We start from the raw sequence: 802,176 nt of genomic DNA, 5'->3' as shown, positions 1-802,176 counted from the left end.
GATACTTTGTTATTACTACCCTTCGGGGCGGCTAATAATGAGGTTAACCAGGTATTTTTAGACTGAATATATAGGTTTAAAAAAGCAAACCCGGGGAACTGAAACATCTAAGTACCCGGAGGAAAGGAAATCAATAGATACTCCCCTAGTAGCGGCGAGCGAACGGGGACCAGCCGAGCTGTGAGTGTGAATAGAATGGTCTGGAAAGGCCAACCATAGTGGGTGACAGTCCCGTATATGAAGCACGATCAGACGTATTAAGTAGGGCGGAACACGTGAAATTCTGTCTGAACATCGGAGGACCACCTTCGAAGGCTAAGTACTCCTTACTGACCGATAGTGAACCAGTACCGTGAGGGAAAGGTGAAAAGCACCCCGACGAGGGGAGTGAAACAGTTCCTGAAACCGAACGCCTACAATCAGTTGGAGGGCCCTTGAGGCCTGACAGCGTACCTTTTGTATAATGGGTCATCGACTTGGTCTCACTAGCAAGCTTAAGCCGTTAGGTGTAGGCGCAGCGAAAGCGAGTCTTAATAGGGCGAATGAGTTAGTGGGATCAGACCCGAAACCGAGTGATCTAGGCATGACCAGGTTGAAGGTGCAGTAACATGCACTGGAGGACCGAACCCACACCTGTTGAAAAAGGTCGGGATGAGTTGTGCCTAGGGGTGAAAGGCCAATCAAACTCGGAGATAGCTGGTTCTCTGCGAAATCTATTTAGGTAGAGCGTCATCCGAATACCCTCGGGGGTAGAGCACTGGATGGGTAATGGGGCCCCACAGGCTTACTGATCCTAACCAAACTCCGAATACCGAGGAGTACTAGATGGCAGACACACAGCGGGTGCTAACGTCCGTTGTGAAAAGGGAAACAACCCTGACCTACAGCTAAGGCCCCTAATTCATGGCTAAGTGGGAAAGCAGGTGGGACGACCAAAACAACCAGGAGGTTGGCTTAGAAGCAGCCATCCTTTAAAGATAGCGTAACAGCTCACTGGTCTAATTAAGTTGTCCTGCGGCGAAGATGTAACGGGGCTCAAGCCATGAGCCGAAGCTTAGGATGCATTTATTGCATGGTAGCAGAGCGTAGTGTGACATAACTCCGATCCTCTTTTGTGCCTTCGGGTACAGCGGAGGATAAGGAGTTTTCTGTGAAGCCCGGGCGTGAGCCATCGGGTGGAGAGATCACTAGTGAGAATGATGACATGAGTAGCGACAAACAGGGTGAGAGACCCTGTCGCCGAAAGTCCAAGGGTTCCTGCTTAAAGTTAATCTGAGCAGGGTAAGCCGACCCCTAAGGCGAGGCCGAAAGGCGTAGTCGATGGGAATCAGGTTAATATTCCTGAGCCAGATGGTAGTGACGGATCTCGAGGGTAGTTCATCCTTATTGGATTGAATGGGCTGCTTAGAGGTTCCTGGAAATAGCTCCATCATCAGATCGTACCCTAAACCGACACAGGTGGACTGGTAGAGAATACCAAGGCGCTTGAGAGAACTATGTTGAAGGAACTCGGCAAAATACCTCCGTAAGTTCGCGAGAAGGAGGCCCAGTTTCTACGCAAGTAAAGACTGGGGGCACAAACCAGGGGGTGGCGACTGTTTACTAAAAACACAGGGCTCTGCGAAGTCGCAAGACGACGTATAGGGTCTGACGCCTGCCCGGTGCCTGAAGGTTAAAAGGAGGAGTGCAAGCTCCGAATTGAAGCCCAGGTAAACGGCGGCCGTAACTATAACGGTCCTAAGGTAGCGAAATTCCTTGTCGGGTAAGTTCCGACCTGCACGAATGGCGTAACGACTTCCCCGCTGTCTCCAACATAGACTCAGCGAAATTGAATTACCTGTCAAGATGCAGGTTTCCCGCGGTTAGACGGAAAGACCCCGTGCACCTTTACTACAGCTTCACACTGATATCAGACATGTCATGTGCAGGATAGGTGGTGGGCTTTGAAGCAGGAACGCCAGTTTCTGTGGAGCCTCCCTTGAGATACCACCCTTTACCTGTTTGATATCTAACCGCGGTCCCTTATCGGGATCCGGGACCCTGTGTGGTGGGTAGTTTGACTGGGGCGGTCGCCTCCCAAACAGTAACGGAGGCGCGCGAAGGTTGGCTCAGAGCGGTCGGAAATCGCTCGTTGAGTGCAATGGCAGAAGCCAGCCTGACTGCGAGACTGACAAGTCGAGCAGAGTCGAAAGACGGCCATAGTGATCCGGTGGTCCCGAGTGGAAGGGCCATCGCTCAACGGATAAAAGGTACGCCGGGGATAACAGGCTGATGGTGCCCAAGAGTCCATATCGACGGCACCGTTTGGCACCTCGATGTCGGCTCATCTCATCCTGGGGCTGGAGCAGGTCCCAAGGGTATGGCTGTTCGCCATTTAAAGAGGTACGTGAGCTGGGTTTAGAACGTCGTGAGACAGTTCGGTCCCTATCTTCCGTGGGTGTAGGATACTTGAGAGGAGTTGCCCCTAGTACGAGAGGACCGGGGTGAACGATCCACTGGTGTACCAGTTGTTCCGCCAGGAGCAGTGCTGGGTAGCTATGATCGGAAAGGATAACCGCTGAAGGCATCTAAGCGGGAAGCCCCCCTCAAAACAAGGTATCCCTGAGGACCGTAGTAGACTACTACGTCGATAGGTCGGAGATGTAAGCGCGGTAACGCGTTCAGTTGACCGATACTAATTGTCCGATAGGCTTGATTTGATCCAGTAGAAGACAGGTTCGCCTGAAAACTACTAGAACATCAGCAAAAGCATACACATACACATTAGCTTTACTGACTTGGATGGCGTTGAAAAACGCCAGTGTTCCTTTCTTGGTTTGGTGGTCATAGCACGAGTGAAACACCCGATCCCATCCCGAACTCGGCCGTTAAGCACCGTTGCGCTGATGGTACTGCGTCTTAAGACGTGGGAGAGTAAGTCACTGCCAAACCTAGTAAGGAACACTATAATCTCTCTAACGATGATCCTCATCTCAATACATCGACATGAGGATGCGCATTGGCGCGGGATGGAGCAGCCCGGTAGCTCGTCAGGCTCATAACCTGAAGGTCGTAGGTTCAAATCCTACTCCCGCAACCAAATAAATAAGGTCCATGAGCGTTAAACTGCTCAGGGCCTTTTTTGTTGTGTCCGGCGAGTGTCCGGAACTACTAAAATCGCCATTGCGGTCACCAAAATGCCAACTACACACGTACAATCTTTTATGACCACCTGGACAGCCACTCGGCAGGATACCCGCAGGTTCCTATCCCGGAAAAAATCGCGAAAAAGGTTGGTTCATTCTGGTGCGTTAGAACCGCATCCCCGGGCCGTGCGGAAATCACGTCGTCAACAGAGTTCAGCACTAACGGAGGAGAGGCCGCTGGGGAGGACTTCAATGCCGTTATTGCTTAATCTCGCCGAATTTGCATGTTCGTATCAAACTCGTTGCACAGAAGCGGGGCGGTGGATTGTTTGAGCAAATTAAAGGACTTAAAGATGATACGCGGGCTTGGGTAGCTACAGGCAATCTCGCTGTCGCTGCCGCAATTGGTAGCGTCACTTACACGCATTATTCGCTCTGGTTCATCAAGCGACAGACAAACTTCACGCCCGATCTCATGTCAGGGATTATAGCGGCCTTTATAGTATTGCCGCTGATCCGTGGAAATTTTCTGCATTCGAAGCGCCTTGATCCACCAACTGTTCTGAGCCTCGTGCTATTATTCTACCTCATTTCTATGTTCGCCAAGATGGGGTTTTAGGGCACGTCATTGGCCGGAATCTTCACTGAGAGCCCGACCTTCATCCTTATGTTGTTCATTGGGCTGGCAGCCAACTTTAATCCCCATCGCTACGGCGAAATCGCGTTACTCGCGGCAATCGTAATCGGGGGCTACGCCATCTCCAAGGTTAGTGCGGTCATGGGTTTCAACGACTGGCTTTTTGTTATCCTGATCGCTGCTGGCACACTGCTTACCCTGGACCTCTCCAAGCTCTGGTTGAAGCCGTAGCCACCCAGCGTCCTCGCGTACAATCCGCGACGCCGACACTCAGCTCTGGGCTAGAAAAGTCCTGTCGCCTTCGAGCGGAAGGTGGCTTAAACGAGCACCTGGGGCGGCACGAAACCGTGACAGGTCCAGTACGTCCGGCTTCCGCTTTTGCTCCGGAATGTTGAGGATTGTAAAGAAAGAAGGAGAGAGACGTCTATTGAAGTGGTCCTGCTTTTTAGGACAGGTTTGCGGCTTGGCTAAGGTGCATCTGGTGTGTGTTCATGCCGCTTTTCGTGTCTCCGCTTGGCCGAAGTATGCGATGTCCGTTGTTCGCTTATCAAGGGCGGTGTGAGGGCGCTCCGAGTTGTAGAACCCAATCCAGTTATCGATGATCCGTTTTGCTTGGAAGCCGTCGGTGATTTCATGCAGGTAAACGGCCTCCTGTTTCAGCGACCGCCACAACCGTTAGATGAAGATGTTGTCGAGATAGCGGCCCCGCCCATCCATTGATATTTTGATGTCAGCTTTGGTCAAAGTCGTGATCCAGCCCGCGCCTGTGTATTGGCTGCCCTGATCCGTATTCATTATCTCTGGCTTGCCATATCGGGCGATTGCCTCCTTCAACGCCTCAATACAAAAGCTGGCATCCAACGTATTGGAAAACCGCCAGGTCAAAACCTTGCGGGTCGCCCAATCCATAATCGCCACCAGATACAGAAAGCCGTTCTTGACGGGGATGTAGGTGATGTCGCTGCACCAAACCTGATTGGGCCGCGTGATTGCGAGCTTCCTCAGCAGGTATGGATAAATGCGGTGCTGTGGGTGCTTCTTGCTGGTGTTCGGCCCCTTGTAGATAGTCTGCAACCCCATGATGTTCATCAGGCGACGCACACGGTGCCGTCTGGCTGAGAAGCCAGACTGAGGAAGGTAGGCTGCAATCTGGCGACTTCCGAAGAACGGGTATTTCGTGAACACCCTATCAATCTCATGCATCAGCTTAAGCGTCTCTGCATTCACCCCAACTGGTGTGTAATAGATCGACGAACGGCTAATCTTGAGCAGTTTACACTGGCGCGTCAGGCTCAGTTTGTGTTGTCTTTGCGGATCATCTCGCGGCGTTTTAATGGGCTCACCGCTTCAGCCCTTGTGACAAAAAATCATTCTCCACCGCCAACTGACCAATCTTAGCGTGCAGCTCCTTGATCTCGCCGTCCTTATTCTCAGCCTTTTTAACCTTGTCGGAGAAAACGCCTGCCATGCCTTCGATCGCCTGACGTTTCCATGTGCTCACCTGCGTTGGGTGGAGCTGGCGCTTGGCCGCAATCTCCTGAACCGTCTTGTCACCGCGCAGCGCCTCAAGCGCCACAGCAGCTTTAAACTGGTCTGAAAAGTTCCGTCGCTTTGTCATTCTCGTATCCATTCGTTCGGGTTGGATACATCTTAGCACGCTGTCCGAATTTGCCGGACCACTTCACAATTACTTGCGCGCAATCTTAATATCGTACACACCGATTTTGTAGATAGATTATTAAGGGATACTGATCGTCTTGAAAACTCTGATAAGCATGAATGGACGGTTCTTGTGCCGTCCACAGTCAGGGGTTGACCGTACTGCAACTGAACTGGGATTAAAGCTTGCTGCGGAGTTAGGTCCATCGACTTTTCGTGTGTTGGTGCCCGCAGCTAAAGCTAATTCCAAGTTGGTGGTTGACCATCCCCTCTATAAGTTTTCACGACCAGCTGGTCGATTTCTTGGCAGCGGGTATATCTGGGAGCAGATTGCTTTACCCTTGGCGACCCGCGGCAGCTGGTTGCTAAGCTGCTGCAATATGGGCCCAGTCGCTAAAAAAAACCAGTTGGTGATAATTCACGATGCCCAGGTTAGGGAGTTTCCGAAATCCTACTCGTGGTCGTTCAGGACGGCTTATCGACTATTGCAACCTTTACTTGCCCGAAGAGCTAAGATCCTTGTTACAGTCTCAACTCATTCAAAGAGGATGTTGCGTAAATACAGAATTGTGGGTGCATCGGATGTCTCGGTCGTTCCAAATGGATGTGACCATATTGATGAGTTAACTCCAGATATGGATTACCTTTCTAAGGTGGGCTTAAAGGACCGAAAGTACTTTCTGTGCTTGGCTGGTGCTGGGGAGCATAAGAACTTAAATTTAGCCATTGAAGCATTCTCAAAAGTGAAGGATTATTCAGTCTCGCTAGCAATAGCAGGCGGTGGCTTATCACGCAGTCAATTAAATCACTGCGCATCTTTTAAAGGCCGGATCAAGGTACTCGGAAGGGTCACAGATGAAGAATTGGTTGCTTTGTATGAGAAGTGTACCTGTTTCGTGTTTCCTTCAAAAACAGAAGGCTTCGGACTTCCGCCACTTGAAGCAATGCGTCGTGGCGCAATAGTGGTCTGCTCTCGCGGAGGGGCACTGCCGGAAACCTGTGGTGCAGGCGCAATCTATGTCGACAGCCTTGATCCGGAGAAGTGGGCAGATACTCTAATGCTACTGTTAGAAGACGCATCCATCCGGGATGCGCAAACAACGCTGGGATTCAAAAACTCAGAGCGTTTCAAGTGGGACGAATCCGCGCGAAAGATCTGTAATCTAGTTGAAGAGCGGATAAAGTGATGGATAATAAAGGTTTATCAGGTGCCATAAATCGTAAGGTTGCGATCGTTGTAGCAACGCTTGGACGAGACAGAGAGGTTGGTCGTTTACTCGAATCACTAGAGAGTCAGTCTTTTCAGAACTTTGAAGTAATCATTGTTGACCAGAACAATGATCGGAGATTGAAGGGCGAGATTGATAAGTATCGCGATCGCTTAACTATCCAGCATATTTCTGTCCCTGAGATCAGGGGATTGTCACGAGCGCGAAATATAGGGTGGCGAGCTTGTAGTGCTGAAATCTATCTGTTTGCAGATGATGACTGTTGGTATCCGAGCGACTTTCTAGAGAAGGCACTGAAGGCTTTTGCCAGAGAGCAGCCACACATTCTATCGGGCCGTGCCGCAGACGAAACTGAACGGTCAATCAACGGTCGATTTCTAGACAATAGTACTTGGGTGGACGCCGAAACGGTCTGGATCACACAGATTGAATGGGTAGTCTTCGTACGTAGAGAAGTGCTGCAAGCGATAGACGGCTACGATGAATCTCTTGGGGTCGGGGAGCTTGATGGCTCATGCGAGGGTCCTGATCTTTCGCTCAGAGCTTTTGAGTCTGGTTTCAATCAATTTTACGATCCAGATATTTTTGGCCATCATCTAGAAATTTTAGTGTCCGACCCAACGAAAGCCGATTTTGCGAAGGCATACCTTTATGGTCGTGGAATGGGGGCTGTGCTTCGAAAGCATAAATACGGCACGCTTTCTCTTCTTAATTGGATATTAAGGCCTGTAGCAAAGGCGGTTCTCTCACTTTTATGCCTTCGGCCAAGATTTGCTTTGCTGGCGCTGTATACAGCGATCGGTAGGCTCCGCGGATATTTTCGTTGGTAATGGCGTAGTTTGGTAATTTTAAAGGTGGATTATGAAAGTTCCGTTCTGGATGAGCCCGATAGTCATCACGGTTGGGTGGATACTCTTTATTTTGGCCTCTTATCAGGTCGATGAGACTATGTATCGTTCACTGATGCGAACACCAAAGAATATTAGTTGGGATTCCACACTCTCCGCAATCTTGATGACTGCTCTTTTTGGGTTCGGCGCCTTCGTTGCGTTGCTTACTTCTAGAAAGAGGCCTAAGGCCGAAACAGCACTCTGTGAGAACCTAGAATTCCTAGCAAATCAACAAGTTCTAAAGCTCGTTATTTTTATCTACATTTTGACAATGTTTGCGTATCTATTGGCGTTTGGGTCTACGTTCTCATTTTCTGTTCTTCAGCGTTTCTTTCTAGGTATTCCAACTAAAGATCGACTTGGGTTGTCTATATCTGGTATTACTACAATGACACAATTCGGAATATTTGTTATCTCGTACTCAGCCTTGCTGCTGTTTTCTCCGATATCATTGAGTATTCAGGTTAGGCGTATCCTTAAAGTTATGCTGTGTAGCCTTATCCTTTTTTCAAGCTATCGTGGTCTTCTATGGTCAGAGCGCTTGGGGCTTATTGAGTTGATTGTTCCTGTAGCGATTTTATTTGCATCATTCCGAGTTCGCTCTAGTCTCAGATTAGCGATTGCACCATTTATTGGAGCCGTTTTTGTTATCGCGCTTTTTGGCGCGTTCGAATACTTTCGTTCGTGGAATTATTATCAACATTATTTTGACAATATTGTGCAGTTTTCAGCTTTGCGGTTCATGTCTTATTATCTTTCGTCTCTTAACAACTTTGCGTTTCTGACCGAGTATTTTGAACCATATTGGCAGCCGATGACTTCTCTTGCGTTTATCTACAAGCTGCCGATACCTGGAAATCCGCTTGTTGAGATATTTAATGCACGGTTCTCAACCGATTTGGTGAATGGTCTTGAGCGCTACTCTCACCCCGAGTTTAATCTTTTCGGTGCTGTAGGGTTTATTTATCTCGATTTTGGCGTTCTGGGAGGGGGGCTGGTACTATCCGTATTCGGGTACATAAGTGGAAAACTTTACTGCTCGTACTGCCGACATGCAGTTTTAGGTCTTTTAGTATATCCCATTTGGATGATTGGGATGCTGGATTTTGGGCGTATACTGTATTGGCCAAGTTCTCGAGCCTTCCCTGTATGGGTTTGCATTTTCCTTATTTTAACAGTTCGTGCGAGGCTAATTCTGAAGGGAGAGAGAAAGAGCTAATCGCCCAGATTCTATTTGATGGTAATAGATTTTGGGCGTGTGTTGAAAGCGTTGAAAGCTGTGACGCTTGCGCGACGGTGGGTGGCGATAAAAATTCTGAAGAGATATTTAAAGACGAGCTAAAGGTAATCTTCAAACTTAGTTTCGGCGCGCTATGAAGGTAACTAAACGAGTGAAAATATCACTAATAATTTGCTCGGACCAGGTTGATTGACGGATCGGTGTGATGTTCGCATGCAGAGGCATGATCATGAACCACAAGAAGCTGTACCGGCTTTATACGGAAGAGAAGCTGGGCGTCAGGCGATGAAAGAGCCGAAGGCGAGCGCGAGGATCGGGGACGCGAATGCCTGTGGCCGTTAAACCAGGCCAACGTCGGTCACTGGACCTTCTGTCTGAGACATTTGGTGTGTTTCGAAAGTTTCGCATCTTGGCAGTGAATGATGACTGCTGCCGCGAGAACCTGCGCCTAATGGCCGATACCAGCATATCGGGTGCGCGGGTTGCCCGTGAACTGGATGCGCTAGTGCGCGCCTATGGAAAGTCCGCTTGCACAGCCAGCGACAATGGGACGGGCCTCACAAGCCGGGCAATTCTGAAATGGGCCAATGATAACGTTGTTGAATGGCACTACATTGATGCTGCAAAGCCGCAACGGAACGGCTTCATCGAGCCATTTAACGGCAGCTTCCGAGATGAATTTCTGAACAAAGAATGGTTTGACAGCATGGACGACGCCCGCCGGAAGCTGGCGCTTTGAGGATACGATCACAACAACGTCAGAATACACGCATCACTAGAAAATCAAACACCCGCCCAAGTGCGCCGAGCGCTTGAGTAAATTAAGGGGTCCGCGCACGACGCGCTTGCTTAAATCGACGACGAAGAATATGAAACCCGACCCTTAAACTCTCGTTATGAATTAGGGATCTGAGGTGCCCCTAGTTCCCTAGACGCTTGCCTTATTCATTTTCTGTTGTTTCGTTTCGTAGTCAACCGGTGGCAGCATGCCGTTGTTGGTGTGCTTGCGTGTCGGGTTGTAAAACATCTCGACGTAGTCGAACACGTCCTGCATTGCGGCATCGCGTGTCAGGTATGTTTGGAAACTTATAGGTAACTTTAGCTCTTTAGCAAAGTTCAGGCGGAGCTAAAGTTACCTATAAGTTTCTAAACATATCTCAAGCGGTAGGTTTTGGTTCGTCTGTTTCCAAGTCCTTAATGCGCTTCGCAGGGTTGCCCACATAGAGACCATTTGGTTCTGTGGATTTCGTAACAACCGATCCGGCTCCTACTACACAGCCTTCTCCAATACGCACTCCCGGCAAAATGACAACATGTGCGCCAATCCAGCAACCCCTTCCGACTATGACAGGGAGGTCGATATCTTGACCCCGTATACGGCGCGGAATTGTAGCATTTATTGGATGTGTTCGGGTTAAGATAATGGAGTTAGGCCCAAGTCGAGTGTCTTTTCCGATTGTAATTCCCGCATGATCATCAAGCAATGTATTCGGTCCTAGATGAGCACCATCTTCCAAAGTTACGTTGTTAATTACTGGAGCTGATCCGGGCATAACTGCACAGTTTTCACCTATGGTCCATCCAAGGTAAACCAAAATAGAGTGCCTAATGCTAGTAGGGCAAAACGTTGATTTCTGAATGGCAACTAGAGTGAGGGTTGCATATTTCTTGAAAAGCATGATCCTACCTCAGTGTCCTTAGCTTTCTAATTATAAACTCCTCGCCCCCTTCGGGGCATCCAACCATTCGCCACAGAGTTGCCGATAAGAGCAAGCAAATAGTCATTGAGATGCCTGAATAGGCCGTTAAGCTTATATTTCCAACCCCCCAGAACCCTGCATTTTGGAGTAATGGAAGACCTAAAAAGTGAAGTGTGAGAAACAATACGATAAAGCTAGTGAGAGGTAGTAGATATAGAAAAATTCTGCGAAATGAGGTGTGGGTTAGTTTTCCAGCGGCAAACAGGGCCCAAAGGCAAACAATTGAAGTAGCGAGTAAATTTGCGTAGAGAACGCCAATCGCACCATTGATATACATTCCTATCAGAAGTAGCGGTGCTTTGACCCCAAGTTCAACTGCCATGCGAATAGTAATAAACCGGGTTTTTTTTAGCGCAAATGCGAGTGGACTGAGGAATCCAGATGGTATTGATATAAGCATGGAAAGAGACCAAAGTGAAAGGTAAGTCGACATCGACACCCACTTTTCGCTCAATAATACTCTTATCAAGATTTCAGAGTTGGTAATAAGAATTAGATAGATCGGCGTAAGTAGGTATGCGGACGCAATTAGTCCCTTAAAGTATGAGTGACCGACTTTTTCGATTGGTAAAGGACTTAGCACTGATAAGAAAATGCGGGAGAATGGTGCAGCGATTGCCTGATGTGGAATGGCACTTATATCTTGAGCCAGCGAGAACTTCCCGAAGGTCGACGTTGGCAAATATGTTGTTAATAATATCTTGCTCAACTGTGTATTGAGAGCTGAAATAAGCTGTGCAAAACTTATCCATCCGATCGCAGAGCCGAATTGCGACCATCTCTTCAGCGTTAGTTTGGGTGAATAGGGTGCGAAGTAGTAGGAGCCGCAAAACATGAAAAATGGTGATAGTACCGTGACTGCGGCGATGGCCCAATAACTTTGAGTGGAATAGGCAATGAAAACTGCTAAGCACGCAGACACTGCCTTTGAAAATATTTCAATTTTCGCATCTCGGCTAAAGTCGATAGATTTTTGATATACGATTAAGCGAGGGCTTAAGACACTGCGGAATGCGGGTCCGAGCGCCAGTACTAAAGTAAGCGCGAGCAATCGACTATCTTTGTGTATGTAGGTTATCACAAAACTCAGCGCGAACATAGCGACGAGAATCAAGCCTGCTCGTATTAGTGAAATTGTAAAGCCCGTGTTTAACATACTGCGGCTAATTCGTCGGCTTGACAGCAATACTGCACCAACCGGTATTTCAGTCATCGCTTCGACCACCAGTAGGATGGCCATAACTTGAGCGACCAAGCCAAAGTCTGCTGGTTCTAGTGTTCTCGACAAGAAAATTAGTACAATCATATCGATTGCGCGGCTAGCTATCTTGCTAACACCATAGATGCTCCCCGCCCGTGCTGCAGAAAGTCGCACTGGTTTGTTCATTTCAGTCAGCTCTCAATGTATTTATATTACCAGATTTTCGGGTGCTGGATTTGTATCTCTTCACCTTTTCTTGTTCAAGAATAGTCGAAACATAGTTTGAAAACTTATTCCGAAACTCAAAAGGCGAGAACGGCTCGGCAAAGCTACTTGTTTCTTTGATTTGAAAATTTTTCTCGTTCTGCTCAAAATAGTTAAGCGCTTTCGCTAGGGAATCTGGCGTTGCTTCCTCGAAAAGAACACCAGTCATATCGTGTGTAACTGTATCGAGTGCACCCCCACGGCCTAATGCTATCACCGGCCGGCCTGACGCAATCACTTCAACGGGGACAATCCCAAAATCTTCGACACCGGGAAATATGAGTGCACGACAACGCGAGTAATAATCTTTAAGGGTTGCAAACGAGACGCGCCCTAAAAATGTAATATTGGGGCCGGCAGCCGCCTCTAGTTCCTTACGTTCGGAACCTTCCCCAATAACCACTAAGCGACGTCCAGATTTTGTGAAGGCCTCCACCGCGATGTCTGGTCTCTTATAGCTGGCGAGTTCGCCCGCATAAAGATAGAAGTCTGATACTTGGACAGGTCTGCTTTGCGCAAATGCATCCACATCCACTGGCGGATATATAACCGTTGCATCTCGCCGCCAAAATTTTTTGATACGCTCAGCCACGAAGGACGAGTTGGCTATGAAATGATCGACACGAGCGGCTGAGGTCGTATCCCAGATGCGCATTTTGTGTGCGATGTGAGGCATGATTAGTTTTGTCAAACGCCCCGCTTGATCTCGATAAACGTGGTACTGATCCCATATGTACCGCATTGGTGAATGAACGTAACAAATATGCTGGGCATCTGGCCGTACAATGATGCCTTTGGCAGGCCCAGCCTCAAAAGAGATTACTAGGTCGTAATCTGTCAAGTCTAAAGCCTCTAAAGCCTTGGGCATTAACGGCAGGTACTTTTGGTAATGTTTGCGAGCTCCAGGTAGCTTTGCTATAAATGTCTCAGTAATATTGTGTGCGCGAAGAGTTTCCGAAAGGTTTTCTGGGATGGCTACATGGGTGAAAATATCTGCGTTGGGGTATAGTTTGCAGACTTCTTCAAGTACTTTTTCACCGCCCCTCATGCCTACGAGCCAATAGTGAACCAAAGCAACTTTCATGACTAATATCCTTACTTAAATGGGTCGAACGGCATCCTTAACCGAAGGGACTGATACACAAGTTGTGCGTATGCTAAAAGTCCTTTTGCCATCGCGATCACTGAACTAGGCCGGCTGAGTCCTCTAACATACTTTTTGCCAGGGCTTCTTCACATCATATGAAGAAATACTCACTATCGCTATTGCGCAAATTGCGTTTCCGAACCAAGTCTTGCTTGGGCCGAGTTGCTTGAGAACTCAATACTAGATTTAAAGCCGATTGAATTAAATAAAAAGGCAGTAAGAACTGTATTCATTCAGTTAAGCGCGTCGCAACAGCTTTACGCACTGCGGCAGAGAGATCATGTGCCCGCGCTTCTGAACCGGATTGAGCGTAGATACGAAACTCTGGTGCGTTTCCAGATGGGCGTAGGTGCGCGACGTCACCGCTCTCAAAGTTCACCCGTAAACCATCTGTCAGATCTACGCTTGAGATGCGTCCGAACGGCGCAAAAAAGGCTTCGCGCTTGCCTGCGTCATCTATCAACCCTGCGAGAAACACACCTGCCTTGGCGCGATCAATCTCTTGCAATCTTTGCGCTGCTGTAAAGCACTGCGGCAGGTCTGCCACGAGGTCTGCCAAGCTTTTGCTTTGCTGTTTCGCTGCAAATAAAGGCGAGATGATCGGCAACATGCAATCACGTGTTGGCAGCGCGGCCAATGGGCCTGCGAGCGTGGCATCGAAGCCTATGAGAAAGCCCCCGTTGGCTTCAAATCCGATGCAAGCGTCTGCGGGCGCCTTGGCTTTTTCCATTTCAGCAATCACAAAAGGTGAGCCAATGCGGGTCAAAAATACCGTTTTAAACTCAGGGCAGCGGCGCACCATGTCATTCGATGAGACCGGTGTGATGACAGTCTTAGCGCCCAAAACTTTTGCGGTTAAAACGCCAAGCACATCGCCTGGAATGACTTTGCCCGTCGCGTCACTGAGCAGCGGGCGGTCTGCGTCACCATCGGTTGAGGCCACAGCATCAAGTCTGTGTTTTTGTGCCCATGTGATCAGGTTTGTACGGGTGATGTCATCAACGGCTTCTGTATCTACCGGAATGAATGTGTCGGAATGTCCCAAGGGGATCACCGTTGCGCCGAGCTGTGCCAATATGGTTTCCATCGTGTCGCGTGCGACGGAGGAATGGCGATACACGCCGATGCGCAAGTCTTTCAGCGCCTGAGCACCGAAAGCATCGACATAACGTTTTACGTAAAGTGTTTCTGCCTCAGGCAGCGCGCTCTGAGTGCCAGTGCCTCCACACCGTTTTTTGCGCGCAGCATAGGCTGCCGAAATTTTTCGCTCGTCGTCTTTCGAGATCTCACCCTGTGGGACATAGAATTTCAAACCATTACGATCCGAAGGAATGTGACTGCCGGTGACCATGATTGCAGCGGCACCGGCGTCCATGGATGCAAGGGCCAAAGCTGGCGTGCCAACAGCTCCGCAATCGACGACATTGACGCCAGCACTGAGGGCTGTACGAGAAATCATTTGAGCGATGTCAGGTGATGAAGGGCGTAAATCTTGGCCTATGAAAAGTATGTCGCACGCTGGAACGGTTGTCAAAAACGCGTTTACGTAATCTGCAACGACGTCTTCGGTCAGATCAATGACAAGGCCGCGCAAGCCGCTGGTGCCAAAAGAGGGAGCCATAAGGGGTGCCTTTCATCAGGGATTAACGTTTCCGTTGCCCTAACATCAGTATGCACAAATCCAAATCGCAAAGTCGTGATACGCGATGTTTTTTGCACAAAATGCAATTTCTTCTCTTTCATAACGGATCGAAGCATAAACCATCTCTGGTCCGTATATTTGCGACGAAATACTGGAATTTAACGCTTATTTTGAGCAATTTGGACCTATCAAATACCAATTTCGCGCCAAATAAGACAGCCCTAACTACGAAAGTTTGGGCTCGAAACTCTTGCGCTATTTGTATAGGCGTACCACGTGGAAAAACTGTTGTTAACTGACACTCTGTGAGACAACCTACTATAGGATAATTTTAATTATGACCTTGGCACACATTACCCCGGTGATTTTATGCGGTGGATCTGGAACGCGACTTTGGCCTTTATCCCGTAAGAGCTATCCTAAGCAATTTGTCCCACTCGTTGGCGAGCAAACTTTGTTTCAAGCGTCCGCGCAACGTCTTAGCGGCGCGTCTTCAAAGCTGAGCTTTACGGCTCCTACGGTGTTAACCGGCTCTGACTTTCGGTTTATTGTGACCGAGCAACTTGCCGAAATCGGTATCGACCCTGGCGCTATTTTAATCGAGCCAGAAGGCCGTAACACTGCCCCTGCCATTCTGGCCGCAGCCTTACATTTGTCCGCAGGTGATCCTGAGGCAATCATGCTTGTTGCACCGTCTGATCATGTGGTGCCTGACGCTGAGGCCTTTCATGCTGCGATTGAAAAAGGCCTTGCTGCGGTTGAAGCAGGCAAGCTTGTCACCTTTGGGATTAAGCCGACCCACGCAGAAACCGCTTATGGTTACCTTGAAATGGCCACGCAGCCTGATGCCTCTGGCGCGCCTGTCGACCTTAAACAATTCTTTGAAAAACCAGACACAAGCCGCGCAAACGAGATGGTTGAAGCTGGAACTTTCATGTGGAATGCAGGGATTTTCCTGTTCAAAGCTAAAGATATCGTTTCGTCCTTTGTGGCGCACGCCCCAAATCTGACCAAACCAGTTGCAGCCGCTGTTGACGGGGCACAGGTAGACTTGGGATTTTTGCGACTTGACCCTGATGCTTGGGCGCAGGCTGAGGATATCTCTATTGACTACGCTGTGATGGAACGTGCGGGCAATTTGGCGGTCGTGCCATTTGATGGTGGCTGGTCGGATTTGGGCGGTTGGGACGCTGTGTGGCGTGAACTTGGGCCGGACACCGATGGCATTGTGACCTCAGGAGATGCGACAGCGATCGAATGCACCAACAGCTTATTGCGTTCTGAGAATGAAAATTTGGAGGTCGTCGGCATTGGCCTCAACAACATTATGGCAATTGCAACCAATGATGCTGTGCTTGTGGCTGACATGTCGCGCGCGCAAGACGTCAAGAAAGCTGTTGCGGCGCTCAAAGTCAAAGGGTCCGCGCAAGCGACGACATTCCCGAAGGATCACCGTCCATGGGGGTGGTTCGAAAGCCTTGTGGTCGGCAGCCGCTTCCAGGTGAAGCGCATCCATGTACACCCGGGTGCAGCATTGTCCTTGCAAAGCCATTTCCACCGTTCTGAGCATTGGATCGTTGTTGAAGGCACGGCACGTGTGACTATTGATGAGGACGTGCGCTTGGTGACAGAAAACCAATCCGTCTACTTGCCTCTGGGCTGCGTCCACCGGATGGAAAACCCAGGCAAAGTGCCAATGGTTTTGATCGAAGTACAAACCGGATCATATTTGGGTGAGGATGACATTATCCGCTATGAAGATGTGTATGCACGCGGCCAAGGCGCTAAAGGGTAAATACATGAAAATCGCAGTTACTGGCGCCTGCGAGGCGAACTGCTAAACGAAGAATGGTTCGACAGCCTAGATGCCGCACGCAAAAAGTTAGCCCTCTGGCGATACGATGACAACCAAGTCAGGCCACACTCATCGCTGGACAATCAAACACCCGCTGAAGCGCGGCGCGCGCTTGAGCAATTTGAGGGCTCCGCGCACGCCGCGCTTGCCCAAACTGAAACCGAGGAATATGAAATCCAGACCCGCAAACTCTCGTTATGAATGAGGGAGCCTCGGGGGGCAGGTCACCGAAGGCTCTAGTGTGGACCAAAATGGAGTAAAGCCTGAGACCGCCGCTATTCACATTCTGGTTGCACGTCGAAGAATCCGTCTTGCAGCCATTTTGCGTTAGCGAGATCCTCGTTAAAATCTGATGCTTCACTGGTGATATTGTTGAACTCTACTGCCACTTTACCGTCCGGAGTTACTTCGATCGCTTGACCCTGTTCGGGGATCGTAACTAGGCGGTTGCCATTGGGTAGCAATTGGTGTTTTCCACGGTAGACGCTTTTGAATGACGCTTCGAGCCCAGGCAATGCGTCTGTTACTTCCATAGTTGCGGGATCCACAGTCATAATTCTCGAACGGGGCCTGAAACGGCTGTTGTCATAGATTGAGATCCGCCCATCGGGTTCAAAATCGGGATCATGCTGCTTCAGCCAAGGTCCATTTTTTGTCCATTTCAACTCTCCTTCTGGCGAGATGATCGCGATAAGATCCAACTCGCGAATGGATAGCATCAAATCTCCTGCCTCGAATTGTGGAAAAGCTGGTGCTAGTTCAGGTAGAAGTTCTTCGACATCGTTCGGGTGGAAAATATCTCGCGGTTTTTGATCGTCTGGTACAAAAGGAAAATCAGGAAACATGGAGAATGCAAGCGCCGAGTCGCGGTTGCGTGCTATCACGTCCCTCGTAAAACTGATCCGCTTGATATCCTCGCCAGTATCTGGGTCGAACTTGAGAATGTCTTGAACTTGTCCATAGGCTGAGCGTTCGCCAAACCAAGTCCAGATACCGCCGTCAGCTGCCGGTGCGAAGGAGTGGTGATAGAAACCTTCTCTTACCCAGATAGCATCGCCGCAAGGATTAACGCGGGCGACAAGCCCAACCCTATCAAAACTGATAATCACGGAACCATCGGCCAAGATTTCCATAGCGTGCGGCGCATTCTGGCGGTGCCGAGGCAGGTCCGAAAACGACATTGCGTCGATAGGCCATGTATGCACTTGCTCTCCTGAGCCGTCGTGGAGCTGAACCGAATAGTGGCCAAGCTCTAAATCCCAACCGAGGATCGCATAAAACCCCTCGCCGATAGCAGCGTCTGCATCATGGACCGTTACTGGAGCTCTTGCTGCACCAGCCGGTGCCAGTCTACGGCGACCCTCGCCGATTACTTCACCATGCTGCAACAATGATTGTGCGATTTTTGCCACCTGAACAACCTGTTGGTAAGGGAAGATTTTGTACTGCGCGACAAATAATCCCGCGGCGAAGCAAGCGATGGCTAGCAAAGACAACCCTGAGAAAAATGAAACGTTGCTTTTTTCTTCACACATGTTTTTGGTCCATTATATAAGCCAGCCGACAGTCCATCATCTTCCCTTTCATGCAAAGTGAAAATCACCACCCAAAAAATTGTGGGGCTAAAGATTTTCCATTTGAAAAGTTTGTGCAAACTGGTAGTTGTCGCTAAAATGCAACACGATAACCCTGTAAATTATGAGCTAAAATCCGTGAAAATTGTTAACCTCAGTATTTTCGCCATCTTATTTCCCTTTGCTGCGCATGCCTATGTTGGTCCAGGTGCTGGTCTAGGCGCCATAGCTGTAACAATCGCAGTTTTACTGGGGCTAGTGCTTCTGTTGGTTGGTTTTGTTTGGTTTCCGTTAAAGCGGATGCTCCGTAAGCGTAACGGCAAATCTGAGAGCAATAGCACTTTGGAGGACTGATTTAATGTCCTTAGCTGCGCTTACGGTTGCGATAACATCGGTAATTTGTTTCGCGGTCGTGCTAGTGCGCTCTCGTATCCTAGTAGTTGCCCGGCAAATAACCAGCACATCAACAGCCGGTGTGACGGCAATGTTGGATAACAACCTGAATGACGATGCTAAAGAATACATCGTGCGAGACGCTGGCGTACAACTTATCAAATTGGCAGGGGAGATCGGCTGGCGGATCTTATTAGCGCTCCTGGCAGTAGGCGTGCCGGTGGTTGCAGCCGCAGTTTTGGGGCTGGTGCCGCATAAGGATAGCATGGGGGTCCTGATGCGTGCCGATTTCATCGTAGTGGCATCGGTTCTAGCGATCGGCCTTGGGCTTTTTTTGCGCCGGCATCAAAGCGCGGAAGCAGAAGAAACAGGAGGCAATGAAACAAGCTCATACGGCAGCGGCGACAGACTAATGCATGCGTTGGCTTTCTCTGGCCCCAGAGTAAAGAAAACGCTTGCGCGCGTCGATGACAGTCTGTTCGCGGGACGGATTTCAAAAACACCGAAAGCGCCGCCAATCTTTATCACCTCACTAGCCCGTGGTGGGACAACGGCCCTCCTTAACGCCCTACACGACATGCCCGAAGTGGCGACCCATCGCTATGCGGACATGCCGTTTTTGAGCGCGCCAATGCTTTGGTCCCGACTGGCTAGCCAGCGTCGCCACATCGTTGAACGCGAGCGTAGCCACCGGGACGGCATAAAGATCGGGTTGCAGAGCCCAGAGGCTTTCGACGAAGTTTTTTGGATGTTGCATTGGCCGGAAAAGTATCACGAAACCCGGATTGATTTATGGCTAAGCGGCGACTTCAAAGTTGAGGCGCAGGAATTTTTTAACAAACACTTTAATAAGATGGCTCAAATTAGACGCCCAAGAAGTCGTGGCACGGTGCGCTATCTGTCCAAAAATAACGCTAATATCGCGCGGCTCTCGTTACTGCCGAAAATTTTCCCCGACTGCCAAATCGTCGTGCCTCTGCGGGAGCCATCAGCGCACGCCGCATCGCTTTACCGACAGCACAAGAATTTTGCGAAATTGCATGCTGAAGACGATTTTTCTAAACGATATATGGGTGATATCGGACATTTCGAGTTTGGCGCGTTGCACCGTCCAATTGCCTTCAGCCATAATTTTCTGACGGGACGAGATCTAGAGCAGCCAGATTACTGGCTGGCTTACTGGATCACGTGTTTTGAGCATATCGCTGATCATATCGATAGCCTGATTCTATTGAAACAAGACGATCTCCGCGAAAAGCCTGAGCAAACGATGGAATGCTTGCTAGCTAGCCTAGGCCTTAGCAATACTGCATCAAAGCAATGGGACGGCTACTTCCGTAGGGAGCCAGACGCTGCAAGGGACGACCTGTTTGACAAAGCACTGCTCGCGCGCGCACGGACAGTTTACGAACACCTAGGTTCTTTGGCCTTACGGTAGAGGGCTCACTAGTCCTTGGCAAAATCAAGTACGTAATCTGCGCGTTGGTTCGCACGCTGGGGCGAATCCGGTGACGGCATTGCAAGATCGAGACCTGCAAACCCTGCGTTACGGACGAATTCCGCAAGGATGCGGTGCGGTTCGCGCTGACCAATGGGTTAACGCGCAAACAGGTTGCTGACGATCTTCTCGCTCGGGCTCTTCGTTGTCTTTCTCATCGTCCACTCCTCAGTGGTTACGATGAGCAACAAACCCTCTCTTAGCAAATCGCTCTATTTGGACCCATAGGCGCTGACGTCAGATACTTCGAGCTTGTGTGCTCTGACAGTGCTCCTTTCTAAAAAAGGCTTGGGTGTTGAACCTTCGTAACTATAACTGCTAAAGGAGCGGCCTAGCTTAAAGTGAGAGGCATTCGTGTCCAAACGTATTTCGATTGTAGTCCCGTGTTATAACGAGTGTATCCCGTCACGGCCTTTGAGACAGAGCGACAGAGACATTGCCTGCGCAGCGGCATTGTAATGTGTCATAACGTCACCGATCGTTTCCTCAGCAGCTTTCTGATCGGTAAACTGCGCATCACCTGTTTCGCCCCATACCAATGGAAGCCATTCTGAAGGTGGGATCATCTCCGGGCAAGCAAGGACGCCGGTTACATAACCATCGAGCTCACTGAGTGTCATTGGCATGTTCAACGGAAAGAACAGCGTTCCGGCATCGGGCGACCACAGACCCTTCCTCTTGAGGTCATGCCGCCACGCATAAATCTGCTGCCGGGTCACCTCATGGCGCTGCGCCACCTGTGTCACCGTGGCCCTGCCGACCCCGACCGACATGACAATCTCGAGCTTGTCCTCGTCGCGCCAAAAGCGGCGCCGCTCCAGCCCAAGAATTTCACCACGCATCGCAGACCCCGCATAAGACACGTCGTTTAACACGTGTCTTAAACCAAGGCGCCGAGCTCAGGCAGGCGGTGACAATGGCGTGGTTACGTAAGTTCTACTGATGCACCCCGTTAAAAAGGGGGAGATTACCGTGACATTTTCTTGTGTTGTATGCCCCTTCGGCTGTAACGCTGCCAAGTTCTTGCTCCGGTGGGATTTGGTTGAGCAGGTCTGGCAGAATGGGCGCATCCCTGATACTGCTAATCGTGATCTCGATGGCACCGATCTCCAGTACTTTCTCATCAATCTCGATATGTATCTGGCGCCACAGGCTGCGTTTAGGACCGCCGTGCTTGCGGGTATTTCACTCGCCTTCCCCTTAAGCCTTGATTCCCGTGCTGTCGATAAGCAGGTGCAATGGTCCTGCTGAACCCTTGTATGGGATCGCGACGGACAATGCCTTCTCACGGCGACACAGGGTGCTGAAGTCTGGGATAGACCAGTCCAATCCGACAAGCTTGAGAAGGCTCGCAACAAATCCTGTCGTCTGCCTCAATGGCAATCCAAACAACACTTTGAAGGTCAGGCAGGCTTGTCGCGCCGCATCGCTGTAGACTTGTTGGCGTCCCCGCCGCCCTGAAGGTGCAGCATCCCACAGCATCGCAGGATCAAACCAGATCGAAAGCGATCCCCGCTTCTTCAGTGAAAGGTTATACTCTGCCCAGTTCCGGGTCTTGTATTTCGCAGGTGCCTAACTGCTCATTTCCGCCAGCTATAACGCTGGATTCACACTGTGAATCCTACAGAGCCCGATTTGTGAAACAAGGCCGGTAGCCCCCAAACGAGCAGATCGATATCCGTTAGAATATATAAACTACCCTAACGTATATAATTGTGAGACTTTCTGTGTTAGCCATGATTCTGAAACAAACGAATTTTCGATAGAATTTGGTAAAATGAAGGATTAAAATATGGCAAAGCCCCATGTCGGCGACAAGATCGTTGGAAAAATCGACAATGGTTTGGAGCTGACAACCTTCGAGACGTGGATGTCCGGGGTGAATGCGCCACTTGAAGATGGTCCGGACTGGGTTGACCCGCTTGCGAGCGTGTTGGCTGCGGAAGGAAAAAATGGCCTGTTCAAAAGCGGCAGGGCTGGCTCGAACGGTGAAGCTGTTGACGGATATTACACGCTGAACATGTGGGGATTGTCCAAAACACTTCTTTCGCTCGGCAGTACCAGCGAAACGACGGAGTCCAGCCGGAAACACGTGATCGCGGAAGGGTCACTTGCTGATGCTGACGGGACATTTGATTATTCGGTTGAACTCGGAAATCGGGGTCAACAGAATATGGGCGATATCAGCTCGCAGGTGACCCAAATCATCACCGGCGGCGGCGGTAATGACATCATTGACGGAGGCGCGGGTGACGACATCATCGCGGGCAATAGCGGCGCTGATACGATCAATGCCGGAGCCGGGCAGGATTTTGTCAAGGGTGGTGTAGGATCCGACCTGATCAATGGTGGTGACGGAAGCGACTATCTGGTTGGCGATCATTCGGATAGTAACGAGTATCAAACCCTGGCCGATCGTATTGGCGGCGACACCTGGAATGACACCATCAATGGTGGTTCCGGGAACGACTTTGTCTTTGGCAACCAGGGTAATGACGAGCTGAACGGTGATGAAGGCGACGACGTCATAGAGGGCGGCAGTGGCAACGACACCATGGATGGCGGAACCGGTGATGACTTGTTCACATTCGAAGGTGGTTTCGGGGTGGATACCGTTGATGGCGGTGCCGACAATGACACGCTGGATCTGTCGCAGGTCCAGGCGGATATGACCGTTGGTGGTACGAATATCTGGGGCACGTCTGACCGATCTGCGACAGATGATGCCGGGAACACGGTGACCTTCAACGGTATCGAATCCATTGTCACTGGTGGCGGCGATGACGACTACCAAGGCGGCTATGTGCGCCATGAGATCAACAGCATTGACATGGGTTCGGGCGACGACCTGTTCAATCTCGCAACTTTTGACGGCATTAGCCTAGATATCGACGCAGGTGCGGGTGATGACACGGTTTGGATTGGCGGACGGATGGGCACCGGCTTTGCGGGGCTGATGAATGGCCATGTCGACGGCGGCGGCGGCGACGACGTGCTGGTGATGGAAGGCGAGTTGGATGATCTGACATTCTCGAAAACGCAGGTGACCGACGGTGTGAATACTGTGACATTCAGTGGCGTCGAGACGATCCGCTCTGGTCGTGGCGATGATACCTTTGAAAGTTACATTCACCGCGATGTCACCTCGATCCTGATGGGCGACGGTAATGACACCTATAACGGTCTGACGATGTTGGGTCAGAGGTTGCATATCGACGCTGGTAAGGGCGACGACCTTGTCCAGATCGGCGGCCACCCGGGGTCTGGCGGGACAGGCGTCTTCGATGGTCATGCCGATGGTGGCGCGGGCGTTGACACATTGCAGCTTGGCCTGATGGCACGTGGGGAGCATGGCGACGCCCTGAGCCTGACGATCAATGCCGATGGAACCAGCGGCACTGTTGGCTATCTGGACGGTGAAGCTGTTGAAGCCACATTTAGCAACTTTGAGACCTATGCTTTCTCGAGCAACCGGGCCAACCCGGTCAACAACCAATACGTTGACGCAACCGCCACAAGCGTTGGGCTGATGCTGGACACTGCGAACGGCAATGACATCGTCCTTGGCGGTAGCGGCGACGACACCATTCTGGGTGGTTCCGGCGATGACGCGCTTAATGGCGGCGCTGGCAATAACGTCATCGATGGTGGCGAAGGCGTTGATACGATTGAATTGGCCGGGTCGGTGGCGAACTATACGTTCGAGACTTTTTCGCATATCCGTATAGACGACACCGAGACCGGTCTGGGTGGCAACAACAAGGCGTCTAACTTTGAGCGTCTGGCCTTTGACGAGGGCGAGTTCGCCTGGCAGCGTGGCAACAACGCTAACAACAATCTGACGGCAAGTGACGACTCGGGCGCGATCATGGTTGGTCTGCATGGGTCGGACACGATGACCGGCGGTGACGGTGACGATGTGCTGATTGGCGACAACGGTGCCAACTTTACCTGGAAGAACGGCAATGACGTTCTAAACGGGGGCGCCGGTAACGACCTGTTGTTCGGCAATGGCGGCGATGACGCGCTTAACGGCGGCGCTGGCGATGACGCGCTTAATGGCGGCGCTGGCAATAACGTCATCGATGGTGGCGAAGGCGTTGATACGATTGAATTGGCCGGGTCGGTGGCGAACTATACGTTCGAGACTTTTTCGCATATCCGTATAGACGACACCGAGACCGGTCTGGGTGGCAACAACAAGGCGTCTAACTTTGAGCGTCTGGCCTTTGACGAGGGCGAGTTCGCCTGGCAGCGTGGCAACAACGCTAACAACAATCTGACGGCAAGTGACGACTCGGGCGCGATCATGGTTGGTCTGCATGGGTCGGACACGATGACCGGCGGTGACGGTGACGATGTGCTGATTGGCGACAACGGTGCTAACTTTACCTGGAAGAACGGCAATGACGTTCTGAACGGGGGCGCCGGTAACGACCTGTTGTTCGGCAATGGCGGCGATGACACGTTCGTCTTTGAGGACGGATTTGGCCATGACATCATTGGCGACTTTGAACACGGCGTTGATGTCATTAATGTTGCTGGTGTCACCAACTCGCGGGAAGCGCGCGTAGTGGAAGAGGATGGCAACACGATCATCAGCCTCGGTGATGAAAGCATTACGATCCAGGATTTCGACTTCTCCGAACATTATGGCACAATCAACGAGTTCCTTACAGGCGACAGTTTCGAATTCTAAGGTTCTGTGTGTACGATCTAAAAAGGGCGGCGGACAAACCTTCCGCCCTTTTTGTGCAGCTGCGCAAGGTCAGCTTAGATGAATGGATGGTAATTGGCTGATCATGGGCACGTTACCGTCGTTCGCCAGCGTTCAACTCGGGCTCCTACAAACAACATTATCCAAGCATGATCGATATGTTATGCCGCGCATCCGCGAGGCCGTTTGCCTTCCCGAAACGCGCGTGGAAGCATTAGGTGTAGATTGACGGGCGTGGCAAATGAGTAACAGTCGCTAAGGGCGGAAAGATGACATTCGCTGTGGGCGGCAAGCATGAAGCCAAAGGTTTTCATTAGCTTCACTTCGACCGAAAGTCATCAATGTGGTTTTGGTACCAAGAATAGGTGCTTTCGATCCCTTCCGGCAGCGCGATGCTCGCTGTCCAGCCCAGTCTGTGCAAGCGCTCGCTGTTCATCAGCTTTCGGGGCGTTCCGTCTGGTTTACTCTTATCGAACTCGATGTCACCTTCAAAGCCAATCACTTCACGAACGAGCTCTGCCAGTTCCCTGATGGATATGTCGGTGCCGAACCCCACGTTGATATGGGACAGCATCTCCTTGGTTTCTCGCTCGTAAGTTTCATTTGGAAGGTCCATAACGAAGAGGCTCGCCTCAGCCATGTCATCGACATGCAGGAATTCTCGAAGTGGTTTTCCCGTTCCCCAGATCACGACACTATTTAGGCCGTTGAGCTTTGCCTCATGAAACCTGCGGATCATCGCTGGCAGGACATGGCTTTTCTCCGGGTGAAAGTTATCCCCTGGGCCATAAAGGTTTGTTGGCATGACTGATCTGTAGTCACGGCCGTGCTGCCGATTAAAGCTTTCGCACAGCTTAATCCCAGCAATCTTGGCAATCGCGTACGGCTCGTTTGTCGGTTCGAGGACACCGGTAAGAAGTGCGCTTTCGGACATCGGTTGTTCGACATCACGTGGATAAATGCAGGATGACCCAAGAAAGAGCAGTTTTTGTACATTAGCTGCATGAGCTTGCCCGATCACGTTGGTTTGAATCAGCAAGTTGTCATAGATGAAATCGGCTGGGTATGTGTTATTCGCCATGATGCCGCCGACACGCGCGGCTGCGAGTATCACAGCGTCCGGACTTTCGGACTGCATGAACTCCCGCACCGCAGCTTGATCACACAGGTCGAGCTCACTGCTCGTCCTCGTAATGATCTCGTCGTTGCCGCGAGCTTCGAGTTTTCGCAGAATAGCTCCTCCGACCATTCCGCGATGACCCGCAAGAAAAATCCTCATCTGGTTATCCTTCCAGGCTGACTGAAAGCTCGAGACCATGAGACTTCAATAGCGCGTGTCTATGAGCTGCTCTCAGGTCATCGGCCACCATCTCTGCGCACATCTCCTGAGCGGTAATCTCGGGCTCCCAGCCAAGAACTTTCTTCGCCTTGGCAGGATTGCCCAAAAGTGTTTCGACTTCAGCAGGGCGGAAGTAGCGCGGGTCGATCCTCATGACCACATCGCCAGCCGTGAGCATCGGCGCCTTGTCTCCCGTAATTTTCGCAACAGTCGCGATCTCATCAACACCAGTGCCGCTGAACTCCAGATCGACGCCGAGCTCCGATGCAGTCCACTGGATGAAATCACGGACTGAATATTGTACGCCAGTTGCAATGACAAAGTCTTCGGGTCTGTCCTGCTGCAACATCATCCATTGCATTCGGACATAGTCTTTCGCATGGCCCCAGTCCCGCAAGCTATCGATGTTGCCCATGTAAAGGCAATCTTCCAAACCCATGGCAATATTTGCTAGGCCTCGGGTGATTTTACGGGTTACGAAAGTCTCGCCCCTGCGCGGACTTTCATGATTAAACAGGATGCCGTTGCAGGCGAACATGTCATAGGCTTCACGGTAGTTCACGCAGATCCAGTAGGCATACATCTTCGCGACCGCATATGGAGACCGCGGGTGAAAGGGTGTCGTCTCGGTCTGGGGTGTCTCTTGTACAAGCCCGTATAGTTCGGACGTGGAGGCTTGGTAGAAGCGCGTCTTTTTATCCAGGCCGAGAAAACGAACAGCTTCGAGTAGGCGCAGGGTTCCCATTGCGTCGACATCGGCTGTGTATTCAGGAGCTTCAAAACTCACTGCTACATGTGATTGAGCGCCAAGATTATAAATCTCGTCAGGCTGCACTTCGCTGATGATGCGGGTAAGGTTCGAAGAGTCTGTGAGGTCACCGTAGTGCAGGTGGAAACTGGAGTTGTCGTTGTGGGGGTCCTCATAGATGTGGTCGATACGACTTGTGTTGAAAGAAGACGCCCGCCGCTTGATCCCGTGAACTTCATAGCCTTTCTCGAGCAGAAGCTCTGCCAAGTAAGACCCATCTTGGCCCGTGATGCCTGTGATAATAGCTTTTTTCACTCTAACGATTCCTAAATTTTCCAATGATGGCTGCCAAAAAATTTGCCGGCGGAGCTGAATCATCATGCTCTTGAAAGTCAAGGCAGGTAGCCCTCACTCGCGCCGAGTTTGTGGAACAGTTGGCCTTTTCAGTAAAATACATCAGCATGTAGCGGATCTACGAAAGCGATTTGATAGAAGGCCTTGCGGTTTCTCAGAGTTTTCGCACCTCATGCCATCGCCCAGATCACGGCCCCGAAACAGGTCACGGCCCCGAAACAGGTCTTCTACATTTCGACATGTTGATAACATACATCTATCATCACCGCCAAGTGGATGATTTTGCCGATCTTCTCCGCGTGTTGGAGTACTCTAAGCTTGCGTTGAGTGTCGCGTTCGTCATGAATACTTCCTCCATCCCAAATCAGGGAAATTATAGGAAGTGTTCCGAGAGCCCGTGCATATCTACAATGGTAATTGTCTGATCATGGGCACCACACCGTCGTTCGCCAGCGTCCAACTCCCGCTCCCGCAACCAAATACATAGACTTAACAGTTGCTTATAAGCCGCCTTAACGGGCGGCTTTTTGCGTTCAAATCTTCCGGAAGCACTACGAAAGCAAGACGGTGCGAAGTGCTGTGTAGAGAGGCTTGGCGCTGGAGGCGGCAAGATCTTTAGGGGTAGTGCCAGTAATATAGATATTGCTCAGCACGAACGGACGCCCATGTTGATCAGGTTTTGACCGCTGATCCGATATAAATTGTTGACCCTGTAGCGGCCGGTTTCCATATACCATGCCCGAAGGGCAGGAGGGTAATGGTTGGCGATTATGCTGGACGCCTGATCAAACGACGCGGGAGATAAGGCGCGCCCATACGAGCTAGGCCCATGAAACCCGAAGGTTGTTGTCGGCGACACGCAGGCGTTGGACAGCCCTATGAACATTGTGCAGGTCGAAAAGCAGATGTTCCCGCGGATTTGCACTGGACGGTTTTCGCGGCGGAGTTGTTCTATTTGGCGTAGTCTGTCCCGTAAGAGCCCGCCGCGATCGTTGCCGACGATCAAAGGCGCAGATTGAAAGCTGACCTCAGTTTGTGCTTGACTTGTTTGGGGAAACGTTGTGGCGAATAGTGTTGCCGCCAGTATTGTAATTTTTCCAATTCGCGCCACTGGGCGGAAGCGTATCGTACGTTGAAAGACCCTCATGTTCCACTCCAAAATCGAGAGTGAGCTTTGATCATTCAGCACAGTATATATCTATTAATTACATGGCCTATCTGCTCACACTACTTTCGCAGCCTTGCTCTGAAAAAAGGGTCTCGAAGCTGGTGAATTTATCCAACGCTTCGTCCTTTCTATTGTCCGGAGACCCTGAGGCGTTTGCTACATGACCAAGCGTACTAAGAGCTCTAGCGCCAAGCCACGCCTCTTCCGAATGGTTTGGGTGTCCAAAGGTATATAATGGGGTCTATTACGCGTCCTCACCCGTTGTTTTGGTGAAGACTGGTTTGATTGGGGGGAATGCCTGACGTGACGGGGTGCATGTCACTCACGAGGCGGCCAACGTGCGGATGGATGCTTTGTGTCCGTGGGTAGACTAACAACATTTGCAGACATGCCCAAAAAGAAAAAAGTCAAACCTGAAGGTCTAGTCGCGAGTTTAGATGTCCTTACAGGGAGTTCAGAATTATCAGCTAAGGTACGACGTTACTTTACCGTTGGACCTGCCCGCCTGTTGGGGCACTGATAGGTGCCGAACATGCCGGTTATTTCAACAGCCCGTTTGGTTCTTGGGTGCGCCAAGCTGTGGCGTTATGTGGGCGATTGTAATCGCGCTTCTGTAGCCTGTTACGCTCCGCCGGCCGATTATTCCCTTAAAGTTGCTTTGCAACTTGTGAATTGCTGACCTTCGTAACCAATTGCTTGCCAGATCAAAACGTCAATTCCCATCAGCGCGATGAGCGGCTTAAAGGTCGTTGGGTTCTTGAGGTGGACTGCCGCCTGATCAATCTGGCATGGGAACGGGCGTGGATGTTTCCAAGGAGTGAGGTGATAAAAGGCAGCCGCCACGAAAGAAGCGATCATCATAGATGGACAGTCCGATGACCGCACCAAACTGGGTTTGGCCCGTGGCCCAGGCGATCAGGAGTATTATTCCAATCACCGCAAGTCTGACGTCTGCGACGTGCAAGTCCACAATACGTCTGCTGCGGGAATAAGTTGGGTAGGGGTCGGAATGGCTCGTGTGGCGAAGTTAGGATGAAAAATGGGTTTTGGGCATGTGCCGTGGCGTTAGGAGTTTTTTGAAACCGGTTTGACGCGTCCGGCGCAACTAATAGTACCTATATCAAAAGGGCTGTTTGATGCGTATGATACCTGCAAATACGGCTGGGTTCCAGGCTCTAGCCCCGATGGAGGCGTTTGCCGCAGGTTCCGTAACCGACACGCCACCCACAGGACGGTGACAACTGAAGCCTTCGCGGACGGGCTGGTCTTTGGTCTTGCGACCCAAGCGTGCGTGATACCACCACAATCGAGCAATGATGTTAACGCGATGATTAATGCGGTGCATGAACTGGCTTACGATTGCCGTTACGCCGATGCGCGGGCCGTGTTGAATCGTTGGGATGTGGGCGGCTGCATGGTACTGTCGTCCGGGACAGGCCAGTCCCGGACGACAAAATTCGCCAAACATGCCCAAACTCTGCTGTCTGCCGCTCCGGCAAACCAAACAGCAATTTGAGTGTCAGACAGGCCTGAATCGTGGCTTCGCTATAGGCTTGCTTCGTACTGGCCGGCCAGACGGAACAGCCTCCCACACCGCCTTAGAGCCGAACTGGATCGACTTCTACCCGCGCTGTTTCAAGGGAAGTTTATACTCTACCAAATTTCAGGTCTTGTACTTCGCGGGTGTCCAGCTGCTCATCAACGCTAGCTAGAACTCTGAATTCAAACAGTTAATTCTTGCTAGATGCGTGCTGTGCAACAAAGTCTTGGATACAAAATTTTCACTGGGTAAGATAAAGAGGCTGACCTGCTGAAGTGGCAGATCAGCCTTTGCTATCAAAATTTACACACTCACACTACCAGATAAGTATCACTATGATACTATATATTATTTTTATGCAACATATTTTTTTTGTGATATGCAAAGCGCAGTTGCATTAAACTTTTAAACGGAGAGTATATTTAAAATGAGTTCCCTGCTAAAGAATATTGCTCAACTGCAAATCCTTCTTGCGGAGATGGAGCTAGAGGTGGGTATCAGAGACATTGGCGCTATCGAAAAGTCTGTCCTGAGTTCTGTCGCTGACTTAGCTGGTGATGCAAGGTTAGTTAGTACAAAGGAAATTTTGGAGCATCCGTTGAACGACTTTTACTCTCGCCCATCTCTGTTTCGTGCGCTGAAAAATCTTGAGAGCTTGGGCCAAATCGCAAAGGGTGGCGAGAAGCGTGGCTTGTACACGCTTGTAGGCGTTGGTGAATGAATGGAGCAAAAGCTCTTCCCGGCGTGAAAGATGCTTTCCACAACTTCGTGTTGGTGAACATCCTCTACGTTGTTTCTTGCGCACTTACGCTTGGCTTTGTGTTTCCTCTCCAAAGCATGCTTTTGGGCTCCTCACTACTCGACATTGGCTTATTGTATTTGCCGCATGGCGTGAGGGTTTTGGCTTTCTATTTTTTTGGCTGGCAGGCGATCTTTTACTTACTACCGGCAAGCTACTTATTTTTAGCGCTTTCGAATTCTGCAGGTACTGATCTCGACATTATGACGCCAGTCGTGAGCATGATTGCGTGCTATTTGGGGTATAAAGCCGCCACATTTATACCACTCTTTAGAAATAGAGCGCTGTCGCCCGGTTTGTGGAAGTTTTTGATATTTTCCGGAGCGAGTTCTTCACTAGCGAACGGCATTGCGTTGAGTTTTTTGCAACATCAAGGCGCTGAACTCTTAAGTGTAATAGGGTACATGATTGGTGATGTATTCGGGCTTTGCGCCTGTTTTGTTATTCTGATGTATTTGTTCAGGTTTGCTAGACTGCTTGCCAAGGCGCACGATGCTTAATGTCACTTTGTCTAGTTCCATTGTTTGGTCGTGAATATCTGCTGCCCGACTGTATTTTTCTGCCTAACGATAAACATCTCAGCGCCCCTACTTATCTGGGATAAGCACACGCACTCGACTCCTGGAGCCAAAGACGCAACCGTCATGCATTAGTATCAAGTGTAGGTGTGCATGGCACAGTCTGGCCTAATGATGCCCCTGCATTGATGCCTACATTAAAGATTGATGCCTACATTAAAGTATGTGGCCTTATCATCTTGATCTAGGATGAATTGGTGCCGTTGGTGAAGCATTGCCTCATTAGCAGTGCGTTTTGGCCGATGAGGGTCGAAGTAGTCAGTTGCGTTTCGTTTTGCGAGTACTAGCGTATGATGCTCAGTAAGGGGGAACGCGTCCTTTATAGAAAGGCAAAGTTCGTGCTCAGTTGTGATACGCTGAGCGCATAGTTCACAGGAGACACATCCAGCCTCGCGGTTTCTGTAGCGGTCTCAGACAGAATTGGTCCTGCTTTTTGACCAGTATTTAGCCTAGTAAAGGTGCAACATGTTTTGAGGTCAGGCTCCTAAACTCATTAATTCTGGTTTGGCTGCTTAAGCCTAATCTGGGGGCAAGATGCCGGGGGACGAGTAAGATCTCTCAGTGCTATAATAGTCCAACCATTTGCGGATAATTGCCTTCATTTCGGAGCCCCTCTCTATGACAAGCCCGTGAACGCATTCGTGCTGAAGAGATCACCAAAACCGCTTGATCATGCGGTTGTCGATCAAGTGAACTTTGCCGTCCCTGCTTGGTCATCGCCTCCTTTAATATTCTAATGCAAAACTCCGCATCCATGCTGTTTTATGGCCGAAAACCTATAAAAAAAGACGGTTTAAAAATCGCCACTGCGTTGTGGGACGGACGCGATGACGAGGTGGGCGACGCTATTATGCGTCACCCTGCCAAAAGTCTGCACAGAGAGCTGGAGGTGCTTAATGCCGCCTTTGAGAATTTCGAGGATAGCCCCACACGTCCAGCGCGCTGCCTAAAACAAAGTTAAAGCCGGCCGGTTGTGACAGGGACACGTAGCGGCTAAACAACGCCGTCGCCATCAAAAAACGAGCAAACGCTAACAGCTATTTCATCCACATTTCTAGTCTCAAAGGCATGGGGCGTATGTACGATGAACTCATTGATATTCCCGCGTTTCTATTAGATTTTCAAAAAATTCTACACGGTGTAAGCATGACCTTGGTCCGTGTGACACAAATGGTTAGACCGCGCAAAGTAAGTATTGATCAGCACGAACGAACGCCCATGTTGATCAGGTTTTGACCGCTGATCCGATACATATTGTTTACCCTGTAGCGGCCGGTTTCCATATACCATTCCCGAAGGGCAGGGGGGTAATGGTCGGCGATTATGCTGGACGCCTGATCAAAAGTCGCGGGAGATAAGGCGCGCCCATGCGAGCTTGGACCATGAAACCCGAAGGTTGTTGTCGGCAACACGCAGGTGTTGGGCAGCCCTATGTACATTGTACAGGTCGAAAAGCAGATGTTCCCACGGATTTGGACTGGACGGCTTTCGCGGCTCAGTCGCGTCAGTTGGCGCAATCTTTCGAGCAAAAGGCCGCCGCGATCGTTGCCGACGATCAAGGGCTCAGATTGAAAGCTGACCTCAGTTTGTGCCTGGCTTGTTTGGGGAAACGTTGTGGCGAATAGTGTTGCCGCCAGCAGTGTAATTTTCCCAATTCGCGCCACTGGGCGAAAGCGTATCGTACGTTGAAAGACCCTCATGTTCCACTCCAAAATCGAGAGTGATCTTTGACCACTCAGCGCCCCCACGCTTGGGACGGGTTTGGCAGGGTGGGCGTTAAAGAGAGGTTATTTCGCAGTAAGAGATTTTTTACGATTAAAGAGGTGTTTTAGAGAAAGTTAACTCGAGGTTATGAATCATTTTACAAAAAACCCGCCAAAACAGGGTTTTCAGAAAGCGGTGAGTTGGACTGGTCGTATTGGTCGTCGAGATTGTGAACGTTGTGCCGCCACCGCAACCACCGCCAACCACCAGAAGGCTTAAAGCTGCCGCAGCTGGTGCGACGTTCGTGATTGCTTGATCGCCGAAGATCAAATCAAGGCATTGATCTGCGTTTGTGTTTTCAGGATCATCACAATCAATTTCCTGATTGGTTGTTTCAGCGGCGATTGCTTCCTAGGCGAAAGCTGCGTTGCTGAGGCACAAGACGGTGGATGCGGAGAGTGTGAAGGTGCGTAACTTTGACAACTTCTGGGATAATTTGGTTTCTGCCTATTGCACTAAAACAGTAAAAACCGTGGTTGGCGCAATTATGGTTACCTAGGTTCTTTGGATATTCAAAATTTCCATTTTGTTTGGTCTCTGACACGAGCTTCCAGAATTAAGATTTTAACGGATGAGGGACAGTTTGTGGTACCGGACGCCTTGCAGCAACGGCTTGACCCACATCTCTCCGGTAAAATTGGCTGCTGGAGCTATGGCAAAAAATCGCTTGTTTATCAGAGTGGTTTTCTCGCGGGTGCGGACGGGTTGTTGCATGACCTCGAGTAGCGCGGTGCAATCGCTGTGCTCCTTTCCAAAGCAAACCGCAAAACCCAGCGTCACTATGGCGTGGAGGTCTACAAGTGGCAGCACACGTTAGAGAATTGCCGCGCGAAGATCAAAGAATTCAGAGTGATAGTCGCAAGATAGTAGAAAAAGATTGCAGTTACGTCGCGTATTGGAGCCGCGTAGCCGCCATACGCACTCCTGCAAATCGTGAAAAAATCATCAAGATATACCCTTATGTCAACATTTATACTCTTTCGTATAGAAAATTTGTACTAAAGGGTATCATTTTGATTGTTCTCTTGTTAACTGAGATTCTTAGTAGGGCGAATACACAAATTCGCTAATGAAACGTTAAACTATGCGGCCACTTTAGTGGGTCCGTACATTGAGAGACTGCCCGATGAGCGACCAGGATTTTCATTCCTTCAAAGAAGGTGTCGTTATCGCGCCTTTTACGCGGAAAAAAGCACACTATGAGTTATGGGGTAAACGTACGCTAGATTTGGCTTTTGCTCTTGTTTTGCTCCCTATCTTGCTGCCGGTGATTGCGCTGCTTTGGCTTGTGGTGCGTTCCGGCGGATCTAGGGGTTTTTTCGGCCATCGCCGTGTAGGGCGAAATGGTAAGATCTTTTCGTGCTACAAGATCCAAACGATGGTTGCCGACGCAGAAGGCAGGCTTACAGCTTACTTGGAGAGCAATCCCCAGGCTGCACAAGAATGGGCGGACACTCAAAAGTTGACGAATGATCCCCGCATAACAAAAGTCGGTAAATTTTTACGCAAAACCAGTCTAGATGAGTTGCCGCAAATCTGGAACGTACTGGCGGGCGACATGAGCTTCGTTGGGCCACGCCCTGTTACGGCCGTGGAAATCGAGAGGTACGGGGTCCATCGGGATACGTACCTGGAACTTAAGCCGGGAATAACTGGCGTCTGGCAGGTTGAGGGGCGCAGTAGTGGCGACTATTTTGAGCGAGTACAGATGGATCGGAAATACGCCGCAACTATTGGCATTTTTTCGGACATATTACTTATCGCTAAAACAGTCACGGTCATGATCCAACCAACAGGTAGGTGACCTTCGCCAATAGAGCAGCAAGATAAATCTGTTCATAATAATTGCAGATCGTCCCAATTTAGGCACGCACACTGATACGACAAACAAAACTTGCCAACACTTGGCTTAACGATGGGGCGAACATGAAAAAGAGAGTAACAAAAGCAATCTTTCCTGTTGCTGGACTGGGAACTCGTTTTCTGCCAGCAACTAAGTCTGTCCCAAAGGAAATCATGACGCTGGTCGACCGACCGTTGATCCAATACGCGATTGACGAGGCACGCGCCGCCGGCATCAAGGAATTCATTTTTGTTACGTCGCGGGGCAAGGGTGCTCTCGAAGACTACTTTGATCACGCCCCCCAGTTAGAACAAGAGCTGCGGAAAAAGGGCAAAGATCAACTGCTACAAACGCTCAAAGATACCAACATGGACAGTGGGGCGATTGCTTATATTCGCCAGCACAAGGCTATGGGGTTGGGTCACGCCGTTTGGTGTGCTCGTCGTTTGGTCGGGAACGAGCCTTTTGCAGTTATCTTGCCGGATGACGTCATTGCAGCCGAAAAACCGTGTCTGCAGCAGATGGTCGAAGCGCACGAAGAAACGGGTGGCTGTATGGTTGCTGCGATGGAAGTGCCTCACGACAAAGCTTCGGCCTATGGTGTACTCGACATCAAAGAAGACATGGGCAACATGGTCTCAGTCAAAGGGATGGTTGAAAAACCGCCTGCAGACCAAGCACCGTCGAACCTGGCTGTGATTGGCCGCTATATTTTGACACCGAAAATTATGCAGAACCTCAACCAGATCAAAGCAGGTTCTGGTGGCGAGGTGCAGCTGACCGATGCGATTGCTCAAGAGATCGAGCATGAACGCGAAGTGTTCGGATATCGGTTCCGTGGCCAGCGGTTTGACTGCGGCTCTAAGGCTGGCTTCTTGCAAGCAACCGTTTCGTTTGGTCTTGCTCGCGAAGAGCTGCGCGATGAGTTTGGCCAATACCTTGACGAAATGGTGTCGATGCGCGCCGCTGTGGAATAGAGTAAACCCAATGACAAACATCCTTGTAACCGGTGGTGCAGGCTATATCGGTTCTCATGCATGCAAGGCGCTTGCTGCAGCTGGCTATACCCCCATCACATTTGATAATTTGGTAACTGGCTGGCAGGACGCGGTAAAGTTTGGCCCGTTCGAGCAAGGTGATCTTTTGGATCGCGCTGCGCTGGATCAGGTGTTCGCCGCCTATCAACCCGAGGCCGTTATGCACTTTGCTGCCCTTTCCCAAGTGGGCGAAAGCATGGTGCATCCAGGCAAATACTGGCGTAACAATGTCGTCGGTTCTTTGACCTTGATCGAAGCTGCCGTTGCTGCGGGCTGTAATCGGTTTGTCTTTAGCTCAACATGCGCGACCTATGGGGATCAGGACAACGTACTGCTTGACGAAAATTGCCCTCAAGATCCGATAAACGCGTATGGCGCGTCCAAACGCGCGATCGAGGACATCCTAGCCAACTATGCTGAGAGCGACGGTCTAGAGAGCGTTATTTTCCGTTATTTCAATGTCGCTGGTGCCGATCCTGACGGTGACGTCGGCGAGTTTCACCAACCGGAAACTCACCTCATCCCTCTTATGCTGGATGCGATTGATGGCAAGCGAGATGCCTTGACGATTTTTGGTACAGATTATGACACGCCAGATGGGACGTGCATCCGCGACTACGTCCATATCTGTGACTTGGTCGATGCGCATGTGCTGGGGATCAAGTGGCTCGAAGAGGGCAAAGGCAATCAGATTTTCAACCTCGGTACGGGAACAGGATTCTCGGTTCGAGAAGTTATCGATGCCTCGGCAAATGTGACCAACCGTGTCGTCCCCGTCGCAGAGGGTGGCCGGCGTCCGGGTGATTGCACCAAGCTGGTATCCGGCAGTGAACGCGCGAGCCGCGATCTCGGGTGGCAACCGTCGCGATCTGATATGAAGACGATGATAGCTGATGCATGGCGCTGGCATCAGTCGGGGCATTACGATCGCTAGCCGGAGCATTGACGACGCCCCGACATTGCCTGAGCTGCTGGACCAGATGCCGCCGGATGAGGACATCGGGAGCGTCACAGCAGATGAGCTCTAAGGTGCACGCAAGTGTCATGACGCCATTACAGCCTGAGACCCCCACGCAGTCATATCGCCGCGCAAATATGCAAATATGTGGCCGCCGAGTATAGCTGGTGGCAGGGCGCGAAATGAAGCGGCGCGCTCTTCAAAGTGCTAGAGGCGCGCCTTGTGGCGACGATCGAATGGATGTCACCGCCAAAGTCGCGTAGAGACAGGATTACATTGTGTGCCACCCTCCGGTCAGTGCCTCTCTGTGAGTGACTTTGATCGAAAGGTTGCGAAGATCCAAATCCGGGTGTTGTTCTCAAACGGTCTCACAGCTCTTGGCATCCCCCGTACTGTGGTCGTAGCCTGAATCCGTCCAAGGTAATGTGATGTCCGAACTAAAGCCGATTGGTGAAACAAAGTAGCTGACACCTATAATACTGAACGTTGAAAATGGGGGGGGCCGCATGACCTCCCATTAGGATTAATATGCCGGGGCAGTGCCGCTATCGATTGCGAATCACAGTGCAATTTCGGACCACGTTTGGCGCCCGTCACGGGTACGGGTTTCGTTCAGTTGTGTGCGGGCGTCGATCAGGTCCCCCATGACGATCATGCCCTGCGCCATGTAGGACCGCTCAAGATTGTTGTTTGCCGATACGCGAACTGGTGTTTCTTCCCTGCTGCTATTCCTACACTATTTGTGGACACCCACTGTATTTACTAAAAAAAACAAAAGGCCCCGCAATGCGAGGCCTTCCAGAACGCGCCGTGATGGCTGGATTAGTTTGTTGTGCTGGTCGTGCTGGTTGTGCTCCCGCCGCCCGCCGCCACGGCTGCTACGGCTGCGGCACCGAGGAGTGGTGCGACGAGCGGGACGAAGTTGGTGATTTGATCGCCGCCGAGGGGCAACAGCAAGCACTCAGCTTCGTCAGCGTTGTCTGGGTTATCGCAGTCTATTGCTTGTTCAATGGGGGGTTGACCCTCAACGACCAACTCTTGGGCAAAAGCCGGTGAGGTAACAAGAAGGGCAGCCAACGCGGAAATTACAATCGTTCGAAACATCGTGGGTTCTCCATAAAAATCTTGAGCCAGAGGATATCACACTAACTAGCCCAACGAAAGAGATGTCCTTCGTTGGCAATCAACAAATTGTATTACTTTGCCGCAGGTCAGTTCGCCTACTTTCGAGTCGCTATGGCAATGGTATTGCGTTATGATAAAAATAGCTAAACTTACGGTCAATAAGTATCAATTTTATGCAATTTACCCAACATGCGGACGGTGCAACAGGTGCCGCCCATACACAAAATGTAATTCCTCAGGACGAGGATGTCATCGACCTCGGATCTCTGCTTTCAACGCTTTGGCGCGGTAAGTATTGGATCGCGCTGGTCACGGCGATTGCGATATTAATCGGCGGATATTATTCTTACGCGGTCGCTGTCCCTAAATATCGCTCAACCGCGGTGGTAATTCTCGAGACAGACCAGCAGCAGTTGTTGGATCTTCAGTCGGTGGTTGGCGGGCTGTCAGGCGACACGTCCGAGGTGAATTCCGAAGTCGAAGTCCTGCGCGCGCGGTCATTGATGGGTAAGGTCGTGGATCTGCTCGATCTGGTCAATGATCCGGAATTCAACGACAACCTGAGGGAACCATCGGATCTTTACGCCTTGCAGGTAGGCATTAAGGACGTGTTTGGGTTAACCCCGCCAGTAGTTCCTTTGCACGATGAGGAACTAGCTAAGCGCACTCGTGATAGTGTTATATCGAAATTACTTGCTGTAATGACCGTGCGCAATGTACCGCAAAGCCTCGTGTTCCAGGTCACGGTAGAGACGGAAAGCGCACGCAAATCTGCGCTGATCGCGGATACTGTCGTAGAACTTTATATTCTCAACCAGATTGAGGTGAAGTTTGAGGCGACAGAAACGGCCACTCTTTGGCTGAGCGAACGGGTCGCCGAATTACAGGTAACCCTCGAAGGAGCAGAGGCGGAAGTGTCGAATTTCAGCGCCACGACTGACCTTGTGTCTGTCGAAGCGTTGCAAGCTTTAGAGCGTCAAATCAAGGAGTTGCGCGATCGCGTTGAATTGATGGCGATCAGTCGTGAGGCCTTGGTCAGTAAAGTCGATACGCTTGAGGTCGCTGAAACAAGTGCCGATCAGGCAGCTCTGGTCGATGATGCTCAGTTAATGCGCCTGCTGCCCCTTGTGCAAGACGACGAGAGTTTCCAGCAGGCGTTTGATAGCCGCCTTGCCTTGGTCAAGGCACGGCTTCAAGCAGATCTAGGCCGTTTGGATCAACAGCTCAGCGCGCTGCGGGCCTCTGAAAAGGCCCTTGTCACTGATTTGGAACAGCAAAGCGATGATCTGATCTCGCTCCAGCAGTTGACCCGAGAGGCCGAGGCGACCCGAGTTCTTTACCAATACTTTCTGACCAGATTTAACGAAACGTCGGCGCAGCAGGGCATCCAGCAGGCTGATAGCCGGATTCTGTCCGACGCAGTGGTGCCAGACGCACCTTCCGAGCCGCGTAAGTCCTTGATCCTCGCGATGTCGGGCATGCTTGGGTTGATGCTGGGCGTCGGCGCGATCTTGATGCGTGAGGCACGAAACAACGGGTTTCGGACAGCCGGCGATCTTGAGCGGGCGACGGGTTACACTGTCTTGGGCCAGATCCCTCTCATTCCGGCCAAGACGCGCCGCGATGTTCTCCGATACCTGACGGATAAACCCATGTCCGCCGCCGCGGAAGCCTATCGCAATATGCGCACCTCGCTGATGTTGTCCCATATCGACAATCCTCCCAAAGTGATCATGCTGACGTCGGCTGTGCCCGGCGAAGGCAAGACGACCAATTCAATTGCCTTGGCGCAAAACCTCTTGGGTCTCGGAAAGAAGGTTCTTCTGGTGGAGGGTGACATCCGCCGCAGGACGTTGAACGAGTATTTTGAGAATGTACCGGAGCACGGACTTGTATCCGTAATGAGTGGTGACAAAACCTTGTCGAACGCTGTGTTCCAAAGTGAAGGATTCGGCGCCGACATCCTAGCTGGCGGAAATGCGATCACGAATGCGGCTGATCTGTTCTCTTCGGAGGCGTTTAAGGTATTCATCGCTTCGGCCCGCGACACCTATGACGCCGTCATCATCGACACCCCACCGATCCTTGTCGTGCCCGACGCACGCATCATAGCCGAGCAAGCGGATGCAGTGATTTTCAACCTGCATTGGGACAAAACCTCAAAGTCTCAACTCGAAGAAAGCCTGCGCCTGTTCCACAACTCCGGTCAACGCATCACCGGACTGGCCTTGAGCAAGATCAGTGAGAAGGGAATGAATAGATATGGGTATGGGGGCAGGTATGGCGCGTATTCGGGGTACGGATCGACCTATTACGCGAATTGAGGCTTCGACCTACTTCGAGCGAAGCCCGTCAAGACTCTGCTCACGGAACCAATCGTAATTTTGCTTGATACCGTCTTTGATCGGTATCGCCGCAGCCCAACCATAACGGGACAGGCGGCTGATATTCATCAGCTTACATGGTGCTACGTCCGGTTTAGTGGCGTCATACTCAAATGCTCTGTGATGGCCGGTCACGTCCGCAAAAAATCCGTGCCAATTCGCAGATCATCAGGTCGCCCCCGGAGCCAAAATTGATGTGGCTTAGTGTTGGGTCGGTTTGGAGCTAATAAACATCGTCATCTGGATGCAGAACGTACCGTCGTCATATGAAGTTTGTCACCAAATCTGCTTGAGCAAAGGAGGCTCTAGGTTCGTTGAGTGATTGATTATACAATTTTTTGATGGCGCGTGCCGGCTCCGCCGCACAATAGAAGGGGTATAAATTTCATGATTTTGAATTCCTAAATCGAGATTAGTTCGCTAAATTCGCCGCGCTAAATATGGTAGGCAAGATCTGTGAAATGGCGCGGTTCCACCGGGTGATCGGCTGCTGGGCAACAAAGACCACATCGTTGGGGCGAAGTTCGAAATTGGTCATGAGCGAGAAATTCGCCGCATTGCGTGCATCGAGGTGCCAAGCGGTAATCGCGCCAAAATCACGAGGATCGTCAGAGGCGCGCAGCACGTAGATTTGTGACACGTCGCTCGTCTCATTGGCCAAACCACCCGCGTTATCGAAGACAGCGTCCGCCAGATTCGCTGTCGTTGCAAATGGCAGTGCAAAACGAACCTGGTTGCCGACTTCACCCGCCAAATAGACATAATCTCTCTTACCGGCGCCAAGTTCACGCCGCAGCTGATAGTTTTCGCGGGCTTCGTTTAATTGCCCCCGACGGATCGCGACTTCGGCTGTCAGTTCGTTCAAAGCCGCCGCACGGGCGGCCCGGCGGGCTTGGTTCAAAGTGATCTGCTGTTCGAAATAGGTCTGGGCTTGGTCGAGCTCAAAAGTGGTATCTACGAAGATGGCGTCGCCATCGAGGAGACGAATGTTCAACAGATCGGCACGTGCATAAAGTGTCGTGACCGGAATTTGATAGAGCGTGCCATCCCGGTAGATCCGCACGGTCGCAAGATCCTGATCAGGAACCGTAACGCTGCCCATGGTCGCCAAAGCGTCGCCAAGCAGGACAGGCTGCAAACCAATACGCAACACGCCTGGCTGTCCCACGGCGCCGCCTACGGACACACGGCGTGAATTGAATTCGGAGATCTCGAGGCTGAAGGTCGGGTCAAACTGGTTCTCGACGAGACGCTGGAACAGCGCATCCTCGGCCTCTTCAATCGTCAGGCCAGCGATACGCACGCGCCCGACGTTGGGAATATTGACCGAACCGTCGTCTTGAACAGTATAGCCCTGACGTGAGTTTTGCGCGGCCAGAAGGCCAGAGAGTTCTTCAACAGTGGACCCATTGCTGGGCGTCGACAGCAAGACAACATCGCCAACGCCGATGGTATAGGGTCCGGGTATTGCGGCGGGCGGTTCGCGCAGGATCAGGGTGTCGGGGCGTGTTGCAGGCTGAAAGGTCGGCGTGGGAAGTGCGCCAGCACCACGCTGCGTTGACCCCATACCTGCGGTTTGCGAAAAGATCGCTGGCAAGGTACGCGGCTGATACAGTGAGCGGTTCGCCTGCACCACGGTTTCAGCGGTTATGCGCACGACGCGAACATTCGTGCCATCGCCAATTCCGGCTTCTACATCTGCAGATCGATAAACCGTGTCACATCCTGACATGCCCACAATTGCTAGTGCTACGCAAATCTGTTTCAGCATTTAATACTCCTTCACCGGGGAACGGTACGGATCGAAACTTGTCCGACTTCGGGACCCGCCCATTGGCGAGACAATAGAATTGCACCTGAGGTTTGGTTCACCCAATAGAAATTAAGAAACTGTTGGTCAAGGCTACGACAGTTTTCGGTCATCAGGATTGTATTGGTTGGGCCGTCCAATAGCGTAATTTCTTTGACGCCTTCATTTTCGATTAGGCACCGATAGGTGCGGCTGATGGCGTTGTCGTTGCCGTCAAGGTAGGTATGAAAACGGTCAGACCACCCGCCTTGCATCCCGCCCACCAGCGCCAATGGCTGGCTAAGTTCAGACGCCAAAAGCCCCTCGCCGACGCCGCGCGTGCTGTGCAACATACCCGACTGCAAAATGATATGCGCGCCGTCCGCTGTCAGCCAATAGGCAAAGGCTGCATCTTGACGTTCCAGTAAAAGGTTCGCGCTGGTTTTTTGTTCGATAAAACCGACCTGGAGCGTTGGCGCTTTTGCACGCAATAGATGTAAAAATCGTGGCGAGAATTCTTTCTGCTGGCCACGAAAGGATTGCAGCGCCACCGAAGCCGGATCCGCGAAATCTGGGGCATTGCTACACGCGCCCAGGGCCAAACAGAGTGTCAACGCACGCCAAATCATCGGAACACCCGCCCCCAACCGTCGCTTAAGCTGTCCGCGCGGTAATCGCGCGTAACGCCGTATAAGCGGTTCGCCACATTCAAACGCGCACCACCGTCGCGCTGGACAGGCTTGATCGTGCGCGTCACCGTTTCACGCGAAGGTTCACCCGTGAACCACGAGTTCGGCACCGAGAACCGGATGCCTTTGTCAAACGACCCCTCGCCGAAATCATCAAACGACACATCCGTCAGGGTGAAATAGGCGCCAATCTTAAAGCCATTGTTGAATTCGCGATCCACGCCAAACGTCGCTCCCCAGTCGCCTGCAAGATAGCGACCCGCATCAACTTGCCCCACGAACCCGTTGCCAAAATCATAGTAGGCCGAGGCATGGCCGGTCACGACATCATAGTCTTGCAGGCCAAAGAGCATGTCAAAATCGCGCTGGACGACGTAGTTCAATTCGGCCCCAAGGGCGAGGTTGCTGTCCACGGGATACCAAAGGATTTCGCCGGAAACGCCTGCATACATATCCTCTAGGTAGCCCGCCGTAACACGCCCGAAATAATTGGGCGCGGGGCGGAACATGTACTCGGCTGTCAAGCGGTTGATCTCAAAATCAGATTCAATCGCGTAGAGGGCGGCATCGGAGCGGACCCTTTGAATGACAGAGTTCGACTGCCGCGTTGCATCGTCGATGGAACTATATAAAGGGTAGCGAAACACGCCGTCAAAGCTCAGCCCTGGAGACGGCTGATAGCCGATTGTCAGTTGCGGGCCCGCGTCAAAGCGCACGGGCTGATCAGGATCAAAGAACGAGAGCGCGGTGTAGCTGGTCAAGCCATAGGAGAACTTCGGGAATGCGCCATCTAGCTCGTCGCCACGGCCTATGTTGGTCGGGGCGTCAACAATCTGACTGCGGGCTTGTGACAACCACGCGCCGTCGTAATCGGTTTGCAACGTCTCCAGATCCGTGCGTCGCAGCGTGACTAGGCTGTTGGGAATGCCAAAGGGCTGCACTATGATTTCAAAGGTGCTGATCGAGGCAGGCAAGACATTCGCCATCACCCGTGCCGTGCGGCCAATCGCCTGCGCCTCGACGTCAAAGCGCCGGTTCTGAATGCGCACGATCGCCGTTGAACCCGCGGTCGAGAAGCCCTCAAGGGCGATGCCTTCGTTGTTCAGCAGCGACTTTAACAGTTCCTCTGCGCGCCCTTGGGTGGTTGGATCGTCCAGCCCCCAACTGGCAAGCACCGCGTCATTGCGTGGCGGAATCGGCAAAGGCGCTTCTTCGAGTCCGCCCGGGGAACGGCGCTCCGCGGGATCGAACGTATAGGAGTATTGCAGGCCAACCGTGGCGCCGCCAATGACAAAAGCCCGCAGTGCTCCACCGTTTGGGTAGGCGTAGTTCAGGCCAACATTGAACGGGGAATCGATGTCGATAATGCCACGCCCGACTTCGTTTTCATGAGCATCGCTGGAATACTCCAACTGGAAGCTTAGGCGGTCAGTGGCTTGGTATTCGATACCGCCGAAAAACGCCGCGTCGCCACGGAACCAGGAGCCGAAGTCAAGTTGACCCGTAGCGGCGATACCACCGGAACTGGCATTGGGCCTGTCAGCAAAGTGGTCCGAAAGGATGGCGAGCGGATTGTCGAATGCTCCGCGCTGCGCCATGCGACCCCAGCCAATTCCGCCCGTTGCGATGAACCTCTCACCGAAGTGCTTTGTCGCGACGATGTACTCACTTGATAAAATGCCCGTGCCGCCAAAGTCACGAAGCCCGAACGCCACCGCAGGCCGGTCCTCGGTCTCATCGAAAATCTGATAATTAAGGTCAAAACTACGGTCAAAGAGGTCGGGATTACCAATTTCACGGGTCCCGAAATACCCCCTATTAATACTGTACCTAAAGACGCCAAACACACGGGGGAGCACTTGGAACGTCATCGTGTTCCGCGAGATATCCCCAAACCGATTCGTCGTCAGCGCGACATGACCGTCGTCTAGAACCTCGGCTGTGGGCATGTCGATCAGGCCGGGCGTGCCGAGGGTCGAAAGGGTATTCGCATAAGCAGCTGGACACGCAAACGCCAAACTAGATATCGCAAGTAATGGCGCAAAAAAACGAGTCATGACCGTCCCAGTTAATATAGGGTAGCCTTTAGTCGCCCTTGAAAGAACCTGCAACTTTTGCAAGTCTCAAAACACCTGTTTATGAGCGCGGTCGTTGCGGCTTTGCATCAGATATGACGCTGGGAGTTTCATGTTTAAAAGCTTTTTCAAACAGCAACGATCAAGGACGCAAATGCCTCCGATCGCGCCGAGACAGAACCTTCGTATCATTGGCGATATCCACGGACGGGCCGATCTGATGGACAAAGCCCTGAATGCGGCTTCGAATGCTCAGACCATCCTCGTTGGCGATTACGTCGATCGTGGCGAAAACAGCGCAGCAGTCCTGCGCCACCTGTGCGACCGCGCCGATCTGATCTGCCTGATGGGCAACCATGAAGATATGCTTCTGCGGTTCCTCGATGACCCGACCCAGCACGGCGCACGCTGGCTTCGTTACGGCGGGCTTCAAACGCTAGCGAGTTTCGGCGTCGCGGGGGCATCCGAGACAAGCTCTACCAAATCACTGGAGATCGCGCGGGATCAGTTGGAAACCGCCATGGGAGTGGAGCTGCTTCAGTGGCTCCGCTCCCTGCCTTCAGTCTGGCAGTCAGGCAATGTCGGCGTCGTTCACGCTGGGGCTGATCCGGCGACGGCATTGCAAGATCAGGACCTGCAAACACTGCGCTGGGGCCATCCGGATTTTGCCACAACAGACCGTATCGACGGAACCTGGGTAGTCCACGGACACACTATCGTCGAACAGCCATTGATCCGCGGCGGCACCATTAACGTTGACACCGGCGCATATGCGACTGGCCGGCTCAGCCAAGCACTGATCACTCAAGGCGGCGTGTCCTTCGAGACATTTATTTGAAACATGAAGTCCCCGTCGGAATCACTCCGCTCTGGGCACTGTCAGGGTGAATTAGGCTGATAGAGGCTGGGCGGTTTTGCAGCTTCTTTTTATGAATAAAAGCAACCCTCTCAGGTACTTTCATAGCAGCCGGAAAATCATCTTTCTTGCCGCGATGATGTACGTCCGTTGCCCACTTTTATCGTAAAACGTTGAAGATCTACTGCACGAGTGCGGTATCGATATCAGCTACAAAACTGTGTGCTGTTGGTGGCATAGGTTTGGCCCAATGTTCGCGGCTGAGCTGGGGTTGTGATCTCGGTTCGATAGGGTCCCTGACGATTCTGAGCGTAGGATCGGACTGGATCGGGTTTGCGCCTCTGAATCCAAGACAAAGATTTAGCTCTGAAACCTCAAGGTGATCCAACAGTAACGTAACACCGTAGTTTATACGATGCTTCTGAACTCCCTGTCAGGACATCTAAACTTTGCGGCTGGACCTTCGGGTCTGGCCTTTTTCTTTTTGAAGCGTCCGCAAATCGTGTTGGGCTGACGATGAACACAAAGCAGCGGCCTCATTCGTGATTTGCGCCCTGTCGCATCACGCATTGTTTCCCCAATGAAAACAGTCGCTTGGAAAGTGATAGTTTAGGGCGCGTAACAGGCCCAATTGCATCCATTTAGATACTTAACCTATTCGAAGGAGTCTTGGCTTAGGGCGGGAGTGCTGTTTTATTCTCTGACCAAGAGGAGAAAGCGCGCACAAGCTCATTAGGAGGCAAAAATGTCCGATTATACGATAAGGTTATATCCATTATCTCAAATGCCCGGCGTTGCAAGCAGTGGCTTAATGGGCGCGTATGATACTGGCGGGACAGCAACTTTTTCAGACGACGGAGTTTCCGTCACAATTACTGATGACGATAGTGTTTTCGAAGATTTTGGAGGTCAGAATTTCGCAGAGACTGGGGCGAATGCGGTCTTGACCGATGCGGTTACATTGGATGGGACTACTTACTCCGCAGGGACTCAAATCAATGCCATCGGCCAAGTTGAAGTTATAAACGACACATCAGGTGACGCAGGGTTTGCACAGCTTGTTGGCTTTGGAGGCTCCGCCCTCGGTGCAATATATTTAGCCTACCCATTCCCTGTCTCGGATGGGGATAGTTTAACTTTTATTGCGACGGACAATAACAATAGGGTATCGCCAGACAAGTTCGGCGATACCCAAGGCTACGCCTATTCCGAATTTGACGGAGCGCCGGACCAAGGCAGCTCGCAACCGCCCCTGGTTAGCACCCCACCAGTACCAGACGGCAGCCACTCTACGACCGAAATAATTGTAAGCGGAGCCGACGTTGCAAAAAGTCCAGTCGTAAACGCCAATTCTTCTGCTGGCTATCAAGGCCAAGGCCAAATCACTGTTAATGCGCAGAGTGTTTTCCAAGATGACGACATCGTTGTCCTGAAGGTCAACCAGGTCGATGCCAATGGCGAGATCAGTCCGACGAGCAATACGGGTCTGGCTGATGTGACCGTCTATGATAGCTACGCAGACTACTTGGCTGGCACGGTAAAATATAACTATGCGCCTCAAAACCCTGGTCAAACCGCAAATGTTCAAACCAGTCTCAGTGGTTTGGGCGACGGTTATGTGAACTTTACGTCCGCAAATATCATGCAACCGCAGAACGGCGGTCCGAGCTTCGACCAACTTTTTGTAGCGCCCAATAGTGGAATTGGAACTTCTGGCTCTGGTACATTTTCCACCAAGGAACAGTTCGATTTCAACTCTGACGGGGATTTTGATGACTTTCTGGAGGACGGAAACACGAATTTCCTCGTGGGCAACTATGCAAGTCCGCCAGTCTGCTTCACCCGTGGCACCCTGATCAAGACCAATCAAGGCGAGCGCCCGATTGAAGAGCTTGCTGCTGGCGACATGGTACTGACGATGGACCACGGGTATCAGCCCATACGCTGGATCGGGTCGTCCAAACGAGCAGCTACAGGCGATCTTGCCCCCATCCTGATCCGCAAGGGTGCTCTCGGGAATGACCGTGACCTACGTGTCAGCCCACAGCACCGTATGCTCCTGCAAGGCTGGCAGGCAGAGATGCTCTTTGGTGAACTTGAAGTGCTGGCCACAGCCAAGTCTCTGGTGAATGACCACTCTATCCTGCGTGACGAAGGGGGGGACGTGGAGTATTTCCACATGCTGTTTGATACCCACGAGATTATCTACGCTCAAGGCTGCGCTTCTGAGAGCTTCCACCCGGGCCAACAGGGCTGGACAGCCTTGGATCAAGCCACACGGGATGAGATCCTCACGCTCTTCCCACAGCTTGCTGACGGCACCCTCAACGACTACGGCCCCGCCGCCCGCATGAGCCTCAAGCATAAAGAGGGCAAGCTGCTTGGCGCGTATATGGCTGGGAGCTGTTAGCGTTTAGCCTGAAATTGATGAGACGTCTCAGTTTGCTCAGGCCTCGTCTATGCCAGTTTTGATCGATTCTTAATCCATGCGGTGATGCAGCATCTTCACCAAGTTCAAGCGCCTCGGCTTGCATTTGAAGGATGAAGAGACCGTCATCAGTCGCGAAGCCGCCTTGCAACATCTGGGTGCGGGATGCTGGGCCGTCATCACTGCTGCTTTGGATCCGTTGTGTGATCCTCACGAGCACATAACGCGGTTGAAAGATAGCCGTCGTTAGGCGTGCTTGGCGTTTGTATTTCTTGGTCTATCCAGCCTCAACTTTACAGACAGTAAGCAGCATATTTTTCGCGAAAAGGAATCATCGGTTTCTGGCCGTGGATTGCCCCTTGAGATCTGTAATTCGCAACCAGCGTTCGGCACTACGACTGGGCTTTCCAGATGTTAAGAAGTTGTTTTCTTGTGTAGAAAGTATCGTCAGGGGAATTTTCTTGCCTAACGTCTCGTTTTTCACTACCAATTAGTGGAAACGTTTCCATTGGGAGGTGGGAGTTGGTTCAATCGGCCACAATAAAAGACGTCGCACAACGTGCGGGTTGCGGTGTAGCTACTGTAAGCCGGGTGCTGAACCAGACGGGCCCTGCCAGCCCCAAGATGCGCGAAAAGGTCATGGTGGCGGTAAAAGAGCTTGATTTTCACTTCAGTGAGGTCGGCCGATCTCTGCAAAGCAGCACAACCCGCACGATCGGTTGCGTGGTGCCATCCATCGAAAACCCTGTGTACGCCGATGCGGTGCAAGGCGCACAAGAGGTGTGTCTCGATGCTGGCTATCAAATGCTGTTGATCTGCACGAACTACAACGCCGAGATGGAAACCCATGCTATTCGGACGCTCATCTCTAAACAAGTCGATGGAATTATTCTGACCGTTGGTGATGTTAACAATAGTGAAGGGCTGGATTTGCTACGATCGCGGAAGGTGCCCTATAGCTTGCTGTACAACACGGCTCCCGAAGGACAAAACAGCTGGGCGGTGGATGACCATGCAGCGGCCGCAAAAGTGGCGAGCGTCTTTCATGATAACAAACACAAACACACAGGCTTCCTCGGGCTGGATTTTCTGAGTTCGGATCGTGCACGCCAGCGTTTCGAGGGCTTTGCCGAAGGCTGTGCCTCTCACAACATGACGCCGCCTGCTTTGCTTGAAGTCGATGACGACGTTGACGATCTGACGCTCCGACTGGAGGCTTTTCTAAAGCAGCATCCGAACATTACAGGCATCTTTGCATCAAACGACTATCGCGCCTTGGCGACCATTCGCAGCGCGCGCCAGTTGTCGATTGATGTGCCGCGCGATTTGTCGATCATCGGTTTTGACGGGATCAAAGTAGGTCAGATGATTGATCCGACCTTGGCGACGATTGCCACCGAACCACGCGCATTGGGGGCCGGGGCAAGTAAGACGATCCTGTCCATGATCGACGGTTCCACGCCGCCGGAACTCCCGAGTAAGGACCAAACATTCAGTTTCCGCGACGGGGGCAGTCTCACGCCTTTGGTTGCCGAAAGCGAAGACGACGGAAAGGTTGCAGCCTTTCCGTCGTCAAATGACCAAACCCACAGACAAGCAAAAATCCAACAGGAGAGATCACAATGAAATATAAACTTGGCGCAGCCCTTATTACAATAACGTTTGCCGCACCTGCATTTGCTGAAGATGCAGTGTGTTACAACTGTCCACCGCAATGGGCTGATTGGGGCTCAATGTTGGAAGCGATTGACGAAAACCTCGATATTCAGATGCCGCATGACAACAAGAACTCTGGCCAGACGCTCAGCCAGCTTTTGGCAGAGCGTGACAACCCGATCGCTGACGTTGCTTATTATGGTGTGACGACTGGTATCAAAGCCGGCAATGAGGGTGTTGCAACACCGTATTTCCCTGCGGGGTTTGATGAAATTCCTGATGGCCTGAAAGACCCAGAGGGCCGCTGGTTTGCGATCCACTATGGCACACTTGGGTTTTTTGTGAATGTCGACGCCCTTGGTGGCGCAGAAGTGCCACAGTGCTTCGCTGATCTGAAGGACCCGCAGTATCGAGGCATGGTCGGATATCTTGATCCGTCGTCGGCATTTGTTGGCTACGCGGGCGCGGTTGCCGTCAATCTCGCCTTCGGGGGCGATCTGGGCAACTTCGATCCAGCGATCAACTACTTTAACGAGTTGGCTGAAAACTCACCCATCGTTCCCAAGCAAACATCTTATGCACGCGTGGTATCCGGCGAAATTCCGATCTTGTTCGATTATGATTTCAACGCCTATCGCGGCAAGTACGAAGAAGACGGCAACTTTGAATTCGTGCTTCCGTGCGAAGGGTCGGTGCGCGTTCCTTACGTGATGAGCCTGGTGAACAACGGACCAAACCCAGAACTGGGAAAGCGGGTTCTCGATTTCATTCTGTCCGACGAAGGTCAGGCGATCTGGACGAATGCCTATTTGCAGCCAGCCCGCCCTGTTGAGCTGCCTGCTAAGGTGGCCGATAAATTCTTGCCCGCGAGCGATTACGAACGCGCCGTTGCTGTGGACTATGCCGTGATGGAGCAAGCGCAGGCTGGGTTCGGCGAACGCTATTTGGCCGAAGTCGACTAACTCAACCCTCAAAACTGTGGGGTCGTGTTCTCGGACGCGACCCCCGAGGATTTCTTATGACAAATCGGACCTTTGTACTGGCGTGTCTCACGCCACTGTTCATCTTTTCTCTGCTGTTTTTGGCATTGCCGCTTGGGCGGTTGTTTCTTGCATCGGGCGAAGGGGACGCAGGCTGGGCAGTCTATCTCGACATCGTACGCAAACCGCGATACCTGAACACGCTCGTTCTGACAGTGCTTGTGTCGGCTGCGACCACCATTGCGGCCCTGTCGGTATCGACCACGGCAGGCATGTTTCTTGTGCGCAACCAATTTCGGGGCCGTGGAACCGTGCTGTCGGTGCTCACTCTGCCGTTGGCGTTTCCCGGCGTTGTGATCGGCTTTCTGATCATCCTGTTGGGCGGTCGTCAGGGATTGGTGAACCAACTGACCCCGGGCCATGTGGTCTTCGCCTATTCCGCAATTGGTTTGTTCTTGGGGTATCTATATTTTTCGATCCCGCGTGTCCTGTTGACCGTCATGGCCGCTGCTGAAAAGCTTGATCCATCGCTCGAGGAAGCGGCTCGGACCATGGGCGCATCCCCTTACCGCGTCGTGATGGACGTTATTATTCCCGGATTAATGCCGTCGTTGATTGCCTCTGGTGCGATTGCCTTTGCGACCGCCATGGGTGCCTTTGGCACTGCCTTCACGCTGGCGACGAACATCGATGTTATTCCGATGGTGATCTACACCGAATTCACCTTGTCAGCCAACATTGCCATGGCTGCGGCCCTATCAATTGTGCTGGGCATCGTCACATGGATCTTGCTGCTGATCGCGCGGTCCTTGTCAGGTTCAACCGTGGCCGGAGGAGGCTGACATGTTAAAATCCAAAACAAAAATGTTGCAATTGGCGGTCACGCTGCTTGCCTGCGCGTTTCTGTTCGTTCCTATCGTCATGTCGGTTTTGGCCGGGCTGACCGCGAACTACTTTCAGGGCGTTTCATCCGGTTTGACCCTGAGATGGGTGTTCGAAGTCTGGGAGCTCTACGCAAACAGCATTTTCCTCTCTATGGGGATCGCCTTTGCCTGCCTGATCTGCACGGTGATCATCGGCGTGCCTGCGGCCTATGGTTTAGCACGCCACCCCGGCTGGATGTCCCGCATGTTGGAAGAATTCATTTCTCTGCCGCTCGCGATCCCAGGCTTGGCGCTCGCCTTGGCATTGCTGCAACTTTACGGGTCGATGCAGGGATTTCGCGCGTCATGGACGTTTATCCTTGTGGGGCACGTTCTCTACACGCTCCCGTTCATGGTACGGTCCATTCTGGCCGTACTGGCATCCATGGACCTCAAGACGCTTGAGGAAGGGGCTGCCTCACTCGGCGCATCGCCATGGCAACGGTTTCGTGACATCGTCGTGCCCAATGCAATGCCGGGTATTCTTGCGGGTGCTCTCACGGTGGTCACGCTGTCCATCGGTGAATTCAACCTGACGTGGATGCTCCATACGCCTTACCTCAAGACACTGCCTGTTGGACTTGCCGACAGCTACGCGTCAATGCGGCTCGAGATCGCTTCGGCCTACACACTCGTCTTTTTCATACTGATCGTTCCGCTTTTGATGGCCATGCAATGGGCCTCGGCGCGCGCACAAAGGATTGCACAATGACCCTACGATTGACCCACACCGCCAAGACCTATCCCGATGGGACAAAGGCGCTTTTGCCCACCGAATTATCCGTTGGCAAAGGGGAGATTGTATCGCTCCTCGGCCCATCAGGCTGTGGCAAAACCACGTTGCTGCGCATCATCGCGGGGCTTGAGACGCCGGATGCCGGCAGCGATATCTGGTTTGACGATGACAACGTTACGGCGCTCGCTGTCGAGGATCGTCAGGTCGGGATGGTGTTTCAATCCTACGCCTTGTTCCCGAACATGTCTGTGCGGGCCAACATCGGCTACGGACTGAAAATGCAAAAGTTGCCCAAGGCCGAGATCGATGCCCGCGTGACTGAAGTGCTGGAAATGTGCCAGCTTCAGCCCTTTGCGAGCCGTGCGATTACCGCATTGTCCGGTGGCCAACGCCAGCGCGTGGCGCTTGCGCGGGCGATTGCACCGCGGCCCCGGTTGTTGCTTCTGGATGAGCCGTTGTCAGCGCTAGACGCGTCCTTGCGAGAAAGCCTGCGCGATGAGTTGGCCATACTATTGCGAGAATTCGACATCACCGCGATCTTTGTGACCCACGACCAGGATGAGGCAATGGCGATCGCGGACCGCGTCGCTGTCATGTCAAATGGTCGCGTTGTGCAAAGCGGTTCGCCAGAAGAATTGTACCGTAACCCGACATCTTCCTTTGTTGCGGGCTTTGTTGGCAACGCAATGGCTCTATCCGGTAGGGCAGATGGCACCACTCTGCATTTGGAAGGCGGCACCCTGACCTTGCCATCGGATGGCGCCGGGCAAACGGTTTACGTGCGCGCAGAAGATGTCCGGATCGAAGAAAGCGGTCCGCTGCGCGGCAAAGTTGAAGCCGTGACGTTTTTGGGGACGCACTACCGTGTTGTCATATCTGGCGTTACATCCGGCGCGATCGCGTCGATCCACTCAGGTCAAATTGCGCCCAAGGTGGGAGACATTGTTAACATGTCAATCAATCCTGAAGCCCTGATGCTGTTGCCGACTGAGGCAGACGGCGCATGACGCGCATAATTCAGATCTCCGATCCACATATCGTCCCGCATGGTCAGCTGGCCTATGGTCAAGTCGATACAGCTGAGGCCCTCACCAACTGCGTTGAAACGATCAACGCCAGCCTGCCCCAGATCGGGCCAATTGATATGGTCATTGTCGCAGGAGATCTGACCGATTTCGGCACAGAAGAAGAATATCAGCGCTTTCGTAAACTCATGGAGCCGCTCAATCTGCCGTATCGTGCCGTTCCAGGAAATCATGATGATGTAGCAGTGATGCGGACCAGCTTCTCCGATCAGCCGTGGATGCCCGTCGAAGGTCCGATTAACTGGATCGAAGATTTTGACGATCTTGTGGTGATCGGTTTGGATAGCAGTGTTGAGGGCAAAGCCCATGGCCACCTTAGCGATGCCACTTTGTCATTCTTATCCACGTCGCTCGATGTGCAAGACGGTAAACCGACGATCGTAACCATACATCACCCCCCCGTTTTGACCGGCATTGAGAAAATGGACATCCAGAACTTGCGAGAGAGCACGCAACTGCAAGCGATCTTGTCTGGATACAAAGGCGAGCTGCGTCTCACCTGCGGGCATATCCACCGCAATATCGTGGCACCCTTTGGCGGCGTGATTTGCCAGATCTCCCCCGGTGTCTCCCATGCAGTGACCATGGATCTGCGGACGGGCGCGCCCAATTGCCTGACCAAAGAGCCGGGCGGTTTTTTGTTGCACGAAATGCGCGACGGCATCATGAGCCATCACATCCCGGTCGGACAATTTCCTGGCCCTTTCCTGTTCTATCCTGAAAAATAACTGATGGATGACACCAGCATCATCCTGTTTGCTCTGCACGCTGCAGGGGCCGCAGCCCTCCTGATCTGGTCAGTGCGGCTTCTGCGGACAGGGGTCGAGCGCGCGTTTTCGGTTCAACTGCGTACTTTTTTGCGCCGCTCCAATGCAAACAGGGTGCAGGCCATGATCAGCGGCGCCTTGGCGGCCCTTTGTCTGCAAAGCGCAACGGCCGTCGCTGTCTTGGTGTCGAACTTCGCGACCAAAGGGGGCGTTGGTTTGCTTGCCGGTATGGCGATCTTGCTGGGGGCTGATATCGGCTCGGCTATCGTATCGCAGATATTGTTGGTCCGTCAGGACTTTCTGATCCCGTTGCTGTTGCTGATTGGCGTCTTCTTGTTTTTGCGCAGTGCGCGCAATGAAGCCCGGCAATTTGGGCGCATGTTGATTGGGGTGGGGTTGATCTTCGTCTCGCTCGATATGATCCGTGCGGCCACCGGCCCCCTCATTGGCAGCGCAGAAACCTCCATCGTGATGAGCTACCTGGCCAACGATCTTGTGACATCCTTCATTATTGGCGCGTTGTTTGCATGGGCCGTGCATTCGTCAGTGGCCGCCGTATTGTTCTTTGTCACCCTCACAGCACAAGGTCTTTTGCCGCCCAGCGGTACGGCGGCGATGGTGTTGGGCGCTAACGCGGGCGGCGCCGTCTTGGCTTACGTACTCACACTTGGCGCTCCGTTGACCGCACGCCGCATGGTCGTTGCCAATGTGGTGCTGCGTGGTGGCGGCGCAGTGGTGGTTCTTGTGGCGTTGTCGCAAAACCAGAGTGATCTGAGCTGGCTCGGCGCTGATGCGTCCCGTCAGATCATAAACCTGCACCTGGCTTTCAACGTCGGGCTCGCAATCGTTTGTCTTCCCGTCCTCGGCGGGATCGCTTCTGCCACGATCGCGTTGACGCCGGAGCGTGACGACGCAAGCCCGCTCATGCAAAGCTCGGCCCTTGATCCGGCAACTTTGGGCCAGCCGGCGCGTGCCTTGTCTTGCGCTGCGCGTGAGATCTTGAAGATGGGCGAAGAGACGGAAACCATGCTGCGAACCTCCATCGCCCTATTCGACGTTTGGGATGCTCCCACAGCCAAGGCGATCACACAGAAAGCGGACCATGTCGGCACGCTACACACGGACATCAAAAGTTTCCTCGCACAGCTCGACCACGAACACCTGTCAGAAGTCCAACGAGACAAAGCAGGAGAGTTGGCATCCATTGCGCTCAATCTTGAAACCGCAGCGGCGGCCATCTCGCGCGGTCTTGTGGCGCAAGCCGGTGAGATTCAGGCCGAAGGTTTAGCATTTTCAGAAAGCGGTTGGTCCGATCTGATGGATTTTCATGACAGGGTCCTCAGCAATTCTCAGCTTGCGCTGAGCGTCTTGATGACGGGCGCACCGGACGCGGCCCGCCAGTTATTGCGCGCAAAAGACAAAGTGCGAAAGGCCGAAGCCAAGCTGCAAGAACGCCATCTTGCGAGGTTGCGCGATAGCATCTCTGCCAGTTTTGAAACGAGCAGGATTCACCAAGACGTTCTGCGCACGCTCAAGAGTATCAATGCCGCATTTGCCACGATTGGTCAGCCGATTGCGGCGCGATCCGGTGACCTTTTAACGTCTCGTTTGTCTACCAAATCAAAGGCAAGCACCGCATAGACCGCGCCGCTGTGGGACAAATTGAAAGCCAATACTGCAATGCAATCCGTCCAAGACATTTTTGACCGTTACCAATCCGTCCGGTCGCGCTTACCAGAAGCCACGTTCGCGCAGTGTACCAAGACGATCGGGTCTCCTATGGATATTGCGGATGACGTGGATGCGTACGTCTTCGACGCGTTCGGGGTTTTGAATGTCGGCGAAACACCAATCCCCGGTGCGGCGGCGCGTCTGGATATGTTGCGCGCGCGGGGGTGTGCTATTCGGGTCTTGTCCAACGCAGCAAGTTACAACCACCAAGGAGCCGTGGGGAAATTTCAAAATCTTGGGATTAAAGTCACCAGCGACGAGATTATCACCAGTCGGGATGCAACACTCGCAGATCTGGACAATCGGACATGGGGCTGTATCTCGGCCACGGCGGATGATTTATCCGATATCCCGTCAAAGACGCTCAGGTTGGGAGATGATCCAAGCCTATACGCACAGGCAGATGGGTTCTTGTTCTTGTCTTCTACAGGGTGGTCGCCGTCTCGCCAGGCGCTGCTCAGCAAAGCTCTGAAGGCTCGCCCACGACTCGTCGTGATCGCAAATGCAGACCTTGCCGCACCCCGCGAAACTGCGTTTTCCCAAGAACCAGGGTATTTCGGCCATCTTTTGTTAGATCAAGCGGAAGGAGACGTCCGGTTTTTCGGTAAGCCGTTTGGAGAGGTTTATGCGCTTGCCGAAGCGGGCCTTGGCGGAATCGCACCATCACGGATCGCTATGGTTGGCGACACATTGCACACCGATATTATTGGCGGTGCTGCACGTGGATGGAGCACCGTCCTTGTCACTCAAGATGGCATGTTCGCGGGCCATGACGTGCGTCACTTTTGTCATGCATCGGGGATTAACCCCGATTGGTGTGTAAAGCGTATTTGAATGCGATGCGTCCGCAAGTGCCCGTTTCAAGTTGTCAAATTTGAAGCTTAATTTTTTGCCAAGCCACGGGGAAACGCAAGAAAATCTCATGTGGAACAACGGAGCAATTTCAGTTTACTGAAAATCCGGTCTAGAGCTCTGTAACCAGTTGCTAACCTTTACAGTTTTGATCTCCGTTTCATCCCGCAACTTGATCCTTGAGCATGCCATGTCCGGTGTTGCTCGTATGAATGACCGGTTGTTCCGCCGCGCAGCGGCTTAGAGATTTACGCTGTTGCGGCAATTTCCGTGCTGCGTGCGCGCGCAGCACAAAATTTACAGGTCCACTCTGGGCTCAAAGCTGACCTTAGCTGCGCATGGAATATTTGTGGAAGCACGCCGACAAAGATCGAAAATGGTTTCGAAACAGGCGCACTGATGTTTCTCGAAAAGGGGTTTTGTGAGCTTTTCTATGGACCACTTCTTCGGTCTGAAACGTAAAAAACTTCCGCATCCTGTAAACCAAGCTGTAAACTAACAGCTGATATTCGTTATGGATATGGCCTAAGTCATTGAAAGTAAATGGAGGCGAGTACCGGAATCGAACCGGTGTACACGGATTTGCAAGACTAAGCATGCCGCTGAAAACTATAGGGAAAATGATTAGAATGCTGCCAGAAATGGGCGGAACATAGGGCGAATGTTTAGACGGTCATTTCAGATCGGCTACTTGAGGCTCGTTACTATTTTCGGGTCCTTGTCCAAGCCAAAATGTCGGAAACAAATTCAGAGAGAGCTGCTCCCCGATTGGTCTCGGAATCTAGGAAATTGAACTCCTGAGAAACTATCGCAGGTCCAGTTTTTTCGATAGAGAACTCGTAGCAACCGCCTTCTAAGTCCAAATTGCGATTGTATCGGACGACCCGCCAGAACCCCAATTCGTTTGCCTCGTCGTTGAGGACCAGCCCCCAAGAGAAGCCGCGCTCGTAGTCTGTTGAGATCCAGCGGTCATGGTCGATAAGGTTGATCTTGTATGGAAGAGGCATATGAGTTGTCTCCGTACCTTTAGCCTGTTGGCCCGATTTCTATTCGTGTTTTGTCTCTTGAACCAATTGACCGTTCGTCCCGCGTCTAAGGCTTGCCGCCATACTTGGGCCTGAAGGAAAGCCAACATGCGAACAAAGAGAGCTTCTGCGGGAATTTCGCACTTCCTATCAGGGCGTATAGTGAAATCTGGATACCTAGAGTGGAGGTCTCTTTGAGGGTAATTGAACCAGCCCTTCGCGTTATGGTTGCGTGCAGGCTGGTGTCTTGTAAAGTGCTTGTATGTTAAGATTTATATTTAGAGCAATATTTAGAAAAAAGTACCGGCCGAAATCCCGCCCGATCAAGAGATTAGCCGGAGAAAAGCTCGCCTACAATGCCGAGCGAAAAATAGCGATTTCTTCAAGGCAACCCAGTGAGCCACAAGCCCAATCATCAGAGCCCCCAGCCCATTCAAGACACTCGATTGGAGCTTTTGAGGCGGCGGCCGCACATCCAGTAAAGCCTCCGTTGGTACTGGAAGGGCCAGCCTTTATTACAGACGGCGACACTATTACGGTTCGAAAAACCCAAGTACGTCTTTACGGAATCGACGCGCCTGAGTTGGATCACCCGTATGGCAGGAAAGCAAAATGGGCCATGGTGCGTCTATGCAAAGGCCATCGCATTCGCGCTGAAATCATCGAAGAAGATGTATATGGCCGCACCGTTGCAAAGTGCTTTCTACCTGATGGTCGGGACCTTTCAGCAGAGTTGGTCAAGCAAGGACTGGCCATCGATTGGCCAAAGTTTTCTGGAGGCAAATATAGCTATTTAGAAGTCGAAGGTGTCCGTAAGAAACTTTGGCTTGCTGATGCACGCCAAAAGGGTCGCATGCATGTTTGGGAGCAGTTTGAAGCGCGAAAAAAATGCTGATAGTTACGCGAGATGACTCATGCAGGTTGCAGCATTTTGGTAAGTCAAATCACACGGAGTGGACAAAACACTCGTTTCCAGTGTTGTACCCAAACGCTACTTTTCCGATTATTGATAGGCCTTGGTGTAACTAACGTTTCAAACAAGTAGACCGCCCCTTCGCACCATGCGAGACAAATTGTAGGGCTGTTGGAGAAAGATTTTATGAAGAACTTTATTATCGGCGGGCTGCTTTGCCTTTTAGCGGCTTTGTTTTTCGGTGTTGAGCCGCTGCAGCGATTTGTCAATGAGACAACGAGCAAAGGGACTTTGCGGGGCGTTGAAACCTGTTTATCCTATTCAAGCAGTGAACTCCTCTCCACAGAAGTTGTCAGGTCAACTTGTACCTTGGCCTTTCAGAAGCCTCTTTATGGCAATGACAATGCGACAGGTAAGGCTGGGCCACGCATAGACCAACAGTTGGTCAGCTGGGGCGGGCTTCTTGAGAATAAGACGGACGACCACGTGACTACATGGATACGACTTTCAGTCGGTATCTTCGACACGGAAGGCAACGAACAAACGTTCTCCGTCGAAACACCTATTTGGATAGAGCCACTTGCCCAAACTGAATTCAAAGTGGAGTTGCCTGACGTTAATGCCGAGCAATTCGATAATCTTGAATTTTGTGAATTAGAGGACGTTGCGCGTAAGAGCTGCATGTCGTGGGGTATCACTGAAATTATGGGGCTTTCGCTATAGTCCAAATGCAATGGATAGAACGTTGCCTGCCAGCGGCAGCTTGTAGGGCTATCATAAATTGACATATGCTCTGCAAGCCGAGTGTCCCCTTACCGCTCTGACCCTACCAACGTTCACAGCCCAAAGCTGCCGTTGGTCGATCTTGCCGCGGATGGCGGCTCCCAGCCCGAAGCGGACGTGCTGCATCGACCGCACAGGCGGGAGGGAGACTTTCGTCGCGTTAACTATAAATGGCGGTGTCGTTTGCTTTATGTAGCGCACGTCCAAGTTACGGTGGGTACGATGAGTGGTTAAGTCTTGCCTTTGGCGTCCGTCTTTATTGTTTTGGCTCTGGCGCGAGCGGCCTCAAAGCCAGGACCGTTAGGCCGATTATAATTGACGGTGGCAACGTATTCATCTTCATGAGTATTCCCAAAAAAATCTTCATAAGTAACCCTAAATCCAAAAAAAAGGCGCTGAGCTTTACTAGAAATCATTCCTTTATCAATAGCGCCAGTTTGGATGGAAGAGGTATAGGTAGTGTTCGGATGGTGGATGTCCTCTCTCCCGAGGACTACCCAATCATGGCTATCGAAAGAATTGGCATCAACTGGGAAGTGACACATGCCTGCCTTTCCCTCTATCGACTTTATAAAAGCTGGACTGCGGCCAATGTTGGTTAAGTACATATCGACAGTGCCATTCTCCATTACACTTTCATCTGGCAGACCGACATTGGAAAGCGAAATGTAGGGTCTAGTTTGCAACTCACCAACTACTCGCGTGACTTCAACTGCTTCTTGCGCAGCTGAATTAGCGCTTCGAGTAAGCCTAAGCGTCCAATTCAACAGGATGGTTCCGAGAGCGACCAAAACTGTGGAAGCCCAAGAAGCCCACATCATACGCTGGGTGACTTCATTCATGCCTTGCTGGGTAGCAAGACTGTCCTTTTCGATTTGTCTGCTTGCGCGTTTTTCGGCTTCACGTGATGCGGTGACCTCATCGCTTTCGACAATAACCACGGGAAACGGGTTCGGAAAATCTATGATTTGAATTTGCTGATCGGTGGCTGGCTGTTCGGTTTTAACATCTTGCTCTTGAGCCTGCACTGATCCAGCTAAACTTAATCCAATAATTGCATAGATTTGCAGCCAAGGTCGAAAAGGCATTGTAAAAAGGTCCTTCGTTAAATTTGCCTCTGCCGACTTTATTACGCAGATTGCCTTCGTTGTCTTTAATTCATTTCGGCACACTGCTTCAGTACCAATTTAGTGCAGTATTCGAAATATTCATTTTCTAACTGCCGTACACCGCACAATGTAACAATGTCAGCTTTGCTCCATAAAAATGCTGCGACGATACGACTTTGCAGAGGTCGCTATCTGCGCATAGCTGACCTTGAAGCAGCGTGCAGCGAACGACCGCATTCCGCCCCTAGCAACTTTCCGCATAGGCCTGTTTAGAAGGTCGCACACAGTCTCAGCCGGCTGCCCTGCTGTGGTTGTGGTGCCGCAGCCCTCTATAGCCCCACATAAACGCTTAGATTGCCTCGCTGCGCCCCAGTAGCACCGCACCTCCGAAGAACATCATAATTCGTAGGAGGAGCGGGGCGGGTCACATACATACACCCCTTGTTCCTGTATACATTTAGTGGAAATCCAAAACTGTAACATTTACGGCCAAAGCCTGCGCCTTCGCGCTGAGCCGGTCCGATTGGCCTCTGTGTTTCGATGCATAATTGACCGGTTTCTCATTGAGAAATTATTCGCACTGATGAGAACGAGTCACGAACATCTACGACACGTACTGAAACAGCTGATTGTAACATTTGCAAAAATTTGGGTTTCAATTGTCTCAGATTCCGCCTGCCTGTACCTTGGTCCCCAGTTAGATTGCATGGGCGCTCCCGCACATTCAGCCGAATGGATGCGCAAGCGAACTTGGAGAACGGAACCCGCAAGGTAGACCAAAATGGCACGGACAACGATTGAAGAGAAAGCGCTGCGTTTACTGAACGCCTTTGAGTGTGCCGGAAAGTCAGTTGGGCGTGTCACTATCGATGGGAAGAAAATCGAGCTGGTTCTTGCTGGTCCGACAACAGTCGATGAGTTTGATAGGATAGATATGCGTCATGACAAAACGTGAGTTGCCCAAGCACGTATACCGCCAACGAAACGGGTTGTATTTTCAGCGACGGGGATGGAAATCCCAAAAATTTTTGGCTGAGTTTGGCACACCTGAATTCTGGACCGAATATGCGTCCATTCTTTCAGGTGAACGCCCTGTTTCTAAAATTACAGCTCGTTCCTTCAAGGCACTTATCAAGAGCTACCATCGATCAAGCAGATACACTCAGCTCAAGCCGCGCACCGCGCTGGATTATGACAAGTATCTGCGCTTCTTTGAGGATGTCATGGGGGATGCCAACCCAGTTAACATGAAGCGCAAGGATGTAATCCGATTGCGCGATTCAAACGCGGATAAGCCATACTTTGCCAACTATTCGCTGCGGGTGCTGCGGGTTCTGTTGGAACACTGTGTCGATTTAGGGTGGCGTGAAATGAATCCCGCGCGCGGTGTGTCAGAAATCAAGACGGTCAAGAAAGCGCGGTCACCTTGGCCGCAAGAGCTTCTGGATCAATACAGAATTGCCTGTCCTCTCGGAACGCGAGAACGTCTCGCTATGGAGCTGTGTGTTGGCACGGGGCAACGCATTGGCGATGTAATCGAAATGCGATGGTCAGACATTCAAGACGGTGGCTTTGCTGTTCGTCAAAACAAAACAGGAAAACAGCTCTGGATTCCGATCCTGCCAGAACTGCAAGCGGCACTGGACGCGGCAAGTCGGCACTCTGTGTTTATCCTGACCAATGAGCGGGGGACAAACCGCTGGTCTTATCGCGGTGTTGCGCAAGCGGTAAAAAAGGTCCGAGACCAGATCAACGCGCTCGATTTTGATATCCATAGCTGGCGCTACAACGCAGCATGCGAATTGGTCGAGGCTGGCTGCGGTGACGATCTTGTCGCTGCTGTAACTGGCCAAAGCGCTGCGATGGTCCAGCACTACACAAAGCAGGTCCGTCAACGCGTCAGAGCGATCCAAGCACAGCAAATGCGAACAGAACAAAAACAGAATGTTTAGACATTTGTTTAGACTCTGATTCGCTCACATCGAATAATCGGGCTAAGTCATTGATTTTGTGTGGAGGCGAGTACCGGAATCGAACCGGTGTACACGGATTTGCAATCCGCTGCGTCACCACTCCGCCAACTCGCCTCACGTGGTGTACGACCGTTGTTCTATCTTGCTGAACCCCGCGTCGCGGTGCCAGTTTAGTGCTCTGGCAAGCGAGATGAGGCTTAAGAGTTTCGAAGGTTGATGTCCAGATGCAATGACCCGTTCGTTGTTGAATAAATTGCACTTTGTGGTCCGACTCTGGCCTGCGGTATCGGGCACTGGAAAGGGCGTTCGTTTTCGCCTGAATGGGGTGGATGGTGAAAAGTTGGCAAAGCTTCGATCAAATGCCACTCAAACCAATCATGAATCGTTGCCCCTCTTGTCGAGTTGTGGCATTACGAGAAAAACGTATCTGAACGAAAGAGTTTAGCTGGTGGCAAGTTTTTCAGACCGCAGAACTATGATGGTCGACACGCAGGTCCGTCCATCGGATGTAACAAAATTCCCAATCATCGACGCGATGCTGTCGGTCCCGCGCGAGAACTATGTTCCAGCGGACCAACGCGAAGCGGCTTATGTTGGCGAAAACATGGAGCTTGGCGGAGGTCGCGTTCTGCTAGAAGCGCGAACCCTTGCTAAGATTTTGGATGCTTTGGCGCTTGAGACTGAAGATGTTGTGTTGGATCTCGGCTGTGGCCTTGGGTATTCGACTGCAGTTCTCGCCCACATGGTGCATGCCGTTGTGGCCGTCGAAGACGAAGGCCGCGCGGACGAAGCGCAGGCCGTTTTGTCAGAGAATGGCGTCGACAATGCCGCTGTGATTTCGGGTGCTCTGTCAGAAGGCTGCGCAAAAGAAGGCCCGTATGACGCTATCCTGATTCAGGGTGGGGTCGAGGCCGTGCCGGAAGCTCTGACAAATCAGCTCAAAGACGGCGGACGCATCGCAGCCATCTTTATCGATGGCGCGTTGGGTCGCGTTATGATCGGTCATTTGAACTCTGGTCGTTTGTCATGGCGCTTCTCGTTCAACGCAGCTGCGCCCGTCTTGGACGGATTTGTGAAAGAAACAGAATTCGCTCTCTGAGTAAAAGAGGCGCCCGCTGCTAGGTACTTTGAATATTGAGAATTGAGGGATACGCATGATCCACTTTAAGACTGCTGCCAGAGCTGCGCTTGTTGCTACGTATGTTTTGTGGACCCCAATTGCGACGCAAGCCGAAACACTCGCTGATGCACTTGCCTCTGCGTACACTCATTCAGGATTGATCGACAAAAACCGTGCGCTGTTGCGCGTCGCGGATGAGGATGTCGCGATCGCGGCAGCCGCTCTCAAGCCGATCATCACTTGGTCGTCGTCGATCACTTATACGGATATGGGGGGCGCGTCGCTTCTTGATGATGTCAATGTAAACCTAGATCTAAACGCTGAATTGCTGCTCTACGATTTTGGTGCTTCAGCGACGGCTGTGGAATCGCAAAAAGAACTGGTTCTGTCGACACGCGAGACATTGAAGCGGGTCGAGCAAGAGATCTTGTTTCGTGCGGTTGAGGCCTATGTAGATGTCCGTAGTTCCAGCGAAAGCCTAGCCTTGCGTCAAAGCAATGTTCGGGTCATCACCCAAGAGTTGCGCGCAGCGCGCGACCGGTTTGATGTTGGTGAAGTGACCCGTACAGATGTTGCATTGGCAGAGGCGAGACTCGCGTCTGCGCGCAGCCTTTTGGCCTCGGCTGAGGGACAGCTACAGCGTGATGTTGCTGAGTATGTCGCGGCTGTTGGGCGCAAGCCCGGGCGTCTTGCCACGCCGTCAGCAAATCTAAATCTTGCAAATTCGATCGAGCGGGCAACGGCGATTGCGTTCCGCACGCATCCCGCCATTCTCAAAGCACAGCATGACGTTTCCGCAACTGAGCTGAACATTCGTCGTGCCGAGCTTGCTATGTCACCCACGCTTCGCGGGACCGCTAGTGCCCGGATGGACGAAGATCGAAACGTAAGCGAGACTATTGGTTTGCAAGCGGGCGCTACAATCTACCGTGGGGGCGAATTGTCTGCGCGTCTGCGTCAGGCTCAGGCGCGTCGTGATGCGTCGCGTGCTGATTTGCACATCGTACGCCATCAGGTCGAGCAGGGCGTAGTTAATGCCTATTCACTGCTGGAGGTTGCCAACGCGAGCCGTCAGGCGTCTGAGCGGCAAATCCGCGCGTCTCGCGTCGCATTTCGTGGCGTCAGAGAAGAGGCGACATTGGGTGCACGTACAACGCTAGATGTTTTGAATGCAGAACAAGAGTTGCTAGACGCTGAAGCCGGTTTGATCACCGCCCAATCTGACGAAGTTCGGGCCGCCTACGGTGTTCTGTCTTCAATGGGCTTGTTGACTGCTGAACATCTTGGCCTTGCCGTGCAGGTCTATGATCCTGCCGCTTACTATAATCTTGTCAAAGATGCCCCTGCGATCAGGTCTGATCAAGGTGCCGCACTGGACCGTGTTCTGCGTTCGATCGGAAAAGAATAAGAATTTTCCTATCGGTTGTTTAGAATCGGTGGGACAGCTAAGATGCGCCTGAGGCAAAGCAGGAAATTCCAATGTCCGACCCGGTGACAAACATCGAAATCGAAGACGTGTTGTCGTCTATCCGCAGGCTCGTGTCTGAAGATGATCGTGGTGACGCGGTTGAGGCGGATGCACAGACTGACGACGAAATGGTTGCAGAGCGATTTGTTCTGACACCTGCTTTGCGCGTGGCCGAGCCTGTTGAAGATCGCGACGTTCCGGTTGAGTCTGGCGCTGGCGCTGGCGAGGCGACGGAAGACGAAAACGATCTCGAGGACGTCCGCGAAACCTTTGCCGAAGTTGTGACTGGCGAACCTGCGCCGCAGGACAGTGTTGAAGAAGCCGTGGCCGAGACTGAAGATGTCACGGAAACGGCTGATCTAGACCTGACAGACGCGGTCGACGCATTCGTTGCGGAAGAGGCAGAGCGTGCGGCAGATGCTGCCGTCACCGACATCTCTTTGGATGAAAAATTGGCAGAAGCAGCCGTATTTGTGGCACCTCGCGAGGTCACTGATCTGGAAAGCAAGATTGCGGAGCTTGAGGCGGCAGTCGGCGAGAGCGATGATGACTGGGAAACCGAAGAGCCGGCAGATGAATCCGTCACGTTGAGCCAAGAATGGGAAGACGTAGAGACGCTTTCTGACCTTGATGTGCAACCATTAACGCTCGAAACAACCAGCACTGATGAAGCCTCGGCTCAGGGTGCTGCAGTTGATGAAGACGAGCCAGATCTTGCTGCGATTTTCGGCGACGACAGTGTTATCGACGAAGACATGTTGCGCGACATGGTGTCTGATATTGTCCGTCAGGAATTGCAGGGCGTTTTAGGCGAGCGGATCACGCGCAATGTGCGCAAATTGGTCCGCCGCGAAATTCAGCGGGGTCTAGCTTCTCAAGAGTTCGAGTGAACAGTCTCTGCCATTTCGAGAACTGCATCTAGATCGAGCGTTTGCTCAACGTGATCGGCCAATGCGTCGAGCGCTAGATCTACATCTTCATCATAGTTCATATCGCTGATCTGCGCGCCCAGTTGTTCGAAAAACGAACGGCGGAACGCGTCTTGTGAAAAGAGGCCGTGCAGATAGCATCCTCTGACTTGACCGTTGGGTGATGCAGCACCTTCGCTGCGTCCTTGAACATCCAGCCATGCGCGCTTGCGATCTGGGCCCGTCGTCTCACCGATGTGGATTTCATAGCCTTCCACCTTGTCGCCTGTCAGGCGGCTCGTGCCTGTGGTCTGTGCGAGGCGTTTCTCGGGCTTCATTTCGGTGACGACGTCCAAATGTCCCAACCCTTCAAATTGACCAACTTGGCCTTCGATTCCATCTGCATCGATGATTTGGGTTCCAAGCATTTGATACCCCCCACAAATGCCAAGCACAGCACCGCCACGTCTGATGTGTGCGGCGAGGTCGATATCCCAACCCTGTGCGCGAAAATGAGCCAGATCAGCAATGGTTGATTTTGAGCCCGGGATCAGGACCAAGGTCGCATCTGCGGGCAGGGGGCGACCCGCCTCTACAATATCAACGCTGATCGATGGATCTGCCGCCAATGGATCAAGGTCGTCAAAGTTCGCGATACGATTCAGCCGTGGAGCCGCTACTTTGATGTCGCCAGTTCGAGAGGATGAGATATCCATGACATCCTCGGCCGGCAATTTCCAAGCATCAGCAAACCATGGGCACACTCCGACGGATGTCCAACCCGTTCGCTTTGCGATTTCGGCCAACCCGTCGTCGAACAGGGTGACGTCGCCTCGGAACTTGTTGATGAGAAACCCCTTGATCCGGTCTCGATCAGATTTGGGCAGTACCGCGTGCGTGCCAACCAATTGTGCGATCACGCCACCTCGATCAATGTCACCGGCAAGAACCACCGGAACGGACGCTGCTTCGGCAAAACCCATGTTGGCAATGTCACCGGCACGCAGGTTAATTTCGGCAGGGCTGCCAGCCCCTTCGACAATAACTAGGTCGTGCTGCGCAGCAAGCCGGTGAAAGCTGTCCAGAACGGCCGTCATCAATTGTGGCTTGGCCTTAGCGTAATCTCGCGCCTTGAGCGTCGCATAGCGTGCACCTTGCACGATGACTTGGGCGCCGACATCAGATTCAGGTTTAAGCAGAACAGGATTCATATCAACCATCGGTTCCAGTCCACATGCACGAGCCTGAAGCGCTTGGGCACGGCCAATCTCGCCTCCGTCGGCAGTGACGGCTGCATTGTTCGACATGTTTTGTGGTTTGAAAGGTGCTACGGACAAGCCGCGTCGCACCATGGCCCTAGCAATGCCAGCGACCAGCATCGATTTGCCGACGTTTGAGCCCGCGCCTTGTATCATGATCGCCTTGGCCATTTGGCACCTCCGGCTTAGGTTGTAGGCAGCAACAGTCCTAGGGGAAAGCCATGAACACACCAGCGCACCTGATTTTTGGCATGGCCGCATTCGCGAAGCGCGATCAACCCAAGGTCACAGCCGCCGCGTTGGCGGGGGCATTGATCCCTGACCTGTCGTTATATCTGATGGCGGGGGTATCGCTGTTCGTTCTTCAAATTGATCCCAACGTCGTGTTTGGCAAGCTCTACTTTTCCGATGCATGGCAGGCGGTGTTTCGGGTCGACAACAGTTCTGTGGTTTGGGGTGTCTTGTTGGCGATCGCACTCTGGCGCAGAACTGTGTGGGGTATTGCGCTGACGGGGGCTGCACTGCTGCACATCGGGTCGGATTTTCCGCTGCATCATGATGATGGCCGCGCGCATTTTTGGCCGCTGACATCCTGGATCTTTGAAAGCCCAGTAAGCTATTGGGATCGTGGACATCACGCGCGCATCGTCGCCCCAATCGAGATCACGCTTAGCCTGCTGTTCTGCCTCGTCTTGTTTCGACGTCTGAGATCGGTTTGGGAGCGGGCGTTGGTCGTTTCGCTCGGACTGGCCGAAGTCGCCCCCGGTTTCATCTGGTTGTTTGTCTTTGCTAGGTAATGCCGATTGGCCATAAAAAAACGCGGCCCGAGCAGAGGCCGCGTTTTAAAATTGAACTTTGGAAACGCTTAAGCGGCTTTTGCCTGCTCAGCAGCATTCCGGCGCTCGCTCTCTTCGCGTGACAGCGCAACAGAGGTACGAACACCTTTTCCAACAAAGTCCATCAATCCTTCTACGACGCGCTCGTTCGGGTCGATCCCAGCACAGGACAAAACTTCACGGCCGTCACGAGAACGCGCCCAACGAGCAATCTGCTCAGGACCGTTGCCGTATTTCTTGTCGTCTGCGATCGCATCGTCCAGAGCTGCCAAGACCACGGCTGCAAATAGTTTGCGGGCGCGGTTGCCTTGCTCGTTATTGAACGCAGTGCCGTCAACGAAATCCTTCATCTCGCATCCTTTTTTATTGCTCTTGTCTTTCTAGCGTGCCGTTGCTTATGCAGCATCTTTACCGATTCTGCGACTCTCTTTTTGCATGGCTGCCATGCGTGGGGCGCATGCCTCAGTGAACATGCCTCAGTGAACATTTAGGCCGCTTGTCATGCTATTGAGCCCAAGATATAGGGTTCAATAACCTTTCTTCAACCTTTCGCCACAGTTCGGACATATTCAACCAATGCCCAAAATCAACGGAAACGAAATCCGCCCCGGTAACGTGCTCGAACATAACGACGGGCTTTGGTCCGCCGTCAAAGTGGAGCATGTAAAGCCCGGCAAGGGCGGTGCTTTTGCGCAAGTCGAGCTAAAAAATCTTCGTACAGGATCAAAACTTAACGAACGGTTTAGATCTGCGGACAAAGTCGAAAAAGTGCGTCTCGAACAAAAGGACCAGCAGTTTCTATATGAAAATGATGGGATGCTTGTGTTTATGGACACTGAGACCTACGACCAGATCGAGTTGCCGGTAGACATCTTGGGCGATCGTCGCCCGTTCTTGCAGGACGGCATGACCGCCGTCATCGAATTCTACGAAAGCGAAGCGTTGTCAGCATCATTGCCGCAAAAGGTCATCTGCAAAGTGGTTGAGACCGAGCCGGTCGTCAAAGGCCAGACAGCGGCCAACAGCTTTAAGCCTGCGGTCTTGGACAATGGTTTAAAGGTGATGGTGCCGCCGTTCGTTGGGCAGGACGAGGATATCGTCGTGAACACTGAGACGATGGAATATTCCGAGCGCGCATAAGCGACATCATAGTTATCCTAAGAAGGGGCCGTCCAATATGGGCGGCTCTTTTGGGTTAAACCGAGCGTTCTTCTAGTGTGACGTTGATACCGTCCGAGATCATTTCATTGGCGCGATCAAAACGAAGGTACGCGAGCGCGCTTGTTCCGCTCACGGTATGGACTGTACCAACAGGTTTGCCATTGGACGTGATCTCGGCGCCTTCTGACAGTGGTTCGCTAGATGAGACCCGAGCCAACCCTTTGCGCAGTTCAGTTTTGTGCTTCATTCGGGCGACTATCTCTTGGCCAACATAGCAGCCTTTTTTGAAATCGACGCCGTTCAGGCGCTCAAACCCCATTTCTAGGATATAACTGTCAGGTCCCAGTTCGGCATCCAGCTGCGGCACCATTTGGGCAACACGCAAAGCATCCCAATCGGTTGGCATGTCTTGGGCCTCGCCATAGTCGCGCCATCCCATCGCAGGGCTACGTGGATCGGGATACGCACCGATCGGTGCGTCGCCGGTGCCTCTGGAAACGGTAATATCAAGTTCGGCAATCATGACGTCTGCGCGCAATCTGTACATTGTCAGGCGTTGCGCCAGACCGGCTGCATGGTCAGCAGCGACATCGATCCAGAGAGCATCGTCATGGTTCAGAACAAAGAAGTCGAGCATGAATTTGCCCTGTGGCGTAAGAAGGGCGGTGTAGACCAGCCCACGCTTGTTAATATCGTTGGTCACAAGGCTTTGCAGGAATGGCGTCGCGTCTGATCCTGTCAGTTCCAGAACTTTACGCATCATCGTCTTCTTTGAATTGCAATGTGTATAGGTCCGCATAAACACCGCCACGGGCCAAGAGCTCTGTATGCGTGCCTTGGTCGACGACGCGCCCTTGGTCCATGACCACAATCTTGTCGGCATCGCGGATGGTCGATAGGCGGTGGGCAATCACCAATGTTGTACGCCCCTGAGAGAGCCGTTCGAGGGCTTTCTGAACGACGGCCTCGGATTGCGCATCCAGCGCCGATGTTGCCTCGTCTAGCAACAAGATCGGAGTGTTACGCAAAAGTGCGCGAGCGATGGCTACGCGTTGGCGCTGACCGCCAGACAGGTTCGACCCCCGCGGCCCCGCAGGGCTATCGAGGCCCTTGGGCAGTTTGTCTAAGAAGTCTGTGACATGGCTTGCATCCAGCGCGGACTTCAACGTTGCATCGTCAACATCGGTTCGGCCCAGAACGATGTTCTCTAGGATGCTTTCGTCAAACAAGAGCGCGTCTTGGGTCACCACAGAAAACTTGGCTCGTACATCGCCGAGACCAATTTCTTCAAGCTTGATACCATCCAGTGTGACTGAACCAGCGTTGGGGTCCACAAGACGTGTCAGCACGTTAAAGATCGTCGATTTACCTGCGCCAGATGCCCCGACCAAGGCGGTTGTTTGACCAGCCTCGGCAACAAAGCTGGCACCACGCAAAACGGGCAGGTCGCCATAAAAGAGTTCGGTTTCTGCCAGCTCAACGCGCGGAGGAGCTGTCGGCGCTAATTTGGCTGTGACTGGCGAAGTGATCGAAGGACGCATGTCGAACAATTCGCGAATACGTTCGATCCCCGCCGCGGCATTCTGCCATAGGCCAGACAGGCCCGCGAGACGGCGTAACGGCTCGAACGCGAGCCCCATAGCAGTGAAGAACGACATGAATTCGCCGATGGATTTTTCACCATCAATGATGTCGCGGCCGCCGTATAAAAGCACAGCAAAGAAACCGATGCCTGCCATGATATCGGCCAGGCCTGGGATAAATGCGCGACCCATTGCTGATTTGACTTCGACCTCGACCCGTTTGTCGATGAGGGCGGCATAGCGACCAGATTGATAGGTCTCTAATGCATTCAGTTTGATCGGATTGATGCCATGGAACACTTCATCCAGACGCAGCGACATCTTACCCGCCACTTCGCGTGCGATCTTTGATTTGCTGCGCACATATTGTTGGGCGAGGTAGGCAGGGAGAACCATCAGAGGGGTTCCCATTACAGCGACCAAGGTCCAGCGCCAATCGACCGTTAGTGTGACGATGATCAGCGAAATCAGCGCGACTGTGTCGCGTCCAGCACCGGTAATCAGCGCAGACCAGATCTTGGCCACGCCGCTCACGTCACCTTGGACCCGTTCAATCAAATACCCAGGTGGGTTTTTTTGGTGAAAACCGGTGTCCAATGTCATTAGGTGGCTGGCCAGATCGTTTTTGATCACGGCGACACTGCGTTGTGCGACAAGGGTGATCAGAATTTTCTGCGCGACCGATGTGATGGCACGGGTAAAAAAGATACCTAAGATGACAAAGCCAACGACCCAAACAGCGCCCTCGCGTCCTTCGACAAACACGGTGTCGAACATGGGGCGTAGCATGTAGCTGAGCAGGCCCAGCATCGATCCTTCGATCGCCATCAACAAGAAGGCGATGGACATGATCCATTTGTATCGGCTGAGGTAGGTGGACCACAGCCATCTGAACAACGATCTGTTGTCGCGAGTTTGATCAGTCATCTTTGCCACCACGTGAGTGCACGAAAGCTGGCCTTGATGCGTTCGCGATCATAGTTTTGAGCGACCCAGTCGCGAAAAGGCAGCGAGGTGTCAGCCGTATCAGCGGCATAAACATCGAGCACATGCCCCATGATCCCTGCTGAGGATTTGCGAACATGTAGCGTGCGAAAGGAAAGCTCTGATCTGGCATCTTTGGTAGGGTGACCCATCACGATCATTCGGTAAAGGGCAGATCCCAGTCCGGCGCGATCAGCGCCAGATTTACAATGAATTAAAACAGGTCGTTCAGTGGTTTCTAGCGCATCGACAAGATCTAGAAGGGCCTGTTGCCGGGGGGCTTTGCGTGCGTTTAACCGGATATCGATCAATGTGATACCTTTAGCTGTGCACAGCTCTTTTTCGGCGTAGTAGTGGCCGGCTTTGCTTGCACCACGCAGGTTGATGATTGTTTTCAGCCCAAGGCGGTCAATATCAGCGCCAAATCGAGCGGCGTCACCGTGGTTTGACCGGTAGACGCCGGTGTCCAAGGTGCGGAAATTAGTCCAGAATTTGCGCAAATAAGCGTGGTCGAACAGCATATCATGCCACCACGCTTGGGATTTTCCTTCAGGCGTCGCCCACTCTTGCTCGGACTGATCGCGCATTTCGTTGCGCCATCTGCGGTATTTGGTCGAGGTGCGGCCTAGCATGTCCCTATCCTTTGCTTCGTGCCGATGTAGTGGTTGTGGTTCTATGTGGCAAGGCGCGGCAAGGATGACCCGTCGTCCGATTGTGATGTGGTCTATCACAAAACATTCTCGTCAAGCGATTGACCTCGCCAAAATGGGGCGTAGGGTTTGTTGACCCCAACGAAAGAGCGCATTGCTATGTCACTTGCCAACGGCCGCCGTTATCTCGCCATTCCGGGCCCATCTGTTATGCCAGATTCTGTCTTGCGAGCGATGCACAGGGCAGCACCGAATATCTATACGGGTGAATTGCACGATGTGACGGCATCTTTGATCCCTGATCTCAAACAGGTTGCCCGAACTGAGCATCATGCCGCGATCTATATTGGCAATGGACATGGGGTTTGGGAGGCGGCTCTCGCCAACACATTGTCGCGTGGCGACACGGTCCTGGTTTTGGCCACTGGTCGTTTTGCGCACGGGTGGGGAGAGATTGCATCCAAAATGGGCATCACTGTTGATCTGATTGAGTTCGGCCAGACGAGCGACATCGACCCACAGCTGGTCACGGAGCATTTGCGCGCGGACACCCAAGGTAAGATCAAAGCGGTTCTGTCTGTGTTTGTAGATACGTCAACCAGCGTCAAATCAGACGTCGCCGCCGTCCGAGCGGCGATCGATGCGGCAGGGCATCCCGCGCTCTTGCTCGCAGATTGCATCGCATCGTTGGGTTGCGACCGGTTCGAGATGGACGCATGGGGCGTCGATGTCATGGTCACGGCTTCGCAAAAGGGGCTAATGACGCCTCCGGGCGTTGGATTTGTGTTCTTTAATGACAAAGCGAATGCAGCGCGCGACACAGCTGACTGTGTGACGCACTATTGGAATTGGCGTCCTCGAATAGATCCAGATGAATACTATCAGTATTTTGACGGTACAGCGCCGACACATCACATCTACGGCCTGCGGGCAGCGCTCGATATGATCCATGATGAAGGATTGGAAAATGTCTGGGCGCGGCATGAAACATTTGCACGGGTGATTTGGACCGCAGTTGATGTTTGGAACCAAGATGGACCGCTCAAACTAAATGTACCGATCGAGGCGCAACGAAGTCACGCTGTCACATCGCTTGAAATCGGATCTCCTGACGGGGACCGCCTGCGCAATTGGATGGAGAACCATGCGGGTGTCACGTTAGGAATTGGGCTGGGCCGCGCACCACAAGATGCCTATTTCCGAATTGGGCATATGGGGCATGTGAACTCACATATGGTGATGGGTGTTCTCGCGACCCTGGATGCGGGGCTCAAGGCGCTGAATATCCCGCACGGGCGGGGGGCGATCGAAGCTGCCGCCACTGTTTTGGCCAATCATGCGGGTGATCAACTCTCGGAATGTGGTGCGCCTGGCAACAGCTGCTGCGGATAAGTGTTAGCTGGACCGTGCAGCGATCAAGGCCTCGGGCAAAGCAGCGGCCAGTTGATCCATTTGGCTCGGTGTTCCACAGCTGACCCGAATGCACCGATCTTGGGGTGCGACAAACGGCATCCTCACAAACAGATCTCTCGCGATGAGTTCTGCCAAGACACGCCGCGCAAAATCGCCGTCTTGACCGCAATCCACAGCGACAAAGTTTGTCGCCGAAGGAATGATGCTTAGACCATTGTCCGCGGCGATCTGTGAGATACGACCGCGTGCGGCAGCCACCTTCCCACGGATGTCTTCCAAATAGGCTGTGTCAGCGATTGCAGCTAGTGCACCGGCTTGACCGATCCGGCTCATCCCAAAATGATTGCGGATTTTGCCAAATGCGGTGATCAGATCGACTGGTCCGATGGCATGTCCAACGCGCGCGCCTGCCATGCCGTAGGCTTTGGAAAACGTGCGCATGCGGATGACATTGGGAGTGTTTGGATCGAAAGTGGGCGCCGTCCCTTCGGGGGCGAGTTCGACGTATGCCTCATCTAAGATCAGCAGGCAGTCGCTGGGGACTTTGGCGATCATCTCAAGCACAGTCTCGGCAGAATGATGCGTGCCCATTGGGTTATCGGGGTTGGCGAAATAAATCAGTTTCGCGCCAACTTCGATTGCTTTGGCGATCAACGCGGCTGGGTCCTCGTGGTCGTCGCGATAGGGCACAGCGTGGACCACGCCGCCAAATCCAGCGACATGATAGTTGAATGTGGGGTAGGCGCCTGCAGACGTTACAACGGCGTCTCCATCCGAAATGAAAAGCCGCACCAAATATCCCAAAAGCCCGTCGATCCCTTCGCCCACAACGATGTTTTCCATCGGGGTGCCGTAGGCTCTGCTAAGAGCGCTACGCAGATCGTAGTTTTCAGGATCACCGTACATCCACGTATCAGACGCCGCGGCTTGCATCGCGGCAATCACAAGGGGGCTGGGGCCAAAGCTGCTTTCATTCGCACCTAGGCGGGCGCTGAAGACCGAGCCGCGTGCGCGTTCTTGGGTTTCAGGGCCGACAAATGGAACCGTCGAAGGAAGCTTTTGTGCGAGTGGTGTGAGTTGGGGCTGGGTCATAGGCGCGAAGGTGGCCCAACTGGTCCAAGGCGGCAAGTTTGAAATCGAACAAAGTGACCCTACATGAGAATCGTTCTCAAAAAAAGGAGCATTCGAATGGAAAAGTTGACCCGCCGTGGATTTCTCGCGTCAACCGGAGCCGCGGCCGTCACGGCCCGCATCGCACCTGTCGTGGGCGTCAAGGGACGGCCCATTCTGACGCTGGTTTATGACAAATCTATGGGCATGATGCGCGCAGTAGAAAAAATCGTATTTCGCTGAAGCGGCGCAGAACCCCCGCGCCGCATCCAAAACACTAGATTTCGTTCAGACGGTCGAGCGCAGCATTGAGCTGTGCTTCTTCCTCTTCGCGCAGGGCCAAGTTGCCCTCTGCCTCGGCGATAACCTCGTCTGGGGCACTTTCGCGGAACTTTGGATTGTTCAAGCGTCCACGTAGGCCGCCCAATTCCTTGGCTAGCTTGCCTAGGTTCTTGGTCAAACGCGCCTTTTCAGCGTCAACATCGATGATGTCAGCAAGAGGCAATGCAAAGGTCGCACCTGTGGTGGCCACGGTTAGCGCACCTTTGGGCGTTTCGCTGCTCACGGTCATCGCATCAACGCGTGCGAGACGCTTGATCATCGTCTCGTTGTTCGCCCATGCGGTTTCGGCTGCGCTGTCGGCCTCGGTCTGGACCAATGGCACCTTGAGGCCTGCGGGCACGTTCATTTGCGCACGTGCGGACCGGATGCCTTCGATCAGGGAAATCACCCAATTCATTTCATCATCAGCCGCGCTGTCGACGAGACCATCTGCGGCAAAGGTTGGCCAATCCGTGACAGCCAGCATTTCGTCCCGCGTACCGGTCTCTGCCCACAGTTCTTCTGTGATGAACGGCATGATCGGGTGCAAGAACACGAGGCATTGATCGAGAATCCACGCCATCACGCGCTGGGTTTCTGCCAGTTTGTCTGCGTCGTCGCCTTGCAGCAGCGGTTTGGACAGCTCGACATACCAATCGCAAACCTTGCCCCAAACAAAGGCATAGAGCGCGTTGGCAGCGTCGTTGAACCGGTAGGCGGCGAGGGCTGCATCCACCTCTTCACGGACTTTGGCAGTCTCACCAATGATCCATTTGTTGACGGTTTGCTGTGGGATTAGATCGGCAAGCGCCACGCGTGGACCTTCGTAAACGCCATTCATTTCAGCGAAACGGCACGCGTTCCACAGTTTAGTGCCAAAGTTGCGGTAGCCCGTGAAGCGCTGCGTGTCGAGTTTGAGCGTCCCGCCAAGGCTGGCCATTGCCGCGTTGGTAAACCGCAATGCATCTGCGCCGAATTCGTCGATGATATCCAAGGGGTCGATAACGTTGCCGGTCGATTTGGACATTTTCTTGCCTTTGGCATCGCGAACGAGGCCGTGCAGGTAGATAGTGTCAAAAGGGATGCGTTCGGCGGCAGGTTTGTCATCTGTCAGCATCGCAAGCTGCATCATCATCATCCGTGCAACCCAGAAGAACAGAATGTCAGATCCGGTGACCAGATCGGAGGTTGGGAAATACTTGTCCAACTCCGGTGTCTCGTTCGGCCAACCCAACGTCCCGAGCGGCCAGAGGCCGGAAGAGAACCAAGTGTCCAGTACGTCTGGGTCACGGGTCAGTTCAACATCCGCACCTGCCTGAGCTTGGGCCGCGGCTTCGGTGACTGCGCAATACTGGTTGCCGTCCGCATCGAACCACACAGGGATCTGGTGACCCCACCATAGTTGGCGCGAGATACACCATGGTTCGATGTTTTCGAGCCAATGGAAATAGACCTTTTCCTCGCGCTCTGGGACGATCTTGACGGTTCCGTCGCGCACAGCGTCTAGCGCTGGGCCAACGATTTGATCGGTGTCGACGAACCATTGGTCAGTAAGCGCAGGTTCGATCACGACTTTGGAACGATCGCCAAAGGGCTGCATGATCTTTTTGTTTTCGACAAATGGCACGATCGTTTCGATTTCGTTGCCTTCTTCATCTTTGACCATTTCGGTGGTCATAACAGCCAGACCCTCCGCAGTGATGTCAGCGATCACAGCCTTGCGTGCTTCGAACCGATCGAGCCCGCGGTAGGCTTCTGGAACAAGGTTCATCGCGGCGATCATTGCCTCGTTGAATTTTTGCTCTCCGTTTGCAATTGCTTGGGCCACTGCGGCCTCTTCGGCGTAGGGTTTGCCGTCGGCACGCATGGCGCTACGGGTATCCATCAACGCGTACATCGGGATGCCACCACGTTTGGCCACCATGTAGTCGTTAAAGTCATGGGCACCGGTGATTTTAACCGCACCAGACCCAAAATCCTTGTCCGGATACTGGTCCGTGATGATCGGGATCAGGCGACGGTGCTCTTTTGGCCCAACAGGGATTTCACACAGCTTGCCCACGATCGGTGCATAGCGTTCATCAGACGGATGCACGGCAACGGCGCCATCCCCCAACATTGTTTCCGGACGGGTTGTCGCGATTGAGATGTAGTCACGCGTCTCGGACAGCGTGACGTTCCCATCTTCGTCTTTTTCGACGTACTCATAGGTCTGGCCACCAGCGAGTGGGTATTTGAAATGCCACATATGGCCGTCGACTTCGATATTTTCGACCTCTAGGTCGGAAATCGCAGTTTCGAAATGGGGGTCCCAGTTGACCAAGCGCTTGCCGCGATAAATCAGACCCTTTTTATACATCTCGACAAAGGTCTTGATGACAGCGTCGTGGAAATCAGGTCCTTGCGCGCCACCGGGCTGGCCCGGTGCACCGTCCATCGTAAAGGCAAGCCGCGACCAGTCCATCGATGCGCCAAGACGTTTGTCTTGGGCCACAATCGTGCCGCCAGACTCTTCTTTCCATTCCCAGATTTTCTGAGTGAAAGCCTCGCGGCCCAATTCGACACGGCCGGGGCTGCCTGCTTCTGCCAACTGACGTTCGACAACCATCTGAGTTGCGATGCCGGCGTGATCGAGACCGGGTTGCCACAGCGTATCGAACCCCTGCATCCGCTTCCAACGGATCAGAATATCCATCAAAGTGTGGTTGAACGCGTGGCCCATGTGTAGAACGCCAGTGACGTTCGGTGGTGGCAACATGATGCAGTAGGTCGATGCCTCGGGCTTAGCATTCGCGCCCGCGACAAAACATCCAGCTTTTTCCCAAGCGTCATAGAGGCGAGGTTCGGCGATAGTGGCGTCAAAATTTTTGTCGAGGGGCATGATTAAGATCCTGAGTATGTCTCAGGCTGAGATAGCGTTTTGACAGGCCAAGGGAAAGGGGGAAGCTAGCCCTGAACCAGAGGCATACGCATGCCAGCTTTGATCACGTCAGGATCATAGGCTTGGCGGGCAAACACGTCGTGGACGCGGTCGCGGAAATGCTCGAGCGGAAAGTGCTCGTAGTTGGGGTCAAAAGAGGATTGATCCCAGCGCTCGCAAAAGGTTGCACAGTCGTCAAAGTACATGTGGCCTGCGTATTGCTGACGTTTCTCAGGGTTAGCTCCGACATGTTCGCCGTAATACACCATTTGAAAGTCGCCATGCTTTTCCACAACCCAAGTGCATTGCTCGCGTACAAATGGCTTGAGAATTGTTGCCGCGTATTCGTCATGATTATAGGGGGCAAAGATATCGCCGATGTCATGCAACAGCGCTGAGACGACCCAATCGATATCGGCGCCATCCCGTTCCGCGCGGGTCGCGGATTGCAAAGAGTGGCCAAGGCGGGTGATTTGATAGCCAGATAGACCTTCGTCTAATGCCACAAGAGCAGTCAGCAAACGGTCGGCGGTACCCTTGGTGTGTTCAATCTCGTGCTTGGTCAGAAAGTCGTAATCTTCTTTGTCGCCATCTTTCATCGCGGTGAATTTAACTTGGTCCATCACTTATCTGCCTTGTCATAAAACGCGCCGGACTTTTTCGCACCCGACATCATCACTGAGGTTTGTAGCGTACGTGCCGCTGTGTAAACAGCGAGGTTTTCTTCCGCAAAGGGTGTTTGGGGCACGAGGTAGGGCTGCCAATTGCCGTCTGTGTCTGCCCCGCGGGCGAGGTGGGCATAGTCGCGTTCGCCCCCTGTTTTTTTGATCTTGGGTGTCAGGTAACGCAGAACCACTCCGATCCTGCGATCGTTCGATACATTCGGGCCGGATCCATGAATCGTAAGGCCGTGATGCAGACTGATTTCCCCTGGTTCAAGTTCGACCGCCACTCGGTCTTCTGGCGAGACGTCCACTTTGATCTCTTGGCCGCGGGACAAAAGGTTATGATCGTCAAAGCTATCTTCGTGCGGCAAGATCGGGTTCTTGTGGCTGGCTTGGACAAAATCCATGCATCCGCTCTCGCGGGTCGCCGGCGACAACGCGAGCCAAGCCGTCGTCAGGCCGTCGATTTCACCCATGCCCCAATAGGTCAAATCTTGATGCATTGTGACGACATTCTTGGTGCGGGCCTCTTTGATTAAGAGTTCTGTCGAATAGAGCATGATGTCCGGACCCAGCACCCCCTCGACGACGTCCAGAATACTGTCCATCACGCCAATCTCATGCGCGATTGGCATTACCATTTGGGCGTTGATCCGCTTGTACGTGTTCAAGGGCAAGGTCAGACCATTGTCGAGCCAGTCGGCTTCGAGCTGTTCAAGCTCAATACGCAAAGCGTTCGCAGTTTCGACGGACATCACGCGTTTTGGAAAGAGATAGCCATCGTTCCAATAGTTATCGATTTCGGTTTTGCTCAGAGTTGTCGTCATGGCGGGCCTCGTTTCTTACCGTCAAATTTGCGCATGGATAGCGGGGGTGCGTCTTGTCTGTTTACGGCGTCTAAATACGACATAGATAAACGGGATCACTGGACACTAGATCGCGGCCCGCTAGGGTGATGCTTCGAGCACGATGAGGGATTCAAACATGGACAAATTCGGCAAGAGCCAATCGGTAAAACGAATCGAAGATCTGCGGTTTTTGACAGGCAGCGGTCGCTATGTGGATGACATCACCCCAGCCGGTGCGCTGCACACGTTTGTTTTGCGCTCACCTGTCGCACATGCCGAGGTGACTGAATTGAATGTCTCTGATGCGCGAACTGCCGATGGCGTGCATCTGGTTTTGACCGCTCAGGATTTGATTGAGGGTGGCTTGAGCAAGGGAATGCGCGCCAGCCTCGTCAAGAATCTAGATGGGTCTGAGGGCGCAGATCCGCGCCGACCGCTATTGGCTGAGGCGCGCGTGCGCTTTGTCGGCGAACCGATAGCAGTGATCGTAGCCGATACGATGGAACATGCCAAAGATGCATCAGAATTGATCGTCTTTGATTTTGAAGAACTAGAGACGCACGTCAAACCCGTAGTCGGAGGTCCCGAAATCCACCCCGAAGCGCCGCAGAACATCGCATTTGATTGGGGGACCGGTGAGAAGGACGCGACCGAAGCCGCCTTTGCCGATGCGGTTCATCACGTCACGTTAGAGCTTGATGATAACCGTGTGATCGTCAATTCGATGGAGCCGCGCGGCTGTTATGCCGAAATGACCGACGGTCGCCTACATGTCAGCGTGAATGGCCAAGGTGTTTGGGGCACCAAGACAGATCTGGCCGATATTTTGGATATGGACGAGGCCGATATTCGCGTGACCAATCCCGATGTTGGCGGCGGTTTCGGGATGAAAGCCATGAACTATGCCGAGACGTTTCTTGTCGCCTTTGCAGCGCGCGCGCTGGGCCGTCCCGTCCGTTGGATGTCCGAGCGGACGGAAGCGATGCTCAGCGACAACGCCGGACGCGATCTGATCCACGTGGCCGAGCTGGCCTTTGACGCGGATCACCGCATCACTGGATACCGGATCAATACCGTCGCAAATATGGGGGCCTATAATTCGCAATACGCCCAGCCCATTCAAACGATGTTGTTCAGCCGCGTCTTGATGGGGGTCTATGATGTTCAATCTGCTTGGATGCGGACCGTGGGTGTCTACACAAACACGACCCAAGTAGATGCATACCGTGGGGCCGGACGCCCCGAAGCGATCTATGCGTTAGAACGCGCTATGGATACTGCTGCCCGCCAGCTCGGTGTTGATCCGTGGGATCTGAGAGCGAAGAACTTTATCAAGCCGAACCAGTTTCCATACAAGACCGTGACTGACGAGACCTATGACGTAGGAGACTTTGACCGCTTGTTGGGTCGGGCGGCCGTCGAGGCTGACCGCGATGGATTTGCCGCTCGCCGTGCGGCGAGTGCGGCAAAGGGCAAACTACGCGGTCTTGGCCTGTGCTATTATATCGAGAGCATTTTGGGCGACCCCTCAGAGGGGGCCGAGATTGTGTTTCTCGAAGATGGCACGGTTGAAATATATGTCGGCACGCAATCAAACGGGCAGGGGCATGAGACGGTCTACGCTCAGTTTCTAAGCGATCAAACGGGCATACCAGCTGACCGCATTGTCGTGATCCAAGGTGACAGTGACCGGATCAAACAGGGTGGCGGAACAGGTGGGTCGCGATCTGTCACAGTCCAAAACAACGCAACCTTAGCGACTGTCACTGTTATGGTTGAGGCTTTTGGCGCTTTTTTGAGCGAGACAGAAGATAATGCCGAGGTTACGTTTGACGACGAACGGTTCCGTGTCGAGGGATCTAATACTGCAACCACGATGCTAGAGGCTGCACAGATGGCGCGCGATGCTGGACGTGATGATCTGTTGAAACACGCAGCACGCGCCACGCTAGAGGCACGTAGTTATCCAAATGGGGCGCATGTCGCCGAGGTCGAGATTGATCCCGAGACAGGGCAAACACGACTAGATCGGTACACGGTCGTTGATGACTTCGGGAACCTGATCAATCCGATGCTTGCCGCGGGTCAGGTCCATGGTGGCGTGGTCCAAGGTGTGGGGCAGGCGTTGCAAGAGCACGTTGCTTATGACGCCGAAGGTCAGCTGCTCACGGCGACGTTTATGGACTATTCGATGCCACGGGCCGAAGATGTGCCTATGATTAAGTTTCATTCAGAACCCGTCCCTTCGACAAACAACATCATGGGTATGAAGGGCTGCGGCGAAGCTGGAACAGTCGGATCAATGGCTGCAACTGCTAACGCGGTTCAAGATGCGCTGTGGGATCGTGGGATCACACATGTGGACATGCCACTGACGCCGCTGCGCGTTTGGGAAATGTTGCAAGAGGCACCTGTTGCCGCTGAGTAGTTGGATTTCGCGGGTTTTTGGCCGGTTTCGCAGGTCACAAAGCACCCCACAGGTCACAAGCCGTGATCCGTCTCTTCACGTCGTCATCTTAGACGGTACGATGTCCAGCCTCTCGCCAGGCCGCGAGACGAGTGCCGGACAAACATACCGTTTGTTGCAAGAGATGGGCACCAAGGCCGGTATCACAATCTATTATGAACCGGGTATTCAATGGACCCATTGGCGGGATGCGTGGGGGGTGATGACAGGCCGCGGGATCAATCGCCAAATTCGTCGCGCCTATGGGCATCTCGCCACTCGGTATCGGCCGGGTGACCGGATCGTTTTGATTGGATATTCGCGCGGTGCATATGCGGTTCGCAGCCTTGCAGGTGTGATTGACCAAATCGGACTGGTGCGTCGTCAATTTGCCACTGTCCGTCACATCAGGCAGGTCTACCGCCACTATGAGGCAGGGGTTGATAGCCCGACGGTGCAAGAGTTTCGCACGGCGTATTGCCATCCAGAGGCTCCGATCGAAGCTGTTGCTGTTTGGGATACGGTCAAAGCGCTGGGCCTAAGGCTGCCATTTCTATGGCGCTGGACCCAGCGGCGACACAGCTTTCACAATGATGGGCTAGGGCCCAGCATTTCCCATGGGTTTCATGCGCTTGCATTAGACGAGACACGTGCGGCCTATGCGCCTGTGTTGTGGCGGTGCGCCGAAGATTGGGATGGCCGGATGGAGCAGGTGTGGTTCAGAGGTGGACACGCAGATGTCGGCGGCCAGCTGAACGGGCGGAACTGGGCGCGGCCATTGGCCAATATTCCCTTGGTGTGGATGTTGGAGAATTTGTCGATGTGTGGATTGCCGCTGCCTGCAGATTGGCGCGGGCGACATCCCATGGACCCAAATGCGCCACCCGTTGGCGCGTGGTCGGGTTGGGCCAAGCTGTTTCTGACGCGTCGCCGACGGGTTGTCGGAACAGACGTTTCAGAACGCCTACATGTTTCAGTTCACCCCGAACTTGAGGCGGATCAACATAAAACCCGACAGGCCTAGGCTACGTTTTTCAGCAGTGTTTGTGGTGCTAGCCCCAAAGCGCCGCAAACGTCTCGTGTGAGTTCGGGTTTGTTGAGCGTGTAGAAGTGCAAATGGTCAACGCCTTCGTCTAACAATTCTGAACACAGCCCGCTTGCATGGGCGACCGCCAGCAAATCGTGGCAGGAATCGCGGTTTGCGTTGTCAAACGCTTGGGCCAAAACGGCGGGAATGGACGCACCACAGGAACGCGCAAATTTTTGAACACCTGTCCAATTTTCGACCGGTAGAATTCCGGGCAGGATCGGTGCGGTGATACCAGCGGCAGCACAAGCATCGCGGAACCGTAGAAATGTTTCAGCTTCAAAAAAGAACTGAGTGATCGCAGATGTGGCACCAGCGTCGATTTTTGCTTTGAGATAATCGATGTCCGCGATGGTCGAGCGCGCCTCTGGATGTGTCTCAGGGTACGCACCCACACGGATGTCAAATTTCTCTGTCTCAGCAAGCGCCGAGATTAAATCACACGACGATTGAAACCCGTCCGCATGTGGTTGGAAGGTTGTCTCGCCTTTGGTGGCATCGCCGCGCAAGGCGACAATTTGGGTGACCCCAGCCGCGGCATAGTTGTCGGCAATTGCCATCGTCTCTTCGCGACTTGCGTTCACGCAGGTCAAATGGGCTGCGACGGACAATCCCGTTGTCTTGTGAATCGTGGCCACCGCGTCGTGTGTCCGCTCGCGGGTCGTGCCGTCAGCACCATAGGTGACAGAGACAAAGTCTGGATTGAGCGGGCCCAGTGTCTGAATGCTGTCCCAGAGCCGAAACGAGCCTTCGAGTGTCGATGGGGGAAAAAATTCAAAAGACACAGTGGGGTCAGGCATCGGTTCGCTCCTCTTTGCTGATCGGGTTGTCGCACGTGCGCGAATATGAGACAAATTCACAATCTTCACTAATTTTATGAGCCCACCTCACATATGCATATCGAATTCCGACACCTACGCACGATCCAAGCCATCTATGAAACGGGTGGATTGGCCCGTGCGGCTGACAAGTTGAACATCACGCAAAGCGCGTTGAGCCACCAGATCAAGGGGATCGAGGATCAAGCGGGCGTCGAGTTGTTCGTGCGGCGTTCCAAACCTCTCAAACTATCTGCGGCTGGGATCAAACTCTTGCGTGCTGCCGAACGTATCTTGCCCGAGGTCGCGGCGCTTGAGGCTGAGTTTGAAGGATTGCAGTCGGGCCGGTCGGGGCGCTTGCACATCGCGATTGAGTGTCACGCCTGTTTTGAGTGGCTGTTTCCTGTGCTCGAGCAATTTCGGAAGGCGTGGCCAGAGGTGGACGTCGATATTCGGCCTGGTCTGGCTTTCGGAGCATTGCCTGCTTTGCAAAAGGAACAGGTGGATTTGGTGGTCTCGTCCGATCCAGAAACATTGGATGGCGTCGATTTTACGCCGCTCTTTGATTATGAGCCGGTATTTGTGGCGTCCGCACAGCATCCGCTGGCCCAAAAAGACTATATCGAGGCCGAGGATTTTCGGGGACAAACACTGATCACCTATCCAGTGGATCGTGCTCGACTAGATATTTTTTCCCAACTGTTAACGCCAGCCAAGGTAGAGCCTGACAGCATTCGACCTGTCGAACTGACGGCGGTGATATTGCTGCTCGTGGCGTCAAACCGCGGGGTTTCTGTCCTGCCTGACTGGGTTGTGCGAGAGGTCCGGTACAATTCGGACTATGTCACGCGTCCACTGACAAAAACCGGTCTAACAAGGCGGCTCTATGCGGCAACACGAGATGACGAGACGGCCAAGCCGTTTATGGCGCATTTGATACGTTTGGCCAAAGTTGAGGCCGTCAAGCTGCAGCGTGGCGCCGAGGCATAACGTCTCTTGCGCGTGCTCTTGCTCGGGCGTATACGCCGCCTCTGACCTAAGCGATGGAGAGACCGATGGCTGGCAGCGCTAATCTGAACGTAATGATGAAGACCGCACGTGCAGCGGGGCGCGCCTTGTCCAAGGACTTCCGCGAGGTTGAGCAACTTCAGGTTTCGACCAAAGGACCTGGCGACTTTGTCTCTAAGGCAGACATGAGCGCTGAAAAGCTGATCCGCGAAGCGCTGATGGAGGCCCGCCCGTCGTATGGCTTCCTCGGGGAAGAGGGCGCTGAAATCGAAGGCGAAGATCCGACCCGCCGTTGGATTGTTGATCCCCTTGATGGCACGACAAACTTTCTACACGGTATGCCGCATTGGGCCGTCTCAATCGCGCTTGAGCACAAGGGCCAGATCGTTGCCGGTGTGATCTATGACCCGACTAAAGACGAAATGTTCTACGCTGAAAAAGGTGAGGGCGCTTGGATGAACGAAAGCCGCATCCGTGCCTCTGGCCGCAACAAGATGATCGAATGTGTTTTTGCAACTGGCCTGCCATTTGCTGGTCGCAGCGATCTTCCTGAAACACTTCAAGATTTGGCACGGATCTTGCCGGCATGCGCTGGCGTTCGCCGCTGGGGGGCTGCTGCTCTGGATTTGGCCTATGTGGCTGCGGGCCGGTATGACGGTTTTTGGGAACGCCGCTTGAATGCTTGGGATTTGGCTGCTGGCCTTGTGATCGCCAAAGAGGCGGGCTGCCTTGTTGAGCCGTTGAACCCCAACGGGAACATTCTTCAAGATGGTGAATTGGTTGTTGCCAACGAAGCGATCTTTGATCAATTTTCAAAAATCGCACGCGGCTAGTTCTGACCTCGATGAGCGGCCGCGACGTGCGGTTACTGATCCGACGGATGGTTTACGCCGTCGACCCAGGCGATATAATCCATTTCAGACGGGTTAACGCCCTCGAGCGCACCGAGGTTCACGCCAAATTCGTTTGGGTTTGAGCGTCGTTGGTGGTGGGTATAGATGCCGCATACCTTGCAAAAATAGTGCTTCGCGGTGCCAGTCCCCCATTGATACAACGAGAGGCTATCGGCGCCTTTTACAATCTGGATCCCGTCCAATGGTGCCGAGACTGCGGCGGCCCCGCGACGTCTGCAAAACGAACAATCGCATCTGCGCGCTGTGTTCAATCCATCGGACAACGTCACGGCTAACTCGACTGCACCACAGTGGCATTTTAAAACATGGCTCATTTGCGCCTCGGGATGATTGGAATGGTGGATGGTGAATAGGTCGCGTCAGGATGAGGCGGGTGACCTTCGGTGCGATCCCACCACTGACGCCCACCGCGACGCAGCCATATTGGCAGTAGGTACAAGATCCCGATCACAAATCCACCTGCATGCGCCCAGTATGCAACGCCGCCGTTGGTGGTATCGACGCTGACGCCACTGACGATCTGGAGGCCGAACCAGAGCCCCAGCATAATCCACGCGGGGATCGGAAAAATACGGATGAACACGATAAATATAATGAGGATGTCGACCTTGGCCTTTGGGAACATCAACAGATATCCGCCCATGATACCTGCGATCGCACCTGAGGCACCAACCGTTGGCACGGCGCTGCTGGGGTCTGGCAGGATTTGCGCGACATTAGCCAAGATCCCGCAGAACAGATAGAAAATCAGGAACCCGACATGGCCCAACTCGTCTTCTAGGTTGTCGCCAAAGATCCACAAGAACAACATGTTGCCGGCTAAGTGCATGAACCCGCCATGCAAAAACGTTGAGGTGACAAGGCTGATATAGTTGTCACCTGCAGTGATCTGCGCAGGGATCATAGCCCAATTCCAAAAGATTGGGTTGATGCGGGCAGGGTCCTGCATCACGCCCCAATAGCTAAGAAAAATCAGAATGTTCAGCGCTAACAAAGCGTACGTGACGTAGGGCGTGCGGCGAGACGGGTTGTGATCGCGAACTGGAAACATGGGGGCACCGTGGTCGATGCCCCCGATGTCGTCAAGTACCTGCAGTGTTGGGCGGGCTGATCTGGGCGAGCAGATCCGCGTTGCCACCTGATGCAGTTGTGTCGATACAGATATGATGTTCAGCAATCACATAGCTCGCGTCTGGCGTCGTCGTAACGAGCGGTAGGATCGCGCCAGACCGATTGGCCAGAGCACAGGCATAATCGCGCGAGATCTTTGGAGAACCCCAAAAGAGTACACCAGAAAACCCTATGAGCGTTTCGAGGGCTTTGGGTGGCAATGCCCCCGTCGCGACGACGGCCCGCCCGCCTAGTTCTTGGACTGCACGGGCTTGGTCTAGCGAGGCGTTGGAACCAGGCCCAAGGCACAAAAACGGCGCGCGCGCAGTTTCTTTCAATCGGTTGGATTCACCTGTTGGCCCGGGCAGATCCGTGATGGTTTGATGATCTGACAGAGGCGCTGCATCAATGGCGTCTTGGGCTTGCTGTTCGCTCATGCTGTCGCTCCAGCGCCCCGATGTTTGGGCAACAGGTCGTTGCAGGAACCGAGTGAGGTAGAGAGGTCCACCCGCTTTGGGTCCTGTCCCTGATAGACCCTCGCCACCAAAGGGTTGGCTGCCGACAACGGCACCAATTTGGTTGCGGTTTACGTAGATGTTCCCAGCTTTGATTTTGTCCGAGACATGCTGGACGCGGTCATCAATGCGCGTGTGCAAGCCAAACGTCAGGCCATAGCCGGTCGCATTGATGTCGGCGATCACGTCATCCAATTCGCCACTCTTGAATGTCGCAATATGCAGGACAGGGCCGAACACCTCGTGGGTCAGGTCTTGTATTCCGTTCACCTTGATCAGTGTCGGTGCAATGAAATGGCCAGTGCCTGGTGTGTCTTGTTCAGCGAGAACACGGTCCTCAGCCCGCGCCGTTTCAATGTAGGCACGAATACTGTCCGATGCAGTTTGGTCAATCACAGGGCCGACATCTGTGGATAACAGAGCGGGGTCACCAACACGTAACTCCTGCATCGCTCCTTTGATCATCGTGATCAGCGTGTCTGCGATGTCTTCTTGGACGTAGAGGCACCGCAGGGCTGAACAACGCTGTCCTGCCGACTGGAACGCGGATTGAATGATGTCGCGTGTTGCGTGTTCAGGCAGCGCTGTGCTGTCGCAGATCATTGCGTTAAGGCCGCCGGTTTCGGCAATGAACGGTGTGCCCGGTGCGAGATTCTTAGCCATTGTTGAATGAATTTTTTGTGCGGTCGCAGTAGAGCCGGTGAAAACAACTCCATTGATGCGAGGGTCTTGTGTGAGGGCCGAACCCACGCCGCCATCACCGGACATCAAACACAAGGAAGTCTTTGGCACTCCGGCTTGGTGCATGAGCATGACAGCTCTTGCGGCGATCAAGGGCGTTTGTTCGGCCGATTTGGCGATTACACCGTTCCCAGCTGCCAAGGCTGCCGAAATTTGCCCTGTGAAAATCGCGAGAGGAAAGTTCCAAGGGGAAATACAGGTGATGAGCCCGAGTGGGGGTGCTGTGCTTTCAGCGCCGCGTGCTGCGTAGTAGCGCAAGAAGTCGACTGCTTCACGTAATTCGCCAACGCAATCGGCACGGGTTTTGCCCGCCTCGCGGGTCAGTAGGTCAAAGAGTACGCCATAATCTGCCTCGAATTGATCTGCGACAGCGTTTAGAATGCGTGCTCGTTCTTGCGGCGATGCATCCCACTTACGTAGGCCTGAGAGCGCGCCGTCGATCATTTGTGGTGATGTTGCGTTGACGGTTCCAACGGGAACATTTGGATGGGTCGGATTTTCAACATGTTGCCCTAGGTCCGAGGATGGATCGCCGGCAGTATGATTGATCGCTCGGGCCTCTAGCATCGCGCTATCAATTTTATCAAGCGTCGGCTGGTCCGTTAAATCCCAACCCACCGAATTGCGACGCTCGGGTGAAAAGAGCGCGGGTCCGGTGGCCAACGGCGTTTGATGCACGACCTCAAACGGATCGGCGGCCACGATAAGTGGCGGAACAGCCTCATCTACGATTTGATTTACGAAGCTAGAGTTGGCGCCGTTCTCCAATAATCGCCGAACCAAATAAGCAAGCAGATCGCGATGTGCACCAACAGGTGCATAGATCCGACATTTGGTGCCATTGTTCGATAGAACGATATCGTGCAGCGTCTCGCCCATCCCGTGCAAGCGTTGAAACTCGAATGGTGTTGTCTCTTCAGCCATATACAAAATGGCCGCGACCGTGTGGGCATTGTGGGTTGCGAACTGAGGATAAATTCTGTCGGTCATGCCGAGCAGTTTTCGAGCATTCGCAATGTAGCTAATGTCAGTGGCTGCTTTGGACGTGAAGACGGGAAAGCCTGCCAAGCCTTCGACTTGCGCCAGCTTGACCTCTGTGTCCCAATACGCACCTTTGACGAGCCGGACCATAATCTTGCGGTCCAAACGCTGTGCCGTTTGATACAGCCAGTCGATTACGTAGCTGGCGCGCGGACCGTAGGCCTGAACAACCACACCAAACCCGTCCCATCCGGCCAGCGCGGGTTCAGCTAGTACTGTCTCGATGACATCCAGCGAAAGCGATAGGCGGTCGGCCTCTTCGGCGTCGATGTTCAAACCCATTCCCGCCGATTTAGCGAGTAGGGCAAGCGAACGGATGCGGGGCACCAGTTCGGTCATAACGCGATCGGCTTGCGCGACTTCGTAACGGGGGTGAAGTGCGGATAGCTTGACCGAAATGCCGGGATTGTCGGCGATGCGGTCATGGGTACACGCTTCGGCGATCGCGCTGATCGCCCGAGAATAGGCGATGTGATAACCGCGGGCGTCTGCATCGGTCGCCGCTGCTTCGCCGAGCATGTCGTAGCTGTAGGTGTAGCCCCGCGCCTCTTGCTTGGCGGCGCGATCCATTGCGCCTCTGATGTCTGTCCCTAGTACAAACTGCTTGCCCATTTCTCGCATCGCCCGACCGACAGCGGCTCGAATGACTGGTTCGCCCACTCGTTTGAGTGCGCCACGCAGTAATCCCGCAATTCCAGGTTTTTCGTCGTCCAAGACTGTGCCGGTGAGCAACAAAGCCCATGTCGATGCATTGACCATTGATGAAGCTGACTGCCCGAGGTGTTTGCCCCAGTCAGACGGCGCGATCTTGTCCTCGATTAATGCGTCGATGGTTTCTGCATCCGGAACACGCAGCAGTGCTTCGGCCAAACACATCAATGCGATCCCTTCGATAGTCGACAGGCCGTATTCCGCGAGAAAGACCTCCATCAATTCGGGCGAGGCGTTTCCGCGAATTTGGGTGACCATATCGGCCGCGGTCTTGCAGATCGTCAGGCGGTCATCGGATGAGAGATCGGCCAGCGTGGTGAGATGATCAATCGCTGTATTTTGGCCCATCAAACGCGCGGCATCAATCATATCGCGCAGTGCGGGCAAAGTATCACGTGGCATAGTGCTCTCCTATTCGATTTTCCTAATGTACACTTGATATGAAGGTCAAATTTGGCTTATTGGGTGATTTCATAATTCATTTTGTCTGAATTTCTCCGAAAATATGACAGAAAGGTGCTGGGATGGATTCGTTCGATCGAAAGATTCTAAATGTGCTGGCTGGCGATGGCCGGATCAGCATCACCGATTTGGCCAAGCAGATTGGCCTTTCGAAAAGCCCGACGCAGGCCCGCTTGCGTAAGCTGGAAGAGGACGGCGTCATTCTGGGCTATCGCGCCATGGTCGATCCGATCCGGCTGGGGCAGGACCATGTCGCGTTTGTCGAGGTTAAGCTGACGGATACCCGTGAGGTCGCTCTGGACGCGTTCAATCGTCGTGTCGCCGAGATTGGCGAAATTGAGCAATGCCATATGATCGCAGGGTCGTTTGACTATCTGCTCAAGGTGCGGACAACAGATATGACGAGCTACCGAATGGTGTTGGCTGAGAAGGTTTCGACCTTGCCGCATGTCTCAAGCACGTCGACATATGTGGCAATGCAGGCGGTTAAAGAACACGTGGTTTCGCCACTGTGACTTGACCCAGCGGGGTCGCGGATCACGTCGTATAACATGAAAGCACTTATCTTCTTCTTGCTCGCGGCTGGACCGACCTTGGCCCAAGCGTGCCCAGCGGTCGATCCCCAAGCGGAACGTCGTTCAGAACTATTGTCCAAAATTCAAAGCGCGCGTGGCGAAATGGATGCGCGAGTTTTTTCAGGACAGTGATGGGAAATCTGGTTGAACGCCCTTGACGCGACAGCCCAAGACATGTTGGACCGTGGAATGCGTGCGCGTGAAAGTTACGCCTTTGACGAGGCAGAGCGCGCGTTCACCGAATTAATTGTCTATTGCCCCAATTACGCAGAAGGCTGGAAGAAGCGGGCGTTTGTCCATTTTTTGCGCCAAGATTTTGATGAGGCGCTTCCAGATCTCGACAAAGCGATCGAATTGGATGCAGGGTATGTTGCGGCGATTGCGGGCAAGGCGCTGACACAAATCGGGCTGGGCGAGGCGGACGCAGCCCAGATCACACTGCGCCAGGCGCTTGCATTGAATCCGTGGCTGAGCGAGAGATCTCTGCTGACCGAGCCGTTGGGCGAAGAGATTTAAGGTTTACGCCGCAGCACAGCGCAGTATGTATGACGCCATGCGGGCGTGATGGAATGGTAGACATACCAGACTTAAAATCTGTTGGGGTGTAGCCCCGTGTGGGTTCGAGTCCCACCGCCCGCACCATACTTCTTCTTGATTTAACAAACGAATCAAGAGGTTAGCAAATGGTCGTTTTAAGCGAAGTTTTCGGTGAGTTTCTGGACCTAAAAGAGATCAATCCAAAGCCCTCAGAGCAGTCTGTAAGGCGACTCATAGAGGTAGCTGGTGATTTACCTGTGGATCAGTACGCCAGAAGCCATGCTAAGGCTTTTCTAGCGTCCTACAGTGAGCAGAAAACCAGCACCCGTAGAAGAAGGCTCCAGTGTCTTTCGTCTATCCTGAACTTTGCTTATTGGGAGTACGACATAGACAAGAGTAACCCGTTCTCAAGGGTCATTATCAAGGGTGAAGGTAAGGATGCGACCTCAAGGGAACCGTTCTCTGTGGTTGAACTCAAGAAGCTGTACAGCGCCTCTCTAGCCTATGGTCAGCTACGCTTGATACTACCTATACTTGGTGAAACTGGTTGTCGCTTGTCTGAGGTTCTTGGCCTCATGAAACAGGATGTAATCCACACTGAGGACTTACTGGTTATTAATATCAGAGAGAATGATTGCAGGGGTCTCAAGACTGAGAATAGCAAGAGGTTGCTACCTGTCGTGTCTGATAGTGCCACAAAAGCCCTACAGAAGTTACTAGAGGCTCAGAGCGACAGTCCTTACCTGTTCCCGCGTTATGCTTCTTGTGGCTACCTGAACAATACAGGGCATCAGCTACGCTCTGTAATTACCTCAAGAAGTCCTTTGACGGTAAGACCACCCACTGCCTAAGACATGGCTTCAGGGGCCGCCTGAGAGACTGCGACGTGCCTTTGGAAGCTATAGATCAGGTTGATGGATGGTCTAGTGTAGGAGGCGTAGGAACCAACTATGGTAAAGGCTACAGTCTGCCTAAACTCGCTGATTACTTGCGCAGGATAGCTATATAGGCATTATCCCAATCATCAGCAGGGTCTATGGTGATGCTAGTTGCTTCTGGAGCGCCTGTGATTATTGGGGCCATGCCGCTTTGTTGTGATTTTTAGAAGGCGGTCAATGCTTGCTAAGCAAGCCACTTCAGACGATACTTCAGTCTGCCGGCAGTCCACTTGGGGAATGTCGATGTAGGAAGTATTCATGCGGCTGATTTTACCACTTATCTTTTGCGCAAATGCAGCTTGGGCCGATTGCGAGCCAGATAAAGAACTGTTCATGGCCTGCTCCTTCCCAAACGGTAAGGCGGTTGAGGTCTGCACAAACAGTAATTTGGTCAATTACACGTTTGGCAGACCGGGCGAGCGGCCAGAACTTGCGATCTCCCTAGCGTTTCAGGACGGGGCCGAGATGGTACCGTGGAGTGGGGCAGGTCGCTCCATATGGGAAGCTATCCGCCTGACCAACAACGATGTCGTTTATGAGGTCTATGGAGGATTTGATCGACAGCTCGCTACTGATGAGACCAAGACACTCGCAGAGATATTTTTTGGCGGCATCCTGGTCGAGGACATAAACGGGAACGAATTGGCGCATCTGACTTGTGAGCCCGCGACTGTAAACTACAGCTACTGAACACAGGTGTGGCCTATCCGAGCTATGATCTAGTGTTCGTCGTCGTTGGCGGGTTGTTTGGTTGACACACAGCATAAAGTTGATCCAGCATGATTAAATACACCATAGCCACACTAGCACTCACACTCACACTGTCGTTAGCTTCGTCAGCCGTACAAGCACAGGAAACCAGCTGTGATGGCTGGATGTCGTCAGATACTGACATGAGGGCGCAATTTTGGGAGACAGCCACGTCCAATAAAGTCACTAAATGCCTCGATGATGGTGCAGACGTAAGTACAAGGAGCGAATTGGGCGCCACACCTCTTCATATTGCCGCCTTGGAGAACAGAAATCCTAGGGTCTTCACCATATTGGTAAACGCAGAGGCGGATTTAAATGCTAGAAATGCATCCGGGGAGACACCCCTTCATATTGCTGCTTGGCCAAATGACAATCCTGAAGTCTTAACGATATTGCTAGAAGCTGGTGCAAATGTAAATTCTCGTGAGGAGGTGGGTGATACCCCCCTTCACTTTGCGTTTTCGCGTCACAGTAAATCAGAAACCTTGAAAGAATTTCTGACTGTGCTGCTAGAAGCTGGTGCGACAGTGCATACTCGGAATGATTTTGGCTTCACCCCGCTACATAGTGCTGCTGCTGGGAACATAAACATAGATTCCGTGCAGCTTCTGCTAGATGCTGGAGCAGAGGTAAATGCTAGGAGTGATAATGGATTCACACCGCTTCACAGTGCTGCCCAGTTTAGCTGGAACCCTGAAATTATCAAGACTTTACTGCAGGCTGGAGCTGATGGAAGCGCTGTTAATGATGACGGTGAAACACCCTTCGACATAGCTAAAGAAAATGAAGCACTAGCAGGTACAGATGCTTACTGGGCATTGAATGACGCACAGTACAAGTAAGTCATAGTCTGGTTCAGTGCTTGTAGACTTCTGGTGGATCATCGACTTGCAAATGGTTGAACAAGATACGCTGTAGAACAATCTCATCGGGTTCGTCTGGGTAATTCCGTGAGATTTCTATCGCCTCAGAAACAACCTCAGAGCAGGATACTGGTATCGGGATGTGCTTTAGGTCATCGCTAGGACTGAGGTGCCCCTCGTTTCCTATACGCCTGCCTCGTTCATTTTCCTTTGTTCTGTTTCATAGTCAACTGGCGACAGCATGCCGTTGTTGGTGTGCTTGCGAGTCGGGTTGTAAAACATCTCGATGTAATCGAACACGTCCTGCCTTGCTGTGTCGCGCGTGGTGTACGTCCGCCGCCTGATGCGTTCCCGTTTCAGCAAGTGAAAGAAGCTCTCGGCGACTGCGTTATCATGACAATTCCCGCGCCTACTCATGCTGGCATCCAGATTGTGTTTGCTGAGAAAAGATTGCCACTCTTTGCCAGTGAATTGGGAACCTTGGTCAGAATGGATCAAGACCCTATGCTTTGGTTTGCGTCGCCAAACGGCGCTCAGCAATGCTTGTAGGGCTAGGTCGGTTGTCATGTGAGACTGCATCGACCACCCAACGACACGCCGTGAGAAAAGGTCGATGACCACAGCGAGGTACGACCAGCCTTCATGGGGCCTGATGTACGTGATATCGGTCACCCATACGCAATCAGGCGCATCCACCTCGAACTGTCGATCCAGTGTGTTGTCAGCGACGACTGCAGGCTTGCCGCCATATCGACCAGGTCGACGTTTGTATCCGATCTGCGCTGCAATGCCTGCCAAAGCTGGCCAAACGTGCCACACGGTTCTCTGAACAGGTCTCGCCAGCATCGCGCAGGTCGTCTGCAAATTTGCGATATCCATAGACCTTACCGCTATCGGTCCATGCCTGCTGGATCAGCTCCGTCTGACGTGCATCTTCACGCGCACTTAACGGTTCTTTAAGCCATGCATAGAAACCGCTGAAATGAACCATCAGCACGCGACACATTGAACGCACAGAAAACTCAGTGCGATGAGCCTCAATAAACGCGTACCTCACTGAGACGCTCGCGCGAAGTACGCGGTCGCCTTTTTTAGAATAGTGCGCTCCTCGGTGACCCGGACCAACTCACGCTTCAACCGTTTGATCTCAGCAGCCTGTTCCGCCACCTCCGATCTGACACGGGGTGACTTCGCAAACTGCGACTTCCACGTGTAAAGCGACTTGGTGCTAATCCCGAGCCGTTCCGCCACTTCGCTGACCGCATATCCACGCTCAACGATCTGCGCCACGGCGTCCCGTTTGAACTCGTCTGTAAAACGTATTCCCTTATTCATATCCGTCTCTCCTTGCTTCCAAAATTACCAGGCAAAGCGTCTACAAATCTAGGGGCACCTCAGTCTCCGGAAGAGCGTTGTCGCCTTATGTCCGAAACACGTTGTTAACAAAGACATTCTAGCGTGCATTGTACGTGTCCAAAACTGGAAGGAAATCTAGGTCTCGAAGGTGATGCATGTGGGTATGACCCCTTTTCAAGAGGGTCGGTTTGGTGCACGCTTTAGTTTAGCATTGGCGCATCTAGGTGTGTTTCCAACCGACAGACATGTTTTGTTGGGACAATAACAGGATCCAAAGACCAAAAGTAAATTTGTCTGAAGAGGTGACCGATGAAGGGTACGATTTTTGTAGAACTCGTCAAAATGGCTGAGAATGCGTTTGGCGAAGAAGTTGTTGATGAGGTGCTATCCAAAGCAGACTTGGAGAATGATGGTGCCTTTACCACTGTTGGCAATTATCCGTGCACTGAGCTTGTTAAAATCGTCGTGGCCTTTAGTGAGCATTCAGGGATCAGCGGTGACAAGCTGCAACGGATGTTCGGCCATTGGATGATGGACCACTTTGTTGAAAACTATGAAGAATTTTTTGTGGGTATGACCGACAGTTTTTCACTCCTTGAGGCTGTGGATGGTGAAATCCATGTTGAAGTTAAAAAGCTTTACCCTGATGCTGAGCTGCCGGTTTTTGACACCGAGCGCTTAAAAGACGATCAGATGAAATTGACCTATACGTCCCCGCGACCCCTTGTTGAGTTCTGCCACGGAATGGTCGAGGCCTGCCTAGAGCGTTACAGCCAGACAGCGGAAATCGAGCGTTGCCCCGTCGCCCATCAAGAAAACGCGACGGTTTTTGATATTAAACTTAACCAGTAGAATGAATTGTTAAGTTATGGACAGCTCGGATAATCCAGCAGATGATCGTGTGTCGCGAATACGATATGCGCGCGAACAAAACGCCCGCGCCGAAGCTGAGCGGTTGCTCGAGGAAAAGAGCCGTATGCTCTACCTCGCCAACCAAGAGCTAAGCGCGCATTCTGCTGGGTTGGAAGCTGCGGTTATCGAGCGCACCAAAGAACTGGAAGAAGCGCTGCGACAGGCCGAAGCTGCCGGCAAAGCCAAGAGCCGGTTTGTCGCAACTATGAGCCATGAAATCCGCACCCCTCTCGGGGGTATGTTGGGGATGATTGATCTCTTGGCGATGGACGAGAATGACGCCTCGAAACTTGAATTTCTGAGCTACGCTGCGCTTGCGGGAAAAGGGCTGAGCCGGATTGTGAATGATGTCTTGGATTTTTCCAAGATGGAGGCCGGTGTCTTCGTTATTAAAGAAGAGGGTGTCGACGTGCGCGCGTTGGTCGAGAGCGTTCGAATGCTGGCCGTATCGACGGACAAACCGGCAGACAGGACGATCGTCGCGAAAATCACAGCTGATGTACCTCACCTCTTCCTTGGTGACGGAACCCGTATTCGGCAGGTGATTTCAAACCTTGTCTCGAACGCAGTGAGATATTCAGAAGACGGCCCTGTTCTGATCAGAGCGAGTGCATCGGATCACAAAAAAGGGGCTCTGTTGCGTGTTGAGATCGAAGATTTTGGTGTGGGTATCGCTGAAGACAGCATTCCAAACATATTTAAGGATTTTTCGCAAATCTCTAATCCTCTGACTGCAGCGGCGCAGGGGTCCGGGCTTGGCCTAGCGATCTGTAAACGTATCCTCGAAGGATGTGGCGGCACCATGGGTGTTGAGAGCGTTCTAGGTAAGGGTTCGACGTTTTGGTTCGAGCTACCCGTGACTGTCATTGAGCAGTCGAAGCCGGTCAAAGATTCCGCCGGCGTGATCCCTGAACCAATTCAAAGCAGTCCTCTCGAAGGAATGCGGGTGCTGATTGCAGAAGATAACATCATCAATCAAAAGCTGCTGCTTACCTATCTGAAACGCATGGGCGTTGTTCCTGAGTTGGCTGAGAACGGTCGCATTGCGTTTGAAAAGTTTGACCCAGAAAAGTTTGACTTGGTCTTGATGGATGTCGCGATGCCAGAGATGGACGGGCTCGAGGCGACACGGCAAATTTGCCTGAAGTGGCAAGATGCCGACATGCCACCGATCTTGGCGCTGACTGCGCACGTTATGGATGCGATCCAAGACGAGGTCGAATTGGTCGGAATTGATACGGTACTGTCAAAGCCTATTCCGTTTCAGGAACTCAAACATGCGTTAGAGACGGCTCTGCGTAACCAACCTGTGAAACCCTCATTCGCAACAGCCCAAGAGAGTACGGTCGCGAACATCCAAGATGGCACGATCCTTTCAAGGATGTCGCCAACGGTTTTGGCTGAAATGAAAGAGATGTTTTCGGAAGATGTGATTTTGGATTTGACGAAGAAATTTGTCGATGACGCCGCACAACGGACTGAGATAATTGTCGACGCAATCCATCAAAATGATTCCAAAACAGCGATCGCTGAGGCGCACTCTATCAAAGGGTCGGCATTGGTTCTGGGGTTCGCGGATGTTGCAGCATACGCACGCCAGATTGAGCTAGATAAGCCCCCTGCGGCTAAAGGGCTCGAGCTTACCTCGAAAATCGAGATTGCACTGGACGAGCTTCGCCAAGCGATTTGAATTCAAGCGAGTGATCGGTGGCGCGATTCAGTAATGTGATTGGCATCGAACTGTCGTGATCGACAGCCAACTACACCCAAGGTGTAGCGTTGGGCACGGCGTCTAACATCAAATTTTTGAAATCGCTGGCTGGGATGGTAGGGTTTTCTTCTAACATATTGAAATATATATAAACTTAGGGATATGGGGTCAATGAGGAAAATGCGGAAACTTGTTTAACAACCACCATGTGCTACATTCCGGCTCCGGCGGCTGTAAGCGGTCCAATATCAAGACCCCAGTTGAGAACCGGCCAACTCCGAAAGGCATTATGACCCTATAGGTGCAGGGCCTTTGAGGATTGTTATGACCCAAGCGTCCGACAGCTGTACCTAAAAAAATGGTAGGCTGAGCATGGACGAAAACGCGTTTAACAACATCGATGAAGCAATGAGGAACGAGCAGGGGTTTGTGTCCGAGCTGGACCCCACCGCCTCCAGCTTGTGCGATAAATGTTGAAAATAGACCATTCAAGTGGGGCTGCTCAACATCTTCGATCATAGGGACGCTTCGCTCGTCAACTAATTTATTAGTTGATAGAAGTTGCAACTTTAAAAGGGGAGTAATCATTTGACGCAAGCGCTGGCCCCGATGTACTAAAGAATTAATAAACTTTGCTAAGGGATTGTATTTTTGGCGCGTAGACGTACGGAAATGCTCACGGATGTTGAGCTCGAACTCATGATAGTTCTCTGGAAAATCAAATCCGGAACGGTCAGGCATATTATGGCAGCTTTGTCCGACGGAACAGAGCGCGCTTATACATCCATTGCCACGATGATGAAAATTCTCGAGGATAAGGGATTTGCAACATCAGAACGACGGGAGCGCACATTCTATTATGCGCCCGCGATAAAGAAGAGCGACTATGAGGGCCGTTCTTTGAAAAATCTGTCGAATTCACTGTTTGGAGGAACACCGACAGCGCTTGTTGCGCGACTGGTGGATGATGGTGAACTGACGGATGAAATGATCCAAGAGATCAAACAGATCATCGACACGAGGATCGGGAAAGATGACAGCTCATGATATCGTAGGGGGGGTGGTCTGGGGCCATATGATGGTCCTTATGGCTGCGTTGATTTATGCTGTATTTGAACTTTGCTATGCCCTGACGGGCCAACGACGACACTTTCAAACGCGGAGACGGGTTGGTTACTCAGTCTGCGCAAGCGTGCTGCTTTTGCCGCTGGTTCTGCCGCTTATCATGGCCACGCCTTACGCGGTGCCGATTAATGCGACCGATGCTGTTGTTGCCCAATATCTAAAGGGCAATATCTCTATCAGCGCGATTGAGATGAACAGCATTGTTGAGTTCCGCTCATCTTGGGTGAAGGACATTGCTTCGGGGCAAAGTCTGATCGGCCAAGCCATCTTGGCCATTTTTCTGGCAGCGATGGTCATGCGGATTGGATATTTGGCGCTGAACTATAACCGGATCCGCCGTGCTATCGCGGGTGGTGTAGTTATTCGCGAAACCAAGCGGTTGAAGGTTATCGCGGCGTCTGGGATCAGTGTGCCGTTTTCGACACGGGGGCCTTGGCGTCATTATGTAGTTTTACCAAAGGAAATGATGAACGACCGAGCTGCGGTTTCTATGGCGCTAGGTCATGAATTGCAGCACGTCCGCCAAGGTGACGTGACAGCAGAGGTGCTGATGTCTTTGATGTCATTGATCTATGTGCTGAACCCCGGGTATTGGTACATGGCTGGACGGGTGCGCAAACTAGGCGAGCTTGCTTGCGATCGTGCGTATCTGGCACGGCATCTACTGGATGCGCATAGCTATGCGCTTCGGTTGTTGTCGGTTGCGAAGTCATCAAGAAAACAAGCCCGCCAACCTTCTGCTTTTGGCGTAGCCCTGACTGGGCGGCCGATGTTTTGGCGCGGGCGCAAGTCGATGATGATGTCGCGGATTTTGGAAATCGCGTATGATGTTGATCGACCAGCGCGGGAAACAAAATGGGTGGGTCTCGCCCTTTCCGCATGCCTAAGTGTTGCGATTGTTGGGGCTGCGACCTCGCTTTCTAAGCCTGCGGATTGGAGCCATGAGCGGATCATGCTGTCCACAGTCGTGAACTTAGAGCGGATCAATCAGCTGAATACCTTGGCCCAGCGTAGCTGGTAAAGAAAAGGGCGCGGCAGAAGCCTGGAGCCATTCCGTACTGTAGGACATAGACTTCTGAATCCTGTCAGCTGAAAAGCTGGCAGGTTTTTGTTTTTACGTCCATTTTCGTCGAAATCTAAGCTTTTAACGTGCAAACTCACGGGAATTTCAAACTTCCCGTGAGTGGCACCATTTTGTGTCATTAAAAATGGACGTGCCCGTAAAAAAATGGACGTGCCCGTAAATCGTGTCGGTCTGACGATGGGCACAAAGCAACTGCCTCGTTCGTGATTTGCGTCTCGCCACCTCACGCATTGGTTCCCCAATGAAAACAGTCTCTGGGAAAGTAACAGTTTAGGGCGCGTAACAGGCCCAATTATATACTTTTGGACACTTAACATATGCGTAGGAGTCGTTGGTTAACGCTGGGGCCTCTTTTATCAATATGCCCATACCATGCTGACGCCGATGTCATTGGCGCGTTGAGTACTAGAAGCTGGAGAGCTCCGTGCTTCAGAAATAGCTGGCAACTGTTAACCCTCGGCCTCTTGAAACAAGAGGCAGTATTGCTGCTGGTAGTAAGGGCATCAATCGTTCGCAACGACGCAATTGCTTCGTGACCTATGAAGGTCGCACGTCAAGCTTAACGACGCACTGCGTCAACATTTACCGCACAGGCTGGGGTATCTGCCACGCCTTCAGATCAGGAGCAGAACTATTATGAGCTATTCAAAAAAACCGCTTACAGCCCTTTCTATAGTCTTCTGCCTATCGTTTGGGGCAATCGCTTCAGCAGAGCACATACTGTTCTCCCAATACGATGGGAAGTCTACTTGGAGTAACACCTACGTCGATGTTGATATTGTTAGAGACCACATCTGGAGGGGTGGTATATTCTTTGATGCAGTGGGCCGAAGCAGTAGGCCAGCTACACCCGCGGTTCCAGGGACACCAGAGATTCCGTGGTCTTCCGATACAATCACGCGGCTCTTTATTGTTGGAGCGACTAATAGCGCAATCTCAGAGCAGATTTACTCCAAATCCAGTGCTAGTGCGACTTTCTACGATAAGCTAACGAAAAACTTGTACAACAACACAAATACTGACTCTGCCACCGGCGTTCCATCTGGGGGGCTAACCTTTGTTGAAGAGGTTGATATCACAGATCCGAATGCATCAGTATCTGATAGCGCACATGGTTATCTTGGGAAGGTAATGCAAAGTTACTCCACAGCAGCGGGGACTAGCTATTCTCCCGAGGTGGCTGGCACGGCAGCAATATCAGCAAGAGACCGAGATGACAGGCCAGCACACTTATTGGTTAAGGTGCCTAAAGATGCGGATGTTCCGACATTTATTGAGGCTTTCATGAGTCAGCAGAAAGAATGATCAATGGCTGATGGCTGTGTGCATAAGACAGGAAAGTGAGGGAACAATTTTAGGAAGTTGCGGCTTCGGAAACTGTCGCTGACTACCTGAACTCTGAATCAAGCGTGAATGCTCGAGATAAAAATAGAGGCACACCGCCTCACACGGCTGCTCAGTATAACGAAAATCCCGAAGTCATGATTATACTCCTAGCCGCTAGTACTGATGGGAACGCTGTTAATGATGAAGGTGAAACATCCTTCGACTTAGCTAAAGAATAGGACGTGTCCGTAAATTATGTTGGGCTGAAGATGAACACAAAGCAGCGGCCTCATTCGTGATTTGCGCCCTGTCGCATCACGCATTGTTTCCCCAATGAAAACAGTCGCTTGGAAAGTGATAGTTTAGGGCGCGTAACAGGCCCAATTGCATCCATTTAGATACTTAACCTATTCGAAGGAGTCTTGGCTTAGGGCGGGAGTGCTGTTTTATTCTCTGACCAAGAGGAGAAAGCGCGCACAAGCTCATTAGGAGGCAAAAATGTCCGATTATACGATAAGGTTATATCCATTATCTCAAATGCCCGGCGTTGCAAGCAGTGGCTTAATGGGCGCGTATGATACTGGCGGGACAGCAACTTTTTCAGACGACGGAGTTTCCGTCACAATTACTGATGACGATAGTGTTTTCGAAGATTTTGGAGGTCAGAATTTCGCAGAGACTGGGGCGAATGCGGTCTTGACCGATGCGGTTACATTGGATGGGACTACTTACTCCGCAGGGACTCAAATCAATGCCATCGGCCAAGTTGAAGTTATAAACGACACATCAGGTGACGCAGGGTTTGCACAGCTTGTTGGCTTTGGAGGCTCCGCCCTCGGTGCAATATATTTAGCCTACCCATTCCCTGTCTCGGATGGGGATAGTTTAACTTTTATTGCGACGGACAATAACAATAGGGTATCGCCAGACAAGTTCGGCGATACCCAAGGCTACGCCTATTCCGAATTTGACGGAGCGCCGGACCAAGGCAGCTCGCAACCGCCCCTGGTTAGCACCCCACCAGTACCAGACGGCAGCCACTCTACGACCGAAATAATTGTAAGCGGAGCCGACGTTGCAAAAAGTCCAGTCGTAAACGCCAATTCTTCTGCTGGCTATCAAGGCCAAGGCCAAATCACTGTTAATGCGCAGAGTGTTTTCCAAGATGACGACATCGTTGTCCTGAAGGTCAACCAGGTCGATGCCAATGGCGAGATCAGTCCGACGAGCAATACGGGTCTGGCTGATGTGACCGTCTATGATAGCTACGCAGACTACTTGGCTGGCACGGTAAAATATAACTATGCGCCTCAAAACCCTGGTCAAACCGCAAATGTTCAAACCAGTCTCAGTGGTTTGGGCGACGGTTATGTGAACTTTACGTCCGCAAATATCATGCAACCGCAGAACGGCGGTCCGAGCTTCGACCAACTTTTTGTAGCGCCCAATAGTGGAATTGGAACTTCTGGCTCTGGTACATTTTCCACCAAGGAACAGTTCGATTTCAACTCTGACGGGGATTTTGATGACTTTCTGGAGGACGGAAACACGAATTTCCTCGTGGGCAACTATGCAAGTCCGCCAGTCTGCTTCACCCGTGGCACCCTGATCAAGACCAATCAAGGCGAGCGCCCGATTGAAGAGCTTGCTGCTGGCGACATGGTACTGACGATGGACCACGGGTATCAGCCCATACGCTGGATCGGGTCGTCCAAACGAGCAGCTACAGGCGATCTTGCCCCCATCCTGATCCGCAAGGGTGCTCTCGGGAATGACCGTGACCTACGTGTCAGCCCACAGCACCGTATGCTCCTGCAAGGCTGGCAGGCAGAGATGCTCTTTGGTGAACTTGAAGTGCTGGCCACAGCCAAGTCTCTGGTAAATGACCACTCTATCCTGCGTGACGAAGGGGGGGATGTGGAGTATTTCCACATGCTGTTTGATACCCACGAGATTATCTACGCTGAAGGCTGCGCTTCTGAGAGCTTCCACCCGGGCCAACAGGGCTGGACAGCCTTGGATCAAGCCACACGGGATGAAATCCTCACGCTCTTCCCACAGCTTGCTGACGGCACCCTCAACGACTACGGCCCCGCCGCCCGCATGAGCCTCAAGCATAAAGAGGGCAAGCTGCTTGGCGCGTATATGGCTGGGAGCTGTTAGCCCTCGGCCTCTTGTAGCAAGCGGCAGACTTGCTTCCTGATGTAAGGGCATCAATCTTCGCAACGGCTCAACTTCTTCACACACTATGAAGGTCGCAGGTTGGCCATAAATGGCGCTCCATTTAAAATGGAGCGATCTGTCAGTCGTCTGGCGGAGCGTTTTCTATTGGAGATTGGTTGTTGCGGAGGAGGACGAAGGCACATTTAACCCTATGCTTCCCGAAGAAATCTTCAAGAGCCTGGAAAATGCGCCTGTAACAACCTTTGGTTCACCCACGCATTGTTTCCCCAATGAAAACAGTCGCTTGAAAAGTAATACTTTAGGGCGCGTAACAGACCTAATCGCATCCATTTGGGTACTTAATCTATGCGGAGGAGTATTTGGTTAACGCTGGGGTGCCGTCTTATTAATTAATACAGATCAAGACTGACAATCCTGGAGCAGAAGCGGGTCAAGGCCATGTCCGATTATACAATAAACTTATACCCCTTAGATCAAATTCCCGGAGTTTCAGCAAACTCCACATTAGCCGGACAAGCAGTTGGTCGTGCTGGAACAGTAACTTTTACGGACGTTGCAACACCCGTCACGATTACAGATGACGACGAATACGCAGAAGATATTGTCGGCAATAACCAGAACAACCCAGAAACTGGTGATTTTGCAGTCTTAACTGATACAGTCACCGTGAATGGGGCCACTTATACAGCTGGCACCAAGGTTCATGCCATCGCTCAAGTTGAAGTTACAAATGACACAACAGGCGAAACAGGCTTTGCACAGATCTTCGGCATTGGTGGATCCAGTTCAAGCCCATCCTATCTCGCATATCCATTCTCTGTTTCGGATGGGGATAGCTTAACTTTTATTGCGACGGACAACGGTATCGAAGAGCCATACAATTTTGGAGACACCCAAGGCTACGCGTATTCCGACTTCGACGCACCACCGGTACCTGACTCTACGATTGAACTCACGACAACAGCTACCGACGAAACTGGCCAGTCAGGCAGCTTTACAGACACGAATACCGGAGCCACGGTTGATTATACAATCACCGGTGCGGGTGGGGCCAGTGCCGGGGCCCATGGTATTGATGCCTCTAACGTTTGGCTCGGAAACGGTACTGAAAATCCCGAAACCCTGGACCTGAGTTTCACGACAGATGGTAGCCCCGTTCCCGTGGATGGTGTTGTCGTCAAATTTGCTTTGGGCAACACAGAAGAAGTGATCACGTTCAAGGTAAATGGCGTTGAGGTCGATCTAAACACTTTGATAGCCAGTGGGGATGTTACATTTACCCCAACAAACAATGCCTTTGTCACTACAGAAGGAGGTGTTGGGTTTAATGAAAGTGAAGCTACAAATATAGAAACCCTTACGTTTAACATCCCCATCTCGACGCTGGAAATCGTGCACCCTGGCGGAGGCAACGGCCTGTTGGTGGAATTGTTCTCTGAAACAACCGTCAACATGGACTCGCTGGACCCAGCTGGAACTCCTCCGGAATCACCTGAAGCTGGGGTCTCCATCGGTGAAGCTATCTTTCTTGGTAATTTTATGGATGCTGACATCAGTGAGGAGTTTTTCCCTGACACAGTCAACACAGCACCCTTTTTGGGGACCTTTGGATCGTCCTCGGACCCACTTTGGCAAGACGAAGTCTTGGTTACCTATGAAGACGTCAATGGCGATGGTGTGATTAATACAGACAACGCATCTCCACAATATTTACCGGATGAAGAAATTAGCTACGATTTAGGCAGTGGAACGCAGACCGCTTTGGTCGACTCGATCGTAAGTATTAACCTGACCGTTACTTATACCGATGGCTCTACTCAGTCATATACAAATGCTCTGATGTATCAGGATGACGCAGGAAACATGTTCCTGGTCAACTCTGACTGGGCTGGTACGAATCTAAACAGCGGATCGTGGCCTCAGATCCAATCTATCGACGTGACCTCTGTGACAGACGGCTATCACGGGGCGATGACACAAGACGACTTCCAGTCGTTTGTCTGCTTCACCCGTGGCACCCTGATCAAGACCGATCAAGGCGAGCGCCCGATTGAAGAGCTTGCTGCTGGCGACATGGTACTGACGATGGACCACGGGTATCAGCCTACACGCTGGATCGGGTCGTCCAAACGAGCGGCCACAGGCGATCTTGCCCCCATTTTGATCCGCAAGGGTGCTCTCGGGAATGACCGTGATCTACGCGTCAGCCCACAGCACCGTATGCTCCTGCAAGGCTGGCAGGCAGAGATGCTCTTTGGCGAACTTGAAGTGCTGGCAACAGCCAAGTCTCTGCTGAATGACCAGACAATCCTGCGTGACGAAGGGGGTGAGGTGGAGTATTTCCACATGCTGTTTGATACCCACGAGATTATCTACGCTGAAGGCTGCCCTTCTGAGAGCTTCCACCCGGGCCAACAGGGCTGGAAAGCCTTGGATCAAGCCACACGGGATGAAATCCTCACGCTCTTCCCACAGCTTGCTGACGGCAACTTCAACGACTACGGCCCCGCCGCCCGCATGAGCCTCAAGCACAAAGAGGGCAAGCTCCTTGGGTCCTATATGGCTGGGAGCGTTTAGCGCTTGATCTAAGTCAGGTCACGGCTTGTCAGAGTTTTGGCCCGAACGAACCTTAACTGGGAAAGTTCTCGAACGGCTGCTGTCAAAAATGCAAACAAAAAAGGAGTGTCCTAGACATGTCAAAAATTAAATATCTCGTCATACCGCTGGCTTTCGGAGTTTCTGGATGCCTCAGTGCTGTGAACTATGAAACCGCACCGGTCGTCGTCTCTACAGCGCAGGGTCCAGTGACTTGCCAACTTTACACGAGAGAGCAAGTTACGTGGGACCGATCTATTGGGAGACCAGAAGAGATGTCTGTTCAAGTCGCTGATGCCGTCTGTGTTAACGAAGGGCTTAAACGCTCCAGGTGATGGATCCGCACTTCCTCGTGACCAGTCCGGTCTAATGTTTCAAGCGACTGCTTTCTCAATGAAAACAGTCGCCTGAAAAGTAACAGTTTAGGGCACGTAACAGGCCTAATTGTATACTTTTGGATGCTTAACATGTTCGAAAGAGTCGTGCCTCAAAGCTGCGGGCCGCTGTATTAGTTTAGGGTATATTCGCTGTCTTTCAGAACGCAGGCTTGCTTTCGGGCCAAGAGCGAAAAATGGTGGGATAACAAATGGCAATCTATACATTCACAATTTATCAAGCCACCAGCATTACAACCGGGCCCATTACCTTGTCCGGTAATGCTGTCACGATCACTGTAGATGATCCTGATGACAGTCAAGGCATTGGTGATTTGTTGACTGATGGGAGCGGCCATGACGTCGAAACAGGGATCACTCCCAGCATTACGGCGGTAAGTGACCCTGCGTACAGCTACCTTATCGGAGACGGTCTGACCTTCAATGGGCAATGGGCAATTGATGGGCTTTCGGGAACTGGTTGGAACGCGTTGATCCTTAATGATGAGGATGGGTCTAACAATGCAAGTTTTCACGGCACGATGTGGCTTGCATCTCACCCGGATAACCCAACGGCCTTGGCCGATGCATTTATCTCGGGTTCAAATGTCGGTATTGGCAGTAGAACCGATGTTGATAGTGTGCCAGAATTAGTGCCACCAGCACCGGTTGAAACCTATACGTTTCATACATTCTCACAGAGCGATGTGGGCTTCCCCCAAACAAGCGCCTTCTCAAAAGACGGCATTGTCTTTGTTCACGACTCCACTAACCCGATTACAACAATTGCCGTTGATGATGACGATGCAGTGCTTGATGACCAGTCTACAAACGACGGACAAACTTATGATTCAAGCGAGATATTACAAAGCGTAAACGGCGATACCTCCATTTCGGGAAATGATATCGCCAGCTTTGCAAGCTACACTGTCACTGGCGATGACGGCTCCTCTTTTAAGGCATATATCATTGCCGGCTCTAACGGTACTAACATCAGGGACATCGACGGGAGCGCATTAACAGGCTTCGACACCTACATAACTTTCACCCAGCCGTTAATCGATGGGGTTGAGTATACCTACAGTGAGTACAGCCCTATTGGCCAAGTTGCTTATGCGGACCTCGCGGAGCAAGGCACATTTGACATAGTTGGCACTCCTCCGGAATCACCTGAAGCTGGGTTATCCATCAGTGAAGCTATCTTTCTTGGTAATTTTATGGATGCTGACACCAGTGAGGAGTTTTTCCCTGACACAGTCAACACAGCACCCTTTTTGGGGACCTTTGGATCGTCCTCGGACCCACTTTGGCAAGACGAAGTCTTGGTTACCTATGAAGACGTCAATGGCGATGGCGCGATTAATACAGACAACCTATCTCCACAATATTTACCGGATGAAGAAATTAGCTACGATTTAGGCAGTGGAACGCAGACCGCTTTGGTCGACTCGATCGTAAGTATTAACCTGACCGTTACTTATACCGATGGCTCCACTCAGTCATATACAAATGCTCTGATGTATCAGGATGACGCAGGAAACATGTTCCTGGTCAACTCTGACTGGGCTGGTACGAATCTAAACAGCGGATCGTGGCCTCAGATCCAATCTATCGACGTGACCTCTGTGACAGACGGCTATCACGGGGCGATGACACAAGACGACTTCCAGTCGTTTGTCTGCTTCACCCGCGGCACCCTGATCAAGACCGATCAAGGCGAGCGCCCGATTGAAGAGCTTGCTGCTGGCGACATGGTACTGACGATGGACCACGGGTATCAGCCCATACGCTGGATCGGGTCGTCCAAACGAGCAGCTACAGGCGATCTTGCCCCCATCCTGATCCGCAGGGGTGCTCTCGGAAATGACCGTGATCTACGCGTCAGCCCACAGCACCGGATGCTCCTGCAAGGCTGGCAGGCAGAACTGCTCTTTGGTGAAGTTGAAGTACTGGCGACAGCCAAGTCTCTGCTGAATGACCAGACCATCCTGCGTGACGAAGGGGGTGAGGTGGAGTATTTCCACATGCTGTTTGATACCCACGAGATTATCTACGCTGAAGGCTGCCCTTCTGAGAGCTTCCACCCGGGCCAACAGGGCTGGAAAGCCTTGGATCAAGCCACACGGGATGAAATCCTCACGCTCTTCCCACAGCTTGTTGACGGCACCCTCAACGACTACGGCCCCGCCGCCCGCATGAGCCTCAAGCATAAAGAGGGCAAGCTCCTTGGGTCCTATATGGCTGGCAGCGTTTAGCGCTCTGTCAGGCGTCTGGTGAACCCTTCGTGGTTTCATGATGTTGTTAATGAGACAATTTTCAAGTTTGGATACAGCATTCCCGTCGCAGCGTCAGAAATTAAAGAAGAACCATTTTATTGAAATGTTTAGGGGCGCTGGAGATAAAACTCCGCCTTTATATGCATTCCATACGGTACGCGCAAAAATAAGATCTTAGTTTACTGGGGCAGGTCCAAAAACGAAGCTCAATATCACGACAAGCAAGGGCCTAAACAAGTACCGGGCGGTGAGGAAAATCACCGCCCGGGTCCTATAACTCGGAATGGCTCCGCAGAAGCCTGCCGCGCCCCTAATTTATCGTCGCTCGATTATACTTTCCAAAAGCAAAGAATGCTCCAGAAAATTGCGATGCACAGCGGTGCCCAAAGCGGCATGCCGACAAGCCCAAGCCAGCCAAGGAAGATGAAAGATGTGCCGAGGCAGGTCAGGAACAAACGATCACCGCGTGTTGTCGTCAGCCCAAAGATGCCTTTGCGCTCATTACCGCCGGGGTACTTCAGTTCCAGTGCCGTTAGGATACCCATTGCGGAAAACAGACCGATAAAGACGAGGGCCGTTGGCCATGTCCATGCCATCCAAGTAAACATATCAAACTCTCCCCATCGCGAAGCCCTTCGCAATGTAATTGCGAACGAAGTAGATGACGATTGCTCCGGGGATGATCGTCAAGGTGCCAGCGGCTGCCAATAGGCCAAGCTCATAGCCAGCCGAAGATGCTGTTTTGGTCATAGTGGCTGCAATGGGCTTTGCCTCGACCGCCGTCAGCGTCTTGGCCAGCAACAATTCGACCCATGAGAACATGAAACAGAAGAAGGCTGCGACCCCGACGCCTGCTTTGATCGTTGGAATGAAGATCGACACGAAAAAGCGCGGGAAGGAATAACCGTCAACATAGGCTGTTTCGTCGAGTTCTTTTGGAACGCCGCCCATGAACCCCTCAAGGATCCAAACAGCCAGCGGGATGTTGAACAGGCAATGCGCTAAAGCGACTGCAAGATGCGTATCAAAGATGCCAACAGCGGAATAAAGCTGGAAGAACGGTAGCGCGAAAACAGCAGCCGGGGCCATGCGGTTGGTGAGGAGCCAAAAGAACAACTGCTTGTCACCCAAGAACCGATAGCGGCTAAATGCATAAGCTGCGGGCAAAGCAACAGCGACTGAGATCACCGTGTTCAGAGACACATAGATGATCGAGTTAATGTAACCCCAGTACCACGTTGGATCGGTGAAGATCGTCCGATACGCCTCCAAAGTGAAGGTTTGTGGGAATAAGGAAAAACCTGCGAGGATTTCGTTTGTTGTCTTAAAGCTCATCGCGACGAGCCAATAGATCGGCAGCATCAGGAAGACGATATAGACGATTGGGACGATGGATCGACGTTTCATCGAGCCCTCCTTTAGTTCAGATCGTCTTTGGTCATCAGCGTATAGAACAGCCAAGACACAAAGAGCGTAATTGCGAAATAGATCAACGACATTGCGGCAGCGGGGCCAAGGTCAAACTGACCAAGGGCGATTTTGACGAGGTCGATGGAAAGAAGCGTGGTGGAATTACCGGGACCGCCACCCGTAAGAACGAAGGGTTCAGTATAAATGTTAAAGCTGTCCATGAAGCGCAAAAGGATCGCGATGGTCAGGACGTTTTTCATCTTGGGGAGCTGGATAAAGCGGAAGACGCTCCAATTGCTGGCTCCGTCGATCTTCGCGGCTTGATAGTAGGCGTCTGGGATCGCAACAAGGCCAGCGTAAGACAGCAGCACAACAAGCGAGGTCCAGTGCCAGACGTCCATCGTGATGATCGTGATCCAAGCCGCAAGCGGGTTCTGGGTCATGTCATAGTTGATGCCTAACGTGTGGTTCACAAAATAGCCAAGCAAGCCGATGTCGGGCAAAGCAAAGATGTTCCACATGGCACCGACAACGTTCCAAGGGATCAACATGGGCAGCGCCATAAGGACCAAGCAGACAGGCACCCAAGGACCTTGGCGCGGCATAGAAAGCGCGATGGCGATGCCCAAGGGAACCTCGATGATTAGGATCAGGAAGGTGAACAGGAACTGACGCCCAAGCGCTGCATGGAAACGTTCAGATCTAAGGATCTGTTCGAACCACGTCAGCCCTTCCCAGAAGAACAGGTTGTTCCCAAAGGTTTCTTGGACGGAATAGTTCACCACCGTCATCATTGGGATCAACGCGTTGAACGCGACAAGGATCAAGACGGGCAGGACAAAGTACCAGCCCTTTTGGTTTTCGGTCTTCATTGACCTGCTCCTGTCGCGATCCAACAGTCTGAATAGACGCGTGTGTGGGCTGGATTGAATTGTAAATGCACTGTGTCGCCCTGCGCGGGCGAAGGTCCGTTCATGATGACCGCAACCTTTTGATCGCCAACCATCGCTTCTACAACAAGGTGCCTGCCGACGTCCGCAACTTTGCGCACTTTCGCAGGGATACCCGTGTTGCCAAGGGCGACGAATTCAGGGCGCACGCCGATTTCGATTTTACCAGTGACGTCTTTGTCGACCGTACCTTCAAGGGCCACGTTTTGGCCTTGGAAAAAGGCGCCGCCATCGCGCAGTTCGGCAGGCAAAACGTTCATGCCTGGTGAGCCGATAAAGTGGCCGACAAAGGTATGAGCAGGGCGTTCGAAAAGCTCGACTGGTGTGCCAACCTGAACAACTTCGCCTTCCTGCATTACCATGACTTGATCCGCAAAGGTCAGCGCCTCTGTCTGGTCGTGAGTCACATAAATCATCGTGGCTTTAACGCGCTGGTGCAGTTCTTTGAGCTTAGAGCGCAGCTTCCATTTTAGATGCGGGTCGATCACCGTCAGTGGTTCGTCAAACATCACGACATTCACATCGTCACGCACAAGGCCGCGCCCCATTGAAATCTTTTGCTTGTTGTCTGGCGTCAATCCAGCCGCGCGGCGGTCAAGCATATCTGTGACTTCAAGCATCTCTGCAATCTCGCGAACGCGGGTGATGATGGTGCGTTCATCCACGCCCCGGTTCTTCAGCGGAAATGACAGGTTCTGGCGAACCGTCATCGTGTCGTAGATCACTGGAAACTGGAACACCTGCGCGATGTTGCGTTGATCTGGGGTCAAAGACGTTACGTCTTTGCCATCAAACTTCACGTGACCTTCAGACGGGACCAACAAGCCCGAGATGATATTCAACAGCGTAGATTTCCCGCAACCGGAAGGTCCGAGCAGAGCATAAGCCCCACCGTCTTCCCAATCGACGTCGATCTGCTTAAGCGCATAATCGTCAGGCCCCTTTGGGTTTGGCATATAACTGTGCCGCAGTTTTTCGAGTGTGATTTTAGCCATATCCCCGCCTTACGCGACCCGGCTGCCGTCGGGCGCAAAGAAAAGGCACGCGTCAGCATCCATGTAAAATGTGTGTTTTTCCCCAATGCGATAGGGGTGTGTTCCGTGCGACAGCGACACCCAACTGCGACCATCAAGATCAAAGTGAGCAGAGCTTTCAGAGCCGCTAAGTTCAGTCACGCTAATCTTGCCAGACAGCGCGACCTTTGATGGCTCACTTGCGGTCGGTAGAATGTGGTTTGGGCGAATAGCGACGGTATAGTCACCGTCTTGCAGGTTTGCCGCGTGGTCAGTGGCATTCCAAGTTATCGTACCCATCGTCAGCTGCGTCCCAGTCTTGCGGATTGGCGCGTGGTTGATGGGTGGATTCGAGAAGACCTGCGCCGCGGTCAGCGTCGCAGGCGCTCGGTAGATTTTCGCTGTGGGCCCGAATTGCGCGACAGAGCCGTCCATCATAAGGGCTGTATTCCCACCCAAAAGCAGCGCCTCTTCCGGTTCGGAGGTCGCGTAGACAACTACGGCATTGCGACCAGAAAACAGTTCTGGAAGCATTTCGCGCAGCTCTTCGCGCAATTTGTAGTCAAGGTTCGCCAGCGGCTCATCCAAGAACACAGCTTGGCTTTCTTTCGCGATGGCCCGCGCAAGGGCGCAGCGCTGTTGCTGCCCGCCGGACAATTCGTGCGGGCGACGCTTTAGCATGGGCGCAATCTGCAAGATGACTGCGGCCTGTTGCACGCGATCTTCGATCTCGGATTTTGCCATGCCGGCCACGCGCAAGGGCGATGCGATATTCTCATAAACCGTCATATGCGGATAATTGACGAAGAACTGATGCACGAGGCTGATCCGCCGCTTCTGCGTGCTAAGCCCTGTCACATCGACGCCGTCCATTTCGACAGTGCCACTAGCGATGGGATCAAGGCCAGCCATCATCTTAATCAATGAAGTCTTACCTGCTCCAGTCTCGCCCAGCAGGACATTAAAGTGACCAGTTTCCAGCGTTAGACTGGTCGGTTTGATTTGGGTCTCACCCCGTACCACCTTAGTTATATCTTTTAGAACGAGTGCCATTCTTTACCTTCTCGTAGCTGACTGGGGCCTTTTTAAAAAGGCCCCAGTCATAGGTCAGTATTCAGCGAGAGTTTTCAGGTTGACTGACTGTTAGTTCGCGTTCCAGCGAGCAACGAGTTCGTCATAGTTAACGGTCTCACCCTGCGGCTTCTCGTTGTCCAAAGGTGGCTTTGCACCGCCATTGGCATACCAGTATTCCGCTGATTGCTCTTCGTTCAGACGCGGACCACAACCGCCGTAGACGTTTGCTCCTTCATCAGCACGCTGCATGCGGGCCATGGTGATGTCCATTTCCTCAGCCAGACGATCCATTGCCTCTTGCGGAGTAAACGCACCAGAGTTCACGTCTCCGATCTGCTGCCACCAAATCTGGGCCAGCTTCGGATAATCAGGCACGTTCACGCCAGTTGGAGACCACGCTACACGGTCAGGTGAGCGGTAGAACTCTACCAAGCCACCAAGTTTTGGGGCACGCTCTGAGAAGCTCTCGTGGTTGACCGAACTATCGCGGATGAAGGTCAGACCCACGTGGGATTTCTTCACATCAACAGTTTTGGACGTCACGAACTGAGCATAAAGCCATGCCGCTTGAGCGCGATCGGGTGGTGTGGACTTCAGGAAGGTCCAAGACCCAACATCCTGATAGCCAACCTTCTGGCCTTCTTCCCAATAGGGGCCATGCGGGCTAGGCGCCATGCGCCAAAGTGGAACGCCGTCGGCATCAACAGTGTTGTTACCTTCAGACTGCGGCTTCACCATGTCGGCTGTGAAAGCCGTGTACCAAAAGATCTGCTGGGCAACGTTGCCTTGAGACAGGGCAGGCAATGACTGGTAGAAGTCAAAGGATGCCGCACCAGGAGGCGCGTAGTTGCGCAACCATTCATCCCACTTGCGGATCGCGTAAACAGCCGCAGGGCCGTTCGCCGCACCACCGCGAGACACGCTTGCACCGGCAGGGTTACAAGACCCGGCTTCCATGCGAATGCCCCATTCGTCAATTGGGATGCCGTTTGGTTCACCTTTCGATCCAGCACCTGCCATAGATAGCCAAGCATCGGTCATACGCCAGCCAAGATCAGGCGCGCGCTTACCATAATCCATGTGGCCATAGATAGTCACACCGTCGACTTCTTGCACGTCCTCGCTAAAGAACTCAGCGATGTCTTCATAGGCCGACCAGTTCACTGGCACGCCTAGATCGTAGCCGTACTTGGCCTTGAACGCTTCCTGAAGGTCAGTGCGGTCGAACCAGTCTTTACGGAACCAGTAGAGGTTCGCAAATTGCTGGTCTGGCAGCTGGTACAAATCTCCATCTGGACCAGTCGTAAACTGCGTGCCCATGAAGTCATCAAGATCCAGCGTCGGGGACGTTGTCCCAGCCCACTCGCCCGCCATCATGTCGGTCAAGTTATAGGCAAGTTGCAAGCGTGAGTGCGTACCGATCAAGTCAGAGTCGTTCACGTAACCATCATAGAGGTTCCGCTGAGTTTGCATCTGTGTTTGCACCGCTTGGACAACTTCGCCTTCACCAAGGATTTGGTGATTAACCTTGATGCCGGTGATTTCTTCGAACGCTTTCGTCAGCACTTCGGCCTCATAGCCGTGTGTTGGAATCCCTTCTGATAGAACGTTGATTTCCATGCCAGAATAAGGTCCAGCGGCATCGATAAACCACTGCATTTCTGACATTTGCTCACCTTTGCTGAGCGTGGATGGTTGAAATTCGCTGTCGATCCAGCGTTGGGCTGCAGCTTCATCAGCATGCACTGACCCCGTACCCGCAACCACGGCACATACCGCGACTGCGGAAAGCAGATACTTACGCATCTTGTCCTCCCGTTTGTGTTTTGATTCCGGACGTCCGCCGGATGCCTTAGGTTTGCAAACGGAATTATATTCGTCAACTAAAAAATTAGTAGCAAAATAACCTATTGATATATATACAATTCAGATCACAGAGCATGCAAAAGTCAAATCGCGATTTTTCAATCTGCACCCAATTATCGGTCGCAGAATGCATGTCCATCTTATCTTAAAAGAAAGTTTAAACGACCGTTTTTTGGTGCCGTGTGTTCGGGATTAGAGACGAGACAGCAGAAAAAATAAACATGCGTTTTTACACAATAAGGTTTATCGCTTTCCTTGCGCTTCGAAAGACCATTTGATTGAACGGCCAAATGGCGACAATACTGCCGAAGAGTGACAGCGGACTTTGATCTAGGAAGCGCCAACGTCAGTTTTGTCCCGCACACTGGGAGTTCGAGCAATACTCGATATTGCACGCGCAGAGACTGTCCTGCCTGACGGGCCGCATTGCAGCGACCAAGATCGCCAGCCAAGGTCCAGTTTGGGCCGAAATCGAACACTACTTTCTAAGTCTCCAAAAGCTCTGTTCTCTAACAAACTGGCTTTTGCCTTGATCATCCGTAATTCGACCAACACGCTTTGCATACATTTCCTTGGAAAATGCGCCTGTAACAACCTTTGGTTTATCCACGCATTGTTTCCCCAATGAAAATAGTCTCTTGAAAAGTGGTAGTTTAGGGCACGCAACAGGCCCAATTACATCCATTTGGATGATTGTCCTATGCGAAGGAGGCTTTGGTTAACGCCCAAAATTTATTTATTTACAATGATATCTGATGGTTATGAAGGTCAGGGCACTTGGCGGCTGGAAACAACACTCTTCTTTACTTTAGCTCATTGGGCTCTGCCAGAGCACCGGACCGCGTGGTTTCTGTTGGAACTTTCACGTTCAATCCTTCATCCGGTGACTTGATCACAGTGAGTGAGGGTGCAGGTGGAGGGGAAGACACTCATTTTAACGATGGAGCGGGTGGTGGTGGAAGCAACATCACTGGTGACCAGATTATCTCTGGTGGAGCATTTGGCGGCATGAAGGCCAGCACCATTTCGAGGGTAGAGGTGCTTGACGCGAGCGGAAACATTGTTGGAAAAGCTTATGAATTCGTTGTGGATCAAAACAGCGATGGAGACCTAAATGATCGTGATGAAATAATTGGGTACTTTTTAGTTGGCAATTTTGTCGCCGGAGAGACTTACACAGCAAACGGTACATTCGGGGATCACGAAGCGGATGTCGCAGGAGCTCTTTATGCAGATATGGTCGTCTGCTTCACCCGCGGCACCCTGATCAAGACCGATCAAGGCGAGCGCCCGATTGAAGAGCTTGCTGCTGGCGATATGGTGCTGACGATGGACCACGGCTATCAGCCGATACGCTGGATCGGGTCGTCTAAACGAGCGGCCACAGGCGATCTTGCCCCCATCCTGATCCGCAAGGGTGCTCTCGGGAATGACCGTGATCTACGCGTCAGCCCACAGCACCGTATGCTCCTGCAAGGCTGGCAGGCAGAGATGCTCTTTGGCGAACTTGAAGTGCTGGCCACAGCCAAGTCTCTGCTGAATGACCACTCTATCCTTCGTGACGAAGGGGGGGAGGTGGAGTATTTCCACACGCTGTTTGACACCCACGAGATTATCTACGCTGAAGGCTGCCGTTCTGAGAGCTTCCACCCGGGCCAACAGGGCTGGAAAGCCTTGGATCAAGCCACACGGGATGAGATCCTCACACTCTTCCCACAGCTTGCTGACGGCAACCTCAACGACTACGGCCCCGCCGCCCGCATGAGCCTCAAGCATAAAGAGGGCAAGCTCCTTGGCGCGTATATGGCTGGGAGCTGTTAGCCCTCGGCCTCTTGTAGCAAGCGGCAGACTTGCTTCCTGATGTAAGGGCATCAATCTTCGCAACGGCTCAACTTCTTCACACACTATGAAGGTCGCAGGTTGGCCATAAATGGCGCTCCATTTAAAATGGAGCGATCTGTCAGTCGTCTGGCGGAGCGTTTTCTATTGGAGATTGGTTGTTGCGGAGGAGAACGAAGGCACATTTAACCCTATGCTTCCCGAAGAAATCTTCAAGAGCCTGGAAAATGCGCCTGTAACAACCTTTGGTTCACCCACGCATTGTTTCCCCAATGAAAACAGTCGCTTGAAAAGTAACAGTTTAGGGTGCGTAACAGGCCCAATCATATACTTTTGGACGCTTTACCTATGCGTAGGAGTCTTTGGTTAACGCTGGGTCCTCTTTTAATAATTAACACACGGGTAAACGCTTGTGAGAGCACCTGTTTTAACAAGCCTTCTGGACGAAATACTATCGAACTGGGTTACCAAACGCCGCAAATTCGCAGCGACCGAAGACACGGCCAGCAAGGTAGGACCATCATGGAACACGATGAAGATAAAGTGTGGTAGTTTATGGCGACAACATTCAATGTCATCTCTTTGGGCAACTTTGCCAGTATTGACCCGACAGAGGGCAATACTCTGTCCGAGAATGCTGACTCACTCGTAGGGCAGACTTTTGGCGGCGTGGGAGATCCGCTTGTAAACTACTTCCAAAGCTTCTCCCCAGGTTCAACCGGCTTCGGCGGCGGAAACACCGTTCAATATGACATGAACAATTCCGCGTCGAACGACGCGTTTTCGATCAATGGTGGACCGGATCAGGTCTTTGACGGCACTGCCCTTTATGCCGCGACTATCACCTATATTGATGGGACGACTGCCACAATCACGGCGGTCGTATTCCAAGATACCGCTGGTAATACCTATCTTGCGCCGGAATTTTCTGCCAACGCCGATCAGACTGCGCTAGAAGCCGCGGCCATCCGCTCGTTGAGCTTTTATGGCTTGGTTGGCAACGACTATACCGGCACAACGGCGTCCCGCCAAACGTTCAATTTCGTCACATGCTTCACCCGCAGCACCCTGATCAAGACCGATCAAGGCGAGGTTGCGATTGAAGAGCTTGCTGCTGGCGACATGGTACTGACGATGGACCACGGGTATCAGCCGATACGCTGGATCGGGTCGTCTAAACGAGCGGCCACAGGCGATCTTGCCCCCATCCTGATCCGCAAGGGTGCTCTCGGGAATGACCGTGATCTACGCGTCAGCCCACAGCACCGTATGCTCCTGCAAGGCTGGCAGGCAGAGATGCTCTTTGGTGAACTTGAAGTGCTGGCCACAGCCAAGTCTCTGCTGAATGACCAGACCATCCTGCGTGACGAAGGGGGTGAGGTAGAGTATTTCCACATGCTGTTTGATAGCCACGAGATTATTTGGGCCGAGGGCGCGCGTTCTGAGAGTTTCCACCCGGGCAAACAGGGCTGGACAGCCTTGGATCAAGCCACACGGGATGAAATCCTCACGCTCTTCCCACAGCTTGCTGACGGCAACTTCAACGACTACGGCCCCGCCGCCCGCATGAGCCTCAAGCATAAAGAGGGCAAGCTGCTTGGCGCGTATATGGCTGGGAGCGTTTAGCGCTTGATCTAAGTCAGGTCACGGCTTGTCAGAGTTTTGGCCCGAACGAACCGTAACTGGGACAGCAATCGAACAGCCGCTGTCAAAAATGCGAACAAAAAAGGAGTGTCTTGGACATGTCAAAAATCAAATATCTCGTCATACCGCTGGCTTTCGGAGTTTCTGGATGCCTCAGTGCTGTGAACTATGAAACAGCACCGGTCGTAGTCTCTACAGCGCAGGGTCCAGTGACTTGCCAACTTTACACGAGAGAGCAAGTTACGTGGGACCGATCTATTGGGAGACCAGAAGAGATGTCTGTTCAAGTCGCTGATGCCGTCTGCGTCAACGAAGGGCTTAAACGCTCCAGGTGATGGATCCGCACTTCTTCGTGACCAATCCGGTCTAATGTTTCAAGCGACTGTTTCCTCAATGAAAACAGTCGCCTGAAAAGTAACAGTTTAGAGTGCGTAACAGGCCCAATTACATCCAATTGGATACTTAACCTGTTCGAAAGAGTCGTGGCTTAGAGCTGGGTCCTCTTTTAGTCATGAATCAACGCGTAAATGTTCGTAGCAGTACCCGTTTAAACAAGTCTTCTGGGCAAAATGCTAATCAACTGGATTGCCAAACGCTCCAAATTCACAGCGACCGAACACACAGTCATCAAGGTCGACCTTTGGCAGAAATTAGAAATAGGATCAGCAGGTTGTAACCATGCCTACCTTTACTCTTTTCACGCTGTCGACTTTGCCCACGGGACAATTTAATAACTTCGAAGCGGGCAGTTCCTTCCGTTCAGACATCGAGAGCTTTTCTGGCTCAGAAATCGTCGAGTACGGCGCGGCAACAATCACAGATACAGATGGTAATCCCAATCACGGCCAAGACTATCATTTTGACCCCGATACACCTGGGCAGAGCATGGATGCAGCAGATTCCTATACAGGAATGCTGGCGGGCCAACAGATTGAGTTTGAGGAATCGTTCAGGATAACACCCAGTGACGGATCACCTTCCTTTTTGATCCATATGATAACGGCCGCCACCAATAATCAATATTACGGGTTTGTGAGTGAAGGTCAGTTTGACCCCACATTGACTTATACCGCGGTCAACGAGGGCGCTGACCCTGGATTGGTCCCTTACGCAAACCTAACGCTAAGCGTCTGCTTCACCCGTGGCACCCTGATCAAGACCGATCAAGGCGAGCGCCCGATTGAAGAGCTTGCTGCTGGCGACACGGTACTGACAATGGACCACGGGTATCAGCCCATACGCTGGATAGGGTCGTCTAAACGAGCAGCTACAGGCGATCTTGCCCCCATCCTGATCCGCAAGGGTGCTCTCGGAAATGACCGTGATCTACGCGTCAGCCCACAGCACCGGATGCTCCTGCAAGGCTGGCAGGCAGAACTGCTCTTTGGCGAACTGGAAGTGCTGGCCACAGCCAAGTCTCTGCTGAATGACCAGACCATCCTGCGTGACGAAGGGGGTGAGGTGGAGTATTTCCACATGCTTTTTGATACCCACGAGATTATCTACGCTGAAGGCTGCCGTTCTGAGAGCTTCCACCCGGGCCAACAGGGCTGGACAGCCTTGGATCAAGCCACACGGGATGAGATCCTCACGCTCTTCCCACAGCTTGCTGACGGCAACTTCAACGACTACGGCCCCGCCGCCCGCATGAGCCTCAAACATAAAGAGGGCAAGCTGCTTGGCGCGTATATGGCTGGGAGCGTTTAGCCCTCGGCCTCTTGAAACAAGCGGCAGTGTTGCTTCTGGATGTTAGGGCATCAATCTTCGCAACGACCCGACTTCTTCTCAAGCGACCCGCTCCTCTATTGGTGCCCTCTGGCCGACGCGTCAGGTTCGGGTCTCATTCAGATGGCCCAAACTGACCCCGTGGCCTTGCGCCAGGTCATGATCTTCTAATCCAAATAATCGCCTGTATCGCTCTACATGGAGGTGAGGTCGAGAAGAGGGCCCCTCTCTTCGCCGCGTGGGGCGCGAGCAGTAGGGTGGTCTTGGAGGGAAGAGTGCGGAACGACTTCCCTCTGAGCTGTCGGAGATGCCAGGGGGGAGAGTTGAGGGGGGAGTGGCGAGCGATGACCCCTCGAACGCCCGCTGCGAGGCGGCCACTGGCAGGGCGGGGTTTGGGGTGGAGCTCCGACGAACGGAAGAGCTGAGAGCAAAAGGCCTGCGGCCGGTGCGCTCAGCTCTATAGTGAGTAAAGGCTTGAGCGCATCGAAGAATGCGCTTCCCGCCAGGCACCGTTAATCATCACGCAGCGCGATTTTGGACCTTCTTCGCCGGGGCGTAATTCCGGCCGATGGATAAGCAGAAAAACTTCATCGTCCTGCGCTATGAGCGTGTTACCTATCACGCCATCGGTGCCATTGAGGCACATGGAAAGCGCCTTGGCGACGTCTCTCACGTTGACCTCGCACAAAGCCGGCAGAACCGTTTTCTCGTTGGGCAAGAGAACCTCCGCGAGATCGTCGATGATCACATCGCGCGTATGCAGCATGATAACCTTGACCTGCGTATCACATCTGCGAAGAAGCGACGCCGGCGGCGTGACTACGAAGAGCTGGAGGCAGCTAAGGAAGCCGCTGGAGACAATCCTCATGCGCTTGCTGAGGTGATCGATTGGCCTTGGGATCCCAAGAACGTGAAGCCGTTCACCGAAGGTTTGTTGTCGGCGTCGCATGTTTGGTTCCTCGGCAACAATGGTGCGATCGACCCACGGAAGGTCGAGATCTTTTGCGATTTCGTTCAGTCATATCTGGACGATGAGTTCGGCGACGAGGTGATCTATGCCCGCCTCGATCTCGATGAAAAAACACCGCACGTCGTCTTTCTGGTGGCGCCCGACCATCGAGAACGGCGAACGGGTCGCAGGATGTTGAGCCACGCACAACACAGGTTGTTTGGCCAAGAAGATATATCGCGGCTTTTCGACGACGATCCAGAGAGCGAAGTGGTTAAACGTAAGAGCTACGAACTGTTGCAAGATCGCGTCGCGAACCATGCAGCCGAAAAAGGTCTTGATCTGAGCCGCGGAACCAGGCGTGCGAGCGATGAACGAATTGCACAAATCATAGGGAGCGAAGTGCTGAAGCGCGAGAATGTCGCCCCTGCCAAGGGGCGGGAACTGGCAGCGGCCCTTACGATGGAAGCAGACCAGAAGAAAGCGGAGGCAGAGAAGCGTCTGGCAGAGGCGGAAGAGGCACGGGGAGAGGCTGATTTCCTTGTCACCAAGGCAATTACTCGGGAAGAGAAAGCGGCTGAACAAGAAGCCGCCGTAGAAGCCAAGGTACAATCGATCAAAATATGTGTCGGAGCAATCCTCGACGACGCGCTTACCTATGCGCCTGCGAGTGACAAGACTGATGAAGGGCTGACATGGGGCGAAAATGCTCCGAAAGAACCCGAGCGCCGAAGCTACTTGCGCGATGCGATCGCGCCGGCGAGAACTTGGCTGGTCAGGTTTGCAAAGAAGATCTGGGGCATATCAAAGCGGGAAGCAGATCTGGAACAGGCAGAGGCGGAACAGCGTCGCCGTGCCGCGCTGATGGCCAAACAAGAACAAGACGCCGGCCGGTCCGTGCCATACACCCTCTCCATCATAGCTGACGGCGCGTCCCTTCCAGTGAGCGTAGACTCCTTCCCAGGTGCCTGGGCAGTCTCACAGAACTCAGACATCGCTGATATTGCAGAAAAACTGAATGAGATGCCGAACCTCAAAGTCAGGGCGACTTGGCGAGCATCGGTCGATGCCGCTATGCTGTGCGATGATGCCCCAGTTCTGCGTGGGAATTTCTGGCGCGGCGCGGACCTACTCGAACATATCAGTGATCAGCGCGGCTTGGACCTTGAGACTGGCGTTCAAGACGGCAAAAAGGCGGCAGATAGCGCCGCCGCCCTCCAGCATACGGATGACCTCTCACCGATGATCAAGACGGTTTTGGTTAAGGATCGTCAACGTCAGCGGGCCCGTGGTTCATAGTGCCGAGCAAATCATGGGTTTCCACCTGTTCGTCGGCCACCTTTGTGGGAGCCTTGCGCGGGCAAGCGCCGCTTTTTTCGGTGCAGCTTCAGGGTCAACAGATTGCAGCTTGCTTGCAAGCATCTCGAGGATCGCATCACGCTCTTCGTTCGTCATGAATACTTCCCCCATCCCAAACCAGGGAATTTACGAGAAGTGTCCCGAGAGGCCGGACATCTCTAAAGAAGGTGCTCAAATACGCCCGCCAATATGTCATCGATCGCCGTCACGCTGCTCGCATCGTGACGATGTAAACAGCAGCGATAGGCTCGGCGAGACAACTCACGCCGGGCCAACACTCTCTCACGAAAGAACTATGCGAGCGCTTGAAAATGCTCGAATGCCGCCTGCTTTAATGGATTTTTCGGCAGTTTCAGTGGGCGCAAATCGGTCACCTCCCGAAGCTTTGCAACCAACTGCTTGAGGCCTTCGCCAGAAAGTTTTCCGATTTTGGAGCAATCAAACAGGGGGTCCGCCAATCTGGGATCACGCACCGTAATCGTTTCTGCTTCATTGTCATCGCCAAGTATTACTTCGATATCGAGCGTGGAGCCTTGCGCGAGATCGCACGACAGGATGACTGGAAATCCATATTGCCGTTTCCGACCGATATTCAGCTTGAAATCCGCTTTGTCGACAGCGTGTTTCAGATCATTGATGTGATTTGCGGTGTAATGGACGTTGATGATCGAACCGTGACGGTGGCCTGCAATTGCCTGGCGCTGACCATCATCTACATTCTCCCGTTTCAACATACTGGAGAACGTCTTCCGGAGAGCATAGAAGTCCTCGTCAAAATCACCAATCCCGATGTGATCGAAGATCCGACGCAGGTGCTTGCCATAGGCGCTGCTCACCTCGCCGGATTTGGAACGGCCGGCGGCTTCTGGGAACAAAAGGACGCCGTGGTCCTGTTCCAACGCTTGAAACCACTTTATAAACCCGAGATCGATCAACATTTGTGGAATCGGAACGAGGCGCTTTGCGTCCTCTGTTTTGCCAGTATTGTCTGCACCCGATGCAATCGCCAATACGTAATGACCGTCACGGAACCGGACATCGCTTCGCTTGAGCAGAAGAATTTCTGCAATCCGTGACCCGATTGTCAGAACAATGAGTGGCACCCAATAGTCAGCATCGCGAATAATAAGTTTCCCTCGCTGCCAGCGGCGATGTTCCGACGCACAGCCGCTGTAGATTGGGGAGCTTAACAACATCGAAATCCGTTCCTTTGTCCACGACATACGGATCTTTGGTTTGGTGGCGCGGACATATAGCGCGTCTTCCGGAGCAAGGGATTTTATGTGTCTTTCCATGTCACGATATGAAATTGCAACGGGCACATTTGCACCGAGATCCTCTGCCGATTTGAGCATACGATTCATCGCGTCACGATGTTTCCTCAGTGTATCGAGTGTAACGCGCGGAACGAGCCTATCAGCCAGCATGGCCTTCTTCTCGGCGTCTGAAACGTCCGCAATGGCGCGAACTTCCTCCAGAACCAGAAGATCTTCTGCATCAGCTTTCGAGATTTCTTCGGCTTTCGTAACTGTTTTTCCAGCTTGCCCATGCCGGTTCCTACCATGGCCTCTGCCCTGGGTGCGCGGCAGTCGAGACGCCCATCCCAAGAACTCTTTCTGTCTGTCTTTTGTAATTGTTGAAATGGGAACGTTACCAAGAAACTCTTCAAGCAGGCGATAGGCACCCGCCGTGACCCGTTTCATGGATGTGGTCGGGTAAAGTTCATCGGTTTTGGCTTTTGCCTGCGCCAATGAGACTGGAGCTTGAACAAAAGCATCAAAACCCTCTATAGCATTGTCCGTCAGTAAATCTCGACAGGCTGTGCGCACATCATCGCCCTCATCAACGGCAATTTTTACGTCGTTGAGGCGACGTTTGAGGGTATTCGCACGTTGACCAAGATCATTGGGCAGCGGGTCGGGAAGCTCTACAGAAATCAACGCACTGGCTTTCTGTAGAATGGTTTGCATGTCTCCCCATTGTTTGTTGCGTGCCGCTCGACGCAGTTGCCGGTTTTCCGTTTCAAGCGCCGCAACCCGTTGATCAATATCTGCATCCGACCGCGGACTCGCTTGGCTTTCTTCAGCGATCATCTCGCTCAATTCGCTACGCATAGCTTCCATCAACACCGCTTTGGTCATTTCAGGGCTCAAGTTCTTTTTGGTCACGGCGTCCACGAATTCTATCTCCTTTTTCTCGTAGACCGAGAGCAGCCTTGCGGCACGCTTCACGGCGTCGAGGGGGAGATGGGTTCGCAAGGAAAGACAGATAAATTTGTTTGGAGCGGAATTTGATGGTCCTGTTGGTAGGCGTTTGCGGAAATAGAACATCCGGCCTCTACGCATCAGGTAAGGACCGGCGTGATATTTGGATTTTTGTCTGGTTTTTCGGCGGGCTGAATCGCGCCGCTTTTGGGCGTAGCGCACAAGGCCATGTGTTACACCCTGTGTCCCAGTTTCAGAATGCTGTGACACACAGGTCGTTTCGGGCCAGGTTAAGCCATTGTTTTCTTGAGTATTTCTAAGAAAGCTGGCTGGGATGGTAGGATTCGAACCTACGGTACACTGTACCAAAAACAGTTGCCTTACCACTTGGCTACATCCCAGCAGCCCGCGCTAATTACGCAATCACGCAGGATGGTTCAAGCCCCGAAAATGTAAATTTGCTATTCTTCTGCGCCGTCGTCTCGCAAAAGATCGTCGAGTGTCCCGTCGCTGCGTTCGCCTTCAATCAAAACCTCGAGAGCGTCATCCGCTTGGGTGGTCACGCTGGTCAATTCTACCTGCGTTGAAACGGGTGCTTGGGGCTTGGCAGCTGGGGCATCGTCCCCGAGCATTTGTATGCGGTAGGTGGTGTCGGGCACTTCAATTCCCGCAGCCTCAACTGCCAGTTTGACGAGCCTCAGTGCCTCGCCCTTGGCACGCGCAAGGCTGGTTTCAGTTTGATCCACCCAGCCCGTGACGCTGAAAAATATGGCGCCATAGCCGATCCGGTCAATCCAAACGGATGGCTCGGGTGTCTTAAGCACGAAGGGCAGCGCACAAACAGTGTCGGTGGCCAGCGTGCGGACTGCCGCCAAATCAGCATCGCTTGCCACGCCGATCTCGAACAAGAACCGACGCTCGCGATTGCGCGAATAGTTGATGATCCGGCTTTTGAAAACTGTGGCGTTTGGAATGCGGATATGGTTGCCATCAAAGCTCAGAAGAATGGTCGCGCGGCTGGTCAGTCGGATGACTTTGCCAACGTCGCCGTTGATCTCAACCGCGTCATTGGGGCGAAACGGTTGGCGGATCGATAGCATGATCGACGCGATAAAGTTCTCGACCGAATCTTTGACCGCGAAACCAATAGCGAGCCCGATGATACCCGCGGCCCCTAGGATCGTGCTGAGAAGCGCGGTGGCCCCGAGAATATCGAGCGCAACGACCAAACCTCCAAGGACGAACCCGAGCCGCACGATTTGCCGAAAGATCTCGGCGATAAAGGCATTGGGGGCCAGCCGGTTCCATGGTTGCCGCAATCGCGCGATCGTAAAGCCGATCACGACAATGATGGCAAAGACGGACAGGGCAATCAGCGCAAGCGGTAGATAGGTTATCATCTGCGTCACCCGCGCCTTTAGTCGGTCAATTGCGGGATCTAGGCGTTCAACGAGGTCGGTCGTCTCCGAGACTTCGTTCTTGATTGAAACGATCCCGTCGACGCGAGACACCAGATCGTTCAGGTTTTGGATTTGAGTAGCGTCGGCGACTTGGCCTCGCAGTGTAACGACACCGGAATTTACGGATACGGTGACATCGGAATAGGCCCCAAGTTCGCTCAATATGTCCCTGATCCGCACGGCGGTTGCGGCATCAGTTTCGACTGTTTCGCCAACCGCAATGGTTGATGTCGTGTCTTGGGAATAGGCCGCCTGAGAGAGCAACAACATCAAGCAGGTCAAAAATATACGCATCGTTCAATCCAATTCTTTCGACCACACTATAGGCCGTCCGATCTGGATTGCAGCCCCTTTAGAGCGTGATGGGATTATCCTTGGCCACGCGGTCAAACGCCATCAAAGTTTGCATCAAGTGCGGCATGTCAGCGAGGGCGATCATGTTCGGGCCATCAGATGGGGCAGTGTTTGGCGCCTCGTGCGTTTCCAGAAAGACCGATGCAATCCCAAGAGCGACTGCAGAGCGCGCGAGCACAGGTGCAAATTCGCGTTGACCGCCGCTTGATCCACCCAGACCACCGGGTTGCGCGACGGCATGGGTCGCGTCCATCACAACCGGATAGCCGGTCTTGGCCATTTCGGGCAATGCCCGCATATCTGCGACCAAGGCGTTGTAGCCGAATGATACGCCGCGCTCGGTCAACATGATCTTTTCGTTGCCAGTGCTTGCGACCTTGTCCGCGACATTGGCCATGTCCCACGGGGCGAGGAATTGGCCCTTTTTTACATTAATGACCGCTCCGGTTTCGCCCGCCGCGATCAATAGGTCAGTCTGTCGGCACAGGAACGCGGGGATCTGCAACACATCCACAACAGATGCGACTGTCGCGCATTGTTCTGGCGTGTGAATGTCCGTGAGAACCGGCACGCCAAATGTCTCTTTTACCGACTGTAGTACCTTGAGACCTTGATCCATCCCGAGGCCACGCTTGCCCGAGAGCGATGTGCGGTTTGCCTTGTCGTAGCTGCCTTTGAACACAAACTGCGCGCCAGCGGCCGCACAGGCCTCTTGCATCGTGCCTGCGATCATTTGCGCGTGGTCCACGCTTTCCAACTGGCACGGCCCTGCAATCACCATGAGAGGGGCGGCGTTGCTGACGGACAAGCCGCCAAATTCGACAGTTTTCATTAGCTGGATACCTGTTCACGCAAGATAGAGGAGGTGAGCGAGAACATCAGATAGACGCCCGCAAAAATGAGAAAGGCGAGAATGGTATTCTCGAACGCCTTTGGATAAGCCGCCGCATCGGGGGCGATCGGTTCTACGTTGCGAGAGATATAAGACACCTGACGGTTCGCTTCGATCCGCGCTGTTTCCATCTGCTGTAACGCTTGCTGTACCATGACTGTCTGAAAGTTATAGTTTTCTTCGGCCACGCGCAGGCGGGTGTTGCTGTCAATGTTCGAGCCGCTGGCGCTGCCTGCATCGGTTGCTTCAGATTTGAGGCGTGAGATGATTGAACGCAGACCCGAGATTTCGCTTTCGACACCGTTCACGCGGGCTTGGTTTGGTCGGCGCGCAGCATTGAGAGATATCAGTTCGAGTTCTTTGTCGATCAACTGGCTTTCCAGCTGGGCGATTTGTTGGACCAGAGCACCAGTTTCGCCAGCAGCGTCAATCACGCCAACCTCAGACTGGATCGCGATCCATTCTTTGAGCGATTCTTCACGACGCACTTCAGCCTCTTCATAGCTGTCGCGAGCGCCAGCCATTTGGTCTTCGCGAACACGTTCGGTCAGGCCGTCGACTTCTTCCTCGGCATAGCCCAGCAGGGCCTCTGAGAAATTCATGCTGACTTGTGGGTCCGCGGCAATCACTTCCATTTTCAACAGGCCCTCGGTGGGGTCATAGCCGATTTGAACGTGGTTTTTGTACAGATCAAAGGCGTCTTCGGTCGAAGCACCCTCAGGCAAGCGTTGAATGACGTCGATGTCTGGATCCGAAAAGTGGGCTTTGAATCCAAGGTCTTGGTCCAAGCGGTTCAGCGCATCACGGGATTGCAAATAGGATTGCACACCAACCGAATCCTGTTGGGTTGCCAATCCGGTGCCTTGGAACAAACCGCCCAAACCGGGGGGGCCTGTGCCGGACTCGGCCTTTTGGATCACAAATTCGGAATAGGTCGCGTACATTGGCGTCGCGATGACATAGAAATACCAGCCAGCCACAATGGTCGGCAAAAATACGAAAAACGCGAGCCGCGAAAAGAGCATCATCACCCGTAGGCGGCGACGTTTGGCAATGTCGCGCTGGATTTTGTGAATTTCGCTGGCCCGACGTTCAGCGGGGTTTACCTCGGTCGAGGGACGATTTTGACCGGGAGCAGGGACAGTCTGCGGCAGTTGGATTTTTGGGTTGGCAGGCACGCCTGCACCTGCCGCCGGCGCCGCGTCCATTCCAGGGCCGGCACTGACAGCACTGGCCGTGTCTTCTGGTACGACAAGTTCAAGAATATTGGCCCGCTGAAACGGATCAACCCCCCGATCGCGCAGTTGTTTCACGGCGTCAAAATCAGACGTGACAGCAAGCCCGTTCTTTTGCGCGACACGGCGCGCCATTCGCAATTGACGACCAGTCAGCCCTTCTTTTCGAATGGCATCGATAGTGTTGTCAGTAGCAACCTCGGCCGCTGATGCGACTGTTCCCTGCGCCGGCTCCGGTGGCGGCGTCGACGCTGCGGGTCTAGGCGTGGATTGTGCGGCCTTTGGCGCCTCTTGAGGCACCTCAGGTGCTGCTGCACCGTCGCCCGATGCAGCATTGTCCATGCTCAGTGATCCGATTCGGCGGATACGGAATTTCTTAGCTTTGGGTTTCGTAGTCATAGAGAACTTTCGCTTCTTCCAAAGTGTCGAACATATGGATGTGTCCATCCATCAAAACGGCCGCAGAGCGGGCAAATTTTTCGAGCGTGTCAGCTTGGTGTGAGACGATGATAACGGTCGTCGTCTCAAGACGCTCTTTGAGGATTTCACCTGCCTTGCGGTTAAACTCGGCGTCGGTGGTGCGGGGCATGCCTTCGTCGATCAGGTAGATGTCAAAATCCAGCGATAACATCAGCGCAAAGGTAAAGCGCGCACGCATACCTTGGCTATAGGTGCCGACGGGCATGTCGAAATACTCTTCGATGCCAGACAACCAACGGCAGAACGCCTCGACATAGTCGGGGTCCAGACCATAGAGCCGCGCGATATAGCGGCAGTTTTCCTTGGCCGTGTGGCGATTAACCACCCCGCCCATAAAGCCCAAAGGGAAAGAAATACGGCACGCACGCGTGATTGAACCTTCGTCGGGCTTTTCCAGACCGGCCATCATATTGATCAAAGTTGTCTTGCCAGTCCCGTTCGGGGCCAAAATCCCAAGCGAATTTCCCAATTCCACGCGAAACGAAGCACGGTCAAGGATCACCTTGCGCTGTTTGCCCGTCCAAAAGGACTTGCTGACATTATTGAACTCGAGCATTTGTTTGCTCCGGCGCTGCTCGCCCTATTTGCTGGTTTGTACCAGACGTGTGTTAACAGACCCTGATAGGCTGCTTTCCCCTATTATGTCTGATTTCGGGCTGAAAATACAACGGTATTCACATTAGAGTTCGCGAGAATTGCGCAAAACAGAGCGCATTTTGCGCTCCTTTGACGGTTCTTGGCGGGGGGGACTGCTTGAACCATGCCGAAACGCGGGTCACATATGGCGCATGACGCGTGATCCAAATACCCCTGAGACGCGGTTTGATGCGGTCGCCAAATGCACGTATTGTGCAGATTGGTTTCAAAAAACTCACACTGGGCACCCCCCTCGTTCTGTTTTGTGGGCCGAGCCGGGCGCTCGGATACTAATCGCAGGTCAGGCCCCCGGTGCACGTGTTCATGCCTCGGGCAGACCGTTTACCGACCCATCCGGAGACCGATTGCGCGGCTGGATGGATGTGGATGACGCCACTTTCTATGATCGGTCAAAGATTTCGATCGTTCCGATGGCGTTCTGTTTTCCGGGATACAATGAAAAGGGTCATGATCTACCTCCGCCAAAAGAATGCGCCAAATTGTGGCGAGCCGGCATTCTAGAGGCGCTTGGACCATTTGATTTGACCTTGCTCGTTGGTGGGTATGCGCAGGACTGGCACATTGGAAAGGGTACAGTGACGGCACGCGTCGGCGCATGGCGCGACCACGCACCGCATGTTTTTCCCTTGCCTCATCCGTCGTGGCGGACCACAGGGTGGGTCAAGAAAAACCCGTGGTTCGGAGGTGAGCTTATCCCGGAACTGCGCATGCGGATAAAAGAGGTTCTTGATGACTGAAACTGCGCTTGATCTGGCTCATGCGAAAATGGAAGCCACGCCTGAAGAAGACGCTGCGCGTTTGGCCTATTTTGAGCGTCTTTCTGATAGCGAACTGTTCATTCTGCTGGCCCAAGAGGCCGAAGGTGATGATCTGAACCCCGATGTGTTTGAAGTCCAAGGCACGCAAATGGTTCTGGTGTTTGATCGAGAAGAGCGGCTCGCCGACTTTGTCGATGGCAGTGCCCCCTATGCGGCGACCTCAGGCCGTACAATCGTTGCAATGCTGCGCGGCAAAGGGGTTGGGATTGGTGTCAATTTTGGCGCGAGTTCGGCCATGATCCTGCCCGAAGATGCGATCGAATGGTTGGCGGGTACATTGGGGCATGGTCCAGCCGAGACCGAGGCCACGCCAACTGAATTCACCACGCCAGCAGGGTTGCCAGAGATTCTAGTCATGGCGCTGGACAGCAAGCTTGCGACGGCGGCTGGATTGGCGAGCGGGGCTTATTTGGCAGGCGTGACCTATGACACTGGCCAAAACAGCCACATCCTAGCATTTGTTGATGCAAAGGTGGGCGCCGAGACCGCGCTGGCCGCTGCCGTGAACGAGGCCCTTACTTTTAGTGGGATCGAAGCGGGTTCATTGGATGTGGCGTTCCTCAAGGCAACAGACCCATCGTCCGCCCAGCTCGCTCGGGTTGGTTTGCGCTTTGACCTGCCAGAACTTCACGAACCAAAGCCCATCGGTGCATCGGGCACGGACCCGAACAAGCCGCCAAAATTGCGGTAGGGACGCAGCTAGCTGATTTGACTAGTAGCCGGCCGAACGATCAACGAGGTTCGCCAATCCGTGGCCTGCTTCGTTTCGTGCAATGTTTTCGGCAATGATCCGAGACGCAGTGTCGGGGCGGGTTGTCGATGCAATGTGCGGCGTCACTGTTACGTTCGGATGGGCCCAAAACGGGTGATCCACAGGCAGCGGCTCTATGCGAAAAACGTCGAGTGTCGCATGTGTGATCTGCCCATCATCCAACGCGGCAATCAGCGCATCATCGTCAATCAACGGTCCCCGTCCCGGATTGATAACAAACGAGCCGCGTTTAAGCAGGGCAAGAGTTTCAGCGTTCAGGATATTCGTCGTGGCTGGCGTATCAGGCAGTAACCCCACGACCATATCCGCGTCTCTTAATGCGTCCTTCAATCCGTCGGGGCCGTGGAAACAGGTGATGTTTGCGTCGGTTTTGGCGTTGCGAGACCAACCGCGCACTTGAAATCCAAGTGTGACCAGAGCCTTACCGCATGCCAGCCCCAGCGCACCCAACCCCAAGATCGTGACCGCCCGAGTTTTTGCCAAAGGCGGAAAATGAGGCTGCCAGGTTCCGTCTTGCACCAGTATATGGGCGTCCATCCCCAAATGGTGACGCAGCACGTGGCCAATGACCCATTCCACCATACCTTGGGTCAGGCTGTCGTCGACCATGCGGGCAACTGGTTGCGTCAACGTTGGATTGTCGATGATCGTTTCGACACCAGCCCAAAGGCTTAGTACGCCTTTGCACCGGGCAAAGGCCGTGAAATCCTGCAATCCGCCGTTGGGCGCATAGACGACATAGTCGACGGTCTCGGGGGCATGATCGGTCGCTAGCACCACGTCTAGACCTGCGGAAGCGAAGGCGCTGCTTAACAATTCGTGGTATTCGCCCCACGCCTCTTGGCGGGTGGAAAACAGTACGTTCAACATCTAGATTACCTTGGTTTGTGGACATGCGCGCTTTGGACAAAACCAAAGGCGATCAAAAGAACCAGCATTGCGGATCCGCCATAGCTGACTAGCGGAAGGGGGACACCAACAACTGGGGCCAGCCCCATGACCATCGACATGTTTAATGCAAAGAACAAGAAGAAGGTCATCGCAACACCGAGGGTAAGCAATGATGAAAAACGATCACGGTTCGACAGAGCCGAGGCGACACAGAACACGATGATAAGAGCGTAGAGCAACAACAATGCCGCCGCACCGATAAAGCCGAATTCTTCTGCCAATGTCGTAAAGATAAAGTCGGTATGTTTCTCTGGTAAGAAATTCAGTCGCGACTGTGTGCCCTGCATAAACCCTCGTCCTGACCACCCGCCGGAACCAAAGGCGATCTTGGCCTGCGTGATGTGATAGCCTGCATCAGTCGGATCCATCGTCGGGTCGAGAAAGATGTCGATACGTCTGTATTGATAGTCTTTGAGCAACTGCCATTCAGTTCCGCGGAACTCAAAAACTGCCCAAACCGTACCAACACCGGCAGCAATCACACTGGCGAAATAGGCCCAGTGGACACCGGCCAAGAACATCACTGTGCCACCGCCCAAGGTCAAAAGAATAGCTGTTCCCAAATCAGGTTGACGCAGAACCAAGAGGGTCGGCAGAGCGATGAAAAGCAACGGAATGAGGATCCATAGTGGGTGCGATGTCTTTTTCGTCGGCAGCCAGTCATAGTAGGCGGCCAACAGCATAACCAATGTGATCTTGGTCAGCTCGGACGGTTGCAACCGCATAAAACCTAAATCGATCCAACGTTGCGCACCCATGCCGGTGGCGCCAAAGAACTCGACCGCGAGCAAAAGCAAAAGTGACACGCCATAGGCGACGCCGGCCATGTTGCGCCAGAACCAAATCGGGACCATGGCGATCACAAGCATCATGGCCATCCCGAGGCCAAAGCGTTTGACCTGTGGTTCGACCCAAGGCGTGATTGATCCTCCTGCAACAGAGTAGAGCATCAAAAAGCCCGCCCCAGCCACGGCTGTGATCAGGAATATAACAGGCCAATTCAGAAACAGAAGTTTCCGAAATCCAGTTGGCGTATAGGCGGTGTTATATTCAAGATAACTCATGACTTAGGCCCGATCGCTTTCTGTTGCGGCGTCAAAGTCACGCAGCTCCATCCGGCGACGTTGTTCGCGCACGCGCGCACGTTCGGATGATGGATAAGCCTCGAGAGGGGGCAATCCGTCGTAGAGGGCATGCAACAGAACATCGCGCCCGATGGGCGCTGCTGCGGTCGATCCGCCACCACCGTGCTCGACGACAACAGCGACCGCGTATTTTGGGTTGTCGTAGGGCGCAAAGCTCACGAACAACGCGTGGTCACGGCGCTCCCAAGGGAGATCCTCGTTGCGGGTCACGCCGCGCGCGCGTTCTTCGGCGGTGATGCGTCGAACCTGAGACGTGCCAGTCTTGCCGGCCATCCGAAAGGCGTCAGCGATGATCCGGCTGCGAAATGCGGTGCCGCGACGGTGGTTGCTGACATCATACATAGCGCTGCGCACACGGCGCAGGAGATTGTCGTTGATCCCCAGCGGCTCACCTTCGCCGGTGGGCTGCTCGATCCCGTCGATGGACTGGACGAGACGTGGCTCGACGCTGCGGCCTGTCGCAAGACGGGCGGTCATGACCGCAAGCTGCATTGGCGAAGAAAGCACATATCCCTGACCAATGGATGCGTTGACCGTGTCACCAATGCGCCAGTCGGCATCTCGAACTTCGCGCTTCCATGCTTTGTCGGGGGCAACACCCCGCCCGACGGCCGAAAGTGGTAGATCATGGCGCACACCGAGGCCGAGCCGTTTGGCCATTTCAGAGATTTTGTCGATCCCGACCCGCTGGGCAATATCGTAGTAATAGACGTCGCACGACTGCTTGAGGCTTTCGTGCAGGTTGATATTTCCGTGACCGGAACGCTTCCAGCAGTGGAATTTGACATCTGCGACTTCGAGGTGCCCGGGGCAACGCACGGTCTCTTCCGGATCGACGACCCCGGCCTCAAGAGCAGCAAGCGCGGTCACCATTTTAAAAGTCGAACCCGGTGGATAGAGGCCTTGTACAGCCTTGGCCGCTAAGGGGCGTTTTTGCTGATTGCGGGGCGTGTCGCGTTCGTTCAGTGCATCCCAATTCGCAACCGAGATGCCGCGAACAAACATGTTGGGATCGAAGGCCGGAGCCGAGGCAATGGCGCGCACATCACCTGTTTCGACATCAATCACGACCGCGCTTGCGCTGTCATTTCCTAGCCGTTGTTGGACATAGTTCTGCAGTTTCGTGTCGACGGTCAGCTGCATGTCGGCACCTGACCGGCCTTCTTCGCGGCCCAGCTCGCGCATCACGCGTCCGGCGGCATTAATCTCGATCCGCTTGATACCTGCTGCGCCACGCAGCTGGGATTCCATTTTGGATTCGACACCAGTTTTGCCGAGCTGAAAGCGCGGAATACGCAAAAGCGGATCGGGGTTTTCTAACTGTTCAAGGTCGTAGCTACTGACCGGTCCGACATACCCGACGATATGCGCCATGTCCGCACCCATAGGATACCGGCGGCTCAAACCGACCTCGGCCGTCACGCCGGGCAGGGCTGGGGCGTTTGCAGCTACGCGTGCGATGTCGTCCCATGTCAAACGGTCTGCGATCGTGACAGCGGTGTCAGCGCGGCGCGTTTCCATTTCCTGAATGGCGCGGCTGATGTCTTCGGGTGCGAGAGCCACGAGGCGGGTGAGCTCTTGGAGTACGGCGCCGATATCACCTGCGTCTTCACGCACCATGACAATACGGTAGTTCTGTTCGTTCTCGGCCAAAACACGGCCCGCTCGATCAAAGATCAGGCCCCGCGCAGGCGGGATTAGACGGATTTTGACGCGGTTTTCTTCTGCTAGAAAGCGGTACTCTGCACCTTGGTCAACTTGGATCGACTGCATGCGCCATAACAGAGTGCCCATCAGAACGGTTTGTGCCCCACCCAGAACCAACGCACGGCGCGAGATCTTGCGCGCACTTTCTGCGGTATCGCGGGGCCCGCGTCTCATAGCCGGTGACCTAGCGCATCGACCTGTCCAGGCGCTGACTTACGCACGCCCAACCCGAAATGCGAAATGCCAACCAGCACCGGATAAATCAGAATGGTCAACATCATTTGAATCATTGCCAGTCCCAAGGGTTCGGTCTGAACAACGACCGCTGCGAGCACGATACGATAGACCAGCGTCATAGCAATGATAACAGCAGCAACAGTGAGCCATTCAACGATCAAAGTTACGTTACGAAGTGCGTTCGAGCGGCTGCGCAAAATCTCGGTCCCGATCACGACGATCCCCGCCCACAGGCCGGGTGGACGCAGAAACAACAGGTCGCTCATTAGGAACACGAGGCCGACCAAAATGGTGGGCAAATAGGTCGGGCGACGCACGGCCCAAATACAAGCAAAGGCAAGCAGGAAATTTGGTGGGGCCCAACCGCGCGGGGTCGTTTCAAGTGGAAGCAAGCTGAGAAACATCAGCCCAATAGACAAGAAGAGAAAAACGGTCCGCCCGATCCAGATGCGTGTCGCGGGGTTTGGGCCTGAAAATTCAGCCATCGGTCGCCTCGGCCGTGGTCTCAGGTTCAATCGGAATAGGCTGAACTCCGGGGGCAATCAGATCGCCAGTGTTGGAAATCACTTCGTTCTCGTGGCTGCGCAACACACGCAGAAACTCGAGCCGTTCGTAGTCAGCGGCCAGACGCACTCTGAGGCGGCGATCCGTCCCAAGTGTGACCTGCCCAACCAGCAAATCCGCGGGGAACACACCGCCGTCGCCAGATGACATGACGCGGTCACCCGGCCGCACAAGGTCGGGGTTCTCCAAGAATTCAATTGGGGGCCCGATCGTATTGTCACCAGCGAGGATGGCGCGCTGGCCGGATGGATGGATGGTCACAGGAACCCGCGATGCGGTATCGGTCAGCAACATCACGCGGGCGGTATCATCGCCGACACCTGAGATGCGGCCAACCAAGCCGATTCCGTCCATTGTGGCCCAACCGTCCCGAATGCCGTCGCGCGATCCAACGTTCAGAATGACGGACTGTCGAAACGGTGACCCGCTGTCTGCCATAACCACACCGGTCACATACGTCAGCTTGGGGTCGAGGCGGACATTGTTCAAATCCAGTAGTTTGGCGTTCTCTTGTTCAAGCTGAAGAGCGGCCTCTTTCCACGCCTGCATTTGACGCAATTCACGACGCAGCTGTTGGTTCTGTTCGTAAATGCGGTTGTAGCTTTGAAAGTCCGAAATGATGTTGGCGATGCCTGTGACAGGGGCCATTGCCCATTCAAAGGATGGGACGACGCGGTCAATGACATCGGCGCGGAAACGTTCGACCCTTGGGCTGTCGATCCGCCACACTAAAAAAATGCCCAGCAGGACAAAAACCAGCAATCCCACCAGCAATCTGCGCAGTGGGCCGACATAGTCGTCAGTGGTGTTTCTGTCTCGAGCCAAGGCGAACGCCCTCGGAGATATGTTTAGCTGTCGTAATCTATGACATGCCGGAGCTGTTTTTCATACTCCAACGCTTTACCTGTGCCCAAAGCCACACAATTCAGGCTTTCGTCAGCAACTGAAATTGCAAGGCCGGTCTGCTCGCGCAGGGCCAGATCAAGCTCGCCCAAGAGCGCACCACCGCCAGTCAGCATAACGCCGCGGTCCACAATGTCTGCGGCCAGATCGGGCGGTGTCGCCTCGAGCGCGGTCATAACAGCCTCGCAGATCGCTTGGACGGGTTCGGCCAATGCTTCGGCGACTTGGGCTTGGGAAATCTCGGTTTCCTTTGGCACACCGTTCAGCAGGTCACGGCCACGAATTTGCATCGATGTGCCGCGCCCATCGTCGGGCATCCGTGCTGTTCCAATAAATGTTTTGATCCGCTCAGCGGTGCTTTCGCCCACAAGCAGGTTTTGCTGGCGACGTAGGTAGCTGATGATTGCCTCGTCCATACGGTCACCGCCGACACGAACCGAACGGGCATAAACGATGTCGCCCAACGACAAAACGGCGACTTCGGTTGTACCGCCGCCGATATCAACAACCATGTTACCGGTTGGATCTGTAATTGGCATGCCAGCACCAATCGCCGCGGCAATTGGCTCAGCGATTAGGCCTGCACGGCGCGCACCTGCGGACAAAACCGACTGGCGAATGGCTCGTTTTTCAACCGGGGTCGCGCCGTGTGGGACGCAGACAATGATCTTGGGTTTCGAAAATGTCGTACGACGGTGCACCTTGCGGATAAAGTGTTTGATCATCGCCTCAGCGGTATCAAAGTCGGCGATGACGCCTTCGCGCATTGGGCGGATTGCTTCGATGCTGCCGGGTGTACGACCAAGCATCAGCTTGGCATCCTCACCAACAGCGAGCACTTTTTTCTGACCGTCTTTGATGTGGTAGGCCACAACTGACGGCTCGGACAAAACCACGCCTTTGCCTTTCACATAGACAAGTGTGTTCGCGGTGCCGAGGTCGATCGCCATATCCGACGAAAACAAACCAGAGAAGTTAAACATGGCAGTGACCCAATCCCATTACGTGTAAGCCCGCGACTCAAGAGAGGCGCAGACCCTTGCTATATAGGCACGCAACCTCTGAGACGAAAGAGCGAGTTCACGCTCGTTCGGCGTGAATTCGCCGCGCACAGTTCCCTTTGGGCGGCGCGGCGATGTCTCAACTGACGTCTTTGTAGCTGACGCCCTTGGTGTCATAGCCGGGCTCAGCAGTGTCGCGCCGGGCAATCAAACGGTTCAGCGCGCCGATATACGCGCGTACTGACGCGACCACAGTGTCTGTGTCCGCAGACTGGCCTGTCGAGATTTTTCCGTCTTCTTCCAGACGGACACTGACGGTGGCTTGTGCGTCAGTTCCCTCGGTTACAGCGCTCACTTGGTAGAGCTGCAGGCGCGCTTCGTGATTCACCAATGCTTTGACCGCGTTAAACGCGGCGTCGACTGGGCCATCGCCAGTTTCCGTCGTTGTATGTTCGGTGCCGTTAACTTCGAGCGTCATGCTGGCCTCTTGTGGACCCTCGGTGCCACAGACAACGCGCATGGACTTGAGCTTGATCGCTTCGTCTGCGGGTTCAGACGCACCCATCAGAGCGATGAGGTCATCGTCGAATACCTCTTTCTTGCGGTCGGCGAGGTCCTTGAACCGGACAAACACGTCTTTGAGCTGGTTGTCGGACAAATCAAAGCCAAGCTCGGACATTTTGGCGCGCAACGCGGCGCGGCCTGAATGTTTGCCCAATGGCAAAGATGTTCCTGCAAGCCCAACATCGGCGGGGCGCATAATTTCAAAGGTCTCTGCGTTTTTGAGCATTCCGTCTTGGTGAATACCAGACTCGTGCGCAAAGGCGTTCTTGCCAACGATGGCTTTGTTGAATTGAACGTTGAAACCAGACACCGCCGCGACACGGCGCGAAATGTTCATGATCTTGGTCGTGTCGATGCCTGTGGCATAGGGCATGATGTCGTGCCGTACTTTGAGGGCCATCACCACTTCTTCGAGTGCGGTGTTTCCGGCCCGTTCGCCCAGACCGTTGATGGTGCATTCGATTTGACGGGCACCGCCTTCTACAGCTGCCAGACTATTCGCCGTCGCCATGCCAAGGTCGTTATGACAGTGCGTTGCAAAGATGATCTCGTCCGCGCCGGGCACTTTGTTGATCAACATGCGGATCAATGTGGCAGATTCTGCAGGTGCGGTATAGCCAACGGTGTCTGGAATGTTGATCGTCGTCGCGCCTGCCTTGATCGCGATTTCGACAACGCGGCACAGGTAATCTTCTTCTGTCCGAGTTGCATCCATGGGTGACCACTGAACGTTTTCGCACAGGTTGCGAGCATGGGTTACAGTGTCATGGATACGTTCGGCCATTTCGTCCATCGTCAGGTTCGGGATTGCACGGTGCAATTCCGAGGTGCCGATAAACGTGTGGATGCGCGGGTTGCGGGCGTGTTTCACAGCCTCCCAACACCGGTCGATATCCTTGTAGTTTGCGCGTGCAAGGCCACATATCTGAGCAGATTGAGCTTGGCGTGCGATCTCGGAGACGGCAGCAAAGTCGCCTTCGGATGCGATGGGGAAGCCGGCCTCAATAATATCAACGCCCATCTCATCAAGAAGCCCAGCAATCTCGAGCTTTTCTTCATGGGTCATAGTTGCACCCGGAGACTGTTCGCCGTCACGGAGTGTGGTGTCGAAAATCAACACTTGGTTCTTGGTCATTTTGGTAATCCTTGGAGTGTCTTAGCTATTTAATCGGGCGCTGATCAGGCTGAGCGGGTCGCGCCAGAAAGCACGCTCAGCGCAGGCTAAGTAGACCCAGTAGGGCAGCGTTTAGAGCGCGAAAAATTGTATGTGCTGCGATACTCATAAACCGCAGTATACTGATGGTTTTGCGTTTTGAAAGGTCTGGCATGTCTCTGGAAAGAAGTTTTTGGAATAATGTCAGAACGGATATGGATTTCCAGTAGAGCGAACTAAATCAACAATATGGAAAGAGCATTGGTCATTGGTGCGTCAGGCGGGATCGGAACCGCGATGATGCAGGCGCTAGAGGCGCGAGGAGCAGAGGTCGTGGGCCTATCCCGGTCAGCTGATGGTCTGGACATTACGAAAGAGACATCGGTCACCCAGACTATGGGGTCCTTGTTGGGCCCGTTTGATTTGATCTTTGTTGCGACGGGCGCACTGACGGTCAATGGCTCTGCGCCTGAGAAATCGATTGGTGCTTTGTCCGCGGATGCCTTGCGCGATCAGTTCGAGGTAAATGCAATTGGGCCGGCATTGGTCTTGCAACATGCGCTGCGGTTGCTGGCCAAAGATGGGCGCACCGTGATCGCTGTTTTGTCAGCAAGGGTCGGGTCGATTGGTGATAACAGGATCGGTGGCTGGCATGCCTATCGCGCGTCCAAGGCCGCGCTCAACCAGCTGGTCCATGGTGCTGCGATCGAACTAAAGCGGACGCACAAACAGGCCGTTTGCGTCAGTTTGCACCCCGGTACGGTCGCCACAGAGTTCACCGCCAAATACGCAGGTCGTCACACGACGGTGCCCGCGTCAGAGGCCGCCCAAAACCTATTGTCAGTTATTGATGGATTGACCCCTAGGCAATCTGGTGGGTTCTACGACTACGCAGGCGAGACTGTGCCGTGGTGAAACTGATCCTAATTCTTGGTGATCAACTGTGCGATGGATTGAGCGCGCTTGAGGCGGCGGACAAATCGCACGACGTGGTCGTTATGGCCGAAGTCGTAGACGAGACAGGCTATGTCCCGCATCACCCCAAAAAAATCGCCTTTGTTCTGGCGTCGATGCGCAAATTTGCAAAGCGATTGCGCCGTGACGGCTGGACCGTTCGGTATACGCAATTGGATGATGACGACAACGCAGGCTCGATTGTTGGTGAGCTGATGCGGGCAGCAGATGAATTGGGCGTCCATGATGTCATCGCGACAGAGCCGGGCGAATGGCGTTTGATTTCGGCCCTCGAAGATATACCATTAGAAATTTCGATCTTGCCGGATACGCGTTTCATTGCGACCCATACGGAATTCGAAGAATGGGCCGAGGGGCGCAAGGAGCTGCGGATGGAATGGTTTTACCGCGACATGCGACGCAAGACCGGTCTCTTGATGGATGGGGACAAGCCTAAGGGCGGCAAGTGGAACTATGACCATGACAACCGCAAAGCTCCTCCGAAAGAGATCGACTTTTCTGGCCCTCTGCGGTTCGAGCCGGATGATGAGGTGTCTGCCGTCCTAGACTTGGTTGAACAGCGATTTGGCCAGAACTTTGGTGATTTGCGGCCATTTTGGTTTGCGACGGATCACGAGGGCGCCCAGCAGCAGGTCGATCATTGGATTGCTGGTGGGTTGGCGCAGTTTGGGGATTATCAGGATGCGATGATCACCGATCAGCCGTTCCTGTTTCATTCGGTCGTCAGCTTCTACATCAACGTGGGACTTCTCGATCCGCTCGCAGTCTGTCGGCAGGTCGAGACGGCATACCGTGCTGGTGTCGCGCCGCTAAATGCGGCCGAGGGGTTTATCCGCCAGATCATTGGTTGGCGTGAATATATGCGTGGCATCTATGTCCTCGAAGGTCCGGACTACACGTCTCGCAACGCGCTGGGACACAGCCGCGATTTGCCAGCATTCTTTTGGGGCGGCGAGACGAATATGCGCTGTATCGAGCAGGCAGTGGGCCAAACCCAAGAACACGCCTATGCGCATCACATTCAGCGCCTCATGGTCACGGGAAACTTTGCCCTGATCGCAGGAATTGATCCAAGACAGGTGCACGAGTGGTATCTGGCGGTTTATGCAGATGCGTTTGAATGGGTTGAGGCGCCCAATGTTATTGGCATGAGCCAGTTTGCAGACGGGGGCATCGTGGCATCAAAGCCATATGTGTCCTCTGGTGCCTATATTGACAGAATGTCCAACCACTGCAAAAGCTGTAGCTACAGCGTCAAAACCAAAACAGGCGAGGGCGCGTGCCCATTCAATCTGTTGTATTGGGATTTTTTGATCCGCCACCGTGCGCGGTTTGGCAACAACCCACGAATGGGCAATATGTACCGCACGTGGGACCGGATGGCAGAGGACCGGCGCGAAACGGTCATCGCCGAAGCAGGCGCACTGTTGGAAAAATTAGATGCGGGCGAGGATATCTAGAGCTTTACCCAAGCTGCGTTTTTGGCTGAAGATTTTAAACAAGCATCGATAAACTGCATCCCCTTGATGCCGTCGTCTAGCGTTGGCGTTAGAACATGGGCTGGGACAGGATCACCGTTGGCGCGTGCGCGGATGGCGTCGGCAGCTTCGGTATAGAGCGTCGCGAACGCTTCTAGATAGCCTTCGGGATGGCCACCGGGAATTCGGACACCGGCGGACGTTCCAGCACCACCTCTGGTTAAAAGGCGTTTTTGTCCGCCCAGCTGGGTGAACCACAGGCGGTTCGGGTCTTCTTGGGACCAATCCAGCCCCCCTTTGGTGCCCGCGATACGAATACGTAGCGAATTTTCATGACCAACTGCGACTTGGGATGCCCAAATGGTGCCTCGTGCGCCTGAACTGTAGCGCATCATGATATGGGCGTTGTCGTCGACATGACGGTCGGGGACAAACGACGTTAGATCCGCAGCAAGCCATTCTGGAGTTTCCCCCGTCATAAAGGTGGCAAGCTGATAAGCATGCGTGCCAATGTCGCCGATTGCGCCGGCCCCTGCCAATGCGGGATTGGTGCGCCAACTGGCCTGTTTGTTGTCGGGATCGGGTGCTTCTGACAACCAATCTTGGACATATTCGACCTGAACGAGACGTAGTTCCCCTAACAGCCCAGACCTGATCATCTCGCGGGCTTCGCGAACCATGGGTGTGCCGGAATAGTTGTGCGTCAAAAAGAAGAGGGGGGCAGTGTCTGACACGCTATCGGCAAAGTGACGGGCATCTTTGAGCGAGGTCGAGAGCGGTTTGTCACATATCACGTGAATGCCTGCGTCGAGAAAGACGCGCGCCACATTGGTATGCATGTGGTTCGGCGTCACGATGGCGACCACATCAATACCGTCGCTCAGCTGGGCCTCGGCCTTGGCCATTTTTTTGTAGTCATTGTAGCTGCGGGTGAGCCCCAAAGCCTTGGCGGAACGTGCAGCTCTGTCTGCCGTAGACGACAGGCAGCCTGCTACCAATTCAAACTGACCGTCGATTCGCGCAGCGATGCGGTGAACGCCGCCAATAAACGCGCCTTCACCGCCGCCTACCATTCCAAGTCGCAATGGTTTGGTCATTTGATCCCCATCATGTTGCGCAGCGCGGCGCGGTCGGCCGCGCCTCCGGCAAAGTCGTCAAATGCCTTGTCGGTCAGTTGAATAATGTGATCCTTGATAAAGGGCGCACCTTCTGCGGCCCCTTGTTCAGGATGTTTCAAACAGCATTCCCATTCCAGAACAGCCCAACCGTCGTAGCCATGCTGTGCCAAGCGTGAGAAAATGCCGCGGAAATCAACCTGACCGTCACCCAAGGACCGGAACCTGCCAGCGCGATTTGTCCAGCTTTGATAACCGGAATAGACGCCTTGGCGGCCTGTCGGATTGAATTCGGCGTCTTTGACGTGAAAGGCGCAAATTCGTTCGTGGTAGATATCGATGAATTCGAGGTAATCGAGCTGCTGCAACAGGAAGTGTGACGGATCATACAGGATTTTACAGCGGGTGTGATCGTCCAGCTTGTCTAGAAACATCTCAAAGGTGATGCCGTCAAAAACGTCTTCGCCTGGATGAATTTCAAAACCAACATCAACGCCATTTTCGTCATAAACGTCCAAGATTGGACGCCACCGGCTGGCCAACTCTGTGAATGCTTCATCAATCAACCCATCAGGGCGTTGAGGCCATGGATATAGATATGGAAACGCCAAGCTGCCGGTAAACGATGCCATCGCCGTTAGACCCAGATTGCGTGACGCACGCGCGGCGAGCTTCATCTGTTCGACCGCCCATTCCTGACGGGCCTTTGGATTGCCGTGAACAGATGCTGGCGCAAACGCATCAAATTGTGCGTCATAGGCTGGGTTTACGGCAACAAGCTGGCCTTGCAAATGCGTCGACAGTTCGGTGATTTCAACGCCGCTGTTGGCACAGATACCTTTGACTTCGTCGCAATAGGTTTGGCTCGTCGCAGCCTTTTCCAGATCGAACAATGATGGGATGAACGCCGGAATTTGAACGCCGCCGTACCCAAGATCGCGGGCCCATTTTGTAATCGCTGGCAAACTGTCAAACGGCGCGGTATCACCTGCAAACTGAGCCAGAAAAATTCCTGCGCCTTTCATCGTGCCTGTCATGATCGTGTCCCTTTAGATTAAGCAAGCAACGCCTGCGCCGCGTCAGCAGACATCGGTGCAGGGCGGTCACAGGTAGTGGTCAGCGTAATTGACGCGCCAGATTCAGCGGCCTGAAGGATAGAGGTCATGACCTCAACTGCATGCAAGGCGATCGCATCAGAACAGCGATGTGGGCGATCTTGGCGGATAGCCTGACACATGTCGGCCAGCCCAGCACCGCGCCAGTTGGCTTGGTCACCATCGTTGACCACGGCAAACGGGTGAGCGACCGCTGGAGAAACTGTGCGACCTTCGGAGGTGCCAACGGACACGTCTCCTGCAAAGAAATTCGGGTCGGGCAAATAGATCGTACCTGTTTCGCCGTACAGTTCCATATGACCATGATCGTGTGATTGCACGTCCCAACTGGTCCCAAGCGTGACAACCGCACCTGATGCAAACTGCAAGAGCGCATGGATGGTCGTCGGTGTCTCGACTGGGACAGTTTCACCCAACCGTGCGCCATTGGCGATTGTCCGACTGGTTTGCGGGGTGTTGGCGATCGCTTGGACGCGGGTCACAGGACCAATCAATTGGATCAGGTTGGTCACATAGTAGGGGCCAATATCCAGAACTGGCCCAGCCCCATCCAAAAAGAAGAAATCCGGGTTCGGGTGCCAGCTTTCCATTCCGGCGCCCATCACGTGACAGGTACCCGAGGTGATCGCACCGACCGTTCCCGCATCAATCAACGTGCGGGCCTGTTGGTGGCTGCCGCCCAAGAACGTGTCAGGGGCTGATCCGATACGCAGGTTTGCGTCCTTGGCAATTTTTGCCAAGGCGGCACCTTCGGCAAGGGTCAGGATGAACGGTTTTTCCGAATAGACGTGCTTGCCAGCTTCGAGGATCCGCTTGGATACCTCAAAATGGGCGGCAGGGATCGTCAGGTTTACAATAACGTCGATGTCATCAGAACCCAGCAGCGCATCAATGCTGCGCGCATCCAGACCAAATTCGTCTGCGCGAGCCGCCGCGGCGTCTTCATTGATATCGGCGCATGCGATCACGTCGTATTCTGTGAAAAATGCAGCCATGCGCATGTAGGCTGCCGAAATGTTGCCACAGCCGATGATGCCGACTTTCATAGCATTGCTCATGATTTAGTATCCTTCGAACGAAGCGATGGCACGGGTTGCAAACCGGACAGGGTCCGACGGTTTGTCATGCTCCATCACCATAATTGTATCTGGGTTGAGTGCGCGGACTTGGGTCACGAGCGCCGCCCATGGCAGCGTGCCATGTCCGACATCTGCCCAACCGTCTTCATCAGCGTTTTCACCGTCAGGCGCGATGTCCTTGACGTGTACGGCTGTCAGTCGGTTGCCGTAGTTCGCTACGAATTCAGCGATATCGGCCCCACCGCGAGCGATCCAAGCGAGGTCACCCTCCCATGACATCGACGGTGCGGCATCCAGCATCAAGGCCATTGGGTAGGCTCCGCCGTCCATCGTTTCAAATTCGAACTCGTGGTTGTGCCAACCGAAGGAAAGGCCCGCGGCTTGAACTTTTTGGGCCACTGCTTCCAGTCGTGCGCCGAATGCGGACCAACCAGCTGCGTCTGTTGGCCGGTCTTCGGCGGCGAGGTACGGTGCAAAAATATGCTTGATGCCAAGTACTTCGCACATTGCGCGGGTATTCTCCCAATCGGCGTCAATTTGCTCGAGGCCAATGTGAGCGCTGGGCATAGCGAGACCTGCAGTCTCTAGCGCGGCACGAAATCCAACCGGATCATCATAGATGCCAAAATACCCTTCGACTTGGGTATAGCCCAGTGACGCGAGTGTCTTGAGAAAGGCGTTTTTGTCTTCAACGTCACGCGCGCTGTAGAGCTGAAAAGAAGTCATGATATTAGTCCAGTATTCGGTTAAAGGCGGTCTTCGGAGCTGGTATCAAAAAGGGATCCCTTGGCTGGATCAATTCCAATTTTGATTGTGTCACCATTGGTGACCGGTGCTTGGCCATCCATACGAAATCGGAATGAGTTCCCCTCAAATGTCGACCAAACCAGCGTGTCAGATCCCATTGGTTCGACTAGATCCACTGTGACTTCGGATTGCACTGGTGCCTTGGCTGCCAGTTCGCCGGTGACCACGTGTTCCGGGCGTATCCCAATTGTCACGGGCCGGTCGGTGACCTGCAGTGGGTTGACATATTGGTAACCTGTCATGGGCAGCACGACCCCGCCTTTCTTAAAGGTTCCGCCTTCCAATTGCCCTTCAAGGAAGTTCATCGACGGTGAGCCAATGAAGTCTGCGACGTAGAGATTTTTGGGTTTGTTGTAGATTTCGTCCGGGGAGCCAAGCTGCATGATTTTACCGCTCTTCATGACCGCAATCCGATCCGCCAATGTCATGGCTTCGACCTGATCGTGGGTGACGTAGATCATCGTATTATTCAGCTGATTGTGCAGCCGTTTGAGCTCAACCCTGAGATCCACCCGTAGCTTTGCATCAAGGTTAGACAAAGGTTCGTCGAACAGGAATACATTTACGTCGCGGACCAATGCGCGACCGATCGCGACACGCTGACGCTGACCACCGGACAATGCGCCCGGTTTCCGGTTCAACAATGGCTCAATCTGAAGGATCTCAGCAGCACGGGCAACGCGCTCTTCAATCTCTGCCTTTGGCACCTTGGCGTTTTTCAAACCGAAGCTGAGGTTCCCCTTTACGGTCATCTGCGGGTAAAGCGCGTACGATTGGAACACCATTCCAATGCCACGTTCTGAAGGTTCGGCCCAAGTGACGTTTTTGCCTTTGATGAATATCTGCCCGTCAGTCACTTCCAGCAAGCCAGCAATACAATTCAAGAGCGTAGATTTACCGCAACCCGATGATCCGAGCAGGACGAGGAACTCACCCTCTGCGATATCAAGGTTTAGGTCTTTTAGAACTTCGACAGAGCCAAAGCTGAGGTCGAGGTTTCTGATTTCAACTGAATTTGCCATGTCTATTAGCCTTTCACAGCACCGGCAGCGATGCCGCGGACGAAGAGTTTACCGGAAGCGAAGTAGATGATGAGTGGAACAAGACCTGTCAGAAGAGTCGCCGCCATATTGACGTTGTATTCCTTCACACCTTGCACCGAGTTCACAATATTATTGAGCTGAACGGTCATCGGGTACGTCTCCGGTTTGGTGTAAATCACTCCAAAGAGGAAGTCGTTCCAGATACCTGTCACCTGCAAAATCATCGCAACAACAAAGATTGGCAGCGACATCGGCAGCATGATCTGAAAATAGATTCCCCAGAACCCTGCCCCATCAACGCGGGCCGCTTTGAACAGTTCTTCAGGAACCGACGTAAAGTAGTTGCGGAACAACAAGGTAAGGATCGGCATGCCGAAGATCGTGTGCACGATCACCAGCCCCCAGACCGACCCCATCAGGCGGAAGTTGGGCGCATCGCTGTTGAAGAGCCGGATGAACGACGTAATGCCATCGCCGCTTTCCCTGAGCAGGATCACGATGGGATAGATCATCACCTGATAGGGGATGAAGGCGCCAAATATCAGGATAGTAAAAAAGACCTCGGACCCTTTGAATTTCCAATTGGCCAGCGCGTATCCGTTCACAGACGCAATCGCGATGGACAGCACTACGGATGGGACCAAGATTGCGACTGAGTTCCAGAACCCGCGGCTTAGCCCGTCACAATTCACGCCCGTACAAGCCTCTGACCATGCTTTCACCCAAGGTTCAGTTGTGATTTCAACAGGCGGCGAGAAGATGTTACCAAGGCGAATTTCTGGCATGCCCTTCAGCGACGTCACGATCATGATGTAGAGCGGCAGAAGGTAATACAGACAGACGACGAGAAGCGTGCCGTAGATGATGATATTGGTTGATGAAAAAACCCGTTTGGGCTTCGGCCCACTAGGCCCCGTCATGGCATTTACGCTTGCATCAGCCATTTTTCTTGCCTCCAAATTCGAGATAGGCCCAAGGAATTAGAACAACCAAAACGCTGAGAAGCATCATGGTGGACGCAGCAAAACCCAGCCCAAGGTTTTGAGAGAGGAACATCTTTTCAATCACGTATTTCGCGGGAACTTCGGACGCGATGCCCGGACCACCCGAGGTTTGCGCGACCACAAGGTCATACACTTTAATGATACCCGCCGAGATGATCACCAACGCTGTGACGAAAACGGGTCGCATCATTGGAATGACGATAAATAAATAAGTTTTCCAAGCCGGGATGCCCTCGACACGGGATGCCTTCCAAACGTCCTCATCGATGCCACGCATGCCAGCCAATAGCAGGACCATCACAAAGCCAGAGCCCTGCCATATACCCGCGATGAGAATGCCGTAGATTACAATCTCTGCGTTGTTGATCGGATCAAATGTAAAGCTATCCCAACCCCAGTTGCGCACCACGTTTTGAAGGCCCAAAGCCGGGTTCAAGATCCACTGCCAGACGAGCCCCGTAACAACAAAAGACAGCGCGAACGGATAAAGGATGATTGTCCGGATCGTATTTTCAAACCGGATCTTGCGGTCCAGAAGAGCCGCCAAAACAAAGCCGATTGTCAAAGACAGGATCAACGAGCAGATACCATAGATTGCCAAGTTTTCGATACTGATCAGCCAACGGTTTTCGCTCCAAAGGCGTTCATAGTTGTCCAGGCCAACCCATTTTTCTGGGGCAGGCAGAAGACGCGACTTCGTGAATGAGTGGTAGATCGTCCAGAGCGTACACCCAATAAACACGACAACTGCCGTAAACATCATTGGTATCGCTGCGATCTTGCCCGCTAAGTTTTTGAATAATCTCGAGGGACGCTTTGCCCCTGCGCCGGAATCCCCGGAGTCAGTCACCGTCATTGTGCCCCCCATTCATTTAGCAATTAGGTAGATCAAAACACCCCTACTCGCTGAGGGTGCTTAGAACAGCCATGTAAGTGGTTTGGATCGGCTTGGCCCACAGCAGCAATGTGCTGCCGGCCAAGCCGGGAGAAAGACTTAGTCAGCGTTCGCTATAATTGCAGTGTAGCGCGCCTGTGCATCTTCAACTGTGACCGACTGGTCATTCCACATTTCAACCATCAGATCTTCGATCTGACCAGCTGTGTCTGCAGAAAACGCATTCACGCCATCCGGTAGGATATTGCCTGCCGCTAAGATCGCGAGACCCTTTTTCATGCAGTCGTTTGCAGCTGAAAGATCAACATCACCGCGGATCGGCAACGAGCCTTTCTTCAGATTAAACGCAACCTGCATTTCCGGGCTGATCATCAACGCTGCAAGTTCTTTTTGAGCAGCTTCAATCGCTGGATCATCCTGCTTTGGGAAGTAGAACGCATCGCCACCAGTAGCGATAATTTCGTTCACACCCAAACCTGGCAGACATGTGTAGTCTTCGCCTGCAACCTGGTTCGCAACCTGGAATTCACCCTGCGCCCAGTCACCCATCAGTTGCGCGCCAGCTTGGCCCGTGATCACGAGGTTTGTCGCTTGGTTCCAGTCTTGTACGTTAGAACCCTCAGACAATGAACGCGCATCAGCGTAAGCTTGGAACACGGCTGTCATCTCAGGGCTTGCAGCAGCTTCGGCGTTTTTGTTAGTCAGAACGTCGACGTACAGGTCTGTGCCACCGATCGCAACTTGGATCGCACCAAATGCGAGGCTTGTCTGCCAAGATTGCTGACCCATTGCGAGTGGAATAAGACCAGCGTCGCGCAGTGCTGGTGCAGATTCGACATACTCGAACCAATCAGATGGAACGTCGACGCCAGCTTTTTCATATGCAGCGTGCGACAACCATAACCACTGTGGAGAGTGGATGTTCACGGGCACGCAGTAGACTTTACCGTCCAATGTGCAGCTTTCTAATAGATTGGAAGGGTTTACAACGTCTGCCCAGCCGCCAGCGGCTGCAACGTCGGTCAGATCCAACATCAGGCCAGCTTCGACCAGTTCCTCAGCCTGACGGCCATGGTTCAACTGAGTTGCGTGCATTGGGTCACCGCCCAAGATACGCGAGATAATGATAGGCCGAGCTGTTCCGCCTGAACCAGCAATCGCGCCGTCTATCCAAGTATGCTCAGTTGAATTGAACGCCTTTGCAAACTCAGAAACAGCCGCAGCTTCGCCGCCGGATGTCCACCAGTGTGTAACTTCAAGATCTGCGGCTGAGACAGCGCTCGCACCGCAAAGGGCTGTTGCACAAAGCAACGCTTTGGTCAATTTCATCAATTTCCTCCCAGGCGCTAGCAAGCGCCGCTTGTTTTGTTTAACGGGCACACTCAGAGCACCCTCCCATTATGTAAACGATTACATTTTCCTTTAAGCAGATAAAACGCGTGTTATAAGATTCTGCTCTTCGATCAGATCAGTCTCTATCACCGCGCTATTTGCAGGAGATGTAAACGATTACACAGATTGGACAGATTGACTCTTTTCTGTCAACACCATCGTGTATATTTTTGAAACAGGATGAAGCACAGTTGAATAAAAGATCAAAGATTCAAGATGTTGCCAAAGCTGCGGGGGTCTCTACCGCGACTGTCAGCCGTACTCTGTCGAGCCCTGACAAGGTCAGCGAGAAGACACGTGATTCTGTTTTAAAGGCTGTCCGCGCGACCAGTTACCGCGTTAACCGTGCGGCAAGAAATCTCAGAACACAGCGATCTGGTGCGATCCTGACCCTCGTGCCGTCACTTCGAAATCCGTTCTTCAGTGACATTCTTTCTGGGCTCGAGAGGGTGTTAGCAGGGGCAGACTACAACCTGTTGATCACGGACACGTCGGAGGTGCGCCCCGATAGCAATACCTTGCACAGTTATCTCGAAGGCGGGCAGGCCGACGGCTTGGTCATTCTTGACGGAAGTATCGGTGGCGCGGATCTCGAGCTTTTGAACGGAGGGCCCTACGCGGATCAGATCATCTATGCGTGTGAGTGGTTCGAAGGGACGACTGTGCCATCGGTTCGCAGTGACAATGCTCAAGGTATTGAGGCGGCGATCGACCACCTAAGTGAACTGGGCCACACAAAGATTGCGCATGTCTGCGGGCCCGCAGGCAATGTTCTGTCGGATGCACGCAAGCGCGGTTTTATGGTGTCGATGGCGAAAAAGAACCTGAGCTATCCGGTTGAGTATCTCGTTGCCGGTGATTTTAATCTCGAAGCGGGGCGGGCCGCCGCGCGTACGATTTTGAAGCTAGAGGACCCGCCAACAGGGGTCGTCTGTGCAAGCGACGAATTGGCATTTGGTCTGATTGCAGAATTGGGAGCGCATGGATTGTCCGTGCCGGATGACGTTTCGGTCGTTGGGTTCGATGACATCGAAATGGCCGAAGTCTTTGTGCCAGCTCTGACAACAATTCATCAGGATCGGATTGAGCTTGGGCGAAGAGCAGCTAAATTGTTGCTAGAAGTATTGGCCGACACACCCGCCGATGACAGTGAAACCACAGTGGTTCTGCCTGTCACATTGGTTGCGCGTAATAGTACCGCACCGTTGACTTAGTTTTCCTGAGCAGGAGCCTCGGTTTCTGTATCTGCAACACCAGATGTCAGCGCACCGTCGACCCAATCGCCAGTCGCTTCCTCACCAGTTGCGTAGCGCATGGTTCCTTCGCCTTGGCGTCGGCCATTGGTAAAGTTGCCTTCGTACACGTCTCCGTTGGTGTAGGTTGCAACGCCTAAACCGTTGATTTCACCATTGACCCAATTGCCGTTGTAAACAAAGCCATCGGCCATTGTGATCTGGCCTGCACCGTCGCGTTGACCGCCTTGGAACGTGCCTTCGTAAACCGTCCCGTTGGCATAGGTTGCGACACCTTGGCCGCTGCGCTGGCCATTCAGCCACAGGCCTTCGTATTTATAGCCATCTGCATAGGTCATGATGCCTGTGCCGTGGTTCTTGGCGTTTTTGAACTCACCATCGTAAACGACGCCGTTCGCGTAGGTTGCAATACCCTTGCCGTCGATGACGCCACCGGCCCATTGACCATCATAGGTCGATCCGTCTGGGTACGTAATCTTGCCCGTACCTTCGGCTAGATCTGCCTTGAACTGTCCGACATAGACCGATCCATCAGGATATGTGACCTCGCCAGTGCCGTCGATTTGACCTGCTACCCAGCTGCCGACATAGGCATAGCCATCTGTTCCAGTGAACGCACCTTGGCCGTGACGTTTGTCATCAGCAAACCCACCTTCGTAGATGTCGCCGTTGGCGTAGGTGACCCGACCAGAGCCCTGTCGTTGGCCCCCAACCAGATCCCCGACATAAACGTCCCCGTTTGATTGGGTCAGTGTACCAGACCCATCGATTTGGCCGCCTTTCCACGTTCCTTCGTAGACCAGACCGTCAGTCATGGTCAGTGTGCCGGTCCCGTCACGCAGCCCGTCAGCAATCTGGCCCACATAAATCGCGCCATCGGGATAGGTAATCTCGCCTGAGACATCCTTGACCCCGTTGACCCATGTCCCCTCATAGCGGTAGCCGCCAGGGCTGGTCATCGTGCCAGTGCCGTGATGCATCGCATTGCGGAACCCGCCATTGTAGCTGACGCCGTTGGCATAATTGGCCGCGCCTTGGCCCGTAATCTTGCCGTCGACCCAATCGCCTTCGTAGGTGCCCCCGTCAGCAAAGGTGATCCGGCCGAGGCCCTCAGGCTTACCTTTTGCAAACTGACCTTCGTAGACAGAGCCGTTTGGAAATACAGCTGACCCTTGGCCGACAATCTCACCGTCGACCCATTCGCCGCTGTACTCATAGCCGTTGGGCAACCGGTAGGTACCTTGGCCATGTTGCTTGCCGCCACGGAATGTGCCTTCGTAGATGCCGCCATCGTCGTATTGTTTGACCGTCACGTCCTGCGCTGCCGCCGGCAGTGCGCTCGCGATCAAACATCCAATCACCAAGATTTGCGTTCTAACAGTCATGCTCATCCCCTTTGATGGTCTTCGTTGAGACCATTCCCTAACGGCAGATTAATCGCAGAACGGCCACCCCGCAACGGCATTTCGCCCCATTCGGCTTCCCCTTGCCGTCTCATCTGCTAAATGATGCGTGAACAAGTCGCGAGGAGCAGCACAATGCCTGACCAGTTTCGCCTGACAATGGCCCAGATGAACCCGACCGTTGGGGATTTGGTTGGTAACGCAGATAAGGCATTCGCCGCGTGGCAAATGGGTGTCGATGCTGGCTCGGATATGGTTGTGTGTCCCGAGATGTTCTTGATCGGCTATCAGGCCCAAGACCTTGTGATGAAGCCTGCTTTTGTCCATTCGGCGATGGATATGGTGATGAATTTGGCCGCGCGGTGTGCGGATGGCCCTAGTTTGGGGGTTGGTGCTCCGTTTCTCGATCCTGAATCCGGTCGGCTCTACAACGCATATTGGATTCTAAAGGGCGGCAAGGTCGCCGCACGGATGCTCAAACATTTTCTGCCCAACTTTAACGTCTTTGATGAAGTGCGGTTGTTCAACCGCGGCGCCACCCAAGGTCCGTATGACGTAGGGGGGGTGCGCATTGGCAGCCCGATTTGCGAAGACGCGTGGTACGTTGATGTGTGCGAAACTATGGTTGAAAGCGGTGCCGAGATCCTCGTGATCCCGAATGGATCGCCCTATTTCCGCGACAAATTTGATATTCGTATGAACCACATGGTCAGCCGCGTGATCGAAAATGATGTACCTTTGGTGTATCTGAACATGGTCGGTGGACAGGATGATCAGGTGTTCGATGGCGGCTCGTTCGTCTTGAACCGTGGTGGCAAGCTCGCGCTGCAAATGCCAACCTTTGACGAAGCTTATGCGCATGTTGATTTCACCCGTACCTCTGACGGTTGGGAGGCCATTGAGGGTGAACGCGCCACACTGCCCGACAGTCTTGAGCAAGATTACCGTGTTTGCGTTGAGGGTTTGCGCGACTACATGGGCAAGACGGGCTTCAAGAAGGTGCTGCTGGGGCTTTCGGGCGGTATCGATAGCGCGATTGTCGCGACCATCGCGGCAGATGCGCTGGGACCAGGCAATGTGCGCTGTGTCATGCTGCCATCAGAATACACGTCCCAAGCGTCGCTGGATGATGCGGCACAATGTGCGCACAACATCGGCTGCAATCTCGATACTGTCTCGATCGCGGGTCCACGTGCGGCGGTCACGGATGCGCTTGCCCCACTCTTTGAAGGGCTCGAAGAGGGGCTGACCGAAGAGAATATTCAGTCTCGCTTGCGCGGGGTTCTCTTGATGGCTCAGTCCAACAAATTTGGTGAGATGCTACTGACGACAGGTAATAAATCTGAAGTTGCCGTTGGCTATGCGACGATCTACGGCGATATGTCGGGCGGCTACAATCCTATTAAGGACATGTATAAAACGCGCGTTTTTGACATCTGTCGCTGGCGCAATGCCAATCACCGTCCGTGGATGATGGCCCCCGCAGGAACAATGGTGCCGGTCGAGATCATCGAGAAACCGCCAACGGCCGAACTGCGAGAAGATCAAAAGGACAGCGACAGCCTGCCACCCTATGACATTCTAGACGGTATCTTGACGATGCTCGTCGACCAAGAAGCCAGCGTCGCCGATTGTGTGGCTGTCGGTTATGAACGGGAGACCGTCAAAAAGGTCGAGCATCTGATCTATATTTCGGAATACAAACGCTTCCAGTCTGCGCCGGGTCCACGGCTCACTGATAGCGCGTTCTGGCTGGACCGGCGGTATCCGATTGTAAATCGTTGGCGCGATCACAGCTAATTCGTGCTAAGGTTGGGCATGGCTGATCCTGTGACCCGACCGACCGACGCAGACGTTTTGGCATTTATCAATGCGATCGAGCACGACGGAAAACGTGCTGATGCGTTTGTTTTGCTTGACACTTTTCGCGACGTTACGGGGTGGGAACCTCGCATGTGGGGTCCGACCATCATTGGCTTTGGGGCCTATCACTAAGTCTATGACAGTGGGCACGAAGGCGACAGTCTTGCCACCGGTTTTAGCCCACGTAAGGCACGCCACTCGATCTATATCCTGCCAGGGTACTATATCCTGCCAGGGTACAAGGATTTCACCGACATCTTGGACCGTTTGGGGAAGCACAAAATGGCGCAGGCCTGTCTCTATGTGAACAAGCTCGCTGATATTGATCTGGATGTTTTATGCGAATTGATCCGCGCTGGTCTAGACAATCTTCGGACCAAGTATCCGGTGACGGCTAGCTAAACCCTAGAACCAACGCCTGATGACTTTGTAGATCAAAAACACCACAAAACTACCCAATGGGATCGATGCATGAATTGCGGAATAGTACCAAACGATCGGGTGCACTGCGCGGTCTACGCCGTGGTTTTGTAGCAGATATTGTCCGTCTTTAATCCGGCCATTCAAGGCGTCACCACCGAGAAGCACCGCGATGATCCAAAAGGCGATGAAATTACCCGCAAAGATCCACAACAATTTCTTGTCCAGATCAGTCATTGATTGATGTGCCCACTCCATACGGTCATTCTAGACATTCCGCCCCGCCTGTGAAAGAGCGGGAGCAACCCAATTTTGACGGACATTGATGCTATGACCACGACCCGTTTCGCCCCATCTCCCACAGGCTATCTGCACATTGGTAACCTGCGGGCTGCGCTGTTTAACTATGCCATCGCACGCGGGCAGGGCGGTCAGTTTGTTCTGCGTATCGACGACACTGATCCAGAACGGTCCAAGCAAGAGTATATTGATGCGATCCAAGAGGACCTGACGTGGCTCGGCCTTACATGGGACCGGATTGAATACCAATCCAAGCGCCTTGATCGCTATGATGCGGCCAAGCAGCGTCTGATCGATATGGGCCGTCTCTATGAATGTTTCGAGACGCCGGTCGAGCTGGACCTCAAGCGCAAAAAGCAGCTGAACATGGGTAAACCGCCGGTCTATGACCGCGCGGCGCTGGCGCTGTCTGACGATGAAAAGGACGCGCTACGAGCGGAGCGTGGATCGCATTGGCGGTTCAAGCTAGATCACAAGCGCATCGAATGGACAGATGGAATCATCGGAAACATCTCTATTGATGCGGCGTCGGTTAGTGATCCGGTTCTGTTCAAGAATGACGGCCAAATTCTGTATACTCTGGCCTCTGTTGTTGATGATACCGAAATGGGGATCACAAATGTCGTGCGTGGTTCTGATCACGTGACCAACACAGCGACGCAAATTCAGATGATCGAGGCACTGGGCGGCACCGTGCCATCCTTTGCACACCACTCGCTTCTGACTGGTCCCCAAGGCGAGGCGTTGTCGAAACGTTTGGGCACGTTGTCCTTGCGTGATTTGCGCGCGCGTGGCGTCGCACCCATGGCGGTTCTCAGCTTGATGGCGCGCCTTGGGTCGTCCGAACCTGTAGAGTTGCGCCAAGACGTTTCCGATGTTGTTGATGGATTTGATCTGGAAAAATTCGGTTCTGCGCCGACCAAGTTTGATGAGGCCGACCTTGATCCGCTGACAGCTCGCTTTTTGGCGGCACAACCTCTTTCGGTCGTCGCAGACCGCGTTGCAGCATTGGGCGTGCCAGATGCTTTGGCGGAACGTTTTTGGACAGTTGTCCGCGACAACATCGCCAGCCTTGATGAGATGTCAAACTGGTGGGCTGTCTTCCGCGACGGGGCGAAGCCCCAGATCGTAGAAGAAGACGCTGATTTCGTCGCACAAGCTTTGGGCCTATTAGGCGATGCACCTTACGATGACGAGACTTGGAGCGCGTGGACTTCTGCGGTAAAAGAGGCGACTGGCCGTAAAGGCAAAGGGCTGTTCATGCCACTGCGTCACGCGGTGACGGGACGTACCCGCGGGCCGGAAATGGCTGATGTGATGCCGCTTCTTCAAATCAAACCCAAGGGGTAAACCTATGTCAGAACAGGCGAAATTTTTAACTGGCAGCCTGTTCAAACATATCTCGGTCATGTCGTTGACCGCGAGCGTCGGTCTGATGGCCGTGTTCCTTGTTGATTTTGTCGACATGATTTTCATCAGCTGGCTTGGCAAAGCCGAGCTGGCGGCGGCTATCGGCTATGCCGGCGCGATCCTGTTTTTCACCAGCTCTTTTGGAATAGGGGTATCAATCGCTGCTGGTGCTCTTGTCGCACGTTCCTTGGGTGCTGGTGATGAAGACGAGGCACGCCACCGAGCAACGAATGCACTGGTGCTAGGCGTCGTATTCAGCGCGATTTTTGCAGCCCTTGTTTGGTTCAATTTACGAACACTTGCAGGGTGGATGGGTGCCATGGGCGAGACGCTGGATCTCGCTGTTTCGTACTTGCAGATCATTATTCCGTCGTTGCCATTGCTTGTTGTTGGCATGGCTGGCGGCGCAATCTTGCGTGCGCATGGGGATGCAAGCCGCGCCATGATGGCGACGATTTATGGCGGTGCGGTGAATGCGGTTTTGGATCCAATTTTGATCTTTGGGCTCGACCTTGAGCTCACGGGTGCGGCGTGGGCCAGTGTCGCCGCGCGCGCGGTGATTGGTGGCACGGCATTGATCCCGATTTTCAAACACCACGGCGGACTGGACCGACCCAAACTGCCATCAATTCTCGCTGATTTTCCTGTCGTTCTCACGATCGCGTTGCCTGCAATTCTCACACAGCTCGCCACGCCGATCGGCGCAGCTTATGTCACGCGCAGCATGGCCGAATTTGGTGAGGACGCCGTGGCCGGTATGGCCATTGTCGGTCGGATCACACCAATCGCATTTGGCGTCATCTTTGCGCTGTCCGGTGCCATCGGCCCGATCATGGGGCAGAATTTTGGCGCACAACAATACGAACGGGTCCGCCAAACATTTCGCGAGGGGCTTTTGTTCATTGCGATCATTGTTGTTGTTGTTTCGGGCGTGCTCTTTGCCCTGAGAGAGCCGATTGCCATCCTGTTCCAGCTTGATGGGATTTCGATGACCCTCGTCTTCCTCTTTGCAGGGCCGCTGTCACTGGCGTTTTTCTTTAACGGTGTGATTTTTGTCGGGAACGCTGCCTTTAACAATCTGGGCCACCCGTTCTATTCGACGATCGTCAATTGGGGTCGCAACACATTGGGCACAATTCCGTTCGTCTGGCTTGGTTCAATGTGGCTCGGGGCGCCAGGCATTTTGTACGGTCAAGCGCTAGGGGGCGTGGTGTTTGCTGGCGTGGCGTTTGTGCTGACCCGACGCGTTCTTGCCAAACAAGACGCTGTACCAGCCCAAGAGCCGTTCTCTCGTCAGGCGCGTCTGTTCCAACTGCTTCACCACCGTCGGTAACTGGGCCATGTGCCGGTCCACGAGATCCTGGTCCGAGGCACTCAGCACTTGATGATGGGGATAGATTGGTGCGGCACGATCATGCAAGATTGGCGCATCCCACCCGTCGGTTGTTTCAAAAAAAGCGTTCACTCCAACTGAGCCAAATCGATGCATGTATCCTTGGATCACAACGTTGAGGTAGGACATCAGGATGGGTGCCAGAGCTTTCGGTCTTGGGAATGAGTCTACTTGATAAACGGCGATTTCGGCGGCCTTGCTTTCGGCGCTGATCGCGTCCGAAACATCAAACCGAGAATACGCTGCTTCGCGTTCATCCAGTGCTGCTCAGTCGGCGTTTGGAACTGCGGCAATCACGCCATCAATTTCAGCACCCGAAACCGGCCGAGCTGAGAGAAAGGCGAACGGTTGAACATCCGTGTGGCGCCATTCACGCCGCCAGCCGCGCAGCGTCGCATTGCGTGCGTCTGGGTAGTCATGTGTTGAAAGGTTGACGAGGCTGCCGTATCCGAAAAAATGTGGTGTCATTCTCGAGACCTTAGAACCTGCGATGGGGTGCGGGCAAGGCTGCGCCATGCAAATCCTAGTCCCGCCAACAATGTGGCGGCAATGCCACCTAGGATAATGGCGCCAACATTGGTCCAGATGACGGTGTAGGTGCTTTCCATAATAAACGTGCTCACCGCCCAACCGCCTAATATCCCCGCAAGTAAGGCGACGATGCCAGCTGCTGCCCCGAGGATGATCGACCGCAGTGCAAAGCTTGCTAGGATGCGTTTGCGTGAGGCCCCGACAGTCTTGAGAACGGCAGCCTCAAAAGTACGGGCGGGTTCGCCCGCTGCCGCAGCGCCGATCAACACCAAGAAGCCAGTCAGCAACGTGGCCGCAGCGCCATAAGACGTGGCCGCCGCCAACCCCGCCAATACATCTGCGACCCGCTCGATCGCATCTTTGACCCGAATTGCGGTGATGTTTGGATACCTGTTCGAGACATCCCGCAAGATTGCTGCCTCATCGTTGGTTTCGGCGTAGACAGTTGCGATATGTGTATGAGGGGTGGCTTCGACGGCTGAGGGGTTAAAACTCATGATAAAGCCGATGCCTGCGGTCGAAAAATCAACTTCGCGAAAATTCGAGATCTCGGCCGTGATATCGCGTCCTAGGATATTGACGGTCAATTGGTCGCCAATATTCAAACCCATTTCTTCGGCCTCTTCTGCAGAAAAACTGACAAGCGGTGGTCCGCTGTAATCCTCGGGCCACCATGCGCCCTGTGTTACGGTCGCATCATCGGGCAGGGCCGCGTTGTAGGTCACGCCACGGTCGCCCTCGAGCACCCAATGGTCGCCTGCAACCTCTGCTGCAGGGCGTCCGTTTATCTGTGTAATGACACCGCGCATCATTGGTGCGCTGTCGATCTTGGAAACACTCTCTCTGGTTCCAAGTTGGTCGCGAAATCCGTCGATTTGATCCTTTTGGATGTCGACGAAAAAGAACGATGGCGCGAGCTGGGGGAGGTCACGCTCGATTGATCCGCGCAGGTTTCCGTCAATTTGGCCAACTGCTGCCAAAACGGCGAGGCCGAGACCCAAAGGCAATACAACTGATGATGCTTCTTCTTTGGGGCCACCAATGGCCGCGAGGGCGAGACGCAGGGAAGGCCGTCCACGAGCGCGCTGTGCAATTTTGCGCGCACACCAGCGTACCAGCCGAGCGGCCAACGCCAAGAGAACAAGCGCGGCCATGATCCCACCTGCCGTCCATAGCGTTAAATACAGTGTTTCTGAAAACCATGCGGCAAGCCCTATCAGCCCAGCAACCAGCGCGGCGGTTAAAATGATGTAGGGCCAGCGCGGCCATCCTGATCCTGCGTTTCCCGCATCACGCAATAGGGTTGCCGCGCGAATGTTTTCGGTCTTGGCCAAGGGCCACAGCGAGAAAATCGCAGCGGCGAGTGCGCCGTAGATCGCAGCCTCGATCATCGGAGCGGCATCAAATTGCAAATCTAACGGAACAGAGAGTTGTTCTTCGATGAGTGGCCCCAGTGCAAACGGGACGGCCGCGCCCAATGCCAGCCCAATGGCAATTCCTAGCAGGGTTAAGACGGTGATTTGCAATCCGTAGGTCCAAAAGATCACGCGCCGAGACGCGCCCAAGGTGCGCAGGGTCGCGATCACGCTGAACTTGGTTGCCAAGTAGGCTCGAACCGACGCGGAAACCCCTACACCGCCAACGGCGAGACCGGATAAACCGACCAGGATCAAGAATGCACCGATGCGGTCGACAAAGGCGGCAATCCGAGGGGCGCCATTGCGCGCATCTGTCCAACGCAGCCCGCTTTGAGGTAGGTCCGTTTCTGCACGCGCCTGCAATCTGCCAAGGTCGATACCTTCGGCAACAACCAGTCGATATTTTGTAGAGAACAACGTGCCTTCGCCCAACAATCCGCTGTTTGCCAAATCAACCGCCCGGACAAAAGTCCGCGGTCCCAGGGAAAAACCACCACCAGCATTGTCGGGATACGCCTTGACGACCGCCCGCAGCACAAACTCTTGTGTGCCAAGCGCGAAGGTGTCGCCAACAGACAGCTCTAAACGGTCCGCTAATATCTGTTCCATGGCGCCGCCGGGGGTGGAGGCCGCAGCAAAGATTTCTGACATCGGAATTTGAGGGTCTAGCGTAAGGCTTCCAATCAACGGATAGAGGTCATCAACGGCCTGCACCTGCGTGAGGGCCCTCTCGTCGCCGACGACGGCCAGTGACTGGAAATCAATGACCTCAGACACGGATATGGATTGGTCCTCCATCCAATCACGTTCTTCGGCGCTGGCACGACGGTAGGTAAGTTCAATCTCGGCATCGCCGCCCAAAAGATGCGCACCTTGTTGGTCGAGCCCCTTTTCGATCCCGGCGCGGACTGATCCAATTCCGGCGATCGCGGCGACACCTAGTGCGAGACACGCCAGAAAAATCCGAAAACCCGCAAGTCCACCGCGCAACTCGCGACGGGCAAACGTCCACGCCAAAAGGATGTCACGCCATAGTGTCATGCGTCGATCAAACCGTCACGCAGCCGCAAGACACGGTCGCACTTGGCAGCAAGCTCGTTTGAATGGGTCACCATCACCAAGGTCGCGCCATGCCGATCACGTAGGCCTAACAACAGATCAATGATCGTCTGGCCGGTGGCTTCGTCTAGGTTGCCAGTCGGCTCATCGGCCAGCAAGATTTTTGGACGAGGTGCCGAGGCGCGGGCGAGGGCGACGCGCTGTTGTTCGCCGCCCGACAGCTGTGCAGGGTAATGATCACCACGGTGCGACAGGCCGACGGTCTCAAGCTCGGATGCGGCGCGGTCAAATGCGTCAGAGATGCCTGCGAGTTCTAGAGGGGTCGCTACGTTTTCAAGCGCAGTCATTGTCGGAATGAGGTGGAAGGATTGGAAGACCACCCCCATATTGTCTCTACGAAACAGCGCCAGTTGGTCTTCGGTTTGATCAGTCAGATCATGACCGAGGGCGCGAATGGTGCCGGATGTGGCGCGCTCGAGCCCGCCCATCACCATAAGGAGAGACGACTTGCCAGATCCAGACGGCCCGACCAACCCTAGCGTTTCGCCTTCAGACACGTTCAAGGAAATGCCACGCAAGATATCGATGGGACCAGCATTGCCCATCAATGAAAGTGTCGCGTTTTCAAGTGATAAGACGGGGTCGGACATCACGGCACCTTGGTCTAGGGTTCCCTTTGGATATGGCGCGCGGATTGGGTTTCGCAACCTTGTTGTTGCGCTTTTCTTACTCCCTGTGGCGGCGGCTGCTGATGGCGTGACCATTGCTGTACTTGGGGACAGTTTGACGGCTGGCTATGGGTTGCCTGTTGCTGACGGATTTGTCCCGCAAATGCAGGTTTGGATGCAAAATCAAGGTGTTGAAGTGACCATCATCAATGCGGGTGTTTCAGGCGACACAACGTCAGGGGGCTTGTCGCGCGTCGATTGGACGCTGACCGAAGATGTGGATGCAATGGTCGTGGCCCTTGGTGGTAATGACTTGTTGCGCGGAATTGATCCGGCGATCAGCAAGGCGAACTTGCGAGGTATATTAGAGGCAGCAGAGGCTCGCGGTGTCGAGGTGTTGCTGATCGGTGTCGAGGCACCTGCTGGCAACTATGGCCCAGATTATGCCAGTGCTTTCAACGGCATGTATCAAACGCTTTCGGCCGAATTCGAAGTGCCGTTGGTTGAGACTTGGTTCCAAGGACTATTGGCCGCAGCGAGAACCCAAGACCGGGTTCGGAACTATATGCAACCCGACGGCATTCACCCGAATCTACAAGGTGTCGCAGAAATCGTAGCGGATTTGGGGCCAGAATTCATCGCCCTGGTGCAGAGCGTCGAATAGGGACGGCCCAAAAAAAGCGCCCCAACGAATGAACGTTGGGGCGCTGATCTCAACGTCTAAGGCGTTGATTAAGCTGATCAATCAGCAGAAGTGATGTTGATAGCGCTCTCGCGGCCGTCACGGCCAGCTTCGATATCAAAGTTCACTTTCTGGTTGTCGGCGAGACCTGTGAGGCCCGAACGCTCGACAGCAGAAATGTGGACGAAAACGTCCTTGGAGCCGCCATCGGGTGCGATAAAGCCGTAGCCTTTTGTGGTGTTGAACCATTTCACGGTGCCAGTAGCCATCGTGTTGTTTCCTTTAGATAATTCCGCTCACACAATGTAGCGGACCGGCGCGTCAGTGTCGGATCGAAGAACTGGTGCCGTAAGGAAACAGGGTCGATAGAAGTAACGTTGCCCCCCTGATATGGGGTGGAGTTCCGCATAAAGCAAGTGATTTCGATCTCGTATCAAAGTTGCGCTAAATCCCGCCAAAACTATGTAAATTACGTATTTTTGCCTCTGAATTTTGTAATTTGCGTAATTTGTTAATCTCCTTGGAACTTGGAATGTGCTGTGGCGATGGCGGAACACGAGGGTGTGACGATATGTCAAAGGGCTTGGACGTAGCGTCTGATATTGGCATGGTGCGTTAACCGGACCGTAATTTTGAAGGGCTGGACTAAATTTTCAGGGGGACGATTGTGACCAATTTAAATGTAACGCGCCGAGCCGCGATCCTTGGGGGTGTGGCAACACTGGGTGCGGGGGCGGCAATAGGCCAAACCACATTGCCAGAAGAATTTCAGCCGCGGCTTGTAAGACTACGTGACGGGTTTGCACCCGGCGAGATCCATCTTGATCCTAATCAGTTCGCGTTGTTTTGGACGTTAGAGGACCGACAAGCAATCCGTTATTCCGTTGGCGTTGGTCGGCCAGGCCTGTACGAAAGTGGTGAATTTACTGTCGGTGCCAAGAAAGAGTGGCCGAGCTGGACACCAACGCCGGACATGATCAAACGCAATCCAGCGGCCTACAAACAACACGAAAATGGTATGCCGGGTGGCCCCAACAACCCGCTTGGTGCGCGCGCGTTGTATCTGTTTCAGCCAGGACGCGGTGATACCTTTTTGCGGATCCACGGAACAAATGCACCACGCACGATTGGCACCGCAGTTTCGAATGGCTGTGCCCGTCTGACGAATGCGCATATTGGCGACCTCTACGAACGTGTGCCTCTGGGGACGCGGGTTGTGCTCTACGCTCAGGGATAATTCGATCCGAAGTAAGTCAAAAAACGCGTTCTGTTTTAGCAGAGCGCGTTTTTTTTGTGTGCGTTTTGGTGCGAGTGGGAAGTGCGTGGGGGCTTTCCCCCTGTGGTGAGGGCGATCGCGCGATATGTTGAGGTAACAGTTATGAGGGGAATGTTATGTTTAAATTTCTATTTGGGGGCAAAGGTGCCGCTACTCGCGAAACACAACACCAGACGATTGAGCGCACCTTTGGTGAGCTGAACGAGATATTGGGCGGTATGGCGGTCAAGGCCAAGGTTGGAGTGGATTTAGAGACTGGCCTGCTTGAAGTGACGCTGCCAGACCAAATGCCAGATGAGGCGTTGGCATTGCCAGCCCCGTCGGAAGAAGAGGTCGAGAGCGCATCTGAGGACGCGACCCAAGACGCAAAGAAAAGCGTTGAAAAGGCCGCCGCCTGAACCATGCCTTTCCAAGTTTGAATGACAAAAGGCGGCCTCGATTTGGGCGGCCTTTTCAATTGCTTTGGTTTTCAATTTACGAGGCTGTGTCTGTTTCAGACGGGACCTCTTCGGTCTCAATCTCTGTATCGGCCAGCTCGGACATCTCATTCTCGGCAGCATCGAGGGTCGTTTCCGGTTCTGCCGTATGCTCTTGGACTTTGTTCCAGATGTCGCGGACCTTTTCACGGGTTTGTGCGACCTGTTGGGCCAGATTGCGGGCGCGGATCGCCTCGTTCGGGACACAGTGGGTGTTGAGCGGATTGGCTGCGCGAGCGACGCCGTCGAGCCCATTTTGAAGAACGCCCCGATCTTGTAGCAATTTAAACAGGCCACGCGCGGTTTCGCCATCGACCCGCATCAAGCGACCCAGCATTTCGGGCGACGCACGGTCGTGGCATCGTGCCAGCAATTTAGCGGCGGCGAATTTTTCGGTGACGGCTGTAGGCACGGCGGCAACAGCAGGGGCCGGCATCAGCGGTGCAGCAAAGAGCGCACCAAGGCCGAGCGTAAAGGTTCTGCGTTTCATGAATATCAAGTGGGGATGGGCAGCGTTGGTTTTTCAGGGGAAGTTTGTCGTGACGACCTCAGAAATGCAAAAGGCCCACGCAAATGGTGGGCCTTTTGTACGAGATCAGAGCGGTGAGATTACCGCGCGAATTTTTTGTGTTTGATGCGCTTGGGTTCTAGGGCATCGGCACCGAGACGGCCTTTCTTGTCTTCCTCGTAGTCTTCAAAGTTGCCTTCGAACCATTCGACGTGTGCTTCGCCTTCAAATGCGAGGATGTGAGTGCAAATCCGGTCGAGGAAGAAACGGTCGTGTGAAATGACCACGGCGCAGCCAGCGAAATCGACAAGCGCGTCTTCGAGCGCACGCAGGGTTTCGACGTCGAGGTCGTTGGTCGGTTCGTCCAACAGCAGCACGTTGCCGCCAGATTTCAGCAGTTTGGCCATGTGGACGCGGTTGCGTTCACCACCCGAAAGGATGCTGAGCTTTTTCTGCTGATCGCCGCCCTTAAAGTTAAAGGCGGAGCAGTAGGCGCGGCTGTTCATTTGCGCGTCGCCCAATTGAATAATCTCGCCACCCGAGGAGATTTCCTCCCAAACTGTGGCATCGCCGTTTAGTTCGTCACGCGACTGATCGACATAAGACAGCTCGACCGTGTCACCGTATTCGACGCTGCCGGCGTCAGGCTGTTCTTGCCCTGTGAGCATTTTAAACAGCGTGGATTTACCCGCGCCGTTGGGGCCGATCACGCCGACGATGCCGCCGGGTGGCAGGGAAAACGACAGGTCTTCGATCAAGAGTTTGTCGCCCATCGCCTTTTTAAGGTTCTCGACCTCAATGACCTTGGACCCCAGACGCGGGCCATTGGGGATGATGATCTGAGCGCGGCCCATTTTCTCGCGCTCGGACTGATTGGCGAGGTCGTTGTAAGCCGAAATACGCGCTTTGGATTTTGCTTGACGGGCCTTGGCACCTTGGCGCATCCATTCAAGCTCGCGCTCGAGCGTCCTTTGCTTGGATTTGTCGTCTTTGGCTTCACGCTCAAGACGCTTGGCCTTGGCTTCGAGCCAGCTGGAATAGTTGCCTTCGTGCGGGATGCCCGAGCCACGGTCCAGTTCGAGGATCCAACCGGTGATTGCATCGAGAAAATAGCGGTCGTGAGTCACGATCAAGATCGTGCCTTTGTAATCGATGAGGTGCTGTTGCAGCCAAGCGATGGTTTCTGCGTCTAGGTGGTTGGTCGGTTCGTCCAAAAGCAGCATGTCTGGCGCTTCGAGCAGCAGCTTGCACAGAGCAACGCGGCGCGCTTCACCACCCGAAAGTGTGGCGGGCATCGCGTCGTCAGCAGGGCAGCGTAAGGCTTCCATGGAAACGTCGATTTGGGCGTCGAGATCCCACAGGTTCGCGCTGTCGATTTCGTCTTGGAGCTGCGCCATTTCATCGGCGGTCTCGTCCGAGTAATTCATCGCAAGTTCGTTGTAACGGTCGAGGATCGCCTTTTTCTCGGCGACGCCTTCCATGACGTTTTCACGCACGGTCTTGTTCTCGTCCAGCTTGGGTTCCTGCGGCAGATACCCCACGCGGGCGCCTTCGGCGGCCCATGCTTCGCCTTGAAACTCTTTGTCCTGACCGGCCATGATGCGCATCAGCGTGGATTTACCGGTGCCGTTCACACCGACGACGCCGATTTTCACACCTGGGAGAAAGTTGAGGCGGATGTTTTCAAACACCTTTTTGCCACCGGGATAGGTTTTGGACACGCCGTCCATAAAGTAGACGTATTGATAAGCAGCCATTGGGCGGACCTCTGAGAGAAACAGGAATTTGGTCGTGTGTAACGGCAGGCGTGCGAAGGAGCAATCGTGATGTGTGAATTACGCGAGATGATGGGGCGAGTGGCGCAAGCCGGGCGGCTAGACTGGATTGGCGTACGTGGGCAGCGACGTGCGCATATGGACACGTTGGGGATGGTTCAGGTCACTGATGCCGGACTAGCGGGGGATCACGGTGTAGCAGGCAAAAGGGCTGTCACGTTGGTGCAGGCAGAACATCTAGGAGTGATCGGTGCGATGTTGCGACGTGGTGCGGTAGATCCTGCCGACCTGCGGCGCAATTTGGTGGTGAGCGGGGTGAACCTTCTGGTGTTCAAGGGGGAACAGGTTCAAATCGGAGATGTGATATTAGAGGTGACCAGCCCTTGTATGCCGTGCAGTCGAATGGAAGAGACATTTGGCTATGGTGGCTACGGTGCGGTTCGGGGCATGGTGGATGGTGCGCCCGCGTTGTCCGAGGCGGTGTTGTAAAGCTGGGTCAGAACGTAGGCCCAGTTGATCGAACATTGGCTGTTTGACAATCCCCCGCCGCTTGGGGTTCATCACAGTAACCTAAATTGGAGCACATGATGACCTATATCCCTGCAGAGACGCGCTATGACACGATGTCCTATCGTCGGTGCGGCCGCTCGGGGCTGAAGTTGCCCGCAATCTCGTTGGGGCTGTGGCACAATTTTGGGTGGGACACTCCGCATCAATTGAAACGCGAGATGTGCCAGACGGCCTTTGACAACGGGATCACGCATTTCGATTTGGCAAACAACTATGGCCCCCCAGCAGGATCCGCCGAAGAAGCCTTTGGCGAGATTTTGGCAACGGATTTTGCGGGCTACCGTGATGAATTGGTGATTTCGTCCAAGGCTGGCTACCTGATGTGGGATGGCCCCTACGGCGAGATGGGCAGTCGCAAGTATTTGATTTCGTCCTGCGATGCATCGCTAAAGCGTATGGGGCTTGAGTATGTGGATATCTTTTATTCACATCGGTTCGATCCAGAGACCCCGTTAGAAGAAACCATGGGTGCGTTGGATCAGATCGTGCGGTCGGGCAAGGCGCTCTATGCGGGTATCTCGTCATATAATTCGGAAAAGACCCGCGAGGCGGCGGCGATCCTGCGGGACCTCGGCACGCCCTGTTTGATCCATCAACCAAGCTACAACATGTTGAACCGTTGGGTGGAAAAGGATGGGTTGCTTGATACCCTTGAGGACGAGGGGATCGGGTCGATTGCATTCACACCGTTGGCCCAAGGGATGCTGACGAACAAATATTTGAACGGTGTGCCCGAGGGCAGCCGCGCGACACAGGGCAAATCGCTGTTAGACGGCTTTATCAACGAACGGTCACTCGCGTCGATTGCAGCGCTAAATGATGTGGCACAGGCGAGGGGCCAGACCCTTGCGCAGATGGCGCTGGCATGGGTGTTGCGGGGTGGTCGGGTCACGACGGCGTTGATAGGCGCGTCGCGCGCCTCGCAGATTGTCGATTGTGTTGGGGCCGTTTCGAACCTTGAATTTACACAGGCAGAGTTGGACGAGATCGACGCGCGGGCCTCTGAGGAGGACATCAATTTGTGGGCTGCGTCCTCGCAGAGCGACTGATGCGGCTCGAGATGCCATATGCGGCACCTGATCAGGTGGTTGGACTGCTAGGGGGATCTTTTGATCCTCCGCACGGCGGGCATGTTCATATCACCCAAGCGGCCATGAAGCGGTTTTGTTTGGACCGCGTTTGGTGGCTGGTGTCGCCTGGCAATCCGCTAAAGGAACGTGGCCCTGCGCCATTCGCTGAACGGGTGCACGCGGGTCGCGCGCTCATGCGGCACCCGCGGGTTGCCGTCACAGATTTCGAAGCGCAAGTCGGGACACGGTACACCGCCGAGACGTTGCGCGCGTTGATTGCGCATTTCCCCAAGGTTCGGTTTGTGTGGCTGATGGGTGCTGATAATTTGGTGCAGTTTGATCAGTGGCAAGATTGGCGTTGGATCATGGAAACAGTGCCGGTGGGTGTGTTGGCACGCCCCGGTGACCGGATGGCTGCACGGACAAGCAAAGCTGCACGGATTTATGCAGGCGCACGCCTGAAGGGTCGCGAAGCACGTCTTTTGGGACAGTCACAAGCGCCTGCATGGGCGTTTCAAAACATGCCAATGCGCGATGTTTCATCTTCGGCCATTCGAGCACGGGGCGAGTGGGGCTAGCGGCGCAACCGAAGTGCTGCAAAGCCTGATGTAATGAGGACCAACAGGCCGATCGCAGTGGTCCATGTTGGGATGTCATTGAACACAAGGTAGCCGCAAATCGTGGCGGCGATCAGCTGGAAATACACCAGCGGGGCCAGTCGTGTCGCCGATGCGCGGCTGTAGGCCAAGATCAAAAGCAGATTGCCTGCCATCGAGCAGAGAGCCGAGGCCAGCCCGAGCCAGATGATTTGGGCTGTAAATGTGGGCACATGTTGCAGGCCGAGTGGCGCCATGATGAGCGTTGCGATCACCAGTTGGGTGGTCAGCAGGCCTGTAGCGGAACCTAGTGGTGCCAGCCAGCGAGATGCTGTGAGAAATGCGCCGTAGAATGCGCCAGCGCCTAATGCAAAGAGCAGTCCGGGTGACATATCAGGGCTGGGTTGCACGATGATGAGCACTCCGACAAACCCGATCAGCAGCAAAAGTGTTCGGGGCCAAGTAGCTGGTTCTCTTAGAAACCAAGCGGAGAGAGTGTAGCTGACAATCGGTCCGATAAAGAAGGCACCAAACACCGTAGGAAGGTCTTCGGTCCTGAGCGCTGTCAGAATGCAAGAAATGCCCCCTGCGATCAGCGAGGCGCGCAGCCAGATGCGCCAATCGCGGAACAACGCCCAAGTCGCGCGGCTGGCAAAGGGTGCAAAGAGGCACGCGGCAATGCCAAAGCGTGTAAACGCCAAAAAGAACGGGTGCAGTCCGTGATCGGTGGCCAACAGTTTACCGGCACTGTCCCCCAAGGGGATCAATGACATCGCGACAAGCATCAAGAATACCGGAGATTGCATGCGCCACAGCTAGCGGTTGCTGCGATAGAGTGGAAGTCGAAATACAGACCGTTCGAGGGTTGTCACGGTGGGGTCGCTAATGGATAAGTTGGCGCCATGATGGGGAGATCACGTCAAAACCTTGGACGAGTGCTGGGGCGCCGCGCTGTGCTGGGCGGGATGGTGAGCGCGGTGGCGGGGACGGCGCTGGCCAATGCGCCGGTGCGATCTTTGCGGCCTGTCGCACGATCAGGACCGATCGATCCCGCGACACACATCGCCCCCGAGGTCATGTTGTTGGATGCCGCACTGAGCGGAACAGTCGCGTTTATGCTGGCGGATGCCGAAACCGGTGAGGTCTTGGAGGCAAATGCCGAGCAGATCGCGCAACCACCTGCGAGTGTCGCCAAAGCAGTGACCGCGCTCTATGCGCTGGATCAACTGGGCGCAGAACATCGGTTCGAAACCCAAGTCATTGCGACGGGTGGTTTTGCCGACGGTGTTTGTTTGGGTGATCTGGTTTTGGTTGGCAGCGGTGATCCCACGCTGGACACGGATGCGATGGAGAGCGTCGCTCGTGATCTCAAGGCCGTTGGTCTGCGCGAGGTGCGTGGCGAATTTCAGATCTATGAAGACGCGCTGCCGTATGTGGCGACGATCGACGCCCAGCAGCCTGATTATTTGGGCTACAGCCCATCTGTATCTGGCCTGAACCTCAACTTTAACCGTGTCCATTTTGAGTGGCGGCGCGCGGGTGCGGATTACAGCGTCACAATGGATGCGCGTAGCGAGAAACACAGGCCTGATGTTGCGATGGCGCGGATGCGGGTCGAACGCCGCGAGACGCCTGTTTACGCCTATAGCGACGGTGGCCATTTTGATCAATGGAGCGTTGCACGCAGCGCGCTGGGCAATGCAGGGGCACGGTGGTTGCCTGTGCGCAAGCCGGGTCTCTACGCAGCTGATGTGTTGCGGACGTTTGCGCGTGCACAAGGTATTGCGTTGGGGACAGCTAGCGTGACACGCGCACGCCCCGAAGGGGCAGTGTTGGCACGGTTCTTGTCAGGGACTATGACCGAGCAGATGCGCGGTATGCTCAAGTTTTCGACGAACCTGACAGCAGAAGCAGCGGGATTGGCGGCCAGCCAAAGGACCGGAGCCATTGATGGGCTTTCGGCCAGTGCTTCATTGATGAACCGTTGGTGCAAAGCCGAACTGGGCATTGATGCCACGTTTGTCGATCATTCAGGGCTTGGGGATCAATCCCGGATCAGTGCCGAACAGATGGTGGCGGCCTTGGTGCGTGTGGGACCAAATGGAAATTTGCGCCCGATCCTAAAAGATATCGACATGACAGACGAAGACCGCAAGCGGATTGGGGATCATCCGGTCCAAGTCGCAGCTAAGACCGGCACGCTGAACTTTGTAAGTGCACTCGCAGGATATATTCGTGCAGTGGATGGTCGGATGCTCGCCTTTGCGTTCTTTGCCGCCGACGTCGAGCGCCGCGCCGCGATTTCACGCAGTGACCGCGAGGATCCATCAGGCGCACGTAGCTACAACAGGCGGGCGAAACGATTGCAACAGAGACTGCTGCAACGTTGGGGCGCGCTCTATACGGTCGACGTTTAGAGGGTCTTAGACGATGTGGCGCGCGCGTGCACCGCGTTCGATAGCGGCAGCGTGGAGACGGTCAATGTTGAGCTCGTACCGAATTTCTTCGAGCATACGCGCCTCGGACTGAGCGATATCGCCGTCGGCGGCTGCAACATCACACGAGATCGCATAGGCCGTTTCATTAAGTCGCTCTGGCAGGCTTTCGCGGATCAACCCAAAGAGAGCGTCGAGGCCGTCTTCTTGCTCGAGAAGGTCAAAAACTGTCTGTGCGATCTGGTTGAGTTTATCCGCATCGTACCCTGCAAAAACGGGCAGATTGTTGATAATGTTAGTGATTTTGACCAGCTCTGAGGTGCGGATGTTTTCGTCAGAGGCAGAGACCGCGATCATAAGAGCAGCGAGGCTATCTTGGGCGGACATCGAATGGGGCATGTCGGACATCTGGGGCACCTTTATCATTGTGTTATGAAAACACCTATGGGCTGAGACGGGTTCGAACAAGTGATATGGCGTGATCGGACACAGCTAATTGAAAGAAATTTGAAACCCAAAGGCGTTTTGCTGCGTATCTTTTATAGAGATAAATAAATTGGGAGGGCGTGAAGATGAGAGTTTTTGCAATTGTGGTAGCGATGTTTGGGATGATTTGGGCGACGGCAGTGCTGGCGCAGGATGCTGAAGCGGCAGAGATCGAAGCCACAATCAACGGCCAAATGGAGGCGTTTCGCGCAAAGGACGTTGATGCTGCGTTTGAATTCGCAAGTCCGATGATCCAAGGCATGTTTGGCAATTCGGCACGCTTTGGCACAATGGTCGAGCAAGGGTTTCCAACCGTTTGGAACAACGAGACGGTCCAATACCTTGAACTAAGTGATTTGGGGCCACGCTGGGTCCAGCGGGTGATCCTGCGGGATGGGATCGGTGGATTTCAGATGTATGATTACATGATGGTGCGGATGGCCGAAGGCTGGCGCATTGATGGCGTCGCCGAAGTCAAAGCCCCCGATGTGGGTGCATAATTACCCAAAATACTCGAGCTGACTTTACACCCAGCAGCCCAATCTGAAGGTTGGCGGCCCTATGAACGACAGGGCGGCGCACGGTTGCACCGTCACGGTGCTCTGAGAGGGGGTTAACTCCCGCTTGGTAAATCTCTTTTCCCGAAATGGATGCGTCCGGTTGTGGCGCAGATCGCGTGGAAAGGGATTTTGATGAACAAAGTGATTACTGACGGGCTGGTCTTGATGCCGCCTAGTTTTGCGAATGGTCTGGATGTCTGGTCGAGCGGTGATGGCACACCTGGATCTGACACCTACGCGGGTTCCGGCAATGGTGTTTATGTGCCTGCAGATCAGGATTTTGGCGCAGCACTCGAACTGCTCAAAACCAGCGCTATGCAGCGCGTCCGCTATATGGGCGAGACACCAATCCTGCCGGGCTGCTATTTGAAGGTGACCGTACGCGTCAAAGCAATCAGCGGCAATTTGCCATCAGTTCGGATTTCGACCCGACCGTCACGGGCTGACAATGGCGCTGTGGGGACTGTTACCAATCTTGGCGTATCCGTTCCACTGACAACCTATGGCGAAGTGGTCGAAGTGTCGGCCTTTGTGGGCTCGGGCAACCGTACTGTCGTTGATATGGTCTGGGGTGATCAGGTCGTTTATGCGCATATGGGGTTGGATTTGACTGGTGCGAACAACGGCGTTGTCCGCATTGACGATATCGAAATCGAAGACGTCACATCCGTGTTTCTGCGCAACATGATTTCGACCGCGGATGTGCGCGACTTTGGTGCTGTTGGCGACGGTGTGACCGACGATAGTGCGGCGTTCGAGGCCGCGGATCAGGCGGCGAATGGTCGCGAAGTATTGGTGTCGGCCGGAACCTATTTTCTGGGAAGCAATGTCACGATCAACAACCGTATCCAGTTCGAAGGAACGGTCGTTATGGCCGCCGAACATCGGTTGGCCCTGATCAAGAATTTTGAACTACCTACCTACTATGATGCGTTTGATGATGAGGAACGCGCGTTCAAGGCGGCATTTCACGCGCTGTTGTTTTTCTCGAACCACGAAAGCCTCGATCTGGGTGGGCGCCGTGTCGCACTGAGCGAGCCTGTTGATATGCAGGCAGCGGTGCCTTCTCGCACAACATTTGCCACGCGGCGGGTGATCCGAAATGGCCAGCTGCATCCGATTGATGGTCCTGCGTGGGATTCGGAAATTGTCACATCGCAAGCGACCTATGATCCGGCAAATGCACGGGTTCTGACGGGCGTCGCGAATGTTGCAAATATTCAAATGGGCAGCCTTGTCGAAGGCAACGGGGTCGGGCGCGAAATCTATGTCAGCTCGGTTGATGTTGGCCAGCAACGGGTGACGCTAAGCCAGCCGCATCTTTGATGCTGAAGGAACGCAGACTTATACCTTTACCCGGTTCAAATACCTGCTGGATTTCAGTGGGTTCGACCAGCTGACAGCGTTCCAACTGGCCGAGATTGATTTTCAGTGTGAGGGTAAGGCGAGTGGGATCATGCTTGCCAAAACAGGCGTGACGTTCCAGATCACAGATTGCAATATCAACCGACCTCTTAACCGTGGCATCACATCTGCGCATGAGGGCTGTCAGGGGCTGCAAATTGACCGGTGCCAGTTTATCTCGAACGAGCAACCAATTCCAGTTGAAGACTGGATTTCCATCGGGTTCAACACCAATGCAAATGACGCAAAAATTCGTGACAATCGGACCGTTCGGTTCGAGCACTTTGGTGTTTTGGGTGGGACCGGTAGCACAATTGTTGGCAACCACTGGTTCCACGGAGATGATGAAACTGACGGTGTCCGCAAGGGCGGCATGATCATCGCCAAGTAGAATTGCAAATCGCTGATCACTGGCAACTATGTTGATAACAACTTTATCGAGTGGACGAACGAATACGACCAAGATCCAGAATTTGGGGTTGGCCTTTCGTTTGGTGGTTTGACGATTACGGGGAACACGTTCACGTGCAATGACGTGGCAAATTAGTTCAATTGGATCGTGGTCAAACCGCATGGGGCAGGGCCGTTTATTAACGGCCTGCATGTCGTCGGCAACGTGTTTAAAACCTTGAATGGTTCGATTGATCGGATCGAACATATCGATACGACCTATGCCGGTATGAATTTTGGCCGAATGGTGAATATCGAACTCCGTGCCAACACGTTCAACGGGATCAGCGAGACGGTATCGAACCCAGCTGTGATCAAACACACCGAGGCGTCTGAGGACAATAAATGGGTGATCGACACAACTGGTCAGTTGCCGTTTTTGGGCCGGCTTGGAATGTCGAGGCAATCGTACCGTATGATCCGATCACCAACTTAGGTGGTATGCTAGTATTCGATCTTCCATCAGTCCTGCGAAATCAGGGTCTCGATCGCAGAGAGGTCGAGCTGACTTCGAGCGAGGCGGTCAAAGGAACGGTTAATATTCAGGTCAGAATGGATAACCCGATCTAGGGCTAAGTCGACGGATGGGACGGGAGTGGGGTGCAGTGATGCGCCCCGTTTTGGCTTTTGTTGGACTCCGTTGGCTGGTTGCGTTTTGCAGGCTTGAGCGCACCGAGCAGGTGCGTAAATATGATCCGGAAATAGGAGCCATCATGCCCGAGTACACAACCCACGCCGCCCAAGAAGACGCCCGCAATGAAAACCTGATGATCTGGCTAAATGGTCGCCTCGTTCCCAAGGAACAGGCGGTGGTGTCGGTCTATGACAGTGGCTTTATGTTGGGCGACGGCATGTGGGAAGGGATGCGTCTGTATAACGGGACATGGGCGTTCTTTGACACGCATATGGACCGGCTCTATGACAGCTGTAAGGCGGTTGATCTCGACATCGGTATGACGCGAGAGCAAATGCGGGATGCGATGCAACAAACAGCGGCAGCCAACGGGATGACGGGGGATGCGCATTGCCGTTTGATGGTGACACGTGGTGTCAAAGTACGCCCATTCCAACACCCGAACCTTAGCCAATCTGGACCGACGGTCGTGATCTTGATGGAGCATTCGAAACCGGTAGATGCGTTGCAGGGGCAAGGTATCCGGCTGGCAACTGTCCCGCAGGTCCGTGGGTTGCCGATGGCGCAGGATGCCAAATACAATTCCCACTCAAAGCTCAACTGCGTGATCGCCTGCTTGCAAGCACAACAGGCTGGGGCGGACGAGGGTTTGATGCTCGATCCGCATGGGTTCGTTAACACGACAAACGCCTGCAATTTCTTTGTCGTGCGACGTGGCGAGGTTTGGACGTCGACAGGTGATTATTGCATGAACGGAGTGACACGACAGAACGTGATCAACCTATGTCGGGCCAACGACATCCCTGTTTTTGAACGCAATTTTTCGTTGGTTGATGCCTATGGTGCAGACGAAGCGTTTTTGACGGGGACCTTTGGAGCGCAGACCCCCGTGGCGGAAATCGATGGAAAACCAATTGGATTTGATGGGGGGCGTGGTCCCGTTTTGACCCGAATCCGAGATCTCTACAAAGGACTGATCAACGAGGTAACACGCTAGAATTCGATCCAGGTTCCAAGTCGCAATCCGGTGCTGCGATCGCCAGTGAGCGCCTGGATCAACCCCAATTCAACAGTGAGATGATCGCCAAAAGTGTAGGCGACTGAGGGGGCAATTTTTGCGTAAAAATCAACGGTTTCACCTGTACCTGTTTATAGCTGAAAGATGGTCGCAATGTTGTCTGTTGGTCGCCAACCGTAGGTCGCGTCGAGCGTGTGAAATGTAGTCTGGTCGGTTGTGGAATAGGTGCTGTTTGTGACGATAGTGGCCCAAGCGTTGTCCCATCCGTGGCACCATGAGAAACCCAACTGTATCCGCGGGTCAGGTGCCAAATCGCCAAAGCGATATTTGAGACCCGCACCGATTGTCACCGTCAACGGATCGTTGAGAGGTGGCAGCACCGGATAGCGCGCAAAGGCATAGCCAGAGATCGCCTCGCCAGCCTCGGAGGAAAAGCTGGTAAAACCAACGGTCAGTTTTTCAGTCAGCCCATATTCGAGGTAGAGCGATGGATCAGTATGCACCGGCGCTTCCGCGTCTTGGGTGACCGCAACATTGGCGCCGAACGACAAAAACACGTCCCCCTTGCCAAGTGGCCATGGGCCCGCCTGCGTCTGTGTTGCGCACAACAGCGCCAATAGAACCAAAACGCGGGCCATCTCGGCCACCTCTTACCCCTGCTTTACTTTGCGCCAAGTTGGTTAAGGGTGCGTTAACAGGTGTTAAGGCACTGCGGTGACGGCTGAGTGAGAGTGTTTGCATCCAATTGCGCAAAATGAAGGTGCGGGGGCGAACGGCCCTTTGAGATGCGAGATTGATCATGGCAAAATCCCCAACGGTAAATCGGCCCACAGTGGCAAGCGACGGATCATTGCGCCGTTGTGCTGAGGCTATCATGTCCGCCGATGCGGCACGCTTGTTGCAGATTTGCGGAATGCTGGTGTTTGTATTGGCTGGCATCTTGGGGCTGGTCTATTTGGCGTTGGCGTCGGTTGAGCGAGAGTTTGTTGGTGACGCAAATTGGGCAAGACTGCGTACGGTCGAGCTGTTTGCAATGCTCGGTGCTGTCGGCGTGATCGTTTCCGTGGTCGCGATGACACGGAATGCTTTTGTCATCACCTTTGGAATTCTATTAATCGGGGCGCTGATTGTCCCAACCAAGGACATGGTGTCCTTTGCGCGCATTGCGATGGGTCGTGATGCAAACAATGATCGCTTTGTGGCGCAGCTGAACGATGGGTCAGAGCTTCGCGGGCGCGACTCTGATCTCGCGGATAGCATTCTGTCCAAATTAGAGGATACCCCACCGCGAAATGGTCCGACACTGCCGGGGCAAGTGCTGGACACATCACCATTGATGGAGAGCCTGTCACAAGCGGATCGCAAAATTGCAGTAAGATCCATTGTGCTTGCACTGCGAGAAGAACGGATGAAGACCAACCTTGAATGCGTTCGGTGCCGTGGTGCGTTGAACCTCTTGGTCGCGCTTGATTTGGCGCACAACGGTCGCGCACCTTTTGCAGAATATCTCTATCGGTTTGGAGCCGAGCCGGACTTCATGGAGGACATTCAGACGCTGCGGCTGCAAGAAATGGTCAGCTACAGCTACGGCGACATAAGTGGTGCCGAAATTACTGATCTAGGGTGGCGGGTGATCTGTTTGCACCGAACCGGGAACGCTTTGACCTGCGCACAAAACGCAGCGCTTGAGGAACAAGGGCTTGCGATTCTGGGGCTTTATACCGAGCTGGATGACGGGCGTGCTACCGGTCGAACAGCGCATGTTGTCCGCGCCGTAGAGATGTGCACTGACAGGTTCGAAGCTTTGCCAGCCGCGGTTTTGGATGGTGAGGCACAGACACTATCAACACCAAGCCAGTTGCGGTTTTCCATTCCTGCGGCGAGGGACATGTCGATGCGTTTTGACAGCCAGACGACTTCGGGCGATCCGTTTCTCTACTTGTTGCGCAAGGACGCGAATGGGCGCTGTGTTGTGCTTGCCCAAGATGATGATGGTGGCGAGGACTCGAATGCGGTGACCGCGTTGAATTTAGCCCCAGGCGATTATGTTGTGATTGCAACGACCTTTAGTGGCGCGCCTGAGGCGGCGATTTTGACTATCACGTCGAGTGAGGATCGTGAGGTTAAAGAGCCGGATGAGAGTGAAGCCACAGAAGAAGAAGTGGCTCCTGACGCGGTCGATAATTAACCGCTCCACTTGCCTTTGCGTTTAACGCCGCCGCGCATGCCGCCTCGGCCCATGGTGCTGCGACCACTGGATTTCTTGGCGTCGTCGACCGCTTTTTCTACCGCGTATTGGCGGGCGAGCGGGTCGTCCGAGACGGTGAGTTCGACGGTTTCGAGGCGTTTGACCTCGTCGCGCAGGCTGGCGGCTTCTTCGAACTCTAGGTTTTCGGCGGCCTTGCGCATGTCAGTGCGCAGACCCTCGAGCACGGTTTGTAGGTTGGCACCGGCGAGCGGTTTGTCGATCTGGGCTGTGACGCGGGATTGGTCGGTGTCGCCCTTGTAGAGGCCGGCTAGAATGTCCTCGACGTTCTTTTTGACCGTCGCAGGCGTGATGCCGTGCTCGATGTTATAGGCCTCTTGTTTGACACGGCGACGGTTGGTTTCGCCCATAGCACGTTCCATCGATCCGGTGATCCGGTCGGCGTACATAATGACACGGCCATCGGCGTTTCGCGCGGCCCGTCCAATGGTCTGAACCAGTGACGTCTCGGATCGCAAGAAGCCTTCTTTGTCGGCGTCCAGAATGGCGACCAAACCACATTCGGGAATATCGAGACCCTCGCGCAAAAGGTTGATCCCGATCAATACGTCAAAGGCACCGAGCCGCAGATCGCGCAGGATTTCGATCCGTTCAATCGTGTCGATGTCGCTGTGCATGTACCGGACGCGGATGCCCTGTTCGTGCATATATTCGGTTAGGTCTTCGGACATGCGTTTGGTCAGGGTGGTGACGAGGGTGCGGTAGCCGTCGGCGGCGACTTTGCGGACCTCGTCGAGCAGATCGTCGACCTGCATCTCGACAGGTCGGATTTCGATTTCGGGGTCCAAAAGGCCGGTTGGGCGAATGACCTGTTCGGCGAACACACCGCCGGTTTGTTCGATCTCCCATGCGGCTGGGGTGGCCGAGACAAAGATCGACTGAGGGCGCATTGCGTCCCATTCCTCGAACTTAAGAGGTCGGTTGTCCATGCACGACGGCAGGCGGAACCCGTGTTCGGCCAGCGTGAATTTGCGGCGATAGTCACCTTTGTACATGCCGCCGATTTGCGGAACACTGACGTGGCTTTCGTCGGCAAAGACGATCGCGTTGTCGGGGATGAATTCAAACAGGGTGGGGGGCGGCTCGCCTGGTGCGCGGCCTGTCAGGTAGCGCGAATAGTTCTCGATTCCGTTGCACACGCCCGTCGCCTCGAGCATTTCGATGTCAAAGTTACAGCGCTGCTCTAGTCGCTGAGCCTCAAGCAGTTTGCCCTCGGACACCAGTTGATCGAGCCGCATCCGCAATTCTTTTTTGATGCCGATGACCGCTTGGGTCATCGTGGGTTTAGGCGTTACATAGTGGCTGTTGGCGTAGACGCGGATTTTGTCGAATGTGCCGGTCTTCTCGCCAGTCAGCGGATCAAACTCGGTGATGCTTTCCAGCTCTTCGCCAAAGAATGACAGCTTCCATGCGCGATCTTCGAGGTGGGCAGGGAAAATCTCTAAACTGTCGCCGCGGACGCGGAACGTACCCCGTTGAAATGCGGCGTCGTTGCGTTTGTATTGCTGGGCGATCAGATCGGCGATGACTTTGCGTTGATCGTATTCCTGACCCGCGATGATATCTTGGGTCATCGCGCCGTAGGTTTCGACACTACCGATACCGTAGATGCATGACACGGACGCCACGATAATCACGTCGTCCCGTTCAAGCAGAGCGCGCGTGGCCGAGTGGCGCATGCGGTCGATCTGCTCGTTGATCTGGCTTTCTTTCTCGATGAAAGTATCCGACCGCGCAACGTAGGCCTCGGGTTGGTAGTAGTCGTAGTACGAAACAAAGTATTCGACGGCGTTGTCAGGAAAGAACCCTTTGAATTCGCCATAGAGCTGGGCGGCGAGGGTTTTGTTCGGGGCTAGGATGATCGCAGGGCGCTGGGTTTCCTCGATCACTTTGGCCATTGTAAATGTCTTGCCTGATCCGGTGACACCCAGAAGAACCTGATCGCGCTCGCCCTCGTTAACGCCGGTGGTCAGTTCTTTGATTGCAGTGGGCTGATCGCCTGCAGGTTCAAAATCCGTGTCCATGCGAAACGCGATACCGCCCTCAAGCTTGGGGCGAGTCTTCACATCAGGAGCGGGTGAATGCAGCAGCGCGTCAGACATTTGGTGATTCCTAAACAGGGAAGCGCTACATTTGATCTGTTTTTGTTCTCTTTCAACCCCGTTCGGCTCTATTGCGGCCATACCTCTTGCGGTGGGGGTCGTTTTTTCCGATAACACCGCGAACGCTGAGCATAGGATCACCGATATGAAAGCCCGTATTTTCAGACCTGCCAAAACTGCCATGTCGTCGGGAACGGCCAAGACGAAATCTTGGGTGCTGGAATTCACGCGTGACAGCGCGCGCGAAATTGATCCGCTGATGGGTTGGACGTCGTCGTCTGACACTCAGAGCCAAGTGCGCATGACCTTTGATACCAAAGAGGCGGCTGTTGAATATGCCGCGGACAATGGCATTGATGCCGCTGTGACCGAGCCCAAGCCGCGCCGCGCCAATATCCGCGCAAACGGCTATGCCGAAAATTTTGCGACCAACCGTCGTGGGGCCTGGACCCACTGACACCCAGCGGTCCCGTAGCTCAACTGGATAGAGCAGCTGACTTCTAATCAGCAGGTTCGGGGTTCGAGTCCTCGCGGGATCGCCATTTCTTATTTTGGACTAATGCCTTTGCCGGGCCGTGATTTGTTTGGGATCAAAGGTCTGGTGTCTATATGAACGCGCGCTTGCCCAATCGTTGTGGTAGTGCGGTGAGATCTCGAAAAACTCAAGTTCACAAAACCTCCCGTCTTCAATTGCTTCGAGTTCTTCGAAAAAGCCGTGGATGATCTTGATTGCGGGGTCGCAGCGGTGGTGCCAATTTTTGATCTCTGGGCGACGAAATGCCACTGCGTCATCTTCCTGAATTAAATGAAATATCACTTTCAACCCTGTGCGGGTGTCGGTTGCTACAATCGTTCCCAATGTACTCATTGGTTTCCCTTACTCGTTACTTCTGGTGCCTACCTGACCAGTCTCTTCTCAATTTTTGACACATCGTTTTTTATGCTTGTCGGCGATTTGGAGATCGCCCCAAAGCGGTCATCACAGACTTAATGTTTTGGGTCGATGAAGGATATAGCCATCCTTGTTGCCGCCACGTTCAATCTCTTTCGTCGTCGGCCTTCATCGGTATGAACTAATTTGTTTTCCAGCGGCCAAAACGTGCCCTCACAATACGGTGCTCAAACTATGAGCCTTAATGACTAATCCATCCGGATTGAAGTAACGTTAGTGATCAAAACCATTTGTGTCCATGATCCATCGAAAGCCCGAAATTTAGATCGCTTGGTTAGGTGGCTCTTGCGATTGGTGGCAGGATGGCACGCGGTCGACTGCTAGGGCATGGTTCAAGGGTAATTTCAGGAGAGGGATCTCTAACCCATTGATTTTAATGCCAATATGAGATAGTGGAGTTGCCTTGTAAGGTGTTGTAATTTAAACACGAAATGCGGACCCAATGGGCTGCGATCGATCGATATAACCGTAGAGGATGACCATCATGGCGAAATTGGCTTTTTTAGGATTGGGCGTGATGGGATACCCGATGGCGGGGCATTTGCAGGCCGCGGGCCACGAGGTCTGTGTCTACAACCGCACGACGGCCAAGGCCGAGGCTTGGGTCGCCGAGCATGGTGGCACGATGGGTGCCACGCCACGGGATGCTGCCCTAGGGGCCGAGATGGTCATGGCCTGCGTCGGCAACGATGATGATCTACGCATGGTTTGTGTTGGCGACGACGGTGCATTTGACGGCATGGAAGAGGGCGCCTTGTTTGTGGATCACACCACGGTATCGGCGGCCGTTACGTCCGACATGTATGCTGCAGCCAAGGCCGCTGGTCTGGGTTTTGTAGACGCGCCAATTTCGGGTGGTCAGGCGGGGGCCGAGAACGCCCAGTTGTCGGTGATGTGTGGTGGTGATGCGGCAGACTATGATCGGGCCGAGCCGGTGATCGACGTCTATGCCAAGCTGGTCCGCCGGATCGGTGAGAGCGGCGCAGGCCAGATGACCAAGATGTGCAACCAGATCGCCATTGCCGGACTGGTCCAAGGATTGTCAGAGGCGCTGCATTTTGCGCAAAAGGCGGGATTGGACGGGCGCACTGTGGTCGAGGTGATCTCCCAAGGGGCCGCAGGGTCTTGGCAGATGGCGAACCGCTACGAGACGATGCTGGATGACCAGTGGGAGCACGGGTTTGCCGTCGATTGGATGCGCAAGGATTTGGATATCTGTCTGTCGACAGCGGATGAAAATGGTGCGAGCTTGCCGGTTACGGCACTGGTCGATCAATTCTACAAAGATGTGCAAAAGCTGGGCGGCGGTCGTTGGGATACTTCGTCGTTGTTGAAACGACTGCAGGCTTTGGACTGATCCATGCGGTCCTTTGACGCCATCTATGACATTGCGGCCGAACGCAAAGGCGGGGCAGAGGCACTAGAGGAAAAGATCGGGGGCGGACCGTTGTCGCCGGACGAGTTGATCCTCAAACCCGGTGATCGCTGGCTTTCAACGCTGACCAACTGTGTTTTTCAGGCGGGCTTTAACTGGAAAGTTGTCGATGCCATGTGGGACGGGTTCGAAGAGGCGTTCTTTGGCTTTGATCTGGGTCGGGTGGCCATGCTGCACGACGAAATGTTCGATGCGCTGATCACAAACACCGCGATTGTGCGCCACGGGCCCAAAATTCGAGCTGTCCAAGAAAACGCTGTCTTTCTGCTGGAACTTCAGGCCGAGAGTGGTTCGGTTGGCGCCGCGATTGCGCAATGGCCGAACGATGATTTTGTCGGGTTGCTAGCGATGCTCAAGAAACGCGGCACGCGATTGGGCGGCATGACGGGGCAATACGCGATGCGATTTGCGAAGCGTGATGGATTTATCCTGAGCCGCGATGTCGTGGCGCGGCTCGTGGCCGAGGGCGTTGTGGACGGCCAACCCACCTCGAAACGGGCGCTCGCGCAGACCCAAGAGGCCTTTAACACATGGGCCGACCAGTCGGGACGGTCGTTGATCGAAATCAGCCGTGTTGTCGCGATGAGTGTCTAGAGACGCAAACAGGCCCCGCGTTTGGCAACGCGAGGCCCTTGTTCTGGATCATGTGATTTAGGCGGCTTTGTTGCTTACGTAATCCTCGAGAAGCCGTTCGTTTTTGGCCTCTTCAAGCCGCATGATGCGGTCTTCGCCCAAACGCTCGTCAAAGCGGTATTTCACAAAGTTCACCAGACCGGTGCAGAGCATCAGAATGCCGATGGCCCAGTAGCCTTTGGTCGACAGCGGCACGTCGGGCGACATGTAGAGGCTCAGCGCCAGCATCGCGAGGGCGATCACAACGCCTGCAAGGTTAAAGAGCATGATGACTGTGTTGTCGTTCTTGGTTGGATTCAGCATTGTATTATCCTTTGGTGTGTGCGGGTTAGGTGTGGTGCGGGGTTACTTTTTCTTGGACTTGAGACGGGCGAGAACATCATCGGCGGTGGTGCGGGTTGAGGGGCCAAAGCCGCTGGCGGCCATACGGTCTGCAACCGATCCACGCCCCAGATCATTGTCGATCTCGTCTAGGATCTGTGACTGTTCAAACGGGTCATCACGGCCCAAGACACTGGCGCTCAGGTCTTCGGCTTCTTCGACACTAGACGTGATGCCGATGGTCGAATTGATTCGCTTCTGCATTTGTTGTTCGCGGCGCACGGCGCAGGCTTGGATTGCGCCTTGTTTGAGGTCGATAATCCGGCGTGTATCCGCCTCGAGTGAGGACCGCAGTAGGATCACCTTTTGGTCCAGACGGTCAACCGTCTCATTGCGAATTTTCAGCTCGTTTTCCATTTGTGCGATGGCGCTTGCTGCTTCTGCGGCCAGATCTTCGCGATCTGCGTCCAGGGCCTCGGTTGCGCGGATCGTCATGTCGGCGATCCGTGCCTCAAGCGCACCTTTTTGGCGCTCTTCGCTGCGCTGACGCTGAATAAGCGAGGCGAGCGTTGCCTTGGCGGACTTAACAGACCCTTCGGCCTCGCGGATTTTCTGGTCAATCAATTCGATCGCATAGACGTCACGGACCTGCTCTTCTGCGCGGGCATTGGCGCCGGTGATCCGAGTTTTAAACGTTCCAAACATTGCCGTCTCCATTTTGTGAACACTGTTCATGAATGACAAATGGGAGGAGGTCTATCGAAGTTCAAGAAAAATATGAACAACGTTCAAAAATTCTTTGTTTCCGGTCAGTGAGTGATTGCCGTCAGAACCAGCGCAATCATGCGGCGCAGTTGGGGCAGGGGTACTCCAGCGCTTGCTGGATCAAGGCCTAGGGTGACGATGCCATGGACGGATGAAAACAACGCGCGGGTCATCAGCGCATGGTCGTCAGCCGTCATTTCAGTAAAGACAGCCTTGATCGGCCCGTCGATGATCGCAAAGAGCTGGCCCATCTCAGTCAGATACCAGTTAGGGGCGGTCGCGCCCTCGGGACGGTCGAGATCAAACAGCGCGCGCCATGCATTCTGATTGGTGTCAGCAAAGTCGAGATAGGCATGCGACATAGAGATCAACCGTTCGGTTGGGGTATCCCCGTGTGTGTTGGCGGCAATCTTGGCGCCCATCCGTTTAAAGGTACGGGCATTCACCATCAGTTTCAGATCGTGCAAGTCGCCAACAACATTGTAGATCGCACCCACTGCACAGCCAGCTTCTGTCGCCAATGCGCGCGCCTTGAGCGATCCTAGCCCACCCGCGATGATGTGCGTCTCGGCGATGTCGATCAGGGATGCACGCAAATCGGCGCGGCGTTTGTCGGTCTTGGTGCTCATGGGATGCCTTTCGTGAACTACGTTCAAGGTAGGCGGGTGAGCGGCAGATGAAAACCCCTAGAAGTCAGAAGAGGGGGCGCCACCTTCGAATGCGTTGCCGTTGGTATAGTCGCAAGGCTCGTCTCGCATTTCCAAATGCAGGCCAGGCCCCGTGTACGGATTGGCGCGCGCGAGATCCTCGTCAAAGTCGATCCCCAAGCCCGGTGCGGTGGGGGGCGTGATATAGCCCGCCTCGACTGTGATGGAGGATTTAATCAATGCATCATGGAATGGGGTTTCGATGGTTTCGGCCATCAGGATATTGGGGATAGATGCGGCGAGGTGGATGTTAGCGGCCCATTCTACCGGTCCTGCATAGAGATGCGGTGCCATCTGTGCATTATACGCCTCGGCGAGAATTGCGATCTTTTTGGTTTCCCAAATACCGCCTGAGCGCCCCAGTGCGGGTTGCAGGATGGTGGCCGCGCCCGAGCGCAAGACAGGTGCAAATTCAGCCTTGGTTGTCAGCCGCTCGCCCGTGGCCACGGGAATACCTGTGGCTGCGGCGACCTTGGCCATTTCATGGATGTTGTCCGGTGGGATCGGTTCTTCGAACCACAATGGCGAATAAGGCTCGAGAGCTTGGCCCAGACGAATGGCGCCTGCAGTTGTGAATTGGCCATGCGTGCCAAAGAGCAAATCCGCGCGGGTGCCGACGGCGTCGCGGATCGCAGCACACATGCGCACCGACAGATCAATGTCGGTCATCGCAGGCATGTGACCGCCGCGCATGGTGTAGGGGCCAGCGGGATCGAATTTCATGGCGGTGTATCCTTCGGCAACACGTGCCGCTGCGCTCTCGGCCTGCATTTCGGGGACCGTCCAAAAGGCAGCAATGTCGTGGTGAGGGAGTGGATAGAGATAAGTGTAGGCACGGATACGGTCGTTCATCTTGCCGCCGATCAGCGCATGAACGGGGCGATCACGGTCCTTACCCAAGATATCCCAACAGGCGATTTCCAATCCAGAGAACGCGCCCATGACGGTCAAATCAGGTCGTTGGGTAAAGCCGGACGAATAGACCCGTCGAAACATCAGTTCGATGTTTTCGGGGTTCTCACCTTGCATGTGGCGGGCAAAGACATCTTCGATCACCGCGCGCATGGCCTCGGGGCCGACGCTGCTGGCATAACATTCACCGTAGCCAACAATGCCAGTGTCCGTTGTGAGTTTCGGGATGATCCAATAGCGGCCACCCCAACCGGGGGCAGGGGGCGCTACGACAAAAATTTCGAGGTCTTGAAGCTTCAAACTGGGCCTCTTTTGGATCAATCGAACAGGATGACGTTGCGCTTGGCACTGCCGGTTTTTGTGTCGGCGATGGCGTCGTTGATCTGGTCGAGCGACCAGCGACCCGAGACAAGCTCGTCGAGCTTCAGGCGACCTTGTTCATAGAGGTCAACCATCCACGGGATGTCACGTTGGATGACGACATCACCCATTTTGCTGCCGACCATGCCCTGACCTGTCGCGGCCAGCATCACCGGTTCGTAGGTCGACATGTCACCGGAATGGGGCATGCCCACCATGATCACACGGCCGCCCGTCGCGAGATATTTGGGCGCGCTGTCATAAGCTGGGATCGTGCCAACAGTGACCAGAACGGCATCGGCACCGCGGCCCATCGCGTCCTTGGCGGCTTGCCACGGTTTGTCCGCAGTGGCGAGAACACCATCGGTTGCGCCAAATTCGCGGGCGATGGCCAATTTCTCTTCGCTCATATCAACGGCGACGATCCGGCGAGCGCCTGCGATCCGGGCGCCTTGGATCGCGTTAAGACCCACACCACCTGCGCCAATCACAACGACATCTTGGCCTGCGCGCAGTTGGGCCGCGTTGACCACAGCACCAACGCCGGTAATTACACCACACGCGAGCAGGGACGCAGACTCCATCGGCATGGATTCGGGGATACGGACGACTTGGGATTGCAAGACGACCACCTTTTCTGCGAATGCGCCGCTGGCCATTGCTTGGTGCAGTTTAGTGCCATCCGGCATCGACAGCGGGCCGTGGTCACCATCATAGGGTGTTTCGCATGCGACGGGTGCGCCAGATGAACAGGTCGGGCATGCACCACACGAGCGGATCAACGTCACGACCACTGGGTCGCCGATATTGAGGCCGGATACATGATCGCCAACAGCTGTCACGTGGCCCGCGGCTTCGTGCCCATAGACGGCTGGCAACGAGCCGCCCCACGCGCCAGAGGCATATGTGATATCGGAATGACAAATGGCGCAGGCTTTGAGCGTGACCTCAACTTCGGCCCCCATAGGCGCGCGCAGCTCAACAGTTTCGACAGATAGGTCTGCGCCAAAATCATGGCATACGGCGGCTTGGATAGCGGGCATTGTGGTCTCTCCAATCTCTTGTTGAATCAACCCTGCGGCGGAGGTGTCAGACTGGCAAGCGGTTTTGCGTCATCTGGACGTCGCGTGACGACCTATCTTTGCGTCATGTCGCCGTGTGACGACGCCGACCTGTAAAAACCAAGAGACATGCCACCATGATGGTCGCAGACAAAAGGAACGGTGCGCCCGGCAAGAACGGCATGCCTGGTGAGGTGAACAGCCAGAACACTTGGGTCATCACAAGCGGTGAAAAGATCAACGCGATCGAGCGCGCTGAGGCAATCAGCCCCTGCAGTTCGCCTTGCTGGTTGTCTGGCACGCGTTTGGACATCATGCCCTGCAGCGTCGGCGTCACGATCGCACCCACGGCGGACAGCGGCGTCAGGATCAGCGCAAGCGTGCCATTGGTCAAAAACGCAAGCATCGTAAAGACCATGAGGTTGAACGAAAATGCAAAGACCAACGCGCCCGCCTCACCCATTTTCGGGATAATCCAACGGATAACGAAGCCTTGCATAATGGCCATCGCGATCCCGAAGGCACCAAGCGACAGGCCAACCAATCCCGCGTCCCAGTCAAACCGCGCGCGGGTGAAATAGGCCCATATCGCGGGGTAGGCGATAAAGGCAAATTCATACAGCACAACGATGGTCAAAAGGCGTGTCAGGTCGGGCAGTTTCGAGATCGCCTTGAACGCGCCAAACGGGTTGGCACGTCGCGCCTCGAAGGGTCGGCGGATGGCGTCAGTCACAGTTTCGGGCAGGATCAATGTCCCAAGGATCAAGTTTGCAGTGGCAAGCAGGCCCGCCGCAATGAACGGCGCGCGGGGACTAACGTCGCCCAGCAGTCCGCCAATCACGGGCCCAAGGACAAAGCCTACACCAAAGGCCGCACCGACGAGGCCAAAGTTCTGGCTCTTTTCCTCAGGCTTGGAGATGTCGGCGATAAAGGCAGTGGCCGTCGCTTGGGTCGCAGAGGCGATGCCGTTGACGAATTGGATGATGAGCAGCAGCCAAATGGTCTGCGCCGTCGAGAGAACAGCGTAGTTCAGCGCCATCACAGCCAGTGACAATAGCAACACGGGGCGTCTGCCAAACCGATCAGACAATGCACCAATGGTTGGGCCAAACAGGAATTGCATCACCGCAAAGCTGGTTGTGAATATGCCACCCCAAATCGCCGCATTGCCCAGCGTGCCACCGTTCACCGATTGAATAAGGTCAGGCATCACAGGGATGATCAGCGCAATCCCCATCGCGTCGAGAAACAACGTGATCAGAATAAACAGAAAGGCACGGCGGCGGGTTTTTTGGTCCATCAAAGTGAACTAACCTGTTTAGTGTCGCTGGCCAAGTGGTTTATGCAGCTGGAATATGTCCGATATCGCGCATGAATTTGGTTAGTGTCGCGGCGTATTCTTCGGGGGCATCGACACAGGGCAAATGACCTGCGCGGCGGATCAGATGAAACTGCGATCCGGGGATCAGCTCCGTGGTTTCGCGGACCATATCGGGCGGCATTGCGCCATCTTCGGATCCTGCAATCCCCAAGGTTGGCAGGCGCAAGCCGCTGGTCGGGGTGTAGAAATCAGTACCTGCGATTGCAGCACAGGCACCCATGTAGCCCTCCTTGGGGGTGTCGGTCAGCATCTTGCGCCAGCGTGGCAGGTCCGGAGACCGCAACATATCGCGGCCAAACCACCGCTGCATGACCGCGTCAGCAATGCTGTGCAGTCCACCCGTCTTTACCGCTTCGATCCGGTCGTGCCACATAGACGCTTGGCCCGATTTGGTCGATGTATTCGACAGGACCATACCGCGGATCAGATCCAGCCGTTTGACCGCCAATCCTTGGGCCACCATGCCACCTATCGCGAGGCCCACAAATACGCAATCCTTGACGCCATTATGATCTAGCAAGGTCTCGGCATCAGCAATCATGGCTCCCATAGAATAGGGGGTAGGCGGGACATCGGATTGACCATGGCCGCGCATGTCATACCGCAGGATACGTATCCCCGATGGCAAGCGGGCGACCACTTCATCCCAGATACGCAGGTCGGTGCCCAGCGAATTGGCAAACACCACCCAAGGGCCGTCAGACCCGTCAACAACGCTGTGAATGTTCGGCGTCATTCGCCAGCTGGTCCCATCCGCATGTGCGCAATAATCTGACCGTGGTCGCTGGCCAGTTTGTTGTAAGGGGCCTCGGCATGGCTGCCATCAGTCAGGTGGTCGTTCAGGACACTGAAATACTCCATCTCTCCGATCTTGCCGTCATGGTCTGGGTGGAAATGGCGGCTCATCATGATCTGGTCGATGCTTTCAAACACACCGCCAAAGGCGGAGGTGTAGACCATGTCGCGCAAGGATTTCCGCACGAACAGTTTTTCTGCAGAATGCAGGCGGCGGCTTTCGATGTCTTCGCGAATTTGCAGGTTTTCGGCGTCGGTATAGCGTTCGTTCGACCGCTGGGCGTCATGGCGGCGCATCCAAGCGTAGTTCTTGAACGGGCTCTCGCCATTGATGATTTCGGAACTGACGGCATGTTCGCTGTCGTTGAAATCGCCCAGCACCATCACGGGATTGCCTGCTTCGATCTCGGACACGATAGCGTCGCGCAGGACCCATGCTTCGGCCATGCGGCGCAAACCGGCACGCAAAGCCCCCATAGACCGGCCAACAGCATCATACTGGGTCAGATCCGCCTCGGGGGCGTGAGGTTGGCCCGCAGGGCGCGGGAATTCGCCCAGTTTCGATTTTAGGTGGCAGTTGAACACGGTGATGACAGCGTCGCCAACAGGGACGCGCGCCTTGAGAATGGGGCGGCTGATACGTTTGATTGTATAGTGACCGCCGTCTGACCCATCGAGGTCTTGGAATGGAATGTGCAGGGGTTCGTCCAGTTCTTGGAGGACCTCGGGTTGCCCCTTGAACCCATAGCGTGACAGGATCGCGACGCCTGGCCTGCGATGCCCAGGTTTGCCGTCATTCGCGTTCGGCGCAAAGACAAGGGCGGCATCGGCGTAGGGGGTAAAGGCCAGTTTGCGAAAGATCGCCTTGCGCGCATATCGTTTTGATCGGTCGGGGATGCTTGCCTCGTTCGACAGAATGCCCAAGCGGTCGGTCTCGTCGATCAGCATGCGCAACGCGTCTTCGTCAAAGATCTCTTGGAAGCCGACGATATCAGCATCCATGGTCAGCAGTTGATCAGCGAGCCAATCTTCTTTCCATGCGTGCTCTTCGGGGGTGTATTTCTCGAACTTGTAGTATTCTTGATCGGCACCGATCAGGTTTTTGACGTTAAAGCTGGCAATCGTGAAACGGGTCATTTTGTGTCCTTGTGGTCGGAAAGAGCGCGGGAAAACATATTGGTGTCTACGTTGCCGCCAGAGGCGACGGCGATCACATCTGTGTCGTCGCTGTTGTGATGATAGAGGGCCGCGGCAAGGGCGATTGCCCCACCGGGTTCTGTGACGAGTTTGAGCCGAACGAACGCTTGGGCCATTGCGCGCAAACAGTCCTGATCAGGCACGGTGATCCCCGCGCCGCATAATCGCTGCATGATGGGAAACGTCAGATCGCCCGGGCTCTTTGTTACGATTGCGTCGCAGATCGATCCAGACTGGGTTGGATTGCTTTCTATCTGGCCACTGGCGAGGCTACGGATCACATCGTCAAACCCAATTGGCTCAACCGGTCTAACCGTCATTTCAGGCGCGTTCGCTTCTAATGCGAGAGCGATGCCTGAGGTCAAGCCACCACCGCCGCAACAGACCAGGACATCGGCCTTGGTAATCCCCAAAGCGGCAGCATCCTGCGTGATTTCCAATCCAACGGTGCCTTGGCCTGCGATGACCTGCGGCTCATCAAACGGGCGGATCAGGGTCAGGCCACGATCGGCTGCGATGCTTTGACCAATGGCGTCGCGATCTTCGTTTTCGCGATCATACAGGATGACCTCGCCGCCCAACGCGCGGGTGTTGTCGATCTTGAGTTGCGGCGCATCCTCGGGCATCACGATGACAGCAGGGACGCCGTGGCTCTTGGCAGCGAGGGCCACGCCTTGGGCATGGTTGCCAGAGGAAAACGCAATAACACCGCGTGCACGGACGTCGTCTGGCAATGCTGAAACCGCCGACCAACCGCCGCGAAATTTGAAGGATCCGGTGTGTTGTAGCGGCTCGGCTTTGACCCAGACACGGCGCCCTGCAATCTCGTCCAGAAAAGGCGAGTTCAAAAGAGGCGTGTGCCGCGCGTGACCTTTTAGCCTCTCGGCGGCGGCGTTGATCATGTCGATGTTCATTAGAACTGCTCCGTCCATGTGTGAAGTGCGCCGAGCGCTGCGGGTTCGTCCAAAAAGGGTACATGCCCCCGATCAGGGACAACAGCGGTAATCATATCAGGGCGTCGGCGCTGCATTTCGGTCAATGTCTCGGCGCTGAGAATGTCCGAGTTTTCGCCCCGCAAGGTACAAAGTGGCAGATCGGACATGGCGTCAAACAGGGGCCACAGGTCGGGCAAAGGGCCGGGATCACTGTTGAAAATCTTGCGCAAATCGGGGTCGTAGTTGATTTCCAGACGCCCGTTTTCGGCGCGGTAATGTTTGTGCGCCTCTTCCATCCAACGGCTGTGCGGCACGCCATCGAAACCGGCCATCAGGGTTGCACGGGCTTCGGCGAGCTCTTGAAATGTGCGCTGGGCTGGACGGCGGCCAATGTACTGATGGATCGTGTCGAGTCCGCTTGCCTCTAGCACGGGGCCGATGTCATTGAGCGCGACTGCGGTCAGTCGGGGCTTGGCTATGATCGCCTGCGTCATCGCGATCAGGCCGCCGCGTGAGGTGCCCAAAATCGCGGTCTTGTCGAGGCCGAGATGATCCATCAACGCCAGCGCATCGTTGGCTTCGTTTGGGATTGTATAGGTTTCGGCACCTGAAAAATCAGACTGGCCGCGACCACGATAATCCATACGGATCAATCTGTTACGGGTGAGGTGCGGCATGACATAGTCAAAGTCTGAACTGTTTCGCGTCAACCCAGACAGCATCAAGATAGGCGCGCCTTGGCCTGTGTCGTCATAGTAAATTCGGGCACCATCTGGTGCAGTGAAATGGGGCATCAGATCAGGTTCGGTACAGGCGAGAAATCGGTGAGAATGTCGTCGGGGGCTGCCCACAAACGATCAACGGGGTCGCCTGCGCGATTGACCCAAACGGTGCGAAAGCCGTAGCCGGACGCGGCAGCTGCGTCCCATCCGTTTGAAGACAAAAACATCACCTCGTCTGGGTTGGCTCCAAACTGAGCACCGACCATATCGTAGACACTGGAATGAGGTTTGAAGACGCCGACATCTTCGACAGACAATAGGGCGTCGAGACGATCGCCAATCCCAGCCGAGGCTGTTGCTGCGTCAAGCATGGCAGGTGTGCCGTTTGATAGTATGGCTGTCTGGATACCGCTTTTCTTGAGCGTTGACTGGATGTTAGGGACCTCTGGATAGGCGTCGAGTTCCCAATAGAGGTCAAGCAGTCGCTGCCGAAGTGCAGGGGTCGCGACGCCCGAAGCCTCGAGCGCCCAACCAAGACCGTCTTGGGTGATGCGCCAAAAATCTACGTGTTGCGATGCGGTGGCGCGCAGCCATGTGTACGACAATTGTTTAGAACGCCAGTCTGTGGCGACTTGGGGCCAAACATCTGCGAGCGCTCGGAATTCTGGTTCGGCGTCCGCTGCGCGAGCGGCTGCGGCGACATCAAACAGGGTGCCATAGGCATCAAAAACGCAGACTTTGATCATAGCAGCAGAGTGCGGTGGAATGACGGGTGGTGCAAGGCATTAACCTATTTGGGGACGGTGCCGTAACGATACGGAAATTCTATGTAATTTGTACAAATTACATGTTGGTTTTCTGTAATTTGCATAGAGACCGCGTGGTATGCGCACGCAGCGGCCCCCCTCCCCAAGGGCTTGTGAAAGTGAACAAAGTCCTAACGCCTAAAAGTGTCGTTCATCTTTTGGTCAGGAGTTGTTCATTACTCTCACGAAAAGTTGTGGAGGATATCGTCAGCGTCCAGCCCCAATACGGCGGTCGGGTCACTGGTCTGCATGGTCCAGATAATGGCGCACGCAATCCTGAACGCGGCGAAACCGGTCACCGCCCAAATGGGTCCCGCCATACCAGCGGGTGACAACGATGATGTGGTTGTTCAGCTCGGCCCGTTCCAGCATTCGCAAGATGATGAGACCTGCGCCGCTTTCGCCGTCATCGTTTTTCAGCGGGCCGCTTTCCAACAGGACGCCGTAGGTGTTGTGGGTCGCCTTGGTGAATTTCTTGGTCCGGCAGAGGGTCTTGATGAAATCACGGGCGGCGGCGGGCGACGTGACGGGCCCGCCGGACACCGCGTATTTTGATCCACGATCAGTCAGAACGTTTTGAAAGACCTGCATCGCGTCCGAAATCAGAGATTGTCGGACTGGGGCATGCCAAGCACGTGATAGCCGCCATCGACGCGAATGATTTCGCCCGTCGTGCAGGCACCTGCGTCCGAAGCCAGATAGACGGCTGTGCCGCCGACAGCCTCGAGCGTGGCGTTGTCACCCAAGGGTGCATTTGCGCCCGTGTGTTTGAACGTCTTGCGTGCGCCGCCAATGGCTGCACCTGCGAGCGTTTTCATCGGACCGGGTGAGATAGCGTTCACGCGGATGCCGTCAGGGCCGAGGTCATTGGCCAGATAGCGTGTCGCGCTCTCGAGGGCGGCCTTGGCCACACCCATGACGTTGTAGAACGGCGTGACGCGGTTGCTGCCTTGGTAGGTCAGGGTCAGGATCGTGCCGCCATTTGGCATCAATTTGCTGGTACGTTTAGCCACATCAATCAGCGAATAACACGAGATTGACATCGAGTTTTTAAAGTTGTCGCGGCTGGTATCAGAAATCCGGCCGGTCAGTTCGTTTTTGTCAGAATAGGCGATGGCGTGAACGACAAAGTCGATGCTGCCCCATTCGTTTTTCAGCATTTCAAAGGCTGCATCCATCGACGCATCGTTGGTCACGTCGACGTCTACCATCAACGATGACCCAACGCTCTCTGCGAGAGGGGCAACGCGTTTTCCGAATGCTTCGCCTTGGTAGGAAAAGGCCAGTTCGGCGCCAGCTTCGGACATGGCCCGTGCGATGCCCCATGCGATCGAGCGATCGTTTGCGACGCCCATGATCAAGCCGCGTTTGCCGTTCATTGAAATCGTCATGATGTTAGTCCTGATATTTGGAGAGCAGCATCGAGCCGTTGGTGCCGCCAAACCCGAACGAGTTTGTCATCAACGTATCAAGGCCTGTGTTCTCAACAGTTTCGGTCGCAATCTCGGCGGGGGCCAGTTCTGGGTCTAGCGTTTCGACGTTGATCGACGGTGCGATAAAGTCGTCTTGCAGCATCAGCAGGCAATAGATCGCCTCGGATGCACCTGTGGCGCCTTGGCTGTGGCCGGTCATGGATTTGGTCGAGGAAATCGGTGGTGTTGATCCCTCGCCAAAGACGCGGCGAACCGCCTCGACTTCGCCGACATCGCCAACTGGGGTCGATGTGCCGTGGGCGTTGATATAGCTGATCTTGCGGCCCTCAGGCAGCGTGTTCAGAGCAAGGCGCATGGCACGTTCGCCACCTTCGCCGGACGGGGCAACCATATCGGCGCCGTCGGATGTCGCGCCAAAGCCAGTGACTTCGCCATAGATTTTTGCGCCGCGTGCGAGCGCACTGTCGAGGCTTTCGAGCACGACCATCGCGCCGCCACCTGCAATGACAAAGCCGTCACGGCCTGCGTCAAAGGCGCGGGAGGCCTTGGTCGGGGTGTCGTTGTATTTCGACGACATCGCACCCATCGCATCAAAGAGGCACGAGAGTGTCCAGTCGAGCTCTTCTCCGCCACCGGCGAACATGATGTCTTGGGCGCCCAGCGCCACCTGCTGCGCGGCCATGCCGATACAGTGCAGCGAGGTCGAGCAAGCAGAGGTGATCGAAAAGTTCATGCCTTTGATCTGGAACGCGGTTGCGAGGTTCGCAGAAACAGTCGAAGACATCGTTTTTGGCACCGCGAACGGGCCGATCCGTTTGGTCGCACCCGATTTCAGAACCGTCTGGTGGGCGGCGAGCATGGCCGAGGTCGAAGGGCCGCCCGAGCCAGCAATGAGGCCGGTCATTGGGTTGACGACTTGGTCCTCGGACAGGCCAGCGTCTGCGATGGCTTGTTCCATCGAGAGATACGCATAGGCCGCGCCTGGGCCCATAAAGCGCATGCGGCGTTTGTCGATATGCTCGGCCGGATTGATCTTTAGGGTGCCCGCGATTTGGCTACGAAATCCGTGTTCAGCCATCTCTGGTGAGGCTTCGACCCCAGAGGTTCCGGATTTCAAAGCGGTGGTGACTTCGGCTGTTGAATTGCCGAGCGGAGAGATGATCCCCAGACCTGTAACGACGACGCGACGCATAGCTGCCCCCTATGGGTTGTTTTCTTGTGTTTAGGATAGCAGGGATTGGGGGGCAAGGGTTGGCATTGGCAATAGGGTGTTGCGGGCTAGGTCAAGACAGAGCAGGACGAGAGGCGCACAATGAATTTAGATTTGAATTGGGAATATGTTGCCGATACGGTGATGGGCGGTGTGTCGACCGGCGGATTGAGTGTCGAACGCTACAACGGGCGTGATGCGGTGGTGTTGCGCGGGGATGTATCGACCGAGAACAACGGCGGGTTCGTGCAGATGGCCAGTGATCTGGCAGGGGGCGCGATCTATGACGCCAGCGCGTGGGACGGCATCGAGATTGAAGTGGCGGGCAACAGCGAGGTTTATGACCTGCGTCTGCGCACCCCGCAATTGAGCCGGCCATGGCAATCGTTTCGCGCGGATTTTGTAGCAACGGGCGAGTGGCAGACGCTGAGCATCCCCTTTGCCGCATTTGAACCAAACAACACCACGGCCACGCTGGATCGGGCGCAGCTGCAACGTATAGGGATATTGGGTGTCGGGCGTGCGTTCGAGGCGGAAGTGGCGCTGGCTGGGCTGCGGTTCTACCGCGACGCGTGAAGCGGGCCGGTTCACTCTTCTTGCGCTGATCTGGCCCTAAACTTGTGGCGTGTTCGTGCTGCTTTGAGTAATGACGGGGCGTTAAATACGTTCCCACGCAAGTTTGCGCGACAGGCGTTTGCGCAGCCAGACTTTCCAATATTGCAGGCGTAGGAGCCGCCTGAACGAGCGGTCTTTGTTAACGCGGCTCGCAAGATCGACACGGCCAAATTCAATGTCTGAACTGAGGGTGTCGCAGTTTTGGTCTGCGGTTTGCGGGACAGTCACTGCATGGCGCAGGCCAAAGGTGTCGCGGGGCCAATCGGCGGGCCCCCCGATCGGTTTGGGGCCGTGCGAGAGGTACCGCGCTGCGCGCTGATTGACGCTATAGGTCGAGGCAACCTCAGAGTTGAGTAGCACACGTGCGGCGCGGATGTCTTCGGTCAAGTGGGGCCAGAGCCAGCGGCTAGGAAAAACGCGGGCGCGACGGTAACTGAATTGCAAGATGTCAAAGCGTTGGTAGGCGCGGGCGCGGTAGAGGGTGGCAAAGGCGGTGGTGAGGGTTGCGTCATCTTCGAGGATCACAGCGCCGCCGAGGTCTAGTGTGATCACCCTTTGGTAGACCGATTGGTGCGATTGGGCGCAGGCGATTTCCGGGTCCGAAAGGGGGCGCCCAAGGTGGCGTTGGACGGCTGCGTGATCGACGGCTGATTTCTGCGCCTCGGTCAGGCCAGAGCGCCCGTCGATGGCGTCTATTATTTCAAAGGGCAGATCGTGGGCTGTTAGCTGTGCGGTGATGGCCGCGCGGCGGTCGAGACGGTCAGGCAGCGAGATCACAAAAATCGGCCAGTCAGCGTTGTCTTTTTCCATCAAATCCGGCTCTCGGGGGTTGCGCGGCCCAGCATCATCAGGCCGATGATCGCAATGGGCGGCGACAGCAGCAGCGAGATTAAGAGCCAGCCATATGGGTGGCGGTCGCGGGTTCTAGCCATTGTAATTGGCACATAGACCGCGACGTAGATCAAAAGGGCGACAAGGGCGAGCACCCAGAGCGTTTCGAGGAATTGGTCCATGATCGGGTGCTTCGCCTTTTATTGGCTTTTAGCTCTCGGAGAGTGCAACTTTCATGTCGTTAACCTGATAGATTACTTCGCCATCTGCCTCTACGATGCCGTCGGCGACACCCATTGTCAGGCGGCGTGTCTGGATCGCTTTGGTAAAGTCGATTTTGTAGGTCAGCATTTTGCGGTCGGGGCGTACCATTCCGGACAGTTTCACTTCGCCCACCCCCAGCGCGTAGCCGCGACCCTGCCAGCCGCGCCAGCCTAGGTTAAAGCCTGTCAGCTGCCACAGGCCATCGAGACCAAGACAGCCGGGCATGATCGGGTTGCCGGGAAAGTGGCAGTCAAAGAACCACAGGTCTGGTGTGATATCGAATTCGGCTGTGATGTGGCCTTTGCCGTGTGCGCCGCCATCGGCTGAGACATCTGTAATCCGGTCCATCATCAGCATGGGCGGGGCTGGCAATTGGGCATTGCCCTCGCCAAATAGCTCGCCTGCGGCGCATTTCAGAAGGTCGGCTTTGTCAAAGCTGCTGGGATAGTTGGCCATAGGTTTGGCGCTCCGGTTTGTTAGGTTGCCTGTTGTGGGCATTTAGCACCGCGCGTGACGATAGGGCAATAGTGCGAGGCGTCAGGGGCCTGCGACGTTGCATACCCATTGAAACATGGGGCGTTTGCCGCCTATATGGAGTGAAGAGATAGTTTGGGACTGGTGCAATGCACGCGCAATCACAGATCAATGCTACCGAATGGCTGGCCACAGCAGGACTACGTCCGACCCGTCAACGGGTGTGTTTGGCTGATTTGTTGGTGGGCGATGGTCAGGACCGTCACGTCACCGCCGAAAGCCTGTTTGAAGCCTGTGCTGACAGTGGGGAAAAGGTGTCGCTGGCGACCGTGTACAACACGCTCAAGGCGTTTTGTGACGCGGGTCTGATGCGCGAGATCACAGTCGACGGATCCAAGAGCTATTTTGATACCAACATGAGCGATCACCCGCATTTCTATTGGGAAGACACGGCAGCCTTGTCTGATGCGCCCTCCGAGCAGCTGAAAATCATGCAGTTGCCCGATGCGCCCGAAGGGGCCGAGATTGCCAAGGTGGATGTTGTGATCCGGTTGCGTCGGACCTGAGGTCCGACACTATTTATCAATCAATTCAAAAGAGTAGCGCGCGGTCAGCGGGTTCTGTTGACGTTCCAAATCGCGCTAGCGTGTTAGCCGCGGCCCACATAGGGCATGGCGCTGGCCATGACGGTCATGAATTGCACATTCGCATCAAGCGGAAGCTCGGCCATGTGCAGAACTGATGTGGCGACGTGGTCGACGTCCATCACCGGCTCGGGCCGTGTGTTGAGGTCGGCCTGCAGGATGCCCGCGCTCATCTGGGCGGTCATGTCTGAGGCGGCGTTGCCGATGTCGATCTGACCACAGGCAATGTTATAGGGGCGTCCATCTAGCGATAGAGACTTTGTCAGTCCGGTGATCGCATGTTTGGTGGCGGTGTAGGGCGACGATCCGGGCCGCGGAACATGGGCGGAAATGCTACCATTGTTGATGATGCGCCCGCCGATGGGCGACTGGTGGCGCATTTGTTTGAATGCGGCGCGCGCGCAAAGCCATGCACCCGTCAGGTTTACGTTCACTGCCGCCAGCCAATCGTCGACGGGGATGTCGTCAATCGTGCGCCCAGCGGTAAAAATGCCTGCATTGTTGAACAGCATGTCGAGATGGCCAAAGTCATCAGCGATTTGGGCAAAGGCTGCATCGACCACGATGGGATCGGTGACGTCACAGGGGATCACGACGGCGCTGTCGTTGGCGATATCGTGCAGGGGTGCGGAGCGGCGACCGATTAGGGCCACGCGCCAGCCCGCGTCCATCAATGCCAGCGAAGTGGCGCGGCCAATGCCGCTGCCTGCGCCTGTTACAACTGCAGTTTTGGGACTTAGAACCACTGGCCAGGTTCCATCAGGCCCAAGTCCAACAGCTGTTGGCTGTGCCATTCAAACGGGGCCGAGTTGTGCCATTGGAAGGTCTCGATATCAAAGGTCGATCCGGGGTTCCGCTTGAGCGCCTTGGCTGTGCGGAATGAACAGACTGCGGCGCTGACGTTATGGTGCCACGAGCAGGCGTAGGTGTTGTATTCGGCGTCGTTGAAAGTGTGATCGGCGCCAAGTTTGAGACCTTGCTTGGATTTGAACAGCGACACGCGGTCGATGCGGCGGCTGCGTGCTGGAATATGTTCTTCGAACCGCCAACGCAGGCCGCCAAAGAAATCAAGCTGGCGGTCCAGATCGTTGTTCCATTTATCCTTGCGTGCCAATGCGTAGTAGCCGGATTTGTCGAGATGGGCGTCTTCGAGGCTGACCGCGTCGGGGTAGTCCCACAGGTTGCCCGCATAGAGATCGACCACATAGGTCATGATCGTGTCGCGCCTTTCTCCGGTATTCCACGTGATCATTTCCGACACGTTGCGGTTTTCGCAAAACGGGTGGAACAGGTATTCAGCGTTATAGCAGTAATACATCCAAATGCTTGGCGCGGCCTCGATCACAGCGTTGACGGCGGTCTCGAGCATTTGGTCTGCATGGGTGTCATGTGTGACGCGGATAATCTGTTCTTCCAGATCGGCGGGAATATCGATCTCATCGGGGACAAATGCGATGACCGATTTGAACCCTGCCATCAGGTGATGGCGCAGGGTCGTGTCGACCTCGACCCTGTCCTCGACAAAGATCATCGCGATAGGCCCTTTGGCGAGGGTTTTGCCGTTGTTGGACAAGAAAGAACTTAGGCTGTCATGGCGCATAGGGTTTGGTCTCGCAAAGCTGTGCGTAAAATCGGTTAATTCCAGGCCCATTGCAAGCGCGGGTTCAGCGGGTTAGATGCGAGGCGAAATCATCCTTGATTATTGTGTGCTGTCATGTCCGATCCTAAGAAGCTGTTTATCAAGACCTATGGCTGTCAGATGAATGTCTATGACAGTGAACGCATGGCCGAAGCGCTGGGCGGGCAGGGGTATGTCGAGACCAAGACGCCCGATGATGCGGATATGATCCTGCTGAACACCTGTCACATCCGCGAAAAGGCGGCGGAAAAGATCTATTCCGAATTGGGACGGTATCGCGGGTTCAAAGACGCCAAGCCAGATCTGAAGATCGGTGTTGCGGGCTGTGTGGCACAGGCTGAAGGCGAAGAAATCATGCGGCGCCAGCCAATGGTTGATCTGGTGGTTGGCCCGCAGAGCTATCACCGTCTACCCGAAATGGAGGATGCCGTATCGCGCGGAGAAAAAGCGCTGGATACGGATTTCCCCGAAGAGGACAAGTTCGAGCATTTGAAATCACGTCCCAAAGCGGCACGTGGGGCGACCGCATTTTTAACGGTCCAAGAAGGCTGTGACAAATTCTGCGCGTTCTGCGTCGTGCCGTATACCCGAGGGGCCGAGCTCAGCCGTCCTGCCGACCGGATCATCCGCGAAGCGCAGGATTTGGTCGAGCGCGGCGTGCGCGAGATCACGCTGTTGGGCCAAAACGTTAACGCCTATCACGGGCATGAAGGCGGATTGGCGGGGCTAATCTGGGATTTGGACAAGGTTGACGGGCTAAAACGTATCCGGTTCACCACAAGCCACCCCAACGACATGGATCAGGCGTTGATCGACGCGCATGGCACCTGTGACAAGCTGATGCCCTATCTGCATTTGCCGGTGCAATCAGGATCTGACCGCATTCTCAAAGCGATGAACCGCAAGCACACCCGCGAAGAGTATTTTGCCTTGATCGAACGTATTCGTGCGGCGCGTCCTGATTTGCTGTTGTCTGGTGATTTTATTGTCGGATTTCCGGGTGAAACGGATCAAGACTTTGAAGACACGATGGATTTGGTCCGGCGCGTGAACTTTGGCCAAGCCTATTCGTTCAAATATTCGACCCGTCCGGGTACGCCTGCTGCGGAAAAGCCGCAGATGGATGACGGGTTGGCAACAGAACGTCTGCACCGTCTGCAGGAGCTTTTGAAAGAACAGCAGGTCGCCGCCCAAGAGGGCATGGTTGGCCGTGATGTACGTGTTTTGTTTGAGAAAAAGGGGCGCGAAGCAGGGCAGTTGATCGGGAAATCAGAATACCTGCACGCGGTTCATGCCGAAGCGGACGACGCGATGATCGGCACGGTCCAAAAGGTGCATGTCATCGAGGCGCGGACCAATTCACTGCACGCGCGGCTGGTCGGCTGATGTCCAAGAGCGGGGACGATTACCGACGTCTACCGTCATGGATTGATGGCGCGCGGGCCTCGCGGCGCAACCTACCGTTTAGACCCCCTTGGGCAAAGCTGCCTGAAAGATCTGCACCTGATGTTGTCCCAAGCGGCTCTGACGAGTCGCAAGAGCCTGCAGGTTCGCAGTAAACCGATGAAATTGCTCGCGGTGAGGGGAACCCGTCAGAGTGATCGCGCATAGGTTGCTCGACCTTTGGGGGGGGATAGAGGCTAATGGCCCCATTTTTGCAGTTTGCTGGCCCGACTGGAAACAAAACGTGCCTTATCTGCCCAGTGTTTCCCCGTATTACACAATATATGGGCATTAATTCTTTTAAATTGTGCAAATGTGGCTAAAACTGGGTAGGTACTGATTAGGGTGTCGCCGCGTCGGTACAAGACGTACGGCATTGGGACGAGAAAATAGAGAGGACTGAAGGCTGTCGTTATGATGAATTTCCAAGCACTGAAACTCGCGTTGGGGGGCGTTGCTGTCGCTGTTTTAGGTCTATTGGCCTCGACGGATGCGGCGGAAGCTCAGCAGCAGCGGACAATTTTGGGCGAGCGTTACACGCCAACGATCTGGGTTGATCCCGACGGGTGTGAGCACTGGGTCATGGATGACGGCGCTGAGGGCTATATGACACCGAACGTACGTCGTGACGGTACGCCAGTTTGCCGTCGTGGCAACGTATGTGGCGTGATGCAAAGCGATCAGTTGTTCCAAACGGACAGCTACCACATCAACAATGCAGGCAAACAGGCGCTGATGAACTTCTTCCGTTCGTCGGGTGCGAGTGCCTACATCGTCACAGGTCACACAGACAGCCGCGCATCGGATGCATACAACATGCGTCTCAGCCAGAACCGTGCAAATTCGGTGGCTCGCGTAGGTCAGTCGGTTGGCGCACGTATCGTTGATGTTCGTGGTTATGGTGAGCGTCAGCCGCGCGCCGATAACCACTCTCACCAAGGCATGGCGCAGAACCGTCGTGTTGAAATCATCTGTCTGCGTTAAGGAGTAGAGCAAATGAATATCGTTAAAATCTCTGCTCTGCTGCTCTTGGGTGTGTCGGTTTCAGGCTGCGCCATGGTAGTAGCGGGTTCACTAGAAGGTGGTAACCGTACAGGCGAAGATCGTTTTGTCGACGCTGGCCGCGATGCCAAGGACCTCAGCCAGTTGGTTGCAGGTATCTGGGTCGATCCGAACGGTTGTGACCACTGGATCATCGACGACGGTGTTGAGGGCTATTTGTCCCAGCGTCTGGATGACTACGGCAAGCCAGTTTGTTCCGGTGCAGCACCAGCAGGCGTTGCAACTGGTCCGTTCCGCGCAGGTTCGGATGTTCCTGATCCGCTCTAAGCGATTGGGGCAACAGAATTCAAAGGGCCGTGGTTTTCGACTGCGGTCCTTTTTCTATGCAAGAACCACCCTATGTGACTGTTTCGTGAAATTGGTGGTTTCGCGAGGGATCACCCCTTGCACCCATCGCGTGGCTCTGGCTACGATTGACTAGACCTCTAGCGCGTTTAGGAGACTTGATTGGCTGCCACACCCCCGAATGATGCGACGCCCTTTGAACAAGATCAGGCCGTTGCAGAAGAGCTGTTGGAATTCCCTGACAATCGTTTGCTGATTGATCTGTGCGGTGAATATGACCGCAACCTGACCGACGTCGAAATCCGCACCAATGTTCAGATTTTGCGCCGTGGCAACCAGCTGGTTGTTATCGGTGACGAAGACGCACGCGCCGAGGCGATCGAAGTACTGCAGTCGCTGTATCAGCGGCTAGAGCAGGGCAAGTCGGTCGAAGCGGGCGATATTGATCGCGAGATGCGCATGGGTGGCTCGGATGCAGGCACAGGGATTCGCAGTGGCGACCAGATGGAGCTGATCCGCAGCGACCGTGTAGAGATCAAGACCCGCAAGAAGCAGGTTGAGCCGCGCACCGAGGCGCAAAAGGCCTATGTCAAATCGCTGTTTGATAACGAACTGGCGTTTGGCATTGGACCTGCTGGTACGGGCAAAACCTATCTGGCTGTGGCCGTGGGCGTGAACATGTTCATCCAAGGGCACGTGGACAAGATTATCTTGTCGCGGCCCGCTGTTGAGGCTGGTGAAAAGATCGGTTTTCTACCAGGTGATATGAAGGACAAAGTCGATCCTTATATGCAGCCGCTCTATGATGCGCTCGAGGATTTTCTGCCGGGCAAACAGACCGCCAAATTGATCGAAGAGAAAAAGATCGAGATTGCGCCGCTTGCGTTTATGCGGGGCCGGACATTGAGCCGTGCGTTTGTTGTGTTGGACGAGGCGCAAAACGCCACAACCATGCAGATGAAGATGTTTCTGACTCGTTTGGGCGAGGGGTCGCGCATGGTCATCACGGGCGACCGCAGTCAGATCGATTTGCCGCGTCACATGCCATCGGGGCTGAAAGACGCCGAGCGGTTGTTGAAGGGCGTGAAAGAGATTTCTTTCAATTACTTCACTTCAAAGGATGTTGTGAGGCATCCTCTGGTGGCTGCGATCATCGAGGCCTATGAGGCGGATCCCGACCTGTGATCGAAGTTCAGATAGACGACGCGCGATGGGTCGGGTTCGAAGCCTTGGCCTCCCGTGCGGCGGATGCGGTGTTTGATGCGGTTGGTTTGGATCGCGACGTGTGGCTGGTCAGTGTGCTGGCCTGTGACGACGCGCGGATCCAAGTGTTGAACGCAGATTTTCGTGAAAAAGACGGCGCTACCAATGTGTTATCCTGGCCTGCCCAAGATTTGGCGGCTGTGGGTGCGGGGGATAAACCTGATGCGCCAGTGCCAGATCCGATGGGCGAGAGCGAGCTGGGCGATGTCGCGATTTCCTTTGATACCTGCGCCCGAGAGGCGGCGGAAGCGGCCTGTGACTTTGACGATCACGTAGCACATCTGATGATACATGGAACGCTGCATTTGCTGGGGTATGACCATATCCGTGACGCAGATGCCACGTTGATGGAGACACTCGAGGTTCAAATCCTTGGCAAATTGGGACTTTGTGACCCATATACAGTTTAAGGGCGCGCGTTTCGCGTCAGATTTTTTGGAAAGGGACGATGGGCGACACGACAGACGGATCTTCGAGCGCGGCGCAAAGCGCGCGTACGGAAGAACAAGAAATGCCAGCGCCGCGTGGGTTTTTTACTCGCATTATTGGCGCGCTGAGCCCATCCGACACACCTGAGATAGCGGAACCCCAAGTGACGGCCCCAGTGGCGCCGGGATTGGGTATGTTGAACCTGCGTCGGATGCGGGTCGAAGACGTAGCTATCCCCAAAGCGGATATTGTCGCCGTCGAAGTCGGCATGGAGCTGGACGAGCTGGTCGGTGTCTTCCGCGAGAGCGGATTGACCCGTTTGCCGGTGTTTGACGGCACGCTGGACACACCGGTTGGATTTGCCCACCTCAAAGACTTTGCCCTGACCTATGGGTTCAACGGAAAATCAGCGGCATTTCATCTGCGCGATGTTGTGCGGCCTTTGCTGTATGTGCCGCCGTCGATGCAAATCGGGGTGTTGCTGACGAAAATGCAGGCTGACCGCATTCACATGGCGTTGGTCATTGATGAATACGGTGGCACCGACGGGTTGGTCACGATCGAGGATTTGATCGAACAGGTCATTGGCGAGATCGAAGACGAGCATGACATCGCCGAGGGCGAGTTTTGGACTGTCGAAAGCCCGGGTGTGTATTTGGCCAAGGCCAAGACCCCGCTTGAGGATTTTCAGGCCGAGATTGGCATCACCCTGACCGAGGCTGAGGACGTCGATGCCGAAGAGATCGACACTTTGGGCGGTTTGGTTTTCATGCTGTCAGGTCATGTGCCGGCACGCGGCGAGGTAATCCCGCATCCTGATGGTCCTGAATTCGAGGTGATCGAGGCGGACCCGCGCAGTATCAAACGTTTGCGTGTCAGATTGGCGGGGCATGGCTCGGCTGTGGTCGAGGACTAGCGCATGATGCCCGTCTGGCGGCTGTGTCTGATCGCGTTCGGATTGGGGCTGTTGATGGCCATTGGCCAAGCGCCGTTTTCCCAACCCGTCGCGATGGGGTTGGGGCTGGTAGGGATTTTCTATCTGTATGAACAAACAACTCTGTCCGGGCGGACAGGGGCGTTTGTGATGTGGAGCGCTGGAGCAGGATATTTTGTGCTGGGGCTGCGGTGGATCGTTGAGCCGTTCTTTGTGGATGCGGCGACGCATGGTTGGATGGCGCCGTTTGCATTGGCTGCAATGGGCGGTGGTTTAGCCCTGTTTTGGGCGCTTGCGGGTTGGGGCGCGGTTCGGCTGCGCGCCGGTACCTATGGATTAGCTGTGACGCTGACAATCGTCGAGCTGTTGCGCGCCACGATCCTAACGGGGTTTCCATGGAATAGTTTGGCCCAAGCGATGATCGACACCGGTTTTGCGGGGCTTTTGGCGTATGTCGGCCCGCATGGATTGACGTTGTTGATCTGCGTCTTGGCCGCCGAGGTGGCGCGCGGTTTGGCGGCTCGGGCCATCGTGCGCCTAGGGGTGGTTGTGGTCGCTTGCATCGCGCTTGCGTGGCCCGTGGGTCATGTCGCCGAGCCAAGCGAGACGATCGTGCGTTTGATCCAGCCCAACGCGCCGCAGGATCAAAAATGGGACACAGAGTTCGTACAGACGTTCTTTGACCGGCAGGTCGGATATACCGCTGCTGAGGGTGATGTTGATCTGACAGTTTGGCCCGAAACCAGTGTGCCGTTTCTTATGGATCAAGCGGGCGGCGCGTTTGCGCGGATCAGTGCCGCGGCGGACGGGCGTCCGGTGATTGTCGGCGCACAGCGTGCCCAAGGATCAGAGTATTTCAACGCCGCCGCCGTTTTGGGGGCCGAAGGTACGATTGATGCGATCTACGACAAACAGCATCTAGTGCCCTTTGGTGAATACATCCCGCTGCATTCGGTTTTGGGTCGGATGGGGTTGAGCGCGCTTGCCAATGTCTTGGGCGGGAATTTCAGTGCGGGCGAGGGCGCGCAATCGGTGACTATCGACGGGATTGGACGGACACTGGTTCTGATTTGCTACGAGGGGATTTTTGCCGAGGAAATCCGTTATGAGACGCGCCCTGACATGATGGTTTTGATCACCAATGATGCATGGTTTGGCGGTGGTGCTGGCCCGCTGCAACATTTGGCTCAGGCGCGGATGCGTACGATTGAGCAGGGGCTGCCGATGGTGCGGGCCGCCAACACAGGCGTGAGTGCTGTCATCGACCCCTATGGGCAGATCACTGCGCAGATCGGGCTGGATGAGGCGGGGTATCTCGATGCCGTGGTGCCGCGAGCCATTGCGCCGATGTTATATGCGCGGTTTGGGGATGTTCCCGCAATTATTGCACTGATTTGTGCGATTTTCGCCACGATACTGTGGTCGAAAGCGAAACGAGTTGACCGAAATCAAAAGGGCGCGTAGCCCGATTAGTAATTGCCACAACGGCTTCCTGACGTGGCAGAGCAGTAGAATATTGGAGCAGTTTCTATGACACGCCAGAATTACACCTTTACGTCCGAGTCCGTTTCCGAAGGCCATCCGGACAAAGTATGCGACCGCATTTCTGATGCCGTTCTCGACGCTTTTCTCGCAGAAGAGCCAGAAGCGCGCGTTGCCGCTGAAACCTTCGCTACGACTAACCGAGTTGTGATCGGGGGCGAAGTTGGCCTGTCGGATCAAGACAAGCTAAAGGATTACATGGGCCGGATCGAAGCGATCACGCGCGCCTGTATCAAAGACATCGGATATGAGCAGGACAAGTTCCACCACGAGACCGTGGAAGTGACAAACCTGTTGCATGAGCAGTCCGCGCATATTGCCCAAGGTGTTGATGCCTCTGCCGACAAAGACGAAGGTGCGGGCGACCAAGGCATCATGTTTGGTTACGCGACCAAAGAAACAGAAGTGCTGATGCCGGCACCGATCCATTACGCACACGCGATCCTGCGCCGTTTGGCTGAGGTCCGCAAAGACGGCACCGAGCCAACACTGGGCCCAGATGCCAAATCGCAGTTGTCGGTTGTCTACCGTGATGGTGTGCCAGTGGGCGCGTCGTCGATCGTTTTGTCGACCCAGCATTTGGACGAGAGCATGAGCAGCGCCGATGTGCGCGCAGTGGTCGAGCCGTATATCCGTGAAGTCCTGCCCGAAGGGTGGGTGTCTGCGGATACAGAATGGCACGTGAACCCGACGGGCAAGTTTGTCATCGGTGGTCCCGACGGCGACGCGGGCCTGACAGGCCGCAAAATCATCGTGGATACTTATGGCGGTGCAGCCCCACACGGTGGTGGCGCGTTCTCGGGCAAAGACCCGACCAAGGTTGACCGTTCGGCCGCATATGCCGCGCGCTATCTGGCGAAAAACGTGGTTGCTGCAGGTATGGCTGACAAATGCTCGATCCAGTTGTCTTATGCGATTGGTGTGGCCAAGCCATTGTCGATCTACGCAGACACATTTGGCACTGGTGAAGTGTCGCCTGCTGAAATCGAAGCAGCCGTGGCGCAGGTCATGGACCTGACACCGCGCGGCATTCGCCAGCAGTTGGGCATGAATAAACCAATCTACGCACGCACGGCGGCCTACGGTCACTTTGGCCGTGCACCGGATGCGGATGGCGGCTTCTCTTGGGAACGCACCGATCTGGTTGAGGCGCTGAAAAAGGCAGTCTGATCCCAAATCACCGGACTTAGTATTGATAAGGGCGATCCTGTTTGGATCGCCCTTTATCGTTTGGGGTGATGGGCGGTGCTGTCCTAGCGTTGGGTCGTCTCGTAGTCAGTACTTTGCCACGTTGTGGCGTCGATACGTGGTAACGGAGCGTTGCCCAGAATAGTGTCGCTGAGTTTTTCAGCCATCATGATCGTTGGCGCGTTGGTGTTGCCATTGGTCACAAAAGGCATGATCGACGCATCAACCACCCGCAATCCGGTCAACCCGTGGACTTGGCCGGTCGCATCGACGACGGCATGTTTGTCGCTCTTTGTCCCCATACGTGCCGTGCAAGACAGGTGCCATTGGCTCGTCGTGTGTGTGTTCAGCTTGGCATCCAGTTCTTCATCGGAATTGGCATCAGCGCCTGGAAAAATCTCACTGCCTTTGAGGCCATCAAAGGCGGGCTGTTCGACCAGTTCACGTACAAGACGGATACCTTTTCGCAACAGGTCGCGATCGCGTTCGTCCTGTAGGTAGTTCACGAAAATACGCGGCGGATCGGCAGGGTTGCTAGAGCGAAGTTCGATTTTTCCCCGACTGTGCGCACGCATCAATCCGACATGGATTTGAAACGCATGCTCCTGCAAGGGGGCCCATGTCTCATCGTCTACAGCAATTGGTGAAATGCAGATTTGTAGGTCCGGATATTCCACGCCGGGTCCAGATCGAATGCAGGCGACTGAATCAAAGTGATTGGATCCGCAAATGCCCTCTCGGGTCAACATCCACTGAACTCCGGCGGCTAGTTTGGAGATGCTTTTCGTCTTGGGCCAAAGAGATACGGGTTGCAGGCATTTGAATTTCAGAACGAAATCGGGATGGTCATGGAGGTTCTGGCCAACGCCGGGCAGGTCCGCTTTGACGTCGATGCCCATAGATTGCAAATGATCGGTGGGGCCAATGCCGGACAGCATCAAGAGATGCGGTGAACCGACTGCGCCAGCGCTGAGGATCACCTCTTTTCGTGCTGATGCGTCAACGATTTGGCCCTTGCCATTTTTATAGGTGACGCCGGTTGCGCGGCGACCTTCTAGGTTCAGCCGCTGGACCAGCGCTTGGGTCACAATGGTCAGGTTTGAGCGATCGCGCACTGGGTCGAGATATCCACGCGCTGCGCTCCAGCGCTCACCGTTATGGACGGTGCTGTCAAAGACGCCGAAACCTTCTTGGCCAAATCCACTAATGTCATCGGTGGCTTCATATCCGGCCTCTTCACCGGCTTTGATAAAGGCCAAAGACAATGGGTCTGTGGGATTGCCACGTTTCACATGCAATGGCCCGTCGCTGCCGCGAAAGTCGTCCGCGCCTCTGCTATAGGTTTCCAAGTGTTTGAAGTATGGCAGGACATCCGCGTAGCCCCATCCCTCACAACCGGACTGCCGCCAACCTTCGTAGTCCAGTGCATTGCCACGGATAAACACCATGCCGTTGATGGAAGAAGAACCACCGATTGTTCGGCCGCGATCGTGCTGAATTTGGCGGCCATTCAGTTCCGGCTCTGGTTCGCCTTGAAAGGCCCAATTGTGTTTGGTGCTTGTGAGGTTCGACAGTACTGCGGCTGGAATTTTCAACGTAAGTGCGTTGTTTTCGGGACCAGCCTCGAGCAACAGAACCTGAATTTCTGGATCTCTGCTTAGGCGGTTTGCCAGCACGCAACCGGCTGAACCAGCGCCAACGATGATGTAGTCAAATTCCATAGGAGTGTGTTCCATGTTGTGGTTCTTGGGGCATATCTCGGCGTCGTTTTTGATATCGCTTTGCATGATGGTAACGCCAAGACACTAGGTGTGCCAATTTACAAAATGCTTGGTGCTTCACGTGACAGTATCTGCGCCTATGCGTCCTGTCCGCTGTTGGCCAGCGATGAGGCATATGTCGAATTTTGCAAAGACAGGGTGGCACAAGGATATTGCGCGATAAAGATCCATCCCTAAGGCCAGATAGAAGATGACATCCGATTGGTTCAACGATTGACCGACAGTTTTTCTGGGCAATCTGTCCGTTGGAACCTCGATGCTGAGGGTGCTTATTTACCCGCGCAGGCCTTGCGCATGGGGCGTTTGTTAGACGGTCTTGATTGAGAGTTTTTCGAAGCTCCGATGCCGGACAGCAACCTGCTTGGGTATAAGCCATTGGCGGATGCTGTTGATATTGACGTTCTGCCCAGCGGCAACGGGATACCGGATCTACATTTGATCCATCTGGCGCTGCAAATGGGGGCATGGGACCGTACCCGTTTTGATGTGACCGGCATTGGCGGGTTTACCGGTGGCTGCGCAGCGATGGCTGTAACACGCGCGCAAGGGCTGAAGGGCGAATTGCAAAGTTGGGGCTACACTCTGACCCAAGCGGCGAGTTTACATCTGTTGCTGTCCCAAACAAATTGCGACTATTTTGAGCAAGTGGCACCGTTCGAAGCATATGAATTCGGGACCAAACAAGTTTTTCGTCCCGATGAGCATGGCCACGTATGGGCCAATGACCTGCCGGGCCTTGGTGTTGAGATGGATTGGGACATCCTCGCGCCATGGGTTTACGCAAGCCGTGAATTCCGCAATCCTTGCATGCAACTGCATCTATAACCGGAGCCTAAGATCCATGAACAACCTACAGAAATTCTACATCAAAGGCTGTTGGGTCGAACCCTGTTCGGATGCCACAATGCGGGTCCTGAACCCAGCGACCGAACAAGAAATCGGCACCATCGCCATGGGCAATCAGGCGGATGTGGACAACGCGGTTGCGGCGGCAAGTGCGGCCTTTGAGAGCTATTCGCGAACCAGAAAAGCCGAGCGATTGGCCCTGCTGCAGCGTCTTAGGGACGTGACTGAAAGGCGTTTTGAGGATTTGGCACAGGCGATTCGCATGGAGATGGGTGCGCCGATCACCATGTCGCGCGAAGCGCAGGCTGATGCGGCTGTTGGTCACCTTCAGGGCTTTATTGACGCGCTTGAGGGGATGGCAGGGCGGACGGTGTTGGCCAATGGTGACATCCTTCTGCACGAGCCCATTGGTGTGTGCGGTCTGATCACGCCGTGGAACTGGCCGATGAACCAGATCGCGCTCAAGGTCATTCCAGCGCTTGCAACAGGGTGCACTTGTGTTCTGAAGCCGTCCGAGCACACACCCGTATCCGCCATGATCTACGCCGAAATTATTGATGAGGCTGGGTTCCCTGCGGGGGTCTTTAACCTTGTCCATGGAGGCGGTCCGACCGTAGGGGCCGCTATGTCGCGCCACCAAGACATTCAGATGATGTCGTTTACTGGATCTACCCGCGCAGGCGTCTCCATCACCCGTGATGCTGCTGAAACAGTCAAACGTGTAACGCTGGAATTGGGCGGTAAATCCCCCAACCTTGTGTTCGCCGATTGCGATCTCGATGCACAAGTCACCGCGTCAGTTCAGGAATGCATGTATAACACCGGTCAATCATGTGATGCACCGACGCGCCTGTTGGTGGAACACAGCTGCTATGATGAAGCCGTGCAAATCGCCAAGCGCGCCGCAGAAGCCACGACCGTCGGGGATCCCGAGCAAGAGGGCGATCACATTGGGCCGCTGTTTGACCGCATCCAATATGACAGGGTTCAGGCGATGATCCAGCTGGGCATCGATGAAGGCGCTACGTTGCTCGCAGGTGGGTTGGGAAAACCTGATGGCTGTGACACTGGTTGGTTCGTCAAACCGACGATCTTTTCTGATGTGCGCAATGATATGCGCATCGCACAGGAAGAAATCTTTGGTCCCGTGCTCGTTATCATTCCGTTCGATGACGAAGAGCAGGCTATTCAGATTGCAAATGACACGCCCTATGGGCTGGCGGCCTATTTGCAAACGGGCGATCCATCCCGTGCTGAACGCGTCGCTGCACGTCTGCGTGCAGGGGCAATTCACATCAACGGAGGAGGGTTCAACTATGGCTCTCCGTTTGGCGGATACAAACAATCCGGCAATGGTCGCGAAGGCGGGTTGATGGGCTTGGAGGACTATCTCGAGGCCAAAACGCTGCATGGTATGGCCTAGCTAGTAGCGCATTGGCGGGCGTGGTGTTCGCACTATTGGATGCCGTGGCCAAAGGGGGCAGAATGTATGAGCATTTTGGCGCCCTTGATTTTGGCCACGGCACTGGATTTGAGCGCTACTTTGCGTCGTAGGCTTGGCTGACCGCAAAGCTGTCTTCAAACCCGTTCCAAAGCACGACTTGGCCATCCCGCACCTTGGCGCGCAGTGCAAAGGTGAAGTCGCCGATTTCTTGGCCTGATTTGGTCGTGATCCCGTTCATGTCGCCAAAGATTGCAACCGTATCACCAACAGCGAGAACATCCGTGTTTTCCCATTTGGTGGTTTGAAAGTTCTCGCTAAAGACGCCGAGGAACGCAAAGATCTCTTCTTTTCCGTCCCTAGGTCCAATCCACGGCAGGGTCGGATCTCCGGCGTTTAGCCAGACCATGTCGTCGGCCATAAGATCAGCCATCGCGCCCATGTCACCGCCTCCCATTGCGCCCATAAGGGCCATGACGGTGTCGAGGCTCGCCTGACTTTGGTCATCTGTAGATTGTGCTGTCAGGGGCGACGCGAGGGCAACACTAGTGGCCGCCGCTTTCCTAACTATCGGGGCGGACCACTTCAAAGTGGGAGGCTCAAACCATTGAATGAAAAATTGCCAAGGCCGGCTTCGTCCCGCAAAGCTCACCTTCGACCGCCACTGCAAATAGCTTGACCCCGCGCGCGCAACACGGCATCCGAGCGGCCAAGAGGACCGCGCTATGACAAAACCACCCTATATTCCCAAAGGCAAAATGGTCGACGGCCAGTTTCGCAATTTCTATGGCCGTCTCAAAGGTCATAACCTGCGCAAGAGCCAAGAGGCGTATATGGATGATCTGGGGCATTTGTCGCCCGGTCCGATTGCGTTCGAGGACAACCCAGACCGCGTGCCGCTGGATATGGAGCAGGTTGCGGGCGGGCGTGATGTCTGGCTCGAGGTTGGCTTTGGCGGGGGCGAGCATGTGGTGCATCAGGCCGCGCTGAACCCTGACGTCGTGATCATCGGGTGCGAGCCTTACATAAACGGGGTCGCTATGCTGTTGGGTAAAATCCGTGATGCGGGTGTCGAGAACCTGATGGTGCATCCGGGTGATGCGCGCGATTTGATGGACCTGTTGCCAGATGGAGCGATTGCCAAGGCGTTTTTGCTATACCCTGATCCTTGGCCGAAAAAGCGCCACCACCGCCGCCGGTTTGTCACGCCCGAGCATCTGGACCCGCTGGCACGTGTCATGAAGCAGGATGCCGAATTTCGCGTGGCGACAGATATTCCTGATTATGTCCGTCAAACGATGGAAAAAGTGCCGCGTGCTGGGTTTGAATGGTTGGGCGAGACACCCGAGGATTGGCGCGAGCCGTGGTCTGATTGGACCCGCACCAGATACGAGGCCAAAGCGATCCGTGAAGACCGCACACCGCATTATATGACGTTCCGCCGGACCTGATCGGGTGCTCGGGTGGTGCCTTGATAGCGCGCCGTTTTGCTGTTCACCGTCAGAAAACGCACAGTCGCCTGTCTGACATCGATCAAAAGCGGTGATTTTTTCCCACCTGTGGCCCAGCACCGTTTACGCCCCGAGCGTTGCGGTCTAAGACAGTGCGGCATTTATTATGAAAGAACACGCATGTCAGGCCACGGCACCCCGATCCCAATGACTTCTCACGCTTCTACGGGCCTTAATGGCACCGCGGATGTTCCAGGGGATAAATCTATCTCGCATCGGTCGCTGATTTTAGGCGCGATGAGCGTGGGCGAGACGCGGATCACAGGGTTGCTTGAAGGCGAAGACGTGTTGGACACGGGCCGTGCGATGCGGGCCTTTGGCGCCGAGGTTACGGATCACGGTGGTGGCGAGTGGAGCGTGCACGGTGTGGGCGTTGGTGGCTTTGCCGAACCAGAGAATGTGATTGATTGCGGCAACTCGGGAACGGGTGTGCGGCTGATTATGGGATCAATGGCAACATCGCCGATCACAGCGACATTTACGGGCGATGCGTCGTTGAACGGGCGGCCGATGGGGCGCGTGACCGATCCATTGGCTTTGTTCGGAACCCAAGCGGTGGGCCGCAAGCAAGGCCGGTTGCCGATGACCTTGGTCGGGGCGGCAGATCCGGTGCCTGTGCGTTACGTCGTGCCCGTGCCGTCGGCGCAGGTGAAATCGGCGGTTTTGCTGGCGGGTCTGAACGCACCGGGCAAAACGGTTGTGATCGAAAAAGAAGCGACCCGAGATCATACCGAGCGGATGCTTGCGGGATTTGGCGCTGAGATCACGGTAGAAGAGACTGACGAGGGGCGAGTTATAACGCTGACCGGTCAGCCCGAGTTGAAACCCCAGACGATCATTGTGCCGCGCGACCCAAGCTCGGCTGCGTTTCCGGTTTGTGCGGCGGTGATCACGCCGGGATCAGACGTGTTGGTGCCGAACATCGGTCTGAACCCAACCCGCGCTGGGCTGTTCTTTACGTTGCAAGATATGGGCGCGGACCTGACGTTTGAGAATATGCGCGAAGAGAGTGGCGAGCCTGTTGCCGATCTGCGCGCGCGGTTCTCGCCCGATCTCAAAGGGATCGAAGTGCCAGCTGAGCGGGCTGCGTCGATGATCGACGAATACCCTGTACTGTCTGTTGTGGCGAGCTTTGCTGAGGGCAAGACACATATGCCGGGCGTCAAAGAGTTGCGCGTCAAGGAAAGCGACCGCATTGACGCGATGGCCAAGGGCCTGCGTTTGAACGGTGTGACCGTGGACGAGGGCGATGACTGGTGGACGGTGCACGGTTTGGGGCATGGCAATGTGCCGGGTGGTGAGACATGTGCAAGCCAGTTGGATCACCGGATCGCTATGAGCTTTATGGTGATGGGCATGGCTGCGAATGCGCCGGTATCGATCGATGATGGTCAGCCGATTGCGACATCCTTCCCGATTTTCGAGCCTCTGATGGCGGCCCTTGGGGCACGCGTGGAACGCACCTGATGGGTTTTTGCGTCGCTATTGACGGGCCTGCTGCGGCAGGCAAGGGCACAGTGTCCAAGGCTGTGGCGACGCATTTTGGCTTTGCTCATTTGGATACGGGCCTGTTGTACCGTGCGGTGGGTGCCAAGGTTTTGTCGGGAATGGAGCCCGCGGCGGCGGCGCAGGCGTTGGTCCCCACAGATTTGACCGCGCGCGATTTGCGCACGCCCGAGGTGGCGCAGGCTGCAAGCCGTGTGGCGGTGGTGCCCGAGGTGCGTGCTGCCTTGGTCCAATTCCAGCAGGATTTTGCCGCGCGCGATGGTGGTGCGGTTCTAGATGGTCGCGACATTGGAACCGTGATTTGTCCAACCGCCGAGGCCAAGCTCTATGTCACAGCCAGCGCGGATGTTCGCGCCAAACGGCGGTTTGACGAATTGTTGGCCAAGGGCATGGATGTAACGTTGGTCGATGTTTTGGCCGATGTCCAAGCCCGCGACACCCGTGACCGAGAGCGGGTCGAGGCGCCATTGGTGGCTGCTGTGGATGCTGTTGTAATCGACACCTCTGATCTGTCGATTGATGCAGCGGTTGCTGCGGCAATCGCCGCGATTGAGGAGGTAAGAGCGTAGCGTCGTGTTGGGGCACAGGCTGCATTATAGCTATGCGCGGGCACGGTTTGCGTGGGATAGGTTTAGAAATCACGCCAAGTTGCGGCGCAAGTTTCGTGCTAAGCATGGCTATGATCTAAGCCTCGATCCGCCCATCACCCACAGCGACAAAATCCAGCACCGCAAACTGTTTGATCACAACCCGATCTATCCACGGCTGACGGATAAGATCGAAGCACGCGCTGTTGTGGATGAACTTTTGGGGGCGGGGTCTGCGGATCGGTATATGGTGCCACTGTTGGCCGTTGCGGATCGGTTTGAGGATCTGGATCCTGCGTTGATGCAACGCGGTGTGATCATCAAGGCAAGCCATGGCAGTGGCTGGAACCAGATCGTCAGACCTGGATCGCAGGCAGATTGAGACTCCGCACGCAAACGGGCCAAGTATTGGCTGGCACGGGTTTATGGGCTGAACCATTTTGAATGGGCCTATCGCGAGTTGACACCACGTTTGTTGGTCGAGCCGCTGCTGCCGGAACGGTCTGATAGGCGCACATTGGATTTGAAGATCTACGTCTATGACGGGATTGTCCACTATCACATGCAAGAGGACAATCGCTGCGATCCGGTCAAGTTCTCGGTCCATAGCGAGACATTCGACTATGTCGAAATGACTTGGGCCGGAATTGATCCTTATGATTTTGTGGTGCCGGACGGAATGGCCGAAATCCAAGACGTGGCGCGGGCGTTGGCCGCAGGTTTGATACTTTGAGGGTTGATTTTCTTGTGACGGAAGACAGGTGGTATCGGGTCGAACTAACGTTGCATGACGGAAGTGGAATGATCAAGTTTGGCAGCTATGAAGAAGACAAGCTTATGGGTGCGCCGTGGGTCGTACGCGGTCGATGACTGAGGTTGGGGCACGCAGGCTGCCTCATGTCAGATGGATGGTTCGCAATGTGGCGGCGCGGTTGCGAGGTGTGAAACACCGCCTGACGGGGTATCGGCGACTAAAAGTGCGGTTTCTGGCCAAGCACGGGCATCCCTTGCGGCTAGATCCCCCTGTGACACACAGCGAAAAGATGCAGCAGCGCAAGCTCTTTGATCACAATCCGGCCTATCCGCGCATGACGGACCGGATCGAGGCGCGGCGGGTGGTTGATGAGGTCTTGGGCGAGGGGGCTGCTGATCGCTACATGGTGCCGCTGTTGGCGGTTGCCGACCGGTTTGATGATCTGAACCCGGCGTTGAAAGACCAAGACATAATCATCAAGGCAAGCCACGGCTGTGGTTGGTATCAACGGGTTCCGGCGGGATCGCATTCGAAATGGGACGCGGCGAAGAGTGGTGCGCAAAAATGGTTGCGGCAGGTCTATGGCGTGCGCAGATATGAATGGGCCTACCGCGATTTGCGCCCGCGTTTGACGGTTGAGCCGCTGTTGATGGATGCTCAGGGTGAAGGGCCGGTCGACATCAAACTGTATTTCTATCACGGGGTCTGGCGCTTTGTTCTATGCGGCGATCACCGCAGCGAGGATGTGCGGTGGTCGCTGTATAACACCGACCTGACGCGCCACCCGCTGATTTCGACGGGGTATGATCCGATTGATTTTGTTATGCTGACCGCGTTTGAGGAAATGTAGGCTGTGGCGAGCAAACTGGCTGCTGGCTATGACATGATGCGGATCGATTTTCTGGTGCTTCCGGACAAATGGAATTGGGCGAGCTGACCGTGTACAACGGCAGCGGAATGATCCTGATCCAACCGCCTGGAACGGACGAGAGTTACGGCAAATACTGGACACCGGTTGCGGGGCGGTCAGGTGGACCTAGCCCTTGATCTATTGAAGAATCCCAATTATACGCGCGAGCGTTGACAGAGCGGAACAGGTCTGCGGCAGAGCAAACTTATACAGGGTCGGATTACTCCGGCCCTTTGTTTGTCCAGCCGCATGTTGCGATCTCAGACCAATTGAAACCCAAAGACCGGCGGAGACAACCGCACGGCCCGTATAAAACCAAACGTTAGGAAAACGACGCCACATGGCTAATACAATGGAAGAGTTTGAAGCACTCCTGAATGAAAGCTTCGAAATGGACACACCCGCTGAAGGGTCTGTTGTCAAAGGCAAAGTCATCGCAATCGAAGCGGGACAAGCCATCATCGACGTAGGCTACAAGATGGAAGGCCGCGTTGAGATCAAAGAATTCGCAAACCCAGGTGAAGCTCCTGAAATCGCCGTTGGCGACGAAGTTGAAGTGTTCCTGCGTCAGGTCGAAAACGCGCGTGGCGAAGCCGTCATCAGCCGCGAAATGGCCCGCCGTGAGGAAGCTTGGGATCGTCTGGAAAAAGCCTATGCAGCAGAAGAGCGCGTCGAAGGCGCAATCTTTGGCCGCGTCAAAGGCGGTTTCACTGTGGACCTTGGTGGTGCTGTTGCGTTCCTTCCAGGCTCGCAGGTTGACGTACGTCCAGTACGCGACGCTGGCCCATTGATGGGTCTCAAGCAGCCGTTCCAAATCCTGAAGATGGACCGCCGTCGTGGCAACATCGTTGTATCGCGTCGTGCGATCCTCGAAGAGTCCCGTGCAGAACAGCGCGCCGAGGTTATCGGCAACCTGACCGAAGGCCAGCAGGTCGACGGTGTGGTCAAGAACATCACCGAATACGGTGCGTTCGTTGATCTGGGCGGTGTTGACGGTCTGTTGCACGTCACAGATATGGCGTGGCGCCGTGTGAACCACCCATCTGAAATCGTCACAATCGGCGAGACAATTCAGGTGCAGGTCATCAAGATCAACAAAGAGACGCACCGCATCAGCCTCGGCATGAAGCAGTTGCAGGCCGACCCATGGGATGCGGTTGCCGCTCAGTACGCACTGGAGACAACGCACACTGGTCGCGTCACCAACATCACTGACTATGGTGCATTTGTTGAGCTCGAGCCTGGTGTTGAAGGTCTGGTTCACGTGTCCGAGATGTCTTGGACCAAAAAGAACGTACACCCAGGCAAGATCGTGTCTACTTCGCAAGAAGTCGAAGTCATGGTTCTGGAAATCGACAGCGCCAAGCGTCGTGTATCCTTGGGTCTCAAGCAGACACAGCGCAACCCATGGGAAGTCTTTGCTGAGACACACCCTGAGGGCACGGAAGTCGAAGGCGAAGTCAAAAACATCACCGAATTCGGTCTGTTTGTTGGTCTCGACGGCGACATCGACGGCATGGTTCACCTGTCCGACCTCACATGGGAAGGCCGCGGCGAAGATGTTATCGGCGACTACCGCAAGGGCGACATGGTCAATGCGAAAGTCACTGAAGTTGACGTTGAAAAAGAGCGCATCAGCCTATCGATCAAAGCCATGGACGGCGATCCCTTTGCGGACGCAGTTGGCGGCGTAAAGCGCGGTACAATCATTACTGTTGAAGTGACATCGATCGAAGACGGTGGCGTTGAAGTGGAATACGAGGGCATGAAGTCCTTTATCCGACGCAGCGACCTGTCGCGTGACCGTGCCGAGCAGCGCCCAGAGCGTTTCGGCGTTGGCGACAAGATCGACGTTCGCGTTACCAACATCGACAGCAAGACACGTCGTCTAGGTCTGTCGATCAAGGCACGCGAAATTGCAGAAGAAAAAGAAGCGGTTGAGCAGTATGGCTCGAGCGACTCTGGTGCATCCTTGGGCGATATCCTTGGTGCAGCTCTGAATGGCGACGAATAAGTCGACCTCTGCAACGTCGGGGTAGCCTGACGAAAAGAATAGGAACCCCGCTCAGAAATGGGCGGGTTTTTTTTGTTTGAGGATCAGCTGTTGGTGACAGTAATCTGCGCGGTGCGCGATCCGGTGACCACGGTTTTGGCGTTGGGGATATCGTTTGACAGGGCGCGGGCGCGGGCCTGATCAGGATCAAAGTCGTGGTCGCGCCAACGTTGGATGAGGCGGGTTTTGAGTACATCAAGTGGCACCTCGAGCATGATCGTCAGATCCCAGTGGCGGGCAAGTTTGGCCCATGGATCGGTGTCGAGAAGAAGATAGTTTCCTTCGACCAGAATGATCTGGTGGTGCGGTTCGATAATGCGGCGACCGGCTATGGCAATATCGCGGCTGCGATCAAATTCGGGGATCGCGATTTCATCCTCTTGATTGATACGTGCGAGCATGGCGTCGAGGCCCTCCACATCAAAGGTATTTGAGGCGCCCTTTGTGTCGCCCAGGCCGCGATCATCGAGTACGTGGTTGTCGAGGTGAAACCCGTCCATCGGCAGGACAATCGCCGTGTCTCCGAGGTCGTGGGCAAGGGTGTCTGCGAGCGTTGATTTGCCTGAGGCTGGCGCACCCGCAATGGCCACGATCAAACGAGAGCCTGAGGTGGCGCGGTCATGAATGCTCTTGACGAGGTCTGTTTGGCGCATCTGTGTAACCTTCTTGGTTGAGGCGATCAGTATACGAACCGTCGAAATTTGGCCACCGAATCAATAGATTGTGCTGCGGTGCGGCGGGCTGTCGCAGGACAAATTTCCAGAAATCCAACATGATAAAATCGCCAATTTGGTCGAAATCGCCCAGAATCTGTGTGATCTGCCGCGAAAAGCGACGTTGCGATGGCGGGTAATCCCTTCATGGAAAAGGCTTTTCGTCCTATAGTCAGATTTCAACAGCGGGGAAAACTCGCGTCACAAAACACTGCCAGGGGGGCTGCCGAATGATCCGTTCCGAACTTGTCCAGAAGATCGCCGATGAAAATCCGCATCTTTACCAACGGGACGTCGAAAAGATCGTCAACACCATCTTTGACGAAATCACAGAAGCCATGGCCGATGGCGACCGTGTTGAACTGCGCGGATTTGGCGCGTTTTCTGTCAAACGCCGCGATGCGAGAACGGGTCGTAACCCGCGCACTGGTGAATCTGTTCATGTCGAAGAAAAGCATGTACCATTCTTTAAGGCGGGAAAGTTGCTGCGCGATCGTTTGAACGGAAAATAGGACCCCAAAGTTATGCGGTATATTCGGTATGTGTTTCTCGCCATTTTAGCCATCTGTTTGGTGACTGTTGCTTTGGCAAATCGTGGGTTGGTAACGCTCAAGGCGATGCCTGACACCTTTGCTGGATATCTGGGGCCGAGCCCGACAGTCGAGCTACCGCTGTTTATCGTAATTTTCCTCGGCATTACGGCTGGTCTGTTGATTGGCTTTGTTTGGGAATGGCTGCGCGAGCACCGTCATCGGGCCGAAGCACGTACTCGTGGTCGCGACGTGATTCAGCTTGAGCGGGAAGTGGCCCGTCTCAAGGGTGAAAAGAACGAAGGCAAGGATGACGTTCTCGCCTTGCTCGACGATACCGCGGCCTGAACCGCTAGGAAAACGACATGACAGCTCGGGTTAAGATTTGTGGTTTGACCACCTCTGAAGGCGTTGCCGCAGCGGTTGACGCAGGTGCCGCCTATGTCGGATTAGTGTTCTTTGAAAAATCCCCACGGAGCGTCAGCATCGAAACGGCAAGGGCGCTTGCGGTTGAGGTGCCTGTTGGCGTGATGAAGGTTGCGCTGGTTGTGAACGCGGATAACGCCACGCTGGATGCAATCACCGAGGCGGTGCCACTTGATATGATTCAGCTGCATGGATCAGAAACGCCCGAGCGTGTGACCGAAGTCAAAGAGCGGTACGGCCTGCCGGTGATGAAGGCGATTGGCATCGCCGATGCCCGTGATTTGCCGCAGATTGGCACATATGGACGAGTGGCTGACCAGCTGTTGGTTGATGCAAAACCCACGCAGGATGCCGAACTGCCGGGTGGGAACGGGCTATCGTTTGACTGGACGTTGCTGGGTGGAAAACACTGGCCGTGTCCGTGGATGCTGGCCGGCGGTCTGACGCCAGAAAACGCGGCCTATGCGGCCAAGAAAACCCGCGCGCGCGAGATTGACGTGTCGTCGGGTGTCGAGAGTGCGCCGGGTGTCAAAGACGCAGACCTGATCCGCGCCTTTATCGCCGCGGTTTCCTAACGAAATCAGAACTGCGACGTTTGCGCGGTCTGTCGCGGCTTGTCCCTGTGCACGCTGCGATGTAGGCATGTCTGACCACACGGGACACCTTCGGGGAGACGCACGATGAACGATCTATTCAACAGCTTTATGACTGGCCCAGACGAGAACGGGCGCTTTGGCGATTTTGGCGGACGGTTTGTGTCCGAGACGCTGATGCCGCTGATCCTCGAATTGGAAGAGCAGTACGAGCACGCCAAGACGGATGACACGTTTTGGGACGAGATGAATGATTTATGGACGAACTACGTTGGTCGTCCGAGCCCGTTGTATCATGCCTCGCGTTTGACCGAACATTTGGGCGGCGCCAAAATTTACCTCAAGCGCGACGAACTGAACCACACTGGTGCGCACAAGATCAACAATGTGTTGGGTCAGATTATTCTGGCGCGCCGCATGGGAAAGACGCGGATCATCGCGGAAACCGGTGCGGGTCAGCACGGTGTGGCGACAGCAACTGTCTGTGCCAAGTTTGGTCTGAAATGTGTGGTCTATATGGGTGCGCATGATGTTGAGCGTCAGGCACCGAACGTGTTCCGCATGCGTCTGTTGGGCGCCGAGGTTGTGCCGGTGACCTCTGGTCGTGGTACGCTGAAGGACGCGATGAACGATGCGTTGCGCGATTGGGTGACCAACGTGCGTGATACGTTCTACTGTATTGGCACGGTTGCGGGACCACACCCGTACCCTGCAATGGTTCGTGATTTCCAAGCGATCATTGGCAAAGAGACCAAAGAGCAAATGATGGCCGCCGAGGGCCGTTTTCCGGACACGATCATCGCTGCGATTGGTGGAGGATCAAATGCGATGGGTCTGTTTTTCCCGTTCTTGGATGACAAAGATGTTGGCATCATTGGTGTTGAGGCTGGCGGCAAGGGCGTGAATGCCAAGATGGAGCATTGCGCATCTCTGACGGGCGGTCGCCCCGGCGTTTTGCATGGCAACCGCACCTATCTGTTGCAAGACGATGACGGGCAGATCCTGGAGGGCTTTAGTATTTCGGCAGGACTGGATTATCCGGGCATTGGACCAGAGCACGCTTGGCTACATGAAATTGGTCGTGCACAATATGTCAGCATCACGGACGTTGAGGCGCTTGAGGCGTTCCAGCTGTCTTGCGAGTTGGAAGGGATCATTCCCGCGCTAGAGCCGTCGCACGCATTGGCCCATGTGATGAAGATCGCGCCGACGCTGCCCAAGGATCATATCATCGTCATGAACATGTGTGGTCGTGGCGACAAAGACATCTTTACCGTCGCCAAGGCGCTGGGTATCGAGATGAACAACGGCGCATAAGCCTGCGCACATTGTGAATACGGGGCCGGTTGCAGCGACGCACTGGCCCTTTTTCGTGGCTTTGACTGGTGATGACACGGTGACGGACGCGTAACGGTGGGACGTGGACCCCGCGCTAGGGTCGCTGGCATGTGAGAGATGTCAGGGGACAGCCATGAGCAATTCCAGTGCACGGCAGGGCGATTATCGCAAACTGCATACCGCCATTTGCAAGGCGGTGAAAAAGATCAGAGATCAGTTGAACGCCGAAGGGTACCCCTTCGAAGTGTTTGAGGCGTTTCGAACGCCCGAGCGGCAGAGGTACCTCTATAAAAAGGGGCGCTTTGGCAGCACCGAGAGCAAGGTGACGTGGGTCAATTCATGGAAATCCATGCACCAGTACGGGTTGGCTGTGGATTTCGTGCTCAAGCCCAAGGGGCAGTGGAGCTGGGATGACAAGGGCGCCAATGCCAAGGGTTGGCGCCGGATGCACAAGCTGGCCAAAGAGAACGGCATGACGCCGCTTTATAGTCGTAAGACGGGCAAGTTGATCGAACAGCCGCATATTCAGTTGGTCGGGATCACCACCAGCGACATGTACAAAGGCGAACATCTGGCAGGGGGCGACCAGACATGGGCGCAGCATTTGGCCAATATGATCGCAGGTTGGAGCGGGGACATCGCACCGCCTCCGGTGCTGACGAATGTCATTTAGCGTCCGCCAGTCGACGAAGACGACCGGCCCGACGCTGTGTCTGTTGCCGCAGCCGAGACGCCCACGATCCCGGGTGTCTCGAGCGCCGAGGCAGATGCGACGTTTGAAAAGCTGAATGCGTTTGTTGCGTAATGGGAGGGCGGCTATGTCGACCACCACCGTGACGATGGCGGCCTGACAAACATGGACATCACGCAGGCAACATTGTCAGCAGAACGTGGTCGCGAGGTCACCAAAGAAGAGGTGGAGGCGCTGACCCGTGCCGAAGCCAACGCGATCTACCGCAAGAAATACTATGGTGTGGCGCGTTGTGGTGAGATGCCCGAGCGGACCGCAGCCGTGGTTTACAATGGATCGGTCCTGCACGGTGTGCGTGGGTCAGGCAAGTTCCTGCAAACCGCGTTGAATGATCTGGGCCAGCGCGCTGACGGCGCCAAGCTGGTCGTGGACGGCATCATTGGTCGCAAGACGTTGGCCGGTGTCCGGTATGTCAGCCCTGTGGCGCTGTCCGACGCATATATGAGCCAACAAGAGGCGTATCTGCGCCGGCATTCTGATTTCGACGTTTTTGGCAAAGGCTGGATGAACCGCATGGCGTCCTTGCGCAGCTTTGTCGACACATTACCAAGAGGAGCGGGTGCGAGCCCGAAAGTTGTCATGAAAATTCAAGAAAAAGACCATATCCTGTCTGGTGCAGGCGATTTGTTGGGCTCGGTATTGGGCGGTCAGGGTGCAACCGGCTTGAGCGACTTACTTGCTCCGGTGTTGGACGGTGATCCGACAACTGGGTTGGACCGTGACAATCTAAAGGCTGTTGCACGTCAGGCTGCGTTGGCGGCGATTGCGGCCAGATTTGGCATCAATACCCCGGCAATTGTGCCAACCGCTGGCGGTGAAAAGGTTCTGACGCCTGTGAACTCTGCCTTGGGGCAGGGTGTTGGCAAGCTCATGGACGGAAAGAAAACCGTGCTGGGGCTTGTGGGTGTTTTGTTGACCGTTTTGACGCCGCAAATTCCGGCGTTGGGTCCGCTCAAACCGTTTATTGACCAAGTCGCACCGATTGCGCTGCCGATTTTGTCGACACTGCTCGGGTGGGGTGCGATGGGTAAGATCGACAAAGCGATTTATGCGGCCAACGGTGTGAACTCGGCCCAGCCGTAAGATTGGTTTCCCAGTAGCGAGCCGATCTTCCTGCGGCTTGCTACTCTGGCAGCGGTGCGTCTAAGGCGTGCCGCTGTAAGACGTCTAGGGGGACGATTTCCAAAGCCCGTTGGTGGGTGGCGGACAGGCGGACGCGGGGCGCGCAGCCTTCTTCGGCCGCTTGCAAGAAGCGTGACGCGCAGAGGCACCAACCATCACCGGGATTTAGACCATCAAACCCGAACTCTGGGCGGGGTGTACTGAGATCGTTGCCAACGTATTTTGAAAAAGCCAGAAATTCCGCGGTCATGACGGCGCAGACCGTATGGCTGCCTTCGTCTGCGTTGCAGGTGTCGCACAGCCCATTGCGGAAATAGCCAGTCATTGGCGTGACAGAACAGGTGATCAGTGGATCGCCAAAAACATTCAAAGAGACGTCTGGTTTCATGGGGTCACTCTAGGCTAGCGGCGATGGATTGGAACATCGCCTCGTTTTGGGCTGCAACGCCGGACGCGCGGAATTGGCGGTCGGCGGCGGTGGTGGCGATGACGATATTGGCGTCTGTATTGATGTAGATGTATTGACCGTAAACACCACGTGCGATGACTTCGCCAGATGAAAATGTGGGTGGAATCCACCATTGATAGCCGTAGCGCGTGGCGCCCTGTGCGGTGGGCGCCGAAGGGGCAATTGATGCGGTGATCCAATCGGCAGGCACGATCTGCTGGCCCTGCCACATGCCGCCTTGGGCGATCATCTGACCAAAGCGGGCGTAGTCACGGGTGGTCAGGTTCAGACCGCCGAGGACAAAGGCCACGCCATTGCCGTCAGTTACGTAATAGGGGGCCGCCTCGAGGCCGAGCGGCGTGATGATTTTCTCGGACAAGAGATCTGGCACGTTGCGGCCTGTGGCACCGCGCGCGACCATGCCGATGACATGAGTGTCGATGCTGACGTATTGCCACGTTTCGCCAGGCGCGGCGAAGCTGTCGGTCAGGCCGGATGCGAACCCATCCATTGAGCCGCCAAGTGCGAGGATGCGGCCCATTTTATTGATGTCGCTTTTAGGGTCGAGATAATCCTCGTCAAAGGTCACGCCGGACGACATGTTCAGCACATTCCGCAGTGTCGCATCACGGTAGGCGCTGTCTGCGAGGGCGGGGGCGTATTTGGTGACGGGGTCGTCAATGCTGTCGATCGCACCCTCGTCCAAGAGGATGCCGATGAGCGTCGAGAGAAAGGATTTGGCGACCGACCATGAGATGCGCAGGTCGCCCTCGGCGGTGTCGAGGTGGTAGCTTTGATGCACAAGTGTGCCGTAATGGAGCACGACGATAGAGGTGACATTGCGGTCGTCGATCCACTGTGCGGTTTCAGGTGGCAATGTCATCTGTGCGCCTACGGGCAGAGGGGATGCGGGACCGGTAACGAGGTCCGTCGACAGAAACATCGTGTTCATGTTGCTGAAATTATTGCCGATTTTCTCGGCCTTGAAGAGACTATTGACGGCAAGAAGGCGGGTGATTTGCTCGCGTTTCCACAGACCAATGACCGCAGCGACCACAAGCAACAGGATCAGAACCCGTGGGCCCCATTTGAGAATTTTGCGCATGGTGTTCGTCCCCTTTGATCTGATCTGACCATGGGGGCAGGCGTTTGGCAACGGCTAGGGTTACTTGAACTTGTCCATCAGCTTTTGCATGGCGGAACGGGTGTCTTCGGGCTCGGGTGTTGGCTCAGGCGCAGGTTTCGATTTGGGGCGCGAGGTAGATGAGCGGGGCGGCGCCACTCGTAGGGCCACGGCATTCATGAATTTGCCGCTGTCACCACGGGCCAGTTCTGGTGCGCCATCACCGACGCCGCGTAGGACATCATCGAGCCAGCCAGCTTCGGCTTTGGCAAAGTCCCGCAGGACGTATCCGGCAACCGCGTCTTTGTGACCGGGGTGGCCAATGCCCATGCGGACGCGGTGGTATTCAGGCGTGATGTGTTGGTGGATCGAGCGGAGACCGTTGTGGCCTGCATGACCGCCAGCGGTTTTGACGCGCAGTTTACCGGGCGCAAGGTCGAGTTCGTCGTGGAACACCGTGACGTCGTCGCAGGTCAGTTTATAAAACCGCATAGCCTCGCCCACGGATTGACCCGATAGGTTCATAAACGTCTCGGGTTTGAGCAGGATCACCTTTTCCCCATCCAGCGTGCCTTCGGATACGGATCCCTGAAATTTGCCGCGCCATGGTGCGAAACCATGGTCAGATGCAATCTGGTCCATCGCCATAAAGCCGATGTTGTGACGGTTGTGGGCGTATTTCGCACCGGGATTTCCAAGGCCAACAAAGAGTTTCATGGCGTTCCTATAGCGCGAGGGGGCGGGGGGGATGCAACAAAAAACGGGACCCGAAGGCCCCGTTTTGATCTTGTCTGCAAAAGGGGAAGATTACTCTTCGCCGCCCTCTGCTTCTGGTGCATCGCCTTCTTCACCGTCTTCATCGTCGCTAGACGATGCGAGACCGGCAGGTGCCGCGATGTTGCCGATGACAAAGTCACGGTCGATCGTTGCTTTGGCGCCAGCAGGCAGTTCAATCGACGAAATGGTGATCGTGTCGCCAATTTCGAGACCTGCAATTGATGCTGTCAGTTTCTCAGGGATGTCACCCGCAGTCACAACGAGTTCGACCTCTGGACGGACAACAGACAACAGGCCGCCTTTACGGATGCCTGGGCAATCGTCTTCGCCTTCGAACTCAACAGGAATGAAGAGTGCGATTTTTGTTGTACGCTTGAGGCGCATCAGGTCGAGGTGTGTCGGAAGGTCCTTGACCACGTCGCGCTGTACCTTGCGGCAGATGACGCGGACGTCGTCGTGGCCTTCAACCTTGAGGTTGAAGAGAGTGGACAAGAAACGGCCTGCTTTAAGCTTTTTAAACAGAACGTTGTAAGGGATGTTGATCGCCAGAGGCTCTTCGCCGCCACCGTATACGATGCCTGGTACAAGACCATCGCGGCGTGCTTGGCGTGCGGCACCTTTGCCGGTGCCTGTGCGTGCTGTTACTTCGAGATCTGGAATTTCGCCGGCCATTTTTGTCGTCCTTTTGATGTGTCCCGCGGTTCTCGGTCGCTGTGCTCCGCCGCCAGACTGGCTGGAATATAAAGAGCCGCCCCTTTGGACGGCCCGTTCAAGTGCGCGCTGTTTAGACCAGAATACTCTGTTTGAAAAGGGGTGTTACGCAGGTTCCAGACGATCCGCCGCCGCACAGAATATATGCGGCGGCGGGCTGTTGCGCTATGCGGCGGCGGTGGCTTCGATTTCGAACATCAAACCGGGGACCGCAAGCCGTGTCACACCCAGCAATGACATCGGTGGGGCACATTGAATTGGGCCAAACCGCATCCCGAAAAGATCAAAATGTTTGAGTGCTTCGTCAACGTCAGTGGCGTAAATCCCCAAGCAGATCACATTAGCCAATGTCATATCGGCGCCTGCCAAGACGGCCTCGAGATTGTCGAGAGCGAGCCCCATCTGGCCGCGCATATCGTCCAGATGTTGATTGGCGCCTGCGCCGTCAATGGACGTCTGTCCAGCGCAGACCAATTGGCGCGATGTGTCAGTGATCACTTCGGCCTGATTAAAGCCGAAATTGAGGGACCAGTCCCAAGGGTTCACAGGGGTGCGTTGCATCGTCAAATTCTCCGTTTTGTGTTTGTCTGAAATGACTTTAAAACGGTATGGTGACCAATTCTGTCACCATAAGTGGTATCGTTGCAAAATGAATATTCGCCAACGCCAAGCCGCCATTGCACGCAGCCTGCGGCGCAACGGGACATCGACCATCGACACGCTGGCCCAATAGGTCGGCGCGTCGCGCAGAACCGTTTTGCGCGATATCAGTGCGCTGCGGGACGACGGTTTTGTCATTTATTCCGAAAGCGGGCGGGACGGGGGCGTTCAACTAGACCCACAATATATGCAAACAACGGCGCGGTTGTCAGTTAACGAAGTCTTTGCCCTGTTGATCAGTGTGGCGGCGATGAGGGCAGCGCAGAACCTTTCGTTTTCTGATCTGGCTGATTCAGTGCTGGCGAAAATTGAACGGTCTCTGCCCTCTGACAAAGTGCGGGACTTGCGTCGGTTTCTCGAATGTTTGCACATTGGACCGCTGTCGGAAAAACAAGATTTGTCAGACGTAAAGCAAGTCGAACCCTCGGTTTTGCCGGCGTTTGAGATGGCATTTTTAGATCAACAGTACCTGAAATTTGCCTATGTCGATGCAAAGGGTGCTGAAACCTATCGAGAGGTCGAACCCCAAGCGATGCTGGTGCTGCCTCCGCTATGGTATTTTGTTGGCTGAGATCCGAACCTCCAAGGCTTTCGCCATTTCCGGATGGACCGGATCAGCAGGCCAGAGATTGTTACGGACCGAACATTTCGCAGGCGGCACGTTCTGTTCGAAGGGGATGTCTCGCGGTATCGCGGGATTTCCCAGTGACGGGCTTTGCTTTGCCGGTGGATGGGCTTTGACACTTTGGGCTTGCTTTGAGGCGAGGCCGTTTCTAACGCTAGAGAATGAGTGTTTTGAATGCCCTGAGCGTGTCGCGCAAACCTGCTGCGGCTTTTGTCGTGATCGGCCTCTATTGGGGGACGTTCGCTGCCTTTGTCCCTGTCATCAAAGCGCGATTAGGGGCGTCTGACGCCCTGTTCGGGTCGCTGCTGTTGGGCACGGCGATTGGGCTGGTGACCGCGATGTTTTTTGCGCCGCGGATCGACAAATGGCTGACCGGACGGACGATGCAATTGTCGTCAGTGTTGGTTGCATTGGCGTTTCTCGCGCCCGGTTTGGCATCAACGCCCACGATGTTTTTCTTTGCGATGGTGTTGGCGGGGACGGCGTCTGGCCTGACGGACGTGATCATGAATGCGCGGGTGAGCGAGCTAGAAGCGCAGCATGGAAAATCCCTGATGAACGCAAATCATGCCATGTTTTCAGTAGCCTATGCCATTGCCGCGATTGTGACGGGGATCGCCCGTGAAGTTGGGTTACCGCCCATTGCGGTATTTGCGGGCATGGGCGTTTTGACTTTTGCACTGGCTGGCATGATGGTGACGCCGGTTGCTGCTGATCCTGATGACGAAGCGACGGTGACAGGATTCCCTTGGGGGCCAATCCTGTTGTGCGGTGCAATCGTTCAGATCGCGTTTATGTCCGAAGCGACCGTCGAGGCATGGTCGGCATTGCATATTGAGCGGACGTTGAATGGTGGCGCTGCCGAAGGGGCGCTGGGGCCCGCGACACTTGGGATTATGATGGCGATTGGCCGGTTTTCAGGCCAAGCGGTGTCAGAACGGCTGTCGGACTATTTGGTGATCGTATGTGCGGCTCTGCTGTCCGCGGTCGGCGCATTGATCGTGGCGGTCGCCGCCACGCCGATCATTGCCTACGTTGGATTTGGCGTGTTGGGGTTGGGCGTGTCCGTGATCGGGCCACTGGGCCTCGCCATTGTCGGGCGGCTGGTTGCGCCAAAATACCGGACCGAAGCAATTTCCAAAGCCGCGGTGATCGGGTTCTCGGGATTTTTCCTCGCCCCCATCGTGATGGGCGGAGTGTCCGAGCTGTTCGGCCTGCGGGTGGCATTTGCCTGTGTCGCGGGTCTGTTGATGCTGCTGCTGCCGCTGGTATCGGTCACGCGGCGGCGGGCGCCAGTCTAAGCCCAGCGCCCTTCGAAGTCTTTTGGAACCAACAGAATGTCGCGGTCAACTTGGTTTATGTTCTTGTGCCCGCACAGCGCCATCGTGGTGTCGAGTTCGGTGTGAATGACGCGCAACGCTTCGGACACCCCATGTTCGCCCATCGCCCCTAAACCGTAGATGTAGGCGCGCCCGATGTAGGTGCCTTTTGCTCCCATCGCCATCGCCTTGAGCACGTCCTGACCCGAACGAATGCCGCTGTCGAGATGGACTTCGACATCAGGGCCGACCGCATCAATGATGCTGGGCAACATGCGGATCGAGGACAGCGCACCATCGAGTTGGCGACCACCATGGTTGGAAACGATGATCGCATCGGCCCCAATTTTTGCAGCCATTTTGGCGTCTTCGGCGTCCAAGATGCCCTTGAGGATCAGTTTGCCGCCCCATTGTTCCTTGAGCCGCGCGACCTTGTCCCAATCCAGACGGGGGTCGAACTGTTCTTCGGTCCAAGAGCTGAGCGAGGACATGTTTTCGACGGATTTGGCGTGCCCGACAATGTTGCCAAAGGTGCGGCGCTTGGTTTGCAGCATCTCAAGACCCCAGCGCCATTTTGTAGCGAGGTTTGCAATGGTTTTTGGCGTCAACTTGGGCGGAGCAGAGAGGCCATTTTTCAGGTCTTTGTGCCGCTGACCAAGGATTTGTAGATCAAGCGTCAGGACAAGTGCCGAGCAACCGACGTCTTTGGCCCGCGCAATCATGTCCGCCACGAAATCGGCGTCACGCATGACGTAGAGTTGGAACCAAAAGGGTTTGGTCGTGTGTTCGGCGATGTCTTCGAGGCTGCAAATCGACATGGTCGATAGGGTGAACGGGACGCCAAACTTTTCGGCTGCCCGAGCGGCTTTGATTTCGCCATCAGCGCTCTGCATTCCGGTCAAACCAACAGGTGCTAGCGCGACAGGCATCGCGACATCCTCGCCTATCATCTGGGTGGCAGTGCTGCGGTCTTGCATATCGACGGCGACGCGTTGGCGCAGACGGATCTGATCAAAGTCAGAGGTGTTTTCGCGAAAGGTCTGTTCCGTCCAACTGCCGCTCTCGGCGTAGTCGTAAAACATCTTGGGCGCGCGCCGTTTATAGATGCGTTTTAGGTCGTCGATGCTGGTGATGACGGGCATATCGGCCTCTTTCGTCGAAATTGGTTAGGTTCTTTTACCAATTTCGAGAAAAAGACGCAATTGCGATTTGGGCAAGGCTGTTATGCGCGGTGCGCACCGTCGGCCAGTGTTTTGACAAAGCTGAGCACGTTGGCGGCAGGCTTGCCCTCGGCAATCTCGGATACGATGGCCGATCCAACAACGACACCATCGGCAATTTCAGCGATGCCCTGAGCCATATCCGGTGTGCGGACGCCAAAGCCCACAATGACGGGCAGGTCTGTTGCCGATTTGATGCGTGCGACTTCGGGGGCGACGTCGGATGCCTCGGGGGCGGCGGCACCTGTGATGCCTGTGATCGAGACATAATAAACAAAGCCGGACGTGTTTTGCAGAACCTTGGGCAAACGTTTGTTGTCTGTGGTCGGCGTTGCAAGGCGAATGAAGTTAAGACCTGCCGCTTGGGCCGGAATGCACAGCTCGACGTCTTCTTCTGGGGGCAGATCCACAACGATCAACCCGTCGATGCCAGCTTCTTGGGCTTCTTTTAGGAAGGTTTCGACGCCGCGCGAATAGATCGGATTGTAGTAGCCCATCAACACGATCGGGGTCTTTTCATCTGTTTTGCGCAGCTCGCGCGCAATGTTCAGCGTCTTTTCCAGGGTCATGCCCGCCTCGAGCGCGCGCTGACCGGCAAGCTGGATGGTAGAGCCGTCAGCCATCGGGTCGGTAAAGGGCAAGCCAAGCTCGATGATGTCGACGCCCGCGTCTGGCAGACCTTTGACGATTTCGAGACTGCGATCATAGTCGGGATCGCCCGCCATAACGTAAGCTACGAACGCCTTTTTACCGGCGGCGTTGAGTTCTGCGAATTTGGCGTCAATGCGTGTCATGGTCTGTCCTCATAATAGCTTTTGCGGTGTGCCTGATGTTTGCAGTGAAATCAATGCCCCGCTTGACCTCTGGGTGGGCGGGGCCGTAGATGCGGCAAATGTTTTGAAGGAGGCCGAGATGGGCTTTAAAATGGGAATTGTGGGTCTGCCGAATGTTGGCAAGTCGACCCTGTTCAACGCACTGACGAAAACCGCAGCGGCACAGGCGGCGAATTTCCCGTTTTGCACGATCGAGCCGAACGTCGGTGAGGTCGCGGTGCCGGATGCACGATTGGACAAATTGGCCGCGATTGCGTCGTCCAAACAAGTGATCCCGACGCGCATGACGTTCGTCGACATTGCAGGATTGGTCAAAGGCGCGTCGCAAGGCGAGGGGTTGGGCAACCAGTTTCTGGCCAACATCCGCGAAGTGGATGCGATTGCACATGTATTGCGGTGTTTTGAAGACGGTGATGTGACCCACGTTGAAGGTCGCGTGAACCCGGTTGAAGACGCATCCACGATTGAAACCGAATTGATGCTCGCCGATCTCGAAAGCATCGAAAAGCGGATGCAGGGCCTGGTGCGCAAGGTGCGCGGTGGCGACAAAGAGGCGGTGCAGCAAGAAGAGTTGTTGAAGAAGGCGCAAGCCGCGCTGGAAGATGGCAAACCCGCGCGGGTTGTCGAGGTTGATGACGAAGACCTTAAAGCGTGGAAAATGTTGCAGTTGTTGACGACCAAACCGGTTCTCTATGTCTGCAACGTTGGTGAGGACGAGAGCGCGACAGGCAATGCGCACTCCACAGCAGTCGCCGAAATGGCCGCCGCTGAAGGGAACTCTCATGTGATCATTTCCGCGCAGATCGAGGAAGAGATCAGCCAGCTCGAGGCTGATGAAGCCAAGATGTTCCTCTCTGAGATGGGCTTGGACGAACCTGGTTTGGACCGGTTGATCCGTGCGGGCTATGAACTGCTGCACCTTGAGACCTATTTCACGGTTGGCCCCAAAGAGGCCCGCGCATGGACCATCCGCGAGGGGACATCAGCGCCCAAGGCCGCCGGTGTTATCCATGGCGATTTTGAAAAGGGGTTCATTCGCGCCGAGACGATTGCCTATGATGAATTTGTCACGCTGGGTGGCGAGCAACCTGCCAAAGAAGCTGGCAAGATGCGCGCTGAAGGCAAAGGCTATGTCGTCCAGGATGGCGACGTTTTGCACTTCTTGTTCAACACGTAAGGCGGGGCAATGGTAAAGCTGATCATTGATACGGATCCGGGCATCGACGATGCAATGGCGATATTTTGGGCGGCGGCGTCGCCCAAGATTGATCTTGTCGGCCTTACGACAGTTTTCGGCAACGTGACGGCGCAGACCGCGACCCGCAACGCCTTGCGACTGGTCGAATGGGCAGGACTGGATTGCCCAGTGGCGCACGGCGCGGACGTTCCGCAAATTATGCCACCCTTTAAGCCAAGCGCACATGTGCATGGGCGTGAGGGCTTTGGTGACATTCCGGCAGGAGAGCCGACTGGGCGCGCGCTTGATGAAAGTGCTGCAGAATTTCTGGTGCGGATGGCTGCAGAGCATGTGGGTGAGTTGGTTGTTTGCCCGATCGGGCCGCTGACGAATATCGCAGCGGCGATGCGTCTGGATCCAGACTTCGTGGGCAACGTCAAAGAGTTCGTGATTATGGGCGGCTCTCTGGACGCTGGCGGAAATATCACGCCAGACGCTGAGGCCAATATCTACCACGATCCTCATGCAGCGGCAGATGTTTTTGCCAGCGGCGCGCGGATCAAAATGGTGGGGCTCGATGTTACGCATCAGACGCTGTGCACCGCGAGCGACTTCTCCGTCATGGCGCATGCTGCCCCTCGGTTGGGCGGTTTGCTGCAACAGATGAGCACATTTTATTTGGATTTCTACGAGACTGTCGGCAAATTTAACGGGTGCAGTCTGCATGATCCTGCTGCGGTGATTGCCTGTGTTTATCCCGAATTGTTCAAAACCCAAGGCGCCGTGTTGCGGGTTTCGGTCGAAGGTGTCGATGTTGGCCGGACCTATGCAGACGCAAGCGCTGGCTGGGCCGAGACGCAGGTTTGCGTCGGAGTTGATGCACCCGCGGTCCTGCGTCTGTTTAAGTCCGGAATATCATCGCTTGACTAATCAAGACGGCCGCAATTGGGGCCGTACTTTCGTGATTTTGTCTGTTTCGAGTTCGGCCCAGAGCGCGATGATCTGAGCGGTCTTCCAAGATTTAAGCGCGGCACGTTTGTTGTCGACAGGCCGGTTTCGCATCTCATGAACAAGTTGGCTGATGTCATGTTCAAGCCGCCGGCCAGATTTTGTTGAAAACGCGTTGAGGTCTTGGGTCTGCGATACAGCGCTGCGCAGCGCAGTACATAGGCGATCTGCGGTTAGCCCGTCTTTGTGTAGAAAGTCCCTGCACCCCTCGACCCGCGCCATTTCAGAAATCTCCGGCCGATCATCACCGGCGATCATGAGCGTCGGACAATCCGCGTTCAGGGGATGGGTTCGAATGGTTTGGACGGCGTCTAATCCGGTGCCGACGGGTAGCTGATAATCGATAAGGATGACATCAAAGGTCACCTGATCCAACGCGCGATCAAGTTCGCAAAGGCGATCTAGTTCAGCGATTTCGACCGGTTGTTCATAGTCTTGGATGAGTTTGCGAAGGCGCAGTCTGTCGAAGTCACAATAGTCAACGATTAGAACTCGGACAGGGCGCGTGAGAGCACCAAGCTGGGGTGTGTCGACATATAGTTCCACGGCGTGAGCCATCATCATGAATCTCTTTCATTACTTGATCTGATTCTACGCAACATCTCTTGCTAAGCTCTGAATGCAGAACGGTCTTGGGCAAGGCTTTTTAGGTCTCAGGCAGCGGTGGCCTGTGCCAGTGAAGAATTCAGCAGATCAAACGTCAGGTGAGTGCCGCGCTCGACCTCAGGGTCGGATCGAAGGGTGACACGTCCATCATAGTGGGCCGCATATTTTTGAATGATTGAGAGGCCTAGACCGCTCCCTTCGACTTGGTCGCGTGGCCGCAGCGTTTTGAAGAGATCAAACGCTTGGTCCTGATGATTTAGTGGGATGCCAGGTCCGTCGTCGGAAACTGTCACCGTCAGTCGACCATCGGCGCATGACGTTGACACCGCGATCCTGCCCGTTTCGGCATCATGATGTTTGATCGCGTTTGAGAGCGCGTTCAGCAATATTTGATGGAGGGGGGTCGAGTAGGTGGTCGTCGTTCGGACTGGGCCATCGAATTGCACCGAAAAACGGCCGTTGGGATCCAGCAAGTCATGGGCCGCATCCACAAGGTCAGAGATGTCGATCGAAGTGATGTCATCATCGTCGTGCCCGACCTGCGCGTAGGCCAACAGATTGGACAGCAACGCACTGAGCCGGTCCGCTCGGGTCAGAAGCATCTTGAGATTGCGCTGGCTGCTCGCGCTGAAAACTGTGTCAGGATCATCGATTGTCCAGCGAACGAGATCTTGGATCGCGCGCAGCGGCGCCCGTAGATCGTGTGCGGCGGCATAGGCGAATTTCTCGAGCTCCGTGTTAGAGCGATGTAGTTCGTTTGCTGTGGATTTTAATGCCTCTAGGGCGCCAGCGATGTGGCCCAATTCGTCGCTGCCAGAGACTTGGATCGGGTGCTTTGTGTTGCCCTGAGCGATCTTTAGCGCGGCCTCGGTGACCAACGACAAGCGGCGGCTGATCTTGCGCTTAGTGATCAGATGAATGAGCAGCGGAATGCCAATCGCCGCGCAGATCGTGGCGATGCTCGTGATATAGACGGATGGCTTTGTCGAGGTGCTGTCACTAGCAATCGCACCAATCATTTCGTCATGCACCCGTTGCTGAAGACGGCCCGTCAGCGCGGAGATTTCCGAAATGTGACTGAACTGCTGTTCAAGTTGCCGCTAGAGCGCGACTTGGGTCGTGTGAGTTGCCGTGACCTCTTGGAGGAGACGGCCCTTAGGCGAAAGCATATCGAGGCTGGTCGTGATCTGGTCGGCGATGCCCTGACGCAGAGGCGCATCAGAGAGCGAGGTGAGCTTGCGACGCCAGTCTTGCTGGGGCAGGGCGAGTGCAGACAGGACTTGAGAAATCTGATCGGGTGATGGCTGTGGCCCAATCTGGCGAGCGAGCTCGAAGTATCTGTCGGTTGCCGCGCGAAAATCAGAGAGGTTTGATGCCAAACCCCTGGATCCTTGGGATGTCTCAGGCCCCGACAGGGAAGCGGGCACCGTGACGAACAGCGCAGCCAAGTTTCGGTGGATTTGCTGATGCATTCTGTCCAGTTGAGATCACAGGTTCTGGATTGCCGCAGTAGACGCAAAGAGATCCGCCTTAGCCGCGACGATGATTTGAGCTGTCGCGTCGAAATCGATCAGAAGGTTTGTAAGCGTCGTTGGATCGTTAGTGCCAGAGGCTACCCTCAATAGGGTTTCAGCAGCTTTGCGGACCTCTAGGTAACGGGCGTCCAGCGCGGCTGCTGCGATCTCTAGCTCCTCTATGGTGCTGGCGTGGCTGAGTTGGAAAACGCCAAATGCCATCGTCGTGAACCTATGGTCGATGTCTTGGGATTGGGTCAGAAAAGGAACAGAAATGGCTGACAAATGGGTTTGACTGTTTAGGACACGGGAAAACTGCCAAATCCCCAGCGTTGTGGCTGTTGCAAGAGATAGCAGGGTCGCCAAGCCCGCAAGTCTGGGCTGGGTAACGATGCCGCCTGTCGGTGTTGTGGGGGTGTCGCGCAATGACGGCTCCTTTATGGGGGTCGTCACAAATTCGACTAAAATGTTTAAGGTAGCCTTAAGCCTTGGAGGCTGGGTCGAGGGAGGCAATTTGCCAGCACTGGACCAGATCAGACAATTCCAAACATGACCGCCAATCTGCGCAAGGAGCTTGTCTTGGTATAGTTTTTTGATCTGCGCGTTATTTTGACCTTGTTTCCCCCATCGGGTCGTCTGTATAGCGGTCAACGGAGACGTGGCCGAGTGGTCGAAGGCGCTCCCCTGCTAAGGGAGTAGGCCCGGAAGGGTCTCGAGGGTTCGAATCCCTTCGTCTCCGCCACAAGCCTAAGTTCTTAATTTTTCCATTATAAACAATGGCTTGATGGCGTCATCGAATGCGTCTTACCCACACGTCTTACCCACACGTTGTACCCACACATCACGTATCTGGAGAAGTAGTCACGACATGCTTTTGTAGAGAATCTCAAGACAGTTTCTTATGGCATTGGAATGACGGGCAATTGCTAGGCATACTGGAGCTTCAACAATCACAGCGGATCATTCTCAGGCATGGTTGCGTTGCAAGAGGTCGCTACCTGTCGTGTCTGATAGTGCCATAAAAGCCCTACAGAAGTTACTAGAGGCTCAGAGCGACAGCCCTTACCTTTTCCCCCGCTACGCTTCCTGTGGAAACCTGAACAACACAGGGGCATCAGCTACGCTCTGCCAGCACCTCAGAAAGTACTACAACGGTAAAACTGCGCACTGCCTTAGGCATAGCTTCAGAGACCGCCTGAGAGACTGTGACGTGCCTTTAGAGGCCATAGATCAGGCTGGTGGATGGTCTAGTGTAGGGGGCGTAGGCACCAACTACGGTAAAGGCTACAGTCTGCCTAAACTCGCTGAGTACCTACGCAGGATAGCTATTTAATTCTTAGTGGCCACAGTTCTGGTAATTGCTGCTCATGCAGTCTCTTGCCATGGCTTGGGCTGTTGAGATGTCTTGAGGGGTCATTCGTTTGGCTATGATATCGCGGTTTTCTGAACCTTTTTCATAACCGTTTGCACTACTGATGTTAAACCACATGTGCGCTAAGACATAATCTTGAGGGACACCCTGACCGTTGTCGTACATGACACCTAAATTGTTTTGAGCTAAAGCACCCCCCTGTTCAGCAGCCTTACGATACCAAATCGCTGCTTCTGTGTAGTCTTGAAGGACACCCTGACCGTTTTCGTACATGACACCTAAAGTGGTTTGAGCGCCAGCACTCCCCTGTTCAGCAGCCTTACGATACCAACTCACTGCTTCTGTGTAGTCTTGAGGAACACCCTGAGCTGTGTAGTACATGAACCCTAAATTGTATTGAGCTTTAGCATGCCCCTGTTCAGCAGCTTTACGATACCAACTCACTGCTTCCGCGTAGTCTTGAGGAACACCCTTACCGTTTCTGTACATGACACCTAAATTGGTTTGAGCACGAGCATCCCCCTGCCCAGCAGCCGTACGATACCAACTCAATGCTTCCGTATAGTCTCGAGTAACACCCTTACCGTTTTCGTACATGACACCTAAATTGGTTTGAGCACGAGCATGCCCCTGTTCAGCAGCCTTACGATACCAACTCACTGCTTCTGCGTCTTCTTGAGGAACACCCAAACCGTTGCCGTACATGACCCCTAAGCGAAATTGAGCGGCAGCATCCCCCTGTTCAGCTAACGGTCGCCACTCCTGAAGGGCAGTCGCATAATCACCTGCTTGAGCGGCAGCTAAACCCTTATGGAAGTCTTGCGCATGAGCAGTACCATAGTTCAAAGAACTCATAGAGAGGGCAACAACGACAGCCACAGCAGAGATGATCTTCTTCATAATATGAACCTTTGTTTGGGTTTGCTTTAGCTCACTTCAAATGAGCGACACATGTGGATCAGGGGGAGGGCAACAAACGAAGCTCTGCCTTGGGGGAGGCATCTTCCGTAACACGAGGGAGAAGGGGGGGTGCAGTGGAAGAGGTTGCGTCCGTCATCATCCGAGCATTCGTTTGTTGTTGAATCACGGTTAACACAGGAAGTCTCACAATGATAGCCTTTAGTATTGTTTTTGTATACTAACGGATATAACGCTAGTTAACACCAGTATGCTCGTTCAGGGCTATCTGCTGTAAGGATTAGCTTAGGCCGCAACGCTTAATGTAAGGGCGATAAATGATGAAGAAGATATTTTTTGCTCTGATTTGCCTAGGCTTAGGAATAATTATTACCTTTTTCGTGCAAGCTCTCTTGTTTTGGGGGCTTAATGCGCTGCTGGGTGTCTGGGGCTATGACATGATTAGTTTCCTCATATGTCTCCCTATAAGTATTGGTGTTGCTTATTACTCAGTTAAGCTCGTGAGCAATAAGCTAGGCATAGGAATAATTATTACCTTTTTCGTGCAAGCTCTCTTGTTTTGGGGGCTTAATGCGCTGCTGGGTGTCTGGGGCTATGACATGATTAGTTTCCTCATATGTCTCCCTATAAGTATTGGTGTTTCTTATTACTCAGTTAAGCTCGTGAGCAATAAGATTGATGAGCTGTTGAGTAAGTTGTTGAATTTGGTCCTGCATTACTCGAATGTACTAGTAAGACGTGTCTCTGTTCCGGTAATAGCTTTAGCAATTATATTCTCTTCTGGATTGTTTTTAGTTGTTATAATCCAACATAATTCATCCAAAAATATGGAACGCGCAGAACGTGAGTGTGTTAGGTGGTTTCGGAATAGTGACTTTGCTGGTTCTGATGCGTTTGTTTTAGACACTTATCGAAAACACGGCAGCATTGTGGTTCAGATTGGCTTTGACGGAAATGGAAGTTCATACACGATAGCGCCTTGCGTTTACGATGATGGTAATCTGACTAAGCCCGGCGCATTTGATCGAAGCTATTGGCGAAAATAGACAAGACACACAGCACAAAGTTGGTTCAGAATGATTAAACACACCATAGCCACACTAGCACTCACACTGTCGCTAGCTTCATCAGCCGTACAAGCACAGGAAGCCAACTGTGATGGCTGGGTATCGACAGATGGGGAAGTAAGAACCGTGTTCTGGGAGGTGGCAACTTCTGAAACCACCGCTGACTGCCTGAATTCTGGTTCAAGTGTGAATGCTAGGACTGAATATGGACGCACACCGCTTCACTACGCTGCTACGTTTAATCCAAACCCAGAAGTGCTGACTTTACTGCTAGACGCTGGTGCTGATGTGAATGCTATTACTGAATATGGACGCACACCGCTTCATTGGGCTAGTTCTAACAAAAACCCAGAAGTCCTTACTGTACTGCTAGCAGCTGGTGCTGACGTAAATGCTAGAATTGAAGGTGGAATGACCCCCCTTTTTGTTGCCATTTCTATCAACACTTCCCCCGAAGTCGTCGAAGTTCTATTAAATGCTGGTGCAAACGTGAATGCAAGGAACCGACAGGGATATACACCGCTACATGGAAAGCCATTTAACAGCATGGGACCGTATTTTTTCGATAACATTTCAGCTTTGAGCATGTTGCTAGATGCTGGTGCAGACATAAATGCTAGAAATGAAGATGGATGGACGCCTCTACACACCGCTGCTGAGGGTAGCGATAATCCAGCTTTGGTTACCGCATTGCTAGATGCCGGTGCTGACGGAACCGCTGTAAATGAAGACGGTAAAACCCCCTACGAGCTAGCTAAAGCAAATGAAGCACTAGCAGGTACAGATGCTTATTGGGCGCTGAATGACGCACGGTACTAGCAAGTGATAGCCTGACGCCAGCCTGTGTTACCTATTAGGTGCTGGCGTAAAAATGAGACCGCTTAAGTTTGGCCGTTAATTCACCCAAGACACTAACCTAGTAGGAAAAGGATGAACGAAATATGTTTGAGAGAACACCAGCGCAAAAACTTGGCATCGCAGGCCCATCGGCAGTCAAAAATAAAACACCATATGCCACGGTGGCCCTAATCCTCGCATGGGTAATTTTAGGCTTCGGTATCATTGGTTTTTTGAGCAACGTAGGCCAGCGCGGTTTTGAAGTCGTTGCTTTTGCATTTCTAGGCTCTGGTGTCTTCTGCTTTACTATTCTGGGGGTTCTTTCAGAAATCGCACGACTGTTAGCTAACCAACAAAAATAGAACAGACATTCATTATCGGGGTTGGTAGCAGCACAGCGTAATAGCCACCTAGAGGCCACTGTAGAGGACCTGAAGACGCGTCTGGATGAGATGAAGGCTGAGAGAGATCAGGCCATGCAAGATGCTAGGGAAGACCGGGCTAGAGTTGTGGCGCTATTGGAAGATCAGAGACCCAAATGCCTTTGAAGCAAACTACTCAGATGAAACCGCACCACGTCAAATTAACTAGTGGCAAAGACCTTCACGCTGGACACTTTGTAGCCGAGTTCAAAGAAACCATCGCGCCTTGGTTTGAGCCAGCAACAGATGCCACTGAAGCCAAGATTGATCAGCTGTTAGATGGTCTGGGATGTCTAAGTGATCGGCCCTCATCTAATGCTAAATTGCGAGTGTTGCTGTCTAGCTTCCTGCTACAGGCACAGCGCCTACAGGACCGCATAGACCGTAAGGGTGGTAGCTTACTGATAGGCTGGCCACACGATGAATCCTATTGGCGGATACGCTCTCAGGTTGGCTACAAGGTGGCTAAGAAGCTCAGAGAGGCATTAGTAGAACACGGGTGGATGGTTCACGCTGTTAAGGCCGAGAGAGACCTAATGCGCGACGATGGCAACTGCCACGGCTACCTGATCAGTGATGATGTCATCAGCAAAGGTTCTGGGCTGCAATTCCAATCTAATCGCGATCTCATCTATGCGACCAAGATCAAACACAAGGGAAAGGCCGTAAACACTAAGGTCGACAAGGCCATCGACAAGAGAACAGAGGCGTTGTGGGACATCTGGGGTAGATCACCACTGACTTATGGCGACCAAAAGATGTCAGTCGCGACACGAACCTTTGGTGATAAAGCCCTCAAAAAGGGTGGTCGGTTTTATGGCCCATGGACAACCATGCCAAAGGCCCAGCGCCTTCAATGCACCATCGATGACAGGCAAGTTGCTGAGGTGGATATAACAGCTAGTCACCCAACACTTCTTATGTCCATCTCAGGCAAAGCACCCTTCCAAGGTGAGTTTACTGATCCGTATCAAATACCAAGTCTGGATGGCATCGACAGGGGTGAGATCAAGGCTGTTATCAACTCAGCCATCGGGGCGGGTAAGCCAGTTCAAACCCAGCAAACAAGACTGACTAGGGCAGAAGGGATCGGCAAAGAACGACTAGCTGATATTCGCAAGATTATAATCCCTGCTTACAAGTGTCTGGAGGCCCTAAGAAAGAAGGATAGCAAGGACGAGTTCTACAGTGAGCATTTGGCGTGGCATGAGGTAGAGATCATGATGCGGGTGGTCGAGACGCTACAGCAGCCAATCTTTATTCTGCACGACTGTCTGATCTGTCAGAGGGATACAGCTAAGGATGTTGGGCTGGTGCTACAGAACACCTTTACCAGCTATTGTCAGGAGAACGGTTGGACACCAATCAAGCCAGCGTTCACCATTGAGTATCTTACGGAAAATACAGCGGTAGAAGACCCTTATGAAGGTGAGTTTCCATCATGATTACAGACCCTTATGAGAAAAGGCTTGCTACACTCTCTAGGTCTCCTCAGGTAGTAATCCCTCATAGTAATATTACCTAATATCTATCTTACATAAGGATACTAAAGGTATCTCTGGCTATCCTCTGATCTGTCTATTCAGGATTAGGGCCAATAGGTTGATAACCATTCAGTGATAGCTCTCTAGGCTGAAATTCCTATGCTGGCATCTGTAGCAGCAAGGGTAGTTTGATAGGGGTCGCCCTCTCTTGTTCCAACTAAACATCCTGAGCTACTCCCCATTTATTGGACAGGTTCTGGCGTAATTTAAGCTACTCTTTGCACCTAATGATCGGAGTTGGCCGTTTCATTTTGCTGCCAGTAGGTCACAGCGGCTGGTTTGTCGCTATACCTTCGGATATTTGAAGGGCCAATTCCGTCGTAAGGGCATATTCCCTTGGTCGTAGGCTAACCTCATATTCCCCTGTTACCCCAATTGGCATGATGTCGTGTGAAAGCCAGATAGCTAGCTCGATGACCTTCACAGGTGGTCTGCAATCACTGCAATTATAATTCGAGTCCAACGTTGAATATTTATAATTCTGCTGTATATTGGTTCCAACGGAGGAAACGTCGTGAAGCAGTTCATAAAATATTATCGTGTATCCACCCGGTCACAGGCTGACAGTGGCTTGGGGCTATCAGCACAACAGCGAGATATTGATCTGTATCTATCCACATACGCTGAGACACCTTGGGAGGTGCTTGCAGAGTTCACAGACGTACAGTCTGGTAAAGACGACAACAGACCTGAACTACTGAAAGCTATGGCTTTAGCTGAGGAAACAGGGGCCACTATTCTTATTGCTAAGCTCGACAGGATTAGCAGACGTGTTTCCTTCATCTCAGCCATCATGGAGCGTAAGAAGCTCAATCTTACTATCGCTACTATGCCCAACGCAGATAAGTTCCAGTTGCACATCTATGCGGCCTTAGCAGAGCAAGAACGTGAGTTTATCTCCTTGCGAACTAAGCAAGCTCTCGCACCATTGAAAGGTACAGGTAAGCTAGGTGGTAATCGTGGGAACATTGACAGAGCTAATGAAGCAGCGAGAGCATTAGCTGATAGCCATGCTGCCAAGGTCATGGACACGGTGCTCCCCCTGAAAGAAGCTGGTCGCACCCTCCAGCAGATCGCAGACACTCTGAACAAGTCAGGGGTCAAAACGGCACGAGGCGGTAAATGGCATCCTACGACCGTGAAGAACGTACTGGCTAGAAGTGAATAGCTTTTGGCCAACACCGAGGTGAACAACCGTGCCAACCATAGCATGCAACATGATCAAGGCTGGATCATCTCTTACATCAATCGCCAAGTCGCTGGGCATCTCTCGGCAAAGTGTCCACCGCATCAAAGCAGAGCTAGGGTTGTGATCTAGGCGATTAGGGTCCCCCCCAGATTATCACCAAAGATTTTGGCCGGATCGGGTTTCTACCTCGCAATCCAAGACAAAGATTTAGCTCTGAAACCTCAATTTGATCCAAGGGCAAAGTAACACCGTACTCCATATGATGTTTTTGAATTCCCTGTTGGACATCTAAACTTTGTGGCTGGGCCTTCGGGTCTGGCCTTTTTCTTTTGGACGTATCCGCAAGTCGTGTTGGCTGGACGATGAACACAAAGCAACCATTCGCGTGTTGGTCACCTCATTAGTGATTTCCACGCCGTCATCTCACGCATTGTTTCCCCAATGAAAACAGTGACCTGCAAGACAACAGTTTAGGAAGCGTAACAGGCCCAATTATATACTTTTGGATACTTAACTCGCTCGAAAGAGTCGTGGGTTAACGCTGGGCTTCTGTTTATCCGTTTGGGGGATATTTGCTCCTTTTCAGAGGGCAGGCTTGCTTTCCAGCCAAGAGCAAAAAACGGTGAGATAAAAAATGGCACTTATTGATATTATTAATGACTATACCCAGGGATCAACTGGGTCGTTTGGAACCGCAGGTGGGCAAAGCGCTTCGTGGACTGTAACGGAAGGCAATGGCACCTGGACTTTTCAAAATTATGTCGCACAGCTAGGTGGTTCGTGGTTTGCCGGTTTTAGTCATGGTGACAGTTATGGACCTGACAAAGATCAAGTGGTTGTGACGTTTGATCAGCAAGTCAATGGGGTTGTCTTGAAGCTTAGCGGCTTGAGTTACCAGGGCAACGTCATAACAGTCTCCATAGACGGCGTTGATGTGGACCTGAACACATTGATCGCAAACGGAGATGTGACTTTCACGCCAAATGGAAATGCCGTGAACGGGGCAGGGAATGTAGAGGGGCCTGGTGAAACTGGATCGGACTTTGACGCTGCAACGATTACATTCAATATCCCAGTAACTTCTGTTGGATTTCAAGATATTGCCGGTACAGATTTAGCTTTGGGCCAAGTACTTATAGATGATACGGCAACTCCTGTCGCACCAGTCTGCTTCACGCGTGGCACCCTGATCAAGACCGATCAAGGCGAGCGCCCGATTGAAGAGCTTGCTGCTGGCGACATGGTGCTGACGATGGACCACGGGTATCAGCCGATACGCTGGATCGGGTCGTCCAAACGAGCAGCAACAGGCGATCTTGCCCCCATCCTGATCCGCAAGGGTGCTCTCGGAAATGACCGTGACCTACGCGTCAGCCCACAGCACCGTATGCTCCTGCAAGGCTGGCAGGCAGAACTGCTCTTTGGCGAAGTTGAAGTGCTAGCAACAGCCAAGTCCCTGCTGAATGACCAGACCATCCTGCGTGACGAAGGGGGGGATGTGGAGTATTTCCACATGCTGTTTGACACCCACGAGATTATCTACGCTGAAGGCTGCCCTTCTGAGAGCTTCCACCCGGGCCAACAGGGCTGGAAAGCCTTGGATCAAGCCACTCGGGATGAAATCCTCACGCTCTTCCCACAGCTTGCTGAAGGCACCCTCAACGACTACGGCCCCTCTGCCCGCATGAGCCTCAAGCATAAAGAGGGCAAGCTCCTTGGGTCCTATATGGCTGGGAGCGTTTAGCGCTTGATCTAAGTCAGGTCACGGCTTGTCAGCCTTTTGGCCCGAGGACTGCGTAAGCCAAGAGTGTGGCTTAGGTCATCTGGTTGGCTCGAGTAGCTGTTGGCCAAGACCGAGACAAACAACCGTGCCAACCAAGTGTTTCTCGCAGTCACAGCCAAAGACTTGTCAGCTTGGTCAGATTTCGCTCTAGTGACCTTTGGTTTAGTAGGAGATGAAGATGCACAAAGCAGCGGTCGCAGTGTTTTTTGGTTTTGTTTCACTTTCGGGGTCTGCAAACGCCCAAGACCTTAGGGGTTGGTGCTTTCCCGCAGACGCATGTATGGGCAGACAAGTACCGATCGGTTCAGGCACTTACGAAACATGTGAAGAGACATGCACACTGACTAACCCAGTTGCAGTCCGAGACATGGAGGCGACCCTTTATGATGAAGTCTGTAACGCAAGCTGGTTGGAAATCGGCGAAACAATAACAAATCGCGTTATGTTCATAAAACAGACATCGGATCGAACCCGCATGTTTCAAGTGCGTAAATCTTGGATTGGTGAGCTTGAACGATGTAACCAATGAACGCCTCAAGGTTCGAATAAGATGTTCCTGAGAACACCATGACAGCCAACAAGGTCCTGATAGCAGTCATAGCCTTTGCCTTACTTGCGAAGACTTACGTTATCCTGACGTCTTAGGCGCACCCCATGAACACAAAGCTATCTGCGGTATCTGGCAAATGAATGGACCTCACCTGCAGTGCCTGTGGCCATAAGTTCAGTTACAACGTTGATGATTTAGTTCTCGCGACAAGTGACGACACAGAGAGCGAAGCTCGACGGGCTACGCCCTGACACCACCCATGAGATACGTCAGAGGACCGTATGCAAGGGGTGTGGTGTGAGAGTGGATAACACGTATCAGGTTGTGTAAGGGTGATGCTAAGGGTCTCTGAGAGGCTCACTGATGGCTAAGAGCTTCCGGCTACCTAGGTTCGTTTATGCCTGACTTAGGCTTGTGAGGTTATCAACTCAGCTTTGTTCGCTTGGCCCTGCACCACGCACAACTAAACACCCAGCGACTTTATCATGCAGCCCCTGCTTCTGTTTCGTCCACCCAGCCATAAAATAACCAAAAAACAGAATAAATGAAATAAGCTTTCCAAAGTGGCGTCCAGTCGCCCTCCACAAGCTAATTGGGCCTCCATCCATGCCGACTACCCGCAAGCCGAATAACCTCTTTCCCAGCGTTGCCTGATTACTCTCGCTCTCCATTCCAGCAAAGTAGAGCCAACCAATCAAAATGCTCAAGAACACCCCAACATAATCTGATACGAAAAACGCCATAACACCAGAAACAAGAGCTAAAATAACCCCATCCACAGTAGCAGCCAAAAGTCGACGCAAGAAACCAGCATAATTGTATTTCTCATCGCTATTTGGTATCTTAACCAACGAATAGACGCCTATTACTGCAACCAACAATAAATAAGACAATGCGATTAAGCCCGGCACTCCAACGTTGTTCAGCATCCAAATTCCTTAAAGATATTGGTCAATATGTTTATAGTTTTATGAGTATCATAATGATACTTTAAAAGCAATCTGAAAAACTATGGTATGCTATTAAAGGAGCGGTGCCAGACCGCGACAGGTCCAGTTCAGCTACAAAATTGCTGCCTTAATCCTAGCAGCTAGTGACGACACAACCACCCATGAGGTACGCCAGAGGGCCGTATGCAGGGGTTGTGGCGCTAGGGGTAGTAACCACTTATGTCATAACTTAGATGAGCCTGTACGGACCTCTGTGTGAGTATCGGGGCTATCGCTAACGTAATGACCAGTCGACATGGTTGATTGCTTCGCGTAGCCCTTTTAGCGCAAGGCCCTCTGAGTAGTTCCCAAACGTCTGTCCTTCCACCTCATGGCCCATAAGTCTTGCGCTTATGGTTTTTGATAGGTTTGCGTTCTCTAGCTGCGTGGCAAAGCCCCTACGGAATGAGTGAAATACATATTCGTCGCCATACCCAAGCTCTGCTTTCAGCCTGCCAAACCTTTTACCAATGGCATTTGATCTGTTGCCGTATTTGTTAAACGTAAGGCCAGATATGAGGTAGCCATCTGTACTTGTAGCAACCAATCTAGCGACGGTTTGACTGACTTGGTGGTGGATTGGGATAGTACGCCAGCCAGCTTCTGATTTAGCGTCAACAATCTCAAATCTATCGTCTGATACGTTTTCGAGCTTAAGGCTGCACAGTTCTTCAATGCGACAGCCAGTATAAGCAGCTAATGACATTAAATCCTTGAGGCTCTCGTCATGACAACCAGATAACAGTTTGTGGAAGTCCGCTGCCCTGAAAGCCTTACGCTGCGCATCAATCATAGCCTTGGTCTTCTTCTTCGGCTTTGGTGGCAGGACCTTGTAGAAGGGAGGCTCTAATCTGAGGCCCTTATGCTGTTCTAGGTAGTCCCAGTACCCCCTCGCGGCTGAAAGCATACGCCTTCTGGTGCCAGCAGATAGCTTCTGTTCGCCCCCTAAAGTAACGTTCATCCAGTCTCTGACTTTGTGGTTCGTCGCATCATGTGCATACTTGAACCTCTCCGAGAACAGCTTGATGTCTCTGCGCTGCATGTCTGTGGTCTTAGGTGCGACGTCTCTGCTGGCTAGGTATTCTTCGATGTGTTCTCGCAATAGTAGGCTTGATCCGTGAACAATACTGACCGCATCAGCTAGTGCTCCATCGTTGGTTACGAACTCACCACGGTCTTCATCCCAACTCCGAGTGTAGGCTATGTCTTCATGGATCATCTGAATGACCTCATCAGAGGTGCCTTGCCCCTTAAGCCGTTGGGCGTCTTGTCTGACTTTGGTAATGGTAGCTAGGAGTTCATCATCGGTCCCGACGTCTGTACCCCTTGCTATAGCTATCTGTTTTTTCCATTCGATGATTAGGGGAAGGACTTTGACTTCAGCGACACTCAAGGACTCCGTCCCGAGTGATTTCAGAAACCTGCGTCTGCCGATAGTTGAACGTAAATCTTTTGGGATGTTCAGATGAGCGTACCACTGTCTGCGCCGTTTTTCTAAGTGTCTTGGCATATTGGGTTCCCTGTGGGTTTACCCACACGTTTAACCCACACGTTTTGGGGATTATAGCCATATTTACATGGATATAAGTTATAACAGGCCGAATGTCAGAGTATCCCTTCGTCTCCGCCACTTACTCTGCCTTTGATTTTATCGTTTTAATTCAGAGGCTTGTGGCGACCTTAAAATTGACAACCACCCACGTTTACCACCCACGCCAGTTGCAAAAACATCTTCCCGTAGTGACATCGTAACCACCAGCCACCGCTCATCGAATCCTCTCATGAAAGCCGTAGGCGCAGATAGCTTTGTGTTCATGGGGTGCGCATAAGACGTCAGAATGACGTAGACCTTCGCAAGTAAGGCCAAGATTATGACTGCGAGAAGCACTTGGTCAGCAGGGTGGGTCGTCTCTGTCTCGGCCAACAGCTATTAGAACCAACCACATGACTTCAATTCTCGTAGATTAAGGCGTCTTCAGGCCAAAATTCAAATCATGAAAAGTGATCTTGCAAAAATATATACTAAAGTATTGATTAACTATACTAGTGGATATAGCTTCTCATCGGTCGATGGCTGCAACCATGCCTCAGCGTAACAGAACGATCTCTAATCAATTTTATTGGATAGTTTCTATGAAATATACCACAACCGCCCTGGCCCTGATCCTCGCTGCAGGGGCAGTAAATGCGCAAGACGTCACTTATCTCTCATACGGCCTCAGCTACACGTCGTATTCAGACGAAGATTTCGGAGTTTTGAACGACACCAATATCGTCGGCGAAATCGAATACCGCCTGAACCAGTTCATGTTTATGGCCGATGCGGATTTGAACCGCCTTGGTCTTGATGATGGCACAGATGCAACGTTTAACGAAATTCACTTGGGTGTTGGCTACGAAGTCGCACCAGGCGCATTGGTTTGGGCGAATTTCGGTCAGTTTGAATTTTTTGATACAACATTTAATCCCGCAGAAGTTGGTGCACAATACGATGCAGGTGCTTACGCATTAGCGCTAGCCTATCGCACGCCGGGCATTGAAGGAGAGGAATTGAGCGCTTTCGAACTGGTCGGGACATACGGTATTAATGCCAGCACCTCGGTTGGTCTTAGCGTCTTGAGAAACGATGAAGCGAATACGCAAACCGCAGCTTTGTTTGCAGACTATAGCGCCGGTGCGTTGGATGTTGGCGTCGCTTTGGGAAGCTTGGACAGCGGGGTTGGCTCTGCGCTTACGGCTTTGAACGCGGACGTGACGTATGAATTTGGCGGAAACTTTCGCGCCTTGGGTGGCCTGTCGTTCGCGAATGGTGACGGTTTAGATGCAACGGCATTGCGGATTGGCGCAGGCTATCAGGTTGCCGAAAACACTTGGCTTGACGCAAGCTATCAAACGTTCAGCTTGGATGACTTCAGCTTGGATGACGACGTTACGTTTGACGGCATCGGCGTGATGCTCAAATTTGAAATGGGTGATCGTACATTGATCACACGGCGTGCAAGTGCTGCACGGTCTGACATCTTTGATGGTCTTGGCTCAAACTTTGCTCTGACTGCCGGGCTCGCTGATTACGGGTTGTTCTAAGCTTCACAAAAACCAAGAATAATTAGGCCCGTCAGATACGCTCTGGTGGGCCTTATTATGTAAGACATTTTCCCTCTGGCGAGGGCTCGCGCGACGCCCTCACCACCCACGTTTACCACCCACGCCAGCTGCAAAAACATCTTCCCGTAATGGCATCGTAACCACCAACCACATCTTATCGAATCCTCTCGTGAAAGCCGTAGGCGCAGATAGCTTTGTGTTCATGGGGTGCGCATAAGACGTCAGAATGACGTAGACCTTCGCAAGTAAGGCCAAGATTATGACTGCGAGAAGCACTTGGTCAGCAGGGTGGGTCGTCTCTGTCTCGGCCAACAGCTATTAGAACCAACCAGATGACCTGAGACGTCTCATCAATTTCAGGCTAACAGCTCCCAGCCATATAGGACCCAAGCAGCTTGCCCTCTTTATGTTTGAGGCTCATGCGGGCGGCGGGGCCGTAGTCGTTGAGGGTGCCGTCAGCAAGCTGTGGGAAGAGTGTGAGGATCTCATCCCGTGTGGCTTGATCCAAGGCTGTCCAGCCCTGTTGGCCCGGGTGGAAGCTCTCAGAACGCGCGCCCTCGGCCCAAATAATCTCGTGGCTATCAAACAGCATGTGGAAATACTCTACCTCACCCCCTTCGTCACGCAGGATGGTCTGGTCATTCAGCAGAGACTTGGCTGTGGCCAGCACTTCAAGTTCACCAAAGAGCATCTCTGCCTGCCAGCCTTGCAGGAGCATACGGTGCTGTGGGCTGACGCGTAGGTCACGGTCATTCCCGAGGGCACCCTTGCGGATCAGAATGGGGGCGAAATCTCCAGTTGCGGGCACTTTTGATGACCCAATCCATCGGATCGGCTGATAGCCACGGTCCATCGTGAGAACCAAGTCACCGGCAACAAGGTCTTCGATGCGGCGGTCCCCGCTTACCGTTGCGATCCGAGTGCCAGAGGTGAAGCAGACAGGAGCAAAGTCTGTCCAAGCTGTTGTTCCGTCGCTGCTGACTGAACTGATCGTGTATGTCGCACCGTCGACCAGCGGAGGATTGGTCATCGCCCACAATAATGAGGAACTAAAACCGCTTGACCATAAAAATTCGCCTGGATTGTAGACGTAAGGTAAGTTGTGCACTTCCCCTGTTGCCGTGTTGGTAAAAGAATACAGGGCACCAGTCATCAAACTCCCTGCTGATGGAAACCCCAGAACGTCATTTTGGCCTATTTGGTTGCTGTAACCTTCAGGTGGGGCGGGACTATTGTCTCCAAAAGTCGCATCTGGATCTTCTACTCGGAGAACCTCAATGCTACCGGCGTCAAACGTGAATGAGCCACTCTTTGGGGCAAGAAACGTGACAACTTCGTACACTGGCATGGTTCGCTCCTTGAGGAGATTATTGGCAGGTGCCAGCCTCAGGGTAAGTGGCGCAACAACTCTAAGCCACGACACCTACGCATAGGTTAAGTATCCAATTGGATGTATTTGGGCCTGTTACGCTTCCTAAACTGTTGTCTTGCAGGTCACTGTTTTCATTGGGGAAACAATGCGTGAGATGATGGCGTGAAAATCACGAATGAGGTGGCCAACACGCGGATGGCTGCTGTGTGTTCATCGTCCGACCAACACGATTTGCGGACACGTCCAAAAGAAAAAGGCCAGACCCGAAGGCCCAGCCACAAAGTTTAGATGTCCAACAGGGAATTAAAAAACATCGTATGAAGTACGGCGTTACTTTGGCGTTGGATCACATTGAGACTTCAGAGCTAAATCTTTGTCTTGGATTGCGAGGGGGAAACCCGATCCGGCCAAAATCTTTGGTGATAATCTGGGGGGACCCTACGCCTAGATCACAACCCCAGCTCTGCTTTGATGCGGTGGACACTTTGCCGAGAGATGCCCAGAGACTTGGCTATTGATGTAAGAGATGATCCTGCCTTGATCATTTTGCTGATGACATCACGGTCGATAGAAGCCTTACGGCCAGCATACTTCTCTTTGGCATCAGGTCCTGCTTTAGCTGCTGCAATACCCTCTGCCTGTCTCTTGAGGATCATCGACCTCTCGAACTGAGCAAACGACCCCATCATCTGGAGCATCAACGTAGACATAGCATCATCAGAGCCAGAGAATGTGAGGTTCTCAGAGAGGAAGGTTACAGATGCACCCTTAGTGTTGATCTCTTTGATGATGTCCTCAAGCACGGTTGCGCACCTCGGTTTAGGCCGACAGCTACTCGAACCAACCAGATGACCTAAGCCACACTTTTGGCTTGCGCGGTCCTCGGTGCTGAAACTCAGACAAGCCGCGAAAAGTACAGAATATATCCCGATGAATATATATACTAGCTCAATGGAGCCATTCAGTCTCAGATTGAGTATGCTAAGTAACGATCTGCGATAAGCAGAGAATACCATAGCGTCTTGACCATACTTGCGAATGACACATTTTCGTATCACATTGATATTTATTAGGTTCGAATAGCATTGAAGCTGGAACCGAGATTGAGGGTGGTAGAGATGGCAGTTTTGTGGAGTTTTGGTGCTTTCAACCAAGATTACTTTGATTTTTATGATCTGGTAGAAAAGTTTACTAAAAATGGGTTAGAGAATGTTGATGATACCCTCAGTGCCACGATAAATGGCGAGACAGTTGAATACTACGTGAACGATAGTTTTTATACGCATTTTCTGACTGAGGGCGTAACTTACTCCACGGCGTTTATGTCTGAAGCCGATATCATCTATGACGGCGAAAATCTTAGTTCATTGGAAGGCACAATCAATATAATTGGAACAGTCTCGTTTGATCCGGAAATACCTGTATACGGCATTTCGGATATAAGTGTTGATCTTGGTAATTTGATGGATGCTGTTCTTACTCCATCATCTGTGGACGACCATTCAATAATAAGTGAGATGTTGAATGGGAACGATACGTTTAATTTGAGTGATGAAGCCGATTTATCTCGTGGACTCAACGGTTCCGATACGATGTATGGCTACGCTGGCAACGACGAGTTGTATGGCGATAACGACAGCGACAAACTATACGGCGATGAAGGGGATGACAAGCTGTATGGTGGTGACGGCAATGACAAGCTGTATGGTGGCAAGGGCGATGACAAGCTCGATGGTGGCGACAATAACGACAAGCTCTACGGCGGCAACAACGACGACGATCTGGATGGTGGCGCAGGGAAAGACAGGCTCTACGGCAATAATGGCCATGATGTTCTAAATGGCGATAAAGGCTTTGATTTTCTGAACGGCGGCAAAGGAAATGATGTTCTAAATGGCGGCAAGGGTAACGACCTTTTGCAAGGTGGCAAAGGTAAAGACGTAATGCTTGGTGGCACTGGTGAAGATACGTTTGTGTTTAAGAATACGTCTGAGAGTAAGTTTAAGCTCTCAAAGGCTGATGTCATTGAGGACTTCCAGCAAGGTCTGGATGTGATTGATCTCAGCGCCATTGATGCAAGTACAGTGCTAGTTGGGAACGATACGTTTAGCTTTAATGGCACCACAAAGTTTGGCTCAGGAGACGAAGGCGAAATCTACTTCAAGAAGTTCGATAAGGCTGGCACAGAGAACGACTACACGATGGCCTTTATTGATACCGATGGCGATACAGGTCGTGAGATGAGCATCAGGCTGACGGGTCTTTATGATCTCACAGCAGATGACTTCATCTTGTGAGCGTAACCTAAGTGTCTGCAGGCGCGTATTGGGCTGATGGAATAGGCTGAAGGGTTTTCCTTTCTCTTGGATTCCGAGGAGCAAACCCGATCAGGCCAAAATCTTTGGTGATAATCTGGGGGGACCCTAATCGCCTAGATCACAACCCTAGCTCTGCTTTGATGCGGTGGACACTTTGCCGAGAGATGCCCAGGGACTTGGCGATCGATGTAACTTTTTACGGGTTTCATCATATCGCAGTGCTGGTTATCTTGTGCCTTTATAACACCTTTTCGTGGAGTTTCTACGATGCGTCTTGCGGCTTCGATTTTAGTTGTTTTGTCGGTGCAAACCGCCAGCGCTGGGGAAAGTATCTATGATCGCTGTATTAGGGCAGCCGAAGAGAGGGACACTGCAACTGTGGCTGCCAGTGCAAATTTGATACGCGGTTCCATCGGTAGCATCTCACCTGAGAACCTTACCAAAGCGTCAGAATGTATATCCGCATCCGTCGGCTACCCAATGGTATTTGACCGAAATTCTAACAGCTTTATCCCGCTCTCGGGTCAACTGTTGGAGCAAACAGCAGAGTTACTGGACGCTAGAAATAGGCAACTTGTGGACGACGACATTAGAGCATCGTGCAAAGATTTATATTTCAGCAATAAAGTGTCAGCTATGACCAGCGCAGTCTGTGTTCAGGCGTTCCGCCAGTGGGGACACCCTCTGTTGGATTGAGAGTGGTAAACCCGATCATGCCAAAATCTTTGGTGAGAAACCGTAGGGTTCCATTCCCAGTTGTTAGCTTGCCTTTAAACAGCGGTAGTAACTGGCCTTACTGATCCCAAGCTGTTCCTGCACCTGAACTCTAGAAACACCAGCGTCTACCAAAGCCTTCACCTTATCCGCTTGCTTCATAGCCGTGGGCACGCGGCCTTTGTACTTGCCTTCTGCTTGCGCCCTTTTGATGCCCTCTACCTGACGTTCCTTCATCATCTCACGTTCAAACTGGCCAGTAAAGATTACTCATTATACCCCCAACGCCACCCTGATGGTCTCAAGCGGATTAATGGGTCCAGAGCCTAGGCGCGTAGGCTTCGCAACGCATTTTGTCCTAAACTATACTGTTGTCATGCGCTTCACACACCAATAACATTTAAGCTACATCTTCTTAACTGTGAAATGAGTGAAAATGCTTCGTTTTTATTGCGTAACTTCAATGGTGCTTCTTACTGCTACGGTGGCTCAAGCTGGGAACCTCGAAGAGGTGATCGACGTTCCACCGGTCGCGTCCATTGTGACGCCGGCTGAAGTATCGGATTGGACTGGATTCTATGCTGGCCTGCAGTTTGATGCAGTTGCAGGGAAAACTGAACGTGATTCTCTTTCTAGCTTCAAGGCTGATCTTGAAGGTAGCATCGTCAGTGGCTTCGTGGGATATCGTTGGGCTGTTGGCCGATACATCGTTGGCGCTGAACTGGATATTGCGCTGAACGGCGATGGTAGGATGATTTATACAGAAGGTGGCTTGGGTCCTGAACGGCCGTATGACATTAACTCAGCGCTCCGGTTCGGTGGTGAATTCGGTGGTGAGCTAGGTGGAGGTCTTGCGTACATGGGCCTTGGTTTCACGATGCTTGATGTAAAGCTCGACAGCGAATTTGATGATCAGGGGTACTATGTCGGCATTGGTTACGACTATTTTGTCACTGATAGCATTATGGTCGGTGTAGAGATTAACTACCACGACTTTGGTGAGCTGGATGGTGCATCTGATAGGGTCACTCCGATTACCTTGGGCATGAGTGCCGCGTATAAGTTCTGAAAACGGAATGACCCTCACAGCTATCCGTCGCGCAGGTTGCGAGCAAAATCTTGCCGGAATTCGTCCGTCCGTTTCAGTCCCATAGTCAATCCCCTTTGTTGCAGTAAATGCTATTAAAGGAGCGGCATCAAACCGCGACAGGTCCAAAGTGGTCATGTCAGATTAACTTTGCTTGAGCGGTGCAGGGCGGTTGCGTAGCCTTTGCCTATGACCAAACCTGCCTCTTTCAAGTATTTCAAAACCAGTCCGGAGATCATCCGCCTGGCGGTGATGCTGTACATCCGATTTCCGCTTTCGCTTCGTAATGTCGAAGATCTCCTTCATGAACGAGGTATCGATGTCAGCCATGAAACCGTCCGCTACTGGTGGAACCGTTTTGGTCCGATGTTTGCCTCCGAGATCCGCAGAAGGCGTGTTCAGCAACTCCGAGCCTTTTCAAAATGGAAGTGGCACGTAGACGAAGTATTCGTGAAGGTGAATGGCAAGCGGCATTATCTTTGGCGTGCCGTCGATCATGAGGGCGAAGTGCTCGAAGCAGTCGTAACGAAGCGCAGAAACAAAGCTGCAGCACTGAAATTCCTCAAGAAATTGATGAAGCGGCACGGCAAAGCTGAAGAAGTCGTCACAGATCGTTTCGCTCCCTATAAGGCTGCGCTTAGAGATTTGGGTGCTCTGGAAAAACAAAGTACGGGCAGGTGGCTCAACAACCGCGTTGAGAATTCGCACCTGCCGTTCCGACGACGAGAACGCGCCATGCAGCGTTTCAGGCGCATGCGAAGTTTGCAGAAATTCGCCGCTGTTCATTCCTCCGTCTACAACCACTTCAACCAGGAGAGATCTCTCACCAGCCGAGACACCTTCAAGCTGACACGCAGCGCTGCTCTTGCCGAGTGGCGCGAACTTGGCATGGAATAAAGGACAGCGTCACTGGCCTAGCAGAGACTGGTTCGAATTCGTCTGACAGCACCCACAGAGACACTTCAGCGACTGTCTGCACTTTTGCAAGTCTCGTACGCAGGCCATGTGGTGTGTTATTCAGGTTGTGGATGTGACCGGTGCACCCTTTGCAAAAACTAGGGTGTCTCAATCTGAAGTTTCCGCCTTCCAAGGTAAGCTGTGGAAGGGCATCACCGCTGGTCCGGTCGCTAGAAACGAGGCCCTGCGGGCGGCGAAATACCTTGGCTGGGCGATCTGGCGAAACTGGAGCGGATACCACCGACGAAGCCGTACCAAAACCAAGATGCGCTGTATGAAACTGCTGGGGCAACGCCTCATGGCGCGGGACTTTGACCGACAGGTCGCGGAGGTCCAGATCCGTATCGCCGTCATGAACGGCTACACCGCGCTTGGTATCCCTTTAACAGAAGTCGTGAGATGAATCCGTCCGGGGAAAGGGGAACCTCGGACATCAGAGGCTTTGTGCAACAGAGCCCTTCGGCACTAGAAAACGTATTCGAAGACTACGCCCACCCGATCTATCCCAATGTCCCGCTGTGACAGGGCAGCGGCGGTTGTGTTGAAGTCATAGCTGTAGAGCGGGCTGCTCGGTTTCACGCCGTGATAGCAGTGGAACTGGCGGCCGATCGCGTCGGTGCAGGGGCGATGTGTGATGGGGCCCTCGTAATGGCCGGAGAGGGAGAGGGTCACGCTCCAGCCGTCGTTAATCGAGATGCGGTGGTCCACGCTGAGCAAAAGCGATGCTGCGCGCGTAAGCTTCGGGGCCTTGAAGTCGCTGGTATATCCGATGACCACGGAAGTGTGATCGCCGAAGAGAAGCCCGACCTCGGTCTCAACCACTCTGCGAACGGGTTGGTAGAATGCCGTGCCCGAGGCCTCGGCGCGCACCCCGTAGGAGTCCGTGTAGCTGTAGCTGTAGTCGTATTCTGGCTCATTGCTGAAGCTCAGTCCAAGAAGCAGGAAAACTGGCCATTCCATGGCTTAGCCTTTAGGGGGAAGAGAGCAGGCCCATACGCCACTGAGCTTTATGGTCATTCGAGCAGCCCGATCGGGTTGAGCGCGGCATTGGCATCGACAAGACCATGGCCATAGACTGGGTCGACGCCCGGCACCCCGAGATCGTAGCCCGTCTGCAGGATAAGCCGCGTGCGTTCCTGGGCGGTCAGGGTCGGGAATTTCTGCACCGTCAGCGCGATGACACCGGCCACGCGCGGGGCGGCAAAGGACGTGCCTTGCGCGCCATCGATCACTGAATTCCCGTCGGCAACCATGAAATAGTTCATGGCCCCTGATCCGGCGGAAAAGGAATACCCTTCAAGGTCATCGGCCGCACTGTCATAAGAGCCGACCCAGATCGATCGGTCCAGATAGCTGTAGGAATTGGGATCGAGCGCCCCGAGCACCGGGCTGCAACTGGCAGCGGTATATCTGAGCGAGGCACCGGTCTCGGTGGTCTCACATCCGTCCGCGCCACCTCCGAAATAGGTCACGGCCCCCTCGTTGCCCGCGGCATAGACCAGCACGGCATTGGGGTTCTGGTCGCCGATACCCTGGTAGAAATAGGCCGTGAAAGCCCGAGTAAAATCGATCGATTCCGCATATGTCGCGTCATCGGAGAAATCGCCGGCCTGACCAAATGACCAGTTCACCACGTCAATCGTCGGGAAGGCATTGCTGCCCACGTAGTTGAATGTGGATTCCTCGGTCCATACATGGGTTGCCTCGGGCGCTACCGCCCAGGAGCTGTAGTAGCTTATGATCCCATGCGTGAAGCTTCCGTTCTCGAAGCCCTGCGCATTGGGGCCGAATTCGTCGATGATATTCACCTCCGCGCCAAGCCCGGTCCATCCTGCCGCATGGGCCTGTGCCAGCCCGCGCACATTGATGTTGCCGTGCGACAGGTCGATGTTGTGGCCAACGGCATTGTCTGTCGCGAAAGTCATCAAGGAACTGGCCCTGTCTGCCAGCAGGGCAGGGATATCGGTGCTGGATGGTGCGCCCTGGTTGTAATCGGCAGTGGCCCCGTTGCCGGTGATGATCGGATTGCCGCTGGCCGACAGGATCTCGTTCACGATGGTCGTCTCTGAGCTGCCCTGGACGACGGACCAGGTGATTGCCCCGGTGGACGGATCATAGGTGATGGAGAGTGAGTTGGTGGAATAGCGGTAGAGACCGTCCCCGCCGCGCAGCAGAACGATCTGAAGGTCGATTGCCGAGGGCAGGGAAAAGCCGCTCGACCTTGTGCTAACCGTGATTGTGGAGCGATCCGCCGATATTGCCGTGACGGTAAACGTCTGTCCGGCATGAGTGAAGGTATCGCCGACCACAAGCTCACCATTCACACCGCCGCCCGCGATCGTGCCGTTGCCATTGCAGGCGGACAAAACGCAAAGCGCCGCGATCATTAGACAAGCTAGACGAAAATTCGATGCCGTCTTTTTCTTTTCGCTCATGTCGACCTGCCATAAGACATTGTAAAATATATGTTTAATTTTATATTTAGTCTTGGGCTCCAAAGGGAATTTCTCAACGAACATTCCCCAAGTGGCCTGCCTACTGATTTGAAGATCGCCTAAATCCGACCTCTTGCCAAGCGTTTTTCGCCCCGACCGGCATCTGCAGTCGCGCAGGCAGCTGGAACCGGGTGGATCGTGGAATAGCCGCCTGAAAGTGGTCCACCCACTGGGATAGGAATATCCCGATTTCAGGAGGACCAGAGAATGGCTGGAAACGAGAGAAACCGGAAGATATTGTAACGAAGCTGCGGTAGATCGAGGTGCTGCACGGCCAAGGCGTGCCCATCGCGGATGCAGTTCGGCAAGTTGGCACGACACAACAGGCCTTTTATCGCTGGCGCAAATTATATGGCGGAATGGGTCGGGCGCAGTTGAAGCGTCTCAAAAAGCTGGAGAAAGAGAACCAGCATCTTAGGCGCGCTGTTTCTGACCTGACGCTGGACAAGTTGATCCTGACCGAGGCTGCAAGGGGAAACCACTGAGCCCTTCGCGTCGCCGTCGGTGCATCGATCATGTGCGGCAGACGCTTGGCGTATCTGAGCGCCGCGCCTGCCGCACATTGGGACAGTATCGCTCCACTCAACGCAAGGTTCCAACAGGCCGATCTGATGAAGAACTGCTGACTGAAGATATTATCGAGCTTGCCCGCAAGTATGGGCGCTACGGATATCGCATGGTCACGGGGCTGCTCAACAACTCGGGCTAGTATGTAAACCACAAGCGGGTTGAGCGCATCTGGCGACGTGAGGGGCTGATGGTCCCGCAGAAACAGGCAAAGAAGGGCCGCCTCTGGCTGAATGATGGCTCGTACGTCCGGCTGCAGCCTGAACGTCCGAACCATGTCTAGTCTCACGACTTCGTCCAGGACCGCACCCACGATGGTCGCGCTTGTCGCACGCTCAATATGATTGATGAGTATACCAAGGCGGCACTGATGATCCGTGTCGATCACAAGCTCAATTCCATCGACGTGGTGGACGCACTGACAGACTTGTTCATCCTGCGCGGACTGCCTGAGTTCATAAGGCCTGACAACGGTCCCGAGTTTATTGCCCAGAAGGTCAGGGACTGGATCGGAGCAGTTGGTGCGAAGACTGCATACATCGAGCCGGGATCACCCTGGGAGAACGGTTGTTGTGAGAGCTTCAACGCCAGATTTCGCGATAAGCTGCTCAACGGTGCGCTATTCTACACGCTCCGGGAGGCCCAAATCATCATTGAAAGATGGAGGAACCATTACAACACCAAGCGACCACACAGTGCATTGGGCTACCGCCCACCAGCGCCAGAGGCCATCATCCCAATGGACCAAAGGCCAATCATGCACTAACTTTCAATTTGGACCACTCAAGTGCGGCCGCTCAGACAAAGACACGGGTTTGGACCTCATGATGATCGAGAGCGATATTATCATCAGTGCTATGAACTATGTGCTTGATAAGGGGATTGGCTGCCTATCGATCCATGATTGCCTGATTGTACCAGAGGAAAGCGCGCAAGTTGCCATCGATGCCTTCCACAAAGCCTACAAAGACAAGGGCTTCAAGCCACCAAAGCTATCGGTCGGCTGGTGAGCTAAATCGTATTAGCAAACGGAATGAGTAATGCACTATAGGGGTTATTAAGAGAGATAGAGCTAAAGGTAGCTTACATAAGGATGCTAAAGGTCTCTCTGGTTAAGTTATAAACCTGTGTTAAGGTGTCACCGACATCTTGGGGGGATCAGAAACATGCCAAAGGGATACTTAGTGGCCAACATTAGGGTAAATGATGCTGAAAAGTTCCAAGCATTTTCTGGAATGGCAGCACCAGCTATCAAGAAATACGATGGCAAGGTTTTAGCAAGAGGCCCATCAGCCGATAGACACGAAGGTGAACTTAGTGGCACGGTTATGATGATTGAGTTTGAGAGTAAGCAAGCTGCTGAAAAGTTCTACTTCAGTGCCGAATATCAGGCTGCAAAAGCTGTCCGTGACACATGCTCGGACACTGACCTAATGATCATTGAGGGTGCTGATTAGTTCAGTCTGTCTTCTTCCGGAATGAATAATCCCTCATAGTAATACACCATAATAAGTAAGTTACATGAGGTTGCTTTAGGTCTCTGTGGTTATCCTCTGATATGGCTATTCAGGATTATGACCAATAGGTTGACAACCATTCAGGGATAGCTCTCTAGGCTGAAATTCCTATGTTGGCATCTGTATCAGCATGGGTAGTTTGGTAGGGGTCGCCCTCTCTTGTTCCTAGTTAGTACTGTAGCATCTAAATTTGAGTGCTTGAAACGCATTGACCAAATCATCTTGCCCACGTTAGCCGCGCGAGAAGAATTCAATACCAGAATGAGAAACATAATGTCTAAACGGTCAGTACTTGCATCGCTGTGTGCTGCGACGGTGATTTTGCATGCTTTTTATGCCATAAACTATCCGGCGGACTCATTAAGACAGGCGGCATGGTCGCTAGTCATTTTCATGTTGATCATGCTTGTGAGTGGCCGTGGATTGATTTGGAAAAAGCCAGATTGGAAACTGCTGCCTGTCCTGATTGTTGCGATGGCTCTAGTTCCAATCACTGTTATTTTTAGAAATTTTGGTCGGTTTGACATACTGGCTATTATGCATCACTGGGAATTCGGATTGGGCGGTTTCACCTTGTCGACCTTTGACAAGGAAATCGCCGACGCCGGTATTATCAGCATTGTCTTCTTCCTTGGGGTCTATTGGCTTTATTGTAGTGTGCGGAGAAGGGTGGCCGCCATTCTGATACCATTGCTTGTTATCATGGCCTACAACCCAATGTCGGTTGCGGCGTTTGAGCTCATAACACGAGAAAAGGTGGAAAGTGATCTTGTTGAACGAATTGCGACCCCGCAGCTCACGCTGCCAGCGCAAAAGATTGATGTGATCATTGTTCTTCTGGAGGGGGTAGATCGCACGTTCAGGGACCAAGATGAATACGGCGATATATACGATGGCTTGCGTCAGTTGGAAGACAACGCCCTTGTTTTCACCAATGTTCGCCAAACGACAGGGACAGGCTGGTCCATGGCAGGGCTGGTGGCGTCGCAATGCGGACTTCCACTGTTGCCGGCCGGGCTGGAAAAATCCAAATTCCACGACCGGGAAGAGTTTATTTACGCGCACAATTGTTTGTCCGATGTGCTTGCAGCTGAAGATTATGTGAACACATTTGTCGTCGGAGCCGACACAACATTCGCAGGATTAAACCATTTCCTTCGGACACATCTGTACACGCGGGTGATCGAGGACTCGACGATGCGTGAAATTTTTGACGAGGAAACGCAGGCTCGGTCGACAAGCAAAAGTTGGTGGAAAAATCACAAACCGTTTTTAGACGATACTTTGGTTTTCGAAGCGGCTCTAATGGAACATGCGTCCATTATTGAGGCCGGTTCTGCGGTAGCCATGACTGTTGAAACAGTTGGGCCCCACGGATCGACAGGCGTGCTTTCTCACGATTGTACAGATGACGGACAAGCGAGACGTGAATCCGACATTAGCAAGACCGTGAAATGCACAATCTCCAGTGCGTTGACATTTCTTGAAGGGATAGAATCTCAGCGAAGTGATCGTCCGACGTTAGTTGTGTTTATGTCCGATCATCTCAACCATGATCGTCGCGGAAATGCTTTGTGGCCTGAGCAGACCCAATCCAATACTATGATCATGATGGGTTTGGGGATCGAGAACTTTCCCGCTGGTGTTCAATATGACCGCTTGGCGTCGATGGTTGATATCTATCCGACGTTGCTGCATCTTTTGGGGCTGGCAGATCGCAATGCTCGAGCTGGCTTAGGTGTTTCTTTGCTTGGCGATCATCCAACGCTTGTTGAAGAAAAGGACATGGAACGACTCGATCTAGAACTATCGACCAATTACGATCTTCGATCGGTAATCTGGAATAGAAATGGAGTGGGTAACGCCAACCACACCAATCCGTAGGTGTCGAATTATCAATGAAAATTCAGGGCCTAAAATCTAAAAGCGTTCCCGTAGAAGTCTCCGTAAAACCACTGAAACTACCTGACCAAACGTCAAAAACTGACGTTAGCGATGTTTCCAAACGATATGAGGTGGCAGCCAGCACGATTTCGGATCGGCGGCGCATTGAACGCATGGGCAAGCTGGTTTTATCCAATTTGGATGATATGGATTTCGTACCTGTCCAGATTGAAGCCGCGAAGCCGCCTGCCGTGGTCCCGATGCCAACCACCCATTCACGGATATGTGGGGGCGGCGCACCGCTTACGTTTACACTCGACACGCCCTTCTAGGCTCCCCCCGCAGAGAAACCCCAGCTGAGATTTTTCCCTTTAGTAGCTACTGATCTTTTAGCGCAGAATTGATCCTGATCGACACTAGGGGGGTCTTAGCCATCAGGGGAGCAATTCCTTCATTTGAGGGATTTCCACTTTGGCTCTCTGGTAGCTGTGGGAACCATTCCATCATTTGATGGATTGCTTTTGCTCTCTAGTATCCCCCATTCCGACATTTGTCGGGTCGATACTTTGGACTGTCACATCAGGGTATAGTCCAGCGTTACAAATTCACCCCCTCAAAAACCTGCAATAAATCGTAACATAAGGGTTGTATCAGGTCTTATGCGTCACTATCTCAATGTTACAGATGCTAATGTGACGTATAGGGATGACCAAGATGACTAAGATCGGCTACCAGCGAGTATCAACCACAGACCAGAACACTGATCGCCAAGAGTTGGATGTGGATCGTATCTTTGAGGACAAAGCCTCTGGTAAGGATGCTGATCGCCCAGCGCTTAAAGAGATGTTGGCTTACATCCGTGGTGGTGATGAAGTTGTGGTATTCAGCATTGATCGTCTGGCCCGTAATCTGAGAGACCTTGAGGACATCATCAAAGAGATCAACGCTAAGGATGCATCTGTCACCTTCCTCTCAGAGCAACTTACTTTCTCTGGCTCTGATGATGCTATGTCTACGTTGATGCTACAGATGATGGGAAGTTTTGCTCAATTCGAACGCTCGATGATCCTCAAGAGACAGGCAGAGGGGATCGCTGTTGCAAAGGCTAAGGGTGCTTACAAAGGCCGCAAGGCTTCTATCGATCGTGATGTCATCAGCAAAATGATCAAGGCAGGATCGTCTCTTACATCGATCGCCAAGTCCCTGGGCATCTCTAGGCAAAGTGTCCACCGCATCAAAGCAGAGCTGGGGTTGTGATCATGGCTATAGGGTCCCCTCAGGTTCTGAGCATAGGATCGGACTGGATCGGGTTTGCTCCTCGGAATCCAAGACAAAGATTTAGCTCTGAAGCCTCAATGTGATCCAACGCCAAAGTAATGCCGTTTTTTATATAATGTTTTTTAATTCCCTGTTGGACATCTAAACTTTTTGGCTGGGCCTTCGGGTCTGGCCTTTTTCTTTTGGACGTGTCCGCAAATCGTGTTGGTCGGACGATGAACACACAGCAGCCATCCGCGTGTTGGCCACCTCATTCGTGATTTTCACGCCATCATCTCACGCATTGTTTCCCCAATGAAAACAGTGACCTGCAAGACAACAGTTTAGGAAGCGTAACAGGCCCAATTATATACTTTTGGGTGCTTAACCTAATCAAAGGAGACGTCGCTTAGGGCGGGAGTGCTGTTTTATTCTCTGACCAAGAGCAAAAAGCACAAGCAAGTGTAAGCCAAATCTAATCTGAAAGTGGAAAATCAATGAGAACAGGCACGTTTTTACTTTTGGACGGTAATTGGACGGGTGCTGCTGCCACCTTCAATGTAACTGGTGTAGTTACCCTAACCTCCGATGTCGGCACCGCCGTTGAGGATGGTGACTCGTTTGATGATAGCATCATAACCAAATATTTTGCCTTTAGTGCTAATTATGAATATACGATGAACGACGGCACAGTTTTTACCCCTTCCAACGCAGCAGGCAGCGCAATGATAATTGAGCTTGCTGATGGCCGCACACTGTTCTCGCTTGGAAGTTCACAATACACTTCATCAAGCGATGAAATTGCAGCAAACGGCTCGGGAGTTGCTACAGTAGCTATCCCAGCCGGGATAAATACTGGCTCAAATACTGCTCCTGATTATTATTTGGGTAGCGATCCTATCTGCTTCACCCGTGGCACCCTGATCAAGACCGATCAAGGCGAGCGTCCGATTGAAGAGCTTGCTGCTGGCGACATGGTGCTGACGATGGACCACGGGTATCAGCCCATACGCTGGATCGGGTCGTCCAAACGAGCGGCCACAGGCGATCTTGCCCCCATTTTGATCCGCAAGGGTGCTCTCGGGAATGACCGTGATCTACGCGTCAGCCCACAGCACCGTATGCTCCTGCAAGGCTGGCAGGCAGAGATGCTCTTTGGCGAACTTGAAGTGCTGGCAACAGCCAAGTCTCTGCTGAATGACCAGACAATCCTGCGTGACGAAGGGGGTGAGGTGGAGTATTTCCACATGCTGTTTGATACCCACGAGATTATCTACGCTGAAGGCTGCCCTTCTGAGAGCTTCCACCCGGGCCAACAGGGCTGGACAGCCTTGGATCAAGCCACACGGGATGAGATCCTCACGCTCTTCCCACAGCTTGCTGACGGCAACTTCAACGACTACGGCCCCGCCGCCCGCATGAGCCTCAAACATAAAGAGGGCAAGCTGCTTGGCGCGTATATGGCTGGGAGCGTTTAGCCTGAAGTTGATGAGCCGTCTCAGGCCGTCTGGTTGGTTCCAGTAGCTGTTGGCCTAAACCGAGGTGCACAACCCTACCAGCTAAGTCCTCCTCGCAGTCATAACATTGGCGCTACTGGCTAAGGCTTACGTTATCCTGACATCTTCGGCGCACCCCATGAACACAAAGCTATCTGCGCCTACGGTTCTAATGAGAGAATCCGATAAGGTGGGGCTCATTTCTGCGATGTCATTATGGGAGGGTGTTTTCGCAACTGGCGTGGGTGGTAAACGTGGGTGGTTGTCAATTTTAACGTTGCCACAAGATACTGAATGGTGCTGTCAGACGAATGCGAACCAGTCTCTACTAGGCCAGTGAGGCTGATCCTTATGCCGCGCCGAGTTGACGCCACTCGGCAAGAGCGGCGGTGCGGTTGAGCTTGAAATTGGTGCGTGAGTAGAGGTGGCGTTCCTGATTGAAATGGTTGTGAACTGAAGAATGGACGGTGGCGAATTTCTGTAAACTTCGCATGCGCCTGAACCGGAGCATGGCCCGCTCTCGTCGTCGAAATGGCAGGTGTGAATTCTCAGCGCGATTGTTTAGCCAACGGCCTGTTTCCTGTTTCGGCGCATTGCCGATGACCTTCATAGCAGCACCGTATGATCTCAGTCTGTCGGTCACAATAATCTGCGGTCGACCACACCGCTTCATTGATTTTTTTATGAATTTCAATGCTGCTTTGCGATCCCGTCGCTTTGTGACGAAGGATTCAAGCACTTCGCCCTCGTGATCCAAGGCCCGCCACAGGTAATGCGTCTCACCATTGATCTTCACGAAAACCTCGTCCAGGTGGCCACTGCCAGTTTGAATAGGCGCGCATCCGGCTTGCCCGCTTTTTGCGGATCTCGGCTGCGAACATCGGACCAAATCTGTTCCACCAGAACCGGACGGTTTCATGGCTGATCTCAATCCCACGCTCATGCAGAAGATCTTCCACGTTCCTCAGCGATAGCGGAAACCGAACATAGAGCATCACCGCCAGGCGAATGACCTCTGCGCTGGTTTTAAAATAGCGAAATGGGGAGCGTTTTGTCATCCCACGAGGCTAGGTCACCGCTCTGCCCGCCTCAAGCTAGTTTCCTCTGACAGTGCCCCGGTTTATGCCCGACGTGTGAATCAGCCATGACCGCTCAGGGCTGAAAACGGCCAATATGAGCCTCTCGCACTAACGGCAGCTTTGTGCCGTTCGTGTCGGTCAAAACATGCTAGTTTGGCCGGAACGCGGCGATGCCGCGAAGGGCAAGAATGAGCCCACGCTCACCGATGCTGCGACGGCGACGAGTGTCCGCTTTTCCTCAAACTGCGAACTGGTTTACGCAGTGATGCTCGATAGTAACTGGTTGGTCATCGAGGTCGCGTTGGCCCATGGGTAATCAGCAACGGTGTTCATACAGAGAGCAATGCCGATCAATCCAGATATGAGTGTGTCAGAGCTCACTTTGACGTCATGTCCTTCCGGATGAACCTCTCTGATCAAACCCGAAAACACCCGGAAGTGGGCCAAGGTGTCTTCGTCCATAACGAACTTACCGACATCCGCCCGCGTCACGTCGTTGGACATAAATACAAGTCGAAAATGATCGGGGTGGTCAATCCAATAGGCGAGAAAGGTTTGTGCAGCTGATTGCAGCCGTTCTCTTGCTCCAACGACCGAATTCAGCGTTGTCTCGATTTCATTTGACATCTCCGCAAGGACGTCTGCCCATAGGTATCGTAGAATATCGGTCTTGCCCTCAAAATGAGCATAGATTGTCATCGGCGCGCATCCGACCTCGTTGGCCAGACGGCGCATGGAAACCGCTCCGAAGCCTTCCGCCCGATAGATCTCAAGTGCGTGCTTCCCGATCTTTGATTGGAACTCCAGAATTTCAGACTCACTGCGGGGTGGCCTGCCAGCGGTTCTAGCCATGGTTAGGCCCTTTCAAATTTACTTTAGTACGCGTCCCAAATAATCCTTGCTTTGTCAAGATCGCATTATTATAGAACGCGTGCCATTTAATAAATGCCTACAGGGCTTACATTCTGGAGAAGTAAGATGAATAAGGTAAACCTGCTGAACTCGGTTGTTGTGATCGTTGGCGCTGGGATCGTTTTTCTGGGATTGAATATCGGCCTAGGAGGGATAAAGACACTGGGATGGCAATCGACGCGTGATTTCGTTTCGATCACGGATGCTGCAACATTCAATGCCCAAGACAGCCACATACGGTTCATTGGTGGAGTCTGGTTTGGCGTCGGTGCTTTATTCATGATTGGCGGCTTTGCAATGCGCAGTTTTCGCTCAATCCTGATTGCTCTGTCGGCCGTGATCGCGATCGCGGGTCTGTTTCGACTGAGCGGCATGAACACTGAGGTAATACTTAGCGCTGCGATTGCTCCATCACTGGCATTTGAGCTGGTTGGTTTTCCGCTGCTCGCGTGGTGGCTGATAGCGTCTGGAAAGGGCGATAAATAAGTCATCCAGGCCAATAATCAAGATTGCGGACGTTTACTCGATTAACCTAGAGGTCAGCTATGTCCGCATAGCGGCCGTCCATCCACGCGAAATGCTGCATTTTCCCGCCAATGTCCGCCTCGGGGAAGCTGCACTGCGGCGTCGAAAGCTTGCGTGAACGGCAGGTAAGGGCCGGAAGCGGTCATAGCGGCGATTGCGTCCAAGGTCCGTTTTGTCCCGCATAGCAGTCATCGAGCGTAGCAAAATGCTGCGCACCTGCTCGAATTTCCGCTTCGGGGAAGTTGCGCCACAGCATCGAGAGCTTGCGTGAACGGCAGCTTTGGGCCGGAAGCGCCAATTTGCCGGATCAGTGCGAAGGTTCACAATATCCCGCATAGCTGACTGTGTTGCGCCTCCTGCGAACCGCCCCAACGTCTTTGTGCGATACTTCAAAGCCGTGCAGAATCTGAACCGCCCCTTGTTTGCCGGAGACCCAGAAGTAAGGATACTGGGTTATGAAAAAAAACAAATGTGGAAACAGATATTCGCCAGAGGTACGCGAACGTGCTGTACGGATGGTGTTTGAGCATCAGGGCGAATTTGACAGTCAGTCTGCTGCGATCAAATCGATCGCGCCTAAGATTGGTTGTGGGCCTGATACGCTTCGGGCGTGGGTTCGACGAGCTGAGACGGACAGCGGTCGACGTGATGGTGTGACGACGGCTGAACGTGACCGGATCAAAGCCCTGGAGCGCGAGAACCGCCAGCTTCGGCAAGCCAATGAGATACTGAAGAAAGCATCAGCGTATTTTGCTCAGGCGGAGCTCGACCGCCCGTTTCGGAAGTGATCAGCTTTATCAAAGAGCATCGTGATGTCTGCGGGGTCGAGCCGATTTGTCGTGTTTTGCAGATTGCCCCTTCGACGTTCTACGCGCATCTGGCCGTCGAGGATGATCCAGACAAAGCGTCGGATCGCGCCAAACGTGATGCTGAATTGCGCGCTGAGATGAAGCGGATTTGGGACGATAACCAGTCTGTCTATGGTGCCCGTAAACTGTGGCATGCCATGCGCCGCGAAGGCTATGATTTGGCGCACTGTACGGTTGAGCGGCTCATGCGTGACATCGGTATCGAAGGTGTCCGTCGCGGCAAGAAGGTCAAAACGACTTGGGCAGACAAGGCTTTGCCGTGCCCGATGGACCGAGTGAACAGGCAGTTCCGCGCAACAATGCCCAACCAACTCTGGGTGTCAGATTTTACCTACGTCTCGACCTGGCAAGGGTTTGTCTATGTGGCATTCGTCATCGATACCTTCGCCAACAAGATCGTCGGTTGGAGGGCCTCCAGATCGCAGCAGACACAGTTTGTCTTGGACGCGCTTGAACAGGCCCTTTACGAAAGATGGCCTTCAGAGAGCCTGATCCATCACAGCGATCGGGGCAGCCAGTATCTGTCGATCAAATATACCGAACGCCTCGCTGATGCGGGCTTGGAGCCGTCTGTTGGAACAGTCGGTGACAGCTATGATAACGCGCTGGCCGAGACGATGTTTGGCCTGTTCAAAGCCGAAGTCATCCACAGATTGGAGCCATGGAAATCCGCTGACGCGGTCGAGTGGGAAACGCTCAATTGGGTCGACTGGTTCAACAATCGCCGACTGCTCGAACCCATCGGATACATCACACCAACTGAGGCAGAGGAGGCCTTCTATGCAAACATGAACACACTCGATAAAGTCGCTTGAGAAGAACTAAACAGTCTCCGGTAAAACCGGGGCGGTTCAGCAGCCTTCAGTGCTGCAATCTGACCATCATTTGTCTGTGTATCCGTGCTGACCTGTGCGTACCCAATCTTCAATGGCATCTCCTTCTCGAAACTCATCAGAGTTTTACTGGGGACCTGATCAGGATTCGATAGGGGGTACATCAATTTTGCGGACATCACGATCCAGCTTGACTAAGGTGCTTTACGCAGACCCCCTCGAACCCGAACGAAGGAAATCCGCTATGATCAGCAATCCAATTTTGTCAGGCTTTCGCGCCGACCCCTCCATCTGCCGAGTGGGATCGGATTATTACATCGCGGTGTCGACATTCGAATGGTACCCGGGCGTCGAAATCCACCATTCTACCGACCTTGTGAACTGGCGTCTGGTCGTCCGCCCGCTGAACCGTGCTGCACTCTTGGACATGCGTGGCAATCCGGACAGCTGTGGGATTTGGGCACCGTGTCTGTCGTACGCTGATGGCAAATTCTGGCTGGTGTATACGGATGTCAAACGGCTGGATGGGGACTTCAAGGACGCCCACAACTACATCACGGCCTGCGAAACAATTGACGGCGACTGGTGCGACCCGTGGTATATCAATTCGTCCGGGTTCGATCCCTCCTTGTTTCATGATGACGATGGGCGCAAATGGTTCGTCAACATGCAGTGGAACCACCGAGGCGCGGGCACGGGTGTGAATCCGGCCCATGATAGCTTCGACGGGATTTTGCTGCAGGAATGGTCGCCCGAAGCAGGCCTGACCGGCCCAATCACCAATATTTACGCAGGAACTGATCGCGGACTAACCGAAGCCCCGCACCTTTTTAAACGGGGCGGATATTACTACCTGACAACCGCCGAGGGCGGTACAGGCTATGAACACGCCGTCACCCTGTCACGGTCCCGCGACATCTCCGGACCTTACGAAGACCACCCCGATAAACACGTCATCACAACTAAACACGCGCCCGATCATCCCATTCAACGAACGGGCCACGGGCAAATGGTCGAAACTCCTGAGGGCGAAGTGTATCACACCTTCCTGATGGGCCGCCCGATGACTGGTTTAGACGGCACCGGTCAATACTGCCCGATGGGTCGCGAAACGGGGATCGAAAAATGCGTTTGGCGCGACGGTTGGCTTTACCTTGAACACGGCGACCAGACCCCGCGTGTAAGGGTGCCTGCCCCGAAAGGTATCACCACCACGCCAAATGCGCTGCAAGCCATACGCCACGATTTCGCCGACGGCACCCTTCCGCCCGAATTCCAGTGGCTGCGCACGCCAGACCCTGAGCGACTGTTTCGCGTTGAACCCGGTGCCGTCATCCTGATGGGCCGCGAAAGCTGGGGGTCATGGTTTGAACAATCGCTGCTCGCGCGGCGGCAGGAACACCATACTTACATCGCCGACACACAGGTCGAATTTGATCCTGATACCTACCAACAGGCGGCGGGTCTGCTCACCTATTACAACCGGGGTAAGTTCCATGGTCTGACCCTGACCTATGAGGGCGGCAAACGCGCCTTGCGCGTTGTGTCCTGCGCGGGCGATTGGTCCGATGGGGCACTGTCTTGGATGCCCGACATCATCCCCGTCGCTGACAGACCGGTCGAAATGCGGGTCGATGTTGATCACGCGGCGCAACAGTTCCTGTGGCGGCAAGGTGGCGACTGGCAGCCCATTGGCGCACCACTTGACGCGTCGATCATCTCCGACGAGGGGGGACGGGGCGAACACGCATCGTTCACGGGTGCCTTCGTGGGGATGCACTGTATGGATACATCCGGCCGCGCAAGCGAAGCCACGTTCACACGCTTCAACTACATCCCCGGGGGTGCGACGTAGGCCGCTTCAGAATCGATCACAGACCCACCAAAACAGGGCATAAGGACAACGACCATAAAGACCAGATCTTTTAGCCGAACGGGCCGTTCCGTTTCCGAAGTGGGCCTCGGGACCTAGGCGATCGGTGGCACTTGGACCGCACGCAGCCCTTGATGCGGGGACTACTTGTGAAGTGATGCTGAGTAGCAGACTTTCGAGAACTCCCCAAAAACCGCAAAGCGTTCCCGTAAAACGGTCTTGTCAGAAAGATACCGGTTGAGGCGGGCAGGGCGGCCTCGTAGCGTCTGAACATGACCAAACCTAACCCTTTCAAAGGCTTTGAAAGCGGCCGGGAAATCATTCGCCTGACGGTGATGTTGTACATTCGGTTTCCGCTATCTCTCCGCAAGTTTGAGGACCTGTTGCACGAAAGCGGCGTCGAAATCAGCCATGAAACGGTGCGGTACTGGTGGAATAGATTTGGCCCAATGTTCGCCGCTGAAATCCGCTGGAAACGTGTCCAACAGATGCGGTCGTATTCAAACTGGCAATCGCATTTGGACGATATTTTTGTGAAGATCAATGGCGAGCAGCATTACCTTTGACAGGCAGATGTGATCCCTCGACCAGCCTGATGATCTCTAGCTTTTCTGATGCAGGATATCTCATTCTGGGTCGCCCCCATCCCCGAGCATGCTTTTTTTGAGAAGACGCAGTTCAAGCGTCTGTTCCGCGACAACTTCCTTGAGATCCTTCGCTTCACGCCGCAGTTCCCTTACTTCATCACTGTTTGCGGCGCGCGCGGTGTCCCCAGCCAGACGCTTCTTCCCAGCTTCCATGAAGTCCTTCGACCACTTGTAGTAGATGCCCTGCGATATGCCCTCACGACGGCAGAGCTCAGCAATGCTGTCCTAGCCACGCGCAAGCATTATTCCAGCAAATTTACGCGAAGAATTGGTCGCCCGTGTGCGGCGCTATGTTACGAACCAAGATACCCGCGGTTTAATCCCATCGAAGGTCGAAGTTGGTAGCATCGGTGGCAACGGCGAGCGCAGGGCGCGGCAAGCGAACCCATACGGTCTCAGTTTTTCCTCAATACGAATAGCGGCGGATTTACAGGTTAAGGAATTGCTGATCTGCGTTGGCATTCTGAATGAAAGATCTCGCACATTTAACCAAACCTGACATTCGCTGCGTTACAACATTTGTAGACTTCGGGCTCACTGCCGTCGTTAGATCGTTTGCAGCATCCTTGGATTTGACCTCTGGTTGAAGGGCTGCTTTCGCCAGAAGGCCCTGTAGCCTTAAGACGTCAGGTTAACGTAAGCCTTAGCCATTAGCGCCAATATTATGACTGCAAGATGCACTTGGCTGGGACGGTTGTCATCTTGGTTTGGGCCAACAGCTACTAGAACCAATCAGATGACCTAAGCGGCATTCTTGGATTTTGAGGTGATGGCAAACTCTTCTTCAATGGCTCGCAGCTCGCGCTGTAGTTCTGATTCATCAGAAGAGGATATCCCAATGTGTTCCGGTTCCTTTTGCCCGTCAGAAAATATGTTTGAATTCTCACCATCGTCACAGTTGAAATATGCCGTTATTTCAGCAAGTGCTAGTTTAGCCACTCTGTGAGATCTATGTTTCTCAGGCGCTGATGGTGAGACGCGCAAAGTGACAGTTCGCTTATGAATTATGGGTTCGCCACCGTCATTAAAAGTTACCTTTGCGATAGCGATAGCTTTCACATTGCCATTTACGTCCGACACCACTTCTGTTGAAAGAATGTTCACGTGCATTTTCAACCCCAAACTCTGGTAACAATGTTCATCTAACTTTAATCTCCTAAAGCGGCTTTCTCTTTTTAGCATCAATACAATATATCGTATTGACTTCTTACGATTGTGGCGTATCTGGTGTGCAAGTCAACGCCGATGATTCGTTAATCTATGACTCCTACGCATAGGTTAAGTATCCAATTGGATGTATTTGGGCCTGTTACGCTTCCTAAACTGTTGTCTTGCAGGTCACTGTTTTCATTGGGGAAACAATGCGTGAGATGATGGCGTGAAAATCACGAATGAGGTGGCCAACACGCGGATGGCTGCTGTGTGTTCATCGTCCGACCAACACGATTTGCGGACACGTCCAAAAGAAAAAGGCCAGACCCGAAGGCCCAGCCAAAAAGTTTAGATGTCCAACAGGGAATTAAAAAACATTATATAAAAAACGGCATTACTTTGGCGTTGGATCACATTGAGGCTTCAGAGCTAAATCTTTGTCTTGGATTCCGAGGAGCAAACCCGATCCAGTCCGATCCTATGCTCAGAACCTGAGGGGACCCTATAGCCATGATCACAACCCCAGCTCTGCTTTGATGCGGTGGACACTTTGCCTAGAGATGCCCAGGGACTTGGCGATCGATGTAAGAGACGATCCTGCCTTGATCATTTTGCTGATGACATCACGGTCGATAGAAGCCTTACGGCCAGCATACTTCTCTTTGGCATCAGGTCCTGCTTTAGCTGCTGCAATACCCTCTGCCTGTCTCTTGAGGATCATCGACCTCTCGAACTGAGCAAACGACCCCATCATCTGTAGCATCAACGTAGACATAGCATCATCAGAGCCAGAGAAAGTAAGTTGCTCTGAGAGGAAGGTGACACTAGCACCCTTAAAGAACCGTTAAGTGCGCGTGCGCGTGAAGATGCACGTCAGACGGAGCTGATCCAGCAGGCATGGACCGATAGCGGTAAGGTCTATGGATATCGCAAATTTGCAGACGACCTGCGCGATGCTGGCGAGACCTGTTCAGAGAACCGTGTGGCACGTTTGGCCAGCTTGGCTGGCATTGCAGCGCAGATCGGATACAAACGTCGACCTGGTCGATATGGCGGCAAGCCTGCAGTCGTCGCTGACAACACACTGGATCGACAGTTCGAGGTGGATGCGCCTGATTGCGTATGGGTGACCGATATCACGTACATCAGGACCCATGAAGGCTGGTCGTACCTCGCTGTGGTCATCGACCTTTTCTCACGGCGTGTCGTTGGGTGGTCGATGCAGTCTCACATGACAACCGACCTAGCCCTACAAGCATTGCTGAGCGCCGTTTGGCGACGCAAACCAAAGCATAGGGTCTTGATCCATTCTGACCAAGGTTCCCAATTCACTGGCAAAGTGTGGCAATCTTTTCTCAGCAAACACAATCTGGATGCCAGCATGAGTAGGCGCGGGAATTGTCATGATAACGCAGTCGCCGAGAGCTTCTTTCACTTGCTGAAACGGGAACGCATCAGGCGGCGGACGTACACCACGCGCGACACAGCAAGGCAGGACGTGTTCGATTACATCGAGATGTTTTACAACCCGACTCGCAAGCACACCAACAACGGCATGCTGTCGCCAGTTGACTATGAAACAGAACAAAGGAAAATGAACGAGGCAGGCGTATAGGAAACTAGGGGCACCTCAGACCCCTTATGAAGCGCTTCGAGAAAAGCTATAGTCAGACCTGAAGTGTCCCGTCAGTAACCGCACCTTATAAGTTCTGCCAATGCAAGCCTTGGCACCTTGATCCAATGTACGTGGTCAGCGCTCGCTTGACAGTCTGCTATGCAAAACAGGAGCTCGAGTTACTGGAGTGTATGAGCGTTAATGAGTGATTTTATCTCAATTGGCTGCTCAAGTTAAAGTTCGGACTCAAATATGTAAAAAATTTCAGACCAGATTGACATGGATACACGGAATTTATCCACCTTGAGGTCTGAAATAAGCTGTCTACCAATAGTTCGCTCGATACTTGTTCTCTTCCAGAAAGTGTATAGCGCACAATTTTAGAACCGGCACTATAGTTGTCTACTGCAAAAGTTGCGTATATTTCTGCGCCAGTGCTGGTTGGAACAACAATAGTGTCCATCAGTAGGTCATTCGCGCCAATCGCTGGGCTTGTAACTTGAGAGGTGTTTGTGCTTTCAAAAATACCACCAAATAACCCCTGTTCAGAACCCCAAGTGATTTGGACACCAAAATTTCCAGACACGGGGTCGTATGACTCAGAGATCAGATCATGGTAACCATCACGGTCAATATCAGACGCATTGAGGGTTACCCAAGAATTGCTAATTGAAGTCCCGGCACGTGGTTGGCGAGTTTTAGAAAAGCTGCCATTGCCATCATTGCGATAAGCAAAGATTTGCCTCCCATCGCGCGCTCCAACCGACCCAAAAACGATGTCCAAATCTTTGTCGTTATCAAAGTCTATCAGAGTTCCAGAGTGAATACGTAGTTCTTCGCGTGTGACCAACTGTTGCCAGCGGTAAGATGTTCCATCACTCAGCAATACCAGAACCTTACCGTCGTGCAGGGATCCGTCATGTTCGCCGTAATCGAAGAAAACGAGATCAGTAATTCCATCACTGTTCAGATCCCCTTGTGAGACTTTTCGAATTTCCTTCGTAAATGGCTGACTATTTAAAAATGAAATACCTTCTATGGGGTGGTTCATTTCTGAGGCGTCGTTAGAAAAAAACTTTATGTTTTCTGCTTCATGCCTTTGGCTCGTGTAGGATATCATAATCGCTGATGCATCCAGGTCTCCGTCGCCAAATAAATCTACGATTAGATCCAAACCAATGTTGCTGTATCGCTGCACTGGCTCCTTGGGGAGTGAGCGGATTCCACGCCAAAGCCGTGAAGCATCGCCGTTCTGTAACGCTTCACACATTGATTTGAAGCGGAGGTCTGTTGACGTAAGGATATTTTGACGAGCAGCGGCTGACTGTTCAGTGTCATTTGAACCTTCATTTGGGGTGCCACTACTGGTTTCTGACACCTCGTTTCCAAATGTACTTGTGCCTACGCACCCAGAGACTGCAAAAACAAAGAATGCTGAAAATAATAGATTAAGTTTTGACATGCCTGCTCCAAATCTGCGGACGACTTACGCAGGTGTTGAGTGATTGTGAAAGTAGATTTACTTCTTCTTGATAGAGAGTGCCGTCCCGCTGTAAATCTCGATCATTCAAAAAACCCGCTATTGCTCGCTCTGTTCGTCAACCGAATACTTGAATAGCAGTTTCAAAACCATAGCAAAAAAGAACGGGGTGATTACCCCTTCGCCTCCACCACTGCGCCTTATTTTTAGATCATGTTTCAAAGGGTTGTGCCGTATTTGAGGGTTCCGTCCCCCATTTGATCACCCAATGTGCAGCGAGGCAGTTTCGAATTGGTTGGGTGCCCAAGGCGTCCTGCGCAAACCTTACTAAGGGCCGCCTTTGGTGGGCTCGCCGGACTTGGATGCGCGAGGTTGCATTTAAAGGAACAGGTTAGCGTAAGCTGAACCGATTGCGGATTTTGGATACAGCGTCCGCGAGCAACACTAAATCTACAGCGACGGCGACAAAAGACGCGCCGCTGGCCATGTAGCGGTCAGCGACGTCAGGATCGAGTGCCATAACACCAGTGGGCATGCCCATGTCGACCAAGTCTGCGATGGCTTTGGAAATCGCCTTGTCAACGTCCGGATGGGTCATTTGACCTACCAGCCCCATGCTCGCTGACAGATCTGCGGGGCCGATAAACACCGCATCCACACCGTCCGTATTCGCAATGGCGTCAAGGTTCCGGAGCCCTTCAAGCGTTTCGATTTGCACGATGAGGCACAGTTCGCTCTCAGCCGTGTTGAAGTAATCGTCGACCTTCCCGTAGCGTGTCGCTCGGGTCATGCCCGCCATACCACGAATGCCTTTGGGACCGTAGCGCATTGCATGAACGGCGGCGACGGCTTCTTCGGCGGTTTGCACATAGGGCACCATCACGGTCTGTGCACCCATATCCAGAACGCGTTTGAACAAGGTCGGATCATTGGCCGCCACGCGTACCACTGCAGAGGTATGAGGCGTTTGCCCGATGGCTTGAAGGGCTGGCAGAACCTCAACTGTTTCAATCGCGGCGTGTTCGCAATCCACCATAACCCAGTCGAACCCCGAACCGCCCAGCAATTCGGGGACGGTATTGCCACCGATAGTGTTCCAGATTCCCAACTGCCGCTGGCCAGCTTTCAAGGCGAATTTGAACAAGTTCGTTGGGTTTTTCATTCGATGCTCTTTCTCACGTTGAAACGTGGCTGACGTCCTTATCAGGCGAATAGATATCAAGGATATTCCAGTGCCCTGTTGTGGGGGTGGGATTGTTGATCATGGGCACATCCAACACTGTCGGCTTGCCGCTAGAAATGGCGGCTTGCAGCGCGGGCAATAGGTCATCTGCTGAAGAAATGTGGATGCCTTCGGCGCCGTAGGCCCGTGCGATCTCGGCGTAACTGGGGCCATTGGTTGGAGCGTCGGGTGTACCGGGGAAGGTCGTCCCGTAGGTCAGGCCATAATGCGCCTTTTGCAAACCGGCGATTGTGCCAAATGCGTTGTTGTTCATCACCAGCCAGATAATCCCGAGGTTCAGTTCAACAGCCGTTGCCAGCATCGATGGGTTTTGTCCAAATCCACCGTCGCCCACCAGCGACAACACCACACGATCCGGTGCTGCCAGTTTCGCGCCAATGGCTGCGGGAGGTCCGAAGCCCATCGTCGCAAAGCCGCCCGGTGTCAGGATTGAACCCGGTGTCAGGATGTCAAACTGTTGGCCGACGCCGTTTTTGTTCCACCCCACGTCCGTGGTGATAATTGCATCTTTGGGCAACGCGATGCGTGTATCCGCAAGGATACGTTCCGGCATCATCGGGAAGGCGGCCGAAGTTTGCATTTCGATGTTTGTCGCTTTGAACGCTTTGCGGAACTCCACGATCTCGGCCTTTTTTTCGCTGCGATCGAACCCGTCAGGATACATTTCACGCGCGACACGGCTTAGCATGCGCAGGGCCACTTTCGCATCGGCAACCACACCGATTTCTGTCGGGTAGTTGCGCCCGATCTCTTGCGGTTCGATGTCGATATGAATGACCTTCGTGTCGTTGCCCTTAGCCCCTATGTTGAAGGTGTAACCGGGATACCAGCTGGAACAATCCGCCTCTTTGAAGCGGGTGCCTACCGCAAAGACGACATCGGCGTTCAAGCAGGTCTGGTTGACCAATTCGGTGCCCCAAAACCCCGTCATGCCCATGACCAGCGGATGATCGTCACGCACAGCTCCCTTGCCCATCAAGCTGTGGGCAATCGGCAGGCCCAGGTGGGTGGCAAAATCCTCCATTTCTGCGCTCGCCTGCGCCAACAGGATCCCACCGCCGATATAGGCGACAGGATCCTTGGCCGCAGCCAGACCACTCACAATCTGGCGGGCCGTCTCATCATCCAAGGATGGTTTGACGAGAGACTTGGTGTTTCCAACGATGCGATCAAATGTGTCTGACGCGATGACTTCGCTGAAAATATCCATCGGAACGTTGACTAGTACTGGCCCAGGCTGACCGGACTCCGCGAGATGGAACGCTTTCTCTAGAATCTCCGCCACGAGGTCTGCGCGGTCTACGCGCCATGCGCGTTTTACAAAGGGTCGGTAGATTTCCCACTGCGCGGCGTCGGCGTGCAGGTTCACCTCCTGATGTGGATGCTTGCCGTAGTAATGCGTGGGGATATCCCCAGCGATCACAACCATCGGGATGCAATCGAGTGCTGCGTTGGCAACACCGGTGGCGCAATTTGTCAAACCCGGTGAGAGGTGGCTGAGAACGACAGAAGCGCGCCCTGTGACCCGCGCGTAGGCATCTGCCGCATGGCTCGCAATTTGTTCGTGGCGCACAGTAATAAAATCAATCGGGCTTTCGGCGAGCGCTGCCAAGACGGCGATGTTGGTGTGTCCGCACAGGCCAAAGACATGTTTAACCTCGCGTCGCCCCAAGAAATCAACGATGTGTTCTGCTACTGTCTTCGTGCTCATTGGGCGATCTCCTGTCCATAGAACTCACCGAAAAGCTCTGCCTCACTGGGGCGATCTTCGGCGATGGGCCGCGCGACCCATGTGTAATTCATCATGTGTTTCATGGTGACGTTTTCGTTGGTGATATTGCCGCCCCAGATGCCGCAACCAAGGCTTGAAGTCATCGGCATGCCGTTGGTCCATGACCCTGCATTGGCCTTGGATTGCGGCTGACGCACCATTATCCGGCTGACGGGTGCAACCCGCGCTAAAGCGTCGATGTTGTCGTCGTTATGGCTGTAAATCCCACAGGAATGGCCGATGCCGCCGGTGGCATAAATCGCGCGAACAGTGTCAAGCGCGTCGTCGAACCTCTCGAAGTGATAAAGCGCCATGACTGTTGTCAGCTTTTCTTTGCTGAACTTATGCTCAGGCCCGATCTGACCCTGGTTTTCCACCATCAGGAACTTGCGATCATCGGCGATCGTGAACCCTGCCACACCCGCAGTCTGCTGCGGTTTGCAAGCGATTGTGGGGAAGGTGCGATTGCCTTTTTCGTCCCACATCGCAGCCTCAAGCAGCGCTTTTTCTTCTGGCGAACATAAATGACCACCTTCAGCTTCAAGTGCGGCGACCATCCTGTCATAAATGGATTTTTGGATGATAATATTGCCATCCGCAGAGCAACCAGAGCCGAAATCCGACGTCTTGGAGATGCGCGTGTTTGCCGCCGCGATATCGAGGTCCGCTGTTTCGTCGATGACGATCGAGCTGTTACCTGCGCCCACACCGTAAGCCGGACGCCCCGATGAATAAGCGGCCTTGACCATCGGCTTCCCGCCTGTGGCCAGTGTCAGATCGCATTCCTCCATCAGGTGTTGGGTCATCGGTATGGACGGATGACGGATTGTTTGGAATAGGTCCGCAGGGGCACCAACGGCGAAGCAGGCTTTGCGCATCATCTCGGTCATCTCGAACGTCGTACCAGCTGTGCGCGGGTGGGGCGAAAAGATCACCGCGTTGCGCGCATTGGCAGACGATACACCTGTCACGGGTGGCGTCATCGCAGGGTTTGTCATGGGGATCAGTGAGGCGACAACACCAGCAGGTTTGGCGTATTTCGCCAAGCCCTTGGCCTCGTCCACCTCAACCACACCCGTCGAAGGCGTGCGCAACACATCGCGCAGCACCATTTGGATCTTGAAACGTTTGGCCGGACGACCTGCGCGGTCACCGATGCCGGACTCATCCACGCCCTGTTCGGCCAGACGGGTGAATGTCGCCTCATTGCCAGCGTACCACGCAATGGCTTGGCTTAGACGGTCCAGATCAACCTGTGACCAGTTTTCAATCTCGGCCATTGCCATGCGCGCGCGCGCAATCATATCCGCCACAAATTGACGTTCTTGTTCAGTAAGCTCTTTGGCCATCTGTTGTGCTTTCGTTTCTAATGATGGGATGAGCGCGCCGCTGGCTGGTTACATCACCAAAAGAGTCTTTGGCGTGCTGCAAGCAGCGTCGAGCGTGTTCTTCAAAGCCCAGTTCCGTAACACGGGACCTGTTGGGCAATTCGATTGAGTAATCTAATGGGGGCATACGTTCGATGATGCCGGCGAAATCTATACAGCCTTCGCCAGGGTAAAGGCGGGCATCTCGGGCCAGTTGGATCATCCCTTCGCGGGTGTCCGCAATGCCGGGCAGCGCGTCCGAGATATGGAGGAAATTCAGCAGATCGCTGGGGATATGAAGCAATTCCGCGAGATCAACACGGCTGAGGTGCATGTAAAGCGTATCAACAAGGATACCACCATTCGGTTGATCCGCAGCCCGCACGATGTCGAGTGCTTCGTCTAATGTGCGCAGTCGGCTAAAGCTGGGAAACTCGAGATCAACTGACAACCCGTAGACCTGGGCGATTTCGCAAGTTTCCGCATAGCAATCGACAATGAAATTGCGGTCGTCCCGCGTTGGTGTCCATGCCGACATAATCATGCGTGTCGCGCCAAGTTCGCCGCCTAGTGCGCACGCCGCCTCAAAGCTGCGAGGATCACAGTCTTCGGTGATGCGGGCGAGTTCTATATCGAGCACCTTTAGACCTGTTGTCCGAAGCGCCGTCTTGGTGGCCGACACCATCGCTTTGTCGATTGGGTTTTCGCGGAACTCTCCCGGCACATTCATCTGGATAAAACGTGGCGAAACAGCGTCATAACCGGCACGAGCGGCGATGTAGATCAATTCTGGGGCCGTCGCATTGATCAAGGTCAGGTGCGCAAGCGAATAGAGCGGATCGCCGATCTCGTCTGGCATTTCAGAATCACCTCATGATATCTGAAACAGTAATATCATATTATGTAATCGATAATATATGAGATTTTATACTTTATCATACTTTGGTAGGTAGGCGGGCGGCATCGGCCCCTTGTTGCGCCCGCCCTGTTGCATTTGCTCCCATGCGTGAGATAGGATTCCGACAGATCGGGACAGGCAAAACAGGCCTCGTGACAAGGGCGCAGGAAACCCTAGTTCGCAAAAAATCACCGCCGTGGCCCCGTCGATATTCATCGCGAGTGGTTTGCGTGTGCTCAAATTGGCCTGCACCGCTTCACCGATGTCAGCATAACGCCCTTTAACTGTGCCAGCCTTCGCCGCATCGCGGACAATGGTCATCAAACGGGGGGCACGCGGATCAATGGGTTTATGAAACCTGTGTCCGAAACCGCTGACGATTTTACCATTCTGGGCACGCCACGCATCAAGGCCAGACTGTACAGCGTCGTCAAACGCCTCTCCAAATTCGATCCGTGCATTAATGTCATAATAGAGCTCCGCGCATTGCTCGCCTGCTCCGCCATGCACATCGCCAAGCATGTTCACGCCATTTGCCATCGCATTGTTTAAACCCACGCCGCAGGTCGCCGTCATCCGAGCCGCCGCAATGGATGGTGCTTGGGGCCCGTGATCGACGCCTGCGACCAAAGCAGCCTCAAGAAGTGCAGCTTCTTCGGGCAAGGCGAGTCGCCCCGCCGTCATCAGCCAGATCATCTGCGGGAACGATACATTGCCGATGAGGTCCTCGATGGGGTGGCCGCGAAAGGCAATCTTGCCCGGTTCCATGTCGATGATCGACGTGCGCCACCAGTTGCGGATTGCGTCTGCGTCATCACTCATGCGGCACCTTTATGGGTTCGGGTTTGCGCCGCCAGCCGGATCGGCGCATTACGCGCGCCATATCCACTGTAGCGGCCCTTACGCTGGACGATTTCAAAAAAGAAACCGTCAAACATGGTTAGGCCATAAAGCTGAAAATAGGCACCGTGTTCGTCTTCGTCGTATAGAATGTTGTGAGAACGAAGCTGGGCTGTCATTGCATCACTTAGCCCAAATGTCGCTTGTGTGTCGCCGTAGTAGCTCTGTGGGACGTTCAAACGAGTGAAACACGATGCCATCAACTGCGCAGAGGTTTCAAAGATATCATCGGTCTGAAACGCAATATGCTGGACCCCAGCGCCGGGCCGGCCCGACACAAACGACCCTGCGAGGGTTTCGGAATCGCCCGCGCCATTCAGGTTGAGGCGCACTTCGCCCTCAGGACTCTCAATTGCTTGAGATCGCACGATACCAGAAGGATCGGCCACATTGACGATAGGTGACTTGGTCATCTCGAATGTGGTCAGGTAATACAGTAGCCAGCTTTGCATTTGATCGTAACGCATCGTCTGAGCGACATGGTCGATCCGCCGCAGCCCTGCAGGCGGCGATGCTTTTGTGCGTGTTACGGGTTCAAATTCAATGTCCCAGACGCGGTGTAGGTCTGATTGCTGATCAATGAAATGCAACACACTTCCACCGATGCCGCGGATGGCGGGAATGTTTAGCTCGCCAAGACCGACGGATTGCGAAAAATCTTGTGTTCCCAATGCCTTTGCCCGTGCAACTGTTTCAGCACCGTCTTGCACCCGCAGCCCCATGTCGCAGACGCAGGGGCCATGTTCGGCAAAAGCGCGCGCGGCGTGGCCGCCTTGGTCTTGGTTGATCACGATATTCACCGCGCCTTGCCGCCACAGCGCCACCTGTTTAGAGCGATGCAGACGTTCGCGGCGAAATGCCATCGATGTCAGAACTGCTTCAAGCTCCGCAGCGCTCGACGGATCGACCGCAAATTCAATAAACTCGAAGCCGTTTGCGGGCACTTTGGGTGGCAGACTAGGTGTCGTTCCACGCAACAGGATTTCGGTTTGGGCGGCGTCAGATAGCGTCGTGACAAGCGATCTATAGGCATCTCGAACGGTGTCAGGCCCCGCGGGTGTTGCCCCGACAGACCAAGGACCGCGGTAACCGGCACGCGCCAGAACACGGGCAAACCCGCCAAGGTTCAGCGTGCCTTGCCCGGGCAGCACGGGCGTGGCTGGGCCATCCGAAAGGGACACATGAAAGACGGACGTTCCGTCCAGATCACGCAGGCGCGCAGGGCGCGAGCCATCGCCAAGGACGTCGAAGGCATTCAGGGCAAGGCCGATCGTGGTGTCGTTTTGGTCGTTTACGAAGGCGATTGCCGCGTCTTCTGCGCGCCGCGGCGGGCGCAGTGCGACGCGCACGCCATCACGTGCGGGCAAATCATTTGGCAGGTCACTATCAACAGCAAGGATCAACAGATCAGCACCCAGAGCCTTTGCCGTGGCGGCGTTGGTCGCGATCATCGAAGGCGATGCCCCCGCAGCGATCGGTCCCAACGACGCAATCGTTAGGCCCGTGTTAGCAACCAGCACTGCAAGATCTTGAGGAGAGCCATCAAACTGGGCGACGTCAGTAAGGCTTAGATCAATCGCATCAAACCCAATGCCCGCAATAGCCTTCAGTTTTGCCGCAAATTCACCCGGAACGACGTTGGTTGCGATGGAAAGCATTAGCCCTGATACCCGAGCAAACGTGGCAGCCAGAGCACCAAGTTCGGCGATAACATCATCACGATCAGTGCGGCGATCAGCACCGCAAGAAAGCCCCAAATTTCAGCGATGATTTCACGCAAAGGAATGTCAGTCACGGCGTTGATGACAAACAGCAGAATGCCATACGGCGGCGTTATCAGCCCAATCATGGAGTTCACGACGACGAGCACGCCGAAGTGGACCAGATCAATTTCAAGTGCGACGCAGGTCGGAATGAACAGCGGGACGATAACGAGGATGATGGTCGTCGCATCTAGCACACAGCCCAGCAGCAGGATCAGCACATTCACCATGATCAGGAACATTAGTGGGCCAATATCAGCCCCTTCCAACATTGCGGAAATTGCCTGAGGAATTTGTTCTGTAATCACGATATAGTTCAGAATAAACGCGCCACCTATGACGATACCCACGGCTGCTGAAGACCGTGCTGAGTCGACGAAGACGTGGTACAGCGCCTTGAAAGACAAGGACCGATAAAACAGCGCGGCCAACATCAGGGCGTAAAACGCAGCGACGGCGGCAGCTTCGGTCGGTGTCGTGACGCCACCATAAATTCCGTAGAGCAGTATCACGGGCATCAGCAATGTGGGAAACGCGTTGGCCGTGACTTTGGGTAAGGCTTTCAGCGGTACCGTCTCTTCGACTTCGAATCCGCGTTTGTGCGCCAGGTAACCGTTCATCCCCATCAACACGACGCCCATGATTAAGCCGGGTAAGATGCCTGCAAGAAACAGAGCGCCGATTGAGGCGTTGGAAACCAACGCATAGAGTACCATTGGGATAGAAGGTGGAATAATTGGGCCAATAGTCGCCGAGGCGGCAGTGATGGCCGCGGCGTAGCCACGGCTGTATTTGCCGTTGCGCGTCATCATTGAGATGATGATTTTTCCGATGCCGGCCGCATCCGCCACCGCGGACCCTGACATGCCCGAAAAAATCAGTGAGGCGACGACATTCACATGCCCCATACCACCTTTGAACCGCCCAACCACGGCGACGCAGAAATTGAGTAGCCGGTCCGTGATGGATCCGGCATTCATGATATTGGCTGCGACGATGAACAACGGAACCGCTAGCAAGATCGCGCTGCCATAAAACCCTTGGAGGATTTTCTCACCGGCCAGCGCCACGTCGAGCCCCGCGATGCCAAGATAGACCACCGAGGCCAATAAGATTGAATAGCCAATGGGCGTGCCGATCCCAGCCAGAACGAACAGTGTCACGAGGAGCGAGATGAGTTCAAAACTCATGATTGGGCCTCCGCAGCTTTGGCATCGGCGGCTGCCTGGGCCTCAAGCACGACTTCCAGTTCAGTTTTGGGCGGGCCGTTTCGGAACGTATCAATCGCCAGCCACGCATAGCGTGCTGCGACCACGATCATGAAGGCGCCGTAAACACTGAAAACAGTTCGCATCGGGATCTTACTGCCCGTGAAAGGATTACGCACAGTCGATGTTTTGCGAATTTTCATCCAGTCGATGTAGTCCAACGTTGGCAAGAACGCGTACAGCATCCCTGCGACAATCGCTGCCGCCGAAATCACAGCAAAGATTCTGCGCATGCGTCGCGATACCGCCAGATAAATGATGTCGAATTTTACATGGTCCCATTCGCGCACCACAAAGGTGCAGCTAAAGAAAATCACCCACACCCAAAGGATTGCGATCAGCTCAAGCGTCCAGCCAAGGGGTTGTACAGCGGCAAGGGTGGGAAAGGTCTCTTCAAGACCAAGGTTGCGGATGATGCGCGGCGTGTAGCGCGACCCGATCTGCAACAGGAAGGTAAAGAAAATCACGGCCAGCAATGTGGCCGCGATTGCGTCAGATATTCGGGAGACCCACTTAAAAAGCGTCTTCATGGGGGGCCTCCCTATCTGGTCTTAGTTGCCAAGTGCGTTTATCGCGTCCAGAACACCTTCGGGCCAGCTTGCGGCAAACTCGGAGCCGACATACTGCGCCTGAACGTGCTCGCGGAACGCAGCTGTGTCAGGTGAGTAGACTTCCACACCATTCTCTTCGAGGAAAGCAGTCAAGCTGCCTTCGAGTTCCAACTGGCGCAAACGACCCACGGACGCCGCAGCATCTGCTGCCTTTTGAACAGCCAACTGCTGTGCAGGCTCCATGGAATTGAACGTTTCCGCAGAGATTGCGATGTAGTTCAGATCAACAAGGTGGGACGTCAGCGCAATCTGTTTTGTGACTTCATAGAACTTTTTGTCCACAACTGTTGGTAGTGGGTTGTCTTGGCCGTCAATCGCGCCCGTGGACAGACCCGTGTAAACTTCAGTAAAGGCCATTGGCGTTGGAGCTGCTCCCAGCGCGGCACCCAAGAACTGCCATGCATCCGTACCTGGCATACGAAGGTTCACGCCAGCTAGGTCTGCAGGTGTCTGCACATCCAGCTCTTCGCGGGTCTGGCGCAGGTTCACGTGGCGCTGGCCGAGATACATGACGGACAACAGTTTCACGCCTAACTCTTCTTCAACAGTCGCCAAGAACGGCGCCATCAGCGGGTCGTTGAATACACGCACTTGGTGCGCTGCGTCCTGATGAACGTAACCAGTCGCGAAGATCGAGAACTTCGGGAAAAACTGCGCCAGTTCTTGTGCAGACGTAATCGACATTTCCAGGTTGCCACGGCTGATTGCGTCCAGCTCTGTGCCTTGGTCGAACAAAGTTGCGTTGTAGGATGGCTCGTAGGAAGCAAAGCCCGCGACGGCAGGGCCAAATACTTCGGCGAGCGCGACCGAACGCGCATCGGTTTCAGAACCGGATGTCGACATACGCAGTTGGACGGCGTGACCATCAGCGAAGGATGCAGTGCCAGAAAGTGCGGTTGTTGCGATCATCGCCGCCATCGCAACACGGCGAGTAAATTTAAGTGTCATTGGTGTCCTCCCAGACGTTTTTGCCCCTCTGGGCAGTTTGTGCAGTAGATTAGTGCCACATTTTTCTTATTTCGCAATACATTTTACAAAATATATGATATTTTTATCCCACCGCTCTTGTCGAGCCTTCCGCAGATGTGCCGATTGTGACCAGCAATTGTGTCTGGGCTGCTTTCTGGATCGCCTCGACAACACGCAATGTTTTCAGGCCTTCTACCCCAGTTACCAGCGGTTCGGCCGCGCCTGTGATCACATCTGCAAAGTGCGCAATTTGATTGATGAGGGGGTCAGATGAACTGACGGGCATCGCCGTGGCCTTGATCGGGTTCCACCAGCTTGTACTACCTTCATGCTGCCAAAGCCGCATATCGGGGATGCTAAGCGCACCCTCGGACCCGCCGATCAGGTAGCAGGATTCATTTGTCGCGGGATAGATCGGATACTCGCGAGAGGTCAGCTCCCAACTCCATGGGGACACGACACTGTCGGAAACGGTGATTGTACAAACCGCGCCACTTTCGAACCGCAGAACGGCGGCGGCAAGATCTTCATTTTCAAACCCACGCAGGGACGGGGCCATCTGTGCTTGAACTGTGACAACCTCCCCAAGAAAGTGACGCATCAGGTCAACGTCGTGCACAAGGTTCACCGAGATTGGCCCTGCGCCCGCTTTTTTGCGCCAAGGTGCCACGTCAAAGTAGTCGTTTGGTTTGTAGAACCAGCACGTCACTTGCGCGGCCCTAACCTGTCCAATCGCGCCCTCTTTGATCAGGTCCGCGGATTTCTGAATGATCGGGTTATGTCGGCGGTGATGACCAACAAGGATAGGGACGCCTTTGATCTGCGCTGTTTCCACAAGAGCTTCTGCGTCGTCGGCTGATGCAGCCAACGGCTTCTCGATCAGGACAGGAACGCCGCGTTCTACGCATGCCATTGCGCCATCGACATGCAACAATGTGGGAGTGGACAAGATCACGCCATCCACGTCTGTGTCGGCAAACAGAGCATCTAGGTCACTGTAGACCGTCACTGTCTGCTCGGTCTGGCCAGGTTCGACCACAGCGACGAGTTCTACACCGGGCACTTGGCCGATAGCCGCAATGTGACGCTGCCCAACAAGGCCTGCCCCAACGACTGCTAATTTTTGTGGATGCCCCATTTAGCCCTCTGATGCATACGTTCCGGCCACGCTAGCAGAGTAAATCAGATTCGCAATAATATATGATATTTTTTATAAAGGCCTACTTTATCTCTCGTTGAGGAATATCAGATAATTATGCTATTACCTGAAAAACCACTACTCTTGAGGGCAAGCATGTCACAATCCGCACCCACGGTTGGGTCCAGCACGTACGAACGCATCAAGCACGACATCATCTTTGGTGAACTTGCGCCTGGAACCAAATTAAAGCTGGACGGTTTGCGCGACAGATACGCCGCCAGCGTGTCGACATTGCGTGAGACATTGAACCGTCTGGCCAGTGAAGGTTTCGTGCAAGCGGCTGAACAACGTGGTTTCTTTGTGCGGCCCGTATCCGCTGCAGACCTGACAGAGATTGCAGAGTTGCGCATTTTGCTGGAATGCTCCGCGCTTGAGACATCAATCGCCTGCGGGGACGCCGATTGGGAAGGGAACTTGGTTGCCGCCCACCACAAACTACACCTGATCGAGCAGAAAATGTTGGATGGCGACACAACACAAAAAGAACTGTGGAAGCGGTATGATTGGGAATTTCATCAAGCGCTTATTCAAGCCTGCAATTCACAAAACCTTCTTTCTTTGCACGGTACGATTTTTGACAAATACCTCCGCTATCAGATGTTGGTTCTCACCTATCGCGGCGCTGATGCTGTTCTGGAGCACAAAACAATGTTCGACGCGGCTCTTGCCCGCGACACCACGACGGCAAAAGCAGCTCTGGAAACACATATCCGGTTAGGACTGGACCACACACTTGCGGCCATGGCTGAGCTGTCCGATTAGAGAAATGGTATTCATGAGCTAATCGTTCCTAGCCAATCCCATATAGCGACATGTTTTGAAACAGCTCCCGCTGTATCCGGCTAAACCCATGCACACCAATTTCCAAACGTTGCTGTCTTGAATGACTGCTTTGATGAAACTCATCATATTGACCTAAAAAGGATCCCTCTCGTGAGAGCGAATGCTGCATCAGCAAGAGCTGCACACGTCCACTTTGGGCGCAAAACTGCCATCGGAACGCCATTCAGCGAAGGTCTGGTTTGAGCCGTCATCGGTCCTGTTGATTTGAAGCTGCAAGCGCACGCTGCGCGGAAATCGCTGCGATAACGTAGATCTCTACGTCGCTTCGTGGTGGGAAAATCTGTCATTTATGCGAGCCGCAGCGGAAACGGGACGATCAAAGATCAAGGCGCGGGACAAAGTTGCCTTTGGCATATCTCTGTATTCATACTGGGAAAGCCGCGGCTTCCTTGACCGTTCCATATGCAAATCGAGTGTCGATAGACGCCAGACCGCCGATACGTTGAAGCCGGTCACGCACAAATTGCTCGTATTGCTCAAGATCGGCGACAACCACGCGAAGCTGATAGTCGGCTTGGCCCGCCATGACATGACAGTCGAGAACCTCATCCATGCGCATCACTTCGCCTTCAAACCGATTCACGGTTTCTTCGTCATGTCGTTCCAACCGGACATTCACAAAGGCGGTGACAGCAAGGCCGTAGGCCTTGGCGTTCACGCGGGCAGTATAGCCCTGAATGATCCCCGCTGTTTCAAGGTTTTTAACGCGGCGCAGGCAGGGAGACGGCGATAGATTTACTGCTGCGGCCAAATCCTGATTGGTGACCCGCCCGTCTCGTTGAAGGGTGCGGATGATCTGGCGATCTTTATCATCTAATTTCATAATAATTGGCAGTATCTGCTAATCTATATCGATTTCAAGGCATTATTAGCAATATCCTCAAGTTTGAAATGACTATATGTGACTGCAACACATAGGAGAGCAGTCATGACTAAAGGTTTCGCCACCCGCGCCATTCATCTGGGGTACGACCCCAAGGACAACCAAGGCGCGTTGACGCCTCCTTTGCATATGGCGTCTACCTTTGCATTTGAGAGCGCGGAAGCGGGCGAAGAGATCTTCGCAGGCGAGCGTGAAGGGTATGTTTATTCTCGAATATCGAATCCGACGCTGGATATTCTGGAAAAGCGCATTGCATCCCTTGAGGGCGCCGAGGCGGGGCTTGCGCTGGCCTCTGGTATGGGCGCAATTTCCGCGACGCTTTGGACGTTGCTCAGCCCCGGGGATGAGTTGATCGTCGACAAGACGCTTTATGGCTGCACCTTCGCGTTCATGCACCATGGGTTGGCAAAGTTTGGGATCAACGTCACCCATGTGGACCTGACGAACCCCGAAAACCTGACCACTGCGATGAGCGAAAAAACGAGAATCGTGTATTTTGAGACCCCCGCCAATCCGAACATGCGGCTCGTCGACATCGCGGCGGTGTCTGAGATTGCGCATGCGGGTGGGGCGACGGTGATTGTTGATAACACCTATGCGACGCCCTACATTACCCAACCCACGGCGCATGGCGCGGATATTGTGCTGCATTCGGCGACAAAATACCTTGGCGGGCACGGTGATCTGGTTGCTGGATTGGTTGTGGGCATGGCCGATATAATTAATGAAATCCGATTGGTGGGCATGAAAGACATGACTGGTGCAGTCATGGCCCCGTTCAACGCCCTATTGGTGCAGCGGGGGCTGAAAACACTCGCGCTACGGATGGAACGGCATTCCCACACCGCTCAGCAAATTGCTGAATGGTTGTCGGTACATCCAGCCGTCGGCAAGGTCAGTTTTCCGGGGCTGCCGCACGGGCAGCAATATGACATCGCGCAAAAGCAGATGTCGTTGTCCGGCGGCATGATTGCTTTTGAGATGACCGGGGGCATTGCAGCTGGGCGGGAGCTGATGAACAGCCTTGGCATGATCCAGAGGGCCGTATCACTTGGCGATGCTGAAACCTTAATCCAGCATCCGGCGTCGATGACCCATTCGACTTATACACCGGAGGAGCGCGCGCATCATGAGATCAGTGATGGCCTAGTGCGTCTGTCCATCGGTCTTGAAGATGTGCAAGACATTCTAGCTGATCTGGATCAAGCTTTGTCACCACGACCAATGGCAATGACGGGCTGATGCCACCAATTGCTTTAATTACCAAGTAAGACGCTCTAACCGAAAGAAAACTCATGACCCACCACATTGGAATTGGCCCAAACCTGCGCAAATCCGCCTATTTCGACGCAACGGTCCGTGACGGGGTGCGCAGCTTTTCTGTTTACAATCATATGCTGATCCCGGGGAACTACGGCGACCCTGAGGCTGAATATGATCGGCTTATGAACGGTGTTGCGATGTGGGATGTGGCCGCGCAGCGACAGGTGCAATTGCAAGGGCCAGATGCTGGCAAGCTGGCACAGTACCTTACCCCGCGCAATCTGAGCAAAACCAAGATCGGGCAAGGCCGCTATGTTCTACTGTGCGATCATGATGGTTGGGTGGTCAATGATCCAGTGTTGCTGAAACTGGACGAAGACCGGTATTGGCTGTCGGTCGCGGATAGTGACATCCATCTCTGGGCCGCCGCCATCGGGCGTGAACGCGGTTGGGACGTGCAGGTGAGCGAGCCGGATGTTTCCCCGCTTGCGCTCCAAGGACCTAAGGCTGAAGACGTAGTAGCCAAGCTGTTTGGCGAGCATATCCGTGAGTTCAAATATTTTGGTTTTGCCCAGACAGATCTGGACGGCATCCCCTTGGTTCTTGCCCGTTCTGGGTGGTCCAAACAGGGTGGGTTCGAGCTGTACTTGCAAAACAGTGCACAAGGCGACGTTCTTTGGGATAAGGTCAAGGAGGCGGGAGCTGAGTTTGTCCTTGGCCCCGGTGCGCCCAACGATATCGAGCGTTTGGAAAGTGGTTTGCTGTCATACGGAGCCGATATGCGCCTGCAAACGCATCGTGCTAACCCCTATGAAGTCGGGTTCGGCGGGCTGGTGGATCTTGCAGGTGGGCATGATTTCGTCGGCAAAGTAGCACTTGAGAAAATAGCGCAAGAGGGTGCCAATCGGACGTTGGTCGGGTTGATCATTGACGGGCATCCAACGCCACCAGGGCATCAGGTGGCGTTGATGCGAGACGCCGAACAGGTCGGATACGTCAGCGAATTTGCCTTCTCAAAAAGGCTGGATAAAACGATCGGCATCGGCCTGCTTCGCGCCGACCTTGCGGGCATAGACACCGCCCTTTCGATCACAATCGCAGACACGATCCACGGTGCACATCAGGCGGCCATTCCGTTCATCTGATCGCCGCATTATTCCAAACGGGTTGCTGCATTTTTGACGCGGCGGATCGGGATCGCGCTTTCCAATGACGCGATCCCCGCAACCTTGTTAAGCCGTCCTGTCAGGAACCGTTCAAATTCGTTTAAATCATGCACGGCGACACGCACCAGATAGTCAAACCGGCCTGTCATCAGCCAACAATCGACGATTTCGGGGAACCGACGGACCTCGGCCTCAAAGTCTTGGAGGCGATCATCCACTTGCTGATCCAACTGCACTGACACAAAGACCGAAAACCCAAACCCCGCCTTTTTCTCGTCGATCTGCGCGGTGTAGCCCGTGATCATACCGTCCTGTTCCAATTTGCGAATCCGGCGTGCGCAAGGCGTCGGCGACAGCCCCACAAGGTCGCTTAGGTCTTGATGGGTCAGCCGGGCATCTTGTTGCAGCGCTTTGAGTATTTTCAGATCAATTGTATCCATATCCAGACATTAGTGAAATCCGACAAATATTGTCAATATTACGCGGTATTACTGCGCAATTGATACATATTGCACACCATTTTAGTCCCATTCGGTGCGAGAAACAGCATATTCAAGAGCTATGACACAGAACACATCACACCTGAGAACGATGGAACAACGACTGCTTTGGTTGTCCCATTGGATGATCCACAATGCCAACCACCTGCGCCCCAAGGCGGACGGGATTAAAGTTGGTGGCCATCAGGCGAGCTCAGCCTCGATGGTGTCGATTATGACAGCACTTTATTTCAGTGCCCTGCGCCCCGAAGATCGTGTTGCCGTCAAACCTCATGCCAGCCCTGTCTTTCACGCGATACAATATCTGATGGGCAATATGGATCGCGCCCGGATGAAGAATTTTCGTGGGCTAGGTGGCGTGCAAAGTTATCCAAGCCGCACGAAGGATGTGGATGACGTTGATTTTTCCACCGGTTCTGTCGGCTTGGGTGTTGCGATCACGTCGCTGGCCTCACTGGTGCAGGACTACATTACCGCCAAGGATTGGGGTACGGATGTGACCCAAGGCCGAATGGTCGCGTTAGTAGGCGATGCCGAGCTGGACGAAGGCAACATCTATGAAGCCTTGCAAGAGGGCTGGAAAAACGATCTGCGCAACTGTTGGTGGATCATTGACTACAACCGCCAGTCGCTTGACGGGATCGTGCGTGAAGGGCTGTTTGCGCGGATCGAAAAGATCTTTGATGCCTTCGGCTGGGATGTTGTGCGTGTGAAATACGGGGCGTTGCAACGGGCCGCGTTTGACGAACCCGGCGGTGATGCGCTGCGCGATTGGATCGAGGCGTGTCCCAATCAGGAGTATTCCGCGCTGACCTACCAAGGCGGTGCCGGTTGGCGCAAACGCTTGATGGATGATCTGGGTGATCAGGGAACGGTGACGGCCCTACTGGACGCGCGCGATGATGACGCATTGGCCGCTTTGATGGAAAATCTTGGTGGGAACTGTGTGCAAACAATGGCCGAGACATTCGCTAGCATCGATCACGATAGACCTGTGTGTTTTCTAGCCTACACGGTCAAAGGCTGGGGCACACCAATTGCAGGTCACAAAGACAACCACGGCGGGTTGATGACCAAGGCGCAGATGGCGGATTGGCAGACGCATATGGGCGTGCCCGAAGGACAAGAATGGGAGCCGCTGGCGACGGTCACAGACAAGTCTGCATTCCAGACCTTCATGGACACAGCACCGTTTTTTGCCAATGGCCCGCGCAGGTTTTCTGACGCAGCATTGCCTGTGCCTCAGATCGATATTGCAACCGACCGCGAGATTTCGACCCAAGCGGCGTTTGGTAAAATCCTTGATGATTTAGCCAAGGGTAACAGCGATTTGGCGCGTCGGATCATGACAACTTCGCCTGATGTGACGGGCACCACCAGTCTCGGACCATGGGTCAATCGGCGCAAATTGTTTGCACGCGCCGAGAAGGCGGACGCCTTTATCGAGCACCGGATTCCGTCGACTGCGAAATGGAACTTTGCCCCCGAAGGCCAACACCTTGAAATTGGCATTGCCGAGATGAACCTGTTCTTGTTGCTGGGTGCGGCCGGTCTGTCACATTCGCTCTTTGGTAAGCGGGTCATTCCGATTGGCACTGTCTATGACCCCTTCGTGCACCGTGGCCTCGATGCGCTGAACTACGCATGTTATCAGGACGCGCGGTTCATGATCGTGGGCACGCCGTCTGGTGTGACGCTCGCTCCTGAAGGTGGGGCACATCAATCTATCGGCACACCTCTGACGGGCATAGCCCAAGATGGGTTAGCCAGTTTCGAACCTGCCTTTGCGGATGAATTGGCTGTGATCATGGGGTGGGCCTTTGATTATATGCAGCGCGATGGTGACGGCGACCCAGATGAGCGCACGTGGTTGCGCGATGAGACGGGTGGTTCGGTTTATCTGCGGCTGACAACAGCTCCGCTGGAGCAACCTGGCAAGCGCTTGGATGATGCGTTCCGCCAAGGGGCTGTGGATGGAGCTTATTGGCTGCGCAAACCGGGGCCAAATTGCGATGTAGTGATCGCCTATCAAGGAGCCGTGGCCCAAGAAGCTATCGCAGCAGCTGGCCAACTGGCCGATGCGCGGCGCGATGTAGGTGTGCTGGCCATAACGTCTGCGGATCGGCTGAACGCAGGCTGGACCGCGGCGCAACGCGCACGGGCGCGTGGGAGCATGACGGCACGTTCGCATATCGAAACCTTGCTTGGGGATTTGCCTAGCACGTGTTCCATCGTAACCGTGATAGACGGCCACCCTGCGACGCTGGGCTGGCTTGGGTCGGTGGCAGGTCACCGCGCGGTATCGCTTGGGGTAGAACATTTCGGGCAAACGGGGACCATTCAGGATCTTTACCACCACTTTGGCATCGACCGAATGGGCATTCTCACGGCCATCAACGGGCTGACGGCGGGGCGTCCAATTGATCTGCGGTCTGTGAGTTGATGCAAAATGGCTTCGATAAGAGGCATGCAAATCGAAGATGTCGTAACCGTTTCAAACGTCGCTGGTAACACTGCGCCCGAACCTGTCGGGCTCTATTGGCTAGAGGATCCTACGCCCGCCGAAGATCAAGAGGCTTTGCGGCTGCTACGACAGCACTCGACCACTCCGATTGCGATAGGCGAAGTGTTCAATTCGATCTGGGACTGTAACAAGCTCATCGAAAACGAGCTGATTGATTTTAATCGCGTGGCGGTAACCTGTGCGGGTGGAATTACCCATGCCAAATGTATCGTCGATCTCGCAGGCCTGCACCATGTCCGCACGGGCTTTCACGGCGCGCCGAGCCATTCACCGATCTCGATGGCGGCGCAGCATCATTTGAATGCGTGGGCCCCTAACTTTGGTATTCAGGAATACTTGGTTCTGGGAGTGGCCGAATGCGATGCGTTGTTTCCGTCCGAGCATGTCATGGAAAACGGCATGGTTTATGTCAATGATGCCCCGGGGCTCGGTGTCGACTTCGATGAAAAGGAAGCGGCGCGTTATGAATATAAACCGGGCACTCATCCTGTAGTGTGCCTGCAAGACGGCATGCTTTGGAACTATTAGAGCTGGGTTTGATCGGATTGATTGTTGGATTTCAGTCGCTGCCAAACCCTTGTCGTCAATGCAAAAGGCTAGGCGGCATCTCCCAGCGCTGCAGCTACGACTAAACCTGCGGTGAAGAACAGTAGATGCAGGTCGTTTGCTTAGTCCTGAGACTGAGAATAGAATGCTGTGGATTGGCGGTCTCGTGCCAGAGTGCGGAGTTCTGCTTGGCTTAGGGACGCGAGTGTTTGCTCGGGGGATAACCCTTTGGCCAGTGACTTGGACCAAATGCGTTTGGCGGATTTGGGGGACCAAGGCAGGGCCGCTTGGGACAACCAGCATCGCAGCTGTGCTGGCAAGGCGTCATATGCCGCCATTGGATCGCCCGAACGACGCCGTCGGCCTAGGCTGCTTTGTCCCAGATTGCCGTTCATAGTTCATCCTCAGGGTCGAAAACCGGATCGAGAACGAGAACTAGCCTGCTTTCGCCGGTCCCTTCAATAGGGGGGGATCGATGCACAAGACCTGATGGAGGTTGATCCGGCCAAAGCGTCCCGCGCAACAGGATCGGTGTCCCCGTAGGCGTCGTGAAAACACGTTTGGGATCTTGCCCCGTTGAAGAGACCCCATACTGCGTGCCTGTTCCCCGGTAGGTGCAAATCAAACGCGCGGTGAGCGCATCGACGTGGAATTTCCGGCAGGCGTTGTTCGTCACTACAGAGAGCCTGACCCGCAGAAATGCAGCGCCCAAGAGATCAGAAAACATATCGGACAAGGCCACAATGTCTGCCTCTAGCCAATCGCGTTCCGGCCCGCTAGGAAGACCGGACAAATCGCAAAGGTACCCGACGACATCGGCAACGGCGGTGGACCGGGTCACGATGCGGCCTCGTGGCAAGCGTTCCTCCTTCAGTTTGTTCAGCCAAGATTGAGTGTCTTTTGGAATTTGCCGTCGCCAGATCGCGCCGGGGCAACTCGGATTGAGGAAGTCACTTAGCGATGATGGATCATCGACGACAGCAAAACTGGTGGGGGCGTCATGGAATTTATTTTGCGCAAAGATCACGCTGCATCCTCGACACGGCGCCACAAGGGGAACGGGTCAGGGAAGTCAGGTAGGTCATTTGGTCCAGTGGTCGCCATGGCAGGAACAAGACACGTATCGAGACGGGTCTTCAATTCTGCCCAGTCGATACCGGCCCCGATAAAGACGATCTCTTGGCGGCGATCACCCCACGGTTCCTGCCAATGGGCGTTTACATAGGCAACGGCGCTTTCGTTGGTTGGTCTGCGGTCTTCGGGTACGGATGCCCACCACGTGCCCAGTGGTTCCACTGAAGACAAAGATCCCGCCAACGAGAATTCGGCGACCCAATCGGGGCGCGTCGAAATCCAAAAGTGACCCTTGGCCCGAATGACACCGGGAAGATCGCCATCCAGCAGGTTCAAAATACGTTCCGGTACAAACGGTAGACGCGCACGGTAAACGTATGAGGCAACGCCGTACTCTTCGGTTTCTGGTACGTGGTCGGCAAAACCATACAGCTCTTTTGCCCACATCGGGTGTTCGTGGGCCTGATCGAAATCAAATAGACCCGTGTCGAGGATTTTGTCCGCCGCCACAGTAGAATGGTTCGTCTCAATGATTTCGGCATCCGCGTTCAGGCTGCGGATGATCTTGCACGCGGCATCGACCTTGTCGGCTCCGGCGTTGTCCACTTTGTTCAGGATGACCACATCCGCAAATTCGATTTGGTCGGTCAGCAGGTGCACCAGTGTCCGTTCGTCTTCTTCGCCCATCGTCTCACCACGGTCACGTAGGAAATCGTGGGATGAATAGTCATTCAGCAAGTTCACGGCATCGACAACGGTCACCATCGTATCGAGCCGCGCGACATCAGACAGGCTGTCGCCAAATTCATCGCGGAAATCGAAAGTGGCAGCGACGGGTAAAGGTTCAGAGATGCCGGTCGATTCAATCAGGAGATAGTCAAATCGTCCCTCTGCAGCGAGGCGGCGGACCTCGTCCAGCAAATCGTCGCGCAATGTGCAGCAGATACACCCGTTCGACATCTCGACTAGCGTCTCGTCGGTCCGGCTGAGTTCTGTATCAGCCCGCACGAGGTCTGCGTCGATGTTAACCTCGGACATGTCGTTGACAATTACGGCGACGCGTCGCCCTTCGCGGTTGTTAAGGACCTTGTTCAGAAGCGTCGTTTTTCCCGCACCTAGGAAACCGGAAAGGACCGTGACAGGAAGGCGTGTATCTGGCATTAGATTTCTCCAAGTGGGGTTTAAAGAGTCACGTAACTTACGCAGTTACTAGACGAATGCAACCGCAATTGTTACCTATGCCGTTCACGAAGGGAAAAATCGCAGATGAAGCGCAATAGCCGTCTCTCCTTGGCTCTACATACACTCAGCCATATGGCTGGCGATCCTAGTAAAACGCGGACATCTGCGGACATCGCGAATCACGCAGGCACAAACCCTGTGGTCGTACGTCGGGTGCTGGGCAAACTGCGCGAAGCGGGGATGCTGACCTCGGAAAAGGGGCATGCTGGTGGCTGGAAACTGGCCAGAGCACCCGAAACAATTACTTTGGCAGATGTCTATCTGGCACTGGACGAGAGCCTGATCGCCACCGAGACGGATAATCCGGTCTCGTCGTGTTCGGTGGAAAATGCACTGCACCACCGCGTGACTGGTGTCATGCGTGACATCGAGCAAAGCTTGATCGAACGGCTGGGCGAGACGACGTTGTCGGATGTCCGTGGTCATTGATCGCAGCCCATCACGCTGGTGAATGTGCAACCAGTTTTGCTGTGATCAAGGGTGTCCGAGCAGCCCTAATTGAATTGCGCGGTAGTCTTTGATGATCGGGCAATTCGTGCCGAACGCTTGATCGATCGCATGGCTGATGGCGACGACATCCGCGCCTGCGTTCTGACCCGCTTGGATACCTGCAGGGGCGTCCTCAAAGATCAGACAGTCTTGGACCGGGATGCCAAGTTTTGAAGCGGTCATGACAAAGCAGGATGGATCCGGCTTGCCGACGTCGACATCCTCGGCGCTGATGAGAACCTTAGGGATCGGAAGTTTGGCGGCGGTGAGCCTGCGGATCGCCAGCTCGCGACCCGCCGAAGTTACCACCGCCCAGCGTTCGCCGGGAAGTTCGCCAAGCAGTTCTGATGCCCCCGGAATTGCAACGATCCCGTCCATGTCAGACAGTTCTGCGACGCCAAAGTCATGAGCCTCGGTTTCGCAATCCATCTGGCCTTTTGAAAAATCCCTAATCGTATCAATGGCGCGACGGCCGTGAGATGCGGCTAGAATGGACGGGGCATCCAAGCCGTGTTTGTCAGCCCATTCGGTCCAGACACGGGTTAGGACGACACGAGAATCGACCAATGTTCCATCCATATCGAACAGAACACCTTGGTACATGCGGGGTAGTTTCAGCACCTATCAGAGCCTTTCATAAGAGAGCTATGCAGCAACCAGACGTGCGTGGTTTTCATTGAACTGGATGCTGACTGTGTCACCCTTTGCGAACGGGTTGTCCAAAACATTTGAGATGACGAAGAGAGAACCCAGCGGGCTTTCCACGGTGTATTGGACTTCTTTGCCAAGGTAGGCGGCATAGCTGATCTGGCCCTTGATGCTTGGGGCGTCGGCCTTTGCGAGGGTCAATTGATAAGGCCGCAACACGATCTGCGCATCCCCTTTGGTCAAGCCGCTGTTCGGGATTTGAAAGCGGTTGTTGTCGAGGGACACGGTTGCAATGTCGCCCGAAATGTCTTTGATCTGACATGTGGCAAGGTTTGCGTCACCAATGAAGTCCGCAATGAACGCAGAGCTGGGACTTTCGTACAAATCGGCTGGTGTCCCTTCTTGGGCAATCTCGGCGTTGTTCATCACAATGATGCGGTCGGAGACGGCCATCGGATCTCGCGACGTCTGCGCCGTATTTGTTGAATTAGCGTTCCAATTTCTTGATCGAGCAAGAAGGCAGCAAACTGTTGTCAGTGTTGGACGGTGTTCAATTGAATTGGCCCACGGCCACCTTTGATGTCGATCAAAACGCAGATGTGGATGCGATCATTCAAAGTATGGAATTGGGCGTGAATGACCTTGTTGCGGCCTCGGCGGCATTGGACGGTTGGCAGGCAGAACTGCGCGGCAAAATTGCGCGATTGGGTGCGCAGCGCGAAACTGCGACGGCGGTGCGTACGACCGACGGTGTCGATGTCGATGTCCGCCTGAATTGGTGGTCGCTTCATAGCATGACTGCTGACGCATTGAACGCGGCCTATGCTGGTAATTTGATCGGGGTTGGCGAAGAGCAAAGACACTATCAACGCGAGCGTGGGGTATTAGAGCCACGACCGTTGACGGCGCAGCAAGACAGGTTTTTGGCTGAGCTAGAGGAAATCGTTTGGGGCCCGTCAGTGGTTTTTGAGCTAAGACGGCAAGAGTTGGCGACAAATCTGGATGCCCAAAACGCCCTGTTTCGCATTTGGCATGATGCCAACCGCATCAATCTGGTTGCCAGCGCTTATGCGGATCAAGCTGAGGTTTTCCTAGCTGACGAACGCGGGGCGTCTTCGTCGACGATTTCGTTCACGCGCCTCTCAATGGCCGCCATCAGTATCATCAGCCTTGGGCTCGCGCTTGCTGCGGCGCTATTTGTGTCGCGCTATGTCACGTTCAACATCACGCGTGTGTCAGAAGCCATGGTGCGACTGGCCAGTGGGGACAGAACCAGCGCGCTGCCGCGAAAGATTGGTGCCGGTGATGAAATCGGCGATCTGTTCCGTTCGTTCCGCATTTTTCGCGCCAACGCCCTAAGGTTGGACCGATCGAACCGGCAGTTGGACCAGCGGAACGCGCTGTTTGAAAAGGTCTTTACCAACATCTTGGACGGCATCGCGATCACCGATCAGACAGGCAGAATTACCGCGAGAAACCCTGCGTTCGCTCGGATCCTAAATCATGCAAATGACGGCCTGCCCAAAGGAGAGTTTGTGAGCTGGCTTCATGCCAGTCGGTTCAAGAATTCGGCGGCTAAGACGGGGATGGAAAAGGATCATCGTGGATCTTTAGAATTGACCTCGGTTGATGGGCAACACCTAGAGCTGCGGGCGAGCAAGCTGCCTGACGATGGTCGCGTTTGGTTGTTGTCGGGTGCGACAGAACGAAAGAACATGACGGATAGGCTGCAACAGATCGAGCGGATCGAAACCTTGGGCAAAATGGCGGGTGACACTGCACATGATTTTGCCAACATCCTGTCGACGATCCGCACCCATGCGCATTTGGTCCGTCATGGAAAGGCTGAGGTTCAAGACCCCTCACTTGCGGCGATTGAAAGCAGTGTCGACTATGGATCATTGCTCGTCGAGCGGCTGTTGGCCTTTGCGCGCAAACAGAACCTTGCACCGGAGTTGATCGACTTGAATACCCTCGTCGAAGGGTTGGTCGAGCTGATTGAGATTGGACTAAAGCAGGATGTCGATCTCACCATTACATATACCGATGACGCGCTCTGGGTTCTGGCTGATCCCGGACAACTCGAGTCTGCCATTCTCAATCTTGCGATGAATGCCAACCATGCGATTGAGGCGCGAGGGTCGATTGAGATCACTCTTGGAAAAACCAAGGATGACCAAGCCATGATAAGCGTTTGGGATACCGGAAAGGGCATGGCCGATGAAGTAAAAAAACGCGCCATCGAGCCGTTTTTCACAACACGGATGAATGAAGGTGGAACAGGGTTGGGCCTGTCGATTGTTTATGGCTTTATCCTGCAAACAGGGGGTGACCTGCGGATTGAAAGCCAAATAGGCCGTGGCTCGACCATAACGGCGACGCTTCCAATGTCGACACTTGACGAAATTGCACCCTGCGTTCCAAATGGCCAGCGCGCGCTTATGGTCGAGGACGATCAAAAGACACGCCAAGTTGTTGTCGGTATTCTCGAGAATTTGGGGTATGATGCGGCCGTATTTGCAGACCCTGTTGCCGCGATAGACGAGCTGTCCGTGAGCACGTTTGAATTGATAATCAGCGACCTCGAGTTGGGCGGTACGCTGGACGGACGAGATGTGTTGAGTTCTGGTACTTTTTCAAGCCCCGAGGCGATCAAAGTTCTGATGTCTGGGCGCCATCATGTCGAAGGTACCGAAGCCTACGACTTTGTCAGAAAACCAGTGACACAGGCGAAGATGGCGGCGTTGTTGAATAGCTGATCCGTTTTTGGGGCGTCAGATCCGCATTTCGCCCGCCAGGAACATTGGTGCAATCGTACTGGGGCGTTTGGTTTCGATGCAGGTCAAAATGTCCGATACATCCAATCCAGTCTGACTGGTGATCGCAGATTTGTAGGGTGGCAAATTGGTGCATTCCAACAGGATATGTTTGTGGTGCGGTTTGCATTGAGACGCGACGAGATCGGTGATCTCTTGCCGCGCGAGGGCTTGGTCCAAGGTCGGGCTGTTATGGGATATGACCTGCCGCAGATGGCTGTCTTTGGGCAGGCCAATTACATCGGGTTGTATGTCACCAATATGATGGGTGTTTAGGCTATCTGCATCGAAGGTGACGGTGAGGATGTCCTGAGGGGAAAAGCGCGTCAGAAGGTCGGGCAGGGCGATCAAAGCCGAGCTGATAAACGGCCGATCGGTTTGAGCCTGTAGGTGCGTTTGCCAATAGGATAAAAAGCCACAAGACGTGACGATCAGGTCGCCCGTGGCTTGGCGCATGGCCTGCTCAAACGGTGCGATTGGGATGACGGCGGGATCTGCGCTGACGATTTGCCCAACAGTGGCGTTTGGGATGCGCAGGATTTCAACATCGCCGATATAGGTTTTAGGACTGCCGACATCGCCTGGAATCCGCGGGAAATCGGTATCAAGCTGCAGGACTGTGACGGACGGGCGCACGACTGCTAGCGGATGTTTTCGGGCAACCACGTCGCCAATTGCGGAAACGCAACCAACAGCACGATCATAACCAGCATCAGGGCCACCATCGGCAGCGCAACCTTTGAGATATAGCCGATCTCGTGACGGGTCATGCCTTGGAGCACAAACAGGTTGAACCCGATTGGGGGCGTGACTTGGGCCATTTCGACCACCACCACAATGAAGATACCAAACCAGATTGGATCGATCCCTGCTTGGCGGATCATAGGTTCTACGATCGCCATGGTTAGGACGACCGATGAAATGCCATCAAGGAACATGCCCAAGATCACGTAGAAGACCGTGAGCGCGGCGATTAGTGTAATCGGCGACAGGTTCAGGCCATCGATGTAGGCGGCTAACGCGCGTGGAAGACCCGTAAAGCCCATCGACAAAGACAAGAACGCAGCACCCATCAGGATCAAAGCAATCATGGCGGATGTGCGGGTAGCCCCCATCAAGCTTTCAAAGAACGTTCCAAAGTTGAGTGAGCGTTGGAGTGCGGCCAAGGTCAAGGCACCCAGAACGCCGACAGCGGCGGCTTCGGTCGCTGTCGCCCAGCCGAAATACATTGATCCGATCACAGCAAAGACAAGGCACAGCACAGGGATCAAAAAGCGGCTTTCGGCCAGTATTGTGCGAAAGCTGATTGATGGCTCTGGGGTGGGGCGCTCTGATGGGCGCAAAAAGTGCCAAGCCATGATGTAGGACATGAAGAGCCCTGCCAAAACGAGACCGGGGATGATACCGGCCATGAAAAGTTTGATAATGCTTTCGTTGATCGACACGCCGTACACAATCAGCGTCAGCGAGGGCGGTATCATCAGGCCCAAGGTGGCCGCACCTGCCAATGTGCCAACGATCATATATTCAGGATAGCCGCGCTTGCGCAGCTCTGGGATCGACATTTTGCCCACGGTTGTGAGGGTCGCTGCAGATGAGCCCGAGACGGCCGCAAAGATCGTACAGCCCGCAATGTTGGTATGGAGCAAGCCGCCCGGCAACCAGCGCATCCATGGGGCGAGGCCGCGAAACATGTCTTGGGACAGTCGCGTTCGGTACAGGATTTCCCCCATCCAGATGAAGAGTGGGAGCGCGGTCAACGTCCATGACGAAGCGCCGGTCCAGATGATTGTGGTCATGGCGTCGCCTGCGGGGCGGGTCGTGAATAGCTCCATCCCGACCCATGCGACACCCATCAATGCGAGACCGATCCAAATCGATGATCCCAACAGGGTGAAAAGGACGAAAAGAAATACAATTGTGGCGTAGGCTTCGGTCATTCGACGGCCTCCGACACAATAGGATTCACACCCATAACGAGCATTCTATAAAGCGTGTCCCATAGTGCGATCGCCAGCAAAATGGTGCCAATGGACATTGCAAGCTGTGGGATCCAAACGGGCGTATAAACGAGGGTTGTGCTGCCTTGGATCGCTGCTGCGAAATCGAGCGAAAACAGCGACACTAACCATTCGGGGATCTGGTCTTGGCCCTGCGTCCGGTCGTTGAGCATTTCGGAAAAGAAATTCGCTTTGACGGCGTAGCGCGCGAAATATGTGGCGATGACCGCTGCGCCAAAGACTGCAAAAACATCCAGCCAGCGTCGCAGGAAATCATTGGCATTCAAAATGATCGAAACGCGGATATGGGCGCCTCTGGTTAGCGCATAGCACAGCGCAAAGAAGGATGTGGCTGCCATTGCGTAGCCAGCAAATTCGGTCGTGCCGGGCACCGCGACGCTGGTCCAGCGGGCGACCATACCCAGCACAATCAGTGACAGGATCATCACCATAAAAAATCCCGCGATCGCGCCACTGGCGACATAGACGCCGTCGAGGACGCGCCACACGGGTCGTAAGATGCGTTCAAGCCGTGGCCCCGCGATCAGGCAGAAAACGCCGATCAAGCTGGGTAGTACAAAGAGCCAAACCCAAAGGGGCAGACCCATTACGGGCGACCAATCACGCATGCTTATCTCTCAATATGTTGGAAAGCAGGATCGAAAAAGGGCCAGCCAAGCAGGGCTGGCTGGCCCAAAGTCACTTAGTTTGCGTTATACGCATCAAGGATCGCTTGGCCCTCTGGACCAGCGGTCTCGAGCCATTCGGCGGTCATCTTGGCACCGATTGTCTCTAGCTCGGCGAGGAAGTCGGGACCTGCGTCCGCAACCGTCATGCCGTTCTTTTCAAGCTCATCAAAGTAGAAGCCAGCCAGCTCGGCCGACTTGGCCGCACAAGACGCAGAAGTCTCGTCTGCAGCCTTTTGAATGTTGGCCTGAACATCAGCGTCGAGCGCATCCCATACTTGGGTGTTCACCATCACGTAGTTGCGTGGCAGCCAAGCGTTGACCTTGTAGTAGTGGCTGAGATGCTCCCAAACTTGGCGGTCATAACCGGTCGAACCCGACGAGATGAACGCAGAGGCCACACCGGTCGCGAGCGCTTGGCTCAATTCGGCGGCTTCGATTTGAACAGGGATCATGCCGAGCTCTTCGGCAAAGGTCGCGGTCGCCGAGTTGTAAGAACGGAACTTGATGCCTTGGGTGTCGTCTGACGAGTTCACCTCTTGGTTAAAGTAGAAGCCTTGACCCGGCCATGGGCAGGTGTAGAGCGCTACAAGGTTCAGATCTGCAAGCTGTGCATTCACAGTGTCGCGTGCGGCGGCCCAGAGGCGTGCGTTGTCGTCATAGCTTGTTGCGATGAAGGGCAGGTTGTCCCACCCCAAGAGCGGAGCTTCGTTTGCGTGCGCAGACATGAAGCGTTCGCCGATTGGCACCTGACCCGTCTGGATCGCGCGTTTGATGTCGCCACCGCCGAACAGTGAACCGCCCGGGTGCACTGTAATGTCGATCGCACCTTCGGTGTAGTCACGGACGAGATCCGCAAAAATCACGCCATGCTCAGAATGGAAATTTGTCGCCGCATAGGCCATCGGCATGTCCCAAGATTGGGCGTGGCCGTCGGCCATTGCTGTGGTCCCCATCAAGGCACCGAATGCGGTCAGAGTCACTGTCTTTAGAAAAGTCATAGATGTCCTCCCAGACAAAACCGCGCTAGCGCGCGGAGTGTTTAATTGGATCGAAGGGTGCCAAATCTATGTTCGGTTTTTTATCACCTATCAGATCTGCAATGATCCGACCCGTTTTGGCGCCACCTGTCAAGCCAACGTGCTGATGCCCAAAGGCGCTATAGCTCTTGCCCAGTGGGTCATTTGCGCCAATGAGTGGCAGGCTATCTGCTGGGGCGGGCCGGTGGCCCATCCATTCAACGACATTATCATAAGTCATGTCAGGCAAGAGTTTGCGCACCTGCCTATACAGAAATTCAAAAGGTGGACGGCTCGGGCCGCTGTCGAGCCCACCAAATTCAACGACACCAGCCGCGCGCAGTCGCCCGTCCATGGGGGTGAGAACAAATTTACCGCTGGCCACCATCATCGGAGATTTAGGCATCACGCTGGGATTGATGAATTCTAGGTGGTAGCCACGTTCGCTTTCAAATGGGACTTTGACGCCCAATTTATGCGCGATGTTTTTGGACCATGGGCCCATTGCAAAGACAATGTGATCTGCCTGCATTGGTCCATCGGAGGTGTCGAGCCCTGTTATGATGTTGTCGGCCATCTGGATGTCTTGCACTTCGCACAGCTGCAGTGTGCCGCCTTGGTCGACAAAGTGTTTGGCTAGGGCCGCGACATAGGCACCCGGGTCGCTGATCCGTCCGTGATTGTGGCACGCAACAACGGTGTGAAAGGCTGGACCAAAGGCTGGGTCAAACGATGCTCCGTCGTGGACGTCAAATGTGTATCCGGCTGCTTTGCGCTTTTGCCAACTATAGGCGTCGGCGCGGAATTCAGCCTCGGTCGCGTAACCAAAGCAATAGTCGTCATCTGAAATATAGGCTGCTGCAGGGGTGTTTTCGGCCAATCGTTGATGTTGATCGACCGTGTCATGCAGCAATGCTGACATCGAAGTGGCGTAGTGATCGACATGAGCATCGGTGCCAAAACGTAGGTATTTGGCCAAGAATGGAACAAGTTTTGGAAGGTAGGACCAACGCAGAAACAACGGCGCATTTCGGTCCAACAACATCTTGGGCGCGCGTGCCGCAATGCCGGGTGTCGTCACAGGGATCACAGCCCCCGCCGCCAAGACACCTGCATTGCCGTGGCTGGTGCCGGAGGCGGGGCCATTGCGATCCAATAGTGTGACGTCATGGCCATCTCGTTGCAGCCATATCGCGCAGGACACGCCAACAATGCCGGCACCGACAACAATGATTTTCATGGTGTGCTCTCCTTGGGACGCGCAAATCGTCCCACACCTGATCTGCAAAGGAAACCCCGTGTGACCTAGACCGGCGCTAGCGCGAGCCGTTTGTCAGGGTCTTGCGCCGCTCTCGGATTTTGGCATCGGCTTCGGGCGTGCCGTCATGAAAAGACCCGAACCATTTGTCCCACGGCAGTTCGAGCGACCCGTAGTTACATTCAAAATAGCGGTGGTGCATTTGGTGATGGAATGTCCCCAGCTTAAGCCGGTTCTTGTCTTTGATCACCATTCCCTCGAACCCTGTGTGGGTCGTCGCTGCGGTGAGTGCGTAATATTGCAAATGGAACAGGATATGGACCGGGTGGGCGGCGATGACGAAATGAACCAGAACCGACCCTAAAAAGATCAGATGCTCGACCGGATGCATCGCCAAGCCGGACCAAGGTCCGACGTTGATGTTTCGGTGGTGCAGCGCGTGGACGTGTTTGTACAAAAACGGGACATGCAACAGCCGGTGGATCCAATAGAAATAAAAGCTCTCCCACATGGGGATCAGCACAAAGAGTGCAACAAACCAGATAGGGTTGGCAGCCCACGTTAGCATCGGCGCATAACCGTTCGCCATCGCCCAGAACATCAGCACTTCGTAAGCTGTCCAAACGGTGACACCACTGGCGATCGTCCAAAATATGTTGTCCCGAATTTGATCGCCTAGGGTGAATTGGCGGCCATTCTTCATCAATGGGCGCGGGTCGTATTTGAGCCGCTGGCCCTGTTTGGTGAAGGTATAGAAATAGAGATGCAGCCCGCTCGCGACAATTGTCATCAGTGTGACATTGCGGAGGAACATCTGCGCGATCCATCCAAAGGCGAGCGTTCTGGTTTCCTCAAGCGGGGGGTGGAACCAATAAAACGAGATGCAGGCGATGGCGACAACTATTAGACGTTCGCTGATAAAGAACCATGAACCCCAAACCCATTTGAGCATATCGAGAGGGCGGGGTGGCCAGCTGAAAAATGGCGACACTTGCAGTGGGACATTGGGCGTGTGGTTCCACCCTTTGAGCGGCGCGTTAGGCATTGTGACCCTCGTTGGTATCGGCGTGTTGGCGCAGGGTTGCACGATCACGCAGGTTGGAAAAAGGGTTTTCTCTCGCCTGACCAGCCGTGCCTGTGTTTGGTGCTGCAGGTTGGCGAGCAGAACTGAGCGGTTTGCCTCTTATGGCAATTGCCGTTGGCTTGTAGTTTGTTACTTTATAAAATAACAAACTCTGAGCACTTGGAACTAGGGGATGATCTATGCGCAAGCAAGCGGCAGTCCGACAGTCTGATGTTTTGGGTATTTTGCATGCCCAAGATAAGCCAATGACAGCCTACGCGATCTTGGATCAGATGAAGAGAGACGAGCCGGATATCGCGGCTCCTACGGTGTACCGTGCACTTGCCGCGCTGACGGATCAGGGCCGCGCGCATAAGCTTGAGTCGATCAAGGCCTTTGTTCCCTGCCGTTGCAATCACGAATCCGCCGTGCCCGTTCTGACCATTTGCGGCGATTGCGGCAGTGTTGACGAGCATGACGGCACACGTTTGCTAACCGAACTTTCTGCGATTGCTGCGCAGTCGTCTTTTGATGCAACCCGTCACATCGTGGAGATCCACGGACAATGTGATGGATGTTCTATTTCCTCCTAACCCTCTTAACCTTATAGGTGCTCTCGATGAAACTTATGTCCCTTCTTATGCTGTCAACTGTCGCTGCAACGCCAATCCTCGCGGAGGAAACTCGTCAACTGGATGCTCACGAGCATGGGGTTGGCCAACTGAATATTGCGTTTGAGGGATCAACCATTGCGATGGAACTGCATGCACCGGGTGCGGATATCGTGGGTTTTGAATACCAAGCCGAGAGCGATGAAGACCTTGCATCGATTGATGCAGCACTGGCGGTTTTGGCCAAGCCTTTGGATTTGTTCGTTTTGCCTGATGCGGCTGGATGTTCGGTGGTGGATGCCGACGCCGAGCTAGAGAGCGAAGAGGCCCATGATGATCACGACGATCATGATGATCACAAAGAAGATCATGATGATCATGACCACAAAGAAGAAGGTCATGACGATCACGACGAAGACGAGCACGATGACCGTGATGAAGAGGGTCACGACGACCACGACGATCACAAAGACGAGCATGATGAGCACGACCATGAGGAAGAAGGTCATGACGATCATGATAAAGACGAGCACGACGATCACGATGACCATGAAGACGAGCATGATCACGACAAAGAAGATCATGACGACCATGATGAAGAAGGCCATGACGATCACGACGACCATGCGGACGAAGCTGGCCACACTGAATTTCATGCAGAGTATACTCTTACCTGCTCCGACATTTCGGCTGTGACCGGTATCGACTTCGCCTACTTCGCGGCATTCCCGAATGCGCTCGAGGTTGAAGTGCAGGCGATCTCTGAAACCGGTGCGACAGCCTTTGAGGTAGAGCGGGACGCCCCGACACTCGACCTCAGCAGTCTGTTCTAGATAGGCGGGCTGCGTGACGGAAAAACCTGCTATTCTACACCTTGAGGACGTCTCGTACCGCTGGCCGGGGCGGGCGTCCTTTGGGTTGAATGTTCCGGATTTCCAAGTGGCGCCTTCGGAAACAGTTTTGCTTTTAGGGGCAAGCGGTTCGGGTAAATCGACACTACTATCAATGATTTGCGCAACGATCTTCGCCGACGCCGGACAGGTGAATGTCAGTGGTCAAAACATTGCCCAGCTGTCGGCAGGCCAGCGGGATCGTTTTCGCGCTGAACAGATTGGCCTGATCTTTCAGCAGTTCAATTTGCTGCCTTTTGCCAGCGTTGCGGACAACATTCTTTTGCCGCTTCAATTCGCACCTGAACGCCGCAAACGCATTGCCGATCCTGAGGCCGAGGCACAAAGGCTGTGCGATGCGCTGGGCCTACCGCAGGGTGTTATGACATCGCGAGCCGGAGCACTGAGTGTGGGGCAACAACAACGTGTCGCCGCGGCGCGTGCTTTGATCGGAACACCACCGTTGATCATCGCAGACGAACCCACGTCGTCATTGGATGCCGAAACACAGGCCACGTTTCTGGAATTGTTATTTGCCCAGTCGCAGGCCCATGGCACGACTGTCTTGATGGTCAGCCATGACGCACGATTGGCCGCGCAATTTGATCGCGTTGTTAAAATGGCTGATATCGCAACGGCCGTCAGGGGGGCGCAATGATCTTGCGTCTTGCAATCGGGTCGCTGATGGCGCGCGCATTGACGGTCGGGATGACCATTCTCGCGATCGCGTTGTCGGTCGCGCTGTTCCTAGGTGTTGAAAAGGTCCGCACAGGCGCAAAGGCGAGCTTTGCCGATACGATCTCTGGAACCGACCTAATTGTTGGTGCTCGGTCAGGATCGGTTCAGTTGCTGCTGTATTCGGTTTTCCGCATCGGTAATGCGACGAACAATTTGACGTGGGACAGCTATCAGGACATCCAGCAACGTTCTGAGGTCGATTGGATCGTACCCATTTCCTTGGGTGACAGCCATAGACAGTTCCGCGTCATGGGCACCACGCCCGAGTTTTTCGAGCGTTACAAATACCGCTCTGGGCAATCCCTTGCGGTGCAAAGCGGTTTCTTGATGGACGATCTCTTTGATGCCGTGATTGGGGCGGATGTTGCGGCGACGTTGAACTATGACATCGATGATCCTATCGTCGTGGCGCATGGGCTGGCCTCGTTTTCAGAGCACAAAGATCAGCCGTTTCGCGTCTCTGGCATCTTGGAAAAAACCGGAACGCCGGTGGACCGCACGGTGATTGTTAGCCTGCGGGCAATCGAGGCGATCCACGTGGATTGGCAAAGTGGTGCGCAAATTCCCGGCCAATCGACGCCTGCAGATGTCATTCGGCAGATGCCGCTTGAACCTCAGGCGATCACGGCGGCCCTGATCGGAACCAAGAGCCGGCTGCAAGTCTTTGGTTTGCAAAGAGCTATCAACCAATACTCCAGAGAGCCGTTGCTCGCCGTTTTGCCTGGTGTTGCGCTACAAGAGCTGTGGCAAATCGTCGGTATCGCGGAAACGGCCCTGATCGCGGTGTCCGCGATGGTGGTGGTCACCGCGTTGATCGGCATGATGGCCACGATATTCTCTAGTCTGAACGAACGCCGCCGCGAAATGGCGATTTTCCGCGCCATGGGCGCACGACCACGGGTAATTCTGGGGCTGTTGGTGCTAGAGGCGGTCCTGATGGCCGCAATTGGTGCGCTGCTCGGTTTGGGTTTTCTTTATATGGGTCTTTTCGTTGGTCAGCCGTTGATCGACAGCGCGTTTGGGCTGTGGTTGCCGATTGGACCACCGACCCTCAGAGAGCTTTGGGTGATCTTGGGCGTTGTGGCTGCTGGCGCAATTGTGAGCATGGTACCTGCATTCAGAGCCTACCGTATGTCCCTCGCAGATGGTATGATCGTCAAAATCTGAGGATTTAGGAGCATACGTCATGCATCTATCACGTCGACATTTGATGGCCGGAGCCTTGGCTGCTGGGGCAACGTTGCCGAGAACTGCACTTGCCCGTCAGGCGATCGAAATCATGTGGGAAGATCTGATCCCGCCGGGTGTACCGTATTCCGAGATCATCGGCGAAGGCGTCATGGACGAGCGCAATGATCTGTGGCTGCCTGAGTTCGACGAGAACGCAAAAAAACTGAACCCTGTCTTGGATGGGGCCTACATCAAAATGCCGGGCTTTATTATTCCGATTGAGACCTCGACCGACGGGGTCACCAGCTTTGTCTTGGTGCCTTATGTGGGGGCTTGCATTCATACGCCGCCACCGCCGCCAAACCAGTTGGTTTTTGTGACCACGGCAACGCCTTGGCCCGGTGATGATCTATGGGAAGCTGTCTGGGTCACGGGCAAAATGGGGCATGAAATCACATCGACCGAAGTCGCAGAAACAGGCTATGCGCTGGCTGCTGAAGAGATGGAGATTTATATATGGTAAGCCGTTCCATCGGGCGGCGGACCTTTGTGTCGGGTATCGGAGCTGCGTCCATGCTGCCGCAGTTTGCGCGGGCTGATGGTTTCATCGATCTTGAATGGACTGACTTGGTGCCTGAGGGGCAGCAAGTGATCCCGCCAATGCTTCAAGGGTTGCTTGATCACGACCAACCACCGCTGTCGAGCCAACAGCCGGAATCCAGTGGTGTTCGCACCGAATGGAACGGCCAAGTCATTCGTTTGCCGGGCTTCATTGTTCCGATTGATTACTCAGGAACAGGCGTCACGGCCTTTATTCTGGTGCCGTTCGTCGGGGCTTGTGTGCATGTGCCGCCACCGCCCGCAAACCAGCTGGTGTTTGTGACAACGTCGGAACCCTACGAGAGCGTGGGGCTCTACGAGCCGGTCAATGTTGTAGGCATGTTCGGGGTCTCGTCGATCTCGACGCACCTTGCTGATATTGGATATGCTCTGTCTGCGGATCTGGTTGAACCATTCGGATCTTAGGTTCGATTCACCCCACATTGCTCACAAAAGCTGCACGCAGCCTAAATTTTAAGCATCCGAGATTATTACTCTAGTGCCGTCGCCACCCGTTGGTGGATTTTGTTGTACCAGTGTTTGTCTGGCGATTTTGTGAGTGGCGATGACCTATCTTGCTCTCATATGCTGCCGTGACTGCCGATGACCTTGCACAAACCTGTGACCTTGCCGTCTTTGCAACGGGCAAAGGGATGTTTGGACCTGATCGTTGCAGGTGCGGCTGGTAAAACCCAGCTGGCTGACCTGCGCGAGCAGGGATCAACGCGGGCTGTGTTTCCTCGTGATCCAACCGGTGCTGTAACTGCGGTCGTTTTGAACACTGCGGGTGGTCTGACGGGCGGCGATGATTTCACCCTAACAGCGACGGCTAAACAGGCCGCGACATTGCGGATCACGACCCAAGCGGCCGAACGTGTCTACGCGACACCAGATGTACGTGCGGCACAGGTCCGAACGATGATTACAGTGGCGGACGGCGCATTGGTTCAGTGGCTGCCTCAAGAGACGATCCTGTTCGACAAATCGGCACTGGATCGGCGGCTGACCGTTGAATTGGCCCCGACGGCCAAATTTTTGATGGTCGAGCCGTTGGTGTTTGGCCGCAGCGCATCTGGCGAGGTAATCCAACGAGTGTCGTTGCGCGATCGTGTTTCCATTTTCCGTGGCGGTGTGCCGCTCTATCTCGACGGCATTGCGGTGCGGGGCGATCTGTCCCGCATCAGCAACCGGACAGCGACGGCCGATGGCGCAGGTGCGGCGGCGAGCATTGTCTTGGTCGACCCGCACGTCGAGCAACACCTAGAGCACCTGCGCGATGCGCTGGGCCCAAAAGGCGGGGCCAGCCTGCTGCAACCAGACGTTTTGGTCGCCCGCGTTTTGGCCACTGATAGCTATGCGCTGCGCCAAATGTTGCTGCTCACACTTGATCAGATGACGGGCGGCTTCACGCCCAAGAATTGGAGACTTTGAAGAATGAAGCTGACCCCTCGGGAAAAAGACAAGCTGCTGATTGCGATGGCCGCCGAAGTGGCCCGCAGGCGGCTCGCGCGTGGGGTCAAGCTGAACTACCCCGAAGCCATCGCCCTAATCACGGACGCCGTGGTGGAAGGCGCCCGAGACGGCAAGTCAGTCGCGGATATGATGCAAGCAGGTGCGCATGTGATCACCCGCGATCAATGTATGGAAGGTGTCCCTGAAATGATCCACGACGTTCAGGTCGAGGCAACGTTCCCTGATGGGACCAAGCTTGTCACAGTTCACAACCCCATTCGAACAGGTGCCGCATGATCCCCGGTGAAATCATTGTCGCGGAGGGTGTGTTGACCCTGAACCCTGATGCATCTGTCACAACGTTGATGGTTGCGAATGCAGGTGACCGCCCAGTCCAAGTGGGCAGTCATTATCATTTTGCTGAATGCAATGGCGCGCTCGAATTTGATCGCGACGCAGCCCATGGCGCGAGGCTAGATATCGCAGCGGGAACTGCTGTGCGGTTTGAGCCCGGTCAGCGTCGCGAAGTTCATCTGATCCCGATGTCAGGTGCGCGCCGCGTATACGGATTTGGCCAAGCCGTGATGGGAGAGCTCTGATGCCAGCGACACTTAACCGCGCAGAATATGCCGCGATGTTCGGGCCAACTGTCGGCGACAAAGTCCGTCTTGCGGACACCGATCTGATCATTGAGGTCGAACGGGATTTGGCCGCCGAGGCGGCTGGTCAGGTCTCGACCCAGGGGACAGGCGCCAATGCGTTGCACTATGGGGAAGAGGTCAAATTCGGTGGTGGTAAGGTGATCCGCGACGGGATGGGCCAATCACAAGCAACCCGCGTCCAAGGGGCTGTGGACACGGTCATTACCAATGCTCTGATTGTGGACCATTCAGGCATCTACAAGGCTGACGTTGGTCTGCGCGACGGTCGCATCCACAAGATCGGCAAAGCAGGAAATCCAGACACGCAGCCGGGCGTCGACATCATCGTTGGCCCCGGTACCGAAGCAATCGCAGCCGAAGGGCGCATTTTGACTGCTGGTGGTTTTGACAGCCACATCCATTTTATTTGCCCGCAGCAAATCGAGGATGCCCTGCATTCGGGACTGACCACGATGTTGGGTGGCGGCACGGGCCCCGCGCATGGCACGCTCGCCACCACATGCACACCTGGGCCTTGGCACATTGGACGTATGCTTCAGGCCGCTGATGCGTTCCCGATGAACCTCGCTTTTGCAGGCAAAGGAAATGCGTCGCTGCCAGCCGCACTCGAGGAACAAGTGCGCGCAGGCGCCTGTGCTATGAAACTGCACGAAGACTGGGGCACGACGCCCGCGGCGATTGATTGCTGTCTGTCCGTGGCCGATGACATGGACGTTCAGGTGATGATCCACACCGACACCCTGAATGAAAGCGGGTTCGTTGAGGACACGGTGGCGGCGATGAAAGGCCGGACCATCCATGCCTTTCACACCGAAGGGGCCGGTGGCGGGCATGCACCAGATATTATCAAGATCTGCGGGCAAGAGAACGTGCTGCCGTCGTCCACCAACCCGACGCGGCCCTATACGGTCAATACGCTCGAAGAACATCTCGACATGTTGATGGTCTGTCACCACCTCGACAAATCCATTCCCGAAGACGTGGCATTCGCAGAAAGCCGCATCCGTCGCGAGACGATCGCTGCCGAAGACATCCTGCATGACATGGGTGCGTTCAGCATCATCGCCAGCGATAGCCAAGCGATGGGGCGTGTCGGCGAGGTCTTGATCCGGACGTGGCAAACAGCAGACAAGATGAAGAAACAGCGCGGTCGTCTTGCCGAAGAGGTTGGCGAAAATGATAATATGCGGGTCCGCCGTTACATCGCGAAATACACGATCAACCCTGCAATTGCCCATGGCATTGCCCATGAAATCGGGTCGATCACCGAGGGTAAGCGCGCTGATCTGGTGATGTGGGACCCCGCATTCTTTGGCGTGAAGCCCGAGATGGTTCTTATGGCGGGCACGATCGTTTCGGCCCAAATGGGTGATCCGAACGCGTCTATCCCGACACCTCAGCCGGTCTATTCACGTCCGATGTTTGGCGCTTATGGCAGGTCGGTTGAACACTCTGCTGCGACGTTCGTTTCTGCCGCTGCCCATGCCGACGGCATCGGAGACAAGCTGGGATTGGCCAAGCAAACGGTCGCTGTGCAAAACACTCGCCACATTGGCAAGTCTGACTTGATGTTGAACACAGCAACCCCGCATATCGAAGTGAACCCCGAGACCTATGAGGTCCGCGCTGACGGAGAATTGCTGACCTGCGAACCCGCAACTGAGCTGCCGATGGCACAGCGGTATTTCCTGTTCTGATGGTTGATTTTACAGCACATGACATCCGCCGCGCCGGCGACTGGACGGGCAGTTTCGAGCTCTGCGTCCTAAACTATGATGAACGTTTTTTACGTCGCAAGGTCATCAAGACGTCGCATGACGAGGACCTGTTGGTTGATCTCGCGCAGACCACGTCGCTGAATGATCGAGACGCGTTTTTGCTGACGGATGGTCGGCTGATCGAGGTCATTGCTGCCGCCGAGGACCTGTATGCAGTCACAGGCGACCTGACCCAATTGGCATGGCATATCGGCAACCGTCACACGCCATGTCAGATCCAAAACGGGCGTCTATTGATCCAGCGTGACAAGGTGATTGGTCATATGCTCGAGCATCTAGGCGCGACGTTGGTCGAAGTGTCCGAGCCGTTCACACCAGAGGGCGGCGCATATGGCCACGGGCGGACACACAGCCATTCGCATGGGGCAACAGCGCATGAACAGTGACGTTCTGACGTTGTCGCAACTGTTGTCGCCATCGTTTCCCGTCGGTGCCTTTGCCTATTCGCATGGTCTAGAAACAGCGATTGATGATGGTTTGATCACGGACGCGACCAGCCTACGGGATTGGGTGTCTGATCTGATGGAGCACGGCAGTTTGCGGAACGATGCGGTGCTGCTGAACCTCGCCTATGCGGACACGGACAGTAAACGCGTCGACGCGGTCGCACGTGCCTTTGCCGCATCGCGGGAACGATTGGTCGAGGCCGATCTTCAGGGGGCTGCTTTTTGTGACACTGTGCGGGATGTCTGTGGGCTGGAGTTGGGGCGGATCTGCTATCCTGTAGCTGTCGGTTGTACGGCGCGGATGTTGACGCTTGATCCAGAACTCACGGCGGCCATGTATGCCCAAGCCTTTGTTGCAAACATGGCAGCGGCGGCGATGCGGCTTGTTCCGTTAGGGCAAACCGACGGTCAGTTGGTGCAGACCGCGCTAAAGCCAATGTGCCTGTCATTGGCGGCCGAAACCCAAGGTGCCAGCGAAGACGATTTAAGCAGCTTTGCATTTCTGTCGGACATCGTCGCAATGCGTCACGAGGTTCAAAGCCCTAGAATTTTTCGGACATAAGAGAGGTCTATCATGTCTCAAAATGGACCATTGCGCATCGGAATTGGTGGCCCAGTTGGTGCTGGCAAGACGACGTTGACCGCCGAGCTAGCCAAGTTGTTGCACCCCACAGTGTCGATCGGGGTGATCACCAACGACATCTACACCCAAGAGGATGCCGAGGCATTGATGCGGATGCAAATCCTGCCCCAAGATCGCGTGATCGGTGTTGAAACGGGTGGCTGTCCGCACACGGCGATCCGCGAGGATGCCTCGATCAATCTGGCGGCTGTTGCGGAAATGCGCGGGCGTCATCCCGAGGTCGAAGTCGTGCTGATCGAAAGCGGTGGTGACAATCTGTCAGCTACGTTCAGCCCTGAATTGGCCGACCTGACAGTTTATGTGATCGACGTCGCCGCTGGCGAGGAAATCCCGCGCAAAGGTGGTCCTGCAATTACCAAGTCAGATATCTTGGTGATCAACAAAACCGATCTCGCGCCGCATGTCGGTGCATCGCTCGAGGTGATGGAACGTGATGCGAGGCGGATGCGAGGGGACAAACCGTTTGTCTTTGCGGCCTTGCGTCATGGTCGTGGCCCGCGAGAGATTGCAGAACGGCTTGGCGGGCTTGGGGGATTTGCAGTCCCAGCAGAGTAGTCTGACCCCTACGCCAGCCAAGGCCAGTGTGGGGCGTGATCGTTAGTCGGCAAGATGCGGGAAGTAGTCCTCGCAATTGCCCTCGCGGTAGACGTCAGCCGTACAGCAGTGCAAACCACCGCCAAAGGCATAGGCGTCGCGCAATTCGACTTCGACGACTTCCATCCCAAGCTTGTCCATTTGCTCCGCCTGATAGACCTCAGACTTTTCGACACAGACGGTTTTCGGATTAAGCACCAGCACGTTCATGGACAGCCATGTCGACGAATAGCACAGGGGTGGGGGCGCGTTGTGCGCGGGCTGTGCCGCATCTACGATTTCCCAGCCGTTCTTTTCGAACATGTCGCGCTGGTCATCGGGCAGGCGGCGTTGTGGATTGTTCAGGATCAAACCCGGACGCAGCGGCGTGAACGTCGCGTCGATGTGGATCGGATAGGGGTCACCGGGGAAATTGACCGTGTGCACACGGTGATTAGGGAAGTGACGGCGCAGCCATTCGATACCCTTTTGGTTCGTCGTGAACCCGTGTTGGACCACAAGATCACGACCAAAACGCAGGACGTCTGCAGCATCAAACAATGGCTCTTCTTCTGTGGTGACAAAGAACTTTTCCGCGGCCCATTGCAGACGCTTTTCGACGCCAATCTTGTCGGACAAATAGTCGGGATGGTAGTCTGCATCGGTCAGGCGCGGCTTGGGCGCGCTTTCGTGGCGAAAGTTTGGATCTTCGTCGAAATACCGCTGCATCAGCGGACGGTAGTTCAGATATTCGAACCAGCGACAGCGATACGACATTGTCGCCTCTAGCATTTCAGAGCCAACAGTCAGCAAAACGTCACGTGGGGGCATGCAGCCGAACTGGCTCTCTGTATGAAAGTCAGGCGTGGTTGCAGGCAAGGAATGGTCGATGCATGTCGGGCGATCCACACGGACACCGCGTGCTGTCAATTGTGCAGCAAAAGTGTCGAGCAATTCGTTCGCCCGATCGATGGTCTCTTGGGGGCGGCGGCCCCATTGGCCGCGCATATCACTGTCTTCGGGGACCTTGGCGTCGAGTGCTGGTTCCTCTGGTGGGATGTGGCAGTCATCGGCGCGGCCGACGATCACATGTTTCAAGGGGTCCCATTCGTTCCAGCTGTTTACGACGGTCTTTTGCATTTTCGGTTCTCCCATTCGACGTTGGTTTAGTCCTAGTGGCTCTGACGAAACCGGACAAGCATCTGTTACGACCATCAACGGTGCCATTCGCGACGCAGCCACATGCGATCCGCCTAGACACCCATTTGTATTCCTGCATAGTGAGGGCCTGTTTGGATTAACCACGATTGGGGAATACGATGAAACGACTAGCATTCGCGACACTTGGCTTTGCTCTGAGCGCGACAACTGCGATGGCCGCTGGGCACTGCGCTGGTGGAAAAACCTTGACCGAGGGCAAGCTGACAATCGCTACAGGCAATCCAGCATATTACCCTTGGGTGCTGGATGATGATCCTGCCAGCGGCAACGGATTTGAGGCTGCAGTGGCCTATGCTTTGGCGGGTGAAATGGGCTTTGATGCGGCTGATGTCGTTTGGGTTCGCTCGTCGTTTGACGAGGCCATTCAACCGGGTGTCAAAAACTTTGACATCAATATGCAGCAGTTTTCGATCACGCCTGAGCGTGATGAAATCGTTGATTTCTCGACACCCTATTACTATGCGCCGATGGCTGTTTTGTTGTCCGGAAATGCGCAGGCAGACGCCACGCTTGACGGTCTCAAGGATCTGGTTTGGGGTGCTGTCGGCTCGCACACATCGACACCGATGCTGACGGGTACGATCCAGCCGAACACTGATCCGCTGCTCTATGGCGACAACGCCGATGTTACGGCTGCGATGCAGGCGGGCCAAATTGATGCCGCCCTGTTCGATCTTCCAACAGCGCTATACCTGAGCGCGGTGGTTGTCGAAGGGTCGTCGATCCTTGGGCAATTCTCAGCGGACCGCGCCACGAACCCCGACCAGTTCGGTGTTCTGATGGAAGAAGGCAACGCGATCAAAGCCTGTGTTGACGAAGCGCTCGCAGTGCTGGGCGATAGCGGCTCGTTGGCTGCGATTGAGGCAGAGTGGCTGCAAGAAACGACTGGTGTGCCGGTTATCGAATAATGACGACACCAAACGGCGGCGCGCCAACGCGTCGCCAACTCTACGAAGCCAAACTGAAACGGCGCGCCTTGTTGATTGCGGGCGGCAGCAGCTTGGCCGTGTTTGCTGCGATTGTGCTGCTTGTGCCGATGGCGCCGGGATGGGCCAAAGTCAAAAAGAGCTTCTTTAATTGGGATGTGTTCACCAAGACATTTCCCAAATTGCTGGACGCCTTTCTTATAGATATCGCTATTTTTGCGTGGTGTGCGCCTTTGATTGCCATCGTCGGGCTGTTGGTTGCCTTGGCGCGCGATGTGCGCAGCCCTGCGCTATTTCCGCTCCGCATCATAGGTGCGGCGTACACCGACATCTTCCGCGGCGTACCGGTGATCTTGACCGTCTATCTCATTGGTTTTGGCATCCCCGGTTTGGGTCTGCCGCGTCCCTATAATTCACCGTACATCTGGGGGTCACTTGCGCTGATCCTGACGTATTCGGCTTATGTCGCCGAGATCTTTCGCTCTGGCATCGATTCCGTTCACAAGAGCCAGCGTGCCGCGTCTGAATCCTTGGGGTTGTCGGACCGTGACACGATGTGGTTTGTCATTCTGCCCCAAGCGATCCGGCACGTGATACCCGCACAGATGAACATGTTCATCGCCCTGCAAAAGGACGTAGCCCTGCTTAGTTTCATCGGTCCTGTCGAGATCTTTAGGCAAGCGGGCGTGCAAAAGTCGCTGCTTGCCAATTTCACCCCTTACGTCGGGGCCGCACTGATTTTTCTTGCGATCACCGTGCCTGCAACGCGCTACGCCGACTATTTAATGAACAAACAAAACAAGGCGCGCAGCTGATGGCCATGTTGTCCTTGCAAAATGTGGTCAAACGGTTTGGCGATAATACGGTTTGTGACGGGATCGACCTCGACGTGGAAGAGGGGCAGATGGTTTGCCTGATCGGCGCATCAGGTGCCGGAAAATCCACGCTGCTGCGTTGTATAAATCTGCTGGAACCAATCGAGGATGGGGCGATCTATCTAGGGGGCGAGGATATCTCGATCCCGGGTCTCGACCCGCAACCCGTACGCAAACGGATTGGGATCGTCTTTCAGAGCTACAACCTGTTTCCCCATATGACGGCATTGGAAAACGCCATGCTGGCCCCGCGCCGAGTATACGGTCAAAGCCGCGAGGTCCTGCGCCCACAGATCGAAGAGCTGTTTGACAAGTTTGGCTTGGCCGACCGGATGCATCACTACCCCGATCAGCTGTCTGGCGGTCAACAGCAGCGTGTGGCGATTGTCCGCGCGTTGGCGATGAAACCTGATGTGATGTTGTTTGATGAAATAACTGCGGCGCTAGACCCCCAATTGGTGGGCGAGGTTTTGGCCGTTTTGCATTTGCTAAAGGCCTCAGGCATGACCATGGTCCTCGCCACGCACGAGATGGATTTCGCTCGAGAAGCAGCAGACAAAGTTTGTTTTCTCAAGGATGGCCACATCATCGAAGAAGGCCCGCCCGAGGTTGTGTTCGAGGCTCCGACCAAGGCCGAGACCCGCGAATTTTTGGCGCGGGTGCTCTAGAACGACCAACAGCGCCACGGCGCAAACGGGCAAGCGGTGTCGGAATTACACGGTTTGCGTTCAACTTTTTCCAGTCTGATCGTCTAGGCGCACCTACCTTGTGACCCGCCTCAGAGGAGCTCCGCCATGACTGTGAACTCTGGGCCATTTGAACGAAATGAGTACGACCGGCGGTTTGGCCAAAAGCCGTGTGGCAATGGATCGGGCAGGGCTTGATGCTCTCTTTGTGACGGACCCGTCGAACAGGCGTGGCTCACCGGCTATGACGGGTGGTCGTTCTATGTGCATCAGGGCGTTGTTGTCCGGCCTGAGGGCGAGCCGATTTGGTGGGGGCGTCATATGGACATGCTAGGGGGACGGCGAACTTGCTGGATGGACCATGACAACATCCTCGGCTACGGCGACGAATTTGTGCAATCGACCGTCCGTCACCCGATGCAAGACCTTGCAGGCGTTTTGCAGTCTTTCGGACTTCAGGGCGCTCGGATCGGCGTCGAGATGGAAATCTATTATTATTCAGCCAAAGCGCACGCCGTATTAGAGGCGGAGCTGCCAGATGCACGGTTGGTGGATGTGACCGCTTTGGTCAATTGGCAGCGGTTGATCAAATCCTGTGTTGAGCTTGCGTTCATGCGCACAGCCGCGCGTACCTCGGACAAGGCGATCGAAACTGCAATTGATCGTGCCGCACCTGGTCTTTGCAAGAATGATTTGGTGGCCGACATCCTACATGCTGGAATATCGGGCGTTGGGGATGACTGGGGCGACTGCCCTGCAATCTTGCCAGTGACACCGTCTGGCTTGGATGCTACGCCGGCAAATCTGACGTGGGACGGCGCGCCAATGCGCCCAAACTAAGCGACTTTTTAGAATTTTCAGGCTGCTACCGCCGCTATCACGAACCACTGTATCGAACAGTCTATTTGGGGACACCACCCGACGATATGCGCCGCGCAGAGCCGAGCAGATCGAAGGGATTGCCGCAGGTCTAGGCGCCGCACGCGCGGGCAACCGAACGTGCGACATTGCGAATGCCTGCCTTGCTGTTTTGTCCAAGCACGGGATCGAGCGGTCAGTGCGCATGGGGTATCCCGTCGGGCTGAGTTACCCGCTCGATTGGGGGGAACGGACGGCATCGATCCGGCCCGAAGACACGACCGTCCTTGAGGCTGGAATGACGTTCCATTTCATGCCTGCCCTTTGGATTGACAGTTGGGGGCTCGAGACGACAGAGGCGATCCTGATTGGTGAAAACGGTGCGGTGGCCCCCTTTGGACAGGTTGAGCGCAAGCTGTTTGCCAAAACTAGGCAGAGGTTTGCCTGCCACCCGTCACGACTGTTTGGCAAGGCTGTGGATTACGTGCATGGTAGGGCGTGTTATGAGTGTGAGGTGTGCCATGGATCGGCGAGCGTTTGTGATGATGTTAGGCGCAGCTGGTGTCGCAGGGTGCGTGACTGATGTGGCCCGTCCAGCGCGCGCTGCTGGCACGGTGCCTTCGGACTTACGTCCTGTAGCAACACCAGCATTTTCAAGTTGGCTAACAGCGTTCCGCCCACGGGCCCTAAGGGCCGGAATTTCGGCGGCAACTGTGGATCGAGCACTCGCTTCAGCTGGCTTTGTTCCCGGGGTGATCACACGGGACCGCACGCAAATTCAAACGCGCCGAACGCTCGAAGAATATCTATCTATCGCGACCTCGGATGACCGGTTGGCCAAAGGACGGGTCGCTCTGGCTCGCTATGGATCGACGCTGACTGCGATCCAATCACGCTACGGTGTCGATCGTCATATCATTGCAGCGATTTGGGGGCTCGAGAGCCAGTTTGGCGAAAAGCGGGGGCAGGTGCCCGTCATTTCTTCCACTGCGACGCTGGCCTTTGAAGGGCGCCGCGCGGCGTTCTACGAGAGCCAGTTGATCGCGGCTCTGCGCATTCTGGATCGTGGTGACACAACGCCGGACCAAATGCTTGGCAGTTGGGCTGGTGCGATGGGCCATACCCAATTTATCCCGACGTCCTACCGCAGCTTTGCGGTCGATTTTAATGGCGATGGGCGCCGTGATATCTGGGGGGATGATCCAACGGATGCCTTAGCTTCGACGGCGAGCTATCTGTCGCGCAACGGTTGGCGGTCGGGATTGAGATGGGGTGCTGAAGCTGGCACTGGTGGTCCGTCTGGCCGATCAATCCGCCCCCAACGGGGTGGCGTTCAATTCACCGTCACGCGTAATTTCAATGTCATCAAGACGTACAACAATTCAGATCTCTATGCGGTCGGCGTCGGACATTTGGCCGATCGGCTTGCTGGTGGCGGTCCCTTGCGTGGTAATTTCCCACCCGATGCGAACGGGCTTATCAAAGCGGATCGACTGGCGGTACAACGTGGCCTCGAGCGGCGCGGGTACGATATTGGTACCATTGATGGTGTTTTCGGGAAAAAGACCGAGGCCGCGATCCGTGATTTCCAGCAAAAACAGGGATTTCCCGTGACAGGTGCCGCGTCAGCCTCTTTGGTCTCAGCCCTTAGATAGCAGCATCTGGTCGGCCGCTTGGTCTAGTATCCAGTCACGGACGGCAATCGCACCGTCCGACAATGCACGCTGTTTGGACCAAACCAAATAGAACCCTTTTCCTGTCGACCAACTCCAATCAGTTCGGGCGGCCAAGACGCCTTGCTCAACGAGGTTTTGTGTTACGTGGCTCCACCCAAAGGCAAAGCCTTCGCCGGCGATGGCGGCCTGAAGGACGAGGGCGTAATCATTCAACCGCAACCCAGTTTCAGGTGGGGTTGAAGTGATGCTAAAGCTTGCAAACCAGTCGCGCCAAACGGGGCGTTCACGAATAGGTTCTTCTAGATGCACCAGACGTTGTTTCAAAAGATCTGGGACAGTTGCAAGCGGCTGGGCCGTCTCCAAAATACGCGGTGCTGCCACCGGGTAAATGACCTCGGGGGCGATCAACGCGCTGTCACAGTCGGCCCAGTCTCCGGTGCCTCGACGCACAGCGAGGCTGATGTTTTCGGCATTCAGGTCCGGTTCGCGATCGCTGATTTGAAGACGTAAATCCACATGAGCGTGTCGAGCCTTGAGATCGGCGAGCCTTGGCATCATCCAGTAGGTATTAAAGGCCGTTGAGGCGCTAAGTGTAACATAGTCCTGTCGCGATAGATGTTTGATCGCGCTGGCAGATTGCGCGAGTTGATCAAATGAACGCGTCACATCAGCAAAGAGCCGTTCGCCGGTCGTGGTCAGCGTCACGCGTCGGTGGCTGCGGATAAACAAGGATGTGCCAAGCCGTTCTTCGAGTTGGCGAATGGTGGCGCTGATCGCGGGTTGTTGGACATTCAATTCGGTCGCCGCACGGGTGAACGACCCGCACCGCGCGGCCGTTTCAAACACCATCAAATGACGGGGCGATCCAAGATGTTTCCATAGCTCTCGCATCATTTGAAGTTATCCAAAAGATCATCTTTTTCAAGCGTCACATAGTGTCATCTGGTGTCTAATTTTGTGCCAAGCTTGTCGAGCCTCGGCTCGAAACACCCCACTGACAGGAGACGCGAAATGCCTGAGATCCAAACAGATGAAACATCCAATGGAAAACCTCTGCCGTCTCATGCCAAAGTGGTCGTGATCGGGGGCGGTGTTGTGGGGTGTTCGATCCTGTTTCACCTCGCCAAGTTCGGTTGGAAGGATGTCGTTTTGCTAGAGCGCGACGAGCTGACATCAGGATCCAGTTGGCATGCCGCTGGACAAATTCATACGATTTCAAGCGATCCGAACATCAGCCGGCTTCAAGGGTATACAATTGATCTGTATAAGGAAATCGAAGAGATTTCTGGGCATTCTGTTGGACTGCATATGACGGGCGGTTTCTATGCGGCGTCTACCAAGGAATGGTATGACTACCTCAAACGGGAACGATCCAAAGCGCGCTATATGGGGTTGAACCAAGAGTTCATTTCACCCTCTGAATTGGCCGAACGGCACCCATTGCTGGATACCAGCCAATATTACGCGGCCCTCTGGGACGATCAGGATGGTGATCTTGATCCGTCGGGGGCTACCTATGCTTTTGCCAAGGCGGCGCGCGTCCACGGCGCCCAATATTTCACGTACTGTGGCGTCACGGCTATGTCGCAGCGTCCGGATGGGTCGTGGGATTTAACGACACCGAAAGGGCAGATCAATGCCGAACAGATCGTCAACTGCGGCGGGCTGTGGGCCCGTGAAGTCGGGCATATGTCGGGGGTTCATTTGCCGGTTCAACCGATGGAACATCACTATCTCATCACAGACAAAATCTCGATGATCGCAGATCGAATGGACACGATGGGCGAAGCGGGCAGATTGCCAGCAGGCATCGATTACGAGGCAAACATCTATTTTCGCCAAGAACGCCAAGGCATGTTGTTGGGCACTTACGAACCCAAGGGTACACCGTGGAAAGTGGACGGCACGCCGTGGGACTTTGGCCATGAGTTGCTACAGCCCGATCTCGAACGTATCGCGGATCGGCTTGAAATGTCGTTCGATCGGATCCCCGCGATTGGTGAAGCAGGCATCAAGGATACGATCAACGGCCCGTTTACGTTTGGACCTGACGGAAACCCGATGATCGGCCCAGTGCCAGGCATGAAAAACTATTGGGTCGCCGTCGGTGTGATGGCTGGATTTTGTCAAGGCGGCGGTGTCGGTCTGACGATGGCCGAATGGATGATTGATGGCGAACCTAGTATCGACGTTTGGGCAATGGATGTTGCGCGCTTTGGTGAATTTGCGACCCCCGACTGGGGAACGATCAAATCCACCGAAAACTACGAGCGCCGGTTTGTCATGACGTTCCCGAACGAAACGCTACCTAACGGACGCATGCAAAAGACGACCGCGCTTTATGACCGGTTGGTCGCCAAAGGGGCGCTTATGGGGCAGGGCTTTGGCTTGGAGCATGCGTTGTGGTTCGCTGACGGAGCGGAGGATGCGCATGAAACGCCCACGTTCGAAAGAAACCGCAGCCACGACTATGTCGCCCGCGAAATTAAAGCGGTCCAAGACGCGGTTGGTGGGATTGAGATTGCAAATTTTGCCAAGCACGAATTCAAAGGACCGGGTGCGCGCGCCTACCTCAACGAAACGCTTTCTGGTTATGTGCCAAAGCCTGGACGCCTCGCTCTGACGCCTATGCTGACGCCCAAGGGCAAGCTTTATGGTGATCTGACCGTGGCTTGTCTGGGGGTTGAACATTTCATGCTGTTCGGATCAGGCGCCATGCAGGATGCCCATAGCCGTTGGTTCAATATGACGCTGCCTGATGATGTCATCTATGCAAATGTCAGTGACGATTGGCATGGTCTTGCGCTTTCTGGCCCCAAGTCCCGAGAGCTGTTGGCACGGATCACGCGTGACGATGTGCGGGCCACGTCATTCAAATTTCGCGATGTCCGGCGCACGTTCGTGGGTGATGTGCCTGTCGTTTTGAATCGCATCAGTTTCTCGGGTGAATTGGGTTACGAGATTTACTGTAAGCCGCAGTATCTGCTGCGTCTTGCCGCTGCGATCGAAGATGCAGGCGCAGATTTCGGGTATCAGTGGTACGGGGCACGTGCGCTAATGTCGATGCGATTGGAAAAGGGCTGGGGCGCTTGGGGGCTGGAATTCCGGCCTGACTTTGATGCGGTCGCCAGTGGCATGGACGTCTTCATCAATTGGAAGAAGGACTTTGTCGGTAAGGCCGCGACACAAGAAATTCTGGATCGTGGTCCAGCGCAAAAATTGATCACGATGACCATTGCGGTTGATGGCATCGACGTCAGCAACGACGAAGCCATTCTCAAAGACGGGCAAGCCATCGGATATATCTCGTCAGGTGGGTATGCGCACCGCGTCGGTGCCTCGATGGCGATGGGATATGTGGAGACAGCGTACGCGGTTCCAGGATCGACTGTTCAGGTCGAAATTCTGGGTCATATGTATGACGCTGAAATACTTTGTGGTCCGCTCTATGATGCGAACGGGGCAAATATGCGGGCCTAGATGATCGGCGTCCAACCCAAGGCGTTCTTGCAACTCGCGGTTCTCGGCCTACCTCAGGATCATGAAGAAAGCAGAGCCCTTGCCCCCCGAACATGTCAGCGACGTCATCGAGATGGCGTTGTCGGATCACGTGAGTTTTGATGATATCCGACGAGAATACGGGTTGCGCGAAGCCCAAGTGAAAACCTTGATGCGCGAGAACCTAAAATCTGGAAGCTACCGAACTTGGCGCAAACGGGTCCGGCAGTTTGGTGACCGCCGCGCGGCGTATAAATGACGATCAGATCGACGCCGAAACCGCAACCCGTGCCCGCCTCGCGATTGGGGCGGCTGAGCCGTCTTGGCGCTTTGGGGGCCAGTGTTGCGGGCAATATGGTGGTCGGTGGGTTGGGGCAATTGGCCCAAGGGCAGCGCCCGAACCCGCAGTCGTTGTTGATGACACCGCGCAATATGCGGAAAATCGTGGATCAGTTGGCGCAAATGCGTGGCGCGGCGATGAAAATTGGCCAGCTGGTTTCGATGGATACGGGCGATGTTCTACCGCCCGAACTGTCCGAGATTTTTGCGCGACTTCGGGCGGATGCCAATTTCATGCCGCCCAAACAGTTAAAGCAGGTTTTGGCCAAACTGTGGCCAGCCGGATGGTTGGGCGCATTCTCCCAATTTGATGTACGTCCCATTGCGGCGGCATCGATCGGTCAAGTTCACCGAGCAGTTCTGCGTGATGGCCGCACGCTGGCGGTCAAGGTTCAGTATCCGGGAGTCGCGCGTAGCATTGATAGTGATGTGGCCAATGTGGGCGCGTTGATCCGCATGTCAGGTCTGTTGCCCAAGGGGTTCGAGCTTGGCCCCTATCTCGAACAGGCGCGCCTGCAACTGCACGAAGAGACGGACTATATACGCGAGGCTGCGCAGCTTGACGGGTTTGCGGACCTGCTAGTGGACAATCGGCATTTTCATGTCCCGCGCAGTGTGCCCGAATGGTGTACCCCAGACATTCTTGCAATGGAGTTTGCAGAGGGTGATCCGGTAGAAGATGCTGCGCGCGCCGACCAAGCCACCCGCAATCACATCACCGAACAGTTGATCCGCCTGACCTTGGACGAGTTGTTTCGCTTTGGCCGAATGCAAACTGACCCGAATTTTGCCAACTACCGCTTTGATGCGGAGAACGGAAAAATTGTGTTGCTTGATTTCGGTGCGACCCGTGTGGTTGGCGCCGAGACGGCGCAGGTCTATCGCGATATGCTGGTTGCTGGTCTGTCGCATGACGCGGCAGGAATAGATGCAGCAGCAGGGGCGATGGGGCTCTTTGATGCTGACACGACTGTGGATCACCGCCGCCAAATAAATGAAATGATGTCGCTGATTTTTGCAGAGCTGGAAGAGATGCCTGTTTTTGATTTTGCCACGACAGAGCTGGTTCAACACTTGCAAAGGCGAGGCACAGCGCTGGCCGAAGACGGATATGTTCCGCCACCTCTGCCGATTGATGTGCTGTTTCTTCAGCGCAAATTCGGTGGAATGTTCATGTTGGCGTCAAAACTAGGTGCGTCGCTGCCGCTGCGCGATATCCTAGCCGAGGCGATCAGCTGAGGCGCGCGTGAAGAGCGCGCAGGCCAATCGAGTAACCCTCGACACCTTTGCCGATCACGATTTCATCGGCGCGGTGCGAGACGTAGGAATGATGCCGGAATGCTTCGCGTTTGTGGATGTCGCTAATGTGGATTTCAGCAACTGGCCCCTCAAAGTTATTGAGCGCGTCTAGGATTGCAATCGAAGTGTGCGAATAGGCGCCGGGATTGATCATGATACCCGTATGGGACAGCCGGGCCTCTTGGATCCAATCGACCAAAACGCCCTCGTGATTGGATTGGCGGCATTCGATCTCGAGGCCTAGCTCGGCACCAAGGGCGCGGCAGTTTTCTTCGACATCCGCTAACGTACTATGGCCGTAGATTTCAGGTTGGCGGGTTCCTAACAAATTGAGGTTCGGGCCATTCAGCACCAAGATCGTATGTGTCATCGTGTCGGGGTCCGTGGTTGCCGCTCGTTTGCGAGCAACCTAGGCCGAGCGGCGGGTCGGCGCAATCACCGTCTCGGTCGGGTGCATCAGTTCGGTTAGATCATGTACATGTTGGGCCAATGCAACTGGATCACCACGGGTTTCGACATTCAGTCGCAACAGGGATTCGGTGTTTGAACATCGCAGATTGAATCGCCACGTCTCAAAGCTCATGCTGAGGCCGTCGCAGTTTTCGACATCAACGGCTTGGCCCAGATACCGCGCCTTGATTTGCGCGATGGTTGTTTCCGGATCAGTGACCGTAAAGTTTAGCTCGCCAGACGAGGGGTGTAACGCCTTCATTTCGGCGACCAATTGGGACAAATGCATTCGTGTGATCGACAACAGTTCTGCCATCATCAACCAAGGGATCATGCCGCTGTCACAGTTCATAAAGCTGCTAAAATAGTGGTGGGCCGACATTTCCCCGCCGTAGATTGCCCCGGTTTCGCGCATAGCGGCCTTTAGGTAGGCATGGCCCGTCTTTGATTGGTGAGAGACACCGCCGTGTTCCGAGACAACCCTTTGGGTGTTCCAAACGATGCGTGGGTCATGGATGATCGTTGCTGCGGGATGTCGGGCCAATGCGGCCTGCGCCAACAAGGCCACGACATATTCGCCGTCGACAAAAGCTCCGGTTTCGTCAAAGAAGAAGCAGCGGTCAAAATCACCATCCCATGCCACCCCAAACTGGGCTCTGGCTGCGACAACCGCATCGCCGGTTGCGGCATGTTGTTCGGGCAACATCGGGTTAGGGATACCATTGCGAAAGGCCGGATCAGGTTCGTGATTGAGCCGCGTCACTTCGACCTTAGGTCCCCGTGTGCGCAGAGTGTCGAGCACCGCATCAAATGCGGGGCCAGCAACACCACATGCGTTCACAACCATACGTGTCGGCCGTAGCCTGACCGTATCGATCATATCGACCAGATGGTTGGCGTAGGTGGCACGAGCGGATGCCTCGACGCAGGTTCCGATCTGTTCAGTCGCATGCATTGGGCCACCGGTCGTCAGACCTATTTGTCTGAACTCAACATCGGTCAGTGGGCGGCTGCCTTCTGCCACCATCTTCATCCCGTTGTAGTCGATTGGATTGTGCGAAGCTGTGATCGTGATCCCGCCTGAGGCACCGAAATGATCGGTTGCGAAATACATTTCCTCGGTTCCAGAGAGGCCGATGTCGATCACATCAACGCCGGACCGGCGGAGCCCGTTGATGACCGCTTGGGCCAGTTTGGGGCTGCTGGGGCGACAATCCCGCCCAACGACAACTGTCTTGGGCTGCATCACACTGGCAAAGGCCGCGCCAGTTCGAAACGCCAAGTCGGTATCGATCGTGTGGCCGATTTTACCGCGAATATCGTAGGATCCGAAACAGGCAGGGGATAGCATTTGATGCTCCTATAAGATCTCCAACACCGTGAGCCCAGAAGATGAACAAATCCTTTCAATTGAAGCCGCCATAGGGTGTGTCGTGACTGGCGATCGTCAAGAACCAAGATTGGCGCAAAGCTGTGATATTTGTCGGTTCGGTCCTGCAGAAAGACGTAATCCACATTGACCGCGCCATACCAAGACGGGTTAGCTTAGGTATGGAACAGTTTCAAAACCCTTACCGCCTAAATGGATCGTTGCCCGACGGGCTCGCCACCATCCCAGACCCTAGCATTGATGCCGCTGCACCTCTGGCCATGCTCGCGCGTTGCCCGAGTTATTCTAAGACACCGCTTCGCGTGGTCGAAGGTCTGATACCCGCAACGTTGTGGGTCAAAGATGAACGTGAACGGATGGGTCTTGGCAGCTTCAAAGCACTGGGGGCCGCCTATGTGATCGCCCACGCCGCGATGGCCAAGGGGGGTGACTTCAAAACCGCGCTCGCCGGTGAAGTCTATGCGACCGCCAGCGCAGGCAATCACGGCCTCTCAGTCGCGGCTGGCGCGCAACTTTTTGGCGCACGCGCGGTCATCTTTCTCAGTTTGCATGTCCCCGAAGGGTTCGCAGAACGCCTGCGGGCCATGGGGGCTGATGTGATTCGTGCGGGCGATAGCTACGAGGACTCCATGCAAGCGGCGCAGGACCAAGCCGAGGCCCAACGCTGGATTCTTTTGTCTGATGCGTCGTGGCTAGGGTATACAGAGCTGCCCCACCGTTTGATGGAGGGCTACCTCGCCATGGTTGCTGAGGCCGAAGACCAAGTTCCCCAAGCACCCACACACGTGTTTTTGCAAGCGGGCGTCGGCGGGCTTGCAGGGGCTGTGGCGGCCTATGCGCGGGGCATTTGGCCCGACGCGATTTATACCGTTGTGGAGCCCGAGCTAGCGCCAGCTTTGATCGAAAGCATCAAAGCAGGGCGGAGTGTTGTGACTACAGGTGGGGTGTCCGACATGGGGCGCCTTGATTGCAAAGAGCCGTCGTTGATCGCATTGCGAGGGCTGGCCCGAGACGCAGACAACTTTGTAACCCTGACCGAAGAAGAAGCGCTGGGCGCGATGCCAGCCTTGGCGGATGTGGATCTTGCCACCAGTACGTCGGGTGGTGCAGGGATCGTTGCGGCGATGCTGTCTGATCTGCCAGCGGATGCGCGGGTGTTCTGTATCCTAAGCGAAGGCCCATCCTGATGCCGGTTTTTGCTGATGTAGAATACGCCGCACGTGTCGCACAGGCACAACGCCAGATGCACGTCGCTGGACTAGGGGCGATCTGGATTACGACCGACGCGGATATCCGTTATTTCACTGGCTACCTCACCCGATTTTGGGAGAGCCCGACGCGCCCTTGGCATGTGCTAATCCCTGCGGACGGCGCACCCATCGCCATCATCCCCAGCATTGGGGCAGAGCTGATGGGGCGAACATGGGTCGAAGACATACGGACGTGGGGCGCACCCGACTACGAAGATGACGGGGTGAGCCTGTTGCTTGATGCGATGCAAGGCCGTGGCAAAATCGGTACGCCGAGCGCCTTGGAAAGCACGGTGCGAATGCCTCTTGATGACTTGCGACGCGTGCTGACCGAGGCGGAGATCGTACCTGATGGTGGCATCGTTGCTGGACTACGCGCGGTAAAATCTGAACCAGAGATCGATGTCATCCGGCGCGCCTGTCATGTCGCTGGACGCGCGTTTGCACGGGTTGGCGAAATTGCAGGCGAGGGCGTGCCGCTCGACCGCGTGTTTCGCGACTTTCAAAAGCTGTGTCTCGACGAAGGTGCCGATTGGGTGCCGTTCTTGGTTGGCGCTTCGGACACTGATGGGTACGTCGATATTATCTCGCCTGCGACACCCAAGCCGATCATGGCGCGCGATGTTTTGATGATGGACACGGGCTGTATCGTTGACGGGTATTTCTGCGACTACGATCGTAATTTCTCGATCGGTACACCGGATGCCGCGACCCAAGACGGATTTGCCAAATTGGTCCAAGCTGTTGATATTGCCATGACTGTGGTGCGCCCTGGTGCGCGTGCCTGTGATGTGTTCGACGCAATGGCCGAATTAGTGGGCGCTGGTGGAGGTGGCCGATTGGGTCACGCGCTGGGGTTGCAGCTGACCGAAGGTTTGTCGCTGATCCCCGCAGATAAAACGGTTCTTACAGAAGGTATGATTCTAACACTGGAGCCTAGCCTGACCTTGCCCAACGGCAAGATGTTGGTTCACGAAGAGAACATTGTCGTGCGCGACGGGGTGCCGGAACGGCTTAGCCCCTTTAGCGCGCCTGAAATGGTGGTGATATGACCCTTAGTTATGATCTTGGTGGCCCTGCGGGTGGTTCAAAAACGTTGGGCATGATCGTGCTTCAGAGCGATGAAACGATCGAGCATGACGCGCGACGCCTGCTGCCGCTTGATGTGGGGTTCCATGTCAGCCGCGTCCCCGTCGCGCAGACCGTGAATGACGACACGCTTGGGCAAATGGCGTTAGATTTGCCAACCTCGGCGGCGTTGCTGCCAGTGCCTGCGCAGTATTCGGTGATCGGCTATGGTTGCACCTCAGGGACCAGTGTGATCGGCGCTGAGAAAATTGCTGATTTGGTTCGGCAGGGGCATGACACTGTTGCCGTTACTGATCCGTTGACGGCCTTGATTGCTGCGTGTCGGCATCTGGGCGTGACCCGGCTTGCGTTCATCTCGCCATATATCGAACCGGTGTCGGCTGGGCTGCGGGACCGGATCGAAGACGCTGGAATTGCGGTGACCAGCTATGACGGTTTTGACGAAGACCAAGATGAAAATGTCGCGCGGATCACCAAGAGTTCTTTGATGGAGGCCGCCCGTTCGATGGGCGAGGGTGATGCCATCTTTATGTCCTGCACCAGCCTGCAAACGCTAGATATTATCGAGCCCCTAGAACGCGAACTTGGGCGAGCGATCTTGTCGAGCAACCAAGTCCTGCTTTGGCATATGGCGCAACTGTCAGGGATCGCCATGGACGGACCCGGGCGGCTGTTTCAAGACTAGTTAATCTTCAAGCGACACATGAGCTAGCGACGATAACCATCTGAAATAGGGTCAGGAATCCCTGACCTGTTGGGCTCTTTGCAGGTGGGCTGGCACGGGTTACGTTCATACCTATGACAGTTACGTTTCGCTCTGACAATTTTGATGCATTCTTTGACGCGCCGTTTGTGGCGTATGGCCCAGACAGTGTTTATGTCTCGCCGATGAAATCGGACCTCAAGAGGTTTCTTGCGCCGTCCAATCCGCTATTCATCAAAGACAGTCAGCTTGCGTTTTTTACGGCCCACAAGGACGGGCGTGTGTTAGCATCGCGGCTATAGTGTCTTGGATCAGGTAGGAGAGTTAAATGTTTCGAATTTGTTTTGGGTTTGTCTTGTGCGTCTGGGCTCAGGCGGCTGTCGCACAATCCTGCGCCGCGCTTGGTAACTTGGCCGAAATCCCGGGTCTTTGGTCGCGGCACACAATGCCAATCGCGCGAGCGGTGGACGTGGTGAATTGGCCGAACTAGATGCGTTGAATGCGGCCGCTCAGTTGCATGCCTGTGATATGGCGCGCACTGGCAATTTTAGCCACATAGGCAGTGGCAACTCGACCCATACAGACCGGATCAGATCGCAAGGTGGCCGGTGTCGCCTGACCAGCGAGAACATCGCATAGGGCAAGATGAGCCTTGGCAGTTTGATGAACGGCTGGATGAATAGCGCGGGTCACAACCGCAATATTATGGACCGCAAGGTTCAGCGCATTGGTATCGGTGTGGCCTACCGCGGCGACACGCCTTATTGGGTCGCTGTAATGGGTGGGCGCTGCTAATCGTCTGTACCTAGCCAAAGCGTCATTGGGCCGTCGTTGATCAAAGCGACGGCCATATCGGCCCCGAACTGACCCCTTTGGGTCGGGATCCCGAGATCTGAGAGATTATCTGCGAAGGCCTCGTATAGCGTGCGCCCGATGTCGGGCGGTGCGGCGCGTGAAAATCCGGGACGATTGCCGCGCGATGTGTCTGCGGCCAAGGTGAACTGGCTGACGACCAATGCCTGTCCGCCTGTGTCAAGGATCGAACGATTGGTTTTACCAGCATCGTCCGCAAACAGTCGCAGCTTGCTGACCTTGTTGGCCAGTTTTTGTGCGGTTGCATCGTCGTCACCGTCCATGGCGCAGACCAACACCAAGAGACCCGCGTCGATTTGCGATAGGATCTTGCCGTTGACAGTAACCGAGGCGTTCGTGACACGTTGGAGAAGGGCGCGCATGGCTGTGGGTCCTCTGGGTTTGGGGCGTGGTCGGTTGATGTCCGATAGGGATATCGTGAGTGCCGTCCAGAGCGCAAGAAATCACATGCCAAGTTGGCTGGGGGCGCGTTGTTTAAGTGCGCGCAGGCCTAGGTGGCACGACGATCAAACCGGATAACATCTGGTGTGCAATGTGGCTGGTTCTGGCCCTAGAGCTCGTGGGCCCAAGGTGGATTTGCACCTGCACGGGATACCGTGATCGCGGCGGTGCGCGCGCCCATTTCAAGTGCTGCGGCAATGTCAGCTTCGGATAGGTTGGTGATGGCCGATTTGGTCAATGCGTTGTTGGTTGCCAAAGAATGCAGAACGCCCGCGTTAAACGTGTCTCCGGCACCGACAGTATCAACAACCTCGACGCGCTGAGCGGCGACTTGGACCGTGTGATGGGCGGTGTAGCCCGTCACACCCTCGGCCCCTTGGGTGATGCAAACGAGCTTGGCGTCATTGTCCAGCAACCCGTGGGCCAAGGTCGGAATGTCGCCGTCGCCCGAAAGCCAGAACAGGTCTTCGTCCGACAGCTTGATGATGTCAGATTTGGCCAGCATGCGGTCCAAACGGGCACGGTAGGTCGCCTCGTCCGTGATAAACGAAGGACGGATGTTGGGATCGATCATTGTGACGCTGTCGTTCGATTTTGCGTCAAGCAACGCCTCGTAGGCGATGGCACAGGGTTCAACCACCAGAGAAATACCACCGAAAAACAGCGCATCAGCGTCCGTCTGGGGCAAGTCCGCGGGTGTCAGCATCCGGCCGGCTGTGTTTTCGTCGTAGAACGCATAGGTCGCATGACCATCGACAAGTTTGACAAAGGCAACGGTGGTGGGCCGATCACTGTGGTTTAGGGCCGATGTGTCCACGTTGGCGGCTGTCAGGCTGTCGATCAGAACTTCGCCCAGCATATCGGTTGAAATGCCAGAGAAGAGACCGACGTCTGCGCCCAAGCGGCCCAGAGCCACTGAGGTGTTAAAGACAGCGCCGCCGGCATAAGGGGCAAAGGCCGCTTCACCGTCTTGGGTGGTGCGGGGCAACATGTCGATCAGGGCTTCGCCACAGCAGAGGATCATATCAGGGTCCGTTTATTACGCATTTGCGAGGATAAAGCCAATGACCCCCGCAAGGATCAAGCCAATAATGATGGCGATAACAATTTTGATGGTTGAGTATGGGCGTTCACCCTGAACCCGACCAGTCCGCCCGTTCACAACAAAGCGGAACGTACGACCGCGATATTTATAGGCAGCCATCCAAACCGGCAGAAGGACGTGCTTAAACGTGACGTCGTTGATCTGGGTGTTGATGTTGTGCACCCGCTGACGGTCGCCGCCGATGTCAAATTTCACATCCCGTTCGATGACGCGGTCCATATAGGCGCGGGCTTCGTGGAAACCGTCTTCAAGCTCGATCTGGTAGCCTTCGGCCCGAAACCCAGCGAGGTATTCGGGGCGGTAAGGTTCAAGCTGGCTGAGATCCCAAGGTTCCAAACCATCGGTGTATTTCTTGGGCAACGAATTAGCGGCAAGCACCAGAACATCATCGAAGAACCGCGACACGCGGCCGCGTACGTTGTTCCAGCGTGTTTTGCGTTGCCGGACCTGTTGGCGGTCGCCGTTTCGGGTCACGGTTCGCGTGACGTAGTAATCGGTGCCGCGTTCGCCTGTGTATTTGCTGTCAGTATCGGCATCAAAGGTCCAGTAGGGCACATAGATGCCCGACATTGACCGACCTTTGCGGGCATATTCCTTGAGCCCGTTAGGCGCGAACCAGAGCGATCCGAGCCAATCGGTCACCGCGCCGCGTGCGGTGGGCTCATCTAGGCCAAAGGGCAAGAGCGCCTTGGGTTTGATATGACGGTGGGTTCCGGTGTCGGTGATCACAGGAGTTGCGCAGAACGGGCATTCGGCCGCGTGGACATCAGTGTCGAATTCCACCTGTGCGCCACAGTTTGGGCAGCCCGCGACGCGCGTCTCTTCGATTTCGGCATTGGGCAGCGCGTTGCGCAGGGCCGTTTGAAAATCAAGCTCGCGGATCGCACCTGTTGTGTGGCCCATGCCTTCGATCTGCTGAGCGTTACCGCAATGGTCACAGGTCAACTGTTCGGCTGCCGGATCAAAGCGCAGGTCCGAGCCACATGTGTCACAGGGGAAGCGGTGTTCCTCGATTTGGGTCGTTTCTGTCATAGATATTGGTGCATGAGTTTTGGCGTCATCATCCGCAAGGCATTGTCATAGAGCGCGTTTTGCGGCCCGAGGTGAAACAGGCTGCGGCGCGAACCCAAGACGTGTGGCTCGCGCGCGAATAGTTTCACGCACGGGGTCGAAGCCGGAATTTTGACCAGCCGTAGCAAGGGTTTAAGCGCCGGGTGGGGGTGGCGGCATCACAGTAAAGAGCTGCGCCAGTTCGCGCACATCCTCTGCCCGTTGCCAGCCGTCTTGGCCCTGTGTCCAAACGTAAGTGTCGCGGTTTAGATCGCCGTCTGCGGCCATCCGGCCAAGCTTGGCCTTGGAATAAGGGCCCTTGGTCTTGCCCTCGTCGGCAATGTGCCAGACGTGTTCAACAGGTGGCGGGGGTGGAGCCGCCGCCGCAGGGCGCGCGCCCCAAGGACCCGTTTGTTGTGCCATTTGGGTGGCCATAGCCATGCCCATACCAACCCCAAGACCCGCACCCATCGCGCCACCAGCATCGCCGCCAGCGCGCATGGCTTCGGCCGTTGCGTATTGCATGTGGGCCGACAGATCGCCGGTGATGCCACGCGATGTGCGTGTATCGAGCGCCTCTTCTACCGCTGGGGGCAGGCTGATGTTTTCGATATAAAGCTCTGGCACCGAGATGCCGTATTCCTCGAGCGTGGGTGCGATAGCGGTCGCAACCAATTTGCCCAAATCGGCAGTGTTGGCCGCCATATCCAGTACAGGAATGCCGGATTGGGCAATGACGCGGCTGAATTCCTGCACAATGATGTTGCGCAGCTGGTAGCTGATTTCATCCATCGTGAATTCGCCGTCGGTGCCAACGATTTCTGTGAGGAACTTGGCAGGATCTGTGACCTTGACCGTATATGTGCCGTAGGCGCGTAAACGCGTTGGGCCAAATTCAGGGTCGCGGATCATGATTGGGTTCTTGGTGCCCCATTTCAGATCAGAGAACCGCGTCGTGTTGACGTAGTAGATTTCTGATTTGAACGGGCTTTTGAAACCGTGATCCCAGTATTTCAGGGTGGTCATGATCGGTAGGTTATTGGTCTCGAGCATATAGAGACCCGGTGTGAACACATCGGCCAGCTGGCCTTCGTGGACAAACACAGCAGCTTGGCCCGTTCGAACAGTCAGTTTGGCCCCGTATTTGATTTCGTGGCCTTCACGCTCGAACCGCCAGACCATTGTGTCGCGGGTGTCATCGGTCCAGTGAATGACGTCGATAAATTCGCCGGTGAGAAAATCAAGAATGCCCATGGGGATCCTCCTTTGGTGTTTATGCGGGGCCACCGAGCAAGTCGGTGGCGATTTGGCGGGCGACGGGAAGTGCCTGAGGGACGGTCATCCCTGGGCGCATGCGCGGATCATAGAGGATCCGCAGCAGCATCTCGTCGTGGGTGGTTAGCAGGCCGAATTCCTCGTCATCGTTAAAGATCGACGGGCGCGCAGCTGGGCTATCGTTGGCAAGCCCAAGGCCCTGGGCGATTTCCTCGTGGAAACAGCCCTGACGCATCAGGTCAGGCTCTTCGGCACGGATGACCGCGACGGCATTTGTGTAAGTCGGGGTTTCGTCGACCGTCGTGTTGGCCAGCAAAAGGCACAGCGTGTTGCGGCGCATATTGAGAAAGGCGTTGACCGAGGATTGCGATAGTCGTGGTGCAATCTGGGACAGGCGGCTGCGATAGCCGCGACGGTCGTCTTCGCTCAGCACGAGCACATGAAAATTGGCGCGTTCGGCGTCTGATGGTTGAATAGCAAGGCCAGTGATCCGCGAAAGACGCTTGGAGTAGTCGCGCACAAAGGCCGTATCGACGGCCCGTTGGGCGCGGGGAACAGAGGCGCCAAATTCGATCGACATCCGCACGGTTTGATCCCAACGGCGCAGTCGGCTTTCGGTGGCTTCAGCGCGCAGGGTGTTGCCGGCCGTGACGTATTCATCAAAGAGCGCAATTCGCACGAAGTTTTCGGTTAGCTGGCGGCTGTTATACGGTGTGTCAGGGCCGCCGCCATCAGTGCGCAGCAACCCTTGGACCAAGAGATCGTTTTGCAGGCGCTGGTAGTAGGTCGCCAATTCTTGGGACCGGGCCGAGGGGGCCACCGGGCCGGGTCGCACTGCAGGAGTTGGGGTGGTGGTCGGCGAGGCTGGCCGCGCCTGAGGTGTCGAAGAGGTGTCCACGGGCGACACAGGATCACACGCAGCCAACGCTGCGATCATCCCGAATATTGCCCATGAACCTAATGGTTTCATAGGGTTACACGTCGCCCGTGGCCGTGCCTGTGTTGTAACCTGTGCTGTCACCGCGAGCCTTGGCGCTGGCGAGCGTGTCTTTCAACTCGCGTTCCATTTTCTGCATCTCTGCTTCGGCTTCGGCGCGCTTGGCCTTGCCTTCGTCTGCAATAGCGAGGCTTTCGTTGATGGTCGCGATGAGATCGGCGTTCGCCTGCTTCACAGCGTTAATATCAAAGACACCACGTTCCATTTCTTCGCGGATCACTTTGTTGGTCCCGCGCAGGTTCTTGGCGTTTGCAATCAACAGCTCGTTGGTCAGATCGTTGGCATCACGAACTGCAGCGGCAGCTTCGGCCGAACGCTGGATTGTGACAGCCTGAGCCAGCTGAGTTTCCCAAAGCGGCACTGTGTTCACGAGTGTCGAGTTGATTTTTGTGACCAATGATTTGTCGTTTTCCTGAACCAGACGGATCGACGGCAGCGATTGCATTGTTACCTGACGGGTCAGTTTCAAATCATGCACGCGGCGCTCTAGGTCATCACGCGCAGCACGCAGATCGCGCAGCTCTTGCGCGACCATGACAGCCTTGTCTTCTTTGGCCTTCTCAACAGCCTTTTCTTTGGCTGGGATGGTCTTGCTGTCGAGTTCAGTTAGCTTTTCCTCGCCCGCGGCAATATAGAGCGCCAGTTCGTCGTAGAAATTCAGCGTCTTTTCATAGAGCACGTCGAGGCTTTCGATGTCTTTCAACAGCGTGTGCTCGTGGTGCAGCAGGTCATCGGTGATTTTGTCGATCTGACCCTGTACGTTTTCGAAACGGGCCACGAATTTCGCCATAGGTGCAGTACGGCCCAAGAGGCGTTCCCACCATGTCCGTTTCCGGCGCACGTCGAGTTCGGAGACCGAAAAGCCACGGATGGTTGTGACGATGTTGCGCAGGCTGTCGCCAGCGGGGCCGGCGTCTTTGTTGCGCACGCCCTGAAGCATGGATTGCGAGATTTCTTGCAATTCGGCCTGAGCGCCCGATCCAAAGGACACGATCGACTGTGTATCGCCCATGTCGATTTCTTTCATGCGCGTTTTAATAGCGGCGCTGACGGGTTTGGGCGCATCAGCAAGCGGGACAATCTCGGTCGAAGGTTCGGGAAGAACCACAGCAGAGACGCGCTCAACTTCGGCGAGGGTCGCTTCGGCCTTTTGGCGGACTGTATCAGACATAAAACTCGTTCCTTTTCATTGTGGCGCAGCTCACTTGGAGGTTACGCCCTCGCGCTGCAAACGATCGCGCAGCACTTTGATTTCCACGTCCATGTCGCTGCGGTCATCCAGCAGCATTTTTTCAGTCCGTGCAGTAAAATTGGTTTCTAGATCGGTCAGCAACGCCTCGAAGTCGGCTTTGGCGCTGGCGTCTTTTTTCCGGGTATAGAGATCCGAAAACTTGATTGTCGCGTCGCGGGCGCCCTGAAGGTAGACGCCTAGGTATTTACGCGCGCCTGTCAGATCATGGGGATCTTCTTCGACCGTGCGGGCCATTGTGCGAGCTGCATTCTGAAACTGGTCAACGCGAGCCTCTAGAACGCGGTCGCCAGTTTTGGAGATGGCTGCGCGCATTGCAGTAAGGTGTTTTTCAGCCTCGTCGATAACACGGGCGACGCGGTCTTGTTGAAAGAGGTCGACGCCTTCGATGTTCTTGTTGCGCAGAGGGTCGATGCCAAACGCTGTCAGGTGCAGGGCGCTGGCGATCACGCCATAGAGCACCGATCCGATGATCCCGACCTCGTTTGTGACCGAGGCCACGGCAACACCAACGCCTGTCAAAACTGTCGCTGCGAGTTTCCGAGGAAGGGCGGGGCGACGGGCAACTTTGCGGGCCTTATAGGCGGCTTCGGCCCGTAGGCCGTCGCGCAGAAGCCACGCCGCAAGTGTCAGGGTGGCGGCCCCAACCAGCGCTAGGCCCAGCGTAAAGGGGCCGTCATTGAGAGACGTAAAGACCAATGGGATCGCGGGGATGAACAGGATATTCGCCTTGGCCCCTGCGGCGTCGACCTGACGGGTCTCTGCCACGATCCGGTCGCTATGTGTGGTTTGGGTCGGCCCATCGGGGCTGTGCTGACCGCCAAATTTTTGCGCCATGCCCTAGCCTCCGATCCAGCCAGTGGCCGCGCCGAACATCAAATTGATCAGCACCACGTAAGACAAGTTTTGGATCGTTTTAGCGGACATGGTGCCCCCTTGGGTTTGGTTTACACGAGTTGGATAGCACGTGGTGGTTAGCGGTGGTCTTGCAAGGCTTTGCGTTCAGCATTCAGTTTGCGGCTATAGCCGGACTGGATGATTTCGACGGCAACGAGCACGACAACCGAGAAGTAGAAGGTCGATTTGGACATCGGAATAATGTCTGTGCCAAAGACTTTGATCTGTAGGCTGTCGTCATGCATCGCGTGGGCAGCAGCGGGACCAGCTTCGCCCAAAAGAACAACACCGACGATCAATAGGATAAAGAGACCGAGCACTTCGTACATGCGGTTCTTTTCAAGAAAGGTCGTGACGGTTTCAGCGAGAAACAGCATCGCGACACCCGAAAGGATGATCGCAAAGGCAAGGATCGGGAACACATCGGTGATGGCCAGAGCCGAGAGCACCGAATCGAAGCTAAAGATCAGGTTCATAATGACGATCAAGATCACGACCTGCATTGCGGATTTGCCCGATTTACCTTCGACGTCGTGACCGAGGTGTTCAATCGACAGCATGTGCCGGATTTCCTTGATCGCGGTGTACATAATGAACGCACCACCGATGACAAAGACGCAGGTGGCAAAGTTCACGCCGCCTTCGATGATGCCAGGATAGTCAAGGATGACAAAGGGATCTGCCATCGCATCAATGAGTTGGATCATTGTGAACAGCAGCACGACGCGCAGGGCGACGGCGATCAAAATGCCCCAGCGGCGGACAGATTTTTGTTTGGCGACAGGGGCGCGTTGGCTCTCGATCGAGATGTAGAGCAGGTTATCAAAGCCCAAAACAGCCTGCAAAAAGCAGAGCATCACAAGATTAATCAGGTTTTCAACCGTAATCAGGTCGGCCATTGAGGATCCCCATCCAAAAAGTTGTTATCGGTATAATCCACAACGCAGGACGCGCCACAAGGGTTCACTTGCGAGTGTTTTTCCCCTTAGCACCCGTTTTGCGGGTGCGCTCGGGTTTTGGGCGGGGGTCGAGGCCGAGTTGATCGCGCACGACGCGTGATTTTAGCTCTTCAACCTCGCCCGCTTTGATGTTGCCCAATTGGAAGGGCCCATAAGAGATGCGGATCAATCGGTTCACGGTGACGCCGAGCGCCTCCATCGTACGGCGAATTTCGCGGTTTTTACCTTCGCGGATGCCAATTGTGAGCCATGCATTGGCACCTTGTTGGCGGTCAAAGGTCACGTCCATGGGTTGGTAATGGACGCCTTCGACGGTGATACCTTCGCGCAATTCATCAAGCTTGGCTTCTGATAGCGAACCTTTGATGCGTACGCGGTAGCGGCGCAACCAGCCTGTTGAGGGCAGTTCCAGCTTGCGTTTGACCTCGCCATCATTGGTAAGAACCAAGAGGCCTTCGGAGTTGAGATCGAGCCTGCCGACGGACAAGACGCGGGGCATTTCTGGTGGCAAAACATCAAACACAGTCTCGCGGCCTTCTTCATCACGTTCAGATGTGATCAACCCTTGGGGCTTGTGAAACAGCCACATGCGGGTCGGTTCTGGGTCGCCAATCAGCTTGCCATCTACAGAAATTCGGTCGCTGGGCACCACATTCAGGGCTGGGCTTTCGATCAATTTGCTGTTCACGCGAACGCGGCCAGCTTCGATCATGCGTTCAGCTTCGCGGCGGCTTGCGACGCCTGCGCGGGCCAAAACCTTGGCGATGCGTTGGCCGGTGGGGCCTGTGTTTTCTGGTGTATCAGTCATATCAGATGCCTTAGCCGCTTGCCCCACGCGGCGCAATGCGGGATGACAGGGGATGTTTACGTCCTTCATGGATCAGGCGCTGGAACAGGCGCGTTTGGCTGGTGCGCGCGGCGAGGTGCCTGTGGGCGCAGTTGTGGTGGCGGACGGCAAGGTCGTAGCCGCTCAAGGCAACCGGACACGCGAGCGAAACGATCCGACCGCCCATGCTGAGGTTCTGGCGATCCGCGAGGCCTGTGCCGCAGCAGGGTCCGAGCGACTGGTGGGCCATGATTTATACGTGACACTAGAGCCATGTCCGATGTGTGCGACCGTGATTTCCAATGCGCGTATTGCGCGGCTTTACTATGGGGCGGGGGACCCGAAATCGGGCGGCATCGTCCAAGGCCCACGCATTTTCACCCATAGCCAATGTCACCACGTCCCCGAGGTCTATGACGGAATCGGGGCCGAGGCCGCATCCGAGATGCTACGCGCGTTTTTTGCGGGGTTGAGATAGGCTGCGCGGGGCGCTAAACGCGAGGTGAGTTTTGAACGGAGACCCGTCATGTCCATTGACACTGAAACCGCACGCCGCGTGGCCAAACTGGCCCGCATCAAGGTCGAAGAAGACGCACTGCCCGCATTGGCGCAGGAATTCAGCGCGATCCTTGGGTTCATTGAACAGCTGAACGAAGTGGATGTTGAAGGTGTTGAACCTATGACATCGGTGACGCCGCAGCGTTTGAAGCGCCGCGAAGATGTGGTCACAGACGGCAGCCAGCCCCAAGCTGTGCTGTCAAATGCGCCAGATGCGCGTGAAGGGTTCTTTGCTGTGCCGAAGGTGGTTGAATAATGTCTGATCTGAACAAACTGACCATCGCTGGCGCGCGCGACAAGCTGCGCGCAAAAGAAATCACATCGGCGGAATTGACCGAAGCGTGTTTGTCGGAAATCGAAGGTGCCGGAGTTCTGAACGCCTTTGTCCATCACACACCTGATTTGGCAAAAGAGCAGGCGGCAGCCGCAGATAAACGTATTTCTTCGGGTGATGCGCCAGCTTTGTGCGGTATCCCATTGGGGATCAAGGATTTGTTTTGCACCAAGGGTGTAGCTTCGCAGGCCGCCTCGGCCATCCTAGACGGCTTTAAGCCCGAGTATGAAAGCACTGTTTCTGCACAGCTTTTTGACCGTGGCGCGGTTATGTTGGGCAAACTCAACATGGACGAGTTCGCGATGGGGTCGTCGAACGAAACATCGACCTATGGTGACGTTGTAAACCCGTGGAAGATTGATGATCGCAACCTCACACCTGGCGGCTCGTCTGGTGGGTCGGCCTCGGCTGTTGCTGCTGATTTGTGTCTGGGTGCGACGGGTACGGACACTGGTGGATCGATCCGCCAGCCTGCGGCGTTCACTGGTATCACAGGGATCAAGCCGACGTATGGCCGGTGTTCACGTTGGGGCATCGTCGCATTTGCGTCTTCGCTAGATCAGGCGGGACCGATGACCAAAGATGTCCGCGATGCTGCGATCATGCTTGAAGCGATGTGCGGTCACGATGCCAAGGATTCGACCAGTGCCGATTTGGCTGTTCCGGATTTTGAAGCGGCACTGACTGGCGATATTCGCGGCAAAGTCATCGGTATCCCCAAGGAATACCGCATGGACGGAATGCCTGCCGAGATCGAGAAGCTGTGGGAAGACGGCACTGCGATGCTAAAAGACGCAGGTGCGGAAATTCGCGACATCAGCCTGCCGCACACGAAATATGCGCTGCCTGCGTATTACGTGATCGCGCCAGCAGAGGCATCGTCGAACCTAGCCCGGTATGACGGTGTGCGTTTCGGCCACCGTGCCAAACTGGACGCGGGCGACGGCATCACCGAGATGTATGAAAAGACACGCGCCGAAGGGTTCGGTGCCGAAGTTCAGCGTCGCGTGATGGTCGGAACCTATGTTTTGTCTGCAGGCTTTTATGACGCATACTTTAACCGCGCCCGCAAGGTGCGGACGCTGATCAAGAAAGACTTTGAAGATGTGTTTGCGGCGGGTGTTGATGCGATTTTGACACCAGCCACGCCGAGTGCTGCGTTCGGTCTGGGCGAAGCGGCCAAGGCCGATCCCGTGCAGATGTATCTTAACGATGTGTTTACAGTCACTGTAAACCTCGCAGGTCTACCAGGTGTCGCGATCCCAGCAGGGATGAGCGCGGATGGTTTGCCTTTGGGACTGCAGTTGATCGGACGTCCGTGGGAAGAGGGCGATATGCTGAATACCGCTTACTCACTGGAACGTGCGTGTGGTTTTGTAGCCAAACCGGACCGTTGGTGGTAAAGACCTCCCGAGGGAACTAAGGTTTGGACCAGTGAAGACAGTATATTTTGCAATCGCAGTGGCGTGTTTGGCCGCCTGTGAACCCGCGCTGCCTGATAGTGGAGCCGGCGTTGGGTTTGGTGATTACAACACCTATGAAGCCAACCGTTTGAACCGCGAAGCACAGCTGCAAGGGCGACCAGCGGCCACTGTTGTGGCGGCGCAACCTCAGACAGTCCAGCCAGAGGGTGCGACGGTGCCGACGCCGACAAATGCACCGTTGTCTGCAATCCCCGAGGCGAATACGGGCGCGGTTTCTACAAATGATTTGGCCGCAGCAGGAATTGGCGCGACGACGCCGACATCGCCCGCAGTTGCCGGAACAGCGTCGAACATCGAAGGTGGCGCAGGACGCGTCGAAGCATCGCCTGCAAACGCGGCTCCGAGCCTCGTTCAGAATCGTGGCGGCATTTCCGATGAGCAAGATTTCAGCGCAGTGATCGATAGGCGCGGTATCGAGCTGGACGCAGAGCAACGCGCCCAAAATGCGGCGCAATACCAAGTTATTCAGCCCACAGCCTTGCCCCAGCGGGACGGCGGCGGCGCACCAAACATCGTGCAATATGCATTGTCGACGACAAATAACGTGGGCCAGCAGCAATTTTCACGCAGCCGCTTTAACGGTCAGCGTAAGTTTCAGCGTAACTGTTTGAAATATGCGTCCCCCGATCAAGCGCAGCAGGATTTCCTTGTTCGTGGCGGTCCGCAAAAAGACCGGTTGGGCATTGATCCCGATGGTGACGGGTTCGCCTGTGGTTGGGATCCGCGCCCGTTCCGTTCGGGTCTAAGCAACTGACGCTGAGCCATCCATCGCAGAATTTTGGGCCGCGCCGTAATGGGTTGCGGCCCTCTTTGATTGTGCTGCACTACACGGCAATGAACGATGCCGACGGTGCGTGCCGTTGGCTGTGTAATCCAGAAAGCCAAGTCTCATCTCATTATGTGGTGACCGAAGTGGGCGCGGTTTGGAGCCTTGTGGAAGAGGCCGACCGCGCGTGGCACGCAGGTGCGGGCACGTGGGGCGGTTTGGATGACATCAATTCGCGGTCCATTGGCATCGAGATCTCGAATGCAGGTACACATGGGTTTGCAGCGGCACAAATGGACGCGGTTGAGGCGTTGGTCGCGGGGATCATGGACCGTTGGGATATTCCAGCTGAAGGTGTGATTGGGCATTCGGATTTTGCACCGGGTCGCAAGATCGACCCAGGTGGGCGGTTTGATTGGCGTCGTTTGGCGTTGGGCGGATTGGCGGTTTGGTCCGAAGGGCAGCAAGTTGATCCCGATTGGGATGGGTTTCGTGCCGCAGCGGTGCGATTTGGCTATCCAGTTGCCCAAGATGATGTGTTGCTCGCGACTATGCGAATGCGGTTCCGTCCGTGGGCGCGGGGGCCATTGGATGCGGTGGACATGGGGCGGATGTGTGATCTGGCTGCGCGTTATCCGGCCGTGCGCGGTGTCATGGTCTAAACCCAACCGCGTTTCGCGTTGCTGTTTGCGCGTGGTTCAGAGTAACAGGTGTGCGGGGCGCATCCAGCGTCAGACATGTGTGAATTGGCAGTGATTTGATGACAAAGCCACGTTTGAAAATGGTCCTCGTGACGCCTGAAATTCCTTATAATACTGGGGCAATCGGGCGTAGTTGCGTGGCGTTGGGGCTCGAATTGATCCTGATCAAACCTTACGGGTTTTCACTGGATGAAAAGTCGGTCCGGCGGGCAGGTACGGACTATTGGAAGCATGTCGATCTAAGCGAATATGACAGTTGGGCGGATTTCCTTGAGACGCGACAGCCACCGCGCGATCAAATGTATTTCTTCGAAGAAGACGGCGCGCAGAGCTTTTATGCGCCCGAATATCATCCTGATGGATATCTGGTGTTTGGCTGCGAATCCGCCGGTCTGCCTGCGTCCGTGTTGGACGGGATGGAAGACCGGATGTTCCATCTGCCGATGTTGGACACGCGTGTGCGGTCACTGAATTTGGCGAATGTAGCGACGGCTGCGATCTATCAGGCTATGCGCGGAACGCTCGGCGGTTAGCCTTTGGCGGGCCATGTGTCGGTCAGGCGGTAACCGGTCGGCCAAGGGTCGCTGGGATCGAGCATTTGTTGATGCGTTCCTGTGATCCATCCTCGGCCTTTGATTTCGGGAATGATCGCGGGGATGTCACCGACCTGAGTGGTGTCTGCGATGACGCCGTGAAATCTCGATCCGATGATTGAACGGGCGGTAAACGTGTCGCCCTGTGCCATCTCACCACGTGCGTGCAACAGCGCCATACGGGCCGAGGCCGCAGTTCCTGTGGGTGAGCGGTCGATTTTACCTGGTTGGATGGCGACGGCAGCGGTGGTTTCGAGATGCGCGCCGGTGGCTGTGGCAGTGCGAGAGATCGGCCCTGCGAACAGACAAAACGAGATATGGGTCCATTCGGGGTTTTCGGGGTGATCAAAGCCAAGCTGTGCATTGGCGGCATTTGTGATGCGTACGCCAAGTTGGGCAAGCTGTAGAGCCTCGGATTCGACCAGATCAAAACCCATACTGGCCGCATCGACCACGACGAAACTGTCGCCGCCATAGGCGGTATCGACGGTGATAGGCCCGAAATCCGGCACATCGAGGGTGACACCAAGTTGTCCAGAAAAGGAGGGCAGGTTTTGCACAGCAATGCTGATTGCTTTGCCATCTATGCAATCGGCGCGGACGCGAACGATGCCACCGGGCGCTTCGAGTGTGAGATGGGTAATGGGTTCCTTCATCGGTAGGATGCCGCTGTCGAGCAGCACAGTTGCGACGCAGATCGAATTTGAGCCAGACATTGGTGGGGTGTCTTCTGGCTCCATAATGATAAAGCCCATGTCGGCCTCTGGGTGTTTGGGCGGGACCAGCAGATTGACGTGGCGAAAGACACCGCCGCGCGGTTCGTTCAACATGAAATTGCGCAGGGTTTGATCTTTGGCAATATGATTGCGTTGCTCCCAAAGAGTGTCACCGGGGGGCGGTGCGACGCCGCCTACGATGACATCGCCAACCTCGCCTTCGGCATGGCAGGAAATCGTGTGGATGGTTTTGGAACTGCGCATTGGTGCCTCGCCGTTGGGTTTGGGCAGGATGGCGGGGTTCAAGCGGCGAAACAAGGGCGCAGACGGCTATGATCGCCGAGGATTGACGCCGCGCGGTTCCTTCAATAGTCCCGCATTTGCGCGGATGGTCGGATGATCGCGGGGCGGGCAACCGTTTCGAGGAAAGTCCGGACTCCATAAGGCAACGGTGCCGGGTAACGCCCGGCTGGGGTAACCCAAGGGACAGCGCCACAGAGAACAGACCGCCACGGGACGGGTCGGGCTACCGATACTACCCCGCGGTAAGGGTGAAACGGTGGAGTAAGAGACCACCGCGAGACTGGCAACAGGATCGGCACGGCAAGCCCCACCGGGAGCAATGCCAAATAGGAACCTCGCGTGGGCAACCACAGGCTCGCTTTAGGCCAGAGGTTCGGGTTGGCAGCTAGAGGCGTCATGGTAACATGGGGTCGAGATGAATGATCATCGAACGCAGCAATGCGGGAACAAAATCCGGCTTATAGACCATCCGCGCATATTATAGCCGCCCCGCAGAGTGAGGGACTATGGAATTTGAAGGACCGCGCCCGCTTGAGGCGTCAGAAATCAGAGCTGCGGCTCAGCTGTGGTATGATGGCTGGTACGAGGCACATTTGGACATCGTCCCAGCGTCACTGACCGCATTGCGCACGCTAGACAGTTTTCACGACCGGTTGGCGGGCGCACGGGCGCAGGTATCGGTGATGGGGTCGGTTGGCGCCCCAGTGGCGTTGTGTCAGGTCAATCGTGACGAGCTCAAACAATTGTTTGTGGCACCTGAGGCGCGGGCGCATGGGGTTGCGGCAAAGATGATCGCGGATGCCGAGGCTCGTCTGGATCGCGGGCTGGTTTGGCTGGCGTGTTCGGTCGGAAATGACAGGGCTGCGCGGTTTTACGAGAAGCACGGCTGGAGGAATCGGGGGGTAGTCGAGATTCAGGTCGACACGTCAGAAGGGCCTTATGATCTGGGTGTTTGGCGGTTTGACAAGCTGTTGTGACACTGAATGGGGGCTAGGGCTTCTGAAGTCGGGTGAATCCTGTAAAAGCGGTTGACAGGGACCCTGTGTTAGCTAAAACGCAGGCCTGACATTTGAACCGCTTGGACGCGTATGCGGACCTGCGAGTAGGAGAACGATCATGGCGAAGCCAACCACAATCAAAATCCGCCTGAACTCGACCGCAGGCACTGGCCACTTTTATGTGACCAAAAAGAACGCACGGACAATGACTGAAAAGATGGTCGTCAACAAATACGACCCAGTTGTTCGCAAGCACGTTGAGTATAAAGAAGGCAAAATCAAGTAAGGCTTGATTTCGTTTTCGACTGGATTGGCCACGCTTCGCGCGTGGCCTTTTTCGTTTCTGGGGTCGCCCATGCCAGCTGCAAATTCTCGGGTCAGGTGGACCGCAGGGGATAGGCAAAGTGGTGCAGCCATATTACTTGACATGTTAAGTATTTCTCTGCAAGTTCAGCAAGGATGAGCAAACCTTCCTGGGACTGAAGTGCTGAAGACATGAAATTTCCAAGCAAACTCTTGTGCTTTGAAGCATCTTCAAACTGGCATTTGTGCTGGGGTCTTGCCGTGGTGTGGGCACCAAGATGAGCCAATCGTCCAACACGCCAGATGACTTGTATCTATTCGATGAGGCATCTCCGCTGGACGGAACGACTGTATTCCAAAGCGAATGCCCGCCAGACAAAAAGGTAAAGGTCGAGGACTTGTTCAAATTCTCACGCACCCGTGGGGACTTGGAAGTTTCGATTGTCGTGGCGTTGCTGGCTCTCTTTTTCTTTGCATTCTTTTGGACGCAAACGGGGTGGGAAACACGCAAACTGCCTGACGAGCTCGGGACATATGTGGCATATCAATTCGGGCTCGCCGACATCGAAGGGCGGGTCACGCGGTTGGGCCGCATTCTCAAACAATCATGGGTCGCGCCATTGCTGTGTCTGCTGGTGTTCGTCCCCGCGGCGCTTTGGAATTTGCGCGGATCATGGAATGAAACGGCTTGGCGCAAGCGGTTCTTGTTGCCGACCAGCGTGTCTTTCGAGCTAACCAAATATGCGGCCGCGCTAGAGTACGTGGCCTATTTCATCGGCTATACCCTGATCGTTCCGATCTTGGGGTATCTAGTGTCGACCCTGATATTGGGGACCTATTTGACATGGCGACTGGGCTATCGAGGCCGGTCTTGGATCGTGACCGGTTTCGTGTCGAGCTTTGCTGTCGTGGTGGCGTTTCGCACGCTGTTACAGATCAAGACGCCGATTAGCATCTGGCTCTATGATCAACTGCCCGCGGCCACGCGTGCATTCATGTTGACGTATTTTTAGGGCGCGCTGATGGAGGCTTTTCTCACAGGATTGGACAGTCTGATGCAGCCCGCGGTGCTGTTGTCGATTGTGATCGGGTCGGTGGGCGGTCTGATTATCGGCGCTGTTCCGGGTATCGGGCCGGCGATTGCCATTGCGATCTTGTTGCCCGCAACGGTGTTTCTGGATGACTTGGTCAGTCTGGTTCTGTTGCTTGGGGTCTATGGTTCGTCGATGTACGGCGGGGCGATACCGGCGATCTTGATCAACACGCCGGGGACGCCGGTGAATGCGCTAACGACCTATGATGGGTATGCGATGACGCGACGGGGCGAGGCGTCGCGCGCTTTGTCATTAGCGTATTCGGCGTCGTTCTTTGGTGGGTGCTTTTCCATCCTCATGGCGTTGATCGCGTTGTTTGTATTTGGCCCGTATCTGCGTGACTTGGGAGCATTGTTTGGTCAGCGCGATATTTTGATGGCCGCGGTACTGGGGGGCGTTTTGCTGATTGCGGCGCATCGCCAGACGATGGGCATCGCAGCGCTGCTGTTCGGGTTTGGTTTCTTGATCGCGATGATCGGACGTCAATCAACCCGCAAGATAGACCGATATACCTTTGATATCGAGTATCTCTATTCCGGCTTTAATTTGATTGTTGTGATCGTGGGTATCTTTGCGCTTAGCCAAGCGTTGAATCTGATGGTTGGCAAGGACGATGATCCACCCGAGGCCCGTATCACGGGCGGTCTGTTGAGCGGCTTTCGCGAGATCGCGGGCCGCAAACTGATCACGTTGTTGTCTGCGATGTACGGCACCGTCATGGGGATCATTCCGGGAGTGGGCGAGTTTGTCGCGCAGTTCTTTAGCTATTCAACGGCACGGTCGCTGTCCAAAGAGCCCGCGCGATTTGGACACGGTTCGCACGAGGGGCTGATCGCCTCGGAGACATCGAACAACGCTGTTCCGGCGGCCGCGATGATCCCGCTCTTGGCGCTGGGTGTGCCGGGCGAGGCGCTGACCGCTATGATGATGGTTGTTTTCTTTGATGCAGGCATCAAGCCGGGGCCAGATATCTTTGAGAACAACCCGGATTTTCTGTTCAGCTTGTTCACGGCTCTCTTGATCATCAACGTCTTGGTGCTGGCGACGCTGCTGGTGTCGACCCGTTTTATTGCCAAGATGGTCTATATCCCCAACAGATTTTTGGGAGCGTTCATTATGATCTTGTCGTTTGTGGGGGTGTATTCGATCCGAAACAGCCTGACAGACTGCATTTTCGCGGTCTGCTTTGGCTTTGTCGGCTTTGTATTGCGCCGTCTCGACTGGCCTCTTGTGCCCATCGTTCTGGGGCTCGTCCTCGGGTCGATCATTGTTGAGAGGCTGACCGCCGGCGCGGGACAAATCAAATCAGCGATTGATCTGGTCAACCGGCCCGTCTCGGGCATCTTATTCGTGGTGATCCTTATGGTCATAGGATTCATCATTTGGACGTCGATCAAAAACAGACGCACGGACTATCAAACATGACCAAAAACAACGGGAGACTAAAATGAAAAAACTTGCTCTGACGGCTGCTCTTGCAGCGTCGACGGTTCTTGCTGGCGCGCTGCCTGCAATGGCCGAATATCCAACATCACCGGTACAGTTTGTTGTGCCTTTCCCACCGGGTGACTTTGAAGACATCCTGACACGGATGATTGCAGCCAACATGCAAGAAGCAACAGGCGTTTCGGCGTCGGTTGTGAATAAACCAGGTGGTGGCGATGGCCCATTCCCGGGTGCGCTGGACGTGTTGGCCGCGCCTAACGACGGTACAGTCATTGGATCCTTTGTTGGCGTTGTGCCAATCGTTGGCCCACTGATCGACATCGGCATCGAGATGGACAGCTTTGAGCCTGTCGGCATCTTCCTAACTTACCCATTTGTTTTGGCGGCCTCTGGTAATGCACCTTACAGCAACATGGCTGAACTGGCGGCACACGCACAGGACAATGACGTTGTCTTGGGTCACTTTGGCGCGAGCCTGACACCAACAGTTGCATCCTTTGCGGCAGCCCAAGCGATGGACTTTGAGTTTGCAGATGATGCGGCCTTTGACTTGCTGGACTGTAACACTTTGTCGGCAGGCGACGCGGATGTGATTAACACGACGCTGGCGTTGATTGAGCCTTGCTTGGATGACCTGAATATCTTGGCCAACATCGGTAACGACCCAATTCCAAAGCTGAACGGCGTTGAGACGTTGTCGTCGCAGTCCGGTATCAAGGATCTGGAGTTGTGGAATGGCCTGTTCGTCACCAAAGGTACACCACAAGAAGTGATCGACACGCTGGCACAGATCGCAAAAAACACAATGGCGTCTGACGAAGCCCAGCAGTTGATGACCGAAACAGGTGCCGGCGTTTACTGGCAGGATGCGTCGATTGCAGCTCAACGTGTTCTCAACGACCGCGAAGTGGTTGGCGAGATGATGGAAGCACTCGAAAACTAAAACTCTTGAGCGCCTGCTGGTATACGGCGGGCGCTCTTCTCGAAAAGAGATATCATGAAACGTATCAAGCTCGGCATACTGCAGACCAACCACGACAAAAGTGTCGAGGTCGGTGATGCGTTCCCTGACGACTCTCACCGGTTCCGCGACATGTTTGATGCGCAGGATGATCGGTTTCACTACAGAATTTACATGACGATCGGTGGCGAAGTGCCGCAAGATCTGAATGAACAAGACGCGTACATGATCACTGGCAGTCCACTGAGCGTTCTGGACCAGCACGTATTTACCGATGACCTCATGGATTTCATCCGCCGCTGTGACGCCGCGAAGAAGCCATTGATGGGCGCCTGTTTCGGCCACCAAGCGATCGCGCTGGCGCTGGGCGGAACAGTCGAGAAAAAGCCCGATGGATACAACGTCGGGATTGAAGACACGCACTATCATACCAAGCGTCCTTGGATGATCCCTGATCGTGATGCGCTGCCGATGTATGTCTTTCACGAAGACACGGTGACCACGCTGCCTGAAGGGTGTGATTTGCTGGGATCTTCCAAGAATTGCAAGGTCGCCAGCTTTGCCAAAGGCGGCCATATCTTTACGACGCAGTTTCACCCAGAATTTTGCAATGACTTTATGTCCTGCGTGTTGCGTTTCACCGAAAGCTCGATTCCCGCAGAGGAACGCAAGTCTGCGTGGGACAGTTTAGAAAAAGATCAAGAGGGGCATATCTTTGGCCTCTGGACGACGGAATTCTTTAAGAAAGCCATGACCCATGCATGACGACGGATATCTCAACCTGTTGAGCCACGACAGCTTTGCCAACGGTGTGCCACACAAGACATTTGATCGGCTTCGTAAAGAGGACCCAGTGTCGTGGACTGAGGGGGACGACGAGACCAAAGGGTTTTGGAACCTGACCCGCCACGCGGATATTGCTCTCGCCAATCGCGAAGGACCAATTTTTAGCTCCGCGCAGGGGATCCGGCTCGAGGATCAGAGCCACGATGAATATATGGCGCGCCGTACGTTCCAAGAAACCGATGCGCCAGAGCACACAGTGACACGCCGCGTCGTGAATCCGAACTTTGCCAAGCCAGTTATGGGGCGGTTCGAAGGATTGATCCGTGAGCTGGCGAGCGACATCGCTGATAAAGCACTAGAGAAGACTGAATTTGATGCTGTCGATGCAATGGCCAAACAGCTGCCTATGATGATGCTGGGGCGTATCCTAGGGGTGCCGGACGAAGATCTGGATTGGCTGGTTGAAAAGGGCGATGCGCTGATCGGTAACTCAGATCCTGATTTCACGGATCACGTTGTCGATAAAATGGACACCAGCGCCTACCGCTTGATGCCATTTCGTAGCCCTGCGGGCATCGACCTGTACGACTATGCATCAGACCTGTTGGAAAATCGCCGTGCGGTCGCCGAAGACGGCATTCTGGCCAAGATGATGAGGGATGAGAACGGATTAAAAGAGTTGGAGTTCAAGAACTTCTTTTGTCTTTTGGTCGCGGCGGGCAACGACACAACGCGGTATTCGATTTCCATGGCGTTGAACCTACTGGCGCACAATCCCGATTTGATCGCACAGCTGCGAACTGGGGATCATTGGGACACCTGTGCTGACGAATTCATTCGCCTTGCATCCCCTACGATGCATTTTCGGCGTACAGTCACGCAGGACTATGAACTGCACGGCAAGACGCTGAAAGAAGGCGATAAGGCGCTGCTATGGTTTGTGTCTGGCAGCCGCGATGAGGCCGTGTTTGAGAACCCGCACGCCTGCGAATTGGGTCGCAGTCCGAACCGGCATTTGGCGTTCGGGCAAGGCGGTATCCATGTGTGTCTGGGGATGCATTTAGCCAAGCTTGAAGTGCGGATCGCAATCGAAGAGTTGGTCAAACGCATTGATCGTTTCGAAGCGATTGAGGCCCCGACATGGACGCGGTCGAACTTTATTTGCGGCGTCAAAGAACTGAACGTTCGCGCGACCAAGGCGACCTAAAAATGACCAAGATAACACGCACCCGCGCCTTGTTTAACGACATGTTGAATTTGCCACGTGGCAAATACGTTCCGCCGGATGTGGCTGCTGGTGGTGCCATTGGTTTTGCGCGTGGTGCCTTTGCTGTCTCTTATGATCGCGATCTCGTCACGGTACCAGGAAGCGAATTTTTTAACGGCGTTCCGGATATGGAGCTCGTGTTGGACGCCGAACGGCGCAAGGGTTGGCAGGTGGGCACCGAGATCGCACTGGGTGATCTATATGCGAATGACGCCCCGTTTGGTCTATGCCAGCGCGGCGCAGTGAAACGTGCGGTGCAGGATTGGGAAGCGTTGGGCTATTCCCCCATGATCGGGCTAGAGACTGAGGCGTTCATTTTCCAAAAAGATGAAGACGGAGTTTGGCGGCCCTATGATACGCTCGGAGGCTTTGTCTATAGCACCGGACCAGAAGGCGACCCCAAGGGTGTCATGGATGACATTTGGGAAGCCGCTTATGCCGCTGATATTCCAATCGAAAGCATGAATGGCGAGTTCGACAACGGGCAGTTTGAGCTGACGATGAGGTTCGACACTGCTGTCAAAGCCTGTGACGATGCGTTCTTGATGCGGACTATGGCGCGCGAGATTGGCCTCAAGAAAGGGCTGCTGCTGACGTTCATGCCCAAGCCCGTGCCGGATCGCGGTGGATCGGGGCTGCACGTCAACTTTAGCTTCAATGACAAGGACGGGAACAACGCAATCGCGCCAGACGGCGAGCTGTCTGATTTGGCCAAGCATTGTGTTGCGGGCCTGATTGAACATCATCCGGCCCTCGCTGGAATGCTGGCGACAACCGTGAACAGTTATGATCGGTTGAATCCGGGTGGTTTGGCTGGCTACTGGGCGAACTGGGCCGAAGACCACCGTCTGGTTACAACGCGGACGTCGTCAAAATCGCCAAAATCTGCACGGCTCGAACACCGGATGGCAGACTGTGCCACCAGCCCCTATCAGGCTGTGGCAAGCGTTCTTCAAGCAGCGCGGTTGGGCTATACGAACAAGCTGCCACTACAACCTGCCGAGGATTTGGATGGCTGGGAAAACGTCCGCGAAAAGCGGCATGTCCCGTCAGGTTTGGACAAATCTTTGAATGCTCTGGACCAAGACGTCGAGCTGCGAAACGCGATTGGTACGCTCTATTGTGATGCGCTGTTGTATCTCAAGCGGGATGAATTCAAGCGTTTGATCGGTAAGAGTGTCGATGAGGTGCGCGACTTTTACCTGCCCTTCGTTTGAGCTGGGTGTCAAAAAACTTTACTACACGGTTTAGTTAAGGCAGACTTTCCCGAAAGGGAGTCGTCAATGCTACCAGAAATCCCCGAAGGCAAATGGGTTGCCAGTTTTCGCCGCGTTCTGACGTTGAACGGGATTGGACAAGGCACAGCGGTCGCCGTTGTTGCCGAGAGCCAATCACGCCCTGTTTTGATGCAGCTGTGCGCTTTGGCGCTCTATGATCTGGGTGCTGAGTTCTCGACTATTGTTCTGCCCACGCCGGAACAAACAGCGATTGTCCCTGTCAAATCGACGGGCGCGTCCAATGCTATTGCTGGCAAACGCCACGTGATCGAAGCACTCAAGCAGGTAGAGGTTGTGGTCGATGTCACGGTCGAAGGTCTGTTGCATGCTGAGGAATGGCCCGAGATCGAGGAGGCGGGCGCGCGGCTGTTCGTGATCTGCAATGAGCACCCCGAAATCCTAGAGCGGACCGAACCTCAGGCGGCTCTTGGTCCCAAGGTTGATCTGGGAATAGAGATGTTGCGTGATGCATCCGAGATGCGCGTGACCAGCGCTGCTGGTACGGACTTGACCATCGATATTCGCGACGCGCCATGTGGCGGTACCCCCGGTTTCACGATCGCCAAAGGTGGCGTGGCTCATTGGCCGGGTGGTTTGTGCTTATGCTTTCCCGGCCAGAACACCATCAACGGCAAGATTGTCATGGCACAGGGGGATATGAACCTGACTTTCAAGAGTTACCTGAATTCGCAAATCGGTTTTCAGATCGAAGATGATTTTGTCCGGTCCATTGAGGGCGAAAGTTTGGATGCGGATTTGTTTCGTGAATACCTCGCGGCGTGGGATGATCCGATCGCCTACGGTCTGAGCCACGTGGGCTGGGGTATGAACCCGCGCGCCCGTTGGGAGAGTATGGCTCTTTACGACAAGCGCGACGTCCAAGGGACCGAGTTCCGAGCATGGTCAGGGAACTTTTTGTGGTCCACAGGGTCAAACCAATACGCAGGGCGTTTCACGCTTGGGCATTTTGATCTGCCAATGCGGGGCTGCACGATTTCGTTGGATGGAACACCAGTCGTGATCGATGGCTTGCTACAAGGAGATCTCGCATGAGCGATTTTCGCGACTACTATGACGTCAGCACATTTTGCCCCAAGCATATCGAGATGTTAGAGCGGATCAATGTGCTGGGCCCGAAATTCGCAGAGCGTGCGGTACAGCATGACAAAGAGGCGAGCTTTCCAACTGAAAACTACAAGGAGCTACGTGATGGCGGGTTCCTCAAACTGGTGATTCCAGAAGAGTTCGGCGGGATGGGGTTTTCGTTGGGGGAATACGCGACCATTGGTGCCGAGATTGGCAAATATTGTGGGGCTACGGCGCTGACGTTTAACATGCACACATCGTCGATGATGTGGCTGCGGTTTATGTTTGATATGCCCAACCTGACAGAACCCGAGCGGGCCGCATTTGGGCGCATGCGTGCGGTCCAATTCCCCAAAGTCGTCAACTATGGCGCAATTTTCTCTCAGCCGATTTCTGAGGGTGGTGTGAATTGGACGTCCGAGCCTATCAAAACCAATTGCCGCCGTGTCGAAGGCGGCTGGGTCATCAATGGGTTCAAGAAATTTGCATCACTGGCTGGCAACTGCGACTACTATTCGATCGTTTGCACCGAACATTTCGAGGGTAAAGACCCTGCGCATGAAGACACCATGGACTTTGCCGTTCACAAGGATGCTAAAGGTCTCTCGATTGTGGGCGATTGGGATCCGATTGGGATGCGCGGGACGGTCAGCCGTGATTTGATCCTCAAGGATGTTTTTGTCAGCGAAGACGACATGATGATGCCTGCGGGTGTGTTCGGCAAAACGCTGTCGCAGTGGCCGCATATGATGGCCACTCTGACGCCGGCCTATATGGGGATCGCGCAATCGGCCTATGATTTCACCGTCCAGTATTTGCGAGGCGAAACACCTGGTCAGCCGCTAATTGATCGCCGTGTTTACCCGACCAAACGGGCGGCTGTTGGCCGCATGTTCCAACGCCTGACCGAAATGCGCACGCTGTGGACCACAGCGTTCTTTGAGGCACGTGGGTTTCCGTCCAAGGCCGAGGTCATGCGCGTTTACGCGGCGCAATATGCGGTCATGGAAGGGGTGCAGGAATTGGCGGCTTTGGCCATTCGAACCTGTGGTGGGCAATCGATGCTCAAATCTCTCCCGCTCGAGCGGATTTATCGCGACAGCCGATGCGGCGCGCTCATGTTGCCGTATACGACCGAGATCATGGAAGACTACCTGTCCATAATGACGGTCTATGACATGGAAACCATTGATGATGTGAATACCGACTCTGTGTCGGCGCGCGTCTCGATGTGGCGGCCAGCGGAGTGATCTGATGCCGGTCACGTCGGTTCATTGTGTCCGTAAGGTTGCGGCAAGCGCTGATGCGGTTTGGGCAGTGTTGCGCGATTTTGACAACGGGTGGCACCCCTATGTGGCATCATGCTCGTTGTCGCGCAGTGCTACGGGCGCGGTCTTGCGGGAGTTTGAAGTCAGCGACGGGGCCCGACTGGTCGAGCAACGCACGTACTTCAGCGACACGGACCGTGTTCTTTGCTACACAGCGTTGTCTGGGGTCGAAGGCGTATTCAACTATGCAGCTCGTCTAGAGGTGACGTCTGATGGCGCGCAATCGACCATTGTTTGGCACGCGCATATTGTAGCGCGATCCGATCGGATCGACGCGATCGCGGATGGAACTCGTGCAGTGTTTGAGGCGGGTTTGGATTTGCTCGAACAAGACCTGCCGGTGCGGTCATCGCGCAAGTTCAAGAGATCGGAACCCGTGGCGACAGCCAAGGGTGTTGTGAGCGGAACCCCGCGATTGTCGTATCTGACCAGCGCCTCGCCCCAAGAAGGGGGGGGAGCTTTGGTTCTGTTTCTACACGGGATCGGAGGGCAGGCGTCAAACTGGACAGAGCAGATCGCGACCTTTGGGGCGGACTACCATGTCGCAGCGATGGATTTGCGAGGGTACGGCGGCAGCACGCTGGGGTTCTCGCAAACGCAGATCGACGATTACTGTGATGATATTCTGGTCATGGCTAGGCACTTTGACGCAACCCGATTGGTGTTGGTTGGCCTGAGCATCGGGAGCTGGATCGCGACCAGTTTTGCCATGCGGCATGGCGACATGTTGGCGGGGCTTGTTCTGGCGGGGGGGTGCACTGGCATGTCCGAGGCAGATCCGCGAGAACGCGAGAGTTTTCGTATCTCGCGCGAGGTCCCGCTGTCGCAGGGCCAGACCCCAGCAGATTTCGCAGGTGCTGTTGTGGACGTGATTACGGGGCCTCGTGCCAGTGAAGATGTGCGTGCCGCACTTCACAAATCCATGTCGGACATTCCAGCTGATACTTACCGCGATGCGTTGAACTGTTTTTGCAACCCGCTTGAGACGTTTGAATTCTCTAAACTCAAGTGTCCTGTGATGTTGGTGACTGGTGCGCATGACAAGCTGGCGCCGCCCGATGAAATTCGTCTGGTCAGCGAGCGGATTTTTGATGCCGTCTCGGCATCGGGGGCGCGCGCGGATATCCGTTTTGAGATTCTGACGGATGCTGGTCATTTATGCAATCTCGAGCAACCCGAGGCCTTCAATGCGGCGTTGGATCAGTTCATGCAGCGGCTGCCGAATGTTGCTATCGGCTACAAGCCAACCCGTAGTGAAAAACAACGCCAAAAGCGGTCCCAGATATTGCAAGCGGCACATACCGAGTTCTGCGATGCCGGGTTTGATGGTGCGTCGATGGATCGATTGGCGCAGGCGGCAGATGTCTCCAAGCCAACGCTGTATCAATACTTTGGGGACAAAGAGGGTTTGTTCGCAGCCGTTCTGGACGAAGGGCGTGCGCATATCATCGCGCCGCTGGCGGGCACGAACGGCACGCTGGTTGATCGGCTGTGGCAGTTTAGCTGGACCTACGCCCGATTTGTGTTGCGCCCTGATATGTTGTCGTTGGCGCGGTTGATCTTAGGCGAGGCAGGACGTCGCCCCGAAAGCGCGCTTCAGTACCACCAGAGCGGTCCGGCGCGTGCGTTTGAGGGGTTGGTCGATTTTGTCGTCGCTGCGGATGCCGCCGGCGAGCTGGATGTTGATGATCCAAAACTGGCCGCCAATGATCTGTGGTCTTTGATCCTATCAGCGCCACGCGATTACTATTTGCATCACGTTTCGGAACGCCCAACCGACAGCGAGCTGCTAGTGGTGATCGGTCATGGTTTGGATGTGTTCTTGAAAGCCTACTCAAACAAGGTTGGTGATGATCGTCGTGCCTTGGCTGACAAGGCGGCTCAGATGCGGGCGCAATTGGACGCTACACCCCAAAGCCTGACGTAGATTTACCGCGGCAATTTCCTGTCAAAGATACGCAGCGGTCATAAAGAACCCCGCCGGACACTGGGTCGGGCGGGGCCTTTTTCGTCTATGGTGTATGATCTTTTAGGCCAAGAGTTTTACAGCGCTTTGCGTAGGCGGGTGGTTAGGGGGCGCAGGCCGCACTGTGCCATCAGGTGAGCCGAGGGCGTGTTGAACGCGGCGACGCTGGCGGTGAGTTCGGTGGCCCCTGCATCGATGGCGAGGGTTTGCGCATGGGTCATGAGCCTGCCTGCGACGCCACGGCGTTGATGATCGGAGTGTACACAGATCAGGTCGATGACACCCGTGCGTTGGGGATGGTGCAGCGGGGTATGGGTGTGCTGCGGTGACAGTTTGAGAATTGCAAACCCTATGATCTGGTCGCCGTCCTGCGCAGTGAGGATCTTTGTGCCCGTTGCATCGCAATGGGCGGCGAACCACGTCGTGATCGCCGTATCATCGGTGATAGGGGCATAGATGTCTGGGTGGGCCGCGACATGCAGTGCGTGGACCTGTTTCAAAAGGGGCAAGAGCGTGGCGGATTGCGCAGCGGTAGGGTGCTGATGGATGGCACCGGGGGCGCCTTTTGGGATAAAAAAAGGGCCGGTGTTGAACACCGGCCCTAATCGTTTGGTCTTTTGTGCGGTGTTACTCGCGGTTGCCGAGCAACTGGAGCAAGAACATGAACATGTTGATAAAGTCGAGATAGAGGTTCAGGGCCCCCATGATCGCCGACTTGCCCAACCATTCGCTGTCGCCATGTGCGGCGTGTGCGAGGTAGTCATTCTTGATCTTTTGTGTGTCGTAGGCTGTGAGGCCTGCAAAGATCAGAACACCGATGATCGAGATTGCGTACAAGATCGCAGGCGATGCCAACCAGATGTTGATGATCGACGCAACGATAAGGCCGATCACACCCATGATAAGGAAGCTACCCCAGCCGGAGATGTCCTTTTTCGTGGTGTAGCCCCAGAGGGACAGACCGGCAAAGGCGATCGCGGTCACAAGGAAGACCTGAATGATCGAGAAGCTTGTGTAGACCATAAAGATCCAGCTTAGCGACAGGCCCATGACTGCGGCAAAGGCGTAGAACACGACCTGTGCAGTTGCAGCTGACATGCGGTTGATCATGGCGCTAAAGCCAAAAACAAACACCAGCGGAGCGAACATGATCACCCAGCGCAGCGGCGAGGTATAGAGCGTCACGCCCAAATTGGTGAGATATGTGTTCTGGCTGATCTGTGCTGCAGCGAGTGCAGGATCAGTTGTGGTCGCAAGGCCCGAAATGGCCCAAGCGGCCAGTGCGGTGATCAACATGCCGACGGACATTGTGCCGTAGACTTTGTTCATGTGCGCGCGCAGGCCCGCATCGATATTGGCGGTGCGGACTGAACCGACGCTGCCAACCGTGTCGTATTGTGCCATTTAGACCTCCTAAATTCCCGGTAACAGTGCCCGCGATGCGGGACACTTACTTTGAACGATATATTGGCAGGAAATGAGGGTTTTTCAAGGCGCGTCCCCGCGAAATCATGCCGCAGGGACGAGAGTTTGTGCGTATTTTACTTAACGACGCCAGTTTTGCGGCAAATCCCAGATCGGACGGGTCGCCTCGGTCTGTGCTTCTTTGGCGGAGATACCCATGTCGCGCAGGGCTGCGTCGTCCAAGGTCCGCAATGCGCGGCGCTGGCTAGCGAGTGCAATCATGTCGACAACAAAGCCGAATACGGAAGTGTTTGAGCTCGGGACAGGTGTGAAGCAAGCGCCAGTGTGATCGATGTGAGCCATGGTGTGGATCCTTTCCATTCGCTGATGAGATTCGCATTTCGTATCAATATTCTTGATGTATAGACGTTTATTCATCTATATTGAAAATGAATGATTGTTTGCTGACTCATCAGGATTTGTGATATGCCAAGAAATCTCGACCTTACTTCCCTTCGATCTTTTGTCGCGGTCGCCGAAGCAGGCGGTGTGACCAAGGCGGCAGGGTTTCTCAATCTGACGCAATCTGCAGTTTCCATGCAGCTCAAGCGTTTAGAAGAATCTTTGGATGTCTCGCTGTTGGATCGATCCGCACGTGCGATTGCGTTGACCGCAGCAGGAGAGCAGCTGCTGAGCTATGCGCGGCGCATGTTGGCGTTGAATGACGAGATATTCAGCAGGCTTACACATCAGGATTATGAGGGAACTGTCACGCTAGGGGTGCCGCATGACATTGTGTACCCAGCGATCCCGATGGTGTTGCAACGGTTCAATGCAGAATACCCGCGTGTTCGGGTTCAATTGTTGTCGTCGTTTACCCGCAAACTCAAAGAACAGTTTGCACGCGGCGAGGCGGACGTGATCCTGACGACCGAAGACAGCATTGATAGTGAGGGCGAAACCTTGGTCACGCGCCCATTGGTTTGGGTCGGCGCACCAGGTGGTATGGCGTGGAAGGCGCGTCCGTTGCCGCTGGCCTACGAGGACAACTGTATTTTCCGGACTGGCGTTCAGAGGCGTCTGGATGAGGCGGGTGTAGGGTGGATGATGGCGGTCGAATCTCATTCCAGCCGGACTATCGAGGCGACGGTCAGTGCTGATCTGGCTGTGCACACAATGATCGAGGGCACGCAGCCCCGCTATTTTGAACAGATCACCCACGACGGCAAATTGCCCGAACTGCGTCAGATGAACATTAACATGTACCGGTCGCATTTGACCGATGGGCCGATGGTTGATGATCTGGCAAACCTGATCCGGACAACATTCGAAACGCTCTAGGGGGTGACGACCACCTTGCCTGTGGATTTACGGGCGCGCAGGGTTTCCAGCGCCTCAGCGGCGTCGTCCAGCCCATAGCTGTGGCTGACGTGCGGTTTGATATGCCCTGCGGCGTGCCACTTCATCAAAGTGGCCAAGCTGTGCGCCAGTGTCGCGGGATCAAAGGCGAGGTAGCCGCCCCAGTAGAACCCAATGACGGTGATGTTCTTGACCAGAATGTAGTTTGCGCGAATTTGAGGAACTTCGCCACTTGCAAAGCCGATGATAATATACCGCGCCTCGCGATTGCAGGTGCGCAGCGCGGCTTTGTATAGGTCGCCGCCGATCGGATCATAGACGACGTCCGCGCCGCCCAATGCTTTGACCTCTGCGACGATGTCGTCGGTGTCGCTGTCTAGCAAATGGTCGGCACCTGCGGCTTGGGCCACGGCCAGTTTGTCTGCGCCGCGTGCCACTGCGATCACAGTGGCGCCCATGGCTTTGCCGATTTCAACGGCGGTCAAGCCGACGCCGCCTGCGGCCCCCAACACCAAAAGGGTTTCGCCAGCTTTGAGCTTTGCGCGGTGATCCAATGCCATATGGCTCGTGCCGTAAGCGACCATAAACCCAGCAGCGTGATCGTCGGGCATTGTGTCTGGAACGGTGATACATCTCTCGGCAGGGAACAGGCCGTAATCAGCAAGCCCACCGTCGCCACCAAAGACAGCGACGCGCGTGCCGATTGCGGGTTCTGTAACGCCATCCCCATGGACATCAACGATGCCGCACACTTCCATCCCCAGTGCGAATGGCGGTTGGGATGTGTCCTGATAGGTGCCCTTGGCCATCAAAAGATCGGCAAAATTCAGACCGCACGCGAGAATGCGCAACCGAACCTGTCCGGCCTGCGGCGTTGGCTGCTCGATCTCGCAAAGGGCAGGCGGGTTTTCAAAATCAGATACAACAAAGGCGCGCATGAGGATCTCCTGTCTGTGGGTCTTGGATACGGGGGAATGTTCGCTAAGAAAAGTGCCGCTAACCAGATGTTTAGATCTCAGCCGCTATCATCGAGGTATGAACGCAACGTCAGAGGTCGCAGTGCCCCATCACGTCGATATCCATGTAGGGCAGAGGCTACGAAGCCAACGCAGTTTATGTGGGATTACACAGCAGGATCTAGCCGAACAGGTCGGTGTCCGTTTCCAACAAATTCAAAAATACGAAAGCGGGAGCAACCGCATCAGCGCGTCTCGGCTTTGGGACGTAGCACAGGTGTTGCAGGTGCCCGTGGCGTTCTTCTTTGATGGCCTCAATGAGGCTAGCGCGCAGTCAGACATGATCACCGATCTGATGCGCGACCACGAAACGGTCCAATTGGTAAGGGCCTACAATAAGATGACAGAACGCCGGCAACGCCAGTTGTGCCAATTGGCCGAGGTTTTGCGCGCGTCATAGGTGCGGTTTACGCTTGGCTTTGGGGTGTATGTCGGTGCATCTTGGGTCGCGGTGCCGATCGGGGCATCCGGTAGCTGCGAGCGGTAGAAATGACCCCAAATTTAGCATCTCAGGCACAAGATATTCGTGCGGTCGCTCATGACTTGGCCGATGCCGCGCGGGCCGAAACCCTGCGCTATTTTCGGGCAGACGGTTTGACGGCCGAGAACAAGGAAGCGGATGGTTTTGACCCTGTCACAGCTGGAGACCGCAGCGCCGAACAAGCGATGCGCGCGATTTTGGCAGAGCGGCGGCCTGATGACGCGATCCTTGGGGAAGAATTTGGATCGAAAGATGGAACCAGTGGGCTGACATGGGTTCTGGACCCGATTGACGGGACCCGGGGGTTCATCAGTGGAACGCCAACATGGGGCGTGTTGATTTCGGTGTCGGACGAGACGGGGCCTGTCTACGGCATCATCGATCAACCCTATATTGGCGAACGGTTCGAGGGCGGTTTTGATGTTTCCCGCTGTGTTGGGCCGATGGGCGACCGCGCGTCTCGAACGTTAGGACCGCGTGACCTAAGCGATGCGATTGTGCTGACGACCTTTCCCAAGGTCGGAGATGACACAGAGCAGGCGGCATTTCACGATGTGGCGGCACGGGCCAAGCTGACGCGCTACGGCATGGACTGTTATGGATACGCTTTGGTTGCGGGTGGCCATGTTGATCTGGTCATCGAGGCTGGTCTGCAGGCCTACGACATTTGCGCACCCATTGCTGTCGTTCAGGCGGCAGGTGGCATTGTGACGGATTGGTCTGGCGGCCCTGCGCATGCAGGTGGGCGGGCAATCGCTGCGGCAAACGCTGAAATCCACGCACAAGCGTTGGCAATTTTGCAAGGACACGTTGATGACTGAGATCCTGATCCAAAATGCGCAAACCGTTCTGACAATGGATGATGCGCGGCAGGAACTGATCAACGGGGATATTCGTATCCGCGATGGTGTCATCACCGAAGTCGGAACAGATTTGGCTGTCGGAGACGCAGCGGTTCACCGTGCGGATGGCTGCGTTGTCACGCCCGGTTTGGTGAACACACATCACCATCTCTACCAAACGCTGACACGTGCAGTTCCAGGTGGGCAGGACGCATTGTTGTTTGGTTGGCTCCAAACGCTCTATCCGATTTGGGCGCGGTTTACGCCTGAACATATGCGCGTTTCGGCAACAGTTGGTTTGGCTGAATTGGCCCTGTCCGGCTGCACGATGAGTTCAGACCATTTGTATCTCTACCCCAACGGATCGCGTCTCGAAGACACGATTGACGCGGCAGGCGAGGTCGGGCTGCGGTTCCACGCCACCCGTGGCGCGATGAGCATCGGGGAAAGCGATGGCGGGCTGCCGCCGGATCATCTGGTTGAACGTGAAGCAGACATCTTGGACGACTGCATTCGTGTCATTGACGGTTTTCACGATGCGCGCGACGGCTCGATAGTTCGTGTGGGCGTTGCCCCGTGTTCGCCGTTTTCTGTGAGCCGCGAATTGATGCGAGATGCTGCAATCCTAGCGCGGGACAAAGGTGTCATGATGCACACGCATCTGGCCGAGAACGATGAGGATATCGCGTATTCGCTAGAGAAATTCGGCTGCCGTCCGGGTCAATACGCCGAAGATTTGGGCTGGACCGGTGACGATGTGTGGCACGCGCATTGCGTCAAGTTGGATGGGCAAGAGATTGATCTCTTTGCCAAAAGTCGAACAGGCGTCGCCCATTGCCCCTGTTCAAATTGTAGACTGGGGTCTGGGATCGCGCCGGTGCGCGCAATGCGCGATGCGGGTGTTCCTGTGGGATTGGGTGTTGATGGCTCGGCGAGCAATGACGCGGGCAATCTGATCCTAGAAGGGCGTCAAGCGATGCTGCTTCAGCGTGTTGCAAATGGGGCTGACGCGATGAGCGCGCGCGAAGCGTTAGAGATTGCGACCCGAGGCGGGGCGCAGGTCCTAGGGCGTCATGATTGTGGACAGTTGGCCGTGGGTAAACGCGCGGACATCGCGATTTGGGACACGTCCGGTATCGAAAGCGCTGGATCATGGGACCCAGCTGCGTTGCTATTGGCTGGCCCTGTTCGGGTCCGTGATTTGTTTGTCGAAGGGCGCGCCGTTGTCCGTGAAGGGCAAATGGCAACGATCGATTTGCCGCGTGTGATTGAAGATCAGAACCGTTTGGCCCGAGCGCTGGCCAACTAGCGAGAGAACAGCGCGGTTAGGGTCAGCAGGATTGAACCCGCGACAAATACCCATAGACCATATCCGATGAAATCGAACGCTTGAGTCATGTCGGAAAGTGACGGCATGTCTACCGAACGCGGCAGGTCTGCCCGAACTTCCGAGATACCCCAGATCGTAGCGCCGATTGGCAAGGCACCCGTCACGAGGGCCAAGAGACGCGGAACCGAACGATTGATAAATCCCAAGAGAAACACCAATCCGCCCAACGCACTGGATAGGGGGATGATGTAGGTTTGCCAGTATTTGCGGGTTTCAACCACCAATGGGTTGTCGGTCAGCAACGATGTTGGTCGCAGGTCCATGCCAAAGTCGCGAAACACAATCCAAGGCAAGAAAAACCCGACCAGCATCATAGCGCCAAAGATCGCGGCAAGAATTGAATGCTTCATGGTGTTGTCTCCGGATTATTTATCTTGGTCACCTGACCCGATGAGGGGCGCCTAGGGCAATAGAAAGTTACGGGGAAACACAGTGTCCAGCGACCCATGTGGCGCGGACGGCGCGGTCGTCGCCCATCATGATCGTCGGGAAAACAGCGTCCCAAACATCTGTGGCGCGGGCGTGCCGCTGGGCGATTGCGGGGGTCGAGGCAAGATCGAGCACTACCAGATCAGCGGCTGAGCCTGCATTCAATTGGCCGATCTCATTGTCTAGGCGCAGCGCACGGGCAGAGCCTGCGGTGGCCAGCCACATCAATTGTGAGGGATGCAGGACCGTGCCGCGCAGTTGTCCGACTTCGTAGGCCGCGGCCATAGTGCGCAACATTGAAAACGAGGAACCGCCGCCTGTGTCGGTCGCCAGACCTGTCCGCACCCGTGTAGCAAGGCCGCCCATATCGAAGAGCCCCGAGCCGATGAACGTATTAGAGGTCGGGCAGTGGACCACGGCCGCGTCGATCTCGGCCAATCGGTCAACTTCGCGCGGCTCAAGGTGAATGGAATGCCCGTAGAGCCCGTTAGGCCCCAGCAGTCCAAACTGTTCATAAGTGTCTAAATAGTCGCGGGCTGATGGAAACAGATCGCGGACCCAGTCAATTTCATCTGTCTGTTCGCTCAGATGGGTTTGCATCAACACGTCCGGATATTCGCCCCACAGCTGACCCAGCGTGTCTAACTGCTCTGGCGTCGATGTTGGCGAGAAACGTGGTGTGATCGCATAGTGCGCGCGGCCAACCCCATGCCATTTGTTCAACAGCGATTTGCTATCGTCATAGGCGGTCTGTGCGGTGTCACGCAGAGTGTCGGGCGCATTGCGGTCCATACATGTTTTGCCTGCGACGACCGCCATATTGCGCGCGGCAGCCGCGCCAAAAAACGCGTCCACGCTTGTTGGGTGGATGGTCGTGAAACTGGTCAAGGTTGTCGTGCCATGGGCGAGGGCCAGGTCACAGGTTCGACCCGCTATCTCAGAGGCATAGCCGGGATCGCCAAACTGGCTTTCCTCTGGAAAGGTATAGTCATTCAACCAATCGATCAGCCGTTTGCCCCAGCTCGCGATCATGGCCGTTTGTGGGTAGTGCATATGCGCATCTACGAATCCGGCTGTGATCAATGCATCACCGTAATCACGGACAGGTGTTTGCGGATGGGCGCGGCACAAGGTGTCTGTGTCGCCCGTTTCAACAATCCGGTCACCGTCAACCAAAATAGCGCCATGCTGGCGGTGCTGGACGGTATCCTGCCACGGCTGGGTGAATGGATTGCCCGAAAAATCGAGCGTTTGGCCTAGGATCAAAGTTTGGGGCATGTTTGGTCTCGTCTCAAAGCTGTCAGAGCATAAACGCCGATTGCACCGATTGCGCAAGACACTATGCTGCGGCAACAACAGCCCAACGGTATGGAGCCAGAGTGAAATGACAGAGCAAACACTTGGGGTCGATGCTGACGGATATGTCTTGGGGCGTCGCGCGATCAACGAGATCCGAGATGCCGTTGAGGCACGTGACGGGCTTGTTCTGGCGGGCCTGTTGTCGCCATTGCACCCTGCCGACGTAGCCGACCTCTTAGAGCAGATACCTGAAAAAGAACGGGCGGAATTGCTGGGCCTTTGGAAGGGCGGTTTTGATGGCGAGGTCCTGTCAGAGCTGGAAGAAAGCTTGCGCGAAGAAGTCATTGACACACTGGCCCCTGCGGATTTGGCCAATGCGGTTCGAGATCTCGAAAGCGACGATGTTGTTGATTTGGTCGAAGATCTGGACGAGGCGCAGCAAGAGGCGGTTCTCGACACACTAGACGATAGTGACCGTGTCGCAGTTGAACAGGCGCTGACATATCCAGAGGAATCCGCGGGTCGTTTGATGCAGCTAGAGACGGTGTGCGCGCCGTCCCATTGGACCGTTGGCGAAGCGATTGATTTCCTGCGCAAAGAAGAGGATTTGCCGGAACAGTTTTATCATATGATCCTTGTCGATCCTCGGATCAAACCGGTCGGTTATGTCACGTTGGGCAAACTCTTGGGTACCAAACGCGAGGTGCCTTTGATCGAAATTATCGAAGACAGCTTTCGTGTTATCCCCGTTGATCAGGACGAGGGCGAAGTGGCCTATGCCTTTAACCAATATCACCTGATTTCAGCGCCGGTTGTGGACGATGACGGGCGGTTGGTTGGTGTGATCACCATAGATGACGCGATGGCGGTGCTGGATGAAGAGCACGAAGAAGACATCCTGCGTCTGGCTGGTGTGGGCGAGGGGTCGCTATCCGACCGTGTGATCGAAACAACCAAGCAGCGATTTCCGTGGCTGTCGGTGAACCTTGCCACTGCCATTCTTGCAAGCATCGTGATCGCCCAATTCGAGGCGACGATTTCCCAGTTTGTGGCCTTGGCCGTTTTGATGCCGATTGTAGCATCGATGGGCGGTAACGCTGGAACCCAGTCGTTAACCGTTGCGGTACGTTCTATCGCGACCAAAGACCTGACTGGCGCAAACGTCGGGCGGGTGATCCGACGCGAAGTAGGCGTGGGTTTGGTGAATGGTCTGATCTTTGCCGTTGTGATGGGCATCGTTGGCGTGATCTGGTTTGGCGAGCCTATGCTGGGTGTCGTGATCGGCGTGGCCATGGTCATAAATCTGGTGGTGGCGGGGCTGGCCGGAACGGGTATTCCCGTTTTGTTAGAACGGATGGGTGTTGATCCGGCGTTGGCTTCTGGTGCGTTTGTCACGACCGTGACGGATGTCGTTGGATTTTTTGCATTCCTCAGTCTTGCAGCGTGGATTTTGCTATGAGTTTGGTCGAACAAAAGGCCGCGCTGCGCAAAGCTGCCTTTGCCCGCCGCAAGGCTGCACATGATGCAGGTGGCGCTGGGCGCAGTGGTTTGTTGTCAGAATTTCTAGCGGGACATCGCGGTGTTCCGATTGCAGGGTATATGCCGATCCGGACAGAGATCGACCCGCGGCCCGCGATGGCCGAGGCATCAGCATACGGCGTGGTTGGGGTTCCGGTGATCACAGGTGAGGGCCAACCATTGGTGTTTCATGATTGGGATCCCGAGGCTGCGATGGTGGACGGCCCATTTGGTGCATTTGTGCCTGCATCGGCGGTCGCGATGGTGCCGGAAATAGTTGTCGTGCCTTTGGTCGCATGGGACCTCGACGGCAATCGGCTGGGCTATGGTGGTGGGTTTTATGATCGCACCCTCGAAGGGTTGCGTGCGCGACGTGCTGCCTTGGCCATCGGGTTTGCCTATGAGGCGCAGCTGGCCCAGGGATTGGTTGTAGAGCCGACAGATCAGCGGCTCGACATGATGATCACCGAAAATCGGGTGATTACGTTTTCTTAGTCGTTATTTGTCAGCTGACGCATCCGTGTCGCCATGGTCCATTTCGCTGTGATCCATCGCGTCCAAGACACGGTCTTCAACCTTGAACATCACGTCCAGTTCGCCAGCCGTTTCGAACACCAAAGTGCCTGCGAATTCTTGACCCTCTAGCATTGGTGCATCGAGCCCCATGAACATGATGTGCTTGCCGCCGGGCTCTAGTGTCACGGTTTCACCGGCGGGGATCGGCAAAGACATCACGTGGAACATACGCGCCACACCAGCGTCATCGATTTCGGTGTCATGAACCATCACGCGCGGGAAATCGGCGCGAACTTCGAGCAAGGTGTCGTCGGTGCTACCGTTGTTGGTGACAGCCAAATAGCCGGCGCCGGTTTTGGCAGTTGGCAGCGTTGAAAAGGCCATTGGATGCGCGACGGTGAGATCGCCAACCTTGAAGTCGTGAGCAAAGGCGAGGGTGGCTGATGCGGCAAAAGCTGCAGACAAGAGAAGAGTTTTCATTTGGACCGTATCCTGTCGGTGGGTCCACATGTTGTGGCCCGTTGATCAAATTGTTTGTTCGAACTCAGATCAAGACAGGTGGACCACGTGCGGGCGGCGCATGTCGTACCAAAGGTAGCACGGCTGCCAATTGCGCGCTGAGTGACGCATCAAACCGGCGCTGGGTCGGCTGCCATGTGTCGGGCGCCAAGGTCTGCCCTCCATCTGCAAGCGTCAGAGTGCAGCGTTCGTCATTGGGAAGCTCGTTCTCAACCGGGTTGCCATCGGCATCAAAGGTCATCGTGACCATGCGGTCGCCCGTACAAATGACCATCGTAATTGTGTCTGACGGCCAGATCAGCGCAAGCGGCCCCGCCATTTTAGGCAGGAGCAAGGCCATCATCAGGGCCAATATGGTCGTCGCACGGATCACTATGTGTATGTGGGGCAGAACAGCCCCGAGGAAAAGTCGAAACTTAGAAACCGCGCGAATTGCCGCAAGCGGGTGGCGCGTGGGGGCTTGCGCGGGGGGCATTTGGGGCATAGGCGAATGGGCATGAAGATTTTGTTTATTGGCGATGTAATGGGCCGCGCTGGCCGAACTGCGGTGATCGAACGTTTGCCGCGTTTGCGCGAGGCGTGGAAGCTCGATTTTGTTGTCGTGAATGGCGAGAATGCGACCAGCGGCATGGGGCTGAACGCAGCACATGCCAAATCGTTGCTAGAGGCTGGTGCCGACTGTTTGACGCTGGGGGATCATGCATTTGATCAGCGCGACATGTTGCAATTCATCGAACAAGAGCCGCGCATTCTGCGGCCTTTGAACTTTTCCAAGGTCGCGCCTGGCAAAGGGGCGCGGTTGTTCACGGCCTCGGGTGGTCGCAAGGTTCTGGTGACCCAAGTCTTGGGTCAGGTTTTCATGAAACGTGCCTTTGATGACCCGTTTTCTGCTGTTGATACAGTTCTGCGCCAGCACCCGTTGGGGGGCATGGCTCAGGCAATTTTGGTGGATGTGCATTGCGAAGCGACGTCCGAGAAAATGGGAATGGGTCACTATTGTGATGGACGTGCCAGCGTTGTTGTGGGCACCCACACCCACGTGCCGACGGCTGATGCACAAATTCTACCAGGTGGCACGGCGTTCCAATCTGACGCGGGCATGTGTGGCGATTATAATTCCGTCATTGGCATGGAAAAAGACGAACCTCTGCGCAGGTTCATCACAGGAATGAGCAAGGGGCGTTTTCAACCTGCGGCAGGTGAGGCGACGCTCAGTGGTCTCTATGTCGAGACTGACGACAGAACAGGCAAGGCGGTCCGTGTGGAAATGATCCGCGATGGTGGACGGTTGAGCCAAGCGACCCCATGATCCAACGCTATGGGCTCGTCGCGCTGTTGATTGTGCTGGGCGCCGCTTGGGGTTTGACCCAACCGCTTACAAAAATAGCCGTTCGTGATGGAGCAGGTCCGCTAGGTCTGATCGTCTGGCAGCTATTTATCGGTGCTGTTTTAATGTGTGGATATCTGGCCGCGATGGGCCAGTTGCGGCGGTTTTCGTCGGTTCAATTGCGGTTTTGCACGGTTATTGGGGTCATCGGTACGATTATCCCGAACACAACGAGCTTTACCGCCGCCTACTCTTTGCCCGGGGGTGTCATGTCTATTGTGATTGCCAGCGTGCCGATGTTCGCCTTTCCCATTGCCCTGGCCCCTTGGGAATGAACGGTTTTCAGCGTCGCGGTTTCTGGGGCTCTGCGTGGGTATGATGGGGGTCGTGATATTGGCCGCACCGGACGCGAGCCTGCCCCAAGCGGTCATGATTGCGGTACTGCCTTTGGCGCTGGTCGCGCCCTTCTTTTATGGGGTCGAGGGAAACGTGGTTGCAAAATGGGGCACTTTTGGTTTGTCTCCGGTTGAGGTGATGTTTGGCGCATCAGCGGTGGGTCTGCTGATCGCGATTCTTTTGGCGGTGTTGAGCGGCCAATGGGTGTCGCCATTGCCGCCGTATGGTTCAGTCCAAGGGGCGTTGGTGTTGTCATCGGTGATCCACGCTGTCGTCTACACGACCTATGACTGGTTGATAGGTCGGGCAGGGGCCGTCTTTGCGTCGCAGGTCGCCTATCTGGTCACCGGATTTGGTGTTGTCTGGTCCATGCTTATGCTGGACGAGCGGTATTCAGGATGGGTCTGGGTCGCGCTGGTGTTCATGTTTATCGGGCTGGCATTGGTCGAACCACGCAAGAGACGCAAAGCACCCCTTGTTTGATCCGCGCGTGCGGGCGAAACTGGTCTCAATAATCAACCCACCAAACGGGCGAGCGGCATGTTAGAGTATTTCCAATTGGGTGAGACTGGCATAGCGATTGCCACCCTTTGTGTGGTGGCAGGCATGTTTGTGCTGTTTATTCGCGAAACGTTCACACCCGAAGTCATCGCAATTGCCGGTGCTGCAACGATGCTGGTTCTGGGCGTGTTGCCCTACGACAGTGCGCTAGCGGTCTTGTCGAACCCCGCGCCTTGGACGATTGGCGCGATGTTCATTGTCATGGGCGCGTTGGTCCGCACTGGATCGCTAGACAGCCTGACCAAGCTGGCCGAGCGCAATGCAGAGACAAACCCCGTTCTGGCCATAGGCGCCCTGATGGCGTTTGTCATTTTTGCCAGTGCCATTGTGTCGAACACGCCCGTCGTCGTCGTGATGATCCCGGTCTTTGTTCAATTGGCTGCTAAGCTGGGCATTTCCGCATCAAAGCTGCTGATACCGTTGAGTTACGCCGCGATCTTGGGCGGCACACTGACATTGATCGGAACCTCGACAAACCTGTTGGTTGATGGTGTCGCGCGGGCCGAGGGACTGGCCCCGTTTAGCATTTTCGAAGTCACACCTTTGGGCATCGTCCTCGTGATTTGGGGTATGATCTATCTGCGGTTTATCGGGCCGTTGTTGTTGCCGGACCGCGATAGCATGGCAAACCTGTTGAGCGATCGCAGCAAGATGCGGTTCTTTAGCGAGGCTGTGATCCCGCCCGAAAGCAACCTGATTGGTCGAGAGGTCACAGGCGTCCAATTGTTCAAGCGCGAAGGGGTTCGTTTGGTCGACGTGGTGCGTGGAGACGCGTCATTGCGGCGCAATCTGGCGGATGTCGTTTTGCAACTCGGTGACCGCGTCGTGCTGCGGACCGAGATGACGGAACTGTTGTCGTTGCAGCGCAACAAAAGCCTGAAACGGGTGGATCAGGTGTCGTCAGTTGAGACGTCGACGGTTGAGGTTCTGATCACACCGGGATGCCGGATGGTTGGGCGGAGCCTAGGGTCATTGCGACTGCGCCGTCGTTTTGGTGTGTACACTTTGGCGGTCCACCGTCGTGATCAAAACATTGGTCGGCAGTTGGACGATCTGGTTGTTCGGGTTGGGGACACGTTGTTGATCGAAGGGGCGCCCGAAGACATTCAGCGCCTCGCGAATGAAATGGATTTGGTGGACATCAGCAAACCGTCCGCGCGGGCCTATCGGCGGACCCACGCGCCATTGGCCATCTTGGCGCTGATTGCCATTGTTGGGCTTGCGGCGTTTGGGGTAGCTCCGATTTTCTTGCTGGCGATTTTGTCGGTCGCCTTTGTCCTTGTGACCCGCTGTATCGACGCCGAAGAAGCATTTTCCTTTGTCGATGGGCGATTGCTGGCTCTTATCTTTTCGATGTTGGCAATTGGGGCCGCGCTACAGGCATCTGGCGCTGTCAGTTTGATTGTTGAGGCGGTCGCGCCGTATTTGGCTGGATTGCCGCCATTCTTTATCATTTGGGCGATCTACCTGCTGACCAGCGTGTTGACCGAGCTGGTGTCAAATAACGCTGTTGCCGTTGTTGTCACGCCGATTGCGATTGGTTTGGCCACTGCGTTGGGGCTTGATCCACGGGCCTTGGTCGTGGCCGTTATGGTTGCTGCATCGGCCAGCTTTGCCACACCAATCGGGTACCAGACAAACATGTTGGTCTACGGTCCCGGCGGTTACCGGTTCACTGACTTTATGCGCGTCGGAATACCGCTGAACCTGAGCATGGGATTGCTGGCATCCGCTGTGATCCCAATGATCTGGGCGCTTTAAAGTGGCCAGAACACCAAGATTGCAGGGATCGACACGGCCACGACAAGGATCTCGAGCGGCAGACCCATGCGCCAATAATCACCAAACGAATAGCCACCCGGCCCTAGGATCAGCATGTTGTTCTTGTGCCCAATTGGCGTCAGGAACGCGCTAGAGGCGGCAACTGCGACAGCCATCAGAAACGGGTCAGGGGACACACCCATCGACTGTGCCATCTGGATGCCAACGGGGGCTGCGACGATGGTGGTTGCTGTGTTGTTTAGAACATCTGACAGGCTCATGGTGGCGACCATCAGAACGGTCAGGATCATCCATGGCGCCATACCTTTGGTCAGACCGACCAGCGCGTCTGCAATCAGTTCGGTGCCACCTGAAGTCTCGAGAGCGGCGCCCAGCGGGATCATTGACCCCAACAGAACGACAACGGGCCATTCGATATGTGTGTAGAGCTCAGACAGCGGCACGATTTTCGTCAGCACATAGGCGACGACAACAAGACCCAATGCGACAGGAAGGTAAAGCAAGCCAAAGCTGGCGAGCAGAACGGCGCCCCCAAACAGGGCAATCGCCAACCAGACCTTTTTGTCGTCGGTGACCTGCAAACCCCGATCCGCGAGCGGCAAACAGCCCAGCCATTCTGTCACATCGGCCGCGTTATCGCTTGGGACCAGCAAGAGCAGGATATCGCCGGTTTGAACGATTTCCTTGCGGACCTGCGATTTGATTTTGCGGCCTTGGCGCGAGATGCCCATGAGGACGGAACGTTGCCGCCACGCAAGCCCGATGGATTGCGCGTTCTTGCCGTTGATGCGGCTTTGGTCGGTGACCACGACTTCGATAACAGCCACGCCGTCACCGTCAGCGCGCAGCCGGCCTTCGCGCTTTTCATCGGCAAATCCCAAGGACAGTGCCGTGCGAAATTCGTCCAAAGCATCAGGGGTCGCCTCTAGCACCATAGCGTCGCCTGCACGTAGGGCCGAGTTCATGGCCGTGCCGTAGCGACGTTTACCATCGCGGATCAGCCCTAGGATCGCGACGTCATTTTTATCTGCGACCGCATGCAATTCACGGATACGCTGGCCAATCAGTTTCGATCCGTCGGGCACTGTCAGCTCTGCAATATACTCGGCATAGTCGTCCATCGGATCACCCGACTGGCTTTCACCGGTTTTTTGCGGGATCAGACGCCAGCCAACGAGGGCCACAAAGATCAGACCGGCAATCGCCGTGACACCGCCAACAGGGGCAAAGTCAAACATGCGGAACGGCTCGCCCAGTGTTTCCTCGCGGATACTGGCAATGATGATGTTGGGTGGTGTGCCGATCAGTGTCACCATCCCCCCGAGGATGCTCGCAAAGCTAAGGGGCATCAGGGAAAAACCGGGTGCGCGGCCAGCCTTGCGGGCGGTTTGAATGTCGACAGGCATCAGCAGGGCGAGGGCTGCGACATTGTTCATAAAGGCCGAGAGAACCCCACCAATGCCGCCCATCAATGCGATATGTCCACCTAGATTTCGCGAACTGTCGACCAAGGTGCGAGTGATCAGGAACACAGCGCCCGAACGAACAAGGCCCGCTGAGACAATCAACACCAGCGCCACAACAAGCGTTGCAGGGTGCCCAAAGCCGGAAAACGCGTCCTTGGATGGAACCACTCCCAGAACAACACCGATCATCAGTGCGCTAAACGCCACGATGTCATACCGGAACCGCCCCCATAGCAAGAGGGCAAAGACAGCTCCGAAGAGGGCGAAGAGAATGATTTGATCAGTGGTCATGTGCCTGATGTACCGCGCATCCGGTTGCGCGTCACGGGGGAAACCTGCGTCATCTGCGGCGAAAAGATGCGTGATCCCATTGCCCCACTGCGGGTGCGTGACGTATAGACGCCTTTGAACACGTATTATCGAATGGAGAGACCCATGGCTGGCCACTCAAAATGGGCAAATATTCAGCACCGCAAGGGACGTCAGGACAAACTGCGTTCGAAACTGTTTTCCAAGCTTGCCAAAGAAATCACCGTGGCTGCAAAAATGGGCGACCCCGATCCCGACAACAACCCGCGTTTGCGGATGGCTGTCAAAGAGGCCAAGAGCCAATCGGTGCCTAAGGATGTGATCGACCGCGCGATTAAGAAATCGCAAGCGGGCGAAGGCGACAACTATGATGAGATCCGTTACGAGGGCTACGGCCCAAGCGGCGTTGCTGTGATCGTTGAGGCGATGACCGACAACCGCAATCGTACGGCATCGACAGTCCGGTCTACCTTTACCAAGAACGGTGGCAACTTGGGCGAGACTGGCAGCGTCGGTTTCATGTTCGAACGCAAAGGCACTGTGAGCTATCCTGCTGCGGTGGGCGACGATGATACGGTGATGATGGCCGCCATAGAAGCTGGCGCAGAAGATGTCGAAAGCGGCGAAGACGGCCACGTTGTCTGGTGTGCTGATACGGACCTCAACGATGTGTCGACTGCGCTAGAGCAAGAGCTGGGTGAATCGGATTCTACCAAATTGGTATGGCGTCCAACCACCACGACCGAGCTGGACCTCGAAGGCATGCAAAAGCTGATGAAGCTGGTCGATGCGCTTGAGGACGATGATGACATCCAGACTGTCACCACGAATTTCGAAGCCTCTGACGAGGTTATGTCGCAGCTCTAAAGCGGCGCGCGCGCTTGTGAACAGGCGCGCGCTCTGTCACCCATAACGGATGACACAAACCAGCCCAAACAGACCTATCGCTGGCATCATCTGGATGATGCTCACAGGATTGCTGTTTGTTGGCGTCACGGCCGTTGTCAAACATCTGGGCGATGATATCCCAGCCGCTCAATCTGCATTCCTGCGCTACGTATTGGGTTTGGTTTTTGTGATCCCGATGATCCGACCAATGTGGGATGCGGGGCTCAGCTCGCGGCAGCTCAGGCTCTTTGGTATCCGCGGGGTCGTGCATACAGCCGCGGTGATCTTGTGGTTCTACGCGATGACGCAAATCCCAATCGCCGAAGTCACGGCTATGAATTACCTGTCCCCCGTCTATGTCACGCTGGCGGCGGCGCTGTTTTTGGGTGAGCGCCTGCGCCCCCGCCGGATCGTAGCGATTGTTGTGGCTTTGTTGGGCGCGCTGATCATTCTGCGTCCGGGTTTGCGAGAGCTAAACAGCGGACATTTGGCAATGCTGTTGGTCGCTGTGATGTTTGCGGCGGGCTATTTGATTGCCAAGATTATGTCGTCCGAGGTTTCACCTATCGTCGTCGTTGGGATGTTGTCGATCACCGTGACGATTGGGCTGGCCCCATTCGCGTGGGCCGTTTGGGTTCCGGTGAGTGGCATTGATTTGGCTTGGTTGTTCCTTGTCGCGGTTTTGGCCACCACGGGGCACTATACCATGACCCGAGCGTTCGAGGCAGCACCTGTCACCGTGACCCAGCCGGTGACGTTTCTTCAGCTCGTTTGGGCGACCGCGCTGGGCGCGCTTGTCTTTGGTGAAGGGGTGGATGCCTATGTCGTATTGGGTGGCGCGCTGATCCTGTCAGCGGTTTGTTTCATCGCGTGGCGAGAAGCCGTGGCGCGCAGACAGGCCACCGCAGAAGACCGCGCAGCCAAAGCCTAGCAAACGAGGATCGCGATCTGATCCAGAACAAACACATCCCGATCGCGTAGCTGCTTGATCTGTTGGTTCATTTGATCTGAATGGCCGGGCTCTTGGATGGACAAATGCTTGAGCGACCGAATGGACATCACAGGGGTCAGTGTTTCGACCTTGGTCCCGCTGATCTCAAGGACCTGGAGACTTGGGTGATTTCGCAATGGTTCTAAGTTAGCGACTTCCGAGTGATGGACGCTCAGCGACGTCAAGTTTTTGAGCGAACGGGCAAACGAAATGTCTGAGAGGCCTGATTTACCAACAGCGATTTCATTCAACGAGGTCAAAGTGCCAATGATTTGGTAGTCCGTTGCATCGAGGTCTTGGGCATGAAGCACTGTCAATTTGGGGTGGTTTGCCAGACCGGATAGGTCTGTCACGGACGTCGCGCCGATATGCAGTTCGGTCAATTCTGTCAGGTTCGAGATGTTCGTGAGATCGGCAAAGTCTGTGAGGCTGATCATAAGAACGCGCAGATGATCCATGTCATTGAGCACGCCATAGTCGGCAAGAGACAGGCCATCGAGGTTTAACTGAGAGCAGCGCGTCTCAATGCAGGACTGGACCTTTTCCATGCCACTGGGGCGTTTGGGGGTCGAATCATGGACGCAGGCAGAAACCAGAAAACCCGCAAAAATCAGAAACAAGACAGACAACCGCGTAACGCACCTCACTATTACCACTCAAATTGGTGCGCGACGGCGGGCCGAAAGACAAGATTTGTCCAAGATTATTTTTATTGATCCGTGGGTCAATCATCTTTATTGATCGGCGGATCAATAACTCCGTTGGGGTGTTCGAGGGAGCTAGATGCCAAAACTAGGGATGGAACCGATACGCCGTGATGCGTTGGTGCGTGCGACAATTGCCGAAGTGGGCGAGGTCGGATCGCTGGATGTGACCGTGCGCAAGATCGCCGAACGGGCAGGTATGTCGTCTGGTTTGGCGCATCACTATTTTGGCGGCAAAGATCAAATTTTTCTGGCAGCGATGCGTCATATTTTGCGTGCCTACGGTCAAGAGGTTCAGCAGGCGCTTGAGGTCGAGACAACACCATTGGGTCGTGCCCGCGCAATCATTCGCACCAGTTTTGACAGTGAGCAATTCAGCCGTCCCGTGATCCGCGCGTGGATGACATTCTACGGTTTGGCCCAAACCAGTGACGAGGCGACGCGTTTGTTGCGGGTCTATCAATCTCGCCTTCGGTCCAATCTCATCTATGTTTTGCGACCGCGTTTGGGGCTGCGTGCCGAGGATGTGGCAAACGCGATATCGGCGATGATTGATGGGCGTTACTTGCGGCTTGTCGCTGGTGATTTGCCCGCCGATGCCGATGCCGAAGCGGACCGTATGTTGGCCGCGCTTGATCTGGCTTTAGCTATCGAGGCGATGCAATGAGCCAACCCAACATCCTGATTTTTATGGTCGACCAGTTGAATGGAACATTGTTCCCCGACGGGCCGGCAGATTGGTTGCATGCGCCCAATCTGAAAAATCTGGCCGCGCGGTCAACTCGTTTCAAGAACTGCTATACCGCGTCGCCATTGTGCGCGCCAGGACGGGCGTCGTTCATGTCAGGTCAACTGCCCAGCGTGACGCGGGTCTATGACAACGCGGCTGAGTTTGCGTCAGACATTCCGACCTATGCGCATCACCTGCGCCGTGCGGGGTATCAAACGTGTTTGTCGGGTAAAATGCATTTTGTAGGGCCGGACCAGATGCATGGTTTCGAAGAGCGGATGACGACCGATATTTACCCCGCTGATTTCGGGTGGACGCCAGATTACCGTAAGCCGGGCGAGCGGATCGAGTGGTGGTATCACAACATGGGTTCCGTCACGGGTGCGGGCATCGCCGAGATTTCCAACCAGATGGAATATGATGACGAGGTCGCCTATCACGCGACGCGGAAAATCTATGATCTGTCACGTGGTAACGATGCGCGGCCTTGGTGCCTGACCGCCAGCTTCACCCATCCGCACGATCCCTATGTTGCACGCAAGAAGTATTGGGATTTGTACAATGATTGCGAGCATTTGCTGCCCCAAGTTCCAGCGATCCCATATGATGAACAAGACGATCATTCCAAACGAATTTTGGATGCGAATGACCGTGACAACTATACGATTTCTGACGAGCAGGTGCGCCGTGCGCGGCAAGCCTATTTTGCGAATATCTCGTATTTGGATGACAAGATCGGTGAGGTGATCGAAGCGCTCGAGGCGACCCGCCAAGAGGCTATGATCCTATTCGTATCTGATCATGGGGATATGCTGGGGGACCGCGGGTTGTGGTTCAAGATGTCCTTTTACGAAGGCTCGGCGCGGGTGCCGATGATGATCTGCTCGCCGGACATGGAACCGGGTTTGGTCGAGACGCCGGTGTCTAACATCGATGTTTCGCCGACACTGTGTGATCTGGCGGGCGTGTCGATGGACGAGGTCATGCCGTGGACCCAAGGCGAGAGCCTCAAGCCATTGGGGCAAGGCGGCACACGCGACACCCCCGTGGCAATGGAATACGCGGCCGAGGCGTCTTATGCGCCGCTGGTGTGCCTGCGGTACGGCAAATGGAAATACACCCGCTGCGCGTTGGATGATGACCAGCTCTATAATCTGGATGCGGACCCCAATGAGACCACGAACCTCGCCGAGGTCGCGGCACATCAAGGCACCCGTGACCAATTGCGTGCAAAATCAGAGGCCCGTTGGGATCTGGATGTCTTTGATGCGCAGGTCCGCGAGAGCCAAGCTCGCCGCTGGGTTGTCTACGAGGCACTGCGCAATGGCAGCTACTATCCATGGGACTATCAGCCGCTTCAAAAAGCATCTGAACGCTACATGCGAAATCATATGAACCTAGACACACTTGAAGACAGCCAGCGTTTTCCGCGCGGCGAATAACGATATTGATTGCGAGACACACCATGACCTATTCCACTCAGCCAACGGCCAGCCACTATATCAACGGCGCATATGTCGAAGATTCCAATGGGGCGGAGATCTCTGTGATCTATCCCGCAACCGGCGAGGTGATTGCAACAGTACATGCCGCAACACCTGCGATCCTCGAGCAGGCTATTACATCAGCACTTGCAGCGCAAAAGTCATGGGCGGCGACATCTGGCACCGAGCGGGGCCGCATCATGCGTCGCGCGGCGGACATGATGCGCGAGCGGAACCACGACTTGTCGGTGCTAGAGACATTCGACACAGGCAAACCCTATCAGGAAACCTCGGTGGCGGATGCGACATCGGCGGCAGATGCGCTGGAATACTTTGGTGGTTTGGCCGCGACATTGACGGGCGAGCATATCCCGCTGGGCGAAGATTTTGTCTACACGCGGCGCGAACCACTGGGCCTGTGTGTTGGTATCGGCGCGTGGAACTACCCTGCGCAAATTGCGGCTTGGAAAGGCGCGCCAGCGTTGGCCTGCGGCAATGCGATTGTTTTCAAGCCCTCCGAGACGACGCCACTGAGCGCTTTGAAAGTGGCCGAGATTTTGCACGAGGCGGGGTTGCCTGCGGGGCTCTATAATGTCGTTCAGGGATTGGGCGATGTGGGCGCGTCGTTGGTCACGGATCCACGTGTCGACAAGGTATCGCTGACGGGTTCTGTGCCTACAGGGCGCAAGGTGTATGCAGCCGCAGCCGAAGGCATCAAGCATGTCACGATGGAGTTGGGCGGCAAATCCCCGATCCTGATCTTTGACGACGCGGACATCGAGGCCGCAGTCGGCGGCGTGATCCTAGGCAATTTTTATTCGTCCGGGCAGATCTGTTCAAACGGGACACGGGTGTTCGTTCAAACAGGGATCAAAGACGCGTTTCTGAACCGCTTGGCCGAACGTCTGGCAACTGCGGTGATCGGCGATCCGCAAGACCCCGAGACAAGCTTTGGCCCGATGGTGTCCGAGGCGCAGATGAACATCGTGTTGGGCTATATCGAAAAGGGCAAAGCCGAAGGCGCCCGATTGGTCGCTGGTGGATCACGGCTGGACCGTGATGGATTCTTCGTCGAGCCGACGATCTTTGCCGATGTGACAGATGAAATGACCATTGCGCGTGAAGAGATTTTCGGACCAGTTCTGTCAGTGCTCGATTTTGACGATGAAGCGGACGGAATTGCACGGGCGAATGACACAGAATTTGGCCTAGCAGCGGGTGTTTTCACGAGTGATCTGACCCGTGCGCACCGCGTGTCGGCGGCGTTCGAAGCGGGCACTTGCTACATCAATACCTACAACCTTGCTCCGGTCGAGGCCCCGTTTGGCGGCTCTAAGGCGTCGGGTGTCGGGCGCGAAAACTCGAAGGCTGCAATCGAGCACTACTCTCAGATCAAGTCGGTCTATGTCGCGATGGGGCCTGTCGATGCACCGTACTAAGCGCGTCATGGTCGACAACAAGGAGCAGGTCTGATGGAAGCAGATATCGTCATTGTTGGCGCTGGTTCAGCGGGATGTGCGATGGCCTACCGCCTGTCCGAAGGCGGGCTAAGTGTCATTGTGATTGAACATGGTGGAACTGACGCGGGACCGTTCATCCAGATGCCAGCGGCTCTGTCGTATCCAATGAACATGAAGCTCTATGATTGGGGCTATCAGTCCGAGCCTGAGCCGCATTTGGGTGGGCGTCGATTGGCCACGCCGCGGGGCAAGGTCATTGGTGGGTCATCCTCTATCAACGGGATGGTCTATGTCCGTGGTCATGCGCATGACTACGACACTTGGGATGCTATGGGGGCGTCTGGGTGGTCCTATGCTGACGTCCTGCCGTACTTTAAACGTATGGAGGCGTGGGATGACGGGGGGCATGGTGGCGACCCCGAATGGCGCGGAACCGATGGACCGTTGCATGTCAGCCGTGGGCCTAGAGATAATCCATTGTTCACGGCCTTTGTCGAAGCAGGCAAGCAGGCTGGGTACGAGGCGACAGACGACTATAACGGGCGCAAGCAAGAGGGCTTTGGCCCGATGGAGCAGACCGTCTACAAAGGTCGACGTTGGTCCGCCGCAAACGCCTATTTGCGGCCTGCGTTGAAACGCGACAATTGTACATTGATCAACGGTTTGGCGCGGCGCGTGGTCATTGAGAACGGGCGCGCAGTCGGTGTTGAGATCAAACGCCGAGGCGCTGTTGAGGTGATCCGTGCGCGGCGCGAAGTTGTCATTGCAGCCTCGTCCATCAACTCGCCCGCATTGTTGATGCATTCGGGGATTGGCCCTGCGGCGCATTTGGCCGAGCACGGGATCGAGGTGGTCGCTGACCGCCCAGGTGTTGGGCAGAATTTGCAGGACCACTTAGAGCTCTATATCCAAATGGCGGCCAGCAAACCGGTGACTTTGTTCAAGCATTGGAACCTGTTCGGCAAGGTGCGGATTGGTGCGCAATGGTTATTTACCAAGACAGGTCTTGGGGCATCGAACCAATTTGAGAGCGCGGCGTTCATCCGTTCAAAGGCGGGGCTTGCCTATCCGGACATCCAGTATCATTTCCTACCGATTGCGGTGCGTTATGACGGCCAAGCTGCCGCAGAGGGGCACGGTTTCCAAGCGCATGTGGGACCGATGCGGTCCACGTCGCGTGGGGCCGTCACATTGCGGTCGGGTAATCCTGAAGATGCGCCAAAGATTTTGTTCAACTACATGTCGCGACCCGAGGATTGGGAGGAATTCCGAACCTGCATCCGACTCACCCGCGAGATTTTCGGGCAAGAGGCCTTTGCTGATTTCATCAAGCACGAAATCCAACCGGGGGCTGAGGTCCAGTCGGACGAGCAACTGAATGCCTTTATTTCCGAGCATGTCGAGAGTGCGTATCACCCATGTGGCACCTGCCGAATGGGGCGGGCGGACGATCCAATGGCCGTTGTGGACCCCGATGCCCGTGTGATCGGTGTGGACGGGCTGCGTGTGGCGGACAGTTCGATTTTCCCCCAGATCACCAACGGCAATTTGAACGGTCCGTCGATCATGGTTGGGGAAAAAGCATCTGATCACATCTTGGGCAAAGATCGCCTGCCACGCTTGAATGACGAGCCGTGGATTCACCCCGAGTGGAAAACAAAACAGCGTTAACGAAAGTTAACCAATTCTTAAGATTAGGACTTGGAAGACTGCGAAACTTGCTTAGTTCAGTGCTATGCAACGTATCATTTTCCTGTGCTTCTTTATGTGTCTCGCGAGCGGATCGAGTGCCGCAACCATTTCTGGCCGTGCGATCATCATTGATGGGGACACGTTGGAAATTGCGGGTGAATGGGTCCGTCTTCACGGGATTGACGCGCCAGAAATGGCGCAGACCTGCACATCTGACCAAGGTGCGGAATGGCGCTGTGGCGCGTGGGTCACCGAACAATTGCGACGGGCGTATCAGGGGGCAACCGTGTCTTGTGATATTGTCGACGTTGACCGGTACGGGCGTTTGGTTGGTCTTTGCAGCAGTGGTGGCACTGATATCACCGCTGCGATGGTGCAGGCGGGCTGGGCACAGGCATACCGTAAATATTCGCAGGCCTATGTTGCTCTGGAAAACTCAGCGCGCGCGCAGGGTGCGGGTTTGTGGTCAGGGCAAATGGTTGATCCATCTGAATTTCGGTTGATGCGGATCAACGGGCGCCGTGCGTCGGACCCGAACTGTTCCATCAAAGGCAATATCAGCGCCAACGGGCGAATTTACCACGTTGAAGGCAGCCGTTTCTACGATCGGACAGGCATTGACCCGCCACGTGGCGAACGCTGGTTTTGTTCTGAAACAGAGGCGCGCACTGCGGGATGGCATGCGGCCAGAGGCGGCTAGTCAGCCTCGCTTGTACCCTCGACCGTGGCTTGGAAGTTTTCGAAAAATGCGTCGGCCATTTTGCGTGCAAACCCATCTATCAAACGGCTGCCGAGTTGGGCAATCTTGCCGCCAACCTTTGCCGTCACATCATAGGACAGTTCTGTGCCACCTTCGACATCCGATAGGGACACACTCGCCCCGCCCTTGGCAAAGCCCGCAACGCCGCCTTTGCCTTCGCCCGTGATGGTATAGCTGGTTTCGGGGACGACGTCGGACAGGATGACCCCGCCTTTGAATGCCGCTTTTACAGGGCCGACCTTTTGCTTCACGACGGCCTCGAACCCGTCCTCGGGGGTGCCGGTGAGTTCTTCACATCCCGGGATGCAGGCCTGCAGCGTATCTGCGTCATTGAGAGCGGCCCAGACGGTGGCGCGATCTGCGGCGATCACTCGCGTTCCAGTCATTTCCATCGGGCTGCTCCTGTCTAAGTTGTTATGTCAGGCTGCCCCAGTGTCGGGGCTAGGGCAAGTTCAATTCACTTGGTACGGCAGAACATCACGGGTGTTGGGGTCAACATTCAAGCGTCGCTCGAGAGGTGGAACCGAGCGTTGGTGGCATGATTTGCGTTCGCAGATGCGGCAAGAGATCCCGATAGGTTCGAATGCATCCGCCGCGTCCAGTTCCATATGATCTGCATAGACCAATGCATCGGCGTGCCGCACCTCGCACCCAAGGCCGATCGCATACCGGCGCTGTGGGGTGTGGTAGGCGCCACCTGATTTTGACACGTCCCGCGCGAGGCAAAAGTAGCGAACGCCATCTGGTGTTTCAGCCAACTGACGCAAGAATTGGGCAGGGGTTTCAAAGGCTGCGTGAACGTTCCACAGCGGACAGGCGCCGCCATAGCGCGCAAACTGTAGACGAGTGGCCGAATGCCGTTTGGTGATCGTGCCGGCCTGATCTACTCGGACAAAGAAGAACGGAATACCTTTGGCACCGGGGCGTTGCATCGTCGACAAACGGTGAGCGACCTGTTCGAAAGAGGTGCCAAATTGATCGGCCAGCTGTTCCAGATCATGACGGGTTTCGCCCGCCGCTTTGAGAAACGCGCCGTACGGCATGAGGGCCGCACCGGCAAAATAATTGGCAAGGCCGATTTTGGCGATCGCGCGGGCCTCGTCCGTTTGGAAGCGGGCCAGATCTAGCGTGGCCTCGAGCAGTTTGTCTTGCGAGATCAGAGCGACCTGAAGCAGCATCTGAAATCGCTGTGTCGGCGCAGCACTGCGGCTGGACAACAACAGGATACGGGTCTCGGGATCGTATTGGCGTACTGGATGATCTGGCGCGACGCGGACATCAACGCCAGCTTTGCGCAAAGATGTCTCGGCGGCATACATCAGGTTTTCGGTGTTGGCGAAACGTTCAGCGGCGCGGTCCACGGCATCGATGTAATTGTCACAATAATGGAAGAAGTCGCGCACCTCTTCCCATGCGGATGGGCGCACGCGCGCATCTTCGCGGCCCAAGGCCTCATCGAGCGACGCGAGGCGTTCGTGGCTTTGGCGGTATGCGCTGTGGAGATCCAAAAATGCGCGGGCTACCGCGGGGGCGTTCGAGGCCATCAGGCGCAAATCCCCCAAGGGCGGCTCGACACCGGCAAATACGGGATCGGCAAGAGCTTCTCGCATATCACTGATCAATCGCGCCTCGTCCCCTGATTGAAGCTCGGTGACGTCAAAGCCAAATTCCTGGGCCAATGCGAGAACAACGCCTGTGGATACAGGACGGTTGTTGTTTTCCATCTGGTTGAGATAGGGCAGCGAGATCCCCAGTTTTGCGGCAAAATCCTTTTGTGTAATGCCCAATCGCCCGCGCATGTCGCGCAGTTTCACACCAGCATAGAGTTTTTGTGTGGCCATCTCGCGCCTCTTCGCAATTTTGCTAGTCGCTAGGGTAGTCTTTGCAAAGCGATGCGAAAAGGGGTCATCTCACTACATTTTGTTCGCGCCGGATGACATAGCCAATACACATGATCGAAACCGCAGCTGTCAGGAACATGATCCACTGCAGGGGTAGTGCACCTTGACCAGCCTCAAGCAAAGGACCGGTGAAGGCGGCCATCGCGGCGCCGCCACCGATCAAGATTGCACCGCCAATGCCGCTGGCTGTTCCGGCGAGATGCGGGCGTACTGACAACATGCCTGCTGTTGCATTTGGCATCACCATTCCGTTGCCGACGCCAACAAAGGTACAGAACCCAAAGAAGATGAGGGCGCCAGAAATTCCGCTGAGGGCAAGTAGGAGTGACACGAGCATGCCGGTCGTCGTGATCAGTGTCCCCGTCAAGACCATCCAGTTCAGCCCCATTCGTGTTGAGAACCGTCCCGATAGAAAGTTGCCAAATGCATAGCCGATTGCGGGTGCGCCCAAGGCGATGCCCGTCCAAACTGGATTGAGCCCAAAGGTTTCAGCGGCAACAAAAGGCGCACCACCAAGGAAGGCAAAGAACGCGCCGGACACGAACGCGGCGCAGAGCACATACCCCCAAAATCTGCGGGATGTGAATAGCTCGGGGTAGGTACGGACCTGTTCACCAAAGGTCACGCCACTGTTGTTCAGCGTCTCTTTGAGATCGGCATAGGCCCAGATCCAAGTTCCCACGCCGGCAATGATTAGAAATACGAAAGTGGCACGCCAATCGAACAGTTGATCGAGGGCGCCGCCGATCATTGGGCCGACCATCGGAACCAGCGCCATGCCCATCGTCACATAGCCGATCATCGACGCGGCCTCGCGTTCATTCACCATATCGCGGACGACCGCGCGGCTCAGAACCATTGCTGCGACGATCATACATTGAAGCAGTCGAAAGGCGAGGAACATTTCGATGCTTGTCGACAACAGGCATCCTAGTGTCGCCAGGCAAAATAGAACAATCGACCACAAAATAACGGGACGTCGTCCAAAACGGTCCGAGATGGGACCTACGATAACTTGGAGCACCGCAGTGGCCGCCAGATAGCCGGACACCGACAGCTGCATCAGCGCATAATCGGTCTGAAAGTAGTCCGTCATATTCTGAAGTGAAGGCAAGAAAATGCTCATGTTCATGGCGGGCAAGCCTGCCAGTAGAACAAGGGTCAGAATGTGAGGAGGAGTGGTGCGATCGAATAGCCGTACCGAGTTGAGATTATTCATGATTCAATTAATAGTTGTAGGGTGGTGGATTGTCCATTGTGGGTGGCTCTGTAGGGATGCACAGGTCTCTGTGCGGGGGCTGGAATGTAAAAATTTAACAAATTTGCAAAAATATCATTCAGCTAACTGTGGGGTTTGCAAATTTGCCTAATCGCTCTTTTGGCGATGCCGCAATCTTGCTAGAATAGTCCCGACCAGTCAGGAGCCGGATCATGAAAGACATTCTGCAAGAGCTAGACGCCCGCCGTCAAACTGCACGTATCGGGGGTGGCCAGCGTCGGATCGATGCCCAGCATTCCAAGGGTAAATTGACGGCCCGCGAGCGGATTGATCTGTTGTTGGACGAGGGGTCGTTCGAAGAATTTGATATGTTCGTGGCCCACCGGTGCACCGAATTCGGAATGCAAGAAGATCGGCCTGCTGGTGATGGTGTCGTAACGGGCTGGGGCACAATCAATGGACGTATGGTCTATGTGTTCAGTCAGGATTTTACTGTGTTCGGCGGTTCGCTGTCTGAAACCCACGCGCAAAAGATCTGCAAAATTCAGGATATGGCGGTTCAGAACGGGGCACCAATTATTGGGATTAACGATTCCGGCGGTGCGCGTATCCAAGAGGGCGTCGCGTCGCTTGCGGGCTATGCTGAGGTCTTCCAACGCAACATCATGGCGTCGGGTGTCGTGCCTCAGATCAGTTTGATCATGGGGCCATGTGCTGGTGGTGCTGTTTATAGTCCTGCGATGACTGACTTTATCTTTATGGTAAAAGACACGTCTTACATGTTCGTAACCGGCCCTGATGTTGTGAAAACTGTCACGAACGAGGTGGTCACTGCCGAGGAATTGGGTGGCGCGTCAACGCATACTAAGAAGTCGTCAGTTGCAGATGGCGCCTTTGAGAATGACGTCGAAGCATTGGCCGAAGTGCGTCGCCTCGTTGATTTTCTGCCGTTGAACAATCGTGAAAAACCGCCAGTTCGACCGTTCTTTGACGATGTGAACCGTATCGAAACCAGCCTCGATACCTTGGTGCCAGAAAACCCCAATACCCCTTATGATATGAAAGAGCTCATTCAGAAGCTCGCGGATGAGGGCGATTTCTATGAGATCCAAGAGGATTTTGCCAAAAACATCCTGACCGGATTTGTCCGTCTCGAAGGCGGCACTGTTGGAGTTGTTGCAAACCAACCAACAGTTTTGGCTGGATGTCTGGATATCGATGCAAGCCGCAAGGCGGCACGGTTTGTCCGGTTCTGTGATGCGTTCGAAATTCCGATTTTGACCTTGGTTGATGTTCCGGGCTTTTTGCCGGGCACGTCCCAAGAATACGGTGGCGTGATCAAGCACGGGGCCAAGTTGCTCTTTGCTTATGGCGAGGCAACGGTGCCCAAAGTCACAGTGATCACCCGCAAAGCTTATGGCGGGGCCTATGATGTGATGGCTTCCAAGCACCTGCGCGGCGACTTTAACTATGCATGGCCAACAGCCGAGATCGCAGTGATGGGGGCCAAGGGTGCGACCGAGATCCTGTATCGTTCCGAGCTGGGCGACGCTGAAAAGATCGCGGAGCGGACCGCAGACTATGAAGACAGGTTCGCAAACCCATTTGTCGCTGCCGAAAAGGGCTTTATCGACGAGGTGATCATGCCGCAATCGACACGCAAGCGGGTCAGCCGCGCTTTTGCGAGTTTGCGCAACAAGAACCTCAAGAACCCTTGGAAGAAACACGACAACATTCCGTTGTAGGTGTGATCTTGCGTTCTTTTACATCATATATCGTGGCGCTCGTTCTGAGCTCAGCAAGTGCTGTCACTGCGGATGTAACTGTCCCGTCGGGGCAGGAGCTGGCGCTCTATGATGTTGTGCTAGAGGCCGACACATCGACGGCTCGGTTCCGATTTTTGGCGCCTCAGATTGCGCAGGACGCAGAGGCATTGACCTATGCGGATGTCGAGGCGGATTTCTCGCATCTGTGTACCGTTTATGCGCTGCCCGCATTGCTTGAAAATGAGTGGGATGCGCGGTCTGTGGTGATTACGTTGTCGGACCGAGAAGTCGAGTTTGGTGTCATAACACCCGAAGCAACCCAGATTTTCGAGGCATTTAGTGTCGAAAACGGGCTCTGTATCTGGGAGCAATTTTGATGCGCATACAATATGTTGCGACCGATAGCTCATCCAATGACGGTTTTGATGCGTCCGTGTCACAGGGTCAAACAGCTCTAAAACCAAAATATCTTTTGCACAGGTTTTCCCGTATCTTTCCACTAGGTTGCCCCCAAGTGACCTTTACCTCAAAATGGGGGCAAACGGGGTTTAACACCCGTGCGCTTCCGCAGGACAGTAACAGGAGATTTCCATGTCTAAGAGCATCAAGAGCGTGGCTATGGTTGGCCTTCTCGTTCTCGCAGCTGCGTGCGCACGCAGCACAGAGAGCCAGGTTGAAGAGTTCGTCGTTATCGACCCAGCGCCAATTACTATCGAGCCAGCCCACACCGGCAAATACAAGTAAATTACTCGTTGGACGGGCGTTTGCGCCCGTCCAGCATCCCTTCCATGCACACCAAACCGGAGGTGTGTCATGTTGAAACACCGCGGCTTCCCGGGCCGTCTTCCGGGCACAGATTTCCAATTCACTATTCGACGCGACAACAAAAAGGGTGTGACCCCTATTGTTGAGCGTGAACGCTTTGCTGATCGCAAACCAGCCGACCGCCGTGCGGACGAGGGGTTTATGGCTGCATTGTGGGAGAACTTTGGGGACGAGCCCTTTGAACGGGGAAATCTAGATGCTGGACGACTTTCGTGGCTCTTTGGTCGCGAAGTGATCGCAGGCGAAGATCCGTTCGATCCCGTGAGCTATGATGCGTTGTTGCGTATTGATGAACGCCGCGCCCGCGCATCGTTCCCCGAAGTGTTTGCGAAGGGCGGGTATTCCAAGTGATAGGCGCAATTTTGCTCTCTGAAATACAATTTGAGCGGGAATTAGCCCAAAACGAACCCGCTATAATTGGCGGTTATGCAGAACCTATGCGTGTATGCGACTGTGAGTTTGCAAGCGATGACCTCAGCAAGTCATCGTTTGTACATTGTCAAAACCGTTACCCTTCTCCTCAGGGGGCGTTGGTTCCCGCAAGGGGCCGACGCCCCTTACCCCTTTTGAAACAGGACGTTAGTGCCTGTGGCCTGCAAGGCACGATTGGTTTACGCGCGGGGAAACAATCGACAAGTTTCCTTTTCTTTGTTTCCGATCAATCTGCTATCTCATCTGTGGGAGGGCCAAAGCAGGAAGATATAACATGCGGGCACGAACAGTATTGGGGATGGCAGTCCTCTCGATTTTGGTTTCAGCATGTGGCGCAACCCACATCTCGAGCCGCACACTTTATTCCTCGGCGACAGAGCCGATTATGGGAGCTGACTAACAGTATAGTTGGACAAGTCCGCGCGTGCGCGGACTATCGCCCATTTGCGCGGTTGCTGGAACATTTACCAGCAAACCTGCGTTCATCTGTTAGGTTAAAAAGGTCGGCGTTGATCGACCAAGACAGAACAACAAACGGAGCAGTTTCATGGGTAAAACACTCAAATTCACAGCTATTTTCGCCACTTGCACTTTGCTGGTTGCGTGCGGTTCAACCGATCTTGAACGCACGGCCACTGGGGCAGTTATTGGTGGCGCCACAGCTAAAGTGCTGGGCGAAGACGTCGCGACCGGTGCTCTCATCGGCGGTGCAACCGGTGCTACGTGTGGCACAACGGGTATTTGCCCGGACAACTAAAACGACAAACAGTCTAAACTTTTTGACCCGTCTCGGTATCTGTACCGGGGCGGGTTTTTGCGTCTGAAAGGCTCTGAGATGTTCAAGAAAATTCTGATCGCCAACCGTGGTGAAATCGCATGCCGGGTCATCAAGACCGCTCGAAAGATGGGTATTCAGACCGTTGCGATCTATTCGGACGCTGACAAAAACGCGTTGCATGTTCGTATGGCGGACGAGGCGGTTCACATTGGCCCGCCACCCGCGAACCAATCGTACATTGTGATCGACAAGGTGATGGACGCCATCCGCCAGACCGGTGCCGAGGCTGTGCATCCAGGTTACGGGTTCTTGTCAGAGAATTCCAAGTTTGCCGAGGCTCTTGCCGCTGAGGGGGTTGCTTTTATTGGCCCACCCGTTGGCGCGATCGAGGCAATGGGCGACAAGATTACATCGAAAAAGCTGGCCCAAGAGGCCGGCGTGTCGACTGTACCAGGCTATATGGGGTTGATTGAGGACGCAGATGACGCTGTCAAAATCTCGAACGAGGTTGGCTATCCTGTGATGATTAAGGCCTCTGCGGGTGGCGGCGGCAAAGGCATGCGGATCGCATGGAGCGATCAAGAGGCCCGTGAAGGGTTTCAGTCGTCCAAGAACGAAGCGGCAAACAGCTTTGGTGACGACCGTATTTTCATTGAAAAGTTCGTCACTCAACCGCGCCATATCGAAATTCAGGTTTTGGCCGACAGCCATGGCAACACGATTTACCTGAACGAACGAGAGTGTTCGATCCAGCGCCGCAACCAAAAAGTCGTTGAAGAGGCGCCGAGCCCGTTTCTCGATGAGGAAACCCGTCAGGCAATGGGCAAACAGTCCTGCGATTTGGCTGCTGCGGTTGGATACACCAGTGCCGGCACAGTCGAATTCATTGTCGATGGTGACCGAAACTTCTATTTCCTCGAGATGAACACACGTTTGCAGGTGGAACACCCTGTGACCGAGCTGATCACAGGTATCGATCTGGTCGAACAGATGATCCGCGTGGCTTACGGTGAAAAGCTGGCCATGAAACAATCTGACATCGGCATCAATGGATGGGCGATGGAGAGCCGTCTTTATGCTGAGGATCCGTATCGCAACTTCTTGCCGTCAATCGGTCGTCTGACGCGGTATCGCCCGCCAGAGGAGATCGAAGGGCGCGTGCGCAATGACACCGGCGTCTATGAGGGCGGCGAGATCAGCATGTATTATGACCCGATGATCGCCAAGCTATGTACGTGGGGCGAAACCCGTGCCAAGGCAATCGAAGAAATGCGTGTCGCCTTGGATAGTTTCGAGGTCGAAGGCATCGGTCACAACCTACCGTTTCTGAGCGCCGTGTATGACCACGAGAAATTCACTTTGGGGAATATGACGACTGCGTTCATTGAAGAAGAATACCCAGATGGGTTCGACGGCGTGTCATTGGATGAGGCGTCATTGCGCCGGATTGGTGCTGCTTGCTCTGCGATGCACCGCGTTGCTGAAATCCGCCGGACGCGCGTCTCGGGCCGAATGAACAATCACGAACGCAAGGTCGGGCGCGATTGGGTTGTCATGGTGGACGGTCAGACATGGCCCGTCACGATTGATGCAGACCCTGAAGGGTCCACAGTGACCTTTGACAGTGGTGAGGCGTTGCGTGTGTCTAGTGATTGGACACCCGGTGATCCGCTCGCCGTTCTGGATGTCGACGGCACGCCTTTGGTGTTGAAGGTTGGCAAAGTGACTGGAGGTTTCCGCGTCCGGTCACGCGGAACTGATACTGTTGTTCGGGTTCTTTCGCCTCGTCAGGCTGAATTGACCGCGCTGATGCCAGAAAAGGTCGCACCAGACACGTCCAAGCTGTTGCTCTGCCCAATGCCCGGTCTGATCGTCAAAGTCGACGTGACCGTCGGTGACGAAGTTCAAGAAGGGCAGGCATTGTGTACAGTCGAAGCAATGAAGATGGAAAACATCCTACGTGCTGAGAAAAAGGGCGTCGTGTCCAAGGTGCACGCTTCAGCAGGCGAAAGCCTTGCCGTTGACGACATCATTCTAGAGTTCGAATAGGACCCGAGCGGTGCCCTGCGTTCCAGCCAGAGATTATTCGGAGATCGCGCTTGCGCGGCGATCTTCGATCTCTTGTTGTCGCATGGGCATCTTGTCGATCACGCGCGATAGCTCTCTGGTGTCCCAAGGCAGCGGTTTACGTAGTCTCACCCCGCCGTCCTTGCCCAAAAGCGCCATCATGAACCCACGAGGGCGGAGCGCTGTGCGAATTGCAGTTTCTGCGCTTGGGTCTGTGTCGGTGATCAATACGATATCACGTTCGGCCAGATCGTTGGGCCGCATAGCGAGCAATTCCATCTGTTGTTGGAACCGTGGGTCATTAGGGCTGTCTGCGAACACGACGACCGGACGTGCCAGCCAGCGAAAGTCGTCCAAAGTCACATCAGCGGCATCCAAAATGACCGTATGGTCCGCTTGCCATGCGTCTAGCGCTGACAATGGCGGTGTCGTTTCATCGTCAGCAACGGCCACCGTCGCCAAAAATCCTGACAGCAAAAATGCGAGCGTTCGGGTCATTGTGGCTCCTTTGATCCTATATATAGGCCAAGGTTTGACGATTGCTAAGAGGCAGTGGCTCAACCGTTGGGACATTTCCGTGATTAAGCCTTTGTGCAGAGGTCGCGCGCTATGATGCAGATGATTAACAGCATCAAAATGGCGTGGAACACGATGAAGGTCACATTTCACCTAGGTGCCCCGCGGACGGGCGTGGGCAGTTTGCACAGCTACCTGTCCGAGACACCTGTGTTTGGCACAACGCTGTGGACGCCCGAGCAGACGCGGAACGGCGTCTTTTCGGGACTGTTTTGCGATCCATCCAAGGTCGAAATGGCTATCGAGCATCGTGGCCGCCGGTCTTGTGGACGTTTGCAAGTCGCGTTGCATGATTTGCAGGCTGCTGGTCAGGATCATCTTTTGGTATCTGATCCGAAATTATTGGGGTCCGCCAAAGGGTTCTTTCCGAACGTGACCGAACGCATGATGCGGTTTCGCGATGGCGTTCGCGGGCACAGCGTCACGCTTGCTTTGTCGGTGCGGTCTTATTCAAGCTTTTGGAATTCGGTCCTAGGGTCTGATCTGTCGACGAATGTCACCGACCGATTGACGACCCACCCGCGCCGTTGGCGCAATGTGATCACCGACATGTATCGCGCGATGCCGGATGCGCAGATCATTGTGTGGCCGTTCGAGCGGATGGTAGGGGCACCACACCAGCTGGTGCGCGTTCTGACGGGGTACCAATCTAACAGCACCTCTCGGCCGTTGGTCGGGCGAAGCGGATCAACCAACAGCTTTTCAACAGATCAACGTGCGTGTCTCGACGCAGAATACGCGGCTGATCTGGATTGGTTGCGCAGCGGAGCTTCGGGCATCGCGCGCTTTGTTGACACAGCAGACATCGACAAAATTGTAGCCGGACCGACCCCATTGGGTGGTCCGAGCAAGGCAAGAGGATAAAGACATGGCAGACACCAAAAAATGGGCCGAACTGGCAGCCAAGGAATTGCGCGGTCGTGCGATTGACGATCTGACGTGGGATACCCTCGAAGGGATCAAGGTTCAGCCGCTCTATACCCAAGACGATGCTACGGACCTGCCTCATATGGGCGGCACACCCGGCGTTGCGCCCTACACGCGCGGAGTCAGGGCCACGATGTACGCGGGTCGCCCATGGACCATCCGCCAGTACGCTGGATTTTCCACGGCTGAGGCATCGAATGCATTTTACCGCAAGGCGCTAGCCGCCGGTCAGCAAGGCGTTTCAGTTGCATTCGATTTGGCCACGCACCGTGGCTATGACAGCGACCACGAGCGGGTCGAGGGCGATGTCGGCAAGGCGGGCGTCGCGATCGACAGTGTCGAGGATATGAAAATCCTTTTTGACGGCATTCCGTTGGATAAAGTGTCAGTTTCAATGACGATGAACGGTGCTGTGATCCCAATTCTGGCCAATTTCATCGTCGCGGGCGAAGAGCAGGGCGTCGACAAGGCGCTGTTGGCCGGAACCATTCAGAACGATATCCTCAAGGAATTCATGGTCCGGAATACCTATGTCTATCCGCCGGAGCCTTCGATGCGGATCGTCGCTGACATTATCGAATTTACCTCGAACGAGATGCCCAAGTTCAACTCGATTTCAATCTCGGGCTACCACATGCAAGAGGCTGGAGCGAATTTGGTGCAAGAGCTGGCCTATACCTTGGCGGATGGTCGCGAATATGTGCGCACGGCGATTGCACGCGGCATGGATGTCGATGCGTTTGCTGGGCGTTTGTCATTCTTTTTCGCAATTGGCATGAATTTCTTTATGGAAGCGGCGAAATTGCGGGCCGCGCGGTTCCTCTGGGCCAAGATCATGGACGAGTTCAAACCGCAGAACCCAAAATCCTCGATGTTGCGGACCCACTGCCAGACGTCCGGCGTGAGCCTGCAAGAACAAGATCCCTACAACAACGTTGTGCGCACCGCATACGAGGCGATGGCGGCCGTGTTGGGCGGCACGCAGTCGCTGCACACCAATGCGTTGGATGAGGCGATTGCGTTGCCAACAGAGTTTGCTGCACGGATCGCCCGCAACACCCAGTTGATCTTGCAAGAAGAGACGGGCGTGACAAATGTCGTCGATCCGTTGGCGGGGTCCTACTATGTTGAAAAACTGACCTCGGATCTGTGCGAAGAAGCATGGAGGCTGATTGAAGAAGTCGAAAAAATGGGCGGGATGACCAAGGCGGTTGCCAGTGGTCTACCTAAGCTGCGGATCGAGGAATCCGCGGCCAAACGTCAGGCCATGATCGACCGTGGCCAAGAGGTGATCGTCGGTGTCAACAAGTACCGATTGGACAAAGAAGACCCAATCGACATTCTGGATATCGACAACGCCGAGGTCCGCGAGGCACAAATCAGACGCATCAATGCGACCAAAGAGGCCCGTGACGAAGATGCCTGTCAGCAGGCGCTGATGTTGCTTGAAAAGGCAGCAATGGAAGACGGAAACCTGCTGCAGCACGCCGTAGATGCAGCACGCGCACGCGCTACAGTTGGAGAGATCAGCATGGCGATGGAAAAAGTATTCGGACGCCACCGCGCCGAGGTCAAAACCTTGGCGGGTGTTTATGGTGCAGCCTACGAGGGCGACCAAGGGTTTGCCGCGATCCAAAAGTCGATCGAAACCTTTGCCGCTGATGAGGGCCGCAGACCTCGTATGTTGGTGGTCAAGATGGGCCAAGACGGACACGACCGTGGCGCCAAAGTAATTGCCACGGCATTCGCCGATATCGGGTTTGATGTGGATGTGGGGCCGCTGTTCCAAACACCAGAAGAAGCCGCACAAGATGCCATCGACAATGATGTTCATGTGGTCGGGATCAGTTCGCAAGCGGCGGGTCATAAAACGCTTGCCCCCAAACTGGTCGAAGCTCTCAAAGCGGCAGGTGCAGAGGACATCATTGTGATCTGTGGCGGTGTAATCCCTCAGCAGGATTATCAATTCCTCCACGACAATGGCGTCAAAGCGATCTTTGGACCAGGGACAAACATTCCGGAAGCGGCCCAAGATATTTTGCGTTTGATCCAAGACGCGCGGACCTAAGCAGCGGTTGACCCGCCCATGCTGATTTGAAACTCTCGGTAGAGACAGAAAAGAGGCAGGCGATGATACGGTTTGATCATGTGGCAGTGGCGTGCACCGAACTGGCCCAAGGGGTCGAGTGGGTGCAGGACTGTTTGGGCGTTCCGCTGCAACAGGGCGGAAAACACGCGCATTTTGGGACACATAATTACCTCTTGGGGCTGACAGGTGGTGAATATTTCGAGGTCATCGCGATTGACCCCGACGCGCCGCCGTTGGGCTTTCCTCGCTGGTTTGATCTCGACCGGTTCACAGGCGGTCCGCGTCTTGGAAATTGGATTTGCTCCAGTGAGGATTTGACTGCGCTTTGCGGTGCGGTGCCTCATGACATTGGCGCGCCAGTTTCGCTGCAACGAGGGGATTTGCGGTGGAAAATGGCAATGCCGGACAGCGGCATCCTACCCTTTGATAATCTGTTCCCCGCGGTGATCGAATGGGGGACCGGAACAACACATCCTGCTGGCGGTCTAGTAGATCGCGGGGTTACTCTGCGCGAGCTACGATTGATCCATCCTGACAGTACCGCACTGAGTGCCGCACTTGCGCCGTGGATTGATGACACCCGACTGGTTGTCGACACTGGCCCTGCGCCCAAGATCGAAGCGGTATTCGAGACCCCGCACGGCGTCAGGACATTGGCATGATCCGAGCAGCGTCAATCGACGACGCATCTGAGATCTGTGGGATTTGGAACCCGATCATCCGCGACAGCAGCGTCACGTTTAACTCGATCAAAAAGACGCCAAGCGATGTGGCGGCGATGATACGTGACAAACAGGGCGCAAATCAGCGGTTTTGCGTCGCACAGTTAGATGGCGCTGTCGTCGGTTTCGCCACCTATGGCCAGTTTCGCGGTGGCATCGGGTATCAACACACGGTCGAGCATAGCATCATCCTTGATCCTGCGGCGCAGGGGCAGGGCGTGGGACGGTTGTTGATGGATGACTTGTTTGAACACGCACGCGCCAATGGGATGCACAGCATGTTTGCAGGTGTGAGCGGCGAAAACCCAGCGGGTGTCGCATTTCACGCAGCTCTAGGGTTTGAGACAATTGGTAGGCTGCCAGAGGTGGGTTTCAAATTTGGCCGTTGGTTTGATCTGGTGCTTATGCAAAAACGGCTCTGACAATATTTGCGGAACAGGCTAGGCTCACAGCATGTCACTTTGGTCACGAATTTCAGATGCAGTCGCGGCGCTCGCCAAGGGCGAGGGGTTGTCCGCGGTTTTTGAGAAGCTCAGGTATGACCCAGAAAAGACGGTGGCCTTTGCGATCGCCGTCATCGCGCTGAGTGCCAAGATGGCCAAGGCAGATGGTCATGTCTCTCGTGATGAGGTGACTGCGTTCCGTGAAGTGTTTCACATCAGCCCTGCCGATGAAGCCGGTGCTGCGCGGGTTTTTAACCTTGCCCGTCAAGATGTTACAGGGTTCGAGGAATATGCTCGCCGGATCAAGTCGATGTATGGTGAAGACACTGAACCGCTGACTGACCTGCTAGAGGGACTGTTTCATATCGCGATGGCGGACGGGTTGTACCACCCGAACGAGGACGTGTTCCTGCATGAGGTGTCCGATATTTTTGGCCTTGGGGATCGGTGTTTTTCCAAGTTGCGCGCGCAGTTTGTGCCTGACGCAGAGCGTGACCCCTATGATGTCTTAGGGGTGGCGCCTGATGCACCCTATGACGAAGTGCGCGTGGCGTGGCGTGCGATTGTCCGCGAGACGCACCCTGACCGAATGATTGCACGCGGTGTGCCAGAAGAAGCGGTGAAAATAGCCGAGAAAAAGCTGATCGCAGTCAATCGCGCATGGGAAGCAATCACGGAAGAACGAGCATGAGAATTGCGACGTACAATGTCGAATGGTTTAGCAATTTGTTCGATGGCGTGGGCGAAATGCTCGCTGATGATCGTTGGTCCGGGCGCCGTGATGTGACGCGCAGCCAGCAACTGGCCGCGGTGGGGCAGGTGTTCCAAGCGCTAGATGCGGATGCTGTGATGATCATCGAAGCCCCTGACAGCCATGCCAAACGCGACGGACTGGCGGCGCTCGAGACGTTTGCAGCACATTTTGGTCTGCGCGCATCCAAGGCGATGACGGGGTTCGTCAATGAGACACAGCAAGAAATTTCGTTGCTGTATGATCCGACGCAACTCTCAGCGACACATGACCCCATTGGGGACGAGAGCAGCAAGGCGGGATCGGGTGATGCCCCTCGTTTTGATAGCGTTTTTCGCATTGATCTGAATGTCGACCGCGCACCGGACCAAGTCCGATTTTCCAAACCGCCGCTTGAGGTCGAGTTGAAGAGCAAGTCGGGCCGAGTTGTGCGCCTGATCGGCGTCCACGCAAAATCTAAGGCACCGCATGGGGCGAAAAATGCTGCCAAAGTCATGCAGATTTCAATCGCAAATCGGCGCAAGCAATTGGCACAATGCATTTGGATCAGACAAAGGGTGGATCAGCATCTGGATCGAAAGGACAGTGTCATTGTCTTGGGTGATTTTAACGATGGTCCGGGGTTAGATAGCTACGAGAAACTGTTTGGCCGGTCGGGGGTAGAGATTGTTCTGGGTGAAGACGACCCTGTGCAACTCTTTGATCCACATGCGAAAATGGCGCTGACCCAACGCATTGGTGCCGCACCAACGTCATCTCGTTTCTTTTTACGACATGAAAACCGGTATTTGTCAGCCTTGCTGGATTACATAATGGTTTCACCGGATTTGGCGGAATTGGCTCCCAGCTGGCACATCTGGCATCCGTTCGAGGATCCAGCGTGTTGGGGCGATGTCGAACTGCGTGATGCCCTTCTTACGGCGTCAGATCATTTTCCGGTGACGCTAGATATCGAACTCTAGGATTTGGGGAATCGACGGATCTTACCTATATTGGTGAAATGAAACAGATTGCTGCCGTTGTATTCGTCGCGTCTTTGACGCTGACCCCTGCCATCGCCCAAGAGGCCGAGGTTGAGGAAAAAGAAGGCTTTAGCCTGATGGAAGAGGGCGCCAAGCTGTTCTTTCGCGGGATCATGGACGAGATCGAGCCTGCGTTAGACGACTTGCAAGGATTGGCCCAAGAGATGGAGCCTGCCATCCGCAATTTGGTTGACGAGATGGGTCCTGCATTTGTCGAGTTGATGGAGCAGATCGATGATCTATCGCACTATGAAGCGCCAGAAATTTTGCCGAACGGCGATATTATCATCCGCCGAAAGGAAGGCGCGCCCGAGCTGGAGCTCGAAGGGATCGAAATCTAGCTCTTCGCCTTTTTCAATTTGACTTTGGTCTCAGAGTCCAGTGCTGCGGCGAGCGAGTAAAACCGCGCCTGCGCAACTTCACCAAATAGATCAGCGGCTTCAGCGCGCAGGATCAATTCTAGCTTTTTCTTCTTTGGATAGAACTTGAGTTGCCCCATCAGGGCATCGCCTTGGGGCCAGAGCATCGCACCAAACCGCATTGCTTTGCCGACAATTTCGGCCTCGCGTTGGGATTTTTCGTCAAGCAAGTCGTAGAGATATTCGAACCGTGTACCGTCGCGCTGGTTCCGGTAGCGGTGCAGCAGTGCCAGACCGAGAAAGATGCGTTCGGAATGTTTGAGGCCACCAAGGTTGGCGCGCGTTGCGTTGTCAAAACAGACCTCGGCGCGGTAATCTGGGTGGGCCCGCCAACTGACGTCATGCAACAGACAAGCGGCCCGAATGATGCGGCGGCGTTGGTCCGGCTGGTTTTTGATCAGAGGCCGGATAAAGCTGTAAAGATTGCGCCCGAACCCAGGCACCCGCGCGTCACGCTTTTCTGCGAATTGGCAGGCCTCGATGAGCGGATCGCGCTGGCGCATGCGGCTGGGCATTTGTTCATACAACATGCCTTCGCGGATACCGTATGATGACACGGTGATGTCTTTGGGTTTGAAACTACGGACCAATTCCTTGAGCACAATGCTCGCCTGAGGCACCAGCGCCATACGCGCGGACGAGATACCACAGCGGCCACGCAGCTCTTCGATGTCACATTCTTCGATGTATTTGACAGTCTCGCGGATTGCCTTGGGCGTCATCCGGTATTCATGCAGAACTGTCAGAGGGTAGCCGCGACGTTCCATATCGACGCGTGCAATTGCCCGCCACGATCCCCCGACCAGAAACAGACGCTTGCCGCCGCTGTCCATTTCAGCGGCCAGATCAACCATGACTGATTTGATGAATCGCTTTAGGCTCTTCTTGCCACCTTTGACCTCTTTGAGCTTGAGCGGTCCAAGAGGTGAGGTAAGCCTGCGTCCTACGCGCCCTTGGTCGAGATCGGCGAGCTCCATTGACGAGCCGCCGATGTCGCAGACCAAACCGTATGATCCGGGCCATCCGAGCAGAACACCTTGGGCTGACAATCGCGCCTCTTCTTGGCCGTCGATGACCCAGATTTTCAGTCCGGTTTCACGCTGAACCTCGGCGCAAAAATCGGGACCATCGGTGGCCTCGCGCACCGCTGCAGTCGCGACCGCGGTAAGCGGCGGCAAATTCATGCCCTTGGCCAAAGCTTGGAAGCGTTTGATCGCTGACAGCGCGCGGATGCGACCTTCGGGTGACAAGGTTCCTGTCTCGGATAGACCTGCACCCAAGGCGCACATGACCTTTTCGTTGTAGAAATACGCGGGGCTACGGGCGGCACCGTCAAAGACGACCATCCGAACTGAGTTTGAGCCGACATCAATGACGCCAACGCGTGACAGCGACTTGGCGCTTTCACTTTCAAAAAGGGCCCGCCCGAATGGATCGAATGATGTGGTCTTGGTCTCGCTCATCTCAATCCTCGGTATGGGTGAGTTTCGGCACGTCGCTCGCCCCTGCTGATCCGCGCCCAGAAAGTGACGGGTTTTCCATGAAAAAGCGATGGCAGTTAAAAGCGAACGTCCCCTGTGGCACGGCCGCTCTGGTGAACGTTCCGTCAGGGCCCATGACCCAGCTTTGTGCCGTATCGGCAAGGTTGGCCGCCATAATCTGGCTTACGATCTGGGCCCTGACGGTGTTGTTGGTGATCTCGACCAATGTCTCGACGCGCCGGTTCAGGTTGCGGCCCATCCAGTCTGCCGAAGACATAAAGACGCGCGCCTTTTTCGCGGGCAAACCATGGCCGTTGCCAAAGCAAACGATCCGCGAATGCTCTAGGAAGCGTCCGACGATCGATTTGACGCGAATGTTCTCTGACAGTCCTTTGATCCCGGGCCGGAGACCACAGATGCCACGAATAACGAGGCTGATTTGAACACCCGCTTGCGACGCGCGATACAGCGCATCGATCACATCGCTTTCGATGAGCGAGTTCATCTTGGCCCAGATGACCGCAGGCTTGCCTGCCTCTGCATGCGTAATCTCGGCATCAATCATTTCGATCAACGATGATTTCAATGTCAGAGGCGAAATCTTGAGATTTTCCAGCGTGTCTGGCTGTGCGTATCCTGACAGATAGTTGAATACTTTTCCCGCGTCCCGACCCAGTTTGGCGTCACATGTGAACAGGCTTAGGTCTGTGTACACACGGGCTGTAATCGGGTGGTAGTTGCCGGTTCCGTAGTGGGTGTATGTGACCAGTTTGTCGCCTTCGCGACGCACAACAACACTGATTTTCGCGTGAGTTTTGTAGTTTACGAACCCGTACACTACATGAGCGCCTGAGCGTTCCAGCCGTCGCGATTGGCGGATGTTTGCGGCCTCGTCAAAGCGGGCCTTGAGTTCAACCAATGCGGTTACGGATTTGCCATCCTCGGCAGCCTCGCACAACGCCTCGACGATGGGTGAGCGTTTCGAGGTCCGGTAGAGCGTTTGTTTGATTGCCACGACGTCAGGGTCAAGGGCCGCTTGGCGCAAGAACCGCACAACCATGTCAAACGTCTCGTAGGGGTGGTGCAGCAGCATGTCCTTTTTGCGGATTGCTGCGAACATGTCGCCTTCGTGGTCTGTGACGCGTTCGGGCACACGCGGGGTGAACGTGGGCCACAACAGGTCTGGGCGGTCGTCCGTTACCAATTGCCCGAGGTCAGCCATGCCGATCAATCCGTCGATCTCTACGACTTCGGCGTCAGTGACCAGCAGTTCGGACATCACCAGTTTGCGTAGGGCGCTCGGGGCTCCGGACGACATTTTCATCCGGACGACTTCACCGCGCCGGCGCCGTTTGAGGGCCGTTTCAAATTCTCGGACGAGATCTTCGGCCTCTTCTTCGAGTTCGAGATCACTGTCGCGTAGTAAGCGGAACGCGCACGAGCCCTTGATTTTGTAGCCAGGGAACAGGCCGTCAATGTTGAGCAACAATAGTTGTTCGAGCGGCAAATAGCGGCGTCCTTTGTTCGCTGGCAATGCAACGAACCGGTCAATCTGTTGTGGGACTGGTAGCAAAACGCGCAGCGGGCGCTTGTTCTCTAGATGCTCGAGCTGCAGCGCCAGCGCGAAGCCTTCGTTCGGCAAAAACGGAAATGGGTGCGCGGGATCAATTGCGAGGGGCGACAGAACGGGAAAGACCTGATCAAGAAAGACGTTCGTCAGATAGTCGCGATCCGCTTGTCTTAGATCATCAGGCCCGCAAATGACGAGGCCGGCGCTGGCCATTTCAGATCGCAGTGCCTCGAGCACTTTTTGCTGACGGACCATCAACATACGAGCGTCGTGGTCAATCAGCTCGAGCTGCTCGGTTGGGGTCAGACCATCGGCCGCTGGCGTGCTATTCCCTGCCTGTGCCAATTCACGCAGACCCGCGACCCGAACGGTGTAGAATTCATCGAGGTTGGTCGCCGAGATTGACAGGAATCTAAGCCGCTCAAGCAGGGGCACTTTGGGGTTTTCGGCCTCTTCCAGTACGCGCCAGTTGAACGCTAGCCAGCTGAGCTCTCGGTTCACAAAGCGCGCAGGCCCTCTCAGGTCTGCGTTCAGTTCGGCAGGCGCGTCAAAAGGCGCAGTGAGAAAGTCGGTTTGGGTCATCAATCAACTGTCGGCTGGGGCACGTAAGGTATTGGTATCACGGTTTATTGGGCCGCGTCCATCTGTGCCAAGACGTCGCCAGCCAGCCCGCGGTTCAACTCGCGCGCTTGGGCCAGTGCGGCCGCGTCCATGGCGGCAACGATTTGTTGGGCGGCGTTATAGGACCGGTCAATCCGCGCGGCCAAATATGCGGTCACTGTGGGCGCGGGCGACAATTGCCGGTCGGCAAAGAGTTTGCTGATCACCGCAAAGAGCAAGGCGTCATCTGGATCCTCAATATAGACCGATGTAGTGGCCTGCATCCGGCTGGCCAGATCTGGCAGAGTAATGGGCCAATCTTGGGCGCGGCGATCACTGGTCAGCAAAAGGCGCCCACCGGTGTTTTTGAGGTGGTTGTGCAGGTGAAACAGGTACTCTTGCGCCGCGGGGTTGCCCAAATGCTCGACGTCTTCGATCGCGATATGGGCCGCATCGGGCAGGTTGGTTGCGGCCTCTAGATCGCGAGCGGCCAAGATAAGCGCACCCGTGTCATGAGCAAACATGCGCGCGAGATGGCTTTTGCCGCTGCTTTTGGGGCCGATCAGCGCAAGTTTGCCATCGGGCCAATTCGGCGACCCAGTTATGGCGCGATACGGCACATCGTTTGCTGATGAAACATAGAAATCATCGGCCCCCATTGCGATACGCTCGGGCAGGTCAAAGCTGAGCTGTTCCGCCATTCTAGGGGGCGTCGTCTAGGCCGCGATAGAGGCGGCTGGTTTTGTATTGCGCGATCAAGAACCGTGCGATCACCCCGAGGCTAGCCGCTAGTGGAACTGCGACCAACATGCCGACAAAACCGAACAATGCGCCAAAGACGGATAGCGCGAAAATCAGCCAGACCGGATGCAAGCCGACCGAGTTGCCGACCAGCTTGGGTGTTAGGATGTTGCCCTCGAGGAATTGGCCGACCGCAAAAATGACGACCACGGCCCCCAAAGAGAACCAGTCACCCCAGAATTGGAAAATCGCGATGCCGATTGCCAAGGCTCCACCGACCAGCGCGCCAACGTAGGGAATAAAGGAGATGAGGCCTGCGATAGACCCGACGACGAGGCCAAAGTTCAAGCCGACGATCATCAAGGATATTGCGTAGTAAACACCGAGGATCAGAACAACGGTTCCTTGGCCCCGAATGAACGAGGCAAGTGTTTTGTCGATGTCGCGGCAGATTTTGCGAATGGTTGGCGCATGGTCGCGTGGCAACAGGTCGTCCACACGAGCGGTCATGTTGTCCCAATCCAGCAAGAGATAGAACGCAACGACCGGTACAATCACAATGAGAACCGCAATGTTCAACAGGCCACTAAAGGAGCTAAGCAAGCCCTCGATCAGTTCGCCACCGTGGGATTGGATCGCTTCTGAAACGCGGCCCAATTGATCGCGCACGGCGCTGTTTTCATCAATCAGAGACGGGAACCGTTGCGTGAGGAACGCTTGGAAATCGGTGAACCAACCCGGTGCCGCTTGGATCAGTCCGCTGGCCTGCTGGATCAACGTCGGGATGACGGCTATGAACAGGACGATGAACACCAATGCGCCAAAGAGCGTAATAACAGAGGTCGCCATGATCCGGTTAAGGCCCAAGGCCTCAAGCCGGTCTGCAATCGGGTCTAGGCAATAAGCAATTGCGCCGCCTAGAACAAATGGCAGGATCACATTGCCTAGATACCACATCAGGACAAATAAAACGGCTGCAGCGATGCCCCAATAGGTCGCCTGTTCACGTACGGGAAGTCCCATCATCATGCCCCTTAGATCAAAAACTGATCATTACTTAGCATGGGCGGCGGGGTGCTAGAACACAAAAAGAGACGATCTGAACCTACACAGATCGTCCCTTCATGTTCGCTGGGAGGCATCCTTTGTCGGATGCATCACTGGCTTAATGGCATGCGGGGCGAGTGCCTGGCAGTAGAACTTTGTCGATCACGTGGATCACGCCGTTGTCGGCCTGAATGTCCGCGATGATGACGTTTGCCATCTCACCAGTGCCGTCAGCGATCATAACGCCATCAGCGTCAGCCGTGATGCACAGACGCTCGGAGGCGAGAACCGGCTTGAAGTAGTTCGAACCTGCTGGGAAATCGCCTGCGTTTAGCTGGCGGTCATCTACATGATAGAGAAGGACATTAGTCAGCTGATCTTTGTTCTCTGGCATGAGCAGTGTTTCGACTGTGCCTTCTGGTAGGGCTGCGAACGCGTCGTTGACTGGCGCGTAGACGGTGAAGGGGCCGGGACCTGCGAGGGTGTCCACGAGACCGGCGGCACCTACAGCGGCGACGAGTGTCGAGAAGCGGTCATCGTTGCTGGCGATCTCAGCGATCGAAGCCGCCGACACTGCTGTTCCCAAAGTTGTGACTGTTGCAGCCACGGCTGCCATCTTGAAGATTGTTTTCATCGTTCATACCTTTCGTTTTGCAAACCAAGCGTGTTGCTTGTGGTGAGAGATACGGCGCGATTTGACGATTGGTTCACATCTCTCACGGCCTTGTTAAGCTCTCGAAATGTTTGATCTATTCTGCGTGATCGTCCGTACCGCGCGATGGCGCGCGCGGGCCTTGTTTCTGGACGCATTGCGGCCTAAACCGTGGGTCTACTTTTCTCTGAAAGAGGCCGCACCATGCGTCTGTCGCGCTATTTTCTTCCTGTTCTCAAAGAGAACCCCGCCGATGCCCAGATCGTTAGCCACCGCCTGATGCTGCGTGCTGGTATGATCAAACAATCTGCTGCTGGTATCTATAGCTGGCTGCCTCTTGGGTATAAGGTGTTGAAAAACATCGAAAATATCGTTCACGAGGAACAGGCCAAAGCCGGGCACATGCCGATGTTGATGCCAACAATGCAATCGGCTGACTTGTGGCGCGAGAGTGGTCGCTATGACGACTACGGTGAAGAGATGCTGCGCGTGACCGACCGTCATGGTCGCGACATGCTGTACACGCCTACCGCAGAAGAACTGATTACTGAAATTTTCCGCAGCCATGTAAGCAGCTACAAAGACATGCCACTGACGCTCTATCAAATTCAGTGGAAGTTCCGCGACGAGATCCGTCCACGCTTTGGTGTGATGCGCGGCCGCGAATTCTACATGAAGGACGGATATAACTTTGATCTGACCAAAGAGGACGCGCTGCACGCCTACAATCGTCACCTCGTCAGCTATCTGCGGACGTATGAACGTATGGGGCTTCAAGCGATCCCGATGCGCGCTGATAGTGGCCCGATTGGTGGCGACGACACGCACGAATTCCTCGTTCTGGCCGACACTGGCGAGTCAGAGGTTTTCTATGACAGTGCAGTGACCGATCTCAGCTTTGGCGACCGCGACATTGATTTTGACAGCGTCGATCAGTGTGCCGCGATCATGCAAGAGTTCACAACAAAATACGCGCGGACTGATGAAACCCATGACGAGGCCGTGTTCAACGAGGTCCCAGAAGAGCGTCGCCGCACGGCGCGGGGTATCGAAGTTGGCCAGATATTCTATTTTGGCACCAAATATTCCGACGCAATGGGCGCTACAGTTCAGGGCCCTGACGGCAAACCGGTTGCGGTCCATATGGGCAGCCACGGCATTGGCGTTTCGCGTCTCTTGGGCGCGATTATCGAGGCTAGCCATGATGACAAGGGCATTATCTGGCCCGAAGGCGTAACCCCTTTCCATGTTGGTATCTTGAACATGAAGCAGGGTGACGAAGACACCGATGCAGCCTGTCAGGCGATCTACGACAGCTTTGCCGCGCTGGGCCTCGAGCCTCTTTATGATGATCGCAACGAGCGGGCAGGTGGCAAATTCGCGACGATGGATCTGATTGGCCTGCCTTGGAGGATCACCGTTGGGCCGCGCGGGCTGAAGAATGGTGTTGTCGAACTGACGTCACGGCGCACCAGCGAGAGCGAAGAAATGACGGCTGAACAAGCTGTTGAAAAGGTTGCGGCGATCTACGCATCACTTTGATGGGTTGACCCTTCGTCGAGGATCGTCACTCTGGCCCCAACGTCTAGAAGGGGCAAGAGATGACCAAAGCGTTGATTACGTGGGGCGGCTGGGACGGTCACGAACCGGACAAGGTCGCGGCGTTGTTTGCGGATATTCTGAACGCAGAAGGCATCACGTCAGATGTCAGTGACACGTTGGGATGTTTTGATGATCCGCACGCGCTGGCCCAATACGACCTGATTGTGCCGTGCTGGACCATGAGCACCATCACAAAAGAGCAATGTCACAACGTGTCCGAAGCTGTTGCTGCTGGGGCCGGATTGGCAGGTGTCCATGGCGGGATGTGTGATGCATTCCGTGACCAAGTGCTTTGGCAATTCATGACAGGTGCGAATTGGGTCGCTCATCCCGGTGGGGACGGAGTTGATTATACCGTCGAGATCGTCGATCTGGATCATCCATTGGTCGAAGGCATCGAAAACTTCGATGTGAAATCAGAGCAATATTATTTGCATGTTGATCCTGCCAATCATGTTTTGGCGACCACACGGTTTCCAACGGTGACTTGGTATCATAGCGCCAATTCACCTGCTGATGTCCCCGTTGCATGGACGCGCGCGTGGGGGCTGGGGCGGGTCTATTACAACGCGCTGGGCCATCAGGCGAATGTGATTGATCACGGCGGGCCACGCGAAATGATACGGCGGGGGCTAGTGTGGGCGGCAGGGTCCAAGTCGGCAGCAGTTGGCCGTTCGGTTTCGGATTTTCAAAGTGACGGCAACCACTACTAGCGTTGACCCCCGCACCCAGATATACCGTTGCGAAATAAGACCAAGATAGGTTGAGCAGACCCCATGGCCGCAAATTCAACAGCACCGTTTGCCCGTTTTGAATGGATGATCGCGTGGCGCTATATTCGTGCGAAACGTGCCGAGGGTGGCGTCTCTATCATGACGTGGATTTCGCTGGTCGGGATCACGTTGGCGGTGTTTGCATTGATTGCTACATTGGCCGTCCGGTCTGGGTTCCGTGCTGAATTCGTCGACACGATCCTTGGTGCGAATGCGCATGTGACTGTCTACAACCGCCTCGAAGTTTCTGAGACTGGCGCATCATCGCGCACCATTGCTAATTATGATGAACTCGCCGCAGCCGTTGCCGCAGTGCCGGGTGTGACCCGCGTGGCGCCGTTGATCAAAGGGCAGGTGATGGCGAATAACCTGTCGAACAACGTAGGTGTCGAAGTCTTTGGAATCACGCTGGATAATCTCAAAACCATCCCGCGTATCGTTCAGCCCGAAGAGGCGCGCGGCAATATCGACCGGTTCTACGACGGCGTGGCCATCGGCTCTGGCGTTGCCCGAGAGCTGGGTGTCACCGTTGGGGACAGGATCAAGATCATTTCACCCAACGGGGTGCGAACCGCATTCGGAACCAGCCCCCGGGTCAACGCCTACGAAGTTGTTTATGTGTTTACGGCAGGCCGGTACGACATCGACCGCACGCGGGTTTATCTGCCATTCTCTGAGGCGCAAAATTTCTTTAATCGTAACGGTGTAGCGGACGAACTTGAAGTGATGGTTGAAGATCCAGATTGGGTTTCTGATCTGACGTTACCCTTGCTGAATGCAGCTGGCGACCGCGCATTGATCTGGACATGGCAGGACGCGTCGGGTGGCTTCTTGCGCGCGCTCGAGGTCGAAGACAACGTGATGTTTGTGATCCTGTCCATTCTCGTTCTGATCGCGGCTCTTAACATCATCAGCGGCTTGATCATGTTGGTCAAAAACAAGGGGCGAGACATTGGAATTTTGCGAACAATGGGTTTGACCGAAGGGTCGGTTCTACGGATCTTCTTTATCTGCGGGGCAGGAATTGGCACGATCGGTACGATTTTTGGTGTCGTTCTTGGCTGCCTCTTTGCGATCTATATCGACCCGATCTTTAGCCTTGTAAATGCGATGGGACAGGGAGGCGTTTGGGACCCTGCGATCCGCGGCCTCTATAGTCTGCCAGCCGAATTGCGTTTGAATGACGTTTTGTCGGCGGTGACGCTTTCACTGGGGCTAAGTTGGATCGTTACGATCTTTCCTGCGCGCCGCGCGGCCCGCATGAACCCTGTCGAGGCGCTTCGGTATGAGTGATCCAATTCTCAAACTGTCTGGTGTGACCAAAGCGTATAATGCGGGCGCACCAAACGAGATCACGGTCTTGCGCGGTGTTGATCTGGTTGTTCAACCGGGCGAGGTTGTCGCGCTTGTTGCGCCGTCGGGTGCGGGTAAGTCGACGTTGCTGCACATTGCAGGTCTGTTGGACAATGCGGATGCAGGCACGGTTGAGATCGCAGGCACGGATATGACCAACCTTGGAGACCGAAAACGGACGGCTGCACGCCGTGACCAAGTTGGTTTTATTTACCAGTTTCACCACCTGCTGCCCGAATTCTCGGCGCTTGAGAATATCGTGCTTCCGCAGTTGGCAAATGCGGTGCCAGAGGCGCAAGCCAAGGAACACGCGCGCAAGCTGTTGGATACGGTTGGCGTGGCGCACCGTGCCGGACATCGTCCTGCAGAGCTGTCGGGTGGCGAGCAACAACGCGTCGCGTTTTGTCGCGCGCTGGCAAATACGCCCCGATTGTTGCTGGCGGACGAGCCGACAGGCAATTTGGATCCTGATACGTCTGACCAAGTTTTTGGTGCGTTGATGGATTTGGTTCGCGGCACAGGGCTATCGGCCGTGATAGCCACACATAATCTTGACCTGGCGGCACGAATGGATCGCGCAATTCGACTAGATGCGGGCGGTTTGTCGCCCGTCGACTTATAAGGAAACAATCATGCCCAACGTCACAATCGCCAAGATCAAAGCAGCAAGCCATGCTGCGTTGTCGCATCACGGTGCAGAAGACTGGATCGCCGATGCAGTCGCCCAAGCGGTTGCACGGGCTGAGAGCCTCGGGAATGTAATTTGCGGTCTCTATTATCTTGAAAGCTATTGCAGTCAGCTGACCAGCGGACGGGTCAGCGGAACAGTTGAACCTGTGATTAGCCGGCCAAAATCTGGTGCGGTCCGCGCTGATGCGATGTTTGGCTTTGCACAGCCTGCGTTTGCACGGGGTCTGCCCGAAGCAGTCGCTGCTGCACGCGAAAATGGTGTGGCGATCCTCGGGGTCGCTAATGCACACACGTGCACGAGTCTTGGGTTTTTTACCGAACAGATCGCGGCAAAAGGTTTGATCGGGATCGGATTTACCAATGCGTCGCCTGTTGTAGCACCTCCGGGCGGCAATGCGGCGGTGATTGGCACGAACCCGATCGCGATGACGGTTCCAGGACCTGATGCACCTCTTATGCACTTTGATTTCTCCACTTCCGCCGTCGCATTGGGCAAGATCACAATGGCAAAGGCCGCTGGCGAGGCGATCCCGCTTGGCTGGGCTGTTGACGAAACGGGCGCTGCGACAATTGACCCAGAGGCTGCGTTGCGCGGTGCATTGGTCAGCGCAGGTGGCTACAAAGGCTGGGGTTTTGGTCTGATGGCGGAATTGTTGGCGGCTGGTATGACGGGCAGCGTCAATTCATTGGATGTTGGTGGTCTAAAGTTGCCTGACGGCGAACCGCACGGGCTGGGCCAATTTTATATCCTTCTCGATCCGGCGGTTCATTCAGATCATTTTGCAGATCGGTTTGCCCGTATCGCGGATGCTGTTGATGCCCAAGAAGGCGCGCGCCTACCGGGCACAGACATCACAGGTTTGGACACTGTTGATGTGCCCGACGCGCTATGGGACGCGGTTCAAAAGCTGGGCGGATAGTCGTATCGCCTGCCACACGCACGCCTAGGTCACATCCTCTAACCCAAATGTGAGAACCATGTCAGCGCAGATGCGTTGGAGATCGGGAAACACGCTTTTGTATTGCAGTCCTTTGATGCGTTTTGTCACCCCCCTTGTTGTTGCGGCCACTCTTGCTGCTGGCGCAGTTCACGCTGATCGTGTGAGCTTTTCTAGCGTTTGGAAAAATCAGAAAATCTCATTGTTTTCGTCCAATTCCTATAGTTTTGGTTCGTCTTTGGGTGTGGCTTCGGACGGTGCTGTTTCCATCGCATGGACACGTCTGCCACGCGGTGAATGGGACAGCACGGCGGCGTCGTGGAATTGGGCTGTGACCCAATCTGTTCCTTCGACGAATCTGCGCCGCAAAGGCGGTGACGATCGCAACCTGTCGATGTATTTTGTCTTTTTGCCAGAGGCCGAAGCGGTACGCCTAGAAAGTGCTGGCATTCGCCGTCTGCTGGGCAATGATTCCGTGCGTGTTTTGCAATATGTGTGGGGCGGATCCGAAGGTCGCGGCGCATCGTTCGCATCGCCGTACCAACCGGGGCAGGGTGCGAATGTTGCTCTGCGTCAGGCCGGCACTGGTTCGCACAGCGAAAGCGTGAACTTTGCCCGTGACTATAGCGCGGCCTTTGGTGGATCACCGGGTAAATTGGTTGGTCTTGCTGTGTCCGCAGATAGCGATGACACCGGAACCAGCATTCGTGGCACGGTCAGCAATATGGCTTTGCGCTAAAAGATTTGTTGCGGTGAGATACTCTCTCAGCGCCCCTTAATTCGATGTGGTTCAGCAGGTTTTTAGACGTCCAGCTCTTCCACAAACCGCGCGTTTTCCTGGATGTATTGAAAACGCATCTCAGGCTTTTTACCCATCAATCGTTCGACCAAATCACTTGTCTCACCGGGCAAGTCTTCGTCGATTGTCACGCGGATCAGTTTGCGTGTCTTCGGGTTCATTGTTGTGTCTTTCAGGTCTTTTGCGTCCATCTCGCCCAGACCCTTAAATCGTGAAACATCGATTTTGCCCTTGCCCCCCAATCCCTTGTCCATGTGCCGCTCTTTTTCCAACTCGTCGATGCAATAGACGCGTTTGGCCCCTTGGGTTAGGCGGAACAATGGCGGACATGCGAGATAGAGGTGACCGGCGTCAATCATCGGGCGCATTTGGGTAAAGAAGAACGTCATCAACAGTGCCGCAATATGCGCCCCGTCCACGTCCGCATCAGTCATGATGATGACTTTGTCGTAGCGCAGATCGTCCACGTTGAATTTGGTCCCCAATCCGACGCCCAAGGCTTGGGTCAGATCCGAGATTTCCGCGTTGCTGCCCAGTTTGGAAGAGGCCGCACCTAGCACGTTGAGGATTTTACCACGCAGCGGCAGCAATGCTTGGGTTTTACGGTCCCGCGCCATTTTCGCCGAACCGCCCGCACTGTCGCCCTCGACGATGAACAGCTCGGTGCCGTCGCGGGTATTGGATGAACAATCAACCAGCTTACCCGGCAGACGCAGCTTTTTGGTTGCTGATTTTCGTGCAGTTTCTTTTTCCTGCCGCCGACGCAGGCGCTCTTCTGCGCGCAGGATCAGGTAGTCGAGGATCGCACCCGCCGATTTGGTGTCAGCCGCCAGCCAGTTGTCAAAGTGATCGCGCACTGCGTTCTCGACCATGCGCTGCGCTTCTGTTGTGGCCAGACGGTCCTTGGTTTGACCGACAAATTCGGGCTCGCGAATGAAGCAGGAAACCAATGCGCATCCGCCGGCAACCAAATCCTCGCGGGTAATCGAGCTGGCTTTGCGGTTGGACACCAATTCACCGTAGGCACGGATGCCTTTTAGGATCGCGGCCCAAAATCCAGCCTCATGGGTACCGCCTTCGGGGGTTGGCACAGTGTTACAGTAGGACTGGATAAACCCTTCGCGGGACGGGGTCCAGTTGATGGCCCATTCGACCTTGCCCGGAACGTTGAATTTCTCTTGGAATTCGACGATGCCAGAGAACGGTTGTTCCGCGTAGGTCGATGCCTGACCCAGCGTTTCGCGCAAATAGTCAGCCAGACCACCAGGGAAGTGGAACGTTGCCTCCATCGGAGTGTCGCCATCCACAATCGCGGTTTTCCAACGAATTTCGACGCCGGAAAACAGATAGGCTTTGGACCGGATCGATTTGAGCAGGCGTGACGGTTTGAACCGGTGGCTGCCAAAGATCTCTTCGTCTGCGTGAAATGTAACGGTTGTTCCACGCCGGTTCGGGGCGGCACCAATCTTTTTGACGGGGCCTTGCGGGATGCCGCGAGAAAACCGTTGCTCGTAGAGCTCGCGATCCCGAGCGACCTGAACGATCATGATATCAGAGAGCGCGTTCACGACCGAGGCACCAACACCGTGCAAGCCCCCGGATGTTTGGTAGGCTTTGCCGTTAAATTTGCCGCCTGCATGCAGTGTACACAAGATCACCTCAAGCGCGGATTTGTCCGGAAACTTGGGATGCGGATCGATTGGAATTCCGCGACCGTTGTCACGGATTGTGACGGAATAGTCGGTATGAAGCTCAACTTCGATTCGTGTCGCGTGTCCGGCGACGGCTTCGTCCATCGAGTTGTCCAACACTTCGGCAACAAGGTGATGCAGGGCACGTTCGTCGGTGCCACCGATGTACATGCCAGGACGCAAGCGAACGGGTTCGAGCCCTTCAAGGACTTCGATAGAAGACGCGTCATAGGTATCAGAGGCGGCAGCGCCCAAGAGATCGTCAGCCATAGTGATTCCGCTCGGTTTTGTTGGTTTTATTGTGATCCAGTATAGCGTGGCGATCCAAAGAGGGGAAAGGAGTTTCTGTAGCCATAGGGCTATGCGTCCGCTTTCAAGCTGCTAGGTTTAAGTGGGCAAAGGAGAGCACCATGAGGATTCTATTCACTGGCGGTTGTGGCAAGGCGGGGCGTCACGTCGTTGCAGGGCTGCGTGCCGCGGGACATCGCGTGTTGAATGTGGATTTGGCCGAACCCCAAGAGGCGAGGGGCGATTTTGTCAAAGTTGACCTGACTGAATCTGGTCAGGTCTTTAACGCGATGAGCATGCGAGCAAATTTTGACGAGCTTGATCTGCCAGAGCATCCGACATTTGATGCGGTCGTACATTTTGCAGCGGTGGCGCGGATCAATCTGGTCCCAGATAACGAGCTATTTCGCGTGAACACGCTGAGTACATACAATGTCCTTGAGGCGGCGACCAAGCTTGGGATCAACAAGGTCATCATCGCAAGTTCCGAGACGGCATATGGCGTGTGTTTTGCCCAAGGTGAGCTGAAACCCGACTACGTACCCGTTGACGAAGACCACCCGACAGTGCCGCACGATAGCTACGCCATGTCCAAGGTGTGCAACGAGGCCTGCGCCAAGAGCTTTCAGGCCCGCAGCGGTGCCGACATCTATGCATTGCGGTTAAACAATGTGATTGAACCTCTTGAATACGCAAAGGATTTTCCTGTCTTTGTAGAGGATGCAGGACTGCGGCGGCGCAACATTTTTGGCTACATCGATGTCCGCGATTTAACCCAGATGGTCGAGAAGTGTCTCGCAACTGACGGCCTTGGATATCAGGTTTTTAATGTTGCGAATGCGGACACGTCTGTGGCCATGCCAAGCGATGAAATTGCGCGCCAGTTTTATGACGGGGTTCCGGTGACGCATGCCATGGACGAACACGAGACGTTCTATTCAATCGCCAAAGCTAAGCGCCTGTTAGGGTTTGAGCCGGTACATTCTTGGCGCGAGAAAGTGAACGCAGTCCAGGCAGAAGCAAAAGGACAATAGTATGGCATTTCCAGTGTTTGATTTGGGTGAGTTCGAGGCATCCAGCGGGGATGCGCGCGCAACTCAGGCCGTGAGCCTTGACCAGATTTGCCGAGATACGGGGTTTCTGTCCGTCACCAATCACGGTGTTCCGCAGGTCGTCATCGACAACGTCTGGTCGGCTGCCGCAGAGTTTTTTGCGCAACCAACCGAGGCAAAGCAATCGGTGAAAGCACCTGAGCCTGGATATCCCTATGGCTATTTAGGTCCGAACTCGGAAGCGCTGGCTGCAAGTAAGGGGGGCGAGACCCCGCCCGATCTAAAAGAGAGCTTTAATGGTGGTCCACGCCAAGCACCTGATGGAATGACCGATCCGCAGGCGTTGGGATTTTGCTATGCGCCGACGCTTTGGCCAGACTTGCCGAACTTTAGGCCCGCGTGGACCGCGTACTATGCCGCGATGGGAGACCTTGCCGCGAGAATCATGACAGCCTTTGCCGCATCGCTTGAGTTGCCCGATAACTATTTTGCACCGTACATTGATGCCCCGATTTCGGCGTTGCGGGCGCTGCACTATCCGCAAACCCAAGGTGCTGCGCGTGACGGGCAGCAACGTGCCGGTGCGCATACCGACTATGGATCGCTGACGATCTTGTTGCCGCAGGTGAACCGGCGTGGATTGCAAATCATGATGTCAGACGGCGCTTGGAAGGACATTGATGCCGAGCAGGGCGCATTCGTGATCAATATCGGGGATTTGATGGCGCGCTGGACCTCTGATCGCTGGGTCAGCACATTGCACCGCGTTGTCGCTGTACCAGATCAACCAGCACGCCAAAGCCTTGCATTTTTCCACCAGCCGAATTGGGATGCAGAAATTGTGCCTCTGGATGGATCAGATGCCTATCCGCCGGTTCGGTCAGGGCCATATCTCATGGACAAATTCCAATCGACATCGGCCTAATGCCACCAAACATTTCTTATTCGACCCAAATGGAGACCCACCAATGAATATCAATTTGCTCAAGACCTTGTGTGAAACATCGGGTGTTCCGGGGCACGAACACCGTGTGCGCGACGTCATCATGAGCGAGGTCAGCGGTCTGTTTGATCAAGTCGAGGTTGATGCGTTGGGGTCGCTGCATTGCCGACGGGACGCGACGAGCGACGATGCACCCAAGATCATGTTGTTATGCCATATGGACGAAATCGGGTTCTTGGTTAGCCACATCACCGACAAAGGGTTCGTCTATCTGCAGCCGGTTGGTGGCTTTGATCCACGCAATCTATTCTCGCGACGCGTGTTGGTTTGTACGGACACTGGCGATCTCAAGGGCGTCATGAACCCAGCAGGCCGACCAATCCATATCGCCAGCCCCGAGGACCGCAAGAAAGTGCCGGAAGTGTCCGAGTTCTTTTTGGATCTTGGTTTGGGCGATGCCACCAAGGACCACGTCAAGATTGGGGACATGGTTGTCATGGACGAGCCGTTTCTGGAGATGGGGGACAAATGCGTTTCAAAAGCTTTGGATAACCGAATTGCGTGTTGGGTGGGTATCGAAGCGATCCGAGCGTTGGGCGACAAAGGCCGAGGCGCTGAAATCCATGTTGTCTTTACCACCCAAGAAGAAGTCGGGCTGCGCGGTGCGCGGACCGCAGCCTTCAAAGTACAGCCTGATATCGGGATTGGGATTGACACGACGCTGGCCTGCGACACACCCGGAGTGCCTGAACAAGACCGAACAACGGAATTGGGTAAGGGCTTCGGCCTACACGTCCGCGACAGTTCGTTCATTGCGGATCGCGGGCTGGTCGCCAAGATCGACGCACTGGCAACCAAGTTGGAAATCCCATTTCAACGCACCATGCTAAGAGCCGGCGGGCAAGACGGAGCTGCGGCGCAACAGGCCGCTGCAGGAGCCCGTGCGGTGGGAATCGTTGTCGGCACACGGTACATCCATACGGTGACAGAAATGATCGATAAGAGCGACTTGGACGCGGCAAAGCGCATCATTGCCGCCTTTTTGGCGGAATTTTGACCGCAAAAAACATGATTTCCCCCTAGGAAAAAAGGAATTTCTGGTCAATGAAGGCTTGAGTGGTCGGAATGCGGCCTGACCTGAATTAATCGGTAGAATAGTGATCAAAATGAAAAAGTTTTCTCTTCTTGTTGCTGCAGCAACACTCGCATGCGCAACATCTGTTTCCGCTGGCGGCTTCGAAAATGCTGCAAACGACGAAACAGACCTAGCGCCAGTCCTCGTGACACAATCTGGTGGTCTGGGCGGCAAGGGCCTCTGGGCAGCTGGCGGCATCATCCTGATCTGCGCATTGGTCTGCGGTGGCGACTCCTCCGACGGTTTCTAATCGCACACACCGCGATTTATAGAATTTTAGAAGCCGCTGTGAAATCTCACGGCGACTTCTTTCTGTTTTAAACTGTGGGTCTTTTCGGTTTCGGGCGCGCGCGAAATCCAATCAGCTAGACAGTTCTACCTCGCCGCCAATTGAGCCGAGTTTTCGATTTTTGAATTCACCTCGTGTTCTGGTGTGGCGAATTTCATTTGCCTGAATTGACTGGATGCCATAGCCATCAGGCATGAACACCCAAACACCTGTCGCAACAACGAGATCCGAGCACGCCCGCGCTTTGATGGTTCTGGGCATGCCGTTGATCGGCAGCCACGTCGCGCAATTCCTGATCCACATCACCGACACGATTATGTTGGGTTGGTACGATGTGACCGCATTGGCCGCCGTCACGCTGGCCGGATCTTACTACTTTGTCGTGTTCATTGTCGGGGCTGGGTTTGCGTGGGCCGTCTTGCCCATGGTGGCACGCGCGGCTGAGGACGACGACGAAGTGCGTATCCGCCGTGTTACCCGAATGGGGGTCTGGCTGTCGATGTTATATGCGGCGATCCTTTTGCCGACACAAATTTGGTCCGAGCCGATTTTTCTGGCAATCGGTCAAGATCCCGAGGTTTCGGCACTGGCCCAAGACTACTTGAGAATTGCGGCGTGGGCGCTGTTTCCGGGACTGTTGATCATGGTGCTAAAGGCGTATCTATCGGCGCTAGAGCATACCAAATTCCAGTTGTGGATCGTTCTCATCGCCGCGGTGGTGAACATTCCGATCAACTATCTTTTGATTTTTGGGAATTTTGGCGCCCCTGAATTGGGGATCCAAGGGGCCGCGATTGCGTCGGTTGCCGTGACATTGGTTTCTGTTTTGGGGCTCGTTGCGTATTCCCTTTGGGTGTTTCCGCACCATGATCTGTTTCGCCGAATGTGGCGCGTGGATCGCGGTGCGTTGAGAGAAGTGTTCAGATTGGGCTGGCCGATCGGATTGACGTCGTTGGCTGAGAGCGGGCTCTTTAGCATGAGTGCCGTGATGATGGGGTGGATCGGTGCGCTTGAACTTGCAGCCCACGGTATCGCTCTGCAGCTGATCTCGATGATCTTTATGATCCATGTCGGCCTGTCTAGTGCTGCGACGGTCAGGGCAGGGCGCGCATTGGGGCGCCGTGATGATGTGGGGCTGCGCGTCGGTGGTCAGGTGGCGATTGCGATTTCATTGTTTGTCGCCGTCGTGACTGCGGTGATTTTTCTCACGACTCCGGAACCTTTGATTGCGATCTTCCTTTCGCCGGATGATCCACAGCGCGGAACAATCATCGGTATTGCTGTGTCCTTGCTGGCGGTTGCTGCGTTGTTTCAACTGGTCGACGCTGCGCAAATCATGGCGCTGGGTCTTTTGCGCGGGCTACAGGATACAACAGTACCAATGGTCTACGCTGGCATCAGCTATTGGATCGTAGGAGTGCCGACCAGCTATGTTCTGGGCTTCACGCTTGGGTGGGGCGGTGTTGGGATATGGGCAGGACTTGCTATCGGCCTCTTCATCGCAGCGGTGCTGTTGATGACGCGCTTCCGGAACAAATCCACCTCTGACAGTCTGGCATCAACCGACTAGTCTTGGCCCTTCATAAGGCGCTCTGCCTTTTTGCGAACCAAGACGGTGCGCAAGTCATGCATGCACAACAACAGCGCATCTGTAATGTTCTCAAGCTGGTCGTCTGACGCTTTGGACTGAACCCACTGTGTCGTGACATTCAAATAGTCGACAGCGCGGTGAATGTCGTCAATGTCGCGTTGGGCCAACAGGGCCATACGATTGGCCATCCACTCTTGGATCGCCGCGAGATCAGCGTCGGACAGCACACGATCGCCTTGCGGTTTGATCTCACCATTCTTGATGTTGAGAACGGCAATCTGATCCATGTCGATCCGCCGCTGACGGTTTTCCGTGTCGACACAAAAAACTGCAGCGCCATTCTCACGCACTCGAAAATAATAGTCAGGGAGTTCAGCGCCCATCGGGTGTGTCCTACAGTTGGCAGTAATTGTTTAGCAAATGGTAACAGTTGTCCCTAAGCGGGGATAGGGTGAACCATCTGATTTTTCCGCTGATTTTCATAGGCGTCGGGGTGTGAAAGGCGCCGCGGCAACAGCGACCCCAAATTCGTTTAGCTCAGGTTGGCGCAAAACGTCTGGATGCGCGTGCAGGCCTCGGTCAAATCAGCGTCCGATGTCGCATAGCTGACCCGGAAATTTGGCGACAACCCAAATGCCGCGCCGAACACAACGGCGACGCCGTGATCTTCGAGTAGTGCGGTTGCAAATGTCTCGTCATCCTTGATGGTGACACCGTTCGTCGTGGTTTTCCCGATACAGCCCGAGATCGAAGGGTACACGTAAAACGCACCTTCCGGGACGGGACATGTGATGCCCTCAGCTTGGTTCAACATTTCAACAACCAAGTCGCGGCGGCGGACGAACATTTTGTTGTTCTCTGCGATATAGTCTTGGGTGCCGTTCAGCGCCTCGACAGCGGCCCATTGGGCCACGGTGCAAGGGTTTGACGTCGACTGTGATTGTATCTTGCGCATCGCCCTGATCAGGTGCTCGGGACCTGCGGCATAGCCAATCCGCCAGCCTGTCATGGCATAGGCCTTGGATACCCCATTAACGGTCAAGGTGCGGTCATAGAGACGCGGCTCGACCTGCGCGGGGGTGCAGAATTCGAAATCATCATAGGCCAGATGCTCGTACATATCGTCGGTCATCACCCAAACATAAGGGTGGCGCATCAGAACGTCTGTCAGTTCTTTGAGTTCGTCCCATGTATAGCCTGCGCCCGTCGGGTTTGAAGGTGAGTTAAAGATCAACCATTTCGTCTTAGGCGTGATCGCTGCCTCAAGTTGGTCGGCCGTCAGTTTGTAACCGGTCTGGATTGACGCCTCAGCTATAACAGGTTCGCCGCCCGCAAGCTTGACCATGTCAGGGTAGGACACCCAGAACGGTGCAGGGATCACGACTTCGTCGCCCGGGTTCAGTGTGGCCATCAGTGCGTTGTAGAGAACCTGCTTGCCACCAGTTGAGATGCTGATCTGAGCGGGGTCATAGTCTAGGCCATTGTCGCGTTTCAGCTTGTCACAAACTGCATTCTTCAGCTCAATGATGCCGTCGGGTGCTGTGTATTTTGTCTTGCCTGCTGCGATTGCCGCTACGGCCGCGTCCTTGATGTTTTGTGGCGTGTCGAAATCTGGCTCGCCTGCGCCCAAGCCAATAATGTCCTTGCCTGCGGCCTTTAGCTCGGCCGCTTTGGTCGTCACGGCGATGGTCGGTGATGGCTGCACGCGGTCGAGTGTCGCAGAGAGAAAGGACATGGGTACCTCTTGGTTGGCTATTGGCGTCTGTCATGTCATAGGCATGGGGCGAGTTGCACACAAGCGCGTTGGAGATTTCGATGACGGATGACATGAACAATTGGTATAGCGACGAGACTGCGACCTTTGGCGATCGTGTTGCGGCGGCCCGCGAACAGGCCGGCCTGAGCCAAGAGGCGCTTGCGAAACAACTGGGCATCAAGAACGGCACGCTGCGCAATTGGGAGCATGACCTGAACGAACCACGTGCCAATAAATTGCAAATGCTATCAGGGATCTTGGGCGTGTCCCTTATGTGGCTCTTGAATGGTGAAGGCGATGGGATCTCTGCACCAGATCAAGAAGACCTAGGTGGTGATATCAATGCGGTAATGACTGAAATACGCGCGGTTAAGGCCCAATTGCTGCAAGCCGCGGACCGAATGGCCAAGCTGGAAAAGAAACTGCGGGCTGCCGCGAAAGGTTCTGCATGACCGAAGATCGCGAGACACGTATCAAGCGGCTGAAAATGCGGTCGATGCGCCGTGGGATCAAAGAAATGGACTTGATCCTGTCGCAATACAGCGCGCGGCTGGATGCAATGAGCGATGCCCAGATTGATCACTACGAAATCCTCTTAGATGAGAGCGATCACGATCTGTATGCGTGGGTTTCAGGGGCCGCCGAAACACCGCTCGAGTATTTAGATTTGATTACGGATATCTCGAAACACTTTAAAGTTTAGCGGTTTTTCGTCGAAATCTCTCAAAATTTGTAGGGCCTTTAACTGAATGTTGGGAAATCTCCACCAAAGCTAGGGCCACCTAGTTTTTTGGAGTTCTCAAGATGAGCCTACATTCTCCCGTTGATCCAGTGATCGATCCGAGCCGGTCAAAGGCATATATGACCAGTTATCTCGACGCGCTCGCCTTGGTCGAGCGTCTGCACCGGTTGCTCCTTGATGTTATCAAGGATGAATTTGAGCGGGTGGGGGTGCTGGAAATCAACGCAGTCCAAGCATTGCTGTTGTTCAATATCGGTGACAACGAAGTGACAGCTGGCGAGCTAAAGTCCCGCGGCTACTACCAAGGCTCGAACGTCAGCTACAATCTCAAGCGGTTGGTTGAGATGAACTATATGCATCACGAACGATGCGAAATTGACAGACGTTCAGTACGGGTCCGGCTAACTGAAAAGGGGCGCGAAATTCGAAATGTCGTGACCAAATTGTTCGAGGGTCACGCAGAAGGTCTGGAAAGCCGCGATATTCTCAGCCTCAATGGAATCGACGAAATTACGACTGCCTTGCGGCGCGTGGAACGATATTGGGCCGATCAAATTCGTTATATTTATTGATCTATTGGGCGTGCACTCAGGGCAAAGCTCTTGAGCTCGCGCAGCAGTTTACGTTCCATTGAATCTGCATATTCATTAAAGCCGAGGGCGGTTTCGACAAAGGCGCCAGGACCTCGGATGACATACGCATCATAGTAAGACTGCAGTTCGCCTATTTGAACCTGTCTGCGGTCAGCTTGCCCAAGGTCGTCGCCTCCGACGACTAAGGCATTAATAGTGATCCGGTTGAAATCGCTACTTGTCTGCACGTCTTGCGGTCTCGGGCCAGTATTGGATTTGCCGTCGCCCGAGATATCCAAAGTGAGCGCCCAACAGTGGTCACGCTCGCGTAAAAGGGCGGCCCCATACTGCATAGCGGTTCCAAGAGCGGTCGACGGGTTGGCAGGCGCGCGGTTGACCATCCTAAGGTCTGAAGCCAGCCGCTGAATGTCTGCGAGCGTCTTTATTTCGTGCCATTCAACCAACGTGATCTGGTGGTTTGGGCCGCTCCATTCATAGACAGCAATCTCGACAGGTGTCTGTGGTGTCGCAAGCAAGCTTTCGATGACTGCAGGTCTAAGTAATGCTGTTGAAAGCCCATTGAGCTGCAACCGGTATTCAGACGCATCAACGGACCCCGATACATCTAACCCAAGTGCGAGCGCCAACCGGCAAGCCGATGCTGTGGTCGCGCAAACGCTAAGCGCAATGATCAAGACAAGGACCTTCACGGTGTCAATGTCGGGGGTGGCAAGGCATCGCCTAACACAAACGTCCCCAGCTCGCGCAGCAATTTGCGTTCCATAGCACGGGCGTAGTCAGGGTAATCGTTGGCAATTTCCACGAATGCCCCAGGTCCATGAAGGATCGAGCGTTCGAAATATGTGACGAGATCAGGCGCGTCACCAAGAATGGCCAACCCGTTGATCGTGACGTCTGACAATGGAAAGCTACGAATGGCCAATTCCGGAGGGAAGCCATCGTTGTTGCGCCCGTCAGAGGCAAAGTCGATGGTCTTGGCGTCACAGACCGGACCCCGATCCAGCAAAATAGCCGCGTGACCCAGAGCATACCCAGTTGATGTAGGAAAGACTGATACCTGTCGCGTACTGCCGCTTATCGCGTCCGCGGCATCTTGGATATCTTTCGTTGATCGCAAAATGGTCCACGGCAAAATACCAAATTGTTGCCGTCGTCCGCTCCATTCAAAGACGTTTATCGCAACGGTGCCGTAGCCTTCTAATATTGCGGCTTGGACCGTGTCCTGGAGTAGCGCTGTTGCCAACCCCTGTCGCTGAAGCTGGTCTTCTTGCGCATCAACCGATGATGACACATCGATTGCCAGCACCAACGCCAAACGACAGGTATCTGCATCTGCACGGCCGCTGATCAATGCCAGCGTGGCAAAGAGTGCGGCCCGCCAAATCACCAATGGCCGATGTTTTCCATGCTGGCCCAAGGTTCCGAAACCTCCAAATTGTCGCCATCCTGAAGCAGTTCAACGGACACATTGTCGGGAGAGCGGACAAACGCCATACGACCCTCGCGTGGTGGGCGATTGATCGTCACACCGTGGTCCATCAGGTGTTGGCACACTTCGTAGATGTTCCCAACGCTATAGGCGAGGTGTCCAAAATGGCGGCTGTCATCGGGCAGCGCATCATCGCCATCCCAATTGTAAGTCAGCTCGACAGGGCACTCTTCTTGTCCCGGAGGAGCCATGAACACCAAGGAAAAACGCCCTTCTTCAACGTCGATCCGGCGTGTTTCGTTCAGGCCAAGCAGTTCGAAAAACGCCATAGATTTTTCGAGGTCTTTGACGCGCACCATTGTGTGTAGATATTTTACAGTCATGACAGGTCCTTTTCTATGTTACCTACAAATCTATCACGCCCTACCAAAGTTCCCAGAGCCGTCATGTGTATTTTCGGGAATTGTTTTGCGCGTTTCGGGCTTGGATGGGGGGACGAAGGCGGCTAGATGTTGTGGTTATAGACGTTAGGGATACGTAGATGCAGCAATATCACGATGCTTTGGCCACCATTCTCGAGACAGGCATCCGGTCGAGTGATCGGACTGGCACTGGTACAATCTCATGTTTCGGCATGCAGCAGCGCTATGCGATGGCAGATGGCTTCCCTCTTGTCACAACGAAAAAACTGCACCTGAGATCGATTATCCACGAACTTTTGTGGTTCCTGTCTGGTGACACAAATATCAAATACCTCAAGGACAACGGTGTTTCGATTTGGGATGAGTGGGCAGACGAGAATGGCGATCTGGGGCCTGTTTACGGTCGTCAGTGGCGCCAGTTTCCGCGCATTGATCCGCAAGGTGGAATTGCAAGTGTCGATCAGATCACCGATTTAGTTGATGCGATCCGCGCGACCCCAGATAGCCGACGTTTGATTGTGTCGGCGTGGAACCCTGGCGACGTCCCTGATATGGCGCTGCCACCGTGCCACACCTTGTGGCAGGTCCGGATATTGGATGGAAAACTGCATCTGCAACTCTATCAGCGGTCAGCTGATATGTTTCTGGGTGTGCCGTTCAACATCGCCTCTTATGCGTTGCTTCAATTGATGTTGGCGCATGTCACAGGCTACGAGGTGGGCGATTTTGTTCACACGTTGGGCGATGCGCACATCTATTCAAACCACATGGAGCAGGTCGAACTGCAGTTGTCACGGACGCCCAAGACGTTGCCGATCATTCGATTGACGCGGGATGTTGGGTCGATTTTTGACTTTAAGTTCGAGGATTTCGAAGTGGTCGGTTACGATCCTCATCCGGCAATCCGTGCACCGGTGGCAGTATGATTTCGCTCGTTGTGGCCCGTGCGCGCAATGGCGTGATTGGCAAAGATAACACGATCCCGTGGCACGCACCCGAAGACCTCGCGTTCTTTCAACGCGAGACCATCGGTGGGGCGATCATCATGGGGCGTAACACATGGGATAGTCTGCCGTTCAAACCGCTCAAGGGTCGTATGAACATTGTGGTGTCATCTCGTGATATTAAGGGGGTCCTGACGGTTCGGTCTATCGGTGCGGCGATCCAAGCGGCACAAGACGCAGGATATATGCGGATTTACGGAATAGGTGGATCAGGTATCTATTCCGAGATGCTGGGTTACGCAGACCGGTTGTTGATCACCGAGGTCGATCTGGAGATTGCGGATGCAGACGCGTTTTTCCCTGAACTCGGTCCCGAATGGTCAGATGTTCAAGAGATTGAATTGAGGGCGGCGGACCCGAAATGCGTTGCGCACGAATGGGTCCGAGTGAGCGCAGGATAGCCGGAAATGATCGACGTCTTGGGTGAAACTTGGCTGACGGATCCGTTAAAAGCGATCGAATTGGTGTCTGGGGCTATCTTGGCTCTCGCGGCACTGACCATCTCGGTGCTCGCCTTCCGACTGAATAAACAAAACTCCGAACAAATTCGATTGAATGCAGTCGTGAATTCAAATCGTGAAGCGCTGGCATGGTCGCAGGGGGCGTTCAATGTTTCGTCGCGGGTCACATCGTTGAGGTTGCAACCAGGTAGTGAGATTACGCCAGAAGTGTTCAAGGCATCGAGACGGGCGCTGCGGGCCGAAATCTATGCGACACTACATCTTGGCGATATTGTCTTTGATCAGGTGGGGGTTGCCGAGGATCAAAGGATCACTGCGTCGCTTGCGCGGGTCGCAGTCATGTTGGACGGGCGCAGCTTTAAAGAGCCATCCGCACAACGCAGCGAGGCTGCAGTGAAAAAGCAAATGGCCCATGTTGAAGCATTGAACCAATTGACCGCAGAGCTGAAATCTGCGGTCGGTACGGTGCTTAATCGGTGAATTAGACGGCTTTAAGATTGCCTGCCATTTGGCGGCCATCACGCCCTTCTTCGAGTTCAAACTCTACTTTTTGGTCATCCGCCAAACCTGTCATGCCCGAACGCTCGACAGCCGAGATGTGTACAAACACATCATTGCCGCCATCATCTGGTGCGATAAAGCCAAAACCCTTGGTGGTGTTGAACCATTTTACTGTACCTGAGGCCATTTTGCCCTCTCCTATATTCATGCCGTACGTACGGCGGTGGTGCCAATCGTTCGGCGCCAGCGAGGCGGTCTGTCGAAGGCAAGTGAGATAACATTAGCACGTTTTTGTAAAAATCAAGCAAAACTGGTGCTCATCTGCGGGAACGTGATAGCCCCTGCCCAAATAGGAGGCAACTGATGCGGTTTTTTGGACTAAAGACATGCGACACGTGCAAGAAGGCGCTCAAAGCTCTGGACGGTCAGAGTTTTGATGCGTTTGACGTCCGTGCTGATGGGGTGAATCCAACGGATTTGGCCGCGGCCCATGGGCAACTAGGCGCGGCGTTGATGAACACCCGTTCAACGACATGGCGTGGACTGGATGAGGCCGCACGTGATCGAGACCCCTTGGAATTGTTGGCAGAACACCCGACATTGATTAAGAGACCGCTGATCGAACGTGACGGGGTCTGGACAGTCGGCTGGACTGCCGATGTCCAAAAAACGGTTTTGGAGGGCTAAGTATGCGCGGTGCCGCAGGAAGTTTAGGATTGATCGCCGGTGTTATCGGCATTTTTATCGGAATGTTTTCCGTGGGCTATTCGACTTTGGTCGAACGGTTCGGCGAAGTGCCAGGCATGTTCGAGCAATGGGATAACTTGGGTCTTGTGACCGCTGTTTCCTTTATATCGCCGCTCTTTGCGATTGCGGGTGGGGCGATTGCGCGGACACGCGCGCTTTGGGCGGGGATACTGTTGATCCTGTCGGCATTGGGAATGTTCGTGGCGTTTGGTTTCAATTGGGCGACGATGTTCCCAATTGGCATGGCTGGTTTGGGCGGTGTTCTAGCGATTGCCGCGGGTCAGCCCGATGTCGAGGACGCACATTTTAATTCTCGGCGCGACGGCGACTAAGTCATAATCCGGAATTTTGGGAAACGCCCTGCCGACAAACCGTCGTGCAGGGCGTTTTTTGTTTAGGCTTTGTTTAGGCTTTGTTGCGGCCCAGAACAGCGTCGAGCGAGAATGGCCCAGCACCGCGGATCACCAATACGATCAGGGCAAAGACCCAGAATGCACGTTGGTCTAGGATCAAAGAGACTGCGTCGCCATCAAACCATGCGCCAGCACCCGCCCCATGGCCGATCACGTCTGTGAGCGATTGAACAATCACAAAAACGATCATGCCAGCGGCGGCGAGGCGTGTGAACAGGCCCAGAACGATCAGGACTGGCAACACAAATTCGGCGTAAGTTCCGAGCAGAACGATCAGAGTTTGAAGGCCGGACAGAGCGCTGGGGTCATAGCCGGACGCTTCCATCGCTTTTGGGAAAATTTGGGCATACGCGTTCAAGGACGGGCTAAAGAGGCCGTTGAGCTTGGTCAGCGCAGAGTTCCAAAAGTAGCGGAACAGAACGCCAGCAAAGATCAAACGGGCCAAAGTCGGCAAGATGATATGTGTCTTGCCCTGGACCCATGCAAAGAAGCGGTCGTGAAGTTGAATAAGGGCAGTCATGTTGGGCCTTTCAGGTCAGGTCAGTAATAACGTTTTGCGAGAGTAGCAGCCCCAAGGTCGGGGTGAGATCGAAATCATCGCCCGCTGCGGCTAGGGCTGCTTCGAGAGTATCGCCCAGCTTGAGGTGGGTGATGAAACGGGTTTGTTGTCCGGACAACGGGTGTAGCACAGGATCGAATTCAGGACGCACCACCAACACGGACTGCGGCAGTTGCGCACCGGCTGGGGCATTGGGCTGGGTCGCCTTGAGATAGATGTCAAAAAGCGGCCATTCAGACGGCACGATTTGAAGCGTGGGCGCGAGCGTAAATCGCGTGTTTCCTAGTTGATCGGGTGCGATCTGTTCCAGCTTTGTGGCATCAATCGGGACGCTGTCCGCGCCGTGATAGGTGGTGCGTTGCGCCAATTCTAGCGTTGCGACGTCTGGCAAATAGGGCAGGGTTGCTACTGGCGGGAAACCCGTGAGAAAGGCAGGCATGTCCGTACCATAAAACATCATCATTGGGCATGTCGGTGGATGCTGCCGCAAGAAAACACCTGACATTGCGCGAAAGAACTCGGCGCCGACCAAGGATCGAACTGCGGGAAATGCAGCTTCTAGGGCGTCGGATAAACTGACCGCGACGTTGTTGCGGTAGACGTCAAATCGCTTGCCCGCGGGAATACCATCAGGATTGACGAGACCTTCGGGGGTCTTGAGCTCGGGATTGAGGACTGCCGCGGTAAACTGTGTTTGCGAGACAGACATTACGCAGCAATTCGTGCCAGCGCTGTGTCTGCGCGTTTGGTCTCATCCCGCAGTACCGGCCATTCAGGGACGTCTGTGTCCCATTCAACTAGCAATGGACGTGGCCCTGACCGGTCGAGGGTATAGTCAAGCAGAGCCCAGACCGGATCAACGACTTCGGCACCGTGGCTGTCAATCAACAGGGGTGCGCCGTGCTCGTCTTCGTCTTCGTCATGCCCGCCAAGATGGATTTCGCCGACATGGTCGAGAGGAAAGGCATCAATATAACTGCGCGTATCTGTTTTGAGGTTTGTCGCACTGACAAACACGTTGTTCACATCAAGCAGCAGACCGCAGCCCGTGCGTTTGACCACAGCGGCTAGGAAATCAGTCTCGCTCATCGTGCTTTCGGCAAAGGCCAGATAGCTCGACGGGTTTTCTAGCAGCATTTGCCGACCGACGACCTCTTGGACCTGATCAATGTGGTTTGCGACACGGGTCAGCGTGGCCTCGGTATAGGGCAGCGGCAACAGATCGTTTAGAAAATGGGAGTCATGTGTCGACCATGCGAGGTGCTCGGAAAAGCTGGCTGGGTTCAACCAATCGCATAGGTGTTTTAGCCGTGCGAGGTGGTCTGCGTCCAAGTCGCCCTCGCCGCCGATACTAAGACCTACGCCGTGGACTGACATGGGGAATTGATGTGCAAGATGGGCAAGCTGCGCGAGCGGTCGCCCGCCACTGCCCATATAGTTTTCAGCATGGATCTCGAGCCATCCGACGGGGCCGGCATCGGCGAGAATGTCGCTGAAATGTTGGGGCTTATATCCGACACCGGGGCGGGGCGGCAGAGCGTCAAAGTTATGCGCGGCGTCCAGCATGATTGTGTCCTTCGGGTCGTTGGGGTGCGCCCCGCCCATCAAGGCAGGGCGCGAATAGCTTATGCTGGCAGGTCACGGTCCATAGCTTCGAGCGAGCCCATACGTGCCGAGCCGTCTGCCATTGCAGGTACGTCTACGTCTTCACATGTGCCAGCTGGAACGAGTGTCCATGCGTTGCCCTGATAGTCAACAGTGGATGTGCCTGCACAGGATGTACCTGGGCCAGCTGCACAGCCGTTTTCGCCAGCGAGGGAAATGCCGAAGCACTTTTCATTCGACTGAGCCTGAACGCCAGTAGTGGATGCAACAGCGGCAGCTACAGCGCCAGCAACGGAAAGCAGTTTTACAGTGTTGGACATGAGTATGTTCCTTACTTAGGTCATGTGATTGTTACGTCCGCCATCAGCGGGGACAACCAAACCCTAAACCAAAACGATTCAATGAGACCATTCACAGGCCCGTGCATCACGGGTGCGTTATAGCACGTCAGGGAATCTGAGTGCAAAAACCATAGATTTGGGGCAGTTATTTCAGTCAGTGACACAAAAACCAACAAACCCGCACCTATTCAGGCGCGGGTTTGAAACATTCTGCGACTGCACAATTCGCGATGTTACAAAAGGTCGGGGGGCGTTGCCTCGATCGCCAGTTGTGGCGCGACCTCATCAAACGCGATGACCTTGGACTGCTTTTCGCCCAGACGCCGTACGCTCACTGTCCGCTCGTCGACTTCGCGTTGACCGATCGCCAGAATGACTGGCACTTTGGCAAGCGAATGTTCGCGAACTTTGTAGTTGATCTTTTCGTTGCGCGTGTCGGCTTCGGCACGCACACCTTTGGATCGCAGTGTTTCCACAATCTCGGCTGCAAAGTCATCAGCGTCCGAAACGATCGTTGTCACGACAACCTGACGTGGCGCGAGCCAGAATGGCAGCTTGCCGGCGTGCTCTTCGATTAGAATGCCGATGAACCGCTCGAACGACCCAAGTGTTGCACGGTGCAACATAACGGGACGGTGCTTGCCACCATCGGTCCCGATATAGGTCGCATCCAAACGTTCAGGCAGAACAAAGTCCACTTGGTGTGTGCCGCACTGCCAGTCGCGTCCAATCGCATCGGTCAGAACAAACTCAAGCTTGGGGCCGTAGAACGCGCCTTCGCCTGGATTCATTTCCGGTTCAATGCCTGCATTGCGGGTCGCGGTGAGCAACGCTTGCTCGGCTTTGTCCCAGACTTCGTCTGATCCAGCGCGCGTGTCTGGGCGATCAGAGTATTTTACGCGGAATTTCTCGAACCCGAGGTCTTTGTAGATTGTGGACAGAAACTCGATATAGACGGCGGTTTCTTCCTGGACCTGATCTTCGCGGCAGAAGATGTGACCATCGTCTTGTGTAAATCCACGCACCCGCATGATCCCGTGCAACGCGCCAGACGGCTCGTACCGGTTGCATGATCCGAACTCGGCCATGCGCAGGGGCAGGTCGCGGTAGGATTTCAGACCTTGATTGAAAATCTGCACGTGGCAGGGGCAGTTCATCGGCTTGAGCGCGTTGACGGCCTTTTCACGGGCATGCTCTTCGTCAACTTCAACGATGAACATGTTCTCTTGGTACTTTTCCCAGTGACCCGACGCTTCCCATAGTTTGCGGTCGACAACTTGGGGGGTGTTTACCTCGACATAACCACCTGCGCGCTGCTTGCGGCGCATGTAGTCTTGCAGTTCGGTGTAGACGGTCCAGCCGTTTGGGTGCCAAAACACCTGACCGGGGGCTTCTTCTTGCATATGGAACAGGTCCATTTCGCGGCCCAGCTTGCGGTGGTCGCGTTTGGCTGCCTCTTCCAACATATGAAGGTGCTTTTTCAGACCTTCTTTGTTGGTGAACGCCACGCCGTAAATACGTTGCAGCATCGCGCGGTCGCTGTCGCCGCGCCAATAGGCACCTGCGACGGACATCAACTTGAACGCATCGGCGGGGACTTGGCCCGTGTTTTGCAAATGCGGACCGCGGCACAAATCCTGCCAATCGCCGTGCCAGTACATGCGCAGTGGTTCATCCCCGGGGATCGCGTCGATCAGCTCGACTTTATATGGCTCACCTGCGTCCTCGTAGTGCTTGACCGCACGCGCGCGATCCCAGACTTCTGTCCGAACCTCATCGCGCAAGTTGATGATCTCTTTCATCTTCTTTTCGATCAACCCAAGGTCTTCTGGGGTGAACGGCTCGGCGCGGTCAAAGTCATAGTACCAGCCATCTTTGATCACTGGGCCGATGGTGACTTGGACATCTGGCCAAATCTCTTGGACGGCACGCGCCATGATGTGCGCCAGATCGTGGCGGACAAGCTCGTTTGCCGGACCTTCGTCCTTCATGGTGTTGATAGCGATATTTGCATCAGTGGTAATCGGCCACTGCATATCCCAATGGGCGCCATCGACATGGGCCGAGATCGCCTTTTTGCGCAGGCTATTGGAAATATCGGCGGCAACGTCAGCGGGAGTTACACCTGCATCGTATTGGCGGACACTATTATCGGGAAAGGTAAGGGAGATTTGGGCCATCATGGGCTCCTCGTCGGTTTGGCGTCTACAAAACGCCCGGTTGCGGGTGATGTTCGGAAGCGGTTTTGGCGGCTGGGACGGCATGTGTCAAGCGTGAGACACCACTAAGACATCAACCATTTGGTGGTTTGATCATTTTGAAGAGGGGTGCCGCTTTGGGCCAGTTGGTTTTGGTTGTTTTTTGGGCATTGTCGCTTTTAGGTGCAACAAGCCCATTCAGTATCGACGAGGATGAACCATGACCCAGTTTTTTGATGGCCCGAACGGGCGCATCGCCTATCACCATTCAGCGGGGGCAAAACCGACTGTGGTGTTCTTGTGCGGTTTCAAGTCGGATATGGAAGGCAGCAAGGCCACGCATCTCGAGGCTCAGGCCCAAGCAGCTGGTCGGGGTTTCTTGCGGTTCGACTATACGGGGCACGGCGTCAGCGACGGTGCCTTTGTCGATGGAACAATTGGTCAGTGGGCCGAGGATGCAAAGGCCGTCATTCAGAACGTCACGACCGGGCCGCTGATTTTGGTTGGGTCCAGCATGGGAGGCTGGATATCCCTGCTGCTGACCCGTGCATTGGGCGATCGGGTCCACGGCTTGGTCACAATCGCCGCGGCGCCGGATTTTACCGAAGATGGGTTCTGGGCCGAGTTCAGCGATGAGATGCGCAACACGGTGATGACTGATGGTCAGATCGCGATCCCATCAGATTATGGCGAACCCTATATCATCACCCGAAAACTGATCGAGCAAGGGCGCGAGAGCTTTGTCATGCGCAGCCCATTGGAGTTGCCAATGCCGGTGCGGTTTTTGCAAGGAACAGCTGATACAAGTGTATCGACGCAAACTGCACTGAACCTATTAGAGCATGCGCAAGGCCCAGATATGCGGCTGACTTTGGTCGATGGCAAAGATCATTCGTTCAGCGATGACACCTGCTTGGGCATTATAGATGCCACAATTTCCGAGGTTATCGGGGGTTAGGGCAAACAATCGCAGATCCCGCATTGAACTGACGCAGGGTTTCGTTTGGTATGGGGACAGGTTTTTCTACTGTCGCCACATGATCTTGGGAGGGACAACAACATGGCATTGAGCATTGCACAAAAGGCGGGCTGGGGACTGGCCGATATGGGCGTGAACGTCTTTGTCGTGGCCAAACAGCTCTTGGTGCTGGCGTTTCTAACCCAATACCTCGGCGTTCCGATCGCGTTGGCAGGGATCATGACGACCGGTGTCTTGCTGTTCGATATCTTTACGGACCCAATGATCGGATATCTCAGCGACAAGACGAACACGCGGTGGGGCCGGCGCGCACCTTGGATGATGGCAGGGGCGGTGGTTCTCGCGCTTGCGTTGGTCGCGCTGTTCTCGGTTCCTCAAAGGTTAGAGACATCGGGCAATCTAGCGTGGGTCTGTGGATTTTTCGTCGTGGCAACGATCGGCTTTACGATGATTGCCATCCCTTACGGTGCGCAAGCTGGTGAAATGACCCAAGATCCGCGCGAAAGATCCGCCATGACAGGTTGGCGCATGGGATTTGCGAGCGTCGGCATTTTGGTTGGTGGGGCTTTAATCCCCGCTTTTGCTGCTGCGATGGGCCACGCCTCTGCAATGGTCATCTTTGCGCCGGTGATTGTCATAGCAGTGTGGTTGTCCGTCTTTTTGACGCGCAAGGCGCCACGAATTTTGACGCCCTCGACAGAGCACTTCATGGGCATGGTGCGTTTGGTTCTGTCGAACAGGCCGTTTGTCATTCTGGTCGCATTGTATGGGTTTATGACCCTTGGCATCGCGATCTTGACGGCCTCGGTTCCATTTGCCGCGCTGTATCTCATCAATGATCCAGGAAATTCGCCGTTGTCGCAGTCGGCCACGGGCCTTCCTATGGAGAGCTTGATGTTTGCCGCATTCGTAGTGGGATCAATCCTATCGCAAGCGATCTGGGTTTTCTTGTCTGGGCGTTTGGGCAAAGTCGCGGCCCTTTGCTTGGGTTTAATGCTATATGTTTTGGTGCTGATCGGCGTCTTCTTGGCATTGCCGTCAGGAAACCTCGGCCTCGTCTTTCTCGTGTTCTTATGTGTGGGACTAGCGAATGGGGCCTACCAACAGATCCCTTGGGCGATCTACCCAGACCTGATGGATGTCACGCGCCGCCAAAGCGGTGAGGCCATCGAGGGCGCGTTTTCGGCTATTTGGTTGTTCGGGCAGAAGGTCGCTAACGCGTTTGGGCCGCTTGTCTTGTCGCTGATCCTTGGGTTTGCGGGATGGCATGAGGCGCGGGGCGAAAAGGTCGCGCAGAGTGCGGATGCTCTGGCCACATTGCAGGCCGCCGCCACGCTAGCGCCTGCTGTCATTCTGGCAGTGTCGGTGCTGTTCATCCTGAAAATCTACAAACCTGCGGTACATCATGCAGCCACCCAGTGATCCAACAGCCATCGACGCATATTTGGAAATGCGGGAACGTGGTGTGCCCGCGTTGCGGCATGATTGCGAAAAGCGTGTGTTGTGGGCCAATGAAGATCGATCAAAGACCCCAGTTTCTGTCGTTTTCGTGCATGGATTTTCGGCCAGTTCAGAAGAATTGAGGCCGCTGCCAGATTTGATCGCGAATGCGCTGGCCGCGAACCTGCATTTTACGCGCCTTGCCGGACATGGTCAGGATAGTGCTGCGATGGGGCGTGCCACAGCAGATGAATGGCTGCGTGACACCATTGAGGCCATTGATGTCGGGCGTGCGATTGGGAACGAGGTGATTGTTATCTCGTGCTCGACCGGTGGGACGATGGTCACCCAAGCGTTGGCCCCAAATGCCCAACGGATCAAAGCGTCTGTCTTTATTTCTCCGAACTACCGGCTTGCCCACCCAGTTATCAACACCTTGATCAACGCGCCGCTGACGCGTCAGTGGGCACCTGTCCTGTTGGGCAAAAACCGGACATTTCAGGGGCATTCTGAAATGCATGAAAAGTTCTGGACGACGAGCTATCCAACAGTTGCCGTTTTCACAATGGCGGACGCGATGCGAGCCTGCAGGGCAATCCGCGTCGATCAGATCAAGACGCCCGCGTTCTTTGGGTATTGCGAGGCAGACACGGTAGTCAGCGCTAAAATGACGCAAAAAATTGCGTTACGTTGGGGCGGATCTGCAATTGAGCATAAACTGGTTATGGGCCCTGATGATGATGCAATGGGGCATCTCGTGGCAGGCGATGTGTTCAGCCCATCGCAAACCAAACCGCTATCTGAAGCAATCCTAAGATTTATCGGTCAGCTTTGATTTTTGCATACGTATGCAATTTTGTGTTGATGTTTGAAAATCACCACGGCAAAGTACCTGTCGTATCGTGCGGATTCTCGCATCAAGGCAGGGGGATTTAACAATGGCAGAATATCTCAAGACGTCCAAAGCGGCGGCCGAGCGTGCCCAAGACGACGCCAAGGTCCGCGCGTCGGTCGAGGCCATATTGGCGGATATCGAAACACGCGGCGATGTGGCAGTGCGCGAATTGTCTGAAAAGTTTGACAGTTATTCACCCGAGAGCTTTCGGTTGAGCCAAGCTGATATTGACGCGCTGATCGCTCAGCTGTCACCGCGCGAGCTGGCTGATATTGAATTCGCTCAAGAACAGGTGCGTAATTTTGCCCAAGCGCAGCGGGATTCGATGCTGGATATCGAAGTCGAAACCTTGCCCGGTGTGATCCTGGGACACAAAAATATCCCCGTGCAATCGGTCGGCTGCTATGTGCCGGGTGGTAAATTCCCGATGGTTGCGTCTGCCCATATGTCTGTGGCGACCGCCAGTGTTGCAGGGGTTCCGCGTATCGTTGCGTGCACACCGCCGTTCAATGGAAAACCGAACCCTGCGGTGATTGCGGCTATGCATCTGGGTGGTGCCCACGAGATCTACGTCATGGGCGGCATCCAAGCTGTCGGTGCAATGGCAATTGGCACCGAAACTGTTGATCCAGTTCACATGATCGTTGGCCCTGGCAATGCCTATGTGGCCGAGGCAAAGCGGCAGCTTTTTGGGCGTGTTGGTATCGACCTCTTCGCAGGTCCGACGGAAACCATGGTTATCGCCGACGATACGGTGGATGGCGAGATTTGCGCGACAGATCTCTTGGGACAGGCAGAACATGGCTATAATAGTCCCTGTGTCTTGGTCACACATTCGCGCAAACTGGCCGAGGATACATTGGCCGAGATTGACCGCATTCTAATGATTTTGCCGACTGCTGACACGGCGTCTGTGTCTTGGGACGAATACGGGGAGGTGATCCTTTGTGCTGACCACGATGAAATGCTCGCGGTTGCCGACGATATCGCGTCCGAGCATGTCCAAGTCATGACGGACCGCGATGATTGGTACCTCGACAACATGACGTGCTACGGCGCCTTGTTCCTCGGGGCGCGAACCAATGTCGCGAATGGCGACAAGGTGATTGGCACCAACCATACATTGCCCACCAAAAAGGCGGGTCGCTATACGGGCGGTCTATGGGTTGGAAAGTTCCTCAAGACCCACAGCTATCAAAAAGTTCTAACCGACGAGGCGGCCACAATGATCGGTGAATACGGCAGCCGTTTGTGTATGCTCGAAGGGTTCGTCGGACATGCAGAGCAATGTAATGTTAGGGTGCGCCGCTACGGCGGGATCAATGTCCCGTATGGCGAGGGGGCCAAACACCGCGAGGCCGCCGAGTGAAGCAACGCATTGCGTCACTCGTAACGGCCTTTGACGGCGGGCTGGATGCTGTCCGTACCGCGATGTCTGATCTCATGGCACCAGGCGCTGTTGTTCATCTGGCTCACCCCTTTGAAACACTGGTTGGCCCACAGGGCTTGGTCGATGAAGCCTTTGCGCCGCTTTTTGCTGCGATCCCTGATCTAGAGCGTCGGGATATGATACTGATGCAAGGCACCACACCGAAAGGCGCGGATTGGGTCGGGGTGTGCGGGCATTATGCGGGGCGATTTGACGGGCCATTCTTGGGTATACCCGGCACCGGCCGCATGGTCGCGATGCGGTATCATGAATTCTACCGGTTCGAAGGTGGTCGCTGTGTCGAAGTTCAGGCGCTGTGGGATCTGCCAGAGTTGATGATGCAAGCTGGCGTTTGGCCGCTCGCCCCTGCGTTGGGCCGCAGTTGGCAGGCGCTGTCCCCAATCACCCAAGACGGGCTAGCAATCAGTGGTGACGGCACGGCTGCGATGGATGTGGTGATCGAAATGCTCACCCATCTTAGGTACAACAACGACGGGGTCGACGCGATGCGACTGAATGCGTTTTGGCATCCTCACTGTAGCTGGTATGGCCCTGCCGGTATCGGTACCGCGCGTGGGATCCATGGGTTTCGCAAGCATCATCAAATTCCGTTTTTGGACGCAATGCCCGACCGCGTGGGCGACCCGCATGGCGGGCATGCTTTTGCTCAGGGTGACTATGTTGGCTTTACCGCTTGGCCGGGAATGCACATGACGCTGACAGGCGGGGGGTGGCTTGGCATGCCAACGGATGGCCAACGCATCACGATGCGCAGCCTAGATTTTTGGCGGGTTCAGGACGGCATGATCCGTGAGAATTGGGTTCTTGTAGATCTGCTGGATGTCTACAATCAGCTGGGTGTCGATGTGCTCGCGCGGATGCGGGAGCTACAATAATGCGACGCCCACAAAGCATGTGGAGCCTCGAGACTTTGGGCCGCGTGCGACTGAGTAAGTATTTTTTTTATGCGCGAATTTCTCTACTCAGAGATTGCCAATATTCATCAGCTGCAAAATATTCCTGACAATCCGGATTTGGCGATCGAAACCGGATCGGTGTTTTGCCAAGAGCTCTTGGACCCGCTCGAAGAAACCTTTGGTCGGGTGGCCGTGCGGTCTGGCTACCGGTCAGCGGCGCTCAACGCCTTTGGGAACGAGCATAGATTGAATTGTGCGCGCAATGATTATCCCGAGGAATGCCATATTTGGGATTACCACACCGGTGATGCGCGTGTGGCTGGGGCCAGTATCGTGATCCCGTGGTTTGCTGATCAATACGAGGCGGGTCGCGATTGGCGTGATCTCGCGTGGTGGATCCACGACCATTTGCCGTATTCCGAGCTGTGGTTTTTCCCAAAACTCGCCGCGTTCAATATTGCATGGCGCCCCGCGCCGCGCCGTAGCATTTCTAGCTACATAGCGCCGCTTGGTCGGTTGTTGCGGGCTGGTGATGCGGCGTCTGAACCGCTTGCCAGCCGTCAGCGGCGGTACGAAGATTTCCTTGTCTTCAAAGGGCTTGCCAGCGCTGCATCGCAGGCCTATTTTAATTTTTGAACACGTATGCAAAGGTGACAATCCTATGACCCTTCCACAAACACCATCGTTCCGGTTGGACGGGCGCCGTGCATTTGTCCCCGGTGGGTCGCGCGGTATCGGTTTGGGGTGCGCTGTGGCATTGGCTGAGGCCGGTGCGCATGTGGTAATCGCTGCGCGTGGGGTTGATCAAACGTCCCAAGCCGCACAGGCGATAAATGACTCGGGCTTTTCCGCTGAGGCCGCCGTTCTCGATGTCTCGGATATCTCTGCGATCCAGTCGTTCTACGAAGGCCAAGAGCCATTTGATATTTTGTGCAACTCAGCTGGTGTCGCACGCCATACGCATACGCTTGATACCACCCCAGAAGATTTTGACGCGGTGTCTAACCTGAACTTTCGGTCGGCGTATTTTCTGGCGCAAATCGCGGCCAAGGGCATGGTTGGAAAGGGCGGCTCGATCATTCAGATCAGCAGTCAGATGGGCCATGTCGGTGGTCAGGAACGGGCGGTCTATTGCGGCACCAAACATGCGATCGAGGGTATCACCAAAGGAATGGCGATCGACCTTGGGCCGCACAACATCCGGTTTAACTCGATCTGTCCTACATTCGTAAAAACGCCGTTGACGGCTCCAACCTTTGCCGATCCGGACAAGGTGGCGTGGATCAAGTCCAAGATTAAACTCGACCGGATTGGCGAGGTCGAAGACATCATGGGTGCAGTGCTCTTTTTGGCCAGCGACGCCTCTGCGTTGATTACTGGCACGTCTATCCTGATCGATGGGGGCTGGACCGCTGGCTAAACCCGTCGAAAATAAGGTGACGTCCCTAGAGGTCGCAGCCAGAGCGGGCGTGAGCCAATCTGCTGTCAGCCGCGTGTTTTCGGGGGCTTCGGCCAGCGCCGAAACCCGCGCAAAGGTGCGCGCGGCTGCAGATGCGTTGGGCTACCGCCCCAACGTCATTGCGCGGTCGTTGATCACAGGCCGGAGCAAGATTATCGGACTGGTCGTCGCGTATCTTGATAACCCCTTTTACCCAGATGCGATTGAACGGTTGTCCAACAGCCTGCAAGAGCGCGGCTACCACATCATGATGTTCATGATGCGGAACCAAGACGCGGAGGAAGTCGAGCGGGTGTTCGAAGCGTTGATGTCGCATGGCGTCGACGGGATTGTCGCGGCGAGCTTGGGGATGTCAGATGTCCTGACCAAGCGCTGCGCGGATGCTGGTGTTCCCGTGGTGTTGTTTAATCGTGGCCAAGAGGGCCAAGGGCTTGGACAAGTTGTATCAACCAACCGTGCAGGTGGGGCATTAGCCGCGCGTGCCTTTGTTGATGCAGGCCACCAACGGATTGGCATGATCACAGGGTGGATGGGGTCGAGCACGGGGCGGGACCGCCGCGATGGGTTTGTAAATCAGTTGCTTGAAATGGGTGCTGCATTGGCTGCCGAACGAGACGGCCTCTACGAACGAGAAGCAGCGGCGAATGCCGCGCAGTCCATGGTCGAAGAGCACCACGTCGATGCGATTTTTGTTGGGAATGATCACATGGCAATGGCCGCAATGGATATGTTGCGCGGCCAAATGGGCCTGAGCGTGCCCAATGACGTTGCCATTATCGGGTTTGATGATGTGCCGATGGCGGCCTGGCCTTCGTATGATTTGACGACCCTCCGCCAACCCGTAAACCGAATGGTCGCAGCCGTTGTCAAACAGCTGTTGGCGAGAATTGAAGATACAGACAGCGCCGGACAGCGTGTCGAAATTAATGTTGAATTGAAACGACGCAGTTCAACGCGAGCCGTTCAAGGAGAATTCTAAATGCGTGGCTTTGACAATAAATTCAAAGATTTCCCAGACTACATTATTGGGATCACCAAAGAGATTTGGGAGGATCGGGGTTTGGGCGAGCGGATGGAGCAGTACTATGCCCAAGACGTCATTGTGCGCACGCCGATCACGGGCGTTGGTATCGGTGAAAAGCCGATGACCGCAGCTACGATGGCAACGTTGGTAGAGTTTCCTGACCGGACGTTGTTGGGCGAAGATGTGATTTGGAGCGGGACGCCAGAAGATGGCATGCTGTCGTCCCATCGTATTTTGTCAACTGCCACCCATCTCGGTGACGGATTTTTCGGCGAAGCATCAGGCCGTCAGATCGCGACCTATGCGATGGCTGATTGTTATGCCAAGGACAACCAGATTAGCGATGAATGGTTGGTGCGTGACAACGGTGCGATCGTGCGCGGGTTGGGGTTGGATCCCAAGGCATGGGCGCGAGAAAAGATCATGGCTGGCAAAGCCACGCCGTTTACCCCTGCGATTGACATCGACGGCCCGTACATGGGGCGCGGAAATGACAACGAATGGGGCGCAACATTTAGCAGCCATTTGAGCCGCATTATGCAGGCAGAGTTTTCGGTTATTCCGTCGAAATGGGATCGCGCCGCAGCGTTGTGTTATGCGGGTGGCATTCGGGGAGTCGGGCACAATGACGCCGATAGCTTTTGGCTAGGGCTGCGGTCGTCGTTTCCATCGGCGACCTTCAAGATCAATCACCAAATCGGCAGGGAAGATCCAATGATGCCGCCCCGAGCGGCAGTGCGTTGGTCGCTGGACGGAACGCATGACGGCTGGGGGACCTACGGTGCGCCAACAGGCGCGCCTGTGCACATCATGGGGATCAGCCATGCCGAGTTTGGCCCTTGGGGGCTGCGCCGCGAATATACAATTTTAGACGAGACAGCGATCTGGATGCAGATCGCGCAACACGAAGGGTAGAGACATCATGCAAGAGCGGATTGTCAGATATGGCGACCTGAGGCCGTGCAAAACCGCATTTATCGATGCGCACACACCGGGGTCCGATCAAAAAGAGAACTTTACGATCATTGGCGGTGGCGTCTCAGAGAGTGCCGATCAACACGTGCATATCTCGGATCAGATCGGGTTTAATATCGGTGCCGCTGGTCAGCCGCCCAAGTGTCGGAACTCTCTGCATTCCCACCGCACCGCCGAGGTCTTCTTTGTCTTGTCGGGCCGCTGGAGGTTTTTCTGGGGGCGCAATGGTGATGCGGGCGAAGTGACATTGGAAAAGGGGGACATCTTTAACATCCCAACCGGCATTTTCCGTGGATTTGAAAACATCGGTACTGATTACGGAATGATCATGGCGATCCTTGGTGGCGATGATGCCGGTGGCGGCGTGATTTGGGCCCCTCAAGTGATCGAAGACGCCAAGGATCATGGTCTTGTTCTTGGTGAAAACGGCAAACTTTACGACAGAAAAAAAGGTGTGAACCTGCCCGAGGATGTGGCCTCGATGCCGATTCTGACTCAAGCCGAATTGGATGGCTATCCTGAGCCGACAACGTTGGATATCGTGCCGCACTATGTCGCCCGCTATCTCGATATGATGGCGCTGAGCGACAAGCAGCCCGCACAGGTCATTGGGGAGAACGCGATGCTACGAGACAAGCCGGGTTTCGAAGTTGAATTCTTGAGCCGCTCGTCGATTTCGGACGCGCCCTATGATGCGAACCAGCACGAGGTGTTGATGGGAATGACGGGTCACTGGCGTGTGACGTGGGATGGGGGCGAAACTGTCCTTGCCCCGGGTGACACGATGGCAGTGCCGCCCAACATGCCGCGCAGCGTAACACCCGCGATGACGGGCGATGCGGCGCTATACCGAATTCGTGCAACAGATGATGCTGCCGGATCGACATGGACAGAATGAACAAGGAAAATCGAAAATGGTAAAAGTCACTCATGTCGGCAGCCTGCCGCGCACACAAAAAGTCGTTGATTTCATCTTTGCTCGTGAAAATGGTCAGGACTACGATCAATCTGAATTTGATGCAGTTATGGCCGAGGCGTGTTCTGAAACTGTCCGCCGTCAGGTTGAGGCAGGCGTTGATGTTGTCAGCGACGGCGAGACGTCGAAAATCAGCTACGCCACCTATGTCAAAGATCGCTACACGGGCTTCGATGGCGACAGTCCTCGCAATGCTCCTGCTGATTTGACACTGTTCCCGACGTTTCTCGAACGTTTGGCCGATGACGGCGGGACCCCGACCTATGCGCGCCCTGTGTGTGTGGGCGAAGTGAAATCCAAAGGGCAGGGCGAACTAGAAAAAGACATCGCGAACCTCAAAGCAGGCATGGCCGAACATGGGGCGTCCGAAGGTTTCATGAACGCGGCCTCACCTGGGGTGATCTCGCTGTTCTTGCAAAACGACTTTTACAACACGAGAGAAGAATACTTGGGCGCTTTGGCGGATGCGATGCGGGAAGAATACCGCACGATCGTAGACAGCGGCCTAATGTTGCAATTGGATTGCCCAGACCTCGCATTGTCGCGGCACATGCTGTTCCAAGACCTGACGGACGAAGAGTTTCTCAAGATTGCTCAGGGCCATGTCGAGGCGATGAACTATGCACTGGATGGGGTCGATCCAGACCGCGTGCGCGTGCATATTTGTTGGGGCAACTACGAGGGGCCGCACGTTTGTGACATCGATATGGACAAAGTGTTCAGCACCTTGATGGGCGTCGGTGCAAGCCAGATCCTGTTTGAGACATCAAACCCGCGCCACGCCCACGAATGGGCCGTGTTCCGCGACCGAAAATCCGAAATCCCCGACAACAAAGTTCTGGTTCCCGGTGTCGTCGACACCACCACGAACTTTGTCGAACATCCCGATTTGGTGACGCAGCGCGTGCAGCGATTTGTCGATATTGTTGGGGCGGACCGTGTGATTGCCGGGTCAGATTGTGGTTTCGGGACCTTTGCAGGGTACGGTGCCGTTGATCCAGAAATTGCTTACGCAAAACTCTCAGCACTGAGTGCAGGAGCAAAAGCGGTCGGACAGGCGTTTTAGCGGTTTTACGAACGGCAAAATTTGCTAAGTGTTGGCTATGACTGAACCGATCCTCTTTTTACCCGGCATGATGTGTGACGCACGGCTGTTTCAGCCGCAGATCAATGCATTGTCTTTGGACATGCCGGTTATGGTTGCGCCGATCACACGGGGTGAGCGTATCGAAGAGATCGCGTCGGATGTCTTGTCTGCCGCGCCAGCCAAATTTGCGTTGGCCGGTCTCAGCATGGGCGGCATCGTCGCGATGGAGGTTTTGCGCCGCGCGCCAGACCGCGTGACCCGTGTCGCACTGATGGATACCAACCCGCTGGCAGAAACCCCGCAGTATGCTGCCGCGCGCGAGCCACAGATTATCGCCGCGCAGACAGGTCGGCTGACGGATGTGATGCGTGACGAGATGAAGCCGAACTATTTGGCGCCTGGTCCACACCGCGCCGAGGTTCTACGCCAAGTAATGGAAATGGCGCAGGATTTGGGCCCCGAGGTTTTTGTTCGGCAAAGCCGCGCGTTGCAGCGGCGTAGAGATCAGCAAAGCACCTTGCGTAAAATCAAGATGCCCGCGCTCGTTCTGTGCGGCGAACATGATGCGCTGTGCCCGGTCAAGCGCCATACGTTTATGGCTGAGTTGATCCCCTATGCACGTCTTGAGGTGATTGCAGATGCAGGTCATCTGCCAACGCTTGAGCAGCCGGAACAGGTCATTGCGTCGATCCGTCGTTGGATGTCGCAGCCTTTGGTGCTGCAGTAACGACGTCAGGCAGCGGTGTTTGAATTTGCTGGCATCGGTGAGGCACTGTTCGCATCAATGAATTCCAGAACCAATGGGCGGATATTGTTCCGCCAGCTGCCGCCAGCAAAAATGCCGTAGTGACCCGCGCCGGGTTCGACATGAGATGCCTTTTTGCTGTCGGGCAGGCCGGTCAACAAGTCGAGCGCTGCAACACATTGGCCAGGGGCCGAGATGTCGTCTTTTTCACCTTCGACGGTTTTGACCGCAACGGTCGTGATCTTGCCAATGTCGACCATGCGGCCTGCAACGGTGAATTCGTTCTTTGCGATTTCGCCAGCTTTGAACACGCGTTCAACTGTCGACAGGTAAAACTCGGCGGTCATGTCCATCACGGCAAGGTATTCATCATAGAACTTGTTGTGCTTGTCGTGCTCGGATGCTTCGCCTTTGGCAACGCGCGAGATTTGATCGGTGAACGCTTTGGTATGCGTTTCGCCATTCATCGACACGAACGAGGCGAGCTGTAGCAAACCGGGATAGACCTTGCGACCGACGCCGGGGTATTTGAAACCGACCCGCTGGATCATCGTTTCCTCGAGCTGCCCCATTGTGACGCGGTTGCCAAAGTCCGTGACGTCGGTCGGTGTCGCATCCGGATCAATTGGGCCACCGATCAGGGTCAACGACCGTGGTTGTGCGTCTGGGTAGTCCTCGGCCAGCAACGCAGTCGCCACAAGAGTGAGCGGGGCAGGCTGGCACACAGCGATCACGTGCAGGTCGGCTCCCAACTCTTTCATGAAATCGACGAGGTAAAGCGTGTAGTCCTCAACATCAAATTTGCCGGCGCTGACAGGAATGTCGCGCGCGTTATGCCAATCGGTGATGAACACTTCGCAATCGGGCAAGAGGCTGATCACAGTCGAGCGCAGCAATGTTGCATAGTGACCGGACATCGGTGCCACCAGCAAAACACGGCGCGCCTTTTCCCGACGGCCCTCAACCTTGAAATGCAAAAGATCGCCGAACGGGCGGGCGACGACGACCTCGGCACGTGCCGTGCGGTCATTGCCATTTGGGCCGGTAAACGTTGGTAGGTTCCAATCGGGTTTCACGACCATACGCGCAAACGTACGTTCGGTGACTTCGCCCCATGCCTTCATCCATTCCGCAGCGGGATTAGGAAACAGGCTCATTGCGGGATAACTGCCCAATGCGTGAACAGATGCGCCTAACCATTGATTTGTATTTCGAATGGTTTCCATAAAGTCGTAGGTCAGCATATACTTCATGGGTGAACCTTTTACATGGTTGTTGCGATAGTGTCTTATGACACGACAGTAGTTTTCCTCTTCACACCTTGATAGGAAAAATGCTGCAACTGCACGGTAGGCGCTTGGAGTCGATATGACAACTAAAGAAACCGATGAAAATAACGCCGAAAGTCATGAAAACGAGCGGTTAGAGGCAAATATCGAAAAGATGGAGCAGCTGTCCAAACGTTTGGTCACCGTATTGAACCACAAACGTGAGGTGCCAGAGGCGCTCCAAGGGCCGAGCCAAGCGCTGTATATGAAGGCCGCGTCTGTGTATTTTGCGGAAATGATGGAGAACCCGACCAAGATGATTGAGCAGCAGGCGGGCTACTGGGGGCAAACGCTTAAGCATTACGTAGAGGCACAATATCAATTGGCGCAGGGCAAGCTAGAGGCGCCAGAAGATCCAACACCGTCGGACAGACGCTTTTCCAACCCCCTGTGGGAAACGCACCCCTATTTTAACTACGTCAAACAGCAATACATGATGAACAGCTGCGCGGTGCAGGAGGCTATGACTGGCATCGAAGGGCTAGAGCCAAGCGACAAGAAACGGCTCGATTTCTTTGGTCAGCAAATCCTCGATATGTTCAGCCCTACCAATTTTCTGGCGACCAATCCCGACGCGCTGAGCCGTGCGGTTGAAACCGAGGGGCAGAGCCTCGTTGATGGTCTCGAAAATCTGGTGTCCGATCTTGAAGCGAACCAAGGCGAGCTTCAGGTCACTCTTGCGGATAAGGATGCGTTTACGGTTGGTGAAAACCTCGCCACAACGCCCGGCAAGGTCGTGTTCCGCAACCGATTGTTCGAGCTTATTCAATACACGCCAACGACCGAGCAGGTGCACGAGACGCCGTTGGTCATCTTTCCACCTTGGATCAACAAGTTCTACATTTTGGACCTCAAAGCGCAGAATAGCTTTGTGAAATGGGTGGTTGAGCAGGGCTATACGTTGTTTGTCGTCTCGTGGGTGAACCCAGACACTAGTTATGCCGACGTGTCATTGGACGACTATGTGACCGACGGGTTCATGACCGCGATATCCGAGGTCAAAACGATCTGCGACGTCGATCAGGTCAACGTGATTGGCTACTGCATTGCTGGTACTACCTTGTCAATGACCCTGGCGTTGATGAAAAAGCGCGGCGACACATCCGTCAAATCCGCCACGTTCTTTACTACGATGACTGATTTTTCCGATCAGGGCGAAGTCGGCGTGTTTCTGGATGACGACTTTGTAGACGGTATCGAGCAAGAGGCATTGAGGACCGGTTTGCTCGATTCGTTCTTTATGCAGCGTACATTTTCATTCCTGCGCGCCAAGGATTTGATCTATGGCCCAGCGATCAAGAGTTACATGATGGGGCAGGCGCCCCCCGCATTTGATCTGCTGTATTGGAATGGGGACAGCACCAACCTGCCAGCGCGAATGGCCGTTCAGTACCTTCGCGGCCTTTGTCAGGGCAATCAGTTTGCCGATGGTGGGATCGAAATTTGCGGAGAAACCTTGCACCTGTCTGATGTGGATGTGCCTCTCTTTGCGATTGCTTGCGAGACGGATCATATCGCGGCTTGGACGTCCAGCTATCGTGGCGTGCAGCAGATGGGATCGAACAACAAGACCTTTGTTATGTCGGAGTCGGGCCATATCGCAGGGATTGTAAACCCACCGTCAAAAAAGAAATATGGGCACTACACCAATACTGATCTGAATGCAGACAGCACTGACTGGCAAAATGCTGCGATGCGGCATGATGGGTCTTGGTGGCCCCGTTGGGAGGGATGGTTATCCCAGATTTCTGGTGCAAAACAGGCGGCTCGCGCGCCAAATGCCAGCAATGATCCTGCGTTAGGAGACGCGCCAGGGACCTATGTCCTCAAAGGTTCAACTAGTTAAATCACTGTAAATACGGTCTTTCCCAAGAATTTTGCTGCGGCGCGGCAGAAATATCTTGAAATGCTGCACTGCAATATGCATATAGTTTGCAGACGCAGAAACGTGAGCCAAGCCGAACACCAGACCGACGGATCTCACATAGCACCGAGAGAGATTGACCAATGGCTAAAACACAAGATTTCACCGCTGTATTCAAAGACGTAATGGGTTCATTCCCAGTGGACACAAAAGCAATGGAAGACGCTTTCAAAACTCAGGTTACCCTGAACGAGAAAATGTCTAGCGTTGCGCTGACAGCTGCTGGGAAATCCGCAGAGCTGTCCACAAAATGGACAAAAGAGACAATCGCAAAGATGGGCGATCTGACCAAAGCAAAAGCTGAGCCTGCTGACTACGCCAAGTCGGTCACTGACTTCGCTTCTGCATCCGCTGAATCCGCTGCCGAGCACATGGCTGCGTTCGCTGAAATCGCGAAAAAAGTTCAGATGGAAACTGTTGAGCTAATGCTCGCAGCAGGCAAAGACATCTCGGAAGAGGCAACTGCCGCTGTCAAGAAAGCAACTGACGACGTGACTGCTGCTGCGAAGAAAGCAACAGTTAAGTAAATTTAGGATAGCGATCGCGTCCTCCCTCGCGATCTGTCCATTCAAGGGCGAGCCTTCCTCCCAAGGCTCGCCCTTTCTTTTTGTGCAAACGCGGCGTAGACTATTCTGCAACGCCGAAACAATCGGCAAGAATCCGATTTGGGAGAGATGGATTTGGCCGCCACTGATACACCTTTGTTGATCAAACGATATGCAAGCCGCCGTTTGTACAACACCGAAACCAGCGATTACGTAACGCTCGAAGATATTGCGGGTTTTATCCGTGAAGGGCGCGAGGTTCAGATCGTTGATCTCAAATCAGGCGACGATTTAACCCGCCAATACTTGCTTCAAATCATTGCAGAACATGAAAGCCGTGGCGAAAGCGTGCTGCCTGTTAGTGTGCTGAACGACCTCGTTCGTAGCTACACGACCCAAGCGACAAGCGTCGTGCCGCAGTTTTTGAAGATGAGTTTTGACATGCTGCGCGATGGTCAATCCAAAGCGATGGAGAGCATTGGCGACATTAACCCGATGGCGAAAATGCCTGGGTTCGATGCAATGCAGGCGCAGCAACAGGCGTTTATCAAGGCAATGACTGGCGGGATGATGGGGGCGGCTGCACCTGCAGCAGAAGCCAATAATTCCGAGGCCAAAGAGACAGATGATCTGACCGACATCAAAACCCAGCTTGCCGCGTTGCAAGAGCAGCTTTCGAAGCTGGGCAAGTAATCAACAAAACAGCGTCAGGACATCCCTATGATTAGGGATGTCCTGTTTTTGATCTAGGTGACGTCTGCAAAGACCTGTATCAGCGCCTTGTTCAATTTCTCAAACATCTCGTCCATTTGCGGTTCGGTCATGATAAATGCTGGGCACAACACGACGGCCTGCCCGAGAGGTCGGCAGATCAGTCCGTGATCCGTACATGTGTTTGCAATGCGTTCGCTGACCGACAGATCACTGGCAAAGGGAGTCTTGGTCGCTTTGTCGGCGACTGCTTCGACCGCACCCATCAGGCCTTTGCCACGTGCCTCGCCAATGTTGGGGTTCTCAGCGAGCCAATTCAATCCCGCTTCGAACTTTGGGGTCAGCGCGCGGACGTTGTCGATCAACCCCTCATTCATGATGACATCGATTGCTTTCAGGGCAATGGCAGAGCCGACTGGGTGGCCAGATGCGGTAAACCCGTGCGGGAATTCTTCGATCGCCTCTGATGCGGCCTGCAGCCGGTCCGTCAATTCAGGCCCCAAAATCACGGCACCCATCGGAAAATAGCCAGCCGTCAGGTTTTTCGATGAAATGATGGCGTCGGGTACAAAATCATAGGCCTCGCAACCCCATGTCTCGCCTGTGCGACCGAAACCGCAGATCACCTCGTCCGAGATCAACGGGATGCCATGTTTCTTCAGGATCGGTTGGATCGCTTGGAAATACCCTTCGGATGGTGGGATCACTCCGCCTGCGCCCATAACGGGTTCTGCAACAAAGGCGGCGATCGTATCGGCGCCTTCGGCGGCGATCATATCCTCAAGCTCTTGGGCCATGCGGGCTGTGAACTCGGTTTCGGTTTCGCCGTCGCGCCCTTCGCGCCAGTAGTGTGGGCAGGTGAGGTGCAAGAAGCCGTCCAACGGCAGTCCGAACACTGAATTGTATGGCTTGCCTGTCATTGAAGCGGAGACGGCTGTCACGCCGTGGTAGCCATTCTTGCGCGTGATGATCTTACGCCGTTGCGGCTTGCCCTCGGCACCGCCCAAGAACCAGAGCATTTTGACCAGTGTGTCATTCGCCTCGGAACCTGAGTTTGTGTAGAAGACTTTGCCGCTGTCATACGGAGAAACTTCGATCAGTTTTTCAGACAACATGACCGTCTGGTCCGACATCCGTCCAAAGAATGCATGGTATCCTGGGAAACGGTCGTATTGGGCCTTGGCGGCTTCGGCGAGGCCGGGGTGATCAAAACCGGCGACCATATTCCAGAGACCAGAGTTGGCATCCAGAAACTTTGTCCCATGCACGTCATAGACATAGGGCCCTTCGCCGTGGGTTAGGATCGTGGCACCGCGATCTTTGATCGTGGGCAGATCTGTAAAACCATAAAAGGAATGCGCATCCGCGCGGGCTTCCCAACTGTTGACTGCATCATCTGGCATCGGTCTCTCCCTACGGTGCTCTGACGTTTCCGCTAGTCTTGCACCCGTTGCAGTGCAGGTGCAATCACCGTAGCGTGCCCCAAGTCGATTTGAGGGATACAAGATGGCGGATACGCCCGGACGAATTACATTGTGGGGTATCGAAGTCTTTGTCGCTACGGCAGAAGAGGCGTCGATTTCGGCAGCGGCCCGTCGGGTCAGCGCATCACCTGCGACAGTGTCACAACAACTGACCAACCTTGAGGCGGCGATTGGAACAACCCTGCTGGATCGCAGTGCTCGCCCTGTGAAGCTAACCCCCGCAGGCGACATGTTCCTGCGCCGTGCCAATACAATCCTGAACGAGGCCGCACATGCGCGAGCAGAACTGGCAATGGCGGACTTTTCGCGCCTGACCCGATTTCGGTTGGGGATGATCGTAGACTTTGATGCGGACATCACGCCGCGATTGCTGGCCAGCATGGGCAACGAGCTAAAAGGGTGCCAGTTCCTACTCGAAACAGGGGCAAGTCACGATCTGTTCGACGCGCTAGATACCCGCGCGTTAGACGTCATCGTGGCCGCCGAAATTGGCACATCAGCGGAATGGATGGAGGTCCATCCGTTGCTCGAAGAGCCGTTTGTCGCGGCCGTCCCACGTGGCACCATTGACCCTGAAACCGCCGCCGAAGAATTGCAAAAATTGCCGTTCATTCAATACACGACCCGCCAGTTTATGGGCCGCCAGATTGCGGGCCATTTGGCGCGGCAAAACCTGTCGCTGACCCACAAGTTTGAATTGGACAGCTACCACGCGATTATGGCGATGGTCGCGGGCAGTGCTGGATGGACAATTATTACGCCGTTAGGATGGTTGCGGGCGCAACGGTTCCGGTCACAAGTCGATCTGATCCCGCTGCCATTTGATCCGCTGAGCCGCCGGATTTCTATGACAGCGCGCAAGGGGATATTGGCCGATATGCCGGAACGGACAGCCGCGCGTCTCAGGGGGCATATTCAAGAGATGATCGTTGACCCCGCATGCGCGAATATGCCGTGGTTGACCGATCAGCTGCGGGTGCTTTGATCGAGTTTAGACGCCCAAACGGTCACGCATCGCGTACCACGTCATCGCAAGGGTCAGCAGGGGGGCACGAAACGCGCCGGCACCTGGGAACACTGGCATTGGCAGATCGGATAGAATGTCAAAACGGTCGGATTGACCGATGATTGCCTCGGCCAGAACCTGACCACTGAACCCCGATAGGGCCACTCCGTGACCCGAGAAACCAGAGGCCGACAAAATGTTTGGGCCTGCTCGCATCACGCAAGGCATCCGGTTCATTGTGATCCCCAATGTGCCGCCCCATGCGTAGTCAATGGCGGCACCTTTGATCTGGGGGAACAAGCCCTCGAACCGTTCACGCAGTTTCGTCGTAATGTCTGTTGGAAAACCCAAGCCATAGCTTTCACGACCGCCATACAGTAGCCTGCCATCGTGGCTAAGGCGAAAGTAATTCACGACGAATTTGCTGTCTGCGACGGCGATGTCGCGTGACAGAACCTCGGCTGCACGGTCGCCCAATGGCTCGGTTGCCGCGATAAAGCTGTTGATGGGCATAACGCGCGCGTTCACCGGCTTGTTGATCCCGCTGAGATAACCGTTGCCGGCCAAAATGACATGATCGGCCATCACATGACCCTGACCTGTTTGAACCTTGGCCGGGGATCCTCGGGCGATGTGGTGCACTTCGGATTGATCAAAGAGCAGGGCACCCGCGGCTTCGGCTTCGCGTGCTAGGGCTACAGCATAGCGCAATGGGTGGATGTGGCCCGCGCCCATATCCAGCGTGCCACCTACGTAGCTCTTTGTACGAACGATGTCCTGGAATGCTGCCGCGTCCAGTGGGCTGATCTGGTCGTACCCGTAATGTTTGGCGAGGTATTCGGCGTCTGCGTGGCTTTCGCGGCAATCGGCAGCAGACCAATCGCCATGGGCAATCCCGTCACGGAAAAGGGCATCGCCGGCGAACGCGGCGCAGTTTTCGCGCACCAAATCTTTGGCTGCTTGGGACATCCCCCACAGCGCATGGGCAGCGTCGTGCCCTTGGTGCTTTTCAATCCATTGTTGCGATTGGTTAAAGCCACTTCCGACTTGGCCACCGTTTCGACCTGATGCGCCAAATCCGGCACGGTGGGCATCCAGCACGATCACACGCCGTCCTGCACGAGCGAGCGTCAGGGTGGCCATCAAACCGGTAAAGCCCGCGCCAACAACACAAACATCCGCGTGTTCAGCACCCTTTAGTGACGGGCGCAACGGTGGCGCATCGGTTGTGGCCGCGTACCAGCTGGGTGGAAATGCCCCCCTTGTGTCATTGCGGTGCAGCAGGCTCATACGTTGATCAACAAATGCTCGCGTTCCCAAGGCGAGATCACCTGCAGGAACTCTTCGTATTCGGCCCGTTTGACGATCGAATAAACGCGCCCAAAGTCTGGACCAAGAATTTCTTGGAGCGCACCGGCCTCATCAAACAGGTCCATCGCGCTGCGCAGATCATAGGGGATACGCGCTTCGCCATCATAGGCATCGCCCTTGAATTCGGCTTTGGGCGTTTCTTTGTTGAAAACCCCGAGCAATCCGCAAGCGAGGCTCGCCGCAATGCCCAAGTAGGGATTGCAATCCATACCCGCGAGACGGTTTTCAACACGGCGCGATACCGGATCAGAGATTGGAACGCGAATACCGGTCGTGCGATTGTCGCGCCCCCAGTCGAGGTTGATAGGTGCTGCGTGGTCTTTCACATAGCGGCGGTAACTGTTCACATAGGGCGCCATCACAGCAATCGCCGACGGCATGTGGTTTTGCAGGCCCGCAATAAAGTGCAAGAATGCGTCTGTCTCGGACCCATCTGCATTTGAAAAGATGTTCTGCCCGTTCGCGTCCAGGACCGAATGGTGGATGTGCATCGCGCTACCCGGTTCGTCCGCGATCGGCTTGGCCATAAACGTTGCATAGCAATTGTGTTTAAGAGCTGCCTCGCGGATCAGCCGCTTGAAATAGAACACCTCGTCGGCCAGTTTGACCGGATCGCCATGGCGCAAATTGATTTCCAACTGACCTGCGCCGCCCTCTTGGGTGATGCCATCGATTTCAAAACCCTGCGCTTCGGCAAAGTCGTAAATGTCGTCGATTACTGGCCCGAATTCGTCAACAGCTGACATGGAATAGGCCTGTCGCGCGGCGGCTGGTCGTCCCGAACGACCCATCATCGGCTCGATCGGCTGCAACGGGTCGATGTTCCGCGCCACAAGGAAGAATTCCATTTCGGGTGCGACGACAGGTATTAGCCCGTGCTTGGCATAGGCCTCGCACACACGTTTCAGAACATTGCGTGGTGCAAACGGTACCGGCGCACCTGCTTGGTCATAGGCGTCATGGATCACCTGAAGCGTCCAGTCACCCGTCCATGGCGCCGCTGTTGCGGTTTCCATGTCGGGTTTCAGGATCATGTCTGGCTCGACAAATCCTTCGGGTCCCGCCGCTTCGCCCCAACCGCCAGTGATCGTTTGGAAATAGATCGAATTGGGTAGGTAGAACTGTGTTTGGCGTGCAAATTTGCTCGACGGAACGGCCTTGCCGCGTGCGATGCCTGGCAGGTCCGAAATGATGCATTCCACTTCGTCCAGACGCTGGCCTTTGATATAGGCCTGTGCCGCATCTGGTAGGGTATTTATCCAATCGCTCATGCCAGATCTGCCTTGCGAAAGAACCCACCAATTTGCTGCGCCAGTAGCGCATTGTCGTTTGCCACCTCAAGCTTGCTTGACGCCTCGTCGAGAAGTGGATCAGGGACATTCCCTTTGCCGCGCGAACGGATCAAACCATCGATAAAGTCGCTTTCGAATTCGGGATGCCATTGGACCGTGAACGCACGATTGCCATAGAGCAGCGCCGCGTTTTCGCAAAAGTCATTGCAGGCGACAACCTCGGCCCCTTCGGGGCGTGTGGTGACCTGATCCTGATGCCACGCGTTCATAGCAATCTCCGCGCCATCCATATCGTAGGTCTGGTGGCCGACAGCCCAACCACCTTTGAACTTTTCAACTGTGCCACCCAACGCTTGGGCGATGATCTGGTGACCGAAACAAACACCAACCAATGGCAGTTCATTTGAATAGATGTCGCGGATCAGATTTTCGAGCAACGGAATCCATTTATGTTCCTCGTAGGCACCATGTTTAGATCCGGTGATCAGCCAACCTTCGGCTTGGTGGGCGTCGGTCGGGAAATCCATGTTGACGACGTTCCACGTCTGAAAGGTAAAACCTTGTCCCCCCAAGAACCGTTCGAACATGTCGGAATACGTGGTGAAATCACCACGCAATTGTTCGGGGACGTGGCCTGTTTGTAGAATGCCGATTTTCATAGATCACCGTTGCTTGAGTGGTGAAACGCTAGCCGAGCGAACCTGCCGCGGCAAGGGGTCAGACGAGCTCGCTCGTCAACCGGAGCAGCTCAGCGTCAGAGAGGTCAGCGCATTTCAGAACTTCCTGCCGCTTGGTCATCACTAGATTTTTGATCAGTTGGGTTGGAAAAATCCGCGCGATGTCAGGGCTGGATGCAAATGCATTGATTGCACTGTCCCAGTCAGGGGCCAGTTGTTCGAGATCTTGGGCGTAGGCGTTGCCAGTGGTCGCGGCTGTGGGGGCTTTGGCGTCTTGGATGCCGTTCATTGTGGCGCCGAAAACGGCGGCAAACATCAAATATGGGTTCACGTCTCCACCTGCGACGCGGTGCTCGATCCGGCGCGCGGCAGTCGGGCCTCCGGGGATGCGAACAGCGACCGTGCGGTTGTCATACCCCCATGCCACATGGGTTGGGGCATGGGCGTCAGGGACAAGCCGTGAATAGCTGTTGGCGTGAGGTGCAAAAATCAGCGTCGAGGCGGCCATTGCGGACAAACAACCGGCAACGGCATGGCGCAGTTGGTCCGACCCGTCTGCAGCACCATTGTCAAAGACGTTTGCCCCATCCGCATCAAATACAGAAAAATGCAGGTGCATTCCGTTCCCAGCCTCAGCACCAAAGGGTTTGGCGGCAAAGGTTGCCGCCATTCCGTGTTTGCGGGCCAGACCTTTGACCATGTGTTTGAACAGGACCGTATCATCAGCGGCCTTCATGGCGGGCCCATGATTTAATGTGACCTCGAATTGGGCCGCACCGCTTTCTGCTGTGGTGGTATGGGCCGGAATGCCCATCGCATCACATGCCGCATAGAGATCCGTGAAAAAGGCATCAAACGCATCAAGCTCTTGCAGGCTCAGGATCTCACTTTGCGCCAAAGGATTGCCTGTCATCGGGTTTTTCGCTGGGGCGAGCGGCGCTGTTTCTTGGGTCAGAAAGAACTCTAGCTCAGTTGCGGCGATCACGGACCAGCCGCGTGCTTTGAACCGACCCAGAACGCCGGAGAGCGCGTGACGTGGATCGCCATCGAATGGATCGCCAGCCTCTGTTTGCAGCGTTGTGGGGATCAATGTGGACGGTGTTTCAAGCCACGGCATCGGCACCGCGCCGCGTGCGGTTGGGATCAGAACGCCGTCGCTGTCGCCTGTTTCAAACACCAATGGGCTATCTTCGATATCAGCCCCGAAGATATCAACATTCAAAACAGACAGAGGGAGCCGAACGGCGCCAGCTTGAACCTTTTGAACATAGTCTTCTGGTACGCGCTTGCCGCGAAACTGGCCATTCAGATCGGTACATGCGACGCGGATTGTTCGGTATTGGCTATCGTCCATAGCGCATCCCGATCAGCGAAAAATCTGTGGCCGCAGGCGTAGCTTGGGGCGGCGATCTTGGGGCAGGTGCTGGTTCAAGCGGCGGTTTATCAGTCCAAATACGGAAATCACACAGATCGTCAGGACGATGAAGTACCCAGCCAAAATGGGGTAGGGCACAAACGGGTTGAACGTCTTGTCCGCAAAGTAGCTCGCGTAATACAGCGCATCGCCGCGCTGTTGCCACGCTGGAAAGCCTGTGAAGAAAACAAGCGTCGTTGCGTGAAACAAGAAGATGGCTTCGTTCGTATAGGCAGGCCAAGCAAGGCGCAGGAGCGTCGGCCAAACGACCCGTTTGAACCGTGTCCAGCCTGTCAGACCGTAAGCATCTGCCGCTTCGATATCACCGCGCGGAATGGACTGAAGCGCGCCATAGAAAATCTCGCCTGAATAGGCGGCGGTGTTGCAGAACAAGACGACCAACGCGCCCAGCCATGCCGCACTAAACGGGGCGAAGAACGGGATTGATCCTTTGAGGCTGGCGAAGACCGCGTAACCAAAGAAGAATTGAATAAACAAAGGTGAGCCGCGGAACAAAAAGATAAACCATTCGGATGATTTTCTTGTCCACGGGTTCGCGCTGGATTTGCCGACGGCCAAAAGTGTTGCGAACAGAAATCCGGTCACCAGTGCGACGATGCCAAAATAGATGTTCCAGATCATGCCAGACCCGATCAGCGTGAACTGATCGCATAATGTGAAATTGTCCTTTGGCAACAGGCGTTGGCCGTAGCCAATGGACCGCAGCCCGTAGTCTTGGATCGTTTCCCAGCAGCTCACAACGCGGCCTTTCGCAGGGCATCGCCAGCGGCGGTGGCTTGGCCGCGGCTAAGACGGATGGTTAGTCGGTCCATGACGATTTCGGACAACCGCGTAAAGCAGAGGTAGAAAACCAACAGCGCGAGGAAGTACCACATCAACCAATTCTGGTGCGGGTAGTCGGTAAAGCGTGCCGTTTTTGCGCCGCCCAATTCACGAGCCCAATAGACGATGTCCTCGACACCGAGCAAGAACAAGAGTGGCGTTGCCTTGATCAAAACCATCCAGAGATTTGACAGGCCGGGCAGGGCGTAGATCCACATTTGCGGCACAAGAACACGCCAGAACGTTTGGCGGCGTGTCATGCCGTACGCTTCGGCGGTTTCCAGTTGTGGACGCGGAACAGCTCGCATCGCACCAAAGAGTACATTGGCCGCAAAGGCCCCAAAGACGATCGCAAATGTAAGAACAGCGAGCATAAAGCCATAGCTCTCATGCACCCATTGGGGCGCGTTGCCTAACGGTAGCTTGGCCGCGGTACAGACGATGAAATCATTGCCTTGCCGGATCGGTTCAGACCAATCGGGGCATCTGATTTTGTGGCGAACGTATTCAAAGCCTTGATCCAAGGCGATAACGAAAAACAGGAAAAACGCGATGTCCGGCACACCCCGGACAATCGCGATGTAGGTTTTGCCGAACCAGCGAAGCGGCGCAATTGTACTGCGGGCGGCAGACGCACCAGCAAAGCCAAAGGCCAAAGCGGTCGGTGCAGTGATCGCCAGCAACAGCAGAACAGTTGTGAATGAGGTATAAAATGCCATGTGCTTGCCTGTCGTCAGGTAGCACGAAAGCCATGTCAGGCCCGGTAGGGTCGAAGGGTCGGCGCAGTAGCTAAAAATAGCGGGCCTCACATATCAGGCTGTGGATATGAAAAAGGGCGCGCATCATCTGACGCGCGCCCAAAATTATGGTCTCTTAGAACTGCTCTGCGTCTGGCAGCCATTCGGCCAGCAGCGCGTTCAGTGTACCGTCGTCCTTCATGGACTGGATCGCTGCGTCAAACTTGCCGCGCAGTTCGCCGTCGCTCTCGCGGAAGCCCATGCCAACGCCGCCACCGATAAGGACGTTCTCGCCCACGATCATCAGATCGTCGTTCTCATCTGCGATTGGCTGCAGGTAGGCGCTGTCTGCGAGAACTGCGTCAGCTTCGCCGTTGCGGACCGCTGCGATTGTCTCGTCTGGTGTTGCGAACTCGACCAAGGTCGCGCCGGATTCAGCAACATATGCGGCTTGGATTGTGCCGGTCTGTGCTGCGATCACAGCAGACATTGTGTCTACTTCGCCCATGCCGAGGAATACGGATGGATCTGGCTGTGTGTAGCCCTGCGAGAAGTCGATGACTTCGTCACGCTCGTCTGTGATCGACATGCCTGCGATGATTGTGTCGTAGTTGCCGGACACGAGGTTTGGAATGATCGAATCCCACTCGTTTGTGACCCACTCACATGTCAGTTCAGCACGTGCGCACAGCTCGTCGCCCAAAGCGCGCTCGAAACCGTCAACTTCGCCAGCGTCGTTGATAAAGTTGTAGGGGGGGTAGGCGCCCTCGGTGCCCATACGGACAACAGAGTGGCTATCCGCCATTGCGAGGCCAGCTGTGAAAGCCAGTGCAGCAGTCGAAAGAATAAGCGTTTTCATCATGTTTCTCCCAGATGTTGAAGTGCTTGGTTATGTTGTTTCAGATTCGGGCGCGCGACGCAAATGACCTCACCCCGGTTGGGTAGCAGATAGAAACTGCTGTAATCGTTCGGTTTTGGGCGCACCAAAGAGGTTGGATGGTGTCCCTTCTTCTTCGATGCGGCCTTGGTGCAGGAACACAACGTGGTCTGACACATCAGCCGCCAGTCGCATGTCGTGGGTCACAATGATCATTGTACGCCCCTCGGCTGCGAGGTCCTTGATGACCTTGACCACTTCTTGCTCGAGCTCCGGATCCAACGCAGAGGTTGGCTCGTCAAAGAGCAGCGCCTTTGGCTCCATACACAGCGCACGGGCGATTGCGGCCCGTTGTTGTTGGCCGCCCGACAGCATTGCCGGATAAACATCGCATTTATCACCAATCCCAACCTTGTCGAGATAGGCGCGCGCCGCGGTTTCAACCTCGGCTTTGTCGCGGCCCAAGACGGTAACAGGTGCTTCCATGACATTCTCGAGAATGGTCATGTGCGCCCACAGATTGAACTGTTGAAAGACCATCGAAAGGTTCGTGCGGATGCGGGTGATCTGCGCCTTGTCGGCGGGGCGGCGGTTTTGCCCCGACCCTTTCCAACTGACAGGTTCATCGCAAAATAGGACGTCACCCTGCTGGCTGTCTTCCAATAGGTTTGCACAGCGCAAGAGCGTGGACTTTCCTGATCCGGACGATCCAATCAGCGAGACGACGTCGCCGCGTTTGGCGATGATGTCGACGCCCTTGAGCACCTCAAGCTTGCCATAGCTTTTGTGGAGATCTCGGATTTCAATTACTGAGGTGGTGTCGGTCACGCGCGCGCTATCCCTTGTATCGGCGGTAGAGTAACGCCTGTTTTTGGGTGGAATGCAACGGAAACTTGGGCCGTGACCTAACGGAACTCTTCCGTGATATTCCGTGTTGTCTTGGGGGTTGGGGGCAGAGGTAAATCGGCACAGGCGGCCACAGTCACATCGGCGAGCGACACCAAGCCCAGATCACCACGCGCCTGTTCTGTCATCGCGGACAATGCCGCGGGGATCACCACCTGCAACGGCGCAACATAGTCCACGTTTGCCGTGACCAAGGGTTGGCAAGGTGTCGCAATCGTTCGTCCAATGATTTTAGTCCCGCTTGGTTGTTCATCAAACCGACCCAGCATCTGCCACGTCACCGCATCAATTGCGGCGATATCTGCGCGCCCATCTGCGACGGCGTGCGCGCTGTCAAAATGCGCACCAGTCTCAACCACATGATTGAACTGCCCGCCATGCGCCCGCGCCCAAGTTTGGGGGGCGCCGTGCCCTGATTGGGATAGCAGTTCGTTGATGGCCAGTGTCCGGTCCAAATATGCCTCGACTGCATCGTCGTCATCGTTGCGGACAACGAACCAGCTGAAATAGTAGCCAGCGGCACATTCGGCCAGCCCGTAGTCAGAACTGCCAATCATGTGCAGTCGGTCCAAATACGCCGCGCGAAGGGGCAGGCAGCAAATTTGAGCAAAAATCAGATCAGGACGATCCCACGCACCCATCAAATCGGTCGTGTCGGTCAGAGTATCAGGGGCGCCCAACCCGTGATCGTGCAGTCCATCGCGGACCAGTTGCCAAAACTGATCGTGCGCGCCACGGTTCCGCGCGCGCAGATACATCGGCAATGTCGCAATCACTTAAATGCCAAACGTCGTTTCGACCCGTTGACGGGCCATCGCGCTGTCTTTGTCACTAACGCCAAGCATTGGGGCGACGAGCCGCAGCATGGCGTTCTCTTCGTCGGCGCGCACGCCATCGGCCAGCACAACTGACCATAGGGATTCGACAACCGCCTCGCGCTGCTCGTAGGGGACGACCTCTTTGATCGCCTTGGTAAATCGTACGGTGTCGGGCGCGTCATGTTCCATCGTTTCACAGCGGGCACGCAGTTTCGCAGCCTCTACAGGGTTCAAACCATATCTCTGGGCTAGCAGACGGTCGATCACACCGATTTCTTCGGCGGCATAGCGGCCATCAGATTTCGCAATCCGTACCAACAGGGCACCCATAGCGGTACGGGCGTCTTCGTCGTTCAACGGGGCGGGCTCGGGGGCCATCAGGCCTTTGAAGAAATCTGCAAACATAGACTTTGATATAACCTCTGCTTTTGCGCATTCAATTGATGCTCAGGCGTCGTACCCTTCGACGATAACCAAATCACCGTCAGCCACAGGGGTCCGTAGTGCCTTGGCCGCTTGGTATGCTGGACTGTGATAGCAGTCTAACGCGGCTTGGTAGCTGGGGAATTCGATGACGACAGTGCGCGGCTTGGCGGCACCTTCGACGACTTCTCGGTCACCGGCACGCACCAAAAATTTGGCACCAAATTCAGCAAAACACTCGGCGTTGGCCGCCTTGTAGTGTTCGTATTGCGCGGGATCGCGCACATCGACGTGGGCGACCCAATATCCTTTTGCCATCAGACCAACCTCGAATTGTCACGTGCCGCGCGTACAAAGTCAGCAAACAGCGGATGCGGCTCGAATGGTTTAGATTTCAGTTCAGGGTGGAACTGGACACCGATAAACCAAGGGTGGTCTGTCCATTCTACGATTTCTGGCAAGCGACCATCAGGCGACATCCCAGAAAAACAAAGCCCCTCGGCCTCGAGCGCTTCACGGTATTTGGTATCAACCTCGTAGCGGTGACGGTGACGCTCTTCGATGCTGGTGTCACCATAGACTTTGGCAACTTTCGATCCTTCGATCAGCGTGGCCGAATAGGCGCCCAAACGCATGGTCCCGCCCTTGTCGTCGTCGGCCTTGCGTTTCACCTTGTGGTTGCCCTGTACCCATTCTTTGAGATGATAGACGACCGGCTCGAACCGTTTTTGCCCAGCTTCATGGTCGAACTCTTCCGAGCCTGCCTTGGCCATGCCTGCCACGTTGCGTGCGGCCTCGATCACGGCCATCTGCATCCCCAGACAAATCCCCAGATAGGGGACATTGCGGGTACGGGCGAATTCTGCCGCTTTGATTTTGCCCTCTGTGCCGCGCTCTCCAAATCCACCTGGAACCAGAATTGCATGATACCCTTCGAGATGCGGGGCCGCGTCTTCGCTGTCAAAAGTTTCAGCATCGACCCATTCGACGTTCACTTTGACCCGATTGGCCATGCCGCCGTGGGTCAATGCCTCTTTGATCGACTTATAGGCGTCTTCCAGCTGCGTGTATTTCCCGACGATAGCGACTTTGACTTCGCCTTCTGGGTTGTTCACGCGGTCTGCGACGTCTTCCCAAACGCTTAGGTTCGGGGCAGGGGCTGGCGAAATGCCAAATGCATCCAATACCGCCTGATCCAACCCTTGTTCGTGATAGGCCAATGGAGCCTCGTAGATGGACTTGAGGTCGTAGGCTGCGATGACAGCCTCTTTGCGCACATTACAGAACAGACCAATCTTTTCGCGCTCACGTTCAGGGATCGGATGCTCGGACCGGCAGACCAGAACGTCAGGTGCAATGCCGATGCTGCGCAGCTCTTTGACGCTGTGCTGTGTCGGTTTTGTCTTGAGCTCACCACTGGCTGCCAAATAGGGCATCAACGTAAGGTGCATGAAAATACACTGGCCGCGTGGTTTATCCTGCGAAAACTGGCGGATCGCCTCAAAGAACGGCAGCGCTTCGATATCGCCAACAGTGCCCCCGATCTCACAAAGCATGAAATCAACTTCGTCTTCGCCCACGGCGATGAAATCTTTGATTTGGTTGGTCACGTGGGGGATCACTTGGATCGTTTTACCAAGGTAATCGCCACGACGCTCATTTTCCAAAACGGTCGAATAGATCCGACCAGATGATACGGAATCAGTATTGCGTGCCGCCACACCGGTAAAGCGTTCGTAGTGACCAAGATCGAGATCGGTCTCGGCGCCGTCATCTGTAACAAACACTTCGCCGTGCTCAAACGGGCTCATCGTTCCGGGATCAACGTTTAGATAGGGGTCCAGTTTGCGCAGTCGTACGCTAAACCCGCGTGCCTGAAGCAACGATCCAAGAGCGGCAGACGCAAGGCCCTTGCCCAGCGAAGATACAACACCACCCGTAATGAAAATAAATCGCGCCATTGCTCGGCAACTCCCGTGAATTTTTGTCATGTTGTGCTGAGCGTTTTTGGTTCAGGCAGGCCTGAGAATCCTCAGCATCACGGGATTTGAGATATAACGGATTCGGTCGCTCGGCACAACCGTCCGGTCTAGATCATGTTGCGGATTTTTTTAGAACAACAACCTATGGTGCTGTTGTGGCTCGATTAATTGTCAGCGAGGGGCACCAATGGGGTGCTGTCATCTGCCGACGGGGGCAACAAACTGTCGCCTTCCGGCACGTCAGCGTCACCCGAAACAGCAGGCGCGTCGCCCAGACGGTCAATAACCGAGCTGCCAGCAGAGTTCGATGCTGCGATGATTGTCAGCGCCACAGACGTACAAATAAACGCGATTGCTAGGATCCAAGTTACCTTGCCCAACGCCGTTGCTGCGGACCGGTTGCTCATTGCGCCGCCGCCGCCACCACCGCCGCCCATGCCAAGACCGCCACCTTCAGATCGTTGCAGCAGAACAGCCCCGATCAAAGAGAGAGCAAGAAGCAAGTGTACGATAAGGACGACGTTTTCCATGCAGGACAGACCGTTGGTTTGGAGGCCGCGAACGGCGTTTAGGGGTATTTAGGGGCTGTGATGCAGACCCGCAAGCACGAATGTGCCTGCTACTCGCTGATGTCATCCATATCCGACTGGCCAGATAGGGCCCGACGGACCGAACTGCCGCTTAGGCCGATTCCCAAAACAGTCGCGATCGTGACGATCCCGATCCACGCATTCCAGCTGCCATTCTCGAGCCCCAGCCAACCCCGGCCATGCAGACCCCACGGGTCAGCCGCGACAATCGCCAGAATAAGAAACATCCTAAACCCACCGATCGAGCGCAGCGTCGCGCGTAGGTAAATGACTTAGCCAACAAACAGCAATAGGCCAAGCAATACAGCAGGAGGCAGTTGGGCCTGCCAATTCTCGGTGGCCCATTTCACATAGTTCAACTGGGTCGGATTATAGGTCACCGCAACCAAGACGAACGCAAAGAGCCAGCGCACCACAAATCCCATGTTCAAACCCTCACTTGAACTGTTTTCACGTAAATGGCCGAAATTGAGGCCCGTTGTCTATAATTTGTGGTTTCACGTCGTCGCCAGCCCGACTATACGGGCGCGGGTTTTACCAGACAAAGGAATGGCATCATGGCCAATGTAGTTGTCGTCGGCGCTCAATGGGGCGACGAAGGGAAGGGCAAGATTGTCGATTGGCTCTCAGAGCGTGCGGACGTCATCGCGCGATTTCAGGGCGGTCACAACGCGGGCCACACGCTGGTCATTGATGGCGAGGTGTTCAAACTGAACGCGCTGCCATCCGGTGTCGTCCGCGGGGGCAAGCTCTCGGTGATTGGCAACGGTGTCGTTCTTGATCCGTGGCATTTGGTGAACGAGATCGCATCGATCCGCAAACAAGGCGTCGATATCTCACCAGAAACCCTGATGATTGCAGAGAATACGCCGCTGATCCTGCCGATCCACGGTGAACTGGACCGCGCCCGCGAGGAAGCCGCGTCCAAAGGCACCAAGATTGGCACAACAGGTCGTGGCATCGGTCCAGCATACGAAGACAAAGTAGGTCGTCGTTCGGTCCGTGTGGCTGATCTGGCCGATGCGGCAACCCTCGAAGCACGCGTTGATCGCGCGCTTCAGCACCACGATCCGCTGCGTAAGGGATTGGGGATCGAGGCCGTTGATCGCGATGCATTAGTCGCCCAGTTGCAAGAAATTGCCCAAGAGATTTTGCCTTTTGCCGCTCCCGTTTGGAAAGTGCTCAACGAGCGCAAGAAAAAAGGTGAGCGCATTTTGTTTGAAGGCGCGCAGGGCGCTCTTTTGGACATCGACTTTGGCACTTACCCTTTTGTGACGTCCTCGAACGTCATCGCGGGTCAGGCTGCGACTGGTGTTGGCGTCGGTCCAGGATCGATCGACTACGTTTTGGGTATCGTCAAAGCTTACACAACACGTGTGGGCGAGGGGCCGTTCCCGACTGAGTTGGACGATGATGACGGGCTGCGTCTCGGCACGCGTGGCCACGAATTCGGTACGGTGACTGGGCGCAAACGTCGCTGTGGTTGGTTCGACGCGGCATTGGTCCGTCAAACCTGTGCCACGTCTGGCGTCACGGGCATATCGTTGACCAAGCTCGATGTGCTGGATGGTTTTGAGACGCTCAAGATTTGCGTGGGCTACGATCTGGACGGCACCCGTCTTGATTATCTTCCCACTGCAGCGGATCAACAGGCACGTTGTACACCGATCTACGAAGAAGTTCCGGGTTGGTCAGATAGCACCGAAGGCGCGCGCAGCTGGGCTGATCTGCCTGCGGCCGCGATCAAATATGTTCGCCGGATCGAAGAGTTGATCGAATGCCCTGTCGCTCTATTGTCTACCTCACCCGAGCGTGACGATACGATCTTGGTGACGGACCCCTTCGAGGACTAATGGCTGATACTTCTAAACCCAAACTAAGCTACAGGGCGCGCCGCCGCTGGTCGCTGATCATTCTGATCGTCGGTATCCCGCTCTACATCATGGCGGCTGTGACGGTCTTGAACCTCTTGGGTCGCCCGCCGATCTGGATCGAGCTGCTGGTTTATGTGGTGCTTGGGGTCGTCTGGGCCTTTCCGCTCAAGGCGGTGTTCAAAGGCATTGGGCAGGTTGACCCTGATGCGCCGATAGATCCGGAATAATCCTGATCCCAAAATGAAAAACGGCGAGGACTGATGTCCTCGCCGTTCTGCGTTTTATGGGGTGTCGTTTACTGACCGACGGCCATGCCCTGAGGGCGGAATCGCGTTTTTTCAGTCACTTCGAACTGGCCACCGCGGATCTTGGCGATCCGACCTTGGCGCAGCAGTGTTCCGAACGACCGCATGCTGTCTTCGCGGGTAAACGTGTCAGGGTGCACTTCGCGAATTTTGCGAATGATCTGTGGACGAGAGAATTGTTCGCGACCTTCAATGAAGGACGTGTAAGACGCCGCCGCTTCCAAAAGATCACTGAGTTCTGTGGCACCAACGCTTTCGGCATAGTCAGCAAAATAGCTTCCATCTGCTGCTGGCACGGGGGCCTCTTGGACAGACACCCGACGTGGGCGCACAGGATCAGACAATGCAGGAGCATACTCTTGGTCGATGCGCTGGGACGCCACCAGTTTCAACGGAGCAGGGCGCGGACGATCAGAGCGTTCGGCGTTGCGCGATGTTGCACGGCGTGGTTTGACAACGCGGTTCAGATCATCGCGGAATGCGTTCTCAACTTCGTCTTCAGCCGCTTCTGGCTCGCCCAAACGGCGTGCCGCTTCGGTTGCAGCAACTGCTGCTTTAAGCTGAGCGATCGCCTGACGACGACGGTTGCCTTCTGGTTCGTCCAACTGTGCGTTGGTCTCATCCAGAATACGCTCGGCGGCTTCGTTTGGATCGCCTACTGCAGCCAGACGCTCGGCGCCGGCGGCGGTTGGTGCGTCTTCTGCGATGGCTTCGACGTCAACTTCATCGGCTCCTGCTGCGCGCTCGACCTCGGCCAGTTCGCTCAACAGTTCTGCTTCGTCTTCGTCAGACAGACCCGCGTCGTCAGCTGTCTCGTCGAGATCAATATCTTCGATCCCGTCAAGAGCCGCTAGGTTGGCCATATCAATCTCAAGTGCGGCCTCTTGCGAAGCAACCTCTTCGATCGCGTCTTCTGGTGCATCTGCGAGTGCCTCTTCAAAATCGGCACGGCGCATTTTGAAGAGGCGAGGACGTGGTGCCTCGTCTTCAGATGCGTCTTCGACTTCGTCCTGTGCCTTTGCAACGTCGTCTGATACATCAGCCTCGGCCTCAGCGTCTTGTGCCGAAACAGCCGAGCTAACCGCAGCCATCAGGCTGCTTGTGTCGATATCGTCTGCAGTGTCGTCTTCTCCAGCGTCTTCAGCGATTGCTTCGGCACGTGCTTCCACAACGTCAGCAACGATAGCATGCTCTTGATCTTCGGCATGCTCGTCTTCCGAATATTCGTAATCGCTGTCTTGATCGACGACCGCACGGATACGGCGCAATTTAGCCGCGACGCTATCCTCGTCTGCAAAGTCTTGCTGTGCAGGTGTGTCGGTCTCATCTTCCGGCTGCAATTCAGCCGTCTCCGGACCGTCAGCCACGAGCACTGAAGAGAGATCGAAATCCTCTTCGGCCTCAGGCTCGGAGACGGTGCCGACCTCAACCGCGGCAGCAGCAGGGGTCGTATCTGTGGTGTCCTGGTCAGGGACGCGGTCTGCCGACGCGTCCTCTTGGATCGGGTCGTGTACAGCTACGACGTCAACTGCGACAGGTGCAATGACCTCGTCCTCAGCGTCATTCAAGCGCGCCGCATTGTTTTGACCGCGATCTTTTACAATCCGTCGTGCAGGGACCTCTGCCGGGGTCTCTGAAACGGATGCGTCTGGTTCAGCCAATACCGGTGCTGCCTCTGCCGTGGCTGCGAGGATTGGATGTGGCTCTTGCGTGGTCATAGCATCAGCCGCGCGAAGAACAATGTCTGTGCCGTCTGTACGGGCCTCGACACGCCGTTCGATCTCGCGTTCAGCGATCCGTGCCAGCATGTCAGCATCAGGGGTTGGGGGTTCTGCCCCGAAATATCTGTCATCAGAAGCCAGATCGCGGAAATACTCCGCAATTGCCTTCATCGTTGAGAATGAATCCTCAAACCCCTCCAATGTGCACGAAAATGTGCCATAGGAAACGGTGAGGATCTTACTTTGTCCTACCATAGTGTGCTCGCTTTCATCCCACATCCAGCAAAGACCGGTTTACCATGAATTGGTTCGCAATCCGGAACAGAACAGTGAATAAGTGGGTATTATTTCGTGTCCAAAATGGGGAATGTTTCCCGAATGAATGATAATCCCATGAAACCCTTCGCTATTGTTCACGAAAACGCGCCAGTCATATTGGTCGGCGCAGGTCAGCTTTATCCCAATGATCTTACCGACTCGCTAACATTTGGCAAAATCATTGTGGCGGCGGATGGCGGCGCAGAGGCCGTTCTTGCCGCAGGCTATATGCCAGACGCCATCATAGGAGATATGGACAGTCAACCCAGCGATACAAGGTTGGAAGGCCTGATCCACCATATTCCAGAGCAAGACAGCACCGACTTTGACAAAGCGTTGAGGTCGATTTCAGCCCCATTGATCCTAGCGTGCGGGTTCACGGGCAAACGGATTGATCACAGTCTCGCGGTTTTGACAGCGTTGATGACGGCCCAAGAGCAACTCTGCGTCGTTGTTGGGGAAGAAAGCGTCATTGCCCTATGCCCGCCGCGCATCGCGTTCGATTTACCTGCGGGTTCGGTGTTCTCGGTCTTTCCGATGCAAAACACATCTGCGACGTCGACAGGACTAAAGTGGCCGCTCGAAGGTGTCGATCTAGGTCCCACCCGCCGTATCGGGACGTCAAACGAAGTATCAGGGCCTGTCGAAATCACCGTAGACGATCCGCATTTGATTGTGATTGTCCCACGCGCAGCCTTGGCCGAACTGGTTCGCGCGCTTAGGGCTGCGCCCGCGCAATGGCCCGCTCGCGCATAAGTATATAGAGACCAGCGCAGATTGTGATCACGATCCCAACGGCCGCCCACCCATTCGGCAGATCGCCAAATATCGCGAGCCCGATAACGGTCGCAATTGGAATTTCCAGATATTGAACAGGGGCCAGCGTCGCAGAGGGTGCAAAGCGCAGGCTCCATGTCATCAATAGATGTGCCAACGTGCCCAACAGGCCCAACGGCAGCAACAACCAAGCCAATGACGTCGCAGGTATCCCCCATTCAAGAGGTTCCAAGCCTGTGCTGAAAACAATGATGGGCAGTAATATTGCTGTCGCGATCAAACCGCTGTTGGCTTGCAACACCAATGGATCGACCTCTTTGGCGACTTGCCGCGTGACCAACATGAACATTGCAAACACAACGGCCACCAATAGGGGCCACAATGCTGGCCAGCCGACATCAACAAAGTTGGGCTGTACAACCAACAAGGTGCCAACAAACCCAACCGCGCATGCAGCTAGCCTGTGGGGACCGACCTCTTCACCAAGCACGGTCTTACCCAGCAACAGCATGATAAAGGGCATCACAAATGCGATGGCCACCGCATCAGCAAGCGGCAGGTAACGCAAACCTGTGAACATCGCGCCGATGCCAATGATATGCAGGATCGTGCGTTGTATAGTCAGCCGGACCGCACGTCGCGGCATTGCGAAGCTGCCCCCAGTTAGGAAAATATACGGGACCAAAATAATGACTTGGATCCCGAACCGGACCAGCAACAGCATCCCCAACGACACAGTGCCACCCAAAACCTTGGCCATGGCATCGCCCATCGGGGCGAGCACACAGAACCCGATCATCAAGAGAATGCCGATAAACGGCTTGTCGATTTGCATGTGTCGACGCTAGGGGCGGTGCGCCCTAGGTGCAATCAGCAATTGGGGACGTTGACGGCCAAACCACCCAAAGCGGTCTCTTTGTATTTCTCGCTCATGTCTTCGCCGGTTTGGCGCATGGTTTCAATCGCGGCATCGAGCGGTACCATATGCGTGCCGTCACCGCGCAACGCTAGACTGGCAGCTGACACGGCTTTGATCGCGCCCAGACCGTTGCGTTCAATACATGGCACCTGAACCAATCCGCGAACAGGATCACACGTCATCCCTAAATGGTGTTCCAGCGCAATCTCGGCGGCGTTTTCAACATGCTCGGGTGAGCCGCCCATCACAGCCGCCAAACCAGCCGCAGCCATTGCGGCAGCACTGCCGACCTCGGCCTGACATCCGCATTCTGCACCAGAGATGCTGGCATTGTGTTTGACCAACCCGCCAATAGCCGAGGCCGTCAGCAAGAAATCCCCAACCTTTGAAATCGTCGCACCTGGCACGTGGTCGAGGTAATAGCGGATCGTCGCTGGGACGACACCGGCTGCCCCGTTTGTAGGTGCCGTGACAACCTGACCACCTGCTGCGTTCTCTTCGTTCACAGCCATTGCGTAGACGCTCATCCAATCGTTGATCGTATGTGGTGCGCTTTGGTTCAGGCCCCGTTCGGCCTGCAATGCATCGTGAATTCCTTTGGCACGGCGTTTCACATTCAGACCACCTGGCAGAATACCTTCGTTTTCCAGACCGTAGTTGATGCAGCTGTTCATGACCTCCCAAATCCGGCTAAGCCCACTGTCGAGCTGGCCGTGGGGGATGCGGCTGACTTCGTTGGCGCGCTTCATCTCGGCGATGGATTTGCCGGTGGTCTCCGCCATCTTAAGCATCTCGGCCGCGCTCTTGAACGGGTAGGGGACAGGCGCGCCGTCATCTGCGTTTTTTCCTGCCGCCAACTCTTCTTCGGTCAGCACAAACCCGCCGCCAATAGAGTAATAAGTCTGGCTGATGATGGTATCGCCTTGGGCGTCCGTCGCATGCAGGATCATCCCATTGGCATGACCGGGCAGTGCGGGGCCGTAATCAAAGAGCAAGTCCTCTTTGGGATTGAACCGCAGGGTATCAAACCCATCGGGTGTTACCGTTTCTTCCGCTTTGATCCGCGCCATCTCGGCTTCAGCCGCGGCCATGCCATAGGTGTCTAGTGACATGCCCGACAGACCTAAAATCACGGCACGATCTGTCGCATGGCCCACACCCGTAAAGGCGAGCGAGCCATGAAGCGATGCTTTCAATCCGGCGATTTTGAATGGTTGAGCGCGCAATTGATCCAGAAACCGCGTGGCGGCGACCATTGGACCGATTGTGTGACTTGATGAAGGGCCGATCCCAACTTTGAACATGTCGAAAACTGACAAAAACATTAGGTGGGCGATCCTTCCGGCGGATTGGGTGGCTTTGGTGCGGTGAAGGAGTTAGCCCCCAGCCCTTCGGCATTGGCAGATGCTTTGACGCTAGACAACCCCTCGACACGGGCTGCTAGCGCAAACAGATTGGGATAGTCCGACAAAGTATACCAACCCTTATGTTCCGAGGGGTAAATGGCAAGCCATCTGAGCATCGGCGCGAGGTGGAAATCCAGCATTGAAATGGTTGCAAAGCGGGCCTCGTGACCGACCGCGGATTCCAAAACATCGAGATGATCCAGGATTGCGGCTCTTGAACCAGCGCGCAGCGCCTCTTTTGTCTCGTCCGTCTGCATTAAGGCTTCAGGGTAAAACAGGTTGCGCATCAGCGGGTGGAGTGTGTTCGAAAAATTAAACAACCATTTCAGCGCACAATTGCGTGCTGGATTGTCAACACGTGGCAAGCCGCAACCATGTGTCTCGGCCAGCCACAAGAGTATTGCTTCCGTTTCAAACAGCACCAAATCATCGGCGAGTAAAGCAGGTTTTTTGCCGTTTGGGTTTAGGGCAAGATATTCTTCGGATCGTTGTTCCGCGACGCTACGATCAACCAATACGGTTTCGTATGGGATCAAGTAATGGTCCATGGCAAGTCTGATACACAGCGAGGCGTTGTCGGGCTCATAATAGAGGCGATATGGCTGTTTCATGCTTCCTTTGTGCCACGTGCTGTCAGTCTGTCCATCGGAAAAATGACCAATTTTTGCCCGTTCCGGAATGTGAGCGCTAAAATCTTGGGATTTTTGTGGCTGTTGATGCAAGATCGTTCTACCAAGCTCGCCAAACCTATTAATCCGCAAAATATGCAGGAGCCGCCATGATCGACGACAGTTCGTTTGATATCCAAATTGTTACTGAACCTGATGACCTCGAGGCGTGTTTGGCCCTGCGATACGATGTTTTTGTGACGGAACAGGACGTACCTTTGGACGAAGAGGTTGATGGCGATGATCCCAATTGCGCCCATGTTCTGGTGCGCGACGCAGGAACGCCCATCGGGGCTGCGCGATTTAAATACGCCAATGGTGCGGGCAAAATACAGCGGGTCTGCGTGCCGCACGCTGCCCGCGGACGCGGCATCGGCGCGCACATCATTCAGTTCATAGTAGCGCAAATGCGCGCGCAGCCTGACTGCCAAGTGGCCAAGCTTGGGGCACAAACCCATGCGATTGCGTTCTATGAACGTTTGGGGTTCGAAATCAGCAGCGAGGAATATCTCGACGCGAATATCCCGCACAAGGACATGGAGCTGGACCTCACCACATCCTAACCTCGCGTTAGGGCGGTGCAGACTATGCTGCAAAACGCTCTCGCACCTTTAGAGAAACCCACCTATACCTTGACCACCACGGAGAACGGAGCTGCCCCATGACTGGAGAATTGTCCCCCATCGACAAGGCTAAATTTGTAGCCGCAAAAAAGGCCTGTGATTATGTCGAATCCGGCATGCGCGTTGGGCTGGGATCGGGATCAACTGCCGCATGGCTGGTCAAATGTCTGGGTGAATTGGTTCGTGAAGACGGATTAAAGATTAAAGGCGTGCCAACCAGCACCCGCACAGCAGCGCTGGCCCGCGAAGTCGGGATCGAGGTCATTTCGCTGGACGAGGCAAAATGGCTGGATGTGACAATCGATGGAGCGGATGAATATGACGCGAATCTCAACCTGATCAAAGGTGGCGGTGGCTCGTTGTTGCAGGAAAAAATCGTAGCAACAGCCAGCGACCAAATGGTTGTGATTGCGGATATTGGCAAACAAGTAGAAACGCTCGGTGCGTTCCCACTTCCAATCGAAGTGATCCCATTTGGCTGGCAAACGACCAAGGCTTTGGTCGAAGAAAGTCTGATCAGTATGGACGTCTTGGGGCGCAATAGTACCCTACGACTGAACGGTGACACGCCATTCGTGACGGACGAAGGCAACTTTATCCTCGATCTCCATCTGAACCGCATTGCGAACGGCCGCCAGCTTAGCCTCGTGCTGAACCAAATGCCTGGTGTCGTCGAAAACGGGTTGTTCATCGACATCTGTGACGCAGTTGTGATCGGCTATGGGGATGGCAAGGTCGAGGTGCGCGACATAAATGCAGGCACTGTAGAAGAAACACGGTTGGATTTTGTCGAGAACGACAATCTCTTTATGGACCTAACAGACTAAGGACGCGCACACATGGCTTTTGATTGCGACCTATTTGTCATCGGTGGGGGGTCTGGCGGCGTCCGTGCGGCACGCGTGTCAGCCAGCGGCGGCGCATCCGTCGCGCTAGCCGAAGAATACCGGATGGGCGGCACTTGTGTCATTAGGGGCTGTGTTCCCAAGAAACTGATGGTCTTTGCGTCAGGGTATCGCGACATGTTCGAAGATGCCCGTGCCTATGGCTGGGATATTGCGGACGGTACCTTCAACTGGTCCACGCTCAAGGGCAGAATGCACAACGAACTTGATCGCCTCGAAGGTATCTATCGCAAGCTGCTGGACGGCTCCGGTGTCGAAGTGTTCGACAGCCGCGCAACCGTCAAAGACGCACATACTGTCTTGCTCGCGGATGGTACGGAAAAGACGGCCAAGCATATCCTTGTGGCAACAGGCGGCCGGCCTGCGCTGCCTGATATGCCGAACGCGGATCTGGGCATGACGTCCAACGACATTTTCTTGATGGATGAAATGCCCAAGAGCATCTTGATCGTCGGTGGTGGCTATATTGCCAGTGAATTTGCCTGCATTCTCAACGGTCTTGGCGTTGAAGTGACGCAATTCTATCGTGGTGATCAAATTCTGCGCGGCTTTGATGACGAAGCGCGTGGGCTTGTGGCCGATCAGATGACGCAGAATGGCGTGGATCTGCATCTTGGCACCAACATCGCAGAAATGATGCTAGAGAAGGACCGCGATCCTGACGGTGCGGTTCCGACGTCGCAGCAGTCTGGCCGCCAGGGTCCGGTTTGGGTCAAAGCAACTGATGGTACGGAACGCGCCTACGACGCAGTGATGTTTGCAACAGGTCGGTCTCCGAACACGGATGGTTTGGGCCTAAGTGATGCAGGCGTTGAAATTGGCCTTCGCGGCGAAGTCGTGGTTGATGACTATTCTCAAACGGCAGTGCCCAGCATCTATGCCATTGGCGACGTGACGAACCGTGTTCAGCTGACCCCGGTTGCGATCCGCGAAGGCATGGCGTTTGTCGAAACCGTCTTCAACGGTAACCCAACCAAACCCGATCACGAATTGATCCCGTCGGCGATCTTTACCCAGCCTGAGATGGGCACCATTGGCCTGAGCGAAGAAGACGCGCGCGCCCAAGAAGCTATTGAGGTGTATGCAACGAGTTTTAAGCCGATGCAGCAGGCCTTTGCTGGTCGCGAAGACCGCGTGTTGATGAAGCTGGTAGTCTCGCAAGCCACACGCAAGGTTTTGGGCTGTCACATCGTCGCAGATCATGCGGGCGAAATGATCCAACTTGCAGGTGTCGCGATCAAAATGGGCGCAACAAAAGAAGACTTTGACCGGACGGTCGCGGTGCACCCCACCGTGTCCGAAGAATTGGTCACAATGAAAGAGCCTGTGCGGACAGCTTGATTTCCAAGCAAGAAAGCACAGATACTAAACAACAGATTGGCCTTCGTGATGGGGGCAGTGACAAGGGAAATTTGGCTAGATGGCAGGCAATAGTGGCGGTCCATGGGGCGGCGGTGGCGGCTCCGGCGGTGATGACAACCGCGGTGACAAAAATGACGGGCGCAGGCCCCCTAATCGGCCGAACGAGGGCGCACCGATCCCCGAGATCGACGAACTGGTAAACAAAGGCCGTGAACAATTGCGCGTCCTAATGGGTGGCGGCAACGGCGGTGGTCGTGGTGGTGCATCCGGCGAGGGCGGCAGTGGTCCAGCCCTGACGCGTCGCACAATTGGCCTTGGCGTATTGGCTGCTGTTGTCCTTTGGGGCATGGCATCGTTCTACACAGTGCGCCCCGAAGAAAAATCAGTTGAATTGTTCTTGGGTGAATTCTCGTCTGTTGGCGAGCCAGGTCTGAACTTTGCGCCGTGGCCTGTGGTCACTGCAGAGGTCATTCCGGTGACACGCGAACAAACAATCGACATCGGCGTGAGCCGTGCAGGGTCAGACGCTGGTCTGATGCTGACGGGTGACGAAAACATCGTGGACATCGATTTTCAGGTTGTTTGGAACATCACTCAGCCCGAGCAGTATCTCTTTAACCTCGCGAACCCACCTCTCACGATTGAGGCGGTGTCTGAATCAGCGATGCGCGAGATTATCGCCCAGTCCGAGCTTGCTCCGATCCTGAACAGGGACCGTGGTGCGATTTCCGATCGCTTGCAGGACCTGATCCAGAGCACACTCGACAGCTACGATTCTGGCGTGAACATCATTCGCGTTAACTTTGACAAAGCTGACCCTCCCGCACCGGTTATCGCCTCGTTCCGCGCCGTTCAGGATGCCGAACAAGAACGTGACCGTTTGCAAAACGTTGCGGATGCCTATGCCAACCGCGTGGTTGCCGAGGCCCGCGGTGAAGCGGCACAAATGCTCGAACAGGCCGAAGCCTACCGTGCGAGTGTCGTGAACGAAGCCGAAGGTGAAGCCAGCCGTTTCACCGCCGTTTTGGGTGAATATGAAAAGGCGCCTGAGGTAACCCGCAAGCGTCTCTATCTCGAAACGATGGAACGTGTGCTGGGCCGTGTGAACATGATCGTTCTTGAAGAGAGTGGCGACGGCGGCCAAGGTGTCGTGCCTTATCTGCCGCTTAATGACCTGAACCGGAACGCGCGACCCGCAACCGGAGGAAACAACTGATGCGTAAAATGTCTTATCTCCTACCCGTAGTGGTCATCGTGATCGTTGGTTTGCTCAGCTCGATCTTTATCGTTGACGAGCGTCAAAAAGCGCTGATCTTGCAATTTGGTCGTGTCATTGACGTGAAAGAAGACCCCGGTCTAGCGTTTAAGATCCCGCTGATCCAAGAGGTCGTCCGTTACGACGACCGTATTCTTAGCCGTGATGTTGACCCGCTCGAGGTGACACCGCTGGACGATCGTCGTTTGGTTGTTGATGCGTTCGCGCGTTACCGGATCACGGATGTTCGCCAATTCCGCCAAGCGGTGGGTACTGGTGGCGAAGAGGCTGCGGCCCGTCGTCTCGACAGCATTCTGCGGGCTGAAACACGCGAGGTGCTGGGTTCGGTGTCGTCAAACGATATCCTGTCCACAGACCGTGCAGCGTTGATGTTGCGTATCCGGAATGGTGCGATTGCCGAGGCGAACGCATTGGGTGTGACGATCATCGACGTCCGTCTCAAGCGGACTGACTTGCCGCCGGAGAACCTCAACGCGACGTTTGAACGGATGAAAGCCGAGCGGGAACGCGAAGCCCAAGACGAAATCGCTCGTGGTAACGAGGCGGCGCAACGTGTTCGTGCTCAGGCAGACCGTACCGTGGTCGAATTGGTGTCCGAATCAAAGCGTCAGGCCGAGATCACTCGCGGTGAAGCAGACGCAAAACGGAATGCGATTTTTGCTGATGCATTTGGAGCAGATCCCGAATTCTTCGAGTTCTACCGCTCGCTCACGGCCTACGAACGGTCGCTACAGCAGGGCAATTCGACACTTGTCCTGTCACCAGAGAACGAATTTTTCGACTATCTCCGGTCGGATACGGCGGACCGGTAATCTCTGATGGCGATGATTTTTCTCGCCCTTGGTTTGGTTCTTATTGTTGAGGGGCTGGTGTATGCACTGGCCCCTCATCTCGTTGAGGACTTGCTCGCGGCATTGCGAACTTTATCTATTGAAACAAGACGTTATGTGGGTTTGGCGGCGCTCGTCTTGGGCGTGATCCTACTGTGGTGCGCCTTTGCGCTGGGCGCGTTGGGATCGGGCTGATCGTTTACACATCGTTAATGGATCACCCGCAACTGTGGGAACATTGCCACGCATTGGCCGCTCACGCACTCCTCACGCGCAGTTTACAAATTGCGATGGGTCTTTGAGTTGTGAACCATGCGACCTACATTGATAACAGATGGTGCAAGAGAGCAGTTACGAGGACGGCCTTTCTTGCAAACCCCTAAGAACAGGAGTTTGGCGTGAAATCCCAAGCAATCACATTACAGCAGACAGGTTTGGACCCCCGGCGCGCATTGGCTGCGCTGATGCTCGGTCTCGCTCTTGTCATCGCTCAGACATTCGCCGCACAGGCCCAAGATCGCCCAGCAAGCCTTGCTGATCTGGCCGAGCAAATCAGCCCCTCTGTGGTCAACATCACAACCACGACTACGGTCGCGGGCCGTACTGGCCCCCAAGGCGTGGTTCCCGAAGGCTCGCCCTTTGAGGATTTCTTTAACGAGCTACCAGATCGCAAAGGCGCGCCGCGCCGCTCTTCTGCACTGGGTTCGGGATTTGTGATCTCCGAGGACGGCTATATCGTGACGAACAACCACGTCATCGAAGGTGCCGATGAGATTCTGATCGAGTTCTTCGAGGGTTTCGAATTGCCCGCTGAATTGGTCGGAACTGACCCCAACACCGACATCGCTTTGCTCAAGGTCGAGGCGGACGAGGCGCTCAAGTTTGTCCCTTTTGGTGACAGCGACATCTCGCGCGTTGGCGACTGGGTCATCGCAATGGGCAACCCGTTGGGGCAGGGCTTCTCGGTTTCGGCTGGTATCGTTTCAGCCCGCAATCGTGCGCTATCCGGCACCTATGACGATTATATCCAGACGGATGCGGCGATCAACCGTGGTAACTCGGGTGGTCCGCTCTTCAACATGGATGGTGAAGTCATCGGTGTGAACACAGCGATCCTGTCCCCTAACGGTGGCTCGATTGGCATCGGCTTTTCGATGGCATCCAACGTCGTGACCCGTGTCGTCGACCAGTTGCAAGAGTTTGGTGAAACCCGCCGTGGTTGGTTGGGCGTTCGTATTCAGGACATCACACCTGATATGATGGATGCGATCGCTGGTCTGGAAAGCGTCAATGGCGCGTTGATCACTGATGTGCCTCCGGGTCCCGCCGAAGAGGCAGGCTTTCTTGCTGGCGATGTCATCTTGTCTTTTGACGGGACGGACGTTGACGACACACGCGGTTTGGTCCGCACCGTCGGCAACACTCAAGTCGGTGCGGCTGTACGTGTTGTCGTCTTGCGCGATGGTGCAACTGAAACCATCCTTGTGACACTTGGCCGTCGCGAAACAGCCGAGGCAGCCGTGCCTGCGGTGGCACCTGCACCAGAGCCAGAAGAGCCAACCGAGATTGAGGTGCTGGGCATGACGTTGGTTGAAATTTCCGACGAAATGCGCGCCGAGATCGATGGTATTTCTGATCTCAAAGGTCTGTTGGTTGCCAATGTTGACGAAGAAACTGAGGCCTTTGAAAAAGGGCTGCGCCAAGGTGACGTGATCACTGAGGCCGGTCAGCAAAAAATCGAAAGCATCGGCGACCTGCAAGATCGCCTAGCCGAAGCCGAAGAAGCGGGCCGCAAGTCTATCCTGCTGCTCGTGCGCCGTGATGGTGATCCGCGCTTTGTTGCGATCTCGCTGAGCTAAGCCAGCGCAATACATACTATCAAAAGAGGTGGTCCTGATTGGGCCGCCTTTTTTCTTTGGGGTTTGAGAGCCGCTGGCGCGTCTTATTGAGTGTCAGCCGGTTCCGTCAGATCAACAACAATCAGTCCCAGATCACGAGCCGTCATGATGGCCAGAGTAGGGCTGTCCAGCCCACGCGATTTTTGGTGCCGCTGAACAGCACGCGCCGTGTTGCGATCATATGTGCCCGTAATGCTGCCACGATAATCACCACGTGCGGCCAATGCGCGCTGCAGCGTCGACATCAAATCAGGCGTCAGCCGCTCGGGGCACAGCGCCTCGAACAGGGTCTGGTCGCGGGTCTCGGTTACAGCGGGGCGATCAATCTTGCGAATGACAGCGGGTTGTATCACGTTGCCAGATGCATCGCGCACTTCCGGGACGACCACCTCTTGATCCGTGACAACTTCGATCACAGCTGGCGAGATGTCGCGCACAAAGCATCGACCCGTTGCATCACGCGACAGCGACACCTCGGTTGCGGGTGGCGCACCAAAGGTCATGCCATCCTCACACGCTGATAGAGCGCATGCTGCAATAAGAAGAAAAACCTGTTTCATCTGCTGTGCCTCATACTAACGCAACCCCGCAAATCTGTGTTCGCTTCAGGTCGCCCCCGTCTTAGCGCTAAACGTCTTATCAATCCAGTGTGGTGACAAACGCGTTCATTGCCACAAAAGAGACTGGCACCTGTGCAAATCGCCAGTTACACATTTCGGGAACAATGGCGCTGCGCGTCAGAATGATTGCACGACACCACGAGGGAGACACGGGTCATGGCAAAAATTACATACATCGAGCACGGCGGCAAAGAGCACGTCGTCGATGTCTCGAACGGTCTGACCGTAATGGAAGGTGCGCGTGACAACGGCATCCCCGGGATCGAAGCAGATTGTGGCGGCGCCTGCGCTTGCTCGACATGCCACGTCTATATTGATCCGACTTGGGTCGAAAAGCTGGCAGCTAAAGACGCGATGGAAGAAGACATGCTCGACTTTGCTTACGAGCCTGATGCTGCGCGTTCGCGTCTGACCTGCCAGCTCAAGGTGACTGACGATCTCGACGGTCTCGTCGTTCAGATGCCAGAGAAACAGATCTGATGAAATTTGCTTGGGCCACTCTTTCTGTCGCGGCGGTTTTGGCTGCAAACGTGGCCCAAGCTCGCGATGTGGGTGTTGTTGATGCCCAGTATGCCGAGCCGACAACTCTCTACACGCATGGCATTTTGGGTGATGCTATCGAACATGGTGCGCTGCAACTGACGCTGTCTGACGGCCGTACAGTTAGCATCCGTCTCCCTGAAACACATGTTTTCGAAGATACAGAACCGCGGCTGGTGGACGTCGATCTAGACGGTCATGCCGAGGTTATGGTCGTTGAGACAAGCATGGCACAAGGCGCACGGCTCGCGATCTACAATGAAACCGGTGTGGTTGCTGCGGCGCCTTACATTGGCCGTACAAACCGTTGGCTTGCTCCGATTGGCGCTGCAGATTTTGACCGCGATGGCCGGATCGAAATCGGGTATATCGACCGCCCCCATCTGGCCAAGACGTTGCGCATTTGGCGGTTTGACGACGGTGCCCTGACCCTTGTTGATGAAATTGCAGGTCTGACAAATCACAGGATTGGCGAGGCGGACATCGGTGGAGGTCTGCGTCGGTGTGATGGTCAGGTCGAGATGATCACAGCGTCCGCTGATTGGTCTCGCGTGATTGCCACGGGCTTTGTCGATGGCCGCTACCGCACCCGTGATATGGGCCCGCATCGTGGCCGCGCATCCCTAAATGCAGCGTTGGCCTGCTAGGTCAGCGCCACGCTGATTGCCAGCAACAAAACCACCTCGGACACTTGTTGGGTCGCGCCCAAGACATCGCCTGTTTGGCCGTCGATCTTGGCGCGTGCGATCATCGTAATCGCCGCTGTTGTTCCTGCGACCCAAATCACGCCGACCAACCCGCCAGCCACGAATAACGATGCGACAACCCCGATCGTCAGCGCGATGTAGGCGGCGTTCAACGATGGACGCCCGACGCTGTGGGAAAGCCCGTTGTCACGCGCATTGGGTAGGGCGGCCATCACCCATACCATCGGTGCGCGGCTCGCAATCGCCACAGCCAGCACAGGCCCCCACAGGGCACCGGATTGGATGATCCCACCCAGAGCCTGCCAACGCAACGCTACGACAATCACCAACGCGAGAACGCCGTAGGCCCCGATGCGGCTGTCTTTCATGATTTCCAATCGGCGCTCGGCCGTCCAGCCGCCCCATAGCCCGTCAGCGGCATCCGACAGTCCGTCTTCGTGCAACGCGCCGGTGATCACGACCAATGTTGCGATAACCAACCCAGCGACCAGCATGGGGCCTAGCCCCAGCCAAATCGCGATTTGTCCGACACTCGCAGCGACGATGCCAATTGCGAGACCTGCGATCGGGTAGGCCCATGCGGCCCGCGCCCCGCGACGCGTTGCCAAATCTGTGTCGACTGGGACGGGCAGGCGGCTCAACAACCCTGTGGCGGCTGCCACATCGCGAGGATCAATCAGTGTCATGTCGTTGTCAGACATCCAGCCGCCCTTTCTGTGCTTTTCATTCTGGCCCGTAGCGTTAGACAGAACGAAGCAAAGACTCAATGAAAGACCCAATCCGATGGCCAACTTTACGACCCTTGCGCAATTTTCTGATATTTTGGGCGCACAAGGCGCAGCTTCGGACGCGGCGATTACATCGGCGCGCGAACATAACGGCCAATTGACCAAACCGCCTGGTGCATTGGGGCGACTAGAAGATCTCGCAATTTGGTATGCTGGTTGGCGCAATGATCCGCGCCCTCAGATTGCCGCACCACAGGTCATCGTATTTGCGGGAAACCACGGCGTTTGCGCCCAAGGCGTGTCAGCCTTTCCATCCGAGGTGACCGTTCAGATGGTTGCAAACTTCCAGCATGGCGGTGCAGCGATCAATCAGCTGGCCAAAGAAGCCGGTGCCAAGATGGATGTGCATGCGCTTGATCTGGACACCCCAACCGCTGATTTCACTCAAGCGCCCGCCATGACCGAGACCGAAGTCGTCGCAGCCTTGGTCACGGGCTGGGATGCCGTTGATCCGAATGCGGATTTACTGGTTGTCGGTGAAATGGGCATTGGCAACACAACGGCTGCGGCTGCTGTTGCGGCTGCGATCTTTGGTGGTGAGGCTGGCGATTGGACTGGGCGCGGCACCGGGGTCGATGACGCAGGGCTTGCGATCAAAACCCGTGTGGTCGCCGAAGGCTTGGCACTTCATGCACCGAACAGCCCGCTCGAGGTGTTGCGCTGTTTGGGCGGTCGCGAACTGGCTGCGATGGCTGGTGCTATTGCGGCGGCGCGCAGCTACAACATCCCCGTCATTCTAGATGGATTTATCTGTTCCGCCGCGGCAGCGGTGCTCGAGAAAACAGCGGCGGGCGCTCTGGATCACTGCGTCGCGGGACATCTCAGCGACGAGGGTGCACACCGCAATATTCTCGACGGGATTGGCAAAGCTCCGCTTCTGGATATGGGCATGCGTCTTGGCGAAGGATCAGGGGCCACATTGGCCATTTTGGTTCTCAAAGGGGCTGTGGCCTGTCATTCGGGCATGGCCACCTTTGCCGAGGCCGGTGTGGCAGCGGGCTAGATGTCTGCTTAGTCCGGCATCTGCAACGTTATATTGCGACCAGATTTGACGTAGCGCAGCTCGCTTTCACTGATGGCGGCGACGCTGCCCCCATCCAAACGGTCGCCTTGTTCCACCTTGATATAGCGGCCATTCGACAGTCGAACCAACGCGCTTCGGTCGTTGGGGCGACCGTAAACACCGATCAAATTCACACGGCGCATGTTCAGTGCGTTTTCTGTTGTCGCGATCTGCGCGACAGTGCGCGGTGTGGTTCCTGATGGACGCACTGTTCTAGGTGCGGCTGCGGCAGCCTGTTGTTCTTGCGGCGCACTGCGCTGCGCGCGTGCGACGATCCGGTTCATATTGCGGGGCCTTGCATCAGGGCGCAGTGAAATCGCAACCGCTTGATCGGTGATTTCGATCTGTGGTCCTTCGACGTCGACCTCAGGTTCAACTTCGGCAACAACGGGTTCTTCTTCGACAGGCTCAGGCGGTGGTGCAAGTCCTGCAGGGCGCGTGCGCGGGCGGAACTTGGCCGCCTCGGCGCGTGTCATGCCACCAAGCACGTTCCGCTCGATCTGTTCGACCAGATCGCTGGGGCGTGTTTGTGGGCGAAACGCGGCCAATGCGACGCCACCGGGTGCAACACGGGGTTCATCCGTGCTGGACGCGGTGGCATCGGTGCTTGCCTCTGCAGTCTGTTCTGATCGAATGGGGGGGATAACGGGGGGCTTGCCCGCGTAGACCCGAACGCCTTGTGGAGTTAGCGCGCCTTCTGGCGTAGGCCGGACCAAACCGTTTGCTAGCAAGTCAAACTGGACGCTGGGTGCGGGTGGGTCGATTTGGGCTCCCAATGGCCGGTCGTTGAGGATTGATGCAACCGCCGGCAACGCAAACGCGTCTAGCCCCGTGATTTTCGGATCGATCGATGCGATATACAGCGTGTCGAGCGTTTCAAGCCGAGGGGCAAGCGGGCGGCGAGGCGCCTTTTGCCAAACACCAGTGCTGGCATAAATGCGCCGTGCTTCGGCTGGGCTTAGAACTTGGCCTAGGTTCTCAACTGGCGCGGGCTCAAGCCCCATCTCGCTTTCGTCCAATGGCAGGGCATTGGCCACTGCATTCGCCAAATCGAGTTGGGGATCAGCAGGCAGTGCGACCGTGACCGGTACAGCAACTGGGCCTGTTGCGATCTGGTTTTCTTCTTTGCTGCCAAACAACCACGCGAACCCGTCTTCGGAAATGGCGGCGAATGCGCCGACAACCACCAAGAAGAACAACAAGATCGCGGTCAAAATGATCCCGAGGAACCGCGGCTTGCCGCCAATAGCTTTTTTCTTGACTGGTTTGGGTTTGCGAGCGCCAAAGATTGTCATCTTGCTGGCTTCGTCTTCGACAGGGGCTGCCGCAGCCGCTGCTGCGGTTTCTGCCTTGGCCACCTTTGCCGCCTTGCGACGGCTCATGAACGCGGCAGCCTTGCCGGGTTTGGCGGGCTCTGCCTCTGGCTCTGGTGCCGGCGCTGCGGGGGCCGCAATCGGTGCTGCAACCGGAGGGGCATCTGCCACTCCTGCATCCCCAGTGATTGTGGGTGCATCTTGGTGCGCGGGCGTTGCCGCGACAACAGGTGCGGGGGCAGGGGCCGGTTCCGCGCCGCGCGCCGCCCCCCCAAGCATCGGTGCTGCATCAGGTGCACCAGCCGGTACGCTTAGCGACATTCGTGCGTCAGGGGTGATCGGAGCGTTCAGCGCGACTTCATCGTCGCTGCGCGGTGCCTGACGCGTCGTAAATGCGGGGGCTTCGACATTGAGCTCTGGCTCAGGTGTTGGCGCGACGTCCGTTACCTCAGAGGCCTCGGGGGTCGCGGCAGGCTCGGGCTCAACCGCGGTTTCAACAACAGCCTCTAGATCGGCGTCGCTGATGATGTCTTTGGTCGCTTCATCCAAATCGGCATCCGTCAGAACATTCTGATCCGGCTCTACAGCCTCTTGTGTGGTTGGCTCTGCGCCACCATCGACTAGTACTTCTGTTGGTTCAACTTCGGCAACTTCAACGCTTGGCGTCTCGGCTTCTAGCACGTCGTCTACGACTGAGGCGCTGGCCTCTTCCAGAGTAGCGATGCCGGTTTGCTGGACGGGAACGTTGTCTCGCGACACCTGCGCACCATTGGCAGCCTTGGACGCGCCAAAGAAGGCCTCGCCATCAAATGTAAACGCCTCTGGAACGGCTGCAAAACACAGAGGTCCCAGCGCGTGCTCGGAGGCAAATGCTTCGGCCTCATCCAGTGTTTCGCGGGCGACAGCAGCTACGAACGTGCGGCCACCTCCGCTGGTCCAGTCATAGACCAGCTCATCGACGCTGTAGGGCGTCGTGTCTTTCAACGCTGAGCGGACTTCTGCCTCGCTGGCGTAGGCATCATCAATCGAGATGTACTTGATCTGGCTATTGGGAATCAGCAGCTTGGACTGGATTTCACCGCCGGCCAACTGTTCAGCACGTGCTCGAACTTGGGCCAGATCATGCGCAAGGTCGTCGGTGTCTAGCGACACATCGCCGACTAAATCCCAGCCATTATCTGACCTTTTCAGCATTTTTATGCCGTCGAATGACATCGAGACGGCAAAGTTTGGTATTGGACTGTCCGGCATAGTCGTCTGGAATCCCACGTCTTTGATTGGCGCATACATACTCGGTTCGCGCGCTACTGTTTCGGGCATTTTAACGGATGCAGCGGCCAAGGAAAAGAAAAAGGAAAAACATCGGAAAAACAGGCGGTTTGATGATGAGATTGACGTAATTTTGGGCCGTGACCCAAGGATTGACATCTGCCATCCGTCATAGATCTAGTCACCCCAATTACAGGAGTAGGTTGATGCGTGTTTTGAGTTTGGTTCTTTCGATATTGCTAGCGACCGCGGCGGCGGCAGAGAACCGTGATGTCATTTACGTCACGGGCGAAGGCGATGTGGCCGCGGCGCCGGATATGGCAACGATCACGATGGGGGTCAGTCATCAGGCTGATACGGCCGCCCAAGCGATGGCGCAGGTGGCTCAGGACACCCAATCCGTCATTGATGCGTTGACGGCGTCTGATGTCCAACCGCGGGATATGCAAACCAGCGGGCTTAATATGAACCCCGTGTATGACCAATCCAACGACCGCAAACCCGGCGAGGCCCCTGTGGTTGTTGGGTTCAGGGTGGATACCACGTTGACCGTTCGCATTCGCGAACTGGATGATCTGGGTGAATTGCTTGATGCTGTTGTGTCTGACGGCGCAAACCGGTTTCGCGGCCTCAGCTTTGGAGTCCAAGAGCCAGATCCGCTTGTGGCCGAGGCGCGTCACGAGGCGGTTCTTGATGCTCGCCTCAAGGCCGAGATGCTGGCAGCATCTGCGGGTGTGACGCTCGGAGACTTGATCGAAATGCGCGAAGGTGGCGGCGGTGGTCCGCGACCGGTTCAAATGGAGGCTGACTTTGCAATGGCTCGGTCTGCGATGCCGGTGGCTCAGGGCGAAGTTCGCTACCGTGTGTCAGTGTCGATGGCTTATGAAATCATCAACGAATAGACGCAGTCTGCGCCCAACAAAAAGGGGCCGCCCAGAATTAGCCGGCCCCCTTTGTACGTTTGATAGATCGCGGGTTACGCGCTGGCTTTGCTCAACGCTTGGTCCAGATCGGCAATCAGGTCATTGGCGTCTTCTGTTCCGATAGAGACACGCACAACACCTGGTCCGGCGCCTGCGGCTTCTTGCTGTTCTACGGTCAACTGACGGTGGGTCGTTGAGGCCGAGTGGATGATCAACGACCGTGTGTCACCTAGGTTTGCCACGTGGCTAAAGATTTCGAGATTATCCACCAGCTTCACGCAGGCCTCGTAGCCGCCTTTGACCGCAAAAGTGAACAATGCGCTGGCGCCACGTGGGCAAATCTTTTCAACCAATGGGAAATAGGGGGACGATTCCAAACCGGCATAGGTGACGTATTCGATGCGGTCGTCCGCCTCGAGCCAATTCGCCAGCTTGGTCGCGTTTTCAACGTGACGGTCCATCCGCAAGGATAAAGTCTCGATCCCCATCAACGTATAGTGCGCTGCCTGTGGGTTCATGGTCATACCAAGATCGCGCAGACCAATCGCAATACCGTGAAAGGTAAACGCCAACGGGCCAAAGGTCTCGGCGAACTTCATGCCGTGATACGCAGGCTCGGGCTGGGACAATGACGGGAACTTGTCGTTTGCGCCCCAGTCGAATTTACCGGAATCCACAACACAGCCGCCTGTGACTGTACCGTTGCCAGTCAGGTACTTGGTCGTCGAGTGCACAACCAAGGTCGCACCGTGCTCGATTGGGCGGCATAGGTATGGCGTGGCAGTCGTGTTATCGACGATCAGCGGAATACCGGCGGCGTCCGAGATGGCCGAGATCGCGTTGAGGTCGGTGATGTGACCACCTGGGTTGGCGACCGCTTCGCAGAATACGGCGCGAGTGTTGTCGTCGATGGCGGCAGCAACCGCTTCATGATCGTCCATGTCGACGAATTTGGCTTCCCAACCGAAACGTTTGATCGTCTGGCTGAACTGCGTGACCGTACCGCCATAAAGACGGGTCGATGCAACAATGTTCATGCCTGGCTGCATCAGCGGAAACAGCGCCATGATCTGTGCGGCGTGGCCAGACGAACAGCAGACAGCACCAACACCACCCTCGAGGGTCGCAATGCGCTCTTGAAGAACGGCAACCGTCGGGTTTGTCAGGCGCGAATAGATGTATCCAACCTCTTGCAGGTTAAACAATGCTGCGGCGTGGTCGGCATCGCGGAACACATATGCGGTCGATTGGTAAATCGGCGTCTGGCGCGCGCCTGTTGCAGGATCAGGGCGTGCGCCCGCATGGATCTGCAGTGTGTCAAAGCCGTAGCTCGGCCCGTTTGGATCAGTGGACATCGCGTCTCTCCCTTTATCGTCGTTGCCGATACCTCTATTGCATATAAGCGCGGGCCTCAACGCCGCCCCTGATCAAAGGACAAACCAATGCCAACGCCGTTTCATTTCGCCTTTAATGTTCTGGATTTAGATGCGACCCGAGAATTCTATTCTGGGGTCATGGGCGCGGTGGAAGGTCGATCGACCGACACATGGGTGGATTTTGATTTCTTTGGTCATCAGTTGTCGATGCATCTGGGCGAGCCAATGAAGACCGCCGCCACAGGGCGGGTCGGGGATCACATGGTGCCAATGCCGCATTTTGGGATTGTGCTGCCGTTGGATCAGTGGACCGAACTGGCTGGTCGCATGGAAGACGCGCAGACCGATTTTGTGATTGCACCCTCTGCGCGGTTTCGCGGCGAACCGGGCGAGCAGTGGACAATGTTTTTCCGCGATCCGTCCGGCAATCCGATCGAAGTCAAAGGCTTTGCAAACATTGACGGCGTGTTCGACAGCTAGCGCCGCCTAGCGCATCCAGAAATTGGCTTTCTTGATGCGGTTTCGGATTTGCTTTTCGCGCTTTGGCAGATCGTCGCGGTCAAACATCTCGCGCACCTTTTGGCCGCGGTTCTGATAGATCATCCGCAAAAACGGCTCGTAGGATTTGAGCACCTTTTTGACTTTGTTCGGGCTGCTTGCTGCTTCAAGCGCGGACACAACCGCATCTGGCGCTTTGGCATACAAAAGCGGCAGCAGACGGTAATGATAACTGACCGCGCCGTCCAAATGACCAGTGGGCAATGTGTCACGGCCGCCGCCAAGTGAATGAATAACTAAGGGCAACGCCACTTGGTCCAACCACGGGTTCAGTTCTTGCAAGACAAGCTCGGGTGGGCGGTCCTCGCGGATCGCTGTCGCATAGTCCAAAAACCGTGCACCGAACGCCGCTGGGTCTTTGTAGAAAAACCAACCGGCGTTGAAATACAGGTAACGCTGCCAATAGTCATCTGGCTGCGACAGATCGAGCGTGCTCTCAAATTCCAGATCGAACTTGTCATAGAGGGATTTCCACGTCGCCGTGTAGCCCGGCCAATACAGCTCTTCTTTGGGCCACGTCCCTTCGCGCATCATGGATGCGGTCGGGCGATCGAAATCAAATGGAACGTCCATCAATTCGCCCGTGATCAGCGTGTCCGTGTCAAAAAACACGAACGGCTCGCCAGCAGGCATTGCGGCCAACCCTTCGATTTTGTTGCCGTAGCGGTAGCCCTCGCCAAAGTGATGATTGGTAAATGGCACGATTTCGGCGCCCAATTCGATGAGTGCGGTTCGGGCGTCTCCCGTCATACGTGGATCGGTTGACCACTTCGGGCTCGGCTGAGGCTCGACCACGATCAACCGCCCGTCAAAGCGTGGCGAATGCTGGCGCAACGACGCCGCAAACAGAACCGCCTCGTATTGCAAGCGTCCAGCTTGGCCCACGATCATGATATTGAAACTCTGGTCTGATGTGCTTGATCGGGCCATAATGGTCATTATTGATCGTGCCTCTGATCGATTTGGGATCACAATAGAGACCCTAGTGGACGAGGCAAACCCTAATGCTTTGAATTTTATAAAAGGCGACGACCATGTTTGGACTTTTAATTACTGTCGGTTTGATTTTTGCATTGGCGGCGTCGTCCCAAGACGGGGACGCACCAATGCTCGCTGTGGCGGCCCCAGAGGCGACCCCAGAGCCGGTGATCGAGACACGCGCACCAGAGGACCAAACCCCAACGGGCAAATTCACAACCGCGACCGAGATCAAACCAATCCTCGAAATGACCAAGGCACAGTGGATCGGTATCCGCGAATTCAACGGTCAGGATCTCGTGTATTTCACCCAGCTTTTCTCGTGGCGGTGTGGCATGTGGGGAATGCACTACGGCCTGAATGGCGCCGATCCTGTCACGCCTATGCCGCTAGAGCCCTGCAATACAGAATATGCCCAGCCCAACGTGATGGTCGATATCGAGAACTTCCTGCCGTACATCGTCCAGCCTTTGGGCAGCGTTGAGCAGGTCATCGTTCGCGTCACCTTTGACGACGGCACATCCCAAACAGAGAGCTTTGAGCGCGGGAATGTACGCATTCCATGAACGGGACGCGTTGACCTCTGTGTGGCCGCCGCTAATGTTGTGGCCGCACAGCGGGGGATGGGCATGATGCATACGACCGACGGGCACAATGGCCCCGATATTCAGGCCTTGGTCGATGATGGCCTCGCGCGTATCGAATGGGTCCATACCCACTCTCCTGTGATGAATACCCACGTGCGCAAGATTGTCAGTGACGGGTCGCTGCGCGGCAAACGGATTGCCGTTGTTGTGCATCTCGAAGCGAAAACCGCGTATCTCGCCAAATTGCTGGCGGACGCGGGTGCAGATGTCATTGCCGCGGGTAGTAATCCGCGAACCACCTCTGCCCCTGTTGTCGCAGCGCTGCGTGACATTGGCATTCGTGTTGTTTCCGAACCAGATGGGGATCACACCAGTTGGGAGGCCGAGCTGCGCGCCGCAGCTGACCTAGAACCCGAATATGTGATTGATGACGGTGCGGAGCTGACGATGCGCATCGGTATCCACCGTCCAAACGTCTTTGCCCGCTTGAAAGGCGTGTCCGAGGAAACAACAACTGGAACAGCGCGGCTCTATGCGATGCAAGAGGCTGGCAAGCTGCCGTTTCCGGCGCTGACCGCCAATGACGCGCGGTGCAAACATCTCTTTGATAATCGCTATGGCACGGGTCAGACGACGGTTCAGGCCGTGTTGCACCAAACCAGTCGCCAAATTGCAGGCGTGCCTTTTGCTGTTGTTGGTTACGGCTATGTCGGGCGCGGAATTGCGCAATATGCCAGTGCGTTGGGCGCCTTGGTTCATGTGATCGAGGCGGACCCCGTTCGCGCGCTTGAGGCGCATATGGACGGGCACCATGTCGGGTCAGCTGCATCGACCCTGCCGGACGCACGGTTTGTTGTGACGGCCACTGGCGGGATGCGTGCAATTGGTGCGCCCGAGGTGGCGCATTTGCGTGATGATGTTGTCCTTGCCAACGCGGGCCATCATGACCTCGAGATTGATATCGATCACCTTGCTCAGGTCGCGGAAGGCACGACCGAAGTCAGCGCCCAGATCACCAGTTATGCGTTGGCAGATAAAACCGTGCACGTCCTGTCTGGTGGCGCATTGGTTAATATCGCAGGGGGTAGCGGCCACCCAGTGGAAATCATGGACCTTACCTTTGCTGTCCAAGGGCTGGGTGCGCACCACCTGATCAACACGCCCATGACCCCCGGCGTTCATGTTTTGCCCAAGGCCGTGGACGACGGGATCGCGGCTGCCAAACTTGCCAGTCTCGGGATTTCACTCGCCACCGCGCGACAGGAACAGCAAGATAATTCGATGGACTGGATCGACCAGATTGAACTGTCATGACAATAGACCCACAAATAATTCAGCCAAACGATTGGGCATGGGATCAACGCCGACTGACCCACGCATTGCTACGAGACCATGCAACAGGCGCGCTGGGCACAATTGGGACGGCGGATGCCCCAGATGGGGCCGCTGATCCGCCGCTTTTGAGCGTGCTCGCCGCCGCTGGCGCGCATCTTGATTCAGCCAGTGACTGCGGCTCGGACGTCACGGCGACAAGGCTGTGGCAAACGATTATCGCCCCTCATTGTCAGGGACAGTCGGCAGTCATGGCGCTTTTGGATATTACCAACTTGCAGATCGCAGGTCGCGTGATCTGTGTAACAGGGTATGGGCCAAATGGGCAAAGTGTGGCACGTGCTGCCCGCGCGATGGGGGCGCAAACCGTGGTCGTGTCGACTAATCCCGTGGACCGCGCACAAGCATTTGCATCAGGCTTTCGTGCAATGTTGCAGCTGCCTGTCTGTGACGTCGTTTTTGCAACGTCTGATGCAACAGTTGATCTGGCGCGCCTGTCCCAAGGCGTCATTTTGTGTGCGGTGGACGCGGATGCTCTGCCTGACCTTGGCGCGGGCAAGCCGGTGCGGGATCACGTGACAACCCACGCAATCGCAAACGGAACAACAGTCAAGCTTATCGCGGGCGGCGCCCCGATCGCTCAGACAAGCGGGGCAGGGATGCCGCACGCTTTGGCAGACCTCGCTTCCGCCCTGTGGCTCAACGCGGCGCTTGCGACATCGAACGCTGGAACGGCACCCATGTCAGAGGCCGCGCTGGCCGCGCTTTGGCTACACCTTCACTTCGACGAGGACGCGACAAATGGCTGATAAAGAACTAGAAACCAGCATCATAGGCTCTCCCTCGCCTCAAACGTTCAAATGACCCTGTCATGTTGACCAAGATGCATGTGAGCCGAGGTCAGCGTTTCGAAGCGAACGAAACCCCGCTCTTCACTTTCATGGACGCTAATGGGGTCGAAGAGGCGTTTTCGTTGCCGTACTTTGGTACGGTGACACATGTTTATGCAAGACAAGGTTTATGCAAGACAAGGCGAAATTCTGTCGGAACAGATCGAAATCATCAAGGTCGTGCGCGATGCTGTGCAACCGGAACCTGCCCGTATGGCAGCTCCGCAGCCGGTGCCAGAACCAACCCGACCCCCAGCCGCCGCTCCGCGATCGGACCCAAAACCTAAAAACCTTCGGCTGAACATCTGCGCAAAAGGTCATCTTTAAAATCAAGTGATGCGCCTGCCGCAAAGGGGGCATGGATCGATTGGGTTGTCCTAGCGGGTGCGATTGTGATGGTAGGTGCCGCCGTTATGTCCATGATTTCAGATGACCCCAAAGAAACCGCTGTATCGCAATCGAGCACCCAAACCAGCTCGGAAACCCGCGACAGTGCCCGTAACGAGCAAAAAGAGCTGCGGTTCAACGTTTGTAATAAATCCGGCGAGCAAATCCGTATCGCGATTGCGGTGCGCGAAGCGGCCGAAGATCCGTTTACGGTCAAAGGGTGGTGGATCGTGGAGCATGATGACTGCAGTTACATGTCCCGCACTCCATTCGGCGATTTTAACAACCAACACCTCTACTATCACGCAAAAACCGGCGGTGGGTCATATTGGGATGGCAATGCCGCAACCAAATTTTGCATTCCGAACCGCCGCTTTGAACGCTTGGTGCCAGATGGCTACACGTGCGCCAGCGACGAGGATACTGCTCCATTCGGCGAAATAACCGTGCCGCGGACACAGCGAGAATATACTCTCACAATCCGGTAACGCGTCGCATGCATAGGCTTTTAATGTAGGCGTCAGGCGCGTTTGATCGCTGCTATGCCACCGCGCCAGACGTTCAGCCGGAACCGCTCGGTGCAACGCGAGATTTTTTCAGATCATTTCATTGGATTGTTTAGTGGTGGGCGACCCTGGAATCGAACCAGGCGTGCGTCTCCGCGAGGGAGTTACAGTCCCCTGCCACACCTTGCGGCCTGTCGCCCACTGGCGGCGTGATTAGCTGTGCATTGCGAGGGCGTCAACTGGGAAATGATCTTTCTTGTTTGAAAGGTGGTTGTTGCCAGCGCAATCCGTTAGGACGAGCCAAATCATACGAAGGTAGCAGCTATGAAAAAGCCAAAGTGGGTTGTTGAAAAAGAAAGATCCAAGCGCGCCGCCGCTGCGGAAACCGTGTGGCTGTTTGGCTTGCACGCGGTCCGTGATGCGCTGTTGAACCCTAAACGGGTCAAGCTGCGTCTGATCGTTACCAAAAACGCCCATGACAAACTGGCCGAGGATATCGGAGCCAGCGGGATGGAACCCGAGATGTCCGATCCGCGCAAGTTTGCGGCACCGATTGATCCGCAGTCCGTGCACCAAGGTGCGGCACTTGAGGTCAAAGGTCTTGACTGGGGCAAGCTCGAAGACGTCTGTTTGGGCGAAGAAGGCCGCGCGCCGCGTGTTGTATTGTTAGACCGTGTGACCGACCCGCATAACGTCGGTGCAGTCCTGCGCTCGGCCGAAGTGTTCGGCGCCTCTGCGGTTGTTGCCATGTCGCGCCACGCAGCGCCCGAAACCGGAGCCTTGGCCAAAACCGCGTCTGGTGCGTTGGAACGCCAACCCTATGTCAGGGTCCGCAATCTGGCGGATGCGATGGAGACGCTCAAGGGGATGGGCTATATCGTTCTGGGCCTCGACGGCGAGGCAGAAGGCACCATTGGAGCGGCACTCGAGGGCAAACGTGACCGTCCTGTCGCACTTGTTCTAGGGGCTGAGGGGCCGGGTTTACGCGAAAAGACCAAAGAAACATGTGACGCATTGGTGAAAATCGACTTTGCTGGTGGTTTTGGCTCTCTCAACGTCTCAAATGCTGCGGCAGTTGCCCTATATGCCTCTAGAGAGACGCTCTGAGCCTGAGGATCTATGCCCGTCACAAAGATTGCGACCTGTTGTTATTGCGGGACCCGAGCGGCGCTGGTGCTAAGCGGGCGTGAACGCCACGAATTGGCATGTTCGAACTGTGGTGCGCCGCTACATGATCTGAAAATGTTACCAAAACGGGCGGATGCAGGGGCAGGGCGGACGTCTGCGTCTACGGCGGCACCCGCCCGCCCAAAGCCTGTTCACCGCTCTGAGCCATTGCACAAGAAACCCAGATACAACAAGAAAAATAGAAATAAAAAGAAGAGCTTAACCCGCTGGCTGTTGGAAGGGGCCAAAGACGCAATCGAAGATATCTTTGATTGAAACAAACCAGCGAGATTTATCACGGGTTGGCGAGCAGGGTTTAAATCTAGGGCGCCGATTGTCAGGTTTCATGCAACACGAAACACACAATGATTGGACCCCACGATGATCTCTCGCCGTTCTGTTCTTGGTCTGCTGGCCGCAACTCCCGCTGCTTTGGCCTTTGCCCGCCCTGCGTTTGCTGCAACCACTGAAACCTATGCCGAGGGTGGCGTGGCTGTCGATGGCTCGGACATGGTCGCTTATTTCACCGACGGCGCGCCTGTGACTGGTTCGGCTGGTCACACTGTCGATTGGAATGGCGCGACGTGGCAGTTTGCCAACGCCGAGAACGCGGCGATGTTTGAGGCCAACCCAGAGGCCTACGCCCCGCAATACGGTGGATATTGCGCCTATGCGGTTTCCAAAGGCTACACTGCCCCGACCGAACCCGATGCATGGACCATCCATGAGGGTAAACTTTACCTCAATTTCAACACCACCGTTCGCAAGATTTGGTCCGAAGACATTCCGAGCAATATTGTCAAAGCTGACGGCAACTGGCCGACCGTTCTCGAGGCCTAAGTTTGTTAACGCCTTGTTCACAGGTGTATTACATCCTCTGGAATACGATCAGGACGCACTTACCTACTCTATGAGACGTTATTCTTGGAACGGATGCGTTTCATAATCACTGTCCCTCGTTCCATACCTTGCGCCCGTAGCCTTGTGCTTCGGGCGCCTTTTTGTTTTGAGGGCGCGACCTTTGGGAGAGTGGGATGTACTCAGACAGGTATTTGCAAGACGTGCTAAAGCGCACCAAAACGGTAGCCATCGTTGGGGCGTCTGCCAATCAAGTGCGCCCAAGTTTTTACGTGGCGCGCTATCTCAAGCTCAAAGGGTTTCGTGTGATCCCCATTAACCCCGGTTTGGCAGGTCAAAAGCTACTGGGAGAGACGGTATATGCCGATCTGACATCTGTGCCTGATGATGTGGATATGGTCGATATTTTCCGCCGTTCGGATGCTGTCCCATCCAATATGGATCAAGCGCTAGAGCGATGGCCCGATCTGCAAACGTTCTGGATGCAGATCGGCGTAAAACACCCCGAGGCGGCGGCCAAAGGTGAGGCGCGCGGTGTCACGGTTATTCAGGATCGGTGCCCCAAAATTGAATATCAACGTCTGTTTGGCGAATTGCGCATGTGCGGGTTCAATACCGGTGTGATCTCGTCCAGACTATAGCAGGGGGCGACGCGCAACGTCGCCGCCTACCAAGTATCTTTCAGGTCAATGGGGCGACTAGCGCGACGCTTTTTCAGCAATGCCTGACTGGGCGTTGCGCTGGGCCAGCTCGGCCTCGATATCGTCTAGTGTTACATCACGTGCCGCACACATGACCAACAGATGATACATCGCATCCGCAGCTTCCGCCGTCAGCTTCTTACGGTCGCCTTTGACCGCTTCGATGATTGCTTCGACCGCTTCCTCACCAAATTTTTCAGCACATTTTTCAGGGCCTTGGGCCAACAGTTTCGCGGTCCAAGAGCTGTCTGGATCGGCCTCTTTGCGGTCCGCAATGGTCTGGGCGAGTGATTTGAGCGTCATGAGAGCCTCATTGGGATGCCCGCGTCGGCCATATGCTGTTTGGCTTGCGCGATGGTGTAGGTGCCAAAGTGAAAGATCGAGGCTGCGAGCACGGCAGATGCGCCGCCTTGCGTCACACCTTCGACAAGATGATTCAGCGTGCCTACGCCGCCAGAGGCAATGACAGGGACGCTGACAGCATCCGACACAGCGCGGGTCAATGGCAGGTTAAAGCCTGATTTCGTCCCGTCGCGGTCCATAGACGTCAGAAGAATCTCACCAGCCCCTTTGGCGACAACGGTCTTGGCAAACTCAACCGCGTCAATGCCAGTGGCCTTGCGGCCGCCATGGGTGAAAATCTCCCATTTGCCGGGGGCTGTGGTCTTGGCATCAATCGCCACGACAATGCATTGGCTGCCAAAACGGTCGGCAGCGTCTGTCACCACATTGGGGTCAGCGACGGCTGCAGAGTTGAACGACACCTTGTCAGCGCCCGCTAGCAGCAGATCACGCACGTCATGGTGCGTGCGCACGCCGCCGCCAATGGTCAGTGGCATAAAGCACTGCTCGGCTGTGCGGGTGACCAAATCAAACATCGTCCCGCGATTTTCATGGGTCGCCATAATGTCGAGGAAACATAACTCGTCAGCGCCCGCCGCATCATAGGCCTTGGCCTGTTCAACGGGGTCGCCGGCGTCAATCAGATCGACAAAGTTCACGCCTTTGACCGTACGGCCTTCGGCGACATCGAGGCAGGGGATGATGCGGGTTTTTAACATATCCGCCTCATACCCGCAGTCGCAGCCCTAGGCAACGGTGTCACGAGCGATGCGGCGATGACGCCACTCAAGGACCATCGCAAGAACCAACACCCCTACGCCGTAAACCGCGCCTGCCGCAGAGGCCAAAAGAAAGGCGGGCAGGCTGAGGTTGGCAAATCCTTCGGGCAGAATTGCGCAGTTTTGATAGCCATAGAGCATGTTACCGCCACAGGTTTCGACCGCGACGATGATCGCTGCGTAAAGCGCCCCAAGGGATGCAAACCATGCGGCCGCGCTGATCCTAAGAGTGCGAGCCATTGGGCGATGTCGCAGCGCTGAGGCCAACGCGAAAATCCCGCCACAAATAAGGGTGAGGGGGGGTGAATAAGAATAAAGATCATTGCAGCTAGGTCAGACATCGAAATCTCCTTGAATAATGTTCATTTAGGGGTTTCATGAACGACGTTCAAGTTTATGGGGCTAAATCAATGTCTAAGAATGAAATCTGATACGATTGTTAGTCTGCCAGCGCCGATAGCGCCGCGCCCAGATCAATCGCCCCATCATAGAGCGCGCGACCCGAAATCGCGCCGGAAATCACACCGGTTGCTTTGAGCGCCGTGAGATCGTCCATCGACGATACTCCACCCGAGGCGATGACAGGGATCGACACCGATCGGGCCAAGGCTTCGGTCGCATCGATGTTCGGCCCGCCCATGGCACCATCGCGGTTGATGTCGGTGTAAATGATCGCGGCGACGCCATCGTCTTCAAAGGATTTCGCAAGGTCGGTGACCATGATGTCGGTCTCTTCGGCCCAGCCGCGTGTTGCCACGCGTCCATTGCGTGCATCCAGACCCACCGCGATTTTGCCCGGAAATGCGCGTGACGCTTCTCGGACTAGGTCTGGGTTTTCTACCGCGACTGTACCGAGAATGACGCGTGCCAGTCCTTTGGAAATCCATGCCTCGATCGTCGCCATGTCGCGAATACCACCACCCAGCTGTGCGGGGACCGAACACTGTTCGAGAATTTGCTCGACAGGGGCTGCGTTGACCGGCTCGCCCGCAAAGGCGCCGTTCAAATCGACCAGATGCAGCCATTCGCAACCCGCGTCTTGGAACGCCAGCGCTTGGGCCGCTGGATTGTCGTTAAAGACCGTCGTCTGATCCATATCCCCATGCACCAATCGCACAGCTTGGCCGTCTTTGAGGTCGATAGCAGGATAGAGGATCATGAGCATTTGCCTTTGTCGCGACTGTTTGGCGTTCTTTTGCACCAGACAGGGGGAAATGCAAAGAGACCCAACGTCATTCTTGCCTGACCTAGCGGCATCGCGTCAGTCTGGCGCAGTTACTCTAGGGAGGAGTTCGAAATGAAAAAGATCATCATGGCTGCGATTGCAGCAGTTGGCCTCGCCACACCAGCATTCGCTGATTCCGCAAACGGCACTTGGCAGACCCAAGTGGACGATGGCGCCTATGCGCACGTCACAATGCGCTCTTGCGGCAACGCCGTCTGCGGTGTGATTTCACGCACGTTCAACAGCTCGGGCGAATACCAGTCTGAAAACATCGGAAAAACACTGGTGATCGACATGGTTCCTCAGGGTGGTGGCGAATATGAGGGCAGCGTCTGGCGTCCATCCAACAACAAAATCTACATTGGAAAAATGTCGGTAAGCGGCAACAGCCTCGCTTTGCGCGGATGTGTAGCTGGCGGTTTGATCTGCTCGAAACAGACATGGTCGCGCATCGACTAATCGACGCGATCCAGTTCTAAAATACCAAAGCAGGTCCTTCATCGGGGCCTGCTTTTTTGTTTAGGGCGCCCAGCCTAGGAAGTTGGCGATCAACCGCAGACCTGCCGATTGGCTTTTCTCTGGGTGGAACTGCGTTCCGATCACGGTGCCGCTGCCCACAATCGCTGTGATGTCACCGGCGTAATCGACATAGGCCAAACGGTCCGCCGAATTTGCAATATTCATATGGTAGCTGTGCACAAAATACGCGTGGTCACCGGTCTTGAGACCGTCCAGAACAGGGTGCGTGTCTTGGATCACCAGATCGTTCCATCCCATGTGGGGCACCTTCAGCGATGGATTGCTGGGGGAAATTGGAATGATCTCGCCTGAAATCCAGTCAAACCCATCGACATCGCGGTATTCGCGCCCGACCGTAGCCAGCATTTGCATGCCAACACAAATTCCCAAGAACGGCACAGCGCGACGCGTGACGCTGTCAGTGATCGCCTCGGCCAAACCATCATAGCCACCCAGCGCCTCTCGGCAGGCTGGAAACGCGCCATCACCCGGAAGGACGATTCGGTCCGCACGAGCGACCACATCGGGGTCTGACGTAACGACAACGTCTCCGGCGTCCGTCTCTAGTGCCATGCATTGAAACGCTTTTTCCGCCGAGTGCAAATTGCCGCTGTCGTAGTCAACTAGAGCCGTAACCGCCATCAAAGCATACCTTTGGTCGACGGGATGACACCCGTAGTCCGAGGATCAACCTCAAGCGCATCACGCAAAGCACGTGCGACGGATTTGAAGGCGGCTTCAACGATGTGGTGGCTATTGAACCCGTGGATACGGTCAATGTGCAGCGTCAGGCCGGAATGCGTTGAGAACGCTTGGAAAAACTCACGGACTAGTTCTGTATCAAAGGTGCCGATCTTTTGCGTCGGCAGCTCTAAATTACAGATCAAATATGGACGGCCGGAAATATCCAGCGCGGTGCGGACTTGGGCGTCATCCATCGCAAGGTGGCAGGATCCGTAACGACGGATGCCCTTTTTGTCGCCAACAGCCTTGGCCAATGCCTGACCAATCGCGATGCCAACGTCCTCGACCGTGTGGTGGTCATCAATGTGCAAATCACCGGTCGCGCGTACGGTCATGTCCATCAAGGCATGGCGGGCCAGCTGATCCAGCATATGATCAAAGAATCCGACACCCGTCTGGTTGTCGGCGGCACCTGTGCCGTCGAGATCCAAAGTAACCGAAATATCTGTTTCGTTGGTCTTGCGTGTGATGGTCGCGGTGCGCATCTCGTGATCCTCGTTGCGGTGTTGGGCTGCGTATAGTCGCCTGTTTGCGCTGGGCCAAGAGGGCACAACGCTATCGCGCAAAACTGTTGCCCTATGGTTGATTGAGATACATTACAGGCTGAACAGGGACTAGCGCCGTGGCGCTTACCTGCCTTGCTCGTTAGATGGGCAGAATTGCGTCAGCGACAGCACATTACCACTGGGGTCTTTCAGCCACGCGATCTTGTTGCCATCGGGCGATGTCCAAACACCAGATGCGTCTTGGGAGAGGTGTTCAAACTGCAAAAATTCAGGACCTCGGGACGTCAATGTCGCGATTTCATGCGAAATATCGGCAACCTCCCATCCATGGGCGGTGTGATCCGCTGGTCCATAACCTTCAATGATCTGAACCCGTAACATGATGTCCCCATCCCGAAAGGCGAGCGCGTAAGGCGATGCATCGACCAAGGGAAGCCCCATCACTTGGGAATAAAACCGCTCGGACACAGCCGCATCCTGTGTCGCCAAAAAGCAGATCGGTTGTCGCGTGTTCGTCATGAAATCAGTCCTTGCGCTGGATTGCACAAGCATAACAGATTTTGCGGGATCGCGGTCTCTGAAACGACGAAGGGCCACCCAAAGGTGGCCCTGTCGTAACGAACAGTGTCCGTTAAATTGGAGCGGGCGATGAGATTCGAACTCACGACCCTAACCTTGGCAAGGTTATGCTCTACCCCTGAGCTACGCCCGCATCCGTTGGGTGTGGGCTATCTAGCCCCCAGTCTTCACCACCGCAAGAGGGTTTTTGGTAGTTTTGTAAAAAGTTTCAGATTCTTTTCAAATGACACTCTGCACAAGAAGCAAAACCGCACTGCCCGCCATCATGCCGGTGGTCAGAATGGTGCCGTAAACGCGGCCTTTCATGATTGGTGGGCTAACAGAAAAAGCGTAGCCGTGAACAATGCGACCCGCCAACAGCGCGATACCCAAAGCATGCACAACATCGCCAGATATTCCGGATAGTTCGACCAACAAGAGCAGGATCAGAGCCAGTAGCACGTATTCTGCACAGTTCGCTTGGGCTCTCATACGTTTTAGCAGGCTTTTGTCTCCCTCATCTCCCAGTCCCAATTTGTTCGAGCGTCTGTAAAAGATGACCCGAAAACTAAGGATCAAAAACACGATGGCAATCAGGCTGGCAAAAATCGGTGTAATGGTCGGCATTGCTGGATCTTCTAGGAAGAATGAGCGTCAGATTTGACCGCGCGTGGCGGCAATGTGAAATCTTCGGGTAAGACGAGGATCTCACGTTCATTCAAAAGAAGCACTCCGTAGGCTCCGGGTTCATCAACCGCCAGCGATGTGTCGTCATCCCCTAGACACATCGGTATTTGGTGGCAGGTCGATTTCAGCATCGCAACGGCGACACCATTGGTTTGCCCCATGATAGTCCGGTGCACATGTCCGTGGATCAGCTGTTTCACACAAGGATGCTGTGCAATGAGATCGCGAAATTCAGCACCATTGTGCAGCTTGATCCGGTCCATTCCGGTAAACCCAGTGTCAAATGCTGGGTGGTGGGCGATCAGCGTCACCTGCTTGTCTGCATGTGTCTCGAGATGGGCGGCAAGCCAGTCCAGCCGCGTTTCGCACAGCAGTCCACTGTGGTGATCGGGCGCGGTCTGATCTTTGGTATCCAGACACAGGATCACATGGTCGCCATCGTGGATCGCGAATTGCACAAATCCATCGACATCAGGCGCTTGGGTGAAAACCTTCCTGAAGGACGGGCGATAATCGTGATTGCCCAACATCACATGAACGGGCAGGGGACACTCGTCCAAAACCTCAGCCAAACGGGTATATTCAGATGGCAAGCCATGATGGGTCAGGTCGCCCGCAATAATTACGGCCTTGGCATCCGGGTGATGGTGTACGGCATGCGCCAGGCCTTGGGTCAAACGAACCGCCGGATCGAGATCAATGATTGTCTCACCCGCACCAACGATGTGAACATCAGTGAAAATTAGATATTTGCCCATAAGCCCCCCGTGATTTTCACTGCACCCTAGCAGCCCCACGGAAAAGAAAAAGGGCGACGCACCGGAACGCATCGCCCAAATTTCGGTTCTTTTTGAGAGCCACAGAGAACTTGATTTGTCGTGCCGCGAGAAAGAGATTCACGCTCGATCCGTAATGCACCAATTTGTTCTTGGCCGTCGGCCTAGATTGCAAGTGCGTCCGGCGACGTTCCAGCATCAATAGCGGACTTGTACCATGCAGGTGGTCGTCCCCGTCCGGACCAAGTCTGTGATGCATCAGCGGGATTCGCATATTTTGCTGCAGCGCGCGGTTTTGCCTTACCGCCACGTCTTGGCTTGCTCGCGGCGGGTGCCGTGTTGCCTGCCAATTCCGACAGCGTATAGCCGTGCGCCTTTGCGGCCTTCTCAGCAGCAGCCAGAGCCGCCGCTTGTTCCCGCTCAGTGACTTTTGCGAGAGCTTTTTCAATGTCCGCGCTCAGCTTGTTTAGCTCTTTGCGCGTCATGTTCTTAAGGTCAATTTTCATTTTTCTGGTCCCATATCTATATTATTATGATGTCACAAACGGTTGCGGGATGGAATTGCAATTTGTTCAATTCCGAGTTGCACAGCTGGTTCACTCACAATTGGCATTGCGCGCCGTCGATGGGGTCGTTGCCCCAGTTTGCCGTGTTGATATTAGTTAAACTAACAGGTCTCAGGAAAAGAAAAAGGGCGACACGCCGGAACGCATCGCCCTTTGGTTCGTCTAGCGAGCCGGATTACTCGAGCTCGATTAGCAAGTCCTTGGCATCGATTTGGCCGCCAGCGTTGACGTGCACGGCTTTTACCATCGCGTCGCGTTCGGCGTGGATACCCGTTTCCATTTTCATGGCTTCGATGGTGAGCAACAGATCGCCTTCTTTGACTTCTTTGCCGACGACCGCAGCAATCGATGCAACAACGCCGGGCATTGGTGCACCGATGTGATCGTCATTGCCAGCTTCGGCTTTGGGCTGAGCGATTTTGGTTGCTGTGACCAAACGGTTTGGAACGCGGATCACCCGTGGTTGGCCGTTTAGCTCAAAGAAAACTTTGACCTCGCCATCTTCATTGGTGTCGCCAATCGCTTGCAGTCGAATGACCAGCGTCTTGCCCGAATCAATCTCGGCTTCGATCTCTTCACCCGGCTCCATACCGTAAAAAAACGTGCGCGTCGGCAGAGTGCGCACAGGGCCATAGGTTTTGTGACGGCCCATGTAGTCAAGGAACACCTTGGGGTACATCAAGTAGCCGTTCAAATCCTCGCCATCGATCTCTATGTCGTCCAGTTGTGCGGACAGATCGGTGCGTGTCGCTTCGAGATCAACAGGCGGCAGCGATTTGCCGGGGCGATCAGTGCTCGCCTTTTCGCCCTTGAGGATCTTTTTCTGCAACGCGGTTGGCCAGCCACCGGGGGGTTGGCCCAGATTGCCGCGCATCATGTCGATCACACTGTCTGGGAACGCCACGTCGACGCCTTTGTCCTCGACCTGTGAACGTGTCAGGTTCTGGCTAACCATCATCAACGCCATATCGCCGACAACCTTGGACGATGGTGTCACTTTGACGATGTCACCGAACATCTGGTTCACATCGGCGTAGGTCTGCGCGACCTCATGCCAGCGTTCTTCCAGACCCAAGGACCGCGCTTGCGCCTTGAGGTTGGTGAACTGGCCACCAGGCATTTCGTGTAGGTACACTTCCGATGCTGGCGCCTGCATGCCGCTTTCGAATGCAGCGTAATGATCGCGTACGCTCTCCCAATAATTCGAGATTTCGCGGATCGCATTCATGTCTAGCCCTGTGTCGCGGTCGGTGCGCAACAGCGCCTCAATGATCGAGCCCAGAGTTGGCTGTGATGTGTTACCTGACAACGCGTCCATTGCGGCATCAACAGCGTCAACACCCGCAGCAGAGGCGGCGAGAACCGTCGCAATTGCAGAGCCTGATGTGTCATGCGTGTGGAAATGGATCGGCAACCCGACCTCTTCCTTGAGCGCTTTGACCAGCATGCCAGCGGCTGTCGGCTTGAGCAGGCCAGCCATGTCTTTCAGGCCCAGCACATGCGCGCCTGCAGCCTTCAACTCTTGACCCATTTCAACGTAGTACTTGAGGTCATACTTGCTGCGCTCTGGGTTCAGCAGATCACCAGTGTAGCAGATTGTACCCTCACAAACTTTGTTCGCCTCGACCACGGCGTCCATTGCGACGCGCATGTTTTCAACCCAGTTCAGGCTGTCGAAAACGCGGAACACGTCAACACCAGTTTCGGCCGCTTGGCGTACAAATTCCTGCACGACGTTGTCAGGATAGTTCGTATACCCCACACCGTTCGAGGCGCGCAGAAGCATCTGGGTCATGATGTTTGGCATCTTGGCGCGAATGTCGCGCAAACGCTGCCACGGGCATTCCTGCAAGAAACGGTAGGCCACGTCGAACGTCGCACCGCCCCAGCATTCCATCGAAAACAGACCCGACATGTTTGCGGCATAGGTTGGTGCCACACGGATCATATCGACCGACCGCATGCGTGTTGCCAGCAACGATTGGTGACCGTCCCGCATGGTGGTGTCAGTGATCAGCAGCTGCTTTTGCTCGCTCATCCAATCGGCGACCGCTTGGGGTCCGAAATCATCTAGAATGTTGCGCGTGCCGTGTGGGGCCGCATCCAATGTTTGGATCGGTGCGCGAGGCAGCTTTACATCTGTGCGGGGCAGGGGGCGCCCTTCGGTTTCGGGGTGACCGTTGACGGTGATGTCAGCCACATAGGTCAGGATTTTAGTCGCACGGTCGCGGCGCTTTTTGAAATCAAACAGCGCAGGCGTGTCGTCGATAAACTTGGTTGTGTATTCGTTCGACAGGAATGTCGGGTGCTTGAGCAGGTTCTCGACGAAGGCAATGTTGGTCGACACACCGCGGATACGGAATTCGCGCAATGCACGGTCCATCCGCGCGATTGCGGCCTCAGGTGTCGGCGCCCATGCGGTCACCTTTTCCAGCAGACTGTCATAATAGCGTGTGATGACCGCACCAGAATAGGCTGTACCGCCGTCGAGACGAATGCCCATGCCGGTCGCACCGCGATAGGCGGTGATACGACCGTAATCGGGGATAAAGTTGTTGCGTGGGTCTTCTGTTGTCACACGACACTGAATCGCGTGACCGTCCAGCTTGACGTCATACTGCGTGCTTACACCGGTCGCCTCGACCAGTGATTTACCTTCGGCGATCAAGATCTGCGCGCGCACAATATCGATGCCAGTGACTTCTTCAGTGACCGTGTGCTCGACCTGAACACGCGGGTTCACTTCGATAAAGTAGAATTCGCCCGAATCCATATCCATAAGGAATTCGACCGTGCCCGCACATTCATAGTTTACGTGCTGACAGATTTTCTTGCCCAGATTACAAATCTGTTCGCGCTGGGTGCCGCTCAGGTACGGGGCAGGGGCGCGCTCGACGACCTTTTGGTTGCGGCGCTGTACCGAACAATCGCGCTCGTATAGGTGATAGATGTTGCCTTCTTGGTCGCCGAGAATCTGAACCTCGACGTGACGGGCGCGTGTGATCATCTTTTCCAGATAACCCTCACCGTTGCCAAAGGCGGCCTCGGCTTCGCGACGGCCCTCTAGGACCTTCTCTTCCAATTCGTCTTCGCCAAAGATCGGGCGCATTCCGCGACCACCACCGCCCCATGACGCTTTGAGCATCAAAGGATAGCCGACTTCTGCCGCCTGTTTCTTGATCAGCGCCATGTCGTCGCCCAGAACTTCGGTTGCTGGGATCACAGGCACATCTGCATCAATTGCCACGTGGCGCGCGCTGGCTTTGTCGCCCAATTTGCGCATCGTCGCGGCCTTTGGTCCGATAAAGGTAATGCCAGCTGCATCACAGGCATCAACGAACTCGGGGTTCTCCGACAGCAGGCCGTACCCAGGGTGGATCGCATCGGCACCGGCCATCTTTGCGACGCGGATGATTTCCTCGATGCTCAGGTAGGCGGCAACTGGGCCTAGGCCCTCACCAATCTTATAGGCTTCGTCAGCTTTGAAACGGTGCAGGCCCAGTTTGTCTTCTTCGGCGTAAACCGCGACCGTTTTCTTGCCCATCTCGTTGGCGGCACGCATCACTCGGATCGCGATCTCACCCCGGTTGGCAACAAGAATTTTCTGGAAATCGGCCATATCATTTACCCCTGATTGTGCAGTTGCAGCATGGGTAAGTAGATTTTTAGACCGTGTAAACAGGGGAAACTGGGTAGTTTGCTGTTAAAAACGCTATTTTTCGACGATCTTCCCGCTCAGGTCGCTTAGATCGCGCGCACCGATCTGTCCCATGTTGGCAGCCATGTCCTTGGCCAAAATGTCCATGACGTGGGCCGCACCCGCTTCCCCAAGGGCACCAAGACCATAATGCCATGCCCGACCAAGCATCACAAAATCCGCGCCAAGTGCGAGTGCACGCAGAACATCCAGACCGGTTTCAACGCCGCTGTCCATGATCACGGGCAGTTCTGTTGCTGCCCTGATAGCAGGCAACTGTTCGATTGTTGCGGGCGCTGCATCAAACTGGCGCCCCGCATGGTTGCTGATCCAGATCGCGTCAGCGCCATCCTTGGCCAGCCTCTCACAATCGTCAGGGTTCATCACACCTTTAACGATCAGTGGTCCGTCCCATTCGTCACGCAAGGCACGCAAATAGCTCCAATCTGGCGAGGTGCGCAGCAAATAACCGATGTGCTGGTTGGACGGCATGCTGCCCTTGGTATCTGCGTAACTTTCCATCAAACGCAGACGCGGCATTCCTGTTTTGCGAATGCCGTTTAGCCACGCAGGGCATTGCGCAGCTTGCATTGCCAGCCGCGGTGTTAGCCGTGGTGGCTGCGTGAGCCCGCCACGAACCTGTCGTTCGCGCCGCGATGCCACAGGGACATCGACCGTCAAGACCAGCGTATGAAATCCGGCCTCGCGCGCGCGGCGCAGGATATCCAACCGAATGTCACGGTCACGCGGCGGGTAAATCTGGAACCACCCGTTGTCCCCCGCATGCCCGCCAACGTCTTCGGGCAATTGGCTGGCCACGGTCGACAATGTATAGGGCATGCCGTGCCGCGCAGCAGTACGCGCCAACATTTGTTCGGCCCCCGGCCAGATCAATCCCGACATCCCGACAGGTGCGATGCCAAAGGGCACGGTATAGTCGCGCCCCAACAGGGTTGTGCGCAAATCCGGCTCGAACTCACCATGCAAGATCGACGGCAAAAATCGCACTTGATCCAAACGTGACCGATTGCGTGCAAGTGTCCGTTCATCCCCTGTCGCGCTGTCTAGATATTCCCACACAAAATGAGGAATGCGGCGACGTGCGCGGGCTTTTAGATCGGCGATTGCGGGGTGTCGGCTGTGATGGTCCATACCTTGTCCTAACGACCTATCCACCAGAGGCCTAGGAAAACCCGAAACTGGGGCGCATTTTTGGTCCCCCCAACAAAACCTTTCAAAACATATGAAGCTAGGAACAAACGTGGAACAGGCTTTGCAACCCTTAAAAACCCCGCTAGTTAAGGATCCATGAGCAGCTATGACGAAGATGACGCCTTTGAGCGCGCCGCAATTCCCTTGTCGCAACGGGCCATGCAGGCGCGTCCTGCGCCCTATTTGAATGACCTGAACCCCGCTCAACGCGAGGCGGTCGAGGCATTGAAGGGGCCCGTTCTGATGCTGGCTGGTGCAGGCACGGGAAAGACCAAGGCGTTGACGTCGCGCATTGTTCACCTGATGAGCACGGGCAACGCGCGTCCGAATGAAATTCTCGCGGTGACCTTTACCAACAAAGCTGCCCGAGAGATGAAAATTCGCGTGGGACGAATGCTGGGTGAGACAGTCGAGGGCATGCCATGGCTCGGCACCTTTCACGCGATCTGTGTCAAACTTTTGCGCCGCCATGCTGAATTGGTCGGCCTCAAATCCAACTTTACGATCCTCGATACCGACGACCAGCTGCGCCTGCTCAAGCAACTGGTTGCCGCTGAAAACATCGACGACAAACGCTGGCCTGCTCGGATGCTCGCCGGCATCATCGACAGTTGGAAAAACCGCGCATGGACCCCCGATAGCCTGCCCGCGGCTGAAACGGGTGCCTATGACGGCAAAGGGGCCAAAATCTATGTGGATTATCAGGCGCGCCTGAAACAACTCAACGCCGCAGATTTTGGCGATCTGTTGTTGCATGTGGTCACGATCTTTCAAACGCACGAGGACGTGCTCAAACAATACCAACGCTGGTTTAAATATATCCTCGTCGACGAATATCAGGATACCAACGTGGCCCAGTATCTATGGCTGCGCTTGCTGGCGGCGGATCACAAAAACATCTGTTGTGTGGGCGATGATGACCAGTCGATCTATGGCTGGCGTGGTGCCGAAGTGGGCAACATTCTGCGGTTTGAACAGGATTTTCCGGGTGCGACGGTCGTTAGGCTAGAACAAAACTACCGCAGCACGGAACACATCCTAGGGGCTGCGGCAGGTGTGATCGACGCCAACAAAGGGCGGCTCGGTAAAACTCTGTGGACCGCAGCCGAGGGTGGCGAAAAGGTCCGGCTGATCGGTCATTGGGATGGCGAGGAAGAGGCCCGCTGGATCGGCAACGAAGTCGAGGCGATGCAGCGCGGCACCCGCGGGCTTGATCCCAAATCGCTAGACGATATGGCGATCCTAGTGCGCGCCTCGCATCAAATGCGCGCCTTCGAAGACAGGTTCCTGACTATCGGCTTGCCGTACCGTGTCATTGGTGGCCCTCGCTTTTATGAGCGTTTGGAAATCCGCGATGCGATGGCCTATTTCCGCCTCGCGGTCTCGCCAGATGATGACCTCGCATTCGAACGCATCGTCAACACGCCCAAGCGCGGCCTCGGTGATAAGGCACAGCAGAAAATCCAGATCGCGGCGCGGGCCAATGGTGTGAACCTGATTGAAGGCGCGCGCATCTTGCTCGCGGCCAAAGGGCTGGGCGGCAAGGGCGGCGTGGAGCTTGCCAAACTGATCGAAGGTCTCGACCGTTGGCACGCCTTGATTCGCGAAGATGGGCAAAACCACATCGAAGTCGCCGAGATCATGCTGGACGAAAGCGGCTACACCGGTTTCTGGCAGAATGACAAAACGCCCGAGGCCCCCGGTCGCCTCGAGAATCTCAAGGAATTGGTCAAAGCGCTCGAGCAGTTCGAAAACCTGCAAGGGTTCCTCGAGCACGTCAGCCTGATCATGGACAACGAGAGCGAACAAGAGGGCGCCAAGGTCAGCATCATGACCCTGCACGCTGCCAAAGGTCTCGAATTTCCAGCCGTGTTTTTACCCGGATGGGAGGACGGCCTGTTCCCATCCCAGCGCAGCATGGACGAAAGCGGCATGAAGGGCCTCGAAGAGGAACGCCGCCTTGCCTATGTCGGGATCACGCGTGCCGAAGAGATTTGCACGATCTCTTTCGCGGCCAACCGCCGTGTGTATGGCCAATGGCAGTCGTCGCTGCCGAGCCGCTTTATTGACGAATTGCCCGAGGATCATGTGGATGTCCTCACCCCGCCCGGTCTTTATGGCGGCGGGTTCGGGGCCGCAGGCATGTCGACCCAAGCCTCTCCCATGATGCAAGAGATGTCCGGCTCGAATCTACATCAAGAGGCCGCACAGGCCGATGTCTACAACTCTCCGGGGTGGCGTAGGTTGCAGGCCAACGCGCAAAAGCGTGGTGTTAGCCAACCGTCAGAGGCCAAAAACATGACGATCGATATGAATGCGCTCAGCGCGTTCACTGTCGGAGACCGCGTGTTCCATGATAAATTCGGCTATGGCGAGGTCATGTCGATGGAGGGCGACAAGCTCGAGATCGAATTTGACAAAGCGGGCGCCAAAAAGGTCGTGGCACGCTTTATCAAATCCGCAGACCAAGCCGGCGAGGTGCCGTTCTAGATACGTCTCTTGGCGCGCGTGGCGCCAATGTGCCTCGCGGCTTCGGTGCTCCGGCCTCAAGCCAACGGGCGCCGCCCTGCAAACTTGACCCGAACCGGACCTTTCTCGCGACTTAGTTCACGGTCCGCATTGCGGGACGAAGCTGCCATTCGCCGATAACATTCCAATGGCCGCTTTCGCGAAAAACAAGAGTAACCTAGTGCTCGCAATATGGCGCTCGGGACCCAATATTTGACTTTCTTGGCATCAAAGCGTTTCGGGCTCTCCAGCCGACCATCGCAATGACTGACTGGGTTTTAACTAATGTAATCTAGGCATTCGGACCTATATTGAAGTTCGATGCTTTGATCTAAAAGGGGATCATACAGTTCGGCACGAAACTCTGTCGCCGGGCGAACGCCCCCAATAGGTGGAAGTGTTCCGCACAACATCGCCGAACAATCGATATTTTCGATTTGGGCGCTTAACGTTGCAAGGGGCAGGATTTGTTCCAGAGCACCATCCTGATACAACACCCAATCGCCTTCCTCTTTGATCCATGCCATGAATTTAATCAGCCCTTGAGCGACGGGTCTGTAACGAGCTATGCGCCGCTTGGGAACAGAATCGGGTAGAGTGTCGCGATCAACAACAATGCCATGATGATGTTGAACGCGCGCAGTCGTGCCGTGTTGGTCAAGAACCGTCGCATTTGTTGGCCTAGGATTGTCCAGCTGCTCACAGAGGGCAGATTGACGAGACCAAAGATCACAGCAACCAATCCGACCGCTGCCAAGGTTTGGCTGGGAGCGTAGAACGTGATTGCGGTCAGCGCCATCGTCCATGCCTTTGGGTTCACCCATTGAAAGGCCGCTGCCTGCAGAAACGTCATTGGCACGCCACCAGTTTCGGGCGCATCGGGTGCTTTGGGGGTCGCCGTCGCGATTTTCACAGCAAGATAGACCAGATAGACGACGCTAAAGACTTTGAGGATCATGTGGCTCACTGGAAAAAGATCAAAGAGCTGCACCAGCCCGACGCCAACCAACACAATCATCAGCATGAACCCCAACGCCACGCCCAGCATGTGCGGCACCGTCCGCAGCAGTCCGAAATTTGCACCCGACGCCATGAGCATCAGGTTGTTCGGCCCCGGCGTGATCGAGCTGACAAAGGCAAAGCCCAAAAGAGCGGTGAAGAGTTCATAAGTCATCTTTACAACTTATGACCACTTGACAGGAATAAAATTGCAAAGTTGCATGGTTTCACGCTATTTCTGCAATCCATGAGTAAAACTGACGACATTACCCGCAATATCTGACGACATTACCCGCAATATATTGCGTACGCTACGCGCGATGGCCGGATCAGCAATCTCGAGCTGGCCGAACAGGTCGGTTTGTCCCCATCCGCATGCTTGCGCCGTGTCCAAGAACTTGAACGTGCAGGAATTATCAAGGGCTACCGTGCGGTTCTGGACCCTGATCAAATGGGCAAGGGCTTTGCGGCCTATGTTGCCGTCGGTCTGTCCGAGCATACGAAAATGGCGCAAGAGGCCTTTGAGCGCGCAATGGATGCGACATCGGATGTTGCTGAATGCCACAACATCGCGAGTGCGTTTGAATATCTGTTGCGAGTCGAGGCACGCGATCTGAACAGCTACAAACGCTTTCACACCGAAGTTCTCGGCACTGTCCCGCAAGTGAACTCGATCACGTCTTACATCGTCATGGGCAGCCCAAAGGACGATCGCGCCTGAACCCTGCAACAAGACACAAAAAAACGGCGATACCAGGGAGGATGGTATCGCCGCTCTTTTTGTTTGGCACCGTCACAGGGAGGAGGAAGATCGGGTGCCAATGTATGAGCGCTTAGCAGGGAGGAGGAAGCCTCGCGCTCAATCTCGGAAATTAGATGCCGTATGCCGCCTCAAGAGCGAGGGCTGCGATCTTGCCGCGTCCGATGCCCAGATCAGCAAGGTCGCGATCTGACAAATTTTGCAGTTCGGCGTACGTTGTTTTGTACGTCTTGTACTGCGCGTGGCGGGTCCGTAGGTCAGCAGCGATTGCTGCGAAGCGGTCAGAAATGCTTGGTGCGCCGATGCGCGAAGTTGTTACAAATGCCATTTCTATGGTCCTTTCGATTTGGTCAGTGCCGTATTGCCCCGACACAGATGAAAATAGTGAATTGCTGCGTATGCACAATGGATTAGATAGCAATGCCGCTATGCAGCAAATGCATAAGTAAGACTGACCTAACGGCAAGTTCGGCCGACTGTGTCGCAGGGCGCAGACTGGACTGTTCTGCAGATCTGGATCAACTGTCACTAACCACAGTCTGTCGGGGGACATCCGATGCAGGGGTCAGAAAAGACCGCCCCGCCGGGCCAACAATGGCGACAGGACATGCCTAGGTTTGGCCTGCCTCGATTTGCCAAGCGGGTGGTCTCTAGCAAGCCGGACCAAGGAATAGACATCGCAGGGCTCTCGGCGGTGCCGTTCAACGCAACTGCTGCGATGATCGATGCGTTGCCACAGATAACGATGTCTGCAGATTTCCATTGTGTCACAACATGGAGCGTCGCAGGCGTGACATGGCAGGGTGTTTCATTCAAAGCGTTCTATGACGCTTTGCTTGCGACCCAAGACACGCCAGTCACGGGTCTTGGGTTTGCGGCGGTCCATGCACATGATGAGTATCGCGCGTCCTTTCATCTCGCTGATCTTTTGCAGGACAACGCGCTCCTTGCTGTTGAAATGCCCAATGCCAAAATCAGCACCAAACATGGGGTGCCGTTCCGTTTGGTCATGCCTGATCAATACGGGTATAAGAACGTAAAGAACGTAAAGCGTATCGAATTCCTGCCTGACCTGCGGTCATATCGGCCACTGGGGTTGCGGTTTATGGAGCATCCGCGCGCGCGTGGCCCACGAAGAACGGGCGCGGGGGATACCGGGGGTGCTTCTTCGGTGGCCTTACCGCGGGATGATCCGCGACACCGTCGCGACTTTCGAACATGAATGGCACCAGAACGGTGGTCACTGAGGCGGCGCGTCGCCTATGACGCGTGTGGCTTTGGTGGTGTGATCGGACCTGCTGTGCATCGGTCCCGCGTCAATTGACCCCTTGCGAAGCCGCGCAATTCACGACACGACAGGGCGCAATACAGATGCGGTATATAAGAGGACACATCACATGGCTTTGGATCGCGACACAGTTCTAAGCGCACTTTCCCGGATCAGCTTGCCCGATGGTGGCGATCTTGTCAGTCGTGACATGATCCGAGCGTTGACGCTGGAAAACGGCAGTGTCCGCTATGTGATCGAGGCACCCACGCCAGATGCCGCTCGCGCGATGGAGCCGATCCGCGCCGCCTCTGAGCAACTAGTTGGGGTGCTTGAGGGCGTCACTTCGGTTTCGGCTCTCTTGACGGCCCATGGCCCAGCTACGCCTGCAGCGCCTGCTGCACCAGCTTCGGCACCGCCCGATCTCAAAATTGGCCGCCACCCCCAGCCGCAATCTGGCCCAGCTGGCGTTCCCGGTATCGACCGCATCATTGCGGTTGGGTCAGGCAAGGGTGGGGTGGGCAAATCCACAGTGTCCTCGAACCTCGCTGTGGCGCTCGCCAAGCAGGGGCGCAAGGTTGGTCTGCTGGATGCTGACATCTACGGCCCCAGCCAGCCGCGTATGATGGGGGTGAGCAAACGCCCGGCATCGCCCGATGGCAAAACAATCATTCCTCTTCAGGCGCATGGTGTCACCATGATGTCGATTGGCCTGATGGTTGATCCTGAAACCGCCATCGTTTGGCGCGGTCCCATGTTGATGGGTGCCTTGCAGCAGATGTTGGGTCAGGTCGAGTGGGGCGAGCTTGACGTGCTTATCATTGATCTCCCGCCAGGTACTGGCGATGTGCAGCTGACACTCTGCCAAAAGACGGAATTGACTGGCGCAATCGTGGTCTCAACACCCCAAGACGTGGCGCTTCTCGATGCGCGCAAAGCGCTTGATATGTTCAAGACGCTCAAAACACCTGTCTTGGGGTTGATCGAGAATATGTCCTCTTATGTGTGCCCGTCTTGCGGTCATGAGGCGCATATCTTTGGTCATGGCGGTGTCGCAGGCGAAGCGAAAAAGATTGGCGTGCCGTTCTTGGGCGAGTTGCCTTTGCACCTAGATGTGCGGACGGCTGGGGATGGTGGAACCCCGATCGCAGCGGGCGAGGGGCCCTTGGCTGACGCCTATTCTGACCTTGCGAAGCGCCTGATCGAAGGTGGTCTGGGATAACGCCCCACCCAAAACATACAAATTACGTAATTCGGGCCTGAAATTACGCAAATTACATGAAATGAACGAATCAAACGTGGACATCGGTGCGCGTTTTTTCGTTTTTGGCGTCAGGGAATGCTGGGGGAAACGGACACTTCATAGACCATCCGAATATATTTTGGGATTTTATGGCCCAATCTGGGAATTCTATCGATGCACTATATCTAGTGCCATGTTGTGATTTCAATCACCACAAAGTGTATATTTTTGAGAAAATCGCTGATTTTGAGCGTCTGAAACTTGGCATAAGTGACTCAATCTCCCAACATTTCCCAAATTTTCTATTGATTACCATGAATTCCCAGCGCATAAATAACTCACACCAAGCGAGACGGCATAAGGGGCACAACAAGAACCCCACCGAGGCGAAGCAAGGTTTCATGCAGGCACCGCTTACTTGGACGAAGAGATCCGGCGCGCGAGCGAGCAGACATCCCCCCAGGTGGCGCGCGCAGTCGGACACCCCGTAAGGGACCAGGCGGCGGATTGATCAGTGGCAGCAGATCGATCCGCCGTTCCTACGTTTAGGGTCCGGAACTCACAGTTTTTTGGGGGGGAGTATAGCAGAGAGGCCGCGGGACAGTGGCACGCAGGTTCAGAGGCGAATTCCACCAGAAGGTGGACAGCAAGGGGCGGATGTCTATTCCCGCCTCCTTTCGCCGTGTTCTGGAGGCAGGTGATCCCGAATGGGCCGATGGTCTGAACCCGCAATTGGTTGTGCTTTATGGCGACCACCTGCGTGACAGCCTACATTGCTACACGATCGAAGCTTTTATGGAGATCGAGGATGACATCCTCTCTCTGCCGCGCGGCTCGGACGAGCGTCGCTATTTGTCACGCACAATTTTGGGTCAATCGCTGACCACGGATATGGACAAGGACGGGCGGCTGGTGCTGCCCAAACGGCAACGCGACAAGATCGGGTTGGATGAACAGGTCTTTTTCATCGCGGCCGGTGACCACTTCCAGATTTGGAAGCCCGAAACCTATGATGATGTAGAGGCAGGTGTTGTGCCCGAAGCTCTAAAAGGGCAAGCAGACGACTTTGACCCTCTTATTCTTTTGGATCAGGCGAGGGATTAAGTGATGGTTGCTGCCGCATCCTCCCCAAATGACGCTCCTCATATTCCTGTCTTATTGCGCCCGTTGCTTGTGGCCTGTGCACCTGTGTCTGGACGTTGGCTGGACGGAACCTTTGGCGCGGGTGGTTACACTCGCGGGTTGATCGATGATGGTGCTGACGTTGTTTACGGTGTTGATCGTGACCCGCTTGCCTTTGATATGGCGGCGCCTTGGGTTGGCGAGTACGGGGACAAGATCAAACTGGTTGAGGGCACGTTTTCTGCACTCGATACCTATGCTGATGATCTTGACGGTGTTGTTCTCGACCTTGGGGTTAGCTCGATGCAACTAGACCTCGCCGAGCGTGGTTTTTCGTTCATGCGGGACGGACCGCTGGATATGCGGATGAGCCAATCAGGCCCGTCGGCTGCGGACATTGTGAATAATGCAGATGAGACAGCGCTTGCGAATATCTTGTATGATTTTGGCGAAGAACGCGCTTCGCGCCGGATCGCACGTGCGATCGTCAAGGCACGGCCATTGAACACGACGCTTGAATTGGCGGCTGTGATCGAAAGCTGCCTGCCGCGTCCAAAGCCAAACCAATCGCACCCTGCGACCCGCAGTTTTCAGGCCATTCGGATCGCAGTGAACGACGAATACGGCGAGCTGGCCGAGGGTCTGATGGCGGCTGAACGGGCGTTAAAGCCTGGTGGATTGTTGGCGGTTGTCAGTTTTCATTCGGTTGAGGACCGCATGGTCAAACGGTTCATGCAAGAACGCGCGGGCAAAACTGGACGTGGCAGCCGCTATGCGCCAGAAACCGAGGCCATCGAGGCGGCGTTTGAGATTGTCACACGCAAGGCGGTGGGTCCCGATGATGATGAATTGCAAGAAAACCCGCGGTCACGGTCGGCCAAGCTGCGCGTCGCGCGGCGCACCGATGCACCATCGGGTGAGATAGACCGAAAAACAATCGGCATGCCCGGGGCGGGGAGACGCTAGATGCGCAGTTTGCTATATACATGTTCTGCGGTGGCTGTGATGGCCTTGGCCTTTTGGGCCTATACCGAGAACTACAAAACCCAAGATTCGATCCGCGAAGTGCGCAATCTGCACCGTGACATTGGTGTGCAACGTCAACGTCTTAGCGTGCTGCGGGCGGAATGGGCCTATCTTAATCGCCCCGACCGCTTGCGCGATTTGGCCGAGCTGAACTTTGATCGTTTGGGACTGTTGCCATTGGCACCGGAATCCTTTGGTCGGATTGATCAGGTCGAATATCCACAGCCAGATTTGGGTCCGATTTTGAACCCTGTAGAAGTATCCAGTGACGGAGCGACAAACCCATGATCCGCACGCCTCTTCGCCCTCTGGCCCGTATCTTGAAGGCCCGCGAAAACGGTGAAAACCCTAACGCGATCGAACGTGAAAACATCCGTTTGCGGCACGAGGAAATGCGCGACCGCGCTCGCACCCGTGCCGAAGGCCGTTTGTTGGTTCTAGGCATCATGTTCTTTTGCGCCTTTGCCGTCATTGGCGCGCGCATGGGGCTTTTGTCCGCGACCGAACCATCCGAGCCGCGCGCTGCAGCGTCTGGCAACTCGATCATCGAGCAGCGATCAGACATTGTTGACCGCAACGGGCGTATTTTGGCGACCAACCTTGATACCTATTCGGTCTACGCCCAGCCGCCGCACATGATCGACCCTGAAAATGCGGCGACCCAATTGGCGGCTATCTTCCCTGATTTGAAGGCTGAAAAATTGCTCGAGGACTTTACGGGCAGCCGAAAGTTCCTGTGGATTAAGCGTCAGATCAGCCCAGAACAGATGCAGGCAGTGCATGATATTGGCGATCCGGGTCTCTTATTTGGTCCACGCGAAATGCGCCTGTACCCGAACGGCGCGGTTGCGTCGCATATTTTGGGTGGCGCGAGCTTTGGCCGTGAAGGTGTTGATAGCGCTGAAGTTATTGGCGTTGCTGGTGTTGAAAAGAACTTTGACGATTTCCTGCGGGACCCTGCAAACGAAGGCGCCCCTTTGGAATTATCGATTGATCTGACGGTGCAGGCCACGGCTGAGCGTGTGTTGGCGGGCGGCATGTCCCTGATGAACGCCAAAGGTGCAGCATCTGTGTTGATGGATGTTCATACTGGCGAGATCATCTCGATGGTGTCGTTGCCTGACTTCGACCCTAACGAACGGCCTCAGGTGCTGACCGAAGGCGACCAGTCGGACAGCCCGTTGTTCAACCGTGCGGTCCAAGGCGTCTACGAGCTGGGTTCCACGTTCAAGATATTTACAGCGGCTCAAGCGATCGAGCTGCGGTTGGTGAATGCAGACACATCCATTGATACCTCGGGTCCGTTGGTTTGGGGCCATCACAAAATTCGCGACTTCCGTGACTATGGTCCCTCGCTCAGCGTCACAGATCTGATCGTAAAATCCTCAAACATCGGAACTGCCCGTGTGGCGATGATGATCGGTGCGGCGCGACAGCGCGCCTTTCTCGACCAACTCGGCATGACCACGGCGACGCCAGTGGAAATGGTCGAAGCCCCCAGCGGCCGGCCATTGTTGCCAGCACGTTGGACCGAGATTTCGACAATGACGATCTCTTATGGTCACGGCATTTCGACCTCACCTGTTCATCTTGCGGCGGGCTATGCGTCGTTGTTGAACGGTGGCACAAGGGTCGAGCCAACGTTGCTGCGTCGTGATACGCGCCAGCGTGGCGAGCGTATCGTGAGCGAACAGACCTCGGCCCTTGCGCGTAATATGTTGCGTCAGGTTGTTGTGCGCGGAACCGCTAGCTTTGGCGAAGTCCCGGGTTATGCCGTTGGCGGCAAGACCGGCACTGCGGACAAGCCAAAAGAACGCGGCGGCGGATACTATGATGACAAGGTCATCGCGACTTTTGCGTCGGTCTTCCCGGCCCACGATCCGAAATATGTGCTGATTGTCACGTTGGATGAGCCAGAGGAAACGTCTGGTTCGAAGCCACGCCGTACGGCGGGTTGGACTGCTGTTCCGATCGCCGCAGAGATGATCCGGCGGACCGCTCCGTTGCTTGGGTTGCGACCAACCGTTGAACCCACTGGCCCGATAGGTGTAACACTCACCTCGAATTGATACGGCAAGGGCTCAGGGCATGGCGGATCACCGCAAAACACTCAGCGATCTCGGTCTGACAGCATCTGGTGGCCGCAAGGCTGATGTGACGGGCCTAGCAGTCGACAGTCGCGAAGTTCGCGACGGATTTCTATTTGCCGCGCTGCCGGGCAGCAATGTGCATGGCGCCACTTTTATCCAAACGGCTATCGAACGCGGTGCGACTGCGATCCTTACCGATCCGGCGGGTGCACGTTTGGCAGCTGATGTGCCGTCTGCATCGGACGTGGCGGTCGTATTGGCGGATGATCCGCGCCAAACTCTGGCCTTTGCGGCGGCGCTCTGGTCGGGTGGGCAACCAAACACGATGATCGCGGTTACAGGCACCAACGGCAAGACGTCCGTATCGACGTTTTGTCGCCAGATTTGGGTCGAAATGGGTTATGCTGCGGCTAATTTAGGCACCACAGGTGTCGAAGGGGCGTGGACCGCCCCGCTAAATCACACCACACCTGAACCGATTACATTACATCGCACCTTGGCAGAAGCGGCCAGCGCGGGCGTGACCCACGCCGCGATGGAGGCATCGTCGCACGGATTAGATCAGCGTCGTCTGGACGGTGTGCGGATCATGGCCGCTGGTTTTACGAATTTCACCCAAGACCACTTGGATTTCCACGAGACGTTTGAGGCGTATTTTGAGGCCAAGATGGGGCTCTTTACACGTGTCTTGGGCGACCAAAGCACCGCAGTTGTGAACCTTGACGATCCCAAGGGCCCTGAAGTGGCTGAAATCGCATACGACCTTGGGATTGACGTTATCGGCGTTGGGCGTTCTGAACATGCTGACCTACAGCTTTTGGCGCAGTGGTTTGATGCAACGGGTCAGGATCTGCGTTTTGATTTCGAAGGCAAAACCTATGTAAAGCGTCTAAACCTGATCGGTGGGTTCCAAGCGGACAACGTGCTGCTAGCGGCCGCTTTGGTGATTGCCTGTGGTGCGGACGCTGACGAGGTCTTTGATACCTTGCCGCATTTGACGACTGTGCGTGGGCGAATGGAATTGGCTGCGACACGTGACAATGGTGCGGCGGTTTTCGTTGACTATGCTCATACGCCAGACGCTGTGGCGACTGCACTATCTGCGATGCGTCCTCATGTGATGGGCCGTTTGATCGCTATCATCGGGGCAGGGGGTGACCGTGATGCCACCAAACGTCCGTTGATGGGCGAAGCCGCGATGCGCGAGGCTGATCTGGTGTTTGTCACCGACGACAACCCCCGCAGCGAAGATCCAGCCGTGATTAGAACGGCCGTTATGTTGGGCGCACCCGAGGCCACAGAAGTAGGTGACCGCGCCGAGGCTATTTTGCGCGGGGTTGATGCCCTGCGTCCCGGCGACGCGTTGTTGATCGCGGGCAAAGGCCATGAGACGGGTCAGACCATCGGTGATGATGTTTTTCCGTTTAATGACGTCGAACAGGCAAGCCTCGCGGTAGAGGCTTTGGACGGAGGTTTGGCATGACCTTGTGGACAGCAACTGATGCGGCTGCAGCGACGGGCGGGAGAACCTCAGGCGAATGGGCTGCATCAGGCGTTTCAATCGATACCCGAACGATTGCCAAGGGTGATCTATTCGTAGCGCTAGCGGATATTCGGGACGGCCATGACTTCGTTGGAATGGCGCTGGACAAAGGGGCGGCTGCAGCGTTGGTCACTCACCGACCTGAAGGTGTCGCCGATGACGCGCCTCTGTTGATTGTCCCCAATGTACTAAAGGCCCTCGAAGATTTGGGATCTGCGGCCCGTGCACGAACAGGGGCCAAGGTGATCGGCATCACCGGCTCTGTTGGTAAGACATCGACCAAAGAAATGCTGCGCACTGTTTTGCAGGCCCAAGGCAAGATCCACGCGGCCGAAGCGAGCTATAACAATCACTGGGGCGTTCCTTTGACGCTCGCGCGGATGCCGCAGGACACGGAATTTGCGATCATCGAAATAGGGATGAACCACGCAGGTGAAATTGCACCTTTGGCGAAAATGGCGCAGCTTGATGCGGCCATGATCACAACGGTCGCGCCTGCACATCTCGAAGCTTTTGGATCTGTCGCAGAGATTGCCGTTGAAAAGGCCGCAATCACCGAAGGATTGAACGGCCCGTTGATTGCCAATCGTGATATCGAAACATGGGATGTCATCCGTGATGTGGCCGCTGCTGCAGAGACACAAGTGACATGGTTTGGCGCCCAAGCCGATGCATTTGTCCTGACGGATGTGCGTCTGGCGGATAGCGCTACGGTCATTGTCGCCGAATTTAACGGCACACCACTGCTGATCAAGCTCAGCGTTGCTGGTCGCCACTTTGCGATGAACGCCTTGGGCGCCGTCGCGGTTTGTGACGCGGTTGGCGCCGATATCGCACGCGCTGCGATGGATATGGCCAACTGGTTGCCCCCAGCGGGGCGCGGCACCCGCGAGACATTGCGGCTGGATACGCAAAATTCAGATGACACCGTTGATCTGTATGATGACGCGTTCAATGCCAATCCAACATCGATGAGGGCCAGCCTCGAAGTTCTGGCCGCGACCCAACCCCGTGACAATGTAGGCCGGATCGTCAAAGGACGCCGGATCGCTGTGCTGGGTGATATGCTAGAGCTGGGCTCAGCCGAGATGCAAATGCACGCCGATATGGCGGCGGATCCTAGCCTCCCTGCTGTGACGGTTGTCCACTGTGTCGGGCCGAGAATGCGGAGCCTTTATGATGTATTGCCCGAAGGGCAACGAGGGCAATGGGTCGAGATTGCGGGCGAATTGGCAGGTAAGGCACATAGTTTGATTGATGCGGGCGACGTGATCCTAGTTAAGGGATCAAAGGGCAGCAAAGTCAGCCTGATCGTTGACGCACTGCGTAAACTGGGGCATCCGAGAGATGTCTAACAAAAAAAGAACTTGAGGGACGTGTAGATGTTGTATTGGTTGACCGCTCTGTCGGACGGAGGAGATTTCTTTAACCTCTTCCGCTATATTACTTTTCGGGCAGGCGGGGCTTTTATAACGGCGCTATTGTTCGGGTTTGTCTTTGGTCGCCCACTGATTATGGCGCTGCGTCGCCGTCAGGGCAAAGGCCAGCCAATCCGCGAAGATGGCCCAGAGGGACACTTTGAAAAGGCAGGAACACCAACGATGGGTGGCTTACTGATCGTCGGTGCTTTGACTACCTCAACATTGCTATGGGCGCGACTTGATAACCCGTTTGTTTGGATGGTGCTCTTCGTCACATTGTCCTTTGCAGCCATCGGTTTTGCAGATGACTATGCGAAAGTTTCCAAGCAGAACACAGCCGGTGTTTCTGGTAAAATTCGCCTTGGGTTGGGCCTCTTGATCGCGGGGATCGCAGGATTCTGGGCTGCGCAGTACCATCCCGAAGGATTGCAAAACCAGCTGGCGTTCCCGATCTTCAAAGATACCTTGATCAACCTTGGATATCTGTTCGTGCCATTTGCGATCCTTGTGATTGTAGGGTCGGCCAATGCGGTGAACCTGACGGATGGTTTGGACGGGCTTGCGATTATGCCCGTGATGATTGCATCGGGTGCTTTGGGTGTGATTGCGTATGCCGTGGGCCGGACCGACTTTACCGAATATTTGGACGTTCACTATGTTGCAGGAACCGGTGAGATCCTGATCTTTACGATGGGGATCATCGGCGGTGGCTTGGGCTTTTTGTGGTATAATGCGCCACCTGCCGCTGTCTTTATGGGCGACACAGGTTCGTTGGCATTGGGCGGTGCACTGGGCGGCATTGCAGTCGTGACCAAGCACGAGATCGTTCTGGCGATTGTTGGCGGTGTGTTCGTTGCCGAAGCGTTGAGCGTGATCATTCAAGTGCTCTATTTTAAACGCACCGGCAAACGGGTGTTTCTAATGGCACCGATCCATCACCACTATGAGAAAAAGGGTTGGGCCGAACCTCAGATCGTGATCCGCTTTTGGATTATCAGTCTGATCCTTGCGATGATCGGCCTTGCTACGCTCAAGGTGCGTTGATGGATGCAGCAGCGTATACTGCGCTGATCGAACAGCGCCTGTCCGAACGGACAGATGCGTTTGCTGCTGTTCTAAAACAGGTGTCGCAGCTGAGCACGACCTCTGAAGCAACTCTTCATATCGAAGTCGACGTGGCCGCGATGGCGCATGACTTTCCTGTCGCGATTTTCATGGACGGACCTCCTCAGACACCGCAGGTCCCGCATGAGATTGATGTAGCACTTCGTGCGATAGGACCGCTTCTTTCGATCGAGGAAGAAGACCGGTTTGTGGTGTTCGAGGACGGTCCCAACGGCCCACAATATGCGCTTAAACAACCCATCCTAGATGGTGTTGCCGCTGAACAAACGCTCGTTTTGCCGTGGGTCATCAAGATTGCTAAAAACGCGGGACTAGAGGCAATTGGTTGCGAAGTCGCGGCCTGTTTGCATGACAGTGCCGAACCCGAGATCATCGTGCCACGGCCTAGTCCGTCGTCTGGTGGCGACGTTAACCCAGCCGGTTTCATGGCCCCGCTCTTTGACCGCAAATAGGAATGTGATTTCATGATCCCAGTACGTGGATATAACGGTACGACAGTTGCGGTCTTAGGATTGGGACGGTCGGGTCTAGCAGCGGCTGCAGCGTTGGCCGAAGGCGGCGCGCAGGTTGTCGTTTGGGACGACGGCGCGGCATCACGCGAGGCGGCCGAGGCCGAGGGGCTGACGGTTCGCGACCTGACAAAACAGGGTGGGTTCGATGGAGTTTCCGCGCTGATCGTGTCGCCCGGTATTCCACATCTCTACCCCGAGCCAAACAAAACCATCGCGGCGGCATGGGCGGCGGGTGTTCCAGTCGACAATGACATTGGCTTGTTCTTTAGAAGCTACGCCACCGGAGATTGGGATCGTTTCGACGTGGCCCCCCAAGTGGTCGCCGTAACGGGATCAAACGGCAAGTCGACGACATCAGCGTTGATCCATCACATCTTGACCGAGGTCGGTCGTCCAACGCAACTGGCTGGCAACATCGGGCGTGGGGTGTTGGATATTGATCCGGCGATCGACGGCGAAGTCGTCGTGCTTGAACTCAGCTCTTACCAGACAGACCTTGCTCGGTCGCTGACGCCGGACATTGCAGTCTTTACCAATCTGAGCCCTGACCATCTGGATCGTCATGCTGGAATGGGTGGGTATTTCGCGGCCAAGCGCAGGCTTTTTGCAGAAGGTGGACCCGAGCGGGCAGTGATTGGTGTGGACGAGGTCGAAGGCCAATATCTATCCAACCAAATGATGGACGGAATGGATCCGTCGCGGATTATTCAGATCTCGGTTGATCGCAAGTTGCAGGGTCCGGGCTGGAACATTTTTGCGCGAAAAGGGTTCTTGTCCGAATACCGCAATGGCCGTCAGGCGGGATCGATTGATTTACGCGATATCATTGGGCTCCCCGGTGCGCATAATCACCAGAACGCTTGTGCCGCCTATGCTGCGTGCCGCTCGTTAGGTTTGGCACCTAAGGTAATCGAACAGGCGCTTCACAGCTTTGGTGGATTGCCCCATCGCAGTCAGCAAATCGCGGATCAAGACGGCGTGCGTTATGTGAATGACAGCAAAGCCACGAACGTGGACAGCGCAGCCAAAGCACTTGCCGCGTTCAAAAACATCCGCTGGATTTGCGGTGGTCTGGAAAAAGAAGGCGGCTTGACTGGCCTGAAGGATCAGTTGGGTGCCGTCAGAAAGGCCTATGTCATTGGACGCGAGGCTGCGAGCTTTGCACGCCAGTTGGAAGGTGTCGAAACGCAGATTTGCACAACTATCCAAGAAGCAGTGGCTGCGGCCTACCAAGATGCAGAAGCGGGCGACACGGTTCTGTTGGCACCAGCGGCGGCCAGCTTTGATCAATATGACAGCTTTGAAAAACGCGGCGACGATTTTGCGGAACAGGTGCAATCGGTTCTCAAAGACGCCTAGTCGTGGCTGCAGCGGACTAATTCCCCGCGATGTCCTGTCCGGCGGCCCATCCAGATGACCAAGCCCATTGGAAGTTGTATCCGCCCAGCCAGCCTGTGACGTCTACGACTTCGCCGATGAAATAAAGGCCGGGCGTATTTTTCGATATCATCGTTTTCGATGAAAGCCCGTCCGTGTCGACGCCACCTAGCGTGACCTCGGCTGTGCGGTACCCCTCTGACCCATTTGGGGTCAGCGACCAGTTGCGCAAATCATCGACCAGTGCATCAATCTTCTTGTCGCTTAGATCACCGACATTGCCAGACAGGTCCAATAGCGTGCTTAGGTGCGCGACCAGTTTCGTTGGCAAGTGTTGTGCGAGGATAGTGGTCAGATCTTTGCGACCTTCTGTGCTGCGCGCTGTCTTGATCGTTTGGGGCAGGGTACCGTTTGACGCCAGATCAACCGTTATGCTGTCGCCCTCGGTCCAGTAGGATGAGACCTGCAAGACAGCCGGTCCAGACAAACCGCGATGGGTGAACAACAACGCTTCGTCAAAACTGGTGTCATTTGCAGTTAGCCGCACCGGTGCCGCGGTGCCGGACATGCTGGCAAACGGATTGCCCGAAAAGGTCAGTGGAACCAAAGCAGGGCGCGTTTCGATGATCTGGTGGCCGAATTTCTGCGCGATCTTATACCCAAGATCGGTTGCACCCATTTTGGGGATCGATTTACCGCCGCAGGCGACAACAACGTTCGCGACATTCAACGTGTCTTGTTTACCACCTGTTTCGATAACAGCGCGAAACCCGTTTTCTGTTTGATCGAGAGACACCAGCGACGTGCGAAGGCGCAGATCCATTTCGGGTGACTCGGCAATCAACATCTTGATGATGTCTTTGGCGGTTTCGTCGCAAAACAGCTGGCCTAGCGTCTTTTCATGCCATGCGATGTCGTGGCGATCGACCATTTCGATGAAATCCCACTGAGTGTACCGCTTCAGCGCTGACTTAGCGAAATGGCGGTTTTGCGAGATAAAGTTATCAGCTCCGCATCCCATATTGGTAAAGTTACAGCGGCCGCCTCCGGAAATTCGGATTTTCTCGCCAGCGGCTTTGGCGTGGTCGATGACAATGGTGCCTGCCCCGGTTTGGGCGGCACACATCAGTCCGGCGGCACCGGCACCTATGATCAGGGTCTTGGCTTGCATGGCTTTCCTTGGCCCACTGCTGCGTGATTGGCAACGCCTCAGACACGTGGAGTCCCTATTTTTGTGGTAGATTCGCACAGGTTTTGTCGCTATGATTGAGAAATAGACCCCGAAAAGGGGCAGTGTTCGAGGCAGTAAAGCGGTAAGCCCATGACAGAGATGGTTTTTGGCACAGTCCCAACGCGGGACGGTGATCCTGTTCTTCCACGATGGTGGCGGACGGTCGACAAATGGTCGATGTCCTGCATTCTTGTGCTCTTTGGTATCGGCTTGTTGCTGGGCCTCGCGTCTTCGCCGCCCTTGGCTGCGAAGAACGGGTTCGAGCCTTTTCATTATGTTCAACGACAGGCGATCTTTGGTGGCGCGGCGCTGACGGCGATGCTGATCACGTCGATGATGTCGACGGTTCTGGTCCGGCGATTGGCCGTGCTCGGGTTTCTTTGTTCGTTTATCGCACTGGCGCTGTTGCCGTTCTTTGGCACGGACTTTGGTAAAGGGGCGGTGCGTTGGTATTCGCTCGGCTTTGCATCGTTGCAGCCATCTGAATTTCTCAAGCCTGGATTTATCGTCATGGCCGCATGGCTGATGGCCGCGAGCCAGCAGGTTGGTGGCCCTCCGGGCAAAGCGTATTCCTTTATTCTTGCCGTTGTGATCGTGCTGATGTTGGCGCTGCAACCAGACTTTGGTCAGGCCTGCCTCGTGCTGTTTTCATGGGGCGTGCTGTATTTTGTTGCTGGTGCGCCAATGATCCTGCTGGTCATCCTTGCGGGTTTGGTCGTGTTTTCAGGCACAATTGCATATTCTAACTCTGAACACTTTGCGCGCCGTATTGATGGCTTTCTCAGCCCTGATGTCGATCCGCGCACGCAGCTGGGCTATGCTACCAATGCGATCCAAGAGGGCGGGTTTTTTGGTGTCGGCGTTGGGGAAGGCCAAGTGAAGTGGTCGCTGCCAGATGCGCATACGGATTTCATCATCGCCGTCGCAGCTGAGGAATATGGCCTGGTTTGTGTGCTCGCGATCATTGTTCTTTACGCGACTATCATGGTGCGCAGTCTCGTGCGGCTGATGCGTGAACGCGATCCGTTTATCCGGCTTGCCGGTACAGGTCTGGCCTGCGGTTTCGGTGTCCAAGCCATGATCAATATGGGTGTTGCGGTTCGGTTGCTTCCAGCCAAGGGCATGACGCTTCCATTTGTCAGCTACGGCGGCTCTTCGCTCATTGCTGGCGGAATTGCTGTTGGAATGCTTTTGGCCTTTACCCGCACCCGTCCCCAAGGCGAAATAGGTGATATTCTGTTGAGCCGAGGACGCTAAACCAATGAGCAATCAGCCACTTTTGATTATGGCTGCCGGTGGGACCGGTGGGCATATGTTTCCCGCCCAAGCACTGGCCGAGGAAATGGTGCGTCGTGGGTGGCGGGTTAAGCTTAGCACTGACGAGCGTGGCGCGCGGTATACGGGTGGTTTTCCCCATACAGTCGAGATAGAACAGGTGCGCAGTGCGACCTTTGCCCATCGCGGGATCGCTGCAAAATTGATGGCGCCGTTCCGGATTATGGCCGGTGTCGTTGGTGCCACGTTTGGTATGATGCGCGATAGACCGGACGTTGTTGTCGGTTTTGGTGGCTACCCTTCGATCCCCGCAATCGCCGCGGCATGGGTTTTGCGTAAACCGCGCATGATCCACGAACAAAACGGCGTTTTGGGGCGGGTGAACAAGCTCTTTGCCAAGCGGGTCGACAAGGTGGCCTGTGGCACTTGGCCGACAACATTGCCAGCGGGTTTAGAAGGTATTCACACAGGCAATCCAGTGCGTGGTGCGATCCTAGAACGTGCGGCGGCGGGGTACATCGCGCCAGGTGATTATCCGATGTCCATCCTCGTGATGGGCGGAAGCCAAGGGGCGCGCATCCTGTCTGACATTGTGCCGCCAGCGATCGCATCCTTGCCGACAGAGACGCTGCGCAACATCCGTGTGAGCCATCAAGCTCGCGACGAAGATTTGATGCGTGTGGCGACATACTATGCGAACGAAGGAATCAATGCCGACGTCCAGCCGTTTTTCACAGACGTCCCGAACCGCATGACAGAGGCGCAACTGGTCATAAGCCGTGCCGGCGCGTCGTCTGTCGCGGACATTAGCGTGATTGGGCGACCATCAATCCTGGTGCCATTTCCGGCCGCAACCGAAGATCACCAGACCGCAAACGCGAGAGGTCTGACAGATGCAGGGGCGGCCATTCTCGTTCCTGAATCCCAGCTCGAAGTCGGTACATTGGCCGAGCAAATCGCAACAATCATTAATAATCCTAGTGGCGCCGCCCAGATGGCTGGTGCCGCAGTGGGCCAAGGCATCCCTGACGCGACCAAACGTCTTGCGGGGCTTGTCACGGCTCTTGCGCAGCCCAACACGTAGAACGGACAGACCCATGAATGCAGCCGCGACAAAACTTCCCCTCTATGTCGGTGCCATCCATTTTGTCGGCATCGGTGGGATTGGGATGTCCGGAATTGCAGAGGTTCTGCTGGATCATGGGTATTCGATCCAAGGGTCGGACCTAAAGAAATCCAAGATCACCGACCGATTGGAAACATTGGGTGCTCGGGTCTTTGAAGGGCAGAGCGGCGAAAACCTTGATGGGGCAGAGGTCATCGTGATCTCGTCGGCGATAAAACCCGGCAATGCAGAATACGACGCGGCGCGGGCCAAGGGTCTGCCGATTGTACGTCGGGCGGAAATGCTGGCAGAACTGATGCGTCTGAAATCGAATGTTGCGGTTGCGGGCACGCACGGCAAGACAACGACCACAACTATGGTCTCGGCATTGCTGGATGCGGGTGGGATTGACCCGACCGTGATCAACGGCGGCATCATCCACGCATATGGTTCGAACGCACGGGTCGGGCAAGGCGATTGGATGGTAGTCGAAGCGGACGAGAGCGACGGCACGTTCAACCGTTTGCCAGCGACAATCGCAGTCGTCACGAATATCGACCCAGAGCATATGGAACACTGGGGTAGCTTTGATAACTTGCGTCAGGGCTTTCTCGATTTTGTATCAAACATTCCATTCTACGGGTTGGCTGTTTGCTGCACCGATCACCCCGAAGTGCAGGCATTGGTTGGCAAGATCACTGACCGCCGCGTTGTGACATACGGGTTTAACGCGCAGGTCGACGTGCGCGCGATCAATCTCAGCTACAAAGATGGCTCTGCTTACTTCGACATCCAGCTTCAGTCCGAAGATCAGGTGATCGAAGGCTGCATGTTGCCAATGCCGGGTGATCACAACGTGTCAAACGCGCTGGCCGCTGTTGCGGTCTCGCGGCATCTGGGCATGAAGAGTGAAGAAATCAAAACGGCCCTCGAAAATTTCGGAGGGGTGAACCGCCGCTTTACCCGTGTCGGCAAGGTCAACGGCGTGACGATTATCGACGACTATGCGCACCACCCAGTCGAGATTGCAGCCGCGCTCAAAGCTGCGCGACAGGCCTGCGATGGCCGCGTTATCGCGGTGCATCAACCACACCGCTACAGCCGTTTGCATGACCTGTTTGATGATTTCTGTGGTTGCTTTAATGACGCAGACGTCGCGGCGATTGCCGAAGTCTTTGCCGCAGGCGAAGACCCGATCGAAGGTGCGTCTCGGGATGATCTGGTGGCGGGTATGATACGTTCTGGCCACCGTCACGCGCGCAGCATTCTGGGTGAGGAAGATCTTGAACGTCTTGTGCGCGAGCAGACCAAACCGGGCGACATGGTTGTGTGTCTCGGCGCGGGTACAATCAGTGCTTGGGCGAATAACCTGCCTGCTCGTCTGGAAAAATGAGCATTCCGCTGATCCTAGGTGCATTTTGGGTGCTGACATCGGTCGTCGTGGCAATGCTGCCAATGCGCAGACAGTACTTTCCCGGCGTAGCCCTGTTGGCAATGGCCCCCATCCTATTGATTTGGATCGGCTGCGCGTATGGCTGGATTTGGCTAGCCTTTGGCGTGTTTGCCTTTGTTTCGATGTTCCGCAATCCTCTCAAATACCTCTGGCGCCGTGCGTGGGGTGAAACGCCCGTGATCCCCAAATGAGCCTGTCCTTGATCCTTGCGTTGGTTTGGTTGGTCGTGGCCAATCTCATCGCGTTTTTGCCCAGCAAAGATCACCACTGGCGCAACGCTTATGTCTTGATCGCTGTTGGTATCCCGCTGGTTGGTTTTGTGGCCTATGAAAACGGCGTGTTGATCGTAGCTATCGTTTTGATCGCAGCGATGAGCATTCTGCGGTGGCCTGTGATCTACCTATCTCGCTGGCTGCGTGGCCTGTTTGGGCGCGCGTAATGGCTGGGGTCGCCGTCATTTTCGGAGGGATTGGGTTTACCATCTGGACGATGATTGGGGCCATTTTTGCTGGGCTCGACGATGGCTTTGCTGGGTTCCGCAAAAGGTTGGTGATCTACACTGCTTTCATGATGGCCCTAGGGGTAGTAAACGGCGTGCTCGTTCTGACGGCTGACATACCGGCCCCGTTCTTTTCAGGGTTTTTGCTGTTTGCGGCGGGATGGCTCGTGGGGCTTGTCGCCTTTGCGATCTGCTATGGTTGTGGTGTCGGGTTTAAGAGGATGCGCCGATGATTTTTGCTATGAACCTGATCAAGATTGCCAGCTTTGCGTTGGTGTTTCTCGCGTCTTGCCTTGGACCCTATTACATCGCGCGCACACGCGGCGTTTGGGTCTGGCTCTATTGGTTCATCTTTATTCTTTGTGTTTTGGTGTTTATCCGCTGGGCACGAGATTTGCCCATTCGGGACGCGGATCCAACGCTCTATTTTGGGTTTATCTTTGTGATTGTGCCTGGGCTGGTCTTTGGAGTGACAGTGACGATTGTTGGCCTCGTCAAGCGGTGGAGAGATGAGACATGATTGATAAGTTATCCCCAGTTCGCGGGCGACTGACCCCTGATCGGTCCCTAGATGATTTGACGTGGTTGCGCGTGGGCGGACCTGCTGATGTGCTGTTCCAACCCGCAGATGTCGAGGATTTGGCCGATTTTTTATCGGCTTTGCCGTCTGACGTGCCTGTGTTTCCGATGGGTGTGGGTAGCAATTTGATTGTGCGCGATGGTGGCATTCGTGGTGTCGTCATCCGGCTGGGGCGCGGGTTCAATGGCATCGAAATCGATGGGCTGAAAGTTACTGCAGGTGCCGCGGCATTGGATGTCCATGTTGCGCGGCGTGCAGCAGATGCTGGCGTCGATCTGACGTTTTTGCGGACCATTCCGGGCAGCATTGGTGGCGCTGTTCGCATGAATGCGGGGTGCTATGGGTCCTATGTCGCGGATGTGTTCGAGAGCGCGACTGTCGTGCTGCGCGACGGGACGATCAAGACGCTGAGCGCGAATGACCTACAATTCGCCTATCGCCAGACAGAATTGCCCCAAGGAGCAGTCTTGATTTCGGCTGTCTTGAAGGGGGTTGCAGGCGACGCTGAGACCTTGAACGACCGCATGGCGGCCCAACTGGCCAAACGAGACGAGACACAACCTACGAAAGATCGCACTGCAGGCAGTACGTTCCGCAACCCTGCTGGTTTCTCAAGCACGGGACGGGCCGATGACAGCCAAGAGTTGAAAGCGTGGAAGGTGATCCAAGACGCTGGCATGCGCGGTGCGATCCGCGGCGGGGCCGTCATGAACGAGATGCACGCCAATTTTCTGACCAATGCGGGGGGCGCAACTGCCGCTGATCTAGAAGGATTGGGTGAAGATGTGCGGAAAAAGGTTTACGATTCCAGTGGGATCACGTTAGAGTGGGAAATTATGCGGGTCGGTGAACCGGCTGCATAAACAGGCGACCTTCTGGCAGGCAAATAACGAAGGCGCACTGATAGAATAGAATGGATCAAAAGATCCGCATTTAAGGCGCGTATGGGAATGTCGAGCAGGGCAAACCCCAAGATAGTAGTGATAAAAGGTGGGCCGTCCGCAGAGCGGGAGGTGTCGCTGAGCTCAGGGTTTGAGTGTGCTACTGGCTTGCGGGAAAATGGATATGAAGTGATCGAGGTCGATGCAGGCCACGATCTTTTTGTGCATCTGGCCGAACACCAACCCGATGTTGTATTCAACGCGCTCCACGGTCGCTGGGGGGAAGACGGCTGTGTTCAAGGTATTCTTGAGTGGATGCAAATCCCCTACACCCATTCCGGCGTTTTGGCTTCGGCCCTCGCGATGGACAAGCAGCGCAGCAAACAGGTCTTTGTCGAAGCGGGACTGCCCGTTGTTGAAAGCCGTTTGGTCAGCAAAGAGGCCGCCCAAGTCAGCCATGTTCTAGATGTACCATATGTGATCAAGCCTAACAACGAAGGCTCGTCCGTTGGCGTGTATCTGGTCGAGGATGGGGCGAACGGGCCCCCCACATTGGGCGATGAGATGCCAGACGAGGTGATGGTCGAAGCATTTGCACCTGGTCGCGAATTGACAACCACTGTTCTAGGTGATCGCGCCTTGACCGTGACCGATATCATTACGGATGGCTGGTACGACTACGACGCCAAATATGTCGAAGGTGGATCGCGCCATGTCTTGCCTGCTGACATTCCATCCGAAATTCATGATGCCTGCTTGGACTATGCCTTGCGCGCGCATGTGGCGTTGGGCTGTCGCGGTGCGACACGCACAGATTTCCGCTGGGACGAAGCACGTGGCATCGACGGTTTGATCCTGCTCGAGACAAACACACAGCCCGGAATGACGCCGACGTCGTTGGTTCCTGAACAGGCCGCCCACGTTGGGATTAGCTTTCCCGACCTGATGCGCTGGATCATCGAGGATGCGACATGCAACAGGTAAAGCGTGATCCAGCCCCCAGCCGTTGGGGATACCGGTATCAGCGTCTGATGCTGACACCGACGTTTCGCGTTTTGTTGCGCAAGGGTTTGCCTATTTTGGTGATGGCCGCTGGCGTCGGGCTCTATTTTATGGATGAAGGTCGGCGCGCGAAAACAAGCGAGGCTGTCGCCGACATTCGGGCTTCGATTGAAGAGCGGCCAGAATTTATGGTGTCTGCTATGGCGATTGACGGGGCAGGGCCGATGACCTCGGGCGATGTGCGGACTGTTGTGCCAGTGGATTTCCCGATCAGTTCCTTTGATCTGGACCTCGAAGAGATGCGTCTGACGATCGAAGCACTAAATGCCGTTGAGGGTGCTGCATTGCGCGTGCGCCCAGGCGGTATTTTGCAGGTCGACATCGCAGAACGTGTTCCCGTTGCAATTTGGCGCACCCGTGACGGGCTGCGCATGATTGACGGTTCTGGCGTCTTTGTGGGGCCGATCGACGCGCGTAGTCATCGGGCTGACCTGCCTTTGATCGCTGGTGATGGTGCCCAAGATCACATTGATGAGGCGCTAGAGCTATTTGCAGCAACGGGGCCGATCTCGACACGTGTGCGCGGATTGGTCCGTATGGGCGAGCGGCGTTGGGATGTGGTCCTAGACCGCGAGCAGCGACTTCTTTTGCCAACTCACGGTGCGCTTGAAGCGCTTGAACGGGTCATCGTGCTTCACGAAGCCCAAGAATTGTTGGATCGCGACGTCGCGGTTGTGGACTTGCGTCACAAAGATCGTCCGACCATTCGATTGAATACACAAGCAGCCGAAGCGTTGCGGACAATTAAACAAACAGAATTTGGGGACGGGAACTGATGACAGACCTGTATCAGCGTCAGCGGGCAATGCGGAATATGCGGCAGGCCGCCATGCAAAGGGGCGTCATCGTCATCCTCGACATCGGGACCTCCAAGATTGGGTGTCTGGTGCTTCGTTTTGATGGCCCTGACCGTTTCAAAGACGCCGATGGCGTGGGTTCAATGGCTGGGCAATCGTCGTTTCGGGTGATCGGTGCCGCGACAACGCGTTCGCGCGGTGTTCGTTTTGGCGAAATCGATGCAATGCAAGAAACTGAACGCGCGATCCGCACGGCTGTTCAGGCTGCGCAAAAGATGGCTCAGGTTCGGGTTGATCATGTGATTGCCTGTCTTGCAGGTGCGCGCCCTCGTTCATACGGACTGGATGGTGAAGTCGGGATCGAAGGCAGCTTTGTCTCAGAGGCTGATGTGGGCCGCGTCTTGGCCGCGTGCGAAGTGCCGGATTACGGTGAAGACCGCGAGGTGATGCACGCACAACCGATTAACTTTGCGCTGGATCATCGCAGCGGTCTGGCTGATCCGCGGGGCCAGATCGGTCACAAGCTGACGACAGACATGCATTTGCTGACTGTGGATGCCGCTGCGGTTCAGAACATCCTCTATTGTATCAAACGCTGCGACCTAGAACTGGCCGGTGTTGCGTCGTCTGCTTATGCGGCGGGTATTTCATCGCTGGTGGAAGACGAACAAGAGCTTGGATCGGCGTGTATTGATCTGGGCGGCGGTTCAACTGGCATCAGCGTCTTTATCAAAAAGCATATGATCTATGCCGATAGTGTCCGCATGGGCGGGGACCACGTGACGTCCGATATCTCGATGGGTTTGCAGGTGCCAACGGCGACTGCAGAACGGATCAAGACATTCTATGGCGGCGTGTTCGCCACCGGCATGGACGACCGCGAAATGATCGAAATTGGCGGCGACACTGGCGATTGGGAACATGATCGTCGCACCGTTAGTCGCGCAGAACTGATCGGCATCATGCGGCCACGGGTCGAAGAGATCCTCGAAGAGGTGCGCAGCCGATTAGATGCAGCAGGGTTCGAGCATTTGCCGAGCCAACAGATCGTTCTGACCGGTGGTGCAAGCCAAATTCCTGGCCTTGATGGATTGGCTTCCAAGATCTTGGGGCAGCAGGTGCGACTGGGTCGCCCATTGCGCGTTCAAGGCTTGCCACAGGCTGCAACGGGTCCCGCATTTGCCAGCGCAGTGGGGCTGTGCCTCTTTGCTGCGAACCCGCAAGACGAGTGGTGGGATTTTGATATTCCCGCCGAACGTTATCCAGCCAGATCGCTTAAACGCGCTGTCCGTTGGTTCCGCGACAACTGGTGATACGCAATATCTTGCCGATTGGACGATATCCGGCGAACAACATGCCCAAAACAGTCAATATTTAGTGCCTGAATCGTGTTTTTTTCGTGACGAGGTGCGGCAAAACGGCTACGATAGCGCAAATTAGGCAAAAAATACCCGGTGGCTCGGGGCTAGCAAAAACAGGCGGACAGACACATGACACTGAACCTCACCATGCCAGGGCAAGAAGAATTAAAGCCACGCATCACCGTATTTGGTGTTGGTGGGGCAGGCGGCAACGCGGTCAACAATATGATCGAGCAAGAGCTCGAGGGTGTTGATTTTGTTGTGGCGAACACAGACGCTCAGGCGTTGCAGTCCTCCAAGTCGTCAAGCAAGGTTCAGCTGGGTGTGAAAGTCACCGAAGGTTTGGGCGCGGGCGCACGGGCAACTGTTGGCGCCGCCGCTGCTGAAGAAAGCATCGAGCAGATCGTTGATCATCTCGCTGGCGCACACATGTGCTTCATCACTGCTGGTATGGGCGGTGGCACTGGTACGGGTGCCGCGCCAATTATTGCACAGGCCGCACGCGAATTGGGTGTCCTGACTGTTGGTGTTGTAACCAAGCCGTTCCAGTTTGAGGGTGGCAAGCGTATGGCACAGGCTGAGGCCGGTGTTGAGGCGCTGCAAAAGGTGGTCGACACACTGATCATCATTCCAAACCAGAACCTGTTCCGTCTCGCCAACGAGAAAACAACATTCACCGAAGCCTTTGGTCTCGCCGATGACGTGCTGTACCAAGGTGTTAAGGGTGTGACCGATCTGATGGTTCGTCCTGGCCTGATTAACCTCGACTTTGCCGACGTACGCGCGGTAATGGACGAGATGGGCAAGGCGATGATGGGCACAGGCGAAGCGACCGGTGAAAACCGCGCTATTGAAGCTGCAGAAAAGGCGATCGCGAACCCACTGCTCGACGAAATTTCGCTGAACGGTGCCAAGGGCGTTTTGATCAACATCACTGGTGGTTACGATCTGACACTCTTCGAACTCGACGAAGCGGCCAACAAAATCCGCGAGCAAGTCGATCCAGAAGCCAACATCATCGTGGGTTCGACCCTCGATGCTGGAATGGAAGGTGGCATGCGTGTCAGCGTTGTCGCGACTGGCATCGATGCTGTCGAAAGCCACGCAGATATGCCTTTGCCACGCCGCAGCTTGTCGGCCATCGGCTCGACCGAGCGTGTGACGAACGATCCGGCACCTGTTGCGGCGGCACCTGCTGCTGCGCCAGTAGCGGCCCAGCAGCCACAAGTTGAAGCAGAACCCGAGCTGTTTTCGGGATTTGACGCGACTGCATCCGCGCAGCAAGAGCAAGCTGAAGACATCTTTGAGCCAATGAACGAACAGTTGGATGACATGCCACCTCCCGCATATCAGCCAGCACCGGCACCAGCCGAGCCAGTTGCAGAAGCATTCGTTGCACCTCAGGCGCGTCCTGCAGGTCAGCCTTCGCCAGAAGCAATGGCGCGTCTGCAAGCCGCTGTTCAACGTGGCCCAGCAACCGGCGCAGCCCCTGCTGCAGCAACACCTGCAACAGACGCTCCGATAGCAGACGACGAGCGTCCGCGCTTGATCAACTCTCTGATCAACCGCATGACTGGTCAAAACGCTGAAGCTGCAGAACCTGCACGCCAGCAGCCGCCGGTTCAGCAGATGCACCAAGAGCAGCAACCTGCGCAGCAGGTTGATCCAGAGCAGGAACGTATCGAAATTCCAGCGTTTCTGCGTCGCCAAGCGAACTAACGCCGCGTCACAATTTTAGGAAGAGGGCTGCCATTGCGCAGCCCTTTTTCGTTTCAGAACAACGGGTTCTGCGCGACCAAAAATGAATTTGGGCAGGAATTCGCCGTCCGCTCGCGGACATGTTTCAAACGGTTACAATCCTTGATTTGAGGTCTGTGAGGGGCGCTTTTAACTGTTTGGCAAGCAATCACACACGATTCCCTTATGAGGCGCATTGGTGCAAACAACGGTTAAATCAGAAGTTCAGTTCGACGGGGTGGGTCTCCACTCGGGCGAAGCTGTGCGTATGATTGTTACACCAGCCTCTGCTGAACAGGGCATCTGGTTCCGTCGTACGGATCTGCCACAGGGTGACGTTTTGATCCCTGCACGTTGGGATTCTGTTATCGTATCTCCGCTCTGCACAAAGATTGTGACAGACGACGGCGTATCGGTTTCCACGATTGAACATGTCATGGCCGCGCTTGCAGGCTGCGGTGTCCACAATGCGATCATCGACATCAACGGGTCAGAAGTTCCGATCTTGGACGGCAGCTCGGCTGGTTTTGTGCGCGGTCTGATGCGCGCTGGCGTTCGCCGTTTGGCATCTCCGATCCGCGCGATCGAAGTTTTGCGTCCGGTCATGATCGAGCAGGGCGACGGATATGCGCGTCTTGATCCAGCAACGTCGCTGCAGATCAACTTTGAAATTGATTTTGATGATGCGGCGATCGGCCATCAGCAAAAGACGCTTAACATGGCCAATGGTGCATTTGTCCGCGAATTGTGCGACAGCCGTACATTCTGCCGTCAGGCTGACGTCGATGCGATGCGCGCAAATGGACTTGCCCGTGGTGGCACAGTCGAAAATGCTGTTGTGGTTGATGGTGCCACGGTTCTGACACCAGGTGGTTTGCGCCATGATGACGAAGCCGTTCGACACAAGATGCTAGACGCATTGGGCGACCTCTTTACTGCTGGCGCACCGATCTTGGGGCGCTATACGGGCTACAAGGCAGGCCACGCGATGACCAATGGTTTGCTGCGTGCGCTCTTTGCTGATCCGACTGCATTCCGCATGGTTGTGTGCGACACGTCCATGGCGGCACGTTTGCCGGGTGTTGGCGTTCATCACGGTGACTTGATCGCAGTTGCCTAAGGCACTGAAAATCATCCATTATTCTTAATGTTGCGCCTATTGCCGCCGATGCAATGCGATTTCCTGCATCAAAGGCATTTTGCACCGGATTTTTCTATGCTAGACCTTCGATAACAAGGGACTAAGTCCTCGGGTGATCGTAGCAGGGGTAGCGGGCATGACGGGCCGCAGCACAACATCAAAGCGGTGGAGCACACGGATCGGAACTGTTCTGGTCGTGGGCCTTTTGGCGGGGTGCGGTAGCTTTGACAGCCGCCCCAAAGTGCCGCTTGAAAACTATTCGGCAGAAGAGATTTTTCAACGGGGCGAGTTCGAATTGAACCGTGGCCGCGAAGATGACGCCGCTTTCTACTTTGGTGAAATTGAACGCCTATACCCATATTCCGAATGGGCAAAACGCGCGCTGATTATGCAGGCTTTTGCCTATCATAAGGATCGCGACTACCCCAACAGCCGGTCGTCCGCTCAGCGCTTCATCGATTTTTACCCTGCTGACGAAGATGCGGCTTATGCGCAGTATCTGTTGGCGTTGTCCTACTACGATCAGATTGATGAAATCGGTCGTGATCAGGGCCTGACATTCCAGGCATTGCAGGCACTACGCACTGTGATCGAACGCTATCCAGACAGTGAATATGCACGTTCTTCGATCCTCAAGTTTGATCTCGCGTTTGATCACTTGGCGGCCAAAGAGATGGAAATCGGACGGTACTACATCCAGGACGGGCACTATGCCGCGTCGATCAACCGTTTCCGGACGGTTGTTGAAGATTTCCAGACCACATCGCACACGCCCGAGGCGCTGCACCGTCTCGTCGAGGCGTATCTCAGCCTTGGTCTGACAGATGAGGCACAAACTGCTGGTGCGATTTTGGGCCACAACTATCAGTCCACAGAATGGTACCAAGACAGCTATTCGTTGTTGACGGGCCGTGGGTTAGAGATGCGCTCGCGCGGGGACAACTGGTTGTCCGCAATCTACCGCCAAGTTGTGCGCGGCGAATGGATCTGATCCAGCAGGATTGCCCATGCTACGCGGCCTAGACATCAGGGATATGTTGATCATTGATCGCCTCGAGCTCGAATTCGAGCCGGGTCTCAATGTGTTGACGGGTGAAACGGGTGCGGGCAAATCGATCTTGTTGGATTCCCTCGGTTTCGTCCTTGGGTGGCGCGGCCGTGCAGAATTGGTCCGTTCCGGAGCCGAGCAGGGCGAAGTCACTGCGTGGTTTGATCTGCCACAGGGCCATCCAGCGCATAACGTTCTCCAAGACGCAGGGTTCGAGCCATCCGATGAATTGATCCTTCGCCGTGTGAACACGCGCGATGGCCGCAAAACGGCGTGGGTCAATGACCGCCGTGCCAGCGGCGAAGTTCTGCGGGCGCTGTCGGACACGTTGATTGAATTGCACGGTCAGCATGATGACCGCGGATTGCTAAATGCGCGGGGGCATCGCGGTCTGCTGGATAGTTTTGGACAGGTTGATCTGGGTCCAACGCGCAAATCGTGGCGTGCTTTGTCCGAGGCTCGAAAAGCTCTGACCGCGGGCCAAGAGGCGATCCAAGCGGCCAAAGACGAAGAAGAATTTCTGCGTCACGCAGTGGATGAGCTGGACCAATTGGCGCCAGAGCCGGGCGAAGAGGCGACGCTGGATACCCAGCGCCGTTTGATGCAAGCGGCAGAACGTATTCGCGACGACATCGGCAATGCACGCGATGCATTGGCGGGCGGTGACGGCCAGATTGTCGACGGCATGCGCTGGCTCGAAGGGGCGATGGAGCAGGCTGAGGGCGGGCTAGACGCACCCATGGCCGCGCTTGAACGTGCCATGATTGAACTGGGCGAGGCACAGGTCGGGGTCGACGGCTTTCTCGATAGTTTGCATTTCAACCCGACTGACTTGGACGATGCAGAAGAGCGATTGTTCGCGATCCGCGCAATGGCCCGCAAACACAACGTCCAAGCCGACGATCTACGGCGGTTCGCTCATGATTTGCGTGAACGACTGACCCGCTTGGACCAAGGCGAGGCCGATTTGATCACGCTAAAGGCGGCGGTGGCTGAGGCTGAAACGCGCTATGCGAAAGCGGCTGACGCGCTAAGTGCGAAGCGCAGCAAAGCGGCCAAAGCGCTGGACACGGCGATGGCGTCTGAGCTCGCGCCGCTCAAAATGGAGCGGGCTGTTTTTGCGACGGATGTCACCCTAGATACGGCTGGTCCGGACGGGCAGGACCAAGTCGCGTTTACAGTTGCCACGAACCCCGGTGCGCCGTCTGGTCCAATCGGAAAAATTGCATCTGGTGGCGAGCTGTCGCGCTTTCTCTTGGCGCTCAAGGTTTGTTTGACGCGTGATGTGGGTGGGCTGACCATGATCTTTGACGAAATTGACCGCGGTGTCGGCGGGGCAACGGCAGATGCTGTTGGTCGTCGGTTGGCCGGTTTGGCGGACGGTGGTCAGGTGTTGGTGGTGACGCACTCACCGCAAGTTGCAGCACTCGGCGGTCATCACTGGCGCGTTGAGAAACGTCAAACAGCTGATGCAACATTGTCGACTGTTGTGCCGCTTGGTGCCGATGCCCGCGTGGACGAAATCGCCCGCATGTTGTCGGGCGATACGATCACGGATGCCGCCCGCGATGCCGCGCGCGCCCTGATGAATAGCTAGTCAGTTAATCTGCACGACCTTACCGGGGTTTAGAATGTTCTTTGGGTCCATGGCGCGTTTGATATCACCCATAATGGCCCATGCGTCGCCGTGTTCAGCGGTCATATAGTCCATCTTGCCCACGCCTACGCCATGCTCGCCTGTCACAGTGCCACCTAGACGCAATGCGCGTTCAGCCATGCGGGCAGACAGGTCCAATGCTGCGGCCTTTTCGTCGGCACTATCTGGGTCCAATAAAAGGATCGCGTGAAAGTTTCCATCGCCCACATGTCCCAAAATAGGTCCCGGGATAGGGGACGCTGCGATATCGGTGCGGGTTTCTTCGACCGCTTGGGCAAGTTTGCTGATGGGTACACAAACGTCCGTAACGACGGCCCGCGCACCTGGACGAGAGGCGAGGATAGCATAATATCCGTTGTGCCGCATCGCCCAGAGTTTGGTGCGGTCTTCTGCCATGGCGGACCATTGAAAGGGCGAGCCGCCGTGATCGGCTACGATTTCGGCAAAAACATCTGATTGCTCGGCGACCCCGTCGTCAGAGCCATGAAACTCAATCATCAAATGGGGCTTTGCGGGCATTTCGATGCCAGAGTACGCACTAAAGGCTTGGGCCGTTGAGGCATCAACAAATTCGATGCGCGCCATGGGAATGCCCATTTGGATCGTGGTGGTCACGGCAGCAACTGCCGCGTCCATGTCATCGAACGCACAGATACCTGCGGCGATTGCCTCGGGTTGACCCTGAAGCCGCAGGGTCAGCTCGGTGATTAGGCCCAATGTCCCCTCTGAGCCAACAAAGAGCGCGGTCATATCATACCCAGCGCTAGATTTTCGCGCGCGGGTTCCGGTCTGAATGATCCGCCCGTCGGCAGTGACTACGGCCAGTCCCAAAACCGTGTCTCGCATTGTGCCGTATCTGACTGCAGTCGTGCCGCTGGCTCGGGTCGCTGCCATACCACCTAGGGATGCGTTCGCACCGGGGTCTACGGGAAAGAACAAACCAGTGGCACGCAACTCCGTGTTCAATGCCTCACGCGTGATGCCGGGTTGTACACGGCAATCCATATCCTCGGCATTGATTTCGATGACAGCATTCATGCGGCTGAAATCGACCGTTATCCCGCCTCGCACCGCAAGAGTATGCCCTTCGAGAGCAGTGCCTGTTCCATATGGGATCACGGGGCAATCATGGGCTGCGCATATCTTTACGATCTCCGCGGTTTCTTCGGTAGAGGTTGGATAGACGACCGCATCGGGAGGAGTATTGGCAAAATGGCTCTCTGAGGCGCCATGCAGGTCGAGATCGGACTTGGAGCGCGACAGCCTTTCGCCTAAGACTGGGATCAACGCCTCAATTGCGGATGTGATGGTCATTGGCCATGCCCCTTTGATTGCGTGGTAGAGCCTAGGCGATACGGGAGGTCGGGGCAAAGCCTAAGCCCGCGTACCCGTCACAAAGCCGCACCTATGTCCGACGATCCAACGACACCCAAGCAGAACCTCATCAGCCAAGGGGTGCGAGAGGGGCGTGCAGCATGCTTGCGAGGATGGCGGGTGATGCGCGAACGAGGCCCCAGCCAACTTCAGTTTTGGTTTCTAGCCCTGCTGATCGGTATCGTCGCGGGCTTTGCCGCCCTTGGATTTCGCAAAGGCATCGACGGTCTACAAGCGTTTGTCTACGGCACGGATGACGTCAGCCGTTTGCATAGCTTCATGACGTCGCTCGAATGGTATTGGATTGTCGTCATCCCTGTCATGGGCGGTTTGGTCGTCGGCTTGATCCTTCATTTGACGACTGGTGATGGTCGCGCCCGTTCTGTCGCGGATGTGATCGAAGGGTCCGCCCTACGAGAAGGCCGCGTTGAAATCAAAGAAGGTCTTGGGTCAGCGTTGGCATCTTTTGTCACACTGTCGACAGGCGGCTCGACAGGGCGAGAGGGGCCGGTTGTGCACCTCGCTGGTGTCATATCGACCTATGTGTCCAAGCTGATCCGCGCCGACGGGATCACAGGGCGTGATCTGTTGGGCTGCGCTGTGGCGGCTGGTGTCTCGGCCAGTTTTAACGCGCCTATTGCGGGCGCTCTTTTTGCGCTCGAGGTTATCCTTAGGCATTTTGCGGTTCATGCCTTTGCGCCGATCGTTATTGCGAGTGTCGCGGGCACGGTGATCAGCCGTTTGGAATTTGGCGACGTCACTGAATTTGTACTACCTGCTGACAATGCGTTGGTGTTCTACGTCGAATTGCCGGCCTTCTTGTTGCTGGGTTTGGTCTGCGGTTTGGTGGCGGTGATCCTGATGCGTTCGGTTTTTTGGGCAGATGATGTGGCGACCCATCTGAGTGGGTGGATGAAACTGCATCCGGTTTTGCGTCCGGCAATCGCTGGGCTGGTCTTGGGCGGGATCGCCGTATGGTTCCCACATGTCATTGGTGTCGGCTACGAGACGACGTCTCAGGCGCTGACAGGCTCGCTGCTCTTTCACGAGGCCATGGTATTCATCGTGCTCAAGATCATCGCGGTTGCGGTTACAATGGGCGGTCGCATGGGCGGTGGTATCTTTTCCCCCGCCATGATGGTCGGCGCGTTAACCGGACTCGCCTTTGGTATCGTGGCCACAGCGATTTTCCCAAATGTGTCTGGCGAAGAAACGCTCTATGCGCTGGCAGGGATGGGAGCGGTGGCGGCCGCAGTTTTGGGTGCGCCGATTTCGACCACATTGATTGTGTTCGAACTGACAGGCGACTGGCAAACTGGACTGGCTGTGATGGTGTCGGTTTCTTTGTCGACCGCATTGGCATCTAAACTTGTGGACCGGTCGTTTTTCCTAACCCAATTGGAACGTCGTGATGTGCACCTAGCGGCTGGACCACAAGCGTACCTCTTGGCGCTGTTCCGAGTGGCCGAGGTGATGCGTGCCAAAGATGATCCCAAAGGTGCGGCAGAAGAGGCCTGTTGGGAGGTTGTAGAAAGCGGGCTATATCTGGATGCAAACGCGACGCTGGAACAGGCGATGCCGTTGTTTGAAGCAGGCAACGAGGTGTTTATCCCAGTTGTGACGCTCGGGGGCGAAGATCAGCCGCCTGAGCTATTGGGTGCGTTGTTTCAGGTCGATGCTCTGCGCGCCTATAACAAAGCATTGGCGCAGACCGCGGCTGAAGAGCATTCATAATTCTGCTCAATCGCCGCGGGCCGTCTATGAACGCAGCCAACAGTTAGATTTGTTCGATCGTGACCTTGTCAGATGCAAAAAAGGCGAGGTGGTCTTTTATCTCAGCGACCTGTGGCTTGGGGTCTTCATACGACCAAGCGGCGTCGGCAATCGTTCCCGATTTTGCTTCGATTGAAAAATACCGCGCGTCACCTTTGTGAGGGCAAAAGGATGTGCGGTCGCTTGCATCGATGAATGCCATCGCGCTGTCACCTCGCGGGAAATAGATCACGTCTGGATAGTCATCTTCGCTTAGCTCAAGCGCGTTGGCGCTCTCTGCTAGAATTGCCCCTGCGGCGCGAACAGTCCAAGTGCCCGCCGCAGGGCGGATTTTGATGTGATCTGTCATTTGGAAATCTCCTGATTGCGCTTAAGATGTCAGGCCGCTGTGGTAATGTCAAAGTTGCGCGCAGGCACCTTTGAGCCAGCGTGCACATTCGACTGAGACATGAGGCGACAGACGTCGAAGAGTTTCGGCGTGATAGGCATTGAGCCAAGCCAGCTCTTCTGACGACATCAACGATGGATCAATCAGGTTTCGGTCGATCGGCACATATGTGAGTGTTTCAAAATCAAGCATGGAACGGTCATCAGCGCCTGCCAACGCGGCGGCATCTTGAACCACGATGAGGTTCTCGATCCGTATGCCAAATGCGCCTTCGCGGTAGTACCCCGGTTCGATCGATAGGATCATCCCCGGAACAAGAGCAACTTCTGACAAGCGGCTGATCCGCTGCGGACCTTCGTGCACGCTAAGGTATTGGCCGACGCCGTGGCCAGTCCCGTGGTCATAGTCCATTCCTCGGGACCATAGGGGTGAACGCGCAAGAGGGTCGAGATCGCGACCCATCAAGCCACGGGGCCAACGGGCGCAGCTGATTGCGATCATGCCGCGCAAAACGAGGGTAAAGCAGGTGCGTTGCTCAGCGTCTGGCTGCCCGACGGCAAGCGTGCGCGTGATGTCAGTTGTCCCGTCCAAATATTGACCGCCACTGTCGATCAAGAACAGTTCACCGTCTTGGGCCACGCGGTCCGTGTCATGGGTTACGCGGTAATGCACGATGGCACCGTTTGGTCCTGAACCGCTGATCGTGTCAAAGCTGATGTCCATCAGTTCATAGGTGGCGCGGCGACACCCCTCTAGCGCGATGGCGGCCTGAATTTCAGTCACAGACCCTGGGGTTTGTTCACTCATCCAGAATAGGAACTCGGCCACAGCCACAGCATCGCGTTGATGGGCCACGCGGGCGTTCTTTAATTCGGTTTTGTTCTTGCATGCCTTGGGCAGAACGCATGGGTCGGTGCCGTGAGCCAATGTGCATTGCAGCGCCGCTGCAATCGCCGCTGGTGCAGACTTGGGGTCAATGCGTACAAGGCCAGTCAAAGCCGCCAGCCTGTCTGCAAAATGCTCAGGTGCATGAACAGTGATCGACGGATCCGGTCCAAGGGATGCGACCTTTTGTGGATCGACAAACAGTTCGACTGTCGCATCTGCATGCAGGATTGCAAATGCGCGAGGCACCGGAATGCGCTGGATGTCATTGCCACGAATATTCAGCAGCCACGCGATACTGTCGGGCAATGTCAGGACGACCGCTGTTTGGTTGGCCGCATGCAATGTGGCTGCTATCGCTTCTCGTTTTTCAACTGAGCTTTGTCCAGACAACTCGATAGGATAGGCGCTGATTTTTCCATTGGGTTGGTCAGGGCGATCTTGCCAGATGCGGTCGACCAAATTCCCAAGCGGAACAACGTCTGCGTCCAATACTTTGGTCAATTTGGCGATTTCGTCGACCGTATGAAGCCACGGATCAAAGCCGATCTTGTCGTTTGCTTTCGTTCTTTCAGCCAGCCAATCGGCCAAGTTTGTTTCTGGCCAATGAACAGGGGTAAAATCGCTTAGCGCGATTTGGGTTTTGACCTGAACGTGATAGCGTCCATCGATAAAGACACCAGCATCGGTTGGGGTGATTACCGCGAAACCAGCCGAACCCGTAAACCCTGTCAGCCACGACAAGCGTTCATCGCATGGGGCGACATATTCACCCTGATGCGCATCGGCGCGGGGGACAAGAAATGCACTGACACCAGCGTTGGCCATTTCCGTGCGCAAAGCGGCCAGACGGGCAGGGCCTGCTTCAGGGGACGAAGGCGCATCGAACGTCTGAAACATGGTCGTGTCCTTTGTCAAAACGGGGTTAGCCGGCTTTCTTCATACCCAAGAACCGTGCGCGTGCGCGTGGGTCATTGTCAAAGAGTGCCGCCAATTGTTCGGTCATAGCGCCGGCCAATTGTTCGACATCCGTTATTGTCACAGCCCGATCGTAGTAGCGTGTCACATCGTGGCCGATTCCAATGGCAAGCAGCTCAACGGCTTTGCGCTTTTCAACCATCGAAATTACGTCGCGCAGGTGCTTTTCCAGATAGTTAGCTGGGTTCACAGACAGCGTGCTGTCATCAACCGGCGCACCGTCCGAAATCACCATCAGAACTTTGCGTGCTTCGTGACGCCCGACCAAACGGCGATGCGCCCATTCCAGCGCCTCGCCATCAATGTTTTCCTTGAGAAGGCCCTCTTTCATCATCAACCCGAGGTTTGGGCGCGCACGACGCCACGGGGCATCGGCGGATTTATAGATGATATGGCGCAGATCATTCAGGCGTCCGGGTTGTTGCGGACGACCATCTGCCAACCAGTTCTCGCGGCCGGTGCCACCCTTCCACGCCCGGGTGGTGAACCCGAGGATTTCGACCTTTACCTGACAACGCTCAAGCGTCCGTGCCAAAACATCGGCGCAAATCGCAGCGATTGAAATCGGACGACCACGCATCGAGCCAGAGTTATCCAGCAAGAGCGTCACGCATGTGTCGCGGAATTCGGTGTCTTTTTCGACCTTGAACGACAGTGGCGTCGTTGGGTTCGCAACCACACGCGCTAAACGTCCGGCATCGAGCATGCCTTCTTCGAGATCGAATTCCCAGCTGCGGTTTTGCTGAGCTTGGAGGCGGCGTTGCAATTTGTTAGCCAAACGCGAAACGGCCCCTTTGAGTGGCTCTAACTGTTGGTCCAGATAGGCGCGTAGGCGTTCTAATTCAGCTGGTTCAGCCAAATCTTCTGCCATGATCTCTTCGTCATGTTCGGTCTGATAGACTTGGTAATTCGGGTCAGCATCGGAAATGGGCTGCGGGGCAGGCGGCTCGAGAGGGCTTTCGCCTTCGGGCATCTCAGCCTCTTCGCCCATCTCAGCATCGGCAGCATCGTCCATGCTGACCTGAGCCTGCTGTTGATCCTGCTGCTCTTCCTGTGACTGTTCCGGCGCACCTTCCATGTCGTCTTGATCGTCGCCGTCGTCTTGTCCGGTGCTATCGGGTTCGTCCTGCGCATCGTCGTCGGTTTGCGCGTCGTCTTCCATTTCGTCGTCGATGCCATCGGGATCATCACCCAATTGGTCGCCGTAGCCCAGATCATCAATCACTTGGCGTGCAAACTTTGCGAACGATTGTTGATCGTTCAGCATGTCGCCCAGTTCATCCAGGGTGTTGCCCGCTTGGTTTTCAATAAACCCGCGCCACAGCTCCATCACGTTGTCCGCCCCTTTGGGCAGTGGACGACCAGTGGCCAGATGACGGATCAAATATCCAGCCGCAATGGCAAGAGGGGCCTCTGATGGCTCTTTGATCTGATCGTAACCTTTGCGCAGAGCCTCTGTTTCGATCTTGGCGTCGATGTTGCCCGCTGTACCGGGCATGAATTCAGCACCAACCGCCTCGATCCGTGCGGTTTCCATGGCTTCGTAGATATCCCGCGCCATTTGCCCTTGGGGCAGGTATTTGTTGTTGGTCGCTGCATCATGGAATTTGTGACGCAGGGCAAAGGCATCGGCGGTCCCGCGGGCCAGCAAAACCTCTCTGCGTGTCATCCGACGCGACACCTGCGGCAGGCGAATACTGTCAGAGGTCTGTCCTGCAGGATCAACCGAATAGCTGACCGCAAGATCAGGGTCGTCCGCCATGACTTTGGTCGCTTCGGCCAGCGCCTTTTTGAACGGATCAGCAGGGTTGTCGTTCGGATTGCTCATGCAGCGCGCCCATTGATGCGGGGTGAAAAACCTTGACCCAGATTTTTACGCCCCATTGTCTTGGTCATCGTCTTGACCGTTACCCCAAGCTCAGGCTCGCTGCACTCTCGGGCAGTTCTTCGTCAAAGCAGCGCTGATAGAACTCGGCGACTGTCTGACGCTCGAGCTCGTCGCATTTGTTGAGGAACGACAGCCGGAAGGCATAGCCCAGGTCGTTAAAGATCTGAGCATTCTCAGCCCAAGCAATCACGGTCCGTGGCGACATCACTGTCGACAGGTCACCGTTCATGAACGCGGTTCGAGTGAGATCAGCAACAGTGACCATCTGCTGAACGGTCTTGCGCCCGGCTTCGGTGTTGTAGTGCGGTGCCTTGCCCAAAACGATCGCGGCTTCTGCATCGATGCTGAGATAGTTCAGCGTCGACACCAGACTCCAACGGTCCATCTGACCTTGGTTGATCTGTTGAGTGCCGTGATAGAGACCGGTTGTATCGCCCAGACCGACGGTGTTGGCCGTCGCAAAAATGCGGAAATACGGGTGTGGTGTGATGACTTGGTTCTGGTCCAGCAATGTTAGCTTGCCGTCCTTCTCCAAAACACGCTGGATCACAAACATAACGTCCGCGCGGCCCGCATCATATTCGTCAAAAACGATCGCGGTTGGGTTGCGCAGTGCCCAAGGCAGGATGCCTTCTTGGAAGTCTGTGACCTGCTTGCCGTCTTTCAATTTGATGGCATCTTTTCCGACCAAATCGATCCGGCTGATGTGGCTGTCGAGGTTGACGCGCACAGCTGGCCAGTTGAGGCGTGCCGCAACTTGTTCGATGTGAGTCGACTTACCCGTGCCGTGATACCCTTGGATCATCACGCGGCGGTTGTAGCCAAAACCGGCCAAGATCGCCATTGTTGTATCTGGATCAAATTTATAGGTGCTGTCGATCTCTGGTACCCGCTCAGAATTTTGGGCGAAACCTTTGATTTTCATATCCGTATCGATGCCAAATACATCCCGAACCGAGACATCCTCGGTTGGTTTTGCATCAATATCAATCGCGCCGTCAGCCATAGAGTTTGCTTTCTTAATAAGGAGTCGCATTACAACATATCCTATGCGTCAGCGTTGGAAAGGGGAGGACTGATGATTTGCGTAAACTGGACTGGTTTGCGCTCATTTCTTGTGCTTAAATTCTATCGATCTTGGGAGAAACTCAATCGATGACCTCGCGCGATGACATAGAACATTGGATCGGGCGTATGGCGTTGGGTGACCGAGATGCGTTTGCCAAACTTTATTCTGCAACTTCGGCGAAACTCTTTGGCGTCTCGCTTCGTGTTTTGAATGATCGGGCGGAAGCCGAAGACGCTTTGCAAAAAATCTACGTCAAAGTTTGGCGCGCCGCTGGCAATTACAAATCGAATGGTCTGAGCCCCACGTCATGGTTGATTACAATTGCGCGAAACCATTCAGTTGACCGTTTGCGCGCGCGGCGAATGAACGCGGCGACGATGGAACAGATCGTCGAGCTACCAGATGCAGCCCCAAGCCCCGAAGCATTGGCAATTGCGGGTTCTGAGCGGGCGCAGATCGACCGTGGTCTGGACGAGCTAAAGCCGGACCGCGCGACCGCCGTGCGTATCTCGAAGGGGACACGTACAAAGACCTCGCTTCACATTTTGACGTGCCATTGAACACGATGCGAACGTGGTTGCGCCGCAGTTTGCTATCGCTAAGAGAGTGTTTGTCGCGATGACGGACGACGTTGATCATAAAGGTGGCGATGCGGCTGACACAGTTCACGCCGCAGAATATGTGATGGGTCTGATGTCCGCCGCTGAAATCACCGCATTCGAAACCCGTTTGGCACGTGACCCTGATTTGCGCGACGAGGTCACGGCTTGGTCTGAACTCTTGGCTGTCCTTGCTGATCCGGTGCCAGAGATCGAACCGCCAGCTGGGACGTTTTCCGCAATCATGGGTCGCTTGTTCTTGGAGCAATCCCAAACATGGTGGAGACACCTGCGCCTGTTCGAGGCATTGGGCGGTGCGTTGGCCGCAGGCCTCTTTGGCGTCGGTATGTTGTGGTTTGTGAACTCTGCTAATCAACATCCTGCGGACAACGATCTATTTGCGCAAATCGGTGCGCAGGATCAGGCCCTGTTTGTCCAAGCCGCGTATGATCCTGATAGCGGTCAACTGCTTATCGATCGGGCCGCGGGTTTCGTCGAACCCGGACGCAGTTGGGAGCTGTGGTTGATCGTAGGCGACGCAGCACCGGTTTCTTTGGGGCTGGTTGGGAATGAGATCAGAACGGTCTTGATGCTGCCTGCTGGCGCCTCGGACGTGATCAATGGCGCGACCCTTGCCATTAGTAACGAGCCGTTGGGCGGCTCGACGACGGGTGGTCCAACCGGCGATGTCTTGGGCATTGGTGTGATTTCGTCTCTCTAAAGCTGCTCTATTCCAATGCTCAGCGAGGCGCCTCGTCATTTCGACAACCTCAATGAAACTTTTCCTCGTGTGATCTCGTTGTTTCTATCAGACCATCGCGACTGCGCCTTGGGGCTGGAAATGTGTGAGCCGCGATCATTCCCTCGATGACTGCGCCCCCCCCAAGAATTAATGTGATGAGCAGGCTTGCGAGTGCGAGGGAGACGCATTCAATTACATGAAAGTGCATCGCCTCGTGAGGGGCGGTGCACTATTACACGGGTAACAGACCTATTTACGCCAAGACGCTATTGAATGGAGATCTCGATGGACCGCAGAACTTTTGTCATCGCCGCTCTTGCCAGCACGGCCATGCCCAGTCTCGCTATTGCGGCCGCTGAAGGCAATTTTGAAGTGACGCGCACCGATGCAGAATGGCGCGCGATGTTGACCGATCTCCAGTACCGCGTGATGCGGCTCCAGGCGACCGAGCGCGCTGGTTCTTCGCCATTGGACAAAAACTATTCCGATGGCGTCTACCACTGCCGCGGCTGTGATTTGGCGCTCTATAATAGCGACACCAAATACGACAGCAAAACAGGCTGGCCCAGCTTTTTCCGCGCGCGCCGAAATGCGATCAGAACGATGGAAGACCGCAAGTTGTTTTCTGTGCGGACCGAATGCCATTGCCGGCGCTGCGGCAGCCATTTGGGCCACATCTTTAGCGACGGACCTGCGCCAACGGGTCAGCGGCACTGTTTGAATGGTGTGAGCCTCGTGTTCAGGGCCGCCTGACGACTGCGCAAATTCTAGAGAATTCTAAGAGCGCCCTGCACAGAGCGCCCTTTTTTGTTGCGTACCCATTAGGTGATCCATGCTTTGAGACGGATCAATTCAAGGGTGAGACATGACCATATCAAAACGAGTATTCAACGGACGCTGTGCGATTGCAGCGGTGACCGTGGCCGCGATAGGTGGGGCAGTTGGCCTATCATCGGCTGTATTCCTGACCCGCGAAGGGTTCGGCCATCGCGGCATTTTTTTGGGGTCTATGCGGCTGTGTCTAGCATCGCTTCCGTGCTTTTGGCTGGTGTGATTGGCGGCACAATCGCACTGCCAGTGTTCGGCACAATGTTTGGCCCATGGCTATTGGTTGTGACTTTTGTCCAAGCGCCCGTCTTGTTGCTGCCGGTAACCTTCGCACTGTGGGCGTTTCACATCAGCTATCAACGTTACCGTGACGAACGTGAAACGATCTTTCAGGTCTGATCAGTCCTTAAAGTTCCGACTGCCCTTGATCTGATCCCAGGCCCAAACAACCTCTTGCAGCTTTTCCTCGTCAGACCGGTCACCACCGTTCATGTCAGGGTGCAACACCTTGATCAGCTTTTTGTAGGATTTGCGCACCTCGGCCTTGGACCAATGGTCCTTGCATTCGAGGATCTCGATTGCACGGCGTTCGGTCGGGGGCAGGCGTCTTGTCCCAGTGATCGATTTACCTTTGTTCTGGGTCGCATTCGCCCCGAGAACTTGGTGCGGATCATCGACGCCCAGACGGGACCATGCACGCTGTTCGTCATTGCCAAAGGGTTTGGTTGGACGTTCCCACACACGGTCGCTGTTTTCTTGCGCGTGCATTTCGGCTTCGGTGGTGCCGTCAAAGAAATTCCATTTGGTGTTATACTCGCGTACGTGCTGCTGGCAGAACCAGTAAAAATCATCCAACACATCTGGCGATTTGGGCGCACGGTATTTGCCTGCCTCTTCGCAACCAGGGTGTTCACATAGGCGGGTCGATGTCTCGGACGCGCCAGACATTCCACGCCGTCCGCGCGGGTTCTTTTTCTTCGCGGAAGACACCGACATGTCGAACCCAAATGGATCATCTTTTTTCATGGGACACCTTTGGCGTTGCGGTTAGGACGGCAGAGCATAAACTGTTGGTCAGCCAAGGGAAGACCTCTGGCAAAGATTTAGGCAGGGTAGAGCGAAAAAATGTCAGTCGCAGACGAAATTAAATCGGCTTTGGTCGCAGCGTTTTCACCACAGCTGGTTGAAGTGCATGATGACAGCGAGGCACATCGTGGCCACGCAGGGTTTCAGGAAGGCGGCGAAAGCCATTTCAATCTGGTGATATCGGGTGAGCCATTCAAGGGTATGAGCCGAGTTGCACGTCACCGCGCGATCCATTCGGCGATTGGTACAGACATCATCGGACGCATTCATGCGCTTAGCATCGAAATCCGTTAGAGGTTATTCAGCGGCTGACTGCCGCGCAGTGTCTTGATCGGCGGTCTCTGGCTCAACCCCATCCAACGCCTCTAGATCGGCGATGTCTTCATCTGTTTGACCTTCATCAATTGGGTTCTCATCATCCGCGTCTTCGATGTCGTCGGACAGATCATCGACGGGCGCCGCAATCGCTAGAACGTCGCTCCGATCCACCGCCTCATCAACAGTGCGGCGAAACACCAACATGTTTTGAAATGATGTTGTGCGACCGGTCAAACCTTGGCGCTCTTCACAAGGAAGCGTGTCGGTCCGCTGGTATTCCCAACCTTCTGCGGCCAGCTCGTTCATCGCCAATTCCAGCGCATTGGCAAAGCGTTTTTCAGTCCCACGAACACCGCGCGCTTTGCGGCCTTTTTTCGGGGCGGGGATTACTTTGTATTCAAAACGCATCGTCACACTTTCCAAGTCACTGTGGCGCAGTTTGTATCAACTGTGGCCGCTAAGGGGAAGGATTCGTTGATTTTTCTCACTCGCCTAGGGGTTGTGTTGCAGGCGCTGTACGGCCCCAAATGTATCGTCAAAGTCCGGTTTCGCGGGTGACCTTCACACCATAGACCGACGCAAGGCGTGCATGGGCGACGGATGGGAGCAGTTGGGCGATCTTCATCTTGGCGCGGTTCAATACTGAATTCGGGCGGTGATATAAATCGGCGTTGGCGCGGCTCATGTCTTGCACGCGGGTGGCGCGGGTATGACGGGCGTTCTGATAGCGCTTTAATGCGTCAGGCCCATCAAATCGCGAGATCGCATCGGCCAAGACCCACGCATCTTCGATTGCCATTGCCGCACCTTGGGCCATGAATGGCAGCATAGGGTGGGCAGCGTCCCCCAGCAGGGCCACGCGCCCATCCACCCATGATGGCCGTGCAGGGCGATCAAAAAGCCCCCACAAGTGGACATTTTCCACAGCTGAAAACAGCGTTTGTAGCGGCTCGGCGGCTTGTGCAAAACGTGCGCGGAACTGAGCGACATCCCCTTGCTGTTCCCAATCTTCGGCCCGCCAATCGTAGCGTTCTTCCACCGCGACAAAGCTGATCTGGGACATCCCGCGCAGTAAGTAAGTAACGATGTGAAGGCCGTCGCCGACCCAAACCGTCGCGTTTGGCTTTATCGTGCCATGGGGAACGGCGTCGGCGGCGACTGTCCCGCGCCACGCAATTTGGCCCGTAAACCGAGGATCTTGTGGCCCAAACATCTGAGCCGCGATCGATGATCGAATACCGTCCGCCCCGATCAACAGGTCACCCTGATAGTCCGCAACGCGCACCTCGTTTGTGTTCTGATCAAAATTTGCAGCCTCCACGCCAAGGTGGACCTGAGCCCCCGCAGCAAGAGCGGTCTCCAAAAGCGTCTGTTGCAGATCGGCGCGATGGAGGTTCAGATAGGGCGCGCCATATTTGGCCTGCATTCGGTCCCTTAGGGGTAACTCGAAACGGGGCTCGCCAGTTTGGTAGTCCAGAACAACCGCATTTTCCGGCTGAAACCCCACATCCATTAGCGTAGATTTCAGGCCGAGGGTCGCCATCACATGCATGGCGTTCGGAGACAGTTGAAGACCCGCGCCGACTTCGCTCAGCACCTTGGTGCGTTCCAAAATGTCGACCTGATGTCCTGATTGGGCGAGGGCAAGACCCGCGGTTAGACCGCCGATCCCTGCACCCGCAATCAGGACATGTGCCATTTACTCGGCCAGCTTTTGGGCCACCAATTGGTTGACGGCTTTGGGGTTAGCCTTGCCGCCAGTGGCCTTCATCACCTGACCTACGAACCAACCGGCCAGCTTGGGGTTTTCTTTGGCCTTGGCGACCTGATCTGGGTTCGCAGCGATAATCTCATCCACCGCCGCTTCGATCGCTCCTGTGTCGGTGACCTGCTTCATGCCGCGCTCTTCAACGATAACGGCTGGGTCGCCGCCTTCGGTGTAGACGATTTCAAACAGGTCTTTGGCGATCTTGCCGGAAATGGCATCGCTGGAAATCAGCTCGATAATGCCGCCCAGTTGGGCAGGGGACACGGGGCTGTCGGTGATTGCCTTGTCGTCGTCCTTTTTCAAACGGCCGAACAATTCGTTGATCACCCAGTTCGCAGCCATTTTTCCGTCGCGGCCGTCAGCCACTTGTTCAAAATAGGCGGCGTTCTCGGCCTCGGCAGTCAGAACGCTTGCGTCATATTGTGACAAACCAAAATCGCCCACAAACCGCGCACGTTTCGCATCGGGAAGTTCTGGCAACGACGCTGCAATGTCATCAACCCAGGCCTGTTCGATTTCCAGCGGCAGCAGGTCTGGATCAGGAAAGTAGCGATAGTCGTGCGCTTCTTCTTTGGATCGCATAGAACGCGTTTCGTTTTTGTCAGCGTCATAGAGACGGGTCTCTTGGGTGATCTCGCCACCATCCTCGAGGATCGCAATCTGGCGCCGCGCCTCGAAATCAATCGCCAGCTGGATGAACCGCATCGAGTTCATGTTTTTCAGCTCGCAACGTGTGCCCAAATGTCCGAAATCTCCGGTCTCTTGGAACTTTTCGTATTGGCCGGCACGGCACACGGACACGTTTACATCGGCGCGCATGTTGCCATTCTGCATGTTGCCATCACAGGTCCCGAGATAGCGCAGAATTTGGCGCAACTTCACGACATAGGCTGCGGCCTCTTCGGGGCCGCGAATGTCCGGGAACGACACGATTTCCATCAGGGCAACGCCAGTCCGGTTCAAATCGACAAACGACATGTTCGGATCCATGTCGTGGATCGATTTGCCTGCGTCTTGTTCTAGGTGAATACGCTCGACCCGCACTTTGCGTGCAATGCCGGGGCCCATATCGACCAAAATTTCACCAGGTCCTACGATCGGTTCGTAGAGCTGCGAAATCTGGTAGCCCTGCGGCAGGTCAGGATAGAAATAGTTTTTGCGGTCAAAGGCAGATTTGAGGTTGATCTCGGCATTGAGCCCCAGACCGGTTTTGACGGCCAGTGCGACACATTCTTCGTTGATGACGGGCAACATGCCGGGCATGCCTGCGTCAACAAAGGCAACGTTGCTGTTGGGCTCTGCACCAAACTGCGTCGAGGCGCCTGAGAACAGTTTGGCCTTGGACGACACTTGGGCGTGAACCTCGAGGCCAATCACCAGTTCCCAATCATGCTTTGCGCCCGCAATCACTTTGGGTTTTGGGGTCTCGTATGTGAGGTCAAGCATATCTCGTCTCCGCCATTCAGGTTGCCTGCGCTTTTAGGCTTTCATCGCCATGGGAACAAGAGGGACGCACGCGCAGCCCGTCAATATTTTGTGGCTCTGGTTGGGCGGCTCTCTACGCCTAGATCGGCGGCTGCAAAAGCGGTCGATTTTCTCGTAAATGATTGATTTTTATGGTCAGAAACGGGTTAATTGCTCTCTATGTCTGCTCCTGCTCGCCTATCCGCCCTGATTCTGGGTGCTGTTCTGTCTGTGTCGCCTACATTTGGCTCGGCGCAGTCAGTTGCACCTATGGAACCCACAATCCGCCCAGTTGCGGGTGTCGTAACGACTGCGTCACCTGAAATACTGGCCGCGATCAACCCCGAGGTTCGCCCAACTGCTCGCAACGCTTATCTGCCGCGCACACGGTGGGATACTATCCCGAATGGCCGTGCTTGGACCCGCGCGGCTCTGTCCGCGCTTCTGGCGCATGGGGCAGGGATCGAAGACGTTGTTCCGCGTGATATTGCGACTTGGTGCCCAGCGTAACCAGATAACCCGCCCGAGCTAAGCCGCGCATTTTGGGTCGGCATGATGTCTGCGCTATCCAAACACGAGAGTAACTACCGTCCAACGGCCGTTGGCGGGGGTGATCTGTGGTACGGTCTCTTGCAGGTTTATCCTGATACGGCGCGTCGCTATGGATGCCACGCCCGAACTGGTGCGATGCTCAAAGATACGACAGATAACTTGTCATGTGCTGTTCGGATCATGGCCGTCACCGTGCCACGCGATAATGCAATCACAATCCGTGATACTTGCTGGCGCGGTGTCGCAGCGGACTGGGGCCCAATGGTCAGTTCTGGAAAACGCAACGAAATGTCGAACTGGATGCGTCAACAGACCAATTGCCGCGCTACGAACAGCGTGCGCCCACGCAACCGGCCAGAAACGTTGGATGTTCGTCTGTACACGGCAGAGCCTAATTCATCAGGTTGAAATGGTGGTGTTGGGTTGCAACGCCAAAACGAACCAAGGTTTTTTCTAAATCGTCAGGGGTCGGTGTTGCCGCTTGAATGACCCGAACCTTGCGCCCGCTGTGCAGGACAATCGTGACCCTCACCGAAAAATCGAGACGGGTGTCAAATCGCACAAGCGCAATTTCTTTCAATGCGACTGCACCGCACGCACGACCAGAGTACCAGAGCAGATCATTCTCTGTGATGTCCATCCCAGAAACCGGATTGCGCAGCACATCCCACACCAAGGGCAGGGCAAAGAGACTGAGCACTATCAAAACACCGTAAGCCGCGTGGATCCAAATGCGCAGGGCCAACAGAAGGCTCACAAACAGAATGAGGCCAATCACGGCCCGTCTACTGCGCCCGTTTCGCTGAAATGACCAATTCATGCAGAGAGGATCCGCCCAACCATTTCACCGGTGTCGCGGCTCAAATTCGCGCTGCTTTGAATGCGGTTTAGCGCGGATTTGATACGGGCCTGACGGTCTACATCGAACCGTTTCCACGTCTCAAACGCTGCGGTCATGCGCGCTGTGGTCTGTGGGTTTATTGGGTCCAGCCGGATCAGCCAATCGGCCAACAGGTCATAGCTGGCGCCATCTTCGGAATGGAATCCAGCACTGTTGGCGGCCAGTGCGCCCATCACCGCACGAAAACGGTTCGGGTTTTTCCAGTCAAATTGCGGGTGTTCGGTCAACCGCTGTGCAACCTGTGCCGCGTGCTGGGGCTGCGCCATCTGCACCTGAACGCCAAACCATTTGTTCATGACCAAACGATCATGTGACCATTGCGCCTCGAACGCGGCCAGCGCGTCTGCCCCTTTGTCGATTTCGACGAGACAGTTCAGCGCCGTGACCTGCTGCGTCATGTTGTTTGCAGCCGCAAATTGTGCCTGCGCTGTCGTCCCGCCGTCTAGCTGGCTAAGCAACCGCATAACTGTATTTCCAAGCGCGCGCTTACCGCCATCCACGGCCGTCGGTGCATAGGCGCCTTCGATCTGCATAGTCGCGTAAAGCCGAGGTAGGATGTCTTGCATATGTTGTGCGATTGCTTGGCGCAGGGTCTCGTGCGCACGGTGGATTGCCAATGAATCTGGGACGCGCCCCGATGCGGCAATAGAGGCTGATGTGTCTTCTTGGCTGGGCAGGCTGAGAACCAACGCGCGAAACGCAGGGTCGAGCGTGTCGTCGCGCGCGACTGCCAGCAAAGCGTCCAGCATTTGTGTGCTGGGTGATGCCCCATCGGTTGCCATCTTGGCCAGAGTTTGTCCGACTAGAATACGGCCAGATTCCCATCTGTTGAACGGGTCGGTGTCATGCGCCAATAGCAGCGTCCGTTCGGCATCGGTCGTGTCGCGATGCACAGAAACGGGAGCGGAAAAATCACGTAATATCGATGGTATAGGTTTGTTTTTTAATCCATTGAATGAAGTAGATTGCACGCTTTCCGTCATCTCGAAAACGTGGCTTTCGACGACTTCTACACCTGTTTCATCCAGCAGTCCGATCACGATCGGAACCACCATAGGAACTTTGTCTGATTGGCCTGGCGTTGGCTGGGTTTCTTGCTCGAAGTGGAGGGTATAGACCCCGTTTTCCCAAGTCTCTGACACTCGCACCTGCGGCGTTCCGGCCAGCTCATACCAGCCCTTGAACTGTGATAGATCGCGGCCTGTTGTTTCTTCGAAAACGGCGAGCCAATCCTCGACCGTCGCGGCATCGCCGTCATGGCGCGCAAAGTAGAGCTCAAGTGCGCGATCATAGGCTTCATCGCCTACAAGCCGTTTCAACATGCCAATCAGCTCGGCACCTTTTTCGTAAACGGTGGCTGTGTAGAAATTGTTGATTTCGACGAAACTTGCAGGGCGAACAGGATGGGCCAACGGCCCTTGGTCTTCGCGGAATTGGCGTGCACGCAGAACAATCGCGTCATCGATCCGCTTCACGGCATGGCCGCGCATGTCGCCGGTAAATTGCTGGTCGCGAAAGACTGTCAGGCCTTCCTTGAGACAAAGCTGAAACCAATCGCGGCAGGTGATCCTGTTGCCTGTCCAGTTATGGAAATATTCATGGGCAATAATCGCTTCGATCCGTTCAAAGTCCGCGTCGGTCGATGTGTCCGCCGAGGCGAGGACGCATGAGCTGTTAAAGATATTCAGCCCTTTGTTTTCCATCGCGCCCATGTTGAAATCGTCAACGGCCACGATGTTGAAAAGGTCCAAGTCATAGGCGCGGCCATAGACCTCTTCGTCCCAAACCATCGAGCGTTTCAACGCGTCCATACCAAAGGCACATTTGTCTTCGTCTCCGGGACGCACCCAAATGTTTAACGCGACCTGCCGGCCCTCTGATGTGGTGAATGCGTCAGGGTGGGCCACCAGATCGCCCGCGACGAGCGCGAAGAGGTAGGCGGGTTTGGGCCACGGGTCATGCCATTCGGCCCAACCCTTGCCGGTGTCCCCTGGATTGCCGTTTGATAATAGCACCGGTGCATCGCCCTCTATGCGCACCGTAAAGACGGCCATGACATCCGGTCGGTCGGGGTAATAGGTGATTTTGCGGAACCCTTCGGCCTCGCATTGGGTGCAATACATGCCGTTTGACATATATAGCCCCTCCAGCGCCGTGTTGGCGGCGGGGTCAATTTCGACCTCTGTCTCCCACACAAAGGGGGCGTTGGGTACGGGGCAGGTCAGCCCACCATCCACCGGCTGAGGCGTGACCGCAGCACCATCAATCGTGGCTGATATCAGGGTCAAACCCTCGCCATGAAGAAAGAACTGGTCGTTTTCCGCTTTGGGGTTGGGGCGAAACTGGATGCGGCTGATGACGCGTGTCGCGTCAGGGGCTAGGCGAAAAGTCAGATGCACCGTATCGATCAAATAGTTCGGCGGTGTGTAGTCAGCGAGGTAGATCGTCTCGGGCGGCGTCTGGGTCATGTTGGTGGCTCGCTTTTTGGCTTGGTTGATCTGGCAGATCGCAGCTTTTGTGAGCTCTGCACTTTGTTTGATCCCACAGTAGACGCAACAATTGTGGCTCGCAATCACAGGACCTAGCGCATTTTTGAAAATCTTAGACCTCCCCAAAAATGCGATAGAAGGCGCGTGAAATTTCATCAAACGGGTTTCGCTGTGCAAACCAATATGATGATGCAGCGCCCGACACTGACGCGTTGGTTGACGACAATGCGGGTAGAAATGTACCAGCTATAGTATGAGCAAGACCCGCAAGAAATCTGATCTACCAACCAAGATTTGCGCCACCTGTGACCGGCCGTTCACATGGCGCAAGAAATGGGCGCGCCATTGGGATGATGTTAAATATTGCTCGGATCGGTGCCGGAACGAGCGCGCCAAGTCAGATGGCCCATCTACCCACTAATACGTCTTGGCGTAGGTCTGTGATGCTCTATTCTCTGGCGGTGAATTGATAACCGCGGGTGCGGCCATCGCCATCAGGGATAGAGAAAACACATGACCGAACTCAGCCTCGCCGCAGCAAAGACCATCATCGAGACCGCAATCGCCAAAGGCCACGAGATGGGTTTGAAACCCTTGTCAGTGGTCGTGCTGGACACTGGCGGCCATGTCAAAGCATTCGAGCGCGAAGACGGTGCAGCACCGGGCCGGTTCGCGATTGCGCAGGGCAAAGCGTACGGCTCGATCATGTTAGGGATGGCAGGGACTGCGCAAATGGCCCGAGCTGAACAGCAGGCGTATTTCATGACAGCCGTCAACGGAGCCTACGGCGGTCAGGTCATCCCAGTACCGGGTGGCGTATTGGTACGTGATGCATCAGGTGCGGTAATCGGTGCCGTCGGTTTGACAGGTGACACGTCGGACAACGACGCTATCGCAGCTAAGGCTGGGATCGAAGAGGCCGGCTTTACCGCTGAAATCTAAATGTGCAGGAGCGCCGCGCGACTTGTGCGGAAAAGTCGAGTTTTATCATCAAGATTGTCGGCCTAAGTTCTCGTTAGATAGAAGACGGAAAGGTTTGGAATGACACGCCCGACAATAGGCATCATCGGCAATAGCTATCTGATCAACGATGAATATCCCGCTCAGGCGGCTGGGTCGATGAACTGTGACGCCGTCGCAGAGGTGTGCGGTGCACTGCCGGTCATTATCCCTGCTGATCCGAGATATGCATCGACAGATGATTTGTTGCGGATGTGCGATGGATTTGTATTCACCGGCGCTCGACCCAATGTGCACCCCGATGAATATGGCGAGTCAGAGACACCCGAGCATGGCGAATTTGATCGCGCACGTGACGCGGTTACGTTGCCGCTGATCCGGGCTCTGGTGGAGCGAGGCCAGCCGTTCTTGGGGATTTGCCGTGGCTTCCAAGAGATCAACGTCGCGATGGGGGGCACATTGGATCCCGAAATTCGTGATCTGCCAGGGCGCGACAATCACCGCATGCCGCCTGATGGAACGCTCGATGAAAAGTTTGCGATGCGGCACACGGTGACGTTTTCGCAGGGTGGTGTTTTTCACGACTTGATGGGCGCGCCTGAGGTCATAACCAATTCGCTGCACGGGCAGGGCATTCGAACAGCTGGCGCGCGTGTTGTTGTCGACGGCCACGCACCGGACGGCACTGCCGAAGCGATCTATATCCAAGATGCCCGCGGGTATGCGATCGGCGTGCAATGGCACCCTGAATATCGTGCGGCCTATGACGCGGTATCGCGCCCATTGTTCGAAGGGTTGGGGCAGGCGGCCCGTTCATGGTCGCAATTCCCTAAGATCCTCAAGTCAGCCTAAACACTGGGCAACGTCCTAGAAAAAAGGGCTGGTCTGAATGTTCAGGCCGGCCTTCTTTTGTCGGTTTAAACGTTCTTAACTGCGGAGCAGAACAGCGTCACATTTACGCAGGCAACGGCGTGCTGTCTGGCCGTAGCCGTTCGGATCAGAGCGCAGCTCTGGGAACAGGCTGAACAGTTCGTTGCGGGCCGCATCCGTTACTGCGGACAAACCAATCTCACCGGGGTGGAAGCTCTCGGACGACGCACCATCAGCAAACACGATCTCGTGGTGCTCGAACATCATGTGATAGTAGGTCACCAGACCGCCGGTCTTTTGAAAAACGTCTTTGCCGTTGATCAAATGCTTGGCTGCAACCAGAACTTCGCTTTCACCAATCAACAGTTCTGCGCGGTAGCCTTGGAACAGCATCCGGTGCTGAGGTGAAACGAGGATGTCGCGCTCGGAACCCGGCAATACGCTTTGGGAAATCTGCACGGGTGCGAATTTGTCCATTGCCGGCACAGTCCGGTTGCCCATCCAGCGGATTGGCTGCAGCCCGTGATCACGTGTCACCACCAGATCGCCAATGCGCAGGTCTTCGATCGCACGTGCACCGCGCGGCGTGGCAATCATCGCACCTTTGGTAAAGCAGATGATGTTCTCGATCTCAGAGAAGTTCAGGATTGTGCCGTCTTCCAGCGTGACCGAACCCGAGAAGCTGGCTGTGCCGTCGTCGACAAAGCTGTCGATGACATCTTGGGTGAAAACCCCGAGGTTGCCCAGCTGAAGCGTATCACCGCCCAAACCTTCGTCGCCCGAACCACCGTCGATGGTGATCACACCGTTGGACGGCTCGCCGAGGTCTTCGAGGACAAACGTGTCGTTGCCTGAGCCGCCTTCGATATCGTCACCTTCGGAGAAGGTTACCGTATCGTCGCCTTCGCCGCCGTTGATGATGTCATCACCACCTTGGCCAAAGATCGTGTCATTTCCAGCGCCACCTGTGACAGTGTCATTATCACTGCCTGCGTAAATTGTGTCGTCGCCAACGCCACCATCGATGATGTCGTCGCCGGATCCGGCGTTGATGTCGTCATCGCCCAGTTCACCATAGATGACGTCGTCACCGATGCCGGTATTGATGTTGTCGTCAAAGGTTTCTGTGATCGAAATGGGATCAAAGGCTACGTCGGTAATCCAAAGCGCCTGACCGCCGGTGCCGGTGTTGGCATAGGTGATTTCAATCGACGCAACAGGGCCAGGAACGTTGATCAGAACCGATCCACCCTCATCGGCTTGGGAATCGTTGCCGACACCGTCAATCGAGTTTCCGGTCAAAATGTCATCGCCAGCCAGCTGGAAATCTAAGTAAACGGGGTTACCGGCGGAGTCAAAGGCCACAACAGTAACTTGGTCGTCCCAAGAGCTTTGGTCGATGTCGTTGATGCGGAACTGTACGTTTGCAACTTCGTCTTCGTACAAGCCGCCAGAGCTGTCTGAGAAGTCAAATTTGACTTCGGCAGTGCCGGATTCAACGCCGGACGTAGCGCTTCCGTTACCACCAAGCTGAAGCGCGGAATTTGGGTTAAAGTTGTCAAACTGGCTCCCGTATTGGGTCGAGTTGTTGGTGGACGCATTGTTCAGACCACCCAAGTCAGTGATGGTCACCTCAACGTTGATGTCACCAGTGTCTTGGGTAAAGCCGGCCGTGACGTCCGTCCCGGATGCACCTTCTGCAAGCCAAGACATGTTAACGCTGCCAACCTGACCGAGGTTGCTGTCGCCATAAACAGTGTCGTCACCGCTGCCAGTAGTGATCGTATCAGAGCCGATACTGCCGTAAGCGGTGTCATTGCCGCCACCGGTGCTTGTGATTGTATCGTTGCCGTCACCAGTCGAAATGAAGTCATGGTCGACGCTGACTTGGTCACCGTCGCTGTCGGTGTAGCTGTTGTCGACCGTGTCGCTGCCGGTTGTACCTTCTACGAAGGGCGAAGGTGTGTCGCCGATTGTATAGGTAGGGGCGGTCGTGGCGGACGCAGTCGTGATTGGATCAACGAACCAGTTGGTCGGAATAAAGTAGACGTTGCCGTCGGTGCCTAGCTCGTAGGTACCAGAATCTGTAATGTTGTTGTAGTTAGTGTCATTGACAGTCCATGTGCCGGACCATGTCCAAGAGCCAGAACCGATCACAAAATCAGTCGTGTATGTGATCAACGCACCGCTGATGACATCACCTGCATCCAAGGTGGTGTCGCCAAGTGTTACTAGATAACCCTGAGCCATATTTACTACTTCCTTACTTCGACAATCGGGGTCGTACTGCCCCTAAGCTTGAACGAGACAACCACGCGTCACGCTCGCTAACGGGCAATCCCTAACGTTGGGCTAAGGCAAGAATTTGAGCCGATTGTGATCAATCAAAGTCAAGTCTGGACACATTGGGGCAGTCAGGGCGGAATTGTGGCGGCGACGTGGTTAATTTCACAGAAACGCCAGATTGTTCCCGTCAGGGGTGTCGCCACGTCAGCATACAATTGCTGCGTGTGCTTTGGATTTCGTAATCCATTGAGAAAGTTAGTAAAAATTGGGGTGGTTTGGGTGTGAAGCGGTGTGTCAAGGACTCTCGGCTAGAGTTGGCCGCCTGCAATCGTCAGGGTTTGACCGTTCACACTGTTGGATCCAAAACCGACTAAATACCTTGCGGTTGCCGCAATTTCTTCGACGTGCAACAGGGATTTGTGCCGGTTTCCGCCCGCCAGAATTGCCCTCGCGGCGTCTTCTGAAATGCCGTCTCGTTTGGCGATGAGGGGCACTTGGCGCGTAACAATGTCCGTTTCAACATAGCCGGGGCAGATGGCGTTAAATGTAACGGGCCTGCGCATGTATTCCTCGCTCAGACCACGAACGAGGCCAATCAAACCATGCTTGCTGACAGTGTAGGGAACCGCACCGCGCAAGCCCCTAAGGCCAGCGATCGAGCTGATCGCGATATAGCGCCCCCAGTGATCGTGGGGCAGGGTGGCGAGACAGGCCTGCATCGTAACAAAAGCCCCATCTAGGTTGATCGACATCATGCGGCGCCAATCAGCCAAGGTGACAGTGTCAAATGGTCCGCCCTCTGCAATGCCCGCGTTCGCAACACAAATTGAAATCGGCCCACGGTCCATCCTAGAACGGGCGATCGCAGAGCGTGTCGCGGTCTCATCGTTGACATCCATTGCGACGGGATGAAACTGATCACCTGCGGCCTCTAGCACGTCGGCACGGCGCCCTGTGATCGTCACCTCGGCACCTTGGGCCTGCAGCATCTGGGCGATGGCCAATCCGATCCCGGTCCCGCCACCTGTGACCAGTGCGTGTTGTCCCGTCAAATCATCCATCTGCGAGCACCTGTGCCAAATCGTCTAATTGGCTGACAGCCCAAACCTGAACACCAGCCCTGTGCAATTGCGCCGCCGTGACACCGTGACCGGGAGCCCGTTCGCCAGCGAAATCACCCGAGTAAATCTCGGTCGAGCCGCACGAGGGGCTACCGTCCATCAATATCGCATGTGAACATCCAGCGGTCTGCGCGGCATCAACTGCCGCAACACCGCCAGCAACATAGCCGTCTGTCACGTCTCTGCCTGTTCGCTCGTAGATCTGCGCTGATCCGTCCAAGACATCGACACCCGTCCCACCTAGGATTTTGGCCTCGGGGCGCGGTGTTGCAAACCCCGCAGCGAGCTCAGGGCCCACGGCCACCAGCCGCCCGTCTGCACGCAATTGCGCGATCAACGGATGCTCCGATCGTTTGCCTTGTCCATCGTAGCGCACGGGATGTCCCAACAAGCAGGCACTGATCAAAATCTTGTCACTCATACTGGGATGCTGACCCAGCATTGCGCAGGTGACAAGCAAAACAATCCGGTGCACAAAGATTGAATGAAATGGATCGACTTGCCGCCTGTCTGGACTGCCCTCTTCGCCGCTGTGATGTGGAGCGTGAAACAGATCTATTCCCGCCCCATGCCGTCAGAGATTGTGTTTGTCGGTTGGGCGTTGATCGCCGCGGGACTAGCTGCAATCGTGTGGTCTGTTGTTACTATGCAGCGCGCGCGCACAACGCCGATCCCGCGTCAAAACCCAACCGCACTGGTCACCTCGGGGCCGTTTCAATGGACGCGAAATCCGATCTATATGGGCGACGCGATGATCCTCGCAGGGCTTGCGCTTGTGTGGTCTGTACCCTTGACCCTTATCCTTATTCCGGTGTTTATCAGCTTGATCACCAAACGCTTTATCATCGGAGAAGAGGCGCGGCTGATGCGTGTATTTCAAAATGAGTTTGCAGATTGGGCTGCGGTGACGCCGCGTTGGGTCACAAAAGCCCCACTTTAGCGGTAACACGCAAGATTATTGCGTTGGCGTCCTTGTGATCCCGCACTAGCTTGGGTAGCACGTCGGAATTGGCTAAATACCTGTCGGAAAAGGGGGACGTACGTCTTGATTATCGGTACACCAAAAGAAATTTTCGAAGGCGAAGCGCGGGTCGCTATGACACCTGCGAGTGCGAAAGAACTGCAAAAGCTGGGCCACACATGTGTGATCGAAGCTGGAGCAGGCGCTGCCGCTGGGTTCTCGGATGCGACTTACAAAGAGGCCGACGTCAAGGTCGTCAAAACGGCAACGGCCCTCTTCAAAGAAGCCGACGTGATCGCCAAGGTTCGTCCACCGTCTGACACCGAGGCAAAACGTCTGACGGCCGACAAAACGCTGATCTCGTTCTTCTACCCTGCCGCCAACGAGGCGTTGATGAACACGGTCGCCAAGAAAGGCGCAACAGCCATCGCAATGGACATGGTGCCGCGTATTTCGCGTGCCCAGAAAATGGATGCGCTGTCGTCCATGGCAAATATTGCGGGCTACCGTGCTGTGATTGAAGCAGGTAACAACTTTGGCCGTTTCTTTACCGGACAGGTTACGGCTGCGGGCAAAGTGCCACCGGCCAAGGTTCTGGTGGTTGGCGCTGGTGTTGCGGGTCTCGCCGCGATTGGTACGGCCACGTCACTGGGTGCGATCACCTATGCATTCGACGTCCGCCCAGAGGTCGCCGAACAGGTCGAATCTATGGGCGCCGAATTTGTGTTCCTCGACTTTGACGAAGAACAGGCCGACGGATCCTCAACGGGTGGCTATGCTGCTGTGTCCTCGCCAGAGTTTACCGCTGCACAGCTTGCTAAGTTCCGCGAGCTTGCTCCTGAAATGGACATCGTCATCACCACGGCGTTGATCCCGAACCGCGAGGCGCCCGAGCTTTGGACCAAAGACATGGTCGAGAGCATGAAACCCGGATCGGTCATCATTGACCTTGCTGCGGAAAAAGGCGGCAACTGCAAGCTGACCGTCATGAATGAGAAGATTGTCACCGACAACGGTGTGACAATCGTGGGATACACAGACTTCCCTAGCCGGATGGCTGCTCAGGCGTCGACGCTTTATGCGACTAACGTCCGCCACATGATGGCAGACCTGACCCCTGAAAAGGACGGCGTCGTAAATCACGATATGGATGACGATGTCATTCGTGGCGCGACGATCACCCATGAAAAAGCGGTCACCTTTCCACCGCCCCCACCAAAGATTGCTGCTATTGCTGCTGCTCCTAAACAAGAAGCCGTACCCGAGCTTACTGCCGAGGAAAAAGCCGCAGCCGAGCAAGCCGCGTTCAAGAAAGAGACCCGCAATCAGGTCACGCTCTTGGCCGTTGGTGCAGCACTTGTGTTGGGTGTGGGGTTTGTTGCTCCTGCCAGCTTTATGCAGCACTTTATCGTCTTTGTTTTGTCGGTGTTCATCGGCTTCCAGGTCATTTGGGGCGTCGCGCATTCGTTGCACACTCCGCTGATGGCGGTGACAAACGCGATTTCGTCGATCATCATTTTGGGCGCGTTGATGCAGATCGGATCGGGGTCCTACCTCGTCGTCATTCTTGCAGGTCTCGCGGTCTTTATGACGGGTATCAACATCTTCGGGGGTTTCCTCGTGACACGGCGCATGCTTGCCATGTTCCAAAAGTCTTAAGGAGGAACTGACATGGAATTCGGTTTCACAACAGCGGCTTACGTCGTCGCAGCAGTTCTCTTCATCCTGTCGCTAGGCGGCCTCTCGGGGCAAGAAAGCGCCAAGCGTGCAGTTTGGTACGGCATCGTCGGTATGGCGCTTGCGGTGGCAGCAACACTTGTCGGTCCCGGCTCGGGCTTATGGCACTTGTCGATCCTCTTGATCATCGGTGGTTGCATGATTGGCTACCAATTGGCGACCAAGGTGCAGATGACGCAAATGCCCGAACTCGTCGCTGCGATGCACAGCCTCGTTGGCCTCGCTGCGGTCTTTGTCGGCTTTATCGCTCACATCGAACTGGGGCGCGTTCTGGCGATGGATGACACCGCGCGCAAATCTCTCGAAGGCTTCGCAGCCCTTTTGGCCAAGAAAGACGGCATCGAGATTGGCATTCTACGGGTCGAACTGTTCTTGGGCGTCTTTATTGGTGCGATCACGTTCACTGGTTCGGTTATCGCGTATGGCAAGCTTGCTGGCCGCGTAGACAGCTCTGCAACCAAACTACCGGGCGGTCACGTCCTGAACGCAGCAGCGGCAGGCCTCTCGATCGTGTGCTTGGTCTGGTACTTTAACACGGGTGACTTCCTGCCGTTGTTCTTGATGACACTGGCCGCTCTGTTCATTGGCTACCACCTGATCATGGGCATCGGCGGCGCGGATATGCCCGTGGTTGTCTCGATGCTCAACAGCTACTCTGGCTGGGCGGCTGCGGCGATCGGCTTTAGCCTTGGCAACGATCTATTGATTGTTGTTGGTGCGCTTGTTGGTTCATCCGGTGCGATCCTGTCTTACATCATGTGTAAGGCGATGAACCGGTCGTTTGTCAGTGTGATCTTGGGCGGCTTTGGTGGCGCGTCAGGTCCACAGATGGCGGTCGAAGGTGAACAGATTGCTATTGAGGCCGCAGGCGTTGCGACCGCTCTGAACGATGCTGACAGCGTCATCATCATCCCTGGCTACGGCATGGCTGTCGCACAAGCGCAGCAAGCCGTGTCCGAGCTGGTTCGCAAGCTGCGCACACAAGGCAAGAACGTGCGCTTTGCAATCCACCCCGTTGCGGGGCGTTTGCCAGGTCACATGAACGTTCTGCTGGCCGAGGCCAAGGTGCCGTATGACATCGTTATGGAGATGGACGAAATCAACGATGATTTCCCTGAAACAGACGTGGCTATCGTTATCGGTTCGAACGACATCGTGAACCCGGCAGCCCAAGACGATCCAAACTCTCCTATCGCCGGTATGCCGGTTCTGGAGTGTTGGAAAGCCAAGCAGGTGTTCGTATCCAAGCGCGGTCAGGGCACGGGGTATTCGGGTATCGAAAACCCGCTGTTCTTCAAAGAGAACACGCGCATGTTCTATGGCGATGCCAAGAAATCCTTGGACGAACTGTTGCCAATGATCGACTAACGCTTGTCGATACAACAAATCAAAGGGCGCCCGTTGCGGCGCCCTTTTTTGTGCGATCGGCTGTCATGTTGGTATACAACTGCGCACCCAAACCCCTTAAAAGTATAGGATTTTTTTCTTGACCTAGCGTCTGGCAATCTATCTCTATGGCCGTAAACCCAAGGGCAGGAGCCTCGTACATTATGCCTCCGATCTCAGACCATCCGTTGCGGTATGCGTTGGCCAACGAACTGCACGCCCGCCCGTTTCCAAAGCTTGAGGCACCATGCCGTGCGGCCTATCTTGCGATCAAACCTGCGCAGAATGCAGTGGGCCGTGATCGCGCTGCCGATCTCGCGCATCTTAAGTTGCTGCTTGATCACTATGCCGCGCCACACCCCGAAGAGGGGGCGACCCACTACTTTGGCCCGATCGGCAAACACCAACTCAAGTGGGAGAGCCATACCGAATTTGTGACCTACACGATTTTTGGACCGGGCAATTCTGAACCACCTTTTGATGCGGATACTTTCGCGATGTTCCCCGAGGATTGGCTGGTTCAATCCCCCGGCACCCGTGTGACGTCGGCTCTGATCCGTGTCGAAGTCCAAGATGGCGATGAGGGGATCGAGAACAAGATCCGCGATTGGTTTGTGCCTGAGAGCCTGGCTGTCAGCCGCATGCTGGACGATAGTGCCGTGACGGCGGGTGATTTCCGCATCGACCCAGCAGGGCATATGCGCTTTGCCGTATTCGCACGCACTGAGACCGGCGAACGCCGTGTAGGCCGCGTTGTCCAACGTCTTTGCGAGATTGAAACTTACAAGGCGATGTCGATGTTGGGCCTGTCGCGTTCGCGGCAGTTAGGCCCGCGTATGGGTGAGATAGATACCAAGCTTGCGGCGATCACGGACGAGTTGTGCGGCGTGATGACGAGCCCCGAACAGACCTTGTCACAACTGCTTCAAGTTTCGTCCGAGCTGGAGCAGATGATCTCGCAGTCAGAATTTCGGTTTGCTGCGACAGAGGCCTACGAGACGATTGTGAACCAACGGATCGAGGTGCTGCGCGAGGATCGATTTGCCGGACGCCAAACCTTTGCCGAGTTTATGATGCGGAGGTATGATCCGGCGATGCGCACTGTCAAATCGACCCAAGCGCGTCTGAAGGCTTTGTCTGACCGTGCGCTACGGTCCGGTGATCTGCTGCGCACACGGGTTGATGTTGAACGCTCGGCACAGAACCAAAACCTGCTTGAAAGCATGAACAAGCGTGCTGACATACAACTGCGATTGCAAAAGACCGTCGAGGGGCTCTCGGTTGTGGCGATCAGCTATTATGCTGTGAACCTCGTGGCGAATATGGGCACACCTCTGGCCAAAGAGGCAGGGTTGGGCACGACCACATTCAAGGCGCTCATCACTCCGGTGGTGATCCTATGCGTGTGGTGGGCCGTACGGTCCATCCGCAAACGCATGGAATAACCACAGGGCCCTCTGGATCACAGACCTCGGATACGAGGGTCCAACGCGTCGCGTAGGCCGTCACCGACATAGTTGACGCATAGCACAATCACTGAGATGAAAATGCCAGGCCACATCACCCGCTCGGGGTAGGCCTGCATGTACTGGACACCGTCGTTCAGCAGGCGGCCCCATGTTGGAAAGTCTGGCGGAAAGCCTAGCCCAAGAAAGCTAAGCGCGCTTTCAGTGATAATCGCATTCGCGATGCCAAGTGTTGCAGATACCATGATCGGGCTCATTACATTTGGCAGCAGGTGGCGCATGATCATCTTGCGGGGGCGGGTCCCGATTGATCGCGCCGCCAAAACGAATTCACGTTCTTTGATGGCCAGAACATCGGCTCGGACGATCCGTGCAGTGGGCATCCAGCTTGTGATGCCGATCGCAGTGACCATCAGGATAAAGATACCCTGTTCCGTACCAAAGGTGGCCGACAGGGGCGCGCGAAACAGCATAACCATGACCAACAGCAACGGCAGCAGTGGCAACGCGAGGAACAAGTCAGTGAGGCGCATCAACGCCCAGTCAAACCGCTTGAAGTAGCCCGAGATTACGCCGACAGCCGTTCCGAGAACCAAGGCGATCAGCATAGCAGTCACACCCACGGCCATCGAAATACGACCACCAAACATCATACGCGCAAACAAATCGCGTCCCAGCTGATCGGTACCCAGTGGGTGCCACCACGACACTTTGATACCGCTCTCAGTCGGGTTCACAAGACAGCCTGCAATAGCGCCCCAATCGAGGCCAAAACACGACAACATATGGCGCATGTTTTTGTTTCGAATGTCGGTCTTGGTCGGTTCATAGGGCCAAATCATTGGGCCGATCAGGACGATCAAAATGATCGCGATAAAAATCACAGCGCTGATCAGCGCCCCTCGGTGCGATTTGAATTGATCCCAAACGTCCCACCATTGATTGCGCGGCGGTTTCGCGACAGCTGCATCAGTCATAGCGGATCCTCGGGTCCAAGACGCCGTAGAGAACATCGGCGATCAAGTTAAACAACACGATCAAGATCGCGAAAATAAAGGTAATCGTTTGTACCATCGGCAGGTCGTTTGCTTGGATCGCTGTGATCAGCAACTGACCCAATCCATTCACTTTGAACACCTGCTCGGTGATGATTGCACCACCGAATACGGCAGGGACGCCCAGTGCGATCACAGTCACAACTGGGATCATCGAGTTGCGCAATACGTGGGTCAGGACGACGACCCATTCGGTCATCCCCTTGGCGCGTGCTGTGCGGACGTAATCTTGGTTCAGGTTGTCGAGCATCGAGGCGCGCATAAAGCGGCTGATTTGCGCGGTGGTCTGCAATGCCAGCACCATGACGGGCATGATCATCTGTTTGACCTGATAGACAAAGCTATCCCAATCAGTGACGCGGTGGGTGGTGTCATAGATCGATGGAAACCAACCTAAAACCACCGAAAAGACTACGATGACCAAAACGCCACTAAAGAATGGCGGGACGGAATAACCGATCATCGACACGAATGTACCAACCTGATCGAATACCGAATATTGGCGGTAAGCGCTGTAAATGCCGATAGGCAGAGCGATAAGTATACCGACCACGTATGACAGGCCGACAACGGTCAGCGTCTGCGGCATCCGCTGCATGACGATGTCCATCACAGGGCTACGGGTCTGCCATGAAATGACACGTTGATCGCAATAGGCGCGTGTGGCGTCCGAACAAGGCACATAGACATCCGTATCGGGCAACCAACCAAACAAGAAGCTCTTGTTTGTCAGCCAGTCGATGAATACCTGAGGTTCGATCCAAAAGAACTGGACCAGCCATTTCCAGAACCGGATCGGGACAGGTTCGCCTAGACCCAACGCTTGGCGCATGGCTTCTTTGACTTCGGGGGGCACAGTCAATGGTACCTGAGCCATCGGATCACCCGGTGCCAATTCCAGCAGCAGGAAAATCACCAAGGCGATGAACAATAGCGTCGGGACCGCAAACACCAATCGCCTGATCGTAAAGGTCAGCATCTAGCCGCCGTCTCCTTTGCAAAACCCGATGTGAATCACCGGATGTGTTCCTTTCACCAAAACGGGTAAACGCCGCTTGGCCAATCTTGTGCGCGGATCAAACTCTAGGCTTTGTTGTGGTCCGAACAGAGGCGTCAAATACATGCCCGCGCCTTGGTCGGTCATCACCACTTGCCCGATTTCATCGCTCAGAACGGCGACACCCGTGTCGCCGATCTCAACAATGAAAACATCCGTTCCCGCGTTGCAAACGTTTCCCTGACAAATCTCTCTGGCGACGCATTCGTACTTTGCTGCACCCAACGGGGTTGCAAAGAGAATTATGATTAAGCCAAAGGCACGCATCAACAGGGGGAGGGGCCGCGCATGACACGCGACCCCCAAGTTCCGATTACTCGGTGCGGTACCAGTCAGCTGAGTTCCACAGCTCGCTGTCCCATGTGTTCAACACAACGCCACCCAAGGTGTTTGCGTGAGCCGACACACGACCACGGTCAACCAGTGGGATAATGATATACTCTTGCATCAGCATATCGTTCATCGCTTTGGCCAAACGCGCGCGTTCGTTGATGTCACCTGTTGTTGCCATTTCAGCGACCAGCGCATCATAGGCATCAGACGAATAGCGCGGCATGTTGTTGCCCTGCCATTGTGTCTCAGGACGTGGTGCCTGAGTGCTTTCCCAGTTCGCCATATAGCTTTCTGGATCTGTGCCATCAAAGTTGTTCGCGTACATTTCAACGTCAGCGAAGAACTTCTGAAACGTGTCAGGCGAACCTGGGTCCGAACCAAAGAAGACCGACGCGTCGATGTTGCGTAACTCTGTCTCTACACCAATCTCAGCCCACCACTCTTTGATCAAAGCTTGGAAGTCCTGACGAACAGCGTTCGAGGATGTTTGGTAAAGGATGCTCAGCTCGACACCGTCTTTGTCGCGCGAACCGTCACCGTTGCTATCGGTCCAGCCAGCAGCTTCGAGAACAGCCTTAGCACCTGCGATGTCCTGCGTCAGACACGCGTCGTTTGCAGTCGATGCATAGATTGCGGGAGCTGGCAGAACGTTACATGTCGGACGACCTGCGTCGCCATAACCGATCTCAACCAGCAGTTCGCGGTCGATCGCCATGGACATCGCCTTGCGTACCGCAATGTCTGTCAGGAACGGGTGAGGGTGAGCAGCCGTTGCACGACCTTCACCCAAGTCTGCTGACGGATCGGTCATGTTGACCATGATCCGCTCAACCAGCGTACCGAAGCCAGATACGATCTGACCTTTGCCTGCGGCTTGCATGCCGGCCAGTACGTCGGGTGCCAACTGAAGGTTCCAAGCGTAATCAAATTCGCCAGTCTCGAGAACCGAACGACCCGACGCAGTTGCGTCGCCGCCACCTTTGAAGTTCACACTTGCGAACGCAGGCTTGCCTTCTTCACGGTAGTTGTCGTTGGCCGACAGTGTGATCACGTCATTTGGACGGAATTCATCGACAACAAATGGACCTGTGCCGATCGGGGCAAAGTTCGCATCCGTACACTCAGGCGCCTTTGGACCCAGACACTCAGCAAACTGAGCGGCCTGAATGATCGGCGACTGAGCACCAACAAATGGGCCATATGGGAACGGCTTGGACACGCCAAAGTTCACCACAACTGTCAGCGCGTCGGGTGTCTCAACCGAAGTCACGTCATTGTATTTCTCGGACTGCGCACAGCCGCCACCTTCTGCAGTGCAATACTCCCACGAGAACTTGACGTCCGCGGATGTCACTGGTGTGCCGTCAGACCACAACAGGCCCTCTTTCAGCGTCCAAGTGACCTGTGTCAGTTCTGCGTTCACACCACCGTTTGCTACGGTCGGAACGTCTGCGGCCAACCATGGAATCATGGTGCCGTCTTGGTTGTAGCGTGCCAGAGGTTCGAGAACCAAAGAGGCCGCTTCCAATTCTTTTGTACCACCCGACAAATACGGGTTCATGATCGAAGGCGCCTGCCAATAGATAATATTGACTTGGCCATCGCGGCCGCGCTCGCCTTCGTGCGCATCGGCAACAACCATTGGCGCAAACGCCATTGATGCCACTGCGCCCATCAGGACTGTTTTAAGTGTCATTGTTCTCTCCTTGTTGAGTGCTCTTGAAATCCTCATGAACCACCTTGTTCGCCGGTGGTCTCAAATAGATGACAGGCCACAAAATGACCTGGCTCTAATTCTTGGTATGTTGGTTCGATCTGCTTGCAGATGTCCATCACTGCTGGACAACGTGTGCAGAAATTACAGCCCTTGGGCGGGTTGCTGGGTGAGGGCACATCGCCCGTCAGCACAACACGGTCCGCACCCGTGACTTTGGTTGGGTCAGGCTCAGGAACGGCTGATAGCAACGCTTGGGTATAGGGATGCTTGGGCGTGGCATAGAGCGCCTCGCGCGGGGCCAGCTCGACCACTTTGCCCAGATACATCACAGCCACACGATCGGCGATGTGGCGAACCATACTCAGATCGTGACTGATAAAGAGATAGGTCAGGCCCAATTGTTCTTGCAGATCTTCCAGCAGGTTCACGACCTGCGCTTGGATCGAAACATCAAGTGCGGCGATAGGCTCGTCACACACGATGAACTTGGGGTTCAGGGCCAGCGCACGTGCAATGCCGATACGTTGGCGTTGACCGCCTGAAAATGCTTGTGGGTAACGTTTTGCAAAGGCGCGGTTCAAACCCACCGCATCCATCAGCTCGCCAACCTTTTGTGCCTTCTCGGCCTTGGTCAGTGTGGTGTGCTCGTCCAGGGGCTCTTGGATGATGGCCTGAACTGTCATCCGCGGGTTCAAAGATGCCTGCGGGTCCTGAAACACCATCTGCATCTCGGGCCGCATCGGGCGCAATTCAGACTGAGGTGTTTCGCCGATTTCGATATCGTTGATCTTCACCGACCCATTGGTGATGTCATAGAGCCGCAAAACGGCGCGCCCGCAGGTCGACTTGCCACAGCCACTTTCACCGACCAGCCCCAGCGTTTCGCCTTCGTAGACATCGAACGACACGCCATCGACGGCTTTGACGTCACCAACCTTGCGCCGAAAAAGACCAGCATAGACCGGGAAGTGCATTTTGAGGTCCTTGACCTCGACCAGCTTTTTGGCGGAGTTATCCAGCAATTGGCACAGCCCCCGGATTAAAGCAGGCGGCATCATGACCTGAGGCTACTTCTACACGTGTAGGGTTTTCGCGGGCACAACGGTCCGTCGCCACATCGCAACGATCCAGAAACGGGCATGCAGTCGGGGCAGCACCCAAAATCGGTGGCTGGCCTTCAATTACTGTCAAACGCTCTTCGCGCTCGCCACTGACAGACGGGATCGTCTCCAAAAGCGCGCGGGTATAAGGGTGCTGCGGGTTCTCGAACAATTCTCGCACGGGCGCCTGTTCGACGACTTGCCCGCCGTACATCACCAAAACGCGGTCAGCGATGCCTGCGATCACACCCAAGTCGTGGGTGATCCAGATGACCCCCATACCCAGTTTGGTCCGGAGCTCTTTCATCAGTTCCAAGATTTGCGCTTGGATGGTCACATCTAGCGCTGTTGTCGGTTCGTCAGCGATCAACACCTGTGGATCACACGCCAATGCAATCGCGATCATCACACGTTGGCGCATACCGCCAGAGAATTGGTGTGGAAAATCATCGAGCCGCTGATCTGCATCGGGAATGCCAACTAGTTCCAACAATTCACGCGCCCGAACGCGGGCTTGGCGTTTGTTCATTCCCATGTGCTTGCGCAGGGGTTCGGCCAGCTGGAATCCTACGGTAAAGGTAGGGTTGAGTGACGTCATTGGATCCTGAAACACGAAACCAATCTTGCCGCCACGGATTGCCCGTAGCGTTTCAACATCGGTATTCAGCAAATCAAGCCCATCGAATGACACACGGCCGGCGCGAATTTCGGCAGGTGGCATTGGCAACAGCCCGATCAGCGACATCATCGTTACTGACTTGCCTGACCCACTCTCTCCGACAACGCCTAATAATTCACCGGCAGTCAGATCAAAGCTAACGTCGTTGACCGCGTGGACTTCGCCGCCACGTGTATTAAAAACGGTTTTTAGACCCGAGACATCAAGTACGGGCCCTGTTACGGGCGTGGCCCCATCGGGCATATAGAACCTCCCAAGTGGTTCTGATTATTATTCTTTTTTATCCCCCAAGACGACGCTTGGGTGCAGGCATGCCAAGAACGTAGCAGTTTAAAACCCTCTCGCAAGTCTGTTTTTGTCTCATTGGTCGAAATTTTTGGATCGGCCAAAACTGAGGGCTTCTTTGCTTGACGATTGCCCAATCGCGCCGCACCCTGCAGAGAACCCACACCGAGATGGAATCCCCCAATGACCCCGATGATGATGACTCCGACCGAAATTCTGGCCAAATTGGTTAGTTTTCCGACGGTCAGCAGCGAAACGAATCTACCACTGGTAGACTGGGTCGAGACCTATCTCGAAAGCCATGGGGTCGCGTCTCATCGGGTTTACGACGAGACGGGGCAAAAGGCATCGATCTATGCGAGCATCGGCCCAGATGTCGCGGGTGGTGTCGCTTTGTCTGGACACACGGATGTTGTGCCGGTCGAAGGGCAGGATTGGTCGACCGATCCATGGGAGCTGACTGAAAAAGACGGGCGGCTCTATGCGCGTGGGTCGTGCGACATGAAAGGGTTCGACGCCCTTGCACTGGCCGCCGTGCCAGCAGCCGTCGCAGTAGATCTCAAGCGCCCTCTACAGATTGCATTCTCTTACGACGAAGAAGTTGGTCTTTTGGGCGCGCCTGGTTTGGCCGCGGCAATGCTAGAGACGTTCCCGAACGCCAAGGCCGCAGCTGTTATTGTTGGCGAGCCAACCGAGATGCGTGTCGTTTCAGGCCACAAGGGGTGTGATGCCATCGAAGTGCATGTCCGAGGCTACGAGGTGCATTCCAGCCTCGTGCATGAAGGCGTCAGCGCCATTATGAATGCGGCCAAACTGATCAACTGGATCACCGATCAAACAACGGCCAATATGGCCAAGACCCCTGATCCGGTCGCGGCAATGTTTCATCCCCCCTTCACAACCTTGCATGTCGGGGTAATCAACGGCGGCACGGCTTCGAACATCACAGCCAAAGACTGTCGGTTTAATGTCGACATTCGTTGTGTCCCGACTGAGTCCGGTGCCGACTGGCTTGCCGCACTCCGCGCCGAGGCCGCGCGGATCAGTGCCGATATGCAGGCAATACATCCAGACACCGGCATCGACGTGAAGCTCTTTGCGCCGGGGCCGGGGGTTAAACCCGAAGAAGGCGGCGAAGCCGAACGCCTTGCCCGCCAGCTTACTGGTGACAACGCGTCGCATACAGTTAGCTACGGTACCGACGGCGGGCATTTCCAAGAGGCCGGATTTTCCGTGGTTGTCTGTGGTCCAGGAAACATCGACCAAGCACATAAACCAGACGAATTCCTCGAAATGTCTGAGCTGGCCAAAGGCGAGGTTTTCCTGTCTCGTTTGATCGAACACCTACAAAACTAACGGCGCATCGCCGCAGGCCCCTTGAACGAGTGACCTGCCGACCCAATTTGCGTCCAATGACGACACCAAGGAGCCACCATGCCGATTAAGAATCGATTTGCCGAACTTCACGACGAAATTACCGCATGGCGGCGCGATCTGCACGAGCATCCAGAACTGATGTTCGACACACACCGGACAGCAGCTACGGTCGCCGAAAAGTTGCGGGCATTTGGGTGTGATGACGTCACCGAAGGAATTGGTCGGACGGGCGTTGTCGGCGTGATCAAAGGCAAACAGTCAGTCTCTGGCAAAACGATCGGGTTGCGCGCCGATATGGATGCTCTTCCAATTTTCGAAGACACTGGTCTGCCATATGCATCAAAAACCGAAGGTGTCATGCATGCCTGTGGCCATGACGGTCATACAGCGATGCTGTTGGGCGCTGCGAAATACCTCTGTGAGACCCGCCATTTTGATGGCACTTGCGTCGTAATCTTTCAACCGGCCGAAGAGGGAGGGGGCGGTGGTCGCGAGATGTGCGACGACGGCCTGATGACCCGGTGGAACATCGACGAGGTTTACGGCATGCATAACTGGCCCGGCATGCCGACTGGCAGCTTTCATATTCGCCCCGGTCCCTTTTTCGCTGCAACTGACACATTCGAAATCGATGTGCGTGGGCTCGGCGGACATGCCGCCAAGCCGAATGAGACTGTCGACACTACTGTTCTAGCCAGCAACATGGTGCTCGCGTTCCAATCGATCGCGTCGCGGAATGCTGACCCTGTGAAACAACTCGTTGTTTCAGTCACCAGCTTTGAAACCGAATCCAAGGCGTTCAACGTTATCCCCGAACAGGTCACCCTGCGCGGAACGGTCCGGACGCTCGATCCTGATACACGCGATCTGGCCCGACGCCGCCTGACTGAGATCGCCACACACACTGCGTCTGCCTACGGCGGCTCAGCTACTGTTAACTACATGGACGGCTATCCGGTCATGGTGAACCACGAAGAACCCACCGAATTTGTCTCAGATGTGGCCCGTTCGGTGTCTGGCGACCTCCAAAAGGCCCCTTTGGTAATGGGCGGCGAGGATTTTGCCTTTATGCTCGAGGAACGTCCGGGTGCGTATATTCTTGTCGGCAATGGCGACACGGCGATGGTCCACCACCCCAAATACAACTTTAATGACGATGCAATACCAGCGGGCTGCAGCTGGTGGGCTGATATCATCGAGACGCGGATGCCTGCAGCGTAGGATCGAAACACCCAGCTTTCGTTTCTGCAACGACAGTCCTTGGGCCCGTGTTATGCGGGACCAAGCCTGAAGCACCCGCATGGTCCTGATCGCTGAAGATAGTTAACGGCTTGCGTCTGATCCAATAGCTGGGCTAGGCCATCACAATGAAAACAGAACAGTCCACCGCTACAATCGCCTGCATTAAATGGGGAACCCTCTTTGGGCCCGAGTATGTGAACCGTTTGTATTCTGGTGTCCGACGGCATCTAAAATGTGACATAGATTTCTACTGCATGACCGAGGATTCAAGCGGTTTTAACCCAGATATCAAGGTCATGCCGCTCCCGATTGAACCGTTTCACGAACCGATGAATGCAGCCCTTGCTGTCGCAAATCGACAAGGGGCTATGCGCAAAGTCAGCCTGTTCAAGCCCGGTCTCATTCCAGATTTGACAGGTCCGGTTTTGGGTTTCGATTTGGATGTCGTGATCACCGGAGATTTGACCCCCTTGCTGTCGAACGATCCGGGCAAAATCACCATGCGACATGATTGGGTCGAAGCCCGCCGTGGTCGTAAGACAGGCCATGGTTCCGTCTTTCGCTACGACCCTTCCGCTCACGGCTACCTGTATGATTTAATTGCGGAAAATCCTACGCAAGAAGTAGAAGTCGCCCGTGGGTCTGAGCAGCGATATACGTCGACCAAAGCGCAAGAGCGTGATGATTTCGCCTACATTCCGGGTGATTTGGTTGTCAGCTACAAACACGACTGCATGTCGTTGCCGCCGTTAAACTACTTTAACGTTCCGAAATTACCTAAGAATGCCCGTGTGGTTTGCTTTCATGGTCATCCCAAAATGCCCGAAGCTGTCGAAGGGTATTCAGGCTCTTGGTTGAGATATTCCCGTCCATGCGACTGGCTGGCACATCATTGGATTGATGAGGCGCGCAGGGACCTTGGCGACGAATGGGCTTAGGGATTTCAGTACTTTAGCCGCCTGTATGTGACATGTGTCTAGACATCTGACCATCTGCCTGCTGACGCGAATAGTCAAAGTCATGCCCTTTAGGCTTGAGAGCAATCGCCGCGCGAATAGCGTTTTCTAGATGTAGGTCATTGTCCGGAAAAGCCCGAAGTGGCTCTCGTAAATCGCTAGAACCCTCTTGGCCCAAGCACGTAAAAATTTCACCAGTGCACGTGATCCGCACGCGGTTGCAGCTTTCACAAAAATTGTGCGTCAGTGGCGTGATTAAACCAATTTTTTGGCCGGTTTCTTCGACCCGAATATAGCGGGCAGGACCGCCAGTCCGTTCGGTCAAGTCGTTGACCGTAAAGCGTTCTTCTAAGTTCGCGCGTAGATTTTTGAGGCTCCAATATTGATCTAGACGGTCCTCGTTTCCCAAATCGCCCATCGGCATCACTTCGATAAATGTGAGGTCGAGGTCCTGATCTGCGCACCAGCCTACAAGGTCAAACAATTCGACGTCGTTAAAGTTCTTTAACGCGACTGCGTTAATCTTAACGCGCAATCCCGCGTTCGTTGCGGCCTCAACGCCGCGCAAGACTTGGGGTAGGCGTCCCCAGCGGGTGATTTCCGCAAATTTGTCTGGGTCCAGTGTGTCCAACGACACGTTTACGCGACGGACGCCCGTGGCATACAGCTGGTCTGCATATTTCTCGAGCTGGCTGCCGTTGGTTGTCAACGTTAACTCTTGTAAATCGCCGGTCTCTAGGTGCCGCGACATGGATTCAAAGAAGGTCATGATACCGCGCCGAACCAACGGTTCACCGCCAGTGATACGCAACTTCTTGACGCCAAGTTTGACAAATGTGCTGCAAAGACGATCAAGCTCTTCGAGGGTCAGCAGCTCTTTCTTTGGAAGGAAGCTCATATTTTCGGACATGCAGTAGACACACCGAAAATCGCATCGGTCCGTGACGGAAACGCGAAGGTAGTCAATGCTGCGGGCGAAGGGGTCAATGAGGCTGCTCATGGCTAAAACGTATGCCTGAGCAGGGGATTGCGCAAGGTCGATTCGATGTGTTGCAAGTGTTCATTCCACGCCTTATCTCAGAGGCATGAAGTATATTGTTCCTGCAGTGTCGGGCCTGATTTTATCAGGATGTGTCAACGGTTTAAGTGTCGGTCCATCAGTCAATGAAACTGCTGGAGTGAGTGCCGATCCCAATTTGGTGCGTCCTTTGGCCTGCCCTGCGACATTGGACACCACGCCAGCGCCGCCTCCACCGCCGACCGCGCGTACAGTAGAACAGTTCGATACGACGACAGCCGAAGATCGCGCTGAGGCTGAACTCGCAGGGGAAACAAGATTAGGAAGCACAATTGCGTCCCTTGGATCACCCGCAGATCCGGGGTTCTGGCTAAAGACACCATTTGTGACCGAGCTTGCGATGGGACGGGTTGAGTACCCTGCTAACGGCAAGTCTGTGAATGCCGAATTGCGCCCCTCGGGCGGCGAGGCGGGATCAGGCAGTCAATTGTCATTGCCGGCCATGCGATTGCTCGAGGCGCCGTTGACCGGGCTTCCTGAAGTTATTGTTTACAAGAATTAACCCGAGTTATCGGGGAGCTTGCGAGCAGCCTCTTTGACAGCAAATGGTTTCATGACATCGCTGTGGGCGTCGAGAAATGCTTGGACGCGGGGCGTGTCATGCTTTGACAGTTCGCGCAGCCACCATGCCACTGCCTTTTGCATGAACCAATCTGGATCAGCCACGTAGGTCGCTGCCCAGCCGAGTACGCGGTCGCGAATGGCCTCGTCTTCGGGCTTGGGGTGGTTCTGCTTGGTCCATGGCAGTGTCATGACCAAAACAGCACGGCGGGTCCACATATGCTCTGATGTGACCCAATCTTCGATTTCGTTCACTCGTTCAGGCTGCCAGACCAGACGCTTTTGCCCTGCAATGCAGGCGTGATCGGCGATTGCCCATGCGTCAAAGCTGGGAACCCAAGATTTGGTCAGCTCCCATGCAGCGGTGTCATCGGGGCGAATACGCGCTTGGGTCAGCAGCTTAGACGCGGCGACCATACCCTCGTGAATGTTGCTCTCCCACAGGCCAGAAGCCAACGCCAAACGGTCATGCAGAGACAGCGCCGCGCGCCATGTTTTCACAAAGGCATCGATGTCGGGATTGGCCAAACCCAAGTAGGGACGGTCGATTTTGTGGTAGCCCTGCATACCCAGTGCTTTGACCGGATCAGCGGCCTGACGCATCTCGTTTAGTGCGGCTTCAGGGGTCATTCTACGGTCACTGATTTTGCAAGGTTGCGGGGTTGGTCAACATCTGTGCCCTTCGCGACGGCCGTGTGATACGCGAGCATTTGCGCCGGAACCGCATAGAGGATCGGGGCCAAAAAGTCAGCGATGTCGGGCATGACTATCGTATCCCAGACGCCGTCACTGGCGATGCGTGCGCCCTCAGCGTCGGTGATCAACAGAACCTTGCCGCCACGCGCCATGACTTCTTGCATGTTAGAGACGGTCTTTTCAAACAAGCTATCCCGAGGCGCGAGCACAACAATTGGCACGCGGTCGTCAACCAATGCGATTGGTCCGTGCTTAAGTTCACCTGATGCATAACCTTCGGCGTGTATATAGCTGATTTCCTTTAATTTCAATGCACCTTCGAGGGCAAGAGGGAACATCGCGCCACGACCCAAAAACAGCACGTCTTGGGCCTCGGCCAAGCCGCGAGCCACAGTCTCGGATGCGTCTGCAATGGACATAGCTTGGTTCACAAGGCCCGGCATCAGCCGCACCTGATCAAGCTTTTTCACGAGTTCGTCCGTTGATAGCTCGCCACGTTGGTGGGCGGCTTCGAGAGCCAAGAGCGCCAGAACAGTCAACTGACAAGTGAATGCTTTGGTCGAGGCCACGCCGATCTCCGCACCGGCGTAGATCGGCAAAGCGAGGTCGCTTTCACGAGCAATCGAGCTGGTCGAGACGTTTACGATTGAAAGGATGGTTTCAGCCTTACCCGTGCAATAACGCAAAGCGGCGAGGGTATCAGCAGTCTCGCCGGATTGGCTGACAAACAGCGCCGCAGTCCGGCTAGGGATCGGGGGTTCACGGTAGCGAAACTCGGATGCGACGTCGACTTCGACAGGCATACGGGTGATTTGCTCGAACCAGTACTTGGCCGTCAAACAGGCGAGGTTCGCGGTGCCGCAAGCAACCATAATGATACGGTCAAACTTGGTGAAATCGATCCCGGCACCGGGCAAATTGATCTCGGCACCCTCAGCGGCAACGTAATGACCGACCGCTTCGGACAGCACAGTTGGCTGTTCGGCGATCTCTTTGGCCATAAAGTGTTTGTGCCCACCTTTATCGATCATTGCGGCGTCGATGTTCGTCTTGGTCACCGCACGGCTGGCGATCGCCCCGTTTATATCGCGTATTTCTAACGAGTTACGCGTGATGACAGCCCAGTCACCTTCTTCGAGATAGGTGATTTGATCGGTCATAGGGGCCAATGCGATAGCGTCAGAGCCAACAAACATTTCGCCTTCGCCATGTCCGATTGCCAAAGGCGAACCTTTGCGGGCAGCAATAAGCAGGTCTGCTTGGCCTTGGAACAAGAAACACAGGGCATAGGCGCCATCGATGCGTGCGATCGTCTGTTCTGCAGCGTCGCGGGGACTGTTGCCTTGGTCGAGGTAGTATTGGCACAGCAACGCAACGGTTTCTGTATCGGTGTCTGTGACGTAGCCAATGCCGTTTTCTGTCAGAAATTCACGCAATTCGCGGAAATTCTCAATAATTCCATTGTGAACGACGGCCACATCAGTCGCGCGGTGAGGGTGTGCATTGCCAACATTCGGGGCACCATGAGTGGCCCAGCGTGTGTGACCAATGCCTGCTTTGCCCGCGAGGGGGTTATGCACCAATACGTCGGATAGGTTCACCAGCTTACCGACCGCACGGCGGCGGTCCAGCGCGCCTTCTTTGACAGTGGCGATGCCTGCGCTGTCATAACCGCGGTATTCCAGCCGTTTCAGCGCTTCAACTAGGATTGGCGCTGCTTCATGGTTACCAAGCACCCCTACAATTCCGCACATTTTGACTACCCTTTACCCAATTTAGCCCGCTTGGACTTTAACTTTTCGAACATTTTGCGGGCGAGGCCCGATTTATTTGTCTGTTTACCACGTCCGACGGCCAATGCGCCGTCTTCTACGTCGGTGGTAATGACCGAGCCGCTTGCTGTCATGGCTTCTGCGCCGACAGTAACCGGTGCCACCAGCATGGTGTTTGAGCCAATAAAGGCGCCTGCACCGATGGTCGTCTTATGCTTGAACACGCCGTCATAGTTACATGTCACTGTGCCAGCGCCGATGTTTGCATGTGCGCCAACATCGGCGTCGCCGACATAGGACAGGTGATTGACCTTGGCCCCTTCGGCGATGATGGCGTTTTTCGTCTCGACAAAGTTGCCGATCTTAGTGTTTTCGGCCAACTCTGTACCCGGACGTAGGCGGGCGTATGGGCCAACGATGCTGCCGCGCGAAACATGGCAGCCTTCAAGGTGTGAAAACGCACGAAGGGTTGTCTCGGATTCAACTGTGACCCCAGGACCAAAGACGACATTAGGCTCGATGATTGTGTCACGGCCGATGACTGTGTCATGGCTTAGAAATACGGTTTCTGGCGCGGTCATAGTAACGCCGAGTGTCAACAGCTCGGTCCGGGCGCGGGTTTGGAATGCAGCCTCGGCCACAGCAAGATCGATACGGCTGTTCACGCCCATCGTCTCATTTTCATCGCAGCGCACGACGCTGGCAGACAACCCGCGGTCTCGGGCAAGGCCGACAATGTCGGTCAAATAGTATTCGCCCGAGGCGTTGTCGTTGCCCACCGCATCAATCAGATCGAACAGGGTTTCCGCATCGGCGCAGATAACACCGCTGTTGCACAGGGTGATCGCGCGCTCGGCTTCGGTCGCGTCTTTGAATTCAACGATCCGCTCTAGGGTATCACCCTTGGTCACCAGACGGCCATAACGCGCAGGGTCGGCGGCATCAAAACCTAGGACCACGACAGCATGGTCGCTGCGGGCTTCTATCATCGCCTCAAGCGTTTCTGGGCGGATAAAGGGCGTATCACCGTAAAGAACGATCGCGTCACCGGAAAACCCGGCTAGCGCATTTTTGGCCTGTGCGACCGCATGAGCTGTGCCGAGCCGGTCTTCTTGGATGACGACCTCTGCGGCCTCGTCAAACGCGGTGGCGATAGGGCCGACCCGTTCTGCACCGTGGCCGGTCACGATGACTGTGTGTTCAGGTGACAGGGCTGCGCCCGACATCATTGCGTGTACCAAAAGAGGGGCACCAGCGACCTGATGCAGGACTTTGGGCATGTCAGATGCCATTCGGGTGCCCATACCAGCTGCTAAAATGATCAGCGCCGTTGCCATATTGTACCCTTTGCATTTTGGTCCTCGTGATTTACGTGCTTCTAACGGCTTGTGACCTTGTCGCAAGGGTAAAGCGTTTCAATTTGAGTGTCAGAACATGACAGAACGTGGCGGGAAACCGCCGAGGGGGTACAAGATGCGGACAGTGGTTTTTGATCTTGATGGGACGCTTGCGGACACCAGTGGTGACCTTTTGGCGGCGGCAAATGCTTGTTTCCGCGATTTAGGTCTGGGCGATCTGCTGGTCCCGGGGCCAGATGACGGGATCGCACACCGTGGTGGGCGCGCCATGCTCAAGGCTGGCTTTGACCGGATGGGGCGGGACTATGACGAGGCCGAGATTGATCGCCAGTATCCACGGCTCTTGGCGTTCTATGATGCCAATATCGACGTTCATTCGGTTCTCTACCCTGGAACCCGCGAGGCGATCTTGCGATTGCAGGATGCGGGCTATGTTGTTGCGATTTGTACGAACAAACCGGTGGGCTTGGCCGAAAAACTTATGACCTCGCTCAATTTCCGTGATGAATTTGCGGCTCTTTTGGGGGCCGACAGCTTGGATATACGCAAACCAGACGGGCGTCATCTGACAGAAACTGTTGTGCAGGCGGGTGGGGATCCGGCACGATGTTGTTTGGTTGGCGACACGGCGACAGATCGGAATGCTGCAAAGGATGCAGGGCGTCCTGCAATCCTTGTGACCTTTGGGCCCAACGCCCACACGGTTGCCGATCTTGCGCCAGAAGCCACGATTGATCATTTCGACGAACTCTTCGACGTGGTTGAAGCCCTAAAACTGTGATCTGCGAATAACCCAAACATGCCTTCGGTTTTTCCAAAGAGATTTTGCGCGATTGACGGGGGCGAGGGCCACGTCCAATAGTCAGTGCATGACAGAGATTTTTACCGGTAGTTTCACCCAACAAGAACCGATCCCCCAAGCTGGGATTGATGCGGCCATGGCTGTGATGTTGCACGGTCGATTGCACCGCTATAATGTGGTCGAGGGCGAAACCTCTGAGGCGGCTTTGCTCGAGGTCGAGTTTGCTAAGGCCACGGGTGCGAATTACGCGTTGGCTGTGGCGTCGGGCGGCTATGCGATGGGCTGTGCCTTGCGTGCCTGCGATGTCTTGCCGGGCGATACTGTATTGACCAACACGTTTACACTGGCACCCGTGCCGGGCGCGATCAAAAGCGTTGGCGCGCGTCCGATCTTTGTTGGCGTGACCGAGGATTTGTTGATCGACCTGGATGATCTCGAGGCAAAACTGCCGCTGGCGCGGGTTTTGATGCTCTCGCACATGCGCGGGCACATCTGTGATATGGATCGTCTAGTGGCGATGTGTGACGCCGCTGGTGTTATCGTGATTGAGGATTGCGCCCACACAATGGGCGCTGCGTGGAACGGTGTTCCCAGCGGCCGTCATGGGGCGATGGGGTGTTTTTCGACACAAACCTATAAGCATATCAATTCGGGCGAGGGCGGGCTTCTGATCTCGGATGATCCTGACCTGATGGCCCGCGCTGTCCTGATGTCAGGCAGTTATATGCTGTACGATCGGCACGATGCGGCGCCTGCGCCCGAGCATTTTGAGACGTTGCGATACGAGATGCCAAATGTCTCGGGGCGCATGGACAACCTGCGCGCGGCGATCTTGCGCCCTCAGTTGGCTGATTTACCTGCCCAAGTACAGCGTTGGAACGACCGCTACGGGGTTTTGGACGATGGGTTGGCTGGCGCTACTGGCATGACGGTGATCCCCCGCGACACCAAAGAGAGCTTTGTCGCATCGTCCTATCAATTCTTGCTGTTGGATTGGTCAGATGATGCGATCCGTGACGTGGTTGCGCGGTGTCTCGCCCGCGGCGTTGAATTGAAATGGTTTGGCGCGCCTGATCCTGCTGCCTTTACCTCGCGCTATAGCCACTGGCGATATGCAGCACCCGAGCCTATGCCAGAAAGCGACCGTATTCTGAGCGGGATCATGGATATGCGTCTGCCGCTTACGTTTAGCCTAGAAGACTGCGCCCAGATCGCGCGGATCATTCGGGCCGAAGTCGAAATCGTCTATCAGTCACAAGCCAAGTAACGCCGGTTGATTGGGAATCATTGACCTCGCGCTTGGGTCCGCTCTATTATTTGAACAAATGTTCAATAAAAGGGTCGATGATGTTTCTGACATCGATGGAATTTGATCTGGCGAAGACGCCAACGCGTTGCGAACAATGGTGCACCGCTGGCCGCAGGACCGTCTCAAACCCATCGCGGGCGATGTGGATCGTGACAACCTGTTCCCACACGAGATCTGGCGCGAAATGGGTGACCTTGGACTGCTCGGCGTCACGATTGACCCCGCGTACGGCGGATCAGGAATGAGCTACCTTGCCCATACTGTCGCTGTTGAGGAAATCGCGTGGGCCAGTGCCAGTGTTGCATTGTCTTATGGGGCGCATTCCAACCTTTGCGTGAACCAAATCAAATTGAACGGCACCGAAGAGCAAAAGCAGAGCCTGCTGCCATCGCTTGTTTCAGGCGCACATGTGGGCGCGCTCGCGATGAGCGAGGCTGGCGCCGGATCAGATGTGGTGTCGATGACCCTCGCCGCTGAACGTCGCAACAGCCACTATGTCCTGAACGGGAACAAGTTTTGGATCACAAACGGGGCCGAGGCTCAGACCTTGGTCGTTTATGCAAAAAAAGATCCGGCAGCAGGATCAAAAGGGATCACCGCATTTTTGATTGACCGAGACATGGACGGGTTTTCGACATCGCACCATTTTGACAAACTTGGGATGCGTGGCTTGAATACGGCAGAGCTGATATTTGATGATGTGGCGGTCCCGTTTGAATGTGTTCTGGGCGAAGAGGGGCGCGGCGTCGCCGTTCTGATGTCAGGGCTAGACTATGAACGTGTGGTGTTGGCAGGCATTGGCCTAGGGATCATTGTAGAGGCTGTTGATGCAGACGCCCTAAACGCCGCGGTCGAGGTCGAGATTGCACCTTATCTATTGTGCGCACCGGGGGCCGTTGCCGCGGCCAAGGTGATGGCTCGCGATTTGGGCCCATCGATTACCTCGGATCAGATCGAGGCGACCATTGATGCATTGGTCGCGCGCTGGGGTGACCCCGAGGTTGAACAGGGGCTGTCGGCGTTCTTTGCCAAGGTACCGCCGCCATGGGCCATGAAATAATGCGCCACGCATAGCTGCATTGCAGCACGCGAGGGGTCACACACCCTATACACGGGGCAGATTACGCCGTAAGAGGCCACGAACGGGTGTCATTGCACCTGATGCAAAACCCCGAGGCTTACATGATTTCTACCATTGCCGCCGCACTCGAAGCGCAAGGCTATTCGACTTTGACCCCTGTACAGACAGAGGTTTCGAAACCCGAATTGATCGGGCGCGACATGCTGGTGTCGGCGCAAACTGGATCGGGCAAAACGGTGGGCTTTGGTCTGGCGATCGCGCCGGTCATCCTAGAAGAAGATGGCAACTTTGAACGTGCAGCGTCGCCGCTGGCCCTGTGCATCGCGCCAACGCGTGAATTGGCGATGCAGGTGAAGCGCGAGCTAGAGTGGCTCTACCGCCCTGCAGGTGTCATTGTGACATCCGCCGTTGGTGGTATGGATGCCCGCCAAGAACGCCGTTCGCTAGAGCGCGGTACACACATTGTTGTCGCCACACCGGGGCGTTTGCGCGACCACATCATGCGCGGCTCTCTTGATATGTCTGCGATCCGGTCTGTCGTGCTGGATGAGGCGGACGAAATGCTGGACCTCGGGTTCCGCGAAGATCTCGAATACATTTTGGGCGAAGCGCCTGAAGAACGTCAGACGTTGTTGTTCTCGGCGACTGTTCCGCGTGGAATTGTCGGTCTGGCCAAGGCCTATCAAAAGGACGATGCGGTACGCGTGTCGACCGTGGCCGAACGCGAACAGCATGCTGACATTGAATATCGTGCATTGCGCGTTGCGGGGAATGATCCGGAAAACGCGATCATCAATGTGTTGCGTTACTATGAGGCGGCGAATGCGTTGGTGTTTTGTAACACGCGCGCGGTCGTCAACCGTCTGACATCGCGTTTCGCCAATCGCGGGTTTCAGGTTGTTGCCTTGTCGGGTGAGCTAACCCAAGCAGAGCGAACCCATGCGTTGCAGGCGATGAGGGATGGCCGTGCAAGGGTGTGCGTAGCCACAGATGTCGCCGCGCGTGGTATCGATTTGCCAAAGCTGGAATTGGTCGTTCATGCCGAACTGCCGTCAAATGCTGAGACTTTGCTGCACCGTTCTGGTCGCACCGGACGGGCAGGGCGCAAAGGTGTCTCGGCACTGATCGTGCCACAGCGTTGGTCGAAAAAGGCCGAACGTTTGCTGGGTTGGGCCAAGGTCAAAGCTGAGTGGGACGTACCACCTTCTGCAGATGACGTCTTGCGCCGTGACGAAGAGCGTCTGCTGGCTGACGATGTATGGAAAGCAGAAACAACCAAAGACGAAGCCGTCTTTGCTACAAAGCTGACCGAGATGTATTCACCCGAGCAAATTGCTGCGTCGTATTTGCGTCTCTATCGTGCACGCCAGTCTGCGCCTGAGGATTTGGCTGATCCAGGCTCGGCACCGGCATCGCGCGAACGCAAAGAGCGTGCTCCATTTGGTCCGTCCAAATGGTTCCGCGTAGGAATTGGCCGCAAGGACAAGGCGGAAGCTCGCTGGATTCTGCCCATGCTGTGCCGTGCTGGCGATATTTCGAAAGACGACATCGGTGCGATCCGCGTTCAAGATGCCGAGACCTTTGTCGAGCTAAAAGAGACCAGCGCGCCAGGCTTCAAATCTGCGTTGGGCGATGCGATGGAGCTGGAAAAGGGTGTCGAAGTTACAGAGCTTGCGACAGCACCTGACGCCTCTAAGCTCGCGCGTCCACCACGGTTCGAGGGTAAACCCCGCGATGACCGCAAGGGTGGCAAGCCGCACCGCAAATCCGGACCAGACTCAGATGCACGTCGTGGACCACGGCCGCCGCGTGACGACTATGACAGTGCACCGCGCAAGGAACGTCAAAAAACCGACCGTACTCCTAAACCAAAGGGCGCAGTACCCAAGCCAAAGGCATATGTAAACGAGGGTGTCGACAACTATGAGGCCAAGCCCAAGAAGGTTTGGCCAAAGTCTGACGGTCCAAAGAAAGACAAGCCCAAGTTCGACAAACCCAAAGGTGGCAAGCCGAATTTTGACAAGCCCAAAGGTGGAAAGCCAAAGTTCGACAAACCAAAGGGTGGCAAGGGTAAACCAGAGGGCAAGCCAAGCTTTGATAGCCCGAACGGAAAGCCCGGGCGCAGCAAGTCTCGCAACACCGAGTCGCCAACCAAGCCGCGCTCGGTGAAGGCCGCAGACACAAGCAAACGCTTTACTCCTCCGGGCAAGCCCGGGGGGAAGCCAAAGTTGCGCAAAGCCAAAGGCCCTAACGCGACACCGCGTCGTAAGGGCTAAGATCGCGTTCTTATGATCAAAAAGACATCCCGCCGCTGGTGCCAGCTGCGGGATGTTTTTGTTTGGCCAGAGCGGCAACACCCGACCTCATTTTGGAAATCACGCTGCACGCTAAACAACGCTTTGTGTTGGTCCCCGACAGGGCGGTCGCGTGGGCTTCGTTGATGCATTCGCGGACCATGCATCGCCGCGGCATTGTAGCGCGCAGATTTGCCAATCGCGTTACTCCCCACAATCAGCCGTGTTTTGCACCAAACAACGGCTAAAAACCTTGTCAGAATCCCTGTGGTTGGGTGTCGCGGGGCGTTGACCCTGACCATATGCGGGGGTAGGTAACAGGCAGCCAACATTAGATGCGGGATGTCGTGATGCGACCCTCGCGACATAAGGAGCGCGGTCATGGAAGCCCTCTTAGCCGAATATTTGCCAATTATTGTCTTTTTGGGCCTCGCGATTGCGCTGGGTTTGATCTTGATTGCTGCGGCTGCGGTGGTTGCTGTTCGTAACCCCGACCCAGAAAAGGTCAGCGCCTACGAGTGTGGATTTAACGCTTTCGATGATGCGCGGATGAAGTTCGACGTACGCTTCTATCTTGTTTCGATCTTGTTCATCATCTTCGACCTCGAGGTCGCGTTTTTGTTCCCTTGGGCGGTGGCGTTCAAAGAGATCAGCATGGTTGGGTTCTGGTCGATGATGGTTTTCTTAGGCGTGCTGACGATCGGCTTTGCCTATGAGTGGAAAAAAGGAGCTCTCGAATGGGAGTGATGACAGGCGCAAATACAGCCGGTGGAGATCGCGAAGTCGCGACCCAAGAGCTGAACCGTGAATTGCAAGACAAAGGGTTTTTGCTGACCTCGACCGAGGACATCATCAACTGGGCGCGGACCGGTTCGCTGCACTGGATGACATTTGGCCTGGCCTGTTGTGCGGTCGAGATGATGCACACGTCTATGCCGCGTTATGACCTAGAGCGATTTGGCACGGCGCCACGGGCATCCCCACGCCAGTCGGATCTGATGATTGTTGCAGGGACGTTGACCAACAAAATGGCACCAGCGTTGCGCAAGGTGTACGACCAGATGCCCGAACCACGCTATGTGATCTCGATGGGGTCCTGCGCAAACGGTGGCGGCTACTACCACTATTCTTACAGCGTTGTTCGTGGGTGTGATCGTATCGTGCCTGTCGACGTCTACGTGCCGGGCTGTCCTCCGACAGCTGAGGCGCTGCTTTATGGTATTTTGCAGTTGCAACGCAAAATGCGGCGCACTGGCACATTGGTAAGGTGATCTGAGATGTCGCAAGAAATGAATGACCTTGGCGCGCATATTGTCGCAAAACGTCCCGACTGTGTGCTGTCTCACGAAGTGTCCTATGGGGAACTGAACGTGACAGTCTCGGTCTCGAACCTTGTGGACTTCGTTGAGTTCCTCAAGAGCGATGCGACCTGCAAGTTATCGACATTGGTTGATATTACTGCAGTGGACTATCCCAGCCGCGCCAAACGGTTCGATGTCGTCTATCACATGCTCAGCATGTACCAGAACCACCGTATACGCATCCGGGTTCAAATCCGAGAAGAGGACATGGTTCCGTCGATCATCGACGTCTATCCGGCGGCCAACTGGTTCGAGCGTGAAGTGTTTGACATGTTCGGCATTCTGTTTTCGGGCCACCCCGATCTGCGCCGCATCCTGACGGATTATGGTTTCCGTGGATATCCGTTGCGCAAGGATTTCCCGACAACCGGCTACACCGAAGTGCGTTACGACGAGGCTGAAAAGCGCGTTGTCTATGAACCAGTGAGCCTGGTTCAGGAATATCGCCAGTTTGATTTCATGTCACCGTGGGAAGGGGCTGAATATATCCTGCCCGGCGATGACAAGGTGGAAGAAGCGAAGGGCTGACGCATGGGCGAGCCTGTGGTCATGTATTGTGTCGGTGCGACCAAGGCGGGAACGTCTTGGTTGTATCGCTATTTGCATGGCCGCGATGATTGCCATTTTCGGTCCGTCAAAGAGCTGCACTACTTTGATACTTTTGAGGCCGATGCTCGCGACAAGCAGCTGCAGCAATTTCTAACGGGGCGCGATCGGTTCGTGAAAACACGTGTTGAAGCAGAGCAAGCCAAAAAAGGGTGGAAAGTCCGCAATATGGATCGCCGCATCGCAGATATGGACGAACTGATCCGCGTGATCGGTGGCGTGCGCGATCGTGATGCGGCCTATATCGACTATTTGCACAGTGGGATCGACGGCCAGCGGTTAGTTGGTGACATGACACCTGGCTATTCGCTGCTGGACGAAAACATGTACCGCCAAATGGAACAGGCGAGCCCGAACACGCGGTTTGTATTTTTGATGCGTGATCCGGTTGAGCGTCTTTGGAGCCATGTACGGATGCAGGCCAAACGGTTCTTGCAACCAGGCGAAGAGGTCGAAATCAAAGCGGGTCGTATTTTGAACCGCACCGTGAACAAGGGCCAAGAGACGCATATCCCCGCAAGAGGGGACTACCGCGGTACGGTCCAAAGGCTGCGCGCGGCACTGCCACCGGGCAAGCTGCTTGTTGAATACGCAGAGAACCTGTTGACCGAGGCGGGGCTAAAACGGCTTTGCGCGTTTCTAGGTTTGCCGATGCAAGCGGCCGAAACCCAAGAACGGGTCCACGAAGGCATCAAGATTTCACTAGACGATGAACAGCGCAGTCAAACAGCGCGGTTCTTGGAACATCAATACGAATGGGCGGCCCAGAATGTGGGCCCTCTGCCAGAAGCTTGGCAGAACAACCTTGCGAGGGTTTAGACTATGATGGACGGCACCAAAGGGTTCGAGGATGCGCTGACTGGCGAGCAGCAGATCCGCAACTTCAACATCAACTTTGGCCCGCAGCACCCTGCGGCACACGGCGTTTTGCGTCTCGTGCTCGAGCTGGACGGCGAGATTGTTGAACGGTGTGACCCGCACATCGGCCTGCTTCACCGCGGCACAGAAAAGCTGATGGAGAGCCGGACCTATCTGCAAAACCTGCCGTATTTCGACCGTCTGGACTACGTCGCTCCGATGAACCAAGAGCACGCTTGGTGTTTGGCGATCGAGAAGCTGACCGGAACCGAAGTGCCACGCCGCGCGTCGTTGATCCGCGTTCTCTATTCTGAAATTGGCCGCGTGTTGAACCACTTGCTGAACGTCACGACACAGGCGATGGATGTTGGCGCGCTGACGCCACCGCTCTGGGGTTTTGAAGAGCGCGAAAAGCTGATGGTGTTTTACGAACGTGCCTGTGGCGCACGTCTGCACGCGGCGTATTTCCGTCCTGGTGGCGTGCATCAGGACCTGCCTGATGATCTGATCGAAGAAATCGACTCATGGGCCACTGAGTTCCCAAAGGTTCTCGCAGACATCGACGGCTTGCTGACTGAAAACCGTATTTTCAAACAGCGAAATGCTGATATTGGCGTCGTGTCCGAGCAAGAAATCCTCGACTGGGGCTTTTCCGGCGTCATGGCGCGCGGTTCTGGTCTCGCTTGGGACCTGCGCCGTTCGCAGCCTTACGAATGCTATGACGAGTTTGACTTTCAGATCCCAGTGGGTGTGAACGGTGACTGCTATGACCGGTATCTGTGTCGCATGCAGGAAATGCGTGAAAGCGTTAAGATCATCCACCAAGCGGTTGCCAAGCTGCGGGTAGAAAAGGGTGACGTCATGGCGCGGGGCAAGATGACCCCACCGACGCGCGGCGAGATGAAAACCTCGATGGAAGCGCTCATCCACCACTTCAAACTTTATACCGAAGGCTTCCACGTCCCCGAGGGCGAAGTCTACGTTGCTGTTGAAGCTCCAAAAGGCGAATTTGGGGTCTACCTCAAAGCGGACGGCTCGAACAAACCATATCGCGCCAAGCTGCGTGCGCCGGGTTACCTGCACCTGCAAGCGATGGATCACATCTGCAAAGGTCACCAACTGGCCGACGTTGCTGCCATCATCGGCACGATGGACGTCGTATTTGGCGAGATTGACCGCTAATGAACCAATGGGTTGCATATAATGGACAGGCGGTTCGCTCGCACGGAGGCGACGCATGAGCATCGTCAACTTGTTGGCCATTGCGGCCTTTTTAGGGGCTTTGCCATTGTTTTGGCTGGCCTACCGTTTTGCGACCAATCCAGTGATTGCGATGGATGATGTGGCCCACCATCTCGAACATCTGCCGGCGGTTATGGCGGGACGCTATGCTGTGCTGGGGTTCTTTGCTATTGGTGCGGCGTTCACGATGAACGCGTGGATCATTGCTTATATCTATGCCGGTTTTGCGGCCATGGGATTTTATGACGGGTCGGTTTACGCCCGAGCGAACTTAAATACGACGAAACATGTACGGGCCGGCGTGCTCTCTGCTGTTGTGGCAGGGATCGCTTTGGTCTTGGCACTGACGACAGGATAATACGAATGCTACGCCGTCTTCATCACGAACAGCCTGACAGCTTTGCCTTTACGCCAGCGAACCAGAAATGGGCCGAGGCGCAAATCACGAAATATCCCGAAGGCCGTCAGGCCAGCGCGATCATCCCGCTGTTGTGGCGCGCTCAGGAACAAGAGGGCTGGTTGACCCGCCCGGCAATCGAGCATGTATCGACCATGCTGGATCTTGCGTTCATCCGCGGTCTCGAGGTCGCATCGTTCTATTTCATGTTCCAGTTGCAGCCCGTTGGTTCGGTCGCACACATCCAGATTTGCGGCACGCTGTCTTGCATGATCTGCGGTGCAGAGGATCTGATCGGCGTCTGTCAGGACAAGATCGCCGCGAAACCGCATCATTTGTCGGCTGATGGCAAGTTTTCGTGGGAAGAAGTCGAATGCTTGGGTGCCTGTGCGAACGCACCAATGGCCCAAATCGGCAAAGACTATTACGAAGACCTGAACACTGAGCGTTTGGTCGAGATCATTGAAGAACTGGACGCAGGCAAAGTGCCAACTCCGGGTCCGCAGAATGGTCGCTTCGCAGCCGAGCCATTGTCCGGTCTGACAAGTCTGACGGAATACGACAGCGGCAGGACCCAGTACAATGCGTCTGCCCAGCTCGCCACAGACATCGGCGATACCGTTCAGCGTATCGACGGGACCGAGGTGCCATTGTTGGCGCCGTGGCAGGGTGGAGCATCCAAGACAAAGGCAAAAGCCAAGCGTAAAGCCGCAACCAAGCCAAAGGCTGCCGCAAAGTCTGCAGCAGCGAAGGCCCCGAAACCAGCAGCGACAAAAAAGCCTGCTGCTGCAAAAGCTCCGGCTAAGGCCGCGACCAAGCCTGCTGCCGAGAAAAAGCCACGGACTATGACCGCCCCGCGCAAGTCGGGTGCTGATGATCTCAAACTAATCAGCGGTGTTGGTCCAAAACTCGAAGGCGTGCTCAACGAAATGGGCTTTTGGCATTTCGATCAGGTTGCCAAGTGGACCAAGCAGGAGGTGTCTTGGGTTGACGAGCGGCTAATGTTCAAAGGCCGCATCGAGCGTGACGAGTGGATTAAGCAGGCCAAGAAACTGGCCAAGGGGTAACGCATGAAAGATTACACAGAAATGTTCGAAGCCCATGACGAACAGCGCGATCAGCGGCTGCGGAATGGGGAATATTTGGCGGACATTCTGTGGAATTACGTGCAACCTAAATCGGTCATCGATCTGGGGTGCGGCTTAGGGTTCTTTCTCAAAGCCTGCGAAGCCAAAGGGGCTTCGGTCCACGGCGTTGATGGTGATTGGGTCGAGCCGCTCAAACCGGAAATCGACAAAGACAATTACACGATCCACGATCTGAACACGCCTTTTTCTGCCGACAAACGGTATGACATGGCGTCCAGCATCGAAGTCGCAGAGCACCTGATCCCAGAGCGGTCAGAGGCGTTCGTGGCCGAGTTGTGCGCGTTGTCTGATGTGGTACTTTTTTCAGCAGGCATTCCAGGGCAGGGCGGATCTGGTCACATCAATCTGCGTTGGCAGGATGCATGGGCTCGGATGTTCGCTGAGCATGGCTACAACACTTATGATCCAGTACGTCGCAAGATGGCCGGCCATAACGATGCGTTCTATTGGTTCACGCAAAACACGCTTTTGTTCGCAAAAGACGGCGCCAAGACCTTAAAAGTGTTGGAAGAGCACCGTATCGAGCCAAATGCAGCGTCTTATGTCGCCAAAATCCCTTATAATCGGCGCGTAAAGTCGTTTAAGAAGAAGGTCGCAAGATTTAGAGACGGCAATTAAGTCGTCCGGCATTTGCGCGGTAAAACATTAAGACCCGAAACTGGGTCACATACGGAGAGTGATGAAGATGAATGATACAGCACCAAAGGGCACAGGCATTATTGCTATTGCGGCCCTGTTTGGCGTCGTGGCTGCGGGCGTAGCCTATGTAGCTTATGAATATGCGTTTCTTGGCGCGGCCTTTATTGGCCTGCTGGTCGCCGCGATTGTAGCGATCTTGCTGATGTTAGGGTGGCGCGAACCTGCTGCTGACCCAAAGGGCGCTAGCAGCATTGATGGCGCAAATGCTGGGTCGGGCTCTTCGACTTCGGCTGCCGCATCGGCATCTACTTTGGCGACAACATCGGCAGCAACTCCAGCTGCGGTTGCTGCAGCTCCTGCTACAACGACCAAGCCTAAGGCCGCGGCCAAACCCAAAGCTGCCGCCAAGCCTAAAGCGCCCGCTAAAGCTGCTGCTGCAAAGGCACCAGCACGCAAGCCTGTATCGGCGACCGGCAAACCTGAGATGCTGACTAAGGCTCGTGCAGGTGGTGCAGACGATCTCAAAGAGATCAAAGGTGTTGGTGCAAAGATGGAGCGTATGCTCAACTCGATGGGCGTCTATCACTTTGATCAGGTCGCTGGCTGGCGCAAGAAAGAAGTCGAATGGGTTGATGACAACCTTGAGGGCTTCAAAGGTCGCGTAAGCCGTGACAACTGGGTTTCTCAGGCCAAGACACTCGCTAAGGGTGGCAAGACTGAGTTCTCGAAGAAAGTCTCCAAAGGTGGAGTCTACAAGTAAGCCATGAAAACCGAACAAAACAGTGAGACATCTCGGATTGGACGCCGCATCGCGGTGGTGATTGCAGGGACGGGGCTGTTTTGGATCGGGGCGACATGGATAGGGGGGCAAATGGGGCTAAGCCTTCGGGTGCGTGCGCTGTTTGACCTCATTGCTTTGGCCGGTTTCGGCTGGGCATTATGGATGACTTATCGTATCTGGCGGTCGCGCCAGGACTAACAAAGGACGAGCCCGTTATGCTCAAGGACGAAGACCGCATTTTCACCAATATCTACGGCATGCACGACCGCTCTTTGAAGGGTGCACAGAAACGTGGGCATTGGGATGGAACAGCCAAGATCATCAAGAATGGTCGCGACTGGATCATTGACCAGATGAAGGCATCTGGTTTGCGCGGTCGCGGCGGCGCGGGTTTCCCAACGGGCCTCAAGTGGTCGTTTATGCCCAAAGAGAGCGATGGCCGCCCTGCGTATCTGGTGGTGAACGCTGACGAATCCGAACCGGGTACATGCAAAGACCGCGAGATCATGCGCCATGACCCGCATACATTGATCGAGGGCTGCTTGATTGCGTCATTCGCGATGAATGCAAACGCCTGCTACATCTACATTCGCGGCGAATACATCCGCGAAAAAGAAGCGCTCCAAGCTGCGATCGACGAAGCGTATGACGCAGGTCTCGTCGGCAAGAACGCTGCGAAAACTGGTTGGGATTTTGATATCTATCTGCACCACGGTGCGGGTGCATATATTTGTGGCGAAGAGACTGCGCTTCTCGAAAGCCTTGAGGGCAAAAAGGGTATGCCGCGGATGAAGCCGCCATTCCCTGCGGGGGCGGGTCTCTATGGCTGCCCAACCACAGTGAACAACGTCGAATCTATTGCTGTTGTGCCGACAATTCTGCGCCGCGGTCCTGAATGGTTTGCGGGCTTTGGACGTCAGAACAACGCAGGCACCAAGCTGTTTGCGATTTCGGGTCACGTAAACAACCCATGTGTTGTCGAAGAAGAGATGTCGATCAGCTTTGAAGAGCTGATTGAAAAACACTGTGGTGGCATCCGCGGCGGTTGGGACAATCTCAAGGCCGTCATTCCGGGTGGATCGTCAGTGCCATGTGTGCGCGGCGAGCACATGAAAGACGCGATTATGGACTTTGACTATCTGCGCGGCGAGCTGGGCTCGGGCCTAGGTACGGCAGCCGTGATCGTCATGGATCAGTCAACTGACATCATCAAAGCAATCTGGCGTCTGTCCAAATTCTACAAGCACGAAAGCTGTGGCCAATGTACGCCTTGCCGTGAAGGTACGGGCTGGATGATGCGCGTCATGGACCGTTTGGTCAAAGGCGATGCTGACCCAGAGGAAATCGACATGCTGTTTGATGTGACCAAACAGGTCGAGGGCCACACAATCTGTGCGCTCGGCGATGCTGCGGCGTGGCCGATCCAAGGTTTGATCCGCAATTTCCGCGACGAAATTGAAGATCGCATTGCGCACAAACGCTCGGGTCGTGTCGCGGCCGAGTGATCGCAAATGATGACTATGCAAGACCTTAAAACGCGTGCCTCTGGCGCGCGTTTTTTCGTTTCTTCGGCTGTCGTGCTTTCGGCGTTGGGGCTGGCCGCATGCGCTGCATCGGTACCTTCGCCCTCGGAACGCTGTGATCGGGCAGACGTTCCAGCGTCCAATTGCACCTATAGTCTGAGCGAAGACATTCGAGACGGGTTGTGATCGCAGAACGGATCGGGCCATAGTTGGCGCAATGTATGTAAGGGTTTCTCAGCTTCTTGGCCGCAGTGGCCTCTATCGCGATTTGCGGCTTGCCCGCGTGGTTCACTTATCAGGCGGTGCAGTTCCAAATCGCGCCGACTTGGGCCTATGCGGCGGCGGGGGCCTTGGCCGCTGTTGGGGTTTTGATGACCGTGTCGTTCCTTAGCAAAGCATTCTCTGGCGTTTCAACCAGCCGCGAACGCCGCCACAGATGAAACAACCCGCTGGACATCATCTCGCTGAACTCAACATTGGTCGACTATTGGCGGATGTAGATGATCCGCGCGTTGCGGATTTCATGAATAACCTTGACCGGATCAATGGCTTGGGCAAACGAATGCCTAGTTTTGTCTGGATGTCAGAAGGGTCGGGCGAACCTGGCACTGGCAATACCGAGATGAAGATCGCGGGTGATCCACGGTTCATCGTTAACATGACCGTCTGGAGCGATGCGGTGAGCCTCAAAACGTTTGTGTTTGATACGCTGCACGCCAAGTTCATGGAACGCAAAGCCTAATGGTTCGAGATATTGGGCGAACAACATTTAGCAATGTGGTGGGTGCCTGAGGGTCACGAGCCAACATTGGAAGAAGGGCTGGCAAAGCTGGCGCTGCGGGAACGAGATGGCGATACAGTCGCGGCCTTTGGTTGGAAGACGTTGAATACCCATCTGAAAGAGATCGAATGATTTCCGCTTAAAAACAGGGGTTTGGGCTCTCGTTATTGAATAACATCGGCAAAACACCTTGATATAACTCAGATAAACGCTCGAAAACGGGCAGTCCTGAGGTGAGAGTCATGAATACGTTAAAACCAACCCGCACGATTAAATCCGTCGTTCTAGCGTCGGCCGCCGTGGTCATTATGACAGGCGCACATGCGTTGCCGAAACTAGGCGAAGTTGAAGTTGTGAACGAAGGCCTGCGGTCTGTCGCAATTGCTGGCGAGATCCGTGACAACTGTGGATCAATCAATGCGCGGTTGATGCGTGCTGTCAGTTTTTTGCGTAGCATCGAAAACTATGCTGAGGCCCAAGGGTATTCCAGCACTGAGATTGATGACTTTGTCAGCGATAAAATTGAGAAAAACCGGATCAAGGCAGAAGCGGCTAGCTATCTGGCGGAACGGGGCGTGGTCAGCGGCGACGAGGCCAGCTATTGTGCACTAGGACGCGATGAGATTTCCGCCGAAAGCGCGATCGGCAACTTGCTAAGGGGCAGATAAGACATGAAATTCTTGGGAATGGGGGCTGCGGCCTTGTTGATGTCGGCGAGCGTGGTACAAGCTGCGATCACCGATGATCCAAAAATTCAAAGCGCGATGCTGACGTCCGAAGGAGCGGCACGAGTGATTGTGGGCTGTCCGAGCATTGGCATGAACGCAAACGCGATGTCCGCATTGGTCGAAGAGCTGACCAACCATGTGAATTCTCAGGGTTACAGCGCGAATGAGGCTGGTCTTATTCAGTCCGAGGCATTCCGCAGTCAAATTTCCAACAGCATCGACCAATTCATCACGAATGAAGGGTTTGATCCAAAGACCGAAGAAGGTCTCTGTGGCTTTGGTGCATCCGAGATCGCTAAGGGAAGCAAAATAGGCCAAATGCTGAACTAACACAGCGTTCTGTACCGTTCTGATATTCGCCGCGATTCCATGAAAATGGGGTCGCGGTTTTGCGTTCTATCGGGACTATGCCCAAGTGGTTTCAAAAACCTGTTAAATCAGGGTGCAAAATTGGCGCAATAGGCGCTTACACACTGGCATCCCGCGCATGAGTTGGTTAGAAAGCCGCCAGCTACCGATGCGTGTTCGCGTGTTCGGTTATTGGGAACACTTTGGCGGGCCACCGCGCCCCGCCTTCAGAAGATAGGCTTGCTCATGTCTGATCTGCGCAAAATCAATATTGATGGCAACGAGATCGAGGTGGATGGGGCTATGACCCTGATCCAAGCATGCGAAGAAGCTGGCATCGAAATTCCGCGCTTTTGCTACCACGAACGTCTGACCATCGCAGGCAATTGCCGTATGTGTTTGGTCGAGGTCGTAGGTGGCCCACCCAAGCCTGCCGCATCTTGTGCGATGCAGGTTCGTGATTTGCGCCCGGGCCCAGAAGGCCAGGCACCACAGGTTAAAACAAACAGCCCAATGGTCAAAAAGGCCCGCGAAGGTGTGATGGAGTTTTTGCTCATCAACCATCCGCTGGACTGCCCGATCTGCGACCAAGGCGGTGAATGCGATCTTCAGGATCAGGCAATGGCCTACGGCGTCGACTTTTCACGCTTCCGCGAGCCCAAGCGCGCAACCGACGACCTGGATCTGGGTCCGCTGGTCGAGACACATATGACGCGCTGCATTTCATGCACACGCTGCGTCCGTTTCACGACCGAAGTTGCGGGCATCAAACAAATGGGCCAAACGGGCCGTGGCGAAGATGCCGAGATCACGTCCTATCTCGGTGAGACACTCGATTCTAACATGCAGGGCAACATCATCGATTTGTGCCCCGTCGGTGCGCTGGTCTCTAAGCCGTACGCGTTCACCGCGCGTCCTTGGGAGCTGACCAAAACTGAATCTATCGACGTAATGGACGCGCTCGGCTCGAACATTCGTGTGGATACCAAAGGTCGCGAAGTCATGCGGTTTATCCCGCGCAACCATGATGGCGTGAACGAAGAGTGGATTTCCGACAAAACCCGTTTCGTCTGGGACGGTCTGCGTCGCCAGCGTCTCGACACCCCGTACATCCGTGAAAACGGAAAACTGCGTGCAGCAGGTTGGGCCGAGGCATTGACTGTGGCGGCAACCGCGATGAACGGCAAAAAGGTTGTGGGTCTCGTTGGCGATCTTGCCCCGACCGAAGCGGCTTATGCGCTCAAAGCGATGATTGAAGGGCAGGGCGGTTCTGTCGAGTGTCGTACCGATAATGCCAAATTGCCTGCGGGCAACCGCGGTGGATATGTTGGCACCGCCAGCATTGAAGATATCGATGCAGCAAAATACGTGATGTTCATCGGCACGAACCCCGTCATTGAGGCGCCAGTTCTGAACGCTCGTGTCCGAAAGGCATGGGTGAACGGCTGTAACGTGGATCTGATCGGTGCGCCCGTTGATCTGACATATGACTACAATCACAAAGGTGCGGACCGCGCAGCTTTGCAAACGATCCTTGATACCAAACCGACAAAAGCGATTGTTGAAAACCCGTCCGTTGTCATCATCGGCCAAGGCGCGTTGCGCGAGGCTGACGGCGAGGCGGTTCTGGCCGCTGCTATGCAAGTGTGTGTAGCGTCGAAGTCCAAACTGATGATCCTGCATTCTGCAGCAGGCCGTGTTGGTGCGATGGATGTAGGGGCCGTGACTAAAGGTGGCATGGCTGCTGCGATCGACGGCGTTGATGTTGTCTACAACATGGGTGCAGACGAAGTTGAAATCGCGGATGGCCCGTTTGTTATCTACCAGGGTAGCCACGGCGACCGTGGTGCACACCGCGCTGACATCATCCTGCCAGCGGCTGCCTATACCGAAGAGAACGGTCTCTTTGTAAATACAGAAGGCCGTCCACAGTTGGCCATGCGTGCGGGCTTTGCCCCGGGCGAGGCTAAAGAAAACTGGGCGATCTTGCGCGCTTTGTCGTCCGAGCTTGGTACAAAATTACCTTTTGATAGCCTTGCACAGCTGCGCACCGCGATGGTCGCGGATCATCCGCATTTGGCGCAAATCGATGTGGTTGCTAAAAACGAATGGCAGCCGCTCAAGACCAAGAAGTTGGGCAAAGCCAAGTTCCTGAATGCTGTTACAGACTTTTATCTGACGAACCCGATTGCGCGTGCGTCCGAATTGATGGCCGAACTCAGCGCAAACGCCAAGTCGCGGGCAAACGCCCCGATCGCGGCCGAGTAAAGGATGCGCTCCGTGGCTCTCATGACAGGCACAATTGCAGCGATCGCAGGATGCGAGCCAGTGGCTCCTTTGGCGGACGTGGCCTTTGCGCCGGGGTATCGTGGGATCGAAACACGGCTGTTGGACGGTGATTTGGTTAATTTCCGCGTGGCGATGGTTGGTGCTCGGACTGCTGAAGACGTCAGCAAATACGCAGAATGTGCTGCCGCGCAATACACGCTGATCCGTGGCTATGGCTTTGCCCGTCACGTGCGCACAAATGTGGGCGAAGAGGCCGGTCTCTGGACTGCCGATTCCGTCTATACGATCTCACCCAGCTTGCCGCAGGGTTTGAAAACAATTGACGCAGAAGTCACCGTCGCAGATTGCACGGAAAACGGAATACCGACGGTATAAGAGGCTCGGATGATTGAATTTTTCACAACCACGAACCTAGGCATGGTTCTCGTCATATTGGCGCAGTGTCTGCTGGTTTTGATCCCTCTGCTGCTGGCGCTTGCGTTCTTGATGTATGCCGACCGCAAGATTTGGGCCGCTGTTCAAATGCGCAAGGGCCCCAATATCGTGGGTGTCTTTGGCCTGCTGCAGTCCTTTGCCGACTTTCTCAAATACATCGTCAAAGAGATCGTCGTTCCAGCGGGCGCGGACAAGGCTGTGTTCTTCCTTGCTCCAATGATCTCGTTCGTTCTCGCGGTGATCGCGTGGGCGGTTATTCCGTTCAATGATGGCTGGGTTCTATCTGACATCAATGTGGCGATCCTCTATGTCTTTGCGATCTCATCGCTCGAGGTCTACGGCGTGATCATGGGCGGTTGGGCATCCAACTCGAAGTACCCATTCCTCGGCTCGTTGCGCTCTGCCGCACAGATGATTTCCTATGAGGTCTCCATCGGTCTGATCATTATCGGTGTGATCATCTCGACAGGGTCGATGAACTTTGGCGCGATCGTTGCGGCGCAAGACGGCGACTACGGATTGCTCAACTGGTATTGGTTGCCGCACTTCCCGATGGTCATCTTGTTCTTTATCTCGGCTTTGGCTGAAACCAACCGTCCCCCATTCGACTTGCCCGAGGCGGAATCGGAATTGGTCGCGGGTTATCAGGTTGAATATTCATCGACACCGTTCCTGCTCTTTATGATCGGTGAACTTATGGCTGTCGTTCTGATGTGCGCACTGATCTCGCTGCTCTTCTTTGGTGGTTGGTTGTCGCCAATTCCTGGCCTGCCTGATGGTGTGCTGTGGATGGTGATCAAGATGGGCCTCGTGTTCTTTATGTTCTCGATGGTTAAGGCGATCACGCCACGCTACCGCTATGACCAGCTGATGCGTCTGGGTTGGAAAGTATTCTTGCCGTTCTCGCTCTTTTGGGTGGTTCTGGTGTCGTTTCTTGCAAAATTCGAAGTGTTCGGTGGGTTCTACGCTCGCTGGGCGATAGGAGGCTGATATGAGCCAGATTGATTACGGTCGCGCGGCCAAATACTTTCTCTTTGCGGATTTCATCAAAGGCTTTGGCCTTGGCTTCAAATACTTCTTTTCGCCCAAGGCGACGCTGAACTATCCGCACGAAAAGGGACCACTGTCCCCGCGTTTTCGTGGCGAACATGCTTTGCGTCGCTATCCAAATGGCGAAGAACGCTGCATCGCATGTAAATTGTGCGAGGCCGTGTGCCCCGCACAGGCAATCACAATCGACGCTGAGCCACGTGATGACGGCAGCCGCCGTACGACACGCTATGACATCGACATGACCAAATGCATCTATTGCGGTTTCTGCCAAGAAGCCTGCCCAGTGGATGCGATTGTCGAAGGCCCGAACTTTGAATTCTCGACGGAAACCCGCGAAGAGCTGTACTATGACAAGGACAAGCTCCTTGAGAACGGCGATCGCTGGGAAGCCGAGATCGCGCGTAACCTCGAGATGGATGCGCCGTACAGATGAGCGACAAGAACCCCTTTAAGCAGATGATGGCGATGGGTCAGGAGTGGATGAAGTCCGCTGTTGACGGTAAATCGTCGTGGCTGCCTGATGGGTTCGAACAATTCATCCCGACCATGCCAAAAGAGATGATGGAAGCGGTGATGGGCGAGGGTGCAAGCCCTGATGGCCTTGATGCCAAGACACGTCTTTTGTTGACATTGGGTGGGATGGTTGCGACTGGCGCACCACAAGAGACACCTGTGAAATTGGCCGTGCGTCACCCACACGAAGTCGGTGCCACAGGCCAAGAGATTATTAAAACCATCGGCCAAATGTCGGCCTTTGGAGGAGCGTCTGCCATGACGACCGCAATGACTGTGGCGATGGCCGAACTAGAGAACAACAAGGAAGCGGACACATGACACCAGTTGTGATTGCCTTTTACGCCTTTGCCGTCAGCACCATTGCAGGGGGGCTGTTCACTGTGATCAGTCGCAACCCCGTGCACTCGGTGCTTTGGTTGATCCTGGCTTTCTTGTCCTCGGCCGGATTGTTCGTCCTGCTGGGCGCCGAATTTGTAGCAATGCTGCTGATCATCGTTTACGTCGGCGCGGTCGCGGTGCTGTTCTTGTTTGTTGTGATGATGCTCGATGTGGATTTCGCCGAACTTAAGGCGGAGATGTCGAAATACCTGCCGCTTGGCTTGTTGATTGGCGTGATCGTCCTGATGCAGCTTTCGTTGGCATTTGGTGTTTGGGACTATTCCGAAGGCTACCAGACACGACTTGCCGCACCAGAGGGTGACGCCATGAACACCGAAGCCTTGGGCCTGCTGCTTTATGACAAATACATCCTTTTGTTCCAGCTGGCGGGTTTGATCCTGTTGGTGGCGATGATCGGTGCGATTGTTCTGACTTTGCGTCACCGCGAAGACGTCAAACGCCAAAATATTGTGAGCCAGATTTTGCGCGATCCGGCCAAGCAGATGAAACTCAAAGACGTAAAACCAGGGCAGGGGCTGTAATCATGATTGGTCTAGAACATTATCTGACGGTCGCAGCGACCCTGTTTGTGATCGGTATCTTCGGTCTCTTTTTGAACCGTAAGAACGTCATCATCCTGCTGATGAGCATCGAATTGATGCTGCTGGCGGTGAACATCAATCTCGTTGCCTTCTCCAGTTTCCTCGGCGATCTCGTAGGGCAGGTGTTTACCCTGTTCGTCTTGACGGTTGCCGCGGCTGAGGCGGCCATCGGTCTCGCTATTCTCGTTTGTTTCTTCCGCAATCGCGGCACGATCGACGTCGAAGACGTCAACGTGATGAAGGGTTAATACCATGGAAAAGATTATCCTATTTGCCCCTCTGATCGGATCGCTCCTGTGCGGTTTCGGCTGGAAGTTTATCGGCCAGACAGCCGCACAATGGGTTTCAACGTCGCTGTTGTTCCTTGCCGCGTTCCTGTCGTGGGTCGTCTTCTTGAGCCATAACGGCACGACCGAATACATCCACGTTCTCGATTTTATCCAGTCTGGTACATTGGACACGTCTTGGGCCATTCGGATGGACCGGTTGACTGCGATCATGTTGATCGTGATCACGACCGTTTCGGCGCTGGTTCACCTTTATTCCTTTGGCTACATGGCCCATGATGAGAACTTTAAAGAGGGCGAAGTCTACCGCCCGCGGTTCTTTGCTTACCTGTCGTTCTTTACCTTTTCGATGCTGATGCTCGTGACATCTGACAACCTTGTTCAGATGTTCTTTGGCTGGGAAGGCGTGGGCGTCGCATCTTACCTGTTGATCGGTTTCTACTACCGCAAACCCACTGCGAACGCTGCTGCGATCAAAGCGTTTGTCGTGAACCGTGTGGGTGACTTTGGTTTTGCGCTGGGTATCTTTGGCCTCTATTTCCTCGCAGATAGCATCAAGTTTGACGACGTATTCGCGGCCGTGCCTACCATTGCGGAAACACAGCTTACGTTCTTGTGGCGCGACTGGAATGCGGCCGAGCTGATCGCGATCCTGCTGTTTATCGGTGCGATGGGTAAATCGGCGCAGTTGATCCTGCACACTTGGTTGCCAGACGCGATGGAAGGCCCGACACCAGTGTCCGCGCTGATCCACGCTGCGACCATGGTGACCGCCGGTGTCTTCCTCGTTTGCCGGATGTCGCCGCTGATGGAATTTGCACCAATGGCGACGAACTTTATCGTCTTCCTCGGCGCAACGACCGCCTTCTTTGCGGCAACTGTTGGTCTGGTTCAAAACGACATCAAACGCGTAATCGCCTATTCGACCTGTTCGCAGCTGGGCTATATGTTCGTTGCAGCCGGCGTTGGTGTCTATTCAGTCGCAATGTTCCACCTGTTCACTCACGCCTTCTTTAAGGCGATGTTGTTCCTCGGGGCAGGGTCCGTGATCCACGGTATGCACCACGAACAGGACATGCGTAACTATGGCGGTCTGCGTAAGAAATTGCCCTATACATTCTGGGCAATGATGATCGGTACACTCGCCATCACAGGTGTTGGTATTCCTCTTACGCACATCGGTTTCGCTGGCTTCTTGTCCAAAGACGCGGTGATCGAAAGCGCCTTTGCAGGTGGCACATCCTACGCATTCTGGCTGCTTGTGATTGCTGCGTTCATGACGTCGTTCTACAGCTGGCGCCTGATGTTCCTGACATTCTTTGGTACACCTCGTGGTGATAAACATACGCATGAGCATGCCCATGAGGGCCCGATGACCATGCTGGTTCCGCTGGGTGTTCTGTCACTGGGCGCGATCTTTGCTGGTATGATCTGGTACGATGATTTCTTTGGCAAAGAGAACGACGTCGCGGCGTTCTTTGGCACCCACCAAATCGAAGAACATGCAGCGGCTGCAGGCGCAGGCTTTAGTCTGATTGCGCCGGCCTATGCGGCGACCGAAGAGAACGATGATCACGGCAAGGATGAAAAACTAGCCAAGCAAGTGATTGGTGATGGCGCGATCTATATGGGTCCGGAAAACCACGTCCTGCATGATGCACACTATGTTCCCAAGTGGGTCAAAGTGAGCCCGTTCATCGCGATGATCTCGGGTCTCGCACTAGCGTTTTGGTTCTACATTGTGAACCCGTCATTGCCCGGTCGTTTGGCCGCAAACCAGCGCCCGCTCTATTTGTTCTTCCTGAACAAATGGTACTTTGATGAGATCTACGACTTTGTCTTTGTGAAACCTGCGATGGCGCTGGGTCGCCTTCTGTGGAAGCGCGGAGACGGCAACATTATCGACGGCAGTATCAATGGTGTGGCTTTGGGCATTGTGCCCTTCTTGACCCGCCTCGTTGGTCGCGGTCAGTCTGGCTATCTGTTCCATTACGCGTTCGCGATGGTGCTCGGGATCGCAATTCTCTTGACTTGGATGATGCTCGGTGGAGGAGCAGGCTAATGGATAACCTTCTTTCCATCGTGACCTTTATCCCGCTGTTGGCGGCGGGCATTCTGGCACTGTTCCTGCGCGGCGACGACGAAGCGGCACAACGCAATGCAAAATGGGTGGCCTTGGCTGCTACGGCGACAACCTTCCTCGTTAGCCTCGCGATTCTGGGGCAGTTTGACCCATCCGACACTGGATTTCAGATGGTCGAACAGCGCGATTGGCTGCTCGGCATGCAATACAAGATGGGCGTCGACGGGATTTCGGTTCTGTTCGTGATGCTCACAACATTCCTGATGCCACTGGTCATCGCGTCCTGCTGGGATGTGAAACATCGGGTCAAGGAATACATGATTGCGTTCCTGATCCTCGAGACACTGATGCTGGGCGTGTTCTGCGCGCTTGATCTGGTACTGTTCTACTTGTTCTTTGAGGCCGGTCTGATCCCAATGTTCCTGATCATTGGCATCTGGGGCGGTGCGAACCGCATCTACGCGTCGTTCAAATTCTTCCTTTATACCTTCCTTGGTTCGGTTCTGATGCTGGTTGCGATGGTCTCGATGTTTGCAGATGCAGGCACCACCGATATTGTGACGCTGTTGAACCACAACTTTGGATCTGAGACCTTTAACGTGCTTGGGGTCCAAGTCATCGGCGGTATGCAGACCATGATGTGGATCGCGTTCTTTGCGTCATTCGCAGTCAAGATGCCGATGTGGCCAGTTCACACTTGGCTACCTGACGCGCACGTTCAGGCGCCGACGGCCGGTTCGGTTGTTCTGGCGGCGATCTTGCTCAAAATGGGTGGTTACGGTTTCTTGCGCTTCTCGCTTCCGATGTTCCCAGTCGCTTCTGATTTGCTCGCACCACTGGTGCTGTGGATGTCAGCGATTGCGATTGCCTACACATCGCTGGTGGCACTGGTGCAGCAGGACATGAAAAAGCTTATCGCCTATTCATCGGTCGCCCACATGGGATACGTCACGATGGGTATCTTTGCTGCGAACCAGCAGGGTATCGATGGTGCGATTTTCCAGATGATCAGTCACGGCTTTATCTCGGGCGCGTTGTTCCTGTGTGTGGGCGTGATCTACGACCGGATGCACACTCGCGAGATTGACGCCTATGGCGGTCTCGTGAACCGGATGCCTGCTTACGCGCTGATCTTTATGTTCTTTACGATGGCCAACGTCGGCCTACCGGGCACGTCTGGCTTTGTTGGGGAATTCCTAACGCTGATGGGTGTGTTCCAGGTCAACACATGGGTGGCTGTGATTGCGACTTCTGGCGTTATCTTGTCGGCCTCCTACGGTCTGTGGCTGTACCGCCGCGTCGTGATGGGCGACCTGATCAAGGAAAGCCTCAAGTCGATCACGGACATGACACGCCGCGAACGCGCGATCTTTGCGCCGCTGGTTGTCATGACGTTGCTCTTGGGCGTTTACCCCGCCTTGGTCACCGACATCATCGGCCCATCGGTCGAAGCACTGGTCGGCTCATATGAAACAGCAGTGGCGGATTTCGCAGCCTCCACTCAATTCGCAGAAAACTAAGGACGGGCCTCATGATCTCGGCTGATATCCAAATCCTTCTTCCCGAAATGCTGCTGGCGATCTTCGCCATGCTGGCACTGATCGGGGCCGTCTATACTGGCAAAGACAGCACCGCACCGCTGATGACATGGATCACCAGCGCGGTGTTTGTTGTGCTCGCGTTTTGGATCGGAACCTCGGGCGAGGGCGCAAATGCTGCCTTTGGTGGCATGTTCATCGACGACGGGTTCTCGCGGTTTGCCAAAATCATGATCCTGCTCAGCGCGGCTGCGGTCCTGCTGATGTCCCAAGGTTACATGGAGAAAAAGGGCCTGTTGCGCTTTGAGTATCCGCTGTTGGTCGCTCTTTCTGTTGTCGGCATGATGGTCATGGTGTCTGCAGGTGGCCTGATGACGCTCTACATGGGCCTCGAGCTGCAATCGCTCGCTCTGTATGTCGTGGCCTCGCTGCGCCGCGATAACCTCAAGTCAACCGAGGCTGGCCTCAAGTACTTTGTTCTGGGCGCTCTTTCGTCTGGTCTGTTGCTCTATGGTGCGTCGCTGATCTACGGCTTTTCGGGCACAACCCTGTTTGCTGGCATCACCCAGGCTGCCCAAGGCGAGATCTCGTTGGGTCTGCTCTTTGGCTTGGTCTTCTTGATCTCTGGCTTTGCCTTCAAAGTTTCGGCAGCACCGTTCCACATGTGGACACCAGACGTCTACGAGGGTTCGCCGACACCGGTCACCGCGTTCTTTGCAACTGCACCCAAAGTGGCTGCGATGGGTCTATTTGCCCGTGTCGTACATGATGCATTTGGCGGCATTGTTGGTGACTGGCAGCAGATCGTTGCTGCGTTGTCAGTGATCTCGATGTTCCTTGGTGCGATCGCGGCGATTGGCCAGCGCAACATCAAACGTCTGATGGCCTATTCGTCGATCGCACATATGGGCTTTGCTCTGATGGGTCTCGCTGCTGGCACCGCCTTTGGTGTTCAGGCGATGCTGATCTATCTTGCGATTTACGTCACAATGAACATCGGCACCTTTGCGTTCATCCTTTCGATGGAAAAGAACGGCATGCCTGCTACGGATATCAACGACTTGCGCATGTATTCCAAGCGCGAGCCGCTCAGGGCCGTCGCAATGTTGATGCTGTTGTTCTCGCTGGCAGGTGTTCCTCCATTCCTCGGCTTCTTTGGCAAACTCTACGTCCTGCGCGCTGCGTATGACGGCGGTCTTGCTTGGTTGGCTGTGGCGGGTGTGGTCGCGTCGGTGATCGGCGCATTCTATTACCTGCGGATCGTGTTCTTTATGTACTTTGGCGAAGAGCCAGAGCAGGGCCTCGACCAAACACGCACACCCGTTCTGTGGGGCTTCTTGATGGCATCGGCTGCGATCATGGTGGTTGGCATCGTCAATCTCTTTGGTCTCGAGCCATTGTCCGAGGCTGCGGCGTCGGCACTTGTCAACTGATCTGACCCCATTGTGGGATGTGCCGGAGACGGCGCAATTTTGGCCAGCAGGTTATGACAGGGTCATTCTAGACCACACAGACAGCACAATGGCCGAGGCGCGGCGCATCAGCTCCAGCGCCTCGGGTCACACATGGATCCTAGCTCGCGAACAAACGGCTGCGCATGGGCGACGCGGGCGCGCATGGACCAATCCTGCGGGCAACTTTTCAGCGACGTTGTTGCTACGTGTCGACGACACCCCAGCCAATGCAGCCCTCAGGTCCTTTGTGATGGCGGTGGCGCTTCGACAAACACTTGCCATGACGGTGCCGCCCGAACAGCTCAGTCTAAAGTGGCCCAATGATGCGATGATCGCAGGCGGCAAGGTTGCGGGCATTCTGTTGGAAAGCGTGGGGCGGGCTGGTCGCGTTGACTGGCTGTCGATCGGAATTGGTGTGAACCTGACCCAAGCACCCGACGTGGCCGAGGTAGAGACCGGTGCGTTTCGCCCCGTTGCTGTTTCACAATACGGCACAGCGCCTAGTCCGCAGGATTTCTTGTTTTGGCTCGTAAGCCACTTCGCGGATCGTGAACAGTCGTTTCGCTCGTTCGGATTTGACCCAATCCGCCGCTTGTGGCTCGCCCATGCCGCCCGTCTGGGCGAGGTGATCACGGCCAAGACCACACGTGACACATTAACCGGAACCTTCGAAACGGTGGACGCGGACGGCAATCTGGTCTTAAAGACACCATCCGGCGTGCAGGCAATCCCTGCCGCGGATGTCTATTTCTAAGGAGGGCGCGTCATGCTCTTGGCCATCGATTGTGGAAACACCAATACTGTCTTCTCGATCTGGGACGGCGAACAGTTCATTGCGACTTGGCGCACTTCGACCGAATGGCAGCGCACCGCCGATCAGTATTACGTCTGGTTATCGACGTTGATGGAGTTCCAAAAGATCGACGTGGAAATTGACGAAGTCATCGTGTCTTCAACGGTCCCACGTGTGGTGTTCAATCTGCGTGTCCTGTCTGATCGGTACTTCAATTGTCGTCCTCTTGTGGTTGGTAAATCCGACTGCCTGTTGCCTGTGGACGTTCGCGTTGACGCCGGCACCGCCGTTGGCCCTGACCGTCTGGTCAACACCGTCGCCGGCTTTGATTTATACGGCGGTAGCCTGATTGTTGTGGACTTTGGAACTGCGACGACCTTTGACGTGGTCGCCGAGGATGGTGCCTATGTGGGTGGGGTCATTTCACCTGGTGTGAACTTGTCTCTCGAGGCGCTGCACAACGCCGCGGCTGCATTGCCACATGTCGACATCAGCAAACCGCAATTGGTTGTCGGCACCAATACGGTCGCCTGCATGCAATCCGGCGTGTTCTGGGGATATATCGGTCTGGTTCGCGAGATTTGCGATCGGATCAAGGTAGAACGAGGCGTCGATATGAAAGTGATCTCAACTGGTGGTCTTGCCCCATTGTTTCAACAATCACACGCGCTATTTGATGAATTCGAAGACGATCTGACCATGCACGGTCTGACTGTCATCCATGCGTATAACAAGGATAACACCTAAATCATGAGCAGCGAACGCTTGATCTATGTCCCCCTCGGAGGCGCGGGGGAAATTGGTATGAATTGCTATGTCTACGGCTACGGTAAACCTGATCAGGAACGTCTGATCGTGGTCGATCTGGGTGTGACCTTTCCAGATATGGACAGCACCCCTGGTGTGGATTTGATCCTGCCCGATGTCAGCTGGCTAGAGGCCCGCAAAGATCGGATCGAGGCGGTGTTCATCACTCACGCCCACGAGGATCACGTCGGCGCCGTTGGGCATTTCTATCAACGTCTGGGCGCCCCGATCTATGCACGTCCGTTCACTGCCGCCATCGCACGTCGCAAACTGGATGAACACGCAGCCCCCGAAAGTGCGCTGCGCATTGTCGGCAGCTATCCAGATCAGGTCGACGCTGGCCCCTTCAAAGTGTACTTTGTCCCTATTTCGCATTCGATCCCCGAAAGCGCGGGCCTCGCCATCGACAGCCCCGAAGGGCGCATCCTGCACACGGGTGACTTCAAGATCGACGAGACGCCGGTATTGGGCGAAGCGTTCGACCGTAACCTGTGGGCCGATGTTGCCAAAGGTGGCGTTCGCGCATTGGTGTGTGACAGCACGAATGTGTTTTCTGCCGATCCCGGTCGATCCGAGGCCACAGTGGGTCCCGAGATTGAAAAAATGATGCGCGACCAACCGGGTATGGTCGTCGCGACAACATTTGCATCCAACGTGGCGCGCCTGAAAACTCTGGCCGAGGCGGCGGATCGGGCAGGGCGCTCGGTTTGTTTGCTAGGACGCGCGATGCGCCGGATGGTCGAAGCTGCGACAGAAACCGGTCTTTTGACTGACTTTCCGCAGACCGTTTCGCCAGAAGAGGCGCAGAGTATCCCGCGTCAGAACCTCATGTTGCTGGTCACAGGTTCGCAGGGTGAACGCCGTGCTGCCAGTGCGCAGCTCAGCCGTGGTAAATATCTGGGTCTTATGTTGAAAGAGGGCGATACATTTCTATTTTCGTCCAAGATCATTCCAGGCAATGAACGCGGCGTGATCTCGATCATGAATGCCTTGTCCGAAATGGGCGTGGATGTGATCGACGATGACAGCCGCTATCACACGTCGGGCCATGCGAACCGCCCAGATCTAGAGGAAATGCACCGCATCACGCAGCCGCAAATCCTGATCCCAATGCATGGCGAACATCGCCATCTGCGTCGGCATGCCCAGATCGGATCTGACAACGGAATGGCATCTATCGTGGCTGTAAACGGCATGATGATCGACTTATCGGGCAATGCGCCCACGGTCGCGGAATATATCGAAACGGGCCGCACCTATTTGGACGGCACAGCCAAGGTTGGTCAGTTCGACGGTATCGTTCGTGACCGGATTCGCATGGCTTTGAACGGGCAGGTCGTTGTGACAGTCATCATGGACGAGCACGGCGATCCGCTGGGCGGCGCGTGGTGTGAACTGCGCGGGTTGACCGAAACCGGATCATCAAACGCGCCACTGGTCGAAGTTATCGAAGAAGACCTGAACCAGTTTTTGGGACGCGCAGACAACAAAACTTTGGCCAATGATGACAAGCTTGAAGAAGCGTTGCGTCGTGTTGTCCGCAACACGACAAATGGCGAGATCGGCAAGAAAGCCGAAGTCGTCGTCGTGATTTCTCGTTTAGCTTAAAGAGTTTAGCAGGGGGCACACTGGCCGCCCCCTTGCTGCTTAGCTTTCGCGACGCTCAGCGAAGCTCTTGGCGATGAATGTCGGGGCATCGTCGCCCATTCCCATCACCTTGTTACCGTGATCACGGTTGTTGTCGCGCTTGCCGCGGCCAACTCGGTTGCCCCGCTCTTGCTTGGGCTTTTCGGGGGCTTCAGCCGCTTGCTTTTCAACAGGCTCAGCTTGCTTTTGCTTGGGCGCGTCCTCTTTGGGTTCCTCGACAGGAGCCGCGTCTACGGCGTCGGCAACGATTTCTTCTTTGGGCGCGTCCTTCTTGCGGCTGCGTGTGCGGGTCCGCTTGGGCTTGTCTTCTTTGGGCGCTTCCGGAGCGGCGTCTTGGGTCGGTGCCGTAGTATCACGCGACCCTTCGCCGCGTGGGATCTCCATTTTTACGAGACGCTCGATATCACCGAGGTTCTTTTCGTCACGTGGAACGCAGATCATCATTGCTGTGCCCAGCTTGCCTGCACGGCCCGTACGACCGATGCGGTGGACATAGTCCTCGGCATGGCTAGGGACGTCATAGTTGAACACGTGGCTAACATTTGGAATGTCCAAACCGCGCGCAGCGACATCAGATGCCACAAGAAAGCGCAGGGTCCCGTCGCGGAATGCCGCAAGTGTTTCCATGCGCTTTGACTGGTCGAGATCGCCATGTATTGGCGACGCATCCAGCCCGTATTTCTTCATTGATTTTGCAACGATGTCGACGTCAACCTTGCGGTTGCAAAAGATGATCCCGTTGCGACATTTGTCGCCTTCGTTCTCGATCATAGTTCGCAAAAGTTGTCGCTTTTCAGAGGATTCGCGATCTTTGCGCGATCCTTTGAACATCACAACGCTTTGCGTGATTGTGTCAGATGTTGTGGCCGCACGGGCCACTTCGACCTTGGCCGGATTGCTCAGGAACGTGTTGGTGATCCGCTCAATTTCGGGCGCCATTGTTGCCGAGAAAAACAGTGTCTGACGTGTAAACGGCGTCAGGCCGAAAATACGTTCGATATCGGGGATAAAGCCCATGTCTAGCATACGGTCAGCTTCGTCGACGACCATGATCTGCACGCCGGTAAGCAGCAGTTTGCCGCGCTCGAAGTGATCCAGCAGGCGGCCAGGTGTCGCGATCAGTACGTCCACGCCGCGATCGATCAATTGGTCCTGTTCTTTGAACGAGACGCCACCGATCAACAGTGCTTTGGTCAGTTTCGTGTTCTTTGCATAGACATCAAAGTTCTCAGCGACCTGAGCGGCCAGCTCGCGTGTCGGCGCCAGAACAAGGCTGCGCGGCATCCGAGCACGAGCGCGGCCACGCTTGAGCATGGAGATCATTGGCAGGGTAAAGCTTGCAGTTTTGCCCGTACCTGTTTGCGCAATGCCCAGTACATCGCGGCCTTCCAATGCTGGCGGGATAGCGCCCGCTTGGATCGGCGTCGGCTCAGTATATCCTGCGTCTTCAACAGCAGAGAGAACCTTGCGGTCCAAATTCAGATCGGAAAATTTAGTCATGTTGCCCTTTCAGTTTTGCGGCATGTTTGACCGCAAGATTGAAAGCGGTCCGTCCGGCCGTATTGCCAGATCGTTCGACTACACACCGCATATGTGGGATAGGGCAAAAGGTCAAGGAAACGGATAGGTGCCGGACATATACACAGTAGTCTCAAAATGAGGACGTGCTGGATTGATCGAGCGGCATTCTATTGCTGCACGATCTTGGCAATCAATTCGCACTACATCCTGACCTTGACGTGATCAGTTAAGATTGGGACGTAGTCCGTTGAATTAATATGATTAAACCATCATCTCTTTGGTCGCTGTGAGGGACACATCGGGGTAGTCACGCGCGACGCGATCGATGTCCCATTGCAACCGGGTGAGGTAGACAATGTCATCATCATTGTCGGTTGCGATGTGTTGTTTGTTTGCATTCACAAACTTATCCACATGGGTTTTGTCACCGGAAACCCAGCGCGCGCTGGTAAACTGTGATTGTTCAAAGCGAACGGGTAGCCCGTATTCTAATTCGATCCGGCTTGCTAAGACCTCGAACTGCAAGGCGCCTACAACGCCGACAATGAAACCGGAACCGAACGTGGGTTTAAAGACTTTTGCAGCGCCTTCTTCGGCAAATTGCATCAATGCCTTTTCTAGGTGCTTGGCCTTCATCGGGTCGCCGGCCCTGCAATTTTGCAAAAGCTCGGGGGCAAAAGAGGGGATGCCCGCAACGCGCAGTTTCTCGCCTTCGGTCAGTGTATCGCCGATCCGGAGCTGCCCGTGGTTTGGGATGCCGATGATGTCGCCGGCCCATGCTTCTTCTGCGAGTTCGCGATCAGAGGCGAGGAACAGCACAGGGTTGCTGATCGCCATTGGCTTGCCCTCACGGACGTGCGTGAGCTTCATGCCGCGTTTGAAGTGACCAGAGGCCAACCGGACAAAGGCAACACGGTCGCGGTGCTTGGGGTCCATATTGGCCTGAACCTTGAACACGAATCCGGAAACCTTGGTTTCATCGGGTGAAATCTGGCGCGGGCTTGCGGCTTGGATCTGCGGCTCTGGGCCGTATTTGCCAATCCCGTCCATCAGTTCCTGAACGCCAAAAGAGTTGATGGCAGAACCGAACCAAATCGGTGTCATTGTGCCGTCCAACAGCGCCTGCGGATCCAGTGGGGGCAGCAGTGCCTTGGCCATTTCGATCTCTTCTAGGAACGTCTCTAAGAGATGCGCAGGCACGTGTTCGGCCAACTTGGGATCATCTAAGCCTTTGATTTCTATGGATTCTGCGACCTTGTTGCGGTCAGCGCGATCCATCAGTTCGAGACGATCACGCAGAATGTCGTAGCAACCCATAAAATCGGCACCGACACCAATGGGCCAGCTCGCTGGGGTGACGTCTATGGCGAGGTTCTCTTGGATCTCGTCAATGATTTCAAAAGTGTCCCGGCTTTCGCGGTCCATCTTGTTACAAAACGTCAGGATTGGAAGGTCACGCAAACGGCAAACTTCGAACAGTTTTTGCGTTTGGCTTTCCACGCCCTTGGCACCGTCGATCACCATGACCGCTGCGTCGACAGCGGTAAGTGTCCGGTAGGTGTCTTCCGAGAAATCCGAGTGACCTGGTGTGTCAACGAGGTTGAACCAGAAGTTTTTGAATTCAAAGGACATTGCAGATGCAGAGACCGAAATACCGCGGTCCTTTTCCATCTGCATAAAGTCAGACCGTGTGCGTCGGGCTTCGCCCTTGGCGCGGACCTGTCCAGCCATCTGAATAGCGCCACCATAGAGCAGAAATTTTTCTGTCAGCGTCGTTTTACCGGCGTCGGGATGCGAGATGATCGCAAAGGTCCGGCGGCGGGCAATTTCAGGGGGCAGGGCTGGTCTGTTTGTCATGTTTTTGCGTATAGGTGGGCGGGCATCAAAGGGCAACGCGGGTCCGAAATTTTATGTAATTTGCGTATTTTTGGCCTCGAATTACGTAATTTGCGTAATTTCGATTTAGGTCCATGCAATGCAGAGGACAAAGATCTAGCTGCGGCTTGCCTTGCGAAGAATCTTGGCTGCGTTTTCGCCGCCCAGCAGCTCTCTTGTGACTTCAAATTCATTGTGCTGACGTGGCGCATGGTCGGTTGCTACATCACTGGGCAAGGCATTGCGCGTGCGGGTGTCAATCAACAGAGATTCTGCTGCGATCCCTTCGGCGTAAATGATCTGGTGATCGTCAAAGAGTAGCTGGAAGTATTCAACAAAGCCGCCGTCCTGCTGGAACACGGTCGTGCCGTTGACCAGATGGCTGACCTTGACCAACAGCTCGGCGCGACCCGCGCCAACGGTGTCCTGCCGCTGGTAGATGAATATGCGGTGGTCGGGGCTGAGAACCAGATCGTTTTCGTTGTGCAAAACACCCTTGCGAATGACGATAGGCGCAAATGCACCAACGGCTCGCACAGTCGAAGACCCGACCCAACGCACTTCTTTTGGACCATCGTCGCGGGTCAGGACTTTGTCGCCGATCTTGAGGTTTTCGATCGGGACCTGTGCGCCAGAGGCCATTGCGATGTGGGTGCCACGGGTGAACGAAACACAGGCGACTTCTGCAAAACGCGATGCGGCAGTGTCACGGTCAATACCAACGAGACGGTAATCGATCTTTTGGGCGAGGGGGGCAAACGGCAACAGGTAGATATCTGCGACCGCATCGTCTTCGACCTCGACCATCACCAGTGCTTCGAATGTGGTGCCGTCGGGGGACATCAGGGTCACCGCGCTATCAAGGTGCACCAAATTTCCGGCGTGCCCTGTCGGGGTCTGCGAATCTAAGGTGAGACCGTTCGCCGTTTGAGACACCGCGATGCGGACCCGTTCTGAACCAACTTTGATCTGATAGACGTCGTCCATGACCAGTTCATCGGCAAAGGTCATTGCATCGCCCTGCGCGACACCGTCGACGACAGTAAAATCATCCGCGCGCAATACGGAGAGCAACTGAGTGGGCTGGTCGTCGGGAAGAGTCATGGGTGTCGCGCCGTTCAAAATGATTTCCAGCGGTTTAGCGGATTTATGGCGAGTTGCCTATCCCTCAGAAAGGGGGAAATTTTGACTGGTGGTTCTCTTTTTAGGTGCGTTGCTGTCGTGCGGGGGCACTGATATGTCTGAGCAAACACATCTAGGGAGTTGAGCAATGGATTTGGGCATCAAAGGCAAAAGGGCGGTGGTCTGTGCATCGTCGCGCGGATTGGGTCGCGGCTGTGCCGAGGCATTGGCGCAGGCCGGTGTAAATCTGGTGATGAACGGGCGGACTGAAGCGTCGCTCAACGACGCAGCCGAGGCTGTGCGAGCCCACGGCGTTGAGGTGATCGCAGTCGCAGGCGATATCACGCAGGAAGACGTGCAACAGGCTGTTTTGGCAGCCGCGCCTCAGGTCGATATCTTGGTCAACAATGCGGGTGGACCACCCCCCGGTATGTGGTCGGATTGGGATCGCGAGGATTTCATCGGTGCGCTTGATGCGAATATGTTGACGCCCATCGCACTGATGAAGGCCGTTTTGCCGGGCATGTCTGATCGTGGGTGGGGCCGCGTGGTCAATATCACGTCGCAATCAGTCAAATCGCCGATCGCAGTTCTGGGGCTCTCGAATGCGGCGCGTGCGGGTCTTACAGGCTACGTGGCTGGGACATCGCGCCAAGTCGCGCCAAACGGTGTGACGATCAACAACCTGTTGCCCGGCATTCACGCAACCGATCGTGCGATTGCTCTGGATACTGGCGTCACACAGGCCCAAGGCATTTCCATGGACGAAGCGCGGACACAGCGCGAGGCGACTATTCCGGCGCGCCGCTACGGCACAGCCGCGGAATTTGGGGCGACCTGCGCTTTTATGTGTTCGCAGCATGCGGGCTTTATGGTGGGGCAAAACATCTTGCTCGATGGCGGTGCTGTGAACGCAACGCTCTGATATGGATGAAAAATTCAGCCTCAAGGACGAACTCTTTAACGCGACAACACTTCGGGTTCTGGCGGATGATTTCGGCGGTGTTCTGGACGCAGATGCGTTTCACACCGATATCATGGAGGGGTTGTTGCCGCTCGAGTTGATGGCGCGGATCGAATGGATAGCCGAGGTGTTGGCGCGGCATCTGCCCGATGCGTTCGAAGACAAAGCGACGGCAATCTTTGATAGTTTGCCGCCGCCATTGAACCCAACGCGCAGCGATGATGACTTTGGTGCGTTCATCTATGCGCCGCTGGGACATTTGGTTGCGACCTACGGGGTCGAACATCATCGCGATCTGAGCTTTCGGTTGATCGAAGCGATCACACAGCGGTTTTCGATGGAGTGGGCGATGCGTCCTTTTCTAAACCGTTGGCCGGACGAGGCGGTTGCGCAGATGGAGATTTGGGCGGATCACGAGAATTATCACGTGCGTCGACTGGCCAGTGAAGGGACACGGCCCAAGTTGCCATGGGGCAAGGGTATCAAAATTGACCCGATTCTGATGGTGCCAATACTGGACAAATTGCACGATGATCGCACTCGCTATGTTACGCGTTCGGTATCTAATCATCTGAATGATATTGGTAAATTTTCGCCTGACGTGGTGATTGACCGGCTAGCAACGTGGCGTAAGGCGGGGGCGCAGGACGAAAAAGAGCTGCGGTGGATGGACCGGCACGCGCTGCGTACTTTGATCAAGAATGGTCATGCCGGTGCGATGGCGCACCTGGGCTACCGACCTGATCCTGACGTCCGTTTGGTGTCGCTGACGGTCACGCCAGACGTCATTGCAATTGGTAATGTAGTGGCCGTCGAGATCGAGATTGAGGCAGGCTGCCAAGAGCCGGTGATCATCGACTACGCTATTCATTTCTTGAAATCGAACGGCACGACAGCCCCCAAAGTGTTCAAGGTCAAAGACCTGACGCTAGAGCCGAACAAACCCGTCACACTAAAGAAGAACCACAGGTTTAAATGCGATGCGACAACATTTCGGTTGTATCCGGGTGCGCAGTTTTTGACAGTCACGGCCAATGGCAAGTCCTTGGGGCGCGTGGATTTTACGCTTGTCTGACACTTGGCAGCGCGCCGTTCCCTTGATATTGGCCGAATAAACCCGATGTTTCTTGTCGGGAATGGGAATGAATGACGTGCCGGACAGTCCTAGGTTGGAAATCAAGAACCTGATGCGCAGCTTTGACGGGCGGCGTGTGGTCGATGACGTGTCGCTGCGCGTTATGCCGGGACAGGTTACCTGTCTGCTGGGGCCATCGGGCTGTGGCAAGTCAACGACGCTGCGGATGATTGCGGGCGTCGAGATGCAGGACAGTGGTGAAATCTACGTTGATGGGGCACTGGTTTGCGACACGATTTCACGGGTCCCGCCCGAGGGGCGCAACATCGGTTTGATGTTTCAAGATTTTGCTTTGTTCCCGCATCTGAGTGTGGCCGAGAACGTCGCCTTTGGTTTGATAGGCCCCAAGCCCGAGCGCCGTGCGCGGGTCGAGGCATTGCTAAAGCGGGTCGATATGATGCGTCACATCGATGACTACCCGCATCAGTTGTCAGGTGGCGAGCAACAGCGGGTCGCGCTTGCGCGGGCCTTGGCGCCGCGTCCAAAGATCATGTTGATGGACGAGCCGTTTTCGGGACTGGATGACCGCCTGCGCGATGACATTCGTGACGAGACGCTGGAAGTGCTGCGCGAAGAGGGGGCCGCCGTTTTGCTGGTCACGCATGAACCCGGTGAGGCGATGCGCATGGCGGACGAGATCGCGTTGATGCGCGACGGTCGGATAATCCAATCGGGTGCACCTTATAACATCTACAATGCGCCAGTAGATCGCGAGGCGGCGGCGTTCTTTAGCGATATCAACGTCATATGTGGCGAGGTTCACGGTGCGTTGACGGAAACGGCCTTTGGTCAGTTCCTCGCGCCAGGTCTGGCTGAAGGCGCCGAGGTCAACATTGTGATCCGCCCGCAGCATCTAAAGATCGATTTTGACCGATCCGGCAAGGGCCCCAATCCGACACCGCGCGAAGGCACGCCTGCGCGGGGTGTGGTCACGCGTGCGCGGTTTATGGGCAACCAAAGCTTAGTCGAGTTCCGGATGGATTTTGACGGCTCTATACTACACGCCGAAGTCCCGTCGGTGTTTTTGCCCAAGGTCGGCACACCGCTATGGTTGATGATCCGCCGCGACAAATGCTTTGTATTTCCACGGACCTAAGTTCTGTTGAGCTAGGCCGGACCTGAGTAATCCGCCAGCGTCTTGCCGGGCTCTTCGGTAAAGAGCTGTGGCAACACCTGCAATGTTTCGATGCGATCAACACGAAGTTCGGCGAAATCGCCAGTTGTTTCGCACCAGACCGTCGCGGTCCAAAGGCGCCCCCAATAGTCCATTTGCAACGGTCGGATCGTCCGCTCAGTGACCGTGTTGTCGAGATCGCGGTAGGTGATCCGCAATTTTTGTCGGCTGCGCGTGGCACTGCGGATTGATGGCATATGCTGAAAACCCTTGGCCGCGTCGGCAAAGGGATAGACGGCAAAGCCCCATCCCGTTGGTCCGGCGCTGCGATCCTCTGGCAGCACAGCGTCAATTTTTGATGACAGGGATGCGGCGGCAGCTTTCAGCTCTTCATCCGCGACTTCACCCACGACCGCCATGCCGAGGTGCAGTGCCTCGAGTTCGGTCATTCTCAGGTTCAACGGGGGCAGGGTAATCGCAGCGGTCGCGCGGTATCCGCGTCCGCGGGTGCCCTCGATCGGGACGCCCGAGGCCATCAATGTATCCATGTCGCGGTAGACCGTGCGCAGCGAGACATCTAACCGACCGGCTATTTCTTGTGCGCGATAGAGCCGTCCATCACGCAATAGTTGGATCATATCAAAGAGGCGATCAGATCGTTTCATAGGGCTCTCGCTGCATTGCTACTGCCATTATTATGTCAACTGACAGGTTTTTGTCAAAGAAAGCGCAAAGCCTTGTGCCAAAAGGGTGTTTTGCCCTTTTCGCCATGCGATTCTGTGCATAGCAAAGGGATCGTTGGTTTTTTGGATGCACGTGCGGCATCCCCCTAAAGGAGAGAGTTCATGCTCAACAACATTGGTATCCCCGGCATCCTGTTGATCGCCGTTGTGGTTTTGGTCCTGTTTGGTCGCGGGAAAGTATCGTCGCTGATGGGCGAAGTGGGCAAAGGCATCACTGCGTTCAAAAAGGGCGTTAACGACGGCCAAAACGAAGTCGATGAGGCTCTTGAAGAAGCCCGCGATGTGACGCCTGAGGACGAAAAAGACAAAGCCTAAGTGGTGATGTCCAAGGAGGGCGTTGCCCATGTTTGATCTCGGTTGGACCGAGCTGATGGTGATTGGGATCGTGGCGTTGATCGTCGTGGGCCCCAAAGATTTGCCCAAGATGTTCCGCCAATTCGGTCGGTTCACGGGCAAGGCCAAGGCGATGGCGCGTGACTTTTCCAAGGCGATGAATGACGCGGCGGATGATAGTGGCGTCAATGACATCTCGAGTTCGATCAAGGCGGCGGCAAACCCTGCAAGCTTTGGCGCGGATAAAATTCGCGAGGCGGTAAACATTCCGAACCCTCTGAAACCAGGTGGCGAGACGGAAAAGCTGTCGAAAGAGCGTAAAGAAGCGGCGGACAAGATCCGTGCGGCAACTGCCAAAGCTGCTGAGGCCCGCAAGGCCAAAGAAGCAGCAGATGCGGCAGGCGAGACGGTCGCGAAAGCGCCGGCAAAGAAGGCTGCGTCCAAGAAGGCACCTGCTAAAGCTGCAACGGCTAAAGCTGCGCCAGCTAAGGCAGCGCCAGCCAAGGAGGCCCCCGCCAAAAAGCCTGCGGCGAAGAAGGTGGTCCCGAAAAAGGCCCCGAAAGGTGACGCATCATGAGCGCAGAGGACACCACCGTTGACGACAGCGCAGCCCCGTTGATCGAGCACCTGACCGAACTGCGGTCACGGCTGATCAAATGTGTGGTCGCGTTTCTGATCGGCATGATCATCTGTTTCACTGTGTGGAACCCGATCTTTAATTTCCTGACGCAACCTTTGTGTTCTGCGATCGCGGAGACGGGCAAATCGGACTGCGGATTGATCCTGATCAAGCTGCAAGAAGGTTTCTTTGTCGCGATCTCGATCTCGTTGATGGGCGCACTGATCTTGTCGTTCCCATTCCTCAGCTATCAGATGTGGCGCTTTGTGGCGCCGGGGCTCTACAAAAATGAAAAGGGCGCGTTTCTGCCATTTCTTGTGGCGTCGCCGTTCATGTTTTTCCTTGGGTCGACCTTTGCGTTCTATGTTGTAACCCCATTGGCATTTGACTTTTTTCTTGGGTTCCAGCAGCCCGGAAGCGTGTCGCTCGATGAGGTCGATAACCAAACGGCTGGCATTGCGTTCCAAGGTTCGGCACAGGAATACCTGAGCCTGACAATCAAGTTCATCGTGGCCTTTGGTCTGTGTTTTCAATTGCCTGTTTTGCTGACGCTGATGGGCAAGGCCGGTTTGGTCAGCGCCGAGGGTCTGCGCAACGTTCGCAAATACGCGGTTGTCGGTATTTTGGTGCTTGCTGCATTGGTGACGCCACCGGATGTCATCACCCAAGTCATTCTTTTTGTTGTGGTTTATGGCCTCTATGAGGTGTCGATCCAGTTGGTAAAGCGGGTTGAGCGAAAACGTGAAGAGAAGCTGTGGGCCGAAGGTCTGTGGGACGAGGATGATCAAGGCGATCTCGACGACGACGAGACGGCAGGTTGAGCGAGGACCTCACACGCATTGCCGAGGCGCTAGAGCGGATAGCTCCGGCGCCTTTGGCAGCTCCTGACTTTGAGGGTGCGAAGGCCTTTGTCTGGCATGTTGAGCCTGACCGCCTAGAGTCTGTCGCACATGTAAACCGGATCGATCTGGACCTGTTGGTTGGCATCGATCGATCACGCGACACGCTGCTGGAAAACACGATGCGCTTTGCCAAAGGCTTGCCTGCGAACAACGCGCTGTTGTGGGGCGCACGGGGGATGGGCAAGTCTAGCCTCGTCAAGGCCGTCCATGGGCGGATCACCAGCGACGGTCTGCCGCTCAAACTGATCGAAGTGCAGCGCGAAGATTTGCCGTCGATTGGCCGCTGTCTGGCGATGCTGCGCGGGGTCGATGCGCGGTTTGTGATTTACTGCGATGATCTCAGCTTTAGCCATGATGACGAGCACTATAAATCGCTCAAGGCGGTGCTGGATGGTGGGATCGAAGGACGACCCGACAATGTCATCCTATATGCCACGTCAAACCGCCGACATTTGATGCCGCGCGATATGATTGAAAACGAACGCGGCTCGGCCATCAATCCGGCAGAAGCCGTCGAAGAAAAGGTGTCGCTCAGCGATCGCTTTGGTCTGTGGTTGGGGTTCCATGCCTGCGACCAAGACGCCTATCTTGCGATGATCCGCGGGTATTGCGCGGCCCACGGTATCGAGATTGACGAAGATACGTTGTGGGCGGAAGCCATCGAATGGCAAGCGACACGCGGCAGCCGTTCGGGGCGCGTGGCATGGCAATATTTCACTGATTTGGCAGGACGGCGCGGCGTCACATTGTGACACCAACGCCTTGAATTTAAATGCTTAGTTCAGGAACGGTTGGGGGTCGACGCTTTCCAACCCGCGTCGCACCTCAAAGTGGACAAAGCTAGGATCACCGGCACGCACCTTACCGATTGTTTGGCCGCGAGAGACGCTGCTGCCACGCGCGACGGTCAGATCCTCGACATTGGTGTAGACGGTCAACAGATCGCCCGTATGTTTGATCACAACGATGGTGACGCCATTGGTGTCTTTGGTCACGGCGGCGACGGTGCCCGCGTCTGCGGCACGCACGTTGCTGCCCGTACTCGCGCCGATGTCGATGCCTTCGTTCCGGCCCTTAGAATAGGCGCGAATGATGTTGCCAGATGCTGGCTGGATCATTTGGGCCTGACGGGTCGGCGCCGTCTGCGTCTCGCCCAGATTTGGGGAGGGGGTCTCAGGTTCCGGTGTGGCCGTCGGTGCCGTGATCTCGGGGGCTTCATCGGGTAGTGCGGTCGCCGCACTCGGAGGTGTCGGGGTTGATGTGCCAACACCGGGCGCGGTGGGATCAGTTGCCCTAGCGATCGGCGTTTCAGCGGCCACAGGGATCAACAGAAACTGGCCTTCGCGAACATTCAAGTCAGCGCCAAGGCTGTTCCATTCCGCGAGATTGCGCACTGGTACGTTATAGAGGCGCGCAACCGAATATGCAGTTTCGCCCCGTTCAACCTGGTGACGGATCGGTTCGCGACCCGTTTGCGGCAGATTGGCCGCGTTGACGGTCTGTGTGTCCGCGCGGTCGATTGCGGACGAGGCAAGCTCGGTCACGTCGACCTGAGACGGTGGTTGGATGGGACCGGTCGTTGCGGCACCTGTTGCAGGTGAAGGTTCAGCCACACGGCTGGGCAGGGCGATGATTTCACCGCGCCGCAGGGTGACGTCAGGTGCAATGGCGTTGTAGCGGGCCAACCCGCCTGCATCGATCCCAAGCCGGTTGGCGACATCCGTAACCGTGTCACCACGCTGGGCGACAGCAACCTGATAGCCGGGGTATGAAATGACACCGCGATTGTCTGCGCGGGGGCGCGATGCGATGTTGCGCACGGCGTCAGAGGTGTCAAATCCATTGCCATAACTGCGCAGGTCAAAGTCGAACGGTTCATCACAGGCTGTCAGCGCTAAAAGCGCAGAGCCCGCGAGCCAGATTTTTGGGTTGGATAATGCCATCACTCGATCCTCATGGTCCTGACGCCCGTCTTGTGGGGCGTTTCGGGTAAAACGGCCTTGTTTTCAAGGCTCAGTCGTTAGGTGCTACTTAATCCGAGCCGAGGCCTTCGATCAAGGGGACAAAGCGTACCGGCCGTAGCTCTTCGTAGTCATATCCATCTGGGGTGCGGGTCACGCGGATCAAGGTTTGGACTGCGTTGGATTGCCCAACAGGGACCACCATGATGCCACCGACACGCAATTGTTGCATCAGTGGGCCGGGGGGGTCCTCGGCTGCAGCGGTGACAAGGATGCGGTCAAAAGGGGCCTGATCTGGCAGGCCAAAGCTGCCATCGGCGGTGAACACCGTGACATTGGTGAGATCCATTTTCTCAAATATCGCGCGCGCGGTGCGGACCAAGGTGCGGTGTCGATCGACGGTGTAGATCCGCCGCCCCAGTTGGCTGAGGATCGCAGCCTGATAGCCTGATCCAGTGCCGACTTCGAGCACGGTATCGCGGGGTTGGACATCCAGTGCTTGGGTCATCAAACCGACAACAGAGGGCTGTGAAATCGTCTGCCCGCAGGCGATAGGCAAAGGCATGTCTTCGTAGGTCCGATCGGCGAATATCCCTTTAACAAAAGGGCCTCGGTCGACTTGTTCCATTGCTGTCAGCACACGTGCGTCGGTCACACCCTTGGACCGAAGCGCGTATAGGAACTGCATTTTGAGCTCGGGGCAGTCCATCAGGTGTCGAACACTTCGGTCAGGGATGCGAGCGTATCGTGGGCTGTGAAATCGGCCCGCATGGGCGTTACAGAAATATAGCCATCAAGGTTGGCCGCTGCGTCCGAGCCAGGCAATGTGGGGGTATGTTGTGGCCCACCTTTGATCCACAAAAATTTGCGCCCAGATGGTGCAGTGTGCGGTTCGATACCAAAGAAGCTGTCACGCCGGAAACCTTGGGTAACAACGCGTGTCCCGCGCACGTCTGCGGCGGCAACTGGCGGCACGTTGACGTTATAAAACAGGCGGTAGTCGTCTGTGGCAGAGGCCTCGAACGACAGGATTTGGCGGCAGACATCAGCAAGGTGGGCGCGCGAGGCCTCGAACGGGTCTTTGAGCGAATTATTGCCTGCGCCGTAGTATTGCGACAAGGCAATCGCCGGAATGCCCTGCAAGGCGGCCTCGATGGCCGCGCCGAGGGTGCCAGAGTAGAGCGCGTTTTCGGCCGAGTTGTTGCCTTTGTTCACGCCTGACAGAACCAAATCGGGGGGCGTGTCTGCCAATACATCGTAAAGCCCAGCCAATACGCAATCGGCAGGTGATCCTTCGGCGGCATAGCGGCGTTCGGACATTTTGTTGATCATAAAGGGGTGGGTGTAGCTGACGCAGTGGCCGACGCCGGACTGCTCGAACGCGGGGGCCACGGTCCAGACCTCGCCGTCGGGGCCTGCCAGATCGGCCGCGATCTCGGTCAGGACCTCAAGGCCCGGCGCGTTGATGCCGTCGTCGTTGGTGATGAGAATGCGCATAGATCGCCCCTTTGCCTGCCTTTCTTTGTTAGGGCAGGCACGCAGGTTTGGCAAAGGGGTGGGCGGTGTTTTTGCGCTCTAGCCTAGGATTTCTGGCAAGAGGCGTGCGGCTTCGTCCGCCGGGCTGGCCAGACCTTCGCGTGGCTCACCTGGATAGAACCGTGCCCGCACAGCGGTTGGCATGGGTTTGGGCGTCAAAATCTTAACCGTTGGGCCGGACTTTGTATTCTCGGCCTGCCACGACTGTGCGAGCGAGATTTGCGCGGCTTTGGTCGAGCCATAGTGGCCAAAGAATTTTTGGCCCATGTGTGGATCGTCAAAGAACACGGCTGTTCCGTCGTCACCCAACAGAGGCGTTGTGTATTGGATCAGACGCGCGGTTGAGCGAATGTTCAGCTCGAGCGACTTGGTCAGGTCTTTGTCGTTCATATGCGCCACAGGCGTTAGCGGGGCCGCGTGGATCGCCGTGTGGATCCATAGATCCAAGCGGCCCCAGCGGTCATGAATACCGCGGCACAGCTGTTGCATCGCAGGCTCGACGTTGACGTCCATCGGGGCGAGGGTGGCTTGACCGCCGATCGCTTGGATTTGATCGTCGAGATCTTCGAGCGCGCCAGTGGTTTTGCCCACGGCAATGATGTGGTGCGTCGGGACAAGAGCCAGCGCCAGAGCTGCGCCAAGACCGCGCGACGCGCCGGTGATAAGAGCTGTTTTTGTCATGAGCGCGGTTTGCTGTGGATTGGTACAGAGGTCAAGGGCATCAGGTGAGCCAAAGCGCAGCAAGTGCGGCCACAGCTGGAACGGTTTGCACGTATAGGATACGGCGCGCCGTTGTGGCCGCGCCATACGCGCCAGCCACTGCAACGCAGATCAAAAAGAACGTGGCGATGTTCGCCTGCCAAGCGGCGTCAGCAATGATCAGCGCCCAGATCAGGCCCAACGCAAGAAACCCGTTATAGAGCCCTTGGTTCCCCGCGATTTTGACAGTGGGTTCAAAGAGATCACGTGGGAAATCGCTGAACACCTTTGGGCCGCGTGTGGTCCATGCAAACATCTCGAACCATGCGATGTAGAGATGCAGTACTGCGATCAGGACGATAAGGATCAGTGCGAGGGTGGACATGATATTTCCTAAGTGTTGGGGCTAAAGCGAAGCGACAGGCAGGACATACCGCCGTCGAGCTTTGCGGCCTCGGAGTTGCCGACGGGATGGACGTTGTAGCCCGCATCACGCAGGATTTGCGCCGTTTTGGGAAAGCCGTCTGGCATAATGACAAGATCATTGAACCGGATTGCGTTGGCGCAGGCCTCTTCCCCGTCTGCCGGATAGATCAGGTCGTAGCCGTCAAAGCAGCCAGAGCGCGCAAGCCGTTTGGTGGTCAGGATTGTGGTGGCATCCAAGAGCGAACAATCAGTTTTAAAGTGCAGCACATCAGGCGGTGTTTGAACCTCGCGGACGGTATAGCCCCACGGTTCGGTGATGCTGCGCAATTCGGCGACGCCAGCCGGATCGGTGCGCGCTGAGGTGCCAATCAGGATTTCGGTTTCTGTGGTCAGGATATCGCCACCCTCGATAAAGCCGGGGCCGGTGATCTCTGCAAGATTATCAGAGAGGGGTGCGAGGTGTTCGCGCATCAGGGCGGCTTCGCCGAGGCGAGAGGGCGCACCAGGGCGCATCAGGATCGCACCGCGCGGCAGGCACAGCGCTGCGTCCTCGATAAAACAGCTGTCAGGAAAGGCCTCGTCTGCGTCGAGTTCGATCACTGTCGCACCGGTAGATTTTAGCGCTGCGATATAGTCGGCGTGATGGGATTGGAATGTTGCGAGGTCGGGTATGCCAATATCCACCGCGCGCAGCCCGTCAATAATGCTGACTGAGGGTTTGCGCGTGATGGCATGGGTGAAACTGAAGGATTTTGTCATGGGGTGACTGTGATCCCGCAGGACACAGGCGTCAAGCCGTGCGCGGACAGCAAGAGCCCGCTCCGCCGCTTATTCAGCGGCGGTCTTCATTTCAAAACCCTTGTTGATCATATCCGAAGGCTCAACAGGATATTGGCCAGAGAAACATGCGTCACAATATTGAGGTTGTGCGTTGTCGCGGCCTTTGGCTTCGCCAGCCGCGCGGTAGAGACCGTCGAGCGAGACGAATTTGAGGCTGGTCACGCCGAGGTGGTCGCGCATTTCGTCCTCGGTCATGTTGGCCGCCAAGAGTTTGTCGCGTTCGGGCGTGTCGACACCGTAAAAGCAGGGCCATTCTGTGGGCGGCGACGCGATGCGGTAGTGCACCTCGGATGCGCCTGCATCCAGCAGCATGTCCTTGAGCTTCATCGAGGTTGTGCCACGCACAACGCTGTCGTCAACGAGGATGACCCGTTTGCCAGCGACCAAGGCGCGGTTGATGTTCAGTTTGAGACGCACACCCATGTTGCGGATCTGCTCGGTCGGCTCGATGAACGTCCGTCCGATGTACTGGTTCCGAGAAATGCCCATGGCATATTGGATGCCGCTTTCCTGACTATAGCCGATCGCCGCTGGCGTGCCGCCATCTGGAACTGGGCAGACGATATCGGCCTCGACGGGCGCCTCGCGGGCAAGCTCGACGCCAATTTGGCGGCGGGTTTCATAGACCGAGCGGCCACCAAGGATGCTGTCTGGGCGGCTGAAATAGACGTGCTCGAAGATGCAGAAACGTGATGGACGTGGCCGGAACGGGAAGCTGCTTTGCACGCCCCGTTCGGTGATAACGACCATCTCGCCGGGTTTGATTTCGCGAACAAAGTCCGCGCCAATGATGTCCAATGCACAGGTTTCGGACGACAAGGCATACCCGTCGCCCAATTTTCCAAGGACCAGCGGGCGCACACCCAATGGGTCACGCACACCGATCAATTTGGTCCGGGTCATTGCGACGACAGAAAACGCGCCTTCGACTTTGCGGAGGGCTTCTTCCATACGGTCTGGGATCGTCTGGCCCATTGAGCGCGCCATCAGATGGATGATGCATTCGCTGTCGGATGTAGATTGAAAGATCGAGCCGCGATCAATCAGCTCACGGCGCAGGGCATCAGCATTGGTGATGTTGCCGTTGTGGGCAATCGCTGCACCGCCCATCGAGAATTCGCCAAAGAACGGTTGGACATCGCGGATCGCGGTTTGGCCTTTGGAGCCTGCAGTCGAATAGCGGACATGCCCGATCGACACGGATCCGGGCAGTGTTTCCATCAATTTCTGACTGGTGAAATTATCGCGGACATAACCGAAGCGGCGGGCTTGGGAAAAACCGACCTCAGGGTCGTGGGCGACGATGCCGCCGGCCTCTTGGCCCCTGTGTTGCAAGGCGTGAAGCCCGAGTGCCACAAAGTTCGCTGCATCGTCGATACCGACCATGCCGAACACGCCGCACTCCTCTTTTAGTTTGTCATCATCAAAGGGATGGGCAGGGGGCATGGTAGGGGACAACGGTGCAGCTCCGAATCCTGATATGTGTGCGTGGTCCCTACTTAGAACGAGAGAGGGTGCGTGTCACGACACTATACGCTCCGTTTTGCAGGTGTTGCGTATCGGGGACGGCACATAGAAAAACGGCGCGCCACAAAAGCACGCCGTTTCATCGTTACTATCAAAGCGGTGGCTTATTCAGCAGCGCCGCATTCGCCGACCAGCTGTTCGTACTGTGTCGTGATCCAACCCAGAGCCGCCTCGGGATCGCGGTTTTCGATTTGGCCAGTCATACGGGCAAAGACCTGAGCCGAGCGCGAGTTGTCGACCATTTCAATGTCTTGGGTCGTCAGCACGGTGTCATAGACAAAGAACAGGATCGCAATCAGCAGGATGCCGCGGAAGACACCGAAGAGGAAACCGAGCCCTTGGTCCAGACCGCCCAATGCGGATCGCTGCACGAGACTGGAAAACAACGGCGTAAAGATCGACATCACCACAAGAGCGAGCGCAAAGACCGCAGCAAAGGCTGCAATTATGCTCAGCTCGCAGCTGTCGCCAATCATATCGCCCACGACGGGAATCTGTTTGATCAGGGGTTTGACGCTATCGGCAAAGATAAACGCCAGAATTGTCGCGCCAATCCAGCCTGCGATGGCCAATGCTTCGCGAACGAAACCACGTGCATAGGCCAAGATGGCCGAGACCACGATGACAAGCGCCACCAGCCCGTCGATAAGTGTAAAGCCTTCCATGGCGCTGTCTCCCTAACAGTGGGGAGGCGGTCAGCGATCCCCGAATACGTCTTTTACAAAGGTCACGAGGTCGTCCATCTGGCGGACACCTAGACCGGTTTGCACCCCTTTTTTCGTCAAGGGCGCGATTGCGGAGGAAAAACCAAGTTTTTCCGCTTCTTTCAACCTGTTTTCTGTCTGGGGGGCAGGACGCAGGCCACCCGACAGGCTGATTTCGCCAAAAACAACACAGTCTGCAGGCAAAGCGGCATCTTCTCGCGCAGAAATTAGGGCGGCTGCGACGGCTAGATCGGCGGCAGGTTCTGTGACGCGCAACCCTCCGGCGACATTCAGGTAGACGTCCAACCCTGTGAAGGGAACACCAGCGCGGGATTCGATGACTGCGAGGATCATCGCCAACCGTCCACCGTCCCAGCCGACCACCGTGCGGCGTGGATTGGAATGGGGTGAGGGGGCGACGAGGGCCTGAAATTCGCACAACATTGGGCGCGACCCTTCGATACCGGCAAAGACGACCGAGCCAGGCTGCGGCGTGCCGCGTTCCGAAAGAAACAGTGCAGACGGGTTTTTAACTTCTGCCAAACCGCGGCCTGTCATTTCGAACACGCCAATTTCGTCCGCAGGACCAAAGCGGTTTTTGTGGGCGCGCAAGATGCGGAATGGATGACCACGCTCGCCCTCGAAATACAAAACGGTATCTACCATATGCTCGACCACGCGGGGGCCTGCGATCTGCCCCTCTTTGGTGACGTGTCCGACCATGATCACAGCCATGCCTTTGCGTTTGGCAAAGGTGGTCAGTTCGTGCGCGGCACTGCGCACTTGGGACACTGACCCCGGGGCGCTTTCTACGTTGTCGGCCCACATGGTCTGGATGGAATCGATAATCACCAAATTGGGGTTCTCGGCCTCGAGCGTGGTGAGGATGTCGCGCAGGTTTGTCTCGGCCGCCAGTTTGACCGGACTTTCTGTTAGGCCCAGCCGTTGGGCGCGCATTTGCACCTGTGCGGTGGCTTCTTCGCCGCTGACATAGATCACTTTGAGTCCGTTGCGCGCAAAGCGTGCAGCAGCCTGCAAAAGCAAGGTTGATTTGCCGATGCCGGGATCTCCACCGACCAAAATTGCCGAAGCTTCGACCAGACCGCCACCCAGAACGCGGTCGAGTTCGTCAACACCAGCCAATGTGCGCGGGGGCGGCTCGGATGTCGTGGCGAGGTCAGTCAGCGTCAGGTGATGTCCGCGCGCGCCACCCAGAGTTTTCGAGGCAGGACCAGAGGACAGGGGTTTGACCTCAGAGACGGTGTTCCATGCGCCGCAATCATCACACCGACCCGACCATTTGGTCGAGGTCGCGTTGCAGGCAGAGCATTGAAAAGAAGGGGATGATTTAGCCATGTTCCCCTTTTGGTCTATTTTTCGACCTGAGGCAAGCGAACCTGTTACCGACGCTTTTTATTGTTTTGCTGCAGGCCTTTGATCGTCTTGCTCATAGATTTGTTCTGAGATTTGTCGCGGGCTTTGCGCATCGCAAGTGTTTCGGTGTTATGCGCGTCCTCCTCAAGCAGCTTTTGCCACCTAGTATAGCGGGCCCGATCGATGGTTCCGCCCGCCAGTGCGGCCTGAATTGCACAACCCGGTTCAGGGCCGTGGGCGCAGTCATTGAATTTGCACTGCGTGGCGAGCGCGAACAGATCGGCGAACAGGGCGTCCACACCCGAACTGGCATCCGTCAGTTGCAATTCACGCATTCCGGGTGTGTCGAGAACGGCGCATCCCGACGGCAAGATATGCAGGTGCCGGTGCGTCGTGGTGTGACGCCCGCGCGCGTCGTCTTCGCGGATCGCACCGGTGGCGATGTCTTGGCTACCAGCGAGCGCATTCGTCAGCGTTGATTTACCGACACCAGACGAGCCGAGAAAGGCCACAGTTTGACCCGGTTTGCACCACGGCGCCAGAAGATCAACGGGCGTATCATCGGTGGCGTTTAACGCCATGACCGCAACGTCCGGAGACAGCGCGCTGGCTTGGGACACATAGATGTCAGCGTCGTCGCACATGTCGGATTTGGTCAATAAAATAACTGGTGTGACGTCGGCCTCGAAAGCCAGTGCGATGTACCGCTCTAGCCGTGCAATATTGAAATCGGCGTTGCAGGAGGTCACCACAAAGGCCGTGTCGATGTTGGCGGCAATCAATTGCACACTGCGATCATGACCAGCCGCGCGACGCTTGATCAAGCTTTTACGCTCTAACACAATGCTGTCCATCGGCCTGTCGTGGTTCAGCAAAATCCAGTCACCGACGGTTATTTCGGCGGGTGGGGCAACCGTGGCGTCAATCCCGTTGCCGCGCACTTGGATCAAAGTGCGGTGCACTTGGGTCACACGCACAGGCGGCGTGACGTCTAGCGTATTAGCATCTGTCTGCTGGGCAAAAAACGGCTGCCACCCGAGAGTTTGCAGAGGATTTGGCACGGCAGGTTTGGGCATGCTGCCTGTGAATTGGGAATAGTCGCGGGTGATGGGAGAGGCTCCGTCAAAGTCAAATGCGCGTTGTGGCGGGTGTATCACAGCCCTGCGGATACACAAACCAACAAGCACTGTGACGCAGGCGTGACGCGCTGTGGGGTATGGATTTTCAAACGCTGGTGATGGGGAATATATGTTTGGTTTAGAACGGTTTGCGCCAAGCAACCGCGCGATTTTGTGGGTTGGGGGGCTTTTGGCGCTGGCCGCGGTCGTTTTGCTGGCGGCATTGGGGGTAAGTGATGCAATTGCGACCGCCTATGACGCAAAAACCGTTGCTTTGCTGGTTGGGCTTTCCGCCCTTGTTTTGGTCTTTGACGCTATTGTCCCTGATTGGAATGTCCCTGCGTTTTTCCGGCTGCATCAGATATCGACCTTTGGGGTCAGCTTTCTTGGGCTTTTGATTGGTGTGTTCTTTGCCCTCGAGATCGCGCCGTCGGTCTATTCTCAGTACATTGGTGCGCAACCTGTTTTCGTGCCAGAGGTGATCATCGAGCCCAGTCTTCCGGATCGGTCGCTTAGCGGATCAGAAGAGGTCATGGATGCCACTGTTCCATTCGTTCCGGTACCCCAGCGGTGGACAGTTCAGGGGCTATTCGGGGATTGGTTCACGCCGTTTGTACGGGTCAAAACTGCGGCTGCAAGGTGGGACATGTCCGCTGATATGAAAATCGCGGCGATTGCATTGGCGGTTTTGTTAGTCGCCAGATTTGCCTCTCTATTGTTTTTCTGGATGGAGCCCCGAGAGCTTGGGCGCGACAAAGACGGCCCGCAACGTATCTCGAAACAAGAGTTGGAGCGGCTTGTTTTGAGAGTACGGACTCGCGCGACCTTTCTCAAAGTGCGGGCTTTGATGTCTCTTGTTCTGGTGGTGGTTGTTCTCGCAGCGGGTGGCGCGTTTATCTTTTATGCAGGGCAGTTGATAGAGGAAGAGTCGAAAGGCGAGAGTAAATTTTCCCAGCTGACGACAATTCGTGCGGAACACTGGCGGGTCGCAGAATCGTTTCGTGAAGAAATTGGGCGTCTCGACTTGCAGCTCCTGGACTATGACTATGCATTGCAGGCGGTGGAAGGGGTGACGCCAGACGAGATGCCCGCGTTCCGTCCAGGTCCGGATGCCACACCTCTCAATTCGAGGACGGTCGAGGCTTGGTCGGTCGCGATCATGGGACTTTGTACGCAATTTCCGACGACAAGTGAGGATTTTGAGGAAAACACATCGCTGTGTCCACAAGACCTAAAGGCCAATCTGGAACAGCAAATCCAGACCGAGAAGCGAGAAATCCGTCGGCTCGGGAATCTCCTATCTAACTATCAAGGAGAAGCGGATGCTGAGCGTTTGGGCCTAGATGGTCGTTCCAGCGGTAAGGGAGACCGCTACCGCGAGTTTGTGAGACTTGCCACAGAAGCGGAATCGGATCAGTTTAAGGCGGGTGGGCTGCTTGTTGCTTTGAATGAAAAGCTCGAGACAGTTGATGACGACGCGCTGCAAGAGTTAGAACGCAAATTGGCGCGCGCGTTGGTTGGGGGGTCTTTGCGGCCGTTTTTGATGGCCCGAGGGCTATAGCTGCGGTTGGTGCGATATTTCGCAGACCGTCGCGAATTACTGAAAAACGACATTGCGACGTTTGTGGCGCGGCAAAAGGCCGAGTTGGAGGCGATGGACAAGCTTACCGGATATGTGGCCAACGATCCAAGTCAGGTTTTGATAGATCCCAACGTCAATGACGGCGATGTTTGGACCGAACTTGCCACGTTGTTTACGCGCATCAGCGTGTTGTTGATCCTCGTGTTTCTGGTCCAGATTTTGGTTGGGTTGTATCGATACAGTTTGCGCTTGGCCGCGTTCTACGACAGCCGCGGGGATGCGTTGGTGCTGCATGGGGCGAATGAAATCAGCATGGGTAAATGGTCCGACACCTTGTCGCCCGCGGATATTGATTTTGGAAAGGCACCAGTATCGCCGTCACAACATCTGGAAAATTTGTTTTCGAAATGGACGGAGGGCAAAAAGGCAGGCTAACCCGCCCGTTTCAATTCCCGAGTGGTCAGGATCGAGATGGCGATTGAGGCGAGGATACAGGCAGTAAATGCGTAGAGGCCCCATGCGATTTCGACGCGGCCGATGCCGATGCCTTTGATGATGACCACATAGAGCGCCATCAAAAACACGTCGGCCATTGCCAGTTTGCCCATGTACGACAGAACTGGCAGGACCTTGTCCTTGAGCAGGCCAAAGTGGACCAGCGCGAGGCCAATGGTTTTGAGGTACGGCGCAAAGAGCGCAAAGACCGTGACGATCAACGCGAGAAACACGTCGGACGACCACAGTGATTGTAGGCCAGAGATTACGCTGATTTCCGACAAGCCAAAGAGCGGCAAGAGACCTGCGCGCATCAAGGGCGCAAACCACGCAAGCGGGAAGGCGATCAAGAGGGCAAGGTTAGCGTAACGCAGGACTGACATCATAGGCTCAGATGTGCAGACGCTGCGTTAAGATTGCAAGTCGAGCCGACAATTATTCCGCTGCAGGCTTGCCCATAGGCACCACGTTGTCCTCTTCGTGCGCGAGATCGAACCCCAAGAGAGGCAGCACATTTGCGAGGTCTTCCTCAAGGCGAGACATCTGGCTTGCGACCATGCTCTCTTCGAGTTCAACCTGCTCGCCCCAACGTTTGATTTCGCGGCATGCGTGTTGCGCTTGAAGAAAACGATCTTTCTGGGCTTCGGCCTCTTCCTGACGTTGCTGCAGGAAGGTTTTGGCACGTTTGACCTTGTCGTCGTTGTAGACCTCGGCGAGGTGTTTGGACGTGTGCGACATCTGTGCGGCAAGCTCGAGCACATCAGGCTCGAGTGTGTCCAACTCAGGATGGTCGCGCAGGTAGGTCAGGCGTTCGCGCACGCTGTCAAATTCCGAGGAAAGCGTGAACAATTCCTGACGATCAGCAGTATGGCAAATGTGATAGGCATGGGCCACGTCATTCATTCCTAGCGCAAAGCTGCGATGGGACCGATCCAACGTCATAATACGACTGCTGGACGGGATGAAGAAGAACAGTGCAGCCAACAAAACGGTGGCGGCAATTTGGGTGTATATACCCGCCTGTGGTACGATGGTTTCGCCGAACTGAGCAGAAAAGGTCAGCCACGGCACAACGCCAAATGCGCTGAGAACAGTGTAGGCGACCGCACCAGCGGCGATCCCCACTAAGAGTATCAATGATAAGGCGTGAAATCCGCGCTGAAACGCGCGCATTGTCGACATAAATGGCATAATGAGCCCCCCAGAGGTCACTTTTTCAATAGCAGAATTGTAAGTTAACGCACTTAGTGGGGGGGAATTAAGGGAAAAATCTGAGGCTTTCCCCGTAGCCATTTCGCTGCAACCAACAATGGATCAACGTGGCACATTTTGTTGCGCGTTTGGTGCTGTAGATAAGTCGGGGGAAAAACAGCAATCGCCCAAGTTTCCAAGGGGACGCGGCGGGACTCTGCCGAAAAGAACTATGCGCTAAGCCTGCATTTTTGGGGTTTTTGTGCGGCCGCGCCTTATTGACCACTTTTGTAGCTGCCGTGGCAGAAGCACCACAAATTAAGAGGTTTGAGGTGCGGACGCACAGGATTTTACACCCAATCGCTACGGTTTGATTCGTTGACGTTTTCGTGAAACCTTCAATGTTCAACAGGGGCCCGTGAGGATCGGCGGGGGACCGCCATGATTAGATCTAGGGTGCTATGAAACGGCGTGAATACCGCCCGCCCAAGGATGTCAGGATTTCATAGCCAATCGTGCCTGCGACGGCCGCCAAATCATCCACCGATTGTTCTGGGCATAGGATACTGAGATAGCGTGGCGGGATCGGCAGATCGGTGACATCCACGGTCAACAAATCCATTGAGACGCGACCTGCCAGTGGGCAGGGAATGCCTTCGTGCCACAGCGTTGCTTGGCCTGACATTGCGCGGATTAAGCCATCGGCATAGCCTGCGGAAATCGTCGCGATTTTGCTGGGACGTTCTGCAACCCACGACGCGCCGTAGCCAACAGCTTCGCCGACCGCGACATCGCGAACTTGGATGACTGGAATGTCCAATTGGACAACTGGCTTTGCGTTAGCAAAAGGGGCGCCGCCATATAGACCGACACCTGGGCGGGTCAGGTCGAAATGGTAGTCGGATCCGAGCAAGATGCCACCTGTCGCGGCTAGGCTGCGCGGCACAGAAACACCGTCAGTCATACTGCGAAAGCTGGTAAGCTGCATCGCGTTTTGCGTGTGGTCAGGTTCATCGGCGCAGGCCAGATGGCTCATGATCAATTTGGGGTTCTGCGATAGCGCCATGTCACGGACTGCACCCCATTCTGCAGGCTCCATTCCCAGCCGGTTCATGCCGGTGTCGAGTTGGACGCCAAAGGGGTGGTTTGGCAACGCCTCGAGATGCATAACCATTTGATCAAGCGAGTTCAAAAGCGGGATCAAACCGAGGTCAGAAATCATATCGGTGTCGCCGGACATATGACCGGCAAAGATGTAAATCTCGTGTTCGTCGCCCAGCACATTGCGTACGTTGGCGGCCTCTTCTGCCGTCGCGACAAAGAATTTGCGAGCACCTGCGCGGGCGAGGGCGCGGGCAACGCGGCGTGATCCTAAACCGTAGCCGTTGGCTTTGACGACGGCGGCGGTTTCCGAGGTGCTGATCTGGTCAAGCGCTTTCCAGTTGGCAATAACTGCGCTGAGATCGATGGTAAGATGTCCTGTGCTCATGGCCGATGAGTGACGCCCTTTGCCGGTTAGGTCAAGAGATCAGCCGTCGCAGCTGGGTTGGGTTGCACAATAGGTTGGCGTGTATTTGCCCAAGAGCGGCAGGATCGCAGGGTCATAGGCGTCTGGGTCAATCTCGTCGGCACACAGTGCTGCGGTGTGGGTGTCAAAGATAGCTTGGAATGTACTGTCCCATCCGTCGTCGGCCTGCATCATGAGCTCGGCCGTATAGAGCGTGTATTCTAGGTAGTTGCTATAGCCATTGAGAGTGGCCGGTGGGCCGGTTTCCAAGGCGCAATAGTTTGGCGCAGAGAATGCAGGGTTCGTGATCGAGAGCGACAGATACTCGCGGTAAATCTCGCGGGCAGATTGCTGTTTGTTCAATCGATCCGTTGCGTCGATCTGCGCCTTGACCCCGATCAGCGCACCGAGAGCCACCAATAGGGTCGCGATGGCTGCAAGCGCCTGAAGCGCGTCGGCATTTTGTCTAAGCCAACTCATGCGGGGACCTGCTGTGTTGCACAGTGGATGCCGCCGCCCAGTTCGCCTAATGGGTCGACGTTCAGGGCGATGATGTCCCGTCCTGGGTAATGGCTGGCCAGCGTGTCAGCGGCGATCTTGTCTGCTTTTGGATCACCAAACTGAGCAAGGATCACAGCGCCGTTGCAGACGTAGTAATTCGCGTAAGACGCCACAAATTCAGGATCACGAACGCGCCGTTTGACAGGTTCGCGGATCATATGCACGTCTAGCGTTTCAGACAGAATATCAAAGCTGTCGCCTGCAGCTTGGGCAAAGGGGTCTTCTTGATCAAAACGGTTGGGCAGGTTGATCAAGACACGTTCAGGGCCGGTAAAGCGCGCAAGGCTGTCGATGTGGTAGTCGGTGATGTCTTCGCCCATGACACCGTCAGACCATACCATGCGATCAGCGCCGTAAGCGGCCAGCAAACGGGACGTGATTTCGGCCTCGCTGCCGCGATTGCGGTTCGGGTTTATCCAAGAGCTGCGGTGCGCCATCAAGCTACCATGTCCGTCTTGCTCGACACCGCCAGCCTCGCCGGTAAGGCCCGTGTCAAAGAGCGGGACGCCTAAACGGTCTGCCACGCGGCGTGCGACTTGGCTGTCATTGGTGTGGATTTGTTTGTCGCCCCAGCCGTTGAACTGAAGGCGGCTGACGGCGAGGTCGCCCGCACGATTTTGGGTGAACAGGGGACCTGCGTCTCGGGCCCAGAGATCTTCGGTCGGGATGTCCCAGAGGGTCACGTTACCTGACAGACGAGACCGCAGAGCGGCGTGATGGTCACTGTGGGCACAAAGGAACACAGGTTCAAGGTCCGCGATAGTGTTGGCGATGTTCAGGATTGTCGCCTGCGTCATCCGCAAAAACACCGGATCGTCATAGACGGACCTGTGGTTGGGCCACATCATAATCGTCGCTTGGTGCGGGGCCTCTTCGGCTGGGACGACATAGCCCGCGGGAACGCCTGCCAATGCCGATGAGGCAAGCGGTAGACTGGCGAGACCAGCGAGCGTGGTGCGGCGTGTCATGATTGGGTCAGTCATACAAAGTTACATCAGAGCGGGTGGAATAATGGGCAAGCCGGCTGGCGAGGGTGCCACTGTGGAGTTCCAGTTTGTGACCATCTGGGTCAAGGAAGTAAACCGACGGGTCGGGGCTGTGGTTTTCCTTCCAAATCTGGGCATTTTGGCGCAGATGGTTGTCCCAATCGGTCAGATCACCGGTCGTGGAAAACGCAATGTGACTGTCGTCGCTGCGAGGTGTTACGCTGCCCGATTGTTCCAGACAAGAGGGTGCCCAGTTCAAAATAACAGCCAGTGGCCCATTGTGCGCGCAGCTTGGCGCCCAGAACGTTGCGGTAGAATGCGATGGACTTCTCTAGATCGCTCACGCAAAGGGTGACATGATCGACGTCGGTCAGCGCGTGGCGCATTAGAATTCGGTGTCGCCGCTGCCACCGCCGCCCTGCCATTGCTGGACCAGATTGCCAAAGCGGGTAAAGCGACCTTCGAAGGACAGTTGAACATCGCCAATTGGACCGTGGCGCTGTTTGCCGATGATGACGTCGGCCTTGCCGTGCAGGGCTTCCATCTCTTCTTGCCACAAGGCGATTTTATCCAGCTCGTGATCCGCCGGTTTTTCGCGCTCTTTGTAGTATTCGGCGCGGTAGACGAACATGACGACGTCGGCGTCTTGCTCGATCGATCCGGATTCACGTAAGTCAGACAGCTGCGGGCGTTTGTCGTCGCGGTTTTCCACCTGACGTGACAGCTGGGACAGGGCGATCACGGGGATGTCGAGTTCCTTGGCAATCGCCTTGAGGCCCATTGTGATCTCGGAGATCTCGTTCACGCGGTTTTCGCCTTTGCCTGTGCCGCGCACCAGCTGGAGATAGTCGATGATCAAAACATCTAGCCCATGGGTCCGTTTCAGGCGTCGTGCCCGTGCGGACAGTTGGCTGATCGGCAGGGCAGGTGTGTCGTCGATGTAGAGCGGGCATGCCTCGAGCGATTTGGCAGCCTCGACAAAACGGCGGAATTCACCCTCGGTCATATCGCCGGACCGGATCTGTTGGGACGGGATTTCCGAGGCTTCGGACAAGATACGTGCGGCGAGCTGCTCGGCGCTCATCTCGAGGCTGTAGAAGCCCACGACACCGCCGTTGACCGCACCTTCGGTGCCGTCTTGCAGCGCACCTTTGCGGTAGGCCTTGGCCACGTTAAACGCGATGTTGGTCGCGAGTGACGTTTTACCCATCGATGGACGTCCAGCGAGGATCAACAGGTCAGAACGGTGCAAACCACCAAGTTTTTTGTCCAGATCGATCAGGCCGGTTGAGACACCTGAAAGACCACCGTCACGTTGATACGCGGCGTTGGCGGTGTTCACTGCCTCGGTCACGGCAGAGAGGAAAGATTGGAAGCCACGCTCGGCCTGACCTTTTTCCGCCAGCGCATAAAGCTTTTGTTCGGCTTGGACGATCTGTTCGGTTGGTTCGCTGTCGATTTCGACGCGGCCCGCTTTGGCAGCGATGTCTTGGCCCAAGCCAATCAATTCGCGACGGATCGCGAAATCATAGATCATCTGTGCGTAGTCGCGCGCGGCAAAGGCGCTGATTGCGGCACCTGCGAGACGGGCGAGGTAGGCGGGGCCACCCAGTTCCTGAAGGCCCGGATCGTCCTCGAGAAATGCCTTGAGCGTGACAGGGCTGGCCAACGCATTTTTGGCAATGCGGGCAGACGCTGTTTCATAAATCAACGCATGTACGGGGTCGTAGAAATGTTCAGGCTGAATGATCGATGAGACACGCTCGAAGACGTCATTGTTTGTCAGGATCGCGCCCAACAGCTGTTGCTCGGCTTCAATCGAATGGGGCATCGTATCTGCGTCGGTCGGTTGTACCTGACCCGCTGGAATAGAAGAAATCTCGTTCATCTGCTGCCTCACTCACCCCATTGTGCCCACCCAAGAGCGTATTGCTAGATCGGTATAACGTCGCTGTGATTTGCGGTGCAAACGGTATGTTCTTGTGGATAACTCGAGGATAAAACCTGACCCCACTCACACCTCATATTATGAGGGTGTGAGGTGCTGTTCGTCAATATTTAGTGGTTTTGGCGGGAAATCGCCGCAGCAAAATAAATTATTTTGCGCGTGCATCCTGCCATGCCCGAGGCGCAGTCAGGAACGTCTCGACCTCGGCCAAAGTTGCCTCTGAGAACGAACCTTGGGCCTTGGCCTCGTTGAGGACATCCCACCATGTGCACAAGGAATGCAGAGCAACCCCATGATCGCCAAGGGTTTTCATCGTTTCCTCGAAAATCCCGTAGTAAAAGATCACGGCGGTATGGCCGCATGTCGCGCCAGTTTCGCGGATCGCGTCAACAAATGAAAGCTTGGATCCGCCATCGGTGGTCAGGTCCTCGACCAGCAGCACACGCTGGCCTTCGGTCATCACACCTTCGATTCGGGCGTTGCGGCCATAGCCTTTGGGCTTTTTGCGCACATAGGTCATTGGCAGGCTCATGCGTTCGGCAACCAATGCGCCAAATGGAATACCCGCCGTCTCGCCACCAGCCACGTTGTCAAAGGCCTCGAAACCCGCTTCGCGCATCACGGTGACGGTCAGAAAATCCATCAAGGTGCTGCGGATGCGGGGGTATGAAATCAGTTTCCGGCAATCAATGTAGGTCGGCGACGGAAGACCAGAGGCCAGTGTGAACGGCTCGTCTGCGTTAAAGTGCACGGCTTCGATTTCGAGCAACATGCGCGCCGTCAGACGGGCCATTTCTTCTTTGCTGGGGAAACTGGTGGGGATCATGGCAGACTCTTTCTGGAACGAGAGGTGGTATTAGGCGTCAACACGCCAGTGCAGCGGGAAACCGGGGTCAAAGACGGTGACTGGGCCTTCGCCGGTCTGAATATGTGTGGGGTAGTCAACCGGTTCGCCCTTGGTCAGCGTGATCGTGCTGTCGTTCGGGGGCAGGCGGTAGAATGCGGGGCCGTTCAGCGATGAAAACGCCTCGAGCTTGGGCAGGGCGCCTGCGACGTCAAAGACCTCTGCAAGGCAGGACATCGTGTTCGAGGCCGAAAAGACGCCAGCGCACCCACATTCCTGCAGCTTGGCCGGATCGATGTGTGGCGCACTGTCGGTGCCAAGGAAGAACCGCTTGTCGCCCGAAATCGCGGCCTGCACCAACGCAATGCGATGGCGTTCGCGCTTGGCCACGGGCAGGCAGTAATAATGCGGGCGAATGCCACCAGCGAGGATATGATTGCGGTTGATGATCAAATGGTGCGTCGTGATCGTCGCGCCAAGGTTCTTGGGCGTGTCGCGGACGTAATCAACAGCATCCTGCGTGGTCACGTGCTCCATAATGACACGCAAATCAGGGATACGCTTGCGCAGAGGTTTGAGCACCTTGTCGATGAACACGGCCTCGCGGTCAAAGATGTCGATCTCGCTGTTGGTGACTTCGCCATGGACGCACAGTGGCATTCCGGCTTCAGCCATCGCCTCGAGAACAGGGCGCACAGCGCTCATATTCTTGACGCCCGAGGCCGAGTTGGTAGTCGCACCTGCGGGATAGAGCTTGGCCGCGGTGGCGATGCCGGCCTTGTGGGCGGCGATCACGTCGCTGGGGTCTGTTTCTTCTGTCAAATACAGGGTCATCAACGGTTGAAAGTTTGCCGTTTCGGGCACGACGGCCATGATCCGGTCGCGGTAGGCCACCGCGTCTTCCATCCGAACAACAGGTGGTACGAGGTTCGGCATGATGATGGCGCGGCCAAAGTGGCGTGCCGTTTCCGGAGCCACAGCAGCGAGCATGTCGCCATCGCGTAAATGAAGGTGCCAATCGTCAGGGCGTCGGATCGTCAGGGATGTCATGTTTTTGTCTGCCATGGGCGTTCGCGTACAACAAAGTCTGACGCCGCGCTAGGGTCTGTTGAGGTGATCAGGCGCGTTTCCCCCCTGTACCGACCCAGTTATGTGCATAAGTTGCTGGAAACGGATCAATTCGGGGGAAATTTCCATGATCAACTTTATCATCGCAATCGCGGCTGGTGCATCGATACCTTACATCCAGAACTTTGTCGGCGAGCACATCATCAATCGCCTGACGCCGCACATGCCTGTGGGCGAGGGCGAAAAGCATACGCTGGCCTTTATCGCTGCGTTGATCGTCGCGAGCCTTGTGATTGCGGCTGTTGGTGGTAGTGGCTCAGCCTTCGGTCTGATCTTTGGCGGTCTGATTGGTCTGTTCGGAATGCGTATCATTGCAATCGTCCGCGGCCTGATCTATGGCAAAAAGAAGGACGCAGTCGAAGAGGCTGTTGAATCTTCTGACGACAGCTAATGCTGCGCTGCCGCGTTTAGTTATCGCGTAAAATCAGCAATGTCGCAGGCGCATAGCCGCATTGCGGCATTGTCTCTACACCTCGCAGGGTTGGGTCTTATATGGCTCTCATACCAGTTATTTGATCAACCCGAGGTGACCAACCATGGCAAGCAGTACAAATACACCCGCAGTTTCAGTGAGCCCATTGCGCCGTCTGGCCGTAACGATCGGCGATTTCTTCGTCTCGGTCGCCGAAGCTCGGAGCCGCAGCGATCAGTTCGAAGCGCTGAACTCGAAGACAGACGCACAGTTGGCAAAGATGGGCATCGCCCGCGAAGACATCGCGCGTCACGTCTTTCGCGACTATCTGTGGCGTTAAGTTAGACCCACAAATGCGAAAAGGCCCTGCAATTGCGGGGCCTTTTTCGTTTTAGGGTCGCCTCAAGCGTCTTCGGCGGTTTCGTTGAGGCGCTTTTGAAAGAAGGGTCGTTGTTGATCGGTGGTGGCGAATTCACACACCGCTTGGAGCATGCGGGTCCGGCCCGCACCCTCTAGCGAACCAACCAATTTGCGCAGATAGGGTACGTGTTCGCGCCGTGCGCGCCAAAGGGTGGCCCATGTCTGGCGTGATAGGGTGTCGTCCATCGCAGCCTCGATCAGCGTATGGGTTAGGCCCATCGCTTCGATATCGCGTTCGAGCCGCATATCGGTGTGTGTCGTCTGCAGCAGTGTCGCGTTGGAATGAGGACGCGCAAAGTGGGACGCATGCATTGCGTCCAAATCATCATTGCGGTTGTAGATAATGAACGCCTTGTCCACGCCATCAATCATGTCAGGGGCATAGCCGTATCTGTCGCTAAAGGACGTCCGGCGCATTTTTGGATAACGGTGGTCCCAGCCGGCAATTGTCGGATCTAGCGTCGATTGGGGGCGAAGGGCCAGAACCCGAGCACCCGGTGCTGCGACGGAATAAGCACACGCTGCATATCCTGCATGACCTGCGCCAAAGAAAACCACTTGGTCAAAGTCTTCGAAGAACCCGTCGTCAACCAGACGGTCAAAATAGCCGTAAACGGCCTTATGGCGGAACCATGTGTCGCCGTCAGAGATCAAGCTAAGGGATGACCATCCGTGTTTGCGGGTGAGGGCAAAGCCCAGAGGTTCATCGCGCTCGGTGCCGCGCACGGACTGGATGGTTTCAAAGGTAACAACAAGACAACGACCCGCGTCGATAAAGGCGGCTTGGTGATCTGGGCCCAGCGGGTCAAACGCACCAAAGTCTTCAGCGACTTCATCAAGCGCGTCGATCCACTGAGGCCTGTCTAAGCCAGTGAGATCAGGGTCAAACTCTGTCTGCGCGTCTTTCATTGAGATGCCTCAGGTCGATTTAAATTCTTTTCTAAGCGTATTGAGGTCGAATATGGCACAATTGGGGGGGCGTTGTGCCAATTTCAGGCCAATTTGGTTAAAATCCCTAGAAAAATGCCTGAAGTCCTGTTTGTGCACGACCTAGGATAAGCGCGTGCACGTCATGGGTCCCCTCATACGTGTTTACCGTCTCTAGGTTAACCATGTGGCGCATGACTTGGAAATCCTCGGAAATACCGTTGCCACCGTGCATATCTCGGGCATGGCGTGCGATCTCTAGTGCTTTGCCGCAGTTGTTGCGTTTCATCAGGCTGATCATTTCAGGGGCGGCGTTCGCCTCGTCCATCAAACGTCCGACCCGCAACGAGCCCTGAAGACCCAAGGTGATTTCGGTCTGCATATTGGCCAACTTGAGCTGGAACAGCTGGGTCTGGGCAATTGGTTTATCAAACTGTTTCCGGTCCAGTCCGTATTGCAGAGCCGCGTGCCAACAGAACTCGGCAGCGCCCATAACGCCCCACGAAATCCCGTAGCGTGCGCGGTTCAGACAGCCAAACGGACCTTTGAGCCCTTGAACATTGGGCAACAGCGCATCTTCGCCAACAGCAACATCTTGCATGACAATTTCGCCAGTTATCGACGCACGCAGCGACAGTTTGCCACCAATCTTTGGGGCCGACAATCCGTCCATGCCTTTTTCAAGAACAAAACCACGGATCTTGCCACCGTGGGCCTCGGATTTGGCCCAGATGACAAAGACATCCGCGATGGGGCTGTTGGAAATCCACATCTTTGAGCCGTTAAGCACATAACCTGTGTCGGTCTTGCGCGCGATTGTCTTCATGCCCGCTGGGTCAGATCCCGCGTCAGGTTCGGTCAGGCCAAAACAGCCGATCAAGGTGCCTGCAGACAGGCCGGGCAGGTATTTCTGGCGCTGCTCTTCGGACCCGTAGGCGTAAATCGGATACATAACGAGCGAGGATTGCACTGACATCATGCTGCGGTAGCCAGAATCCACACGTTCGATTTCGCGGGCAATCAGGCCGTAGGTCACGTAATTCGCGCCCAAACCGCCATATGTTTCGGGAATGGTCGACCCCAAGAGCCCCGCGTCGCCCATCTGCTTAAAGAGCCCCGGCGCCGTGACCTCGTCTCGGTAGGCCGCCGTCACGCCCGGCTGCAGTTCAGATTGCGCAAACTCACCGGCCGCGTCACGCAGCATACGTTCGTCTTCGGTCAGCTGGTCATCAAGACGAAAGGCATCTTGCCAATCAAACCGGCCCAGATCGGGGGCATCTTTGGGCGAAAGAATGGAGGTATTTGCGTTCATGGCGCGGCCTTTCGAATTGCGTTGATCGCAACCTATCTGGGGGGCTGTCTGGGTGCAATCGTTGTGAAGTGCCTTGACGCCGCAGGGCATCAATGCAGCTAATATAGCAGGAGGATGTCGCATGAATTCAATCGATGATGTGCAAACGGCGCTGGCTGAGCAGGACTATGTGTGTGGCCGCGCATTGGCGACGGTTGTGTTTCTCGCGCTGCGTTTAGGGCGGCCGCTGTTTCTCGAAGGCGAGGCTGGCACGGGCAAGACCGAGATTGCCAAAGCGATCGCAGCCACGTTGGGGCGGCGGCTGATCCGGCTGCAATGCTACGAGGGGCTAGATGCATCGTCGGCCGTCTATGAATGGAACTTTGCGGCCCAAATGGTGGCGATCCGTGCGGCAGAAGCCGGCGGTCAGACACCGCCTGATCTGTTTTCCGACGACTTTCTGATCGAGCGGCCCTTGTTGGATGCAATGCGCCCTGATCCTGCGGGTGCGCCCGTGCTGCTGATCGACGAGCTGGACCGCACGGACGAGCCGTTCGAGGCGTTCCTCCTCGAAGCACTCTCTGATTTTCAGGTCACAATCCCCGAGATGGGGACGATTTCAGCCCCCGAGCCGCCCATTGTGATCTTAACATCTAACCGCACCCGCGAAGTACATGACGCGCTCAAACGGCGGTGTTTGTATCACTGGGTCGACTATCCGGCCTTTGACCGCGAAATCGAAATTCTAAATGCGCGCGCGCCCGAGGCATCCGAAGCGCTGAGCCGCGAGGTCGTGGCCTTTGTTCAGCGTTTGCGCACCGAAGATTTGTTCAAACGACCCGGGGTTGCTGAAACCATCGATTGGGCCAAGTGCTTGTTAGCGCTTGATGTTTTGAACCTGTCACCAGATGTGATCGCCGACACGTTGGGTGCCGTTTTGAAATACCAAGATGACATTCAAAAGCTGCAAGGCTCAGAAGCCAAGCGTCTATTGGATGAAGTCCGCGCTGATCTGGCCGAGGACGGGTAATGGTCGAACTGGCTGATCTTGAACTGCCAGATGATCCCAAATTAGCGGGAAATATCACGCATTTTGCACGCGCTTTGCGTAAGGCAGGTGTTCCGATTGGGACCGGTGCCGTCCTAAACGCGATTGAGGCTGTGCAGGCGGTTGGGTTTACCGAAAAGACCGATTTTTACTGGACGCTGCATGCGTGTTTTGTGACGCGACCAGAGCAACGTATAGTTTTTGCGCAGGTTTTTCGTCTGTATTGGCGGGACCCTCGGTACTTAGAACACATGATCGCGTTCATGACGCCCGCCGTGCGCGGGGTCCAAGAAGAGCGGCGCGCAAAACCTGCGGAGAAACGTGCCGCCGAAGCGCTGTTGGACGGGGTTGATCGCGAGGTTCCAGACCTGCCAAGTTCCGAAAAAGAAACGGAAATCCAGATTGACGCGACCCGCACTGCGAGCGCCGAAGAACGTCTGCGAAGTTTGGACTTTGAACAAATGAGCACGGATGAGATGGCCCAAGCCAAGCGGTTGCTCGCGCGATTGTCATTACCTGTTGCGCCAATCAAAACCCGTCGCATGGGGGCCGATCATCGCGGTCGGATTGATCCCGTACGTACCATGCGCCTTGCAATGCGTCGCGGGGGCGAGCTGGGCGCATTGGCGTACATGAAGCCCCGAAAGCGATATCCGAACCTTGTGGTGCTTTGCGATATTTCGGGTTCGATGTCTCAATACAGTCGTGCTGCTTTGCATTTTCTCCACGCTGTGGCGAATGAAAAAGGGGCGGGCTGGGCCAAGGTGCATGGATTTACCTTTGGCACGCGCCTCACCAACATCACGCGTCATTTGGCGGCCCGCGACGTTGATGCCGCACTTGCTGCTGCTGGATCACAGGCCCAAGATTGGGAAGGTGGCACGAGAATTGGTGAATGTTTAGAGACATTTAACCGTGATTGGTCGCGGCGTGTTCTGGGGCAGGGTTCTGTTGTTTTGTTGATCACAGATGGGTTGGACCGCGACCCCGAGGGTGGTTTGGGGCGCGCAATGGAACGGCTGCATTTGTCCGCGCGGCGGGTGATTTGGTTGAACCCCCTGTTGCGTTGGGACGGTTTCGCGCCAAAGGCCAAAGGAATCGCCGAGATGCTGCCGCATGTCGACAGTTTTCGGGCAGGGCATAACATCACGTCGCTCGAAGAGCTGGGGCGCGTGATTTCCAAGCCAATGGATACCGGCGAAAAGTCGCGATTGATGGCTGCGCTATGAATGGATTGCGGGCCAAGTGTCGGGGAGCAGTGATGCATGACTGAAGTGTTAGAAATTGCCCTAGAGTGGGTGCGGAACGGGCGCGCAGTTGCCGTGGCGACTGTGGTCGAAACTTGGGGGTCCGCGCCACGCCCTGTGGGTAGCCAATTGGTCATCGATTCCAATGGCGCAATGGAGGGATCTGTATCCGGTGGCTGTGTCGAAGGCGCGGTTGTCGTCGAGGCCATCGATGCACTGGCGGACGGCGAGGTCCGCACACTGGAGTACGGTGTCAGTGATGACGATGCATTTGCCGTTGGATTGGCCTGTGGCGGCACAATCCGTATCATGGTCGAACCGGTTGGCGCGGCTATGCCGATCACCATTCTAGAACAGCTGGTTGAGGCCTGCACAAAGCGCAAAGCGGTGGCCTATGTTGCCGATCTAAAGACAGGTACACGTGCAGTTGTCGAGCGGGGGCACGGGTATGAAGATCGGTTTTTACGCGACAAAAGTGGCTTTGATGGTGATGCATTCGTTTCGATCCATAATCCATTGTTATCAATGATAATTGTAGGTGCTGTTCACATCGCTCAAACCTTGGTTCCAGTCGCGCAAGCGGCTGGATTTTCCGTAACCGTTGTCGACCCCAGACCGGCCTTTGGCTCGGCCGTGCGGTTTCCCAGTGTGGTTTTGTCAGAGGATTGGCCAGATGCGGCCATGGACGTGATAGGCATTGATGGGCGGACCGCGGTTGTGACCCTGACCCACGACCCAAAATTGGATGATCCAGCCCTGCAAAAAGCGCTGGTGTCTGATGCATTCTACATCGGGTCCTTAGGCTCGACACGCACGCATGCCAAGCGTGTCGCGCGGCTGTCCGAGGCTGGGTTTTCGCAGGCACACATTGAACGTATCCATGCGCCAGTAGGCTTGGACATTGGGGCAAAATCGCCTGCCGAAATTGCGGTGTCGATTATGGCGGAAGTTGTCCAAACGCTGCGGAGGCCCGCGTGAAATTTGGCCCTGTTCCGGTACGAGATGCCATAGGCGCAATTCTCGCGCATAGCTATCCAACACGGGCGGTCTCAGATGTAGATTTGTCAAAAGGCACGATCCTAGGCCCAGAGCATATCGCAGCCTTGATCGAGGATGGCGCCGAACAGGTCGTCGTCGCTGTTTTGGGAGATGGTGATTTGCATGAGGACGCAGCCGCACATCTGTTGGCCGACGCTTTGGTTCCGGAAGAGGCCGCGGCGTTGCGCCGTACAGATGCGCGCACAGGCCGCGTTAACGTTTATGCCCAAACAGTGGGTGTCGTTCGGATTGATGCTCACGCGATAACGCTGGCGAATAGCGTGAACCCAATGATCACCGTGGCGACGCTGGATGATTTTGCGCGCCTCAAGGCAAATCGGATGGTAGCGACGATCAAGATCATCTCTTACGGTGTGCCAGAGGGTGATGTGATGCGTGCCGCCGAGCATATGAGAGGCGCAATTCAGGTGGCCGAACCGCAGTTTCACAGCGCTAGTTTGGTTGAAACGGCCGTTCCGGGGCAGGTCTTTGGCGAAAAAGGGCGCAAATCCCTTGCAATGCGGGTGCAGCGAATGGGCATGGATTTGCAGGGTGAAATCAGGGTCCCCCATGAGGTGGACGCGCTGGCCCAGGCGCTGCGCGATGCGCAGGGGGATGTACTGTTTATTCTGACCGGATCAGCTACTTCTGACATCAATGATGTCGCCCCAATGGCCGTGCGCGCGGCAGGCGGAGAGGTGCATCACTATGGCATCCCAGCGGACCCCGGAAACCTTTTATTCTTGGGGCAATTGGGCGCAAAACCTGTTATCGGGTTGCCGGGTTGTGCACGTTCGCCTGCGCTAAATGGGGCGGATTGGGTGATGGAGCGTGTGCTGTGCGGGATCAATTTAGATGCTGCGGATATTGCGGCGATGGGAGTCGGTGGATTGCTCAAGGAAATCCCGACGCGGCCACGCCCACGCCGCAGCGCAGAAGGATAGACGCACCTGCGACCACCCAACCCAAACGGGAAAGTTTTTGTTCCCAGACCGCACATGTCATGCTTAACTCACCGTAACGATACTGAAAATTCTGGGAGGATGTGAATGGCACAAGTCTCGATGACTGTGAACGGAAAAGCTGTGTCTGGCGAAGTAGAAGGCCGGATGCTTTTGGTGAATTTCCTGCGTGAAGATCTGAAATTGACAGGAACCCATGTTGGTTGTGACACCAGCCAATGCGGTGCTTGTGTCGTCCATGTGAACGGCGAGGCGGTCAAGGCATGCACGATGTTTGCGGCTGAAGCAGACGGCGCTGACGTGGCCACGATTGAAGGTCAGGCAAATGCAGATGGGTCGCTGAATGTGATCCAGCAGGCCTTTCAGGACCACCACGGATTGCAATGCGGGTTTTGCACACCAGGAATGGTGATGTCAGCGGCAGCATTGCTCAACGACAATCCAAACCCCACCGAGCATGAAATCCGAGCCTATCTTGAAGGCAATATCTGTCGGTGCACGGGCTACCATAATATCGTCAAGGCGATTATGGCGGCTGCGGGTCAGGATGTGACGTCCATCGCGGCCGAGTAACACGCGTTTCTGTTTTGTCCTGCAAGGAGGCGGGGCAGAGGATTGAATTTGCGGTGTGCCGAGGGTCGGATGATCCCCAGATCGCGCTCTTGGAGGAGAGATCGAATGCCTAAGGATAGTGGAATTGGAGCCAGCCCAAAGCGGCGCGAGGACCTGCGGTTTCTGACCGGTCAGGGACGGTATACAGACGACATCAATGTTCATGGTCAGGCTTACGTGCATTTCGTACGCTCAGAGATGGCCCATGCGGTGATCAAGTCGGTGGATACAACGGCAGCCGAGGCAATGCCTGGCATTGTGCGTGTGTTCACAGGCGCGGATTTTGAAGCAGTGGGATCGATCCCATGTGGATGGCAGATCACGGACCGTCACGGCGAGCCGATGCAGGAGCCACGCCATGCGGTATTGGCCCAAGACAAGGTGCGCCATGTTGGTGATCCGTATGCAGCTGTCGTTGCAGATACCTATGCCCAAGCTCTTGATGCAGCCGAGGCCATCGAGGCCGATTTTGACGAGCTGCCAGCGGTCGTTGATATGAAAGAGGCGGCCAAGGAAGGCTCGACCAAGGTCCACGACGATCTGACCAGCAATCTTTGTTATGACTGGGGTTTTGTTGAAGAAAACCGTGATGCAGTCGATGCCGCGCTCAAAGCGTCCGAGCATGTGACGACCCTAGAGTTGGTGAACAACCGTTTGATCGCCAACCCGATGGAGCCACGCGTGGCTGTGGGCGAATATACCGGCCATGACGAGCAATACACTTTACACACGACCAGTCAGAACCCGCATTTGATCCGTCTGTTGATGGGCGCATTCGTTTTGGGCATCCCCGAGCACAAGCTGCGCGTGGTGGCCCCTGACGTAGGCGGCGGTTTTGGCACCAAAATCTTCCACTACGCAGAAGAAGCGTTCTGTACTTTTGCAGCCAAAGCCTGTGGGCGTCCTGTGAAATGGACCTCTAGCCGGTCCGAGGCGTTTATGTCTGACGCGCATGGTCGCGATCACGTCACCACAATTGAATTGGGGATGGACAAAGACAATAACTTTACCGCGCTGCGCACCAACACATTTGCCAATATGGGCGCGTATCTATCGACCTTTAGCTCGTCAGTTCCGACGTGGCTGCATGGCACGTTGATGGCAGGCAACTACAAGACGCCGCTGATCTATGTGAACGTCAAAGCGATGTTCACCAACACGGTGCCAGTAGATGCATATCGTGGCGCTGGTCGCCCCGAAGCCACATTCCAGCTGGAACGGGTGATCGACAAAGCAGCGTCCGAGCGCGACGTTGATCCGATCGCACTGCGGCGGCAGAACTTTATCACTGAATTCCCCTATGCCACGCCGGTTGCGGTGGAATACGACACCGGCGACTACCCCGCGACGATGGACAAGCTCGAAGAGCTGGGTGATCTCGCTGGTTTTGATGCGCGGCGTGCGGAGAGTGCCAAGCGTGGCAAGCTGCGCGGATTGGGCGTGAACTGCTACATCGAGGCCTGCGGTATTGCACCGTCGAACCTGGTTGGTCAGCTGGGCGCGCGAGCAGGGCTCTATGATGCGGCAACGGTGCGTGTGAACGCCACGGGGTCAATCAGCGTCATGGTCGGTGCGCACAGCCACGGGCAGGGACACGAGACAGCGTTCCCTCAGGTGGTCGCGGACATGATTGGCATCGACGAGAGCCAGATTGATATCGTCCACGGCGATACGTCGAAAATCCCGTTCGGGATGGGCACCTATGGATCGCGCAGTCTTGCGGTTTGTGGCTCGGCCATGGTGCGTGCGACAGAAAAGATCATCAACAAGGCCAAGAAGATTGCGGCGCACCTTCTCGAGGCCAGTGCCGATGATATCGAACTGAAGGATGGTCAATTCAGTGTCACTGGCACGGACAAGTCCGTGGCGTGGGGCGATGTGACTCTTGCGGCGTATGTGCCTCACAACTACCCGCTCGAAGATATTGAGCCGGGGTTGGAAGAGACCGCATTCTATGATCCGGCGAACTTTACCTATCCCGCAGGCGCCTATGCTTGCGAGGTTGAGGTCGACCCAGATACGGGCAAGGTCACGATCGAACGGTTCACTGCCGCGGATGATTTTGGCAACATTATCAACCCGATGATCGTGTCTGGTCAGGTGCATGGCGGTTTGGCCCAAGGTATTGGTCAGGCGCTGCTCGAGAATTGTGCCTATGATGCGGACGGCCAGTTGCTAAGCGGATCCTACATGGATTACGCGATGCCACGTGCGGATGACGTGCCGTTTTATGACGTAGACCATTCGTGCCAGACGCCATGTACGCACAACCCCTTGGGCGTAAAAGGCTGCGGCGAGGCTGGTGCAATTGGATCACCCCCATCAGTCGTCAACGCGGTCTGCGACGCGCTCCGTAGCGCGGGCCATGACGTCACGCATATTGATATGCCTCTCACACCGTCCAAGGTGTGGTCGGCGATGAACAACGGATAGGACACCGCAGATATGTATGCTTTTGAAATTGAACGGCCTTCGACGATTGCGGACGCGGCCAAGGCGCTGAAAGGCGACGATGCGCAGGCACTGAGCGGGGGACAAACGTTGATCCCGACGCTCAAGGCCAGACTGGCTGCGCCTGAAACCTTGGTATCCTTGACGGATATTCCCGAGATGGTCGGCATTTGCGACGGGGACGATGGATCGCTGTGCATTGGTGGGGCTACAACCCATGCAGCAGTCGCCGCCGGGGCGGGGCGCTATGCAGGTTTGGCAGCACTCGCAGCCAACATCGGTGACCCAGCTGTGCGCAACCGTGGCACCATTGGTGGATCGCTTGCGAACAACGACCCATCCGCCTGTTATCCGTCTGCGGCTCTCGCGTCGGGTGCGACGATCATCACCAACACCCGCGAAATCGCGGCGGATGACTATTTCCAAGGGATGTTCGAGACAGCATTGAACGAAGGCGAAATTGTCACCGAGGTTCGGTTCCCCGTGCCAGAGGCATCGCACTATGAAAAGTTCGTGCAGCCTGCGTCACGCTTTGCGTTAGTCGGGGTGTTTGTCGCCAAATTTGCGGATGGCGTGCGTGTCGCCGTGACTGGTGCATCCGAGGGTGGTGTACATCGCTGGACTGCCGCTGAAGAATCGCTGTCAGCCAATTTTAGCGCTGATGCTTTGACGGATTTGACAGTGCCAGCGGATGGGTTGATTGGCGATCTTCATGGCACACCAGAGTATCGTGCCCATTTGGTAAAAGTTATGACAGGGCGGGCAGTTAATGCAGCTTTTTAATCTAGTACATTAATTAAAAGGCCCCTGCGTTTACGGGGGCCTTTTGTGGTTTATGCGCGTTTGCGTGCGGTTATGTCATCTAGTGCCGCGTTGAACGTCGCGGCATCCATCCCGTCGTTCAACGCGCGGTGGAACAGTACTGCTTGGGTCTCGGGGGCAAGACCGCCAACGGGCGGATCGCTGTCGAGATTAGTCGGGAATGAATAGCCCTCGGCGCAGCTTGCGATGGCTGCATTTTTGTCTGCATCTGATAGGTTTAGCTGCGATAGAACAGGGAAAAGCGCACGGCACATTGTCGTGCGGTCAATGTTCTCTAACGCGCGTCCAAAGGCAGATGAGACCTGCAAAAGGTTGGCCATGCGGTGCACATCGGTTGTTCTGTTTTCGCCAGCCGCATGAAATAGCGCAGGATTGAAAAACAAGGCGTCACCCTTGGCCAGTGGCAGCTGAATATATGCCTCTTCGAAATATGCGCGGAATTCGGGCAATCTCCATGCTGCGTATCCCGCGCGGAAAGCTTGGGAAAAGGGCAAGAGTTTAGTCGGGCCGCTGTCGACCGACATGTCACAATGGGCCACAGCCCCCTGAAGCGTTAGAACGGGCGATAGATCGTGCACATGTGCGGGATAACCCGCTGACACTTCAGACGTTTGGAACCCCAGATGGTAATCGCGGTGGGCCTGTTGGGCGGCGCCACCCGGATGCACAAGATTGACCTGCGCCGTCATCTGATAGTTTGGGCCAAGCCATGCCTCGGACACAGCTTGGATCGCCGGATTTCCAAAGTACCGCGCAAAAGTTTCCGGATCGGCAAGGCACAGTTTCCCCAATGAATTCCAGACACGGTCGTTGGTACCCGCCGAAAAGTGGTCCGCGGAATTGGCACCAGCAGCTTTTTCATCTGCAATGATCTGCGTGAATATCGCTGTTGCGGCGTCAATCGCGCTGGTGTCCGCATAGGCATTCTTTAAAACCAAAACACCTGCGCCATTTAGCAAAGTGTGGGCCCATTCGCTCTTGAAAAATCGGTTGTTCAAGAGGTCCGGAAATTGCGCGACATCGTAGATTGGCACGTTCCTTTGCACATCTGTGGCGAGTGGCACCTGCGCGGGATCCAGTGTTTGGTTGCAGAGTGTCTTGAATGCGTCGAGATCGCAGTCATCGCTTGTGAAATAGCCGGTGTTTGTCATGTTTTGCTCCTGTGTTGGCGACAGGATGCCGCGTTTTGATCTGGCGGTCGCTGGTAAAACACATCAATAATACATCAATGACACATCGTTTTCCGATCAAAGAAATCTCGGCACAGTCCGGTTTGAGCACGGCGACCATTGATCGTGCGCTAAATGGACGGGCCCATGTCAGCCCGCAAACACGGGCGCGGGTGGTCGCGGCCATTGCAGAGCTTGAACAGCAAGAAGGCCAGATGGCGGCGCGTGGGCGGCGGCTGTTCATTGATATTGTTGTCGAAGCACCAGATCGGTTTTGTCGGGAAATTACCAAAGCTGTGCATCATGTTCTGCCGCAGATCGCGCCAGCGGTAGTGCGTCCGCGGTTCGAAATGCGAGAGGTCATGGGCGTTGCCCAGACCGTCGCCGTTTTAGCGCGGATCGCAAAGCGGGGTAGCGACGGGGTGTGTCTAAAGGCAAGAGATGTGCCTGAGGTTCGCCAAGCGATTGCTGGATTGGTTGGGCGGGGCATTCCTGTGGTCACGATCTTTACTGATTGTCTGACGTCAGGCCGCACGGCCTATGCTGGACTAGATAACGAGCGGGCGGGCCGGACGGCGGCGCGTTTGGTCAGCCGTGTTGTGTCGCGTGGCGTGGTCCTTGCGACGCTCAGCCGCAATGATTTCCAAGGCGAAGACGCACGGCTGGACGGGTTTCGCACGGCATTGGGCGATTATGCTCCGCATCTTGAGGTGAGAATGGTGCAAGACACCAGCGGTCTCAATCAAAGCACGGCTCAATTGGTCGAAGCTGTGGCATCGCAACTGAGCGATGTTGCTGGGGTCTATTCCATGGGCGGGGGCAACCGAGCCATCCAAACAACGCTTGCTCGGCTGGGGCTCGCGCCTCGGGTCTATGTCGCGCACGATCTAGATGACGAGAACGTTGATCTGTTGGCGCAGGGTAGGCTCGACTTTGTCCTGTACCACGACCTTGCCCAAGACATGACACGTGCCTTTCGCAACATCATGGCAGCGCACCGTCTGGCTGCAATGCCGCTAGACGGCATGTCTGATATTCAGATTGTTGTCGCGGACAACGTTCCTGCATCGCGTGGCGCTGGATAGTCACGATTGACCAGTGCAGCATCTCAGTCTTGGGAATTCGCTTTTTCCGCTCTTGCATTTAGATCGGCCAAGAGCGCCCTTTGGTACAAGCCGCGCCAGCCGCGCTGTGGCGTTTCAAAAAACCGCGACTTTCGAATATCCCAGCATATGTTTTCGCTGTGATCCTCAAGGCTACGGATACCCTGTCGTTGTCCAGTTCCGGGATAAACCGTGAGTTCCCCAAGCCAGCACTGCGTGTCAGTTGCTAAGTAATCAACACGAATGAAATCAAAGTGCCGACCGATTTCCGTTGCAGTTTCCAGCATTTGCGGCACAAAGGGCGGCATTGGTTGGTTCGCCATAATTGCGCCTTTTACAGCAGGTTCACCACAGGTCCATGTGTCGTCCGGACCGCGCAACCAGTTGTCATAGAGCAAGGATCCGTTCGGTTGAGGGTACCTGATGATCACGCGCGGGATCGCGCCGTTATAGGTAAAGATGTTGGTCTCAGAGACGAGAGGGTCGACCAATCTTTCGACGAATAACGTCGGTTTGATGTCGAAATAAGCCCATTCGTGGCGACTGCGCGCATGCCGTTTGGATAGAAAGCTGTTGGCGAGCGTATTGAATGCAGCGCGGTCGGGTGGGGCCTCAGGCAATATGATATTTGTAGCCCAGCCGTGGTTTGCCTTTACGGCGACGCCGCTGGCTAACAGATCATCGGGGATGTCTTCGGCGCGATCGCCGGTCCACAACAAATCAGGGCAGGGCACCTTGATGTCATGTTCTTTGAAAAAATCGCGGACACCAACCTTGTCAGACACTTGGGTATACCTTGGATCAAGGTCGAACACTTTGCGCCAAAAGAATTTGTCGTTCGCAGTCCTGGGCGATGCAGGGTTTGCATGTCGTCCATACATATCCACCCGCCGGTAGTATTTGGCGAGCTTTCGATATCGCAATAAAATAACAATTCGCACGAGTGCTAAAACAAGTCTCCGCATTCCTCGTAAATGTCGGATTCGGCTGATGGTTGTAAATCTTGAATTTGACCGAACTGACGGTTTTTCCGGTCAAACAGGTAGGCGCGTTAATGTGACGTTGATTTTTCACCGCCGCGTTCGCCCATAGGTAATGTTGCAGCATGGTCAGAGAGATCACATGGCGCAAAAGAAAAACCCCCGCGCAAGCAGGGGTTTCAATCTGTTCAGCTACGGCTGACCCGACAATGCGGTTTCAGCTTGTCGGCCTCTAGGACTTACTTCGCCAGTGGGCCGATTAGCATGACCATTTGGCGGCCTTCCATCTTGGGGAAGTTCTCGACTTTGCCGTATTCTTTGGTGTCTTCGGCAACACGCTCGAGCAATTCACGGCCCAAGTTCTGGTGCGCCATTTCCCGACCACGAAAGCGAAGGGTGACTTTGACCTTGTCGCCGTTCTCGAGGAATTTGAATACGTTGCGCATTTTGACGTCATAGTCGTTCGTGTCCGTGTTAGGACGGAACTTGACCTCTTTGATCTCGATGATCTTTTGCTTTTTGCGCGCCTCAGCTTCTTTCTTCTGAGTCTCGTATTTGAACTTACCAAAGTCCATGATCTTGCAGACGGGCGGCGAGGCGTTTGGCGAAATCTCGACAAGATCGAGACCAGCGTCGACCGCCATATCCAATGCGCGTTCTGGGGTGACAACGCCTACATTTTCGCCTTCGGCGCCAATGAGACGGATTTCGTTGGCGCGGATGCGTTCGTTGACGCGGGGGCCGGTGTCACGCGCCGGTGGCGCGTTGTGTGGTCTGCGGGCTATGGTCTTGATCCTTTATCAATTGTCCGAGGCTGGAAAGTAGCCCCTAAGCGGGCGGCTTTCAACCCCGCGCGCCTTGCAAACTTGTGTAAGCAATGCCCTGCGAGTTCTGGGCGAAATCGCGCTTGCTGGGGGAGAAACGCGGCGGAAGTCCCCTGAAACCAGGCGAGAAGCGCTTTTATCTCAGAGACGCGTCTGACATATGCAGCGCTAATGGGGGCTGCCCCAAACCACCTAGAAGGATTTTATCATGAGAGCACTCATTATTATCGCAGTTCTCGCGATCGCGGGCTATTTTGGATACGAGTATGCTGCCAAAGGCCGCTCGCCCATGGAAGTCGTCTCTGGCGCAACAGATGCTGCTGGTGATATGGCAGAAGGTGCGGCTGACATGGCTGAAGGCGCAGTAGACGCAGTTGCAGACACCGCTGGTGCCGCCACTGACGCGGTTGAAGGTGTTGCTGACGCAGCTTCTGACGTTGCTGAAGACGCAGCAGAAGCGGTTGAAGGTGGTGTCGAAGGTGCCGCTGATATGGCCGAAGGCGCAGCAGACGCTGTTGCAGGCGCGGCTGAGGGTGCAGTTGATGCAGCTTCCGACGTTGTAGACACTGCTGTTGATACAGTTGGCGAGGCAGCTGATGCAGTTGCAGACACAGCCGAGGCCGCAACAGACGCAGTTGCGGACACAGCAGAAGCTGCAACAGACGCAGTTGCAGACACTGCTGGTGATGTTGCAGATGCCGCTGGCGACGCAGTCGACACAGCAACAGAGACAGCTGGTGAAGCAGCCGACGCCGTTGCAGACACAGCTGGCGATGTTGCAGATGCAGCGTCTGACACAGTTGATGCAGCGACAGAAACAGCTGGTGAAGCTGCTGACGCAGTTGCAGACACTGCAGACGCCGCGACAGATACAGCTGCAGAAGCTGTTGAAGGTGCTGCAGACACAGCCGAAGCCGCTGCAGAAGCGACAACCGAAGGCGCATCGGCCAGCATGTCTGACCTGCTGACTGCCGACGGTTTTGACGCGGCTAAAGTTGTTGAGATGATCAAAAATGCTGACCTGAACCCACTGGTCAAATCGACACTGACCAAAGCGGTTGAAGCTGCTGGCGACAATCCAGAGCTGATCGGTTTGGTGATCGAGCAGATCAAATCGGCATTGGGTCAGTAAACCTACTGATCTCAAACACAAAGAGGGCCGCGTCAAATCTGACGCGGCCCTTTTTCTTTGTCTTGCTGAAATTTGCGCTGGTTGCCTGCTCTCGCTAGCGGGCTATCCGACACCCCATTCTACGCGGTGTCTCAGGCTAGGTCTGAACGCGGGCGAACTTAACCGACGAACGCTTTTTCCACTACGTATTCAGCAGGTTCCGAGTTCGCACCTTCGGTCAAACCATGTGCCTCGAGGATCTCTTTGATGTCTGTGTTCAGACCCATCGAGCCGCAAACCATCGCGCGATCTGTCTCTTTGGACAGCCCATCAATACCGAGGTCGCAGAAAACTGTTCCGTCGTTTAGCAGGTCGGTGATGCGGCCCATCTTGGGGCTCTCTTCGCGTGTTGTCGTCGGGTAGTAGACGAGCTTGTTCAGGTTGTCTTCGCCCAAAAGTTCAACAAGCATTTCATCAGCGTGCAGGCTGGCGATGATCTCTTTTGAATAGTCCAGTTCGGCGACATCGCGACACGTGTGCGTCATGATGATCTGGTCATAGTCTTCGAATGTCTGCGGGTCGCGGAGCAATGAAGAGAACGGCGCAAAGCCCGTACCCGTCGCAAAGAGCCACAGGCGTTTGCCGGGCAGCAGTGCGTCATGCACCAAAGTGCCAACGGGTTTTGGACGCAAGATCAGCTCGTCACCCGGTTGGATGTGCTGTAGCTTGGATGTCAGCGGGCCGTCCTGAACCTTGATCGAATAGAATTCGAGTTCTTCGTCCCAGCTGGGCGAGGCAATCGAATATGCGCGCAAGAGCGGCTTTTGTTTGCCTGTCTCGGGGTGTGCATCACCCATCAGACCGATCATCACGAATTCACCCGAACGGAACCGCAAAGAAGCGGGGCGCGTCACGCGGAATGAAAACAGGCGGTCTGTATAGTGTTTCACCGCCGTGACGGTCTGAGCGTCAGGCAGGGTCGGCACGGCTTTGGTCGATGCGGTCATTGGCGTCACTTCGTTCATAAGGGTGTCAGGCAAGGTTGACGCCTTGCCCGCCTTTCATAGCGGTCAAATAGAGGTTGGGAAAGAGGGCCGATTACCCTTGCATGCGGGCGCGATAATCGTGGCTTTGCCAGTCAGCGCGGGCCAGCCATTGATCCTGTGGCTGCCGTGCTGCGAGCGCGTCATCAATTTCGATTTCGTCAAAGCCAGAGCGGCGCGCCATTGCGTATTGATCTGCAATCACATGGCCACGGGCGCGCAGGCGTCCGGTAAAGCCGAGGCGGCGCAATTGTGCGGCAATCGTGAACCCACGACCATCAGCAGAGCTGGGAAAATCAACGCGGATCAATTCGATACACGACAAACGACCCGATAGTGCGTTGGGGTCAGTATCCGAGGCCAGATCCAGTCCAGACGCACAATCGTTAGCGGGTAGGGTGTCCAAAGTGACGAAATCGCCTGTCCAAGTGTCCGAGGCAAAGCCTGTGTCAGTGATGATTACACTCATGATGCGGCCTTTCGTATGGCGGTTTCGTTGTCAAAATGGATACCGCATTCAGTTTTGTCAGTGTCGCGCCAGCGACCCGCGCGGGGGTCTTCGCCGGGGGTGACACGTGTGGTGCAAGGTGCGCAGCCAACAGAGGGATAGCCACGGGCGACCAACGGATGCCGTGGCAGCACGTATTTGGTCATATAGGCGTCCAGTTCGGTCGGCCCCCATTGCGCCAACGGGTTGATTTTGATCCGGCGACCATCCCGTTCATAGGGGGGCAGCGACGCGCGCTGACCGTTCTGATAGGATTTGCGACCAGTTATCCAGCCATCAAACCCCGCCAGCGCGGTTTCAAGCGGTTGCGTCTTGCGGAGGGCACAACATGCGTCTGGATCTGCTTGATGTAGCAGGCTGTCAACGTCGTGGGTCATCAACGTGGCGCGCGATGGCTTGATGACGCGGACATCCGTCAGCGCGAGCTCGTCAGCAACACGTTTATGGTACTTGAGCGTTTCAGGGAACAACATCTCTGTGTCCAAGAACAGCACCGGTGTCTCAGGCGCGATATCCGCGACCATGTGCAACAGCACGACGCTTTCTGTGCCAAAGCTGCTGACAACGGCAAGTTTGCCAATTTGGACATCGCCCAAAGCATGGCTCAGGATGGCGTGCGGGTCGCTCTTGCGGTGCAAGAGGGTCCGGCGTTCAGCAAGTTCTTTAAGCGGCATCAGCTTTAGCCTCTGGATAGAGCACAGCCTTGAAAGGGGCCATGCCGAGACGACGATAAGCCTCGATGAAGGTTTCGGTCTCGTCGGTCCGCAGTTCGAGATAACCGCTTACAAGGCGCTCAATCGCTGGCACAATCTCATCCGCGCTAAAGCCGGGGCCCGCACGTTCACCGACGGCAGCGGTTTCAGTATGATCACCGCCCAGCGTAATCTGGTAGTTTTCAACACCAGCACGGTCGAGGCCCAGAATACCAATGTGGCCGACGTGGTGGTGACCACAGGCGTTGATGCACCCTGAGATTTTGATCTTGAGCTGGCCAATGTCATGCTCGAGCTTCAATTCGTCAAAGCGCGTGGCGATCTCTTGGGCCACTGGGATCGAGCGAGCCGTTGCCAATGCACAGTAGTCCATACCCGGGCAGGCGATGATGTCTGAAATCAGGCCAATGTTCGCTGTCACAAGGTCGGCTGCACGCAATGCCGCGTAGATCGCAGGCAGGTCCGATTTGTGAACATGCGGCAGGATCACGTTCTGCTCGTGACTGATGCGCAGTTCGTCATGCCCGTATTGCGCGGCCAGATCAGCCATCACGCGCATTTGCTCGCTTGTGGCGTCGCCAGGGGTCGCACCATGCTTCTTGATGCTGATCGACACGATTGCATAGCCGTCTGCCTTGTGCGCGGTCAGATTGGTATCGCTCCATGACCGGAATGCGGGGTTGGCAAGGCGGGTGGCCTCATATCCATCGGTGCTGGCGACCTTAAAGTCCGGTGCAGCAAAGGATTGTTCGATTTGTGCAAGCAATTCCTGATCATACCCCGTGAAAACAGGGCGGATTTGTTCGAAACGTGCATCGACCAATTCGCGGATTTTCTCGAGACCGTTCTCATGAACAGTGATTTTGATCCGCGCTTTGTATTTGTTGTCGCGGCGACCCAGCAGGTTGTAAACGCTGACGATTGCCTCGCAATAGGCCAGCAAATCAGCCTTGGGTAGGAAGTCGCGCAGCACTTTGCCGACCATAGGCGTCCGACCTAGGCCACCACCAACGATCACTTCAAAACCAGGCTCGCCCGCATCATTACGGACCATCCGCAGGCCGATGTCATGCGCTTTGGTCACCGCGCGGTCGTTCGGGCTGCCTGTGATCGCAATTTTGAACTTGCGCGGTAGGAACTGGAACTCTGGGTGATCGGTCGACCACTGGCGCAACAGCTCGGCGACGGGGCGGGGATCTTCGATTTCATCCGCAGCGGCACCGGCAAAGTGGTCGGCGGTCACGTTACGGATCGTATTGCCCGACGTTTGGATCGCGTGCATTTCGACCTCGCCCAACGCGTCCAGCATATCGGGGACATCTCGCAGTTCCGGCCAGTTGTATTGGATATTCTGGCGCGTGGTAAAGTGGCCATAGCCCTTGTCCCAGCGATCAGCAATCATCGCAAGTTGGCGCATCTTTGCGCTATCCAGCGTGCCATACGGGATGGCGACGCGCAGCATGTAGGCGTGCAATTGCAGATATAGACCATTCATCAAACGCAGCGGTTTGAACTCGTCCTCGGTCAGGCTGCCGTCGACACGGCGCTCGACTTGGGCACGAAATTGTGCATTACGTTTTGCAATAAAAGCGGCGTCGAAGTCATTGTATTTATACATCTTTACAGATTCACCTGTTTGCCGTGTTCATAGTTTGATGGCCCGCGTGTGCGGAATGTTTCGCGAAAGTGTGTGGGTGTTGGTCCGGCATCAGATGCAGCAGCCTCGGCCAAATAGACGCCAACGACGTCGTTCACTTGGGCGGCGGCCAACGCCAACTGGGCATCGGCGCGTGTCTGGTCGGTGATCAACTCGGCCTCGGCCATATCGCGTGTCCAAGTGTCCTGAGATGTCAGCCAGATTGCGTCACCCTCGAGCAAGGCATTGGCGGTCACAACAGCGGGTTTGAAAGGGCGGCTCATTGGGCAAGCTCCTGAAGGTCAAAGGATTGTGCGGCTTCCACCGCAGCACGAGGCGCGAGGCCAAAGAGTGTGAGTGCAGGACCCGTCAGGTCAGCGGTCGACAGGGTCGGTTCCAGTTCGGCCAGATGGGTTGTCAAAACGCGTTGATCCGCGCGGCTGACGTTTTCGATGATCGTCACAAGTGTCAGCGGATCGGCACCATGCATCAGCAGGCGGCCCTGAATAAAACGCGCTGTTTTCTTGCCCATGTAGATCGCGGCAACTTCGCCCTCGGCGGCCAAGGCGCGCCAGTCATGTTCGGCAAACCCGCGTGTGTCGTGACCGGTGATGAAGCGGACCGAGGAATTGCGCCCGCGTTTGGTCAGGCTTTGACCGATGTTAGCTACAGCCGCAGAGGCTGCTGTGATGCCCGGCACAATTGCCCAAGACAGATCATGGGCGTCCAGCGCATCAATTTCATCGTCCAGACGACCAAAGACGGTCGGGTCGCCAGCCTTGAGCCGGACAACCTGATGGCCGCCGCGCGCGTGCTGAACCATGAGCGCGTTGATGTCGTCTTGCGCCATCGCTTTGCCAAAGCCCTCTTTGCCAGCATCAATGATGATTGCCTCGCGGCGGGCCAGCTCGAGAATTTCAGGTGTCACCAAACGGTCGTGGATAACGACGTCAGCCTCGTCCAAGGTTTTGCGCGCCTTGAGGGTCAATAGCTCTGGATCGCCCGGACCCGCACCCACCAGATCAACGTGACCTTTGCGGGATGTTTTGTTGAGGTGATCGTAGAGCAGGGACTGTAGATCGTCTTGAACTGCTGTGTCGTCGCCAGCGATCAGGCTCTGTGGGCCTGTCTTGAAATAGTATTCGCGCCAAAAGTCGCGACGCTGGCGGCCCATTGGCAGTGCTTCGACCATATGACGAAAGCCTTTGCCGATGTGGGCGAGGGTGCCCAAGGTCGATGGCAACTTTTCCTCGAGGTCCGCTTTGATCGCGCGGGCCAGAACGGGGGCTGCCCCTTCTGTGCCGATCGCAATCGTCACAGGGTCACGGTCAACAATCGCCGGCGTGATAAACTGGCTGTCGCCCAGATTATCCACGATATTGACCAATGAACCGTCACGGTGGGCGAGGTCGGCGACACGTGTATCCTCAGCGTCATCTTCGTTTGCGGCGTAAAACAACGTGGCGCACATCGCGTCACCAGGCTCCATCGCGCGGCGCAGCGTTGCCAGTTTTCCTTCCGCTTCCCATGCTGTGATCTCGGGGGCGATATCTGCCGCGATGACCGTAATCTTAGCTTGGGTTTTCATCAGCAGGCGCAGCTTGGCCAGTGCGGCATCGCCACCGCCCGATAGGACGATGCGGCGACCCTCGACGGCCATAAAGATTGGAAAATGTTTCATAGCGACAGCTCTTTTGCATGTTTCACTGCTGAATATAGAACAATTTCCTTGTTATTTGTATCTCGCGTGGGTCATTAAGGACATATGTTCCGATTTGAGTAAAATTCGGATTCAGTGTTCTGCAAATGCAAAGGGGTTGGAATGTCGTTCCAAACAGATGACGTAGATCGGAAAATTCTTGCGGAACTGCAAAGGGATGCAAGTCAATCGCTTGATATTATTGCCCAAAAAATTGGCTCTTCGAAGACGCCTGTGTGGAATCGCATTCGCAAAATGCGCGAAGCGGGGATCATTGGTAAGCAGACGGTCGTGCTAGATGCCGAGGCGCTGGGGTTTGACGCGTGTTTCTTTGTCCTGATCCGAACGTCCGAGCACGAGGCCGACTGGCAGGACAAGTTTCTAAACGCGCTTTTGTCGCGTCCCGAGGTCCAAGAGGCGCACCGTCTGGCCGGTGATATCGACTATATCCTCAAGGTGCGGGTCGCGAATGCCCGTGGCTATGATGAATTCTACCAATCGCTGATTTCCGAGGTGCGCGTGTTCAACGTCACAGCTCTATTGTCGATGGAAGAAATCAAATCGACGACGATGTTGCCGCTCTAGCGGGTGACCATCAATTCTGTCAGTCCGTGGAAATGATAGACATCCGCATAGCGCGGGATGCTTGACACTGCGAGAGCGGGACACCGTTCGAACAGAACCCCCAATGCAATCTGAAGCTCGAGCCGCGCCAGCGGTGCGCCGACACAAAAATGCAATCCGCCGCCAAAGCTGGTGTTGGCTGTTGCCTTGCGTGACGGGTCAAAGGTTTCCGCGTCTTCCCAAATCGCAGGATCACGGTTCGCCGAGGCCAAGAGGCAATCAATACGGTCCCCTGCTTTGAAATCCTGTCCCAAGAGGCTGACGTCTTCGCGGGCCCAGCGGCTAAAGATATGCAGCGGCGGGTCGTAGCGCAGGATCTCTTCGATCAATGGGTTGATATCATCCGTTGGGCGCAAGCCGGTCTCTAGCATCAGTTTCACACCATTGCCGAGCGTGTGTACCGTCGCCTCGTGGCCCGCGTTCAACAACAGAATGCAGGTTGTGATCAGCTCGTCCGTCGACAGACGCTCGCCGTCTTCTTCGGCGGCAATCAGATGTGAAATCAAATCGTCAGCAGGGGTGTCGCGGCGCGTCTCGATATATCCACGCAGAAAGTCGGAAAAGGCGATAGCGGCATCATTTGCGGCGCGCGCATCGTCGGCTGAGTGTCCGGCCATATAGACCCGGACCATCGCATTGGACCATCTAAGCAATTGATCACTAAGCGTTTCTGGTACACCAAGGAGCCGTGCAATGATGATCACAGGTAGTTTTTGGGCGTACTGCGTCAGTAGATCGAAATCGCCCGTTGGAAACGCATCAATCAGATCATGGCACAGTTGTTCGATCTCAGGGGCCAGACCCATAATCCGCCGCGAGGTAAACGCCCGCAGCACAAGCCCGCGCAATCGCGTGTGGTGCGGGGGATCAAGCTCCAACATTGAATGCGCCTCGACCGCGTAGAAATCAGCTAGGGCTGGGGGCACGGTCAATGTGGGGTTCACACGGCCAAACCGACGGTCACGCAAAACTGTCGAGACAGACGCATGTGTCGTTGCAGACCATGCTTCGTAGTCGGACCAATAGACAAAGTCGCCTGCCTGCCGCGCCCGTTGGTAAAACGGGTAGGGGTCTTGGACAAAGGATGGGTCTTTGGGCGATTGGTTCAATGTTGTCATATAGCGCACAGTTACGCGATGGCCGCACGGGGGCAAGAGGCTTTGCCACCATCGCGGGCACGGTTGCCCCAGTGTTCTTGTGATTGGCGGCGTTAGGCGGCTGCGAGTGCAGAGATAATCCCAGAAAAGTCATCCGCCTTGAGCGATGCGCCCCCTACCAATGCCCCATCAACGTTTGATGTCGCAAAGATCTCGGTAGCGTTTGATGGTTTAACGGACCCACCATAAAGCAGGCGAATGGCATCTGCAGTTTCTGCGCCAAAGCGATTGGTCAGTTCCGCGCGAATGAAATCGTGGACTTCGGCGATTTGTTCCAATGTCGGAACCTTGCCGGTGCCGATGGCCCAAACGGGCTCGTATGCGATGACCAGCGTTTCGCCGGATGCCCCATCGGGGACCGAACCGGTTAATTGAGTTGCCACGACAGAGAGCGTGGCGCCTGTTTCACGTTCGTCCAAGGTTTCGCCAACACAAACGATCGCAGTCAGTTCGGCACCCCATGCTGCGTTGGTTTTCGCCGCAACATCTGCATCCGTTTCGCCGTAATCTGCACGGCGTTCCGAATGGCCCAGAATAACGGCTGTCGCACCTGCATCGGCCAGCATGTCCGCCGATGTGTCGCCCGTATGTGCGCCCGAGACGTTTGCATGACAATCTTGACCTGCGATCTGAACCCCACCTGCAATAGCAACAGCGCGGTGGATCAGAGTGGCCGGCGTAGCGATCGTGACATCAATGCCTGTGGCGTCGATTGATCGCAGTTGTGTCAGTTCGCTCAGGGCAGCGGTCGTGCCGTTCATCTTCCAATTTCCGGCTGCAAGTTTAAGGCGCATAGTCACTCCAAATAGCTCAGTGCAGTACGAGCGAGGTCGCCCGCTGTGGTGGGATCATCAAGGGCTGCGTCGGGCAGGGTCCAATAGGGCATCTTGGTTACTTTGCCTGTGTCGCGGGTATAGCTCCCTTGCTCGGCACCCATATCCACAAGGGTTTCGGCGTAGGTGCCGGTGGCCTTGAGGTATATCCGTGCATCGGAATGAATGATGGCAAAGATAACACCGTCATAATAGAGACACAGACCGCCCATCATCTTGCGTGTTGTCAGTGGACCCACATCCGCAAACAGCTCTTTGGCGAATTTGATATCGGCGTCGCTGATGGCCATTAACCTAGCGTGGCGTCAAATTTGATGGATTCGCCACAGCCGCAGGCTTCGGTCACGTTCGGGTTGTTGAATTTGAACCCAGCTTCTAGCAACGACACTTCGTAGTCGATTTCGGTGCCAAAGAGGAACATCTGCGCCATTGGTGCGATCATGATGCGCGCGCCGTCTTGTTCGACGACCTCGTCCATCGGGTTCACCTCGGTCACATACTCCATGGTGTATTCCATGCCCGCACAGCCGCCTTTTTTGACACCAATGCGCAAACCTTCATGGCCATCCTTGGCCATCAGTTTAGAAATCTGTGCTGCTGCCTTTGGGGTCATATTGACCGCTTGTTTGCCTGGAATGCCGAACATGTGTGGGCTCCTTTGAGCTTCAAGATAGAGACAGCGGGGGCGCGGCTCAAGTGCCGCTACATAAATCCAAGTTCGAGACGGGCCTCATCTGACATCATGTCCATGCCCCACGGTGGCTCCCAAACCAGTTCAACATCGACTTGCTTGACCCCAGCAAGAGGTTCAATTGCGTCAGCCAACCACCCTGGCATTTCGCCAGCCACGGGACAGCCCGGCGCGGTCAATGTCATCACAACACGAACAGCGTTATCTTCGGCAATATCAAGCGTGTAGACGAGGCCGAGGTCGTAGATGTTCACGGGGATCTCTGGATCGTAGACAGACCGGCACGCCTCGACCACACTGTCATACAGTGGGTGGTCCGTGCTCGACGGTTGGATCAAGGGTGTCCCTTCGAGAGGGGCTGCGTTGTCGGTCATGGATCAGTCCTGTCAATTCCTGACCAGTTACATAAGGATTGCCAAACCAGAGGTCCAGTACCAACCCGCGCCAATCTGTGTTCAATGGTTTGTGTTCACGCACACAGGCAGGTGGCGAGGGTAGGGTAGCCCCCTAAACCCTCTGGATTTTGTGCCTTAGGCGGGTTGCGCGGCACCAACACCCAAAATATCGCGGTACAAATCGCCAACACGGCGCACGTCCATTTTGAGAGCCCGACCCAAATTGCCGATAAACTGCTTTTCGCGGTCATCCATAAAGCTGTCCGCAGCGGCGACAAGAATGGCCACCTGCATGACGCCGTCCTTTTGTCCTTCGGCCAAGCCTTTGGCAAAGCGTTTGTAGTCCGCTTCGGCCAGTTTACTTTCGGCGTTGTTGACGATCTCGGCAATCTGCTCGAGGATAAAGCGGCGTCCTGTCAGGGCATGAGCGATCCGCACAATCGCGCTGATCTCGGAGACATCCACCTGACCTTCAATTTTAGCTATGTGGCACATCACGTCCACCATAGAGCGGGTGTACGTATTTTTGGTGCCAATCATAGCGCGGCGACGACGCAACCGCAGCTTTCGGGAAATTACGGCAATCGCGACCGTCAGGCCAAGAATGCTGCCCAGTAGGGTGGAAAACAAATGAGTACGTTTTTGCGCGGCGTTAAAGGCTGGCTCTTGGGCAATGTCAGCGGCGATCATGCCGGCGGCTTGCAGTTCTGCAAACTCTTCCGTGCTCAAAGGTGTGTAGCGGGTGCCTTCGCAGTTGTTTGCGGACAGGCCATAGCCATCGGATTCATAGTAGATGGGAATGCCAAAGGTGCGCGCGACTGTCGTATGACACAGCGTATAGGTCGCCAGTCCACCTTGGGCGGTGAGGCCAAGGGTCGGGATGTGGGTTTGGGCCACTACGTCCACTTGTGGGTAATACCCCAGTCGGGCGGCATCAGCAGTGGTCGGAATAACAAGGGTCGTGGCCAGTAATGCGGCGCTCAAGAGGGTCTTCATGTTCAAAATCCATAGGTCGATAAATGCACTTGGGCCTAAGTAGCCTGTTCAATTGGGCGAAACTTGGCCTTCCATTGGGAAATCACGCGGCGGTTGCGCCACCGCGCGATGGGCGCTAGATCGCCTGTATGACACAACCGTTTTCCTTTGATCTGACCGCCACCGACGGGCGCGCGCGCGGCGGTACAATCCACACACCACGTGGAGACATCCGCACACCGGCGTTCATGCCTGTGGGCACTGCCGCCACGGTCAAGGCGATGATGCCGGAAAGTGTTGCAGCTACAGGCGCCGATATCTTACTAGGGAATACCTATCACCTGATGTTGCGCCCAACCGCAGAGCGCATAGCCCGATTGGGCGGGCTGCACAAATTCATGAACTGGGACAAGCCGATCCTCACCGATAGCGGCGGGTTTCAGGTGATGAGCCTTGCTGGGCTGCGCAAACTCACGGAAAAGGGTGTGACGTTTAAATCTCATATTGATGGTTCCAAGCACGAATTGACGCCTGAGCGGTCTATGGAGATCCAGCGTTTGTTGGGCTCGGACATTGTGATGTGTTTTGACGAATGTCCTGCATTGCCAGCCGACCGCAAACGCATTGCCCAAAGCATGGAGATGTCGATGCGTTGGGCCAAACGGTCGCGCGATGCCTTTGGCGACAGACCGGGGTACGCGCTCTTTGGTATTCAGCAAGGCGGGCTAGAGCAGGATCTACGCCAAGAAAGCGCCGAGGCGCTGCGCGAGATCGGATTCGAGGGCTACGCCGTTGGTGGATTGGCCGTCGGCGAAGGCCAAGAGGCGATGTTTGATTGTCTCGACTATGCACCAGAGCAGCTGCCCACGGACAAGCCGCGCTATTTGATGGGGGTGGGAAAGCCTGATGACATCGTAGGCGCTGTGGCGCGAGGCATTGATATGATGGATTGCGTTTTGCCGTCACGATCAGGGCGCACAGGCCAAGTCTTTACCCGCCACGGTGTCGTGAACATCAAAAACGCCCGCCATGCGGATGATCCACGCCCTCTGGACGAGAATTGCTCCTGTCCGGCCTGTTCAAATTACAGCCGCGCCTATCTGCATCATGTGTTCCGCTCGCAAGAGATGATCTCGGGGATGCTGCTGACGTGGCATAACCTGCATTATTTCCAAGAGTTGATGCAGGGAATGCGCGACGCGATCGAAGTCGGCCAGTTCGCCCAGTTCCAATCAGATTTCCATGGTGCGCGTGCACAGGGCGATATTGATCCGCTCTGATCGTTACCGGAACCGGTTGACGATCCGCATCAGCCACGGTCGCGGCCGTACACGAAACGTCAACAAAGAAGCATCCGATGATCGCGCTGCTTGGGCTGGCTTAGATGACAGACGCTGTGTACTGGGCCGTTCATTGCGCAAACGCGCGCCAATCAACGCATCCAGATAGGGTTGGCCGATCCACTGTAGAGGGGCCCAGTCTGTTTGATCCAGTTCTGCATGCCATTTGGAATAGTCGGGCGTATAGCCGCGCTGGGCCACGAATGGGGCCGATTGCTCTTGGAACAGGGCAATCAGCGATTGGCGTTCTGAGGGGGATAACAAAGGTTCCGGATCTTGATCGGTCGGAACCACTTTGAAAAAGTCCCGCAGCACGTCTTGGCGGTAGGTCACCTCACCCCCCACGGAATTCAACAGCCGCGCCGCTTCAGTCGCTTGGCGGTCGGGCGAAGGGTAGCGCGGCAAATCATCCAGCGCCTTGGGGTGCCGTTTGGACAATCCGATCATCTTGCAAAAATCGGGCCAGAGCGCTGATTGCTCGGTTGCCTCGTCAAAATCCATCAAACGGACCGGTGTGCCCGTATATGCCTCGAACGGGGCAAGGAGCGCTTCCAAGTTGGTCAGGTTCTCGGCCTCATCGACCATGAACTCCTGGATCGTCCGGCTGCCCAACCTTTGACCGTTCGAGACCTGTTCTTTGTAAAACGCCTCGAGATATCGATCGGGGCGACGCACTACCGCGACGCATTGGATCTCTCGGAACATGTCTAGCTGTTCAAACAAGGCACGAAGCTGTGCATCGCGGGTCTCACCCAACGGAAAGAGCATGTTTTCACAGCTCAAGATGACCGTCTTTGCAGGGCTGTTTTCAATCTCGCGGCGCAATGATTTCCAAAGGCCAAAGTCACGCTTTTGTAGGGCGCGGATCAAACCATAATGGCCGGGCAGGCCACCCTGACGAACTGACGCATGCTTGATGTTGGCAATCCCCGTATTGGGGACAAGGATGCCCTTGCTGGCTAACGCTGCGCGATGGTGCACAAGGTGGTGCTGCAGATAGGTGGATCCGGTCTTGTGCATGCCAAGGTGCAATATCAGCTTGGGCCGCAGCGGCTTGGCAGGGGCCTTGCGCGTTGCGTGCTTTGGCTTGATCGCGGCCAAACGGTTCCCGACACTGTCAAAGTCACCCTCACGCAACATGCGGTGCAGTTCGAAAAAGTCGGTACGCGAGACAAAGCCCCGTTTGGTCTTCATCCCCACACGGGTGATGTGGGCCAGTACCTCGTCATCGAAAATCGGGTGGCCAAAGCTGTCGACGCCTAACAAAGACACGATGCGCTGGGCGAAGTCCGTATAATCGGGGTCGTTATTCTCAACCAGGCGGTCGATCAGATCCATATCCCAAATCAAGCGCCCGACGGTGTTAAACAATTCCCGCTTTTCAAAACGTGCGGGCAGGGTTTCTGCGGCCACACGTTTGCGGATGACACCCAAACATTTTTCCAGCAGTTGCACCTGCAGCCGGTGAATATCCGGATTTGTCGGCGAGACAGAGATTGACCCCGCCCGTCTGCGCCAAACCCGTGTCGGCGCGCCCAATGTGGCAATCAATCTGGCCGCAGTGACGGTTTCCAGCACAAACAGCCGATCTTCGAATTTTGGTTGTTCAACGTCAAAGCGCAGATTGAATTTGTCGAGAAAGTCGCGCCGATAGAGACTGGCCCAGCTTGAGGTAAAGAACTGCGCCTCTTCGAAGTTCTCAAGGCCTGCGCCTTGGCGCGGTTCAAGAAACATCAGCGCGTCACGGCGCAAAACGTCTACGTCAGGGGAACCGGGGCGTGACAGAAAACATGCGGCATGGGTGACATCCGCCCCTGAGCGCTGGGCCAATGCATATTGCTGTGCCAATCCATCCGACGTGAAATAATCGTCAGCATCCAGAAATCCGATGAATTTACCTGTTGATGCATCGATCCCAGTGTTGCGTGCAGCAGACAGCCCGCGATTGATGTCGTGATGAATGAGGCGGGCACCGTCGGGCAGCCTGTCGGCAAACCAACTGTCATCAAACTGGTCGGGGTTGTCGTTCACAACGATCAATTCCAAGCCATCGATGGCTTGGGTCACCACGGATTGAACCGCCATGTCGAAAAAGGCGGTCTCATTGTAAAATGTTATGATTAGGCTAAGCGGCGTCACGTGTTCGTGTCGGCCCCTGCGTTACATGCTGACGGCTTCTTCGCCGCTATCGTCATCCCGCCCCTCATCATCGTCACCCTCGTCAATATCGACGTTAACCAACATCACGATGAGCGCGATCATCGCGGCAAGCAAGTCAAAAGGCACTGGTACTATCCCCCCAAAACATCGCCATATGTGGCAGTTCGCGATCAGCAGGCTTTTTTAGTATCTTTCGATTCCCGATTTTCATCAAGTCTGAGTTGACTTCTGGTTAATCGGCCGTTTTTTGTGCCTTGTTCGGTAATTCGGGACAAAATGTCTTAATGTCTTGGCTTGTGCCCCTTGGGCGCTACCGTCATTGTAACGATATGTAACTGACGAGGTTGAAAGGGGGCGGATCCAGACCCACCTACAAGCTCTGATAGGAGCCAGCCAAGAGTTGCCAATGATTGGGACCGGTGCTGGCTTGCCTAAAATGAGGAAGAGCCATGCAAGAGCCATTGAGCCCATCATACCCCGTCCTGCCGCTGCGCGATATTGTGGTGTTCCCACATATGATCGTTCCGCTGTTTGTTGGTCGTGAAAAATCCGTCCGAGCCCTCGAAGAGGTGATGCAGGACGACAAACAAATTCTGCTGTCCAGCCAGATTGATCCGTCGATTGACGATCCTGAGAGCGACGGCATTTACAAAGCCGGTGTTCTGGCGAACGTGCTTCAGCTGCTCAAGTTGCCTGATGGCACGGTAAAAGTGTTGGTCGAAGGCAAAAGCCGCGTGCGCATCACGGACTACATCGACAATCCCAAGTTTTTTGAGGCCAACGCCGAGTATCTGACAGAGATGCCGGGCGATGAGGCTGTGATCGAAGCGCTGACAGGGACCGTTGCCCAAGAGTTCGAGCGCTACTCCAAAGTCAAAAAGAATGTCCCCGAAGAAGCGCTTAGCGCTGTGGGCGAGGCGACTGAGCCTGCGAAACTTGCAGACCTCGTGGCGGGACACCTCGGGATTGAGGTCGACCAAAAGCAAGAGTTGTTGGAAACGCTGAGCGTCGCTGAGCGGCTCGAGAAGGTCTATGGCCTGATGCAGGGCGAGATGTCCGTTTTGCAGGTCGAGAAAAAGATCAAAACGCGCGTCAAATCCCAGATGGAGCGGACCCAGCGCGAGTATTATCTGAACGAACAGATGAAGGCGATCCAGAAGGAACTGGGCGACGGCGAAGAGGGCGAAGGCGAAGTGGCCGAGCTTGAAAACAAAGTCGCCGAGACCAAGCTGAGCAAAGAGGCCCGTGAAAAGGTCGACGCCGAGATCAAAAAGCTCAAAAACATGAGCCCGATGAGCGCCGAGGCGACAGTCGTACGCAACTATCTCGATTGGATGCTGTCGATCCCATGGGGCAAAGTCAGCCGCACGAAAAAGGATTTGGGCAAAGCTCAAAAGGTCCTAGACGACGATCACTATGGTCTCGAAAAGGTTAAAGAGCGGATTGTCGAATACCTTGCGGTTCAACAACGCTCGAAAAAGCTGAAAGGCCCGATCATGTGTTTGGTCGGACCTCCAGGCGTAGGTAAAACCTCGCTCGGTAAATCTGTGGCGAAAGCCACGGGGCGTGAGTTTATTCGCATCAGCCTTGGCGGTGTGCGTGACGAATCCGAGATCCGTGGCCACCGTCGGACTTACATTGGCTCGATGCCCGGTAAGATCATTCAGGCGCTGAAAAAGGCCAAGACGACGAACCCTCTGATTTTGCTCGATGAAATCGATAAGATGGGTCAGGATTTCCGTGGCGACCCTGCCTCGGCAATGCTCGAAGTGTTGGATCCGGAGCAGAACGGCACCTTTGCCGATCACTACCTAGAGGTGGAATATGACCTCTCGAACGTGATGTTTTTGACCACGTCGAACAGCTACAACATGCCGGGCCCTCTATTGGACCGGATGGAGATTATCCCGCTGTCCGGCTACACTGAGGACGAAAAGGCCGAGATCGCCAAACAGCACTTGATCGCCAAGCAGATCAAGAACCACGGTCTGAAAAGGGGCGAGTTCGAGTTGACGGATGAAGCCTTGCAAGAGATGATCCGCACCTACACCCGCGAAGCAGGTGTGCGTAACCTCGAGCGTGAAATCGCCAAGGTGGCGCGTAAGGCTGTGACAACGATCGTCAAGAAAGAAGCTGAGGAAGTGGTCGTCACGACAGACAACCTCGACGACTTCCTCGGAGTGAAAAAGTTCCGCTACGGTCTGGCCGAAGAAAAGGACCAGATCGGTGTTGTGACAGGTCTCGCGTACACGTCAGTTGGTGGTGAATTGCTGCACATCGAGGCACTACGTTTGCCGGGCAAAGGTCGGATGAAGACCACCGGTAAGCTGGGTGATGTGATGAAGGAATCGATTGATGCGGCGTCTAGCTACGTCCGTTCAATCAGCCCGCAGATTGGCGTGAAACCACCCCAGTTTGACCGGTTCGACATTCACGTCCACGTCCCCGATGGCGCGACGCCCAAAGACGGCCCAAGTGCCGGATTGGCTATGGTCACCTCTATCGTGTCGGTGCTGACCCAAATTCCGGTGCGCAAAGATATTGCGATGACAGGCGAGGTCAGTTTGCGGGGCAACGCAATGCCAATCGGTGGCCTCAAGGAAAAACTGCTGGCCGCACTGCGTGGCGGGATCAAAACGGTTCTGATCCCGAAAGAGAACGAAAAAGATCTCCCTGAGATCCCTGACAACGTGAAGGCGGGACTAGAGATCATCCCGGTCGAACATGTGTCCGAAGTTCTCAAACATGTGTTGATCTCCGAGCCTGAGGCTGTGGAATGGGATTATGAGGCTGAAGAGGCTGCTGCAGCCCAAGCCGCACTCGACAAAGCGTCAAACGGATCAACCGCTGTCGCGCATTAATTTGCGGATAAATCAATTTGCAAAGGGCGCCTTAACGGGCGCCCTTTCGCGTTTACAGGGCGTATTGTTGCCATTTTTCCCCTTTTGCGGGGCAGGATCATACCAAATATTAGCCAAGAGCGGCTCAATCCGTTATGGTGAAGCCAACAATAAGAAAGAGGACTTGAGGCACATGGCACGACGTAAGAAGAGCACGACCAAATCCACGACGGCTAAAACAACAACTAAAGCGGCAAGCACCGCGACGGCTGCGACCATGAGCACGGCCCCTAAAACCGTGTTGACGACAGCGGCCAAGGCTGCTGCTGCAGCTACGACCCCAACACCAGGTGTCGTTGCCGCCGCCAAGCCAGTCATTGCTGCGCCCATGATGAAAAAGAAAGACCTGATGGACCGTGTGGTCGAACGTTCAGGGATGAAGAAAAAAGACGTGAAACCTGCTGTCGAGGCCGCATTGGCCGTGATCGGTGAGGCACTTGCTGCTGGCGAAGAAATGAACATTCAGCCGCTGGGCAAGATCATGGTGAACCGCGAGAAGGACCGGCCAAACGGCAAGGTTATCATTTGCAAGGTGCGCCAACCCAAGCCGCCGCTAGCGGCACAGCCATCTCCAGTGGTTGATGCTGCTGAATAACCGACACTGAAACGATCCTGCATGAGGCGCGCCAATGGGTGCGCCTTTTGCATTTGTGCGCCGAGTTTTTGCGGTTCCTAAGAGCAAGTAAAGGTGGCTTTGACCGTTGACCACAATCGGGCTGTTGGTTTTGGGCGCACCGCGTTAAAACGCCGTTATGACATACCCAGAACTCTATATCCTGCGCCACGGTGAAACCCATTGGAACGCTGAGAACCGCATGCAAGGCGGGCTCAATTCACCGCTAACGGATGCTGGACATGCCCAAGCCGTACGTCAGGCTGAAATCCTTCAAGCCATTGATTTATCAGAGTTTGATGTGCTGTGTAGCCCTCAAGGGCGCGCCTTTGAAACGGCGGCCATCGCGCTTGCCCGCCAAGTACGATACCTGCGGACGGATGACCGTCTTCGCGAAATAGAGGTTGGTGAATGGCAGGGTCGTGTTCGGACGGAACTAGACTGGGACGGCGATGCGATCGGTGGACCAGACGGGCCTTTGGCGATGTACGCCGCAGCGCCCAGTGGAGAAGGGTTCAAAGCCTTGGCAGAACGTTGCACCGATTTCCTGTCAAATCTGACCCGTCCTAGTGTGTTGGTCACCCATGGGGTCACCTCGCGAATGATGCGGATGGTGCTGCTGGGGCATGCTTGGGACGACTTGCAAGCCATGGCTGCTTTGCCGGGCGGGCAGGGGGTTGTTTACCATCTAAAAGAGGGCGTGCAGACGAAACTGGTGTGAATTGTGAAAACGCTCTTGCCAAGTGGTCAGAGCCGCATTAATCAGCGCTCATCGGGTGATTAGCTCAGTTGGTAGAGCGCTTCCTTTACACGGAAGATGTCGGGAGTTCGAGCCTCTCATCACCCACCATAATCTTCGTGATTTCCCCTTAAAAACATAGATTATCAGTTATAATCACAGAAACGTGGTTATTTTACGAGGTTGTTTACGGGGTTGTTCTGCATAATTCTGGAGATATTTACTCAGCACTGCTTCGGTTGGAAGCCACCTCGTCATTTTTTGACAGCAACGTCACAAACAGACCGCGATTCGTCAGAAACGGAAGTACGGTTCCTCGCAAAACAACCTCTTATGGTTTACGTCAAAGCCAGCTAATGGGTTTATGGCAACCAATGTGCTCGAGATGGAAATATTGGGAAGCAGCCCTTTGCCACATTCTGCCCCAATAGCTGCTTAGCGGATGAAACGGACTTTCGCTGCATTCGCGAAATTCTGGCTTTTTCTACAGGCTGATCCATCTGTCAGGAGCGAAGCAGACCTTTGCTGCGGTGCAAGATGAGATATCTCTAGCCACCAAAGTGGGCTTTCAAACGATCAGCTCAGCATGGCAAAGGGCGCGTGTTCTGGACTTGCGGTCTTTGTGAATGAGGATGGCGGCATCCTCATGGTGGTGTCTTTGGGCGAAGTTCATACACGGGTTTGCAGCAAGGATTTTCAACGGGAGGGGGTGGTCACGAATGACGTGTTACGCGATCTGAGCGACAAACCTGACGTTTTTCTCTTACTGGGCGGCACTATTGGACTGAGCCTAGATCGCATCTCTCCAAGCAATAACATAATCAACGAGGGCGCCGCCTTGAGGCTGGTAGATCCGTCGTTTCACGGCCGGTGGGGGCTGTGACCCAGCGGGCAGCGCGATCAGGGCGGCGCCTTCGCTGGTTCCGGTCGTTCCACCTGATACCTCGACTGTGCAATTCGTCGCGGTTGCGAGCATGGTGCAGAAGCTTGGGTTGCCGGCAAATGGTCCTTCTATGATGATTAGGCCAGTGTGACCTGTCAGCCCGAGGCATTCCGCGGTCATGAGTGCCAAATAGAACCCCGCTGCAACAGTGCGTTCGAGACTGCCCGCGCTTGGTTCAGTTCCATGCCAACGGGCGCGGCGGCTCTGAAATGGCCCGCTTTCAGAGATGATCGAAGGCAAGAGCATCGTACCAGTCCGCGCGACGTTGATCATGTCGTCTTGGGTGTATTCGGCTGCTTGACCCTGAAGGATTGTGTCATATTCCCGCCCGCCCATGAACCGCGCTGACGGCACGGGATCGCCTAGGGCATTGACGTTGATTAGGGTGTCTCGCATCGGGTCAAGTTGCGTTTGACGGCCACCGACACTCATGACGATGACCCATGTGCCCGTCGAGACCACGGAGAAGGGTGCGGTTTGCCGCAACACATGGGGCAGTAGTGACGCATTGGAATCGTGGATGCCGCAATAGACGGGTGTCGCCGGATCTAGGCCAGTTCGCTTGACAATATCTGGAAGAAGGCTTCCAAGGCGGTCCGAGCATTTGCAAGGGGTGCTGATCAGCTTGGCAATATCCAAGCTGTGTACCAGTTCTGAAAATGAGCCCGCGACCGGATTCCAGAGGTCAGTATGACAGCCAAGAGAGCTTACGTCGCAGGCGCAAGCGCCCGTTAGGCGGTAGCCCCAGTATTGTGGGTATGTAACCACGGCGGCCGTTCGGCCCCGTAATTCAGGGTCTTCGGCGAATTGCCAATGAAGCTGCGCGCCAAGGTTAAGGCCCATGGGCAATCGCGGTGCGCCTGTTTCATCGAACGGCGGCCTGATTGCGTTATAGTCGGCAACGATCGCATCGGGCCCTTCATGTTCATAGTCAAGGATCGGCGCGGCAAGGTTACCGTCGTGACCGATCAAAGCGGCGCAGGCGCCGTGGGTTGTGGTCGAGATCGCGTTGATACCGTGACTTTGATGAAACTGTGCCATTGCGCCAAGCAGGAAGTCCCAGATGCCGTCAACATCAAAATGGGGCCAGGGCGGACCGGGCAGAACCATATTCGGGCGTTTCACGATAGCCAGTTCTTTCAGCGTCGCTAAATCCACCAACGCCAGTTTGGCATTGGTCTTGCCGATGTCGATGACGGCAACATGGGTCATGGCATATGAAAGACAGGTGTCAGCGGCACCGCGACTGGTACGTTGTCAGGCTTGGTCTGCATGATGTCAGCCATATGGGCCCACCATTTTTGCATAACTTTTTGTTCGGGCAGGCTGTCCATCTTGTGATCGTCGGTGCGCCAAAGCACCCCAAGGAGAAGGCCGGTTTCTTCGTCCAGATGGATAGAGTAGTCGGAAATGCCTGCGTCTTTGAGCAAGGTCACAAGCTCTGGCCAAATCTCATCATGGCGTTTCTTGTATTCATCGCGGCACCCCGGCGTCAGATGCATTTTGAAGGCGAATTTTTCCATCACTGGACCCGCCACATGGACAAAAGGCGCGGCAGGGCAATGACCCCGATCAGTAGGGCGCCGATGACGATGGACATAACGATGCCCGGCACGTTGAGCAGCCCCAGCCCAAAGGTCACGAGCCCCATGACAAAGGCCGCAATGACAACGCCCGGGATCGAGCCCGATCCACCAAGGATGTTAACGCCACCCAGGACAACCATCGTGACGATTTCAAGCTCCCACCCCGTCGCGATTGACGGGCGGGTGGAGCCGAGGCGTGAGGTCAGACAGATCGCCGCGACGCCAGACATCAGGCCAGTGAACAGGAACAGTATGAATTTCACCCGCCCCACGCGGATACCGGAAAACAGCGCGCCGGTCGGGTTGTTACCAATCGCATAGACGGCGCGACCAAAGTTAGTCATGTGCAGGATGACGCCATAGATCACCGCGATGATCGCAAACAGCACAAATTCAAACGAAATCACCCACCAGACATAGCCTTGCCCGAAAAAGGCAAATTCGGGCGGATAGCCGCGATAGGCTTGATCGCCAAGAATGATGAAACTGATGCCGCGAAACAGCGACATGGTGCCGATGGTCACAACAATAGACGGCAAGCCAAGACCGGTGACAAGAATGCCGTTGAAGGCGCCACAGACAAGCCCAGTCGCAAGCCCAATCAAAACCAGCCCTTCGGTGCCCACCCCCATTTGCACCGCCGCCCCCATCGCTGTGGAGGCCAATGCGATGATCGAGGCCACAGACAGGTCAATCTCACCCGATATAATCAGCAGCGCCATAGCAAAGGCTATCATTGCTTTTTCGGTGAAATTGAACGTCGCGTCGCTCAGGTTCCAGGCGTTCAGGAAGTAGGGCGAGGCGAAGGAATTTGCTACAAAGATACCAATAGTCACCAGCAGAAGAAGACTTTCCCAGCTTTTCAGCCTCCGTTCCAGCGAGGATTGCAGGCGGTCAGGGATGCTGCGTGTGTTCATTTGGCGTGCTCCGCTTTCTTGAGGATGATGCGGCCTGGTGTGCGGTTGGCCTGTGCGTTTAGGATCACGGCGATGATGATCGCTCCGCCCGAGATCGCCATTTGCGAGAAGGGAGAGATGTTCACGACCGGCAAGGCATTCGCGATGATGCCAAGGAACAACGCGCCCAGCAGGGCCCCGAACACGGTGCCAACGCCGCCCATGATCGAAACTCCGCCAATGACGCATGCGGCCACCACGGTTAGCTCAAACCCGCCCGCAACATCCACATAGGCCACTGCAAAACGGGACACCCAAAGGTAGCCCGCAAGACCAGCGATGGCGCCTGAAATGGTAAAGGCCCAGAACTGCGTTTTGCCAACATTAATGCCCGCATAGGTCGCCGCATGCGGGTTGCCGCCCGCGGCATAAAACGCACGGCCCAGCGATGTGCGGGTCATGACCATGGTGAACAGAATCACGGTCGAAATGGCGATCCAGCTGAGGATCGGCAGACCGAGCAGGTCCGTGCGGGGGACGGATTTGAAGGAATCCGACATCTCATGGCTGTTGACCCATTTGCCTTCGGTCAAAAGGAAGATGATACCGCGGAAAATGGTCATCGTCCCCAGCGTCACTACGATGGGAGGGATCGCGAGTTTCCACACCAGAACGCCGTTGAACATGCCCAATAGGGTGCCAAAGCCGATAGCGATGAGAACGATGAGGATCACTGGCAGGCCCGGTGCTGAGATATTGATCAATGACACCACCATCCCTGTTAGGGCAAGATTGGCAGCAACGGATAGGTCAATGCACTTGGTCAGGATCACGATCATCTGCCCGATGGCCAACAGGATCAGCGGCGAGGTGTCGTTGAACACGTTCAGCAGGTTGGACGGAGCCACGAAAGCAGGAAACCGCCATGCAACCACAGCCAAAAGGACGGCGATCGCCAACATCAAAAAGGCTTCGCGGGAGGCGAGGAGTTTGGTCATACGTGGGTCTCCGTAATGCCTGCGGCGTGTCCGACCAGTACTTCGGGGCTGATGTGTTGCCAGTCGAGTTCAGCGGCAATCCGGCCTTCGCGCATGACGATCACGCGGTCCGACATGCCGACGATTTCAGGTATTTCAGAGCTGATCATGATTATCGCCAAACCTTGTGCAGCCAATTCAGCCATAAACTCATGCACAGCGGCCTTTGATCCGATGTCGATTCCCTTAGTGGGCTCGTCCAGAATGATGACCTTGGGATTGGTTGCCAGCCATTTGGCGATGACAACCTTTTGTTGGTTGCCTCCCGATAGGCTGCCAACTTGAGTATCCAAAGACGCCGCACGCAGGTCCAACCGTTCAGTGTATTCCCGCGCCAGTTTGAATTCCTCCGCCATTTTAAGAAACCCCTTGCGGGAGGTATGTTTCAGCGATGGCAGGGTCACGTTTTGGAAGATCGGCAGATCGACAATCGCGCCCTGCTTGCCGCGATCCTCGGGCACATAGACGATACCATGGGACACAGCATCGGCGGGCGACCGGATCGTGACCTCGGCCCCGTCAATGCGTAAGGTTCCGGCACTTGGTTTCGTTGTGCCAAATAGGGCCTGCATGAATTCGGAACGGCCAGCGCCCACAAGGCCATAAAAGCCAAGTATTTCACCGCGTTTTAGCATGAACCCGATATCGGCAAATTCGGTTGGGTGGTCGTAGCCAGTTACTGTCAAAACTTCGGCACCGAGATTGCGGTCGCGTTCGGGGAAGATCTGACTCACATCGCGACCAACCATCATCTTGACCAATTCAGCTTCGTTCACGTCGGCAATGGCACCTTCGCCAACCAATTGCCCATCACGGAACACGGTGTAATTATCTGCGATGCGGAAAATTTCATCAAACTTGTGGCTGATGAACAGGATCGCCTTGCCTTGAGCCTTCAGTCCATCGACCAGTTCATAGAGTTCCTCGATTTCCGCGTGGCTAAGTGCTGCGGTAGGTTCATCCATGATCACCACGCGCGCATCCACGGATAGGGCGCGGGCGATTGCCACGAGGTGTTTGTTGGCGGTACCAAGTTCCTTGAGGGTTACACCAGGGTCAATCTTTGCCCCAAGCCCGTCCAATATCTCTTGCGCGCCTTTGTGGATGGCGCGGGTGTCGATCAGGGCGAACCAGCCCTTAGGTGCATGGCCCAGAAAGATGTTTTCGGCCACGCTGAGCTCGTCAAACAGCACTGTTTCCTGATGGATCGCCGTAACGCCTGCATTCACAGCCGATTGCGGGGTGGGAAATTGAACGGTCGCGGCATCGACAAGAATCTCACCGCCATCGGGCTGATAGATACCTGTCAGGGTCTTGACGACCGTAGATTTGCCCGCACCGTTTTCACCGACGAGTGCTGTGACCTTCCCAGCGTATAGATCTAGCGAGACCTCGGACAGTGCGCGCACCCCGGGAAAGGTTTTCGTCACCTTCGCAAGGGACAGAACGGGGGTTTCAGATGGGGACACGTCGGGCCTCATTTCCAGTCGGTTGTGAATGTTTTGGGGGACGTTGGTCTGGCGCAGACGTGCCGCGCCAGACCGAATTACATCAGAAGATGTCTTTGAACTGTTCGATGTTCGAGCTGTCATAGGTGAAAGGATCGGCCATGGCGGCGCTGCCCGTTTCATCCAGCGTGATCGATCCCATCCGTCCCATCGGAATTTCGCCGCTTGGGTCGGTTCCGGTGGCGAGAGAGTGGGCGATCATTGTGGCCGAGTAGCCCAGATCGATCGGGTTCCAGATGGCGAAGCTTTCCGTCGCGCCACTTTCTACGCAGCCTGCCATCTCTGATGGAAGTCCAAGGCCTGTGACGTTGATCTCACCGATCTTGCCAGCGTCAGATACCGCCTGACAGGCCGCAAGGATGCCCACGGTCGTCGGCGCGATGATCGCCCCGAGATCCGGGTAGGTTTGCATCAGGCCTTGTGCTTCGCGGTAGGACTTGTCTGACAGGTCGTCCCCATAGACGGTGGCGACCAGATCAATGCCCGGATAGTTCGGGAGAACCTCTTCGGCGGCGGCAATCCAAGCGTTCTGGTTGGTCGATGTGGATGTTGCTGATAGGATCGCCACCTGGCCGCCATCAGGCAAGTGGTCTGCGGCGAGCTTGAGGATCGTGTTCCCAATCAGCGGCGTAGAAGACGGGTTCAGATGCATCATACGGCCCTCTTCGGCCACACCGGAATCCCAGCTGATGACGGTGATGCCACGGTCCATGGCGCGCTTAAGCGCTGGGACCACCGCATCGGGGTCATTGGCAGAGATTGCAATCGCATCAACACCTTGGGCGATCAGGCTATTGATCACATCGATCTGGCCTTCTGCTGTTGTGCCCGTTGGGCCAGTGTAGATGATTTCGACATTGCCGAGCTCTGCTGCGGCCTCCTCGGCGCCTTCAGCAGCGGCCTCGAAGAAGCCGATGCCAAGGGCCTTGACAAGAATTGCGATGCGCATGTCATCTTGCGCCATGGCCGTTGTGCCCATCATGCTCGCAGCCATGCTGAGACCTGCGACAAGTGAAGTGAAAGTACGACGTTTCATTTTGGTTCCTCCCTGAAAGTACGTCTGGTCGTTAGGCGGTTAAGAGGCCGCCTCACCCTCGGCCTGTCCGGCGCCCGTGTCGGCGACGATCAGGGTAATTTCTGCGGCGGCCAGCATGCTGGCCGCCTTGTCTGAGATGCCATCGTCGGTGATAACCGTGTCGATCCGCGACAACGGGCACAGCACAAGGCTGGAACGTTGTGCGAATTTGGAACTGTCCACCAAGACCACCAATTCATCCGCCTGACCGATAAGTTTTTGCTCGGCTTGGATGAGGAGAGGGTCCGCTTCCATCAGCCCTAGCGGCCCGATACCTTGAGCACCTATGAACATGCGGCGCGCATAAAAGTTGCGGGTCACGTCATTGTCGAAGGGCGACAGAATGATGTTCTGTTCGCGGTAGATCGCGCCGCCCGACAACATTATCGTGTTCTTGGAATGCTTCAGCAGATGTTCTGCGATGGGAAAGCTGTTGGTGAACACCTGACACCGACGGGACGCCAGCGGATGCACCATCTGGAACGTCGATGTGCCGCCGTTGATAATGATCGGATCACCATCTTCGCATAGGTCAACCGCAGCGCGGGCAATCGCCCGCTTCTCGGGGCTGCGCATGGTTTCGTTCACCGCAAAGGGCCGTCCAGCAAGGCCTACGAATTGCGGTGGCGTTATCGCTTCGGCTCCGCCACGAACACGGCGTAGCTTCTTTTGCATGTGCAGACTTGCGATGTCGCGACGGACCGTAGCTTCTGACGCGCCAGTCAGCCCACACAAGTCAACGACGGTGATGACGGGTCTGTCTTGTACGGCAGATAGAATAATTCTGTGGCGCTCAGTCTCGTGCATTTCGTCCTCCCGCCATCATCTTTGTTTAGATTCGAGCCACCTGTCAATCATTTTCAATCACAAGCAATCGTTCTGCATCGCAGCATGACTGAATTTGATTGTTTTTGATTGACAACATACCTTCGTATACGCAGTCTGCTTGAATGTTCAGAGGCTGCTGTGATGCGCCTGCAGGGAGGAAAAAATGTTGAAAACCGCTGAAAAGCAGCTGCTTGAAAACCGTTGGTCCGACGCCGTTGCGTCCGGAATGAGCGAATCGGAATTGCTGCTCTACCGCTCCAACATCCTTGGTTCGGACAAACGGGTGACTAATTATGGTGGCGGAAATACATCGGCCAAAGTAATGGAAACGGACCCGTTGACGGGCGACAAGGCCAAGGTTTTGTGGGTCAAGGGATCGGGTGGCGACATCGGGTCGATCAAGATGGACGGCTTTTCGACCCTATATATGGACAAGCTACATGCACTGAAGGGGCTCTATCGCGGCGTGGAATTCGAGGACGAAATGGTGGGTTACCTGCCCCATTGTACGTTCAACCTGAACTCGCGCGCGGCCTCAATCGATACACCACTGCACGCCTATGTCCCGCGCACGCATGTCGATCATGTCCATGCGGATGCGATTATTGCTATCGCCGCGTCTAAGAATTCAGGAGAATTGACTAAGAAAGTGTTCGGTGAACGGATCGGTTGGCTTCCCTGGAAACGTCCCGGCTATGAATTGGGTCTGTGGCTCGAAAAGTTCTGCCTTGAGAATCCGGATGCCGATGGTGTTGTTCTCGCAAGCCACGGACTGTTCACGTGGGGCGACACTTCGAAAGAGTGCTATGACACGACAATTGACGTGATCAACGTGGCCACCAAATGGCTAGCCTCTGAAACCGACGGCAAAACCGCATTTGGCGGCGCAAAGCACGAAAGCCTCGCCGTCGCCGCCCGCCGCGCGGTCGCCGCCCGTTTGATGCCCGCGATCCGTGGATTCGTCAGCGGTAATCAGCATATGGTTGGACATTTCAACGATAGCGATGCTGTACTGGAGTTCGTAAACGCAAAAGACATGGCGCCTCTGGCAGCCTTGGGCACATCTTGCCCCGACCATTTTCTGCGTACTAAAATCTGTCCCCTCGTGGTCGACTTCGATCCCGCAAAGAACAATGTAGACGCGGTCCTCGAAGGGCTGCCTCAGCAGATCGCAGATTACCGCGACGACTACGCTGCCTATTATGAGCGGTGTAAACACAACAACAGCCCCGCCCTGAGAGACCCTAATGCTGTGGTTTATCTGGTGCCCGGCGTGGGCATGATTACCTTTGCCAAGGACAAGGCGACGGCGAGGATCAGCGGCGAATTTTACGTCAACGCCATCAATGTGATGCGTGGTGCGTCGGCGGTCAGTGAATATAAGGGCTTGCCAGAGCAAGAGGCGTTTGACATCGAATACTGGCTTCTGGAAGAGGCCAAGTTGCAGCGCATGCCCAAACCCAAGGCGCTGGCTGGACGTGTGGCACTGGTGACCGGCGGCGCGGGCGGCATCGGGTCGGCAACCGCCGAACGCTACCTACGGGACGGAGCCTGTGTGATGTTGGCCGACATCAATGACGAAGCACTGACCTCAACGTTGGACAATCTCACATCCCGATTTGGGGCTGATGTGGTCCGACAGGTCAACATGAACGTCTCCGATGAAGCCGCTGTGGCCTCCGCCTATGCAGATCTCACCGTTGAATTTGGCGGGATCGACATCCTCGTGTCCAACGCAGGGATCGCATCCTCAGCCCCGGTTGAGGACACCACACTTGATCTGTGGAACAAGAACATGGACATCCTTAGCACAGGTTATTTCCTTGTCAGTCGTGAGGCGTTCAAAGTTATGCGGGTGCAGGATATGGGGGGTGCGATCATCTTTGTGGCGTCGAAAAATGGCCTTGCGGCCTCACCCAATGCGGCGGCCTATTGCACGGCAAAAGCGTCCGAAATCCATCTGGCCCGTTGCCTTGCACTGGAGGGGGCTGACGCGGGCATTCGCGTCAACGTCGTAAACCCTGATGCAGTGTTGCGCGGCTCCAAGATCTGGGAAGGTGATTGGCTGGAACAGCGCGCAGTCACCTACGGCACTGACAAGGACGGGTTGGAGGAAATGTATCGCCAGCGATCCATGCTCAAACGTTCAGTCCTTCCGGAAGACATCGCCGAAGCTGCCTATTTCTTTGCCGCTGATACGTCAGCAAAGTCCACGGGTAACATCATCAACGTGGACGCGGGCAACGTTCAAGCGTTTACGCGATAGGGGGCTGATATGAGCTATGAAAGCGCAAAGGCCCAGTTTGCGGACTGGGGTATCGACACAGAAGCCGCCATCGAGCGCCTGAGAACCATCCCGATTTCAATGCATTGCTGGCAAGGCGATGACGTGGTCGGGTTTGAACAGAAATCAGGATCGTCTGGTGGCGGTATTCAGGCGACCGGCAACCACCCCGGGCGCGCGCGCGCACCTGACGAACTACGCGCCGACCTAGAGTTCGCCTATGCCATGATCCCCGGATCGCATCGCCTGAATCTGCATGCGATGTATATGGACACCGACGATACCCCGGATCGGGATGAGATCGAATACAAGCATTTCGTGCCTTGGGTCGATTGGGCCAAGGAACAGCGGCTCGGTCTTGATTTCAACCCGACCTTTTTTGCCCATGCCAAGGCTGACGATAACCTGACGCTCTCGCATCCCGACGAAGGCATCCGTGATTTCTGGATCGAACATGGGCGTCGTACCCGCGAGATTGCCGCGCGGATGGGGGCAGAGCTTGGCTCGACTTGCGTTAATAACATTTGGGTGCCTGATGGCTATAAGGACACGCCCGTTGACCGTATGGCCGCCCGTCGCCGTCTTGAAGCGTCTATTGACCAAATGATCGCCGCACCCCACGACCGCACGTACATGCGCGATGCTGTCGAAAGCAAACTCTTTGGCATCGGGGTAGAGGCCTGCACGGTCGGTAGCCACGAATTCTACATGGGTTACGCGATGAAGAACGACACTGTGCTGTGCCTTGATATGGGCCATTTCCACCCCACAGAAAACGTAGCCGACAAGCTTAGTGCGGCGTCACTATTCGTGGATGAAATCCTGCTGCACGTCTCACGCCCCATGCGATGGGACAGCGACCATGTGATCTTGCAAAGTGATGATGTACTGCAGATCGCGCAGGAACTTGTGGCCTCTGATCTATTGAACCGAACCTATATCGGCCTCGATTTTTTTGATGCTACGATCAGCCGCACGGCTGCGTGGGTCATTGGAACGCGCAACATGCAAAAGGCTCTACTGCGTGCGCTCCTGATGCCACTCGACCGACTTCGTTCTGCAGAAGGCTCTCTGGATTTCACACAGCGTTTTGTCGTGACCGAAGAATTGAAAGACCTGCCATTTGGGCGTGTTTGGGATGAGTTTTGTGCGCGGATGAATTGCCCATCGGGTCTGGATCTGATCGATAAACTCGAGCGGTATCAGAGTTCTGTTTCAGGGCGTTGATAGATTATCGGGACCAGCACTTGAAAAGTGCTGGCACGCATATTTTGAACGGTCTCGTAATCCACGTGAGTTAGTCGGACAGCATTCATGTATTTGGAGCGACAACGATAGCTCTCGGTCAAAATCTAAGCGAGAGTGCGGTTGTTTGATGCAAATCGGGAATAACTTCACCTGCCCAAAATACTCTGCAATCCATCTGATCAATAATCGTCCAGCGTTTAAATTTATATTTCTTGTTATGCAGATGGCGCCACATGGCCATGTATCGCCAGCAACAAGCGTCGCGCACTTATGAATGACGACTCTGCAAGCGACGTCGCAGCTTTCTGAATTCGGTTCAAAAATCCATTCACCGTCCCGATTGGACCTGGCTAAATTCTACATTAGCAACAGGCTGCAAGTGCAACCCGTCAGGTTTGGGCTCATTTCTGCCATTCGCTGCGATTTGGTTGAGTGTCCCCTCAGTCCTGCCACTTGTCCACTTCGCTATCACGCCTTCCAGACCCGCCCCATACGCTCCCATATGACCTCTAGGGCATACCCCGAGCCATAGTTGGCAGCGACGGTGTTGGTGCTATGCCCGTGGATGGCCACGGAGATGGCCTCAGGGCAGCCAGCATTGCGCAGCTTGTCTTTCATGCGGTGGCGTAGGGAGCGAATGGTCACCTTCTTGTCTGCGATCCGAAGCACGCTTTCGGACAAGGCCTAAATCAGTGTGCGACAGCAGTCGGAAGTTCTCGGAGTACACGGTGCAGAAGTGCTTGTTGCCTTCGTCCTCATCGACCAGCACCTCGACCTGTTCATCATCGGCTTGGATGACTGTTCCTCGAAACGGTCCAACACCGTGGAACTCTGCGATTACAACACGGTCTTCTTCTCTGAAAGTATGGCCCAAAACTGTCTCCTTGGCTGTTGTGAAAACAATACCCAGAGTGACTGTTCAGGGTTCGTCCGTTTCTGACTTTTCGAGGTCAGTTTTTGACGTTTGGTCAGTTCTTTTCAGTGGTGTTACGGGGTTCCTTACGAGGTTGTTTTTGATTTTTGCGTCCTAGATTTCCGTTTAAAAATAAATACTTACAGATTGGTGTGGTTCTCTCATCACCCACCATAATCTTCGTAATTTCCCCTTAAAAACATAGAAAACAAGTTATAATCACCGATACGGGGACGTTTTACGGGAACGCTTTGGGGAACTCTTTGTGGTTTTTGGGGGCGTTCTCGAAAGTCTGCTACTCAGCATCGCTTCACAAGGTTGATTCCGTCAGAAACGTCCCTGTATGGTTCGGCAAAGGCGTCGAGAACCAACCAAGCTTCGTCAAAAACTGACAAACTCCTCGGTGGAAGTGTTCCCATAGTACCCTTAAGGTCAGAAAAGGGAGCCGAAAGATGTCCAGCAAGAGCCAAGATAAGTTGCCAAAGTACGTGTTCAGGACTTCCTTTGGTGTGTTTCGCTTCAAGCGCAATGTCCCGAAGGGTATTCGCGAAGTCTCTGGCAAGGTGTTCTTCTAAAAGGTGCTGGGCAAAGATTACAAAGATGCGATGCGTGCTTACTCAGCAGCCTTGCTGGAGTTTGACGGCTTTGTCTCAGCGTATCGGAATGAGGCCCCTGTCCGTGAAACTGTTCTGGAAGTTGTCAAAGCTGAACTTGGTGAGGATGCTATGCTTCAGCTTGCTCGTGGCGATGTTGATGATAACCTAGAGTTCGCCTTGATGGACATCTCAGCCAAAGTAGAGGGTACCGTGTCAGAGGAAGTGTCAGCGCGTATCTATGGTGCGTCTGTACCTCTAGTTGAGGTCACTCTTGCAGGGGTATTGGACAGATACCGTGAGTATAAGTCTACAGGTGATGCCGACAAAGATAGACTGCTGTTTAATCTGATTAAGCGCACCAAGAGGGCTTGCGAGGAGGTTTTAGGCACAACTGCGGTAAACGATGCAGATGTAGCTAAAATCACCCGTAAGGATGTGAATGCTGTTCGTGATTACCTCTTTGGAACAGGTCTCAAGCCAAACAGTGTTGTGAGAGTTATCAGCCAAGCACAGGCCGCTATGAACTTCTGTATCAGAGAAGATGACTTGAGCGTGGCGAACCCCTTCCAAGGTGTCATTATCAAGGGCAGGGGTGCTACCAAGGATGACCGCCTACCGTTGTCCAAAGACGATATCTACGAACTTAACAATACTTTTGAAGCTCCAGATGATGTCGCTGCCCTGTGGACTACCTTGCGGGACACTGGCGCTCGTCTAAGCGAGATCGTCTATCTGGCTGTTGAGGATGTTGATCTCCAGAACAAGTCTGTGGCGATCCGCCTTAACTCTTTCCGTGGAAGCCTCAAGACTGCTTCTTCAGAGCGTACAATCCCACTGTCTGACAAGGCTTTGGAGGCACTTCAGGTATTGCGTCAGGGCAAGGAAGCGGATGAGGCTATCTTCACTCGTTATGCTCGTCCTCGCGGTGCTGACAGTGCGTCTCAGATGTTGATGAAGCGTCTGCGGAAGGTCGTCAAAGACCCCAAGAAATCCATCCACAGCTTGCGTCACTCCATGAAGGATGCGTTGCGTAACTCTGGTTGCCCAGAAGAACTTGGTAAGGCGATTTTAGGTCACTCTGACGGGTCTGTCGCTTCGCGTTATGGCTCTGGTTATACTCTGGATGTACTGAGACAGGCTATGGAAAAGGCTTGGTAAGTACTCGAAGTACCCGAGTACCCGCATCGTCGCGCTCAATCACTGTACCGTGCTTGGCATAGCCTGTTACAGCACCAATAGGCTAAATCCGTCCAGGGAGAGGGGAAAGCTGTCCACGACCCGATTTGTGCAACAAAGCTGCCCCACGTTCTCAATCCATTTCAGTCACATTTGGATCAGGACAAAAGTCAGCGATCATCTGCTTCGGTATTTAACTCAGACAGATTATATATTCTTATCCCGACGGAAATTTTATGGGTACCGTTATTGCTACTCGAAATTACTACAATGAACAGCAAACGTTCATAAATCGGCACTTTGAGCATCTCTTCGGCGGGAACACTTGCATCATCACGGGTCGTTTCAATCAGGAGAACCCATTAGGGAAACCTGTTTTCACTCGGAAAAACCAACCTCCGCTTAAGCACGGATTCGTATCGCCACTTATAAGACGCTTTGAACATCTCCGAGCGGATCGATACCTAACCATACCTGGTGAATTGGGAGACCGGTCGCCAGTACGATGATGATCGATCGGCCATTTGCTATCCATATCTGACAGCCACCCAAGGAACCGGCTACGTCCAACCGGATTAAATTTTTTTCAACTTAAGACAGGTTAGATCCGACCACTCCTTCGTTGAAAATGTTAGCCCAGCCAATACAGTGCCAAAACCGTCAGCACGCCAAGAAATGCGGTGTCCAAAACAAGTAAGAAAATTGCAGGAACACCGACGTTGATCACCTCATTCAACGCGGTCTTCATACCCACCGCTGCGATAGCCGTCAGCAGAGCCCATCTGGATAATTCCGCTGCGACCGCTGTCAGCGCTTGTGGAAACACGCCGATGGAGTTGATGATGACAAGGACTACAAATGCCAAGACAAATCCGGGTATAAGGGGTGGCCGTTTCATGTCTGATTGCGCGGCGCTGGTTACTTGTCGAATGACGATTGACGCGACCAGAATAACCGGGGCGAGCATGGCCACCCTGATCAACTTTACTACAGTGGAAACATCGCCAACCTCTTCAGAGATCGAGAAACCAGCCCCCACCACTTGCGCTACGTCGTGGATGGTTGCGCCAATGAAAACGCCCGCAAACTGCGCGCCATATCCCAACATATCCGCTAGGATTGGGTAAAGGATCATCGCCATCGTCGAGAGGATAGTGACACCAACAACTGTGAAAACCAGCCTTTCCTCTGATCGTTCGTCTTTGGGTAGAATTGCGGCGATGGCCATTGCGGCTGAAGCACCACAGATCGCGACAGCGCCGGCAGAAAGGAACGCAAACCGTGGTCCGTATCCAAAGAAGCGCGCCACTGACATACCAAACAGAATTGTCGCGACAACTCCGCCGATCACAATGGCAACAATAGACCAGCCAAGAGATGTGGCCATTTCAAAACTGATCCGCATCCCCAATAGGGCAACACCACATCGCAAGATTGTTCTGGCAGAAAAAGCGATACCAGCTTGGCATTTTTGGTCTGAGGACAAAAAGTTTAAAGCAATGCCAAAAAGTAGGGCCATCAGCATCGCAGGTGCGCCGTAGTGGTCAGAAATAAACTGTGCAGCAAGGGCGATGAGAGCGGAGATCAAAAAGCCGGGAAACAGCGATCTTGCGGTTTCAGGCAAAGCTGAAATTGTCTGCATTTTGTCCCCAAACATTGTCATCGCTCATCGTCGATGAGGCAAAAGCTGCGCGTACACAAGAGTTGAATTGACTTTTCTGACAAATATTGTCAGAAATAAGGGCCGCGCCAGTGTAGCTTGCTGCTTAGCCAGGATTCTGAGCGATATGCTCGGAATATTTGAAGCAAACAGACGCGAGGCTACAGATGACAAATCATTCCCATTCTCACGATCCGTCAGATGGCTGCATGCATCTTGATCAAACACCGTTCGATCAAATTGAACGTGACGTTCTTCAAATGGCACGGATGTATTTTTTGTCCTTTCACAAGCCGGAAAGCCAAGCTTGGGTGAATGCGTTTTACAGCGCGGAACAACGGTTTGGGATGCCTTATGGTGCCACGATTGGCAACGCGGTACTGATGGCCGTAAATTCGATGCGAAGTGCGCGCAGCGCTGGATTTAGTTATCGTGATCCAAAGTGTCCGACGTGCCAAGAATTTATCACGAATGAAGAGCGGTACTTTGTCAGCGCGCTTCATGACATCCGTCAACGAAACCGTTCAGGTGCAAAGATGAATGCGATGCTTCTGTGTCAGGGCGCAGATGATCAGCAATTTCTTGACTGTATGGGGCGACTCGCTGTTTTGATCACTGAAAACCAGGCGTTTGGAATTTCAACCAGTACGCCTGATCAAGAAAGAGCAAAAGCCTAGTGAGCATGCCAACCCCGACACTTCTGACAGTTTCCAAAGCATGGCATCTTACGCCTAACATGATCCGTGTGACCCTTCTGGGCGAAGACATCAAAGCGAAGAAAGGTCGGTGTGAAGGGGCCAACTGTAAGATCTATCTGCCTGATCGCGGTCAATCCCGAGAGGCTTTTGAGTAGCAATTGAGCGACGGACCACGGCCGACGGTGCGCACCTATACCGTCCGGCATATTCGCGCCGAGTCAGGTGAGCTTGATATCGACTTTGTGGATCATGGTGATCATGGGCCTGCATCCGCTTGGGCACGAGCTGCAAAACCGGGCGCGTTTTGTGGTTTCGGTGGTCCCGGACCCGTGAAATTGAAATGCTATTATGCGGATGATTACTTGTTAGCAGCAGATATGTCGGCGATCCCACTTGTTGCAGCTTCGCTTGAAGCGATGCCGGAACACGCGGAAGGGGATGCGTATTTCGAGATATTGGACCGACAGGACCAACAGTACATTCGCGCACCGAAAGGCATCCGCCAACATTGGATGGTGGTGACGCCACAAGAGACGCCTGGAGATCGGATTGTCGAGGCCATCTTGAAGCGACCTTGGGCCCAAGGAACGGTTCAGACCTGCATCGCTGGTGAAAGAGGTATGATAAAACAGTTACGTGCTTACATCAGCGTCGAGCGGGAAACCCTGACGGCTGACTCCTATATCTCGGGCTATTGGAAAGTTGGGCTGGTAGAAGATGAACACCAGAAAATGAAGCGCGCTGAAGCTGATGACGCTTCACCTAAGAGGCGATTTTCAATCCTACGCGACTACATGAAGACGCGGACCATCTCGGCGATTTGGTTTGGTAGATGACCCAACTGGAAAACTTGCCGCAAATGCGAGAGCATCTCGAATAATATCCGGATCCATACGCCCACGCGTCAAATCATCGACTGCGTTACGGGCAAGCGCTGTTTGGTCGCGTCTCATTAAGTGGATCATTTCAACCGCTGCTTCTTCATCCAGCGTGATGATCTCTTTGCTGGACACATCTAGTGGGGGCAAAAAGTCAAAATCGTCCCTACAACAACGTTTGATTGAATGTGCGACTTTCTGGAGGCCATGCGCTGCTCTTAAACCAATCGCTTCTCCCCACCTTTCCGCAGCGACCGCATACCCATTTCGCCAAAGCTGGCGTTTTGGCGACCGGTATGTATCAAAAAAATACCTCAGAATGATGAGGCACCCACGCTCAAATTCGTCAAAGGGCATCTCGCTTAATGGAGAGATTTGTTCGGGTTTCATACACGTCTCCGGCCGCTTTGATTGTCGGGCACAGGCAGACGGGTCGCGTTCTCTGGAAGGGCGTGATCGGGTAACGGTTTGGTCAACTGGGGTGTGGCCGCTTTCGAAGGGAAAGAGACATCAGCACGGATCGCTTCCTTTAACGTCGGATTGAGCCCAATGCCGTACTTTTGCGCCAGTTCGTCCATATGCATGAGATTTCTCAGGAATTGTGACATTTTATGATCTTCCACGTTTTGGGCAACGTCCTAACTTTGGTGTGCTGGGTTTTGTGCCTTGTTGGTTGTTAGCGTCCCGTAATCTCCGCTCGGAACGGGGTTGGTGCACCGCTCGGCGGCGGCGGAAAGCTTGCAACGCTGCGGACTGCATTAAGTGCGAATTGATCAAACTCGGCGGTTCCAGATGCCCGTTGCACCCGAATTGCGGCTGCGCTTCCGTCTCTCGCAATGCGCACTTCAATTACCGCGCCCCCCCCCTGAGGCGCGTCGTGTACCGCTTGCAGTGCACCGTAACGCAGAATTTATTGAGAGTTTTGCCATGTTTATTTCCTTCGTACCGGCAGTGTCGGTGCTAGCAAGGAAGGGCTGGCGACTGTTTAAAACTGGAGCACATCCAAATTTAGGATTGCATCTTTTCGGCGATTGCTATTAAACCTTATTAAAACTGTCAACTATTAATCCAAGTCTTTTGGTGTGGCCGTTCTCACGACACCATTCGGACAGCGATACACCGACCGCTACAGGTTGCTTGGTCGCATAGTCGTAGACCGTTGCTGGACGGAAGTACGCCAGCTTGCCCCTGCGGATTGCTTCCTTGGTCTCGTCCGAGTGGGTATGCCCAACACGGTTTGCTGACATTGCCTTGGAGAGCTTTTCTTTCGTCTCCTTGGGGCGCTTACTGCCCGTATGCCTGTCAGTGGTGTCTCGGGATGCCGAGGTGATGTTCCAGCCCAGCTTGGATGACGGTCTCAGGGACTTTAGCAGGGTGTTGCACTGTTTAAGGTCTAGACCTGCATCCACAACATACATCTCCAGACGTTGACCCGCTGTTGCTTGGAGGTTCTTGTTCGTGTGGCGGTCTGAGGCAATCCACTTGGTGTGGTCGTTCAGGCACCTCTTCAGGGGTTGGCTGGTGGACCCAACGAAGCCCTTTGCACAGGCTGTCTCTCGATCAGCACCCTCATAGTACAGGGCGTAGACTGTGTACGTCATTTCGGGACTGTCCCGAGTACCCGCATTGTGGCTTGCTCGACGAAATACTGACCAGCTTGCGTGGTCGTGCCGTAGTTCACGTAATTGACGTAGTGGGTGTGATTGAAGATCGAGACATCGCCCTCTAGCTCTCTGAACACCCCAGCCAAGGTCCAGTTCCTCTGGAGTTCGCCCGTGCGTACAGGGGTTTGGAGTTTGATTTCACGGTACACATCCCGTGCAAGTTTGTTCAGCTGATCGGTGAAGTCCTGTTTGATTTCGTCCGTCAGACCTTGGATGTCTTTTGGGTTAATTCTTGCTGTGATTTTCATTTCATTTTTCTTTCTATTCTATTGTTATTGCTGGAAATAAGGAGACCCCCACCCAGAGCCAGAAAGGATTAGAACTGGTTTAGGGAAAGGGTCAGGGAAGAGCATGTTGCACTACTCTTCGAGGTCCACACGGAAGGACTACTACGGAAAAACCGTGTGGAAATTGGTGTGATTATTGTTGGGAGTGGTCTTTGTACTTGGCAGCGCGTTTCCAGAACAGATGACCGAAACCCCCGACTATGAGGAAGGACACGAAGCCCACGCCGTAGTCACCGCTCAGTGCGCAGTAGATGGCAACAACAATCGCCGAGGCTTGGAACAGCACTGCGAAGATGGCGTAGGAGATGTAATTTAATTTGTTCATTCTATTTTCTTTCCAATTTTAATGATTTTGTATTTTGTTGAACCTTGGCGCTTCTTCCCGAAGCAGTTGGTTCTCTAAGCGGAACGCCTGAAGCTCAGTCAGGCAGTCATCGATGACTTCTACGTAGTCGTGCTTGCAGGTTTCGATCCAAGCCTTGTGTGCAGGGTCTCTTTTTGTGACGTGCCAAGCTCGTTTCCCACAACCTTTGCCGACATAGAGACAGCGACCATCGAAGTCGTTGTGGCGATAGACGTAGTATTTGGTTGTCTGGCTGTATTGAGGGAAGCGGTTATGCAGAGCCAACTCTGAGGGTGTCAGAGGGGCTTGTGGAGTGATTGTCATTAGTTGCCTCGGAGGGAAGCAACCTCAGATCGATCTGGCGACCTGTGATGTCAGTTGTCTTGTTTATTGTTTCTTGTCGAACCATCCCGCCTTGATCGCAGAGAGCATTTCGTCGTTGTTCATTTCGGAGATTGGCTTTGTCATCAGGTCACGCTGTTCTTTGTGGCGTTGCGCAATGGCTTTGGCGAATTCCTTGTCAGTCATTGCTGACCAGTCTGGGCTAAGCTTCGGGAACATAGTCGGCTTTGATGTCGGAAATCACTTTCAGCATCTCCTTGTTCATTCTTAGGATGGTCTCCATCTCACCCTCTGTGATTAGCCCCTTGAGTTGTTGGCTACTTGCATAGTTGAGGTTGAGTTGAGCACAGCTTTTAAAATAGGCCAGCTGTCGTTGCATCGTGTTCTCCGCTTCGGAGTTCATCTTTTCGATTGTCATTTCATTTTCCGTTTCTGTTGTTGTTTTACAGGTTGAGACCTGCGCCGTAGGCTTCTCGGAGAGCGTCTTCGACACTACCATAGCGCCCGTACTCTGAGCGCCCTTCCTTGAGGATCACCCAGCCTGTGCTTTCGGATTGGTCTGTGATGAAGCGATACCCTGACTTGTTCTTGAAGTTCTCAAAGTGCTTGCAGTACTCCTCATAGGACATCTCTGGTGTCTCCTCTGGTTGCTGGGTGGGGGGTGCTATCGGTAGGCTCTCAGAGGCGTTCTCTGTGGCACTCTGGAGCAGGTTCAGGCCATACGCGTGGCCGTGGTGCAGGACAGCGTCTTCACTGGTGAACCAGCCGACTTGTTTGCCTGTGTTCTCGTCCAGTAGACCCCAGATTTCAGCTTCGGGTTCCTTGAGGACACCCTTGTAAGAACCATCTGGAAGTCTGATTCGTGACTTATAGTCTGCGAGGCTCTGCTTATAGCCCATTTGCCACCGCCACGAGGGTCATCCAGCCAACTGCACAGCAGGACAGCCAAAACTTGTTCTGGTTGGACAGGCTCCACGAGGCAACACACATGACCGCGATCCCGAAAAAGGAGAGCATCAGGTATGTTGGGGCGACGAAGGCAGGGACGGTCAGAGCGACCCATAGGGTTGGTGCTGTCAAAAAGATGGCTACGAGTGCGAAAAGGTTTTTGGTTACAGTCATTTTCGATTCTTTCTTTAAATTTTGCTTTAGCTTTATGTTGTAAAGTATTGTTTTAATGGGATTATTATTTGAATGCTGGGTTTTGATTGAAGATGCGTTTGTTGGTCGAGGCATCGATTTTATTTGTTTTGAGGTACAGGGGGTTCTTCTTCAGGAACTGCACGACCTGACCGTGGGCAAGCCGAGCGCGATTGTCGTTCATCACGCCAAACTGGTCTTGGGTGTATGAGGGAAGGATCCACGCGCCACTGTTGGCGTTTGCTTCAGCGAAGAACTCGAAACTGTCAGCTTTGAACGAGTACTTGGTGGGGGTGATACGAGTGATTTGAATGTTCATTTTAAGTCTTTCATTTGTTTTTCAATGGGTTTGTTTTGGAGGGTGAACTAGGCAACTAGGCTAGTAGGCACCCCAGAAATTACGTCTAGATACCCCACCCCCGTTAGGGGATGAGGTTTGAGGTAGTCCCTCGGTCTTACTAAACGTGAGAGTGAGAATATCTCCCAGACACCAAAGGGATTAGCCAAGGGTGTTTCGCTTGGATTTCACAAGCTCATCAGTGGGATGGTTTTAACAGGCTTCGAAGGGGTCGAAGGTGCTGTCTACGGAAGGCTTGCCAAACGCAATCACGTTATCTTCCTTCGGTTTTTCTTCTGGAATGCCCAGATCGAGGGACAGGGTCGCGAAGTCTCGTGGAAGGGTCAGCATCATGTAGCCTGTTAGGGCTTCGCTGAGGAGCAGGAAGAACGGTGCTACATCGTCGTCGTCTTGTATGATCTTGCCAAGGATGTTCATCACGATCATCTGTTCGTCTGTTGCTATCTTTTCCAGTCCGAAACTCGGATACGATCGGTCCAGTTCACCACGTCCAAGGTGCTGGTGTGGGTAGTCGCACTCGGTGTAATCGTTGTAGACCGTGCCGAGGAAGCTCCGGAGGTCATCGACAGGGGTGCGGTCTAGCAGACGCTTTACAACGGCCTGACAGGTGAGCTTGAGAGCGTCTTCTTGCGTAATGTCGGAGACAGCGCAAAGTAGCCCTAGCTCCAAGGCCAAGAGGTTGTTCATCCGTTTTGCGCGGAGAAACCGCTGAGTGTTCAAGTTGTGAGTGCTTATCTGGATGTGTTCGTCCTCCGAGGTTGCGAGTTCTACTGCGCAAAGGTGATGTAGGTTTGTCATTGGAGGTAATTCCTTATTTTTGTGTAAAGTAGTGAGAGATGCAGACAGCTGAGGCTTCCAATCAGGGAAAATCTCTCAACTCTTTCCCTCAGAAGAGGTCTCAAGCTGGTCTGCGAGAGTATGTTCGCAAACACCTCTGCAAAGTGATCCGGTGATCTCTTGGCAAAACTGTCCGAGAAAAGCTCCCCCCAACATGCCCAAGCAGATCGTCCGTCAACGATAAAAAAAGGTCTTGGTGGATGTCGGGGGAAGAGTTGCAAGCTCAACTGTGGAAGTAGTCACAGGAACTCGTGGTTGGATCATGTAGGAATACACAGGCCCCCACAACACCCCCTGAAGGGATGCTGGGAGAACTTGTTTATTTCTTCTTCGAAGCTTGCTTATTCAGCTTCAGAATGTGCTGTTGTTTGGCCAGCTTGCGGCGCTCTTTGCGTTCTTTTGAGAGTTCACCTAACGCGATCTTTTTCGCGGCCCGAAGTTGAGCAGACTTTGCGAGTTTGGTTTTGATATTCTCGATTTGTTTGCGCGTAGGTGCGCCTTTGTCAGTTTTCATAGTATGTCCTTGGGTTAGAATGTCAGCTTGATTGCTCGTGTGATCCCCGAGGTGTCTTCCTCTTCCACAACCACTTCTTTTTCTGGTTTCTGGAATTGGTACGGGACGATGGCGAGAAGCATCTGTTCACGCTCTTTGAGAAGGCTCTCAAGGATCACTTTTGAGGGTTTGTTTTTGGCTTGTTCAGCAACAATCCGAGCGTCGGTATCGACAAGGTGTGCTTTGATTTCAGTCGCTACGTCGAAGCCAACTCGTTCTAGCGCTGCTATCGTGGTGGAAGTGACCTTGCGCTCAAATGGTCTCATCTGCTGGACCCTCCGTTTGATCAGGTTTTGGGGAGGGCTTTGGCAGGGTTGTCCGTCGTCAGGTTTTTTGGGACCAATGGCGGCTTAAACTAAGAGAGAGTTTGGCTCATCTTGTTGGTTTGATTATGCGGCGTGCTGGCGGTGATGCAAGCGTCGCGCTTCGAGTGTCTTTCGTTTGATCCTTTCTCGTTGCTTTAGAATGGCTTTATCTCGCCCAAAATAGACGTCGGCGGGTGTGACGTTGTTGATGCTCTCGTGATAGCGCTGGTGATTGTAATGATCGACGAAGGCTTCTATCTGGGCTTCGAGATCGCCCGGCAGGAAGTAGTTTTCCAACAGGATGCGGTTCTTCAAGGTTTGATGCCAGCGTTCAATCTTGCCTTGGGTCTGTGGATGATACGGTGCCCCGCGAGAGTGCTTCATGCCTTTGTCTTGCAACCATTCCGCCAGTTCACCAGAGACGTAGCTGGACCCGTTGTCACTAAGTAAACGTGGTTTGTGGACGACGTGAACCTGATCGCAACCGGATGCTTCCAAAGCCAAGTCCAGCGTGTCCGTCACGTCTTCAGCCCGCATGTTTGTGCAGAGCTTCCAGGAGACGATATAGCGGCTGTAATCGTCAAGGACCGTACTGAGATAGAACCAGCCCCATCCCAGAACTTTGATGTAGGTAAAGTCTGTCTGCCAGAGCTGATTGACCGCTGTGGTTTTGTCTTTGAACTCGCTGACCGCTTTGATGACAATGAAAGCTGGGCTGGTGATCAGATCATGTGCCTTGAGGATCCGATACGTCGAAGCCTCTGATACAAAGTAACTTTCCTTGTCAGTGAAGGTCACCGCCAGTTCTCGCGGTGACAATTCCGTCTCCTTCAACGCCAGTTTGATCACCTTGCGGCGCACTGCGTCGGGAATGCGGTTCCAGACGTGCCTTGGCTTAGGAGATTGGTCCTGCAATCCAGCTTCACCACGCTGCAGATACCGATTATACCAGCGGTAGAATGTGGTGCGGGGAATGCCGAGCTTGGCCAGTGTCAGACGCGCCGACATATGCGAACCTTCGACCAGCCTGATGATCTCTAGCTTCTCAGATGCAGGGTATCTCATTCGAGGCCGCCCCCATCGCCTGTCATGCTTTTTTGAGAAGACGCAGTTCAAGCGTCTGTTCCGCGACAACTTCCTTGAGATCCTTCGCTTCACGCCGCAGTTCCCTTACTTCGTCACTGTTTGCGGCGCGCGCGGTGTCCCCAGCCAGACGCTTCTTCCCGGCTTCCATGAAGTCCTTCGACCACTTGTAGTAGATGCCCTGCGATATGCTCTCACGACGGCAGAGCTCAGCAATGCTGTCCTCGCCACGCAGCCCATCCAACACGATCCTGATCTTCTCTTCAGATGAATAGTGTTTGCGCCCCTCTCATCGAAACAGCGTTTCGACTGCCGGGCAGTGGTCGGCGCGCTTGATGTCTTTGACGATCTTCTCGCCAGGGCTCTTCGTTGTCTTTCTCATCGTCCACTCCTCGGTGGTTACGATGTGCAACAAACCCTCTCTTAGCAAATGACCCTATTTGGACCCATAGGCGCTGACGTCAGACACTGCCGCGTTCGCGCAGCATTTGCAACAGGCGCGGCGTGTGGTGTGGATGCGGTCCATCGTCAAAGGTCAGAGCAACGACAGCGCTGGAGGTGCGAATGGCGGTGGTGGTGGCTGCGTCATGCAGGGCGAGATCATCAGGCAACGCGATCAACGGCTTGGCAAAGGTAGGCGTGGCAACCCCTACGGCGGCAACAGCGCCCACATGGGTCAACAGACCCAGACGTGTGATACTCATAAACCCTCCCCAGGGTGCAGCAGACCCGCAACCTGCGGCAAAACAGGGCCCATGCGCAAGGTTTTTGCACCCGTCACCCACACACCCCCAAGAAACTGGACTGCAATTTCGAATTTTCCGCAGAGAGCGCTTGACGCCAAAAGGGCCGCGCCATAAGAGATGCCAACGCTTTGATGGGTGACTGTCAAAGAGGCAATGGGCGGTTGTAGCTCAGTTGGTTAGAGTACCGGCCTGTCACGCCGGGGGTCGCGGGTTCGAGTCCCGTCAACCGCGCCACCATTGCCCGCCTGTTCGGCGCGAGAACCACGGGTTGAGAGCCCAAGTGCGCGGTTGTAGCTCAGTTGGTTAGAGTACCGGCCTGTCACGCCGGGGGTCGCGGGTTCGAGTCCCGTCAACCGCGCCACTTTCCCCTCTTTATTCGATAGGTTGCCTATTCATACGGGCAAGAGATCGGCTTTGACCTCGACAGTGCATCATGCGCCTTTCATACTGCGTAGGGCAGAGCAGGAAGGCCACAATAAATGTCAGGTGAGACACATCTCAACACATTTATTGCGTCGATGTCGGCGGTTCTGGTCGACGGTCTCTATGCCTTTGCCACCGTGCCTGCGACAGCCCCGCCGCTGAGCATCACGCCGCGCATGATGTTTCAAGAGGCGGAAGGCACGACCTATATCCTGCTCAAGAGCCAAGCAGACGCGCTTGGGATGGCTTATGAGCTTCCCTGCCGGATCATCACGCTCAATATCCACTCCTCGCTCGAGGCAGTCGCCTTTATGGCGCGCATCGCAACGGAACTGGCCAAACACGAGATGGGCGTGAACCCTGTCTCGGGCTTTTATCACGATCATCTCTTTGTCCCCGACGGGCGCGAGCATGACGCGCTCGGTGTGCTGGCCGAGATGGCGCAGAGCGCGTAAGGCGCTGCTTAGTTACCTGAATTCAATAGCTTAGAAATCGCGGCCTGCAAAACAGGGTCTTCCCCCCGTGCCAAGGCGTCTGGGTCGATGGTTATCACTATTTCGGGTGGAATGCCCGTCGCTTCGTAGATTGATCCGTCTGATGTGGCATATTCTTGGTTCGACAATCCAAACTTCCAGCCGTTCGGCAGGGATACCCCTAAAATATCGCTTAGCCCGCCGCCGGTGTTTTCGCCCATCACAGTAACCTGTGGGAGATCGCGCATCGCCATGGTGAATATCTCAGCGCCCGAACCGGTCAGCCGCGAGGTCAGCAAGACGACGGGCTGGCCGAGATACACTTCCGACGGGGCAGGTGTCAGAGTCGCGTTAAACCACGGTGTCCACCCGTCACCATCGCGGGCGCGCTTGCTCAGGACCTCGCGCGCCGTATGGGTAAAGTGGCCCGCATAGACAAAGGCCGTGCCGTCGTTGCCGCCCGGGTTATAGCGCACGTCAACGATGATCCCGCGTGCACCAGCGAGATCGCGGGCAATTTGGGCAAAGACTTCGCGGGACAAGGTACTGTCCATTTCGCCAAAGCTAGGATCAGTCGATATTCCAGTGATCAAGACATAGCCAATCCCGTCGTCGCGCAGCCCGTATTCGAGATCGGCGTTTTCAAAAGTGGTGAGCGGTGTCCCTATCGCATCTCGGGCCGTTTGATTTAGACCGTCCCTGCTGAAATCGCGACCAACCGTCCATGCAGGGGCCACGCTGGGGGAATGGTATCCAATCGGGTCTGCGATCAGCTGAACATGCCCGTCATCCAAACCCTCTAGCGCCGCGACAAACACATCAAACAGCTCTTGGTCCGTCATGTTTTGACCAACCTCAGGCGCCAAAGAACGGCGTGCATCCCAATCAACACCATGCAAGTCAAAGAACGCATAGTTTTCGTCCATCGCGGCCCACATCGCCATAAACACACCATTGGGCGAGGCATCTGGTTCAGCAAAACAGGCCTCGGGTAGGGTGCTAGTATTGGTATAAGTTGTTGGTTCTAATGAACTATCGAGCCAAAGATAGAGTTCGCCCCCCTTGGCGCTTGATCCACGCACCTTCGGCCGCTTTGACCAACCCCATGTGAGCCGGAAAAGACATGTCATAGAGGCAGGCCACGTCGGACTGGTGATAGAGGTTGGCACGCCACCTGTTGAGATCGATGATGACGCCACTTGCCTCGTCCAACCAAACGCCACGCTCGTCTTTGTTGGGCATGTAAAGGGTCCACGAGATGGCAAAGGCCGCGGCCGCCACTCCAATCAGACCAGCGATCCATTCGATCAATCGTTTCATCGTGGTGTCCCCTGTGATTACTCCGCCAGTTCGTGCAAAATCCGTGCCCAGCTGCGAATGCCTTTGTGAAAACTACTCAGGTCGTATTTCTCGTTGGGGCTGTGAATTTGGTCGTCATCCTTGCCAAAACCTATCAGCATCGCGTCCATATCCAAAATGTGCTTGAAATGTCCCGCGATCGGGATCGATCCGCCACAGCCGACATAGGCCGCTGCGTTTGGCCATTCGTTAGACAATGCCTTTTTCGCTTGGGCGAACGCAGGGTGGGTGGTTGTCATTTGTCCCGCTTGGGATGCGCCGTGATCGCTAAATTCGACCGTGCAGTCCGATGGCACCATGGCCGAGACCATTTCGCGGAACGCTGCGCGGATCACGAGCGGGTCTTGGGTCCCTACAAGGCGGAAGCTGATTTTGGCGCTGGCTTTGGACGGCAGAACTGTTTTGAACCCGTCGCCAGTGTACCCCGAGATCATTCCGTTGACCTCGCAGGTGGGGCGCGACCAGATCATGTCAAGCGGTCGGCGACCCTGTTCGCCAGCAGGCTTTGACAGTCCAACCTCACCTAGGAAATGTTCGTGATCGAATTTCAGATCGTCCCAGCTGGCCGCCAGTTCATTCGACAGCTCTGGCACACCATCGTAGAACCCCGGAACGGTGATGGCGCCTGTGTCGTCATGCAAACTTGCGATGATTTTAGCCAATACGCGGGCAGGGTTCATCGCGATGCCGCCATACATGCCGGAATGCAGATCTTTGTCTGCCCCCGTGATGGTGACTTCTTCGCCCAGCAATCCGCGAAGCTGGGTGATGATCGCAGGCGTGCTGTCGCCATAGAGCCCCGTGTCACAAATCAGTGCGACATCAGCCGTCAGCTCGAGCGCGTTGTCCTTCATAAACGGGACTAGGCTGGGCGAGCCGCTTTCTTCTTCGCCTTCGAAAAAGATCGACACATTGCCGGGAAGGGTGCCGTGCACCGCTTTCCACGCGCGGCATGCCTCGACAAACGTCATCAACTGGCCTTTGTCATCTGATGTTCCACGTCCCCGCAGGACTTTGCCTTTGGGGGTGTCTTCGACCTTTGGATCAAACGGATCACGATCCCACAGTTCCAGCGGATCAACGGGCTGGACGTCGTAATGCCCGTAAAACATGACGTGCGTGCCGGTGCCGTCTGGGGCATGGGCCATCACCATCGGATGACCGGGGGTGTCGCGTTTGCTGGCCTCGAACCCGATGCTGGCCAAATCTGCGACCAGCCAATCTGCGGCCTTGTCACATTCGTCTGCGTAGGCGGGATCGGTCGAAATCGACTTGATCCGCAAGAGGTCCATCAGCCGGTCAGTCGATGTGTCCAGCGTGGCATCGATATAGTCAAGAACGGGATCAAGAATTGGGTCGGACATCGGGTGCACCTCTTTGGAAATTGTCGATTTCAGAGTGGCAGGTTTGTGCGGGGCGTCAATGGCAGTCGTTGGTATGCAGGACAAATATCGACAAGCGTCAAATTGTAGCGTATTGCCCCGGCGTATTCCGACCTATATGACCTTCAGAACGGTTCCAGACGCTTTGGTGTCTCGGGGCATTTAGGCTAAAACAAAGGGTCTGCACCTTGGACTACACTGCTTCGCTTGATCAGGCTTTGACGCGGCTTCACGATGAGGGTCGCTATCGCACCTTTATCGACATTGAACGCGAGCGGGGACAATTCCCACACGCGACATGGAACAAGCCTGACGGCACGACCCAGCCCATCACCGTTTGGTGTGGTAACGACTACCTTGGGATGGGTCAGCATCCAGCCGTTTTGGCCGCGATGCACGAAGCGATTGATGCGACCGGCGCAGGCTCGGGTGGCACGCGCAATATCTCAGGCACAACTGTTTATCACAAACGGCTCGAGGCCGAGTTGGCTGATTTGCATAGCAAAGAAGCGGCGCTGTTGTTCACATCGGCCTACATCGCCAATGACGCGACACTCAGCACACTGCCCAAGCTGTTCCCCGGTCTGATCATCTATTCGGATGCATTGAACCACGCATCCATGATCGAAGGTGTACGCCGCAACGGTGGCCAAAAACGCATCTTCCGTCACAATGATGTGGCTCACTTGCGCGAACTGCTCGAAGCGGACGACGCGGACGCGCCCAAACTGATCGCGTTTGAATCGATCTATTCGATGGACGGGGATTTTGGCCCGATCGAAGCGTTGTGCGACTTGGCTGATGAATTCGGCGCTCTGACCTACATTGACGAGGTTCACGCCGTGGGCATGTACGGCCCGCGTGGTGGAGGTGTCGCAGAGCGCGACGGTCTGTTGGACCGGCTTGATATTATTAACAGCACGTTGGCCAAAGCATACGGCGTTATGGGCGGCTATATCGCAGCCAGCGCCAAAATGGTTGATGCGGTGCGCAGCTACGCACCCGGCTTTATCTTTACGACGTCGTTGCCGCCCGCAGTTGCGGCAGGGGCTGCTGTATCTGTGGCGCACCTCAAAACAGACCAAGCCTTGCGCGAACGTCACCAGACCCAAGCGGCGATCCTCAAATTGCGGATCAAGGGGATGGGCCTGCCGGTCACCGATCACGGCAGCCATATTGTGCCTGTGCACGTCGGCAATCCGGTGAAATGCAAAATGCTGTCGGATATGTTATTGGAAAATCACGGAATTTACGTGCAACCTATCAATTTCCCAACAGTACCACGAGGGACAGAACGCCTACGGTTTACGCCGTCACCTGTCCACGGCCCCAAAGAAATGGATGCCTTGATCGCAGCCCTGGATGACCTGTGGTCGCACTGTGCGCTAAATCGCGCCGACCTCGCAGGCTGATCTCTCTCTGCACGTGCAAACTGTGGACAATTATGTTAGCACATAGGTGGTTGGGCAAAATCGAGCGAATCGATGATGCCCTGTGGGAGCAGTTAGGCACGGGACATGCGACGCATGATTGGGCGCAGTTTCAGACGTAGCAAAGTTGTGGAAGACGTTGGAGCCAAAGGGTTCGACGATTTCGAATTGCGTCTTGGAGATGTGATGCGCGGCGAACGTGCGACCCTCGGTAAGAGCCTCTTGGACGTCCAGCGTGAACTCAAAATCAAAGCAGCCTATATTGCCGCGATTGAAAACGCCGACCCAACAGCCTTTGACACACCCGGATTTATTGCAGGTTACGTACGTTCATACGCGCGCTACCTGAACATGGACCCCGATTGGGCGTTCGACACATTCTGCACCGAGAGCGGCTTTTTCACAGCCCACGGCATGTCCGCCGACGCATCCTCGGTCAAACCGAGCCGCGAAGAGCGCCTGTCGCGTCCCGCGGACAAAGATATCTTTGCGGCTCCAGCCACACCGTTTGTCCCCGCAGGCGAGGCGATGATGTCGCGTGTCGAGCCGGGTGCAATTGGTTCGGTCCTTGTCCTGATCGCTTTGGTCACAGGGCTCGGCTATGGCGGTTGGACTGTTTTGCAAGAAGTTCAAAAGGTGCAGCTTGCTCCGGTCGAGCAGGCCCCGACCGTGATTGCAGATATCGATCCGCTGTCTGGCAACGCCACTGGTGCCCAAGCTGGTGTTGATGTCGCTAGCTTTACGCCGCCAACGGCTGATGCGTTGGATCGTCTTTATCGCCCCCAAGCATTAGATACGCCAGTGATGGTGCCACGAGATGGCCCAATCGCCAGCCTTGATCCGCGTCTCAATGGCATGCTTGCGCCTTCGATCGGATCCGCACCGGGCGAGGCGCCTGTCATTGCAGGTGTTCAGGTGGTCGAAGAAAATGCGCCTGAGGTTGTGCTCTTTGCAGTGCGTCCGACATGGATCCGTGTCCGCTCTGCCGATGGCACAATCATTTTCGAGAAAATCCTCGATACGGGCGAAGAATACGTTCTACCTGCGACCCAAGAACCGCCCGTGCTACGCGCGGGTAACTCCGGTTCGCTTTACTTCAAACTGAATGGCCAAACCTACGGTCCCGCGGGCGCAGGCACTTCGACTGCAAAGAACGTGGCCCTCGCGGCCGATCTTTTGCGCGAAAGCTATACAGTTGCTGATCTTGATGCCGATCCTGCCTTGGCAGAGGTCATCAATGTCGCTCAGGCCCAGCCCGATCAGTAATCCAATCATGATTTAGTGGCGCAAGGGCGTTGTCTGACGCACCCATTCGGCCTATCTATAGTGTCGATACTGACTGACACCAAAGGCCGTAAAATGTCGCTGAACCACATTCGTCCTTGGAAAAATATCTATCGCCGCGAAAGCCGCCAGATCATGGTTGGTAACGTGCCGGTCGGTGGCGATGCACCCATCGCAGTTCAGACTATGACGAACACGCTGACAACAGACATCAAAGGCACAATTGCCCAAGTCCAAGCCGCAGCCGACGCAGGGGCCGACATTGTGCGTGTGTCTGTACCGGACGAAGCATCGTCGGCGGCTCTCAAGGAGATTTGCCGCGAAAGCCCAGTGCCGATCGTCGCGGATATTCATTTTCACTACAAGCGTGGGATCGAAGCCGCCGAAGCCGGTGCTGCTTGCCTGCGCATCAACCCGGGTAATATCGGCGACGAAAAGCGCGTCAAAGAAGTCATCCAAGCGGCGCGCGATCACAATTGTTCGATCCGCATTGGCGTGAATGCTGGGTCGCTTGAGAAGCATCTGTTGGAAAGATACGGCGAGCCTACGCCAGATGCGATGGTGGAATCCGGTCTGGATCACATCAAGCTGCTGCAGGACAATGATTTCCACGAATTCAAAATCAGCTGCAAAGCCTCTGACGTCTTTATGTCAGCGGCCGCCTATCAAAAACTGGCGGATGCAACGGACGCGCCTATTCACCTCGGCATCACCGAAGCGGGCGGTTTGGTCTCTGGTACGATCAAATCCGCGATCGGTTTGGGAAATCTTCTTTGGATGGGCATTGGCGATACAATCCGTGTCAGCCTGTCTGCCGATCCCGTCGAAGAGGTCAAAGTCGGTTTTGAAATCCTCAAATCGCTGGGTCTGCGTCACCGTGGCGTTAATATCATTTCCTGCCCGTCCTGTGCGCGTCAGGGGTTTGATGTCATCAAAACGGTTGAAACGCTCGAGCATCGTCTTGAGCATATCAAAACCCCAATGAGCCTTTCGATCATTGGCTGCGTTGTGAATGGACCGGGTGAGGCACTGATGACGGACGTCGGGTTTACCGGCGGCGGGGCAGGGTCAGGCATGGTTTATCTCGCGGGCACGGCCAGCCACAAAATGTCGAACGACCAGATGGTCGATCACATTGTGGAAGAGGTCGAGAAAAAAGCAGCCAGCATTCAGGCCGAAATGGACGCGGCGGACCAAGCCGCCGAGTGAGGCCCCACCAATGGTAGGGCCACTCTTGTCTTAGCCTTGGCTTGCGCGGAGCTCTTCGACGATGCCCTGCATTTGCGGCAGCTCGACAAAGCCGCGCACCAGCTGATCACCAAAGACAAATGTAGGCGTGCCGGTGATCTGCATCCGGTCACCCAAGGCGCGGTTTGCTTGCAAAATTGCGGTCACGTCATCGCTCATCATCACAGTCTCGATCTCGGCATAGTCGATCTCTAGCACTTCGGCCAAACGACCCAAGGACGCGGGCGAGACTTCTCCGCGCATCGCCATCAATGCGTCTGAGACGGCTGCATAGGCGTCGTCACCGGCGATTTGACGGGTGGCAACCGCAAAGCGGGACGCCATTACCGATTGTTCACCCAAGATGGGGAATTCCTTGACGATCACGCGGATATTGCCGTCTGAGCCGACCAATTCATTTACGGCGGGGTGGGCGCGTTTGCAGAACCCACAGCGATAGTCGAGGAACTCGACAATCGTCACGTCGCCTTCGGGATTGCCACCAACCCAAGAATTCGGGTCGTCAAACAGTGCCTCGGCGTTGACCTGTACCAGCGTTTGATCTGTCATCGCTGCGGCATCGGCCTGCTGCTGTTCCAGAACGGCGATCACTTCCATCAACACCTGTGGGTTCTCCATCAAGTAGCTGCGTACGTTTTCCCCGAATGCGTTGCGTTCGGCATCGGTCATCGCATCCAGATCAAGAGCTGCCGCAGGGGCAGCCAACGCCGTCATGACGGCGAAAGGTAGGGCAAAACGCATCTCGTTATCCTCGGTTTATTCGTTGTGCTGTTTGTAAGATATCATCGGCGCGGCGCCATGCGGCAGACCCGCGCGGCAACAGGCCCACGGCGCGCTGCGCGTGAATGCCAGCGTTACGGAACCGTCCTAGTAAGGCATAGCGCTCTGCTGTGGTCAGCGACGCCATGCCGTTTTGTCCGGCCTTCGCATAGGCCACGCCCAAGTCACGCAACAATCGGGGGTCGGCGCCATCACGCGTCCGTGCCCGTGTTAGTGCATCCAATGCACGGCGATTGCTGTCGGCTGTATTAACCGCCAGCAAAGCACGGCCATAACCCGCCAGCATCAGCGCATTGTTTGGGGCCAGCTGTACGGCACGCCCGTATGCATTGACGGCGTTTGGGAACTGACGGCTTTCCAATAGGATTTGGCCACGCAATTCGTGAACATAAGGATCATTGGGGCGCGAATTGGCCAGTTGGGTAATAGTTGAAATTGCTTTCTGCGGGTCCGGCGTCCGGTGATAGGCCACGGCGGCCCGCATCACGCTGATTGCATCGTTTTGGCCGCGCACACGGCGCAGCGTCCAAGACGTGCTTTGGGTAAAGGCCGACAATTTACCCTGCGCGCGTGCAAACCAATAGGCATCTGTCTGGCTTGTTTGACCGCCGGGGTTTCCCGCGACGAAACCGGCCATTGCCCGCTGCCGATCACGGGTCAGAGGGTGGGACCGCACATAGGCGTCTCGCCGTCTGAGGCTTAGGCTCTCTTGGCCGTGAAACAGGTTCAGGACATCCACAGCCCCTTGGGTCGGGACACCGGCCCGCACCATGTAACGAATGCCAGCCTGATCTGCGCTGGCCTCTTCGGCGCGGGTATGGGCAAAGAAACTGCGCTGCGCCGCACCGGCCGCACCCGCTGCAATACCGCCCGCGGCGTCACCCCGACCAGAGGCCGCGGCGGCCGCGGCGAGCAAGATACCAAGAGCTGCGATTTTCGAAGACGACCGCGCGTTGGCCATCCGTCTCGTGATGTGGCCGTTGGCAATATGGGCCGCCTCATGGGCCAGAACCGATTGTAATTGCGAGGCATTTCCCATTTTGAGCAACAGCCCCGAATGGATGAAAATGCGTGTAGGGTCCGTGACAAACGCGTTCAGAGATCTGTCATCCACCACCAGAATATCGATGCTGGACGGGTTCAATCCTGCGGCCTGTAGAATGGGCCGCACCAATTCATCCAAGGCACGCTCGATCTCGGGATCCCGAATGATACCGGCAGCATGAGCAGGTGAAATGACGCTGAGCATCGCGATTGCACAGAGGGTCACAACGAACAACGCTTTGCGAACCACAGAAACCATCATTGACGCTTCGTCCTATGACTGAGAAACAACACGGAACACATTTGGTCCCGAACCCAACCATAAGGCGATGCATATGCGGAACTCAAGACGCGGCGACGTTGATCCCTTTATCGTGATGGACGTGATGGAGGCCGCACGCACAGCCGAGGCCGCAGGCCGTCACATCATTCACATGGAGGTCGGCCAACCCGGCACGGGTGCGCCAACGGGCGCACGTGAGGCGGTCAAATCCGCAATGGATGGCAGCGCATTGGGCTACACAGTTGGCTTGGGCCTACCAGAGCTGCGCGCGCGCATTGCCGAGCTTTATGATGATTGGTATGGCATTGATCTGGACCCCAACCGCGTTGTTGTGACGTCTGGCGCGTCGGGGGCGTTCATCCTCGCGTTCTCAGCGCTTTTTGATGGCGGCGAACGGGTCGGGTTGGGCGAGCCGTGCTACCCAAGCTATCGCCAAATCCTGCGTGCGATGGACCTCGCGCCTGTGGGATTGCCCACTACCCAAGAGACACGTTTTCAACCCACCGCTGATATGCTTGATGCCGATCTGGCAGGATTGATCGTGGCATCACCTGCAAACCCATCCGGTACCATGTTGGACAAGGACGCGATGGGCGGCTTGATCGATGCATGTGCCGCCCGCGATATGACGTTTATCTCGGACGAGATTTATCACGGCATCGAATACGAGGCCAAAGCGGTCACCGCCTTGTCCCATTCTGATGATGTCTATGTCGTCAATTCATTCTCGAAATACTTTAGCATGACGGGTTGGCGGGCAGGGTGGATGGTTGTCCCTGACGACCACGTTCGCCGTATCGAACGGCTGGCGCAAAACATGTTCATCTGTGCGCCCCATGCGTCCCAAGTTGCAGCACTCGCCGCGATGGACTGTACCGACGAGCTGGACCAGAACCTCGCGGTTTATGCCGCCAACAGGCAGCTAATGATCGAGGGGCTGCGTGATGCAGGGTTCACGAATTTTGCGCCACCAGACGGGGCGTTTTATGTCTATGCGGATATCGGTGACATCAGTACCGACAGTTTGAACTTTTGCCGCACAGTTCTGGATGAGGCCGGTGTCGCCATCACTCCGGGGCTCGATTTTGATCCCATTCGTGGCCACCAAACAGTGCGCTTTTCCTATGCCCGCAGCACCGATGACATCACCGAGGGCCTCGCGCGGCTCAAGCGGTTGATGGCCAACAGGCGCCGCTGACCCTTGCATCTGGCGCGGCCGCATCTAGACTGTTTACAAAACAAAATGGGCCATCTGTCATGATGATCTTGCGGGCAATATTTCTATGGTTACCGACTGCTATCCCCCTGATGGCACAAGATTTTTCTGCGCTCGCTCGGGTGGATATGTCTGCCAGCCAAATTATAGATACCCGCCGCGGCCTGTCGGTCGAGCTGGCCTTGTCCCAAGTCGTGCCATACCGCGTCTATATGCTTGATGCGCCCACACGGCTGGTGCTGGATTTCAAAGAGGTCGATTGGACGGGTGTATCAGAGCCCGCGTTGTTGAATGCGGATCGCGCCACAGGGTTGCGGTATGGATCGGTCGAAACCGGTTGGAGCCGTCTGGTTATCGCTCTTTCAACACCGCTGTTGATCGACACTGCGGGTGTTGTCGTTGATCAGAACACGGGCACGGCGCAGCTGAGCATTGATTTGGCCCCAACAGACCCCGAGACGTTTGCCGCAAACGCTGGTGCGCCGGTTGATCCGACGTGGGGAACCCCGCGGTTTCCCGCACCCCCTGAAAATCCTGATGGGCGCCTTATTGTTGTTCTTGATCCGGGTCACGGTGGCCTTGATCCGGGCGCGCAGCGGGGTGGCGTGAAAGAAGCAGACCTGATGCTGACCCTTGCGCGTGAAGTCGAGGATGCGTTGCGTCGGTCCGGCCAGATTGTGCCGGTTCTGACGCGCAATGACGACAGCTTTGTTTCGCTTGATGCACGGCGTAAACTGGCCCGTGCGGTCGGGGCTGATGTGCTGATTTCGCTGCACGCCGACGCACTGACCGAAGGGCAGGCGACAGGCGCCACGATCTATACCCTGTCTGACGAGGCGTCCGATCTGGCCAGCCAACAGCTTGCCACTAAACTGAGCCGCGATGACCTGTTGGCCGGTGTTGATCTGACGGGGCGCGATGATCAGGTTGCCACGATCCTGATGGACCTCGCGCGCCAAGAAACCGAACCCCGCACCGCCACACTGGCCGAGGCGCTGGTCGAGGGATTGGGCCAACAAGGTGTAAAGCTGAACTCGCGCCCCTTGCGCCGCGCTGAAATCTCGGTTCTGAAATCCCCGGAAATCCCGTCTGTCTTGATCGAAGTTGGCTTTTTGTCGAATGATGCGGACCTCTTGGCGCTCCAAGATCCGGCAACGCGCAATCGGTTTGTCGGGGGCATCTTGCGCGGCGTGCTTTTGTGGTCGATCTCGGAAGCCAAAACAGATGCGCGCCGGTTGCGCTAGACCACCATGCCCAAGCGGCCAAAACCTGCCGAAATGTGATCGACATCGTTTTGACGTAGGCCGCACCGCGGCGTATAGAGAACCTAAGAGAACCTCTTATAAGGGTCGAGCACGTGCTGCGTTTTGTTTTGTCTATCTTTGGCGGTCTGTTTTCCATGCTCACGTTGGGCATGATGATGGCGGCTGTCACCATCGGTGGCATCTTTTGGATGTATGGCCGTGACCTTCCGTCTTATGACGTCTTGGCCAGCTACACCCCCAAAACAATCAGCCGGATTTATTCGGGCGAGGGGCGGATCATCGACGAATTCGCGGTAGAGCGTCGCCTGTTTGCGCCTGCCGAAGAAATCCCTGATCTGGTCAAACACGCGTTTATCTCGGCCGAGGACAAGAATTTCTACCAACACGCGGGCTATGATGTTCGCGGTATGGCAGCCGCCGCCGTAGATGCGGCGCGCGGGGCACGGCTTCGTGGTGCGTCGACCATCACACAGCAGGTGATGAAGAACTTTTTGCTCGACGGCTCGCGCAGTGCGGAACGCAAAATCAAAGAGATCATCCTTGCCGCGCGTATCGAAGAATCCATGTCCAAAGATCGGATCCTCGAGCTGTATCTCAACGAGATCTTCTTGGGTCAAAACAGCTTTGGCGTCGCGGCTGCTTCGCAAACCTACTTCAACAAACCACTGACAGACCTCACTGCAGAAGAGGCCGCCTATTTGGCCATTCTGCCCAAGGCCCCGTCGAACTATCATCCCGTCCGCCAGCGAGAGCGCGCCACCGAGCGTCGTAACTTTGTTCTGCGTGAGATGCACCAGAACGGATATTTGACCGAGGCCGCGTATAACGGCGCGCGCGACGTGCCATTGCGTACTGTTCAAAACGGCGACTACGAGAGCTTTCGCAACGAGCTGCCGCCGCGTGATTACTTTACCGATGAAATCCGCCGCCAGCTGTCTAACGACTTTGGCGAAGAAGAATTCTTGGGTGGGGGACTTTCGGTTCGTGCAACCGTTGATCCCGAAATGCAGCTCGAAGCTGCTGACGCCCTGCAACGTGCGCTAGAGAGCTACGACCGTGGCATCGGCATCTGGCGTGGCACTGGTAAAACCGTCAAAGTTGCGAGCCTTGAAACCGAAGAAAGCTGGCGCGACGCCCTGCGCAAAACCACAGTCGCGCGCGATATCCGTCTTGAGAACGAATGGCACCCAGCCGTTGTTCTGACCATCCAAGACAACCAGATGCGTGTCGGCATCGAAGGTGTCGACGAAGACGAGGATGGCCATTGGGTTCCGCGCAAAGACATCGATTGGATGCGCGGCAATTTCGCAGACAACTTTAACCGTGGCGATGTGGTGTTTATCCGCGCCATGACAGCAGATGCGGATGGCTCGTTCATTCGTTGGACCCTACGCCAAGTCCCCGAGGTGCAGGGCGGCTTTATGGCGATGGACGTCAACACCGGCCGTGTGATCGCGATGCAGGGTGGGTTCTCTTACGAAAACTCGGTCTTTAACCGTGCAACACAGGCGCGCCGTCAGCCCGGCTCATCGTTCAAACCGTTCGTTTATGCAGCCGCTCTCGACAGTGGCTATACGCCTGCAACCATCGTTGTGGACGCTCCGATCGAAATCAACACCCCCCAAGGTCTGTGGCGCCCCAAAAACGCGTCCAACCAGTTCTACGGCCCAACGCCTCTGCGCACAGGTATTGAACGGTCACGTAACCTGATGACTGTTCGCTTGGCCCAGGAGGTCGGGATGGACACGATCGCGAGTTACGCTGAACGATTTGGCGTCTACAACGACATGAACCGTTTCCTGTCGAACTCTTTGGGTGCTGAGGAAACGACCCTGTTCAAAATGGTCGCGGCCTACGCCATGTTCGCCAATGGTGGTGAGCGTGTGGAACCCACGTTGGTTGACCGCGTGCAAGACCGCTATGGCAAGACAGTGTACCGTCATGACCAACGCATCTGCGAGGATTGCAGCCTTCTTACGCTGGCCTCTGGTCGCGCGCCGAGCATCCAATCCAACCGCGAACGGGTGATGGACGAAATCACCGCCTACCAGCTGACATCGATGATGACAGGTGTTGTGGATCGTGGAACAGCATCGAAATACGTCAAACTGCCGGTTCCGATCGCGGGCAAAACAGGCACCACCAACGACGCCAAAGACGTTTGGTTCGTAGGCTTCTCGTCGAACATCGTGGCGGGCTGCTACATCGGCTTTGACACACCTCGCAGCTTGGGCCGTAGCGCCTCTGGTGGTGGCATGTGTGGCCCCGTGTTCAACCAATTCATGTCCCGTGCGATCGAATCCTACGGTGGCGGCAAATTCGGTGTGCCAGGCGATTGTGAGTTCATCTCGATCGACCGTTTCACTGGCGCACGTCTTCCTGATGGGGCGTCCGGCGAAAACGTCGTCGCTGAATGTTTCCGTCCGGGCGAAGAGCCGATCTTTGGCATTACCTTCGATGGCGGCTTTGCGATGGCTGCCGACCTGCCGCTCTTTGATGAGGTGAACGAGAACGTCGGAGCGCGTCAGGTTACGACATCGTCTGGCGGCACAGCAGTGGTTGGTCCCAAGGCAACGTTTGGCTCGCTCTCCTCCGGTGGCCTCTACTAAACAGACTACGGTCGCGCCGCACGTTGTTTGCTTGCGTGCGGCTGCGCGACCCTCTAAATCTCTGGGCTAGGGCGTCATAGCGCCCAAGCCCTTTTTTATGAAAGATCAGCCCCTTGCGCGCGGAAATTCAAACACTCGTCTCGGATATTGAAAAGTCTCTCGTGCTCCTGGCCCAACGGCTGGACTATGAAACTGCGCCATACCGATTGGAAGAATTCAACGCCCGCGTTGAGGACCCGACCCTGTGGGATGACCCAGAGGCTGCGCAAAAACTGATGCGCGACCGTCAGGCGCTTGTCGATGCGATCAAAACCTACGAGACAATCAGCCAAGAGCTAGCCGACAATGTCGAGCTGATCGAACTTGGCGAAATGGAAGACGACGCCGACGTTGTGACCGAGGCTGAGACAGCTCTCGCCACCCTCAAAGATGCAGCCGCTCAAAAAGAGCTCGAAGCATTGCTCGATGGTGAAGCGGATGCCAACGACACCTTCCTAGAAATCAATGCAGGTGCAGGCGGCACAGAAAGCTGTGACTGGGCCTCGATGCTTGCACGCATGTATGTCCGTTGGGCTGAAAAGGCCGGCTACAAGGTCGAGCTTCAATCTGAGAGCGCGGGTGACGAAGCAGGTATCAAATCGGCCTCCTACAAAATCAGTGGCCACAACGCGTATGGCTGGCTCAAATCTGAAAGCGGCGTTCACCGTCTCGTTCGTATTTCACCTTTTGACAGCGCCGCAAAACGCCACACATCGTTCACCTCGGTCAAAGTTTACCCCGTGGTTGATGACAACATCGAAATCGAAGTGAATCCCGCCGACATCCGGATCGACACCTATCGGTCTTCGGGGGCAGGGGGTCAGCACGTCAACACCACAGACTCGGCCGTGCGGATCACCCACGCACCGACAGGCATTGTCGTGACCAGCTCGGAAAAATCCCAGCACCAGAACCGCGATATCGCGATGAAGGCGTTGAAATCCCGCCTCTATCAGATCGAGCTCGACAAACGGTCAGCTCTCGTCAACGAGGCGCATGAAAATGCAGGTGACGCTGGTTGGGGCAACCAAATCCGGTCGTATGTTCTGCAACCGTATCAAATGGTCAAAGACTTGCGGACCAGCTTTGAGACGTCCGATACCAAAGGTGTGTTGGATGGCGATCTCGACGGTCTGATGGCTGCAACGCTGGCTCAGAACGTCGCGGGTAAATCCCGCGCCGAGGCAAACCTAGAAGACTAGACGTAACTCGTCGCTCGGTTTTGCGACCTTCGATCCGAATACAAAAAGGCGCCCATGCATTTCGCAGGGCGCCTTTTTTAATTGTGTTTTGCAGTCTGCTTAGGACTTGGCCGCAGCTTTCGCAGCAGGCGCTTTGGGGTTCAGCGGATCATCCTGACGCTGAACGGACCCTTCAAAGTGGGCACCGCTTTCTATAGCGATCGTCTTATGGATGATGTCACCCTCGACGCGTGCGGTCGATGTCAGGCGGACCTTGAGGCCGCGAACACGGCCTACGATGCGGCCATTGATCACAACGTCATCGGCGATGACCTCGCCTTTGACTGTGGCACCTTCACCGATAGTCAGTAGGTGCGCACGGATGTCGCCGTCAACTTGACCTTCGATCTGGATGTCACCAGGTGTCTTCAGGTTCCCTTTGATGTGCAGGTCAGACGACAGCACAGATGCTGGCGGCTTGGCCTTTGGTGCAGAAGGCTTGAACTCTGGCGCAGCAGTTTTTGCAGCGGCAGGAGCCTCGGAAGTTGCAGGGGTTGCCGCATCGCCCGCATTTGGGCCCGGCTCGTTGATTTTGCTTTTAGAAAACATCGCGTCCAGCTCTTATGTAAATCATAGGGTTAACAGGTCGTCCGCCCACGCGGACTTCGTAGTGCAGGTGGGTTCCGGTAGACCGTCCAGAATTGCCCATATCACCAATTCGCTGCCCGCGCGAGACCCTTTGTCCAACTTGAACGCGAAGTTTACTCAGGTGGGCATAGCGTGTCTCGATGCCAAACTCATGCTGGATCTTGACCAAACGGCCATATCCAGAGGACCAGCCAGAGTGAATGACCACCCCGTCTGCGGTCGAATAAATTGGGGTACCGTGTGAGCCAGCAAAGTCTGTGCCGTTGTGCATCCGTCCCCAGCGAGGGCCAAAGCCCGACGTAAAGCGGTAGCTGTCCTTGACCGGAATATCAAAAGGCGCGCGCTCAGCGGCAATCCGGTAGAGGTTGATCCTGTCCATCTTGTTCAAAATTTCCAAGGCACGTTGGGCGTCTGGATCAGGCGCGCCACCACGGGTCGAGACTTGCAAGCCCTGCAAGGACGGACCACCGAGACCCGAATATCCACGGCGCACAGCATTCAACAGGCTGTCTGTATTCAAACCGGCGTTGCGGAACATACGGTCCAGCGGCTCGACCGAAACGGTCATCGCTTCTTCTAGCTCGCGAAAGATCGTCTCGTTCTTTTCTTGCAGCAACTCTAGCTCGAGCTGCATTTCAGCGGCGCGGTCGATTGCGAATTCGGCGTTTGCGGCAATGCTATCACGCTCGGCGGCTGTGCTGGCCAAAGCGGCGGACAGAAAATCAACGGTGCCATTCAGGGCATCATCACTCGCGCCGGGTAGGGCTACGCCACCTTCGGACGCGTCTGCGTACTCTTGGGCTTGGGTCCGTGCATCGTCGCGCTCGCCCATTGTGCGGCGCAGGGTCGACTGGATCACGTCGATCCCTGTCTCCAGCTCACGCCGTTTGTCTTCGGATTTCAGCAACTCAGACTGCATCGATGAAATTTGACCCAATGCCGTGTTGAAACGTTCTTGGGCTGCCGAAGCTTCGGCAGCGCGCATGTCACGCTGTTCGGACAAAGTATTCAGTCGTTCTTCATATAGGCGTTGATCACGTTGTGCCTGTGCGCGGAAATTGCCGGCGCCGATGCTGTCCATCAACAAAATCGCTGTTGCGATGATGGTCCAAGCGACCACAATCGCACTGCCTGTCCACGCCACAACTTGGGTGCTGGGCGTCAGGCGGATAAACCGAGTCTCACTGTCAGACCGCAAAAACAGCCGTCTCTCAGGAAACCACCGCTCAAGAGCAGCGTTCGCTCTGTTCAAAATTTTGGTCTTCAACGTCCCAATTCCCCTGTCGCCGGACCCTTGTGCCTGCCTGCACTATTTTAAGGGCCTTCGTTTTCCGGTCACACCGATCCCCAAATCGACGTACCCGTGATGCTTAACGGGCCGAGGACTCTGCCGCAAGAAATTTAGCCAAAATTGATCAATATCAGCAATTTACACCTCGAAAGTGGCAAAAAGCCGCCGATTGTTACGCTGTGCCGTCTGCAAGGGGCCAATAGAAATCTGGTGGAATGCCTGCTTCGGCCCGTTTTTCTTCGTTAAAGGGCGGTTTTAGCTGGCTGTGGAAATGCGTCTGAACAAGGTCATGAAACAGCGGCTTGGGGTCAATATTTTCGCGCCCACACAGGAAATGGAACCATTTCGAGCCGTATGAGACATGATGCACTTCTTCCGCATAAATGACCTCTAGCGCGTCGATGGCTTGTTGGTCTTTGGCCTGTTTAAAGATCTTGATCATACCCGGTGTGACATCCAGCCCGCGCGCTTCAAGAACCATGGGCACCACAGCTAGCCGCGCCATGATGTCATCCGTCGTATCTTCGGCGGCTTTCCACATACCGGCGTGGGCGGGCATCGCGCCATAGTGGCTGCCGTTCGCCTCGAGGCAATCACACATCAAATTGAAATGCTTGGATTCCTCATCTGCTGCTTTGACCCAATCGTCGTAAAACCCGATCGGCAGCGGCACATGTCCAAACCGCGCAATCAAATCCCAATGCAGATCAACGGCGTTGAGTTCGATATGCGCAACAGCATGCAGGATCGCGGCGCGGCCCTCTGGTGTGCCAGGTTTGCGCCGCGGCACATCGCGCGGTGACAGCAGTTCGGGATGGGTAGGACGTGCTGGAAAATCGGGCGGAGTGGCGGCCCCGATTTCGACATCAACGCCTGCGTCGCGGGCGGCAAACCATTCGGCTGCGTACCCGCGTGACAGGGCCGTTTTGGCGCGCCCATCTGCGGTGTTCAACACCGCAACTGCCATTTTCGTCAACGCCAAAATACGAATTTTCCTTATGATTTACAGTGCCTTGACGGCTTCTAGTACCACATCCACATGACCCGGAACTTTGACTTTGCGCCATGCCTCGCGGATCACGCCAGTCTCGTCAATGACAAAGGTCGCGCGCTCGATCCCCATGGATGTGCGGCCGTACATGTTCTTTTCGACCCAGACGCCGTAACGCTTGCAAACGTCGCCGTCGGCGTCAGACAACAGGGGCACGCCCAATTCGTATTTGTCGCGGAACTGGTCGTGCTTTTTGACGGTGTCCTTAGAGACGCCAATGACAATTGCGCCCGCTGCGTCAAACGCGTCGCCCATTTCGGTGAACCCGATTGCCTCTTTGGTGCACCCCGGCGTGTCGTCGCGCGGGTAGAAATACAAAACAACCGTCTTGCCGGACAGCTCTGACAGCGAAAGCGTGCCCCCGCCGTCACGTGATAGATCAAAATTTGGTGCGGTTTCGCCAATCTCGGGCATCGTCGTCTCCTCTATTGCTTTTCCCCGTTTTGTTTTAGCCTTAGTCAGGCAAAGATAAAGGGTGCAGTCCATTAGCACCCAAAAAAGAGGACCCGACAGGCCAAATGGCGGACACGCCCCCATCATCTACGCCGGAGATTGCCGACACACCGTCTGAGACAGCCGGTGTAGCGCCCGCGGTTTCTGATGCGCCGCAAACGCCAGCGCCGCACCCTGTGCATCATGGCTGGTGGTTCTGGACGCGTGCGGCGTTGTTGGTTTTGGCGATCCCGCTCATTTTTGTGGTGCTGGCCGCGTTCTTGATCGTCGGACAAGAGATCACTGCACCGACATGGATCAAGTCGCGGATTGAAACCCAAGCGTCGGAAGCCTTGGCTGGCGGGGCGATCCGCATGGACGAAATCACAATCACCATTGCCCGCGACCTTCACCCGTCGGTGACATTGCGCGGCGTTTCTGTGCAGGACGCAAACGGTCAGCGGCTGGCGCGCGTCCAAACAGTGCGGGCAGGGGTGTCGCCACGCGGGTTGCTGTTTCAGGGCGACATACTGCCACAAACCGTATCGTTGGACGGGGCCGAATTGGCTCTGACCCGCGATGCGAACGGCGCCGTAGCTCTGGCTTTTGAAACCGGCGCGGCCCCCGCACAAACGGCGTCGAACCTGCCAGAACTGCTCGACGGCCTTGATGCGATGTTTGACGCACCTGCATTGGCCGCGCTCGAAGAGGTCCGCGCAACGGGCCTGATCCTGAATTATGCCGATCAACGGGCGCGACGAACGTGGATTGTTGATGGTGGGCGAGCTGTGCTCACCGTTGATGACCAGAGCTTGTCTCTTGGATCAAGCGTCGCCCTTTTGTCGGGGCGGTCATACGTGACCACCTTGGCTGCGACCTATGAATCGCGGCGCGGAACATCGGCGGCAGAACTGGGATTGAACATCACTGATGCGGTGGCCGCTGACATCGCCAGCCAATCGCCAGCGTTGTCGTTTCTAACATTGATTGATGCGCCATTGTCAGGCGCGATGCGGGCCAGCATCGACGATGCAGGCACACTGGGGCCAATCAACGCCACCCTCGAGTTGGGGCAAGGGGCGTTGCGACCGACTGCCCAAACCGCGCCCATCGGGTTTGACGCGCTCAAAATTTATCTGGGATATGACCCCGCTGATACTGGCCTGCGGTTTGACCAGATCGAGGTCGCAAGCGATTGGGGCAACGTCATTGCAGAGGGTCATGCCTATTTGCGCGAACTGCGCGACGACATCCCCCAAGCTTTGCTCGGGCAGTTTAACCTGACGAATATTTCGCTGAACCCCAATGACGTCTATCCCCGGGCGATCGAGATTGAACAGGCGCTGGCTGACATTCGGTTGCGGCTTGATCCGTTCCAAATCGATCTGGGCCAAGTCGTTATCTCGGACCCTGCGGGATCGCTCTATCTAGATGGCCATATTGGCGCGGACGCCGAGGGCTGGACCGTGGCATTGGATGGAACCCTGCCTGCCATTTCAAAAAACCGCGTGCTTGATCTGTGGCCCACGGCTGTGATCCCAAAAACCCGCAGCTGGCTTGCCAATAATTTGCTGGCGGGCGAGCTGTTTAACGTGAACGCGGGGCTGAGGTTGGCCCAAGGGGACAAGCCTGTTTATTCCGTCGGCTTTGAATTTCGTGACACCGACGCGCGTGTCATGCCGACGCTGCCCGTTCTGACCCGCGCATCAGGCGTGTTTAACATCGCCCAAGACGCAATGGTGATCGCCGTGTCCGACGGGCATTTCACGGCACCCCAAGGGGGGCGGATCAATGCGGCGGGCAGCGTGTTCACTATCCCGACCCTTGGCATCCCAGAACCGCCGGCTCGGATTGATCTCGCACTCGACAGCACGGTCACAGCGGCGCTTTCTATGCTGGATCTCAAACCGTTTGAATTCCTGAGCAAAGCCTCGCTTCCCGTCACGCTGGCAGATGGTCGCGCACGGACGCGTGGCACGGTCACGTTGCCGTTGCGCAAAACAAACGGGCCGGGTGACATTCGCTATAGCTTTGACAGTGCTGTGCGCAACGTAACGACCAGCCGCCTGGTCCCCGACCGGACACTCAGCGCCGACCAACTTGCGGTTTCGGTCGACAATGATGCGTTGTCGATCGGGGGTGATCTGGCCTTGGATGGTGTTCCGGTGTCGGGGACTTGGACCCAACGGATCGGGGCGCAATACGCGGGGCGCAGCCAAGTCAAAGGGACAGTCGAACTATCAGAGACATTCGTGCAGCGCTTTAACCTTGGATTGCCGCGCGGGATGGTGTCGGGCCGTGGCACAGCTGCTGTGACACTCGATCTGCGAAACGGTCAGGATGCGGCGTTTGAGCTGTCGTCGAACCTACGTGGTGTCGGGCTCTCATTGCCTGCGCTGAATTGGTCCAAGGCACGCAGTGGCACTGGCAACCTATCTGTCACTGGCACGCTGGGACCTGTGCCTCGGATTACCGATCTCGCGGTTGAGGCGGCAGGGCTAGAGGCCCGCGGCAACATCCGGCTGAACGCAGATCGCAGCTTTGAGAGGGCCGAGTTTTCCCGTGTCCGTTTGGGCGGTTGGTTGAATGCACCCGTGACGTTGACGGGTCGTGGGGCAGGGCGTCCCGTTGGTATTTCGATCGGCGGCGGTAGCCTCGATCTACGACGTGCAGAATTTGGCGGTGGCGGCGGCGAGACTGGCCCAATGAGCGTCCGGCTCAACGATTTGCAAATTACATCTGGTATCGCACTGACCGATTTCCGCGCCGAATTGACCGGAGCAGGCGGTTTGTCTGGCCGGTTCCAAGGGGCGGTGAATGGTCAGCAACAGGTCACCGGAACATTGGTGCCGCAAAATGGCGCGACGGCGGTCCGCATCCGGTCTGACAATGCGGGCGGTGTGCTGCGCGCGGCTGGCTTCTTACCCGGTGCGCGCAAGGGCGAGATGGATCTCATTCTCGTGCCGACCGGTGCCGAAGGCACTTATGACGGCCAACTCGACATCACTGATATCCGCCTGCGTGACGCACCCACGATGGCAGCATTGCTTGATGCGATCAGCATCGTAGGTCTCTTGCAGCAGCTTGATGGAAACGGGCTGTTGTTTAGCGAGGTCGACGCCAAATTCCGCCTAGACCCACGACAGATCATCATCACTGAATCCAGCGCCGTTGGCCCGTCCATTGGTCTGTCGTTGGACGGACGATATGCGCTGGCCGAAAAACGTATGGATTTCCAAGGTGTTGCATCGCCGCTCTATTTGTTGAATGGCATCGGTTCTGTTTTGACCCGTCGTGGCGAAGGGCTCATCGGATTTAATTTCAACCTACGTGGCACGCCGGTTGACCCCGATGTCGCGGTTAACCCGCTGTCTGTTTTCACCCCTGGCATGTTCCGTGAGATTTTCCGCAGACCGCCCCCACAGGTATCGCAATGAAGCTCTCTGACTTTGACTTTGATCTCCCCGATGACCGGATCGCCGTTCGCCCTACACAGCCGCGGTCGTCTGCACGGCTGTTGCTGGCCAGAGGTGATGACATTTTAGATCGTGTCGTCACGGACCTGATTGATATTTTGCAGCCCGGTGATCGGCTGGTGCTGAACGACACTCGGGTTATTCCCGCGCGCTTGTCAGGCCAACGCCACCGCAACAGCGCTCAAGGTCCCGTCAGCGCGGCGATTGATGTTACGCTGCTCACGCCGCAGGCTGATGGGGCCTGGACCGCATTGATAAAACCCCTCAAAAAGGTAACCGAGGGCGAAGATATCGTATTCTCTGATGATCTCAGCGCCACACTTATTGGCAAAGAAGACGGGCAGGGCCGGCTAAAATTCAACCTAACTGGCGATGACTTTGATGCGGCCCTCGCGGCTGCAGGTGCGATGCCATTGCCGCCCTATATCGCTGCCAAACGGGCGGCAGATGCCCAAGATCACACAGACTATCAAACCGTCTGGGCACGGCATCAGGGGGCTGTGGCGGCACCGACCGCATCGCTTCACTTTGACCAGCCGTTGCTAGAGGCGCTCAATGCCAAGGGCATCCAATTCACCTATGTCACGTTGCATGTGGGCGCGGGGACGTTTCTGCCGGTCAAGGTCGACAACATCGCCGACCACAAGATGCACAGCGAATGGGGCCAAATTACCCATGCCGCCGCAGACGCGATCAATTCAACAACAGGTCGTGTGATCCCTGTGGGCACTACGGCGCTGCGTCTCATCGAATCCGCGGCTCAGAATGGTAGGCTTGCGGCATGGGAAGGACCCACTGATATCTTCATCACACCGGGGTTCAAATTCCAAATCGCCGACGGGCTGATGACGAACTTTCACCTGCCGAAATCCACGCTGATGATGTTGGTGTCCGCGTTGATGGGCACTCAGAATATCAAAGATATTTACGCCCACGCCCTGCGTCACGAGTATCGCTTTTTTAGTTACGGGGACAGTTCGCTGTTGTTGCCCCAAGGAGAGTAGCAATGATCAAACCTGAGAACCTTGGCCGCGTGCTGACCGCTGCACTATTTGTTGTCCTCGCCTTCGCCCTCGTGCTGATCCTTATGGGCTACTCCAAGGTTGGCATCGTGATCTGCATTCTGACCCTCATCCTCAATCGTGCTCGCGGCATTTTCAAGGTCCGCATCTGGCTGCTCCGCACGCTTTGCGGCATCAAAATCACGCCCCAAGAGGCCGAAATGTACCGCGCCCAACTCAAGGCGCAAAAGGGTAAATCCGCTGTCCGCACACCCTTTGGCGATACGCGCAAAGCTGCGACACCGCCCAAACCTGATGTGCTGTCCGAGGCTGAAATTGCGCGCCGCATCGCCGACAACCGGCGCTCGGGTATTCTGCTCAAACGCGTTTGGCCCATTGGCACGCCAGATATTCCCAAATCATGGCCTCAAAACAGTTGGATTGGCGGTCTGCCGCATCTCGCCGCGGGGCTCGACTGGCCGCGTCACGGCACCACAAACCTGCCGTTGCATTTCCTGTCGCAAATCGATCTGTCGGAGATGCCCCACCCGCAGAGTGAGCCGAAACTGCCGGACACAGGCTCGCTCTATTTCTTTGCCAATATCAGCGAGGATCTTGATTGGGAGGAGGGCAGCGATAGCTCTGACAGCGCCGTGCTTTACACCCCTGACAGCACACGCGATCTGCCGCAAACGCCCGAACCGGACAACATGCCCGTCATGCACCATCAGGGCGATCTGCTGCCTGATCACGGCTATTCCCACCTCGGCGTGCACCAAACCCACGCGCCAAAATGGCCCGTCACCCCGCAGGTCATCGACACGTGGGATATCGAAGCAATGCAAACCCGTGGCCAGTATGACGAGGGCCTCAATACCGCGATCCGATCTGCGATTGATGCGGCTTTTTCCGGTGTCTTCCAAGATCGCAAATGGACAAAATTGCCTGAACTGATCAGCCGCAAGATGGGCCTGATCGACACGCCCGACGACATGATCACTGATGGTCCCAGCGGTGTGCCGACCCAATTCTACCAAAAACCGATCCCAGAGGCAAAACCGTCGGCGTTACCGAGGCGCGTTATGACCCCACCGCAATGGGCGGCACCTTGCCGTTTTGTGGCACAGGCGCGCGTGTTCTGCTGCCGACCTGCGGTTTACAATCGAGGCGAAAACCAATCAGGCCCGCGACAGCATCCGCTACGCTGAAAAATGTAGCGAAGACCCGACCCAGATGACCCGCGCCACCCTGCGCGACGGCGAGACGCTGCTCGCTCTTTTAGACAAAACAATCCCCGCCTTTGACGCGGCCCCCGCCAACAAACCGCTCGGCAAGCAGCGGCAGGCGAAATTCGACGCGTTGATGACCGAGATTTTCGTGACCCAAATTGTCGGCGGCGTGGCGACCCCCAACACGCTCTATCTGTCGCAATGGGCGCCTTTGAATGCGCTGGTCAAACTCGGGGCGATGTCTGTCGCCGATCCGGCCCTGTGTGCGTGCCTGCCCGACAGCATAATCGACGTGATCACCCATAGGCTCGCCCCGAAACGCGGCCAATCCGATCACATGATGTTGGGGAACAAAGGCATGGCCACAAACCCAACGGCTGGGACCGGCGTCAGGCTCGCCCAATTCGACAGCGATTATGCCCTGCAATGGATGTTCTGCGACTGCGGCATTGTCGATTTCTGGATTTCCGAGGACGATCTAGCTGCTCTAAATTTCGACCGCGCATGGGCTGCAACAGCTGGCGGGTAAACGACTTTGATATAGTCGCTTTTCAGACAGACAGAACGGTGATACGCGCCGCAAAATTACGTATCTCAGCCGACGAAAGGCCACCCGATGATTCAAGTTCTTGGCACCTCTTGGGCCCTCTTGTTGGGCATGTTTATGTTGATGGTCGGAAACGGCCTACAAGGTACGCTTTTGGGCATTAGGGGCGGGATCGAGAATTTCTCGACGCTCGAGATGTCCATTGTGATGTCTGGCTACTTCATCGGCTTCTTGGGCGGCAGTCGCATGGCCCCTTCGATGATCCGGCGCGTGGGTCACGTGCGGGTCTTTGCGGCGCTTGGCTCGCTAATTTCTGCCGTGCTTATTCTCTATCCGGCTATTGCCAACCCTTGGGCGTGGATGGTCGGCCGTATCATCATCGGGTTCTGCTTTTCGGGCGTTTACGTGACAGCAGAAAGCTGGCTGAACAACTCAGCCAGCAATGAAAACCGCGGCGAGGCGCTCTCGCTCTATATGATCGTACAAATGGCAGGCATTGTGCTCGCTCAGTACTTGCTCGTGACTGCGGATGCAGGCGGCTACGTTCTGTTTGTCGTGGCATCGGTCATGGTTTCGATTGCCTTTGCACCGATCCTTTTGTCGATTTCGCCAACACCCGCATTCGACACCACCAAACCCATGAGTCTACGCGAACTCGTCGGCGTCTCACCTTTGGGCGCCGTCGGCATGTTCCTCTTGGGCGGCGTGTTTGCGGCACAGTTCGGCATGTCCGCCGTTTATGGCACCCAAGCAGGGCTAACAGTTGGACAGATTTCGTTCTTTGTCTCGTCGATCTATGTGGGTGCATTGCTGATGCAGTACCCCATCGGCTGGATCTCTGATCGCATGGACCGCCGCCTCTTGATCATAGGTGTGTCGGCTCTGGGCGGGGCGGCTGGTTTTGCGGCCTATATGATTCCCGACAACTTCGCGTTGCTCTGCGCCGCAGGCTTCTTGATCGGGGGTACGTCAAACCCGCTCTATGCGCTGCTTATCGCCTATACGAATGACTTTTTGGAACATGACGACATGGCGGCAGCGTCTGGCGGGTTGGTGTTCATCAACGGGGTCGGCGCAATTTCGGGCCCGATCATTGTGGGTTGGATGATGGGTGCCTTGGGCCCCCAAGGGTTCTTCTTGTTTATTGCGGTCTTGCTGGCTGCGGTTGTCGCCTACGGCATCTACCGGATGACCCAGCGAACATCGACAACCAGCGTCGAAGACATGACATCTTATGCGCCGGTTTTGGCCAACGCATCGCCGGTTGTCGTGGAATACGCGCAAGAGCTGTATATCGAAACCGAACTCGAAGAAGAGGCCGCCGCAGAAGATGTGTCCTGATATCGCTAACCCACTTGATTAATGAAAGAATCAGTGTAACGCTTTTTTTACTGGGGGCGCAAACGGGTGAGGATCGCGTCATGGTAAACGCAGAGGACGTACTTTCATTTTGGTTGGACGATGTCGGGCCAAAGGGGTGGTATGAAGGTGGTGGTGCGCTAGACGCAAAATGCCGCGATAAGTTTGGTGCTGCATGGCAAGACGTCTTAAACGGCGCCTACGGATTATGGCTCACGTATCCCTCTGGTTCACTTGCCTACATTATTCTGACGGATCAGCTGTCACGCAACATCTGGCGCGACCACAAGGCCGCATTTGCCACCGATCATTTGGCACGGGCCGCCGCGAAAACGGCGATCGAACGTAAATGGGATTTGGCAATTGATGGACCTGCGCGCCAGTTCTTTTATATGCCGCTGATGCATTCCGAAAACTTGTGCGACCAAGACCGCGCTGTTCGGTTGTTTCACAAACGTATGCCAAACGAGGGGGCGGACCACATGCTGCACGCCCGCGCACACCGCGATGTCATCCGCCAATTCGGTCGGTTCCCATTTCGCAATGCCGTGCTAGAGCGGGCGCCGACCAACCTCGAAACAGCCTATCTCGACGCAGGTGGATATGGTCATACGGTTCGCAACCTAAAGGCCCCTGCCTGATCTCATTGCGCCGCAGGCGCGGCACGAGTTGATTTTGCGCTCCGCTCTCGCGGATCGCTATGGCCTCGCAAACTGCGGGGCCTTTTTCGTGGCGGGCATTGCTTCGAAAAAGTGATCCCTACGAAATGCCGGCAAGCAACGTCGCCGGACCAGTTATTTCTGACATTTCACCCAGATTTACGGGCTATGCATATTAAGCATAACAGACCTGTTCGCCACATACTGGCGGTGCATAAAAAAATAGTTTAACGTCAAACTAGTTTTGACAGGAGGATGAACCATGGCTGAAACGTCGTTTGATTTGATTGTGATTGGGGCAGGGCCCGGTGGCTACGTTGCCGCTATTCGTGGGGCGCAACTGGGACTCAAAGTCGCGATTGTCGAACGCGAACACATGGGCGGTATCTGCCTGAACTGGGGCTGTATCCCAACCAAGGCGATGCTGCGGTCGTCCGAGGTCTTTCACCTGATGCACCGTGCCAAAGAGTTTGGGCTCAAGGCAGATGGTATCGGCTATGATCTGGATGCAGTGGTCAAACGCAGTCGCGGTGTCGCGGCTCAGCTGTCAGGCGGTATCGGTCACCTGATGAAAAAGAACAAAATTCCGACGTTTATGGGAACGGCGACGATTACCGGCAAAGGCAAGGTGAGCGTGAAAGGCGAGAAAGAGACGACCAACCTGACAGCCAAGCACATTGTTCTTGCCACTGGTGCGCGCGCACGTGAATTGCCCGGCCTCGAGGCCGACGGCGATCTGGTTTGGACATACAAAACCGCACTTACGCCGCCGCGCATGCCCAAAAAGCTGTTGGTCATCGGATCCGGCGCGATTGGCATTGAATTTGCGTCTTTCTACAATACGCTCGGGGCTGACACGACTGTGGTCGAGGTTATGGACCGTGTGTTGCCTGTCGAGGACGCTGAAATTAGCGCCTTTGCGAAAAAGCAATTCACCAAGCAGGGCATGAAAATCATGGAGAAATCCATGGTCAAAAAGCTGGACCGTGCAAAGGGCAAGGTCACGGTTCATATCGAGACGGGCGGTAAGACCGTCACGCAAGAGTTCGACACGGTCATTTCGGCTGTCGGCATTGTCGGCAATGTTGAAAACCTCGGGCTCGAAGCGTTGGGCGTCAAGATTGACCGCACCCATGTTGTGACAGACGAATACTGCCGGACAGGTGTCGACGGGCTCTATGCCATTGGCGACATCGCAGGTGCGCCTTGGCTCGCGCACAAGGCCAGCCACGAAGGTGTCATGGTCGCCGAGCTGATCGCAGGCGGCAAGCCGCATCCGGTCAAACCAGAGAGCATCGCGGGCTGCACATATTGCCACCCCCAAGTCGCATCGGTTGGCTACACCGAGGCCAAAGCCAAAGAGCTGGGCTATGACATCAAAGTCGGACGCTTTCCATTCATCGGCAACGGCAAGGCGATCGCATTGGGTGAGCCCGAAGGCATGGTCAAAACCGTATTCGACGCAAAAACGGGCGAGCTGTTGGGCGCGCACATGATCGGGGCTGAGGTCACCGAACTGATCCAAGGATACGTCGTCGGTCGCCAGCTCGAAACAACAGAAGAAGATCTGATGAACACCGTGTTCCCGCATCCGACACTGTCCGAGATGATGCACGAGAGTGTGCTCGACGCCTACGACCGCGTCATTCACATGTAATTCTGATCACCACATCCAAACATCAAAACCTGTGTTCGATATTTCGGCGCAGGTTTTTTTATGCCTGCTATTTTTGGGTGCCGTCTATTGGTGCTGATATCCCTCAAGTAACTGATAAACATTGATTTTCGTAGAAATCAAACAGTATTTTTTTTGCACGCCTTAGCATTGCTTTGCGCTTGTGAGGCAGTCAATTGCGCACTAGCGTCCCCCCATGACCTCATCCCATTCACGCACTGACTGGCTGCTTGTCGGCCTCATCTTTTGTCTTGGGCTCTTTGCAGCCGCCCAATTTGGCAAGATTTCTCTTTCGCTAGATGCACTGGCGCAGGCCTATGATCGCAGCCTGCCGCAACTCGCCATTCTTGTGTCTTTGGTCGGGGGTATCGGCATTGTGTTTGGTGTCGTTGCGGGGGGCATCGTCGCCCGATTGGGCGGCAAAAAAGTACTGCTGGCAGCCGTGATTTTTGGCGCGATCCTTTCGGGGTTAGAGGGATTGGTGCCGCCCTTTGCCGCGATGATCCCGCTTCGCATTGCCGAAGGATTGTCCCACCTTGCCATCGTCGTCGCCTGTCCGGCGCTTATGGCGGCGGCGGCAAATGACCACGACCGCCCCGTCGCGATGAGCCTTTGGGCGATGTTCTTTGGCGTGGCCTTTGCGGTCGTGTCTTTGATTGCTCCGGCGACGCTCGCGCTTGGAGGGCTACCGCTTCTTTATGGCGGGCACGCGGTTGGGTTGCTGTGCGTTGGCCTGCTGGTTTGGATGCGGCTGCCTGACGTTGCGCCAGACCCCCAGCCTCCACTACGGTATCTCCGCGCGCACGTTCGCAGCTATTCCAATCCACGGATCGCGGCACCGGGGCTGGGGTTCTTGATGTACACGCTGATGTATCTCGCGTTCATGACATTTCTTCCCACCGCGATTGGTCGTCCTGATCTCGCCGCTGTTCTGCCGCTGATCAGTCTTGCTGGAACATTTGCCGCAGGTCTTTTGGCGCGTCGCTATCGCCCAGATCTGATTGCTGCGTCAGGCTTTGTTGTGACGCTCTTTGGGGCGGCGGTTGCAACGACTGGGGCCATTTGGCCGCTCTATCTGATGTTCATCGGGCTGGGCCTGACGCCGGGGGGCTGTTTTGCGGCAATTCCCTATTTCAACTCGGACATGGGCGATCGTGCCCGGGCCGCTGGGGTGATCGCACAGCTGGGCAATGTCGGGACGACACTTGGAACGCCGCTCTTTGCTGTGGGCCTTTCGATTGCTGGCACAACAGGGTTGTTGGGGCTGATGATTTTGGCGTCTTGCGCGGGTTTGGGGCTGATTGCACTCATGGCGTGGCAGATCACGCACGCGGACCACGCCGAAATTGATCCGTAAAAACGAAATTAATTTCCATATGTTCCCTAAACGTTCTATATCAAGGGTGGCGTTTGATCACAGCCCCTCTATCTAGTTGGGTTGGACCTAAGGGGGCCTGACATGGCTGAACAAAAAAACATCGAAGTCCGCGGTGCGCGCGAACACAATCTCAAGAACATCGACGTGGATATTCCGCGCAACGAACTGGTTGTGATCACTGGTTTGTCCGGTTCGGGTAAATCCTCGCTCGCCTTTGATACGATCTATGCCGAAGGTCAGCGCCGCTATGTGGAATCGCTGTCCGCCTACGCGCGCCAGTTCCTCGATATGATGGAAAAGCCGGACGTCGATCACATCACAGGTCTGTCGCCCGCAATTTCGATCGAGCAAAAAACCACCTCGAAGAACCCGCGTTCGACCGTTGGCACAGTCACCGAGATTTACGACTACATGCGTCTGCTGTTTGCACGTGTGGGCACCCCGTTCAGCCCCGCGACTGGCCTGCCGATTGAGGCCCAACAGGTCCAAGACATGGTCGACCGCACAATGGCGATGGAAGAGGGCACGCGCGGCTACCTTTTGGCCCCGATCATTCGCGACCGCAAAGGTGAATACCGCAAGGAATTTGCCGAACTCAAAAAGCAGGGTTTCCAGCGTGTCAAAGTGGATGGAGAATTCTACGATCTGGACGAACCACCCACGCTGGATAAAAAGTACCGCCATGACATTGATGTTGTCGTCGACCGTATCGTGATCCGCGAAGGGTTAGAGACCCGTCTCGCCGATAGTTTCCGCACAGCGCTCGATCTTGCAGATGGTATTGCGCATATCGAGACAGCGCCCAAAGAGGGCGACCCCGAGCGTCTGACCTTTTCCGAGAACTTTGCCTGTCCTGTGTCCGGCTTTACGATCCCAGAAATAGAGCCGCGGCTGTTTTCGTTCAACGCTCCGTTTGGCGCATGCCCGTCGTGTGACGGTCTCGGGGTCGAGCTGTTCTTTGACGAACGTCTCGTCGTGCCTGATGCCACGCTCAAGGTGTATGACGGCGCGCTGGCACCGTGGCGCAAAGGCAAATCGCCCTATTTTAAACAAACCATCGAAGCGATCGCGAAACACTACGAGTTTGATCAGAACGCTCGTTGGAAGGATCTTCCAGCGTTCGTTCAACAGGTGTTTCTCTACGGCTCGGGCGAAGAAGAAATCGCGTTCCGCTATGACGAAGGGGGGCGCGTCTACAATGTCAGCCGCCCGTTCGAAGGTGTCATTCCGAACATGGAACGCCGTTACCGCGAGACCGACAGCTCGTGGATCCGCGAAGAATTTGAACGCTATCAAAACAACCGGTCCTGCGGCACCTGCGAAGGTTACCGTCTGCGCCCCGAAGCGTTGGCCGTAAAAATTGCTGGCATTCACGTCGGGCAGGTGGTTCAGATGTCGATCCGCGAAGCCTTTGATTGGTGCACCTCTGTTCCAGAGCATTTGACCGATCAAAAGAACGAAATTGCCCGCGCGATCCTCAAGGAAATCCGCGAACGTCTTGGGTTTCTCAACAATGTTGGCCTTGAATATCTGACCCTGTCACGGAATTCCGGCACGCTGTCGGGTGGCGAATCTCAACGCATCCGCTTGGCCAGCCAAATCGGATCGGGTCTGACGGGCGTTCTCTACGTTTTGGACGAGCCGTCCATCGGCCTGCACCAACGCGACAATGACCGGTTGCTGATCACTCTGAAAAACCTGCGTGACCAAGGCAACACCGTGATTGTGGTTGAGCACGACGAAGAGGCGATCCGCGAGGCGGACTATGTGTTCGACATCGGTCCTGGTGCTGGCGTGCATGGCGGCCAAGTTGTCGCCCACGGCACGCCCCAAGCGATTGCCGACAATGCCGACAGCATCACAGGCCAGTATTTGACAGGCACGCGCGAAATCCCTGTGAACTCTGATCGCCGCAAGGGAAACAAGAAAAAGATCACGGTCAAAAAGGCGACGGGCAACAACCTGCAAAACGTCACTGTTGATTTCCCCCTTGGTAAATTTCTGTGTGTGACGGGTGTTTCGGGCGGTGGTAAATCGACGCTGACCATCGAGACGCTGTTCAAAACCGCCTCGATGCAGCTGAACGGTGCGCGTCAAACACCGGCCCCTTGCGAGACGATCAAAGGGCTCGAGCATCTCGACAAGGTTATCGACATTGACCAGCGTCCTATCGGGCGTACCCCGCGGTCCAATCCAGCCACTTACACTGGTGCCTTTACCCCGATCCGTGAATGGTTTGCCGGTCTGCCAGAGGCCAAAGCACGCGGCTATAAACCCGGTCGGTTCTCGTTCAACGTCAAAGGGGGGCGTTGTGAGGCGTGCCAAGGTGACGGTGTCATCAAGATCGAAATGCACTTCTTGCCGGACGTCTATGTCACCTGTGAAACCTGTAGCGGTCAGCGCTACAATCGCGAGACACTCGAGGTAAAGTTCAAGTCCAAATCCATTGCCGACGTGCTCGACATGACGGTCGAAGACGCGCAAGACTTCTTCAAAGCGGTGCCGTCGATCCGCGACAAGATGGATGCCCTGATGCGCGTGGGTCTTGGCTATATCAAGGTCGGTCAACAGGCGACGACCCTGTCTGGCGGCGAGGCGCAGAGGGTCAAACTCTCAAAAGAGCTGGCCAAACGATCAACAGGGCGGACGCTCTATATCCTCGACGAGCCGACGACAGGCCTGCATTTCGAAGACGTGAAAAAGCTGCTCGAGGTGCTTCATGAATTGGTTGACCAAGGCAACTCTGTCGTCGTGATCGAACACAATCTGGACGTGGTGAAAACGGCGGATTGGATCATCGACATCGGACCCGAGGGTGGTGACGGGGGTGGTACGGTTGTCGCGACTGGAACCCCCGAACAAGTGGCCGAAACCGAAGGCAGCCACACTGGATACTATCTGCGTGACATGTTCAAACCAAGCAAGCACGCCGCAGAATAATTTGGTGCGCGGGGCGAGGTTAACGCACCGCGCGGCCAAAATATGAAAATTACAAGAGACCGATATGTAATTTATACAAATTACGTATTTTCGGATCGCGACTTTGTTTCAAAACGCGGCAACATCGCGCTGAAATCCCGCCCCAAACCGTCTTCTTCTTCAACAAAGCGTGTGTAGAGGGCGGCGGCGGCTTGGCCCATTGGCGTATCAGCGTCGACCGCTTCTGCTGCGACTTGGCTTAGCCGTAAATCCTTGAGCATCAGCTCAGCCGCAAAGCCGGGTTCATAGTTGTTGTCTGCGGGGCTGGTCGGTCCCACATTCGGCGCGGGGCAATAGGTGTTCATGCTCCAAGACGCGCCTGATGACGTGCTCACAACGTCGTACATCGCCTCTCTGGACAATCCCAGTTTATCGGCAAGAACAAACGCCTCGGAGGTTGCGATCATCGTCACACCTAGGATCATGTTATTGCAGATTTTTGCGGCTTGGCCATTGCCAGATGGGCCGCAGTGAACGGCCTTTTGCCCCATAATATCAAAGAGTTCCGAGACGTTTTCGAACCCTTCTTTGGTTCCGCCGGCCATAAAGGTGAGCGTGCCAGACGCCGCACCACCGACCCCGCCGGACACGGGCGCATCAACCGCATTCAAACACGACGCCACAGCCGCATCAGCCACGGCGCGGGCGCTGTCTACATCAACAGTCGAGCAATCAAGGTGCGTTGCATTCGCGTTCATAAGTGGATGAATGTCAGAGGCGACCGCGCGCAGGATATCTCCGTTGGGCAGCATCGTTATGACAACATCTGCGCCAGCGGCAGCGATCGCCGCCGTCTCGACGAGGGTTAATTCAGTGGGGCGCGCGACGGGGTCAAAGCCCGAAACCTCATGACCCGCCTTGGCCAGATTGATCGCCATTGGGGCGCCCATATTTCCTAAACCAATAAACCCAATTTTCATCTATTCTATCCCTCTGAGGTCTAGTTTCTCTGCGCCCAAGGGCATCATCATTTTCGTCACATCCGCTGCGATCGGATCGTCCAAACTATGCATCCATTGGGCTGTCTGGTCTCGGTCAATCAAAGCGGCGCGGATCCCTTCTAAGAAATCAGCATGGGCCATCGCGCGATGCACGAACCGGTACTCGAGCTCGAGCGCCATACTGATGTCGTCGCGCCCTCGGATTCTGTGAATAGCCTCGATCCCACACGCCATGGCAAGGGGCGAGTTTCGGCCAATTTTATCTAGGGTTTCCGACGCAAATTTGCTATCATCTTGACGTAGCGAGCGGACAATGTCGGCAAGGGCTTCGCCACCAAAATGCACGTTGATCTGATCCATCTTCTCGGACAACCGAGCCGTCAGAGGCGTCTGAGCTACCGCATCAAGGCGGGTCCAGTCACCACTCTTGCACAGGTCATCCTTTAGTGGGGCCCAGTCGCCCGCTGGGATAAAGTAATCCGCAAAGCCCGCGAGAATAGCATCTCCTGCTGCGAACCGTGCGCCAGTGATCCCTAGGTATTCGCCCAATCGCCCTGGGGCCTGAGAGAGCAGGAGAGATCCGCCAACATCGGGCAGCAATCCAATGGTCACTTCGGGCATGGCAATGCGGCTGCTGTCGCAAACAATACGGTGCGACCCGTGGCACCCAACGCCAACACCGCCACCCATCGTGAAGCCCGCGAGGAATGTGACGACGGGTTTAGGAAAGCGCGCAAGCTTGGCATTCATGCGGTATTCGTCACGCCAGAACCGGCGACCATATTCGTAGTCACCAGCCGTGCCAGTGCGGTGCAAATCAGTGATATCACCACCCGCGCAAAATGCACAATCCCCTGACGCATCAATGATCAACAGTTTGATACTGGTATCGTTGCGCCATTGATCCAACGCCTGCTCAATCGCCAAAACCATGTCATGGGTTAGCGCGTTGTGGGCCTCGGGGCGGTCCAGCGTGATCCATCCCGCGTGGCCATCTTTTCGGATGATGATCTGATTCACTGGGCAATTCAAAACGGCACGGCTGGCAAAGACAAGCTCAAAACCGACAGCGGGCTTGCGTCAGACCGTAAAAGCTGAAAAATCTAACCGATACAAAAAAGCATTTTTCTTTTTCGTGCGTCCTGATGAGGATCAGATGGAAAATAAGACCAAGCGACGAATTGCATTAGGAACGATTACTCGAGGGCGGCCAGATTTGTTGGTTGGCTTGCTCGAAACCTATGCCCAAATGAAACGACCCGAGGATGACGAGATCGCCTTTATTGTCGTTGAAAACGAGGCTGAGAAAACACTTGGCACCGTGATCGAAAACTTTGATGTGTCCGTGCCTGAACAGGTCATCTATGAAAACGAACCGAACGGCGGGATCGTCCCTGCACGCAACCATGTTTTGCAGATCGCATTGGATCAAGGCTATGACATCCTTACGTTTTGTGACGACGATGGAAAAGTTTCTGAGACGTGGCTCGTCAATCTGATCGGTGGTTTGGACGAAGGCGGCTATGATCTGGTTTCGGGGCCTTTGACGCTCGAACCATTAGAGCCAAATCGGGGGATCTGGCAACATGCACTGTATGAGTCTGCAACGCGGCGGAATGAACAAGCCCGTGAAAAGAACAAAGACCCAATCATTGCGCAGGCCCAAAATGCGGCGACAAACAATTGGGCATTCCGGCTTGATTTTGCGCGAAAGCATGATGTGCGTTTTGACGTTAGCATAGGCATGACTGGCGGCGAAGACACCAAGTTCTGTATTGACGTTCGTAGGCGTGGCGGGCGCGTTGGATGGGTGCCCAATGCACTGGTGCGCGACCGTATCCCCAGCAGCCGTCTGAAATTAGGGGTTCAATATCGCCGTACAAAGGGGGGTGCGATCAACAACGTCAACCTGCATGGAAAATCCAAAGGGCAGACATTGAAACGTGTGATTTCAAATGTAGTCGAAGCGATCGTGTTGATGATTGGATCCATCGTGATGGGCCCAAAGATGTTTGTCAGAGCCGTTATGAAAATCGCGGATGCACATGGTCGTATCTTGTCATTTTTTGGCGGGCGTGTAGACATCTACGCGCCCGACAAATTGACCTGATTATTCCATTACTGGAATGCTGAATTCGCCACCTTCTTTGATCCCCGAAGGCCAGCGTGCTGTGACGGTTTTTGTCCGCGTATAGAATTTGAACGCGTCTGGGCCGTGTTGGTTTAAGTCACCGAACACCGATTTCTTCCAACCGCCAAAGGTGTGATAGGCCAGCGGCACAGGGATCGGAACGTTGATGCCGACCATGCCGATGTTGATCCGGTTGGCAAAGTCACGAGCGGCGTCACCGTCCCGTGTGAAGATTGCAGTTCCGTTGCCGTATTCATGGTCCATCGCGAGGCCGATCGCCTCTTCGTAGTTTTGCGCACGCACGCAAGTCAGGACTGGGCCAAAGATTTCTTTTTGATAGATATCCATGTCCTTGGTGGCACGGTCAAAGAGGTGCGGACCGACAAAGAAGCCGTCCTCATAGCCCTGCATTGAATAGTTGCGACCATCGACGACCAGCTCGGCACCTTGGTCGATGCCTGTTTGCACCAACGCTTCGATGTTGGCCTTGGCCGCAGCTGTGACAACGGGACCATAGTCCACGTCTTTGCCAGCGGTGTAGGGGCCAACCTTAAGAGCTTCGATCCGAGGGACCAGCTTTTCGATCAGGCGGTCTGCGGTTTCGTCGCCCACTGGGACAGCAACCGAAATAGCCATGCAGCGTTCGCCAGCGGCGCCGTATCCGGCCCCGACCAAAGCATCAGCTGCCTGGTCCATGTCGGCATCGGGCATGATGATCATGTGGTTCTTTGCACCACCAAAGCACTGGACGCGTTTGCCTTGTGCACAGCCTGTGCCGTAGATGTATTCAGCAATCGGTGTCGAGCCAACAAAGCCGACAGATTGGATCACGTCATGGTACAGGATCGCGTCGACGGCCTCTTTGTCACCGTTCACGACCTGTAGGATGCCCTTGGGCAGTCCAGCTTCTTCCATCAGTTCGGCCAACATCAAAGGCACAGATGGGTCACGTTCGGATGGTTTGAGAATGAACGCATTGCCACACACGATCGCGGGGGCAAACATCCACATCGGGATCATGGCTGGGAAGTTGAACGGCGTAATGCCGGCCGTCACACCCAGCGCCTGACGCATGGAATACATATCAATGCCAGGACCCGCGCTGTCAGTGTACTCGCCCTTGAGCAAGTGAGGCGCGCCAATGCAGTACTCGACGACTTCGAGGCCACGTTGAACGTCGCCAGCGGCATCGGGAAGCGTTTTGCCATGCTCGCGGCTGAGCGCTTCGGCCAGTTTGTCCATATCGCGGTTCAGCAGGTCGACGAATTTCATCATCACCCGGGCGCGACGTTGGGGGTTCACGGCGGCCCAAGCAGGCTGTGCGGCGGCAGCGACTTGGACGGCGTGGTCCATTTCGGCGGCACTGGCCAGTGGCACCTTGGCTTGGACTTCACCAGTGGCAGGGTTGAAGACATCGGCAAAGCGGCCCGAGGTGCCAGCGACATGGGCGCCATTGATAAAATGCGTAAGCTCTTGCATGGGATCTCTCATAGGTTGCGGTTTTGGATAGGATACTCTTGCGTTTTTGTTTGGAACAGAGGAATTTATACAAAACAGCTTTGCAAAAAGAGGCGGGCGAGCGGGATGATGAATTGGGATGATATGAAAGTGTTTCTGGCCGTTGCACGGGCAGAGAGCCTGTCTGGGGCAGGTAAAGTGCTCAAGGTTGACCCCGCAACTGTCGGACGGCGGGTTGCGCGCCTCGAAGAAGAACTCGGCGGTGCGCTCTTTGTTAAGTCTCCGCAGGGCTATGCGCTTACCGATCTTGGGGCACGTATTGATGCCCATGCGCGACAGGCCGAAGCGGCGCTGTCACTTGCAAGAGAGGAAGCACAAGGTCAGGCCGAACAACTATCAGGGCAAATCAGAGTTGGTGCGCCTGATGGCTGTGCGAATTTCCTTTTGCCAAAAGTGTGCGCTGATATCAGCCGCGAAAACCCCGATCTAGAGGTGCAGATCCTCGCTTTGCCACGGGTAGTGAACCTGTCCAAACGTGAGGCCGACATGGCGATCACGGTCAGCCCGCCGGATACGGGGCGTTTGCTGGTACAAAAGGTTACGGACTACAAATTGCATGTGGTGGCATCCAAGCCTTATCTGGCCCATTGCGATCCAATCACGACCAAAGCGGATCTCAAGAACCATCCGATTGTCGGTTATATCCATGATATGATCTTTGATGCGGAATTGGACTATTTGCGAGAGATGGATGTCGACCGCGTGACCGTCGCATCGAACTCGGTCGCGGTTCAACTGAATGCATTGCGACAGGGGGCAGGGGTCGGCATTGGCCATGACTTTGCCCTGCCACTGATCGGTAGGTTGGAACGTATTCTGATGGATGAGATTTCATTGACCCGAAGCTTTTATCTCGTGCGTCATGCATCGGACAAACGGGTTGAGCGGTTGAAGCGATTTGCCGACCGTTTGATGGCTGGCATGAAGTCCGAAGTGGCTCGGCTCGAAGGGCTGACTTGACAGAGGGCGGTGCAAAGGGCGACGCTAGAGATCTGGAATAGATCAAAGGAGGGCCAAAATGCTTGTGCACCAAATTCTGAATTCTAAATCAGATCAGGGCGTTATCACCGTATTGCCGGGGATGTCTGTTGGCGAGGTTGCCGCAGTCCTGTCAAAAAAACGTATCGGTACAGTGGTTGTTTCGGCCAGTGGCTCTCGTGCAGATGGGATTCTATCAGAGCGCGATATCGTTCGTGAATTAGGCACGCGTGGTGTCGCGTGTATGACGGACAGTGCCGCTGACATCATGACGGTGAACCCCGTCACATGCGCGCCGACGGATGTGGCTGATGTCGTGCTCGCCAAAATGACCCAAGGCCGGTTTCGACACATGCCCGTCGTCAAAGATGGCGAAATGGTTGGGCTGATCACGCTGGGCGATGTGGTTAAAGCACGGCTTAGCGAGCTAGAAGTCGAGCGCGAGGCGCTTGAAGGCATGATCATGGGGCACTAGCCCCGCGTCACATCTCTTTGGTCCCTACGTAACAGGGGGGGGTTCGTCTTGCAATCGGCGAAGCAATATTGTTGCCTGTGACCAAATGAGAACTAGACGACCAAAAGGAGCGCGACCATGCGCATTGGCCTTTATCCTGGCACTTTCGACCCGATCACAATGGGGCATTTGGACATCATTCGACGGGCATTGGTTCTGGTGGACCGCCTCGTCATTGGTGTCGCGATCAACCGCGACAAAGGACCGTTGTTTGATCTAGAAGAACGTGTGGCCATGGTCGAAGCAGAATGCGCCAAGCTGTCGGAGGCAAGCGGTGTTGAGATCGTCGTGCACCCATTTGAAAATCTGTTGATCGATTGCGCGCGTGATGTGGGCGCAGGCATCATCATTCGTGGTCTTCGGGCTGTCGCAGATTTCGAATACGAATACCAAATGGTTGGCATGAACCGACAGTTGGACAACACGATCGAGACCGTGTTCCTGATGGCGGAAGCAGAACATCAGGCTATTGCGTCGAAATTGGTCAAGGAAATCTCGCGCCTCGGTGGGGATGTGTCCAAGTTTGTGACACCCGAAATTCGTGCGGCCCTAGACGCCAAGTTCGACAGAACCTGACACCTGACATGAAAAAGCCGCCTCGAAAGGCGGCCTGAGTGGTTTAGCAAAGGGGCGGTTCGCCTAGTTGCCGTAGACCGCGCGCGCTGCGATTTTGCGAGCATCTTCTTTGAAGATGTTCAGGTCCCACGCGACGTCCTGAGGCATTGCTTTGATTTCAGCCACGGTGCGGCGGTAAGCAGCGGCTTTCCGAAGAGATGTGATAACTTTCATAGTGCCGTTCCTCTTTGAATTGGGTCAACTTCGTTTGTCTTGACCCATATCTACGCCTTTTGTTTGCGGTAACAACTGACATAACCGAAAGGCCGCTATGCGTTTTCTGCAACGCAGCATTTTTTGTAACTGGCTGGTAGCTATGAAAAAAGCCCGCCCCCTATGTGGGGACGGGCTTGCATAGCTACTGCGCCGCAGGGCGTATCAGAGGTATTTGGCCATCTCGACTGCGGTGTCGGCCATCCGGCACGAAAAGCCCCACTCGTTGTCGTACCAGCTGAGAATACGGACCATATTGCCGTCCATAACTTTGGTCTGATCTGTGGCAAAGATTGACGAATGTGGGTCGTGATTAAAGTCAGAAGACACCAGTTTATCGTCAGTCACGCCCAAGATACCCTGGAGCGGCCCAGAGGCCGCAGCGGCGCTGATTGCGGCGTTCACTTCTTCTACTGTTGTGTCGCGCGCCGCTTCGAATGTGAGGTCAACGACCGAGACGTTCGGAGTAGGGACACGGATTGCGACGCCGTCGAGCTTGCCGTTGAGTTCTGGCAGGACCAGACCGACAGCTTTGGCCGCGCCTGTCGAGGTTGGGATCATCGACAGTGCTGCAGCACGTGCGCGGTAGAGGTCTTTGTGCATTGTATCCAGCGTTGGCTGGTCGCCAGTGTAGCTGTGGATGGTTGTCATAAAGCCGCGTTTGATGCCGATGGCATCGTTAAGAACCTTGGCAACGGGCGACAGGCAGTTTGTTGTGCAGGACGCGTTTGACAGGATGCGGTCGTCGGCGTTGATCTGATCGTGGTTGACGCCAAAGACGATTGTCTTGTCCGCGTTCGAACACGGGGCCGAAACCAAAACGCGGCTCGATCCGTTCTCGAGGTGAGCGGATGCAGCTTCATGGCTGGTAAAGATGCCCGTGCATTCGAGTGCGATGTCGATGTCGCCCCATGGCAGGTCAGCCGGGTTGCGGATCGCTGTCACCGCGATTGGACCGCGACCCACATCAATGGTTGTCTCAGTCGTCGTCACAGTCGCAGGAAAACGCCCGTGCACACTGTCAAAGCGCAAAAGGTGTGCGTTGGTCTCGACAGGGCCGAGGTCGTTGATTGCGACGACTTCGACATCTGTGCGGCCGCTTTCGATGATACCACGCAGAACGTTGCGACCGATCCGACCGAACCCATTAATTGCGACTTTGACTGACATAAGAGCATTCCTTGGCTTGCGCGCCATTTGCTTGGGCGCGGGGAGGGAGCTTGGAGTAAGCTGTTGGCGCTAACATTGCGATTTTCGGAGAAAGGTCAACAGTCCCAAGGGGTGCTTCAGGCGGAAATTAGCGCCAAAATGCGAGATAGGCGATCAGGTCGAGCCCACGACGGGCCAGAAACACCAATGCAGCCCCGTCATTGCGGTAAATATCCCAAACAATTGCGCCCGCAATGATCAGGCCGAGAATGAGTGCAATACGGTTGGTCACAGTCGGGTCCTTGGGCATAGAAAAAGGGGCACCGAATGGCGCCCCCGTATTGTGGTCCAATTGTGGGACCTAGTGCAAGCGGCCCATGAGCGCTGCGACATCGGCCATGCGGCACGAAAAGCCCCACTCGTTGTCGTACCATGCCAGAACGCGGACAGTGCGACCGCCAACAACTTTGGTTTGGTCAGGCGCAAAGATCGAGGAATGCGGCGTGTGGTTAAAGTCGATGCTGACCTTTTCCTCTGGATCGTAGGATAGAACCGCGCCCATGTGGCCAGCGGCTGCTTCGGCGACGATGGCGTTCACGTCTTCTACGGTCACGTCTTTGGAGGCTTCAAATGTCAGATCGACTGCGCTTACGTTTGGTGTCGGCACCCTCATGGCTGTGCCGTCGAGCTTGCCACTGAGTTCAGGCAGAACTTCGCCCAATGCATTGGCTGCACCCGTGGAGGTCGGGATCATCGCCATTGCGGCAGCGCGCGCGCGGTAGAGGTCTTTGTGGCGGCGATCCAGCGTTGGTTGGTCGCCTGTGTAGCTGTGGATCGTCGTCATGATGCCACGCTCGATACCGATCGCATCGTTCAGCACTTTGGCCAACGGCGCGAGACAGTTGGTCGTGCAAGAGCCGTTCGAGATCAGTTTTTCGTTTGCGAGCATGTCGCGGTGGTTCACACCGTAAACAACGGTCCGGTCGACATTCGTTGCAGGTGCAGAGATCAGAACCTTTTTGGCGCCTTGATCGAGGTGAACAGATGACTTGCCGCCATCGTTGAATTTTCCGGTGCATTCCAGGACAACGTCAACACCGCCCCAATCCAGTTCCTTTGGCTCGTAGGTCGACATCACCTCGATAGGGCCACGCCCCAGATCCAATGTGCTATCGTCAACTTTGACGTCCCCGCCAAAGCGGCCATGGACGCTGTCATAGCGCAAAAGGTGGGCGTTGGTTTCAATTGGGCCTGTCGCGTTGATCTTGACGACTTGGACGTCGTTGCGTGCGCTCTCGGCGATATGCGCGAGGGTGCAACGGCCGATGCGGCCAAATCCGTTGATGCCTACTGTAACTGTCATGTCGCGTTTCCTATGCCGGTGGGCGAGTATCTTGTTGCGTTCGGTATACGGGTGGGCATCGAACAGGACCAAGGAAATATCGCAGTAAGGTCAATATGTTAGCGTTAAACCATACTGATGTGCTACGGTTGGCGCTAACAGGAAGAGGTGGTTTTGGGATGTTTACGCTAACGATTTTTGTCGAGGGTCCGAACGGGTTGATCCCGATTCGATGACTGAACTAGCTGGATGCGATCTTCACTATTTCAGGCAGCCGAAACGCAAAAGGGTCCAACCTCATTGGTCGGGCCCTTTGCAGTCGTAATATAGCGTTGCTTAAGAGAGCATTGCCTTGGCCGCTGCGGCTGTGTCTGCCGCAGTGATGCCAAACTTTTCAAACAGGGTGCCTGCAGGTGCGGATGCGCCAAAGCTATCCATGCCTACGAACGCAGCCTTGGCTTCGCGGCCACGCTCGCCCAAGAGCCACTGATCCCAGCCCTGACGCACGCCAGCCTCGATTGCGACGCGAACGGGACCGCCGGGTAGGACCCGCTTGCGGTATGCTTCGTCCTGCTGAGCGAAGAGCTCCATACACGGCATAGAGACAACCCGTGTACCGATGCCTTCTGCTTCGAGCAGATCACGCGCTGCCATGGCGACTTCGACCTCGGAACCCGACGCTATCAGAATCACCTGACGCTTGCTTGTGGCATCAGCCAGAACATAACCGCCTTGGGCTGTTAGGTTCTTGGTCTTGTGCTCGGTCCGAACGGTGGGCAGGCCCTGACGGGAGAGCGCGAGCACGGATGGCGTTGTCTTGGCAGTCAGTGCAACTTCCCAAGCCTCGGCCGTTTCAACAGTGTCAGCTGGACGGAACACGTTTGTGTTCGGCGTCGCGCGCAACAGGGCCAGATGCTCGACAGGCTGGTGTGTTGGGCCGTCTTCGCCCAAACCGATGCTGTCGTGGGTCATGACGTAGACTGTGGGCACCTGCATCAGCGCAGACAGGCGCATCGCGCCACGTGCGTAGTCCGTAAAGCACATGAATGTTCCGCCGTAAGGACGAATACCACCGTGCAGCACCATACCGTTCATCGCAGACGCCATGCCATGCTCGCGGACACCGTAGTGAATATAGCGACCTTCGCGATTGGTTGGGTGGAACACACCCATATCGCTGGATTTGGTGTTGTTCGATCCGGTCAGGTCTGCCGATCCACCTACAGTTTCCTGCATGATCGGATTGACCGCGTCGAGAACTTTTTCAGAGCTGGATCGCGATGCCATTTTTGGCGCGGTTTCCGACATCTGTTTCTTGAACGCTTTGATCGTCGCACTCAGCTTCTTGGGGGCTTCTAGTGCAAAGGCGCGGTTGAACTCGGCCTGTTTGTTGTTCGAGATCGTAGCAAAGCGGGCTTCCCAATCTTTGCGAGCGGCGATGCCGCGATCTGCGAAACCTTCCCATGCGGATTTGATGTCTGCTGGGATCTCGAACGGGCCGTGGGGCCAGCCGTAGATCTCGCGTGCATCAGCGATCAGTTTGGGATCAGTCAGTGCACCGTGGCCTTTGGACGTGTCTTGTGCCGATGTGCCAAGCGCGATGTGTGTCTTGCACGCAATCATCGATGGCTTTGAAGACTTCTTGGCAGCAATGACCGCTTCGTCAATTTGCACTGGGTCGTGGCCATCGATTTCCTGAACATGCCAGCCGGATGCCTTGAAGCGCGCGACTTGGTCAGTTTTGTCAGCAATATCAACAGTGCCGTCGATGGTGATGTTGTTGTCGTCAAAGAAGACGATGAGGTTGCCCAGTTCATGCATGCCAGCGAGGCCGATTGCCTCTTGGCTCACACCTTCCATAAGGCAGCCGTCGCCAGCCATGACATATGTGTGGTGGTTGATGACCTTTTTGCCAAACCGTGCCCGCAGAATTTCTTCGGCGATGGCAAAGCCTACGGAATTGGCGATACCTTGGCCCAGTGGGCCAGTTGTCGTCTCAATGCCGGTAGCATGGCCATACTCAGGATGGCCTGCAGTGATGGCACCCCATTGGCGGAAATCTTTGACCTGCTCTAGCGTCATATCTTCGTAGCCGGTGAGATAGAGCAGCGAATAGAGCAGCATCGAGCCGTGGCCTGCGGACAGGATAAAGCGGTCGCGGTCTGGCCACAGCGGGTTCTTGGGGTCAAAGTTCAGGTGGTTTTGATAGAGCACCGTCGCAACATCAGCCATGCCGATGGGCATGCCAGAGTGACCCGAGTTCGCGGCAGCAACAGCGTCCAGCGTCAATGTGCGGATCGCGGCGGCGCGCATCCAGTGATCGGGGTGTGCCTTGCGAAGCTCAGAGATATCCACGGTCGTTGTCCTTTGATCTGGGGCTGGCCGTTTCGGCCTGCCGGTCGCGTTATTTGTTGCATATCAAGCGAGGACTGGAATTCAAGCGGTCGGGCCGGAAAAAGGACCTAAACAGCGGTAAACCAGCCTTTGTTTGCGGGATTTTAGCCGAGACGTTAGTGTTTGAGACAAGAGGCACGATTCGTCGGTTGAACTTTGGCCCGGTCCGTTGGGATTAAGAGGCAGGCAAAGGCAGAGGCGATATAGAATTTTAAATCGGATGCGTCCGGTACAGTTGCAGTGAGGGCAGGCGTTAATGACTGACATTACAGATCTTGAACAGCGGATCATTTCGGCATTGGACCGGATTAAGACCGGTGTTGATGGAATGGGGCCCGCGGCCCCTGCGGCCAGCTCGGGCGAAGCCGACGATTTACGCCGTGCGTTGGACGAGGAAAAGACCGCGAATGCGCAGCTCGAAGAGCGGGTTAAACTGCTCAAGGACCGCCAGGACGGGACAATCAACGGGCTGCAATCCAAAACAACGGAACAGCAGAACAGGTTGTCATCTCTTGAGGCCGAATTGGCCAAGGTTCGTGCCACCAACGATCAGCTGCGCGATATCAATGCCCAGTTGCGTCAGGCTAACGAGACAGGTGTTGGCGAGCCGCATTTGATCAACAAAGCCATGCTTGCCGAACTCGAGGCGTTGCGTGCTGTGCGCGCATCAGACCGAGGCGAGCTGGATGCGATGATCGCCGAAATCGAACCGTTGGCAGGAGAGGCGTAAAATGGCCGAAGTTACAATCAAAGTAGGTGGGCGCGATTTCGCAGTGTCCTGTCAGGACGGCGAAGAGCATTTTCTTCAAACTGCAGCTGCAATGTTGGATGTCGAGGCCCAAAGCCTTTCGAGCCAAATCGGACGGATGCCGGAATCGCGGATGTTGTTGATGTCGGGTCTGTTGCTCGCGGACAAAACCGCCGCAATGGAAGACCGCGTGCGCGAGGCCGAAGGCAAATCAGCTGAATTGCAGTCGCAGCTCGACGCGATTGCGGCCCAAGGCGCGCCCGAGCCCGAGCGGATCGAAGTCCCTGTGATCCCTCATACGGTTACGGATGCGATGGCAGAGTTGGCAGCACGCGCAGAGGCGTTGGCGGCGGATGTCGAGGCCAAAGCCAGCTAACCAACAGGTGAGCGATTTTTGTATCGTTCATTCAGATATAACAAAGGCGCCGCCCGATTGCTCGGGCGGCGCCTTTGTTTCTTTAGTCGGTGCTATCAGCCGTTGGCTTCGCGGATTTGGTCCGCTTTGGCCTTGTCATAGCCGACACCTTGGTCGTCGAACATAGTGTCCAGTTCGCCCGACAACGTCATTTCGGTGATGATGTCGCAACCACCGACAAACTCACCTTTGATGTAAAGCTGTGGGATTGTTGGCCAGTCCGAAAAATCCTTGATGCCCTGACGGATTTCATCGTCAGCCAGAACGTTCACGTCTTTAAAGTCGACGCCCATGAAATTCAGAACGCCAGCGACACGGCTGGAAAAGCCGCACTGTGGCATCTCTTTGGTGCCCTTCATGAAAAGAACAACGGTGTTGTCATCGACGGTCGATTGGATTGTTTGGTTTACGTCAGTCATTGGAATATCCTCGTTTCAGTCCGGAATTTTGGTTGTCAGCGCCAGCGCATGCAGCTCGCCTGCGGGACCGTCCATCTTACCTTTGAGTGCGGCATAGACCGCGCGTTGTTGTTGCACACGGTTTTTACCGCGAAAGCTCTCGTCGGCGACCATGGCCGCCATATGAACGCCGTCATCGCCTTGAACCACGATCTCGGCATCTGGAAATGTTGCGCGCAACAGCTCTTCGATTTCATGGGCTTGCATCGGCATGGCGATATCCTTTGATCAGTTAATCAGAACCTAGTCAGGGCAGGGCAGCCCTGCAAGGGGCTGCGACTTAGGCGACCGCCTCGGCAAAGGATGTGCGGAAGACTGACGCGAGTTCCTCTAGTGGTGCTTCGGACGCGCCCATGCGAACGACATCGCCCGTGAATTTGCCCACGGACCGGATCGGAACACCCGCGCGGCCAGCGTTCATCATCAAAGCCTCGGCCATGTCGAAATTACAGGCGATCAAATAGCGGCTCTGTTCTTCGGAGAACAAAGTCAACGTATCTGCATCGTCCAGCGTCACTCCGACGCCGCCGGTTTCGGCCATCTCAAACGCTGCCAGAGCCAAACCGCCATCGGCGATGTCTGTACATGCAGTGATCCAGTCACGGTTGTCGCGAATAAAGTCGCCATTGCGTTTTTCAGCCACGAGATCGACATGCGGGGCGTCGCCTTCGACGCGATTAAAGACCTCGGCCAATAGGGCGGATTGTCCCAAATGCGGTGTTACTTCGCCAATGACCAAAGCGACATGACCATCCCGCGCTGTCGCGTTGATGATGTGATCTGGCTGCGCGATTAGACCCACCGCGCCAATTGTCGGGGTGGGCAAGATGCCGGTACCGTCAGTTTCATTATAGAGCGATACGTTACCCGAAACGATTGGCATATCGAGAGCTGCGACAGCTTCGCCAATACCTTGGATGGCGCCAACGAACTGGCCCATGATTTCGGGTTTCTCTGGATTGCCAAAGTTCAGGTTGTCCGTGGTCGCAAGCGGTGTCGCGCCAACAGCGGTCAGGTTGCGGTAGGCTTCGGCCACGGCCTGCTTGCCGCCCTCGACGGGGTTGGCTTTGACATAACGCGGTGTCACGTCACTGGTGAAGGCGAGCGACTTTTCTGTGCCGTGAACACGCACGATACCAGATCCGGCACCAGGTGCGCGGGCCGTGTCGGCCATAACCATGTGGTCGTATTGCTCGTAAACCCACTGTTTGCCTGCGTAGTTTGGCGATGTGATCAGCGCGCGCAGACCGTCGATGGGGTCGATGTTTGGCACATCGGCCAGGGGTTCTGCTGCGGGCGTAGGAACCCACGGGCGGTCATATTCAGGAGCTGTACCAGACAGTGCCTTGAGCGGGAGGTCAGCTTTGACTTCACCGTTCAACGTCACAAGAAAGCGATCTTCTGCGATCGTTTCACCAACGATCGCAAAGTCGAGGTCCCATTTGTCGAACACGGCCTTGGCTTCGGCCTCAAGCTCGGGTTTGAGAACCATGAGCATCCGTTCTTGGCTCTCGGACAGCATCATTTCATAGGCTGTCATGTTTTTTTCGCGCACGGGCACGTCTTCTAGGTACAGTTTGACGCCCAAGTTGCCCTTGTCGCCCATTTCAACGGCCGAGCAGGTCAGGCCTGCGGCACCCATGTCTTGGATCGAAATAACAGCGCCCGTTTGCATCAGCTCGAGCGTGGCTTCCATCAGGCGCTTTTCGGTAAAGGGATCGCCGACCTGAACGGTTGGGCGTTTGTCCTCGATCGTGTCGTCAAATTCGGCAGACGCCATTGTCGCCCCGCCCACACCGTCGCGTCCGGTTTTTGCGCCCAGATAAACGACGGGCATGCCAACGCCAGAGGCGGCGGAATAGAAAATCTTGTCCGCATCTGCGAGACCTGCGGCAAACGCATTGACCAAACAGTTCCCATTGTAGGCTGGATCAAAGCGAACTTCGCCGCCAACTGTCGGAACGCCAAAGCAGTTGCCGTATCCGCCAACACCCGCGACGACACCATTCACCAACTGGCTGGTCTTGGGATGGCTCGGTTTGCCAAAGGACAGAGAGTTCATCGCAGCGATAGGACGAGCACCCATTGTAAAGACATCGCGAAGGATACCCCCGACACCGGTCGCAGCCCCTTGGTAGGGTTCAATGTAGGACGGGTGGTTGTGGCTCTCCATTTTGAACACGACGGCCTGACCATCGCCAATGTCGACGACGCCTGCGTTCTCACCTGGGCCACAAATCACTTGGGGGCCGTCTGTTGGCAGGGTGCGTAGCCACTTCTTGGAAGATTTGTAGGAACAGTGTTCGTTCCACATTGCCGAGAAAATGCCGAGTTCGGTAAATGATGGATCGCGGCCAATCGTATCCAGCAAGAGCTGGTATTCATCGGGCGTCATGCCGTGCGCCGCAATCACGTCCTCTGTGATGGCTGGTTCTTGCATGGTAAATCCCCCGATGTGTCTGGTAGTCGCGGCACGTCATAAGGGCGTGGTGCATTAAGGGGAAGGGGCAATAGCCGCAAATGCCCGTGTAATATGGCGTTGTGGCAAAAAAATGCCGGGCACAAGGCCCGGCGAAGTCCAACAGGGAGGTATGAAGTGATGAGCGTTTAAGCATCATCGGCTTCGATTGACCACTTAGGGTGCACAAATGAGTCGATCAAGGGTCTCAAGTAGGGGTTTTGAGCAAAGCCGCTATGCGCCTGCTGCATAGCTATTCCTGCGCTGCTGCTGCATCCCTGATTTTGCGACGATGGGTGATGATCTCGTCTTGGACAAAGTCCCGGAACGCTTGGATGCGTTTGGATTGCCGCAATTCCTCTGGGTAGGCGAGGAACACGGGTACCTCGCTTGATTCTACATCCGGAAGCACGCGGACCAGATCGGGAAAGTCCTCAGTCGTGTAGTCGGGGAGGACGCCGATCCCAAGGTTGGACCGCACAGCCTGAAGCACGCCGTAGTAGTTGTTGACCGTCAGAAGGTTTGGCACGTCATGGGTCAAAAGCTCTTGGACCAATGTCGACGAGGCGGACACCTGGGCCGAACGTGGATTTTGACAGATCAACCGATGCTCGCCCAAACGTTCGAGATCTGCTGGCGCTGGGTTCTGCACGAGGTATTCGCGTGAAGCATAAAGCTGCATACGGACGGACATGAGCCTTTTTCGGATAAGATCAGCCTGCGAGGGTTCTTTCATGCGGATAGCCACGTCGGCCTCGCGCATAGGCAAGTCGAGCACACGTTCTTCGAGCATCAGGTCAATTTTGAGATCTGGATATTTCTCGTAGAGCGTCGACAGACGAGGTGCGAGCCACAGAGAGCCAAAACCAATTGTCGTTGTCACACGTAATTCGCCAAAGACTTCTTCTTCGCTGTCGCGGATACGCGCGGCTGTGGCGTCTAGGCGTTTGTTCATCGAACGGGTCGCATCAAACAGCAGTTCGCCCTGTTCGGTAAGAATCAGTCCCCGCGCATGGCGGTGAAACAGTGTTGTGTTCAGCGACTCTTCGAGTGCACGAACCTGTCGCGACACGGCAGATTGCGACAAATGCAGGGTTTCACCGGCATGGGTCAAGCTGCCGGCATCGGCCACTGCATGAAATATTCGAAGTTTGTCCCAGTCCATATTGGTTCCATTCTCTCATATCCGCTGCGGTTCGTTTCGCAGAGTTACGTTGTACCATAAAGCGATAACATGTCTTTGTGGCGGGTAAATTTTCAGCGTTTTTGGCATGATTTTGTTTGGTAGGTCAGTATTTATGACCTAAGGTGGTGCCAAACAGGGAGAGTGCTGGATGAGCAAACAAGATGTATCACTGACTGATCGGTATGATCTGGATCAGACCCGAATACTGCTGAATGGTACCCAAGCGCTTGTTCGGTTGATGTTGATGCAAAAGGCGCGGGATGCTTTGTCAGGCTTGAATACTGCAGGATATGTCACTGGATATCGGGGCTCGCCGCTTGGGGCCGTGGATATGCAAATGGCCCAAGCGTCCACAGCTCTCAAATCTGCCGATATCACGTTTCAGGCGGGCCTGAATGAAGATCTAGCCGCGACATCCCTGTGGGGGTCACAACAGGCCGAACTGCGTGGCGAGGGGCGGTTCGATGGTGTGTTTGGTCTTTGGTACGGAAAGGGACCTGGTGTTGACCGATCAGGCGATGTGATGCGTCATGTCAACATGGCTGGTACGTCGCCCAACGGCGGTGTCCTGATGGCAATGGGTGATGATCACACTGGCGAAAGCTCGACAACCTTGCACCAGTCCGACTGGGCGATGGTCGATGCCTACATGCCAATCCTGTCGCCAGCAGGGGTGCAGGAAATTCTGGACTACGGCATTTATGGCTATGCATTGAGCCGGTTTTCCGGCCTATGGGTCGGTCTGAAATTGATGAAAGATACAGTCGAAGTCACATCGGTTGTCGATGCGGATACGTCACGTATTGATGTGGTTTTGCCCGAGGTCGATATCCCCAAGGGTGGACTGAATATCCGGCTCGCTGATACGCCTGTAGCTCAGGAAGCACGGGTCATTGATTACCGTAGGAACGCCGCGCAAGCCTTTAGCCGTGCTAACAAATTGGACAAACCGGTTTGGCAGGCTGCCAAAGCCAAGATTGGGTTCGTCGCTGCTGGCAAGAACTGGCTCGATTTGGTTCATGCCCTTGCATTGCTTGGGATTGATGAGGCTGAAGCCGCGCGGTTGGGGATCACGACATACAAAGTCGGGATGACGTGGCCGCTGGACACGGAAAGCTTTGAAGAATGGGCCACTGATCTAGAGCTGGTTGTTTGCGTCGAAGAAAAGCGCAAGCTGATCGAGGTGCAGGCGAAGGAGGCCATTTTCCATGACCGCCGAGGGCGGCGTGTCTATGGCTGGAACAATGATCGCGGTGATGAATTGTTCCCGACACGCTACGCGTTAGATCCTATTATGGTCGCCCAAACCCTAGGTGCGGTGCTGATCGAAGAGGGGTGCGACACAAAGGCACTGCGCGCGGCCTTGGCGCGTATTGAACAAGCCCAAACCACTGATAATGCGGAAGATATTGCGCAACGATTGCCTTATTTTTGCTCGGGTTGCCCACACAATACATCAACCAAAGTTCCATCAGGAAGCCGCGCATATGCGGGCATCGGGTGCCATTATATGGTTCAATGGATGGACCGTGAAACTATTGGCTTTACCCAAATGGGCGGTGAAGGCGCGAACTGGGTTGGTGAAGCACCGTTTTCCACGCGAGAACACGTATTCCAGAATATTGGGGATGGAACCTATAACCACTCGGGCGTCCAAGCGATCCGTCATGCAGTAGCCGCTGGAACGACGATGACCTATAAAGTCCTGTACAATGACACGGTCGCGATGACCGGTGGACAGGGGAATGACGGTGGGCTTGCTGCGCCACAAATCGCGGCAGAGCTGTCTGCGATGGGGGTTCGCAATGTCGCCTTGGTCTATGATGATAAAGAAGATGTTGATCGGGGACACTATCCGACAGTTTCGGATTTTGAACCCCGAGAAAAGTTGAATGAAATTCAAGAAAGATACAGTGGATACAAGGGTGTAAGCGCCATTGTTTATGTTCAAACCTGTGCCGCGGAAAAGCGACGTCGTCGCAAGCGTGGTCTGTTCCCTGATCCGGACAAACGGGTTTTGATCAACCCTGATATTTGCGAAGGCTGCGGTGATTGTGGCGCACAATCAAACTGTGTCTCGATTGTCCCGCATGAAACTGAATTAGGCCGCAAACGGCGGATCGACCAATCGTCTTGCAACAAAGACTATTCTTGCGTCAGCGGCTTTTGCCCGTCCTTTGTCACTGTCGAAGGCGGCACGCCTCGCAAGCTGGTCGCCCGTGATATCGAGCTGCCGGATTTGCCGGAACCCGTGCTTCCATCCATCGATGGAACCCGAAACATTGTGATCACGGGCGTGGGCGGTACAGGTGTCGTAACTATCGGTGCTGTCCTCGCGATGGCCGCGCATATGGACGGCAAGGGAGCCAGCATGATGGAGATGGCGGGCCTCGCGCAAAAAGGCGGCGCTGTTCACATTCATTGCAGGTTGGCGCAAGCGCCAGAAGACATCAGCGCAATTCGCGTGGCGACGGGTGAATGCGATACGCTGGTCGGTGGTGATTTGGTTGTGAGTGCTGGTGCGAAAACACTGGGGCTGATGAAAAAGGGTCGAACAATCGGTGTCGTCAATAGCCATGAGGTGATGACGGGGGACTTTACGCGTGATCGCGACTTCAAATTGCCAACGGACCGTCTTGTGGTGTCGTTAGAGGCTCGTTTGGGCGATGGTTTGATCATGATGGATGCGTTTGCGCTGGCCCAAGAGTTGATGGGGGACAGTTTATATGCGAACATGATTCTATTTGGGGCGGCTTGGCAGCAAGGCGGGATCCCTGTGACGCATGCAGCCCTTGTTCGGGCGATCACATTGAATGGAACGAAGGTCGATCAAAATTTTCGAGCCTTCGAGATCGGTCGCTGGGCCGTGGTTCATCCGGCGGAAGCTGCGCGAGCCGTGACAGCTGTTACAACCGAGTTGCCGCAATCTTTGAACCAAAAAATCGCGTTCCGTGAGGCTCATATTACGGCCTATCAATCTGCCAAATTGGCCAAAAAGTACCGCGTTTTGGTTGATGCAATCGATGATCCTGAAGTGAAGCTGGCAGTGGCTGAGGGATATCATAAGCTGTTGACGTACAAGGATGAATACGAGGTTGCACGACTGCTAAGGCAATCTGCAAAACAGGCGGCTCATGCTTTTGAGGGGGATCTCAAGTTGACCTATCATCTTGCCCCGCCGGTCCTGTCCAAGGTTGGAGCCGATGGACGTCCTGCCAAGCGCGCGTTTGGTGCACGAATGGTGGGTATGGTCACGTGGCTGGCATGGTTCAAACGGCTTCGCGGAACAGCGTTTGATCCGTTCGGATATACCGAAGAACGGCGGATGGAGCGTGCATTGATCGCCGAGTATGAAGCCGATTTGCCTGACGCATTGGCGCAACTGACAACCAAAAACCGTGACGCGATTATTGCGTTGACGCGGTTGCCTCTCGACATTCGCGGGTTTGGGTCCGTCAAAGCCAAATCCGCCAAGGACGCCAGCCGGACGCGCACCAAGTTGTTGAAAGAGATAACGCAGATCGCGCAGGATCGGGCGGCTTAGGTGTTGCGAAACTTTTACATGTCTGTAGTAGGACGCAGCTAGGCATTAGTCCCGAGCACGCCATGACATCTGCGAAACACATCAGCTACGCCCATGCCGCACAGACACGGTCAGGATGGGCGGTCATCCGCGTTATGGAAAATGTGACGGGCCGCACCCGGATGCTGCGACGCGCACGCGGGTTTCAGGCCGAATTGGAACAAGGACAGTCCTTTTGGAACGTCATGACCGAACGGTATGGTCTGACATTGGATATTCAGGCCGGCGCCTTGAGCAACATCCCAACGCATGGTCCGGTCGTTTTAGTAGCCAATCACCCGTACGGCATTCTGGATGGGTTGATGTTGGGGCACATTCTGGATCAAACGCGTGGTGATTTTCGCGTTCTCGCAAATGATGTGTTCCGACGTGCGCCCGCTCTCGCCGACGTTATTTTGCCGATTTCGTTTGATGCGACCAAAGAGGCGGCACAATGCAATATCCAAACCCGCGCCGAGGCTCATAAGTTTCTTCTCGGGGGGGGCGCAATGGGCGTGTTCCCTGGCGGAACCGTTTCGACCCGTGCGAACAGACGGATGCCGGCGATGGATCCGTCGTGGCGGACCTTTACCGCCAAGATGATCATGAAGTCCCGCGCGACAGTTATTCCAATTCATTTCGAAGGCGCAAACTCTGGCGCATTCCAGTTGGCGAGCCAAATCCATAGTACGTTGCGGATGGGGCTTTTGATCCGTGAATTTCGCAAACGGGTGGATCAGCCTGTTGTCGTCTCGATTGGAACGCCGCTGACGCCGCAAGATATGGCTCCTTTTGCTAAAGATCCCAAAGGCTGCATGGATTTTCTACGAAAATCGACATATGAGCTTTCCCAAGGCCCTTGCGACCCGTCGTTGTTGGGGTATGACTTTGATATCAAAGGAAAAGGGGCGCAAGATCATGGCAGTAGGCGTATTTGACAGCGGATTGGGTGGTTTAACTGTGCTCAGTGCGGTCGCCGCGCGTTTGCCGGACGTGCCTTTTGTGTATTACGCCGACAGTGCGCATGCCCCGTATGGCGTCCGCGATGCAGAAGATATTTTTCAACTGACAGAAAAAGCCGTCAGGCATCTGTGGGATAACGGCTGCGATCTGGTGATCTTGGCCTGCAACACCGCGTCGGCTGCGGCGTTGCGGCGAATGCAAGAGGCTGGCGTGCCAGACGGAAAACGCGTCTTGGGTGTGTTTGTTCCGTTGATTGAGGCGCTGACTGAAAGAGATTGGGGCGACAATTCCCCACCCAGAGAAGTTGACGTGAAGCATGTCGCGCTCTTTGCGACACCTGCGACAGTTTCGAGCCGCGCTTTTCAACGCGAGCTGGCGTTTCGGGCTGTTGGTGTCGATGTCGAGGCCCAAGCCTGTGGTGGCGTTGTCGATGCGATCGAAGAGGGTGACATGATCCTCGCCGAGGCGCTGGTCCGCAGCCACGTGGATGCCCTAAAGCGCAAGATGCCCACACCGGATGCGGCGATTTTGGGCTGTACGCACTATCCGCTGATGCAAGACATCTTCCAAGCCGCCTTGGGGCCGGATGTTCGTGTGCTTTCGCAGGCGGATTTGGTTGCGGATAGCTTGGCAGACTACCTAGAGCGGCGGCCTGCCATGGCAGGTGGCGGTGAGCCGCGTTTCTTGACCACTGGCGATCCTGACCAAGTCAGCGTCCGTGCGACCCAGTTTTTGCGACGACAGATGACCTTCACAGCTGCGTAAGGTCGCGAATGCGCCCATTGCAGAACCGTTGTTCTATGTCTAAATCAAATGGCGAATTTCAGGAGGTCCCGCATGACCTATAACGTCGCTATCCTAGGTGCATCTGGCTACACAGGTGCCGAATTGATCCGTTTGATCGCTACACACCCTTCGATAAAAATCGTTGGACTGTCGGCTGATCGTAAGGCTGGGCTCGAAATGAGCGCGGTGTTCCCTCATCTTCGGCATCTAAACCTGCCGACATTGACCAAGATCGATGAGATGTCTTTTGATGATGTGGATTTGGTGTTTTGTGGTTTACCGCATGCAACATCACAGGCGGTGATCGCAACCTTGCCAGAGCACGTCAAAGTCGTTGATCTATCCGCGGATTTCCGACTGCGCGACACAGCCCAATATACCAAGTGGTACGGCAAAGAACATTCAGCACCTGAGCTGCAAAAGACCGCTGTCTACGGCCTGACGGAATTCTACCGTGATGAAATCGCAGGTGCACGGCTGGTTGCGGGCACGGGGTGCAACGCGGCGACGGGCCAATATGTGATCCGGCCCTTGATTTCGGCTGGGGTGATTGATCTGGACCAGATAATCATTGACTTGAAAACTGGTGTCTCTGGGGCAGGGCGTTCGCTCAAGGAAAACTTGCTTCATGCTGAATTGTCCGAGGGCGGTCATGCCTACGCCGCTGGTGGGGCGCATCGGCATCTGGCCGAGTTTGATCAAGAATTCTCGTTGCTTGCTGGGCGGGATGTACGTGTTCAGTTCACGCCACACTTGATCCCGGCAAACCGTGGAATTTTGGCGACGGTCTATTTGCATGGTGATGCGTCGTCGATCCATGCTGCCTATGCGGCGGCCTATGCGGATGAACCTTTTGTTCAGCTATTGCCTATTGGCGAGCTCCCCTCGACACGGCATGTGCGCGGCTCTAATTTTTGCCACGTCGGTGTGGTTGCTGACCGGATCGACGGGCGTGCTGTTGTCGTTGCCGCACTTGATAATTTGACCAAAGGATCCTCGGGGCAAGCATTGCAAAACGCCAACCTGATGTTGGGCTTACCTGAAACAGACGGCTTGATGTCGGCACCCGTGTTTCCGTAATGCGCGGCCTGAAAAAGCAACGCCGGATACAGATTCTTTCGCTATTGGGCGCCTGTTTGGCAGGGGTGTTGATGCTATTGTATTTTCTGCCCGACGACGCGTTTCAGTTCTTTCGCTCACCTAGTGAAGTCGCAGCCGCCCCGCCCGGTCCGGCCGAGCTGTTTCGCATGGGCGGTTTGGTAGAAGATGGTTCGGTCGTACGGGGGCAAGGGACGCAAGTCAGCTTTGTCGTGACAGATGGTGGCGCGTCCGTACCCGTAACGTTTGACGGTATTTTGCCTGATCTGTTTGAAGAAGGTCAAGGTATGGTAGGTCAGGGGCGCTACATTAATGGAACCTTTGAAGCCGTGGAAATTCTTGCGAAACATGATGAAACCTACATGCCCAAAGAGGTGATTGAGGCGCTCAAAGAACAGGGCGTCTACAAAGCATCGGGCGCTGACGCCGCCACAAATTAACCAATTTTAATGAGCTTGATCCCATAGATTTATGGGGGAAGTCTTATGCAGAACGTTCATGTGATTGCCCAAGAGATCGTCGCCAGAGAAGGCGGATACGTCAATGATCCGGACGATCCCGGTGGGGCCACAAAATACGGTGTGACAATCCATACGATGCGGCCACTGGGGCTGGATTTGGATGGCGACGGGGACGTCGATGCATCTGATGTTCGCCAAATTACAATCGATTATGCGGTCGAGATTTTCGTTGAGCACTACTGTGTCAGGCCGGGCATTTCCGCCTTGCCTGAGGTGCTACAGGCAAGTGTTTTTGACATGTATGTCAATGCTGGCGGTCATGCGTTTCGCATTCTTCAACGGTTGATCCGAAACATGCGGATTGAGTTGGATGTCGATGGTATGATTGGTCCACGGACAATTGCCGCCGCCCACCAAGCAGCAGATGCGGCGCCTGAACATTTGACAGATGCCTACGGTATCGCGCGGCGGAACTATTACTATGCGCTAGGGGATCGCCGCGTCGCGAGCCGCAAATACGCACGGCGACGGGACGGGGGCAAGGGTGGGTGGATTACCCGCGCTGAGGCGTTCATCACGCCGCGCTATCATCTGACGGACGCTGAACACAGCGCGCGGGTGGCGTCATGGGTTTGATGGAGCAGCTTCTGTCGTTCATATTTGGGGGTGGGCGCAACGTGATTGCAGAAACGGCGCATGTCTTTCGTGAAAATGCAGAGGCGGCAGGTCAACGCGAGGTTCATCTAACGTCGCAAGCGTTGGCTCAGTACGCAGCAGAATTTGCCCATTCTCGTAAATCTTGGTTCGACCGCGCGATGGACGGGATGAACCGTCTCCCGCGACCGAGGTTGGCCTTTGGGACGCTGGGGTTGTTTGTTGTGGCGATGATTGATCCCGTTTGGTTTGCCAGTCGGATGCAGGGGATCGCGTTGGTCCCAGATCCGTTGTGGTGGCTGATGGGGGCGATTGTGTCGTTCTATTTTGGAGCGCGCCATCAGGTCAAAGCACAAGAATTCCAGGCATCAATCGCCCAGACCATGGCACGTGTGCCGCAGGTCGTTTCGAACACACGGGCCTTGCAGTCGCTCGATGACGAAGGCGCGCCACCCACACAAAACGCCGCGCTTGCGGAATGGTCAAAAACAAAGCTGTGACGTGAAGCCGCGCCAGCGAGGGCAGGGTTGGCCCCATCAGCGAGACAACCTATACAGCTGGTATGATTACTGAACTTGGACATTTTGCGTTGATATTGGCGATGGGGCTGGCGATCTTCCAGTCAGTCGTCCCGATGATCGGTGCACAAAAGGGCTGGCGCGGCTGGATGGCTGCGGGCGAAGCGGCGGCGACGGCGCAATTTTTGCTCACGGCGTTCTCTTTTGCGGCGCTGACCTATGCGTTTGTGGTTTCTGATTTCTCGCTAAGACTGGTGTGGCTCAATAGCCATATCGACAAACCAATACTGTATAAAATCAGTGGGGTTTGGGGCAATCACGAGGGATCAATGCTGCTGTGGTTGCTGATTTTGACGCTGTATGGTGCCGCCGTCGCATGGTTTGGAAATGGCCTGCCAATGCGCCTGCGGGCGCGGGTTCTATCCGTCCAAGCCGCTGTTTCAGTTTCATTTTTCGCGTTTATTCTTGCGACATCCAACCCGTTCTTGCGTCTCGCGGTCCCACCGTTTTCTGGGCAGGATTTGAACCCGTTACTCCAAGATCCGGGTTTGGCGTTTCACCCCCCTTTTCTCTATCTCGGGTACGTCGGGCTCTCGATGACGTTTTCCTTTGCTGTGGCCGCCCTGATCGAAGGGCGTGTTGACGCGGCTTGGGGGCGTTGGGTGCGGCCATGGACCTTGGCGGCGTGGGTGTTTCTTACCATTGGTATCGCGTTGGGCTCTTGGTGGGCTTACTACGAATTGGGCTGGGGTGGTTTTTGGTTCTGGGATCCGGTCGAAAATGCGAGCCTGATGCCGTGGCTTATCGCGGCGGCCTTGCTGCATTCGGCCATTGTGGTTGAAAAGCGCGAGGCGCTCAAAAGCTGGACGATCCTTTTGGCCATCATCGCGTTCGGCTTTTCGTTGATTGGCACGTTCATTGTGCGGTCTGGTCTGCTGACATCGGTCCATGCCTTTGCCAGCGACCCGTTTACGGGGACGTTTGTTCTGATCATCCTTGCGGCGTTCATGGGCGGGGCTCTGGTGCTGTTCGCAATGCGTGCCCACGAGATGGAAGCGCAGGGCGTTTTTGGTACGATCAGCCGCGAAAGCGCGCTGGTTCTCAACAATATCTTGTTGGCAGTCAGTGCGATTGTTGTGTTCGTAGGAACCCTCTGGCCGCTCGTGGCCGAGCTCGTGTTTGGGCGGACGCTGTCAGTGGGGCCGCCATTCTTCAACATATTCTTTACGCCATTCATGATCGGACTGGCTTTGATCCTACCAATCGGCTCGATCCTGACGTGGAAACGGGCAAAACTGGCCAAGCAGGCACGACCCATGGCAGGTGTTCTACTGTTTGCGGTGGCCTGCGCCGTGCTGACCTATGCCGTTCAGACAGGCCGCAGCTCGCTAGGGCCGATGGGCGTCGCGCTTGGGGTTTGGGTCGTCGCAGGGGCGTTGGTTGATCTGTGGAAACGTACAGGTCGCGGAGAGGCGCGCCTGCGCCGTCTGATGCGGCTACCGCGAGCGGACTGGGGTAAGACTGTTTCACATGCGGGACTGGGCGTCACGATGTTCGGCATTGCAGCTTTGCTCGCATGGGAGAGCGAAGATATCCGCGTCGTCCAAGTGGGTGAGAGCTATGATGTTGGCCGCTATCAAGTGACCTTGGCTGATGTCGAAGAGGGCCTGCAGGGACCAAACTATATTTCCACTATGGCGACGTTGAATATTACGCGCCGTGGACGTGATGTGGCTGTTTTGACCCCCGAAAAACGTCTCTATCCGATTGCTGGAATGCCCACGACAGAGGCCGCAATTCAAAACGGAATATGGCGTGATCTCTATGTGGTGATCGGCGATCGTCAGGTGGCGGGTGGCTGGGCTGTTCGGGTCTATATCAAACCCTTTGCGAATTGGATTTGGGGCGGCTGCATTGTCATGGCTTTGGGCGGTGCGCTTAGCCTAAGTGATCGGCGGCACCGCGTCGCGGCGGGTGCCTCCCGTGCAAATGGAGTTCCGGCAGAATGATCCGTTTGATTTTATGTCTGATGCTGCTTGCGTCACCGGTTTGGGCTGTCGAGCCCAACGAAATGATGAATGATCCAGTGCTCGAGCAACGTGCGCGCGACATTTCTGCGGGGCTGCGGTGTCCCGTTTGCCAAAACGAGAGCATCGATGAAAGCAATGCGACCTTGTCGCGGGATCTGCGGCTGTTGGTGCGTGAACGATTGCTAGAGGGTGATAGCAATGGCGAGGTGGTTGACTACGTCACCCAGCGGTACGGCGAGTTTGTATTGCTTAAACCGCGCACTACTGGGTCTACTTTGATCTTGTGGGCGACTGCACCGGTTTTGCTGTTGCTGGCCCTTTTGGTCGGCTGGCGCAGTATTGGTCGCCAATCTCGTGCCCCTGATCCGCTTAGCGACGATGAACAACGCCGGATCGACGAATTAATCGGCAAGTAACGCACGGTTTCCCTTTTCTGAACTGATGAGTTTACTATGTTGTGGGCAATACAGCAGCCGGAGACCTGTCATGGACTATCAAGCGATCACTCTCGACATCAACGACGATATCGCCGTTTTGACGTTGAACCGTCCCGATGTGATGAATGCGCTCAACACCCAAATGCGGGCCGAGATCATTCACGCGATCAAGGCGGCGGGTCGCGAGGCACGAGTGTTGGTGATGACGGGTGCTGGGCAGGCGTTTTGCTCGGGACAGGACCTAGGCGATGGCGGCTCTGCTGCGAACCTCGATCTAGAGCGCACATTGCGCGATGAATACGAACCCATGCTCAAAACGATTTTTAACAGCAAGATCCCGACGATTTCAGCGGTGAACGGTGCCGCTGCGGGGGCAGGGGCGAACCTTGCTCTGGCGGCGGACGTTGTCATCGCGTCTGAGGATGCGTTTTTTGTACAGGCATTCGCACGCATTGGCCTGATTCCGGATGCGGGTGGTACGTATTGGCTGCCCCGTCAGGTTGGTTTCGCCAAGGCAATGGGTGCCGCTCTGTTCGCAGAGCGCATCACCGCCAAAGAAGCCAGTGACATGGGCATGATTTGGGAGGCCGTTCCAGACAAGAGCTTTGATGCGCATTGGCGCAAGCGTGCGCTGCATCTTGCAACCGGTCCGACGGAAACGCTGCGCTATATCAAAACGGCGATCCGAAAGTCCTATGAGAATGACCTAGACAGCCAGCTGTCTCTTGAGGCGCAGCTGCAAGGCAAGTGTGGCGAGACGCGTGATTTCAAAGAAGGCGTGATGTCCTTTCTTGAAAAGCGTCCCGCCAATTACGAAGGGCGCTAGCGCCAAAGAGGGGCAAGCTCTGAATAGAGCTTGGCAGCAGGCGCAGGCATTTCGACCGCCTCTTTGCGGAAAATCCGCCCATCCATCGTCCGGCTGAGCATCCCGTGACCAATCATCGCGCGACGCAGCAGCGGATGATCCCCAAAGCTGTGACCTGATACCAAAACGTCATTGATTTGGGCCTCGCTCAGATCGGTTGCGTCCGGTGTCCGTGCCCAAGACGTCCAAAGGCACAATTCCTGTACCGATGTCTGTTTTGGCCAACGAAACATTGTGCCGGATGCGTCAAACACCATCTGTGCCTTGGCAAGTTGCGGATTAGGGGCGGTTTCTTGGGACGCGCGCAAATGCTGGTGGTTTTGGTATCCAGCTGCTTTGGCGATCAAACCTAGAAACGCCGCATGACCAGGAAGGTCATCCTTTTTCTGCAACTCGGTGCGCAGTGATTTAGCGAATGAAGAGAGGTCGGGAATTGTAAGTGCGATATGGTCGCGTGCCATCTGTTTGTTCCTTCACGATGTGCCGGCCCACGTCCGTGGGGGGATGGTCGCCCTTGTCGTCGGGCTGGTGAGGGTTCAACAGCGAGAGGTTTTGAAAACAGGTTTAGCGATCCCTATCTGGGATTGGCGACGCCTCGGTGAACTGCGGACCGAACCCGCAAATTAGCACCCGTTTTTGCGCGGTTCAAAGGGTGGCGTCAGGCCGCTTAAGAGCGAGGTATACGCTATCGCTCCATTCATCGTTCACAAAGAACGTGTTTTGGGCCGTTCCAGTCACGAGAAATCCCAGATGTTTCAACAGCCCGACAGACGCTGCATTGCGCGGATCAGCATCTGCAGTGAGCTGTGGCAGATCGCTGGTCTCAAAGAGGTATGAGATCGTTGCGGTCAGCGCTTCGGCTCTAAACCCGTGTCGCCAATATTTAGGGCTCAGAATAAAACCGATCTCGTCCCCTTCGTAGAGCCCGCCAGCGCCAATCACACCGTCGCTGTGTTCCCAGACAAAATAGGTCAGCGGGTTATGCGCGATCAGCCAGTCCAAAGTGGACTTTGCCACGGATAGGTCGGGGGAAGGGGGGGGACGACCAATACCGCATTGCGGACGGGTCAGAGTAGATAGCAAAAAGCGCGCCCAAATCGTCTGGGCGCGCTCTTCTTGGTGTAAGACGTGATGTCCGAAGAATTAGCGATTTTCGATATCCACGTATTCGCGTGCCGTCTCCCCTTGGTACAGCTGGCGAGGGCGGCCAATCTTCAACTGTGGGTCGCTAAGTTGCTCTTTCCATTGGGAAATCCATCCGACAGTCCGCGACATCGCAAAGATCGGTGTGAACATCGATGTCGGGAAACCCATGGCTTCGAGAATGATGCCAGAATAGAAATCGACGTTCGGGAACAGTTTCTTCTCGGCAAAGTACGGATCGGCAAGAGCAGCTTTTTCCAGCTCTTTGGCGACCTGCAAAACAGGGTTGTTGTCGACGCCCAAAAGCTCGAGCACTTCATCAGCACTCTCTTTCATGACGGTCGCACGAGGGTCAAAGTTCTTATAGACGCGGTGGCCAAAGCCCATGAGGCGGAAGGGGTCTTCCTTGTCTTTGGCACGCGCAATGAACTCGGGGATGCGGTCAACTGTGCCGATTTCGCGCAGCATCTCGAGGCAGGCTTGGTTTGCACCACCGTGTGCTGGCCCCCAGAGGCATGCGATGCCTGCTGCGATACAGGCAAACGGGTTCGCACCCGAAGACGATGCCAAGCGCACGGTCGAGGTCGATGCGTTCTGTTCGTGATCTGCGTGCAATGTAAAGATACGGTCCATCGCGCGGGCGAGGATCGGGTTCACCTGATACTCTTCTGCTGGAACGCTAAAGCACATGCGCAAGAAGTTTGACGCATAGTCGAGGTCATTGCGTGGATACACGAACGGCTGGCCAATGTGGTACTTGTAGGCCATCGCGGCAATCGTTGGCATCTTGGCGATCAGACGGATCGACGCCACTTCGCGCTGCCAAGGGTCAGAGATATCTGTAGAGTCGTGATAGAATGCCGACATCGCGCCGACCACGCCGACCATGATGGCCATTGGGTGCGCGTCGCGGCGGAAGCCACGGAAGAAATTCATCATCTGCTCGTGCAGCATTGTGTGATTGGTCACACGGCTCTCAAAATCTTCGAGCTGTTCGGATGTTGGCAACTCACCATTAAGCAGCAGATAGCAAACTTCCAGATAGTGAGATTTGCCAGCCAGTTGATCGATTGGGTAACCGCGGTGCAGCAGCTCGCCCTTGCCGCCATCGATAAAGGTGATGGTGGAATCTGTAGAGGCAGTTGAAGTGAAGCCCGGATCATAAGTGAACACACCCGCTTGGCCGTAAAGCTTGCGAATATCGATCACATCAGGGCCGGCAGTCGGCGAATAGATCGGCAATTCGTAGTCTTGACCGTCGATCGTCAAGGTCGCTGTTTTTTGAGCATCAGCCATGGTGTGTCCCTTCATTGCGTATTGCACGCGTCCCCCTATGGGGGCGTGCTATCGTGTTGAACCTGAAAATATGGTTAACGCGGATGCGTTTTTCAGGCGCTGGCGTCGGTAAGACGCGCGATGGTTTCGTCTCGTCCTATGACGAGCATCATATCGAAAACACTTGGGGTCACGGCGCGTCCCGCAAGGGCGGCTCTAAGAGGCCCTGCAAGCTTGCCGAACTTTGTCCCGTGGCGTTCAGCAGCCGCGTTCAAAATCGCCTCAAGCGTGTCACGGTCCCAGCTATCAGTTTGCAAGTGCGGCGTCAATTCGTTCAGTATACCTTTGGATACCGAGTCCAAATTCTTTGCGGCTTTTTCGTCCGGTGTGAACGGACGTTGGTCCAAAATAAAATGCGCTTTTTCAAGGAGTTCTGGTAGTGTTTTTGCCCGATCTTTGAGGCAATACAATCCTCGTAACATGCCATCTTCTTGATCATCCGTTAGTGCGGGTTGATCGGTTGCATCCAAGAATCCAGAGATTTCGTGCAGCAGTGCAGCATCGCCTGCGACAGCGATATGTTGACCACAGATATTTTCGAGTTTTTTAGGGTCGAAACGGGCGGGAGATTTGCCCACACCACCGAGGTCAAACCACTCTTGAGCCTGTGCATCCGAAAAGAATTCGTCGTCGCCGTGGCTCCAGCCCAGTCGGGCCAGATAGTTGCGCATACCTGCAGCCGGATAGCCCATTTCGCGATACTCGGCAGCGCCTGTAGCGCCATGCCGTTTTGACAGCTTTTTGCCGTCTGGACCAAAGATCAACGGGATATGCGCATAGATTGGCAGATCCCAGCCCATCGCTTGGTAGATCAACATTTGACGCGCGGCATTGGCCAGATGGTCGTCACCGCGAATGACATGGGTCACGCCCATATCGTAATCGTCGACAACCACAGCCAACATATAAACGGGCGTCCCATCAGAGCGCAGCAAAATCATATCGTCGAGCAGCTCGTTCTTCCACGTGACATCGCCTTGGACCTGATCGCGAATGACGGTTGTCCCCTCTCGCGGGGCACGCAGACGGATAACATAGGGTGCATCAGGGTGATCGGCCTCTGGCACGTCACGCCATGGGGACAAGAATAGTGTTGATGTTCCTGCCGCACGTGCTGCCTCGCGGAACGCATCGATCTCTTGGGGCGTGGAAAAGCATTTGTACGCATGACCATTGGCCAACATGGTTAGGGCGACCTCGGCATGGCGTGCCGCTCCTGCGGCTTGGCTTGTGGCTTCTCCATCATGGTCGAGACCCAACCAGTTCAATCCATCAAAGATAGCTTTGGTCGCTTCGGGTGTAGACCGTGCGCGATCTGTGTCTTCGATCCGCAGCAAGAATTTGCCGCCACGTCCGCGAGCGAACAGCCAGTTGAACAAAGCCGTGCGTGCGCCGCCAATATGCAGCGCGCCGGTTGGGGACGGTGCAAAGCGGGTGACAATCTGGGTGCCTTGAGACATGAATCTTAACCTTTTGCTAACCATCGCGAGCCAAAGTTAACGCGATGCGGGGTGGCGCGAGCAGGGCCTGCGCCCGTTGCCCACCTGCTACATCAGGCGTGCGCCCAAGGACAAGAGGGCAAAGAACAAGAGGATATGGTGATCAATCCGCTTCTAGCGCTGGCAGAACAACGCGGACATCTGTTTGGATGGCTTCCGGTGTTTTTTTGCATGTGGGATCGGCTGGTATTTTTCGTTGGGGTTTGAACCTACGGCCATAGCGTTGTTGGCGCTGGCAGTGGCCGGTGTGCTCTTGGCGGGTGCAGTGCGGTGGCTGCCATGGCAATGGACGCCTTTGGCGATCGCGATCATTGCCGTTCTTATGGGGGTTGCCGTCGCCGGCTCCCGCAGCTTGATCGTAGCGGAGCCTGTCTTGGGATGGCGTTACTACGGCCCAATCGAGGGTCGAATCATCGAAATTGACAGATCGCAGAGCGAAAAACCTAGGATCACGTTAGATCAAGTTCGATTGGCGCGTGTCTCCCCCGCGCGCACCCCACACACGGTTCGCATTTCTCTGTATTACCCTGAGGTCTTTGTCCCACTTGAACTGGGTCTGCATGTTATGACCACGGGGCATTTGTCGCCACCAGCAGGGCCGCCAGAACCAGGTCGTTTTGATTTTAGGCGAATGGCGTGGTTCGAACGTCTTGGGGCTGTCGGCTATACGCGCGCACCAGTTTTAGCGGCGGGTCCCGACGCGCCGGACGGGGCGGGGCTGTGGGTCTACAAAATCCGTCGCCAGCTGTCATTGACTGTCCAAGATCAAATAGGGGGCGAAGTTGGGGCATTTGCTGCAGCGATCACAACTGGTGATCGTTCGGGCATGGGACAACAGACGTTATCGGCCCTGCGTCGTTCAAACCTTGCTCATCTGCTTGCTATCTCGGGATTACACATGGGCTATTGACCGGTTTCATCTTTGCGTTGATCCGCGCTCGCGCTCGCGGCGGTGCCGTATGCGGCATTGTACTGGCCGACGAAGAAGATCGCGACAGTTGGCGGTTTCGCGGTTGGCGTCTGCTATCTGGCCCTCTCTGGTGGCAACGTCGCAACCGAACGCGCGTTCATTATGGTGGCAGTGATGTTCGGAGCGATCCTGCTGGGGCGTCGTGCGCTTACCTTGCGGGCTGTTGCGGTCGCGGCGCTCATCGTGTTGGTGCTGCGACCCGAGGCATTGACCGGACCGGGATTTCAGATGTCATTTGCTGCGACGACGGCGCTGGTCGCGGTGTTCTCGGCGTTGCGAGATATGCCTCGGATCCTGCCCAAGTGGTCGTCGCCTATCGTCGTAGTCGTTGTCTCATCAGCCGTTGCTGGTTTTGCAACAGCACCGTTCGCGGCGGTCCATTTCAACCAAATCTCGCACTACGGATTGATCGCAAATCTTTTGGCAGTGCCCATGATGGGAACCGTCGTGATGCCGGCTGCGGTACTTGCTGTTTGCCTCGCGCCGTTCGATCTGGCGTGGATCGGGTTTTGGATCATGGAGCAGAGGCTGACTTGGATCTTGTTTGTTGCTCAGTCTGCTGCGTCTCAGCCCAGGGCCGTCAGCCACGTGGTGACGCCTGCACCCGTCGTGTTAGCGCTCTTGGCGCTTGGTGGGCTGCTGATCATCTTGTGGTGAGGGCAGGCAAGGTGGAGCGGGCTGGCAATATTGGTCGCGGCCCTGTGGATATGGTCAAACACGACGCGCCCCGATGTTCTTGTTGCCGACAGTGGTGGTCTAATAGGTGTTTGGTCCGAGCAAGTGCGCGATGTGAACAAGCCGCGTGGGGACGGGTTCGCGGCACGAGCGTGGTTTGAAAATGATGGCCAACCGGTGGACCAAAGCGTCGCAGCAGCGCGGGCAGGGCTGAGCGTTCAAGGCAAACAGGCATTGCCGAGATGGGTGAAGTACGAGTTATCCATCTGGCTGGAAAAGCAGCACAGCGCAGTTTCCTAGGGTGCCGATCTGATGACATCGTCATTCTGAGCACTGCGGCCGAACGGGTGTTCAACTGTGAAACCTATGACCCCAAGCGTTTGCGCGAAACTAAATCGCTTGGGGTGACGCGCGGCGCGGTTGGTTGGGATATTATCACCGCCAATGCGGTAGCGGGCCAGAGGCCGTGGAGCAGACACAGCCCGGAAATTCCAGCCCGCCACCCACTCTGGGCACGCGCAGATCTGCGTTAGTAGGTGCGGATCAAACCAACAAGCCGACCCTGAACTTTGACCTGATCGTCATTGAAAACACGGGTCTCATAGGCTGGGTTGGCGGCCTCTAGCGCGATGGACGCACCATTGCGGCGGAACCGTTTCAGTGTGGCTTCTTGATCTTCGACCAGTGCTACAACGATATCACCGTTGTCGGCGGTCGACGTCTCTTTGATCACGACAACATCGCCATCATTGATGCCAGCATCAATCATCGAGTCGCCTTTCACTTCGAGCGCATAGTGTTCACAAGTGCCCGCAACCATGCCACCTGGCACAGCGACAGAGTGGGCCGCATGGCTGATTGCCTCGATTGGTACACCCGCAGCAATCTTGCCCATGACCGGCAGTTCAATTGCATGAGTTGTTTCAACCGGACGCGCATCATGTGGCGTGCTGTCGGGGCGGTCGCCTTCGATCACTTGTGGGGTAAAGCCACGTGGGCCGTTGTCCGCCATCGCGTCAGGCAATTTTACGATCTCAATCGCCCGCGCACGGTGTGCCAAACGACGGATAAAACCACGTTCTTCGAGGGCGGTGATCAGACGGTGAATGCCAGACTTAGATCGTAGGTCCAACGCTTCCTTCATTTCGTCAAAGGACGGTGGCACGCCATCACGCTGAACGCGCTTGTGAATGAACTCGAGCAGATCAAGCTGTTTCTTCGTCAACATCGGGCAATCCTCACCAAACTAGGTCGCATTTTCGTCATTCGTTTGCGAATTGTTCTATTGATGTTCTTGTTTTGTGTCAACTCTTTCTGCGTCTATGCGGGCAGGGGGATGTAGTCGACGGATGCGCCAGCCGATTGGGCTGGGTCGTTTGGAGGCCGGATGACCAAGACATTTGCGTCGCTTAGAATTGTGAGCAGGCTACTGTCTTGGCGGGGCGAGACTGTGATGCCAGCAGTTGTTAGATGTCCGCGCATGTAGTGTTCGCGATCTGCGTTCTTGGGGATGTCGTGAGTGAGCGGCGCGCTTTGGCGGGCCACTGGACGTGCAGGGTGCCCCAGCATCCGGTGGATCACTGGGGTTAGGAACACGTGGCCACAAACCATCGCCGAGACGGGATTACCCGGTAGGCCGATCAATGTGGATGATCCAATGCGGCCAGCCATCAGGGGTTTCCCGGGGCGCATCGCGACTTTGTAGAATGACCGATCAAGACCCATGGATTGGGCGACGTCACCTACAAGATCATGGTCCCCAACAGATGCACCGCCGATGGTCACGATCAGATCGGCATCCGATGCGAGCCCAAGCACGGTTTCTAATGATGCGTTGGTATCTTGAGCGATCGGCAACATCCTAGGCCGTGCGCCGATCTGGGTCATCAACGCGTGCAAGCCGTAGCTATTCGAGGCGATGATCTGGTCTGCATTTGGGGTTTCACCCGGTTGGACCAGCTCGTCTCCTGTTGCGACGATTGCGACAGTCGGGCGGCGCGTCACTGGCACCCGTGGGATGTTCATCGATGCCAGCAAGGCGATATCGGATGCAGTCAGCCGGCGCGGGGCCGTGAGTACATCACCGGTTTTGAAATCACCGGCGGCAGGGCGGACATGGTGGCCTGCATCCAAGTTGTCAGACAGGACGATTATGTCGCCATCGCGGATCACGTCTTCTTGGATAACAACGCGGTCGGCACCATCTGGCAATGGCGCGCCTGTAAAGATGCGCGCGGCTTGGCCAGATTGAACGGTTCCGTCAAAGCGGTGGCCAGCTGCGGCCTCACCAATCACAGCGAGCGTCGCACCTGTCACGGCATCATCGTTGCGGAAAGCGTATCCATCCATGGCAGAGGCAGCAAAGGGTGGTTGATCGCGTTGTGCCTTTACTGGCTGCGCAAGCGTTCTGCCCGCTGCATCAATCAGTGCGATCTCTTCAATCTCGAGCGGTGAAACCAGATCGAAAAGGGCCGCGAGTGCAGCATCGACCGAAATCATGGCGCCTCGAAGCGGCCCGATTTTCCACCGTCTTTGAGCGTGACGTGAATACCGCCGATTTCCATCGTCTTTTCGACAGCCTTGACCATGTCAAACAACGTCAGTGCGGTGGTGCTGACCGCTGTCAGGGCTTCCATTTCCACACCTGTCTGGCCACTGGTTTTCACAGTCGCACTGATACGCACACCAGGAAGCGTCGTGTCAGGCTCAAGTTCAACAGAGACTTTGGTGATCGGTAGGGGATGGCACAGCGGTATGAGCGTCGAGGTTTGTTTCGCGCCCATGATCCCCGCAAGACGGGCGATGCCCAGAACGTCGCCCTTTTCCGCGCGACCTTCTGTGATGATCTCTAGGGTCTCACTGGTCATCTTGACCCAGCCTTGGGCCGTGGCGATCCGGTCCGTGTTGAGTTTTCCCGACACGTCAACCATGTGAGCATGGCCCGAAGGGTCAAAATGTGTGAGACCTGACATCACATACCCCCAGATGTCAGAGGGTTAGCTAGAATTTCGCGTGTGGCTGCTGCCACATTTTCTTGACGCATCAGGCTTTCGCCAATCAAAAAGACACGCGCACCGTACATCGCCAAATCAGCGAGATCGGCAGGTGTGTTGAGGCCGCTCTCGGCAACGATTGTGCGATCATCAGGCACCAGTTTGGCCAACCGCCGTGTGGTATCTAGTGATGTCTCAAAAGTCTTGAGGTTGCGATTGTTAATTCCCATCAAAGGCGACTTGAGCGCGGTTGCGCGTTCTAGTTCAGCCTCGTCGTGGACTTCGATCAGCACGTCCATGCCCCATTCAAATGCGGATGCCTCAAGCTCTTGGGCCTGTGTATCACTGACCGAGGCCATGATGATCAGAATACAATCTGCATTCAGCGCGCGCGCTTCGGCAACCTGATAGGTGTCGTACATGAAATCTTTGCGCAGCGCCGGCAGATCCACGGCCCCACGGGCGGCTACGAGGAATTCATCGGCTCCTTGGAAGGACGGGGTATCTGTCAAAACTGAGAGGCAGGTCGCACCGCCGTCTTCGTATGCTTTGGCTAAAAATGCAGGTTCAAAATCGGCCCGGATCAGGCCTTTGGAGGGCGACGCCTTTTTGACTTCTGCGATAAGGCCATAGCCTTCGCGGCTCGCATCCTGCAGCTTTTTGGCAAACCCGCGTGTGGGTGGTGCGGCGCGTGCGGCGTCTTCGACAACAGACAGACTGACCTTGGATTTGCGGTTGGTGACCTCTTCCAGCTTGTAGGCTTTGATCTTGTCTAGAACGGTTCCGGTGCTCATGCGCTGGCCTCTTGGGTGATTTGGGCAAGTTTTTCGATGGCGCGCAGGGCGGCACCGCTGTCGATGCTCTCGGCGGCGAGGGCAGCCCCTGATTTCAGATCGTCGACCTTGTCGGCGACAACCAATGCAGCAGCCGAATTCAACAGTACGGCATCGCGGTAGGCGGACGCCTCACCAGCCAATAGGGCGCGAAATGCCTTGGCGTTGTCCTCTGGGGGTCCGCCCATAATGTCGCGGAACGGATGGACGGGCAAGCCCGCATCCTCTGGGTGGACTTCGCGGCCAATGATTTTGCCATTCTCCAAAACGGCAACTTGGCTCGGCTCGGAAATGGCCAATTCGTCAGTGCCGTCACCCCCGTGAACCAGCCACGCTTTTTCGGTTCCCAAATCCTTGAGCGTTTCGGCCATCGGGAAAATCAGGTCGATTGCAAAGGCGCCGGTCAGCTGCCGTTTGACACCAGCGGGGTTTGTGAGCGGCCCTAGGATATTAAAGATCGTCTTGCAGCCCAGCTCTTGGCGTACAGGCATAACATGGCGGATCGTAGGGTGATGCATCGGCGCCATCATAAAGCCGATGCCAGCCTCGCGAATGGCTCTTTCAACAACGGCGGCCTCGACCATGACATTGACGCCCATCTGGCCCAATGCGTCCGCGGCCCCCGAAAGGGACGATAGGTTCTTGTTGCCGTGCTTGGCGACGGGTACGCCCGCGCCTGCGACGACAAACGCGGTTGCAGTCGAGATGTTCAAGGTCCCTTTGCCGTCGCCGCCCGTTCCCACGATATCAATTGCATCGGCTGGTGCAGACACCGCATTACATTTTGAGCGCATCACAGCAGCGGCTGCCGCATATTCGGCCACGGATTCACCACGAGCCCGCATCGCCATCAACAATCCGCCCATCTGTGCAGGTGTCGCTTCACCTTCAAACAGAGCCTCGAACGCCTGTTCGGCTTGTGCGCGACTAAGCGGTCCCTCAGAGGCGGCAAAGATAATCGGTTTCATCATGTCACTCATGCGGGGACCTTTACGTCATCGAGAAAATTCTTGAGCAAAGCGTGGCCGTGTTCGGACGCGATGCTTTCGGGGTGGAACTGAACGCCGTGAATGGGCAGCGTCTTGTGTTGCAGTCCCATGATAGTGCCATCGTCCAACTCAGCAGTGATTTCCAAGCTGTCGGGCAGGGTGGCGCGATCGACCACGAGGCTGTGATAGCGCGTTGCCTCGAACGGGCTGGGCAATCCTGCGAACAGACCTTTGCCAGTATGTTTCATCTGGCCCATTTTGCCATGAACGATATCAGAGTGCCGCACGACTTTGCCGCCAAATGCCTCACCAATTGTTTGATGGCCCAAACAAACGCCCATCAGGGGTGTTTTGGTCTCGGCTGCGGCGGCGGTCAGAGCCAGACAAATGCCTGCCTGTGCAGGGTCGCAAGGGCCTGGTGACAACAGAACCGCATCTGCGCCCATTCCCATCGCTTCTTGGACATCCAGCGCGTCATTACGCCGGACAATGACCTCGGTTCCTAATTCGCCCAAATAATGGACCAAATTGTAGGTAAAACTGTCGTAGTTATCTATGAGCAGCAGCATTGCGGGACCTATTACAAATTCAGGACTACCGCAGGACGGTGCGGCAGAGTTATACATGGCTTGGGAACGCTTAGGTCGTCAAGGCCGTGGCGGTGTGATTTCCCCCTAAAAACAGGGGCATCACAGGTGAAAGGCAGCAAGAAGGGCCGTCATTGGTGGCACGTGGATTTTTAGCAGGCAGTGTTTGGGGCGCGGTTGTCGCAGCTCCGGTCTTGGGTGTGGCGTCTTTGTTGGGCGAGCTTCCGCCGGAAAACACCCCCCCAGAGGTGCCAAATGTCGAAGTCCCTGCGTCGGCTGATGCAGGCACGATCAACACCAATGGGACGACTGTTTCGGAAACCAGTGGTGAAGCCGCCTCGCAAGGCACTGATACCCCAATTGTAGGTGCGCCTCAAACCGAGGTAACCGCACCAATTGCAGATACGAATCCTGCTGATATCCCTCAGACCTCTGGGATCGAGGGTTCGATGGCCGAGCCAGAAGCGGGAACAGAAACCGCGGTATCAGTTGATACAGTAGAGCCTGTTTTGCCAAACCCTCAGGCGCTCGCGCCGGTTAGCCCTGCACCAGAAGAAGATTTGTCCATTTCGACCGAGCCTGCACAACCGGTTGCTCCGGCTGTCGAAGAGGGCGGGGCTTTTGCAGCGCCGGCTGAAGAAGAATTTGTTTTTGTTGAAACGCCAGAAGGTGACACTGAGACTTCGACAGAAGAAGAGACCGTTGAGACAGCGCCAGAGACGACTGTAGAGGACGTTGTCGAGCCAGAGCTCGTTGAGCCTGAGGCCGAGCCTGAAGCTATGGTCGAGCCAGAGATCACGGATGACGCTGACACGACGGAAGCTGTGGCTGAAGCATCCGAGGAACAACCAGCTGAAGCACTGGCAACGGAACAGACCGCTGAAGTGGCTGAGGTTGAAGAACCTGTTGTCGCAGCAGAAGGCGAAGCCGCGGTTGCCTCGGATGAGCCCACAGTTGCAGAGACCGAAGGGCAAGACGATCCGAACGAGCAAGACGAAACTAACGTTCAGGTCGCCGAGGCGGTCAACCAAGAGCTTGAGGGCACACCGTCTGACGAAACATCGCTCGAGCCGCAAACAAATGTCGACGATCTGTTTGCCAGCCTCGTTGAGCCGAGCAAACCGGCGGGCACCCCTGCGGGCGACCTCGCTAAACTTGCCCCCGAAATCAAAGTAAACCGCCTGACCGATACCGAGACTGAAGATACGTCTGACGCGGATGTGTCGCGCAATGCGCTGGTCGACTATGCCATCGCGTTTGACAACCCCGATGATAAACCGCTTCTTTCTGTTGTGTTGATTGATGACGGTGCCGGTGGACTGGGGCCAACTGCGCTAACTTCGTTCACGTTTCCTGTAACGGTCGCGATCAATGCGGCCCAACAGAATGCGACAGAGCTGATGCAAAGCTACCGTGACGCCGGGGCAGAGGTGATGGTTCTGACCAACGTGCCGCGAGGCGCGCAGGCTGCGGATCTCGAGGTTGCATTCGAGGCATATCGCACCGCAGTCCCAGAGGCTGTAGCGGTGCTTGATGGAGGCGAGAACGGTTTCCAAGAAGATCGCGCGCTTGTCTCGCAAGTCACTGAAATCCTTGCCAGTCGTGGGCAGGGTCTCTTGACCCAAGCGAAGGGGCTGAACTCTGTCCAAAGAGTTGCCCAAGAGGCCGGTGTCGCATCAGCATTGGTATTTCGCGATCTTGATGTTGCTGGCCAAGACGCGCGGGTGATCCGCCGTTTCCTAGACCAAGCTGCGTTCACGGCCCGTCAAAAGGGCGACGTGGTTGTTCTGGGACGCATGCGGGCAGATACGATTTCCGCACTGCTGTTGTGGGGTGCGGGTGACCGCGCAGATCAGGTCGAACTGGCCCCGATTTCGGCTGTTTTGACCGGATCAGTGGTACAGTAACTGGGCCGCGAATTGGCCCAGAACCTTTTCAATACGTATTAGCTATTGCCGCCTGAAAAGCGCGCAGCGTCTGCAGCTGCAGCGCGGATCGCATTCGATTTATGAACGGTCTCTTGGTATTCGGCTTCGGGATCGCTGTCGTATACGACACCACCACCCGCCTGAATGTAGAGCTTTTCATCCTTGAGCACGGCCGTGCGCAGCGCAATGCACATATCCATGTCGCCATTGGCGCTGAAATAACCGCAGCCGCCGCCGTAGACGCCACGCTTTTCGGGCTCAAGCTCGTCGATGATTTCCATCGCGCGTACCTTAGGGGCGCCAGACACTGTGCCCGCTGGCATGCCAGCAAAGAACGCCGATAGTGCGTCTTGATCGTCGGCAAGCTCGCCCACAACGTTTGATACAATGTGCATCACATGGCTGTAGCGTTCGATGATGAATTTCTCGGTCGGGCGCATGGTGCCGACTTTGGTCACCTTGGCCGTATCGTTGCGTCCAAGATCGAGCAGCATCAAATGTTCAGCCAGCTCTTTCTTGTCGGCCAGCAAATCCACTTCGTAAGCGCGATCCTCGTCAGGCGTTTTCCCGCGAGGGCGGGTGCCTGCAATCGGGCGAATGGTGACTTCGTTTCCAAAGACGCGCACCAAAATCTCTGGGCTCGCACCGACAACTTGGAAGCCGTCAAAGTTGAAATAGAACATGAACGGTGAAGGGTTCGTCCGACGCAACGAGCGGTACAATGCAAAGGGTGGTTCTTTGAAATCTTGGGTCCAGCGCTGTGCTGGCACCACCTGAAAGATATCGCCAGCGCGGATGTAGTCCTTGGCCTTTTCCACGGCCTCGAGATAGGCCTGATGGGTAAAGTTCGACACGGGTGGCGCGATCTCGGCTGCTTCCCCTAGATTGCGGGTCGCCGTTGCAGGGACACGTTCCAGATCACGAACAGCGTCCATGACGCGCTCGGACGCTTGGGCATAGGCCGCTTTGGCAGAAAGGCCGCTGTCGGCCCATGCAGGTGCAACAAGGATGACCTCACCCTTTACGCCGTCGAGGACCGCAATCACGGATGGGCGGATCATCACTGCGTCAGGTAACCCCAAGACATCGGGGTTCACATCGGGCAAATGCTCGATCAACCGGATCATGTCATAGCCCAGATATCCGAACAGTCCGGCTGACGCTGCTGGCAAATCAATTGGCAGATCAATTTTCGATCTTGCGATGATTTCGCGCAGGGCTGTCAGCGGGTCCCCGGCGCAGGGCGCAAAGCTGTCTTGGTCGATCCGTGCTTGGGTGTTGATGGCCGATGTTTCGCCTTCACACTTCCAGATCAAATCCGGCTTGAAGCCGATGATCGAATACCGACCGCGGACTTCACCACCTGTTACGGATTCAAGGACAAAGCTGTAGGGCTGATCGCCAGCCAGTTTCATCAACAAGGAAACAGGCGTGTCTAGGTCGGCGGCGAGCCGCGTGTAGACAACCTGAGATTTACCTGCGTTGAATTCTGTTTCGAACGTCGAAAACTGTGGCTCAATAGCCATGACCACCAGCCCCACCAGATTGAAATTGTGCGTGGACTGCGTTCAGGGCGGCTTGGTTCAACTCGATACCAGCCTTGGCCTGTACGGCGCGGGAATAGGCATCCAGCAGATCCTGCGCGATGCCTTGCTCTGCCTGTTGCGAAAGCAGATCGAGACGCGCTGTTGCTTCTTCGCCTTCGGTATCGGCAGCCCCGATCACATCAAGTCGGACCAGATAAACGGCGCCAAACGCTTCGAGGATTTCGCTACCACCCACGTCGAGCGCAAACACGCTAGGCAACATTTGACCGGGTGCGCCAGCGATAAAGTCGGTGCGGGTCATGCCGGTTTCGACATTTGCCTCAACACCAAGCGATACGAGTGTGCGGCCTTCGTTCACCTGATCGATCAACCCTTGGGCCTGTTCGTTCAGCAAACGTGATGTTTCTTGGGTTTCCCAACCTGCAACGACCTTGCCGCGGATATCCTCGAGAGGGACAAGCTCAGCATCGATCGTTTCGTCAAGGCGCAACGCAAACAACCCGCCGTCTTCAAATCTTTCAATGTCTGGGAAGTCATTCGACGTCACGGCGTTGGCTGCCGCACGAAAGTTGTCGTAGCCTGCAATGATCTCTTCTGAGCCAGCAAACCAATCTATCTGCCCCAGCACCATTTCAGTTTCGGCGGCGACCTCTTCGAGAGTGGCACCACCAACAAGCAGGTCATCAATCTCGCGCGATGCGTCGTCAATGATCCGGCGGGCGCGTTCGGTTGCCAGTTCTTCGCGCAGCTCTGGCAGCGCTTGCTCATAGGTTGTTTCTTGGGCCGACAGGACCGCGTTCATCCGGAACAGGGCAGGGCCCAGATCCGTCGGCAGTGGCCCGACGACATCACCTGTCTGCGCGGCAAATACGGCGTCGCCAGCATCCCCAAGCTCGGGTTGGGCCAAGTCACCGAGGTCGATGTCAGAGAGTGCGAGACCACGTTCCTCGACCAAGGCATCAAACGTAATCTCGCCTTCTGTCAGGCGCGCAGCCGCCGCGTCAGCATCCTCTTGGGATGAAAAGACCAACCGCTCGACCAAGCGGCGCTCAGGTTGGACAAATGTATCGAGGCGCGTGTTGTAAAGATCTTGCAGAGCGGTCTCATCGATTTCGACAGTGTCGACGATCATTTCAGGAGTGAGCGACACATAAGTCAGGCGCTTCTTTGCAGGTTCCGTGAAATCGATCGGATTTGCTTGATAATAGTCCAACAGCTGTTCATCAGTCGCTGCTGTCAGTTCTGTTTCGAGATCCGCCTGACTAAGGCGTACCCAGGTGAAATCGCGGCTCTCGCCGATGTAGCCAGACAATGTTTCAGCATAGGTGTCCGAGGCTTCAACGCCGGTCAGAACAGCGCCTTGCAACACGGTACGTGCCATTTCTTCGCGTAGCTGCGTCTCAAAGGTGGCTTCGGTCAGGCCGTTGTTGCCCAAAGAAAAACGGTACGCGTCGCGGTCAAATTCACCACTTGGTCCACGAAAGCTTGGGATTTCTAGGATTTGCGCGCGTACGCGTGCATCACCAACCGAGAGACCGACCTGAGCGGCCTCGTTGTCCAACGCGCGGACCCCGATGACACGGGCCAACACGGCGCGATCCAGACCAATCGTTTGGGCTTCAGGGAACGAAACAGATGATCCTGTTTGGGCCTCAAAGGCCCGAATTTCTTGGTTCAATTGGTTCGCATAGGTTTGCAGATCAAGCTCTTTGTCGCCGACAGATCCGATGCTGCGAATATTGCCAGACAGCCCAGTTGCGCCAAAGCCAATCAAGCCTACAAACAAAAGACCGATGACGATCCAGACGAAGAAATTTGACGTTTTGCTGCGTGCCATGTCGCTGCTGTTCCCTGTATGATCTATGCCTTGTTTTCCAAGGTTGCACATGACTAGCGGCAAGGGGCAAGAGGTGCAAGATCACAAGGCCGTTGAGGCCAATCTACGAAAGAGATCACCGACACCTGTGCGGTCAATGTTGGCAAAGGCCACACGCATTTGACGCGCACCTTGGGGCATTTCGTCGGGCATGAACATTGTGCCGGGTAACATCAAGACACCTGCCTCGCGAACAAGCGCCTTGGCTACCTCGTCAGAGGGGCGCGAATAGGGGTGTTGGACATAGGCGAAATACGCGCCACAGCCCATCAGCGTCCAACCTTGGTCAGCGAGCACGCCAAACCCTTCGTTGATCGCGGCACGGCGGTCCAGAATTTCAAGACGCTCACCAGCGAGCCAGTCTCGCAAATTCTGCATCCCCCAGAGAGCAGCCCGTTGACCTAGCTGGTTGGGGCAAATTGTGACCGTGTCCAAAAACTTCTCAACTTCGGCCATACGCTTGGTCGAGGTGACAAGCGCACCGACACGGTGGCCCGTCAGACGGTATGCTTTGGAAAAGGAATAGAGCTGGATCAGTGTGTCGTCCCAGTCAGGATCGGTGAACAGGTCATGGGGCGCGCCGACATGCGCGTGAAAGTCGCGGTAGGTTTCATCAACGATCAGGGCGATATCGTGGCGGCGGGCCAGATCAAAGAATGCGCGCACCAGTTCGGCTGGATATTCAACACCGCCGGGATTGTTTGGGGTAACCAGTGCAATGGCGCGCGTCCGGTCTGTGATCAGACGTGCGGCTTGATCGGTATCGGGCAATAGATCCGCGCCTGTCAACAACGGGACTGTCCGAACGCCCGCCATGTCCAGCCACATACGGTGGTTAAAGTAGTAGGGCACCGGCACGATGACTTCGTCACCTTCGCTGGCCAACGATGCGATTGCAGCTGCAAAAGCTTGGTTGCAGCCCGAGGTGATTGCGACCTGAGCGTCCGTCACTGTGCCACCATAGGCGTCAGACCATTCACCCGCGACCTCTGCCCTTAACGCGTCCAGGCCCAAGACGGGGCCGTAGAGGTGCGATGCGTCATCATTCACGATCATGTCCGCCATAGCCTGACGCATCGGCAGCGGGGGGGGGTCGACAGGGGCAGCTTGGCTCACGTTCAAAAGCGGACGATCGTCGGTGAATTCGACGCCCTGTAACCAGCGTCGGGCCTCCATGACGGGCGGTGAAAACGTGGTTTGTGTCCGGCTCAATGTCATGGCGTGGTCCAATCGCGTGCCTGCGGCACATTTCTTCGAATGCCGACCAATGGCAGGCGGGTTTTAGTCGGTCCCACGGTAGGGTTTGACGTACTGCATTGCCATGTCCCACGGGAAGAAAATCCACGTGTCTTGGCTGACCCCAGTGATGAAATCATCTACCTGTGGTTCGCCTTCAGGTTTAGCATAAACAGTTGCAAAATGGGCGTTTGGATAGAGCTCGCGCACCAGTTCGAGGGTTTTGCCACTATCGACCAGATCGTCGATAACAAGCACGCCAGTGCCGTCGCCCATGATCTCGGGGTCAGGTGATTTGAGAACCTTTGCCTCGCGACGTTGATCCGCCGCACCACCGCCTGAATGGTAGGATACAACCGAGATCGTATCGACCGTCCGCACATCCAATTCGCGGGCAACAATCATTGCAGGGGCCATGCCGCCACGAGTGATTGCGACAACGGCGCGCCATGCGCCATTGTCAGGCCCATTGCCATCCAAGCGCCACGCCAGCGCACGGCTATCACGGTGGATTTGGTCCCAGCTGATGTGAAAGCCTTTTTCGTGGGGTAGACGGTCGGTCATAGTGTGCCTCGTTCAACAGCAGCAGGTTCAGAGCAGTCTGAACCTCGGGTTTTTCTTAGGATTTGGCCATGTCTGGCGCATCAACGGCCTTCATGCCAACGACATGATATCCGCAGTCAACATGCAGGTTTTCGCCGGTTGTGCCGCTGCCTAGATCAGAGAGCAGGAACAGGGCAGCTTTGCCGACGTCTTCGGTCGTGACATTGCGGCGCAGAGGCGAGTTATATTCGTTCCACTTCATAATGTAGCGAAAATCGCCAATGCCGGATGCCGCGAGAGTTTTGATTGGACCCGCTGAAATCGCGTTGACGCGGATGCCGTCCTTGCCAAGATCTTCGGCCAGATATTGTACAGACGCTTCGAGTGCGGCCTTGGCCACGCCCATGACATTGTAGTGAGGCATGACTTTTTCGGCACCATAGTAGGTCAGTGTCAGGCAAGAGCCGCCCTCGTTCATCATTTTTTCAGCACGCTGCACAACAGCGGTAAAGGAATAGACCGAGATATCCATGCTCATTGCAAAATTGCCGCGCGTGGTGTCGACATAGCGACCGCGCAGTTCACCTTTGTCTGAGAAACCAATGGCATGCACGATAAAGTCGATGCTGCCCCATTTGTCTTTGAGCGCGTCAAAGAGCGCGTCGATGGATGCCTCGTCCCCAACATCGCACGGCAGTACAACGTCTGAGCCCAGCTCTGCGGCCAACGGATCGACCCGTTTCTTAAGCGCGTCACCTTGATAGGAGAATGCCAGCTCTGCACCTTGGTCAGCCAGCGCTTTGGCAATACCCCATGCGATCGATTTATCATTGGCAAGACCCATGATCAGGCCGCGCTTTCCGCTCATCAACTGTGTCGACATAGTCCCTCGTGTCCTTTTCGGATCGGTGTTCTTGATCGGTTTAGGCCATTGCGTGGAACCCATCAAGGGACAGCGACCAAAACGGCAACTGGTCGTATGGCACGGGTGCATTAGATATGTCACAATGGACTGACGGCGAGACAAGGAACAGCGACGATGGAACGAGACGGCATTTTTGCAGGTGATGACCCTTTTGCTTTGGCGCGGACGTGGCTGGCCGAGGGTGAGGCGACTGAGGTCAATGACCCAAACGCTATTGCGCTGTCCACTATAGATGCGGACGGCCTGCCCAACGTGCGGATGGTGCTTCTCAAAGATATCGAAGACGATGCGTTTGTTTTCTACACCAACTATGAGAGCCAAAAGGCACTAGAAATCGAACAGGCTGGCAAAGCGGCCTTTGTCCTGCACCACAAGTCGTTGCATCGTCAAATTCGTGTGCGCGGAACAGTGGCCCGAGAAGATGGGGAAAAGGCGGATGCCTACTATGCGTCTCGGTCGCTCAAAAGCCGGCTAGGGGCGTGGGCGTCACAACAGTCTCGTCCGTTGGCATCGCGCGGTGCGTTGATGGCCCAAGTTGCCAAGGAAACTTCCAAGCAGGGGACGTCACCGTCCCGCCCTCCGTTCTGGGGTGGTTTTCGCATCACACCGGTCGAGATTGAATTTTGGGCAGACGGAGCGTTTCGGCTGCACGATAGGTTCCGTTGGACACGCAAGGGTAGTGGTACGCCATGGAGTGTTGTGAGGCTGAACCCATAAATTATATCAATTGATCAATTTTTGATCTCTTGCGCTCTTGTTCTCGGTTAATTTTCGTGACCTCTTGTTCTCGGTTAATTTTCATGACCATGAATCGACAGCAAGCGGCTCTTGGGTGCGCTCTCAGATTGGTAAAAGAAATGTTAGAGAACACAAGTGACGCGCGATCGATGCGCGGCCTAGTGAAATGGTTCGATCCCAGCAAAGGATTCGGTTTTGTCGTCGCAGATGACGGCGGACCTGATATTCTGCTGCATGCAAACGTGTTACGAAATTTTGGTCAAAGTTCAGTCGCTGATGGGTCAGCGATTGAATTGTCTGTGATCGATACCGAGCGCGGGATTCAGGCAGCCGAAATTATTACGATCACGCCGCCGGAAATGGACCTAGATCACAAAACACCACATGATGATGGCTTTGAAGATGCGGATTTGACAGGTGTTGCGCTAGAGCCAGCACGTGTGAAATGGTTCGACAAGTCCAAGGGCTTTGGCTTTGCCAATGTTTTTGGGGTGTCGGACGATATCTTTATCCACGTCGAGGTCTTGCGCCGGTCAGGTTTGGCCGATTTGCAATACGGCGAGGCGATTGGCGTCCGCGTGGTTGACGGTAAACGAGGGCGCATGGCGGCACAGGTTGCATCGTGGGAGGTCGCCCTGAAAGAAGAGTAAGGGCGCTATGTTTCGATTTATCTCGGCAATTTTGTTTTTGGCTACAGCGGCAACCGCCGACTGTGATCCGTTGGCTGTTGTCGTCGACGGCGACTTTGGCCAAGCGCGTTTCACGGTCACTGTAGCTGATACGCCTGCGGAGCGGGGGCAGGGGCTCATGAATGTGCCTCACCTCGCTACACTCGAAGGCATGTTGTTTATGTATGAACGCCCCCAACAGGTCGCGTTCTGGATGAAGAACACGTTGATTCCCCTCGATATGATCTTTGCTGATGAAACGGGTCTAATCACCCGCATCCATGCCAACGCGATCCCTGGTGATCTGACAGCGATTCCAGGTGGTGGTGGTGTTCTGGCCGTTCTGGAAATCAATGGTGGTCTGGCGGCGCGTCTGGGCATCGAAACTGGCGATACTCTGAGCCATCCATCGCTTGATCAGACGATAGCGGCGGCCCCTTGCGCCAGCTAAAGCGCCCGTCTTTACGATCATCTGAAAGACAAAACCAATAAATTGCATTCAGGTGCGTTTTTTGGCTTTCCAATCCGCGCTGTCCGTCCTACACAGCGCTCGGTTCGGGGCGTGGCGCAGCCTGGTAGCGCACCTGTTTTGGGTACAGGGGGTCGTAAGTTCGAATCTTACCGTCCCGACCATTTTGTCACCGATATGGTGATCATAGTCCTCCTGATTGAACACCAGCGCTAGCAAGACCGCCGTGCCATCAACTCAGATGGGCACAGCTGGTTTTCGAGTTTTGTATCTGGCGCAATGATGGACTGGACTAAGGCGTTACCGCCCAATTGTCCGATGGTCCGCGCAGGAATACGAACCGTCGTTAGCGCTGGTTCGACATCTCGGGATCCTTTGAAATCACCAATTCCTGTGATGGCGATGTCTTCGGGCACACGCAGACCTCGTGATTGTACCGCATAGACAGCCCCCAAGGCCAAGACATCATTGCCGCACAGGATGGCGTGTGGGCGTTGCCCTGTATCGAGGTAAAGCTGCACTGCAGCCTTGGCCGCTGAAATACTATAGGGCGTCTCAAGCCGTTGGTCTTCGTTTGGGCTGTGCCCCTGATCCGCCAATGCGTCATGAACACCGCGGGCACGCGAGGTCGCGCGATCGTTGCCTCCTAGGGGTGGGAACAACGTGGCTATCTCTGAGTGGCCACCGGCCAACACGTGATCCGCTATCTTTCGACCAACTTCGTAGTTATCCGCACCAACGCATGGTAGCCGCGACACGGGATCAAAATTCCAAAGAGACATCGCTGGAATGTTCTGGCTTTCGATCAGATTATAGACCTCCTCAGAGTGGTCGAGCCCCACAAGCGCAACCCCGTCCACGCGGTGTTCCAGAAACTTGCGCAGGATCGCGTACTCGTTGGCTTTGTCGTAATTGTGCGAACTCAGCAGAATGGTAAAGCCGTGTTCGGCCACGGTGTCTGAAAAGGCTTGGACCAACTCAGCAAAGATCGCGTGATTGATCGTCGGCACCAGCAGACCAATGGTGCCAGAACGGATTCCGTGGATCGTCTGAGCCGCGCGATTGCGAATATAACCCAGCCGTTTGACCGCCCGATCAATTTTTTTGCGGGTGGCGCTGTTTACTAATTCGGGGCGATTAAAGAATCTCGACACTGTTGCTGGCGACACCTTTGCGGCGTTTGCAACATCGACAATATCGGCTCTTTTAGTTTTATTATCAGACATATAACACCAAAATTCAGTGAATTTATGAAAACATTTGCAAAACTATTTTCATTACCTAACCTCAAAGGTCAATTGCTGCTTTTGGAAGAGGGCTGCCGCTTTGGAATTTCTCAGCTACATGGGCGACGTGTTCACGCCCTTTAACTTTTTGCTGTTGATGGTTGGGACCATCGGGGGCCTGATATTGGGTGCGACCCCCGGTTTGTCCCCCACAATGGCGGTCGCATTGTTGATCCCGTTTACGTTCAAACTTGAACCGGCGCAGGGCCTAATCTTGCTGGGGGCTGCATATACGTCGACTGTCGCAGGGGGCGCTGTCAGTGCGATCCTGCTCAAGATACCCGGGGCACCCGCAAACATTGCGACCACGCTCGATGGGCACACGATGGCGCAAAAGGGCGAAGGCGCCAAAGCCCTGCAATTGTCGTTCTTGGCCTCGGCAGTGGGCGGCGTCTTTGGCGTTCTATTGCTGATCTTTCTGACACCTGTGCTGGCGGAATGGGCGCTTAAATTTGGACCATCCCACCTGTTCTGGCTCGCAATCCTCGGCGTCACGGTCATCGGATCACTTGATTCCAGTTCGGTGGTAAAAGGCCTTTTGTCCGGATGCATTGGCCTGTGGCTCGCCACGATTGGGTTTGATGACATCATGGGTGCGCAGCGGTTTATCTTTCACCCAGCAGTGGGGGGCGGCATCAATGTGATCCCTGCCTTGATTGGTCTCTTTGCGATCCCGCAGGTCATCACGATGTTTGCCAAAGGACGCACGACCAGCAACGCCGAAGTCATCACGGTCAAAAAATCACCGATCCGCGAGGCTGTGGCCGAGGTTGCTAAGCGCTACCGCGCGTTGGGCATTGGTACCGCCGTCGGCAGCATCATTGGATTGATCCCCGGTGTGGGCGGTCAAATCGCCGGTTTGGTTGCATATGATCAGTCCAAGAAATTTAGCCCCGAGCGCGGTAAGTTCGGAACAGGCCATAGCGAAGGCGTTATTGCCGCTGAATCCGCAAACAATGCGATGGTTGGCCCGTCCTTGGTGCCGCTGCTGACGCTGTCAATCCCAGGGTCGCCAACTGCTGCGGTCCTACTGGGTGGCCTGTTGATCCACGGGATCTTTCCGGGGCCGGATTTGTTCAACAATCACCCTGATGTGGCTTGGACGTTCATCAACTCGATGCTGATCGGTCAGATCTTGATGTGTATCTTTGGCCTATATGTTGCTGGGCTGGCGGCCAGCGTCGCGCGTGTGCCGCATTCTGTGATGGCCGCCGTTGTTCTAGGCCTCGCTGTCTTCGGCAGCTATTCGGTGCAGCACTCGATGGGGGATGTCTATGTGATGGCCTCGTTGGGCTTGGGGATGTATTGCCTAGAACGCTTCGGCTTTTCAGCGGCACCGCTTGTTCTGGGTCTGATCCTAGGACCGATTGCCGAGGCGAACTTTGTCCAAGGGTCAATGATTGCCAATGCGACATCCAGCATAGGTAGCTACTTCTTTACAGGGAAATTGAACGTAACGCTGATCGCAATCGTGGTCCTGTCGGTTGCCTATTCGGCATGGATGGAGCTGCGCAATCGTCGCTTTACCTCAAAAGAAGAGATCATCGGATGAACGATCTACCCCGCAACCAGCACATAATCATGTCCGGCAGTGTTGCCGTAGTCGGTGTCTGGATCGCCTATATCAGTTTCACCCAAGAGCCCGCGGCGGCATTTCTATTCCCGCGGATGATCTCGAGCTTGTTTGTGGTGCTTGCGATTTGGACCTTTGCCAAGGCGGTCATGGGCCGCAGCCGTGTGGGGCAGGGTCTGTCGGGCCAAGACATGCGCAACATCCTACCAGGCCTGATCATCATGGTGATCTATGTCTTTTGGGCGGCCAAAGGGTTGGGGTTCTATACCGCCTCAACCATCACATTCTTCATTCTACTCAGCCTATACGACCCAGCACCGCACCGCGAAATGCGTAGCTGGATCAAACGCATCATCATCACAGCCGGGTTTCTGGCAGTGATGTATGGCCTCTTCGCGGCACTACTCAATGTCTACACACCGCGAGAGATCTTTTTCTGAACCGCAAAAGCGGCAGAGCAAACCCTTAGGGAGGAAAGACTATGAAAAAATGGATCGCAGGGGCCGCAACGGCCCTGATGATGATGGGCGGCGCAGCCGTCGCAGAAGGCCACGGCGATTTCCCAGAGCGCCCGATCATGTTGATGGTCAGCTATGGTGCCGGTGGTGCGACTGACTTTCAGGCCCGTATCGTTACAATGACAGCGGGCAATGATGATGCGCTGGGTATGCCAATTGCCATCATCAACAAACCAGGTGCGGGTGGCCGTGTTGGTTGGAACTGGTTTGCATCGCAGGCTGAAGCAGACGGCTATACGCTGGGTGCCTACAACATTCCGCACTTTATCGCGCAGTCCATCGAGGGCGGTGTTGAGTATGGCGCAGATAGCTTTGAGCCTATCGCCAATTGGGGTGCTGACCCTGCCGTATTCGTTGTTGGTGCGGACAGCCCGTTCAACTCAATGGATGACGTCGTAAACTATGCCAAGGAAAACCCAGGTGGGCTGACATTCTCTGGCGCGGGTCTGTTTGTGGGTCACCACATTGCAGCGCTTCAGCTGGAAAAAGCAGCTGGCGTTGATCTGGCCTATATCCCGTCCAATGCGGGTGGTGCCGGTGCGATGAAATCGGTCATTGCTGGCGAAGTTCTGGGTGGCGTCAACAACCTCTCGGATGCGTTCCGCGCACGTGAAGCTGGCAACATCAAAATCCTTGGTGTGTTCGACATCGAACGCAATGCGTTCATGGAAGACGTCCCAACGATGCAAGAACAAGGCTTTGACATCGACAATGCGTCGGTCAACTTCCGCGGTGTGATGGTGCCGAAGGGCACACCACAAGAGGTGATCGATCATCTCGCTGCTGTGGTTCCAACCATGTTCGAAAATGGCCGTGTTGCGGGCAAGATGAAAGCAGGCGGATCGCCCATGCACATCATGAACCGCCAAGAAGTGCTGTCCATGTGGGCCGCACGTCAGGAAACTCTCGAAGAGTTGCTCGCTGGTCTGTAAGCGACAAATATTAACAGGGCAGGGCGCGAATCTCGCGCTCTGCCATTTTAGCCCCAAGGATATTCTTTCATGACCGCCCCAGACCCGATTGCCGAGGTAGAAGAAATCGTTGTCCGCGCACGTGCTGCGCAACAGCAATTCGAGGCGACAGGCTCTCAGGCTCTTTATGACCGCGCGGCTGCGGCTGCTGCGTGGGCTATCATGGAACCCGCACGTAATCTGGAACTAGCCGAACTGGCTGTTCAAACAACTGGTCTGGGCAACGTCCCCGACAAATTGACCAAGAACCACCGCAAGACACTGGGCCTGATGCGCGACATCCAAAGTGCTAAGACGTTTGGTGTCATCTCAGACGATGCAGAGACCGGCATAACCGAGATCGCGCGCGCGATTGGCGTGATCGGGGCTGTGGTCCCATCAACAAACCCAGGCGCAACGCCAGCCAACAACATCATCAACGCGCTCAAATGCGGCAATGCTATTGTTCTGTCGCCATCGCCAAAGGGGGTGCCGACTTGTGTACGGTTGATCGAACATATCTACGCGGAATTCGACAAGACGGGTATTAATCGTGATCTCGTTCAGATGCTGCCTGGTCGTGGTTCCAAAGAAGGCACGCAGCGCTTGCTCGAAGTGTCGGATCTCGTTGTGGTCACGGGATCACAAAACAACGTCAAACGTGCATATACCTGTGGCACGCCAGCCGTGGCTGTCGGGGCTGGCAATGTAACTGTGATCGTCGACGAGACCGCAGATCTGGATCAGGCTGCCACGAAAATCACGGCGTCCAAGACGTTTGACAATGCAACGTCCTGTTCGTCTGAGAACGCTGTGGTGATCCTAGATGCGATCTGGGATGACTTTGTCGCAGCAATGGCGCGTACAGGTGGCGCAATCGTCGAGGACGAAGCAGGCATCGTGTCCAAGCTTTGGCCCGATGGGCATTTGAACCGCGAGGTCATCGCCCAAGACGCATCTGACATGATCCAAGCACTGGGCCTGACAGGATCTGTGCCAGAGGGCACCGAGTTTATTGGCGTAGAGACATCGGGCATTGGACCTGACCACCCGTTGTCTGGCGAAAAGCTGAGCCGCGTCCTTGCCATGTATCGCGCACGCGATTTTGACGACGCGGTTGAGATTACACAACGAATTCAATTGCATATGGGGGCGGGGCATTCGGTGGGGTTACATTCGTCAGATGACGAACGGGCGCTGACTTTGGCGAACGCGATCCCCACCTGTCGTGTTATCGTGAACCAAGCGCACTGTTTTGCGACGGGCGGCGCCTTTAACAACGGGATGCCTTTCTCGCTCTCAATGGGCTGTGGATCTTGGGGTGGAAATTCCATCGACGACAACCTGCATTGGAAGCACTTCTTGCAAACAACCAAAATCGTACGCGAGATTCCTGCACGCGAACCGGCTGTCGAAGATATTTTTGCCACCTATTGGGCCGAGACTGGCGCATGAAAACAAGCCCGCTCTTACCCCCAGAAGGCACCGTCCGTGATTGGCTGGATTATCGGGCGACTGAGGTGGGCGTGGCTGCTGTGTTTCCAGAAACAGGTGAAGAACTGGATTGGCGAGCATTGCGGGATGAAGCGCGCGCTCTGGCCACTGTTCTGACGTCGGAAGGTGCGGAAAAGAGCGATAGCATTGCCATTTTACATCCCAATGGTCGCGAGGGGCTGATTGCGCTTTATGCGGCGCTCTATGGTGGGTTCCGTGCAACGATGATCAATCTCGCAGCTGGGCGAGACGCTATCGCTTATTCTTTGGATCACTGCGGCGCGCGACTGGCCTTGGTGCATGACAACACGGTGCCTGCATTCAATGACGTGGCCCCTGACGGATTATCTAGGGTCACGACGACGGCGCCCGTCGATGTAGAGCTTTGCGAGATCGAACCGCAGGATCATGCGCTGCTGATGTACACTTCTGGCACGACAGGCAAGCCCAAGGGGGTTGTTCACACGCACGCCAGTTTGTTGGCTGGCGGCTGGACGTCGGCCACGGCTCATGCACTAAAACCCCAAGATCGTGGTTTTTGCGTTCTTCCGATTTGTCACATAAATGGACTTTGCGTGACTGTGATGGGCGCGCTGGTGTCGGGTGGTTCACTGACAATCGTGCCAAAGTTTTCTGCCAGCCGGTTTTGGGAGCAGGCCCGGGATACGCAGGTCACTTGGTTCTCGGTCGTGCCGACCATCATTAGTCACCTGCTCCATGCCGAGGTGAATCCAGATCAGGCGACGATTGATCGTTTGCGATTTGGGCGTTCAGCATCTTCCGCGCTGGCCGTCGAAACCCAGCGCGGTTTCGAAGACCGATTTGGCGTACCGATCGTTGAAACGATGGGTTTGACGGAAACTGCAGCGCAGATATTATCGAACCCACTGCCACCTGGTGTCCGCAAGATCGGTTCACCCGGTCAGGCCTTTGGCAACGATGTGCAGATCTGGGCGAGCGATCAGACAACCGCGCCAATTGACCAAGAGGGCGAGATCGTCGTGCGTGGCCCGAATGTAATGTTGGAATACCTCAATAATGCCGAAGCCACTGCGGCGAGTTTTGCGGGCGAATGGTTGCGCACTGGTGACTTGGGCCGGATGGACGCCGACGGCTATATCTATGTCACTGGGCGGCTCAAAGAGCTGATCATCAAGGGCGGTGAAAATATCGCGCCGCGCGAAATTGACGAGGCTCTATATGGGCATCCTGACGTGGTCGAGGCCGCAGCCTTTGCGCGGCCTTGCGGCACATACGGTGAGCGGGTCGAGGCGGCAGTTCGCCTGCGTGAGGGGTCAGGGGTCGCAGGTGATATGTTGATCGCGCTGTGCACGCAAAGCGTCGGTCGGTTCAAAGCACCGGATGTCGTGCACATCTTGGACGAGCTACCAAAAGGGCCGTCAGGCAAAATCCAACGGCTCAAATTGGCCGAGATGTTGTGAATCACTTCGCCTTCTAATTTCGGCAGACCACTACACCTATGGGTGGTAGATGGCTTTGACCCACTACATATGGGGTGGTTTGTCGCGCTCGGCGGCTTTGAAAAACTGGGCTGGACCGTTCCAATGTCAAACTGTGAGCCTGTTACAACAGATTGTTTCGGCGTTAATAATTATTGACGTAAGGGGAATAAGAATCGGGCAGTTGTTAAACTGTTTGATCAAGTTTTTGACCTAACGCCCTTGATACGTTGAGTTTTTATCGGTTCGAAAAGTCGGCTCATTTGTGGGCAAGTCTGTGGATGAATCGGTGACCAGCCTGACGCCTTAAAATTGGTTCTGACGTCAATTAATTTTTCCTGAACTTTTAATAAAATACTCGTTGACCCTGTAGGGGGCTATACGTCAGTTTGTATGAGCGTACTGGGACACCCACTAGATTTAGTGGCAGGGGCCGCAGGGACAGATTACAATCAAAGCAGTCAGTAAATGGCTCCATGTATCCGCAAGACCTATCGGTTTGCTCTCTGTTTTTGTCGTTTCAGCGTCCGGTTAACGCCGCGAACGCCGTGAGATTTCAGGGCATTAATTCAAGAGGCCACCGTCCGACAAACGGCACGGGGCATTGTGACAAGGGGCAGACGACCATGAAGATTGAACGCAAGTTTACCAAATCCGGACAGGACGCATATGCAGACCTCGAATTCGTGACGACAACGTCCGAAATTCGAAATCCTGATGGAACTATTGTGTTCAAACTGGATGACTGCGAAATCCCTTCTGGTTGGTCCCAAGTCGCTAGCGACGTCATCGCACAGAAGTATTTCCGCAAAGCGGGCGTTCCATCAAAGCTCAAGTGCATTGAGGAAAAGGGTGTTCCTGAATTCCTATGGCGCGGTGAGGCGACAGACGACGCAGAGATCGCTGGGGAAACATCCGCCAAGCAGGTTTTTGACCGTCTTGCAGGTGCATGGACGTACTGGGGTTGGAAGGGTGGCTATTTCACCACCGAGGACGACGCTCAGGCTTATTTTGACGAAATGCGCTATATGCTCGCGACACAGCGCGCAGCACCAAATTCGCCACAGTGGTTCAACACGGGCCTGCATTGGGCGTATGGCATCGACGGCCCGGCACAGGGTCACCACTATGTCGACCACGAGACCGGCGTTTTGACCAAGTCCAAGTCGTCCTACGAGCACCCACAGCCGCACGCGTGTTTCATTCAGTCGGTCGAAGACGATCTGGTGAACGAAGGCGGGATCATGGATCTTTGGGTTCGTGAAGCACGTCTCTTCAAATATGGTTCAGGCACTGGCACAAACTTCTCGTCCCTGCGTGGCGCAGGTGAGGCGCTGTCAGGTGGTGGTAAATCCTCTGGCTTGATGGGCTTCCTGAAAATCGGTGACCGCGCCGCTGGTGCGATCAAATCGGGCGGCACAACACGCCGCGCGGCCAAGATGGTTATCATCGATGCTGATCACCCAGATATCGAGGACTTCATCAATTGGAAGGTGCTTGAAGAGCAAAAGGTCGCGTCGATCGTGGCTGGCTCGAAAATGCACGAAGAAAAGTTGAATGCGATCTTTGCTGCGATCCGCAGCTGGGATGGTGCCGAAGCGGATGCATATGATCCTAAAGTGAACTCAGCGTTGAAAGACGCCGTGAGGTCCGCAAAAAAGGTTTCAATTCCAGAGACTTACGTCAAACGCGTGTTGGACTATGCCAAACAGGGTCACACAAGCATTGAGTTTCCAACCTACGATACTGACTGGGACTCTGAGGCATATAACTCGGTCTCTGGCCAGAACTCCAACAACTCGATCCGTGTCACGGACGCGTTCCTCAAAGCCGTTGAAGTAGACGCGGACTGGGAATTGGTCAACCGCAAGAACGGCAATGTCTCCAAGACTATCAAGGCGCGCGATCTGTGGGAGCAGGTTGGTCACGCAGCGTGGGCTTGTGCCGATCCGGGCATCCAGTACCACGACACCGTCAACGACTGGCACACTTGCCCAGAAGACGGTGCGATCCGCGGCTCAAACCCGTGTTCCGAATACATGTTCCTCGATGACACGGCTTGTAACCTTGCGTCGATGAACCTGCTGACATTCTACACAGATGGTCAGTTTCAGGTTGAAGAATACATGCACGCCACGCGTCTGTGGACTGTGACATTGGAAATCTCGGTCATGATGGCCCAGTTCCCATCCAAAGAGATCGCGCAGCGGTCTTATGACTTCCGTACATTGGG

Annotated in this window: 763 protein-coding genes, 12 tRNA genes, 2 rRNA genes, 1 other RNA gene, 32 pseudogenes, 1 riboswitch and 1 other annotated feature (2 of these 812 running past the window's edge); of the genes and pseudogenes, 447 read left to right on the top strand and 363 right to left on the bottom strand. The window is 55.1% G+C overall.

Translation table 11 applies throughout. The features are described from left to right. The 5 genes from TR2A62_RS08540 to TR2A62_RS08520 all read left to right on the top strand — a co-directional run. Nucleotides 1–2,699, top strand: a 23S ribosomal RNA gene (locus TR2A62_RS08540) (it extends 134 nt beyond the left edge of the window). A gap of 116 nt (nt 2,700–2,815) precedes the next feature. Then, nucleotides 2,816–2,930: ribosomal RNA gene (rrf, locus tag TR2A62_RS08535) — 5S ribosomal RNA — on the top strand. 72 nt (nt 2,931–3,002) lie between these two features. Then, nucleotides 3,003–3,079: transfer RNA gene (locus TR2A62_RS08530), tRNA-Met, on the top strand. Nucleotides 3,080–3,450: 371 nt separating this feature from the next. Beyond that, nucleotides 3,451–3,744: a hypothetical protein gene (locus tag TR2A62_RS08525; RefSeq protein WP_150103477.1), complete on the top strand. Its 294-nt coding sequence runs from the start codon at nt 3,451–3,453 to the stop codon at nt 3,742–3,744. 9 nt (nt 3,745–3,753) lie between these two features. Continuing rightward, the gene (locus TR2A62_RS08520; protein ID WP_040820510.1) at nt 3,754–3,993 is read left to right on the top strand and encodes a hypothetical protein; all 240 of its coding nucleotides are present in this window, start codon (nt 3,754–3,756) and stop codon (nt 3,991–3,993) included. Between the two features lie 258 nt (nt 3,994–4,251). On the opposite strand, the pseudogene TR2A62_RS18475 reads toward TR2A62_RS08520, so the two are convergent. Next, nucleotides 4,252–5,380: pseudogene (locus tag TR2A62_RS18475) on the bottom strand (IS3 family transposase). 157 nt (nt 5,381–5,537) lie between these two features. Here TR2A62_RS18475 and TR2A62_RS19125 point away from each other — a divergent pair. The 4 genes and pseudogenes from TR2A62_RS19125 to TR2A62_RS18125 form a co-directional block, all read left to right on the top strand. After that, entirely contained in the window at nt 5,538–6,608 is a 1,071-nt protein-coding gene (locus TR2A62_RS19125; protein WP_050761070.1) for a glycosyltransferase family 1 protein, read from the top strand. Continuing rightward, the gene (locus tag TR2A62_RS08500; RefSeq protein WP_009159794.1) at nt 6,608–7,480 is read left to right on the top strand and encodes a glycosyltransferase family 2 protein; all 873 of its coding nucleotides are present in this window, start codon (nt 6,608–6,610) and stop codon (nt 7,478–7,480) included. Before TR2A62_RS19125 ends, TR2A62_RS08500 begins: the two co-directional genes overlap by 1 nt. Nucleotides 7,481–7,511: 31 nt before the next feature. Next, nucleotides 7,512–8,759, top strand: coding sequence for an O-antigen polymerase (locus TR2A62_RS08495; protein WP_009160620.1), 1,248 nt, complete (start codon nt 7,512–7,514; stop codon nt 8,757–8,759). 214 nt (nt 8,760–8,973) lie between these two features. After that, nucleotides 8,974–9,633, top strand: a pseudogene (locus tag TR2A62_RS18125) (integrase core domain-containing protein); the annotation flags it as partial. Nucleotides 9,634–9,708: 75 nt separating this feature from the next. Here the strand turns inward: TR2A62_RS18125 and TR2A62_RS08485 are convergent. From TR2A62_RS08485 to TR2A62_RS08470, 5 genes and pseudogenes are all read right to left on the bottom strand, one after another. Continuing rightward, a pseudogene (locus TR2A62_RS08485) lies at nt 9,709–9,861 on the bottom strand (IS3 family transposase); the annotation flags it as partial. A gap of 76 nt (nt 9,862–9,937) precedes the next feature. Beyond that, nucleotides 9,938–10,333: an acyltransferase gene (locus TR2A62_RS19540; RefSeq protein WP_223296163.1), complete on the bottom strand. Its 396-nt coding sequence runs from the start codon at nt 10,331–10,333 to the stop codon at nt 9,938–9,940. A gap of 130 nt (nt 10,334–10,463) precedes the next feature. Beyond that, the gene (locus TR2A62_RS08480; RefSeq protein WP_009158354.1) at nt 10,464–11,927 is read right to left on the bottom strand and encodes an oligosaccharide flippase family protein; all 1,464 of its coding nucleotides are present in this window, start codon (nt 11,925–11,927) and stop codon (nt 10,464–10,466) included. Nucleotide 11,928: 1 nt separating this feature from the next. Continuing rightward, nucleotides 11,929–13,089, bottom strand: a complete 1,161-nt coding sequence (locus tag TR2A62_RS08475) for a glycosyltransferase (RefSeq protein ID WP_009159175.1) — start codon at nt 13,087–13,089, stop codon at nt 11,929–11,931. Between the two features lie 292 nt (nt 13,090–13,381). Then, the gene (locus tag TR2A62_RS08470; protein ID WP_009158071.1) at nt 13,382–14,773 is read right to left on the bottom strand and encodes a phosphomannomutase; all 1,392 of its coding nucleotides are present in this window, start codon (nt 14,771–14,773) and stop codon (nt 13,382–13,384) included. A 358-nt stretch (nt 14,774–15,131) separates the two neighbouring features. On the opposite strand from TR2A62_RS08470, the gene TR2A62_RS08465 reads away from it, so the two are divergent. After that, complete coding sequence (locus TR2A62_RS08465; protein WP_009158092.1) at nt 15,132–16,589, top strand: mannose-1-phosphate guanylyltransferase/mannose-6-phosphate isomerase; 1,458 nt, start codon at nt 15,132–15,134, stop codon at nt 16,587–16,589. A gap of 24 nt (nt 16,590–16,613) precedes the next feature. Further along, nucleotides 16,614–16,850, top strand: a pseudogene (locus tag TR2A62_RS18115) (integrase core domain-containing protein); the annotation flags it as partial. 74 nt (nt 16,851–16,924) lie between these two features. Here TR2A62_RS18115 and TR2A62_RS08460 read toward each other — a convergent pair. Beyond that, the gene (locus tag TR2A62_RS08460; protein ID WP_009158293.1) at nt 16,925–18,184 is read right to left on the bottom strand and encodes an arylsulfotransferase family protein; all 1,260 of its coding nucleotides are present in this window, start codon (nt 18,182–18,184) and stop codon (nt 16,925–16,927) included. Nucleotides 18,185–18,241: 57 nt separating this feature from the next. Between TR2A62_RS08460 and TR2A62_RS19120 the strand changes: the two genes are divergently transcribed. Together TR2A62_RS19120 and TR2A62_RS17605 are read left to right on the top strand one after the other, a co-directional pair. Continuing rightward, nucleotides 18,242–18,577 carry a hypothetical protein gene (locus TR2A62_RS19120; RefSeq protein WP_223296091.1) on the top strand — a complete coding sequence of 112 codons (336 nt, stop codon included), beginning with the start codon at nt 18,242–18,244 and terminating at the stop codon, nt 18,575–18,577. A gap of 130 nt (nt 18,578–18,707) precedes the next feature. Beyond that, nucleotides 18,708–20,054 (top strand): sulfotransferase, encoded by a 1,347-nt coding sequence (locus tag TR2A62_RS17605; RefSeq protein ID WP_190275698.1) that lies wholly within the window; start codon nt 18,708–18,710, stop codon nt 20,052–20,054. A gap of 446 nt (nt 20,055–20,500) precedes the next feature. Here TR2A62_RS17605 and TR2A62_RS19115 read toward each other — a convergent pair whose 3' ends face one another. Both TR2A62_RS19115 and TR2A62_RS18105 read right to left on the bottom strand, forming a co-directional pair. Further along, nucleotides 20,501–20,956, bottom strand: coding sequence for a UPF0149 family protein (locus TR2A62_RS19115; RefSeq protein ID WP_009160849.1), 456 nt, complete (start codon nt 20,954–20,956; stop codon nt 20,501–20,503). A 130-nt stretch (nt 20,957–21,086) separates the two neighbouring features. Then, nucleotides 21,087–21,638: pseudogene (locus TR2A62_RS18105) on the bottom strand (IS5 family transposase); the annotation flags it as partial. A 268-nt stretch (nt 21,639–21,906) separates the two neighbouring features. On the opposite strand from TR2A62_RS18105, the gene TR2A62_RS08435 reads away from it, so the two are divergent. Next, nucleotides 21,907–24,813, top strand: a complete 2,907-nt coding sequence (locus tag TR2A62_RS08435; RefSeq protein WP_009159475.1) for a calcium-binding protein — start codon at nt 21,907–21,909, stop codon at nt 24,811–24,813. A 337-nt stretch (nt 24,814–25,150) separates the two neighbouring features. Here the strand turns inward: TR2A62_RS08435 and TR2A62_RS08430 are convergent, their stop codons facing one another. From TR2A62_RS08430 to TR2A62_RS19535, 4 genes are all read right to left on the bottom strand, one after another. After that, nucleotides 25,151–26,110, bottom strand: a complete 960-nt coding sequence (locus TR2A62_RS08430; protein ID WP_009160311.1) for a GDP-L-fucose synthase — start codon at nt 26,108–26,110, stop codon at nt 25,151–25,153. Nucleotides 26,111–26,114: 4 nt separating this feature from the next. Beyond that, complete coding sequence (gene gmd, locus TR2A62_RS08425) at nt 26,115–27,233, bottom strand: GDP-mannose 4,6-dehydratase (RefSeq protein ID WP_040821320.1); 1,119 nt, start codon at nt 27,231–27,233, stop codon at nt 26,115–26,117. Nucleotides 27,234–29,079: 1,846 nt separating this feature from the next. Beyond that, complete coding sequence (locus tag TR2A62_RS17600) at nt 29,080–29,301, bottom strand: hypothetical protein (RefSeq protein ID WP_009159979.1); 222 nt, start codon at nt 29,299–29,301, stop codon at nt 29,080–29,082. 470 nt (nt 29,302–29,771) lie between these two features. Continuing rightward, nucleotides 29,772–30,032: a transposase gene (locus TR2A62_RS19535; RefSeq protein WP_369699503.1), complete on the bottom strand. Its 261-nt coding sequence runs from the start codon at nt 30,030–30,032 to the stop codon at nt 29,772–29,774. Nucleotides 30,033–30,407: 375 nt separating this feature from the next. On the opposite strand from TR2A62_RS19535, the gene TR2A62_RS08410 reads away from it, so the two are divergent. The 3 genes from TR2A62_RS08410 (at nt 30,408) to TR2A62_RS19105 (ending at nt 32,318) form a co-directional block, all read left to right on the top strand. Beyond that, on the top strand, nt 30,408–30,701 hold the full coding sequence (locus TR2A62_RS08410) for a hypothetical protein (RefSeq protein WP_040820505.1): 294 nt from the start codon (nt 30,408–30,410) through the stop codon (nt 30,699–30,701). Next, a complete protein-coding gene (locus TR2A62_RS08405) occupies nt 30,698–31,279 on the top strand; it encodes a hypothetical protein (protein ID WP_040820503.1) in 582 nt (193 codons plus the stop codon). The genes TR2A62_RS08410 and TR2A62_RS08405 overlap by 4 nt, the downstream gene beginning before the upstream one ends. Before the next feature lie 814 nt (nt 31,280–32,093). Continuing rightward, nucleotides 32,094–32,318, top strand: a complete 225-nt coding sequence (locus tag TR2A62_RS19105; RefSeq protein ID WP_223296090.1) for a hypothetical protein — start codon at nt 32,094–32,096, stop codon at nt 32,316–32,318. Nucleotides 32,319–32,556: 238 nt separating this feature from the next. Here the strand turns inward: TR2A62_RS19105 and TR2A62_RS08395 are convergent, their stop codons facing one another. Next, nucleotides 32,557–33,057, bottom strand: a complete 501-nt coding sequence (locus TR2A62_RS08395) for a hypothetical protein (protein ID WP_009159964.1) — start codon at nt 33,055–33,057, stop codon at nt 32,557–32,559. A 1,190-nt stretch (nt 33,058–34,247) separates the two neighbouring features. Between TR2A62_RS08395 and TR2A62_RS08390 the strand changes: the two genes are divergently transcribed. From TR2A62_RS08390 to galE, 3 genes are all read left to right on the top strand, one after another. Further along, complete coding sequence (locus TR2A62_RS08390) at nt 34,248–34,925, top strand: sugar transferase (protein WP_040820500.1); 678 nt, start codon at nt 34,248–34,250, stop codon at nt 34,923–34,925. A 122-nt stretch (nt 34,926–35,047) separates the two neighbouring features. Then, nucleotides 35,048–35,941: a UTP--glucose-1-phosphate uridylyltransferase GalU gene (gene galU, locus TR2A62_RS08385; protein ID WP_009158405.1), complete on the top strand. Its 894-nt coding sequence runs from the start codon at nt 35,048–35,050 to the stop codon at nt 35,939–35,941. A 10-nt stretch (nt 35,942–35,951) separates the two neighbouring features. Further along, nucleotides 35,952–36,935, top strand: a complete 984-nt coding sequence (galE, locus tag TR2A62_RS08380; RefSeq protein ID WP_009157382.1) for a UDP-glucose 4-epimerase GalE — start codon at nt 35,952–35,954, stop codon at nt 36,933–36,935. Nucleotides 36,936–37,781: 846 nt separating this feature from the next. Here galE and TR2A62_RS08375 read toward each other — a convergent pair. Continuing rightward, complete coding sequence (locus TR2A62_RS08375; RefSeq protein WP_009160563.1) at nt 37,782–38,063, bottom strand: hypothetical protein; 282 nt, start codon at nt 38,061–38,063, stop codon at nt 37,782–37,784. 194 nt (nt 38,064–38,257) lie between these two features. Here TR2A62_RS08375 and TR2A62_RS08370 point away from each other — a divergent pair, with 194 nt between their 5' ends. Then, the gene (locus TR2A62_RS08370; protein ID WP_009160367.1) at nt 38,258–40,408 is read left to right on the top strand and encodes a polysaccharide biosynthesis tyrosine autokinase; all 2,151 of its coding nucleotides are present in this window, start codon (nt 38,258–38,260) and stop codon (nt 40,406–40,408) included. 472 nt (nt 40,409–40,880) lie between these two features. Here TR2A62_RS08370 and TR2A62_RS08365 read toward each other — a convergent pair whose 3' ends face one another. The 3 genes from TR2A62_RS08365 to TR2A62_RS08355 all read right to left on the bottom strand — a co-directional run bounded on the left by TR2A62_RS08365 (nt 40,881) and on the right by TR2A62_RS08355 (nt 45,003). Further along, a complete protein-coding gene (locus TR2A62_RS08365) occupies nt 40,881–42,239 on the bottom strand; it encodes a polysaccharide biosynthesis/export family protein (RefSeq protein ID WP_009158207.1) in 1,359 nt (452 codons plus the stop codon). A gap of 11 nt (nt 42,240–42,250) precedes the next feature. Next, a complete protein-coding gene (locus tag TR2A62_RS08360) occupies nt 42,251–42,808 on the bottom strand; it encodes a YjbF family lipoprotein (protein WP_009160025.1) in 558 nt (185 codons plus the stop codon). Nucleotides 42,809–42,882: 74 nt separating this feature from the next. Then, entirely contained in the window at nt 42,883–45,003 is a 2,121-nt protein-coding gene (locus TR2A62_RS08355; RefSeq protein ID WP_009160805.1) for a YjbH domain-containing protein, read from the bottom strand. Nucleotides 45,004–45,133: 130 nt separating this feature from the next. Here TR2A62_RS08355 and TR2A62_RS08350 point away from each other — a divergent pair, with 130 nt between their 5' ends. The 13 genes and pseudogenes from TR2A62_RS08350 (at nt 45,134) to TR2A62_RS08285 (ending at nt 59,696) form a co-directional block, all read left to right on the top strand. After that, nucleotides 45,134–45,859, top strand: coding sequence for a metallophosphoesterase (locus TR2A62_RS08350; RefSeq protein ID WP_040820494.1), 726 nt, complete (start codon nt 45,134–45,136; stop codon nt 45,857–45,859). 91 nt (nt 45,860–45,950) lie between these two features. Continuing rightward, a pseudogene (locus tag TR2A62_RS19100) lies at nt 45,951–46,145 on the top strand (IS6 family transposase); the annotation flags it as partial. Between the two features lie 1,560 nt (nt 46,146–47,705). Continuing rightward, a pseudogene (locus tag TR2A62_RS19530) lies at nt 47,706–48,287 on the top strand (Hint domain-containing protein); the annotation flags it as partial. 540 nt (nt 48,288–48,827) lie between these two features. Then, nucleotides 48,828–49,931 (top strand): LacI family DNA-binding transcriptional regulator, encoded by a 1,104-nt coding sequence (locus TR2A62_RS08340; protein ID WP_009158753.1) that lies wholly within the window; start codon nt 48,828–48,830, stop codon nt 49,929–49,931. Next, nucleotides 49,928–50,923, top strand: coding sequence for an ABC transporter substrate-binding protein (locus TR2A62_RS08335; protein ID WP_009157728.1), 996 nt, complete (start codon nt 49,928–49,930; stop codon nt 50,921–50,923). Before TR2A62_RS08340 ends, TR2A62_RS08335 begins: the two co-directional genes overlap by 4 nt. Nucleotides 50,924–50,979: 56 nt before the next feature. Beyond that, a complete protein-coding gene (locus TR2A62_RS08330; protein ID WP_009160464.1) occupies nt 50,980–51,783 on the top strand; it encodes an ABC transporter permease in 804 nt (267 codons plus the stop codon). A 1-nt stretch (nt 51,784) separates the two neighbouring features. After that, nucleotides 51,785–52,576 (top strand): ABC transporter permease, encoded by a 792-nt coding sequence (locus TR2A62_RS08325; protein WP_009159444.1) that lies wholly within the window; start codon nt 51,785–51,787, stop codon nt 52,574–52,576. Beyond that, nucleotides 52,573–53,607 (top strand): ABC transporter ATP-binding protein, encoded by a 1,035-nt coding sequence (locus TR2A62_RS08320; RefSeq protein ID WP_009159804.1) that lies wholly within the window; start codon nt 52,573–52,575, stop codon nt 53,605–53,607. The genes TR2A62_RS08325 and TR2A62_RS08320 overlap by 4 nt, the downstream gene beginning before the upstream one ends. Beyond that, on the top strand, nt 53,604–54,413 hold the full coding sequence (locus tag TR2A62_RS08315) for a phosphodiesterase (RefSeq protein WP_009158737.1): 810 nt from the start codon (nt 53,604–53,606) through the stop codon (nt 54,411–54,413). Before TR2A62_RS08320 ends, TR2A62_RS08315 begins: the two co-directional genes overlap by 4 nt. A gap of 3 nt (nt 54,414–54,416) precedes the next feature. Next, nucleotides 54,417–56,093, top strand: a complete 1,677-nt coding sequence (locus tag TR2A62_RS08310) for a Na/Pi cotransporter family protein (RefSeq protein ID WP_009158185.1) — start codon at nt 54,417–54,419, stop codon at nt 56,091–56,093. 39 nt (nt 56,094–56,132) lie between these two features. Then, nucleotides 56,133–57,017, top strand: coding sequence for an HAD-IIA family hydrolase (locus TR2A62_RS08305; protein ID WP_040820491.1), 885 nt, complete (start codon nt 56,133–56,135; stop codon nt 57,015–57,017). A 1,305-nt stretch (nt 57,018–58,322) separates the two neighbouring features. Continuing rightward, nucleotides 58,323–58,955 carry a thermonuclease family protein gene (locus tag TR2A62_RS19090; protein ID WP_223296089.1) on the top strand — a complete coding sequence of 211 codons (633 nt, stop codon included), beginning with the start codon at nt 58,323–58,325 and terminating at the stop codon, nt 58,953–58,955. Between the two features lie 204 nt (nt 58,956–59,159). After that, nucleotides 59,160–59,696, top strand: coding sequence for a hypothetical protein (locus tag TR2A62_RS08285; RefSeq protein ID WP_009160700.1), 537 nt, complete (start codon nt 59,160–59,162; stop codon nt 59,694–59,696). 290 nt (nt 59,697–59,986) lie between these two features. Here TR2A62_RS08285 and TR2A62_RS08280 read toward each other — a convergent pair whose 3' ends face one another. Beyond that, nucleotides 59,987–60,844, bottom strand: coding sequence for a hypothetical protein (locus tag TR2A62_RS08280; RefSeq protein WP_009160402.1), 858 nt, complete (start codon nt 60,842–60,844; stop codon nt 59,987–59,989). 802 nt (nt 60,845–61,646) lie between these two features. Between TR2A62_RS08280 and TR2A62_RS18760 the strand changes: the two genes are divergently transcribed. Both TR2A62_RS18760 and TR2A62_RS08275 read left to right on the top strand, forming a co-directional pair. Further along, nucleotides 61,647–61,820 carry a hypothetical protein gene (locus TR2A62_RS18760; protein ID WP_009158120.1) on the top strand — a complete coding sequence of 58 codons (174 nt, stop codon included), beginning with the start codon at nt 61,647–61,649 and terminating at the stop codon, nt 61,818–61,820. Further along, a complete protein-coding gene (locus TR2A62_RS08275) occupies nt 61,807–62,817 on the top strand; it encodes a tyrosine-type recombinase/integrase (protein WP_009158911.1) in 1,011 nt (336 codons plus the stop codon). Before TR2A62_RS18760 ends, TR2A62_RS08275 begins: the two co-directional genes overlap by 14 nt. 61 nt (nt 62,818–62,878) lie before the next feature. Here TR2A62_RS08275 and TR2A62_RS08270 read toward each other — a convergent pair. Continuing rightward, a tRNA-Cys gene (locus TR2A62_RS08270) sits at nt 62,879–62,952 on the bottom strand. Between the two features lie 334 nt (nt 62,953–63,286). Between TR2A62_RS08270 and TR2A62_RS08265 the strand changes: the two genes are divergently transcribed. The 3 genes from TR2A62_RS08265 to TR2A62_RS08255 all read left to right on the top strand — a co-directional run bounded on the left by TR2A62_RS08265 (nt 63,287) and on the right by TR2A62_RS08255 (nt 66,316). Continuing rightward, complete coding sequence (locus tag TR2A62_RS08265) at nt 63,287–63,937, top strand: protein-L-isoaspartate O-methyltransferase (RefSeq protein ID WP_009159756.1); 651 nt, start codon at nt 63,287–63,289, stop codon at nt 63,935–63,937. A gap of 55 nt (nt 63,938–63,992) precedes the next feature. Beyond that, on the top strand, nt 63,993–65,366 hold the full coding sequence (locus TR2A62_RS08260) for a TolC family outer membrane protein (RefSeq protein ID WP_009160561.1): 1,374 nt from the start codon (nt 63,993–63,995) through the stop codon (nt 65,364–65,366). A 71-nt stretch (nt 65,367–65,437) separates the two neighbouring features. Then, nucleotides 65,438–66,316, top strand: a complete 879-nt coding sequence (locus TR2A62_RS08255) for a hypothetical protein (protein ID WP_009160612.1) — start codon at nt 65,438–65,440, stop codon at nt 66,314–66,316. Here the strand turns inward: TR2A62_RS08255 and TR2A62_RS08250 are convergent. Continuing rightward, nucleotides 66,301–67,764, bottom strand: a complete 1,464-nt coding sequence (locus tag TR2A62_RS08250; protein ID WP_009159815.1) for a cobyric acid synthase — start codon at nt 67,762–67,764, stop codon at nt 66,301–66,303. The two genes, TR2A62_RS08255 and TR2A62_RS08250, sit on opposite strands and share 16 nt — an antisense overlap. Nucleotides 67,765–67,814: 50 nt before the next feature. Here TR2A62_RS08250 and TR2A62_RS08245 point away from each other — a divergent pair, with 50 nt between their 5' ends. Beyond that, complete coding sequence (locus TR2A62_RS08245; protein ID WP_009160411.1) at nt 67,815–68,390, top strand: hypothetical protein; 576 nt, start codon at nt 67,815–67,817, stop codon at nt 68,388–68,390. A 68-nt stretch (nt 68,391–68,458) separates the two neighbouring features. Here TR2A62_RS08245 and TR2A62_RS08240 read toward each other — a convergent pair whose 3' ends face one another. Beyond that, nucleotides 68,459–68,779, bottom strand: coding sequence for a DUF6280 family protein (locus TR2A62_RS08240; protein WP_009157516.1), 321 nt, complete (start codon nt 68,777–68,779; stop codon nt 68,459–68,461). 226 nt (nt 68,780–69,005) lie between these two features. Here TR2A62_RS08240 and efp point away from each other — a divergent pair, with 226 nt between their 5' ends. After that, nucleotides 69,006–69,569 carry an elongation factor P gene (gene efp, locus TR2A62_RS08235; RefSeq protein WP_009160074.1) on the top strand — a complete coding sequence of 188 codons (564 nt, stop codon included), beginning with the start codon at nt 69,006–69,008 and terminating at the stop codon, nt 69,567–69,569. Between the two features lie 55 nt (nt 69,570–69,624). On the opposite strand, the gene TR2A62_RS08230 is transcribed toward efp, so the two are convergent. From TR2A62_RS08230 to TR2A62_RS08220, 3 genes are read right to left on the bottom strand one after another with little or no spacing between them, the layout of a single operon-like run. Further along, nucleotides 69,625–70,350 carry a folate-binding protein YgfZ gene (locus TR2A62_RS08230; RefSeq protein ID WP_009158066.1) on the bottom strand — a complete coding sequence of 242 codons (726 nt, stop codon included), beginning with the start codon at nt 70,348–70,350 and terminating at the stop codon, nt 69,625–69,627. Continuing rightward, entirely contained in the window at nt 70,343–72,100 is a 1,758-nt protein-coding gene (locus tag TR2A62_RS08225; RefSeq protein WP_040820480.1) for an ABC transporter ATP-binding protein, read from the bottom strand. Before TR2A62_RS08225 ends, TR2A62_RS08230 begins: the two co-directional genes overlap by 8 nt. After that, nucleotides 72,097–72,789, bottom strand: a complete 693-nt coding sequence (locus TR2A62_RS08220; protein WP_009160000.1) for a tyrosine-protein phosphatase — start codon at nt 72,787–72,789, stop codon at nt 72,097–72,099. Before TR2A62_RS08220 ends, TR2A62_RS08225 begins: the two co-directional genes overlap by 4 nt. A gap of 177 nt (nt 72,790–72,966) precedes the next feature. Here TR2A62_RS08220 and TR2A62_RS08215 point away from each other — a divergent pair, with 177 nt between their 5' ends. After that, a complete protein-coding gene (locus TR2A62_RS08215) occupies nt 72,967–74,199 on the top strand; it encodes an alanine--glyoxylate aminotransferase family protein (RefSeq protein WP_040821305.1) in 1,233 nt (410 codons plus the stop codon). A gap of 3 nt (nt 74,200–74,202) precedes the next feature. Here TR2A62_RS08215 and TR2A62_RS08210 read toward each other — a convergent pair whose 3' ends face one another. Further along, the gene (locus tag TR2A62_RS08210) at nt 74,203–75,312 is read right to left on the bottom strand and encodes a pyridoxal phosphate-dependent aminotransferase (protein WP_009160519.1); all 1,110 of its coding nucleotides are present in this window, start codon (nt 75,310–75,312) and stop codon (nt 74,203–74,205) included. Between the two features lie 96 nt (nt 75,313–75,408). Here TR2A62_RS08210 and TR2A62_RS08205 point away from each other — a divergent pair, with 96 nt between their 5' ends. After that, a complete protein-coding gene (locus tag TR2A62_RS08205) occupies nt 75,409–75,573 on the top strand; it encodes a hypothetical protein (protein WP_009158271.1) in 165 nt (54 codons plus the stop codon). A gap of 34 nt (nt 75,574–75,607) precedes the next feature. Here the strand turns inward: TR2A62_RS08205 and TR2A62_RS08200 are convergent, their stop codons facing one another. From TR2A62_RS08200 to TR2A62_RS08190, 3 genes are all read right to left on the bottom strand, one after another. Beyond that, nucleotides 75,608–78,532 carry a valine--tRNA ligase gene (locus TR2A62_RS08200; protein ID WP_009159584.1) on the bottom strand — a complete coding sequence of 975 codons (2,925 nt, stop codon included), beginning with the start codon at nt 78,530–78,532 and terminating at the stop codon, nt 75,608–75,610. 65 nt (nt 78,533–78,597) lie between these two features. Continuing rightward, a complete protein-coding gene (locus TR2A62_RS08195) occupies nt 78,598–79,194 on the bottom strand; it encodes an HD domain-containing protein (protein WP_009158181.1) in 597 nt (198 codons plus the stop codon). After that, nucleotides 79,194–80,063, bottom strand: a complete 870-nt coding sequence (locus TR2A62_RS08190; protein ID WP_009158894.1) for a phytanoyl-CoA dioxygenase family protein — start codon at nt 80,061–80,063, stop codon at nt 79,194–79,196. The genes TR2A62_RS08195 and TR2A62_RS08190 overlap by 1 nt, the downstream gene beginning before the upstream one ends. A 157-nt stretch (nt 80,064–80,220) precedes the next feature. Here TR2A62_RS08190 and TR2A62_RS08185 point away from each other — a divergent pair, with 157 nt between their 5' ends. Both TR2A62_RS08185 and TR2A62_RS08180 read left to right on the top strand, forming a co-directional pair. Continuing rightward, nucleotides 80,221–82,512 carry a xanthine dehydrogenase family protein molybdopterin-binding subunit gene (locus TR2A62_RS08185; RefSeq protein WP_009160536.1) on the top strand — a complete coding sequence of 764 codons (2,292 nt, stop codon included), beginning with the start codon at nt 80,221–80,223 and terminating at the stop codon, nt 82,510–82,512. After that, nucleotides 82,499–83,554 carry a DUF2235 domain-containing protein gene (locus tag TR2A62_RS08180; RefSeq protein ID WP_040820477.1) on the top strand — a complete coding sequence of 352 codons (1,056 nt, stop codon included), beginning with the start codon at nt 82,499–82,501 and terminating at the stop codon, nt 83,552–83,554. The genes TR2A62_RS08185 and TR2A62_RS08180 overlap by 14 nt, the downstream gene beginning before the upstream one ends. Here the strand turns inward: TR2A62_RS08180 and metF are convergent. Next, a complete protein-coding gene (gene metF, locus TR2A62_RS08175; protein ID WP_009158077.1) occupies nt 83,551–84,417 on the bottom strand; it encodes a methylenetetrahydrofolate reductase [NAD(P)H] in 867 nt (288 codons plus the stop codon). The genes TR2A62_RS08180 and metF overlap by 4 nt on opposite strands. Nucleotides 84,418–84,510: 93 nt before the next feature. Between metF and TR2A62_RS08170 the strand changes: the two genes are divergently transcribed. Next, entirely contained in the window at nt 84,511–85,425 is a 915-nt protein-coding gene (locus tag TR2A62_RS08170) for a LysR family transcriptional regulator (protein ID WP_009160761.1), read from the top strand. Between the two features lie 65 nt (nt 85,426–85,490). Further along, the gene (locus TR2A62_RS08165; RefSeq protein ID WP_009160720.1) at nt 85,491–86,276 is read left to right on the top strand and encodes an inositol monophosphatase family protein; all 786 of its coding nucleotides are present in this window, start codon (nt 85,491–85,493) and stop codon (nt 86,274–86,276) included. Nucleotides 86,277–86,308: 32 nt separating this feature from the next. On the opposite strand, the gene TR2A62_RS08160 is transcribed toward TR2A62_RS08165, so the two are convergent. The 3 genes from TR2A62_RS08160 to putA are packed head-to-tail and all read right to left on the bottom strand — an operon-like array spanning nt 86,309 to nt 90,877. Continuing rightward, the gene (locus TR2A62_RS08160) at nt 86,309–86,671 is read right to left on the bottom strand and encodes a GFA family protein (RefSeq protein WP_009158512.1); all 363 of its coding nucleotides are present in this window, start codon (nt 86,669–86,671) and stop codon (nt 86,309–86,311) included. Continuing rightward, nucleotides 86,668–87,408, bottom strand: a complete 741-nt coding sequence (locus TR2A62_RS08155; RefSeq protein ID WP_009160368.1) for a rhomboid family intramembrane serine protease — start codon at nt 87,406–87,408, stop codon at nt 86,668–86,670. Before TR2A62_RS08155 ends, TR2A62_RS08160 begins: the two co-directional genes overlap by 4 nt. A 31-nt stretch (nt 87,409–87,439) precedes the next feature. Then, entirely contained in the window at nt 87,440–90,877 is a 3,438-nt protein-coding gene (gene putA / locus TR2A62_RS08150) for a bifunctional proline dehydrogenase/L-glutamate gamma-semialdehyde dehydrogenase PutA (protein WP_009157912.1), read from the bottom strand. A gap of 122 nt (nt 90,878–90,999) precedes the next feature. On the opposite strand from putA, the gene TR2A62_RS08145 reads away from it, so the two are divergent. From TR2A62_RS08145 to TR2A62_RS08120, 7 genes are all read left to right on the top strand, one after another. Then, nucleotides 91,000–91,452 (top strand): Lrp/AsnC family transcriptional regulator, encoded by a 453-nt coding sequence (locus TR2A62_RS08145; RefSeq protein WP_009159090.1) that lies wholly within the window; start codon nt 91,000–91,002, stop codon nt 91,450–91,452. A 36-nt stretch (nt 91,453–91,488) separates the two neighbouring features. After that, the gene (locus TR2A62_RS18755) at nt 91,489–91,644 is read left to right on the top strand and encodes a TPR domain protein (protein WP_009159671.1); all 156 of its coding nucleotides are present in this window, start codon (nt 91,489–91,491) and stop codon (nt 91,642–91,644) included. Nucleotides 91,645–91,656: 12 nt separating this feature from the next. Next, nucleotides 91,657–92,028: a tetratricopeptide repeat protein gene (locus TR2A62_RS08140; protein WP_009157443.1), complete on the top strand. Its 372-nt coding sequence runs from the start codon at nt 91,657–91,659 to the stop codon at nt 92,026–92,028. Nucleotides 92,029–92,067: 39 nt separating this feature from the next. Then, a tRNA-Leu gene (locus TR2A62_RS08135) sits at nt 92,068–92,154 on the top strand. 41 nt (nt 92,155–92,195) lie between these two features. Next, a complete protein-coding gene (locus tag TR2A62_RS08130; protein WP_009160364.1) occupies nt 92,196–92,900 on the top strand; it encodes a tyrosine-type recombinase/integrase in 705 nt (234 codons plus the stop codon). A 345-nt stretch (nt 92,901–93,245) separates the two neighbouring features. Next, nucleotides 93,246–93,677: a hypothetical protein gene (locus tag TR2A62_RS08125; protein WP_009158504.1), complete on the top strand. Its 432-nt coding sequence runs from the start codon at nt 93,246–93,248 to the stop codon at nt 93,675–93,677. An 89-nt stretch (nt 93,678–93,766) separates the two neighbouring features. Continuing rightward, nucleotides 93,767–94,582 carry an ankyrin repeat domain-containing protein gene (locus TR2A62_RS08120; protein WP_009159061.1) on the top strand — a complete coding sequence of 272 codons (816 nt, stop codon included), beginning with the start codon at nt 93,767–93,769 and terminating at the stop codon, nt 94,580–94,582. 204 nt (nt 94,583–94,786) lie between these two features. On the opposite strand, the pseudogene TR2A62_RS18090 reads toward TR2A62_RS08120, so the two are convergent. Continuing rightward, nucleotides 94,787–95,938 (bottom strand): annotated as a pseudogene (locus TR2A62_RS18090) (IS3 family transposase). A 330-nt stretch (nt 95,939–96,268) separates the two neighbouring features. Here TR2A62_RS18090 and TR2A62_RS08105 point away from each other — a divergent pair. Together TR2A62_RS08105 and TR2A62_RS08100 are read left to right on the top strand one after the other, a co-directional pair. Further along, on the top strand, nt 96,269–96,811 hold the full coding sequence (locus tag TR2A62_RS08105) for a heme NO-binding domain-containing protein (RefSeq protein WP_009159614.1): 543 nt from the start codon (nt 96,269–96,271) through the stop codon (nt 96,809–96,811). Nucleotides 96,812–96,827: 16 nt separating this feature from the next. After that, complete coding sequence (locus TR2A62_RS08100; protein WP_009159813.1) at nt 96,828–98,561, top strand: ATP-binding protein; 1,734 nt, start codon at nt 96,828–96,830, stop codon at nt 98,559–98,561. Between the two features lie 189 nt (nt 98,562–98,750). Here TR2A62_RS08100 and TR2A62_RS18750 read toward each other — a convergent pair whose 3' ends face one another. After that, nucleotides 98,751–99,323, bottom strand: coding sequence for a hypothetical protein (locus tag TR2A62_RS18750; protein ID WP_190275735.1), 573 nt, complete (start codon nt 99,321–99,323; stop codon nt 98,751–98,753). Between TR2A62_RS18750 and TR2A62_RS08095 the strand changes: the two genes are divergently transcribed. The 6 genes and pseudogenes from TR2A62_RS08095 to TR2A62_RS08070 all read left to right on the top strand — a co-directional run bounded on the left by TR2A62_RS08095 (nt 99,255) and on the right by TR2A62_RS08070 (nt 109,525). Next, a complete protein-coding gene (locus TR2A62_RS08095; protein ID WP_040820475.1) occupies nt 99,255–99,629 on the top strand; it encodes a BlaI/MecI/CopY family transcriptional regulator in 375 nt (124 codons plus the stop codon). The genes TR2A62_RS18750 and TR2A62_RS08095 overlap by 69 nt on opposite strands. Beyond that, complete coding sequence (locus tag TR2A62_RS08090; protein ID WP_009158468.1) at nt 99,616–100,728, top strand: M56 family metallopeptidase; 1,113 nt, start codon at nt 99,616–99,618, stop codon at nt 100,726–100,728. The genes TR2A62_RS08095 and TR2A62_RS08090 overlap by 14 nt, the downstream gene beginning before the upstream one ends. Nucleotides 100,729–101,427: 699 nt before the next feature. After that, nucleotides 101,428–102,096, top strand: coding sequence for a hypothetical protein (locus TR2A62_RS08085; RefSeq protein ID WP_040820471.1), 669 nt, complete (start codon nt 101,428–101,430; stop codon nt 102,094–102,096). A 1,602-nt stretch (nt 102,097–103,698) separates the two neighbouring features. Then, nucleotides 103,699–104,280, top strand: a pseudogene (locus TR2A62_RS19525) (Hint domain-containing protein); the annotation flags it as partial. Nucleotides 104,281–106,296: 2,016 nt separating this feature from the next. Continuing rightward, nucleotides 106,297–106,878, top strand: a pseudogene (locus tag TR2A62_RS19520) (Hint domain-containing protein); the annotation flags it as partial. A 1,609-nt stretch (nt 106,879–108,487) separates the two neighbouring features. Further along, complete coding sequence (locus TR2A62_RS08070) at nt 108,488–109,525, top strand: Hint domain-containing protein (protein WP_050761116.1); 1,038 nt, start codon at nt 108,488–108,490, stop codon at nt 109,523–109,525. A 350-nt stretch (nt 109,526–109,875) separates the two neighbouring features. Here the strand turns inward: TR2A62_RS08070 and TR2A62_RS08065 are convergent, their stop codons facing one another. From TR2A62_RS08065 to TR2A62_RS08040, 6 genes are all read right to left on the bottom strand, one after another. Beyond that, a complete protein-coding gene (locus TR2A62_RS08065; protein ID WP_009158155.1) occupies nt 109,876–110,154 on the bottom strand; it encodes a DUF2160 domain-containing protein in 279 nt (92 codons plus the stop codon). Between the two features lies 1 nt (nt 110,155). After that, nucleotides 110,156–110,953, bottom strand: coding sequence for a carbohydrate ABC transporter permease (locus TR2A62_RS08060; RefSeq protein ID WP_009158978.1), 798 nt, complete (start codon nt 110,951–110,953; stop codon nt 110,156–110,158). An 11-nt stretch (nt 110,954–110,964) separates the two neighbouring features. Beyond that, on the bottom strand, nt 110,965–111,828 hold the full coding sequence (locus tag TR2A62_RS08055; protein WP_009159416.1) for a carbohydrate ABC transporter permease: 864 nt from the start codon (nt 111,826–111,828) through the stop codon (nt 110,965–110,967). Continuing rightward, nucleotides 111,825–112,901 carry an ABC transporter ATP-binding protein gene (locus TR2A62_RS08050; RefSeq protein ID WP_009160130.1) on the bottom strand — a complete coding sequence of 359 codons (1,077 nt, stop codon included), beginning with the start codon at nt 112,899–112,901 and terminating at the stop codon, nt 111,825–111,827. Before TR2A62_RS08050 ends, TR2A62_RS08055 begins: the two co-directional genes overlap by 4 nt. Nucleotides 112,902–112,910: 9 nt before the next feature. Next, nucleotides 112,911–113,972 (bottom strand): ABC transporter ATP-binding protein, encoded by a 1,062-nt coding sequence (locus TR2A62_RS08045; RefSeq protein ID WP_009157755.1) that lies wholly within the window; start codon nt 113,970–113,972, stop codon nt 112,911–112,913. 90 nt (nt 113,973–114,062) lie between these two features. Then, nucleotides 114,063–115,799: an ABC transporter substrate-binding protein gene (locus TR2A62_RS08040; protein ID WP_009158806.1), complete on the bottom strand. Its 1,737-nt coding sequence runs from the start codon at nt 115,797–115,799 to the stop codon at nt 114,063–114,065. A gap of 948 nt (nt 115,800–116,747) precedes the next feature. On the opposite strand from TR2A62_RS08040, the gene TR2A62_RS19075 reads away from it, so the two are divergent. The 4 genes from TR2A62_RS19075 (at nt 116,748) to TR2A62_RS08015 (ending at nt 123,315) form a co-directional block, all read left to right on the top strand. Next, complete coding sequence (locus tag TR2A62_RS19075) at nt 116,748–117,680, top strand: Hint domain-containing protein (protein ID WP_223296088.1); 933 nt, start codon at nt 116,748–116,750, stop codon at nt 117,678–117,680. 573 nt (nt 117,681–118,253) lie between these two features. Next, complete coding sequence (locus TR2A62_RS08025; protein WP_009159762.1) at nt 118,254–119,324, top strand: Hint domain-containing protein; 1,071 nt, start codon at nt 118,254–118,256, stop codon at nt 119,322–119,324. Nucleotides 119,325–120,020: 696 nt separating this feature from the next. Then, complete coding sequence (locus TR2A62_RS19070; RefSeq protein ID WP_009160204.1) at nt 120,021–121,049, top strand: Hint domain-containing protein; 1,029 nt, start codon at nt 120,021–120,023, stop codon at nt 121,047–121,049. 586 nt (nt 121,050–121,635) lie between these two features. Next, nucleotides 121,636–123,315 carry a plasmid recombination protein gene (locus tag TR2A62_RS08015; RefSeq protein ID WP_009158314.1) on the top strand — a complete coding sequence of 560 codons (1,680 nt, stop codon included), beginning with the start codon at nt 121,636–121,638 and terminating at the stop codon, nt 123,313–123,315. A 353-nt stretch (nt 123,316–123,668) separates the two neighbouring features. On the opposite strand, the gene TR2A62_RS08010 is transcribed toward TR2A62_RS08015, so the two are convergent. From TR2A62_RS08010 to TR2A62_RS07985, 6 genes are all read right to left on the bottom strand, one after another. Next, nucleotides 123,669–125,849, bottom strand: a complete 2,181-nt coding sequence (locus TR2A62_RS08010) for a tyrosine-type recombinase/integrase (protein WP_369699502.1) — start codon at nt 125,847–125,849, stop codon at nt 123,669–123,671. A gap of 56 nt (nt 125,850–125,905) precedes the next feature. Further along, nucleotides 125,906–125,980, bottom strand: a tRNA-Gln gene (locus tag TR2A62_RS08005). 60 nt (nt 125,981–126,040) lie between these two features. After that, complete coding sequence (locus TR2A62_RS08000) at nt 126,041–127,333, bottom strand: mechanosensitive ion channel domain-containing protein (RefSeq protein ID WP_009160308.1); 1,293 nt, start codon at nt 127,331–127,333, stop codon at nt 126,041–126,043. Between the two features lie 58 nt (nt 127,334–127,391). Beyond that, nucleotides 127,392–128,225, bottom strand: a complete 834-nt coding sequence (gene kdsA / locus TR2A62_RS07995; protein WP_009157661.1) for a 3-deoxy-8-phosphooctulonate synthase — start codon at nt 128,223–128,225, stop codon at nt 127,392–127,394. Then, nucleotides 128,225–129,919 (bottom strand): capsule biosynthesis protein, encoded by a 1,695-nt coding sequence (locus TR2A62_RS07990; protein WP_040820464.1) that lies wholly within the window; start codon nt 129,917–129,919, stop codon nt 128,225–128,227. The genes kdsA and TR2A62_RS07990 overlap by 1 nt, the downstream gene beginning before the upstream one ends. Continuing rightward, nucleotides 129,897–130,556 (bottom strand): ABC transporter ATP-binding protein, encoded by a 660-nt coding sequence (locus TR2A62_RS07985; RefSeq protein ID WP_009158312.1) that lies wholly within the window; start codon nt 130,554–130,556, stop codon nt 129,897–129,899. The genes TR2A62_RS07990 and TR2A62_RS07985 overlap by 23 nt, the downstream gene beginning before the upstream one ends. Nucleotides 130,557–130,788: 232 nt before the next feature. On the opposite strand from TR2A62_RS07985, the gene TR2A62_RS07980 reads away from it, so the two are divergent. Together TR2A62_RS07980 and TR2A62_RS07975 are read left to right on the top strand one after the other, a co-directional pair. Then, nucleotides 130,789–131,394, top strand: coding sequence for a uracil-DNA glycosylase family protein (locus tag TR2A62_RS07980; protein ID WP_009160827.1), 606 nt, complete (start codon nt 130,789–130,791; stop codon nt 131,392–131,394). After that, complete coding sequence (locus TR2A62_RS07975; RefSeq protein ID WP_009158127.1) at nt 131,387–132,166, top strand: SseB family protein; 780 nt, start codon at nt 131,387–131,389, stop codon at nt 132,164–132,166. Before TR2A62_RS07980 ends, TR2A62_RS07975 begins: the two co-directional genes overlap by 8 nt. Nucleotides 132,167–132,187: 21 nt before the next feature. Here TR2A62_RS07975 and TR2A62_RS07970 read toward each other — a convergent pair whose 3' ends face one another. The 7 genes from TR2A62_RS07970 to TR2A62_RS07940 form a co-directional block, all read right to left on the bottom strand. Beyond that, nucleotides 132,188–133,117 (bottom strand): glyoxylate/hydroxypyruvate reductase A, encoded by a 930-nt coding sequence (locus tag TR2A62_RS07970; protein ID WP_009158807.1) that lies wholly within the window; start codon nt 133,115–133,117, stop codon nt 132,188–132,190. A gap of 5 nt (nt 133,118–133,122) precedes the next feature. Next, nucleotides 133,123–134,262 (bottom strand): rod shape-determining protein RodA, encoded by a 1,140-nt coding sequence (rodA, locus tag TR2A62_RS07965; protein WP_009159447.1) that lies wholly within the window; start codon nt 134,260–134,262, stop codon nt 133,123–133,125. 3 nt (nt 134,263–134,265) lie between these two features. Further along, nucleotides 134,266–136,224: a penicillin-binding protein 2 gene (mrdA, locus tag TR2A62_RS07960; protein WP_009160474.1), complete on the bottom strand. Its 1,959-nt coding sequence runs from the start codon at nt 136,222–136,224 to the stop codon at nt 134,266–134,268. Continuing rightward, on the bottom strand, nt 136,221–136,772 hold the full coding sequence (locus TR2A62_RS07955) for a hypothetical protein (protein WP_009157328.1): 552 nt from the start codon (nt 136,770–136,772) through the stop codon (nt 136,221–136,223). Before TR2A62_RS07955 ends, mrdA begins: the two co-directional genes overlap by 4 nt. Further along, the gene (gene mreC / locus TR2A62_RS07950; protein ID WP_009160825.1) at nt 136,765–137,676 is read right to left on the bottom strand and encodes a rod shape-determining protein MreC; all 912 of its coding nucleotides are present in this window, start codon (nt 137,674–137,676) and stop codon (nt 136,765–136,767) included. Before mreC ends, TR2A62_RS07955 begins: the two co-directional genes overlap by 8 nt. A 23-nt stretch (nt 137,677–137,699) precedes the next feature. Then, nucleotides 137,700–138,737 (bottom strand): rod shape-determining protein, encoded by a 1,038-nt coding sequence (locus tag TR2A62_RS07945; protein ID WP_009160062.1) that lies wholly within the window; start codon nt 138,735–138,737, stop codon nt 137,700–137,702. Between the two features lie 157 nt (nt 138,738–138,894). Further along, the gene (locus TR2A62_RS07940) at nt 138,895–140,454 is read right to left on the bottom strand and encodes a 2-isopropylmalate synthase (protein WP_009159276.1); all 1,560 of its coding nucleotides are present in this window, start codon (nt 140,452–140,454) and stop codon (nt 138,895–138,897) included. A 267-nt stretch (nt 140,455–140,721) separates the two neighbouring features. Between TR2A62_RS07940 and TR2A62_RS07935 the strand changes: the two genes are divergently transcribed. Together TR2A62_RS07935 and TR2A62_RS07930 are read left to right on the top strand one after the other, a co-directional pair. Further along, nucleotides 140,722–141,387, top strand: a complete 666-nt coding sequence (locus TR2A62_RS07935) for an SDR family NAD(P)-dependent oxidoreductase (protein WP_009158465.1) — start codon at nt 140,722–140,724, stop codon at nt 141,385–141,387. Beyond that, on the top strand, nt 141,381–142,907 hold the full coding sequence (locus TR2A62_RS07930; protein WP_009159649.1) for a cryptochrome/photolyase family protein: 1,527 nt from the start codon (nt 141,381–141,383) through the stop codon (nt 142,905–142,907). Before TR2A62_RS07935 ends, TR2A62_RS07930 begins: the two co-directional genes overlap by 7 nt. On the opposite strand, the gene TR2A62_RS07925 is transcribed toward TR2A62_RS07930, so the two are convergent. From TR2A62_RS07925 to TR2A62_RS07890, 8 genes are all read right to left on the bottom strand, one after another. Then, the gene (locus tag TR2A62_RS07925) at nt 142,904–144,022 is read right to left on the bottom strand and encodes a Gfo/Idh/MocA family protein (RefSeq protein WP_009157688.1); all 1,119 of its coding nucleotides are present in this window, start codon (nt 144,020–144,022) and stop codon (nt 142,904–142,906) included. The genes TR2A62_RS07930 and TR2A62_RS07925 overlap by 4 nt on opposite strands. Then, complete coding sequence (locus tag TR2A62_RS07920) at nt 144,019–145,077, bottom strand: sugar phosphate isomerase/epimerase (protein ID WP_009159788.1); 1,059 nt, start codon at nt 145,075–145,077, stop codon at nt 144,019–144,021. The genes TR2A62_RS07925 and TR2A62_RS07920 overlap by 4 nt, the downstream gene beginning before the upstream one ends. Before the next feature lie 17 nt (nt 145,078–145,094). Beyond that, nucleotides 145,095–146,213, bottom strand: coding sequence for a Gfo/Idh/MocA family protein (locus TR2A62_RS07915; RefSeq protein ID WP_009158972.1), 1,119 nt, complete (start codon nt 146,211–146,213; stop codon nt 145,095–145,097). A gap of 3 nt (nt 146,214–146,216) precedes the next feature. Further along, a complete protein-coding gene (locus tag TR2A62_RS07910; protein ID WP_009157480.1) occupies nt 146,217–146,960 on the bottom strand; it encodes a sugar phosphate isomerase/epimerase in 744 nt (247 codons plus the stop codon). 20 nt (nt 146,961–146,980) lie between these two features. Next, nucleotides 146,981–148,063, bottom strand: coding sequence for an ABC transporter ATP-binding protein (locus TR2A62_RS07905; protein ID WP_009160144.1), 1,083 nt, complete (start codon nt 148,061–148,063; stop codon nt 146,981–146,983). Between the two features lie 5 nt (nt 148,064–148,068). Then, the gene (locus TR2A62_RS07900) at nt 148,069–149,028 is read right to left on the bottom strand and encodes a carbohydrate ABC transporter permease (RefSeq protein ID WP_009160366.1); all 960 of its coding nucleotides are present in this window, start codon (nt 149,026–149,028) and stop codon (nt 148,069–148,071) included. After that, complete coding sequence (locus TR2A62_RS07895) at nt 149,021–149,851, bottom strand: carbohydrate ABC transporter permease (protein ID WP_009159309.1); 831 nt, start codon at nt 149,849–149,851, stop codon at nt 149,021–149,023. The genes TR2A62_RS07900 and TR2A62_RS07895 overlap by 8 nt, the downstream gene beginning before the upstream one ends. 231 nt (nt 149,852–150,082) lie before the next feature. Further along, a complete protein-coding gene (locus tag TR2A62_RS07890) occupies nt 150,083–151,312 on the bottom strand; it encodes an ABC transporter substrate-binding protein (protein ID WP_009160548.1) in 1,230 nt (409 codons plus the stop codon). Between the two features lie 254 nt (nt 151,313–151,566). On the opposite strand from TR2A62_RS07890, the gene TR2A62_RS07885 reads away from it, so the two are divergent. Then, nucleotides 151,567–152,589 carry a LacI family DNA-binding transcriptional regulator gene (locus tag TR2A62_RS07885; RefSeq protein WP_009158930.1) on the top strand — a complete coding sequence of 341 codons (1,023 nt, stop codon included), beginning with the start codon at nt 151,567–151,569 and terminating at the stop codon, nt 152,587–152,589. On the opposite strand, the gene TR2A62_RS07880 is transcribed toward TR2A62_RS07885, so the two are convergent. Further along, nucleotides 152,586–154,013 (bottom strand): MORN repeat-containing protein, encoded by a 1,428-nt coding sequence (locus TR2A62_RS07880; protein ID WP_009159488.1) that lies wholly within the window; start codon nt 154,011–154,013, stop codon nt 152,586–152,588. The genes TR2A62_RS07885 and TR2A62_RS07880 overlap by 4 nt on opposite strands. Before the next feature lie 153 nt (nt 154,014–154,166). Here TR2A62_RS07880 and TR2A62_RS07875 point away from each other — a divergent pair, with 153 nt between their 5' ends. Then, nucleotides 154,167–155,831, top strand: a complete 1,665-nt coding sequence (locus TR2A62_RS07875; RefSeq protein WP_009157920.1) for an NAD+ synthase — start codon at nt 154,167–154,169, stop codon at nt 155,829–155,831. A gap of 18 nt (nt 155,832–155,849) precedes the next feature. Next, nucleotides 155,850–156,026, top strand: a complete 177-nt coding sequence (locus tag TR2A62_RS19515; RefSeq protein WP_009160399.1) for a hypothetical protein — start codon at nt 155,850–155,852, stop codon at nt 156,024–156,026. 273 nt (nt 156,027–156,299) lie between these two features. On the opposite strand, the gene TR2A62_RS07865 is transcribed toward TR2A62_RS19515, so the two are convergent. Beyond that, the gene (locus tag TR2A62_RS07865; RefSeq protein ID WP_040820455.1) at nt 156,300–156,551 is read right to left on the bottom strand and encodes a hypothetical protein; all 252 of its coding nucleotides are present in this window, start codon (nt 156,549–156,551) and stop codon (nt 156,300–156,302) included. A 93-nt stretch (nt 156,552–156,644) separates the two neighbouring features. Here TR2A62_RS07865 and gltX (TR2A62_RS07860) point away from each other — a divergent pair, with 93 nt between their 5' ends. Both gltX (TR2A62_RS07860) and TR2A62_RS07855 read left to right on the top strand, forming a co-directional pair. After that, nucleotides 156,645–157,964, top strand: a complete 1,320-nt coding sequence (gene gltX, locus TR2A62_RS07860) for a glutamate--tRNA ligase (protein ID WP_040820453.1) — start codon at nt 156,645–156,647, stop codon at nt 157,962–157,964. A 4-nt stretch (nt 157,965–157,968) separates the two neighbouring features. Further along, entirely contained in the window at nt 157,969–159,357 is a 1,389-nt protein-coding gene (locus TR2A62_RS07855) for an MATE family efflux transporter (protein WP_009159753.1), read from the top strand. Between the two features lie 327 nt (nt 159,358–159,684). Here the strand turns inward: TR2A62_RS07855 and TR2A62_RS19510 are convergent, their stop codons facing one another. Genes TR2A62_RS19510 through TR2A62_RS07840 form a run of 3 tightly spaced genes read right to left on the bottom strand, consistent with a single transcriptional unit; the run spans nt 159,685 to nt 163,075 of the window. Beyond that, nucleotides 159,685–159,885: a hypothetical protein gene (locus TR2A62_RS19510; RefSeq protein ID WP_009158904.1), complete on the bottom strand. Its 201-nt coding sequence runs from the start codon at nt 159,883–159,885 to the stop codon at nt 159,685–159,687. Beyond that, complete coding sequence (locus TR2A62_RS07845) at nt 159,882–162,407, bottom strand: ABC transporter permease (protein ID WP_009159713.1); 2,526 nt, start codon at nt 162,405–162,407, stop codon at nt 159,882–159,884. The genes TR2A62_RS19510 and TR2A62_RS07845 overlap by 4 nt, the downstream gene beginning before the upstream one ends. After that, the gene (locus TR2A62_RS07840) at nt 162,404–163,075 is read right to left on the bottom strand and encodes an ABC transporter ATP-binding protein (RefSeq protein WP_009159379.1); all 672 of its coding nucleotides are present in this window, start codon (nt 163,073–163,075) and stop codon (nt 162,404–162,406) included. Before TR2A62_RS07840 ends, TR2A62_RS07845 begins: the two co-directional genes overlap by 4 nt. A gap of 85 nt (nt 163,076–163,160) precedes the next feature. On the opposite strand from TR2A62_RS07840, the gene TR2A62_RS07835 reads away from it, so the two are divergent. Continuing rightward, nucleotides 163,161–163,757 carry an arylesterase gene (locus TR2A62_RS07835; RefSeq protein ID WP_009158110.1) on the top strand — a complete coding sequence of 199 codons (597 nt, stop codon included), beginning with the start codon at nt 163,161–163,163 and terminating at the stop codon, nt 163,755–163,757. Nucleotides 163,758–163,834: 77 nt separating this feature from the next. On the opposite strand, the gene TR2A62_RS07830 is transcribed toward TR2A62_RS07835, so the two are convergent. Beyond that, nucleotides 163,835–164,044 (bottom strand): cold-shock protein, encoded by a 210-nt coding sequence (locus TR2A62_RS07830; protein ID WP_009160554.1) that lies wholly within the window; start codon nt 164,042–164,044, stop codon nt 163,835–163,837. A 398-nt stretch (nt 164,045–164,442) separates the two neighbouring features. On the opposite strand from TR2A62_RS07830, the gene TR2A62_RS07825 reads away from it, so the two are divergent. Together TR2A62_RS07825 and TR2A62_RS07820 are read left to right on the top strand one after the other, a co-directional pair. After that, nucleotides 164,443–165,012: a L,D-transpeptidase gene (locus TR2A62_RS07825; protein ID WP_009159866.1), complete on the top strand. Its 570-nt coding sequence runs from the start codon at nt 164,443–164,445 to the stop codon at nt 165,010–165,012. Between the two features lie 155 nt (nt 165,013–165,167). Further along, nucleotides 165,168–165,449 carry a hypothetical protein gene (locus TR2A62_RS07820; RefSeq protein ID WP_009158319.1) on the top strand — a complete coding sequence of 94 codons (282 nt, stop codon included), beginning with the start codon at nt 165,168–165,170 and terminating at the stop codon, nt 165,447–165,449. A gap of 76 nt (nt 165,450–165,525) precedes the next feature. On the opposite strand, the gene TR2A62_RS07815 is transcribed toward TR2A62_RS07820, so the two are convergent. Further along, nucleotides 165,526–166,017: a hypothetical protein gene (locus TR2A62_RS07815; RefSeq protein WP_009157387.1), complete on the bottom strand. Its 492-nt coding sequence runs from the start codon at nt 166,015–166,017 to the stop codon at nt 165,526–165,528. Between the two features lie 119 nt (nt 166,018–166,136). Further along, a complete protein-coding gene (gene ettA / locus TR2A62_RS07810; protein ID WP_009160438.1) occupies nt 166,137–167,792 on the bottom strand; it encodes an energy-dependent translational throttle protein EttA in 1,656 nt (551 codons plus the stop codon). 69 nt (nt 167,793–167,861) lie between these two features. Here ettA and TR2A62_RS07805 point away from each other — a divergent pair, with 69 nt between their 5' ends. The 3 genes from TR2A62_RS07805 (at nt 167,862) to TR2A62_RS07795 (ending at nt 170,028) form a co-directional block, all read left to right on the top strand. After that, complete coding sequence (locus TR2A62_RS07805) at nt 167,862–168,299, top strand: MOSC domain-containing protein (protein WP_009157769.1); 438 nt, start codon at nt 167,862–167,864, stop codon at nt 168,297–168,299. A 98-nt stretch (nt 168,300–168,397) separates the two neighbouring features. Beyond that, complete coding sequence (gene mgrA / locus TR2A62_RS07800) at nt 168,398–169,429, top strand: L-glyceraldehyde 3-phosphate reductase (protein ID WP_040820448.1); 1,032 nt, start codon at nt 168,398–168,400, stop codon at nt 169,427–169,429. Next, nucleotides 169,429–170,028 (top strand): nicotinate-nucleotide adenylyltransferase, encoded by a 600-nt coding sequence (locus TR2A62_RS07795; RefSeq protein WP_040820444.1) that lies wholly within the window; start codon nt 169,429–169,431, stop codon nt 170,026–170,028. The genes mgrA and TR2A62_RS07795 overlap by 1 nt, the downstream gene beginning before the upstream one ends. On the opposite strand, the gene TR2A62_RS07790 is transcribed toward TR2A62_RS07795, so the two are convergent. Continuing rightward, a complete protein-coding gene (locus TR2A62_RS07790; RefSeq protein WP_009158571.1) occupies nt 170,025–170,852 on the bottom strand; it encodes a DMT family transporter in 828 nt (275 codons plus the stop codon). The two genes, TR2A62_RS07795 and TR2A62_RS07790, sit on opposite strands and share 4 nt — an antisense overlap. 96 nt (nt 170,853–170,948) lie before the next feature. Between TR2A62_RS07790 and dacB the strand changes: the two genes are divergently transcribed. After that, the gene (gene dacB / locus TR2A62_RS07785) at nt 170,949–172,463 is read left to right on the top strand and encodes a D-alanyl-D-alanine carboxypeptidase/D-alanyl-D-alanine-endopeptidase (protein WP_009157680.1); all 1,515 of its coding nucleotides are present in this window, start codon (nt 170,949–170,951) and stop codon (nt 172,461–172,463) included. A gap of 6 nt (nt 172,464–172,469) precedes the next feature. Here dacB and TR2A62_RS07780 read toward each other — a convergent pair whose 3' ends face one another. Continuing rightward, on the bottom strand, nt 172,470–172,889 hold the full coding sequence (locus TR2A62_RS07780; RefSeq protein WP_009160151.1) for a tellurite resistance TerB family protein: 420 nt from the start codon (nt 172,887–172,889) through the stop codon (nt 172,470–172,472). 164 nt (nt 172,890–173,053) lie between these two features. Between TR2A62_RS07780 and TR2A62_RS07775 the strand changes: the two genes are divergently transcribed. From TR2A62_RS07775 to TR2A62_RS07765, 3 genes and pseudogenes are all read left to right on the top strand, one after another. Beyond that, nucleotides 173,054–173,467 (top strand): DUF4864 domain-containing protein, encoded by a 414-nt coding sequence (locus tag TR2A62_RS07775; protein WP_040820442.1) that lies wholly within the window; start codon nt 173,054–173,056, stop codon nt 173,465–173,467. 192 nt (nt 173,468–173,659) lie between these two features. Continuing rightward, nucleotides 173,660–175,951 (top strand): annotated as a pseudogene (locus tag TR2A62_RS07770) (glycosyl hydrolase family 28-related protein). A 143-nt stretch (nt 175,952–176,094) separates the two neighbouring features. Then, nucleotides 176,095–177,012, top strand: coding sequence for a D-amino acid aminotransferase (locus TR2A62_RS07765; protein ID WP_040821285.1), 918 nt, complete (start codon nt 176,095–176,097; stop codon nt 177,010–177,012). A gap of 152 nt (nt 177,013–177,164) precedes the next feature. Here TR2A62_RS07765 and TR2A62_RS07760 read toward each other — a convergent pair whose 3' ends face one another. Continuing rightward, a complete protein-coding gene (locus TR2A62_RS07760; RefSeq protein ID WP_040820440.1) occupies nt 177,165–177,671 on the bottom strand; it encodes a hypothetical protein in 507 nt (168 codons plus the stop codon). Nucleotides 177,672–177,832: 161 nt separating this feature from the next. On the opposite strand from TR2A62_RS07760, the gene TR2A62_RS07755 reads away from it, so the two are divergent. Further along, nucleotides 177,833–179,221 carry a hypothetical protein gene (locus TR2A62_RS07755; protein WP_040820437.1) on the top strand — a complete coding sequence of 463 codons (1,389 nt, stop codon included), beginning with the start codon at nt 177,833–177,835 and terminating at the stop codon, nt 179,219–179,221. Here TR2A62_RS07755 and uvrB read toward each other — a convergent pair. Beyond that, entirely contained in the window at nt 179,218–181,401 is a 2,184-nt protein-coding gene (gene uvrB / locus TR2A62_RS07750; RefSeq protein WP_009157753.1) for an excinuclease ABC subunit UvrB, read from the bottom strand. The genes TR2A62_RS07755 and uvrB overlap by 4 nt on opposite strands. A 145-nt stretch (nt 181,402–181,546) precedes the next feature. Here uvrB and TR2A62_RS07745 point away from each other — a divergent pair, with 145 nt between their 5' ends. Together TR2A62_RS07745 and TR2A62_RS07740 are read left to right on the top strand one after the other, a co-directional pair. After that, a complete protein-coding gene (locus TR2A62_RS07745) occupies nt 181,547–181,858 on the top strand; it encodes an ETC complex I subunit (protein WP_009159840.1) in 312 nt (103 codons plus the stop codon). Nucleotides 181,859–181,866: 8 nt separating this feature from the next. Continuing rightward, nucleotides 181,867–181,943, top strand: a tRNA-Arg gene (locus TR2A62_RS07740). A 14-nt stretch (nt 181,944–181,957) separates the two neighbouring features. On the opposite strand, the gene TR2A62_RS07735 is transcribed toward TR2A62_RS07740, so the two are convergent. Next, complete coding sequence (locus TR2A62_RS07735; RefSeq protein ID WP_009160347.1) at nt 181,958–182,269, bottom strand: hypothetical protein; 312 nt, start codon at nt 182,267–182,269, stop codon at nt 181,958–181,960. Nucleotides 182,270–182,837: 568 nt separating this feature from the next. Here TR2A62_RS07735 and TR2A62_RS07730 point away from each other — a divergent pair. Both TR2A62_RS07730 and TR2A62_RS07725 read left to right on the top strand, forming a co-directional pair. Then, entirely contained in the window at nt 182,838–183,710 is an 873-nt protein-coding gene (locus TR2A62_RS07730; RefSeq protein ID WP_009157448.1) for an NAD(P)-dependent oxidoreductase, read from the top strand. A 3-nt stretch (nt 183,711–183,713) separates the two neighbouring features. Further along, on the top strand, nt 183,714–184,382 hold the full coding sequence (locus tag TR2A62_RS07725; RefSeq protein ID WP_009157770.1) for a DNA-3-methyladenine glycosylase I: 669 nt from the start codon (nt 183,714–183,716) through the stop codon (nt 184,380–184,382). A gap of 57 nt (nt 184,383–184,439) precedes the next feature. Here TR2A62_RS07725 and TR2A62_RS07720 read toward each other — a convergent pair whose 3' ends face one another. From TR2A62_RS07720 to TR2A62_RS07655, 14 genes are all read right to left on the bottom strand, one after another. Then, nucleotides 184,440–184,724, bottom strand: a complete 285-nt coding sequence (locus TR2A62_RS07720; RefSeq protein ID WP_009159551.1) for a hypothetical protein — start codon at nt 184,722–184,724, stop codon at nt 184,440–184,442. 42 nt (nt 184,725–184,766) lie between these two features. After that, nucleotides 184,767–185,447 (bottom strand): PspA/IM30 family protein, encoded by a 681-nt coding sequence (locus TR2A62_RS07715; RefSeq protein ID WP_009159863.1) that lies wholly within the window; start codon nt 185,445–185,447, stop codon nt 184,767–184,769. Between the two features lie 104 nt (nt 185,448–185,551). Then, nucleotides 185,552–186,136 carry a TetR/AcrR family transcriptional regulator gene (locus TR2A62_RS07710; protein ID WP_009158874.1) on the bottom strand — a complete coding sequence of 195 codons (585 nt, stop codon included), beginning with the start codon at nt 186,134–186,136 and terminating at the stop codon, nt 185,552–185,554. Nucleotides 186,137–186,193: 57 nt separating this feature from the next. After that, on the bottom strand, nt 186,194–187,426 hold the full coding sequence (locus TR2A62_RS07705; RefSeq protein WP_009159905.1) for a mandelate racemase/muconate lactonizing enzyme family protein: 1,233 nt from the start codon (nt 187,424–187,426) through the stop codon (nt 186,194–186,196). Nucleotides 187,427–187,443: 17 nt separating this feature from the next. Continuing rightward, the gene (locus tag TR2A62_RS07700; protein ID WP_009160932.1) at nt 187,444–188,529 is read right to left on the bottom strand and encodes a zinc-binding dehydrogenase; all 1,086 of its coding nucleotides are present in this window, start codon (nt 188,527–188,529) and stop codon (nt 187,444–187,446) included. 103 nt (nt 188,530–188,632) lie between these two features. Beyond that, nucleotides 188,633–189,847 (bottom strand): tetracycline resistance MFS efflux pump, encoded by a 1,215-nt coding sequence (locus tag TR2A62_RS07695; protein ID WP_009157332.1) that lies wholly within the window; start codon nt 189,845–189,847, stop codon nt 188,633–188,635. Between the two features lie 40 nt (nt 189,848–189,887). Continuing rightward, the gene (gene pcaD, locus TR2A62_RS07690) at nt 189,888–190,664 is read right to left on the bottom strand and encodes a 3-oxoadipate enol-lactonase (protein ID WP_009159872.1); all 777 of its coding nucleotides are present in this window, start codon (nt 190,662–190,664) and stop codon (nt 189,888–189,890) included. Next, nucleotides 190,661–191,860, bottom strand: coding sequence for an endonuclease/exonuclease/phosphatase family protein (locus TR2A62_RS07685; protein WP_009159406.1), 1,200 nt, complete (start codon nt 191,858–191,860; stop codon nt 190,661–190,663). The genes pcaD and TR2A62_RS07685 overlap by 4 nt, the downstream gene beginning before the upstream one ends. Continuing rightward, nucleotides 191,857–192,834 carry a threonine/serine dehydratase gene (locus tag TR2A62_RS07680; protein ID WP_009160119.1) on the bottom strand — a complete coding sequence of 326 codons (978 nt, stop codon included), beginning with the start codon at nt 192,832–192,834 and terminating at the stop codon, nt 191,857–191,859. The genes TR2A62_RS07685 and TR2A62_RS07680 overlap by 4 nt, the downstream gene beginning before the upstream one ends. Continuing rightward, nucleotides 192,834–193,649, bottom strand: coding sequence for an alpha/beta fold hydrolase (locus TR2A62_RS07675; RefSeq protein WP_009158797.1), 816 nt, complete (start codon nt 193,647–193,649; stop codon nt 192,834–192,836). The genes TR2A62_RS07680 and TR2A62_RS07675 overlap by 1 nt, the downstream gene beginning before the upstream one ends. Further along, nucleotides 193,649–194,323, bottom strand: a complete 675-nt coding sequence (locus tag TR2A62_RS07670; RefSeq protein WP_009159370.1) for a haloacid dehalogenase type II — start codon at nt 194,321–194,323, stop codon at nt 193,649–193,651. The genes TR2A62_RS07675 and TR2A62_RS07670 overlap by 1 nt, the downstream gene beginning before the upstream one ends. Nucleotides 194,324–194,620: 297 nt before the next feature. Beyond that, entirely contained in the window at nt 194,621–194,974 is a 354-nt protein-coding gene (locus tag TR2A62_RS07665) for a YigZ family protein (RefSeq protein WP_009160880.1), read from the bottom strand. Nucleotides 194,975–194,985: 11 nt separating this feature from the next. Next, nucleotides 194,986–195,774: an enoyl-ACP reductase gene (locus TR2A62_RS07660; RefSeq protein ID WP_009158000.1), complete on the bottom strand. Its 789-nt coding sequence runs from the start codon at nt 195,772–195,774 to the stop codon at nt 194,986–194,988. A 4-nt stretch (nt 195,775–195,778) separates the two neighbouring features. After that, nucleotides 195,779–197,008, bottom strand: a complete 1,230-nt coding sequence (locus TR2A62_RS07655) for a beta-ketoacyl synthase N-terminal-like domain-containing protein (protein ID WP_009157390.1) — start codon at nt 197,006–197,008, stop codon at nt 195,779–195,781. Nucleotides 197,009–197,128: 120 nt separating this feature from the next. Between TR2A62_RS07655 and TR2A62_RS07650 the strand changes: the two genes are divergently transcribed. After that, on the top strand, nt 197,129–197,602 hold the full coding sequence (locus TR2A62_RS07650; RefSeq protein WP_009158239.1) for a CIA30 family protein: 474 nt from the start codon (nt 197,129–197,131) through the stop codon (nt 197,600–197,602). Nucleotides 197,603–197,683: 81 nt separating this feature from the next. Here TR2A62_RS07650 and TR2A62_RS17585 read toward each other — a convergent pair whose 3' ends face one another. The 3 genes from TR2A62_RS17585 to fabA are packed head-to-tail and all read right to left on the bottom strand — an operon-like array spanning nt 197,684 to nt 199,192. Then, nucleotides 197,684–198,451, bottom strand: coding sequence for a glycosyltransferase family 25 protein (locus TR2A62_RS17585; protein ID WP_009160245.1), 768 nt, complete (start codon nt 198,449–198,451; stop codon nt 197,684–197,686). Next, nucleotides 198,451–198,654: a hypothetical protein gene (locus tag TR2A62_RS07640; protein WP_009157583.1), complete on the bottom strand. Its 204-nt coding sequence runs from the start codon at nt 198,652–198,654 to the stop codon at nt 198,451–198,453. Before TR2A62_RS07640 ends, TR2A62_RS17585 begins: the two co-directional genes overlap by 1 nt. A 28-nt stretch (nt 198,655–198,682) precedes the next feature. Beyond that, complete coding sequence (gene fabA / locus TR2A62_RS07635) at nt 198,683–199,192, bottom strand: bifunctional 3-hydroxydecanoyl-ACP dehydratase/trans-2-decenoyl-ACP isomerase (RefSeq protein WP_009158634.1); 510 nt, start codon at nt 199,190–199,192, stop codon at nt 198,683–198,685. Between the two features lie 167 nt (nt 199,193–199,359). On the opposite strand from fabA, the gene irrA reads away from it, so the two are divergent. Next, complete coding sequence (gene irrA, locus TR2A62_RS07630; protein WP_009159625.1) at nt 199,360–199,776, top strand: iron response transcriptional regulator IrrA; 417 nt, start codon at nt 199,360–199,362, stop codon at nt 199,774–199,776. A gap of 83 nt (nt 199,777–199,859) precedes the next feature. Here irrA and TR2A62_RS07625 read toward each other — a convergent pair whose 3' ends face one another. Further along, nucleotides 199,860–200,648 carry an SDR family oxidoreductase gene (locus TR2A62_RS07625; protein WP_150103473.1) on the bottom strand — a complete coding sequence of 263 codons (789 nt, stop codon included), beginning with the start codon at nt 200,646–200,648 and terminating at the stop codon, nt 199,860–199,862. Next, nucleotides 200,591–201,454, bottom strand: coding sequence for a hypothetical protein (locus tag TR2A62_RS07620; RefSeq protein ID WP_009158799.1), 864 nt, complete (start codon nt 201,452–201,454; stop codon nt 200,591–200,593). Before TR2A62_RS07620 ends, TR2A62_RS07625 begins: the two co-directional genes overlap by 58 nt. A gap of 114 nt (nt 201,455–201,568) precedes the next feature. Between TR2A62_RS07620 and miaB the strand changes: the two genes are divergently transcribed. The 8 genes from miaB (at nt 201,569) to metK (ending at nt 209,621) form a co-directional block, all read left to right on the top strand. Then, nucleotides 201,569–202,879: a tRNA (N6-isopentenyl adenosine(37)-C2)-methylthiotransferase MiaB gene (gene miaB, locus TR2A62_RS07615; RefSeq protein WP_009159874.1), complete on the top strand. Its 1,311-nt coding sequence runs from the start codon at nt 201,569–201,571 to the stop codon at nt 202,877–202,879. 471 nt (nt 202,880–203,350) lie between these two features. Continuing rightward, nucleotides 203,351–203,920 (top strand): OmpA family protein, encoded by a 570-nt coding sequence (locus tag TR2A62_RS07610; RefSeq protein ID WP_009160043.1) that lies wholly within the window; start codon nt 203,351–203,353, stop codon nt 203,918–203,920. A gap of 12 nt (nt 203,921–203,932) precedes the next feature. Further along, nucleotides 203,933–204,265, top strand: coding sequence for a hypothetical protein (locus TR2A62_RS07605; RefSeq protein WP_009158734.1), 333 nt, complete (start codon nt 203,933–203,935; stop codon nt 204,263–204,265). A 180-nt stretch (nt 204,266–204,445) separates the two neighbouring features. Next, nucleotides 204,446–205,468, top strand: a complete 1,023-nt coding sequence (locus TR2A62_RS07600; RefSeq protein ID WP_009157891.1) for a PhoH family protein — start codon at nt 204,446–204,448, stop codon at nt 205,466–205,468. Next, complete coding sequence (ybeY, locus tag TR2A62_RS07595) at nt 205,465–205,956, top strand: rRNA maturation RNase YbeY (protein ID WP_009158536.1); 492 nt, start codon at nt 205,465–205,467, stop codon at nt 205,954–205,956. Before TR2A62_RS07600 ends, ybeY begins: the two co-directional genes overlap by 4 nt. Nucleotides 205,957–205,994: 38 nt before the next feature. After that, entirely contained in the window at nt 205,995–206,891 is an 897-nt protein-coding gene (locus TR2A62_RS07590; protein ID WP_009157296.1) for a transporter associated domain-containing protein, read from the top strand. Between the two features lie 3 nt (nt 206,892–206,894). After that, nucleotides 206,895–208,373: an apolipoprotein N-acyltransferase gene (gene lnt / locus TR2A62_RS07585; protein ID WP_009160862.1), complete on the top strand. Its 1,479-nt coding sequence runs from the start codon at nt 206,895–206,897 to the stop codon at nt 208,371–208,373. Between the two features lie 9 nt (nt 208,374–208,382). Next, nucleotides 208,383–208,433, top strand: a riboswitch (SAM-SAH riboswitch). A 6-nt stretch (nt 208,434–208,439) separates the two neighbouring features. Further along, a complete protein-coding gene (gene metK / locus TR2A62_RS07580) occupies nt 208,440–209,621 on the top strand; it encodes a methionine adenosyltransferase (protein ID WP_009159912.1) in 1,182 nt (393 codons plus the stop codon). 83 nt (nt 209,622–209,704) lie between these two features. Here the strand turns inward: metK and TR2A62_RS07575 are convergent, their stop codons facing one another. Further along, nucleotides 209,705–211,426 (bottom strand): choline dehydrogenase, encoded by a 1,722-nt coding sequence (locus TR2A62_RS07575; RefSeq protein WP_223296086.1) that lies wholly within the window; start codon nt 211,424–211,426, stop codon nt 209,705–209,707. A 330-nt stretch (nt 211,427–211,756) separates the two neighbouring features. On the opposite strand from TR2A62_RS07575, the pseudogene TR2A62_RS07565 reads away from it, so the two are divergent. Beyond that, nucleotides 211,757–212,245: pseudogene (locus tag TR2A62_RS07565) on the top strand (enolase C-terminal domain-like protein); the annotation flags it as partial. Between the two features lie 16 nt (nt 212,246–212,261). Next, entirely contained in the window at nt 212,262–213,689 is a 1,428-nt protein-coding gene (locus tag TR2A62_RS07560) for an aldehyde dehydrogenase family protein (RefSeq protein ID WP_009159351.1), read from the top strand. A 115-nt stretch (nt 213,690–213,804) separates the two neighbouring features. Here TR2A62_RS07560 and TR2A62_RS07555 read toward each other — a convergent pair whose 3' ends face one another. After that, nucleotides 213,805–214,182 carry a nuclear transport factor 2 family protein gene (locus TR2A62_RS07555; protein WP_040820426.1) on the bottom strand — a complete coding sequence of 126 codons (378 nt, stop codon included), beginning with the start codon at nt 214,180–214,182 and terminating at the stop codon, nt 213,805–213,807. A 250-nt stretch (nt 214,183–214,432) separates the two neighbouring features. On the opposite strand from TR2A62_RS07555, the gene TR2A62_RS07550 reads away from it, so the two are divergent. From TR2A62_RS07550 to rpsA, 8 genes are all read left to right on the top strand, one after another. Further along, nucleotides 214,433–215,158, top strand: coding sequence for a tRNA (guanosine(46)-N(7))-methyltransferase TrmB (locus TR2A62_RS07550; protein WP_009159345.1), 726 nt, complete (start codon nt 214,433–214,435; stop codon nt 215,156–215,158). A 180-nt stretch (nt 215,159–215,338) separates the two neighbouring features. Then, nucleotides 215,339–216,685 carry a 3-phosphoshikimate 1-carboxyvinyltransferase gene (gene aroA / locus TR2A62_RS07545; RefSeq protein ID WP_040820424.1) on the top strand — a complete coding sequence of 449 codons (1,347 nt, stop codon included), beginning with the start codon at nt 215,339–215,341 and terminating at the stop codon, nt 216,683–216,685. Continuing rightward, nucleotides 216,685–217,293 (top strand): d(CMP) kinase, encoded by a 609-nt coding sequence (locus TR2A62_RS07540; protein ID WP_009157645.1) that lies wholly within the window; start codon nt 216,685–216,687, stop codon nt 217,291–217,293. The genes aroA and TR2A62_RS07540 overlap by 1 nt, the downstream gene beginning before the upstream one ends. 79 nt (nt 217,294–217,372) lie before the next feature. Then, complete coding sequence (locus tag TR2A62_RS07535; RefSeq protein WP_040820423.1) at nt 217,373–217,693, top strand: ATP-grasp fold amidoligase family protein; 321 nt, start codon at nt 217,373–217,375, stop codon at nt 217,691–217,693. Between the two features lie 78 nt (nt 217,694–217,771). After that, nucleotides 217,772–218,044: a hypothetical protein gene (locus TR2A62_RS07530; protein WP_009160929.1), complete on the top strand. Its 273-nt coding sequence runs from the start codon at nt 217,772–217,774 to the stop codon at nt 218,042–218,044. Between the two features lie 175 nt (nt 218,045–218,219). Continuing rightward, a complete protein-coding gene (locus tag TR2A62_RS07525; RefSeq protein ID WP_009160486.1) occupies nt 218,220–218,915 on the top strand; it encodes an ATP-grasp fold amidoligase family protein in 696 nt (231 codons plus the stop codon). 68 nt (nt 218,916–218,983) lie between these two features. Next, nucleotides 218,984–219,112 (top strand): hypothetical protein, encoded by a 129-nt coding sequence (locus tag TR2A62_RS19370; RefSeq protein WP_009159497.1) that lies wholly within the window; start codon nt 218,984–218,986, stop codon nt 219,110–219,112. Between the two features lie 203 nt (nt 219,113–219,315). Continuing rightward, a complete protein-coding gene (rpsA, locus tag TR2A62_RS07520) occupies nt 219,316–220,989 on the top strand; it encodes a 30S ribosomal protein S1 (RefSeq protein WP_255346157.1) in 1,674 nt (557 codons plus the stop codon). Between the two features lie 83 nt (nt 220,990–221,072). Here rpsA and TR2A62_RS07515 read toward each other — a convergent pair whose 3' ends face one another. Next, the gene (locus tag TR2A62_RS07515; RefSeq protein ID WP_009157392.1) at nt 221,073–221,681 is read right to left on the bottom strand and encodes a nucleoside/nucleotide kinase family protein; all 609 of its coding nucleotides are present in this window, start codon (nt 221,679–221,681) and stop codon (nt 221,073–221,075) included. Between the two features lie 290 nt (nt 221,682–221,971). Here TR2A62_RS07515 and ihfB point away from each other — a divergent pair, with 290 nt between their 5' ends. The 6 genes and pseudogenes from ihfB to TR2A62_RS17575 form a co-directional block, all read left to right on the top strand. Beyond that, nucleotides 221,972–222,253: an integration host factor subunit beta gene (ihfB, locus tag TR2A62_RS07505; RefSeq protein ID WP_009159629.1), complete on the top strand. Its 282-nt coding sequence runs from the start codon at nt 221,972–221,974 to the stop codon at nt 222,251–222,253. A gap of 12 nt (nt 222,254–222,265) precedes the next feature. Next, nucleotides 222,266–222,619, top strand: a complete 354-nt coding sequence (locus tag TR2A62_RS07500) for a LapA family protein (protein WP_009160837.1) — start codon at nt 222,266–222,268, stop codon at nt 222,617–222,619. A 17-nt stretch (nt 222,620–222,636) separates the two neighbouring features. Next, nucleotides 222,637–223,272 (top strand): phosphoribosylanthranilate isomerase, encoded by a 636-nt coding sequence (locus TR2A62_RS07495; RefSeq protein WP_009157552.1) that lies wholly within the window; start codon nt 222,637–222,639, stop codon nt 223,270–223,272. Nucleotides 223,273–223,377: 105 nt separating this feature from the next. Then, nucleotides 223,378–224,607 carry a tryptophan synthase subunit beta gene (gene trpB / locus TR2A62_RS07490; RefSeq protein WP_009158557.1) on the top strand — a complete coding sequence of 410 codons (1,230 nt, stop codon included), beginning with the start codon at nt 223,378–223,380 and terminating at the stop codon, nt 224,605–224,607. A 154-nt stretch (nt 224,608–224,761) separates the two neighbouring features. Next, nucleotides 224,762–225,301 carry a M15 family metallopeptidase gene (locus TR2A62_RS17580; protein ID WP_009157638.1) on the top strand — a complete coding sequence of 180 codons (540 nt, stop codon included), beginning with the start codon at nt 224,762–224,764 and terminating at the stop codon, nt 225,299–225,301. A 144-nt stretch (nt 225,302–225,445) separates the two neighbouring features. After that, nucleotides 225,446–226,462: pseudogene (locus TR2A62_RS17575) on the top strand (glycoside hydrolase family 108 protein); the annotation flags it as partial. 40 nt (nt 226,463–226,502) lie between these two features. Here TR2A62_RS17575 and TR2A62_RS07475 read toward each other — a convergent pair. The 5 genes from TR2A62_RS07475 to TR2A62_RS07455 form a co-directional block, all read right to left on the bottom strand. Beyond that, the gene (locus TR2A62_RS07475) at nt 226,503–226,889 is read right to left on the bottom strand and encodes a DUF2237 family protein (RefSeq protein ID WP_009159268.1); all 387 of its coding nucleotides are present in this window, start codon (nt 226,887–226,889) and stop codon (nt 226,503–226,505) included. 4 nt (nt 226,890–226,893) lie between these two features. Further along, nucleotides 226,894–228,054, bottom strand: a complete 1,161-nt coding sequence (locus TR2A62_RS07470; protein ID WP_009157676.1) for a serine hydrolase — start codon at nt 228,052–228,054, stop codon at nt 226,894–226,896. A 60-nt stretch (nt 228,055–228,114) separates the two neighbouring features. Then, nucleotides 228,115–228,789 (bottom strand): aminoacyl-tRNA hydrolase, encoded by a 675-nt coding sequence (pth, locus tag TR2A62_RS07465; RefSeq protein ID WP_009159702.1) that lies wholly within the window; start codon nt 228,787–228,789, stop codon nt 228,115–228,117. Between the two features lie 90 nt (nt 228,790–228,879). Continuing rightward, entirely contained in the window at nt 228,880–229,521 is a 642-nt protein-coding gene (locus TR2A62_RS07460) for a 50S ribosomal protein L25/general stress protein Ctc (RefSeq protein ID WP_009160540.1), read from the bottom strand. Nucleotides 229,522–229,725: 204 nt separating this feature from the next. After that, a complete protein-coding gene (locus TR2A62_RS07455) occupies nt 229,726–230,121 on the bottom strand; it encodes a RidA family protein (RefSeq protein WP_009157631.1) in 396 nt (131 codons plus the stop codon). 193 nt (nt 230,122–230,314) lie between these two features. Between TR2A62_RS07455 and TR2A62_RS07450 the strand changes: the two are divergent. Continuing rightward, nucleotides 230,315–230,791: pseudogene (locus TR2A62_RS07450) on the top strand (helix-turn-helix transcriptional regulator); the annotation flags it as partial. Nucleotides 230,792–231,006: 215 nt separating this feature from the next. Beyond that, nucleotides 231,007–232,146 (top strand): MFS transporter, encoded by a 1,140-nt coding sequence (locus TR2A62_RS07445; RefSeq protein ID WP_009160706.1) that lies wholly within the window; start codon nt 231,007–231,009, stop codon nt 232,144–232,146. Here TR2A62_RS07445 and TR2A62_RS07440 read toward each other — a convergent pair. After that, nucleotides 232,143–233,306 (bottom strand): alpha-hydroxy acid oxidase, encoded by a 1,164-nt coding sequence (locus TR2A62_RS07440; RefSeq protein ID WP_009160469.1) that lies wholly within the window; start codon nt 233,304–233,306, stop codon nt 232,143–232,145. The genes TR2A62_RS07445 and TR2A62_RS07440 overlap by 4 nt on opposite strands. Nucleotides 233,307–233,386: 80 nt before the next feature. Next, nucleotides 233,387–234,178 (bottom strand): tryptophan synthase subunit alpha, encoded by a 792-nt coding sequence (trpA, locus tag TR2A62_RS07435; RefSeq protein WP_009158054.1) that lies wholly within the window; start codon nt 234,176–234,178, stop codon nt 233,387–233,389. A 118-nt stretch (nt 234,179–234,296) separates the two neighbouring features. On the opposite strand from trpA, the gene ychF reads away from it, so the two are divergent. Together ychF and TR2A62_RS07425 are read left to right on the top strand one after the other, a co-directional pair. Continuing rightward, the gene (gene ychF / locus TR2A62_RS07430; RefSeq protein ID WP_009159104.1) at nt 234,297–235,394 is read left to right on the top strand and encodes a redox-regulated ATPase YchF; all 1,098 of its coding nucleotides are present in this window, start codon (nt 234,297–234,299) and stop codon (nt 235,392–235,394) included. 9 nt (nt 235,395–235,403) lie between these two features. Continuing rightward, the gene (locus TR2A62_RS07425) at nt 235,404–236,324 is read left to right on the top strand and encodes a nucleoside hydrolase (protein ID WP_009158179.1); all 921 of its coding nucleotides are present in this window, start codon (nt 235,404–235,406) and stop codon (nt 236,322–236,324) included. Here TR2A62_RS07425 and TR2A62_RS07420 read toward each other — a convergent pair whose 3' ends face one another. From TR2A62_RS07420 to TR2A62_RS18060, 4 genes are all read right to left on the bottom strand, one after another. Further along, nucleotides 236,325–236,966 (bottom strand): response regulator, encoded by a 642-nt coding sequence (locus TR2A62_RS07420; RefSeq protein ID WP_009157594.1) that lies wholly within the window; start codon nt 236,964–236,966, stop codon nt 236,325–236,327. A gap of 89 nt (nt 236,967–237,055) precedes the next feature. Then, nucleotides 237,056–238,027 (bottom strand): HAMP domain-containing sensor histidine kinase, encoded by a 972-nt coding sequence (locus tag TR2A62_RS17570; protein WP_009159628.1) that lies wholly within the window; start codon nt 238,025–238,027, stop codon nt 237,056–237,058. Between the two features lie 81 nt (nt 238,028–238,108). Further along, nucleotides 238,109–238,387 (bottom strand): hypothetical protein, encoded by a 279-nt coding sequence (locus TR2A62_RS07410; protein ID WP_009159190.1) that lies wholly within the window; start codon nt 238,385–238,387, stop codon nt 238,109–238,111. A gap of 108 nt (nt 238,388–238,495) precedes the next feature. After that, nucleotides 238,496–238,948 (bottom strand): hypothetical protein, encoded by a 453-nt coding sequence (locus TR2A62_RS18060; protein ID WP_009158635.1) that lies wholly within the window; start codon nt 238,946–238,948, stop codon nt 238,496–238,498. A gap of 226 nt (nt 238,949–239,174) precedes the next feature. Between TR2A62_RS18060 and TR2A62_RS07400 the strand changes: the two genes are divergently transcribed. After that, nucleotides 239,175–239,264, top strand: a tRNA-Ser gene (locus TR2A62_RS07400). 594 nt (nt 239,265–239,858) lie between these two features. On the opposite strand, the gene TR2A62_RS07395 is transcribed toward TR2A62_RS07400, so the two are convergent. Further along, nucleotides 239,859–240,794, bottom strand: a complete 936-nt coding sequence (locus TR2A62_RS07395; RefSeq protein ID WP_009160800.1) for an SEL1-like repeat protein — start codon at nt 240,792–240,794, stop codon at nt 239,859–239,861. Between the two features lie 335 nt (nt 240,795–241,129). Here TR2A62_RS07395 and TR2A62_RS07390 point away from each other — a divergent pair, with 335 nt between their 5' ends. The 7 genes from TR2A62_RS07390 (at nt 241,130) to TR2A62_RS19065 (ending at nt 247,615) form a co-directional block, all read left to right on the top strand. Further along, nucleotides 241,130–241,858 carry a hypothetical protein gene (locus tag TR2A62_RS07390; protein ID WP_040820402.1) on the top strand — a complete coding sequence of 243 codons (729 nt, stop codon included), beginning with the start codon at nt 241,130–241,132 and terminating at the stop codon, nt 241,856–241,858. Between the two features lie 30 nt (nt 241,859–241,888). After that, nucleotides 241,889–242,698, top strand: a complete 810-nt coding sequence (locus TR2A62_RS07385) for an ankyrin repeat domain-containing protein (protein WP_040820399.1) — start codon at nt 241,889–241,891, stop codon at nt 242,696–242,698. Nucleotides 242,699–242,820: 122 nt separating this feature from the next. After that, entirely contained in the window at nt 242,821–243,078 is a 258-nt protein-coding gene (locus TR2A62_RS07380; RefSeq protein ID WP_009157771.1) for a hypothetical protein, read from the top strand. 200 nt (nt 243,079–243,278) lie between these two features. Then, entirely contained in the window at nt 243,279–244,583 is a 1,305-nt protein-coding gene (locus TR2A62_RS07375) for a hypothetical protein (RefSeq protein ID WP_009158758.1), read from the top strand. 613 nt (nt 244,584–245,196) lie between these two features. Beyond that, the gene (locus TR2A62_RS07370) at nt 245,197–245,850 is read left to right on the top strand and encodes a recombinase family protein (protein WP_040820393.1); all 654 of its coding nucleotides are present in this window, start codon (nt 245,197–245,199) and stop codon (nt 245,848–245,850) included. Between the two features lie 49 nt (nt 245,851–245,899). Beyond that, nucleotides 245,900–245,995: a helix-turn-helix domain-containing protein gene (locus TR2A62_RS18050; protein WP_150103577.1), complete on the top strand. Its 96-nt coding sequence runs from the start codon at nt 245,900–245,902 to the stop codon at nt 245,993–245,995. Nucleotides 245,996–246,505: 510 nt separating this feature from the next. Then, on the top strand, nt 246,506–247,615 hold the full coding sequence (locus tag TR2A62_RS19065; protein ID WP_009159568.1) for a Hint domain-containing protein: 1,110 nt from the start codon (nt 246,506–246,508) through the stop codon (nt 247,613–247,615). A 485-nt stretch (nt 247,616–248,100) separates the two neighbouring features. Here TR2A62_RS19065 and TR2A62_RS18745 read toward each other — a convergent pair whose 3' ends face one another. The 3 genes from TR2A62_RS18745 to TR2A62_RS07355 all read right to left on the bottom strand — a co-directional run bounded on the left by TR2A62_RS18745 (nt 248,101) and on the right by TR2A62_RS07355 (nt 250,703). After that, a complete protein-coding gene (locus TR2A62_RS18745; RefSeq protein WP_190275697.1) occupies nt 248,101–248,253 on the bottom strand; it encodes a hypothetical protein in 153 nt (50 codons plus the stop codon). 379 nt (nt 248,254–248,632) lie between these two features. Next, nucleotides 248,633–249,133 (bottom strand): RDD family protein, encoded by a 501-nt coding sequence (locus TR2A62_RS07360; protein WP_009160905.1) that lies wholly within the window; start codon nt 249,131–249,133, stop codon nt 248,633–248,635. A gap of 295 nt (nt 249,134–249,428) precedes the next feature. Then, nucleotides 249,429–250,703 carry a tyrosine-type recombinase/integrase gene (locus TR2A62_RS07355; RefSeq protein WP_009158169.1) on the bottom strand — a complete coding sequence of 425 codons (1,275 nt, stop codon included), beginning with the start codon at nt 250,701–250,703 and terminating at the stop codon, nt 249,429–249,431. A 623-nt stretch (nt 250,704–251,326) separates the two neighbouring features. Between TR2A62_RS07355 and TR2A62_RS07345 the strand changes: the two genes are divergently transcribed. Beyond that, entirely contained in the window at nt 251,327–252,277 is a 951-nt protein-coding gene (locus TR2A62_RS07345) for a hypothetical protein (protein WP_009158442.1), read from the top strand. Between the two features lie 382 nt (nt 252,278–252,659). On the opposite strand, the gene TR2A62_RS19505 is transcribed toward TR2A62_RS07345, so the two are convergent. Together TR2A62_RS19505 and TR2A62_RS19060 are read right to left on the bottom strand one after the other, a co-directional pair. Continuing rightward, nucleotides 252,660–253,646, bottom strand: coding sequence for a Hint domain-containing protein (locus TR2A62_RS19505; protein ID WP_009160024.1), 987 nt, complete (start codon nt 253,644–253,646; stop codon nt 252,660–252,662). 473 nt (nt 253,647–254,119) lie between these two features. Next, nucleotides 254,120–254,473 (bottom strand): recombinase family protein, encoded by a 354-nt coding sequence (locus TR2A62_RS19060; protein ID WP_009157796.1) that lies wholly within the window; start codon nt 254,471–254,473, stop codon nt 254,120–254,122. Nucleotides 254,474–254,788: 315 nt separating this feature from the next. Here TR2A62_RS19060 and TR2A62_RS18740 point away from each other — a divergent pair, with 315 nt between their 5' ends. Continuing rightward, nucleotides 254,789–255,967 carry a calcium-binding protein gene (locus tag TR2A62_RS18740; protein WP_009157348.1) on the top strand — a complete coding sequence of 393 codons (1,179 nt, stop codon included), beginning with the start codon at nt 254,789–254,791 and terminating at the stop codon, nt 255,965–255,967. A 780-nt stretch (nt 255,968–256,747) separates the two neighbouring features. On the opposite strand, the pseudogene TR2A62_RS07315 reads toward TR2A62_RS18740, so the two are convergent. Continuing rightward, nucleotides 256,748–256,960: pseudogene (locus TR2A62_RS07315) on the bottom strand (helix-turn-helix domain-containing protein); the annotation flags it as partial. A gap of 208 nt (nt 256,961–257,168) precedes the next feature. Here TR2A62_RS07315 and TR2A62_RS07310 point away from each other — a divergent pair. From TR2A62_RS07310 to TR2A62_RS07300, 3 genes and pseudogenes are all read left to right on the top strand, one after another. Next, nucleotides 257,169–257,771, top strand: coding sequence for an outer membrane beta-barrel protein (locus TR2A62_RS07310; protein ID WP_223296085.1), 603 nt, complete (start codon nt 257,169–257,171; stop codon nt 257,769–257,771). Between the two features lie 207 nt (nt 257,772–257,978). After that, nucleotides 257,979–258,686, top strand: coding sequence for an IS6 family transposase (locus tag TR2A62_RS07305; RefSeq protein ID WP_040820379.1), 708 nt, complete (start codon nt 257,979–257,981; stop codon nt 258,684–258,686). Nucleotides 258,687–258,882: 196 nt separating this feature from the next. Continuing rightward, nucleotides 258,883–259,149, top strand: a pseudogene (locus TR2A62_RS07300) (IS5/IS1182 family transposase); the annotation flags it as partial. A gap of 62 nt (nt 259,150–259,211) precedes the next feature. Here the strand turns inward: TR2A62_RS07300 and TR2A62_RS07295 are convergent. Together TR2A62_RS07295 and TR2A62_RS07290 are read right to left on the bottom strand one after the other, a co-directional pair. Continuing rightward, nucleotides 259,212–259,706 (bottom strand): hypothetical protein, encoded by a 495-nt coding sequence (locus TR2A62_RS07295; RefSeq protein ID WP_040820376.1) that lies wholly within the window; start codon nt 259,704–259,706, stop codon nt 259,212–259,214. A gap of 53 nt (nt 259,707–259,759) precedes the next feature. Next, nucleotides 259,760–261,181 (bottom strand): S8 family serine peptidase, encoded by a 1,422-nt coding sequence (locus TR2A62_RS07290; RefSeq protein WP_040820374.1) that lies wholly within the window; start codon nt 261,179–261,181, stop codon nt 259,760–259,762. Between the two features lie 317 nt (nt 261,182–261,498). Between TR2A62_RS07290 and TR2A62_RS07280 the strand changes: the two are divergent. The 7 genes and pseudogenes from TR2A62_RS07280 (at nt 261,499) to TR2A62_RS18730 (ending at nt 267,944) form a co-directional block, all read left to right on the top strand. Continuing rightward, nucleotides 261,499–262,574 (top strand): annotated as a pseudogene (locus TR2A62_RS07280) (IS3 family transposase). A gap of 61 nt (nt 262,575–262,635) precedes the next feature. Then, nucleotides 262,636–262,818: a hypothetical protein gene (locus TR2A62_RS07275; RefSeq protein WP_040820370.1), complete on the top strand. Its 183-nt coding sequence runs from the start codon at nt 262,636–262,638 to the stop codon at nt 262,816–262,818. Nucleotides 262,819–262,974: 156 nt separating this feature from the next. Continuing rightward, nucleotides 262,975–263,265, top strand: a complete 291-nt coding sequence (locus TR2A62_RS07270) for a DUF1330 domain-containing protein (RefSeq protein WP_040820367.1) — start codon at nt 262,975–262,977, stop codon at nt 263,263–263,265. A 333-nt stretch (nt 263,266–263,598) separates the two neighbouring features. Beyond that, a complete protein-coding gene (locus TR2A62_RS07265) occupies nt 263,599–265,209 on the top strand; it encodes a sulfatase-like hydrolase/transferase (protein ID WP_190275695.1) in 1,611 nt (536 codons plus the stop codon). Between the two features lie 14 nt (nt 265,210–265,223). Next, on the top strand, nt 265,224–265,541 hold the full coding sequence (locus TR2A62_RS19055; protein WP_009159285.1) for a hypothetical protein: 318 nt from the start codon (nt 265,224–265,226) through the stop codon (nt 265,539–265,541). 373 nt (nt 265,542–265,914) lie between these two features. After that, nucleotides 265,915–266,466 (top strand): recombinase family protein, encoded by a 552-nt coding sequence (locus tag TR2A62_RS07255; protein ID WP_009158114.1) that lies wholly within the window; start codon nt 265,915–265,917, stop codon nt 266,464–266,466. Between the two features lie 497 nt (nt 266,467–266,963). Next, nucleotides 266,964–267,944 (top strand): Hint domain-containing protein, encoded by a 981-nt coding sequence (locus TR2A62_RS18730; protein WP_009160818.1) that lies wholly within the window; start codon nt 266,964–266,966, stop codon nt 267,942–267,944. Between the two features lie 367 nt (nt 267,945–268,311). Here the strand turns inward: TR2A62_RS18730 and TR2A62_RS18045 are convergent. After that, nucleotides 268,312–269,020: pseudogene (locus TR2A62_RS18045) on the bottom strand (IS6 family transposase). Nucleotides 269,021–269,296: 276 nt separating this feature from the next. Continuing rightward, nucleotides 269,297–269,893 (bottom strand): TetR/AcrR family transcriptional regulator, encoded by a 597-nt coding sequence (locus TR2A62_RS07235; RefSeq protein ID WP_009158848.1) that lies wholly within the window; start codon nt 269,891–269,893, stop codon nt 269,297–269,299. A 126-nt stretch (nt 269,894–270,019) separates the two neighbouring features. On the opposite strand from TR2A62_RS07235, the gene TR2A62_RS07230 reads away from it, so the two are divergent. From TR2A62_RS07230 to TR2A62_RS07210, 4 genes and pseudogenes are all read left to right on the top strand, one after another. Then, nucleotides 270,020–270,439 carry a DUF4345 domain-containing protein gene (locus TR2A62_RS07230; RefSeq protein ID WP_009160378.1) on the top strand — a complete coding sequence of 140 codons (420 nt, stop codon included), beginning with the start codon at nt 270,020–270,022 and terminating at the stop codon, nt 270,437–270,439. 494 nt (nt 270,440–270,933) lie between these two features. Further along, nucleotides 270,934–272,162 (top strand): IS3 family transposase gene (locus tag TR2A62_RS07220; protein ID WP_369699501.1). Its coding sequence is split into 2 segments (ribosomal slippage): nt 270,934–271,228 and nt 271,228–272,162, totalling 1,230 coding nucleotides; the frame shifts between segments, so codons are not numbered across the junction. Further along, nucleotides 271,221–271,337 (top strand) — a sequence feature (AL1L pseudoknot). It overlaps the preceding gene by 117 nt. 262 nt (nt 272,163–272,424) lie before the next feature. Continuing rightward, on the top strand, nt 272,425–274,035 hold the full coding sequence (locus tag TR2A62_RS07215; protein ID WP_009159230.1) for a glycoside hydrolase family 43 protein: 1,611 nt from the start codon (nt 272,425–272,427) through the stop codon (nt 274,033–274,035). 290 nt (nt 274,036–274,325) lie between these two features. Further along, nucleotides 274,326–274,616: pseudogene (locus TR2A62_RS07210) on the top strand (IS6 family transposase); the annotation flags it as partial. Here the strand turns inward: TR2A62_RS07210 and TR2A62_RS18430 are convergent. From TR2A62_RS18430 to TR2A62_RS07195, 3 genes and pseudogenes are all read right to left on the bottom strand, one after another. Then, a pseudogene (locus tag TR2A62_RS18430) lies at nt 274,615–274,925 on the bottom strand (transposase); the annotation flags it as partial. The pseudogenes TR2A62_RS07210 and TR2A62_RS18430 overlap by 2 nt on opposite strands. Before the next feature lie 516 nt (nt 274,926–275,441). Continuing rightward, the gene (locus tag TR2A62_RS07200) at nt 275,442–275,804 is read right to left on the bottom strand and encodes a hypothetical protein (RefSeq protein ID WP_223296084.1); all 363 of its coding nucleotides are present in this window, start codon (nt 275,802–275,804) and stop codon (nt 275,442–275,444) included. 562 nt (nt 275,805–276,366) lie between these two features. After that, on the bottom strand, nt 276,367–276,627 hold the full coding sequence (locus TR2A62_RS07195; RefSeq protein ID WP_009159877.1) for a helix-turn-helix domain-containing protein: 261 nt from the start codon (nt 276,625–276,627) through the stop codon (nt 276,367–276,369). A gap of 57 nt (nt 276,628–276,684) precedes the next feature. Here TR2A62_RS07195 and TR2A62_RS07190 point away from each other — a divergent pair. After that, nucleotides 276,685–277,467 (top strand): annotated as a pseudogene (locus tag TR2A62_RS07190) (IS3 family transposase); the annotation flags it as partial. 211 nt (nt 277,468–277,678) lie between these two features. On the opposite strand, the gene TR2A62_RS07185 reads toward TR2A62_RS07190, so the two are convergent. The 11 genes from TR2A62_RS07185 to TR2A62_RS07135 all read right to left on the bottom strand — a co-directional run bounded on the left by TR2A62_RS07185 (nt 277,679) and on the right by TR2A62_RS07135 (nt 290,875). Beyond that, entirely contained in the window at nt 277,679–278,929 is a 1,251-nt protein-coding gene (locus TR2A62_RS07185; protein ID WP_009157493.1) for a VCBS repeat-containing protein, read from the bottom strand. Between the two features lie 409 nt (nt 278,930–279,338). After that, entirely contained in the window at nt 279,339–280,109 is a 771-nt protein-coding gene (locus TR2A62_RS07180; RefSeq protein WP_009159403.1) for an HpcH/HpaI aldolase/citrate lyase family protein, read from the bottom strand. 13 nt (nt 280,110–280,122) lie between these two features. After that, nucleotides 280,123–281,901, bottom strand: coding sequence for a thiamine pyrophosphate-binding protein (locus TR2A62_RS07175; protein ID WP_009160334.1), 1,779 nt, complete (start codon nt 281,899–281,901; stop codon nt 280,123–280,125). Next, nucleotides 281,898–283,310 (bottom strand): aldehyde dehydrogenase family protein, encoded by a 1,413-nt coding sequence (locus tag TR2A62_RS07170; protein WP_009159461.1) that lies wholly within the window; start codon nt 283,308–283,310, stop codon nt 281,898–281,900. The genes TR2A62_RS07175 and TR2A62_RS07170 overlap by 4 nt, the downstream gene beginning before the upstream one ends. Continuing rightward, nucleotides 283,291–284,187 carry a sugar phosphate isomerase/epimerase gene (locus TR2A62_RS07165; protein ID WP_009160102.1) on the bottom strand — a complete coding sequence of 299 codons (897 nt, stop codon included), beginning with the start codon at nt 284,185–284,187 and terminating at the stop codon, nt 283,291–283,293. Before TR2A62_RS07165 ends, TR2A62_RS07170 begins: the two co-directional genes overlap by 20 nt. A 66-nt stretch (nt 284,188–284,253) precedes the next feature. Next, nucleotides 284,254–285,048 (bottom strand): citryl-CoA lyase, encoded by a 795-nt coding sequence (locus TR2A62_RS07160; RefSeq protein WP_009158868.1) that lies wholly within the window; start codon nt 285,046–285,048, stop codon nt 284,254–284,256. Beyond that, complete coding sequence (locus TR2A62_RS07155; RefSeq protein ID WP_009159894.1) at nt 285,045–286,784, bottom strand: bifunctional sugar phosphate isomerase/epimerase/4-hydroxyphenylpyruvate dioxygenase family protein; 1,740 nt, start codon at nt 286,782–286,784, stop codon at nt 285,045–285,047. Before TR2A62_RS07155 ends, TR2A62_RS07160 begins: the two co-directional genes overlap by 4 nt. Continuing rightward, nucleotides 286,784–288,079, bottom strand: a complete 1,296-nt coding sequence (locus TR2A62_RS07150) for a TRAP transporter large permease (RefSeq protein WP_009159681.1) — start codon at nt 288,077–288,079, stop codon at nt 286,784–286,786. The genes TR2A62_RS07155 and TR2A62_RS07150 overlap by 1 nt, the downstream gene beginning before the upstream one ends. Continuing rightward, nucleotides 288,076–288,687 (bottom strand): TRAP transporter small permease, encoded by a 612-nt coding sequence (locus TR2A62_RS07145; protein WP_009160692.1) that lies wholly within the window; start codon nt 288,685–288,687, stop codon nt 288,076–288,078. The genes TR2A62_RS07150 and TR2A62_RS07145 overlap by 4 nt, the downstream gene beginning before the upstream one ends. A gap of 21 nt (nt 288,688–288,708) precedes the next feature. Continuing rightward, nucleotides 288,709–289,716 (bottom strand): TRAP transporter substrate-binding protein DctP, encoded by a 1,008-nt coding sequence (gene dctP / locus TR2A62_RS07140; RefSeq protein WP_009157369.1) that lies wholly within the window; start codon nt 289,714–289,716, stop codon nt 288,709–288,711. 103 nt (nt 289,717–289,819) lie between these two features. Continuing rightward, a complete protein-coding gene (locus TR2A62_RS07135) occupies nt 289,820–290,875 on the bottom strand; it encodes a Gfo/Idh/MocA family protein (protein ID WP_009158653.1) in 1,056 nt (351 codons plus the stop codon). Between the two features lie 156 nt (nt 290,876–291,031). On the opposite strand from TR2A62_RS07135, the gene TR2A62_RS07130 reads away from it, so the two are divergent. Beyond that, on the top strand, nt 291,032–291,700 hold the full coding sequence (locus tag TR2A62_RS07130) for a GntR family transcriptional regulator (RefSeq protein WP_009157963.1): 669 nt from the start codon (nt 291,032–291,034) through the stop codon (nt 291,698–291,700). Nucleotides 291,701–292,145: 445 nt separating this feature from the next. Here the strand turns inward: TR2A62_RS07130 and TR2A62_RS07125 are convergent, their stop codons facing one another. Beyond that, nucleotides 292,146–292,604: an Lrp/AsnC family transcriptional regulator gene (locus TR2A62_RS07125; RefSeq protein WP_009159772.1), complete on the bottom strand. Its 459-nt coding sequence runs from the start codon at nt 292,602–292,604 to the stop codon at nt 292,146–292,148. A gap of 105 nt (nt 292,605–292,709) precedes the next feature. Here TR2A62_RS07125 and TR2A62_RS07120 point away from each other — a divergent pair, with 105 nt between their 5' ends. Both TR2A62_RS07120 and TR2A62_RS07115 read left to right on the top strand, forming a co-directional pair. Then, a complete protein-coding gene (locus TR2A62_RS07120) occupies nt 292,710–293,906 on the top strand; it encodes a methionine gamma-lyase (RefSeq protein ID WP_009157289.1) in 1,197 nt (398 codons plus the stop codon). 53 nt (nt 293,907–293,959) lie between these two features. Next, on the top strand, nt 293,960–295,072 hold the full coding sequence (locus TR2A62_RS07115; RefSeq protein WP_009160314.1) for a glycine cleavage T C-terminal barrel domain-containing protein: 1,113 nt from the start codon (nt 293,960–293,962) through the stop codon (nt 295,070–295,072). 8 nt (nt 295,073–295,080) lie between these two features. Here TR2A62_RS07115 and TR2A62_RS07110 read toward each other — a convergent pair whose 3' ends face one another. Next, complete coding sequence (locus TR2A62_RS07110; RefSeq protein WP_009157430.1) at nt 295,081–295,533, bottom strand: Lrp/AsnC family transcriptional regulator; 453 nt, start codon at nt 295,531–295,533, stop codon at nt 295,081–295,083. Between the two features lie 121 nt (nt 295,534–295,654). Here TR2A62_RS07110 and TR2A62_RS07105 point away from each other — a divergent pair, with 121 nt between their 5' ends. Next, a complete protein-coding gene (locus tag TR2A62_RS07105) occupies nt 295,655–298,036 on the top strand; it encodes a 1-deoxy-D-xylulose-5-phosphate synthase N-terminal domain-containing protein (protein WP_040820356.1) in 2,382 nt (793 codons plus the stop codon). A gap of 24 nt (nt 298,037–298,060) precedes the next feature. Then, the gene (locus tag TR2A62_RS07100) at nt 298,061–298,645 is read left to right on the top strand and encodes an enolase C-terminal domain-like protein (RefSeq protein WP_223296083.1); all 585 of its coding nucleotides are present in this window, start codon (nt 298,061–298,063) and stop codon (nt 298,643–298,645) included. 140 nt (nt 298,646–298,785) lie between these two features. On the opposite strand, the gene TR2A62_RS07095 is transcribed toward TR2A62_RS07100, so the two are convergent. From TR2A62_RS07095 to TR2A62_RS07085, 3 genes are read right to left on the bottom strand one after another with little or no spacing between them, the layout of a single operon-like run. Then, nucleotides 298,786–299,058 carry a DUF6525 family protein gene (locus tag TR2A62_RS07095; protein WP_009159800.1) on the bottom strand — a complete coding sequence of 91 codons (273 nt, stop codon included), beginning with the start codon at nt 299,056–299,058 and terminating at the stop codon, nt 298,786–298,788. Then, nucleotides 299,055–299,690 carry a DUF1826 domain-containing protein gene (locus tag TR2A62_RS07090; RefSeq protein WP_009160585.1) on the bottom strand — a complete coding sequence of 212 codons (636 nt, stop codon included), beginning with the start codon at nt 299,688–299,690 and terminating at the stop codon, nt 299,055–299,057. The genes TR2A62_RS07095 and TR2A62_RS07090 overlap by 4 nt, the downstream gene beginning before the upstream one ends. After that, nucleotides 299,687–300,898 carry a GTP-binding protein gene (locus TR2A62_RS07085; RefSeq protein WP_009157701.1) on the bottom strand — a complete coding sequence of 404 codons (1,212 nt, stop codon included), beginning with the start codon at nt 300,896–300,898 and terminating at the stop codon, nt 299,687–299,689. The genes TR2A62_RS07090 and TR2A62_RS07085 overlap by 4 nt, the downstream gene beginning before the upstream one ends. 105 nt (nt 300,899–301,003) lie before the next feature. Here TR2A62_RS07085 and TR2A62_RS07080 point away from each other — a divergent pair, with 105 nt between their 5' ends. Next, entirely contained in the window at nt 301,004–301,408 is a 405-nt protein-coding gene (locus TR2A62_RS07080) for an Rrf2 family transcriptional regulator (protein ID WP_009158462.1), read from the top strand. Nucleotides 301,409–301,453: 45 nt separating this feature from the next. On the opposite strand, the gene TR2A62_RS07075 is transcribed toward TR2A62_RS07080, so the two are convergent. Then, entirely contained in the window at nt 301,454–302,089 is a 636-nt protein-coding gene (locus TR2A62_RS07075; protein WP_009157637.1) for an HAD-IA family hydrolase, read from the bottom strand. Between the two features lie 24 nt (nt 302,090–302,113). Further along, entirely contained in the window at nt 302,114–302,569 is a 456-nt protein-coding gene (locus TR2A62_RS07070; RefSeq protein ID WP_009158879.1) for a TOBE domain-containing protein, read from the bottom strand. A gap of 50 nt (nt 302,570–302,619) precedes the next feature. Between TR2A62_RS07070 and TR2A62_RS07065 the strand changes: the two genes are divergently transcribed. After that, nucleotides 302,620–304,875, top strand: coding sequence for an ATP-binding protein (locus tag TR2A62_RS07065; RefSeq protein ID WP_009158189.1), 2,256 nt, complete (start codon nt 302,620–302,622; stop codon nt 304,873–304,875). A gap of 15 nt (nt 304,876–304,890) precedes the next feature. Here TR2A62_RS07065 and TR2A62_RS07060 read toward each other — a convergent pair whose 3' ends face one another. The 6 genes from TR2A62_RS07060 to TR2A62_RS07035 all read right to left on the bottom strand — a co-directional run bounded on the left by TR2A62_RS07060 (nt 304,891) and on the right by TR2A62_RS07035 (nt 310,940). After that, nucleotides 304,891–305,568 (bottom strand): hypothetical protein, encoded by a 678-nt coding sequence (locus TR2A62_RS07060; protein ID WP_009160141.1) that lies wholly within the window; start codon nt 305,566–305,568, stop codon nt 304,891–304,893. A gap of 5 nt (nt 305,569–305,573) precedes the next feature. Continuing rightward, nucleotides 305,574–306,872, bottom strand: a complete 1,299-nt coding sequence (locus tag TR2A62_RS07055) for a TRAP transporter large permease (RefSeq protein ID WP_009159329.1) — start codon at nt 306,870–306,872, stop codon at nt 305,574–305,576. Beyond that, entirely contained in the window at nt 306,869–307,561 is a 693-nt protein-coding gene (locus TR2A62_RS07050) for a TRAP transporter small permease (RefSeq protein WP_040820351.1), read from the bottom strand. Before TR2A62_RS07050 ends, TR2A62_RS07055 begins: the two co-directional genes overlap by 4 nt. 74 nt (nt 307,562–307,635) lie before the next feature. Continuing rightward, nucleotides 307,636–308,574: a TRAP transporter substrate-binding protein gene (locus TR2A62_RS07045; protein WP_150103575.1), complete on the bottom strand. Its 939-nt coding sequence runs from the start codon at nt 308,572–308,574 to the stop codon at nt 307,636–307,638. Nucleotides 308,575–308,644: 70 nt separating this feature from the next. Beyond that, complete coding sequence (locus TR2A62_RS07040) at nt 308,645–309,877, bottom strand: FAD-binding oxidoreductase (protein WP_009159731.1); 1,233 nt, start codon at nt 309,875–309,877, stop codon at nt 308,645–308,647. A gap of 76 nt (nt 309,878–309,953) precedes the next feature. Next, the gene (locus TR2A62_RS07035) at nt 309,954–310,940 is read right to left on the bottom strand and encodes a sterol desaturase family protein (RefSeq protein ID WP_009160539.1); all 987 of its coding nucleotides are present in this window, start codon (nt 310,938–310,940) and stop codon (nt 309,954–309,956) included. Between the two features lie 218 nt (nt 310,941–311,158). On the opposite strand from TR2A62_RS07035, the gene TR2A62_RS07030 reads away from it, so the two are divergent. From TR2A62_RS07030 to ureG, 13 genes are all read left to right on the top strand, one after another. Further along, nucleotides 311,159–311,551, top strand: a complete 393-nt coding sequence (locus tag TR2A62_RS07030) for a Fur family transcriptional regulator (RefSeq protein ID WP_009159740.1) — start codon at nt 311,159–311,161, stop codon at nt 311,549–311,551. A 26-nt stretch (nt 311,552–311,577) separates the two neighbouring features. After that, complete coding sequence (locus TR2A62_RS07025) at nt 311,578–312,402, top strand: DUF2796 domain-containing protein (RefSeq protein ID WP_009159102.1); 825 nt, start codon at nt 311,578–311,580, stop codon at nt 312,400–312,402. A 13-nt stretch (nt 312,403–312,415) separates the two neighbouring features. Then, nucleotides 312,416–313,117 (top strand): ABC transporter ATP-binding protein, encoded by a 702-nt coding sequence (locus TR2A62_RS07020; RefSeq protein WP_009159797.1) that lies wholly within the window; start codon nt 312,416–312,418, stop codon nt 313,115–313,117. Beyond that, complete coding sequence (locus TR2A62_RS07015) at nt 313,114–314,364, top strand: ABC transporter permease (RefSeq protein WP_009157595.1); 1,251 nt, start codon at nt 313,114–313,116, stop codon at nt 314,362–314,364. Before TR2A62_RS07020 ends, TR2A62_RS07015 begins: the two co-directional genes overlap by 4 nt. A 19-nt stretch (nt 314,365–314,383) precedes the next feature. Then, on the top strand, nt 314,384–314,890 hold the full coding sequence (locus tag TR2A62_RS07010) for a DUF3299 domain-containing protein (protein ID WP_009160426.1): 507 nt from the start codon (nt 314,384–314,386) through the stop codon (nt 314,888–314,890). Further along, nucleotides 314,884–315,393: a DUF3299 domain-containing protein gene (locus TR2A62_RS07005; protein WP_040820347.1), complete on the top strand. Its 510-nt coding sequence runs from the start codon at nt 314,884–314,886 to the stop codon at nt 315,391–315,393. Before TR2A62_RS07010 ends, TR2A62_RS07005 begins: the two co-directional genes overlap by 7 nt. A 177-nt stretch (nt 315,394–315,570) precedes the next feature. Next, nucleotides 315,571–316,398 (top strand): urease accessory protein UreD, encoded by an 828-nt coding sequence (locus TR2A62_RS07000; protein ID WP_009158310.1) that lies wholly within the window; start codon nt 315,571–315,573, stop codon nt 316,396–316,398. A gap of 3 nt (nt 316,399–316,401) precedes the next feature. Then, nucleotides 316,402–316,716 (top strand): urease subunit gamma, encoded by a 315-nt coding sequence (locus TR2A62_RS06995; protein ID WP_009157964.1) that lies wholly within the window; start codon nt 316,402–316,404, stop codon nt 316,714–316,716. Beyond that, complete coding sequence (locus TR2A62_RS06990; RefSeq protein WP_009160879.1) at nt 316,713–317,018, top strand: urease subunit beta; 306 nt, start codon at nt 316,713–316,715, stop codon at nt 317,016–317,018. The genes TR2A62_RS06995 and TR2A62_RS06990 overlap by 4 nt, the downstream gene beginning before the upstream one ends. After that, nucleotides 317,018–318,778: an urease subunit alpha gene (gene ureC, locus TR2A62_RS06985; RefSeq protein WP_009159764.1), complete on the top strand. Its 1,761-nt coding sequence runs from the start codon at nt 317,018–317,020 to the stop codon at nt 318,776–318,778. The genes TR2A62_RS06990 and ureC overlap by 1 nt, the downstream gene beginning before the upstream one ends. Next, nucleotides 318,778–319,245 (top strand): urease accessory protein UreE, encoded by a 468-nt coding sequence (locus TR2A62_RS06980; protein WP_009160532.1) that lies wholly within the window; start codon nt 318,778–318,780, stop codon nt 319,243–319,245. Before ureC ends, TR2A62_RS06980 begins: the two co-directional genes overlap by 1 nt. After that, complete coding sequence (locus TR2A62_RS06975; RefSeq protein WP_223296082.1) at nt 319,190–319,867, top strand: urease accessory protein UreF; 678 nt, start codon at nt 319,190–319,192, stop codon at nt 319,865–319,867. Before TR2A62_RS06980 ends, TR2A62_RS06975 begins: the two co-directional genes overlap by 56 nt. Nucleotides 319,868–319,879: 12 nt before the next feature. Then, nucleotides 319,880–320,503, top strand: a complete 624-nt coding sequence (gene ureG, locus TR2A62_RS06970; RefSeq protein WP_009158995.1) for an urease accessory protein UreG — start codon at nt 319,880–319,882, stop codon at nt 320,501–320,503. Between the two features lie 42 nt (nt 320,504–320,545). Here ureG and TR2A62_RS06965 read toward each other — a convergent pair whose 3' ends face one another. Beyond that, nucleotides 320,546–321,661, bottom strand: coding sequence for a serine/threonine protein kinase (locus tag TR2A62_RS06965; protein WP_040820344.1), 1,116 nt, complete (start codon nt 321,659–321,661; stop codon nt 320,546–320,548). Nucleotides 321,662–321,840: 179 nt separating this feature from the next. Between TR2A62_RS06965 and TR2A62_RS06960 the strand changes: the two genes are divergently transcribed. From TR2A62_RS06960 to TR2A62_RS06940, 5 genes and pseudogenes are all read left to right on the top strand, one after another. Further along, nucleotides 321,841–322,650, top strand: coding sequence for an ABC transporter substrate-binding protein (locus TR2A62_RS06960; RefSeq protein ID WP_009160466.1), 810 nt, complete (start codon nt 321,841–321,843; stop codon nt 322,648–322,650). Continuing rightward, nucleotides 322,650–323,483, top strand: coding sequence for an amino acid ABC transporter permease (locus TR2A62_RS06955; RefSeq protein WP_009159437.1), 834 nt, complete (start codon nt 322,650–322,652; stop codon nt 323,481–323,483). The genes TR2A62_RS06960 and TR2A62_RS06955 overlap by 1 nt, the downstream gene beginning before the upstream one ends. Next, nucleotides 323,483–324,211, top strand: a complete 729-nt coding sequence (locus TR2A62_RS06950) for an amino acid ABC transporter ATP-binding protein (RefSeq protein WP_009158364.1) — start codon at nt 323,483–323,485, stop codon at nt 324,209–324,211. Before TR2A62_RS06955 ends, TR2A62_RS06950 begins: the two co-directional genes overlap by 1 nt. Before the next feature lie 126 nt (nt 324,212–324,337). Next, a pseudogene (locus tag TR2A62_RS06945) lies at nt 324,338–325,514 on the top strand (M24 family metallopeptidase); the annotation flags it as partial. A 118-nt stretch (nt 325,515–325,632) separates the two neighbouring features. After that, the gene (locus TR2A62_RS06940) at nt 325,633–326,742 is read left to right on the top strand and encodes a lytic murein transglycosylase (RefSeq protein ID WP_009160874.1); all 1,110 of its coding nucleotides are present in this window, start codon (nt 325,633–325,635) and stop codon (nt 326,740–326,742) included. Here TR2A62_RS06940 and TR2A62_RS06935 read toward each other — a convergent pair. After that, the gene (locus TR2A62_RS06935) at nt 326,728–327,657 is read right to left on the bottom strand and encodes a LysR substrate-binding domain-containing protein (RefSeq protein WP_009158019.1); all 930 of its coding nucleotides are present in this window, start codon (nt 327,655–327,657) and stop codon (nt 326,728–326,730) included. The genes TR2A62_RS06940 and TR2A62_RS06935 overlap by 15 nt on opposite strands. Before the next feature lie 117 nt (nt 327,658–327,774). Between TR2A62_RS06935 and TR2A62_RS06930 the strand changes: the two genes are divergently transcribed. The 3 genes from TR2A62_RS06930 to TR2A62_RS06920 all read left to right on the top strand — a co-directional run bounded on the left by TR2A62_RS06930 (nt 327,775) and on the right by TR2A62_RS06920 (nt 331,839). Next, on the top strand, nt 327,775–330,243 hold the full coding sequence (locus tag TR2A62_RS06930; protein WP_009160505.1) for an FAD-dependent oxidoreductase: 2,469 nt from the start codon (nt 327,775–327,777) through the stop codon (nt 330,241–330,243). A gap of 61 nt (nt 330,244–330,304) precedes the next feature. After that, nucleotides 330,305–330,520 carry a TIGR03643 family protein gene (locus tag TR2A62_RS06925; protein ID WP_009157632.1) on the top strand — a complete coding sequence of 72 codons (216 nt, stop codon included), beginning with the start codon at nt 330,305–330,307 and terminating at the stop codon, nt 330,518–330,520. After that, nucleotides 330,517–331,839, top strand: a complete 1,323-nt coding sequence (locus TR2A62_RS06920) for an AarF/ABC1/UbiB kinase family protein (protein WP_009158801.1) — start codon at nt 330,517–330,519, stop codon at nt 331,837–331,839. The genes TR2A62_RS06925 and TR2A62_RS06920 overlap by 4 nt, the downstream gene beginning before the upstream one ends. Here the strand turns inward: TR2A62_RS06920 and aroQ are convergent. Both aroQ and TR2A62_RS06910 read right to left on the bottom strand, forming a co-directional pair. Next, nucleotides 331,832–332,269: a type II 3-dehydroquinate dehydratase gene (gene aroQ / locus TR2A62_RS06915; protein WP_009157765.1), complete on the bottom strand. Its 438-nt coding sequence runs from the start codon at nt 332,267–332,269 to the stop codon at nt 331,832–331,834. The two genes, TR2A62_RS06920 and aroQ, sit on opposite strands and share 8 nt — an antisense overlap. Nucleotides 332,270–332,308: 39 nt before the next feature. Next, nucleotides 332,309–333,700, bottom strand: a complete 1,392-nt coding sequence (locus TR2A62_RS06910) for a phosphomannomutase/phosphoglucomutase (RefSeq protein ID WP_009159913.1) — start codon at nt 333,698–333,700, stop codon at nt 332,309–332,311. 200 nt (nt 333,701–333,900) lie between these two features. Here TR2A62_RS06910 and TR2A62_RS06905 point away from each other — a divergent pair, with 200 nt between their 5' ends. The 5 genes and pseudogenes from TR2A62_RS06905 (at nt 333,901) to TR2A62_RS19500 (ending at nt 337,576) form a co-directional block, all read left to right on the top strand. Continuing rightward, nucleotides 333,901–334,926: a pyridoxal-phosphate dependent enzyme gene (locus tag TR2A62_RS06905; protein WP_009160624.1), complete on the top strand. Its 1,026-nt coding sequence runs from the start codon at nt 333,901–333,903 to the stop codon at nt 334,924–334,926. Next, nucleotides 334,926–336,041 carry a Xaa-Pro peptidase family protein gene (locus tag TR2A62_RS06900; protein ID WP_009157307.1) on the top strand — a complete coding sequence of 372 codons (1,116 nt, stop codon included), beginning with the start codon at nt 334,926–334,928 and terminating at the stop codon, nt 336,039–336,041. Before TR2A62_RS06905 ends, TR2A62_RS06900 begins: the two co-directional genes overlap by 1 nt. After that, a complete protein-coding gene (locus TR2A62_RS06895; protein ID WP_009158963.1) occupies nt 336,038–336,763 on the top strand; it encodes an Asp/Glu racemase in 726 nt (241 codons plus the stop codon). Before TR2A62_RS06900 ends, TR2A62_RS06895 begins: the two co-directional genes overlap by 4 nt. A 113-nt stretch (nt 336,764–336,876) precedes the next feature. Further along, on the top strand, nt 336,877–337,083 hold the full coding sequence (locus TR2A62_RS06890) for a hypothetical protein (protein ID WP_009157466.1): 207 nt from the start codon (nt 336,877–336,879) through the stop codon (nt 337,081–337,083). 127 nt (nt 337,084–337,210) lie between these two features. Further along, nucleotides 337,211–337,576 (top strand): annotated as a pseudogene (locus TR2A62_RS19500) (CAP domain-containing protein). On the opposite strand, the gene dtd reads toward TR2A62_RS19500, so the two are convergent. From dtd to TR2A62_RS06840, 10 genes are all read right to left on the bottom strand, one after another. Further along, on the bottom strand, nt 337,573–338,016 hold the full coding sequence (dtd, locus tag TR2A62_RS06880; protein WP_009160878.1) for a D-aminoacyl-tRNA deacylase: 444 nt from the start codon (nt 338,014–338,016) through the stop codon (nt 337,573–337,575). The pseudogene TR2A62_RS19500 and the gene dtd sit on opposite strands and share 4 nt — an antisense overlap. Before the next feature lie 188 nt (nt 338,017–338,204). Then, nucleotides 338,205–339,119: a carbohydrate kinase gene (locus TR2A62_RS06875; protein WP_009157436.1), complete on the bottom strand. Its 915-nt coding sequence runs from the start codon at nt 339,117–339,119 to the stop codon at nt 338,205–338,207. A 15-nt stretch (nt 339,120–339,134) separates the two neighbouring features. Beyond that, complete coding sequence (locus tag TR2A62_RS06870) at nt 339,135–340,232, bottom strand: TFIIB-type zinc finger domain-containing protein (RefSeq protein ID WP_009157864.1); 1,098 nt, start codon at nt 340,230–340,232, stop codon at nt 339,135–339,137. Continuing rightward, nucleotides 340,229–340,360, bottom strand: a complete 132-nt coding sequence (locus TR2A62_RS19365) for a hypothetical protein (RefSeq protein WP_009159421.1) — start codon at nt 340,358–340,360, stop codon at nt 340,229–340,231. The genes TR2A62_RS06870 and TR2A62_RS19365 overlap by 4 nt, the downstream gene beginning before the upstream one ends. A 43-nt stretch (nt 340,361–340,403) precedes the next feature. Further along, entirely contained in the window at nt 340,404–341,504 is a 1,101-nt protein-coding gene (locus TR2A62_RS06865; RefSeq protein ID WP_009160783.1) for an SPFH domain-containing protein, read from the bottom strand. A gap of 19 nt (nt 341,505–341,523) precedes the next feature. Continuing rightward, nucleotides 341,524–342,495, bottom strand: coding sequence for a DUF2927 domain-containing protein (locus tag TR2A62_RS06860; RefSeq protein ID WP_150103467.1), 972 nt, complete (start codon nt 342,493–342,495; stop codon nt 341,524–341,526). Nucleotides 342,496–342,499: 4 nt separating this feature from the next. Further along, nucleotides 342,500–343,693: a toxic anion resistance protein gene (locus TR2A62_RS06855; protein ID WP_009158230.1), complete on the bottom strand. Its 1,194-nt coding sequence runs from the start codon at nt 343,691–343,693 to the stop codon at nt 342,500–342,502. Between the two features lie 30 nt (nt 343,694–343,723). After that, complete coding sequence (locus tag TR2A62_RS06850) at nt 343,724–344,608, bottom strand: 5-bromo-4-chloroindolyl phosphate hydrolysis family protein (protein WP_009157449.1); 885 nt, start codon at nt 344,606–344,608, stop codon at nt 343,724–343,726. Nucleotides 344,609–344,745: 137 nt separating this feature from the next. Then, nucleotides 344,746–345,567 (bottom strand): TerC family protein, encoded by an 822-nt coding sequence (locus tag TR2A62_RS06845; RefSeq protein WP_009159699.1) that lies wholly within the window; start codon nt 345,565–345,567, stop codon nt 344,746–344,748. A 64-nt stretch (nt 345,568–345,631) separates the two neighbouring features. Further along, the gene (locus tag TR2A62_RS06840; protein WP_009160517.1) at nt 345,632–346,435 is read right to left on the bottom strand and encodes a pseudouridine synthase; all 804 of its coding nucleotides are present in this window, start codon (nt 346,433–346,435) and stop codon (nt 345,632–345,634) included. A 52-nt stretch (nt 346,436–346,487) separates the two neighbouring features. Here TR2A62_RS06840 and TR2A62_RS06835 point away from each other — a divergent pair, with 52 nt between their 5' ends. The 6 genes from TR2A62_RS06835 to TR2A62_RS06810 all read left to right on the top strand — a co-directional run bounded on the left by TR2A62_RS06835 (nt 346,488) and on the right by TR2A62_RS06810 (nt 350,829). Next, a complete protein-coding gene (locus tag TR2A62_RS06835) occupies nt 346,488–346,931 on the top strand; it encodes a nucleoside deaminase (protein WP_009157566.1) in 444 nt (147 codons plus the stop codon). Between the two features lie 48 nt (nt 346,932–346,979). Further along, nucleotides 346,980–347,267 (top strand): Asp-tRNA(Asn)/Glu-tRNA(Gln) amidotransferase subunit GatC, encoded by a 288-nt coding sequence (gene gatC / locus TR2A62_RS06830; protein ID WP_009158281.1) that lies wholly within the window; start codon nt 346,980–346,982, stop codon nt 347,265–347,267. Further along, on the top strand, nt 347,267–348,748 hold the full coding sequence (gene gatA, locus TR2A62_RS06825; RefSeq protein WP_009160155.1) for an Asp-tRNA(Asn)/Glu-tRNA(Gln) amidotransferase subunit GatA: 1,482 nt from the start codon (nt 347,267–347,269) through the stop codon (nt 348,746–348,748). The genes gatC and gatA overlap by 1 nt, the downstream gene beginning before the upstream one ends. A 31-nt stretch (nt 348,749–348,779) precedes the next feature. Beyond that, nucleotides 348,780–349,583: a hypothetical protein gene (locus tag TR2A62_RS06820; RefSeq protein ID WP_009160760.1), complete on the top strand. Its 804-nt coding sequence runs from the start codon at nt 348,780–348,782 to the stop codon at nt 349,581–349,583. Then, complete coding sequence (locus tag TR2A62_RS06815) at nt 349,544–350,257, top strand: N-acetylmuramoyl-L-alanine amidase (protein WP_009157862.1); 714 nt, start codon at nt 349,544–349,546, stop codon at nt 350,255–350,257. Before TR2A62_RS06820 ends, TR2A62_RS06815 begins: the two co-directional genes overlap by 40 nt. A gap of 98 nt (nt 350,258–350,355) precedes the next feature. Further along, a complete protein-coding gene (locus TR2A62_RS06810) occupies nt 350,356–350,829 on the top strand; it encodes a tRNA (cytidine(34)-2'-O)-methyltransferase (RefSeq protein ID WP_009160594.1) in 474 nt (157 codons plus the stop codon). Here the strand turns inward: TR2A62_RS06810 and TR2A62_RS06805 are convergent. Continuing rightward, the gene (locus tag TR2A62_RS06805) at nt 350,826–351,869 is read right to left on the bottom strand and encodes a proline racemase family protein (protein ID WP_009158684.1); all 1,044 of its coding nucleotides are present in this window, start codon (nt 351,867–351,869) and stop codon (nt 350,826–350,828) included. The two genes, TR2A62_RS06810 and TR2A62_RS06805, sit on opposite strands and share 4 nt — an antisense overlap. Nucleotides 351,870–351,989: 120 nt before the next feature. Here TR2A62_RS06805 and rnpB point away from each other — a divergent pair. From rnpB to TR2A62_RS06750, 12 genes are all read left to right on the top strand, one after another. Beyond that, an RNA gene (gene rnpB, locus TR2A62_RS17825) (RNase P RNA component class A) lies at nt 351,990–352,385 on the top strand. Between the two features lie 29 nt (nt 352,386–352,414). Next, on the top strand, nt 352,415–352,885 hold the full coding sequence (locus TR2A62_RS06800; protein WP_009158529.1) for a GNAT family N-acetyltransferase: 471 nt from the start codon (nt 352,415–352,417) through the stop codon (nt 352,883–352,885). Nucleotides 352,886–353,024: 139 nt separating this feature from the next. Further along, on the top strand, nt 353,025–353,192 hold the full coding sequence (rpmG, locus tag TR2A62_RS06795) for a 50S ribosomal protein L33 (RefSeq protein WP_009159342.1): 168 nt from the start codon (nt 353,025–353,027) through the stop codon (nt 353,190–353,192). A 295-nt stretch (nt 353,193–353,487) separates the two neighbouring features. Then, the gene (locus TR2A62_RS06790) at nt 353,488–354,222 is read left to right on the top strand and encodes a tripartite tricarboxylate transporter TctB family protein (protein ID WP_040820331.1); all 735 of its coding nucleotides are present in this window, start codon (nt 353,488–353,490) and stop codon (nt 354,220–354,222) included. A 9-nt stretch (nt 354,223–354,231) separates the two neighbouring features. After that, the gene (locus TR2A62_RS06785) at nt 354,232–355,728 is read left to right on the top strand and encodes a tripartite tricarboxylate transporter permease (protein WP_009160073.1); all 1,497 of its coding nucleotides are present in this window, start codon (nt 354,232–354,234) and stop codon (nt 355,726–355,728) included. Between the two features lie 22 nt (nt 355,729–355,750). Further along, entirely contained in the window at nt 355,751–356,692 is a 942-nt protein-coding gene (locus TR2A62_RS06780; RefSeq protein WP_009159085.1) for a tripartite tricarboxylate transporter substrate-binding protein, read from the top strand. A 54-nt stretch (nt 356,693–356,746) separates the two neighbouring features. Further along, complete coding sequence (locus TR2A62_RS17555) at nt 356,747–357,475, top strand: type 1 glutamine amidotransferase (protein ID WP_009159909.1); 729 nt, start codon at nt 356,747–356,749, stop codon at nt 357,473–357,475. Continuing rightward, a complete protein-coding gene (locus tag TR2A62_RS06770) occupies nt 357,468–358,703 on the top strand; it encodes a cytochrome P450 (protein ID WP_009157869.1) in 1,236 nt (411 codons plus the stop codon). Before TR2A62_RS17555 ends, TR2A62_RS06770 begins: the two co-directional genes overlap by 8 nt. Before the next feature lie 2 nt (nt 358,704–358,705). Beyond that, a complete protein-coding gene (locus tag TR2A62_RS06765; protein ID WP_009158457.1) occupies nt 358,706–359,980 on the top strand; it encodes a glutamine synthetase family protein in 1,275 nt (424 codons plus the stop codon). A gap of 66 nt (nt 359,981–360,046) precedes the next feature. Then, the gene (locus TR2A62_RS06760) at nt 360,047–361,093 is read left to right on the top strand and encodes a hypothetical protein (RefSeq protein WP_009159238.1); all 1,047 of its coding nucleotides are present in this window, start codon (nt 360,047–360,049) and stop codon (nt 361,091–361,093) included. After that, a complete protein-coding gene (locus TR2A62_RS06755; RefSeq protein WP_009160234.1) occupies nt 361,090–362,376 on the top strand; it encodes an acyl-CoA dehydrogenase family protein in 1,287 nt (428 codons plus the stop codon). The genes TR2A62_RS06760 and TR2A62_RS06755 overlap by 4 nt, the downstream gene beginning before the upstream one ends. Before the next feature lie 4 nt (nt 362,377–362,380). Then, entirely contained in the window at nt 362,381–364,381 is a 2,001-nt protein-coding gene (locus TR2A62_RS06750; RefSeq protein ID WP_009157924.1) for an alpha/beta fold hydrolase, read from the top strand. Between the two features lie 116 nt (nt 364,382–364,497). Here TR2A62_RS06750 and TR2A62_RS06745 read toward each other — a convergent pair whose 3' ends face one another. The 3 genes from TR2A62_RS06745 to TR2A62_RS06735 form a co-directional block, all read right to left on the bottom strand. Continuing rightward, nucleotides 364,498–364,920: a GNAT family N-acetyltransferase gene (locus TR2A62_RS06745; protein WP_223296081.1), complete on the bottom strand. Its 423-nt coding sequence runs from the start codon at nt 364,918–364,920 to the stop codon at nt 364,498–364,500. 127 nt (nt 364,921–365,047) lie between these two features. Further along, the gene (locus tag TR2A62_RS06740; RefSeq protein WP_009158282.1) at nt 365,048–365,824 is read right to left on the bottom strand and encodes a Bax inhibitor-1/YccA family protein; all 777 of its coding nucleotides are present in this window, start codon (nt 365,822–365,824) and stop codon (nt 365,048–365,050) included. Nucleotides 365,825–365,965: 141 nt separating this feature from the next. After that, on the bottom strand, nt 365,966–366,187 hold the full coding sequence (locus TR2A62_RS06735; protein ID WP_009157459.1) for a DUF1127 domain-containing protein: 222 nt from the start codon (nt 366,185–366,187) through the stop codon (nt 365,966–365,968). A 123-nt stretch (nt 366,188–366,310) separates the two neighbouring features. Between TR2A62_RS06735 and TR2A62_RS06730 the strand changes: the two genes are divergently transcribed. After that, entirely contained in the window at nt 366,311–367,165 is an 855-nt protein-coding gene (locus TR2A62_RS06730) for a LysR family transcriptional regulator (RefSeq protein ID WP_009160027.1), read from the top strand. On the opposite strand, the gene TR2A62_RS06725 is transcribed toward TR2A62_RS06730, so the two are convergent. Then, nucleotides 367,162–368,121, bottom strand: coding sequence for an NADPH:quinone oxidoreductase family protein (locus TR2A62_RS06725; RefSeq protein ID WP_009160836.1), 960 nt, complete (start codon nt 368,119–368,121; stop codon nt 367,162–367,164). The genes TR2A62_RS06730 and TR2A62_RS06725 overlap by 4 nt on opposite strands. 121 nt (nt 368,122–368,242) lie before the next feature. Between TR2A62_RS06725 and TR2A62_RS06720 the strand changes: the two genes are divergently transcribed. The 3 genes from TR2A62_RS06720 (at nt 368,243) to TR2A62_RS06710 (ending at nt 370,831) form a co-directional block, all read left to right on the top strand. Then, a complete protein-coding gene (locus TR2A62_RS06720; RefSeq protein ID WP_040821225.1) occupies nt 368,243–368,599 on the top strand; it encodes a helix-turn-helix domain-containing protein in 357 nt (118 codons plus the stop codon). 89 nt (nt 368,600–368,688) lie between these two features. Further along, nucleotides 368,689–369,501, top strand: a complete 813-nt coding sequence (gene hisN, locus TR2A62_RS06715; protein ID WP_009158693.1) for a histidinol-phosphatase — start codon at nt 368,689–368,691, stop codon at nt 369,499–369,501. Then, complete coding sequence (locus TR2A62_RS06710) at nt 369,494–370,831, top strand: 8-oxoguanine deaminase (RefSeq protein WP_009157756.1); 1,338 nt, start codon at nt 369,494–369,496, stop codon at nt 370,829–370,831. The genes hisN and TR2A62_RS06710 overlap by 8 nt, the downstream gene beginning before the upstream one ends. On the opposite strand, the gene TR2A62_RS06705 is transcribed toward TR2A62_RS06710, so the two are convergent. Both TR2A62_RS06705 and guaD read right to left on the bottom strand, forming a co-directional pair. Continuing rightward, entirely contained in the window at nt 370,828–371,262 is a 435-nt protein-coding gene (locus TR2A62_RS06705; protein WP_009157794.1) for a hypothetical protein, read from the bottom strand. The two genes, TR2A62_RS06710 and TR2A62_RS06705, sit on opposite strands and share 4 nt — an antisense overlap. Before the next feature lie 67 nt (nt 371,263–371,329). Continuing rightward, nucleotides 371,330–372,619, bottom strand: coding sequence for a guanine deaminase (guaD, locus tag TR2A62_RS06700; RefSeq protein WP_009158846.1), 1,290 nt, complete (start codon nt 372,617–372,619; stop codon nt 371,330–371,332). A 106-nt stretch (nt 372,620–372,725) separates the two neighbouring features. On the opposite strand from guaD, the gene mgtE reads away from it, so the two are divergent. Together mgtE and TR2A62_RS06690 are read left to right on the top strand one after the other, a co-directional pair. Further along, nucleotides 372,726–374,099 carry a magnesium transporter gene (mgtE, locus tag TR2A62_RS06695; RefSeq protein WP_009159835.1) on the top strand — a complete coding sequence of 458 codons (1,374 nt, stop codon included), beginning with the start codon at nt 372,726–372,728 and terminating at the stop codon, nt 374,097–374,099. Then, nucleotides 374,096–374,653, top strand: coding sequence for a 5-formyltetrahydrofolate cyclo-ligase (locus tag TR2A62_RS06690; RefSeq protein ID WP_009160863.1), 558 nt, complete (start codon nt 374,096–374,098; stop codon nt 374,651–374,653). The genes mgtE and TR2A62_RS06690 overlap by 4 nt, the downstream gene beginning before the upstream one ends. Nucleotides 374,654–374,656: 3 nt before the next feature. Here TR2A62_RS06690 and TR2A62_RS06685 read toward each other — a convergent pair whose 3' ends face one another. Together TR2A62_RS06685 and TR2A62_RS06680 are read right to left on the bottom strand one after the other, a co-directional pair. Beyond that, the gene (locus TR2A62_RS06685) at nt 374,657–375,154 is read right to left on the bottom strand and encodes a copper chaperone PCu(A)C (protein ID WP_009157358.1); all 498 of its coding nucleotides are present in this window, start codon (nt 375,152–375,154) and stop codon (nt 374,657–374,659) included. 64 nt (nt 375,155–375,218) lie between these two features. Continuing rightward, complete coding sequence (locus TR2A62_RS06680; protein ID WP_223296080.1) at nt 375,219–375,566, bottom strand: hypothetical protein; 348 nt, start codon at nt 375,564–375,566, stop codon at nt 375,219–375,221. Between the two features lie 123 nt (nt 375,567–375,689). Between TR2A62_RS06680 and TR2A62_RS06675 the strand changes: the two genes are divergently transcribed. The 4 genes from TR2A62_RS06675 to TR2A62_RS06665 are packed head-to-tail and all read left to right on the top strand — an operon-like array spanning nt 375,690 to nt 379,238. Then, the gene (locus TR2A62_RS06675) at nt 375,690–376,502 is read left to right on the top strand and encodes a TIGR00282 family metallophosphoesterase (protein WP_009157317.1); all 813 of its coding nucleotides are present in this window, start codon (nt 375,690–375,692) and stop codon (nt 376,500–376,502) included. After that, a complete protein-coding gene (locus tag TR2A62_RS19050) occupies nt 376,499–376,855 on the top strand; it encodes an EamA family transporter (RefSeq protein ID WP_009158355.1) in 357 nt (118 codons plus the stop codon). The genes TR2A62_RS06675 and TR2A62_RS19050 overlap by 4 nt, the downstream gene beginning before the upstream one ends. Nucleotides 376,856–376,895: 40 nt before the next feature. Then, nucleotides 376,896–377,399 (top strand): EamA family transporter, encoded by a 504-nt coding sequence (locus TR2A62_RS19045; RefSeq protein ID WP_009159322.1) that lies wholly within the window; start codon nt 376,896–376,898, stop codon nt 377,397–377,399. A gap of 57 nt (nt 377,400–377,456) precedes the next feature. After that, nucleotides 377,457–379,238, top strand: a complete 1,782-nt coding sequence (locus TR2A62_RS06665; protein WP_009158177.1) for an SLC13 family permease — start codon at nt 377,457–377,459, stop codon at nt 379,236–379,238. On the opposite strand, the gene TR2A62_RS06660 is transcribed toward TR2A62_RS06665, so the two are convergent. Next, on the bottom strand, nt 379,235–381,016 hold the full coding sequence (locus TR2A62_RS06660; RefSeq protein WP_009160098.1) for an SLC13 family permease: 1,782 nt from the start codon (nt 381,014–381,016) through the stop codon (nt 379,235–379,237). The genes TR2A62_RS06665 and TR2A62_RS06660 overlap by 4 nt on opposite strands. A gap of 144 nt (nt 381,017–381,160) precedes the next feature. Here TR2A62_RS06660 and TR2A62_RS06655 point away from each other — a divergent pair, with 144 nt between their 5' ends. Further along, entirely contained in the window at nt 381,161–381,901 is a 741-nt protein-coding gene (locus TR2A62_RS06655; protein WP_009158315.1) for a YebC/PmpR family DNA-binding transcriptional regulator, read from the top strand. A 49-nt stretch (nt 381,902–381,950) separates the two neighbouring features. After that, nucleotides 381,951–382,853: a DMT family transporter gene (locus TR2A62_RS06650; protein ID WP_009160570.1), complete on the top strand. Its 903-nt coding sequence runs from the start codon at nt 381,951–381,953 to the stop codon at nt 382,851–382,853. Here TR2A62_RS06650 and TR2A62_RS06645 read toward each other — a convergent pair. Further along, entirely contained in the window at nt 382,850–383,461 is a 612-nt protein-coding gene (locus TR2A62_RS06645; protein WP_009159229.1) for a leucine-rich repeat domain-containing protein, read from the bottom strand. The genes TR2A62_RS06650 and TR2A62_RS06645 overlap by 4 nt on opposite strands. A gap of 235 nt (nt 383,462–383,696) precedes the next feature. Here TR2A62_RS06645 and betI point away from each other — a divergent pair, with 235 nt between their 5' ends. The 5 genes from betI (at nt 383,697) to TR2A62_RS06615 (ending at nt 389,683) form a co-directional block, all read left to right on the top strand. Further along, nucleotides 383,697–384,284 (top strand): transcriptional regulator BetI, encoded by a 588-nt coding sequence (gene betI, locus TR2A62_RS06635; protein ID WP_009158886.1) that lies wholly within the window; start codon nt 383,697–383,699, stop codon nt 384,282–384,284. Beyond that, on the top strand, nt 384,281–385,789 hold the full coding sequence (betC, locus tag TR2A62_RS06630) for a choline-sulfatase (protein ID WP_009159923.1): 1,509 nt from the start codon (nt 384,281–384,283) through the stop codon (nt 385,787–385,789). The genes betI and betC overlap by 4 nt, the downstream gene beginning before the upstream one ends. Nucleotides 385,790–385,812: 23 nt before the next feature. After that, entirely contained in the window at nt 385,813–387,270 is a 1,458-nt protein-coding gene (gene betB, locus TR2A62_RS06625; protein ID WP_009160895.1) for a betaine-aldehyde dehydrogenase, read from the top strand. Nucleotides 387,271–387,303: 33 nt separating this feature from the next. Further along, on the top strand, nt 387,304–388,962 hold the full coding sequence (gene betA / locus TR2A62_RS06620) for a choline dehydrogenase (RefSeq protein WP_009160081.1): 1,659 nt from the start codon (nt 387,304–387,306) through the stop codon (nt 388,960–388,962). Between the two features lie 64 nt (nt 388,963–389,026). Next, nucleotides 389,027–389,683, top strand: coding sequence for a thermonuclease family protein (locus tag TR2A62_RS06615; RefSeq protein WP_009159307.1), 657 nt, complete (start codon nt 389,027–389,029; stop codon nt 389,681–389,683). Here the strand turns inward: TR2A62_RS06615 and TR2A62_RS06610 are convergent. From TR2A62_RS06610 to TR2A62_RS06600, 3 genes are all read right to left on the bottom strand, one after another. After that, nucleotides 389,680–390,135: a carbon monoxide dehydrogenase subunit G gene (locus TR2A62_RS06610; RefSeq protein WP_009160092.1), complete on the bottom strand. Its 456-nt coding sequence runs from the start codon at nt 390,133–390,135 to the stop codon at nt 389,680–389,682. The two genes, TR2A62_RS06615 and TR2A62_RS06610, sit on opposite strands and share 4 nt — an antisense overlap. A gap of 60 nt (nt 390,136–390,195) precedes the next feature. Next, nucleotides 390,196–391,584: a short-chain fatty acyl-CoA regulator family protein gene (locus TR2A62_RS06605; protein ID WP_009158999.1), complete on the bottom strand. Its 1,389-nt coding sequence runs from the start codon at nt 391,582–391,584 to the stop codon at nt 390,196–390,198. A gap of 64 nt (nt 391,585–391,648) precedes the next feature. After that, nucleotides 391,649–392,863 (bottom strand): multidrug effflux MFS transporter, encoded by a 1,215-nt coding sequence (locus TR2A62_RS06600; RefSeq protein ID WP_009157758.1) that lies wholly within the window; start codon nt 392,861–392,863, stop codon nt 391,649–391,651. Between the two features lie 212 nt (nt 392,864–393,075). Between TR2A62_RS06600 and TR2A62_RS06595 the strand changes: the two genes are divergently transcribed. The 6 genes from TR2A62_RS06595 to TR2A62_RS06575 all read left to right on the top strand — a co-directional run bounded on the left by TR2A62_RS06595 (nt 393,076) and on the right by TR2A62_RS06575 (nt 398,713). Beyond that, a complete protein-coding gene (locus TR2A62_RS06595) occupies nt 393,076–394,608 on the top strand; it encodes an acyl-CoA carboxylase subunit beta (RefSeq protein ID WP_009160658.1) in 1,533 nt (510 codons plus the stop codon). A gap of 8 nt (nt 394,609–394,616) precedes the next feature. After that, nucleotides 394,617–395,006, top strand: a complete 390-nt coding sequence (locus TR2A62_RS06590) for a DUF6497 family protein (RefSeq protein ID WP_150103465.1) — start codon at nt 394,617–394,619, stop codon at nt 395,004–395,006. A 214-nt stretch (nt 395,007–395,220) separates the two neighbouring features. Next, a complete protein-coding gene (locus TR2A62_RS18720; protein WP_009157834.1) occupies nt 395,221–395,373 on the top strand; it encodes a hypothetical protein in 153 nt (50 codons plus the stop codon). A gap of 69 nt (nt 395,374–395,442) precedes the next feature. Further along, the gene (locus TR2A62_RS06585) at nt 395,443–395,805 is read left to right on the top strand and encodes a hypothetical protein (RefSeq protein ID WP_009160918.1); all 363 of its coding nucleotides are present in this window, start codon (nt 395,443–395,445) and stop codon (nt 395,803–395,805) included. Between the two features lie 628 nt (nt 395,806–396,433). After that, nucleotides 396,434–396,643: a hypothetical protein gene (locus TR2A62_RS06580; protein WP_040820323.1), complete on the top strand. Its 210-nt coding sequence runs from the start codon at nt 396,434–396,436 to the stop codon at nt 396,641–396,643. Nucleotides 396,644–396,721: 78 nt separating this feature from the next. After that, the gene (locus tag TR2A62_RS06575; RefSeq protein WP_009158228.1) at nt 396,722–398,713 is read left to right on the top strand and encodes an acetyl/propionyl/methylcrotonyl-CoA carboxylase subunit alpha; all 1,992 of its coding nucleotides are present in this window, start codon (nt 396,722–396,724) and stop codon (nt 398,711–398,713) included. Between the two features lie 33 nt (nt 398,714–398,746). Here TR2A62_RS06575 and TR2A62_RS06570 read toward each other — a convergent pair whose 3' ends face one another. Continuing rightward, nucleotides 398,747–399,229, bottom strand: a complete 483-nt coding sequence (locus TR2A62_RS06570) for a DUF4174 domain-containing protein (RefSeq protein WP_009159613.1) — start codon at nt 399,227–399,229, stop codon at nt 398,747–398,749. 111 nt (nt 399,230–399,340) lie between these two features. Here TR2A62_RS06570 and TR2A62_RS06565 point away from each other — a divergent pair, with 111 nt between their 5' ends. From TR2A62_RS06565 to TR2A62_RS06535, 7 genes are all read left to right on the top strand, one after another. Continuing rightward, nucleotides 399,341–400,171, top strand: a complete 831-nt coding sequence (locus tag TR2A62_RS06565; RefSeq protein WP_009157584.1) for a hypothetical protein — start codon at nt 399,341–399,343, stop codon at nt 400,169–400,171. Between the two features lie 4 nt (nt 400,172–400,175). Beyond that, nucleotides 400,176–402,302, top strand: coding sequence for a methylmalonyl-CoA mutase (scpA, locus tag TR2A62_RS06560; protein ID WP_009158644.1), 2,127 nt, complete (start codon nt 400,176–400,178; stop codon nt 402,300–402,302). Between the two features lie 62 nt (nt 402,303–402,364). Then, complete coding sequence (locus tag TR2A62_RS06555) at nt 402,365–402,985, top strand: VOC family protein (protein ID WP_009158762.1); 621 nt, start codon at nt 402,365–402,367, stop codon at nt 402,983–402,985. Next, a complete protein-coding gene (locus TR2A62_RS06550; protein ID WP_009158650.1) occupies nt 402,982–403,467 on the top strand; it encodes a GNAT family N-acetyltransferase in 486 nt (161 codons plus the stop codon). Before TR2A62_RS06555 ends, TR2A62_RS06550 begins: the two co-directional genes overlap by 4 nt. A 31-nt stretch (nt 403,468–403,498) precedes the next feature. Then, complete coding sequence (locus tag TR2A62_RS06545; RefSeq protein WP_009157524.1) at nt 403,499–404,179, top strand: molecular chaperone DjiA; 681 nt, start codon at nt 403,499–403,501, stop codon at nt 404,177–404,179. Next, nucleotides 404,176–405,201, top strand: a complete 1,026-nt coding sequence (locus TR2A62_RS06540) for an endonuclease/exonuclease/phosphatase family protein (RefSeq protein ID WP_009160248.1) — start codon at nt 404,176–404,178, stop codon at nt 405,199–405,201. The genes TR2A62_RS06545 and TR2A62_RS06540 overlap by 4 nt, the downstream gene beginning before the upstream one ends. Before the next feature lie 38 nt (nt 405,202–405,239). Further along, nucleotides 405,240–405,602, top strand: coding sequence for a hypothetical protein (locus tag TR2A62_RS06535; RefSeq protein WP_009157319.1), 363 nt, complete (start codon nt 405,240–405,242; stop codon nt 405,600–405,602). Here TR2A62_RS06535 and TR2A62_RS06530 read toward each other — a convergent pair. The 5 genes from TR2A62_RS06530 to TR2A62_RS06510 all read right to left on the bottom strand — a co-directional run bounded on the left by TR2A62_RS06530 (nt 405,599) and on the right by TR2A62_RS06510 (nt 411,753). Beyond that, on the bottom strand, nt 405,599–407,143 hold the full coding sequence (locus tag TR2A62_RS06530; protein WP_009158340.1) for a Ppx/GppA family phosphatase: 1,545 nt from the start codon (nt 407,141–407,143) through the stop codon (nt 405,599–405,601). The genes TR2A62_RS06535 and TR2A62_RS06530 overlap by 4 nt on opposite strands. A gap of 1 nt (nt 407,144) precedes the next feature. Beyond that, on the bottom strand, nt 407,145–409,313 hold the full coding sequence (locus tag TR2A62_RS06525) for an RNA degradosome polyphosphate kinase (protein WP_009160579.1): 2,169 nt from the start codon (nt 409,311–409,313) through the stop codon (nt 407,145–407,147). Between the two features lie 44 nt (nt 409,314–409,357). After that, entirely contained in the window at nt 409,358–410,032 is a 675-nt protein-coding gene (locus tag TR2A62_RS06520; RefSeq protein ID WP_009157906.1) for a DnaA ATPase domain-containing protein, read from the bottom strand. Nucleotide 410,033: 1 nt separating this feature from the next. After that, nucleotides 410,034–411,095 carry an AI-2E family transporter gene (locus tag TR2A62_RS06515; RefSeq protein ID WP_009158749.1) on the bottom strand — a complete coding sequence of 354 codons (1,062 nt, stop codon included), beginning with the start codon at nt 411,093–411,095 and terminating at the stop codon, nt 410,034–410,036. Between the two features lie 142 nt (nt 411,096–411,237). Then, entirely contained in the window at nt 411,238–411,753 is a 516-nt protein-coding gene (locus TR2A62_RS06510; protein ID WP_009160405.1) for a fasciclin domain-containing protein, read from the bottom strand. Between the two features lie 222 nt (nt 411,754–411,975). On the opposite strand from TR2A62_RS06510, the gene proS reads away from it, so the two are divergent. The 6 genes from proS (at nt 411,976) to TR2A62_RS06480 (ending at nt 417,866) form a co-directional block, all read left to right on the top strand. After that, nucleotides 411,976–413,313, top strand: a complete 1,338-nt coding sequence (gene proS / locus TR2A62_RS06505; RefSeq protein WP_009158313.1) for a proline--tRNA ligase — start codon at nt 411,976–411,978, stop codon at nt 413,311–413,313. 59 nt (nt 413,314–413,372) lie between these two features. Beyond that, nucleotides 413,373–414,086, top strand: a complete 714-nt coding sequence (locus TR2A62_RS06500) for a ThuA domain-containing protein (RefSeq protein WP_009160044.1) — start codon at nt 413,373–413,375, stop codon at nt 414,084–414,086. A gap of 63 nt (nt 414,087–414,149) precedes the next feature. Next, complete coding sequence (locus tag TR2A62_RS06495; RefSeq protein ID WP_009160850.1) at nt 414,150–415,439, top strand: lipoprotein-releasing ABC transporter permease subunit; 1,290 nt, start codon at nt 414,150–414,152, stop codon at nt 415,437–415,439. Continuing rightward, entirely contained in the window at nt 415,432–416,121 is a 690-nt protein-coding gene (locus tag TR2A62_RS06490) for an ABC transporter ATP-binding protein (RefSeq protein ID WP_009158011.1), read from the top strand. Before TR2A62_RS06495 ends, TR2A62_RS06490 begins: the two co-directional genes overlap by 8 nt. A 10-nt stretch (nt 416,122–416,131) precedes the next feature. After that, nucleotides 416,132–417,109, top strand: coding sequence for an Ldh family oxidoreductase (locus TR2A62_RS06485; protein WP_009157705.1), 978 nt, complete (start codon nt 416,132–416,134; stop codon nt 417,107–417,109). Between the two features lie 115 nt (nt 417,110–417,224). Beyond that, nucleotides 417,225–417,866 carry a DUF3047 domain-containing protein gene (locus TR2A62_RS06480; RefSeq protein ID WP_040820318.1) on the top strand — a complete coding sequence of 214 codons (642 nt, stop codon included), beginning with the start codon at nt 417,225–417,227 and terminating at the stop codon, nt 417,864–417,866. 62 nt (nt 417,867–417,928) lie between these two features. Here TR2A62_RS06480 and parE read toward each other — a convergent pair whose 3' ends face one another. Next, nucleotides 417,929–419,887, bottom strand: coding sequence for a DNA topoisomerase IV subunit B (gene parE, locus TR2A62_RS06475; RefSeq protein WP_009160266.1), 1,959 nt, complete (start codon nt 419,885–419,887; stop codon nt 417,929–417,931). A 140-nt stretch (nt 419,888–420,027) separates the two neighbouring features. On the opposite strand from parE, the gene TR2A62_RS06470 reads away from it, so the two are divergent. The 5 genes from TR2A62_RS06470 to TR2A62_RS06450 all read left to right on the top strand — a co-directional run bounded on the left by TR2A62_RS06470 (nt 420,028) and on the right by TR2A62_RS06450 (nt 424,894). Then, complete coding sequence (locus TR2A62_RS06470; RefSeq protein WP_009159218.1) at nt 420,028–420,939, top strand: NAD(P)-dependent oxidoreductase; 912 nt, start codon at nt 420,028–420,030, stop codon at nt 420,937–420,939. Nucleotide 420,940: 1 nt separating this feature from the next. Then, the gene (locus TR2A62_RS06465) at nt 420,941–421,882 is read left to right on the top strand and encodes an isopenicillin N synthase family oxygenase (RefSeq protein WP_009157849.1); all 942 of its coding nucleotides are present in this window, start codon (nt 420,941–420,943) and stop codon (nt 421,880–421,882) included. A 43-nt stretch (nt 421,883–421,925) separates the two neighbouring features. Then, the gene (locus TR2A62_RS06460; protein ID WP_009158985.1) at nt 421,926–422,957 is read left to right on the top strand and encodes a M42 family metallopeptidase; all 1,032 of its coding nucleotides are present in this window, start codon (nt 421,926–421,928) and stop codon (nt 422,955–422,957) included. A gap of 109 nt (nt 422,958–423,066) precedes the next feature. After that, nucleotides 423,067–423,285 (top strand): hypothetical protein, encoded by a 219-nt coding sequence (locus TR2A62_RS06455; protein WP_150103464.1) that lies wholly within the window; start codon nt 423,067–423,069, stop codon nt 423,283–423,285. Nucleotides 423,286–423,517: 232 nt separating this feature from the next. After that, nucleotides 423,518–424,894, top strand: a complete 1,377-nt coding sequence (locus TR2A62_RS06450; protein WP_009158174.1) for an MATE family efflux transporter — start codon at nt 423,518–423,520, stop codon at nt 424,892–424,894. On the opposite strand, the gene TR2A62_RS06445 is transcribed toward TR2A62_RS06450, so the two are convergent. Together TR2A62_RS06445 and TR2A62_RS06440 are read right to left on the bottom strand one after the other, a co-directional pair. Beyond that, entirely contained in the window at nt 424,891–425,298 is a 408-nt protein-coding gene (locus TR2A62_RS06445) for a hypothetical protein (protein ID WP_009157349.1), read from the bottom strand. The two genes, TR2A62_RS06450 and TR2A62_RS06445, sit on opposite strands and share 4 nt — an antisense overlap. Before the next feature lie 149 nt (nt 425,299–425,447). Then, entirely contained in the window at nt 425,448–426,650 is a 1,203-nt protein-coding gene (locus tag TR2A62_RS06440) for a pyridoxal phosphate-dependent aminotransferase (protein WP_009160488.1), read from the bottom strand. A gap of 80 nt (nt 426,651–426,730) precedes the next feature. Between TR2A62_RS06440 and TR2A62_RS06435 the strand changes: the two genes are divergently transcribed. The 3 genes from TR2A62_RS06435 to TR2A62_RS06425 all read left to right on the top strand — a co-directional run bounded on the left by TR2A62_RS06435 (nt 426,731) and on the right by TR2A62_RS06425 (nt 427,985). Then, nucleotides 426,731–427,123, top strand: a complete 393-nt coding sequence (locus TR2A62_RS06435; RefSeq protein WP_040821220.1) for a helix-turn-helix transcriptional regulator — start codon at nt 426,731–426,733, stop codon at nt 427,121–427,123. After that, entirely contained in the window at nt 427,120–427,374 is a 255-nt protein-coding gene (locus tag TR2A62_RS06430) for a succinate dehydrogenase assembly factor 2 (protein ID WP_009158395.1), read from the top strand. The genes TR2A62_RS06435 and TR2A62_RS06430 overlap by 4 nt, the downstream gene beginning before the upstream one ends. Before the next feature lie 101 nt (nt 427,375–427,475). Beyond that, complete coding sequence (locus tag TR2A62_RS06425; RefSeq protein WP_040820316.1) at nt 427,476–427,985, top strand: MarR family winged helix-turn-helix transcriptional regulator; 510 nt, start codon at nt 427,476–427,478, stop codon at nt 427,983–427,985. Here the strand turns inward: TR2A62_RS06425 and TR2A62_RS06420 are convergent. The 3 genes from TR2A62_RS06420 to TR2A62_RS06410 are packed head-to-tail and all read right to left on the bottom strand — an operon-like array spanning nt 427,979 to nt 429,818. Next, the gene (locus tag TR2A62_RS06420; protein ID WP_009158781.1) at nt 427,979–428,695 is read right to left on the bottom strand and encodes a DUF1194 domain-containing protein; all 717 of its coding nucleotides are present in this window, start codon (nt 428,693–428,695) and stop codon (nt 427,979–427,981) included. The genes TR2A62_RS06425 and TR2A62_RS06420 overlap by 7 nt on opposite strands. Continuing rightward, a complete protein-coding gene (locus TR2A62_RS06415) occupies nt 428,692–429,423 on the bottom strand; it encodes a DUF1194 domain-containing protein (protein WP_083791036.1) in 732 nt (243 codons plus the stop codon). Before TR2A62_RS06415 ends, TR2A62_RS06420 begins: the two co-directional genes overlap by 4 nt. Then, nucleotides 429,390–429,818, bottom strand: a complete 429-nt coding sequence (locus TR2A62_RS06410; RefSeq protein WP_009157333.1) for a VOC family protein — start codon at nt 429,816–429,818, stop codon at nt 429,390–429,392. Before TR2A62_RS06410 ends, TR2A62_RS06415 begins: the two co-directional genes overlap by 34 nt. Nucleotides 429,819–429,976: 158 nt before the next feature. Here TR2A62_RS06410 and TR2A62_RS06405 point away from each other — a divergent pair, with 158 nt between their 5' ends. From TR2A62_RS06405 to TR2A62_RS06395, 3 genes are read left to right on the top strand one after another with little or no spacing between them, the layout of a single operon-like run. Continuing rightward, nucleotides 429,977–430,783 (top strand): thymidylate synthase, encoded by an 807-nt coding sequence (locus TR2A62_RS06405; protein WP_009160154.1) that lies wholly within the window; start codon nt 429,977–429,979, stop codon nt 430,781–430,783. After that, the gene (locus TR2A62_RS06400; RefSeq protein WP_009159318.1) at nt 430,780–431,262 is read left to right on the top strand and encodes a dihydrofolate reductase; all 483 of its coding nucleotides are present in this window, start codon (nt 430,780–430,782) and stop codon (nt 431,260–431,262) included. The genes TR2A62_RS06405 and TR2A62_RS06400 overlap by 4 nt, the downstream gene beginning before the upstream one ends. A gap of 6 nt (nt 431,263–431,268) precedes the next feature. Then, the gene (locus TR2A62_RS06395; RefSeq protein WP_009159925.1) at nt 431,269–431,802 is read left to right on the top strand and encodes a hypothetical protein; all 534 of its coding nucleotides are present in this window, start codon (nt 431,269–431,271) and stop codon (nt 431,800–431,802) included. A gap of 1 nt (nt 431,803) precedes the next feature. On the opposite strand, the gene TR2A62_RS06390 is transcribed toward TR2A62_RS06395, so the two are convergent. Further along, nucleotides 431,804–432,010: a cold-shock protein gene (locus TR2A62_RS06390; protein WP_009159105.1), complete on the bottom strand. Its 207-nt coding sequence runs from the start codon at nt 432,008–432,010 to the stop codon at nt 431,804–431,806. A 176-nt stretch (nt 432,011–432,186) separates the two neighbouring features. On the opposite strand from TR2A62_RS06390, the gene TR2A62_RS06385 reads away from it, so the two are divergent. Continuing rightward, on the top strand, nt 432,187–432,510 hold the full coding sequence (locus TR2A62_RS06385; protein WP_009157840.1) for an arsenate reductase family protein: 324 nt from the start codon (nt 432,187–432,189) through the stop codon (nt 432,508–432,510). Between the two features lie 2 nt (nt 432,511–432,512). Continuing rightward, nucleotides 432,513–432,902: a hypothetical protein gene (locus TR2A62_RS06380; protein ID WP_009160309.1), complete on the top strand. Its 390-nt coding sequence runs from the start codon at nt 432,513–432,515 to the stop codon at nt 432,900–432,902. A 73-nt stretch (nt 432,903–432,975) separates the two neighbouring features. Here TR2A62_RS06380 and TR2A62_RS06375 read toward each other — a convergent pair whose 3' ends face one another. The 5 genes from TR2A62_RS06375 to thrS form a co-directional block, all read right to left on the bottom strand. Then, the gene (locus TR2A62_RS06375; protein ID WP_009160172.1) at nt 432,976–433,503 is read right to left on the bottom strand and encodes a DoxX family protein; all 528 of its coding nucleotides are present in this window, start codon (nt 433,501–433,503) and stop codon (nt 432,976–432,978) included. A gap of 10 nt (nt 433,504–433,513) precedes the next feature. Further along, nucleotides 433,514–434,251 carry a DNA-binding domain-containing protein gene (locus TR2A62_RS06370; protein ID WP_009159253.1) on the bottom strand — a complete coding sequence of 246 codons (738 nt, stop codon included), beginning with the start codon at nt 434,249–434,251 and terminating at the stop codon, nt 433,514–433,516. After that, nucleotides 434,251–435,108, bottom strand: coding sequence for a DUF692 family multinuclear iron-containing protein (locus TR2A62_RS06365; RefSeq protein ID WP_009158899.1), 858 nt, complete (start codon nt 435,106–435,108; stop codon nt 434,251–434,253). The genes TR2A62_RS06370 and TR2A62_RS06365 overlap by 1 nt, the downstream gene beginning before the upstream one ends. A 59-nt stretch (nt 435,109–435,167) precedes the next feature. Further along, nucleotides 435,168–435,467: a DUF2282 domain-containing protein gene (locus TR2A62_RS06360; RefSeq protein WP_009159747.1), complete on the bottom strand. Its 300-nt coding sequence runs from the start codon at nt 435,465–435,467 to the stop codon at nt 435,168–435,170. Nucleotides 435,468–435,721: 254 nt separating this feature from the next. Beyond that, on the bottom strand, nt 435,722–437,668 hold the full coding sequence (gene thrS / locus TR2A62_RS06355; protein ID WP_040821216.1) for a threonine--tRNA ligase: 1,947 nt from the start codon (nt 437,666–437,668) through the stop codon (nt 435,722–435,724). 238 nt (nt 437,669–437,906) lie between these two features. On the opposite strand from thrS, the gene TR2A62_RS06350 reads away from it, so the two are divergent. The 12 genes and pseudogenes from TR2A62_RS06350 (at nt 437,907) to TR2A62_RS06295 (ending at nt 449,594) form a co-directional block, all read left to right on the top strand. Then, nucleotides 437,907–438,644, top strand: a complete 738-nt coding sequence (locus TR2A62_RS06350; RefSeq protein ID WP_009160425.1) for an alpha/beta fold hydrolase — start codon at nt 437,907–437,909, stop codon at nt 438,642–438,644. 102 nt (nt 438,645–438,746) lie between these two features. Further along, nucleotides 438,747–440,087, top strand: coding sequence for an MFS transporter (locus TR2A62_RS06345; RefSeq protein WP_009159413.1), 1,341 nt, complete (start codon nt 438,747–438,749; stop codon nt 440,085–440,087). Then, nucleotides 440,071–440,940, top strand: a complete 870-nt coding sequence (locus tag TR2A62_RS06340) for a carboxylesterase (protein WP_009158827.1) — start codon at nt 440,071–440,073, stop codon at nt 440,938–440,940. The genes TR2A62_RS06345 and TR2A62_RS06340 overlap by 17 nt, the downstream gene beginning before the upstream one ends. A 103-nt stretch (nt 440,941–441,043) precedes the next feature. Further along, nucleotides 441,044–442,369, top strand: coding sequence for a histidinol dehydrogenase (gene hisD / locus TR2A62_RS06335; RefSeq protein ID WP_009157608.1), 1,326 nt, complete (start codon nt 441,044–441,046; stop codon nt 442,367–442,369). Further along, nucleotides 442,366–443,325 carry an ester cyclase gene (locus TR2A62_RS06330; protein ID WP_009160478.1) on the top strand — a complete coding sequence of 320 codons (960 nt, stop codon included), beginning with the start codon at nt 442,366–442,368 and terminating at the stop codon, nt 443,323–443,325. Before hisD ends, TR2A62_RS06330 begins: the two co-directional genes overlap by 4 nt. Before the next feature lie 17 nt (nt 443,326–443,342). Beyond that, nucleotides 443,343–443,982: pseudogene (locus TR2A62_RS06325) on the top strand (hypothetical protein). Between the two features lie 25 nt (nt 443,983–444,007). Further along, nucleotides 444,008–444,766, top strand: a complete 759-nt coding sequence (locus TR2A62_RS06320) for an SDR family NAD(P)-dependent oxidoreductase (RefSeq protein ID WP_009158257.1) — start codon at nt 444,008–444,010, stop codon at nt 444,764–444,766. Beyond that, complete coding sequence (locus TR2A62_RS06315) at nt 444,744–445,784, top strand: LacI family DNA-binding transcriptional regulator (RefSeq protein ID WP_009157548.1); 1,041 nt, start codon at nt 444,744–444,746, stop codon at nt 445,782–445,784. The genes TR2A62_RS06320 and TR2A62_RS06315 overlap by 23 nt, the downstream gene beginning before the upstream one ends. Then, entirely contained in the window at nt 445,785–446,744 is a 960-nt protein-coding gene (locus tag TR2A62_RS06310; protein ID WP_009160821.1) for a polyketide cyclase, read from the top strand. 7 nt (nt 446,745–446,751) lie between these two features. After that, nucleotides 446,752–447,702 carry a cupin domain-containing protein gene (locus TR2A62_RS06305; protein WP_009159173.1) on the top strand — a complete coding sequence of 317 codons (951 nt, stop codon included), beginning with the start codon at nt 446,752–446,754 and terminating at the stop codon, nt 447,700–447,702. 16 nt (nt 447,703–447,718) lie between these two features. Next, entirely contained in the window at nt 447,719–448,846 is a 1,128-nt protein-coding gene (locus TR2A62_RS06300) for a cobalamin-independent methionine synthase II family protein (RefSeq protein WP_009158682.1), read from the top strand. Between the two features lie 37 nt (nt 448,847–448,883). After that, a complete protein-coding gene (locus TR2A62_RS06295) occupies nt 448,884–449,594 on the top strand; it encodes an alpha/beta fold hydrolase (protein ID WP_040820313.1) in 711 nt (236 codons plus the stop codon). A gap of 5 nt (nt 449,595–449,599) precedes the next feature. On the opposite strand, the gene phaZ is transcribed toward TR2A62_RS06295, so the two are convergent. Continuing rightward, entirely contained in the window at nt 449,600–450,865 is a 1,266-nt protein-coding gene (phaZ, locus tag TR2A62_RS06290; protein WP_009157526.1) for a polyhydroxyalkanoate depolymerase, read from the bottom strand. Nucleotides 450,866–450,980: 115 nt separating this feature from the next. Here phaZ and TR2A62_RS06285 point away from each other — a divergent pair, with 115 nt between their 5' ends. The 3 genes from TR2A62_RS06285 (at nt 450,981) to phaR (ending at nt 454,102) form a co-directional block, all read left to right on the top strand. Beyond that, nucleotides 450,981–452,786, top strand: coding sequence for an alpha/beta hydrolase (locus TR2A62_RS06285; RefSeq protein WP_009158633.1), 1,806 nt, complete (start codon nt 450,981–450,983; stop codon nt 452,784–452,786). Nucleotides 452,787–452,947: 161 nt separating this feature from the next. After that, nucleotides 452,948–453,391, top strand: a complete 444-nt coding sequence (locus TR2A62_RS06280; protein WP_040820311.1) for a phasin family protein — start codon at nt 452,948–452,950, stop codon at nt 453,389–453,391. 153 nt (nt 453,392–453,544) lie between these two features. Then, on the top strand, nt 453,545–454,102 hold the full coding sequence (gene phaR, locus TR2A62_RS06275) for a polyhydroxyalkanoate synthesis repressor PhaR (RefSeq protein WP_040821213.1): 558 nt from the start codon (nt 453,545–453,547) through the stop codon (nt 454,100–454,102). Between the two features lie 53 nt (nt 454,103–454,155). Here phaR and TR2A62_RS06270 read toward each other — a convergent pair whose 3' ends face one another. Continuing rightward, entirely contained in the window at nt 454,156–455,523 is a 1,368-nt protein-coding gene (locus tag TR2A62_RS06270) for an aminotransferase (RefSeq protein ID WP_009160033.1), read from the bottom strand. A gap of 103 nt (nt 455,524–455,626) precedes the next feature. Between TR2A62_RS06270 and TR2A62_RS06265 the strand changes: the two genes are divergently transcribed. After that, the gene (locus TR2A62_RS06265) at nt 455,627–456,589 is read left to right on the top strand and encodes a LysR family transcriptional regulator (RefSeq protein ID WP_009158729.1); all 963 of its coding nucleotides are present in this window, start codon (nt 455,627–455,629) and stop codon (nt 456,587–456,589) included. Nucleotides 456,590–456,595: 6 nt separating this feature from the next. Here the strand turns inward: TR2A62_RS06265 and TR2A62_RS06260 are convergent, their stop codons facing one another. From TR2A62_RS06260 to TR2A62_RS18420, 14 genes and pseudogenes are all read right to left on the bottom strand, one after another. Next, on the bottom strand, nt 456,596–457,900 hold the full coding sequence (locus TR2A62_RS06260) for an FAD-binding oxidoreductase (protein WP_009158224.1): 1,305 nt from the start codon (nt 457,898–457,900) through the stop codon (nt 456,596–456,598). After that, nucleotides 457,897–459,252, bottom strand: coding sequence for a glutamine synthetase family protein (locus TR2A62_RS06255; protein ID WP_009160842.1), 1,356 nt, complete (start codon nt 459,250–459,252; stop codon nt 457,897–457,899). Before TR2A62_RS06255 ends, TR2A62_RS06260 begins: the two co-directional genes overlap by 4 nt. Continuing rightward, nucleotides 459,249–459,932: a type 1 glutamine amidotransferase gene (locus TR2A62_RS06250; RefSeq protein WP_009159588.1), complete on the bottom strand. Its 684-nt coding sequence runs from the start codon at nt 459,930–459,932 to the stop codon at nt 459,249–459,251. Before TR2A62_RS06250 ends, TR2A62_RS06255 begins: the two co-directional genes overlap by 4 nt. Before the next feature lie 58 nt (nt 459,933–459,990). Beyond that, complete coding sequence (locus tag TR2A62_RS06245; RefSeq protein WP_009158216.1) at nt 459,991–461,304, bottom strand: glutamine synthetase family protein; 1,314 nt, start codon at nt 461,302–461,304, stop codon at nt 459,991–459,993. 12 nt (nt 461,305–461,316) lie between these two features. Further along, a complete protein-coding gene (locus TR2A62_RS06240) occupies nt 461,317–462,123 on the bottom strand; it encodes an ABC transporter permease (protein WP_009157909.1) in 807 nt (268 codons plus the stop codon). After that, complete coding sequence (locus tag TR2A62_RS06235) at nt 462,120–463,004, bottom strand: ABC transporter permease (protein WP_040821208.1); 885 nt, start codon at nt 463,002–463,004, stop codon at nt 462,120–462,122. Before TR2A62_RS06235 ends, TR2A62_RS06240 begins: the two co-directional genes overlap by 4 nt. A gap of 76 nt (nt 463,005–463,080) precedes the next feature. Further along, nucleotides 463,081–463,803 carry a transporter substrate-binding domain-containing protein gene (locus TR2A62_RS06230; protein ID WP_040821205.1) on the bottom strand — a complete coding sequence of 241 codons (723 nt, stop codon included), beginning with the start codon at nt 463,801–463,803 and terminating at the stop codon, nt 463,081–463,083. Between the two features lie 69 nt (nt 463,804–463,872). Further along, entirely contained in the window at nt 463,873–464,649 is a 777-nt protein-coding gene (locus tag TR2A62_RS06225; RefSeq protein ID WP_009158137.1) for an ABC transporter ATP-binding protein, read from the bottom strand. Nucleotides 464,650–464,726: 77 nt separating this feature from the next. Continuing rightward, a complete protein-coding gene (locus TR2A62_RS06220; protein ID WP_009159001.1) occupies nt 464,727–465,503 on the bottom strand; it encodes a phosphate/phosphite/phosphonate ABC transporter substrate-binding protein in 777 nt (258 codons plus the stop codon). Next, on the bottom strand, nt 465,504–465,950 hold the full coding sequence (locus TR2A62_RS06215) for a TerB family tellurite resistance protein (RefSeq protein ID WP_009160854.1): 447 nt from the start codon (nt 465,948–465,950) through the stop codon (nt 465,504–465,506). Between the two features lie 42 nt (nt 465,951–465,992). Beyond that, nucleotides 465,993–466,286: a DUF1330 domain-containing protein gene (locus TR2A62_RS06210; RefSeq protein ID WP_009159898.1), complete on the bottom strand. Its 294-nt coding sequence runs from the start codon at nt 466,284–466,286 to the stop codon at nt 465,993–465,995. Continuing rightward, nucleotides 466,286–467,929, bottom strand: coding sequence for a CTP synthase (locus TR2A62_RS06205; protein WP_009158308.1), 1,644 nt, complete (start codon nt 467,927–467,929; stop codon nt 466,286–466,288). The genes TR2A62_RS06210 and TR2A62_RS06205 overlap by 1 nt, the downstream gene beginning before the upstream one ends. A 185-nt stretch (nt 467,930–468,114) precedes the next feature. Next, nucleotides 468,115–468,480, bottom strand: a complete 366-nt coding sequence (secG, locus tag TR2A62_RS06200) for a preprotein translocase subunit SecG (protein ID WP_009157366.1) — start codon at nt 468,478–468,480, stop codon at nt 468,115–468,117. A gap of 89 nt (nt 468,481–468,569) precedes the next feature. Next, nucleotides 468,570–468,965, bottom strand: a pseudogene (locus TR2A62_RS18420) (DUF6524 family protein). A 132-nt stretch (nt 468,966–469,097) separates the two neighbouring features. On the opposite strand from TR2A62_RS18420, the gene TR2A62_RS06190 reads away from it, so the two are divergent. Beyond that, nucleotides 469,098–470,393, top strand: coding sequence for an adenylosuccinate synthase (locus TR2A62_RS06190; RefSeq protein ID WP_009160644.1), 1,296 nt, complete (start codon nt 469,098–469,100; stop codon nt 470,391–470,393). Beyond that, nucleotides 470,393–470,641, top strand: coding sequence for a DUF2842 domain-containing protein (locus tag TR2A62_RS06185; protein ID WP_009159562.1), 249 nt, complete (start codon nt 470,393–470,395; stop codon nt 470,639–470,641). The genes TR2A62_RS06190 and TR2A62_RS06185 overlap by 1 nt, the downstream gene beginning before the upstream one ends. A 68-nt stretch (nt 470,642–470,709) precedes the next feature. Here TR2A62_RS06185 and TR2A62_RS06180 read toward each other — a convergent pair whose 3' ends face one another. Next, complete coding sequence (locus TR2A62_RS06180; protein WP_009158321.1) at nt 470,710–472,611, bottom strand: hypothetical protein; 1,902 nt, start codon at nt 472,609–472,611, stop codon at nt 470,710–470,712. Between the two features lie 222 nt (nt 472,612–472,833). Here TR2A62_RS06180 and TR2A62_RS06175 point away from each other — a divergent pair, with 222 nt between their 5' ends. After that, nucleotides 472,834–473,514, top strand: a complete 681-nt coding sequence (locus TR2A62_RS06175; RefSeq protein ID WP_009160468.1) for a thiamine diphosphokinase — start codon at nt 472,834–472,836, stop codon at nt 473,512–473,514. Here the strand turns inward: TR2A62_RS06175 and TR2A62_RS06170 are convergent. The 3 genes from TR2A62_RS06170 to TR2A62_RS06160 are packed head-to-tail and all read right to left on the bottom strand — an operon-like array spanning nt 473,477 to nt 476,471. Continuing rightward, the gene (locus TR2A62_RS06170; protein ID WP_009157316.1) at nt 473,477–474,370 is read right to left on the bottom strand and encodes a DMT family transporter; all 894 of its coding nucleotides are present in this window, start codon (nt 474,368–474,370) and stop codon (nt 473,477–473,479) included. The two genes, TR2A62_RS06175 and TR2A62_RS06170, sit on opposite strands and share 38 nt — an antisense overlap. 35 nt (nt 474,371–474,405) lie before the next feature. Continuing rightward, nucleotides 474,406–475,779, bottom strand: a complete 1,374-nt coding sequence (locus TR2A62_RS06165) for an L-serine ammonia-lyase (RefSeq protein ID WP_009159395.1) — start codon at nt 475,777–475,779, stop codon at nt 474,406–474,408. Then, the gene (locus tag TR2A62_RS06160; RefSeq protein ID WP_009159744.1) at nt 475,779–476,471 is read right to left on the bottom strand and encodes a glutathione S-transferase family protein; all 693 of its coding nucleotides are present in this window, start codon (nt 476,469–476,471) and stop codon (nt 475,779–475,781) included. Before TR2A62_RS06160 ends, TR2A62_RS06165 begins: the two co-directional genes overlap by 1 nt. A gap of 167 nt (nt 476,472–476,638) precedes the next feature. Here TR2A62_RS06160 and TR2A62_RS06155 point away from each other — a divergent pair, with 167 nt between their 5' ends. The 7 genes from TR2A62_RS06155 (at nt 476,639) to TR2A62_RS06125 (ending at nt 483,383) form a co-directional block, all read left to right on the top strand. After that, a complete protein-coding gene (locus tag TR2A62_RS06155; protein WP_009158042.1) occupies nt 476,639–477,091 on the top strand; it encodes a GNAT family N-acetyltransferase in 453 nt (150 codons plus the stop codon). 98 nt (nt 477,092–477,189) lie between these two features. Next, a complete protein-coding gene (gene rpiA, locus TR2A62_RS06150) occupies nt 477,190–477,978 on the top strand; it encodes a ribose-5-phosphate isomerase RpiA (protein WP_009160667.1) in 789 nt (262 codons plus the stop codon). A 12-nt stretch (nt 477,979–477,990) separates the two neighbouring features. Further along, nucleotides 477,991–479,397: a glutathione-disulfide reductase gene (gorA, locus tag TR2A62_RS06145; RefSeq protein WP_009158713.1), complete on the top strand. Its 1,407-nt coding sequence runs from the start codon at nt 477,991–477,993 to the stop codon at nt 479,395–479,397. Between the two features lie 79 nt (nt 479,398–479,476). Beyond that, complete coding sequence (gene hflK, locus TR2A62_RS06140; protein ID WP_009159895.1) at nt 479,477–480,634, top strand: FtsH protease activity modulator HflK; 1,158 nt, start codon at nt 479,477–479,479, stop codon at nt 480,632–480,634. Then, entirely contained in the window at nt 480,634–481,506 is an 873-nt protein-coding gene (gene hflC / locus TR2A62_RS06135) for a protease modulator HflC (protein ID WP_009157460.1), read from the top strand. The genes hflK and hflC overlap by 1 nt, the downstream gene beginning before the upstream one ends. Before the next feature lie 6 nt (nt 481,507–481,512). Continuing rightward, the gene (locus tag TR2A62_RS06130) at nt 481,513–481,719 is read left to right on the top strand and encodes a DUF2065 domain-containing protein (protein WP_009158264.1); all 207 of its coding nucleotides are present in this window, start codon (nt 481,513–481,515) and stop codon (nt 481,717–481,719) included. Between the two features lie 203 nt (nt 481,720–481,922). Further along, entirely contained in the window at nt 481,923–483,383 is a 1,461-nt protein-coding gene (locus TR2A62_RS06125; RefSeq protein ID WP_009159709.1) for a Do family serine endopeptidase, read from the top strand. Between the two features lie 83 nt (nt 483,384–483,466). On the opposite strand, the gene TR2A62_RS06120 is transcribed toward TR2A62_RS06125, so the two are convergent. Next, nucleotides 483,467–483,925, bottom strand: a complete 459-nt coding sequence (locus tag TR2A62_RS06120) for a peptidoglycan-binding domain-containing protein (RefSeq protein ID WP_009157537.1) — start codon at nt 483,923–483,925, stop codon at nt 483,467–483,469. A gap of 273 nt (nt 483,926–484,198) precedes the next feature. Between TR2A62_RS06120 and TR2A62_RS06115 the strand changes: the two genes are divergently transcribed. Together TR2A62_RS06115 and TR2A62_RS06110 are read left to right on the top strand one after the other, a co-directional pair. Then, complete coding sequence (locus TR2A62_RS06115; protein ID WP_009159136.1) at nt 484,199–484,522, top strand: 2Fe-2S iron-sulfur cluster-binding protein; 324 nt, start codon at nt 484,199–484,201, stop codon at nt 484,520–484,522. Beyond that, a complete protein-coding gene (locus tag TR2A62_RS06110; protein WP_009160320.1) occupies nt 484,522–485,229 on the top strand; it encodes a VCBS repeat-containing protein in 708 nt (235 codons plus the stop codon). Before TR2A62_RS06115 ends, TR2A62_RS06110 begins: the two co-directional genes overlap by 1 nt. Here the strand turns inward: TR2A62_RS06110 and TR2A62_RS06105 are convergent. Further along, nucleotides 485,226–485,990 carry an adenosylcobinamide-GDP ribazoletransferase gene (locus tag TR2A62_RS06105; RefSeq protein WP_009159559.1) on the bottom strand — a complete coding sequence of 255 codons (765 nt, stop codon included), beginning with the start codon at nt 485,988–485,990 and terminating at the stop codon, nt 485,226–485,228. The genes TR2A62_RS06110 and TR2A62_RS06105 overlap by 4 nt on opposite strands. Nucleotides 485,991–486,072: 82 nt before the next feature. On the opposite strand from TR2A62_RS06105, the gene cobT (TR2A62_RS06100) reads away from it, so the two are divergent. Continuing rightward, nucleotides 486,073–487,080: a nicotinate-nucleotide--dimethylbenzimidazole phosphoribosyltransferase gene (gene cobT / locus TR2A62_RS06100; RefSeq protein ID WP_009160122.1), complete on the top strand. Its 1,008-nt coding sequence runs from the start codon at nt 486,073–486,075 to the stop codon at nt 487,078–487,080. Between the two features lie 8 nt (nt 487,081–487,088). On the opposite strand, the gene TR2A62_RS06095 is transcribed toward cobT (TR2A62_RS06100), so the two are convergent. After that, nucleotides 487,089–489,647 carry a hypothetical protein gene (locus TR2A62_RS06095; protein ID WP_009157423.1) on the bottom strand — a complete coding sequence of 853 codons (2,559 nt, stop codon included), beginning with the start codon at nt 489,645–489,647 and terminating at the stop codon, nt 487,089–487,091. Nucleotides 489,648–489,651: 4 nt separating this feature from the next. Between TR2A62_RS06095 and TR2A62_RS18415 the strand changes: the two genes are divergently transcribed. Beyond that, nucleotides 489,652–489,897, top strand: a complete 246-nt coding sequence (locus TR2A62_RS18415) for a hypothetical protein (RefSeq protein ID WP_009160237.1) — start codon at nt 489,652–489,654, stop codon at nt 489,895–489,897. Between the two features lie 31 nt (nt 489,898–489,928). Then, nucleotides 489,929–490,624, top strand: coding sequence for an SIMPL domain-containing protein (locus TR2A62_RS06090; RefSeq protein ID WP_009159053.1), 696 nt, complete (start codon nt 489,929–489,931; stop codon nt 490,622–490,624). A gap of 74 nt (nt 490,625–490,698) precedes the next feature. On the opposite strand, the gene TR2A62_RS06085 is transcribed toward TR2A62_RS06090, so the two are convergent. Beyond that, nucleotides 490,699–492,000, bottom strand: a complete 1,302-nt coding sequence (locus tag TR2A62_RS06085; protein ID WP_009157993.1) for an O-acetylhomoserine aminocarboxypropyltransferase/cysteine synthase family protein — start codon at nt 491,998–492,000, stop codon at nt 490,699–490,701. 87 nt (nt 492,001–492,087) lie between these two features. Here TR2A62_RS06085 and TR2A62_RS06080 point away from each other — a divergent pair, with 87 nt between their 5' ends. After that, entirely contained in the window at nt 492,088–492,501 is a 414-nt protein-coding gene (locus TR2A62_RS06080; protein WP_009160689.1) for a VOC family protein, read from the top strand. Between the two features lie 6 nt (nt 492,502–492,507). Here the strand turns inward: TR2A62_RS06080 and TR2A62_RS06075 are convergent, their stop codons facing one another. Next, nucleotides 492,508–493,509 (bottom strand): hypothetical protein, encoded by a 1,002-nt coding sequence (locus TR2A62_RS06075; RefSeq protein WP_040821200.1) that lies wholly within the window; start codon nt 493,507–493,509, stop codon nt 492,508–492,510. A 104-nt stretch (nt 493,510–493,613) separates the two neighbouring features. Between TR2A62_RS06075 and TR2A62_RS06070 the strand changes: the two genes are divergently transcribed. From TR2A62_RS06070 to TR2A62_RS06050, 4 genes are all read left to right on the top strand, one after another. Then, the gene (locus TR2A62_RS06070; RefSeq protein ID WP_009158606.1) at nt 493,614–494,123 is read left to right on the top strand and encodes a hypothetical protein; all 510 of its coding nucleotides are present in this window, start codon (nt 493,614–493,616) and stop codon (nt 494,121–494,123) included. Nucleotides 494,124–494,186: 63 nt separating this feature from the next. Beyond that, nucleotides 494,187–495,458, top strand: coding sequence for an adenosylhomocysteinase (locus TR2A62_RS06065; RefSeq protein ID WP_009157620.1), 1,272 nt, complete (start codon nt 494,187–494,189; stop codon nt 495,456–495,458). Next, nucleotides 495,455–496,285, top strand: a complete 831-nt coding sequence (locus TR2A62_RS06060; protein ID WP_009158497.1) for an adenosylhomocysteinase — start codon at nt 495,455–495,457, stop codon at nt 496,283–496,285. Before TR2A62_RS06065 ends, TR2A62_RS06060 begins: the two co-directional genes overlap by 4 nt. A 494-nt stretch (nt 496,286–496,779) precedes the next feature. Continuing rightward, the gene (locus TR2A62_RS06050; RefSeq protein WP_190275693.1) at nt 496,780–497,241 is read left to right on the top strand and encodes a DUF1036 domain-containing protein; all 462 of its coding nucleotides are present in this window, start codon (nt 496,780–496,782) and stop codon (nt 497,239–497,241) included. Nucleotides 497,242–497,375: 134 nt separating this feature from the next. Here TR2A62_RS06050 and TR2A62_RS18410 read toward each other — a convergent pair. Beyond that, nucleotides 497,376–497,459, bottom strand: a tRNA-Tyr gene (locus TR2A62_RS18410). Nucleotides 497,460–497,583: 124 nt separating this feature from the next. Here TR2A62_RS18410 and rlmB point away from each other — a divergent pair. The 4 genes from rlmB to TR2A62_RS06030 all read left to right on the top strand — a co-directional run bounded on the left by rlmB (nt 497,584) and on the right by TR2A62_RS06030 (nt 499,925). Further along, nucleotides 497,584–498,366, top strand: a complete 783-nt coding sequence (rlmB, locus tag TR2A62_RS06045) for a 23S rRNA (guanosine(2251)-2'-O)-methyltransferase RlmB (RefSeq protein WP_009159777.1) — start codon at nt 497,584–497,586, stop codon at nt 498,364–498,366. Between the two features lie 12 nt (nt 498,367–498,378). Further along, nucleotides 498,379–498,702, top strand: a complete 324-nt coding sequence (locus TR2A62_RS06040; protein WP_009158303.1) for a hypothetical protein — start codon at nt 498,379–498,381, stop codon at nt 498,700–498,702. Between the two features lie 105 nt (nt 498,703–498,807). After that, the gene (locus TR2A62_RS06035) at nt 498,808–499,266 is read left to right on the top strand and encodes a YHS domain-containing (seleno)protein (protein WP_009157288.1); all 459 of its coding nucleotides are present in this window, start codon (nt 498,808–498,810) and stop codon (nt 499,264–499,266) included. 194 nt (nt 499,267–499,460) lie between these two features. Further along, nucleotides 499,461–499,925, top strand: a complete 465-nt coding sequence (locus TR2A62_RS06030) for a CoA-binding protein (protein ID WP_009160398.1) — start codon at nt 499,461–499,463, stop codon at nt 499,923–499,925. 57 nt (nt 499,926–499,982) lie between these two features. Here the strand turns inward: TR2A62_RS06030 and TR2A62_RS06025 are convergent, their stop codons facing one another. The 4 genes from TR2A62_RS06025 to hisA all read right to left on the bottom strand — a co-directional run bounded on the left by TR2A62_RS06025 (nt 499,983) and on the right by hisA (nt 502,265). Then, on the bottom strand, nt 499,983–500,288 hold the full coding sequence (locus TR2A62_RS06025) for a phosphoribosyl-ATP diphosphatase (protein ID WP_009158860.1): 306 nt from the start codon (nt 500,286–500,288) through the stop codon (nt 499,983–499,985). Continuing rightward, a complete protein-coding gene (hisF, locus tag TR2A62_RS06020; protein WP_009158803.1) occupies nt 500,285–501,046 on the bottom strand; it encodes an imidazole glycerol phosphate synthase subunit HisF in 762 nt (253 codons plus the stop codon). Before hisF ends, TR2A62_RS06025 begins: the two co-directional genes overlap by 4 nt. A 27-nt stretch (nt 501,047–501,073) precedes the next feature. Beyond that, complete coding sequence (locus tag TR2A62_RS06015; protein ID WP_009157780.1) at nt 501,074–501,346, bottom strand: hypothetical protein; 273 nt, start codon at nt 501,344–501,346, stop codon at nt 501,074–501,076. 199 nt (nt 501,347–501,545) lie between these two features. Continuing rightward, complete coding sequence (hisA, locus tag TR2A62_RS06010) at nt 501,546–502,265, bottom strand: 1-(5-phosphoribosyl)-5-[(5-phosphoribosylamino)methylideneamino]imidazole-4-carboxamide isomerase (protein ID WP_009160480.1); 720 nt, start codon at nt 502,263–502,265, stop codon at nt 501,546–501,548. Between the two features lie 138 nt (nt 502,266–502,403). On the opposite strand from hisA, the gene TR2A62_RS06005 reads away from it, so the two are divergent. After that, a complete protein-coding gene (locus tag TR2A62_RS06005) occupies nt 502,404–502,790 on the top strand; it encodes a DUF2147 domain-containing protein (RefSeq protein WP_009158716.1) in 387 nt (128 codons plus the stop codon). A 60-nt stretch (nt 502,791–502,850) separates the two neighbouring features. Here the strand turns inward: TR2A62_RS06005 and hisH are convergent, their stop codons facing one another. The 9 genes from hisH to TR2A62_RS05960 all read right to left on the bottom strand — a co-directional run bounded on the left by hisH (nt 502,851) and on the right by TR2A62_RS05960 (nt 511,536). Continuing rightward, a complete protein-coding gene (gene hisH / locus TR2A62_RS06000; protein ID WP_009159267.1) occupies nt 502,851–503,492 on the bottom strand; it encodes an imidazole glycerol phosphate synthase subunit HisH in 642 nt (213 codons plus the stop codon). Beyond that, nucleotides 503,492–504,079, bottom strand: a complete 588-nt coding sequence (hisB, locus tag TR2A62_RS05995; RefSeq protein WP_009158204.1) for an imidazoleglycerol-phosphate dehydratase HisB — start codon at nt 504,077–504,079, stop codon at nt 503,492–503,494. The genes hisH and hisB overlap by 1 nt, the downstream gene beginning before the upstream one ends. Nucleotides 504,080–504,223: 144 nt before the next feature. Next, entirely contained in the window at nt 504,224–504,619 is a 396-nt protein-coding gene (locus tag TR2A62_RS05990; RefSeq protein WP_009157816.1) for a VOC family protein, read from the bottom strand. A 118-nt stretch (nt 504,620–504,737) separates the two neighbouring features. Further along, a tRNA-Gly gene (locus TR2A62_RS05985) sits at nt 504,738–504,812 on the bottom strand. Nucleotides 504,813–504,898: 86 nt separating this feature from the next. Continuing rightward, complete coding sequence (locus TR2A62_RS05980; RefSeq protein ID WP_009160773.1) at nt 504,899–505,285, bottom strand: MAPEG family protein; 387 nt, start codon at nt 505,283–505,285, stop codon at nt 504,899–504,901. A gap of 11 nt (nt 505,286–505,296) precedes the next feature. Then, a complete protein-coding gene (locus tag TR2A62_RS05975) occupies nt 505,297–506,103 on the bottom strand; it encodes a metallophosphoesterase (protein ID WP_040820298.1) in 807 nt (268 codons plus the stop codon). Nucleotides 506,104–506,285: 182 nt separating this feature from the next. Then, the gene (locus tag TR2A62_RS05970) at nt 506,286–506,627 is read right to left on the bottom strand and encodes an H-NS family nucleoid-associated regulatory protein (RefSeq protein ID WP_009159676.1); all 342 of its coding nucleotides are present in this window, start codon (nt 506,625–506,627) and stop codon (nt 506,286–506,288) included. A 235-nt stretch (nt 506,628–506,862) separates the two neighbouring features. After that, entirely contained in the window at nt 506,863–510,306 is a 3,444-nt protein-coding gene (locus tag TR2A62_RS05965; protein ID WP_009157733.1) for a pyruvate carboxylase, read from the bottom strand. A 93-nt stretch (nt 510,307–510,399) separates the two neighbouring features. Beyond that, nucleotides 510,400–511,536, bottom strand: coding sequence for an alpha-hydroxy acid oxidase (locus TR2A62_RS05960; RefSeq protein WP_009160183.1), 1,137 nt, complete (start codon nt 511,534–511,536; stop codon nt 510,400–510,402). 156 nt (nt 511,537–511,692) lie between these two features. Between TR2A62_RS05960 and TR2A62_RS05955 the strand changes: the two genes are divergently transcribed. Next, on the top strand, nt 511,693–514,086 hold the full coding sequence (locus TR2A62_RS05955) for an ATP-dependent helicase (RefSeq protein WP_009159059.1): 2,394 nt from the start codon (nt 511,693–511,695) through the stop codon (nt 514,084–514,086). Nucleotides 514,087–514,382: 296 nt separating this feature from the next. Here the strand turns inward: TR2A62_RS05955 and TR2A62_RS05950 are convergent, their stop codons facing one another. Next, nucleotides 514,383–514,673, bottom strand: coding sequence for a DUF2848 family protein (locus tag TR2A62_RS05950; RefSeq protein WP_255346170.1), 291 nt, complete (start codon nt 514,671–514,673; stop codon nt 514,383–514,385). After that, complete coding sequence (locus tag TR2A62_RS05945) at nt 514,670–515,278, bottom strand: LysE family translocator (RefSeq protein ID WP_009158131.1); 609 nt, start codon at nt 515,276–515,278, stop codon at nt 514,670–514,672. The genes TR2A62_RS05950 and TR2A62_RS05945 overlap by 4 nt, the downstream gene beginning before the upstream one ends. A 126-nt stretch (nt 515,279–515,404) precedes the next feature. Between TR2A62_RS05945 and TR2A62_RS05940 the strand changes: the two genes are divergently transcribed. Next, nucleotides 515,405–515,824, top strand: coding sequence for an Lrp/AsnC family transcriptional regulator (locus TR2A62_RS05940; protein WP_040820296.1), 420 nt, complete (start codon nt 515,405–515,407; stop codon nt 515,822–515,824). A gap of 151 nt (nt 515,825–515,975) precedes the next feature. On the opposite strand, the gene TR2A62_RS05935 is transcribed toward TR2A62_RS05940, so the two are convergent. Further along, nucleotides 515,976–516,191: a DUF1127 domain-containing protein gene (locus TR2A62_RS05935; RefSeq protein WP_009157558.1), complete on the bottom strand. Its 216-nt coding sequence runs from the start codon at nt 516,189–516,191 to the stop codon at nt 515,976–515,978. A 228-nt stretch (nt 516,192–516,419) separates the two neighbouring features. Here TR2A62_RS05935 and TR2A62_RS05930 point away from each other — a divergent pair, with 228 nt between their 5' ends. The 11 genes from TR2A62_RS05930 to murD all read left to right on the top strand — a co-directional run bounded on the left by TR2A62_RS05930 (nt 516,420) and on the right by murD (nt 528,571). After that, nucleotides 516,420–517,085 carry a molybdopterin-dependent oxidoreductase gene (locus TR2A62_RS05930; protein WP_009159212.1) on the top strand — a complete coding sequence of 222 codons (666 nt, stop codon included), beginning with the start codon at nt 516,420–516,422 and terminating at the stop codon, nt 517,083–517,085. A 175-nt stretch (nt 517,086–517,260) separates the two neighbouring features. Further along, nucleotides 517,261–518,352: an Mrp/NBP35 family ATP-binding protein gene (locus TR2A62_RS05925; RefSeq protein ID WP_009158595.1), complete on the top strand. Its 1,092-nt coding sequence runs from the start codon at nt 517,261–517,263 to the stop codon at nt 518,350–518,352. Nucleotides 518,353–518,976: 624 nt separating this feature from the next. Next, nucleotides 518,977–519,477 carry a division/cell wall cluster transcriptional repressor MraZ gene (mraZ, locus tag TR2A62_RS05915; protein ID WP_009158948.1) on the top strand — a complete coding sequence of 167 codons (501 nt, stop codon included), beginning with the start codon at nt 518,977–518,979 and terminating at the stop codon, nt 519,475–519,477. A 3-nt stretch (nt 519,478–519,480) separates the two neighbouring features. Next, nucleotides 519,481–520,461, top strand: coding sequence for a 16S rRNA (cytosine(1402)-N(4))-methyltransferase RsmH (gene rsmH / locus TR2A62_RS05910; RefSeq protein ID WP_009158159.1), 981 nt, complete (start codon nt 519,481–519,483; stop codon nt 520,459–520,461). Then, nucleotides 520,462–520,809, top strand: a complete 348-nt coding sequence (locus TR2A62_RS05905) for a hypothetical protein (RefSeq protein WP_009160462.1) — start codon at nt 520,462–520,464, stop codon at nt 520,807–520,809. Next, nucleotides 520,806–522,590, top strand: a complete 1,785-nt coding sequence (locus TR2A62_RS05900) for a penicillin-binding protein 2 (protein WP_009157492.1) — start codon at nt 520,806–520,808, stop codon at nt 522,588–522,590. Before TR2A62_RS05905 ends, TR2A62_RS05900 begins: the two co-directional genes overlap by 4 nt. A gap of 19 nt (nt 522,591–522,609) precedes the next feature. Further along, the gene (locus TR2A62_RS05895) at nt 522,610–524,094 is read left to right on the top strand and encodes a UDP-N-acetylmuramoyl-L-alanyl-D-glutamate--2,6-diaminopimelate ligase (RefSeq protein WP_009157603.1); all 1,485 of its coding nucleotides are present in this window, start codon (nt 522,610–522,612) and stop codon (nt 524,092–524,094) included. Then, the gene (murF, locus tag TR2A62_RS05890; protein WP_009160241.1) at nt 524,091–525,509 is read left to right on the top strand and encodes a UDP-N-acetylmuramoyl-tripeptide--D-alanyl-D-alanine ligase; all 1,419 of its coding nucleotides are present in this window, start codon (nt 524,091–524,093) and stop codon (nt 525,507–525,509) included. Before TR2A62_RS05895 ends, murF begins: the two co-directional genes overlap by 4 nt. A 27-nt stretch (nt 525,510–525,536) precedes the next feature. Further along, nucleotides 525,537–526,619 carry a phospho-N-acetylmuramoyl-pentapeptide-transferase gene (gene mraY, locus TR2A62_RS05885; protein WP_009159202.1) on the top strand — a complete coding sequence of 361 codons (1,083 nt, stop codon included), beginning with the start codon at nt 525,537–525,539 and terminating at the stop codon, nt 526,617–526,619. After that, nucleotides 526,619–527,152 (top strand): hypothetical protein, encoded by a 534-nt coding sequence (locus TR2A62_RS05880; RefSeq protein WP_009158275.1) that lies wholly within the window; start codon nt 526,619–526,621, stop codon nt 527,150–527,152. Before mraY ends, TR2A62_RS05880 begins: the two co-directional genes overlap by 1 nt. Nucleotides 527,153–527,164: 12 nt before the next feature. Further along, on the top strand, nt 527,165–528,571 hold the full coding sequence (murD, locus tag TR2A62_RS05875; protein WP_009160824.1) for a UDP-N-acetylmuramoyl-L-alanine--D-glutamate ligase: 1,407 nt from the start codon (nt 527,165–527,167) through the stop codon (nt 528,569–528,571). 16 nt (nt 528,572–528,587) lie between these two features. Here the strand turns inward: murD and TR2A62_RS05870 are convergent, their stop codons facing one another. Continuing rightward, on the bottom strand, nt 528,588–529,760 hold the full coding sequence (locus TR2A62_RS05870) for an NAD(P)/FAD-dependent oxidoreductase (RefSeq protein WP_009160039.1): 1,173 nt from the start codon (nt 529,758–529,760) through the stop codon (nt 528,588–528,590). 150 nt (nt 529,761–529,910) lie between these two features. Between TR2A62_RS05870 and ftsW the strand changes: the two genes are divergently transcribed. The 15 genes from ftsW (at nt 529,911) to recN (ending at nt 544,356) form a co-directional block, all read left to right on the top strand. Beyond that, nucleotides 529,911–531,077 (top strand): putative lipid II flippase FtsW, encoded by a 1,167-nt coding sequence (ftsW, locus tag TR2A62_RS05865; RefSeq protein WP_009158717.1) that lies wholly within the window; start codon nt 529,911–529,913, stop codon nt 531,075–531,077. 4 nt (nt 531,078–531,081) lie between these two features. Next, complete coding sequence (murG, locus tag TR2A62_RS05860) at nt 531,082–532,179, top strand: undecaprenyldiphospho-muramoylpentapeptide beta-N-acetylglucosaminyltransferase (protein WP_009157951.1); 1,098 nt, start codon at nt 531,082–531,084, stop codon at nt 532,177–532,179. A gap of 13 nt (nt 532,180–532,192) precedes the next feature. After that, nucleotides 532,193–533,593: a UDP-N-acetylmuramate--L-alanine ligase gene (gene murC, locus TR2A62_RS05855; protein ID WP_009158316.1), complete on the top strand. Its 1,401-nt coding sequence runs from the start codon at nt 532,193–532,195 to the stop codon at nt 533,591–533,593. After that, the gene (locus TR2A62_RS05850) at nt 533,590–533,844 is read left to right on the top strand and encodes a DUF2484 family protein (RefSeq protein WP_009157751.1); all 255 of its coding nucleotides are present in this window, start codon (nt 533,590–533,592) and stop codon (nt 533,842–533,844) included. Before murC ends, TR2A62_RS05850 begins: the two co-directional genes overlap by 4 nt. Then, a complete protein-coding gene (locus TR2A62_RS05845; RefSeq protein WP_009158516.1) occupies nt 533,841–534,092 on the top strand; it encodes a DUF2484 family protein in 252 nt (83 codons plus the stop codon). The genes TR2A62_RS05850 and TR2A62_RS05845 overlap by 4 nt, the downstream gene beginning before the upstream one ends. Beyond that, nucleotides 534,092–534,385: a hypothetical protein gene (locus TR2A62_RS05840; RefSeq protein WP_009159314.1), complete on the top strand. Its 294-nt coding sequence runs from the start codon at nt 534,092–534,094 to the stop codon at nt 534,383–534,385. Before TR2A62_RS05845 ends, TR2A62_RS05840 begins: the two co-directional genes overlap by 1 nt. Beyond that, nucleotides 534,382–534,672: a hypothetical protein gene (locus TR2A62_RS05835; RefSeq protein WP_009158725.1), complete on the top strand. Its 291-nt coding sequence runs from the start codon at nt 534,382–534,384 to the stop codon at nt 534,670–534,672. The genes TR2A62_RS05840 and TR2A62_RS05835 overlap by 4 nt, the downstream gene beginning before the upstream one ends. Next, a complete protein-coding gene (gene murB / locus TR2A62_RS05830) occupies nt 534,669–535,595 on the top strand; it encodes a UDP-N-acetylmuramate dehydrogenase (protein WP_009159972.1) in 927 nt (308 codons plus the stop codon). Before TR2A62_RS05835 ends, murB begins: the two co-directional genes overlap by 4 nt. Before the next feature lie 81 nt (nt 535,596–535,676). After that, complete coding sequence (locus TR2A62_RS05825; protein ID WP_009157679.1) at nt 535,677–536,597, top strand: D-alanine--D-alanine ligase; 921 nt, start codon at nt 535,677–535,679, stop codon at nt 536,595–536,597. Beyond that, nucleotides 536,585–537,451, top strand: a complete 867-nt coding sequence (locus tag TR2A62_RS05820) for a cell division protein FtsQ/DivIB (protein WP_009158292.1) — start codon at nt 536,585–536,587, stop codon at nt 537,449–537,451. The genes TR2A62_RS05825 and TR2A62_RS05820 overlap by 13 nt, the downstream gene beginning before the upstream one ends. After that, nucleotides 537,451–538,785, top strand: a complete 1,335-nt coding sequence (gene ftsA, locus TR2A62_RS05815; RefSeq protein ID WP_009159335.1) for a cell division protein FtsA — start codon at nt 537,451–537,453, stop codon at nt 538,783–538,785. The genes TR2A62_RS05820 and ftsA overlap by 1 nt, the downstream gene beginning before the upstream one ends. Nucleotides 538,786–538,962: 177 nt before the next feature. After that, on the top strand, nt 538,963–540,552 hold the full coding sequence (gene ftsZ, locus TR2A62_RS05810) for a cell division protein FtsZ (protein ID WP_009160835.1): 1,590 nt from the start codon (nt 538,963–538,965) through the stop codon (nt 540,550–540,552). A 217-nt stretch (nt 540,553–540,769) separates the two neighbouring features. Beyond that, on the top strand, nt 540,770–541,690 hold the full coding sequence (lpxC, locus tag TR2A62_RS05805) for a UDP-3-O-acyl-N-acetylglucosamine deacetylase (protein ID WP_009157376.1): 921 nt from the start codon (nt 540,770–540,772) through the stop codon (nt 541,688–541,690). A gap of 157 nt (nt 541,691–541,847) precedes the next feature. Then, nucleotides 541,848–542,702 (top strand): outer membrane protein assembly factor BamD, encoded by an 855-nt coding sequence (locus tag TR2A62_RS05800; RefSeq protein ID WP_009159418.1) that lies wholly within the window; start codon nt 541,848–541,850, stop codon nt 542,700–542,702. 16 nt (nt 542,703–542,718) lie between these two features. After that, a complete protein-coding gene (gene recN / locus TR2A62_RS05795; protein ID WP_009160280.1) occupies nt 542,719–544,356 on the top strand; it encodes a DNA repair protein RecN in 1,638 nt (545 codons plus the stop codon). Here recN and TR2A62_RS05790 read toward each other — a convergent pair whose 3' ends face one another. After that, a complete protein-coding gene (locus TR2A62_RS05790) occupies nt 544,357–545,730 on the bottom strand; it encodes an FAD-binding oxidoreductase (RefSeq protein ID WP_009157395.1) in 1,374 nt (457 codons plus the stop codon). 93 nt (nt 545,731–545,823) lie between these two features. Between TR2A62_RS05790 and TR2A62_RS05785 the strand changes: the two genes are divergently transcribed. After that, nucleotides 545,824–547,524, top strand: coding sequence for a chloride channel protein (locus TR2A62_RS05785; RefSeq protein ID WP_083791035.1), 1,701 nt, complete (start codon nt 545,824–545,826; stop codon nt 547,522–547,524). A gap of 43 nt (nt 547,525–547,567) precedes the next feature. On the opposite strand, the gene TR2A62_RS05780 is transcribed toward TR2A62_RS05785, so the two are convergent. The 4 genes from TR2A62_RS05780 to cobS form a co-directional block, all read right to left on the bottom strand. After that, on the bottom strand, nt 547,568–547,912 hold the full coding sequence (locus tag TR2A62_RS05780) for a DUF427 domain-containing protein (protein ID WP_009159956.1): 345 nt from the start codon (nt 547,910–547,912) through the stop codon (nt 547,568–547,570). 48 nt (nt 547,913–547,960) lie between these two features. Next, nucleotides 547,961–549,736, bottom strand: a complete 1,776-nt coding sequence (locus TR2A62_RS05775; RefSeq protein ID WP_009160806.1) for an aminopeptidase P family protein — start codon at nt 549,734–549,736, stop codon at nt 547,961–547,963. Between the two features lie 25 nt (nt 549,737–549,761). Then, nucleotides 549,762–551,642, bottom strand: coding sequence for a cobaltochelatase subunit CobT (gene cobT / locus TR2A62_RS05770; RefSeq protein WP_009157945.1), 1,881 nt, complete (start codon nt 551,640–551,642; stop codon nt 549,762–549,764). A 79-nt stretch (nt 551,643–551,721) separates the two neighbouring features. Further along, nucleotides 551,722–552,708 carry a cobaltochelatase subunit CobS gene (gene cobS, locus TR2A62_RS05765; protein ID WP_009158752.1) on the bottom strand — a complete coding sequence of 329 codons (987 nt, stop codon included), beginning with the start codon at nt 552,706–552,708 and terminating at the stop codon, nt 551,722–551,724. A gap of 149 nt (nt 552,709–552,857) precedes the next feature. Here cobS and TR2A62_RS05760 point away from each other — a divergent pair. From TR2A62_RS05760 to TR2A62_RS05745, 4 genes and pseudogenes are all read left to right on the top strand, one after another. Beyond that, a pseudogene (locus tag TR2A62_RS05760) lies at nt 552,858–553,393 on the top strand (sigma-70 family RNA polymerase sigma factor). Further along, nucleotides 553,390–554,091, top strand: coding sequence for an anti-sigma factor domain-containing protein (locus tag TR2A62_RS05755; RefSeq protein WP_150103463.1), 702 nt, complete (start codon nt 553,390–553,392; stop codon nt 554,089–554,091). Before TR2A62_RS05760 ends, TR2A62_RS05755 begins: the two are co-directional and overlap by 4 nt. A gap of 306 nt (nt 554,092–554,397) precedes the next feature. After that, nucleotides 554,398–554,865, top strand: coding sequence for a peptide-methionine (R)-S-oxide reductase MsrB (gene msrB, locus TR2A62_RS05750; protein ID WP_009159181.1), 468 nt, complete (start codon nt 554,398–554,400; stop codon nt 554,863–554,865). Nucleotides 554,866–555,129: 264 nt separating this feature from the next. Beyond that, entirely contained in the window at nt 555,130–555,339 is a 210-nt protein-coding gene (locus TR2A62_RS05745; protein WP_150103462.1) for a hypothetical protein, read from the top strand. Here the strand turns inward: TR2A62_RS05745 and TR2A62_RS05740 are convergent, their stop codons facing one another. Continuing rightward, nucleotides 555,340–555,966, bottom strand: a complete 627-nt coding sequence (locus TR2A62_RS05740) for a DnaJ domain-containing protein (RefSeq protein WP_009157427.1) — start codon at nt 555,964–555,966, stop codon at nt 555,340–555,342. A 99-nt stretch (nt 555,967–556,065) separates the two neighbouring features. Here TR2A62_RS05740 and TR2A62_RS05735 point away from each other — a divergent pair, with 99 nt between their 5' ends. Continuing rightward, complete coding sequence (locus TR2A62_RS05735) at nt 556,066–556,320, top strand: BolA family transcriptional regulator (protein WP_009159988.1); 255 nt, start codon at nt 556,066–556,068, stop codon at nt 556,318–556,320. A 3-nt stretch (nt 556,321–556,323) separates the two neighbouring features. Here the strand turns inward: TR2A62_RS05735 and TR2A62_RS17545 are convergent, their stop codons facing one another. From TR2A62_RS17545 to gatB, 3 genes are all read right to left on the bottom strand, one after another. Then, complete coding sequence (locus TR2A62_RS17545; RefSeq protein WP_009159554.1) at nt 556,324–556,752, bottom strand: DUF4177 domain-containing protein; 429 nt, start codon at nt 556,750–556,752, stop codon at nt 556,324–556,326. A 127-nt stretch (nt 556,753–556,879) separates the two neighbouring features. Beyond that, on the bottom strand, nt 556,880–558,043 hold the full coding sequence (locus TR2A62_RS05725) for an FAD-dependent monooxygenase (RefSeq protein ID WP_009160340.1): 1,164 nt from the start codon (nt 558,041–558,043) through the stop codon (nt 556,880–556,882). Then, nucleotides 558,044–559,558 (bottom strand): Asp-tRNA(Asn)/Glu-tRNA(Gln) amidotransferase subunit GatB, encoded by a 1,515-nt coding sequence (gene gatB / locus TR2A62_RS05720; RefSeq protein ID WP_009158658.1) that lies wholly within the window; start codon nt 559,556–559,558, stop codon nt 558,044–558,046. A gap of 198 nt (nt 559,559–559,756) precedes the next feature. On the opposite strand from gatB, the gene TR2A62_RS19040 reads away from it, so the two are divergent. Then, on the top strand, nt 559,757–560,086 hold the full coding sequence (locus TR2A62_RS19040; protein WP_009159517.1) for a hypothetical protein: 330 nt from the start codon (nt 559,757–559,759) through the stop codon (nt 560,084–560,086). Between the two features lie 45 nt (nt 560,087–560,131). Continuing rightward, a complete protein-coding gene (locus tag TR2A62_RS19035; protein ID WP_255346156.1) occupies nt 560,132–560,536 on the top strand; it encodes a transglycosylase SLT domain-containing protein in 405 nt (134 codons plus the stop codon). On the opposite strand, the gene TR2A62_RS05710 is transcribed toward TR2A62_RS19035, so the two are convergent. Next, nucleotides 560,520–560,948: a hypothetical protein gene (locus TR2A62_RS05710; RefSeq protein ID WP_009159808.1), complete on the bottom strand. Its 429-nt coding sequence runs from the start codon at nt 560,946–560,948 to the stop codon at nt 560,520–560,522. The genes TR2A62_RS19035 and TR2A62_RS05710 overlap by 17 nt on opposite strands. Then, nucleotides 560,945–563,497 carry an aminopeptidase N gene (pepN, locus tag TR2A62_RS05705; protein ID WP_040821183.1) on the bottom strand — a complete coding sequence of 851 codons (2,553 nt, stop codon included), beginning with the start codon at nt 563,495–563,497 and terminating at the stop codon, nt 560,945–560,947. Before pepN ends, TR2A62_RS05710 begins: the two co-directional genes overlap by 4 nt. A 274-nt stretch (nt 563,498–563,771) precedes the next feature. Between pepN and TR2A62_RS18035 the strand changes: the two genes are divergently transcribed. The 3 genes from TR2A62_RS18035 (at nt 563,772) to TR2A62_RS05695 (ending at nt 565,330) form a co-directional block, all read left to right on the top strand. Then, nucleotides 563,772–563,939 carry a DUF2256 domain-containing protein gene (locus TR2A62_RS18035; protein WP_009158996.1) on the top strand — a complete coding sequence of 56 codons (168 nt, stop codon included), beginning with the start codon at nt 563,772–563,774 and terminating at the stop codon, nt 563,937–563,939. A 92-nt stretch (nt 563,940–564,031) separates the two neighbouring features. Then, the gene (locus TR2A62_RS05700; protein WP_009160131.1) at nt 564,032–564,460 is read left to right on the top strand and encodes a heme-binding protein; all 429 of its coding nucleotides are present in this window, start codon (nt 564,032–564,034) and stop codon (nt 564,458–564,460) included. A 99-nt stretch (nt 564,461–564,559) separates the two neighbouring features. Next, nucleotides 564,560–565,330, top strand: a complete 771-nt coding sequence (locus tag TR2A62_RS05695; RefSeq protein WP_009158132.1) for a gamma-glutamyl-gamma-aminobutyrate hydrolase family protein — start codon at nt 564,560–564,562, stop codon at nt 565,328–565,330. A gap of 75 nt (nt 565,331–565,405) precedes the next feature. Here TR2A62_RS05695 and TR2A62_RS05690 read toward each other — a convergent pair whose 3' ends face one another. The 3 genes from TR2A62_RS05690 to TR2A62_RS05680 form a co-directional block, all read right to left on the bottom strand. Next, on the bottom strand, nt 565,406–567,598 hold the full coding sequence (locus TR2A62_RS05690; RefSeq protein ID WP_009158461.1) for a Hint domain-containing protein: 2,193 nt from the start codon (nt 567,596–567,598) through the stop codon (nt 565,406–565,408). 344 nt (nt 567,599–567,942) lie between these two features. Next, nucleotides 567,943–568,695: an SDR family NAD(P)-dependent oxidoreductase gene (locus TR2A62_RS05685; RefSeq protein WP_009159315.1), complete on the bottom strand. Its 753-nt coding sequence runs from the start codon at nt 568,693–568,695 to the stop codon at nt 567,943–567,945. Beyond that, complete coding sequence (locus TR2A62_RS05680; protein ID WP_040820281.1) at nt 568,688–569,176, bottom strand: DUF523 domain-containing protein; 489 nt, start codon at nt 569,174–569,176, stop codon at nt 568,688–568,690. Before TR2A62_RS05680 ends, TR2A62_RS05685 begins: the two co-directional genes overlap by 8 nt. Before the next feature lie 63 nt (nt 569,177–569,239). On the opposite strand from TR2A62_RS05680, the gene TR2A62_RS05675 reads away from it, so the two are divergent. From TR2A62_RS05675 to TR2A62_RS05660, 4 genes are all read left to right on the top strand, one after another. After that, nucleotides 569,240–569,695, top strand: coding sequence for an isoprenylcysteine carboxylmethyltransferase family protein (locus tag TR2A62_RS05675; protein ID WP_009158559.1), 456 nt, complete (start codon nt 569,240–569,242; stop codon nt 569,693–569,695). A gap of 105 nt (nt 569,696–569,800) precedes the next feature. Continuing rightward, complete coding sequence (locus TR2A62_RS05670; RefSeq protein ID WP_009160389.1) at nt 569,801–571,375, top strand: Re/Si-specific NAD(P)(+) transhydrogenase subunit alpha; 1,575 nt, start codon at nt 569,801–569,803, stop codon at nt 571,373–571,375. Nucleotides 571,376–571,387: 12 nt separating this feature from the next. Further along, nucleotides 571,388–572,821 (top strand): NAD(P)(+) transhydrogenase (Re/Si-specific) subunit beta, encoded by a 1,434-nt coding sequence (locus TR2A62_RS05665; RefSeq protein ID WP_009159423.1) that lies wholly within the window; start codon nt 571,388–571,390, stop codon nt 572,819–572,821. A 182-nt stretch (nt 572,822–573,003) separates the two neighbouring features. Continuing rightward, complete coding sequence (locus tag TR2A62_RS05660) at nt 573,004–574,284, top strand: DUF3422 family protein (protein WP_009158814.1); 1,281 nt, start codon at nt 573,004–573,006, stop codon at nt 574,282–574,284. Between the two features lie 17 nt (nt 574,285–574,301). Here the strand turns inward: TR2A62_RS05660 and TR2A62_RS05655 are convergent, their stop codons facing one another. From TR2A62_RS05655 to TR2A62_RS05630, 6 genes are read right to left on the bottom strand one after another with little or no spacing between them, the layout of a single operon-like run. Continuing rightward, nucleotides 574,302–575,282 carry an ABC transporter permease gene (locus TR2A62_RS05655; protein ID WP_009157842.1) on the bottom strand — a complete coding sequence of 327 codons (981 nt, stop codon included), beginning with the start codon at nt 575,280–575,282 and terminating at the stop codon, nt 574,302–574,304. Continuing rightward, nucleotides 575,275–576,339: an ABC transporter permease gene (locus tag TR2A62_RS05650; protein WP_009160049.1), complete on the bottom strand. Its 1,065-nt coding sequence runs from the start codon at nt 576,337–576,339 to the stop codon at nt 575,275–575,277. The genes TR2A62_RS05655 and TR2A62_RS05650 overlap by 8 nt, the downstream gene beginning before the upstream one ends. After that, entirely contained in the window at nt 576,340–576,684 is a 345-nt protein-coding gene (locus tag TR2A62_RS05645; RefSeq protein WP_009158763.1) for a hypothetical protein, read from the bottom strand. A 46-nt stretch (nt 576,685–576,730) separates the two neighbouring features. Continuing rightward, entirely contained in the window at nt 576,731–578,446 is a 1,716-nt protein-coding gene (locus TR2A62_RS05640) for a peptide ABC transporter substrate-binding protein (RefSeq protein WP_009157930.1), read from the bottom strand. 32 nt (nt 578,447–578,478) lie between these two features. Continuing rightward, a complete protein-coding gene (locus TR2A62_RS05635) occupies nt 578,479–579,525 on the bottom strand; it encodes an ABC transporter ATP-binding protein (RefSeq protein WP_009157640.1) in 1,047 nt (348 codons plus the stop codon). Then, on the bottom strand, nt 579,479–580,489 hold the full coding sequence (locus TR2A62_RS05630; protein ID WP_009159478.1) for an ABC transporter ATP-binding protein: 1,011 nt from the start codon (nt 580,487–580,489) through the stop codon (nt 579,479–579,481). Before TR2A62_RS05630 ends, TR2A62_RS05635 begins: the two co-directional genes overlap by 47 nt. Before the next feature lie 225 nt (nt 580,490–580,714). Between TR2A62_RS05630 and argE the strand changes: the two genes are divergently transcribed. From argE to TR2A62_RS05615, 3 genes are all read left to right on the top strand, one after another. Next, nucleotides 580,715–581,887 carry an acetylornithine deacetylase gene (argE, locus tag TR2A62_RS05625; protein WP_009158519.1) on the top strand — a complete coding sequence of 391 codons (1,173 nt, stop codon included), beginning with the start codon at nt 580,715–580,717 and terminating at the stop codon, nt 581,885–581,887. A 78-nt stretch (nt 581,888–581,965) separates the two neighbouring features. Next, nucleotides 581,966–583,129, top strand: coding sequence for a M20 aminoacylase family protein (locus tag TR2A62_RS05620; protein ID WP_009159008.1), 1,164 nt, complete (start codon nt 581,966–581,968; stop codon nt 583,127–583,129). 146 nt (nt 583,130–583,275) lie between these two features. Further along, complete coding sequence (locus TR2A62_RS05615) at nt 583,276–584,088, top strand: hypothetical protein (protein ID WP_009157960.1); 813 nt, start codon at nt 583,276–583,278, stop codon at nt 584,086–584,088. A gap of 13 nt (nt 584,089–584,101) precedes the next feature. Here TR2A62_RS05615 and moaA read toward each other — a convergent pair whose 3' ends face one another. Next, nucleotides 584,102–585,106, bottom strand: a complete 1,005-nt coding sequence (gene moaA, locus TR2A62_RS05610; RefSeq protein WP_009157341.1) for a GTP 3',8-cyclase MoaA — start codon at nt 585,104–585,106, stop codon at nt 584,102–584,104. 85 nt (nt 585,107–585,191) lie between these two features. On the opposite strand from moaA, the gene TR2A62_RS05605 reads away from it, so the two are divergent. Then, nucleotides 585,192–585,686: a hypothetical protein gene (locus TR2A62_RS05605; RefSeq protein WP_040820272.1), complete on the top strand. Its 495-nt coding sequence runs from the start codon at nt 585,192–585,194 to the stop codon at nt 585,684–585,686. Here TR2A62_RS05605 and TR2A62_RS05600 read toward each other — a convergent pair. The 3 genes from TR2A62_RS05600 to glmU are packed head-to-tail and all read right to left on the bottom strand — an operon-like array spanning nt 585,683 to nt 589,550. Beyond that, a complete protein-coding gene (locus TR2A62_RS05600) occupies nt 585,683–586,375 on the bottom strand; it encodes a DNA alkylation repair protein (RefSeq protein ID WP_009160935.1) in 693 nt (230 codons plus the stop codon). The genes TR2A62_RS05605 and TR2A62_RS05600 overlap by 4 nt on opposite strands. Beyond that, a complete protein-coding gene (gene glmS, locus TR2A62_RS05595) occupies nt 586,372–588,195 on the bottom strand; it encodes a glutamine--fructose-6-phosphate transaminase (isomerizing) (protein ID WP_009158385.1) in 1,824 nt (607 codons plus the stop codon). Before glmS ends, TR2A62_RS05600 begins: the two co-directional genes overlap by 4 nt. Before the next feature lie 5 nt (nt 588,196–588,200). Then, nucleotides 588,201–589,550, bottom strand: coding sequence for a bifunctional UDP-N-acetylglucosamine diphosphorylase/glucosamine-1-phosphate N-acetyltransferase GlmU (gene glmU / locus TR2A62_RS05590; RefSeq protein WP_009160401.1), 1,350 nt, complete (start codon nt 589,548–589,550; stop codon nt 588,201–588,203). A gap of 136 nt (nt 589,551–589,686) precedes the next feature. On the opposite strand from glmU, the gene TR2A62_RS05585 reads away from it, so the two are divergent. From TR2A62_RS05585 to TR2A62_RS05420, 32 genes and pseudogenes are all read left to right on the top strand, one after another. After that, nucleotides 589,687–590,352: an HAD family hydrolase gene (locus tag TR2A62_RS05585; protein WP_009159155.1), complete on the top strand. Its 666-nt coding sequence runs from the start codon at nt 589,687–589,689 to the stop codon at nt 590,350–590,352. 88 nt (nt 590,353–590,440) lie between these two features. Further along, on the top strand, nt 590,441–591,640 hold the full coding sequence (locus tag TR2A62_RS05580; protein WP_009158566.1) for a DegT/DnrJ/EryC1/StrS aminotransferase family protein: 1,200 nt from the start codon (nt 590,441–590,443) through the stop codon (nt 591,638–591,640). 80 nt (nt 591,641–591,720) lie between these two features. Then, nucleotides 591,721–592,559 (top strand): annotated as a pseudogene (locus TR2A62_RS05575) (acyl-CoA dehydrogenase family protein); the annotation flags it as partial. A 305-nt stretch (nt 592,560–592,864) separates the two neighbouring features. After that, entirely contained in the window at nt 592,865–595,039 is a 2,175-nt protein-coding gene (locus TR2A62_RS05570) for a DEAD/DEAH box helicase (RefSeq protein WP_040821178.1), read from the top strand. 399 nt (nt 595,040–595,438) lie between these two features. Then, on the top strand, nt 595,439–595,804 hold the full coding sequence (locus tag TR2A62_RS05560; protein WP_009159297.1) for an NADH-quinone oxidoreductase subunit A: 366 nt from the start codon (nt 595,439–595,441) through the stop codon (nt 595,802–595,804). Beyond that, nucleotides 595,795–596,328 carry an NADH-quinone oxidoreductase subunit B family protein gene (locus TR2A62_RS05555; RefSeq protein ID WP_009158422.1) on the top strand — a complete coding sequence of 178 codons (534 nt, stop codon included), beginning with the start codon at nt 595,795–595,797 and terminating at the stop codon, nt 596,326–596,328. Before TR2A62_RS05560 ends, TR2A62_RS05555 begins: the two co-directional genes overlap by 10 nt. Nucleotides 596,329–596,334: 6 nt before the next feature. Beyond that, nucleotides 596,335–596,946, top strand: a complete 612-nt coding sequence (locus TR2A62_RS05550) for an NADH-quinone oxidoreductase subunit C (RefSeq protein WP_009159237.1) — start codon at nt 596,335–596,337, stop codon at nt 596,944–596,946. 3 nt (nt 596,947–596,949) lie between these two features. Further along, complete coding sequence (locus TR2A62_RS05545; protein WP_009158641.1) at nt 596,950–597,843, top strand: sulfotransferase; 894 nt, start codon at nt 596,950–596,952, stop codon at nt 597,841–597,843. 6 nt (nt 597,844–597,849) lie between these two features. Further along, complete coding sequence (locus TR2A62_RS05540; RefSeq protein WP_150103565.1) at nt 597,850–599,064, top strand: NADH-quinone oxidoreductase subunit D; 1,215 nt, start codon at nt 597,850–597,852, stop codon at nt 599,062–599,064. A gap of 55 nt (nt 599,065–599,119) precedes the next feature. Next, complete coding sequence (locus tag TR2A62_RS05535) at nt 599,120–599,482, top strand: hypothetical protein (RefSeq protein ID WP_009160261.1); 363 nt, start codon at nt 599,120–599,122, stop codon at nt 599,480–599,482. A gap of 5 nt (nt 599,483–599,487) precedes the next feature. Beyond that, on the top strand, nt 599,488–600,588 hold the full coding sequence (locus tag TR2A62_RS05530; protein WP_009159698.1) for an NADH-quinone oxidoreductase subunit E: 1,101 nt from the start codon (nt 599,488–599,490) through the stop codon (nt 600,586–600,588). A gap of 3 nt (nt 600,589–600,591) precedes the next feature. Beyond that, nucleotides 600,592–601,287, top strand: a complete 696-nt coding sequence (locus TR2A62_RS05525) for a methyltransferase domain-containing protein (protein ID WP_009158847.1) — start codon at nt 600,592–600,594, stop codon at nt 601,285–601,287. A 67-nt stretch (nt 601,288–601,354) separates the two neighbouring features. Next, nucleotides 601,355–602,068 carry a hypothetical protein gene (locus TR2A62_RS05520; RefSeq protein WP_040821168.1) on the top strand — a complete coding sequence of 238 codons (714 nt, stop codon included), beginning with the start codon at nt 601,355–601,357 and terminating at the stop codon, nt 602,066–602,068. A 3-nt stretch (nt 602,069–602,071) separates the two neighbouring features. Beyond that, nucleotides 602,072–602,287 (top strand): DUF5337 domain-containing protein, encoded by a 216-nt coding sequence (locus TR2A62_RS05515; protein WP_009159817.1) that lies wholly within the window; start codon nt 602,072–602,074, stop codon nt 602,285–602,287. 17 nt (nt 602,288–602,304) lie between these two features. After that, nucleotides 602,305–603,594, top strand: a complete 1,290-nt coding sequence (gene nuoF / locus TR2A62_RS05510; protein WP_009158583.1) for an NADH-quinone oxidoreductase subunit NuoF — start codon at nt 602,305–602,307, stop codon at nt 603,592–603,594. A 269-nt stretch (nt 603,595–603,863) separates the two neighbouring features. Next, nucleotides 603,864–604,052 (top strand): hypothetical protein, encoded by a 189-nt coding sequence (locus tag TR2A62_RS05500; RefSeq protein WP_223296156.1) that lies wholly within the window; start codon nt 603,864–603,866, stop codon nt 604,050–604,052. Beyond that, nucleotides 604,049–604,525: pseudogene (locus TR2A62_RS05495) on the top strand (DUF3291 domain-containing protein). Before TR2A62_RS05500 ends, TR2A62_RS05495 begins: the two are co-directional and overlap by 4 nt. Nucleotides 604,526–604,635: 110 nt before the next feature. Beyond that, the gene (locus TR2A62_RS05490; protein ID WP_009158694.1) at nt 604,636–605,061 is read left to right on the top strand and encodes a DUF5333 domain-containing protein; all 426 of its coding nucleotides are present in this window, start codon (nt 604,636–604,638) and stop codon (nt 605,059–605,061) included. A 3-nt stretch (nt 605,062–605,064) separates the two neighbouring features. After that, nucleotides 605,065–605,451 carry a DUF5333 family protein gene (locus TR2A62_RS05485; RefSeq protein ID WP_009159729.1) on the top strand — a complete coding sequence of 129 codons (387 nt, stop codon included), beginning with the start codon at nt 605,065–605,067 and terminating at the stop codon, nt 605,449–605,451. Between the two features lie 264 nt (nt 605,452–605,715). Beyond that, entirely contained in the window at nt 605,716–607,737 is a 2,022-nt protein-coding gene (gene nuoG / locus TR2A62_RS05480) for an NADH-quinone oxidoreductase subunit NuoG (RefSeq protein ID WP_009159961.1), read from the top strand. 21 nt (nt 607,738–607,758) lie between these two features. Continuing rightward, the gene (locus TR2A62_RS05475; RefSeq protein WP_040820263.1) at nt 607,759–608,133 is read left to right on the top strand and encodes a hypothetical protein; all 375 of its coding nucleotides are present in this window, start codon (nt 607,759–607,761) and stop codon (nt 608,131–608,133) included. Nucleotides 608,134–608,142: 9 nt separating this feature from the next. Beyond that, nucleotides 608,143–609,183, top strand: coding sequence for an NADH-quinone oxidoreductase subunit NuoH (gene nuoH, locus TR2A62_RS05470; protein ID WP_009159887.1), 1,041 nt, complete (start codon nt 608,143–608,145; stop codon nt 609,181–609,183). Nucleotide 609,184: 1 nt separating this feature from the next. Continuing rightward, the gene (nuoI, locus tag TR2A62_RS05465; protein ID WP_009160128.1) at nt 609,185–609,679 is read left to right on the top strand and encodes an NADH-quinone oxidoreductase subunit NuoI; all 495 of its coding nucleotides are present in this window, start codon (nt 609,185–609,187) and stop codon (nt 609,677–609,679) included. Further along, nucleotides 609,676–610,080 carry a carboxymuconolactone decarboxylase family protein gene (locus tag TR2A62_RS05460; RefSeq protein ID WP_009157507.1) on the top strand — a complete coding sequence of 135 codons (405 nt, stop codon included), beginning with the start codon at nt 609,676–609,678 and terminating at the stop codon, nt 610,078–610,080. The genes nuoI and TR2A62_RS05460 overlap by 4 nt, the downstream gene beginning before the upstream one ends. Further along, nucleotides 610,077–610,682 (top strand): NADH-quinone oxidoreductase subunit J, encoded by a 606-nt coding sequence (locus TR2A62_RS05455; RefSeq protein ID WP_009159455.1) that lies wholly within the window; start codon nt 610,077–610,079, stop codon nt 610,680–610,682. Before TR2A62_RS05460 ends, TR2A62_RS05455 begins: the two co-directional genes overlap by 4 nt. Before the next feature lie 2 nt (nt 610,683–610,684). After that, the gene (nuoK, locus tag TR2A62_RS05450; RefSeq protein ID WP_009157946.1) at nt 610,685–610,990 is read left to right on the top strand and encodes an NADH-quinone oxidoreductase subunit NuoK; all 306 of its coding nucleotides are present in this window, start codon (nt 610,685–610,687) and stop codon (nt 610,988–610,990) included. A gap of 4 nt (nt 610,991–610,994) precedes the next feature. Next, nucleotides 610,995–613,091, top strand: a complete 2,097-nt coding sequence (gene nuoL / locus TR2A62_RS05445) for an NADH-quinone oxidoreductase subunit L (protein ID WP_009158730.1) — start codon at nt 610,995–610,997, stop codon at nt 613,089–613,091. Then, complete coding sequence (locus tag TR2A62_RS05440; protein WP_009159799.1) at nt 613,091–614,632, top strand: NADH-quinone oxidoreductase subunit M; 1,542 nt, start codon at nt 613,091–613,093, stop codon at nt 614,630–614,632. The genes nuoL and TR2A62_RS05440 overlap by 1 nt, the downstream gene beginning before the upstream one ends. An 11-nt stretch (nt 614,633–614,643) precedes the next feature. Next, nucleotides 614,644–616,083, top strand: a complete 1,440-nt coding sequence (nuoN, locus tag TR2A62_RS05435; RefSeq protein ID WP_009159856.1) for an NADH-quinone oxidoreductase subunit NuoN — start codon at nt 614,644–614,646, stop codon at nt 616,081–616,083. Next, complete coding sequence (locus tag TR2A62_RS05430; RefSeq protein ID WP_223296079.1) at nt 616,073–616,858, top strand: biotin--[acetyl-CoA-carboxylase] ligase; 786 nt, start codon at nt 616,073–616,075, stop codon at nt 616,856–616,858. Before nuoN ends, TR2A62_RS05430 begins: the two co-directional genes overlap by 11 nt. Before the next feature lie 12 nt (nt 616,859–616,870). Continuing rightward, a complete protein-coding gene (locus tag TR2A62_RS05425; protein ID WP_009158661.1) occupies nt 616,871–617,644 on the top strand; it encodes a type III pantothenate kinase in 774 nt (257 codons plus the stop codon). A gap of 3 nt (nt 617,645–617,647) precedes the next feature. Continuing rightward, complete coding sequence (locus tag TR2A62_RS05420) at nt 617,648–619,312, top strand: ribonuclease J (protein WP_009157947.1); 1,665 nt, start codon at nt 617,648–617,650, stop codon at nt 619,310–619,312. A 39-nt stretch (nt 619,313–619,351) separates the two neighbouring features. Here the strand turns inward: TR2A62_RS05420 and TR2A62_RS05415 are convergent, their stop codons facing one another. The 3 genes from TR2A62_RS05415 to TR2A62_RS05405 form a co-directional block, all read right to left on the bottom strand. Further along, nucleotides 619,352–620,851 carry a DEAD/DEAH box helicase gene (locus tag TR2A62_RS05415; RefSeq protein ID WP_009157655.1) on the bottom strand — a complete coding sequence of 500 codons (1,500 nt, stop codon included), beginning with the start codon at nt 620,849–620,851 and terminating at the stop codon, nt 619,352–619,354. 282 nt (nt 620,852–621,133) lie between these two features. Beyond that, on the bottom strand, nt 621,134–622,729 hold the full coding sequence (locus TR2A62_RS05410) for a peptide chain release factor 3 (RefSeq protein WP_009159196.1): 1,596 nt from the start codon (nt 622,727–622,729) through the stop codon (nt 621,134–621,136). A 135-nt stretch (nt 622,730–622,864) separates the two neighbouring features. Beyond that, complete coding sequence (locus TR2A62_RS05405) at nt 622,865–623,851, bottom strand: Hint domain-containing protein (protein ID WP_009158406.1); 987 nt, start codon at nt 623,849–623,851, stop codon at nt 622,865–622,867. A gap of 166 nt (nt 623,852–624,017) precedes the next feature. On the opposite strand from TR2A62_RS05405, the gene TR2A62_RS05400 reads away from it, so the two are divergent. From TR2A62_RS05400 to TR2A62_RS05390, 3 genes are all read left to right on the top strand, one after another. Continuing rightward, a complete protein-coding gene (locus TR2A62_RS05400) occupies nt 624,018–624,794 on the top strand; it encodes an SDR family oxidoreductase (protein WP_009159768.1) in 777 nt (258 codons plus the stop codon). A 1-nt stretch (nt 624,795) separates the two neighbouring features. Further along, the gene (locus TR2A62_RS05395; RefSeq protein ID WP_009158750.1) at nt 624,796–625,908 is read left to right on the top strand and encodes a hypothetical protein; all 1,113 of its coding nucleotides are present in this window, start codon (nt 624,796–624,798) and stop codon (nt 625,906–625,908) included. Between the two features lie 67 nt (nt 625,909–625,975). Further along, on the top strand, nt 625,976–627,064 hold the full coding sequence (locus TR2A62_RS05390; protein ID WP_040820260.1) for an ABC transporter ATP-binding protein: 1,089 nt from the start codon (nt 625,976–625,978) through the stop codon (nt 627,062–627,064). Nucleotides 627,065–627,075: 11 nt separating this feature from the next. Here TR2A62_RS05390 and TR2A62_RS05385 read toward each other — a convergent pair whose 3' ends face one another. Then, entirely contained in the window at nt 627,076–627,747 is a 672-nt protein-coding gene (locus TR2A62_RS05385) for a YafY family protein (RefSeq protein ID WP_009160846.1), read from the bottom strand. A 180-nt stretch (nt 627,748–627,927) separates the two neighbouring features. On the opposite strand from TR2A62_RS05385, the gene tatA reads away from it, so the two are divergent. The 4 genes from tatA to TR2A62_RS05365 are packed head-to-tail and all read left to right on the top strand — an operon-like array spanning nt 627,928 to nt 630,431. Beyond that, entirely contained in the window at nt 627,928–628,140 is a 213-nt protein-coding gene (tatA, locus tag TR2A62_RS05380) for a twin-arginine translocase TatA/TatE family subunit (protein ID WP_009160083.1), read from the top strand. 28 nt (nt 628,141–628,168) lie between these two features. After that, on the top strand, nt 628,169–628,735 hold the full coding sequence (gene tatB / locus TR2A62_RS05375; protein WP_009159347.1) for a Sec-independent protein translocase protein TatB: 567 nt from the start codon (nt 628,169–628,171) through the stop codon (nt 628,733–628,735). Next, a complete protein-coding gene (gene tatC, locus TR2A62_RS05370) occupies nt 628,732–629,598 on the top strand; it encodes a twin-arginine translocase subunit TatC (protein ID WP_009158453.1) in 867 nt (288 codons plus the stop codon). Before tatB ends, tatC begins: the two co-directional genes overlap by 4 nt. Next, complete coding sequence (locus TR2A62_RS05365; protein WP_009157625.1) at nt 629,595–630,431, top strand: ATP-binding protein; 837 nt, start codon at nt 629,595–629,597, stop codon at nt 630,429–630,431. Before tatC ends, TR2A62_RS05365 begins: the two co-directional genes overlap by 4 nt. A 24-nt stretch (nt 630,432–630,455) precedes the next feature. On the opposite strand, the gene TR2A62_RS05360 is transcribed toward TR2A62_RS05365, so the two are convergent. From TR2A62_RS05360 to rsgA, 10 genes are all read right to left on the bottom strand, one after another. Continuing rightward, entirely contained in the window at nt 630,456–631,622 is a 1,167-nt protein-coding gene (locus TR2A62_RS05360) for a peptidoglycan DD-metalloendopeptidase family protein (protein WP_009160176.1), read from the bottom strand. Between the two features lie 88 nt (nt 631,623–631,710). After that, complete coding sequence (locus TR2A62_RS05355; protein WP_009159354.1) at nt 631,711–632,349, bottom strand: protein-L-isoaspartate(D-aspartate) O-methyltransferase; 639 nt, start codon at nt 632,347–632,349, stop codon at nt 631,711–631,713. After that, nucleotides 632,349–633,137, bottom strand: coding sequence for a 5'/3'-nucleotidase SurE (gene surE / locus TR2A62_RS05350; RefSeq protein ID WP_009158532.1), 789 nt, complete (start codon nt 633,135–633,137; stop codon nt 632,349–632,351). The genes TR2A62_RS05355 and surE overlap by 1 nt, the downstream gene beginning before the upstream one ends. A gap of 78 nt (nt 633,138–633,215) precedes the next feature. Continuing rightward, nucleotides 633,216–633,857 (bottom strand): SDR family oxidoreductase, encoded by a 642-nt coding sequence (locus TR2A62_RS05345; protein ID WP_040821161.1) that lies wholly within the window; start codon nt 633,855–633,857, stop codon nt 633,216–633,218. Between the two features lie 40 nt (nt 633,858–633,897). Next, complete coding sequence (locus tag TR2A62_RS05340; RefSeq protein WP_009159780.1) at nt 633,898–634,260, bottom strand: DUF1304 domain-containing protein; 363 nt, start codon at nt 634,258–634,260, stop codon at nt 633,898–633,900. A gap of 8 nt (nt 634,261–634,268) precedes the next feature. Continuing rightward, entirely contained in the window at nt 634,269–635,060 is a 792-nt protein-coding gene (locus TR2A62_RS05335) for a dimethylarginine dimethylaminohydrolase family protein (RefSeq protein WP_009159873.1), read from the bottom strand. A gap of 69 nt (nt 635,061–635,129) precedes the next feature. Next, a complete protein-coding gene (gene purF, locus TR2A62_RS05330) occupies nt 635,130–636,587 on the bottom strand; it encodes an amidophosphoribosyltransferase (protein ID WP_150103563.1) in 1,458 nt (485 codons plus the stop codon). A gap of 185 nt (nt 636,588–636,772) precedes the next feature. Next, nucleotides 636,773–637,333 carry a CvpA family protein gene (locus TR2A62_RS05325; RefSeq protein ID WP_009160606.1) on the bottom strand — a complete coding sequence of 187 codons (561 nt, stop codon included), beginning with the start codon at nt 637,331–637,333 and terminating at the stop codon, nt 636,773–636,775. Between the two features lie 30 nt (nt 637,334–637,363). Further along, a complete protein-coding gene (gene radA, locus TR2A62_RS05320) occupies nt 637,364–638,728 on the bottom strand; it encodes a DNA repair protein RadA (protein ID WP_009159738.1) in 1,365 nt (454 codons plus the stop codon). A gap of 44 nt (nt 638,729–638,772) precedes the next feature. Continuing rightward, nucleotides 638,773–639,822 (bottom strand): ribosome small subunit-dependent GTPase A, encoded by a 1,050-nt coding sequence (gene rsgA, locus TR2A62_RS05315; protein WP_009159391.1) that lies wholly within the window; start codon nt 639,820–639,822, stop codon nt 638,773–638,775. Between the two features lie 172 nt (nt 639,823–639,994). Between rsgA and TR2A62_RS05310 the strand changes: the two genes are divergently transcribed. Then, nucleotides 639,995–641,425, top strand: coding sequence for a hypothetical protein (locus tag TR2A62_RS05310; protein WP_009158401.1), 1,431 nt, complete (start codon nt 639,995–639,997; stop codon nt 641,423–641,425). Between the two features lie 9 nt (nt 641,426–641,434). After that, nucleotides 641,435–641,881 (top strand): hypothetical protein, encoded by a 447-nt coding sequence (locus TR2A62_RS05305; protein WP_150103458.1) that lies wholly within the window; start codon nt 641,435–641,437, stop codon nt 641,879–641,881. Here the strand turns inward: TR2A62_RS05305 and TR2A62_RS05300 are convergent. The 9 genes and pseudogenes from TR2A62_RS05300 to pyrC form a co-directional block, all read right to left on the bottom strand. After that, nucleotides 641,878–642,327 carry a paraquat-inducible protein A gene (locus TR2A62_RS05300; protein ID WP_009159790.1) on the bottom strand — a complete coding sequence of 150 codons (450 nt, stop codon included), beginning with the start codon at nt 642,325–642,327 and terminating at the stop codon, nt 641,878–641,880. The two genes, TR2A62_RS05305 and TR2A62_RS05300, sit on opposite strands and share 4 nt — an antisense overlap. A 49-nt stretch (nt 642,328–642,376) precedes the next feature. Next, complete coding sequence (locus tag TR2A62_RS05295) at nt 642,377–643,132, bottom strand: hypothetical protein (protein ID WP_009157542.1); 756 nt, start codon at nt 643,130–643,132, stop codon at nt 642,377–642,379. Nucleotides 643,133–643,583: 451 nt separating this feature from the next. Then, nucleotides 643,584–644,621 (bottom strand): alanine racemase, encoded by a 1,038-nt coding sequence (gene alr / locus TR2A62_RS05290; RefSeq protein ID WP_009160346.1) that lies wholly within the window; start codon nt 644,619–644,621, stop codon nt 643,584–643,586. A 39-nt stretch (nt 644,622–644,660) separates the two neighbouring features. Continuing rightward, nucleotides 644,661–645,119, bottom strand: a complete 459-nt coding sequence (locus TR2A62_RS17530; protein ID WP_009160032.1) for a hypothetical protein — start codon at nt 645,117–645,119, stop codon at nt 644,661–644,663. After that, a complete protein-coding gene (locus TR2A62_RS05280; RefSeq protein ID WP_009160816.1) occupies nt 645,116–646,183 on the bottom strand; it encodes an agmatine deiminase family protein in 1,068 nt (355 codons plus the stop codon). The genes TR2A62_RS17530 and TR2A62_RS05280 overlap by 4 nt, the downstream gene beginning before the upstream one ends. Further along, nucleotides 646,176–646,572 (bottom strand): annotated as a pseudogene (locus TR2A62_RS18030) (VOC family protein). The gene TR2A62_RS05280 and the pseudogene TR2A62_RS18030 overlap by 8 nt, the downstream one beginning before the upstream one ends. Beyond that, the gene (locus TR2A62_RS05270) at nt 646,572–648,074 is read right to left on the bottom strand and encodes a replicative DNA helicase (RefSeq protein ID WP_009158853.1); all 1,503 of its coding nucleotides are present in this window, start codon (nt 648,072–648,074) and stop codon (nt 646,572–646,574) included. The pseudogene TR2A62_RS18030 and the gene TR2A62_RS05270 overlap by 1 nt, the downstream one beginning before the upstream one ends. A 208-nt stretch (nt 648,075–648,282) precedes the next feature. Further along, entirely contained in the window at nt 648,283–648,960 is a 678-nt protein-coding gene (locus TR2A62_RS05265) for an orotate phosphoribosyltransferase (protein WP_009159258.1), read from the bottom strand. Nucleotides 648,961–648,990: 30 nt separating this feature from the next. Continuing rightward, nucleotides 648,991–650,043 carry a dihydroorotase gene (pyrC, locus tag TR2A62_RS05260; RefSeq protein ID WP_009160173.1) on the bottom strand — a complete coding sequence of 351 codons (1,053 nt, stop codon included), beginning with the start codon at nt 650,041–650,043 and terminating at the stop codon, nt 648,991–648,993. 130 nt (nt 650,044–650,173) lie between these two features. Between pyrC and TR2A62_RS05255 the strand changes: the two genes are divergently transcribed. Then, nucleotides 650,174–650,497: a hypothetical protein gene (locus tag TR2A62_RS05255; RefSeq protein ID WP_009157722.1), complete on the top strand. Its 324-nt coding sequence runs from the start codon at nt 650,174–650,176 to the stop codon at nt 650,495–650,497. 145 nt (nt 650,498–650,642) lie between these two features. After that, nucleotides 650,643–650,858, top strand: a complete 216-nt coding sequence (locus TR2A62_RS05250) for a hypothetical protein (protein WP_009158439.1) — start codon at nt 650,643–650,645, stop codon at nt 650,856–650,858. Nucleotides 650,859–650,920: 62 nt separating this feature from the next. Here the strand turns inward: TR2A62_RS05250 and TR2A62_RS05245 are convergent, their stop codons facing one another. Together TR2A62_RS05245 and TR2A62_RS05240 are read right to left on the bottom strand one after the other, a co-directional pair. Further along, entirely contained in the window at nt 650,921–651,847 is a 927-nt protein-coding gene (locus TR2A62_RS05245) for a hypothetical protein (RefSeq protein WP_009158811.1), read from the bottom strand. Between the two features lie 106 nt (nt 651,848–651,953). Continuing rightward, the gene (locus TR2A62_RS05240) at nt 651,954–653,177 is read right to left on the bottom strand and encodes an acyl-CoA dehydrogenase (RefSeq protein WP_009159595.1); all 1,224 of its coding nucleotides are present in this window, start codon (nt 653,175–653,177) and stop codon (nt 651,954–651,956) included. A gap of 121 nt (nt 653,178–653,298) precedes the next feature. Here TR2A62_RS05240 and TR2A62_RS05235 point away from each other — a divergent pair, with 121 nt between their 5' ends. The 7 genes from TR2A62_RS05235 to TR2A62_RS05205 all read left to right on the top strand — a co-directional run bounded on the left by TR2A62_RS05235 (nt 653,299) and on the right by TR2A62_RS05205 (nt 661,297). Then, nucleotides 653,299–654,186, top strand: coding sequence for a MoxR family ATPase (locus TR2A62_RS05235; protein ID WP_009160250.1), 888 nt, complete (start codon nt 653,299–653,301; stop codon nt 654,184–654,186). Next, on the top strand, nt 654,186–655,433 hold the full coding sequence (locus TR2A62_RS05230) for a VWA domain-containing protein (RefSeq protein ID WP_009159022.1): 1,248 nt from the start codon (nt 654,186–654,188) through the stop codon (nt 655,431–655,433). Before TR2A62_RS05235 ends, TR2A62_RS05230 begins: the two co-directional genes overlap by 1 nt. A gap of 36 nt (nt 655,434–655,469) precedes the next feature. After that, the gene (locus TR2A62_RS05225; RefSeq protein ID WP_009158474.1) at nt 655,470–656,429 is read left to right on the top strand and encodes an XdhC family protein; all 960 of its coding nucleotides are present in this window, start codon (nt 655,470–655,472) and stop codon (nt 656,427–656,429) included. Next, on the top strand, nt 656,426–657,433 hold the full coding sequence (locus TR2A62_RS05220) for a molybdopterin-binding protein (protein WP_009157932.1): 1,008 nt from the start codon (nt 656,426–656,428) through the stop codon (nt 657,431–657,433). Before TR2A62_RS05225 ends, TR2A62_RS05220 begins: the two co-directional genes overlap by 4 nt. 105 nt (nt 657,434–657,538) lie before the next feature. Continuing rightward, the gene (locus TR2A62_RS05215; protein ID WP_009160192.1) at nt 657,539–658,024 is read left to right on the top strand and encodes a (2Fe-2S)-binding protein; all 486 of its coding nucleotides are present in this window, start codon (nt 657,539–657,541) and stop codon (nt 658,022–658,024) included. Between the two features lie 105 nt (nt 658,025–658,129). Beyond that, nucleotides 658,130–660,496 carry a xanthine dehydrogenase family protein molybdopterin-binding subunit gene (locus tag TR2A62_RS05210; RefSeq protein WP_009159578.1) on the top strand — a complete coding sequence of 789 codons (2,367 nt, stop codon included), beginning with the start codon at nt 658,130–658,132 and terminating at the stop codon, nt 660,494–660,496. 12 nt (nt 660,497–660,508) lie between these two features. After that, on the top strand, nt 660,509–661,297 hold the full coding sequence (locus TR2A62_RS05205) for a xanthine dehydrogenase family protein subunit M (protein ID WP_009159317.1): 789 nt from the start codon (nt 660,509–660,511) through the stop codon (nt 661,295–661,297). A 50-nt stretch (nt 661,298–661,347) separates the two neighbouring features. Here TR2A62_RS05205 and TR2A62_RS05200 read toward each other — a convergent pair whose 3' ends face one another. Further along, a complete protein-coding gene (locus TR2A62_RS05200; protein WP_009160090.1) occupies nt 661,348–662,487 on the bottom strand; it encodes a phytanoyl-CoA dioxygenase family protein in 1,140 nt (379 codons plus the stop codon). A gap of 77 nt (nt 662,488–662,564) precedes the next feature. On the opposite strand from TR2A62_RS05200, the gene TR2A62_RS05195 reads away from it, so the two are divergent. Further along, nucleotides 662,565–663,590, top strand: coding sequence for a LacI family DNA-binding transcriptional regulator (locus TR2A62_RS05195; protein ID WP_050761111.1), 1,026 nt, complete (start codon nt 662,565–662,567; stop codon nt 663,588–663,590). Nucleotides 663,591–663,613: 23 nt separating this feature from the next. On the opposite strand, the gene TR2A62_RS05190 is transcribed toward TR2A62_RS05195, so the two are convergent. After that, complete coding sequence (locus TR2A62_RS05190; RefSeq protein ID WP_009158935.1) at nt 663,614–664,489, bottom strand: ATP-grasp fold amidoligase family protein; 876 nt, start codon at nt 664,487–664,489, stop codon at nt 663,614–663,616. A gap of 338 nt (nt 664,490–664,827) precedes the next feature. Further along, the gene (gene infC, locus TR2A62_RS05185; RefSeq protein WP_223296155.1) at nt 664,828–665,310 is read right to left on the bottom strand and encodes a translation initiation factor IF-3; all 483 of its coding nucleotides are present in this window, start codon (nt 665,308–665,310) and stop codon (nt 664,828–664,830) included. Here infC and TR2A62_RS19360 point away from each other — a divergent pair. Both TR2A62_RS19360 and TR2A62_RS17520 read left to right on the top strand, forming a co-directional pair. Further along, on the top strand, nt 665,285–665,413 hold the full coding sequence (locus tag TR2A62_RS19360) for a hypothetical protein (protein WP_255346155.1): 129 nt from the start codon (nt 665,285–665,287) through the stop codon (nt 665,411–665,413). The two genes, infC and TR2A62_RS19360, sit on opposite strands and share 26 nt — an antisense overlap. Nucleotides 665,414–665,620: 207 nt before the next feature. Then, entirely contained in the window at nt 665,621–666,544 is a 924-nt protein-coding gene (locus TR2A62_RS17520; protein WP_009159726.1) for a hypothetical protein, read from the top strand. Between the two features lie 158 nt (nt 666,545–666,702). Here TR2A62_RS17520 and TR2A62_RS05175 read toward each other — a convergent pair whose 3' ends face one another. The 6 genes from TR2A62_RS05175 to cysG all read right to left on the bottom strand — a co-directional run bounded on the left by TR2A62_RS05175 (nt 666,703) and on the right by cysG (nt 672,104). Further along, nucleotides 666,703–667,548 (bottom strand): ferredoxin--NADP reductase, encoded by an 846-nt coding sequence (locus TR2A62_RS05175; protein WP_040820254.1) that lies wholly within the window; start codon nt 667,546–667,548, stop codon nt 666,703–666,705. A 73-nt stretch (nt 667,549–667,621) separates the two neighbouring features. After that, on the bottom strand, nt 667,622–668,035 hold the full coding sequence (locus tag TR2A62_RS05170; protein WP_009158933.1) for a DUF934 domain-containing protein: 414 nt from the start codon (nt 668,033–668,035) through the stop codon (nt 667,622–667,624). Beyond that, a complete protein-coding gene (locus tag TR2A62_RS05165; RefSeq protein WP_009158116.1) occupies nt 668,032–668,748 on the bottom strand; it encodes a phosphoadenylyl-sulfate reductase in 717 nt (238 codons plus the stop codon). Before TR2A62_RS05165 ends, TR2A62_RS05170 begins: the two co-directional genes overlap by 4 nt. Next, nucleotides 668,738–670,405 (bottom strand): nitrite/sulfite reductase, encoded by a 1,668-nt coding sequence (locus TR2A62_RS05160; RefSeq protein ID WP_009159579.1) that lies wholly within the window; start codon nt 670,403–670,405, stop codon nt 668,738–668,740. The genes TR2A62_RS05165 and TR2A62_RS05160 overlap by 11 nt, the downstream gene beginning before the upstream one ends. A gap of 2 nt (nt 670,406–670,407) precedes the next feature. Then, nucleotides 670,408–670,707, bottom strand: coding sequence for a DUF2849 domain-containing protein (locus TR2A62_RS05155; RefSeq protein ID WP_009158270.1), 300 nt, complete (start codon nt 670,705–670,707; stop codon nt 670,408–670,410). After that, a complete protein-coding gene (gene cysG, locus TR2A62_RS05150; protein WP_009157553.1) occupies nt 670,704–672,104 on the bottom strand; it encodes a siroheme synthase CysG in 1,401 nt (466 codons plus the stop codon). The genes TR2A62_RS05155 and cysG overlap by 4 nt, the downstream gene beginning before the upstream one ends. Before the next feature lie 141 nt (nt 672,105–672,245). Here cysG and TR2A62_RS05145 point away from each other — a divergent pair, with 141 nt between their 5' ends. Further along, entirely contained in the window at nt 672,246–672,707 is a 462-nt protein-coding gene (locus tag TR2A62_RS05145) for an Lrp/AsnC family transcriptional regulator (protein WP_009159324.1), read from the top strand. Here TR2A62_RS05145 and TR2A62_RS05140 read toward each other — a convergent pair. From TR2A62_RS05140 to TR2A62_RS05115, 6 genes are all read right to left on the bottom strand, one after another. Beyond that, nucleotides 672,704–673,864, bottom strand: a complete 1,161-nt coding sequence (locus tag TR2A62_RS05140; RefSeq protein WP_040820251.1) for a cytochrome P450 — start codon at nt 673,862–673,864, stop codon at nt 672,704–672,706. The two genes, TR2A62_RS05145 and TR2A62_RS05140, sit on opposite strands and share 4 nt — an antisense overlap. Before the next feature lie 92 nt (nt 673,865–673,956). Beyond that, entirely contained in the window at nt 673,957–674,697 is a 741-nt protein-coding gene (gene tpiA / locus TR2A62_RS05135) for a triose-phosphate isomerase (protein ID WP_009159931.1), read from the bottom strand. 2 nt (nt 674,698–674,699) lie between these two features. Continuing rightward, complete coding sequence (locus tag TR2A62_RS05130; RefSeq protein ID WP_009158765.1) at nt 674,700–675,026, bottom strand: TfoX/Sxy family protein; 327 nt, start codon at nt 675,024–675,026, stop codon at nt 674,700–674,702. Beyond that, nucleotides 675,026–675,382, bottom strand: a complete 357-nt coding sequence (locus TR2A62_RS05125; protein ID WP_009160562.1) for an iron-sulfur cluster assembly accessory protein — start codon at nt 675,380–675,382, stop codon at nt 675,026–675,028. Before TR2A62_RS05125 ends, TR2A62_RS05130 begins: the two co-directional genes overlap by 1 nt. A gap of 56 nt (nt 675,383–675,438) precedes the next feature. Then, nucleotides 675,439–675,801, bottom strand: a complete 363-nt coding sequence (locus tag TR2A62_RS05120; protein ID WP_009159743.1) for an SUF system Fe-S cluster assembly protein — start codon at nt 675,799–675,801, stop codon at nt 675,439–675,441. Between the two features lie 156 nt (nt 675,802–675,957). After that, nucleotides 675,958–676,818, bottom strand: coding sequence for a TerB family tellurite resistance protein (locus TR2A62_RS05115; RefSeq protein WP_009158480.1), 861 nt, complete (start codon nt 676,816–676,818; stop codon nt 675,958–675,960). A 128-nt stretch (nt 676,819–676,946) separates the two neighbouring features. Between TR2A62_RS05115 and tgt the strand changes: the two genes are divergently transcribed. Beyond that, a complete protein-coding gene (gene tgt, locus TR2A62_RS05110) occupies nt 676,947–678,077 on the top strand; it encodes a tRNA guanosine(34) transglycosylase Tgt (protein ID WP_009157674.1) in 1,131 nt (376 codons plus the stop codon). A 3-nt stretch (nt 678,078–678,080) separates the two neighbouring features. On the opposite strand, the gene TR2A62_RS05105 is transcribed toward tgt, so the two are convergent. Both TR2A62_RS05105 and TR2A62_RS19355 read right to left on the bottom strand, forming a co-directional pair. Beyond that, a complete protein-coding gene (locus TR2A62_RS05105) occupies nt 678,081–680,276 on the bottom strand; it encodes a glycosyltransferase family 2 protein (protein ID WP_009159473.1) in 2,196 nt (731 codons plus the stop codon). A gap of 21 nt (nt 680,277–680,297) precedes the next feature. Continuing rightward, a complete protein-coding gene (locus TR2A62_RS19355) occupies nt 680,298–680,423 on the bottom strand; it encodes a hypothetical protein (protein WP_009158231.1) in 126 nt (41 codons plus the stop codon). A 323-nt stretch (nt 680,424–680,746) separates the two neighbouring features. On the opposite strand from TR2A62_RS19355, the gene lon reads away from it, so the two are divergent. From lon to TR2A62_RS05085, 4 genes are all read left to right on the top strand, one after another. Further along, a complete protein-coding gene (gene lon, locus TR2A62_RS05100; RefSeq protein ID WP_009157415.1) occupies nt 680,747–683,158 on the top strand; it encodes an endopeptidase La in 2,412 nt (803 codons plus the stop codon). Between the two features lie 172 nt (nt 683,159–683,330). After that, entirely contained in the window at nt 683,331–683,792 is a 462-nt protein-coding gene (locus tag TR2A62_RS05095) for an HU family DNA-binding protein (RefSeq protein ID WP_009160289.1), read from the top strand. Nucleotides 683,793–683,949: 157 nt separating this feature from the next. Continuing rightward, nucleotides 683,950–684,531, top strand: coding sequence for a histidine phosphatase family protein (locus TR2A62_RS05090; RefSeq protein WP_009157919.1), 582 nt, complete (start codon nt 683,950–683,952; stop codon nt 684,529–684,531). Between the two features lie 53 nt (nt 684,532–684,584). After that, nucleotides 684,585–684,660 (top strand) — tRNA-Val (locus tag TR2A62_RS05085). A gap of 679 nt (nt 684,661–685,339) precedes the next feature. On the opposite strand, the gene TR2A62_RS05080 is transcribed toward TR2A62_RS05085, so the two are convergent. The 7 genes from TR2A62_RS05080 to TR2A62_RS05050 all read right to left on the bottom strand — a co-directional run bounded on the left by TR2A62_RS05080 (nt 685,340) and on the right by TR2A62_RS05050 (nt 692,401). Next, nucleotides 685,340–686,704 carry an FGGY-family carbohydrate kinase gene (locus tag TR2A62_RS05080; RefSeq protein WP_009158736.1) on the bottom strand — a complete coding sequence of 455 codons (1,365 nt, stop codon included), beginning with the start codon at nt 686,702–686,704 and terminating at the stop codon, nt 685,340–685,342. Next, a complete protein-coding gene (gene rhaM, locus TR2A62_RS05075) occupies nt 686,701–687,015 on the bottom strand; it encodes an L-rhamnose mutarotase (RefSeq protein WP_009159540.1) in 315 nt (104 codons plus the stop codon). The genes TR2A62_RS05080 and rhaM overlap by 4 nt, the downstream gene beginning before the upstream one ends. After that, nucleotides 687,015–687,995: an ABC transporter permease gene (locus TR2A62_RS05070; protein ID WP_009160589.1), complete on the bottom strand. Its 981-nt coding sequence runs from the start codon at nt 687,993–687,995 to the stop codon at nt 687,015–687,017. Before TR2A62_RS05070 ends, rhaM begins: the two co-directional genes overlap by 1 nt. Then, nucleotides 687,992–688,972 (bottom strand): ABC transporter permease, encoded by a 981-nt coding sequence (locus tag TR2A62_RS05065; RefSeq protein WP_009160232.1) that lies wholly within the window; start codon nt 688,970–688,972, stop codon nt 687,992–687,994. Before TR2A62_RS05065 ends, TR2A62_RS05070 begins: the two co-directional genes overlap by 4 nt. Then, on the bottom strand, nt 688,969–690,492 hold the full coding sequence (locus tag TR2A62_RS05060; protein ID WP_040820246.1) for a sugar ABC transporter ATP-binding protein: 1,524 nt from the start codon (nt 690,490–690,492) through the stop codon (nt 688,969–688,971). The genes TR2A62_RS05065 and TR2A62_RS05060 overlap by 4 nt, the downstream gene beginning before the upstream one ends. 70 nt (nt 690,493–690,562) lie before the next feature. Continuing rightward, on the bottom strand, nt 690,563–691,555 hold the full coding sequence (rhaS, locus tag TR2A62_RS05055; protein WP_009158686.1) for a rhamnose ABC transporter substrate-binding protein: 993 nt from the start codon (nt 691,553–691,555) through the stop codon (nt 690,563–690,565). 39 nt (nt 691,556–691,594) lie between these two features. Beyond that, entirely contained in the window at nt 691,595–692,401 is an 807-nt protein-coding gene (locus tag TR2A62_RS05050) for a DeoR/GlpR family DNA-binding transcription regulator (RefSeq protein WP_009157886.1), read from the bottom strand. Between the two features lie 184 nt (nt 692,402–692,585). Between TR2A62_RS05050 and TR2A62_RS05045 the strand changes: the two genes are divergently transcribed. Next, nucleotides 692,586–694,688 (top strand): bifunctional rhamnulose-1-phosphate aldolase/short-chain dehydrogenase, encoded by a 2,103-nt coding sequence (locus TR2A62_RS05045; protein ID WP_009160430.1) that lies wholly within the window; start codon nt 692,586–692,588, stop codon nt 694,686–694,688. Nucleotides 694,689–694,697: 9 nt separating this feature from the next. After that, nucleotides 694,698–695,933: an L-rhamnose isomerase gene (locus tag TR2A62_RS05040; RefSeq protein WP_009158459.1), complete on the top strand. Its 1,236-nt coding sequence runs from the start codon at nt 694,698–694,700 to the stop codon at nt 695,931–695,933. A gap of 604 nt (nt 695,934–696,537) precedes the next feature. Here the strand turns inward: TR2A62_RS05040 and TR2A62_RS19025 are convergent. Further along, nucleotides 696,538–696,828 carry a hypothetical protein gene (locus tag TR2A62_RS19025; protein WP_223296078.1) on the bottom strand — a complete coding sequence of 97 codons (291 nt, stop codon included), beginning with the start codon at nt 696,826–696,828 and terminating at the stop codon, nt 696,538–696,540. 491 nt (nt 696,829–697,319) lie between these two features. Between TR2A62_RS19025 and TR2A62_RS19350 the strand changes: the two genes are divergently transcribed. Together TR2A62_RS19350 and TR2A62_RS05025 are read left to right on the top strand one after the other, a co-directional pair. Further along, entirely contained in the window at nt 697,320–697,442 is a 123-nt protein-coding gene (locus tag TR2A62_RS19350) for a hypothetical protein (protein WP_009159688.1), read from the top strand. 3 nt (nt 697,443–697,445) lie between these two features. Then, nucleotides 697,446–698,621 (top strand): site-specific integrase, encoded by a 1,176-nt coding sequence (locus tag TR2A62_RS05025; RefSeq protein WP_009159016.1) that lies wholly within the window; start codon nt 697,446–697,448, stop codon nt 698,619–698,621. Between the two features lie 649 nt (nt 698,622–699,270). Here TR2A62_RS05025 and TR2A62_RS05020 read toward each other — a convergent pair. Beyond that, nucleotides 699,271–700,281, bottom strand: coding sequence for a YeiH family protein (locus tag TR2A62_RS05020; protein WP_223296077.1), 1,011 nt, complete (start codon nt 700,279–700,281; stop codon nt 699,271–699,273). Nucleotides 700,282–700,466: 185 nt separating this feature from the next. Between TR2A62_RS05020 and TR2A62_RS05015 the strand changes: the two genes are divergently transcribed. The 3 genes and pseudogenes from TR2A62_RS05015 (at nt 700,467) to TR2A62_RS19015 (ending at nt 701,833) form a co-directional block, all read left to right on the top strand. Then, nucleotides 700,467–700,976: a hypothetical protein gene (locus TR2A62_RS05015; protein WP_150103455.1), complete on the top strand. Its 510-nt coding sequence runs from the start codon at nt 700,467–700,469 to the stop codon at nt 700,974–700,976. Between the two features lie 5 nt (nt 700,977–700,981). Continuing rightward, nucleotides 700,982–701,311, top strand: a pseudogene (locus TR2A62_RS19020) (siderophore-interacting protein); the annotation flags it as partial. 15 nt (nt 701,312–701,326) lie between these two features. Beyond that, nucleotides 701,327–701,833 carry a siderophore-interacting protein gene (locus TR2A62_RS19015; RefSeq protein ID WP_223296153.1) on the top strand — a complete coding sequence of 169 codons (507 nt, stop codon included), beginning with the start codon at nt 701,327–701,329 and terminating at the stop codon, nt 701,831–701,833. Here the strand turns inward: TR2A62_RS19015 and TR2A62_RS18400 are convergent. The 16 genes and pseudogenes from TR2A62_RS18400 to TR2A62_RS19010 all read right to left on the bottom strand — a co-directional run bounded on the left by TR2A62_RS18400 (nt 701,780) and on the right by TR2A62_RS19010 (nt 709,491). Then, nucleotides 701,780–702,265 (bottom strand): hypothetical protein, encoded by a 486-nt coding sequence (locus TR2A62_RS18400; RefSeq protein ID WP_150103454.1) that lies wholly within the window; start codon nt 702,263–702,265, stop codon nt 701,780–701,782. The two genes, TR2A62_RS19015 and TR2A62_RS18400, sit on opposite strands and share 54 nt — an antisense overlap. After that, entirely contained in the window at nt 702,262–702,483 is a 222-nt protein-coding gene (locus TR2A62_RS05005) for a hypothetical protein (RefSeq protein ID WP_009159402.1), read from the bottom strand. The genes TR2A62_RS18400 and TR2A62_RS05005 overlap by 4 nt, the downstream gene beginning before the upstream one ends. Nucleotides 702,484–702,551: 68 nt before the next feature. Then, on the bottom strand, nt 702,552–702,767 hold the full coding sequence (locus TR2A62_RS19495) for a TonB family protein (RefSeq protein WP_223296152.1): 216 nt from the start codon (nt 702,765–702,767) through the stop codon (nt 702,552–702,554). Nucleotides 702,768–702,912: 145 nt separating this feature from the next. Further along, nucleotides 702,913–703,476 (bottom strand): numod3 motif family protein, encoded by a 564-nt coding sequence (locus tag TR2A62_RS05000; protein ID WP_009158589.1) that lies wholly within the window; start codon nt 703,474–703,476, stop codon nt 702,913–702,915. After that, nucleotides 703,473–703,787 carry an HK97 gp10 family phage protein gene (locus TR2A62_RS04995; protein WP_009157607.1) on the bottom strand — a complete coding sequence of 105 codons (315 nt, stop codon included), beginning with the start codon at nt 703,785–703,787 and terminating at the stop codon, nt 703,473–703,475. The genes TR2A62_RS05000 and TR2A62_RS04995 overlap by 4 nt, the downstream gene beginning before the upstream one ends. Nucleotides 703,788–703,959: 172 nt before the next feature. After that, a complete protein-coding gene (locus tag TR2A62_RS04990) occupies nt 703,960–704,151 on the bottom strand; it encodes a hypothetical protein (RefSeq protein ID WP_009160229.1) in 192 nt (63 codons plus the stop codon). 18 nt (nt 704,152–704,169) lie between these two features. Next, nucleotides 704,170–704,493 (bottom strand): excinuclease ABC subunit C, encoded by a 324-nt coding sequence (locus tag TR2A62_RS04985; RefSeq protein WP_009159048.1) that lies wholly within the window; start codon nt 704,491–704,493, stop codon nt 704,170–704,172. A gap of 63 nt (nt 704,494–704,556) precedes the next feature. Further along, complete coding sequence (locus TR2A62_RS18715) at nt 704,557–704,697, bottom strand: hypothetical protein (protein WP_009157989.1); 141 nt, start codon at nt 704,695–704,697, stop codon at nt 704,557–704,559. A gap of 16 nt (nt 704,698–704,713) precedes the next feature. Further along, nucleotides 704,714–704,929, bottom strand: a complete 216-nt coding sequence (locus tag TR2A62_RS04980; protein ID WP_009160699.1) for a hypothetical protein — start codon at nt 704,927–704,929, stop codon at nt 704,714–704,716. Between the two features lie 25 nt (nt 704,930–704,954). After that, nucleotides 704,955–705,410 (bottom strand): hypothetical protein, encoded by a 456-nt coding sequence (locus TR2A62_RS04975; protein ID WP_040820240.1) that lies wholly within the window; start codon nt 705,408–705,410, stop codon nt 704,955–704,957. Nucleotides 705,411–705,697: 287 nt separating this feature from the next. Continuing rightward, nucleotides 705,698–705,970 (bottom strand): hypothetical protein, encoded by a 273-nt coding sequence (locus tag TR2A62_RS04965; RefSeq protein ID WP_009159677.1) that lies wholly within the window; start codon nt 705,968–705,970, stop codon nt 705,698–705,700. Between the two features lie 231 nt (nt 705,971–706,201). Beyond that, nucleotides 706,202–706,696 carry a hypothetical protein gene (locus TR2A62_RS04960; protein ID WP_223296076.1) on the bottom strand — a complete coding sequence of 165 codons (495 nt, stop codon included), beginning with the start codon at nt 706,694–706,696 and terminating at the stop codon, nt 706,202–706,204. A gap of 469 nt (nt 706,697–707,165) precedes the next feature. Then, nucleotides 707,166–707,360 carry a hypothetical protein gene (locus tag TR2A62_RS04955; protein ID WP_009157778.1) on the bottom strand — a complete coding sequence of 65 codons (195 nt, stop codon included), beginning with the start codon at nt 707,358–707,360 and terminating at the stop codon, nt 707,166–707,168. Between the two features lie 14 nt (nt 707,361–707,374). Beyond that, nucleotides 707,375–707,665, bottom strand: coding sequence for a hypothetical protein (locus TR2A62_RS04950; RefSeq protein ID WP_009160675.1), 291 nt, complete (start codon nt 707,663–707,665; stop codon nt 707,375–707,377). A 123-nt stretch (nt 707,666–707,788) separates the two neighbouring features. Continuing rightward, a pseudogene (locus TR2A62_RS04945) lies at nt 707,789–709,169 on the bottom strand (IS3 family transposase). Nucleotides 709,170–709,248: 79 nt separating this feature from the next. Further along, nucleotides 709,249–709,491, bottom strand: a complete 243-nt coding sequence (locus TR2A62_RS19010; RefSeq protein WP_009160475.1) for a polysaccharide deacetylase family protein — start codon at nt 709,489–709,491, stop codon at nt 709,249–709,251. 199 nt (nt 709,492–709,690) lie between these two features. Here TR2A62_RS19010 and TR2A62_RS04925 point away from each other — a divergent pair. From TR2A62_RS04925 to TR2A62_RS04915, 3 genes are all read left to right on the top strand, one after another. Beyond that, nucleotides 709,691–709,767: transfer RNA gene (locus tag TR2A62_RS04925), tRNA-Asp, on the top strand. Between the two features lie 50 nt (nt 709,768–709,817). Next, nucleotides 709,818–709,894, top strand: a tRNA-Asp gene (locus TR2A62_RS04920). A 118-nt stretch (nt 709,895–710,012) separates the two neighbouring features. Beyond that, the gene (locus TR2A62_RS04915) at nt 710,013–710,411 is read left to right on the top strand and encodes an ACT domain-containing protein (RefSeq protein WP_009158955.1); all 399 of its coding nucleotides are present in this window, start codon (nt 710,013–710,015) and stop codon (nt 710,409–710,411) included. 8 nt (nt 710,412–710,419) lie between these two features. Here the strand turns inward: TR2A62_RS04915 and TR2A62_RS04910 are convergent, their stop codons facing one another. From TR2A62_RS04910 to TR2A62_RS04900, 3 genes are read right to left on the bottom strand one after another with little or no spacing between them, the layout of a single operon-like run. Continuing rightward, nucleotides 710,420–711,511, bottom strand: coding sequence for a S41 family peptidase (locus tag TR2A62_RS04910; RefSeq protein ID WP_009158112.1), 1,092 nt, complete (start codon nt 711,509–711,511; stop codon nt 710,420–710,422). Next, nucleotides 711,462–711,749, bottom strand: coding sequence for a hypothetical protein (locus TR2A62_RS18390; protein ID WP_009158647.1), 288 nt, complete (start codon nt 711,747–711,749; stop codon nt 711,462–711,464). Before TR2A62_RS18390 ends, TR2A62_RS04910 begins: the two co-directional genes overlap by 50 nt. 17 nt (nt 711,750–711,766) lie before the next feature. Further along, entirely contained in the window at nt 711,767–713,152 is a 1,386-nt protein-coding gene (locus TR2A62_RS04900; RefSeq protein ID WP_040820229.1) for a M20/M25/M40 family metallo-hydrolase, read from the bottom strand. A gap of 206 nt (nt 713,153–713,358) precedes the next feature. On the opposite strand from TR2A62_RS04900, the gene hemA reads away from it, so the two are divergent. The 3 genes from hemA to ispG all read left to right on the top strand — a co-directional run bounded on the left by hemA (nt 713,359) and on the right by ispG (nt 717,093). Further along, the gene (hemA, locus tag TR2A62_RS04895; protein ID WP_009159454.1) at nt 713,359–714,582 is read left to right on the top strand and encodes a 5-aminolevulinate synthase; all 1,224 of its coding nucleotides are present in this window, start codon (nt 713,359–713,361) and stop codon (nt 714,580–714,582) included. Nucleotides 714,583–714,696: 114 nt separating this feature from the next. Further along, nucleotides 714,697–715,866 (top strand): RodZ domain-containing protein, encoded by a 1,170-nt coding sequence (locus tag TR2A62_RS04890; protein WP_009160511.1) that lies wholly within the window; start codon nt 714,697–714,699, stop codon nt 715,864–715,866. 93 nt (nt 715,867–715,959) lie between these two features. Beyond that, complete coding sequence (ispG, locus tag TR2A62_RS04885) at nt 715,960–717,093, top strand: flavodoxin-dependent (E)-4-hydroxy-3-methylbut-2-enyl-diphosphate synthase (RefSeq protein ID WP_009158078.1); 1,134 nt, start codon at nt 715,960–715,962, stop codon at nt 717,091–717,093. A gap of 30 nt (nt 717,094–717,123) precedes the next feature. On the opposite strand, the gene TR2A62_RS04880 is transcribed toward ispG, so the two are convergent. Further along, nucleotides 717,124–717,873 carry a DsbA family protein gene (locus TR2A62_RS04880; protein WP_009158840.1) on the bottom strand — a complete coding sequence of 250 codons (750 nt, stop codon included), beginning with the start codon at nt 717,871–717,873 and terminating at the stop codon, nt 717,124–717,126. A gap of 4 nt (nt 717,874–717,877) precedes the next feature. Beyond that, complete coding sequence (locus TR2A62_RS04875) at nt 717,878–719,218, bottom strand: M48 family metalloprotease (protein WP_009159037.1); 1,341 nt, start codon at nt 719,216–719,218, stop codon at nt 717,878–717,880. A gap of 73 nt (nt 719,219–719,291) precedes the next feature. On the opposite strand from TR2A62_RS04875, the gene TR2A62_RS04870 reads away from it, so the two are divergent. From TR2A62_RS04870 to prfB, 4 genes are all read left to right on the top strand, one after another. Then, nucleotides 719,292–720,437, top strand: coding sequence for a pyridoxal phosphate-dependent aminotransferase (locus TR2A62_RS04870; RefSeq protein ID WP_009159766.1), 1,146 nt, complete (start codon nt 719,292–719,294; stop codon nt 720,435–720,437). Between the two features lie 110 nt (nt 720,438–720,547). Then, complete coding sequence (locus TR2A62_RS04865) at nt 720,548–721,699, top strand: N-acetylmuramoyl-L-alanine amidase (RefSeq protein WP_223296075.1); 1,152 nt, start codon at nt 720,548–720,550, stop codon at nt 721,697–721,699. Between the two features lie 113 nt (nt 721,700–721,812). After that, nucleotides 721,813–724,329, top strand: coding sequence for a penicillin-binding protein 1A (locus TR2A62_RS04860; RefSeq protein ID WP_009158236.1), 2,517 nt, complete (start codon nt 721,813–721,815; stop codon nt 724,327–724,329). A 113-nt stretch (nt 724,330–724,442) separates the two neighbouring features. Continuing rightward, on the top strand, nt 724,443–725,570 hold the full coding sequence (prfB, locus tag TR2A62_RS04855; RefSeq protein ID WP_009160765.1) for a peptide chain release factor 2: 1,128 nt from the start codon (nt 724,443–724,445) through the stop codon (nt 725,568–725,570). Nucleotides 725,571–725,669: 99 nt separating this feature from the next. Here prfB and TR2A62_RS04850 read toward each other — a convergent pair whose 3' ends face one another. The 4 genes from TR2A62_RS04850 to TR2A62_RS04835 form a co-directional block, all read right to left on the bottom strand. Next, nucleotides 725,670–726,158 (bottom strand): polymer-forming cytoskeletal protein, encoded by a 489-nt coding sequence (locus TR2A62_RS04850; RefSeq protein ID WP_009159261.1) that lies wholly within the window; start codon nt 726,156–726,158, stop codon nt 725,670–725,672. Then, nucleotides 726,148–727,464 carry a M23 family metallopeptidase gene (locus TR2A62_RS04845; RefSeq protein ID WP_009158836.1) on the bottom strand — a complete coding sequence of 439 codons (1,317 nt, stop codon included), beginning with the start codon at nt 727,462–727,464 and terminating at the stop codon, nt 726,148–726,150. The genes TR2A62_RS04850 and TR2A62_RS04845 overlap by 11 nt, the downstream gene beginning before the upstream one ends. A gap of 196 nt (nt 727,465–727,660) precedes the next feature. After that, nucleotides 727,661–728,455: a ferritin-like domain-containing protein gene (locus tag TR2A62_RS04840; protein ID WP_190275727.1), complete on the bottom strand. Its 795-nt coding sequence runs from the start codon at nt 728,453–728,455 to the stop codon at nt 727,661–727,663. 36 nt (nt 728,456–728,491) lie between these two features. After that, entirely contained in the window at nt 728,492–728,953 is a 462-nt protein-coding gene (locus TR2A62_RS04835) for a peroxiredoxin (protein ID WP_009159751.1), read from the bottom strand. 104 nt (nt 728,954–729,057) lie between these two features. Between TR2A62_RS04835 and TR2A62_RS04830 the strand changes: the two genes are divergently transcribed. The 9 genes from TR2A62_RS04830 (at nt 729,058) to uvrA (ending at nt 743,235) form a co-directional block, all read left to right on the top strand. Further along, nucleotides 729,058–732,408 carry an AsmA family protein gene (locus TR2A62_RS04830; protein WP_009160530.1) on the top strand — a complete coding sequence of 1,117 codons (3,351 nt, stop codon included), beginning with the start codon at nt 729,058–729,060 and terminating at the stop codon, nt 732,406–732,408. Further along, entirely contained in the window at nt 732,405–733,451 is a 1,047-nt protein-coding gene (gene queA, locus TR2A62_RS04825; RefSeq protein WP_009157335.1) for a tRNA preQ1(34) S-adenosylmethionine ribosyltransferase-isomerase QueA, read from the top strand. Before TR2A62_RS04830 ends, queA begins: the two co-directional genes overlap by 4 nt. Before the next feature lie 2 nt (nt 733,452–733,453). After that, complete coding sequence (locus TR2A62_RS04820) at nt 733,454–734,656, top strand: DUF1963 domain-containing protein (protein WP_009159086.1); 1,203 nt, start codon at nt 733,454–733,456, stop codon at nt 734,654–734,656. Nucleotides 734,657–734,681: 25 nt separating this feature from the next. Next, entirely contained in the window at nt 734,682–735,206 is a 525-nt protein-coding gene (locus TR2A62_RS04815) for a DUF1963 domain-containing protein (protein WP_009159390.1), read from the top strand. An 87-nt stretch (nt 735,207–735,293) separates the two neighbouring features. Beyond that, nucleotides 735,294–736,565 carry an MFS transporter gene (locus tag TR2A62_RS04810; protein ID WP_009160247.1) on the top strand — a complete coding sequence of 424 codons (1,272 nt, stop codon included), beginning with the start codon at nt 735,294–735,296 and terminating at the stop codon, nt 736,563–736,565. An 80-nt stretch (nt 736,566–736,645) separates the two neighbouring features. Then, nucleotides 736,646–737,224, top strand: a complete 579-nt coding sequence (locus TR2A62_RS04805) for a DUF924 family protein (RefSeq protein ID WP_009160031.1) — start codon at nt 736,646–736,648, stop codon at nt 737,222–737,224. 280 nt (nt 737,225–737,504) lie between these two features. Beyond that, nucleotides 737,505–738,899 (top strand): dihydrolipoyl dehydrogenase, encoded by a 1,395-nt coding sequence (lpdA, locus tag TR2A62_RS04800; protein ID WP_009160093.1) that lies wholly within the window; start codon nt 737,505–737,507, stop codon nt 738,897–738,899. 214 nt (nt 738,900–739,113) lie between these two features. After that, entirely contained in the window at nt 739,114–740,274 is a 1,161-nt protein-coding gene (locus TR2A62_RS04795; RefSeq protein WP_009160872.1) for an MFS transporter, read from the top strand. A 102-nt stretch (nt 740,275–740,376) separates the two neighbouring features. Beyond that, entirely contained in the window at nt 740,377–743,235 is a 2,859-nt protein-coding gene (gene uvrA / locus TR2A62_RS04790; protein ID WP_009160288.1) for an excinuclease ABC subunit UvrA, read from the top strand. An 80-nt stretch (nt 743,236–743,315) separates the two neighbouring features. Here the strand turns inward: uvrA and mmsB are convergent, their stop codons facing one another. Together mmsB and TR2A62_RS04780 are read right to left on the bottom strand one after the other, a co-directional pair. After that, nucleotides 743,316–744,194 (bottom strand): 3-hydroxyisobutyrate dehydrogenase, encoded by an 879-nt coding sequence (gene mmsB / locus TR2A62_RS04785; protein ID WP_009159482.1) that lies wholly within the window; start codon nt 744,192–744,194, stop codon nt 743,316–743,318. Next, a complete protein-coding gene (locus tag TR2A62_RS04780; RefSeq protein ID WP_040820220.1) occupies nt 744,195–745,235 on the bottom strand; it encodes an enoyl-CoA hydratase/isomerase family protein in 1,041 nt (346 codons plus the stop codon). A gap of 136 nt (nt 745,236–745,371) precedes the next feature. Between TR2A62_RS04780 and TR2A62_RS04775 the strand changes: the two genes are divergently transcribed. After that, entirely contained in the window at nt 745,372–746,325 is a 954-nt protein-coding gene (locus tag TR2A62_RS04775; RefSeq protein WP_009157643.1) for a glycosyltransferase family 2 protein, read from the top strand. On the opposite strand, the gene TR2A62_RS04770 is transcribed toward TR2A62_RS04775, so the two are convergent. Next, complete coding sequence (locus tag TR2A62_RS04770; protein ID WP_009160546.1) at nt 746,326–747,825, bottom strand: CoA-acylating methylmalonate-semialdehyde dehydrogenase; 1,500 nt, start codon at nt 747,823–747,825, stop codon at nt 746,326–746,328. It abuts the gene before it with no gap. Nucleotides 747,826–747,930: 105 nt separating this feature from the next. On the opposite strand from TR2A62_RS04770, the gene TR2A62_RS04765 reads away from it, so the two are divergent. The 3 genes from TR2A62_RS04765 (at nt 747,931) to coaD (ending at nt 749,932) form a co-directional block, all read left to right on the top strand. Continuing rightward, nucleotides 747,931–748,824 (top strand): LysR family transcriptional regulator, encoded by an 894-nt coding sequence (locus TR2A62_RS04765; RefSeq protein ID WP_009158677.1) that lies wholly within the window; start codon nt 747,931–747,933, stop codon nt 748,822–748,824. 58 nt (nt 748,825–748,882) lie between these two features. Next, entirely contained in the window at nt 748,883–749,317 is a 435-nt protein-coding gene (locus TR2A62_RS04760) for a CBS domain-containing protein (protein WP_009159980.1), read from the top strand. Nucleotides 749,318–749,434: 117 nt separating this feature from the next. Continuing rightward, nucleotides 749,435–749,932, top strand: a complete 498-nt coding sequence (coaD, locus tag TR2A62_RS04755; protein ID WP_009159063.1) for a pantetheine-phosphate adenylyltransferase — start codon at nt 749,435–749,437, stop codon at nt 749,930–749,932. Nucleotides 749,933–749,995: 63 nt separating this feature from the next. Here the strand turns inward: coaD and TR2A62_RS18710 are convergent, their stop codons facing one another. The 5 genes from TR2A62_RS18710 to tkt form a co-directional block, all read right to left on the bottom strand. Beyond that, on the bottom strand, nt 749,996–750,145 hold the full coding sequence (locus TR2A62_RS18710; RefSeq protein WP_009157935.1) for a hypothetical protein: 150 nt from the start codon (nt 750,143–750,145) through the stop codon (nt 749,996–749,998). A gap of 204 nt (nt 750,146–750,349) precedes the next feature. Further along, on the bottom strand, nt 750,350–751,354 hold the full coding sequence (gene gap, locus TR2A62_RS04750; protein ID WP_009160848.1) for a type I glyceraldehyde-3-phosphate dehydrogenase: 1,005 nt from the start codon (nt 751,352–751,354) through the stop codon (nt 750,350–750,352). Nucleotides 751,355–751,481: 127 nt separating this feature from the next. Further along, the gene (locus TR2A62_RS18705; RefSeq protein ID WP_009159991.1) at nt 751,482–751,625 is read right to left on the bottom strand and encodes a hypothetical protein; all 144 of its coding nucleotides are present in this window, start codon (nt 751,623–751,625) and stop codon (nt 751,482–751,484) included. A gap of 69 nt (nt 751,626–751,694) precedes the next feature. Then, nucleotides 751,695–752,696, bottom strand: a complete 1,002-nt coding sequence (gene gap / locus TR2A62_RS04740) for a type I glyceraldehyde-3-phosphate dehydrogenase (RefSeq protein WP_009158298.1) — start codon at nt 752,694–752,696, stop codon at nt 751,695–751,697. A 315-nt stretch (nt 752,697–753,011) separates the two neighbouring features. Further along, a complete protein-coding gene (tkt, locus tag TR2A62_RS04735) occupies nt 753,012–755,030 on the bottom strand; it encodes a transketolase (protein ID WP_009157420.1) in 2,019 nt (672 codons plus the stop codon). A 295-nt stretch (nt 755,031–755,325) separates the two neighbouring features. Here tkt and TR2A62_RS04730 point away from each other — a divergent pair, with 295 nt between their 5' ends. Both TR2A62_RS04730 and TR2A62_RS04725 read left to right on the top strand, forming a co-directional pair. Beyond that, on the top strand, nt 755,326–755,799 hold the full coding sequence (locus tag TR2A62_RS04730) for a hypothetical protein (protein WP_009157401.1): 474 nt from the start codon (nt 755,326–755,328) through the stop codon (nt 755,797–755,799). A 1-nt stretch (nt 755,800) separates the two neighbouring features. Next, nucleotides 755,801–756,193 (top strand): cell division protein ZapA, encoded by a 393-nt coding sequence (locus TR2A62_RS04725; RefSeq protein ID WP_009160506.1) that lies wholly within the window; start codon nt 755,801–755,803, stop codon nt 756,191–756,193. A 95-nt stretch (nt 756,194–756,288) separates the two neighbouring features. Here the strand turns inward: TR2A62_RS04725 and grxD are convergent, their stop codons facing one another. From grxD to TR2A62_RS04705, 4 genes are all read right to left on the bottom strand, one after another. Continuing rightward, nucleotides 756,289–756,651, bottom strand: a complete 363-nt coding sequence (gene grxD / locus TR2A62_RS04720; RefSeq protein WP_009158743.1) for a Grx4 family monothiol glutaredoxin — start codon at nt 756,649–756,651, stop codon at nt 756,289–756,291. 15 nt (nt 756,652–756,666) lie between these two features. Then, nucleotides 756,667–756,903, bottom strand: coding sequence for a BolA/IbaG family iron-sulfur metabolism protein (locus TR2A62_RS04715; protein WP_009158526.1), 237 nt, complete (start codon nt 756,901–756,903; stop codon nt 756,667–756,669). A gap of 67 nt (nt 756,904–756,970) precedes the next feature. Beyond that, nucleotides 756,971–759,130: a phosphoribosylformylglycinamidine synthase subunit PurL gene (purL, locus tag TR2A62_RS04710; RefSeq protein WP_009158805.1), complete on the bottom strand. Its 2,160-nt coding sequence runs from the start codon at nt 759,128–759,130 to the stop codon at nt 756,971–756,973. A 271-nt stretch (nt 759,131–759,401) separates the two neighbouring features. Further along, on the bottom strand, nt 759,402–760,313 hold the full coding sequence (locus TR2A62_RS04705) for a LysR family transcriptional regulator (RefSeq protein WP_009159662.1): 912 nt from the start codon (nt 760,311–760,313) through the stop codon (nt 759,402–759,404). Between the two features lie 169 nt (nt 760,314–760,482). Between TR2A62_RS04705 and TR2A62_RS04700 the strand changes: the two genes are divergently transcribed. From TR2A62_RS04700 to TR2A62_RS04655, 10 genes are all read left to right on the top strand, one after another. Continuing rightward, nucleotides 760,483–763,878 (top strand): indolepyruvate ferredoxin oxidoreductase family protein, encoded by a 3,396-nt coding sequence (locus TR2A62_RS04700; protein WP_009160050.1) that lies wholly within the window; start codon nt 760,483–760,485, stop codon nt 763,876–763,878. A 62-nt stretch (nt 763,879–763,940) separates the two neighbouring features. Continuing rightward, a complete protein-coding gene (locus TR2A62_RS04695) occupies nt 763,941–764,834 on the top strand; it encodes a lysophospholipid acyltransferase family protein (protein ID WP_009158076.1) in 894 nt (297 codons plus the stop codon). After that, complete coding sequence (locus tag TR2A62_RS04690) at nt 764,815–765,624, top strand: glutamate racemase (protein WP_009159664.1); 810 nt, start codon at nt 764,815–764,817, stop codon at nt 765,622–765,624. The genes TR2A62_RS04695 and TR2A62_RS04690 overlap by 20 nt, the downstream gene beginning before the upstream one ends. A 72-nt stretch (nt 765,625–765,696) precedes the next feature. After that, nucleotides 765,697–766,725, top strand: coding sequence for an N-acetyl-gamma-glutamyl-phosphate reductase (argC, locus tag TR2A62_RS04685; protein ID WP_009157697.1), 1,029 nt, complete (start codon nt 765,697–765,699; stop codon nt 766,723–766,725). Further along, nucleotides 766,725–767,183 (top strand): cytochrome c maturation protein CcmE, encoded by a 459-nt coding sequence (gene ccmE, locus TR2A62_RS04680; RefSeq protein ID WP_009158118.1) that lies wholly within the window; start codon nt 766,725–766,727, stop codon nt 767,181–767,183. Before argC ends, ccmE begins: the two co-directional genes overlap by 1 nt. Nucleotides 767,184–767,228: 45 nt before the next feature. Further along, nucleotides 767,229–767,840: a holin-associated N-acetylmuramidase gene (locus TR2A62_RS04675; RefSeq protein WP_009158926.1), complete on the top strand. Its 612-nt coding sequence runs from the start codon at nt 767,229–767,231 to the stop codon at nt 767,838–767,840. Continuing rightward, entirely contained in the window at nt 767,831–768,358 is a 528-nt protein-coding gene (locus tag TR2A62_RS04670) for a holin family protein (protein ID WP_009159275.1), read from the top strand. The genes TR2A62_RS04675 and TR2A62_RS04670 overlap by 10 nt, the downstream gene beginning before the upstream one ends. A gap of 62 nt (nt 768,359–768,420) precedes the next feature. After that, nucleotides 768,421–770,385: a heme lyase CcmF/NrfE family subunit gene (locus TR2A62_RS04665; protein ID WP_009159378.1), complete on the top strand. Its 1,965-nt coding sequence runs from the start codon at nt 768,421–768,423 to the stop codon at nt 770,383–770,385. Then, the gene (locus TR2A62_RS04660) at nt 770,382–770,822 is read left to right on the top strand and encodes a cytochrome c-type biogenesis protein (RefSeq protein ID WP_009160047.1); all 441 of its coding nucleotides are present in this window, start codon (nt 770,382–770,384) and stop codon (nt 770,820–770,822) included. Before TR2A62_RS04665 ends, TR2A62_RS04660 begins: the two co-directional genes overlap by 4 nt. Before the next feature lie 70 nt (nt 770,823–770,892). After that, complete coding sequence (locus TR2A62_RS04655) at nt 770,893–771,669, top strand: enoyl-CoA hydratase-related protein (protein ID WP_009158528.1); 777 nt, start codon at nt 770,893–770,895, stop codon at nt 771,667–771,669. Here TR2A62_RS04655 and TR2A62_RS04650 read toward each other — a convergent pair. The 4 genes from TR2A62_RS04650 to gltX (TR2A62_RS04635) form a co-directional block, all read right to left on the bottom strand. Next, nucleotides 771,666–772,169, bottom strand: coding sequence for a DUF2087 domain-containing protein (locus TR2A62_RS04650; protein ID WP_009157371.1), 504 nt, complete (start codon nt 772,167–772,169; stop codon nt 771,666–771,668). The genes TR2A62_RS04655 and TR2A62_RS04650 overlap by 4 nt on opposite strands. A gap of 184 nt (nt 772,170–772,353) precedes the next feature. Next, on the bottom strand, nt 772,354–772,725 hold the full coding sequence (locus tag TR2A62_RS04645) for a GNAT family N-acetyltransferase (RefSeq protein WP_255346154.1): 372 nt from the start codon (nt 772,723–772,725) through the stop codon (nt 772,354–772,356). Nucleotides 772,726–772,851: 126 nt separating this feature from the next. Further along, nucleotides 772,852–774,147: a citrate synthase gene (gltA, locus tag TR2A62_RS04640; protein WP_009158714.1), complete on the bottom strand. Its 1,296-nt coding sequence runs from the start codon at nt 774,145–774,147 to the stop codon at nt 772,852–772,854. 92 nt (nt 774,148–774,239) lie between these two features. Continuing rightward, nucleotides 774,240–775,646, bottom strand: a complete 1,407-nt coding sequence (gene gltX, locus TR2A62_RS04635) for a glutamate--tRNA ligase (RefSeq protein ID WP_009157375.1) — start codon at nt 775,644–775,646, stop codon at nt 774,240–774,242. Between the two features lie 277 nt (nt 775,647–775,923). On the opposite strand from gltX (TR2A62_RS04635), the pseudogene TR2A62_RS19345 reads away from it, so the two are divergent. Next, a pseudogene (locus TR2A62_RS19345) lies at nt 775,924–777,312 on the top strand (ComEC/Rec2 family competence protein). 260 nt (nt 777,313–777,572) lie between these two features. Next, the gene (locus TR2A62_RS18995) at nt 777,573–777,863 is read left to right on the top strand and encodes a hypothetical protein (RefSeq protein WP_009158809.1); all 291 of its coding nucleotides are present in this window, start codon (nt 777,573–777,575) and stop codon (nt 777,861–777,863) included. Here the strand turns inward: TR2A62_RS18995 and lexA are convergent. From lexA to TR2A62_RS04600, 6 genes are all read right to left on the bottom strand, one after another. Continuing rightward, nucleotides 777,860–778,558: a transcriptional repressor LexA gene (gene lexA / locus TR2A62_RS04625; RefSeq protein WP_009160483.1), complete on the bottom strand. Its 699-nt coding sequence runs from the start codon at nt 778,556–778,558 to the stop codon at nt 777,860–777,862. The two genes, TR2A62_RS18995 and lexA, sit on opposite strands and share 4 nt — an antisense overlap. Nucleotides 778,559–778,650: 92 nt before the next feature. After that, the gene (gene glp, locus TR2A62_RS04620; protein WP_009157936.1) at nt 778,651–779,829 is read right to left on the bottom strand and encodes a gephyrin-like molybdotransferase Glp; all 1,179 of its coding nucleotides are present in this window, start codon (nt 779,827–779,829) and stop codon (nt 778,651–778,653) included. After that, nucleotides 779,826–780,302 carry a cyclic pyranopterin monophosphate synthase MoaC gene (gene moaC / locus TR2A62_RS04615; RefSeq protein ID WP_040820214.1) on the bottom strand — a complete coding sequence of 159 codons (477 nt, stop codon included), beginning with the start codon at nt 780,300–780,302 and terminating at the stop codon, nt 779,826–779,828. The genes glp and moaC overlap by 4 nt, the downstream gene beginning before the upstream one ends. Continuing rightward, the gene (trpC, locus tag TR2A62_RS04610) at nt 780,302–781,117 is read right to left on the bottom strand and encodes an indole-3-glycerol phosphate synthase TrpC (RefSeq protein ID WP_009159945.1); all 816 of its coding nucleotides are present in this window, start codon (nt 781,115–781,117) and stop codon (nt 780,302–780,304) included. The genes moaC and trpC overlap by 1 nt, the downstream gene beginning before the upstream one ends. Beyond that, nucleotides 781,114–782,136, bottom strand: coding sequence for an anthranilate phosphoribosyltransferase (trpD, locus tag TR2A62_RS04605; protein WP_009158383.1), 1,023 nt, complete (start codon nt 782,134–782,136; stop codon nt 781,114–781,116). Before trpD ends, trpC begins: the two co-directional genes overlap by 4 nt. After that, entirely contained in the window at nt 782,133–782,714 is a 582-nt protein-coding gene (locus TR2A62_RS04600; RefSeq protein ID WP_009157439.1) for an aminodeoxychorismate/anthranilate synthase component II, read from the bottom strand. The genes trpD and TR2A62_RS04600 overlap by 4 nt, the downstream gene beginning before the upstream one ends. Nucleotides 782,715–782,869: 155 nt before the next feature. Here TR2A62_RS04600 and TR2A62_RS04595 point away from each other — a divergent pair, with 155 nt between their 5' ends. Then, entirely contained in the window at nt 782,870–784,639 is a 1,770-nt protein-coding gene (locus tag TR2A62_RS04595) for a divergent polysaccharide deacetylase family protein (RefSeq protein WP_009160527.1), read from the top strand. Nucleotides 784,640–784,677: 38 nt separating this feature from the next. On the opposite strand, the gene trpE is transcribed toward TR2A62_RS04595, so the two are convergent. From trpE to fabI, 5 genes are all read right to left on the bottom strand, one after another. Continuing rightward, on the bottom strand, nt 784,678–786,186 hold the full coding sequence (trpE, locus tag TR2A62_RS04590; RefSeq protein ID WP_009160552.1) for an anthranilate synthase component I: 1,509 nt from the start codon (nt 786,184–786,186) through the stop codon (nt 784,678–784,680). Continuing rightward, a complete protein-coding gene (locus tag TR2A62_RS04585; protein WP_009158549.1) occupies nt 786,176–788,044 on the bottom strand; it encodes a SurA N-terminal domain-containing protein in 1,869 nt (622 codons plus the stop codon). The genes trpE and TR2A62_RS04585 overlap by 11 nt, the downstream gene beginning before the upstream one ends. An 81-nt stretch (nt 788,045–788,125) precedes the next feature. Then, nucleotides 788,126–789,301, bottom strand: a complete 1,176-nt coding sequence (locus TR2A62_RS04580; protein ID WP_009159409.1) for an aminotransferase — start codon at nt 789,299–789,301, stop codon at nt 788,126–788,128. Between the two features lie 63 nt (nt 789,302–789,364). Next, nucleotides 789,365–789,883 (bottom strand): xanthine phosphoribosyltransferase, encoded by a 519-nt coding sequence (gene gpt / locus TR2A62_RS04575; RefSeq protein WP_009160190.1) that lies wholly within the window; start codon nt 789,881–789,883, stop codon nt 789,365–789,367. 55 nt (nt 789,884–789,938) lie between these two features. Continuing rightward, nucleotides 789,939–790,745 (bottom strand): enoyl-ACP reductase FabI, encoded by an 807-nt coding sequence (gene fabI / locus TR2A62_RS04570; protein WP_009157298.1) that lies wholly within the window; start codon nt 790,743–790,745, stop codon nt 789,939–789,941. A 156-nt stretch (nt 790,746–790,901) separates the two neighbouring features. On the opposite strand from fabI, the gene pdxH reads away from it, so the two are divergent. From pdxH to TR2A62_RS04550, 4 genes are all read left to right on the top strand, one after another. Next, nucleotides 790,902–791,504 (top strand): pyridoxamine 5'-phosphate oxidase, encoded by a 603-nt coding sequence (gene pdxH, locus TR2A62_RS04565; protein ID WP_009159010.1) that lies wholly within the window; start codon nt 790,902–790,904, stop codon nt 791,502–791,504. A gap of 140 nt (nt 791,505–791,644) precedes the next feature. Further along, nucleotides 791,645–792,175: a cold-shock protein gene (locus tag TR2A62_RS04560; RefSeq protein ID WP_040820209.1), complete on the top strand. Its 531-nt coding sequence runs from the start codon at nt 791,645–791,647 to the stop codon at nt 792,173–792,175. A gap of 7 nt (nt 792,176–792,182) precedes the next feature. Further along, nucleotides 792,183–792,644, top strand: coding sequence for a DUF192 domain-containing protein (locus TR2A62_RS04555; protein ID WP_009159115.1), 462 nt, complete (start codon nt 792,183–792,185; stop codon nt 792,642–792,644). A gap of 105 nt (nt 792,645–792,749) precedes the next feature. Then, nucleotides 792,750–792,826: transfer RNA gene (locus TR2A62_RS04550), tRNA-Pro, on the top strand. 48 nt (nt 792,827–792,874) lie between these two features. On the opposite strand, the gene TR2A62_RS04545 is transcribed toward TR2A62_RS04550, so the two are convergent. Next, the gene (locus TR2A62_RS04545) at nt 792,875–793,888 is read right to left on the bottom strand and encodes a LacI family DNA-binding transcriptional regulator (protein ID WP_009159737.1); all 1,014 of its coding nucleotides are present in this window, start codon (nt 793,886–793,888) and stop codon (nt 792,875–792,877) included. A gap of 100 nt (nt 793,889–793,988) precedes the next feature. Between TR2A62_RS04545 and TR2A62_RS04540 the strand changes: the two genes are divergently transcribed. From TR2A62_RS04540 to TR2A62_RS04515, 6 genes are all read left to right on the top strand, one after another. Continuing rightward, nucleotides 793,989–795,500 (top strand): tripartite tricarboxylate transporter permease, encoded by a 1,512-nt coding sequence (locus TR2A62_RS04540; RefSeq protein WP_009157486.1) that lies wholly within the window; start codon nt 793,989–793,991, stop codon nt 795,498–795,500. After that, the gene (locus TR2A62_RS04535; protein ID WP_009157962.1) at nt 795,497–795,961 is read left to right on the top strand and encodes a tripartite tricarboxylate transporter TctB family protein; all 465 of its coding nucleotides are present in this window, start codon (nt 795,497–795,499) and stop codon (nt 795,959–795,961) included. Before TR2A62_RS04540 ends, TR2A62_RS04535 begins: the two co-directional genes overlap by 4 nt. A gap of 41 nt (nt 795,962–796,002) precedes the next feature. Next, nucleotides 796,003–796,971, top strand: a complete 969-nt coding sequence (locus TR2A62_RS04530; protein WP_009160738.1) for a tripartite tricarboxylate transporter substrate binding protein — start codon at nt 796,003–796,005, stop codon at nt 796,969–796,971. Between the two features lie 69 nt (nt 796,972–797,040). Next, entirely contained in the window at nt 797,041–798,444 is a 1,404-nt protein-coding gene (locus tag TR2A62_RS04525; RefSeq protein ID WP_009159697.1) for an aldehyde dehydrogenase family protein, read from the top strand. Then, nucleotides 798,441–799,925 carry an AMP-binding protein gene (locus tag TR2A62_RS04520; protein WP_009157656.1) on the top strand — a complete coding sequence of 495 codons (1,485 nt, stop codon included), beginning with the start codon at nt 798,441–798,443 and terminating at the stop codon, nt 799,923–799,925. The genes TR2A62_RS04525 and TR2A62_RS04520 overlap by 4 nt, the downstream gene beginning before the upstream one ends. A 644-nt stretch (nt 799,926–800,569) precedes the next feature. Next, a protein-coding gene (locus TR2A62_RS04515; protein ID WP_040820206.1) for a vitamin B12-dependent ribonucleotide reductase crosses the window boundary here: on the top strand, nt 800,570–802,176 show its start. It continues 2,065 nt past the right edge of the window; only the first 1,607 of its 3,672 coding nucleotides appear in the window; it begins with the start codon at nt 800,570–800,572; its stop codon lies beyond the right edge, outside the window.

Origin of the sequence: Thalassobium sp. R2A62 (genome assembly GCF_000161835.1) — a bacterium.
Taxonomy (GTDB): Bacteria; Pseudomonadota; Alphaproteobacteria; order Rhodobacterales; family Rhodobacteraceae; genus Thalassobium.
Note: the sequence above shows the minus strand (reverse complement) of the source record. Positions and strands in the feature narration are given on the sequence as shown.

What these genes read in the sequence shown, in the direction of transcription:
- TR2A62_RS04690 (WP_009159664.1), top strand. Translation starts at nt 764,815, where the DNA reads ATGGCAGTAGGCGTATTTGACAGCGGATTGGGTGGTTTAACTGTGCTC.
- TR2A62_RS06410 (WP_009157333.1), bottom strand. Translation starts at nt 429,818, where the DNA reads ATGACTGTAAAATATCTACACACAATGGTGCGCGTCAAAGACCTCGAA.
- TR2A62_RS05680 (WP_040820281.1), bottom strand. Translation starts at nt 569,176, where the DNA reads ATGAGTGACAAGATTTTGATCAGTGCCTGCTTGTTGGGACATCCCGTG.
- TR2A62_RS06515 (WP_009158749.1), bottom strand. Translation starts at nt 411,095, where the DNA reads ATGGGACTTCCCGTACGTGAACAGGCGACCTATTGGGGCATCGCTGCA.
- dctP (WP_009157369.1), bottom strand. Translation starts at nt 289,716, where the DNA reads ATGACACTTAAATTTACTCGCCGTGTTGCGATGGCGGCGATGATCGCA.
- TR2A62_RS06250 (WP_009159588.1), bottom strand. Translation starts at nt 459,932, where the DNA reads ATGAAAATCGGCATTCTACAAACAGGCCACGTCCCCGAACAATTGCGT.
- TR2A62_RS05570 (WP_040821178.1), top strand. Translation starts at nt 592,865, where the DNA reads ATGATTTCTACCATTGCCGCCGCACTCGAAGCGCAAGGCTATTCGACT.
- TR2A62_RS05935 (WP_009157558.1), bottom strand. Translation starts at nt 516,191, where the DNA reads ATGGCATTTGTAACAACTTCGCGCATCGGCGCACCAAGCATTTCTGAC.
- TR2A62_RS04900 (WP_040820229.1), bottom strand. Translation starts at nt 713,152, where the DNA reads ATGTCCGACCCAATTCTTGATCCCGTTCTTGACTATATCGATGCCACG.
- TR2A62_RS06035 (WP_009157288.1), top strand. Translation starts at nt 498,808, where the DNA reads ATGATCTCTCGCCGTTCTGTTCTTGGTCTGCTGGCCGCAACTCCCGCT.
- TR2A62_RS08215 (WP_040821305.1), top strand. Translation starts at nt 72,967, where the DNA reads ATGTCACTTGCCAACGGCCGCCGTTATCTCGCCATTCCGGGCCCATCT.
- TR2A62_RS06285 (WP_009158633.1), top strand. Translation starts at nt 450,981, where the DNA reads ATGACAACTAAAGAAACCGATGAAAATAACGCCGAAAGTCATGAAAAC.
- nuoF (WP_009158583.1), top strand. Translation starts at nt 602,305, where the DNA reads ATGCTCAAGGACGAAGACCGCATTTTCACCAATATCTACGGCATGCAC.
- TR2A62_RS08365 (WP_009158207.1), bottom strand. Translation starts at nt 42,239, where the DNA reads ATGCTGAAACAGATTTGCGTAGCACTAGCAATTGTGGGCATGTCAGGA.
- TR2A62_RS06485 (WP_009157705.1), top strand. Translation starts at nt 416,132, where the DNA reads ATGCCCAACGTCACAATCGCCAAGATCAAAGCAGCAAGCCATGCTGCG.
- TR2A62_RS04890 (WP_009160511.1), top strand. Translation starts at nt 714,697, where the DNA reads ATGATTGGGCGCAGTTTCAGACGTAGCAAAGTTGTGGAAGACGTTGGA.
- TR2A62_RS04950 (WP_009160675.1), bottom strand. Translation starts at nt 707,665, where the DNA reads ATGAGACCATTTGAGCGCAAGGTCACTTCCACCACGATAGCAGCGCTA.
- TR2A62_RS05540 (WP_150103565.1), top strand. Translation starts at nt 597,850, where the DNA reads ATGGACGGCACCAAAGGGTTCGAGGATGCGCTGACTGGCGAGCAGCAG.
- TR2A62_RS05660 (WP_009158814.1), top strand. Translation starts at nt 573,004, where the DNA reads ATGCCTCCGATCTCAGACCATCCGTTGCGGTATGCGTTGGCCAACGAA.
- TR2A62_RS06175 (WP_009160468.1), top strand. Translation starts at nt 472,834, where the DNA reads ATGAAACCCTTCGCTATTGTTCACGAAAACGCGCCAGTCATATTGGTC.
- TR2A62_RS06280 (WP_040820311.1), top strand. Translation starts at nt 452,948, where the DNA reads ATGGCTAAAACACAAGATTTCACCGCTGTATTCAAAGACGTAATGGGT.
- TR2A62_RS05175 (WP_040820254.1), bottom strand. Translation starts at nt 667,548, where the DNA reads ATGAACGAAGTGACGCCAATGACCGCATCGACCAAAGCCGTGCCGACC.
- TR2A62_RS08085 (WP_040820471.1), top strand. Translation starts at nt 101,428, where the DNA reads ATGAGCTATTCAAAAAAACCGCTTACAGCCCTTTCTATAGTCTTCTGC.
- TR2A62_RS07955 (WP_009157328.1), bottom strand. Translation starts at nt 136,772, where the DNA reads ATGGCTGAATTTTCAGGCCCAAACCCCGCGACACGCATCTGGATCGGG.
- TR2A62_RS06905 (WP_009160624.1), top strand. Translation starts at nt 333,901, where the DNA reads ATGGAACAGTTTCAAAACCCTTACCGCCTAAATGGATCGTTGCCCGAC.
- TR2A62_RS18750 (WP_190275735.1), bottom strand. Translation starts at nt 99,323, where the DNA reads ATGCCTGACCGTTCCGGATTTGATTTTCCAGAGAACTATCATGAGTTC.
- TR2A62_RS19370 (WP_009159497.1), top strand. Translation starts at nt 218,984, where the DNA reads ATGGAATTGGGCGAGCTGACCGTGTACAACGGCAGCGGAATGATCCTG.
- TR2A62_RS05200 (WP_009160090.1), bottom strand. Translation starts at nt 662,487, where the DNA reads ATGACAAACACCGGCTATTTCACAAGCGATGACTGCGATCTCGACGCA.
- thrS (WP_040821216.1), bottom strand. Translation starts at nt 437,668, where the DNA reads ATGGCCCAAATCTCCCTTACCTTTCCCGATAATAGTGTCCGCCAATAC.
- TR2A62_RS05045 (WP_009160430.1), top strand. Translation starts at nt 692,586, where the DNA reads ATGTTGAAAACCGCTGAAAAGCAGCTGCTTGAAAACCGTTGGTCCGAC.
- galE (WP_009157382.1), top strand. Translation starts at nt 35,952, where the DNA reads ATGACAAACATCCTTGTAACCGGTGGTGCAGGCTATATCGGTTCTCAT.
- TR2A62_RS17570 (WP_009159628.1), bottom strand. Translation starts at nt 238,027, where the DNA reads ATGATTGGTGCGATTGCTAGTGACAGCACCTCGACAAAGCCATCCGTC.
- TR2A62_RS08155 (WP_009160368.1), bottom strand. Translation starts at nt 87,408, where the DNA reads ATGTTTCCAGTTCGCGATCACAACCCGTCTCGCCGCACGCCCTACGTC.
- TR2A62_RS05265 (WP_009159258.1), bottom strand. Translation starts at nt 648,960, where the DNA reads ATGATCCCCACCAGTTTCCCCAGCAAAGAAGAAATGGCCCGTCTGACG.
- TR2A62_RS04585 (WP_009158549.1), bottom strand. Translation starts at nt 788,044, where the DNA reads ATGGCACGCAGCAAAACGTCAAATTTCTTCGTCTGGATCGTCATCGGT.
- TR2A62_RS08125 (WP_009158504.1), top strand. Translation starts at nt 93,246, where the DNA reads ATGCGGCTGATTTTACCACTTATCTTTTGCGCAAATGCAGCTTGGGCC.
- phaZ (WP_009157526.1), bottom strand. Translation starts at nt 450,865, where the DNA reads ATGAAGTATATGCTGACCTACGACTTTATGGAAACCATTCGAAATACA.
- lnt (WP_009160862.1), top strand. Translation starts at nt 206,895, where the DNA reads ATGATGCCCGTCTGGCGGCTGTGTCTGATCGCGTTCGGATTGGGGCTG.
- TR2A62_RS07445 (WP_009160706.1), top strand. Translation starts at nt 231,007, where the DNA reads ATGAGTGTTTTGAATGCCCTGAGCGTGTCGCGCAAACCTGCTGCGGCT.
- TR2A62_RS05340 (WP_009159780.1), bottom strand. Translation starts at nt 634,260, where the DNA reads ATGTCCACCCTCGCACTGATCCTTATCGTCCTGATCGCAGTACTGCAT.
- TR2A62_RS06740 (WP_009158282.1), bottom strand. Translation starts at nt 365,824, where the DNA reads ATGGCACAATACGACACGGTTGGCAGCGTCGGTTCAGTCCGCACCGCC.
- TR2A62_RS07375 (WP_009158758.1), top strand. Translation starts at nt 243,279, where the DNA reads ATGAAACCGCACCACGTCAAATTAACTAGTGGCAAAGACCTTCACGCT.
- TR2A62_RS19360 (WP_255346155.1), top strand. Translation starts at nt 665,285, where the DNA reads ATGAGACGGATTTCGTTGGCGCGGATGCGTTCGTTGACGCGGGGGCCG.
- TR2A62_RS08040 (WP_009158806.1), bottom strand. Translation starts at nt 115,799, where the DNA reads ATGCGTAAGTATCTGCTTTCCGCAGTCGCGGTATGTGCCGTGGTTGCG.
- TR2A62_RS18715 (WP_009157989.1), bottom strand. Translation starts at nt 704,697, where the DNA reads ATGACTGACAAGGAATTCGCCAAAGCCATTGCGCAACGCCACAAAGAA.
- TR2A62_RS06950 (WP_009158364.1), top strand. Translation starts at nt 323,483, where the DNA reads ATGGCCATGTTGTCCTTGCAAAATGTGGTCAAACGGTTTGGCGATAAT.
- TR2A62_RS07120 (WP_009157289.1), top strand. Translation starts at nt 292,710, where the DNA reads ATGACTAAAGGTTTCGCCACCCGCGCCATTCATCTGGGGTACGACCCC.
- TR2A62_RS04700 (WP_009160050.1), top strand. Translation starts at nt 760,483, where the DNA reads ATGAGCAAACAAGATGTATCACTGACTGATCGGTATGATCTGGATCAG.
- TR2A62_RS04530 (WP_009160738.1), top strand. Translation starts at nt 796,003, where the DNA reads ATGAAAAAATGGATCGCAGGGGCCGCAACGGCCCTGATGATGATGGGC.
- TR2A62_RS08370 (WP_009160367.1), top strand. Translation starts at nt 38,258, where the DNA reads ATGCAATTTACCCAACATGCGGACGGTGCAACAGGTGCCGCCCATACA.
- TR2A62_RS05140 (WP_040820251.1), bottom strand. Translation starts at nt 673,864, where the DNA reads ATGACAACATTGAACCAATCGCCCAAAGACCCATCCTTTGTCCAAGAC.
- pyrC (WP_009160173.1), bottom strand. Translation starts at nt 650,043, where the DNA reads ATGGCAGACAAAAACATGACATCCCTGACGATCCGACGCCCTGACGAT.
- dacB (WP_009157680.1), top strand. Translation starts at nt 170,949, where the DNA reads ATGATGGGGAGATCACGTCAAAACCTTGGACGAGTGCTGGGGCGCCGC.
- TR2A62_RS07420 (WP_009157594.1), bottom strand. Translation starts at nt 236,966, where the DNA reads ATGATGATGGCTCACGCCGTGGAACTATATGTCGACACACCCCAGCTT.
- TR2A62_RS06580 (WP_040820323.1), top strand. Translation starts at nt 396,434, where the DNA reads ATGGGTAAAACACTCAAATTCACAGCTATTTTCGCCACTTGCACTTTG.
- TR2A62_RS07975 (WP_009158127.1), top strand. Translation starts at nt 131,387, where the DNA reads ATGACTGAAACTGCGCTTGATCTGGCTCATGCGAAAATGGAAGCCACG.
- TR2A62_RS06025 (WP_009158860.1), bottom strand. Translation starts at nt 500,288, where the DNA reads ATGACGCTCAAATCACTCGCCCAGACCATTGCGGACCGCAAAGAGGCC.
- TR2A62_RS06440 (WP_009160488.1), bottom strand. Translation starts at nt 426,650, where the DNA reads ATGTCCTTTCTCTCTGCGACACTCGACCGCGTGCAGCCATCACCGACC.
- TR2A62_RS19125 (WP_050761070.1), top strand. Translation starts at nt 5,538, where the DNA reads ATGAATGGACGGTTCTTGTGCCGTCCACAGTCAGGGGTTGACCGTACT.
- TR2A62_RS05955 (WP_009159059.1), top strand. Translation starts at nt 511,693, where the DNA reads ATGAGCAGCTATGACGAAGATGACGCCTTTGAGCGCGCCGCAATTCCC.
- TR2A62_RS06835 (WP_009157566.1), top strand. Translation starts at nt 346,488, where the DNA reads ATGTTTACGTCCTTCATGGATCAGGCGCTGGAACAGGCGCGTTTGGCT.
- TR2A62_RS05400 (WP_009159768.1), top strand. Translation starts at nt 624,018, where the DNA reads ATGGATTTGGGCATCAAAGGCAAAAGGGCGGTGGTCTGTGCATCGTCG.
- TR2A62_RS06360 (WP_009159747.1), bottom strand. Translation starts at nt 435,467, where the DNA reads ATGTCCAACACTGTAAAACTGCTTTCCGTTGCTGGCGCTGTAGCTGCC.
- scpA (WP_009158644.1), top strand. Translation starts at nt 400,176, where the DNA reads ATGGCAGACACCAAAAAATGGGCCGAACTGGCAGCCAAGGAATTGCGC.
- TR2A62_RS06205 (WP_009158308.1), bottom strand. Translation starts at nt 467,929, where the DNA reads ATGGCGCGATTTATTTTCATTACGGGTGGTGTTGTATCTTCGCTGGGC.
- TR2A62_RS05415 (WP_009157655.1), bottom strand. Translation starts at nt 620,851, where the DNA reads ATGACTAAATTTTCCGATCTGAATTTGGACCGCAAGGTTCTCTCTGCT.
- TR2A62_RS06895 (WP_009158963.1), top strand. Translation starts at nt 336,038, where the DNA reads ATGACCCTTAGTTATGATCTTGGTGGCCCTGCGGGTGGTTCAAAAACG.
- TR2A62_RS05515 (WP_009159817.1), top strand. Translation starts at nt 602,072, where the DNA reads ATGAAAACCGAACAAAACAGTGAGACATCTCGGATTGGACGCCGCATC.
- TR2A62_RS06925 (WP_009157632.1), top strand. Translation starts at nt 330,305, where the DNA reads ATGAAGAAAGCAGAGCCCTTGCCCCCCGAACATGTCAGCGACGTCATC.
- irrA (WP_009159625.1), top strand. Translation starts at nt 199,360, where the DNA reads ATGCACGCGCAATCACAGATCAATGCTACCGAATGGCTGGCCACAGCA.
- TR2A62_RS05475 (WP_040820263.1), top strand. Translation starts at nt 607,759, where the DNA reads ATGACAGGCACAATTGCAGCGATCGCAGGATGCGAGCCAGTGGCTCCT.
- uvrA (WP_009160288.1), top strand. Translation starts at nt 740,377, where the DNA reads ATGGCTGAACAAAAAAACATCGAAGTCCGCGGTGCGCGCGAACACAAT.
- surE (WP_009158532.1), bottom strand. Translation starts at nt 633,137, where the DNA reads ATGCGCATTCTCATCACCAACGACGACGGCATCAACGCGCCGGGCCTT.
- ftsZ (WP_009160835.1), top strand. Translation starts at nt 538,963, where the DNA reads ATGACACTGAACCTCACCATGCCAGGGCAAGAAGAATTAAAGCCACGC.
- TR2A62_RS06730 (WP_009160027.1), top strand. Translation starts at nt 366,311, where the DNA reads ATGCCAAGAAATCTCGACCTTACTTCCCTTCGATCTTTTGTCGCGGTC.
- TR2A62_RS05780 (WP_009159956.1), bottom strand. Translation starts at nt 547,912, where the DNA reads ATGACAGATCACATCAAAATCCGCCCTGCGGCGGGCACTTGGACTGTT.
- argC (WP_009157697.1), top strand. Translation starts at nt 765,697, where the DNA reads ATGACCTATAACGTCGCTATCCTAGGTGCATCTGGCTACACAGGTGCC.
- TR2A62_RS05525 (WP_009158847.1), top strand. Translation starts at nt 600,592, where the DNA reads ATGAAAGATTACACAGAAATGTTCGAAGCCCATGACGAACAGCGCGAT.
- TR2A62_RS06390 (WP_009159105.1), bottom strand. Translation starts at nt 432,010, where the DNA reads ATGGCCTCAGGTACAGTAAAATGGTTCAACACCACCAAGGGTTTTGGC.
- TR2A62_RS07155 (WP_009159894.1), bottom strand. Translation starts at nt 286,784, where the DNA reads ATGCTTTCCATCGCAACCAACGTCGTTCCGGGTGAATTTGCGGCAAAA.
- TR2A62_RS19115 (WP_009160849.1), bottom strand. Translation starts at nt 20,956, where the DNA reads ATGCGTGGTGAAATTCTTGGGCTGGAGCGGCGCCGCTTTTGGCGCGAC.
- TR2A62_RS06490 (WP_009158011.1), top strand. Translation starts at nt 415,432, where the DNA reads ATGAGTGATCCAATTCTCAAACTGTCTGGTGTGACCAAAGCGTATAAT.
- TR2A62_RS06710 (WP_009157756.1), top strand. Translation starts at nt 369,494, where the DNA reads ATGACTGAGATCCTGATCCAAAATGCGCAAACCGTTCTGACAATGGAT.
- TR2A62_RS08090 (WP_009158468.1), top strand. Translation starts at nt 99,616, where the DNA reads ATGACAGCTCATGATATCGTAGGGGGGGTGGTCTGGGGCCATATGATG.
- dtd (WP_009160878.1), bottom strand. Translation starts at nt 338,016, where the DNA reads ATGCGCGCCCTTCTCCAACGTGTCACGAACGCCTCGGTTACTGTCAAC.
- nuoI (WP_009160128.1), top strand. Translation starts at nt 609,185, where the DNA reads ATGAGCCAGATTGATTACGGTCGCGCGGCCAAATACTTTCTCTTTGCG.
- TR2A62_RS05005 (WP_009159402.1), bottom strand. Translation starts at nt 702,483, where the DNA reads ATGTCACAATTCCTGAGAAATCTCATGCATATGGACGAACTGGCGCAA.
- TR2A62_RS07150 (WP_009159681.1), bottom strand. Translation starts at nt 288,079, where the DNA reads ATGAGTTTTGAACTCATCTCGCTCCTCGTGACACTGTTCGTTCTGGCT.
- TR2A62_RS07940 (WP_009159276.1), bottom strand. Translation starts at nt 140,454, where the DNA reads ATGACCAAGAACCAAGTGTTGATTTTCGACACCACACTCCGTGACGGC.
- TR2A62_RS07840 (WP_009159379.1), bottom strand. Translation starts at nt 163,075, where the DNA reads ATGTCCGACCCCGTCTTATCACTTGAAAACGCGACACTTTCATTGATG.
- TR2A62_RS06170 (WP_009157316.1), bottom strand. Translation starts at nt 474,370, where the DNA reads ATGCAAATCGACAAGCCGTTTATCGGCATTCTCTTGATGATCGGGTTC.
- TR2A62_RS08430 (WP_009160311.1), bottom strand. Translation starts at nt 26,110, where the DNA reads ATGAGGATTTTTCTTGCGGGTCATCGCGGAATGGTCGGAGGAGCTATT.
- TR2A62_RS07730 (WP_009157448.1), top strand. Translation starts at nt 182,838, where the DNA reads ATGGCGAAATTGGCTTTTTTAGGATTGGGCGTGATGGGATACCCGATG.
- TR2A62_RS06960 (WP_009160466.1), top strand. Translation starts at nt 321,841, where the DNA reads ATGAAACGACTAGCATTCGCGACACTTGGCTTTGCTCTGAGCGCGACA.
- TR2A62_RS08025 (WP_009159762.1), top strand. Translation starts at nt 118,254, where the DNA reads ATGGCGACAACATTCAATGTCATCTCTTTGGGCAACTTTGCCAGTATT.
- TR2A62_RS06760 (WP_009159238.1), top strand. Translation starts at nt 360,047, where the DNA reads ATGCTACCAGAAATCCCCGAAGGCAAATGGGTTGCCAGTTTTCGCCGC.
- TR2A62_RS05300 (WP_009159790.1), bottom strand. Translation starts at nt 642,327, where the DNA reads ATGATGTCAGTCCTGCGTTACGCTAACCTTGCCCTCTTGATCGCCTTC.
- TR2A62_RS08390 (WP_040820500.1), top strand. Translation starts at nt 34,248, where the DNA reads ATGAGCGACCAGGATTTTCATTCCTTCAAAGAAGGTGTCGTTATCGCG.
- TR2A62_RS04965 (WP_009159677.1), bottom strand. Translation starts at nt 705,970, where the DNA reads ATGAACATTCAAATCACTCGTATCACCCCCACCAAGTACTCGTTCAAA.
- TR2A62_RS19050 (WP_009158355.1), top strand. Translation starts at nt 376,499, where the DNA reads ATGATCCAACGCTATGGGCTCGTCGCGCTGTTGATTGTGCTGGGCGCC.
- TR2A62_RS07865 (WP_040820455.1), bottom strand. Translation starts at nt 156,551, where the DNA reads ATGACTGATCTGGACAAGAAATTGTTGTGGATCTTTGCGGGTAATTTC.
- TR2A62_RS08100 (WP_009159813.1), top strand. Translation starts at nt 96,828, where the DNA reads ATGGACAGCTCGGATAATCCAGCAGATGATCGTGTGTCGCGAATACGA.
- TR2A62_RS17600 (WP_009159979.1), bottom strand. Translation starts at nt 29,301, where the DNA reads ATGATGATCGCTTCTTTCGTGGCGGCTGCCTTTTATCACCTCACTCCT.
- TR2A62_RS08070 (WP_050761116.1), top strand. Translation starts at nt 108,488, where the DNA reads ATGGATGCTGACACCAGTGAGGAGTTTTTCCCTGACACAGTCAACACA.
- TR2A62_RS05195 (WP_050761111.1), top strand. Translation starts at nt 662,565, where the DNA reads ATGACACATCGTTTTCCGATCAAAGAAATCTCGGCACAGTCCGGTTTG.
- TR2A62_RS06735 (WP_009157459.1), bottom strand. Translation starts at nt 366,187, where the DNA reads ATGGCTCACATCGATCACACTGGCGCTTGCTTCACACCTGTCCCGAGC.
- TR2A62_RS06425 (WP_040820316.1), top strand. Translation starts at nt 427,476, where the DNA reads ATGAGCCTACATTCTCCCGTTGATCCAGTGATCGATCCGAGCCGGTCA.
- TR2A62_RS05170 (WP_009158933.1), bottom strand. Translation starts at nt 668,035, where the DNA reads ATGAGTGTAATCATCACTGACACAGGCTTTGCCTCGGACACTTGGACA.
- TR2A62_RS05345 (WP_040821161.1), bottom strand. Translation starts at nt 633,857, where the DNA reads ATGACAAAAACAGCTCTTATCACCGGCGCGTCGCGCGGTCTTGGCGCA.
- ihfB (WP_009159629.1), top strand. Translation starts at nt 221,972, where the DNA reads ATGATCCGTTCCGAACTTGTCCAGAAGATCGCCGATGAAAATCCGCAT.
- gpt (WP_009160190.1), bottom strand. Translation starts at nt 789,883, where the DNA reads ATGACCGACCGTCTACCCCACGAAAAAGGCTTTCACATCAGCTGGGAC.
- TR2A62_RS05420 (WP_009157947.1), top strand. Translation starts at nt 617,648, where the DNA reads ATGAGCAGCGAACGCTTGATCTATGTCCCCCTCGGAGGCGCGGGGGAA.
- TR2A62_RS08435 (WP_009159475.1), top strand. Translation starts at nt 21,907, where the DNA reads ATGGCAAAGCCCCATGTCGGCGACAAGATCGTTGGAAAAATCGACAAT.
- trpB (WP_009158557.1), top strand. Translation starts at nt 223,378, where the DNA reads ATGAACGATCTATTCAACAGCTTTATGACTGGCCCAGACGAGAACGGG.
- TR2A62_RS05925 (WP_009158595.1), top strand. Translation starts at nt 517,261, where the DNA reads ATGGCTTTGGATCGCGACACAGTTCTAAGCGCACTTTCCCGGATCAGC.
- gap (WP_009160848.1), bottom strand. Translation starts at nt 751,354, where the DNA reads ATGTCAGTCAAAGTCGCAATTAATGGGTTCGGTCGGATCGGTCGCAAC.
- TR2A62_RS06530 (WP_009158340.1), bottom strand. Translation starts at nt 407,143, where the DNA reads ATGAGCGAGACCAAGACCACATCATTCGATCCATTCGGGCGGGCCCTT.
- TR2A62_RS05975 (WP_040820298.1), bottom strand. Translation starts at nt 506,103, where the DNA reads ATGGGCAAATATCTAATTTTCACTGATGTTCACATCGTTGGTGCGGGT.
- TR2A62_RS08350 (WP_040820494.1), top strand. Translation starts at nt 45,134, where the DNA reads ATGTTTAAAAGCTTTTTCAAACAGCAACGATCAAGGACGCAAATGCCT.
- TR2A62_RS05600 (WP_009160935.1), bottom strand. Translation starts at nt 586,375, where the DNA reads ATGACCCCTGAAGCCGCACTAAACGAGATGCGTCAGGCCGCTGATCCG.
- TR2A62_RS05735 (WP_009159988.1), top strand. Translation starts at nt 556,066, where the DNA reads ATGTCAGTCGCAGACGAAATTAAATCGGCTTTGGTCGCAGCGTTTTCA.
- secG (WP_009157366.1), bottom strand. Translation starts at nt 468,480, where the DNA reads ATGGAAAACGTCGTCCTTATCGTACACTTGCTTCTTGCTCTCTCTTTG.
- TR2A62_RS05485 (WP_009159729.1), top strand. Translation starts at nt 605,065, where the DNA reads ATGAAATTCTTGGGAATGGGGGCTGCGGCCTTGTTGATGTCGGCGAGC.
- TR2A62_RS08465 (WP_009158092.1), top strand. Translation starts at nt 15,132, where the DNA reads ATGACCTTGGCACACATTACCCCGGTGATTTTATGCGGTGGATCTGGA.
- TR2A62_RS05295 (WP_009157542.1), bottom strand. Translation starts at nt 643,132, where the DNA reads ATGCCATTTATGTCGACAATGCGCGCGTTTCAGCGCGGATTTCACGCC.
- TR2A62_RS06995 (WP_009157964.1), top strand. Translation starts at nt 316,402, where the DNA reads ATGAAGCTGACCCCTCGGGAAAAAGACAAGCTGCTGATTGCGATGGCC.
- TR2A62_RS05235 (WP_009160250.1), top strand. Translation starts at nt 653,299, where the DNA reads ATGAATTCAATCGATGATGTGCAAACGGCGCTGGCTGAGCAGGACTAT.
- parE (WP_009160266.1), bottom strand. Translation starts at nt 419,887, where the DNA reads ATGGCTGACGATCTCTTGGGCGCTGCCGCCTCTGATACCTATGACGCG.
- TR2A62_RS08320 (WP_009159804.1), top strand. Translation starts at nt 52,573, where the DNA reads ATGACCCTACGATTGACCCACACCGCCAAGACCTATCCCGATGGGACA.
- TR2A62_RS07215 (WP_009159230.1), top strand. Translation starts at nt 272,425, where the DNA reads ATGATCAGCAATCCAATTTTGTCAGGCTTTCGCGCCGACCCCTCCATC.
- TR2A62_RS07270 (WP_040820367.1), top strand. Translation starts at nt 262,975, where the DNA reads ATGCCAAAGGGATACTTAGTGGCCAACATTAGGGTAAATGATGCTGAA.
- TR2A62_RS07110 (WP_009157430.1), bottom strand. Translation starts at nt 295,533, where the DNA reads ATGGATACAATTGATCTGAAAATACTCAAAGCGCTGCAACAAGATGCC.
- TR2A62_RS07780 (WP_009160151.1), bottom strand. Translation starts at nt 172,889, where the DNA reads ATGTCCGACATGCCCCATTCGATGTCCGCCCAAGATAGCCTCGCTGCT.
- TR2A62_RS07670 (WP_009159370.1), bottom strand. Translation starts at nt 194,323, where the DNA reads ATGATCAAAGTCTGCGTTTTTGATGCCTATGGCACCCTGTTTGATGTC.
- TR2A62_RS07045 (WP_150103575.1), bottom strand. Translation starts at nt 308,574, where the DNA reads ATGGGGACCACAGCAATGGCCGACGGCCACGCCCAATCTTGGGACATG.
- rhaM (WP_009159540.1), bottom strand. Translation starts at nt 687,015, where the DNA reads ATGGAAAAATTCGCCTTCAAAATGCATCTGACGCCGGGGTGCCGCGAT.
- TR2A62_RS07105 (WP_040820356.1), top strand. Translation starts at nt 295,655, where the DNA reads ATGACACAGAACACATCACACCTGAGAACGATGGAACAACGACTGCTT.
- TR2A62_RS07755 (WP_040820437.1), top strand. Translation starts at nt 177,833, where the DNA reads ATGGCAAAATCCCCAACGGTAAATCGGCCCACAGTGGCAAGCGACGGA.
- TR2A62_RS19045 (WP_009159322.1), top strand. Translation starts at nt 376,896, where the DNA reads ATGATGGGGGTCGTGATATTGGCCGCACCGGACGCGAGCCTGCCCCAA.
- TR2A62_RS05390 (WP_040820260.1), top strand. Translation starts at nt 625,976, where the DNA reads ATGAATGACGTGCCGGACAGTCCTAGGTTGGAAATCAAGAACCTGATG.
- tatB (WP_009159347.1), top strand. Translation starts at nt 628,169, where the DNA reads ATGTTTGATCTCGGTTGGACCGAGCTGATGGTGATTGGGATCGTGGCG.
- metF (WP_009158077.1), bottom strand. Translation starts at nt 84,417, where the DNA reads ATGCCTGACCCCACTGTGTCTTTTGAATTTTTTCCCCCATCGACACTC.
- TR2A62_RS07855 (WP_009159753.1), top strand. Translation starts at nt 157,969, where the DNA reads ATGTCAGAACAGGCGAAATTTTTAACTGGCAGCCTGTTCAAACATATC.
- pcaD (WP_009159872.1), bottom strand. Translation starts at nt 190,664, where the DNA reads ATGACGCCGAACATTCACAGCGTTGTTGACGGGTCTGACGGCCCTTGG.
- TR2A62_RS05455 (WP_009159455.1), top strand. Translation starts at nt 610,077, where the DNA reads ATGACACCAGTTGTGATTGCCTTTTACGCCTTTGCCGTCAGCACCATT.
- TR2A62_RS05120 (WP_009159743.1), bottom strand. Translation starts at nt 675,801, where the DNA reads ATGACCGACAACGCAGCCCCTCTCGAAGGGACACCCTTGATCCAACCG.
- TR2A62_RS06380 (WP_009160309.1), top strand. Translation starts at nt 432,513, where the DNA reads ATGCGCGGTGCCGCAGGAAGTTTAGGATTGATCGCCGGTGTTATCGGC.
- TR2A62_RS08245 (WP_009160411.1), top strand. Translation starts at nt 67,815, where the DNA reads ATGAACACACCAGCGCACCTGATTTTTGGCATGGCCGCATTCGCGAAG.
- TR2A62_RS05155 (WP_009158270.1), bottom strand. Translation starts at nt 670,707, where the DNA reads ATGAGCCGCCCTTTCAAACCCGCTGTTGTGACCGCCAATGCCTTGCTC.
- TR2A62_RS08225 (WP_040820480.1), bottom strand. Translation starts at nt 72,100, where the DNA reads ATGACTGATCAAACTCGCGACAACAGATCGTTGTTCAGATGGCTGTGG.
- fabI (WP_009157298.1), bottom strand. Translation starts at nt 790,745, where the DNA reads ATGTCGACACAGTTGATGAGCGGAAAGCGCGGCCTGATCATGGGTCTT.
- TR2A62_RS04660 (WP_009160047.1), top strand. Translation starts at nt 770,382, where the DNA reads ATGATCCGTTTGATTTTATGTCTGATGCTGCTTGCGTCACCGGTTTGG.
- TR2A62_RS04695 (WP_009158076.1), top strand. Translation starts at nt 763,941, where the DNA reads ATGACATCTGCGAAACACATCAGCTACGCCCATGCCGCACAGACACGG.
- rpsA (WP_255346157.1), top strand. Translation starts at nt 219,316, where the DNA reads ATGGCTAATACAATGGAAGAGTTTGAAGCACTCCTGAATGAAAGCTTC.
- TR2A62_RS06260 (WP_009158224.1), bottom strand. Translation starts at nt 457,900, where the DNA reads ATGAGCCTGCTGCACCGCAATGACACAAGGGGGGCATTTCCACCCAGC.
- TR2A62_RS06790 (WP_040820331.1), top strand. Translation starts at nt 353,488, where the DNA reads ATGAGCCAATCGTCCAACACGCCAGATGACTTGTATCTATTCGATGAG.
- TR2A62_RS07125 (WP_009159772.1), bottom strand. Translation starts at nt 292,604, where the DNA reads ATGAAATTAGATGATAAAGATCGCCAGATCATCCGCACCCTTCAACGA.
- TR2A62_RS04520 (WP_009157656.1), top strand. Translation starts at nt 798,441, where the DNA reads ATGAAAACAAGCCCGCTCTTACCCCCAGAAGGCACCGTCCGTGATTGG.
- TR2A62_RS07945 (WP_009160062.1), bottom strand. Translation starts at nt 138,737, where the DNA reads ATGTTTAACTTCTCTGGTTTGTTTTCGTCGGATATGGCGATCGACCTC.
- TR2A62_RS04980 (WP_009160699.1), bottom strand. Translation starts at nt 704,929, where the DNA reads ATGACAATCGAAAAGATGAACTCCGAAGCGGAGAACACGATGCAACGA.
- lpdA (WP_009160093.1), top strand. Translation starts at nt 737,505, where the DNA reads ATGGCTGAAACGTCGTTTGATTTGATTGTGATTGGGGCAGGGCCCGGT.
- TR2A62_RS05895 (WP_009157603.1), top strand. Translation starts at nt 522,610, where the DNA reads ATGGCGGATCACCGCAAAACACTCAGCGATCTCGGTCTGACAGCATCT.
- TR2A62_RS07145 (WP_009160692.1), bottom strand. Translation starts at nt 288,687, where the DNA reads ATGAAGACGCTTTTTAAGTGGGTCTCCCGAATATCTGACGCAATCGCG.
- TR2A62_RS05650 (WP_009160049.1), bottom strand. Translation starts at nt 576,339, where the DNA reads ATGCTGACCTTTACGATCAGGCGATTGGTGTTTGCGGTCCCGACGCTA.
- TR2A62_RS04975 (WP_040820240.1), bottom strand. Translation starts at nt 705,410, where the DNA reads ATGGGCTATAAGCAGAGCCTCGCAGACTATAAGTCACGAATCAGACTT.
- purF (WP_150103563.1), bottom strand. Translation starts at nt 636,587, where the DNA reads ATGCCCCCTGCCCATCCCTTTGATGATGACAAACTAAAAGAGGAGTGC.
- TR2A62_RS18995 (WP_009158809.1), top strand. Translation starts at nt 777,573, where the DNA reads ATGGGTGAAGTACGAGTTATCCATCTGGCTGGAAAAGCAGCACAGCGC.
- TR2A62_RS06975 (WP_223296082.1), top strand. Translation starts at nt 319,190, where the DNA reads ATGGCCACGGGCGGACACACAGCCATTCGCATGGGGCAACAGCGCATG.
- TR2A62_RS05640 (WP_009157930.1), bottom strand. Translation starts at nt 578,446, where the DNA reads ATGACACTTAAAACAGTCCTGATGGGCGCAGTGGCATCAATGGCGTTT.
- TR2A62_RS06450 (WP_009158174.1), top strand. Translation starts at nt 423,518, where the DNA reads ATGAACACCCAAACACCTGTCGCAACAACGAGATCCGAGCACGCCCGC.
- TR2A62_RS05545 (WP_009158641.1), top strand. Translation starts at nt 596,950, where the DNA reads ATGGGCGAGCCTGTGGTCATGTATTGTGTCGGTGCGACCAAGGCGGGA.
- TR2A62_RS05225 (WP_009158474.1), top strand. Translation starts at nt 655,470, where the DNA reads ATGACTGAAGTGTTAGAAATTGCCCTAGAGTGGGTGCGGAACGGGCGC.
- gltA (WP_009158714.1), bottom strand. Translation starts at nt 774,147, where the DNA reads ATGGCTGATGCTCAAAAAACAGCGACCTTGACGATCGACGGTCAAGAC.
- TR2A62_RS07050 (WP_040820351.1), bottom strand. Translation starts at nt 307,561, where the DNA reads ATGCGTGATTGGTCGCCCGTAATGGGTCTGCCCCTTTGGGTTTGGCTC.
- TR2A62_RS06255 (WP_009160842.1), bottom strand. Translation starts at nt 459,252, where the DNA reads ATGAGCGATTGGATAAATACCCTACCAGATGCGGCACAGGCCTATATC.
- TR2A62_RS07055 (WP_009159329.1), bottom strand. Translation starts at nt 306,872, where the DNA reads ATGACCGAAGCCTACGCCACAATTGTATTTCTTTTCGTCCTTTTCACC.
- TR2A62_RS07275 (WP_040820370.1), top strand. Translation starts at nt 262,636, where the DNA reads ATGATCGAGAGCGATATTATCATCAGTGCTATGAACTATGTGCTTGAT.
- mraY (WP_009159202.1), top strand. Translation starts at nt 525,537, where the DNA reads ATGTTGTATTGGTTGACCGCTCTGTCGGACGGAGGAGATTTCTTTAAC.
- TR2A62_RS06540 (WP_009160248.1), top strand. Translation starts at nt 404,176, where the DNA reads ATGAGAATTGCGACGTACAATGTCGAATGGTTTAGCAATTTGTTCGAT.
- TR2A62_RS06070 (WP_009158606.1), top strand. Translation starts at nt 493,614, where the DNA reads ATGTTTGGACTTTTAATTACTGTCGGTTTGATTTTTGCATTGGCGGCG.
- TR2A62_RS07000 (WP_009158310.1), top strand. Translation starts at nt 315,571, where the DNA reads ATGACCTTGCACAAACCTGTGACCTTGCCGTCTTTGCAACGGGCAAAG.
- TR2A62_RS05560 (WP_009159297.1), top strand. Translation starts at nt 595,439, where the DNA reads ATGGAAGCCCTCTTAGCCGAATATTTGCCAATTATTGTCTTTTTGGGC.
- TR2A62_RS06935 (WP_009158019.1), bottom strand. Translation starts at nt 327,657, where the DNA reads ATGATGCGAGAGCTATGGAAACATCTTGGATCGCCCCGTCATTTGATG.
- TR2A62_RS05385 (WP_009160846.1), bottom strand. Translation starts at nt 627,747, where the DNA reads ATGAAACGATCTGATCGCCTCTTTGATATGATCCAACTATTGCGTGAT.
- TR2A62_RS08045 (WP_009157755.1), bottom strand. Translation starts at nt 113,972, where the DNA reads ATGGCACTCGTTCTAAAAGATATAACTAAGGTGGTACGGGGTGAGACC.
- nuoL (WP_009158730.1), top strand. Translation starts at nt 610,995, where the DNA reads ATGGAAAAGATTATCCTATTTGCCCCTCTGATCGGATCGCTCCTGTGC.
- TR2A62_RS07525 (WP_009160486.1), top strand. Translation starts at nt 218,220, where the DNA reads ATGGTTCGCAATGTGGCGGCGCGGTTGCGAGGTGTGAAACACCGCCTG.
- TR2A62_RS05050 (WP_009157886.1), bottom strand. Translation starts at nt 692,401, where the DNA reads ATGCACGAGACTGAGCGCCACAGAATTATTCTATCTGCCGTACAAGAC.
- TR2A62_RS06770 (WP_009157869.1), top strand. Translation starts at nt 357,468, where the DNA reads ATGCATGACGACGGATATCTCAACCTGTTGAGCCACGACAGCTTTGCC.
- betA (WP_009160081.1), top strand. Translation starts at nt 387,304, where the DNA reads ATGGAAGCAGATATCGTCATTGTTGGCGCTGGTTCAGCGGGATGTGCG.
- TR2A62_RS06555 (WP_009158762.1), top strand. Translation starts at nt 402,365, where the DNA reads ATGATACGGTTTGATCATGTGGCAGTGGCGTGCACCGAACTGGCCCAA.
- TR2A62_RS06375 (WP_009160172.1), bottom strand. Translation starts at nt 433,503, where the DNA reads ATGACTGCCCTTATTCAACTTCACGACCGCTTCTTTGCATGGGTCCAG.
- TR2A62_RS07390 (WP_040820402.1), top strand. Translation starts at nt 241,130, where the DNA reads ATGATGAAGAAGATATTTTTTGCTCTGATTTGCCTAGGCTTAGGAATA.
- TR2A62_RS04600 (WP_009157439.1), bottom strand. Translation starts at nt 782,714, where the DNA reads ATGCTGCTGCTCATAGATAACTACGACAGTTTTACCTACAATTTGGTC.
- TR2A62_RS06120 (WP_009157537.1), bottom strand. Translation starts at nt 483,925, where the DNA reads ATGACCTTTGGTGCGCCACCCGCAACCGAGGTGTCGCTGTCGCGTGAT.
- TR2A62_RS08315 (WP_009158737.1), top strand. Translation starts at nt 53,604, where the DNA reads ATGACGCGCATAATTCAGATCTCCGATCCACATATCGTCCCGCATGGT.
- glmU (WP_009160401.1), bottom strand. Translation starts at nt 589,550, where the DNA reads ATGGCAACGGCGCTGATCATTTTAGCAGCTGGTATGGGCACCCGAATG.
- TR2A62_RS06520 (WP_009157906.1), bottom strand. Translation starts at nt 410,032, where the DNA reads ATGGCGGAACAGCTCAGCTTTGACCTGCCCGAGCGTATCGCAATGGGG.
- TR2A62_RS06525 (WP_009160579.1), bottom strand. Translation starts at nt 409,313, where the DNA reads ATGACCCAAACCGACTTTCTCACTGCGCCTTTTGACGCGCCTGCCGAA.
- TR2A62_RS05850 (WP_009157751.1), top strand. Translation starts at nt 533,590, where the DNA reads ATGAGCATTCCGCTGATCCTAGGTGCATTTTGGGTGCTGACATCGGTC.
- TR2A62_RS06615 (WP_009159307.1), top strand. Translation starts at nt 389,027, where the DNA reads ATGCAACGTATCATTTTCCTGTGCTTCTTTATGTGTCTCGCGAGCGGA.
- TR2A62_RS07230 (WP_009160378.1), top strand. Translation starts at nt 270,020, where the DNA reads ATGAATAAGGTAAACCTGCTGAACTCGGTTGTTGTGATCGTTGGCGCT.
- nuoH (WP_009159887.1), top strand. Translation starts at nt 608,143, where the DNA reads ATGATTGAATTTTTCACAACCACGAACCTAGGCATGGTTCTCGTCATA.
- TR2A62_RS19090 (WP_223296089.1), top strand. Translation starts at nt 58,323, where the DNA reads ATGTTAAGATTTATATTTAGAGCAATATTTAGAAAAAAGTACCGGCCG.
- TR2A62_RS05145 (WP_009159324.1), top strand. Translation starts at nt 672,246, where the DNA reads ATGTCGTTCCAAACAGATGACGTAGATCGGAAAATTCTTGCGGAACTG.
- TR2A62_RS19010 (WP_009160475.1), bottom strand. Translation starts at nt 709,491, where the DNA reads ATGAGTATCACACGTCTGGGTCTGTTGACCCATGTGGGCGCTGTTGCC.
- TR2A62_RS07175 (WP_009160334.1), bottom strand. Translation starts at nt 281,901, where the DNA reads ATGAGCACGAAGACAGTAGCAGAACACATCGTTGATTTCTTGGGGCGA.
- tatA (WP_009160083.1), top strand. Translation starts at nt 627,928, where the DNA reads ATGCTCAACAACATTGGTATCCCCGGCATCCTGTTGATCGCCGTTGTG.
- gatA (WP_009160155.1), top strand. Translation starts at nt 347,267, where the DNA reads ATGTCTGATCTGAACAAACTGACCATCGCTGGCGCGCGCGACAAGCTG.
- TR2A62_RS07290 (WP_040820374.1), bottom strand. Translation starts at nt 261,181, where the DNA reads ATGAGCGAAAAGAAAAAGACGGCATCGAATTTTCGTCTAGCTTGTCTA.
- TR2A62_RS08375 (WP_009160563.1), bottom strand. Translation starts at nt 38,063, where the DNA reads ATGTTTCGAACGATTGTAATTTCCGCGTTGGCTGCCCTTCTTGTTACC.
- TR2A62_RS05945 (WP_009158131.1), bottom strand. Translation starts at nt 515,278, where the DNA reads ATGACTTATGAACTCTTCACCGCTCTTTTGGGCTTTGCCTTTGTCAGC.
- TR2A62_RS04795 (WP_009160872.1), top strand. Translation starts at nt 739,114, where the DNA reads ATGACCTCATCCCATTCACGCACTGACTGGCTGCTTGTCGGCCTCATC.
- TR2A62_RS06310 (WP_009160821.1), top strand. Translation starts at nt 445,785, where the DNA reads ATGCGTGGCTTTGACAATAAATTCAAAGATTTCCCAGACTACATTATT.
- TR2A62_RS18390 (WP_009158647.1), bottom strand. Translation starts at nt 711,749, where the DNA reads ATGAAACGATTGATCGAATGGATCGCTGGTCTGATTGGAGTGGCGGCC.
- TR2A62_RS05520 (WP_040821168.1), top strand. Translation starts at nt 601,355, where the DNA reads ATGAATGATACAGCACCAAAGGGCACAGGCATTATTGCTATTGCGGCC.
- TR2A62_RS05070 (WP_009160589.1), bottom strand. Translation starts at nt 687,995, where the DNA reads ATGAACACACGCAGCATCCCTGACCGCCTGCAATCCTCGCTGGAACGG.
- TR2A62_RS06105 (WP_009159559.1), bottom strand. Translation starts at nt 485,990, where the DNA reads ATGTCTGACAACGACATGACACTGATTGATCCTCGCGATGTGGCAGCC.
- TR2A62_RS04995 (WP_009157607.1), bottom strand. Translation starts at nt 703,787, where the DNA reads ATGAAAATCACAGCAAGAATTAACCCAAAAGACATCCAAGGTCTGACG.
- TR2A62_RS07255 (WP_009158114.1), top strand. Translation starts at nt 265,915, where the DNA reads ATGACCAAGATGACTAAGATCGGCTACCAGCGAGTATCAACCACAGAC.
- TR2A62_RS06005 (WP_009158716.1), top strand. Translation starts at nt 502,404, where the DNA reads ATGAAAAAGATCATCATGGCTGCGATTGCAGCAGTTGGCCTCGCCACA.
- TR2A62_RS08475 (WP_009159175.1), bottom strand. Translation starts at nt 13,089, where the DNA reads ATGAAAGTTGCTTTGGTTCACTATTGGCTCGTAGGCATGAGGGGCGGT.
- recN (WP_009160280.1), top strand. Translation starts at nt 542,719, where the DNA reads ATGCTACGCGGCCTAGACATCAGGGATATGTTGATCATTGATCGCCTC.
- TR2A62_RS04955 (WP_009157778.1), bottom strand. Translation starts at nt 707,360, where the DNA reads ATGAAAACTGACAAAGGCGCACCTACGCGCAAACAAATCGAGAATATC.
- TR2A62_RS05395 (WP_009158750.1), top strand. Translation starts at nt 624,796, where the DNA reads ATGGATGAAAAATTCAGCCTCAAGGACGAACTCTTTAACGCGACAACA.
- TR2A62_RS06110 (WP_009160320.1), top strand. Translation starts at nt 484,522, where the DNA reads ATGAAATTTGCTTGGGCCACTCTTTCTGTCGCGGCGGTTTTGGCTGCA.
- trpA (WP_009158054.1), bottom strand. Translation starts at nt 234,178, where the DNA reads ATGACACGCATTGACGCCAAATTCGCAGAACTCAACGCCGCCGGTAAA.
- TR2A62_RS08480 (WP_009158354.1), bottom strand. Translation starts at nt 11,927, where the DNA reads ATGAACAAACCAGTGCGACTTTCTGCAGCACGGGCGGGGAGCATCTAT.
- proS (WP_009158313.1), top strand. Translation starts at nt 411,976, where the DNA reads ATGCGTCTGTCGCGCTATTTTCTTCCTGTTCTCAAAGAGAACCCCGCC.
- TR2A62_RS06400 (WP_009159318.1), top strand. Translation starts at nt 430,780, where the DNA reads ATGATTTCGCTCGTTGTGGCCCGTGCGCGCAATGGCGTGATTGGCAAA.
- TR2A62_RS17585 (WP_009160245.1), bottom strand. Translation starts at nt 198,451, where the DNA reads ATGGAAAAAGACAACGCTGACTGGCCGATTTTTGTGATCTCGCTGCCT.
- TR2A62_RS07385 (WP_040820399.1), top strand. Translation starts at nt 241,889, where the DNA reads ATGATTAAACACACCATAGCCACACTAGCACTCACACTGTCGCTAGCT.
- TR2A62_RS08050 (WP_009160130.1), bottom strand. Translation starts at nt 112,901, where the DNA reads ATGGCTAAAATCACACTCGAAAAACTGCGGCACAGTTATATGCCAAAC.
- TR2A62_RS07560 (WP_009159351.1), top strand. Translation starts at nt 212,262, where the DNA reads ATGAACAACCTACAGAAATTCTACATCAAAGGCTGTTGGGTCGAACCC.
- TR2A62_RS08470 (WP_009158071.1), bottom strand. Translation starts at nt 14,773, where the DNA reads ATGGCTCCCTCTTTTGGCACCAGCGGCTTGCGCGGCCTTGTCATTGAT.
- grxD (WP_009158743.1), bottom strand. Translation starts at nt 756,651, where the DNA reads ATGACTGACGTAAACCAAACAATCCAATCGACCGTCGATGACAACACC.
- TR2A62_RS06920 (WP_009158801.1), top strand. Translation starts at nt 330,517, where the DNA reads ATGACGATCAGATCGACGCCGAAACCGCAACCCGTGCCCGCCTCGCGA.
- TR2A62_RS07015 (WP_009157595.1), top strand. Translation starts at nt 313,114, where the DNA reads ATGATCTTGCGTCTTGCAATCGGGTCGCTGATGGCGCGCGCATTGACG.
- TR2A62_RS07040 (WP_009159731.1), bottom strand. Translation starts at nt 309,877, where the DNA reads ATGAAAATCATTGTTGTCGGTGCCGGCATTGTTGGCGTGTCCTGCGCG.
- TR2A62_RS04820 (WP_009159086.1), top strand. Translation starts at nt 733,454, where the DNA reads ATGATCAAACCTGAGAACCTTGGCCGCGTGCTGACCGCTGCACTATTT.
- TR2A62_RS07890 (WP_009160548.1), bottom strand. Translation starts at nt 151,312, where the DNA reads ATGAAATTGACCAAAGCGTTGCTTTGTGCAACAGCCCTTTGCGGTGCG.
- TR2A62_RS04960 (WP_223296076.1), bottom strand. Translation starts at nt 706,696, where the DNA reads ATGAACAACCTCTTGGCCTTGGAGCTAGGGCTACTTTGCGCTGTCTCC.
- TR2A62_RS08460 (WP_009158293.1), bottom strand. Translation starts at nt 18,184, where the DNA reads ATGTGTGAAGAAAAAAGCAACGTTTCATTTTTCTCAGGGTTGTCTTTG.
- TR2A62_RS06430 (WP_009158395.1), top strand. Translation starts at nt 427,120, where the DNA reads ATGACCGAAGATCGCGAGACACGTATCAAGCGGCTGAAAATGCGGTCG.
- TR2A62_RS05125 (WP_009160562.1), bottom strand. Translation starts at nt 675,382, where the DNA reads ATGTTCGGCATTCCAGGCAAACAAGCGGTCAATATGACCCCAAAGGCA.
- TR2A62_RS05530 (WP_009159698.1), top strand. Translation starts at nt 599,488, where the DNA reads ATGCTACGCCGTCTTCATCACGAACAGCCTGACAGCTTTGCCTTTACG.
- TR2A62_RS06040 (WP_009158303.1), top strand. Translation starts at nt 498,379, where the DNA reads ATGCCCGTCACAAAGATTGCGACCTGTTGTTATTGCGGGACCCGAGCG.
- TR2A62_RS07680 (WP_009160119.1), bottom strand. Translation starts at nt 192,834, where the DNA reads ATGAACATCGACATGATCAACGCCGCCGCCGAGAGGCTAAAAGGTCAC.
- TR2A62_RS06180 (WP_009158321.1), bottom strand. Translation starts at nt 472,611, where the DNA reads ATGAAGGCAATTGCGGAGTATTTCCGCGATCTGGCTTCTGATGACAGA.
- TR2A62_RS05130 (WP_009158765.1), bottom strand. Translation starts at nt 675,026, where the DNA reads ATGGCCATCAGCGACGCCGATATCAAATTCGCCAAAGAGCTGTTTGCG.
- TR2A62_RS04730 (WP_009157401.1), top strand. Translation starts at nt 755,326, where the DNA reads ATGACTGACATTACAGATCTTGAACAGCGGATCATTTCGGCATTGGAC.
- TR2A62_RS08060 (WP_009158978.1), bottom strand. Translation starts at nt 110,953, where the DNA reads ATGAAACGTCGATCCATCGTCCCAATCGTCTATATCGTCTTCCTGATG.
- TR2A62_RS19055 (WP_009159285.1), top strand. Translation starts at nt 265,224, where the DNA reads ATGAAAATTCAGGGCCTAAAATCTAAAAGCGTTCCCGTAGAAGTCTCC.
- TR2A62_RS07030 (WP_009159740.1), top strand. Translation starts at nt 311,159, where the DNA reads ATGCGCAAGCAAGCGGCAGTCCGACAGTCTGATGTTTTGGGTATTTTG.
- TR2A62_RS06245 (WP_009158216.1), bottom strand. Translation starts at nt 461,304, where the DNA reads ATGGACGATAGCCAATACCGAACAATCCGCGTCGCATGTACCGATCTG.
- TR2A62_RS05405 (WP_009158406.1), bottom strand. Translation starts at nt 623,851, where the DNA reads ATGACTCTTCCCGACGACCAGCCCACTCAGTTGCTCTCCGTATTGCGC.
- moaA (WP_009157341.1), bottom strand. Translation starts at nt 585,106, where the DNA reads ATGAGCAGCCTCATTGACCCCTTCGCCCGCAGCATTGACTACCTTCGC.
- TR2A62_RS06955 (WP_009159437.1), top strand. Translation starts at nt 322,650, where the DNA reads ATGACGACACCAAACGGCGGCGCGCCAACGCGTCGCCAACTCTACGAA.
- TR2A62_RS06850 (WP_009157449.1), bottom strand. Translation starts at nt 344,608, where the DNA reads ATGGCGCAAAAATTTGGCGGTCAGCACAGCCCCGATGGGCCGACCCAA.
- TR2A62_RS05965 (WP_009157733.1), bottom strand. Translation starts at nt 510,306, where the DNA reads ATGGCCGATTTCCAGAAAATTCTTGTTGCCAACCGGGGTGAGATCGCG.
- pepN (WP_040821183.1), bottom strand. Translation starts at nt 563,497, where the DNA reads ATGACCCAGACGCCGCCCGAGACGATCTACCTCGCTGACTACACACCG.
- betI (WP_009158886.1), top strand. Translation starts at nt 383,697, where the DNA reads ATGCCAAAACTAGGGATGGAACCGATACGCCGTGATGCGTTGGTGCGT.
- TR2A62_RS07720 (WP_009159551.1), bottom strand. Translation starts at nt 184,724, where the DNA reads ATGCTGAATCCAACCAAGAACGACAACACAGTCATCATGCTCTTTAAC.
- TR2A62_RS08205 (WP_009158271.1), top strand. Translation starts at nt 75,409, where the DNA reads ATGGAAAAGTTGACCCGCCGTGGATTTCTCGCGTCAACCGGAGCCGCG.
- TR2A62_RS04880 (WP_009158840.1), bottom strand. Translation starts at nt 717,873, where the DNA reads ATGCGTTTTGCCCTACCTTTCGCCGTCATGACGGCGTTGGCTGCCCCT.
- TR2A62_RS06755 (WP_009160234.1), top strand. Translation starts at nt 361,090, where the DNA reads ATGAGCGATTTTCGCGACTACTATGACGTCAGCACATTTTGCCCCAAG.
- TR2A62_RS19515 (WP_009160399.1), top strand. Translation starts at nt 155,850, where the DNA reads ATGGCTGATCCTGTGACCCGACCGACCGACGCAGACGTTTTGGCATTT.
- purL (WP_009158805.1), bottom strand. Translation starts at nt 759,130, where the DNA reads ATGCAAGAACCAGCCATCACAGAGGACGTGATTGCGGCGCACGGCATG.
- TR2A62_RS06015 (WP_009157780.1), bottom strand. Translation starts at nt 501,346, where the DNA reads ATGGCTCGCACTCTTAGGATCAGCGCGGCCGCATGGTTTGCATCCCTT.
- TR2A62_RS08160 (WP_009158512.1), bottom strand. Translation starts at nt 86,671, where the DNA reads ATGAGCCATGTTTTAAAATGCCACTGTGGTGCAGTCGAGTTAGCCGTG.
- ureG (WP_009158995.1), top strand. Translation starts at nt 319,880, where the DNA reads ATGTCTCAAAATGGACCATTGCGCATCGGAATTGGTGGCCCAGTTGGT.
- TR2A62_RS04985 (WP_009159048.1), bottom strand. Translation starts at nt 704,493, where the DNA reads ATGACAATCACTCCACAAGCCCCTCTGACACCCTCAGAGTTGGCTCTG.
- TR2A62_RS04805 (WP_009160031.1), top strand. Translation starts at nt 736,646, where the DNA reads ATGGTAAACGCAGAGGACGTACTTTCATTTTGGTTGGACGATGTCGGG.
- TR2A62_RS08260 (WP_009160561.1), top strand. Translation starts at nt 63,993, where the DNA reads ATGATCCACTTTAAGACTGCTGCCAGAGCTGCGCTTGTTGCTACGTAT.
- TR2A62_RS07970 (WP_009158807.1), bottom strand. Translation starts at nt 133,117, where the DNA reads ATGTTGAACGTACTGTTTTCCACCCGCCAAGAGGCGTGGGGCGAATAC.
- TR2A62_RS19510 (WP_009158904.1), bottom strand. Translation starts at nt 159,885, where the DNA reads ATGACACCACATTTTTTCGGATACGGCAGCCTCGTCAACCTTTCAACA.
- TR2A62_RS05355 (WP_009159354.1), bottom strand. Translation starts at nt 632,349, where the DNA reads ATGGACTGCCCCGAGCTCAAAATGCAGTTCCTATACGCGCTTCGGTCC.
- TR2A62_RS08000 (WP_009160308.1), bottom strand. Translation starts at nt 127,333, where the DNA reads ATGCGTATATTTTTGACCTGCTTGATGTTGTTGCTCTCTCAGGCGGCC.
- TR2A62_RS07360 (WP_009160905.1), bottom strand. Translation starts at nt 249,133, where the DNA reads ATGCTGAACAACGTTGGAGTGCCGGGCTTAATCGCATTGTCTTATTTA.
- TR2A62_RS06600 (WP_009157758.1), bottom strand. Translation starts at nt 392,863, where the DNA reads ATGAATAATCTCAACTCGGTACGGCTATTCGATCGCACCACTCCTCCT.
- TR2A62_RS06345 (WP_009159413.1), top strand. Translation starts at nt 438,747, where the DNA reads ATGGCATTGAGCATTGCACAAAAGGCGGGCTGGGGACTGGCCGATATG.
- TR2A62_RS05695 (WP_009158132.1), top strand. Translation starts at nt 564,560, where the DNA reads ATGACACGCCCGACAATAGGCATCATCGGCAATAGCTATCTGATCAAC.
- TR2A62_RS08405 (WP_040820503.1), top strand. Translation starts at nt 30,698, where the DNA reads ATGAATGGAGCAAAAGCTCTTCCCGGCGTGAAAGATGCTTTCCACAAC.
- TR2A62_RS06160 (WP_009159744.1), bottom strand. Translation starts at nt 476,471, where the DNA reads ATGAAACAGCCATATCGCCTCTATTATGAGCCCGACAACGCCTCGCTG.
- TR2A62_RS08195 (WP_009158181.1), bottom strand. Translation starts at nt 79,194, where the DNA reads ATGGACCAAGTTAAATTCACCGCGATGAAAGATGGCGACAAAGAAGAT.
- TR2A62_RS06675 (WP_009157317.1), top strand. Translation starts at nt 375,690, where the DNA reads ATGAAGATTTTGTTTATTGGCGATGTAATGGGCCGCGCTGGCCGAACT.
- TR2A62_RS05000 (WP_009158589.1), bottom strand. Translation starts at nt 703,476, where the DNA reads ATGACGTACACAGTCTACGCCCTGTACTATGAGGGTGCTGATCGAGAG.
- TR2A62_RS06690 (WP_009160863.1), top strand. Translation starts at nt 374,096, where the DNA reads ATGAGTTTGGTCGAACAAAAGGCCGCGCTGCGCAAAGCTGCCTTTGCC.
- rhaS (WP_009158686.1), bottom strand. Translation starts at nt 691,555, where the DNA reads ATGAAACGTCGTACTTTCACTTCACTTGTCGCAGGTCTCAGCATGGCT.
- TR2A62_RS07590 (WP_009157296.1), top strand. Translation starts at nt 205,995, where the DNA reads ATGGGCGACACGACAGACGGATCTTCGAGCGCGGCGCAAAGCGCGCGT.
- TR2A62_RS08240 (WP_009157516.1), bottom strand. Translation starts at nt 68,779, where the DNA reads ATGAAGGATTTCGTTGACGGCACTGCGTTCAATAACGAGCAAGGCAAC.
- TR2A62_RS07685 (WP_009159406.1), bottom strand. Translation starts at nt 191,860, where the DNA reads ATGACCCGTTTCACGATTGCCAGCTTTAACGTCAAAAACCTGATCGGT.
- TR2A62_RS05605 (WP_040820272.1), top strand. Translation starts at nt 585,192, where the DNA reads ATGAAGTATATTGTTCCTGCAGTGTCGGGCCTGATTTTATCAGGATGT.
- TR2A62_RS08200 (WP_009159584.1), bottom strand. Translation starts at nt 78,532, where the DNA reads ATGCCCCTCGACAAAAATTTTGACGCCACTATCGCCGAACCTCGCCTC.
- TR2A62_RS04835 (WP_009159751.1), bottom strand. Translation starts at nt 728,953, where the DNA reads ATGCCCGAGATTGGCGAAACCGCACCAAATTTTGATCTATCACGTGAC.
- TR2A62_RS05040 (WP_009158459.1), top strand. Translation starts at nt 694,698, where the DNA reads ATGAGCTATGAAAGCGCAAAGGCCCAGTTTGCGGACTGGGGTATCGAC.
- TR2A62_RS08285 (WP_009160700.1), top strand. Translation starts at nt 59,160, where the DNA reads ATGAAGAACTTTATTATCGGCGGGCTGCTTTGCCTTTTAGCGGCTTTG.
- TR2A62_RS05685 (WP_009159315.1), bottom strand. Translation starts at nt 568,695, where the DNA reads ATGGATGATTTGACGGGACAACACGCACTGGTCACAGGTGGCGGGACC.
- TR2A62_RS05255 (WP_009157722.1), top strand. Translation starts at nt 650,174, where the DNA reads ATGATCAACTTTATCATCGCAATCGCGGCTGGTGCATCGATACCTTAC.
- TR2A62_RS05655 (WP_009157842.1), bottom strand. Translation starts at nt 575,282, where the DNA reads ATGACTGATGCAGCTGTCGCGAAACCGCCGCGCAATCAATGGTGGGAC.
- TR2A62_RS05535 (WP_009160261.1), top strand. Translation starts at nt 599,120, where the DNA reads ATGAGCATCGTCAACTTGTTGGCCATTGCGGCCTTTTTAGGGGCTTTG.
- TR2A62_RS05115 (WP_009158480.1), bottom strand. Translation starts at nt 676,818, where the DNA reads ATGAAGACCCTCTTGAGCGCCGCATTACTGGCCACGACCCTTGTTATT.
- TR2A62_RS05095 (WP_009160289.1), top strand. Translation starts at nt 683,331, where the DNA reads ATGGCACGACGTAAGAAGAGCACGACCAAATCCACGACGGCTAAAACA.
- TR2A62_RS07540 (WP_009157645.1), top strand. Translation starts at nt 216,685, where the DNA reads ATGGGTTTTTGCGTCGCTATTGACGGGCCTGCTGCGGCAGGCAAGGGC.
- TR2A62_RS04990 (WP_009160229.1), bottom strand. Translation starts at nt 704,151, where the DNA reads ATGAACAAATTAAATTACATCTCCTACGCCATCTTCGCAGTGCTGTTC.
- TR2A62_RS06210 (WP_009159898.1), bottom strand. Translation starts at nt 466,286, where the DNA reads ATGGCAAAAGGATATTGGGTCGCCCACGTCGATGTGCGCGATCCCGCG.
- pdxH (WP_009159010.1), top strand. Translation starts at nt 790,902, where the DNA reads ATGGAACGAGACGGCATTTTTGCAGGTGATGACCCTTTTGCTTTGGCG.
- TR2A62_RS06295 (WP_040820313.1), top strand. Translation starts at nt 448,884, where the DNA reads ATGACTGAACCGATCCTCTTTTTACCCGGCATGATGTGTGACGCACGG.
- TR2A62_RS07555 (WP_040820426.1), bottom strand. Translation starts at nt 214,182, where the DNA reads ATGGCCCTTATGGGCGCAATGGGAGGCGGTGACATGGGCGCGATGGCT.
- TR2A62_RS18745 (WP_190275697.1), bottom strand. Translation starts at nt 248,253, where the DNA reads ATGACTGCTATCAGGACCTTGTTGGCTGTCATGGTGTTCTCAGGAACA.
- TR2A62_RS06495 (WP_009160850.1), top strand. Translation starts at nt 414,150, where the DNA reads ATGGCCGCAAATTCAACAGCACCGTTTGCCCGTTTTGAATGGATGATC.
- TR2A62_RS04670 (WP_009159275.1), top strand. Translation starts at nt 767,831, where the DNA reads ATGGGTTTGATGGAGCAGCTTCTGTCGTTCATATTTGGGGGTGGGCGC.
- TR2A62_RS06115 (WP_009159136.1), top strand. Translation starts at nt 484,199, where the DNA reads ATGGCAAAAATTACATACATCGAGCACGGCGGCAAAGAGCACGTCGTC.
- TR2A62_RS07920 (WP_009159788.1), bottom strand. Translation starts at nt 145,077, where the DNA reads ATGACAGGCACGATGAAAGGCGCAGGAATTTTTCTGGCTCAGTTTGCA.
- TR2A62_RS07915 (WP_009158972.1), bottom strand. Translation starts at nt 146,213, where the DNA reads ATGAGCAATGCTATGAAAGTCGGCATCATCGGCTGTGGCAACATTTCG.
- TR2A62_RS06300 (WP_009158682.1), top strand. Translation starts at nt 447,719, where the DNA reads ATGGTAAAAGTCACTCATGTCGGCAGCCTGCCGCGCACACAAAAAGTC.
- TR2A62_RS08185 (WP_009160536.1), top strand. Translation starts at nt 80,221, where the DNA reads ATGGACAAATTCGGCAAGAGCCAATCGGTAAAACGAATCGAAGATCTG.
- rlmB (WP_009159777.1), top strand. Translation starts at nt 497,584, where the DNA reads ATGAAAAAGCCAAAGTGGGTTGTTGAAAAAGAAAGATCCAAGCGCGCC.
- TR2A62_RS08500 (WP_009159794.1), top strand. Translation starts at nt 6,608, where the DNA reads ATGGATAATAAAGGTTTATCAGGTGCCATAAATCGTAAGGTTGCGATC.
- TR2A62_RS07130 (WP_009157963.1), top strand. Translation starts at nt 291,032, where the DNA reads ATGTCACAATCCGCACCCACGGTTGGGTCCAGCACGTACGAACGCATC.
- TR2A62_RS05930 (WP_009159212.1), top strand. Translation starts at nt 516,420, where the DNA reads ATGCAGGGGTCAGAAAAGACCGCCCCGCCGGGCCAACAATGGCGACAG.
- TR2A62_RS07910 (WP_009157480.1), bottom strand. Translation starts at nt 146,960, where the DNA reads ATGACTTCTTTTCAGCTCTACAGCGCGCGTGACGTTGAAGACAAAAAC.
- moaC (WP_040820214.1), bottom strand. Translation starts at nt 780,302, where the DNA reads ATGTCAGGTCTCACACATTTTGACCCTTCGGGCCATGCTCACATGGTT.
- TR2A62_RS08055 (WP_009159416.1), bottom strand. Translation starts at nt 111,828, where the DNA reads ATGAAGACCGAAAACCAAAAGGGCTGGTACTTTGTCCTGCCCGTCTTG.
- TR2A62_RS06165 (WP_009159395.1), bottom strand. Translation starts at nt 475,779, where the DNA reads ATGTTTTTGTCAGTTTTCGACATGTTCAAAGTTGGGATCGGCCCTTCA.
- TR2A62_RS19035 (WP_255346156.1), top strand. Translation starts at nt 560,132, where the DNA reads ATGTCTGCGCTATCCAAACACGAGAGTAACTACCGTCCAACGGCCGTT.
- rpmG (WP_009159342.1), top strand. Translation starts at nt 353,025, where the DNA reads ATGGCGAAGCCAACCACAATCAAAATCCGCCTGAACTCGACCGCAGGC.
- TR2A62_RS05360 (WP_009160176.1), bottom strand. Translation starts at nt 631,622, where the DNA reads ATGGCATTATCCAACCCAAAAATCTGGCTCGCGGGCTCTGCGCTTTTA.
- TR2A62_RS06585 (WP_009160918.1), top strand. Translation starts at nt 395,443, where the DNA reads ATGTTGAAACACCGCGGCTTCCCGGGCCGTCTTCCGGGCACAGATTTC.
- betB (WP_009160895.1), top strand. Translation starts at nt 385,813, where the DNA reads ATGACCTATTCCACTCAGCCAACGGCCAGCCACTATATCAACGGCGCA.
- hflC (WP_009157460.1), top strand. Translation starts at nt 480,634, where the DNA reads ATGCGTAAAATGTCTTATCTCCTACCCGTAGTGGTCATCGTGATCGTT.
- TR2A62_RS04535 (WP_009157962.1), top strand. Translation starts at nt 795,497, where the DNA reads ATGAACGATCTACCCCGCAACCAGCACATAATCATGTCCGGCAGTGTT.
- TR2A62_RS05460 (WP_009157507.1), top strand. Translation starts at nt 609,676, where the DNA reads ATGAGCGACAAGAACCCCTTTAAGCAGATGATGGCGATGGGTCAGGAG.
- TR2A62_RS17530 (WP_009160032.1), bottom strand. Translation starts at nt 645,119, where the DNA reads ATGAGTTGGCTTAGACAAAATGCCGACGCGCTTCAGGCGCTTGCAGCC.
- TR2A62_RS07005 (WP_040820347.1), top strand. Translation starts at nt 314,884, where the DNA reads ATGGTAAGCCGTTCCATCGGGCGGCGGACCTTTGTGTCGGGTATCGGA.
- TR2A62_RS05840 (WP_009159314.1), top strand. Translation starts at nt 534,092, where the DNA reads ATGGCTGGGGTCGCCGTCATTTTCGGAGGGATTGGGTTTACCATCTGG.
- gltX (WP_009157375.1), bottom strand. Translation starts at nt 775,646, where the DNA reads ATGTCTCAAGGCACCCAGATTGTCACCCGCTTTGCACCGTCCCCAACC.
- gap (WP_009158298.1), bottom strand. Translation starts at nt 752,696, where the DNA reads ATGACAGTTACAGTAGGCATCAACGGATTTGGCCGCATCGGCCGTTGC.
- guaD (WP_009158846.1), bottom strand. Translation starts at nt 372,619, where the DNA reads ATGCCCCAAACTTTGATCCTAGGCCAAACGCTCGATTTTTCGGGCAAT.
- TR2A62_RS07820 (WP_009158319.1), top strand. Translation starts at nt 165,168, where the DNA reads ATGTTTAAATTTCTATTTGGGGGCAAAGGTGCCGCTACTCGCGAAACA.
- TR2A62_RS05990 (WP_009157816.1), bottom strand. Translation starts at nt 504,619, where the DNA reads ATGACGAACACGCGACAACCGATCTGCTTTTTGGCGACACAGGATGCG.
- hisN (WP_009158693.1), top strand. Translation starts at nt 368,689, where the DNA reads ATGACCCCAAATTTAGCATCTCAGGCACAAGATATTCGTGCGGTCGCT.
- TR2A62_RS04850 (WP_009159261.1), bottom strand. Translation starts at nt 726,158, where the DNA reads ATGTTTTCTAAAAGCAAAATCAACGAGCCGGGCCCAAATGCGGGCGAT.
- TR2A62_RS07805 (WP_009157769.1), top strand. Translation starts at nt 167,862, where the DNA reads ATGTGTGAATTACGCGAGATGATGGGGCGAGTGGCGCAAGCCGGGCGG.
- TR2A62_RS07010 (WP_009160426.1), top strand. Translation starts at nt 314,384, where the DNA reads ATGCATCTATCACGTCGACATTTGATGGCCGGAGCCTTGGCTGCTGGG.
- TR2A62_RS06705 (WP_009157794.1), bottom strand. Translation starts at nt 371,262, where the DNA reads ATGAAGCATTCAATTCTTGCCGCGATCTTTGGCGCTATGATGCTGGTC.
- TR2A62_RS05335 (WP_009159873.1), bottom strand. Translation starts at nt 635,060, where the DNA reads ATGACAAAATCCTTCAGTTTCACCCATGCCATCACGCGCAAACCCTCA.
- TR2A62_RS05425 (WP_009158661.1), top strand. Translation starts at nt 616,871, where the DNA reads ATGCTCTTGGCCATCGATTGTGGAAACACCAATACTGTCTTCTCGATC.
- TR2A62_RS07675 (WP_009158797.1), bottom strand. Translation starts at nt 193,649, where the DNA reads ATGCCCCATTTCACTGCACCAGATGGTGCCCGAATTTACTATGACGAC.
- TR2A62_RS07165 (WP_009160102.1), bottom strand. Translation starts at nt 284,187, where the DNA reads ATGCCAGACGAGATCGGCGATCCGCTCTATTCGCTTGCGCACCTGACC.
- TR2A62_RS07845 (WP_009159713.1), bottom strand. Translation starts at nt 162,407, where the DNA reads ATGACACTATGGCGTGACATCCTTTTGGCGTGGACGTTTGCCCGTCGC.
- TR2A62_RS07650 (WP_009158239.1), top strand. Translation starts at nt 197,129, where the DNA reads ATGAATTTAGATTTGAATTGGGAATATGTTGCCGATACGGTGATGGGC.
- TR2A62_RS05245 (WP_009158811.1), bottom strand. Translation starts at nt 651,847, where the DNA reads ATGAAAGACGCGCAGACAGAGTTTGACCCTGATCTCACTGGCTTAGAC.
- TR2A62_RS06765 (WP_009158457.1), top strand. Translation starts at nt 358,706, where the DNA reads ATGACCAAGATAACACGCACCCGCGCCTTGTTTAACGACATGTTGAAT.
- nuoG (WP_009159961.1), top strand. Translation starts at nt 605,716, where the DNA reads ATGTCTGATCTGCGCAAAATCAATATTGATGGCAACGAGATCGAGGTG.
- TR2A62_RS05880 (WP_009158275.1), top strand. Translation starts at nt 526,619, where the DNA reads ATGGATGCAGCAGCGTATACTGCGCTGATCGAACAGCGCCTGTCCGAA.
- TR2A62_RS06185 (WP_009159562.1), top strand. Translation starts at nt 470,393, where the DNA reads ATGGCTGATACTTCTAAACCCAAACTAAGCTACAGGGCGCGCCGCCGC.
- TR2A62_RS05690 (WP_009158461.1), bottom strand. Translation starts at nt 567,598, where the DNA reads ATGGCTCAGGGTTATCTAGTAACACTTGGCGACACCACCTTGGATGCA.
- TR2A62_RS05615 (WP_009157960.1), top strand. Translation starts at nt 583,276, where the DNA reads ATGAAAACAGAACAGTCCACCGCTACAATCGCCTGCATTAAATGGGGA.
- galU (WP_009158405.1), top strand. Translation starts at nt 35,048, where the DNA reads ATGAAAAAGAGAGTAACAAAAGCAATCTTTCCTGTTGCTGGACTGGGA.
- TR2A62_RS08305 (WP_040820491.1), top strand. Translation starts at nt 56,133, where the DNA reads ATGCAATCCGTCCAAGACATTTTTGACCGTTACCAATCCGTCCGGTCG.
- hisD (WP_009157608.1), top strand. Translation starts at nt 441,044, where the DNA reads ATGGCAGAATATCTCAAGACGTCCAAAGCGGCGGCCGAGCGTGCCCAA.
- cobS (WP_009158752.1), bottom strand. Translation starts at nt 552,708, where the DNA reads ATGGCTGACGGCGCGATTGATATTGATGCAAAACCAACCGAGGATGTC.
- ettA (WP_009160438.1), bottom strand. Translation starts at nt 167,792, where the DNA reads ATGGCTGCTTATCAATACGTCTACTTTATGGACGGCGTGTCCAAAACC.
- TR2A62_RS06725 (WP_009160836.1), bottom strand. Translation starts at nt 368,121, where the DNA reads ATGCGCGCCTTTGTTGTATCTGATTTTGAAAACCCGCCTGCCCTTTGC.
- ispG (WP_009158078.1), top strand. Translation starts at nt 715,960, where the DNA reads ATGTCGCTGAACCACATTCGTCCTTGGAAAAATATCTATCGCCGCGAA.
- TR2A62_RS08165 (WP_009160720.1), top strand. Translation starts at nt 85,491, where the DNA reads ATGGCTGGCAGCGCTAATCTGAACGTAATGATGAAGACCGCACGTGCA.
- kdsA (WP_009157661.1), bottom strand. Translation starts at nt 128,225, where the DNA reads ATGAAAACTGTCGAATTTGGCGGCTTGTCCGTCAGCAACGCCGCCCCT.
- TR2A62_RS05630 (WP_009159478.1), bottom strand. Translation starts at nt 580,489, where the DNA reads ATGCCCGATGGGGCCACGCCCGTAACAGGGCCCGTACTTGATGTCTCG.
- TR2A62_RS05065 (WP_009160232.1), bottom strand. Translation starts at nt 688,972, where the DNA reads ATGACCAAACTCCTCGCCTCCCGCGAAGCCTTTTTGATGTTGGCGATC.
- TR2A62_RS07355 (WP_009158169.1), bottom strand. Translation starts at nt 250,703, where the DNA reads ATGCCAAGACACTTAGAAAAACGGCGCAGACAGTGGTACGCTCATCTG.
- TR2A62_RS07790 (WP_009158571.1), bottom strand. Translation starts at nt 170,852, where the DNA reads ATGCAATCTCCGGTATTCTTGATGCTTGTCGCGATGTCATTGATCCCC.
- TR2A62_RS05020 (WP_223296077.1), bottom strand. Translation starts at nt 700,281, where the DNA reads ATGCAGACAATTTCAGCTTTGCCTGAAACCGCAAGATCGCTGTTTCCC.
- TR2A62_RS05205 (WP_009159317.1), top strand. Translation starts at nt 660,509, where the DNA reads ATGTATGCTTTTGAAATTGAACGGCCTTCGACGATTGCGGACGCGGCC.
- TR2A62_RS06230 (WP_040821205.1), bottom strand. Translation starts at nt 463,803, where the DNA reads ATGAAAACGCTTATTCTTTCGACTGCTGCACTGGCTTTCACAGCTGGC.
- TR2A62_RS06095 (WP_009157423.1), bottom strand. Translation starts at nt 489,647, where the DNA reads ATGCTGAAAAGGTCAGATAATGGCTGGGATTTAGTCGGCGATGTGTCG.
- TR2A62_RS06565 (WP_009157584.1), top strand. Translation starts at nt 399,341, where the DNA reads ATGATGCAGATGATTAACAGCATCAAAATGGCGTGGAACACGATGAAG.
- TR2A62_RS06305 (WP_009159173.1), top strand. Translation starts at nt 446,752, where the DNA reads ATGCAAGAGCGGATTGTCAGATATGGCGACCTGAGGCCGTGCAAAACC.
- TR2A62_RS06435 (WP_040821220.1), top strand. Translation starts at nt 426,731, where the DNA reads ATGACGGATGACATGAACAATTGGTATAGCGACGAGACTGCGACCTTT.
- TR2A62_RS06800 (WP_009158529.1), top strand. Translation starts at nt 352,415, where the DNA reads ATGGAATTTGAAGGACCGCGCCCGCTTGAGGCGTCAGAAATCAGAGCT.
- TR2A62_RS04870 (WP_009159766.1), top strand. Translation starts at nt 719,292, where the DNA reads ATGCGGAACTCAAGACGCGGCGACGTTGATCCCTTTATCGTGATGGAC.
- TR2A62_RS07135 (WP_009158653.1), bottom strand. Translation starts at nt 290,875, where the DNA reads ATGGGGCATCCACAAAAATTAGCAGTCGTTGGGGCAGGCCTTGTTGGG.
- TR2A62_RS05325 (WP_009160606.1), bottom strand. Translation starts at nt 637,333, where the DNA reads ATGGAAGGCTTTACACTTATCGACGGGCTGGTGGCGCTTGTCATCGTG.
- TR2A62_RS05725 (WP_009160340.1), bottom strand. Translation starts at nt 558,043, where the DNA reads ATGGCACATGTCCTGATTGCGGGTGCAGGGATCGGCGGTCTAACCGCG.
- murD (WP_009160824.1), top strand. Translation starts at nt 527,165, where the DNA reads ATGATCCCAGTACGTGGATATAACGGTACGACAGTTGCGGTCTTAGGA.
- TR2A62_RS08120 (WP_009159061.1), top strand. Translation starts at nt 93,767, where the DNA reads ATGATTAAATACACCATAGCCACACTAGCACTCACACTCACACTGTCG.
- TR2A62_RS08210 (WP_009160519.1), bottom strand. Translation starts at nt 75,312, where the DNA reads ATGACCCAGCCCCAACTCACACCACTCGCACAAAAGCTTCCTTCGACG.
- TR2A62_RS06065 (WP_009157620.1), top strand. Translation starts at nt 494,187, where the DNA reads ATGATGCATACGACCGACGGGCACAATGGCCCCGATATTCAGGCCTTG.
- TR2A62_RS04655 (WP_009158528.1), top strand. Translation starts at nt 770,893, where the DNA reads ATGGACTATCAAGCGATCACTCTCGACATCAACGACGATATCGCCGTT.
- TR2A62_RS05835 (WP_009158725.1), top strand. Translation starts at nt 534,382, where the DNA reads ATGATTTTTGCTATGAACCTGATCAAGATTGCCAGCTTTGCGTTGGTG.
- TR2A62_RS07815 (WP_009157387.1), bottom strand. Translation starts at nt 166,017, where the DNA reads ATGAAACGCAGAACCTTTACGCTCGGCCTTGGTGCGCTCTTTGCTGCA.
- TR2A62_RS06855 (WP_009158230.1), bottom strand. Translation starts at nt 343,693, where the DNA reads ATGTCTGATACAGTCCGCCAAAAGGCCGAAGCGACCCTCGCCGAAGTT.
- TR2A62_RS06365 (WP_009158899.1), bottom strand. Translation starts at nt 435,108, where the DNA reads ATGCTGGACGCCGCGCATAACTTTGACGCTCTGCCGCCCCGCCCCGGT.
- TR2A62_RS07745 (WP_009159840.1), top strand. Translation starts at nt 181,547, where the DNA reads ATGAAAGCCCGTATTTTCAGACCTGCCAAAACTGCCATGTCGTCGGGA.
- ftsW (WP_009158717.1), top strand. Translation starts at nt 529,911, where the DNA reads ATGACAGAGATGGTTTTTGGCACAGTCCCAACGCGGGACGGTGATCCT.
- TR2A62_RS05970 (WP_009159676.1), bottom strand. Translation starts at nt 506,627, where the DNA reads ATGAAAATTGACCTTAAGAACATGACGCGCAAAGAGCTAAACAAGCTG.
- TR2A62_RS06930 (WP_009160505.1), top strand. Translation starts at nt 327,775, where the DNA reads ATGCCTGAGATCCAAACAGATGAAACATCCAATGGAAAACCTCTGCCG.
- TR2A62_RS07655 (WP_009157390.1), bottom strand. Translation starts at nt 197,008, where the DNA reads ATGCGTCGCGTCGTCGTTACAGGTCTGGGGATCATCTCTCCGCTCGGC.
- TR2A62_RS04715 (WP_009158526.1), bottom strand. Translation starts at nt 756,903, where the DNA reads ATGCCGATGCAAGCCCATGAAATCGAAGAGCTGTTGCGCGCAACATTT.
- TR2A62_RS08095 (WP_040820475.1), top strand. Translation starts at nt 99,255, where the DNA reads ATGCTCACGGATGTTGAGCTCGAACTCATGATAGTTCTCTGGAAAATC.
- TR2A62_RS06460 (WP_009158985.1), top strand. Translation starts at nt 421,926, where the DNA reads ATGAATATCAATTTGCTCAAGACCTTGTGTGAAACATCGGGTGTTCCG.
- pth (WP_009159702.1), bottom strand. Translation starts at nt 228,789, where the DNA reads ATGAAACTCTTTGTTGGCCTTGGAAATCCCGGTGCGAAATACGCCCAC.
- TR2A62_RS07160 (WP_009158868.1), bottom strand. Translation starts at nt 285,048, where the DNA reads ATGAGTGATGACGCAGACGCAATCCGCAACTGGTGGCGCACGTCGATC.
- TR2A62_RS05845 (WP_009158516.1), top strand. Translation starts at nt 533,841, where the DNA reads ATGAGCCTGTCCTTGATCCTTGCGTTGGTTTGGTTGGTCGTGGCCAAT.
- TR2A62_RS18760 (WP_009158120.1), top strand. Translation starts at nt 61,647, where the DNA reads ATGGCACGGACAACGATTGAAGAGAAAGCGCTGCGTTTACTGAACGCC.
- TR2A62_RS05555 (WP_009158422.1), top strand. Translation starts at nt 595,795, where the DNA reads ATGGGAGTGATGACAGGCGCAAATACAGCCGGTGGAGATCGCGAAGTC.
- TR2A62_RS06845 (WP_009159699.1), bottom strand. Translation starts at nt 345,567, where the DNA reads ATGGCCGACCTGATTACGGTTGAAAACCTGATTAATCTTGTGATGCTC.
- TR2A62_RS06465 (WP_009157849.1), top strand. Translation starts at nt 420,941, where the DNA reads ATGGCATTTCCAGTGTTTGATTTGGGTGAGTTCGAGGCATCCAGCGGG.
- cobT (WP_009157945.1), bottom strand. Translation starts at nt 551,642, where the DNA reads ATGAGCAATCCGAACGACAACCCTGCTGATCCGTTCAAAAAGGCGCTG.
- lexA (WP_009160483.1), bottom strand. Translation starts at nt 778,558, where the DNA reads ATGTTGACGAAGAAACAGCTTGATCTGCTCGAGTTCATTCACAAGCGC.
- TR2A62_RS06645 (WP_009159229.1), bottom strand. Translation starts at nt 383,461, where the DNA reads ATGGAAAAGGTCCAGTCCTGCATTGAGACGCGCTGCTCTCAGTTAAAC.
- TR2A62_RS07625 (WP_150103473.1), bottom strand. Translation starts at nt 200,648, where the DNA reads ATGGCACAGCCAACAGCTGTTGGACTTGGGCCTGATGGAACCTGGCCA.
- ccmE (WP_009158118.1), top strand. Translation starts at nt 766,725, where the DNA reads ATGCGCGGCCTGAAAAAGCAACGCCGGATACAGATTCTTTCGCTATTG.
- TR2A62_RS06500 (WP_009160044.1), top strand. Translation starts at nt 413,373, where the DNA reads ATGACCAAAGCGTTGATTACGTGGGGCGGCTGGGACGGTCACGAACCG.
- TR2A62_RS19350 (WP_009159688.1), top strand. Translation starts at nt 697,320, where the DNA reads ATGTCCAGCAAGAGCCAAGATAAGTTGCCAAAGTACGTGTTCAGGACT.
- TR2A62_RS18730 (WP_009160818.1), top strand. Translation starts at nt 266,964, where the DNA reads ATGAGAACAGGCACGTTTTTACTTTTGGACGGTAATTGGACGGGTGCT.
- TR2A62_RS08335 (WP_009157728.1), top strand. Translation starts at nt 49,928, where the DNA reads ATGAAATATAAACTTGGCGCAGCCCTTATTACAATAACGTTTGCCGCA.
- TR2A62_RS06090 (WP_009159053.1), top strand. Translation starts at nt 489,929, where the DNA reads ATGCGTGTTTTGAGTTTGGTTCTTTCGATATTGCTAGCGACCGCGGCG.
- rsmH (WP_009158159.1), top strand. Translation starts at nt 519,481, where the DNA reads ATGGTTGCTGCCGCATCCTCCCCAAATGACGCTCCTCATATTCCTGTC.
- TR2A62_RS06030 (WP_009160398.1), top strand. Translation starts at nt 499,461, where the DNA reads ATGTACTCAGACAGGTATTTGCAAGACGTGCTAAAGCGCACCAAAACG.
- TR2A62_RS04705 (WP_009159662.1), bottom strand. Translation starts at nt 760,313, where the DNA reads ATGGACTGGGACAAACTTCGAATATTTCATGCAGTGGCCGATGCCGGC.
- TR2A62_RS07100 (WP_223296083.1), top strand. Translation starts at nt 298,061, where the DNA reads ATGCAAATCGAAGATGTCGTAACCGTTTCAAACGTCGCTGGTAACACT.
- TR2A62_RS05410 (WP_009159196.1), bottom strand. Translation starts at nt 622,729, where the DNA reads ATGACAAACAGACCAGCCCTGCCCCCTGAAATTGCCCGCCGCCGGACC.
- TR2A62_RS08220 (WP_009160000.1), bottom strand. Translation starts at nt 72,789, where the DNA reads ATGCTAGGCCGCACCTCGACCAAATACCGCAGATGGCGCAACGAAATG.
- argE (WP_009158519.1), top strand. Translation starts at nt 580,715, where the DNA reads ATGACCCCGATGATGATGACTCCGACCGAAATTCTGGCCAAATTGGTT.
- TR2A62_RS06470 (WP_009159218.1), top strand. Translation starts at nt 420,028, where the DNA reads ATGAGGATTCTATTCACTGGCGGTTGTGGCAAGGCGGGGCGTCACGTC.
- hflK (WP_009159895.1), top strand. Translation starts at nt 479,477, where the DNA reads ATGGCAGGCAATAGTGGCGGTCCATGGGGCGGCGGTGGCGGCTCCGGC.
- TR2A62_RS07710 (WP_009158874.1), bottom strand. Translation starts at nt 186,136, where the DNA reads ATGAGCACCAAGACCGACAAACGCCGCGCCGATTTGCGTGCATCCCTG.
- TR2A62_RS08280 (WP_009160402.1), bottom strand. Translation starts at nt 60,844, where the DNA reads ATGCCTTTTCGACCTTGGCTGCAAATCTATGCAATTATTGGATTAAGT.
- trpE (WP_009160552.1), bottom strand. Translation starts at nt 786,186, where the DNA reads ATGGCTATTGAGCCACAGTTTTCGACGTTCGAAACAGAATTCAACGCA.
- TR2A62_RS04865 (WP_223296075.1), top strand. Translation starts at nt 720,548, where the DNA reads ATGGCACAAGATTTTTCTGCGCTCGCTCGGGTGGATATGTCTGCCAGC.
- TR2A62_RS06535 (WP_009157319.1), top strand. Translation starts at nt 405,240, where the DNA reads ATGAAACAGATTGCTGCCGTTGTATTCGTCGCGTCTTTGACGCTGACC.
- TR2A62_RS17555 (WP_009159909.1), top strand. Translation starts at nt 356,747, where the DNA reads ATGAAACGTATCAAGCTCGGCATACTGCAGACCAACCACGACAAAAGT.
- aroQ (WP_009157765.1), bottom strand. Translation starts at nt 332,269, where the DNA reads ATGACACATACGATCTTGGTGCTGAATGGCCCGAACCTCAATTTGTTA.
- TR2A62_RS04760 (WP_009159980.1), top strand. Translation starts at nt 748,883, where the DNA reads ATGCTTGTGCACCAAATTCTGAATTCTAAATCAGATCAGGGCGTTATC.
- TR2A62_RS06570 (WP_009159613.1), bottom strand. Translation starts at nt 399,229, where the DNA reads ATGACCCGAACGCTCGCATTTTTGCTGTCAGGATTTTTGGCGACGGTG.
- TR2A62_RS05635 (WP_009157640.1), bottom strand. Translation starts at nt 579,525, where the DNA reads ATGATGCCGCCTGCTTTAATCCGGGGGCTGTGCCAATTGCTGGATAAC.
- glp (WP_009157936.1), bottom strand. Translation starts at nt 779,829, where the DNA reads ATGATTTCGGTCGATGCTGCACTCGCGGCCCTTTTCGATCTGGTTTCA.
- TR2A62_RS07880 (WP_009159488.1), bottom strand. Translation starts at nt 154,013, where the DNA reads ATGACTGTTAGAACGCAAATCTTGGTGATTGGATGTTTGATCGCGAGC.
- TR2A62_RS07500 (WP_009160837.1), top strand. Translation starts at nt 222,266, where the DNA reads ATGCGGTATATTCGGTATGTGTTTCTCGCCATTTTAGCCATCTGTTTG.
- ureC (WP_009159764.1), top strand. Translation starts at nt 317,018, where the DNA reads ATGCCAGCGACACTTAACCGCGCAGAATATGCCGCGATGTTCGGGCCA.
- TR2A62_RS06270 (WP_009160033.1), bottom strand. Translation starts at nt 455,523, where the DNA reads ATGCCAGATGATGCAGTCAACAGTTGGGAAGCCCGCGCGGATGCGCAT.
- TR2A62_RS07660 (WP_009158000.1), bottom strand. Translation starts at nt 195,774, where the DNA reads ATGACGATTTCAATGAACGGCAAACGCGGCTTGATCATGGGCGTCGCA.
- TR2A62_RS04815 (WP_009159390.1), top strand. Translation starts at nt 734,682, where the DNA reads ATGACCCGCGCCACCCTGCGCGACGGCGAGACGCTGCTCGCTCTTTTA.
- TR2A62_RS07605 (WP_009158734.1), top strand. Translation starts at nt 203,933, where the DNA reads ATGAATATCGTTAAAATCTCTGCTCTGCTGCTCTTGGGTGTGTCGGTT.
- TR2A62_RS07455 (WP_009157631.1), bottom strand. Translation starts at nt 230,121, where the DNA reads ATGCAACGCACCCCTGTGAACCCTTGGGACTGGTCCCTCAATTTCGGC.
- TR2A62_RS07875 (WP_009157920.1), top strand. Translation starts at nt 154,167, where the DNA reads ATGCCTGACCAGTTTCGCCTGACAATGGCCCAGATGAACCCGACCGTT.
- TR2A62_RS07070 (WP_009158879.1), bottom strand. Translation starts at nt 302,569, where the DNA reads ATGGCCGTCTCCGACCGCATCATTGTGATGAACAACGCCGAGATTGCC.
- rpiA (WP_009160667.1), top strand. Translation starts at nt 477,190, where the DNA reads ATGACTGGAGAATTGTCCCCCATCGACAAGGCTAAATTTGTAGCCGCA.
- TR2A62_RS05900 (WP_009157492.1), top strand. Translation starts at nt 520,806, where the DNA reads ATGATCCGCACGCCTCTTCGCCCTCTGGCCCGTATCTTGAAGGCCCGC.
- rodA (WP_009159447.1), bottom strand. Translation starts at nt 134,262, where the DNA reads ATGAGTTATCTTGAATATAACACCGCCTATACGCCAACTGGATTTCGG.
- TR2A62_RS08015 (WP_009158314.1), top strand. Translation starts at nt 121,636, where the DNA reads ATGGATAAGCAGAAAAACTTCATCGTCCTGCGCTATGAGCGTGTTACC.
- TR2A62_RS07665 (WP_009160880.1), bottom strand. Translation starts at nt 194,974, where the DNA reads ATGCAGGTCTTTCAAAACGTTCTGACTGATCGTGGATCAAAATACGCG.
- TR2A62_RS04525 (WP_009159697.1), top strand. Translation starts at nt 797,041, where the DNA reads ATGACCGCCCCAGACCCGATTGCCGAGGTAGAAGAAATCGTTGTCCGC.
- TR2A62_RS06875 (WP_009157436.1), bottom strand. Translation starts at nt 339,119, where the DNA reads ATGATCCTCTGCTGTGGCGAAGCCCTGATCGACATGTTGCCCCGCACC.
- TR2A62_RS05440 (WP_009159799.1), top strand. Translation starts at nt 613,091, where the DNA reads ATGGATAACCTTCTTTCCATCGTGACCTTTATCCCGCTGTTGGCGGCG.
- TR2A62_RS06395 (WP_009159925.1), top strand. Translation starts at nt 431,269, where the DNA reads ATGATCGACGTCTTGGGTGAAACTTGGCTGACGGATCCGTTAAAAGCG.
- aroA (WP_040820424.1), top strand. Translation starts at nt 215,339, where the DNA reads ATGTCAGGCCACGGCACCCCGATCCCAATGACTTCTCACGCTTCTACG.
- TR2A62_RS06405 (WP_009160154.1), top strand. Translation starts at nt 429,977, where the DNA reads ATGCAGCAATATCACGATGCTTTGGCCACCATTCTCGAGACAGGCATC.
- TR2A62_RS06660 (WP_009160098.1), bottom strand. Translation starts at nt 381,016, where the DNA reads ATGACCACTGATCAAATCATTCTCTTCGCCCTCTTCGGAGCTGTCTTT.
- TR2A62_RS07830 (WP_009160554.1), bottom strand. Translation starts at nt 164,044, where the DNA reads ATGGCTACTGGCACCGTGAAATGGTTCAACACCACAAAAGGCTACGGC.
- TR2A62_RS05280 (WP_009160816.1), bottom strand. Translation starts at nt 646,183, where the DNA reads ATGACTGACCCAATCATGACACGCCGCACCACGCTCGCTGGTCTCGCC.
- TR2A62_RS19540 (WP_223296163.1), bottom strand. Translation starts at nt 10,333, where the DNA reads ATGCCCGGATCAGCTCCAGTAATTAACAACGTAACTTTGGAAGATGGT.
- cysG (WP_009157553.1), bottom strand. Translation starts at nt 672,104, where the DNA reads ATGAAACATTTTCCAATCTTTATGGCCGTCGAGGGTCGCCGCATCGTC.
- TR2A62_RS04555 (WP_009159115.1), top strand. Translation starts at nt 792,183, where the DNA reads ATGTTTCGATTTATCTCGGCAATTTTGTTTTTGGCTACAGCGGCAACC.
- TR2A62_RS07305 (WP_040820379.1), top strand. Translation starts at nt 257,979, where the DNA reads ATGACCAAACCTGCCTCTTTCAAGTATTTCAAAACCAGTCCGGAGATC.
- metK (WP_009159912.1), top strand. Translation starts at nt 208,440, where the DNA reads ATGACACGCCAGAATTACACCTTTACGTCCGAGTCCGTTTCCGAAGGC.
- TR2A62_RS06750 (WP_009157924.1), top strand. Translation starts at nt 362,381, where the DNA reads ATGCCGGTCACGTCGGTTCATTGTGTCCGTAAGGTTGCGGCAAGCGCT.
- TR2A62_RS07475 (WP_009159268.1), bottom strand. Translation starts at nt 226,889, where the DNA reads ATGAAACCAGACGTCTCTTTGAATGTTTTTGGCGATCCACTGATCACC.
- TR2A62_RS04650 (WP_009157371.1), bottom strand. Translation starts at nt 772,169, where the DNA reads ATGGCACGCGACCATATCGCACTTACAATTCCCGACCTCTCTTCATTC.
- TR2A62_RS08495 (WP_009160620.1), top strand. Translation starts at nt 7,512, where the DNA reads ATGAAAGTTCCGTTCTGGATGAGCCCGATAGTCATCACGGTTGGGTGG.
- TR2A62_RS08395 (WP_009159964.1), bottom strand. Translation starts at nt 33,057, where the DNA reads ATGAGGGTCTTTCAACGTACGATACGCTTTCGCCCAGTGGCGCGAATT.
- TR2A62_RS05210 (WP_009159578.1), top strand. Translation starts at nt 658,130, where the DNA reads ATGCCTAAGGATAGTGGAATTGGAGCCAGCCCAAAGCGGCGCGAGGAC.
- tpiA (WP_009159931.1), bottom strand. Translation starts at nt 674,697, where the DNA reads ATGCGCCTTAAACTTGCAGCCGGAAATTGGAAGATGAACGGCACGACC.
- fabA (WP_009158634.1), bottom strand. Translation starts at nt 199,192, where the DNA reads ATGGCCAACTATCCCAGCAGCTTTGACAAAGCCGACCTTCTGAAATGC.
- TR2A62_RS07735 (WP_009160347.1), bottom strand. Translation starts at nt 182,269, where the DNA reads ATGAGTACATTGGGAACGATTGTAGCAACCGACACCCGCACAGGGTTG.
- TR2A62_RS06480 (WP_040820318.1), top strand. Translation starts at nt 417,225, where the DNA reads ATGCGTTTTGTCACCCCCCTTGTTGTTGCGGCCACTCTTGCTGCTGGC.
- TR2A62_RS06445 (WP_009157349.1), bottom strand. Translation starts at nt 425,298, where the DNA reads ATGGGCGCTGAACTCCCTGACTATTATTTTCGAGTGCGTGAGAATGGC.
- TR2A62_RS04830 (WP_009160530.1), top strand. Translation starts at nt 729,058, where the DNA reads ATGGCGGACACGCCCCCATCATCTACGCCGGAGATTGCCGACACACCG.
- cobT (WP_009160122.1), top strand. Translation starts at nt 486,073, where the DNA reads ATGGCCAACTTTACGACCCTTGCGCAATTTTCTGATATTTTGGGCGCA.
- TR2A62_RS05800 (WP_009159418.1), top strand. Translation starts at nt 541,848, where the DNA reads ATGACGGGCCGCAGCACAACATCAAAGCGGTGGAGCACACGGATCGGA.
- TR2A62_RS05905 (WP_009160462.1), top strand. Translation starts at nt 520,462, where the DNA reads ATGCGCAGTTTGCTATATACATGTTCTGCGGTGGCTGTGATGGCCTTG.
- TR2A62_RS04675 (WP_009158926.1), top strand. Translation starts at nt 767,229, where the DNA reads ATGCAGAACGTTCATGTGATTGCCCAAGAGATCGTCGCCAGAGAAGGC.
- TR2A62_RS18740 (WP_009157348.1), top strand. Translation starts at nt 254,789, where the DNA reads ATGGCAGTTTTGTGGAGTTTTGGTGCTTTCAACCAAGATTACTTTGAT.
- glmS (WP_009158385.1), bottom strand. Translation starts at nt 588,195, where the DNA reads ATGTGCGGAATTGTAGGGGTGCTTGGTAACCATGAAGCAGCGCCAATC.
- TR2A62_RS07095 (WP_009159800.1), bottom strand. Translation starts at nt 299,058, where the DNA reads ATGAACGGCAATCTGGGACAAAGCAGCCTAGGCCGACGGCGTCGTTCG.
- TR2A62_RS07035 (WP_009160539.1), bottom strand. Translation starts at nt 310,940, where the DNA reads ATGCCTAACGCGCCGCTCAAAGGGTGGAACCACACGCCCAATGTCCCA.
- TR2A62_RS06385 (WP_009157840.1), top strand. Translation starts at nt 432,187, where the DNA reads ATGCGGTTTTTTGGACTAAAGACATGCGACACGTGCAAGAAGGCGCTC.
- TR2A62_RS07170 (WP_009159461.1), bottom strand. Translation starts at nt 283,310, where the DNA reads ATGGCCAAAGAGCTTACTGAACAAGAACGTCAATTTGTGGCGGATATG.
- TR2A62_RS07700 (WP_009160932.1), bottom strand. Translation starts at nt 188,529, where the DNA reads ATGCCCGCTATCCAAGCCGCCGTATGCCATGATTTTGGCGCAGACCTA.
- murG (WP_009157951.1), top strand. Translation starts at nt 531,082, where the DNA reads ATGAGCAATCAGCCACTTTTGATTATGGCTGCCGGTGGGACCGGTGGG.
- TR2A62_RS06455 (WP_150103464.1), top strand. Translation starts at nt 423,067, where the DNA reads ATGAAAAAGTTTTCTCTTCTTGTTGCTGCAGCAACACTCGCATGCGCA.
- TR2A62_RS06350 (WP_009160425.1), top strand. Translation starts at nt 437,907, where the DNA reads ATGACCCAGTTTTTTGATGGCCCGAACGGGCGCATCGCCTATCACCAT.
- TR2A62_RS05755 (WP_150103463.1), top strand. Translation starts at nt 553,390, where the DNA reads ATGACGGACGACGTTGATCATAAAGGTGGCGATGCGGCTGACACAGTT.
- TR2A62_RS06785 (WP_009160073.1), top strand. Translation starts at nt 354,232, where the DNA reads ATGGAGGCTTTTCTCACAGGATTGGACAGTCTGATGCAGCCCGCGGTG.
- TR2A62_RS07760 (WP_040820440.1), bottom strand. Translation starts at nt 177,671, where the DNA reads ATGGCCCGCGTTTTGGTTCTATTGGCGCTGTTGTGCGCAACACAGACG.
- TR2A62_RS08105 (WP_009159614.1), top strand. Translation starts at nt 96,269, where the DNA reads ATGAAGGGTACGATTTTTGTAGAACTCGTCAAAATGGCTGAGAATGCG.
- TR2A62_RS18400 (WP_150103454.1), bottom strand. Translation starts at nt 702,265, where the DNA reads ATGAAACCCGAACAAATCTCTCCATTAAGCGAGATGCCCTTTGACGAA.
- TR2A62_RS04775 (WP_009157643.1), top strand. Translation starts at nt 745,372, where the DNA reads ATGGAAAATAAGACCAAGCGACGAATTGCATTAGGAACGATTACTCGA.
- murB (WP_009159972.1), top strand. Translation starts at nt 534,669, where the DNA reads ATGATTGATAAGTTATCCCCAGTTCGCGGGCGACTGACCCCTGATCGG.
- TR2A62_RS06085 (WP_009157993.1), bottom strand. Translation starts at nt 492,000, where the DNA reads ATGTCCACTGATCCAAACGGGCCGAGCTACGGCTTTGACACACTGCAG.
- TR2A62_RS06650 (WP_009160570.1), top strand. Translation starts at nt 381,951, where the DNA reads ATGACACAAACCAGCCCAAACAGACCTATCGCTGGCATCATCTGGATG.
- TR2A62_RS07470 (WP_009157676.1), bottom strand. Translation starts at nt 228,054, where the DNA reads ATGCGCAAAATTCTCAAATGGGGCCCACGGGTTCTGATCCTGTTGCTT.
- TR2A62_RS07195 (WP_009159877.1), bottom strand. Translation starts at nt 276,627, where the DNA reads ATGTCTACGTTGATGCTACAGATGATGGGGTCGTTTGCTCAGTTCGAG.
- TR2A62_RS04840 (WP_190275727.1), bottom strand. Translation starts at nt 728,455, where the DNA reads ATGGCAGTTGCGGTGTTGAACACCGCAGATGGGCGCGCCAAAACGGCC.
- TR2A62_RS07795 (WP_040820444.1), top strand. Translation starts at nt 169,429, where the DNA reads ATGCGGCTCGAGATGCCATATGCGGCACCTGATCAGGTGGTTGGACTG.
- alr (WP_009160346.1), bottom strand. Translation starts at nt 644,621, where the DNA reads ATGAGCACAGGACATCTTACCATCGATCTCAGCGCAGTTATTGCCAAC.
- gatC (WP_009158281.1), top strand. Translation starts at nt 346,980, where the DNA reads ATGTCCATTGACACTGAAACCGCACGCCGCGTGGCCAAACTGGCCCGC.
- TR2A62_RS07265 (WP_190275695.1), top strand. Translation starts at nt 263,599, where the DNA reads ATGTCTAAACGGTCAGTACTTGCATCGCTGTGTGCTGCGACGGTGATT.
- TR2A62_RS07235 (WP_009158848.1), bottom strand. Translation starts at nt 269,893, where the DNA reads ATGGCTAGAACCGCTGGCAGGCCACCCCGCAGTGAGTCTGAAATTCTG.
- TR2A62_RS04875 (WP_009159037.1), bottom strand. Translation starts at nt 719,218, where the DNA reads ATGATGGTTTCTGTGGTTCGCAAAGCGTTGTTCGTTGTGACCCTCTGT.
- hisA (WP_009160480.1), bottom strand. Translation starts at nt 502,265, where the DNA reads ATGATCCTCTATCCTGCTATCGACCTCAAAGACGGCCAAGCTGTGCGA.
- mgtE (WP_009159835.1), top strand. Translation starts at nt 372,726, where the DNA reads ATGACAGAGCAAACACTTGGGGTCGATGCTGACGGATATGTCTTGGGG.
- TR2A62_RS18755 (WP_009159671.1), top strand. Translation starts at nt 91,489, where the DNA reads ATGAAAGCACTTATCTTCTTCTTGCTCGCGGCTGGACCGACCTTGGCC.
- TR2A62_RS04560 (WP_040820209.1), top strand. Translation starts at nt 791,645, where the DNA reads ATGTTAGAGAACACAAGTGACGCGCGATCGATGCGCGGCCTAGTGAAA.
- TR2A62_RS07695 (WP_009157332.1), bottom strand. Translation starts at nt 189,847, where the DNA reads ATGGACCAAAAAACCCGCCGCCGTGCCTTTCTGTTTATTCTGATCACG.
- TR2A62_RS05090 (WP_009157919.1), top strand. Translation starts at nt 683,950, where the DNA reads ATGACATACCCAGAACTCTATATCCTGCGCCACGGTGAAACCCATTGG.
- TR2A62_RS04765 (WP_009158677.1), top strand. Translation starts at nt 747,931, where the DNA reads ATGATGAATTGGGATGATATGAAAGTGTTTCTGGCCGTTGCACGGGCA.
- TR2A62_RS05645 (WP_009158763.1), bottom strand. Translation starts at nt 576,684, where the DNA reads ATGCGTGCCTTTGGCTTAATCATAATTCTCTTTGCAACCCCGTTGGGT.
- TR2A62_RS08255 (WP_009160612.1), top strand. Translation starts at nt 65,438, where the DNA reads ATGTCCGACCCGGTGACAAACATCGAAATCGAAGACGTGTTGTCGTCT.
- radA (WP_009159738.1), bottom strand. Translation starts at nt 638,728, where the DNA reads ATGGCTAAATCATCCCCTTCTTTTCAATGCTCTGCCTGCAACGCGACC.
- nuoK (WP_009157946.1), top strand. Translation starts at nt 610,685, where the DNA reads ATGATTGGTCTAGAACATTATCTGACGGTCGCAGCGACCCTGTTTGTG.
- TR2A62_RS07395 (WP_009160800.1), bottom strand. Translation starts at nt 240,794, where the DNA reads ATGAAGAAGATCATCTCTGCTGTGGCTGTCGTTGTTGCCCTCTCTATG.
- TR2A62_RS05250 (WP_009158439.1), top strand. Translation starts at nt 650,643, where the DNA reads ATGGCAAGCAGTACAAATACACCCGCAGTTTCAGTGAGCCCATTGCGC.
- TR2A62_RS06780 (WP_009159085.1), top strand. Translation starts at nt 355,751, where the DNA reads ATGAAAAAACTTGCTCTGACGGCTGCTCTTGCAGCGTCGACGGTTCTT.
- TR2A62_RS05230 (WP_009159022.1), top strand. Translation starts at nt 654,186, where the DNA reads ATGGTCGAACTGGCTGATCTTGAACTGCCAGATGATCCCAAATTAGCG.
- TR2A62_RS06980 (WP_009160532.1), top strand. Translation starts at nt 318,778, where the DNA reads ATGGTTGATTTTACAGCACATGACATCCGCCGCGCCGGCGACTGGACG.
- TR2A62_RS18035 (WP_009158996.1), top strand. Translation starts at nt 563,772, where the DNA reads ATGAGCAAGACCCGCAAGAAATCTGATCTACCAACCAAGATTTGCGCC.
- TR2A62_RS08310 (WP_009158185.1), top strand. Translation starts at nt 54,417, where the DNA reads ATGGATGACACCAGCATCATCCTGTTTGCTCTGCACGCTGCAGGGGCC.
- TR2A62_RS07980 (WP_009160827.1), top strand. Translation starts at nt 130,789, where the DNA reads ATGACGCGTGATCCAAATACCCCTGAGACGCGGTTTGATGCGGTCGCC.
- miaB (WP_009159874.1), top strand. Translation starts at nt 201,569, where the DNA reads ATGTCCGATCCTAAGAAGCTGTTTATCAAGACCTATGGCTGTCAGATG.
- TR2A62_RS17545 (WP_009159554.1), bottom strand. Translation starts at nt 556,752, where the DNA reads ATGCGTTTTGAATACAAAGTAATCCCCGCCCCGAAAAAAGGCCGCAAA.
- mrdA (WP_009160474.1), bottom strand. Translation starts at nt 136,224, where the DNA reads ATGAGACGCGGGCCCCGCGATACCGCAGAAAGTGCGCGCAAGATCTCG.
- TR2A62_RS05080 (WP_009158736.1), bottom strand. Translation starts at nt 686,704, where the DNA reads ATGACCCATGTTGCCGTCATCGACATCGGCAAGACCAATGCCAAACTG.
- TR2A62_RS08065 (WP_009158155.1), bottom strand. Translation starts at nt 110,154, where the DNA reads ATGTTTACTTGGATGGCATGGACATGGCCAACGGCCCTCGTCTTTATC.
- gorA (WP_009158713.1), top strand. Translation starts at nt 477,991, where the DNA reads ATGGCTTTTGATTGCGACCTATTTGTCATCGGTGGGGGGTCTGGCGGC.
- tatC (WP_009158453.1), top strand. Translation starts at nt 628,732, where the DNA reads ATGAGCGCAGAGGACACCACCGTTGACGACAGCGCAGCCCCGTTGATC.
- TR2A62_RS07990 (WP_040820464.1), bottom strand. Translation starts at nt 129,919, where the DNA reads ATGACTACGAAACCCAAAGCTAAGAAATTCCGTATCCGCCGAATCGGA.
- TR2A62_RS06870 (WP_009157864.1), bottom strand. Translation starts at nt 340,232, where the DNA reads ATGACAGAAACGACCCAAATCGAGGAACACCGCTTCCCCTGTGACACA.
- TR2A62_RS05675 (WP_009158559.1), top strand. Translation starts at nt 569,240, where the DNA reads ATGAAATGGATCGACTTGCCGCCTGTCTGGACTGCCCTCTTCGCCGCT.
- TR2A62_RS06900 (WP_009157307.1), top strand. Translation starts at nt 334,926, where the DNA reads ATGCCGGTTTTTGCTGATGTAGAATACGCCGCACGTGTCGCACAGGCA.
- TR2A62_RS05665 (WP_009159423.1), top strand. Translation starts at nt 571,388, where the DNA reads ATGGAATTCGGTTTCACAACAGCGGCTTACGTCGTCGCAGCAGTTCTC.
- TR2A62_RS07610 (WP_009160043.1), top strand. Translation starts at nt 203,351, where the DNA reads ATGATGAATTTCCAAGCACTGAAACTCGCGTTGGGGGGCGTTGCTGTC.
- TR2A62_RS05740 (WP_009157427.1), bottom strand. Translation starts at nt 555,966, where the DNA reads ATGAAAAAAGATGATCCATTTGGGTTCGACATGTCGGTGTCTTCCGCG.
- TR2A62_RS06860 (WP_150103467.1), bottom strand. Translation starts at nt 342,495, where the DNA reads ATGAAACCATTAGGTTCATGGGCAATATTCGGGATGATCGCAGCGTTG.
- hisH (WP_009159267.1), bottom strand. Translation starts at nt 503,492, where the DNA reads ATGGCGGTTACGGCTCTAGTTGACTACGACAGCGGCAATTTGCACTCG.
- murF (WP_009160241.1), top strand. Translation starts at nt 524,091, where the DNA reads ATGACCTTGTGGACAGCAACTGATGCGGCTGCAGCGACGGGCGGGAGA.
- TR2A62_RS04545 (WP_009159737.1), bottom strand. Translation starts at nt 793,888, where the DNA reads ATGTCTGATAATAAAACTAAAAGAGCCGATATTGTCGATGTTGCAAAC.
- TR2A62_RS05820 (WP_009158292.1), top strand. Translation starts at nt 536,585, where the DNA reads ATGCAACAGGTAAAGCGTGATCCAGCCCCCAGCCGTTGGGGATACCGG.
- TR2A62_RS05585 (WP_009159155.1), top strand. Translation starts at nt 589,687, where the DNA reads ATGCGGACAGTGGTTTTTGATCTTGATGGGACGCTTGCGGACACCAGT.
- TR2A62_RS06080 (WP_009160689.1), top strand. Translation starts at nt 492,088, where the DNA reads ATGCCAACGCCGTTTCATTTCGCCTTTAATGTTCTGGATTTAGATGCG.
- TR2A62_RS18720 (WP_009157834.1), top strand. Translation starts at nt 395,221, where the DNA reads ATGTCTAAGAGCATCAAGAGCGTGGCTATGGTTGGCCTTCTCGTTCTC.
- TR2A62_RS17580 (WP_009157638.1), top strand. Translation starts at nt 224,762, where the DNA reads ATGAGCAATTCCAGTGCACGGCAGGGCGATTATCGCAAACTGCATACC.
- TR2A62_RS07495 (WP_009157552.1), top strand. Translation starts at nt 222,637, where the DNA reads ATGACAGCTCGGGTTAAGATTTGTGGTTTGACCACCTCTGAAGGCGTT.
- TR2A62_RS07515 (WP_009157392.1), bottom strand. Translation starts at nt 221,681, where the DNA reads ATGCGCCAAACAGACCTCGTCAAGAGCATTCATGACCGCGCCACCTCA.
- trpD (WP_009158383.1), bottom strand. Translation starts at nt 782,136, where the DNA reads ATGAGTGACATGATGAAACCGATTATCTTTGCCGCCTCTGAGGGACCG.
- TR2A62_RS08145 (WP_009159090.1), top strand. Translation starts at nt 91,000, where the DNA reads ATGGATTCGTTCGATCGAAAGATTCTAAATGTGCTGGCTGGCGATGGC.
- TR2A62_RS05785 (WP_083791035.1), top strand. Translation starts at nt 545,824, where the DNA reads ATGTCCGACGATCCAACGACACCCAAGCAGAACCTCATCAGCCAAGGG.
- TR2A62_RS05015 (WP_150103455.1), top strand. Translation starts at nt 700,467, where the DNA reads ATGACAAATCATTCCCATTCTCACGATCCGTCAGATGGCTGCATGCAT.
- TR2A62_RS06865 (WP_009160783.1), bottom strand. Translation starts at nt 341,504, where the DNA reads ATGGGCATTCTTGATTTTCTCACCGGCGAATTTATCGACGTCATTCAC.
- TR2A62_RS05550 (WP_009159237.1), top strand. Translation starts at nt 596,335, where the DNA reads ATGTCGCAAGAAATGAATGACCTTGGCGCGCATATTGTCGCAAAACGT.
- TR2A62_RS06910 (WP_009159913.1), bottom strand. Translation starts at nt 333,700, where the DNA reads ATGCTATCCCCTGCCTGTTTCGGATCCTACGATATTCGCGGTAAAATC.
- TR2A62_RS08130 (WP_009160364.1), top strand. Translation starts at nt 92,196, where the DNA reads ATGGTCGTTTTAAGCGAAGTTTTCGGTGAGTTTCTGGACCTAAAAGAG.
- hisB (WP_009158204.1), bottom strand. Translation starts at nt 504,079, where the DNA reads ATGCGCACCGCGACCATCACACGCAAGACCAACGAAACAGATATTTCG.
- TR2A62_RS19065 (WP_009159568.1), top strand. Translation starts at nt 246,506, where the DNA reads ATGGCACTTATTGATATTATTAATGACTATACCCAGGGATCAACTGGG.
- TR2A62_RS07765 (WP_040821285.1), top strand. Translation starts at nt 176,095, where the DNA reads ATGCCCGAGTACACAACCCACGCCGCCCAAGAAGACGCCCGCAATGAA.
- TR2A62_RS06190 (WP_009160644.1), top strand. Translation starts at nt 469,098, where the DNA reads ATGGCCAATGTAGTTGTCGTCGGCGCTCAATGGGGCGACGAAGGGAAG.
- nuoN (WP_009159856.1), top strand. Translation starts at nt 614,644, where the DNA reads ATGATCTCGGCTGATATCCAAATCCTTCTTCCCGAAATGCTGCTGGCG.
- TR2A62_RS06940 (WP_009160874.1), top strand. Translation starts at nt 325,633, where the DNA reads ATGTTAGGCGCAGCTGGTGTCGCAGGGTGCGTGACTGATGTGGCCCGT.
- mmsB (WP_009159482.1), bottom strand. Translation starts at nt 744,194, where the DNA reads ATGAAAATTGGGTTTATTGGTTTAGGAAATATGGGCGCCCCAATGGCG.
- TR2A62_RS05165 (WP_009158116.1), bottom strand. Translation starts at nt 668,748, where the DNA reads ATGCCGCTTAAAGAACTTGCTGAACGCCGGACCCTCTTGCACCGCAAG.
- msrB (WP_009159181.1), top strand. Translation starts at nt 554,398, where the DNA reads ATGGACCGCAGAACTTTTGTCATCGCCGCTCTTGCCAGCACGGCCATG.
- TR2A62_RS05240 (WP_009159595.1), bottom strand. Translation starts at nt 653,177, where the DNA reads ATGAACGCAAATACCTCCATTCTTTCGCCCAAAGATGCCCCCGATCTG.
- rsgA (WP_009159391.1), bottom strand. Translation starts at nt 639,822, where the DNA reads ATGCCCAAACCTGCCGTGCCAAATCCTCTGCAAACTCTCGGGTGGCAG.
- TR2A62_RS06655 (WP_009158315.1), top strand. Translation starts at nt 381,161, where the DNA reads ATGGCTGGCCACTCAAAATGGGCAAATATTCAGCACCGCAAGGGACGT.
- TR2A62_RS07550 (WP_009159345.1), top strand. Translation starts at nt 214,433, where the DNA reads ATGACAAAACCACCCTATATTCCCAAAGGCAAAATGGTCGACGGCCAG.
- TR2A62_RS06965 (WP_040820344.1), bottom strand. Translation starts at nt 321,661, where the DNA reads ATGCAAAAGACCGTCGTAAACAGCTGGAACGAATGGGACCCCTTGAAA.
- TR2A62_RS07620 (WP_009158799.1), bottom strand. Translation starts at nt 201,454, where the DNA reads ATGCGCCATGACAGCCTAAGTTCTTTCTTGTCCAACAACGGCAAAACC.
- TR2A62_RS04810 (WP_009160247.1), top strand. Translation starts at nt 735,294, where the DNA reads ATGATTCAAGTTCTTGGCACCTCTTGGGCCCTCTTGTTGGGCATGTTT.
- TR2A62_RS07925 (WP_009157688.1), bottom strand. Translation starts at nt 144,022, where the DNA reads ATGACCAAACCATTGCGACTTGGAATGGTAGGCGGCGGTGAAGGCGCG.
- TR2A62_RS07180 (WP_009159403.1), bottom strand. Translation starts at nt 280,109, where the DNA reads ATGAAAAACCCAACGAACTTGTTCAAATTCGCCTTGAAAGCTGGCCAG.
- TR2A62_RS08325 (WP_009159444.1), top strand. Translation starts at nt 51,785, where the DNA reads ATGTTAAAATCCAAAACAAAAATGTTGCAATTGGCGGTCACGCTGCTT.
- TR2A62_RS05490 (WP_009158694.1), top strand. Translation starts at nt 604,636, where the DNA reads ATGAATACGTTAAAACCAACCCGCACGATTAAATCCGTCGTTCTAGCG.
- TR2A62_RS07295 (WP_040820376.1), bottom strand. Translation starts at nt 259,706, where the DNA reads ATGGAATGGCCAGTTTTCCTGCTTCTTGGACTGAGCTTCAGCAATGAG.
- TR2A62_RS08250 (WP_009159815.1), bottom strand. Translation starts at nt 67,764, where the DNA reads ATGGCCAAGGCGATCATGATACAAGGCGCGGGCTCAAACGTCGGCAAA.
- TR2A62_RS05580 (WP_009158566.1), top strand. Translation starts at nt 590,441, where the DNA reads ATGACAGAGATTTTTACCGGTAGTTTCACCCAACAAGAACCGATCCCC.
- murC (WP_009158316.1), top strand. Translation starts at nt 532,193, where the DNA reads ATGAATGCAGCCGCGACAAAACTTCCCCTCTATGTCGGTGCCATCCAT.
- TR2A62_RS07440 (WP_009160469.1), bottom strand. Translation starts at nt 233,306, where the DNA reads ATGCCCGTCATCACCAGCATCGACGACCTAAAACGCATCTATAAACGG.
- TR2A62_RS07640 (WP_009157583.1), bottom strand. Translation starts at nt 198,654, where the DNA reads ATGGACCAATTCCTCGAAACGCTCTGGGTGCTCGCCCTTGTCGCCCTT.
- lon (WP_009157415.1), top strand. Translation starts at nt 680,747, where the DNA reads ATGCAAGAGCCATTGAGCCCATCATACCCCGTCCTGCCGCTGCGCGAT.
- TR2A62_RS06060 (WP_009158497.1), top strand. Translation starts at nt 495,455, where the DNA reads ATGACAATAGACCCACAAATAATTCAGCCAAACGATTGGGCATGGGAT.
- TR2A62_RS07895 (WP_009159309.1), bottom strand. Translation starts at nt 149,851, where the DNA reads ATGATGTTTACGGCAGTTGTCGTGTTTATTGGGTGTACGCTCTGGACG.
- TR2A62_RS06215 (WP_009160854.1), bottom strand. Translation starts at nt 465,950, where the DNA reads ATGTTTGCAGATTTCTTCAAAGGCCTGATGGCCCCCGAGCCCGCCCCG.
- TR2A62_RS06315 (WP_009157548.1), top strand. Translation starts at nt 444,744, where the DNA reads ATGGGGGCTGGACCGCTGGCTAAACCCGTCGAAAATAAGGTGACGTCC.
- TR2A62_RS06050 (WP_190275693.1), top strand. Translation starts at nt 496,780, where the DNA reads ATGTCCATGATTTCAGATGACCCCAAAGAAACCGCTGTATCGCAATCG.
- TR2A62_RS07080 (WP_009158462.1), top strand. Translation starts at nt 301,004, where the DNA reads ATGAAGCGCAATAGCCGTCTCTCCTTGGCTCTACATACACTCAGCCAT.
- TR2A62_RS06550 (WP_009158650.1), top strand. Translation starts at nt 402,982, where the DNA reads ATGATCCGAGCAGCGTCAATCGACGACGCATCTGAGATCTGTGGGATT.
- TR2A62_RS19070 (WP_009160204.1), top strand. Translation starts at nt 120,021, where the DNA reads ATGCCTACCTTTACTCTTTTCACGCTGTCGACTTTGCCCACGGGACAA.
- TR2A62_RS06595 (WP_009160658.1), top strand. Translation starts at nt 393,076, where the DNA reads ATGAAAGACATTCTGCAAGAGCTAGACGCCCGCCGTCAAACTGCACGT.
- mgrA (WP_040820448.1), top strand. Translation starts at nt 168,398, where the DNA reads ATGACCTATATCCCTGCAGAGACGCGCTATGACACGATGTCCTATCGT.
- queA (WP_009157335.1), top strand. Translation starts at nt 732,405, where the DNA reads ATGAAGCTCTCTGACTTTGACTTTGATCTCCCCGATGACCGGATCGCC.
- uvrB (WP_009157753.1), bottom strand. Translation starts at nt 181,401, where the DNA reads ATGTCTGACGCGCTGCTGCATTCACCCGCTCCTGATGTGAAGACTCGC.
- TR2A62_RS06130 (WP_009158264.1), top strand. Translation starts at nt 481,513, where the DNA reads ATGGCGATGATTTTTCTCGCCCTTGGTTTGGTTCTTATTGTTGAGGGG.
- TR2A62_RS06990 (WP_009160879.1), top strand. Translation starts at nt 316,713, where the DNA reads ATGATCCCCGGTGAAATCATTGTCGCGGAGGGTGTGTTGACCCTGAAC.
- TR2A62_RS08410 (WP_040820505.1), top strand. Translation starts at nt 30,408, where the DNA reads ATGAGTTCCCTGCTAAAGAATATTGCTCAACTGCAAATCCTTCTTGCG.
- TR2A62_RS06075 (WP_040821200.1), bottom strand. Translation starts at nt 493,509, where the DNA reads ATGGCCCGATCAAGCACATCAGACCAGAGTTTCAATATCATGATCGTG.
- TR2A62_RS06890 (WP_009157466.1), top strand. Translation starts at nt 336,877, where the DNA reads ATGACAGTTACGTTTCGCTCTGACAATTTTGATGCATTCTTTGACGCG.
- TR2A62_RS08230 (WP_009158066.1), bottom strand. Translation starts at nt 70,350, where the DNA reads ATGCGTAAAGTTCTGGAACTGACAGGATCAGACGCGACGCCATTCCTG.
- TR2A62_RS04725 (WP_009160506.1), top strand. Translation starts at nt 755,801, where the DNA reads ATGGCCGAAGTTACAATCAAAGTAGGTGGGCGCGATTTCGCAGTGTCC.
- TR2A62_RS06265 (WP_009158729.1), top strand. Translation starts at nt 455,627, where the DNA reads ATGGCGGATACGCCCGGACGAATTACATTGTGGGGTATCGAAGTCTTT.
- TR2A62_RS05270 (WP_009158853.1), bottom strand. Translation starts at nt 648,074, where the DNA reads ATGAACGAGATTTCTTCTATTCCAGCGGGTCAGGTACAACCGACCGAC.
- betC (WP_009159923.1), top strand. Translation starts at nt 384,281, where the DNA reads ATGAGCCAACCCAACATCCTGATTTTTATGGTCGACCAGTTGAATGGA.
- TR2A62_RS07715 (WP_009159863.1), bottom strand. Translation starts at nt 185,447, where the DNA reads ATGTTTGGAACGTTTAAAACTCGGATCACCGGCGCCAATGCCCGCGCA.
- TR2A62_RS18050 (WP_150103577.1), top strand. Translation starts at nt 245,900, where the DNA reads ATGATCAAGGCTGGATCATCTCTTACATCAATCGCCAAGTCGCTGGGC.
- TR2A62_RS06840 (WP_009160517.1), bottom strand. Translation starts at nt 346,435, where the DNA reads ATGACTGATACACCAGAAAACACAGGCCCCACCGGCCAACGCATCGCC.
- TR2A62_RS07115 (WP_009160314.1), top strand. Translation starts at nt 293,960, where the DNA reads ATGACCCACCACATTGGAATTGGCCCAAACCTGCGCAAATCCGCCTAT.
- TR2A62_RS05620 (WP_009159008.1), top strand. Translation starts at nt 581,966, where the DNA reads ATGCCGATTAAGAATCGATTTGCCGAACTTCACGACGAAATTACCGCA.
- TR2A62_RS07345 (WP_009158442.1), top strand. Translation starts at nt 251,327, where the DNA reads ATGAAATATACCACAACCGCCCTGGCCCTGATCCTCGCTGCAGGGGCA.
- TR2A62_RS07380 (WP_009157771.1), top strand. Translation starts at nt 242,821, where the DNA reads ATGTTTGAGAGAACACCAGCGCAAAAACTTGGCATCGCAGGCCCATCG.
- TR2A62_RS05980 (WP_009160773.1), bottom strand. Translation starts at nt 505,285, where the DNA reads ATGCCGACCATTACACCGATTTTTGCCAGCCTGATTGCCATCGTGTTT.
- TR2A62_RS06545 (WP_009157524.1), top strand. Translation starts at nt 403,499, where the DNA reads ATGTCACTTTGGTCACGAATTTCAGATGCAGTCGCGGCGCTCGCCAAG.
- TR2A62_RS04665 (WP_009159378.1), top strand. Translation starts at nt 768,421, where the DNA reads ATGATTACTGAACTTGGACATTTTGCGTTGATATTGGCGATGGGGCTG.
- TR2A62_RS07185 (WP_009157493.1), bottom strand. Translation starts at nt 278,929, where the DNA reads ATGTCAAAACTTAATCTATTATTTTCAGCATTCTTTGTTTTTGCAGTC.
- TR2A62_RS07775 (WP_040820442.1), top strand. Translation starts at nt 173,054, where the DNA reads ATGAGAGTTTTTGCAATTGTGGTAGCGATGTTTGGGATGATTTGGGCG.
- TR2A62_RS06155 (WP_009158042.1), top strand. Translation starts at nt 476,639, where the DNA reads ATGATCGACGACAGTTCGTTTGATATCCAAATTGTTACTGAACCTGAT.
- TR2A62_RS05870 (WP_009160039.1), bottom strand. Translation starts at nt 529,760, where the DNA reads ATGCAAGCCAAGACCCTGATCATAGGTGCCGGTGCCGCCGGACTGATG.
- TR2A62_RS04770 (WP_009160546.1), bottom strand. Translation starts at nt 747,825, where the DNA reads ATGCAAGAGCTTACGCATTTTATCAATGGCGCCCATGTCGCTGGCACC.
- TR2A62_RS06805 (WP_009158684.1), bottom strand. Translation starts at nt 351,869, where the DNA reads ATGCGCAGTTCCAAAACCATCCACACGATTTCCTGCCATGCCGAAGGC.
- TR2A62_RS05825 (WP_009157679.1), top strand. Translation starts at nt 535,677, where the DNA reads ATGGGAATGTCGAGCAGGGCAAACCCCAAGATAGTAGTGATAAAAGGT.
- TR2A62_RS06510 (WP_009160405.1), bottom strand. Translation starts at nt 411,753, where the DNA reads ATGAAAACAATCTTCAAGATGGCAGCCGTGGCTGCAACAGTCACAACT.
- TR2A62_RS08190 (WP_009158894.1), bottom strand. Translation starts at nt 80,063, where the DNA reads ATGACGACAACTCTGAGCAAAACCGAAATCGATAACTATTGGAACGAT.
- TR2A62_RS07900 (WP_009160366.1), bottom strand. Translation starts at nt 149,028, where the DNA reads ATGGCTGATGCAAGCGTAAATGCCATGACGGGGCCTAGTGGGCCGAAG.
- TR2A62_RS17605 (WP_190275698.1), top strand. Translation starts at nt 18,708, where the DNA reads ATGTTGGATAACAACCTGAATGACGATGCTAAAGAATACATCGTGCGA.
- TR2A62_RS07985 (WP_009158312.1), bottom strand. Translation starts at nt 130,556, where the DNA reads ATGCTCGAGTTCAATAATGTCAGCAAGTCCTTTTGGACGGGCAAACAG.
- TR2A62_RS05790 (WP_009157395.1), bottom strand. Translation starts at nt 545,730, where the DNA reads ATGACCATCACATCCGCAATTGAGGCGTTGATCCCAGTCTTAGGCGAA.
- TR2A62_RS04915 (WP_009158955.1), top strand. Translation starts at nt 710,013, where the DNA reads ATGTCAGGTGAGACACATCTCAACACATTTATTGCGTCGATGTCGGCG.
- TR2A62_RS08355 (WP_009160805.1), bottom strand. Translation starts at nt 45,003, where the DNA reads ATGACTCGTTTTTTTGCGCCATTACTTGCGATATCTAGTTTGGCGTTT.
- TR2A62_RS07085 (WP_009157701.1), bottom strand. Translation starts at nt 300,898, where the DNA reads ATGCCAGATACACGCCTTCCTGTCACGGTCCTTTCCGGTTTCCTAGGT.
- TR2A62_RS05710 (WP_009159808.1), bottom strand. Translation starts at nt 560,948, where the DNA reads ATGAATTGGTCATTTCAGCGAAACGGGCGCAGTAGACGGGCCGTGATT.
- TR2A62_RS08330 (WP_009160464.1), top strand. Translation starts at nt 50,980, where the DNA reads ATGACAAATCGGACCTTTGTACTGGCGTGTCTCACGCCACTGTTCATC.
- TR2A62_RS05060 (WP_040820246.1), bottom strand. Translation starts at nt 690,492, where the DNA reads ATGAGGCCCGACGTGTCCCCATCTGAAACCCCCGTTCTGTCCCTTGCG.
- tgt (WP_009157674.1), top strand. Translation starts at nt 676,947, where the DNA reads ATGACACAACCGTTTTCCTTTGATCTGACCGCCACCGACGGGCGCGCG.
- TR2A62_RS06665 (WP_009158177.1), top strand. Translation starts at nt 377,457, where the DNA reads ATGTTAGAGTATTTCCAATTGGGTGAGACTGGCATAGCGATTGCCACC.
- TR2A62_RS06605 (WP_009158999.1), bottom strand. Translation starts at nt 391,584, where the DNA reads ATGGCCACACAAAAACTCTATGCTGGTGTGAAACTGCGCGACATGCGC.
- putA (WP_009157912.1), bottom strand. Translation starts at nt 90,877, where the DNA reads ATGCCACGTGATACTTTGCCCGCACTGCGCGATATGATTGATGCCGCG.
- TR2A62_RS18415 (WP_009160237.1), top strand. Translation starts at nt 489,652, where the DNA reads ATGCCGTCGAATGACATCGAGACGGCAAAGTTTGGTATTGGACTGTCC.
- TR2A62_RS04580 (WP_009159409.1), bottom strand. Translation starts at nt 789,301, where the DNA reads ATGACATTGAGCCGGACACAAACCACGTTTTCACCGCCCGTCATGGAG.
- efp (WP_009160074.1), top strand. Translation starts at nt 69,006, where the DNA reads ATGCCCAAAATCAACGGAAACGAAATCCGCCCCGGTAACGTGCTCGAA.
- TR2A62_RS17520 (WP_009159726.1), top strand. Translation starts at nt 665,621, where the DNA reads ATGAGAGCACTCATTATTATCGCAGTTCTCGCGATCGCGGGCTATTTT.
- TR2A62_RS07725 (WP_009157770.1), top strand. Translation starts at nt 183,714, where the DNA reads ATGCGGTCCTTTGACGCCATCTATGACATTGCGGCCGAACGCAAAGGC.
- TR2A62_RS07905 (WP_009160144.1), bottom strand. Translation starts at nt 148,063, where the DNA reads ATGGCAAATTCAGTTGAAATCAGAAACCTCGACCTCAGCTTTGGCTCT.
- TR2A62_RS05215 (WP_009160192.1), top strand. Translation starts at nt 657,539, where the DNA reads ATGGCACAAGTCTCGATGACTGTGAACGGAAAAGCTGTGTCTGGCGAA.
- TR2A62_RS06575 (WP_009158228.1), top strand. Translation starts at nt 396,722, where the DNA reads ATGTTCAAGAAAATTCTGATCGCCAACCGTGGTGAAATCGCATGCCGG.
- TR2A62_RS05190 (WP_009158935.1), bottom strand. Translation starts at nt 664,489, where the DNA reads ATGTATGGACGACATGCAAACCCTGCATCGCCCAGGACTGCGAACGAC.
- TR2A62_RS05310 (WP_009158401.1), top strand. Translation starts at nt 639,995, where the DNA reads ATGTTTGGTTTAGAACGGTTTGCGCCAAGCAACCGCGCGATTTTGTGG.
- TR2A62_RS05700 (WP_009160131.1), top strand. Translation starts at nt 564,032, where the DNA reads ATGACCGAACTCAGCCTCGCCGCAGCAAAGACCATCATCGAGACCGCA.
- TR2A62_RS19105 (WP_223296090.1), top strand. Translation starts at nt 32,094, where the DNA reads ATGCAAAACTCCGCATCCATGCTGTTTTATGGCCGAAAACCTATAAAA.
- gatB (WP_009158658.1), bottom strand. Translation starts at nt 559,558, where the DNA reads ATGCTTGACCTCACATACGAGACCCCAAAACCCAAAGTGATTGCGGGC.
- gltX (WP_040820453.1), top strand. Translation starts at nt 156,645, where the DNA reads ATGACCACGACCCGTTTCGCCCCATCTCCCACAGGCTATCTGCACATT.
- TR2A62_RS08170 (WP_009160761.1), top strand. Translation starts at nt 84,511, where the DNA reads ATGCATATCGAATTCCGACACCTACGCACGATCCAAGCCATCTATGAA.
- TR2A62_RS06685 (WP_009157358.1), bottom strand. Translation starts at nt 375,154, where the DNA reads ATGAAAACTCTTCTCTTGTCTGCAGCTTTTGCCGCATCAGCCACCCTC.
- TR2A62_RS18710 (WP_009157935.1), bottom strand. Translation starts at nt 750,145, where the DNA reads ATGAAAGTTATCACATCTCTTCGGAAAGCCGCTGCTTACCGCCGCACC.
- coaD (WP_009159063.1), top strand. Translation starts at nt 749,435, where the DNA reads ATGCGCATTGGCCTTTATCCTGGCACTTTCGACCCGATCACAATGGGG.
- TR2A62_RS19505 (WP_009160024.1), bottom strand. Translation starts at nt 253,646, where the DNA reads ATGCCAGTGTACGAAGTTGTCACGTTTCTTGCCCCAAAGAGTGGCTCA.
- ychF (WP_009159104.1), top strand. Translation starts at nt 234,297, where the DNA reads ATGGGCTTTAAAATGGGAATTGTGGGTCTGCCGAATGTTGGCAAGTCG.
- TR2A62_RS07460 (WP_009160540.1), bottom strand. Translation starts at nt 229,521, where the DNA reads ATGGCCGGCGAAATTCCAGATCTCGAAGTAACAGCACGCACAGGCACC.
- TR2A62_RS07025 (WP_009159102.1), top strand. Translation starts at nt 311,578, where the DNA reads ATGAAACTTATGTCCCTTCTTATGCTGTCAACTGTCGCTGCAACGCCA.
- TR2A62_RS06810 (WP_009160594.1), top strand. Translation starts at nt 350,356, where the DNA reads ATGACAAAGCCACGTTTGAAAATGGTCCTCGTGACGCCTGAAATTCCT.
- TR2A62_RS08275 (WP_009158911.1), top strand. Translation starts at nt 61,807, where the DNA reads ATGACAAAACGTGAGTTGCCCAAGCACGTATACCGCCAACGAAACGGG.
- TR2A62_RS05160 (WP_009159579.1), bottom strand. Translation starts at nt 670,405, where the DNA reads ATGTATAAATACAATGACTTCGACGCCGCTTTTATTGCAAAACGTAAT.
- TR2A62_RS06370 (WP_009159253.1), bottom strand. Translation starts at nt 434,251, where the DNA reads ATGTCTGTCTCGCAAACACAGTTTACCGCGGCAGTCCTCAATCCCGAG.
- TR2A62_RS07935 (WP_009158465.1), top strand. Translation starts at nt 140,722, where the DNA reads ATGGAAAGAGCATTGGTCATTGGTGCGTCAGGCGGGATCGGAACCGCG.
- TR2A62_RS19040 (WP_009159517.1), top strand. Translation starts at nt 559,757, where the DNA reads ATGTCTGCTCCTGCTCGCCTATCCGCCCTGATTCTGGGTGCTGTTCTG.
- trpC (WP_009159945.1), bottom strand. Translation starts at nt 781,117, where the DNA reads ATGAGCACCGGAACCGTTCTAGACAAGATCAAAGCCTACAAGCTGGAA.
- TR2A62_RS06320 (WP_009158257.1), top strand. Translation starts at nt 444,008, where the DNA reads ATGACCCTTCCACAAACACCATCGTTCCGGTTGGACGGGCGCCGTGCA.
- TR2A62_RS06610 (WP_009160092.1), bottom strand. Translation starts at nt 390,135, where the DNA reads ATGGAAATGACTGGAACGCGAGTGATCGCCGCAGATCGCGCCACCGTC.
- TR2A62_RS05775 (WP_009160806.1), bottom strand. Translation starts at nt 549,736, where the DNA reads ATGTTTCAGACGTTCGATGCGCCTTCGTCCCCTGAAGCAGGCCCTGCC.
- hisF (WP_009158803.1), bottom strand. Translation starts at nt 501,046, where the DNA reads ATGTTAAAAACCCGCATCATCCCCTGCCTCGATGTCGCCGAAGGCCGT.
- TR2A62_RS07575 (WP_223296086.1), bottom strand. Translation starts at nt 211,426, where the DNA reads ATGCAAAGCGATATCAAAAACGACGCCGAGATATGCCCCAAGAACCAC.
- TR2A62_RS05960 (WP_009160183.1), bottom strand. Translation starts at nt 511,536, where the DNA reads ATGGACCATCACAGCCGACACCCCGCAATCGCCGATCTAAAAGCCCGC.
- TR2A62_RS07425 (WP_009158179.1), top strand. Translation starts at nt 235,404, where the DNA reads ATGGTAAAGCTGATCATTGATACGGATCCGGGCATCGACGATGCAATG.
- TR2A62_RS06340 (WP_009158827.1), top strand. Translation starts at nt 440,071, where the DNA reads ATGCAGCCACCCAGTGATCCAACAGCCATCGACGCATATTTGGAAATG.
- ftsA (WP_009159335.1), top strand. Translation starts at nt 537,451, where the DNA reads ATGACAGACCTGTATCAGCGTCAGCGGGCAATGCGGAATATGCGGCAG.